Raw genomic sequence first — 900,722 nt, forward strand, 5'->3', positions numbered from 1 at the left:
GGTGTGCCGGGCGCCTGCCAGTCGAAGTCGAGCGTGTAACGCCGGACCGTGTAACCGCCGTTACCGGCGTCGGGCATCAGCGGGTCGCCGATGCCCCGCGCGCCGGGGGACGGCGGCGCCGCCGAGCCACCCGCGGGGCCGCCCGCCGGGCCGGACGCGGCGGCGCGCCCGGGTGCGGGGGCCGGACCGGGCGCGGACGGGCCGCGCCCTCCGCGGGGGAACAGACCGGTGCAGACGGCGGCGCCGGTGAGGGCGAGCGCGCCGACGACGAGGGCCGTGCGGCGGGGGCGACGCCCCGCTGCGGAACCGCCTGCCGGGTCGCTCGCCGGGTCCCCTTCAGGACCTCCGGCCGGCCCCCTTTCCAGGCCCTCTTCGGGCATCCCCTCCGGCCCTCTCGTCGCTCCCCGCTCGGGACCTTCCCCGGGGTTCCGTCCGGCTCCCTTCCGGTATCCCTTCCCGGACCCCTCGCGCGGGGTCCCCGACGGGCTGCCTGCGGGCGTGATTTCCATGAGCGCACTATGTCAGTTTGATCCGGTTATAGCACTAAATGTTCGTCAGGGTGACGGAGCGCCAGATGCGCCGCCCGGGGCGGCCGCCCGGCGACGGCTCATTGCGGCCGCGTCCAACTGGCCGTAGAAATCCGCCCATGAGACAACGGATAGTCATGTCCATGCTGGCGAGCACGGTCCTCCTGGTGGGCGCGCTTCTCGGTGCCGGGGCCGGGGCCGGGACCGCCCGGGCCGCCGACGTCCCCGCCGAGTTCGGTGCCGACTGGCACGACCCGGTGACCGCCGCCCCGCCCGTCGCACGGCCGCACGGCAAGTCCTGCCAGGTCACGCTGGCGGACGCCCGGTTCCGCGACTTCACCCCCTACCGGGGCACGTACACCCCGCCCACGGGCTGCGGCGACCGCTGGAGCAAGGTCGTGCTGCGCCTGGACGGCACGGTGAAGGGCCGTCAGTACGACCGGCTCGGCTATCTGCACGTCGGCGGGGTGGAGATCCTGCGCACCTCCACCCCGGAGCCCTCACCCGACGGCATCGCCTGGCACGTCGAGAAGGACGTCACCCGCTACAGCGACACCTTCCGCAGCCGGCGGGACGTGGAGATGCTGATCGGCAACGTGGTCGACGACACCTACACCGGCGTCATCGACGTCCATGTCACCCTGACCTTCTACGCGGGCCGCCCCGCCGAGCGGACCCCGGACCGCGTGCTCACCCTCGCCGACACACCCGACGGCACGACGCTCACGACCCCGCGCAACAGCGAACGGATCCTCGCCGAGGTCTACGCCACCGGATCGGGCGGCGGCTGCGAGGAGTTCTGGTACCTGACGGTGGCCGACCCGGCGTCGTACTCCTGCAAGGCCGACCACGGCCCCTACCGCGAGGTGCAGATCAAGGTCGACGGCCGGCCGGCGGGCATCGCCGCGCCGTACCCGAACGTGTGGACCGGCGGCTGGTCCGACCCCTTCCTCTGGTACGTGATCCCGGCGCCGGGCGCCTTCGACGTCCGGCCGATCGAGTACGACCTCACACCGTTCGCCGGGCTGCTGGACGACGGCCGGCCGCACCGGGTGGAGGTCTCCGTCGTCGGCGTGCCCTCGGGACAGGCCGGCTGGAGCACCCCGGTGAACGTGCTGGTCTGGCAGGACGCCCACCGCGACCACCTCACCGGCGGACTCGTCGAGGACAAGGCGGGCGACATCGCCAATTCCTCGGTGTACACGCCGGGTTCGGAGAACCGGGTGGACACCCGGGCGGGGCACCGGCTCACCGTCAGCGGCTACCTCGACACCTCCCACGGCCGGGTGACCACCACCGTCACCCGCACCCTCGCCAACACCTCCGTCCACCGCTGGACCGACGGTGAGAACACCGACGGCCTGGACGCCACCTGGACCGACGACCAGACCGTCGCCACCGTCGGGGCCGGGCCCGCGCGCTCGACGCGCACGCTGCGGACGTACACCATGAACGGCGCCACCACCATCGGCTCCGACAGCCGGTTGCGCACCCAGCTGACCCTCGGCGACCGCGCCTCGGTGAGCGAACGGCGGGACGGCCGGCGCACCGCGTGGTCGCGGCTGGACGACACCTACTGCGGCGACGCGTCGTACCTCCTCGACGCCCCGCGCGACCAGCGGCACGCGGTCGGCACCTCCTCGGAGCGCTATCGGTCGTACGGCTCGGCCGGCTGCTACGACCACGTGCTGGCCACCGCCCAGGGAGTCCTGACGCAGGACCGCAGCGGCTGCTGACCCGCCGCGGGCACGGTCCGGGTGGTGCGGGGGAGGACCCGCGCCGCCCGGACCGGCCGGGCGGGCCTGCGCGGCCGCGGGTCAGCAAGACTTCGCCGCGTCCCCGTCGATCAGGGCGTCCAGCAGGACGCCGAACACCTGGCGCTCCTTCTCCGTCAGCGGGGCGAGTATCTCCTCGGCCGCCGAGCGGCGCGCGCGGTGCAGTTCGCGCAAGATCGCGCGCCCGTCGTCGGTCAGCTCGATCCGGGTCACGCGCCGGTTGGACGGATCCGGTGCCCGGCGCACCATGCCGCTCGCCTCCAGCCCGTCGACCAGCGTCGTCACCGCGCGCGGCACCACCTCCAGGCGCTCGGCGAGGTCCGCCATACGTGGCGGCGAGCCGTAGTGCGCGAGGGTGCGCAGCAGCCGGGACTGGGCAGGGGTGACGCCCAGGTCGCGCCCTTCCAGATGGCGTTTCTGGATGCGGTGCACCCGGCGGGTGAGCCGTAGCAACTGCTCGGCGAGCAGTCCGTCGGGATCGGGGGTGGTCATGGCGGAACAATATCAGGATGCAGTTCATTGTGAGTATAGGTAACAATGAGCTACGATCCGTTCCGTCATCGTCGGCCGACCCCGGCCGGCGCCCGTTCACCTCCGTAGGAGCCCATGCATCCCGACCGTGAACTCTCCTCCTGGACCCCGCCCGCCGACGCCGGGGAACGGCCCCGGCAGTGGCGGCGGATCCTGAAGCTGTTCCGCCCCTACCGCGGGCGGCTCGCGATCGTCGGCCTGCTGGTCGGCGCCGCCTCGCTGGTCTCGGTGGCCACGCCGTTCCTGCTCAGGGAGACCCTGGACGTCGCGATCCCGCGGGGCCGCACCGGTCTGCTGAGCCTGCTCGCGCTCGGCATGATCCTCAGCGCGGTGCTCTCCAGCGTCTTCGGCGTGCTGCAGACGCTGATCTCGACCACCGTCGGCCAGCGCGTCATGCACGACCTGCGCACCGCCGTCTACGGCAGGCTGCAACGCATGTCGCTGGCCTTCTTCACCCGCACCCGCACCGGCGAGGTGCAGTCCCGCATCGCCAACGACATCGGCGGCATGCAGGCGACCGTCACGTCCACGGCCACCTCGCTGGTCTCCAACGTCACCAGTGTGGTCGCCACCGTCGTCGCCATGGTCGCCCTCGACTGGCGGCTCACCATCGTCTCCCTGCTCCTGCTGCCGGCCTTCGTCTGGATCAGCCGCCGTGTGGGCAACGAGCGCAAGAGGATCACCACCGAACGGCAGAAGCAGATGGCCGCGATGGCGGCAACGGTCACCGAGTCCCTCTCGGTCAGCGGCATCCTGCTCGGCCGCACCATGGGTCGCACCGACTCGCTGACCGGCTCCTTCGCGGGCGAGTCCGAGCGGCTGGTCGACCTGGAGGTGCGGTCGAACATGGCCGGGCGCTGGCGCATGGCCGTCATCACCATCGTCATGGCCGCCATGCCCGCCGTCATCTACTGGACGGCCGGACTGGCCCTCCAATTCGGCGGCCCCGAGGCCTCGCTCGGCACCATCGTCGCCTTCGTCTCGCTCCAGCAGGGCCTGTTCCGCCCGGCCGTGAGCCTGCTCGCCACCGGTGTCCAGATCCAGACCTCCCTCGCGCTCTTCCAGCGCATCTTCGAGTACCTGGACCTGCCGATCGACATCACCGAGCGCCCGCACCCGGTCCACCTCGACCGGATCAAGGGCGAAGTCCGCTTCGAGGACGTCGAGTTCCGCTACGACGACAAGGGCGGCCCCGTCCTCGACGGCGTCGACGTCACGGTCCCCGCCGGCGGCAGCCTGGCGGTCGTCGGCCCCACCGGCGCGGGCAAGTCCACGCTGGGCTATCTGGTGCCCCGGCTCTACGACGTCACCGGCGGCCGGGTCACCCTCGACGGGGTCGACGTCCGCGACCTCGACTTCGACACCCTGGCCCGCGCGGTCGGCGTGGTCTCCCAGGAGACGTACCTCTTCCACGCGTCCGTCGCCGACAACCTGCGCTTCGCCAAGCCGGACGCCACCGACGAGGAGTTGCACGCGGCCGCCCGCGCGGCGCAGATCCACGACCACATAGCGGCACTGCCCGACGGCTACGACACGGTCGTCGGCGAGCGCGGCCACCGGTTCTCCGGCGGCGAGAAGCAGCGCCTCGCCATAGCCCGCACCATTCTGCGCGACCCGCCGGTCCTCATACTCGACGAGGCGACCAGTGCCCTGGACACCCGGACCGAGGCCGCGGTACAGCAGGCCATCGACGCCCTCTCGGCGAACCGCACGACGATCACCATCGCGCACCGGCTGTCCACCGTCCGCGGCGCCGACCAGATCGTGGTGCTGGACTCCGGGCGCGTCGCCGAACGGGGCACGCACGAGGAACTGCTGGAGCGCGACGGGCGGTACGCGGCCCTGGTGCGCCGGGACGCGCAACTGGAGCCGGCGGGCCAAGGCGCGTGATGGAGCCGACAAGCTGACTATATGTCGTGATTGTGGTGGTATGCGTATTACGGTTCCCGCATGCAGACGCTCATTCCGCCGCGGAGCAGCAGGACCCGACTGACACGCCGGGGCAGGCTCGTCCTTGTCGTGGCCGGCGCCGTCATGGCCGGCACCGCCGTGGCGGTGCCGCTGCTGACGATGGCCGGCGACCATGCGGGGTCCCGGCCGGCCGCGCTGGTCATCCCGGAGGGCTGGCGCGCGAGTCAGGTCTACGACGCGATCGACAAGGCGCTCGAACTGCCCCCCGGCAGTACCCGAAAGTCGCTCGGCAAGGCCGGGCTGAAGCTGCCCAAGGACGCGGCGGGCAACCCGGAGGGCTATCTGTTCCCCGCGTCCTATCCGCTGCGGGAGGGAACGACCCCCGAGTCCCTGCTGCGGTCCATGGTGGACACCGCCCACCAGAAGTTCGACGGGGCACCCGTCGCGGCCGGGGCGCAGCGCAACTCGGTCAACGTCTACCAGGCCGTCACCATCGCCAGCATCGTCCAGGCCGAGGGAGTCGAGAAGGAGGACATGGGCAAGGCCGCCCGGGTCATCCTCAACCGGCTGGAGCGGGGCATGCCCCTGCAACTGGACGCCACCCTCACCTATGCCCTCGGCCGCGCGACCCCGCCCACCACCGAGGAGGACACCCGGGTCGAAAGCCCCTACAACACCTATCAGCGCACGGGGCTGCCGCCGACACCCATCGGCAACCCCGGCGAGGACGCGATGCGCGCCGCGATCAACCCGACGCCCGGGGAATGGCTGTACTTCGTGACGGTCAAGCCCGGGGACACCCGCTTCACCGCCGACTACGCGACCCATATGCGCAATGTGGACGAGTACAACTCCCTGCACCAGAAGGGCGGACAGCGGTCCCCGTCCGCCGCACCGTCCGGCGGGGCCGGCTGAACGGCGGGCCCCCATGGGCGGCGAGGCCGCCGGTGGCCGGCGGTCCGTCACGCGGCGACCGGGCGGTCCTCCGCCAGCAGCCGCCTGATGTCCCGTACCGCCGCGCGGCCGGCCCGGTTGGCGCCGACGGTGCTGGCCGAGGGGCCGTACCCGACGAGGTGGATCCTCGGGTCGGCCACCGCGCGGGTTCCCTCCACCCGGATCCCGCCGCCCGGCTCGCGCAGCCGCAGCGGCGCGAGATGGCCGAGCGCCGCCCGGAACCCGGTCGCCCAAAGGATCACATCGGCCGTGACATGCCTGCCGTCGCGCCACTCCACGCCGTCCGGGGTGATCCGGTCGAACATCGGCAGCCGGTCCAGCACGCCGTCCGCGAGCCCCTTGCGGATCGCGTCGTTGAGGGGCAGCCCGGTGGCCGAGACCACACTGCGCGGCGGCAGGCCCTGGCGGACCCGCTCCTCCACCAGCGCGACGGCGGCCCGGCCCGCGTCCGCGTCGAACGGGCCCTCGCGGAAGACGGGAGGACGCCGGGTGACCCAGGTGGTCGCGGCCGCGTAGGGGGCGATCTCCAGCAGATGCTGGGTGCCCGAGGCGCCGCCGCCCACGACCACCACCCGCTGCCCGGCGAACTCCTCGGGCCCGGCGTACCGCGCGGTGTGCAGCTGACGCCCCCGGAAACTCTCCTGGCCCGGGTAGCGCGGCAGGAACGGCTGGTCCCAGGTGCCGGTCGCGTTGATCAGCGCCCGGGTGGACCAGGTGCCCGCGGACGTCTCCACGAGCAGCCGTCCGCCGTCCCCCTCACGCACCGCCCGCACCGCCACCGGTCGCCGTACCCGCAGGTCGAAGGCGCGCTCGTACCGGTCGAAGTACTCCCCGATCACCTCGGCCGACGGCCGGGCCGGATCGGCGTCGGCCAGCTCCATCCCGGGCAGCGAGTGCATCCCGTGCACCTTGCCGTACGTCAGGGAGGGCCAGCGGTACTGCCAGGCGCCGCCCGGGGCGGGGGAGCGGTCGAGAACCACGAAGTCGCGCTCCGGCTCGAAGCCGGAGCGGCGCAAGTGGTAGGCGCTGGACAGCCCGGCCTGACCGGCGCCCGTGACGACCACCTCGACCTCACGCATTTCGTTCACGCTTCTACCAACAGCGTGCCGTGCCCCCCTCTTCCCGTCCGTCGGGGAAGGGATGCGTCAGGATGGAGAGCATGTCAGATGCCTTCACCACCCGAATCCTGAACGTCTCCACCGGCTCCCGGGAACGCGTGGTCGATCTCACCGGGGACTGCGAGGACTTCCTGCGGGAGGCGGCGGGCGACCGCGACGGCCTGCTCAACATCTTCGTCCCGCACGCCACCGCCGGGATCGCCGTCATCGAGACCGGCGCCGGCAGCGACGACGACCTCCTCACCACCCTGCACACCCTGCTCCCCGCCGACGACCGCTGGCAGCACCGCCACGGCAGCCCCGGCCACGGCCGCGACCACGTCCTCCCCGCCATCGTCCCGCCGCACGCCACCCTGCCGGTGATCGGCGGCCGCCTGGAACTCGGCACGTGGCAGTCGGTGTGCCTGGTGGACACCAACCGTGACAACCCGGAGCGGAAGGTGCGGCTGAGTTTCCTGGCCTGACGCGGAACCGCGGGGAGCGTGGACACCGGGCTCGCCGGGCCGCCCGATCGCCTACTCTGCCGACGTGACCGAAACCCAGGATTCCCGCGCCGTCGTCGCGGTGACGGACGTCGCCGTGCACCGCCGTACCACCGGACAGGAGATCGTCCTCGACGGAATCAACTGGACCGTACGGCCGGGCGAGCACTGGGCGTTGCTGGGGGCCAACGGAGCCGGCAAGACCACCCTGCTCCGACTCGTCGGGGCCGTCATGCACCCCACCGTCGGCACGGTCGAAGTTCTCGGTGACCGGCTCGGCCGCGTCGACATGCGCGAGCTGCGGGCCCGCGTCGGTCTGGTGTCCGCCGCCCAGAAGGTCCCGCTGGACGCCACCGCCCACACCGTCGTCCTCACGGGCGCGACCGGCACCGTGCAGCCGTTGTGGCGGGAGTACGACATCACGGTCCGCGAACGCGCCCACGGCCTGCTCGCCGAACTCGGGTGCAAGGAGTTCGCCGACCGCCGGTTCGCGGACTGCTCGGGCGGGCAGCGCGCCCGGATCCTCATCTGCCGTGCCCTGATGGCTGATCCGTCGCTGCTCCTGCTCGACGAGCCGTTCAACGCCCTCGACCTCCCGTCCCGCGAGGACCTCGTGGACGCACTGCACCGGCTGGCGGCCGACCGGCCCGGCCTCGCCACGATCACGGTCACCCACCACCTGGAGGAGCTGCCGCCCAGCACCACCCATGCCTTCCTGCTGAAGGAAGGCCGCGAGCTGGCCTCCGGACCGGCCGACGGGGTGCTCACCCCGGACAACCTCACGGCTTGCTTCGGGCGCCCCATTCACGTGGCCCGTCACGACGGCCGGTGGTACGCGCGCTCGGGCCGCTGACGCGGTGACTCCGTGCGCCGGGCGCAGCGCCACTGCCCTCGGCCAAGGTCTCGGACGGGGCCCGGCGCCCGGACCCTCGGGCGACTGGGTCCCGTGCCGCGTCGCGCGTCGGCCGCGGAACGCGTGATCAGCTGCCGGTACCGCCTGGGCGGGGGGCGGGCGGAGGCAGGGCGGAGATCGGGCGGGGGGTTCCGTGGTGGGGCGTGGGCCCGTTCACTGGAGGCGTGCGGTGAACCGGGGGTGAGCGCGGTGGACGTCGGTGGTGCGGGTGCGCCGGTCGTGGCGGTCGTCGGGGTGGTCGGCACCCTGTTGTCGGCGCTGCTCACCCAGCGTGCCGCGGAGCGGAGCAGGCGGCACGAGCAGGAGCGGGCCGAGCGGGCGCGGGCCAGGGAACGGCAGGCCGCCCAGCGGCTGGCCTGTTACGTCGCGCTGAACACCGCCGCCAGGCAGTATCTGGCCGCCCTCACCGATCAGTTGCACGCCCTGCGCGGTACGGGGGACTCCCGCGCGGTGCGGCAGCGGCTCACCGAGGCCCGGGACGTGTACCGGGACGTGTACGCGGAGGCCCAGATGCGGCTGCCCGACCCCGTGCTCGCCCTGGCCGGGGAGGTCACCCACGCGCTCGGCACCCTCTACGGCCGGCTCCGGCGCCTTGACGACGGGGTGCCCCGCCCGGGCGATTCGCCCGACACGGTACAGGCGGAGATCGACGCGCTGTGGGAGCGACTGCGGGAGCTGCGGCGCGGGATGCGGGCGGACCTCGGTGCGTCGGAGGCGGCCCGGCCGGACCCGCTCGCCCCCGGCCCGCCGGGCTCCCGGTCCGATCCGGGCGCAAACGGGGCGAGCCCTGGTCGCTGACCGGGCAGGCGCCGGTGAATCACGGCGATCCGGTGTCATGGCGGACGACGGACCGTCACCATGGGGAAACACAACGGCAGTTGGGTCGGAGGAGTGCGCGTGGGGGAAGAAGAGGAGACCGGCGGAGTCCAGGCGCTGCGGGCCTGGGCCGCTGCGGCCGTCGAGCGGGCGAAGGCCCTCCAGCCGACGCCGGACACCGTCGCCCGGCACACCCGCGCCCACGACGAGTCGGTCACCGAACTGGAAGCGCTCTCCCGTCTGTTGGACCACGATCCGGCGCTCCGCAGCTCGGTGACCGTATGGCTCGGCGGGGTCCTCACCCTGCGCCATGTCGTCGGCGGCGGAACGCCCGAGGACCGGGAGCGTGCGTACCGCCTGCTGCGGGACGCACGGGATCCGGCGACGCGGGCCGGGGCCGACGCCTCCGCCGAGGACCGCAGGTGGGCCGCGCTGTTCCTGCTGACCCACAAGATGCCGTTGCAGGAGATGGCGGGCGGGCTCGCGCCGGAGCCGGACGCGACCGCCGTCTTCGACATGATCAGGGAGAAGGGGTTCGCCGGGATGGCCGCCGAGGCGGCCGAGATGCGGGAGCTGCTGACCGAGGCGGTCGAGCTGCCCCTGCACCCTGAGTTCCTGCGACACCTGCGCAAGGCGCTGGAGCTCCAGACCAGTCCCAGCGCCGACGGGCTGTTCGACCTCTACGCGGACCTGATACCCGAGGACGCCCCGGGTGCCGGGTACATGCGGCAGCGGCTGGCGGACATGCTGGCGGCGATGACCGGTGGCGCCGGCCCCGGCCCGTACCCCGGTTCGGGGACGGGCACCGGCACCGGTGCGAAGACCGGCTACGAGGCCGTTACGTGGTCCGGCGCGGACGACGGTCGCGGAAGCGGCCCGAAGAGCAACGGCGCGACCGCGCGCCCGAAGAGCGGTCCCGATACCGGCGCGACGAGCGGAGCGCGGTCCGGCCCCGAAGCCAGCCCGCAGTCCGGCCCGGGGAGCGGCCCCGAGGCCGCCCCGCGAACCGGTCCGGACTCCTCGCCCGGCACCGGATCCCCCGCGGAGGACGGCCGTTCCAGCACCGCCGGCACCGGCGCCGGTGGCCGGTTCATGCCCCGGACAGCCGACGAGTTCCGGCGGCTCCTCGTCGCGTTGCAGGCCGCCAACACCACGTCCCTGGACTTCACGAACCATGTCGGCGGCGGCGATCCGGCCGCCCTCGACGAACAGCTGCGGCGGCTGCACGACGCGCTGGACGGGTTGCCGGAGGGTGTCCCGGACACCGATGCCCTCGAAGCGCTGATGGCCCTGCTGCTCAGCGCGAGCGACGGCGCGGGCGGGACCCTCCAGGACCTGTCGGTCGGATTGGCGAACCTGAAATCGGGCGTCGACTACCTGCGGCGGAAGTCGCAGACCTCCATCCCCATGGCCGAGAACATCGCGGTCGGGGCGGAGGTGCTGAGCCTGATGGGTGATTTCCGCACCGCCGGGCAGGACGACGTGCAGCGGCTGCGTGAACTCCTCGGCAAGGCAGAGGACTTCGCCGCCACTGTTCCCGAGGGGCACGACCTGCACTACATCGGCCTCGTCGCCCGGTCCATGGGCCGTCTCATGCTCGGCCGGGCCACCATGGACAAGGAACTGCTCCTGAGCGGCCTCGCCGACTTCGAGGCCGGCAGGGCGGCCGCGGGGGAGAGCAACCTCCCGTTGGGAGTGGAGTGGCTGGAGTCCGTCGTCCCCGACGCCGACGCCTTCCGGGCCTACCTCACCGACGACCCGGCGAACCTCCCCGACCGGGAGCCACCCCCGGCGGACGCCACCGCCGCCCAGTTGCACACGGCGGTGAGCCGCCTCGGCATCCGCTACTCCTTCACCAAGGACCCGGAGGACCTCGAAGCCGTCATCACCACGCTGGAACGGCTCCGCGAGCACATCCGGCAGGGCCGGGCCCCACGGGTCGCCGGCGACTCCCTGTGGCAGCTCGCCGAGGCCTACCGCGCCCGCTGGCAGCAGGGCCGCGACGACTCCGACGCGCGGGCCGCCACCGACACGGCCAACGAGGCCCTCGCCACCATCGCCGCCGACGTCCTCCTCCAGCACGGCGCCGAGGACCGTCTGACGACCGCCCGCAACGGCGCCTCCCTCGGCATCCGGGCCGCCTTGTGGGCCGCCGCGCACAACAGGGTGGAGGACGCGGTCGCCGCCCTGGAACTCGGGCGGGCGCTGGTACTGAAGGCGGCGGCCACCTCGCGGGCCGTACCGGAGCTGCTGGAGGACCGCGGACATCACGACCTGGCCGCCGCCTGGCGCGAGTCCGGCGCCGACGACGGCACCGAGCTGCCCGCCGAGCTGCCCAGCACCCTGCGCCGGCGTGCCCTTGAGGCCCTCGGCTACCGGCAGCACGGTGGCCTGCTCGGCACCCCCACCCTGCGCGAACTGGCCGACGGGGTGGGCGAGGCCGGGGCCGACGCGCTGATCTACCTCGTCCCCGGCGACGGCGGAGAGGCCCCGGGCATGCTGCTGGTCGTCGGTCCCGAGGTCGGCATCGGCGTGGGCCCGCTGCCCGTTCTCTCCGAGGAGAGCAGTGCCCCGTTGGAGCGGTACATCGACGCGGCCGACGCCCGCGCCAGGGCGCACGGGGACGAACGGGCGGAAGCCGCCTGGGAGGAGGCCCTGTCCGAGCTGTGCCACTGGGCGCACCTGGTGTTCGTCCACGTCCTCGCCGGACTGGACGAGTACCTGCCGGGCGACCCGGCCGACCGCCGTACGCCCCGGGTCGTGCTGGTCCCCTGCGGCCGGCTCGGGATCGTGCCCTGGCACGCCGCGCGCTTCCCCGAACGCGCCCCGTTCGACTACCTGTGCCAGGCCCTGGTGATCAGCTACGCGGCGTCCGGCGGCGAGTTCCTGCGCACGGCCCGCCGCGCACCGCGCCACCCGGTCTCCGCCCCGGCCCTGGTGGCCGACCCGACCATCACGCTCACGTACGCCGAGCTGGAGGTCCTGGAGCTGCGCAACGCCTTCTATCCGGGGGCACGGCTCTACGGCGACTTCGCGGCCTTCCCGCGCGACTCGGTGCCGGCCGGCACCCCCGAGCAGCTGTTGTCCCTGCTCGCCCAGGACCACTCGATGGTCCATCTGGCCACGCACGGCATGGCGGGGACGCGACCGACGGAGTCGGCCCTGCACCTCGCCCCCGCCGGCTCCGGCGAGGAGAGCGGCCGGCTCACCGTGACCCGGCTGCTCGACCGGCCGCAGCCCGACGAACAGGCGGCAAAGGACGGGCCGTTGATCGTCATGAGCGCCTGCGAGACCGATCTCAGCAACCGTGACCACGACGAGGCGCTGACCCTCACCACGGCGTTCGTCTCGGGCGGCGCGCGCGATGTCGTGGGAAGCCGGTGGCGGGTCGAGGACAGCGCGTCGAGCCTGCTGATGGCGGTCTTCCACCACCACCTGCGGGCCGGCCTCAGCCCCGTCGACGCGCTGCGGGCCGCGCAGTTGTGGATGCTCGACCCGGGCCGCGAGGATCCGGGCTGCCTGAGCGAACAGTTCCGGGGCGACGTCCGCCGCCCCGATCTCCGCCGGCCCGCGCTGTGGGCCGCGTTCATCCACCAGGGCCACCCCGGCCAGGGGAAGGAGACCGTATGAACCCGGGTGAGGACAGCGGGACACGGGTGCTCGCCCTCATCGAAGAGCACCACGACAGCATCCGCGCCCAACTGACCGAGCAGCAGTACGAGTTGCTGCTCACCCGGTTGCGCGCGCTCGCCGACACCGCGCCCGACGACGACCGGGCCGTGCGCCGGGCCCTGCAAGCCGTGCGCCACTGCCTGGTGCCGCTGCCGTTCGGGCACCCGGTCCGCAAGGCGCTGGACTCCGTGCGGCTCGTCGCCACGGCGCCCGTCGGCGGCCCGGTCGTGTCGCGGTCACGGGATCTGCTGGCCCGGCTCACCCTCGGCCCGCCACCGCCTCCCGACACGGCGGCCATCATCGCCGCCGTCGAGCGCCGGCTGCTCCAGGCGCCCGCCCTCTCGGACACCGAGGTCCGCACCCGGTGCGACGGAGCCGTGCCACCGCCCGAGCTGATCCGGCTCGGCGACCGCTACCCGGAGTTCCAGTTCCGGCCCGGGGACGGAACGCCGTACGAGGTCGTCCTGGAGGTCAACCGGGTGCTGCTCGCCGACGCGGACCCGTGGGGAGCCGCCGACTGGTGGCTGAGCGCCAACGCGTGGCTGGACGGCGGATCGCCCGCCGCCCTCCTCGGCGTCCGGCCCGACCGCGAACTGGTCGGCGCGGCCGTCGCGTTGGTGGAGGGGGACTGATGCTCACCGTCTCGCCCTCCGTGTACCGCTTCCGGCCGCACTGGGAGGTGCTGCCCGCCGGCACCCACCTGTGGCGGATGCACTCGTCCCGGTTCGCGGCCGAGGAGTTCAAGCCCTTCGACCCGGACGACCCCGCGCCCGGCCGCTTCCACGGCACCCCCGAGGACCCGTACCCCTGTCTCTACGCGGCGACGGAGCCGGAGACCGCGCTCGCCGAGACCCTGCTGCGCTCGGTCCGCTTCGACCCGCGGACCAGCATGCGGCTGGTGCCCTGGGCGGCGGTGCGGGGCAAGTCGCTGAACGCCGTGCGCACCCGGTGCGAGCTGAAACTGGTCTCGCTGCGCTCCGGAGCGGCGCTCGCCGCCGTCTGCCAGGACCACCTGCTGCTGGAGAACGAGGGACCCGAGCACTACCGGGACACGCGCCGCTGGGCCCGGGAGATCCGCGCCCAGGCGCCCGAGGCCATGGGGATGATCTGGGACTCGAAGCGCAACCCGCCACAGCGGTCCCTGGTCCTCTTCGGGGACCGTCTCGCGGACCACCCGGACGGACCGCTCGAAGCACTGCCGTACCGCAGCATCACGGACCTCGGTTCACCGGAGGGCGTCAAGGAGGTCAACCAGCTGCTGGAACCGCTGCGTTCGGCGGTCAGGGAGCCGCTGCGCCGCTGAGTCGGGGTCCCGCCCGCCGCTCGCTTGTCCCGGTGAGACAAGTGATGCCATCGTTGGCGCATGGCACCGCCGTCCATCGACCATGCGTCGGTTCTCGGGGAATTACAGGTGGTTCGGCGGGCGGGACTGCTGCGGCTGCGCGGCAGCGAACTGCCCGCCCTGGAAACGGCCGCGGCCTCCTCGGTGACCGCGCGCACCCGCGAGAGCGCCGTGGAGGCGCTGCTGCGCCGCGCGGTGGGGCAGCTCGACGCGGGCACCCTGCGCACCGCCGCCGAGTACACGCTGGGCCTGGCCCAGGGCACCCGGGACTGGCCGGCCGCCTCCCGCCGGGCCCGCGCGGCGCAGGTGTACCGGGTGAGCGAGGAGCGCTTCCGCAAGCACCACGAGGTGATGGTGCTGGGGCAGGTGGCCGAGCACATCGTGGCCCTGGCGCAGGGCGGAGCCGACGCCCCGGAGGAGGACGAGCAGGAGGGCGGCACCCACCGGTTCGTGGACGTGCCGGCCGGCGGGCGGACCGTACGGCTCACCCTCCATGTGCACCCCGTCGACCTGCTGCGGGACGTGGACGTGGTGGTCTCCCCGGCCAACACCTACCTCGCGCTGCCCGAGCCGTACAAGTCCTCGGTCTCCGCCTCGTTGCGCCGGGCCGCCTCCGTGCGCGGGGTGACCGGCGACCTGCTGGACGACCCGGTCCACGACGAACTGCGCAAGTGGCTGTTCCGGCACGGCACTTCGGGACGCCCGGTGCTCCCGGGCACGGTCGCGGCCACCGGTTCCGGTGCCCTCGCGCGATACGGCGTACGGCGCATCTACCACGCGGCGGTGGCCGTGCCCCGGGCCGGCACCAACGACTACGACGTGCTGCCCGCCGACATCACCCGCGCCACCTCCCGCGCACTCGCGCTGCTCGCCGAGGAGCACGACCGGTACGACCCGCCGCTGCGCTCGGTCTGCTTCCCGCTGCTCGGATCCGGGCGCGGCGGACTTCCGCACCGGGTGAGCGCGGCCGCCGTGTGGAGTGCCGTCGAGGCGGAACTGGCGCGCGGCGCGCGCTGGGACGTGCACTTCGTGGTGCACACCCCGGAGGCCGCCCGCGCGGTGGAGCGGATACCGGCCAGGACGCGCCCGGTGCGCGACCAGTCGGCGCCCGGCCGGTCCGGTTGACTGGAAGGGCGGGTCGCTCAGGGGGCGCCGCGGGGGAGCAGTCCCCCGGGCGGCCCGCGCCCCGCCGCAGCGGCGGCACCGATGCGGTGCCAATTCACGCAAGGGACGGGAACGTGATGTGTGCGTCACCTACGGTGGCCGTATGACCAGGGGGATGGCTGAATGGGCGCACGGTCGCACGGGTCGCACGGTGACCTGGCCCGCCCCGGACGCGTACGTGCTCATCGACGGAGTCCTGCTGCGCATGGTGCCCGAGCCGCCCGGTCTGCCGCCGGGCACGCCCGTCACCGTGCGCCATGACCGGGCCCGGCGGCTGCCGGTGGCCCAGGAGGAAACCGGGGCGGCGACCGGATGAGCGTCCACGGCATCGAGTTCGGGTCCGGGTACGACGAACGGCAGCCCGTCGTCCTCCTCCTGGACACCTCCGCCTCCATGGGCCGGCCGGTCCGGCAGCCGCGGATCGACGAGCTCAACGACGCGCTGTCCCGCTGGTTCGACGGGGTCCGCGCGCACGACCGGCTGCGCACCCGGGTGGAGGTCTGCCTCATCACCTTCGACTCGGCGGTGCGCGTCTACGACCCCGGCGCGGGCCGGCTGGTCCCGGTCGAACAGGCCGACCCCGACCGGCTGTTCGTGCCGGCGGACGGCATGCACCCGCCCGTGCTGCGCGCCGGCGGCCTGACCCGGCTGACGCAGGCCGTGGACACCGCCCTGGAACTGGCCCGCACGCGCTACCGCACCCTCCAGCGGCAACGGGTACCGGTCCGGCGGCCCTTCCTGTGGGTCCTGACGGACGGTGCGCCGAGCGACGACCAGGGCCGCCCGCTGGACGAGACGGCCCTCGCCGGCACGGCGGACCGGGTGCGCGACGGCGAGGCGAAGGGCGAGTGGGTCTTCCAGGTGATCGGGGTGCGCGGCGCCGACCTGCCCATGCTGCGGGTGCTCGCCCCGAAGGCCACCTCCGCCCTGGAGCACCTGGACTTCGGCCGCATCCTCGAACTGCTCTTCCAGAGCACCGACGACAGCAGCCCGGACCAGGACGCCGACCTCATCCACCGGCAGGTCGACGACCGGGCCGCCCGGCTCGCCCGCATGGAGGAGATAGAGAGGGGCCTGCTGTGATCATCGCGGGCGCCTCCGTCCAGGGCACCGCCCATCTGGCCGCCGCGCAGGGCTGCCAGGACGCCTTCAAGGCGGTCGACCTCGGCGGTGCGGCGGTGCTGGCCGTCTCCGACGGGGCCGGCAGCCGGGACCGCAGCGCCCTGGGCGCCCACATAGCGGTCGACGCGGCGTGCCGGCTGCTGACCGAGGACTTACCGGACACCCGGGAGACACCGGAGACATGGACCCGGTGGATCGCGGGGCGGGGGCGCAGGGTGGTCGAGGAGTACCTGCGCGCGGTCTCGGGAGTGCTGGACGCGGACGCCGGCCCGGCGGACCCCGGGCTGCTGGGCGCCACCCTCACCGCGACGGCCGTCGCCCCGCCCTGGCTGGCCTTCGTCTCCCTCGGCGACGGCTTCGCCACCCTGGTGACCCGCGACGACCGCTGCCACCTGGTCCTCGCGCCGCCCACCGGCCCGCCCGGCTTCCTCTCCTCCCCGGGCGCGGCCCTGCGCGTGCGCACCTTCGTCGTCTGGGAACCGGAACTCGCCGCGGTGGTCCTGGCCACCGACGGCTGCGCGCCCCTCGCCCTCGACCACCCCTCGGTGCGCGGACTGCCCGCCGAGACGGGCCCGTTGCCGGCCGAACGCTTCTTCCTCGGCCTCACCGCCACGCTCCGCGGCAACGGCGGGGACGCCGAGCCCCTGCGCCGCAGCCTCTCCGGGCCGGAGGCCGGCCGGACCGGCGACGACCTGACCGTCCTGTGCGCTCTGGCCGAAGGGCGGTGACCGTGGGACTCACGGTGGTGTCCGGGACCGGACACACATGGCGGCTCACCGAGCAGATCGGCAGTGGTTCCGAGGGATTCGTGTACGGCGTCGACGACGCCCGCCCCCTCGTCGCGAAACTCGTCCCCGACCCGCCCGACCCCGAGGCGTTTCGGCGCCGCGTGGCCCGCCTGGTGCGCCGCCGCCGCGAGCCCGGCACCGTCGGCCTGCTCTCCGGCACCCCCGTCCGGCTGGCCTGGCCGCTGGTCCCGGTGCACACGGCCGCCGGCCGGACCGCGGACCGCGTCGACGGTTACGTGATGACCGACATGCGCCACGCCTACCAGCCGTTCAGTCACCTCCTCACCGCCGCCGGCCGCCGTGTCCTGCTGCCCCGGGCGACCTGGGCGACCGGCCTGCGCGCCGCCCTCGCCCTGTCCCGGCTGCTGGCCGAGGTGCACGCCGAGGACTACGTGGTGGGCGATCTCAAGCCCGACAACCTCTGGATCGACGAGACCGGCCGGGTCGGCCTGGCGGACATCGACTCCTGGCAGTTCAGCGACGGCCGCGAGCTGTTCCGGGGCCGGATGCGCACCCCCGGGTACACCGCCCCCGAGCGGATCGGCGCGCCCGCCGGCACACCGCCGGACACCGCGTCCGACGACTTCGCCCTGGCCGTCCTGGTCCATCAGCTCCTCATGTCCGGACTGCACCCCTTCGCCGGGCACCCCGCGGACGGCGGCGACTACCTGTCGTACGACGACAACGTGCGCCACGGCCGCTGCCGGCTCGTGGACCGCACGTCGGTGCTGCTGCCGCGCCACGTGCCGCCCGCCGACCTGCTGCCCAGACGGCTCGCCGGGCTGTTCCGGGCGGCGTTCACCGGCCCGCTCCGGCGCCCGTCGGCGGCCGACTGGGCCGAGGCCCTCGCGGCCGAGCAGGCCCCCGGCCGACTGCGGGCGTGCGCGGTGAACGCCCGCCACGTCCACACCGTGGAACGGCCGTGGTGCCCGTGGTGCGACCAGGCCGAGCGCGGCGGCGACAGCTACCCGGCCCCCACGCGGGAGAAGACGTGAACACAGAACGGGAAGACGCCGGTGCGGGGCGAGGGGTGAGGGCGACGAGCGCAGGGGGAGAGGGCGTGGGTACGCGTCTGTCCGTCGCCCGGACGCTGGACCGCTGCACGGTCCTCGGACCCGGCAGCCGGGCGGTGATCTGGGTGCAGGGCTGCCCGCTGCGCTGCGCGGGCTGCGTGGCCGCGGAGACCCTGCCCTTCGAGGGCGGGAGCAGCCGGCCGGTCACCGAACTCGCCGACTGGCTCTGCGCGTTGGACGGCATCGAAGGCGTCACGTTCTCCGGCGGGGAGCCGTTCAGCCAGGCCCGCGCGCTCGCCGAACTGCTCGACGCGGTACGGAAGCGGCGCCCGGACTTCGGTGCGATGGCCTACTCCGGCTTCCGCCACGAGGCGCTGCGGCGCGGGGGCCCGGACCGGCGCGCCCTGCTGGACCGGCTGGACCTGCTGGTCGACGGTCCCTATCTGGCGGCACGGCACGGAAGTCTGCGCTGGCGCGGCTCGGACAACCAGCGGCTGATCCCGCTCACCGACCGCTACCGGCAGGCCCTGGACGAGGCGGACACGACCGCCGGGATCGAACTGTCCGTGGACGCCGACGGATCGCTCTCCTGGGCCGGGGTGCCGCCGGCCCCCGGGTTCCGGGAACGGTTCGAGGAACAGCTCGCGGCGCGGGGGTTCGTGCTGCACACCGAGGCACGGAGGGAACGATGAGCGGATCACCGAAGTACAGCAGCGTCCGCGTCGGCGCTCGGTACGCCGAGCGGGAGGCGGCGGAGCGCAGGCGGCGGGCCGAGGAGCGCCGGGCCAGGGAACGCCGGCGGGCCGCCGAGCGGGCCCGGGCCGCCCAGGCCGCCGCCGCCCGCCGGGAGCGGGCCCGCGCCGAGGCGGAGCGGCGCCGCAACGAAGTCGCCCGCAAGGAGGCCGAGTTGGCGGCCCGGCGCCGCGCCGACCAGGAGGCCCGGCTGGCCCGGGCCCGGGCGAACCAGCTCGGGGCGGACGAGCGGGGTCTCGACGAGGTGCGGGAGCTGATCGCGCGGGCCCAGCGCTCCGGTGCCCGCGCCGAAATCGGCGCCCTGGAGCGCCGGTTTGCCGAGCTGCGGGAGCGGGCCGCCCGCGGGGAGCCGCTCGGGGACGCGGTGGAGGAACTGCGGGGCCGGGTCGTCGGCCTGCGCCCGGCGGCGGCCGGAAGCCGCACGGACGACCCCGCCGTGGTCCTCGCCGAACTGGAACACCGGCTGTCCGTCGTCGGCGGCCCGGACGGCGCCGCCCTCGACGCGGAGGGGTACCACCGCTGCACCGAACTGCTCGACCGGCTGCGTGCGGCCGCCGACGGCCAGGACGGTCGGGTCCGCTTCGAAGCCCTGCTCGGCAGCGTCGAGCACGCACTCGCCCGGCACGCGGCCACGGTCGGGGAGGCGCGGGAGGCCGCCGAGCGGGAGACCCGGGCGGCACGGGAGCGGGAGGCGGCCACGGCGCGGGAGCGCGAGCGCGCGGAGGCGGCGCGGGCGGCCCTGGAGTCGGCCCTCGCCGAGGCCGCCGAGCGACTCGACGTCGTGCGCCCGGCGGCCGAGGGCGTGGCCGACACCGCCGCGGAACTCGGCGACCGGGACCTCGCCCAGGAGATCGGGGACGCCGTGCGGGCCGTCGTCGAGGCACTGACCGCGCGCTCGGCGGACGAGGCCCTCGACGCGGTCGCCGTCCTGGAGGGCAGGCTGCCCGACGCCGAGCGCCGGCTCGACGAGCTGGAGCTGGCCTACCAGCGGCGCCGGGACCTGGTGGCCGCCCTCCAGGACGCCATGACCGACGAGGGCTTCGCCTTCGACGGCGGCGAGGACCAGGGCGGCAGCTTCCGGCTGCACTTCACCCGGCCGACCGGGGCGACGTACGAGACCACGGTCGCCACCGACGACGACGGCACCCCCGTCCTCGTCTACCACGTGGCCGGCGAGCCCGACGTGACCCTGTACGCGCCCCGGGACGAGGCGGTGTGCGACACCACCGAGGCGCTGCTGGAGCGGGTGCACGAGGCGCTGGGCGGCGACGACGGCTTCATCCCGGGCGAGCTGACCTGGGACGGCAAACCGCCGGGCCGGCGTGCCAAGCCGCTGCCCCGCGAGACCTACCGGACGTGGACGAACCCATGAGCACGACCGATTTCACCAAGGGCGACGACGGCACCGGGCCCGTCACCGCCGACGGCATGATGCCCCTGTGGGCGGTGTCGCTCGGCTGGGAGCTGCGGCGCGGCCGGCAGGTGATCCTCAACGGGCAGATCCGGGACCGCTGGTGGTTCGAGGACCGGCCCGCGTCCTTCCAGCGGCTGGTCGCCGGGGTGCTGGAGACGCGCGGCGCCGACGTGGTGGGCTGGTGGGACCCGGTGGCCGGGCTCACCTTCCCGCTGCCGGACCACGCCGAGCGCTTCGCCCGGCTGGCGGCGAACCCGTCCCGCCCGGCCGCCGGGGGCGGCGGGGGCGCGTCCGCGGACGGCGGGCGACGCGCCTCGCACGACGGCGGCGACGCGCCCGCGGGCGACCGGACGGAGCCCGGCGCACCCCTCCGGCCCGACGGCGGGGACGCGCCCGCGGACGACCGGCGGCCCGCCGACGCCCGGGCCCGCCGTGGCGTCGAACGCGGGCGGGACCGGTCGAGTCTCCTCTCCCCGCGCCCCGCCGGACCCCCGCGCACCTTCGAGGACGTGCTCGCCCTCGTGCACCGGATCGCCGCCTCGCCCGAGGCGGCCACGGCCTTCGTCTTCCAGGACGTCGACCACCATCTGCCGCCCGGGCAGCCCGAGTCGAACCTCGGCTACCTCCGGCTGCGCGCCGCGATGACGGACGCCGTCACCCCGCGCGCGAGCCTGGCTGGCCGCCGTCCGCACGCCCGCAACGCCGTCCTGTGCGCGGTGGGCGACGTGGGACGGCTGCCCGGCTGGTTCCACCAGGAGGACCCCCGGATCGCCACCCTGCACATCGGCCCCCCGGACCCGAGCGAGCGCCGGCTGTGGCTGACCTGGCTGCGCGACGACTTCAACGGCGCCCCGGACGCCACCCGCCAGGACATCGAGGCCCTGGTCGGCGCGAGCGACGGCATGTCGGGCTGGGAGATCGAGGCCCTGGCCCGCACCTCGTGGCTGCGCGGCGCGCCCCTGCAACGGCCGGACAAGCTCCTCGAACTGCACCGGCTCAACGTGAGCGTCGACCCGTGGACCCAGCTCGACCGGGAGACCGTGGCCCGCGCGGCCGATGTGCTGGGGGCCCGCGTGGTCGGCCAGGCCAAGGCCGTCGAGGCCGTGGCCGGCGCGCTCCAGGCCGCCTTCGTGGGCGTCGACTTCGGCAATCTGGGCGGCGCCCGCCCCCGGGGCGCGTTCTTCTTCGTCGGCCCGACCGGCGTCGGCAAGACCGAACTCGCCAAGACCGTCGCCGAGTTGATGTTCGGCGACCAGAGCGCGTACGCCCGCTTCGACATGAGCGAGTACCAGCAGGAACACGCGGCCGAGCGGCTCGCGGGCGCGCCGCCCGGCTACGTCGGCCACGAGCAGGGCGGCGAGTTGACCCGCCGCGTCCAGGAACGGCCGTTCAGTGTCCTGCTGTTCGACGAGATCGAGAAGGCGCACCCCCGGGTGCTGGACAAGTTCCTCCAGATCCTTGAGGACGGCCGCCTCACCGACGGCCGCGGGCAGACCGCCTACTTCTCCCAGTGCCTGATCATCTTCACCTCCAACACGGGCGCGGAGGCCGTCCAGGACCTGCTGGCCCGAAGCGGCGACGAAGTGCCGTACGCCGAGCTGGAGGAGCACTTCACGCACGCCGTGGAGGAGAAGTTCCGCACGATCGGCCGGCCGGAGATCTACGGCCGGCTCAAGCCGGGGGTGGTCGTCTTCGACATGCTGCGCCGCGAGCACGTCGTGAAGATCACCGACCGGCTGCTGGGCCAGCTCACCGAGTCCGTCCGCGAACGGCACCAGGTCGAGCTGGTCCCCGACGAGCAGAGCCTCCACCCGTGGATCACCGCACGGATGAGCGACCCGGAGCGCCAGGCGTACGGCGGCCGCCAGATCCGCAACGAACTGGAGCCGCTGCGCACGGCCGTCGTCGCCCACTTCCTGGCGCGCCGCCCGGACCCGGGAAGCCGGCTCCGGCTCGGCGTCGGCGCCGACGGCACCCCATGGGTCAGGACCGAGGAAGGGAACGGCTGAACATGCTCGCCATCGCCGGCGGCCACGGCGTCACCCGCGTCGGCCGCACGGGCCCGGACGGCCGGCCCACCATGACCGTGACGGACCACACCGACGCGGACGCGGTCGCCGACCCCGCCACCGCACTGGCCGCGCTCGTCGCCGACGCCGCCGGCGCGGACGTGGTGCTCGGCCTGCCCGCGTCCGCCGGCCGAGAGGAGGAGGACCGCCTGCGCGACGCCGTCGAGGACGCGGGGCTCCACGTCCGCGCGCTCCTCCCGGCACCGATCGCGGTGGCCCTGCACTACGGCGCGATCGACGAGGGCGTGAACCGCACGCTCCTGGTGGTGGACCAGACCGCGGCCACGGTGGAGCTGACGGTCCTCGACATCGCCCCGGACCTGACGGCCGGCATCGTCACCACCCGGACGGAACCGGTCGGCGACCCCGCCCTCGCGGCGACGGCCCGGGAACTGGCCGAGGCGTCCCCGGACGCCGTGCTCCTGTCCGGCGAGCTGTACACGGCGCCCGCCCGCCGCACGGAGATCGAGGAGCTGCCCGAGGCGCGGGGGCTGACGGTCCGCTGCGCCGACCCCGAACTGGCTGTGGTGCGCGGTCTGTTGCTCCGGGAGGACTTCGGCCTGCTCCGTGTGATCAACGGCCCGGCCCCGGCGCGGTCCCGGTTCCCGCAGCCCCCGGCGGACCCGGATCCGCAGCCCTGGCAGCCCCTCCCACAGGACCCGGACCCGCGGGGCGAGCCGGACGGGAAGGACGCGTGGGTGACCGGCTCCGCCGCGTCCGGGACACCGGGCGAGCGGGACGAGCCCGCCCGGGCCGACCGGACCGTCCCCGACGTCCACGAACCCGAACCCGGACCCTCGTCCACGTCCGCACCGGCACCGGAACGGCCACCGGCGGCCGTACCGGAACCGGACCTGGACCCGGGACCGGACCTGGGACCGGAACCCGGACCGGCCGACTCCCCCTCGTCCGGCCTCGCCTCCGCTCCCGCCCTGCGCGCCGTCCCGGTGACCCAGCTCCAGTACCTCCGCCGGGACGACCACCTCCTCGTCCTGTGGGCCTGGCCCGACACCGCCCTCACCGCGCGCGTCCGCTGGCGCCGGGAGGACGCGACCGCGACGGGCGACGGCCCCCGCGAGGGCGACATCACCTGCCGGCGCCGTACCTACGAACACGACGGCGGCCTGGACCTCGCCCTCGGCCGTGGCGCGATCACGCTCACCGTCGAGGCGCTCGTCGCCGACCCCGCCGTCGACACCGAGGGCGCCGCCTCGCTGCGGATTCCCGCCGAGCCCCCCGTCGTCGAGTACGAACCCGCCCTGCGCCGCCGGCTCACCGGCGCCCGCGTCGCGACCGTCACCCTCACCGCCCGGACCGGCTGCGACCTGCCGGCCCTCAGGATCGTCCACGGGCTCGGCCGCTACCGGCCCACCAGCACCGCCGACGGCACGGTCGTGCACGAGATCCCCGCGCAGCGGCTGCCCGCCGGGACACCGCTCACCGTGGAGTTCCCCTTCCCCGGCGCCAAAGGCCCCTCCTGGCTCGTCTGCTTCCCGGCGGGCGGCCCCGACACCGACCACGACCGCGACATCGACCTGCGCCCCACGGCGCTGCACCGGCTGCGAGTGACCTGAATGGCCAGACGACTCACCTGCCCCTACTGCTACGAGACCTTCGCCGCGCGCGAGATCCGCTTCCGCTGCAACAGCCGGCTCAGCCGCACCCGCAAGCAGTGCCAGCGCCGGCGCGACCCGGTCCTCGACGAACGCTTCGGGCGGCGCCCCAGCCACGACGTGGGCCCCGACTTCGCCGCCGACGGCCGCAGGTCCACGGCGGTGTGCCCGGACTGCGACAGCGAGACGACGTACCGGATCTGCCCGGTCTGCCACGTCGAACTGCCCCTCCAGTTCGGCATGGTGGACAACCGGCTGATCGCGATGGTGGGCGCGCGGTCCTCCGGCAAGACCATCTACATGACCGTGCTGCTGCACGAGATGCGCAACCAGGTCGGCGAGGCCTACGGCGCCTCGCTGATGGGCCTGGACGACACCACCATGCGCCGCTACAGCTCGGAGTACGAGGAACGGCTCTACCGCGACCGGCAGATGTTCCCGCCCACCCAGACCGCCACCACCAACGCCAACCGGGTGGAACCGCTGGTGTTCCGGTTCGGACTGCGCCGCAGGAAGATGTTCGTGGAACGGCCGCAGCACAGCGTGCTGTCCTTCTTCGACACCGCGGGCGAGGACTTCAACAGCCGCGAGAGCGTGGAGCTGAACACCCGCTACCTGACCAACGCGGACGGCATCATCCTGCTGCTCGACCCGTTGCAGATGCCGGGCGCCCGGGACAACGCGGCGCCCGGCACGGCCCTGCCCAACGCGGACGGCATCGACCCGCCGATCAACGTATTGAGCCGGGTGAGCGGCATGCTGCTGGCCGCGCGCGGCGGCAAGGCGGCGAAGATCGACACCCCGATCGCGGTGGTCTTCTCCAAGATGGACGCCTTCTGGCACCTGATGGAGAACGGCAGCCCGCTGCGGTCGCACGCCCCCGCGCGCGGCCGCTTCGACGTGGGCGACAGCCTCGACGTCCACGAGGAGGTGCGCCAGCTGCTCAAGAAGTGGGACGGCGTGCCCATCGACCAGGCCCTGGAGAACACCTTCGCCCGCTACCGCTACTTCGGGGTCTCCGCACTGGGCCGCAGCGCCACGCCCGAGGCCCGGGTCGCCGACACCGGAATCCAGCCCTACCGGGTCGCGGACCCGCTGCTGTGGCTGCTCAGCGAGTTCGGCGCGGTGCCCAAGGCGGGCCGCGGATGAGCGGTTTCCAGCAGCTGTACTACACCTCGTGCGAACACGGCCTCAGCGGATCCTCCGGGTTCCAGTTCAACGCGGTCAGCGAGCAGGTCTCGGCCGAGACCCGGCACCGGGTGGAGAGCCTGGCCGGATACGAACCGCCGCGCTCCCTCGTCGAGTCGGACACCCCCGAACAACTGGCCCGCTGCCCGGTGAACCTCTGCCACACCCCGGGCGGCGACGGCGGCGACACCACGCTCTGCGTGCGCTACGCCGGCCGGGATTCGGCACGCCGCTTCGGCAACTACTTCGCCCACGCCCTGTACACCGAGGGCGCGTTCACACCGGACAGCGGCGGACTGCTCGCGATCGAACTGTGGGACTCCCCGGCGTGGACCGCGCGCGTGGCCGACACGACCGAGATCCCGGAGCTGCCCGCGCCGCTGCCGCGCGGCCCGCTGACCCCCCGCTCCACGCAGGCCTTCCTCCGCGCGCACCCGCACGCCGGCCAACTGCCCGCCCTGCTGTCGGCGGTGTTCACGGCGCTCGCGGAGGACGGCTCGGTCGTGGTGATCGACGACACCACCGACCGGATCGCCCACTGGTTCGCGGCCGTCTCCTACCTCCTGCCGCCCCCGCTCGCCCGCACCCTCTCCTTCGCCACCTACCTCCTGCGCCCCACCCGCAGCAGGCTGCACCTGATCGGCACGGTGCCCGAGGCGCACCCCGCCTTCGGCCCCGACGACGAGGAGTCGTACACCGTCTTCGACTTCTCCGCCGGCCGCTTCCCCGAGGTGGTGCCCACCCACCACCTGATCCGGCTCCTGATCCGGATCGGTGTGGGCTCCGTCCGCTCGGTGTGGTCCTGGACCGCCGACTACACCCACGGCCGGGAACGGACACCCGGCGACTGGCACGCCCCCGTCGCGGCGGCCACGGCCGCGGGCGGCATCGACCTGACCGACGCCGACGTCCGCGCGGTGCTCGACTGGCTGCCCGGCGCCGATCACCTCGGGCCGCGCCGCGCCGCGGTGGCGGCGGACATCCACCACAAGCACCGCGACCTGGACGACGATCAGCTCGCGACGCTGAGCGCGGCGGCCGAGGCGGGCGGCGACACCGCGCTGCACCGCGAACTGGAGGGAAAGCTCCACCAGTCCCGGATCCGCGCCTACATGACCTGCGTGCCGAGCGCGCCGGGCCCCGTGCCGCTCACCCGGCCCGCCGAGCGCGAGCGGGCAACGGCCCTGTGGCAGCGGCTGCTCGGCGAGGCCGCGGGCAGCCGTCAGCGGGTACGGCTGCTGCTGTGGGCGGTGGGCGCGCGGCTCACCCCGCCGCCGGAGCTGCTCGCCGCCCAGAGCCTGGAGCTGGCCCGCGCCCTGCTCGGCACCCCCGGCGCGAGCACCGGTCTGCGCGAGGAGGCCGGCCGGCTCGCCCGCACCCTGCCGGAGTTCCGGGCCGGTCTGGCCACGGCGGTGCACGAGGTACTGACCGAACGGGGCGGCCAGGAACAGCTGTTCTCCCAGTTCCCGGCCGTGCTGCTCGGCGAAGGCGACCTCGGCGGGCAGCCTCGGCTGCTTGAGCACTACTGGCGGGCGCAGGCCGAGCGGGAGCCCGCCCGCACCGTCGACCTGCTGTTCCGCATCCTGGAGGTACGCGGCCAGGACTCACCGGACGCGGAGCTGCTGCGGGGACTGTGGCGGCGGCCGTCGCCGGCCTGGACGTACCAGGAGGCGACCGAGATCGCCCGTCGGCTGCCCGCGGACGGGCCGGTGGACGAGGCGGTGGGGGAGTGGTTCGACCGCGCGGTGAAACAGGAGGTCGACGACGAACGGGCCCTGCGCGACTGCCTGGTGCTGTGCGACACCCTCACCGCGCCCGGCCGCTACGCCCGACTGCGGGCGGTCACCCGGGAGTGCGTCGACGTCACCCTCCGGCTGGACGCGGCCCTGCGCGAGGCCACCGAGGCCACCGAACTCGCCCGCGCCTTCCGGATCCCCCAGATCGACGCCTGGTCGGCACCCCGCGCCCTGAAACACCACCGGCTGCTCCCGGCCATGCTCCGGCTGCCCGCCGACCCGGCCCGGCTGCGCACGGAGATCGAACAGTTCGGCTTCTCCCTCACCGACGGCTATCTGCGCGCCGTGCAGCGGGCCGCGACAACCTCCGGCCGCATCGACGAGGTGTTGTTCAGCCACGTCACCGGGACGATCGCGGTCAACACCCAACGCGCCGCGCTGCCGCAGGCCCACCTGGACCTCGTCCGCACCCTGCGCCTGCACATCGCCCAGCACTGGCGGTCCGAAGACCTCGGCCGGCTCGCCCGGTGGCTGCGCCCCTACGACACCCGGCTCGCCGACCACTACCTGGAGTGCGCCGAGAACCGCCTGGGCCGCGTGAAGAAATGGGGTCGCAAGCTCACCCAGCGGCGGCCCCCGGACGGCCCCCGACCGGAACCGAGGTGAGCCCGAGGTGGCGGAAGTCCTGATCTTCGTCCTCGTTCCCCTGGCCTACCTGGCCCTGCTGCTGCTCTACCTGGCCCTCGTTCCGGCGATCGCGCTCCTGCGCGGGATCGCCCTGGTCAGCGAAGTGCTGTGGCGCTACGGCCGACTGCTCGACGGCGTGCTGCGCAGGCGCACCCCCGAGTTCGTGACCGTCCCGCCGTACCGCGCCGCCGACGAACTGGCCCACCGCAACTACTTCTTCGGCCCCGCCACCCGCGACCTGCGCCAACTCCACACCCTGGGCAGGCGGCTGTACGTCCGCACGCTCACCGACGCCTACCGCCAGGTGACCGCCCGCCAGTTCACGGCCCCCACCGTGCACCGGGCCTTCTCGGTCCCGTACGGCCTGACCCTCTATCTGGGCCTCACCCTCGGCGCCGGTGCCGCCGCGCCGCTGCTGGGCGCGCTGTTCGGCGCCCAGGCGCTCGGCGTGGCCCTGCTGATGGGCGGCGCCCGGCTGATCGCGCTCACCCTGCGCGCCGTCGACCGTACCGGAATGCTGATGCGCGGGCTGCCGCGCGGGATGCTGTGCCCGAGCTGCTTCGAACGCGTCCCCTATCCGGCGTACGACTGCCCCCGCCCGACCTGCCGCCGCCGGCACGCCGACATCCGCCCGGGCACCTTCGGCCTCTTCCGGCGACGGTGCGCCTGCGGCGAGCGGATACCGACCCTGCTCATGCTGATGAGCAGGGACGCCCGGCTCAGCGGTCACTGCGTGCACGAACACTGCGGCAGGCCGATGAACCCGGACGCCGGGCACATGCCCGAGCTGATCCTGCCGCTGATCGGCGGCCGGGCCGCGGGCAAGACCCAGCTCATGGCGGCGATGGTCAAGTCCCTGGAGAGCGCGGCGGAGGACGGCGGGCCGGCGATCCGGCTCGCCGACCCCGAGTCGAGCGCCAACCAGCGCGTGCTCAACGAGGTGCTGGAGATCCAGGGGCACACCCGCCCCACCCAGAAGACACTGCCGCGCGCCCACTCGTTCGTGCGCGGCACCGGCCGCGCCGAGCGGCTGGTGCACGTCTTCGACACGGCCGGTGAACGGTTCGTCAGCCGGGAGGAGACCGACGCGCTGCGCTACATCCGCGAGGCCCGCACCTTCGTCTTCGTCCTGGACCCGATGGCCGTCGACGCGTTCTGGACCCGACTCGACGCGACGGGCCCCGAGGTGGACCGCACCCTGGCCTCGACGGTCGACCCGGAGGACGTGTTCTCCCGCTCGGTGCAGACCGTGCGCACCATGGGCACCCGTCTCGACAGGGCCCGGCTCGCCGTCGCCATCAGCAAGCGGGACCTGCTGGCCGGGCAGCCCACCCTGCTGCCCGACCGCCCGGACGACAGCGACTCGGCCCGTGCGTGGCTGTGCGAGGGGCTGGGGCTGCGGAACCTGGTGGAGACGATGGACCTGGAGTTCGGCGAGGTCCGGTACTTCTGCACGGCGGCGGTGGCGGACGGCGCGGGACGGGTGGACCCCAGCGTCGCGGCGTTCACCGAGTGGTGTCTGCGCGAGTGAGCGGTCCGCGGCCCGCACCGCCGGGCACGGTCAGCCGGACCAGGCCGCCGCGCACAGCGCCCGGTCCAGTTCCCCGGTGTAGTGGGCCGCGGCCAGCCAGGCGCGGGCGAACCGGGCGGGATCGGTGGGGTTGAGGCGGCCGAAGACGTCATGGGTGCGGTCCGCGGCGGCGGACTGCAGGTGGGTGAGGAGGTCGGCGGCCGTGGGGAGCCCGTGGTTGCGGAGCCGGCGGGCGTCGGCGCGGGTGTCGCCGGGGAGGGCCAGCAGCGGGCGGCCGCCCGAGACCGCCTGGTGGACGCGGCGGCGCAGAAGATGGACCGGGGCCTCGTCCGGGACCGGGGCCGCGCCGGGCGGGGCGGGCGGCGCGGTGGGCAGATCGGCCCGTTGCAGGCGGTCCAGGCCGATGTCGACGCGGATGCCGGGCTGCGCCGGGTGCTCGGTGGCGAGGAGCCGGGCGCGGGGGTGCGGGGCCGGGGTGAGGCGGGCGATGATCCGCAGACGGGTGCCCCGGGCGGCGGCCAGCAGACGCAGGTTCTCCCGGTGGGGGAGCGCGGGGTGGTCGTGGGCGGCCGTCAGGCGCAGGGGGAGACCGGCACAGTCGGCGAGCAGGCAGTCGCCCCCCGCCTCCGCCGCCGTACCGGTGACGGTGATGTCCAGGAACAGCAGGTCGTGACCGCCCTCCAAAGCGCGGGCGAGCTGTTCGGGCACCGGCTGCGCCCACAGCCGGGCGACCGGCTCCGCGTGCCAGTCGGCACCGGGCGCCCGGACCGCACGTACCCCGGCGCCCGCGCCGAGCCGGCCCGTGGGGGAGACGGTGGCACCCGACACCGCGAGGCCGGCGCGGGCCAGTTCACGGTGGGTCAGGGCGGTGTCGCCGATCCGCACGGCCCGGTCGGCCGCGCCCAGCGCACGCCCGGCGCCGCCCGGAGCCACGTCGGACACCTGGTACAGACGGCCCTCCGCGTCCGCGGTCCAGGTGACCGCGCCCGCGTGGCCGCTCGCGGTCAGCACCGGCTCGGAGAAGAGGCCGTACAGCCGCAGCGAGCCGTCCGGGCGGTACGGCTGCCGCGCGGTGCCGCGCAGCGCGGCCAGCTCCGCGCCGTGCGCGTGCGGGAGACGATGGGTGACGGACAGGACCTCGCGCAGGGCGGCGACGAGACCGGGCAGCCGGTAGGACGGGTCGGCCGCGCGGGCCGCGCGCACTGCGGTGACCACGGACACGGCCGTGGCCGCGGCCCGGTGCAGGCCCGCGAGCCGGGCCGTGTGCGCGGCCCGCAGCAGTTCCGCCTGGAGCACCGCGCCCGCCCCGTCGGTGCCCGCTTCCAGCGCGGCCGACGCGGCGGCGTGCACCGCGCGGGCGGCGGCGCACTGCTCCGGCGTGGCCGCCTCGGAGGTCCCGGCCCGCTCCGCCGCGGCCGGATCGGCGGCCGCGTCAGCGGCCGGGCCCTCCTGCCCGGCCTCGGGCTCGGTGTCCTGCGCGACCGGGGCCAGGGAGGCGGCCGCCGCGCGGTGGAGGCAGTCCGGCGCCAGCAGACAGCCGCAGCGGACGGCGTCCGGGTGCCGCACCGCGCCGTCGGGGGCGTGCAGTTCGACGTCCGTGCCGTCGTCCACCGCGATCCGCACCGTGTCGCCGTCGCGGGACACGGGCCGGTCCGCCAGCTTGGCGATGCCCGCGTCGAGGCGCTTGCGCAGCCGGGGCGAGAGCGCCGCGACCAGCTCGGCGGTCACCGCCGGGACGACGGGCGGCAGTTGCGGGTTCATGCGATCTTCTCCCCTACCCAGCGGGCGAGTTCGAGCGGACTGAGGGCGGCCACCGGCATGCCCGCGGCGACCAGCCGGCCCGCGACACCGGTCGAATAGCGCGGACGGCCGGAGTCGTCGAGGCTCGCGCAGCCCAGCACATGGCAGCCGGCCCCGACCAGGGCGCGGACCTCGGCGAGCAGCCCGCCGAGCGGATAGCCCTCCTCGAAGTCGCTGACGACCACGACGAGGGTGCGCGAGGGCACCGTGACCAGTTCGCGCGCGTGGCGCAGACCCGCGGCGATATGGGTGCCGCCGCCGACCCGGACCTCCAGCAGCAGCGACAGCGGGTCCTCGACGTGGTCGGTCAGGTCCATCACCTCGGTGGAGAAGGCCAGGAAGTGCGTGGACAGCGTGGGCACCCCGGCCAGCACCGAGGCCGTGAGCGCCGCCCAGACGGTGGACGCCTCCATGGAGCCCGACACGTCCGTGACCAGGATCAGCCGCCAGTCGGCCGCGCGCCGGGCACGGCTGCGGAAGACGGGGCGCTCGGGCACGACCAGGACCGTGCCGTCCGGCCTCCGGCGGGCGGTGGCCAGGTTCGCGCGCAGGGTGCGGGACAGATCCAGGCCGCCGCCCGGGCGCCGGCCGGGCCGGGGCACGGCGGTGCCGTGCAGCGCGGGGCGCAGCCGGGTCGCGAGCTGCCGGGTCAGCGCCTCGACCAGGCGCCGGACCAGCGGACGCAGCGCGGCCAGCCGGGCCTCCGGCAGCCCGCCCGCGTGCCGCAGCACCGAGCGCAGCAGGTCCACCGAGGGCCGCACGGCGTCCGGGTCCAGCTCCGCGAGCACGTCCGGCCGGCCCGCGGCGGCCGCGGCCGCCAGCACCTCCTCCCGGATGCCGGGCCCGAACAGGGCCGCCAGTTCCTCGGACCACTCCCGCACCCCGGGGTACGACGCCTCGCGCCCGCCGGGACCCTGCCGGACCATGTCCCCGCGGCTGCCCTCGCCGTGCCCGGTGCCGTACAGCTCGTCCAGCGCGGTCGCCAACGGCCGTGCCGACGGCGGGAGCCGCTCGCTGCGCCGGCCCAGCAGCAGGCGCCAGCGGTCGGCCGGGGCGAGGCGGTGGTCCCGGCCGGGGGCGCCGGGCGCGGCCGGTTCCCCGCCCTCGGCGGTGTCCCGCGCGGCGGGCGGCGGCAGGAGGTCCAGGGCGGCCAGCGACGCGCGGGCCGCGAGGTCGGCCCGGGCCCAGCGGGCCAGGGCCACCGGGTCGACACCGCCCGTGTCGGTGGGGCGCTCGCCGTCCAGGCGCTCCTCGACGGCGGACAGCAGCCGTTCGCGCCCGGCCGGGCTCAGGGTGTCGAAGCCGCCGCGCAGGGCCGGGAGCCGGTCCAGGAAGTCGCGGTCGGACAGCTCCGACACCCGGTCGAGCAGCGGCCCCAGTGCGGGCGCCGCCGATTCGAGCAGGGGTCCCGCGGCGGTCAGCAGCCCGGTCAGCCGGGCGGTGAGCGCCGACCGGGACTCCGGGTCGGCGGCACCGTCCACCCAGGAGGCGACACGGTCGCCGAAGGCCCGCGCCTCCTCCTGCCCCAGCAGCACCCGTACGGCCCCGGCGGCGCCGCGCATCAGCGGGGAGCCGTCGGCCGCCAGCCGGGCCAGCGCGCTCCCGAGCCGGATGCCGCCCAACCGGTCGGCACGCTGGGCGAGTTCGAGCAGGGCGCGGGCGTCGGCCGGGTCCTCGGAGCCGGTGAGCCCGTCGATCTGGCGCACCGCGGCGGCGGTCAGCACCCCGGCGACGGCCGCCGCCCGCGCCGTACGCTCCTCGTCCGCGCCCAGCCCGGCGACGTGCCCCGCCCCGAGCCGGTCCGACAGGGCCAGCCCGGCGAGGAGTTCGGACAGGGTCGCGGAGCCGGGCAGCACCTCGGCGGTCTCGGCCAGCCGCTCGTCCGCGAGTTGCGGCAGACCGCACTCCGCGGCCTCTTCCAGGCCCCGCAGGGCCTGCGCGGCCGTGGGCCCGCCCCCGTCCCGCTCCTGACGCCGCCGCTCCCGCAGCACGCCCTCGGCGGCCTGGGCCAAGGTCACCCCGCGGATGCCGGCCACGGTCAGCATGGCCGCCGTGGCCGGGGTCCAGCGCACCTCCCAGCGCGAGGTCAGCGCCTGCGCGCCGCCCGTCCCGGTCACCGCCCGCGGCTCGGCGTACGGCACCGAGCACACCGCCAGGCGGCGCAGCAGGAGTTCGCGGCGCCGGTCCAGCTCGGAGCGCAGCGGGTCCAGACGCAGCTGCCGGACGGTGCCGGGGTTCGCGTCCGCCGGTCCGGGCAGGCCCAGCTCGGCCAGTTCCGCCTCCACCGCCGGGGCCAGCCCGCTGCGCGGCGCGTTCGGCGCGGGACGGCCGGTCCGGTCGCCGACGAGCACCCTCTCCATCGCCCGTGCCACGGCCCGGCCGCGCCCGTGCGGCTCGCCCTGGGCCAGCACCGTCTGCACCGCCTCGACCAGTTCGCCCCGGCCCGCCGCGGGCAGCCCCCGCAGCCGGGCCAGATCACCGGCGAGCCGTGCGATCTCCCGCGCGTCGGCGGGCCCGGAGGGGTGCCCGGACGCCCGCAGCTCGGCGCAGATCCGCACGGCGGCCCGGGTCAGCGACTCCTCCAGGGCCACCGGATCACCGGCCGCGTCCAGCACCATGTGCTGCCACTCCGGGTCGCGGATCCCGGCCGGGTAGCCGGAACGGGCGTCCAGGAGGGCGTAGGTGTAGGGGATGAGGGACGTCGTCCACGACGAGGGCTTCCCGGTGACGGCGCCGGCGTCGGTGCCGGGCAGGGATGCGCCGGTGCCGGTGGAGCCTTCCGTGCTTGTGGCGTCTGCGCCGGCCGGACCGGTCCCGTCGCCGTCCGTGTGCGCCTCCGCCGGTGCCAGCAGCGCCGGGGCGTGGAAGGCGCCCACCACGATCGCGGCACGCTCCCCCCGTGCCGTGGCCCCCGCGACACACGACCGCATCCACCGCTCGCGCCGCAGGTCCAGCTCGGGCACACCACCGCGGGACTCCGCCTCCCGGCGCAGCGCCCAGCCCGTCAGCAGCGCGGCCCGCCGCAGCGCCTCCGGAGAGGAGCCGGGCGCGGCCGCCTCGACCAGCCGGTCCCACAGATCGTCCCCGGGCCGCCCGGTGAGACGGGAGCGAAGCGCCGAGGCGATCCCGGCGGCGCCCGGTCCGTCCGACGCCGGGCCGGGGCTCGGCTCCGCGGCGACGGCGGTCCCGGGAGCCGCACCATCGACGCCCGCGTCCGCCCCGCCGGGCCCGCCCTCCGCGCTCTGCGCCGTGCGCTCCGCCAGCGGGAGGTCGCACGCGCGTACCGGTATCCCGCGCCGCACCGCCCAGCGCACGGCGGCCAGTTCGGGTGAGAAGTCGGCGAAGGGGTAGAACGCCGGGCCGCCCGCCCCGGTGTCCGGCGCGGCGGCGAGGGCGACCGGGGCCCGGGTCTCCTCGTGCGCCAGCCAGGGCAGCCACTCCTCCAGCTCGGCGGGGAGCTCCACCAGCACCACGTCCGGCCCGGCCGCGTCCAGCAGCGCGGGCACGGCCGCCGCCAGGGAGGGCGCGTGATGGCGCACGCCGATGAGGTAGGGCGCCGCCGGATCGGTCAGGGCGGCGACGGCCCCCTCGGGGGAGCCGCCCGGGATGTCGTCGTACGGCACGCTCCTCAGCCCTCCAGGACGGTGCGCAGGTCCCACAGGGTGCGCCAGGTGGCGGAACCCTGCTCGGCACGGCGCCGGACCGGGCCGTCCCAGTAACCGCGCAGCCGGGCCGCGTCCGCCGGGTCGTCCTTGCGTACGACGCCGAGGAGGTGACCGGGCAGCAGCCCGAGGACGTCACGGTCGCCGGGGAAGTAGGCGGCCGCCAGCCCCAGCGCGCCCGCCACGGAGACCGCCTCGGCGGTGCTCATCACCGTGGACGGCCGCTCCACCTCCCAGCCCTCCGCCGAGCGACCCTCCCTGAGGTCCCGGAAGACGGTGACCAGGGCCTCCAGGACCGCGTCGTCGACCTGGAACGGAGCGCCCGACCGGACCACCGACGCCCGGGCCTGTCCGCGCACCAGCGCGGTCTCCGCGTCGAGGTCCGTGATGGGCCCGACCGTCTCGAAGTTGAAGCGGCGCTTGAGCGCGGCCGACATCTCCGAGACGCCCTTGTCCCGCAGGTTGGCGGTGGCGATGAGGTTGAAGCCGGGCGCGGCGTGCGCCAACCCCTCCTCGGCACCCGCCAGTTCCGGGATGGCGATGCGCCGCTCCGACAGCAGTGACACCAGCGCGTCCTGCACCTCGGGCAGACACCGGGTGACCTCCTCGACGCGGGCGATCGCGCCCCGGGACATCGCGGTGAGCACCGGGGAGGGCACGAGCGCGGTGCGGCTCGGGCCCTGCGCCAGCAACAGGGCGTAGTTCCAGCCGTACTTCAGCTGGTCCTCCGTCGTACCCGCCGTGCCCTGCACGACCAGTCCGCTGGTCCCGCACACGGCCGCCGACAGCAGCTCCGACAGCATGGACTTGGCGGTGCCGGGCTCGCCCACCAGCAGCAGGCCCCGCTCCCCGGCGAGCGTGACGACACACCGCTCCACCAGCGCGCGGTCGCCGACGAACTTGCCCGTGATCTCCAGCCGCCGGGGCACCCCGTCCGGCACCTCGGCGTCCTCGGGCAGGCGCAGCGACTGCCCGCCGCTGCCCATCACGAAGGTGACCACAGCGCGGGGCGTCAGCCGCCAGGCGGGCGGCCGCGGACCGGAGTCGTGGGCCGCCAGGAAGGCCAGCTCGGTGGCGTACCGGTCCTCGGGCGGAACGATCTGGCGGGCTGTGTCGGGGGCGAGGGCGGTCGTCATCGGGGGCAGTCCTTCGGGGATTTCGGAGCGGAACGCTCGGGGGCTGAGGCTCGGAGGGAGGAAGCTCGGGTGGGCGAAGCGTGGGTGAAGCGTGGGCCAAGCGCGGCCGGAGAGGGGCCGGGCGGCGGTGGGTCGGGAGAAGCACGGACGGCAGAGGCTCGGGCGGACCAAGGCTCGGGCGGCGGCGACTTTGCGGGCGGCGGACGGCGGATGGCGGATGGCGGATGGCGGGCGGCGGGCGCTGGTCAGCGGATGCGGGGCGGCCGGGCCAGGCACCGCCCCATCACCGCGCCGCGCACCGCGCCGCCCCCATCACCGGGCCGCTCACCCGCGCAGGTCCTCCGCGGCGTCCGTCACCCGTGCCGTCCCCGCCGCGTCGCCCGGGTCCGCAGTTCCTCGTACGCCGGGGAGTCGCCCGCGCGGACGCGGTCCCAGGCGCGGGCGAACAGCTCCGGCACCGGCAGCAGCGGCACCGCGCGCTGGTACCAGGGCACGGGGTAGAGGCCCTCCTTCCAGATCTCCACCGGCAGCGCGGGCGACTTCAGGTCCCGCCAGCCGCACGGCAGGAACAACGTCCGCCCGGCGCGCGGCCGTTTGGCCTCCACCACCAGGTCCGTCGCGGCCAGTTCGGCGCGCGCCTTCTTCAGCCGGGCCGGCCGCCAGCCGGTCCAGCGGGCGGTGTTGCGGTCCGTCGGGTCGGGCAGGGCGAGCAGCTGGAGGTAGAGCGCGGCCGCGTCCTCGCCCAGTCCGTGCGTCCTGGCGACCTCGGCGACCAGCTCGGGCACGCTGAGGGCCGGGTTCTGCGCGTACCCCGAGGGGCCCTCGGCGCCGACCGCGACGGCGCGGCCCAGCTCCTCGCCGAGCAGCGTGCGCACCGCTCGCAGGGCGTTCCCGCGGTGGGGGCCGACCAGCCCGTCCAGCAGTCCGAACACGGCGTCGTCGGGCCCGTCGAGCCCGGCCGGCCGGACCATGACCGCCTCCACGTCCTGGTACCAGGGGCGCAGCACGATCGCCTCGCCCACCCGGGTCAGCCCGTGCGCGTCGGCGCCGCCGGTCTCCGGCAGCCCGTACGCCTTGCGCAGTTCGGGCGCGGCCGGGGTGCCCTTCTCGGTCCGCTCGACGTCGAGGCCGAGTATCAGCTCGGGGTCGGACAGCCGGCGGCGCAGGGCGGCGAGCCCGGCGGGCAGCGCCGAGCGCAGCGGGTGACCGTAGGGCAGGCCGTAGGCGAGGGCGGCGAGTCCGTCGACGGCGGCCACCAGGTCGTGGCGGGACGGGACCGCCTGCGGGTCCTGCGGGGCGAGGTTGCCGTCCTTGTCCGGGCGCAGGACGGTGGTGCGGCTCAGCCACGGGGTGTGGGCGGGGTTGAGCACCGCCTCGCTGTCCGCCATCGGGAGTCCGGCCAGCTCGGTCCTGATGTCCTCGGGCACCCGGACCAGCGAGCCGAACCGCTCGGTCCACATCCGGCCCGCCGCATCCGTGTCCGGGCCGGTCGTCCACAGGGCGGCCGGGTCCGCGGGCAGCAGCGCGCCCAGCAGCGCGGTGCGCGCCTGTGCGCCGAGACCGCGCAGCAGGGAGTCGCCGAACTCCCGCTGCCGGGGCTTGAGCCCCAGCACGGCCAGGCCCTCGGCACCGGGCTCCTGCGGTTGCCCGCCGAGCAGCACGGCGGCCTGCGCGGGGCCGAGCCCGCCCCCGGTCGCCGCGATCAGCGCCTCCGGGGCCTCGGGCGCCCACGGCGCGGCGCCCTTCTCCCGGATCAGGCGGGTCACGGCGGCCAGCTCGCCGGCGGCGATCGTCGTCCCGTACCGGACCTCACGGTCCAGCGTGAAGTGGGCGACCGCGCCGAACGCGCGGCTCGGATCGTGGTCCAGCGCCAGCCAGTTGACGCGGCCCCGCTGGGTGTCGATGTTCTGGCAACCCAGGATCACCACCGTGCGGTCGCCCCGGCGCAGCACCTGCCCGGTGCGTTCCTGCCTGTCGTACGCCTCGCTGAGGACCACCTGCCGCAGGGCGCCGTCCGGGGAGCCGAGGGGTCCCTCGGTGAGCGCCTCGAACAGCAGGAGCAGCGGCTCCCGTTGCACATCGGACAGGGCGGGCGAGGCGGCTCGGTAGGCCAGCGCGCGCACCCGGCCCAGCAGGAACGGCCACACCATGCCGATGCCGGGGACGGTGAACTCCTCGCCGGCCCAGCCGTCCGGCAGGGCGTCCCGGCGGTGCCGGCCGGGCAGCGGCTTGCCGTCGGCGGGCCGGCCGGAGAGCACGTGGTTCACCGCGCGGATCTGGCGCAGCGCGTTCCATTCCTGCCCGCGCCACCAGCCGTGCAGTTCGCCCAGCCCCGAGGCGGCCTCGTACAGGCTGCGGTCGTCGCCGTGCTCGGGACGGTAGTCGGCGAACATGCCCTCGGTCCGCCGGCGCGGCTGCCGCGGGCCGTCCTGCGGGGGACGGGCGAAGGCGGTCGCCGAGTCCGCGATGCGCAGCGCCGAGCGGACCAGCGCGGCCACACCGGTGAGCAGCCGCCTGTCGGTCACCCCGGGCAGCGCGCGGGCCACCGTCCGCCGGACCACCTCGTCCGCGCCCGGCACGGCCGCCCTGGCCGTCTCCTCGTCCCCGGCGCGCACCAGCTCCTCCTGCCGGGCGGCCAGCGCCTCGGCGGCCTGCCGCAGCATGGCGCCGGTCTGTTCGTCGGTCAGCGCGCGCAGCACGGCCGAACCCTGCGGATCGCGCGGGCGCAGCGCGTGCCAGAAGGGCAGCGGCGGCACGAACCGGGTGCCCGCGGCGAACTCGCCGCCGGGCCCGTTGGGCGTCACCCGCCCCAGCTCGCCGGGGCCGAGGCCGCTCGTGTCGCGCGCGTCCGGCGTGCCGGTGCCGTCGCCCGCCGACACCAGTCCGATCGCCCGGTACATCTCCACGACCACCGGCTCGGCCCCGCCCGGCAGCCGTAGCGCGCCCACCGGCCAGGCGTCCGTACGCGCGGCGGTCACCGGCAGCGACACGGTCCGCCCGTCCGGCGTGCCCGCGGTCCGCCGCCGAGGGTCGCCCTCGGTGCGCACCCAGTGCCCGAGCACGGTGCCGTCGGTCCCGAACGGGCTCTGCTCCAGGCCCGGTTGGAGCGGCAGCACCGCGCAGCGGCCGGGCGCCAGCTCGGCGTCCTCGCGGATGCCCGCGCGCAGCAGGGCAGGCAGGGAGGCGCGGCCGTGCGTCCCGGTGGCCGGGTCGTACTCCAGCCACACCGTCCGGGTGCCTTCCCGGCCTTGGCGCCAGTAGGTGGTGCCGTCCCCGAGGAGGGGCCGGGTCGGCGGCAGCACGGTGTCACCGGCGTGCAGGGACTTGCCGCCGCTCGCGCGGCCGCCACCGGGCAGCGGAAGGGAGGGGACGAGTGCCTCGTTCGTGTGCCACCAGGCAGGCAGCTGCTCACCGCCGAGCTCGAACACCTGGGCGGGCCGCGCGGACCAGTAGCCGCACTGCCGGGCGCCCTCCCGCCACATCACCAGCAACTCCCCTTCCGCGTACCGGAAACGGGGCCGCTGCCGGCGGTCCGATGTCTCCGGCAGCCGCAGATCGTGGTCCAGCAGGATTCCCTCCGGGCCGACCACGAGGGCCTTGTGGCCGCGGGAGACGATCAGCGCGGGCCATGCCTCGAACACCGCGACGGCATCGTCGCCCGGCCTGGCCCGCGGGTCGCGGGTCTGGGCGTCGAGCAGGGCCATCGCCTCGTCCAGGGCGGGCCAGCCCAGTTCGTCCAAGACACCGGCGCGCAGGGTGCGGGTGAGCAGCGGGGCCGTCGGGTGCCCGGCGATCCGGGCCACGGCCGCCGCGTTGGCCTCGGCGGCGATCTCCCGGAAGGGCCGCAGCCGGTCCAGCGCGTGGCGCGCGCCGGGCAGCCCCACCGCGCCCGCGAAGTCGTCGGCGGCCTTGTCCAGCCACTCGTGCAGCACCCCGGACAGGACCGGGTGGGCGGCGACGGCCCGCAGCATCTCCCGCGAGCGGGCGTGACCGCCGACCGGGCCCAGGGCCGTGTGCAGCAGCCGCCGCAGCCACGGGTCGGCCGCCACCGCCGCCAGGTCCCGCGCGCCCTCCCGGGTGTCCGCCAGCCAGCCGGCCAGCGGCAGGAACGTCCGCTCGCCGTCGCCGGGCATCGTCAGCGCGATCCCCTCCGCCAGGCACAGGTCCAGCAGGTCCAGGTCGGCGCCCGCGTGCCAGCCGCCCGCGAACAGGGCGACGGGCCGCCCGGCGGTGACGAGCCCCTGGGCCATCCGCAGGGCCAGCGCCAGGGTGGCCGGCGAGCGCAGGGAGGACGAGCCGCCGTGCTTGCGGAAGGACGCCCAGCGGCTCAGCCAGTCCGCCGGGTCCACGCCGTGCTCGGCGGCCGCCGCGGGATTGGTCAGCAGCCGCTCGGCCCCCGTCTCCGCGAGCAGCGCCAGCCAGAACTCGTCGTCCTCGACGTCCCGGCCGAGACCGGCCGGCATGATCTCCAGCAGCCGCGCCCGGACCTCGGGCCTGCGCTCGGCGAGGACCGGCAGCACCGAGCGGTAGGCGGTCCAGAAGGAGCGGGGCGCGCGGACCGCGGCGGGCGACGCGATCAACTCGGCGACCAGCGCGCACTCCTCCTCGATCCGGTCCAGACCCGCCGCCTTGATCAACCCGCGCGCGTCCTGCGGCAACGATGCGTACGGCGGCATGCCGGCCGCGCACCGCTCCACCGTCAGTTGCCGGAACTGCGCCCAGGCCACGGCCGGTTCGAGCCGCGTGGCCAGATCCTTGACGTACTCCTTGAGCGCCTTGACGGTCAGCGCTCCGGCGAAGGCGAACTCCAGGAAGACCGCGCGCCGCCGCTCCTCGTCCACCGCCAGCGCGTGCACCCGCTCGGCCTCACGGGCCTTGCCGAAGAACGCCGCCGCGTACGTGGTGTTCTCGTGCGCGAGGAAGGCGCGTGCGGCCTGCTCGTAGAAGGTCGGCAGGAAGTGCGGCACCGCCCGCCCCAGCCGTTCGCCCAGCGCCTCGAAGCCGTCCTTGGCCGCGCCGGGGCGGGACTTGGCCTGCCGGGCCAGCCGCTCGACGTCCTTCACCAGGGCGAGCGCGTGGTGTCCGTTCGCCGGGTCGTGCACCAGCGCCCAGGCCGGGAAGCCCAGCGTCTCCCGGCGCACCTGCCCGACCTGCGGCGTCTCGGGCTCCCGGGCCAGGCCCAGGAACTCCAGCGCCAGGTCCTCCGCCTCGCCGAGGGTGGCGGGCACCAGCCGGACCACCCGGCGTTCGCCCAGCGCGGGGTGGGTGTACGTGCGCACCGTGAGGCCGTCGGCGTCCTCGCGGGCGGTGCTGCCCGGCGGCAGTACGGCTCCGGCGTCCAGCAGCGAGGTCAGGGTGTTCTCGTCGTACGTCATGCCGCCCGCTCCTCGTCCTCGATGTCACGCCCCGCGTACAGTGCGGCCGCCATGCGCATGCCCTCCGACCAGGCCACCGGCCCGACCTGAGCGGGCTTCAGCGCCCGGCCGCCCGCTTCGGCCCAGGCCAGCGGGCCGGTCTCGGTCTGCGCGTAGCCGTCGTAGTCACCGATCCACACCCGGGCCTCGACGGTGCGGCCGTCCTCCACCACGGAGCACACCGCGTAACCGCCGCGCACCCGGTAGCCGAGCTGGGCGGCCCGGCCGTGCAGGAAGCGCAGCTCCTTGAAGACGCCGCCCGCGTAGTCCTCGACCTGGGTCGCCTTGGGGTCGAGGACGGCAGGGCGGTGCCATACCTCGCGGAACAGCTGCGAGGCGCGCTGCTCGACGCCCAGCTCCACGGCGAACTCCCGCAGCTCCTCCAGGTCTTCGAGCAGCACGGGGTGGGGGATGCGCACCAGGTCGGGGGAGATGCGGACGGTGTCGCCGTCGAGGTCGACCAGGCCGAGACCGCGCTCGGGGTCGGCGTCCCGCAGGAAGCCGGCCACCTCTCCGTCGGCTCCGGTGACCACGAGGTCGCGCAGCGCGGCCTGCCAGGCGGGGTCCGGCCACACGCCGGTGACGACGGCAGACGGCACCGGCAGCGAGCGCACCATCCACCGCTCGGCGTCGGCCAGGCACTGGCGTTCGTGCCGCTCCAGCCACTCGACGAGCTGCTTGAGGCCGACGACCGCCGGATCGTCCGCGATCTTCGGCGGGACCGACTTCAGCAGCCGCCCGGCGGCGTTGCGGCACACCACCTTCCCGCCGTCCAGGGCGACCTCGTAGTCGCCCGCCGACACCCACCCCATACGTGCCTCCCGCACCGCAGTGATCAAGTGACGGGAACTCTAGGGGCGACCACTGACAACGCCCTCCGGCGGGCGGAGGGCGCTGTGGAAAAGCCGGAAAAGCCGTGGGTGGGGGGAGGGGTCAGCCCTGGGCCGACTCCTGCTCCTGCTTGCGGGCCTTGAGGCGCGCGGCCTCCTTGCGGACCTCGGCCTGGGTGGCCCGCTCCTTCTCCAGCCACTCGGGCCGCTCCTGCTTGAGCGCCTCGATCTGCTCCGTGGTGAGCGGCTCGGTCACGCCGCCGCGCGCCAGACCGGCGATGGACACACCGAGCTTCGCGGCGACCACCGGACGCGGGTGGGGGCCGTTGCGCCGCAGCTCGCTCAGCCACTCCGGCGGGTCGGCCTGGAGCTGGTTCAGCTCGGCACGCGAGACCACGCCCTCCTGGAAGGAGGCGGGGGTGGCGGGGAGGTACACACCCAGCTTCTTCGCCGCGGTCGCGGGCTTCATCGTCTGGGTGCTCTGCTGCGACTTCATGCCACAAGGGTATCGGCCACGGATGCGGGGACCGACCACAGCAGGTGACCATCGGACCCCGCGGCCCCGGCCGGTGACTCCGCGCTCGCGTCCCCGGCGGTCGACCACCGCACTCGTGGCCCTGGCCGGCGGCCCCGCGCCTGCCGCCTCTACCGGTGACCATCGCCCTCGCGTCCCCGACCGCCGCGCCCGCGCCCGCGCCCACCGGCCGTCGATCACCGTCCCGCTGTGCCCGCCGGTGGACCCGCGCCCGCCGCCCCGCCCCCTGTCCACCGTGCCCCCGCCCCCGGCCGGTGGCCGCCCGTCCTGCCGCGGCCGGTAACCTGGCCTGGTGACAGGCTCGGAGGAATCACCGTCGTTCCGGCTCGCGTACGTCCCCGGAGTGACCCCCGCCAAGTGGGTGAAGGTCTGGCACGAACGCCTGCCGGACGTCCCGCTCACCCTCGTCCAGGCCCCCGCCGCCGAAGCGCCGGAGCTGCTGCGCGCGGGCGGGGCCGACGCGGGACTCGTACGGCTGCCCGTGGACCGCGACTTCTTCAGCGCGATCCCCCTCTACACCGAGACCAGCGTGGTCGTCGTCCCCAAGGACCACCTGATCACGGCCGCCGACGAGGTCACCCTGGCCGACCTCGCCGACGAGGTGCTCTTCCACCCCCTCGACGACGTCTTCGACTGGGCCGCCCCGCCCGGCGAGCCCGCGTTCGAACGCCCCGCGACGACCCCGGACGCCATCGAGCTGGTCGCCGCGAACGTCGGTCTCCTGGTCGTCCCGCAGTCCCTGGCCCGCCTCTACCACCGCCGCGACCTCACCTACCGCCCGGTGGTGGACGCACCCCAGTCCAGCGTCGCCCTCTCCTGGCCGCAGGAGGCCACCACCGACCTGGTGGAGGACTTCATCGGCATCGTCCGGGGGCGCACGGTCAACAGCACACGCGGGCGTACGACATCGACGCGCGCTGGGGACGGGCGCTCCGCGGGCGGTCGTACGGCGGCCTCGGCGGGCACATCGCAGTCCGACAAGAAGCCCCGGCGGGCCGAGCAGCAGGGCGGCCGGCAGCAGCCCGCCGCCAAGTCGTCGGGCCGCGGCCGCCAGGCCCGCGCGGGCGGGGCCGGGCCGGCCGCCAGGCGGGGCAGGCCACGGCGCCGTTCGTAGGAAGCCCGAAGCGCCTTTTGGCCGGACGTGCTCACGCCGCCGGGTCGGGTTCCTCCGGCCGGACCGCGCTCGGCACCGGGCTCAGCGGCTCGGCCTGCCGTTCCCGCAGGTCGGCCACCGCGAGGGCCAAGGCGACGACGATGATGCCGACGGCCGTCAGCAGCCCCAGCTGAAGGGCGGTCGCCGGGCTGCCGTGGTTGGCGAGGTGGGCGAAGTACACGGCGCCGACGGCGGCGATCCCGGCGGCGGAGCCGATGCGCTGGGCCGTCACCAGGACCCCGCCCGCCGCGCCCGCGCGCCGCACGGGAACGCTCGCCAGGGTGAGCGTGGTGTTGGGGGAGATGGTGACGCCCGAGCCGAGGCCCGCGACCAGCAGGGGCAGGGCCGCCGCCCAGGCCACGCCCCGCCCCGGCACCAGCTGCACCGCCGCGATCACCGTGAGCAGGCCCAGCGCGACCACGCCGAGACCGGCGATCACCAGCTTGCGCCCGTGGCGCACGACCAGCCGGCCGCTCACGGCGGCGCCGATCGCCGAACCGCAGGCGAACGGCAGGGAGGAGAAGCCGGCCGCGAGCGCGGTGTAGCCGACGCCGTTCTGGAGGAACAGGGTGTAGACGAAGAACAGCGTGGTGAAGCCCGCGAAGTAGACCAGGTTCAGCAGCACGCCGAGCGAGAAGGACCGCTGGGCGAACAGCCGCAGGTCCAGCAGCGGCGCCTGCCCCCACCAGCCCTGCCAGCGCTCCCACGCCCAGAAACCCGCCAGCAGCAGCGCGGCCACCGGCAGCAGCGCCCACTTCAGCCGGCCCGTCCACTGCTGTTCCTGCACCAGGGGCAGCATCAGCGCGAGCACGCCCGCACCGAGGAGCAGCACCCCGGGCAGGTCCATGCCCTCGCGCCGGCCCGGCGCGGGCGGGGTGCGCGGCAGCAGCCGCAGCGCCGCGCAGAAGGCGGCGACCCCGATCGGCAGATTGACGTAGAACACCCAGCGCCAGCCGTCGTCGGTGCCGAAGAGGTGGATCAGCAGCCCGCCGGCGGGCGGACCGATGGCCGTGGACAGCCCGACGACGCTGCCCAGCATGCCGAACGCGCGGGCCCGCTCGGTGCCCCGGAACATCTGCTGGATCAGCCCGGTGGTCTGCGGCGCCAGGATGCCCGAGGCCACGCCCTGCGACAGCCGGAAGAACACCAGCCAGCCCGCGTCGGAGGCCAGCCCGCAGGCCGCCGAGGCCAGCGTGAACAGGGCCAGCCCGAACAGGAACACCGTCCGCCGCCCGCGCAGGTCACCGAGCCGTCCGGCGGGCACGAGGGCGAGCCCGAAGGTGAGCGCGTACCCCGAGACGACCCAGGACAGATCGGCCGTGTCGGCACCCAGGCCGCGTTCCATCGAGGGAAGGGCGACGTTCACGATCGAGCTGTCGAGCAGCGTCATGAAGCCCGCCGTCAGACAGACCCAGAGCGCCTGCCAGCGCCGCTTGTCGGCGGCCGGCCCGGCCTTGTCCATGGTCATGGGGGCCACGCTAAGCAGCGACGGGGCGCTGAGCACGCAACAGAGGAACGCCCGGCGCGTCGGTGTCCGTCCGGATACGAGATCGTATGTACGACTATGTTCTCCGCGCCGCCTTCTGCAACCAGGCGTACGCCGACCGCGCCCTGAACTCCGACCGGCCGCCGCGCGGCAGCAGGCCCGCGGTGGCGAAGCCGGGAGCGCCGGCCTGGGCGGCGACGCAGGGGATCGCGAGGCAGCGCATGCCGGCCGCGTGCGCGGCGACGGCACCCGGGGCCGCGTCCTTCAGGCGCGGGCGGCGCGGCCCACCGACTCCACCAGGGGGCCCAGCCGGTAGGGGACGCGCTCGCGCAGCGCCACCTCGGTGCGGGTGCGCACCACGCCCGGCAGGCTGATCAGCTTCTGGATGACGTCCTCCAGATGGGCGTTGTCCCGGCCCACCACCCGGGCGAGCAGATCGCCGCCGCCCGTGATGGAGAAGGCCTCCACGATCTCCGGTACGGCCGCCAGCGCGTCCCCGACGTCGTCGAGGTGGCCCTGGGTGACCTCGATGTGCACGAACGCCAGTACCGGGTGGTCCAGGGCGGCGGGGGAGAGGGAGGGACCGGTGCCCGTGATCACGCCGTCCCGCTCCATGCGGTCCAGGCGGGCCTGGAGCGTGCCGCGGGCGATGCCGAGGATGCGCGCGTACTCGCGCACGCTGGTGCGCGGCTGCTCCAGGAGCAGCCGCAGGATGCGGGTGTCGAGTTCGTCCACGGCCATGATGTACGACTGTACCAATGGCTCAGTGCGCCAGGAGCCGCGCGCACCGCCCGACCTGGGCCGTTGGCCATCCCTCGTGTCGACGACAAGCGTCCTAGATGGGCCATTGGCCCAGTGAATCGGGCCTGGCTTGAGCCACTGCGGTCCTGGATGCTGTCATAGAGACGTCGATGGCGCTGCGGACCCTCCGCGGCGCCTTTTGCGTTCCGGATTTCCTACGTGTTCCTCGGGGAGGGCAGCAGTGCTGAAGAAGGTGTTCGTGGCTCCGGACCCGGGCCGGGCGCGCTTGCGCTGGGCGTCGCGGGCCGTCCTCGGCATCGGGGTCGCCGTGGTGGTCTGTCTGCTGGCCGGGCAGTCCGTCGCCGGCGCGATCACCGGCGGTCTCGCCGCGCTGCTGGCCCTGTTCACCGTCGCCGACGCCACCGTGCGCGGCCAGGCGCTCACCACCGCGCTGCTGCCCGTCGTGGGCCTGCCGGTGCTCGCCGGGGCGGCCGTGCTGCACCCGTACCCCCTCGCGCGGGACCTCGCCTTCCTCGCCGTCGTCGGTGCCGGCGTGTACGCGCGCCGCTGGGGGCCGCGCGGCCACAGCCTGGGCGTGTTCGCGTTCATGATGTTCTTCGCCGCGCAGTTCCTGCACGCCACCCCCGATCGGCTGCCGGAGCTGTCCGCCGCCGTACTGCTCTCCCTGCTCGGCGCGGCCGTGGTCCGCTTCGGGCTGTGGTGCTACGAGCGCGGGCTGCCCCCGGCCCCCGCCGCGCCCGCCCCGCCCGCCGGGACCGGGCTCGCCCGGGTGACCACACGCCAGGCGGTCCAGGCGACCGCGGGCGCGGGCTTCGCCCTGATCGTGGGCGAACTGGTGTCCGGGCAGCGCTGGTACTGGGCCGTCGGCGCCACCTGGTGGGTCTTCGTGGCCACCGCCTCGCGCGGCGAGACCCTGGTACGCGGCTTCCGCCGGGTCCTCGGCACGCTGCTCGGCATCTGCCTGGGCTTCCTCCTCGCCGTACCCGTGCACGGCGCGCCGGTGCCGACGGCGGTCCTGCTCGCCGTCGCCGTCTTCGGGATCTTCTACTCGGCTCCCGTCTCCTACACCTGGATGATGCTCTGGGTGACCGTCCTCGCCGAGCTGCTCTACGGCCTCCTCGGCGTCCTCACCCCCGGCCTGCTGGCGCTGCGCCTCGGCGAGACCGCGGTGGGGGCGGTCGGCGCGGCGCTCGCGGTGCTGTTCGTACTGCCGGTCACCACGCACGCCACCACGGACGCCTGGATCCAGCGCGCCCTGCGCTGCGTCCACGCCTGCACGGCCGAGGCCGCCGCCCGGCTCGCCGGCTCCCCGACGGCCGACCCGGCGCCCCGCGTGGCCGAACTGGAGCAGCTGCTCGGCCGCGTCCGGCTGTCGGTGGCCCCGCTGGTGCACCCGCTGAACCCGCTGCCGGCCCGCAAGCGGCGCGCCCGCCAGGTGCTCGCGCTGCTCGACGACTGCGCCCGGGAGATCCGCGGCCTGGTCGCGGTCGCCGCCGACCCCGAGGCCTCCCACGACGCCCGGCTGTCGACGGCCTGCGGCCGCGTGGAGGCGGCGGTGGAGGCGCTGACCGGGGGCGACGCTACGGCGACGCTCGCCCCGGCGGAGCCGCCGGCGTCCCCCGCGCTCGCACACGTGCACGGCCTGGAGCGAGCTCTGGCCGCCCTCGCGGAGCCGCTGCGGGCGCCGGCGTACGGGGTCTGACGGTTGCGCGGGCCCAGCCGACCGGGGCGGGCGACGCGGTCGCTCCGGTGGACGCCACCGCATCAGGGCCCGTTGGGCGCCGCCGGACCAGAACCGTCTCCGACGGGTCTTGCCGGCAGGCCGGGCGCGGGGCGGTCGGACGGCGTTGGGCGGCTGCGGCCGACCTTCGCCGTCCTGGGCCGTCTTCAGTAGCGGCGCCGGGGAGGATGAGGGCGGCGAGGGCGTGCGGTAATCGTCCACGACAGCCGCGTAGCCAGAGCTGCCGCGCCGGCCGGTGACGGTCGTGGCGACGGTGACCAATGCGGGCCGGGTCTTCGGCCTGATCACCGTCACCGCCGAGCCCAACGAATCCCCCGACTACCTGCGACCTCTTCTCGAGACCGCACTGGCGGGCTGCGCGCCCCCGGCCCTGGGCTCCGGAAGAACTCCCGCCCCACGCCGCCCTCTTGGTCTAGACCGGCGCACGGGGGCTGCTACCGTCGGCGCGGGACAGGCCCGACCGAAAGGGGACAGCGGTGGTACAGGGCGGCGACAGGGCGGGCGGACGGCAGGCGTTCATCGGCTCGTTCACGGCGGCAGGCGGACCGGGACTGGTGACGGCCGAGGTCGCGCCGGGAGGCGGCGCCCTCACCCTCGTCTCCGCCGTGAACGACGTACCGGACCCCTCCTACCTGGCCCTCTCCCCGGACGGGGACATGCTCTACGCGGTCAGCGAGACGGCCGAGGGCGCCGTCGCCGCCTTCCGGGTGAACGGCGGCCGGCCGGAACTCGCCGGGCCGCCCGTGCCGGTGGACGGCAGCGGCCCCACCCACCTCGGCCTGTACGCCGGGCACCTGCTCACCGCCAACTACGGCTGCGGCAGCGTCACCGCCGTACCCCTGCGCCCCGACGGCACCCTGGCCGCGAAACCGTCCGGCCGGCTCCAGCACACCGGCTCCGGCCCGCACGACCGGCGCCAGCGGGGCCCGCACGCCCATCAGGTGCAGCCCGACCCGAGCGGCCGCTGGGCCGTCAGCGTCGACCTCGGCACCGACTCGGTGCGGGTGTGCACCCTGGAGGCGGGCACCCCCACCCTGCACCGCGAGTGCGCGCTGCGGCCCGGCTCCGGGCCCCGCCACCTGGCCTTCCACCCCGACGGCGAACACGCCTACGTCGTCAACGAACTGACCCCCACGGTGACGGTGTGCCGCTGGGACGCCGCGAACGGCTCGCTGAAGCCGCTCAGCGAGGTCCCGCTGCTGCCGGGCGCCCCGGCCGGCGACGCCTACCCCTCGGGGATCGTCGCGTCGCCCGACGGTCGCTTCGTGTGGGCCGCGACGCGCGGCGAGGACGTCCTGTCGGTGCTCGCCGTCGAACCGGACGGTCTGCGCCCGCTCGCCACCGTGCCCTGCGGCGGACACTGGCCCCGCGCCCTGGCCGAGCACGACGGCTTCCTGTACGTGGCCAACGAACGCTCCGGCGACGTCAGCTGGTTCACCGTGGACCAGGCGACCGGACTGCCCCGGTACGACGGCTCGGTGCAGGTGGCCGCCGCCTCCTGCGTCGTCTTCAGGTAAGCGCCCGGGACAGGCGAAAGGGCCCGCTCCCCGAAGGGAGCGGGCCCCGCTCGTCGGGCCGGGCGCGGTCAGCGCACCGGGGTGCCCTGGGGCTGCTGGGGGGCGATGCCCAGGGCCGTCGTGTACTTGGCCAGGGCCAGCTTGCCGATCGCGGGGTACGCGCCCAGCGGCTCGGCCGTGGCACAGCCCGCCTCCTCGGCGGCGGCCGTGAGCAGCGCCGCGTCGATCTCCGGGCCGACCAGGTACGGCGCGAGCGCCAGCTGCTGCGAACCGGCGGCGCGCAGCTGCTCGGCCACGGAGGAGATGGAGCCCTCCTGGTCCAGGGCCGCCGCCATCACCGGCACGGCCAGCCGTGCGGCGAGCAGCATGCCGGTGATCCCGGCCGCCTGCACGGCCTCCTCGCCGCCCACGGAGGCCAGGACGATGCCGTCGGCGGCCGTGGCCACGGTGAACAGCCGGGCGCGGTCGGCGCGGGCCAGACCCGCCTCCGACAGCCGTACGTGCAGCGCCTCGGCGAGCAGCGGGTGCGGGCCGAGGGCATCGGTCAGCTCGGCGGCGACCCGGCTGTCCATCACCGACTGCCGGATCTGCCGCAGCAGCGCGTTGTCCGGACCGGCCAGCAGCGGGACGACCACCGCGACCGGGCCGTCGGGCTCGCTGACGCCCTCGACCCCGGCGGCGACGGCCTGCTCGTAACGGGCCGTGCGCTCCTCGGCGGCGCGTGCCAGCACCGACCGCAGCGCGGGGAACTCGTTGTCGTCACCGTCCAGGTAACCGATCCGGGCGTCGAGGCCCGGCAGCTCGGAACGGGCGATGCTCACGACCTCCTCGGCGAGGCCGCGAGTGGCGGCGCTGGGCACACCGGGCACCGCGAGGACGAGCGCGGGCGCACCCTCGGGAGCCACCAGCGGTTCCGGCCGGCGGTGCCGTCCGGGCTGGCGGGGTCGCGGCATTCGAACAGGCAGGCCGGACGCGGGTCCAGTGGAGGAGCTCATGGCGCCGCATGTTACTGGCTCATCGGACCCTCCCGTTCGGGGAGGGGGCAGGTGAGCGGTATCCGTCCGGTTTTGTCTGATCGCGTACGGGTGGCGGCGACGACGTGCAGCATCGTCGGTTCACCCGGCAGCGTGAGCCGCCCGGCCGCCAGCTCGGTCGCGATCCGTACCGCGCCGTGCAGCGGGTCGCCCTCGGGGAGCACCTGCCGGGCATGCGGCAGCCGGCGCGCCAGCTCCTCGCGCAGCGGGACCAGCAGGGGATCGCCCATCTTGGACAGGCCGCCGGTGAGCGCCACTTCCGGCCGGCCGTCGGGCGGGCAGACGGCCGCGGCGGAATCGGCCATGTGCCGGGCGGCCGCGCGCAGGATGTCCGCCGCGACCGGGTCGTGCGCGGCGCACTCGGCCACCAGGGGCGCGAACGAGGCGAGTACGGCGGGCCGGTCGGGCCGCGGATAGAGCCTGCCCGGCAGTTCGCGCACCGGCCCGAACAGTTTCTCGGCGGACCGTAGCAGCGGGCCGGAGCCGCCGTCGCGGCCGTCGTGGGCGCGCAGTGCCGCCTCCAGACCGGCCCGGCCGATCCAGGCGCCGCCCCCGCAGTCGCCCAGCAGATGCCCCCAGCCATCGGCCCGCCGCCAGGCGGTGAGGTCGGTGCCGACGGCGATCAGTCCGGTGCCCCCGGCGAGCACCGCGCCCGGCCGGGTGCCGAGCGCGCCGGCATAGGCGGTGACGGCGTCGGCGGCCAGCGCCGCCCGCGCCACCCCCAGCTCGCGGGCGAGGGCGCCCGGCAGTTCGGCGCGCAACGCGTCGCCCAGGGTGGCGAACCCGGCGGCGCCGATGACGGCCGTACCCAGCTCGGTCACGCCCGCCCGCGCCGCCAGGTCCCGGGCCAGGGGCGCCAGTTGGGTCATCAGATGGCCGGGGTCGATGCCCCGCGCGCCGGTGCGGACCGGCTCCCGGGTCTCCCGCTGTGCCGACGGCGCCCGGCCCGGAACGCCGACGGCGACCCGGAGGCCGGAACCGCCGGAGTCCACGGCGAGATACCCGGCGGCCGTCATGGCAGACGCCAGTCCACGGGCTGTCCGCCCTGCTGGATCAGCAGGTCGTTGGCCCGGCTGAAGGGCCGTGAGCCGAAGAAACCGCGGTCGGCCGACATGGGCGAGGGATGCGCGGACTCCACCGCCGGCAGGTTCCCCAGCAGCGGGCGCAGATTGCGGGCGTCACGGCCCCACAGGATGGACACCAGCGGCTTGCCGCGGGCCGCCAGTGCCCGGATCGCCTGCTCGGTGACCTCCTCCCAGCCCTTGCCGCGATGGGCGCCCGGGCTGCGCGGCGCGGTGGTCAGCGCCCGGTTCAGCAGCAGGACGCCCTGCTGGGTCCAGGGGGTGAGGTCGCCGTTGGACGGCTGCGGCAGACCCAGGTCCTGGTGCAGCTCGCGGTAGATGTTGATCAGGCTCGGCGGCAGCGGCCGTACCTCGGGGGCGACCGAGAACGACAGGCCCACCGCGTGCCCGGGGGTGGGGTAGGGGTCCTGACCGACGATCAGGACCCTTACCTCGTCGAAGGATTGCTGGAAGGCCCGCAGGACGTTGGCCCCGGCCGGGAGGTAGGTGCGTCCCGCGGCGATCTCCGCGCGCAGGAAGTCGCCCATCTGGGCGATCCGTCCGGCCACGGGTTCCAGGGCCTTCGCCCAGCCCGGTTCGACGATTTCATGCAAGGGTCGTGGTGCCACGGGCGTCACCCTACTGCCGTGAACCGGTCGGTGATCAACCGATGACCGGAACACGGCCGGACACCCGGCCCTCGCCGCATCCGTGAGCGCGGCACGTTTCCCCCGTTCCGCGACGGCCCGCCGTCCGCTGCGCGTCCGCCGTCAGCCGACCACCGCGGCGCGCACGCACAGCACGTCCGGCAGGTGCGCGGCCACCTGCTGCCAGCTGTCGCCGTCGTCGGCCGAGGCGAACACCTCGCCGTTGCGATTGCCGAAGTACACGCCCGCCGGGTCGGCGTCGTCGGTGCACAGGGCGTCCCGCAGCACCGTGCCGTAGTGGTCCCCGGCCGGCAGGCCCCGGGTCAGGGGCTCCCAGGAGTCGCCGCCGTCGGCCGTGCGGAAGACCCGGCAGCGCCGGCCGGCCGGGACGCGGTCGCTGTCCGCGTGGATCGGGAAGACGTACGCCGTGCCGCCGCGGCGCGGGTGCGCGGCCGCCGCGAAGCCGAACGTGGACGGCAGGCCCGCGCCGATGTCGGTCCAGTGCGCGCCCGCGTCGTCGCTGCGGTACACCCCCCAGTGGTTCTGGAGGTACAGCCGGTCCGGGTCGGCCGCGTCCCGCGCGACCTTGTGCACGCACTGGCCGAACTCGGGGTCCGGGTCCGGCAGGAACACCGCGGACACCCCCGAGTTGGACGGTGTCCAGCTCGCCCCGCCGTCGGTGGTGCGGAACACGCCGGCGGCGGAGACGGCCACCGTCAGCGCGGCCTTGTCGCGCGCGTCCGTGAGCACCGTGTGCAGCCCCTCGCCGCCGCCGCCCGGCACCCAGCGGGAGCGGGTGGGGTGCTCCCACAGCGGCCGGACCAGTTCGAAGCTCTCGCCGCGGTCCGCCGAGCGGTACAGCGCGGCCGGTTCCGTGCCCGCGTACACGACGTCGGGTTCGGCGGCGGCCGGGTGCAACTGCCAGACGCGCTCCAGGGAGGCGCCGGTGTCCTTGGGGAACCTGACGGCCGGCCTCGGCGGCTCGGTCCAGGTGCGGCCCAGGTCGTCGGAGTGGAACACCGACGGCCCCCAGTGGGCGCTGTCACCGCCCGCGAGCAGCCGCGGGGTGCCGGACCGGGTGTCGATCGCGACCGAATAGACGGCCTGCGCGTTGAAGTACGGGCTTTCGTCGAACTCCCAGGGGCCCTGGCCCCGCCGCCGTCCGATGAACAGGCCTTTGCGGGTGCCCACCGCCAGCAGTACCTCGGTCATGCCGATCACCTCCGGGACGCCTTTGTCCCAGTTGTCGTCAGTTGTCGGCCAGTGTGCACCCCGCCACTGACAGTCTCCTCCGGAGCGGACGTCGCCCCAGCTCACAGGGGTGTCGGCGGCCCCGGAGGGGGAGGTACCGGTTCCGTTCCCGCATGTGCCTGCGGGGAGCGGGTGCCTCGTGCGACCGTCGGGGTGACGGTTTGTCACGGGCGGGCGGTCCGGCCGGCCGCGAGTTCGTGGGGAGGACGGCGTTGCGCGGTCCGAGGGTGTGGCTCTGGCGCTGGCGGCGCAACCCGCTCAGACGTCGGGCGGACGTCGTGGAGGGCTGGGTGGTGCTGGGCGTCTGGCTGCTCACCGTGCTGGCCGGGTCGCTCGCCGGGGTCGCGGTGGCCCGCTCCGTGTCGGACGGACTGGCCCACCAGCGCGCGGGCCGGCACCCGGCCGTCGCCCACCTGGTCGCGAGGGCCCCTCGGGCGTCCGCGAGGCGCCGGAACCCGTTGCCCGGTGAACGGGTCTGGGCCGAGGTGCGCTGGACGGCGGCCGACGGCTCCGCCCGCGCCGGCCGGGTCCGGGTGGCGCCGGGCAGCGCGGCCGGCACCCGGGTCACCGTCTGGACCGATCGCCGGGGCCACCTCGTCGACAGCCCCGTCACGCCCGGCCAGGCCGCCCTGCGAGCCGCCTTCCTCGGCGGCCTGGCGGGCGCCGCCACCGCGCTCGTCCCCTTCGGCGGCGGCCTGCTCCTCCGCGTCCGCCTGGAACGCCGCCGGCTGACCGCCTGGGACACGGAATGGGCCCGGCTGGGCCCGCAGTGGGGGCGCATGGTGTGACCCGGGGGGGGGCGCTTCGGGAGACGATTCCCACTCCGGCAGGCGAGTACGGGGCCTGCGCGCCTGCACCGGCCCCAGGACGCCGTCTCCCGCCACCGCGCCGTCGCACCGCCGTGGGCTGAGCATCTGCTGTCTGCTGTCTCCCGTCATCGCGCCGTCGCACCGCAAGCTGCCGCCTGCCGTGTCCCGACACCGCACCGCCGTGCGCCGCCGCGCGCCCCACGATCAGCCGCCTGCCGCCTGCCGCCTGCCGCCTGCCGACGCGGCGCCGCACCCTCGGCCGCCCCGCCCGCTCCGCACCCGTCCTCCGACGCCCGTTCCGCCGCCCGCCCCCGGCGCCCGTCTGCCCCCCGTTCCCGGCGCCCCAGGACGTACGCCCTGCCGCCCGACGCGCGGCAGGGCGTACGTCGGCAGTATCGCGGACGGGGCGGCGTGCGGGACCCGCGGTCTTCGCTCGCCCGGCGCCCCGCCGGCCCCGTCCCCGGTCCGCGGGGCGGGCCGTCGAGCAGCCGCGGGTCTCCCCGACTCCGTCAGGCGAGGCCGGGCAGTGCGCGGTTCAGGATCGTGTCGACGTCGGTGCCGGCCGGGAGGGTGCCGAAGGCATGGCCCCAGTCGCCGCCCAGGCGGGACGCGCAGAAGGCGTCCGCGACCGCGTGCGGGGCGTGGCGGACCAGCAGGGCGGCCTGGAGGGCGAGCGCCGTCCGCTCGACCAGCCGGCGGGCGCCGAACTGGTCCGCCCCGGCCAGCTCGGTCTTCAGGGAGGCCACGGCGGCGTCGAGGCGGGCGTCCGCACCGCGCGCGAGCGCCAGCTCGGCGAACAGCGCCTCCGCGCTGACCGGTTCCCGGCCGAGGGCGCGCAGCACGTCCAGCGCGTTGACGTTGCCCGAGCCCTCCCAGATCGACAGCAGCGGGGCCTCCCGGTAGTGCCGGGGCATGCCGGAGTCCTCCACGTACCCGTTGCCGCCCAGGCACTCCAGGGCCTCCGCGGTGAAGGCCGGCCCCCGCTTCGTCACCCAGTACTTGCCGACGGCCGTGGCGATCCGCCGGAAGGCGCGTTCACCGTCGTCCCCCCGCACCGCCCGGTCCGCCGCCCCGGCCAGCCGCAGCGTGAGCGTGGTCGCCGCCTCCGACTCCAGCGCGAGATCGGCCAGTACATGGCGCATCAGCGGCTGTTCGAGCAGCCGGGCGCCGAACGCGGTGCGGTGCCCGGCGTGGTGACCGGCCTCCACCAGCGTCCTTCGCATCAGCGTCGCCGTGGCCATCACGCAGTCCAGACGGGTGCAGTTGACCATCTCGATGATGGTCTTCACCCCCCGCCCCTCGGGGCCCACCAGCCAGGCCACGGTCCGGTCGAACTCCGGCTCCGAGGAAGCGTTGGACCGGTTGCCCAGCTTGTCCTTGAGGCGCTGGATGCGGAAGGCGTTGCGGCTGCCGTCGGGCAGCACCCGGGGCACCAGGAAGCAGGACAGCCCGCCGGGGGCCTGCGCCAGCACCAGGAAGACGTCGCACATCGGCGCCGACGTGAACCACTTGTGCCCGCGCAGCGTGTACACGCCGGGCTCGCCGGTGGGCGTGGCCGTCGTGGTGTTGGTACGGACGTCCGAGCCGCCCTGCTTCTCGGTCATCCCCATCCCGGCGAGCAGCCCGCGCTTCCCGGTCGGCACCCGCAGCCCGGGCTCGTACTCCCGGCTGGTGAGCAGCGGCTCGTAGATCTCGGCCAGCTCAGGCTGCGCGCGCAGCGTGGGCACGGCGGCGTACGTCATCGAGGTCGGGCAGCCGTGCCCCGTGTCCGTGTGCCCCCACACCAGCCCGCCCGCCGTACGGGCCACATGGGCGCCGGGCCGTTCGTCCGCCCAGGCCGAACCGGCGAGGCCCGCCCCCACCGCCGTGCGCAGCAGGTGGTGCCAGCCGGGGTGGAACTCCACCTCGTCGACGCGGTGGCCGTAGCGGTCGTGGGTGCGCAGCACCGGCTCGTGGCGGTTGGCCTGTTCGCCCCACTCCTGGGCCTCGGCGCTGCCGGCCCGGACACCGAGGCGGCGGACGTCCTCCTCGGCCCACCCGGCGCCCTCCCGGCGCAGCCCCTCCAGGAGGGCGGCGTCGTCGGAGGCGTCGTAGGGGACCAGCGGCGGGGGCTGGTTGGTGACGTCGTGCGTGGCGGACCCTGCGGGCCTCTGTGCGTCTGCGGCGACCATACGGCCATGTTGCGCTTTGCCTGCGACTGTAGCAACAGTGCAATATGGCCGCGGACGTAAGGTACGTGCCCATGCGCGTGAACGAGTCGGCCGGGCCCCGGGCGGCCGGCCTGCGGTCCCTGTCCGCACGGTCGGCCGTGCTGAGCATGCTGCTCGCCGTGCACCCGCCGCAGTTGCCGGTGAAGGACCTCCTGCGGCTGGTCGAACCCTTCGGCGTCGGCGGCTCCACGCTGCGGGCCGCCCTGAGCCGGATGGTGGCCGCGGGCGACCTGTGGCGCACCGACGCCGTCTACGGGCTCAGCGACCGGCTGCTCGCCCGTCAGCGCCGGCAGGACGACGCGATCCACCCCGGCACCCGCGCGTGGCACGGCGACTGGGAGATGGTGGTGATCACGGCGACGGGACGCGGTCCCGCCGAACGCGCCGAGCTGCGCGCCCGGCTGGCCGCTCTGCGCCTGGCCGAACTGCGCGAGGGCGTCTGGCTGCGCCCGGCCAACCTCGAACGGCGCCTGCCCGACGGACTGCGCGAGGTGGCGGGGTCGTACACCGCCCGTCCCGACGAGCCGGCGCAGGACCTGGTCGCCCGTCTGTGGCCGCTGGACGGCTGGGCGGCCACCGCCCGCGCCCTGCTCGCCCACGCGGCCGCGGCGCCCGGCCCCGCCGAACGCCTCACCGCCTTCGCGGCGATCGTGCGCCATCTCCTGGGCGACCCCGTCCTCCCGCCCGCCCTCCTGCCCCCCGACTGGCCGGGCCCCGCGCTGCGCACGGCCTATGCCGAGTACCGGCGGGAGGTGGCCGCCGCGGCGGGCTGGCGGGACCGGGGCGAGGCGTGACGGCCCGCGGACCGCGGCGGCCGCCGGCTGCCCGGACCCCTGCCGTACGGGTGGCGCGGGCGGCGCGCAGGGCGTTTGCTGGAGTCGGCGGGAGGCAGCGGGAATCAGGAGGATGACCAGGCCGGTCGCGGGCACTCGGTGGGGCGAGGAGGACGATCTCACCCGAGGAGAGTCATGGCTGAGCGGAACGACTCGTCGGTCCTCACGGCGCCCCTGCGCGGTGCCGCGTCGGTGCTGCGCAAGGTGCCCGGCGCCCCGGCGGTGGGCAGGGCCGCGGAGGAAACCCTGGACAAGGTGGGCGCGGTCTCCCCGCGCGGACGGCGCATCGCGGTGTACGCCGGCGCGGGGGTGCTCGGCGCCGCGGGCGTGGTGGAGTGGCCGGTGGCCCTGACCGGCGCCGCGGTGGCCTGGCTCACCCAGCCCCGGCCCGCCCAGCGGGAGGCGGCGGCACCACTGGAGGAGACGGCACAGCGCCCGCACGATCTCGGCACCGCCGCACTGCGGTCCGGCCCCGAGACCCACGAACACGGGCCCGAACACGGACACGGGCACCGGCAGGAACACGGACACGGGAAGAAGCACGGGCACGGGCACACCGGCGAGGACGAGGCACCGGGCGCCGACGCCCCCAAGAAGATGACCGGGCCCCTCGGTCCCACCGCACGCCCCGACCGCACCACCCGCTGAGGAGGGCCCCTTGCCCGGTCTGTTCACCGTGCCGCGAGCCACCCTCCGGCTGCTGCCCGCGGCACCGCGGCTGCTCGCCCGTGCCTCCGCGCCCGCCGTGGGGGTCGCCGCCGGGGCGGCCGCGGGGACGGCGCGCGCGGGCGTGCGCGGCATGGACGCCGCCGTGTGGGTCGCCCGCGTCGCCCGCAACACCCTGCCCGGCGGCGACGACCACTGGCGCTCCGGCACCCGCACCCACCTCGCGCTGCGCCCCCTGCCGCCCGAGCCCGGCGACTGCGCGGAGCCGCCCCCGGCACACGAACGCGTCGGCGGCACGGCACCCTCCGCGCCGGGCACGGGCACGGCACCCACCGGGCCGGAAGGCACGGCCGGCACGACGCCCCCCGCCGGGCGGCCCGAGCCCCCCTCGGCCCACGAGCACCCGGCGGACCCCACGCCTCCGAGCCCCGGGCCCCTCGGGGACACGGAACCCCCGCCCGCCGCACCCCCTCCGGGCACGGAACCCCCGCCCGCCGCACCCCACGGCCGCGCCCGCACCGCCCACCTGGCCCGCCGTGTCGCCGCCGCCCTCGCCGAGCGGCCCGACGTCCTGTTCGCCTACTGGGACGAGGGGCTGGGCCGGCTGGTCGTGAGCGCCACCGAGGAGGAGGCCGGTGACGAGGTCCTCGCACGCGCCGCGGAACTGGCCGCCCACCACGGGCTCGAACTGGCCGCAGCGGACGTGGAGGAGACCACCCACCCGGCCGACCCCGCCGGGGTGCGCACCGCCGTGGCCACCCTGTCGGCCGACGCGCTGGGCATCGCCCTCGCACTCGCCGGGTACGCGCTGCGGCTGCCGCCCTCGCCCCGGATGGTGACCGCCGTGGTGACGCTGCTGCGGGAGAACCCGCGCTTCCGCGCCTGGCTGCGCACCCGTCTCGGCCCCGCCCGGATGGACCTCGTCCTGGCCGCCGCCAACGCCGCCGTGCACGGCGCGGGGCAGACCCCGGCCTCGCTCCTGCTCGACGGCGCCCTGCGCACCTGCCAGGTCGCCGAGACCGTCGCTCGCGCGGCCGCCTTCGACGCCGTGCACGACGACCTGTGCGCCCCCGGCCGCGTCAGCCTCGCGCCCGGTGCCGAGCCCCGCCCGCCACTGCGGGAGTCGCCCGCCCAGGAGTACGCGGCACACGCCTCCGCGGGCAGCGTGCTGGGCGCCGCCGCGACACTGCTGGTCAAGCACGACGTGGCGGAGGCCGCCGAGGCGGTGCTCGCCGGCTCGCCCAAGGCCGCCCGCTACGGCCCCGCCGCCTTCCACGCCGTGCTCAGCGCCGCCCTCTCCCGGGCCGGGGTGCTGGTGCGCGACCCGGACCGGCTGCGCCAGCTGGAGATGGCGGGCACCGTCGTGCTGCACTGCGGTGCGCTGCGCGGCCCGGACGGGGAGGCCGACCCGTGGGCCGAACCGGTGCTGGACGCGGCCCGCCGCGCCGGGCTCAGGGTGGTCCTCGTGGACGACCCCGCCCTGGAGGACTTCACCGGCCTCGCCGACCAGGTCGTGGACGCCCGCCGCCCGCTGGACGACGTGGTCTACGAGGCGCGCCGCGAGGCGGACGCCGTCCTCACGGTGGCCCGCGTGCGCTCGGCCGACGAGAGCGACGTCCTGGCCGCGCTGCGTGGCAGCGATGTCGCCGTCGCCCTCACCGACCGGGACGGCGCCGTGGTGTGGGGCGCCGACATCCTGGCCCTGCACGGGCTGCCCGACGTGTGGCGGGTGCTGACCGCGATACCCGCGGCCCGCGCGGTCGGCCGCCGCGCCCAGACCATGGCCCGCTCCGGCGCCGCGCTGTCCGGACTGCTCGTGGCCGTCGGCGAGGCCAAGGGCGGCCGGGGGCGCCTCGCCATGCTGCCGGGGCTGCGGCACGCGCCCGTCGACGCCGGCGCCGCCACCGCCCTGTTCTCCGGCGTCCGCGCCGCGCTCGGCGTGGCACTGGCCCGCGCCCCGCACCCGCGGCCCCGGGTGCACTGGCACGAACTCGACCCGGACCAGGCCCGGGACCGCCTCGAACACCAACCCGCCGAGGAAAGCACCCCGTTGGGCGCCCTCACCGCTCGGGTGCGCACCGCGGCCGAAGGGGTGTACCGGCATCCGCTGGTGGCCCCGGCCCGCTGGACCTACGAGCTGGGCAGCGCCGTCCGCGGCGAGCTGCACGATCCGCTCACCCCGGTCCTCGCGGTCGGCTCGGCCGCCTCCGCGATCCTCGGCTCGGTCGTGGACGCCCTGCTCGTCGTCGGTGCCCTCGACCTGAACGCCCTCGTCGGCGGCGTCCAACGGCTGCGCGCCGAACGGGCGTTGTCGGGTCTGGTCGCGGACCAGAAGCGCAAGGCCCGGGTGGTGCCGCCCGAGGAGGAGGCCCCGGCCGGCGGTACCCGCACCGTGGAGGCGGGCAAGCTCGCGCCCGGCGACGTGATCCAGCTGAAGGGCGACGACGTGGTGCCCGCCGACGCCCGGCTGCTGTGGCAGGACGGCCTGGAGGTGGACGAGTCGGCGCTGACCGGCGAGTCCCTGCCGGTGGAGAAGGACACCGATCCCACCCCGCACGCGCCCGTCGCCGACCGCAGCTGCATGGTCTTCGAGGGCACGACCGTGGTGGCGGGCGAGGCGCGGGCCGTCGTGGTCGACACCGGCGAGCACACCGAGGCCGCCCGCGCCGTCCACCTCGCCGCGCGCACGCCCCCGGCGGCCGGGGTCCAGGCCCGCCTCCAGGAACTCACCCGCAAGGCACTGCCGTTGACGCTGGCGGGCGGCGCCGCCGTGACCGGCCTGGCGCTGCTGCGCGGCACCCCGATCCGCGAGGCGGTCAGCGGGGGAGTGGCGGTCGCCGTGGCCGCGGTCCCCGAGGGGCTGCCCCTGGTGGCGACGGTCGCCCAGCTGGCGGCCGCCCGGCGGCTCAGCCGCGACGGCGTCCTGGTGCGCACCCCGCGCACCCTGGAGGCGCTCGGCCGGATGGACACCATCTGCTTCGACAAGACCGGCACCCTCACCGAGAACCGGCTGCGCCTGGTGCGGGTCTCGGACGCGGAGGGAACCGTGCGCGCCGCCGCCGACACCGGCTCCGCGGACACCGTACGGGCCGCCGCGCGGGCCTGTCCCCGCACCAACGGCGGCTCCGACCGGCCGGTGCACGCCACCGACGAGGCCGTCCTGGACGCCGCCGGGCCCGACCGGGCGTGGACCCAGCTCGCGGGCCTGCCCTTCGAGGCAGCCCGCGGCTACGCGGCCGCCGTCGGACAGAGCGGTGACGGACCGCGCCTCCTCGTGGTCAAGGGCGCCCCGGAGACCGTGCTGCCCGCCTGCGCCGGACTCCCGGCCGGGGCCGCCAACGCGGCCCAGGAACTGGCCGGTTCGGGACTGCGCGTCCTCGCCGTGGCCGAACGCCGGCTCGACCCCGGCGACGACCCGTCCGATGTACTCGAACAACCGCTCCAGGAACTGGAGTTCACCGGCGTGCTGGCGCTGTCCGACGTGCCCCGCGACACCTCGACGGCGCTGGTGAAGGGGCTGCACGAGGCGGGCGTACGGCCCGTCGTGCTCACCGGCGACCACCCGCAGACCGCGCGCGCCATCGCCGCCGAACTGGGCTGGCCGGAGGAGACCGTGGTGGTCACCGGCGACGAACTGGCCGCGGCCGACCGGGCGTCCAGGGCCCGGATGCTGCGTGACGCGGGCGTGGTGGCCCGGGTGGCGCCCGAGCAGAAGCTCCAGGTCGTCGAGGCGCTGCGGGACGCGGGCCGGGTGGTCGGCATGGTCGGCGACGGCGCCAACGACGCCGCGGCCATCCGCGCCGCCGACATCGGCGTCGGCATCAGCGCCCGGGGCTCGGCCGCCGCCCGCAACGCCGCCGACATCGTGCTGACCGACGACGACCTGACGGTGCTGATCGACGCCATCGGCGAGGGCCGCGCCCTGTGGCACAGCGTCGCCGACGCCATCGCCATCCTCATCGGCGGCAACGCGGGCGAGGTGGCCTTCGGCCTCATCGGCACCCTGCTGTCCGGCCGGGCGCCGCTGTCCACCCGGCAGATGCTCATGGTCAACCTGTTCACCGACCTGTTCCCGTCGATGGCGGTGGCCGTCACCGAGAAGGAGGGCGAAGCGGACCTCGCCCATGTCGAGGAGGCGGCCGGGGTGCTGGGCGACCCGCTGCTGCGGCAGATCCGGCACCGTGCCACGACCACCTGTCTGGGCGCGCTCACGGCCTGGCTGATCGGCCGTTTCACCCCGGGCACCGCCCGCCGCTCCAGCACCATGGCGCTGTGCGGGGTGGTCGGCACCCAGCTGGTGCAGACCCTCCTCGACCGGCGCGACAGCCGGCTGGTGCAGCTCACCTCGCTGGGCTCCGCCGCGGCCCTCGTCGCCGTCGTCCAGACCCCCGTCCTCAGCCGCGCCTTCGGCTGCACCCCGCTCGGCCCCGTCGCCTGGGGCGGCGTGGTCGCCGCCATCGGGCTGGCGCTGGCGGGACAGCGGGCGCTGCCCCGGCTGGAGGAGACGGTGGTACGGCTGCTGCCGACCTGAGATCCGCCGCCGGGCCGGAGAGTCACGAGGACCTGGCCACCGCCAGCAGCGTCTCCCAGTCGGCCAGCTTCACCACACCCCGGCCCAGCCGCGCGCCCAGCTCGGTCTCCGCCCGCTCGATCGCCAGCCAGCCGTCCCAGGGCACCGGCTCGATCCCGGCCGCCCGCAGCGCCGCGACCGGGTCGGCCGGCACGTCGGCGCGTGCCAGCGCGGGCGCGTCCAGGAGCAGGGAGGCCACCGTCTCCTTGGCACACGGCCGGTTGGTGCCGATCACCCCCGAGGGGCCCCGCTTGATCCAGCCGGCGACGTACTCCCCGGGGGACGCGGCACCGTCGCGCACCACCCGCCCCGCCGTGTGCGGCACCGTGCCGCTCGCCTCGTCGAACGGCAGCCCCTCCAGCGGCACCCCGCGATACCCCACCGAGCGCAGCACCAGCTGCGCCGGCAGTTCCTCGTACCGTCCCGTGCCCGTCACCCCGCCCCGGCCGTCCGGTGCCGTGCGCTCGAAGCGGACCGCGCCCACCCGGCCGCCGTCCGCCAGCAGCTCCACGGGACGCAGGAAGAACCGCAGCCCGACGTGCCGCCCGGCGCCGGGTGACGGCCGCTCCGCCCAGCCGCGCAGCACCTCCAGATTGCGCCGCTGCACCGCGGGCAGCGCCTCGGGGCCGATCGGGTCGAGCGCCAAGTCGTCCTTTTCCACGACGATTTCGGTGCCCGGCAGGGTGCCCAGCTCGCGCAGCTCCTTGGTGGTGAACCGGGCCTGCGCGGGACCGCGCCGCGCCACCATGTGCACCTCGGCGACCCCGCTGGCCGCCAGCGCGTCCAGCGCCGCCTGCGGCATGTCCGTCGGCCGCAGCTCGGCCGCCTCGCGCACCAGCATCCGGGTGACGTCCACCGCCACGTTGCCCGCGCCGATCACCACCACCGAGCGCACCCCGCGCAGGTAGTCGGCGGCGGCCGCGTCCGGGTGCGCGCTGTACCAGGCCACGAACTCGGTCGCCGACCAGCTGCCCGGCAGCTCCTCGCCGGGGATGCCGAGACGGCGGTCGGTGGCGGCGCCCACGCAGTACACCACCGCGTGGTACAGCCCGCGGAGCACCTTCACCGGCAGCCCGCCGGGCCCGCCCACCCGGACCCCGCCGAGGAAGCGCACCCGCTCGTGCTCCAGCACCGTGCGCAGGCTCGCCTGGAGGGACTTGATCTTCTCGTGGTCCGGGGCGACGCCGTACCGGACCAGGCCGTACGGGCACGGCAGCCGGTCCAGCACGTCCACGAACACCTCGGCGTCCTGCTGGACGAGGTGCTGGGCGGTGTAGCACCCGCTCGGTCCGGATCCGACGACGGCGACTCGCAGCACGGCGGTGCTCCTGACGCGAAAGGAGAGTGCGCGGACGGCTCCAGCATGGCACCCGGCGGACCCCCGGCGGCAGGGCCCGCCGGGTGACGCGGACGCGTGTCCCACCGGATGGCGGGCGAGCGCCCGGTTACGTTGCGTGGGTGCTTGAAGCATCCTTTCTTGATCTTTCCGATCGGAACGCGGAGGACGGCGCGGTGTCCGTGTGGCCCGCGTGGGAGGTGCGGGAGCACGACGGCGCCCTGTCCTGGCTGCATGTACGGCTGGACTTCCCGGACGGCGCCGGAGTGGACGCGCTGGCCGTGGTGAGCGGCACCGGGTGCGTCTCCGTGGAGGAGGTCCGGGCCCGCCCCGCCCTCTCCCTGGACGACCTCGCGCTGCTCGCGGACTGGATCGAGGAACCGCTGCTGGAGGCGTTCCGCGCGGTGGACCGGGCCGGGGACGACCGGGCCGGGGACGACGGTCGGCCGCCCGGCGCCCCGCGCCGGGGAGCCCGCCGTGCCCGCCGCGCCTGGCCCCGCGGCACCGAGGGCCGGCTGCTGCTCGCCCGCGCGTACCGCGCGGCCCAGGAGTCCGGCGCCGACCCGGTGCTCGCCCTGATGCAGGCGACCGGCCACAGCCGCCGCCGCACCCTCGGCCTGATCGCCCGGGCCAGGGACGCGGGCCTGCTGACGCCGAGGCACGCCCGCCGGTAGGGGCGCCGGGAACGCGACCGGCGCGCGGGACGGCGTGGGGACGCTCGTACCGGGGGCCCGGCTAGGAGGCCCCCGGCGCGCGCTCCCCCGTGGCGAAGAAGCGTGACAGGTCGCGTTCCGGGGTTTCGGCGCCTCCCGTGCGCTCCGGTGGCACACCCAGCTCCCAGTCCAGCCCGTACCGCTTGAACAGTTCGGCGCGCAGGGCCGGGACGGGCATCGGTACGCCCGGGACCAGGGCCGCGTACACCGCGCCCATCAGCACGGCGCGCAGCATCGGGTAGTCGGCCGTCACGTCCTCGGAGCCGTACCGGGAGACGGTGTCGCCGAGCAGTTCCGACAGCCGCCGCTGCTCCGGGCACTCCACGAAGCCCTCGGCCTGGAGCAGCCCCGCCATGTGCTGGCGCATCAGCACCGGCCGGTCGCGGGCCAGCCCGAGGATCGCGTCGATGGCCCGGGCCAGCCGCTCCCGGCCGTCCTCGGTGCGCGGCTGCCGCTCCAGCGCCTCCTCCAGCGTGCGGTGCATCAGCCGGTGCACGGCGGACTGCACCAGCTGGCGCTTGCCGGGGAAGTAGTACGACACCAGCCCGCGGGCCGAACCGGCCCGGTCCGCGATGGCGCCCAGGGTGGTCGCCTCGAAGCCGCGCTCGTCCACCAGCTCCACGGCCGCCTGGAGCAACCGCTCCCGGGAACGCCTTCGCAATTCTTCATTGACCGAGGCGCTGCGCGGGGACATGCTGGACTCCTGCGTTGACTGGCTGCCAGCCAACTATACTCAACGCGCCGGACCCCAGGTCCGGGTCCGAGCCGCCGACCGCTCGGGGTGACGCGGGGGATCACCTCGGGCGGCCGGTGCGCGTCCGCCCGCGCGCCCGCGCGGATCACACCAGGCCGGGAACGGGAGCAGCGCGTCCGGACGGAGCGCGACGGGCAGGTGCGCCACGAAGCGCACCCGACAGCCGAGGGCCGCGGCGCCGCCGTCCGCCTCCTTGCTGTCGCCGACCATCAGCGTCTCGTGCGGATCGGCGCCCAGCGCCCGGCAGGCGACCGAGAACAGCCGCGGGTCCGGCTTTTGCACCTCGTGCTCGTATGACAGCGCGTACGCGTCCAGACCGTGAGCGCGGAAGACCGGCCGGAGGTCCCAGCCGATGTCGCTGACCGCGCCCACGCCGACGCCGCGCTCGCGCAGGGTGCGCAGCACCTGGTGGGCGTCCGAGTAGGGGGACCAGGCGGCGGGGGACATGTGCCGCTCGTACAGCGCGTCGTACAGTCCGGGCGCGGGCAGCGGCACCTGCCGGGACAGTCCCGTGTACGCCGTCCGGTGCAGCCGCGCGCTCTCGTCCCGGCGCGCCCACGCCGGCCGACTCCGGAGGCACCCGTTTCGGTCGCGCGCCGCCCGGCAGCGCCCCGGCGTCCTGCAACGCCGCGGCCGCCGCCCGCAGTTCGGCATCGGACAGGGCCGATCCGGTCCCGTCCGGCGTCGCGCGCAGCCAGGACTCGGCGGTCTCGACGCGGAACAGCCTCCCGGAGAAGTCGAACAGCACGGCGTTCACGGCATCCATGTGCCGGACGCAACAGGTGAGTCGACGGATCTCAGCCCAGCGCCCGCAGTCCCGGCACCAGGGTCAGCAGCACCGGGAGCGCCGGCACCAGCGCGGCCGTCGCGGTCAGCCGCAGCCGGTGCAGGGCCGGGAGGCGGTCGGTCGGGGTCAGCAGCCGGTGCACCCGCTGCGGAACATGCGCCTCGGGGGTGGGGCACGGCCCGAACACGCCGCGTTCCACGTTGAGTTCGACCAGCGCCAGCGCCGTCGTCAGCCGGCCGAAGCGCCGGGAGGCCATGTCGTCGGCGGCCAGCTCCACCAGCCGGTGCATCTCGTCCCGGAACGCCGCGAACACCGGTACCTGGGGGAACCCGTCCGCGAGCGCCGACGAGCAGTGCAGCAGCCAGTCGTGCCGGGCCCGCGCGTGCCCCTTCTCGTGCGCCAGCAGGGCGTCCAGCTGCCGCCCCTTCAGGCGCCGCAGCGCGGCCGTGGTGACGACCAGCCGGGGTGCCGTACCGGGCAGCCACCAGGCGTCCGGGCGCTCGCCCTCCAGCACCACCAGCCGGCCGCCCCTCGGCTCCTCGCCCGGCAACAGCGGGGCGCGCACCAGGAGTTCGGCCCGTCGCGCGCGCCGCCCCGCCCGGGACCGTACGACCTCCCGCACCAGCATGGCCGCGCTCCACAGGCCCGCGCCGGCCAGCAGCACGGCGGTGGCCGCCGCCCAGGGGCTCGCCGTGCCGAGGGCGTAGGCGTCCACGACCGCGTGCGGGGCCCGCGCGAACACCTGTCCGCGCACCGGCCGCCAGGCCGCGGCCGCGCTCAGGGTCATCGACAGCGCACAGCACAGCAGGACGGCCGCCACCACGCACTGCCACGCCCAGAGGGCGACGACCGGTTCACGGTCCGGCCAGTCGGCGCGGGCGAGCAGACGCGGGGCCACGACGGCGGTCAGGACGCCGAGCAGCAGCAGGGCCACGGGGACCATCATGGGCAGCACCCTATGAGCGCGGGGCCGCCCGGCGGTACGGTCCTTCACGCCGAAGTGACGCAGTCAACGCGCCACGCACACACGTCACATCGTCAGCAGCATCGCGATCATGCCGATCCCCATCGACAGCCGGCAGGCGCGGGCCAGTTCCGGACGGTCGCCCCAGCGCGCGGGTGCGGGACCGCCCACGGTGACGGCGGCAGGCACCAGACGGGCGCCGGTCACCAGTACGTAGCCCGTGAAGTAGACCAGCAGGGCGCCGGTCACCAGGGGCACCCCGGCACCACCGGACATGCCGGCCACCTCCATGCCGCCCATGCCGTCCATCTGGTGCACGGCCGACGGGGCCACGGCCATCGCCGCCGCCATGTAGACCATCGCCGCCGCGCCCACCAGGTGGTGCAGGTGGTGCCGGTCGCGGCGGACCGCCCACAGCGCGCGCAGCGCCGCGAGGCCGAAGACGGCCGCGTACACCGGCCAGGCCCACCGCGGCGGTGTGAACACCGCCGCCGGCACGGCCATCGCCGCCATGCCGAAACCCATCAGGGCCTCGCCGCCCGCGGAGCGCCGCTGCTCCTCGAAGGCGCTGCGCAGCCGCAGCAGGCAGTAGGCCCCGGTCGCCGCGCACAGCGCGACCAGCAGCCAGGCAGCCGACACCGGTGCGTGCACGCCCACCTCCACGGCTCGACGTTCGGTCGAGGATGCGATGCCCAGGCCGGGCCGGGGCGCATACGAGCGCAAGGGTGTACACGGGGAGCGCTGACGGGGGCGCGGCCGGTGAGCGGGCGGGAGCCGGACGGGAACGGCGGCCCTGGCGTGCATATGTTTTACAGATAAAACACATGCTAAATTTGATGCATGAGCAGTGCGACCTCCTTCCGTCTTCCCCTCGCCGGGGTGCTCCGCCTCGGCCGGCCCTCGGACATCTGGTTCAAGCCAGCGCTGAGCGTGGTCGCCTCGGTCGCCCCGCCCAACCTGATCCTGCTGGCGCTCGGGCGACTCGACCTCGCGATGTACACGATGGCCGGATCGCTGTGCGCCCTCTACGCCCACAACCGCCCCTACGCGGCCCGCGCCCGCACCCTGGTCTGGGTGGTGCTGGGCATGCTCGCCGGCGTCGCGACGGCCCTGGTCACGGCGTCCCTCACCTCCGACGCCGTCATCCTCGTGACCGTCGGCGCGCTGCTGGCGGCCGTGCAGAAGACCGTGTGCGACGCCACCCGGGTCGGCCCGCCGGGCAACGTGGTCCTCACCTTCATCAGTTCCGCCTCCCTGTTCGCCCCGCAGACCCTCGGCCAGGTGCCGGGCCACGTCGGACTGGCCCTCGCCACCGGCGCCTGGTCCTGGCTGGTCGGCATGGCGCCCGGACTGCTGCGCCCGCACGGTCCCGAGCGCCGCGCCACCGCCCAGGCCCTGAACGCCACCGCCGCCTACGCCGACACCCACGGCACCGGCGACGGCCATGCCCGGGCCCGTGCCGCGAGCGCCGCCGCCATCCACGCCGCCTGGCAGTCCCTGCTGGCCGCGGGCGCCCGCCAGGACCCCACCCGGCGCGCCCTGGAACGCCTCCTCGTGCGCGCCGAGGTCGCCCTCGCCGCCCCCGCCGACGCCGACCCCGCACGGCTGCGCGCCTGGGCCGGCGAGCTGCGCGGCGGCCGCCGCACCCTCCGCCTCGACCTCCCCGGCGAGGACGCCGGGGAACTCCTCGGCGTGGACACCGAGCGGGCCCAGCCGCGCCCCTCGCTGCGCCACCGCCTCGCGCCGCTCGCCCCCATCGCCGCGCGCACCGCGATCGGCTGCGCCCTCGCCGGCTACGCCTCCCTCGCCCTCGGCGTGGGCCGCCCCTACTGGGCCCTGGTCACCGCGGCCTCCCTCTACCAGGCCAACGTCACCCTCACCTGGCACCGGGGCGTCCAGCGCGTCGTCGGCAACCTCGTCGGCGTCCTCGCCTTCGCCGTCCTCGCCCCGCTCGCCCACCTCAACGCCATGGCGCTCGTCCTGTGCTGCGTCGCCCTCAACTTCGGCGCGGAGGCGCTGATCGGCCGCAACTACTGGCTGGGCAGCGTCTGCGTCACCCCCATGGCACTGCTCATCACCGAGTTCGCCCGCTTCCAGGACCCGGCCACGCTGGCCACCGACCGGGTCGTGGACACCCTCATCGGCGCGCTGGTCGGCTTCGTCGCGGCGATCGCCGTCACCAACCGGCGCGCGGGCGACCGCCTGGAACACGCGCTGACCGCGGCGGAACGCGCCCGCGAGAACGCCGCCCGGCTGCTCGCCGAACCGCACCCGGCGCCCCGCGCCCTGGACGACGCCCGCCGCGCCCTCGCCGCCGCCCTCGTCGACCTGCGCGCCACCGCGGACGCCGCGGCCGGCGAGTGGTGGCAGCGCGCCCTGCCCGAGGACCGGGTCGTGCTCGCCGAACAGGCCGGACACCGTACGCTCGCGGCGACGGTGCGACGCCAGGGGCTCGCGCCGCGGCAGCGGGACTCGGGCACGACGACGGAGGACATACGGCCATGACGGCGACGAACGGCACACCACCGCGGGACGAGGCGTCCACGGCCGACACGGTCGCCGCCGTCGTACGGCAGTGGCGGGCCGTCCACCCCGACCTGGACACCGGGCCGATGGAGGTCATCGGGCGGATCAACCGGTGTGCCGCGCTGCTCCAGCAGTCCGAGGACGCGCCGCTGCGCCGGGCCGGGCTCAGCCGCGCCGAGTTCGACCTGCTGGGGGCGCTGCGACGCACCGGCCACGAGCTGACGCCGGGGGAGCTGGCCCGGGAGACGTTCTCCTCCGGGGCCGCCGTCACCAAGCGGATCAAGCAGCTGACCGAGCGGGGCCTGGTCGAGCGGCGCGGCGACACCCGCGACCGCCGGGTCGCCCACGTCCGCCTCACCGACGCGGGCCGCGACCTGGTCGACGGCATCCTGCCCGAACAGCTCGCCTACGAGACCGCGGTCCTCTCGGTCCTGGCCCCGACGGGCCGGGACGACCTCGCCGCCCTGCTGGGCGAGTTGCTGACCCGCCTGGAGGGCCGGATGGGCGCGCTGCGCGCCGGGAGCTGAACGCGAACCGGGGACGCGCGACGACGCCGTCCCCAGGGGCGCGGCCCGGCCCCTTCACCCGCCGCCGCTCTGCGCCCCGGCCGATCGGCACCACCGCTCTTCGGTGCCGGGCGCCCGCGGACCGGCCCTCAGATCCCCGCCCGGTACCGCAGCGGATGGTCCGCGGGCACCTCCACCAGGACGATCCGGGTGCCGTCCGGATCGGCGAGCCACATCTCGACCAGCCCCCACGGCTCCCGCACCGGCGGGCGCGTGATCTCGACACCCCTCGCCCGCAGCTCCTCGTGCGCCGCCCCGACGTCCTCGACCTGCAACCAGAGCGCCACGTCCGGCGACGGTGGCGCCGTCCCGCGGCCGGACACCTCCAGGAAGCCGCCGCCGAGGAAGTAGACCGTGCCGCGGTCCGGGCCGGTGCCGAACTCGCGGTAGACGGGCAGCCCCAGCAGCTCGCCGTAGAAGACGCGGGAGCGCTCGGGGTCGGTGGGTCGCAGGAGTGTCCGGCTGCTGAGCACATGCACCATGCACGCGGAGCCTAGTGGCACAGTTACCCTCGTCCCTGGCTCAGCCACGCCCGAGATGGGAGAACAGCCCTCATGCACAGCGCCGCCGCCCCCGGCCTGACCTTCCGAGACGCCACCGACGCCGACGTGGACGCGCTGGTCGCGCTGATCCAGTCGGCGTACCGCGGGGACGACAGCCGGGCCGGGTGGACCACCGAGGCGGACATCCTGGAGGGGCAGCGCACCGACCCGGAGGGCGTCGTCGAGGTGATCAAGTCGCCCGGCAGCCGGTTGCTCACGGTCGAGCGGGACGGCCGCATCGTGGCCTGCTGCCAGCTCGAACACCGCGGCGAGCACGCCTACTTCGGCATGTTCGCGGTCAGCCCCACCCAACAGGGCGCCGGGCTCGGCAAAGCCGTCATCGCCGAGGCCGAGCGGCAGGCCCGCGAGAACTGGGGCGTCAGCGAGATGCACATGACCGTGATCTCCGTACGCGAGGACCTGATCGCCTGGTACGAGCGCCGCGGGTACCGCCGCACGGGACGGATGTCCCCGTTCCCGTACGGCGACGAGCGCTTCGGCATCCCGCGGCGTGACGACCTCCAGTTCGAGCTGCTGGTCAAGAAGCTCGGCTGAGTCCCGCCGCGGCCCCTACGCGGTGAACCGGCCCGTGCGCTTGATCTCGGGGAAGTCGGTGGTCGCCCCGTCCAGTTCGAGCGCGCGGACCAGCCGCAGCTGCTCCTGCGTGTTGACCACCCAGCCGATGATCCTCAGCCCGGCCGCGCGCGCGTGCTCGACGGTCTCCAGGGTGAGCCGGCGGATGTTCAGGCAGACCGTCGGCGCGCCCACGGCGACGGCGCGCTCCACCACCTCCGGACCGTAACGCCCGGCGATGAGCGCCGTGCGCACGCCGGGCACCAGCCGCGCGATCTCGGCGACCGCCTCGTCGTGGAAGGAGGACACCTCCACCCGCCCGACCAGGTCCCGCTCCAGCATCACCTTGGCCAGCGCCCGCGCCGCCGCCACGTCCTTGATCTCGGCCTGCAACGGCGTCGGCACCGCGTCCAGCACCTCCTCGAACACCGGCACCCGTTCCCCGCGCCCCGCGTCCAGCGCGCGCAGCTCGGCGAGGGTCTTCTCGGCGATCGGTCCCGAGCCGTCGGTCGTGCGGTCCACCTCGGCGTCGTGCATGACGACCAGGGCGCCGTCCTTGCTCAGGTGCAGATCGAGTTCGATCAGGTCGAGGCCGGCCCGCTGCGCGGCGGCGAAGGAACGGAGGGTGTTCTCGGGCTCCACACCCATGACCCCGCGGTGACCGATGGTAAGGAAGTTCAAGGTTCGACTCGCTTCCGTCGACGGCGGCTCGGCACGCGCGCGGCGACGGGCGGACGCCGTCGTCCGCGCGGGCAGGCTCGCAGCCTAACGGCCCCGACCCGCGATGAACCCGCGTGTGCGCGGGCGTTCGGGGGCACGCCCCGGGCGGCGACTGGCCGGTACCCCTCCATGACATCACCCGCGCGTGGGCGAGTCCCCGCGTCCTTGACAGGCCGGATCGTGCCCCTGACAGCCGGACCGGCAACACGCTCGAAGTGAGCGCCGTCACGGTTTACAGCAGGAAAAATGTCGGCGACAGGGTCACTGAACAGAAAAATCTCCTGCGCCTCCTCTTGATGGGGGAATCGGGGTATGCATACGGTGTCCGTACGCGAGGTTCTCCCGTGGAGGATGGAAAATGACGGAAATTCTTGTGCAGTCGGGTGCGGAGGGTCGTATTCCTTCGCAGACCAGGGTGGTTGAGCACCCCGCATGGCCCGTGCTCAAGGATGCCGTGGAACAGATCCGGCCATGGCAGTCGAAGGACGGCTCGATCGACTTCGCCGCCGAGGGCGCGCCCACCAGGGTGGACGCCGAGGCCGCCGTCCGCCGGGTCGCCGACGCGGTCGAGCAGCTGTCGCCGCTGGTGCCGCACGACTCCGCCTACCACGAGGCCCTCGTCAAGGACCTTCGCCGCTGGGCCGAGGGCGGCTTCCAGGTGCCGGACTTCCTGGACTCGCTGCTGGCCTTCAACCCCGCGGCGAGCCGCGCGGACGGCCTCCAGCACCTGGTCGTCTTCCCGATGTACACGCAGAACGGCAACCCGGACCGCAACTTCGAGGCGCTGGTGCTGCGCATGGTCTGGCCCGACTGGCTGGCCGAGCTGGAGCGCACCCGCTACGACAACCCGCTGTACTGCGGTATCGCGTTCGAGGACTTCACCTCGGGCTACGACACCAACTCCGCCGTCCTCTTCCCGGAGACCATCGCCGTCCGTGAGGCGCCGGAACGATTCTCCTGGGGTGGCATCTTCTGCGACCGCGAGGCCGCGCGCTTCCGCCGGGTCACCGAGGCCGCCGTCGAGATCCTGGGCCTTGAGCTGCCCGAGGACATCGCCGCGATGGTGCACGACCAGAAGCGCTGCGAAGAGGCCTTCGTGCTCTGGGACATGGTGCACGACCGCACCCACAGCCACGGTGACCTGCCGTTCGACCCGTTCATGATCAAGCAGCGCCAGCCGTTCTGGATGTACGGCCTGGAGGAGCTGCGCTGCGACCTCACCGCCTTCAAGGAGGCCGTCAAGCTCCAGGCGGACGGCCTTCCGCAGGCCCGTGACGTGCAGTACGCCGTGCTCTTCGACCGCATGTTCCGCTTCCCCGTCACCGGCGACCGCGTGCGCAACTACGACGGCGTCGGCGGCCAGCTGCTCTTCGCCTACCTGCACAAGCACGACGTCGTGCGCTGGACCGACAACAAGCTCTCGATCGACTGGGAGCGCGCCCCGCAGGTCACCAACCAGCTGTGCGCCGAGATCGAGAAGCTGTACCGGGACGGCATCGACCGCCCCAAGCTCGTGCACTGGTTCGCCGGCTACGAGCTGGTCTCCACCTACCTCGCCCCGCACCCCGGTTCCAAGTGGGCCAAGGGCCCCGAGGCACTCGACCTCTCGCTCCCGCCGCGCAAGCTGGTGGACGACGTGCTTCCGGACGAGTTTCCGCTGAGCATGTTCTTTGAGGCCCTGTCCAAGAAACTGAAGAACGTGATCGCCTCCACCAAGGGCATCACCGCGGACAGCGCCGAGCGGATCGCCGCGTGAGCGACGGCGTACCACCACACGACACGGCTGCAGAGGGGAAGATCATGGGGAACGGGTCGAACGGGGCGCTCAGTGGTGCGGTGATCGCGGTGGCCGGCGCGGGCGGACCCGCCGGCCGGGCGGCACTGCTGCGCCTGGCCGAGGCCGGGGCGACCGTCGTGGGGGCGGACAACGACCCGCAGCGGCTGTCGGAGGCCGTGGACGCGGCGCGCTACGCCTCCGGGGGTGCCTCGGTCACGGGCGACACGGTCGATCTGCTCGACCTCCAGTCCACCCGGGACTGGGCCGACCACATCGAGAAGGACTTCGGCCGCGTCGACGGCCTGGTCCACCTGGTCGGCGGCTGGCGCGGCAGCGAGACCTTCACCAAGACCAGCCTGGACGACTGGGACTTCCTGGAGCTGCTGCTGGTGCGCACCGTGCAGCACACCTCGCTGGCCTTCCACGAGGCGCTGCAGCGCAGCGACCGGGGCCGCTACGTGCTGATCAGCGCGGCCGGCGCGTCCAAGCCCACCGCGGGCAACGCCGCCTACTCGGCCGCCAAGGCCGCCGCCGAGGCGTGGACGCTGGCCATGGCCGACTACTTCCGCAAGGCGGGCAGGGCCGAGGGCGCCGAGGGTCCGACGTCGGCGGCTACGATCCTGGTGGTCAAGGCGCTGGTGCACGACGCGATGCGCGCCGAACGCCCCAACGCGAAGTTCGCGGGCTTCACGGACGTCAAGGACCTGGCCGAGGCCATCGAGGGCGTCTGGAGCAAGTCCGCCGCCGAAGTGAACGGAAACCGTCTGTGGCTGACCGAGAAGCCGTGAACCCTCCCAGGACCGACGCGCGTCGCCATCACGACCCGGAGGTCCGCGGTTTCGCCAGTGACAACTACGCCGGAGCGCACCCCGAGGTGCTGGCCGCCCTGGCCCTGGCCAACGGCGGCCACCAGGTGGCGTACGGCGAGGACCAGTACACCGAGAACCTCCAGCGGATCATCCGCAGCCACTTCGGTGCCACCGCCGAGGCCTTCCCGGTCTTCAACGGCACCGGCGCCAACGTGGTCGCGCTCCAGGCGGTCACCGACCGCTGGGGCGCGGTGATCTGCGCCGAGAGCGCGCACATCAACGTGGACGAGGGCGGGGCACCCGAGCGGATGGGCGGGCTGAAACTGCTCACCGTGCCCACGCCGGACGGCAAGCTCACGCCCGAGTTGATCGACCGGCAGGCCTGGGGCTGGGAGGACGAGCACCGCGCGATGCCGCAGGTCGTCTCGATCACCCAGTCCACGGAGCTGGGCACGCTCTACACGCCCGGGGAGATCCGCGCGATCTGCGAGCACGCCCACGCCCACGGGATGCGGGTGCACCTCGACGGCTCCCGGATAGCCAACGCCGCCGCCTCCCTGGACATGCCGATGCGCACGTTCACCGACGCGGCCGGCGTCGACATCCTCTCGCTGGGCGGGACGAAGAACGGCGCCGTGTTCGGCGAGGCGGTCGTGGTCCTCAACCAGGACGCCGTGCGGCAGATGAAGCACCTGCGCAAGCTGTCCATGCAGCTCGCCTCCAAGATGCGCTTCGTCTCCGTGCAGTTGGAGGCCCTGCTGGCCAAGGACCTGTGGCTGCGCAACGCCCGGCACGCCAACGAGATGGCCCAGCGGCTCGCCGAGGGCGTGCGCGCGGTGCACGGGGTGGAGATCCTCTACCCGGTGCAGGCCAACGGCGTCTTCGCCCGGCTCCCGCACGACGTCAGCGAGCGGCTGCAGAAGCGGTTCCGCTTCTACTTCTGGGACGAGGCGGCCGGCACCGTGCGCTGGATGTGCTCCTTCGACACCACGGAGGAGGACGTCGACACCTTCGTGGCGGCCGTCAAGGAGGAGATGGCGCGCTAGTCCACGAAAATGCATAGGTATGCGGTCACCTGAAAAGTCATTGACTGTCGGGTGATCGCATTCCTATGCTCTGCGGGCATGCAGCTGATCCAGGAAACCGCCGACCTCTCCGCATATCTGGCCGCCGACGAGGCCATCGATCACCAGCACCCGGTGGTGCGGGAGACGGCCGCCCGGCTGGCCGCCGATGCCGCCGACTCGTATGCCTATGCGCGCCTCGCCTATGAGTTCGTGCGCGACACCGTCCCGCACTCCGCCGACACCGGCGATCCGCGCGTCACCTGGCGCGCCTCCGACGTCCTGGCCCGGCGCACCGGCATCTGCCACGCCAAGGCGCACGCGCTCGCGGCCCTGCTGCGCGCCGAGGACATCCCCACCGCCCTGTGCTACCAGCGCCTGCGCGACGACGACGGCGACGGCCTCGTCGTCCACGGCCTGGTCGCCGTCCGCTTCCACGGCGCCTGGCACCGCCAGGACCCGCGCGGCAACAAACCCGGCGTCGACGCCCGGTTCTCCCTCGGCGAGGAGCGGCTCGCCTGGGTTCCCGACGCGGCCCGCGGCGAGCTGGACCACCCGGTCCTGTACGCCGCCCCCCACCCGGCCGTCCTCGACGCCCTGCGCACCGCCCCCGACCGTGAAGCCCTCGGCAGCGCGCTGCCGAGCACCCTGTGACCTCCCCGGCATGACCGACGGGGGAGCGGCGAGAAAAGAGCGCGGCGGCGTTTCGCCCGCCGCCGGGGCGGCCCGGACGGCGGGGCGGTTCTCCCGGGCGCGCACGGCGGTCTCGCCGGAGCAACGGGCGGTCGCCGTCAGGGGCACGCGCCGTCCCTGGTCGGTGACCAGGCGGTTGCTCCAGACGCCGTACCAGGCGGCCACGGACGGCTCCGTCACCGAGGCGCCGCTCGACCGGGTCAGATCACAACGGCCGCCGGGCGAACCGTCGTTCGGCAGCGGGTGGGCCCGCCACCGGGCGCCCTGGGGAAGCCGCGTGTGGGCGGCCCAGCCGCTGGCGGGCCCGACGGCCTCGGACACCGGTACCGGCGGCGGCGCGCGGTCGGAGTCCGGGAGCCCGCCGCCGTCCTTCGGGACCACGAGCGGTTCGGCACCGCAACCCGGGTGCCGTCCAGCCGAGTCGACCAGCGGGACGCTGGTCTCGTACACGGCGCGGGAGTGCCGGGCGGTGGCCTGAGGGGGCATGGCGACCGCCGGCATCGTGCGGCTGCCGGCCCGCGTCGTCCCTGCCGAGGGCCGGGCAGCGCACCAGCAGCCGCACGTCGCCGCCCCGTGTCGTCGGCCGACCCGGGCAGGTCGCCCGGCAGCGGCCGGACGAAGGAGAGTCCCCGAGCTCGTCGTGCTCAGTCGTCCGCGCCTCGGTGAAGTGGCCGCCCCCGGCCGCGAGTTCCCGTACCGCCCCGGCCGGCAGCGTGCCGTCGCAGCCGGTGCGCAGCAGCCACCAGTCCTTCACATGCGGCGCGCACGGCCACCCGGCCGGCGCGAGCACGGCCGCCGCCGCGCACCCCGCCTTTCGCCAACGCCGCATCGCCCGGCCGCCGTACCGCGGTCGGTCCCCGGAAGCCGGCCGGCCCCGGACCGTGACCGCGCACCCTGCCGGGCGGTGCGGGGTGTCAGTGGACCTCGGCGGCCCGCAGCGCGTCGGCCGTCGGCGCCGTGCCGCCGAGGTGCGCGGGGAGCCACCAGGAGTCCTCGGCGCCCTTCGGGCGGCCCGGATAGGCGCGTTGGGCGGCGTCCAGGAGTTCCTGGACGCGCTCGCGCAGCCGGCGGGTGATCGCCCCGGCGTACTGGTCGCGGGGCGCTTCCAGGGCCTCGCCCACCCGGATGGTGACGGGCAGGTGGCTGCGTCTGAAGTTGCGCGCCTGGCCCTTGGTCCACAGCCGCTGCGTGCCCCACACCGCCATCGGGACCAGCGGCACCCCGGCCTCCTGGGCGAGCCGGGCCGCGCCCGACTTGAAGCTCTTCAGGGTGAAGGACTGGGAGATGGTGGCCTCCGGGAAGACTCCGATGACCTCCCCGGAGCGCAGCGAGTCCAGCGCGTGCGCGTAGGCGGCCTCGCCCTGCCCGCGGTCCACCGGGATGTGCTTCATGCCGCGCATCAGCGGCCCGGAGATCTTGTGCCGGAACACGGACTCCTTCGCCATGAACCGCACCAGGCGCTTCTGCGGCAGGGCGGCCAGCCCGTTGAAGATGAAGTCCAGATAGCTGATGTGATTGCTCACCAGCACGGCACCGCCGGAGCGCGGGATGTTCGAGGACCCCTGGCAGTCGATCTTCAGGTCCCAGACCTTGAACAGCGTCTTGGCGAATCCGATGACGGGACGGTAGACCAGTTCTGCCATGGGTGGGACGAACCCTTTCTGCTCTGCTCGGGAAAGGGGGGCTCCCGGCGGGAAAGCTACGCAGCCGTAGGTTTACGGCGTATCGCAGATCGTGCCCCAAGAACGTGCGGGTAGCCAGTTCTGGTGCCCCGCCACGGCGAGATCCTCGTCACGTCGGCTCGCGGCTCTCTTCCGGGCAACCGCCGGCGGGCCGGGAATCCCCGCGGCCCGCCGATCGTTGACGCCTGGTGGCGTCGGCGTCGGCCGGCGTCCGTCGGATGCCGCACGGGCGGCGGAGCGGGAGGGCAAGGGTGAGCGGGCGCGACGACGCCGGGCGGCTGAGCGCCGCCGAACTCGGCACGGGTCTCGGCGAACGGGCCACGCTCGTCCAGTTCTCCACCGCCTTCTGCGCACCCTGCCGGGCCACCCGGCGCGTGCTCGGCGAGGTCGCGGCCATGGTGCCCGGCGTCGCCCACGTGGAGATCGACGCCGAGGCCCGGCTGGAACTCGTACGCGTCCTCGGCATCGTGAAGACGCCCACCGTGCTGGTCCTCGACGCGCGGGGGACGGTCGTGCGCCGCGCCGCGGGTCTGCCCCGCAAGGCCGACGTCATCGCGGCGCTGGGGGAAGCGATTTGATGGGGTTTCGGCAGCAGGTGAGGGGCGTCCCAGTTCCCGGGCCGCACTTGACTGCGCCCACCACCTATCGTCAGCCTGACCGTATGCCGATCGAACTCCTTCTCCACGGGCGGCCCCACGTCGACCTGGCGCGTACCGCGAGCGCCTGCTGTCCGGGTCACTGAGCAGCCACGGACCCGCTCGTCCCCCCGAACAGAAGGACAACTCCATGACGGCCCTGCCCGGACTCGGCACCCACCAGCTCGCCTCTCCCGATCTGCTGCGCTCCACCTTCCGCCGGCACGCCGCCGGTGTCGCGGTGATCACCGCGCTCGGCGCCGCCGGGCCGGTCGGCTTCACCGCCACCTCCCTCACCTCGGTCTCCGCCGAGCCGCCGATGATCTCCTTCGGTGTGGGCACCGGCGCCTCCAGCTGGCCCGCGATAGCCGAGGCGGACCACGTCGGCGTCCACATACTCGGCGAGCACCAGCACGAGCTGGCCGCCACCTTCGCCCGCAGCGGCGCCGACCGGTTCGGCGCGGCCACCGCCTGGCGGGAGGGTCCCGAGGGGGTGCCGGTGCTGGACGACGTGCTCGCCTGGCTGGTGTGCCGGATCGTCACCCGGGTCCCGGCGGGCGACCACCGGATCGTGCTCGCCGAGGTCCTCCTCGGCGATCCGACGGGCGCCGGGCGCCCCCTGCTCTACCACCAGGGCCGCTTCACGGCGCTGCGCGACTGATGCGGCATTGATCACGTCCTGTTCCCCTGCGGAGCCGTCGGGTTCCGGTTACGCTGCGTTGCGAACGTCACAGTTCAAAGCGCTTGCTTAGCGGGGACGAACTGGGTGTACTGACGAGTAATATCTCGGTCGGAGCGCGTTGCGGCCCCGACCGGGAACGGCCGCTTCAGGCGCCTATGCTGCCTGCAAGAGGCAGCCAGGAAATCACGATGCAGTAGGAGAGCCGGCGTGAGCTTGAGGATCGTTGTCACTGTGAAGTACGTGCCCGACGCCACTGGCGACCGGCACTTCGCCGATGACCTGACCGTCGACCGCGACGACGTGGACGGTCTGCTCTCCGAGCTGGACGAGTACGCGGTCGAGCAGGCGCTGCAGATCGCGGAGGACGCGGACGACGCCGAGGTCACCGTGCTGACGGTCGGCCCCGAGGACGCCAAGGACGCGCTCCGCAAGGCCCTGTCCATGGGCGCCGACAAGGCCATTCACGTCGAGGACGACGACCTGCACGGCACCGACGCCATCGGCACCTCCCTCGTCCTGGCGAAGGCGATCGAGAAGGCCGGCTTCGACCTGGTCGTCTCCGGCATGGCCTCCACCGACGGCACCATGGGCGTCGTGCCCGCGCTGGTCGCCGAGCGCCTGGGCGTTCCGCAGGTCACCCTGCTGTCCGAGGTCTCGGTCGAGGACGGCACCGTCAAGGGCCGCCGCGACGGCGACGCCGCCTCCGAGCAGCTGGAGGCCCAGCTGCCGGCCCTGGTCTCCGTGACCGACCAGTCCGGCGAGGCCCGCTACCCGTCCTTCAAGGGCATCATGGCGGCCAAGAAGAAGCCGGTGGAGTCCTGGGACCTGTCCGACCTCGACATCGAGGCGGAAGAGGTCGGCCTGGACGGCGCGTTCACCAAGGTCGAGGCCGTGACCGAGCGTCCGGCCCGCACGGCCGGCACCATCGTCAAGGACGAGGGCGAGGGCGGCAAGCAGCTCGCTGAGTTCCTCGCGAGCCAGAAGTTCATCTAAGGGCTCGCCCCCGCTGACCGCCCCCTCAACTTCGTTACGCAGGAGTGCAATCCCATGGCTGAAGTCCTCGTCTACGTCGACCACGTGGACGGTGCCGTCCGCAAGCCCACCCTGGAGCTGCTGACCCTGGCGCGCCGCCTCGGTGAGCCCGTCGCCGTGGCGCTCGGCAACGGCGCCGCCGACACCGCCGCCACCCTCGCCGAGCACGGCGCGGTGAAGGTCCTCACCCACGACGCGTCCGAGTACGCCGAGTACCTGGTCGTGCCGAAGGTGGACGCCCTCCAGGCCGCCTACGAGGCCGTCTCCCCGGCCGCCGTGCTGGTCCCGTCCTCCGCCGAGGGCAAGGAGATCGCCGCCCGTCTGGCGCTGCGCATCGGTTCCGGCATCATCACCGACGCCGTCGACCTGGAGGCCGGCGACGAGGGCCCGGTGGCCACCCAGTCGGTGTTCGCCGCGTCCTTCACCACCAAGTCCCGTGTCGTCAAGGGCACCCCGGTCATCACGGTCAAGCCGAACTCGGCCGCCGTGGAGGCCGCCCCGGCCGCGGGCGCCGTCGAGGCCCTGTCCGTGACCTTCTCCGACAAGGCCACCGGCACCAAGGTCACCGCGCGCACCCCGCGCGAGTCCACGGGCCGCCCCGAGCTGACCGAGGCCGCGATCGTGGTCTCCGGCGGCCGTGGCGTGAACGGCGCGGAGAACTTCGCGATCATCGAGGCCCTCGCCGACCAGCTCGGCGCGGCCGTCGGTGCCTCGCGCGCCGCCGTCGACGCCGGCTGGTACCCGCACACCAACCAGGTCGGCCAGACCGGCAAGTCGGTCTCGCCGCAGCTCTACATCGCCAACGGCATCTCCGGCGCGATCCAGCACCGCGCCGGCATGCAGACCTCGAAGACCATCGTGGCCGTCAACAAGGACGCCGAGGCCCCGATCTTCGAGCTGGTCGACTACGGCGTGGTCGGCGACCTGTTCGACGTCGTCCCGCAGCTGACCGAGGAGATCAAGACCCGCAAGGGCTGATCCCCGCAAGGGCGTACGAGGCCCCCGTGACCCGCGCGGTCACGGGGGCCTCGGTGCATCCTGGAGACGCCGCGGGGGTGTTGACCAGCGGGAACCACGCCGGATAACTTCATTCTACGGATTGTTGATTCCGTGAAGCGGAAATCGGAGGGTGTGGGATGGGTCAGCAGGAGAAGGTGGCGACAAGCCTCACCGGCGCCGTCGGCGAGGAGATCAGCGCCTTGCTCGCACCGGTCGACGCGGAGCTGGCGCGCCGCTACCCGGGGGACCCCGGCACCCGGCAGCCGGTCCACACCGTCTACGTGCCCGGCGACGTCTTCGCCGCCGACACCGTCCGCTCCTGGGGCGACCGGGCGCTGGCCGCGCTGGACGAACACGCCCCGGACGCCGCCTCGTTCGCGGCCGTCCTCGGCCTCGGCGACGACCTCGCCGAGCCGGTCTACTCCCGTGTCCGCGCCAAGCTGGAGCGCGAACCGATCGAGGACCTGCGGGTCGACTTCGAGGACGGCTACGGCCCCCGCCCCGACGCCGAGGAGGACGCGGACGCGGCCCGTGCCGCCCGGCTGATCGCCGAGGCCGCGGGCAGCGGCACGGCGGCGCCGTACACGGGCATCCGCATGAAGTGCATGGAGGCCGCGGTGCGCGAGCGGGGCATCCGCACCCTCGACGTCTTCCTCACCGGCCTGATGGCGGCGGGCGGCCTCCCCGACGGCCTGGTGCTCACCCTGCCGAAGGTCACCTATCCCGAACAGGTGAGCGCCTTCGTGAGGATCCTGGAGGCCTTCGAGAAGACGCACGGCCTCGACGCCGGGCGGCTCGGCTTCGAGATCCAGATCGAGACCAGCCAGGCCATCCTCGCCACCGACGGCACCGCCACCGTCGCCCGGATGATCCAGGCCGCCGAGGGCCGCGCCACCGGACTGCACTACGGCACCTTCGACTACAGCGCCTGCCTGGGCGTCTCCGCCGCCTACCAGGCCAGCGACCACCCGGCCGCCGACCACGCCAAGGCGGTCATGCAGGTCGCCGCCGCGGGCACCGGCGTACGGGTCTCGGACGGCTCCACCAACGTCCTCCCGGTGGGACCCACCGACCGGGTGCACGACGCCTGGCGGCTGCACTACGGCCTCACCCGCCGCGCCCTCGCCCGCGCCTACTACCAGGGCTGGGACATGCACCCCGGCCACATCCCGACCCGCTACGCGGCCGTCTTCGCCTTCTACCGCGAGGGCTTCGAGCAGGCGGCGGACCGCCTCGCCCGCTACGCGAACCGGGCCGGCGGCGACGTCATGGACGAGCCCGCCACCGCCAAGGCCCTCGGCGGCTATCTGCTGCGCGGCCTGGACTGCGGTGCCCTCGACCCCGCCGAGGTCCAGGAGCGCACCGGGCTGACCCGCGCCGCCCTGGAGGGCTTCGCGGCGCCCCGGCGCGGCGATCTCACCGCCTCCGCGCGGTAGCGGAAGCGGACCGGTCACAGATGGCGTTCGAGCCCGGACGCCATCACCCAGTCCCGCTCGGCGAACAGCCGGGTGCCCCGCGCGCACAGCCCGGCGTCCCCGCGCGCCCGCGCGCTGAACTCCTCCGGGGTGGCCCCGAACAGCTCCCGCAACTCGGCGCAGGCACCGAGGAGTTCGGTGAGCAGCGGGCGCTGCCCCGGATGGGCGCGGGGCGCTCCGGTGCCGTCGCGCAGCACCCCGCGCCGGTTGACGTACGCGTGGACGCCCGGCAGCGCGACCCCGTCGGCCAGTTCCACCCGTACGTCCGGCGCGGGCAGCCAGGCCCGCCGGAAGTTGCCGGCCGGCAGCGGCGCCCCCTCGCCGGCGTCGATCACGTCCAGCTGCCGCCGGTCCAGCCAGAGGACGAACAGCCCCACCGCCTCGCCGGGCGACTCGACCGGTGAGGCCGAGACGTAGCCCATGCGGCTGACGTGCGCGGAGACCCCCACGCGGACGCCGGTCACGGTGGCCCGCACCATCGGCACGGTGGAGGAGCCCAGCCCGAACTCGGCCAGCTTGTGCCGCAGTTGGCCGGGGCAGGCGTTGGAGCCGACCGCGAGCAGCGGCGACCGGTCCGCGTACACCAGCCGATCGGGCGGCAGCCACCGGTCGCCGTGCAGCACCCCGGAGGCGGCGGGCCACGCGCCCGGGTACGTCAGCGGGTCCTCGCGCGGCACCCCCGCGAGCCCCAGCTCCTCCAGCGTGGCCATGGGCGCCTCAGCGGGCCGGGGGCAGCTCGCCCGAGCCGCGCTCGACCAGCCGGGTGGGCAGCTCGATCCGCTCCGGCGCGACGAACCCGCCGTCCAGCTGCCGGAAGAGCCGCTCGGCCGCCGTACGGCCGAGGGCCGCCGCGTCCTGCGCGACCACCGTGACGCCCGGCCGCAGCAGATCCGCCAGCTCGAAGTCGTCGAACCCGACCAGCGCCACCTGCCGGGACTGCTCGGCGAGGACCCGGACCACGGTGACCGTCACCCGGTTGTTGCCCGTGAAGACCGCGGTGACCGGATCGGGCCCGGACAGCATCTCCAGCGCCGCCCGGCGTACCCGCTCCGGGACCGTCACCCCGAGGGACATCCAGCGGTCCTCGACCGGTATCCCGGCGTCCTCCATGGCCGCCCGGTAGCCGCGCAGCCGCTCCGCCGCCGTGTGGATGCGGGGCATGTCGCCGATGAACCCGATCCGGCGGTGGCCGTGCGCGATCAGATGCGCCACGCCGTCACGGGCCCCGCCGAAGTTGTCCGACAGCACCACGTCGGCGTCGATCCGCCCGGCCGGACGGTCCACGAACACCGTCGCCACGCCCGCCCGGATCTCAGGCTCCAGATAGCGGTGGTCGTCCCCGGCCGGGATCACCACCAGACCGTCCACCCGCCGCGCGCACAGCGCCAGCGCCAACTCCCGCTCACGCTCCGGGTCCTCGGCGCTGGAGCCGTTGATCAGCAGCGCGCCGTGCGAGCGGGCGACCTCCTCCACCGCACGGCTCAGCGGGCCGTAGAAGGGGTCCGCCAGGTCCTCCAGGACGAGTCCTATGCTCGCCGTGCGGCCCTTGCGCAGCACCCGCGCGCTGTCGTTGCGGCGGAAGCCCAGGGCGTCGATGGCCTCCTGCACCCGGCGCTCGGTGTCCGGGGTGACCCCGGGCTCGCCGTTGACCACCCGCGACACCGTCTTCAGCCCCACCCCGGCGCGCGCCGCCACGTCCTTCATCGTCGGGCGGTTGCCGTACCGGTTCCCGGGGAAGCGTTCTGCGCGGCGGGTCGTCTCGGGCACGATGCGCTGTCCTGTCCTGTCGTCCGTGTTCCCCATGGGGGTGATGCGACGGCCCATGGGCTGATATGAGGATGTGGCGTCGAGCATAGAGCCTGGACAACGTTGTCAGGTGCGCGAGAGACTGACCACCGCTTTCCGCGGGCCCGCCCCCCCACCGCCACGGCCGGCCCGCCCGTCCACAGCTCTTTCGATCGTTCAACGGGGAGATCCGACTCTGATGCGCACCGACCTCGTGGCAGCCCTGGACATCGGCGGCACCAAGATCGCCGGCGGACTGGTGGACGGCCGCGGACTGATCCTGGAGCGGGCGCAGCGCGCCACGCCCGCCCGGCAAGACGGCGAGACGGTGATGCGGGCCGTCGAGGAGGTGCTCGCCGACCTCGCCGCGTCGTCCGCGTGGGGGAACGTCCGCTCGGTCGGCATCGGCAGCGCGGGCCCGGTGGACGCCGTCGCGGGCACCGTCAGCCCCGTGAACGTGCCGGGCTGGCGGGGCTTCCCGCTGGTCGAGCGGGTGCGCACGGCCACCGGCGGGCTGCCGGTCGAGCTGATCGGCGACGGGGTGGCGATCACCGCGGCCGAGCACTGGCAGGGCGCCGCCCGCGGCCACGACAACGCGCTGTGCATGGTGGTCTCCACGGGCGTGGGCGGCGGCCTCGTGCTCGGCGGACGGCTGCACCCCGGGCCGACCGGCAACGCCGGCCACATCGGCCACATCAGCGTCGACCTCGACGGCGATCCCTGCCCGTGCGGCTCGCGCGGCTGCGTGGAGCGCATCGCCAGCGGGCCCAACATCGCCCGCCGCGCCCTGGAGCAGGGCTGGCTCCCGGGCCCGGACGGCGACGCCTCGGCCGCCGCGGTGGCCGCCGCCGCCCGGTCGGGCGACCCGGTCGCGACGGCCTCCTTCGAGCGGGCCGCGCGGGCCCTGGCCGCCGGTATCGCCGCCACCGCGACTCTGGTCGAGATCGACATCGCGGTGATCGGCGGCGGCGTCGGCAACGCGGGCGACGTCCTCTTCACCCCGCTGCGTAAGGCGCTCACCGACTACGCCACCCTGTCCTTCGTACGGCGGCTGACGGTCGTACCCGCGCAGATGGGCACCGACGCGGGCTTGGTCGGCGCCGCCGCGGCCGCGCTGCTGCGGGGGCCGGGGGTGGCGCGGCTCTAGGCGCTCCCCGGGGCCGCGCCCGCGCGCTCAGGCGTCGGCCGAGACGCGCGGCGGCACCGTGCCGTCGGCCGCGGCGAGCCTGCCGCAGGCTCAGCCCGGGTCCTCCGGTGCCCCGGCTTCGTTCGGTTCACCGGTCGTCGTCCCCGTCGCCGACCCGGCCCCACCCGGGCAGCGGGGGCTGCGGCCAGGCGGGCGGGGCGGGCAAGGCAAGCGCGGGCCCGTCGGTCCGCGGTGCGTCGGCGGGGAGCCGGCCGCTGAGCCAGCCGAGGAGGCGGTGGCCCTCGCCGCTGACCACAGGGCCCTCGGCCGACACCGTCCAGCGCCGGCCGAGGTCGACGGCCGTCACGGAGGCGAGCGGGAAGCGCCGCGCGCGAAGGGTGCCGAGGGTGTCGTCCAGGGCCCAGGAGACGTACCGGTCCGGCCACCGCCCGGTGCCGTACCCGGTGCCGAGGTCGAGGTGGTGGGTCTCCAGCTCGCGCAGACAGCGCAGCAGCAGGTACCAGGCCGGATGGCGCCAGCCGGCCAGTGCCGGGACCAGCCGGTCCCAGGCGGCCGCGGGCAACTCCCGCGCGTCCGCCGTGAACCGGGCGAGACTCGCCCGCAGCCGGGCGGCGAGCCGCCCGGCGGGCAGCACGGCCTCCCGCGCGACCTGCGCCGCCCCCGCGGCCGCGGTCGCCCGGGGACCGGGCGCCCGGCCGGTGCGTGCGAGGCCCAGCAGCCATGAGTAGGCGTCGGCGCCGTAGGCGACGTGAGCGAGCACGTGCCCGCGGGTCCAGCCGGGCAGGGCCGAGGGCGCCCGCAGCGCCGGGCCGGACAGTGCGGCCGCCGTCGCGGTCAGCCGGTCGGCCGACCGGGCGACGTCCTCGATCACCTCGCCGAGGGCGGCGCCGGCCGCGCCGGACGGGAACGTGGGGCTCACGCGTGCTCCTTGTGACGAATGTCCGGCCGCGCCCGCCCCGGTGGCTCACCGGAACTCGCGCACGGCCTTGATCGGCCCCACGATATGCCGGTCGGACTCCGCCAACTCGTCGGCCGGCCACCGCAGTTCGGGGGTGGTCTCGCCGCCGGCCCGGGACTTCGGACGGTACCGGCGCGCCCGGCGCCACGGGCAGGAGAATTCGGTGTTCCGGCGGTATCCGCGTGACCCCCGGGCGGTCCGCGCAGTTGATCGGCGTATGAAGAAGCGCAGCATCCTCGCCCTCGCCTCCCTCGCCACCGGTTTCGTCGTGGCCGCCGTCACCCCGTCGCACGCGGCGGACCGGGGCCCGCTCGACGACCTCAACGTCTCCGGCACCCTGCACTCGGCCGGCGATCTGGTCGGCCACGAGAGTTTCGCGCCCGCCGACGCTCCGGCCGCCGACCAGGAGTAGCGGGGCCGCCGTACCCCGGCGGGAGCGCGTGCCGGTGTCCTGTCACGGGGCCCCGGCACGCGCTTTACCGTGCCCTCACCGGGACGGGGTTTCCGGGGCAGGGTGGAACGGGCAAGCCTCTGGGGGTCAACAGAAGAGGGGGAGTCCGTGACCGTCGTCTGGATCAACGGCGCGTTCGGTGCGGGAAAGACCACGACCGCACGGGAACTGATCGAACTGATCCCGCACAGCACGCTCTTCGACCCCGAGGTCATCGGCGGGTCGCTCACGCACCTGCTGCCGCCCAAACACCTCGCCGAGGTCGGCGACTACCAGGACCTGCCGATCTGGCGCCGGCTCGTGGTCGACACGGCGGCCGCGATGCTCGCCGAGCTGGGCGGCACCCTCGTGGTGCCGATGACCCTGCTGCGCCAGGAGTACCGCGACGAGATCTTCGGCGGCCTCGCCGCCCGCCGCATCCCCGTACGGCACGTGCTCCTCGCCCCGGCCGAAACGATCCTGCGTGAACGGATAGCCGGGCGGGAGGTGCCGCCCGACCCGCCCGACGGAGAGATACGGGTCCGCCAGTGGTCCTATGACCACATCGAGCCCTACCACGCCGCTCTCGCCTCCTGGCTCACTGCCGACGCCCATCTCGTGGACACCAGCGCGCTGACCCCCTACGAGACCGCCGTACGGATCGCGGCCGCCCTGGGCGGCGGGGAGTTCGCCCCCTGCGACATCGTGCAGACCCCCGAGCCCACCGCCGAGACCCTCGCCGCCGGGGTGCTGCTCTTCGACGAGCGGGACCGGGTGCTGCTCGTCGACCCCACCTACAAACCCGGCTGGGAGTTCCCCGGCGGTGTGGTGGAACGGGGCGAGGCCCCGGCCCGCGCGGGCATGCGGGAGGTCGCCGAGGAGACCGGGATACGGATGGGGGAGGTCCCCCGGCTGCTCGTGGTGGACTGGGAACGGCCCGTGCCGCCCGGCTACGGCGGGCTCCGGCTGCTGTTCGACGGCGGCCGGCTGACCTCCGACGAGGCCTCCGGGGTGCTGCTGCCGGGACCGGAGCTACGGGCCTGGCGTTTCGCCACCGAGCAGGAGGCCGCGAACATGCTGCCGCCGGTGCGCTACGAGCGCCTGCGCTGGGCCCTGCGCGCCCGCGAGCGCGGCACCGCGCTGTACCTGGAGGCAGGGGTGCCGGTCGGCTGACGTCACGGGGCGGCCGTCGCACCGCGCAGCGTCGCGGCGGCGCCCCGCAGCACCGGGTCGCCATGGCCGAAGCACGCCACCTCGGCACCGAGCCCCGCCAAGTGCCGTACGGAATCGAGGAGCCGGGGCCCGTCGAGGTTGAACACGCCCGGGATCACCGGGGGGTTCACCGAGTCCGCGGTCACCGTGCCGCCGGCGGACAGGACGCCCTCGGGGGGCAGCGAGGCCACGGTGTCGCCGGTGAACAGCACGCCCTCGGCGGGCAGGAAGAGCGCGATGCTGCCGTCCGTGTGCCCGGGGACGTGCACCACCCGGGCGCCGCCGCCGAAGTCGAGCACCTCGCCGTCCGTCACCTCCCGGACCGAGGGCGGCGGCAGCGGTGTGCCCTCGGGCAGGCGCCCGACGACCTCGGCCCGGATCGGCCGCTCCCACTCCTCCAGGCGCGGGGGCGGGCCGGGGAGTTCGCCCCGCACGAACGGCGCGTCGAGCCGGTGGGCCAGCACCTGCGCGCCGCTCAGCCCGGCGAACTCGCCCGCGCCGCCCGCGTGGTCCTCGTGGAAGTGGGTCAGCACGACGCGCCGTACGTCCTCGGGCGCGCGCCCGAGCGCCCTGATCGCCTCGGCGATCACCGCCCCCGAGCCGATCGGGCCCGCGTCGACGAGTGTCAACTCCTCGCCGTCACGCCAGAGATAGGCCTGACCGACCGGGAAGCGCAGCAGATGCAACCGTGGAAGAAGCCGGATCACGTCCATGCCCCGACCGTAGGCGCGGGCACGCACGGGAGCGAGCCGTCTCCGCCCTGAGCGGAAGGTGTCCGCCCAGGGCGGAAGCGGTGTCGTGCCGGGGCCGGGTGTCACCGGGCGCGCGATCCCCGTCCCTCGCCCGGCGGTCCCGTCGCCCCCGTGTCCTGCGTCCGCCTCAGCCCGCGTAGTTGCGCAGGAACAGCGCCTCTGCCACCGACAGGCGTTCCAGCTCCTGCGGCGAGACGCTCTCGTTCACCGCGTGGATCTGGGCCTCCGGCTCGCTCAGGCCGATCAGCAGGATCTCCGCCTGCGGGTAGAGGCCGGCGAGGGTGTTGCACAGTGGGATGGAGCCGCCCTGGCCCGCGTACTGCATGGTCTCGCCCGGGTAGGCGACGGCCATCGCCTCGGCCATCGCCCGGTAGGCCGGGCTGGTCGGGTCGGCGCGGAACGGCTGGCCCTGGCCGATCTGCTCCACCTTGACGCGGGCGCCCCACGGGGTGTGCGCCTCGATGTGCGCCGTCAGCAGCTTCGTCGCCTCCGTCGCGTCCACGCCCGGCGGCACCCGCAGGCTGATCAGCGCGCGGGCGGCGGCCTGCACCGAGGGGGTGGCGCCGACGACCGGCGGGCAGTCGATGCCCATGACGGTCACGGCCGGGCGGGCCCACAGCCGGTCGGCGACCGAGCCGGAGCCGGTGAGTTCCACGCCCTGGAGCACCTTGGCGTCCGCGCGGAACTGCTCCTCGGTGTACTCCAGGCCGTCCCAGGTGGCCGACGCGTCGAGCCCGTCGACGGTGGTGGAACCGTCCTCGGCGCGCAGCGAGTCCAGCACCCGGATCAGCGCGGCCAGCGCGTCCGGGGCGGCACCGCCGAACTGGCCCGAGTGCAGGTTGCCCGCGAGGGTGTCCACGCTCACCCGCACCAGGGTCATGCCGCGCAGGATCGTGGTGACCGTCGGCAGGCCCACCCGGAAGTTGCCCGCGTCACCGATCACGATGGTGTCGGCCGCCAGCAGGTCCGGGTGCTGCTCGGCGTAGCGCTCCAGACCGCCCGTGCCCTGCTCCTCCGAGCCCTCCACGATCACCTTGACGTTCACCGGGACGCCGCCGTTCGCCTTGAGCGCGCGCAGCGCGAGCAGGTGCATGATCACACCGCCCTTGCAGTCCGCGGTCCCCCGGCCGTACCAACGGCCGTCGCGCTCGGTCAGCTCGAACGGCGGAGTGGCCCAGCCCGTCTCGTCCAACGGCGGCTGGACGTCGTAGTGCGCATAGAGGAGAACCGTTTTGGCGCCCTCGGGGCCCGGCAGGTAGCCGTACACCGACTGGGTGCCGTCGGGGGTGTCGAGCAGGGCGACGTCGACGAACCCCTCGGCGCGCAACGCGTCGGCGACCCAGCTCGCGGCGGCCTCGCTCTCGCTCTTCGGGAACTGCTCGAAGTCCGCCACGGACCGGAAGGCGACCAGCTCGGTCAGCTCCGCCTTGGCCCGGGGCAGCAGCGAGGCGACGGTCTCGGCGACCGGATTCGACGACATGGGCACGCTCCTCGTAGGTGCGACGTTGTCCTGCTGAGTGCAACGATCCTCCCACAGCGGCGCTCGCCGGCGACGGCCGTAGGATGCGGGATACATCGGGTTACCCCCCGCTCGCGGGATGTCGTGGGCGTGGGGGAGCGGCAGCGGCTTGATCGGAGCAGTAGACCATCGTGAGCGGCGAGAACTCTTCGGCGGACGACGTGCAGCATGTGTGGGACGTCGTCGTGGTGGGCGCGGGACCCGCGGGGGCCTCGGCCGCCTACGCGGCGGCGGTCGCGGGGCGGCGCGTCCTGCTGCTGGAGAAAGCCGAGTTGCCCCGTTACAAAACCTGCGGCGGCGGCATCATCGGCCCCTCGCGGGACGCCCTGCCGCCCGGCTTCGAGCTGCCCCTGCGGGACCGGGTGCACGCGGTCACCTTCTCCAACAACGGGCGCTTCACCCGCACCCGCCGCTCCAAGCAGATGCTGTTCGGGCTGATCAACCGGCCCGAGTTCGACCAGCAGCTGGTCGAGCACGCCCAGAAGGCGGGCGCCGAACTGCGCACGGGCGTCACGGTGCAGCGCGTCGAGCAGCACGGCTCGGCGGTGCCCGACCGGCGTACGGTCGCCGTCGTGCTCCAGGGCGGGGAGACCGTGCTGGCCCACGCGGTCGTCGGCGCGGACGGCAGCGCCAGCCGGATAGGCGCCCACGTGGGCGTGAAGCTGGACCAGGTGGACCTCGGCCTGGAGGCGGAGATCCCGGTCCCGGAGCCGGTCGCCGAGGACTGGAAGGGCCGGGTGCTCATCGACTGGGGCCCCATGCCCGGCAGTTACGGCTGGGTGTTCCCCAAGGGCGACACCCTGACGGTCGGGGTGATCTCCGCCCGTGGCCAGGGCGCGGCGACCAAGCGCTACCTGGAGGACTTCATCGCCCGGCTGGGCCTGGCCGGCTTCGAACCGGCCGTCTCCTCGGGGCACTTGACCCGCTGCCGCGCCGACGACTCGCCGCTCTCCCGCGGCCGGGTCCTGGTCTGCGGCGACGCGGCCGGTCTGCTCGAACCGTGGACCCGCGAGGGCATCTCCTTCGCGCTGCGCTCGGGCCGGCTGGCCGGCGAGTGGGCGGTGCGCATCGCCGAGGCGCACGACGCGGTCGACACCCGCCGCCAGGCCCTGAACTACGCCTTCGCCATCAAGGCCGGGCTCGGCGTCGAGATGAGCGTCGGCAAGCGCCTGCTCGCGGCGTTCGAGCGGCGGCCCGGCCTCTTCCACGCGGCCCTCACCGGCTTCCGCCCGGCCTGGAACGCGTTCCGGAACATCACCCGGGGCGCCACCACCCTCGGCGAGCTGGTCCGTTCCCACCCGCTCGCCCAGCGGGCCCTGACCGCGCTGGACCCGGGCCCGGCCCGGTCGGCGCAGGCCGCGGAACCGGCCAAGGCCGAGGAGGAGTCCGTCACTCCGTGACGGTGATGCGGAAGACGGGGTGGTCGGGGGCGCAGGCGACGAGCTCCTCGTCCGACGACTTGGCGGTCACCCCGTCGAAGTACTGGTTGACCTCCCAGCCCCACTTCTCCAGGTAGGTCCGCAGGACCGGGAGCTTCTCGGCGTCGGGAAGCTCCACCGCGGTGAACGCGCGCACCTTGCGGCCGACGCGCAGTTCACCGCCGCCCGCCGCGCGCATGTTGCGCACCCACTGCGAGTGGCCGCGCGCCGAGACCAGGTACTGCCCGCCGTCGTAGGTGTGCGGGTTGACCGGGATGCGCTGCATCCGGCCGCTCTTTCGGCCCCGCACGGACATCTCGGCGGTGCCCGCGAGACTGAGCCCGTGCCGGGCGAGCCAGCCGATCACGCCGTTCAGACGGACGTTCATCGGGCTGCCCTTGAGGTAGTACGGCGAAGACGAAGACGACATGGTGACCCCCACGGCCGGTTTCCGGAGCAGTGCTCTTGGTTCGCCCTCAGTCTGGGGCAGATCGGTGCTCCATGGCAAGAGCAGTGCTCTCTTTTCGGTTCGCTGCTCTTTTTTGTGTGCACCGATCTCGGGCGTGGCAGACTGCGGGGTATGACCACTGCACAGGGCGCCCGTGCGCGGGCCAGGAACGAGGTGACCGCGGCCATCAAGGAGGAGGCTCGCAGGCAGCTGGCGGCCGAGGGCGCCGCCAAGCTCTCCCTGCGGGCCGTCGCCCGCGAGCTGGGCATGGTGTCCAGCGCGCTCTACCGGTACTTCCCGAGCCGCGACGACCTGCTGACCGCTCTGATCATCGACGCGTACGACGCCCTCGGCGCCGCCGCGGAGAAGGCACGGGACGCCGCCGCCGACGCGGCTCCCGCGGCCCGCTTCACGGCCGTCTGCGAGGCGGTGCGGCGCTGGGCGCTCGACCATCCGCACGAGTACGCGCTGATCTACGGCTCGCCGGTGCCCGGTTACGCCGCCCCCGAGACCACCATCCCGTCCGCCGCCCGCACCGGTCTGGTGCTCATCGGCATCGTCCGCGACGCCCACCAGGGCCCCGGCCTCGCCGGCCTCCGGCTGCCCGACGCGTTGCGCCCCGAGGCCGAGCGCATGGCCGCCGACCTCGCCCCCGATCTGCCCCCCGAGGCGGCCGCCGCCCTCATCGCCGCCTGGGCCCAGCTGTTCGGCCTGGTGAGCTTCGAACTGTTCGGCCAGTTCCACAAGGTGGTCGAGGACCGGGAGCGGTTCTTCCGGCACGCGGCGACGGAGCTGGCGCGGGGAGTGGGGCTGCGCTAGGGGCCACCAGACCGCCGAGACGAGATGCGGTTGCGTTCCGGCGGCGACGGGTGCCGGCGGGCTTCGGCGAGCGGACGGTGGCGCCCGGCCGCGCCGCGGCAGGTGCGCGATCGGCGGCCGGACCGTGTGGAAAGCGCCGCGATCGGCGGTTCTGCCGGCCGGTCGCGGGAGCCGATCGTTGTGGCCCGGCGTGACGGTGCCGCACACCGCGGTCGCGCACGCGGCGGTCACCGCACGCAACGCCTGGGTGGCGCGCATACTGGAGCCCTGAGCGGGCCGCACCCCGTGGGCGGGCCTGAAGACTTCCGCGAGCGCGACGAGAGAACGCACATGCACCACCTGCTCGGTCGACTGAGCGCGAGCGACCCGGAGACCGGCGACATCCTCCGGGTCGTCTCGTACTTCGACGTCCTCCTCGCCCGGGGCTCCGGGGTCGACGGACTGCTGCGCGGCGCCGCGGTCCTGGCAGGCTGTACCGCCGGTGCCGAGATCTCCGGACGGGTCCGGCGCCGCGCCCCCGACGGCAAGCAGCCGGGCGAGCGACCCGACGCCCCGCGCGTCCCGCAGCGATCCGGCACCGACTGGGCCGTCTGGCTGGAGCGTGACGGACAGGGTTCGGCTCTGGACGAGATGATCGTGGAACGCCTCGCCTTCGGCGTCGAACTCCTCGAAACCCACCGCGCTCCGACGGGCTTCGACGCCGTCATCGACGACGCGCGTCCGCTCGCCGAACGCACCAAGCGGCTCACCCGATTCCACCTGGACCCGTCCACGCCCGTGCGCATCCTCGCGACCGCGTCGAACGAGCCGGAGTTCGGCGCACCGTCGGCGGTCATACCGACCCGGTACGGGCTCCTGCGCGCCACCCTCGACGTCTCCGGACGTCTCGAAGCACCGGGCGCGACCGGCATCGGTCCCTGGGTGCGCGCCGATCACGCCCCGGAGTCCTGGGAAGGAGCGTGCATCGCGTTCCGGCTGACGGACGCGAACGACCCGGTGGTCGACGCGTCGGACCTCGGCGCCATGCTCATGCTGCTGCGCGCACACGACCCGCAGGCTCCGCACAAGGACGTCCGGGCCCTGGACCGCCTCGACGACCGTTCGGCGCACGTGCTCCGCACACTCGTGGAGGCCGACAGCATCCGGTCCGCGGCGGCGACGCTCGGCATGCACCACTCAAGCGTGCAGGCGCGCCATGAGGCACTCGTCGAGGCTCTGGGTTACGACCCGCGCACGAACATCGGAAAGATGCGCTACATCGCCGCCGCGCTGCTGCAGCGGCTCACCGACACCCCGGCTGAGAGCTGAGGACGTCTCCGGTCCGACGGTTCGGTGGGCGGGTCCGCGGTTCCGTCGTCGCGGCAAGGCGCCGAGCGGGGTGCGCCTTCGTGCGCAGAGCACCGTTCTCCGCGGCCGGAGGACGCCGGAGCGCGGTCGAAAACCGTGCGGAACTAGTCGTCTGCCGCCGGCCGCTCCGCCCGGCCCGGAGCCAGGACCCTGGACGTGAACTCCGCCAGCTGGGCCCGCAGTCTCTCGCGGGGCACGCGTTCCCTGCCCGCCAGGTGTTCGACGAGGTCGGCGCGGGTGGCGGCGAGCAGGGCGTGGGCGGTGAAGTCGCCGTCGGGCAGCCCGGGGATCCGCTCCAGCACGGCCCGCAGCATGCGGTGCCACCGTTCGTAGTGCTCCGCCCGGTACGGGCTGTCGCCGCCCTCCTCCAGGGCGAGCGCGAGGCGCCGGTTGTCGAGTTTGAAGCACAGGACGGCGTCGAGCAGCGCGGGCACGCGCTCCAGCGGCGGGGTCGCGGGCCCCAGCGGCGGCGGGCCGGACTCGACGGCCTCCCTGACCGGTTCGAGCCGTGCCTCGTACAGCGCGCGCAGCAGCCCGGCGCGATCGCCGAAGGCCCGGAAGAGGGTGCCCTTGCCGACCCCGGCCGCCGCCGCGACCTCGGCCATGGTGACGTCCTCGGGACTCTCGCGGTGCGCGAACAGCGCGTCGGCCGCGGCGAGCACGGCCTCCCGGTTGCGCGCGGCGTCCTTGCGGGACCTCGGCTCGGGCATGCTGCTCCTCCGTTTGCAAAGCGGACCGTCGGTCCGTATCGTCAAAGCGGACCCAGGGTCCGTATTCTATGGACTGGAGGATACCCGTGTCCGCACCGACTTCCCCGGCGGAGCTGTACCGCCACGGCCTGCGACTCCTGCTCGACAAGGACATCCCCGCGTGGGTCGACCTGTGGGCCGAGGACGGCCTGATGGAGTTCCCCTTCGCCCCCGAGGGATGGCCCCGGCGCCTGGCGGGCAAGGAGGCCGTCGCCGCCTATATGCGCCACTACCCCGACCACATCGATCTGCGGGACTTCCCCGACCTGCGGATCCACGAGACCACCGACCCGGAGACCATCGTGGCCGAGATGCGCGGCGTCGGCCGCCTGGTGGAGACCGGCGCCCCCTACGACATGACGTACATCGCCGTCGTGACCGTCCGGGACGGGCGCATCACCGGCTACCGCGACTACTGGAACCCGCTCGCCGTCCTCGAACCCGGCGTCGGCTTCACCGGGAGCGACCGATGACCACCACCGGCACCACACTGGTCATCGGCGCCACCGGCACCACCGGCAACCGCACCGTGGCGCGGCTGACGGCGGAGGGCCACCGCGTCAGGGCGGCCGCGCGCCGCGCCGCCGCGGTCGCCGGAGCCGAACCGGTCGTCTTCGACTGGTACGACTCCGCCACCCACACCGCCGCCCTCGACGGAGCCGACCGCGTCTACCTGGTGCCGCCCGTGGGCGATCCCGACCCCGCGGCGGTCATGCTGCCGTTCCTGCGGCGCGCCCGCGCCGCCGGAGTGCGCCGGGCGGTGCTGCTCAGCTCCTCGGCCGTCCCCGAGGGCGGCCCCGCCGTGGGACAGGTGCACCAGGCCCTGCCCGAACTGTTCGACGAGTGGGCGGTGTTGCGGCCCTCCTGGTTCATGCAGAACTTCATCGGCACCCACCCGCACGCGGTGAGCATCCGCGAGGAGGGCGTCATCCGCACCGCCACCGGCGGCGGCCGGGTCGGGTTCGTCGACGCCGAGGACATCGCGGCCGTCGCCGTCCGCGCCCTGACCGACGAGCGGGCGCCCGGCACCGATCTCGTCCTCACCGGACCCGAGGCCCTCGGCCACGACGACATCGCCGCGATCCTCACCGAGGTCACCGGCCGGCGCGTGGTCCACCAGCGGCTGACCTGCGAGCAGTTGCGCGATCGGCTCGCGGACCACCTCCCGGCGGAGTTCGCCGCCATCCTGGCCGGCCTGGACCGTGCCATCGCGGAGGGCGCGGAGGACCGCGTCACCGACACCGTCCGGCGCGTCACCGGCCGGCCGCCGGGCTCCTTCCGGGCCCTCCTGGAGCGGGAGGCGCCGGTGACCGGCTGACGGGCCGGTGCTCCGCGCGGTCCGGTGCCACCGTTTTTTACCCAACCATGGTGCTGCTACGGTGCGTTGATGGCGCCGAAGACGGACGAGCAGGCACTCGTGGAACGGTGGCGGGACATTCGTGCCCTGCATGCCAGGACCCAGTGCGAACTGGACCGGACGCTGCAGGCCCACGGCCTGTGCGCCAGCGACTTCGAGGTCCTCGACCTCCTGGCCCAGAGCGGGGGAGCGGCCCGCCGGGCCCACCGCATCCAGAAGATCTCCGAGCGCGTGCACCTCACCCAGAGCGCGCTGTCCCGGCTCATCGGCCGCCTGGAGAAAGAGGGGCTGGTGGAGCGGGCCATGTGCGCGGAGGACCGCAGGGGCGTACGGGTGGCCCTCACCGCGAAGGGCCGCGCGCTGCACGCGGAGATACGGCCGGTGCAGCGCGCGGTACTGGCCAGGATGCTGGCCGACGGCGACTGACGGGACGTCAGATCCCGGACGTCTCCCGCCACAAGGTGGCGAGCGAGCGGTCCCCGGTGACCCGCGGCACCGGTTCGCGGTTCCACAGTGCGAGGTACAACCGGTCGGCGGGGCCGGAGAGTTCGGCGTCCGCGTCGCCGGCCGCCCCGCGGGTCGCCACCGGTGCGGCGTGCGCGGTGAGCCGTACGGTCCACACCGCGTCCCGCGTTCCGTCCGCCGCGTCGGTGGCGCGGACTCGCAGCGCCTTCGGCTCCGGCGTCCGCACCCGGCTCCGGGACCGGGCGTGGAAGCCGAGCAGCAACTCGTCGATGCCGTCGACCGCGAAGTCCGCGTCGATCGGGGAGGGCGCCCCGCCCCGGGCCGCCTCGGCGTCGTACCGGTGCACGGTCGTCTCGTGCGCCTGCCGCCTCGCCCAGAACGCCAGGGGCGGGAGGTCCGGCAGCGGCAGGAAGGTCCAGCACTCCAGGTCGGCGGGGGCGGCGGCCAGGGTGTCCACCAACTGCCGGTGGCTGTCGGCGTACCAGGCCACCAGCTCGGCCCCGTCGAGGTCCGGCGCCTCGCCCATGGGCCGGGGCTCGCCCCGCCCCTCGGCGACGAAGCCCGCGGCCCACCGGTGGACGGCGCCCGTGTGCCGCAGCAGATCGCGCACCTGCCAGTCGGGGCAGGTCGGCACCTTGGCGTCGGTACCGGCCCGCGCGGCGGCCGAGGCGAGCGACAGGCCCTCGCGTTCGAGGGTTTCGAGGAAGTCGGCAGTCTCCATGGGGCGAGTGTGCCCGAGTGTCCCTCGCCGGACCATGGTGTCAGTAGTCGCTGTTCATCGCGGCACGCACTTCGGCGAGGGTGGCGTCGGCCACGGCGTTGGCCCGCTCGTTGCCCTCGCGCAGGATGCGGCGGATCTGGGCACGGTCCCGGGCGTACTCGGCCCGGCGTGCGCGGATCGGCGCCAGGTACTCGTTGACCGCCTCCGTCACGGTCTTCTTCAGCGCCGCCGCGCCCGCGGAACCGATGTCGCCGGCCACCTCCTCGGGCGTCCGGTCCTGGCACAGCGCCGCGAGCAGCAGCAGCGAGGCGACCTCGGGGCGGCCCGCCGGGTCGTAGGTGATGTGCCGTTCGGAGTCGGTCTTGGCGCCCTTGAGCAGCCGCGCGGTCTCGTCGGCGTCGGCGGCCAGGGTGATGGCGTTGCCCCGGCTCTTGCTCATCTTGGTGCCGTCCGTGCCGAGCAGCAGCGGGGCGCTGGACAGCAGGGCCTCGGGCCGGGGGAAGACCGGACCGCCCTGCCCGTAGCGGTCGTTGAAGCGGCGGGCGATGGTGCGGGTGATCTCCAGGTGGGGGAGCTGGTCCTGGCCGACGGGCACCAGGTTCGCCTTGCAGAAGAGGATGTCGGCCGCCTGGTGCACGGGATAGGTGAACATCAGCCCGCTGACGGCGGACTGGCGGGAGTGCGCGATCTCGTCCTTGACGGTGGGGTTGCGGTTCAGCTCGGCGACGGAGACGAGGCTGAGGAACGGCAGCATCAGCTGGTTGAGCGCGGGGACGGCGCTGTGCGTGAAGATCGTGCTGCGCTCCGGGTCCACGCCGATGGCGAGGTGGTCGAGGACCAGCTCCTCGACGTGCCCCTTGAGGTCGTCCGCGACGTCCCGGTCGGTCAGCACCTGGTAGTCGGCGACGATCACGAACAGTTCCACGCCGAGGTCCTGCAGCCGGACCCGGTTGTGCAGGGTGCCGAAGTAGTGGCCGAGGTGCAGTCTGCCGGTGGGCCGGTCGCCGGTCAGCACCCGGAACCGCCCCGGCTCCTCGGCGATCAGCTTCTCCAGCTCCGCGCTGCGGGTCTGCGCGGCGGACGTTCCGAGCGCGTCGGGCGCCGCGGGTCCCTCGCCGGTCTCGGGGACCGCGGCGGTCTCGGGGTGCGCGGCCGGTGCGGTCTGCGGGTGGGTGGTCATGCGGTCTCCTGGTGGTGGGTCGGCAGGGCCGTCGGGACGGCCGGACCCCTGGCTTCCAGGGACACGGAAAAGGGCCGTCCATGACGAACGGCCCCGGTTCATGCCTGCGTGGCGGCCGCTCCTACGAGGAGCGCCACCAGCACAGACACGACGAAAGATGCATGCGGGCAGTGTACCGGGGCAGGCCGCGCCCGGCCAGCGCGGTCCTGCCCGAAGGCTCAGCCGTTCATCACGCGGCGCGTCGCGACCCCGATGGCGGCGGCCACGGCGGCCAGCGCGGCCACGCTGGTCAGCGCGGTGGGCAGGGAGAACCAGTCGGCCATGAAGCCGATCGTGGGAGGCCCCAGCAGCATGCCGCCGTATCCCAGGGTGGAGGCGACGGCGACCCCGGAGGGCCCGGCCAGGGCGCCGGCCCGCTCCACGGCGACCGGGAAGAGGTTGGCGAGTCCCAGCCCGGTCACGGCGAAGCCGGCCAGCGCCGCCCAGAGCGACGGCGCGAGTGAGCCGAGCAGCATGCCCGCGGCCGCCACGGAGCCCCCGGCGATCACCGTACGGGCCCGGCCGAGGCGCGCCAGCAGCGCCGACCCCGTGAGCCGGCCGATGGTCATGGCCAGCGTGAAGCAGGCGTACCCGGCCGCCGCCGTGCCCGCGGACGCGGTCAGGTCCTGCTTGAGGTGGAGGGCGCCCCAGTCGGCCATGGCCCCCTCGCCGTACGCGGTGCACAGCGCGACCAGCCCGAAGACGACGACGAGTCCCCGCCGGCCGCCGCGCGGCGCCGGGTCCTCCCCGGCCTCCGGCGGCCTCGCGCGGTCCGCCTCCGGAGGTTCGTACCGCAGCAGAGCGCGCCCGGCGACGGCCGTGACCAGCAGTCCGACCACGGTGATCCCGAGCAGGTGCCGGGTGGGGGAGAGGTGTCCGGCGACCAGCCCGCCGACCCCCGCGCCGACCATCCCGCCGAGGCTGAACGCGGCGTGGAAGCTGGGCATGATGGGCCGGCGCACGGCGGCGACGAGGTCGACGGCCGCGCTGTTGAACGCGACGTTCACGCCCCCGTAGGCCGCGCCGAAGAGCAGCAGGACGGCACCGAGCGCGGCCACGGAACGGGTCAGCGGGGGCAGGGCGACGCTGAGCGCCAGGACGGTCATGCAGACCACGGTCACCGGATGGCTGCCGTAGCGCCGGCACAGGCGGCCGGTCATGGTCATGGTGAGCACGGCCCCCGCGGACACCCCGAGCAGGGCGAGTCCGAGGGCTCCGGCGGAGGCGTGGGTCTGGTGCTTGATGTCCGGGATGCGCACCACCCAGCCCGAGAAGATGAACCCGTCCAAGGCGAAGAACGCGGTGATCGCGACCCGCAGCCCGACGAGTTCCCGGCCCGGCACGACGCTGTGCGTTCGGGTTTTGTTTATTAGCGGCACAAAGTCAGCGTAGGGTGGGCCGGGAAGTGGGGCAAGGGGTGAGGGCCGGGTCGCGCGGCCGGCGGCCGGTGATCGGGCGGTCATGACTCGCTTCTCGCTTCCCGGTGTGCGGTGGACCGGGGGTCGTACCCTCGCGTGTCATGAGCGCAGCCGCGGGCACGTCCGCAGTCACGAACCTGATCGCCAGATACGCGGAGTTGGTCGACGACGGTGACTTCGCCGGGGTCGGCGCGCTGTTCGCCGACGCCGTGTTCATCGGGAGCGGTGGTCCGGTGCGGGGGAGCGAGGGCGTCGAGAGGATGCTTCGGGACACCGTGATCCTGTACGAGGACGGCACACCGCGTACCCACCACGCCACGACGAATGTCGCCGTGGAGGTGGACGCGGCCGCGGGCACCGCCGCCGCGCGCTCCTACGTTACCGTCTTCCAGGCCCTGCCCGAGCTGCCCTTGCGGCCCATCGCCGCCGGCCGGTACGCCGACCGCTTCCAACTCCGGGACGGGACATGGCGGTTCGCGGAGCGGCGCGTGCGCATCCACCTGGTGGGGGACGTGAGCGGGCACTTGCGCGGTTGGACCCGGCGGTGAGCTGCCTGCCGCCTGACCCCGAAGTCGCTGCCCGTCACCTGACCTTGAAGTCGGGTCCGGCGGCGGGGATTTCGACGGACGACGGTCAAGTTCCGGACGCGGTGGCCGGTTTACGCTCGTACGTGTGTATGGGTGGATGAATCCGGCGCGGATACAGGTCGGTTAATGCTTGCTCACGCGCTGGTTGCAACGGGGTGAGCGCGTCATGATGGGCCCATGACGTTGGCCTCGCGCGCGCTCGCGCAATTGGCGACCTGGCCGGACCTGAGACAGGCCGTGCCGAGCTGCGGTCAGGGACAGGCGGTGAGCTCCGCCAAGGGTGAGATCGTCCACTTCCACTCCGAGCGCGATGTCGATCTGCGGCTGACCGACCGGGCGATCCGCCGGTTCGCGAAAGACCTCAGACACACGGGTGCGATCAGGATCGTGCCCGGCTCGCAGTGGGTGACCCTGCGCCTCGACGCCGCGAGCGACGTGGATCTGCTGCTGACCCTGGTCAGCGTGGCGCTCCAGGCGCAGCAGGTCCCGTCCGACCCGGTCGAACGGCCACTGGTCGGGTGCAACGACCAGCGCGGCGCCGGGTTCGTGAAGGCGGATCTCGGGGCGTTCTGAGGACGGCCGGGCACCGCGCGGTGTCAGACGGTGACGACCCGGATCCCGGCCTCCTCGAAGCGGCGGACCGTCTCCGGGTCCGCCGTCGCGTCCGTCACCAGCGTGTCCACCAGGTGCGCGGGGCAGATCCGGGCGAACGCCCGCCGGCCCAGCTTGCTGGAGTCCGCGGCGACCACCACGCGTTCGGCGCGCTCGCACAGCAGCCGGTTGATCGCCGCCTCCGCCTCGTCGTGCGCCGCCGCGCCGTGCGTCACGTCGAAGGCGACCACTCCGAGCACCGCCACGTCCAGCCTGATCTGCCCGAGCACCCCGTCCGCGAGCGGGCCGATCAGCTCGTACGACTGCGGCCGGGCCACCCCTCCGGTGACCACGATCTTGAACTGGGGCCGCACGGCCAGCTCGTTGGCGATGTTGAGCGCGTTGGTGACCACGGTCAGCGCCGGGGAGCCGGAAGCCAGATCGCCGCGCACGGCCAGGGCGCGGGCCACCTCCGTGGTGGTCGTGCCACCGGTCAGCCCCACCGCCTCGCCCGGTGCGACCAGTTCGGCCACCGCCCGGGCGATGCGCTGCTTCTCGGAGGCGCGGCGGGCCGTCTTGTAGCGCAGCGGCAGCTCGTAGGACACCCCGTGCACCACCGCGCCGCCCCGGGTGCGGACCAGCATCTGCTGCTCGGCCAGCTGGTCGAAGTCCCGGCGGATCGTCGCCGCCGACACCGCCAGCTCCGCCGCCGCCTCCTCGACGTCCAGCCGGCCGCGCTCCACGAGCAGCTCCAGCAGCGCCTTCCAGCGGGCGTCCCGGGACATCCGCGGCCTCCGTTCTCCGGTCGTTCTTCGAGCCGTGACCCTAGCGCACCCCCGTGGTGCGCCCCCGCGCCCACCGAAATGCTTGATTGTGCTTGAAAGCTCGCTATATCTTGCAGGAACAATCATCCAGGCCAGGGGAGGATGTGGGCAGATGACCCATGTCGAGGACGAGCTGACCAGTCAGCCCACGTGCTGGACACGAGCGGCCGAGGAGGCGGGGCGGCACCGGGACGCGCTGCCGGCGCCGGGCGAACGGGTCGCCGTCGTGGGCTGCGGGACCTCCTACTTCATGGCGCAGTCGGTGGCCGCACTGCGCGAGGGCGCGGGACAGGGCGAGACCGACGCGTTCGCCGCCTCCGAGTTCCCGCACGGACGGTCGTACGACCGGGTGGTCGCCCTGACCCGCTCCGGCACCACCACCGAGGTGCTCGATCTGCTCGGCCGGCTGAAGGGGACGGGGACCCGGACCACGGCCGTCACCGCCGACCCCGCGACGCCCGTGATGACCGCCGCCGACGATCTCGTCGTCCTGGACTTCGCGGACGAGCGCTCCGTCGTCCAGACCCGGTTCGCCACCACCGCCCTTACCCTCCTGCGCGCCCATCTCGGCCTGCACACGGACTCCGTCGTCGCCGACGCCCGCACCGCGCTCACCACCGACCTTCCCCGCGAGCTGGTCGCGTGCACCCAGTTCACCTTCCTGGGGCGCGGCTGGACGGTCGGGCTCGCCAACGAGGCCGGGCTGAAGATGCGCGAGGCCTCCCTCTCCTGGACCGAGGCCTACCCGGCGATGGAGTACCGGCACGGCCCGATCAGCATCACCACGGCGGGCAGGGCCGCGTGGATGTTCGGCGAGGCACCCGAGGGGCTCGCCGAACAGGTCCGCGAGACCGGCGGGTTGTGGATCGGCGGCGGCCTCGACCCGCTCGCCGAACTCGTCCGCGCCCAGCGGCTCGCGGTCGCCGTCGCCGCCGCGCGGGGACTCGACCCCGACCGGCCCCGCCACCTCACCCGCTCGGTGATCCTGACCTCGGACGCCGCCGAGACCGCCTGACCCGTCCCCGCCGTACCGCGCCCCGGAAGGACACCCGAAGTGCCCCTCGCGTCCACCGGCGAGCTGGTGACCCGTGCCGCCGAAGCCCGCAGTGCCGTCGCCGCGTTCAACGTCATCACACTGGAACACGTCGAAGCCGTCATCGCCGGTGCCGAGGCGGCCGGCGCCCCCGTCGTCCTCCAGGTCAGCGAGAACGCGGTCAAGTTCCGGTACGGGCGGCTGCTGCCGCTGGCCCGTGCCGCCACTGCCGCCGCCGAACGCGCCGCGATTCCGGTGGCGTTGCACCTGGACCATGTGCAGAGCGACGACCTGCTGCGGCAGGCGCCGGACGCCGGCTTCAGCTCGGTGATGTACGACGCGGCCCGGCTGCCCTACGCCGACAACCTCGCCGCGACCCGGGCCGCGGCGGACTGGGCCCACTCCCAAGGGCTCCACATCGAGGCCGAGTTGGGAGAGGTCGGCGGCAAGGACGGACGGCCGCCGCTGGACGCCCATGCGCCCGGTGCCCGTACCGACCCCGCCCAGGCACGGGACTTCGTCGCCGGGACCGGGGTCGACGCCCTCGCCGTCGCCGTCGGCAGCAGCCACGCCATGACGACCCGTACCGCCGCCCTCGACCACGCCCTGCTCAAACAGCTGTCCGCCGCGCTGTCCGTGCCACTGGTGCTGCACGGGTCCTCCGGGGTGCCGGACGACGGCCTGGTGGCGGCGGTCGCGGGCGGCATCGCCAAGGTCAACGTGGGTACGGCGCTCAACATCGCCATGACCGGGGCGATCCGGGAGTTCCTCGCCGCGCATCCGGAGGCGGTCGACTCCCGCAAATACCTCAGCGTGGGGCGGGAGGCGATGGCCGAGGAGGTGCGGCGGATCATCGGGGTGCTCGGGGAGGGTCGGGACTGACGTGGCGCTTCGCCCCTTCGGGACGGGCGTTGGCGGTGCTCGCTCCGTGCATCGCCACGAACTGGTGGCCGGTGGCGCAAGCCGGGGCGGAGCTGCTGGAGGGCTGGGGCCGGGCGGCGGAGGCGATCGCGCCGGCCCGCCCGTACGCGCAGGCCGGTGACCGGCCGGCGCTGGTCTTCTTCGCGCGCCTGCCGGCCCGCCACGGCGGCAGCGGCGAGGCGTTCGGACTGCTGCGCTCCGGGGTCCGCCTCGGCCGCGTCGAAGACGCCGTACGAGTCCTCCAGCAGCCGAGGACCAGACCGGCCCCACCCACCCGGGGCGGTGCCCACTCCACCGAACCACCGTGCTGACCACGGGGCTGGCGCCCCCACGGCGCCTCGCGGGCCGGCCCGTCGCCGCATGGTGCTCACCGACACGGTGACCGGGGCTGAGCCGTGCCCGGTCCGCAGGCCGGGAAACGGGCCGGGGACCGGCCTTGCGTGAGGGATGCACCCGCGGCTGACCCGCCGCAGCGGGGCGGCCGTCCTGGAGGCGAAGGCACGGCCGGCGCGCACCGCCGTGTACGTCGCAGTGGTCAGCTGCTTCGCCGGCGGAAGTCCAGCATGTGGAAGACCTTGTCGTAGCGGCGTTCGCCGACGGCGACGAAGTCGGGGAGACGGCCGTATTCGGTGAAGCCCAGCGACCGGTAGAGGCGCAGGGCCGCGGTGTTGTCGCCACGGGCGTCCAGGGTGAGGACCTCGATCCCCGCCTCCCGCGCGTCGGCGATCAAGGCGGCGGTCAGTGCGCGGCCGACGCCACGACCATGGGCAGCGGCATCCACCGCGATCTTCTCCAGATCGGCGTGTGGCCGATGGGTCGGCCGGGTGTAGCGCAGCCAGTAGCCCAACCCGACAAGCCGACGGTCGAGGTAAGCGGCACGCAGGGCCGCGTCCCCGGCCCGCACCGCGGAGACGACGTGGCCGAGAAGCTCCACCACGTCATCCCGCGAGGGTGGTTCAATCCAGCCCAGCGCGGCACCTCCGCCGACCAGGTCCGCCAGGATCCGGTGGGCCGACTCCGCGAACCGGGCCTCCAGTGCCGGATCGGAAGTCAGCTCCTCGGCGTCGAGGATGACGGGCTCAGTGGTCATACCGGTGGTCATGGCCGGCAGCCTAGCCAGCCCGAGGCCGAGCCAGTGCGGTCAGCTCCTCTTCACCGCCCTCAGCAGCACGAACTTCGGGTCGCTGGCGACCAGTTCGCAGTTGCCGAAGATCCGCTTCAGTGTCACGTGATAGCCCAGGTGCCGATTGCCGATCACCCACAACTCGCCCCCGGCCCGCAGCACCCGCCGTGCTCCGGTGAACATGCGGCGGGCCGTCGCGTCGGTGGTCGCCTGATGGGAGTGGAACGGGGGGTTGTTCAGCACGAGGTCCACGCTGTCGGGGGCCACCCCGGTGAGTCCGTCGCCGACGCGGAATTCGGCGTGTCCGGGCACACCGTTGGCCTTGTAGGTGGCCTCCGCCGAGGCCACCGCCTGGAACGACTCGTCCACGAAGAGCACTTCGGCGGCCGGGTCGGCGAGCGCCAGCGCCGTACCGACCACCCCGTTGCCGCAGCCCAGGTCCACCACGCGGGCCGGACCCGGGCCGGGGAGGTGCCGGAGGAGGAAGCGGGTGCCGATGTCCAGCCGTTCGGCGCAGAAGACGCCCGCGTGGTTGACGACCGGGCGACCCGAGATCGCGCCGACGCCGTCCGGGAGGTCGTAGACGTACGGCCACGGATTGGCGGGCCGGCGCAGCGCCGGGTCGGGCGTGCAGAAGATCAGCCGGGCCTTCTGGCGGGCCAGCGACGTCCGGGTGGGACCGAGAATCCGCTCGAAGAGCTGAAGCGTGGAGGTGTGGATCTCCTTCACCATGCCGGTGCCGATCACCACCGTGCCCGCGTGCACGGCCGGCGCCAGCCGCAGCAGCTGGTCCTCCAGCAGCGCGAGGCTCTTCGGCACCCGCACCAGCAGCACGTCCACCCGCTCGGGCGGCCGGTCCTGGGTGGTCAGCAGCGGCACGGCGCCGGGTTCGACACCCGCCCGCGCCAGATTGGCGCGGGTCGCCTCCTGGCCCAGGAACGAGTCGGTGATCTGGCTCGGCCGGTGCTCCGCCAGCGCCGTGGCCAGCGCGCCCCAGCGGTCCCCGAGCACCACCACCTGCCCGGTGAGCGGCACCTGCTCCTCGGCCAGGTGCCGCAGCAGATAGGCGTCGGAGGCGTCCCAGGCACGCAGCCGGTCGCGGGGATCCTCGGGGAAGCGGGACAGCTCGACCTCGCCCCACGGTGTCGTCATACGGTCGCTCATCGCGCTCCAGGCTAGCGGAACCGCAGCTCAGGCCCCTTGGCACGGGAGGGGCCCCGGGGTGGGCCGGTGGGGCAGGATGGGGAGGTGGACGCGGAACTGTTCCCCCGTGGGCGCGCGGACCTCGCGCCCGGCGCCGTGCACCTGCCGGACTGGCTGCCCGCCGAGCGGCAGCGCGAGCTGCTCGCCGCCTGCCGGGACTGGGCGCGGCCCCCCGCCGGACTGCGCACCGTGCGCACCCCGGGCGGCGGCACCATGACCGCCCGCCAGGTCTGCCTCGGCCTGCACTGGGGCGTCGTACGCGCCTGCCCCGAGTGCGGGCGGGCCGTACGGGACAACCCCGAGTGCCCCGGACCGCACTCGTATCCGTACGCCTACACCCGCACGGCCCTCGACGGCGACGGCGCCCCCGTCAAGCCCTTCCCGGACCGGCTCGGCGAGCTGGCCCGGCGCGCGGTGGCCGAGACACTCGGCCCGGACGCCGTACCCGGCGCCCCGTACGACATCGCGCTGATCAACTTCTACGACGGTGCCGCGCACATGGGCATGCACCGCGACAGCGACGAACGCGCGGACGCGCCCGTGGTCTCGCTGAGCCTCGGCGACGCCTGTGTCTTCCGCTTCGGCAACACCGCGACCCGGACCCGGCCCTACACCGACGTGCAGCTGCGCAGCGGCGACCTGTTCGTCTTCGGCGGACCGGCCCGCACCGCCTACCACGGCGTGCCCCGCGTCCACCCGGGCACGGCACCGCCCTGGCTGGGCCTGGCCGGGCGGCTGAACATCACCCTGCGGGTGAGCGGGCTGTGACGGCGGCGCGGGCCACCGGGGATGCGGATCATGGGAGACTCGCCCTCATGAGCGGCAAGGCGGAACCCCGGGCGGCGGGGGAGAGGACCACCAGGGCGCGGCTGGACCGGGGGCGGGGCGCGCTCGGCCCCGCGCTGGAGCTGGTGCACACCGGGCGGGCGCCGACCCGGGCGGTGCTCACCGCGGAACTCGGCGTCACCCGGGCCACGGCCGGGGCGGTCGCCGCCGAGCTGGAGGCCCTCGGTCTGATCCGGGTGGACGTCCGGCCGGCCGCCGCGGCCGGCTCCCAGGGCCGCCCCTCGCACCGGCTGGACGTCGCCGAGGACGGCCCGGTGGCGCTGGCCGCGCAGGTGCACGCCGACGGCTTCCGGGCCGCGCTGGTCGGCCTCGGCGGGCGGATCGTGGCCACCGCGCCCGGCTGCCAGACCGTGGAGGCCGACCCGGCGAAGGTGCTCGGCTCGGTCGTCGAGGCGGGCGCGGAACTGCTGCGCGACACCGGCCGCCGCTGTGTCGGCGCCGGACTCGCCGTGCCGTCCGCCGTCGCCGAGCCCGACGGCCTCGCCCTCAACCCGCTTCACCTGGCCTGGGCCGTCGGCGCCCCCGTCCGCCGCATCTTCGCCGAGTGCGTGCGCGCGGCGGGCATCACCGGGCCCGCCTTCGCGGGCAACGACGTCAACCTCGCCGCGCTCGCCGAACACCGGCACGGCGCCGGCCGGGGCGCCCGCGACCTGCTGTGCGTGGCCACCGGGCACCGGGGCGTCGGCGGCGCCCTGGTCCTCGACGGCCGGCTGCACACCGGCAGTTCGGGGCTCGCCCTGGAGGTCGGCCACCTGACCGTCAACCCCGAGGGCCGCCCCTGTCACTGCGGCGGCCGGGGCTGCCTGGATGTGGAGGCGGACCCGCTGGCGCTGCTCGTGGAGGCGGGCCGCGATCCGGGTCCCGAGGTGTCCCTGCTCCAGCAGGCCAACGACCTGCTGCTCAACCAGTACGACGACCCCGCCGTGCGCAGGGCCGCCGAGGCCCTGATCGACCGGCTCGGGCTCGGTCTCGCCGGTCTCGTCAACATCCTGAACCCCGACCGCATCATCCTCGGCGGGCTGCATCGCACCCTGCTGGGCGCCGACCCGAGCCGGCTGCGCGCGGTCGTCGCCGACCGCAGCCTGTGGGGGCAGAGCGGCGGCGTGCCGATCCTGCCCTGCACCCTCGACCACAACAGCCTGGTCGGGGCGGCCGAACTGGCCTGGCAGCCGGTGCTGGACGACCCGTTGGGCGCGCTGCGCTGAACTCCCGGGCGGTGCGGCCTACTTCCAGTCGACCGCGAACGCCCGCGACGGGTGCTCGGTGAGGATCCGGTCCACCAGGTCCTGCCCGAACTCCTCCGCCAGCCGCGGCCGTACCCGCCGCAGCAGGTACGGCATCCCGGGCCCGCCGTCGACCGAGCGGGCCCCGGCGGTCACCGTGTCGCCGCCGAGCAGCAGCCGGTCGCCGTACCCGGCCTCGGCGAGGGACCGCACGGCGGCCGGCATCCGCCAGTCGGTCGGGTGGTGGGCGCGGGACGGACCGTCGAAGGCGAGCCAGCAGCCGGACGCGGCGGCCTGCCGGTGCACCACCGGATCGGGGAAGCGGTTCAGATGGCCGAGGATCACCCGCTCCCCGGGAACCCCCAACTCGCCGCAGAGCAGGTCCAGTACGTCGAGCGCACCGGTGCCCAGCTCCAGATGGACGGCGATGGGCGCGCCGGTGGCGTGGTGTGCCTCGGCCGCCGCCGTCATCGTCCAGCGGGCGTGTTCGTCGAGGGCGTGGAAACCGCCCGCCACCTTGATCAGCCCGGCGCGTACGCCGGTCGTGCCGATGCCCTCGGTCAGTTCGGCGACGAACACCTCCGCCAGCCGGCCCCGCAGCCGCGCCACCCGTTCCGGTGCCGTGTGCGGTGCCTGGTGCAGCCCGGTCGCGCAGACCAGGTGCACCCCCGTCGCCCGGGACAGGCCGGCGAGGTCGGCCGCCCGGCGCCCCATGCCGTGCGGCGTCCACTGCACGACGGCCGCGCCGCCCGCCGCCCGGAAGGCCTCCAGCTCGGCCCGTGCGGCGTCGGCGTCGTCCAGCTCCTGACCCGGCAACTGCCTGCTGCGCAGGAAGAGATGGTCGTGCGCGTCGCAGACGCCCAGCCGCTCGGGAGCGAGGTCGCCGAGGACCGTGCGGACCCGGCTCACCACTGCCGGCCGCGGGGGAGCAGGTCGCGCCCGGGGGCGGGCGGACGCGGGACCCGGAAGCGGCCGCCCTCGGCCTCGGGGACGTCGTGCTCCCAGGGGGAGAAGCGGACCGGCTCCCGGTGGTGCGGGCCGACGGCCGCCCTCGGCGCCGCCAAGTCGGCTCCCGACGGGACCGGTTGCCGCCGCCGTACGGCGAACCCCGCGCGGGTGCCGGCGCCCTCGGCGTGGCCGGGGTCGTCGTCCCGGTCGTCCAGCGGATGCCCGAGCCGGTCGGCGCGGGCGCGGCGGACGTCGGTGTCGTGGTCCGCCGGGGGCGTCACGTACCGCGGCGCGTGCATCGAGTCGCCCCTCCTCAGACGGTGCGCGGTGCGAGCAGGGCGAGGAGGCCGTCGACGGCCGTGTCGAAGGCGGCCGGGGAACCGGCGGCGCGGGCGAGCACATAGCCGCCCTGCACGGTCGCGAGGACGGCCGCGCCGATCTGCCCGCCGTCCAGCTCCGGCGCGAACTGCCCCTGCGCCTTGCCCTCTTCGACGATTCCCGCGATCCGTTCCCGGATCCAGGTGAGCGTCTCGTCCACCGGGGCGCGCAGTTCGTCGCTCGCCATCACGTCCGGGTCCATGGTCAGCCGGCCGATCGGACAGCCGCGCAGCACCGCGCGCTCGCGCCGCAGATACGCCACGATGCGCTCGTAGGGCGTGCCCGGTCCGCCCAGGGCGCGCTCGGCCGCGGCCCGCAGCTCCTCGGCGGTCCGCCGGATCGCCGTCAGGGCGAGGTCCGGCTTGCCCTTGAAGTGGTGGTACATGCTGCCCTGGCCGGCGCCCGCGCGCTCCAGGATCGCCTTGGGGCTGGTGCCCACGTACCCGCGCTCCCACAGCAGCTCGCGGGTGGACTCGATCAGTCGTTCGGAGGTGCTCATGCCAGCAGTGTACATACTGGTAGATACAGTGATCGGCGTGGTGCACGGGCCCGGCGGGCGGGGTGTGCCGCCCGCCCGCCGGGCGCCCGGAGACCGGTCAGCGGGGCCCGCCGCCACCGCCCGCGCCGCTCGCGGCCGAGGCCGCCGCGGGGACCGGTGCCCGCGGCGCGGTGGCGGTCCCCGCCGAAGCGGCGGCGACCGTCGTGGCGACGGCCCCGGCGGTCGCGACGGCACCCGCCGTGACGCTCGCCCGCACCGTGGCGACGGTCTCGGCCGGTACCGGCACCGGCTGGTGGTCCGGTGCGGGGCAGGGTGTATGGGCCGGCCGGCCGGAGGACGCCGGCAGGGTGAACCAGACGACCTTCCCGTTGTCGCCGTCCGGTCGCGCGCCCCAGCTCTCGCTCACCGCGGCCACCATCGCCAGGCCCCGCCCGCAGGTCGCGAGCGGTGTGGCGTCGGCCGGGTCGGCGTCGTCGGCCGGTACCGGCAGGCGCGGGTCGTGGTCGCGCACCGACACCGTGAGCCGGTCCGGCGCGAACTCCAGCTCCACGGTGCACGACTTGTCGGGTCTGGCGTGCCGGTGGACGTTGCTGAGCAGCTCCGTCACGCCGAGCGCGGCACGGTCTATCAACGGGTCGAGACGCCAGTAGCGCAATTGCGCAGATACGATTCTGCGGACCTGGCCGATCCGCGACGGCAGGGCTTGGAGCTCCACCGTGCAGTGCCTGCTTGGGTAACTGATCACGGCTGCGACTCCCCGATGTGAGGTCCGGAAGGGAACCGGCAAAACACGGAGAACAACGGATCCAGCAGGCCCCCCGGGAAAGCGGCCGCCTGCTGTCGAGGCCGGCGGGCTGGTTCGCAGCGTTATCGCCGGTAAACCCAGAGTGACGTGAGACCAGCGTGGCGCAGGGGGCACCCGTGCGCAACTCGCCGCGTCCGTACGGACGGGCGGGGATCACGCGGGCGTCGCGGCGCCGGACGCGCCCGTCCCGGCCGGGGCGGGGTGCGCCCGGCGCCCGGCCGCTCAGCCGCCGCGTCCCGCGGCGCGGCGGACCGCTTCGATGAACCGGCGGGCCGCCGGCGGTCCCGGCTCGCCGGGAGCCGGGTCCTGCTCGCCCAGGGTCAGCAGGTACCGCTCGCCGTTCAGGTCGGCCAGTGCCTTGTCGTCCGGGGCGAACCACGGTTTGGAGGCGCGCACCGCCTGCACCGGTGCGCTGTCGATCTCGCTGCCGTAGCTGTTGAGCAACTCCACCCTGCCGTCGCTGATCCGGACCTGTCCGGCCCGGGTGAGCGAACGCATCCGTTTGCCGATCCGCACGCCCTTGGCAGTGAACTCCGGCTCCGCCATCCCTCGCCGCCCCCTTGTGCGCGTGTTCCCGTGTTCCGGTGTGCGCCCCCGTTCGCGTGCGGGACCATCGTCCCGCACGCGTGCAGTCTGCCGCGCCGCGGCACGGAGCACCAGTGCGCGCGGGGGCGCGCGGAACAGCGGCCCGGAGCACGCGCCCGGCCGCGCCTGCCCTCTCGTACGCCTGTGCCCCAGGGTCGCTTTGGGCCCTCCAAAGATGCGTTTATGCAGGTGGGAAGCGGTCTGAAAGATGCCTATGCTCAAGGTGCCGGCCGCCATGGGCGCCGTCGGCGCAGAGCGTAAGGAGCCCCGCCGTGAGCATCACCCCACAGATCCGGACCGGCGCCACCCTCGACGTCGACCGCAGCGACCCCGCCTACCGCGGCTGGCTGAAGGAGGCCGTGCGCAAGGTGCAGGCCGACGCCAACCGCTCGGCGGACACGCACCTGCTGCGTTTCCCGCTGCCCGAACGCTGGGGCATCGACCTCTATCTGAAGGACGAGTCGACGCACCCCACCGGCAGCCTCAAGCACCGTCTCGCCCGCTCCCTGTTCCTCTACGGCCTCTGCAATGGCTGGATCCGCCCCGGGCGCCCGGTGATCGAGGCATCCAGCGGCTCCACCGCCGTCTCCGAGGCGTACTTCGCCAAGCTGATCGGGGTGCCCTTCATCGCGGTCATGCCCCGCACGACCAGCGCCGAGAAGTGCCGTCTGATCGAGTTCCACGGCGGGCGGTGCCACTTCGTGGACGACTCCCGGAAGATGTACGAGGAGTCGGCCCGCCTCGCGGTGGAGACCGGCGGCCACTACATGGACCAGTTCACCTACGCCGAGCGGGCCACCGACTGGCGCGGCAACAACAACATCGCCGAATCCATCTTCCGCCAGCTGGAGTTGGAGCGGTTCCCGGAGCCGGCGTGGATCGTGGCCACGGCGGGCACCGGAGGCACCTCGGCGACGCTCGCGCGCTATGTGCACTACATGCAGTACGACACCCGCATCTGCGTCGCCGACCCCGACAACTCCTGTTTCTTCGAGGGCTGGACCACCGGCGACCCGGACGTCACCTGCGACTGCGGCTCCCGGATCGAGGGCATCGGCCGGCCGCGCATGGAACCGAGCTTCGTGCCCGGCGCGATCGACCGGATGATGAAGGTCCCGGACGCGGCCAGCGTCGCCGCCGTACGGGCCCTGGAGCGGGCGATCGGCCGCAAGGCGGGCGGCTCCACCGGGACCGGACTGTGGAGCGCGCTGAAGATCGTCTCGGAGATGGTGGCCGAGGGCCGCACCGGCAGCGTCGTCACCCTGCTGTGCGATCCGGGCGACCGGTACCTCGACAAGTACTACTCGGACGCCTGGCTCGCCCGGCAGGGCCTGGACATCGCACCGTACGCGGCGGCGATCGACTCCCTGCTGGCCACGGGTGTGTGGCCGGACTGAGAGGTGCGCGCCCGGAAGGGTCCGGGGCGTGCGGCTACGATCGGACGGTGATCCAGAGCGCAGAGCTGGCCGGTGTCTTCGACGAGCTGGCCGACAGCTACGACCACGCGCACCACGAGGAGATCGCCCGGGCCCTGATCGACCGGGTGGCCCCGGGCGCGGACGACGCGGTCGCCGACGTGGCGTGCGGAGCGGGCGCCGTCGCCCTCCAGCTGGCCCGCGAACGGCCCGCCTCGGCGAAGCCCGTCCTGGCCGTCGACCTCTCCCCGGGCATGGTCGCGGTCGGCCGGGCCCGCGCCGTCGGTACGGCGAGCGCCCGGGCGATCGACTGGCGGGTGGGCGACGCCGTACCGCTGCCGGTCCCCGATCACTCGCTCGACGTCGTGTTCTGCGCGTCCTCGCTGCACTTCCTGGGCGCCGGGGCCCTGGCCGACTGGCGGCGCGCGCTGCGGCCGGGCGGCCGGGTGGGGTTCTCGCTGCCCCTGGCCACGCACTTCCGCCCCTCGCCGCGCTTCGCCGAACTCCTCGCCGGCGACGTGCCGTTGCCCGCCGACGCGCGGGAGGCGAGCGAGTGGACCGAGGCCCGCGGATTCACCGGCGCCGCGTCCCGGGTACTGGTCCTGGGCACGCGCCGCGTGGTGCTGGTCTCGGCGACCCGCCCCGACCGCGGATGACCCCCCGGCCGGACCCGTCCCGCGTGCCGGTGCGCCCGCCGGCCGCGGGCCGCCCGGCCGGACACCGGACGCGGCGTCAGCCGTCCGTGCGTCTTCGGGGCGCCCGTGCGGGCGGCCGGATGCCGGCCGGGGGCTCCAGGTAGCTCGCCCGGTCGGGGTCCCAGGCGCGCCGCAGCGGGTCGCGCACCGCCCGGACGCACAGCCCCGCCGGGGTGATCACCGCGAAGTACAGGGCGGCGAGGCCCAGTCGGAGCAGCCGTTCAGTCCCTCGGGATCGTGGCACGCCAGTCGCCCTCCTCCCGCCACGCGGGCTGGTCGCGCTTGTCCAGGAGACGGTCGCCGAGGACCAGGAGATCGATCCGGGTGCGCATGAAGCAGGCGTACGCCTCCGCCGGGTCGCGCACGATCGGCTCCCCGCGCACGTTGAAGGAGGTGTTCACCAGCACCGGGCAGCCCGTGCGCTCCCGGAAGGCGGTGAGCAGCGCGTGGAAACGCGGATTGTGCCCGGCCGTCACCGTCTGCACCCGGGCCGAGCCGTCGACATGGGTGACCGCCGGGACCGTCGAGCGCGGCACGCGCAGCAGGTCCAGACCCCGGACGCCGTCGGCCTCGGCCCCGCACTCCCGTCGCCGGGCCGCGGCCACCTGCGCCGTCAGCAGCATGTAGGGACTCTCCCGCGGCAGATCGAACCAGTCCTTGGCGTCCTCGGCCGGCACGGCGGGGGCGAAGGGGCGGAAGGACTCGCGGAACTTGGTCTTGAGGTTGAGGGTGGACTGCATGGCCGGATCGCGCGGGTCGGCGAGGATCGACCGGTTGCCCAGCGCCCGCGGGCCGAACTCCATCCGCCCCTGGAACCAGCCCACCACCCGGCCCCGCGCCAGCTCCGCCGCCACCCGCTCGACCAGTTCCCGCTCCGGCAGCCGTACGGCGGGGTAGCCGCCGCGCGCCAGGAACTCCTCGATCTCGCGGTCGTCATGGCCGGGGCCGAGCAGTGCGCCCGCCATCGCGTCCGCGCCCTTGCGCACATGGGCCCGGGGCGCGCCCCGGCGGTGCGACTCGGCCAGGGCCGCGCCGAGCGCCCCGCCCGCGTCACCGGCCGCCGGTTGCACCCAGAGTTCGTCGCACACCCCCTCGGCGAGCAGCCGGCCGTTGGCCACGCAGTTGAGCGCGACTCCGCCGGCCAGGCACAGCCGCCGTTCCCCGGTGCGGCGCAGGGCGGTGCGGGCCAGCCGCAGCAGCACCTCCTCGGTGACCTGCTGCACGGACGCCGCCAGGTCGAACTCCCTTTGCGTGAGGGGCCCTTCCGGTGTCCGGCGGGGCCCGTCGAACAGTTCCTCGAAGGCCCGGCCGACCATGGTCAGCCCGTACTGGAAGGTGAAGTGGCGCAGGTCCAGGCGGAACGAGCCGTCGTCCTTCACATCGATCAGCCGCTGCCGGATCAGGGGCGCGTAGCGGGGGGTGCCGTAGGGGGCGAGGCCCATCAGCTTGTACTCGCCCGAGTCGACCTTGAAGCCGCAGAAGTAGGTGAACGCGGAGTACAGCATGCCGAGCGAGTGCGGGAAGCGCAGCTCCGCGAGCGGGACGAGCCGGGTGTCCCGGCCGTGCCACAGGGTCGTCGTCGCCCACTCGCCCACCCCGTCGACGCAGAGCACCGCGGCAGAGGGATAGGGGCTCGGGTAGAAGGCCGACGCGGCGTGCGAGGCGTGGTGCCGGTAGGCCACCAGCGGCGGGAGCGGCCGGCCCCGCGCCAGCTCGCGCAGGCGGGCCCGCACGTCCTCCAGCGCCCGCCGCTTCCAGCCGGCCCACTGCGGGAACGAGCGCCGGAACACGGGGTAGCCGTGCGGGGCGGTCGCCAGCCAGGTGGCCAGGACCCGGCGGAACTTCAGCGCCGGGTCCTCGTAGAACGCCACGGCCGCCAGCTCGTCGAGGCGCAGTCCGCCCAGGTCCAGGCAGGAGCGGACGGCGTGGGCGGGGAAGCCGGGGTCGTGCCGGCGCCGGGTGAACCGCTCCTCCTGGGCCGCCGCGACCGGGACGCCGTCCGCCACCAGGGCCGCCGCGCTGTCGTGGTAGTAGGCGGAGATGCCCAGGACCGGGCCGCCGCCGCTGCCGGTGCCCATGTCAGAACAGGGGGTAGACGGAGGCGTCGTCCTCGGGCTGCGGGCGCAGCCGGGACGGCGGCGGTGGCGCGGGCGGGTCCGCGGGCCCCTCCGGCGGGCCGGCGGGAGCGGACGGCCGGGTGCGGCCGCGGCGGCGCAGCCAGGCGGAGAGGCGGTGGACCGCCGGGGCGGGCGGCGCCCCGCTGTCCTCGCTCATCGGGTCGCGCATCGAGGGGCTCCTCATGCCAGGTCGAGGTGGTGGGCGAGCTGCCGGGCCACCAGGTCGTAGCCGAGATCGGTGCCGTGCACACGGTCGATGAACAGCCAGTCCCCGGGCGCGGCGGCCTCGCCGAGCGCCACGTTCATGTCCAGGAAGGGCACACCGAGCCGGGCGCATCCCGCGGACAGCCGTTCGGCGTAGGCGCGGCCGACCGCCATGGTGGAGATGTCGTTGTGGAACCGGCGGAAGTTGGAGACCTCGTCCAGCTCGTCGAAGAGCAGCTTCTCCCGGGGCAGCGGTTCCTCGCGCACCCAGGGGGCGAGCGGCTGGAGCACGAAGGTCAGCCGGGCTCCGAGGCCGTCCGCGAGCGTCTTCCAGCCCGCGAGGTGACGGAGTGTCAACTCGGTGCTGTGCGCGACGCGTCGCTCGGGCGGCGGGACGACCTCGGGGGCGGGTCCGCAGTCGAAGAAGGCGCCGTGTCGGCCCTGCTTCTCCTCGGGCAGCCTGCTCAGCACCAGGTTGTTGACGCCGGACAGCAGCACGATGTCCTCGATGGGCGGCAGTTCGTGCTGGAAGAGGGTGAACAGCAGCAGTTCCTGGGCCGAGTTGTGGCTCTGGCCCGACAGGTTGAGCCAGGGCAGGCGGGGCGCGTGGGCGTTCCACAGGCGGGCGGTGATGGTGGCCGCGTCCCCGGTGGCGCCCACGCCGAAGACCGCGGAGCTGCCCGCGAGGACCCGTGCCGGGCCGTCCGGGCGGTCGTCGCCGACCGTGGCCCGCTGCCCGTCGGGGCCCGGGGTGACCCGGAAGCCGTGCCGGTCGGTGGTGTAGACGGGCGTCTTCTCGTTGCCGTACTGGAAGTAGCCCAGATACGGCTGGTCCTCCAGGACGAAGGTGTAGTGCTCCATGTGCGGGGCGAACTCGGCACGGGGTGAGGTCATCGCGAAGGGGCTCCCTGGCTTGGGTGGGGTGGGCGGGTGCTCAGCGGGCCGGGGCCGGGGGCGGCGGCTCGGGCAGGGAGCCGGGGCGGTCCTCGCGGATCAGGTCGGCGTTGATGGCCATGGCGGCCAGTCCGCCGCTGGCCGCGGCCATGGCGGCCTGCTGCATGTTCCGGCCGAGGTCCCCGGCGACGTACAGGCGGGGCAGGCTGGTGCGGCCCCGTTCGTCGGTCTGCACGGACTCCAGGTCCGGGGCCTGGAGCCAGGGGCGCAGCGGGGCCACCCGGGGCTCGATGTCGAGGTGCAGGAACATCGCCCCGTAGGAGGCGGTCCGGCCGTCGGCGAAGACGACCTCCAGGCCCTCCGGGTGCGGCCGCAGCTCGCGGACCCCCTCGGTGAGGACGGGCACCTTGGCGGCGGTGAGCCGGTCCTGTTCGTCCTCAGGCAGCGCGCGCCCGTCGGCGAGGTAGGTGATGTCGTCGGACCACACGGTCAGGGTCGAGGCCAGGCATTCGCTGGGCACCCCGCCGCCGTAGACGGCGAAGCGGCGCTCGCGCACCTCCCAGGCGTGGCAGTACGGGCACTCGAAGACCGCCTTGCCCCACAGCGGGGCGAGTCCCGGGACCGGGGGCAGTACCGAGCGGACCCCGGCGGCGTACAGCAGGGTGCGGGCGCGGACGGTGCCGGACTCCTTGGCGGTGACCACCACGTGGTCGCCGCCGGACTCGGCGGACACCACCTCGTCGTCGCGGAACGTGACGTCGTAGGCGGCGAGTTGGGCGAGGGCGCGGGCCCGGAAGTCGGCGATGGCCGCGCCGTCGTTGGTGAGGACGTTGTGCATGACGCCCGCGGCCATGTTGCGGGCGTCGCCGGAGTCGACGAGCAGTACCCGGCGGCGTGACCGGCCGAGATAAAGCGCGCCGTTCAGACCGGCGGGCCCGCCGCCGACGATCACCGTGTCATAGAGCTGCGTGTCCAATGGTCATCCCTCGTCATCGAGTCGGCCGGACGGAAGTGGTGCGGTGGGCGCCGCGGGCGCGGGGGGTTCGTCGTGCAGACGGGCGAGCAGCAGCAGGGCGCCGAGGACCAGGACGCCGCCGCACACCACGAACACCGCGGGCACGCTCAGCGCGGCGGCGAGCAGGCCGCCCAGGGTGGCGCCGACGGGCATGCTGCCCCACGAGCACAGCCGGGACACGCTCATCACCCGGCCCTGGAGGTCCTCCGGGGTGAGCCGCTGGCGCAGGGACATCACGGGGATGTTCCAGCCCATCATGAAGACGCCGTTGACGGCGAGGGCGAGCGCGGTCAGTTCGGGCCGGCGGACCAGGCCGAGGATCACGTAGGCGGCCCCGGAGCCGGCCAGGGACCAGCGGGCCAGCCGTACGGTGGGCAGCCGGTCGGCGGCGCGGGGTGCCAGCCAGCTGCCGGCGACGGCGCCGACCGACCCCGCGGCGAGCAGCAGCCCGTAGCCGGTCTCACCCAGCCGCAGGGTGCGCTCGCTCAGCAGCACCAGCATCGAGAACGTCGCGGAGAACACCAGGCCGTACAGGGCGCTCGCGGCGAGCGTGCGGCGCAGGGTGCGGTGCCCGAGGACGAAACGCAGGCCCTGTCGGATGTCGCGCAGCACGCCGTCACGCGCGCCGGGCGGTGCCGGTGCCGGCCGGTTGCCGGCGAGCGGGGCGAGGCCCAGGAGCAGCAGCGCGGCCAGGGCGTACAGGGAGCCGCCGGTGGCGAGGGCGGCCGCGGCGGTCAGCCCGGCGAGCAGGCCCGCGACGGGCGGTCCCACCATCTCGTTGAGCACGATCTGGGCCGCCGACAGCCGCCCGTTGGCGCGTTCCAGGTGCCGCGCCTCGACCAGCCGCGGCAGCATCGCGGGCGCCGCGGTGTCGGCGAGGGTCTCGGCGACGCCGAGGAGGAACGCCAGCGCGTACAGCAGCGGCAGCGGACGGTCGGTGGCGAGCACCAGGGCCGCGCCGAGCAGGGCCGCGCCGCGGACCACGTTGCTGACGAGGACGATGCGCCGCCGGTCCACGCGGTCGGCGAGTACCCCGGCCGGGAGGGCGAACAGCAGCCACGGCAGCATGTTGACGGTGGTCAGCCCGGCCACCGCCGCGGGGTCCGGGTGATGGGCGACGACCAGCAGCGGCAGCAGCGTACGGGTGATGCCGTCGCCCGCGTTGGAGGCGGCCGTGGACGCCCACAGCCAGCGGAACGGACGGCCCAGGTCCGCGCTCGCGCGGTGCGGGGCGAGGGGCCGGGTGGTGCTAGCCAACAACCCTCCCCTCGGCCCAGGTCCGCAGACCCAGGAGGCGCTCGCCGAGTTCCGTCAGCGCCGCCGGGCCGTACAGATCGGCCTCGGCCTTGCGGATGCCGCCCTCGGGCGGATGCGGCGGGACGCGGTCGCGCCAGAACCGCACCCGGGCCTGTCGCAGGTCGGCGTGGTCCTCCCAGGCGGGCGCCATGGTCAGGTACTGGGCCATGCGCACCCGGCCGGCGGAGACGTTGGGGTGCACGCCGTGCGGCAGCAGGCTGTTGAAGATGATGAGGTCGCCGGGCGCGACCTCCGGGGTGGTGATCGTGTATCCGGTGATGTCCGGGGTGAACGGGTCGCGGTCGGCGGGCTGGCCGCTCACCCACTTCTCCCACTCCGCGAAGATCTCCGGCACGCACTGGAAGCCGCCGATCTCCTCGTCGCCGTGGGTCAGCGAGAGCACCGCCTGGCAGCTCACGGGCAGCGGGTCGGTGGAGGTGTCCACGTCCCAGTGGATGAACCCGTCGAAGGCGCGCGGCCCCCGGTTGGGGGGATTGACGTTGGCGAAGTCGATGGTGACCCACAGGTCGGCGCGGTCCCAGATGTCGGCGAAGGCCTCGTACACCCGCGGGGTCTGCCGCGCGTCCCACTGCGCCTGGTGGTTGTACATCTCGACCAGTCCGCTGTGGCCCGGCAGCCGGTCGTTGCCGGTGTGCGGGGAGGTCCAGGTGGCGGGGTCGTCGAGGCGCATGTCGAGGAAGGAGCACAGGCCCTCGGCGAGGGCGGCGACGGTGTCCGGCGCCACCGCCTGACGCACGATCACATAGCCGTTGGTCGTCCAGTGGTCCCAGTCGGCGGGGGACAGGACGCGTAGGGGCCGGGTCTTCCGGATGTCTCGGAGTTGGGTGGCTGCCACGGACACTCTCCAGGGTGCGGTGCGGGTGCGGGGGTCACTCGGCGATCAGGCGGCGTTCGGGCAGCGCCACGGCGTCCAGCTCGGTCTCGGTGAGCAACTCCAGGGCCTCGTCGACGTGGTTGAGGATGGGGCGGCCGCCGCCGTTGGCGCTGGTGTTGATGAGCACGGGCAGCCCGGTCCGGGCGGCGACGGCGTGGCACAGCCGGTGCAGCAGGGGCTGGGTGTCGGGCCGTACGGTCTGCAGGCGTGCCGTGCCGTCGATGTGCCGTGCCTCGGCGAGCAGTTCGGCGCGGTCGGGCCGTACCCGTACGGCGAACAGCATGGTCTCCGCGTGGTCCAGCGGGCCGGTGAAGTACTGGTCGGCGACCTCCTCCGGGCAGATCGGGGCCACCGGCCGGAACCACTCCCGCTGTTTGATGGTCTCGGAGACGTACCTGCGGGCGCCGGGCCAGTGGGCGGAGACCAGCAGGGAGCGGTGGCCGAGGGCCCGCGGGCCGGTCTCCAGACCGCCCTCCAGCCAGGCCACGCAGCGCCGTTCGGCCAGCAGGTCGGCGAGGTCCTCCACGAACTCCTCGTCGTCGGCCGCGCCGCGCACGGACAGCCCGAGGCCGCGCACGCGGGCCACGAGGTCGTCGGCCGGGGGAGCGGCGCCCTGGTCGAGCGCGTCCAGGCCGCCGAGCGACGGCCCGGCGTAGGCCAGCGACGTCCAGCCCGAGCGGCCGATCAGGGCGGGCCGGTCGGCCGGGTCGGCGACGGCGAGCGCCGCGCCGAGCGCGATCCCGGAGTCGTCGCAGCAGGTCGGCACGGACACCCGGGTGAACTGGCCGCACTCGGCGAGCCGGCTGTTGGCGGTGATGTTGAGCGCGCAGCCGCCCGCGTAGCAGAGCGTGGCGTAGCTGGGGAAGCGCCGGCTGAGGCCGGTGACCAGCCGGGTGAGGTCCTGCTCCACGGCGGCCTGGAGGGTCGCCGCCAGGTCCCGGCAGACACGGTCGTCCGGCGAGGTGCCGATCAGGGTGGTGGCGCCGTCGGCGGTGCGGATCTCGTCGGGGAAGACCGAGCCGAAGGAGTGCACGACGTCGTCGTCGCTGGAGTCGGCCAGGCCCGCGTCCAGGTAGCCGCCGCTGTCCGGGTCGTACTCCCACCAGCTGTCGGCGTAGCGCAACGCGGTGCCGGTCAGCAGGTCCTCGTCCAGCGGCTCGTACAGGTCGGGGGAGGCGCGCCGGGTGGACTGCGGCAGGAGCATGGCGCGCAGCACGGGCAGCAGGGCGGCGTCGGTCTCGCCGGTGGCCGTCAGCCCGAGCAGTTTGCCGGTGTCGAACTGGCTGCCGTGGATCCGCCGGGCGAGCGCCTCGTAGACCAGGCCGAAGCGGGGGCCGGTGCGGTTGGTGAAGGACAGCACGGGGGTGAGCTGGTCGCCGTCGCCGAGGCACACCATGCCGCACTCGGCGTAGTTGCCCGTGCCGTCCAGCGCCAGCACCAGCGCCTTGCGGGCGCCGGAGGTGTAGTAGGCGAGGGCGGCGTGGGCGTAGTGGTGGCGCACCGCGGTCAGGGTGATGTCGCCGAAGCCCTTGGCGAGGGGCCAGTCGAGGGGTTTGAGCACGCGGGTCACGGCGTCCGCGAGGCCGGTGCCTCCGGTGGCCGTCCAGCGGGCGTCCTCGCCGACGAGTTCGACCAGCGCCGGGGGCAGCACCTGGCAGCGGGGGGTGTACCAGTCGGCCACCGCGATACGGGTGACCGGGCTCGCCGCCCGTGCGCGCAGTTCGGCCAGCCACTCGGCGGCGGCCCGCGGGAAGTCGCCGTTGCCGCCGCACACATGGCGCAGGCCCAGGCGGCGTTCGGCCTCGATGACGCGGTAGCCGCCGGCGTCGGTGAGCGCGGCGCCCGCGTCGTGGCCGAAGTGCATGCCGATCGTTGCCATGGAACCAGTCACCCTTCCTGGGCCCGGACCTGGGTCGCGGGGCCGGATCGTGGATCGGCGGCCCGCCGCGCGTGCGGGCGGGCCGTTGCGGGGAGGGCCGGGGCCCGGGTCAGGACAGGGTGGCGAGGCTCTGGGTGTGGTGGCGCTCCAGGAGGCCCTGGACCACCTCGCGCATATAGGCGCAGTAGCCGGGCGACATCACCTGGATCGAACCGTTCTCCTCCTCCAGCGCGCCGGCGGAGCCGCCCGAGCAGGTGCCCTGCAACTCGCAGCCCTGGCAGCCGGGGCCGTTGGTGTAGGCCCGCATGCCGTAGTCCTGGTAGGCGGGTGAGGTGAAGATGCCGCGCCAGTCGTCGATGGTGCCCAGCTTGCGGGCGGTGGCCTTGCAGGCGAAGACGCTGCCGTTCGGCTCGATGGACAGCTGGCGGCCCACCGCGGGGCAGGTCTTGTAGTCGGCCTGCTCGGCCCACTTGGCGTCGTCGATGATCATCTGGAAGGTCTGGTACCAGTAGCCGCTGAGCTGGACGCCGCGCTCGCGCCCGTAGTCGACGGCGGCCAGCAGCCGCTGTGCCACGTCGTGCGGGCTGTGCTGCTGGAAGAACTCCTTGGCCTGGAAGGAGACGATGACGTCCAGGGTGTCCAGACCGGCCTCGGCGACGAAGTCGATGAGCGGGGTGCCCCACTTGTCCCAGGTGTACTGGGAGAGCACGGAGGTGATGCTCACCGGGACGCCGGCGGCCTTCATGTCGAGGATCGCCTTGCGGACCACGGCCCAGGGGGTGCGCTGCTGCTGGCCGCCGCGGAACTCGCCGGTCTCCGGGACCAGGTAGTCGATGGAGACGGTGGTGTCGACGCGGTGTTCGGCGAGGGCGGCGAGCAGTTCGTCGTCGATCCGGGAGCCGTTGCTGGTCAGGTCGTAGGAGAGGGAGACCCCGTCGTAGCGGTCGCCGAAGGTGCGCAGGACGTGCAGGATGGTGCCCCTGGCCAGGGTGGGTTCGCCGCCGAAGAACGACACCGTCAGATGGCCGCCGCCGTTGGCCTTGCGCAGCGCGATGGCCTCCTTGACGGTCTTCTCGGCCACCTCCCGCGACATGTGCATCGAGGGGTTGCGGCCCTCGTCGGTGCCGTGGTTCCAGTCGCCCCGGGCGAGCGTCGGGCCCGAGTCCTGGCGGGCGGCGGGGCCGCCGTCCTCGCGCGAGCGGCGCAGCTCGACCAGGACCGGTCCGGGTTTGACCGACTCCCCCGAGGTGTTGCGCTCCTCGACGCCGCCGTCGAAGTTGTAGGCGAAACAGCCCTGACAGGAGAAGTTGCACGCGTTGGTGAGCACGAGCTGGATGGAGGAGTGGAACACGCCGCTGCCGAGGGCGCTTCGCCGGCTCTCCAGCAGGGAGTCGATCTCCGTGGCCTCGTCGTGCCCCGCCTCCACCAGGAACCGGGCCGCCACCAGGTCGCGCAGGGAGTCCTCGTCCACCCGCTCCCGCAGCCGGTCCCAGCTGACGCCCCCGGCGGCCTCTTTGAGGATCTCCACGATGTCCCGGTCGATCAAGCGCGCATTTCCGAAGAGTGAATGAAAGGCCATGGTTCGCTCGTCGTCCCCGTAGGAATCGAGCCGGCCGCCGAAAGACGTGAAATCCTGGTCGCCTGCGGTGCGAAGAGTGCGGACGTAGCGCGAGGACTGGTACATCGAATTCTGCATGGCTGAGCCTTCTCCCTGCGTCTCACGACTTCCGAGGGGTCGTGCGGTGTGCGGCACGGAGCCGTTGGGGGCGAACCGGCCGGGTCCGGGGCCCGGTTCGCGCGAGACCGGGGCCCGGCCCGTGGACCGGGGCCCCGGAAGACGTCAGCCGTCAGGCCGACGCACACTCTTTCCGCTGCTCAGCGGGGGCAGAGACGGGCTCGGCCTCCTTGCGGACCGGAGTGATGGTCGGGGCGTTGCCCTTGTCCGGCGAGACGAACGCGCAGGGTCGGGACGACGCGGTGATCGCGGGGCGGACTACCTTCTTGACTTCGGCCATGCGGCCTCCTCGGTAGGTGCGACACAACGCGTTCCAATGAAGCAGAAGAGGAGACCGCCAATAAGTCGTCATCCGGCCATGGTTGGAAAATAGCGTCTGTTGTGCGGGCGCACAGGTGTATTGATCTTCCGGTCTGTTGGATTTCGTTTCCTGTGCACGCCCCGCGCACACCAATACACCCACGCGTGCCAGCCGAATACATCGGATATCGCGTCAGCGGTGGTCCGGTTCCCGGACCCGACGGCGGACGGCCGCGGCGGCCGGCTCAGGCCAGCCGCCGGCCCAGGGCCGCGATCGCCCGCCGGACGGCGCCGCCCACACCCGGCGCGGCCAGCCGGCAGCCCAGCCGGAAGGCGGCCGTGCCGTCGAGCGCGAAGGTCAGCCGGACCCGGGTGCCGGTACCGGCCGGAGTCAGCCGCCACTCCTCCACCCAGGCACGGGCACCCGGCGCGTTGGTGACGTCGACGCGGTAGGCGTACACCCCGGGCTCCTCGGCCACCAGGACCGTCTCCCGGAAGCGGAGGCCGCCGCGCAGCCGCACCTCGCGCCCGCCCTCCGTCGACCGGGCGGCGGTCACGGCCGAGAACCACTGCGGCAGGCCGGCCACGTCCTCGGCGAGGGCCTGGTACACCGACTCCGGTGCGGCGGCGATGTCCCGGCCGAACACCAGCCGTACCGGCGCTCGGCCGACGAAGTCCGGTCCGACCGGACGCAGACGCTGGGGCATGACGAAGCCTCCTCGGTCGCGAACACCCGTGCGCAGGCGGGGAACCGCTCGTCTCAGGCGTGCGTGTGCCGTGCCGCGCAGCGTAGTTGCCGAAACGTCAGTTGTCGTCGGTGCCGTCGGTGTTCTCGGCGTCGTCGGCGCCGTCCTCCGGGCCCTCGTCGTCCACGCCCGCGTCCTCGGCGTCCTGCTCCCCGGCCACGATCAGCCGCCGCAGGTGCTCCGAGACCTCGGCGCGCGCCTCCTGCGGCAGGCCCGAGTCGGTCACCAGGGTGTCCACCTGCCCCAGCGTGGCGAACGAACTGAGGCCCACCGTGCCCCACTTGGTGTGGTCGGCGACGACCACCACCCGCCGCGCCGAGTGCACCAGACGGCGGTTGGTCTCGGCCTCCGCCAGGTTCGGCGTGGACAGTCCCGCCTCGACCGATATGCCGTGCACCCCGAGGAAGAGCAGATCGAAGTGGAGGGCGGCGATCGCCTGGTCGGCCACCGGCCCCACCAGCGAGTCCGAGGGGGTGCGCACTCCGCCGGTCAGCACCACCGTGGCCGCGCCCTGCCGCTGCCCGGACAGGCGCTGCGCCGCGTGGAAGACGTCCGCGACCCGCACCGAGTTCGTCACCACGGTCAGCTCGGGCACCTCCAGCAGGTGCTGCGCGAGCGCGTAGGTCGTCGTGCCGCCGGACAGGGCGATCGCGGTGCCGGGGCTGACCAGCCGGGCGGCGGCCCGCGCGATGTCCTCCTTGGCCGACAGCTCCAGACCCGACTTCGCCTCGAAGCCCGGCTCGTGCGTGCTCGCCTCGACCACCGGGACCGCGCCGCCGTGCACCTTCTCCAGCACGCCCTGCCGGGCCAGCGCGTCCAGGTCACGCCGTACGGTCATGTCCGACACGCCGAGCCTGCGGGTCAGCTCGTTGACCCGGGCGCCGCCACGGCGCCGGACCTCGTCCAGGATCAGGGCGCGGCGCTGCTCCGCGAGCAGGTGGTGATTCTCGCTCACGTACGCTCCGGTCCTTTCGCCGCCAGCCGTTCGACACGCCCGGCGCACCCGTCCTCGACCAGTGCTTTCGCCGGTCCGAGGGGTGCGCGGGCGTCCCATCTTTTCACGGGCGGGCGGCAGGTGCGCCACCGCCCGCCCGCCGCTCGCGGCGCCGTCGCCCGCACACGCCGTCGCACGGATCGGGGAGATTCGGTGACGAGGGGTGCGCGGCGCACAGGAACGGGACATCCTGGTCGGCGCACGGACACAGGCGTTCACGGCATCACGGGGGAACAGTGGAACGTGCTCAGGAACGGCCCGTCGGCCGGGAACCGGTCACGGACGGCCCCGGCCGCACGGCCGAGTCGGTGGCCGGTCTGGAACTGCTGGTGCACGGCGTCGGCGGCACCACACCGGAGAAGATGCTCGGCGACGCGCGCACCGTCCGGATCACCGGCGACGACACGGCCGCCGTCTTCCGCCGCGCCGAGGACGCGGCACCCGCCACCGGCCCGGACCGCGGGAGGCCCGCCGCGTCCCGCGACGAACCGGTGCAGGAGGCGTACGTCTGGTGCAACCTCACCTCCGGTGACTCCGGGCGCGCGCTGTGGCTGCTGTTGCTGCCGTTCATGGTGGTCAACCTCGCCCACTGGATGCGCCCCGCCGCCCCCGACCGGCCCCGCACCGTGCGGCTCTACGGCCTCCTGGTGAGGCTGACCGCGTTCACCCTCACCGTGCTGCTGGTCGCCGCCGCCTGCGAGGTGGCCCTCGACCTCGCCGCCTGGCAGTGCGCCGGCGTCCCCGCCTGTGCGAGCCGCCACTTCTGGCTGGCCTTCCTCACCCCCGACGCGGCCGAGGGGTCCGGGGTGCGGCGGTGGGCCGAGCTGCTCGGCGCCTCCGGCGGCTGGTGGGCCCAGCCGGGACGGCGCCTCGCGCTCGCCGTGCTGGTGCCGGGCGCGCTGGTCGGTCTGCTCTGGTACCTCGCGCACCGCACCTGGAGCGCGTACGAGTCCCACCGCCCCCTGATCCAGGTCCCGGAAGCGGAACCCGAGCCGGGCGGCAGCGCCCTGGCCCGGCCCGGCTTCTGGTACGGGCGCCGGCTGGTCGCCCGGCTGCGTGCCGCGCACACCGCGGCCGGCCTGCTCACGATCGCCGCCGCCCTCGTGACACCGGCGGCCCGCTTCGACCACCGGCCCGGCGGGCCCGCGGCGCTGGACGCCCTGAGCTGGGTGCTGACCGCGCTGCTCCTCGCGGCAGCGCTGGCGGCGGTGGCGGTGGTGTGCCGCCGGGGCCGCGACGAGGACCAGCTCGACCAGCGGCTCGACCGGCACCTGGTACGCCTCCTCCCCCTCGCCGCCCTGCTCCTCCTCGCGTTCACCGTCCTCTATGCCGGCTGGTCCCGCCCCGAGTGGCGGTCGGCGGGACGGTTACCGGGCGACGCGGCGTTCGGCGCCCTGATGCTGGCACAGGTGGTGCTGGTGGTGGCCCTGGGGACGGTGGCGCGCGGGCTGTACCGCAGGACGGCCGACGGCCGCCGCCACCTCGGCCCCAAAGACCCGCGCCGCCCCGACGCCGCCCGCACCTGCATGCGCGGCCTGGGCGGTCCCGCCACCGCGCTGCTCGCCTGCGCGCTGGGCGGGGTGATGTCCGGCGGGGTCGCCCAGCGGGTGGCCGACTGGCTGGACGGCGACGGGGGCTCGCTCGCGGGCCCGCCGGTGTTGCTGACCTGGCAGGCGTCGGTGATCCCACCGGTCATCCTGGTGCTGCTGGCGCTCGCCGGGCGGCTCCTCGCCGGCGCCGGGCGCACGGCCCGCGCCGAGCGGGCCCGGGTGAGCCGGGAGTACGCCGGCGAGCCCGAGGACCCGGCGCGCACCCGGGCCATCGCCCACACCCGGGCCATGGCGGCCCTCACCGATCGCGCACCGCTCGTCCTCGGGGTGCTGGCCGTCACCACCCTGGTCCTGGGCGGTGGCGCGCTGGCCGGCGCCCTGCTCACCGGGCAGAGCCCGGACGGCGCGGCCCGCAGCACCGCCGACGCCGTACAGGTCGCCGCAGCGGTCTGCCAGGGCGTGGGCTCCTGGCTGGTCGGGCTCGGCTTCCTGCTGTTCGTCACCTGGGGCCGGCGCGCCTACAAGGACGCCGGGGCGCGGCGCACCGTCGGCATCCTGTGGGACGTCGGCACCTTCTGGCCGCGCGCCGCGCACCCCTTCGCCCCGCCGTGCTACGCCGAGCGCGCGGTGCCCGATCTGACGTGGCGGATGGCGACCTGGACCCGGGCCACCGGGGGCCGGCTGGTGCTGTCCGGGCACTCGCAGGGCACCGTGCTCGCCGCCGCGGCGGCCTGGCAGCTGTCCCCTGCCACCCGTGGACGGATCGCGCTGCTGACGTACGGGTCGCCGCTGGAACGCCTGTACGGCCGCTGGTTCCCGGCCCACTTCGGGCCCGATGCGCTCGCCGGGCTGCACCGCGACATCGCCTGCTGGAGCAATCTGTACCGCCGTACCGACCCCATCGGCGGCCCGGTGCGGCTCGCCGACGACGGCCGCCCGCCCGTGGACCACGAACCGCTGCGGGACCCCCTCGCCTACGGCCGCACGCCCGAGCACCCGCTGCCGGGCCCGATCCTCGGCCACTCCGACTACCAGGCCGACCCGGTCTTCGCCCGCGTCCGGGCCGAGCTGCTGGCCCGTCTGTCCCCGGACCTGCCCGCCCCCCGCCCGGAACCGGGGTCCCGGTCCGACGACCGCGGCGGTCAGGGAAGTTCCGGCAGGTCCTCGGGGTAGAGCAGGGTCAGGTCGTCCGTGCTGGGGTCCGGCAGCTGCGCCACCCGGCCCGCGTGGCGCTCGACCATGGCCTCGAAGGTCTGACGGGCGGTGCGGCCGTTGCCGAAGGCGGGGCCCTTCGGCAGGTCCGCGAAGTACTTCAGCAGGGCCTCGGCCGTGTCGGCGCCCAGGCGGTACTCGTGCTCGTCGGCCTGCTGCTCCACGATCCGCAGCAGTTCCTCCGGACCGTAGTCGCCGAAGGTGATGGTGCGGGAGAAACGGGAGGCCACACCGGGGTTGACGGACAGGAAGTGCTCCATCTCCGCCGTGTAGCCCGCGACGATCACCACCACCGCGTCCCGCTGGTCCTCCATCAGCTTCACCAGCGTGTCGATGGCCTCCTTGCCGAAGTCGCGCCCGGCGTCCTGCGGTGACAGCGCGTACGCCTCGTCGATGAACAGCACACCGCCGCGCGCCCGTTCGAAAGCCTCCTGGGTGCGGATCGCGGTCGAGCCGATGTGCTCGCCGACCAGGTCCACCCGGGACACCTCGACCAGATGGCCCTTCTCCAGCACACCGAGGGAGGCGAGGATCTCGCCGTAGAGCCGGGCGACGGTCGTCTTGCCGGTGCCGGGGGAGCCCGTGAAGACCAGGTGCCGCTTGACGGAGGCCGCCTTGAGGCCCGCCCGCTGCCGGCGCCGGCCCACCTCGATCATGTCGGTCAGCGCCCGCACCTCGCGCTTGACGCTCTCCAGGCCGACCAGCGCGTCGAGTTCACCGAGCACGTCCTTGGACGTCCGCGAGGGCCGCTGCGGCTCCGGCTCCGGCGCGGGGGCGGGTGCCTCCGGCTCCGTACTGCGCTGCCCGGGGATCGAACCGAGCAGTCCGGGCGAGGACGGCACCGTCTGCACGGCGGTCTCCCGCGCCGCGGGGGGCCGCAGGCCGCCGCTCTCGTCGCTGGTGCAGTCCTCCACGACCGGACCCGACCCGGACCCGGCGTCCGGGCCGCCGTCCGCGAACTCGTAACCGCCGCGCGCGCACCGTTCGGTGCGGCACCGGCGCAGGGTGGTGCGGCAGCCGTCGATCACATGGAAGCCGTACCCGCCGCTGCCGCTGACCCGGCAGTTCAGGAAGCTGCCCCGGCCGCCCGCGGAGACGTAGAAGCCGGCCTCGGCGGGGGAGTCGACGGTACAGCGCTCGATGGTCGGATCGGCGCCCTTGGTGACGATCACACCGGTCTGGGTGCCGTCCACGGTGCAGTTGTTCAGGGTGCCGCCGCTGCCGTGGTCCCGGAACCAGGCTCCGGTCGCCGCCTCGCGGATCCGGCAGTCGTCCAGCTGCGCGGTCGCCCCGTCGCTCACCGACACCGCCGTGTTGCGCACCTGCGACAGATCGCTGTCCACCACGTCCGCGCGCGAGCCGCGGTCCAGCACGAACAGCGCGTCCGGCACGTCGTGCACCCGGCAGGAGTCGAGCACCGCGGTGGCGCCGTCGCTCACCCACACCGCCGGGTAGTCGCCGGTGCTGTCGAAGATCTCGCACTGGTTGGCGTCCACCCGGGTCCCCGGGTCCCACACCGACAGCCCGTTGCGGCCGAACCGGCGGACCGTGGTCCGGGTCAGCGTGAGCACCGAGCGCGAGCGCAGGTCGACCGCGTTCTCCGGGATGTCGTGGATGCGGCAGTCGGCCAGGGTGAGCACCGCGTCCGTGTCCAGCGTGACGCCGTCGGCGGTGGTGCGGTGCACATCGCAGTCGGTCAGGTGCGCGGTGGCCCGCTGGGTGACCTGCACCCCGGAGCCACGCACCTCGTAGATCTCACAACCCACCGCCTCCAGCGCGGAGTTCTCGCCGGTCACGGTGAACCCGGTGCCCGAGGCGTGGTGCACCCGGCAGCGGTCCAGGCGCGGATGGCCGCCGCCGTGGACCGCCACGCCGGCCTGTCCGGCGGCGACGACCTCGCACTCCTCGAACACCCCGCTGCCGCCGTCGAGTACGGCGATGCCGATGCCGGCCGGGTTGTCCACGGTGCAGCGGCGCACGGTCGGCCGGGCCGCGCCGCGCACCTCGATCCCGGTGGCGGAGCGGGTGACGATCCGCATGTCCGTCAGCTCGGGTGTGCCCTCCTCGACCAGCAGCGCGGGCGCGGCCGAGTCCTGGCCCTCCACATGCAGGTCGTGCACCACCGCCGAGGCCCGCACGGTCAGCGGCACCCCGTCCACCGGCGCGATCCGCACCGAGCCGGGCGAGCCCTCCGGCCCGCGCAGGGTCACCGCGCGCTGCACGACGAGGTTCTCCCGGTAGGTGCCGGGGGCGATGGTGAGGACGTCACCGTCGGCGGCGGCCTCCAGGGCGGCGGCGAGCGAAGCGTACTCACCCGTGCGGCGCCGCCACCGCGACGTACCGGTGTGCGTCACCTGGACCGTGCCCTGTGCCATGGCGTTGCTGTGCCCCCACCTCGTCGTACTGATGGCCGACGCCCCGTGGGGGCGGCGGTGCCGGGACCGCGAGCGCGCTCGGCCCGGGGGCCTGCCCGTTCGTGCTCCCGCGTCCCTGCGCGCCCCTGCGGTGTGCCCGCCCGCGGGTTGTCGCCGAAAGCGCTTCGGCCGGTCCACCGTAGCGTGTGCGCCCGGGGTGGTTGACCACAGCCGGCGGCCGGTCAGCTGCCGGTGCCCGCCTTGCCCCAGTCCGGGCCCACCCGGTCCCAGTCCTGGTCCCAGCGTGCGTACCGACGGCGCACCATGCGCCAGACGGCGATCTGCCGGACGGTCTCCACCAGGGCCGCGGTCAGCAGCGCCGCGCCGAATCCGGCCAGGACGGCGTGTGTCGTCGCCGTGGCCGAGTCCAGCGGGCGGGTCGTTATTCGGCCGTGCCGGTCCGTCCACAGTCCGAAGTGGTCCCCGGGGTGCGGGGACTTGAGTTCCGCGAGGGCCGCGCCGTGGTGCGGTGTGCCGTCCGGCGCGGTCCAGTCGGCGACGACGCGGGTGCGGGTCTCGCGCGCGCCGGAGGTCTCCGGGTCGGTCTCCAGCGGGGAGTCGCGCAACTCGCGCACCACGGTGGCCGTGACGAGGCGGCGGGCGTGCTGCTGTTCCCGCGCGGCCCGGTGCAGCGCGCCCTCGGCGGCGGTGCCGACCAGGGCGCCGGTCACCGGCGCCACCACGGCGATCAGCACCAGCGCCACGAGCGCCACCCAGGCCTCGGCCAGATCGGTCGCGCGGCACAGCGGATTGCGCCTCCAGCGCCACAGACCGGTGACCGCCCGCATCGTCCCACCCCCATGTCCGCCGCGGCCGGTCGGGGCCGTGGCGTCTCATGCCTTTCTCATGTCACCTCAACGACGGGCACGGGCCGGAGGGTTCCCGGATCGGCGAACCGGTTTCGGACACCTCGCCGCACCGGACGCGCCCCGTGCCCCGCGGCTCGCCGACCGCCGGCTACCGGCCCGACCGCCGTTCCAGCACGCGCACCGGGTCGCCGGTGCGTATGGTGCCGCCGGAGACGGGCACGAGGTACTGGCCGAAGACCAGGCTGCTCCCGAACTTGCGGTGGCGGGCCAGCGTCCGCAGCGGCTCCCGGCCGCGCTCGGTGGTGTCCTGGTCGGTGGTGGTCACCACACAGCGTCCGCAGGTCCGCGCGACGCGGAAGACCACCTCGCCGACCGAGACGCGGGCCCAGTCGTCCTCGGCCCACGCCTCGGTCCCGGCCACCACGACGCTGGGCCGGAAGCGGTTCATCGGCAGCGGCCCCTCGTGGGCGTGACTCCCCTCGGCTATCAGGGAGTTGAGGGCGTCCAGGGAGGCCGTCGTGGCGACGAGCAGCGGATAGCCGTCGGCGAAACCGACCGTCTCGCCCGGTAGCGCGTACTCCGGGTCGATCGGGCGGCGGGTGGCCGGGTCGTCCAGGTGGACCAGGCGTACGTCCTCGTCGAGATAGGCGCTGCTCCAGGCGTGCGCCTCGGGGGCGGCCGGCACCGCCTCCACCTTCGTCCCGAATACGCTCACCGGCACGGTGGCCACCGGCTCCGGCACCTCGACCGTCAGCGGCTCCCGCCCGGGCGCGGACAGACGCACACCGCCGCCGGCCAGTGGCTCGGCGGCGGCGAGTGCGAGGCGCGGCTGCTCCCGCTGGGTGACGACCTTCCCCTCGGCGTCGACCAGTGTCCAGCGCCGGTCTCCGGCCAGGCCCCAGGGCTCCACCACGGCGGACGCGGGCGCGAGGCCCTGGAAGGCTTTGACCGGGTAGAGGTGGATCGACTGCACTTCGGCGATATCCATGTCGCCATCGTGCCAGGTGTCACCGACAGCGGGTGGTGCCTGTCAGTAACCGCGCTGCTGCGGGTGGTTGTACGGGTCCTGGTAGGGAGCCTGCACGGGTCGTGGCGCGGCCGGACGCATGGCCTCGTAGCCGGTGCCCGGTGCCATCGGGCGCTGCTGCGGGGCCTGCGGGCCGGGATAGCCGCGCGGGGCACTCGCCTGCTGCGGGATGTACGCCGTGGGCGCCTGCTGCATGGGCATGGGGGCCTGCTGCTGCGGGTAGCCGTAGGCCGGCGCCTGGGGCTGCGGGGAGGGTGCCGCCGGGAGGGCGGGCAGGGCCGACGGCAGGGCGGGCAGGCCGGCGCCGGTGTCGTAGGCGGCGGGGACCCGGATCGGGGCGATCTGCGGGGTTCCCCGCTCGGCCACCAGTGAGTCGTAGATGGGAGTGTCCCGGAAGGAGGCGGAGTAATAGCCGCCACCATAAGTGGAGCGGGGGGAGGTCATGGCACATAAGTTAAGCCCACGATGTGCTGGTTGGGGAGACCGATAAGAGGGTTGTTTTCCGTGTCGGTGGTGACCGGCGACCCTCAATTCGGGCGAACTGGCTGAAAAGGTGTAGCGATCAACGTATGGATCGTGTAAGTGCCGGACTTTTCGGCGGGGTTACCGGCGGTTGACCGGCGATCTTCCGGTGTCTTCCCCCGCCCCGCCCCTGTGAGTCCGGCATGGCCGGGAACGGGCTGGGCAGGAAGGGATGATCCGGACGTCCGCGGACAGCGCGGGCCGCAGGCGAGGGGGTCCCCATGTCCATGCCGAAGGGATCGAACACACCGGTTCCGGCCACCGCGCTGCGCGTCGAACTCGGCCGGCGCCACGGGCCCGGAGTACCCGGCGCCCGCGCCTCGGCGCTGCTGCTCGCCGCGGGACGGGTGCGCTCCGCCGCCGACCTCGTCCACCGCGACCGGCCCGCGCACCCCTCCGGCGCGGTGCGCCACGAGGGGGAGCGGACGCGGGGCCCGCTCGCCGTGGACACCCTGTCCGTCGACCTCCCGCGCGTCGAGAGCGCGATCGAACGGATCGTCTTCGCCGTGTCGGCCGACGGCGGCACGCTCGGACAGGTCCCCGACCTGTACATCGAGGTGAGCGACCCCGCGACCGGCCGGGTCGCCGCCCGCTTCGACAACGTGGGCGCGAGCGTGGAGACCGCCCTGCTGCTCGGCGAGTTCTACCGCCGCCAGGGCGGCTGGAAGTTCCGCGCCGTCGGGCAGGGGTACGACAACGGCCCGGACGGCCTGGCCGCGGCCTTCGGCATCACCGCGGAACGGTCCCCCGCGGCCCGCCCCGCGCCCCCGTCCCGCCCCTCCAGGGTCACCCTCACCAAGAGCGCGCCCTCCGTCTCGCTCGCCAAGCAGGGCGGCACCTGCGGCGTCATGCGAGTGAACCTCAACTGGCAGGCGCGGCAGGGCTTTCCGGGGTGGGGAACGCGCCGGGGCGGCGGGCCGGGCGGCCTCGACCTCGACCTGTGCGCCCTGTACGAACTCGCGGACGGCCGCAAGGGCGTCGTGCAGGCGCTCGGCAACGCCTTCGGCTCGCTGCACCGGCCGCCGTACATCCACCTCGACGGCGACGACCGCACCGGAGCCGCCGAGAGCGGCGAGAACCTCACCCTCAACCTCGACCACCGGCGCGAACTGAGGCGCGTCCTGGTCTTCGTCACCATCTACGAGGGCGCGACCTCCTTCGCCGGGCTGCACGCCACCGTCACCCTCCGGCCGCAGCACGGCGCCCCCGTCGACTTCGCCCTGGACGAGTGCACCGCCCCGTCCACGGTCTGCGCCCTCGCCCTGCTCACCAACGACGGCGGCGACCTCGTCGTGCGGCGCGAGGCCCGCTACCTCGTGCCCGAGCGCGGGGTGAGCCCGCAGCGGACCGTGGACCGCGCCTACGGCTGGGGCATGAACTGGACGCCCGGCCGCAAGTGAGACCGGTTCAGCCCTCGTCCGGCACGGCACCGGGCCGGGTGTACGTACGGCCCTTCCAGGCGGCCCCGCGCCCCCGGTAGTGCTGCACCGCCGAGTCCACCGTCATCAGCAGGTACAGGAACGCGGTGTACGGCAGCAGCGGGGCGAGCCACAGGGGCTGCCGGTAGTAGCGCAGCATCGGCGCGTACGTGCCCGCCATCACCGCCCACGCCAGCGCACCGGCGACCGCCGTCGCCGCGCCGCCGGCCGCCGCGCCCCAGACGACCGCCACCGGCGGCACCAGGTACACCAGCGCCAGACCGGCCACCGTACCGAGCAACACCAATGGATTGTGCCGCAGTTGGGCGTAGGCGCTGCGCGAGACCATCCGCCACAGGTCGTGCAGCCGCGGATAGGGCCGCACGCTGTCCACCCGGTCGGCGAGGCCCAGCCAGACCCGCCCGCCCGCGCCCTTCACCGCGCGGGCGAGGGAGACGTCGTCGATGACCGCGTGCCGGATGGCGTCCGGGATCCGGGCCCGCTCCGCCATGGCGGTCCGCAGCAGCACACAGCCGCCCGCCGCGGCCGCCGTGCGCGAACCCTCACGGCCGATCCACCGGAAGGGATACAGCTGCGCGAAGAAGTAGACGAACGCCGGCACCACCAGCCGCTCCCACCGGCTCTCCACCCGCAGTCGCGCCATCTGCGACACCACGTCGAAGCCGCCGGTGCCGGCCGCCGCCACCAGCTCGCGCAGGCTGTCCGGGGCGTGCGCGATGTCGGCATCCGTCAGCAGCAGGTACTCGGGTTCGCGGGCCCGCGCCAGCGTGATGCCGTGCCGCACCGCCCACAGCTTGCCGGTCCAGCCCGCGGGGGGCTCGCCCGGCGACGTCACCGTCAGCGGCAGCCCGCCGTGCCGCCCGGCCAGCTCGCGGGCCAGCTCCCCGGTGCCGTCCGTGCTGCCGTCGTCCACCAGGAAGACCTCCGCCCGCCCCGGATAGTCCTGCGCCAGCAGCGACGGCAGGCTCGCGGGCAGTACGCCCGCCTCGTCCCGGGCCGGTACGACCACACAGACGGAGGGCCACGACACGGGCTCCCGGCGCGCCGGAAGCCGCACGTCCGTGCGCCAGAAGAACCCCTGGCCCAGCAGCAGCCAGCACCAGGCGGCCAGCGAGACGACGGTGATCCACAGGAAGGCACTCACGGCCGCAGTCTGCCCCACCCGAGCCGTTCACATGAACGGATCGTCTATCGTGGCCGGGTGAAGATCGCGCTCATGGACTCCGGAATCGGCTTGCTCGCGGCCACCGCCGCGGTACGGCGCCTGCGGCCCGACGCGGATCTCGTCCTCTCCCTGGACCCCGACGGCATGCCCTGGGGCCCGCGCACCCCCGAGGACCTCACCCGGCGCGCGCTGGACGTCGCCGAGGCCGCCGCGGCCCGCCGTCCCGACGCGCTGATCGTCGGCTGCAACACGGCCAGCGTGCACGCGCTGCCCGCGCTGCGCGCCCGGCTGGAGCCCGGCATCCCGGTGATCGGCACCGTGCCGGCGATCAAGCCGGCCGCGGCCGGCGGCGGGCCCTTCGCGATCTGGGCGACCCCCGCCACCACCGGCAGCGCCTACCAGCGCGGACTGATCGAGGACTTCGCCGCCGGGGTGCCGGTGACCGAGGTGCCGTGCTGGGGACTCGCCGAGGCGATCGAACACGCGGACGAGGCGGCGATCGAGGCGGCCGTGACCGCGGCGGCCGCGCTGACCCCCGACGACGTGACGACCGTCGTCCTGGGCTGCACCCACTACGAACTGGTGGCCGAACGCATCCGCGCCGCCGTCCAGCGCCCCGGCGCCGCCCCGCTGGTCCTGCACGGGTCCGCCGGCGCGGTGGCCGCCCAGGCGCTGCGCCGCCTCGGCGAACAGCCGGCCACCGGCGCCCCCGCCGACGGCGGCCTGACGGTGCTGCTCAGCGGCCGCGAGGGCGAGCTGCCGGCGGCCGCGCTGCACTACGCCGAGGGCCGGCTGCTGCCGGCGGTGGGACGGTACGCCGACCGCCGGTGAGCCGGTGACCCGGCCGCGAGGCGGACCGCCGCATGGCGCAGTCACGCTCCGGGACCCGGTACCCACGCGGCGAAACCTGAGTAACCTCATAACCATGAGGGACCAGCCCCACGCCGAGGACACCCCCACCCCCGAAGTCTGGACCGGACGCGCCACCAACCGCGTGCAGTGGCTGCTCGCACTGGTCGGAGCGGCCTGTCTGGCCCTGGGGATCAAGCTGGCAGTGGACTCCGCCTGGACATCCTCCGTGCCCGCGCTCGCCATGTCCGTGGTGGGCTGCATCGCCGCCGGTCTGCTCGTCCTCTTCGGCACGCTCGCCTTCGTCCACGTGGACCTCAGACTGGACCGCGAGTGCGTCGAGGTGCGCTGCGGCCACATCGGGCTGCCGCGCCGGCGCATCCCCCTCTCCCATGTCGCGGGCGCCGACTTCACCGCCGTGGTCACCCCCCGCCAGTGGGGCGGCTGGGGCTACCGGTGGCGTCCCGAGAAGGGCACCGCGGTCGTCGTGCGCCGGGGCGAGGGCATCGTGCTGAACCTGTGGGACGGGCACACCTTCACCATCACCGTGGACAACGCGGAGTCCGCCGTGCGGATCATCAGGGCCCGGCTGCGCTCGATCACGCCGGGCACCGCGGCCTGACGACCCGCTGCGGGCGTCCGGCCCCCGGACCGTGGCTGTCAACGCCGAGGTCAGCCGCCGTACACTCACCCGGGTGACCGTCACCGCTGCTTCCGTGGACCAGCCGGACCGGCTCCGCCCGTCCTCCGCGCCCGGCGCCCTGCGACGCCGGCTGCCGGGTCTGGTCCCGGCCGTCGTCTCCGCGCTCTGCGGACTGCTCCTCTACGCGAGCTTCCCGCCGCGTCCGCTGTGGTGGCTGGCCCTGCCCGCGTTCGCCGGGTTCGGGTGGGTCCTGCGCGGCCGTGGCTGGAAGGCGGCCCTGGGCCTCGGCTACCTCTTCGGCCTCGGCTTCCTGCTGCCCCTGCTGGTGTGGACCGGCGTGGAGGTCGGCCCCGGCCCCTGGCTGGCCCTGGTCGCCGTCGAGGCGGTCTTCGTCGCGCTGGTCGGCGTGGGCGTCGCCGCCGTCGCCGAGCTGCCGGCCTGGCCGGTGTGGGCGGCGGCGGTGTGGATCGCGGGCGAGGCCGTACGGGCACGCGTGCCCTTCCGGGGCTTCCCCTGGGGCAAGGTCGCGTTCGGGCAGGCGGACGGCGTCTTCCTGCCGCTGGCCGCGGTCGGCGGCACGCCCGTGCTGGGCTTCGCGGTCGTCCTGTGCGGGTTCGGGCTCTGCGAGGTGGTCCGCCTCCTCGTGAACCGGCGCCGGTCCCGGACCGTGCGGCGGGCCACGGCCGCGGCGGCGCTGCTGAGCGTGGCCGTACCGGTGGCGGGCGCGGTCGCCGCGCGCGCCCTGGTGAGCGACAAGGCCGAGGACGGCACCCGCACGGTCGCCGTGATCCAGGGGAACGTGCCGCGCTCCGGGCTGGAGTTCAGCGCCCAGCGCCGGGCGGTGCTCGACCACCATGTGCGCGAGACCCTCAAGCTCGCCGCCGACGTCAAAGCGGGCAAGGTCCCCAGGCCCGACCTCGTGCTGTGGCCGGAGAACTCCTCCGACATCGACCCCTACGCCAACCCGGACGCCGCCGCCGTCATCGGCGAGGCGGTCGACGCGATCGGGGTGCCCATCTCCGTCGGCGCCGTCGTCGAGAAGAACGGCAGGCTGCTCAACGAGCAGATCCTCTGGGACCCCGCCAAGGGCCCGACGCAGACGTACGACAAGCGCCAGATCCAGCCGTTCGGCGAGTACCTGCCGCTGCGCGGGCTCGTCGGGGCCGTCAACAAGGACTGGACCGGCATGGTCCGCCAGGACTTCAGCCGGGGCGCGAAGCCCGGCGTGTTCGACATGGACGGCGCCAAGGTCGGCCTCGCCACCTGCTACGAGGCCGCCTTCGACTGGGCCGTGCGGGACACCGTGACACACGGCGCCGAGATGATCTCCGTGCCCAGCAACAACGCGACCTTCGACCGCAGCGAGATGACCTACCAGCAGCTCGCCATGTCCCGCATCCGCGCCGTCGAGCACAGCCGCACCGTGACCGTGCCGGTGACCAGCGGGGTCAGCGCGGTCATCATGCCGGACGGGAAGATCACCCGGAAGACCGGCATGTTCGTGCCCGCCTACCTGGAGCAGAAGGTGCCGCTGCGCACCTCCACCACGCCCGCCACCGAGCTGGGCATCCTGCCGGAAATGGCACTCGTGGCGGTCGCCGTGGGCGGGCTCGGCCTGGCCGCGGGCAGCCGGCTGCGGGCGCGGCGCGCGGGCGGGGCGGCCGGTTAGGGTCGCTCCCATGGCTACTCCTGACTTCATCCGCACGCTGCGGGCCACGGCCGGCCGGCAGCTGCTCTGGCTGCCCGGGGTCACCGCGATCGTCTTCGACGACGAGGGCAGGGTGCTGCTCGGCCGGCGCTCCGACACCCGCAGATGGTCGGTGATCGGCGGCATCCCGGAGCCGGGGGAGCAGCCCGCGGACTGCGCCGTGCGCGAGGTCCACGAGGAGACGGCGGTGCACTGCGTGCCCGAACGGATCGTCCTGGTGCAGGCGCTCCAGCCGGTCACCTACGACAACGGCGACGTCTGCCAGTACATGGACATCACCTTCCGCTGCAAGGCGGTGGGCGGCGAGGCCCGGGTCAACGACGACGAGTCGCTGGAGGTCGGCTGGTTCGCGGTGGACGCGCTGCCCGACCTGCCCGACTTCGCGCTGTTCCGGATCAAGCAGGCCCTGACGGAGGGGCCCGCCTGGTTCGCTCCGGCGACACCCGGCTGAGCCGGCACCGCCCCGACCGCCCCTTTCGCCTAGGGTCTTTCGTTTGGATCAGGCCGGATCAGGGAGCGGGGTCTGGTGCGTGCAGATGCAAGGCGGAGGAGGGAGTCAACGCGATGGGGGTGCCCCCGCGCGAGCGAAGCCGAGCGTGGGGGAGTTGGCGACCGACGACAACGCCGCAGATGTGCGTGCCAGACCCCGCGAGCCCGGCATGATCCAGACGAGAGGCCCTAGGGTCGGCCCATGAGCACCAGCACCCAGCCCCTCGCCCTCGATCTCGTCGGCCGGACGGCCCTGGTCACCGGTGCCGCGAGCGGTATCGGCCGCGCCTGCGCGCTGCGCCTGGCCGCCGCGGGCGCCCAGGTCAGAGCCGTCGACCGGGACGAGGAGGGGCCGGCCCGGCTGGCCGAGGAGGCCAGGGGCGGCGCGGACCTCGCGGGCGACGTGCTCCCGCACGTCCTCGACCTGACCGACCTCGACGCCGCCGAGGCGGCCGCCGCCGGGACCGATGTGCTGATCAACAACGCGGGACTGCAACTGGTGCGGCCCATCGAGGAGTTTCCGCCGGACGTCTTCCACACGGTGCTGACCGTGATGCTGGAGGCACCCTTCCGGCTCGTCCGCGGCGCCCTGCCGCACATGTACGCGCGGGGCTGGGGCCGGATCGTCAACATCTCCTCGGTGCACGGCCTGCGCGCCTCGGCGTTCAAGTCCGCCTACGTGGCCGCCAAGCACGGTCTGGAGGGGCTGTCCAAGACGGCGGCGCTGGAGGGCGCCGCGCACGGCGTCACCTCCAACTGCGTGAACCCGGCCTACGTCCGCACGCCACTGGTGGAGAAGCAGATCGCCGACCAGGCGCGGGCGCACGGCATCCCGCCCGAGCGCGTGCTGTCCGAGGTGCTGCTGAAGGACAGCGCGGTGCGCCGGCTGATCGAACCCGAGGAGGTCGCCGAGGCGGTGGCCTACCTGTGCGGCCCGCAGGCGTCCTTCGTCACCGGCACGTCCCTGGTCCTCGACGGCGGCTGGACGGCCCACTGACCGCGGGCGGCCCGCCGACCGGGGCGGACGGGTTCACGCACCCCTGAGTTCCCGGCCCGTGACCACCTCGGAGTCGATCCGGACGAGCACGTCGTCGCGGACCGGCATCCAGGAGTCCGGCCCGTCGGCGGGGCACAGCGCGTGGGCGTCCGCGTCGGTCAGCAGGGAGGCGCGGCCGGTGACGACCACGCTCCAGCCGGAGCGGGTCGCGGCGTCGAACTCGTCCGCCTCGAAGGCGACCACGGCGCCGTCGATGGCGCGGACCAGGTCCGAGCCGGCCGAGGTGCGCAGCAGCACGGAGGAGTCCGCGTCGAGGCAGAAGTTGACCGGGAGGACCGCGGGAAGCGCCTGCTTGGTGTACACGACCCGGCCGACCGGCACCCTGGCCAGCAGGCGCAGGCACAGCTGCCTGTCGAGCGCGCGAAAGCCGTCGTTCTGGAGCACCGGTCCATCGTCCCCGCGGGGACGACGGACCGCATAGGGCCGGTCGGCCCTTGTCCGCCCGCTCACACCTTCAGGGTGAACCAGGTCGTCTTCCCCTCGTCCGTCGGGCGCACGCCCCAGCTGTCGGCGAGGGTGCGGACCAGGAACAGGCCCCGGCCGGACTCGTCGTCCCCGGTGGCGTGCCGGGGCCGGGGGAGCTGCGGGCTGTGGTCGCCGACCTCCACGGTGAGCTCCGTGGCGGTACGGCACAGCCGCAGTCCCACCGGGCCCTCGGCGTGCCGCACCGCGTTGGTGAGGATCTCCGACAGCAGCAGGAGCGCGTCGTCGGCCGGTTCGGGGCACTCCCAGGAGATCAGTGTCCGGCGCAGGAAGGCCCGGCCCTCCGGGACGGCGGCGGCGGTCGCCGGCAGCTGTGTGGTGACGGCGGCCAGCGGCGCCGCCGGGAGCTGGGCGAACAGCAGGGTCACGTCGTCGTCATGACCGTCGGCGTCCGGCAGCAGCTGGGCCAGCACATGGTCGGCGGCCGCCTCCAGATCGGTGGAGCGCGGGAAGAAGGCGTCCAGCACGGCGGTGAGTTCACCGACCCGGGCCTCGATGTCACTGCCCGGCGTCTCGATCAGCCCGTCCGTGTAGAGCACGAGCGTGGCGCCGGGAGCGATGTGCGAGCACGACTGCTCGTACAGCACCCCGCCGACCCCGAGCGGGGCGTTGACCGGGGCGGGCAGCGCGCGCACGCCCTCCCAGGGGCCGACGACCAGGGTCGGCAGGTGCCCGGCCGAACAGACCGTGACGGTGCCGTCGTCCGGCGCGACGACCAGGTAGCAGCAGGTGACCAGCTGGTCCGGCACGTCCAGGTCGGCGACCACCGAGTCCAGGGACTGCATCAGCTGGCGCGGCGGCATGCCCGTCTTGGCCAGCGCGTGCGCCGCCGAGCGTAACTGGCCCATCACGGCGGCGGCTTCGAGACCGCGGCCCATCACATCGCCGATGAGGACGCCGACCCGCCCGGCACCCAGCGGTATCAGGTCGAACCAGTCGCCGCCGACACCGGCGCCCTGGGTGGCCGGCCGGTAGCGGCTCGCGGTGTCCAGGCCGGGCAGCGCGGGCGGCGTCCCCATCAGGCTGCGCTGCAGGGTCAGGGCGATGTGCCGCTGCTGCTCCAGCAGGGCCGTCAGCTCCGCCTCCACCTGCTTGCGGTCGCTGATGTCGCGGACGATGGCGCACGCCCCGACGACCTTGCCGCCGGCGTCCCGGGTCGGCCACAGCGTGACGTCGACGTCCAGCAGCGAGCCGCCCTTGGTGACGCGCAGCGTCTCGAAGTGCTCGACCTTCTCGCCCTTGCGCAGCCGTTCGAGCAACGCCCAGATGTCGTCCTGGAGTTCGGTGGGCGCGAGCATGGACACATGGCGGCCCACGGCCTCCTCGGCGGAGTAGCCGTACAGCCGGGCGGCCGCGGCGTTCCAGTACGTGATCTCCCCGTCCAGCGTCTTGGCGAGGATGGCGTCCTGGGAGGACTCGACCAGGGCGGCGAGTTCGTTGATCCGGGCCTCGGCCGCCTTGCGGTCGCTGACGTCGCGCACGGCGGCGGAGACCAGCAGGCCGTCCGCCGTCTCCAGCGGGCTCAGGCTGATCTCCACGGGGAACTCGCTGCCGTCCTTGCGCAGTCCGTGCAGTTCGAGGCCCGCGCCCATGGGCCGCACCTGCCGGTTGGCGGCGTAGCCGTCGCGGTGCCGGGTGTGGTGATCGCGGAAGCGGTGCGGTACCAGCAACTCCACCGGGCGGCCCAGCAGTTCCTCGCGACGGTAGCCGAACAGCGCCTCGGTCTGGGCGTTGACCAGCCGGATCACCCCGGTGTCGTCCACGATCACCATGGCGTCGGGCGCCGCCTCCAGCAGCCCGCGGAACCGCTCCTCGGCCGTCGACGGGCCGCCCTGCGGCGGCCGGGCTCCGCAGCCGCACCGCCGGGGGGCCGCCGCGGGGCCCGCCGCACAGGCCCGCTCGTCCGCGCAAGCATTCATGTCTACCCCGCCAAGTCGCTCGTGCCGCTGTGGACATCCCAGCGCAATCGGCCCACCACCGTCGTGCGTTGTCGCGTCCTGGCCGGAACACGCGGTGGCGGCGGACGAACCTGTGCAGGACCGGTCGCCGGCCGAGCACAAGCGGTCGCGACCGTCATTGTGCCCGCCTTGGGGCCGGTCGGCCCCGTACCGGGACCCTCGGGTCCCTGCCCACCGGGCGCCGCCGGAGCGAGGCTGGGTGCGATCCCGCAGGGGACGTCCCGACAACAGGAGGTGGACGCCATGTCCCGCACCGTCACCGTGGGCCTCGACGGCTCCCCCGAGAGCCGCACCGCCGCCGAGTGGGCGGCGGGCGAGGCGAGGCTGCGCGGCCTGCCGCTGCGGCTGGTGCACGTGTGGGAGCCGGTGCCGCAGTCCATGGCGCAGGACCCGCTGATCGGGACGGCCGCCCAGAGGCACTGGAGCGAGCGGATCCCGCGGGAGACGGCCGAGGAACTGCGGCTGCGCCACCCCGGCCTCAAGGTGCTCTCCGAGCACCGGGACGGCTTCCCGGGGGAGGTGCTGGCGGCGGTCGCCGAGGAGTCCGAGCCGCTCGTCCTCGGCTCGCGGGGCCTGGGCCGCGTCGGTGGCCACCTGGTCGGCTCCGTCGGGTTCTCCGTGGTCTCGCGCGCCGGCCGGCCGGTCGTGCTGGTGCGTTCGGGGTGGCGGCCCGGCGCCGAGGGCGCCGAGGGGCCGGTCGTCGTCGGCGTGGACACCACGGCGCCCGACGACGCGGTGTTCGCGTTCGCCTTCGAGGAGGCCGAGCGGCGCGGCACGGCGGTGCGGGCCGTGCGCACCTGGAGCATGCCGCCGTACTACGTCTACGGGTTCGCCGCCGACCCCACCTTCGACCGGGAGTGGTCCGAGCAGGAGGCGGCCGTGCTCACCGAGGTGCTCGATCCGTGGCGGCGCAAGCACCCCGACGTCCGGGTCACCGAGGAGTGCGGCTACGGCAGCGCGTCCCAGCAACTGGTCGCGGCCTCGCACGGCGCGAGCCTGGTGGTCGTCGGCCGGCGCCGGCGCCCGGCGTCCTTCGGCACCCGCATCGGCCCGGTCACCCACGCCGTGCTGCACCACGCCACCGCCCCGGTCGCCGTCGTGCCGCACGACTGAACGCGGCGGAAGCGGGCCGTGCACGACGGCGTCGGCGGCGCGCGGGCTGCCCTCGTGAGCCCTGTACGCGCCCCCGCCCGCGCGAGCAGACTGCGGGACCTGAAGGAAGGCAGGTGGGTCACCGTGCTGTTGCGTCTGCCCGAGTCCGTGTCCGAAGCGCGGGAGAGCCTGGCCGAGGGGGCCGTCCCGGTGGGCGGGGCGACCCTGGCGTGGGCCGTCTGGCAGCGCGACGGGTTCCCCGAACTCGCCGTGTCCTTGAGGCGGTTGCCGGAGGCCAACGTCATCGGACCCGAGACGCTCGGCGCCGCCGTGCTGCTCGGGGAGATCGACGGCCGGGTGCCCGACGTGCTGCGCCTCGCGGCCGCCGGGGTGGGCACCGGGGCCGTCCGCCGCACCGCGACGGTCGGCGGCAACCTCGTCGGCAGCACCCTGCGCTGTCTGCTGCCCGCCGCACTGGTCCTGGACGCCCGGGCCACGGTGCTGGAACCGGACGGCCGCCATGAGACGGACCTGGCCGAAGTGGTCGCCAAGCGACCGCTGTTGCTCGCCCTGCGCTGGCGCACGCCGCTCGCCTGCGCGTACCGCAAGCTCCCCGCCGCGGCGGGCGGCCCGCCGCCCCTGGTCGTGGCCTCGGCCCTGCACCCCGGCGACGGCGCCGCGGCGCGCGTCCGGGTCGCCGTACGCGACGGCTACGACGTGCTCGACGCCGAGGTCGCCGCCGCCGGCGACCCGCGGGAGACCCTCCGCTCCCTGCGCACCACCGCGCTCGACGGCCTGCCCGCGGCCGCGTGGGCCGTCGTCCGGCCCCAGGTGCTCGGTCTGCTCGCGGGCCGTCAGGGCCTTGCGTTCGGATCAGGCCCCGCGAGCCCGGCATGAGCCGAACGAGAGGCCCTAGGTGTGTTGTCCCGGGACGTTGGTGACACGCGGGCTGGGTGCTTGAACAGGTGAGGGCCTTCTGGGTTCGGTGTGGATTGCGAAGTCTGCACCGACGTCCAGGAGGCCCTCGTGTCCCACCGTAATGCCCCGCTGACCCCGACCGGCAGGCTGCGGCTGGCCCGGTGTGTCGTGGACGACGGCTGGCCGCTGCGCAGGGCCGCGGAACGCTTCCAGGTCAGCCACACCACCGCCGCCCGCTGGGCAGGCCGCTACCGGCAGCTGGGCGCCGAAGGCATGCACGACCGCTCCAGCCGCCCGCACCGTCAACCCCACCGGACCCCGGCCGCCATCGAGGCACAGGTCGTGCGGCTGCGGCGCGAACACCGCATCGGCCCGCTGCGACTCGCGGCCCGAACCGGTATCGCCACCTCTACCGCCCACCGCATCCTGGTCCGGCACGGCCTGCCGGCTCTGGCCGCCTGCGACCGGTCCACCGGCGAGCCCGTGCGCCGCTACGAACGGGCCCGGCCCGGCGAACTGGTCCACATCGACGTCAAGAAACTCGGCCGCATCCCCGACGGCGGCGGCCACAAATTCCTCGGCCGCGCGGCCGGCCGGGCCAACCAGGACCGCCGCAGCGGCACCGGATACGCCTACCTGCACACCGCCCTGGACGACCACACCCGCCTGGCCTACACCGAAGACCTGCCCGACGAAAAGGCCGCGACCTGCGCCGCCTTCCTCACCCGGGCAACGGCCTGGTTCGCCCAGCGGGGCGTCACCGTCGAACGCGTCCTGACGGACAACGCCTGGGCCTACACGAAGAACACCTGGCGCGACACCTGCCGCGAGCTGGGCATCAGGCCCCGCTGGACCAGGCCCTGGCGACCGCAGACCAACGGCAAGGTCGAACGCTTCCACCGCACCCTGCTCGACGAGTGGGCCTACATCCGGCCCTACACCTCAGACGCCGAACGGCAGGCCGCGTTTCCCGACTGGCTGGACTGGTACAACTACCACCGACCCCACACCGGCATCAGCGGTTACCCACCAGCCAGCCGCGTCACCAACCTGTCCGAACAGCACACCTAGGTCGGGCTCGGCGGGATCTGCCGGGGGGCGCCTCAGCGCTCCAGCGGCAGCACGGACGCGATGAGCAGGGCGACGTCGTCGTGGCCCGCCGGGTGCCGCAACTCGCGCAGCAGCCGGTCGCAGGTGTCCTCCACGGAGTGGTACGGCGGCGCCAGCAGCCGCAGCAGCTCCCCGAGCCGGGTGTCGATCGGGTCGTCGCGCGTCTCCACCAACCCGTCGGTGTACAGCACCAGTTGGTCGCCGGGGCGCAGGTCGTGCGAGGTGGACTCGAAGGGCACGCCGCCGACGCCCAGCGGGGTGCCGGTGGGCAGGTCCAGCAGCCGCGGCGGCCCGCCGGAGGGGATCAGGACGGGCGGCAGATGACCCGCCGAGGCCACGTCCAGGCGGTACCGGCGGGGATCGTGCACCGCGTACACGCACGTGGCGATGTAAGGGTCCAGGCCGAGGGTGATCCGGTCGAGGTGGGTGAGGATCCGCGCCGGATCGAGATCGAGGTCGGCCAGGGTGGACGTGGCGGTGCGCAGCCGGCCCATGGTGGTCGCGGCCGGTATGCCGCTGCCCATGACGTCACCCACCGCGAGCGCGGTGCGGTCGCCGTCCAGCGGGATGACGTCGTACCAGTCGCCGCCGACCTCGCTCAGCGCCTGCGCGGGCCGGTACCGGGCGGCCACCTCCAGGCCCGGATGGCAGGGCGAAAGCCGCGGCAGCAGGCTGCGTTGCAGGGCCTCGGCGGTGCGGCGCGTGTGGTGGTGCAGCACGGCGTTGTCGATGCTCAGCGCGGCGCGCGAGGCGAGTTCGCAGGCCAGGGCGAGGTCGTCCTCGTCGAAGGGCGCGGGGTTGCGGGCGCGGGCCAGGCTCATGACGCCGATGCACTGGCCGCGGGCGATCAGCGGCACGGTGATGTCGGTGTGCACCCCGGCCTGGGCCAGCAGCCGGGCGGCGTCGGGATCGGCGGCGACGCGACCCACCTCGCGGCTCTCCAGGTGGGTGATCAGCAGCGGGCGGCCGTTGCGGATGCACTGGGCCGCCGGATGGTCCGCGTGGTAGACGGTGAGCCTGCCGGGCGGCACGAACGCCCCGACCGCATCGGTCGAGTAGGCGGTCTTCACCGCGAGCGCCCGGAACAGCGGCGGCCCGTCGCCCGGGTCCGTGCGGGCGGTGCGCAGCATGCTGTCCAGCAGATCCACCGCGACGATGTCGGCCAGCTCGGGCACCAGGACGTCGGCCAGCTCGCGCGCCGTCCGCTCCACCTCCAGGGTGGTGCCGATGCGCGCCGAGCCGGTGGCCATCAGCCGCAGCCGCCGCTGGGCCCGCTCGACCTCCCGGGCGGCCCGGTACCGGTCCGTGTCGTCCACCGCCACCGCGGCGATGCCCAGGGTCTGCCCCTGGTGGTCCTCCAGCCGGTACAGCGACATCGTCCACGCGCGATCGTTGTCCGGGTCGGCGGCGGTGCGGCCCACCACCTGCCGGTTCACCACCGGCACACCGGTCTGCAGTACCTCGCGCATCGAGGCCTCGACCGCGCGGAACGCCGGTCCGGAGAGCACCTCGTCGAAGCGCTTGCCGACGTGGTCGGCCTCGGGGACGCCGTGCATGGCCGCCAGGGCCGGGTTGACGACGACGTAGCGCAGCGCGGGGTCGAGGACGGACAGCCCGATCGGGGCCTGCGTGAACAGCCGGGCGGACAGGGCCGTGTCGCGCTCCACCCGGCGCAGGGTGGACCGGTCGGTGGCCAGCCCGAGCGCGTAGTGGTCGCCGAGGTGGTCCGTGAGCCGCATGTTGCGGAACTCGACCGTTCTGGTGCTGCCGTCCTTGTGCCGGATGGGGAACGCCCCCGCCCAGCCCCGGCCGGTCTGCATCACCTCGCCGAACAGGTGCAGCGCCGCCTTGCGGTGCTCGGGGCGCAGCAGCAGCGGCGCCGCGTACTGCCCGACCGCCTCCGCGCGGGCGTAGCCGAACAGCTCCTCGGCCTGGGGACTCCACATGTCGATCCGGCCGTCCGCCTCCAGCAGCACCGCCGCGACGCCCAGCAGATCCATCAGCCCGGTCGGCTCGGAAGCCCCCTCCGGGCCGGGTTTCTGCCCGTCGGGTCGCCGCGTCCCTTCGCTCATCGCGCTGCCTCCTTCCGCCTGCCGTCTCTTCCCGTCGGCCCTGTCCCGGACCGGAGCCTCACCTACGTCTACCCGCGCGGGAGATCCGCAGCAGCCTGAACGGCGTCGGTGCCCCCGGACCCCGCCGCCCGGTCCCGGGGCGGGGGCGGCGCGGGCGAGCCGGGACAGATCGGCCATGAGGGAGTCCAGCCAGGACACGGCGCGGCCCGCACCGCGGCCGGCTCCTTGTACGCACCCACGGGCGAGGCCCCCGCCCGCAGACACCCGGCGGTCCCGGCCGCGAGCCGGGCCACGGCGGCGAGCACGGCGGCGGCGATGTGGGGCCGGCCCGAGTCCTCGACGAGGGGAACACCGCGGGTGGCCTCCGGCCGGGTGGCGCCGGTGCCGGGTGCGGGTGGCCGTTCGCCCTGGTCCGGCGGGGTGTCGGGTGAGCCGGTCGGTCGTCGGGTGGGGTCGTGCGGGGTGGCCTCGGCCGCGGTGGGCGGGTCGGTTTCGTTCGTGGGGGTGCCGTCGGTGGGGGCGGCGGGTGCGGGTGGCCGTTCGGTGTGGTCCGGCGGGGTGTCGGGTGAGCCGGTCGGTCGTTCGGCGGTGTCGGATGCGGCCGGTGGGTCGGTGGCGTCGTACCCGTCGGGCGTGGTCCGTGGTCGGGTGGGGCCGCTCGGGGCGGGCCGCGGGGGTGCCCCGGGTGCCGTCGGCCACGAGGTGCCGGTCTCCATGGGGGCGTCCGGCGGCGTGGACAGGCGGGGCGGCCTGCTGAGCAGGGTGCGCGCGGCCAGGCCCGTGTGGGCCAGGGTGCCCGGGCGGACCCCGGGGCCCGCCGGCCGGTCGGCCTCCGGCACGCAGAGGGAGCGCAGCCGGTGCCCGGCCTCGCGGGCCGTACGGACGTCGGCGCCGGTCAGGGCGTACGGGGGCGTCCCGAGCAGCCTCGCGCAGTGCGCGGGGACCGACGCGGCGTGGGCGGCCCGCTCCCGGTACGGCGGCGGGTTCGGCTCCGGGAAGAGCAGCGCGTCGGCGACGACGAGCAGCGCCATGCCGGTGGTCGGGCCGAGCAGCCGCTCGCCGAGCGAGCCCGGGTGGTACGGCGGGAACGACGGCAGGATGGTGAGGAGTCGCAGCCCCGGCGCCGCTTCGGCCGGCCGCGGACCGCCCACCGCGGAGAACGCCGACGCGAACCCGATCACCAGCATCCCCGCCACGGCGCTCCAGGTCCGCACCGACAGCCGCGTCCCGACGGTCACCGGCACCCAGCCCACCGGGATCAGCCGCAGCACCACCCCGGCCCGCTGCCGCCCGGTGCCCGGGATTCTGGAGCCCAGTGCCACGGCGGCGAACAGGGCGCAGACCGCCGCGGCGGGGCGGTCGAGGCCGTAGCGGAAGAGATGGGACCCGGCCGCGGCGACCAGCGTCACCTGGACCGCCCGGCGTCCCGGGGCGGCGTACGGCGCCGGGAGCCGGCCGGCTGGAACACCAGACACTCCTCCAGGCTCACGCATCACCGCCCGCCCGGCATCCGCGCGGCTGCCGGGCGGGCGGTGGGCGGGCGGTCAGGACAGGGCGAGGTCGTCGGCGTAGACGTTGCCCTGGCCGTACCAGCCGTGGACGTACACGGTGACGGTCCCGCTGGCGCCGGTGGTGAAGGAGACCTTCAGCTGGTTCCAGCTCGATCCGCTGGACCAGGTGCTTGCGGTGGCGCCGCCGTTGACGCCGAGGTAGGCGTAGGGGCCCTGGACCCAGCCGGTGAGCGTGTAGGTGTGGTTGGGGGAGAGGGTGACGGTCTGGTCGCACTCGCCGGTGCCGGCGGAGTCCGGGGTGATCTGGAGGGCGTGGCTGCCGGAGTGGACCGGGGCGGCGACCAGGGTGCTGCCGCCGGTGCAGGTCCAGGGGCCGAGGCCGCCGGCCTCGAAGCCGGCGTTGGTCAGCGACCCGCCGTCGGTGCCGCCCCCACCGCCGCTGCTCGTCACGGTGAGCGTGTAGGTGGCGCTGTGCCTGCCGCCGGTGCCCGTGCCGGTGACGGTGATCGGGTAGGTGCCCGCGGCCACGGACGAGCCGACGTCCGCCGTCAGGGTCGAGGTGCCTCCGGACGTCACCGAGGCCGGGCTGAAGGAGACCGTGACGCCGGAGGGCGCGCCGGACGCGGCGAGGGCGACGGATTCCGCGCTGCCGGAGGTGGTGGCCGTGGTGACGGTCGCGGTCGCGGTGCCGCCCTGGGCGACGGAGGCGGAACCGGGGGCGAGGGACAGGGAGAAGTCACTGGTTGTACCGCCGCCCCCGCCGCCGCCCGCGCTGCCCTCGTACGGCACGAAGGCGTCCGTGAACGCGAGGCTGCTCTGGCTGATCTCGCTGCACGTGGGCAGCGAGTTGGCGCTGCCGCCGCACGGCTGGTCGCGGTTGACGGACCAGAAGGACAGCCGCCCCACGCCGTTCTGCGCGGCGAAGTTCTCCACGGTCTGGGCGTCGGCCAGGGTGAACGTGGAGCCGTCGTCGTTCTTGCCGATCATCGGGGTGATGCCGAGGTTGGCGTAGCCGTAGCCGGAGTCGACGGACTGCATCTGCGCCAGCGTGGACCTGGCGGCGTCGATCGCGCCCTGGCCCATCTCGGTGCCCGTGCCGGCGTAGTAGTCCATGGCCATGATGTTGACGACGTCGATCCGGACGCCCGCGTTCTTGGCGGCCTTCAGGATGTTGACGCCGTCATTGGTCAGCCCGCTGGTCAGCACCGGCAGGGTGACCGAGAACCGCAGGTCCGGGTTGGCCGCCTTCAGGTCTTTCATGGCCTGCATCTGGCGGGCCGCGGCCGCGGTGTCGGCGACGGCGGCGCCCTCGACGTCGAAGTCCAGCTGGGTGACGCCGTAGTCGTCGATGAGCGCCTGGTAGCCGGCGTCGATGCTGCTCTGGGTGGTGCAGGTCCAGGCGAGGGGCAGTCCGCTGGCGCCGCCGGAGGAGATGATCACGGACGCGCCCTCGGCCTTGGCCCTGGCGATCTCGGGATCGGTGTAGGAGTCGTTGCCGATGGGGAGGGTGTCGCCCCAGACCTGGTTGCAGCCCTCGCCGAGGACGAAGGCGGCGGTGTAGGCCTTGAGGTGGTGGCCGGTGATCGCGGTGTCGAGCAGCCCTTCCTGACCGTTCGACATGTCGACGTAGGGGGCGACCGAGTAGACGCTGCCGGCCGCGGCGGCGGTGGCCGCGTCGCTCGCGGGGGCGGCGGCGACGGCCGCGCCGGTGGCCGCGAGCGCGAGCGCGCAGACGGAGGCCGCCAATCTTGCCAAGTGCATGACAGTGCCCCTTCCGGGGATGTCCCCAGGGCGTGGGGTGGTGGGGTGGTGGGGTGGTGGTCCGTGCACGGCCCGGATGTTGGTACATACCAAACAGCGCGCACCCCACCCCGTCAAGAGGACTAGACCAACTCGAAACCTCTGAACTGGACGTCCATACGCCCGAGTTGACACCCCTTGCGGCATTGCCTCCCGCCGTCGCGAAATCCGCGCCCCGAGAACTGTTATCCGGGGCGCCTCGAACGGTCTCCCAGGTGTCGGGAACAATCGTTCGGCGTCAAGGACGGGAAACATCTGATGAGCACACGGCACACGGACGCGGTGGAGACGGCGGCCCTGGTGACCGCGGCCCGTGAGGGGGACGCGGCGGCCCAGGACGCCCTGGTCAGCGCCTACCTCCCGCTGGTCTACAACATCGTGGGGCGGGCACTGAACGGCTCGGTGGACGTCGACGACGTGGTGCAGGAGACCATGCTTCGCGCCCTCGACGGCCTCGACGGGCTGCGCACGCCCGAGCGCTTCCGCTCCTGGCTGGTCGCGATCGCGATGAACCAGGTCCGCGCGCACTGGCAGGACCGGCAGTCCGCCCCCGCCGCCGTCGAGGAGGCCGAGGACCTGGCCGATCCCGGCGCCGACTTCGTGGACCTGACGGTGGTGCAGCTGCAACTCTCCGGCCAGCGCCAGGAGACCGCCCACGCCACCCGCTGGCTGGAGCCGGACGACCGGGGGCTGCTGTCCCTGTGGTGGCTGGAATGCGCCGGCGAACTGACCCGTGCCGAGGTCGCCGCCGCCCTGGAACTGACGCCCCAGCACACCGCCGTCCGCGTCCAGCGGATGAAGGCCCAGCTGGAGGCGGCGCGGGTGGTGGTACGGGCGCTGGACGCACGGCCGCGCTGCGAGGAGCTGCGGGTGGTGCTCGCCACCTGGGACGGCAAACCCTCCGCGCTGTGGCGCAAACGCGTCGCCCGGCACGCCCGCGGCTGCCCGCGCTGCTCCGGCCTGTGGAGCGGACTGATGCCCGCGGAGGGCCTGCTCGCCGGTCTCGCGCTGGTCGCCGCCTCGCCCGCGCTGCTCGCCGCCCTGCGCTCCGCCCCGGAAGGGCTGGCCCCCGTCGGCGCGGCGACCCCGCTCGGGGCCCCGGCGGGAACCGGCGGCTCGAATGGACGTCCCGGCACCGGCCGCCGCGCCGCTCGTGGCCGCCCGGGTGGCCGCGGCGCGTCCCGCCGCCGCAGGCGGCTGCGGCGCCGGGCCGTCGGCGGCGCCGTCGTCGTCGCCTGCCTCGCGGGCGGCGGCCTGTGGTACTTCGGCACGGACCTTGGATCAGGCGGCGGGGAGCCGACCGCGGACCGCGGCGCACGCGCCTCCCTGGCGGACCTCTCCACGCCCGGCACCGCGCCCGCCCCGCCCTCGCCCTCCCCGTCCGCCTCGACGTCCGAGAAGCCGAAGAAGCCGAAGAAGCCCGGGAAGACGGCCAGTCCGACGCCCACGAAGAAGACCAGCCCGACACCGCACCGCTCCACCCCGCCGCCCCCCGCGCACACCACCGCACCGCGGCCCCCGGCGCCCAGCGGCACCGTCGGACAGGTGATCGCGCTGGTCAACCAGGAGCGGGCCAAGGCCGGTTGCTCACCGCTCGCCGAGGACCCGCAACTGGACCGGGCGGCAAAGGCGCACTCCGACGACATGGCGGCCCGGCACTTCTTCGACCACGTCAACCCCGACGGCGCCGATCCCGGGCAGCGCATCACCGCCGCCGGATACCGGTGGTCCGCGTACGGCGAGAACATAGCCATGGGCCAGCAGAGCCCGGCCTCCGTGATGAACTCCTGGATGAACAGCCCCGGCCACCGCGCCAACATCCTCAACTGCTCCTTCAAGAACATCGGCGTCGGGGTGCACGACGGCACGGGCGGACCCTGGTGGACCCAGGACTTCGGCACGAAGATGTGACCCCGGCCGCCCGCCGCCCCCTGGACGGGGCGACCGCCCGGGGCCGCCACCCCGTTCGCGCGCGGCGGTATTACGCTGGATGACCGTGTCACCGCCACGTCAGCAGGGGTGCGGGGCCAGAGATTCAGGGAGCGACCGATGACAGCGGGAACCGAACGAGCCGTACTGGCGGGCGGTTGTTTCTGGGGCATGCAGGACCTGATCCGCAAGCAGCCGGGCGTGGTCTCCACCCGCGTCGGCTACAGCGGCGGCGACACCCCCAACGCCACCTACCGGGACCACGGCGACCACGCCGAGGCGATCGAGATCCTCTACGACCCCTCGGTCACCAGCTACCGCGACATCCTGGAATTCTTCTTCCAGATCCACGACCCGACCACCCGCGACCGCCAGGGCAACGACATCGGCCGCAGCTACCGCTCCGCGATCTTCTACGACGGCGAGGAGCAGCACCGCATCGCCGTGGACACCATCGCGGACGTCGAGGCGAGCGGACTGTGGCCCGGGAAGGTGGTCACGGAGGTCGAGCCGGTGGGCGACTTCTGGGAGGCCGAGCCCGAGCACCAGGACTACCTGGAGCGCTACCCCAACGGCTACACCTGCCACTTCCCGCGGCCGAACTGGAAGCTGCCGCGCCGCGCGTCGTCCACCACGGACTGAGCGGCCGCCCCGGCGGGCTCGTGTGGCGCGTCGTCGCCCAGAGGAGATCCTGGGAGAGGAACGGTAGTGAGCTGTCCGTGACCTGACGACGATGGTGGTGACCACCATGGGCGTGCCGGACGAGACCGGAGCGGACCCGCGCGGGCCCGCCGATCCTTGTGGGGATCCGTTCCTGCGGACACGGTTCGCGATCCCCGCCCTCCCGGCGACCTACCTGCGCCGCGACCGGCTGCTCGGCCATCTGGACGAGGCCCCGCGCAGACCACTGACCGTGGTCGGCGGGGCCGCGGGCGCCGGCAAGACGCTGCTGGTCGCCGACTGGGCCGCCGCGCACCCCGGACGCGTCGCCTGGCTCACCGCACAGATGGCGGGCAAGGGCCGCGGCACCTTCTGGGCCTACCTCCTGCAGGCCCTGCGCCTGGCCGGGGTGACCCTGTCCGACGACGTGGGCCTGCCCGCCGAGGCCGGCCGCGTGGACGACGCGCTGCTCACCCGGCTCGCCGCGGAACTCAGCGCCCGCGAGGCCCCGGTGACCGCCGTCATCGACGAGTACGACCGGGTCACCGACCCGGAGATCGCCGACCAGCTGGAGTTCGTGCTGCGCCACGCGGGCCCGGGCGTGCGCCTGGTCCTCGTCACCCGCACCGAGCCGCTGCTGCCGCTGCACCGCTACCGGGCGGCCGACGCGGTCACGGAGATCCGCAACGACGAACTGGCCTTCACTCCCGGGGAGGCCGCCGAACTGCTCGCACTGCACGGCCTGCGGCTGCCCGCCGACGAGGTGACCGCGCTGCTGACCCGCACCCGGGGCTGGGCCGCCGGGCTGCGGCTGTGCGCACTCGCCGCCCAGGGGACGCAGGACCCGCGGACGTACCTGAAGGAGTTCGAGGCCGACCGCACCACCATTGGTGACTTCCTGCTCGCCGAGGTGCTCAAGCGGCAGCGGGCCGAGACCCAGGACCTGCTGCTGCGGATCAGCGTCCTCGACCGCTTCTGCCCGGCCCTCGCCGACACCCTCACCGGGCGCGCGGACGCCGAACTCATCCTCACCGGCCTGCACCGCGAGAACGCCTTCGTGGAAGATCTCGGACACTCCTCATTCCGGCTCCATCCGCTGTTCCGGGACATCCTGCGGGCCCATCTGCGGGCCCGCCACCCCGGTCTGGAGACCGAGCTGCACCGCCGGGCCGCGGCCTGGCTCCGGCACGCGGGCCCGCTCGGCGAGACGCTGGAGCACGCCGCCGCAGCGGGCGACTGGGAAGCCGCCGCCGACGCCCTCGTCGGTGACCTCGCCCTCGGCGACCTCCTCGCCGGCCCACGCGCCGAGGCCCTGGCCGAACTCTTCTCCGCCCTGGGCCCCGAGCCGAGGACCCCGGCCACCGACCTCGTCCGCGCCGCCCTCGCCCTCTCCCGCGGCGACCTCGACCGCGGCCTGCCCCCGCTGGAACGGGCCGCGCGGGCACTGACCGCCGAACGGACCGGCGACCCGGCCGCCGCCCGGCTCGGCTGCGCCCTCCTGCACACCCTGGCCGCCCGGCTGACGGGCGCCCCCGCACGGGCCGAGACCGCCGCCCGCCAGGCGGCGGAACTGCGCCGGGAGATCCCCGCCCCGCTGCTCGACCGGCACCCCGAACCGGCCGCCCTGCTGCGCACCCACCTCGGCGCGGCCCGCCTGTGGGCCGGCCGGTACGGCGAGGCACGCGCCGCGCTGACCGCGGTGGCGGACACCGGCCGTACGGCAGCGACGGCGCAGGCACTCGCCCTGCTCGCCCTCCTCGACCACCTGGAGGGCCGCCCCGGGCGGGCCGAGCGCAGGGCACTCGCCGCGCTGTCCGGGGCCGACCGCCCGGGCCCGGCCGTGCCACCCGGCGCCGGACTCGCCACGCTCGTTCTGGCCGCCGTCGCCGCCGACCGCGACGAACCGGACCGCGCGGAGGCGTTCCTCGCCGCCCCGGCCGACGCCCGGGGCGACCCGGTGACCGAGGCCGAGCGCGCCATCGTCACCGGACGGGTCCGGCTGGCCCGGGGCGACACCGAGGGCGCGCTCGAAGCGGCCGACCGGATGGCCCTCACCGAGGAGACGTCCCCGTGGGCCGAGGCGCACACCGCGCTGGTGGCCGCCGGGGCCCACCTCGCCGAGGGACGGCCGGAGCTGGCGGTCAAGCTGCTGACGGACCCGCCCGGCGAGGAGCCGCTGTGCCTGGTGGGCGCGGCCCGGGCGGAACTGGCGGCAGGCCGCCCCGCGAACGCCGCCGAGCTGCTCGACCGGATACCGCCGCACCACGGCCTCGGCCCCCTGGTCACCGTGCCGGCGGCCCTGGCCAGGGCGCAGTGGTACGGCGCCGAGGGCGACCCCGCCGCACGGCGAAGGCTCGTGGCCCAGGCGCTGCGCGAGGCCCGGCGCGAGCGGCTGCGGCGCCCCTTCCGCGAGGCGGGACCGTGGCTGGCGCCGCTGCTCGCCGGCATGCCGCTGCGGGCGCTCGCCGAGGGCTGGCTGCTGCCCGGCGCCCCGCGTCCGGACGGCACCGGCCGCGCGGACGAGCCGCCGCCGGTGGTGGAGGAGCTGAGCGGCCGCGAACGCGACGTGCTGGTGCGGCTGGCCGACATGATGTCCACCGAGGAGATCGCCGCCGACCTCTACGTCTCCGTCAACACGGTCAAGACCCACCTCAAGAGCGCCTACCGGAAGCTCTCCGTGAACCGCCGGCACGACGCCGTGCGCCGCGCCCGCGAACTGGGCCTGTTGTGAGCCCGTCCGCGGCGGCCCCGCGACATCACCTGCGGCGGGTGAGGCCGGGCGGCGCGACCGGGCGCAGGATCGCGGAAAGGGGGCCGGCACGCCCGTCCGCGGCACGCGGGGAAGGCACCTCATGCGCTACGAGATTCGCGTCGACGGAGAGCTGACGGAGACGCTGGCCAAGGCGTTCCCCGAGCTGGACCACGTCGTGGTGTCCGGCCACACCATCCTGTTCGGCCGGATCCTGGACGAGGCGCACCTGTACGGGCTGCTGGCCCGCTGCCAGTCGCTGGGCCTGCGGGTCCTGGAGCTGCGTCAGGCACCCCGGTGAGCCGCGGCCGCTACGGCTCCCGCCCCCGCCGCCGCAGCCCCGCCTCGACCGCCGCCGCGAGCAGCCGCACGGCCAGGCCCACCAGCAGCAGCCCGCCCGCCATCTGGCACATCACCGCCACCCGGCTCGCCTCGGAGCGCGCGGTGATGTCGCCGAACCCCACGGTGGTGAACGTGGTCAGCGCGAAGTACAGGGCGTCCGTCCTGGTCAGCGGCTCGGTGAAGGAGCCCGGTGTGTCGTGTTCCAGCACGTGGTAGACGCTGGCGAAGACGATCAGATAGAGGGCCACCGTGGTGGCCAGCGCCTCCACCGCCTTCAGCCGGGGGTGCGGCGACCGCATGATCATCCAGGCCTCCCAGCCGAAGACCACCAGGACGGCGCCGAGACCGCACACCAGCAGCAGGACCGTCCCCGCGGTGCTGCGCGCGTCCAGCGGCACCAGGTAGTACGCGAGGACCAGGGCGGCCACGATGCCCACCGCCCGCGCGCAGGACGCGGCCGCGGCCCGGTGGTACGGGCCCCCGTACGGCCGGGAGTTCCCGGGGGCCGGATCGGTCATCGGTGCCCCTTCCTGCGCTGCCGCGCCGCCTCCGCGCTTCGGTCACGGACGGGACCGCCGGCGACCGTTACCACCTCATCCCCCCGGCAGGCGGCACGGATCACCCGCCAGGGGTGAGCCGTGCCGACGTCAGCACGGGCGACGCTGGCGTTGCGGTCCCCGCACAAGGCCCCGCCGGCGGACCGGGAGCGGCCTCGACCCCGTGAGGAGGAGCCATGACCACGTCACGCGGTACGAGTCCGCAGGGCCCCGACCGCCCGTTCCCCGGACCGGAACACGATCCCGGCGGGGCCGCCACTCCCCGCGCTTCTGCCACCGGGACGGTCCCCGCCGGGGCCGCTCCCGACCCGGCGAGGGCGCTGGGCCGGCTGGGCGGCTCCTGGCCCTGGATCCTCGGGTCCGCGCTCGTCTCCCTGGTGCCGGGCATCCTGATCCTGGTGTGGCCGCAGGAGACCCTGCACGTCCTCGCGGTGATCCTCGGCCTGTATCTGCTGGCGACCGGCGCGTTCCGCTTCGTGGCCGCCTTCGGCCGGACGGAGAGCGGGGAACGGCTGACCGGCCTGCTGGTCGCGCTGCTGTTCGTGTCGGCCGGAGTCCTGTGCCTGCGCAACCCCCTCCAGACCATCACCGCCCTGTCGCTGATCGTCGGGGTGGTCTGGCTGGTCTCCGGCATTCTGGTGCTCTACGCCGCCCTCGTCGCCGAGGACCTGCCCCACCGGGGCTTCGTCACCGGCGTCGCGGTGATCGCCATCCTCGCCGGCGTCGTGGTGCTCGCGCTGCCCGCGCCCTCGGCCCGGGTGCTGACCCGGCTGCTCGGACTGTGGCTGATCCTGCTCGGCGTGTCCGAGGCCGTCGTGGCCCTCGCCTGGCGTGCCGCGCTGCGCCGGGCGGCCGCCCGCGCCCCCGCCAGCTGACCGCCGTTCACCCGCCCAGGGTGAGGCGCGCCGACCTCCCGCGGCGCAGCCTGGACGCGGACGACCGACCACCGGGCGCGACCCGGGACGGAGGAGGCGACATGAGTGCGCGGACCTACCTCGCCTATGACTACCCGGCGCTGAGCGTCTTCTGGTCCATGCTGGTGTTCTTCCTGTGGATCATGTGGTTCGTGCTGCTCTTCCGGGTGGTCATGGACATCTTCCGTGACGATGCCCTGGGCGGCGGGGGCAAGGCCGCGTGGCTGCTCTGCGTCGTACTGCTGCCGTTCCTCGGTGTCTTCGTCTACCTGATCGCCCGCGGCAAGGGCATGGGCCGCCGCGAGGTCGAACAGACCCGCGCCCAGCAGCGGGCCTTCGACGAGTACGTCCGCCGGACCGCCCGGGGCGGCGGCTCCCGCGCCGACGAACTCGCCCAACTTTCCGAGATGAAGGCGCGCGGGGACATCACCGAGGACGAGTTCCGCCGGGCCAAGGAGATGGTGCTCGCCGACCACGCCCCGTCCGCACCGGAGAAGAACGAGGTGGCACGATGACCGCACCGCGCACCACGCACGAACACGAGCCGACCACCAGGGAACTGTGGGCGACCGGGCTGACCGCCTTCGCCGCGGTGATGCTCCTGCTCACCGGCATACTCGACATCTTCCGCGGCATCATGGGGATCGCCCGCGACGACGTCTTCCTCACCACCCGCAGCTACGTCTTCCAGTTCAGCCTCACCGGCTGGGGCTGGGTCCACCTGGTGCTGGGCGCCGTCGCCGTCGTCATCGGCCTGGGCCTGATGCGGGTGTCCGCCTGGGCGCGGGCCGGCGGCGTGGTCATCGCCGCGCTCATCATCATCGCCAACTTCCTGTCGCTGCCGTACTACCCGGTCTGGTCGATCGTGATGATCGCGCTGGCCGGATTCACCATCTGGGCGCTGTGCGTGGTCCGCAAGGACGGCCGGACCATCTTCGACTGACCGTCCACGGCGGCGCGTACACTCGCCGCCGTGAGGGAGCGACGGGTCACGGAGTGGGACGGCGTCACCCTGCGGTCGTCGCTCAAGCCCCGCTTCGCGCAGGCACGCGACCGGCTCGCCGACGCCGCGCGGGACGGGGACTGGGCGGCCGTGCAGGACGTGCTGGCCGAGCGGCCGGAGTGGGTCAACTGCCCACGCCTGGAAGGCCGTAGCGGATACACCCCGCTGCACCAGGCCGCCTGGCACGGCGCCGGCACCGCGATCGTCGAGGGGCTGCTCGCCCGCGGCGCGCTGCGGACCCTGCGGACGGGCGACGGGGAACGCGCCGCGGACATCGCCGCCCGCCGCGGCCACCACCGACTCGCCGAACTGCTGCGCCCGGCCGTCAGACACCCCGTGCCGCCCGCAGAGATCCCCTTGCTCCAGGAGCACCTGCACCGGCTGATCCGCCACCGGGCGGGCCTGGAGGGCGGGCCGGACCTGGCCACCCGGCACGCGCTGCGGCTGCCCGAGGTGGAGGCGCTGACCGAACTCGCCCACCCCGTCTGCTGGTTCCCCGTCCCGGGCATGTACGGCGGATTCCGGATCACGCTGGACGGCCGCGAACTGACCGTGGACAGCTGGATCCGGATCGTCGGCGGCTCGGAACGCACCGACCGGGTCACGGTGGCCGGCGTGCGCCTCCAGGAGGGCGAGCCGCTGCTCTGAGGGCCGTCGAGGTCCGGGGCCGTCCAGGGCGGCGAGGCCCGGAGGCCATGGCCACGCCAGGACGGCCACGGCCGGGAAGGCGGGCCGCCGCCCCGAGGCCCCGCTCGGGGAGGTCAGGCCGGGGGCAGGTCGCCCGGGGCGGACGGCAGGGCCAGATGGGCCAGGTCGTCCGGGGGCGGTGAGGTCACCGGCCACAGCGGGGCGGCCTGGCCGTCGGCGAGGGCGGCGGGTGCGTCGGTGAGGTTCATGCGCTCGCGCAGCCGTCCGTAGAAGTCCATGGGCCCCAGCCGGACCGCCTTCAGCCGCCGCGGCGCCGCGTACACGCCGATCCAGTCGCCGGGGCCCAGCACTCCCCGCAGCTGGCCGTCGATGCTGACCGCGGCCTGGCCCGAGCGTTCCAGCACCCGCAGGGCCACCGGCTCGTCCGGGGCGGCCACCACCGACCGGTTGAACACCATGTGCGGTGCCACCGGCGTGAAGACCAGCGCCTCTGTGCGGGGCGAGACCACCGGGCCACCGGCGGCGAAGCTGTACGCCGTGGATCCGGTCGGCGTCGCCACCAGCAATGCGTCCGCGGAGTAGCAGGCCAGCAGCCGCCCGGCCAGATAGACCGCCACCGACACCTGCCGGTCGCGGGCCAGCTTCTCCAGCACGATGTCGTTGAGCGCGGTGACGTTCAGCGCGACCCCCCAGTCACCGCCCGCCTCGCACTCCGCGCGCACCCGGGGCGGCGGCAGCATCGGCCCCCGGCCGTACCGCATCAGCGCCTCCATCTGCGCGGGCACCTCCAAGCGGCAGGAGGCCCGCATGGTGAGCATCATCCGGTTCTCGACGGTGATCCGCTCCTCGCGCACCGCGTCCAGCGCGGAGCGCACCGCCGAGGCCGGCACCTCGGTCAGGAAGCCGACCCGCCCGAGGTCCACGCCCAGCAGCAGCGCGTCGTTCTCCGCCGCGAGCCGCGCCCCGCGCAGAAAGGTGCCGTCGCCGCCGAGGGTGACGACGAGGTCGGGGTCGCCCGCCGCGTCCATCTCCTCCCGCGCGCTGTGCCGGGCGCCCTCCTGCCACACGTCGATGTCCGCGCAGGCCACCGCGTGCTCCGCGCACCACTCGCGCACCGTCCGCGCCGCGGCCCGCGCCTCCGCGCGCCCGCCGTGCACGACCAGGCCGACCCGGTCCAGCGTCATAACCGCACCACCCGCCTCCACCCGGCTCCTGCCGAGCGCCATCCTCGCCGCCGTACCCACCGGCCCCGCGCAACGCCACGCCGCCGTACCCGGCCGCCGTACGCCACGCCGTACGACAAGGCGCGCGGGACCGCGGTGGTCCCGCGCGCCGGATCGTGAGGCCCGGTCACTCGTTGCGGAAGACGGCCTTGCTGACCTCCGCCGGGTTCTCGAACGTCCGCTTCCCGAGATGCGAGATGCGGTCCGTTACCTCCTTGGGCGCGTGATTGTGCTCCGCGGCCTGCCGCAACTGCTCGGAATCGGCCGGGTACTCCACGCCGGACAGGGCTTTCTGCAGATCAGGGGGGCTGATACCCGCCATGGCTCCTCCAGGCGGTGAGGGTGTTTCCTGCTCTTTCGGTACCCCGGCGCCGCATGCTGCGCCGGACCGCCCAGGTACCCGTCCCGGGCCCGGGGGATTCACCCGTTCCGCCCGCTCTTCGCACCTGCCCCGGGCGGGTACCCGGGGGAACGACGGAGAGGTACGCACGGAGTCGGGGAGGTCACGATGAGCGAGTACACGACCCCGTCCCAGGCAGAAGGAGAGCGGGAGCCGGACGACATGGGCGGGCAGCAGCCGACGCGCACCACACCCTCGCAAGCGGAGGGCGCGGCCGACGAGACACCCGTCGAGGTACCCGAGGAGGAGCCCGGCGGGGACGGCGCCTGAAGGCGACCGGCGAGGCGCCGGGGTGGTTCCGCGTACGCGCCGGCCCGCCGCGGCGCCGGTGCCGCCTGCGTTGCGGCCCCCGACGTGCCGCCCTAGCGTGAGCTGGACACGTTCAGGACAGGCAGGCCGTGATGACGCATCCGCACGACCCCCTCGGCATCACCCACGACAGAGCCGCCGCCCGCCCGATCCAGTTGGAGACGCACGGGCTCGACGTGATCGGGGACGCGGACCGCAGAGGCACCCCGCGCATGCTGTTCTGGCCCTGGTTCGGCGCCAACGTCTCCGTCCTCGGGCTCAGTTACGGCGCCTTCGCGTTCGGCTTCGGCATCTCCTTCTGGCAGGCGCTCGTCGCCGGCACGATCGGCATCGTCGTCTCCTTCCTGCTGTGCGGCTTCGTCTCGGTCGCAGGCAAACGCGGTTCGGCCCCCACCATGGTGCTCAGCCGCGCCGCCTACGGGGTGCGCGGCAACCGGCTGCCCTCGGTGGTCTCCTGGATGCTCACGGTCGGCTGGGAGACGGCCCTCATCTCGCTCGCCACCCTGGCCACCGCGACCGTCTTCACCAGCCTCGGCTGGGGCGGCGGCACGGAGACCAAGGTGGTCGCCCTGATGGTGGTGGCCGCGCTGACCGTCGTCGCCGGTGTCATGGGCTTCGACCTGATCATGCGGTTGCAGACCGCCATCACGGTGATCACGGGCGTGCTCACCCTCGTCTACGTCGGCCTCGTCGCCCACCACGTCGACTGGAACGCCGTCAAGGCGGTGCCGGGCGGATCGGCGCAGCAGATGATGGGCGCGCTGGTGTTCATGATGGCCGGCTTCGGCCTCGGCTGGATCAACGCTGCCGCCGACTACTCCCGCTACCTGCCCCGCGACTCCTCCAGCCTGGGCGTGATCGGCTGGACCGCTTTCGGCGGCTCGCTGGCCCCCGTGCTGCTGCTGGTGTTCGGCGTGCTGCTGGCCGGCTCCTCGCCGAGGCTGAGCCGCGCCATCGCCGACGACCCGATCGGCGCGCTGACCACCATCCTGCCCACCTGGTTCCTGGTGCCGTTCGCCGTGGTGGCCGTGCTCAGCCTGGTCGGCGGCGCGGTCCTCGACATCTACTCCTCGGGCCTCGCCCTGCTCTCCGCCGGGCTGCGCGTGCCCCGCTATCTGGCCGCGCTGTGGGACGGCTGCCTGATGATCGCCGGCTCCGTCTACATCGTGTTCTTCGCCGGCGGCTTCCTCGGCCAGTTCATGGGCTTCCTGACCACGCTCGGCGTGCCCGTCGCCGCCTGGTCCGGCGTGATGCTCGGGGACCTCGCGCTGCGCCGCCGGGACTACGACGACGGCGATCTCTACCGCCCGCACGGCCGCTACGGCGACATCCCCCTGGTGCCCCCGCTGCTCACCCTCGCCGCCACGGCCGTCGGCTGGGGCCTGGTCACCAACACCGCCGCGCACTGGCTGGGCTGGCAGGGCTACCTGCTCCAGCCGCTCGGCCTCGGCGGCCGTACCGGCGCCTGGGCGTACGCCAACCTGGGCGTCGTGGTCGCCCTCGCGCTCTCCTTCCTCGGCACCCTGCTGCTCGGCCGTCGCCGGGTGCGCGCCCAGGAGGCCCTGGCACCGAGCCCCGCGCCCGGCGAGGAGTTCCTCAACGCGTGAGCCGCCGCCGATTCCCACGCATGCCCGGGGCGCGCACCGGGTACGCGAGGCGGGAGCCCGCCCGGGCAAGTCCGTCCGGGTGGCCCGTACGACCACCGCTACCTGGGGATCTGCCATGGAGACACCCGCACACGACGCCCTGCCGACGCCCGCCCAGCAGGCGCTGGACGCCCTGGTCGCCGATGCCGAGGACCAGAGGGCCCTGGACACCCTCGCCCACAGCGACGTGCTCGTCCCCGTGCCGGACGACGCGATCGACGGGGAGGGCGCCGACGCCACGACGGTGGCCCTGCCCGTCCTGGAACAGCCCGGAGGCGACCCGGTCGTCCCCGTGTTCACCACGGAGGGCGAGATGGCCGAACTGCTGCCCTTTGTCTCGCGTTACCGCCTCATCCCGCTGGGCGCGCTGGCCTCCCAGTGGCCCGACGAGGACCTCTCGCTGGCGATAGACGGCAGTTCCTCGCACGCCCTGACCCTCACCTCCCAGGGAGTGCGCACCCTGCTGGCCCGCTGACCGCGCCGCGCAGGCCCGGCGACCGGCGGCGACGAACCCGCGGCCGCCGGGGCAACGGATCACCCCTCACCACGGGCGACAGAATGTGCCCATGGAATACATCGCCGGCCCGGTAGGTGCCCTGCTCCTCGCCGTCGTGCTGAGCAGCGTCCTGCGCACCCTCGTGGTCCCCCGCGGCCTCTACTCCGGGCTGGTTTTCCGGCTGTGGTGGCTGCTGCGCAGGCTCCTGCGGCTGCCGGCGCTGCGCGGCGGCTACGAGGCCATCGACCGGGCACAGACCTGGCTGGCCCCGCTGATGCTGATCGGCATGCTCGCCAGTTGGCTCGTCGGTGCGCTCTTCGGCTTCGGTCTGCTGCTGTTCGCGGTCTCCTCGCTGCCCTGGACCACCGCGTTCCGGGAGGCCGGCTCCAGCCTGTTCACGCTCGGTTTCGCCAGCGGCGCCCGGCTGAAGCTGTCGCTGCTGGACTTCGTCGCCGCGGCCACCGGGCCCGTCCTGATCGCGCTCCAGATCGCCTACCTGCCCACCCTCTACGCGGCCTACAACCGCCGCGAGGTCGAGGTCACCCTCCTCCAGGCACGGGCGGGGGAGCCCTCCTGGGGCCCGGAGATCCTGGCCCGGCAGTGGCTGGTGGACACCGAGACGGCGCTGCCCGAGCTGTACCGGGCCTGGGAGCGGCTCGCCTCGGACATGGGCGAGAGCCACTCGACCTATCCCGTGCTGCTGACCTTCCGCTCCCCGCGTCCGCACCGCAGCTGGCTGGTGGCGCTGATCGCCGTGATGGACGCGGCGGCGCTCCAGCTCGCCCTGGACCCGAAGACCGCGCCGCCGGAGGCCCGTCTGGTGCTGCGGGCCGGCTTCAGCGCCCTGCGCGACATCGCACGCGCGGTGCGCGTCCCCTTCGACGCCGACCCGTCTCCCGACGCGCCCGTCCGGCTCACCTACGCCGAGTTCGACGCGGCCGTGGAGATGCTGGACGCGGCTGGCTTCCGCGCCGAGCGCACCCCGCGGGAGGCCTGGCCCCACTTCCGCGGCTGGCGGGTCAACTACGAGGCCGTCGCCTACGAACTGTGCCGCCGCTGCGACGCCGTGCCGGCCCTGTGGACGGGCCCCCGCGACTTCCCGACGGCCTCGCTGCCCCCCAGGCGCCCGGTGGACCGGCGTCCGGGATGACCCCGCCGGCCCGGAGGCCTTCCACGGCCCGTACGGTCCGCACGACGCCTACGTCCCGGACGGCGCTCGGTCCTCCCGCTCCGTCAGCATCCGTGCGAGCACTGCCCGTTGCAGCGGCAGCACCTCGGCGTGCAGGGCGCGGCCCTTGGGGGTGAGGGCGACCCACACCCCGCGGCGGTCCTCCGTGCACACCGAGCGTTCCACCAGGCCGTCCTTCTCCAGACGGCCGATCAGCCGGGACAGCGCGCTCTGGCTGAGATGCACCCGGCCGACCAGGTTCTGCACCCGGCAGTGATCGCCCTGGCGGGGCGACTCGGCGGCCAGGATGTCCAGCACCTCGAAGTCGCTGGCCCCCAGACCGTAGGGGGCCAGCGCCCGGTCTATCTCGCACATCGTGCGCGCGTGCACGGCGAGGATGTCCCGCCACCGTTCTTCCAGCCGGGCGTCGGCCGTCTTCACTGCCATACCGGCACCGTAGCACCGATCCAGCCAGTCGTTGAGTGTGCAACTACTTTGCGCCGACCGGGTCCTGGAGGAGTCCGACCATGTTGCCGTCGGCGTCCTTCACCGAGGCGACGAGCCTGCCGTTGCCCACGTCCCGCACGTCCTGGACGATCTCGGCGCCCGTCGCCAGCAGGGCCGCGAGCCGCTCCCGCAGATCGGTCACGTGCCAGAACGGCACCGGACCGGTCAGCCCCTGCGCATGCCCGTTCGGGTCGAGACCGACGTCCTGTCCGGCGGCCTTGAAGCCGACGTAGTAGGGCTCGTCGGCGTACGGCTCGACGCCCAGCAACGCGCTGAACAGGGCCTTGGCCCGCGCCGCGTCCTTGACGGGGTAGACGATCGTCCGCACGCCGCTGGCCGGGGAATCGGTGGTCATGGGATCCACTCCTTGGGGAGGCTCTTGAAGTCTTCCGGATACGAGGCCCGGCGGTCTCCCCGCCGGCGCTCCCACGCTAGGCCGGGGGAGCGCGCCACGGCTTCTTCGATCCTGACCGGTTGCCGCCTCACTTGCCGTGCGGCACCTCCGCGACCGTGCGCCGGGCCGCGAGGACGTCACCCCCGAGCACCTGGCGGCGGCCGTGCGACTGGTCGGCACCGGGGACGCCCTGCCGGCGCCGCAGCTCACCCGGCGCCTGGTGGAGCGGTACGCGGCCGACACCGAGCGGGCGCCGGAGTGGGTCCCCGCCGACCTGGCCGCCCTCACGCCCCGCGCGCGAGGTGCTGGTCCTGCTGGGCCGCGGAATGTCCAGCACCGAACCGGCGGCCGCGCCCTCAGCGAGGCCACCGTCGAGTCCCACGTCGCCCGCATCCTCGCCAAGCTCGGTCTGCGCGACCGCGCCCAGGCGGTGGTCCTCGCGTACGAGTCGAGTCTGGTCAGACCCGGAACGCGCCGAGCGCGGGCCGCTTCGAGGACCGTCCGGGGAAGGGCGGGTGAATGATTGGGCACGCATGGATGAACGATTCCGCGCGGCCTGCGCACGGCCCGCCCGCACAGTCCCCGCCTGGCCGGAACCCGCCCGTCGCGGCGGTACGCTGGTGCCGGCCGTGATCACCCACGGGGTCGGCCGAGCAGGAGACGTACAGCAATGACAACCCCCGAAGCCGACACCCTTCACGCCCGGCCCGCGGCGCGCCGGCGCTCGCGGTGGCGCGCCCAGGCACCCGTCGTCGCGGTGGTCGCGGCCGGCGGCGCCCTCGGCGCGTGCGCCCGCTACGGCCTCGCCCTGGCCCTGCCCACCCCGCCCGGCGGCTTCCCCTGGGCGACCTTCTGGACCAACCTCATCGGCTGCGGCGTGATGGGCGTGTTCATGGTGTTCATCACCGAGGTGTGGGCCGCCCACCGCCTCGTCCGCCCGTTCTTCGGCACCGGCGTCCTCGGCGGCTTCACCACCTTCTCCACCTACACCGTCGACATCCGCAGGCTGGTCGACGCCGACCGCCCCGGGGCCGGGCTCGTCTACCTCGTGGCGACGCCCTGCACGGCCCTCGCGGCGGTATGGCTCGCCTCGGCCGTCGCCCGCAAGGTGCTCATCGGAAGGCAGCAGCCATGACCTCACTCACCGGCCGCGCGCTCCGGCTGACCGTCTACGTCGGCGAGGACGACACCTGGCACCACAAGCCCCTCTACAGCGAGATCGTGCACCGCGCGCACGCCGCCGGACTCGCCGGGGCCAGCGTCTTCCGGGGCATCGAGGGCTTCGGTGCCTCCTCCCGTATCCACACCTCCCGCCTGCTGTCGCTCAGCGAGGACCTGCCGGTCGCGGTGGTCGTGGTGGACGCCGAGGAACGGGTCCGGGCCTTCCTGCCCGAGCTGGACGAGCTGGTCCGCGAGGGCCTGGTGACGCTGGACGAGTGCGAGGTCGTACGGTACGTCGGCCGCGCCGCGGGCCAGGACCCCGCGGGTTCGGGCGGCGGGGGATCGCCGTGAACTGGCTCCTGGTCGTCCTCGGAGCGATGGTCGGCGCCCCTCTGCGCTACCTCACGGACCGCGCCGTACAGGCCCGGCACGACTCGGTCTTCCCCTGGGGCACCTACGTGGTGAACGTCGTCGGCAGCCTGGTCCTCGGTCTGGTCACCGGCCTCGCCGCGACCGGGGCCGCCGGACCCCACCTGCAACTCCTGCTCGGCACCGGCCTGTGCGGGGCGCTGACGACGTACTCGACCTTCTCCTACGAGACCCTGCGACTGACCGAGGCCGGCTCCGGCCTCTACGCTTCGGTCAACGTCGTCGCGAGCGTGGCGGCCGGCCTCGCGGCGGCCTTCGCCGGGGTCTTCCTGGCCCGCGCCCTGTAGGCCCGGGCACCACCCGCACCACCGGACGCACGAAACAACGCGTTAAGTAATGTCCACAGCACTGTCGACCTACTCTCCTCAGAACTGGATCCCATGAGCGCCATCTCTGTCGGCCAGGCCGTCATCCTCGGTGTCGTCGAGGGGGTGACCGAGTTCCTCCCGGTGTCCTCCACCGGTCACCTCAAGATCGCCGAGGGACTCATGGACATCCCCGTCGACGACAAGTCCGTCGTCGGGTTCTCCGCAGTCATCCAGGTCGGCGCCATCGCCGCCGTGCTCGTGTACTTCTTCAAGGACATCAAGCGGATCGTCTCCGCCTGGTTCCGCGGTCTGGCCAACCGCGAGGAGCGTTACCACCACGACTACAAGTTCGCCTGGTGGGTGATCGCCGCCACCATTCCGATCGTCCTGGTGGGCCTCGCCGCCAAGCCGCTGATCGACGGGCCGCTGGCCTCGCTGTGGGTGGTCGCCGGTTCGCTGATCGTCGGCTCCGGAGTGATGTGGTGCGCGGACCAGATGGGCCGCCACAAGCGCGGGGAGGACGACACGTCCTTCAAGGACGCGATGTGGGTGGGCTGCTCGCAGATCCTCGCCCTGCTCTTCCCCGGCTTCTCCCGCTCCGGCGCCACCATGTCCACCGCCCTCGTGCTGGACCTGGACCGCGTCGCCGCCACCCGGCTCTCCTTCTTCCTCGGCATCCCCGCGCTCACCGGCGCCGGCATCTACGAGCTGAAGGACGCCCTCGGCGCGGGCGTCGGCGCCGCTCCGCTGGCCGTCGGCACCACCGTCTCCTTCATCGTCGCCTACGCCTCCATCGCCTGGCTGCTGAAGTTCGTCGCCAAGCACTCCTTCAACGCCTTCGTGATCTACCGCATCGTCATCGGCGTGGCACTGCTGGGCCTGCTCGGCACCGGCGTGCTCAACGCCTGAGCCGTCCCCCCCCGCCCACCCACGGGGCGCGGACGCCCGCAGACGGGCGCCGCGCCCCGTGCGCGTTTCCGGCCCGCCTTGACAGAGCGGCCGGGCAGGCCGGAGTATCGGCCTCGTGAACCTGTCAGACAGCCAGACAGGTGGTCCGGGTCCGCGGCGTGTGAGCGCCATGGAAGCGGTCCTCGGCCACCTCCGCGGCGCCATCGAACGCGGCGACTACGCCATCGGCGACAAGCTGCCCTCCGAGGCCGAGCTGGGACGCACCCTGGAGGTCTCCCGGCCGGTGCTGCGCGAGGCGCTGCGCGCGCTCCAGGCGATGGGCCTGACCGTCTCGCGCACCGGCAAGGGCACCTTCGTCGTCGCCAACGCGGTGGAGGACCCCACCTTCGGCGACTACGCGGCCAGCGATCTGCTGGAGGTGCGCCGGCACATCGAGATCCCGGTGGCCGGCTACGCGGCCCTGCGCCGCACCCCGGACCACCTGGACCGCCTGGCCCACCTGCTGGACCGGATGGAACGGGAGACGGACACCACCGCCTGGGTCGCGATGGACACGCTCTTCCACCTCACCGTGGCCGAGGCGGCCCAGAACCCCGTCTTCCGCCGGGTCATCGAGGAGATCCGCGACGCCCTGGCGCGCCAGTCGGCCTTCCTCAACGAACTCGGCGGCCGCCGCGAGCAGTCCAACCGCGAACACCGCGCGATCGTCGAGGCCCTGGCCGACGGCTGCGAACCGGACGCGGTCGCGGCCATGAGCCACCACCTGGACCGCGTCGAGCGCACCCTCACCGAGATCGTCCGGCCACCGGCACCGGCCGCGAGCGGCGCGGTGGAGGCGTGAACGAGCGGTACTCCCGGCCGCCGTACACCGACGGCTGAACACCGATGACCGGTTCCGTACACCGGCGTTCGCAGACCGATCTCCGTGTGCCGACGACGGCGCCGGGAGCACCACCGTGCCCCGGGCGCCGCCGGCCGGCATCGCGCTGACCGCGAGCGGTACGACCCCGCACAGCGCACCTCCCCACCGGCGCCGCCGCGTGACCCGCGACCCGGCCGCCCCGACCCCCCGATACAGGCAGTGATGTTCAGCACCTCCCTCGCCGACGCACCCGTCGTCCGCGCGCCCCGCCACGCCCCCGTCGCCCAGCTCGTCCGCGGCGGCGTCATCGAGGGCGTCCACCACGGCTCCGTCGTCGTCCTCGGCGCCGACGGCACCGTCAAGCACCGGCTCGGCGACGCCGAGGCCGCGTTCTACCCGCGCTCGGCGGTCAAGCCTCTCCAGGCCGTCGCCATGCTGCGGGCCGGACTGCCGCTGGACGGCGAGCTGCTGTCCCTGGCCGCCGCCAGCCACTCCGGCGAGGAACGCCACCTCGCCGGCACCCGGCGCATCCTCGAACGGGCGGGACTCGCCGAGGACGACCTGCGCAACGTCCCCGACCTGCCCTTCGACCCCGCCGTCCGCGACACCTGGATCCGCGCGGGCCGGGCGCCCTCCCGGCTCGCCCAGAACTGCTCCGGCAAGCACGCGGCCATGCTGTGGACCGCGAAGCTCAACGGCTGGTCCCTGCCGGACTACCTGGACCCGGAGCACCCGTTGCAGCGGGCGATCCGCGAGACCGTCGAGGAGCTGACCGGACAGCGGGTCGCCCGGGTCACCGTGGACGGCTGCGGCGCCCCCCTGTTCGCCATCTCCCTGACCGGCCTCGCCCGCGCCCTGTCCCGCGTCGTCACGGCCGCCCCCGGCACGCCCGAGGCCCGGGTCGCCGACGCGATGCGCGCCCACGCCGAGATGGCCTCCGGCGCCACCCGTGACGTCGCCGCGCTGATGCGGGCCGTGCCGGGGCTGCTGGCCAAGGACGGCTTCGAGGGGGTGCAGGTCGCCGCGCTGCCGGACGGACGGGCGGTGGCCGTGAAGATAGCGGACGGCGCGGACCGGGCGCGGGTGCCGGTCGCGGCGGCCGCGCTGGCGCTGGCCGGGGTGGACTCCGCGCTGCTGGCCGAGTTCTCGGGGGCGCCGTTGCTGGGCGGCGGAGTGCCGGTGGGATCCGTGCGCGTCGTGGACGGCCTTGGCGCCGCCTGACCGGACCCGCCACCGCGCGCCGCCCCCGGCCGGCCGCACCGTACGGCGCCGGCCGCACACCGGCCCCCGCGCCCCTGCGCGGGGGCGCCCTCGCCTCCGTAGCTCAGAAGGAGACCCCTTCCCATGACCGCCACCCGCCGCGAACACGACCTGCTCGGCGACCGGGACGTGCCCGCCGACGCCTACTGGGGTGTGCACACCCTGCGGGCGACCGAGAACTTCCCCATCACCGGGACGCCGATCTCGGCGTACCCGCACCTGATCGACGCCCTGGCCGCCGTCAAGGAGGCCGCCGCCCTCGCGCACGAGGAACTGGGGCTGCTGGAACCGGCCAAGGCCGCGGCGATCGTGGCCGCCTGCCGGGAAATCCGCCAGGGCGCCCTGCACGACCAGTTCGTGGTGGACGTCATCCAGGGCGGCGCCGGCACGTCGACCAACATGAACGCCAACGAGGTCGTCGCGAACCGGGCGCTGGAACTGCTCGGCCACGCCAAGGGCGAGTACATGTACGTACACCCCAACGAGGACGTCAACCTGAGCCAGTCGACCAATGACGTCTACCCGACCGCCGTCAAGATAGCGACGATCTTCGCGGTACGTGGACTGCTCAAGGCGATGGCCGTACTCCAGGACGCGTTCGCCGGCAAGTCCGTGGAGTTCCGTGACGTGCTCAAGATGGGCCGTACACAGTTGCAGGACGCGGTGCCCATGACGCTCGGTCAGGAGTTCTCCGCGTTCGCCGTGATGATCGAGGAGGACCGCAGCCGTCTCGCCGAGGCCGTCGAGCTGATCCATGAGATCAACCTGGGTGCCACCGCCATCGGTACCGGGATCAACGCGCCGTCCGGGTACGCCGAGGCCGCCCGCCGGCACCTGTCCGCGATCACCGGGCTGCCGCTGGTCACCGCCGCCAACCTGGTCGAGGCCACCCAGGACTGCGGGGCCTTCGTCCAGATGTCCGGCGTGCTCAAGCGGATCGCGGTCAAGCTCTCCAAGAGCTGCAACGACCTGCGGCTGCTGTCCTCCGGCCCGCGCGCCGGGCTCGGCGAGATCAACCTGCCGCCGGTGCAGGCCGGTTCGTCGATCATGCCGGGCAAGGTCAACCCGGTCATCCCCGAGGTGGTCAACCAGGTCGCCTTCGAGGTGATCGGCAACGACGTCGCCATCACCATGGCCGCCGAGGCCGGACAGCTCCAGCTCAACGCCTTCGAGCCGATCATCCTGCACTCCCTGTCGGAGTCCGTCACCCATCTGCGGCGGGCCTGCCTGACGCTCGCCGAGCGCTGTGTGAACGGCATCACCGCGAACACGGAGCGGCTGCGCGCGAGCGTGGAGAACTCCATCGGACTGGTCACCGCGCTCAACCCGCACATCGGCTACACGGCCGCCACCGAGATCGCCAAGGAGGCCCTCGTCACCGGCCGCGGGGTGGCCGAACTGGTCCTGGAGAAGGGGCTGTTGCCGGCCGGTACGCTGGCCGGGCTGCTGCGCCCCGAGATCGTCGCCGGCAGCGGGGCACCGGCGGCCTGACCTGCGGCGACGGCCGGTCCCGGGGCACGGGCGAGTAGGCCCGGGGAGCGGCGGGGAGGCACAATGGCGATCATGACAACGACGTCGTCCCGCACCTTCCTGCCGGTCCTGGAGCGCATAGCCGAGGAACTGGAGCACACCCCGGGCCGGGGCCGCGCCGCCGACTACATACCGGCGCTCGCCGCCCGCGACCCCCGCAGCTTCGGCATGGCCGTCGCCGAGCTGGACGGCACGGTGTACGGGGTGGGGGAGTGGCGGCAGCCGTTCTCCGCCCAGTCCATCACCAAGGTGTTCACGCTCGCCCTGGACCTCGCCCGCGAGGGCGACGAACTCTGGGAGCACGTCGGCCGGGAGCCCTCCGGCAACCCGTTCAACTCCCTGGTCCAGCTGGAGTACGAGAACGGCATCCCGCGCAACCCCTTCATCAACGCGGGCGCCCTCGTCGTCACCGACCGCCTCCAGACCCGTACCGGGGACGCGGCCGGCGAACTGCTGGCCTTTCTGCGCGCCGAGAGCGGCAATCCCGGATTGGACTTCGACCGGGAGGTCGCCGCCTCCGAGACCGCGCACGGCGACCGCAACGCCGCCCTGGCCCACTTCATGGCGTCCTACGGCAACGTCGACAACGAGGTGCCGGTCCTGCTCGACCAGTACTTCCGGCAGTGCTCCATCGCCGCCTCCTGCGCCGACCTCGCGCTCGCCACCGGCTTCCTCGCCCGGCACGGCATCCGCGCCGACGGCAGCAGGCTGCTCAGCAAGAGCCAGGCCAAGCAGGTCAACGCGGTCATGCTGACCTGTGGCACCTATGACGCGGCCGGTGACTTCGCCTACCGGGTCGGCCTGCCCGGCAAGAGCGGGGTCGGCGGCGGGATCATCGCCGTCGTACCGGGCCGGTGCACGCTGTGCGTGTGGAGCCCGGGGCTGGACGAGCGCGGCAACTCGGTGGCCGGCGTGGCCGCCCTCGACCGGTTCACGACGCTGACCGGACTGTCGGTGTTCTGACCCGAGCGGACACCGCCCTCCCCGGGGCCCCGCGCCCGAGGACCCGTCGAACGGCCGGGGAACCGGGAGCACACAGCAGCCACCCTCCGGCCCCCGTCCGGAGGGCTCCGTGTCGACTCCCGGCCATCCGGCGTTGACACGCTGAGCCAGTGTTGGCCATGGCATTCCCCTTCGATCTGCGTCGCTGCCGGCTGCTCGGCCTGGCCGGCACCGCCTCCCTCGCGCTGGGCGGGGAGACGGCCGGTGCCCTGCCCGTCGAGGACCTGCCGGCCCCCGCCTCAGCCCAGGCGGCGACGGGCCTGGTGGGGGTCTATTTCGGCGCCGTGCTGCTGATCGCCGCCTGGGTGCTCCTCGGCCGGCTGGTGCGCGGCCCGCGGCCCCCGGGACCACGCGCCCTGCTCCTCGTCCTGGCCGTCTGGGCCGCCCCGCTGCTGCTCGCCCCGCCGCTGTTCAGCCGGGATGTCTACAGCTATCTCGCGCAGGGCGCCATGGCCGACGCCCACCTGGACGTCTACACCCACGGCCCGGCCGCGCTCGGCGGCCCGCTCGCCGACCAGGTGGCCCCCATGTGGCTGCACACGGGGGCGCCGTACGGACCCGCCTTCCTGGGCCCGGCCTCCGTCCTGTCCGGCCTCACCGGGGACCGGTTGCCCGCGGGCCTGCTCGGCATGCGCCTGCTGGCGCTGCTCGGCGTGGCCCTGATGGCGGTGGCGCTGCCCCGGCTCGCCCGGCACAGCGGCGCCGACCCGGCCGCCGCGCTCTGGCTCGGCGCCCTCAACCCGCTGGTGCTGCTGCACCTGGTCGCGGGCGCCCACAACGACGCCCTGATGCTCGGCCTGCTCGGGCTCGGCCTGGTCGCCGCGCGGGGCCCCCGCTTCGCTCCCGGCGCCCTCGGCGCCGTACTGGTCACCCTCGCCGCCCTGGTCAAGGTGCCCGCCGCGCTCGGTCTGCTCGCGGTACCGGTGCTCCAGGTCCGCTCCGGCCGCCGCCCGCTGCCGGCCGCCCTGACCACCGCGGGCGCCGCCGCCGCGACCACGGTCGCGGCCACCGCCCTGGCCGGCACCGGCTACGGCTGGATCGGCGCCCTCGGCACCCCCGTCTCCCCGCACAACTGGGCGCCGACCAGTCTGCTCGGCCGGGCCACCGCGGCGCTGCTCGCCCGCCTCGGCAGCGGCCTGGCCCCGCTGGCCGTACCGGCCTGGCAGCTTTTCGGCCTGGTGGCCACCGCCGCGGCCGTCGTCCTGATCTGGCACCGGCTGCGCCCGCAGCCGGTGTACGCGCTCGGGCTGAGCCTGCTCACCGTCGCCGTGTTCGGCCCGGCGATCCGCCCCTGGTACGTGCTGTGGGGCCTGTTCCTGATCGCCGCCGCCGCGCCCAGCACCCCGGTGCGGCGCCGGGTCGCGGCCCTGGCCGCGGTCCTCGCCCTCGCCGTGCTGCCCAGCGGCGGCCCCGCCGACGCGGGCCGGCTGGCGCTCGCCGGCTGCGGCGCGGTGCTCGGCGTGGTCGTGCTGTGGCAGGCCCACCAGGCGGCGCAAGCCCCCGCGCCCGTCCCGGGGCGCGCCGCATGAGGGGCCCGCGCACCGAGCGGGGCCGGCTGCTGCTGGTCCTCGCGCTCGTCGCCGCCGTCACCGCGTTCACCGCGACCGTGCCGCTGCTGCGGGGCTTCTTCGACCTGCGCGTCTACTACGGCACCGTGCACACCTGGGTGCACCACGGCGGCCTGATCTACGACTACCGGGTGCCGGGCACGCGGTACGGCTTCACCTATCCGCCGTTCGCCGCCGTCCTCATGCTGCCGCTGGCGGTGCTGGGCCGAAGCGCCGCGATCGCGGCGTCCCTGCTGGTCAACACGGCCGCGCTCGCCGTCGTCCTGCGCGTGCTGGCCGGTGAGCGGTGGCGGCGCCACGGCTGGTACGGCTGGGTGCCGGCCCTGTGCGCGCTGGCACTGTTCGAACCGCTGCGGGACACCTTCGGCTTCGGTCAGGTCAACGTCGTCCTGCTGGCCCTCGTCCTCGCCGACGCCTGGCTGCTGACGAACGGCCGGGGCCGCTGGGCGGGCGCCGGGATCGGGCTCGCCGGGGCGATCAAGCTGACGCCGGCCCTGTTCATCGGGATGCTGCTGCTCGCCGGGCGCCGCCGGGCGGCCGGGACCGCCGCTGCCGTGGCCGCCGCCGCGACCGCGCTGGCCGCCTGGGTGGACCCCGCGGCCTCCCGGTTCTACTGGACCGAGGCCCTGTGGGACACCGGCCGGGTGGGCCGCCTGGACTACGTCTCCAACCAGTCGCTCCAGGGCGTGCTGGCCCGGCTCGGCGAGACGGGCCGCCCGCTGTGGGCGACGGCGGTGCTGCTGACCCTGTGCGTCTGGGCGTGGCGGACCCGCCGGGCGGCGGCGGCCCGCGACTGGACGGCGGCCTTCGCCCTCACCGGGGCGGCCGCCTGCCTGGTCAGCCCGATCACCTGGGTGCACCATCTGGTGTGGCTGCTGCCCTCCTTCGCCGTGCTGCTGCGCGCCGGGCGCCGGCGCCTCGCGGGCGTGCTGTACGCGGTGCTGTGCAGCAGCGTGGTGTGGCTGTGGGTCGACGACGCCTCCGGCCTCGGCGGCTTCCTCGGGAGCAACCTCTACACCTGGATCACCCTGGGGCTGCTGCTCGGCCTGCCGGTCGGTCAGCCGCGTGCGGCCCTGCCCCTGGCCCGCAGCGCCAGCGCCACCGCTCCCGCGCCGAGCCCGGCCAGCCCCACCCCGACGGCCGTGCCCGGCCAGCCCGAGTCGTCGCCCGCCGTCCCGGACACGGCGGCCGCCACCGGTGCGGCCGAGGCGGCCGGCCTGGGCTTCGGCCGCAGCCCGTCCAGCGAGCCGACCGGGTCGACCAGCCCGTCGGCGGCGAAACCCCAGTCGAGCAGCGCGCGCGCCTCCTCGTACACCGCGAAGCCGCCCCCGCTCTGAGGGTTCATCACCGTCGCCACGAGGGTGCGACCGCCCCGGCGGGCGGCGGCCACGAGGGTGTTGCCCGCGTTGCTGGTGTAGCCGTTCTTGATGCCGATCAGGCCCGGATAGGGCGCGACGCCGTCCGCTCCGGTCAGCAGCCGGTTGGTGTTCTCGATGGCGTACGGCGAACCGTCACCCGGGAACTCGGCCTGGGCGGTGGAGCAGTACGTGGCGAAGTCGGGATTGCGCAGGCCCTCCCGGCCGAAGACGGCGAGGTCGTAGGCGGAGGAGACCTGGCCGGGGGTGTCGTATCCGTCCGGCGACAGCACATGGGTGTCCAGCGCGCCCATGGCGCGGGCGTTGGCCTGCATCCGGCGGGCGGTGGCCTCCCAGCCGCCGTTCAGGGAGGCGAGGACGTGCACGGCGTCGTTGCCGGAACTGAGGAAGACCCCGCGCCACAGGTCCGCCACCCGGTAGCTGTGCCCCTCCTCGACCCCGACCAGGCTGCTGCCCTCGGCGACGTCGGCCAGTTCCTGGTAGCGCACCGTGTGCTGCATCCCGCTGGGCAGTTTCGGCAGCGCGGTGAGGGCGAACAGGGTCTTCAGGGTGCTGGCGGGCGGCAGTGGGCGGTGCGCCTCGCTCGCCGCCAGCACCTGACCGCTGCCGGCGTCGGCGACCAGCCAGGACAGCGCCGACAGGTCCGGCACCTCGGGGGCGCCCCGGCGAGGGCGGACCTGCACGCCGGAGCGGTAGAGCAGGGACGGGGCGGGGACGGCGGCCCGGGGGGCGGGGGGCGCGGGCTCCCCGCCGCGGGGCCAGGCGGCGCTGTGGGGCCGGCCGGCGAGCGGCGCGGCGGTGGCCGTGGCGGGGGTGAACGCCAGCACGCCCGCCACGCACAGGGAGCAGACCGGCACGACCGCCCGGTATCTGAATCTGGTGATCATATGATCAACGTACGAACGGGAGGGATGTGCGCGCGCCGGCCGCGCCGTCCGGCCCAGTGGAGCAACCCGGATGACGCACCGGCAGGGCGCGGTCAGCCGGTGGGCAGCGTAGGCCGCACCTGCCGCAGGAACGCCGCGTTGTCCGGGGTGGCGCGCAGCCGCGCCAGCAGGGTCTCCAGGGCCGCCGGGCCGCCCTCGCGGGAGCGCAGGGCCCGGCGCAGTCCGTGTGTGGCGCTCAACTCGGCCGGGGTGAGCAGCAGTTCCTCGCGGCGGGTGCCGGAGCCGTCGAGGTCCACGGCGGGGAAGACCCGCCGGCCGGCCAGTTCCCGGTCCAGCCGCAGCTCCATGTTGCCCGTGCTCTTCAGCTCCTCGAAGAAGTAGCCGTCGGCGCGCGAGCCGGTGTCCACCAGGGCGGTGGCCAGGATGGTGAGCGAGCCGCCCTCCTCGGCCTCGCGGGCGGCGCCGAAGAACCGCTTGGGGCCGATCAGCGCGCCCGCGTCCACACCGCCGCTGAGGGTGCGGCCGCCCGCGCCGGAGGCGTTGTTGTGCGCCCGGCACAGCCGGGTCAGCGAGTCCAGCAGGACGACGACGTCCTCGCCCGCCTCGACCAGCCGCTTGGCCCGCTCGACGACGAGTTCGGCGAGGGCGATGTGCTCCTTGGCCGTGCGGTCGAAGGTGGAGGCGTACACCTCGCCGTGCACCGTGCGGCGCATCTCGGTGACCTCCTCGGGGCGCTCGTCCAGCAGCAGCACCATCAGCCGGCACTCGGGGTGGTTGCCGGCCACCGCCGCGGCCAGCTGCCGCAGCAGCACCGTCTTGCCGCTCTTCGGCGGGGCCACGAGCAGTCCGCGCTGGCCCTTGCCGACCGGCGTGAACAGATCGGCGACCCGGCCGGCCAGGCCGGCGTCCGGGTGGTCCAGCCGCAGGCGCCGGCGCGGGTGCAGCGGGGTGAGATCACGGAAGTGCCGGCGCGACGCGTGCCGCGTGGCCGCGCGCCCCTCGACCCGGGCGACCTCGCTCAGTGCGCGCCGCTCGCCGAGGACGCCCTCGACGAGGTCGCCCTTGCGCAGCCCGTACCGGCGGACCAGCGCGGCCGGCACCTGCGGGTCGGCGGGGGTGGGGAGGAGGGCGGCGGACCGCAGGTGCCCCTTCCCGTGCGCGTCGATGTCGAGCACGCCGGAGACGAGCCGGACGACCGGGGCGTGGAGGTCCACCGGGGGGTGTTCGAGTGTGGTGGTCATGGAGTGGGTCCTTTCGCGGACGAAGCGGGGAAGAGCGCGGGGGAGAGGGGAGCGGCCGCGAGGGGAGGCGGTTGCGACGGCCTCCTGCGGCGAGACGACACCTCGGACAGCGCACGGAAGACGCGCATCGGGAGGTGGTGCTCAAGAGAAGCCCGGACCGTTCGGAAGAACTCGGCCGAGGGGCTGGGAGAGAAAACGGCGACATCGGTGCCGATACGAGGGGCACGCACATGCGCTGCTGTACGAATTGTACCCGTGCCACCGGTCAAGTCAAGAGACTCTTGGGGACCTCATCGCGGATCCGCACGGCGTGGGCGCCGCCCCCGTGGTCCGGCGGCGGCCGGTTGCGGCAGGCTGAGGAGCATGTTCGGACCCGAAGGCCCCACGCTGCGCGAACTCGCCGTCCAGGCGCTGTCCTCCGTCGAGCACGGCTACGACCTGCTCGCCCCGAAGTTCGACCGCACCCCCTTCCGCACCCCCGACAGCGTGCTCGACGCCGTGGCGGGGGCGCTCGCCCCGCTGGGCCCGTTCGCCGACGGTCTCGACCTGTGCTGCGGCACCGGCGCGGGGACGGCGGTGCTGACCGGACTGTGCCGACGCACCGTCACCGGCGTCGACTTCAGCACCGGGATGCTCGACGTCGCCCGGCGCGCGGCAACCGGCCGGCCGGCCGGAGGGCCACGGGTCGCCTGGGTGCGCGGTGACGCCCGCGCCCTGCCGTTCACCGCCGCCTTCGATCTCGTCGTCAGCTTCGGCGCGTTCGGCCATTTCCTCCCCCGCGAGCTGCCCGGACTGTTCACCCAGGTCCACTCGGTGCTGCGGCCCGGCGGCAGCTTCGCCTTCCCGGTGCTCGCCCCGCCCCGCCCGACCCGCCCCGGGTTCTGGATGCTGCTCGGCTTCGACGCGGTCATGCGGGTGCGCAACGCCCTGTGGCGGCCGCCGTTCGTCATGTACTACCGGGCCTTCCGGCTCGGCCGGGTGACGGCCGAGCTGACCCGTGCCGGATTCTCCGTCGAGCTGCGCGCGCTGCCCGAGTTCGGGTGGCGCCCGGACGGCGGTCCCAAGGCGCGGCTGGTGGTGGCCCGCAGGGACGGGGGAGCGACCCAGGAGGGTCACAGGGCGCGGTAGACCGCCTCGACCAGCGCCCGCTTGCGGGGGTCGTCGGCGATGCGCGACCCCATGCGGTTCATGACGTAACCCACCGACACCCCCGCCTCCGGGTCCGCGAGCCCGAAGGAGCCGCCGAACCCGTCATGCCCGAAGGCCCGCGGATTGGGCCCGTAGGCGCCCTGGGGGCCGCTGAGCCACAGGCCGAGACCGATCTCGAACTCGCCGCCGAGCCCCGCCCCCAGCACCAGATCGACGCAGCGGCCCTGTCCCTCGCGGACCCGCTCCACCGCCTGCGGCGTCAGCAGCCGCCGCCCGCCGAAGAGACCGCGGCCGGCGAAGACGCCGTACAGGTGCGCGACCGCCCGCGCGGTGCCGTGCCCGTTCGCCGCCGGGACCTCCGCCGCCCGCCACTCGGGCGTGTTCGCCTGCGCGGCCCCGAGCGGAGGGTTGGCCATCGCGGCGATCAGCAGCGGCGTCACGTCGCGGAAGGACGCTTCGCCGATCGCCCCGGCAGGCGCGTGCACCAGCTCGGCCGCCCGCCCGTAGTCCCGCACCGGCAGGCCCACGCTGAAGTCGATCCCGAGCGGACCGGTCACCTCCCGCTGGAGGAAGGCCCCCGGCTTCAGCCCGGAGACCCGCCGGACGACCTCGCCGACCAGGAACCCGTACGTCACCGCGTGATACCCGGACCGGGTGCCCGGCTCCCACCACGGCTCCGTGGCCGCGAGCCGCGCGGTGGTCGTCTCCCAGTCGTACAGGTCCTCCAGCGAGTGCGGCTCGCGCAGCCCGCACACTCCCGAACGGTGCGACAGCAGATGGCGGACGAGTACCTTCTCCTTGCCGGCCGCCGCGAACTCCGGCCAGTACCGGGCCACCGGCGCGTCCAGGTCGAGCAGCCCGCGGTCGGCGAGCAGATGGGCGCAGAGCGCCACCGGGCCCTTGGTGGTCGACCACACGTTCACCAGCGTGTCCCGTTCCCAGGGCCGGGTGCGGGCCGGGTCCGCCCAGCCGCCCCACAGGTCCACCACCGTCTTCCCGGCCACGGTGACCGCCACCGCCGCGCCCAGCTCGCCCCGCTCGCGGAAGTTCTCCTCGAACGCCTCCCGCACGGCCGTGAACCGCGGATCGCAGTGGCCGTCGACCCGTGCCGCCTCCGCTGCCTGCGGGGTCTGCTGGGCGTCGTGCGTGGCTGACATGGGCCCTCCGTGGTCGCGGGAACGGCCCGGGCCGCAGCGCCCGGGCCGGGGTTTTCGAACCTAGCGACGGGTCGGCCCCGGAGGAAGAGGCCGTGCCCGGCACGCGGCCGTCAGACGCGGGAGCGCAGCCAGCGCATCTTCGCCGCCTCCTGGTAGGGGCCGCCGCCCTCGTGGTCGTTGAACTCGTACACCTCGATCGCCTTGTCCTCGTGCGCCCAGGCGTTGAACGCCGCGAACACGGTCGACGGCGGGCAGGTCTCGTCCTCCAGGGCCGTCGAGAACAGGGCTGGCATCCGGCCGCGGGCCGCGAAGTGCGTGCCGTCGAAGTAGGACAGGGTGCGCAGCACCTCGGCCGCGCGACCCCGGTGCGTCTTGAGGAACAGGCCCACCTCGCGGTAGGGGTGGCGGTCCGTCAGCGTCACCGCGCGCGGGAAGTCGCAGAGGAACGGCACGTCCGGCGCCACCGCGACCAGGTCCGGGACCAGGGCGCCGACGGCGAGGGTGATGCCGCCGCCCTGGCTCTCGCCGATCGCCACCGTGCGGGCCGCGTCGGTCAGCGGATGCGCGCGGGCCGCCTCCACGGCCCGTACGGCGTCCGTGAACACCCGCCGGTAGTAGTGGTTCTCGGGCGCGTCGATGCCCCGCGTCAGAAAGCCCGGGTGGGCGGGACCGGAGCCCACCGGGTCGGGGGTGCCGCCCCCGCCGCCCCAGACGCTGCCCTGCCCCCGGGTGTCCATCACGAAGTGCGCCCGGCCCGTCGACGCCCACAGCAGATCCTGGTGCGGCAGCCCGCGCCCGCCGCCGTACCCGATGAACTCCACTATGAGCGGCAGGGGTTCGGTGGCGCCGGCGGGCAGCCGCAGCCAGCCCTTGACGGGGTGCCCGCCGAACCCGGCGAACGTCACGTCGTACACCTCGACGGTGGCCAGCCCCGCCTCCACCGGCTCGAAGCGGACGTCCAGTTCGTGTGCGCGCGCCTCCTTCAGGGTGTTCTCCCAGAAGGCGTCGAAGTCCTCGGGTTCGGCGGACCCGCCCCGGTAGGCGCGGAGTTCCGGCAGGGGAAGGTCGAACAGGGCCATGGGCAACCACCTTGATCAGGGCAGACAGTGAGGAGCTCACCGTACGAGGGCGGTCACCCGGCGGGCCAGTGGGGCGCGGTCCGCTCACGTCCTCGGCTGGGTCCACCTCGGGCCCGTCCGGGCCCATTCCCGTTCCCACTCGGCGAGCCGGTGGCGCAGCGCGATCCGGCGGGACACCGCATGGCCGAGGAACACCACGCCGCCGACGCAGGCCGCCACGCCCGCCCCCACGGCCACCGCGTTCTGGAGGACCGCCGTACCGGCCGGCGGCGCGCCGACGCCGTGGCCCCGGGAGTCCACCCACACCACGACCGAGTCACCCGGCCGGGTCCCGGCCGGCACCCGCGTCCAGGTGGTCCGGACGCCCTTGCCGGGCTCTGTCCAGCGGACCTCGGCGCGGTAGGGGTGCCCGCGCCCGGTGCGCAGGGAGGGCGCCGAGGAGGCCGGATCGCCGGTCACGGTGGCGCGCACCTGATGGCGCGCGGCGCGCTGCGCGGCCGCCCGCGCCGCGCCCTGGTCGTGTGCGTGCAGGCCCGCGGCCGCCCCGGCCAGCGGCGCCACCACGCACAGCAGCACGGCGACCGCCAGCACCGTCCACGCCTCCACGACATCGCAGCGGCGCCGCAGCGTATTGCGCCGCCAGCGCCAACCACGCACCCGGGTCCGCATGTCCGCCTCCTCGCCGAAGCCGACCGCTCACGCCCGGCGCCGCCCGCGCCGAAGCGTCCACACCCGTCTCGTACCCCGTACGACGCACCCGGCCCACCCGTCGAACCGCGAGTTCAGGCCCACTTGGGACAGGGTTCGAGCCAAGTACCCCCCCGGGACGCCGGGAAAGGGCGCCGGGGGTCAGCCGAAGCGCTCGATGCGGATGCGGTCCACCGGCTGGCCGGCCCGCACCAGCAGCCGGGAGGCGTGCTCGGCGAACCCGTTGGAACCGCACACGTACGCCTCCCACCCGCCGGGCGGCCGCTCGGCCATCAGCGGCGCCAGCTGCGCGGCCGTCACCCGGCCCACCGGCACCCCCGCGGGGGCGCTGCGGGTGAACACCGGCGTCGTCTCCGCGCCCAGCTCCCGCGCGTAGATCAACTCCTCCGGGCTGCGCGCGGACACCAGCATCCGCAGCGGCACGTCGAGGCCGCGCGCCCGCCGGTGGCGGATCATCGACATCAGCGGTACGACCCCGGAACCCGCGCCCAGCAGCAGCGCGGGCCGGTCCCCCGGCCAGGCGAAGAAGCCGCTGAGCGGACCGCGCACCTCGAACGTGTCACCGGGCCTGGCCACGGTGTGGAACCAGCCGGAGACCTCGCCGTCCGGCACCCGGTCCAGGGTCAGCTCGATGTGCCCCGAATCGTCCGGCGCGGAGGCGATCGAATAGTGGCGCTGCGCCGTGTAGCCGTCCGGGGCGGTCAGCCGCAGCATCAGGTGCTGGCCGGGCAGGTGCCCCGCCCAGCGCGGCACCGCCAGCCGGAACGTGGCCGCGTACGGCGTCTCCCGGCGGATCTCCGTCAGGGTGGCCGTCTGCCACACGGTCTCGGCCTGCTCGCTCACCGCGATCCGGCCGGGCACCGCGAACCGCGGCGCGCCGCCGGGCATCGTCGTCGTCTCAGTCACCGGAGTACCGCTGCTCCTCCCAGGGGTTGCCGCGCGGGTGGTAGCCGTTGCCCTCCCAGAAGCCCGGCTCGTCGTGGTCGAGGAGCGTGATGCCCGCGATCCACTTGGCGCTCTTCCAGAAGTAGAGGTGCGGCACCACCAGGCGCGCCGGGCCGCCGTGCTCGGCCGGCAGCGGCTCGCCGCCGTACTCCCACACGATCCAGGCCCGGCCGCCGGTCAGATCGGCGAGCGGCAGGTTCGCGGTGTACCCGGTGTGGGAGCGGGCGAGCGCGTGGGTGGCGCGGGCGTCGGGCCGTGCCACGTCGAGGAAGGCGTCCAGGGACACCCCGCCGAACCGCACACCGAACTTCGACCACCCGGTCACACAGTGGATGTCGCCCTCGTACGCCGACGCGGGCAGCGCGTGCGCCGCCTCCCAGTCCCAGGTGTACGGCCGCTCGACCAGTCCGTCGATGCGGAAGGTCCAGTCGGCGGGTGCGAGGTCCGGGGTGACCTCGGCGGACAGGACGGGCCAGTCGTCGCGCGCGTCGTACTGTCCGGGCGGCAGTCCCGGGTTGTGCTCGCGCGCGCGGCCCGTGAAGCCTCGCGTGACGTTCATACTTCAACCGTACGCTGTCGCGGCGGGTGCCCCGTCCCAGGTCACGGGCCCGGTCCTCGCGCGCGGGCCCGATCGTTGCGGCCGTGTGAACTCTGACCGGAGGCGGGAATACCGGCGCGGGCCCGCTCCTTGCCGATCGGTGCCGGCCGTGGTGCGCCGGTACCAGGGCGAACGAAGCGAGGGATGAGGATGCGCGAGGCGTACGGTTCCAGCACGGGGAACGGGGTGGCCGCGTGAGCCGGACCGATGCCCCGCACCCACTCGACAACCCCGCCCTCGCCTCCCTCACCGGTCCGCACGCCCGCTTCGCCGAGCGGCGCGGCCGGGTGCTGCGCTACCCGCTCGACGTCTCCCCGTGGCTGGCGCTGCCCGACGAGCCGGACGCCCGGGACTGGGCGGACCTCGCGGCGCTGGCCGGACCCGGCGCCGAGGTCCCGCTGTCCGGCTACTGCGGTGACGTCCCCGAGGACTGGGAGATCACCTTCCACGTGGGCGGGGTGCAGCTCGTGGACGACGGGGTGGCCGCCGCGCCCGACCCGGAGGCGGTCCGCCTCGGGCCGGCCGACGTGCCCGAGATGCTGGACCTGGTGGCCCGCACCCAGCCCGGGCCGTTCCTGCCGCGCACCGTCGAGCTCGGCACCTACCTCGGTATCCGCCGCGAGGGCGCGCTGGTCGCCATGGCGGGGGAGCGGCTGCACCCGCCGGGCTGGACCGAGATCAGCGCGGTCTGCACCGACGCCGCCGTCCGCGGCCAGGGCCTGGCGACCCGGCTGATCCACGCGGTCGCGCACGGCATCCGGGAACGCGGCGAGACCCCGTTCCTGCACACCAGCGCCAGGAACACCAACGCCATCCGGCTCTACGAGTCCCTCGGCTTCCGGCTGCGCCGGCACACCGCTTTCCTGTCGGCGCGGGCTCCCGAGCGGCTCGGAGAGGAGGAGCGGGCGGCGGTACCGGTGGGGTGAGCCCGGGGCCGCGACGGGCGCCGGGGAAGTCGAGCGGCGGTTCGGGTCGGGTGCCGGTGGGGGCGGCGGCCCGGGGGCCGGCGGGCTGTGGTGCTGTGGTCGCGGTCGGTGCCTCCGCGGTCTGCGCCGTCGGTGGTGAGCCGGGGCCGGCGGGTGCTGGGCCGATCCGGTGCGTGCCCGGCCTCAGCGGTCCGTGGAGTCGTCCGGTGCCGCGTTGTAGCGCTCCAGATAGGCCGCGAACCGCACCAGGTCCTCCTCCGGGAAGTCCACCAGCCGCTCCCGGACGGCCGCCCGGCGGCGCAGGGTGACCTGGCCGAGGATCTCCTGTCCGGCCTCCGTCAGCTGGAGCACCTGGACCCGGTGGTCCTCCGGGTCCAGCCGGCGCTCGATCAGCCCGGCCCGCTCCAAGGCGGCCACCTGGCGGCTCACCGTGGACTTGTCCAGGGCGTAGTGCGCCGCGAGGTCGGTGGCCCGGCAGCCGCCGCTCTCCTCCAGATGACCCAGCAGGGTGTACGACACCAGGGACAGCTCGGGGTGCATCCGCCCGGCCGAGGCGCGGGCCCGGCGGGCGAAGACCGTCATCTCGCGCTGGATCGTCTCCACAGCGGCCTCTGCCCTGCTCACGGGCCTCTCCCTCCTCCGGACCTTCCCGTTGCAGAGTACAACTCGGGTCCGCGGGCCCGGACCGGCGGTGGGCCTTGGGGTATGGTGACCGTCCGGTCGCGGAGGTCCGCGGCCCCGAACGCGAGGAGGTGAGACCCATATCCGCTGTGTCAGCCGGGGTGCTCTCTCCTCGTGACGGCGCGGTACGCCGGAGGCGGTGACCGCGGGGAGCGCCCTGTGGTTCCGCGCTCCCGAAAGGCGTCCATGCCCTCCCGCCCCGCACTCTCCCCTGCCGACGTCGTCTCCGCGTTGCGCGCCGCCGGGTGCGTCTTCGCCGAGGACGAGGCCGAGTTGCTCCTCGCCACCGCCCGTGACCCCGCCGAACTGGCCTCGATGGTGGACCGGCGCGCGGCCGGGCTGCCGCTCGAACACGTCCTGGGCTGGGCCGAGTTCCACGGACTGCGCGTCGCCGTGACGCCCGGGGTGTTCGTCCCCCGCCGCCGTACCGAGTTCCTGGTGGACCGGGCGCTGGCCGAGGCGCCGGACGCGGCCGTCGTCGTGGACCTGTGCTGCGGCTCGGGCGCGCTCGGCGCCGCGCTCGCCGCCGCGCTGGACGGGGCGGAGGTGCACGCCGCCGACATCGACCCGGCCGCGGTGCGCTGCGCCCGGCAGAACCTCGCCCCCTACGGCGGCCGGGCCCACCAGGGCGACCTGTACGCCGCGCTGCCCACCGCGCTGCGCGGCCGGGTCGACCTCCTGACGGCCAACGTCCCCTACGTCCCCACCCCCGAGATACCCCTCCTCCCCGCCGAGGCCCGCGAGCACGAGCCCCCGGCCGCCCTCGACGGCGGCCCCGACGGCCTCGACGTCCTGCGCCGTGTCGCCGGCGAGGCCGCCACTTGGCTGGCCCCCGGCGGCCGCCTCCTCTCGGAGACGAGCGAACACCAGTCCCCGGCCGCGCTGGCCGCCTTCACCGAGGCGGGCCTGACCGCCCGGGTGGCGGTGTCACGGGAGTGGTCGGCGCACGTGGTGATCGGGGCGCGCCCCTAGCCGGGACACGCACCGCGACGGCTCCGTCCTGCCCTACTCGGGCCGCCCGTCGGGTTCCCGGGCCCGTGCGATGAGCAGTGCGACGTCGTCGTGGTTGTCCGGGCGGTGGAGGGTGTCCAGGAGGGCGTCGCAGGTCTCGTCCAGGGGTCGGGCCGGGTCGGTCAGCAGGGAGAGCATCAGGTCGAGGCGTTCGTCGAGGGCGTGATGGCGGGTCTCGACCAGGCCGTCGGTGTAGAGGACCAGTTCGTCGCCGGGGGCGAAGTCGACGGTGACCGTGGAGAACTCGACTCCGCCCACGCCCAGCGGCACCCCGGTGGGCAGGTCCAGGAGTTCCGGCGGCCGGCCGGGGCGCACGCGGGCCGGCGGCAGGTGGCCCGCGTTGGCGATGCGGCACTGGCGCAGCCACGGGTCGTGGACGACGTACACGCACGTCGCGATGGAGTGGTCCAGTGCCGAGGTGGTCCGGTCCAGATGGCCGAGCAGCACCGCCGGGTCCAGGCCGAGCGCGGTCAGGGTGGCCGTCGCGGTGCGCAGCCGGCCCATGGTGGCGGCCGCGTCGATGCCGCTGCCCATGACGTCGCCGACCACCAGCGCGGTCCGGCCGCCCTCCAGCGGGATCACGTCGAACCAGTCGCCGCCCACCTCGCTGGTGACCCCCGCCGGCCGGTAGCGCGAGGCCACCTCCAGACCGGTCGTCACCGGAGGATCGCTCGGCAGCAGACTGCGCTGGAGGGTGAGCGCGGCGTTGTGGGCGTTCTGGTACCAGCGGGCGTTGTCGATCTGCACCGCCGCCCGGGCCGCCAGCTCCCGCGCGAGCAGTACGTCGTCCCGGTCGAAGGGCCGCGGGTTGCGGGTGCGCTTGAGGTCGAGCGCGCCCAGCACCTCGCCGCGCGCGATCAGCGGTACCGCCAGATACGAGTGCAGGCCCGCCCGCGCCAGCAGCGCCGCCGCCCGCGGTGAGCGCGCGATGCGCGGCAGGTCCTCGTCCTTCACCCGCGGCACCAGCACCGCCTCGGCGGTGCGCACGCACTCGGTGACCAGCCGGTCGGGGGCGTACCGCGCGATTCCGCCCGGCGGATCGGCGGCCCGTACCGCGTCCGAGTCGTCCTCCGGGCGCAGCGCGAGGGCCCGGATCACCGCGGGCTCCGCGGGGCCGAGGGTGCTCGGTCGGCCCTCCACCACGGCGTCCAGCAGGTCGACCGCCGCCACATCGGCCAGCTCCGGCACCGCGACATCGGCCAACTCCCGGGCGGTGCGATCCAGTTCGAGCGTCGTACCGATCCGTGCCGAGGCGTCCGCGATCATCGTGAGCCGGCGTCGTGCCGCCTCCGCCGCCACGGAGGCCCGGTGCTGCTCGGTGATGTCCACCATCGAGCAGGCCACGCCGAGCACATGCCCCATGGCGTCGTCCAGCCGGTAGAGCGACACCGCCCAGGTGTGGTCCGTGTCCGGGTCGGCGGGCGTGCGGCCCACCACGACGTGGTCGATCAGCGGGGTGCCCGTCGCCAGCACCCGGTGGGCGGCGTCCGCCACCGGGCCGGTGTCCAGCCCCGGCAGGACGTCGCGGAGCGCGCGGCCCGTGTGCCCGGCGGCCGGCAGCCCGCTGATCCGCTCCAGGGCCGGGTTCGCGGAGACGAACCGCAGCTGCGTGTCGAGCACCGCGAGGCCCATCGGGGACTGCTTCACCATCCGCTCGGACAGCGCCACGTCCTGTTCGAGGCGCCGTACCGTCGAACGGTCGGCGGCGAGCCCGAGGGCGTACACCTCCCCGCGGTCGTCCAGCAGCCGCATGTTGCGGAACTCCACCAGCCGGGTGCTGCCGTCCTTGTGCCGGATCGGGAAGCCGCCGGCCCAGCTCTGCCCGGTGGTCATCACATCGGCGAAGAGCCGGGCGACCAGCTGCATGTGCCGTTCGTGCACCATCAACCGGGCGGCGTACCGGCCGAGGGCCTCCCGCGCGGTGTAGCCGAACAGCTCCTCCGCCTGCGGGCTCCACAGCACGATCCGGCCGGCGGCGTCCAGCACCACCGAGGCCACGCCGAGCATGTCGAGGAGGCCGCCCGGCGGCACCGGTCCGCGCGCGGGCTCACCGCTCTCGGACGCCGGAGCCCCGGCTGCACTCATGCCACGCACCGCCTTCGCCCGTCCGCACGGCGTGCCGTCCCCCGTGCCGGTTCCCCGTGTCGTGTCGCGCTCACATCCGACTCTCCGCAGCCTTCGCCGTCAACCTCCACCATCCCTCAACCCGGCGGCGGGCGTCCGCTGGAAGGCGCGGGGCACCCACGGCCACGACGGCCGGCTTGGTCTGTACATGGCTATCGCGCGCACGCCAGACTGTGCGCCGTCCGAGTGCGCCCCACCGCCCTTCCAGGAGCCCGCCATGCCCGTGCCCGCCCGGTTACGCCGCCCCGGAGTACTCGCCGGACTCGTCACCCTCGCCGCCGCCCTGTCCCTCGCCGTGCCCGCGCCCGCCTCGGCGGCCGGCACCTGGACCGAGACCGGCTCCGACCGCGCCGACCCGCTGACCGAGAGCCAGGGGCTGGCCTCGGTCGAGGTCCCGGCGAACAGTCCCAACCGCTACACCGGCATCGGCACCATCCCGCTCGGCGACTCCGCGCGCGGCTGGAACCACGTCGGCGACCCCGACGCGTCGTACGAGGGTTACTACATCGAGCCCTACCAGCGGGACTCCGGCAACTCGAAGATGTTCCGCGTGCAGGCGCCGGGCGGCGCCTGGTCGGAGTACGTGCACACGCTGAGCCCCGGCGAGGCCATGAACAACTCGTGGGTGGCGATCTCGCCGGACGGCCAGTGGATGCTGTCCGGCGAATGGGGCACGATGGACCGGCTGCTCGTCTTCCCGACGCCGGGCGAGAACCCCTCGACCTCACCCTCGGCGAACCTCCCGCAGGCGGCCACGGTCCGCCTGGACCACGCCGTCAGAGACGTCCAGGGCTGCGACTTCTCCGGTCCGACGACCCTGCTGTGCTCCTCCGACGACCCCGACGGCAGCCTGTTCGGCATGACCAAGCCGCTGCTCCGGATCGACCTGTCGGCACCGCCGAGCGGCTCCGCGGACGTGGACGGGCACGTCACCGCGCTGCGCCAGCTGCCGCTGCGCAGCGCGTGCCAGGGCTCCTTCGAGGCGGAGGGCATCGACTACGACCGGCGCACCGGAACCCTGCGGGTGATCGTGGTCTCGCCGGGCGTCTGCGTGCTCACCGACAGCAAGACGTACCGGTTCTCCCTCGGCTGAGGGGGCGGGTGGCGGGCGCGCGGGCGCGGTGTTTTGCTGGGCGGGGGATGGACGTGGTGCGAACGGGGTACCCCGTGCCTCCGCAGCGCGGCCACGAAAGGAGCGATCAATGGAGAACAGGGACCGGTCGCATCCGGAATCCGTCATGGTGGAGATCAGCGGATGCTCCAAGGAGGACGCACGTCTCGTCTTCGAGGCGCTGAACTCCTGCTTCGCGTCCGACCGGGGCAAGGACGAGGTGCCCCGGCAACTCCACGAAACCCGCCCCATGGTGTGGCTCGGCACGTACGAGGTCGCGGACACCCCCCGCCAGGGCTGCCCGCCGGTCCACCTCCGCTCGTCCGTCCAGGCGGACGTCCAGGGCGGCTACTGGGCCGTCGACCGCTTCCGCCACGCCCTCGACTCCATGTTCACCGTCGAGGAAACCTGCACGGCCTCCGGCGACCAGGAACGCGACCTGCACCTACGCCTGGAAAGCCGCTGACCCGGCGCCCCCCGGCGCCCCGCGACGCCCCGGCCGGTCCCGTACCGGCCGGGGCGTCCTGCGCCGGTCCGGATTCCGGGGCGGCCGGAGCGTTCCGCACGCATCCGTAGGCAGGGGGGTGGTACGGCCCACACGTTTATGCAACTAGTTGCACAAGCGGGTTCGGTTGCTCTACAACAAAAGGCGACCGCACCCGCGCACGGAGGGCCTGAGATGAGCCGTTACCCCCACTTGCTGACCCCGCTCGACCTGGGGTTCACCACGCTGCGAAACCGGGTGCTCATGGGATCGATGCACGTGGGACTGGAGGAGGCCGAGCGCGGGTTCGAGCGGATGGCGGCGTTCTACGCCGCCCGGGCGCGCGGCGGCGTCGGGCTCATCGTCACGGGCGGCATCGCGCCGAACGAGGAGGGGCGGCCGTACGAGGGCGGGGCCAAGCTCACCACCGAGGCGGAGGCCGAGCGGCACCGGGTGGTCACCGGCGCCGTGCACCGCGAGGGCGGCCGGATCGCCCTGCAGATCCTGCACTTCGGGCGGTACGCCTACCACCAGGACCTGGTCGCCCCGAGCCCGCTCCAGGCGCCGATCAGCCCCTTCGTCCCCCGCGAACTCTCCGACGCCGACATCGAGCGCACCATCGGCGACTACGTCCGCGCCGCCCGCCTCGCACGGCACGCCGGGTACGACGGCGTCGAGATCATGGGCTCCGAGGGCTATCTCGTCAACGAGTTCATCGCCGCCCGCACCAACCACCGCACCGACCGCTGGGGCGGCTCGTACGAGAACCGGATGCGGTTCCCGGTCGAGATCGTCCGCCGGGTGCGCGAGGCCGTCGGCGAGGACTTCATCATCGTCTACCGGCTGTCCATGCTGGACCTCGTCCCCGGCGGCTCCTCCCACGCGGAGGTCGTCACCCTCGCCAAGGCCGTCGAGGCGGCCGGCGCGACCATCATCAACACCGGCATCGGCTGGCACGAGGCCCGCATCCCCACCATCGCCACCTCCGTGCCGCGCGGCGCCTACACCTGGGTCACCAAGAAGCTGATGGGCGAGGTGACCGTCCCGCTGGTGACCACCAACCGCATCAACACCCCCGAACTCGCCGAGGAGCTGCTGGCCGGCGGCTACGCCGACATGGTGTCCATGGCCCGGCCGATGCTCGCCGACCCCGACTTCGTCGCCAAGGCCGCCGCCGGCACCCCCGAGGCCATCAACACCTGCATCGGCTGCAACCAGGCCTGCCTGGACCACACCTTCAGCGGCCGGCTCACCTCCTGCCTGGTCAACCCGCGCGCCTGCCACGAGACCGAGCTGGTGCTCGCGCCGACCCGGACCAGGAAGCGCGTCGCCGTCGTCGGCGCCGGACCGGCCGGGCTCGCCTGCGCCGTCAGCGCCGCCGAACGCGGCCACGCCGTCACCCTGTTCGACGCCGGCGGCGAGATCGGCGGGCAGCTCAACGTCGCCCGCAAGGTGCCCGGCAAGCAGGAGTTCGAGGAGACCCTGCGCTACTTCCGCCACCAACTCGCCGCCCACGGCGTGGAGGTACGCCTGAACACCTGGGTGAGCGCCGCGGACGTGGCCGACTACGACGAGGTGGTCGTCGCCACCGGCGTCACCCCGCGCACCCCCGACATCCCGGGTGTCGGCCACCCGCGCGTGCTCGGCTACCTCGATGTGCTGCGCGACGGCGCCGACGTCGGCGACCGCGTGGCCGTCCTGGGCGCCGGCGGCATCGGCTTCGATGTCGCCGAGTACCTCACCGACGGCGGGGACAAGGCGAGCGAGGACCCCGCGGCGTACCTCCGCAACTGGGGCGTCGACATGGAGTACACGGCACCCGGCGGCCTCACCGAGCCGCGCCGTCCGGCCCCGCCCCGCCAGGTCCACCTGCTCCAGCGCAAGACCAGCAAGGTCGGCGCCGGTCTCGGCAAGACCACCGGCTGGATCCACCGCACCGAACTGCGGCACCGCGGGGTCACCATGGTCCCGGGCGTGCGCTACGACCGCATCGACGACGCCGGTCTGCACATCACCGTCGGCGGCGAGAGCACCGTCCTGGAGGTCGACACCGTGGTGCTGTGCACCGGCCAGGAACCGCGCCGCGACCTGTACGAGGAGCTGGTCGCCGCCGGACGCGTCGCGCACCTGATCGGCGGTGCGGACGTCGCCGCGGAGCTGGACGCCAAGCGGGCCATCAAGCAGGGCACCGAACTGGCGGCGGCGCTCTAGGCCGCCGCCGGGGCATCCCTAGGATGAGCCCATGTCACTCCCGCACGCGATCCTCACCGCCCTGCTGGAAAAGCCGTCGTCGGGACTGGAGCTGACCCGCCGGTTCGACAAGTCGATCGGCTACTTCTGGTCCGCGACGCACCAGCAGATCTATCGCGAGCTGGGCAAGCTGGAGGGCGAGGGGCTCATCCGGGCGCTGCCGGCCGAGCAGCCGGCCCGTGGGCAGAAGAAGAGCTACGAGGTGCTGCCCGCGGGCCGCGCCGAACTGGCCCGCTGGACCGCCGCCGCACAGGACCCCAAGCCGCTGCGGGACACGCTCCTGCTGCGGCTGCGCGCGGCGGCGGTGGTCGGCACGGCGGGCCTGGAGGCGGACCTGCGGCGCCATCTGGAGCTGCACCGGCGGCAGTTGGCCGAGTACGAGGAGATCGAACGCCGCGACTTCCCACCGGAGCGGAACGCCCCCGAGGACCGGCTGCGGCACCTGGTGCTGCGGGCGGGCATCGATCTGGAGACCTTCTGGACGCAGTGGCTGTCCCACGCCCTCGCGGAGTTCCCCGGACCGTCCGACGACGGCGAGACGGACTGACCGGCTCCAGGGCGTGCCGGGGCCGGACGGCGGGGCAGGCCCGGCTGGTCGCGGGGGGCGTCGGTTTCGAGCGGTGGCGCGGGCGCCGGCCGTCGTGGTCGTGCGGCGTCGTCGCCCGGCCGGGTCCGGCGCCCTCGGGCGGGTGCCGGACCGGCGGACATCGATCCGGCGGGCTGGGGCGCCTCCGCGCGGGTCGGGGGCCGGGCCGGACCCGGGCGGCGGGGCGGGCGCCGGTCGGTGTCGGCGGGCTCGGCAGGGGGTCAGGGGCGCGTCGGTTTCGAGCGGCGGCGCAGGCACCACACGGCGGTGACGGCGCCCGCGCCCACCAGGGCCGAGCCGACGCCGAGGGTGAGGGGGCCGTAGTCGCGGACGGCGCCGCCGAGGCCGCCGTTGACGCCCCGGGCGGGTGCCGGCTGGACGGGTACCGGGCGGGTGGGCAACGGCCTGGAGGTGGTCGAGAGCGTCGGGGCGGACCCGGCGGAGACGATCACCGCCTGGCTGCCCGCCGTACTGCCGCTGGAGCAGACCACCACCACGGTGTAGGTCCCCGGGCTCACCCCGGACCAGGCCGCGGACTGGCTGACGGTGGTGCCCGACAGCGCCGCCTGGCGGCCCTGGGAGAAGCTGGCCTGACTGCTGGTGAGCAGTGCCGCGGTGCCCCAGCTGCCGTTGATCCGGGTGCACGCGCTGGTGACCACCGAGACGGAGGAGCCGGTGGTGCTGACGGAGATGCCGGAGACCGCGGCGGCCGGCGCCGCGAGCGCGACCGGGAGTGCGGCGGTGGCCGAGAGGGCGAGACCGGAGCGGAGCAGGGATATGGACTTGCGCATGGGCTGGCCTCCGGCGGCACGGCCGGCGGCACGTCCCATGCGCCGCCCAGGGTCGGGAATCATCCGTGCTGCCTGGTCAGCAGCCAACGCGGCCCGGCGGACCGCCGCACCCGGACGGCATCCGGCCGGGTGACACGGACCCGTCCGCGGCGCCCCGGGATGCGGCCCCCGCCGGTCTGTGGTCAGCGCCCCGTGGTCACCGTCCGCTCCGGCGACCAGCCGCCCCAGGTGCCGTCGGGCAACCGGGCCCGCAGCCGGACCCGGTGCTCCTCCCCGGCCGCGCGGCCCAGGTAGAAGCTGTAGTGCGCCCGGCCGCGCGGCGGGGTGCCGCCCCACTCCAGCGAGGTGGCCGAGGTGCCGTCGAGCCGGATCGCGTACTGCGTGATCACCCCGTCCGTGCTCGGCGGATCCCAGGACAGGTCCAGGTAGTAGGCGCCGTCGGCGCGGTGGGTCGCGGCGGTGAAGCCGGTCGGCGCGGTGGCCCGGCCGTCGTCGGTGCCCGGGGTGGTGAGGCGGACCGGGGCGCTCGCGGGGGAGAGGTTGTCCGCCGCGTCCCGGGCCCGCACCGTGAACACGTACCGGGTGCCGGGACGCAGCCCGGTGACGACCGCGGAGGTCAGATTCCCGCCGACGCTGTGGATCCGTGTGCCGCCCTGCTGGATGTCGTACGACACCACGCCCCGGTCGTCGTGGGAGGTGCCCCAGGACAGCCGGACCGCCCGGCTGCCGTCGGCCCGTCCGGTGGGCGCCCCGGGGCGGGTCGGCGCCGAACGGTCGGCCGCGGCCCGGGCGGGCGTCCGCGCCCGCACCGGACGGCTCGGCGGCCCGAGCCGGCCGGCCTTGTCCCGGGCCCGCACGGTGAACGCGTACTCGGTGGACGGCCTGAGCCTGACGACGTCCACCATGCGCTCCGCACCGGGCACCTCGGCCGTCTTGGTGCCGTCCCGGTACACCTCGTAGGAGCGGATGCCGGAGTCGTCCGGCACCGCGTTCCACATCACGTGCACGGAGGTGGCGCTGCCGGCCTGCGCGGTGACCCCGGTCGGGGCGCCCGGCATCCGGCCCTCGTCGCCCGTGTCGGCCCGGCTCCAGCCGCAGGACGTGAGCAGCAGCAGGGTGCCGCAGACCAGCACGAGCGGAAGGGGAACGCGTCGCACGGCTCTGCCTCCACGGTCGGCTCAACGGCGGCCCGGCAATGGTCCGGACCAATATGGCCCGCTCGGCGTGCCCGCGGCAAGGGGCCGGTGCCGAGCACCCCGCGCGGTTACGTATGCTGAAGGTCCCTGCGGCATGAACTCCCCGAGAGGGCTGGGGAGTTCATGCCGTTGGCGCGGAAACGCTGTCGTCGCCGAACCCGCGCCGGCGCGGGCGGCCGGGGGACCTGGATCGGAGGCGGTCCGGGTTCCCGGCCCCTGTTGTCCCCGTGGAGCCGCCCGTTCGGCGGTGAGACCATCACATCCTATGCCCCGAATGCCCGATTTGTTCCCTCATGGGTTGTCAGTACCGTGCTCCATCCAGCCCCTTGGGGGCGCCCCCTGCGGCCGGGCGCCCGGACCGCGGCCCACAGTGGGCTCGACATGTCCCCGAGGAGAGGGTTCCTCATCGTGCGTGTGCGTGTCCCGACGCTGACGCTGGCCGCGGTCGGCGCGGCCCTGATCGCCCCCGCCACGCTGCCCGGCCCCGCCGCGGCGGTCCCGCCCGAGGCACGGGCGACGACCCACGGCAAGGGCGCCACCCCCGGCGCAGGTCCGCGCAAAAACGTTGCCCCTCGGGCGAGCGCCCCCGCCGGCGCGGCCCGCGAGCACCCGGCCACCACCCCGGCCCGGAGCGCACCCCCCGCATCCGCCCGCCGCGAGAACGCCCCCGCCGCCGGGGCCCGGGGCGAGGGCGCCGTCACCGCCGAGGACCTGCTGGCCCGGGTCGGCGCCTGCGACCAGATCTCCAAGGGCCTGTACCGCACCGACGAGGACAGCCCCGAGACCGTGCCCGTCTGCGGCACCCGGGACGCCGTCTTCTGGAAGGCCGACCTGGACATCGACTGCGACGGCCGGCCCTCCGCGCACTGCAACGCCCAGGCCGACCCGCTGTACTCCCCGGAAACCGCCTTCCACCAGTCCGACGGACGGCCGCTCAGCGCCGAGGAACTGCCCTACATCGTCGTCCCGGCCGCCGGACCCCGCTGGGACCCCGGCGCGCACGGCGTGCGGGGCGGCTCGGTCGCCGCCGTCGTCTACCGGGACCGGGTGCAGTACGCGGTCGTCGGCGACACCGGCCCGGGCGACCTCATCGGCGAGGCGTCCTACGCCACCGCCAAGGGCCTCGGCATCAGCCCCGGCCCCAGCGACGGCGGAGCGGCCTCCGGAGTCACCTACATCGTCTTCAAGGACTCGCGGGCCGAGCCCATCGAGGACCACGCGGCGGCGGTGGCGACGGGGGAGCGGCTGGCCAGGCAGTTCGTGTCCGACACGGACGGCTGACCAGCCCCCCGCCACCTCATGGCGGCCCGTCACACCTTGCGGTAGTCGTACGCCTCCTTCGCCGCCGCCTCCACCCCGTCCAGGTCGGCACCCGCGGCGGCCGTCACCACCGCGGCCACCGCACCCTCCAGGAACGGGGCGTCCACCAGTCGCGTGTTCTCCGGCAGTTCGTCGCCCTCGGCCAGCAGCGCCTTCACGGTGAGCACCGCGCTGCCGAGGTCGGTGAGGACCGCCACCCCGGCGCCCCGGTCCGCCGAGGCCGCCGCGGCGGCGATCAGCTCGGCGCTGGTGCCGAGCCCGCCGGCCTCGGTGCCGCCCGCCGGGGCCACCGGCACCGCCTCGGCCCCGCCCGCGAGCCCCTTGGCCAGCGTCGCGACCGAGGCGGCGACCTCGGCGCTGTGCGACACCAGCACGATCCCGACCAGCTTCTCCTCGCTCACGTCAGCCCTCCGCGGTCTCGGCCAGCGCCGCGATCAGCAGCGCCGACGACGTCGCACCCGGATCCTGGTGGCCGATGCTGCGCTCCCCCAGGTAGCTCGCCCGGCCCTTGCGCGCCAGCAGCGGGACGGTGTCCTTCGCCCCCTTCTCGGCGGCCTCCCGGGCGGCGCCGAACCCGTTCCCGAGCGCCTCCACGGCCGGCAGCAGGGCGTCGACCATGGTCTTGTCGCCGGGCGCCGCCCCGCCCAGCTTCATCACACCCTGCACACCCGCCCGCAGCGCCTCGGCCAGCTGTTCCTCGCCGACCCCGGCGGCCTCTCCGAGCGCCTTGCCGGTACGGCGCAGCAACGTGCCGTACAGCGGCCCCGAGGCGCCGCCGACCGTCGAGATGAGCTGGCGTCCGGAGAGCATCAGGACGGCGCCCGGCGTGTCCGGCGCCTCGTTCTCCAGCGTCGTCCGTACGGCCGCGAACCCGCGCTGCATGTTGCTGCCGTGATCGGCGTCCCCGATGGCCGAGTCGAGGGCGGTGAGCCGCTCCGCCTCGCGGTCGACGGACGCGGCGGTCGCCGTCATCCAACGGCGGAAGAAGTCGGCGTCGAGCACTGGACCTCCAAACATAGTAAGGGCGTTGAGCGCTGTGTCCGCCGTATCACATCCCCCAGCGCAGCGCCGGGGTGCGCACCGGCGCGTCCCACAACCGCAGCATTTCCTCGTCGACCTGGCACAGGGTCACCGAGGCGCCCGCCATGTCCAGGGAGGTGACGTAGTTGCCGACCAGGGTGCGCACCACGGCCACCCCGCGCTCGGCCAGCACCCGCTGCACCTCGGCGTTGAACCCGTACAGTTCCAGCAGCGGGGTGGCGCCCATGCCGTTGACCAGGACGAGCACGGGGTTGTGCGGGGACATGTCCTCCAGGATCGCGTTCACCGCGAAGTCGGCTATCTCCCCGGAGGTCATCATCGGCCGCCGCTCCCGGCCCGGCTCGCCGTGGATGCCGATGCCCAACTCCAGCTCGCCCACCGGCAGGTCGAAGGTGGGGGAGCCCTTCGCCGGGGTCGTGACGGCGCTGAGCGCCACCCCGAAGCTGCGGGAGTTCTCGTTCACCCGGCGGGCTATCGACTCCACCTGCTCCAGCGGCCGCCCCTCGGCCGCGGCGGCACCCGCCAGCTTCTCCACGAACAGCGTCGCCCCGGTGCCGCGCCGCCCGGCCGTGAAGAGGCTGTCGGTGACGGCCACGTCGTCGTTCACCAGCACCTTGGCGACCTGGACGCCCTCGTCCTCGGCCAGCTCCGCCGCCATGTCGAAGTTGAGCACGTCGCCCGTGTAGTTCTTCACCACGAACAGCACCCCGGCGCCGCTGTCCACGGCGGCCGCCGCGCGCACCATCTGGTCGGGCACCGGCGAGGTGAACACCTCACCCGGACAGGCGGCGGACAGCATGCCGGGGCCGACGAACCCGCCGTGCAGCGGCTCGTGCCCGGACCCACCGCCGGAGACCAGCGCGACCTGTCCCGCCACCGGGGCGTCCCGGCGGACGATCACCCGGTTCTCCACGTCCACCGCCAGGTCCGGATGCGCGGCCGCCATCCCGCGCAGCGCGTCCGCGACGACGGTCTCCGGCACGTTGATCAACATCTTCATGCCTGTCTCCCAGAAAGCTCGCAGGTGGTCCCTGACCGGTGTTTTCCCTGTTCAGGCCGGGTGGGACCAGGTGGGTGGTCGGAGCCTTGCACCTCAGTATCGGTCTTGTGGCCCCGAAGGTCATGTGCGCTGCCGCATTCCGCGGCGCCGACGCCCTCCCGAACGGGCCCCGGCGGCGCGTGCCGTGGCCGCCGCACCGCCGGGCCCATCAGGCGTCACCGCCGGCCGGTCGGGGCAGCTCGACCACGACGAACGCATGGCGCAGCGCGGCCGCGGGGTCCTCGCCCGCGGTCCCGCCGCCGGGCGGTGCGTTGCCCTCGGAACGGGCGGTGACCTCGATGTCCGCCAGGAGCGTGACGGCCTCCTCGCCGGTCCCCAGCCGCTCCAGATGGACCGCGAGGGCCGAACGGAACAGGTCCGCCACGCCGTCCGCGCGTGCCTGCCCGCGCCGCAGCGCCTCGCCGAAGTGGGGGAGCCCCCCGCGCATGCCGTCCGCGTGGCCGACCACCGTGACCCTCGGCGGCGGGAAGCCCGCACGTACGTTCGCCAGTGACGCCCACGCCACCTCGGCGGCCAGCCGGTGCACCGTCTCCCGCTGCGCCCCCGTCGGCTCGGACGCGCCGTCCGCGAACTCGACGCTGCCGATGGTCAGCCGTTCACTGCGGTACGGCGCCGCCGGAGGGGCGGTGTGCGGGACGACGGGGGCCGTGGCCTCGGGTTGCGTCTGCGTCAGTGTCTGGGCCTGTGTCCGCGTCCGGTTCTCGGTGGGCGTCTGCTGCCGCCGCGGGGCCCGGGGCGCCACCTCGGAGTGGTCCGCGCGGGTGTCGTGCACCGCGACCGTCGTACGGCGGCCCTGCTCCTGGTCGGCGCCCTTCGGCGGGCGCTCGGTGGTGACCGTGACGGGGAAGTCGGCCGCGGTCAGCCGCTGCAGGGGAGAACCGTGCTGGTAGTTGATGAGATACCGGTCCAGCCGGTCCCGCAGTTCCCCGTGCACGGCCTGCGCCCGCTGCCGGGCGGCGTCGGGCAGGGCCCCGCCCAGCGTGGGGCGGCGGGCGTTGCCGCGCCCGGTCACCGTGATCCGGGGCAGCGGCAGACCGTTGTGGTGGTTCCACAGCCCGGTCCGGGTCGCCAGCTCGGCCAGGTAGTTGAGCTTGCGCCCCTCGTCCTTGCCGATCTGCCGGGAGCCCTCACGGAACCCGATGTCGATCTTCGGAAGCCGGTGACCGTGCACGATCACCGCGGTCAGCGGGTTGGCCTCGGCCGAGCGGTCCGAGGTGAGCAGGTCGGCGCTGACCTCGTGCATGGTCTCGCCCGGCCGCTGGGAGAACATCCGGAAGTGCCACAGGTCGCTGCCCTTGGCCAGCTCCGAAGCCTGCTTCATGCGCGCCTCGGCGGCCTTGAGCGCCTTGTCGAACTCCGCGGCGGCGCTCGCGTGCTCGGGGGTGCCCGGAGCCGCCCCGTCGACCTTCCGCCGGGCGTCCGCCGTCCTGGTCAGCGCGTCCACGAGGGCCAGATGCCGCTCCAGCCGCTTGACCCGCGCCTCGTCGGCGCCGGCCGCCCGCGCCCGGTCCAGCTCTTTGTCGATGGCCCGGTGCAGCCTGCGGAAGCCGCCCGGGGTGCCGTGGCGCAGCGTCTCCGAGACGGCCGTCTTCACGATGCCCGCGACGTGCGCGCGGCGGGCGAAGTTCTCCAGGGTGATCTGGTGCCTGCCGTCCTCGCTGGAGAGCACGACGGTGGCGAAGTGGTAGCCGTAGTGGCTGCCCTCCGGCTCGCCGGGCTTCGCGTAGTTGCGCGCCAGGCTCGGCAGGCCGTTCTCGTCCAGCGCGTTGATCGAGTGCACCAGGTAGGCCTCGCCGACCTTCGCCCAGGCGTGCTCGTTGATGCCGATCTGCCGCGCGGCGGCGGACAGCGCGTCGCGCCGCGGATTGACCAGCGGGTCGTAACTCAGCGCGCTGCCGTAGGACTTGCCCGGCGTCGGGCCGTCGCTCTCGGCGATGAGCCGGTCGTCCCGCCGCACCTGGTCGACGGCCCACGACGGGCCCAGCGGCCCGGTCGGCCGCTCGCCGTCCGCCACCAGGGAGAGGGACTCGGCGAGGTGGTGGATGCCGGTGACCTCGGTGCGGCCGAGGGCGTTGATCGGAGCCTTGTCCAGGCTCGAACCGTCGGGGCCGCGGAAGACCACGTGCGAGGCGGCGCCGCCGGACACCATCTGGGCGAAGTCCCGGCAGATCTCCTCCTCCGACTTCCCGGAGCGGGTCAGGAACCGCGGCGTGACACGCACCAGTTCACGATGCCCACCCTGGCCGTCGGCAACCCGCAGCGTGAGGTCGCCGGCCTCCAGCCGTACCAGGGAGCCCGCGAGCGCCAGGCGCCGGTTGGACGCCTCGATCGCCTCGGGAGTGGCGAACACCTGCTGGCCGTAGCCGCCCTCACGGTGCGCCAGCGACAGGTCCTGTGACACATGGAGCGGCGGGTGGTCCCCGACCAGCGTCCGCTGGTGCCCCTGGGAGGGCACCCACAGCGAGGGCACGTCGCCCGAGCGGCCGTAGGCGAAGGTGGCGAAGTTCATGCCGGTGGGCTCTTCGAACAGCACCGTGTGGGGATCGGCCCCGATCACCTCGTAGTCGCTGGTCGTCAGCGGGCGGGCCCTCAGCCGGTCGATCAGGTTCGCCGGTGCCAGGGCCGACTCGTGGCCGCCGGGGTGCGGCAGCAGCTTGCTCGCGTAGTCCGGGCCGGCGGGTTCGTGCTCCGGCGTCGGGGAACCGAAGTCGAACAGGTCCAGCGGGCCGCGCGGGCCGCCCAGATGCAGGGCCCAGCCGCCGCTGCCGCCGGACAGGTCGAGGAGTTCGTCACCGGTGCGCCAGTCGAGCACCGGGTGCACCCGCGAGTCGGTCGACCACACCGCCGTCCCGGCCCGGTCCGCGACCAGCCGCGCCAGCTCCTGGTCCTGCCCGTGCGAGACCACCAGCACGATGTCCTGGTCCGCGCCGCGCAGCGGGTCACGGGCCACCAGCTCGGCGAACTCGGCCTCGGACACATGGACCGTACGGCCGTTCAGCCGCAGCGCCAGCCCGCCCGGGGTCCGGTCGGCGGCCGCCACGTACGGGCTGCGCCACGGTGCCGTGTGCCGCGTCTGCTCCCCGTCGGAGCCGGTCGTCGTGTAGTGCGTGAGGTCCGACGGCACCGTGTGCGAGGCCGTCCAGTCGCGGCCCACGTGCGCCGAGCCGCCGCGCAGCAGGGTGTCGTCGCCCAGCGCCTGGTGCGTGGTGGCGAGGAAGTGCGCGCCGAGCGCGGCGGCGTCCCGCGTCGCCTCGGGACCGGCGAGCGCGGTGAGTTCCAGCAGATCCCGGTAGTCCTGCGCGGTGGGCGCGCCGTCGAGACGGAGCACCTGCCCGGCCAGCACCTCGACGGGGGGCCGCTGCTCCGCGTCCGGCGTGACGTGCGCCAGGTCCATCGACTGGAGGGTCAGCAGGGCGTTGTGGACCCGGTCGTACGCGTCCTGGTCGAGGGTGTCGCCGTAGAGCTGGTCCAGCCAGTCGTACTCGCGCCTGCGTTCATCGGTGTACTCCGCCAGGAACTCCGCGTAGTCGAAGTCCTCCGAGCCCTCCTCCCCGGACCGCTCCTGGACGCCTTGCGGCACGCGCGGGTCCCGGGTCCCCTCCTGCTCCCCGTCGTGCCGTCCGGGATCGGTCACCGGGTCGACCCAGACGTGCCGCCGGGTCACCGGCGGAGCGGTCGCACGGGCCTCCTGCCAGCGCGGGTCCTGCGGGCCGAAGGCGGTGTGCGCCGCGTCGGCGCCGGGACGCACGACGGTCTCGGGTACGTCGCCGACGAGCGCCCCGAGCAGTTGGAGGTGCCGTCCGCGCAGCCCGCCCTGGGCGAGCCCGTCCGGCGCCGGCCGGTGGAAGTCGCCGAGCAGGCTGCCCGTCACCCCGGCCCGGCCCGGACCCTCGCCGTCGTCCTCCCGGTACTCGTCGCGCAGCCCGAGCTGATGACCCAGCTCATGGGCGTACGCGACCGGTTCGGCGTCCGTCCACCACGTGTGCTGGTCCATCGGACGGTCGTGGCCCGCGAGGTCCACCACCAGATGGGGCTGGTCGTCCGCCGCCACGCGCTCCACCGTGACGTGCAGTCGGCTGCCGTCGGGGAGCTGGTGGCCGGGGCTGTTGTAGAACTCCTCGGTCCCCTGGACGAGCCGTTGCCAGGCGGTCTCGGCGTCCTGCTCCGGACCGCCCCGGAAGGCGACCCGGACCGTCAGATCGGTGACGGCGGTGTCACCGGCGCGGAACACCCGCGCGTCGAAGGCGGAGCGCACCACGAAGCGGGGCGCCTGGTCGCGGGGACGGCGCGGAGCGGCGCTGCCGGTGACGGACCCGGATGCCTTCGGCGCCCTGGGGGCGACCTCGTCGTCGGTGACCGTCGTGGTGTGGCGTGCCGGCAGCTGCGCGGCGTCGTAGTGGCTGTGGCCGTCGTAGTGCACGTCGACCGTGCGGCCGGTGTGTCCGGGGCCGGTCGTCTCCATGGCGGTCGTGCCGTCGGGCAGCAGCCGGAAGGTGCGCAGCCGGGTGCCGAGGGTGTGCGCCACCAGGGCGGGGAAGACCTCGCCCTCGTCGGTGTTCCAGGCGTCGTTGCCCGGCACCCAGTTCTCCACGGCCCGGACCAGCGCCTGGTGCTCGGCCGGCGTCAGCGGCTGGTGCAGCGAGGTGTCCACGACGGCGTCGACCAGGGCCTCCTTGCTGTCGATGTGGTCGAGGCTGAGCGGCTCGCCGTGCGCGGTCAGATAGTCGAACTGGGCGTGCGGCGCCAGGGCGTCGTCGTGCAGGACCCAGCGGCCGAGCCTGTTCGTCGTCTCCGGGACCTCGGCCGCGGCGGCCTCGGCGGCGTCCCGCGGGGAGAGGTGGTGCGGCTCGCCCGTCAGCTCGCGGGTGCGGGCCTCGATGTAGAGGGTGCGCAGGGCCCGCGGGTGGAGCCAGTCGGGTGACATGACACGGTCGACGCCGTAGCGCCCCAGCCGTGCGCGCAGTTCCTCGGGGCTTTCGTTACGCAGCTGCCGCTGGAGCCGGTCCACCTGGACGCGCCGGTACACCTCCGCGACCTCGTGCGGCAGTTCGTGCGCGGGGGTCGACCGCAGACCGCCCAGCACCATCCGGTGCAGGTTCCCGGCGGCCCGGCCCAAGGGGCTGTGCGGGTCGACGGCCGTCTGCTGCCGGGTGCCGATCTGCTGGAGGACGGCCTGGTGCAGAGCGCGCGCGTCCCGCGGGGTGCCGCCGTGCAGGGCGGCGGGCCAGTGCTCGGGCGGGGTGCTGGCGAGCACGGAGTACAGCAGGCAGCGGCCGTCGCCGGGGACCTTGAGGCGGGGCGGGGCCGGGGGCGCGGAGGAGATGTCCTCGGACTCGTCGGGCTTCCGGTCCTGCTTCGGCGCCTCGGCGTCCTTGTCCTTGGGCTGCCGCTCGGGCTCGTGGTCCTGCTGTTTCCGCCCGGAGTCCTCGGGGGGCTGCTTCTCGGTCTCCTTCGGGTCCTTGGGGGGCTGCTTCTCGGTCTCCTTCGGGTCCTTGGGGGGCTGCTTCTCGGTCTCCTTCGGGTCCTTGGGGGGCTGCTTCTCGGTCTCCTTCGGGTCCTTGGGGGGCTGCTTCTCGGTCTCCTTCGGGTCCTTGGGGGGCTGCTTCTCGGTCTCCTTCGGGTCCTTCGGGGTCTGTCCCTCGGTCTCCTTCGGGTCCCCTGAGGTCTTCGGGTCCTGCTGCTTCTCCCCGGTGGGCTCGGGGGACTGCTGCGATTCGGTGGGCTTCGAGGTCTGTGCCTGCTGCTCGTTCTCCTCGGGCGCCTTCTCCGGCTCCGTGACCGGGTCGTCGGTCTTCTTGGCCGTCCAGTAGTAGACGTGCCCGTCCGTGTGCGCCGTGTTCCCGTAGGTGCCGTTCTCGTCGTACTTCTGCGTGGACAGCCTGACCGGCTGCCGCATCAGCACCTGGGGTCCCTTGAGCGTGGCCTTCCCCGGCTCTGTGGCCGTCTTGCCGTGCGGCACGACCGGCGGGGGGAGGGTGCGGTTCGGCACACCCGGGCCACGGGTCACCGGGGACTTGCTCTCGAAGGTCTGGTCCCGGTCCAGTTTCATGGCGTTGGTCGGCAACGGGACGATGACGTTCGGGTTCTTGGTGGTCACCGGGAACGCGAGGGGCGTCAGGTTCGCGTTGACGCCGTTGCTCGCGGTCGTGGCCGACTCGTGCTCGGTGGCGACGGTGATCTCGTCGCTGCCGTTGTCCCGGGTGGAGATCTCCTCCGCCTCGCCGGTGGGCTGGAGGCGGATCTCCAGCCCGGTCTTCCCGTCGCTGCCGAGCGGCACCGTGCGATAACCGCCGGCGGGGTCCTTGAGCTGGTGGAACACCGTGGGCAGGGTGCTCGGCCCCAGGGTGCGGCGCAGGGAGACCTGCTGCTCAAGCGGCAGGCGCTGTTCCTTCACCAGAGGGTTGGCGTCGTCCAGCCGGGGGTCGGAGACGAAGGAGGCGATCAGCTTCTGCGCCTCCTTGGGCGTCATGGCCCCCGCCCAGTGACCGAGGGTCGAGGCGGCCGAGCCCAGGCCCCATGAGATGGCCGAGCCCGCCTTGCCCAGCATGCCGTCGCCCCAGGGCCGGGGCGTGGTGAGCACGGTCTGCGCCTGGTCGTACAGCCCGGCGTGGTTGTCGAAGCCCACCAGGTCGTGGGCCGAGTCCAGGGACGCCTGCCAGCGCTCCCGGTCCTCCTTGGAACCGGTGAGGGGCTGCAACTCGACGGTGTCGCCACCGTCGTGCGTGGTGGGCTGCTGCGTCTGCTCCTGCGTCTCTTGCTGTGTCTGCTCCTGCGACTGCTGCGGGGGCTGCTGCTTCTGCTGATGCGCGGCGGCCTGTTCGGCGGTCTCCGTCAGCGACTCGGGCACGTGGACGTGGACCCGCCACGACGGCTTCACCGGGCGGGGCGCGGCGAGGTTCACGAAGCGGCCGTACTCGGTGCGCTGGGTCACCGTGACCTCGAAACGCATCCGGTTGCCGAACTTCACCGTGTCGCCGAACTTCGACGTCTTGTGGTCGACCTTGGTGGTGACGCCGGTCTCGGCGCTCTTGGTCCGGGTGCCCTCGCCGCCTCCGGTCGGCGCCCAGGCCGCGCTGCCGAGCCCGCCCTTGCTCTCCTCCGCCTTGACGGCGGCGGCGTCCTGGCCGGGCTTCGGCTTGACGACCGGGGCGTAGGAGAGGCGGAGGTTGCCGTCGGCGCCCAGCGACCAGTTGTGCCCCGCGCTGCCCTTGACGGTCTGCGCGATGCCGACCTTGCGGGTGGTGTCCCCGGTGGAGTGGTCGCCCTCGTCGGTCCACTTCTCCTCCGGGATGCCGCGGACCAGCACCTCGGTGATCACCCGCTGGGTGCGGGACTCGTGCACGTGGTAGTCGAGGATGCCCCGGCCCACCAGGTCCTCGTAGTTGGCCGACAGGTTCTCCGGGGAGAAGGTGTCCGCGAACGGCAGCGCCGCCTCCGGCACGGGGGCGACCTGGTCCAGCTTGCGGACCTGCCGGTCGATCTCGCCGAGGATCTCGTCCGACTTGGGGATCTCGGCGGTGGCGCCGCCCAGCAGCCCCTTGGCGAGCAGCGGCGCCTGCCGGGTCCCCGTCTGGGTCCCGGTGGCGTCGCCGAGCCTGCGCACGTCGTCGTCGGACAGCAGCACCAGCACCCGGTGCTTGCCGGTCTGCGGCTCCCCGAGGAAGACGTTGCCCTTGGCGTCGGTGACCCTGCCCTGCACGGTGACGTCCGCGTCGGCCTCGTACACGTGCCAGGTGCCCTTGTACGCGGCCTTGCGCGAGGTCGTCATCTTGTGCTTGACGTTCTCGCCGCTGTTCCGGCCGGCGCCGCCCTTGCCCTTGACACCGCCGCGTGCCTGGAAGGAGGCGTCCGCGCTGTCCTTGGACGGGAAGCGGCCGACGTCGAAGCCGAGGCCCGCCTTGAACGCGACCGTGGTCTTGTCCGCGACCTGGGTGGACACGCTGGTCTTGGTCTCGATCTCCAGCTTGCCCTCGCCGGGCAGCGTCTCGCGGAACCGGAAGTTGCTCAGCCCGGTGCGCGTGGACAGCCCGACGGTGTCCCGGTTGCGACCCGAACCCACCTGCTCGTCACCGCTGTTGGCCCAGCCGCCGTGCGAGGCGGAGACCAGGGACCGCAGGTGCTCCGCGTCGGTGAGCCCGTCCAGGGCGTCCTTCAGCTCGGGCACCCGGGTGTTGCCCAAGGGGCCCGCCTTCTTCTGGAAGGCGCTGGTCAGGGACTTCTGCGCCTGGTTCCGGAACTCCTCGGAACCGGTGACGAACCGGACGGAGTGGCGCTGCGGCAGCGCGTCCAGGGTGGCGATGGTCTGCGGCGGCGGGGTGGTGGCGTCGGTCGTCTCCGGCCGGCGCGCGACCTCGACGGTGAGCCGGCCCGCGGGCCGCACCGGCTTGATCCGCTGCATGTGCGCCGAGGGCGCCTCGGTCGACAGGTGCGTGGTCGGCTGCTTGGGGTCCTCGACGCCGACCATCACCTTGAACGTCACCGGGTGCGCGTAGACGTCGGCGTCCGCCTCCAGGGAGAACTGCCGCTTCACCTCGGTCTCGGTGCCCATGGTGAGCCCGTGCGAGGGGTTGTGGGCGGTGATGTCGAGGCTGCCCATGGTGAAACCGCGTGTGACGTCCGGGTGGTCCAGCGAACTGCGCACGTTCCCGGCGAGGTTGACGACGTGCTTGGAGCTGCGGGTGACGGACTTGTCGGCGCCGGTGGTGCGGCTGCTGACCGTCTTCGTCGTCGACTTGCCGGATCCCACGTGTTCGCCGTTGGCCGGTTCGGCCTTGATCAGGATCTCGTGCGTCTTGCCCGAAGCGCCCGGCAAATGGGGGCCCTTGAAAGTGATCCGGTAGGTGCCGTCCAGCAGCTTCGGCGCGGCGCCGCGCAGCCGCGAGGGAGCGAGCTGCCGGCGCAGCTCACGCAGGTTGTCCCAGGCCTCGGGGGTGACGCGCGGGCGGTTCGCGGCCGTGGGGTCCGCGTGGATCGCCCCGGGCGGCGGCAGCACGCCGGGGTGGTTCTGGTGCATTTCGAGCACGATGTGGTCCTCCAGCTCCGTCGAGCCGGGGACGTCGAGGAACGTGGTGCGCGGGGCCGCGACCGGGTCGGTGAGCCGGGTGGGTTCGAGGGACGGCTGCCGGTCGGTCGTGGGCGGGGCGGTCAGGTCGTGCGGGACCGCGCGCAGCACCTCGCCGTGCTGTGCGTCGATGGTGAGGACGACATCGCCGTTCGGCCGGACCGGCGGCTGCTCGGACGGCGGCGGGGAGTGGTCGCCGATCGCCGTGGTGGTGGTGCCGTGCAGCCCGTCGCGGCCCGGCTGGAAGTGGTGCCGGACGAGCTGGACGCGCAGCCGCACCTGGGTGGCCACCAGGTCGGCCTTGCCGGTCTGCTCGTGGCTGAACTCGCTGCCGACGGCGTTCTTGCCCTTGGTGCCGTGGGCGAGGTTGCCGGAGCCGGTGTAGCCGGCGGTGCCGGTCAGCCAGGTGGACCGCGAGCTGTCCTGTGCCTTCCACACCTCTCCGGTGGCGCCGCCGCTGAGCCCCAGCGACCAGGAGCTGTTCTCCGTGCGGTTCTGCCCGTGCTCGCCCGACGACTTCGAGCCCAGGGTGGCCTTGTCGTCCACGGTGTGCAGGGCCTGGGAGCCGTCCGGCTCGACCGTCAGCAGCAGATGGGCCTTGCTGCCGTCGCTCAGCGTCAGAGTCTTCGACAGCAGGCCCTTGCCCGAGGCCTGCTCGAACTCGTTGAGCACGTTGGAGGGCTGGAAGAAGTCCTCGATGTCCTGGTGCGCGGTGCCGTCCGGGCGGGCCTCGCGCGGCAGCGCCTCGTAGACGGCGTCGCGGGCCGAGTTCAGCCCCGTGATCGACACGGGGTGGCCGGAGGCGGGCTTCTTCGCATGCGTGCCGGTGCCGGTTCCCGTATCGGTTCCGGTATCGGTGTCGTTCGTCCGGGCGAGGTCCCAGCCCTGCCAGGTGCGCGGCCGGTCCGTGGCCAGGTCCTCCGGGCGGGGCACGTCGGCGCGGACCTGGCCCTTGATGGCGTCGTCCGTCCCCGGGGCGTGCAGCGTGGTGCCCTCGTGGTCCGTGACCTTCACCGTATAGGTGAATTCGGAGGTGTAGCTGTCGGTCTTGCCGGTGAAGGCGAACTGGTTCGCCGTCTGCGTCGAGGACTTGACCGTGGTCTCGCGGCCATGGGTGGCGCCGCCCAGCTTCACGGAGGGGGTGACCAGGGCGGACAGCTGGGGGTTGACGGGCCGGACGATCGTCGGTCCCAGCTCCAGGCCCGCCTCGGAGGAGGTCATCTCCGTCTTGCGCGGGGTGGACTCGTGCGTCGACTCGACGGGCACGTCGAAGCCCTCGCCGTCGTTGTCCTTGGCCGCGTCGGTCTTCGGGTCCAGCCGCCAGGCGGAGGCGGTCGCCCTCAGCTCGACCTCGTACGGCCTGCCGCCCACGTGCACGGTGAACCGCCAGCCGCCGTTGACCATCCGGCCGTGCTGCTTGCGGAAGTTGGCGGGGTCGAGGGCCGCGTCCAGGCGCTGGGTGACGGAGGTGTCCCCGGCGTGGTCGCGCAGCAGGGCCTCGATCCGGGCGCGGACCGCGTCGGGGCCCGGCTCCTCGGTGATCTTCTTTCCGGCGAGGGTGTCCCGGTGCCGCCCGTCCAGCTCCGGGTCGGGTTCCTTGGCCGGGGGCTCGGCGGGCTTCTGCTCCGGGTCGGGCTCCTTGGCCGGGGGCTCGGGCGGCTTCTGCTCCTGCTCGTCCTTCGGGGTGACGGCGGGATCCTTCCGGTCCTCTTGGCCCTTACGGTCCTCCTGCCCGTCCTCGTCCTTGCGCTCCTCGTGCCGCTCCTGTTCCTCCCGCTCCTTCGGGTCGCCGTGCTCCTCGTGCCCCTCCTGTTTCCGCTCCTTCTGGTCCTGCTGCTCTTCCCGCTCTTCCCGCTTCTCCTGCTTCTGCTCCTGGTGTTCCCCGGACTCCTGCCGGTCCGGGCCGCCGTCGTCTCTGGCCTTGTCCCCGTCGTCCGCCGGGGGCTTGTTCTCCAGGGTCTCGTCCGGGCGCTTGGTCCAGGTGAGTTCGGCGTTGTCGTTCCCGGGGCGGAAGCGCAGCAGAGGTTCGCCGCCGGGGCCGTGGTGCGAGCCGACGATCTTGTCGAAGACCGACTTGCTGAACGGGGAGGGCGGATTCCAGAACATGTGGGCGCCGTGCATCACGGCGATGTCCTTGGCCTGCATCTCCTTGATCAGCGCGTCGTGCCGGGGATGCGGGATGCGGGTGCCGCCCGGGGTGGAGATGTCGAACAGGTCGTGGTCACCGGTGATGGGCCGCTCCTTGCCCTCCCCGTCGATGCCGTAGACCACGCCGTCCTTGACGGTGAACGTGTGGTCCGCCTCGTACGCCCGCATCTTCGCGGCGAGTTCGTTGTACTCGGTGGAGCGCTGGTTGTAGCGGGAGAGGACCTTGTCCCAGTCCGCGTCGGGGACGGTGCTCCGGTCGGGTGTCCGGGGCTTGAAGTAGCCGACCAGGCCGATGTCCTCGGGTTTGGCGCCGAGGTGGACGTCGGCCTCGTTGATGGTCTTCGCCTTGATGGCCTGGGGTTTGGCCATGGCTCCGGCGTCGAGCCACCGGGGGGCGGTGGGGTTGGTGGGGCGTACGTCGATGACCAGGTTCTTCCGCTGGGCGATCTCCCGGAACTCCTTGAAGTTCTTCTCCGGCATGCCGTAGGTGTCCCGCGCCGTCTGCGCGTTCACCTCGCCCTGCTTCGGCGGTTCTGACGTCCGTGTGTCCTCGTGCGGGGGCGCGGTCACCGGTTCGGGCTGCCGGGTGGGGTCGGAGACCGGGTCCACCCAGGTGTGCGTGCGCAGGACCGGCGGGGCCTGGGCGCGCGACTGCTGCCAGGCCGGGTCCCGCGTCGGGTCGTCGTACCGCTGCCGCGTGGACTCCTGCCCGGTGGTGGACTCGGGGAGCTTCGGCGGGACCTCCTCGCCGGTCAGGTCCCGGGGGCGCGGCACCGTCAGGTGGTCGCCGCCGTGGCCCTGCTGAGCGAGCAGGTCGTCGTGGCCGGCCGTGAGGGCGCCCAGCAGCCGGAGGTGGCGGTCGCGCAGCCCACCGGGGGCCAGACCCTCGTGCTCCGGGTCCTGGTGGACGTCGCCCAGCAGACTGCCGAGGACGTGCGGGCGCTGCGGCGCGGTCTCGTCGGCGTACTCGTCGCGCAGCCCCAGCTGGTGGGAGATCTCGTGCGCGTACTCGACCGGCTTGGCACCCGGCGCCCAGTTGCGCTGGTCCATGCCCTGCTCCGGGTCCACCAGCTTGACGGTCAGATGGGGCTTGTCGTCGGCGCCGACGCGTTCGAGGGTGACGTGCAGCCGGTCACCGTTGGGCAGTGTGTACCTGGGGTCGTTGAAGTACTGCTCGACCCCCTCCTGCGCCCGGCGCCAGACGTCGTCGGCGTCGTGCGACCCCGAGCCGTCGTTCAGCGCCACGCGCACCGTCAGCTCGGTGTACGGCGTGTCGCCGACGGTGAAGCGCCGCTGGTCGAAGCCGGAGCGCACCACGTAGCGCGGGGTCCGGTCCAGCCGCATCCGGGGCGGCCCCGAGGGGCCGCCGGTGCCGGCCGCGCGGCGCAGGTCGTCCAGGTCCCTGGTGCCGGGGACGGGGTGGACGGCCGGATGGGCCGGGTCCTCGACCGGGGCGTCCTTGTGGGCGACGAGCTGCTGGTCCTCCTGGACCTGCCCGTGGTTCCCCTGACTCTTTGAGGCGGTCTGCTCCGTGGTCTGCTCGTCGGAGTCGGTGCGGGGGACGTGGGTGTCCTGCGCCGGGGCCCGGAGCGGCTCGCCGCCGCCGGAAGTACCGTGCGCCACGGGCGCGTTGTGCCGCGGGGGCGTGCTGTCCTCGACGGCCGGCGGCTGCTCGTCGGACCCGGTGGTGACGCGGTCGAGGTGGCCGGGGGACTCGGCGGTGGCGGTCGGCCGCGCCAGCTCCTGCCGCAGCCCGCTGGTGCGCTCGTCGTACGTCAGGTGCGAGGACAGCTCGTCGCGGGTGTCCTCGATCCGGCGTGCGGTGTCCTCGGGGTCACCGGAGTGCAGGCCGAGCAACTGCTCGGCATGCCGGTTCCGCAACTCCTCGATACGGTCGGTCAGTTCGCGCACCCGGTCCTGGCGGTCCAGCTCGCGTTGCCGCAGATGCCGTTCGAGCTTGTCGAGGGCGTCCCTGGCCTCCGGCTCGGTGGCCGCGTCCCGGGCGCGGGCGCGCAGCTCGGCGGCGCGCGGATCGTTCTCGCCGTCGTGGAGGGCGTCGAGGCGTTCGCGCAGTTCGCGGTCGGAGGGCCGGTCGCCGTCGTCCGCCTTGAGCCGGTCCAGGCGCTCTTGGAGCCGCTGGTCCGTCCGGTACTCGTGCAGCTCGCGCAGCGCCTGGTCGGCCTCCTCCGGGGAATTCGCCCGGTCCACCCGCTCGCGCAGCTCGCGTTCGTGGTCGTCCACGCCGTCGCCGAGGGCGTCGAGACGCCGGCGCAGGTCCTCCTCGCTGCCGGGCACCGGGCGCCGCTCCGCCGTCGGCTCGTCCGACACGAGCCGGTCGAGGCGCTCCTGGAGCTCCCGCTCCTGGCGGTGCTCCTCCAGGTCCCGCAGGGCGAGGTCCGCCTCCTCGGGCGTCCTGGCGTGGTCGAGGCGCTCGTACAGCGCCGCCGCCTCGGGGTCCGGATCGGTGGAGGTGCGCAACCTGGCCAGTCTGTCGCGCAGTTCGGCGTCCTGGCGCGCCTCGTCCAGCCGGGCGCGCAGCCGGTCGGCGGTGGGCCCGTCGGTGGTCAGCGCGAGCCGCTGCCGCAGGTCCTCCACCTCCCGGTGGAACGGGCGGGGGGCGTCCCGCCCGGTCAGCGCCTCGGCGGGGACATGGCTCTCCACGTACGCCGAGTACTCGTTGAGCCTGCTGTCCAGCAGCTCGGAGTCGCCCGAGCGGCGGGCCTGTTCGACCGCGTCGACCTTGCTCTGCCACTCCTCCTTGGCACCGGTGAGGTTCGTCAGCCGGTCGAAGCCGCCTCGCGCGTGTTCGTGGAACGCCTCGTAACGCTGTTGGACGGTGCGTGTTTCGACATGGTCGCGGAAGGCCGTCAGGTGCTCCCCGGCGCGCTCCCAGTCACCGGACGCGACGGCCTCCCGCACCGCCCGGGCGTACGCGGTGCGGTCGGCATCGGACAGGCCTGCCGTACGTGCGGCCCGGTCGAGGTCCGTCAGACGCTGCCGCACCCCGGCGTCCGGCGACACGGGCCGGGTCGTCGGCGGGGTCGGCGCCTCGTGCAGCGGCCCCGGCGAGCCCGGGTCGTGCGTGGGCACCACGATGCCGTCCAACCGGGTCAGCTGCTCGGTGACATGGGCCGAGGGGCCGTCCTCGACGGTCTCCGGGTGCGGGGTCGTACCGGGCTGGTGCCGGGGGACCTCCGGGAAGGAGGGCAGGTGTTCGCCGTCGGTGGGGTGCGGGGTGGGAGGCGTCGCGGTCCGGTGCTGCTGGGGGGCCGTGGCGTTCTCGGTGACGGGCGCCTGCGAGCGCGGTGCGCGGGGGGCGACCTCGTTCTGCGCGGGGTGGCTGGAGGTGGAGTGGCCGGTGGTGGCCGTCGGGCGCGTCTGGGTGGGCCCCTGGTGCGGGGTGGACTCCGTCTCCGGACGTGGGGTGGACGACGACTGGACGCCGTGGACCGGGTTGGCGGCGCCCGTGGACTCGGTGGACGGACGGTTGCCTCCCGCCACCGGCGTCTGCGACCGGCCCGGCGCCGTGCTCGGCTGCGGAGTGCTGCCGGCGGCGTGGGGGCTCTGCGGGCTCTGGGTGGTGGTGGGTGCCTTGGCCGCGGGCGGCGGCTGGTCGGCGGTGGTCTGGGGCTGGCTGGTCGTGTCCGTGATCTGGGGCGCGGGGCGGTTCGTCGTCTCCGTGGCCTGGTTCGTCGTCTCCGTGACCTGCGGCGCGACGTGGTGGGGCGGGTCCGTGACCTGGTGCTCGCCCGTCGTGATGTCCGTGACCGTGCCGTGGCCGCCGCCGAGCGTGGTCTCGAAGCCGGGCAGCCCGCCGGAGTGCCCCTGCCGGCCGGAGACGGCGGTGTGCGCGGGCGGCGCGGTCTCGGTGGAGACGTGCGCAGTCGTGACGGTCTTCTGACCGCTGCCGGTGATGTGGTCCTCGGACTCGGTGACCGGGAGGTGATTGGTGGAACGCGAGGAGCCGCCGCCCAGGCCGGAGTTCTGGCCGGCGCCGGCGGAAGTCGTCGTGGCCGTACCGCTGCCGCCCGCCCGGCCGTTGTCGGTGCTTCCGGTGCTTCCGGTGCTTCCGGTGCTTCCGGTGCTTCCGGTGCTTCCGGTGCTTCCGGTGTTTCCGGTGCTTCCCGTGCTCGTGTGGTTTGTGACGTCCTCGACCGTGCCGACGGTCCCGATGTCACCGCCCTTGCCGGAGCCGGACCCGGAGCCCGTGCCCTTCTCCAGGTCACCGGTGCTCAGGTTCTCCGTGCTCGGCAGGTCCGGGCCGCCGCCCCCGGAGGGCGACTTGGGCAGGTGGAGGTCGGGCGTGGACGGCAGGTGGAGGTCCGGGGTGTGGACCTCGGTGTGCTCACCGCCGCCGAACCTGCGCCTGCCCCCGCCGCCGCCCATCGCGCCGATGATGCCCGAGGTCAGCGCGGAGCCCATGTCGTTCTCGCCGCCGAAGATCTCGGACATCACCTCGGTGGTGACGAGGCTGGAGGCGCCGCCGATGAGGCCCTTGCCGATCAGCGTGGACGCGAACTTCGGCGCCACCACCGAGCCCGCGCCCGAGAAGAGGCCGCCGATCGCACCGCCGATCGCGCCGCCCTCCAGGGCCTGGAGCGTGGCGTCGGTGTCCCACTTGGTGCGGTCGCCCTTGAGGAACTGGATCCCCTGGATCACCGCGTCCATGCCGACCATGAAGCCGACACCCGTGGCGATCGAGATCAGCAGCCGCTTCAGCAGCATCTTCACGATCGCCCGCACGCCGGTGACCAGGGCCGGGATCGCCTCGGGCGCCCAGAAGGCCAGTTCGGCGATCTCCACCGCCAGCCAGATCAGCTGCGCGATGATCATGTACTTGGCGTACTCGACCTGCAACCCGGTGTTTCTGCCCAGGTCGCCCAACTGCCCGGCCGCCTCGGCCATGTCGGGGATGTTGGACTTCAGCTGCTGGGTGAAGTCGGCGAACTCGTCGGCCACCTCGCCGCCGATGCTGTTCAGCACACCGCTGGTCGCGGGATCGATCTCGCGGCTGATGGCGGTGAGCTGGCGCGCCGCGTCGTCCCACGCCGCGCCCAGGCTGCGCAACTTGTCCTCGTCGCCCTTCGGCCAGTCCTGTCCGACGGCCAGCTTGGCGACCCAACCGAGTTCCGGGGGCAGTTCGATGCTCATGGCTTGGTGTTCTTCACCCGCGTCTCGGGCTTGGCCTCGGTCGAGGCGTGCAGGCGGCGGGTGGCCTCGATGTTCTGGTCCTCCATGCGTTCGAGATTGACGGCCATGGTCCGGATGCCGTCGTGCATGCTGTCGACCAGTTGGCCCATCTGCCCGGTGCTTTCGATGATCTGCGTCCTGGGCGTGGCGTACTGCTCGTAAAACTGCCTGCCGGTGGCGTCGTCGCCCCAGCACTCGCCCAGTTCGCCGAGCCTGCCCTCCAGGCTCTTGCCGATGTCCCGGAACCGCGCCGCCAGTTGCTGCACGTACGGCAGCTGGTTGCGCAGCCCGTCGGTGTCGACGTAGAACTTGCCGTCAGCCATGCGTTCCTCCCGAGATCCCGTGGTGGTGGCGGGGCGCGTCGTCCGGCGTCACCGGGTGTCCCCGCGTCGTACGTCCGGACGCCCCTCGGCGATGTAGTCGCGCACCTCGGCGGGCATGCCCGGCTCCTCGGCCAGCAGCTCCGTGGCGTCGACCCGGCCCTCCAGCAGATCGGTGATCCTGACCCCCGCGGGCAGGCCCTGGGAGCTGACCTCCGCGACCGCCTCCAGCGCGTTGGCGCGGGCCTGGCGGATGGTGGTGAGCAGCGCCTCGGACAGCTCCTTCGGGGCCATGCGGTGGTACGCGCCGGTGGGGAACTCGATCGCGGTGACCTCGCCCTGCGCGTTCACGGTCGCCTTGACGGTCTGCCGGGGCGCGGTCGCCGTGCCGGTCACCTCGTTGATCCGGCGCCGCGCCTCAGCGGCCTCCGCGCGCTGTTTGCGGTACAGCGCCAGCAGGTCCTCTATCTCCTGGTCGTAGGGGCTGCTCACGTGAGTCTCCTTGCGTCGTGCGAGGGTGCGGCGCCCGGGTGGGGGCGCCGCGTGCCGGGACGGAGCCGCGCGGGGCGCGGCTGCCGGGTGGCGGACGGTCGCGGCGGTGTCACAGCACCGCCCCGGAGCCGTCGGACGCCGTCGAGCCCCAGGTGTCGCTGTCCTGGACCAGCAGGTCGGCGATGCCCCGGCTCGGCTGTTCCGCCTCCGCCTCGTCCTCCGGCTCCTCCACCGGTTCCTGCGGGGGGAGTTCGGCGGTCAGCTCCGAGGGGTCGCCGGTGAACGAGCGCAGCGGCACGGCCGGGACGACGGCCTCCCCCGGGGCCGCGGGCGCCGACCGGTTGGGGCGCCACGTGTTCAGCCGGGGACCGTCCGCCTGCTGCGCCGCCTCGGCGGCGGCCCCGCCGGACCAGGTGCTCGCGTCCTCCGTCGCGTAGCCGGGTGCCTGGACCTCCTGCTCGTCCTCGGTCGGCACCGACCACAGCAGCGGCACGAAGGACGCCCCGGCGCTGTCCCAGGCCGCCGTGTCCTCCGCGTCCGGCTCGGATGCGGGCGCCAACGCCACGTGGTCGTCGGGAAGTTCGGCGTCGTAGGAGTCGACGGCGGCGAGGTGCCGCGGTGCCGCCGGTTCCTCGCCGTCCCCGTCCCCCGGGGCCTCGGCGGCGGGCCGCTCCGGGTCCCGGCCGCCGTCCGTGGGCAGCACGACCAGCGCGGCCTCGTCGTCCTCGTCCCGATGCCGGCGCCGGCGCTCGCCGGGCTGCTCCGCGCCCGCGCCGAGCGTCGTCCCGGCCACGGCCGCCGCGGTGGCACCCGCCGCCGCGCCCAGCAGCGAGGCGGGCAACGCGCCCTCACCGAGGCCCTCCCGGGCCCCTACGACCGGACGCTCACCGCCGGTCTGAGCGTCAGGCGTCCACGGCAGCGTGTCGGGGGCCAGCAGGCCCGAGGAGTCGGACCGCTCCTGCTGCGTCCCGGCGGGAGCGGCGCCGGCGCCGGGCATCATGCCGGGCATCCCCGGACCGACCTGGCCCGCCACGGCCCCGCCCGTCACGGCGGCGGCAGGCTGTGCGGCCTCCGCGGCCGCGACCTCCCCGGCGGGCGCGAGGGTCGCCGCCGTCGGCTCCGGTGTGATGGGCAGCCCGTCCGAGCCGATCATCACACCCTGGGGGAGGCCGGGCGTCGCGGCCTGCGCGGGCTCGGGTGCCAGGGGCAGACCGGCGAGGCCCTCGCCGCCCGCGTCGGCACCGCCGAGTACCTCATCGGAGACGCCGGGCGCGCCGGTCCACGACTCGGCGTCGGGCTCCAGCAGCCCGGAGGAGTCGCTTCGGTCGGGGCCCGCCTGGGCGGCCGGGCCGCCCTGGGCCATGCCCGGCATCATCGGCACGCCGCCCGGCCCCAGGGCCGCGCCCTCTCCGTCCCCTTCGGCACCCGGCGCCGCCGCCTCCGCGTCCAGCGGCAGGCCGAGGCCCTCGCCGCCCGCCGAGGCACCGGCACCGCCGATCTCCCGCTCGACGTCGGGGTCGCCGAGCCAGGGTTCGGCTTCGTTGTCGAGGAGGCCGCGGGAGTCGCTCGGGTCAAGGGCGCCGGTCTGGGGCGTGCCGCCCGCGCCGCCCATGCCGGGCATCATGGGCATGCCGCCCGTGCCGAGGCCGGTGGTGCCGATGCCTTCGTCGGTGCCGAGGGTGCCGGGGTAGGCCTGTGCGTGCTGTTCGTCGAGTGGCAGGGCGAGGCCGTCGCCGCCCGCGTCGGCGCCGTGGCCGCCGACTTCGTCGTCCACCGCGGGGTCGCCGAGCCAGGGTTCGGCCTCGTTGTCGAGGAGGCCGCGGGAGTCGCTCGGGTCGGGGGTGCCGGTCTGGGGCATGCCACCCGCGCCGCCCATGCCGGGCATCATGGGCATGCCGCCCGTGCCGAGGCCGGTGGTGCCGATGCCTTCGTCGGTGCCGAGGGTGCCGGGGTAGGCCTGTGCGTGCTGTTCGTCGAGTGGCAGGGCGAGGCCGTCGCCGCCCGCGTCGGCGCCGTGGCCGCCGACTTCGTCGCCTACCGCGGGGTCGCCGAGCCAGGGTTCGGCCTCGTTGTCGAGGAGGCCGCGGGAGTCGCTCGGGTCGGGGGTGCCGGTCTGGGGCATGCCACCCGCGCCGCCCATGCCGGGCATCATCGGCATACCGCCCAGGCCGGCACCCGCGTTGTCCCCTGCCGTGGCCGAACCGGGCGACGACTCCAGCGCGTCGTTCAGCATCGAGGGCGAGTCGAGGCCTTCCGGCAGGCCCGTCTCCAGGCCGCCCGGGTACTGGGCCGGGGAGATGTCGTCGAGCCCCGCGCCCGCGTCCAGACCGCCGGGGGCGCCGACGTCGGTGCTGCCGGGGAACTTCAGCGGGGCGCTGTCGCCGCCCCACGTGGACGGGTCCTCGGCGAGTTTCGAAAAGGACGGGGTCTTCCCGGTGCCGTTGTCCGTGCCCGGGTTCGGGCTGAGGCCGGGGAACGCGGTGGGCGCGAACGTCGGGGCGCCGCCGAGGTCGCTGCCGCCCGGGAACGCGGTCGGGTTGAGCGCCTGGTCCAGGGCGCTCGGGTCGAGGGTGTCGTTGCCGACGGTGTCACCGGGAAGACCGTCCAAGCCGAGTCCGTCACCGCCCAGGCCGAGCCCGTCGCCGTCCACGCCGGTGCCGCCGGAGTACGGCGTCGGCGTGGCGAGCGCGTCCATCGTGTCCATGGCCGGCATCTCGGGCGTCGAGGTGCCCGTGACGTCGGGAGCGGCGAACTGCTGCGGGTCCGGCGCGTTGACGTCGGGCACGTTGCCGGGGTCGGTGAGATCCGGGTTGGACAGGTCCGGGATGTCGTCCGGCACATCGGGGCCGTTGGTCGGGCTGGTCACCGGGGGAGGGGTGTGCACCGAGTCGATGGTCACCTGGTACTCGCCCGCGAGGCTCTTGAGCACCGCCCGCATGTCACTGGTCATCATCTCGACCAGCTCGGGCTTCTCGTGGATCGGGATCAGGCCGTTGCTCATCGGCTTGACGCCCATCTTCACGGCCTGGTTGGCGTACCAGCTGTCGATGTCCGCGATCTTGACCTGCGCGTTGTGCAGGTTGATCGAGTTGTCGGCGAGCTGCTGCGGCACCGAGTTGCCCGCCTCGCCGCCGGAGAGCACGTCCGCGGTCGCCTTCACCTGGCGGGAGAACGTGTTGATCATGTCGAGGAAGGCGTCCGCGGCGGCACCCTTCCAAGGGCCGTTCTCCCCGGCCAGCGCGTTCGCCTGGTCGGCGAGGCTCTTGGCGATCCCGGTGAGCACCACCTGGGCGTTGAGGAAATGTCCGGCCGCGTCCATCAGGGACTGGGGGTCGGAGATGCCCTTGGCCCGCTCCACGTTGGCGTCGGAGGATGTGCCGGCGGCCATGCCGTTGATCGCCGCCATGATCTGTTTCCAGTCCCACGAGTTGTAGTCCTGGATCGAGCCGGGATCGCTTCCGGGATCACCGAAGACGCCGTCGTCGCTGTCCTTGAACCCGCCGGTGTTGTAGTCCGGGCTGCCCATGTGTGCCCCAGTCTCCTGCTCGCGCCGCTGTCAGGTCCCCGCCGTTCCCCGGCCGCCGGTGTACGGCGCCGGGGAACGGCGGTGACCACCCGTCAACTTGCTCCGCCGCCGGACCCGCCGGCGTCGGTCACCAGGCTGGTGAAGTCGCTGGATGTGCTCTGCATGGCGCTCTGCAGATCCGTCGCCTTCATCTTCCCGGCGTCTTCCAAAGTGGTGTAGTGCTGCGCCAACTGCTTGATGCCGTCACGCAGATCACCCAGGCCCTGGGCCAGGTCCTGGAACACCTTGATGTACTGCTCCTTCAGTCCGGAGTCGGCGTTCGGGCCGTTGACCTTCGTCCGGATCTGGTTCGCGTGGTAGAACGCGCCGGGTTCGACCTGCACCTTCTGCAGATCGGTGGCGGCGTCCCGCGCGGGTTTGATCAACTTGTCGATGTTGTCCGCGAACACCACCATCGACGGGGTGTCCACACTGGTGCCGCTGCCCGGCTTGCCCGAGCCGCCCGGCACGTTCGGCGGATCGAAGCTCTTGGCCGAGGGCGGGGTGCCGTGCCCGGCGTCGATCGACGTCTGGCCGTCGTAGTGCTCGGGTTTGTGCGGTGGCGGTGTCTTGTGCGGCTTTATCGGCGGCGGGGGATTGTCGTACACAGGTCACCCCCAGAGTCGAACGCCCTGGCGCTCGCCGCTGACGTAGTACTCGTTGATCTCGCCGAGCATCTGGGTGGCGGAGGCGGCCTTCTGCGTCATGTCCGCGGCGGCCGCGTCCCACTGCGCCTTGACCTGCTGGTAGGTCTGCTGCGCGTCGCTGGTCCACTCGCTCAGGTGCATCTTCGCCGCGTTGTCCAGGTCGGCGAGGGTCTGGTTGATCTTCTGGGTGATGGTGGTCATCTCGCCGACGATGTAGTCGACCTGCTCCATCTGGACGGTGTACGTGGCCATCTGCTGTCCGGCTCCTTGTATGGGTACGGAGGGGGTGTCGGTCGGGGAGGGGTCAGGAAGGGAAGCCGGGCAGACCGACGTGGCCGCTGCCGACCTGCTGTGCGACCTGGTTGGCCCGCTGCTGGGTGTCCTCGTGGGTGTTGGCGTAGACGTTGGTGTTCTCCGCCAGCTTCTCCAGCATGGTGCGCAGCGCCTGGTTGACCTTGTCGAAGTCCTCCAGCCAGGACTGCATGGCGGCGGTGTAGATGTTGGCCGCGTCGCCGGTCCAGCTCGCCTTGAGCCCCTCGATCTGGCCGTCCATCTGCGCGTACGAGCCGGTGGTCTCGTCCAGGGCGGTCTGGAAGCTGCCCTGGGCGGCGGTCATTCCCTGTAGTTCGACTGACGTCAGTGCCATCGTCTGGTCCTCTCTTCTCCTGCGGCGCCCGGCCGGAGCCGTTGACAGCGATGTCACACCGGGTTCGGGTGCGCATCGGCGCCGGATGGTGGGGGGTCACCCGCCGCCGCCGGGGCACGGAAGGCCGTGCCCCGGCGGGGCGGACGTCTGTTAGGTCTGCACCAGCGGCCTCGGCTGCTGCGGAGGTTCCGCCGGGCCCGGACGGCCCTCGGCCGGTGCCGTGCCGTTCGCCGCTGGCGGGGGCGGGGGCGGGGCGGGTACGGCGTTCGCGGCCGTATCCGGAGTCCGTGGTGCGGACGCGGTCGCCGCAGGAGCGGCGGGGGCCTGTGGCCGGGGGAGGTCGGAGGCGGCGACGGTGCGGGTGCGCGCGCTCGCGGCGAGCCGTTCCGCCAGCCGGTGCGCCTCCCAGGCACCCCCGCGCGGCGGCGCGGCCTCGAAGGCGGCGGCCAGCATCCGCACCGCGTCGTCGGCCAGTTGGAAGCCGAACGCCCACAACCGGCGGCGCACCAGCTCGATGGCCTGCTCCACGGTGTACGGGTCGAGCCGCAGGTACTCGGCGAACTCACCCGCGACATCCGCCCGTTCACCGACCAGCGCACGCAGCTCGGCGGGCGAGCCGCACAGCGCCAGCACCGAGTCGCACGGCGTGGCGGCCAGCCGGGCCAGCCCGTCGAGCACCGCCGCGCGCTCGGTGGGCGGACGCCGGCCGAGGGCGTCGTCGAGGTGCAGCACGAGGAGACCGCCCTCGGCCTCCTCCAGCGCGGCCGCCAGCCGGTGGGCGGGCTGCTGCGGGAAACGCGCCGGGAGCGCGGACAGCCGTACCTCGTGCACGGTGCCCGAGGTCAGCAGCCCCGCCTCGGTCAGACATCGCCCGTACGCCCGGGCCAGCGCCCGCCGGCCGCTGCCCAGCGGTCCCTCCAGCACGATGTTGGCCTGCGCCGACACCGGCGCCCCGGGCTGTCGCCCGGCGCCGGCCAGCGCCTCCACCCGGGTGCGCAGCGCGGTGCGGGCCGCGTCGAGCCCGGTCATCGCCGCGAGCCTGCGCAGCCCGGCGGAGGAGGCCGCCGTGCCGGACGGCGTCGTCGCCGCGGGTGCCGTGCCGGTGGGTGCCGTACGGGCGGGCGCCGCGGGCGGCTCGGGTGCGGTGCCCGCGGTGCTGCGCGCCGCGGCCGCGGTGTCGGCCGTGCCACCCGGCACCGTGATGACGTCCGCGCTGGTGAGGCGGGACAACTCGGCGTCATCGCCCGGCGGTTCGGCGGCCAGCCGGGAGGCCTGCCTGCTGATCATCTCCTCGAACACCTGGCGGGCGACACGGCCGTTGCCGAAGGTGGCGCCCTTGGGCACGTCCTGGAAGTACCGGTCCAGCGCCTCCAGCGCGGAGTCCGACAGCTCGTAGTAGTGCTTGCCGCACAGGCCCCGCACGATGGTGACCAGTTCCTCGGCGCTGTAGTTGGGGAACTCCACCGTACGGGCGAACCGGGAGGCCATGCCGGGGTTGGAGGCGAGGAACTGCTCCATCTGCGCGGAGTAGCCGGCCACGATCACCACGACCTCGTCGCGGTGGTCCTCCATCAGCTTCATCAGCGTGTCGACGGCCTCCTGCCCGAAGTCGGGACCGGTGCCGCGCGACTGGGCGGTGAGCGTGTACGCCTCGTCGATGAACAGGACGCCGCCCAGCGCCTTGTTGAAGACCTCCGTGGTCTTGATGGCCGTACCGCCGATGATCTGCGCGACCAGGTCGGCGCGGGCCACCTCCACGATGTGGCCCTGGCTGAGGATGCCCAGCTCCGCGAGGACCGCGCCGTACAGCCGGGCCACCGTCGTCTTGCCGGTGCCGGGCGGCCCCGCGAAGACCAGGTGCCGGCTCATGGGCGGCATCGGCAGGCCCATCTCCTGGCGGCGCTGCGCCATCTTGTTCAGGTTGATCAGCCCGGTGACCTCGCGCTTCACGCTCTCCAGACCGACCAGCGCCTCCAGCTCCGCGAGCGGGCCGGTGCCGGTGTGCGCGGCCTGCGGTGTCCCCGGGCCGCCGTCCGCCGGAGCGGCCCCGTCGCCGCCGCCCGCGCTGTCCGGCGTGCGGCCGGACGGGTCGGTGCCGGTGTCGACGCGCTCCACCGACACCTGTCCCGACTTCAGCTGGCGGACCGGCACGCCGCCGTTGTCACGGACCTCGCAGTCGTGCACCCGCACCGGCTCCTCGGTATTGCAGCGCACGCCGTCGCCGCCGTTGTCGAAGACCGTGCAGTTGGTCAACTCGGCCCGGGACGACGCCTGGACGTTCACGCCGTGGCCGCGCGCGCCGTTGACCCGGCAGCCGACGGCGATGACCGCGCCGCCCGCGCTGACCCGGATGCCGTCGCCATCCGCGCCCGTGAACTCGCTGTCCCGGGCGGTCAGTTCGGCATCGGCCCCGACGACCGTTGAGCAGCCGGAGAACGCCGAGCCGGTCACCTCGGCGCGGGCGCCCGAGGCGAGCGCGAGGCCCGTGCCACCGCCCGAGCGCAGCCGCAGCGCCGACAGCGTCGCCAAGGCGCCGTCCGACAACTCCACGCCGGACGCCCCGCCGACGGTCAACTCGGCTTCACGAACGGTCAGTCGCGCCTTTGCGCCGGTGGCTCGCAGCGCGGTGCCGCCACCGCCCTCGGTCGTCAGCCGCTCCAGCACCACCTCGCCGTCGGCCGCGTGGACGGCCGTGGTCGTGGCGCCCTCGACGGTCAGCCCGGCGCACTCGGCCCGCCCGCCCGCCTCCACCAGCAGACCGGTCGGGGTGCCGGTGATCCGGCAGTCCTCCAGCCGGGGCCGCCCGCCCGGCGCGACATGGACACCCTCGCGCTGCGCGCCGGAGACCACACAGGAGCGCAGCACCGGAGCACTGCCCTCGCCGACCCGCACCGCCTGGCCGCCGGAACCGGTGAACGAGCAACCGGTGAGGACGACTTCGGCGCCACTGGTCAGATACGCGTCCAGCGCCGCGCTGCCGCTCACCTCCACGCCGGTCAGCGTGGCCCGCGCGTGCTGTTCCACGGCGAGCGCGGGCTTGCCGCTGCCGCTGATCCGGGTGGCCTCCACCACCGCCGTCGCCTGGCCGTTGACGCAGACACCGTTGCCGCGGGCCCGGTCCAGACGGCAGTCGCGCAGCGTCAGCCGGCCGTGCTCGGCGACCACGACCGCCGACGAGCCGACCTCCTGGATGTGCGAGCGCTCCACCGCGTTGCCCCCGCCGGAGGTGACCACGATGCCGGCGCCCTGGGCGTTGGTGATCCGGCAGTCGCGCAGCGCGACCACGCCGTCCTGCCAGGCCAGCACGGCCGCCCAGGCCTCGCCGGAGATCCGGCAGCCGTCCAGCGCGGCCTGTCCCCGCCGCACGTCCAGCACCGGGGCCTCGCGGTCGGTGCCGGTCAGCTGGAGGCCGGTGAGCTGCACGGCCTCCGCGTCCAGTACCACGGTGCTGCCCGAGGCCGACGCGATCTCCACGGTGCCGCCCGCGCCTTCGGCGGCCAGGGTCAGCGGACGGTTCAGGTACAGCGTCTCGTCGTAACGGCCGGGGGCGACGGTGATGAGCGCGCCGTCGGTGGCGTCCGCCAGGGCGTCCGCGATGGTCCGGTAGGCCCCGGGGCGGTCCGGGGACACCAGTAGCACGGGCCGGGTCACAGTTTCGCTCCCTCGTCAGGCGCACTCGGGGCGCCGCCGTTGCCGCGGGGGCGCTGCCGCGGCGTTCCACCGATGAGGCCCGGAGGCGTCCCGAAGCGTTCCTTCGCCCGGGCGCCGCCCCGCTGGTCCCGCTCCGCCGCGTCATCGGCACGCAGCGCGCTCGCCGCCCGGTCCAGTCCGTCCAGGGCGATCTCGTCCAACGGCACCCGCTGGACGTCGACCTTGCCGTCGGAGGCGATCTCCGAGGGCGACAACTCCCGCAGCAGCACCGGGCCTTCGCCGTCCGAGGGGCGCAGCACCTTGAAGGTGGTGCCGGGCAGGAACACCACCCGGTCCGGTTCGGCGGGGTCGATCAGATTGGTGCGGCGGGCGGTGATCGACCAGATGAGGAAGTCGGTGCCGCCCGGCGGGCCAGGGTGCGGGGCGCTGTACGCCGTGCAGAACGACCACTCGGACACCAGCCGGCCCTCGCGGAACCACGCGCGCTCGGCCGCCGTGGCGCGGGCCCGCAGCAGGGCCGCGCCCCGGTAGGAGGGCAGCCTGCGCAGCCCGGAGGCCACACAGCGGGCCAACGGTACGTGCGGGCCCACCGCGGCCGTCCGTACGGCCTCGTTGACCTGCGCGTGGTCGCCGGACAGGAAGAGCCGCACGGCCACCAGGTCGGTGAGCGCGTCCCCCTCCCCGCGTGCGCCACCGCGCAGCCCCGGCGACTCCGACATCACCCGCGAGACGGTGCCCGCGACGGCGTTGTACTGCGTGCTCAACGTCCGCCGCACCCAGTCCCGTTCCTTCGCGATGCCCCGCTCCGGTGGCACGGCGCAGGCGGACGCCTTGGGCACGGGCTGAACCCGGACACCGGGTGCCGCGGCCGCGGGGGCGCCGGCTTTCGTCGCGCGGCCCCCGGGAACGGCGGACGGCACCGGCCCCTCGGCCCGGCCCCCGTCGGCGGGCCCCGCGGGCTCGGCGGGAGCGGCGGCCGGTGAGTCGGACTCCAGCCGGATCATCCGCGCGGGCGCCGGTGCGGGACGTACGGCGGGGGCCGGCTCCGGGGACTGGACGCGCGGCGCCCCGGCGTCCGGCGCACCCGGGGCGGACGGCGCCTGAAGGGGACCCTGCGGCCCGGAGCCGGTCGTCGTCGGCGACTGGGGGTGCGGGACGCGGGCGGCGGGCGGGGCGGGTATGCGGGGTGCCGGGGCGCCGGGTGCCGGGCTGGGTGTTCCGGTGCCGGGTCCCTCGGGCGCCCCGGCGGGTGTGCCGGCCGGGGCGGGCCGCGGCCCGGGGCCGGGGGGAGCCGGCGGTGGTGCCTGCGGTCCGTCGGCACCGGGAGCGGGCGGCGCCGGTGGTGCGGGTACGTGGGCTGCCGGGGCGCCGGGAACCGGCGTGGGTGCCCCGGTGGGCACGCCTGCCGGGCCGCGCCCCGTTTCCGGCGCTGCGGGTGCCGGCGGGGCGTCGGCCCGCACCGGTTCGGGGGCGGGCGGCTGCGGCGGCGCGTCGGTTCGCCGTGTGGCCGGAGTGGACGGGTGTGCGGGGGTGTCGGCGTGCCGCGGGGTGTCTCCTTGTGGCATCGGGCCGTCCGGTGCTGCCGTACCCCCCGGCTCCGACACGGCCGGCAGGTTCGGCAGGGGGACCCGCGCGGGCGCGGCGGGACGGGTCGCCTGCGAGCCTGCCGGAGCCGGAGCCGGAGCCGGCGGGACCGGTCCCGGCGGTACGGCACCGGCGGGCCCCTGAGCGGTGGATGCGGGTGCCGGGCCGCCACCCGGTGACGGCGCGGGCGCGGCGACCGGCGCGTCCGGCAGCCGCTGTGGCGCCACGCTCCCGGCCGCCGCCGAGGCGACCGTCCCGGCGTCCCCGGTCGCGGGCTCGCCGTCCGTCTCGACCCTCGGCAACTGCGCCGACGGCACCTCGGACTCGGTCCTGGCCGCGGGCGGCGCCACCACGGGAGGCACCACCGCGGCGGCATCGCCCCGGCCCGCGGCCGCGGCCGGCGGCGCGTCGACGTCCAGGTGTGCCAGGGCGGACGACGAACCCGCCCCCGTCTCCCGTGTCTCCGCCCTGGGCGGCTGCGCCGGGGTCCACGGCGCGGCCCCCGCCGGGCGGACCGGGCCACGCGGTGCGACCGCGGCCGCCGCCTGCGGTCCGGTCGCGGCGGGCGCCTGAGCCGACCACAGATGGACGTCGTCCGTCGTGACGGCCACCTGGCCCGGCTCGTCGGCGGGGGCGACGGTGAAGCCCTCACGGCGCTCCGGGTCGAGCCGCCACAGCATGTCCTCGGCGAGGGAACGCATGCGCTCCTCCGCGCCGGGCGTGCTGCGGTCGTAGAGGATGGCGGCGTACCCGGGCGCCGCCGGTATCCGGCGTACCGCGTCACCGCCCGCGGGCTCGGCCAGCGGCCGCATCCACAGCCCGCTCTGCACGACCTCCAGCACCGCGTCCGCGGCGTACTCGTACACCCCCGTGGTGATCTCCGGCACCCCGAACAGGGGTCCGCGCAGCCCGAAGAGCGCGGGCGGCGCCGGGACCTCCCCGGTGCGCGGGAAGTACATCAGCTCGCTGACGAACGGGCGGTGGCCCAGCGTGCCGTCCGGCCGCACCGCCGCCACCTCGGGGGAGTCCAGACCGACGCGCGCCTCGACGGGCACGCCCGCGTACAACACCACCTGCTGGCCGAGCGCGTCGGCGAGTTCCTGCCCCAGCGCCTGCGCGCCCTCGGGCAGCGCGACCGGGCCGAGGTGCAGGAACCGCACCCAGGATCGCGCGGAGGGCAGCACCGTCTCCCACAGCCGGGTCACATCGGCCAGGGTCACCGGCGGCCCGCCCGGACTGCCGAGCACCACGGTGAGGATGTCCGGGTGGCTCGGCAGCCGGTCCACCAGCCGCCGGCCGCTCTCGGCGGCGGCGTGGTCGTGCGGGCTGCGCACCCACACCCCGCTGGGCACCGGCTCGGCGACCCCGTGTCCGCTGGTCGGCCAGGGGCGGTCGAAGGTGGAGAACTCCCAGCGCGGCTTGGGGAAGCGCCGCGAGTCCCGTTCCGCCGCCCGGCCCGGCCGGAACCGCAGCCAGCCCGCGCCGTGGTCGCTCGGGATGAACAGGCCGCCGCCGGAGGTCGGCAGCAGCTCGCCGTCCGGCGCGAGCACCAGCCGGTCCAGCCGGTCGGCGATGCGCTGGGCGACGGCCCGCGCCTCCTGGGGTGTACTGCGGCCGAAGACCAGGCGCAGGCTGTCGCCCCGGCCCGCCAGCAGGCGTGCCACCGCGTCCGCCGAGCCCTCCAGCGCACCGTGCGGGAGGTCCACCACGGCCAGGGTGTGCTGGGGATCCGGCGCGAGCCCCGCGGCGAACGCGGCGGCGTGCGGGTCGGGTTCGCCCTTGGGGTGCACGAGCAGTGCCCGGCCCTCGGCCCGGCACTGCAACGCGGTCCCGCCCAGCCGGGCGGCGCCCAGTCCTCTGCGCATCCGCTCACCCCACCCGGGCCGCGGAGCCGGTCGGGGACGGTTCGCCGGAGACCGAGGGGACGGGCGCGCGGCCCGAGGTGCGTCCGGCGGCCGGGGCACCGGAGCCGGATGAGGCGGCCGAAGTGCCGTCCCCCTGACCGGACTTCACGGTCAGCGCCGCCACCGTACGGTCCAGCGTCGGGCCGTGCGGCAGCGCCGCCAGCAGGCTCCCCGGCAGCGCGGTCGGGGTGCCGCCGATGCCGAGGGACGGCGCGGCGGAGCTGCCCAGCGGGTAGAGGATGCCCTGGTCGGTGACGAGGTACGTGCGCGGGTTCGGCGTCCGGACCGCCAGCTCGGCCTGGTCCACGGCGTACACGCCGTGCGACGGCGGCACCAGCACCTGCTGCTTCCCGGTCGCCGCCGGGCCGCCCTCCATGACCACGCTCACGCTCAGCCGGGCGCCCCGGGAGGCCTCGCGCAGGCACACCGCCTGCCGGGAGGTGTCGGCGGCCGGGGCGCCGAGAAGGTCCGGCACCCCGCTGTCCAGGGAGTGACCGGCGGCGACGCGGGCGGAGGCGATGTCGGTCACCGACACCCGGCGCGGCGCCGGGGCGCCCGGCTCGGCCGCGAGCAACGCCGCCTCGCTGGCGCTGACCTGGGCGATCCCGTCGGTGGTCATCACATAGCTGTGCTTGGCGCCCGCCGCGGCGGTGGTGAACAACTGGCCCACGGTCACCGGCCGTCCGGCGATCTCCCCGGCCGCGCCGCCCCTCCCGTGGAGCTTCGCCGGGGCGAGCGCCGCCCCGGTCGGCACGGCGGCCAGCCAGGCGGCGGACGCGGCCACGGGCCGGTCGCCGTCGAGCCCCAGCGCGATCAGCGCGGATTGCGCGGGGACCGGGTACTTGACGCCCCCGAACAGCACGAACCGCTTGCCGTTCGCGGCCTTCAGCAGCAGTTGCCGGCCGGCCGGGAACGCGGCGGTCCTGCCGCCCGGTGCGAAGTCGATCACATGGCCGGACGGCAGGTCCGGGCGCAGGCAGTCGGTCCAGGGCTGCGCCAGCAGCGTGGCCGGGGTGGGCAGCGAGTCGGGCGCGCCGTCGATACCGACCGGCGCGCCGTGCGGTACGCCGCTGAGCGCCTTCGCCGCGACGGTGCGCACGGCACCGCCCTTGCCGGTCAGCAGCAGCGCGGAGGCGTAGTTGCGCACCGGCCGCAGCCGGCCGTCGAGGAAGAGGTAGCGGGTGCCGGTCTCCTTCTCCACGATGATCGAGCCGGGCTCCCGCCAGGCCGCCGTGGTCACCGGCGACAGCTTCCCGTAGACCAGGAACCCCAGGCACAGCAGGACGACGAGTCCCGCGCCGAAGAAGCTGCCCAGCGCGGCCCGTCTGGTCGGGCTGTCGCCCCGGCCGGGGTCTCCGGTGACCAGCGCGGTCGCCAGCCGGCCCATGGCGAACTGGTACGCCTGCATGTGGTCGCGTCGGGTCTGCATGCTCCGGCCCCTCTCAGCTCGTCAGGGAGCGGAAGTAGGCGTACGCGTGCAGGACCTGGAGCAGCAGGGGCAGCAGCGCGATCGCGGTGACGGTCTCCAGCAGGTCGCCGCTGTGTCCCCACACCGGCAGCAGCCGCCCGCCGGGCAGCCGCCACGCCGCCACCAGCAGCCCCACGACCGCGGCGAGCAGGACGGCGACGACGATCACCCGGGCGCCACCACCCGCCGGGGCGAACCGCGTGAGCGCCACCGTGACCAGCCCGGCGGCCCCGGCGAGCACGGTGGGCACGCGCTGCGCCGCGCGGTTCAGACCGCGAGCCCGCAGCAGTACCGCGCCCGCGAACACCAGGGGCAGCACCCAGCCGATCCAGCCGGCCACGCGCGTCATGTACCAGAAGCCGGCCGCGTACACGAGGGCGGAGGAGACGCTGAGCGTGTCCAGGTAGGCGCTGGCCGCCTTGACCCTGCGCTCCACCCGCTCCTGCGGCTCGGGCTCGATGTCCTCCTGGAGCTCGGCCGCGTTGTGCGGCAGCCGGGGCACCCGCAGCCGGGCCATGCGCAGGGTGAGCCGGGGCCCGAAGTGGCCGAGGACGAACATCGCGACCGCGACGACGGCGACCGCCTGGCCGCCGTGCCAGTGCGCGGCCCGCATCAGACCGGTGCCCACGGCGGCCGCGAGCGCGGTCACCAGCAGGGTGCCGGGGACCACCAGCGGCAGCGGGCGCAGCGCCAGCAGGGCGATGGCCACCACCGCGACACAGCCCGCCGCGGCCAGGACCCCGGGCAGCCCCGGCGCGTAACCGCCGTGCGGCCCCTGGCGGAACGTCAGCCCGGCCAGCCCGCCGAACGCGAGCGCGCCCAGCCCGGCCACCAGCACACTGCCCTCGTCGGCGCCCAGTCGCGCGGCGGCCACACACCCGGCGGCCAGCAGTACGGCGATCACCCCGGCGCCGGCCGAGGTCGCGAGGCCCGGCCCGAAGCCCAGCAGCGCGTACCCCAGGGCGGGCAGCGTCAGCACCGCCATGACCAGCGCGAGTGTCCGGGTCAGCTTGGGGTGCCAGCCTCCTGGCAACGCTGTCACGACGTGCGCGACACCGTCGGAGACGTCGTCGAAGTGCAGGGCGGGCAGCGGATCGTCGGCGGGCCGCAGATGCAGCTCCTCGCCGTGGCGCAGGCCGGCGGTGGCCGGGGTGGCGTCCGCGTCGAACGGGTCCTCGCCGAGCCGTTGCAGCACCCAGGGCCTGCCCCGGTCGGCCGCGTCCGTCGTCACATGGCGGACCAGGACGGGCAGCAGCGCGGAGACCGGGGTGGTGAGCGGGATCGCGAGATCGGCGCGGCCGGTGGGGCCGACCACCGTGACCCGGCAGACCTCCGAGGCGGGTGCGGTGACCGCGGGCGCGGTGGTCATCGGACTGCTCCTGGAACGGGGACGTGGGGGAGGGGGACGGGCCGGCCGGGCGAGCGGCGGCCTGGGGGCGCGGCGCGGCTCACGGGGTCACCAGTCCGGTCTGTACGAGCCTGACCGAGCGGCGGGTGACGAGCTGGGCGCGGCCCGCGGGGAGGGTGCGCGGCTTGGCCTCGCCGAGGAACTTGCCCTCCTCCTTGGGGTAGGAGAAGAGCAGTCCGGGGTTGCCCAGTTCCCACAGGCGGCGCAGCACCGGGTCCATCATGGCGCGCACCGAGCCGGAGGTGCTGCGGGCGATGACCACGTGCATGCCGATGTGCAGACCCTGGGCGAGCAGCGGGACCAGCGGCGCCATCGGCGGCGGGGTGCCGGGGGTGCCGGAGAACAGGTCGTAGTCGTCGATCAGGACGAACAGCCGCGGCCCCTCCCACCAGTCGCGGCGGGCCAGCTGCTCCGGGCTGATGTCCGGGCCCGGCACCCGCTTGCCCACCGACACGGAGGCGCTGTTGGCGAGCTGGGTGAGGGCGTCGCTGTCCACGACGTACCCGACCCGGTACTCCTCGGGCACCGCGTTGAGCAGTCCGCGGCCCGGGTCGGCGACCATGATGCGGGCCTCGTCCGGGGTGTAGCGGGAGGTGATGGCGCGGACCATCAGGCGCAGCGCGTTGGTCTTGCCGGTCTCCCCGTCGCCGAACACCATCAGGTGCGGGTTGGCGGTGAAGTCGTGCCAGACGGGTTCCAGGCGCTGTTCGTCCCAGCCGAGGCAGACCCGCAGGTCGCCCTCGGCGTCCGGGAGCTGGGTGACCGGCAGCCGGGTCGGCAGCAGCCGGACGCCCGGCGCCGGGCGGCCCGTCCAGAAGGTGTCGATCTCCGCGACGGCCGACTTGGTGGCGGTGGTCAGGTCGCCGGTCTCGCCGGAGCCGTCCAGCCGGGGCAGCGCGGACAGGAAGTGGTGGCCGCCCGCCGTCAGACCGCGGCCGGGCTGGTGCGGCACCGCCGCGGCGGTCCGGGAGCCGACCTCGGACTCCATCGAATCACCCAGCCGCAGCTCGAACTTGGTGCCCAGCAGGTCGCGCAGCCGGGGCCGGAACTCCGACCAGCGCACGGCGGAACCGATCACATGCAGACCGAACGACAGCCCGCGCGCCGCCATCTCGATGACCCGGGGCTCCAGCTCCTCGTAGTCCTGGCGCAGCGTGCCCCAGCCGTCGACCACCAGGAACACATCGCCGTACGGGTCGTCGATCTCGCCCGCGGCCTTCAGCCCGCGGTACGCCGCCATCGACTCCAGGCCGCGCGAGGTGAACTCCTCCTCGCGCTTCTCCAGGAGCTGGGTCAGCTCGGCCACGGTGCGCAGGACGCGGTCGCGCTCCAGACGGGTGGCGACCGAGCCGACGTGCGGCAGACCGGCGGTGGAGACCAGACCGCCACCGCCGAAGTCCAGGCAGTAGAACTGGACTTCCTCCGGCGTGTGGGTCAGCGCCAGGGACAGCATCAGGGTGCGCAGCAGGGTCGACTTGCCGGTCTGCGGGGCACCCGCCACGCCGATGTGCCCGTCGGCGCCGGACAGGTCGGCGACCAGCAGTTCGCGCAGCTGCTCGAAGGGCCGGTCGACGATGCCCAGCGGCACCCGCAGCGAACCCGGCGAGGGGTGCTCCGCCGCGGTCATGCCGCGCACCGGGTCCGGGACGATGCCCGGCAGCAGCTGGTCCAGGCTCGGGGACTCGGTCAGCGGGGGCAGCCACACCTGCCGGGCCGGCGGCCCGCTCTCCTCCAGGCGCCCGATCAGCACCTCCAGCAGGCTCTCCTCGTTCTGCTCGTCGCCCGACGACCCGGCGGCCGCCCGGCGCTCGGCGGCGGCGGACGCCTGGAGCGCGGCCGCCTCCGCCTCCAGCTCGGCGGCGCGCTCGGAGCGCAGCGTGCCCTGCTGTTCCAGGCCGAACACGGTGATCTCCTGGGCGGCGGCCAGCCGGGCGCTGTGCTCCGCCTCGCTCACCGGCTCCGGCGCGGGACCGGAGACGTAGGCCGCCTTGAACCGGACAAGGTTGGTGGTGTCCACCTTCAGGTAGCCGTTGCCCGGTGCCGAGGGCAGTTCATAGGCGTGCGAGACACCGATGACGCTGCGCGACTCCATCGCGGAGAACGTGCGCAGGGCGATCCGGTACGACAGATGGCCCTCGACCTTGTGGATGCGGCTCTCGTCCAGCCGCTGGGAGGCCAGCAGCAGGTGTACGCCGAGGCTGCGGCCCAGTCGGCCGATGGAGACGAAAAGGTCCACGAACTCCGGTTTGCTGGCCAGCAGTTCGGAGAACTCGTCCACGATGATCAGCAGCGAGGGCAGCGGTGTCAGGTTCGCCCCGGCGCCCCGCGCCTTCTCGTAGTCGAACAGCGAGGAGTACCCGGACTCGCGCAGCAGCTCCTGACGGCGGATCATCTCGCCGTTGATGGAGTCCCGCATGCGGTCCACGAGATGGATCTCGTCGGCCAGGTTGGTGATGACCGCCGACGTGTGCGGCAGCCGGTCCATGCCGAGGAAGGTCGCGCCGCCCTTGAAGTCGACCAGCACCAGGTTGAGGATCTCGGAGGAGTGCGTGGCGACCAGGCCCATCACCAGGGTGCGCAGCAGCTCGCTCTTGCCGGAACCGGTGGCGCCGATGAGCAGTCCGTGCGGGCCCATGCCGCCCTGCGCCGACTCCTTGATGTCCAGTTCGACGACCTCGCCCTCCTCGGTGACGCCGAGCGGCACCAGCAGACGGGCGGACTGGGTCGCCCGGGGGCGCCACTTGGCGGTCACGTCGAAGGTGCGCGGGTCGCGGATGCCGAGCAGCGCGGTGAGGTCGAAGTCCGACTCCAGCGGCCGGTCCACCAGGTCGACGCTGCCGCTGGTGCGCATCGGCGCGAGCAGCCGGGCGAGCGTGTCGGCCTGCGTCCGGCTCACCGCGTCGGCCTCGGCGGTCACCGTGTCGTCACCGGCCGGGAAGGCGACACCGGTGCCGCGCGTGGTCAGCCGCAGCACCTTCGGACCGCCGGTCATCGCGCCGGTCGCGTCCAGCAGGACGACGTTGCGCAGCCCGCCGTTGAGCAGCCGCGAACTCTCGGGCAGCCGTACGCCCTGCGCCAGGACCACCACGAACGGCTCGGCCACGCTGGGGGAGGCGTCCGGGTCGTGGTCGGGACGGTCGCGCACCTCGGTGCCGAGCAGGTCCATCAGCGCGTCGTGGTCCTCGGCGGCGAGCCGGACCTGGCCCGCGTCGTCCTCCTCGTGCGGATGCGCGTTGTGCGGCAGCCACTTGAGCCAGTCCCACTCCTCGCGCGCCGACTCCCCGCCCAGCAGGGCGATCCGCAGCTCGTCGGGGGAGTGGAACACGGCGAGCTGCGCCACCATCGCGCGCAGCAGCGCGAGCGCGGGCTCCGGCTCGCCGGCCAGTTCGACGCTGGTGAAGCGGCGCAGCGCGACCGGGATCGGCAGCCGGGGCACGGTCTGGTGCGCCTTGGTGAAGCGGCGCAGCGAGATGGCGGTCAGCGGCTCCAGGTCCTCCACCGGCTTGGTCTGCGGCGGCAGGAACTCCAGCGCCGCGCGCCGGATGCCCTGCCCGATGCGGACCCGGCCGAAGTCCTCGTGCGCCGGGCGGCGTTCCCACAGCCGGGGGCCCATCGCCAGCGCCCACAGCTGACCGGGATCGGGGTTGTCCCACAGCAGGGCGGCCCGCTGCTGTTCGGCGGCCTGCCGGGCCTGCCTGCGCTTCTGCGCGAGGTAGCGCAGGTAGTCACGCCGCTCGGCCCGCATCCGGCGCCGGCGCTCGGCGCCGGCCCGGCCGATCTGGGTCAGCGTCATGCTGACCATGGCGACGCCCATCATCCCGGACATCATGTACGTCGCCGGCCCGGCGCTGCGCATGGAGAACATCAGCACCATGGCGCCGGTGCCCAGTGCCATGGGCAGGTACATCAGCGCCGATCCGAAATCGGCGCTGGCCGGCTCCCCCAGAACCGGTGGCTCCGCCAGCTCTACCTGTCCCTCGGGGAGCTGCGGGCCCTCGGCGCGCGGTGATCGCTTGGCCACCACGGTGCTCAATGGCGCGGACCTTTCTGAGGCGCTCAAGTGGATGTGACTGGTCAACCACTGCTGGCGTGACGCGCGTTGTGCGCCGACTTGCGGAGGGCAGTGATCCACTAGTGGCCTGATGATAAGCATGGGAAGTCTGTGGTGGGTGAACGCATCTCAAGCCGCGAGGCGCCAACGGCCAAATTTTGCTTGTCTTTTGACCGATCGGGATGGTCATCGTTGACTGATCTGCCGTCAATTGGGTTCAAGATCGGACATGTTGACGGCCGCGGAGATGTCCTCCGTCCCGTGCGATGTGAAAATGAAGCTCTGGTAACCACTGCGTGAACGCGGAGCACGGATCGGCGGCGGTCACTGCGGGTGGCCGAATACTGACGTCCCGTGCCGCTTCGCTTCGGTCCGGCCGCCCCGGGGAACTCGGGGCCCGGAGATGGCCGAGCGCGGAGGAGGTGCCGTCGCCGTGGACGACTGGGAGATGTGGGACAGGCGCGAGGAGATACGGCTGTCGCCGCGCGAGCGGCTCGCGCTGCTGGAGATCGAGGCGCGCCTGCGCCGGGACCGGGGCTTCGCCCGCCGCATGGGCGAGGAGCCACGGCGACGCCGGGGCGGTGCCCGCCGGGGCCGGACGCACCGGCGGCTGTGGCTGCCGGTGGGAGTGCTGCTGCTGGGCGTGGCGTCGGTGTTCTCGGCGGTCATGGGCATCCGCACCGAGGACCCGGGACTGCTGTGGTGCTTCGCGGTCCTGTGGCCGCTCACCCTCTTCCAAGCCTTCCGCCTGCTGTGCCGGGCGGCCCGCCACCGGAGCAGGGGCGGGGTGAACTCCTGGCTCTGAGGAACGGCAATCCAGGGCGGTCCGTCCGGTGCCGCGCCGGGCTCGCCGGGCGCTGCTCCTGACGCGCCGCCGCCGCGTCCCGCGCGACGGCGTGTGCCGGGCTGTCCGCGCGGCTCCTCGCCGGGCCCCCGGGGGCCCAGGACCGGCCCCGCCGCCCGGAGCGTGACGACCGGCGCCCCGCCCGTACGCCGGCACCCCCTGACGCTGCCACGACGCCTTTCCGGCGCCGCCCCGGGCTCCGGACCGCTCTCCGACACTCCCGCAACCACGCCCGCTCGCCGCCCCCTCACCCCACCGCGAACCTCCCCGCCATCCCCCGCCCCCGCTCCGACAACGCCCACTCCCACCAGTGGTCCAGGGCTTCCGGGCCCAGGGTGCCGGGGTGGAGGAGGGCCGGCCAGGAGAGGGCGCGGGCCTGGGCGGTGAGTTTGGCGCCGCCCGCCACCGGGTCCACGGCGATCACCGGGGTGCCCGTGCGCAGGGACAGGACCAGGCCGTGCAGGCGGGTGGTGACGACCAGGTCGAGGCGGGAGACGAGGGACAGGAACTGCTCGCCCGTGGCGCACAGCCGCCAGTCGTCCGTGGCCAGGCGCGTGTCCACCGGCACCCGGGCGCAGTCCTTGCCGGCCAGCCAGTCGGTGATCCGGGCACTCACCTCCTCGTGCCGCCGGCGCCGCCCGTACTCGCCCTGGCCGTGGGTGAGGATCACCCCGGCCACGGGCGGCGGCGGTCCCGCCGGGGCCCCGGCCGCCAGGTCCGGGCGGGCGGGCGCGTCCGTGCCGTCACGGGGGACGATCTCGTGGAAACCGGTGGCCGCCGGATCGGCGGGGTCGACCACCGACACCCCGACCGCGAGTCGCCGACAACTCCCGAACCGTACATGGAGGTCCGCCACTTGGGGGCCGTGCACCGGCCCGCACACGAACAGGAGGGTGTCGTACTCCTCGGGCCGTACCGCGTCCAGGGACAGCGCCCCGGGGCGGAAACCGGGGCTCCACGCCGTGTCATGGCGGACGCCCGCCGCGGTGAGGGCCGCCGAGACCTGCCGCTCGGCGAGCACGTCCCCGGCCGTCGCCTCCCCGTGCCGCAGGCTGAACCAGCCGGCGACCAGCGTCCGCCGGGGCCGCCCCAGGGTGCGCAGCAGCGCTGCCACCAGCTCGTCCCGCATGGCTCCCACCTGCACTCTCGGTGACCTGAGTCGCGCGAGTACCCGGCCCACCGGACAATAAGAGTCCAACGTGTGAAACCAACTGGCAGGGGAACTCAGCTGCCAGTGCCGTCCAGACAGCGGCGGCCGAGCAGGGCGGTCCTCCGAACCGCGGGACCCGAGCCCTGTCCTCTCCCCGCACGACGGGCCGGTGCCACCGGTCCGCGGCCACGGCTCCCGCCGTGCGCCCACGCGGGAACGTCCCCGGTACGCACGCGACATCGACGTCGTCGAGGTACGTGGACGAAGGACGACGAAGGAATGCCCCATGACCGGTGACACACCTTTTCCCTGGCGGCGCGCCCTCGTGACCGGCGGCGCCGGCTTCCTCGGCTCGCACCTGTGCGAGCGGCTGCTGGATTCGGGGGTCGAAGTCGACTGCGCCGACAACCTGGCCTGCGGCCGCCGGGAGAACGTGGCCCACCTGGAGGACCGGCCCGGCTTCCGGTACGTGCACTGCGACGTCTCCGAGCCGGGCTGCGCCGAGCGGCTGCCGGGCCCGTACGACCTCGTACTGCACTTCGCCTGCCCGGCCTCGCCCGCCGACTACCTGCGCATGCCCCTGGAGACCCTGGACGTGGGCAGCCTCGGCACCCGCAACGTGCTCGGCATCGCCGAGCGCGACGGCGCCCGCCTGCTGCTGGCCTCCACCTCCGAGGTGTACGGCGACCCCCAGGTCCACCCCCAGCACGAGGGCTACTGGGGCAACGTCAACCCGGTCGGCCCGCGCAGCGTCTACGACGAGTCCAAACGGTTCGCCGAGGCCCTGGTCACCGCGCACGCCGGTACCCGGGGCACCAACGCCGGGATCGTCCGCCTGTTCAACACGTACGGGCCGCGGATGCGCGCCCACGACGGCCGCGCCGTGCCCACCTTCATCTGCCAGGCGCTGTCCGGGGAACCGGTCACCGTGACCGGCGACGGCAGCCAGACCCGCTCGCTGTGCTACGTGGACGACACCGTCGACGGCGTACTGCGGGTGGCCATGAGCAGGTCCGTGCGGCCGGTGAACATCGGCGGCAGCGACGAGATCACCGTCGCCGACCTGGCCCGCCGCGTGGTCGCGCTCACCGGCTCCCGCTCGCCCATCGCCTTCATCGACCGGCCCGTCGACGACCCCGGCAGGCGCCGGCCCGACACCACCCTCGCGCGCGAACTGCTCGGCTGGTCGCCGCAGATCCCCTGGGAGGAGGGCCTGAAGCAGACCATCGCCTACTTCGCGGCCCAGTCCCCGCAGCCGGCGGCGGACGCACCCCGGCCGGCCGCGCACCCGCAGACCTGAGCGTCCCCCCGCGGCCCTGGAGGCAGCGCATGCACGTCCTCGGAATCAACGCACTCTTCCACGACCCCGCGGCCGCCCTGCTCACCGACGGCAAGGTCGTGGCGGCCGCCGAGGAGGAACGGTTCTCCCGCCGCAAGCACGGCAAGCGGCCCGTCCCCTTCTCCGCCTGGGAACTGCCCGAGCAGTCGGCCCGCTGGTGCCTGGCCGAGGCCGGCCTCACCCCGTCCGACCTGGACGCGGTCGCCTACTCCTACGACCCCTCCCTGGCCCGCCCCGCCGACCGGATGGGCCTCGACGACCCCTGGGACCACCTGCGCCAGGAATACGCGCGCAGGGCACCGGAGTTCCTCGCCGAGGCCCTGCCCGGACTCGACCCGGCCAAGGTCAGGTTCGTCCCGCACCACATCGCGCACGCCGCCTCCGCCGGGCCCGTCTCGCCGTACCCGGACTGCGCGGTCCTCGTGCTGGACGGCCGCGGCGAGTGCGGCTCCCACCTCGCCGGCCGCTACATCAACCGCGAACTCACCGTCCTCGACACCCAGGAACTGCCCGACTCCCTCGGCCTGTTCTACGAGGACCTCACCCAGCACCTCGGATTCCTGCGCAGCAGCGACGAGTTCAAGGTGATGGCGCTCGCCTCCTACGGCACCCCCCGCTTCGCCGACCGCCTGCGCGAGTACGTCCACGCCGACGACCGGGGCGGCTTCCGGGCCCGGCCCGTGCCCTGGTCCGAGCTGGTTCCCCCGCGCCCGGCCGGCGGCGCCTGGAGCCAGGACCACGCCGACCTCGCCGCGAGCGCCCAACTCTGCCTGGAGGAGACCATGCTGGGCCTCGCCCGCCGGCTGCGGGAACGCACCGGCGAGGACGCGCTCACCATGGCCGGCGGCGTCGCCCTCAATTGCGTGGCCAACACCCGGCTGTGGCGCGAGAGCGGCTTCGCGCACGTGTGGGTGCAGCCCGCCGCCGGGGACGCCGGCACCGCGCTGGGCGCCGCCGCGCACGTCGCCGGCCAGAAGGACACCCTGGAGCCGATGTCCACCGCCGCCCTCGGCCGCGGCTGGAGCGACGCCGAGCTGCGCGGGTGGCTGGAGCGGGCGGCCGTACCGTACGAGGAGCCCGCCGACATCGCCGAGACGGCCGCCGAGGCGCTGGCCGCCGACGGGATCGTGGCCTGGTTCCAGGGCCGCGGCGAGTACGGGCCGCGCGCGCTCGGCCACCGCTCGCTGCTCGCCCACCCCGGCCGGGCGGAGAACCTGGAACGGCTCAACGCGGTCAAGGGCCGTGAGGAGTTCCGGCCGGTCGCCCCCATGGTGCTCGCCGAACGCGCCGCCGAGATCTTCGACGGGCCGCTGCCCAGTCCGCACATGCTGTTCGTGCACGACGTGGCCGCCGACTGGCGTGACCGCATCCCCGCCGTCGTCCACGTCGACGGCACCGCCCGCATCCAGACCGTCGACCGGGACCGTGAACCCCTGGTCGCACGGATGATCGACGGTTTCGAGCGGCGCACCGGACTGCCGGTCGTCGTCAACACCAGCCTGAACACCGCCGGCCGGCCCATGGTGGACGATCCCCGCGACGCCCTGGAGTGCTTCGGCTCCGCGCCCGTGGACCTGCTGGTGCTCGGCCCGTTCGCGATCCGCCGCAAGGGGGTCTTCGCATGAGCGCCCCCGCCTACACCGTCGTCGTGCCGACCGTCGGCCGCCCCTGCCTCGCCGAGTGCCTGCGCGCCCTCGCAAAGGCCGAGGGACACGTCCCGCACGAGGTGATCGTCGTGGACGACCGGCCCGAGACCGACGGCGAACTGCCGCTCACCGCCTCCGGGTTGCTGCTCGACCGGGTGCGCACGCTGCGCACCGGGGGCAAGGGTCCGGCCGCCGCCCGCAACGCCGGCTGGCGCACCGTCGAGACCCCCTGGACCGTCTTCCTCGACGACGACGTCCAGGTACTGCCGGACTGGTCCCGGCTGCTCGCCCAGGACCTGAGCGAGGCCGGCGAGGGCATCGGCGGCATCCAGGGACAACTGCGGGTACCGCTGCCCCCGGACCGCCGGCCCACCGACTGGGAACGCACCACCAAGGGCCTGGAGAACGCCGCCTGGGCGACCGCCGACATGGCCTACCGCACGGAGGCGCTCGACCGCGTCGGCGGCTTCGACGAACGCTTCCCGCGCGCCTTCCGCGAGGACGCCGACCTCGCCCTGCGGGTGCGACGGGCCGGCTGGGCGCTGGTGCGCGGCCGGCGTGTCACCCGGCACCCGGTCCGCCCGGCCCACTGGTGGGCCTCGCTGCCCGCGCAGCGCGGCAACGCCGACGACGCGCTGATGAACCGGCTGCACGGCCCCGACTGGTGGGCCCGCGCGCAGGCGCCCCGCGGCCGGCTGCGCCGCCACGCCCTGGTGACCGGCGCCGCGCTCGCCGGGGCCGGCTGCGCCCTGGCCGGCCGCCGACGCGCCGCCGCCGTCTGCGCGGCCCTGTGGACCCTCGGCACCGCCGAGTTCGCCCTCGCCCGCATCCTGCCCGGCCCCCGCACCGCCCGCGAGATCGCGGGCATGGTCGGCACCAGCGTCCTCATCCCCCCGCTCGCCGTCCGGCACTGGCTGCGCGGCACGGTCCGACACCGCCATGTCCAGCCCCTGGGAGGCACCGGATGACCACCGTCCTGCCCCGGAGCGGCGTACCCCGCGACGGCACTGCCGCGGGGGCCTCGACCACGGTCCTGCCCGTCCGCCGCGTGCCGTGCGGCGGCGGTCCCGCCGGGATCGTGCCGGCTCGCCGCGTGGCGTCGGCCGCGCGGGGCGGTGCGGCACGTGCCCTGTCCGCGGGGTGCGCGGCCGATCTCCCCGGCCGCGGCGTGCGGTGCGGCGGCGTCGCCGTGGGGGCTCCGGCCACCGCCTCGCCCCGTCACGGCCTGCCGTGCGGCGGCGGTGCCGCCGGGGCTTCGGGTACCGGTCTGTCCGGTCACGGCGCGCCGCACGGTCGCCGTTCCGGGCCCGTTCGGCGGGGGCGTTCCCCGGGAGGTGGCCGATGAGGGCCGTCTCCGCCGTGCTGTTCGACCGTGATGGCACCCTCGTGGTCGACGTGCCCTACAACGGCGATCCCGAACGGGTGCGGACGCTGCCCGGTGCCGCCGAGGCCGTCGCGTTCGTCAGGGCAGCGGGGCTGCCCACCGGGGTGGTCAGCAACCAGTCCGGCATCGGGCGCGGGCTGCTCACCGCCGAGGACGTCGCCCGGGTCAACCGGCGCGCCGACGAACTGCTGGGCGGCCTGGACACGTGGCTGTACTGCCCGCACGCGCCGGACACCGGCTGCCCCTGCCGCAAGCCCCGGCCCGGTCTGATCCTCGCCGCCGCCGAGCGCCTCGGCGTCCCGCCCGCCGAGTGCCTGGTCGTCGGCGACATCGCCGCCGACGTGCTGGCCGCACGGGCGGCCGGCGCCCGCGGCGTCCTCGTCCCCAACGCGGCCACCGCACCGCAGGAGGTGCGGCGCTACGCCCGGCACAGTGCCCCCGACGCGCTCACCGCCGTACGCGACGCCCTCGACACCCGCCCGGGGAGGTGGCCCCGGTGACGGCGCTCGTGGTCCGGCTCGACAGCTTCGGCGACGTCCTGCTCGCGGGGCCCGCCGTACGCGCCGTCGGCGAGCACCACGGCCCCGTGACCATGCTGTGCGGGCCGCGCGGCGCCGACGCCGCCCGGATGCTCCCCGGCGTCGAGGACGTCCTCGTCTGGGAGGCCCCCTGGGAAGGCTTCACCCCGCCCCCGGTGGACCCCGCGGACATCGGCGACCTGATCGCCCGCCTGCGTCAGGGTGCCTTCGACACCGCCCTGATCCTCACCTCCTTCCACCAGAGCCCGCTGCCCACCGCGCTGCTGCTGCGCCTCGCCGGGATCGGCCGGATCGGTGCCGACAGCGTCGACCACCCCGGCCGGCTGCTCGACGTCCGCCACCGCCGGCTGCCCGGTCGGCACGAGGCCGAGGCCGCCCTCGACACCGCCGCCGCCATGGGCTGCACCCTCCCGCCCGGCGACGACGGCCGGCTGCGCGTCCTGCCGCCCCCCGACACCGGCGGCCTGACCGGCAACGGCCCCTACGTCGTCCTGCACCCCGGCGCCAGCGCGCCCGCCCGCGCCTGGAGCCCGGACCGCTGCACCGAGGCGGTCGCACTGCTCGCCGACGCCGGGCACCGCGTGGTCGTCACCGGCGGCCCGCACGAGCAGGCGCTCACCAAGAGGGTGAGCGGCGACGCGGCCGTGGACCTCGGCGGCCGCACCAGCCCCCGCACCCTCGCCGGAGTGCTGCGCATGGCCGACGTGGTGGTCAGCGCCAACACCGGCCCCGCCCACCTCGCCGCGGCCGTCGGCACCCCCGTCGTCTCCCTGTTCGCCCCCGTGGTCCCCGCCGAGCGCTGGGCCCCCTACGGCGTCCCCGCCATCCTGCTCGGCGACCAGTCGGCGCCGTGCGCGGACACCCGGGCGCTCGTCTGCCCGGTGCCCGGCCACCCCTGCCTGGACGAGGTCACCGGGCAGGACGTGGTGCGCGCGGTGCACAAGCTCATCCAGGAGCCCTCCTCATGAACATCCTCGTCTGGCACGTGCACGGATCCTGGCTCACCGCCTTCGTGCAGGGCCCGCACACCTATCTGGTCCCGGTCACCGAGGACCGGGGGCCCGACGGCCTCGGCCGCGCCGCCACCTGGGACTGGCCGCCCACCGTCGAAGAACACACCCCCGCGAGCCTGCGGGACGCCGACATCGACCTGATGGTCCTGCAACGCCCGCACGAAGTCGCCCTGGCCGAACGCTGGACCGGCCGCCGGCCCGGCCGCGACGTGCCCGCCGTCTACGTCGAGCACAACACCCCCGACGCCGCCCCGGAGCGCCAACTCCACCCGCTGGCCGGGCAGTCGGCGATACCCGTCGTACACGTCACCCACTTCAACCGGCTGATGTGGGACAGCGGACGGGCCCCCACCGAGGTCGTCGAGCACGGCATCGTGGACCCCGGCCGGCTGTGGACCGGCACCGAGCGGCGCGCCGCCGTCGTCGTCAACGAGCCCGTGCGCAGGGGCCGTACGACCGGCACCGACCTGCTGCCCCGGTTCGCCCGCTGCGCGCCCCTGGACGTCTTCGGGATGCGCACCGAAGGACTCGCCGACCACCTCGGCCTGCCGCCCGAGCGCTGCCGCACCCGCGACCTGCCCCAGCACCGGCTCCACCGCGAGATGGCCAAGTGCCGCGTCTATCTGCACCCCGTGCGCTGGACCTCGCTCGGCCTGTCCCTGCTGGAGGCCATGTTCCTCGGGATGCCGGTGGTCGCCCTGGACACCACCGAGGTCCGGGAAGCCGTACCCGAGGGCGCCGGGGTGGTCTCCAACCGCCTCGACGTCCTGGAGGACGCCGTGCGGGCGTTCCTCGCCGACCCCGAGGACGCGCGCCTGACCGGCGACGCCGCCCGGGCCGCGGCCCAGGCCCGCTACGGAGAGCGGCGCTTCCTGGACGACTGGGAGCGCCTGATCAAGGAGGTCACCCGATGAGCCGTACTGCCCACACGGCCGGGCGCGTCGCCATGGTCTCCGAGCACGCCAGCCCGCTGGCCGCGCTCGGCGGACCGGACGCGGGCGGCCAGAACGTCTACGTGGCCCAGGTCGCGCGGCAACTCGCCAGAAAGGGCTACCGGGTCACGGTCTACACCCGGCGGGACTCGACGGGCCTGCCGGACCGGGTGACCCTCATCGACGGCGTCCAGGTGGTGCATGTGCCCGCCGGGCCGCCCGAACCCGTGCCCAAGGACGAACTCCTGCCGCACATGGTGGAGTTCGGCGAGTTCCTGGCCGGCCAGTGGGCGGCGAGCCCGCCCGACGTGGTGCACGCCCACTTCTGGATGTCGGGCCTGGCCGCCCTGTCCGGCGCCCGCGGCCTCGGCGTCCCCGTCGTGCAGACCTACCACGCCCTCGGCACGGTCAAGCGGCGCTACCAGGGCGCCGCCGACACCAGCCCGCCGCAGCGCCTGGCCGTGGAGGAGGCCATCGGGCACGAGTGCGCCCGGATCATCGCCACGTGCAGCGACGAGGTGGCCGAACTGAAGGCCATGGGGCTGCCCGAGGACCGGTTGAGCGTGGTGCCCTGCGGGGTGGACCCCGTCCAGTTCTCGCCGCTGCCGCGCTCCCGGCCGCCGGGCGCCCGCAGGCGGCTGCTGGCCGTCGGCCGGCTGGTGCCCCGCAAGGGCTTCGACCGCGCCATCCGCGCCCTGGCCGGCGTCCCCGACGCCGAACTCCTGGTCGCCGGCGGCCCCGAGGCCGAACTCCTCGGCGCCGACCCCGAGGCCCGGCGCCTCAAGGCCCTGGCCGGCGAGTACGGCGTCGCCGACCGCGTCACCCTGCTCGGCGGGGTCAGCCGGACCCGGATGCCCCGGCTGATGGCCGGCGCCGACCTCGTCCTGTCCCTGCCCCGCTACGAGCCCTTCGGCATCGTCCCGCTGGAGGCCATGGCCTGCGCCACCCCCGTCGTGGCCACCGCGGTCGGCGGTCAGCTCGACACCGTCGTGGACGGCGCCACCGGCGTCCTCGTCCCGGCCGACGACGACCACGACCTCGGCGCGGTCGTCCGCGCCCTGCTCGCCGACCCCGCCCGGCTCGAAAGGTACGGCGCGGCCGGCCGCCGCCGCGTGCTGACCCACTACACCTGGGACCGGGTGGCCGACGGCGTTGCCGGGGCGTACGGCGCCGTGTCCGCCCTCCCCTCGCTCTCCGGAGTCGTCCGATGAAGACCGTCACCGACACCACGCACTGCGACGACCTGATGAAGGCCCTGGAGACGTTCCGCGACCGCGGTCCCCTCATCGGGCGCTGGGGCACCGAACTGGCCCGCCGGCTGGGCGCCGGCTCCCGGCTGCTGGTCGCGGGCAACGGCGGCAGCGCGGCCCAGGCCCAGCACCTGACCGCCGAACTGGTCGGCCGCTACCGCGACGACCGGCCGCCGTTCTCCGCGGTCGCCCTGCACGCCGACACCTCCTCCACCACCGCCATCGCCAACGACTACGGCGTGCAGGAGGTGTTCGCCCGGCAGACCGCCGCCCACGGCCGCCCCGGCGACGTGCTGATGCTGCTGTCCACCAGCGGCGCCAGCGCCAACCTGCTGTCCGCCGCCGACCGCGCCCACCGCCTGGGCATGACCGTGTGGGCGCTGACCGGACGGGCCCCCAACCCGCTCCAGCTCGGCGCCGACGAGGCCCTGTGCGTTGACGCGCCGGTCTCCGCCACCGTGCAGGAACTCCATCTGGTCGCCGTGCACATGCTGTGCGAGGCGTTCGACCGGGCCGTCGAGCGCGGCGAGGCCGACCGGGACAGCGGCGCCCGCGTCGACGGCGAAGCCCTCGCCCGCCCCCTGGGCCGGGCCCGCACCGTCGGCCGGCCCGTGGACGGCACGCCGGTGACCCGCGGAAAGGAACAGGCATGACGCACCCCGGTACGACCACCCCGGGCACCCCGCTGGTCGTCGTCGGCGACGCCCTCCTCGACCACGACCTGTGCGGGCACGCCGAGCGGCTGGCCCCCGACGCGCCCGTGCCCGTCGTCCACGGCACCCGGCGCAGCTCCCGCCCCGGCGGCGCCGCCCTCGCCGCCTGCCTGGCCGCCGCCGACGGCCGCCCGGTCACCCTCGTCACCGCCCTCGGCACCGACCCCGCCAGCGACACCCTGCGCCGACTGCTCGCGGGCCGCGTCGAGCTGGTGGAGGTGCCGCTCGACGGCGGCCTCAGCAGCAAGACCCGGGTGCTGGCCGGGGACCGCCCGCTGCTGCGCCTGGACGACGGCGAGGGCCGCGCCCGCGAGGCGACCCGCGAGGCCCTCGACGCGATCACCGCGGCGCGGGGCGTCCTGGTCGCCGACTACGGCCGGGGCACCGCCGACGTCCTGCGCGACGCGCTGTCCCGTACGACCGCGTCCGTGGTCTGGGACCCCCATGTGCGCGGCCGGCCCCCGGTCCTCGGTGCCCGTCTGGTCACGCCCTCCGCCCAGGAGGCACGCGTGTTCGCCCGTCGACTGGACGACGGCGAAGGGCAGCCGGGGGACGGCGCCGGGCTGCGCACCGCCGCCCGGGACGCCCGCGCCCTGGTCCGCGCCTGGCAGGTGCAGGCGGTCGCCGTCACCCTGGGCGAGCGGGGCGCGCTGCTGTCGCACGGCGAGACCCCGCTGCTCGTGCCCACCCCGGCCGCCGCGTCCGGCGACCCCTGCGGCGCGGGCGACCGGTTCGCCGCGGCCGCCGCCGGACTGCTCGCCGACGGCGCCTTCACCGAGGCCGCCGTGCAGGCCGCCGTCCACGCGGCCACCCGGTACGTCGCCGAGGGCGGCGCCCGTGCGATGGCGACGACGGGCGAGGACGAGCGCACACGGCGGCCCGAACAGCCGCTGCCCGACGGGGACACCACCGCGGACGCCCTGCGCACCGCCGCCCGGGTGCGCACCGCGGGCCGCACCGTCGTCGCCGCGGGCGGCTGCTTCGACCTGCTGCACGCCGGCCACGTCGCCCTGCTCCAGGCCGCCCGCCGGGCGGGCGACTGCCTGATCGTCTGCGTCAACTCCGACGACTCGGTGCGCCGCCGCAAGGGCGACGGCCGCCCCCTCGTGCCGGTCGCCGACCGCGTCCGGGTGCTGCGCGCCCTGGAATGCGTGGACGCGGTCGCCGTCTTCGACGAGGACACCCCCGAACGCCTCCTCGCCGAACTGCGCCCGCACATCTGGGCCAAGGGCGGCGACTACGCCCGCACCCCGCTGCCCGAACAGCCCCTCGTGGAGAGCTGGGGCGGCCAGGTCCTCCTGCTGCCCTACCTGGACGGCCGCTCGACCACCGGCCTGGCCCGCCGGGCGGCCTCCTCGCCGGTGCGGTCGGGAGGGCGGCGGCGGTGACCGCGACGGCCGACGCGACCCCCGCGCCCGGGCCCCCGTGCGTCCTGGTGCTGCGCGCGCTGGGCCTCGGCGACCTGCTGGCCGGCGTGCCCGCGCTGCGCGGCATCCGGCGCGGCTTCCCCGGACACCGGATCGTGCTCGCCCAGCCCCCCGCGCTCGCCGGACTGGCCCTGGAGACCGGCGCGTTGGACGCCGTGTTCCCGGCCGAGGCGCCCGGCCGGGCGGTCCCGGCGCTCACGCACTGGCCGGGACCGCCGCCCGACGTGGCGATCGACCTGCACGGCAACGGGCCCGAGAGCCGCGACGCCCTCGCCGCCCTGCGCCCGCGCCGGCTGCTCGCCCACGCCTGCCCGGACGGCCCCGGCTGGCGGGCCCAGGCACACGAACGGGACCGCTGGTGCGGCTTCCTGGACGACTACGGCATCCCGGCCGACCCGCTCGACCTGCGCCTGCCCGCGCCCGGCACACCCTCCCCGGCCCCCGGCGCGGTCCTCGTCCACCCCGGCGCCGCCTCCGGCTCCCGCCGCTGGCCGGCCGAGCGGTTCGCCGCCGTCGTGCGCTGCCTGCGGGCGGCCGGGTACCGGGTGGTGCTCACCGGCGGCGCGGGGGAGGAGGCCCTGGTACGGTCCGTCGCCGAGCGCGGCGGCGCGCCCGCCGAGGACCTGCTGACCGGCGGCCTGCCCCTCGCCGAACTGTCCGCGCTGGTGGCCGGGGCGGCCCTGGTGCTCAGCGGCGACACCGGCCTCGCCCACCTCGCGTACGCGCACGCCACCCCCAGCGTCAACCTCTTCGGCCCGGTCTCCCCACGCCTGTGGGGGCCGCCGCCGAGCCCCGGCCACCTCGCCCTGTGGAAACCCGGCCCGCCCGGCGACCCGCACGGCCGCACCCCCGACGCCCGGCTGCTGCGCATCGGTTCCGGCGAGGTCGCCGCGGCCTGTCTGACACTGCTGCGCCAGGGCCGGACCCGGCCGGCCCCGCGCCCGGAGGTGGCCCATGCCAACTGAGCCCGCGCCCGGCCGGGTCGGCCGCCGCGCGCCGGCCGCGGCCGACGGCCGTGTCACGGTCGCCATCATCACCCGCGACCGCGCCGCGAGCCTGCTGCGCACCCTGGACGCCCTGGCCGCGCTGCCCGAACGGCCGCCGGTCATCGTGGTCGACAACTCCCGTGACGACAGCACCCGCCGGGCGGTGGCCGGCCACCCCGCCCCCGTCCGGCTGCTGCGCGCCGCGGCCAACACCGGTGCGCTCGGCCGCAATCTGGCCGTGCGGCACGCCCGCACCCCCTATGTCGCGTTCAGCGACGACGACTCCTGGTGGGAACCGGGAAGCCTCGCCCGCGCCGCCGACCTCCTCGACCGCCACCCCCGGCTCGGCCTGCTCGCCGCCCGCACCCTCGTCGGCGACGAGGCCGCCGAGGACCCCCTCAACGCCGTACTCGCCGCCTCGCCGCTGCCGCCCGAACCGGATCTGCCCGGCCGTCCCGTCCTCGGCTTCCTCGGCTGCGCCAGTGTGGTGCGCCGGGAGGCATTCCTGGCCGCGGGCGGCTTCCACCCGCTGCTGTTCTTCGGCGGCGAGGAGACCCTGCTCGCCTACGACCTGGCCGCCCGGAACTGGGGCGTGGCCTATGAACCCGCGCTGTGCGCCCGCCACCACCCCGAGGACCACGGCCGCACCGGACGCTCCTTCCTCGTCCGGCGCAACCACGTCCTCACCACCTGCCTGCGCCGCCCCTGGCCCGTCGCCCTGCGCGCGGGCGCCGCGCTCGCCCGCGCCGCGGCGGCCGACGCCCCCGGCGCCCGCCGCGCCCTGCGGGAGACCCTGACCCGCCTCCCCGCCACCCTGGCCCGCCGTGACCCGCTGCCCCCGCACGTCGAACACGCGGCCCGCCTGCTGGACCGCCAGCGGGCCGAAGGACGCGCGCCGGTCGCGGCACCGCGGGCCGACCGGGCCGACCGGGACGAGGAGAACGCCTCGCCATGACCTGCACCCGTACGACCGTCGTCGTCATCACCCACAACAGGCGCGCCGAACTGCTGCGCACCCTCGCCGAGTTGCGCCGTCTGCCCGAGCGCCCCCGGGTCGTCGTCACCGACAACGCCTCGACCGACGGCACCGCCGAGGCCGTCGCCCGCGACTTCCCGGAGGCGACCCTGCTGCGCCCGGGCCGCAACCTCGGGGCCGTCGGCCGCAACCTGGCCGTCCGGCACGTCCGCACGCCCTACGTGGCGTTCTGCGACGACGACTCCTGGTGGGAGCCCGGCAGCCTCGCCCGTGCCGCCGACCTGCTCGACACCCGGCCCCGGCTCGCGGCCGTCACCGCGCGGATCGTCGTGGAGCCGGAGGGCACCGAGGACCCGGTCGTGCGCGAACTGCGCGAGTCGCCCCTGTCCGGCCCCGACTGGCTCCCCGGACCGGCCCTCGGCTCCTTCCTCGCCGCCGCCACGGTGATGCGCACCGACGCCTTCCGCGCGGGCGGCGGCTTCCACCCCGGGCTGTGGCTTGGCGGCGAGGAGGAGCTGCTCGCCTGCGATCTGCTGCGCCAGGGCTGGTGGTTCGCCTACGCCGAGGAACTCACCGTGCACCACCAGGCCTCCCGGCTGCGCGACAGCACGGCCCGGCGCGTCCTCGGCCTGCGCAACACCCTCTGGTTCACCTGGCTGCGCCGCCCGCTCCTGCCCGCGCTGCGCCGCACCGGGCACCTGATCCGCACGGTGCCCCACGACGCCGCGTCCGCCCGCGCCTTCGCCCACGCCACCGCCGGGCTGCCCTGGGTGCTGCGCCAGCGCGACCCGGTCCCCCCGGACCTGGAACACCGCCTGGCCACCCTGGAACGCGCCCGCCGCACCTCCCCGGCCCGCCGGTACATCGGCTGACGCCCCGCCGCGCCGGCCGCCCGCACACCCCGGTCCGACACGCCCGGCCCGCAGTCGTTGCGCGGTGGACGGGCGCGCGGGCACAGTGAGGGACCGGTCATGACGCGGCCGGCGGCGCGCACGGACGGCCTCCGGCTGCACGCGACCCGGCATCCGCCCCGCACCCCCCACGGCCCACCGGCCCCCGCCGGATCGGCGCCCGCCCGAGTGCGGTTGAGAGTCCGGCGTCCGCCGTGCAAGGTGGTGGTTCAAGGTCAGATTCATGGCCAGGAAGCGGCCGTACGGCCCATTCTCGACCTGCCCGGGTGATGCCATGAAAGCTTCCTCCCCGCGGCCGGGCGCACCGGCCCCCCTCGTGATCGAGTCCTCCGTCGTGGAGGGACTGCCCGCCGAGGGCGCCCTGCTGCTGCGCATGTCCGGCACCCTGGACGCGGGCGGCGCCCACGCCTGGTCCGAGGAACTGCGCGGCCACCTGGCCCGGGCGGACCGCGCCGGACTGCGGCCGGTCCTCGACATGGCCCACGTACAGCTCGGCGGTGCCGCCGTCCTGCGCACGCTCAGCGAGACGACCCGGGTCCGCGCCGGCCGCCCGGACCTGATCATCGTCCGGGCCCGGCCGGGCGTCCGCGAGGCGGTGCACCTGGCCCGTCTGGAGGGCGTCCAGCTGTACGCCACCCTGGACGAGGCCCTGCGCGAACTGGCCCGCGCCGCCTCCCGGGTGGAGGAGCTGCCCGCCTGGCGCTCGCAGATGGCGGACCCGCTGCGGCCGTCCTACCAGGACCTGCACCAGGAGGTGCGCGCCCTGCGCGCCCGGGTGCGCACCGCCCCCGTGATCGGCATGGCCCAGGGCATGCTCATGGCCCGCTACGGGCTGCCCGACACCGGCAGCGCCTTCCGGGTGCTGCGCGAGACCTCCCAGCGGTTCAACGTGCCCTTGCGGGTCCTCGCCGCCGCCGTGGTCGTGGCCCGCCCGCCCGACGGCCCGACCTGGTTCCCCGGCCGCCGTCCGCTGCCCCTGCCCCAGCTGCGGATCCTCGCCCGCGCGGGACGCGACCCCCGCTACCGGGGCCAGATGATCGAGGCCGTGCTGCACGAGGCGCTGGCCATCGTGCGCGCGCCGGCCGGACACGTGCTGTCCGTGGACCCCGCCGTGAACGCGCTCGCGCTGGAGAGCCGGTACGGCGGCGCGGACGCCTATCTGGACCACCTCGTGCGCGGCCGGACCGACGGCACGGCCGAGGCGGTCGCCCGCACCCGGGGCCGGCGGGTGAGCATGCCCGACGTGGCCACCGACGCGCTGCTGTCCGAGGACGGGCGGCGCGCCCTGCTCGCCGCGGGCGCCCGGGCGCTCCAGTGCGTCCCGGTCCTGTCCTCGGCCGGCTGCTGCACCGGCCTGATCACCGTGCACTGGCCCGACGCCGGTCACCGGCCGGCGTCCCCCCAGGCCGAGGCCCTCGACCTGCTCGCCGCCGACACCGCGGCCTGGCTCGCCTGGTACCACCGCACGGTCCTGCTCGGCGCCCTCGAACACCTCCACCAGCGGCTGACCCGCCCCTGAGCGGCATGCGTCACCCGCGCGCCCCTGGGAACCCGGACCGCGCACGAGATCACGCACCACCCGGAGGGAGTCCGGCGCATGTCCAATCCGCAGCAGCCCGAACAGCGGCGCAGTGACAAGGGAGGCGCCACCCCGCAGGACAGCGGCGAGCTCAAGGCCCGCCAGGCGCGCGGCGCGGGAGCCCGTCCGCACGGCTCGGACAAGGGCGAGAAGGGCGGGGGCGAGGGCGGCGGAGTGCCTCCGGCGCAGCGGCCCGACCACCCCTGAGAGCCCCTTTCCCGGCCCGGTATCCAACGGACCCCGGCAGCGGCATCGGCGCGTGCCGGGGTCCCGCCCTGTCCGCCCGGGCTCGGGGCCGGGGCGCTACCCTCCCGGTATGCGGATCTCCGTCTCCTCCGACATGGACGAACCCGTCGCCCGCCGGCTCGTGGCCGAGCTGCGGCGGCGCGGGCACGAGGTGCGGACGCACGGCGCGCTGCGCGAGGGCGCCGACCCGCAGTGGGCGGTCTGCTCGGAGGCGGCGGCGCGGGACGTGGCCGACGGGACGGCCGATCAGGCGGTGGTGTGCTGCTGGACCGGCACCGGCGCGTCCATCGCGGCGAACAAGGTGCCCGGCGTGCGTGCCGCGCTGTGCCCGGACGCCGCCACGGCGGACGGCGCGCGCCGCTGGAACGACGCCAACGTCCTCGCCCTGAGCCTGCGCCTGACCTCGGAACCGCTGCTGACGGAGATCCTGGACGCCTGGTTCACGGCCGAGCCCAGCCAGGATCCGGAGGACGTACGCAACGTGGCCCGCGTCGGCCGCCTGGACGCCGCCCGGCAAGAAGCCTGAACGTCGTACGGCGGCCCGACGCGGGCCAGGGTGCCGAGGGGCCTCGCGGGTTCAGTGGGCGCCGAGCCCGCCGCCGCCGAAGGACCCGCTGGAACCGCTGCTCCAGCGCGGCCGCTTCTGCTCCGCGCTCGTCTTGGAGTCCACATTGCCCAGTTCGTACGGGGTGAGCGGACGACCGCCCTTGGGTGTCCTGGGGACCTCCTGGTAGTCCCGGTTCTCCCGGACCTCGTGCACCGCTCCCTCGGGCGGCAGCTTCGGCTGCTCCTCGGGACGAGGGCGGGCCGACTCGCGGTACTTCACCCGCGAGGTCATCCAGAAGCCTCCGGCGAGCAGTGCCAGCAGGCCGACGGCCACGAAGAAGAACACGAGGCTCACCAGGCCGCTCCCCGCGGCCAGCTGCATGGATGCGATGTTCATAGCAGAGGAATACCCCACCCATAAGGGTGCGAACCGGACAAATTGTGCATCATTCGCGTCCGGCCGTGGTAAGAAGCGGTGGTTTCCCGTCCGTCGCCGGGGCTACCCGCACGGCGTGACCCCGCAGACCTCGCAGCAGCAGCTCTACCGGTTCCTTGAGGACCGCTTCACCTGTGCCCAGGCGTGCACGGAGTGTGCCCGGGCCTGCTCGGTGCGGGTGAGCCTGGTCGACCCGGGCGGCCCCGAGAGTCACGAGCGGGTGCGCAGGCTCGGCATCATGTGCGCCGAGGTGTGCGACACCACCTGCCGGCTGCTGTGCGAGGAGAACCACCAGGACGAGGAGGGCCTGCGCGGCCGCGTCGACTGGTGCCGCCGGATCTGTCTCGAATGTGCCGACGCTTTCGAGGACCACCCCGGCGCGGAATCCGCCGCGGCGGCCTGCCGGGCGTGTGCCGCGGCGTGCTCCGACTTCCTGGAGACGCTGGCCTGATCCCGACGCGGGCCGGTCCCCGGGACCCGGGCCGGCCGCCTGCCGGACCGGCCGCGGCGCTCAGTGAGCGGCTGCCCGGGACCGTCGGACCGCTCGCCGGCCGGCGTGGTCAGACCGTGGCGCAGCAGGGCGAGGGCGCGGTCGGCGACCCGGTCCGGGTCGGCCCCCTCTGCGATGGCGGTGATGGCTGCCCGCACGATCCCTCGGCGAGCTGGCTGGTCAGCTCGGAGCCCTCGCCCGTCATGGCGGCGATCGCCGCCTGGAAGGGGGCGGGGCGCCGGTGGTGGAGTTCATGGACCCGGGCCACGCACTCGGGCGGCAGGTCGGCCCGCATGAGCGCCTTCGCGGGGCGGTGCGCGCCCTGGGCGGCGAGCCGGAGTTCGGTGCGAACGAAGGCGTCGATGCGGGCGGCCGGTTCGCGCATCCGGGTCGGCACCGCGCCGCGACCACGGGCGGCGATGCGTGGGCGCGCGTGGTCGGACCGTGCCGTCGAAACGGCGGGGCCGCCCGCCGCGGTCAGCCACCCGGCCCGCGCGCCGCGCTGACGGCCGTCGGTGGTGATGGAATCTGCGTAGAGGACGCGGTCACGGGGCGCGCGACCGGTCCTCCGGTGCGGGAGGAGAGTGATGAGGCAGGAGCCGCCGCCTCCGGCAGCGAACCCCGGGGAGCTGCCGTCGGAGGTGGCCGCCGCCCGGCTGCGGCTGCTCGCCGACGTGAGCCGCGCACTGGCGTCGGGGCTGGACGCGGAGGAGTCGCTGCGCCGCCTCGCCCGGCTCGTGGTCCCGCAGCTCGCCGACGCCTGCGTCGTCGACGTGGTCGAGGGCGAAGGCGTGCGCCGGCTCACGGTCACGGACCGGGACTCCGACCGCGCGCTGCGGCTACTGCCCGGCGGCGTCCTCCCCGGACCGGACGACTCGGCCTGCGCCCTCGCGAAGGTGCTGCGCGGAGCGGGACCCGTGCTGGTGACCGACTTCGGCACGACCGACCCGAACGATCCGCTCCGCTCCGCGCAGTGGTCCCTGTACCGCACCCTCGGCGCCCGCAGCGCGCTGATCGTGCCCATGCGGGTGCGGCGCCAGGAACTGGGCGCGCTCACCTTCGTCCGCCGTGCCGAGACCCCGTTCGACGAGCAGGAGCAGGCACTCGCCGCCGACCTGGGCCACCGCGCGGCCCTCGCGCTGGACAACGCGCGCCTTTACGCCATGCAGGAGCACACCGCCGAACAGCTCCAGCTGTCCCTGCTGCCCGACCTGACCGGCCTCGCCCACCTCCAGCTCGCCACCAGCTATCTGGCCGCCCGGGAGCGGGCCGAGGTGGGCGGTGACTGGTACGACGCCTTCCCGCTGCCCGACGGCTCGGCCGTCCTCGCCATCGGGGACGTCGTCGGCCACGATCTGGCGGCCGCCGTCCGCATGGGGCAACTGCGCAACATGCTGCGCGCCCTCGCCTACGACAGGGGCGACGACCCGGCGGGGGTCATGTGCCGCCTGGACCGGGTGATGCAGGGCCTGACCGGCATCGAGCTGGTCACGGCCGTCATCGCCCGCATCGAGACACCCCCCGCCGGGCCGTGGCGGCTGACCTGGACCAACGCCGGCCACCTCCCGCCGCTGCTGGCCCGGCCCGACGGCCACACCGCGCTGCTGGAGGAAGGCCACGCCCCCATCCTGGGTGTCGACCCGGAACTGCCCCGCGAGACGGCGAGCGTCGTCCTCCCGCGCGGCTCCACACTGCTGCTGTACACCGACGGCCTGGTCGAGCGGCCCGGCGAGGACATCGGCCGCGGTCTGACCCGGTTGCGTCAGCACGCGGCCGCGCTGGCCGGTGAGCCGCTGCCCGTCTTCCGTGACGAACTCCTGGGCCGGATGAGCGATGTCCAGCACGACGACGTGGCGGTGCTGGCGCTGCGCGTCCCGTGAGGCGTCCCGCCGGGGCAGTCGCACGGGCGGCGGGGACACGGCCCGCTGCCGCGCCGGCGGGCGCGACCGCGTCCTGCCGGTCAGGCGTCAGGGTTCATCCGGCCACCTTGTCGGCGTCCGGCTCCGCGCAGCGGGCGAGGAGTTCGTCGCGCCCGATGGCGTCGGCCCGGGTCGAGGGCACGGTGCACGCGTGGGCGCCCGCGACGGCACCGTAACGCGCGCAGAGCAGCGGGTCAGCGCCCTCCAGCCAGCCCAGCAGGAACGCGGCGGCGAAGGCGTCGCCCGCGCCGTTGGAGTCCACGACGGGCGCGGGCGGAGCCACCGCGGGCACATGGGTGAGGTCGCCGTCCGCCAGCAGGTACGCGCCCTCGGCCCCGGCGGTGGCCACCACGATCCGGGCCCGGCCGCGCGCCGCGATGTCCCGCATGGTGCGCTCGTGGTCGGCCAGCGCGGTGGTCGACAGGAAGACCAGGTCCGCGCCGAGCGCGAACGGCTCGTGGTACGGGTTGACGCCGTCCCAGTCGTGCAGGTCCGTCGAGATGGTCGGCCCGGCCTCGCGCAGCACCGGCAGGGCGTGCGCGCACGGGTGGGTGATCACCACATGGGCGTGCCGGCTCGCGGCGGCCAGGGTGCGCAGGGTGTCCTCGGGCAGCCGGTCGGACTCCTGCGCGCGGGTGTCGTCGTACAGGGACAGCCGCCGCCCGTCCGGGCCGACCAGGTTGACCGCGCGCTTGGTGCCCGCGGCCGAGGGCACCGCGGTGAACGGGATGCCCCGGTCCCGGTGCAGCGCGCGCACCAGGTCGCCCTCGGGGTCGGCGCCGAGCAGGTCGATGTGGTGGGTGCGCAGGCCCAGGGCGCGCACACCGAGCGCGACGAAGTCTCCGCTCTGTCCGGCACGGGTCACGATGCCCGGCCGGATCATGTAGCTGTCGGCGTAGGGGAGCGGCAGCTCGGGGACGTGGACGACGGTGTCCACGCCCGCGCCGCCCAGAACGAGTACGTCGGTCTCGGTGGTCATGTGGTCGGCTCGTTCCTCTCGGGTCGGGTGACCGCGCGCGCGGCTCCGGCCGGGTGCCAGGTCGACCGGGGTGGTGAGTCAAGCAGCCACCCGCACCGCTGGCAAGAACTTGCTGAAATTTTCGGCAAGTTGCCACGGGCCTCGGCCGGTGTCCGGCGCGCGGCTGCGGACCGGCACGCGGGCAGGACCGCCTCTGGCCGCCGTGGATCAGCGCGTGTTACGAAGGACCATGCCCGCAGACGAGGGAACCCGCGCGTACGACGCCGTCATCGTGGGCGGCGGCCACAACGGCCTGGTCGCCGCCGCCTACCTGGCCCGGGCCGGGCGCTCGGTGCTGGTGCTGGAGCGGCTCGGCCACACCGGCGGGGCCGCCGTCTCCACCCGGCCGTTCACCGGGGTGGACGCCCGCCTGTCGCGCTACTCCTACCTGGTCAGCCTGCTGCCGCCGAAGATCGTCACCGACCTCGGCCTGGACTTCCGCGTCCGCACCCGCACCATCTCCTCGTACACGCCCGTCGAACGCGCGGGCCGGCCCACCGGACTGCTGGTCGGCGGCGGCGAGGAGCGCACCCGGGCGGCCTTCGCCCGGCTGACCGGCGGGGAGCGCGAATACGCCGCCTGGCAGCGCTTCTACGGCATGACCGGCCACGTCGCCCGGCGCGTCTTCCCGACCCTCACCGAGCCCCTGCCCACCCGGGACGAACTGCGCCGCCGAATCGACGACGAGACCGCCTGGCGGGCCCTGTTCGAGGAGCCGATCGGTGCCGCGGTGGAGGAGCACTTCGAGGACGACCTGGTCCGGGGCGTGGCGCTCACCGACGCCCTGATCGGCACCTTCGCCGACGCCCACGACCCCTCCCTGGCCCAGAACCGCTGCTTCCTCTACCACGTCATCGGCGGCGGCACCGGCGCCTGGGACGTGCCCGTGGGCGGCATGGGCGCCCTCACCGACGCCCTCGCGACGGCGGCCCGGGCGGCCGGCGCGGTGCTCGCGACCGGGCACGAGGCGGTCCGCATCGACACCGGCGCCGACGGCGCCGAGGTCGCCTACCGCACCGCCGACGGCGAAGGCGTCGCGGCCGCCCGGCACGTCCTGGTGGGCGCCTCCCCGCGGGAACTGGCCGCCCTCACCGGCGAGGCGCCCCCCGAGCCCGCCGAGGGCGCCCAGCTCAAGGTCAACATGCTGCTCACCCGGCTGCCCAGGCTCCGCGATCCGGCCGTCGACCCCCGCGAAGCCTTCTCCGGCACCTTCCACATCGCCGAGGGATACGGCCAGCTGGCCACCGCGCACGCCCAGGCCGCCGCCGGCGAACTCCCCGCCGCACCGCCCTCCGAGATCTACTGCCACTCCCTGACCGACCCCACCATCCTCGGTCCCGGACTCGCCGCGGCCGGCTACCAGACCCTCACCCTGTTCGGGCTGCACACCCCGGCCCGGCTCTTCGCCGAGGACAACGACGCGGTCCGCGAGCGTCTGCTGGCGGCCACCCTCGCCCAGCTCGACGCCCACCTCGCCGAACCCCTCGCCGACTGCCTGGCCACCGACGCCGACGGCCGCCCCTGCATCGAGGCGAAGACCCCGCTCGACCTGGAACGGGACCTGCGGCTGCCCGGCGGCAACATCTTCCACCGCGCGCTGTCCTGGCCCTACGCCCAGGAACACACGGGCCGTTGGGGCGTGGAGACCGCGCACCCGCGCGTCCTGCTGTGCGGCGCGGGCGCCGTGCGCGGGGGCGGGGTGAGCGGCGTACCCGGGCACAACGCGGCGATGGCGGTGCTGGAGCGGGAGAACTGACGGTGTGACGGCGCGCCGGCAGTGGCGGGCCCCGCGGACGGCGGCCGCGCGACCCTCACGGGCAGGGGCGGGCCCGGCAAGCCCGGTCCGCCCCTGTCACGCTCCTTGACCCGGCCGCCCGGCGCACCGAGGATCGGCGGTCATGAGGCACGGAAACGGCAGCACGGTCGACGCGATGCTGCGGCGCAGCGCCCGCCGCACCCCCACGCGGGTCGCGGTGGAGTACGGCACGCGGAGCTGGACGTACGGGGAACTGGACGACGCGGTCTCCCGCGCGGCCGCGCTGCTGCTCGCCGAGGGCCTCACCCCCGGCGACCGGGTCGGCGCCTACGGCCACAACTCCGACGCCTATCTGATCGCCTTCCTCGGCTGCGCCCGCGCCGGACTGGTCCACGTCCCGGTCAACCACCACCTCACCGGCGACGACCTGGCCTACATCGTCGGCCAGTCCGGCAGCGCCCTGGTGCTCGCCGACCCCGGCCTCACCGGACGACTCCCGACCGGCGCACGGGTGATGCCCCTACGGGACAGCGACGACTCGTTCCTGGCCCGGCTCGCCGGCACCCCGCCCTACGACGGCCCCGGACCGTCCGCCGAGGACCTGGCGCAGTTGCTCTACACCTCCGGTACGACGGCGCTGCCCAAGGGCGCGATGATGACGCACCGGGCCCTGGTGCACGAGTACCTGAGCGCCATCACCGCCCTTGACCTGCGGCCCGGCGACCGCCCCGCGCACGCGCTGCCGCTGTACCACTCGGCGCAGCTGCACGTCTTCCTGCTGCCCTGCCTCGCGGTCGGCGCGACCAACGTCATCCTGGACGCGCCGGACGGGGACCTGCTGTTCGACCTGATCGAGGCCGGCCGCGTGGACAGCCTGTTCGCGCCGCCCACCGTGTGGATCGCCCTGGCCAACCGGCCCGACTTCGCCACCCGGGACCTCGACGGGCTGCGCAAGGCGTACTACGGCGCCTCCATCATGCCCGTGCCCGTCCTGGAGCGGCTGCGCGAGCGCCTGCCGGACCTCGACCTCTACAACTGCTTCGGGCAGAGCGAGATCGGCCCGCTCGCCACGGTGCTCGGCCCCGCCGAGCACGAGGGCCGGCTGGACTCCTGCGGGCGGCCCGTACTGTTCGTGGAGGCGCGGGTGGTCGACGAACTCGGACAAGAGGTGCCCGACGGCACCCCGGGCGAGATCGTCTACCGCTCGCCGCAGCTGTGCGAGGGCTACTGGGGCAAGCCCGAGGAGACCGAAGAGGCCTTCCGCGACGGCTGGTTCCACTCCGGCGACCTCGCCGTCCGGGACGCCGACGGCTGCTTCACCATCGTCGACCGGGTGAAGGACGTCATCAACTCCGGTGGCGTGCTGGTGGCTTCGCGCCAGGTCGAGGACGCCCTCTACACCCATGAGGCGGTGGCGGAGGCCGCCGTGATCGGCCTGCCCGACGAACGGTGGATCGAGGCCGTCACGGCGGTCGTCGTCCCGCGCGGGGAGGTGACGGAGGAGCAACTCGTCGCGCACGTACGGGAGAAGCTGCCGTCCTTCAAGGCGCCCAAGCGGATCGTGTTCGTGACCGAGCTGCCCCGCAACGCCAGCGGGAAGATCCTCAAGCGCGATCTGCGGGACCGCTTCGGGCGCCGCTGAGCCCGGTCCGCCCGCCCGGCCTCACCCCTGCCCGGAGTCGCGCGGCCGCAGGTCCACGATGCGGCGGATTTTGCCGACCGATCGCTCCAGCGACTCCGGTTCCACGATCTCCACGTCCACCGAGACGCCGATGCCGTTCTTCACCTCGGTCGCGATGGACCGGACGGCGGCCTCCCGCGCCTGTGGTGTGGCGCCCGGGCGGGCCTCGGCGCGCACGGTGAGCGAGTCCATGCGGCCCTCCCGGGTCAGCCGCAGCTGGAAGTGCGGCGCGACCCCGGGCGTGCGCAGCACGATCTCCTCGATCTGCGTGGGGAACAGATTGACCCCGCGCAGGATCACCAGGTCGTCGCTGCGCCCCGAGATCTTCTCCATCCGCCGGAACACCCGGGCCGTGCCGGGCAGCAGCCGGCTCAGGTCCCGGGTCCGGTACCGGACGATCGGCATGGCCTCCTTGGTCAGCGAGGTGAACACCAGCTCGCCCCGCTCACCCTCCGGCAGCACCTCGCCGGTGATCGGGTCGACCACCTCCGGGTAGAAGTGGTCCTCCCAGACGGTCAGCCCGTCCTTGGTCTCCACGCACTCCTGGGCCACACCCGGGCCGACCACCTCGGACAGCCCGTAGATGTCGACGGCGTCGATCGCGAACCGCTCCTCGATCTCCCGCCGCATCTGCTCGGTCCAGGGCTCCGCCCCGAAGACCCCCACCCGCAGCGCGGTCTCGCGCGGGTCCACGCCCTGGCGCTCGAACTCGTCCAGCAGCGTCAGCATGTAGGAGGGCGTCACCATGATCACGGCCGGTTCCAGGTCCTGGATCAGCCGCACCTGCCGGGCGGTCATGCCGCCGGACGCCGGGACGACCGTACAGCCCAGGCGCTCCGCCCCGTAGTGGGCGCCCAGCCCCCCGGTGAACAGCCCGTACCCGTAGGCCACGTGCACCACGTCACCGGGGCGTCCGCCCGCCGCCCGGATGGAGCGGGCCACCATGTCGGCCCACATGGACAGATCGTTGTCGGTGTACCCGACCAGGGTGGGCAGCCCGGTCGTCCCGCTGGAGGCGTGCAGCCGGCGGATCCGCTCCCGCGGCACCGCGAACATCCCGTAGGGGTAGTTCGCCCGCAGGTCCGCCTTGGTGGTGAAGGGGAAGCGGGCGAGGTCCGCGAGCGACCGGCAGTCCTCCGGCCGGACTCCCGCCTTGTCGAAGGACTCCCGGTAGAACGGCACGTGCTCGTACGCATGCCGCAGCGAGGCGCGCAGGCGCTCCAGCTGGAGCGTCCGCAACTCCTCGGGGCCGAGCCGTTCGCCCGCGTCGAGCAGATCCCTCGCATCCGCCATCGGCACGTCTCCTTACCAACCGCACATTCCGGACGACCGATCATTCGGTCGAACTGTCCGGGGCCAGTAATTCAGGACCAGGGGGTTTCAGACAAGGGGGCGGCGCGGATTTTCCGCGCCGGACGCGGGACGGGGCGCCGGCTCGCCCACCGTAAACGCGTTGCGGCGGACCGCCCCGGGACCCGACCATCGTGTCCATGCCGACCTTCACCGCGGCCGACGGCACCCGGCTCGCCCACCACCTGCGGGGCGACGGCGAGACGCTCGCCGTCCTCCCCGGCGGTCCCATGCGCGCCTCGGCCTACCTCGGGGACCTGGGCGGACTCACCGCCCACCGCCGGCTCGCCCTGCTGGACCTGCGGGGCACCGGCGGCTCCGCGGTGCCGGCCGACCCGGCGACGTACCGCTGCGACCGCTTGGTCGCGGACGTGGAGGCCTGGCGCGACCACCTGTCCCTGGACCGCATGGACCTGCTCGCCCACTCCGCGGGCGCGGCGCCGGCGATGCTGTACGCGGCGCGCCATCCGCACCGGATCCGGCGCCTGATCCTGATCACCCCCAACCCGTCCGCCCTCGGCCTGCGCGCCACCCCGCGGGACCGGCTGGCGGCCGCCCGGCTGCGCGCCCACGAGCCGTGGTTCGCCGGGGCGTACCCCGCATTCCGGCACTGGCTCGCGGGCGAGGCGGACTTCGACGACGTGTTCCTGCCGTTCTTCTACGGCCGCTGGGACGGCACCGCCCGGGCGCACGCGGCCGCGGAGGAGGCGCAGACCAACGACGAGGCCGGCGAACGGTACTTCGCCGACGGCGCCTTCACCCCGGCCGCGACCCGGGCCGCCCTCGCCGGACTGACCGCGCCGGTCCTCGTCTACGCGGGCGAGTACGACGGCGGCCCCCGCCCCGCCCTCGCCCGCCGCACGGCCGCCGCCTTCCCGAACGCCGAGGTCACCGTCCAGCCCGGCGCGGGCCACTACCCGTGGCTGGACGATCCGCGGACGTTCCGCGACCGGATCACGGACTTCCTCGACCGCACCTCCACCCGTACCCGGCCGCCGGGGGAGCGGCCCGGCCGGACCGGAGCACCCCGCTAGCGGATCGAGTCGGCGCCGACGCTCTCGACGGGGCCCGCCCGCCACCGTGCCGGGCCGGACCCCGTCCGCCGAAAGTCCTCCCCACGTGGGCTGTTGGGCACCGGGAGCGGTCGCTAGGCTGAGCCGCGCACGACGACACCGGGAGGAGCACGGACGTGGCCGACAGCACCACCCAGCAACAGCCGCTCGTGGGCTGGGACAAGCCGGACCTGGACCTCAGCAAGGCCGACTGGCGGTCCAGCAGCCGCGGCCTGGGCGATGTCCAGATCGCCTTCGTCGAGGGCTTCATCGCGATGCGCAACAGCGACCGCCCGGAGAGCCCCTCCCTGATCTTCACCCCCGCCGAGTGGGGCGCCTTCGTCTCCGGCGCGCGCGAGGGAGAGTTCGACCTCACCTGAATCTCCCCCGGAGCGAGGCCGGACCGCGGGACGCGCAGGCCGTCGCACCGGGCCCGGGGTCACACCGCGTGCCCGGACACGCGATCCGGAGTGCCCCGCCGGGGCCGCGGCCTGAGAGGCTGGCCCCAGCAAGGGGAGGGTCGCATTCCGGAGGTGAGGAAGCATGAGCACTGAGCCGGTCATCGCCGCGGTCGACGGTTCCGAGGACAGCCTGCGCGCCCTGGAGTGGGCCGCGGACGCCGCCCGGCGCCGCGCGGCGCCGCTGCGGGTGGTCCATGTGCGCCAGTACGCCGCCTGGGGCCAGACCGACGTCCTGGTGGCCGGGCCGCCCGAGGAGGAGACCGACCCCGTCCTCGACGAGGCCCGCGCGGGACTCGGCGACCGGGCACCCGAGGCCGTGGAGTACCTCGCCCTGGAGGGCGCGCCCGGCGCGGTGCTGCCCGAACTCGGCGCCGAGGCACAGCTGCTGGTGCTCGGCTCCCGGGGGCGCGGCGGCTTCGCCAGCCTGCTGCTCGGCTCCAGCAGCCTCGCCGCCGCACGGGACGCGCAGTGCCCGGTGATCGTCGTACCCCGGCCCGGCCGGGAGGTGCACGGCGAGGGCCCGGCCGAGCCCGGACCGCGGGTGGTCGTCGGCCTGAACGTCGACAGCCCCGACGACGCGACACTCGCCTTCGCCTTCACCGAGGCGTCCCTGCGCGGTGCCCGCCTCCAGGTGCTCGCCGCCTACCCGTGGCCGCTCCAGACCTGGTCCGCGCCGGGCCAGCTGGTGCCGCCCATGCCCGACCAGGAGGCCATCGAGAACGAGACCCGGACGCTGGCCGAGGGCTTCCTCGCCCCGCACCGCGAACGCCACCCGAGCGTCCGCGCCGACGCCGAGGCCGTCCCCGGCGACGCGGCCGGCAGCCTCGTCGCCGCCTCCCGCGACGCCGACCTGGTCGTCGTCGGCCGCCACCGCCGCCGTCTGCTGGCCCCGGCCCGGATGATGGGCTCCGTCACCCAGGCCGTCCTGCTCCACGCGGCGAGCCCGGTCGCGGTGCTGCCGCCGGCCCCCGAGGGCGCCTGACCGGAACGGGGCCGGCCGCGGCCGGGGCCCCGGGGCGTCGCGGCGGCGAGGACCGCGGGGGCACGGACATGCCTCCACAGGCCGCGCCTTGCCGCCCGGCCGGTACCGTCGCACCCCACCCCCCTCCGGGCGCCCACAGGTCACCCGCCCCGGTCCGGGCACGTACCATGGCCGCATGTCGTTCCTCCGCCGCCGCAGTGCCACTCCCGCCGGGCCCGACTTCGACGTGCTGGCCATGGACCCGGGCGACTGGCCGGGCAATCTCGGTGCGGGACTGCTGCCCGCGCCCGACGGCACCTGCCAGGGTGTCTTCCTGCGCTACGACCTCTTCGGCGGGCGCGGCCCCGCGATGATCATCGGCAATCTGCCGGAGGGCTCCCCGGCCCGCGAGGTCGCCGAGGGCGAGATCCCCTTCGAGGTGGGCCAGCTGCTGCTGGCGCTGGAGAACGACGAGGAGGTCACCGTCGTCGGCACCGAGGACACCCCGGTCCTCCAGGGCGACAACCTGCTCATCGTGCGCCGCCTCAAGCTCTCCGAGAGCCGGATCTCCTGTGTGCAGTTCGACCGCAGCGACGGCGTCCTCGTGACCATCGCCGCCTGGGACCGGCCCATCACGGACGACCTCTACGCCCTGCTGAAGCCGCTCCCGGCGGAGCTTTTCCAGCAGGGCTGAGGCCCCCGCGGCTAGCCGGCCGAGTTCTCCACCGTCACGTCGGCCGCGCGCACGAAGCCGACCCGGTGGCCGTACTGGATCTCGTAGTACAGGTCCTTGCCCTGCACGACCTGGTGCGACTCGGGCGTGAAGGTCACCGCGTAGAAGTACTCGCCCGGCATCTCGTCACCGACCACGTACTTCTGTCCCGCCGGGATGGTGTACGGCAGGGACACCACCGACTGGACGGGCACCCCCGCCGGGTAGGCGGCCTTCTCCGGGTAGGCGCGGCCGTACACCGGAATACTGGCCAGCCCGTCCTTCGGGGTGATCACCAGGCCCTTGGCGGGCACCGCCGCCGGATGCTTGGCCGGGTTCTGGAACCACGCCTTCTGCCCGAGGTACCAGATGGCCGTCCAGTCCCCCCAGCGGTCGGCGACCGCGTACTGCTGGCCGGTGGAGACCCGCGAGGACAGGTCGTTGACGTCGGTGGTCGGCGCCTTCCCGAGCCCGATGTCCTTGATCAGCGGCGCGTCGACGTCGTGGTCCGAGTACAGCCGCACCTCGCTGGACGCGTGCGCCGCGCAGGGCTCGCCCGCCGTCTCGCAGCCCGTGTAGACCGGCTGGTTGGCGGCGTAGTCGGGCCGGATCGTCACCAGCCCGCCCCGCTTGCCCGCGGTCTTCTTGAACGGGTGGCCGAGCAACTGGAAGTAGTGCGCCCAGTCCCAGTACGGCCCCGGGTCGGTGTGCATCCCCGGGACGCTGGACGCCGTCGGACCGGGCACGTTGTCGTGGCCCAGGATGTGCTGCCGGTCCAGCGGGATGCCGTACCTCGTGGACAGGTACTTCACCAGCCGCGCCGAGGACCGGTACATCGCCTCCGTGAACCAGGCGTCCGGGTCGGTGAGGAAGCCCTCGTGCTCGATGCCGATCGAGCGGGCGTTGACGTCCCAGTTGCCCGCGTGCCAGGCCACGTCCTTCGCCTTGACGTGCTGGGCGATCAGCCCGTCGGTGGAGCGGATGGTGTAGTTCCAGGACACGTAGGTCGGGTCCTGGATCAGGTTCAGCACCCCGTCCCAGGCGCCCTCGGTGTCATGGATGACGATGTACTTGATGCGCTGCGAGGCCGGCCGGTCGCCGAGGTCGTGGTTGCCGTAGTCGTTGTCGCCGAACTGCGCGTACGCCGCCGGGAGCCACTCGCAGGACACCGACTTCGGGCACTCGGCGCCGTCGTCCCCGGCCGTGCGCAGGCCGGTCCGCGCCAGCTGCGCGGTGTCCGGGGCGAGAGAGGGCTCGGCGGTGAGGGAGACCCGCTGGCCGGCGTCCGTGGTGCGCCGCTCACCGCTGCGCAGCACGTCGTACACGTCGTTCGCGTACGCCGCCGCGGTCGCCGTGTCGTCGGCACCGGAGAAGCGGGCCACCGCGCCGTACCAGTCGGCCGGGTCGGCGCTGAGCGGCTCGCCCAGCTGCCGCTGCGCGGCGGCCAGCAGGGCGGCGCCGCCGGACACGTTGGCCGCCGGGTCGGTGCGCAGCCTCGCGGCCGGGATGCCGGTCAGCTCCGCCGCCCTGGGCAGCGTCTTCAGCCGGGCCGGCAGCGCGGAGTCGGCCGGCACCGTCGCCCGGGGGACCAGGGCGGGACGGGCGTCGTCGCCGCGGGCGTCCTCGGTGCCGTCGGCGAAGTGCTCGGTGGTGGCGATCGCGGTCCGGGCGTCGGTGAGGTGCATCGGGCCGTAGCCGCCGGAGACGCTGGGCGCGCCGCCGTGGGAGTCCCAGCGGGACTGGAGGTAGGAGACGGCCAGCAGAACGCTCTGCGGCACGTGGTACTCGGTGGACGCGGCGGCGAACGCGGACTGGAGCCGGTCCGGGGCGGAGCCCGGGGCGCTCTGGGCGGGAGCCGCGCCGAAGAGCGGCAGCAGCAGGGCGGCCGCGGCGAGCGGTACCGCGGCCCTGCGCAGATGTCTGTGTCCGGGGGCGGACGGTGAGTCAGTGGCGGAACCTCGCAATGCGGCCTCCTGTGACGGGCGGGCGTGGCGGGGCGTGCGGCGCCGAGCTGGGTCAGTGGTATCGGCTCGCCGACGATCCGTCAATGATGCCTTCACCGCCGAGATTTCCCACGTCACGAAGGGTTTCGGCGAGTTTCGCCGCGATGGTGGCCGGGCCTGCGGGGCGTCAGTGGAGTAGACCAATAAGGGGAGTGGTGACGGAACCCGCACAGCGGGAGGGTCCGCGGTGCGCGCCGCTCCCGGCGCACCGCGGACCCTCGTTCCCGTCAGCGGGTGCCGACCGCCGCACGCACCGCCTTGCGGGCCATCTGGCAGTCGTCGTGCAGCCGCCTGAGCAGCAGCCGCTGCTCCTCGCCGGACGGCACGGCGCCCGGGTGGGCGAGGCCCGCTGCCACCGGGGCCGGGTCCTGCATCGAACGCTGTACGGCCGACTCGTACCGGCGGATCTCCCGGGTCAGCAGCAGCATCAGGTTCACCAGGAAGGCGTCCCGGGAGGCGGGGCCCGCCGACTGGGCGATCTGGCTGATCTGCCGCCGGGCCGCAGGGGCCTGGCCGAGCACCAGCCACAGTGTGGCCAGGTCGTAGCCCGGCAGGTACCAGCCCGCGTGCTCCCAGTCGACCAGCACCGGACCGGCCGGGGAGAGCAGCATGTTCGACAGCAGCGCGTCGCCGTGGCAGAACTGGAGCATGCCCTGGCGGCCCACCTCGTGCGCGATGCCGTGCAGCAGCTTCTGCAGGTCGCCGAGGTCCCGGTCGGTGAGCAGGCCCAGCTCGTGGTCCCGCGAGATCCGGGCGGCGTAGTCCAGCGGCATGTCGAACAGGCCGGCCGGGGGGCGCCAGCCGTTCACCCGGCAGATCGCGCCGAGCGCCGCCCGGATGTCCGCGCGCGGAGGCGCCTCCATCGGATGCCGCTGGAGCGCCGCCACCCGGCCCGGCATCCGCTCGATGACCAGGGTGCAGTTGTCCGGATCCGCCGCGATCAGCCGGGGCACCCGGGCCGGAGGCCGGTGCCGGACGAACGAGCGGTATACGGCTATTTCGTGCCTGCTGCGCTCCGCCCATGTGGGCGAGTGGTCCAGCAGGCACTTGGCGACGGCCGTGGCGCGTCCCGTCGTACCGACGAAGAGCACGGACCGGGCGCTGCGCCGCAGGACCTGGACCGGCGCGAACTCCGGGCAGATCCGCTGCACCGCGGCGATCGCCGCGCGCAGCGGGGCGCCCTGGGGGCCGGACAAGTCGAGTCTCCCGCTCAGCGGTTGCGCGCCGGGCTGGCCCGGTACCCGCCGCGGCCGGGGGGCGCCCAGCACGGGGCCGCCCGGCCGCACCGCCGGGTCGAGATACGGCCCGCCGCCCGCCGGGCGGGGGCGCAACGGCCTGGGCGGGGCGGACACGGAGGACGTTGCCGCGTACATGGGAGATACAGATCCCTTCGTTGCCTGCGGTGCCTGCCTGTGGGGTCCTCGCGCCAGCCCGGCCCGGGCTCCCGGGCACACCCTGGGGAATGTCCCCGGGGGGACCGGGTCGGGGTGGCGCTTTCCTACCTGACACCCGATGGCCCCTGGCACACCATCTGGCGCACCCTGGCGAACCCTGGCGAATAGTCGCCCGGCAACCCTCACCCGGCTACTGTCAACTCAGCCGAGAACCTGGGGGCTTGACGTGAGCGGACGACCCAACACCCGCCTTTCGGACCTGTTCGGCCTGGCCGGCTGGTCCAAAGGCGAACTCGCGAGGCTGGTCAACAAACAGGCGGCGGCCATGGGCCACCCCCAGTTGGCGACCGACACCTCCCGGGTCCGGCGGTGGATCGACAAGGGAGAGATCCCGCGCGATCCCGTGCCGCGGGTGCTGGCCGCCCTGTTCACCGAGCGTCTCGGCCGTGTCGTGACCATCGAGGACCTCGGTCTGGTGCGCCACGGGCGGGCAGGGAAACGGCAGGGCGACGGGATCGAGGAACATCCCGACGGAGTGCCGTGGGCGCCCGAGCGGACCGCCGCGGTCCTCACCGAATTCACGGGAATGGACCTCATGCTCAACCGACGCGGCTTGGTGGGCGCGGGCGCCGCGCTCGCCGCGGGATCCACACTCAGCAGCGCCATGCACGACTGGCTGCACAGCGACCCGGTCCTCAGGGCCGACGCCCCTGCCCTCGACGACCCCCTGCACCCCGACCCCGCCGGATTCGACCGCTACGAGGCCGCCCCCATCGGGTCTCAGGAGATCGAGGAACTGGAGCGATCCGTCGAGGTGTTCCGCGCCTGGGACGCGGCCCGCGGCGGCGGTCTCCAGCGCAAGGCGGTGGTGGGCCAGCTCAACGAGGTGGGCGGCATGCTCGCCTACCGCCACCCCCCCCACCTCCAGCGGCGCCTGTGGGGCGTCGCCGCCAACCTCGCGGTCCTCGCGGGCTGGATGTCGCACGACGTCGGCCTGGAGCCCACCGCCCAGAAGTACTTCGTCATCGCGGCGCACGCCGCCCGGGAGGGCGGTGACCGGCCGCGCGCCGGCGAGGCGCTGTCCCGCGCGGCCCGCCAGATGGTCCACCTGGGCCGGCCGGACGACGCCCTGGACCTGATGAAGCTCGCCCAGTCCGGCGCGGGCGACCGCCTCCAGCCGCGCACCAAGGCGATGTTCCACACCATCGAGGCCTGGGCACAGGCGTCCATGGGCAAGGGCCAGGCGATGCGCCGCACCCTCGGACAGGCGGAGGACATGTTCGTCGCCGACCGGGGCGACGGCGAGCCGCTGGACTGGATGCAGACCTTCAAGGCCGAGGACCTGTACGGCATGCAGGCCCTGGCCTACCGCACCCTGGCGGAGTTCGACCCGGACGCGGCGGTGCACGCCCAGCACTACGCGGACAAGGCCCTGGCGCTGCGCGTCGACGGCCGGGAGCGCTCGAAGATCTTCGACCACCTCTCCATGGCCTCGGCCTGCTTCCTCGCCGACGACCCGGAGCAGGCCGACCGCTACGCGCGCCTCGCCCTGATGTCGATGGGGGCGAACTCCTCCCGCCGCACCTGGGACCGGTTGCGTCAGATGTACCGGCTCACCGCGGAGTACGCGGGCTACCCGAAGATCCACGAACTGCGGGAGGAGATCAGGCTCGCCCTGCCCAAGCCGAGGACGAAGAGCCAGAACCGCGCCCAGGCGTAGGGGCATGGCGTGTCCGGCGCGCCGAGGAACGGACCAGTACGCCCGTGCGCCCTCAGGGGCGGCTCACCCGGCCGACACGGTGCCGGCTCACGCCGTGACCCGGGCGACGAGCACACACGCGTCCTCCTCGCGTCCGGCCCCGCCGAACTCCTCGACCAGCGCCCGCACACAGTCCTGTGCCGTGCGCGCCGCGCCGAACCGGGGGGCGAGGCCCAGCAGCCGGTCCGCGCCCGCCGCCCTGTCCTGCCCGGGCACCAGCCCCTCGGTGTGCAGCAGGAGCAGGTCGCCCGGTACGAGGGTCACCTCGGCCTGTTCGTAGACGGCACCCCTGGTGGCACCGAGCAGCACGCCCTGCGGTGCGCCGAGCGCGCGCCCCGTCCCGCCGCGGTACAGCAGCGGGGCGGGGTGTCCCGCCTGTCCCCAGACCAGTGTCCGGGTGGCGGGCCGGTAGCGGCAGCAGACGGCGCTGCCCAGGGCGGGCTGCACCGTGGCGTCGAGCAACTGGTTCAGCAGTGCGAGGAGTCGACCGGGCTGGGTGCCCGTCATCGCCATGCCCCGCACGGCGCCGAGCAGGGTCGCCATGCCGGAGGCGACGGCCACCCCGTGCCCGGTGAGGTCGCCGACGCTGAGCAGCGTCTCGCCGTCGGCCAGCTCCAGCGCGTCATACCAGTCGCCGCCGATCGGATTGCCGCCGTCCGAGGACAGCCGGTGGGCGGCGAGGTCCAGGGTGGCCGGGCCCTGGTGCGGGGGCCGCAGGGAACCGCGCCAGGGCGGCACCACGGCCTCCTGCAACTCGGCCGCGACCCGCTGTTCGGCCCGCTCCCGGTGCCGGTGCTGCCGCAGCGAGTCCCGGGTCTCGCGCACGGCCCGCTGGCTGCGGCGCAGGGCGCTGACGTCGCGCAGCACGGCCCACATCGAGGCGGTGCCGCCGTCGGGGCCGAGTACCGGCTCGCCCATCATGTGCACGGTCCGCACGGAGGCGTCGGGCCGGCGCACCCGGAACTCGCCGTCGATCGGCCTGCCGTCGATCAGACAGCCCGTGACCATCGCGGTCAGCTTGGCGCGGTCCTCCTCCAGGACCAGCGAGGGCAGTTCGTCCAAGGTGAGGGCGGGCAGCTCGGGGTCGAGGCCGAGGATGCGGTACAACTCGGCGGACCAGGTCGCCTCGTCCGTCAGCAGGTTCCACTCGGCGCTGCCGACCCGGCTGAGCAGCGAGCCGCGCGGGGTGCGGGCGGCCGGCGCCGGGCTCGGGGCCGGTGCGGGGGCCGGGAGCAGGGGTGCGGGGCCGTCCCGCAGCTGAGCCAAGTGGGCGTCCACGTCGTCCAGTTGGTGGAGCGCGAGGTCGTACAGGGCGCGCTGCCAGCGCTCCTCGGGGTCCGGGCCGTCGGCGCGGGCGTCCCGCCGCACCGCGTCCACCTCGCCCTTGAGGCGCCGCGCCTGCTTGATCAGCGCCTCGACCGGGTCGCGCCCGGGCGGCTGGGCGGCTGGGCGGTCCGCGGAGACCGGTGACGGCATTTCGCACTCCGAGAAGAGGGGGGACGGCAAGGCCTGCGGGACGGGGACCGCAACGACTGTCGCACAGTGCGCGAGGCCCCGTAAGGGATTTGGCAACACACGATACGGTGGTGCTTCCGGCATATGCCAGAGTCTTCCCGCGGCGATCCCCGCACGGCGCCGACGCGCCCGGTGAAGCCGCCAAGGCGTAGGAAAAATACGGGAGTTGACGGACAGCTCAGCCCTCTGAAGACGCAGTCAACCGTTTGTTCGACAGTGCTGTGCTCTCCGATGACCGGGTCCGGCCTGTACCCATCGAACTCTGACCGGATTTGGCGGCATGCGAGAGGCCCCGGCGGACTCCTTAAAGGCATGGAGACCACCATCGAACTACCCGCGCTCGCCCGGCTGATCACCGCGGAGGACCAGGAGATCCCCGTCACGGCCACCCTGCGCTACACCGCGCGCGATCCCCTCGCCGTCTTCGTGGACTTCCCGGCGGAGGCCGCCCTGGACGGCGAGGACGTCAGCTGGACCTTCGCGCGGTCCCTGCTGGACCAGGGGCTGCGCAGCCCGGCCGGGCGCGGTGACGTCCAGATCTGGCCGTACGGCCGCACCCGGACCGTACTGGAGTTCCATTCGCCCTACGGTCTCGCCCTGCTCCAGTTCCCCACCACGACCCTGCGCCGCTTCCTGGTGCGCAGCTACGGGGTGGTGGCGGCGGGACAGGAGGACATGGCAGCGGTGGTGGAGCGGGGACTGACGGCCCTGTTCGGCGGGGTGTGAGCGGCTTCCCCGGGAGCCCCGCGCGACCGGCCGGCATCTTTGAACATTGTTCACCTCCGCCTCACCGCACGGGTATGGACGCTGCCGGTCGGCACGGGCACCCTGGCCCGCGGTGTGCCGCTGGGGCACTCCCGTGACCGAGGGCGGGCGAATGACACCGATCAGCCGAAGGGGCTTCGTGGGGCTGGGCGCTTCCGTGGCGGCGGGGGTGGCGCTGGGCGCCACCACACGCCCGGCCGCGGCGGCCGCCACCGCGGCGACCGGCACGATCAAGGACGTCAAGCACGTGGTGATCCTCATGCAGGAGAACCGCAGTTTCGACCACTACTTCGGCCGTCTGAAGGGCGTACGCGGCTTCGGCGACCGCAGCGGCATCACCCTCTCCGGCGGATACTCGGTCTTCAACCAGCCGAACCTGCTGAGCCGCCAGTACCCGTGGAAGCTCAGCTCCACCCCGTCGGCGGGCGGCAAGGACGGCGAGACCCTCGCCCAGTGCAACGGCGACCTGCCGCACTCCTGGTCCTCGCAGCACTCCGCGTGGAACAAGGGCCGCCTGGACAACTGGGTCGCGGGCGTCGGCAACGTCCGCTCGCTCGGCTACCTGGACCGCTCGGACATTCCGTTCCACTACGCGCTCGCCGACAACTACACCATCTGCGACGCCTACTTCTGCTCCACGCTGAGCGCCACCGGCCCCAACCGCACCTACCTGTGGAGCGGCAAGGTCGACTCCTCCAGCAACGACGGCGGGGACGAGTCCGGTCTGACCTGGCAGACCTACGCGGAGTCGCTCCAGGCCGCCGGCGTGAGCTGGAAGGTGTACCAGAACGCCGCCGACAACTACGGCGACAACGGCTGCGCGTACTTCAGCAGATTCGCGAACGCCAAGCCGGGCGACCCGCTGTACGACCGGGGGATGTCCTCGGTGCCGAAGGCGACCGGCTCCACCCCGGACGACATCGCCGCCGCCATCAAGGCCGACGTGCTGGCGGGCACCCTGCCGCAGGTCTCCTGGGTGGTGGCCAACCAGGCCTTCTCCGAGCACCCCTACGCCCCGCCCGGCGACGGCGCCCACTTCGTCAACCTCGTGTACCAGGCCCTCGCCGCCGACGAGGCCGTCTTCGACTCCACCGTGCTGTTCCTCAACTACGACGAGAACGACGGCTACTTCGACCACGTGCCCCCGCCGTCCCCGCCCGCCGGCACGGCCGGCGAGTTCCTGAACGGAGTACCGTACGGCCTCGGCTTCCGCGTCCCGATGATCGTCATATCGCCCTGGACCCGCGGCGGCTGGGTCTCCTCGGAGGTCTTCGAGCACACCTCGGTGCTGCGCTTCCTGGAGACCTGGACGGCAGCCCTCGGCACGCCCGCCACCTGCCCGAACATCAGCGACTGGCGGCGCAAGGTGAGCGGCGACCTCACCGGCGTGTTCGACTTCGCCCACCCGGTGAACGGCCCGGTGTCCCTGCCCGCGATCAGCGTCATCGGCATCGGCAACTGCGCCTCGCTGCCCAACCCGGTGCCCACGGACAACGCCCTGCCCGCCCAGGAACCCGGCACCCGGCCGGCCCGGGCGCTGCCGTACCAGCCGGGCGGGTACCTGGACCGGCTGGAGTTCGGCTCGGGCGGCAAGATCCTCGCCTGGTTCGTCATGACCAACCAGGGCGCGCCCGCCACCCGGGCGGCCCACTTCTCCATCCACCCCAACGCCTACCGTGACACCACGCCCTGGCAGTACACGGTCGACGCGGGCGGCACCGCCTCCGACTACTTCAACATCGGCTCCGGCTACGGCGACGGCAAGTACGACCTGACCATGGTCGGCCCCAACCGCTTCCTGCGCCGCTTCCGGGGCGACGCCACCAAGGCGGGCAAGTCCGCCGAGGTGAGCACCCGTTACGCGGTCGAGCCGGGCACCGGGAAGCTCGCCGTCTACTTCCGGATGGCCAACTCCGGCAGCGCGCCCGTGACGTTCACGATCACCTCGGGCAACTACCGCGGCGACGGACCCTGGACCTACACCGTGGCCGCCGGGGCCTACGCGGAGGACTTCTTCAACGCCGTCGCGTACAGCGACGGCTGGTACGACTTCACGGTGACCGTCGACTCGGACACGACCTGGTCGCGCCGGTTCACCGGACACCTGGAGACCGGCGCCCCCAGCGTCAGCGGCTGACCTCCGCGTACAGGTCCGGGCGCGGGGCGAGTTCGACGGCCACCCGGTCGCCGCCCTCCAGCGCCCGGACCCCGGCCTCCGCGACGACGGAGGCCACGTAGCCGTCCCAGGCGCCGGGCCCGGTGACCCGTCCGGCCCGGGTGGCGTCGACCCAGTCCTGCACCTCGCGGTCGTAGGCGTCGGCGAAGCGCACGAGATAGTCCCGCGCCACCTCGCGGCGGGCGCCCGCGGCCGTGGTGACCAGCACGGAGCGGTCCTCGCCGATCCTCGCGGAGCCCGCCTCGCACACCGCCTCGCAGCGCACCTGGTAGCCGAAGCCGCAGTTGACGAAGACTTCGACGTCGACCAGGGCGCCCCGCTCGGTCTCGAAGAGCACGAACTGCGGATCGACCAGTCCCTCGGGCGCGCCCGCGGAGGACACCGGACGGCGCACGGTCACCGCGGTCAGCTCCTCGCCGAGCAGCCAGCGGGCCGCGTCGATCTCGTGCGAGACGGAGCTGTTGATCAGCTGGGCACTGGTGAAACCCGGCGGCGAGGACACGTTGCGGTGGACGCAGTGCAGCATCAGCGGGCGGCCGAGCGTGCCCCCGTCCAGCAGCGCCTTCAGCCGCCGGTACTCGGCGTCGTACCGGCGCATGAACCCGACCTGCGCCAGGCGCCGCCCGAGCCGGGCCTCCGCCTCCACGACCCGCAGCGCGCCGGCCGGGTCCGGCACCATGGGCTTCTCGCACAGTACCGGCAGGTTCCGCGCGAACGCGCCGAGCAGCGCCGCCTCGTGCGCGGGTCCGGGGGAGGCGATCAGCACGGCCGCCACTCCGGGCGCGTCGAGGGCGGCCTCGGGATCGGTGTGCACGGTGACGCCGGCGAGCCCCGCCACCGCCGCCGCGGCCCGCTCGGCGTCGGGGTCGGCGACGGCCGCGACCCGGGCGCCGGTGACCACCCGGTCCAGGCGCCTTATGTGATCGGCCCCCATGTGCCCGGCCCCCAGCACCGCCACACCCAGCGGCTCACCCATGCGCGCGCTCCCTCGCCTCGACGATCACGCGTAGCGTACGTCGAGGGGGGAGCGCGCTCCCAGGCCCCGGCCCGGGAGGTCAGAACCGCAGCACCCCGGCGATCCCGTCCGCCTCGCCCAGCGTGCCGTCGGGCACGAAGCGGACCTCGGCGCCGGTCTCCAGGCACTGCTCCACGATCTCGTCCACGATGTCGTCGCGGGCGTCCAGGTCGCCGGGCTCGGCCGGCACCAGGTGCTCGCCGTCCTCGCGGGCCACCACGCGGAAGCCCTCCTCCACGGCGAGCAGCCGCACCCGGCCCTCCCGGGCGCTCTGCCACAGCTCGTCCGGACCGGCCGCGAAGGTGCGGTGACCGCGGGCGGAGGTCAGCTCCCGGACCACGCTGTCGGTGTCCTTCGCGGCCTCCTCCTCCAGCACCGGACGGATGGCCTGCCACACGGCGTCCGGACCTGAGTGGGCGAGCCCGCCGTGCGGCACGTGCACGGCATCCCTGGCGACGCTGCCCACCTCGTCCAGGAAGGAGAGCGCCGCCCGTTCCCCGGTGACGTAGAGGCGGCGCGGCTGCTCGCGCAGGACCGCGGCCATCGCGGTGTCCACCTCGCGCAGGAACTGGCGGGTGCCCTCGTCGCGGAAGGTGCTCGGCAGATCGCCGATGCGTTCCTGCCGCTCGGCGTCGAAGTTCTCCCGGTTGCGGATCAGCGGGAAGCCACCGGCGTGGTCCTCCACCACCCGGTCCACGCCACCGCTCCACAGGGTGACCCGGTCGGCCGAGACCGACAGCACCCAGAACGGCCGCTCGGACACCTGGGCGGCGACCAGATTGCGGGTGAGGAAGGTGTCCGCGAGCACCACGCGCTCGGGGACGCTGCGGGCCAGCGACCAGACCTGGTGCTCGCCCGGCGCCGCGAAGATCACCAGGCCGTCCTCGGCATGGGTGAGATCCACCTCGGCGAGCGCCCGGTCGAGCTGGGCGTCGACGTCCGCGCGCCGCTCGCGGGTCACGGACGGATCGGCCTCCAGGCGCTTCCTGGCCTCGGCCACCACATTGCGCAGCCGGACCGGATCCTGGTCGCTCCCGGCGCCCCGGCGATGCGTCGGGGTCAGCACGGACACCGCCGGATAGGGCCGCGGGCGCCGCAGTTCGGCAAGGGTTGCGGGACTCAGTGCGTGCTCCATGACAGCACCATAGGGCTGATTCACATGTACGGCATTCGGGGTATTCGGGACTTCTGGTGCCACCGTCCGCGGTCGTCGGCGGCGTGCGGTGGCCGGTCCGTGGAGGTGCCGGGATGGTTTCTGAATGCGAAGTCATGAGCGAACGCACGCTTGGGGAACTTTTTGCCTGTGGCCGGTTCCTGTCGGGTGCGGGGCGACAGTATGGCCGTTCCTGCATTTCGCGGAGGCAAAAAGCGGCCGAAATCATCGGCCGGGCGATTCCGGCCGTGTTACGGCGACGTTGACCGGCGGCGTCCGGTGACGGACGCTCGTTATATAGGTGCTCGATACAACTGGTTCGCCGGCCGACCCCCGGCCACCGCGAAAGCGCAGGTGAGCGGGGTGCCGAAGGTCGTCCGGAGGCAGGAGGTAGCGCATGTGCGGCATCACCGGGTGGGTCTCCTTCGACCGTGACCTGACCGCCGAGGCCACCACATTGGATGCGATGACCGAGACGATGGCCTGCCGCGGCCCGGACGACCGCGGCGTCTGGGCCGAAGGCCCCGCCGCCCTGGGGCACCGCCGGCTCGCCATCATCGACCTTCCCGGCGGCCGCCAGCCGATGACCCTCGACACGCCCGAGGGCACCGTCGCGCTGGTCTACTCCGGGGAGACCTACAACTTCACCGAGCTGCGCCGGGAGCTGACGGACCGCGGCCACCGGTTCACCACCGACTCCGACACCGAGGTGGTGCTGCACGCCTACGTGGAGTGGGGCGACGCGCTCGCCGAACGCCTCAACGGCATGTACGCGTTCGCCATCTGGGACGGCCGCCGCGACAAGCTCGTCATGATCCGCGACCGTATGGGCATCAAGCCGTTCTACTACTACCGGACCCCCGACGGCGTGCTGTTCGGCTCCGAGCCCAAGGCGATCCTCGCCAACCCGCTGGTCCGCCCCCGCGTGACCCTCGACGGCCTGCGCGAACTGCTCGTGCTGATCAAGACCCCGGGGCACGCCGTCTGGGACGGGATGCGCGAGGTGGAGCCCGGCACGGTCGTCACCGTCGACCGCTCCGGACTGTCCACCCGCGTCTACTGGCGCCTGGAGACCCGCCCGCACGAGGACGACCGGGACACCACCATCGCCACCGTGCGCACCCTCCTCGACGACATCGTGCGCCGCCAGCTGGTCGCCGACGTGCCCCGCTGCACCCTGCTCTCCGGCGGCCTCGACTCGTCCGCGATGACCGCGCTCGCCGCCCGGCAACTGGCCGACCAGGGCGAGAAGGTGCGCAGCTTCGCCGTCGACTTCGTCGGCCAGGCCGAGAACTTCGTCGCCGACGAACTGCGCGGCACCCCGGACACCCCCTTCGTGCACGACGTGGCCCGACTCGCCGGCACCGACCACCAGGACATCGTGCTCGACGCGCAGGCCCTCGCCGACCCCGCCGTGCGCGAGCAGGTCATCCGCGCCCGCGACCTGCCGGCCGGCTTCGGCGACATGGACGCCTCGCTGCTGCTCCTGTTCCGCGCCATCCGGCAGAAGTCCACGGTGGCCCTGTCCGGCGAGTCCGCCGACGAGGTCTTCGGCGGCTACCTCCAGTTCTTCGACGAGGACGCCCGCCGCGCCGACACCTTCCCCTGGCTGGTGCGCTTCGGCCGGCACTTCGGCGACGACTCCGACATGCTCCGCACCGACGTGGGCAAGTCACTGGACCTGGAGGGATACATAGCCGACGGCTACCGCACGGCCATCGCCGGCATCGAACGGCTCGCGGGCGAAAGCGACTTCGAGTTCCGCATGCGGCAGATCTGCCACCTGCACCTGACCCGCTTCGTGCGCATACTCCTCGACCGCAAGGACCGGATGAGCATGCGCACCGGCCTGGAGGTCCGGGTTCCGTTCTGCGACCACCGCCTGGTCGAGTACGTGTTCAACACCCCGTGGGCCCTGAAGTCCTTCGACGGCCGGGAGAAGAGCCTGCTGCGCGAGGCCAGCAAGGACGTCCTGCCGCAGTCGGTGTACGACCGGGTCAAGAGCCCCTACCCGTCCACCCAGGACCCGCAGTACGCGCGCGCCCTCCAGGACCAGGCCAAGGACCTGCTCGCCCGGCCCTCCCACCGGATCTTCGACCTGGTGGACCGGGACCGGCTGAAGAGGGCCGCCGAACGCGAGGCCCCGGTCAGCAGCCAGGCCGCCCGGCGCGGCCTGGAACGGACCCTGGACCTCGCGCAGTGGCTGGACATCTACCAGCCGGAGCTCATCCTCGGCTGAGCCCGAGCACTCGGTCCGCGGCCGCCGACGAGGGCTGCCACCACGTCGTCACCGGCTCCCAGACCGACACCTGGGGGCCGGTGCCGAGCCGGGCCGGGGTGAAGACGCGGCCCCAGCGGCCCGCCCAGTCGCCGACGGTGACCGACCGCGCCCGGCGGGCCTGCGGATCGGACGTGCGCACGATCGTGCGCACATCGGCGTGGACGCTCTCGCCCGCCGCCAGCCGCAGCCGCCCCGTGCCGCCGGCCGGCAGCGGCAGCGCCGCCCCGTCCAGGCCGCCGAAGGTCACCAGCGGCACCCGGTCGATCGCACAGGCGCGCCCGCTGTCGTTGGTGGCGCTGACGCGCACCACGGTCGGCCGGCCCGGCACGGTGCTCGCCCGCAGCTTCAGCGCGCCCTGGACGCAGGGCGGCGGCTGGGGGCTCGCGGTGGCCGCGTGGGCCGGCGGCGCGGTCAGCAGCAGGGCCGCCGCGGCGGCCGAGGCGGCGGGTACGGCGATGGCGGCGCGGATGCGCATGATGGTGTCCCTCCGTCGCGGTCACGGTCGCCGGGCGGCGGCCGCGTCCGTCATGGGTCGGTGCGTTCGGTCGGTACGGTTCAGCCGGTACGGCCCGGGATGGCGCTCCACTCCTTCCCGTCCGCGGGGCACGAGCTGCCGTTCGCGGGCAGGGAGCCGTAGAGCAGGAAGTCGTCGACCCTGCGGTGCACGCACACCGAGGAGCCGTATCCGGTGTGGCCGTCGCCCTTGTTGTCGAGCACCACGGCCGACGGGCCGAGCCGCCGGGCGGTCTCCACCGTCCACGGGTACGGCGTCGCCGGGTCACCGCGGGTGCCCACGAGCAGCATCCGCGCCGTGTCCACGTCCTTCACCCGGTCGCGGATGAAGTCGGTGCCCTTGGGACGGCCGTAGCACATCAGCAGCTGGGTGAGCCGGTAGCGGCCGAAGACCGGGGACGCCTCGTCGTAGGCGGCGCCGAGCCGCCTGAGGTCCCCGGCGATCCGCGCGGCACCGGGCCGGTCGGGGTCGTCCGCGCAGTTGATCGCCATCAGCGCGGCCCGCAGATTGTCGGGCGGCACGTCCTCGGGGTCGGCCAGACCGCCGGCCACCGGCGGCCGGCCGCGGTCCGCGCTCCTCGTCAGGCCCGCGCCGGGGGTGGCGAAGGCCAGGATGCCCCGGGGATCGCCGTTCCGCGTCACCGAGGTCAGCGCCTGCTCCAGCGTCGGCCACGAGGTCCTGCTGTACAGGCCCTGCACCAGGGCGGCCACGAGGTCCTGGCCGGAGAACGGCTCCCCGCCCTCGGTGGTGACCGGGCGCCGGTCCAGCGAGCGCACCAGCCGGACCACCTCGTCCCCGGCCGCGCGCCGGTCCTGTCCGAACGGGCAGCCGGCGTTCCCCGCACACCAGTCCAGGAAGTCGTCCAGCGCCGCCTGCTGCCCCTGCGCGCCCGCGATCCCCTGCTCCGCGAGCGACTCGGTCAGGGTGTCCACGCCGTCCAGGGCCATCCGGCCGACCTGGTGCGGGAACTGGGCGGCGTAGACCGCGCCCAGCCGCGTCCCGTAGGAGAAGCCCAGGTAGTTCAGCTTCTTCTCGCCGAGGGCCTGACGGATGACGTCCAGGTCCCGGGAGGCGTTCACCGTCCCTATGTACGGCAGCACCGCACCGGAACTGCGGGCGCACGCGGCGGCGGCCCGCCGCAACTGCCGCAGCAGCGCCTGGGGATGCGCGAGGTCGGCGTCCGCCCCGGTGACGCCCGCCGCCTGGTCGTCGTCGCCACAGCTGACGGGGGAGGAGCGGCCCACGCCGCGGGGGTCGAAGGTGACCACGTCGTAGCCGTTGGTCAGGTCCATGAACTGCTTGCCGTCGTACGCCAGTTCGTTGATGCCCGCGCCGCCGGGCCCGCCGAAGTTCAGCACCACGGAATGGTGCGAGGCGCCCGTGGCGCGGTAGCGGGCCAGCGCGATGTCGAGCGTGCCGACGTCCGGCCTGGCGTAGTCGAGCGGGACCGTCACCTTCCCGCACTGGAGATCCCTCGGCATCTCCGGGCCCGCGCAGGCGCCCCAGGCCACCTGCTGCCGGTAGAACCGGGTGAGGTCGGGGCCCCGCGGCGCGGCGGGTGCCGCGGTCGCGGGCAGGGCGGAGCCGAGCAGCGCCAGGGCGAGGACTCCGGTACCCGCACAGCGCCGCACGGCGTACCGCGAGCACAGCTTGGCCAGCATCGATAGCCTCCCGGGGCGCCCGCAGCGGACCGGGACGGCGCCCTTTCGCTCACCATAAGTGGGCCCCGGGCGGCCCGCCTCCGGACGGGCGGAACGCCGTGCGGTGCCGTATGCTCCCGCGCCGGCGGCCCCTTTTTGTTGATCATTGAGCGGCTTTACAAGCAGTTCGACGGTCATGCCACTCGATGGGGTGAAAGACCGATGAGCCATAACTAGGCCGGTTCGTCTGCGTTTTACGTGGTGCGGGTGAGTACCCGCGAACATGTCTGGAAGGCAGGGAACCAATGAGACGGGCTACCCGAAACGGTGTGATCGCCGCCGTCGCCGCCTCCGGCGCGATGGCCCTGGCGTGGCCGGCGTCCGCCGCGTTCGCGGCCGACGGCGCGAGCGCCGACGGAGTCGCGGCCGGCTCGCCCGGACTGATCTCCGGCAACGGCATCCAGCTGCCGGTGGACGTCCCGGTGAACGTGTGCGGCAACACGGTCGACGTCGTGGGACTGCTCAACCCGGCCGCGGGCAACACGTGCGCGAACAACGCGGGTGGCACCCGGGGCGGATCGAGCACCTCCGGCGGTGCGACGGCCCACGGCACCGCCGCGCACTCCCCGGGGGTGATCTCCGGAAACGGCATCCAGTTGCCCGTTGACCTGCCGGTCAACATCAGCGGCAACAGCGTCAACGTGGTGGGACTCCTCAACCCGGCCATGGGCAACACCTCCGTGAACGGCGGCGGCGAGACCCCGCGGCACCCGGTCACGCCCACGCCCGAGCCGCCGGCCCCCGTTCGGCACCACCCGGCCCCGCACACCCCTCGTCCCGCTCCGGAACCGGTGGCCGGCACGCTGGCCCACACCGGCGCGGACCTGACCGCCCCCGCGGCGGCCGCCAGTGCGGCGCTCCTGCTCACGGGCACGATCCTCTACCGCCGCTGCCGTCCCGCCCGCGGCCGCTGACCCCCGCCACGTCCCAGGCCTCCACCGGCCACCGGGCCCCCACCGTCCACCTCCCCACCGGACGCCGGCCCGGTGGAGCCTCGCGGCGACAGCCAACTCCGCGTAGCGCGGGGGCAGTAGAGTGACCAGGTGACGGACGGCATACGACGGCGGTGGCGAGCGCTGCCGCCCCGGGCCCGCGTACTCCTCCTCGTCCACGCCGCCGGATTCCTGGAGGGCACCGGCTGGCACGCCGCCGACCTGGCCCGGCGCGGCCCGCACGCCTACTCCTCCTTCCCGCTCGCGATCCAGGTGTTCTTCGTCGCGCTGGTCGTCCTCGATCCGCTGGTCGCCGTCCTGGTACTGGGCGCCCGCCGGGCGGGCGCGCCGTCCGCCGGTGCGGTGGTGGCGGCGGACGCGTTCGCCAACTGGTTCGTCAACTGGTCCTGGCTGAACGCCGACTGGACGCGGCTGCTGCGGCCCGTGGGGCTGCTCCCGATCACCCTCTTCGCGCTGTTCGTCCTCGCCGCGTCCCGCCCCCTGTGGCGTGCGCTGTCGGCTGATCCTGTCGTGGCGTGGGCGGCGTCGATCCGGGAGGATGCTCCGAACGGCCCGGTCGAGGGCCGTAACGACCACGGCAGTCAGCCCCGACCGAACGGAGCGCACCGATGACCTCTTCCGCCCCCCAGGACCTCGTCGTCACCCGGGCCGGCCTCGCCGACTGGCCGGTGATCAGCGGGTGGGCGGCGGCGGAGGGCTGGAACCCCGGGCTGTCCGACGGGCCCGCCTTCTTCGCCCAGGACCCCGAGGGCTTCTTCCTCGGCCGGATCGACGGGGAGCCGGTCTCGGCCGTCTCCGTCGTCAACTACGGCGCCGACTACGCCTTCCTCGGCTGCTACCTCGTCCGGCCCGACCTGCGCGGCCACGGCCACGGCCTCACCACCTGGAAGACCGCCCTGGCCCACGCCGGGACCCGCACCGTGGGCCTGGACGGAGTCGTCGCCCAGCAGGACAACTACCGCCAGTCCGGCTTCCGGCTCGCCTACCGCACCATCCGGTTCACCGGCACCGCCCCCGAGGCCGCCGTGCCCGCCGGCGTCCGCCCGGCCACCCCCGGCGACCTGGCCGCGATCACCGCCTACGACGCCGCCTGCCACCCCGCCGACCGGCCCCGCTTCCTCGCCGAGTGGCTCACCACCCCCGGCCACCGCGCCTTCGTCCGCCACGACGACGGCCGCCTCACCGGTTACGCGGTCCTCCGCCCCGGCCACGACGCCCTGCGCGTCGGCCCGCTCCTCGCCGACACCACCGAGGACGCCCGCGCCCTGTTCGCCGCGCTGACCGCCGAGGCCGCGGGCCGGGAACTCGCCGTCGACGTCCCCGAGCCCAACGCCGACGGCATCGCCCTCGCCGAGGCGGCCGGCCTCGCCCCGTCCTTCGAGACGGCCCGCATGTACACCGGCCCGGTCCGTCCGCACGCCCAGGAACGGGTGTTCGGCGTGACCACCCTCGAACTGGGCTGAACCGCAATTGCGTTGCCGTGCCCGCTTTTCGCGTGGTCGAGTGTGCCGCCATGGAGAGAGACGAGATCCTCGCCCGGTACGACCGCGACCTGCGCGAGCACGCCACACCCGACGGTCCCGGCGCCCGCGTCGAGCGGGCCGGGGAGGTGGTGCGGCAGATCGCGGACGCGCACGGCTGGAACGGCGTGCTCTGGTCCGCCCTCGACGAGCGGGGCGCGGACGAGGCGATCCGGGAGCAGATCGCCTGCTTCACCGCCCTCGGTCACGACTTCGAGTGGAAGCTGTACGGCCACGACCGGCCCGAGGACCTCGGCGCCCGGCTGGTCGCGGCCGGGTTCCGGGCCGAGCCCGTCGAGACGCTGATGATCGGCGAGATCGAACGGCTCGACCCGGACGCCCGACTCCCCGAGGGGGTACGGCTGGTGGAGGCCACCGACGCGGCCGGGGCCGACCTCGCCGTGGCCGTGCACGAGCGGGCCTTCGGCACCGACGGCACCGGTCTGCGCCGGCGCCTGCGCGACCGGCTGGCGGCTGATCCGGGCACGGTGGTCGCCGTCGTCGCGCTGGCCGGCGAGGAACCCGTCAGCGCCGCCCGGCTGGAACTCGTCCCCCGCACCCCGTTCGCCGGGTTGTGGGGCGGCGGCACCGTCGAGGCGTGGCGGGGGCGGGGCCTGTACCGCGCCCTCGTCGCCCACCGCGCCCGCGTCGCCGCCGCCCACGGCCGCCGCTACCTCCACGTCGACGCCTCGCCCATGAGCCGTCCGATCCTGGAACGCCTCGGCTTCCTCCCGCTCACCACCACGACCCCGTACCTGTACGAACAGCCCGGCCGCTGACGGCGGTCAGCGGCGCGCCCGGTCGAGTGCGCTCACCCCCACCGCCGCCAGGGCGATCTGGATGAGCCACTCGATCCAGTCCGGCCCCCTGGTGTCCGCGACCCCGATCCCCGCGGCGATCGCCGAGCCGACCAGCGCGGCCACGATGCCGACGACGATGGTCCACAGGATCCCGATGTGCTGCCGCCCCGGCACGACGAGCCGGCCCAGCACACCGATGACCAAACCGATGACAATGGCGCTGATGAGGCCTGATATCTCCATCTTCACCCCTCCGCACGGCATACCCCTACCTGGTGAAAATGCCCGCCGGTGGCGCGGACACTCCGGTCCGGTTTATTGCCCGGACTTTCTGTTCACCGGCGCTTCATGCCATGTACCTTTCAAGCCGTCGACGCGTGTAGAACCCTCAAGCCCGTTCTACGCGCGCAGATTTGGCGCCGCAACTCCTCTTCCCCACACCCCACGACGGAGGTTCGCCGGATGCTCGGATCCAGGAGATCCCGACGCAGACTCACCACCGCACTCGCCGGTTTCGGCCTGCTCCTGACCGGAGCCGCCGTACAGGCCGGTGCGAGCACGCCCGCCCGGGCGGCGACCGCGACCACCCATCGCGTCCTGTTCGACAACGCCCACGCCGAGACGGCCGGCAACGCCGACTGGGTCATCTCCACCAGCCAGCCCGACCCGCTCGCCCAGAACCCCTCCCCGTCGGCCGAGACGGACTGGACCGGCGCCCTGTCCTCCTGGGGCGTGGCACTGCAGAAGACCGGCGGTTACAGCCTGAAGACACTGCCGTCCGGCCAGAGCCTGAGCTACGGCGGCTCGTCCGCGCTGGACCTGTCCAACTTCGACACCCTGGTGCTGCCGGAGCCCAACACGCTGTTCACGACCGCCGAGAAGACGGCGATCATGACCTTCGTGAAGAACGGCGGCGGCCTGTTCATGATCTCCGACCACACCGGTGCCGACCGCAACAACGACGGTGCCGACGCGGTCAAGATCCTCAACGACCTGATGACGAACAACAGCGTCGACTCCTCCGACCCGTTCGGCTTCTCGATCGACGCCCTCGACATCAGCTCCGGCTATCCGGCCGCGATCAACGACAGCACCGACCCGGTGCTGAACGGCTCCTTCGGCAAGGTCACCAAGAGCCTGTTCGCCGACGGGACGACCGCCACCCTCAAGCCCTCCGACAACTCCTCCGTCAAGGGCCTGGTCTACCGCAGCGGTTACTCGGGCAACACCGGGGCGTTCTTCCTGACCAGCACCTTCGGCAGCGGCCGCGTCGCCTTCTGGGGCGACAGCTCGCCGATCGACGACGGCACCGGCAGCTCCGGCAACACCCTGTACGACGGCTGGAACGACTCCGGCGCCACCAACGCCCCCCTCGCCCTCAACGCCACCGCGTGGCTGGCGGGGGCCGGCGGCACCAGCGGCGGCGGTGGCGGCACCGGCGGTGGCGGCACGGGCGGCGGCACCTGCACCGCGGGCCAGCTCCTGGGCAACAACGGCTTCGAGTCCGGCAACACCGCCTGGAGCGGGTCCAGCGGCGTCATCACCAACTCCACGAGCGAGTCGCCGCGTTCGGGCTCGTACTACGCCTGGCTCGACGGCTACGGCACCGCCACCACCGACACGCTGTCCCAGACGGTGACCATCCCGGCCGGCTGCACCTCGGCCAAGCTGAGCTTCTACCTGCACGTCGACACGGCCGAGACCGGCGGCACCGCCTACGACACCCTCAAGGCGCAGGTGCTCAACGGCTCCGGCACGGTCCTCGGCACCCTGGCGACGTACTCGAACCTGGACGCCGCCTCCGGCTACACCCAGCGCAGCTTCGACCTCAGCGGCTACGCCGGGCAGACCGTCACCCTGAAGTTCACCGGCACCGAGGGCTCCAAGTACCAGACCTCGTTCGTCCTGGACGACACCGCGCTCAACGTCGCCTGACCAGGGGAACGCGCAGGGGGTGGGCCCGTCCGGGCCCACCCCCTCGTCATGCCGCGGGCACGGTCCGCTCGGGGGTGTTCCAGCCGGAGACCCGCACCCGGGGCGCCGCGCCGTGCAGGTCGGCCGTGCGGTAGACGGCGGTCAGCGTCACCGACTCGCCCGGCCACAGTCCGACCTCGTTGTCCGACCAGCGCACCGGCAGCACCGGCGCCCCGCGCCCGTCCACCAGGTGCACGTCCGTCAGCAGCGACGGCGTCGCGCCGTCCGTGGTGTTGCGCAGTGTCACGGTCGTGGTCGACACACCGCCCGCGGACCGGGTGCCGGCCGTCACCGCCACCGGGACCCGAGCCATCGAGGCCAGACCGGTGAGGTCGGCGTGGCCGGTCGTCGGCGTGTACCACCAGGTGGTGCGGTCCCAGTCGAGGACGTCGGGCCGGGTCGACAGCCAGTACACGTTCCGGCTCACCTCCCGGCCGTCCGCGTCGGTCAGCACCAGCCGCAGCAGATACGTCCGGGCCAGGCCGGGCACCGACCGCGGCAGGGTCAGCGCGGTGGCGTGGGCCCCGTCCCCGGCCACCGACACGTCATCGGCCCTGCCGTCGTAGCGCGGGGTGCCGTCCGGGTCGAAGAGCGTGGCCCGCGCGGTGAGACCGCCGGCGGCCGCGTGCCGGTTGTTCACCACCGCCACCGACCGGTCGTCGTAGGAATACTGGATGTGCAGCGGCTCGTTGGCCTTCTTCGCGCCGAAGTACGCGCCGCCCTGGTCGAGGTAACGGTCGGTCAGCTGCCAGTGCAGTGAGGTCCAGCCGCTGTTGAACATCCAGTGCACGACCCCGGTCGAGGGCGCGTCGGCGTCGGTCGCGTTGCGTCCGTACGCCTCGAACTGGGCGCGCACGTTCTCGTACTGGGAGAGTTGCGCCTTGCGCACGTAGTCGGCGAGGCCGGCGGGGGACCCGTAGCGGGCGGCGAGGGCGTCGTCGTACAGCGCCAGCGTGCCGAAGGTGGGGGAGGGCGAGCGGTGGTACTGCTTCGCCTTCGGGTCCTTCCAGAGGGTGTCGAGTTCGGCCGGGGTGAGCATCCGGCGCAGGGTGTCCAGGGTGGGCACGCTCGGGCCCGCGCTGGTCTCGGAGTTGAACCCGGTCGCGCCGCCCTCGCGCTTCGCGTACCAGTAAGCGGGCGGCACCCAGTCGTAGGGGCCGGTCATCTTCATGCCCGAACGGCCGAGCCGGGGCGAGGACTTGTCGGAGGCGGCGGGGATCACCGGGAGGTTCCAGTCGGCGTCGCGCAGGGCGTCCAGGTAGTTCTTCTCGATCCTGGCGTCGGGCGCGAAGTCGCTGCCGATCAGGAAGGACAGCACGCTCGGGTGGTCCCGCAGCCGGGCGGCCTCGGCGGCCATCGACGCCTTCGCCACCGGATAGTCGCCCGGGGTCCACTGCTCCCCGTTCTCCGTGCCGTTGACCTGGCCCTCCCACTTGTCGCAGCACTCCCAGCCGGGCAGGGTCAGCACGCCGTACCGGTCCGCCAGCGCGAAGAACTCGTCCGGCTCCAGGTGCCCCTCCAGGCGCAGGGTGTTGAGGCCGAGGTCGACGGCGTACCGCAGCCGGTCCTCGACGTAGCGGGGGTCCCAGCGCAGGAACTCGTCCGGTGACCAGCCGCCGCCCCTGACCAGCAGCGGGCGCCCGTTGATCCGGTACTGGCGGGCCCCGGCGGCGTTCAGCGGCGCCTGGACGTCCCGGATGCCGAAGGTCTCGTGCGCGGTGTCCGACGGCGTGCCGGACACGCTCGCGGTGAGGTCGAGGGAGTACAGCGGCTGCCCGCCCATCCCGGCCGGCCACCACACCCTCGGCGCGGTCAGGCGCAGCCCGGGGACGTCGGCGGGGGAGAAGGCGACGGTCCTCGTCTCGTGCGCGGCGAGCCGTACGGTCGTGCGCAGGCGGGTCCCGGCGACCCGGCCGGCGACCTCCGCGGTGACCGGGGAACCGGTGTCGTTGCGCACCTTCGCCCGCACCGTCAGGTCGGCGGTGGCCAGGGACGGCACGGCCAGCCTGGTGACCACGTGCGCGTCGCGCAGCGCCACCGGCCCGCCCCGGCGCACCACTACGTCCCGGACGATGCCCATGTTGCGGTCCGGCGGCGGCTGGAGCCAGTCGAGCCACCCCATGGTCAGGTCCTTGCTCGGCTGGTTGGGCCGGACGCGGAAGGCGACCGTGTTGCGGCCGGTGCGCACCAGCGCGGTGACGTCCAGCTCGTGCCGGGTGTACGCGCCGGTCACGTCCGCGGCCCGGGCCACCCGGTGGCCGTTGAGGTAGACGTCGGCCGCCGAGACGACCCCGCTGAAGTCGAGGAAGGTGCGCCGGCCGGTGTCGCGCAGGAGGAAGTCGGCGCGGTACCACCAGGGCACCTCGAAGTCGGCCTTCGGGATCTTCTCCAGGTTGGTGGAGCGGAACGGGTCGGGGTACTTCCCGGCGGCGAGCAGCGCGGCCAGCACGGTGGAGCGGGGGCCCGCCGGGTACCAGCCCCGCGCCGGGTAGCCGGGGGAGGAGACGGCGGCCGGGGAGTCGGCCGTGCGCGCCGTGGACTGGATGGCGTAGCCGGCGAGCGGGGTTGTGGCACCGGCGGCCGGGGCCACCTCGGTGGTCCGGGCGGGGCCCATCGGCGCCGCGACCGGCCGCAGCGGGGGCCCGGGGGTGCGGGGGTCCACCCAGGCGCCGGTGGCGAGGGAGCCGAGCAGGGCGAGGAGGCCGGTGGCCGCGGCGAGCCTCAGGCCGGGGGCGGGGCGAGGGAACACAGACGGTCTCCAGGCTCGCAAAGTTAGGAAACTTTACTAACCGGGCTTAAGCTAGGCGGCCCCCCGGACACTGTCAACGACCCCCGCGCCGACGCCCGCTGAATCTCCGTCACCTTCCTTCTCCCGGCGCCCGGATTCTCGTAAGGTCCCCTACCCGACGCCTCCCCGACGGTCCCAGGAGTCCCCATGTCCGGTAGCCCGCCGCCTCCGGGCGGCTTCGTGCGACGGGTCGGGCTGTTCCAGGCCACGGCCATCAACATGAGCCAGATGTGCGGCATCGGCCCCTTCGTCACCATCCCGCTGATGGTCGCCGCGTTCGGCGGCCCGCAGGCGGTCGTCGGCTTCGTCGCGGGCGCGGTACTGGCCCTGTGCGACGGGCTGGTCTGGGCCGAACTGGGCGCCTCCATGCCCGGCTCCGGCGGCAGTTACGTCTATCTGCGCCAGGCCTTCCAGTACCGCACCGGCCGGCTGATGCCGTTCCTGTTCGTGTGGACGGCGATGCTCTTCATCCCGCTGATCATGTCCACCGGCGTGGTCGGCTTCGTCCAGTACCTCGGCTACCTCGCCCCCGGCCTCGGCCGGACCTCCGGCGATCTGATCGGCCTGGGCGTCATCGCCCTGGTGGTGCTCCTGCTGTGGCGCGGCATCGAGCACATCGCGCGGATCACCGCCGTGATGTGGACCGTGATGATCGCCTCGGTGGTCCTGGTGATCGCGGCCGCCGCCTCGCACTTCAGCCCGCACCTCGCCTTCGCCTACCCGGCGCACGCCTTCGACCTCACCGACGGCGCCTTCTGGACCGGGTTCGCCGCGGGCCTGACCATCGGCGTCTACGACTACCTCGGCTACAACACCACCGCCTACATGGGTGCCGAGATCAAGGACCCCGGCCGGGTCCTGCCGCGCTCCATCCTCCTGTCGATCGCCGGCATCATGACGATCTACCTGCTGCTCCAGATCGGCACGCTCGGCGTCGTCGACTGGCACCGCATGACCGACCCGCACGACGTCGCCGCCACGTCGGTGGCCTCCGCGGTGCTGGAGAGGACATGGGGCCGGGGAGCCGCCGACACGGTCACCGTGCTCATTCTGATCACCGCTTTCGCCTCGGTGTTCACGGGCCTGCTGGGCGGCTCCCGGGTGCCGTACGACGCCGCCCGCGACCGGGTCTTCTTCCGGCCGTACGAGCGGCTGCACCCCCGGCACCGCTTCCCGACCCTGGGCCTGGCCACCATGGGCGTGATCACCGCCGTCGGCTTCCTGATCGGCCGGCACACCGACCTCGCCACCCTGATCCAGCTGCTCACCACGGTGATGGTGATCGTCCAGGCGCTCGCCCAGATCGTCGCGCTGGCGGTGCTGCGCGCCCGGCAGCCGGGCCTGCACCGGCCGTACCGGATGTGGCTCTACCCGGTGCCCGGCCTCGTGGCCTTCACCGGCTGGTGCGTGATCTACGGCTACGCCGACCGTAACTCCCCGGGCCGCCACCCCATCGAGTGGTCCCTGGCCTGGCTCGTCCTCGGGTGCGTGGCCTTCCTGGTGTGGGCCGGGCTGGAGCGGGTCTGGCCGTTCGGGGCGAAGGAGATCGGCGAGGAGTTCCTGGCGGACGGGAAGACGGAGGCGGAGGCGGTCTGAGGCTCGATGCGCTAAGATCCCTGCTCTACGTGAAAGCCTCCCCGGCACGGACGAAGTCCGCCGGGGAGGCTTTCGTTCATGACCGAGAACCAGATCCGCGCCACCAGTGACGACACGGACGTCCGCGTCCGCCCCGCGACCCCGGCGGACCGGCCCGCCGTCGAGCGGCTGTGGCTGATGTTCCGCCACGACCTGTCCGAGTTCCAGGGCGACCTGCCCGCCGCCGACGGCACCTTCCGCAGCGAGCGCGTCGACGCCGCCTTCTCCGCGCCCGGCTGGGCGCCCTACCTGCTGACCCGCGGTGATCGCGCCGCCGGGCTCGCCTTCGTGCGCGGGCTCGACGGTCCGGTGCGGGTGCTCAACAGCTTCTTCGTGGCGCGCGGGGCGCGGCGCGCCGGGGTCGGTCTGCGGGCCGCGCGGGAGGTGCTGCGACGGCATCCCGGGCGCTGGGAGATCGCGTTCCAGGAGAACAACCCGGGAGCGGTCGCGTTCTGGCACCGCCTCGCCGAGGACCTCGCCCCGGGCGCCTGGAGCCGTGAGGCCCGGCCGGTGCCGGGCCGCCCGGAGCTGCCGCCGGACCTGTGGATCTCCCTGACCGTGCGGCCCTGACCGGACAGGCGGGAGGGCCGGTCCGCAGGGGCGCCGGCCCTCCGTCGATCTTCCTTCCTTGCGCTTCTTCCCTTGCTCGACGGTCTCTCCTTCCCGTGCTCTCCCGTTGTGCTTCCTTCCCCGCTAGGGCCTGGGGGTGCTCTTCGCCGCCGTGGCGGCGCAGACGAGTCCGAGGGCGAGCGTCAGCGCTCCGATGACGATGTTGTTGATGATCACGCCGGTGTCCGGGGCGCTGCCCACGATCCAGGGAGCGATGATCATCCAGATGCCCAGCGCGCACATGGCCCAGCTGAGGCCGTACATCCGCTCGGGCGCCCTGGTGAAGCCGAGTGCCAGCAGCCCGATGGCGATGCCCATGATCAGGTTGTGGGTCATCAGCGCCGGCTGGCTGGTGGTGTAGTGCACGATCCAGGGGGACGCCGCGCAGTACAGGCCGAGCAGGAACACCGGCCCGTCCACGAGCGCCACATCACGGCCGCCGAGCAAGCGGGCGTAGCGTTCCCGCATTTCGCCGACATCGGGATGGGTCGACATGTCGCCCCTGTGCGAGACGTTGGCCATGACTCTCGTCTCCTTCGGCTGTGCAGACCAGACCGCTTCCGCCGTGTCGTTCGGGAAGCGTGGCACTACCCATTTTGCTCTTATTCGTGGCTTATGTGTAGAGCAGGGCTGATTGTCATGTACGGAGGTCGGGGGGCTCGCGGACCGCGACGGGTGCCCGGGTGCCCGAGGCGGTGTGGCGGGGGCTGGAGTCCGTGGTGGCCGTGTTCCGGGTCGGCCGGTGGCCTGGATCGGCCGGTCCGGCTGCGCGCCGGGCGTCGGGCCGGCGGGGCGTGGCGGCTGCCGCCGTGGACGCGTCGGCGTTCGCCGGGCCGGTGACCGGCGGGGGCAGGGGCGGGCCGATCGACCGGCGGGGCAAGGGAGTTCGCCGGGCGAGGCCGCCTGCGGTGTGTGGCACACTCCGCCGAATGATCTCCGAAACAGTCACCGCGCAGGCCTCCGGCAGCTTCCGGATGGGCGATCTGACCGTGCACCGCGTCGGCCTCGGGGCCATGCGGCTCACCGGCAGCGCCGCCTTCCACCTGGGCACGCCCAGCGACCGGGAGCGCTCGATCACCGTGCTGCGCCGGGCCGTCGAACTCGGCGTGAACCACATCGACACCGCCGCCTTCTACTTCTCCGCCCGCCGCTCCGCCAACGAACTGATCAACACGGCCCTCGCCCCCTACGCCGACGACCTGGTGATCGCGGTCAAGGTGGGCCCGTTCCGGGAATGGTCCGGCGAGTGGGGCACCTCCGCGCGCCCCGACCAGCTGCGCGGCCATGTCGAGGAGAACCTGCGCCAGCTCGGCCGCGACCACCTCGACCTGGTCTATCTGCGCCGGATGCGCCAGGACTCCATCGCCGAGCACTTCGGCGCCCTCGCCGAACTGCGCGAGGCGGGGCTGATCCGCCACCTCGGCGTCTCGTGCGTCTCGCCCCGGCACCTGACCGAGGCGCTGGGCATAGCCCCGGTCGTCGCCGTGCAGAACCGGTACGGCCTCGGCACCCCCGACCCCGAGGCCGACGAGCTGCTGCGGATGTGCGGCGAGCGCGGCATCGCCTTCGTGCCGTACTACGCCGTGGCCGGCAAGGGCGCCGAGGCCGGTGCCGTCGAGCCGGGGCCGGACGACGAGGTACGGGCCGTGGCCCGTGCGCACGGGGCGAGCCCCGCCCAGGTCCGGCTCGCCTGGACCCTCCAGCAGGGCTCGCACGTCCTCGCCATCCCCGGTACCGGAAACCCCGGCCACCTCGTCGAGAACATCGCCGCCGGCGCCCTGCGCCTCACCCCCGGCGAGCTGAGCCGGCTCCGTGCGGCGGCGCCTCGGGCGTAGGGGCTCTTCGGCGGGTACCGGCCGGCGGGAGGTACGGACCACGGCACGCCGGGCCCCGCGACGTCACCCACTGGGACACCGCTGACGGTCCGGGGCGGTTCCGGGCGCCCGTATGACTACCATCGTGTAGACGGTCCGCACACGACGAGGATGGGGTGAGAACGTATCCATGACCGACGGCAAGGACGAACGCCGGCCGGCCGGTGAACTGGAGGCGAGCGTCTTGGCCGCGCTCTGGGCCGCCGGCGGGCCCCGCACCCCCGGACAGATCCAGGCCGTCCTGGGGGCGGACCTGGCCCGCACGACGGTGACGACGATCCTCAGCAGGCTGCACGACAAGGGCGTGGTCGAGCGGCAGCGCAAGGGGCGCGGCTATGTGTACTCCCCGGTCCAGGAGGTCCAGGACGCCCATGGCCTCACGGCCCGCCGGATGCACAGCGAACTGGACCGGGACAGCGACCGGGAGACGGTGCTCGCCCGCTTCGTCGCCCAGCTCAGCCCGGACGACGAGCGCATCCTGCGGGACCTGCTGGAATCCGACGGCCGATGACCGCGCTGCTGTTGCTGCCCCTGCTGCTGCCCTGCGTGCTGCCGGCGCTGGCCCGGCGGGCGCTGGCCCGGCTGGCCCCGGCCGCCGCGCTGTGGGCGGTCACCGGCTGCGCGGTCGCGCTCGCGGGCTGCTCGCTCGCCGCGCTGGGTGCCTTCGTGCTGATCGGGCTGCTCAAGCTCCCCCTCTTCGCCGCGTTCGGCGAGCTGACCCACCCACTGCACACCGCACCGGCCCTGATCGTCGTACCGGCCGCCGCCACCTCGGTCGGTGTCCTCGCGGTCTGCTCCTGGACCCTCGTACGGTCGGTGCTGCGGCAGAGCCGGGCCTTCCGGGCGGCCCGCACCGAGGCCGGCAGCGGTCCCGCCGCCGGTGACCTGTGCGTGGTGGACTCGCCCCGCCCCGACGCCTACGCCCTGCCCGGCCGCCCGCACCGCATCGTCGTCACCACCGCCATGCTGCGCAGTCTCGACGGCGCCGAGCGGGAGGCGCTGTTCGCGCACGAGCGTGCCCACAACGAGGGCGGCCACCACTACTTCCTCGCCGCCGCCGAACTCGCCGCGCACTGCCACCCGGCCCTGCGCCCGGTCCGCGAGACCATCCGGCTCGCCGTGGAGCGCACCGCCGACGAGGCCGCGGCCGCCTCGGTGGGCGACCGGCGGCTGACCGCCCGGGCCATCGCCCGCGCCGCGCTCGCCGGGCACGCGGCCGGCACCCCGCGCCCCGACTTCGCCGCCGCCGCGACCGCGGGGCCCGTGCCCCAGCGGGTCCAGGCCCTCCTGGACGCCCCTCGGGCACCCCGCGCCGGGCGCGCCGTCGCCGCCCTGCTCGTCGTCTGCACCGCCCTGTCCGGCGTGACCGCCGGGGCGGGACTGGTGGACTTCCATCACCGGGTGGAGGTGGCGCAGGGCGAGGAGACGCCCTGACGCACCGAGATCCCGGTCACCGCACCGGGTAACGCGCGTAGACAAGGAAGTGGCGCCCGCGTCGTTTTACGTATAACCTCACCGGCTAACCACCCCCGTCGGCACCGTCGGCCGCCTTGATCGACCCCGGTACAACCCGCTGAGGAACGCCCTGCCATGACCGCCCCCCGCATCGACACCGACACCATCGCCCGCCTGCCCAAGGCCGTGCTGCACGACCACCTCGACGGCGGACTGCGTCCCGCCACCGTCGTGGAGCTCGCCGCCGAGGTCGGCCACCGGCTGCCCACCACCGACCCGGACGAGCTGGCCGCCTGGTACGTCGAGGCCGCCAACTCCGGTGACCTGGTGCGCTACATAGCCACCTTCGAGCACACCCTCGCCGTCATGCAGACCCGCGAGGGCCTGCTGCGCACCGCCGAGGAGTACGTGCTCGACCTCGCCGCCGACGGCGTGGTCTACGGCGAGGTGCGCTACGCCCCCGAGCTGAACACCCGCGGCGGGCTGGGCCTCGCCGAGGTCGTGGAGGCCGTGCAGGAGGGCCTGGCCGCCGGCATGGCGAAGGCGGCGGCCGCCGGCACCCCGGTGCGGGTCGGCACGCTGCTGTGCGGCATGCGGATGTTCGACCGGGTCCGGGAGGCCGCCGACCTCGCCGTCGCCTACCGGGACGCCGGGGTCGTCGGCTTCGACATCGCCGGCGCCGAGGACGGCTTCCCGCCCGCCGACCACCTGGCCGCCTTCGAGCACCTGCGCCGCGAGAGCGTGCCGTTCACCATCCACGCCGGGGAGGCGTACGGGCTGCCCAGCATCCACCAGGCCGTCCAGGTGTGCGGTGCCCAGCGCATCGGACACGGCGTGCGCCTGACCGAGGACATCGTGGACGGCAAGCTCGGCCGGCTCGCCTCCTGGGTGCGCGACCGCCGGATCGCCCTGGAGATGTGCCCCACCTCCAACCTCCAGACCGGGGCGGCCGGCTCGATCGCCGAGCACCCCGTCACGGCGCTGAAGGACCTCGGCTTCCGGGTCACCGTGAACACCGACAACCGGCTGGTGTCGGGGACGACGATGACCCGGGAGATGGGGCTGCTGATCGAGGAGGCCGGCTGGACGGCCGAGGACCTGCGCACCGTCACGGTGAACGCCGTCAAGAGCGCGTTCATCCCGTTCGACGAGCGCAAGGCCCTCATCGAGAACGTGATCCTGCCCGGTTACGCGCCCGTGCTCTGAAGCAGACCCTTGAGGTAGGCGGCCTGTCCGATGTGCTGGAGATCGTCGGACAGGACGCTCACCAGGCGCACGCCCAGGGTGACCGGCGGGTCCCAGCGCTCGTCCACGACGCGTTCGAGGTCCTTGGCGGCGAGGGAGCGCAGGGCGCCGAGGGTCTGCTCGTGCACGGCGTCGTAGTACCCGGTCAGCAGCTCGGCGCTGTCGACCCGCACCTTGGCGACCTTGGCGGGGGTGTGCCCGTACCCGGTGTCCTGCCGGGGCAGATCGAGGCCGAACCGTTTCTCCCAACCCTGTTCGAGCCATACCTGGCCGAGCCCGAAGGCGTCGGCGACGTGGTCGTCCTGCACCCGCGTGAGGTGCCAGACCAGCCAGGCGACGGTGTTGGCGCCGGGGGCCGGACGGTGGTTCAGCTCGTCCGGTCCGAGGCCGTCGAGGGTGTCGTGGACTTCTTCCTGGATGCGGCCGTAGCCGTCGATGAGGATGTCCTTCGCATGCATACCGTCCACCATCACAGATCGGCGGCGCTCCCGCGTGCGCAATTCAGGACGGTGACGCCTCGCCCTCCGTCTCCAGCAGGGCGACCAGCGCGCGGGCGGCGGGGCTGGTGGAGCGTTCGGGCGGCAGCAGGGCCACCGTCTCGTACTCCGCCTCTCCCGTGCCCTTCAGCGGCAGCGCGGCGAGCGTGGGCCGCTTGTGCCGGAAGTGGCGGGGGACGACCGCGATCCCGAGGTTCTCGTCCACCAGGTCCAGCAGGCTGTGCACGTCGTTGACCTCCAGCGCGACCGTGCGCCGTACCCCGGCCGCGGCGAAGGCGGCGTCGGTGGCGCGGCGCGGACCCCAGTCCGGGTGGAAGTCGACGAACACCTCCCCGGCGAGGTCGTCCGGGGCGAGCAGCGCCCCGGCGGCCGCCAGCCGGTGGCTCGGATGGCACAGCACCGTCATCGGCTCGCTGGTCAGCGCCACCGAGCGCAGCTGGTCGCCGTCCGCCCGGGTGCGGTAGGCGAACGCCAGATCGAGGCGTCCGGCCGCGACCTCCTCGGCCAGCGCGCCCGAGCCCGCCTGGCGCAACCGGATCTCCACGTCCGGGTGCCGGCCCCGGAAGGCCGCGAGCAGCCGCGCCACGTGCACCCCGGCGATGCACTGCTCGGTGCCCAGCGCCAGCGTGCCGCGCAGCACGCCCTGCACCGCGGCCACCGCCTCGTGCGCCGCGCGCACCTGCGCGAGCACCCGCTCGGCCTCCACCAGCAGCGCCCGCCCCGCCTCCGTCAGGGTCACCCGCCGGGTGGTGCGCACGAACAGCGGCGCCCGCAGCTCCCGCTCCAGCGCCCGGATGGACGCGGACAGGCCCGACTGGGACACCATCAGGCGCTCGGCGGCCCGGGTGAAGTGCTGGTCCTCGGCGACCGCGACGAAGTGCTGGAGATGGCGCAGTTCCATGATTGAGCAGCCTAGTCGCTCAATTCCATCCGATTCTCCGGTTGGACCGCTGGCCGCCGTCCGGGGAATCCTGGGCTCCGTAGACCCACGCCCATCCCCTGGAGTCGCGTTGTACACCGCATCCCCCGACCGCTACGCCGAGATGCCCTACCGGCGCACCGGGCGCAGCGGGTTGAAGCTGCCCGCGCTGTCGCTCGGCCTGTGGCACAACTTCGGTCCCGACCGTCCGGTGGAGACCCAACGGGCCATCCTGCGCCGGGCCTTCGACCTGGGCATCACCCACTTCGACCTGGCCAACAACTACGGCCCGCCGCCCGGCGCCGCCGAGTCCGCGTTCGGGGCCGCCCTCGCCGCCGACCTCGCCCCGTACCGCGACGAACTGGTGATCTCCACCAAGGCCGGCTATCTGATGTGGCCGGGGCCGTACGGGGAGTTCGGCTCGCGCAAGTACCTGCTGGCCTCCCTGGACCAGAGCCTGCGACGGATGGGCCTGGAGTACGTCGACATCTTCTACTCCCACCGCCCCGACCCGCAGACTCCGCTGGAGGAGACGATGGGCGCCCTGCACACGGCGGTCCAGCAGGGCAAGGCGCTCTACGTCGGCATCTCCAACTACTCCGCCGAGCAGACCCGGGAGGCCGCCCGCATCCTCGCCGGACTCGGCACCCCGCTCCTCATCCACCAGCCGCGCTACTCCCTGCTCGACCGGCGCCCCGAGGACGAGGGCCTGCTCGACGCCCTGGACGAGCTCGGCACCGGCTCCATCGTCTACTCCCCGCTGGAGCAGGGCCTGCTCACCGGCCGCTACCTCGACGGCATCCCGGCGGGCTCCCGTGCCGCGGGCGACAGCCCCTTCCTGAAGCCGGAGGCGGTCACCGAGGACCTGCTCGGGCGGCTGCGCGCGCTGGCGGAGATCGCCGCCGCCCGCGGGCAGAGCCTCGCCCAGCTGGCCCTGGCCTGGGTGCTGCGCGGCGGCAGGGTCACCTCCGCCCTGGTCGGCGCGAGCAGCCCCGAGCAACTGGCGGACAGCGTGGGCGCGCTGCGCAACCTGGACTTCGACGCCGGGGAACTCGAGCGGATCGACGCGATCGTACGGTCGTGAGGCCGCCGCGGCCCTGCCGTGCCCGCCGGGGCCCGGCGGGCCGGCGCCCCCACCAGGGCCCGGCTTTCCTCCCCGTCCGGGGTGGGCGAGCCGGGCCCCGGTGCCGTCACGCACCCGCCGGCACCCGGTCCAGGAAGCCCAGCACCTGCCGGATACGGCCCTCGGCGTCCAGCGTGACCACGTCGAACCCGGCGACCGGCGCCGAGCCGTCGGCCTCGTTCACCAGCTCCCAGCCGAAGCGCGCGGTGTCGTGGTGGCCGTCCACCGCGCCGAGCGGGCGGAAGACGAACCCCGGGAACTGCTCGTGCGCGGCGGTGATCACGGCGGCGATGCCCTCGTGCCCGCGGACGTCGGCGAGCGGGTCGGTGTAGCCGCCGTCCGGGGTCCACGCGGCGGCGACCGCCTTGCGCAGCGCCTCCGGCTCGGTGGCGTTCCAGGCCTCGAAGTAACGGGCGGCAGCGCTCTCGTAGCGGTCGGTGTTCTCGGACATGGTGAATCAGCCTCCGTCGAGGGTCGTCTGTGCTGGTCGGAACCCGGATCGCGGTCTCGCCGACCCGGTGTGAACACCTTGCCCCACCGCCGCCCCGCGGGTCGATTACCTCCGGGGTCATGCCCCAACGCCCCGATGACACCGGGTCATTCAGGTCAAAAAGGGTGGGAGGAATGCCGACAGACTGGCCGGAAAATCGTGGTGACAGTGTTTCGGCCGTGGCGATACTCGACAACGAGGGGCACTTCACCGCACGGAGCCGCACCGAGAGCGAGGTCCGCCGGGCACACCCGGACGAGGCGACGGGGAGTGATACGTGCACGACGAGTTCCTGTGCCATGTCACGGCATACGGGATGTGCGACGGCCGGCGCATCGGCGTACCTCTCGGCACCTACCGCGCGCCGACCCTGGCACTGGCCCTGTGGTGGCTGCGCGACCGCGCGTCCTGGATCGCCGAGCGGCTGGACCCGAGCCCGGAGGCGGCCCCCTTCCCGGCCGGGGCGCTGGTGCCGGTCGCCGACACCGTGGCCGACGTCCCCGCCCTGCTGCGCGCCTGGTGCGCCGACGACGGCCAGCAGGAGCGCGTGGCCGACGAACTGGCGGGCGGACGGCTGGTCAGGATCGCCGCCAGCGACGACACCACCGAGTACGAACTGCTCGCCGAGTCCGTCGACGCGCTACGGATGCAGCGCACCGTGCCCGCGCTCGTCGTGCCCATCGGCTGACCGGCCCGGTGCGTGGTGGCGGCGGCGCAGCGGGCGGGCGAGCAGGGCGCCCAGGAAACCGGCGACCAGCCCCCACAGGGCGCCCAGCCCGACCGCCTGCCACAGCGCCGGCCTGAGCAGCAGCTCCCCGGACAGACCGCCGCCGAGATCGCCGATGCCCAGCAGGGACAGTCCGTAGTGCGCGGAGACCCGGCACAGCAGACAGATCATCAGCACCGTCAGGGCCAGTGCGACCCCCAGCCGCACGGCGGCCGACCACAACGGGGTGCCGGCCGGCGAGCGCAGTGCCGCCCGGACCGCCGCGGCCAGCAGCAGCGCCCCGGCGGCGACCGGCAGCCACCACATCCGCCCGTCGTACCCGGTCAGCGTGCGCAGGTTCAGCTCGGAGACGTCCGGGGTGCGCAGCAGCACGTCCAGGATGTGCGGCACCGGCAGCCCGAACGGGCCGTCCACCCGGCCGTGCCAGGTCGCCCCGAGGCCGACGGTCAGCGCCGGCCACACCAGATTGGGCAGGCCGAGCAGGATCAGCGCGAACGTCGTCCGCGCATGCCCCCGGGTGCCCGCCGTGACCAGCGCGACGACGAGACCCACGACGACGGCGGCCAGCAGCAGTTCCACCATCGCGCGGGCCACGGGGCGCGCCCGCGCCCGTCGGTGCGGCAGCCGCCCCGGCAGTGGCACCCCGCGCGCGACCAGGAGCGCGATCAGCAGCACCCCGGCCAGCCACAGCAGCGCGAACAGCACACTCGACGGCACGTCCGCGGCGAACCCGATCCGCGGCTCCGCCTCGAACAACTGCGTGAGATCGCTGAGGGTCCCGCTGCCCACGTCCACCGCGAACGTCTCCCGGGCGGCGAAGGCGAGCCCGGTCAGCGCGAGCAGCCACAGCACCACGATCCGGGCGGCCCAGCGGACCAGTTCCCCGGCCGCGACGACCGTTCGGTGCCGCAGCGGACGCAGGAAGCCCGCACCGATCACCAGGGCACCGGCGAGCCCCACCGACAGGGGGAGTACGGTGATACCGGCCTCGGTCCTGGCCAAGGCGCCCGCGTTCCCGGTGAGCCGGACGCTGCCGCCGACCGCCGTGACCACGGTGGCGGCAAGCACCCGTGGGAACGCGCCGTCGGGCAGCCCCGCCGCGCCCGCCGCCCACAGCCCGGCCGCGGCCACCAGCACCATCACCGCGACCCCGGTCAGCACCACGGCCAGGGCCTCGGACAGGCCGTGCCGGGCGGCGGGCCGCGCGCGGACGGTGACAGGGCTCACGTCTGCCACGCTAGGCAGCGACCGGGCACCCTGCCCGCCGGGTGGTCCGTCCGCGTCGCCGGCCGGTCCGGCGCCGTGACGCGTGCCACTGTGCGCGGTGGGCGAACGGCTGGACTGGACGGCACGACTCGGGGTAGGAGGACAGGTGCGACGCATACGACCGAACGGACGGGGCCCGTGGCCCGCGAGGAAGACAGCATGACCGAGCACCTGGGCGGGGCAGTGATACCGACCGGTTTCGACGTACCCGTCGAGCCGCTGAGACGCACGACGCACTTCACCGGCGAGCCCGGCTGCATCGCCGAGGCACGGGCGTTCGCGGCCCAGTTCCTCGAACAGCTGCGCACCGAGTGGTGCGCGCGGGTCGACCGGGGCGTGGACGGCGAGCTGCTCCTGCTGGTCAGCGAGCTGATCACCAACGCCGACCGGCACAGCGACGGCCCCTACATCCTGGAACTGGAGGGCACGGACGCGGCCGTCGTGGTCTCCGTCTGCGACAGCAGTACGGCCCTGCCGCACCTGTTCCCGAAGAATCCGCAGCGCGTGGGACGGCACGGCCTGGAGATCGTGCACGCCCTCGCCACCGAGGTGGTCGTCGAGCGGATCCCCGTCGGCAAGCGCGTCATCGCGCGCCTCGAACTGCGGCGCTGACCGTTCCCGAGCGCGCGGGGTGCCCGGAACCGCCCCAGCGGTCCCGGGCCGTCGTCCTGCCGCTCAGGCGCAGCCGAGTTCGCCCAGCATCCCCTGGCGCAGCCGGGTGATGATCCGCTTGATCAGCCGCGAGACGTGCATCTGGGAGCAGCCGAGCCGTTCCCCTATCTCCGCCTGGGTGGCCTCCTCCACGAACCGCAGATGGATGATCTGCCGGTCCCGCTCGCTGAGCTGCGCCATCAGCGGCGCCAGCGCGTGGAAGTCCTCCACCAGCCGCAGCCCTTCCTCCTCCACGCCGATGAAGTCGGCGAGCACCGCCTCGCCGTTCTCCGGGCCGTCGCCGGTCAGCGCGGCGTCCAGGGAGGAGGAGTTGTAGCCGTTGGCGGCGAGCCGGCCCTCGATCACCTCGTCCTCGGACAGGTTCATCAAGGTGGCCAGCTCGGCGACCGTCGGCTCGCGGTCGAGCCTGCTGGACAGCTCCTCACGGGCCTTGGCCAGTTCCACCCGCAGCTCCTGGAGCCGCCGCGGGACGTGCACCGCCCAGGTGGTGTCCCGGAAGAAACGCTTGATCTCGCCGACGATGTACGGCAGCGCGAAGGAGGTGAACTCCACCTCCCGGGAGAGGTCGAACCGGTCGATCGCCTTGATCAGGCCGATCATGCCGGTCTGGACGATGTCCTCCATGTCGTCCCCGCGGCCCCGGAACCGGCCGGCCGCGAACCGCACGAGCGACATGTTCATCTCGATGAGGGTGTTGCGCGCGTACTGGTACTCGTGGGTGCCCTCCTCCAGCTCGGTCAGCCGGCGGAAGAACTGGCGGGACAGCGAGCGTGCGTCCTGCGGGGCCACGGAGGAGGGGTCGGCGATGCCGGGCAGTGCCTCCTCGCCCGCCCGCTCCTGCCCGGTCTTCTCGATGACCGTTGTCTGCGCCCGCTTCCCGGCGGTGTCCATCAACACTCCCACGAAAGTCACGGTCCGGCGCCGTTCGGCTGGTGCGTCGGGCCTGCGCTGCTCGCGTACCCCGCGAACGGCGTCTCATGCCTGCCCGCGGGGTCGCTCACCGGGCGGGTACCCCCCGTGACGCGGCGCATGCCCCCGCCGTCGCGCACTGACGGAAAATCGCCGGTGCGCTCCGGTACCACCCGGCGTGGGGCACCGATGACTTCCGGCCCGCGGGGGAGTCTGTACCGCCGGACCCGTCCCCCACCCCCGGGAGTGCTCATGACCACCGACGGTTTCACCACATGCCTCTGGTTCGACGGCCAGGCGGAGGAGGCCGCGCACTACTACGTGTCGATCTTCGAGAACTCCCGCGTCGACCGCGTCACCCGCCACACCGCGGCCGGCCCGGGCGCGGAGGGCTCCGTCCTGGCCGTCGAGTTCACGGCCAACGGCCAGCGGTTCATGGCGCTCAACGGCGGGCCGCAGTTCACCTTCAACGAGTCGGTCTCCTTCCAGATCCTCTGCTCCGGCCAGCGGGAGATCGACCACTACTGGACCGCCCTCACCGCGGACGGCGGCGCGGGCGGTGCCTGCGGCTGGCTCAAGGACCGCTACGGCGTCTCCTGGCAGGTCGTCTACGACCGGCTGCTCACCCTGATGACCGACCCGGACCCCGAGAAGGCCACGCGCACCGCCCGCGCCATGATGAGCATGGGCAAGCTGGACGCGGCCGCGCTGGAGCGGGCGTACGCGGGGGAGTGAGCGCTCAGTCCCGCTCCCCGAGGATCTCGGCGATCACATGGCGGGAGTTCTCCGCCAGCGGCGGGTTGGTGTGCCAGTAGTAGGGCAGCTGGATCAGGGCCACCGACAGGGCCCAGCCGCGGCCGCGGGCCCACTCGTCGTCGTCCGCTCCGGCTGCCTCGCGGAAGGCGGGCCGGGCGGCGGCGGGCAGCAGGTTCCAGGCCGGCATCAGGTCCACGGCGGGATCGCCCACGCCCGCGCAGCCGAAGTCGATGACCGCGCCGAGCCGGCCGCCGTCCACCAGGACGTTGCCGGGCGACAGGTCGCCATGGGACCACATCGGCGGCCCCTCGTGCCGCGGCGCGCGCAGCGCCCGCTCCCACAGCGCGGTGACCGCGGCCGTGTCGATCCGCCCGCCCAGCTCGGCGATGGCCGCACGGGTGGACGCGTCCCGCTCGCTCAGGGCGCCGCTCCGGTGGCCGGCCGGCGCGTCCTGCGGGGCGACGCGGCGCAGCGCGTGGACGAACCGCCCCAGGTCCTCGGCCAGGCGCCGCGGCGCGGACACGGCACCCGCCGTCGGGTTGGCGCCCGCCAGCCAGCGGTAGACGGACCAGGGCCACGGGTAGTCCTCGTCCGGCTCGCCCCGGCCCACCGGTTCGGGCACGGCCACCGGGAGCAGCGGCCCGAGCCGGGGCAGCCAGCGCCGCTCATGGGCCAGGTCGGGCACCGCGCCGGGGTGCCGGGGGAGCCGCACCACCAGCTCCGTGCCCAGCCGGAACATGGCGTTCTCCGTCCCCGAGGACACCAGCCGCCGCACCGGCAGCCCGGCCCACTCGGGAAAGCGGCGGGCGATCAGCCGCCGGACCAGCGGGGCGTCGATGCCGAGTTCGTCGGCGTGCATGCGCTGCGCGTTCACGGCCCCCATCCGAGCGCCCCGACGCACCTCCTGTCGAGCGATTTCCCCGCGGTCATTCGGGCACCAGCACCGCCGCCCCGTCGAAGCGGCCCGCCTTCAGATCCCGCAGGGCCTCGGGGGCCCGGTCGAGCGGATAGGGATGGGTGGTCGCGCGGACGCCGTGGCGGGCCGCCAGCGCCAGGAACTCCCGGCCGTCCGCACGGGTGTTGGCGGTGACGCTGCGCAACTCCTTCTCGTAGAACAGGTCGGTCTCGTAGTGCAGCGGCGGCACGTCGGTGAGGTGGATGCCCGCCAGGGCCAGCACCCCGCCCCGGTCCAGGGCGCGCAGCGCGACCGGCACCAGGTCACCGGCCGGGGCGAAGAGGATCGCCGCGTCCAGCGGTTCCGGCGGCGGCTCGGAGAGGTCCCGCGCGCTGGCCGCGCCCAGCGCCAGGGCGAGCCCGCGCGATGCCTCGCCCCGGGTGATCACGTGCACGGTCGCGCCCTCGGCGAGCGCGACCTGCGCGCACAGATGGGCGCTGCCCCCGAAGCCGTACAGGCCGAGGCGGCCACCGCGCGGCAGCCCGGAGCGGCGCAGCGCGCGGAACCCGATGATCCCGGCGCACAGCAGCGGAGCCGCCGACACGTCGTCCAGCGCCTCGGGCAGCCGGTAGGCGAAGGGCGCCGGGACGGTCGTGTACTCCGCGTAACCGCCGTCGGCGTCCCAGCCGGTGTACCGCGAGCGCGGGCACAGGTTCTCGTCGCCGCGGGCGCAGTAGGCGCACACCCCGTCGGTGCGGCGCAGCCAGGCCACGCCCACCCGGTCGCCGGGGGCGAAGCCGAAGACCTGCGACCCGGTGCCGGCCACCTCGCCGACGACCTCGTGGCCGGGCGTGACCCCCGGCCGGTGCACCGGCAGGTCGCCCTCGGTGACGTGCAGATCGGTCCGGCACACCCCGCACGCGCGCACCCGCACCAGCAGCTCGTCCGGCCCCGGCTCGGGCACCGGGCGCTCGACCGGCCGCAGCGGCTCGCCCTCGACCGGGCCCTGCTCCACCACCGACCACGCCCGCATCACCGCTGCCGTCATCGCCCGTGCCCTTCCGCGAGGTCCGGTCCCCTCCCCAGTGTCCGGCAGGCCCCCGCTCGGCGCGCGGCCCGGCCGGGGGCTGGCTAGCGTGGGCAGACGGGGGCCGGCGCGACTTCAGGAGGGCGGCGGGCATGGCCGTACAACCGGAAGGAACCCCCTGCTGGGCCGATGCGATGTTCACCGACCTGGAGGGCGCCAAGAGGTTCTACGGCGACGTCCTCGGCTGGACCTTCGGCGAGTCCACGTCCGAGTACGGCAACTACACCCAGGCCTACGTGGACGGCAGGGCCGTGGCCGCCGTGGTCCCGCCCATGCCCGGCCAGGAGGGGCAGTCGCAGTGGTGCCTGTACTTCGCCTCGCCGGACGCCGTCGCCACGGCGGAGAAGATCCGGCACAGCGGGGGCGACGTGCTGATGGAGCCGATGCAGATCGCCGACGTCGGCACCATGTGCCTGGCCCGCGAGCCCAGCGGGGCCGTCTTCGGGGTGTGGCAGGCGGGCACCCACGAGGGCTTCGAGGAGACCGCCGCCCCCGGCGCCTACTGCTGGGCGGAGGTCTTCAGCCGCGATCCCGAGCGGACGGACGCCTTCCTCACCGCGGTCTTCCCGTACCGCGCGCGGGACCTGGCGGACGACGCGGTGGACTTCCGGGTGTTCGACGTCGGCGAGGAGACCGTGCTCGGCCGGATGCGGATGACCGACGACTTCCCGCCCGAGGTGCCCTCGTACATCAACGTCTACTTCGCCGTCGCCGACTGCGACGCGGCCGCCGCCGTGGCGGGCCGCCTCGGCGGCACCGTCCGCTTCGGGCCGATGGACAGCCCCTTCGGCCGGTTCGCGGCCCTCAGCGACCCGCAGGGCGCCGACTTCTCGGTGATCGACATCACGGCCACCGAGGGCGAGCCGCCCCGGACCGAGGACGTCTGAGCGGCCCGGACCGGGCACCCGCGCGGCCGTGGGATGATCGTGCGCATGCGTGAACGAGTGGTGGCCGCGTGCGACGGGGCTTCGAAGGGAAACCCCGGACCGGCCGGATGGGCGTGGGTGGTCTCGGACGACGACGAGCGGACGCCCGCTCGCTGGGAGGCGGGCCCGCTCGGCCGGGCCACCAACAACGTCGCCGAACTCACCGCCCTGGAGCGGCTGTTGACCGCCGTCGACCCCGAGGTGCCGCTGGAGGTCCGGATGGACTCCCAGTACGCCATGAAGGCCGTCACCACCTGGCTGCCGGGCTGGAAGCGCAACGGCTGGAAGACGTCCGCCGGCAAGCCGGTCGCCAACCAGGAGCTGGTGGTGCGCATCGACGCCCTCCTGGACGGCAGGTCGGTGGAGTTCCGCTACGTCCCGGCCCACCAGGTCGACGGCGACCCGCTCAACGACTTCGCCGACCGCGCCGCCAGCCAGGCCGCCACGGCGCAGGAGGCGGCGGGCAGCGCGCTCGGCTCGCCGGTGCCGCCGCCCTCGCCCGACACCCCCAAGGCGTCCGCCCCGCGCAAGAAGACGGTTCGCCGCGCCGGCGGCGCGTCCTCCTCGCGCACCCTCAAGGCGAAGTTCCCCGGCCGCTGCGTCTGCGGCCGCTCCTACGCGGCCGGCGAGTCCATCGCCAAGAACGCGCAGGGCTGGGGCCACCCGGAGTGCCGCACCGCGCAGGCCTGAGCCGGCGGCGGGCCCGCGCCCCGGGGCCGGCCACCGGGTGACAGACTGTCGGCATGGACGAACGTGAAATCCGCAGGTCGGGTCAGAAGATGTCGGTGGTCGGTCTCGGCACGTGGCAGCTGGGCGCGGACTGGGGCGACGTGGACGAGAAGGACGCCCTGGCCGTCCTGGAGGCGGCGGCCGAGTCCGGGGTCACCTTCTTCGACACCGCCGACGTCTACGGCGACGGGCGCAGCGAGCAGACCATCGCCGCCTTCCTGCGCGGCCGGCCCGATCTGCGTGTGCTGGTGGCCACCAAGATGGGCCGCCGCGTCGAACAGCTCCCCGAGAACTACGTCCTCGACAACTTCCGCGCCTGGAACGACCGTTCGCGCCGCAACCTCGGCGTCGACCGGATCGACCTGGTGCAGTTGCACTGCCCGCCCACCCCGGTGTTCACCTCCGACGAGGTGTACGACGCCCTGGACACCCTGGTCGAGGAGGAGCGCATCGCCGCGTACGGCGTGAGCGTGGAGACCTGCGCACAGGCGCTGGCCGCGATCGCCCGGCCGCATGTGGCGAGCGTGCAGATCATTCTCAACCCGTTCCGGATGAAGCCGCTGCACGAGGTGCTGCCCGCCGCCCGCGAGGCCGGCGTCGGCATCATCGCCCGGGTGCCGCTCGCCTCCGGGCTGCTGTCCGGCAAGTACACCAAGGACACCGTCTTCGCGGCGAACGACCACCGCACCTTCAACCGGCACGGCGAGGCATTCGACCAGGGCGAGACCTTCTCCGGCGTCGACTACGAGACCGGTGTCGAGGCCGCCGCCGAGTTCGCGGCCCTGGCCCCCGAGGGTTACACCCCGGCCCAGCTGGCGCTGCGCTGGATCATCGAGCAGGAGGGCGTCACCACGGTGATCCCCGGCGCCCGCAACCCCGAGCAGGCCCGTGCCAACGCGGCCGCCGCCGCGCTGCCGCCGCTGTCGCACGACACCCTCGCCGCGATCCGGGACCTGTACGACAAGCGGATCCGGGAGCAGGTGGAACACCGCTGGTGACGGCGCAGACGCCCACCGTTTGAAGGAACGGCCGGGCGGTTACCTGCATCGCATGACCGAGGACGGACGACGCAGAGGACGCCACGAGACCGAGGAGGAGCGGGCCGACCGGATGTGGGGTGAACTCATCCAGGAGGTCCGCGTCGCCCAGACGGGAGTGCAGATCCTGTTCGGGTTCCTGCTGACCGTCGTCTTCTACCCGAAGTTCACCCGGCTGCCCGCCGACGACCAGCACATCTACATCGTCACGGTGGTCCTCGGCGCCTGCACCACCGGCGCCCTGATCGGGCCGGTCTCCCTGCACCGGCTGGTCTCAGGGCGCCGGATCAAACCCCAGGCGGTGCGGCTCGCCGCCCGGCTGACCTTCGTGGGCCTGGTCATGCTGCTCGCCACGACGACCTGCGCCCTGCTGCTCATCCTCCGGGTGGCCACGCACGACGGCTATGTGCCCTGGCTGGTCACGGGAGTCGTCGCCTGGTACCTGACGTGCTGGTTCGGTCTCCCGATGTGGGCCCGCCGCCGGCACACCACCAGCAGGGACGACGCCTGAGCGGCCCCAGCGGGCGAGGTCCCCGGCCGGGCCGGTCCGACGCGACCGGCCCGGCCGGGGACCTCGCCCCACACCGCGGAACGTCCCCCGACCCGCTCAGCCGGTGGCGAGGATGTCCGCCAGCAGCTCGTCCACCGGGGCCCGTTCACTGCCGGGCGGCACGACGGCGTGGGTCTCGCGCAGGAACCCGGCGACGGCCGGCGCCCACGCGTACACCACCGCGCGCTGCCGGCCGCCGTCGGGGCGGGTGTCGCCCAGGAACTCCATGCGCAGCTCGTGCCCCGGTCCGGTGCCGGCCGGACGCAGCCGTACGTCGCCGATGCCGACCGGCCCGGACAGTCCCGCGGCCAGCATCTCCCGGTCCAGGCGCCAGTGGGCCAGCACCCGGCCGTCGTGGGCGAAGACGGCCGTGACGGCGAACGGGTCGGCGGCGTCGTAGCCGAGATGGACGAACACCGGGCACCGGCCGGTGCCCGGTGCGTGGAGCTGCACCACCAGGGACGTGTGCACGGACGTGTTCACGCGAGGACCTCCGCGACGATCGGTGTGGATCTTCCGGGTACCCCGGTTCGGCGGAAGTTGACATGCGCGGTGGCCGGGCGTCAGCCGAACGCCTCGCGCAGCGCGGGGAGCAGGGTCTTCGCCGACCAGTCCAGGAACTCCGGCTGGGTCTCCCCGCCGATCTGCACCAGGGCGATCTCGTCGAACCCCGCCTCGGCGTACGGGCGTACGGCCGCAACGAAGTCCTCCGGGTCGTCGCCGCAGGGGATGGAGGAGGCCACGTCGTCGGGGGTGACGAACTGCGTCGCGGCCGCGAAGGAGTCCGGGTGCGGCAGTTCGGAGTTCACCTTCCAGCCCAGCCCGAACCAGCGGAACTGGCCGTGCGCGCGCTCGACGGCCGCGTCCCGGTCGGTGCCGTAGCTCACCGGCAGCTGGCCGATCCGGGGCTTGCCCTCGCCGCCGTGCCGGTCGAAGGCCTCCAGCAGGTTCGCCTTCGGCTCGGTCGCGATCACCAGGTCGGCGAGGTGTCCGGCGAGCCGGCAGGACTGCTCCCCGGAGACCGCGACGCCGATCGGCGGCGGCTGGTCGGGCAGGTCCCACAGCCGGGCCGACTCCACGTCGAAGTGCTCGCCGTGGTAGGTGACGTGATCGCCACGGAACAGCGCGCGGATGATCTCCAGCGCCTCCTCCAGCATCTCGTGCCGCACGTCCACCGGAGGCCAGCCGCCGCCCACCACATGCTCGTTGAGGTTCTCGCCGGAGCCGAGCCCGAGCCGGAACCTGCCCTCCGACAGCAGCTGCACGGTGGCCGCCTTCTGCGCCACCACGGCCGGGTGGTAGCGCCGGGTGGGGCAGGTCACGTAGGTCATCAGCGGAATCCGCGAAGTGGCCTGGGCCGCGGCGCCGAGCACGCTCCACGCGTACGGGGAGTGGCCCTGCGACCGCAGCCACGGAAAGTAGTGGTCAGAGGTCACCGAGAAGTCGAACCCGGCCTCCTCGGCGCGCACCACGTGGTCCACCAGCTCCCGGGGACCGGCCTGCTCGGTCATCATCGTGTATCCGATTTGCACCATGCGGGCCGAGTCCCCGGGCGAGCCGAGGGAAAACGGCCCCGGGCGGACTGCCTGGAGTCATCGCAGGCCGAAGCGGTCCGCCCAGCCGGTCAGCTCGCCGAGGGCGGTGTTGCCGCCGCAGACCACGAGAGCGAGCCGGGCGCCGGGGCCGACCCGGGAGATCACCTCCCGGGCGGCGGGCAGCAGACAGCCCGCGGCGGGCTCCGCCCACACCTTGGCGTGGTCGGCCAGCTCCAGGCAGCCCCGCACGGCCTCCCGGTCCGGCACCACCAGCACCTCCTCGACCAGTTCGCGGACATGGTCGTAGGTCAGCCGGGAGACGGAGGGCGCGCTGAGCGTGGTGACCACCGAGGACAGCGGCACCGGCACCGGACCGCCCGCCTTCAGCGCGGCGGACATCGCCTCGGCGCCCCGCGTCTCCACGCCCCACACCCGAACGCCGGGGCGGCGGGCCCGGAGCGCCGCCGCGACGCCCGCGATCAGGCCGCCACCGCCGATGCTGACGAGGACGTCGGTGGGCTCGTCGGCCGCGTCCTCGGCCAGTTCGAGGCCGACCGTGCCCTGCCCGGCGATCACCATCGGGTCGTCGAACGGGTGGACGAGGGTCAGCCCCTCGTCCCTGAGCGTGGTCATCAGTTCGAAGGCGCTGTCCATGCCGTCGGTCAGCCGCAGTGTCGCCCCGGCCGCCTCGGCGAGCGCGAGGGAGCGGGCGGGCGCGGTGCGGGGCATCACCACCGTCGCCTTCACATCGAGGGCCGCCGCCATCACCGCGAGCGCGATGCCGTGGTTGCCGCCGCTGACCGCGACCACGCCGGCCGCCCGCTCGGCCTCGCCCAGCGACAGCAGCTTCGCCGCGGCCCCGCGGGCCTTGAACGAGCCGGTGCGCTGGAGGAGTTCGAGCTTGGCGGTGACGGGGACGCCGAGCAGCGCGGTGAGCCCGGGGCTCGCCACGGTCGGCGTCCGCACCACGTGCGGGGCGATCAGCCGGGCGGCGGCTTCGATGTCCGAGATGCCGATCAAGGTGCTTCACCCTTCCGGCGCGGGGGTGGGGACCGCGCCGCACGCACCTTGACGCGTGCGGCGATGCCAGGTCAACGGCGTTCGCCGGTCAGTGCTGTTGCGGCTTGTGCTGGGTCAGCTCGCTCGGGCGTACGACGACGAAGCCCTCGCCGCGCAGCATCAGCTGGACGGCCTCCCCGGAACCGCCCCGCAGCATCGACCCCATCGACTGCGAGCGGTGCAGCGAGGTCTCCAGGTGTGCGGTCCAGCCGACCACCGCGTCGGTGTCGACGTACACGGGCTGCTCGGCCGACACCGGGATGACCAGCGGGTTGCCGTCGCACACCAGGCCGAGCCGGCCGTGGCCGCTGAACACGCTGTTGAACAGGCCGCCCGCGGTGATGCCGGTGCCCTTCACCGTCTTGATCTCGTACGACAGCGTCGGGTCGAAGCACAGCACGTTGCGGCCGTTCACCGTGAATCCGTCGCCGGGCTCGATCTCCAGGACGAAGCAGTTCTGCGCCTCGTGCGCGAGCCAGACCTCGCCCTGCCCGCGCACCGCCATCAGCGGCAGCCCCTCGCCGGTGACGGCGCGCTTGAGCATGCCGCCGACGCCCTGGCCCTTGCGCTCGAAGCGGAGGCTGCCGCGGTGGGCGACCATCGCGCCCTGGCGGGCGTACATCTCGCCGTCCACCGTGTACTTGAGGCACTTGGCGTTCTCGACGGACATGCCCGGTTCGGCGGCGGGGCGCACCACGTACCGGCTGGAGAAAAGATCACCCTTCATGGGGGAATCCTCACCCGGAAGGGGGCATTCCGCCAAGATCGTGATCCGCCCGCCGGGAGTCAGCCCTTCTTCGGTTTGCCGCAGAACGCCGACTCCAGCGTCCCCGCGAGGGTGTCGAGCACCTTGCCGTTGTTCGAGGTGGTGGCGACGGCGGTCATGCGGCGGCCGCCGTCCTTGGTGGCGAACGCGTACGTGTAGTAGCCCTGCACCGTGCCCGTGTGCCCGTAGACCGAGATGCCGCAGGACAGATCGCGCCGGCGCAGTCCGAGCCCGTACGCGGTCGTGGCGTTCACCCGCGTCATCTTCTCCATCTCGGCGAGCCGTGCCGGGGACAGCAGTCTGCCGCCCAGCAGCGCGCCGTAGAACGTGTCCAGGTCCCGCGCGCTGGAGATGACGGCGCCCGCGCTCTGCGCCCAGGACACCGTCTGGTCGGTGGCGTCCACCAGCGGGTCGCCCGCCTTGTCGGGGGTGAGGTAGCCGTGGGCGTGGGTGCCCGGGACGCGGGTGTCGGGGTGGACGTAGAAGGTGTCACGGAGCTTCAGCGGCTCGAAGACGCGCGTGCGGTACTCGGTCGCCACGGAGTGCCCGGTGAGCTTCTCGATGAGCATGCCCGCGACGACGAAGTTGGTGTTGGAGTAGGAGTAGGCGGCGCCGGGCGCGTTGGTGCGCGGGTGCTTCAGCGACAGCGCGACCAGCTCGCGGTAGGTGAAGACCTTGTTCCGCACCGCCTCGAAGCCGGGGACGCTGTCGGCGAACATGTCGTTGGTGTAGTCGTACAGTCCGCTGCGGTGGCTCAGCAGATGGCGGACGGTGATCCGGTCGTCCGGCAGCAGCCCCGGCAGATACCGGTCGACGGGCGCGTCCAGCGACAGCTTGTGCGCGTCGACGAGTTGCAGCAGCACGACGGCCGAGAAGGTCTTGGTGACGCTGCCGACGCGGAACCGGTCGCCGGCCGCCATGGCCCGCCGGGTGCCGCGGTCGGCGAACCCGTGGGTCGCCGTGTACGTCGTGCCGTGGTCGTCGATCCGGGCGAGCGCGCCGGGCGCGCCCTGCTGCACCGCCGAGCGCAGCACCCGGGCCAGACCCGCCGCGTCAGGCTGTGGAAGTCCGGCCGCCGCCGGGGACTTCACCTGACCGGTCGCGGCCTGCGCCGGGACCGCCAGCAGGGCCAGCGTGACCGCACCGAGCACCGCACCCCTGCCCACCGTGGCTGACACCATCGGGCATCCACTCCCATCCGTACGTCTGTTGATGCGACATCAGTCACATTCCGGCCTGGGAACCTAGGGGATCGAGGCGGCATCTCCACAGTCGACACACAGCTGGTCAACTACCAATCACTCTCTGGCTTCCGTTTGCAAAGGATTGCCATAGAAGATCGCGAAATGGATCATTCCAGCTTTACGTGCACATGACTGATCCGTAAGGGTGACCCCTGGGGGCCCGACCAGCCCCGTGGCGCGCAACCGCGCCATGTCACAGGGCGGTTGACGATCTCGCCGCCCTTCACAGAAGGAACCCTGATCAGATTGCGTAAACCGCACATACGCTCGGTGGCGGTCGCCGTCGCGGTGACGACGGCTGCCACGGGCCTGGCCGGTACGGCCTTCGCGGGACCCACCACGACGGGGGAGGCGCGCTCCGTCGCGTCCACCACCAGCGCCGACGCCACCGTGGTGAGCGCGGCGCGCGCCGCGGCCTTCGCGCACGCCACCGCGACCGGGGTCACGCAGGGCGACGAACTGCGGGCCCAGGACGTCATGCTGGACCCGGAGGGCGCCCGGCACGTCCGCTTCGAGCGCACCCACGCCGGCATGCCGGTGCTCGGCGGCGACCTCGTGGTCCACCTCGACCACGCGCTTCGCTACACGGGCGTGACCCGCGCCGCCGACCACACCGTCAAGCCGGCCACCGCCACGCAGGCCAGGCTCACCGCGGGCCAGGCCGCCGCCAAGGCCGCCCAGGCCGCCAAGGGGGAGGCGGGCACCGCCCGGCTCGTCGTGGACGCCCGGGGCGGCGCCTCCGCGCTCGCCTACCAGGTGACCGTGACCGCCCAGGACGGCACCAACACCGTCGTCGTGGACGCCGTCACCGGCAAGGTGCGCAGCAACACCCCCGACAGCGACCAGTTCCTGTCGCCCAAGCTGCTCGCCACCCTGCGCCAGAAGGGCGTGACGCTCGACCCGGCCATCGGCGCCGCGCGCAGCGCCGCCCTGGCCGGCTCGGGCACCACCACCGGCGCCAGGACGTCGTACCCGTCGGCCGCGAGCGGCACCGGCAAGACGCTCTTCGTCGGCAGCGTCGGCCTCACCACCACGCAGACCTCGCGCGGCCACTACCAGCTCGCCGACCCGACCCGGTACGGCACCGAGGTGCGCGACGCCAAGGGCAGGAGCCCCGAATCCTTCGGCTCCGGCGCGAAGTTCACCAGCACCACCAACGTGTGGGGCAACGGCACGACCGCCAACCGTGCCAGCGCCGCCGCCGACGCCCAGTACGGCATCACCAAGACCCTGGACTTCTACAAGAAGACGTTCGGGCGCAAGGGGATCGCCGGCAACGGCAAGGCCGCCCACGGAATGGTCCACTGGGGCGACAAGGTCGCCAACGCGTTCTGGGACCCCACCTGCGGCTGCATGCTGTACGGCGACGGCGACGGGCGGACCTTCAAGAAGCCGCTGGTCGTCCTGGACGTCACCGGTCACGAACTGACCCACGGCGTGGTGGACGCCACCGCGAAGCTGGAGCCGACCTACGTCGACCCCGACGGCAACCAGTACGGCGAGCCGGGCGCGCTCAACGAGTCGCTGGCGGACATCTTCGGCTCCAACGTCGAGTTCTTCGCGGCCAACAAGAGCGACACGCCCGACTACCTGATCGGCGAGAAGCTGGGCATCGGGCAGAAGTTCCTGCGCCGCCTGGACCACCCCTCGCTCGACAAGCTCGAGGGCACGATCGACTACTGGACGCCGGACACCTACGGCACCGAGGTGCACGCCGGCTCCGGCGTCTCGTCGCACGCCTACTACCTCCTCGCGGAGGGCAGCGGCAAGAAGACGATCAACGGCGTCGCGTACGACTCGCCGACGTACGACAGGTCCACGGTGAAGGGCATCGGCCGCACCAAGGCCACCGCCATCTTCTACCGGGCGCTCACCCGCTACATGGTCTCCACCACCGACTTCCACGACGCGCGCGTCGCGACGCTGAAGGCGGCCAAGGACCTGTACGGCGCGAGCAGCACCGAGTACAAGACGGTGGACAAGGCGTGGGCCGCGGTCGACGTGACCGCGGCCAACACCCCGGCCGCCCGGCACTGACCGACCCCCGCACCACCGGATGCCCCGCCCCGCGCGGGGCATCCGCATGTCCGCCGCCGATCCGCCACCGCATCGTGGCGCCGCCCCCGGGAACCCGCACGGCGAGACCGGGACCGTACGGCGGGAGGGACAGCGGATGGGCACCCCCGGTGAGAGCGCCCACCGAGGTGCGCGGGCGGCGTGGCGGCGCGACCATGACGAGCGTGGGACACGCCGACACGTCCCCCGGGGCCCGGCCGGGACCCGGCGGACCGGGCACCCCGTGAACGGCCGGTGCGGGCGCGGCTGCCGCGTCGCCGCCGCCCTGCTGACGGCCGCCGCCTGCCAGGCCGGACCGGCCCGCGCGGCACCCCACCTGCCCGGTGCCACCGGGCACGCCTCCGGCGTGGTCACCTGGGCGGCGAGCGCCGAACGGCTCGGCCCCGGAGCGGCGGGCCGGGACTACCGGATGATCGTGCACACCAGCGTGGGCGGCAGCGCGCTCCGCGTCCGCTTCACCAACGCCTTCGGCGACCGCCCGCTGACCCTCGACCACGTCTACGCCGGACCGCGGCTGCGCGGCGCCGCCGTGCGCCCCGGCGACAACCGCCCGCTGACCTTCGGCGGCGCCCGCCGGATCACCCTGCCCCCCGGCGCCATGGCGTGGAGCGACCCGCTGCCCGGTCGGCTGCCGGCCGGCGCGGACCTCGCCGTCAGCCTGCACACCCCGCACGCCGCCGGGCCGGCCAGCGGCCACCGGATGGCGCTGCGGACGTCGTACACCGGGCAGGGCGCGCACACCGCCGAGCCGGGCGCCGCGCACTGGACGGGGACCACCGGCTCCTGGTGGTACCTCGACGCCGTCTCCGTACGGCCGGACCGCCCGGCGACCGGCGCCGTGGCCGTGCTCGGCGACTCCCTCACCGACGGCGAGAGGTCCACCCCGGACACCGACCGCCGCTGGCCCGACCACCTCGCCCGGCGCCTGCGCGCGGCCCGCGCCGCCGTCGAGGGCGTGGCCGACGAGGGCATCTCCGGAGACAAGGTGCTCGCGGACGACGCCGGGCCCAGCGCACTGCACCGGCTGGACCGCGACGTGCTGTCGCTGCCGGGGCTGCGCACCGTCTTCCTCTTCGAGGGCGTCAACGACCTCAAGGCACGCCCCGGCGCCACCGCGGCCGACCTGATCGCCGGGTACCGGCGGATCGTGCGCCGGGCGCACGCCGCCCACCTGTGCGTGGTCGCCGCGACCATCGGCCCGTTCAAGGGGTGGCCGGAATGGAACCCCGGCGTGGAAGCCGTACGCCGGGACGTCGACCGGTTCGTCCGCGAGAGCGGGGAGTTCGACGCCGTCGCCGACTTCGACCGGGTGTTGCGCGACCCCCGCGACCCCGAGCGGCTGCGCCCGGACCTCGACGGCGGCGACCACCTGCACCCCGGCGACCGGGGCATGCGGGCCCTCGCCGGCGGCGTCGACCTGGACCGCCTTCAGTGCACGCGCCGGGCCGGTCGCCCCGGGCGTGCCGGGGTTCAGCCCGAGCCGCGCGCCCAGTCCTCCGGCACCCGCCCGGCGGGCCCCGGCACCGGCTGGTCGGCGGGATGACCGGCGGGCGGGGCGAGTTCGGGCCCCGAGGTGTACAACTCCTCGGTGGTGTAGTCCCAGAACCACTGCTCGCCCGGCTCGAAGCTCCGGATGACCGGGTGCCCGGTGGCCCGGTAGTGGGCGGTGGCGTGCCGGGCGGGGGAGTCGTCGCAGCAGCCGATGTGCCTGCACTGGGCGCAGCGGCGCAGATGGAACCACCAGCCGCCCGTGGCCTCGCACTCCACGCAGCCGGTGCCGCTCGGCGGGACGCCCGGGTCGATGCCCTCAGGGGTGCTCATGCGGATTCCTCCGTGTCGGCCCGCGGGTGCCGTGGCTCCCGCGCCGAACCGTCACCGGATGTCCCGGGGCCCGTCGCCGCGCTGCCACCGCACCGGTACGCCTCCATCGTAATTTCGATCGCCCGCCTTCGCCCCGGTTCGTCCGGACGGGCGTGGGGCCGGGGGCGGCAAGGGCCGCGCGGTGCCCGATAGTGGGCACCGGCAGCACGCACCCCCGGGACGACGAGGAGACCAGGCATGACACGGCCGATCACGGCAGGGACGGACGGCACGGAGGAGAGCCGGGCCGCGCTCGACTGGGCGGCCCGGGAGGCCGTGCGCCGGGGCCTGCCCCTGCGGGTGCTGCACGCGTGGCACTACGCCGACAAACTCGCCGGAGCCGGCCGGGAGACGCAGCGGGGCTGGGCGGAGCAGGGCGTGGCCGAGACGGTGCGCGCGCTCGCCGAGCGGCACCCGAAGCTCACGGTGAGCGCCGACGTGGTCGAGGAGGGCGCCGTGGCGGCGCTCGGCGGCGCTGCCTCGCGGGACGAGATGCTGGTGCTCGGCTCGCGCGGGCACGGACCGGTCGTCGGCTTCCTGCTCGGCTCCGTCGGACAGCAGGTCATCGCCGAGGCCGCCCGGCCCGTGGTGCTGGTGCGCGCCGGGGACCGCCCGGCGCTGGAGGCGGCCGGGCGGGAGGTGGTGGTCGGCCAGCACGGCGACCCCGAGGACAGCGCCGCCACGCTGCGCTTCGCCTTCGAGACGGCGGCGGCCCGCGGCGCCACCGTACGGGCCGTGCGGGCCTGGACCCTGCCGCCGGTCTTCGCCTACAGCCCCGGTTCGCTCAGGCTGCTGGACGAGGCCGGCGGGCTCGAACCGTACGAGAGGCAGGCCCTGGCCGACGCGCTGCGGCCCTGGCGGGAGCGGTTCCCCGAGGTCCCGGTGGCCGAGCAGGTGGAGATGGGCAGCGCCGGGCAGGTGCTGCTGTCGCTGGCCGGCCGGGCCCAGCTGATGGTCGTCGGCCGGCGGGCCCGGCGCACCGCCGTGGGGGCCCGCATCGGATCGGTCGCCCACGGCGTGCTGCACCACGCGGACTGCCCGGTGGCGGTGGTCCCGCACGTGTAGCGCGGGACTCGAACCCTAGGCCCGCCCGCGGGATCCGCGGGTGGCCCGGTCGCGGGCCTGTTCGGCGGCGGCGCGCACCGCGCCCCGGTGGACCGGGCCGTGGCCGGGCAGCAGGGTGTCGCCGTCGAGGGCCGCGATCACGTCCAGGGAGTCCAGCACCTGGCCGCCGTCGTGGTGGAAGAAGCCGTGCAGCAGCTGCGGTCCCTTCACCCGCGAGGTGGCGTGCCCGCTGACCAGGGCGTCGCCGGAGATCACGATGCCCGCCTCGGGCAGGTGGTAGACGCAGTGGCCGTCGGTGTGGCCGGGGGTGTGCACGGGCACCGGGCGCCCTGGCAGGTCCAGCGGGCCCTCGGCGGGGAACGGCTCGGGCGCGGTGACCGGGTTGTGCTCGATGCCGCCGACCTTGATGACGTGCGCCGCCCAGGGCAGCAGGCCCGGCCGCCAGGCGTTGCGGACGACGTCGCCGATGGTGGCCTGGTGCAGGAAGTCCCGGCGGGCGTGCGGGACTTCTGCCGGGTGCAGGTAGACGGGCGTGCCGTGGGTGGTGCGCAGATACTCGGCCGAGCCCAGATGGTCGTTGTGCGCGTGGGTGATCAGTACCGCGGCGACCGCCTCCGGCGAACCGCCCACCTCCGCGAGGGACTCCAGGACCCCCGGCCGGTCCCCGGGGTAACCGGTGTCGATCAGCGTGATGCCGTCCCCGTCCTTGAGGATCACCCAGTTGACGTTGTTGCCGTGCACCAGATAGGTGCCGTCGGCGACTTGGTGTACCTGTGCCCGCATGCTCTCTCCGCCCCGAGTGTCGATGATCGTCGGGACGACAGCCAACCAGATCGGGCACCACACGGCGCAAGGGGTCGGCCGGAGTCTCAGCGCACACCCTGCGGCCGGAACTGGATGCTGATCCGCGGCCCGGCCGCCCGCGCCGTCTTCGGCACGCAGTGCTCCCAGGTGCGCTGGCAGGAGCCGCCCATCACGATCAGATCGCCGTGTCCGAGCGGCCGCCGCACCGTAGGGCCGCCCCCGCCGGCCGGGCGCAGCAGCAGATCGCGGGGCTCGCCCACGGAGAGGATCGCCACCATGGTGTCCTCGCGCGAGCCCCGGCCGATCCGGTCGCCGTGCCAGGCCACGCTGTCCCGTCCGTCGCGGTAGAAGCACAGCCCGGCGGTGGTGAACGGCTCGCCCAGTTCGTCGGCGTAGTGCCGGGACAGCGCGGCGCGGGCCTCGTCCAGGACCGGGTGGGGGAGGGGGTCCGCCGCGCCGTAGAAGGCCAGCAGGCGCGGTACGGCGACGACGTTGTCGTACATCTTGCGGCGCTCGGCGCGCCAGGGCACCTGCGCCGCCAGTGTTTCGAACAGGGTGTCGGCGCCGCCGAGCCAGCCCGGCAGCACGTCGATCCAGGCGCCGGCGCCCAGCACGGTCCGGCGCAGTCCGTCCAGCGGGCCGAGCCCCAGCTCGTCGGTCTGGTCGAACAGGGAGCCCTGGAGGTGCGTGGCCATGGAGCCAGCGTACTCCTTAATCGAAAATCCGTTCCATTTGATCATTCGCGGTTCCGCCGGGTCCCCTCGTGTCCGCCCCTTTCGATACACGGATGTATTGGATACATTCCTGTATCGAAAGCGAGGTGCCGCCATGCAGGAGACCGCCGAGCGCGTCCCCCGGCGCCGGGCGCACACCCGTGCCCGGCTGCTCGACGCCGCGTTCCGGGTGTTCGCCGCCAAGGGCTTCGGGCGGGTCTCCATCGAGGAGGTCTGCGAGGCCGCCGGGTACAGCCGGGGCGCCTTCTACTCCAACTTCGCCACCCTGGACGAGCTGTTCTTCGCCCTCTACCAGGAGCGCGCCGACCTCATCGCCGACCAGGTCGCGGGCGCCCTCGCCGAGGACGGCCCCGGCCTCGACGTACCGGCCGCCGTGGACCGCGTCACCGAGGTGCTGCTGCTCGACGTGGACTGGCTGCTGGTGAAGACCGACTTCCTGGTGCACGCCGCCCGCGACCCGGCCGTCGCCGGGGCCCTCCTCGACCACCGCGCCCGGCTCCGCGAGGCCGTCGCCGACCGCCTCTTCCGGGCCCGGGGCCACACCGCGCTGCCCGCCGTGCTCGGCGACGCGGCGGGCGCCGCGCACGCCGTGGTCGCCGCGTACGACGGCGTCACCGTCCAGCTGTTGCTGGACAAGGACGTCGAACGCGCGCGGACCTGGCTCAAACAACTGCTCACCGCCCTGCTCACCGACGGCCGCACCGCGCCGCCCACCGCCGCCGCCCCCTCATCCACGCACTGAGGAAGGAACCCCACGTCATGGACGCGGACGTCATCGTCGTCGGAGCGGGCCTCGCCGGCCTGGTCGCGGCCCACGAACTCACCAGCCGGGGACGCCGGGTGGCCCTCGTCGACCAGGAGAACGGCGCCAACCTCGGCGGCCAGGCGTACTGGTCCTTCGGCGGCCTCTTCCTCGTCGACTCCCCGGAACAGCGCCGCATCGGCATCAAGGACTCCTTCGAACTGGCCTGGAACGACTGGCGCGGCAGCGCGCAGTTCGACCGGATCGAGGACGAGGACTCCTGGGCGGTCCGATGGGCCCGCGCCTACGTGGAGTTCGCGGCCGGCGAGAAGCGGTCCTGGCTCCGCGGCCACGGCATAGAACTGCTGCCCACCGTCGGCTGGGCCGAGCGCGGCGACCTCAGGGCCGACGGACACGGCAACTCCGTGCCCCGCTTCCACATCGCCTGGGGCACCGGCACCGGAGTGGTCGGACCCTTCGTCGAGCACGCCCGGCGGGCCGCCCGCGACGGGCTGCTGACCTTCCACCACCGCCACCAGGTGGACGAACTGGTCATCGAGGACGGTACGGCCCGCGGCGTGCGCGGCACCGTCCTCGCCCCCGACGACGCACCGCGCGGCGTCGCCACCAGCCGCGAGCGCGTCGGCGACTTCGAACTCACCGCCCAGGCCGTCGTCGTCACCACCGGCGGGATCGGCGCCGACCACGACATCGTGCGCCGCTACTGGCCCGCGCGCCTCGGCACGGCCCCCGCCGAGATGGTCACCGGCGTACCCGCCCACGTCGACGGCCGCATGCTCGACATCAGCGCGGCGGCCGGCGTCCGGCTGGTCAACCGGGACCGGATGTGGCACTACACCGAGGGCCTGCGGAACTGGGACCCGGTCTGGCCCGGCCACGGCATCCGCATCCTGCCCGGCCCGTCCTCCATCTGGCTGGACGCCCTCGGCCGCCGGCTGCCCGACCCCTGCCTGCCCGGCTACGACACCCTCAGCACCCTCAAGTACCTGCGCACCACCGAGGACATCGCGGGCTACGACCACTCCTGGTTCGTCCTCACCCGGAAGATCATCGAGAAGGAGTTCGCCCTCTCCGGCTCCGAGCAGAACCCCGACATCACCGCCAAGGACCGCAAGGCGGTGCTGCGCGACCGGGTCCTCGGCAAGGGGGCGCCCGGTCCGGTGCAGGCATTCCTCGACAAGGGGGCCGACTTCGTCACCGCCGGGTCCCTGGAGCACCTGGTCGAGAAGATGAACGCCCTCACCGGCAAGCCGCTGCTCGACGCCGCCGAGGTGCGCCGCCAGATCGAGGCCCGCGACCTCCAGATGGCCAACCCGTACAGCAAGGACTCCCAGGTCCAGGGCATCCGCAACGCCCGCCGCTACCTCGGCGACCGCCTCGGCCGGGTCGCCGTCCCGCACCGCCTGCTGGACCCGGCCGCGGGCCCGCTGATCGGCGTACGGCTGCACGTGCTCACCCGCAAGACGCTCGGCGGCATCCAGACCGACCTCGACTCCCGGGCCCTCGGTACCGACGGCAGCCCGATCGAGGGGCTGTACGCGGCGGGCGAGGTGGCCGGCTTCGGCGGCGGCGGGGTGCACGGCTACAACTCCCTGGAGGGCACCTTCCTCGGCGGCTGCCTCTTCTCCGGCCGCGCCGCGGGCCGGCACGCCGCCCGCCAGACGGGCTGAGCCCGGCCGTCCGGTGCCCGGCCGGCTCCCGCGGGGTCAGCCGCCGAGCTGTTCCAGCAGCACCTGGGCGTGGCTGCGCTCGGGTGTCTTCGACGCCGTCAGCAGGGTCACGCGGCCCTTGCGGACGGACTCGCGCAGGCCGTCGAGGAGTTCGGCGGCCTCGGGGGCGTCCAGTTCCGCCTCGTAGCGGCGGCGGAACTCCTCGTAGGAGCCGCCGCCGTGGAACCAGGTGCGCAGTTCGGCCGACGGAGTGAGCCCCTTGGGCCACTCGTCCACGTGCGCCTCCGCCTTGGCCACCCCGCGCGGCCAGAGCCGGTCGACCAGGACCCGCAGGCCGTCGTCGGGATCGGGTTCCTCGTAGATCCGGCGTACCCGCACGCTCATGGCCGGGTCCCTCCTTCACACCAGGGGCCGTTTCCGCGAGCGTACTGCGCCGGCCCGGCACGCGCCGGTCGGCGCCACTTGGCCGAAACGAGACGGAGCCCGGGCCACCGGGGCGCCTAATCTGTGGGCCAGCCGAGCACCAGCCCGCACAAGGAGCGCACGTGACGCCACCCCGCAGACAGCCCGCACGCCGCCGTGGCACGGTATTCGGCCGCCGGACGGTCCTCGCCACCGTCCCCGTCGCCGTCGCCGCCCTCCTCGGCGCCGCCGCACCGGCCGGGACGGGCACCACCGGAGCGGCCGGCGCGGGCGACCCCTACTTCCCGCTCAGCGGCAACGGCGGCTACCACGTGCGCCACTACGACCTGACGCTGCGCTACCGGAGCGGCGGCCGGCTGACCGGCACCGCGGTCCTCACCGCCCGCGCCACCCAGCCGCTCACCCGCTTCGACCTCGACCTGAAGGGGCTGACGGTCGACGGCGTCACCGTCGACCGCGCCGCCGCCACCGCCGTCGCGCGCTCCGGACAGGAACTCGTCGTCACCCCGCGCCACGCCCTGCGCGCCGGCCAGGACTTCACGGTCACCGTCGGGTACCACGGCACCCCGAAGCCGGTCACCGACCCGGACGGCTCGGCGGACGGCTGGATCCCCACCGACGACGGCGCGTTCGTCGCCGGCGAACCACAGGGCGCCATGACCTGGTTCCCGGCGAACGCCCACCCCAAGGACAAGTCGTCGTACGACTTCACGATCACCGTGCCCAAGGGCCGCACCGCCGTCGCCAACGGCGTCCTGCTCGGGCAGCGCACCGCCGGGGGCGAGACCACCTTCCGCTGGCGCGAGACCCAGCCGATGGCCGCCTACCTGGCCACCGCCACCATCGGCACCTTCCAGGTCCACCGGTACACCACCCGCGACGGCATCCAGGTGTACGACGCCGTCGACCCCCGCGAGGCCGAGGCCGCCGCCCCGGTGCTCGCCAAGCTGCCCTCCGTCCTGGAGTGGGAGAGCAAGCTGTTCGGGCCCTACCCGTTCACGTCCGCCGGGTCCATCGTCGACCACGCGGACGTCGGCTACGCCCTGGAGACCCAGACCCGCCCGCTCTACGACTCCGCGCCCGACCTCCTCACCCTCGTGCACGAGAGCGCCCACCAGTGGTACGGCGACTCGGTGTCGCTGACCTCCTGGAAGGACATCTGGCTCAACGAGGGCTTCGCCACCTACGCGGAGTGGCTCTACTCGGAACAGCACGGCGGTGCCAGTGCCCAGAAGGCCTTCGACGCCCTCTACGCCCGCCCGGCGGACGACGGGCTGTGGGCCTACCCGCCCGGCGACCCGGGCAGCGGCGCGAACATCTTCGGCAGCCCCGTCTACGAGCGCGGCGCCATGGCCCTGCACGAGCTGCGCAAGGCGGTCGGCGACAGAGCCTTCTTCCGCATCCTGCGCGCCTGGGCCACCGGGCACCGCCACGGGCACGGCACCACCGCGCAGTTCGTCCGGCTCGCGGAGAAGGAGTCCGGAAAGCGGCTCGATCCCCTCTTCCACACCTGGCTGTTCACGAAGGGCAAGCCGAACAGGGGCTGAATTCTTACCATTTCCACATAACCGTCGGCGAAGCTCGACAGCATGATCAACCGCAGAACCGCCGTCGGCCTCCTCGCCTCCCCGCTGCTGCTCACCGGCTGCGGCGGCGGGGCCGGGGGGACCGGGCGCCGCACGCCGACCACCCGGCCGGCACCCGCGACGGGCACCACCTCCCAGGCCGACCAGGCCCACCAGGGCATACCCGGACTCGGACCCGCCCGCTCGGCGGCGATACCGAAGCAGTGCGGCCAGGTCGTCGTCGCCACCGGGCGCGGCCCCGACTCCCCGCAGTGCACGGTCGTCCTGCACCAGCGCACCGCCGACGGCTGGCAGGCGGGCCCCAGTTGGCCCGCGCACAACGCCCTGCGCGGCTGGAGCGCCCACCACATGCTGAACGACCTGCGCTCCCCGCTCGGCGTCTACGCCCTCTCGGACGCCGGGGGGCTGCTGCCCGACCCGGGCAGCAAGCTGCCGTACCACCAGTCCCTCCGGTTCCACTCGCCCGGCACCGGCTTCGAGGGCGAACCCCTGGACGGCTGCTTCGACTACGTCATCGCCATCGACTACAACCGCAAGCCCGGCACCTCCCCGCTGGACTGGACCCGCCCGCTGGGCGAGAAGCGCGGCGGGGGCGTCTGGCTGCACGTCGACCACGGCGGCCCCACCCACGGCTGCGTCAGCGTCTCCAAGGGACACATGAAGGAGCTGCTGCGCACCCTCGACCCGGCGCGGCACCCGGTCGTCGCGATGGGGTACGCCGACTGGCTCGCCGCTTGAGCCGCTTAGGATCCGCACTTGTGTGCGCACATGTGCTGGTCGCCGAGGACGACGAGAAACAGGCCGAACTGATCCGCCGCTCCCTGCTGGCCGAGGGACACACCGCGACGGTGGTGCACGACGGCGCGGCCGCGCTCGACGCGGCCCGCCGCCTGCGGCCCGACCTGCTCGTCCTCGACCTGATGCTGCCGGTCCTCGACGGCTTCGACGTCTGCCGCCGACTGCGGGGGGACGACGGTGAGCCGACGGTGCCCGTGGTGATGCTCACGGCCCGCTCCGGCGAGGACGACCTGCTGCTCGGCCTCGACCTCCCGCGGAGGCGTTCAACGCCCTCACCGAGCGCCGCGAACGCCTGGAGGCCCAGCGCAAGGCCATGGTCAGCGACATCGCGCACGAACTGCGCAGCCCGCTGACCAACATCCGCGGCTGGCTGGAGGTGATGCGCGACGGCGTGGTGGAGCCCGACCCGGGTCTGCTGGACTCCCTGCACGAGGAGGCGGTCGTCCTCCAGCGGATCATCGACGACCTCCAGGACCTCGCCGCCGCCGACGCGGGCACGCTGCGTCTGCACCGCGAACCGCTGCCGGCGGCGGAACTGCTGGCCCAGGTCGCCGCCGCGCACCGGGTGGCCGCGGACGCCGCCCGGGTCACGCTGGTGACCGAGGCCGACCCCGCCGTCTGGCTGGACGCCGACCCGGTGCGGATGCGGCAGGCGCTCGGCAACCTCGTCTCCAACGCGCTGCGGCACACCCCGCCCGGCGGCACGGTCACGCTGACAGCCCGCCGGGACGGCGCGGACGCGGTGCTCACCGTCGCCGACACCGGCGGCGGGATCGCCCCCGAGGATCTGCCGCGGGTCTTCGAGCGGTTCTGGCGCGCGGAGAAGTCCCGCAGCCGCCGCACCGGGGGCAGCGGGCTCGGGCTGTCCATCGTCCGCCAACTGGTCGCCGCGCACGGTGGCACCGCGGGGGCGGCCAGCGAGGCCGGCGCGGGCGCGGTGTTCACCCTGCGGCTGCCGGCCGGGGAAGCGCCGGGCGAGGAACCGTGAGCGGGATGTCGTGGGGTGCCGGGTCCGGTTCCCCTCGCGTCCCGGGGGTACCCCGGAGCCCATGAGCGCATCGGACGACCTGCCCACCGTGTCCACGCTCGCCGAGGCGGCCGAGCTGGTGGCCCGGCACCGCGGCCTGTACGTGCGTTGGTCCAGGGGACCCGGCGTCGACCTCCACGCCGTCTCCAGCACCGACGAGCTGACCGGCGTGCCCATGCCCGGCCTGTCCGCCAACCCCCTTGATGTGGAGGGCTGGTGGGGTGACCGCTCGCTCCGGCTGTGGACGGCCCGCCGCCTGTACGACTACGCGCACCTGCCCCACGACAAGGGGCCCGGCGTGCGCCCCTGGGTCCTCACGGGCCGGGAGAACGGCCGGGGCCCCGACAACGAGCCCCTGGTGACCGAGGTCGAGCCGCTGTGCTGGATCGCCGACGAGGTGATCGAGGCGGCCCGCACGGAGGTGAACCGGCAGGAGCGGGCGTGGGGCACCCTGCGCCGCGGCGGCTGAACCGGCGCCCGGTCAGCCCGAGCGCGGGTGGGAGCGGGCCCGGCGGCGCAGCGCCCGGCGCTCCACCTCGGTGGTACCGCCCCAGACGCCGATGCCCTGGCCGGTGTCCAGCGCCCAGTCGAGACACTGCTGCCGGACCGGGCAGCGCCCGCACACCACCTTGGCCCGCTCGGCCTGCACCTGCGCGGGCCCGGTGGTGCCTATGGGGAAGAAGAGATCGGGGTCCTCATGACGGCACGCGGCATGATCGCGCCAGTTCTCCATGGAAGTCTCCTGGATCGGATCGGGAATGACCGTGTCCTGTCGAAGGCGTTCCGGGTGCGGGTGACCGGTCGTAGCGGAGTGAAACGGCGGCGACCGCATCGGGCCGGGGAACCTCGTCGGGCCGATGTCTTTCGGCCACCTCTGGCTCTCAGCCCCGCAGGGCCTCGGCCGCCGTGGCGGTCACCGCGTCCGCCAGTGCCGCCAGCGCGGGGGAGTCGAGCTTCCACTGCTGCCAGTACAGGGTGACGTCCATCCACTCGCCGGGCGCGAGCAGGGTCAGCAAACCCTCGTCCAGCAAGGGATACGCCTGGACCTCGGGCACCATGCCCCAGCCGAGGCCCGCGGCGACCGCGTCGAGGAAGCCCTCCGAGGTGGGCACGTAGTGCCGGAGCGGACCGGCCGAGGCACCGCCCAGCCGGCGGACATAGGCGTCCTGGAAGTCGTCCTTGCGGTCGAAGACCACCACGGGCGCCGTGGTCAGGCCGTCCACCAGGGGCCGGCCGGCGATCCGGGTGCGGGCGAACTCCGGTTCGGCGGCCGGGAGATAGCGCATCCGGCCGAGCGGGCGCGCCGTGCAGCCGGGCACCGGGTCGGGCGACGAGGTCACCGCCGCCATCACCAGCCCCTCGCGCAGCAGCACCGCCGTGTGCCCCTCGTCCTCGCGGTGCAGCTCGAAGCAGAGCCCCGGCACGCGGCTCAGCGCGGGCAGGAACCAGGTCGCCAGCGAGTCCGCGTTCACCGCGACCGACACCCGGGTGGGCTCTCCGGCCCCGCTGAGTCCCAGCTCGCCCCACGCGTCGCGTTCGAGCCGGGCGAGCTGGCGGGCGTACCGCACCAGCACCGCGCCGGACTCGGTGGGCCGTACCGGTTTGGTCCGTTGCAGCAGTACGCGCCCGGTGCGCTGTTCGAGGGCCTTGACCCGCTGGCTGACCGCCGACGGCGTCACGTGCAGGGCGGCGGCCGCCGCGTCGAAGGTGCCCTCGTCGACCACCGCGAGCAGCGTCCGTACCTGGTCCAGGGGGAGGTCCATCACGAGCGCTAAGGATACGTAAGAATCTTTAGCTGTACTTGGCCCCCCGGCGTCCTTAGTTTCGAACGCATGAACAACACCGCCCTGACCGCCGCGGTCGCCGGGTTCGGCACCGGCATGTCCCTGATCGCCGCCATCGGCGCCCAGAACGCCTTCGTCCTGCGGCAGGGGGTGCGCCGGGACGCCGTCCTCGCCGTGGTCGGCATCTGCGCCCTGTCCGACGCGGTGCTCATCTCCCTCGGCGTCGGCGGTGTCGGCGCCCTGGTGGTGGCCTGGCCGGGCGCGGTCCGTGCGGTCGGGATCGTCGGCGGCGTCTTCCTGCTCTGCTACGGGCTGCTCGCCGCGCGCCGGGTGGTGCGGCCGGCCGCCACCGGCCTGACCGCGGTGGGCGAGGCGGCCGGTTCCCGGCGCCGTGCGGTGCTCACCTGCCTGGCGATGACCTGGCTCAATCCCCACGTCTACCTGGACACCGTGTTCCTGCTGGGTTCCCTCGCCGCCGACCGGGGCCCGCTGCGCTGGACCTTCGGGCTCGGCGCCGCGCTCGCCAGCCTGTGCTGGTTCACCGCGCTCGGCTTCGGCGCCCGGCTGCTCGGCCGGTACCTGGCCCGGCCCGGCGCCTGGCGGATCCTGGACGGCCTGGTCGCCGCCACCATGCTCGTGCTGGGCGGCTCCTTGCTCCTCGGGAGCTGAGCACGGGGTGCCCGTCGCCCGAAGGCCGAGACGGGTCTCCCGGTCGAACGGATGCGATAGTTAGGCTCTCGAACTGAAAAGATGTAACGAGCAACCAGGACATCCGTGAACACGAGCGAGAGCACGACCGAGACCGGCGACGACGCCCCGACGGCCGACAACCCGCCCCGCCGGGGCTGGCGGCGCTGGGCGATGGACACCCGCCCGCTGCGCATCCCCGCCTATCGGCGCCTGTGGTCCTCGACCATCGTGACCGCCGTGGGCAGCCAGCTCACCGCGGTCGCCGTACCCAAGCAGATCTACGACATCACCCACTCCTCGGCCTGGGTCGGCTACGCGAGCCTCGCCGGCCTGGTGCCCATGGTGGTGTTCGCGCTGTGGGGCGGGGCGGTCGCCGACACCGTGGACCGCCGCAAGCTGCTGCTGGTGACCAACATCGGCATCGCGGTGACCTCCCTGCTGTTCTGGGCGCAGGCCGTCGGCGGGCTGGACTCGGTCGTCGTCCTCATGGTGCTGCTCGCACTCCAGCAGGCCTTCTTCGGTCTCAACTCCCCGGCCCGCAACGCCTCCATCGCCCGGCTGGTCCCGGCCCGGGAACTGCCCGCGGCCAACGCGCTCAGCTCCACCGTGATGCAGACCGGACTGGTGGCCGGCCCGCTGCTCGCCGGTGTGCTCATCCCGGTGATCGGGCTGCCCGAGCTGTACCTGATCGACGCCCTCGCGCTGTGCGTCACCGTGTGGGCCGTCTTCCGGCTGCCCGCGCTGCCCCCGCTCGGCGACGGCCCGGCCCGCCGTGCCGGGGTGCGCGAGATAGCCGACGGGTTCCGCTACATATCCGGGCACAAGGTACTGCTGCTGTCCTTCCTCGCCGACATCGTCGCCATGGTGTTCGGCATGCCCCGTGCCCTGTTCCCGCAGCTGGCCGCGCAGACCTACGACGGGTGGGGCGAGGGGCTCGCGCTCGGCGTGCTGTTCGCCGGCATCCCGGTCGGCGCGGTGCTCGGCGGGCTGTTCTCGGGCGTCTTCTCCCGGGCCCGCCGGCACGGCTGGATGGTCATCGGCGCGGTCGTCGGCTGGGGCGTGGCCATCGCCGGGTTCGGGCTCAGCGGCAATCTCTGGGTCGCGCTGGCCTTCCTCGCCGCGGCCGGTGTCGCGGACATGATCTCGATGGTGTTCCGGGGCGCGATCCTGCTGTCCGCCGCGACCGACGAGATGCGCGGCCGGATGCAGGGCGTGTTCACCGTCGTGGTGGCGGGCGGCCCGCGGCTGGCCGACGTGCTGCACGGCACCGCCGGCTCCCTGTTCGGCCCGCGCGCGGCCGTCGCGGGCGGCGGCGCCCTGGTCGTCGTGCTGATGCTGGCCCTGGCCGCGACCGTGCCGGCGCTGCGGCGCTACCGGATCTGAGGACGAAACCCGCCTTCCGGGCCGGCCCGCTCGGCGGACCCGGAAGGACCGGCCCTACATCGGACTGCGGCGGCCCAGCGCGTACTGCTCCATCAGCCTGCCGCGGGTGATCTCCAGCCGGTGGGCGAGGATCTCGGCCACCGAGCGCACCAGCGACAGCCCGAGCAGCGGGTCCTCCACGCACAGCGCGAGCACCGAGGGCCCGTCGAACTCGTAGGCGCGCACATTGCTGAAGGCCACCGAGCCGAAGTCCCACCGGTACGGCGGGAAGAGCCAGGACCAGCCGAGCAGGTCGCCCGCGCCGAGCGTGGCCACGGTCACCCGCCTGCGCGCGGTGACCTCCTGGTCCAGATGGACCGCGCCCGAACGGATCACCCAGAACCGGTCGGCCGTGCCGCCCGCCTCGAAGATACGGGTGTCCTCCGGGAAGGACACCTCCTTGGCCAGCTCCATCAGGCGCTCACGCTGCGCCTGGGGCAGGGCGGTCAGCAGTTTTATCGCTTTGGTCATGGCGCGGGCTCCTCGCCGGCGGCGGTTCGGGTGCTGCGGGGCTCTGTGCGGGCCGGGTGCGTTCGTCACACCCATTTCAGCCGCTGGCGCCGCCCAGGGCACCTCGAAGGGCGCGGTTTTCTTCTCGTCCGCCGTCGCGCGGGCAGAAAAAAGCCCTGGCTGGACGGGGGAGGCCAGCCAGGGCAGTTCAGGGTGACGCGGGGAGTCGGAGACCCGCTCCCGCATCACTTATGGATGAACGATAAACCACTCGGGGGCGATTCACGCAACCGGACAGCGGCCTAGGTGACCCGTCTCACGCCCTCCGTCGTCAGCGGCGGGCCGCCGGGCCGGACGATCTCCTCCAGCACCCGCAGCACCGCCTCGTACGCCCGTGCCCGCACCGCCGCCTCCCGCGCGCCGTCCGGATCGCTGGCCGTCAGGGCCTGGGCGCGATCCGCCCAGAGCCGTTCCCCTTCGGCCGCGCGGTCCCTGCCCCGCTGGATGCGCCGCAGCAACTCGTCCGCGTCCACCACGTCGGTCATGCGGCACGGGTACCCCGTCCGGGCGCGGTAATGACAGCGGCACCCAGCGTGTTTGAGGGGGCCGCCAAGGGTGAGCCGGACAGGGAGAGAGCGCGTATCCCGGCAGTGCCCAGGGAGGGAAGGGATGCCAGACATACCCCGGACCGGCTGCTCCGCCCCGACGGACGAACCCCCGCGCCGGCCGCCGTGCCGCCCGGCCGACGCCCGCAGGGCCGTTCAGCGCGCGGTCACCGAGCGATGCCGGGCGCGGCATCTGCCGCTCCGCCAGCAGACCATGGACGACGCACTCCTGGTCACCTCGGAACTCACCACCAACGCCATCGTGCACGGCGGCGGCATCACCGGCTTCGACGTGGAGGTCGACTCCGGCGGCGTCCGGGTCTCGGTGAGCGACCGCAGCGACGAACTCCCGGTCGCCACCGCACCCGTCGACGGCCACGCCCCCACCCGCCGCCATGGCCGGGGCTGGCCCATCGTCTGCCACCTCGCCCGCGACGTGCGCGTCTGCGAGCTGCCATGCGGAGGCAAGCGGATCACCGCGGTGGTACCGCTGGGCTGAGCGCGCCGGGCGCCGCCCCGAGGCCCCCGTCCGGGCCCGGGGGCCCTGCTCGCCGCACCCGCAGGACGCCCCGCTGTCCGCGTCCGCGTTCGCTTCCGTGAAGCGTGCGCCGGTGATCGTCGCTCCGCGCCGCACACCGATCCCGCCCGTGCGCCACACCCGTTCCCCCACGCCACGCCCCCGCCACCGCACCCCCCTCACCAGCGCTCCGCGATTCCTTCCGGCGCGGGTGTTTGCCACCGGGGCCGGGGGGCAGACGGAATCTCGTGCTTCGGACCGGAGGCGCGCGCCCGGCGGGAACGTCAGGACCGGGCCCCCTCTCGGTGGGCCCTGGGCGTTCCCGCGGCGAACCCTGACAGCACCGTTCGGGCCAGAACCGGAATCACGTTCCGGCAGTGCCCAGACACCACGTTCAGGAGCGAATCCGCATGCTGACCGATATGTCGACAAGCCGTCCCGGCACGCCCGCCCCCACCGCCGCGACCGCACGACGGAGCCACGACGACGCTCCCGACACCGTGGAGCTCTTCACCCGGCTTGCGGCCCTGGACGACGGTCCCGAGCGGGACGCCGTACGCGATGAACTGGTCGCCGCCTGGCTGCCCATGGCGCACCGCATCGCCGGCCGGTTCCGCGACCGCGGCGAGTCCGTGGAGGATCTGCGCCAGGTGGCGGCGCTGGGCCTGGTGAAGGCCGTCGACCGGTACGACCCCTCGCGCGGCGCGTTCGAGAGTTACGCCGTGCCGACCATCACCGGCGAGGTCAAGCGCCACTTCCGCGACCGCATGTGGGCCCTGAGGGTCCCGCGCCGGGTGCAGGAACTGCGCAACCGCGTACGTGTGGCCCGCCGGGAACTCACCCAGAACCCCGGCAGCCCGGAACCCACCGTCGCCGACATCGCCGCCCACACCGGGCTCAGCGAGGAGGACGTCGCCGCCGGCCTGGAGGCGCTGGAGAGCTTCAGCACGCTGTCCCTGGACGCCGAGCTGTCCAGCGGCGACGACGGCTACAGCCTCGCCGACACCCTCGGCGCCGCCGACGGCTCATACGACGTCGTGATCGACCGCGAGGCCGCCAAGGAAGGGCTGCGCCGACTGCCGGAGCGCGAGCGGGCCATCCTCTACATGCGCTTCTTCGAGGACATGACGCAGAGCCGGATCGCGGACCGGCTCGGCATCTCCCAGATGCACGTCTCCCGGCTGATCAGCCGCAGCTGCGCCCGGGTCCGTGACGAGGCGCTCGGCAGCCGCCGCACGGGCGGCACCGCCTGAAGGCAGCGGGGAGGCGTCACCGCTTCGCGGACGGCGCCTCCGAGCGCAGGCCCAGCGGGCGGGCGAGACCGGACACCGCCTCGTCCATCCGCTGGAGATGGCGCAGCACCCGGTCGGTCACCCGGCCGTAGCGAGGGGTGCGCAGGGTTCCCGGCTCCAGCATCGACGCGATGCTGGAGCCGGTTTCGATCTCGCCCCCCGACCGCGGGTCCGCCACGTGCGCGGCGATCGTCTCGATGTTGCGCACGATCCGTGCGCCCGCCCCGCGCAGCCGGGGGTCCGCGGCTATCGCCGGATGCGTCGGCAGCAGCTCCGCCGTCGCCGCGAGCGAACGCCCGTGGTAGGCGCAGGTCTCCAGCAGCGCCACCACGTAGCGGGCGGTGTTGCGGCGGGTGCGCATCGGAGTGATCGGATGCGTCAGCGGCTGGGTGGCCGAGCGCAGGTCGGCCAGCGCCTGGTCCAGCTCCCGCGCCTGCTCCACCAGATCGCCGCCGGTCCCGCCGCTGAGCTGGTCGACGGCGGCCCGGGTCACCTCGGCCAGCCGGTCCAGCACCTCCACGAGCAGCTCGTTGGTGCGGCGGTTGGTGTGGATGGGCAGCACCACCGCCGCCGCGATCACCCCGCAGGCCGCGCCCAGCGCCGTCTCCTCGATCCGCAGCACCAGGACGGCCGCGCTGTAGGTGTTCAGCAGCGTGTACAGCAGCCCCAGCGCGGCGGTCACGAAGAACGACATCAGCGTGTACGACAGCGGCGCCGTGTAGAACATTGCGAATACGAACAGCAGCACCAGCGCGAACGCGGTCCAGGTGTGGTGCCCGACCAGCCCGGCGAGCCCGATGCCGGCCACCACGCCGAGCACCGTGCCCACCAGCCGCCGGTAGCCCTTGACCAGGATCTCCCCGGTGGACGCGGTGTTGATGAAGACGATCCAGCAGGTCAGCACCGCCCAGTACCAGCGCTGGCTGGAGAGCAGTTCGCCGCCCAGGATGGCCAGCGAGGAGCCGACGGCGATCTGCACCGCGGCCCGGGTGGTGGGCCGGCGCAGCCCGCCCGGCTCGGCGGCCTCGGGCTCCGTCTCCTCGCTGACCTCGATCGCGGCGTCCTCCGCGTCCAGCTCCTCGCGGGAGCGGGCGGTGGCGGGGGAGTCGTCGGACTCGTCCTGCGGCCCGTCGAGGGCGATCCGCAGCCCCAGCGCGGCGCGGGCCGCCTCACCGAGCCCGCGGAAGACGTCCTGCACGGCGGGCGAGGCCTGCGGCAGGTTCTCCTCCTCGCGGTAGCCGAGCAGCCGGTTGCGCACGTGCGCCAGGGCGGTTCCGGCGGCCTCGTGGGCCGGCCGCAGCGCCAGCAGCCGCAGCGCCCTGAGGTCCCGGCGCAGCGCGGCCGTCGCCTCGTCGCGCACCGGCAGTTCTCCGCCGGAGGGCAGCGGGGCGCCCGGCAGGTGCAGGGTGAGGGTGTCGGTGCGCTCGGCGCTGCGCGCGGTGAGCAGCAGCAGCCCGAGCCGCTCGGAGGCGATCTCGGCGTCCGCGACGCGGCGTTGCAGCAGCCGGGCCACGGACTTCTCGGAGGTGCCGTCCTCCAGCCGGCCCTGGATCAGCAGCGCCGTCTCGTGCAGCCGCGCGGTGCCGGTGCGCAGCTCCTCCAGGACCTTCTCGACCTCCTCGGGTCCCGCGTCCAGCAGCTCGATCTGGGTGTCGATCAGCTGGGCGAGGCGGGCCCGGAAGGCCTGCCGCAGCCGCTCCAGGGTGCCTGCCGGGGTCTGCGGCAGCAGCACGAACCGGACCAGGGCACCGCACACGAACGCGGTCAGGACGACGCCGTACAGCTGCGGCAGCAGGGCCGGTGTGGCGTGCACGAACAGGGAGAGGAAATAGGTCTGGAACCCGATCAGGCCGAGCGCGGTGCCGCGGTCGCCGAACCGGCGGCCGTAGACGGCGCAGGCGATGAGCACCACGAAGAACAGGTCGCCCGCGATCACGTACCGGCTCAGCAGTGTGCCGAGGGTGACGGAGACGAGCGCCACCGGAAGCCCGATGGCGAGGGTGACGGCCTGCGGGCCGCGCTGCTTCTCCCGGATCGCGAAGGTGGCCACCATCGCCGCGATGGCCCCGGCGACCAGCAGCGGCACCGGGGCGCGCAGGGCGGCGAGCACCGCGAGGGTGAGGGCGATCGAGGCGACCGTGCGCAACCCCGCCGTGAGCCGGAGCAGTCCGGGATCCCACGCCGCGAGCCGGTCCCACATCCGTACCCGCCCCGACCGTCCCACTGCCCTCACGCCGCCGCGCTCTCCCGTGTCCGTGAACCCGTGCCAGAAATCGATCTACGCCCCAGCATCGCACGAGCCACTGGATCAGCTGCTTTCGGCCAGGGCCGCGGCCACCAGAGCGTTGGCGTGCCCATGGCCCAGCCCGTGCTCGGACTTGAGCCAGGCCACCAGTTCCATGTGCTTGGTCAGCGGCGAGGAACGGATCAGCTCCTGCCACGCGCCGATCGGGCGGCCGTACTTCTTCTCGATGGACGGGAAGTAGCTCGCCGGGCCCTTCGCGGCCTGCTTCTCGGTCATGTGCGCGCTCCTTCGATGCGACGTTCTCCGGTCACCGGAGAAGACCGCCGACCGGTGGCGAACTGATCGGCGGCCCCCGGTGACCCGTGTCACATCACTGGCTGCCGATGGCGCCGCCCTCCGCCCGGGCCCGCACCTGTTCCGGCGTCAGATAGGAGTCGGTGAACTCGAAGTCCTTCAGCCGGGCGGGCTTGCGGGCCTGGAAACCGGTGCGGACGAAATCGTCGCCGGCCGCCGCGTTGAGCAGCCAGTTGGTCATCACCCGGGCCTTGGCGACGCCCGTGCGCAGCGCCGACCAGTGGTAGCCGCGGGCCACCGCCTGTGCGGGCACCCCGCGCAGCTCGACACCGAGCGGCTTGGACACCGCGTCCTTGCCGCCGAGGTCCACGACCAGACCGAGGTCCTTGTGGACGTACGGGTGCAGCGGCTCCCCGCGCAGCGTCGCGATGACGTTCTCGGCGACCCGCTTGCCCTGGCGCGAGGCGTGCTGCGCGGTCGGCGGACAGATCGCCCCCTCCTGGCCCTTGGCGAGGTCGGGCACCGCGGCCGAGTCGCCGAGCGCGAACACCCCGTCCTGGCCCGGCACGGTCAGCTCGGGGTCCACGAGCAGCCGGCCGCGGACCGTCTCCGCGCCCAGCGTGGCGATCAGCGGACTGGCGACCACGCCGGCGGTCCAGATCAGGGTGCGCGTGGGCACCACCCGGCCGTCGGTGAAGGTGACCTCCTCCGCCCCGGCCTTGTCGAGCGAGACCCCGAGGGAGACGTCGATGCCGCGGCGCCGCAGGATCTCCTGCGCGCTGCGGCCGAGCTTCTCGCCCAGCTCCGGCATCAGCTTGGGCGCGATGTCGATCAGATGCCACTTGATCAGGCCCGGGTCGAGCCGCGGATAGCGCCGTACGGCGGCGTGCGTGAGCCGTTGCAGACACGCCGCGGTCTCGGTGCCGGCGTATCCGCCGCCGACCACCACGAACTGGAGCCGCGCGGCCCGCTCGGCGGGGTCGTCGCTGGCGTCGGCCAGATCCAGCTGGGAGATGACGTGGTCACGGATGTAGGCCGCCTCGGCGAGCGTCTTCATGCCGAAGGCGTGCTCGGTCAGCCCCGGGATGTCGAAGGTGCGGGTCACGCTGCCGGGGGCGAGCACGATGTAGTCGTACGGCTCGTTCACGATCTTGTCGGTGATGGTCCGGATCACGCAGACCTTGGCCTTCAGGTCCACGCCGATCGCGCCGCCCGGCAGGATCCGGGTGCGGTACCGCCTGCTGCGGCGCAGCGAGAGCGCGATCGACTGCGGTGTGAGCACACCGGAGGCGACCTGGGGCAGCAGTGGCAGATAGAGCTGGTAGGAGACGGGCGTCACCAGGGTGACGTCGGCCTCGTCGGGGGCGAGTTTCCGCTCCAGGCGGCGGACGCACTCGACTCCGGCGAAGCCGGCGCCAACCACCAGGATCCTGGGTCGTGTCACGGTGTCCATCCCTTTCTGCGGCTCCAGGCGGCGGTCCGACTCGTCGCCGTTCGCATGCCCTGGATCGATGCGCACCGACTCCGATCCCACCGCGCCCCGGGCCGTTGTGCCAGCCGGGTGCGGCAGGCAGACGAATGCGGGCCCCCGCACGCGGTGGAGTAACCGGCTGACGCGTGGTTACACGTCGGCCACGTCACCAGGGCAGGAAGACGTGGATGTCCTTGCCCTCGTCGTGCACCACCACACTGACCTGGGTGCACAGCGTGTGCACCAGATGCCAGCCGATGCCCCCGCCGCCCGTGCGCGGATGGAAGGGCCGGGGCTCCGGGCGGGTGGTGCTGCTGTCGCGCATCGTCACGTGCACGCCGTCGAAGGTGCGCCGCATCCGCAGGTCGAACGGGCCGGGCGCGTACTGGATCGCGTTGGCGGCCAGTTCGGTGACCACCAGCAGGATGTCGTCCCAGTACTCGTCCTCGCCCGGCGGCGCGGCGCGGGCCAGCGCGCCGAGGAAGTCCTCCGCGGCGAGCCGCGCCTCGGTGACGTTGCGCAGCTCGCCCGCGAAGGAGAACGTCCGCTCGTACGTCTCCTCGGAAGGCGGGGTCTCGTCCCAACGCGGCTCGGTCACGGTCTCGCATTCCCCCGGCCTCGGCCGTACGGAGCCCCTGTGCTGCCCCGTGCGGCCAGGACGGTCGTCGTCGCTGATCTTTCGCTGCGGTGCGGGTTCCCACAGCCGGGCCGGATATCCGTCCGTGCGGCCGTCTGCCAGTGCGGCTCCGCGGACGGCGCATGCGACCCGTGCGGGCGCGGACGGTCTCCGCGGGACACGGTAGACCCTGAGGCCCCCGGTGCGGCACACCGCCTCCCGGCCGCGGCGGGGTTCCGTGCGTGATCGGCCGGTGAGGCGGGCGCGTGTGGGGACTCGGCAGACATGAGTGACATGAGCCATGTGAACCCCGACCCGGAACCCGAGCGCACCACCGGCCTGGAGCCGGGCGGCTCGGTGCCGCCCGGCGAGACCCCGCCCGCCGAGAGCAGCATGCCCCAGGCCGCGACCCGGGAGCCGCACGCGAATCAGCGCGGCTGGGCCAAGGCGCCACTGGCGCTGATCCTGGCCGTCGTCGTGCTGATCGCCGCGTTCTTCCTGGTCTACGCCCTCGTCCTGATCCGCTGACCACCCCGCCCCGCACCGCGCGTGGCCGGCACGAACCGGGCCCGCGGGCCGGGCGGGCACGTCCGCCGACGCCGCGTGCGCGTGCACGGTGACGTCTTTCCCCGCGTCGGGTCGCGTCGGCGAGGGTGCGGGTGGTACGGCAAGTGGGCGGCGGAGCCGTGCCGTCGGCTGCCACGGTCGGATCGGGCGGACTTGCGCGGCGGGTCCTGGGGGCGTCGACCGTGCTCGGGCGTCTCTTTCTCGTGCCGGGGCGCGGCGCAGTCGGCGGGGCACCGGCGGGCCGGGGTCCCGCCACTGGGTCGCGTCGTCGGCGAGCGATCTGGCCGGGCCCCGGCCGCCGCGGCCCCGCAGTCCCGCGCTGTACCTGCTCAGGTGTGGCAGCGCGGCCCGCGGGGCTCTGTCGGCCGGAGGGGCTGGTCAGCCCTGCGTGTGCCGGACGCACTCCGTGACGACGTCGCGCAGGCTGCCCGTGTGCTCCAGCAGGCGGCGCTGCTCGCGGGCGCCGCCGCCGCGTCGCAGCAGTTCCTCGACGCCCTTCTCGGCGCGGGTGCCGTCGCCGCTGTCGTCGAGGGCGTCCCCGATGTGGTCGAGCAGCGAGCGCAGCACCTGTCCGGCGGGCCGGGGCCGCATGGTGTGGGGGTCCAGCAGATCGCCGTCGAGCCCCGAGCGGGCGGCCTGCCAGGACGCCAGCCGCAGCAGGCTCACACTGTGGTCGGGGGCCGGGCGGCCCGCGCGCCAGTCCCGGGCGGCCGTCTCCACCAGGCCCCGGGCGAGGGTGGCGACCAGCAGGGCGTCCTCCGCGTACAGGCACACGTCCGAGACCCGCAGCTCCACCGTCGGATAGCTGGCCGACAGCCGTGCGTCGAAGTACGCCATCGCCTCGTCCAGGATGACCCCGGTGGCTACCATGTCCGCCACCCGCCGGTGATACCGCTCGGGCGAACCGAACAGTTCGGTGGGTCCGGCCGACGGCCAGCGCGACCACACCCGGCTGCGATAGCTGCGGTAGTTGGTGTCATGCCCTTGCCAGAAGGGGGAGTTGCCGCTGATCGCGGTGAGCGCCGGCAGCCAGGGCCGCAGCCGGTCCAGGACCGCCACGCCCTCCTCGTCGGACTCCACCGACACATGGACATGGCAGCCGCAGACCAGTTGGTCACGGGTGCCGACGCCGTACCGGTCGGCCAGCCACAGATACCGCTCGTTGACCGTCAGCGAGGGGCTGACCGGCAGCGGCGAGGTGGCGAGCGCGGCGACCGCGCAGCCGATCTGCCCGGCGTGCCGGGCCGCCTCCTTCCGGCAGCGCACGATCTCCTCGCCGAGGTCCGTCATCTCGGCCTGCGGATGGGTGGCGAACTCCAGCATCTGCCCGAACAGTTCCGGTTCGAACACGTCCTGCCCGGGATCGTCGTGCGCGGCCCGTGCCAGCACGGCAGCCGCCAGCGCCTTCGGGTCGCCACTGTCCGGATCGACCAGGAGGAGCTCCTCCTCCACTCCGACCGTGCGCACTCGGTGCCGCCTTCCTCCCCGTCACCGGGGGCAGCCAGGGGTCTGTCTGTACGACCCCGACTGCCCCGGTGACGGCCGCCGACACCTGCGCCGTCAGCGCACGGGCGCCAGGAACACCGTGGCCAGCGGCGGCAGCGTGAGGGCGAGCGAACCGTCGGCCGGCTTCAGCGCCCCCGGCGGGCCGACGGCGACCCCGCCGCCCCCGTAGCGGGCGTCGTCCGTGTTCAGCTCCTCCTGCCAGGCCGGGACCTCCTCCGGGACCCACAGCCGGTAGTCGTCGCGGACCACGGGGGAGAAGTTCGACACCGCCAGCAGCGGGGAGCCGTCCGCGGCGAACCGCAGGAACGCGAAGACGTTGTCGTCCGCCGCGTCGCACTGCACCCAGCGGAAGCCTCCCGGGTCGGTGTCCCGCTGCCACAGTGCCGGCCGCGCCCGGTACAGCGCGTTCAGGTCCCGGACCAGCGCCTGCACGCCCCGGTGATCACCCGCGGAGTGGTAGTCGTCGTCCAGCAGCCACCACTCGGGCCCCTGCGCCTCGGACCACTCGGCGCCCTGGGCGAACTCCTGGCCCATGAAGAGCAGCTGCTTGCCCGGGTGGGCCCACATGAAGCCCAGGTACGCGCGGTGGTTGGCGCGCCGCTGCCACCAGTCGCCCGGCATCTTCGACACCAGGGCCTGCTTGCCGTGCACCACCTCGTCGTGCGAGATCGGCAGGACGTAGTTCTCGCTGTACGCGTACACCATCGAGAACGTCATCTCGTGGTGGTGGTACTTGCGGTGCACGGGCTCCTTCTGGATGTACTGGAGCGAGTCGTGCATCCAGCCCATGTTCCACTTCAGCCCGAAGCCCAGCCCGCCGCTGTCGGTCGGCCGGGTCACCCCGTCCCAGGCGGTGGACTCCTCGGCGATGGTGACCACGCCCGGGCAGCGCCGGTACACCGTGGCGTTCATCTCCTGGAGGAACGCGACCGCGTCCAGGTCCTCCCGGCCGCCGAACACGTTCGGCTCCCACTGCCCGGAGTCCCGCGAGTAGTCCAGGTAGAGCATGGAGGCGACCGCGTCCACCCGCAGCCCGTCGACGTGGAACTCCTCGCACCAGTACACGGCGTTGGCGACGAGGAAGTTGCGCACCTCGGTGCGGCCGTAGTCGAACTCGTACGTCCCCCAGTCCGGGTGCTCGGCGCGCGCGGCGTTCCCGGGCTCGTACAGCGGATCGCCGTCGAACCGGGCCAGCGCCCAGTCGTCCTTGGGGAAGTGCGCCGGCACCCAGTCCACGATCACGCCGATGCCCGCCCGGTGCAGCGCGTCCACCAGGTACCGGAAGTCGTCCGGGGAGCCCAGCCGGGGCGTGGGGGCGTAGTACGAGGTGACCTGGTAGCCCCAGGAGCCGCTGAACGGATGCCCGGCGACCGGCATCAGCTCCACGTGCGTGAAGCCCATCTCCTTGACGTAGGCGGGCAGTTCGTCTGCCAACTGGCGATACGTCAGACCAGGTCGCCAGGACGGCAGATGCACCTCGTACACGGAGAACGGCGCCTCGTGCACCGGGGTGTCGCCGCGGTGCGCCATCCACTGCGCGTCCCCCCACTCGTGGTGCGAGGCCGTCACCACCGACGCCGTGTCCGGCGGCACCTCGGTGCACCGCGCCATCGGGTCCGCCTTGAGGAACCGGTGGCCGTGGCGGGAGGTGATCTCGAACTTGTACCGGTCGCCCTCGCCGATCCCGGGCAGGAACAGCTCCCACACCCCGGACGCGCCCAGCGAGCGCATCGGGTACTGGGTGCCGTCCCAGTAGGTGAAGTCCCCGGCCACCCGCACCCCCCGGGCATTGGGCGCCCACACGGTGAACCGGGTGCCGGCCACGCCCTGGTGGACCATCGGCTCGGCGCCGAGCGCCCGCCACAGCTGCTCGTGCCGCCCCTCGCGGATCAGATGCAGGTCCAGCTCGCCCAGCGCGGGCAGGAAGCGGTACGGGTCGTGCACCTCCCGCTCGTCCTCGTCGTACGTCACCAGCAGCGTGTACGCGGGGATCCGCGGGTAGGGCAGCACGGCCGAGAACAGCCCGCCGCCCTCCGGCACGAGCGGGTTGCGCATCCCGTCGACCAGGACGCTCACCGCCCGCGCGTTGGGGCGCAGCGCCCGGAACAGGGTGCCGCCCGGCACCGGATGGGCGCCCAGCAGGGCGTGCGGGTCGTGGTGCGCCCCGCCGAGCAGCCGGTCCCGGTCCGCGGGGTCCAGGACGGCCGCCGCCGCGACCGGGCCCGCGGCCTCGGGACGCGAGGTGTCGCGCAGTGCCATGCCGTCAGCCTCCCCACACCGCGAGTCGTTTGATCGCGGCCATCGGTACCGGCAGCCAGTCCGGCCGGTGTCTCGCCTCGTACAGCACCTCGTACACCGCCCTGTCCGTCTCGTGCGCGCGCAGCAGCGCGTGCTTCTTGCGTGGATCCCAGCCCGCGCGGGCCGCGTAGCCCGCGCAGAACGCCTCCCGGCAGCGGCGCGCCCACTCGGGTCGCCAGGGGCGGCGCTGCCGGGCCGCGTAGTCGAAGGAGCGCAGCATCCCCGCCACGTCCCGCACCGGGGACTGCGGGGCCCGCCGCTCGGTCAGCGGCCGGGACGGCTCGCCCTCGAAATCGATGACGAACCAGTCACGGCCGGCCCGCAGCACCTGCCCGAGGTGCAGATCGCCGTGGATCCGCTGGGCGGGCGGCCCGGTGTCGCAGGTGGCCAGCGCCCCGAACGCGGCCCGCAGTCCGGGCACGAACGGTTTCAGCCCCGGCACCGCGTGGGCGGCCGCGTCCAGGCGCGCGCGCATCTCCTCGGCGGTACGGCCGTTCTCGCCGGGCCCGGCCGGCGGGAACGCCTCGGCCAGCGCCAGGTGCACCTCGGCCATCGCCCGGCCCAGCGCCCGGGCCTCGGCGGTGAAGTCGTCGCCCGCCGCGAGCGCGGCCAGCGCCAGCGTCCAGCCGTCGGCGGCGTCCGGCAGGAACGGCTGGAGCACCCCCAGCGTGGCCGGGCGCGGCGCGGTCGTGGCGAACCAGGCCACCGGCGCGGGCACCCGGGTGCAGCCCTGTGCGGCCAGCGCCGCCGACACCTCCAGATCCGGATTGACGCCCGGCTGGATGCGGCGGAACAGCTTCAGGATGTACGCGTCGCCGTACACCAGCGAGGTGTTGGACTGCTCGGCGTCCAGCAGCCGCGGTGGCAGACCCCCGGGCACCGGGGCGGCCGGGTCGGCCTCGAAGCGCAGCGGGCCCGCGGTGCCCGGCCGGCGCAGCCGCTCCAGGAGCAGGCTCGCCGAGCGCGGGTCGTACAGCGCGTCGTAGACCGCGAGCCCGGCCAGCGGACCCGCGGTGGCGCGCCCGATGAACGCCCGCTCCAGGCGTGGCGCGAGCCGCTCGCGCAGGCCGAGCAGCAACTGGTAGCAGTCGCCGGGCGGGGCCGTGCCGCCGGGCGCGGGCACCGGCGCGTGCGAGGCGTGCACCAGCAGATGCAGACACCCGGGGAACAGTTCGGTCACGCTCAGCACCGACAGATCGGTCACGGGCCGGTCCTTGCCCGCGAACCAGCGCTGCCGCGGCAGCCACTGGCGCAGCAGACCGCCGAGCGAGGCGAGGGGGCCGTCGACGCCGGCCGCGGTTCTCGGCCGGAGGGTGATGGTCTTCGGCATGGTGACGCGTCCTTTCCTCGGCGCCGCGCGCTCAGCGGCGGCGGCCGATGCGGGATGCGACTCGGGTGAGCCGGAACCAGTAGAAGCCGTGGCCCTGCAGGGTGAGCAGATAGGGCAGTTCACCGATGGCGGGGAAGCGCACCCCGCCGATCAGCTCGACCGGGTGCCGTCCGTCGTAGGCCCGCAGGTCCAGCTCGGTGGGCTGGGCGAAGCGGGAGAAGTTGTGCACGCACAGCACCAGGTCGTCCTCGTACTCGCGCAGGAAGGCGAGCACCGCCGGGTTGGAGGAGGTCAGTTCGGTGAACGAGCCGAGGCCGAAGGCGGGGTTCTGCTTGCGGATCTCGATCATGCGCCGGGTCCAGTGCAGCAGTGAGGACGGCGAGGACATGGCGGCTTCCACGTTGGTGACCTGGTAGCCGTAGACCGGGTCCATGATCGTGGGCAGGGACAGCCGGCCCGGGTCGCACGTCGAGAAGCCGGCGTTGCGGTCGGGGGTCCACTGCATGGGGGTGCGCACGGCGTCGCGGTCGCCGAGCCAGATGTTGTCGCCCATGCCGATCTCGTCGCCGTAGTAGAGGATCGGCGAGCCGGGCAGGGACAGCAGCAGGGCGGTGAACAGCTCGATCTGGTTGCGGTCGTTGTCGAGCAGCGGGGCGAGCCGGCGCCGGATGCCGATGTTGGCGCGCATGCGGGGGTCCTTGGCGTACTCGGCCCACATGTAGTCGCGTTCCTCGTCGGTGACCATCTCCAGGGTCAGCTCGTCGTGGTTGCGCAGGAAGATGCCCCACTGGCAGTTCGACGGGATCGCGGGCGTCTTGGCGAGGATTTCCGAGACGGGGTGGCGGGACTCGCGCCGTACGGCCATGAAGATCCGCGGCATCACGGGGAAGTGGAAGGCCATGTGGCACTCGTCGCCGCCGCGCTCGTAGTCGCCGAAGTAGTCGACGACGTCCTCCGGCCACTGGTTGGCCTCCGCCAGCAGTACGGTGTCCGGGTACATCGCGTCGATCTCCCGCCGGACCCGCTTGAGGAACTGGTGGGTCGCGGGGAGGTTCTCGCAGTTGGTGCCCTCCTCCGCGTAGAGGTAGGGGACCGCGTCCAGCCGGTAGCCGTCGATGCCCAGGTCCAGCCAGAAGCGCAGGGCGGCCAGGATCTCCTCCTGCACCGCCGGGTTCTCGTAGTTCAGGTCGGGCTGGTGGGAGAAGAAGCGGTGGAAGTAGTACTGGCCGCGCACGGGGTCGTACGTCCAGTTGGACGCCTCGGTGTCCACGAAGATGATCCGCGCGTCCTCGTACCGCTTGTCGTCGTCGGCCCACACGTAGTAGTCCCCGTAGGGCCCGCCGGGGTCCTTGCGCGACTCCTGGAACCACGGGTGCTGGTCGCTGGTGTGGTTCATGACGAAGTCGATGATCACGCGCATGCCGCGCTGGTGGGCGGCGTCCACGAACTCCACGAAGTCGGCGAGGTCGCCGAACTCCGGCAGCACGGCGGTGTAGTCGGCGACGTCGTAACCGCCGTCCCTGAGCGGGGACTTGAAGAACGGCGGCAGCCACAGGCAGTCCACGCCGAGCCACTGGAGGTAGTCGAGCTTGGCGGTCAGGCCCTTGAGGTCGCCGACACCGTCGCCGTTGCTGTCGTGGAAGGAGCGGACGAGCACCTCGTAGAAGACGGCGCGCTTGAACCACTGCGGGTCGCGGTCCCGGGCAGGGGTGTCCTCGAAGGTGTCCGGTACGGGTTCGTTGACGGTCATGACGCTGCGGGCCCTCCGTTCTCGGGCGTCGATCGCCGGACGTGGAGCACGTGCGCGGGCACCCGGCCGGGTGTCAGGCGCACGTAGTTGGTGCTGCCCCAGTGGTACGTCTCGCCCGTCAGTTCGTCGTGTACGGACAGGTCGGCGTGCCAGTCCAGGCCGAGTTGCGGCATGTCCAACGAGACCGTGGCCTCCTGGGTGTGATGCGGGTCGAGATTGACGACCACGAGAACCGTGTCCGTGCCCGTGCTCTTGCTGTAGGCGAGCACGGCGTCGTTGTCGGTCCGATGGAAGCGGAGATTCCGCAGGCGCTGTAGCGCGGGATGGCGGCGCCGGATGTGGTTGAGGCGGGTGATCAGCGGGGCGATGGTGCGGCCCTCGCGTGCGGCGGTGTCCCAGTCGCGTGGGGTGAGCTGGTACTTCTCGGAGTCGAGGTATTCCTCGGAGCCTTCGCGCAGGGGGGTGTTCTCGCACAGTTCGTAGCCGCTGTAGATGCCCCAGCTGGGGGAGAGGGTGGCGGCGAGGACGGCGCGGACCTCGAAGGCGGGGCGGCCGCCGTGCTGGAGGTAGGCGTGCAGGATGTCGGGGGTGCTGGGGAAGAGGTTGGGCCGCATGTAGGCGGCCGCCTCGCCCGTCAGCTCCGTGAAGTACTCGGTGAGTTCCTGTTTGGTGGTGCGCCAGGTGAAGTAGGTGTAGGACTGCTGGAAGCCGATCTGGGCCAGGGTGTGCATCATGGCGGGGCGGGTGAAGGCCTCGGCCAGGAAGATGACGTCGGGGTCGCGGCCGTTGATCTCGGCGATGACGCGTTCCCAGAAGACGACCGGTTTGGTGTGGGGGTTGTCGACGCGGAAGATCCGCACCCCGTGGTCCATCCAGTGCCGCAGCACGCGCACGGTCTCGGCGACCAGGCCGTCCATGTCGGCGTCGAAGGCGATGGGGTAGATGTCCTGGTACTTCTTCGGCGGGTTCTCGGCGTGGGCGATGGTGCCGTCGGGCCGGTGGTGGAACCACTCGGGGTGCTTGTGCACCCAGGGGTGGTCGGGGGAGCACTGGAGGGCGAAGTCGAGGGCGATCTCCAGGCCCAGCGCGCGGGCCCGGGCGACGAAGTGGTCGAAGTCCTCGATGGTGCCGAGCCGGGGGTGGACGGTGTCGTGTCCGCCCTCGGGGGAGCCGATGGCCCAGGGCACGCCGACGTCGTCGGGGGTGGCGGTGAGGCTGTTGTTGCGGCCTTTGCGGAAGGTGTGGCCGATCGGGTGGATCGGGGGCAGGTAGACGACGTCGAAGCCCATGTCCGCGATCGGCTTCAGCCGCCGCGCGGCGGTGCGGAAGGTGCCGTGCGGGCACTGGTCGGTGCCCTCGCTGCGGGGGAAGAACTCGTACCAGGAGCCGAAGAGCGCCCGCTCGCGCTCGACCAGCAGCGGCATCGGGTCCGACGCGGTCACCAACTCCCGCAGCGGATACCGCGCGAGCACGTCCTGGACCTCCGGACGGAGCGCGGCCTTGAGACGGTCGTGGACCGAGCGGGAGTCGTCGCCGAGGGCGCGGGCGGCGGCGGCCACCAGGTCCCGCTCGGGGCCCTTCGGGACTCCGGCCGCGGCGCGCTCGTACAGCTCCGCGCCCTCCTCCAGGACCAACCCGGTGTCGATCCCGGCCGGCACCTTGACCGAGGCGGTGTGCCGCCAGGTCGCCAGCGGATGGCTCCAGGCCTCCACCCGGAAGGTCCAGCGGCCCGTCACGTCCGGGGTGACCTCGGCGCCCCACACGTCGCTGCCCGGCGACAGTTCGCGCATCGGGGTCCAGGGGCCGCGCCGGCCCCTCGGATCGCGCAGGACCACGTTGGCGCCGACAGCCTCGTGCCCCTCGCGGAACACGGTGGCGGTCACCTGGAACGTCTCCCCGGTCACCGCCTTCGCCGGGCGCCTGCCGCACTCCACGGCCGGCCGGACGTCGCGTACCGGTACACGGCCGATGGCCGGGGTCCTGCGCATGTATCTCACCTCCGCCGTGCGCGGAGCCGGGCGCCGGCCCGGCTCCGCGATCCGAGAGCGGGGCCGGCCCCAGCCGGTCCCCGGGGGAACGCCTTGTACGGTGCCAGCTCAGGAGCTCGGCGCCGTGGAACGCCGCTCCGATGTCGGCGTCCTTCGTGCCGAACGGCGCGCCTTCGGCCGTCCGTCCTGCTCGCGCAGGTAGGTGACCAGACTCGTGCGCAGATAGCGCTCCGCCGCGTCCGCGGCCTCGCGGGCGCAGCGTTTGCCCATCAGCACGCACAGGGTGTACCCCGAGTCCTCGAACGTGGCCCGGACCCTGCGGTCGTACGGCGAGGCGAGCATCACGCGCTCCCACGCCCGGTAACGCCGCAACTGCCGGGCCACTTCGGCCTTGGCGGGTAGCAGCATGGCCCTCTTCACCTTCCACGCTCTCGACTGGGCGCGTTCCCGACGGTCGGGTGGCGACCGCGCGGGGGTGGGCGCGGCACCGTTACGGCGATCGAGGCTTTCACTCATGGTGCACGGGTGGCGACGCAGCGTCTTGTTGGAGCTTCAATCAACTCGGGTGGCGGGTGCTCGTGTTGCACGAATGGCGTAGTGCCCTCACCGTGGAGGTGACTCAGAAGCGATCAACGCTCACGCTGTGTGTCCGGGATCCCTCCCGGACAGGGCGAGGGGAGCGAGAGCCGCGCCGGTGAGGAGCAAGCGACGATGAAGACCGCAGTGCCCTGCTACTACCACCTCGACGTGGAAGTCAGCCCGGAACGGGTGGGACAGGTCAGCCGCATCCTGGCCGCCCACCTCCGCTACTGGGACCTCGACAATCTCGTGGACCCCGTCTGCCGCGGCGCGGAACTGCTGCTGCACGCGATCGACCAGCACGCGACGGACAAGCACACCTCCATCGAGATGTGGTGGAACGGGCAGCACCTCATCACCGCCTTCGGTGACGACGATCCGGACCTGCGCCCGGACCAGGACCTGCGGGCCGCCCTCGCGGACATCGCCGCCATGAGCGACGGCTGGGGCTGCTGCGCCCCCGACAGCGGCAGCAAGATCATCTGGTTCTCGCAGCGGGCCCGCGCCGGCGAGCGCGTCCCGCTGGTGCCGCTGCCGCCCGAGCCCTTCCTGAGCACGGGCCTGACCGAGCCGCGCCGGCACCGCGTGGCCGTCCTGGCCGCCCCCGTGCCCGCCGGCGACACCACCCCGGAGGGCCGCCGGTGAGCCCCCGCACCACCCGGAAGGGGCTGCCCGTGTGGAGCGGGCAGCCCTACCCGTTGGGTGCCGCCTTCGACGGACAGGGCACCAACTTCGCGCTGTTCAGCGAGGTGGCCGAGCGGGTCGACCTGATCCTCGTGGACGACGACGGCCGGGAGACACCCGTACGGCTGCACGAGGTCGACGGCTTCGTCTGGCACGCCTATCTGCCCGGCGTCGGGCCCGGCACGCGCTACGGCTACCGGGTGCACGGCCCCTGGCAGCCCGCTCTCGGCCACCGCTGCAACCCGGCGAAGCTGCTGCTCGACCCGTACGCCCGCGCCGTGGCCGGCCAGATCGACAACCACGCCTCCCTGTACGAGCGCTCACCGGACGGCCCGGCCCCCGCCGACAGCGCCGGGCACTCCATGCTGGGCGTGGTCACCGACCCGTACTTCGACTGGGGCGACGACCGGCCGCCGCGCACGCCGTACGCCGACTCGGTGATCTACGAGGCCCATGTGCGCGGGCTGACCCGGGTGCACCCCGAGGTCCCGGCCCGGCTGCGCGGCACCTACGCCGGGCTCGCCCACCCCGCCGTCATCGAGCACCTGACCTCGCTCGGGGTGACGGCGGTCGAGCTGATGCCGGTGCACCAGTTCGTCCACGACGGGGTGCTCCAGGACCGCGGGCTGTCCAACTACTGGGGCTACAACACCATCGGCTTCTTCGCCCCGCACAACGCGTACGCCGCCTTCGGCAGCCGGGGCCAGCAGGTCAACGAGTTCAAGGCGATGGTGAAGGCGCTGCACGCGGCCGGCCTGGAGGTCATCCTCGACGTGGTCTACAACCACACGGCCGAGGGCAACGAACGCGGCCCCACGCTGTCCTTCCGGGGCATCGACAACGCCTCCTACTACCGTCTGGTGGACGGCGACTGGGCGCACTACTACGACACCACGGGCACCGGCAACAGCCTGCTGATGCGGCACCCCTACGTGCTCCAGCTGATCATGGACTCGCTGCGGTACTGGGTGACCGAGATGCACGTCGACGGCTTCCGGTTCGACCTCGCGGCCACGCTGGCCCGGCAGTTCCACGAGGTGGACCGGCTGTCCGCGTTCTTCGACCTGATCCAGCAGGACCCGGTGATCAGCCGCGTCAAGCTGATCGCCGAACCCTGGGACGTGGGCGAGGGCGGCTACCAGGTGGGCAACTTCCCGCCGCTGTGGTCGGAGTGGAACGGCAAGTACCGGGACGCCGTACGGGACTTCTGGCGCGCCGAGCCCGGCTCGCTGGGCGAGTTCGCCTCCCGGCTGACCGGCTCCTCCGACCTGTACCAGCACAGCAGGCGCCGGCCCCGCGCGAGCGTCAACTTCGTCACCGCGCACGACGGGTTCACGCTGCGGGACCTGGTGTCGTACAACGAGAAGCACAACGAGGCCAACGGCGAGGACAACCGGGACGGCGAGAGCCACAACCGGTCCTGGAACTGCGGGGCGGAGGGCGACACCGACGATCCCGCCGTGCTCGAACTGCGGGCCCGCCAGCAGCGCAACCTCATCGCCACGCTGCTGCTGTCGCAGGGCATCCCCATGCTCTGTCACGGCGACGAACTCGGACGCAGCCAGCGGGGCAACAACAACGCCTACTGCCAGGACAACGAGATCTCCTGGATCGACTGGAAGCTCACCGGCGAGCAGCGCGGCCTCGTCGACTTCACCCGGCGGTTGATCGCGCTGCGCGCCGCGCACCCGGTGCTGCGCCGGCGCCGCTTCTTCCGGGGCGAGACCGCGACGAACGCCGCGCAGCCGCTGCCCGACCTGATGTGGCTGCGGCCCGACGCGCGCGAGATGACCGGGCGGGACTGGCAGCGCGCGGACGCGCACTCCGTCGGGGTCTTCCTCAACGGCGACGCGATCGCCGAACGGGACGAGTACGGACGCAGGCTGACCGACGACTCCTTCCTGCTGCTGCTCAACGGTTACTGGGAGCCGGTCGACTTCCGCCTGCCCGACCACACGTTCGCGGAACGCTGGACGACCCTCGTCGACACGGCCGACCCGGAGGGCGTCCCGGACGAACGGGAGCGCAAGGCGGGGACGCGGCTGCGGGTGGAGGCCCGGAGCCTGGTGCTGCTGACCCGTCCGTCGCGCACGAAGGGCACGTGACGGACCGGACCGGTCCGGCCGGGCCGGGCCGGGTCAGTGCGGGCGCCGGGAGGTCACCGTGAACTGGGCGCCGTCCGCGTCCCGCAGGATCGCCTCCGTCTCGTCCTCCTTGAGGACGCTCCCGCCGTGTTTCTCCGCGGCCCGCGCGCACCCAGTGACATCGGCGACGGCGAAGTGGATCTGCCAGTGCGGTCGAACGGTGGGGTCCGGGGCGGCTTCCACCGCGCCGGAGTCGATGCGCGCCACGGCGTCGCCCTGGCTGCGCAGGACGACCTCGTCGCCGTCGTACTCGACCTCGCAGCACCCCGGCTTCCCGGAGGCCCAGTCGAGGATCTCGCCGTAGAAGATCGCGGAGTCGAAGGCGTCGCGGGTGTGCAGCCGGATGAAGGTGGGGGCCGCGCGCCGCCACGCCTCCCAGTTGGAGACCAGCTCGCCCTGCCAGATCCCGAAGGTCGCCCCGTCCCGGTCGGCGAGCAGCGCGGCCCGGCCCGGCGGGAAGGACAGCGGGCCCACGGCCGCCGTACCGCCCCGCTCCCGCGCCCGGGCCGCGGCGACGTCGGCGTCCGGCACCGCGAAGTACGGCGTCCACGCCACCGCCATCTGCCACATCGCGGCGACGGCGGCGATCCCGGCCACCGGCACCCCGTCCGCCAGCGCGATCCGGAAGTGCTCGCCGAGCTTGGCTCCACGCCAGCGCCAGCCGAGCACGGCCGAGTAGAAGTCCTGGGTGGCCTGCAGATCGCGGCTGGTCAGGCTCACCCAGCACGGTGCGCCGAAGACGGACTGGGTGGAGACGACGTCCCCGCGGCGCGGCCCGTGCCCCGCGCCGTTCGTGCCGCCGCTGACAGGGGTGTCTTGGTTCATGGCAGTCGCGTCCTGCTTTCGTGGACCGGCCGGACACCGGTCTGGCTCCAGTGTCCAACCGGAAGCGGGTGGAACGCCTGTCGAGTACCCCCGTCGGCACGGGGGCAGGCGGCTGCGCGGGATGGAGAGACGGCAGACAGCGAGGCGGACAGGATCGCCGCGATGCGGGCCGAGACCGAGCAGCCGCGGCAGACGGTGTCCTCGCACGACGTCGCCGACCAGGCGATCGGGATGGTGGTGGCCGAGATGCCGCCCGAGATCGCCGCGGCGCTGGAGGACGCCCTCGACCGGCACGGTCCCCACGCGCACACCCGGCGGCGGCACGGACCCGGCAGCCGTGCCCGGCCGTCCGGGCACGGCCTGAGCCCGTCTCAGCGGACCTCCGTCAGCAGTTCCTCGCGCAGCCGGTCGAAGCAGCCGCTGAGCAGCCGGGACACGTGCATCTGCGAGATGCCGAGCTGCTGGGCGATCCGGCTCTGCGTCATCCCGCGGAAGAACCGCAGGTAGAGAATGGTGCGCTCGCGCTCGGGCAGTGCCGCGAGGAACGGCTTGACGGCCGCCCGGTCCACGACGAGGTCGTATCCGGGGTCGGGGCCGCCCAGCGAGTCCCCGAGGGCGTACCCGTCCGTGCCCGCCACCTCCGCGTCCAGCGACAGCGCGGAGAAGCACTCGAGCGCCTCCATCCCGGTGCGCACCTCGTCCTCGTCCAGCTCGGTGTGCGCGGCGATCTCGGCCACGGTCGGCGGCCGGCCAGGGGTGGACTGGGACAGCTCCTTCACGGCGGAGCGGACCCGGTTGCGCAGGTCCTGGACCCGGCGCGGCACGTGCAGGGTCCACATGTGGTCCCGGAAGTGCCGCTTGATCTCACCGGTGATGGTGGGCACCGCGTACGCCTCGAAGGCGCGCCCGCGCGCGGGGTCGTAGTGGTCGACGGCCTTCACCAGCCCCAGCGCGGCCACCTGGTAGAGATCCTCCAGGGACTCCCCGCGGCCCCGGAACCGCACGGCGATCCGCTCGGCCATGGGCAGCCAGAGCCCGACGAGTTCGTCCCGCAGTGCTCGACGCTCGGGGCCGTCGGACAGCTTCGCGAGCCGCTCGAAGGACTCGCCCGTGTCGGGCGCGTCGTCGTGCGGGTGCGGGCGGGACTTGGTGCTGGCAGTGACACGCATGGCGCGCACCTCTCTCGGCCGGTGCTGGCTGGACAGACACCGTGGGAGGCGCGCTTGGTCATGGAAGGGAGACTGGGGCGTCAGGCCGCGGCGCGGTCTGCTCCCACGGAAGTGCCTCCTGTCCGAAGCACATACGTGCATTTTCCCACGCTCGGACATCACCAAACAATTCGACCTATATCGGGCAAATCCATTTGGTCGGTACCTCGGCTCGTCCTCTTGACCTTCTCTTGGACGCGCCCGACGGGTATTACCTCTGTAACAGAGGTAATCTCCAGCCATGGGCGACGAAGCGATACAGGGCTCCGGCGGCCAGGCGCCGCCCGGGACCTTCGAGGCCGAGCTGACCGACGCGCTGGTCGGCATCCAGCGGCTGATCCGGCGCCGGCTGCGCGGCGGCCTGGCCGGGCCGCGGCTGCGCGGCGCCGAGGTGGAACTGCTGCGGCTGGTGGAGTCCCGGCCGGGGATCGGCGTCTCGGAGGCGGCCAAGGAGCTGCACCTGGCGAGCAACTCCGTCTCGACGCTGGTCAACCAGCTCGTACGGGACGCGTACCTGATCCGGGAGACCGACCCGGCCGACCGGCGGGCCGCGCGGCTGCGGCTGACCGGGGCCGCCGAGAAGCGCCTGGCGGACTGGCACCGCCGCCGCGCCGACCTGGTCGGGCGGCAGCTGTCCCGGCTGGACGAGGCCGACCGGGACGCCCTGCACGCGGCCCTGCCCGCCCTGCGCAGGCTGGCCGGCCGGCTGCGCGAGGACATCGAGGAGCCCGTGAGCGCGCCGACCGGGGCGACGGCGGCCCCGGAGGCACCCTGGACGGAGGAGACGCCATCATGACGACCGATCCGGCGGACCCGCCCGCCACCCCGGCGGAGACGGCCGGCGCCCCGGTGGAGGCCGTCAGCTGCACCGGCCTCAGCCACGCCTTCGGCGACACCAAGGCCGTCGACGGGCTCGACCTGGCCGTCCGCCAGGGCGAGGTGTTCGGGCTGCTCGGGCCGAACGGCGCGGGCAAGACCACCGCCATCCGCTATATCACCACCCTGCTGCCGGTCCCCGCCGGCATGGTGCGCGTCTTCGGGCACGACGCCGCCAAGGAGCGCATGGGGGTGCGACGCCTGCTCGGCTACGTCCCCCAGCAGCTGTCCGCCGACAGCGGGCTCACCGGGCGTGAGAACGTCGCCCTGTTCGCTCGCGTGTTCGACGTGCCGCGCCGGGAGCGCGCCGCACGCGTCGGCCAGGCCCTCGCCGCCGTCGACCTCGCCGACGCCGCCGACCGGCTCGCCGGTACCTACTCCGGCGGCATGGTCCGCCGCCTGGAACTCGCCCAGGCCCTGGTCAGCGCGCCCCGGCTGCTGATCCTCGACGAGCCGACCATCGGCCTCGACCCGATCGCCCGCACCGGCGTGTGGGAGCACATCAACGCGGTGCGCGAGGCGACCGGCATGACCGTCCTCGTCACCACCCACTACATGGACGAGGCCGACCAGTACTGCGACCGGGTGGGCCTGATGCACCGCGGCCGCGTCCGGGCCCTCGGCACCCCGGTCGAACTGCGCCGGGGTCTCGCCGAACGCCGGGGCACCGAGACCCTGCCCACGCTGGAGGACGTCTTCCGGGACATCGCCGGCAGCGGCCTCGACGACAACACCGGAGGAGGTTTCCGCGATGTCCGAAGCACCCGCCGCACCGCGCGCCGCGTCGGCTGACCGCACCGCCGGGAAGGACGCCGCGCTGCTGCTCACGCCCCCGGTGCCGCGCGCCGGGTGGCGACTGCTGCCCGCCCGGGTCGTCGCCATGTGCGCGGTGGAGCTCCAGAAGCTGCGCCACGACCGCACCGAGCTGTACACCCGCGCGGTGCAGCCCGCCCTGTGGCTGCTGATCTTCGGCCAGACCTTCACCCGCATCCGGGCGATACCCACCGGCGGCATCCCGTACATCGACTACATGGCGCCCGGCATCATCGCCCAGTCCGCCATGTTCATCGCGATCTTCTACGGCATCCAGATCATCTGGGAACGGGACGCGGGCATCCTCAACAAGCTCCTCGTCACCCCGACCCCGCGCTCGGCGCTGATCACCGGCAAGGCGTTCGCCGCCGGCGTGAAGTCGCTGGTGCAGGCGATCGTCGTGATCGTCATCGCCGCCCTGCTCGGCGTCGCCCTGACCTGGAACCCGCTGAGACTGCTCGGCGTCGCCGTGGCCGTGGTGCTGGCTTCGGTGTTCTTCTCCTGCCTCTCGATGACCATCGCGGGCATCGTGCTCAGCCGCGACCGGCTGATGGGCTTCGGGCAGGCGATCACCATGCCGCTGTTCTTCGGCTCCAACGCCCTGTATCCGGTCTCGGTGATGCCGGGCTGGCTGCAGGCCGTCAGCAAGGTCAACCCGCTGAGCTATCAGGTCGACGCGCTGCGCGGGCTGCTGCTCGGCACGCCCGCGCACCTCGGCGCCGACTTCGGGGTGCTGGTGGTCGCCGCGGCCCTCGGCATCACGGCGGCCTCCTCACTGCTCGGCCGGCTCGCTCGGTGATCTCGCGCCGAACGTGATGTGCGGCACGCGCCGGGACCGCGCCCGGGGCCGCCCGGAGGGATTCCTCCTGGGCAGCGCTTGATCGACGATCAAAGGGGGCGAACCCCCTGGGCCGGGCGCATTCCGCTCATTTGACAGTGCGCTGAGCCCACAGATAGACACTCCGGGGTCGAGAGGGGCAGTGTGTACGAGCCGAACGTGGTCGGTGACTGGCAGGAGTACGACGAGCATGCCGGTCTGCGGGTCCGCGTGCACCGCCTGGAGGCGGGCGAACCACCGCGCGGACGCGACGACGCCGCTGCCGGGCTGACGTACTTCAGTGTCCGGGTGACGGTCGAGAACCGCGGTGTGCGGCACTTCGGCGTCCATCTGGAGGACGGGCAGGTCGACATCCGCGTCGGCCCGGACGGCGAGGGCGCCTTCATCGACTGGCGCAACTCGCAGTTCATCGAGGGCTTCGACGTCTATCCGCTGCGCCGGGCCACCGCCGTCCTCTACGCCGCCGCCCCCGAGGCCGCCCTCACCCAGGTGGACGTGCAGGTGCAGCTCCGGGTGGACGAGGAGTGGACCGACCGCCGGCTGTGGGCCGGCGGCACCGGACTGGCGGACGGGACGGCGGCGGCCGCCCCCGCGGGCTGCGGGCCGGCCGCCGACCTGGCGCACCAGGTCACCGCCTTCCTGAAGGAGCAGACGGAACCGGGCGCCGCGTAACCGCGCCCGGTGCCCGCCGCTCAGTGCGCGATACCGTCGATGATCTCCCGCGCGCCCTGCCGCAGCAGCGCCACCGCGACCGAGGTGCCGAGCGTCGCCGGGTCCAGCCGGCCCGCCCACTCGTGGGCGTTCAGCCGGGTCTTGCCGTCGGGCGTGAACACACAGGCCCGCAGAGAGAGTTCACCGCTGCGGTCGACCCGCGCGTACCCGGCGATCGGGCTGTTGCAGTGCCCCTGGAGCACATGCAGGAACATCCGCTCGGCCGTCGCCTCCCGGTGGGTGTCCGGGTCGCCGAGCCCGCTGACGGCGTCGATCAGCGCCGTGTCGTCCTCCCGGCACTGAAGGGCGAGGATGCCCGCGCCGATCGGCGGCATCATCGTCTCCGCGGACAGCACCTCGGTGATCACGTCCGCCCGGCCGATGCGCTCCAGACCGGACACCGCGAGCAGCAGCGCGTCCGCCTCGCCCTCGGCCAGCTTCTGCAGCCGGCGGTTGGCGTTGCCGCGGAACGGCACGCACTCCAGATGGGGGTGGGTGGCGGTCAGCTGGGCGATCCGGCGCACCGCGGAGGTGCCGACCCGGGTGCCGGCCGGCAACTCGTCCAGGGTGAGCCCGCCCGGGTGAACCAGCGCGTCACGGATGTCGTCCCGCTTCAGGAACGCGGCGAACACCGTCCCGGCGGGCAGCGGCCGGTCCGCGGGCACGTCCTTCACGCAGTGCACCGCGAGATCCGCCTCGCCGGCCAGCAGGGCCGCGTCCACCTCCTTGGTGAACGCCCCCTTGCCCTCGACCTGGGACAGATCGCCGAGCCACTTGTCCCCGGTGGTCCTCACGGGGACGACCTCGGTGCGCACCCCCGGGTGCAGGGCGGCCAACTCGGCGCGTACCCGCTCCACTTGGGCCAGGGCCATGGGCGAGTCACGGGAGACGATTCGGATCAGTTCGGGAACCGGCATGCGCACACGATAGACCCACCGTCCTCACCCGGCGTCCGCGGGCAGGTCCGCGGCCGAGTCCTCGGGGGTGAGGTCGGGGCGCAGCCGCAGCCAGGACGGCTGGCGCAGCATCCCCGAGCGGGTACGGGTGCTGTAGGAGACCTCGCCCACCAGACGGGGCAGCACCCAGCGGGCCTGGGGGACGCGGGGCACCGGTGCGAACGGGCAGCGCTCGCTCGCCGCTTCCCGCAACAGCTCCGCCAGCGCCGTCCGCTCCGCCCCGCTCCAGCCGGTGCCCACCCCGCCGACGTAGCGCAGCCGGCCCGCCGCGTCCCGCTGGCCCACCAGCACGGCGCCGGGCAACCCGGTCAGCCGCCCCTTGCCGGGCAGCCAGCCGCCCACGATCACGTCCTCCGCCCGCATGTTGCGGATCTTGATCCAGGCGCGGGAGCGCACCCCGGGCTCGTACACGGAATCGAGCCGCTTGCACACCAGGCCCTCCAGACCGTGCTCCCGGGTGGCCGCGAGCGCCTCGGCGCCATGCCCGGTCAGCGCGCCCGGCGTCGACCAGTGCGGCCCGGCGAGGCCCAGCTCCGCCAGCCGGGCCCGGCGCCGCGCGTACGGCTGCCGCAGCAGCGGCTCGACCAGATAGGGCACGTCGAACAGCACCAGGTGCACCGGCACCTGAGCGGCCCGGCGGGCGGCCCGCGCGGGCGCGTGGGCCAGCCCCATCCGGCTCTGCAGGAGCTGGAAGTCGGCCCGGCCGCGTGCGTCCAGGGCCAGTACCTCGCCGTCGAGGATCGCGGGCGTCTCGCCGAGCGCGCCGCCCAGCGGCCGCAGCTCCGGGTACGCCCCGGTGATCTCCTCGCCCGAGCGGGCGCGCAGTACCACCCGGCCGTCCCCGGGCAGGTAGACCATCACCCGCTGCCCGTCCTGCTTGGTCTCGTAGGCCCACCGGGCGTCCTGCGCGGCGGGCGGCAGCGAGCCGGGGGTGGCGAGCATGGGCGCGATGAGCGGCAGGGCTACGGCGGTCACGGCAGAAGATGTCGACCGTTCCCGCCCCCCTCACGCGCCTTCGGCCGCCGGTTCCCCTGAACGGGCTGCGGGGGCCGCCGGGCTCAGTCCCGGTCGCCCGGCGGCCCGTCGCCCTCCAGGCCCGCGCACGCCACCTCCCCGTCCACCTCGGCGCACGCCGCCACGCCCCGGGGTGAAGTCACCGGCAGCATCGGACTGTTGGTCCCCGTCGTGTCGTCCGCCGGATAGCTCGCGGTGAGGACGTTCTCGCCGGCCCGCACCGACACCTCCCGGGCGTGCCGGACGCGCATCCGCACCTCCGACCAGGCGGTGCCGCAGGACGGCGAGTAGCGCAGCCGCACGGCATAGGCCGGGTCGGTGACCTCGCTGCGGGTCTGCGCGTCCCGGGCGCAGAAGGAGGCGTCGGGCAACACGCCCTGGCAGGAGGCGCCGTGGCAGCGCGGCACCGAGGTCAGGGGCCGGGCCGCGGGCGCGGACCCCGGGCGCCCGGACAGGGCCACGGCGGCGGCCACCGCGGTGGCCGCGCCGAACAGCGCGAGCGCGGACACCGGGAGCCACAGCGGCAGCCGGGAAGGCCGCCTGCCGCGGGGCACCTCGTCGGGCGGGTCCGGGGGAGCGGGCGCGTCGGCCGCCTCCCACAGCGCCAGTATGGCCGCCGGATCGGCGTCGGCCAGCCGGCACAGGGCCTCCACCGCGGGCAGCGGCGGGCGCATGCCGCCCGAAAGGTAGCGGTGCCAGGCGGACTTGCTGTAGGGGGTGCGCGCGGCCAGCGCCGCCAGGCTCAGCCCCGTGCGGTCCTTCAGCTCGCGCAGTCTCACCGCCAGTGACTCGTCCGGCGCGGTCGATCCTTGGGGGTGCCGCATCGTGCGTTCCTCGACTCCCGTTCCCGTATGGGCGTTTCGCCCCTGTTGCCGGGATGGCTTCCCTGTCGTGCGGCGGCTGCAACCCGTGACGAGGTATGGGCGGGGTCAAGCACCCCTGTGCCGAAGGCCTGTTCGGGACGCGGTTCCCGGACAGGCCCTCGGCGGTCAGTGGTCGGTGCGGACTTCGGGCATCAGCACCAGGGGACGTACCGGCCGGTGCGCACGTAGTGGGCGGAGACGTAGCCCCGGTGGTTCGGGAGCCGGTACCACAGGCGGTTGCCGTGCACCCGGGAGCCCTCGGACTTGCAGCTCACGGAGACGAGCCTGCGGGCGTCCCGGTGGCCGACGACCCGGTAGCGGGTGCCCGGTCCGGAGCGGACGTTGAGCCGGCCGTGCCGGGTGGCGACCCGGCCGGTGAGGTAGTGGTGCGTGCGGGTGTGGTGCGGGGCGGCGACGGCGGCCACCGGGTGCGCGGCCACCGTGCTCGCCGCGGCGGCACCGGCCGTCACGGGCAGCAGGGCGAGCATCGCGGCCGCGGCCGGCAGGACGCTCTTGAGGGCCCGTCGGATCATGGAAACCTCCGGCTGTCGATCTCGTGACCACGAGCAGCGATCACGCCGCTCAGCCTTGCCGTGACGAACCGTCACCATGCCGGTCCGGCGTCCCTGGGGACGGCCCGGGACGTCCCGGCACACGGGCGCGCGGCCCCGGGGCGCCCCGCCTGCCGGAGTGCGCGAGGTCCGGCGGGCGTGCCGGGCGGGAGCGGGGCGTGCCGTCCGCCGTACCGGGACGAAAAGGATGAGCCGGGCAATGTCTGCGTACACTCGGAGGCATGCCCGCGCCCTCGCCGTCCGGCCCGCCCGCGGCCTCCCCGGAGGTCGCCGAGATCGAGCGCGCCCTCACCCGCATCACCTACCTCGGCACGCGCACCCGCCATCACGAACGGATGCGGGCGCTGACCGGTATCTCCCTGGACCGCGCCGCCGTGGCGCTGCTGCGGCAGATCGCCGACTGCGAGCCGCTGCGTCCGGGGGAGGTCGCCCACCGGCTCGGCGTGGAGGCCTCGCACGTGACGCGGACGGTGCAGCAGCTCCAGCGGGCGGGATACGTCACCCGTGTACCCGACCCCGACGACCGGCGCGCCCAGCGCATCCGGCTCACCGACGCCGGCCGGCGGGCCGTCGGCCGGATCAGGGAGGCCGGGGCCCACGAGATGCAGGTCGCCCTCGCCGGCTGGCGGCCCGAGGAACTGCGGGAGCTGGCCACGCTCTTCCACCGCATGGTCGACGACTTCCTCGCGTACTCCGCGCAGGCCGGCGCGGGGCCGGAGGCGGCCGGTGAGGGCTCGGGCTGAGCGGGCCCGGCGCAGGCGGTCGCGCGAACGGCCCGCCCGGCGCCGTACCGTCCCGTAATATCCGGCGGCAGGCCATCCGAGGAGGAACCGTGCCCCGCTGTGAACGCCCGACCCTGCCGTCCGCCGCCGCACCCGCGAGGGCGCGGTCATGAGCGGGCGGATCGAAGTGGGGGACCGGGTCGAGGACTTCGCTCTGCCCGACGAGACCGGCACCGTCCGCAGGCTCGCCGACCTGCTGGCCGACGGCCCCGTGGTGCTCTTCTTCTACCCCGCCGCCCTCACCCCGGGCTGCACCGCCGAGGCCTGCCACTTCCGCGACCTGGCCGCCGAGTTCGCGGCGCTCGGCGCCCGGCCCGTCGGGATCAGCGGCGACGAGGTCGGCAAACAGCGGGAGTTCGCCGGTCGGCACACCCTCGGCATGCCGCTGCTGTCCGACACCGACGGCGCCGTCCGCGAGCGGTTCGGGGTCCGGCGCGGCTTCACCCTCGCCCCCACCAAGCGTGTCACCTTCGTCATCGCCCCGGACCGCACCGTCGTCGAGGTCGTCCGCAGCGAACTGCGCATGAACACCCACGCCGACAAGGCCCTCGCCGCCCTGCGCGACCACCGGGGTTGATGGCGGGCCACCACGCCGGGGGGCGGTTTCGGCCGGCCGCGATCAGGCTTGCGCGGTGGGGCGGACGACGATCTCGCTGACGTCGACGCCGTCGGGTTGTCCGATGGCGTAGCCGATGGCGGAGGCGATCGCCGAGGGCGGCATGGCGATCTCGTCCCGCTGCCGGGTCAACGCGGCCGCGGCTTCGGGACTGGCTCCCTTGCCGACGCCTTCGGTGTCGGTGAAGCCGGGGGAGACGAGTGTGACGCGCAGGTCGGGTCCCGCCTCCTGGCGTAGGCCCTCGGTGAGTACCTTCACCGCCGTTTTGGTGGCCGCGTAGACCGCCTGGGGGGATTTGACGACGTAGGCCGCGGTGGAGCCGACGTTGACGAAGTGGCCGAAGCGCTGCCGGCGGAAGACGGGCAGAGCCGCCCCGATGCCGTTGAGCAGGCCGGTGATGTGGGTGGAGACCATGGCGTCCCAGTCGTCCTGGCGCAGGTCGTCGAACGGCGAGACGGCCATCGTGCCTGCGTTGGAGACGAGGACGTCGAGCCGACCGTACTGGTCGAGGGCCGTGTCCGTCAGGCGCCGGAGGTCTTCGCGGCGCCTGACGTCGACGATGACGCCGGTGGCCGTGCCGCCCTTCGCCGTGATGCCGTCCACGACGGCGTTCAGCCGGTCCTCGCGCCGGGCTCCGAGCACGAGATGGGCGCCCTGTTCGGCGAGGTGGACCGCGGTCGCCTCTCCGATGCCGCTGCTGGCGCCTGTGATCGCGATGACTTTGCCCTGGATGCCCGACATGATCGGCTTCCTTTCCTGTGGCGTGCGCAGGTCAGTGCGGTGACCTACAGTGAAACCGGAGGCGTCCCCAGTTATCTCCACCGTAAGTGGGGGCGTGTCCGCTTAGCAAGCTCGGAGGACTGCGAAGAGGGGATGGCGAGCACTGATGACCGACGGAACGCCTCGGCCGCTGCGGGCTGACGCACGGCGGAACAGGGAGAAGATCCTTACGGCCGCCGTACGCGTCTTCACGACGGAGGGGCTGGATGCGCACCTGGAGCACATCGCCAAGGAGGCAGGCGTGGGCAGTGCGACCCTGTACCGCAACTTCCCCACCCGGGAGGCCCTGATCGAGGCGGTCTACCGCAACGAGGTGGCCCAGCTGTGCGATGCCGTCCCCGCTCTGCTCGCGCAGAAGCCGCCGGCAGAGGCACTGCGCGCGTGGACGCGCCTGTTCCTGGACTACGTCACCGCCAAGTACGGCATGATCGACGCCCTGCGCGCCATCGCCGCGGGTGGAAGCAACCCTTATGGTCACAGCCGGGAAATGATCCAGGCCGCCATCACCTCACTCATGGACGCTTGCACGGCCGCCGGGGTGATCCGCACCGATATCCGGCCCACCGACATCGGCGCCGCACTGGAAGGCATCGCCCTCACCTCGGCGGGTGCCGAACACCGGCAGCAAGCGGAGCGACTGCTCGACGTCACCCTGGACGGCCTCACGGTCCGCCCGTGAGGACTCCGTCGAGGCGCGGGACGACGGCAGCGGGAGATGACCGCCCGAGACCCTGCGGTGGTGGAGCGCCCCCCCAGGCCCACCCGGCGCCGGGGGAGCCGGCAGACGGCCGCGGGCGGGACCATCCGGGCCGAACGGCCGCGCCCCGGCGCCTGACCGTCCGCCCTACTGGAAGGCGCAGCCCGGGTTGGGGGCGTCCTCGGAGAACGGCGAGCCGTGCGGCAGCACGTACCACACGTCGAGCACGACCGGCGTGTCGCCGAGGTTGCGGCCTATGTGCACATGCCCGGGCCCGGCGGGCTCCTTGATCGGCGAACCCGTCCGGTACACGCCGTCCGAGGCGCACGAGGAGTCGAAGTGGCTCAGCGTGCCCTGCCTGACCACGCCGTAGAGGGGGCCGTCGTGGTAGTGCCAACCGGTGCTCTGGCCCGGCGGGATGGTGATCTCGCGCAGGGTGTAGTCGGTGCCGTCGACGGTCCGCTCGGTGATCGTGCGGGCCGTCACCCCGGGGCCCGACGGGGTCGCCCCGGCCGTGCCGCAGGTCAGTACGGTGGCGGCGGTCACGGCGCCGATCAGGGCGCCGCGCGGTGCTGTGCGCATACGGATGCCTCCCGGGAAGCGAGGGATGTCGGCGCGAACATAGGCGCAAAGCGATCAGGCTGTGGCCGGAACCGGTCAATCCCTTTCAGGAAGCCGCGCGTTGGCACCGTCCGTCACCCCTCGCCGCCGTCCGCCGCGACCTGCGCGAGGGTGCGTCCGGTGCGCACCGAGCGGGCCCGCCGGGGGTCGGGGGTGCCGTGCCCCGTGCCCGCCGGCCCCTTGCGCACCAGGAGCCAGGCGTCCTCCCCGTCCCTGCCCCGGAAGCGGGTCAGGGCGTACTCGCCGCGCAGCTTGGTGCCGTGCAGCCGGAACGTGGCGTGCCCGCGCTCCAGCGACTCGGCGAAGTCCACCGGCCGCCCCCGCCGGTCGTGGCTCAGCGGCTCGTACGTCCCGCGGTCCCACACGATCACCGTGCCCCCGCCGTACTCGCCCTTCGGGATCACGCCCTCGAAGTCCTCGTACGCCAGCGGATGGTCCTCGGTGGGCACGGCGAGCCGCTTGTCCCCGGGGTCGGCGGACGGTCCCCTCGGCACCGACCAGGACTTCAGGACGTCGTCCACCTGGAGCCGGAAGTCGAAGTGCATCCGGCGCGCGTCGTGGATCTGCACCACGAACCTCGGCCGGCCGCCGTCCCCGGACGCCCGCCCGCCCGAGGGCTCCCGGGTCCGCTCGAAGTCACGCTTGCCGCGGTACGTCCGCAGCCGGTCCTCCGCTGCCACGTGCGGCTCCTTCCGTGCGTCCGCCTCACGGGCCCCGGGTACCCCCTCGCCGGCGGAAGGCTCAGAACTCCTCGTGGGTCTCCGGGTCCCCGCCGAGCCGGCGCGCGGCGTGCCGGGCGACCGCCGCCATCTGGTCCGAGTCCAGCTCGAAGCCGAAGACGTCCAGGTTGACGCGCTGCCGCTCGGGATCGGCCGACTTCGGGATGGGCAGCGCGCCCAGCTGGAGGTGCCAGCGCAGCAGCACCTGCCCGGGGCTCACACCGTGCGCCGCGGCGATCCGGGTGACCTCCGGGTCGGCCAGCAGATGGCCGCCCCGGCCCAGCGGGCTCCAGCTCTCGGTGAGGATGCCCTGGTCCGCGTGGAAGGCGCGCAGCTCCTCCTGCGGGAACAGCGGATGCAGCTCGATCTGGTTCACCGAGGGCAGCACCCCGGTCTCCTTCTCCAGGCGCACGATGTGCTCCGGGGTGAAGTTGGAGACGCCGATCGAACGGACCAGGCCCTCCTCCCGCAGCCTGATCATCGCCTTCCAGGAGTCGACGTACTTGCCGACCCGGGGGTTGGGCCAGTGGATCAGGTACAGGTCCACGTACTCCAGGCCGAGGCGCCGCCGGGACTCCTCGAAGGAGGCCAGGGTCTCCTCGTAGCCGTGGTGGCGGCCCGGGAGCTTGGTCGTGACCACCACGTCCGCGCGGGGCACCCCGCTGCCGGCGAGGGCCCGGCCGACACCGGTCTCGTTGCGGTAGTTCGCCGCGGTGTCCACCAGCCGGTAGCCCAGGCCGAGGGCGTCGCGTACGGCCCGCTCGGCCGCCGTGTCGTCCAGCGGCCAGGTACCGAGGCCGATGGCGGGGATCGCCGTGCCGTCGTTGAGCGTGTGCGCCGGTATGCCGTTCACGTTGGGACCTTCCCTCGACAGTGTCGTACCCCCAGCCTCATGGAAAGGGCCAGTGGTGATCAACCGGACGGGCGGGAGGCAGCGGCGTCCGACGGCTGCGTCGAGCACCGGCCGCAAGAGAGCGTAGCGAGGTCCTTTCACGCGCCAGCAACGCGCCGCGTCCGGGGCCGGGTTCTGGGACCGGGTGCCCGGATGGACCCGTCCGTGAAGGCGGCGATCGCGGCCCTGGTCACCTGGGCGTTCGCCATCACCCTGCTGGCCGGCGGAGGCGGTGGAGACGCGGACGGGCGTTTCACATCCGGACACGTAATGATCGGTTTGGCGCTCGTCTGCACCTGCCTGATCGGACTGGTGGCCAGTATCCTGCGGCAGATCCAGAACACCTACACGCCACGGGAACATGCGCTCTGGCCCGGAACGGCCGCGGTTCTCGGGGCCGTCGGCATCGTATGGGGCCTGGTCCTCATCGCCGTGCACAGCCGGCCCTCCCAGTTGTCCGCCGCTTTCGTGCTGATCGGGCTGGGCCTCATCTGCTGGAGCATCCTCAGCAAGGTACTGCTGCTCGCGCTTGTCTGGCGGCGGACAGCCACCCTGGCGAACCGGGTTCCGCTGATTCCGGTCGGTACTGCCCTGCTCTGCCTCTTCCTCGCGGCCTTCCTCTTCGAGTCGGGCGAGTCCGCGGTACTCGTGGCCGCCCGCGTTCTGATCGGGCTCGGCGCCATCTGCTTCTCGTTGTACTCCATCGTCTCCATCTTGGAGAGCGGAACCAGTGGTGCCCGAAACGGTGCGAGCGGTGCGGCCGGCACCGAGGCGCCGAGCAGGGACACCAGGGCGCGGGAGTAGCGGCGAACTGGCCGGCCCGCCGGGGGAGCGGTCAGCGGGGCCGTGCCCCCGCCCGAGGAAGTACGAGCACGCCGAGAAGCCCTGGCATGCTCGTGGTCTCAACTCGACGGCCATGAAGCGCTCGTCCAGGACACGTTCTTCAGGGGGCGGTCGGTGGGTTGGTGTCCCAGTCCAGGCGCAGGATGGCGAGGTCGTCGGTGTGCCGGCCGGCGTTGAGGGTGCGGGTCCGGTTGATGAGCTGGTCGAGGTGCGTGCCGGGGTCCGGTGCGTGGATGGTGTCGATGATCCGCAGGAGGCCTTCCACTCCGAGCCGGGCGCCGGTGCTGTCCGCGTAGCCTTCGATGAGGCCGTCGGTGTAGGCGATGAGCGCGCCACCAGGCGGCAACGCGAGGGTGGTTGCGGGCCACTTGCCCAGTCCGGGCGCGATGCCGAGGGCGATCCCGTGGGCCGTGTCGATCTCTTGGGCTCCCTCGGCGGTGATGAGAAGGGGGGCGTGGTGGCCGGCCAGGTGCAGGGTGAGAACGCGTGTTTTCGGGTCCAGGGTGATGAGGGTGCAGGTGGTGAACAGATCGCTGTTGGCGCGTTCGGCGATGTGGATCTGTTCCAGCAGGCTGAGCAGTTGCTGGTCGCGGTGCCCTCCGAGGGTGAGCGCGCGCCAGGCGATGCGGAGGCAGACGCCGAGCGCGGCCGCGTCGGGCCCGTGGCCGCTGACGTCTCCGATGACGGCGTGCACCTGCCCGTCGTCGGTCTGGACGACATCGAGGAAGTCGCCTCCCAGAAGGGCCTGTGCCCGACCGGGGTAGTAGCGGCTGGAGGTGGTGACGGCTGTGGAGGTCAGGAGAGGTTCGGGGAGCAGGCCGCGTTCCAGGCGGGCGTTCTCCTCGGCCCGCAGGCGTCCGATCTGCAGGGCGGCGTTGGCGCGTTCGGCCTGCTTTCGCTGGACGGCGTAGCGGACGGCGCGCTGCATCAGGTCGGGTTCGACCTTGCCCTTGACGAGGTAGTCCTGGGCGCCGGCGGCGAGGGCGTCGACTCCCGCGCGGGGTTCGTCCAGGCCGGTGAGGACGATGATCGCGGCGTCGGTGTCCGGCTGGATCGCCTGGACCGTCTTCACCCCGGAGGCATCGGGCAGGTGCAGGTCGAGCAGGATGCAGTCGACGGGGCCCGTGGCGAGTGCCCGGCGCGCTTCGGCGGCGGTGCGGCAGCGCGTGAGGGTGTGGGACAGATCGGTGTCGTAGAGGAGCTCTTCGACGAGGAGGGCGTCGCCGTCGTCGTCCTCGACCAGAAGGAGGCGCAAGGGCAGCGTGCGGCCTGCGACTTGTTCCGTCACGGCTGCGTCGTTCTCTGCGCGGACGCCGGAGTGCTCTCGGCGGCGGGAAGGGTGAAGACGACACGGGTGCCCAGCGTGTAGTCGCGGTCGATGTGGATCTTTCCGCCGTGGAACTCGACGACCTTTCGGCACATCGCCAGGCCGATGCCAGTGCCCGGGTAGGCGTCCTTGGTGTGCAGGCGCTGGAAAAGGACGAATACCTTCTCCTGGAACTCCGGGGCGATGCCGATGCCGTTGTCGCTGACCGCGAAGTGCCAGGTGCCGTCCTCCAGGACGGCGCTCACGTGGATGTGGGGCGTCCGGTCGGGGCTGCGGAACTTGACGGCGTTGGACAGCAGGTTCTGCCAGAGCATGCCGAGCTGGGTGGGGTCCCCCACGACGGTGGGGAGGGCGTCGTGGGTGATCTCGGCGCCGGTCTCCTCAATGGTCACGCTGAGGTTGTCCAGGGCCCTGGCCATCAGGTCCTCCAGGTCGACGGCCTGGTGATCGTTGTACTGGCGGCCGACCCTGGAGAAGGCCAGCAGGTCGTTGATGAGGCTCTGCATGCGGTTGGCGCCGTCGACGGCGAAGGTGATGTACTGGTCGGCCTTCTCGTCCAGCTGGCCGCCGTAGCGGCGCTGCAGAAGCTGGGTGAAGCTGGACACCTTGCGCAGCGGTTCCTGCAGGTCGTGGGAGGCGACGTAGGCGAACTGCTCCAGCTCCGTGTTGGACCGCTTGAGATCCGCGGCCTGTTCGTCCAGGAGAGCGCGGGATGCCTCGGTGAACTGCAATTCCTCCAGCAGGCGTCGGCGCATCGACTCGACGTCCGCGGCCAGCTGGCGCAGGTCGGCGGGTCCGGTGCCGGTGATGGAGTGGTCGAAGCGGCCCTGCGCCACGTCACGGGCGTCGGTGCCGAGACGGCTCAGCGGCCGGGTGATGCCGCGGCGCAGTCCCTCGAAGACCAGCGCCGCGACCAGGAGGATGACGACGGCGATGACGGCGAACATCCAGTTCCGCAGGGTGACGGCCTGGCGCAGGTCCTGGGTGGCAGTGGCCCGCTCGGTCTGCAGGTGGGCCTGCTGGCGTGCCAGGGCGTGCCGCAGCGAGTCGAACGCGGTCTTGCCTTCCGTCGCCCGTTCCGTGGCGATCTTCACGGCGTCCTGGGCGGAGGCGGCCGAGATGGGCCGGGCTATGCGCTGCTGCCAGGTGCCGCTCAACCTCTCGATCTCGGCCAGGTCGGCGCTTGCCTGGGCATCGTTCCGGACAAGCGGACGCAGCTGTCGCAGGGTGGACTTCTCGTCCTTCACGCCCTGCGTGTAGGGCTGGAGGAAGTCCGAGCGGCCCGACAGCCCGTATCCGCGGATTCCGGTCTCCTGGTTGACCAGGGCCTGCTCCACCCGCATCGCGTCGATGAGGGCGGGAGAGCGCCGGTCCACCAGCTCCGAGGTGATCTGCGACGTCCGCCACATCGCCCAGCCGCCCAGTGATCCCAGAACGGCCAGCACGACCAGGGTGGTGGCGACCCCGGCCCGCAGCCAGCGCCGGGTGGTCCAGCGGGAGAAGGCACCCTCGTTCTCGGACGGCTTACTGCTCATTGCGGTTCGAACGTCTCCCTCGGTGATCCGGACCGTGTCTCGGCACACGGCAGAATCACTCTACCCGCGGCCCGACAACACATGTTGTCCAAGGTGAGATCGGCAACGTAGGGTGGCCCCATGTCTGGTCCACCTTCCGTGCCGCGGCCATCCAAGGAGACGGCCGCACTCGTCACTCAGGTGGTGGACGAACTCGCCCGGCATCTCACACCGGACACCGTCCACCCACCAGCCGAAGGCGCCGACGCGATCGACGATGCGCGCAGGCGTGCGCTGGAACGCCTTCACGTCCTCGCGGACGTGAAGGAGGCCGTCAGACGTCTGGAGGACCAGGCCGCCCACGCCGCGGCCGCGAGCGGTGCGGGCTACCCCGAGATCGGCCAGGCCCTGAGCATGAGCCGTCAGGGAGCCCGGCGCCGCTGGCCCGGGCTGATCACCAACAGCACACACCGTCGGACCCACTCACCCACACCCCGGAGCTTGTGAACCATGGCCGCCGCCGCAATCCGCCCTTATGACGTGCTGCTGGTCGAAGACGACATCGCCGACGCGATGCTCATCCAGGACGCCCTCTCCGAACGCGGAGCCCGCAACCTGACCCAGGTCTCCGACGGCGTCGCGGCCCTGGACTACCTGCGCGACCCGGACAACCCACGTCCCGATCTGATCGTGCTCGACCTCAACATGCCACGCATGAACGGCCGGGAGTTCCTCGCCGTGGTCAAGGAGGACGCCGCACTGCGGACCATCCCGGTCGTCGTACTGACCACCTCCGCCGCCCCCGATGACGTCTCCGGCGCGTACCGCCACCACGCGAACGCCTACGTCACCAAGCCGGTCAACCTCGAAGAGTTCGAGGCGGCGGTCCGCAGCATCGACACCTTCTACCTGGACGTCGCCGTCAAGCCCCCGAAGGAGTAGAGCACCGCCGCCGATCCCACACCGGCATCGGCGGCCACACACCCACCAGGCGCGTCACCAACCGAGGGGCAGGTGCCGAACCGGGAGGACCGAAGCGCAGCGCGCCTGCCGGACCCAGCGCTTGGCGCAGGCACCCCGCGCGGCCGCTGGACAGCGGTGCGGGCGAGGGGGGACGGGGGCCGCGGCAGTGCCGCGCCCGGCCGCCCCGCGGGCATCGCGCCCGGCTCGCCCCGGCCCCGGCTTACCAGACGCCGGCCCGCCGGGGAGTCAGCCCGCCGGCCGCCAGCCGAGCGCGGGACCCAGCTTCGTCGCCATGTCGGTGAGGATCTGCACGTAGTCCTCCTGCTCGAAGGTGAACGGCAGCGCGAAGGCGACCTCGTCCACCTCGCGGAACGCCGCGTCCGCGCGCAGCCGTTCGGCCAGTTCCGCGGCGGGGCCGACCAGGTCCGGCGCGAACAGCAGCCGGGCCGGGCCCTGCGGCGCACCGGTGCGGGGCAGCCGACGGGCCGCGTACTCGGCGTACTTGGCGCGCTGCGCGGACGTCGCCGAGTCGGTGGGGATCACCACCAGGCCCTGCGAGACCCGGGCCGCCGCGCCGTCGGGGTGGTGCGCCCGGAACTCCCGGACGAGGGACCGCTGGATCTCCGCGAAGTCGTACGGCCCCTCCGGATCCTCGGCCTTGACGACGCTGCTGGTCAGGAAGTTCATCCCGTGCTCGCCCGCCCAGCGCGCGGAGCGGAGGCTGCCGCCGCCGTACCACAGCCGCCGGGCGAGCCCGGGGGAGTGCGGCTGCACCACGTCGCTGAACACCTCGAAGCCCTCCACCCCGGCGACGTCGCCGGCCGGCTTGCCCCGGACCAGGTCGAGCAGCCGCCGCACCCGCGCGTATCCGAAGTCCTCGGCGCCGCCGCTGTCCGGGTACAGGGCGTCCCGCACCCGGTCGTAGTGCGTCGGGGTGCCCACGCTGACGCCCGGGTTCAGCCGTCCGCCGGACAGCACGTCGACGGTCGCCAGGTCCTCGGCGAGCCGCAGCGGGTTCTCCCAGCCCAGCGGGATCACCGCCGTACCGAGTTCGATACGGCGGGTGCGCTGGGTGGCGGCGGCGAGGACGGCGACCGGGGACGAGATGCCGTACTGGAGGTGGCGCTGGCGGACCCAGGCGCTGTCGAAGCCGAGCCGCTCGCCCAGTTCGATGATCTCCAGCGTGGACTCGTGGCCCCGCGCCGGGTCCGCCGGGTCGAACAGGCCGATGGTGAGGAAGCCCAGTCTGCGCAGGGGACGGGGGACGGACGGCACGGGCTCCTCCGGCGGTCGTACATCGGTTCGGTTCACTTCCGAGTCTGACAGCCGAATGTGACAAGCGTGTGATCGGTTTTCGGGCGCCGGCGCCGATCACTTCGGCGGCCACGAAGGCTTCCCGAGCCGACACCCCTCCCGCACAAGCCGGTTCAGAGCGGCAGCGGGCCGACCCGGGGCCGGGCACCGGCGAAGAGCAGGGCGCCGCGCCGGTCGCGGAACCTCTCGCCGGCACGCTCCAGGATCTGGCGACCGCGCTCGGTGCGCCCGAGCAGCAGCGAGGCGACCAGGTTCTTGACCAGCACCGGCGGCACCGCCCAGGGCAGCGTCACCGGTATCCGGAGCCCTTCGAGACTCTGCCTGCCCAGGAAGCACCTCAGCATGCCGAGCAGCCGGGCCCGTGCGTAAGCTGCCCGCAGCCGGTTCGGCCGGCCCTCGGTCAGCCGCCGCTGCCCCTCCAGGATCGCCTCGGTGAGGTCGGCGCCCGCCGGGGTCTGGCCGTCCTGCGCCAGCAGCACGTGGTAGTTGAAGACGTTCTGCTCGCGTTCGGTGTCGAACAGCCAGTCCTCGTCCACCCCGAGCAACAGGCCGACGTACTTCCACAGGTGCATCACGGCCCGCGCGTCCTCGGCGCTCACCCACCAGCCGAGCGCGCGGGCACCGAGCAGCAGGGTGCTGTTGAACAGGCCCAGCGTGCCGGCCCGGTCGGACTGGTTGACGGGCAGCCCCCATTCGTGGACGTCCCAGCGGCCGTTGTGCTCGAACCGGTCGTTGACGAGCGCGTGCATCACCCGGACGTGGACCGTGAGCCGGAACCCCTCCCCGTCGCGTCGCAGCCCGCCCGGCCGGGCGACGGCGTTGCTCCACGTCTCCGTCTCGCCGAGCCGCCGCATGGCCGTCGCCCCCGACAGACCGCCCGTGGCCACGAGCAGTTCGGCGGGTCCGCCGAACCGGTAGCCGCCGATCAGGGACAGTTGCAACAGCACGTCGCTCGCGGTGCGGCCGAGCCGCCGGATCACCCCGGCACCCCGCTCGACCAAGTCGAAGTCCACCCACGCGGGCACGGCGTCGACCAGCGAGAAGAACCGCACCAGCTCCGGCGGGGCGTCGGGGACGGCCTGGATCCCCTCCCGCAGCGCCCGTTCGAACTGGGCCATGGTGACGCGTTCGGCGCCGGGGCGGCCGTCCCGGCGCATGGCGCGTACCAGCGCAGCCCCCGGCTCGTCGCGGGCGTACATGCGGCGTCCGATTCGGTCGAGCAGCTCCTCGTCCACGTACCGGACCCCGGCCACCCGGCGCAGGATCCGGCCGATGCGCCGGCCCCGCTCCTCGGCCCGGCGGAAGCGGCGCGGATACGCAGACGCCGCGGTCGCCTCCTGCGCACGGGGTGTCGTCACGTCTCGATGCTGACACGGATGACGAGGCGCGTTCAATCGGCCCCGGCCTCCGGAGGACCGGCCCCGGCCTCCGGAGGACCGGCCCCGGCTTGATCGGAACAAGGGGCTCTAAGCCGCCGGGGCCTCGCGGCCCGTCGCCGAGGCGAAGCCCAGCCAGGTGTGCCGGTTGCCCCACCAGCACCAGCCCACCTTGGGGGCGTCGCGGCGCTCCCGGCCGTCGCGCCCGGTGCCGTTGCTGATCCAGAGCGCCGGGGTGCGGGAGTCCAGGGTGCCGTCCGCCTTGCGCAGCCGGGAGCCGATGGTCATGAAGCAGTGGTTGCGCTCCAGGGCCTCCGGCTGCTGGAGCACCCAGTGGATGCCCTCGGTGAGCAGCAGCGGGGTGCGGCGCCGGGCGGTCAGCGCGGGCAGGGCCTCCGCCGGGCTCCAGTCGGCCAGGTGGTCGCCGCGGTCGAGGCCGGTCACAAGGTAGAGCGGGGCATCGGGAAGGGTGCCGGGGTCGAGCGGGGCGAAGAGGTCGACGTCGGTCATGTCGGTGACGACGAAACCCGGTTTGCCGTCGCGGCGGAGCAGCGGGGCGAGGGCGGAGGCGGGGGCCAGGTCCGGGTGCACGGCGAGCAGGGCGCCCGCGCCGCCCGCGAGGGCGTCGGCGCGGGCGGCGAAGGCGCGGACGCCGGCGGGCGCCAGCCCGGCTGCCTCCGGCACCCCGCACTCGATCAGCCGCTCGGCCTGCGCGCTCGGGGCGGGGAGCGGCGGGAGGGAAGTGGTGGTGGGCACGGTCTCGGACACGATGCTCCTCGGCACGGCAGCGTGGGTGGACCCCCGCACAACGAGCCGGCCCACCGGGGGGTTCCCGCGGGCGGGAACTGTCAGCGGGGCAGCGCGCCGAGCCACTCCACGAGCAACCGGTTGGTCTCGTCGGGGCGTTCCTGCTGGATCCAGTGGCCGCAGCCGTCCAGGACGTGGGAGGACACCAGGCCGGGCAGCGTGACCGGGAACGCCTTGATGGCGCCGCCCAGCCATGACGTGGTGGCGTCCAGGGCGCCGCCGAGGAAGAGGGACGGCTGGGTGAGCGGCGCGCCGTCGTAGTCGGCGAGGTCCGCCCAGTCGCGGTCCATGTTGCGGTAGCGGTTGAGCGCGCCGGTCATCCCGGTCCGCTCGAACTCCCCGGCGTAGACGTCGAGATCGTCCTCACCGAGCCACGCGGGCAGCCGGCCGGCCGGGAAGCGGTCGCGCAGCGTGCCGCCCCGGCTCGCGAAGTACGGCACGGGGGCGTCGGGTCCGGGCATCGTGTCGGCGGACAGGGCCGCGTAGAAGCCGGCGAGCCAGCCGCGCACATCGGGCTCCATCTCGGCCTCGGCGCGGCCCGGCTCCTGGAAGTAGGAGATGTAGAACTCCTCGTCGCCGCCGCTCATCGAGGCGAAGACCTCGGTGGGGCGGGGCCCGCTGCGCGGGGAGTACGGAACGCTGAGCATCGCCACCGCGGGGAAGACGTCCGGCCGGACCAGGGCGGAGCCCGTGGCGATGGCCGAGCCCCAGTCGTGGCCGACGATCACCGCCGACTCCTCGCCCAGCGCGTGCACCACGGCGACGTTGTCCTCGACCAGGTCGAGCAGCCGGTACGCGTCCGTCGCGGCGGGCCTGGAGGAGCGGCCGTAGCCGCGCACGTCGATGGCGACCGTCCGGTATCCGGCCGCGGCGAGCGCCGGCAACTGGTGGCGCCAGGAGTACCAGGACTCCGGGAAGCCGTGCACCAGCAGCACCAGCGGTCCGCTGCCCTGCTCCACGAGATGGATCCGGCCGGCCGGCGAGGGGACCAGCCGATGCGTGAACTCGGTGGGGTGGTGAGACATGCGCCCTCCTGTGGGCAGGTCGAAATCGGCGTGTTTCAGGGGGTCCGGTGCGCCGTTGAGGAGATGGCGCGCGCGGTCGCGGCTCCGATGGCGGCGTTGACGGTGGCGCCGTCCGAGCCCGGCCGGGACCTGGTGAAGACCGCGGCGGCGTACCGGCGGCCGTCCGGGAAGGAGACGGCGCCGGCCTCGTTGCGTACGATCCCGGCCAGGCCGCCGCTCTTGGCCGCCACCCGCGCGGGTGCCCGGAACGCGCTCGGGGTCCGGTGCCGGGTGAGCCGGCGGGTCATGAGGCCGCGCACCCGGGCGCGGGCGTCGGCGGTGCCCGCCTGCCCGCTCCGGATCAGCCGGAGCGGCGTGACCGTGTCGCGCGGTGGCGTGGGGGTCCCCGCGCCGGGTCTCGACGTTCCTGTCGTCGCCGGTCGTCCGTCGGCGCGGGACGGCTTCCGGGCCGGCGCGCGGTCCGGTCCGCGGGCCCGAGGTCCCGCCCGGCACTCGGGTTGTCGCGGCTGGTCGGCATCAGCACCACCAAGTCCCGCAAGGACAGCACCGCGTCGTTTTCGAACGGTGACACCCCGACCGGCCCCGGGGTCCGCTCGGCGGCGCCCGGCACCACCCGCTCCCGGGGGTCGAGCAGCCCCTCGGCGAACCAGGTCTCGGCCACCAGCGCGATCAGCACCTTGACGACCGAGGCGGGTACCACGGGTTCGTCGGCGCGCACCCCGAACTCCGCGTCCCCGTCCAGGGAACGGGCCGGCGGGGAGCCCGTGCACCCCGCCCGCTCGAAGATCACCCGCACCTTGTCGTCCGCCATGCGGTCGATCATGCCAGGGCGGCGCCGGGGGGACGGGCCCGGTCGGCCCGCGCCAACGAGTGTTTCGTGAACGTGAATTGGCGGCCCGGGAAGCGCACAGCGACATCATAGGGAAAACCCTCGATTGGCTTCCGACCTGGTGACATGGACGGGTCAACACTGTCATTCTCCCTGCGCACGCTGATCCCCCACGGTCGGATCACGCACCACGGTCCCCGCACAGCGCAACCCTCCGGACAGCAGACCCGGCTGCCCGGTCCCTCACCGGCCGCGACCCGGCGGCCTTTGCAGGAGGAGTAAGAGTGAGACCCCACAGACCCCTTTCTCACGGACATCTGCCCCAAGGGCGTCCCTCCCGCAAGCGGGCCACGGTCGGAGCCGCCCTGCTCTCCACCGCGGCCTTTCTCGCGATCGGCATGCAGGCCGTCCCGGCGACCGCGACGCCCGCCGCGCACCACCTCAGCCCCCTGCGCACCGGTGCCCTGGAGGCCAAGCTCAGCCCGGCGCAGCACAAGGCCCTGATCCAGAGCGCCCAGGACAAGACGGCCGACACCGCCCGCACCCTCGGCCTCGGCGCCAAGGAGAAGCTGGTCGTCCGGGACGTCGTCAAGGACGCCGACGGCACGCTGCACACGCGCTACGAGCGGACCTACGACGGTCTGCCCGTCCTCGGCGGCGACCTCGTCGTGCACACCCCGCCCGCCTCGCTGGCCGCCGGGACCGTGACCACGACCTGGAACAACAAGCACAAGATCGCGGTGTCCTCGACCACCGCGACCGTCGCCAAGTCGGCCGCCGAGAGCAAGGCGCTGAAGACCGCCAAGGCCCTGGACGCCGCCAAGCCCGCCGCCGACAGCGCCCGCAAGGTGATCTGGGCAGGCGACGGCACCCCCAAGCTCGCCTGGGAGGCCGTGATCGGCGGCTTCCAGGACGACGGCACGCCCAGCAAGCTGCACGTCATCACCGACGCCACCACCGGCAAGGAGCTGTACCGGTACCAGGGCATCGAGACCGGCGTCGGCAACACCCGCTACAGCGGCCAGGTCTCGCTGACCACGACCCAGTCCGGCTCGTCGTACACCCTGACCGACGCCACCCGCGGCGGCCACAAGACGTACAACCTGAACCACGGCACCTCCGGCACCGGCACCCTGTTCTCGCAGAGCAGCGACACCTGGGGCGACGGCACCAACTCCAACGCCGCCACGGCCGGCGCGGACGCCGCCTACGGCGCCCAGGAGACGTGGGACTTCTACAAGAACACCTTCGGGCGCAGCGGCATCAAGAACGACGGTGTCGGCGCCTACTCCCGCGTCCACTACGGCAACGCGTACGTGAACGCGTTCTGGGACGACAGCTGCTTCTGCATGACGTACGGCGACGGCAGCGGCAACAACGACCCGCTGACCGCGCTGGACGTGGCGGGTCACGAGATGAGCCACGGTGTCACCTCCAACACCGCGGGCCTCAACTACAGCGGCGAGTCCGGCGGTCTGAACGAGGCCACCTCGGACATCTTCGGCACCGGCGTGGAGTTCTACGCCAACAACAGCTCGGACCCCGGTGACTACCTCATCGGCGAGAAGATCGACATCAACGGCGACGGCACGCCGCTGCGTTACATGGACAAGCCGAGCAAGGACGGCGGCTCGGCGGACAGCTGGTACTCGGGCGTCGGCAACCTCGACGTGCACTACTCCTCGGGTCCGGCCAACCATATGTTCTACCTGCTGTCCGAGGGCAGCGGCACCAAGACCATCAACGGCGTGACCTACAACAGCCCGACCTCCGACGGCGTGGCCGTCACCGGCATCGGCCGCGACGCGGCCCTGCAGATCTGGTACAAGGCGCTGACGTCGTACATGACGTCCAGCACCAACTACGCCGGTGCCCGCACCGCCGCCCTCAACGCGGCCTCGGCGCTGTACGGCGCCAACTCGGCGCAGTACGCGGCCGTCGGCAACGCCTTCGCGGGCATCAACGTCGGCAGCCACATCACCCCGCCCAGCAGCGGCGTCACCGTCACCAACCCGGGCAGCCAGTCCTCCACCGTGGGCACCGCGGTCAGCCTCCAGGTCCAGGCGTCCAGCACCAACAGCGGCGCGCTCACCTACAGCGCCTCCGGCCTGCCCACCGGCCTGTCCATCAACAGCTCCACCGGTGTGATCTCCGGTACGCCGACCACGGCCGGGACCTACAGCACCACCGTCACCGTGAAGGACTCCACCGGCGCCACCGGCACCGCGACCTTCACCTGGACCGTCAGCACCAGCGGCGGTGGCGGCGGCTGCACCTCGACCCAGCTGCTGGCCAACCCGGGCTTCGAGTCCGGCAACACCGGCTGGACCGCGAGCAGCGGCGTGATCACCAACGACACCGGTGAGGCCGCGCACGGCGGCTCCTACAAGGCCTGGATGGACGGGTACGGCACCTCGCACACCGACACGCTGTCCCAGTCGGTGACGATCCCCGCGGGCTGCAAGGCGACCCTCTCCTTCTACCTGCACATCGACACCGCCGAGAGCGGCAGCACCGCCTACGACAAGCTGACGGTGACCGCCGGTTCCAAGACCCTGGCGACGTACTCGAACGCCAACGCGGCCTCCGGCTACGCCCTGAAGACCTTCGACCTGTCCTCGCTGGCGGGCCAGACGGTCACCCTGAAGTTCAACGGTGTCGAGGACACCTCGCTCCAGACCAGCTTCGTCGTGGACGACACGTCCCTGACCACCGGCTGATCCGCGCCACCTGAACACGAGGGTCCCGCTCCCCGGCAGCCGGCCGGGGAGCGGGACCCTTTCGGCGTGCTCAGCTCATCGGATACAGCGTGAGGTACGCCTGCTGCGGAGCGCCGTCGTTCACCAGGGACTCCTGGTTGCCGACGTCGTCGAAGGCGAACGCGTAGGCCTTGCCGTCGGCCATCTGCCCGTGGACCGCCCGCGCGTACTGGTTGGTCACCGCGTCCTGGTAGAAGTCACCGGGGGTGGTGTCGGGCTGGTTCGGATCGGTCAGCAGGGTGGAACGGTTGAAACCGGCGCACAGCGTCCGGGAGATGGGCCCGCGGACGTCGTCGTTGGGCGCGTCCAGCAGCTTGTGGCAGCCGAACACGCTGTCCGCGTCCGGCTTCTGGAAACTGGTGACGACCGCGCCCGAGGAGTCGGTGAAGTTCATGACGCCGCCCGAGACCCGGCCGTAGAACTTCTTGGAAGGCTGGTCGGCGAACGGCGTGACGGTCAGCGTCGACGTCGTGTACTTCTGCCAGACCCGGTTCACGTAGTCGTCCATCACGCTCGCGGGCAGCGCCCCGGTCTCCACGCCGTACAGCGGCGAGAGCGCCCGCAGCACCGTGCCGTCCGCCCGCGTCTGGACGAGCCCGGACCAGCCGCCCGACTGGGCCCGCAGGGCGCTGAAGAAGCCCGACCAGCCGCCCGGTTTCAGTTGGCCGGTGGTGCTCACGGTGCCGTCGGAGCGCCGCACGCCGACGGAGTACGGCGCCGAGAACATGTCCACCTGGGTGCTGTTGAGCCACAACCCGGAGTCGTTGAGCGTGTACTCGGACCAGTTGAAGAGGGTGTCGCGGTTGGGGTCGGAGGGGTTCTGCACGGCGGGCTGCACCAACCCGCCGGTGGCGAGCCGGAAATCCAGCTTCCGGCCGTAGGAGAAGTAGATCCGCCCCGAGAACTTGGGGATGCGGATCGTCAGCGACTGGCCGGCGGCCGGGCCGGCGATCGCCGCGTCCGGCGCGGGAACGGGCGGATTGCCGCCCGCGGGCCAGGCGTGGAAGGTACCGCCCGCGTCGGCCCAGCCCTGCCGTCCCGAGGACAGCTGGGTGCCGAGGTCGTAGAGGTACACGGGTTCGGCGCGGCCGGAGTTGTTGGTGACGGTCAGCGCGATGGTGTCCGGTACGGCGGCCGCGGCGCGGTCCTGGGCACCGAACGCGAGCGCTCCGCCGAGGAGTGCCGCCGTGGCAACCAGCGCTGCCGCGGGGCGAGTCGATATGTACGGCACTCTCCACCTCCGTGTGGGGTCGGGGTCGTACGGACCTCCGGTTCCTGGTCCGTACCTGCGTGAGAGCGCTCTCAGCGTGGTGCTGAAGTTGCGTGCATGTCAATGAGTGGGCGGGAAAAGGGTGTTGGCCGCGCGGCCCGGCGCCCGCCACGGGGCGGGCGCCGCGGGCCGGTGCAGGCCGGTGCGGAACGCTCAGAAGGCGCGGTCGAGCAGGGCCAGCAGCGCCGCCCAGTGCCGCTCGTCGGCCTGCTCGTCGTAGGCGGGGGTGTCCGCCTGGGTGTAGCCGTGCTGCGCGCCCCGGTACACCTCGCACGTGTACCGCACACCGGCCTTGTCCAGCGCCGCCTCCAGCTCGCGGATCTGCTCCTCGGGCATGGAGGCGTCCTGGTCGGCGAAGCCGAAGTACAGCTCAGCGGTGACGTTTCCGGCGCCGCGGTGCGGGCTGTCCGGGGCGTCGGTGACCAGCCTGCCGCCGTGGAAGCCGGCCGCCGCGGCCACCCGGTCCGGATGGGTGGCGGCCGTGCGCAGGGCGAGCCGGGCGCCCATGCAGTAGCCGGTCAGCGCGACCGGACCCTCGGCGACGAACGGACTGTCCGCCAGGAAGCCCAGGTACGCGTCCGCGTCGCGCCGGGACTGCTCGGGGGTGAGGGAGCCCATCACCGGACCGATCCGCTGCCAGATGGTCGGGTCGGCCGACGGGTCGATGAACTCCGGCAGCTCGCCGATCGGGGTGCGGCCGTGCCGGTAGAAGACGTTCGGCACCAGCACCGTGTAGCCGGCGGCCGCGAGCCGGTCGGCCATCGACCTCAGCTGCGGGCGCAGACCGTAGGCGTCCTGGTAGAGCAGCACGCCCGGGTGGGGCTCGCCGTCCGCGGGACGGGCGAGGTAGGCGTCGGCGGTGCCGTCCTCGGTGGTGATGTCGACGGATGTTCCCTGTACGTCGGTCATGCTGGCGGGCCTCCTGGGGAGTGGGTGGCGGACGGCGGGTGCCCCGCGCCCCGCGGTGGCGCGGGGCGCGACGGGCACGTCTCATGCTGCCACGCAAGATCCACGCGCTCGCGACCGGTCCGCCGCGGCGCCGCCGCGGTCACTCGAACCGCGAGGTGTCCCCGGCGCCCCGCCGGACGATCTCCGCCTCCCCGCCGGAGAAGTCGACCACCGTCGTCGGCTCGGTCCCGCAGTCCCCGGAGTCGACGACCGCGTCCACCACGTGGTCGAGACGGTCCTTGATCTCCCAGCCCTGCGTCAGCGGCTCCTCCTCGTCCGGCAGCAGCAGCGTGCTGGACAGCAGCGGCTCGCCCAGCTCGGCCAGCAGCGCCTGGGTGACCACATGGTCCGGGATGCGCACGCCGACGGTCTTCTTCTTCGGGTGCATCAGCTTGCGCGGCACCTCGCGGGTGGCCGGCAGGATGAAGGTGTAGCTGCCGGGCGTGGCCGCCTTCACGGCCCGGAACACGTCGTTGTCCACCCGCACGAACTGACCGAGCTGCGCGAAGTCCCGGCACATCAGGGTGAAGTGGTGCCGGTCGTCCAGCTGACGGATCGCCCGGATCCGGTCCACCCCGTCGCGGCTGCCCAGCCGGCAGCCCAGCGCGTAGCAGGAGTCCGTCGGATACGCGATGAGCGCCCCCGAGCGCACCGCGTCGGCGATCTGCGCGATGCTGCGGGCCTGCGGGTTCTCGGGGTGCACGTCGAAGTACTTCGCCATTCGTCGAGCTTATGCGGTGGAGGGCGGCGCGGCCGGCAGCCGGGGGCGTGGTCCGCCCGGCGTCGCCGAAGCGGAGCGGGACGTCCTGGTGTACGTCCCCGATTCCCGGGCACCCGACGGTGGAGTCGCCCGGAGTCCCCCGTCCGGGCGCGGCGCCTTCGCCGGCGGTCCGCCCTCCGGACCGCCGGCGAAGCCATGTCCGCGGGGGACGGGGGCATGAACCCTCGGGTAACGTCCCGCTGCGAACACCGAGGCCGACCGGGACGACAAGGAGAGGGGCACGTGGCTCGCCGAGCGGAGGAGGGGCCGCAGCCGTACGGGACCGACGGCTGGGCGCGGGAACTGCTCGATCAACTGCGCCCCGCCGGACGCGATCTGCACCGGCTGGTGGCCTGGCTCGCCCGCTGCACCGGGGCGTCGGTGTGCCTCCGGGACGCGCGTGGCACCCTGCTCGCCGAAGCGGGGGAGCGGCTGTCCCTCGACCCCTCCGTCGTCGCCGACGTGGCCGCCGGCCGGGTCTCCGCCGCGGCGCTTGACGACGGCACCCGCCATGCCCGCCTGGTCGGGATACGGCACCCCGGACCGGACCCGGCCGCCTCCGCCGTGCTGGCCGTGGCCCGCCGGGACCCCTTCGACCGGCAGACCACGGAGATCCTCGGCCACACCGCGGGCGTACTCGAACTGCTGTTGCGCGAACGCGAGTTGGTGCATGCCGGCTACCGGCTGCGGCGGGCCACCGCCGATCTGCGCCTCGCCATCCTGCAACTGCTGATGGTGGAGGACACCGTCTCTGCCCGCCGTGTCGCCGCGGGCCTGTGGCCGGGGCTGCTGGAGAACGACACCGCGCGCGTCTACGTCATCGAGGGCTCCGCCGCCGAACGCGACCGGATCGCCGACGAGTGCGGCGTGGCCACCGGTGGCGGGGCGCTGGTCGTGCGCTGCCCCGCGATGGACGGACACGTCATCGTGCTCGGCCCGGCCGCCGAGGTGGAGGAGCGGCTGCGCTCCCTGGTCGCCGGCCGGCCCGGCACCTACCTCGGCGGCAGCCCCCGCCAGCGCCTCGCCCTGACCGCCACCGCCTACGGGCAGGCGGTCACCGCCCTCGCCGTGGCCCGCTTCCGCCCGGAGCGGGCCGCCGTGTACGCCGAACGCACCCGCCCCGCCCGCCTGATGGACCCCGCCGCGCTGCTCGCCTGGTCGGCCGCCGTGCTGCGCCCGCTCGACACCCTGCCCCACCACGTCCGCGCCGAACTCCTCGCCACCACCCGTCTCGGCCTGGAGTTCACCGCGGTGAGCGCGGCCAAGGTGCTCGGCGTCAGCCGCAACACGGTACGCGCCCGGATGGACCGGGTCGCCGCGCTGATCGGCGCCGACTTCTCCGCCCTCACCGTCCGCGCGGTGGCGCACGTCGCGCTGAACACCGAGGCGGCGCAGGGACCGTACGACCCCGACGGCACGGCTCCGCCCCCTCCGGCCCGGTTCGCCGACCTGCTCGGTTCCGCCGCGCTGCGCTCGTGGGCCGAGGGCCTGCTCGGCCGTCTCGACCAGGACGGCCGGGACCTGCGCGGCACGCTGCGGGCCTGGCTGGCCGCCGACGCCAACGCGGGGCCGACCGCCGACGCGCGGGGCGTGCACGCCCAGACCGTGCGGGAACACGTGCGGGCCGCCGAGCCCGTCCTGGAACGCCGGCTGCTGACCGGCGGCACCGATCTCTACGAGGTCGTCCTCGCCCATCTCGTCACCGGTGAGCTGCCCGTACCCGCCTTGGGACCGGCGAATGCGGACCAAGCGGACGCGGCTGTGCACAGGTGAGTGCCGGACGCCGTGCGCCGGGCACCGGTGCGCTGGTCCGGACCGCGTATCGCACGTAGGTTCAGTTTCCGCGGGGCACGACCGGAACGGGGGGCCGGTCGGGGCCCCGCTTCGCGTGCTCTCGGCCCCCGTCCGACGGGCTGTTTGTCGGACGGGCGGAAGACCCCGTTCGAGCGATGCCCTCACCCGACCCGGTGAGCCCGCCGCGCCGGGCGTACCGGCGGCGGGCGACGGACGTTGCCCCGGCAGGAACCACTGGGACCGGATCGGCCGGACGGATCGAATGGATCGGGTGGACCCGATGGACCGGATGCCACGGGGGGATCGGATGGACCGCGTCGAAGGAGCCCGGGTGCCGCGGAGCCGGGAGCCGATCTACGCCCGGCTCGTCGCCGAGTGGCGGGCGCAGGGCAGGGCCGTGCCCACCGACCCCGAATTGCCGTGGACCTCCCTGGCCGGCCTCGCCGAACTCGCCGATCTCGCCCTGCGCGCCGGGTCGGCCGCGGAGCCGTCCCGGCGTTCCTGAACCTGCGGCGCTCCCCGGTCCCTGCCGCCCGGCGTTCTTTGGCTTCCGGCGTTCCCCGCCTGCCGCCGCCGGGCCCGATGCCGCCCGGCGTCCCTGAGCCTCCGGCCCGCCCCGGCCGCCGCCTGGTGTTCTCGGCCTGCTGCGGCCCGGTGTTCCTGTGCCAGCGGCGCTCTCCGGCCCCGGCGCCCGGCGTTCTTTGGCTTCCGGCCTTCCCGGCCTGCCGCCGCCCGGGCCGATGGCGCCCGGTGTTCCGGCCCCGCCGCCAGCCGTCCCTGGGCCTCCGGCGCTCGGCCTGCCGTCGCCTGGCGCTCCCGGCCCCACCGCCTGGGCTCGATGCCGCCCGGTGTTCCTGTGCCTGCGGCGCTCCTGGCCTGCCACCGCCCGGCGTTCCTGGGCTTCCGGTGCTCCCGACCTGCCACCGCCCGGTGTCCCTGAGCCTCAGACCCACGGCGGCCCCGCCGCCCGGTGTTCCTGCGTCTGGGGCGCACCCCAGCCGTTACCTGGCGTTCCTGGGCCTCCGGCGCGCCCCGGCCCCGCCGCCGGCTTCCCTGGGCTTCCGGTGCTCCCCGGCCCCGCCGCCAGCCGTCCCTGGCCTCCGGCGCTCGGCCTGCCGTCGCCTGGCGCTCCCGGCCTGCCTCCGCCCGGTGTTCCTGCGCCTGCGGCGCTCCCGCCTGCCGCCGCCCGCGCTCGATGCCGCCCGGCGTTCCTGGGCTTCCGGCGCACTCCAGCCGTTACCTGGCGTTCGTGGGCCTCCGGCGCTCGGCCTGCCGTCGCCTGGCGCTCCCGGCCCCGCCGTCCGGTGTTCCTGCGTCACCGGCGCTCGCGGCCCCGCCGTCCGGTGTTCCTGTGCCACCGGCGCTCGCGGCCCCGCCGTCCGGTGTTCCTGTGCCACCGGCGCTCGCGGCCCCGCCGTCCGGTGTTCCTGTGCCACCGGCGCTCGCGGCCCCGCCGCCCGGCGTTCCTGCGCCACCCGCGTTCCCGGCCCCGCCGCCCGGCTTTCCTGTGCCACCCGCGCTCCGCGCCCCCCACCCGGCTTTCCTACGTCACCGGCGCCCCCGCGCCCCGCCGCCGCTACCGGCCGTCCGGTGTCCGGTCGCCGCCGGGCTGGGCGGCGAGGACCGCCAGTGAGCCGTTGGCCTGTCGCAGCGCGTCCTCAAGGGTGCCGGGGGAGTGCAGGGTGCCGGTGCCGTCCGGCGGCACCAGCCATTCCAGCGAGCGGGCGGGCCGGTACGGCGGCGGCACCGCGACCCAGGAGCCCCTGGTCGCATGGCGCAGGCCCGCCCCCACCCAACCCCCGGAGGGGTCCGGCGGCAGGAAGAAGCCGACCCGGCCCGCCGCGAGGTCCACCAGGGTCGGGCCCGGCACCGGCAGGGCGGGCTGCCACAGCAGGTCCAGGGTGAGCAGCCCGAGCCGCTCGGGGACGCTGAGCACGTCCCAGAAGCGTCCCGCCTCCAGCAGCGCGATCCCCTCGCCGTGGTCCCACTCCCACTTGCACGCCCGTGGATCGGCCGCGGCTGCCGCCAGCCATTCCACGCCCCGCATCCACATCGTGTTCGTCATGCACTGCTCCGCATGTTCTCGCTCGCCTGCCATGGGCGCAGGAAACGGCCGTGTCCGGGCACTCCGTGCCTTCGCACAACATCCCGGCATATGCATGCTCGTAGATATTTCTATGTGGCGGAAGGGGTGGCGTGCCCTGGCGTTTGAGGTGGAACGTCGAACTCCGCGCACCAGTTCGTCAGTTGGGGGAGGGGGACGCGTCACCCGCACGAGGGGCGCGTCGCCCTCTCACGCCGTTCCGCCGCCGACTCCAGTGGCCCCGCGGGGCTCATGCCGCGGGGTCGCCGGGGTCCGGGGCCAGCACCAGCATGGTCGCGTCGTCGCGCACCTCGTAGCGCAGCCGCGCGAGGTCGGCCCACACCGCGTCGGGCAGCTCGCCGTGCCCGGTGTCCGCGAGGGCCGCGAGCCGGTCCGGCAGCGGATAGAAGCTCCCGGAGCGCGACCGCGCCTCCCAGACGCCGTCGGAGGCCAGCAGCAGCCGGTCGTCCGGCTCCAGCGGCACCGTGACCTCCTTCGGCGGATCGATCCCGACCAGACCGAGCCCCAGCGGGGTGCCCGGCAGGACGGTGATCTCCCGGGCGTCTCCCTCGCGCAGCAGCACCGGTGCCGGATGACCGCAGTCCACCACCCGCATGGTGCGCGCCTCGCCCTGGAACTCCAGGAGCACGGCGGTCGCGAACATCTCCCCGTCCGGCACTCCCGCCGCGTCCACGTCGAGCCGGCGGTCCATCCGGGCCGCCACCCGCTCCAGGTCCTGCTCGTCCAGGACCGCCTCCCGGAACGCCCCCAGCAGCGACACCACGGTCGCGACCGCCGCGAGCCCGTGCCCGCGGACATCACCCATCACCGCCCGTACGCCGTACGGCCCTTCCCGCACGTCGAAGAAGTCCCCGCCCACCAGCGTGCCGTTCTCGGCGGCTCGGTAGAAGCCCGTGCAGCCGATGCGCCCGACCCGCGCCGGCAGCGGCGGCATCACGGCCCGCTGCACCGCCTCCCCGATGGCGCGCTCCACCCGCAGCTGGGCGTCGCGGCGGCTGCTCACGAACGCCACCAGCACGCTGAGCACGGCGACGAACGCGATGGTGAGCAGATCGGTGTTGCCGGGCCGGTTCAGATGGGTGCCCGGCACGTTCAGCGCCAGGACCACCAGGGCGCCCAGCAGCGCGGTGCCGGCGGGGCCGTACGACAGCACGGCCAGCGGCGGTATCGCCCCGAGGAGGAAACCGAGATCCCCGGCATGCGGCGTGACGGTCGCCGCGAGGGTCACCGCGACCAGCAGCAGCACCGGCAGCAGCCGTATCCACCACGGCGGCGGCGCGCCCCGCAACCAGCCGCGATCCTCCTGGCTCCCGCGCGACGACCACCCGCGCACCGAACGCACAAGCCCACGCTACGCCGCCCCCGCGAGGAGGGCCCGCCGATGGACGGCACGGGAAAACCGGTGGACGCCGAAGCCGCGGCCCGCCTAGCGTGTGGCCGCACGCCCGAGACCGGTGGAAGGAGTGAGTGTCATGGCCGCTGTCATCATGCGCTCCCCCCTTCCCGTCGCCCGGGTGTGCCAGGCCTGACCGGGAGCGCGCCCCGCATCCCGGAGGAATCCATACATGACCGACCTGGTCATCCGCACGCTCGACGCGAGCAGTGCTCACCTGTTCGACACCATGCCCGACCCGCTCGCCTTCGCCGAGCGGCACCGGGCGATCGGCTTCCGCCCCGAGTGGAAGCGCATCGCCCAGCGTGACGGCCGCACCGTCGCCCGAGCCGCCTGGTGGGCGCGGCCGGAAGACACCGAGCCGCTGCTGATCAACTGGTTCGACGTCGCCGAGGGCGAGGAGGCGGCCGGGGCCGAACTGCTGCGGACCGCGCCCTGGCACTGCGGCGAACTCGAACTCGACCTGCCCACCGGCTGGCGCGACGATCCCCGGCTGCGGGCCGCCGCCGACACCCGCACCGCCGCCGCGCGCTCGGCCGGCTACACACCCCTGGTGGAGCGCTTCCTCTACCGCTGGACCCCGCAGTGCGGCCTGCCCGAACGCCCCGGCCGCCTGGTCTTCGCCCCCGAGCCGGACGACGCCGTCTTCCACCACCTCCTGCGCCGCATCCACTCCGTCACCCTCGACGCCCACGCCCGCCGGGCCGTCGCCGAGGGCGGGGTGGAACAGGCCGCCCAGGAGGAGATGGACTTCTTCCACTGGATGCCCTCGCCCCGCTCCTGGTGGCAGATCGCCCGCACCCGCGACGGCGAACCGGTCGGCATCCACATCCCCGGCCGCAACCCCGCCGGCCCATGCGTCGGCTTCATCGGCGTCGTCCCCGAGCAGCGCGGCCACGGCTACGCCTACGACCTCCTCGCCGAGTGCACCCACCTCCTCGCCGCGCACGACGCCGAGTTCATCGCCGCCGCCACCGACCAGGGCAACTTCCCGATGGCGGCCCACTTCGCGACGGCCGGCTACCCGGTGGTGCGGGAGCGGGTGAACTTCTGGGCCGACCGCGCGGGCGGTGCCGGGTGACACGCTGACCGTGCGGTGACCGGCGGCGAAGCGGGGGAGGGGCATAGGGCGGTGTTCCGGCTGCCTCCCCCCGGCCCCGGTTTCGCCGCCGACGGCGGATCGCCCGAACCCTCCGTACTTTCCAGGGAGTCGGGGCTTCATGCCTCCCTGCGGGGAATTCCCCCCTTCGGGGTCAGGCGGCGGCCTTTCCCCGCCCGGGTGCCGGTGGCGAGCCGATAGTGGAGCGGCCACCGGGCCCGGGCCCGGCGGTGTTCTGGTGAACCGCGTGACCGGAGGAAAACCATGCCCACCAGCGAGGCGAACAACCGTGTCGAACTCGTCTTCTCCCTGTTCGACGCCAACGGCAACGGCGTGCTCGACCCGGGGGACTTCGAGCTGATGGGCAGGCGGGTGGTGGAGGCCGTGCCCGAGGCCGACGACCGCGCGAAGAGCAGGATGCTCCAGGCGTTCCAGGGCTACTGGGACACCCTGCGCACCGAGCTGGACGCCGACGGCGACGGGCAGGTCAGCCCCGAGGAGTTCAACGCCATCGTGCTCGATCCCCAGCGGTTCGACGTCACCGTGGACGAGTTCGCCGAGGCGCTCGCCGCGCTGGGCGACCCGGACGGCGACGGCTATGTCGAACGCCCCCACTTCGTCGCCCTGATGACGGCCATCGGATTCCGGCGCCCCAACATCGAGGCCCTGTTCGACGCCTTCGAACCGGTGCACGGCGACCGTATCCCCGTGGTCACCTGGGCCGACGGCATCCGCGACTACTACCGTCCCGAGAAGTCCGGCATCCCCGGCGACCACCTCGTCACGGACGTCGCCCGGTGACCGGCGCCCAGGGCGCCCCCGTCGTCGGACTGGCCGTCGGCCGGGGCACGGGACCCGAACTCGCGGACGTCTTCGAGCGGGTGCTCGGCGCGCTGACCGCCGGCCACCCGCACGGCGTGACGATCGAGCGCTCCTCACGCCTCTACCACTCCTACGTCTCGCTGCGCGCCGAACGGGACATCGCCCGGATACGCGCGCTGACCGCCGAGGACGCCGACCACTACGAGCGGTTCTGCCGCACCCGCGCCGAGCAGGGCACCACGGCGGTGTTCCGCACCGCGATCAACGCCCAGTCCCTGTACCTCGTCCGCGAGCGGCTGCGGGCCGTCAAGGTGGATCTGCTCGGCACCCGCGGACCCTCCCTGCTGCTGGTGCGGGACCAGGCCCAGGGCTTCTACACGGGCGCGAACCGGCACACGCCCGGCGAGGTCACCCGCACCATGACGTTCAGCCGGGAGACCACCGAGGCCGTCGTCGCCTACGCCCTGCGCCGGGCCCGGCAGGAGTGGCCGGACGGGCACATCGGCCGCGTCGTGATGGCCTACAAGTTCCACCTGCTGGACGGCGCGCTCGACGCCTGGGTGAGCGCCCTCGCGGACCGGCTCGGCGTCGAGATCGGGCTGTTCCAGCCGGACACCGTCAACCGAGACCTGATCACCCACGGCCTGCCCGACCGCACCCTGCTGATCGCCGGGAACGAGTGGGCCGACATCATGCACGCCGTACTGCTGGACCGGTTCGACTCCGAGCGGCAGGAGAACCGCTGCACCGAGAACGTCTTCCTCGACCCCGCGCTGTCGGGCCTGACCGAGTACCAGACGGTACACGGCTCCGCCGACGACCTCGCCGGACGGGGCCTCGTCAACCCGGTGGCCACGATCCGCGCGGCGGCGCTCGTCGCGGAGCGGCACGCCGGACGCGCCGGCGCGGCGGCGGCCGTGGAGAAGGCCCTGCGGACCCTCGGCGGACAGGGCGTGTGCACCCCCGACCTCGGCGGACGGCACTCCACCAGCGCCGTGACCGACGCCCTGCTCGCCACCCTCGACGCGCCCGGGACCGGTGGCACACCGGCGGACGCCGCCCTGGTCGGCGGGTCGTGACCGGCGTGACGCAGGAGGGGACGGCCCTGGTCGTCGTGGACGTGCAGAACGACTTCTGCGCGAGCCCGGCGGCCCTGGCCCGCTTCCCCGGCGACCCCGCCGCGCTGGAGGCGGCCGTCGCCGGCACCGTCCGTGCGGTGGCCGAGGCCCGCGCCCGGGACGTGGAGGTGATCTTCGTACGCTTCACCGGCGATCCTCGACACCAGAGCCCCGCCTGGCGGCTGCGGGACCGCGCCCTCGGCAAACGGCCGAAGTGCCTGGAGGGCTCCTGGGGCGCCGACTTCCACGCGGTCTCCCCGGCGCCGGGCGAGCGCGTCTTCACCAAACGAGCCCGCTTCGACGCCTTCCTCGGCGACGGCTTCGAGGCCCACCTCACCGCCCGGGGCACCAGACACCTGGTCCTCGCCGGGCTGTACGCGGACGTGTGCCTGGACACCACGGCCCGCACCGCGTTCCAGAAGGGCTTCCACGTCACCGTCCTGACGGACTGCACCACCGCCCTGCACCTGCCGTACGACGCCGTCCTGCGGTTCATGCGCGTGGTGTACGGCGCCCGGACCACCACCGCCGAGGATCCGGCGGCCTGGACCGCGCCCGCGGACCGGAACGAGGAGGAACCGTGCCTGCGGCCGTCGGGCTGACCGGCGGGGTGGCCCACGGAGTGGGACGCACCGCCCTGCTGGTGGCCGCGGCCCGCGCCATCGAGACCCACCGCCCCGACGCCCTGGCCCGGGACCCGCTCGCCGAGCACTTCGTGCGCGCGGCCCCGGTCTCGGCCGGCTGGCCGGTCCGCCCGGGGCAGGTGCCCGGCGGGGAGGCCGACCCGCTGTGGGGCCGGCTGGGGCGGTACTTCGCCCTGCGCACCCGGGTCCTGGACGATCATCTGCTCCGCTCGGCGCACCTGGGCGTCCGCCAGGTGGTGCTGCTGGGCGCGGGCCTGGACTCCCGGGCGTACCGGCTCGACTGGCCGCCGGAGTGCGTGGTGTACGAGGTGGACACCGCCGAGGTGCTGGCGTTCAAGCAGTCGGTGCTCGACCGCGTCGGGGCGGTCCCGTCGGCCGACCGCCGCCCGCTCGCGGCCGACCTGCGGCACGAGTGGACCGGGGCACTGCGGGACGCGGGCTTCGATCCCGGCGCGCCCACGGCCTGGCTCGCCGAGGGGCTGCTGCTCTACCTGCCCGCGGCGGCCGAGCGGCGCCTCGTCGCCACGGTCGACCGGCTCAGCGCCGCGGGCAGCACGCTGGCCTACGAGATCAAGACGATCGCGGAGTCACCGGAGGTGCGGTCCAGCCCCGTCTACGCCGAGGCGCGCCGGCGACTCGGCATAGACCTGCTCGCCCTCTTCGACGGCGAGCCGCGCCCCGACTCGGCGGGCGAACTCGCGGACCGGGGCTGGACGGTGACCGTCCGCACCCCCTACGAGTTCACCCGCCGCCACGGCCGCGGCCCGCTGCCGGAACCCCATGACGCCCTGGCCGCCAACCGCTGGGTCTTCGCGGCCGCCTCCCGCGGCGGCGAGAGCCCCGCCGGCGCACCGGGCGGACGAGGACTGCCGGACAGGGCCTAGGGTCCTTCGTCAACCCCCGGCGCCCGTCAGGCGGGCCTCCGCGGTTGTCAGGACCTCGGTGACCCGGAGGCCGAAGGCCGCGTCGCAGGGGTGCGGGCGGCCCGTGGCGGCGGCGGTCAGGAGGGCGTCGGCGGCCCGGGTGAGCGCGGTGGTCGCGTCCTCCGTGCCGGGCGGCAGGGCGGCGACCCCGGCCTCGCCGCGCAGTTCCACCTCGGCCCCGGCCGCCGCGGGCGGGGCCGTCAGGCTCAGGGTGAGGGTGCTGGACGCCCCGGTGGCATGGTCGAGGACCACGTGCACGGTGTCGCCCTGACCCTGCCCGGCGGCCACCACCCGGGTGACATCGCCGAGGACCGGCAGCAGCACCGACAGCGCGTGCGGGCCCACGTCCCACAGCGCGCCCTTCTCCCGGCGCCACGGCGAGGCCGCGAACGGGCTGTCGGTGGTGAACACCGCGCCCAGCCACTGGGCCCGCGCCGTGAACCAGCCCGCGACCGCGGCCTGTTCCTCGATCCAGGCCTCCGGTTCCTTCTGGAACCGCGTGGTGAAGAACACCACCGACGCCACCCGGGCGCGCTCCGCGGCCTCCGCCACCGCCCGCGCGTCGGCGACCGTGAGCGCGAGCGGCTTGTCCAGCAGCAGATGCCGCCCGGCCCGCGCCGCGCGCACCGCCAACGGGGCCTGCACGGACGGCGGCAGGGCGACGGCGACCGCGTCCACATCGGCGAGCAGTGCGTCCACCTCGTCGTACGCCGTGACGTCGTACCGCCGCGCGAGCGCGCCGGCCGCCTCCGGCCTGCGGCCCCACACCCCGGCGAACTCCAGGCCGGGGTGCCCGGCGAGGGCGGGGGCGTACGCCGCCCGGGCCCACGGGCCCGTTCCCAGCAGTCCGATGCGCATATGACGTTCCTTTCGGCGGGCCGTGGCCCGCGTTCTCAAGAACCCAAGAACTGTTCGTCGTTCAGGAGCCCGTCGTCCGGACTCCCGCTGCCCGCGAGCCAGTCGGCGATGGTGGCGGCGATCGGCTGCCCGGTGTCCATCTCCACGAAGCCGAACTGGCCCGACTGGTTGCACTCGAGGAACCACCAGATGCCGTCGGCGTCCTCCGCGAAGTCGAAGGCTCCGTAGGCCAGTTCGGCACCCCGCAGATACCGCAGCACCCCCGCGGCGACCGGCGGGGGCACCTTCACCGGCGCCCATGGGGCGACCGACGGGGCGAACCGGACGTCCACGTCGTCCGGATGGGCGTCCGGGGCGACCGGCTTGCGGGCCGCCAGCAGGGTGCCGCCGACGGCGGTCAGCCGGATGTCGGCCCGCTTGGGCACCCGTCGTTGCAGCAGCGTCGGCCCGTAGGCCACCGCCGTGAAGTCCGTGTCCGGTGCGACCCGGCTGGTCGGCACCGCCCGGGGCGGCTCCTGCGGATGCGCCCCGGAGACCGGCTTGACCACCAGGTCCGGATGGCGCCCCGCGAACTCCCGCGCCGCCCCCGGGAGCGTGGTGATCAGCGTCTCCGGCACCGGCAGTCCGGCGCGTTGCGCGAGGTGCAGCTGCCAGGGCTTGTACCGGGCGCGGCGGGCGGCGTCCGGATGGTTCATCCAGCGTGCGCCGGTACAGCGGAGCATGCCGTACAGCGCCTGCGCGGACTCCTCGGTCAGCCAGGCGGACGGCTGGGCGGCACGGGCCGCCGCGGTCCCGGGCCTGCGCAGCCAGACGGAGCGCAGACCGTCCATGTCCACCAGGCGCCCGCCCACGGACAGCTGCCCGTGGCGGGCGCCCCGCGCGTACTCGCCCGACAGCGCCACCCCGTTCGTCAGATCGGCGGGATCGAGCCGGACGACGGGCACGCCGGCCTCGCCGAGCCGGAGGACCACCATGTCCGCCGTCACGTCCTCTTCACTGGTCAGGATGAGCACGGTCATCGTCTGCGGGTCCGCGGCTCAGTCGTCGAAGTGCGTCTTGGAACCGGCGGTCGAGGTCGTGGTTCCCAGCGCGCGCAGGGTCGCGTGATCGGTCGCGGCGATCCGCCCGTCCGGGAGGACGTTCAACTGCAGTCCGGAGTCGTACGCGTACGGAACGGTGACATCCAACTGCACAGCCGGGCGCGCGTAGTTGAGCGTGAACGGTTGCATGGTCTCTCCCTGGTTCGGCTTTCACGTCCTTATACGAATCGAACGGGTGAATGGTTTCCTTACGCTGCGTGACGGTGCCACGGAGGGAGGCGTTCCACCGGTCCGGTGTGCGCCGGTGTTCACGCCGTGAGCGCCCCGCGCGCCACGGTCAGCGCTTGCTCCGCGTATCCGCGTCCGAACAGCACCGCGTGCACCAGGAGCGGGAACAACTGGTGTACCCCGACACGGGCGCGCCAGCCGTCGGCGAGCGGCGCCACCTCCTCGTAGCCCGCCAGGACGCGGTCCAGATGGGGGCAGCCGAAGAGCTGAAGCATCGCCAGATCGGTCTCCCGGTGCCCGCCGTGCGCGGCCGGGTCGATGAGCCGTACCGTCCCGTCCGCGCCCCACAGCACATTGCCGCTCCACAGGTCGCCGTGCAGCCGGGCGGGCGGCTCGGCGGGCCCGGCCAGCTCCGGCAGCCGGGCGCAGAGCCGCTCGAACACCGCCGCCTCGCCCGGTCGCAGCGTGCCCCGCTCGACCGCGCCGCGCACATACGGCAGCACGCGCCGTTCGGCGTACCAGCCGCTCCACTCGGCGCCGGGGGCGTTGCGCATGGGGGCGAGCCCGATGTACGCGTCCTCGGGACCCCCGGGCGGCGCCGCCCCGAAGCAGGGTGCGCCCGCCGCGTGCAGGGCGGCCAGCGCCTGACCGAAACGGAACGCCGCCTCCGGGTCCGGCCGGCCGGTCACCACCCGCTCGGTCACCAGCCAGCGCTCGTCGCAGCCGAGCACCGCGGGCAGCCGTACGGCTCCCGCCGCGGCCAGCCAGCGCAGCCCCGCCGCCTCGGCGCGCACCGCCCCGGGGGTGTCGGCGCGCTTGACCATCACCGGTGTGCCGTCGTCCAGCCGCACCTCGACGGGCGAGGCGGACACCGCATACGTGCCGCTGACCGCGCGCCCGGTGAGCCGGGCCGCGACCTGTCCAGGATCCTCGTCTCGCGTGACCACGGCTTCAGAGTACGGCTCGCAACACCAGGTCAGGAGAGGGTACTTCGACCGTTGATACGACACTTTTCGGCCGATCGGCGACGGTCGCCGCCCCGCCCGGGCGCGCCCCGGCGGCACGAGTGCGCCGGAGCGTCACACGAGGCGCGGGCCGTACCGTCAGTCGCCGGCCGGCCGCCGGCGCGGGGTCAGGCCCACCGGGTTGCCGGGCGGCAGCAGACCCGAGTTCTCCACCGCGTCGGCCAGCGGGTCCAGCAGGGCGGCCAGGCGCGCGGTGCGGTCCGGGCCGAGGGCGGCCCACGGGCCCTCGGCCGCCGCGTCGGTCAGCGCCTCGACCTCCGCGCGCTCCGCCGCCCCGGCCGCGGTGAGCGAACCGTCCGCCGCGAGCAGCCCCCGGGTGCGCAGCCGGTCCCCGCCCGCCGCCCAGTCGTCCTGCTCCCACTTGCGCGTCTCCCGCAGGAAGGCCCCGTCCGACTCGCCGGCGGCCGCCTTGAGCAGCATTGCCTCGACCGGCCCGAGCCGCCGGCTCACCAGCGCCGCGATGTGCCCGTCGCCCCGGTGCTCGCGCAGGGTCGTCACCGCCTGCCACAGCCGGGCCGTGGGCCGCTCCGGGCGCTCCAGCGCCTGGTTGGCGGCGGCCAGCACCCGGCCCGAGGTGTCCGCGGCCGTCGCCGCCGCCCAGGCGAGGTCCGCGGCCTGTGCGAACCGGGCGGAGCCGGTGACGTCCGCCCCGAACAGCTCGGTCATCGCCGCGTCCATGGCGTCCTCGCGGGCCGCCAGCACCTTCGCGGGCGCCGCGTAGGTCCACGCGTCCGGCAGCGCCCGGGTCACGCGGGCAGGGTGGAAGATGTAGAAAGCGCTGGTCACGACGGTGGGGGAGACCTCGCCGAGCGGGGCCGCGCGCAGCGCGAAGTAGCCCATCCAGAACCCGCGCATCCCGAGCGCGTCCGCCGCGCGGCGGGCCTGCGGCGCGAAGTACACGAGATCGTGCACCGGTTCGTAGCGCTGCCACAGGGCCCGCGCCGTTCCGTCCACCACTGCCGCCTCCCGCCGCGTGTCGTGCCGTCCGGCACCAGAGTGCGCTATGACGGCTGTCATAACAAGAGGGGCGTCGGTTTTCCCGTGGCGGTCGTGACGGGGCCGGACGAGGGGTCGCGGGGCGGGCGCACTGGGGCAGACGGGTGGGCCGGGTGACCCGGCTGGGCGGCCCGGATGGTGGGAGCCGGTGCCCTCACTGACGGTGGTTCATGTCGAGACCGGGTCCATCGAGCTGATGAGGTATCCGCTGCCCGGCCCCGGCGGAAGGACAACACGATGCGTTCTGCCCGTACCCTCCTGGCCACGGCAGCCGCCGCGGCCGCCCTCGCCTTCGCCACGCCCGGCGCCGCGTTCGCGGTCCCGGCGGGGCACGACTCGGGCGGTGGGGACTCCTCCTCGCACAGCAGTGACTCCGGCGGCGACCGCGGCAAGGGTTCCGACCGGGAACAAGACAACGGCAGCGGCGGCGGCGACGAGCGCGGACACGACCGGCCCCGCGGCGGAATGCACACGGGTGGCGGAGCGCTCGCCACCGTGCTGCGCGGCGACAGCTGGGCCTCCGGCACCGGCGAGAGCAAGTTCAACCCCGAGACGTACCGGGAGGACAAGGGCGGCGACGAGGGCGGCAGTGGCGGTCGCGGCAAGGGCGGCGGCGACGACGAGGGCGGCAGTGGCGGCCGGGGCAAGGGCGGCGGCGACGACGAGGGCGGCAGCGACTGGGGCGGCGGCTCCGACGGCGGCCGCGACAAGCCGCGCGGCGGCATGCACACCGGCGGTGGCGCGCTCGCCGATCCCGGTGTCACCACGGGCGGCCTGGCGGTGCTCGGCGTGGCCGCGGCGGGCATGTACGCGCTGCGCCGCAAGCAGGCGGGCCGGCCGGCCTCCTGACCACCCGCCCGCCCCGCAGGACGCGGACGCCGCCGGCCCAAGGAGTGCCGGCGGCCCGTGCGGGGCGGGACCCGGGTGCCGGGCGCCCGCGCAGGCCGTCCGCCGCGCTTCGACGCCGTACCCGCCGCGCGCCCCGCGCCCCGGCCCCGCGGGCCGTCCGCCGCCCCGGCGCCCGGCCCGGCTCCGATCCCCCTGCTTCCGATCCCCGTGCTGCCCTGCCCGAGTTGAGGTGGTGTCCGATGGCGGCAGAACCGTCCTCCTCCCCGTCCGGCGAACCGGCGCCGGACCCGGGAGCCGCCGGCCGCGGTGGGCGGCTGGTGCTGTGGGGAGTGGCGATCCTCTTCCTGGCCGTCAGCGTGTTCGGCGGCCACCACGGAACGCTCCCCGCGCCGCGGGCGACCCCGGCCTCGGGCGCCAGCTCCGCCGGACAGGCCGAGCCCCGGGTCGGCTCCGCGCTGCCCCGCTCCGCGCCGACCCGTCTGCTCATCCCGAAGATCGGGGTCGACGCCCCCTTCACCCAGCTGTCGCTCGCCGCCACGGGCCAGCTGGAACCGCCGCCCGCCGCCGACACCAATCTCGTCGGCTGGTACGCCAAGGGCGCGGCCCCCGGGGAGAAGGGCACGGCGATCATCGCCGGGCACGTGGACACCAAGATCTCCGCGGCCGTCTTCGTCGATCTCGACCAGCTGACGACCGGCGACCGGTTCTCCGTGGAGCGCGCCGACGGACGGACCGCGAACTTCGTGGTGGACAGCGCCGAGACCTTCGCCAAGGACGACTTCCCGAGCGAACGGGTCTACGCCGACGCCGCGCGCCCCGAGGCCCGCCTCATCACCTGCGCCGGCGACTACGACCACACGGCGAAGGACTACACCGACAACCTGGTGGTCTTCGCCCACCTCGTGTGATCGGCGATCAGCCCCGCTCCGCCGCGAAGGCCCCGCCCGCGCCGAACACCCGCGCCGCGAACCGCTCGCCGATCCGGCGGTGCGCGGCGGCGTCCGGGTGCAGGCCGTCGGGCAGCGGCAGCTCGGCGAAGTCGGCCTCGCCGTACAGTTCGCGGCCGTCGAGGTGGAACAGGAGGCCGTCCTCGGCCGCCCGCTCGCGCACGATCCGGTCCAGCTCCGCCCGGACGACGGCGAGCGTCAGCTTCCCGGCCGCCGTCTCCGCCGGGTCCCCGGACGCCCGGAACCCGAGCCGGCCCTCGCCGAGGGCAGCGAGGTCCCAGGCGGTGGGGCCGGGCGTGTCCTCGTGGATCGGGCACAGGATCGGTGAGACGACGAGCAGCGGGGTGTCGGGGTGCCCTTCGCGGATGGTGTCCAGGAAGCCGTGCACCGCCGGGCCGAAGGCGCGCAGCCGCATCAGGTCGGAGTTGACGACGTTGATGCCGAGCTTGACGCTGATCAGGTCGGCCGGGGTGTCGCGCAGCGCGCGGGCGGTGAACGGATCGAGCAGTGCGCTGCCGCCGAGGCCCAGGTTGACCAGCTCCGCGCCGCCGAGGGCGGCGGCGAGCGCCGGCCAAGTGGTGGTGGGGCTCGCGGCGTCGGAGCCGTGGCTGATCGAACTGCCGTGGTGCAGCCAGACCCTGCGGCCCCGGTCCGGCACCGGCTCCACGGGTGCGTCGGTGCGCAGCGCGACCAGTTCGGTGGTCTCGTTGTGGGGCAGCCAGATCTCCACGTCCTTCGGCGTGTCCGGCAGCCCGGTGAAGCGCACGGTGGCGACCGGGCCCGGCGTGTGCTCGGTGTTCCCGGTGGCCAGGTCGATGGTGAGGGTGTCCCCGCCGTCGGCCCGGCCGCTGCCCGCCGGCCGGCCGTCGACCAGCAGGTCGTACACCCCGTCGGGGCGCGGGGGAGCGCCGACGTAGACCCGCTTGGTGGGCAGCGTGTCCAGCTCGATCGTGGTGGCGCGGGTGCGCAGCGCCAGCCGTACGCCGGAGGGCTGGGACTCCGCCAGGGCCAGCTGCGGGTCGGCGCACTGGGCGCGGGCCCTGGCCGGCAGCCGGTGCGGCAGCAGCCCCCGCTCGGTGCGTTCCAGGTCGAGGGCGCCGCGTATCAGGTCGGCGGTGAGCGGGGTGGTGTGCATCGTCTGGTCCTGCGTTTCCATGGGTTCGGGGGCGCGGCTCAACGAGCCGGCCAGTTGCGCAGCAGGGAGTCCAGCGCCTCCACGATCCGGGTCCAGGACTCCTGCGAGTCGGGCGCGCTGTGGCTGAAGCCGCCGGCCGCCTCCAGGCTGACGTAGCCGTGGAACACGCTGCCCAGCAACCGCACCGCGTGGGTCTGGTCGGGTTCGGCCAGGTCGTAGCCGCGCAGGATCGCCCGCATCAGCTGGGCGTGCCGGACTCCCGCGCTCGCGGCGGCCGTCTCGTGGTCCAGCGGGTACCGGGCCGCCGTGTAGCGGCCGGGGTGGGCGAGGGCGTAGTCGCGGTAGACGTCGGCGAAGGCGACGAGCGCGTCCTTGCCGGCCCGTCCGGCGAGCGCCTCGGCGGCGCGGTCGGCCAGCTCCGCCAGGGCGAGCAGCGCGATCCGCGTCTTCAGGTCCTGGGAGCTCTTCAGGTGCGAGTACAGGCTCGCCGTCTTGACGTCGAACCGGCGGGCCAGCGCCGACACCGTCACCTGGTCGAAGCCCACCTCGTCGGCCAGCTCCGCGCCCGCACGGACCAGCCGCTCGGTGGACAGTCCGGCACGCACCATCGGATCCCTCCCTGTTTCCGAAACCGAGTATGCGTCTTCCTAAACCATTTAGGCAAATCGAGGCACCGTCATGGAAAGCGCGAACGGCCGCCGACCGGAACTCCGGTCGGCGGCCGTCGGCCGTCGTGCGCCAGGCGTCAGACCGCCGTGGCCGGGTACGTCGGGTACTCCACGCCCGACACGTGCTGCACGACCCGGACCACCTGGCACGAGTAGCCGAACTCGTTGTCGTACCAGAGGTAGAGGATCGCGTTGTCGCCGTCGACCTTCAGCGCGCCGGCGTCCACGATCGAGGCGTGGCGCGAGCCGATGAAGTCGCTGGAGACCGCGTCCGGCGCCGTGGTGAAGTCGATCTGGCGCTTGAGCGGCGAGGTCAGCGACACCTCGCGCAGGTAGTCGTGGACCTCCTCGCGGGTGGTCTCACGGGCCAGCTGGAGGTTGAGGATCGCGATGGAGACGTCCGGCACCGGGACGCGGATGGAGCTGCCGGAGATCTTCGCCTTGAGGTCGGGCAGCGCCTTCGCCACGGCGGAGGCGGCACCGGTCTCGGTGATCACCATGTTGAGCGGCGCGGAGCGACCACGGCGCTCGGCCTTGTGGTAATTGTCCAGCAGGTTCTGGTCGTTGGTGAACGAGTGGACCGTCTCCACGTGGCCGCGCAGCACGCCGTACTCGTCGTCCATGGCCTTCAGCGGCGGGACGATCGCGTTGGTGGTGCAGGAGGCGCAGGACAGGATCTGCTCGTCCGGCTTGATCGTGTCGTGGTTGACGCCGTGCACGATGTTCGGGACGTCGCCCTTGCCGGGCGCGGTCAGCACGACCTTGTCGATGCCGGGCCGCAGGTGCTTGGACAGGCCCTCGCGGTCGCGCCACTTGCCCGTGTTGTCGATGAGGATGGCGTCCCGGATGCCGTACTGCGTGTAGTCCACGGACGACGGGTCGTCGGCGTAGATCACCTTGATGGCATTGCCGTTGGCGACGATCGTGCTGCTGTCCTCGTCCACCGTGATGGTGCCCTGGAACTGGCCGTGGATGGAGTCGCGGCGCAGCAGCGAGGCGCGCTTGACGATGTCCTGTGCGCCGCCGCCGCGCACCACGATGGCCCGCAGGCGCAGCCCGTTGCCGGAGCCGGCCTTCTCGATCAGCAGGCGGGCGACGAGCCGGCCGATGCGGCCGAAGCCGTAGAGCACGACATCGCGCGGCTCGCGCCGGTCGATCTTGTTGGCGCCGGTGGCCCCGGCGACCGCCTCGGCGGTGAACTCCTCGACGCTCAGGCCGCGTTCGTCGGCCTTGTGCATCGTGGCGAGCATGCCCAGATCGATCTGGGAGGGGCCGAGGTCCAGGGTGGTCAGGGCCTTGAGGAAGGGCATGGTCTCGGTGACGGACAGCTCCGCGCCGGCTATCTGCCGGGCGAAGCGGTGCGTCTTGAGGATGCTGACCACCGACTTGTTCACCAGGGAGCGGCTGTGCAGCAGGACGGTGACGTCCCGCTCGCGGTGCAGCTTCCCGATGAGCGGGATCATCGACTCCGCGATCTCCTCGCGGTTCTTCCAGTTGGTGAACGAGTCGTCGTTGACAGTCACAACATCTATCTTTCGAGCTAGGCAGCGCTCATATGGTAACCACACCCTACTGGGGGCCCCGGACGGGCCCGCACGGGGGTGCCGGAAGCGGCGACGACCTGCGGGTGTAAGGGATTTACACCTATTGCTTGCCCAATTCCTGATTCAGGGTGGAAGTGCGTAAGAAACCCGAGTCGTGAATTGCACGTCTTACCCGGCGTGCCCAAGGTCAGCAGAGTGAGCACCTCCTCCGTCCCCCGGCCCGGACCGGCCGTTCCGCCCCGCCCCGCCGGCCCCTTCGACCTGCCCCGGATCGCCCGGCGCGGAACTCCCGAGGGGGCGGTGCCGGCCCTCGCCCTGTTCGCGGCCGTGCGGCTCACCGGGATCCTCGCGGTGATCGCGACCAACGCTCTGCGCGGGCGGCCGCTGCTGAGAACGCTGGCCCACTCCTGGGACTCTCGCTGGTACCTGCACATCGCCGCCGAGGGCTACGGTCACAAGATCTGGCTCACCTCGCAGGGCGCCGTCCAGACCGACTGGGCGTTCTTCCCGCTCTACCCGGCGCTGATCAGGGCGCTCGGCACCGCCCTGCCGCTGACCCCCGGCCAGGCCGCGCTGCTCGTCGCCTGGCTCGCGGCGGGGGTGGCCGCGTACGGCGTCTACGCCGTCGGCCATCTGCTCCACGGCCGGGGCGTCGCCACCGCGCTGGTCGGCCTGTGGGCCGTCATGCCGCACGCCGTCGAACTGACCATCGCCTACACCGAGTCGCTGTTCGCCGCGCTCGCCGTCTGGTCGCTGTACTGCGTGCTCAAGGGCCGCTGGCTGTGGGCCGGGACACTGGCCGCGCTCGCCGGCCTCGCCCGGCCCAGCGGGTTCGCGGTGGCCGGCGCCGTGGTGCTCACGGCCGGGTACGAGGCGTGGCGACGGCGCGGCCGGGTCCCCTGGCGCCTGTGGACCGGCGCCGTCCTCGCCCCGCTGGGTTTCCTCGGTTACGTGCTGTGGGTGGGCACCCAGGTCGGCGATCCGCTCGGCGGCTACTTCACGGTGCAGAGCGCCTGGGCCTCCCGCTTCGACTTCGGCGTCGGCTCGGCCCGCTTCGTCAAGGCGCTGCTGCTGCACGGCGGGGGTGTCGTCTACACCGTCGCCCTGCTCGTCGTCGCGGCCGGGGTGCTGCTGTTCGCGCTGCTCTGCCTGGACCGGGCCCCGCTCGTGCTGGTGGCCTTCGCCGGGATCCTGATCCTGCTCGTGGTGGCGAGCTCCGGCTCCTTCTCCTCCAAGCCGCGCTTCCTGCTGCCCGCCTTCCCCCTCCTCCTCCCCATGGCCCGCGCCCTCGCCCGGACCTGGCGGGTGCGCCCCGCCCAGGCGGTGCTCGTCTACGGCGCCCTCACCCTGGTGTCCCTGGCGTTCGGCGCCTATGTGACGGCGGTGGCGCACTCCCCGCTGTGAACCGGTGACGCACGTGACGCAGGTGACGTCGGTGCCCCGGCGACTCCGGTGAGGAGTCCGCAAGGAGCCGTTCGCGCCGGTGCCGCCGTGCGAAGGGCTCGAAACGGGGTAGTCGAGGGGACGCCCGAGGAAAGGACCGTCATGACGACCTACCTGATCAGCGTCCCCGGCACGTTCACCACCGGGATCGGGGCGGACACCCGCACCCGCCTGACCAGGGCACTGCGCCCCGCCGACCCGCACGGCACCAGGATGGGCAGCAGCGAGGACCTGGACGTGCTCAACGTCAACGAGGACAACACCTTCACCCTCCGGCTCTCGGTCGAGGCCGACACCGGCCCGCACGCCGAGGAGGAGGCCCGCCGGCTCGCGGACTCCGCGCTGCGCGGCGCCGGCCTGGACGAAAGCAGCGCACCGCTGGGCCCCGCGGTGATCACCGGTATCGACTCGGACGCCGGCTGAGGCGGTTCCGGGCGCTCCCTCCGGCGCGCGCCGAGTTCGTGTGATTTGGGTAAAATTTAGGCGTTTGCCCGATATTCAAGGGAGGTGTCCGACGCGGGCACCTCCCGCCGGAAGTGAGCCGATGCCCCGCAAGCGCTCCACCGACGACGGCGACGAGCTGCTGGCCAGGCTCGGTTCGCTCACCGCCCAGGCGCGCGAGCGCGCGGAACTCCAGCGCACCCAGGTCGAGCTGGCCATCGCCCTCCAGCGCGGGATGCTGCCCCGGGACCTGCCGAGCGCCCCCGGCCTGCACCTCGCGGTCCGCTACGCGCCCGCCTGCTACGGCCTCAACGTGGGCGGCGACTGGTACGACGCCTTCCCGCTGCCCGACGGGCGGATCGGGCTGTCCATCGGGGACGTGCAGGGGCACAACATCGAGGCCGCCGCCTTCATGGGTCAGGTCCGCGCCGGGCTGCGCGCCCTCGCGTTCGCCACCGGGGAGCCGGGAGAACTGCTCGCCCGCACCAACGACCTGCTCGTCTCCCTCGGCAGCGAACTCTTCGCCACCTGCACCTTCGTACGGGTCGACCCCGCCACGGGGGTGCTGGAGAGTGCGCGGGCCGGGCACATCCCCTTCGTCTGGGCCACGGCGGACGGCAAGTCCGGCGTCGTCGACGACGAGGGCGGGCCGCCGCTCGGTGTCCAGCGGGGCGTCGAGTACCCGGTGGCCCGGCACCGGCTGACCACGGGCGGGCTGTGCGTGCTGCTCACCGACGGCGTGGTGGAAGGGCCCCTGATGGACGTCGAGGCCGGCCTCGACCAGGTGGTGCGCCTCGCGGGCATAGCCGCGGTCGCCGGTCTGGAGAGCCAGGCGCTGGCCGCCGCCGTGATCAAGGGCGCCGAAAGCGTGGGGCACGAGGACGACGCCGCCGTACTCGTCGTGGGTCTCGACGGGCCCGGACCGCGGCTGTAGCGCCGTCCCGGATTTCAGCCGGAGGGCCGGACGCCGCCCGCTCTCGCCTGGCCGACCCGCGCCGGGCGGTGTGAGATGGCTGCTGTGGTGGGTATCGCGGAACTGCGCCGGCCGGGCGGCTATGTCGTCCAGGTACTGGCCGTCGCGGCCTGCTACTACGGCGCCGGCCGGCTCGGGCTGCTGCGCGAGCTGTCCGTGGAGAGCGCCGTCGTCACCCCGATCTACCCGCCGACCGGCGTCGCCGTCGCCGCCCTGCTGATCCTCGGCATCGGCTGCTGGCCCGGCATCACGCTCGGCGCCCTCGGCATCATCCTGAGCCTCGCGCCACCCGGCCCCGATCTGGTCGGCATCCTCTTCGGCAACACCGCCGCCCCGGTGTGCGCGGCGATCCTGCTGCACCTGGCCCGTTTCCGCGTGGACCTCAGCCGCTTCCGCGACGGCCTCGCCCTGGTGTTCCTCGGCGCCCTGGGCGCCATGACGATCAGCGCGACCGTCGGCGTCGGCATGCTCGTCCTCACCGGAAAGCTGGCCACGCACGCGTTCTGGCCCGTGTGGCTCGCCTGGTGGGTGGGCGACGCGGTGGGGGTGCTGCTGGTCACCCCGCTGCTGCTGTCGCTGCGCGGGGCCCGGCTGCCCCCGTCCCTCGGACGGTGGAAGGAGGCGACCGCGCTCGCCGTCATCGCCTGCGTGCTCGTCCCGGTGGCCGTCTACAGCTCGGTCAGCCTGCTGTTCCTGGTGTACCCGCTGATCATCTGGGCGGCGTTGCGCTTCCAGCTCGCGGGCAGCGTGCTGTGCGCCCTGTTCACGTCCGTGCTCGCCAGTCTCGCCGCCACGGACGCCCGCGGGGCGTTCCACGGGCTGAGCGCGATCGAGGTCATGGCCAAGCTCCAGGCGTTCAACGGCGCGATGGCGCTCACCGCGCTGCTGATGTCCGCCCTGATCACCGAGCAGCGCAACACCCGGCGCTCGGTGGAGCTGGCCTGCCAGGAACTGGCGGAGGTGCTCGAACACCTGACGGCCGGCGACGTCCCCGTGCCCAGACCGCCTCCCGGCGCCGAGGGCGCGGGCGGCGACGGCGGTGACCGGTCACGGCGGTGAGACGGCGGGGACGGTCACCGGTGCCCGGAGCCCTCGTCAGGGGCGTCCCGCCGCGGGGCGTTGCGGCTCCTGGCGCTGCGCTCCGCGACATCGCGGGGGGTGGGGGTCGGCGTCGGCGAGTTGCCGGACTCCTCGGCGGCGTGCCGGCGTTCCTCCTCGTGCCGGCGGTTCACGTCCCGCGGATCGGGTCGGTCGTGGCGGTGGTCATTGCGTTCGCTCATACGGCGCCGGGTACCCGCACCCCCGGCCGCCGCAACGTCCGCCGCCCGGCGTGTCGAACGGCCCGCCGGGGGCACTGGGAGACGATGGCCGGAGCCCGTCGGCGAGGGCGAGGGCCGGACCGGAGGGAAAGGGCGGCATGGAACAGCGGGTGACACCGCGCGCGGCGGACGCGGGGTGCGCGAAGGCGGCGACGGCCGACGTGACGGTGGCGAAAGCGGGGGGCCCGAGAGGTGAGGGCGCCGCCGCGGAGAGCGTGAAAGGCGACGCCGGGGTCGGCGCCGTGACGGGCCCGCGGGGAGAGGCCGCCGGTGGGGCGCCCCGGGCGGGGCGCCCCGGTGACGGCCCGGGCGGCGATGCCCGTCGCCGGGTGCCCCGTACCGACGTCCTCCTGCGCGACCCCCGGCTGGCCGCGGCCGTGGAGCGGCTCGGGCAGGCCGTGGTGAAGGCCGCCGTGCGCGAGGCGCAGCAGCGGGCCCGGGACGGGCGGGTGCCACCGGAACGGGTGCCGGAGACCGCGCTCGGCCTGCTGCCCGGCACCGCGAGCGGACTGCGGCCGGTGATCAACGCGACCGGAGTGCTGCTGCACACCAACCTCGGGCGGGCCCCGCTGTCGGACGCCGCCCGGCAGGCGGTGGCGGAGGCCGCCGGGCCCACCGACGTGGAACTCGACCTGACCACCGGGGTACGGGCCCGCAGGGGCCGCTCCGCCCTGGCCGCGCTGCGGGAGAGGGTGCCGGCCGCCGGGGACGTCCATGTCGTCAACAACGGCGCCGCCGCCCTCGTCCTGGCCGCCACCGCGCTCGCGGCCGACAAGGAGATCGTCGTCAGCCGGGGCGAGATGGTGGAGATCGGTGACGGCTTCCGCCTGCCCGACCTGCTCGTCTCCACCGGCGCCCGGCTCCGCGAGGTGGGCACGACCAACCGTACGACCGCCGCCGACTACGCCGACGCCATCGGCCCCGGCACCGGGTTCGTGCTGAAGGTGCACCCCTCCAACTTCCGCATCACCGGCTTCACCCGCTCGGCCGAGGTCGGCGAACTCGCCGGGCTCGGCGTCCCCGTGGTCGTGGACATCGGCTCCGGACTGCTCGCCCCCCACCCGGCGCTGCCCGAGGAACCCGACGCCGCCACCCAGCTGCGCGCGGGCGCCGCCCTCGTCACCGCGAGCGGCGACAAACTGCTCGGCGGCCCCCAGTGCGGACTGCTGCTCGGCGACCGGGACCTCGTGCGCGCCCTCGCCCGGCATCCGCTGGCCCGCGCCCTGCGCGTGGACAAGCTGACCCTGGCCGCGCTGGAGGCCACCCTGAGCGGACCGCCCACCCCGACCGCCCGCGCGCTCACCGCCGACCCCGCCGGACTGCGGGCCCGCGCCGACCGGCTCGCCGCCGACCTCGGCGCCCACGGCGTCGACGTACGGGCCGTGGACAGCATCGCCACGGTCGGCGGGGGAGGGGCGCCCGGCGTCGAGCTGCCCAGCGCGGCGCTCTCCCTGCCCGAACCGTACGCCGCCGTGCTGCGCACCGGGCGGTTCCCGGTCGTCGGACGCCTGGAGGCCGGCCGCCTGCTGCTGGACCTGCGGGCGGTGCCGCCCGCCGACGACGAGCGGCTCGCCCGGGCCGTGCGCTCGGCGGGCACCGAGGGGAGGAGGGCGTGATGCGCGTCCTCGCCACGGCCGGCCATGTCGACCACGGCAAGTCCGCCCTGGTGAGGGCCCTGACCGGGATGGAGCCCGACCGGTACGAGGAGGAGCGCCGCCGGGGTCTCACCCTCGATCTGGGCTTCGTGTGGACACGGCTCGGACCGGACGGCGAACACCTCGCCTTCGTGGACGTGCCCGGGCACGAGCGGTTCGTGCCGACCATGCTCGCCGGGGCCGGGCCCGTGCCCGCCGTGCTGTTCGTGGTCGCCGCCGACCAGGGCTGGCAGCCCCAGTCCGAGGAACACCTGGCCGTCCTCGACGCGCTCGGCGTCCGGCACGCCGTCCTCGCGGTCACCCGCAGCGACCTCGCCGACCCCGAACCGGTGCGCGCGGACGCCGTGTCGCGCCTGGCCGAGACCTCCCTCGGCAAGGTCGCGTCGGTCGCGGTGAGTTCCGTCACCGGCGCCGGACTCGATGAACTGCGCGCCGAACTCGCCCGGATGACGGCGGAGTTGCCCGACCCCGATCCCGAGGCCGACGTACGGCTGTGGCTGGACCGGGCGTTCACCGTGCGCGGCCACGGCACCGTGGTGACCGGCACGCTCGGCGCGGGCACCCTGCGCGTCGGCGACCGGCTGGTGACCGGTGACGGCTCGGCGGTGCTGCGGGTGCGCGCACTGCAGAGCCTGCACGAGAACCGCGAGTCCGTGGCCGGGGTCGCCCGCGTCGCGGTCAACGTGCACGGCCAGGGGGACGCGGCGCTGCGCCGGGGGCAGGTGCTGCTCACCCCGGACCGCTGGCTCACCACCGAGGTGATCGACGTCCGGGTGGGCGGCGAGCCGGTGGCCGAACTGCCCCGCCAGGCCACCCTGCACATCGGGACCGCCGCCGTCCCGGCGACCTTGCGTCCCCTCGGGGAGGACACCGCCCGGCTCACCCTCGGCCGGAGCCTGCCCCTGCGCATCGGCGACCGCGCGGTGCTGCGCGAGCCCGGCGGCGGCCGGGTCCCCAGCGGGGTCACCGTCCTTGACGTACGACCGCCCCGGCTCACCCGGCGCGGTGCGGGGCGCGCCCGCGCCGCCGAACTGGCCGCCCTGACCGGCCGGCCGGACGGCGCCGCCGAACTGCGCCGCCGCAAACTGATCCGCCGCGCCGACCTGATCGCGATGGGCGCCCCGGCCCCCGCCGCCCCCGTCACCGGCGACTGGCTGGCCGACGAGACGTACTGGGCCGAACTGCGCGCCCGGCTGGCCGCCGAGACCGAACGGCACGCCCGCGCCCACCCCTTGGACCCCGGCCTGCCCACCGAGGCCGCCCGCCGGCTCCTCGGCCTGCCCGACCGGACCCTCGTCGACGCGCTGGCCGAGGCGTCCCCCCGGCTCCGGGCCGGCAACGGCCGGCTGTACGCCCCCGACACACCCGGCCTGCCCGCCCCCGTGCGCGCCGCCGTGGACGCCGTACGCCGCGACCTGGCCCGGTCACCGTTCCGCGCACCCGAGGCCGGACGGCTCGACGAACTCGGCCTGAACCGCAGGACGCTGGCCGCTGCCGTCACCGCCGGGGCCCTGCTGCGCATCTCCGACGGCATCGTCCTGCTGCCCGGCGCGGACGCCGAGGCCGCGGCCGTACTACGCACCCTGCCCCAGCCCTTCACCCTCAGCGAGGCCCGCCGCGCCCTCGACACCACCCGCCGGGTGGCCGTACCGCTGCTGGAGTTCCTGGACGCCCGGGGCCTCACGGAACGCGTCGACGACCAGCGCAGACGGTGCCGGACCGGGCCTGCGGGAGGGGGCGGCCGACCGCTCGCGGCGTTTGGCCGTGACGGCGACCGGTACAGGTAGGAGCGGAGGCGGACGGGAATCGAACCCGCCTGCCCGAGATCCTCGGGCACCTCGGTTTTGAAGACCGGGAGGGCCACCAGGCACCCACACGCCTCCACCGCTCGTCAGGCTAGTGCCCCAGGAGACCGGAATGACACCGACCCGCCAAGCGACCGTCCGACTCACGCAGTTCGCCCACGGCGGCGGCTGCGCCTGCAAGATCCCGCCCGGTGAGCTGGAGGAGGTGGTCAGCGGACTGACCGTGCCGCAGCTCGCCGGCGGTGACACCCCGCTGCTGGTCGGCCTGTCCACCGGCGACGACGCGGCCGTGGTCACCCTGCCCGGCCGGCCGGACACGGCCATGGTGTGCACGGCCGACTTCTTCACCCCGGTGGTGGACGACCCCTACGACTGGGGGCGCATCGCCGCCGCCAACGCGCTGTCCGACGTGTACGCGATGGGCGGCCGGCCGGTGCTCGCCGTCAACCTGCTGGCCTGGCCGCGCGACCGGCTCCCCTTCGACCTGGCCCGCGAGGTGCTGCGCGGCGGCCTCGACATCGCCACCGAGGCCGGCTGCCACGTCGGCGGCGGACACAGCGTGGACGATCCGGAACCCAAGTACGGCATGGCCGTCACCGGCATCGCCGACCCGGGACGGCTGCTGCGCAACGACACCGGCCGGCCCGGGACCCCGCTGTCCCTGACCAAGCCGCTCGGCCTCGGTGTGCTGAACAACCGGCACAAGGTCACCGGCGAGCGGTTCGAGCAGGCCGTCGCCACCATGACGGCGCTGAACCGGGAGGCGTCCGAGGCCGCGCTGGCCGCCGGGGCCACCTGTGCCACCGATGTCACGGGCTTCGGCTTCCTCGGCCATCTGCACAAGCTCGCCAAGGCGTCCGGGGTGACCGCCGTGATCGACACCGCCGCCGTGCCGTATCTGGACGGTGCCCGCGAGGCCGTCCGCGACGGCTTCGTCAGCGGCGGCACCCGGCGCAACCTCGAATGGGTGGCCCCGCACACCGAGTTCGGCACCACCGACGCCGACACCCGGCTGCTGCTCGCCGACGCCCAGACCTCCGGCGGGCTGCTGGTCGCCGGGGAGGTACCCGGGGCGCCGGTGGTGGGGGAACTGGTACCCCGCGGCTCCCACACCGTCGTGCTCCGCTAGCGGGCCCTGTTCCGCCGGCGACCGGCCCGCCCGGGGTCTACGGCTCCGTACCCGTGTGCTCGTCGATGCCCGCGCGGGCGCGGTAGGCGCGCACCAACTCCAGGGAGGCCGGGCCGCGCGGCCGACGCCCGGGGCGGATGTCCACCGCGATCGCCTTGGCCTCCTGGATGTGGGTGTTGGGGTCCAGGGAGAGGTGCAGCAGTTCGTTCGCCGCGTCGCCGGTGGTGTAGCCGTTGGGGCCCCAGTGGTACGGCAGCCCCACCTGATGCAGCCGCCGGCCGTGCACGGTCAGCGGGGCCATCCGGTCGGTCACCAGCACCCGCGCCTCGATCACCCCGCGGGCGCTGACGATCGTCGCCCAGCCGGTGTGCTCCAGGTTCCGCTCGGCGGCCAGCTCCGGGGAGACCTCGCAGAAGAACTCCGGTTGCAGTTCGGCCAGATACGGCTGCCAGCGGGACATGCCGCCCGCCGTGTGATGCTCGGTGAGCCGGTAGGTCGTCGCCACGTACGGGTAGACCTGCGAGCCGCGCTCGTCCCCGCTCGGCTGGTAGCGGTTGTCCGGCACCGTCGGCATCAGCTGCCGCACCGGGTTGCGCTGCTGGTCGTAGAGCAGGTTCGGGAACGGCGAGTCCTGCGGCTCGTAGTGCGTGGGCAGCGGCCCGTCCGTGAGCCCGGACGGCACGTACAGCCACGCCTTGCCGTCGGCCTGCATGATGAACGCGTCCCGGCCGGTCAGCGCCGCGGGCCCGGTCGCCTCCTGGTCCGGTTCGTAGCCGGGCGCCTTGTCCTTCTTGAAGTCGGGCACGTCGTGCCCCGACCACTCGCCCCGGTCCGCGTCCCACCACACCAGGGCCTTCCGCTCGCTCCAGGGCCGGCCCTCGGGGTCGGCGGAGGCACGGTTGTACAGGATGCGGCGGTTGGCGGGCCACGCCCACGCCCACTCGGCGGCCACCCAGTCCTGCTCCCGGCCGGGCTTGCGGCGGGCGGCCTGGTTGACGCCGTCGGCGCGCACCCCGCAGTAGATCCAGCAGCCGCAGGCGGTCGAGCCGTCCGGCTTCAGCTGCTCGTACGAGGAGAGCGGTTCGCCCTCGGCGTCGTAACCGTTGATCTCCGCGAGCACGGCCTCGGCGTCGGGTTCGGCCAGCGGGCCCTTCGTCGGGTAGTCCCAGGCGAGGTCCAGCACCGGCCGGTCCATCTCGTCGGTCGACCCGGCGAGCTTCTCCCGGATGATCCGCCCCAGGTGGAACGTGAACCACAGGTCGCTGCGTGACTCGCCGGGCGGCTCGACCGCCTGATGGTGCCACTGGAGCAGCCGCTGGGTGTTGGTGAAGCTGCCGTCCTTCTCGGTGTGCGCCGCGGCCGGCAGGAAGAACACCTCGGTGCGGATGTCCTCCGTGCGCATCTCCCCGGTCTCGATCTCCGGCCCGTCCTTCCACCAGGTCGCCGACTCGATCAGCGAGAAGTCGCGCACCACCAGCCACTCCAGATTGGCCATGCCGAGCCGCATCAGCTTGGAGTTGGCGTTGCCCACCGCCGGGTTCTCGCCCAGCAGGAAGTAGCCCTTGCAGACGCCCTCCAGCTGGGCCATCGTCGTCTCGTACGTCGAGTGCGAACCGGTCAGCCGCGGCAGGTAGTCGAAGCAGAAGTCGTTCTCAGCCGTCGCCTTGTCGCCCCAGTACGCCTTGAGCAGGCTCACCAGGTACGAGCGCATGTTGCCCCAGTAGCCCTTGTGCGCCGCCTCCGCCTCGACGAAGGCGTCCAGGTCCTGGTTCTGATGCGCGTGCGGCATCGGGATGTAGCCCGGCAGCAGGTTGAACAGGGTCGGGATGTCCGTCGACCCCTGGATGGAGGCGTGCCCGCGCAGCGCGAGGATGCCGCCGCCCGGCCGGCCGATGTTGCCCAGCAGCAGTTGCAGGATGCAGGCCGTGCGGATGTACTGCACGCCCACCGTGTGCTGGGTCCAGCCCACCGCGTAGGCGAAGGCCGTCGTCCGGTCCCGGCCGGAGTTCTCCGTGACCAGCTCGCACACCTGCCGGAACAGGTCCTGCGGCACCCCGCACACCTGCTCCACCATCTCCGGCGTGTAGCGCGAGAAGTGCCGCTTGAGCACCTGGAAGACGCAGCGCGGATGCGTCAGCGTCTCGTCCCGCTCGGGCTCGCCCTCGCCGATCACCGCGCCGCCGGAGCCGTGCGCCTCGCCGCGCGCCGCCTCGGTCACCGACGCGCCGCCGCCGGTGCGCTCGTCGTACTCCTGGTCGCGCTGCCCCGAGGCGGCCTGCACCTCGGTGCCCTCGTATTGCCAGCTGGAGTTGTCGTACGAACGGGTCTCGCTGTTCAGACCGGAGAAGACGCCGGACAGGTCCTCGGTGTCACAGAAGTCCTCCCGCAGGATCACCGGCGCGTTGGTGTACGCCAGGAGGTAGTCGCGGAAGTACTTGTCGTGCTCCAGCACATACCGGACGATCCCGCCGAGGAATGCGATGTCCGAGCCCGCGCGCAGCGGCACGTGCAGGTCGGCGAGCGCGCTGGTGCGGGTGAACCGCGGGTCGACGTGGATCACCTTCGCGCCCCGCGCCTTGGCCTCCATCACCCACTGGAACCCGACCGGATGGCACTCGGCCATGTTCGAGCCCTCGATGACGATGCAGTCCGAGTTCTGCAGGTCCTGCTGGAAGGTGGTCGCGCCGCCGCGTCCGAACGAGGTTCCCAGACTGGGAACGGTGGAGGAGTGTCAAACGCGCGCCTGGTTCTCGATCTGGATCGCGCCGAGCGCCGTGAACAACTTCTTGATCAGATAGTTCTCTTCGTTGTCCAGCGTGGCCCCGCCGAGGCTCGCGAAGCCCAGGGTGCGCCGGGTGCGGGTCTGGTCGACCTCCCACTCCCAGCCCGCCCGGCGGGCCGCGATCACCCGGTCGGCGATCATGTCCATCGCGGTGTCGAGGTCGAGGCGCTCCCATTCGGTGCCGTGCGGGCGCCGGTAGAGCACCTCGTGGCGGCGGGCCTCGCCGGTGGTCAGCTGGAGGCTCGCCGAGCCCTTGGGGCACAACCGGCCGCGTGAGACGGGGGAGTCGGGGTCGCCCTCGATCTGGGTGACCTTCTCGTCCTGGACGTACACGTTCTGGCCGCAGCCCACCGCGCAGTACGGGCAGACGGACTTGACCACCCGGTCGGCCGAGGCGACCCGGGGCGTGAGCCGCTCGCTGCGGCCGCTCTTGGCGGCGGCGCCCCGGCCCAGCGGGTCCGTCCCGGTGAGCTGGCGGTACACCGGCCACGAGTCGATCCAGGTACGTACGCCCACGGCCACTCCTCCCACTCGTGTCCCGATTCTCCCGCGGTGCCGCCGCTTCGGCATCTCGTGCGGCGCCGGAGTACCCCGGCCCGCCGGGGGTAAACGGCGTGCCGGGCGCTCTCCCGCAAAGGGGGGCGGAGGACGCCCGGCGGGCGCGTCCTCGGTGTGCGGAGCGGACCGCTTGGCAGGTGTGAGGCCGCCGCCGTGGGGGACTCCGCCGCTGCGGTGTGTCGGCCGACGGACCATCGAGGGCGCCCGTAATGTCCTGATGGTCCCGGTCTCGGTCCCGGGTGAACGAGACGGCGGGAGTGAGCACATGACGGGCGCGAGCCCCGGCAGGAGGGGGACGGTGCGATGAGGCAGCGGCATGTCTTCGGAACCGTGTTCACCGTGGAGGCGGTCATCGCCGGCCTGGTTTTCCTCGCCGTCCTCGCACTGCTGGCCCGGGCCATGACCAAACGCCGCGCGCACGCCTCGGACCGCACCGAGCGGCCCCGCGTCGAGGCCTTCTACGTCGGCGCGCTCGCCGCCTTCGCCGTCTTCCTGGTGGCCTGGACCGCCTGGCAGAACTCCCGCGAGCACCACTCGGCCACCGCCCGGCCGCTGCGCGTGGACGTCACCGGATTCCAGTGGTGCTGGACCTTCGGCTATCCGCAGTCCCCGGCCCACCGCCAGGTCACCGGCGACTGCCACGGCCAGGCCCTGCCCACCCTCGTCGTGCCGACCGGCCGCCCCGTCGAGCTGCGGCTCACCTCCCGGGACGTCATCCACTCCCTCTGGGTGCCGGACCTGCGCTACAAGATGGACGCCTTCCCGCGCCACGTGAACACCTTCACGCTCACCCTGGACCACGAGGGCCGCTGGCGCGGGCGGTGCGCGGAGTTCTGCGGGCAGCGGCACTACGCGATGGACTTCTGGATCAAGGCCGTGTCGCCCGAGCGGTACGACAGCTGGGCCCACGGCAAGGCGGCCGCCGCATGACGGTCGCGCCCCCGGCGGCACAGCGCGACGGCGCCGGCCGGCCGGTGCCGCCCGGCAGCTGGCTCGGCTGGGTGTCCACCACCGACCACAAGCGCATCGGCCTGCTGACCGTCGCCACCTCCCTGCTGTTCCTGCTCGTCTTCGGCGTCTTCGCGCTGCTGATGCGCAGCCAGCTCGCCCGGCCCGACGAGACCTTCCTCGCCGCGGGCACCTACGACCAGCTGTTCACCCTGCACGGCTCCGGCATGATCTACATGGTCATGACGCCGTTCGCCCTCGGCATGGGCGTCTACCTGGTGCCGCTCCAGATCGGCGCCCCCGGTATCGCACTGCCCCGGCTGACCCTGCTCGGCTACTGGCTCTACCTGTTCGGGGCGCTCACCATGCTGGTGGGGCTCGCCGCGCCCGCCGGGGCGCACGCCGGGGGCTGGTTCTCCTATCCGCCGCTCTCGGACAGCGCCTACTCACCGGGCGCCGGCACGGACCTGTGGATCGCGGGCGTCTTCGTCGCCGTCACCGGCACCATCCTGATGGGCTGGGCCGTGCTCTGGACCGTGCTGCGCCGCCGTACCCGGGGCATGACGATGCTGCGGCTGCCCGTCTTCTGCTGGGCGATGATCGCCACCTGCCTGATGGTGATCGGCGCCTTCCCCGCGCTGCTCGCCGCGCTCGCCCTGCTCGCCGTGGGCCGCGCCGACGCCTCCGTGTTCCTGCACAACACCTGGAACATCGGCTACCAGCACATCTTCTGGTTCTACGGCCACCCGGTCGTGTACGTGATGTTCTTCCCGTACCTGGCCGCCGTCGCCGAGGTGCTGGCGGTGTTCTCCGGGCGCCGCTTCTTCGGCTACCGGGGCACCGCGCTGTCGCTGCTGGTGTTCGCGGCGCTGTCGATGAGCGTGTGGGGCCACCACATGTTCGCCACCGGGCAGGTCGCCAACGACTACTACTCGCTGACCTCCATCGCCCTGCTGGTGCCCGCGGGCGTCGAGTACTTCGGCATGCTCGGCACGATCCTGGGCGGCCGGCTGCGGCTCGCCACCCCGATGCTGTTCGCGCTCGCCTTCATCCCGCAGTTCCTGATCGGCGGCCTGACCGGGATCATGGTCGGCACGCCGGTGATCGACTACCACGTCACCGACAGCTACTTCGTGGTGGCCCACCTGCACTACGTGCTCTTCGCGGGCAGCGCGTTCGGCCTGTTCGCGGCCGTCTACTACTGGTTCCCGAAGGTCACCGGCGCCACGCTCGACGAACGGCTGGGCCGCTGGCACTTCTGGCTGCTGGTCGTCGGCACCAACCTGACCTTCCTGCCGATGTTCGCCCTCGGCTACCTCGGCATGCCGCGCCGCGTCTCCGCCTACTCCTCCCTCGACGGCTTCGGGACGCTGAACCTGCTGGCCACGATCGGCGCGGGCTTCCTCGCGGCCGCGATGGCCGTCTTCGTCGTCAACGTGCTCGGCACACTGCGCCGCAACGCCCTCGGCCGCGCCACCCCGGCCGGGGACGACCCGTGGCAGGCGCACACCCTGGAGTGGGCCACCACCTCCCCGCCGCCGCGCCTCAACTTCCCCGCCGACCGGCCGCTGCCGCCCGTCACCAGCTTCGCGCCGCTGCTCGACCTGCGGCGCCGGGAGAGGAGCGAGGCGTGAAACGGCAGCTGCCCGCGGCCGTGGTCGCCGGCTGGGGCCTGCTCAACGGCCTGCTGCTCGCCGTCCTCGCGGTCTACGGCGAGAGCGCGATGGTGTACTGGCTGTGGGGCTCGGTGGTCCTCCTCCTCCAACTGGCCGCTCTCGCCGTGCTGTTGTCCTCCCGCGCGAGCCCCGACCAGCATGTGCGCTACCGGGTCCCGGACCGGGGAGCGGGTGCCGTGCTGCCCGCCGCGATCGGCCTGCTGCTGGTCGCCCTCTGCTTCGTCTACGGCCGCTGGCTGCTGGTCGTCGCCGTACCGCTGCTCGCCGTCGCCGCGGCCCTGCTGGTGCGGGGCACCACGGCGCGGGAGAGGTGAGACGGCGATGGGACACTCGGCGCCCATGTCCGCCGTCGGCATGGCCTGGCCCGCGCTGCTGGTGGCCGTGGTGGTCCCGGCCGTCGTCCACGCCCTGCGGCGCGCGCCGCTGTGGGAGCGGATCAGCGTGCCGGCGCCGCTCGCCCTGCCGTTGCTGGTGCTGACCCACGCCTGGACGGTCCTCGGCGACCGCATGAGCCTGCGGCCACCCGGCGGGGCGTTCCCCGGCGACGTCCTCCTGACGGCGACGGCGGTCCTGTTCTGGCTGCCGGTCGTCGCCCGCACCCGGCATCGCCTGGACGACGTCGGCCGCTGCCTGTACCTCTTCCTCACCGCCCCGCTCCTGGACCTGCCCGCGGTGGCCCTCGTCGCCACCGGCGACTCGGCGGGCGGGCTGACCATGATCGTCGGCATGCTGCCGGTCGGCGTGACGGCGGCGGCGGTCACCTGGTCCTGGGTCAACCGGGAGGAACGCGAGGCCGAGCGGCAGGCGGGAGGCGATCCGGTTGTCCGCTGACCTCCCGGTCCTGGTGTTCGACGTCAACGAGACACTCACCGACATGACCCCGCTCGCCGGACGCTTCACGGAGGCCGGCCTACCCGCCCATCTGCTGCCGACCTGGTTCGCCGGGGTGCTGCGCGACGGGACGGCCCTGACCCTGGCGGGCGGTCACGCCTCCTTCGCGGCCGTCGCCCGGGAGGGGCTGCTGGCCCTGGCGGCCGGCGAGCGGGCCGTACCGGACCCGGAGCGCGCCGCGGACCACGTCCTGTCCGGGCTGCCCGAACTGCCCGTGCACCCGGACGTCCCCGAGGGGGTACGGGCCCTGCGCTCGGCCGGGTTCCGCCTGGCCACCCTGACGAACGGAGCGGCCGCCACCACCCGCGCGGTCCTGGACCGCGCAGGACTGACCGGCCTGTTCGAAGCCCACCTGGACGTGACGGCCCCGGCCCGCTGGAAACCGGCCCCCGAGGCGTACGCGCACGCCCTGCGCGTGCTCGCCGTACCCGCGTCCGCGGCCCTGCTGGTCGCCGTGCACCCATGGGACGTGGACGGCGCGTCCCGCGCGGGCCTGCGCACCGGGTGGCTGCGCCGGACGCCGCGGCCGTACCCCGCCACCCACCGGCCGGCCGACGTGGCGGCCGCCTCCCTGCCGGAGCTGGCCGAGCGTCTGCTCACCTGGCGACCGCCGGGCGGTCCGCCGTGACCAGCCAGGACGTGCTGGGCAGCCGGACCGTGCCGTCGTCCGCCTCGTGGGCGCGCAGCCGGTCCGCCAGGGCGCGGCGGGCGCGGTCCTGTTCCGTCGCACCGACCTGTGCCAGCAGATGGCGGCCGGGACCCGTGCCGAGCATGAACTCCGCGGCGTCCTCGGCTCCGTGCCCCCACGTCTCGTACGCCCGGACCCGGCCGGCGGAAACCCCCGTGAAACCGGCCGCGGTGAGGACGGCGCGGATGCGGTCCGGGGCGGACAGGGAGAACATGCCGGGCAGCCCCGGGGTACCGAAGCCGCCGAGCGGCAGCACGTCGCCCAGCGAGGCCAGTGCCGCCGCCCCGCCGCTGAGCGAGACATCGGCCGGGCAGACGAACGCCAGGCGCCCACCGGGGCGCAGCGCCCGGCCGATGTTGCCGAACGCCGCCACCGGGTCGGCGAAGAACATCACCCCGTAGCGGCTGATCGCCACGTCGAAGGCACCCGGCTCGAAGGGGTGCACCTGCGCGTCGCCCTGGACGAACGAGACGTTGGCGATGCCCTCGCGCCGCGCGCGGGCCCGCGCCTCGGCCAGCATCGGTCCTGACAGATCGAGGCCGAGCGCGGCGCCCCCGGGGGCGCGGCGCGCGGCGAGCCGGGTGGTCTGCCCGGAACCGCAGCCGAGGTCGAGCACCCGGTGGGCGGCGCCGATCGCGGCGGCGTCGAGCAGCGGCTCGTCGAAGCCCTCGTTCACGGCGTTCCAGCGGTCCTGGTGGTGGGCCCAGTGAGCGCCCTCCGGTCCGTTCCACGCCTTTTCCTGCTGGGAGTTGACGACGTCCGGCACGGCTGCCTCCTGTGCGCGACGGAGAATGGGCACTTGCCCAAACAGTATGGGCGAGCGCCCATACTGGCAATCCCCGTTACCATCCAGGACGTTGACGCAAGGACGGAGGGCAGGGCCATGGCACCGCGTGGAGTTGCGACGCCGGACGTGCGCGAGCGGCTGTTCGCGGCCGCCGAGCGCGTCGTGGAACGGGCCGGCCCCGGCGCGCTCACCAGCCGTTCCGTCACCACCGAGGCGGGCTGCGCCAAAGGGCTGCTGCACGCCCACTTCGCCGGGTTCGACGAGTTCGTCGCCGAACTCTGCCTCGACCGGTTCGCGCGCACGGCGGCGCGGGCGCGGGCACTGCCGGGGCTCGCCGGGCAGGGCACGGTGGCGGGGAACCTCGACTCCGTCGTCCTCGCCCTGTTCGACTCCGGCGGCCCCGCCCTGTCGGGCCTGGCGATGGCCCGCCCCGCCGCCATGGCGCGCGTCCGCGCGGCCCTGGAGGGCGGGGCACCGGGCTTCGCCGCGATCGAGGAGGCCGTCACCGGCTATCTGACGGCCGAACAGGGGCTCGGCCGGGTGGCGCGGAGCGTCGATCCGGGCACCGCGGCCCTCGCGATCGTCGGCACCGCCCACCATCTGCTGATGACCGGCCGGCCCGGCACCCCCGACCCGCGGCCCGCGATGAGACGCCTGGTGGCCGCGCTGGTGGCCGGCGGATAACCCCTCAGCCGCCCTTCGCCGCCAGCCTCTCCCGCTGCGGCACCACGGTGTACCGGGGGTCCTCCGCCGATGCCACCCCCGCCTCGAAGACGCCGAAGCGCAGCGCCGCCGAGCCGGTGAGCAGGGCGGTGCCCGCGGCGAGCGCGAGCCGGCGGTCGGGCACGCGGACGCAGAGCAGGGCCAGGGCCGCACCGCCCGCGGTCAGCGCCTCCGCCGCGCGCAGGAGCACCCGCGGCCTGCCCTGGTCGAAGGGCTCGGCGGCGAGGCCCATACGGCGCTTCATCAGCCGGAACGCGCCCAGTTCCAGCGCGGCGCCGAGCACCGCCATCCGGCGGGCCGGACCGGCCTGCGCGGTCGGGGCGGCGACCAGGCCGAGGCCGGACGCGGCGGTCGCGGCCGAGCCCGCGAAGACGAACGGCAGTTCACGGTAGCCCTCGTGCCAGGACGGCACCGCGGTGTCCGCGATCAGCACCGCCGTGTACGTCGCCACGCCGGGGCCGAGGACGGCCGCCGCCGCGGTGGCGGCCGAGCCCACCGGCCGCAGACGGTCCGCCAGTTCCGCCGCGGCCGCCCCCAACAGCCGGTAGCGGCCCGCCACTTCGGTGGCCGCGGCCGCCACGGTCAGCGGCGCGTACCCCATCAGCAGCCAGGATCCCACGCTCATCGGCGAGGTCGGCTTGAAGACGCGCAGCATGTTCAGGAAGCGGGCCGGCCGGCCCAGATCGTGCACCAGGGCGGCGAGCGAGAGCGAGATCGCGCCGGCCGCGCCGATCTTCGCCGGAGCCGCGAGCCCCGGCCGCCCGGTGGCGTGGGCCCCGGCCGCCAGCAGCGAGGACGCCCCGGCCAGCCCGCCGAGGTACAGGTACCCGGCGATGTCCAGCGCCTTCCACGTCGGCTTGTTCAGCACGGGTTTGCCGTAGTACGACGAGAACGAGGCGTCCGGCACCATCGGCTGCTCGCCCCGTCCGCGCCGACGCCGCCGGCGCCCCGCGTACGCGCCGGTCGGCGCCTCCCGGCCGGGCCGTGAGCCCTTCTCGCCGCCCTGGGTGACGTCCCTCTCGCTCATCGCACGCTCCTCGCAGAACCGGTGCGGTTCATCGCACACTCCTCGCGGCACCGACGGACCTCACCGTGACCTCCGTACGAATCCGCCCGCGAAACCGCCCACCGCGAGCCCCATCAGCGTCACCGCCGCCAGCGCCGCGTGCCGCCACATGTCCGGCAGGTCCCGGGTGGTGACCACGGGGTCCGGCGGCAGGCCGTAGACCTCGGGCTCGTCCAGCAGCAGGAAGAACGCGCCGTCGCCGCCGACCCCGTCGTCCGGACTCTCGCCGTACAGGCGGGCGTCGGTCACCCCGGCCGCGTGCAGCTGCGCCACCCGGCCCCGTGCCCGCTCCCGCAGTTCGTCCAGCGGCCCGAACTGGATGGAGTCCGTCGGACAGGCCTTGGCGCAGGCGGGTTCCATGCCCGCGCCCAGCCGGTCGTAGCACAGGGTGCACTTCCACACCCGGCCGTCGTCCTTGCGCTGGTCGATGACGCCGTACGGACAGGCGGGCACGCAGTACCCGCAGCCGTTGCAGATGTCCTCCTGGACGACGACCGTGCCGAACTCGGTGCGGAACAGCGACCCGGTGGGGCACACGTCCAGACAGGCCGCGTGCGTGCAGTGCTTGCACACGTCGGAGGCCATCAGCCAGCGCAGCTCGGTGCGGCCGTCGGGGGAGAGGGGGGAGATCCGCCCGGCGGGCGCGCCCTCGGGGGCCTGCCCGGGCGGGGGAGCGGTGGCGCCGGGACCGGGTGAGGCGGCGTCGGTGCCGAGCCGGGCCGCCGCCTGGAACACATCGGTGTCCTCGTGCACGACCCCGGGCTCCTGCCCGCCGAACGGCTTGCGCTGTTCGATGAAGGCCACGTGCCGCCAGGTGTCGGCGCCCAGGCCCTGCGTGTTGTCGTAGGACATGCCGGTCAGTTCGAGGCCGTCCTCCGGGACCGCGTTCCACTCCTTGCAGGCCACCTCGCAGGCCTTGCAGCCGATGCACACCGAGGTGTCGGTGAAGAAACCCATCCTCGGCGGGGCGTCCGGATAGCCGGCCGCCCCGGCCACGTCCGGCTGCGGGCCGTACCACTGGTTGCCACGGACGTCAGGGCTGTCGCTCATGGCGTGCCTCCTCGCTCACGACTCGCTCACGACTCCTCGCCCCCCTCGGACACCTCGCCCGGCGCCGCCCGCACCGCGGCCACCCGGCGCCGCTCCCACGGCGTGGCCGGCATCTCCACGCCGCGGCCGAAGTACCACCGGCTGAGCGCGTTGCGCAGCCGGTGCCGGCGGAACCAGCGCCAGACCTCCGTGCCCTCGGCGCGTGGCCGGGGCACCTCGCGCACCAGGATGCGGTAGGCCTCGGCGCGCGGCAGCAGGGTGCGCGCCTCCTCGTACCCGCCGCCCGCCGTGCGCCGCACCTCGGCGGTCGTCCCGCCGTCCAGCAGCCGGCGCCGGTCGGACGCCTGGAGGCCCAGACAGGCCCTCTTGGTGGCGTGATAGGTCAGGAACGGCACCACGAACAGCAGGGTCCGCAACACCCGGGTCAGGTAGTCCATCGGCAGCTCGAACCGGTACGCCAGCACGTCCTGACCGCCCGCCAGCAGCAGCACCGCGTACACCGACACGGCCGCGGCGCCCAGCGCCGTGCGGGTCGGCTGGTTGCGCGGCCGGTCGCACAGGTGCTGCTCCGGCAGCGGGCCGGTGATCCAGCGTTCGAAGAACGGGTAGGCGTACAGGACGGCGAAGAGCAGCGCGGGCAGCACCGCGCCCGGCAGCAGCACGTCCCAGACGATCGTGTGCCCGGCGACATTCGTCTCCCAGCCCGGCATCAGCCGCAGCGCGCCCTCCAGATAGCCCACGTACCAGTCGGGCTGCGAGTCCACGGAGACGTGGTCGGAGCGGTACGGCCCGAACGACCAGATCGGGTTGATCTGGAACAGGGCGCCCATCAGCGTCAGCACACCCGCGAGGGTGAAGAAGAGGCCCACCGACTTGGCGGTGTACTGGGGGAAGAGGGGTTTGCCGATCACGTTCCGGTTGGTGCGGCCGGGCCGCGCCCACTGGGTGTGCTTGTGCACCACCACGTACGTCAGGTGCACCCCGACCAGCGCCAGCAGCAGCCCCGGCACCAGCAGGATGTGCGTCACGTACAGCCGGGGGATGATGGCGTGCCCCGGGAACTGGCCGCCGAAGACGAAGTACGACAGATACGTGCCCACCACCGGGATGGACAGCACGATGCCCTGCGCGGTGCGCAGACCGGTGCCGGAGAGCAGGTCGTCGGGGAGCGAGTAGCCGCAGAAGCCCTCCAGCAGCGACAGCATGAACAGCGTCACGCCCACCGTCCAGTTGACCTCGCGCGGCCGCCGGAACGCCCCGGTGAAGAAGATCCGCAGCAGGTGCACGCCGATCGCGCCGAGGAAGACCAGTGCCGCCCAGTGGTGCGTCTGCCGCAGCAGCAGCCCGCCGCGCACGTCGAAGCTGATCCGCAGCACCGACGCGTACGCCTCGCTGGTCATCGCTCCGCGCAGCGGCAGGTAGGCGCCGGTGTACGGCCGTTCGGCCATGTCCGGGTCGAAGAAGAACGTCAGCCAGACACCGGTCACCACCAGCACCAGCAGGCTGTACAGCGCCAACTCGCCCAGCAGGAACGACCAGTGGTCCGGGAACGCCTTGCGCAGGAACTCCTTGCCGGACGCCGCCACCGGAAGCCGCTGGTCGAGCGAGCGCACCAGACGCTCGCCCCGTCCCGGGGGCCGCTCCTCGGACGCCGCCACTCGTCGCTCGCCTTCCGCCGGTGCTGGTTCGTGCACGCTCGGTGCCCCCCCTTCGAGCCTGGCACGGGTGCCCGGACTCCGCGCGTCCGAAACGACGACGGCACAGCTGTGCGGGGTCCGCGGGCCCGGCACCGTTTGCGCGGGTCGGCGCGCGGCTACCCGGTGGCCGGAAAACTGTGCGGAGAGCGAGGAGAACACCGTGGGGAACATGGCCGAGGTCGTCGCCGCCCGGCTGCGGGACGCGGGGGCGGGACGGGTGTACGGCGTGCCGGGCCTGGCGCTCGACCCGCTGGTGCGCGCCCTCGGGGACCCGTGGTTCGTGCAGGCGCGCGGCGCGGAGTCCGCCGCCCTCATGGCCTGTGCGCACGCCAAACTCACCGGCGGGCTCGGCTGTTGTCTGGCCCCGCCGGGGGCCGGCGTGCTGCGGCTGCTGGCCGGCCTGTACGACGCGGCGGCCGACCGGGCGCCGGTGCTCGCCCTGGTGGGCCGCGAGGACGGGGACCCCGGGACGCGCCATCTGGCGGAGGTCTCGGTGTTCTGCGAGGCGGTCTCCGGGCCGGAGCAGCTGGGCGACGCCCTGGACCGGGCCGTCCGGGCGGCGCTCACCGACCGGGGGGTCGCGAGTCTGGTCGTACCCCGCCGGGTGCTTGAGGCCCCGGCGCCGCCCGGCGGGCCGGCCCCGCGGAGCGGTTTCGCGGCCGCGTCCGTGGAACCGCCCGACGAGCGGCGGCTGCGCGGGGCCGCCGAGGTACTGGCCGCGGCCCGGCGGCCGGCCGTGATCGTGGGCAACGCGGGGCGCGCGGCGTCCGCGCAGGCGGCGGGCGTGGCCACGCTGCTCGGCGCCGGGGTGGCCACCACGGCCCTCGCCCGGGACGTGCTGCCCGACGACCTGCCGTACCAGACGGGTGTCGCGGGCCCGCTCGGCAGCTCGGCGGCCGCCCTGCTGCTGCGGGAGTGCGACACGCTGCTGCTCGTGGGCGCGGAGGACCTGGACCCCGCTGTGCTGCCCGACCCCGCCGGCTGCCGGACCGTCGCCGTGGGACCCGGTGAATCCGTGCCCGGTACGGCCGTCCAGGTGAACGGCGACCCGCGGGCGGCCCTGGAAGCGCTGATCCCGATGCTGCACCGGGCCACCGACCGCGGCTGGCGCACCCGGGTCGAGGACACGGTGCGGGACTGGCGGGCCGAGGGCCGTGTTAAGGCCAACCGGTACTTCGGCACCTCGGTGAACCCCCGCTCGGTCGTCGCCGAGCTGTCCGAACGGCTGCCCGACCGGGCCGTGGTGGTCACCGACTCCGGAACCGCGCTCGACTGGTGGACCCGCCATCTGAGGCTGCGCAACGGCATGCGCTCGCTGCTGTCGGGGCATCTCGGCCTGCCCGGCGCGGCCGTGCCCTACGCCGTCGCCGCCAAGTTCGCGGCCCCGGAACGGCCCGTGATCGCCCTCGTCGGCGACGGCGCCCTCCAGGGCGGCGGGCTGAACGAACTGATCACCGTGCGCCGTCACCTGGACCGGCTGGCCGCTCTTCCGCCGCTGGTGTTCTGCGTGCTGAACAACGGTGACCTGAACCGGCTCACCTGGCGGCGCCGGGCCGCCGCCGGCGACCCGCTGCTTCCGCTGTCGGCCGAGGTTCCCGCGATGCCGTACGCCGAGTGGGCGCGCCTCGCCGGGCTGCCCGCCGTCCGCTGCGACCGGCCGCGGCATGTCGCCTCGGTCTGGGCCGACGTGCTGACCCAGCCGGGACCGGTGCTGCTGGAGTTCGTGGTGGACGGGGAGATCCCGCCGGACTGGGCGGCGGCCGACGGCGGCCGGGAGCGGCCCGGGAAGAAGCTGCTGCCGCGGGCCTGAGGCTCAGGAACCGTCCTCGCGGACGAGCGGCACGGTCACGGTGACCCGCTTGCCCTCGGGCAGCATCGTCACCTCCAGGTCGCGCGCGAGCATCGCCACCAGGTGCAGGCCGTGGCCGCCGACGCGCGCGGGGTCGGGTGGACGCGGGCGCGGCGGTTCGGGGGAGGTGTCCGTCACCGAGACGCGCAGCGCGCGGGCACCGGGCAGCAGATCCAGGCCGAGGGCGCAGGGCCCGGGCGCGTGCTTGGCCGCGTTGGTGACCAGTTCGCTCACCACGAGCTGCGCGTCTTGTACCGAGCGTCGCGCCGGGGCCGGGTGTGCTCTGCCCAGCAGGGCGGCCACGGCGGCACGCGCGTCCGCGCTGCTGCACCCGCCGGTCGCCCAGTCGCGGCGGTAGCGCGCGTCCTGTGTCCTCGCCTGCGTCCTCACCGGGATGTCCATACCTCGTCGCCCTTTTCCCTCCGGGATTCGGGGTCCCTTCCGGCGCTTGTGAAGAAACGTGCCGTCCTCTTCCGGCTACCCGCTGGCCCGTCGATCAAGGGGACGCCCACCGGGATTCCTCCGGTTGCACACGAACCCCTGGCGAAGCGGCCCGCGAACACGGCGGCGGGTCCCGGGAATCCGCTGGGAGGATTCCCGGGACCCGCCGCGAATCGGTCGAACGGGTCGGCGCCGTGGCCGGCGCCCACCGGGTCCTCAGTGTTTGAAGGTGTCCTTGGCCTTCTCCTTGGCCTGCCGGGCGTCCCCGCGCGCGCCTTCCGCGCGGCCCTCGGCCTCCACCCGCTCGTTGCCGACGGCACGGCCCACGGCCTCCTTGGCCTTGCCCTTGGCCTGCTCCGCCTTGCCCTTCGCCTTCTGGTCGCCAGCCATCGAGGTCTCCCATCCCAACGTGTCGTGAAGTCCGTTCGCTGTTCGGTTTGCCCCTGCGACGCCCCTCAAACCGATTACCCGCCTTTGGTTGAACAGTCCAAACTGATAAACCTACTGTTACTAATCATGGATACCCAGGACATGTCCGCGCTCGCCGGCGCCCTCCGGCTGGCCATGGGCCGGATCGTGCGGCGGCTGCGCCAGGCGCACGCGGTGGGCGACATCTCCCTGTCCGAGGTGTCGGTGCTGGCCAGGCTGTCCCGCGGCGGCCCCGACTCGCCGGGCGCGCTCGCCGAGGCGGAGCGGGTGCGGCCCCAGGCGATGGCCGGCACCCTCGCCGTCCTCGAACGGCGCGGCTGGGTGAGCCGTACGCCCGACACCGCCGACCGGCGCCGGGTCGTCATCGCGGTCACCGACGAGGGCAGGACCGTGCTGGAGCAGCGCCGATCCGAGTCCGTCGGCCGCCTCACCCAGGCCCTGGAGGAGTTCACCGCGCAGGAACGGCAGGCCCTGCACGACGTCCTGCCCCTGCTCGACCGACTGGCGGAGCGGCTGTGAACGGCGACGCGCCCGGCGCGGGCGTACGCGCCCGCCTCCTCGCCCGCTCGGCCCGGCAGCGGGCCACGCCCCCCGGCCCCGGCTACAAGTGGGTCGCCCTGTCCAACACCACGCTCGGCGTGCTGATCGCCACGATGGACGCGTCCATCGTGATCATCTCGCTGCCCGCGATCTTCCGCGGCATCGGTCTGGACCCGCTCGCCGCGGGCAACATCGGCTATCTGCTGTGGATGATCCTCGGGTATCTGCTGGTCTCCGCCGTCCTGGTGGTGGTGCTCGGCCGGCTGGGCGACATGTTCGGCCGGGTGCGGATCTACAACCTGGGCTTCCTGGTCTTCGCGGTCGCCTCCATCGCCCTGTCCCTGGACCCGTTCCGGGCCGGCGCGGGCGCGCTGTGGCTCATCCTGTGGCGCATCGTGCAGGCCTTCGGCGGCTCCATGCTCACCGCCAACTCGGCCGCGATCCTCACCGACGCCTTCCCGGCCCGGCAGCGCGGCATGGCCCTCGGCATCAACCAGATCACCGCGCTCGCCGGGCAGTTCCTCGGCCTGCTCGCGGGCGGCCTGCTGGCCGCCGTCGACTGGCGGGCCGTGTTCTGGGTGAGCGTCCCGGTCAGCGTGACCGGCACCGTCTGGTCGTACCTGAGCCTGCGCGAGACCGCGGCCGGCGGGCGCGGCCGCGTCGACTGGCTCGGCAACCTCACCTTCGCCGCGGGCGCCGGCGTCCTGCTCGCGGGCATCACCTACGGCATCCAGCCCTACGGCGGCCACGCCACCGGCTGGACCAACCCCTGGGTCCTCACCGGGCTGATCGGCGGTGCGGCCCTGCTGCTGGTGTTCTGCGTGGTGGAGACCAGGGTCGCCGAGCCGATGTTCCGGCTGTCGCTGTTCCGGGTGCGGGCGTTCGCGGCCGGCAACCTGGCCGCCCTGCTGACCGCGATCGCGCGTGGCGGGCTCCAGTTCATGCTGATCATCTGGTTGCAGGGCATCTGGCTGCCGCTGCACGGCTACGACTTCGAGGACACCCCGCTGTGGGCGGGCATCTTCATGCTGCCGCTCACCGTGGGGTTCCTGCTCGCCGGTCCCGTCTCCGGCTATCTCTCCGACCGGTTCGGCGCACGGATCTTCTCCACCGCCGGGCTGATCGTGGTGGCCGGCTCCTTCTTCGGGCTGCTGGCCCTGCCGGTGGACTTCGACTACGGCCTGTTCGCCGCCCTGCTGCTGCTCAACGGGCTGGGCCAGGGCATGTTCTCCTCGCCCAACACCTCCTCGATCATGGGCAGCGTGCCGGCGACGTACCGGGGCGTGGCCTCCGGGATGCGCTCCACCTTCCAGAACTCGGGTACGGCCCTGTCCATCGGCGTGTTCTTCTCGCTGATGGTCTCCGGCCTCGCCGCCACCCTGCCGAAGACCCTCGGCAGCGGGCTCCAGGCGCACGGCGTGCCCGCCGCGACCGCCCACCAGGTGGCCTCGCTGCCCCCGGTCAGCACCCTGTTCGCGACCTTCCTCGGCAACAACCCGATCGGTCATCTGCTGGGTTCCGGTGGCACGCTGGACCGGCTGACCGCCGCCCAGCGCGCCACCCTGACCGGCCACCGGTTCTTCCCCGAACTGGTCTCCGGCCCCTTCCACCACGGCCTGACGATCGTCTTCAGCGTGGCCGCCGGCATGGCCCTGGTCTCCGCGGTGGCCTCCGCGCTGCGCGGAGGCCACGAGCGCGCCGACGACCCGGCGGCGACCGGAACCGGGCGGGGCGCGCCGGAGGAGTCCCGGGCGGCCCGCCCCTCCTGACCGGTTCAGCGCTCGTGGCGCCGCCGCAGGACATGGCGGACCACGAGCGCCACGACCAGGACCGCGAGGGCCGCGAGGAAGTAGATCTCGTAGCGCTTGATCTCGTCGTAGACCTCGGTGATGTGGCTGCCCGCCAGATAGGCGAGGGAGGTCCACAGGCCGACCCACAGGGCCGCGCCGAGGGCGTTGAAGACGAGGAAGCGGCGCCAGTGCATGCCCGAGGTGCCCGCGATGATGCCGTTGACCTGGCGCAGTCCCTCGACGAACCGGGCCACGGTCACGATCTTCCCCCCGTGCCGGTGGAAGAACTCCTCGGCGGTGGCGAACCGCTTCGGGGTGAGGAAGACGTACCGGCCCCAGCGGTGCACGAAGGCCCGGCCGCCGAAGTGGCCGATCAGGAAGCCGATGTTGTCGCCGACGACGGCGGCGGCGAAGGCGATGAGACCCACCTTCACCACGTCCAGCTCGCCCGCGCCCGCGTACACCCCGGCGGCCAGCAGGATCGTCTCACCCGGTGCCGGGACGCCGAAGTCCTCCACGAGGATCACGGCGCCCACGGCCCAGTAGCCGTAGTGGGCGAGCAGCGGTGCCAGGTGGGCCAGCGGTCCCGGAAGCGGAGGGGCGGCCATGTCTCCACGGTACGACCCCGGCACGGCGCTCGGTGTCCGACCCGCTGCGCTGGGCCACCGCCGGGTCCCCCGCCTCAGCCGCCGGGGCCCTCCCCGGCGGCGGTGTCAGGCTGGCAGCCGGGGCACAGCTCGTGTTCCCCGTCGGGGGTGACGACGGTCCCCCAGCCGAGGCAGCGCTCGCAGTCGCGGGCGAGCTCCAGGTCGGGATGCGGCGGCGGGAACTGGCCGGGGCGGGGTCCGTGCACCATGCGGCGAGCGGCTCCTTGAGGTGAGGATCACAGGACTGTTCGAGTTGCCAGAATAAGTCCTATTTATCCTTTATTTCTGTGATGCACGTCACATGTGCGTCGGCGATCGGAAGCGATCAGCCGAGAGTGCCCAGCCGGGCTTCGCGCCACAGGTCCACGCCGCCGTCGGTGGCGTACGTGTCGATCTCCGCCAGCTCCTCGTCGGTGAAGTCCAGGTTGTCCAGGGCGGCCACGTTCTGCTCCAGCTGCTCGGTGCGGGAGGCGCCGACGACCAGGGACGTCACCCGCTGGTCGCGCAGCGCCCAGGCGAGCGCCAGCTGGGCCAGTGTCTGTCCGCGCCGGGCCGCGATCCGGTTCAGGGCGCGCAGCCGGCGCAGCATGTCCTCGGTCAGCCAGGAACGGTCGAACGACGTGCCCCGCGCGGCCCGCGAGTCCTGCGGCACCCCCTCCAGGTACCGGCCGGTCAGCAGGCCCTGGGCGAGCGCCGTGAAGCCGATGACCCCGAAGCCCTCCTCCTGCGCCACGTCCAGCAGGCCGTCCGTCTCGATCCAGCGGTTGAGCATGTTGTACGACGGCTGGTGGATCAGCAGTGGGGTGCCGAGGTCGCGCAGGATCGCCGCCGCCTGCCGGGTGCGCTCGGCGTCGTAGGAGGAGATGCCGACGTAGAGCGCCTTGCCCTGGCGGACGGCCGTGTCCAGCGCGCCCATCGTCTCCTCCAGCGGCGTGCTCGCGTCCAGCCGGTGGGAGTAGAAGATGTCCACGTAGTCCACGCCCATCCGGCGCAGCGACTGGTCCAGCGAGGCCAGCAGGTACTTGCGCGAGCCCCCGCCCTGCCCGTAGGGGCCGGGCCACATGTCCCAGCCCGCCTTGGTGGAGATCACCAGCTCGTCCCGGTAGGGGGCGAGGTCGCCGCGCATCAGCCGGCCGAAGTTCTCCTCCGCCGAGCCGTACGGCGGGCCGTAGTTGTTCGCCAGGTCGTGATGGGTGATCCCGAGGTCGAAGGCGCGCAGGGCGATCTCGCGCTGAGTCTCGAACGGGCGGTCGTCACCGAAGTTGTGCCAGTAGCCCAGGGACAGGACCGGCAGGTCGAGCCCCGAGCGGCCGGTGCGCCGGTAGCGCATGGCGCCGTCGTAACGAGTGGGGTCCGCGACGTGGGTCATCGGGTGTTCTCCGGGTGGTGCGTAGGGGCGTCCCCGCGGTGCCAGGGGACCCGTCCACCCTGCTCCGCGGTGATCCGCAAGTCCAACCGCGCACCCGGATGGGATTGAGCGGTTCCGTTTCTGAATCGGGCACAGGGGCAGGCGGTCACCGGTACGGAGTACGGAAGGAGGCGCTTGTGAGCGAGGCGATGTCCCCGGGCGACCGGCGGGACGGGAACGGAGCGGCGGCCCCGCCGGCGGTGGCCCGGCTGCCGCGTCAGGTGCGTGCGGATCTGACCCGCAGGCTGCACCGCAACCGGCGCGCGTTCCGCCAGGACGACGTACAGGTCGTGGAGCGTCCGCTGCTGCGGCGCGCCGTCGGCGCCTCGGCGCTCGGCAACTGCATGGAGTGGTTCGACTTCGGCGTCTACAGCTACCTGGCCGCCACCATCGGCAAGGTCTTCTTCCCGGGCGCCTCCCCGGCCGCCCAGGTCGTCTCCTCGTTCGCGACCTTCGCCGCCGCCTTCGTGGTACGGCCCCTCGGCGGGCTGTTCTTCGGGCCGCTCGGCGACCGGGTCGGCCGGCAGAAGGTGCTCGCCACCACCATGATCATGATGTCGGTGGGTACCTTCGCCATCGGCGTCATCCCGGGTTACGCCACCATCGGCATCGCCGCCCCGCTGCTGCTCCTGCTGGCCCGGATGGTCCAGGGTTTCTCCACCGGCGGCGAGTACGGCGGCGCCACCACCTTCGTCGCCGAGTACGCGCCCGACCGCAGGCGCGGCTTCCTGTCCAGCTGGCTCGACTTCGGCACCTTCGTCGGCTACGCCCTCGGCTCGGCCCTCGTCACGGTGCTCGGCCTGCTGCTGACCGACGCCCAGATGCTCTCCTGGGGCTGGCGCGTGCCCTTCCTGATCGCCGGGCCGCTCGGAGTGATCGGCCTGTACATGCGGCTCAAGCTGGAGGAGTCCCCGGCCTTCCAGCAGCAGCTGGACGAGCACGAGAAGGCGCTGGCGCAGGAGTCGACGGGCAGCGAGCTGAAGGACATCGTCCGCAACCACTGGCGGCCGCTGCTCATCTGCATGGGCCTGGTGCTGCTGTACAACGTCACCAACTACATGGTCACCGGGTACCTGCCCACCTACCAGACCGAGACGCTGCACCGCTCCGCCGGCTTCGCGGACCTCCTGGTGCTCATCGGCATGGTGTGGATCGTCGTCCTGATCACCTTCCTCGGCCGGCTCAGCGACCGGATCGGACGGCGGCCGGTGTACGGCGTGGCCGCGGTCGCGATGATCGTCCTGGCCGTGCCCTCCTTCCTGCTGCTCAAGGCGCAGGGCACCTGGCCGCCGGTGCTCGGGGTGCTGATCCTGTCCACGCTGCTGGCCTGCTTCGCCGCGCCGAGCGCCGCCACCCTGCCGGCGCTTTTCCCGACGGCGGTGCGCTACGCCGCCATGGGCATCGGCTTCAACATCGCGGTCGCGGCCTTCGGCGGCACCACCCCGCTGGTCACCGCCGCGCTGGTCGAGGCGACCGGGGACAAGCTGATGCCCGCCTACTACCTGATGCTGGCCGGAGTCATCGGACTGCTCACCGTCAGGTTCCTGCCCGAGAGTGCCCAGGTGCCGCTGAAGGGGTCGCGGCCGATGGTCGGCTCCCGCGCCGAGCGACGCGAACTGATCACCGTCTCCCGGGAGTTGTACGAGCGGGCGGGGGAGCGGACGCCGCGCGGCTGAGCCGGGCCGGACGCCGGGCTGTTCGATCCTACGAACTTCACGCGGGCCGGGTTACCGGCCTTCGCGGCCTCTGATAGGAAACTTTCCTACCAGTACTCGTGCTGGTCCGAACCACCACCCCCCACTCCCCTTGGAGCTCCCGTGGTGCACGAAGACCGCGAAACAGCAGCCCTCGCCCGTCTGTCCCGCCGCTCCCTCGTCGCCGCGCTCGGCGCCGTGGCCGCCGGCGCCGTCATCGGGGCCCAGCGCGCCGGCGCGGCCCCGGCGGTCGCCGCGGCGACCGGCCTCGACGACCCCGCGAAGAAGGAGATCGCGATGAAACTGGTGTCGAGCGCGGAGAACTCCTCGCTCGACTGGAAGGCCCAGTACAAGTACATCGAGGACATCGGCGACGGCCGCGGCTACACGGCCGGCATCATCGGCTTCTGCTCCGGCACCGGCGACATGCTGGAGGTCGTCCAGCTCTACGCCGACCGCAAGCCCGGCAACGTCCTCGCCCGCTACCTGCCCGCCCTGCGCAAGGTCGACGGCAGCGACTCGCACTCCGGCCTCGACCCGGACTTCCCCGGGGACTGGCGCAAGGCCGCGCGGGACACGGTGTTCCAGCAGTGCCAGAACGACGAGCGCGACCGCGTCTACTTCGACCCCGCGGTGTCCCGGGGCAAGAGCGACGGACTGCGCGCCCTCGGCCAGTTCTGCTACTACGACGCCATCGTCATGCACGGCGACGGCGACGACCCCACCAGCTTCGCCAACATCCGCAAGCGCGCCCTGCGCAGCGCCGGCACCCCGGCCCAGGGCGGCGACGAGACGGCGTACCTCAACGCCTTCCTCGACGCCCGGGTGTGGGCCATGAAGCAGGAGGAGGCCCACAGCGACACCAGTCGCGTCGACACCGAGCAGCGCGTCTTCCTGCGCAAGGGCAACCTCGACCTGAAGACCCCGCTCGACTGGAAGGTCTACGGCGACAGTTACCACATCGGCTGACCCGGCCCGTGGTCTCCGTCGTGCCGCGCGCTCCGGCCGCGCGGCACGACGGCGGCCCGAAAGTCGTCGGCCACGCCGGGCCAGACTCGCATACGAACGCCCTGACGAGGAAAGATGGCGGGAGCGAGCGACCGACACCGACGTGGAGGAACGTACTCATGGCGCACGAGCGAGCCGGCCGGCCTGCCGGCCCCGAGGACCTGGTCGACGTGGCGCGGCTGGTCACGGCGTACTACGCGCTGCACCCGGACCCGGCCGACCCGGCCCAGCGCGTGGCGTTCGGCACCTCGGGGCACCGGGGCTCGTCCCTGGCGAGCGCCTTCAACGAGGACCACATCGCCGCCACCAGCCAGGCCATCTGCGAGTACCGCGCGGGCCGGGGCATCGACGGCCCGCTGTTCCTGGGCGCCGACACCCACGCCCTGTCGGAACCCGCGAAGGTCACCGCGCTGGAGGTGTTCGCCGCCAACGGGGTGAGCGTGCTGATCGACAGCGCAGACGGCTACACGCCCACCCCCGCCGTCTCGCACGCCATCCTCGGCCACAACCGGGGCCGCACCACCCATCTGGCCGACGGCGTGGTCGTCACCCCCTCGCACAACCCGCCCGCCGACGGCGGCTTCAAGTACAACCCGCCCAGCGGCGGCCCGGCCGCCTCGGACGCCACCTCCTGGATCCAGGACCGTGCCAACGAGATCATCACCGGCGGCCTGAAGGACGTACGACGGCTGCCCTACGCCCGCGCGCTCGCCGCCGACACCACCGGGCGCCACGACTTCCTCGGCACCTACGTCGACGACCTGCCCGCGGTGCTGGACCTCGACGCCGTCCGCGCGGCCGGGGTGCGCATCGGCGCCGACCCGCTCGGCGGTGCCTCCGTCGCGTACTGGGGCCGGATCGCCGAACAGCACCGCCTCGACCTCACGGTGGTCAACCCGCACACCGACCCCACCTGGCGCTTCATGACGCTGGACTGGGACGGGCAGATCCGGATGGACTGCTCCTCGCCCTACGCCATGGCCTCGCTGATCGAGCAGCGCGCGACCTACCGCATCGCCACCGGCAACGACGCCGACGCCGACCGGCACGGCATCGTCACCCCGGACGCGGGTCTGATGAACCCCAACCACTACCTCGCCGTCGCCATCGACTACCTCTACCGGCACCGCGCGCAGTGGCCGGCCGGCACGGGCGTCGGCAAGACCCTGGTCTCCTCCACCATGATCGACCGGGTCGCCGCCGACCTCGGGCGCCGGCTGGTCGAAGTCCCCGTCGGGTTCAAGTGGTTCGTGGACGGCCTGCTCGGCGGCGACCTCGGCTTCGGCGGCGAGGAGTCGGCCGGCGCGTCCTTCCTGCGCCGGGACGGCTCGGTGTGGACCACCGACAAGGACGGCATCATCCTGGCGCTGCTCGCCTCCGAGATCACCGCCGTCACCGACCGGACCCCCTCCGAGCACTACGCCGCCCTCACCGAGCGCTTCGGCGAGCCCGCCTACGCCCGCATCGACGCGCCCGCGACCCGTGAACAGAAGGCGCTGCTGGGCAAGTTGTCGCCCGCGCAGGTCACCGCGGACAGCCTCGCGGGCGAGCCGGTCACGGGCGTGCTCACCGAGGCGCCGGGCAACGGCGCCGCCATCGGAGGCATCAAGGTCACCACCGAGAACGCCTGGTTCGCGGCCCGCCCCTCGGGCACCGAGGACGTGTACAAGGTCTACGCCGAGTCGTTCCTCGGGCCGGACCACCTGGCCCGGGTGCAGGAGGAGGCGCAGGCGGTGGTCCGGGGCGCGCTCGGCGGCTGACCGGCGGCCCCGCCTGTCACGGGGCGGCCCGCGACCCGTGGTCGAAGGCCGCCCCGGCGCGCTCAGCGGTGCCCGTGGTTCCCTGCCGACCGGTTCAGGACCGCGCCCGACATGGCCTGCTCGCCGAGGGCGTTGGGGTGGGCCGGGGCCGCGGGCGAGGCCGGCTGGAGCGGCTCGATCCAGCGGTCCGCGGGCGCCTTGCACATGTCGTGGCCGACCGTGGGCCCGTACGTGTCCACGTACTCCGCCCGGTTGCGCGCCGCCTCCGTGCGCAGCATCAGGTTCAGCCGCTTCTCGGTGTCCCTGAGATAGGCGAAGTCACCCTGCGCGAAGGGGACCTGCGGGAAGCATCCCACGCCGTCGTCGGGCAGCAGATCGGGATAGCCGACGACCAGCACCCGGGCGTGCGGGGCCCGGGCGTGCACGGCCCGCAGCACCCCGGCGATCTTCGGCGCCGTCCGCCGGACGGCGAGGGCCAGCTCGTCCTGCCCCGACGCCTCGTAGGCGCGCTCGCACGGGTTGCCCGCCGGATCCTGGACGCCCAGGCCGGCGCACCTGCCGATGATCGGGCCGAACCCGACGTCGTTGCCGCCGATCTGCACCGTCACCAGGTCCGTGTCCCGTGACAGCGCGTCGAGTTGGGGCGGATTGCTGCCCTGGGCCTGCCACATCTGCGTGGTCGTCGCCCCGGAGCAGCTGGCGTCGGCGAACGTGGTCGCCCCGGCCCGGCCGGCCACCAGCGAGGGGTAGTTCCGGTCCGAGCGGGCGCAGTCGGCGTCCACCTGCGTGGGGATGCCGGGGCCCGAGGTGTAGGAGTCGCCCAGGGCGACGTAGTCGAGCCGGTGTCCGTGGTGTCGCGCGGGGTGCGCGGCGGCCGGGACGGCGGAGGCGGCGACGAGGGCGCACCCGCCCACCGCCGCCGCCACGGTCGCGGCCCGCCGCCTGGCTCTCGCCCCGCCCGCCGGACGACTGTCGTTGCTCATGGTTCCCCCCTGGGACCGGTACACGGCGCGGACGGCGCCGTACAGCGGCCTTCGCGCGATCGACCGGTTCTGTATACCGTCCGGTAGGTCCCGGCGACCAGAAGCGGGAGGGGACGAGTTCGGGGGAGTGGCGGGTCGCCCGCGAGGTCAGGCGGCGGACCCCGTCCGCACGGGCGCCGGCTCCTGGAGCAGCGAGTCGTCCTCCGGGCGCGCCCCGGACAGCCGGTGGCGGGCCGCGATCAGCGCCATGTCGACGTCCTGCGTGCCGGTGGCCACGCACAGGGTGTAGGAGATGTCCGCGAGCCGCTGCTGCGCCCCCGGAGTGCTCTCCTCCGCGCCGAGCAGGGTGAGGGCCTCGTACTGGGCGATGAGGTCCTTCAGTACGGCGGGGTGTGCCATCAGCATGGGGTGGGCCTCCGTGGTGTGTCGCCGATGTACGAGATCGCAATCGCGACTACCCCCACCCACGCCCCGCATGCCACCCCAGCTGTCGGCTTTCCCACGGTCCGCGCGCAACGCGCGGTCCGCGCGTCCGTAACCGGCCGCAGGGCGGGTCCGAACCGGACATGAAGACGGAGATGTCACTCGCAAGGGTGCTCTCCGGTCGCCGTGCGCCGGTTGCGCCCCCTTCGCCGGGATCCTTCCGTGATCATGCCGGTGTGAGTCTGCACATGCGAAGTGCCGTACCGCGCCGGGTCGTTCCGGCCGTGCTCGGCACCCTCAGCGTCCTGTCCCTGCTGTCCGCCCTGCCCGCCGCCGCGCAGCCGGCGCGCCCGGGGGCCCGGCCCGCCGCGCCGCCGCCCCGGCAGGTCACGGCCGCCGAGGCCCGCACCGACGCCTATCTGCGCTCCGTCAAGGACCGGCCCGCGGCCCTGCGGGCCTTCTTCCGGGAGCTGCCCAAGGGCGGCGACCTGCACAACCACCTCTCCGGCGCGGTGAACACGGACTACCTCGTCGAGCTGGCCGCCGAGGACGGCCTGTGCATCGACACCGCGACGATGACCGCGGTCCCCCCGCCCTGCGGTGCCGGCACCCGCCCCGCCGCCGACGCGCGCACCGACCGAGCCTTCCACGCGGCGATCGTGCGCGCCTGGTCCATGCAGGACTTCCCGCCGGACCAGAACGGCCACGACCACTTCTTCGACACCTTCGGCAAGTTCGGCGAGGTGACCTGGCGGCACCGCGGCAAGCTGCTCGCCCAGGTCGCCGACACCGCCGTGAGCAACAACCAGTCGTACCTGGAGACGATGGTCACCCCGGCCTCGGACGGCGCCAAGAAGCTCGCCGACGAAGTGGGCTGGGACGCCGACCTCGCCGCCCTGCACCGCAGGCTGGTCGCGGGCGGCAGGCTGGACAAGCTGGTCGCCGACGCGCGCGGGGAGGCCGACGACGGCGACGCCGAGTTCCGCGCCACCGAGCACTGCGGCACCGCGGGGGCCCGGCCCGCCTGCGGGCTCACCGTCCGCTGGATCTCCCAGGCGTCCCGGGGCGGTTCGCCGGTGCGGGTGTTCACGCAGCTCGCGCTCGGCATGCGGCTCGCCGAGGCGGACCCGCGCTTCGTCGCCGTCAACCTCGTCCAGCCCGAGGACTGGGACAGCTCGCTGCGGAACTACAGCCTGCAGATGCGCATGGTCGGCTATCTGCGCACCCAGTACCCGAGGGCCCATGTCACCCTGCACGCCGGCGAGCTGTGGCCCGGTCTGGTCAAGCCGGCGGACCTGAAGTTCCACATCAGGGAGGCCGTCGACGTCGCGCACACCGAGCGCGTCGGGCACGGCGTCGACCTCGTCCACGAGGACGACTGGCAGCGCACCGCCCGCACCATGGCGGCCCGGCGGATCGCCGTCGAGGTGCCCTTCTCCAGCAACGCCCAGATCCTCGGCGTCAAGGGCGCCGAGCACCCCTTCACCACCTACCGCCGCTACGGCGTCCCGGTCGTCCTCGCCACCGACGACCCCGGCGTCTCCCGCATCGACATCAGCCACGAGTACCAGTACGCGGCCGCCACCTACGGCCTGGGCTACCCCGAGCTGAAGGACCTGGCCCGCGCCTCCCTGGAGTACGCCTTCCTGCCCGGCGCCGACCTGTGGCAGGGCAACCCCGCGGCCCAGGGCTACCGCCCGGTCGAGGTGTGCCGCGCCGAGCACCCCGGACTGCCGGTGCACAGCGCGCGCTGCCGGCAGTTCCTCGCGGGCAGCGCGAAGGCGCGCCTGGAGTGGCGCCAGGAGGCCGCGTTCGCGGCGTTCGAGCGGGCGCACGCACGCGGATGAGGTGAGCCGCCCGCCCGCGAGCGCCTCTCCCGGGGCCCCGTCCCGGTCTCCCCGCGGGGGCCGGGGCGGGGCCCGGGCGGCCGGAAACCGCCGATTGGCCGGGAAACACGCCGTCGCACAACCGGTTGCCCCGGTTCCGCCCGTGGGTACGGGTCGTGTACACGCCATTACCCCGGGTGTATCACGGCGTCCCGTCCGGCACCGTGCGCCACCGGTGTCGCCGCCCGCACGGTGCGCGGATGCCGCACCCACATGATCGCCACAGTGTCATCACATCGCCTTCACCGAATGGCCGCTTTTCGTCGGTCGTCTCCGGGGTTCCCCGGACGGGGCAGACGGCGTGCGGGGCGCGCCCCTAGCCTCCCGGGCCATGCGATCACCTCTGCTGAGACGCCTCGGTCTCACCGCCGTCCTCGCCGTCGTCCTCGCCGTCTTCGGCCTCACCTCCGGTGCCAGTGCCGACACGGCCCCGGCCTCCCTCGCCTTCACCACCGACAGCGCCACTACCACCCCCGGCGGCTCGGTCAAGCTGTCGATGACGCTCACGAACAACAAGACGTACGACGTTCTGTTCGTGTACCAGACCATCGACCCGACCTGGCTGACCACCCAGCGCCCGGACCTGAAGTACAGCTTCACCGGCTGCAGCCTGGCCGCCGTCGGCGGCGGCAGTGCCACCCCCTGTTCCGGCACCGGCCCGACGAACCTCGGCACCAACTACGGTGCCACCATCCCGCCCGGTCAGAGCCGCACCGTCACCCTGACCCTCCAGGTCGCGGCCGACTCCGGCTGCAACGGCAACATCGGCTTCTACTCGTACTTCTACGCCGAGTTCAGCGACGGCACCAACACCAACGGCGGCCCCGTGTACACGCCCGAGACGCGCGTGCTCTGCGCCTGACGCGCACCACCACGACGTCGCCCGGCGGATCCAGGCGGTCCGCCGGCGCGCCGTGTCCCGCGACCCCCGCGCGGGGACGGGAAAATGGTCATCACGGTTGCCCCGTACCGCAGTTGGACACCAGCCATTTTCCGTCAGGTTTTGTGACTCGGCCACAAAAGCTACACACATCCATCACTATGTGACGCGACGGATGCGTCGACGACCGGTTTCTGAGGGGGATGCCGGCGTCGCGCGAGGGGGTGCGTCCGCTCCATGTGAGCCGTGCTCACCCCTGTCCGGGGAGGGGACTTCACCGCATGAAGCGGACCATTCGCACCACCACTCTGACGGTGGGCGCGCTCATCGCCGCGCTCGGCCTTCAGGCAGGACCGGCCCAGGCCGACACCAGCACACCGCGCATCGATCTCCGAGTCCTGGTGGTGAGCGACGGCGGCCCGGCCACCGACGCCATCGCCGCGGAACTCACTTCCGAGGGAACGCCGTTCACCAAGGTCGACCTCACCAGCAGCGGCCGGCCGACCATCGACGCCGGCTTCCTCGCCGACACCGTGGGCGGCCGGGCGCGCGCCAAGTACCAGGCCGTCGTACTGCCCAACGACAACCCGTTCCCGGCCGGCAGTGCCGAGATGAGCGCGCTCGCCGCCTACGAGCAGACGTACGGCATCCCGCAGGTCGACGCCTACACCTACGCCCGCCCCCAGGCCGGACTCCAGGTCCCGACCTCCGGCGGCTACTCCGGCGGCATCGACGGAGTCCAGGCCCAGGTGACCACCGCGGGCCGGGGCGGGCCCTTCGGCTACCTCAAGGGCGCCGTGCCGTTCGAAGACAACTCGCCTGCCGTCAACGAGAGTTACGCGTACCTCTCGACGCCCGCGCCCGGCGCCGACTTCACCCCGTACGTGCAGGCCACCATCCCCGGCACCACCACCCAGGGCTCCCTCGTCGGCGAGTACCGGCACGACGGCCGGCGCGAACTGGTCATCACCTTCGTCTACAACCAGTACCAGCAGCAGTTCCGGCTGCTGGCCCGCGGCATCGTGGACTGGATGACCGGCGGGGTGCACCTCGGCGCCTCCCGCAACTACTTCGCCGTGCACGTGGACGACGTGTTCGCGGCCGACGACCGCTGGGACACCCAGCTCAACTGCACGCCCGGTGACGTCGACTGCACCAACGACTCGGGCACGCCCAACCCGATCCGGATGACCCCCGCGGACGTCGACTACGCCACGGCCTGGGAGCAGAGCCGCCACTTCACCCTCGATCTCGCCTACAACGGCTCCGGCAGCGTCGACCAGCGCGAGGACAACGACGGCGTCGACCAGCTCGCCGACAAACTCATCGCGGACCGCGACCAGTTCCGCTGGATCAACCACACCTACACGCACGCCTTCCTCGGCTGCGCGCAGGACACCACCGTGGTCCCCTGGAAGTGCGTGACCAACGCCGCCGGCGCCACCCAGTGGGTCAGCCGCCAGAGCATCGACGACGAGATCGCCACCAACCGGGTCTGGGGGCAGACCAACGGACTCCCGCTGGACAACAGCGAGTTGGTGACCGGTGAACACTCCGGGCTGCGGATCCTGCCGCAGCAGCCGGACGACAACCCCAACCTGGGGCCCGCGCTCACCGACAACGGGGTCAAGTGGCTCGCCGCCGACGCCTCCCGCGATCCGTCCCAGCGCCAGGTCGGCCCCGCCACCACCGTCGCCCGGTACCCGATGAACGTCTTCTACAACGCGGGCAAGGCCTCCGAGGAGGTCGACGAGTACAACTGGCTCTACACCAGCCGCGCCCAGGGCGGCAGCGGCATCTGCGAGGACAACCCGGCCACCACCACCTGCCTGCCCGCCCCGCTGGACACCGGCACCGGCTACCAGGACTACATCGTGCCGCTGGAGACCCGCATCGACCTCGGCCACGTGCTGTCCAACGACCCCAAGCCGCACTTCATCCACCAGTCCAACCTCACCGAGGACCGCATCGCCTACCCGGTCCTCAACGGTGTGCTCGACGGCTACGCCGCGCTGTTCGCGGACAACACCCCCCTGGTGAACCTGCGGATGAAGGACATCGGCGCCGAACAGCAGCGCCGTGCCGCCTGGCAGAACGCCCTCGGCGCCGGACAGGTCACCGCCTACCGGATCGGCAACACCGTCACCGTCCAGGCGCCCGCCGGAGTCAACGCCACCGCCACCCTGCCCACCGGCACCACCCTCGTCGGCACCCCGTTCGGCACCGCCTACGCGGGCGAGCGGTCCGGCTGGACCGCCTCCATCGGCATCCCGCTCACCTTCACCCTCCCCGCCACCGCGTCCGCCGCCGCCTCGCACGCACCCGTCCACACCCGGTCCGCGGCTACCGCCCCGGCCCCGCGCACCAAGCTCCCCAAGGGCGTCGCCCAGCAGGTCCCGTACACCCCGGACAACTGAACGCGCACCGACCCGAGGGCCCGTCCGGCACCACCGGACGGGCCCGGGTTCCGGCCGCCCGGCGGCGGCCGGAACCCGCACGACCACCCCACACCTCTGGCCGTGGAGCCCCATCGATGCACGTTCACCACGGTGCGCGCCGCCCGGGCGCGGCGCACGTCACCCTGCTCACCGAAGGCACCTACCCGCACAGCCACGGCGGCGTCAGCGTCTGGTGCGACCAGCTCGTCCAGGGCATGCCCGACCTCGACTTCGACGTCATCGCCGTCACCGGCACCGGACGCGAGGCCGTCGTCTGGGACCTGCCCGCCCAGGTCCACCAGGTGCTCTCCGTGCCCATGTGGGGTGAGGCGCCCGAGGGCCGTCCGCCCCGGGGCCGCGCGCTCAGCCGCCTCGCCACCGCCTACGAACGCTTTCTTACCGCGCTCCTCGACCCGTGCGCCGAGGACCAGTTCGCGCCCGCCCTCTACCTGCTGGCGCGAGCCGCCGCCGACGGGACGCTGAGCCCGTTCCTGCGCGGCGACCGGGCCGTCGCCCTGCTCGCCGCGGTGTGGAACCGGCCCGGACTCGCCGTCCGCGAGGCCCGCCCCACCCTGCACGACGCGGTCACCGCCACCGCCCTGCTCGAACACGCCCTGCGCCCGCTCGCCGCGCCCCCGCCCCGGCACGGGGTGGCCCACGCGGTCAGCGGCGGCGTCGCCGTGCTCCCCGGCCTCGCCGCCCTCGACCGGCACGGGGTCCCGCTGCTGCTCACCGAACACGGCGTCTATCTGCGCGAGCGCTACCTCGGCTACCGCACCGCCCCCTACCGCTGGCCGGTCAAGGCCGTCGTCCTCGGCTTCTTCCGGCTGCTCGCCGAGGAGAGCTACCGCCGGGCCGCGCTCATCACCCCGGGCAACCGCTACAACCGGCTCTGGGAGGAACAGGGCGGCGCCGACCCGCGGGCCATCCGCACCGTCTACAACGGCGTGGACCCGGCCGCCTTCCCGCCGGCCGGCCCCGAACCGGAGGTGCCCACGCTGAGCTGGGCGGGCCGGGTCGACCCGATCAAGGACCTGGAGACCCTCATACGGGCGTTCTCCCTGGTCAGAGACCGGATACCCGAGGCCCGGCTCCGGCTGTTCGGCGGCACACCCCGGGGCGGCGAGGCCTACCGGGAACGCTGCACGGCGCTGGCCGCCGAGCTGGGCCACGCGGACGCGGTCACCTTCGAGGGCCGTGTCGAGGACATCAAGGACGCCTACGCGGCCGGGAACGTGGTGATGCTCTCCAGCATCAGCGAGGGCTTCCCGTTCACCCTCATCGAGGCCATGTCCTGCGGGCGGGCCACCGTCTCCACCGACGTGGGCGGGGTGCGGGAGGCCGTCGGCGACACCGGGCTCGTCGTGCCCCCGCGAGATCCGCACCGGATGGCGCAAGCGGCCCTGGAACTGCTCGGCGACGGTACGCGGCGCAGGGCGATGGGGGAGGCGGCCCGGCTGCGGGTCATCGAGCAGTTCACCCTGCGGCAGACCATCGACACCTTCCGCTCGATATACCTGGAACTTCCCGACCACGCACGGCCCTTCGCCGTACAGGCCGTACCGGTGGCCGAGCCCCGGGCCGCCGCGGGGAGCCTGGCCGGATGAGCGGACCGATGGCCCTGGAACCGGGCGGCGCCGAACAGGACACCCTGGCCCTGCGGCTCGCCCGCCCCGACGAACGCACCCTGGCCCTGCGGCTGCCCGGCCACGGTGCCGGTGCCGCGGCGGTCAGCCTGCTGGCCGCGGAACTCGCCGACCGCATCGGCCCCGCCGTCCACCCCTACGAGGTCGCCGCCCTGCTGGAGGCCGAGGGCCTGACCGCCGAGACCATCAAGGACCGGTACGGCCACCCGAACCTGTTCTCGCTCGCCACCGCGCTCTACGAACAGGTGCCCCGCACCTTCCCCGAGCCCGCGCCGGCCGCCGACCCCTGGCGCCCCGACCACGTGCGCTGTCTGCTGCGCGGGCTGCTGTTCGCCCTGCCGGGCCTCGCCTACCCGCTCACCGCGCCCCTGTGGCACCCGGGCCGGCACGCCGCCGCCCTGATCGTCGCGGGCCTGGTCTCCTGGGCCTGGGGGCAGGGACTAGGCCACCGCGCCCACCTGCGGATGACGGCCGGCCGCCGCGAGGCCGCCCGCACCCTGGCGGTCGGCGCTCCCGTGGGGGCGGCACTCGCCACCGCCACCGCCGCCCCGCTCACCGGCGGCGGGGCGGTCCTGCTCGCCGTGGCGGCCCAGTCCCTCTACCTCGCGGCGGCGGGCGTCCTGCTCGTCCTGGCCCGCGAGAAGGTGCTGCTCGCCGCGCTGACCCCGCTCATCGGGGGCGCCGCCTGGCAGTCGGGCTGGGAGCCCGGCACCGTGCCGCGCCTCGGCCTGCCCCTGCTGGCGCTGCTGGCCACGCTCGCCGCCACCGCGCACGCCCTGCGCGGGCCGCTCGCCCAGCCCGCGGCCGACGGCGGCAGGCGGCCCCCGCTGCGCCGGTCGCTGCCCTATGGCCTGTTCGGGCTGGCTGCCGGGCTGCTGGTGCTGCTCGAAGGGCGGCGGGAGCCGTACGCGGTGATCGTGCTGACCCTCAGCATGGGACCCGCCGAGTGGCTGCTCTACCGCTACCGCGGCCTGTCCGTCGCCGCGCTGCGCGCCACCGCCACCCCCACCGCGTTCCTGCTGCGCTCCGCCGCCGTGCTCGGCCTGTGCCTGCTCGGCTATCTGCTGCCGCTGCTCCCCGCCGCGTATCTCACCGGCGCCCCGCCGGCCCCGCTGCTGCTGCTCGCGGCCACCCTGTGGACCGCGCTGCTCCTCCAGGCCTTCGGAACCGCCTGGCCGCCCGCCGCGATCTGTCTGGCCGCCGCGGCCGCGGCCGGCGCGGTCACCGTGCTGCGCCTGCCACCCGGCCCGGCCGCGCTGCCGCTCTGCTGCGCTGCCGGCGTGCTGTCCCTCCTGGCGTGCGCGCTGCGGCTGCTCGGCCGCCCGGCGCGGCACGCCTGAACCCGCACCCTCCACCAACTCGCTGGAAGGACCTCCCAGTTGACTTCCCAACCGCTCGCCGCCGTCACCGGTGCCGAGGGCTTCATCGGCTCTCACCTCACCGAGGCGCTCGTCGCCTCCGGGCACCGGGTGCGGGCCATGGCCCAGTACAACTCCTTCTCCTCCTACGGCTGGCTGGAGACCCTCGCGCCGGACGTCCTCGACCAGGTGGAGATCGTCCTCGGCGACGTCCGCGACCCCGGCTCGGTGCGCGGCCTGCTCGACGGGGCCGACGTCGCCTACCACCTGGCCGCCCTGATCGCCATCCCGTACTCCTACCAGGCGCCGCACAGCTACGTGGAGACCAACGTCACCGGCACCCTCAACGTCCTCGAAGCGGCCCGCGCCCTCGGTACCCCCCGCCTGGTGCACACCTCCACCAGCGAGACCTACGGCACCGCGCTGACGGTGCCGATCACCGAGGACCACCCCATCAACACCCAGTCCCCGTACGCCGCGTCGAAGGCGGGCGGAGACCGGCTCGCCGACAGCTACCACGCCAGCTTCGGCACCCCCGTCGTCACCCTGCGGCCGTTCAACACCTTCGGCCCGCGCCAGTCGATGCGCGCGGTCATCCCCACCGTCATCGGCCAGGTCGCGGCGGGGGAGCGCACCATCACCCTCGGCGATCTGCGGCCCACCCGCGACTTCCTGTTCGTCAAGGACACCGCCCGGGCCTTCCTCGCCGTCGGCGGCGCCCCCGCCGAGCACGTCGTCGGCCGCACCTTCAACGCCGGTACCGGCGGCGAGATCTCGGTCGGCGACCTCGTCGCCCTGATCGGCAAGGTGATGGACACCCCGCTGGACGTCCGGGAGGACCCCGCGCGCATCCGCCCGGCGGCCTCCGAGGTGATGCGGCTGGTCGCCGACGCCGGCCGGCTCACCGGTGCCACCGGCTGGCGGCCCGCCCACACCCTGGAGCAAGGCCTCGCGCACACCGTGGAGTTCTTCCGCGACCCGGCCAACCTGGCCCGCTACAAGACCGGCATCTACAACATCTGACCCGTCCGGCACGTCACGACGTCTTCCAAGGAGGAACCCATGCACGCAGTGATCCTGGCGGGCGGCAAGGGCGTCCGGCTTCGGCCCTACACCACCGCGCTGCCCAAACCGCTCGTCCCCATCGGCGACCAGCACGCCATCCTGGAGATCGTGCTGCGCCAGCTGTCCTCGGCCGGCTTCACCCGCTGCACCCTCGCCATAGGCCACCTCGGCGAGATCATCCGCGCCTACGTCGGCGACGGCTCCCAGTGGGGCATGACCGTCGACTACGCCACCGAGGAGAGCCCGCTCGGCACCATGGGCCCGCTGCTCAACCTGAGAGAGAGACTGCCCGAGCACTTCCTCGTGATGAACGGCGACATCCTCACCGACCTCGACTACGCCGACGTGCTGCGCCGGCACCGGGACTCCGGCGCGCCGCTCACCATCGCCACCTACGCGCGCAAGGTGCACATCGACTTCGGCGTGCTCACCACCGACGCCAGCAAGGTCGTCGCGTTCACCGAGAAGCCCAGCATGGACTACCGGGTCTCCATGGGCGTCTACGGCCTCTCCCGCGCCACCCTCGACGGCTACACCCCCGGGCTGCCGCTCGGCTTCGACGAACTCGTCCTGGACCTGCTCAAGGCCCAGAACCCGCCGCACGCCTACGAGTTCGCCGGCTACTGGCTGGACATCGGGCGACCCGACGACTACGACCGGGCCAACGCCGAGTTCACCACCCGCAAGTCCCTGCTGCTCAAGGGAGCCTGAGTCCCGCATGCGCATTCTCGTCCTGGGCGGCACCGGATACCTGGGCCGCCATGTGACGGAGCGGCTGCGCGCCCTGCCGGGCGCGCGGCTGTCCGCGGCCGGCCGCACCGGCGCCGAGTACGCCGTCGACCTCGCCACCGACCGCCCCGAGCGGCTGGCGAAGACGCTGGCGGCGGCCGCCCCCGACGCCGTGGTCAACTGCGCGGGCGCCACCGGCGGCGACCCCGTCACCCTCGCGGAGGTCAACGCCCGTGGGCCCGCCGTGCTCTGTGCCGCGCTGCGCGAGGCGGCCCCGACGGCCCGCCTGGTCCACCTCGGCTCCGCCGCCGAGTACGGCCCCGGCACCCCCGGGGTCCCGGTGACCGAGTCGGCGCCCGCCCGCCCGGTCACCCCGTACGGCGCCACCAAGCTCGCGGGCACCCTCGCGGTGGCCGCGGCCGCCCTGGACGCGGTGGTGCTGCGGATCGGCAACCCGGTGGGCGCCGGGGCGCCGGCGGCGGGCCTGCCGGGCCGGGTGACCGCGCTGCTGCGCTCGGCGGGCCCCGACCCCTCGGCGGTGCTGCGGCTCGGGGACCTCTCGGCCTACCGTGACTTCGTGGACGTCCGCGATGTCGCCCGCGCGGCGGCCCTCGCCGTCACCGCGCCCGGACCCCTGCCGCCCGTGCTCAACATCGGCGGCGGCGCGGCCGTACCGGTGCGCGACCTGGTGCACGGGCTGGCGCGGACGGCCGGGTTCCGCGGCCGCCTGGAGGAGAGCGCGGGCGGCTCGGCGCGCTCCGCCGAGGTGTCCTGGCAGTGCTCGGACGTCTCCGCCGCCGCCCGCGTCCTCGGCTGGCGCCCGGCCCACGGCCTGGACGACTCCCTCGCCGCGCTGTGGGCGGCCACGGCATGAGCCTGCTGGTCCCGCTGTACGTGCACCCGGCCGAGGACCCGGGCGCCTGGCACCGGCTGATCACCGGGGCCGCCCGCACCCACGCGGTCGTGCTCAACCCCGCGAGCGGGCCCGGCACCGCCCCCGATCCCGCCTACACGGCGGCGGCCCGGGCACTGCGCGCGGCGGGCGCCCGGCTGCTCGGCTACGTCGACACCGACTACGGCGCCCGGGACCGGACCGAGATCACCGAGGAGGCGCGGCGGCACCGGGAGTGGTACCGGACCGACGGCTGCTTCCTCGACCGGGTTACCGCCACTCCGGCGGGCCTGCCCGCCTGCCGGCGCCTGGTGCGCGAGCTGCGCCGGCAGGGCGCGGGCACCGTCGTGCTCAACCCCGGTGTCCATCCTGCGCCGGGGTACGTCCGGCTCGCCGACCTCACGGTCACGTTCGAGGGACACTGGTCAACGTACGTCTCCGCCTTCACCCGGCCTTCCTGGACCGCCCGTCAACCGCCCGAACGGCTCTGTCATCTCGTCTACGGCGTCCCGGCGGCCCTGGTCCCGCTCGCGGTGCGCACGGCGACGGAGCGGGGAGCCGGGGTCTGCGGGCCGGTGACGGGTGAAGGGCCCAATCCCTGGGCCGCGTTGACTCCCGCGCTGACCTGGGCGGACGGTGTGCGAAGCTAAGCCCGTCCATTCGCGCACCACGGGAGAACCGCACCGCCATGGCCGTCATCCATCACACGACCCTCAAGCCCTCCAAGCTCGAACTGCTCACCGAGTGGCTGCCCACCCGCCCCTGGTACCGCGGCGGCCCGGACGGCCCGGTGCTGGAGAAGTCCGGCGGTTTCCGGCTGGACGACCCCGCGGGCGAGGTCGGCATCGAGTTCATGGTCGTCACCGACACCGCGGGCGCCGAACCCACGGTCTACTTCGTGCCGTTGACCTACCGCGGCGCGCCGCTGGAGGGGGCCGAGCACGCGCTGGTCGGCACGATGGAGCACGGCGTGCTCGGCAAACGCTGGGCGTACGACGGCCTGTGCGACCCGGTGCTGGTCACCGAACTGCTGCTGCTCGTCGAGGGCAAGGCGCAGGCGATGGCCCAGAGCATCACCGACACCCCGGACCACGAGGTGTCCCGCGCCTACGCGGGCGTCCCGTTCGCGCCCGAGGGCTTCACCCCGGCACCGGCCGACGACACCGACGGCACCCGCCTGCCCGCACCGCACGGCTCCGTCCTGCACGTCCACCGCGTCCTCACACCGGCGCCGGCGGACCAGGACCCGCCGCTCCCCGCCGAGGACGCCCTCGGCCACGTGGCCACCGGCTGGCCGTCCCCGGCCGGAGACTGGCAGCGGGCCGTCCTGCTGACCCTGCGCCAGGCCTGACCCCACCCGTCCGCCGCCCGCCCCGCGGGGGCGGCGGACGGCCCGTCCTCCTCCCGCCGTCCCCGCCGCTCCCGGCACGTCCCCCACCCGGCGTGCGCCCTCCCGGCCGCCGAACCGGCGGTGTGTATGGCATGTCCGGGTCAAATCTGTCACTCTTTCGGCAGTCGTCGCCCCGCCCCAGCGGGGTGCGACCGGCTCCCCGGCACAGCACCGGACCACGGCCGCCCCGGCCACCCCGCCGGCCGGACGGCCATCGAGCAGGCCGGAATCCCGGCCGCCGCAAAGGAGTAGCGTGTGAGACCGACCCCCCACAAGGCCGCGGGCACCGCCGCACTCACCACCGCCGCCCTGGCCGCCTTCCTCCTCCCCGCCATCCCCGCCGCCGCCCGCCCGGCCACCGCTCCCGCGGACTGCACGGCGGCCCAGGTGGTCACCGACGGCGGCTTCGAGAACGGCGGTTCGGCGTGGACCGCGTCCACGTCCACCGTGATCACCAGCCGCACCGGGCAGACCGCCCACGGCGGCAGCAACTACGCCTGGCTGGACGGCACCGGCAGGACCCGTACCGACAGCCTCGCCCAGAGCGTCACCATCCCCGGCGGATGCGGCACCGCGACGCTCAGCTTCTGGCTGCACGTGGACACCGCCGAGACGACCTCCGCCACCGCGTACGACAAGCTGACCGCGAAGATCGGCGGCACCACCCTGGGCAGCTGGTCCAACCTGGACAAGAACACCGGCTATGTGCGCAAGTCCTTCGACGTGTCGTCCTTCGCCGGGCAGACGGTGAACCTGTCCTTCACCGGCACCGAGGACTCCAGCCTCCAGACCAGCTTCGTCCTGGACGACATCGCCCTCGACACCTCCGGCGGCACCGCGCCCCCGGCCACCGACCCCACCCGGACCCCGGCGGCCCCGTCGTACACCGTGAACCTGAGCAGCGACACCAGCGGCACCGCCTGGACCGGGCACGAGAGCGCGACGTTCACCAACGCCTCCGCCACCGCGCTGAACGAGGTCTACCTGCGGCTGTGGGACAACTACCACGGCACCTGCGACGCGATGCCGATCAAGGTCACCAACGTCACCGGCGGCACCGCCGGCGACCTCTCCGTGGCCTGCACCGCCCTGAAGATCACCCTGCCCGCCCCGCTCGCCCAGGGCCAGAGCGCCACCATCGGCTTCGACCTCGGCATCACCGTGCCCAGCGGCGCCGACCGCTTCGGCCACGACGGCGCCTACAGCTTCATCGGCAACGCGCTGCCCGTCCTCGCCGTCCGCGACGCGGCGGGCTGGCACCTGGACCCTTACACGGACAACGGTGAGGCCTTCTACTCCCTGGCCGCCGGCTTCAAGATGACCCTCGACCACCCGAGCGGCCTGCTGGTCCCGGCCACCGGCACCTCCACCGACACCCCCGGCTCCAGTGGCCGTACCGTCACCACGGCCACCGCCTCCCAGGTCCGCGACTTCGCCTGGGCCGCCGGGCCCTTCACCAAGATCTCCGGTACCTCCCCGTCCGGGGTCGCGGTGAACGTCTACTCCGTCTCCGGCATCAGCTCCACCAGCGCCCGCTCCATGCTCGGCACCGCCGAGTCCGCCGTGGACGCCCACGCCGCCCGCTTCGGCGCCTACCCGTACGGCGAACTGGACGCGGTGCTCGACAACAACTACTGGTTCGGCGGGATGGAGTACCCCGGGTTCGTCCTCGACCTGGTCAGCAGCACCGCGCTCACCCATGAGATCGCCCACCAGTGGTGGTACGGCATCGTCGGCGACGACGAGTACAACAACCCCTGGCTGGACGAGTCGTTCGCCGACTACGCCACCGACCTCGCCCAGGGCGACACCGGCACCAACTGCTGGAACAGCGTCTCCTGGGCGTCCAGCACGGAGAAGATCACCAACTCGATGGCGTACTGGGACGCGCACTCCTCGCGCTACTCCACCGTGGTCTACGGCTACGGCAAGTGCGCCCTGCACGATCTGCAGCGCGTCCTCGGCGACACCGCCATGGCCAAGCTGCTGAAGGACTACGCGACGGCGCACTGGTACGGCGTGTCGACCACGGCCGACTTCAAGGCCGCCGCGCAGGCCGCGACCAGCACGGATCTGACGTCCTTCTGGGCCCAGCACCGCATCGACGGCTGACGGGCACCGGCCGGCCGCGGGCACTCCCGTGGCCGGCCGGCACCCCTGTGCGGGGCCACTCGTATGGACCAAACGCGGTATCGGGCGGGCGTGTTGAGGGGGGCCCGGAGTGCGGCGCCGCCCGATGCCGGGTCAGATGGAATCCGTGCGAAGCTCGATACTCCTCACCCGCGGCCGTCCACGCCTGACCGTCACCGGCGTGCTGACCGGCCTCCTCCTCACCTTGTCCGTCCCGGCGGCCGTTCCCGACAGCGGCGCCGCGACCCCCGAGCGGGGCAGCGCCTACATGGGCATGGGCGTCCTCACCCACGACGGTGCCCACGCCGACGCCTCCGACGACTCGCTCTCCGACTCCCGCACCGGCCAGACGGAGGGCGTCGACGTCTCCAGCCACCAGCGCGACGTCGCCTGGTCCACCCTCTACGGCAGTGGGGTGCGCTGGGCGTACACCAAGGCCACGGAAGGCACCTCGTACCGCAACGCCTACTTCACCCAGCAGTACAACGGCCCGTACAAGCTCGGCATGGTGCGCGGCGCCTACCACTTCGCGACCCCGGACAGCACCGGCGGTGCCGCCCAGGCCGACTACTTCGTGGCCCACGGCGGCGGTTGGTCGGGCGACGGCAGAACGCTGCCCGGCGTCCTCGACATCGAGTGGAACCCGTACGGACCGGCCTGCTACGGCAAGTCGAAGAGCCAGATGGTCGGCTGGATCCGGGACTTCCTCAACCGCTACAAGGCGCGCACCGGCCGTGCGGCGGTGATCTACACGGCCACCAGCTGGTGGACCCAGTGCACCGGCAACTACGGCGGCTTCGGCGCGAACCCGCTGTGGGTCGCCCGCTACGCCTCCACGGTGGGCAAGCTGCCGGCCGGCTGGTCCTCCTACACCATGTGGCAGTACACCTCCACCGGCAAGACGGTGGGCGACCACGACCGCTTCAACGGCAGCCTCGACCAGCTGCGCGACTTCGCCACCGGCTGACACCCCGGCCAGGAGGGCGGGACGGCGGCGCCGACGGGAAACCGACCGCGCGCCGGGCCCCGGTGGCGTACCGTGGCGCCGGTCCGGGAGGGGGACGGGATGAAATGGTTGCGCAGCGGGCGGGGCGCGCGGGGCACGGTGGCCAAGGTGAAGGCGGACGGGTTCGCGGCCGTCGGGGGCGGGCCGGGCCCGGTGCCGGTCGGCGCGGGCGCCCCGGTGCTCCAGCGGCTCGCGGGCGACGGGAGCCGGGTGATGGAGCTGACCACCTCGTCGGCGCCGGTCGTCGTCGGCATCACGCACCACGGACGCGGCCACTTCGTCGTGGACGCGCTGGACGGCAGGATGCGCTCGGGGAGCCAACTCGTGTACACCGACGGGCCCTTCGCGTGCCGTGCCCTGGTCAACGCCGACGACCGGCCGGTGCGCGCCCTGCGGATCGACGCGGACGGGCCCTGGGTGGTCGAGGTGACCGGTCTGGACGACGCCGTCGTCCTCGAAGAGCATGCCGAGCGCGGCGCGTCGGACGTCCTGCGCTACGCAGGCGGCCCGGCCGTTGCCCGCCTGCGGTACGCGGGTGCTCCGCGCTCAGACGGCGGTTGCTTCCTCGTCGACACCTTCGAGCCGGACGGCTCCGGTTTCCTCGACGAGCTGGCCAACCATGCCGGTCCCTGGTCCGGTGAGGTCCCGCTCCCCGGCCCGTGCCTCATCCACGCGCAGTCGGACGGGCCGTGGTCGATCGGCGTACGGCCCCTGGCCGGTCAGGTGTACTGACCCCCGCGTTCTCGGCAGCGGGCGGCCTGGTCAGGCAGGGGGCGCGCCACCGTCCGCCGCCAGGCGCGTGAGCCACTCGTGCAGCAGGCGCTGCTCGGCGTCGCTCAGGACACCGGCGCTGTCGGGGAGGGCGGCGCGCAGCGCGCGGGCCGCCGCGGCGGGGCCGGACTCCGCGGCGGGGACCAGCGGCTCGGCGCGCGTGACAGCCGCGATCATGGACTCGCGCAGGATGGTCAGCAGCGCCGGATCGCGGCGGTCCGCGGGGGTGGAGTGCCAGGTGGTGACCGCGCCCTGGCCGGTCGCCTGGATGATCTGGGCCGCCAGTTCCTCGTCGACCCGCAGCCAGCCCCCGGCCGCCAGCCGACGCACCCGTCCGTGGAGGATCTCCAGGCCCGCGCGGTGCGCCGCGTCCGATCCCCGGCCGGCGGCCCGGTGCATCACCGCGAACAGCTCGGGCCGGGAGACCCCGAACTCCACCACCATGTCCCAGCCGCGGCGCAGCTCCTCCACCGGGTCCTGCGGGGCGGGATCGAGCTGTGCGCGCTTGCGCTCCAGGAACTGCGCGTAGCCGTGTTCGGCGACGGCCTCCAAGAGCCCGTCCTTGTCGCCGAACAGGCGGTAGATCGCCGGCGGCTGCATGCCCGCCGCGGCCGCGACCGCGCGGGTGCTCACCGCGTCGGGGCCGCCGTTCTCCAGTAGCTCGACGGCGGCTTCGACGATGCGGTGCCGGGGGCTGTCGGTTGAGTCGCGGGTAACCATGAATCGATGATACCGAGAATATGGTTCCGCTGGAATTTCCAGTGTTACTGTTGCTGAGCTTCCATCGGAAACAGTCACGGAGAACGTCATGATCATCGTTACCGGAGCCACCGGAAAGCTCGGCCGTCGCACCGTCGAGCGCCTGCTGGAGCGCGTCCCCGCCGACCGGGTCGGCGTCAGTGTCCGCGATCCGCACAAGGCCCGGGACCTCGCCGACCGCGGCGTCCGCGTGCGCCAGGGCAGCTTCGACGACCCCGCCTCGCTCGCGCACTCCTTCGAGGGCGCCGAGCAGCTGCTCCTGGTCTCCCTCGACCGCACGGGCCCAGAGTGCGTCGGCGGCCACCGTGCCGCCATCGACGCCGCCGTGCGCGCCGGCGTCGGCCGCATCCTCTACACCAGCCAGATGGGCGCCGCCCACGACTCCCGCTTCCAGCCCTGCCGGGACCACGCCGAGACCGAGGACCTGCTGCGCGCCACCGGCCTGCCCTGGACCGCGCTGCGCAACGGCTTCTACGCCTCCAGCGCCCTTCAGCTCCTTCAGCCCGCCCGACACACCGGCGACATCGCCCTCCCCGCCGACGGCCCGGTCGCCTGGACCGGCCACGACGACCTCGCCGAGGCCACCGCGGCGATCCTCGCCGGGCAGGCCCGCTTCGAGGGGCCCACTCCGCCGCTCACGGGCCCGGCGGCGCTCGACTTCGACACCGTCGCCGAACTCGCCTCCAAGGCGACCGGACGCACCTTCACCCGCACCGTCGTCCCCGACGACGTCTTCCGGGAGCAGACCCTGGCGCACGGTGCCCCGGCCCCGATCGCCGACCTGCTGCTGAGCATCTTCGCCGCGGCGCGCGGCGGCGAGTTCACCGCCGTGAACCCGACGCTGGCCGAGCTGCTCGGGCGGCAGCCCGCCACCTTCGGCAGCCAGCTGGAGCGCGCCTGGGCCGCATAGGCCCGGTCGGCCGCGGCAACGGCCCTGCGGGGCCACATGGCTAGGGCGTCGCCGAGGCCAGGAGCTGGTCGGCCAGGCGGTTGGCCTGGGTGAGGAGGGCGCCGTAGGTGGCGACCTCGTCGGGGTCGTCGGTGGTGGAGCGGGCCAGGTCGCGGCGCAGGGTGTCGAGCGTGTCGCGCAGGCCCGCCACCTCCGTGCGCAGCTCCTCCTCGCAGTCGGCGTCGAACCTGCTGTGGCTGTAGAGCCGCAGAGCGCGGGCCGTCCGGTACAGGAACCGGGCGTAGCTCAGGGCGAGTTCGGGATGCGGGCGGCGGGCCGCGCGCTCCTCGGTCGCGGCCTCCAGCACCGTGCGGGTCACCCCCGCGGTGTGCACGGACGCGTAGTCCAGCACGGCGAGCGCGTCGTCGTACCCCTTGCCGGGCAGCGGCAGCGCACCGGCGCGGCGGCGGACGTTGGCGCGCAGGCTCTCCCGGCTCCACTCCACCGCGGAGCGGGCCTGGTCGACCAGTTGGTGCAGCCGCAGCGCCCGGTCGTGCCAGGCGCTCGCCTCCTCCGCCTCCCAGTGTCCCCGGGCCAGCCCGTCGGCCACCTCGTGCAGGATGTCGTGGGCCTCCTCGGTCGCGTCCCGCAGTACCGCCCGGGTGTCGCGCAGATACAGCGGCGGGCGCACGAGCGCGTTGACGGCGATGCCGACGCCCGCGCCGAACAGCGCCGCGGCGATCCGGTCGGCCGAGGTGGCGACGGTGACGGCGCCGTTGGTGAGGACGAACAGGGCGCCGGTGGCCGCGTAGATGCCCTGGCTGCCCAGCCGCCGCCAGTGCCCGAGCAGCATGGCGACCGGCAGCACCACCGCCATCGTCACCGCCGTGCTGTGCACCAGCAGCCCGACCGCCGTGGCCGTGATCGTCCCGACGGTGATCGCCGCCAGCTGCTGGAGGCCGTGTGCCAGCGACCGGTACACGGTGGACTCCACCAGGACCACCGCGACCCATGGCGCGACGAACGCGACCGGCGCGTGCAGCCACCACCCCGCGATCATCCAGGCCACCCACGCGGCCAGCGCCGCCTTCAGCGCCTGGACCGCCAGGTCCCGCTCCCGCCCGGGCTCCGCCCAGGCGCGCCGCACACTGCGCACCGCCGCCGACAGATCCAGCCGCAACACCTGCCCCGCCCGCCGCACGGCATCCCCGACGGCCCGTACGGCGGCTCCACGCCCACATCGCATGTGTCCCGGGTGGCCACTGCGGGCCGGGATATGCGCCCGGCCTGGGGCGGGACCCGCTGGTGCCCGCGGCCGGGCGCCCATCCGGACGGGCCGGCGAACGGTCACGCGCCCGCCCCGGCCGCCGGTCACACGGCCCTACGGCACCCTCGGCGCGGTCGCCGGCCGCGGGGCCGTCCAGTCCGCGTGACGCAGAATGGCCCGCATGGTCATGCCCGACGGTGCCAGGCGCAGGGCGGTGTTGCGGAGGGTGACGGCCAGCGGGTTGGACAGCCGCTGGCCCATGCGGCCGGCCTGGCGGGCGGCGCGGGCCACGGCCTGGGAACGGGGACGGCGTTCGGCGTCGTAGCGGGACAGGGCCGCGGGGAGGGACGGCGCGTCCGCGAGGGCGGCGGTCAGCGAGGCCGCGTCCTCCAGTGCCTGGCAGGCGCCCTGGCCGAGGTTGGGTGTCATCGCGTGGGCCGCGTCTCCGAGCAAGGCCACCCGGCCGGAGACGAACGACGGCAGAGGAGTGACGAGTTCGTTGATGTCGTGGTGGAGGACGTCCTCGGGCCGGGTGGCGTCGAGGAGCGCGCCGACCGTACCGTGCCATCCGGCGAGACGGCGGCGCAGCATGCCGAGCGGATCGGTGTGCCGTACGCCGGGCGGCGAGTTGAGCACCGCGTGCCACTCGGCGTGGCCGTCGGTGAACCCGATGTGCCCGAACTCCGCGCCCTCGCCCCAGGTCAGTTCGAAGTCCGTGGGCAGCCGCAGCGGGTGCTCGGTGATCGCCCGCAGGACCGTGGAGCCGCTGTACGCCGGGCCGGGGTGGTCCGGGAAGAGCTGGCCCCGCAGCCGGCTGCCCACCCCGTCCGCCGCGACCACCAGGTCGGCCGCCATGATGCCGTCCGGCAGCGGCACGCCCACGGTGTCCGGGTCGCTCAGGTGGAGCGAGGGTACGGTCGCCCCGATGTGCAGGCACTCGTCCGGCAGGGCGGCGCGCAGCAGCCGGTGCAGGGCCGAACGGCGGATGCCGACGATCGGCGTGCCCAGCGCGCGCTCCAGCGCGGCCCCGTCCATCCGCGCCAGCCACCGGCCCGACGGGGTGCGCGTGCCCCCGGTGTACTGCGGACGCGCCGCCTCGCGGACGGCAGCCCCGACGCCGAGCGCGTCCAGGGCCCGCAACCCGTTGGCGTGCAGCGAGATTCCCGCGCCCGCGTCGTCCAGGACGGCGGCCCGCTCCACGACCCGTACCCGCCAGCCGATCCGGCGCAACCCGATGGCCGCCGCCAGCCCGCCGATGCCGCCCCCGACGACCACCGCCGTCTCACCCATGCCGACCCCCTTCGCCTCGGTTTTCTACAGCTGTAGAAGACCGTACCGCAGGGTTTCTACAGCCGTAGAAGCAGGGGTGTAGAAAGAGGAGGTGTCCACAGACCGACGTACTCTCCTCGCCGACACGGCCATCACGGTGCTCGCCGACACGGGCATCCGGGGGCTGACGCATCGCGCCGTCGACCGGGCCGCGGGCCTGCCGCCCGGCACCACCTCCGCCTACTTCCGTACCCGCCAGGCCCTCCTGGCCGCGCTGGTACGGCGCCTCGTGGCCCTCGACCAGGCGGAGCTGGAGGAGATGTCGGCACGGCTGCCGGTCCGGGACGCGGACGAACTGGCCGCCGGGATCGCCGCGTTGGTACGGGTGCGGCTCACCGGGGACGGGCGCCGCCGCTCGCTCGCGCGCTACGCCTGCGCCGTCGAGAGCGCCCGGCACCCCGAGCTGCGGGAGATCCTGGTGCCGCGTGAGAACCGGGCGCGGCAGGCGGTGTGCGACTTCCTCGCCGCGCACGGGGTGGCGGAGCCGCAGGAGCGGACGCTCACGCTGCTGACCTGTGTCGACGGGCTGGTGTTCGACCGGCTGGTGAACGGCGGCGACGTCCGGGACGAAGAGATCGCGGGGCTCGTGACCGCGGCGCTGCGCTGACCCCGAACACGACGGCGGCGCCGCCTCCGTGGGACAGGGAGACGGCGCCGCCGCGCTTCACGCGCCCTGGGGCGTCAGACCAGCCACCCCACGAGGTGGACGAGGCCGGCCAGGACGTTGGTGAGGATGTTCATGATGGTGCTGCTCCTTGCGATGTGCCTATGCGTTGGGACTGTGCTCAGCTACGGTCTGCAGCCCGTCACTCGCACAACGCAAGTCTCACCCGATCGAAGCAGTCGAGCCGCTCGGATGGACGACGGCCACCTGTTCGAGGGAACAAGTGATCCCTTGTTCGATCATGTGGCCCCCGCCCCGCGGAGTAGTCTCGGGCCGCACGGCCGCAACCGTCGACGACGACAGCGCGAGGAGAGACGTGGAACTGGAACCGCAGGTGTTACCGGATCAGGTCAGCCCCGGGGTACTGGCCCGCGTGCAGGACAGCTTCGACCGGCAAGGGCTCATGCGGACCCTGGGAGCTCGCATCACGCACATCGCCCCTGGCCGTGTGCACATCACGCTGCCCCGGGGGGAAGAGGTCTCCCAGCAGCACGGCTACATCCACGCCGGCGCGACCAGCGCCATCGCCGACAGCGCGGGCGGCTACGCGGCCTTCACCCTCTTCCCGGAGGGCTCCACCGTGCTCACCGTGGAATACAAGATCAATCTCCTGGCTCCCGCCGGGGGCGACCGCATCGAGGCGGTGGGCACCGTGCTCAAGTCCGGCCGGACGCTGACGGTGTGCCAGCTTCAGGTCTTCGGCCACGAAGGGGACGAGAAGACCCTCGTCGCCACCGGACAGCAGACGCTCATCTGCCTGGAGTCACGCCCGGACCGGTGAAGGACCCGGCACCGTCCGCGTTCCCGTCCGGCGGCCGGCCGCCGGACGGGAACGCGGGTCCGGCCGGCCGCCGCGTCCTCAGTCGTCGTAGCCGTCGAGGTCGGAGAGGCGGATGCCGGAGACGGTGTACGTGCCCTGGCCCGCCGCCACGAGCTTGCCGCTGTCGCTGTAGACGTCGCTGCGCGTGACGTAGATGGTCTTCCCCGCGGTCACCACCTCGCTGGTGGCCAGGATTCCCTCGTGCCGCACCGGGCGGATCAGATTGATGTGGTAGTCGACCGTGAGGACGCTGTAGGTCTCCTCCATCGAGTTGGCCGCCATGAACCCGGCGGTGTCCGCGACCTCGAACAGCATCGCCGCGTGCAGGAAGCCGGCGTTCTGCGTCAGATCACCGTGGAAGGGGATGGCGACCCTGGCCACTCCCGCCTTCTCGATCTCGATGGTCTTGTCCAGGAACTGGGAGATCCTGCACTTCATGCAGCAGCGGGTGAGCCTCTCGAAGTGAGTCGACGCGGAACCCAAGACGGTCTCCTTCAGGGAACGGATCGTTCGCGGCTAGGCCCGCGACACGACGAGACTGGCATTGATCCCGCCGAAACCGAAGGCGTTGACCAGACAATGGCGCAGCTCGGTCTTCCGCGCGTCGACCGGGATGTCGAGGTCCGCGAACGCGGGATCGCTCTGCTCGTACTTCAGGGTGGGCGACACCGTCTGGTGCCGGAGCGCCATCAGGGCGGCGGCGAGGTTCATCGGACCGTTCGCGGCGAACGTGTACCCCGTGTGGCCCTTGATGGAGGTGACGACCGGCGGCCGTCGGGAGTCCGACACCAGCTCGGCCACGGCGGCGAGTTCGGCCGCGTCGCCCCCGACCATGCCGGACGCCTGCGCGTATACGCAGTCGATCGCGTCCGCGGCCACCGCCGCGTCGGCCAGTGCGCCGGTCATGACCCGTACGACATGAGGGGTCGAGATGCCCGTGATGTCGTCGCACCCGCTGTTCGTGGCATACCCGGTCAGTTCGCCGTACCACCGCGCACCACGCGCTTCGGCGTGCGCGCGGTCCTCCAGCAGGAAGACGGCCGCGGCCTCGCCGACGACCATCCCGTCCCGGTGGCGGTCGAACGGGCGCGGTGTGCTCGCCGGGTCGTCGGACCGGCTCAGGGCCCTCATGGCCTGGAAGCCGGAGTAGGTGATCGGGGTCGTCACGGCCTCGGCGCCGCCGGCCAGCGCCCAGGTGCGGGCACCGGACCGGATCGCGCGCATCGCCTCTCCCACCGCCTGGCAGCCACTCGCGCAGGCACCGGCGATCGTCAACTGCTCGTTCGTGATCCCGTGCTGCAGGGCGATCGCGCTCGCGGCCATGTTGGGGATGAGCGAGGGGATCAGGAACGGGCTGGTCCTGCGCACCCCTTGGTCCTCCTGTTTGAGGACACCGGCCTCGATGCTGGGCAGTCCGCCCATGGCCACGCCCAGGAAGACGGCTCCCCCCGGCGGGAGAGCCGCCCGAGGGGTGCTCGCGTCGTCGTGCGCCCGTACGGCGAGTCCGCTGTCCGCGACGGCCTGGTCCGCGGCGAACAGCGCGTAGCGGACGAACGCGCTCATCCGCTTGAACTCGAACCGGAACGGGCCCGGCGGGAGTTCCACGGCGGAGTCGTCGACCTCGCCGGCGAGGCGGCTGCGGAACCGGCTCGGGTCGAAACGGGTGACCGGCGCGATCCCCGAGCGTTTGGCCACGAGGCCCTCCCACAGCTCGCCGGCCGTCGAGCCGAGCGGGCAGACCACTCCCGCACCGGTGACCACCACGCGTCGGCGCCGCACCGAGGGCCGGGTCAGGCCTGCTGCCCGGACACGGCCTGGGCGCTGCGGATGTAGTCCTCCAGGTCCTGCAGCGTCTCGATCTTCTCCATGACGGATTCGTCGAAGTCCACCGAGAAGCAGTCCTCCAGGTAGAGCAGCAACTCGACCAGCTTGAGGGAGCTCATCCCCTCGATGGAGTTGCTGATGTGCGACTGCGGGGTCAGATAGGAGACGTCACGTTCCATGAACTCACCGATGTGCTCGGTGATCCGGGCGAAGAGTTCCTGGTCCTGCTTCCCGTCCTGCATCGTGTTCCCCTTCCGAGGTCATGCCCGTCCGCTCAGTGGTGCCGTGGCCCGGTGCGCGTCGATGGTCCCGTCCTCGATCATCCGCCGGCACAGATGGCGCTGGATCTTGCCGCTGGTGGTCCGGGGCAGGCGCGCGCGGGGCACCCAGTGGTAGGTGACGCCGTTGATCCCGAAGGTCTCGTCGAGCGCGTGGCTCACCCGGCCGGTGAGGTCCTGCCGGTCACGGCCCTGGGCGAGCCGTTCGTCGAGCAGGAGGTGGAGCTGTTCGGTGTGCAGCGTCGCGTCACGGACGCCGACCGCGACGACCGCGGGAGTGCGAGGGCTCCGGAGCACGGCCTCCACGAACCGCTCCACCTGGTCGGGGACGTAGTTGCGGCCCGCGATGATCACGATGTCCTTGCTGCGGCCGGTGACGTACAGCTCACCGCCGAGCAGGTAGCCGAGGTCGCCCGTGCGCAGGTGGCCGTCGGGCCCCCTGATCCCGTCCCCGGCCGCGGCGGCCCCCTCCGCCGCGTCGGCGGTGGCGCCGCCGGGCCCGGGGAGGTAGCCGTCGATCACGCTGGGCCCGGCGACCTCGATCTCACCGATCACGCGGTCGGGCAGCGGCTTCCCGTCCGGGTCGACCACCCGCAACGCATGGCCGGGCACCACAGGGCCCACGCACATCATGCCCGTGGTGCGCGGGTCGCCCGCGGCGCAGGGCTCGGCGTAACCCCGCGCCGCGACGGCCTCGGCGTCGACCCGGTCGACGGTGTACGGCCGGGTGACATCGGAAATGGTGACCGCGAGCGTGGCCTCCGCGAGCCCGTACACGGGCCTCAGCGTCGTCTCGGACAGCCCGAACGGGCCGAAGGCCGCCTGGAACTCGCGCAGGGTGGCCTCGTGCACGGGCTCCGCTCCGCACAGGGCGACCCGCCAGGCCGACAGGTCGAGGCCCTCGGGCGGCCGCTTTGCCGCGACCCGCGCGCAGATGTGGAAGGCGGAGCTGGGCGCGGGCGACAACGTGCCCCGGTAGCGGCTGATCCAGTGCAGCCAGGACATCGGGTTGCGCAGGAAGTTGACGGGATCGGCGAGCACCATCGGGATGCCCGCGTGCAGCGCGTACGAGATCCCGACGAGTCCCATGTCGTGGAAGAGCGGGAGCCAGCTCACCAGCGTGTCGTCGGCCGTCCCCCGGATCGCCTCCGCGATCGCCCGGACGTTGGCGACGAGGTTGCCGTGCCGGATCACGGCCAGCTTCGGCGCGCCGGTCGAACCGGAGGTGGCCTGGAGGTGGGCGAGCGAGTCCGGCGTCGCCCGCGGCGCGTCCAGCGGGGCCTGGGCGCCGCGCAGGGCGTCCGGAGTGATCACCGGCACCGGCAGCGACGGGGCCAGGGCACCGGCCAGTTCCCCGGTGGTGACCACCCGCACGGCCCCCGCGTGCGCCACCAGCCGGCCGAGGTGGGCGCAGTAGCGCGACATGCTGCCGGTGGTGGGCTCCGCCGCGACGACCGGCACGACCCCGGCGTGGAGGCAGCCGAGGTAGACCGAGAGGAAGTCGCGCGAGGTGGGCAGGACGAGGATCACCCGGTCGGCCGCGTCGATGCCCTGTGCCGTGAGCCCGGAGACGGTCCGCGCGACCAGGCGGCATACGTCGGCGTAGCTGAGCGCGAAGGCGTCCTGTGACCTTTCGACGACCTGGAACGCCGTCCGGTCGGGGGTGCGCGCCGCGCTGTCGAGGAGCGCGTCGACGACGGTCGCCGCCGGGCGCCGGCCGGTCATCGGGCGTACGCCTTCACGAACTCGACGTCCGAGCGCCTGGACGACCCCTGAAGCCAGGTGCGCAGGTCGCCGTACCGGCTGTCGAAGTCGGCCTTGAGCAGGTCCTCCTTCAGGGCGCCGGACGATGTGTAGTACGGCTTCTCCAACTCGGCGAGGAAGCGGATGTGCTGCTCCATGCCGGCCCGCCCGCGCTCCACGCTGCGCGCGTACGCCTTGAGCCGGGCCCGCCGCTGCGGCCGCCGCTCGATCTCGAACGCCCGCTTGAAGAAGATGTCGTAACTGTCCAGGATGCCCTGCTGCAGTTCGCTGGGGCGCATGTGGCGGGGGAAGATGCCGACGAAGGAGTAGTGCTGGTACGTCGGCACCTCCATGATGATCCGGTGGTCCTCGATGTCCTGGCGCGCCCCGAACAGCAGGTCCTGGAAGGGGTATTCGGCCAGACACACGAAGACCGGGTGCATGATCCGGGCCTCGGCGCACCAGTACGCGGTGGCCTCGATCGCCTGACGGTCCTGTACGTCCAGTCCGAAGATGATCGCGGAGTGGATCGCGATGTCGTTCTCCGCGAAGCGCAGCAGGCGTTCGGTCTGTTCCGAGGCGTCCACGCGCTTGTTGAACGCCTGGAGGACGCTCGGGTCCTCCGACTCCACACCGAGGCAGTACTCCTCGAAACCCGACCGCTTGAGGTCGAGGACCAGGTCCATGTCGTCGGCGTGGTTGATCCGGCTCATGGCGATGAACTTGTAGTCGCGGTCGCGGAAGGTCTCGGCGATCTCGCGGCAGTAGTCCTTGCGGGTCGTGAAGTTCAGGTCGGTGACGTAGAAGCGGCTGCAGCCGGTCTGCCGGTGGATGGCGTCGAGTTCGCTGCGCACGTCCTGTGCCGTCTTGGTGCGGAAGCGGCGTCCGAGCAGCCGGATGGCGTAGCAGAACGAGCAGTTGAACGGACAGCCACGCGACATCGAGACCGTCGCCCAGTGCAACTTGGGCGCGCGCGCGAGCAACTGGGGGTTGATGGCGTTGGCGAAGCTGCCGAATCGGGTGACCTTGTTCAGGGTCAGCCTGCCGTCGGCGCCGATGTAGGCCAGGTTGTCCACGTCGGTGACGGCCCGGCCGTCCTCCAGCGCCCTGATCAGCTGGACGCAGGGGATCTCTCCCTCGGCGGTCACCGCGTAGTCCGCGTAGCGCAGCGCCTCGTAGGGCGCGAACGCCGCGTGCGGCCCGCCCATGACCACCACGCAGTCGGACCGCTTGTGGCGCTTGATCAGTTCCAGGGTCTCGATGTTGGACCAGAAGTGCGTGGCGAGCGCCGAGATCAGGATGTAGTCGTACTCGGCGAGGGGGAAGTCCCCGGGCTTCTCGCCCCAGAACATCTGGCACATCTCGACGCGGGCCGCCGGGAACTCGTGCTGGACGAACGAGGCGACGTAGTAGATGCCGTCGTTGTAGGTGGTGGCCAGCGTGGAGGCGTCCGGATAGGACTCGTGGAACCCCAGCTGGACACAGAGGATCTTCAGGTCCCTCATGACGCGGGCTCCGCCGGGGTGGTCTGCCTGCCGGCGTGCCGGCGCGCGATCTCCCTGCGCACCTTGTCCTTCATCTCCTGCTTGAGCTTGGCGGCGATGCGCTCGGGGTCGTTGACCCGTCGCTGTGCCCAGGCCAGCAGGTCCCGTGCCTCGCTGCGGTTCATCTTCGGGTGTTTCCACACCAGGTTGTACAGGTCGTGCTTGCTGAGGTCCGGCTCGTCGACCAGGTGCTCCATCTGCCGGTACAGCCGGGTGCGGTGGAACGGGGTCAGCAGCGTGAGCTGACAGGCGAACAGCCCTTCCTGGCTGAGCTGCTCGATGTCGTACTGCATGTCCTCGATGCTGTCCTCGGCGAATCCGACCATGAAGGTGCCCAGGGCCCGGCGCCCGTTGTCGATCAGCTCGCGCACGGTCTGCCGGACGTTGTAGACGTCGTCGCGTTTCTTCACGTCGGCGACGTTCTTGTCCCGGTAGGACTCGATGCCGACGATGGCGCCGTCCATGTAGCGATCGGTGAGTTCGGGAATGCGCCCTCGGATCAGGTCGGCGCGGGTCAGGCAGATCCACGGCAGCTCGCGCTCGGCCAGGGCGTCGACGACCTGTTCGGCCAGCGAGTTGGTGAGGAAGAAGCTCTCGTCGTAGATGATGACGTGACCGACCTTCGCGTCCCGGTATGCGTCGAGGGCCGCGTAGGTGTCCTCCATGAAGATGGCTTCTTCTTTTGGATTGAAGACCGGGGTCGAGCAGAAGGTGCAGCCGATGTTGCAGCCGCGCTTCGAATACAGGTATCCGACGGGAGAAGTGATCCCGCGGAATCCGCTCTCTCCCATCATCGCGGGGTGCCGGACCCGGGGCAGCGGTGTGCCGTAGACGTACTGGTGGATCGGGGCCTCGCCGGCGCCTTTCACCAGCCTCGTGAAGTGCTCGTCTATATCGGGTGTGAGAACGCCGTAGTTCCCGCCCCAGATCTCGGGTACTTCCGCCTCGCGTGCGGCCTTGGCCATCTCGATCGCGACCGGTGTGGACCAGGTGTAGAAGCTGATGCCGACCATGTCCCACGGCTCGGAGTGCAGGGCGTCGAGATATTCCTGCCAGGTCGGGTATTCGAGGATCTCGACGTCCGGAACATTGTGCTTGATGAAACGGAGGCCGGTCGGCGGACATGTCACGGAGAGCCGGTCCTCGACGTCCACGGCGCATGTCCAGGCCATGTAGGTATCGGTCCGGTCGTACCAGTTCCCGCCCACTCCGTTCGGCTCGATCAACGCCTCTTTGGGAGCAGTGGTCAGGAGCACCCTCTTCATTTGCCGTCCCCTTCGCCTGGAATTTGTGGTTCCGCGAACAAGCCGTGTTCGACAGCACGTCAGAATGTGTGCGCATTGCCGGTGAGATGGATGTGAGCTGAAGGTGCTCTGAGTCCGCGACCCTAGGATTGGCTGATCTTATGTGTCAACCCGTGGGTGATCGCGAAAACGGGCGGGCAGCCACTTCAGGCCACCCTTTATATCGATATCGCCACCGCCGCCGGCTGTGTGGGCCCGGTGTCCGGATCCGGCACGTGGCGTGCGCCGGGAAGACCTCCCGTGGGGGCTCGACGAGGGCCGCGGCCACCGGGGCCGCCGTTCGGGACCGGGCGGGGAGGGGGCCGACGCCGTCGCCGGTGACGGCCACGGGCCGGGTGTCGCGGGGGTGCCGGGCCCCGCGGACGACATGCGGCCGGAAACCGGCGGCGCGGCGACCGCAGGCCGCGGCATCGACTGACCGGGTGGCCCAACCTCCCGCACGCGCAGCCGGGTTGAGCCGGTGCGGCCTCTCGGCGAACCCGGTCCGGGGCCCTCAGCCCCGGTGGACCTCGGTGTCGCCGTTGACGGTGCGCAGCGTCAGCCGGTGCCGGTGGTCCCCGGAGTCGGCGGCCGGAAGGTCCACGGAGGAGCGGCCGTTGGTGGTGCTCGCGTCGGTCGCGTACGGCGGGGCGTCCGCCGGGAGGGTCACGCGCACGGAGCCGTTCCGGGTCACGCCGTGGAGCGTGTCCGGCGAGGTCGTGCACAGCAGGTCGACGTCGCCGTTCACCGTCTCGGCCCCCACGCCGCGCGCCGCCAGACCGGTCGCGCGGACGGAACCGTTGCGGGTCACGAGGCGCAGACGGGCCCCTTCCGTGCCGGAGTCCTGCACGGTGACGTCACCGTTGACGGTGCCCAGGCTCAGCCCGCCCCGTACACCGCTCACATCGATGCCCGCGTCGCGGGCCCGCACGGTGAGCGTGACACCGCCGGGTACGCGTACGAGCGGCATCCCGCCGCAGTTGTCCGCGGTCCGGCCATCGCCCCGGTCGCAGGGCAGGTCGAGCGTGTGCGTGCCGCCGTCATCGGTCCAGCGGGCGAGGGTACGGCCGTCCACCGCCACGCTGTCGTCGTCCGTGCCGACGACCCGCACGCCGCCCTGAGTGGTGATGACAAGGCGGCTGCCGTCCGCGAGCGCGGCCTTCTCGAACCTGCCGCCGTGTGCGCCGGGCACGGCCCCCGGCGGCGTCCGGTCGCCGCCGTGGTCGCAGGCGGTCAGCACCAGGAGCGGCAGCAGCGCACACGCGGCCCGGGCCGCTCGGCCGGCACGACGGGACGGGCGCCCGGCGTCCGGGCGGCTCGGGCTGCTCCATGTTGTCGTCATGGGATGCGTGTGCCCGGGAGGACGGGATTGTGCGCACGCCGCTCACGCGCCGGCCGCCCGGAAGCCCGTCTCGGCGGTGCCTCGGCGGGAGCGGGTCGTCAACTCGCCTGTGACAGAACCAAGACGGGGCACAGAGCCGCCTGTGACTCGGTGCGGGATACACATACTTCCGACCGCACGCACCGCGCCGCTCCTGGGGGAACACCGTGAAGTACACCCGCATCACCGCTCTGGCCGCCGTCGGCGTTGCCGCCACCCTCTCGCTCACCGCCTGCGGAAGCGGCGGCTCCGGGAAGGACTCGTCCGCCAAGCACTCCTCGGCCTCATCCTCTTCTTCCTCGTCCACGGGCGGTGGTTCGTCCACGGACGGCTCGTCCTCCGGCGGCGGTGCGACGTCGGACGGCGGCTCGAAGCCGCAGGGCGGTTCGGGCTCCGCCACCGTGCAGGCCGGCGGCGCCGCCGAGTCGGGCTCCGGGCGGAGCACCAGGGCCGGCGGCGACGCCGGGAACGGCGCGACGACGACCGGCGGCAAGGTCACCTTCTGCAAGACGGCGAACCTGGCCATCGACGCCCGTGACGCCGCACCCGACACGGTCTCCGGCAGGATCGACGTCACCATGGTCAACCGGGGCTCAACCACCTGCTCGGCGACGGGGTTCGCGGGCGTCGACATCAAGGACGCCGACCACACGTCGAGCCCCATCGAGCGCGGCCGGGCCCAGCCGCGCATCACCGTCCTGAAGCCCGGCGACGCCGCGGTCTTCGACATCGCCTACGACATCGACAACAGCGGCGACAGCCTCACGTCCCCCACCGATCTCCTGGTGACGCCCCCGAACGAGACGCACACGGTGAGCCTGAAGTGGCCCGCGGGCGCGGGGAAGATCAAGGGCGCCTACACCGACGTCCAGGTCTATCCCACGCACACGACCAAGTAGGGAGCGGGTCGCCTGGGGGAGCGCTCATCGGCCCTCGGCGTCGACGGCGATGCCCAGCCGGTCGGCCACGGTGGTCAGCGCCGCGCCCAGGGGGAGGGCGACCCGGCTGACGGCGTGCCGGTCGCCCCGCGTCGGGCCCTGGTTGACGATCAGCACCGGCTTCCCGGCCTCGGCCGCCTGCCGGACGAACCGGAGCCCGGACATCACGGTGAGGGAGGAACCGAGGACCAGCAGCGCGGTCGCCTCGCGCACCAGGCGACGGCAGTGCTCGACCCGCGCCGGCGGGACCGACTCCCCGAAGAACACGACATCCGGTTTGAGGATGCCGCCGCAGGCCGCGCAGGGCAGCACGCGGAAGTCTCCCACCTGTTCGTCGGAGAGGTCCGCGTCGCCGTCCGGGTTGATCCCGGCGGCCACCGGGTCGAAGCCGGCGTTGGCCTCCTCCAGCCGCCGCGCGAGCACGCGGCGCGGGCTGAAGGTGCCGCAGGACAGGCACACCACCCGGTCGAGGCTGCCGTGGAGTTCCACCACGTCCTCGCTGCCGGCGGCCTGGTGCAGGCCGTCGACGTTCTGGGTGATCACACCGGTCAGCAGGCCGTGCCGGCCGAACGCGGCCACGGCCCGGTGCCCCGCGTTGGGGCGGGCCCGGCCGAAGGTCCGCCAGCCGAGGTGGCTGCGCGCCCAGTAGCGGCGCCTGGCCTGGGCGTCGGCGGTGAAGTCCTGGTAGGTCATCGGGGTGTGCCGGCTCAGGCTCCCGCCCTCGCCCCGGTAGTCGGGGATGCCCGACTCGGTGGAGATCCCCGCCCCGCTGAGCACCAGCACCCCGCCCGCCCGCAGGGCGTCGACGACCGGTCCCGGGTCCGTGCCGCCCGGCGGCAGCTCCTCGGTGGGTGTCCAGCTCAGCGTGGGTCGCATCCGCATGCGACCAGGTTACGGGGCCGGGCCCGTCGCTCCGGGCAGGGTGCCCGGCCGCTGCGAGCGAGCCGGACACCGGAGACACCGGGCGACCCGCTCGGCCTGCGCCGTGCGGCCCGGACCCGGTCCCGTCCGGGCCCACGGGACGCCGCGGCAGCCTGTCGCCACCCCGCCGGGAGGGCGCTCAGGGCGGTACCGCCCGCAGTGCCTTCAGCACCGCCCATACCACCGAGACCAGCGGCACCGCGACGATCGCCCCGACCACCCCGGCGACGATGCTGCCCGCGATCACGGAGAGGGCGACGACCAGCGGATGCAGCCGCACCGCCCAGCTCATCACCACGGGATGCAGCACATGCCCCTCCAGCTGGCCGATCACCACGATCAGCGCCAGCACGGCCAGCGCGACGAACGGGCCCCGCCCGGCCAGCGCGACGACCGTGGCCACCGCGAGTGCCACCGGCGAGCCCACCAGCGGCACGAACGCGGCGAAGAACTCCAGCAGGGCCAGCGGCAGCGCCAGCGGCACCCGCAACAGCAGCAACGCCACCCCCACCAGCACGGCGTTGGTGGCCGCCACGATGATGATGCCGCGCGTGTACCCGGCGAAGGACCGCCAGGCCGCCCGCCCCGCCCGGTCCCAGCCGCTGCGCGCCCCGGCCGGCACCAACTGCTCGCGCGCCCAGCTCCACAGCCGTTCCCCGGAGTGGATGAAGAACACCGAGGAGAACAGCGCGAGCGCCGCGCCCGTGGCCAGCTCCACCACCCGGCCGAGGCCGCTGACGGCGCTGCTGAACAGGCTCGACCGGTGCGCCGACAAATAGTTCGTCACCTGGCGTTCGAGCGCGGACAGCCGGCCGGGACCGAGCCGGAACGGCGGCCGTTGCAGCCACTTCTCGATGCGGTGCACACCCCCGCCGAACTCACCGGCAAGCCGGGGCCATTCGCCCGCCACCGCGTTGCCCACCAGCGCGAGCAGCGCCAGCAGCACCAGCAGACTGCCCACCAGAGCGACGGCGACGCACAGCGGGCGGGGCAGGACCCGGTTCAGGAGGTCGGCGAGCGGCCGCAGCACCGAGGTGATGACGAGCGCCAGGAACAGGGCGACCGCGATCAGCTGGAAGCTGCCGAGGACGCTGAAGACGCCGTAGACGACGATGCCGACGAGGATGAGCCGCCAGGCGTAGGCGGCGGCGGTGCGCAGCCAGGGCACGGCGCGCTCGGTCACCGGCTCCCGGGCCTCGGGGCGCGGCGACGCCGGAAGACGCACGGAGTACGCGGGGCGGCTGCCGAGCACCGCACGCCCCGGCCGGTGCCCGCCGCCCTCCGGCCCGGCCGCCCGCCGGCGCGCATCGCCCACCATCGCTCCCGTCCGACGCTCCTGGGAGAACCGTAAGCACAGGGGCGTCCGGACGGCCCGTCCAATGCGTCCGGGCGCGGGTCACGACCCGTCCACGAACGTCACCGTCTCCGCGAGCGGCGCCCGGCCGGTCTGCGGGGACGTCACCGCCGGGTCCGCGAACCCGATCGACACGCCCGCGAACAGCACCCACTCCGGGCGCGGCGCCACCACCTCGGCGACCGTGCGCCGGTACACCGACCACGCCATCTGCGGAAGCACCCCCCCCGCGGCACCGGCTCGTCCGTGAAGGCGCGCACCGCCCCCCGGCTCGCCACACCGCCGTGTACCCATCCATGGCCCGCTCCCGTCCGTCGTCCCCACCGATATGACGGGCACCGGCCAGGAGATGTGACACGGGCCGACTGGTGTGACAGTGGACGTGGGCCACGCGGCCCTGGTGCGGGTGGTGGTCACACGACCTTCACGGTCACCCCGATCGGGGTGGACCCGCGCCGGGGCACTCGCGGGGTGTCGTCGGCCAGGAGGGGGTACCTCCAGTGATCACCGTCGCGGTTCTGCTTCTCCCCGTGCTCAGCCTGCTGCTGTTCGGCCTCGACCAGGTCGAGGACCGATGGGTGACCCGCCCGTCCAAGCCCCGCCCCGAACGCGCGCACAGGCGCCGCCGGGCATGGCGCCGCTGACGGTCACCGACCGGCGCCGACCGCGTCCGCGCCGTCCGCGGCGCCCGGGGCGACGGGCTATCCGCCCTCGCCCGCCCGCCCCACCGGCAGCAGCTCGCGGATGTCCGCCGGCAGGGCGCCCGCCATCCGCTCGGTCAGCTCCGGGGCGAGCGCCGCGTCCAGCACCTCCAGGACGGCCGCGGCCTCCCGCAGCGCCGTGTCCTCGTCGGTGCCCGCCCGGTCGGCGACACGCCCCGCGAACGCGGTCAGCCCGAACCGCTCGCCCGCCGTGCCCTCCGCGGCGGAGGCGGCGGTGGCGTCCGCGGCGAGCCGCATCGCGTCGGCCATGTCGGGGGGCAGCTGCGCGGCCACATGCCGGGCCAGCCCGGACGGCAGCCGCTCCGACAGGGTCGTCACCACCGCGTGCGCGGCCCGCTCGGCGGAGCCCCGGTCGGGCAGCTGGGCGAGCGCCTGCACCTTGCCGATCATCTCGTCGTGCCGCATGAGTCCGTCCCCTTCCGCGCGAAGCCGGGGCGGTGCCCGGGCCATGGGCACGCCCGCAGCGGCCGGGTACCCCGGTTGCGCCCGGTGCCGCATGGCCGGTCCGCGCCGACGGGCGGCGGCCCGGACGGCCCGGTAGCGTCAGGGGACCACCTCGGGGGTAGACGCCAGCGGCAGGACATCGGCGAAACGGCAGGCGAGGTGTGCATGGCGGGAGTGTGGCTGGCGGCACCGTTGTGGGACATACACAACGGCCAGGGGCCCAGGCAGCTGGCCGAGCTGGGACTCGCGCTGGTGCTGTCGACCCTGATCGGCTGGGAGCGCGCGGCCCAGCAGAAGAGCGCGGGACTGCGCACCCACACGCTGGTCGGCATCGCGAGCGCGCTGATGATGGAGGTCTCCCAGCACGGCTTCTCCGCGGTGCTCGGGCTGGAGCACGTCTCCTTCGACCCCTCGCGCGTCGCGGCCCAGATCGTCTCCGGCATCGGCTTCATCGGCGGCGGGCTGATCTTCGTACGACGGGACGCGGTACGGGGCCTGACGACCGCCGCCACCGTCTGGCTGACCTGCGCGGTCGGCATGGCCTGCGGGGGCGGGCTGCCGGTCCTCGCGCTGGCGGTGACCGCGCTGCACTTCCTGGTGGTGCGCGGCTACTCGCACTTCTCCGGCCGGCTGGTCCCCGGCACGGCCGCCGCCGTTTTCGAGGCCCGGCTGACCTACCGCACGGGCTCCGCCCTGCTGCCCCGCCTGATGCAGACCTGCACCCGGCTCGGCTTCCGCATCGTCCAGGTCAAGGTCGAACGCCTGCCGGGCCGTACGGACGACGCCGCCCGGGTCCTGCTCGAACTGGAGGGCACCGAGGATCCGGCCCGGCTGACGTCGGAGCTGTTCCAGGACGAGGGCGTGCTGGACATAGAGCTGACCCCGGCGGCGGACGACGAGTGAGCCTCAGCTCTCCTCGGTCTGCTGGGTCCAGGTCCAGGCGTACTGGAGCCAGTCCGACACGGTCACCGCGCCGAAGCCGCCGCAGACCAGCCGGGTGAGCCGGGGCGCCGCCGCGTAGGAGCACACCAGCGTGCCCGCGGCCCAGGCGGAGACGCAGAACGGGCAGGACAGCAGGTCGCCGACGGCACGCCGCAGCCCGCTGCCGCGGGGCTCGTCCATCACCTCGTTCGCCTCGCCCTCGCCCACCCGGCGGGTGAACGGCGCCCGTACGAAGCTGGTGACCTTGTCCCGGACCAGCATCCGGGACGCCTTGTACGTGGCAGTGCCCAGCAGGACGACGTCCCACGGCGGCACCCGCTCCGGCAGCCGTACGCCCCGGCGCCGGGCGAGCAGCGCGAAACCGCTCGTGCCCGCCGCGAACACGGCGGCGAGCGTCGCGTAGGCGGCGAGCGGCACCTCGCCCCGGTCGTCGTAGCGTGCGGCGTCCGGGCCCGTGTCCGTGGCCGTGTTCTCGTCCGTTGTCATGAGGCCTCCACCGTGGTCTTCGCCGAGGGCGCGGACCGGGTTCCCGCTGGCCTCGGGGCGACACGTGCGCGGTGGCGCGGGCCGGCTGCCCGGCGCGGGCCGGATGGCGGAAGACGGCCGGCCGGCGCGGGCGAAACGCCGCGGCGGTCCTTCGTGGCGCGCGGCGCAGCGGCGACCATGCCGCGTCATGGACATCCTGCTCGTGGCCAGCGCGTTCAACAGCCTCTCCCAGCGCATGTACGCCGAACTGTCCGACCGGGGACACCGCGTGGACGTCGTCCTGGCGTCGCACGGCGACGACCCGGTCCGGGCCGCCGTGCGCGAACACCGCCCGGAACTCGTCATCGCCCCGATGCTCACGACCGCCCTGCCGGAGGACGTGTGGCGGGAGCACACCTGCCTGATCGTCCACCCCGGGCCGCCCGGCGACCGCGGCCCCTCCTCGCTGGACTGGGCCATCGCCGAGCAGGCACCGGAGTGGGGCGTGACCGTGCTCCAGGCAGAGGCCGGGATGGACGCGGGCCCGGTCTGGGCCGCCGAGCCCTTCCGCGTGGCCCCCGTCGGCAAGAGCGACCTGTACCGCAACGAGGTCTCCGACGCCGCCGTCACCGCCGTCCTCGCCGCCGTGCGGCGCCACGCCGAGGGTTCGTACAAGCCCCGCCCGCAGAGCGACCCCTCGATCGGCGTCGTCTGGCGCGACCCGTTCCGGCAGGAGCGGCGGCGCATCGACTGGGCGTACGACGACACCGCCACGGTGCTGCGCAAGCTGCGCGGCGCCGACTCCCGGCCCGGCGTCCTCGACGAACTCCTCGGCCGGGAGGTCTTCCTGCACGGCGGCCACCCCGAGGACGAGCTGCGCGGCCGGCCCGGCGAACTGCTGGCCCGGCGGGCCGGCGCCGTGTGCCGGGCCACCCGGGACGGCGCGGTGTGGATCCCCGAGCTGCGCCCGCGCAAGAGCTCCGGCGACCCCGCGCCCTTCCGCCGCCCGGCCACCGACGTCCTCGCCGCCCTCGACCCGTCCCTTGAACTCCCGGAGATCCAGGCCCCGTTGGAGCTGCCGGAGCACCGGCGCACCTACGCCGACATCCGCTACCGGCAGCGCGGCGACGTCGGACTGCTGAGCTTCTCCTTCCCGGGCGGCGCCATGAGCACCGACCAGTGCCGGCGCCTGCTCGCCGCCTACGAGCACGCGCTCACCCGCCCCACCCGGGTCCTGGTGCTCGGCGGGGCGCGGGACTTCTTCTCCAACGGCATCCACCTCAACGTCATCGAGGCGGCCCCCGACCCCGCCCTGGAGTCCTGGGCCAACCTCCAGGCCATGGACGACCTGGCCCAGGCGGTGCTGTGCACCACCGACCGGCTGGTGGTGGCCGCGCTCGCCGGCAACGCGGCCGCGGGCGGCGCGATGCTGGCCCTCGCCGCCGACCAGGTGTGGTGCCGCGCGGGCACCGTCCTCAACCCGCACTACCGGCGCATGGGCCTGTACGGCTCGGAGCTGTGGACGTACAGCCTGCCGCGCCGCGTCGGCCCGCGCGAGGCCGAACGGCTCACCGGCCAGGCACTGCCGGTGAGCGCGGCGGGCGCGCTGCGCACCGGCCTCGTGGACCGCGTCGTACCCGCCGCGCCCGGGGAGTTCGCGGCCGAGACGGAGCGGCTCGCGGCCGGGCTCGCCGCCGTGCCCGACCTTGACCGGCGCATCGCCGACAAGGCCGCCGCCCGCGCCGCCGACGAGGAGCGCCGCCCCCTCGCCGATCACCGGCGGGCCGAACTCGCCCGTATGCACGCCGTGTTCTTCGACCCCGAGGCCCCCTACCACGCCCTGCGCGCGGCCTTCGTCCGCAAGACCCCGACCGGCACGCCCCGCCCGCTCACCCCGCCCCCCGGGGAGTCCCGGTGACCGCCCCCCTCCTGGTCGCCGGGGTGGGCAACATCTTCCTCGCCGACGACGCCTTCGGGCCCGAGGTGATCCGGGCCCTCGACCGGCGCCCGCTGCCGCCCGGGGCACGGGTGCGCGACTACGGCATCCGCGGCCTGGACCTCGCCTACGACCTGCTCGGCGGCTGCGCGACCGCCCTGCTCGTGGACGCGGCGCGGCGCGGGCACCGGCCCGGCACGCTGTCCCTGATCGAGGCCGAACCCCCCGACGGCACCGTCCCGCCGGAGGCGCACGGCATGGACCCGGCGAAGGTGCTGGCGCTCGCCGCCCACCTGGGCGACGAGCCACTGCCCCGGGTCCTGGTCCTGGCCTGCGAACCGGAACTGCTGCCGGACGGCGACGAGGACATCCTGCCGGGGCTCAGCGCCCGTGTGCGCGCGGCCGTCGAACCCGCCGTGGCCGCGCTGCACGCACTGGTCCCGCGGCTGCTGGACGATCCGGGCGCGCCGGCGGCGGCGTTGCGCCGGTCGATGGAATCCGGCCCGGCGCACGCGGCTGCGCTGCCCGGCCGGGCGACGGGCACGGCCGAAGATCGGTGACACCCGGGCCGCGCGGGACGCGGCCCGGGCCCCAGCCCCCAGACCCGAGGAGCAGCGCCCATGTGCCGGTCCGACGTCAGACAGGCCGTCCTGGCGAAGAACGACGACCTCGCCGCGAGCCTGCGCGAAGAGCTGACCGGGCAGGGGGTGGCCGTGGTCAACCTGCTGTCCAGCCCGGGCAGCGGCAAGACCGAACTGCTCGGACGGGTGCTCGCCCACGCGGTCGAGCGGGGCGTGCCGGTCGCCGTGCTCACCGCCGACCTGGCGACCGAGAACGACGCCACCCGCCTCGCCCGCTCGGGCGCCCCCGTCCAGCAGCTGCTCACCGACGGGCTGTGCCACCTGGAGGCCCGTCAGGTGCGGGCCCGGCTGGCGGGATGGCTGCCGCGGGACACCTCGGTGCTCTTCGTGGAGAACGTCGGCAACCTGGTCTGCCCCGCCTCGTACGACCTCGGCGAGTCCCTGCGGATCGTGCTGATGGCGGTCACCGAGGGCGAGGACAAGCCGTTGAAGTACCCGACCGCGTTCGGCTCCGCCCACCTCGTCGTCATCACCAAGACCGACCTCGCCGAGGCGGCCGGCTTCGACGAGGCCGCGTTCCGGGAGAACGTGCGGCGGGTCAACCCGGGGGTGGAGATCGTACGGTCCTGCGCCCGCACCGGCGACGGGGTCGCCGTCCTCCTCGACCGGGCCCTCGCCGTCCGCGACGGCGGCCCCGCGCACCGGCCGCCCCTCGCCCCGCACCCGCACGGCCACCACCACGCCGAGTCCGCGCCCGTCGCATGACCGCGCCCCCGACCGGCCCGGTCCGCCGCCGGCTGACCGTGCACGGCACCGTGCAGGGGGTGGGCTTCCGGCCGTATGTGCACCGCCTGGCCGGCCGGCTGGGCCTGGCCGGGTTCGTCGGCAACACCGGGGACGGGGTGCTGATCGAGGTCGAGGGCCCGTGGCAGGAGGTGGACCGCTTCTGCGCGGCGCTGGCCCACCGGCCCCCGCCGCTGGCCACGGTGACCCGCGTGGCCCACGAGGAGCTGCCCGCCGCGGGCGACAGCGGGCCGTTCGCGATCCGTTCCACCGACCGGGCCGCCGGCCGCGCCCAGCTCCCGCCCGACACCGCGGCCTGCGCCGACTGCCTGCGCGAACTCGCGGACCCGGACGACCGCAGGCACCGGCACCCGTTCGTGACCTGCACCCACTGCGGCCCCCGCTTCACCATCGCCACCGGCATGCCGTACGACCGGGTGGCGACCACCATGGCCGGCTTCCCGATGTGCCCCGACTGCGCCCGGGAGTACGGCGATCCCGCCGACCGGCGCTTCCACGCCCAGCCCGTCGCCTGCCCCCGTTGCGGCCCCCGTCTCACCCTGACCGGCCCCGGGACGCGCCCCCTGCGGGACGCGGACGCCCTCGCGGGGGCCCGGGAACTGCTCGCCGCCGGACGCATCGTCGCCGTCAAGGGCCTCGGCGGCTACCACCTGGCCTGCGACGCCACCGACCCCGCGGCCGTCGCCACGCTGCGCGCACGCAAGGAGCGCGGCGGCAAGGCGTTCGCGGTGATGTGCGCCGACCTCGCCACCGCGGAGCGCCTCGCGTTCCTCTCCGCCGCCGAGCGCGCCGCCCTGACCGGCCCGCGCCGCCCCATCGTGCTGCTGCGCCGCCGCACCCCGGCCGACGGGCTCCGGCCGGCCGACGGGGTCTGCCCCGGCAGCCCGCACATCGGCGTGCTGCTGCCCTACACCCCGGTGCACACCCTGCTGTTCGGGCTGCCCGGCGACCCACCGGGACCCCGGGTGCTGGTGATGACCAGCGGCAACCGCTCCGGCGAACCCATCGTCACCGACGACGACGAGGCCCGGAGCCGGCTCGCCGGGCTCGCCGACGCCTGGCTCGCCCACGACCGGCCCATCGCCTCGCCCTGCGACGACTCCCTGCTGCGGGTGCGCCCCGACGGCACCGAACAGGTGCTGCGCCGCTCACGCGGCTACGTCCCCCGCGCGCTGCGGCTGCCGGTCGCGGTGCGGCCCGCGCTCGCGGTCGGCGGCGATCTGAAGAACGTGCCGTGCCTCGGCGCGGGGGACCTGGCCTGGTTCGGTCCGCACATCGGCGACATGGGCGAACTCTCCACCCTGGAGGCCGCCTGCCGCGCCGAGCGGCACCTGGGCCGCCTGACCAACGTCACCCCGGAACTGGTCGCCGCGGACCGGCACCCCGGCTACCACTCGACCGGCTGGGCCCGCCGGCGCGCCGGGACCCGGCTGCCGCTGCGCCAGGTGCAGCACCACCACGCCCACATCGCCTCCGCCATGGCCGAACACGGCCTCGACGGCACCACCCCGGTCATCGGCGTCGCCTTCGACGGCACCGGCTACGGCGACGACGGCACGGTGTGGGGCGGCGAGATCCTGCTCGCCGACTACACCGGCCACCGGCGCTTCGCCCACCTCGCCCCGGCCCCGCTGCCCGGAGGTGACGCGGGCGTGGCCAACCCCTGCCGGCTGGCCCTGGCCCGGCTGTGGGCCGCGGGCCTGCCCTGGACGGCGGACCTGCCCAGCGTCACCGCCTGTTCGCCGACCGAACTCGACCTGCTGAGGCGACAGTTGGACCGGCAGGTGGCCTGTGTGCCCACGTCCAGCATGGGCCGGCTGTTCGACGCCGTGGCCTCCCTCGCGGGTCTGTGCCACCGCGCCGGGTACGAGGCGCAGGCGGCGTTGGAGCTGGAGGCGGCGGCCACCCGGGCGCGGGACGCGGACGCGGTGGCCTACCCGTTCGGGCTCACCGCGGGCCGGTCCCTGGTCTGCGATCCCGCGCCGATGCTGCGCGCACTGCTCGCCGACCGGCGCCGCGGCACCCCGGCCCCGGTGCTCGCGGCCCGCTTCCACCGGGGCGTGGCCCGAGCGGTCACCGAGATCTGCCGCCGGGCCCGCGGCGCGACCGGTCTGGACACGGTCGCCCTCACCGGCGGGGTGTTCGCCAACGCCCTGCTGGAGGAGAAGTGCTCCGCCCTGCTGCGGGCCGACGGCTTCACGGTCCTGCGGCACGGCGAAGTCCCGCCCAACGACGGCGGGCTGGCGCTCGGCCAGCTGATGGTCGCGGCCACCGCACCCCACCACGAGACGGAGTGAGACATGTGTCTGGCAGTGCCCGGCAAGGTCGTGTCCATCGACCACCAGGCCGACCCCCTCATGGGCGTGATCGACTTCGGCGGCGTCCGCAAGGAGGCCTGCCTGGAGTACCTGCCCGATGTGCGGGTCGGCGAGTACGTGATCGTGCACGTCGGCTTCGCGCTCCAGCGCCTGGACGAGGAGTCGGCCCGCGCCTCCCTTGAGCTGTTCGACCAACTCGGCCTGCTGGAGGAGGAGTTCGGCGACGCGTGGGAACAGGCCGCGCGCCAGGAGAGCGAGAGTGAGGTCCGGTGAAGTACATCGAGGAGTTCAACGACCCCGAGCGGGCGCGCCGGCTGCTGGACGAGATCCACGCCACGGCCACCCGCCCCTGGGCCCTGATGGAGGTCTGCGGCGGCCAGACCCACTCCATCATCCGGCACGGCATCGACCAACTCCTCCCCGAACAGGTCGAGTTGATCCACGGCCCCGGCTGCCCGGTGTGCGTCACCCCGCTGGAGGTCATCGACAAGGCCCTGGAGATCGCCGCCCGCCCCGGGGTCGTCTTCTGCTCCTTCGGGGACATGCTGCGGGTCCCCGGCACCGACCGCGACCTGTTCCGTGTCAAGGGCGAGGGCGGCGACGTACGGGTGGTGTACTCGCCGCTCGACGCGCTCGACCTCGCCCGCAGGAACCCCGACCGCGAGGTCGTCTTCTTCGCCATCGGCTTCGAGACCACCGCCCCCGCCAACGCCATGGCCGTCCACCAGGCCCGCCGCCTCGGGATCGGCAACTTCAGCCTGCTCGTCTCCCACGTCCGGGTCCCCCCGGCCATCGAGGCGATCATGACCGCGCCCAGCTGCCGGGTGCAGGGCTTCCTCGCCGCCGGGCACGTGTGCAGCGTGATGGGCACCGCCGAGTACCCGGAGCTGGCCGAGCGGCACCGCGTGCCCGTCGTCGTCACCGGCTTCGAGCCCCTCGACATCCTCGAAGGGATCCGGCGCGCCGTCCACCAGCTGGAGCGCGGCGAGCACCGGGTGGAGAACGCCTACCCCCGGGCCGTGCGCGACCAGGGCAACCCGGCGGCCCTGCGCATGCTGGAGGAGGTCTTCGAGGTCACCGACCGCAACTGGCGCGGCATCGGCCGCATCCCCGCCAGCGGCTGGCGGCTCGGCGACGCCTTCCGCGCCTACGACGCCGAGCACCGCTTCGACGTCGGCGGTATCCGCACCGAGGAACCCGCCATCTGCCGGGCCGGCGAGGTCCTCCAGGGCCTGATCAAGCCGACCGAGTGCGAGGCGTTCGGCACGGCCTGCACCCCGCGCACACCGCTCGGCGCCACCATGGTCTCCAGCGAGGGCGCCTGCGCCGCCTACCACCTCTACCGCCGCATGAACGCCCCGGCACCGCAGGGATCGCGCATCCCGCAGGAGGAGATGAACCCCGTTGGCTGACCTCGCCGCCCCCGACACCGCCGTCGACCCGGCGAACTGGACCTGCCCCGCCCCCCTGCGCGACCAGCCGGTCGTCGTGATGGGCCACGGCGGCGGCGGTGCCCTCTCCGCCGAGCTGATCGAACAGGTCTTCGCCCCGGCCTACGGCAACCCCACCCTCGCCGCCCTCACCGACTCCGCCGTCTTCGAGCTCGGCGGCGCCCGGCTGGCCTTCTCCACCGACTCCTACGTCGTACGGCCGCTGTTCTTCCCCGGCGGCAGCCTCGGCGACCTCGCCGTCAACGGCACCGTCAACGACCTCGCCATGAGCGGCGCCCGGCCCGCCTTCCTGTCCACCGCCTTCGTCCTGGAGGAGGGCGTGGAACTGGCCGTGGTCGAGCGGATCGCCCGCGCGCTCGGTGCCGCGGCCGAGGCCGCGGGCGTCGTCGTCGCCACCGGGGACACCAAGGTGGTCGAGTCCGGCCACGGCGACGGCGTCTACGTCACCACCGCGGGCGTCGGCGTGGTCCCCGACGGCGTCGACATCCGCCCCCAGCGCGCCCGGCCCGGTGACGCCGTCATCGTCAGCGGCCCGATCGGCCTGCACGGCGTGGCGGTGATGAGCGTGCGCGAGGGCCTGGAGTTCGGCGTCGAGATCACCTCCGACACCGCGCCGCTGGCCGGGCTGGTCGCGGCCATGCTGGAGGTCACCAAGGACATCCACGTGCTGCGCGACCCCACGCGGGGCGGCCTCGGCGCCTCCCTGAACGAGATCGCCCGCGCCTCCGGCACCGGGGTCCGGCTGCGCGACCGGGCCGTCCCGGTCCCCGAGGAGGTCGCGAACGCCTGCGCCTTCCTCGGTCTGGACCCGCTGTACGTCGCCAACGAGGGCCGGCTCGTCGCCTTCGTGCCGCCCGAGCACGCCGAGGCGGTGCTCGCCGCGATGCGGGCCCACCCGCAGGGCACCGGCGCGGCGCTGATCGGGGAGTGCGTGGCGGACCACCCCGGCATGGTCGTCGTCGCCACCGGTCTCGGCGGCACCCGGGTCGTCGACCTGCCGCTGGGGGAGCAGCTGCCCCGCATCTGCTGACCGGTCACCACGCACGAGGACGGCCCCGCCGCCGCGGGGCCGTCCTCATGCCTCCACCGCCGTGATCTCCAGCTCCCGGCCGCTGCGCAGCTCCTGCGCGGGACGGTCGCAGTGCGGACACCAGAAGAAAGGCGGCATGCCGACCGCGAACTCCTCGCCACAGCCGCCGCACCAGGCCAGCGCGGGCACCGCCTCCACCTCCAGCCGGGCACCGGCGAGCGCCGTGCCGTCACGGGCCACCTCGAAGGCGAAGTGCAGCGCGTCCGGCACCACCCCGGCCAGCTCGCCGACACGGACGGTCACCGTGGACACCCGGTCCGCACCGTCCGCGCGGGCGAGCCGTTCGGCCTGCTCCACGATCGCCGTCGCGATCGACAGTTCGTGCACGGGGCGCCCTAGGGGTAACGCCGGTTCGCGCCCGGCCCGCCGGTCATCCGGAAGATCCGCAACTCCCGCATGATGCCCGGGAGTTCCTTGATGACGAGGGCGGTGACGACACCGCCGGCCAGCGCGGCCTGGAGCAGCAGCAACTGCCGTCCGGACATCCTCGCGCGCCCGCGCCTTCTGCTTCTGCAATCGCTCATGGCGGTCACTTTCCGTTCTCTCATCCCGGGGAGATGTTCGGCATGTCCTCCACCAGGGCGTCATGCCGCTTCCAGTGGATACCGGTGGAGCGGCGCGCGTCGGAGCTGCCGTCCCGGTGGTGTCCGGTCTGCTCCTGGTACGGGCCCTTGTTGCCCTGGTGCAGCCCGGGTACATGACTCGGCGTGTCGGGCCTCGCCTGGGGGCGGCCCACTCGGATGGTGCCCATGTCCGATCTCCTTCCGGGTCCTACGACCGTTCGGTCAGGTCCCTGAAGAACCGTTCTACGGCGGGCCAGACCCGTCCGCCACCGGAGAGGCCCCGCCACTCGCGGCGGACCAGCGCGGTCATCCGGTAGCAGTCGTCGACCGGCACGATCCAGTGCTCGTCCAGGCCCCGCACGGTGTTCACCAGCAGCGCCTCCACGTCGGGGACCATGGCGGCCAGCTGCGGCACCGCGCCGGCCAGCCGCCGCCAGGCCGCCGCGTCCACCTCCCAGCGCATCGCCCCGGCCGGACTCGGCCCCTGCGCGGTGACCGAGCCGTCCGAGCGCGGCACGAAGAACACCAGGCCCACCGGCACCCCCAGCACCGCCGTGTCGACCGGCGGCAGCCGCAGCCGGCGCCGCGGCACCAGCCGGTAGCGGCCCTCGCCCGCCGCGCCGTCCGCGAACAGCACCGAGCAGGGGCCGCACACGCACCGCACCTGCGCGGCCCCGGTGTCGTAGAGGTGCGCGTGCTCCTCGGCCACCCGGGCCGCGCACAGCTCGCAGCTCTCGGCCTCTGCCGTGGCGGCGCGCCCGGCGGCGGAGCGGATGACCCGGGCGAGCGCGCCGTCCGCGCTCACCGCGCCTCCTGCGGCACGGCCCGCCGTTTGACGGTGCTCAGCGGCACGAACGCGGGAGCCTGCGCGCGCTCCTCGCCGCCCGGCCCGATCCGCACGTCGTCCAGCTCGGGCGCGACGGCCAGCACGGCCGCCCGGACCGCCGCCGCGATGTCCGCGGAGCCGCCCCCGCAGCCGCCGCCGCAGCCGCCCCCGGAGCCACCGGGATCCAGCCGTACCCGCGCCACCCCGCCCTCGACGCCGGCCCACACCAGGTCGCCGCCGCGCTCGCGCACCGCGGGCCGCAGCCGCTCCACGGCACGGGCGGCCCGCTCCGCCGGGGGCTCGGGGTGGATGTCGTGCAGCACCATGAGGTGCGCGACCAGTTCGTCGTCGGCCAGCCGCCGCCACAGCCGCTCGTCCGCGCCGTCCACGACCCGGGCCAGCGCCTCGCCGTAGACCTCGGTCAGCAGCCGCACCGCCTCCAGGGCCGGGCCGGGCACGGACTCCAGCCCGGCCAGCGCCTCGTCCAGCCGCGCGAGGCGTGCCTCCACCGCGGGGTCGCCCAGCCGCTCGGCGGGCTCAGGCATGGTTCGCCCCGTACGTCGGCGAGTGCACCGTGGTCAGGGTCTTGCCCTTGCCCATGTACATGTGCACCCCGCACGGCAGACAGGGGTCGAAGCTGCGCACGGTGCGCATGATGTCGACGCCCTTGAAGTCGTCGGGACCGTTCTCCTCGAAGACCGGCTGGCCCTGCACCGCGTCCTCGTACGGACCCGGCGTGCCGTAGATGTCCCTCGGGCTGGCGTTCCACGGGGTCGGCGGGTACGGGTGGTAGTTGGCGATCTTCTTGTCCCGGATCACCAGGTGGTGCGAGAGGACCCCGCGCACCGCCTCGTGGAAACCGCAGCCGATCGACTCGTCCGGCACCTCGAAGTTCTCGTACACCTTGGTGTCGCCGCTGCGCATCATCCCCATGGCCTCCTCCAGGAACTGGAGCGCCATGGCGGCGGCGTAGGCGATGAAGTACGGCCGGGCGCGATCGCGTTCGAGGGTGTTGCTCCACTTCGGGATGCGCCACTCCAGGGTGGTCTCCGGCAGCTTCTCGCCCTTGGGCAGGGTGATGCGGATGCCGCCGCCGGTCGCCTTGACGTACGGCGTGTCCACCAGGCCGCTCAGCGCGGTCGACCACAGCCGGGCCAGCGGGCCGCCGCCGGTGTCCAGGGCGAGGTGCTCGCCGGTGTCCGGGTGGTACCACCGCGGGCTCATCACCCAGCTGTAGTTGCCCTCGAAGTCCCGCTTCTGCGGCACGGGCACCGTGGTCTGGTTCCACGGGTGACGCATGTCGACGGGGTTGCCCAGCGGGTCGTGGGTGACGAACGGCTCCTCGTTCACCCAGTCCTCGTAGAAGGAGCTGCCCAGCATGACGCGCAGCCCGAGGTTGATGTCGATCAGGTTGTTGGTGACCAGCTTGCCGTCCACGACGACGCCCGGGGTGACGTACATGGCCTTGCCCCACTCGTTCATGGTGGCGTAGCGGTAGTCGACCACGTCCGGGTTCTGGAACGCGCCCCAGCAGCCCAGCAGGACGCGGCGCCTGCCGACCTCCTCGTAGCCCGGCAGCGCCTCGTAGAAGAAGTCGAAGACGTCGTCGTTCATCGCGACCGCCTTCTTCACGAAGTCGATGACGCGCATCAGCCGGCTGAGGTAGTCGGTGAAGGTGTTGGGCTGCGGCATCGTGCCGACGCCACCCGGGTACAGCGTGGAGGGGTGCACATGGCGCCCCTCCATCAGGCAGAACATCTCCCGGGTGATCCGGCTGACCTTCAGCGCCTCCTTGTAGACCTCGCCCTCGAAGGGGTTGAACGCCTTCATGATCTCGGCGATGGTGCGGTAGCCGTGCACGTCGCCGCGGGGCGCGTCGGTGCGTTCGGCGCGGGCCAGCACCCCGGGGTTGGTGGCCTTGACCATCGCCTCGCAGAAGTCCACGAAGACCAGGTTGTCCTGGAAGATGGTGTGGTCGAAGATGTACTCCGCCGCCTCGCCCAGGTTGGTGATGTGCTCGGCCAGCTTCGGCGGTTTGACCCCGTAGGCCATCTGCTGGGCGTAGTTGGAGCAGGTGGTGTGGTTGTCGCCGCAGATGCCGCAGATCCGTGAGGTGATGAACCCGGCGTCGCGCGGGTCCTTGCCCTTCATGAACACCGAGTAGCCGCGGAACAGCGACGAGGTGCTGTGGCACTCGACGACCTCACGGTTGGCGAAGTCGATCTTCGTGTAGATGCCCAGGTTGCCGATGATCCGGGTGATCGGATCCCAGGACATGTCCACGAGCTGGGCGGGTTTGCGTCCTGCGGCCCGCGATTCGGTGGTGGTCATCTGCGGTACGGTCCCTCGCTGTTCGGGTCGGGCGGATCGGGGCGGGGTGGGGTGGGGGACGGCGGCCTCAGGCGCGCCAGTGCGGGTCGTAACCGCTGGTCAGCTTGCGCTTGTTGTGCCGCCAGCGGGGCTCGTGGTTCACCATGTCGTTGGTCAGCCCGCGCAGTCGGCGGACGACCGCCCCGTACGGCTTGATCACCATCGAGGAGAGCGTGCCGCCGGGGGGTTCGTCCATGAACGGCATGAAGGCGTCGGGGAAGCTGGGCATCGTGCAGCCGATGCAGATGCCGCCGACGTTCGGGCAGCCGCCGATGCCGGACATCCAGCCGCGCTTGGGCACGTTGCAGTTGACGACCGGTCCCCAGCAGCCCACCTTCACCTGGCACTTGGGGGAGTTGTAGTCCTTGGCGAAGTCGGCCTGCTCGTAGTACGCGGCCCGGTCGCAGCCCTCGTGCACGGTCTTGCCGAACAGCCACTGCGGGCGCAGCATGTGGTCCAGCGGCGGCGGGGGAGCGGCGCCGGCCGCGTGCTGGAGCACCCACACCAGGGTCTCCATGAAGTTCTCCGGCTGGATGGGGCAGCCGGGCACGTTGACCACCGGCAGTCCGGAGCGGGCCTTGAACTCCCAGCCCAGGTAGTCCGCGAGTCCCATGCAGCCGGTCGGGTTGCCGGCCATGGCGTGGATGCCGCCGAACGTCGCACAGGTGCCCGCGGCCACCACCGCCCAGGCCCTCGGCGCGAGCTGGTCGATCCACCAGTTGAGGGTCTGCGGCTCGCCGGTCTCCGGGTCGTTGCCGAACGACGTCCAGTAGCCGTCGCCCTCGATGATGTTCTGGTTGGGGATCGATCCCTCGATCACCAGGATGAACGGCTCCAGTTCACCGCGGGCCGCCTTGCGGTAGGGGGCCAGGAAGTCCTCCCCGCCCAGACTGGGGGAGAGCACCTTGTTGACCAGGTTCACCTTCGGCAGGCCCGGGATGAGGCCGAGGACCACGTCCTCGATGGACGGCTGACCGGCGGCGGTCAGCGACACGGTGTCGCCGTCGCAGCTCATGCCCTCCGAGATCCAGAGGATGGTGATCTCGTCGAAACCCTCGCGGGCGTCGGCGCGGGCCTCGGTGGTACCGCTCTGTGTGGTCATCTCTGCGGCCTCCGTCGCAGTCGGTCGTGGGCCCGGCCGGAGCCGGCCGGGGTGCCCGTGGTTGCGAGGGGTTCGACCTCGTCGGGCCGGAAGTAGTGGAAACGGCCGTACCAGTCGTGCAGTTCGGCCGCGGGGTCGTCGTCCACGGTCACGGCGAGCCGCACGCTGCCGTCCACGTCGTGGAAGACCCCGGCGACCGTGGCCGTCCGCCCGGCCAGGAACATGTCCTGGGCGTCGGCACCGCGCGGCCGCGGCCGCAGCACCACCGCGCTGCCGGCGCCCACGGGCACCGAGCCGACGAGCACGGTGTCCGTCGCGGGCGCCACCTCCTCGTCCCCGCCTTCCCGCCACCAGACGGAGCGCGGACCGGCGGGGGAACCGGACGCTTCCGGCGCCGGTCCGGGGGCCGGGGGGTCCGCCGTGGCCACCGGGGCCAGCGAGCGGATCGTGCCGTGGAGGCGTTCGAAGACCTCGCGGGGCATGGTGTCGACCCGGTCGAGGATGCGCGCGGCCCGCGGATCGGTGGCGCGGGCCTCCGCCTTCTCCTCGTCGGTCAGCAGCATCGTGCGCAGGGTCAGGATCTCGTCGATCTCCGCCGCGTCGTGCAGGTCGCCCGGACTCTCCGGCGCCACCCGGGGACGGTCCGGCAGGATGATCGGCGCCGACAGCAGCACCGGGCCCGTCTCCCCGTCGCCGTCACCCTCCGCCGGGGAGGCGGCCGCGCCGCCGAGGACGGGGAAGGTGAACGCGTTGCGGCACTCGCGCGCGTACCCGGCCAGCTCCGCGGGCGGATCGATCAGCGAGACGAACTCCACGCCCTCGCCGCCGATGAGCGTGTGGGTGGCGATCAGCGCGTCGCGCAGCGCCTCGTTCCGCACCGCCCCGGGGTCGGCCGGCTCGCCCGTGTTCTCGGTGCGCACCAGCAGCCGGTACAGCCCCGGCGCCAGCGGCCGCACGCCGACGGTCGTCTCGGCCCGCAGCCGTCGGCGCCGCCGCAGGATGCGCCCCGCGTCCGCGGGAAGCGGCTCCTGCTCGGTCCCGGCGGGGGCGGTGACCGCGACGGTACGGTCGCCGTCCAGCAAGTCGGCCAGCGGCACGGTCAGTTCGGTCTCGCGCGGCACGGCCTCGTCGAAGGAGAGGTGGGCGGCGCCGTCGTCCGTCCGCAGGGACTCCACGGCGCGGTGCCCGCCGGCGCCGTCGGCGGCCTCCACCTGCTTGTGCTGCATCTGGAGGTACCGCACCCGCACCCGTACCACCGCGTCCTCCCGCCGCACCCGCAGCAGGCACTCGGTGCGCTGGTACCAGGAGTCCGCGGAGCCGGAGATCCCGGGCGCCACCGGCCCGTCGCGCTCCACCCAGGCCCGGGGCAGGAGCACCCCGAACTGCCAGCGGACGCGGTTCTTGGGGGAGGAGCGGCGGTACGGGTAGAGCAGATAGCCCTCGTAGAGCACCGCGTCCGCGACCGCGCCGAGTTGCTCGAAGGCCGTGGCGTCGGCCGCGTCGGCGCCGTCCGCGAGCACGGACCCGCTCATGCCGACCTGGTCCGGCATCCCGCCTCCTCGTCACTGGTGCGCCCCGGGCCGCCGAGGGCGCACCCGGGGGATTTCTTCCACCACGGTCACACCGGTCACGGCTCCTCGCCCCTTCGACGCACCCGCATTGGGCCGGTCAGGCGACGCGGGGCGGTGAGAGACGAGGGGGCGCGCTCGGCCTCCGGCGCGGGCCCGGCCCCGCACCGCCCCCGGCGGGCGGCCGTCCCCCTTGCCGTTCGGCCGCCGTACACCGCCGGGACACGACAGGGCGGCTCGTCGGACCGGCGAGGTCAAGTGCCCATAACGGAGCGGCTGTTGGGGGTCCCCTCGGATGAGAAGACCGTTAGAATCGGTGCTTCGGATCGTGGGATTGTCGAACAAAAGGGGAGTGGTCATGTCCGGAGATTTCGGGGGCCCGGGAGGGCCTGGAGACACCGGAAGAGCCGGTGATCCCGCGTTGCCCTGGCCGTGGGGCCCGGGCCAGGGACACAGCGTGCCCCCCATGCCGACCGCTCCGCCGCCCGCGCCTCCGGACGCCTGGCGGGCCGTCGCCGTGGCCCTGCTCAACCTGACCGGCCTCGGCCTCGGCTACGCCCTGCTGCGCCGCCGACTGCTCACTGCCGCCTGCTGGGTGGCGACCGGCATCCTGCTGCTCGTCGCCCTGCCCGCCGACGCCGACGGCGTCCCGGGCGCGGTCCTCGCCGGCTACCTCCTGGTCCTGGTCCTGGCCGCCGCCCACGGCGCCCACCTCGGATACCGCACCCACCTCGCCCGGCCGGGCCGCACGCCCCTCGCGGCGCTGCTCGGCCTGGTGCTGCTCGCCGTTCCGGCCGGCGGCACGCTCTGGTACCGCAGCGCCCACGACGAGGCCGTCCAGCAGGCGCTCGTCGACCGCCTGGCGCGCGCCGACCGCCTGGTGGCGGCCGACCGGACCAAGCCGTACAACGGGGCGCGGAGCGACTACGACCAGGCCCTCTCCGTCTACCGCGACATCGCCGTCGGCCACTCCGGCTCCCGCGCCGCCCACAAGCTCCCCGACAGCCTGCACGCCTACTACACCACGGTCGCCGCCCCCTACGCCGACCAGGAGTACTGCGACGCCATAGCCCCGCTGACCTATCTGCGCACGGTGCCCGACCACCTGCCCAAGTCCACCCTCGGCTCTCTGGCCGGCTGGCCCGACGACCGGCTGGCGACCTCGCTCTACGAGTGCGGGACCCAGCAGATCGCCGTGGGCGACACGACCAACTGGGTCGCCCACTTCGGCGACCTGATGAAGACCTTCCCCCGGTCCCCGCAGGCGGCCAGGGTCGCCCCCGCCGTCGACGCGGAGGTGAGCAGCGAGGAGAAGGCCATCGGCTCCCAGGCCTGTGCGGCCGTGGAGAAGCTGAACCGGCTGAACACCGGCATCGGCGAACTGTCCGCCACCGCGGGGGACGCCGACGGCGGCCTGGCCAGGGCCGCGGCCCGGGCCAAGCGCAGCGGCGACGACGGGGCGTACTCCTGCGGCATCGAGGAGTACGAGAACGGCGACTTCCTCAGCGCGCAGAAGACCATGGCCGACTTCGTCTCCGGTCACCCCCACCACAAGAACCGGGAGCGGGCCCGGAAGATCGAGATAGCCGCCGAGGTCGCCCAGACCATCCCGGCGGCCGGCAAGAAACTGCCCACCACGGCCTCCGGCGGCAGCATCAGCGTCACCGTGAAGAACGACAGCCCGGACGACGTCACCGTCCTGTACACCGGACCGGTCACCGGCAGCTTCACCCTCAAGGGATGCGGGAGCTGCTCGTCGTACTCGATGTACGAGACGCTGCTGTCCACCTTCAAGCCGTGCGGCGGCGGCAAGGACTACCCGCAGCGCACCATCCAACTCCCGCCCGGCACCACCTACTTCGTGCACAAGCCGGACAGCGGCAAGGTGACCACCGCCGGCTCGGACACCGCCAGGCTCCAGCCCGGGTACATCTACACCGAGTGCGCGTACACCACCCGGGGCGTCGGCTCGGGGACCTGACCGGCGGCGCCGCCGGTCAGGCCGAGCGGGGGGTCACTCCGGCCGGCCGCCCCGGCGGCGCACGGCCACCAGCACCCCGGCGCCGGCCAGCACGGCCGCGCCCGCGGCGCCCGCCAGCGGCAGCGCCGAACCGGCACCGGTGTTCGCCAGGCTGCCGCCCGTGGTGCCGCCGGACGTACCGCCGGTGCCACCAGTGGCCGCGGTGCCGGAGGTACCGGAGGTACCGGTGGTGGACGACCCGCCGGTCGTGGCCGTGCCGCCGGTCGTGGCCGTGCCGCCGGTGCCGCCCGTGGTCGTCGTGGAGCCGGAGCCGCCCGTCCCGTCACCGCCGCCCTGCGAGCCCCCGCCCGTGCTGCCGCCACCGGTGACGGCGAGCGTGACGACCGCGGTGTCGTTCTTCTTCACGTGGTCGAACGGCCGGGGCTCCTCGGCGAGTTCGACATAGCCCTTCGCCCCGGGCACCGCCTCGTCGATCTTCACCTTGAAGGTGTAGGTCTCCCCGCCGCCCTCGGTCACCCAGGACTGGCCGGTGCCGCAGGCGTAGGACTCGGCCCCGGTGTTCTTGCAGAAACCGTCGGCCCTGACCATCGAGGTGCCCTCGGGCAGTGTGACCAGGACGTGGGTGGCGCTCTGGCCCAGGTCCCGCAGTACCCAGGCGGGGCCCGCGTTCTTGTACGTCACCCGCAGCGCGACCGTGTCCCCGACCCGCCCGCGCAGCCGGGCGCCGGTCACCTGGAAGTCGGCCGTGTTGTCGGCGGTCACCGTGACGTCCGCGGCGTCCCAGCCGTCGTGCTGCCCGGAACCGGGCTGCGCCGGGGTCTGGTCGGGCCGCTCGGCCAGCTTCACCGCGGGAGCGGTGCCGCGCACCGGGGCCGAGGCGCCGTCGCCCGGGCCGGTGTCGGCGGAGTCCACCGTCACCCGCAGCCGGTCGTACAGGGCCCGGTCGAGCGCCTTCAGGGGCAGCGGGCGCTCCGGCGCGTAGACGACGCCGGGGCGCACCGGCTGGTCGAACTCGCAGACCACGTCGGAGCGCCCCGGCTCCTCGTCGGCCGCGGCGATCTCGTAGCGCAGGCAGTTGGCGGGCACCTCGGGCTGGCTCAGGCCGCGGGTGACGGAGTACGACATCCAGACCTTGTCCAGCGCCGCGTCGCCGGTGTTGGTGAACGTCGGTGCGAGCTGGAGGTCGCTGCCCGGCTTCACCTTCTCGAACGGGGCGATGCCGCCCAGCACCAGGCCGGTCGTGGGGTCGTCGGCGGCCGCTGCCGGTGCGGCGCCCAGAGCGATCAGGGCGACGGCACCGAACGCGCCCGCGCTCTGGCGCAGTGCACGGGGGCCGGGGGAGCTGAAGGGCATGGAATCCTCTGACTGGAGCGACGGCGGTGGACGAACTGACATGCGGGGAACGTGAGTTCCCCGCTCTGTGAGACGTCTGTGCCGCCCGGACGGTTGTACGGGACATCCGTCGGGTTCCATGCCGTGCCGCACTGGCCGCCGGGAGGCGAGGCCCCGCCGCCTCCCGTGCCTCAGCCGGCCGGGTTGTCGGTGCGCAGGCGCACCTGTTCCTCCAGCCGGCGCAGGCTGCCCTCCAGCGCCTCGGTGACCGCGCGTTCGCCCGGGTCGTGGCGCTCGTCGAAGAAGGACAGGTGGACGGTCACCTCGCTGGCCCCGCTGCCGATGCCCGCCACCTGCAGCCAGCCGGCGTACTCGCCCTGCTCGCGCGTGCCCCATTCCAGACGCATCTGGTCGGGTTCGGCCCGCAGCAACGCCGCGGTGTCCTGGTCGGCGCCGGCCTCGTGCACCGTGACGGCGGGCGGCTCCTCCGGAGCCACGTGCAGGGCGTCCGGCAGCCAGGTGTCCAGCTGGGTGACGTTGGCCGCCTGGTCGAAGACGTGCTCGGGCTGCGCGGGCATCGTGCGGGAACGTTCGTACTCGGCCATGGTGGCACCGCCCCTCCGGTCGGGAGTCGTACCCCCGCCGCGTGCCCCGTCCAGGGCGCCCGAAAAGCGTCTTCCGTGTCGTCTTACGACACGGCCTCGCGGGCGGTGCGCTCCACCAGGGAGACGCCCGCGTCCATGGAGGCGCTGCCGTCGGAGAGGACGGCGACGAGGCAGCGGTGGCCGTCGACGGTGACCGCGCCGACGCTGTTGACGTCCCACAGGCGCGTGGCGCTCCGCTCCAGCCAGCCGTTCTTCAGCTTCGTACCGGCGCCGGCCGCGTCCACGGCCGAGACGCCCCAGGACTGCTCGGGCAGCACCTCGCCCATCAGGGTGCGGATGTAGTCCCGGGAGGCCGGGGTGAGCGCGGAGGGGGTCGAGTCGTCGAAGACCGCGCGCAGCAGCCGTATCTGATCGCTCGCGGTCGTCCGGGTCAGGCCCCACCTGCCGCCGGAGCCGCCCGTGGTCGAGGTCAGCCCGAGGCGCTTGTTGGCCGCCTCCAGGCCGGGGGCGCGGCCGATCTCCCGCCACAGGGCGTCGGCCGAGGCGTTGTCGCTGCGCCGGATCATCGGCTCGGCGTGGCCGCGCTCCTCGTCGGTGAGGGAGCGGTGGGCGTCCTGGGCCTGGAGCAGCAGCGCGGCGAGGATGTCGACCTTGACGATGCTGGCGGTGTCGTAGGCGCGGTCCGGGCCGTGCACCACGGGCCAGTCGCCGCCCGCGTCGAGGTCGAGGACGGCCGCCGTGGCATGGGGGTCGGGCACCGGTGCGGGGGGCTCGGAAGGCTTGGGCGCGGGGGACCCCGACGGCTTCGCGGCCGGAGCGGACCGCGACGGCTCGGAGTCGGGCATGGGCTGGGACGGCTTGGGTGCCGGAGCCGGGGTGGCGGCGGTCGCCGCCGGAACCCCGGCGGCGAGCAGAGCGGTCACCGTGGCGAGGAGGACTCCGGCCGTGCGGCGTGCGATGCGGGGCGGATGCGAGGACATGGTTCGTGAACGTAGACAAAATCCGCCCCGAGCGAAGTGGCTGCCGTCACTCGGAGCACCCTTTCGCCCGAATTGTGAGAAGAGCCACCGTGTCGGGCGTCCTGCGGCGCACGCGGCGGCGTGGGTGCGCGGCCGGGCCGTGGTCCTCGCATATCGTCGGCGGACCCGACATCCGGAGTGACCATGGAGAAGACGGATGAACCGGTCGGCGTGCGGGAGGGCGTGGCGGTCGTCGCCCTCCACCCGCCCGTGCGCCGCGTCCGGCCCTGGCCGCTCGTCGCAGCCGCCCTGGCGGCGGGCGTCGCGGTGGTGCTGCTGCTCGGCGGTGCGCGGTGGGCGGACCAGCCGGCCGTTCAGGCATGGCGCACCGTCTGCCTGGCCATCACCGTCCAGGCGCTCCCCTTCCTGATCCTCGGCACCGTGCTGTCCGGTGCGATCAACGCCTTCGTGCCCCCCGACCTGTTCACCCGGGTGCTGCCGAAGCGGCCCGCGCTCGCCGTGCCGGTCGCGGGCGTGGCCGGTGCGGTGCTGCCGGGCTGCGAGTGCGCCTCCGTGCCCGTCGCCAACAGCCTGATCCGCCGGGGCGTCACCCCGGCCGCCGCCTTCGCGTTCCTGCTCTCCGCGCCCGCCGTCAACCCCGTGGTGCTCACCGCCACCGCGGTCGCCTTCCCGGGCGATCCCGCGATGGTCGCCGCCCGGCTGCTCGCCTCCCTCGGCACGGCCGCCGCGATGGGCTGGCTGTGGCTCTGGCGGGGCGACGAGAAGTGGCTGCGCCCCGTTCTGCGCCGCCGGCCCACCGGCCACGAGCACGGTCACGAGCACGGCCACGGCCGCTGGACCGAGTTCCGGATCGGCTTCCAGCACGACTTCCTGCACGCCGGCGGCTTCCTCGTGCTTGGCGCCATGGCCGCCGCCACCTTCAACGTCGCCGTACCGCGCGCCGTCCTCGACGCCTTCTCCGGTACCCCCTGGCTGTCGGTGCTCTTCCTGGCCGGGCTCGCCGTGCTGCTGGCGGTCTGCTCGGAGGCCGACGCGTTCGTGGCCGCCTCGCTGACCGCGTTCCCGCCGACCGCCCGGCTCGTGTTCATGGTGGTCGGCCCGATGGTCGACCTCAAGCTGATCGCCCTCCAGGCGGGCACCTTCGGCCGCGCCTTCGCCTGGCGGTTCTGCACGGCGACCCTGGTCGTGGCCGTCGCCGCCGGAGCCCTGATCGGAGGCGCCCTGCTGTGAGACGGCCCGTCCAGACCCTGCTGCCCGCCCTGACCGGCGCCGGACTGCTGCACATCAGCCTGTTCACCGACACCTACCTGCGCTACGTCAAGGCAGGGCTGCGCCCCCTGCTCCTCGCCTCCGGCGCCGTCCTGGCGCTGCTCGCCCTCGCGGCGGCGCTCTCCCGGAACCACGGCGAAGGGCACCACGGCCACGACCACGCCGGACCGCCGCGGATCGCCTGGCTGCTCCTGCTCCCGGCGCTGAGCCTGCTGCTGTGGACCCCGCCCGCGCTCGGCGCCTACACCGCCGCCCGCTCCGACACCCAGCCGCTCGCCGCCCGCAAGAAGGCGTTCGCGCCGCTGCCCGCGACCTCCCCGCTGCCGCTGACGCTCACGGAGTTCACCAGACGGGTCCAGCAGGACGACAGCGGGGCCATCCGCGGCCGTACCGTCCGGCTGACCGGCTTCGTCACCCCGGCCCCAGACGGCGACGGCTGGTACCTGACCCGCATCGTCTTCACGTGCTGCGCGGCCGACTCCCAGACCGTGAAGGTCCGCGTCCACGGCACACCGGCACCTCCGCCCGACACCTGGCTCGCCGTCACCGGCACCTGGCACCCCGGCGGCACCCTCGGCACCAGGACCGCGCCGGCCGCGCTCGACGTCCGCGGCACCACCCCCATCGCCCCGCCCGTCAACGCCTACACCGACGACCTCCCGATCACTCCCGGCTGAGGGCCGGGCGCGAAAGCCGATCGCCCGCCGGCCCGGCGGTTGCCTAAGGTGGCCGGGACAGGGCAGGGCCGGACACGGGCGAGGGAGGGGTCGTCATCGACCGGGTGGAAGTCAACGGTGCGGAAGCGGACGGCGAGGACCTGAAGGCACTCGCGCGGGCCACCTACGCGCACTTCTCGTCGATGCAGGCGCGGGGCGCGGCGGTCCGGGGACTGGATCTGCACCTGAAGCGGCTGGCGGACAACACGCGGGAGCTGTTCGGAACGGGCCTGGACACCGAACGGGTGCGGTCCTTCGTCCGGCACGCGCTGCGCGCCCGCCCGGACGCGGCGTCGGTGCGCGTGACCGTCTTCAGCCGCCGGCAGGACGCGGTGCTGCGCGGCGAGGAGGTGGCGCCGGACGTGGCCGTGACGACCGGCGACCCCCTCCCGGAGCGGACCTCGCCCGTGCGGCTGCGGACCGTGGCGTACGAGCGGGACCTCGCGCACGTCAAGCACGCGGGGACCTTCGGACTCGGTCTCCACCGGCGCCGCGCGGTGCTCGCCGGGTACGACGACGCGCTGTTCGTCGACCGCGACGGCCGGATCGGCGAAGCCTCGGTCTCGAACATCGGTTTCTTCGACGGCGAGCGGGTGATCTGGCCCCGGGCCGCCGTGCTGCCCGGGATCACGATGCAGCTGCTGGAGCGGGGACTGGCGGCGAAGGGCATCCCCTCCGAGCGGCGGGAGGTCCACCTGCGGGACCTCGGGACCTGGACGGCAGGCACCCCCGCCCTGGCGGCCTTCCTCTCGAACTCCATCTCGCCGGCCGTCCCGGTCGCGGGCGTCGACGCGACGGCGCTGGCCGTCGATCCCGCCGTGACCGAGCTGCTCGTCGGCTGCTACGAGAGCAACCCCTGGCAGCCCGTCTAGGGTCTTTCGTTTGGATCAGGCCGGACCCCGCGAGCCCGGCATGATCCAGACGAGAGGCCCTAGGCGTGTCACGCCGTGCCCGGCACGATCCGGACGAGAGGTCCTAGCCGAACAGCCCGCGCACCCGGATCGTCTCCACCCGCCGCCAGGTGCCACCGGGCAGCAGCAGCCACTGGTTCCCGGCGCCGTGACCGCGCCAGTGCCCGGCGCCCGGGGTGGCGTGGGCGCTGCGGGGGCGCGCGCCGCGGCGTGCGGGCAGCGGGGCCCCGCAGTCGCGCGCGGCCCGGTTCTTGCCGTTCTTCTTGGTCCGACGTGCCATCCCTGGCTCACCTCCCGGTCCTCTTCCCGCAGGATGCACCCCCGGGGCGCCCGGCGGCAGGGCCGAACGGACGCTCTTTTCTGGCGCCCCGGCGGCGCGTCGCGCAGCGTGGAGGACAGGGGGCACGCAGAGAGGTGGACAGATGGACCAGGACGTCTCCAAGCCCCGGGTCGTGGTGGGGGTCGACGGCTCGCCGTCCTCCTTCGAAGCGGTGCGCTGGGCCGTACGTTACGCCGGTTTCGTCGGTGGCGCCGTGGAGGCCGTCGCGGCCTGGGAAGTGCCGTTGTACGGCTGGTCCGCGCCCGCGGTGGACATGTACATCGACGAGGAGGCCACCCGTGAGCAGATGAAGCAGGAGCTGACCGAGGTGCTCGGCGCCGAGGAGGCCGCCAAGGTGCACACCCGCATGGCGCACGGCAACCCCGCCGAGGTCCTGCTGCGGGCCGCCGAGGGCGCCGAGGTGCTGGTCGTCGGCAACCGGGGCCGGGGCGGCTTCGCCCGCGTCATGCTGGGGTCGGTCAGCCAGCGGGTGGCCGCGCACGCGGCCTGCCCGGTGGTGATCGTCCGCACCGAGGAGACCTGAGCCCGTCGGTCTACGGCGGCCCGGGCGGCTCGCGCAGCACGCTCCAGGCGACCGGCCCGAGCAGATCGGCCAGCCGGCGGAAGACGTCCAGCAGCAGGTCGTCCAGCGTCAGCACGCCCACCGGCCGCCCGCCGTCCAGGACGGGCAGCCGGCGCACCCCGGTGCGGCGGAAGGCGCGGTAGGCCGCGTGGATCTCGTCGCCCGCGTCGAGCGTGACCACCCGCGGCGACATCACCGCGTCCACGCGGCTGCCGAGCGGCAGGCCCTCGCCCAGCCCGCGCAGCGCCAGATCGCGGTCGGTGACGATCCCGCGCAGCGTGCCGTCCTCGACGACGAGCAGGGAACCGACGGCGGCCTCGGCCATCCGCCGGGTGGCCTCCGCCAGGGAGACGTCCGGGGCGACGGTCACCGGCGGCGCGGACATCAGCCGGCCGACGCTCACCGGGCCTTGCGCGGACGGCGGGACACGAGTCATGAGGCCTCCTTCGCACATCGACGCGGGACACGGGACCGGGGGACCGCGCCGGGCGCCGCCGCCGGCCCGCATCGGACGGGCAGGGGCCGCCCGGTCCCCGCAGGGAAGTCGGATTCCCCGGGAAGGGGACCATGTACCCATCCGCTGGTCCGTCCGGCCGTGTCGGCGTGGAACGGGACGCGTGGGCCGCGCGCCGCTCGCGCGGCCGAGGAAAGGCAGGTGAGAACGATGCCTCTGCCCCTGGTCGTGGGCGTCGACGGCTCCGAGGACGGCCTGTCGGCGGTGGACTGGGCGGCCGACGAGGCGGTCCGGCTCGGGCTGCCGCTGAGGATCGTGCACGCCTCGCTCTGGGAGCGGTACGAGGACCGGCTCCCGTCGCTCGGCGGCGAGCGGCCCGCCCCGCGGGTGATGGCCGAACACATCGTGGCCTCGGCGGCCGAACGGGCGGGGCGGCGCGCCCCGGACCTGGAGGTCGATGCCGCCGTCGTGGCCGACGATCCGGTGGCCGCGCTGCTCGCCGAGGGCGACAACGCCACCGCGGTGGTCACCGCAAGCCGGGGCCGGGGCGGGCTGAAGAGCCTGCTCCTCGGGTCGGTCGCCCTGGCCGTGGCCGGGCGGGCCTGCGGACCGGTGATCGTGGTCCGCGGCGACAGGGCCGGGATCGAGGGCACGCACGACCGGGTGCTGCTCGGCGTCGGAGAGCCGGGCGCCGCGGGAACGGCCGCCCGCTTCGCGTTGCGCGAGGCCGCCGCCCGCCGGTGCGTCCTCGACGCCGTACGCGCCTGGCGCCGGCCCGGCGTACCCGCGGCGACGGAGCGCGACGACGAGGACGAGGCCGCCGCGGCGATCGACGAACTGCTCGGGTCGGTGCCGGCCGGACACCCGGACGTACGGGTCTCCCGCACCGTCCTGGAAGGGCCACCCGGCAAGGTGCTGCTGCACCGGTCGGCCGCCGCCGACCTGCTGGTCCTCGGGGTGCGCAGGGAACACGGCCGCGACGGGCTCCAGCTGGGCCGCGTCACCCACCGACTGCTGCACCACGCCCTGTGCCCGGTGGCCGTCGTCCCCCAACTGCCGTGACGGGTACGGGAGCGCGGGTCAGCGCGCGGAGTGCTCCTTCGCGTCCCGCGGCTCCAGGTGGGAGGCGAGCACGGCGGCCTGGACGCGCCGCTGCACCCCGAGCTTGGCCAGCAGCCGCGAGATGTGGTTCTTGACCGTCTTCTCCGACAGGTACAGCTTCCGGCCGATCTCACGGTTGGTCAGGCCGTCCCCGATCAGCGCCAGGATGTCCCGCTCCCGCGGCGACAGGCTCGCCAGCTCCGGCGGCAGCGACGGCGTCTCCTCGGGGTCGGCCCGCAGCGAACGCATCAGCCGGGCCGTCGTCTCCGGGTCCAGCATCGACTGGCCGGAGGCGACCGTGCGCACCGCGGAGACCAGGTCGGAGCCCTTGATCTGCTTGAGCACATAGCCGGAGGCACCGGCCATGATCGCGTCCAGCAGGGCGTCCTCGTCGTCGAACGAGGTCAGCATCAGACACGCCAGCTCCGGCATCCGGTCGCGCAGCTCACGGCAGACCGAGATGCCGTCCCCGTCGGGCAGCCGGACGTCGAGCACGGCGACGTGCGGGCGCAGGGCGGGGCCCCGGACCAGCGCGTGCGCGGCGGTGTCGGCGTCACCGACGACGGAGATGTCCGGTTCGGCGTCGAGCAGGTCGGCCAGGCCGCGCCGGACCACCTCGTGGTCGTCCAGGAGGAACACCCGGATCGGGTCCTGTGCCGTGAAGGTGCGTGTCTCGGTCATCTCGACCTCTCGTTGCGGAAGCGGCCGTGCTGGCCCGTCACCCGGCCGATCATCGCCGCCGGTCGCCGCGGGCACCAGGGCCGAACGGCCCCATTTCACACGGATGTGCCGACCTGGGCGCCCCCCCAAGAGTGTCATGCCCGGCCGCATCGGGAGCGGCCCACCCGTCAGACGCGCGCCGTCCGCTGACCGGCCGCCAGGTCGAAGCGCACGTCCACGACGCCCTCGACCGCGCGCACCAGCCGGGCGGCCACGGGCACCAGGGAGGTGTCCCGGACCCGGCCGAGCACCGTCACCACACCGTCCTCCACCCGCAGTTCCACGGCCGAGTCCGGCGGCGGGAAGAGCGGTGTCACGATCTCGCTCAGTACCTCCTCCCGGATCTCCCGGTCGCCGCGCAGGAAGACCTTCAGCAGGTCGGCGCGGCTCACCACACCCTCCAGCATGCCGGTCCCGTCCACCACGGGCAGCCGCTTGACCCGCGCCCGGGCCATGATCCGCGCGGCCTCGGCGAGCGTCGCGTCCGCCCGGACGGTGACCGCGGGGGAGGACATCAGGTCTCCCGCGGTGATCGCCTCGCCCTTCGCCAGGTCGGACGGGGGCCGCAGCCGCCGGTAGTCGTCCGACGGGTCGTCCCGCAGCTCCTCCTTGGGCAGCAGATCCGCCTCGGAGACCACCCCGACCACCCGCCCCTCGCCCTCGATCACGGGTACGGCGCTGACCTGCCAGTCCTGCATCATCTCCACGAGCTCCTTGAAGGGGGCCCGCCGGCCGACGGCGGCGACGGTGGTCGTCATGACATCGCTGACGGTGTGCGGGGTGCCGTACATGGTGACTCCGTGGCTGCTCGACGGACGTCCCGGCGGGAGTCGCCCCGGCGGGACTCTCTGTCCCCAGCGTGCGCCGGTCGCCGCCGCTCGGCACAGGGGCCGCCCGGCCCCGCGGCCGGCCGCTCGCGCGGGCCGGTCGGTCCCGGCCCGGGACCAGCGGCCCCTGATCGGCTCGCCGTCCGCGCGCAACGCTGGAATCGTCGCTCTTGTCCCCGAGCGGCGCGGCCCCGGCAGGTGGGACACCGCACGCGGTGGACACCACGGGGTGACAGGCGAGAGGTGGAGAGACATGACCCGAACCGTCACCGCGGGCCTCGACGGCTCGCCCGAGAGCCGGGCCGCCGTCGAATGGGCGGCGCGCGAGGCGGCCCTGCGCGAGCTGCCGTTGAAGATCCTGCACGTGCGGGAGCCGGAGACCGGCGGGGACGCGGACGAGCGCGCGGCCGCCGAGGCGTGGGCCCGGACCGTGCGCGACTGCGCGGAGGGCCTGCGGCTGCGCCACCCCCGCGTCGAGGTGGTCACCGACCAGGTCACCGGCGAGCCTGCCCGCGCCCTGGCCGAGGCCGCCGACGGTTCGGAGCTGCTGGCGCTGGGCTCCCGCGGCCTCGGCCGGTTCGGCGGTTTCCTGATCGGCTCGGCCGGACTCTCCGTCATCGCCCGCACCATGCGTCCGGTGGTACTGGTCCGAGCGGGTGAACAGGCCGCCGACGAGCACCAGCCGGACCCCTCGGGCGTGCCGTCCGCCGCGACCCCCTTCCTGCCCGTTGTCCTCGGCCTCGACATCGACGACCCCGAGGGACCCTGCCGGACGCTGCTGGAGTTCGCCTTCGACGCTGCCGCGCGCCGCGGTGCCGCGGTGCGGGTCGTGCACGCCTGGACCCCGCCGCCGTACGCCGCGTACGGCATCCCCGCCGAACCGCCCGTGGTGCCCTCCTACGGACGCCGGGCCTCGGCCCTGCTCACCGAGGTGCTGCGGCCCTGGCGGCAGAAGTACCCGGACGTCGAGGTGAGCGAGGCGAGCCGGGCCGGCAACGCCGCGCCGGTCCTGGTCGAGGCCGCCCGTGGGGCCTCCCTCGTGGTCGTCGGCCGGCGGGTGCGCACCAGCCCCTTCGGCATCCACATCGGCCATGTCACCCACGCCGTCCTGCACCACGTCGGCGCCCCCGTGGCCGTCGTCGCGCACGACTGAGCGGCCCGTATGCGCGGGGAGGGCCGCATGGCCGAGAAGCGGCGCGTACGGCTCGCATCCGCGGGTGACCCCCTCGACGATGGCCAGTGGTGCCGGATGCCGGCCCGCCGCGCCGTCGACCTCCGCCTGGAAGGGTGAACACGATGGACCTGCCCGTCGTCGCCGGCGTGGACGGCTCCGAGGAGAGCCTGCGCGCCGTGGACCGGGCGGCCGACGAGGCCGCCCTGCGCGGGGCGCCGCTCCGCCTGGTCTACGCCTCGCTCTGGGAACGCTACGAGGGTTCCCTGATCGCCCAGGAGGTCGGCAAACCGGTCGAGGAGGTGATGGCCCGGGACGTCATGGACGCCGCCGAACGCCGGGCCCACCAGCGCCGGCCGGGGCTCGTGGTCACCACCGCCGTGCTCGCCGAGGAGCCGGAGTTCGGGCTGGTGAACGAGAGCAGCCTCGCCCGCTTCGTGGTGCTCGGCTGCCGGGGCCGCAGCGGCGTCGCCGAACTCCTGCTCGGCTCCGTCAGCCTGTCGGTCGCCGCGCACGCCCACTGCCCGGTCATCGTGCTGCGCGGCAGCCCCGAGGAGCCGGCGGCCCCCGGGCGCGTCGTCCTCGGCGTCGCAGGGAAGGGGGCGTGCCCGGCCGCGGTGCGGTTCGCGGCCGAGGAGGCCGCGCTGCGGGGCGTGCCCCTGGAGGCCGTACGGGCCTGGCGGCGCCCCGCGTACACCGCCGCCGGGCATCCGCAGCTCTCCGGCCGGCCCGCCCGGACCCCGGAGGAGGAGGCCGCCGGGGCGCTGGAGGAGGCACTGCGCCAGGACCTCCCGGACGGCCTCCGGGTGCGCCGGCGCACCGCCGAGGGACCCGCCCGGGACGTCCTCGTCGCCGCCTCCCGGGACGCCGGACTGCTGGTCGTCGGCGCCCGGCGCCGCACCGGCCGCTTCGGTCTCCGGCTCGGACGGGTCGCCCACGGAGTGCTGCACCACGCGGACTGCCCGGTGGCCGTCGTACCGGAACCCGCCTGACACCCACCCGACCATGATCGGAGCACCCATGACCCAGGACGCCGCCGGCCCCCTGACCGACGACGAGCTGCGCACCCTGGACGCGCACTGGCGCGCCGCCAACTACCTGGCCGCCGGCCAGATCTACCTCATGGCCAACCCGCTGCTGACCGAGCCGCTGCGGCCCGAGCACATCAAGCCGCGACTGCTCGGCCACTGGGGCACCTCGCCCGGACTCAACCTCGTCTACACGCACCTCAACCGCGTGATCAAGGCGCGCGACCTGGACGCGCTGTGCGTGTGGGGCCCCGGCCACGGCGGTCCGGCGGTCCTCGCGGGCTCCTGGCTGGAGGGCAGCTACAGCGAGACCTACCCGGACATCAGCCGGGACGCCACCGGCATGGAACGGCTGTTCAAGCAGTTCTCCTTCCCCGGCGGCGTGCCCAGCCACGTGGCCCCCGAGACGCCCGGCTCGATCCACGAGGGCGGCGAACTCGGCTACTCCCTCGCCCACGCCTACGGCGCCGCGTTCGACAACCCGGACCTGCTGGTGGCCTGCGTGGTCGGCGACGGCGAGGCGGAGACCGGGCCGCTCGCCACCTCCTGGCACTCCGACAAGTTCCTCGACCCGGTGCACGACGGGGCCGTGCTGCCCGTCCTGCACCTCAACGGCTACAAGATCGCCAACCCCACCGTGCTCTCCCGGCTCCCCGAGGCCGAACTCGACGAACTGCTGCGCGGATACGGCCACGAGCCCCTGTACGTCAGCGGTGACGACCCCGCCGAGGTGCACCGCGCCCTGGCCGCGGCGATGGACGACGCCCTGGACCGCATCGCGCGGACGCAGCGCGCCGCCCGCGAGGACGGGCGCACCGAGCGGGCGCACTGGCCGATGATCGTCCTGCGCACCCCCAAGGGCTGGACCGGCCCCGCCGAGGTGGACGGCGAACCCGTCGAGGGCACCTGGCGCGCCCACCAGGTCCCGCTGCCCGGCGTCCGCGAGAACCCCGCGCACCTGCGGCAGCTGGAGCGGTGGCTGCGCTCGTACCGGCCCGAGGAACTGTTCGGCGCGGACGGCCGGCCGTCCGCCGACGTCCTCGCCTGCGTCCCCGAAGGCACCCGGCGCCTCGGCTCGAACCCGCACGCCAACGGCGGCCTGCTGCTGCGCGAACTGCCGCTGCCGCCCCTCGACACCTTCGCCGTCTCGGTGGAGAAGCCGGGCGCCGCACTGCACGAGCCCACCCGGGTCCTCGGCGACCTCCTGGAAAGGGTCATGGAGGACACCCGGGACCGCCGGGACTTCCGCCTTGTCGGCCCGGACGAGACCGCCTCCAACCGGCTCCAGGCCGTCTACTCGGCCAGCGGCAAGGCATGGCAGGCCGAGGTGCTCCCGGTGGACGAGCACCTCGACCGGCACGGCCGGGTGCTGGAGGTCCTCTCCGAACACCTCTGCCAGGGCTGGCTGGAGGGCTACCTGCTCACCGGCCGGCACGGGCTGTTCTCCTGCTACGAGGCGTTCGTGCACATCGTCGACTCGATGGTCAACCAGCACATCAAGTGGCTGAAGACCTCCCGGCGGCTGCCCTGGCGGGCCCCCATCGCCTCCCTCAACTACCTGCTCACCTCCCATGTCTGGCGCCAGGACCACAACGGGTTCTCCCACCAGGACCCCGGGTTCGTGGACCACGTCCTCAACAAGAGCCCCGAAGTGGTCCGCGTCTACCTGCCGCCGGACGCCAACACCCTGCTGTCGGTGGCCGACCACGTGCTGCGCAGCCGCGACTACGTCAACGTCGTCGTGGCCGGCAAGCAGCCCTGCTTCGACTGGCTGACCATGGACCAGGCCCGCGCCCACTGCGCGCGCGGCGCCGGGATCTGGGAGTGGGCGGGCACCGAGAACGGCGGTGAGCCCGACGTGGTGCTCGCCTGCGCCGGTGACGTGCCCACCCAGGAGGTGCTGGCCGCGGCCCAGTTGCTGCGCCGGCACCTGCCCGAGCTGGCGGTGCGGGTGGTCAACGTGGTCGACATGACCCGGCTGCTGCCGCACGACGAACACCCGCACGGCATGCCCGACTTCGAGTACGACGGCCTGTTCACCACCGACAGACCGGTCATCTTCGCCTACCACGGCTACCCCTGGCTGATCCACCGGCTGGCCTACCGGCGCGCCGGGCACAAGAACCTGCATGTGCGCGGCTACAAGGAGTCGGGCACCACGACCACGCCGTTCGACATGGTCGTGCGCAACGACCTGGACCGCTACCGACTGGTGATGGACGTCATCGACCGCGTCCCCGGCCTCGCCGTCCGCGCCGCCGGCGTCCGCCAGGCCATGGCCGACGCCCGCAGCCGCCACCACGGCTGGATCCGCGCACACGGCACCGACCTGCCGGAGGTCGCGGAGTGGTCCTGGGGAGGGTGAGGCCCGGCCGTGACACGGGGCCGGACGGCCCGGCACCACCGGGCCCCGGCGGGCGGAACCGCTGCGGGCCCTGCGCGCCTCGACCAGCGGGCCGACGCGGCGGGGCGGCGGCGGGATGTCCGGGCCGGCCGCCCGTCCCGTCGCCGCCGTGCGGCTCGCCCGGCGGGCGTGCGCCCGGTCGCGGGGCGGCCGCGGGAGGGCGGGGACGGTCGGCAGCACCAGGTCACCGGGTCCGGGCGGATGCGCACGGCATGGTCCCCGTCCTCCGGCGGCGCCCCGGGTGCGGCGGCGTCTTGAGCCGGGCCGGTTCCGCGGGGGCCGTGACCAGCCGCGCGTGCCCCGTGACCACGACGCTCCAGCGAGACGGGCGTCGAAGGCGATGGCGTCGGCCGCGTGCGCGACGACCACTGCCCGGCAGCCGCAGCGCCTCGGCGCGATCGAGGCAGAGGGGCGCACTGCCGGTCTTCCGTGGGTGTCCCGCCCCGCATGGGCGGAGCGACACCGCGGGGGATCGGTGCCGCTCCTGGTCCCATTGTCACCCCCCGGCCGCGACCCTCGAGAGTGCCGTTCGGACCCCGACCCGGGGCCGTACGGCCCGCACACCGCCGAGTCGTCCCGCGGCGCGGAGGCGAGCCGCGCCGTCCAGGACCGCGCGGCGGCCGCCCGTGCGGCATGTGCCGGCGGCACGAGGAGGTTTCGCGTCGCACGCGTGAAGGCCGCGTGTTCCTCCGGGTCGGGGAGCGGATACCGTGTCCTGAGAACCCGTCGGTTCGATGGCGTGTGCCGATGGGGAGTGGAGGGCTTGGTGACCGGAACGGAGGAGCCCGGCGTGCGGCTGCCGCAGCTGAAGCTGGACGAGCTGCTGGAGGAACTGCAGGCCAGGATCGACGCGGCCCGCGGTACCCGGGACCGGGTGCACAGCCTGCTGGAGGCGGTCCTCTCCGTCGGCCGCGAGCTGGAGCTGGAGCAGGTCCTGCACTCCATCGTGGAGGCGGCGGCCGCCCTGGTCGACGCCGAGTACGCGGCGCTGGGCGTCATCGGACCGGACGGCACGACCCTCGCCGCGTTCCACACCGTCGGCCTGTCCGAGGAGCGGATCCGCCGGATCGGCCCCTACCCGGAGGGCCACGGCATCCTCGGCGAGCTGATCCGCCACCCCGAGCCGCTGCGCCTGCCGAAGATCTCCGAGCACCCCGCCTCGTACGGCTTCCCGCCCGGTCACCCGCCGATGAACACCTTCCTCGGCGTCCCGATCCGCGTCCGCGACCAGGTCTTCGGCAACCTGTACCTCACCGAGAAACGCGGCGGCCTCGACTTCGACGAGGAGGACGAGTCGGTCCTCGCCACCCTCGCCGTCGCGGCCGGCGTCGCCATCGACAACGCCCGCCTCTACGAGGACTCCCGGCTGCGCGAGCGCTGGCTGCTGGCCAGCGCCGAGATCAGCCACAGTCTGATGTCCGGCAGTGAGCGCGCCGAGGCGCTGGACCTGATCGCGGAGCGGGCCCGCGAGAACACCGGCTCGGCCCTCGCCGCGGTCGCGATGCCCATGCCGGACACCGAGTCGCTCGGCGTGGAGATCGCGGTGGGCGCCCAGGCGGAGGCCCACCGCGGTCTGGTACTGCCCCTGCACAACAGCCTCATGGGCCTGGCCTTCACCGCCGCCGCCCCCGTCACCAGCGACGACGTCGCCCACGACGAACGGATCTCGCAGGAGCCGCCGCGCTTCGAGGGCCTCGGCCCCGCCGTCGCCGTGCCCATCGGCACCGGCGAGGGCGGCGCCCGGGGCGTGGTGCTGCTGGCGCGGGAGAGCGACCAGCCGGTGTTCTCCGACAAGGAGACCGAGATGCTGCGGGGCTTCGCGGCGCAGGCCGCGATCGCCATGGAGCTGGCCCAGCGCCGGCAGGCCGCCCAGCAGATCGCGCTCCTGGAGGACCGCGACCGCATCGCCCGGGACCTGCACGACCTGGCCATCCAGCGGCTGTTCGCCACCGGCATGACGCTCCAGAGCGCGGGCCGCTTCATCGAGCACCCGGAGGCCTCCGAGCGGGTCCTGCGCGCCGTGGACGACCTGGACGAGACCATAAAGATCATCAGATCGACCATCTTCGGGCTGCGGGCCCGCGAGGGCGCCGCCGCCGGCGGGCTGCGCGCCCGCGTGGTCAGGGTGGCCGGCGAGGCATCCCCGGTGCTGGGCTTCGCGCCCGGCGTCCGCATGGAGGGCCTGATCGACACCGACGTACCGGGCGAGGTCGCGGACCATGTGGTGGCCGTCCTCTCCGAGGCCCTCACCAACATCGCCCGGCACGCCCACGCCGACCGGGCCGAGGTGCTGCTGGTCACCGACGGCCGCGAAGTGCGGCTCACCGTCCGGGACAACGGCGTCGGCATCCCCGACGGCGGGCGCCGCAGCGGGCTGCGCAACATGGCCGAGCGCGCCCGGCGGCTCGGCGGCCGGCTCGAAGTGGGCAAGGGCGAGCTGGGCGGGGCCACACTGGAATGGCGGGTTCCACTGCCCGGGGCATGACGGGGCGTCGGCACGGGCGCCGCGTGCGGGCGTGGGACCGGTGGGCACCCGTAAGTGCCCGCCCGGCCCATGAAACGGGCCGGGCGGGCGGCCACAGGCTGAACGTGCCGCACCGAGGCACCAGAGCCCCCTGGAGGAAGCCATGGACGGCACCCCGACCGTCGTCGGCGACGTGATGACCCGCAGTGTGCTGGCCCTGCGCACGGGCGCCGGCTTCAAGGACATCGTGCAGGCCATGCGGGACTGGCGGGTCGGCGCGGTGCCGGTGCTCGACGACGCCGGGCACGTCGTCGGTGTCGTCTCCGAGGCGGATCTGCTGCCCAAGGAGGAGTACCGCGACAGCGACCTCGACCGGTACGCCCGGACGCGGCACCTCGCCGAGCTGGCGAAGGCCGAAGCGGCCACCGCGGAACGGCTGATGACCGCCCCGGCGGTCACCGTGGCGCCGGACGCCACCCTCGGACAGGCCGCGCGCATCATGGCGCGGGCCCGGGTCAAACAGCTCCCGGTCGTCGGTCCGGACGGCACCCTGCTGGGCATCGTCAGCCGCTCGGACCTGCTCAAGGTGTTCCTGCGCGGCGACGCGGAGATCGCCGAGGAGGTCCGCGGCGACGTCGTCGTCCGTCTCTTCGGCCCAGAAGCGGCCGGGATCCGGGTGGAGGTGCACGATGGTGTCGTGACGCTCGGCGGCCGGGTCCGCGAGACCTCCCTGGTGCCCCTCGCCGCCCGCCTCGTCAGGGCCGTGCCCGGCGTGGTGGACGTGCGGTGCGCGCTGGCCGGGCCGCCGCGCCAACCCGACCTCGACCCGGATCTGCCGGACGCCGAATCGGCCCGCACCCGCTGACCACGGGCCGCCGGCGCACGAGAGGAGGCGGTGACGATGACGCGGACACCTGCCACGACGGTCAGCCGGGTACGGCTGTGGCGCTGGCGGCGCAATCCGCTGCGCCGGCACAGCGACGTGGTCGAGGCCTGGATCGTCCTCGCCACCTGGATCCTCGTCCTGGTCTGCGGTGTGGTCGCCGGCCTCCTGGCGGCCCGGGCCTCCGCCGCGTCGTACGCCGAACGGCTGGCGCGGGTCCACCCGGTCACGGCGGTGCTCACCGACCCCGCGGCCCCGACCCCGGCCGCCGGGACCGGCTACGACGACGGGCGGGTGTGGGCCACCGTGCGCTGGACGGACCCCGACGGCTCGGTGCACACCGATCGCGCGAAGGTCGTGCCCGGCGCCCCCGCCGGAAGCAGCGTGACCGTATGGGCCAACCGGGCGGACCGTGTCGTCGCCCCGCCGGTGACCGGCGCCTCGGCCGACCTCCAGGCGGCCCTCACCGGTGTGCTCGTCGGCCCCTCTGCCGGTGCGGCCGTGTGGTGCGCGGGGTGGCTGGTGCGCGGCCGGCTCATCCGGCGCCGGATGGCCGAGTGGGACGAGGAGTGGAAGCAGATAGGTCCCCGCTGGGGCAACCTCAGCGGCGGCCGCGGCTGAGCCGCGCGAACCGGACGCGGCTCACGCCCCGCCGAGGTGGCAGTCCAGCCCCACCACGCCCTCGACCCCTCGGATCATCCGCTCCGCCAGCGGGATCCGGGTGGTGTCCGGCACCTTCCCGGTCAGCGTCACCACGCCGTCGACCACGACCACGTGCAACGGCTCGACCGGCGCCGGGAACAGCACGTCCAGCACGTCGCGGCGGATCTCGTCGGCCAGTTCGGCGTCCTCGCGCAGGAACACCTTCAGCAGGTCACCGCGGCTGACCACGCCCTCCAGCACCCCCTCCGGGGTCACCACCGGCAGCCGCTTGACGCGCTTCAGGGCCATGATCCGCGCGGCCTCGGCGAGCGTGGCGTCGGCGTGCACCGTGACGGCGGGCGTGCTCATCACCTCCTCGGCGCTCACCGCCCCGGCCTTGGCCAGGTCCGCGAGCCGGCGCCGCTGGGTCATCCGGTCCGGGTCGCTGTCCCGGAACTCCTCCTTGGGCAGCAGATCCGCCTCGGAGACCACCCCGACCACCCGGCCGTCGCCCTCCAGCACCGGCAGCGCGCTGACCTTCCACCGCTCCATGCGCTCGACGATGTCCTTGAACCGGGCCGTGCGCCCCACCGCCACGACCGCGCGCGTCATCACGTCGCTCACCCGGCTGGGGCCGCCGGGCTTCCGCTCCGGCGCGGTCACCGCTCGCTCCCGCTGCCGTAGGGGGCGTAGAGGTCGAGCAGCCGGACCCGGGAGGCGTGCAGCCGCTGAGCCACCACGCGGCCGACCCACACCGCGACGGCCCGCCCGAACTCCGGGTCGTCGTCGCACAGCGCGCGCACGGACTCGGCGTCGAACTCCCAGGCCCGCACCGGGCTCGTCGCCTCGCCGCCCAGCTGCCAGATGTGCGGCGGGAAGTGCCAGGACCAGCCGACCAGTTCGCCGTGGCCGAGGGTCTCGATGACGGCCGGCCGGCGGCCCGGCACCCGCAGGTCGAGGGCGACGGTGCCGGTGCGCACGATCCAGAAACGGTCGGCGCGCCGCCCCTCCTCGAACAGCCGGGTGCCCGCCGCGAAGGCGACCTCGCGGGCGAGGCTCGTCAGCCGATCGCGCTGTGCGGGGTCGAGCGCCGTGGTCATGGTGGTGGCGGAGGTCATCGCACCGGCTCCCTTCCTGGGTTCGTGTTCCCAGCCTGCGGGCGCCCGGCCGGTGCCGCCACAGGTCGCCCGGACCCGGGCGGGGGCCCTTCGGCCCACGGCGCGCGGGCTCGCGCGGGCCCGCGCGGCACCGGGCAGCGGGCGAGGCGGTGGGGGAGCGGAGAAGGGCGGGGCGGGAAGGGCCATCCGCTTCTCGCGGATCCGGATTGCGCGGTGCGCGGCTGCCGGCCGCTTCCCCGCGTCTGCACGTCCTTCCCGCCGCTACCAGCACAGCACGGGAAACGCCGGCGCACCAGTGCCGCACGGCGCCGCGGCGGCCCGCACCGGGGCCGTACGGCCCCATCCGCCCCGCGCCGCTGCGGGGCACCATGGAAGACAGACGACACTGGACATACAACCCCAAACCCTTGCGAGGGGGCGGATACCCGAGAAGAGAGGCCGAGAGCATGGTCTGGGCATCATGGACCACCCCCGGGGTCTTCACCGGCCGGGGCGGCGCCCGCACCGTCGAGGCGGGAATCCTCACGGGCGACCTCACCGTCCACACCACCTGGGACGGCCGGATGGCCGACGTGGCGGTGCAGTACAGCGGCACCTCCCAGTGGTACACGCTCAGCGGCAGCCCGGTGCCCTGCCGCAGCGAGCGGGGCAGCCGGGAGCTGCATCAGGCGGTGGTCGAGTCGATCAGGGACGACGCCGAGGCCACCGTCCCCCTGTCGCACTCCACCGCCGCGTCGTAGCGTCAGGCGTCCAACGCGGCCCGCACGCTCGGGTAACAGGCGAGCAGGCCGGTGAGGCCGACCATCTCCAGGGTGCGCAGCACGGGCCTGCGCACCCCGGCCAGCCGCAGCCAGCCGCCCGCCTCGTGCGCCTGATGGGCGGCTATGAGGACGTTGATGCCGCTGGAGTCCATGAACCCCACCCCGGAGAGGTCGGCGACCGTGCGCGGCGCCGGGCCGGGATCAGCGGGCATCAACGCGCTCCGGAGCGTGCCCGCGGTCCGGTGGTCGACCTCGCCGGTCACCGTGACCACGGTGACCCCGCCGACCGGGTTCCGGTCGACCGACAGCCCGTCCGGTTCCACTGGTTCGTCGGTGCTCCCACTGCCTGCCACACTTACCTCACGCGTGTCCGAAGGTCCCCGGGCGGACCCGTTCACGTGCCGCCTGCCCCGGATTCCGCCGAGGATGCGGGCCCGTCGCCACCCGTCCCCGGAAGCGGCTCCCGGCGTTCCAGCCACTCGCGTGGCACACCGACGACGCCGGTGCGGGCGGCGACGACGCCGCCCGCGATGGCACAGGTGGTGTCCACGTCGCCGAACCCCTCCGCCGTGGTCCACAGGGCGGAGGCGAGGTCGCCGGGGTGGCGGGCGGCGCACCACACGGCGAACGGGACCGTGTCGTCGGCCCGGATCCGCTGCCCGTTGCCGAGGAGGTCCGCGGCCCGCCACGGCTCGGTGGTGAACGGCACCTCGGCGGCCCGGGCCAGCCCTTCGCGGACCGATCCCGCCGGGGTCAGGGCCGCCACGTCGGCGACGCTCAGGCCGCCCCGCGCGGACAGCGCGGCCGCGACCGCCACCGCGACGGCGCCGGCCACACCCTCGGGATGGGCGTGGGTGACCTCCGCCGAGCGCGTCGCCTCGGTGACGACCCGCTCCGGGTCGGCGTGGAAGAACGCGCCCAGCGGCGCCACCCGCATGGCCGCGCCGTTGCCGAGGCTGCCCTCACCGCCGAACAGTTCGCGCGCGAGCCGCGGCCACTCCTGCGGCGCTCGCAGCAGCCGCGGCAGCAACTGGTGCATCCCGTGGCCGTATCCGCGGGCGGGATCGGCGTCGTAGCCGAGCGCGAAGGCCAGCGCCAGTTCGCGCGGGCGCACCTCCCCGTGGGTGTCCAGCACCCGCAGCAGGGCCAGGGCCATCGCGGTGTCGTCGGTCCAGTGCCAGGGCTCTTCCTCGGGCGTGCGCCGGGCGCGGATCTCGCACAGGGCCTGGCGCGGTTCGCGGAACAGGGGGAACCAGCGTTCGCCGAAGGCGTCGCCGAGCGCCAGCCCCTCCAGGCTGCGGCGGGCGGCGGCCCGGTCCGTGGTGACGGTCATGGCCGTGATTCTCCCCGGCGGCCCGCCCGGCTCACAGGGGGGTGGCCGCGTGCAGCACGAGCAGCAGCGTGAGCGCCGAGTTGGCGGAGAACATGGCGGACAGGGCGGCCCCGGTGGTCGCGGTCCACACCGCGAGACCGGCCGCCGTGAACAGGGACGGCCAGGCGCGCGCGGCCGGGGCCGGTCCGAGCAGGGCGGCGACCCGGCGGGGGAGCGGTCCGGGCGCGGCGAGCGCGGGCAGCGTCGGCGCGGGCGCCCCGCGGGTGCCGGCCAGCGCCGCCCTGCCGATCGCGCGGGCCACCACCCTGCGGCTGCCCACCGCCCGCGCGGCCTCCTCGTCCGCCCATCGCTCCGCCGTGTACGCCACCGCCGTGCACAGCGGCAGCAGGAACGGGTTGGCGCAGGCGGCCAGCCGGGCCAGCAGCAGATGGCGGTGGTGCCGGGCGGCGAGATGGGCGCGCTCGTGCGCGAACAGGGCGCGGCGCTCCCGTGACGTCAGGGACGCGAGCATGGCCGTGGACACCACGATCCGGTCCCGTCGGCCGCCCGGCAGGGCGTAGGCGTACGGCGCCGGGTCCGGCAGCACCGCCACCCGGGTGTCCGGCAGCCCCGTGAGCGCCCGGTGGGCCCGCCGGCGCACCCGCGCATGACGGACGAGGGCACGGCCGCACGCGGCGACGACCGCGAGCAGCGCGGGGATCGCCGCCTTGCCCGTGATCTCGTGCCGGGGCACGCTCTCGCGCACCTCGGGGTCGGACCAGCCGTCCGGCAGCGGATTTCCGGGCAGTTGGGCCGTGCCGACCACCATCAGCAGGGCCAGGCACAGCGTGCTGCACAGCGCCATCACGGTGGCGACCGAGGTCAGCAGCACGGTCGCGGTGCGCGGGTGCAGCCGGGGTTCGGCCAGCCGCGCGATCGGCCAGGCCGTCAACGGCAGCACCAGGGGCAGGAAGACGAAGATTCCCATGCGTGTCTCAGCCGTCGCCCTCGCTGTGCTCCAGCAGTTCCCGCAGCAGTCGCTCGTCGCCCTCCGGCAGCGCGGTGATGAAACTGGCCAGCACCGCCCGCCGGTCCTGCTCGCCGTCCAGGACCCGGCGCATCTTCAGCGCGGCCAGCCCCGCCTCGTCCGCGGCCGGCAACCAGACGAAGGACCGCCCCTCACGCCTGCGGGTGACGGCCTTCTTCGCCAGCAACCGGCCCAGCACCGTCATCACGGTCGTGTAGGCGAGGCCCGCGGCGAGGTGCTCCTGCACCCAGCCCGCGGTCACCGGGCCGCCGGCCTCGTGCAGCGCGGCGAGCACCCGTGTCTCCAACGCCCCGTGCGCCCTGCGCCGGCGGTGCGCGTCCGGCTCCGTCACCCGCTGTCTCCCCTCTGTCACCCGTCCGCCCCGGCCCTGCCTCAACTCCTCGCGCCGAAGGAGCGTCACATCGTACAGAGGGCACGCGCGTGGCCGGATCACGCTCCTCACGCGGGCGCCGTCCGTGCCGTACCCGCATCAACTTCTACAGTGTTGTAGATTCAAGATCGGATCCGGGGGCCGGATCCGTACCGACCGTGCGTGGAAGGACGAACCATGGGTGTTTCCCTGTCCAAGGGTGGCAACGTGTCGCTGAGCAAGGAGGCGCCCGGTCTCAGCGCGGTGCTCGTCGGGCTGGGCTGGGACGTGCGCACCACCACGGGCACCGACTTCGACCTGGACGCCTCCGCGCTGCTGCTGGACGCCTCGGGCAAGGTCGTCTCCGACCGGCACTTCGTCTTCTACAACAACCTCACCAGCCCCGACGGTTCGGTCGAGCACACCGGCGACAACCTCACCGGTGAGGGCGAGGGCGACGACGAGACCATCAAGGTGAACCTGACGGCCGTGCCCGCCGAGGTCGAGCGGATCGTCTTCCCCGTCTCCATCCACGACGCCGAGAACCGCGGCCAGAGCTTCGGCCAGGTCCGCAACGCCTTCATCCGGGTCGTCAACCAGGCCGGCGGAGCCGAGATCGCCCGCTACGACCTGTCCGAGGACGCCTCCACCGAGACCGCGATGGTCTTCGGCGAGCTGTACCGCAACGGCGCGGAGTGGAAGTTCCGCGCGGTCGGCCAGGGCTACGCCTCCGGACTCGCGGGCATCGCCGGCGACTTCGGCGTCAACGTCTGACACCCGCACCACCCGGCGAGCGAGAGGGAGTACACCCGTGTCGGTCAATCTGAGCAAGGGTCAGCGGATCAGCCTCGACAAGGCGGACGGTGGCGCGCTGAGCGCCGTCCGGATGGGCCTGGGCTGGCAGGCCGCACCGCGCAAGGGGTTCCTGGCCAAGCTGGCCGGCACCCGGGAGATCGACCTCGACGCCTCCGCCGTGCTGTTCGCGGGCGGGCAGCCCGTCGACGTCGTCTTCTTCCAGCACCTGGCCAGCGACGACGGCTCCGTGCGACACCTCGGCGACAACCTCGTCGGCGGCGCGGGGGCCGGGGACGACGACGAGGTCATCCTGGTCGACCTCGCCCGTGTCCCCGGCCACGTCGACCAGATCGTCTTCACGGTCAACTCCTTCACGGGGCAGACCTTCGGCGAGGTGCAGAACGCGTTCTGCCGGCTGGTCGACGAGCAGACCGGCGGGGAACTCGCCCGCTACACGCTCAGCGGCGGCGGCGCGTACACGGCGCAGATCATGGCCAAGCTGCATCGCGGGGGCAGCGGCTGGCAGTTGCAGGCCATCGGCGAACCGGCCTCGGGGCGGACCTTCCAGGACCTGCTCCCCGCGATCGCCGCGCACCTCTGAATGTCCGACCGACTTCATGCGCGCGACCTGGAACCGACGCGGGCCGGGACCCGTTGATCATCATGGACGCGTTTTCCGGGGCAGCTGTGGAGGACTTGCATGAGCGCGATCCTGACCAAGGGCGGCAACGTGTCGCTGAGCAGGCAGGCCCCCGGTCTGACTGCCGTGACGGTCGGGCTGGGCTGGCAGGCGGACACCGGCTATGAGCCGGACGCCAGTGCGTTGCTGTGCGACGGCTCGGGGAAGGTGCTGTCCGACGAACACTTCGTGTTCTTCAACAACCCGAGCAGCCCCGACGGTTCGGTCCGGCACTCCGGCCAGGGCCACCCGGCCGACGGGGACGACCAGCGGATCCGGGTCGACCTCGCCCGGCTCCCGGACGCCGTGGAGAAGGTCGTCTTCCCGGTCTCCCTGTACGAGGCGGCGGCCCGCGGCCACACCTTCGAGCAGGTCCACCGCGCCCACATCCGCGTCCTGGACGAGGACGGCGGCACCGAGCTGGCCCGCTACGAGCTGACCGGCGCCGCCCTGTCCGGCGAGACCGCCCTGGTCCTCGGCGAGCTGTACCGGCACGGCGCGGAGTGGAAGTTCCGCGCGGTCGGCCAGGGCTACGCCTCGGGGCTCGCGGGGATCGCCTGCGACTACGGCGTGGACGTGCTGCGGGAGGCGGCTCCGCCGGCGCCGGAACCGGCCCCGCCCGCGGCCCCGGGCCCCGTCCCGGCCGCCGCGCCGGCCCCGGCCCCGGACCTCGCGTCGAAGCCGCCGCAGGCTCCGGATCCGTACGCCGCACCCGCCGTTGCGCCCGCCGTCGTCCCGCCCGCCCCCGTGTCCGCCCCGTCCCCGTATCCCACCGGGAGTTCCCCCATGACCTGTTTCTTCGACCCCAACCACGGCCCGGGCGTGACCACCGTGACCTGGTCCCCGCAGTGGGGCGTGCCCCGGCCCGTCCAGACCTGCGGCGCCTGCGCCCAGCGGGTGCAGACCACCGCGCCGCCCTTCTACACCCCGCCGCAGCAGGGCTACCCCCAGCCCGTGCCCCAGGGCTACCCGCAGCAGGGGTACCCCCAGCAGGGCTATCCGCAGCCGGGGTACGGGCAGCCGTACGACGACCACCACCACCATGAACAGCAGGGCGGCCGCCGCTTCGGCGCGGGCGCGCTCATCGGCGCCGGTGCGGCCGGCCTCGTCGGCGGCGCGCTGCTGAACGAGGCGTTCGACGACGACGAACCGGACGTCGTGGTCAACAACTTCTACGAGGACTGACGCGTCCCGTCCCCCGGCGGCCGTCCGGTCCCGGCGACCGTCCGCGGCCGCTGGGACCGGACGCCTACACTGGGTCGGCGCACCCGCGTCGGCTGTGCGGAGGGCGGGGACGGGAGAGGGCTGTGACGGACAGGGCCGGGGGTCATGACGACCCGCCCGCCGAGGTGCTGGCCGAGGCCGCCGCCGCGTTCGGACTGCTCGCCTCGACTGCCCGGCTGCACCTGATGTGGGCCCTGTCACAGGGCGAGAGTGATGTCACCCATCTCGCCGACCGGGTCGGCGGCGCGCTGCCCGCGGTCAGCCAGCACCTGGCCAAGCTGAAGCTCGCCGGACTCGTGCGCTCCCGCCGCGAGGGCAGACGGCAGATCTACTACATCGACGATCCGGACGTGGTGACCCTCGTCCGTGTGATGGTCGGTCAGCTCACCGCGCGCACCCGGCACAATGCCGCCCCGCTGCGCGGGCTGCGCACAACCGGCGGCTGAGAGAGCCGGGAGCGGCCCCGCCGCCGCGATCATCAGGGCATATGGGCCGGATAAAGAACGGCGCCCGTTCGCCTGGGTCACAGAAGGGGCGCGTAGACTCCCGCTGCCGTACCGCTCGGGCCGGTCGCGTCGCAGCGACGGGGTGCCTCACCTGTGAATCTCGTGTGCATCACTGCTGCTCCGGGCCAGGGGTTTGTTAGATTGCGCAACTACGCAATCGATGCGGGGCGGCATGTCACCACCTCGTACGCCACCGCGCACGCCCGGCCGCACCGTCGGCGGCCCGGCCCGACCGTTCAGGGGAGTGGGAGATGAGCGACCCGTGGGACGGGCAGGCAGGCCAGGCCACGCGCCGCCGGGACCGGCGGGTGCCGGGGCAGCGCGCGGCCGGGCCCGACGCGGAGCGGCCCCAGGGCGGCCGGGCCGCGGCCCGCGCGGCGGCCCGCTCACGCGGCGGCAAGCGTGCCCGCCGGGCCCGTCCGGTGGGACGCGCCAAACGTGTGCTGAAGATTCTCGCCATGTCCCTGTCGGCGCTGATCGTGATCACGGCGGGCGCGGGCTGGTGGTTCTACGACCACCTGAACGGCAACATCCACAGCCTGTCCCTCGACGGCAAGGGCGGCACCGAGAAGGCGGACGCCTTCGGCCGCACCCCGATCAACATCCTGGTGATGGGCTCCGACGGGCGCACCAACGCGGCGGACTGCAAGCTCGGCGGCGGCTGCGCGAAGACAGGTGTGCAGAGCGGCAGCAACGCGGACGTGGAGATGGTGCTCCACATATCCGCCGACCGCTCCAACGCCACCGTGATGAGCATCCCGCGCGACACCATGACCCAGGTGCCGGCCTGCAAGAACAGCGAGAACGGCCAGTCGACGCCCGGCTACTACGGCCAGATCAACAGCGCCCTCCAGTACGGCCCCGCCTGCCAGGTGGCCACCGTCCACCAGCTCACCGGCATCACCATCGACCACTTCGTGAAGCTGGACTTCTCCGGCGTGGTCAAGATGTCCGACGCGGTCGGCGGTGTCCCGGTGTGCGTCAGCGACGACGTCTACGACACCTACTCGCACCTGAAGCTGTCCAAGGGCACCCACACCCTCAAGGGCGTCGCGGCGCTGGAGTTCGTCCGCTCCCGGCACGGCTTCGGCGACGGCAGCGACCTCGGCCGAACGATCTCCCAGCACATCTTCCTCAGCGCGATGATCCGCAAGTTCAAGAGCGCGGGCACGCTGACCGACCCCACGGCGGTCTACGGCCTCGCGGACGCCGCGACCAAGGCGCTCACCGTGGACGACGGCCTGGGCAGCGTGAAGAAGCTGATCGCCCTCGCCTCGGACGTGAACAAGGTGCCCACCAAGCGCATCACCTTCACGACCATGCAGACCGGCGCGGATCCGAACAACGACAACCGCGTGGTGGTGGGCGCCGGGGCCAAGGCCCTCTTCGCCACCATCGCCAACGACCAGTCCCTGACCACCGGGTCCGGCGGCAAGTCCGCGGCGGCCGCGGCCACCAAGAAGCCCTCCGCGCCGAGCGTGCCGGCCGCCCAGATCGCGGTGACGGTGGAGAACGGCACCCCGGTGACCGGCCGCGCCTCGCAGATCGCCACCGCCCTGACCGACCAGGGCTTCAGCTCCGCGACCACGACGGCCAACGCGCCGAGCGCCGCGTCGGCCACCACGCTCACCTACGGCAGCGGACAGAAGGGCGAGGCCCAGACGGTCGCCAAGGCGCTCGGCCTGCCCTCCGGTCATCTGAAGCAGGGCGGCGGCACCGGGCTGACCCTGGTCATCGGCGCCGACTGGAGCAGCGGCACCAGCTTCCCGGGCGGCTCCTCCGCCCCCGCCGACACCAAGTCCGCGGTGTCCGACGCCCACGCCTCCACCGCCGACCAGGCCAAGACCTGCGCCAAGGTCAGCCCGTACAAGACGGTCGAGCTGAACGGTGTCTCCATGACCCCCAGCCAGGCGTACGCACAGGCCCGGAGCAAGCCCGACTCCGACTCCTGAGCGCCCGGGTGCGGTCAGACGGGCCGCTGGGAGGCAGCCGCGTCGGGGCGCAGGTCGGCGAGGGTGAGCGGATGCGCCGGCGGGTCCGGCAGGGCGATCCGGGACGTGGTCCGCAGATCGGGGCCCACGTGCAGCAGTTCACCGGGGGCCAGCAGCCGCCAGTGCGGGTTCTCGTCCATGCGCTCGCTGGCCACGACGACGGACGGTGAGCCGGCCAGGGCCGCCGAGTGCACCCGCAGCCTGCCGTGCCGGCCGGTGTGGTCGAGATGGCGTGAGCCGTGGTGGCCGCCGGCCGGCCGCTCCAGGACGTACAGCTCATGGGTGGCGGGATAGCGCAGGGCCCACAGCTCGCCGGGCGTGACGAGGATGACGTTCAGTGCGAACAGCGGCAGATTCGCGGCGACCCAGCGCGCCGCGGTCAGCAGCCCGGCGGACACGTCATCGCCGTGTGCCTCGGTCTCCCGGGTGACGAGGGCGAAGAAGCGCTCGGAGTCGGTGTCGCCCCGCACCAGGGAGCGGTCCGCGCCCAGGTGACGGTCGAGCAGGTCCAGTCCCTCGATCACCCCGTTGTGCGCGAACAGCCGCCCGCGCTGCTCGAACGGGTGCGTGTTGCGGACGTCCAGGCCGCCGGTCGAGGCGTAGCGGATGTGCGCGAGGAAGGTGGCCGACTCCTCCTCGCGGGCCTCCTCGGCGAAGGAGCGGTCCTCGTAGGCGGCGATCGGGGCCTTGTGCACCTCGGGTGTGCCGTCGGGCGTGAAGTATCCGAGCCCGGTGCCGTCCGGCTCGCGGTGGCTCTGCGCGCTGAGGCTGTCGGGTGCCTCCAGCAGCCAGAAGGTGGCGTGCGTGCGCCGGGGGGAGCTGGTCAGGCCGAACAGTCGGCACACGATGTCCTCCGAACAAAGGTCAATCTGTTCATACCCGAGACAACCGGTGGATACCGGCAGGAGTCATGGAAACGCGAAGGAACGGCAATGCGTTTCGTTTTCCCCCCGGAACCGTCCGGAAAAACCGCAGAGTTCGGATGTGCGGCCACCCGGTCGTCACCAGCACCACACACCCTGCGAAAAGGGGGACCTCCGTGTCCGTTTCCGTTCTCCCCGCCTTCCGCCGTCTGACCGCCGCCTCCGCCGTCGCGGCGGCCGTCGTCGGCGCCACCGCGCTGCCGGCCGCGGCCGCCGGCCATCACTCGGGCCGTGCGCACGGCGTGGTGTACATCAGCGGCGTCCGGTACGACTCCACGGGCCGGGGCGCGCGTTCCAACGCCGCACTGAACCGGCAGTGGGTGGCCGTGAGCAACGAGTCGCGCCGGGCGGTCAGCCTGAACGGCTGGACGCTGTCCGACGCCGCGGGCCGCACCTTCACCTTCCGCCACTACTCGCTCGGTGCTCACGCCACCGTCCGCGTCCACACGGGGGTGGGCCGTGACACCCGTACCGACCTGTACCAGGACCGGCGGTCCGAGGTGTGGCGCAAGGCGGACCGCGCCAAGCTGCGCAACGACCGGGGCCGTCTCGTCGACGAGATCTCCTGGGGGCAGCGCCGCGTGGTGACCCACCCGCGCCCGGGCGGCCACCACCACCGCTGAGCCCGATGACGCGGGCGGTGTGCGGCCCCCGGGCGCGGCACACCGCCCGCGTCGCGGCCGGCTGCGGCTCAGTCGGCGCCGTGGAGCACCGACTCCAGCGCCTGCTCGAAGTGCGGGTGCCGGAACGTGAAACCCGCCTTCAGCAGGGCGGTCGGGACCACGCGCGCGCTGTTGGTGATGCTCGTGGCCAGGTCGCCCAGCGCCGCGCGCAGCGCGAAGGAGGGCACGGGGGTGAGGGCCGGGCGGTGCAGGGCGCGGCCCAGTGCCTGCGTCGCCGCCCGGTTCGTCAGCGGATGCGGCGCCGTGAAGTCGACCGGCCCGGACAGCGACTCGGTGCCGAGGGCGAACCGCAGGGCCGCGACCTGGTCGGTCAGCGAGATGAACGGCCAGTACTGGTCGCCGGAGCCGAGCCGCCCGCCCAGGCCCAGGCGGAACAGCGGCAGCATCCGCCCGAAGGCACCGCCCCGGGCGGAGACCACCAGGCTGGTGCGGGGGTGCACCACCCGGATGCCCGCCTCCCGGGCCGGGCCCGCGGCGGCCTCCCACTCGACGCAGACGGAGGCCAGGAAGTCGGTTCCGGCCGGAGCGCTCTCGTCCGTGATCCGCTCGCCGGTGTCGCCGTAGTAGCCGGTCGCGGACGCCGACACCAGCACCCGCGGGGGCACGGCCGAGGCGGCGCAGGCCCGGGCGATCGTATGGGTGCCGTGCACCCGGCTGTCCCGGATCTCCCGCCGGTACGCGGCCGTCCACCGCCGGTCCCCGATGCCCGCCCCGGCCAGGTGCACCACCGCGTCCGCGCCGTCCAGCGCCCCCTTCGCGAGCACGCCCCCGGCGGGGTCCCAGCGCGCCGACTCGCTGCCGTCGCGCGGGGCGTGGGACGAGGAGGCCCGCATGAGCCGGACGACCTGATGGCCGTCGGCCAGCAGCGAGCGGACGAGGGCGGAACCGATGAGTCCGGTGGATCCGGTGATCACGACGCGCATGGCGTCCTCCAGGGGCGGGCGTCGAGACGACGCGGTGGCACCGCGGTCCGAACCGGACGCGGGGGCCGGGCGAGCGGGAGTCGGCAACCCGGTTCCCCGCGACCTCACTTGTCTCGCCTTATCACATCCCGGTCGGCCGCGCGCGACCGACCCCCGCTCGACCGTGTCCGGACACCTTTTCGCCGGGTGACCGTGGGGTAGGGTACGAGCTGTTTGGTTTAACGTTCAGCTTGAGGAGGGTCCATGGCTCAGCAGGAGCGAGCTGTCCGGACCCGACGCGCCGTCCTCGAAGCCGCCGCCGCGGTCTTCGCCGAGCGCGGCTACGCGGCGGCCACCATCGCCGAGATCCTCAACCGGGCCGGCGTCACCAAGGGCGCCCTGTACTTCCACTTCGACTCCAAGGCGGCCCTCGCCCGGGGCGTGCTCCAGGAACAGATATCGACGGAGTACCACGTCCCCCGCGAACTGAAGCTCCAGGAATGGGTGGACGCGGGCATGACGCTGGCCGACCGGCTGCCCCGCGAACCCCTGCTGCTGGCCGGCGTCCGGCTGTCGGCCGACCTCCGGGGCCGGAACGTCTTCGGCAGCGCCTGGCCCGCCTGGGCCGAGTTCACCGCGGCCCGGCTGGCGGAGGCCAAGTCCAGGGGCGAGGTACTGGCGCACGTGGTGCCCGAGGAGTCCGCGCAGGTCTTCCTCGGCGCGTGGACCGGAGTGCAACTGGTCTCCCAGGCCCTCGCCGACTGGGCCGATCTGGACGAGCGCATGGCGGCGCTCTTCGACCACCTGCTCCCGGCCATCGCCGTCCCGTCCGTCCTGGACCGGCTCGACACCGCCCCGGACCGGGGCGCCCGGGTGATCGCCGAGGTGCGCGGCCGGTCCCGCACCGCCCTGGCCGGCACGCGGGCCTGACTTCCGCTCAAACGAAAGGCCGTCACACGGGCGTCGGCACGGGGGAATGCGCGCGCGCCCTTTTTCCGGAGGTGTTTGGTCCGTTTCAAGTGCGGTACCGGGCAACGGGAATCCAGTGCGAAGAACATATCTTCGGTCACTACGATGTGACCGCTAAGACAACTATTCGACCGGCTCGTCTCGCAGCGGCCGGTCGGGGTCGCCGATGCCAGGGACCGCTCCCCGGGCTGCGGTGATCTTCCTTCCCAGGAGGACCCTCCCGCATGTTCCGACGTATTGGCGCTGCCGTCGTCCGGCACCCGGTCTGGACGATCGTGGCATGGCTGATCGCCGCGGTGGCGATCGTCGCCACCGCCCCGGGCCTGCCCTCGAACAGTGACGAGAGCAGTTTTCTGCCCAAGAGTTACGAGTCGATCAAAGCCGCGGACCTCCAGCAGAAGGCGTTCCCCAGCGCCTTCACGCCGTCCGCGATCGCGCTCTACCAGCGCACCGACGGCGGCCGGCTGACCGCCGCCGACCAGAAGGACATCGCCCGGATCACCACCGAACTGGGCGAGAAGAAGATCGATCAGGTGCAGAAGGTGGTCCCCGGCCCGCCGTCGAAGGACGGCAGGTACGCCCTGACCCTGGTTCAGATGGACAGCAAGAACGCCGGCCAGCCCAAACAGGCCGACGCGGCCAAGACGTTGCGCGACGACGTCAAGCAACTGGCCAAGGGCACCCACCTCGACGTCAAGCTGGGCGGGTCGGCCGCACAGGCCCTCGACCAGCAGGACTCCTCCAAGCGCGGCCAGGCGCTGATCGGCTTCGGCACCTTCGCCATCATCCTGGTGACCCTGCTGATCATCTTCCGGGCGCCCATCCTGGCCGTCCTGCCCCTGGTCCTGATCGGCCTCGTGTCGGCCGTCGCCAACGGACTGATCGCCTACGCCACCAAGCTCTTCGGCCTCCAGGCCAACAGCTCCATCTCGTCCATCCTGATCGTGGTCCTCTTCGGCGTCGGCACGGACTACTTCCTGTTCCTGATGTTCCGTTACCGCGAACGCCTGCGGGCCGGCGACGAACCCAAGGAGGCCATGGTCAACGCGGTCGGCCGGGTCGGCGAGGCCATCGCCTCCGCCGCCGGGGCGGTCATCATCGCCTTCCTCGCGCTGGTCCTGTCCACACTGGGCTTCCTCAAGCAGATGGGCCCCGCGCTCGCCATCGCGGTGGCCGCCACCCTGGTCGCGGGCCTGACCCTGATCCCGGCCGTGGTCTCGCTGATCGGCCCCAAGGTCTTCTGGCCCTCCAAGTCCTGGCAGAAGGAGCCGGAGAACGCCCGGTTCGCCGCGCTCGGCCGCGCGGTGCGGCGCCGTCCCGCGCTGACCGCCGTCGCCTCCGGACTCGTCCTGCTCGCGCTGTCGGCCGGCACCCTCGGCTACAAGGCCACCTTCGACCTGGCCTCGGGCTCGATGCCCAAGACCAAGGAGTCGATGGTCGTCCAGGACCAGATGCAGAAGGCGTACTCGGCGGGCGCCGCCGCGCCCACCGACGTCTACCTCTCCAGCACGGACGGGAAGCCGCTGGACAAGAGCGGCTTCACCGCGTACTCGCGCAAGCTCGGCTCGGTGGACGGCGTCGCGGCCGTCCGGATGAGCCAGCTCAACAAGGACGGCACCACCGCGGACTTCACCGTGACCCTCAAGTACGAGGCGTCCACGGACCAGGCGATCGACGCCGTGCAGCGGGTGCGCGACGCCGCGCACGCGGGCGCGCCCGCCGGCACCGAGGCGCTGGTCGGCGGCATGTCCTCGATCTACAAGGACATCGACACGGCGGTCAACCACGACTACCGCACGGTGTTCCCCGTCGCCGCCGTCCTCATCATGGTCATCCTCGGTCTGCTGCTGCGCAGCGTGGTGGCCCCCTGGTACCTGATGGCCTCGGTGGGCCTCGGCTTCGGTGCCACCCTGGGTGCCACGGTGTGGATCTTCCAGAAGGGGGAGGGGCACTCCGGCCTGATGTTCATGCTCCCGGTGATCATGTATCTCTTCGTGGTCGCCATCGGCACGGACTACAACATCCTCATGATCGCCCGGCTGCGGGAGGAGGCCCGCGAGGGCCGCGAACCCCGCGAGGCGGCCGGCATGGTGCTGCGGCACGCCGGGCCGACGGTCGCCGCGGCCGGCTTCATCCTGGCGGCCACCTTCGCCACGATGATGCTGGCGGGCAACTCGCTGCTCACGGAGATGGGTTTCGCGGTCTCGTTCGGCATCGCGATCGCCGCGTTCGTGATGGCGATGTTCTTCACCCCGAGCCTCACCGCGCTCATCGGCCACGCGGCCTGGTGGCCGGGCCACGGCGACCGTGCCGAGCAGGACCCGGCCGCTCAGGCCGCGGCCGGCTCCGGGCAGCTGCCGGGTGCCCGTGACGCCTCCGCCCACGATCCGGCGGGCCGCGGCCGCTGACACCGGGCCCCGGCCGACGAGGGGGCACACCAGGGCGTCCGGCCCCGGTGTGCCCCCTCCGCCGTGGGCGGGCAACGCACCAGCGCGCCCCCGTCCACCGCCGGACGGCCCCGTTTCGAGCGGTGCGTCCGCGGTACCCGGAGCCGCATGTTCCGCAGCATCGCGCGTGGCTGCGCCGCCGGAGCCGCCGGTACCACCGCCCTGAACGCAGCGACCTATCTGGACATGGCGCTACGGGGCCGGCCCTCCAGCAGCGCGCCCGAAGACGTGGTCGAGAAGGTCACCGAGAAGGCCGGTCATCCGGTCCCCGAGACGGAGGGCCGGGACAACCGGTTGTCCGGTATGGGCGCGCTCGCTGGCATCGCCGTCGGTGTCGGCGCCGGCGTCGCCGCGTCGCTGCTCCACCGGCTCGGCGTACGCCCGCCCGTCTGGCTGGGCGGACCGGCCACCGGCGCGCTGGCGATGGCCCTCACCGACGCCCCGATGGCCGGGCTCGGGGTCAGCGACCCCCGCACCTGGTCGGCCACCGACTGGACCGCGGACGCCCTCCCGCACCTGGCCTACGGCCTGGTCACCTACGGGCTGATCGACGCTGCCCATCGGCGCCGCTGAGCCCGCGGACCCCGCCTCACACGAGCAGCAGCAGCGCCGCCAGTGCGGCGCATCCCGCGCACACGGCCAGCGTCCAGCCCACGCAGCGCCGCCGCAGCTCCTCGTAGCGGTGCTCGTACTCCGCACGCAGCGACGTGCACCGGGCCGCGATCCGCTCCAGGTCCTTCCTCGCGCGCAGCAGACTGTCCGCCACGTAGCACTGCTCGATCTCCACGCGCTGAGCGCTCGTCAGCCACTCCATGGGGCGTGCGAACTCCCGGGCACGCTGCTCGGCCTCCGCGATCCGCGCCTGCCAGAGCAGGTACCCCTCCACCTCGTTGCCCAGTTCCCCGCCGGTTCCCCCCTGCGCCAGTTCGCTCACCGCAGTCCTCGGTCGCTCAGAGCGCGCTGTGGGCCTCGGCCTCGGCCAGCGCGATGTCGGGGTGGTGCAGGTCGAACGCCGGGGATTCGCTGCGGACCCGCGGCAAGGTCAGGAAGTTGTGGCGCGGCGGCGGGCAGGAGGTCGCCCACTCCAGCGAACGGCCGTAGCCCCACGGGTCGTCCACACCGACCGGCGCGCCGAACCGCGCCGTCTTCCAGACGTTGTAGAGGAACGGCAGCATCGACAGGCCCAGCAGGAACGAACCGATGGTGGACACCGTGTTCAGCGCGGTGAAGCCGTCGGCCGCCAGGTAGTCGGCGTACCGACGCGGCATGCCCTCGGCGCCCAGCCAGTGCTGCACCAGGAAGGTGGTGTGGAAGCCGACGAACAGCGTCCAGAAGGTGAGCTTGCCGAGGCGCTCGTCCAGCATCTTGCCGGTGAACTTGGGCCACCAGAAGTGGAAGCCGGCGAACATGGCGAACACGACCGTACCGAAGACCACGTAGTGGAAGTGGGCCACCACGAAGTACGAGTCCGAGACGTGGAAGTCCATCGGCGGGGAGGCCAGGAGCACCCCGGTCAGGCCGCCGAAGAGGAACGTGACGAGGAAGCCCGCCGACCACAGCATCGGCGTCTCGAAGGACAGCGAGCCCTTCCACATCGTGCCGATCCAGTTGAAGAACTTCACCCCGGTCGGTACCGCGATCAGGAAGGACATGAAGGAGAAGAACGGCAGCAGCACCCCACCGGTGACGAACATGTGGTGCGCCCACACCGTGATGGACAGCCCGGCGATGGAGATCGTCGCCGCGATCAGACCCATGTAGCCGAACATCGGCTTGCGCGAGAAGACCGGGATGACCTCGGAGACGATGCCGAAGAACGGCAGGGCGATGATGTACACCTCGGGGTGGCCGAAGAACCAGAAGAGGTGCTGCCACAGCAGGGAGCCGCCGTTGGCCGCGTCGAAGATGTGGGCCCCGAAGATCCGGTCCACCTCCGCGGCGAAGAGCGCGGCGGCCAGCACCGGGAAGGCGAACAGGACGAGGACACTGGTCAGCAGCACGTTCCAGGTGAAGATCGGCATCCGGAACATCGTCATGCCCGGGGCGCGCATGCAGATGATGGTGGTGATGAAGTTGACCGAGCCGAGGATGGTCCCGAAGCCGGAGAAGGCCAGACCCATGAACCACAGGTTCGAGCCGATACCGGGCGAGTACACCTGGTTGTGCAGGGGGGCGTAGGCGAACCAGCCGAAGTCGGCCGCGCCGTCCGGGGTGAGGAAGCCGCCCACCGCGATCAGCGAGCCGAACAGGTACAGCCAGTAGGCGAACATGTTCAGCCGCGGGAACGCCACGTCGGGGGCGCCGATCTGCAGCGGCATGATCCAGTTGGTGAAGCCGGAGAACAGGGGCGTCGCGAACATCAGCAGCATCACCGTGCCGTGCATGGTGAACGCCTGGTTGAACTGCTCCTTGGAGACGATCTGCAGTCCGGGCCGGGCGAGTTCGGCGCGCATGACGAGCGCCAGCAGACCACCGAGGAGGAAGAACGCGAACGACGTCGCCAGATACAGCGTGCCGATCGTCTTGTGATCGGTGGTCGTCAGCCACTTCACGACGACGTTGCCCGGATGCTTGCGCCGCACCGGGACCTCACTGTCGTAAGTGTCGGCCGGCCCCTTGGGCTCGTTCAGAATGCTCACAGCTCGTACGCCTCCCGGCGCTCTCAGGTTCGCCGACGTCAGTCATCCGACATCCTCGCGGTACCGGAGCGGCGCGGACGCCCTGAGCGGCCCGGACGCGGCCGATCGGCTGACGCTCGCACCCGAACGGAGCAGCCGCATTACCCGTTCGGCGCAACGGGCGCTCAGGGCGAGTGATTGGCGAAGGTCGCCACGTACGTGCCGTACAGCAGTGAGAAACCCGCGAGGGTCCAGCACAGCCGCAGCGCGCCGTCGGGATTGGTGCGCCGCATCCGCACGAGGGCCTGCGCCGCGGGGATCAGCAGCGGGAAGGCGGGCAGCAGGAAGCGTGGCTTGGACTCGAAGGGGCCCGACACCGCCACCACCGGCAGCAGCAGCGCGGCGGTGAACAGCACCAGGGCCAGCGGCGCCCGGTCCCGGCACAGCAGTCCGAACAGGAGGACGCCCGCCGCGACCACCGCCAGCGCCACCGGGTAGACGATCCCGCCGTCGAACAGCGGCATCGTCGCGAGGAACCGCAGGGTGCCCAGGCCCAGGTCGAACCGGGACTCCCAGGCGCTCTGCACCTGGAAGTAGCCGTGCAGCAGGTCGCCCGTGCGGTGGCCGACCAGCAGCAGGTACGCCGTCCAGCCGAGCGGGGCCGCGCAGGCGCCGGCCCACAGGCCCCAGGACACCCGGCCGCGCCGCCGCACGACCTGAAGCGCCGCGACGCCGAGCACCGCGGCGGCTGCCGCGTAGCCGTTGGGCCGGGTCAGGCCCGCCAGCCCGGCCAGCACGCCGGCCGTCAGCCAGCGGTGGTCCAGCAGGGCGTACAGGGACCACACGGCGAGCGCGATGAACAGGGGCTCGGTGTAGGCGAGGGTGAGGACGACCGAGTGCGGCAGGACCGCCCACAGGGCGACCATGGCCGTGGCCACCGCGCGGCCGTGCAGCCGGTATCCGATCGCGTAGACGCCGAGGGCGGCCAGCGCGGTCGCGGTCCAGGCGATCAGCAGCGCCGCCACGCCCGGCGACAGCAGGGGGACGTGGTCGAACGCCCGGATGAGCGCCGGGTAGAGGGGGAAGAACGCCCAGTCGGTCTGCACCGCGCCCGCGTTGGTGATGTGCACCCGGGTGCCATAGCCGTGGGTGGCGATGTGCAGGTACCAGACGGAGTCCCAGGAGTGCGCCAGGCCCTTGAGCACCGAACGGCCGGTGAGCACGTTCACCGCGACCACGAGCGCCGCCCCGGCCAGCCGGACCGCGCCGAACAGCGCGAGGGCCCGCCGGGCCCCGGGCGGGCAGGCCCACCGTCCGCGTTCTCCCGGGGCGGGAAGACCGGGCCGTTCGGGGACGGAGGGGTCGGGGCGCTGCGGGGAGAACGTACTCACCCTCCGACCTTGATCGGAGCCGCACGCCCGTGCAATGGGACCACGCCGATCACGCCACTTCTGTCTTGTTTTCCGCGCTGGTCAGAGCGTCGACGGCGGCGGAAATCAAGACCGTCTCGCCCTACCGGTCCCGGTTCGCGCGGGTCATCCTGGTACGTGGGCCCGGCCCGGGCCGCACCCGCGGAAGGAGTCCCGCTGTGGACGGCTGGTACGTCGACGACCGCTGCACCAACTGCGACGTGGCCCGGCAACTGGCGCCGGACCTGATCGGCGAGGAGGACGGCAGGTCCCGGATCCTGCGGCAGCCGCGCACCGAGGAGGAGGTCCGGCGCCTGCACGCCGCCGTCTTCGCCTGCCCCACCCGCTCGATCCGCCCGGCCGCCGGATCCGCCGACCAGCGCCTCGATCCGTTCCCGCTGCGCCTCGACGACACCGTGCTGCTCTGCGGCCACAACTCACGGCGGACCGCGGGCGCCAACGCGTATCTGCTGCGCCGCCCCTCCGGCGCCCTCATGATGATCGACACCCCGCGCTGGGCGCCTGCCCTGGCCGACCGCTACGCGGCCCTCGGACGGATCACCGAGGTGCTGCTCACCCACCGCGACCACGCCGCCCACGGCCGCCGCTACGCCGACCGGTTCGGTGCCCGGCTGTGGATCCACGAGGGCGACCTCGACGCCGCCCCCGACGCGGACCGCGTGGTCCGCGGCCTCGACCCGGTGGAAGTGGGCGAGGGCGTCACCGTGCAGCCACTGCCCGGACACACCCGGGGCAGCGTGCTCTGCCTCGCGGACGACCGCTACTGCTTCAGCGGCGACAGCTTCTACTGGTCGCGGTCGCTCGCCGACCTGACCGTCGCGCACAGCGTGACCTGGTACTCCATCGAGGAACTGGCCGCCTCCCTGGCCCGCACCGCCGCGGGGCTGCGCTTCGAATGGGTGCTGCCGGGCCACGGCGACCGGATGCGGCTGCCCGCCGACGAGATGTCCCGCCGCCTGCTCGCGCTGGCGCGGCGCACCCGCTCGCTGCGTCAGGAGCCCATCGACTTCACGGCCGTACGGTGGTAGGGGGACCGGTGTACGACAGTGGGAGGTCACCGTGCGACTGGCGGAGTTTCTGACCCGGGTCCAGGACCGCGGGGAGTACCGGAGCCAGGAGGAGGCCGAGCACGTGAGCGAGGCCGTGCTGTGGACGCTCGCCACGCGGATCAGCCCTCGGGAGGCCGACGGACTGGCCGCCCGGCTGCCCGCGCCGCTGGACGAGGCCCTGCACCGGGACCGGGGACGCGCCGAGACCTTCGGCCGCGAGGAGTTCCTGCGGCGCGTGGCCCAGCAGACCGGCGCCCGGCCGCGCACGGCGGAATGGGACGTGGGCGCGGTGCTGTCCACCGTCGCCGACGCGGTCTCCGGCGACGAGCTGGACGATCTGCTGGCCCGGCTGCCGAACGGCTACGCGGAGCTGTTCGGCAGGCCCGAACCCGGGTGAGCGAAGCCCGAACCCGGGCGAGCACCCGGGCGGCGCTGTCTCACGGGCGGGGTGTCAGCTCTGCCCGTGCGGCTGCGGCGTGCGCAGCCGCTGGGCGCACCACCGGCGGGTGACCTCGGCGACCTGGGCCAGCGCGCGCGGGTCCTCGAACAGATGGGTGGCCCGCGGGACCACGTGCACATAGTGCGGGGCCTGCAGCCGCCGGGCGGCCTCCTCGTTCAGCCGCAGCATCTCGTGGTCGTTCCCGCCCACGATCAGCAGCACCGGGACCCCCACCCGCTCCAGCGCGTCGCCCGCCAGCTCGGGCCGCCCGTCCCGCGAGACCACGGTCAGCACCTGCTCCGGGCGTTGCGCGGCGGCCGTCAGGGCCGCGGCGGTGCCGGTGCCGGCGCCGAACAGCACGATGGGGACGCCCCGGGTGTCGGGCTGCTCCGCGAGCCAGTCGATCGCCCCCACGAGCCGCCGAGTGAGCAGCGGGATGTCGTAGCGGTGCGCGGCGTTGAGCGCGTCGTGCCGCTCCTCGCGCTCGTTGAGCAGGTCGAGCAGCAGGGTGCCGAACCCGGCGGTGCGCAGCTCCGCGGCGACGGTCCGGTTGCGGGTGCTGTGCCGGGAGCTGCCGTTGCCGTGCGCGAACAGCACCACCGCGCGCGACGGCGCCGGGACCACGAGGTCGCCGTGGAGCGCGGCGTCCTCCATGCGGACGAGAACCATCTCGGAGATCATCGGCATCAACCCTTCCCGGGGCGCCGGCCCTGCCGATCGATACGGCCCGGGTGTCCACCTCCCATCATGCGCCCGGGGTGCGCCTCCCGGCACCCGCAGGGCGCGGGCCCCGGTCGACATCACCAGCCGGTCAGCAGCAGGTGGTTGAGGAGCAGGGCGAGCAGCACCTGGGCGGCGAGCCAGGGGCGGGGGCGGGGGAGCAGCGCGCAGGCGGGCAGCAGCCACAGGGCGAAGGGCAGCCAGATGCGCTCCGTCTCGGCCTTGCTCAGCCCGGACAGGTCGGCCAGCAGCAGCGCGAGCAGGGCGGCGCACACCAGGACCGCGAGCCGGGCCCGGGAGCCGGTGCGGCGGCGCAGCAGCGCGGCGCCCGCACGGCCCAGCCCCGCCGCCGTGGCCGGCCCGGTGATCACCACGGCACAGGCCAGGTCGGCCCACACCCAGTAGCCGTACGGCCGGACGCCGCCCACGCCCTGGTGGTAGCGGACCGTCAACAGGCGATAGCCCACCCACCAGTCGAAGCCCGCGAGCGTGAACACCGCCGGGACGACGGCCAGTCCGGCGAGGAACGGGAGCAGCGGCCGGCGGCGGTACGGCGACTTTCGCCGGGTGAGGACGAGGACCGCCGCGCCGAGGAGGGCGAAGAGCGTGAGGCCGTACGAGAGGTAGCAGGTCAGCCCGAACAGCAGGCCCGACCCGGCGGCCGCCCAGGGGGAGTGGCGGGTGAGGGCGACGGCGAGCAGGGCCATGGACCAGGCGGCCACCGCCGCGAAGTAGCCGTCCGCGGAGGTGCCCTGCCACACCGCGGCGGGGGCCGCCACCAGGAACGGCGAGGCCCGCCGCGCCAGGGTCTCGTCGGTCAGGGCACGCAGCGCGACCAGCACCGCGACGCAGCCGCTCGCGCCGACGACGACGCACCACATACCGGCCCAGCCGCCGCCCCGCAGCCCGATGCGGTCGAGCAGCACGAAGGTCAGCGTGGCGGCTGGGGGATGACCGGCGACATGGGCGGGCCAGGGGGCCGGGGAACCGCTGACGATGTGCCGGGTGAAGTCGTGCAGCGCGGCCGGGATGTCGGAGAACCGGCCGACCGCCCGCAGATACTCGTTGCGGGCGGTCAGCCGGCCCGCGATGCCCCGCTGCCAGCCGTCCACCAGGGCCAGGGAGACGATCCAGGCCACCGCGGCCGCCCAGCCGGCCGCGAGCAGCCACCGCCAGGGCAGCCGGGCGGCGAGCGCGGGCCCGTACGCCACCGCGGCGGCCGAGAGGACCAGGGCCGCGGGCGTGCCGGGGCCGAGGTGCGGATCCCAGTCGGCGAGCAACGGGGGCCAGTGCACGAAGAGGGTGTGGTCGGCGTCCTGGATGCGGCGGCCGACCAGCACGGCCGCGACGACGAGCAGGGCGGCGGCACCGGCGGCGTACAGGTCGCGGCGGGCGGCGGCGGAGCGCGGGGTCACAGCGGAACGCTAGGCCGGGCGGGCGGCGAAGGGCCGCCGTCCGGGCCGGACGTCAGCGTTTCGTCACCGGTCCTGTCCCCGCTTCGGGGCCCCGCCCCGCCTACCGTCGGACCATGCGCGACCCCCATCGGTTCCCCGCCTCCCCGGGCTTCTGGCGCAGCTCCGTGCGCGGCCCCCGGTTCACCGCCGTGCTCGGCCTCGTGCTGCTCGCCGGCGTCACCGTGCTGTTCGTCACCGGGCTGGTGTCGTACGCCGCCTACAACCCGAACCTGTCCCGGGTGAACGACACGACCCCGGACAAGGGCCTGCTGGGCTTCTACCTCTTCGCCTGGCCGACCGGCCCGGTGTGGCTGTACCGGCTCACCCAGGGCGTCCACGTCACGCTCGGCCTCACCCTGATCCCCGTCCTGCTGGCGAAACTGTGGTCGGTGGTGCCCCGGCTGTTCGCCCTGCCGCCGGCCCGCTCGCTCGCCCACGCCCTGGAACGGCTGTCGCTGTTGCTGCTGGTCGGCGGCGCACTGTTCGAGTTCACCACCGGAGTGCTCAACATCCAACTGGACTACGTCTTCCCTGGCTCCTTCTACCCGCTGCACTTCTACGGCGCCTGGGTCTTCTTCGCCGCCTTCCTCGCCCACGCGGCCCTGAAGCTGCCGACGGCGGTGCGGGCCGTCAGGGGGCGGCCGGACGAGGGCGGCGACGCGGGCTCCCTCATCTCCCCGCGCCCCGCCCCGCCGACCGTCTCCCGCCGCGGCGCGCTCGGGCTGGTCGGCGGCGGCTCGCTGCTGCTGTTCCTCACCACGGCCGGGCAGAGCCTGGGCGGACCGCTGCGCCGCACGGCCCTGCTGGCGCCGCGCGGCCCGGCGGACCCGAACGGCGGCCCCAGCGGCTTTCAGATCAACAAGACGGCCGCGTACGCCGGGATCACCCCGGCCGACACCCACGAGGACGCCTGGCGCCTCGTCGTCACCGGCCGTACCGGCACCGTCCGGCTCAGCCGGGCCCGGCTGCTCCGACTGCCTCAGCACAGCGTTTCGTTGCCGATCGCCTGCGTGGAGGGCTGGTCGACCGCCGACCAGTGGTGGCGCGGGGTGCGGCTGCGCGACCTCGCCGCGCTCGTCGGACACGACGGCGCCCCGCCGGACGTGCTCGTGGAGTCCCTGCAACGGCACGGCGCGTTCCGCCGCGCGGCCCTGCGCGCCAACCAGGTGGCCGATCCCCGCTCCCTGCTCGCGCTCCACGTCAACGGTGAGGAACTCTCCGCCGACCACGGCCACCCCGCACGCGTCATCGTGCCCGCGGCGCCCGGCGTGCTCAACACCAAGTGGGTGGCCCGGCTGACCTTCGGGGACCTGTGATGAGGCCGCGGCCGCCGCTCGGCAGTCCGCGCCGACTGCTGCTGCTCGGCTGCTCGTTCGCCGTCGCCGGGTACGCCGGGGTGCGGCTGCTGGCGAGCGACCCGCTCGGGGTGCTGCTGTGGTTCGTGGGCGCGGCCCTGCTGCACGACCTGGTGCTGCTGCCGCTCTACTCGGCCGCGGACCGGGGCCTCGTCCGCGGGCTCGGGGCGGTCGGGCGGCGTGCCTGGACGCCGTACGTGCGGGTCCCCGCCGCGCTGTCCGCGCTGCTGCTCCTCGTGTGGTTCCCGCTGATCGGCGGCAGGGTGACCGAGCGGTACCGGCTGCTGACCGGGTTGTCCCCGGACGGCTTCCTCGCCCGCTGGCTCCTGATCACCGCCGTGCTCTTCGCCGGCTCGGCGCTGTTGTGGGCCCGGCGGGCGCGCGGGGCGGCGAGGCGCGGCTGAATCCGGTTCAGCGACGGAACGCCGGGGCGTACCGGGCCAGCCGGGCGGCGAACCGGCCGTGCGGGGCGAGCGCGGCGACGGCGCGGGCGTCGGCGGCGACATCGACGTCCCGCAGCCGGGGCAGCTCCCGCACCCGCAGCCCCGCCGCGAGCAGCCGCTCGCGCTGCGCGGCACCGGTCACGGGCGTCGACATGGGCACGCCCCGCAGCAGCGCCGGGTCGGGCTCGGCCAGGCCCAGCGCCCAGAAGCCGCCGTCCTCGGCCGGGCCCAAAAGGGCGTCGCAGTCCGCGAAGTCCACGGCGAGCAGGTCCGGGGTCACCTGCGGGGTGTCCATGCCGATCAGCAGGGCCGGGCCGGCGCAGTGCCCGAAGGCGTCCGCCAGCCGCTCGTCCAGGCCGCCCGCGCACTGCGGCAGCACCTCGAACCCCGGCGGCAGCCAGGCGCCCGGCGTCCCGTCCAGGACCAGGATTCGCCGGGACGCGGGCGCCGCCGCCACCGCGCACAGGGTGTCCACGAGCGCCGCCTCGGCCAGCCCCGCCGCCTCGGCCGGGGTGAACGGCGGGGTCAGCCGCGTCTTGACCCGCCCGGCGCGCGGCTCCTTGGCGATCACCAGCAACGTGGTCACCGGGGCTCCTGCGCACCGGCCGGCGGTTCCGCCAGCACCCGGCGCATGTCCCGCACCGCTCGCCAGGTGCCGGTCCAGGTGCCCGTCACCTTGGACAGGCCGGTGCGCGGCAGATACGGCACGTCGCGCTCGACGACGCGCCACCCGGCGTCGGCGGCCCGCACCACCATCTGGAGCGGGTAGCCGCTGCGCCGGTCGGTGAGGTCCAGCGCCAGCAGCCCCTCGCGGCGGGCCGCCCGCAGCGGCCCGAGGTCGTGCAGCCGCAGCCCGGTACGGTGGCGCAGCAGCCGCGCCAGCGCCAGGTTCCCGGCCCGCGCGTGCACCGGCCAGCTGCCCCGGCCCACCGGGCGGCGCCGGCCGAGCACCAGGTCCGCCGCGCCGCGGCGCACGTCCCGGACGAAGGGCACGAGCAGCGCGGGGTCCAGCGAGGCGTCGCAGTCGCAGAAGCAGACGATGTCCGCGGTGGCGGCGGCCAGCCCGGTGTGGCAGGCGGCGCCGAAGCCGCGCCGGGGTTCGTGCAGCACCGTCGCGCCCAGCGCGCGGGCGATCCGGGCCGAGTCGTCGGTGGAGCCGTTGTCGACGACGAGGGCACGCCACCCGGCCGGGATCCGCCCGAGCACCCAGGGCAGCGCCTCGGCCTCGTCCAGACAGGGCAGCACCACATCGACGTCCGCGGAAGTGGTCGTCACGGCATTCACCCTACGGAGACAAACCGGGCGAAGCGGGATTCCGGTCCTTACGAAACGCGGACGCCGTCCCGGCCGCCGCATCGCCGCCGGACGCGGGGTGCCACGCTTGAGACATGCAACCGCCGTACGAGTCCCGCCCGGCCGGGGTGCCCGACCGGGCGGCCCGGGCCCGCGTCCTGGTCGTGGACGACGATCCCACCGTCGCCGAGGTCGTCGCCGGATACCTGGACCGCGCCGGCTACGCGGTCGACCGCGCCGGCGACGGCCCCACCGCCCTCGGCCGTGCCCTCGACCACCGGCCCGATCTGGTCGTCCTCGATCTGATGCTGCCCGGCATGGACGGCCTGGAGGTCTGCCGGCGGATGCGGGAGCGGGGGCCGGTGCCCGTCATCATGCTCACCGCCCGCGGCGACGAGGAGGACCGCGTCCTCGGCCTGGAGGTCGGCGCCGACGACTACGTCACCAAGCCCTTCAGCCCCCGTGAACTCGTACTGCGCGTGGAGTCCGTGCTGCGCCGCAGCCGTCCCGCCGCCACCGGGCACCGGCTGGCCGCGGCCGGCCTCACGCTCGACCCGGACGCCCGCCGCGCCACCAAGAACGGCCGCGAACTCGCCCTCACTCTGCGGGAGTTCGACCTGCTCGCCTTCTTCCTGGGGCACCCCGGCCGGGCCTGCTCCCGCGAGGACCTGATGCGGGAGGTCTGGGGCTGGGACTTCGGCGACCTGTCCACCGTCACCGTGCATGTCCGCCGGCTGCGCGGCAAGGTCGAGGACGACCCGGCCCGGCCGCGGCTGATCCGGACCGTGTGGGGCGTCGGGTACCGCTTCGAACCCGAAGGGGGCTGACCATGCGCGACGCCCTCCTCATCGCCCTCTACGCCTTCGCGGGTGCCGCCGCCACGGGTCTCGCCGGGGCCTGCGCCCTGCGGCTGATCCGGCGGCGCTCGCTCACGGCCTCGCTCGCCGTCGTCGCCGCGGTCGGCGTCGTCGCCATGCTCGCGGGCACGCTCGCCGTCGCCTGGGCCATGTTCCTGTCCCCGCACGACCTCAGCGTCGTCACCACCGTCGTCGCCATGGCGGCCGTCGTCTCCCTGGTCACCGCGTTGCTGCTGGGCCGCTGGGTGGTCGCCCGCAGCCGCGAACTGGCGGTCGCCGCCCGGGCGTTCGGCGACGGCGGTGCCTTCGCCGCCCCCGGCGGTCCCGCCACCGCCGAACTGGAGGACCTCAGCCGGGAGCTGGCGGCGACCAGCGCCCGGCTCGCCGAATCCCGTGACCGGGAGCGGGCGTTGGAGGCGTCCCGGCGGGAACTGGTCGCCTGGATCTCGCACGATCTGCGCACCCCGCTCGCCGGGCTGCGCGCCATGGCGGAGGCCCTGGAGGACGGGGTGGCCGCCGACCCCGCCCGCTATCTGCGGCAGATCCGCGCCGAGGTGGAACGCCTGGACGGCATGGTCGGGGACCTCTTCGAACTCTCCCGCATCCACGCGGGCACCCTGCCGCTGAGCCTGTCCCGCGTCAGTCTGTACGACCTGGTCGGCGACGCCCTGGCGGGCGCCGGTCCGCTGGCCCGGGAGCACGGGGTACGGCTGGTGGGCGAGCGGGTCGCGCCGGTGCCGGTGGAGGTGGACGGCCGGGAGATGAGCCGCGTGCTCGGCAACCTGCTGGTCAACGCCATCCGCCGCACCCCGGCCGACGGCACGGTGGCGGTCGCCGCCGAACGCACCGACGAGGGCGTGGTGGTGTCCGTCAGCGACGGCTGCGGCGGCATCCCGGACGAGGACCTGCCGCGCGTCTTCGACACCGGCTGGCGCGGCACCGACGCCCGCACGCCGCCGGCGGGTGCGGGCCTCGGCCTCGCCATCGTCCGGGGCATCGTGGAGGCCCACCGGGGCCGGGCCACCGTGCGCAACATCCCCGGCGGCTGCCGCTTCGAGGTGACCTTGCCGGCGGCGCCGTAGCCCGGCGCGGCCCCGGGCGGGCCGTGGCCCGGCTCAGTCCTCCCGGGCGAACTCCCGGACGCCCTGCGCGAACGGGACCCGTGGCCGCCAGCCCAGGGCGGAACGCAGCCGCGAGGAGTCGGCGGTGATGTGCCGGACGTCCCCGAGCCGGTACTCCCCGGTGACCACCGGCTCCGGGCCCCCGCACGCCGCGGCGAGCGCACGCGCCAGCTCGCCGACGGTACGGGGCTCACCGCTGCCCGTGTTGTACACCGTGAGCGCCCCCGGGGCGGCCGTCGCCTCCAGCGCCGCCACGTTCGCCCGGGCCACGTCCCGCACGTGCACGAAGTCCCGCCGCTGCCGCCCGTCCTCGAAGACCCGGGGCGCCCGGCCGTGCGCGAGGGCGGAGCGGAAGAACGAGGCGACCCCGGCGTACGGGGTGTCGCGGGGCATCCGGGGCCCGTACACGTTGTGGTAGCGCAGGGACACCGCCGCCCCGCCCGTGCCGCGGGCCCACGCGGCGGCCAGGTGTTCCTGGGCCAGCTTGGTCGCCGCGTACACGTTCCGGGGATCGGCGGGAGCGTCCTCGCCGACCGGGCCGGGTACCAGCTCCGCCCCGCACCGCGGGCACCGCGGCTCGAACCGGCCCGCCTCCAGGTCGGCCACGGCCCGCGGACCCGGCCGGACGACGCCGTGGCGCGGGCAGGCGTACCGGCCCTCCCCGTACACGACCATCGACCCGGCCAGCACCAGGCGCCGCACCCCCGCCGCCGCCATGGCGGCCACCAGCACGGCCGTGCCCAGGTCGTTGCGCGAGACGTACTCCGGGGCGTCCGCCACCCCCTCGCCCAGCCCGACCATCGCCGCCTGATGGCACACGGCGTCCACCCCGGAAAGCGCCCGGGCCACCGCGTCCGCGTCCCGCACGTCCGCGCCGGGGTGCGCGCGGACGTCGAACACCACCGGCTCGTGCCCGCCCGCGCGCAGCGCCTCGACGACATGGGACCCGATGAACCCGGCACCGCCGGTGACCAGTACGCGCATACCGCCACGCTAGGAGCGACCGGCGCCGGGACCTCGCGGCCCGCCGGTGACGTCACGGCTTCGTAAGACGCCGGGGCGGCCGGGTCAGCCCGCGGTCAGCAGGTGCCGTACGACATAACCGGCGGAGTCGACGCCCGAGCTGCCGCCCTCGACCAGGGCCGCGGCCGCGATGCGGGAGCCGTACGCGGTGAGCCAGCCGTTGGTGTGATCGCCCTCCTCGGCGGTGCCGGTCTTGGCACCGACACCGGACAGACCGCCGAGGCGCGGGGCGGCGGTGCCGGAGGCGGCCGTGGTGCGCATCATCGACTGGAGGTACCCCGCCGTGCGCGGCGAGATGGGCCGGGGCGCGGTCGCCTGCTGCTGATCCGGCAGGATGACCGGCTGCCGGAAACCGGCGTTGCGCACGGTGGCCGCCACGGACGCCATGAACAGCGGGGTGGCCGACACCCTGCCCTGGCCGATGAACTGGGCGGCCTGGTCGCCGCCCTGCGCGTCCGGCGGAATGCTCGGGTCGGTGGTGGCGACTCCGCCGCCGATGGACCAGCTGCCCATGCCGAAGACGTCCACGGCCTCGTCGTGCAGCGCGGAGGCGTCACCGTCGTGCACCAGGTAGTGGAAGCCGTCCTTGATGAACGACGTGTTGCACGACACGGCGAAGGCCTGCGTCAGGTTGGCGCCCGGGTTCGGCTTCACCCCGGGATCGTTGTGGAACAGCTGGCTGTTGGCCATCAGCGAGTCGGTGCACGGAGCGGAGCTGGCCGGGGTCAGGCCCGCCTTGTCGAACAGGGCCGCGGCCGTGACGATCTTCATGGTGGATCCGGGCGACTTGATGCCGTTGATGGCGATGTCCCCGTCGTCACCCGTGTGCGCGACCGCCAGGATGTGGCCGTTGCTCCAGTCGAGGGCCACGGTGCCCGCCGGCCGCCCCCCGAGGTGCGGGTCCTTCACCGCCGCCTCGGCGGCGGACTGGAGCCGGGCGTCGATGGTGGTCTTGATGACCGGGGCGCGGCCCTCGGTGAAGGTCTTCAGCGTCCTCACGCCCGTGCCGTCCGCGTCGACCACGGCGATGCCGGTGCCGGGGCGGCCGCCGGTGGCCTTGGCGTTCTGCCGGATCGTCGCGGCGATGTCCCGCAGGGAGGCGAACGCGGTGAGGTCCGTCTTCCCGTCGCCCGCCACCACCTTCGCGTCGCTCGCCCCGGCGGGCAGCGTGCCCGCGGTCAGCGACTGGTCGTCCCCGAGGCCCGGGTACAGCACGGAGTTGTTCCAGTGCACGGCCGTCGCGCCGTTGACGCTCTTGCGTACGGCCACCGCGCTCGGGTAGCTCCAACTGCCGCCCGGCACCTGGGCGGTGACGGTGAAGGTGACCTTGGCCGCGCCCGGGGTCACGGTCGAGGTGCCGGCCGAGCGGACCTGGGTGAAGGTCAGCTTCTCCAGGTGCAGGCCGTCCTTGTACCGGCGCAGCGCCTGGGCGGCGGTGTCCGGCGCGTCGGTGATCCGGGCCGCGCCGTCGAAGCGCCGGCCCGACCAGTCGTCCAGGAACGTGTGGGCCAGCTTCACCGCCTCCGTTCCCGAGGGCGGTGTGGTCGAGGCCGTCGACGGGTCGAAACCCGCCTCCTCGGTACGGTCTCCGGCCGTGCCCCCGGTCAGCCCGTGCACGAGGTTGTAGGTGCCTATTCCCCCCGCGACGAGCAGTGCGGTGCACGTACCGGCTATGCCGATCTTCACAGCTCTGTTCATGCGCCGGATCGTATGGACGTTACATGTAGGTGCGGGGCACCCGGTGCCCGATCGTTACCGGAACGTCAGTACGGACCGCTCAAAAAAAGGCCGCCGAGCCCCAGGCGTGCCGCACGGACGGGGGCGGGGCGCGGGCGCGGGGGAGCCCGGTGGGCCGGGGCCGGGACCCCGCCCGCCGAGGGGTTAAACCAGTCGATACTGGTGTAAAAGTGAGACTGATGGAACCAGCGCGCAAGAGCGACACCGCGGACACGCCCGCGGGGTCGGCGGATCTGTTCGACGCGTCCGCCGACGCGGCCGCGGTGATCCGTGACGACGGCACCGTGGTCGGCTGGACCCGTGCCGCCGAGGCACTGCTCGGCTACCCCGCGCCGGAGGTGGTCGGCGGCTCCGCCGCCCGGCTGCTCGCCATGCCCGCGGACCCGGCGCGGACCGCGGGGATCGCGGAGCGCTGCCGCGACGGGAACGGCTGGAGCGGGCAGATCCGGGTGCGGCACCGCGACGGCCACCCCCTCGACGTGCGGCTGCGCGTCTCGGCCGCCTTCCGCATGGGCGGACGCGTCTGCTTCCTGACCTCGGCCGGCGCGGAGCGCCCGCAGTGGACGATGGCCCAGTCCGTCCTCGACGGGTTCCTCACCCGCTCACCGGTCGGCATGGCCGTACTGGACCGCGAATTGCGCTACGTCTGGCTGAACGACACCCTGGAGCGGATCGGCGGGGTGCCCCGCCCGGAGCGGCTGGGGCGGCGGCTCGGCGACCTGCTTCCCGGCCTGGAGGGCGAGGCCCTGGAAGGGCTGATGCGCAAGGTGATCGCCACCGGCGTGCCCGTCACCGACTACGAGTACGCGGGCTGGAGCTGGGCCGACCCGCACCGCAGGCACGCCTACTCGACGTCGTTCTTCCCCCTGGTCGACGCCGACGACGCCGTCACGGGCGTGTGCACCATGGTCCTGGACGTCACCGAGCGCTGGGTCGCCCGGCGGCTGCTGTCGATGGTCAACGAGGCCGGGGCCTGCATCGGCACGACCCTCGACGTGACGCGCACGGCCCAGGAGCTGGCCGACTTCGCCGTCCCCCGCTTCGCCGACTTCGTCGCCGTGGACCTGCTCGAACCGGTGCTCGGCGGCGAGGGCCCCGGCACCTGGGCGGTCGGCGCGGACCCGGCCCTCACCCGGCCCGCGATGCGCCGCGCCGCGCTGTCCTCGGTGCGCGAGGGCTGCCCGGAGGCCGTCCACCGGGTCGGCGAGCGGGTCGGCCCCCTCACCGCGCCGTACGACACCCGGACCCTCGTCCAGGACGACCCGCTGTTCGTGCCGGTCCTCGACCCGGAACAGGGCCCCTGGGTCACCGCGGAGCCGCGGCGTGCCGAACGCGTCCGCGCGTACGGCCTGCACTCCCTGATCGCGGTCCCGCTGCGGGCCCGCAACACCGCCCTCGGCCTCGTCACCTTCGCCCGTTCGACCAACGCGGTGCCCTTCTGCTCCGACGACGTCCTGCTGGCCCGGGAACTGGCGGCGCGGGCGGCGGTCTGCCTAGACAACGCCCGCCGCTACACCCGGGAGCACACGGCCGCCCTCACCCTCCAGCGCAGCCTGCTGCCCCCGGCCCTGACCGGCGGCACCGCCCTGGACGTGGCCTCCTCCTACCTCCCGGCCGACCCGGCGGGGGGCGTCGGCGGCGACTGGTTCGACGTGATCCCGCTGTCCGGGGCACGGGTCGGGCTGGTCGTCGGTGACGTGGTGGGCCACGGTATCGGTGCCGCGGCGAGCATGGGCCGGCTGCGCACCGCCGTACAGACCCTCGCCGACATGGAACTGCCCCCCGACGAACTCCTCGCCCACCTCGACGACCTGGTGCTCCGCCTCGGTGCCGAGGACAACGGGTCCGGGGCCGCCGCGCAGAGCGCGGCCGCCTTCACCGGGGCGACCTGCCTGTACGCCGTCTACGACCCGGTCAGCCGACGCTGCACCATGGCCCGGGCCGGCCACCCGCCGCCGATCGTCGTGCCCCCGGACGGGCCCGCCCACTTCCCGGAGATCGCCGCCGGACCCCCGCTGGGCCTGGGCGGCCTGGCCTTCGAGACCACCGAGATCGAGCTGCCCGAGCACAGCCTGCTGGGCCTGTACACCAACGGCCTCATCCAGGCCTGCGACGACGTGGAACGCGGCATGTCCCGGCTCGCCCGGGCCCTCACCCGTGCCGCGCCCGACCTGGACACGCTGTGCGCCGAGGCCGTGCGCGAACTCGTCCCGCGGCCCCAGCCCGACGACATCGCCCTGCTGCTGACCCGCACCCGCGCCCTGGGCACCGACCACGCCGTCTCCTGGGACGTGCCCGACGATCCCGCGGCCGTCGGGGAGATCCGCGCGCTGGCCGCCCGGCAGTTGACGGAGTGGGGCCTGGCCGAGCTGGTCATGACGACGGAACTCCTGGTGAGCGAGCTGGTCACCAACGCGATCCGGTACGCCGCCCCGCCGATCCGGGTACGGCTGCTGCGTGACTCCCGGCTGACCTGCGAGGTCGCCGACGGCAGCAGCACCGCGCCCCGGCTGCGGCACGCCCGCAGCACGGACGAGGGCGGCCGCGGCCTGTTCCTGGTCGCCCAGCTCTCGCACCGCTGGGGCGCCCGCTACACCGGGGAGGGGAAGATCATCTGGGCCGAGCAGGAGATCCCGTAGGGGAGCGATGGCCCGGCTCGGAGTCGGACGAGTCGTCCACGGCCCGCGGACCGCTGTCGAGCAGGCAGGCGGCGAGGGCGGCCGTGTCGTCCTGGAGACGGTCGCCGCTGTAGTCCAGCAGATCGTGGTGGAGCCGGTCCAGCAGTGCGCGGGGCTCCAGCAGGCCCCACGAACGCAGCCGCCGCGCCAGCGGGTAGAAGACGCCGTCCGCGTCCCTGGTCTCGGTCACCCCGTCGGTGTACAGCAGCAGTTGCTCGCCGGGCCGGAAGGGATAGCTGTCGATGTGGTGCGCCTCCGCGATCAGCATCCCGAGGTTCAGCGGTGGGCCCGACCGCCCGCTGTCCAGCTCCCGTACCTCGCCGGGGCCGATGAGCAGCGGCGGCGGGTGGCCGCAGTTGACGACCCGGACGACCCGGCCGTCGGCCGGGATCTCGGCGAAGACCGCGGTGACGAACCGCTCGCCGGTCTCGCTGCCCCCGATGTGCACGGCCCGGCGGGACACGCTCTGTTCCATGCGCCGGGCGAGGGCGGCGAGGTCGGGCTCGTCGTGCGCGGCCTCGCGGAACGCGCCGAGCACCGCCGCCGCCGTCTCGACCGCGAGCAGCCCCTTGCCGCGCACGTCGCCGATGAGCAGCCGGACGCCGAAGGCGGTGGGCACGGCCTCGTACAGGTCGCCGCCGATGCGCGCCTCGGCGGCCGCCGACAGGTAGAAACTCTCCAGGCGCAGATTGCCGATCCGCCGCGGCAGCGGCCGCAGCAGGACGCGCTGCGCGATGTCGGCCACGAACCGGACGTCGGCCAGGGTGCGTTCACGGTGGACCCGGTGGGCGGCCAGGATTGTGCCGAGGGCCCCGACCAGGACGGTGCACACGTAGTCGGCGACGTAGTGACGGTCCCACAGATAGCCGACCGAGCGGCCCGCGCAGCACGGAGTGCCGGCCAGGACGCCCTCCAGGACCACGGCGAGGACCGTGGCGCCGGCGACGACGAGGGGGCCGTGCGCGAAGGCGGTCACCAGGGGGAGGGCGACCAGCAGAAAGCTCACCGGCCAGTCGACGGGGGTGAGCGGTTCGAGGACCAGGACGACCGCGACGTAGCCGACCGGGAGCCAGCGCATCCAGACCGGCGGGACCGGCGGCCCGGTCCGCGTGGCGGCACCGGCCACCGGCTGGCGACGTGGACTACGCACACGGGACTCCTGTCACGGGCTGGACCGGGGTCCAGCCTGGTGCGCGGGTCCACGCCGCACCGGTCATTGCTCCACTCAGCGGCATGTTCCGCTGCCGGGGTCCCCCGGCACGGGCCGGGGGACCGGTTCACCAGTAGTGCCGCCGGCCGGCGACCGCGTGACCCATCGACCCCAGGATCCACAGGATCGCGCCGACCACCAGAAGGATGATCCCGATGGTCCACAGTATGGATATCCCGGTAAGGAATCCGACGATGAGCAAGATGATGCCTAGGGCGATCATGGCCCGCCTCCTGTCGACGAACGTTCCTGGTGACCGGGTGCCCCGAACCGCGCCGAGTCATCACGCGGGCGCCGAAATTCTGGTCGGACGCGCCGGGCGGGGACACCGCGGTCCGCGCGCGGCGCGGTGGTCACCGTCCGGGTGCGCCGCGGCGCAGGCCGTCCATGACGAGGTCGAGGAGCCGGGTGGCGCGGGGCCGCCAGTCCTCGTGCGGGTCGAGCTGCCACAGGCCCGCTATGGCGAGCATGAAGTCGTCGGCGGTGACGCCGGGCCGGATGGTGCCGGCCGCCTCGCCGGCCCGCAGCAGGAGCTCGGCCGCGTCGGACACCGGGGTGTGCGCGGGCTTGGCCGGGCCGCCCGGGGCGCTGGTGGCCTGCCGGATCGCGTCGGCCAGACCGGCCTTGGTCATCGCGAACTCGGAGAGCCGGTCCATCCAGGCACGCAGGGCCTGTTCGGGGGGCAGGGTCTCCAGCAGCCGGGTCGCGCTGTCCGCCACGTTCCCCATCTCGTGGCGGTAGATCTCCAGGACCAGCGCCTCGCGGCTGGGGAAGTTGCGGTAGAAGGTGCCCTGGCCGACGCCCGCCTTGCGGGCGATGGCGCTCAGCGGGGCCCCGGCGCAGCGCGACAGCTCGGCGAGGGCCACCTCCAGGATGCGCTCGCGGTTGCGCTGCGCGTCCGAGCGCCGTGGTGAGTCCTGCATGTGCGGCACCCGTCCTCCCCGAGGGTCGTGGCCGAACCTCGCCCTTGCTAAGCGGACAACTGTCCATTACGTTTCCGGAGTAACGGACACTTGTCCGGTTGAAGTCCACGATAGCGGCCGGACCCGCCCCAGCGGCAGACATCGGCCCCCGTACATCCTCCCCGGTATCCGCACCCGCGCCCCGCGCGGTCCCGCCCCAGCACGCTCGCACCGCCCGGCGGCCCGTCCGCCGGTCCGTCCGTTCCCGTACAAGCTGCCCGTCGGCCGCTCCGGAAATGCGAAAGAAGCTGCCATGGCCACCTCGACGTCCAGTGTCGTCACCCTGCACATCAACGGCGAGAAGTTCACACTGCCCGTCGACCACCGCACCACCCTGCTCGACGCCCTGCGTGAGCGCCTCACCCTGACCGGCACCAAGAAGGGCTGTGACCAGGGCCAATGCGGTGCCTGCACCGTCCTGCTCGACGGGCGCCGGACCGTCGCCTGCCTGCAACTGGCCGTGGCGGCCGAGGGGCGGGAGATCACCACCATCGAGGGCGTCGCGGAGGGCGACCGGCTGCACCCGGTGCAGCAGGCCTTCCTCGACCTCGACGGCTTCCAGTGCGGCTACTGCACACCGGGGCAGATCTGTTCCGCGATCGGGGTGCTCCGGGAGCACGCGGAGGGGCGGCCGAGCGCCGTCACCGACGACATCCGGCCCGAGGCGGGACCGCCGCCGCTGACCCCCGAGGAGATCCGGGAGCGCATGAGCGGCAACCTGTGCCGGTGCGGTGCCTACGTCGCCATCGTGGACGCCGTGGCCAGGGCGGCGGCGGACCCGCGGACCAGCGGTGTCGCGCTCGTGTCCGAGGAGGGTGTGGCATGAGGGAGTTCGACTACCAGCGGGCCGCCGATGTCGCCGGCGCCGTCGCCCTGCTCGGCGCCGACCCGGACGGCCGCTACCTCGGCGGCGGCACCAATCTGGTCGACCTGATGAAGGCGGGCGTCGAACGCCCCGGCCGGCTGGTCGACATCCGCGAACTGCCCCTCGACCGCGTCGAGCCGACGCCCGAGGGCGGGCTGCTCATCGGCGCCACCGTCACCAACGCGGACCTCGCCGCCCACCCCGAGGTGCGGCGCCGCTACCCGGCGCTGGCCCACGCCCTGCTGGCCGGCGCGTCCGGACAGCTGCGCAACATGGCGACGGTCGGCGGCAATCTCCTCCAGCGCACCCGCTGCGGCTACTTCACCGATGTCAGCGCGCCCTGCAACAAGCGCGTGCCCGGCAGCGGCTGCCCCGCGCTGGAGGGCGAGCACCACAATCACGCCATCCTCGGCGCCTCCGGGAGCTGTGTGGCCGTCCACCCCTCGGACATGGCCGTCCCGCTCACCGCCTTCGACGCCGTCGTACGGTTCGAAACCGCCGACGGGCCGGGCGAGTTGCCGCTCACGGAGTTCTACCGGCCCGTCGGCGACACCCCGCAGCGCGAGACCGCGTTGCCGGCCGGCGCGCTGATCACCGGCGTCGTCCTGCCGCCCGCGCCGGTCGCCGCCCGCTCCCGCTACCGCAAGGTGCGCGAGCGCGCCTCCTACGCCTTCGCCATCGGCTCCCTCGCCGCCGCGCTCGACGTCCGCGACGGCGTCGTCCGCGAGGCGCGTCTGGCCTTCGGCGCGGTCGCCTCCCGGCCCTGGCGGGCCCGCGCGGCCGAAGACGTGCTGACGGGGGCGCCGGCGACCCCCGAGACCTACGCCGCCGCCGCGGACGCCGAACTGGCCGCGGCGCGCCCGCTGCCGCACAACGGATACAAGGTGACCCTGATGCGCAACCTGGTCGTGGCCGTGCTGACCGAACTCGCCGAGGAGGCCGCCCGATGACCACCGCCGCCACCCGCGAGACCGACACCCGCGCGCCCTCCGTCGGCACCGCCCGCAGCCGCGTGGAGGGCAGGGAGAAGGTCACCGGCGCCGCCCGGTACGCGGGCGAGATCCCCTTCGCCGGCCTCGCCCACGGCTGGCTGGTCCTCTCCACGGTCGCGCACGGCCGCATCCGCGACCTGGACACCGACCCGGTCCTCGCCATGCCGGGCGTACTCGCCGTCCTGGACCACCGCAACGCCCCGCGCCTGAACACCGACTTCGCCAGCCTGCTGGGCATGCGCCCCGACCCGACCTGCGCCGTCTTCCAGCACGACCGGGTGCCGCACCGGGGCTGGCCGGTGGCGCTCGTGGTGGCCGAGACCTCCGAGCAGGCCCGGGAGGCCGCGGAGTCGCTCGTGGTCCACTACGAGGAGGAACCCCACGACACCGACTTCGGCGCGGACCGCCCCGACGCCTACCGGGTGGACGGCATCATGCCCGCGGTCACGGAGAAGGGCGACCTGGAGGCACGGCTCGCCGAGTCCGCCGTCGTGCTGGACGCCGAGTACACCACCCCCGAAGAGCACCACAACCCGATGGAACCGCACGCGGCCACCGCCCACTGGGACGGCGACCGCCTGGAGGTGTTCGACTCCAACCAGGGCGCCACCTGGGTCGTCGGCGACCTCGCCAAGCTCTTCTCGATCGATCCGGCCAGTGTGCGCGTGCGCTCCGAACACGTCGGCGGCGGCTTCGGCAGCAAGGGCGTGCGCGCCCACCAGGTGGCCGCGGTGATGGCCGCGAGCGTGCTGCGCCGCCCGGTGCGCGTGGTGATGACGCGCCGGCAGATGTTCACGCTGATCGGCTACCGCAGCCCCACCGCCCAGCGGATCAGGATCGGCGCCGACGCCGACGGCCGGATCCGCGCCCTGGAACACCGCTCGCTGAGCGCCACCTCCACCGTGTACGAGTTCGTGGAGCCCAGCTCCGGGGTGACGCGGGTGATGTACGACGCCGACGCCCACCGCACCGAGAACAGCGTGGTGCGCCTCGACGTGCCGTCCCCGACGTTCATGCGGGCCCCCGGCGAGGCGCCGGGCTCGTTCGCGCTGGAGTCGGCGATGGACGAACTCGCCGTGGCGTGCGGGCAGGACCCGGTCGCCCTGCGGCTGCGCAACGACGCCGAGCGCGGGCCGGTCTCGGGGCTGCCGTTCGCGAGCCGCCGGCTGGCCGACTGCTTCCGGGAGGGCGCCCGCAGGTTCGGCTGGGCCGACCGCGACCCGCGCCCCGGACTGCGCCGCGACGGACGCTGGCTGCTCGGCACCGGCACCGCGTCGGCCTCCTTCCCCGCGGGCGTGGCGCCCTCCACGGCGACCGTGACCGCGCATCCCGACGGCCGCTTCACCGTGCGGATCGCCGCCGCCGACATCGGCACCGGGGCCCGTACCGCGCTCACCCTGGTCGCCGCGGACGCGCTGCGCGTCGACCCGGAGCGGGTCCATGTGCGCATCGGCGACAGCGACTTCGGACCGGCGATGATCGCCGGCGGTTCCATGGGCACCCGCTCCTGGTCCTGGGCCGTGCAGACCGCGGCGCAGGAGGTGCGCGAGCGGCTCGCCCTCGGCACCGACATCCCGGCCGAGGGGATCACGGTCCGCGCCGACACCGCCGAGGCCGTCGGCGCGCTCACCCCGGCCGAACGGCACTCGTTCGGCGCCCAGTTCGCCGAGGTGGCGGTGGATCCCGGCACCGGCGAGGTACGTGTGCGCCGGATGCTGGGCATCTTCGCGGCGGGCCGGATCGTCAACCCGCTCACCGCGCGCAACCAGCTGCTCGGCGGGATGATCTGGGGCATCTCCATGGCCCTGCACGAGGAGGCGGTGCGGGACCGTGCCTCGGGCGGCCTCGTCGGCGCCGATCTCGCCGGCTACCACGTGCCCACCCACGCCGACGTGCCGCGCATCGAGGCCGACTGGATCGACGACCCGGACCCGAACGACCCGGTCGGCATCAAGGGCATCGGCGAGATCGGCATCGTGGGTGCCGCGGCGGCCGTCGCCAACGCCGTCTGGCACGCGACCGGCGTACGCCACCGCGCCCTGCCCATCCGGCCGGACCGCGTCCTGTCGGCGGCCGCGCGGGAGGGAGCCCCGGATGCTTGACCTGGCCGCGGAGCTGACCGGGTGGCTGAGCGAGGGCCGGGAGTTCGCCGTCGCCACCGTGGTCTCCGTCGGCGGCAGCGCCCCGCGCGACCCCGGCGCCGCGCTCGCCGTGGACCGCGCGGGCACCGTCATCGGCTCGGTCTCCGGCGGCTGCGTGGAGGGCGCGGTCTACGACCTGTGCCAGGAGGCGCTGGAGACCGGGCGAAGCGTGGTCGAGCGGTTCGGCTACAGCGACGAGGACGCCTTCGCCGTGGGGTTGACCTGCGGCGGGGTGATCGAGGTCCTGGTCACCCCGGTGGGCGCGCAGGCGCCCGCCCGGGCGGTCCTCGCGCAGGCCCTCGCGCTCGCCGCCGAGGGCGGTCCCACGGCCCTCGTCCGGGTCGCCCGCGGCCCGGACGGCCTGCTCGGTCACGCCCTGCTGGTGCGGCCCGACGGCCCGTACGAGGGCACCCTCGGCGGGCACCCCGACCTGGACCGGACCGCGGCGGCCGAGGCCCGCGCCCTGCTGGAGGCGGGGCGCACCGGCACGGTGGAGGTCTCCGCGGACGGCTCGCACTGCCCCGGCGGCCTCACCCTGCTGGTCGAGTCGGACGTGCCGCCCCCGCGCATGATCATCTTCGGGGCGGTGGACTTCGCCGCGGCGCTGGCCCGGGCCGGGAAGTTCCTCGGCCACCATGTGACCGTCTGCGACGCCCGGCCCGTCTTCGCCACCCCGGCCCGCTTCCCGGACGCCGACGAGGTGGTGGTCGACTGGCCGCACCGCTATCTGCGGCGCACCGCGACCGACGCCCGCACGGTGCTGTGCGTGCTCACCCACGACGCGAAGTTCGACGTACCGCTGCTCAAGGTGGCCCTCGGCATGCCGGTGGCCTTCATCGGCGCGATGGGCTCGCGGCGCACCCACGAGGACCGTGCGCGGCGGCTGCGCGCGGAGGGCGTGAGCGAGGCGGAACTGGCCCGGCTGCGCTCGCCGATCGGTCTCGACCTCGGCGCCCGCACGCCCGAGGAGACCGCCCTGTCGATCACGGCGGAGATCGTCGCGGCCCGGCGGGGCGGTACCGGGGTCCCGCTGACCGGCGGGCGGGCCCCGATCCACCGGGACCGGCCGCCGGCCGTCGCGGCGGGGGTGTGAGCGGGCGCCTTCGAGGGTAGTAATTCATCACCGGATGAATTACTGCTCGGGCGAAGGGCAGGAGCGATGGACACACGGGACAGGACCACGTGCTGCGTGGTGGGCGGCGGCCCCGCGGGCATGGTGCTCGCACTGCTGCTGGCCCGGTCCGGCGTCGAGGTGACGGTGCTGGAGAAACACGCGGACTTCCTGCGGGACTTCCGCGGCGACACCGTCCACCCCTCCACCCTGGCGCTGCTGGACGAGCTGGGCCTGGCCGAGCGCTTCGCCCGGCTGCCGCAGCGCCGGGTGCGCACCGTCCGGCTGCCGGTCGACCCCGGCCGCCCGGAGGTCACGGTCGCCGATCTGTCGGTGCTGCGCGGCCCCTACGACTACGTCGCGATGGTGCCCCAGTGGGACCTGCTCGACCTCCTCGCGGACGAGGCCCGCCGCGAACCCGCCTTCGAGCTGCGGATGAACACCGAGGCGACCGGCTTCCTGACCGAGGGCGGGCGGGTGACCGGCGTGCGCTACCGCACCGCCGACGGCCGCACCGGCGAGCTGCGCGCCCTGCTCACCGTGGCCTGCGACGGCCGCGGCTCGCTCGCCCGCACCCGGCCGGAGCTGCGCCTGCGCCGGTTCGCCTGCCCGATGGACGCCTGGTGGTTCCGGCTGCCGCGCCGCGCGGGGGACCCCCGCGGCCTGGTCGGCGGAGCGGGTGACCGCTTCCTCACGGCGATGATCGACCGCGGCGACTACTGGCAGTGCGCCGCCCTCATCCCCAAGGGCACCGACCAGGCCCGCCGCGCCGCCGGACTCGACCGGTTCCGGGCCGAGTTCACCGCCGCCGTCCCCTGGCTCGCCGACCGCGCCGGCGTCCTGCGCTCCTGGGACGAGGTCAAGCTCCTCGACGTACGCCTGGACCGGCTGCGCCGCTGGCACCGCCCCGGCCTGCTGTGCATCGGCGACGCGGCCCACGCCATGTCCCCGGTCTTCGGCATCGGCATCAACCTCGCGGTCCAGGACGCCGTGGCCACCGCCCGCCTCCTCGCCGGACCGCTGCGCCGCGGCACCGTGCGCCCCCGCGACCTGCGCGCGCTCCAGCGCCGCCGCCGGCCCACCACGGTCGTCACCCAGGCCCTCCAGCGGGCCGCCCACGCCCGGATCATCCGCCCCGTGCTCCAGGGCCGGCCGCCCCTCGGCGACGCGGACCGGGCGCGCCGCGTCGCCCGGCTGCTGGCCGGCTCCCCCCGGCTGCGCCGGCTGTCGGCCTACTTCATCGCGTACGGGGCGCGGCGCGAGCGCCCGCCCGCCGCGGCCGTCCGCACGGGGCGCGGCACGGACGGCCGGCACCCGGGAAACCGGCGGGCGGCGGCCGGTGAGCCGGGGTAATCCATAACGATCTCGGCGGAAACCTTGTGCAATGCCCGCACGCCCCTAGCCTCCCTGCATGGCTTTTCTTTCAGGTCGCCGCCGAAGAACGCGACTGGCTCCCGAACTTGACGACCAGGAGCTGGGCAGACTGCTCAAATCCCTGCGCGCGACCACACGGACGGGGACGATCGCCACGACCGACCTGTGCGCGGCGCAGATCACCCGGGTACTGGACCACGAACCGGGCGAGTGGGACCGTCGCACCCACCGGCTGGACGTCCTGTCCGCCTTCATGACGGACTCGCACCTGCCCGGTGCCTGGGCCGCCAGGGAGCCGCGCAATCCGGACGCGCTGGTGCTGCACGCCTGGTCACAGGTGATGCGCGCCCGCTCCGAGGGGCGCCCGGAGAACGCCTCGGCGGCCACCGACCTCTGCGTCAAGGCCGCCGACCTCGCCCCCGAGGACCCCGCCCCCTGGGTCGTCCTGCTGGCGGTGGCGCGGCTGCAACGCTGGGCACAGCCACAGGCGTTCGGGGTGTGGAACGAGGTGCTCGCCCGCGACCGCTGGAACCGCGAGGCCTACCTCACCATGCTCGGCTACCTCAGCCCCGAGGAGGGCGGCTCACGCATCCAGGTGCTGGAGTTCGTGGACACCCTGAGCGCCCGGATGCCGGCCAACGCCCCCTGCGCGGCAGTCGAACTCACCGCCCAGGTGCTCCAGTACCACTCCGTCCTCGGCCGGGGCGGGTTCGAGGCGCTGGTGGCGCGCAACCACTGGTCCCACGCCATGGCCGTACGGGCCCTCGACCGGGTGGCCCACACCTGGAACCAGCCCGGCTTCCTCCGGCACGCCAGGGCCCTGGCCGACCTCAACCTGCTGGCCTACGCGCTGATGGCCGCCGACCGCCGCCGCGATGCCGCCGCGCTCTTCGAGACCATCGGCGGCATCGTCACGCCCTGGCCCTGGAACACCGGCGGCGATCCGCTCACCGAGTACGACCAGGCGCAGCGCAGGGCCACCGTCGGCCTGTGACGGAGGCCGGCTCGAGAAGTCGTCGGGGGGCGCGGGCGCGGCGCGGGCGGCGGGCACCAGCAGGCCGGTCCACACCACCACCCAGTGCCCGCTGTCCGGTTCCGGAGTGATCCTGGGAGTTCCCGGAGAGCCCGGCCCGATGCCGCCCGCGCCGGGAGTCGACCGCGGGAATCCCCCAGGGAACTCCCAGCGGGAGGGGACCGCCGGGCCGGGACCCGGCGATGGAATATCCCGGCCTCCGGCCCGGTTGAGCCGTGTGATTGGCATGCCCGGGACATAGCCCGAGGAGGGCGGAGGCCGGGCGGAAAGGTAGCGAGGTCATGGCACGCAGCACCGCGCGTCCCGTCGTCAAGCTGAAGTCGACCGCCGGGACCGGCGTCACCTACGTGACGCGCAAGAACCGACTCAACGACCCCGACCGGCTCGTTCTGCGCAAGTACGACCCGGTCGTCGGGGAGCATGTCCCCTTCCGTGAGGAGCGCTGACGCTCCGCGAGGAGCACTGATCCCTCGACGAGGAGCGCCGAGCTCCCGAAGAGGACATCGGCCTCGCTCACCCGGTGATCGAACGGCCCGGTTCCGCGAACGTGCGGCACCGGGCCGTTCGCCGTCCATGCCGCCGGCCTGCTGTGAGGTCCCCCACCCGCCCTTGCCGCAGCGGAGAAGGGCTCCCTAAGTTCGTACGTATGTCCGCAAATGACCCCGCCCCCGCCGCCGCCCCGGTCGAGTTCTCCGTCGACCTCACCGCCCACGAGATGCTCCGCCGGGCCCACGTCATGGACGCCGTCGCCCCCGCCTGGGACCCCGTCAAGGCGCTGCGGGACGAGGACGCCGCTCGCGACCTGCTCTACTCCGGCCTCGACGAGGAGCAGCAGCGCGTCTACGACGAACTGGTCGCCGCCGGTGTCCTGCCCGAGCGCGGAGACGGCCGTGCTGCCGCTTGATCCGCACGCCGACATCGGCCGCCGCGCCTGGGTGACCTGCCCCAACTGCGCGGACCACCGCGGCTGCGCCACCTGCGAGGAACGCCGCAGGTGCGGCCGGCACTGGCGCTATCTGCTGTCCAACACCGGCAGCGTGCTCCACCTCCAGTGCCCCACCTGCACCCACGTCTGGGACCACGAGACCGGCTTCGGCGCCACCCGCGGCCGTCCCAACCGCGCCCCCGGCGACCGCTGACGGCGGCGCCCCGTCCGGACCGGCTCAGGCCGTGCGCGTGAACAGGGGAAGATAGCCGAGGGACTGCCCCGAGGCCGTGGGGTGGTACGACTCCGTCAGGTCCAGCAGGTCGACGCTGCGCATCCAGGGGCCGGCCGAGCAGATCTCGTGCCCGCTGAACGCCTTGCGGGCGTCGGCGAACGTGAAGCCGTGCCGGGTGGCACGCTGGGCGATCAGGCTGTCGAGATGGTCGATGGCCGCGTTGAGCGCGGCCCGCTCACTGTCGTCGAGCCCGCGCGCACAGGTGCCGTGCAACTGGTAGAAGTGCGGATACCCGAGCACCACGACATGGGCGGACGGCGCCTTGCTCCGGATCGCCGAGTAGAGCCGGTCCAGATTGGCCGGCAGGTTCTTGTCGACGTAGTCGCGCGCGTTGCCGATGGCGGACATGCACGTGGTGGTGCCGGGCAGGGCGCAGATCCCCATGACCTTCGCCCAGCTCGCGTCACTGCCGCCGGCGGTGATGCTGACCAGGTCGGTCCGGGCGTCGAGGGGCCCCAGCTGCTTGGCCAGGACGTCGCCGGTCTTCGCGCCGTTGCAGGCGACGAAGGCGAAGGACGAGGCGTGGGCCGACGCCCACAGCGCGGGGTACGCCTTGCTGCTGCGCAGGCATTCCGCGCCCGAGCCGAGATAGCTGCCGGCGCCCACCCCCGCCGAGTACGAGTCCCCGAGGGCCACATAGGCCACGGCCGTCCTGCCGGGCGCTCCCTGGGCGGCCGGAGCGGTCGTCGGACCGGTGAGGGCGCAGGCGCCCGCGAGGAGCACGGCGGCGGCCCAGGACTGGATGCGGAAGGGTCTCATGCCTCCCGTTTATCGCGGACCCCCGCCACCGCCGCCTCGTCACCGTCCGCGACCTTGACAACGCGCTGCGTCGATGCGTCCACGGTGATCGCCCGGCGGCGGAAGGCCCCCCGTCCGCCGCCGGCCGGCTGTGCCCAGCCCGGCGTTCACCCGAAGGGACGTCACCCGTACGGCTCAGTGGCATCGGAGCGGCGAACAGAAAAGGCAAGGAGCGCGTACTCCTTGCCACTCTCAACATATAGCGGGCGGGGGGCCTTGCGGCAAGCCCCCGTACGCGGCGCACAATCACCAGCCTGAACGGCGGGCCGCCGGTGGCAGCGCGGTCCGTGACCTGGGTATATGGGGGGATTTCCGTGATCGACGTGATCATCGCGGGCGGCGGGCCGACCGGACTCATGCTCGCCGCCGAGTTGCGGCTGCACGGCGTGCGCACGGTCGTGCTGGAGAAGGAGACGGAGCCGACCGGGATCGTCCGGGCGCTGGGCCTGCACGTGCGCAGCATCGAGGTGCTGGATCAGCGCGGTCTGCTGGACCGGTTCCTGGCGCTCGGCCGGCGGCATCCGCTCGCCGGCTTCTTCGCCGGCATCCGCAAGTCGGAGCCGCAGGGCCTGGACACCGCGCACGGGTACGTCCTCGGCATCCCGCAGCCCGTGACCGACCGCCTGCTGGCCGAGCACGCCGTCGAGCTGGGCGCCGAGATCCGACGTGGCAGCGAACTGACCGGTCTGAGCCAGGACGCGGACGGGGTGAGCGCCGAGCTGGCCGACGGCACCCGGCTGCGCTCGCGCTATCTCGTCGGCTGCGACGGCGGCCGCAGCACGGTGCGCAAGCTGCTCGGCATCGGGTTTCCGGGCGAGCCCTCGCGGGTCGACACCCTCCTGGGCGAGATGCGGCTGACGGCGTCCCCGGAGGAGGTGGCCGCCGTGGTCGCCGACGTCCGCAGGACCCAGCTGCGCTTCGGCGCCATGCCCATCGGCGAGGGCGTGTACCGCGTCGTCGTACCCGCCGACGGGGTCGCCGAGGACCGCTCGGTCCCGCCGACGCCCGAGGAGGTCCGAGCGCAGCTGCGGGCCGTCGCCGGCACCGACTTCGGCATGCACGAGCCGCGCCGGCTCGCCCGCTTCGGCGACGGCACCCGGCTGGCCGAGCGCTATCGGGACGGCCGGGTCCTGCTGGCCGGTGACGCGGCGCACGTCCACCCGCCGATGGGCGGGCAGGGGCTCAACCTCGGCCTCCAGGACGCCTTCAACCTCGGCTGGAAACTGGCCGCCGAGATCGCCGGCTGGGCGCCCGCGGACCTGCTGGACACCTACCACCGCGAACGGCACCCCGTGGCCGCCGACGTACTGGAGAACACCCGGGCGCAGATGGAGCTGGTCTCCCTCGAACCGGGCGCCCGGGCGGTGCGCCGGCTGGTGACGGAGCTGATGGACTTCGAGGAGGTGAACCGCCACCTCACCGAGAAGATCATCGCGACCGGGATCCGCTACGACGTCGGCGAGGGCCACGACCTGCTCGGCCGGCGGCTGCCCGACATGCCGCTGAAGCACGGCCGCCTCTACGAGCTGATGCGACACGGCCGCGGCCTGCTGCTCGACGGCACCGGCCGCCTCTCGGTGACCGGCTGGGCGGACCGGATCGACCATGTCGTCGACGGCAGCGAGCGGCTGGACGTCCCCGCGGTGCTGCTGCGTCCGGACGGCCATGTGGTCTGGGCCGGCGAGGACCCGGCGGACCTGGCCCGTCGGCTGCCGAGGTGGTTCGGCGCGCCGCTCGCCTAGCCGGCCCGCCCGGCCCGCCCCCGGTGAATGCCGCCGCCGAGGGGCGGGCCGACCGGTTTTCGAGGCCCGGCCGGTGCCCGCGGCGCGGACCGCGAGGCCTCGTGCCGCGGTGCCGGCCGGGGTCAGACGGTGCTGCCCGCCGGGGCGCGGAAGTAGTGCCCCTCCTCCAGGTCGGCGAGCAGGCCGGGCCGGGTCGGCTCCCAGCCGAGCAGCTCGCGGGTGAGGTCGTTCGAGGCGGGGGCGTCCACCGCCGCGAAGCCGCTCATCCAGCCGAAGTGAGCGGCCGCGTCCTCGGCGCCCACCGAGACCGTGGGCACACCGAGATGACGGCCGATCACCTCGGCCACCTCCCGGATCGGGACGCCCTCCTCGGCGATGCCGTGGAGCACGGTTCCCGCCGGGGCCTTCTCGACCGCGAGCCGGAACAGCCGCGCCGCGTCGAGCCGGTGCACGGCCGGCCAGCGGTTGGCGCCGTCGCCCACGTACCCGGAGGCGCCCTTCTCCCGCGCTATGCCGATCAGGCCGGCGACGAACCCGTGGTCGCCCTCGCCGTGGCAGGTGGGGGCGAGCCGTACCACGCAGGAGCGCACTCCACGCTCCGCGCACGCCAGTACGGCCTCCGCGGTGATCGCCCGGATCAAGACCGGCGAGTCGCCTTCGACCTTGGGCCTGTCCCGCTCCGTCGACACCTGGCCCGGCTTGAGCCCGGCGACCCCGGAGGCGATGACGAAGGGGCGGTCGCTCCCGGCGAGCGCCCCGGTGAGGGTGTCGACGGCCCTGCGGTCGGCCTCGGCCGCGCTCCGGAATTCCCCGGAGAAGGCGATGTCGTGCTTGAAGGCGAGGTGGATCACCCCGTCGGAGTCGGCGGCGGCGGACGCGAGGACTTCGAGGTCGTCCAGGCTGCCGCGGACGACCTCGGCGCCTGCCGCGGTGAGAGCGGCGGCGGAGGCGTCGGAGCGGGCGAGGCCGACCACCTGATGGCCCGCGTCGAGGAGTTCGGGAACGACGGCGGAACCGATCCAGCCGGACGCACCGGTCACGAAAACGCGCATGAGTGTTCTCCCGGAACAGTTGATGTCAGTGACTGCCGTCGAACGCTAGCACTGATGTCGGTGACTGTCATCGCGTAGGATTCGCGCCATGGGCAGATGGGAGCCGAACGGGCGGGAACGGCTGGCGAAGGCGGCGCTGGAGTTGTACGGCGAGCGCGGATTCGAGCAGACCACCGTGGCGGAGATCGCGAAACGCGCCGGACTCACCGAGCGCACGTTCTTCCGGCACTACGCCGACAAGCGCGAAGTCCTGTTCGCCGGGTCCGGTGAACTGGAGCGGCTGTTCACCGAGGCCGTCGCCGACGCCCCGCTCGCCGCGGCCCCCCTCGACGCGCTGGCGGCCGGCCTGGACGCGGTCTGCGTGATGTTCGAGGAGCGGCGCGAGTTCGCGGGCAAGCGGCATGCCGTGATCTCCGCGACCGCCGAACTGCGCGAGCGTGAACTGATCAAGCTCGCCTCGCTCGCGGCCGCACTCGCCGACACCCTGCGCCGCCGGGGCGTCCCGGAACCCGCCGCCAGCCTGACCGCCGAGACGGGCGTCGCCGTCTTCAAGGTCGCCTTCGAACGCTGGATCACCGCGGACGAGCAACGGCCACTGGCCCGGCTGGCACGGGACTCGCTGGAGCAGCTCAAGGCCGTGGCCACGGGAGGCGCCCCGGCGGGCGCGGCCGGCGAGGCGGCACCGGTGCCTGCCGAGGCGCGGCCGGGCGGATGAGGCAGGGACGGCTCCTTCCGTCCGCGGACGCGGATGAGTGAGGCGTGAGTGGTGGGGTAGACGCCCCCACCGGCCGGTCGTGCACCGACGGGGTGAGCCACCGCAGGGCGCCCCGGGCCCGTCACCGGCCGCGCAGGAAGGAGAACGTCATGATCAAGCTGATTCGGCACGCGGGAGCGGTGGGAGCATCGGCCGCACTGGTCGGTGGCGCGCTGCTCGCCGGCGCCGGCTCCGCGTCGGCCACGCCCCAGCACGCCCCGGGTACCGGGACCCGTTCCGCGGCGGTGCGGGCCACCTCCGTCTGCTCCCGGCAGCACCACCGCCTCGACCCCTGGATCGAGGGACAGCTGGCCCGGTTCGACCCCGCCGCCAAGCGCAAGCTGGCGGTCTACGACCCGTGGGTCAAGGACCAGCTGGCGCTCTACGCGCCGACCGCCTGCTAGGACCGCCGCAGCCGTTGCCGCCGCACCCGCACGGGCCGGGTCAGTCCACGAACTCCATGGCCGGGTACCTCGGCGACGGCCCCTCCAGCAGCCGCCCGCTGCCGCCGCGCAGCCAGTGGTCGAAGTAGGCGGCCACATACGCCTCGCTCGTACGGATCGCCGTGACCGGGTCGAGGGTGCCGAGGGCGGCGGCCTGCGCGGACGGTGACAGGTGCAGCTGAGGCAGGAGGGCCTCCGCGTCCGTGGTCGAGGCGTGGTCCGAGTCACGCAGGGTGAGCTGACGCGTCCAGCCCGGTGTGTGGGCGCGGAACGCCTGCCAGCCCGGGCCGGTGTCCGTCTCGCCGTCCTTGCCCAGCAGCAGGAACGGCCGGTCCAGGCCGTGCCGGGCGACCGGCATCGGCGAACCGTCGACGTAGGTCAGGTTGCCGTCCATGTCGATGCCCGCGGTGATCCTGTGGTCGGCGTCCATCGCCAGGGCCGCGGCGCTGCCGCCCATGGAGTGGCCGAACATGCCCACCCTCGACAGATCCAGCGCGCCGGTCAGCCCCTTCGGCAGGCGCTGCCCGTCCGCGTCGGGGTCGTGACCGTCGCCGAGCAGTCGCAGTCGGTCGAGGACGAAGCGGATGTCCGCGACCCGGACGGCCAGGGACTTGCGGATGAAGGCGTCGGGATCGCCGGGCGGCACCATGGTGGCGAGCGAGCCGTCCGGGAACTGGACCTCGGGCGACTCATAGGTGTGGTCGACGGTCACGACGGCGTAGCCGCGGCTGGCCAGGTCCGCCACCAGCGTGGTGCCCCAGGTGCGGGGTTCGCCGAGCCCGGGCGAGTAGAGGATCACCGGGAGCCGCCCTCTTCGGCCCGGGGCAACCGGAGCACCTAGCGCCACGTGGGTGGCGACGCCGGCCCAGTCGGTTCGGCCGGTGGGGAGGCCGAGCTGGAGATAGTCGTCGGCGGTGACGCGGTCGAAGTGGGCCGCCGCTGCGGGCAGCATGTACGGGGCCTGCGGGCGGCCGGCCGTGTGGGCCGCCGGGTAGAACACGCTGACCATCAACTCGCGGTGGAGCGGCCCCTGTTGCCAGGGATCGGGACGTGCGGTGTCCACCAGGTGCAACGACACCTCGCCGACGGGGTGCGGCCCGGTGGGGGAGGGCAGCGCCAGGCGGCGGGGCGACGGCGCGGTGGAGGGCGCGATGGTGGTCGCGGCGGCGGGCAGGGACGCCGCGAGGGTGCAGAAGGCGGCGACCGCACAGGCGAGGAGGGTCCGTAACCCCACGCCCCTGCGGCGTCCGCGCGGATGTTCGTCGGTCATGACTCAAGGGTGACGGCTCGTCAGCGCGGGGTCGTCAGGGATCAACCCTGGTCTTTTGGCTCGGGGTCTCCGTAGGGGTCGGGCCGGCGGGCGGCGCTCCGGTGACGGCGGCGCGGTACAGGGCCCGGGTGGCGGCGCCGAAGTAGGCGCTGTAGGAGACCTGGGCGGTGTTGCCGCCGGTGTGGTAGCCGCCGATCACGCCGACGACCGCCCAGCCGTCGAACCACGGGACCAGCATGGGGCCGCCGCTGGTGCCGCCGACGAAGGCGTCACAGGCGATGCGCGGGAAGGTGCCCGGGTCGGCCGGGTCGTCGCTGACCCACGCCGTGGTCCGGCTCCAGCATTCCAGCGGCCTCGCCGCCCCCGCCGGATAGCCGATCATCCGCACCGGCGCGTGCAGGTAGCCCGTCCCGGTGAGCAGCCGTACCCCGCCGACCGCGTCCTGCAGCGCCGTCCCGTCCTCGTTGGGTCCGGTGACCGCGAAGGCGAAGTCGTAGCCGGCGCCCGCGTGTTCGCCGAGGTCGTAGTACTGCCGCGGGACGTAGACGCCGTTCGTCACGACCGGGAAGATCCCGAAGGGCTTGAGCCCGTCGTGGTACTGGGGGACGAAGGCCAGCTCGCGCCGCGGGGCGGTGCCGGAGTAGCCCTTGAGGCAGTGCCCTGCGCTGAGCACCAGGTCGTGCCCGGGGCTGCGGACGACCGAGCCGCTGCAGGTCCGGCCGGTGCCCTTGGCGTCGGTCCAGAAGAACGTGCCGGCCTGCGGGATGCCCGCGAAGCCGTGGCTGGGCGGGATGTACTCGCCTGGCCGGGGGCCGTCCATGGAGGGTGCGGCGCCCGCCTCGGTGCCCTTCGCGGGATCCGCGGGCAGGGCGGCCGTCATGCGGGCCGGTGTCCAGTAGGCGTCGAGCCGGGCGGCGGCCGGGTCCGGCCCGGGTGGCGCGGCCTCGGCGGAGGCCGCGACGGCCGGACCGCCCGACAGCAGCACGGCGGCCGCGCAGAGCGCGGCGTGGCGGAGCAACCCGGTCCTGCGCACCATCACTTCCCCTCCCGGCGGCGGCCGACGGCCGGCTCACCCTAGGCCCGCGACCGGCGCCCGCGAAAGGGCGCACCCCCGGCCACCACCACTCCCGCCGAGCCCCGCCGAACCGAAGCGGGAAGGACGGCCCGGCACGGACGACGGAGCCCGGGTCCGCGCCCAGGAGAGGGGCGGCGGGATCAGTGCGGAATGCCAGGGCTGAGAACTGGTGCGAACGGGTACATTCTGTACAGGTGTATCTAGGTGGCACGTGAGTGTCACAGCCCGCCTCGGGGGCACTGACCAGCGCGTTTGCGGGCTAGGTGCCAGGGCCGTCGGCCCTGCTGACCACTGGCCGAAGGGAATGCCGGTTATGCACGAGGACACGAGGAGCCCCCTCCCCAAGCGGCCGCCCGAGGCGGCCCCGCGCTCGGCGGCCTGGGCCGATCCCGCCCCGCTGGGTCTGGCCGGCTTCGCCCTGACGACGCTGCTGCTGTCGATCGTCAACACCAACCTGCTGAAGGAGCCCGCCGCGATCCTGCCGGTACTGGGTCTCGCCGCGTTCTACGGCGGTCTCGCCCAGTTCGCCGCGGGACTCTTCGAGTTCCGCAGGGGCAACACCTTCGGCGCGACGGCGTTCGTCTCCTTCGCCGCCTTCTGGCTGTCGTACTGGTGGATAGCGCCGCGCGTGGCGCTCGCCGGGGACGCGCACAACGCGCTCGGGCTGTACCTGCTCGGGTGGGCCGTCTTCACCGCCTACATGACCGTGGGTGCCCTGCGCGTCAGCCTCCCCGTGCTGGCGGTGTTCGTGCTGCTGACCCTGACCTTCCTCTTCCTGGCCATCGGGTCGTTCCAGACCGGGGCGCCGCCGCACGTCATGACCCAGGTGGGCGGCTGGTTCGGCATCCTCACGGGCCTCGCCGCCTGGTACGCGTCCGCGGCCGGCGTCATCAACGAGACGCACGGCCGCGAGGTGCTCCCCGCCTGGCGGCGCGAGCCCGGCCGCGGCGAGCCGACGACGCACGAGGAGCGGTCCGTCTGACGGACCCGCGCCGGGCGTGCCGTCCGGGCCGCTTCCGCGGGGCGCGGGCCAGGGACAATGACCGGCATGACCGACGACAGGGACGACGCCGACAGCCGGCCGGCCAGGATCGAGCGGCTGCTGCGCAGCGGGGAGCGTGAGCTGGTCCCGGCGTGGCGCCGGGCGAAACAGGGCGAGACACGCTGGGCCGTCACGGCCGTGATGCTGGCCGCGATCGCCCTGCAACTCGCGCTGCCGCACCGGCTCGCCCTGCTACGGCCGGTCTGGGCGCTGCCGGTGCTGGAGTTCGCGCTGCTGCTGGCGCTGGTGGCCGGCAACCCCCGGCGGGTCGAGCCGCGAACGCGATGGCTGCGCTGGCTCGGACTGCTCCTGATCGGGGTCATCAGCCTGGCCAACGGGTGGTCGGCGGCCCGGCTGGTGGTGGACCTCCTGCACGGCGGCGGGGGCCAGGGCGCGGTGCCGCTGCTGCGGGCCGGCGGCGTCATCTGGTTCACCAACGTCATCGTCTTCGCGCTGTGGTACTGGGAATCCGACCGCGGCGGCCCGATGGCCCGGGTGCGCGGGGAACGGCAGTATGCCGACTTCCTCTTCGTACAGATGCAGAACCCCGAACTGGCGCCCGCAGACTGGGAACCGGAGTTCCTCGACTACCTGTACCTCTCGTTCACCAACGCGACGGCCTTCAGCCCGACCGACGTGATGCCCCTGTCGCGCTGGGCCAAGATGCTGATGCTGCTGCAGTCCTCGGTGTCCCTGGTGACCGTGGTCCTCGTGGTGGCGCGGGCCGTCAACATCCTGAAGTAGCGGCGGGCCGGCCGTCCGCCCCCTCTCGCCCGATCGGTGGACGGTTCGGCTTGCCGTGCCCGGGGAGAGTGGGATGGGGCCACATGATGCGTGCACGCCCCCGCGCGAGGCCACGCGGAGGTGAACGCCGTACACCGGCGGGCGACCGGAATTGTATGGTTCGTTTTCTTGAACCCCTCGTGTTTCTGAGAGTAGGTTCAGCCCCATGACCGCCTCCCCGACTCCGACCACCGCCGAGGAGCTGCGCGGTGCCGGCCTGCGCGTGACGGCGGCTCGCGTCGCGCTGCTGGAGACGGTCCGGGACGGCGACCACCTCGGCGCCGAGGCGATCGCCTCCGGGGTCCGCGACCGCGTAGGCCACATCTCCCTGCAAGCCGTCTACGAAGCCCTGCACGCCCTGACGGCGGCGGGGCTCGTGCGCCGCATCGAGCCCGCAGGCCACCCGGCCCGGTTCGAGGGGCGCGTCGGCGACAACCACCACCACATCGTGTGCCGGTCGTGCGGCGCCGTCGTCGACGTCGACTGTGCCGTCGGCGACGCGCCCTGCCTGACCGCCGCGGACGACCGGGGCTTCGCCATCGACGAAGCCGAGGTCGTCTACTGGGGCGTGTGCCCCGACTGTTCCACCGGCCGCAGTTCCTGAGCACCTGGTTCCGCTTAGTTCGGAAGGATTGCCATGACTGACAACCACGACGCGATCGTCACAGACGCGAAGTCGGAGGAGGGGAGCGGCGGCTGCCCCGTCGCCCACGACCGGGCCCCGCATCCGACCCAGGGCGGCGGCAACCGCCAGTGGTGGCCGGACCGGCTCAATCTGAAGATCCTCGCGAAGAACCCGCCCGCGGCCGACCCGCTGGGCGAGGAATTCGACTACGCCGAGGCCTTCCAGAGCCTCGACCTGCCCGCCGTGAAGCGGGACATCCAGGAACTGCTCACCACCTCCCAGGACTGGTGGCCCGCCGACTTCGGCCACTACGGGCCGCTGATGGTCCGGATGGCCTGGCACAGCGCCGGCACCTACCGCATCAGCGACGGCCGCGGCGGCGCCGGCCACGGCCAGCAGCGCTTCGCCCCGCTGAACAGCTGGCCGGACAACGTCCTGCTGGACCGGGCCCGCCGGCTGCTGTGGCCGATCAAGAAGAAGTACGGCCAGAAGATCTCCTGGGGCGACCTGATGATCCTCGCCGGCAACGTGGCGCTGGAGTCCATGGGCTTCCAGACCTTCGGCTTCGGCGGCGGCCGCAAGGACGTGTGGGAGCCGGAGGAGGACGTCTACTGGGGTCCCGAGACCACCTGGCTGGACGACAAGCGCTACACCGGCGACCGCGAGCTGGAGAACCCGCTCGGCGCCGTCCAGATGGGCCTGATCTACGTCAACCCCGAGGGCCCCAACGGAAACCCGGACCCGCTGGCCGCGGCCCGGGACATCCGCGAGACCTTCCGCCGCATGGCCATGAACGACGAGGAGACCGTCGCCCTGATCGCGGGCGGCCACACCTTCGGCAAGACCCACGGCGCCGGCCCCGCCGACCACGTCGGCCTCGACCCCGAGGCCGCCGGCCTGGAGGAGCAGGGCCTCGGCTGGAAGAGCACCTTCCGCTCCGGCAAGGGCAGGGACGCCATCGGCTCCGGCCTGGAGGTCACCTGGACCTCCACCCCGACCCGGTGGGGCAACGGCTTCTTCGACAACCTCTTCCGCTACGAATGGGAGCTGACCGAGTCCCCGGCCGGTGCCAAGCAGTGGGTCGCCAAGGACGCGGAGGCCACGATCCCCGACCCGCAGGACCCGACCCAGAAGCGTCTGCCCACGATGCTCACCACGGACCTCGCCCTGCGCTTCGACCCGATCTACGAGCCGATCTCCCGCCGCTTCCACGAGAACCCGCAGGAGTTCGCCGACGCCTTCGCCCGCGCCTGGTACAAGCTCACCCACCGCGACATGGGCCCGAAGTCCCTCTACCTCGGCCCCGAGGTCCCGGAGGAGACCCTGATCTGGCAGGACCCGCTGCCGGAGCGCGAGGGCGAGCTGATCGACGAGGCGGACATCGCGGCGCTCAAGGCCAAGCTGCTCGCATCGGGCCTGAGCGTGTCCCAGCTGGTCACCACCGCCTGGGCCTCCGCCTCCACCTTCCGCGGCAGCGACAAGCGCGGCGGCGCCAACGGCGCCCGCATCCGCCTCGCCCCGCAGCGCGAGTGGGAGGTCAACGAGCCCGACGAGCTGGCCCAGGTGCTGCGCACCCTGGAGGGCGTCCAGCGGGACTTCAACGCCTCCTCCGGCGCCAAGAAGGTCTCGCTCGCCGACCTGATCGTCCTCGGCGGTGTCGCCGCCGTGGAGAAGGCGGCCAAGGAGGGCGGCTTCGAGGTCCGGGTGCCGTTCACGCCGGGCCGGGTGGACGCCACCGAGGAGCAGACCGACACCGAGTCCTTCGAGGCGCTGGAGCCGACCGCGGACGGCTTCCGCAACTACCTCGGCAAGGGCAACCGGCTGCCGGCCGAGTACCTGCTGCTGGACCGGGCCAACCTGCTCACCCTCAGCGCCCCCGAGCTGACCGTCCTGATCGGCGGCCTGCGCGTGCTCGGCGCCAACTACCAGCGGTCGCAGCTCGGCGTCTTCACCAAGACGCCCGGCGTCCTCACCAACGACTTCTTCGTCAACCTGCTCGACATGGGCACCACGTGGAAGTCGACCTCCGAGGACCAGACCACCTTCGAGGGCCGGGACGCCGTCACGGGCGAGCTGAAGTGGGCGGGCAGCCGCGCCGACCTCGTCTTCGGCTCCAACTCGGAACTGCGCGCCGTCGCCGAGGTCTACGCCAGCGACGACGCGAAGGAGAAGTTCGTCAAGGACTTCGTCGCCGCGTTCGACAAGGTGATGAACCTGGACCGGTTCGACCTCGCCTGATCCGGCCGGTTCGCCGGCCCGACGTCCGGGCTCCCCGCCAGGGGGCCCGGACGTCGTCGTGCGTCAGCGGCCCAGCGCCGCCGCGCCCGCGCGGGCGTACTTCTCGTCCAGGTCCCCGGACGGCGCGCCCGCGACGCCGATGCCCGCGACCGGGGCACCCTTGGCCGTCACCGGGGTGCCGCCCGCGAGGAACAGCGTGCCCGGGATGTCCTTCAGGGCCGGGGCCTGCGCGAGCCGCCCGGCCAGCTCCGAGGTGGGCGCGTTCCAGGACACCGCCGTGAACGCCTTGCGCTCGGCGGACGCGTACGACTGCGGGCCCGCTCCGTCCCCGCGCAGCGTGACCAGCGTGTTGCCGTCCCGGTCCACCACGGCCACCGACACCTGCCGGCCGTCCTCGACGGCGGCGTCCAGCGCGGCCCGCGCCGCCTGCTCCGCGGCCTTCAGCGTGAGGTGCGTGGTCCGGGCGAGATCGCCGGCCCGGGCGGCGACGGGCGCCGCGGCCGGGGCGGGGCCGTTCGCGTCGGCGGCGTTGGCGGCGACCGTGCCGACGGCACCCGCGCCGACGACGGCCAGGGCGGCGCCGCCCACAAGGACACGGGTACGGCGGGACGGCTTCCTGCGGCTGGACATGACGGACAACCTTCCTGTGGCGGAAAGACCGCGGCCGAGGGACGGCCGGGCCGAGGCCGAATCGCCTCGGTACCGATCCTGGAGCCGCGAGGCGCCGCCACCCGTCGCCGGACCGGTGGTCCCCGGGGTCATCCGATCGGATGACCCCGAGCGTCCGGGGCCTGGGCACAATGGAGCTTGTTTGCCCAGTTCAGCGCGGTGACACGGGAGGTGGTGGCGGTGCCGGAGCCCGCACAGGACGACACCCGCGCCCTCACGATCGTCATGCACACGGCCTTCTTCGTGCTGCTGGCCGCCTCGCTCGCCCGCTATCTGGCCCGGCACGGCGGCGGCCCGCACACCCCCTGGATCGTCGCCCTGTCCCTGCTGCTCGCCGTGCTCTACGTCCTCGGACCCGCCCTCGGCACCCGCCCCGGCCCGCGCCGTCTGGTCTGGCTCGCCCTCGTGGCGGCGGCCTGGGCGTTGCTCGTCGTGCAGGCCCCCAGTTTCGCCTGGTGCGCGGTCCCGCTCTTCTACACCGGCCTGCGCACCCTCCCGCCCCGCGCCGCGATCCCGCTGGTGGCCCTGCTGACGGCGCTCGCGGTGGCCGCGCAGCTGGAACTCGCCGGGTGGCCGGACCCGAACGTGCTGGTCGCGCCGCCGGCCGTGGCCGCCGTGGCCGCCACCGTCTACGTCGTCATGCACCGCCAGGCCACCCGCCAGCACGCCCTCATCGACGACCTGGTCCGTACCCGCCGCGAACTCGCCGCCACCGAACGCCGGGAGGGCACCCTCGCCGAACGGGAACGGCTCGCCCGGGAGATCCACGACACCCTCGCCCAGGGCCTGTCCAGCCAGCGCATGCTGCTCCAGGCCGCCGACCGGCTCTGGGACACCGCGCCCGGCACCGCGCGCGAGCACGTCCGCACGGCCGCGGTGATCGCCGAGCGCAGCCTCGCCGAGGCCCGCCGCTTCGTGCACGACCTGACCCCGGCCGACCTCGCCGGGGGCGGGGGCCTGCCCCGGGCGCTGCGCACGGTCGCCGACCGGGAGACGACGGGCGGCCTCACCGTCCGCGTGCACACCGAGGGCGCCCCGCCCGAAACGCTGCCCGCGCCCGTGGAGACCGCCCTGCTGCGCATCGCCCAGGGCGCGCTCGCCAACGTCCGTGAACACGCGGGCGCCACCACGGCCACCCTCACCCTGACCTGCCTGGACGACCAGATCGTGCTGGACGTCATGGACGACGGGCGCGGCTTCGACCCCGCGCACGCCCGGCACACCGCGGGCGACGAGCGGCGCGGCCACGGACTGCCCGCGATCCGCGCCCGGCTGCGGCAGCTCGGCGGCACCCTCACCGTCGAATCCGCGCCGGGCCGGGGCACCGTCCTGTCCGCGGCGATCCCCCTGGAGCCACGATGACCGAACCCCCCGTCCGCATCCTCGTCTGCGACGACCACGCCGTCGTACGCGCCGGACTGCTCGCCCTGCTGCACAGCGCCCCGGACATCGAGGTCGTCGGCGAGGCGGGCAGCGGCGAGGAGGCGCTGGCGCTGGCCCGCCGCACGGCACCGGACGTCGTCCTGATGGACCTGCAACTCGGCGCGGGCATCGACGGCGTCGAGACCACCCGCCGGCTGCGCGCCGCGAACCCCGCCCCGCACGTCCTGGTCCTCACCACCTACGACACGGACGCCGACGTCACCCGGGCCGTCGAGGCGGGCGCCACCGGCTATCTGCTCAAGGCCGAGCGCGCCGAGGACCTGTTCACCGCGATCCACGCCGCCGCCAAGGGCCGTCCCGCGCTCTCGCCGCCGGTCGCCGGCCGTGTGCTGTCCCGGCTGCGCGACCCGCGCCCGGCCCTCACCCCGCGCGAGCGCGACATCCTCGCGCAGCTCGCCCAGGGTCTGCCGAACCACGCCATCGCCCGCGCCCTGTACATCAGCGAGGCCACCGTCAAGACCCATCTGCGCCGCATCTACGACAAGCTCGGCGTGGACACCCGTGCGGGCGCGGTCGCCGTGGCGAAGGAGCAGCGCCTGCTGCCCTGACCGCCGCCGCTCAGCGGCGCAGCGCCTCGAAGGCGCCGCGGGCCGCCGCCCCGAGCGCCAGCTCGATGTCCGGGGCCAGAGCGGCCCGCCGGTCGGCGCGGGTCAGCGCGGCCATGGCCACCCGGTCCCCGGACTCCGCCTCCACCACGCCGATCTCGTGCCGCAGATGCAGGAAGGTGCCGGTCTTCCCGCTCCACCGCAGCGTGTCGGTACGCAGCTCGCAGGCCAGCCGGTGGGTGAAGAGCTGGAGCCCCATCAGCCGCCGCAGCTCCGCCGTCGCCTCCGGTACGGCGATCTCGTCGCACCACACCCGCCGCAACAGGCCGACGAGCGCCCCGGCCGAGCCGGTGTTGGCGTGTGCCGGGTCCAGCGTCGCGATGGTGGGCCGGCCCGCGCGCTCGTCCCGCACGGCGAGCTCCAGCGCCAGGGAGAAGTCGTCGCCCGCCGCCCCGGCCGCGCACTCGTACATGTGGTTCATCCGGTGCCGCATCCGGATGCCGTCGCACCCCCACGCACGCAGCCGCGCGTCCACCTCCGCCGCCGGCACCAGGTCGAACAGCGCGTCCGCGGCCGCGTTGTCGCTCACCGACAGCATCATCAGCAGCAGATCGCCGACGGCCGCGGTGACCGGGTGCCGGAACGCCGCGAAGCCGGTGCGTCCGACGCTGCTGCGGGCCGGATCGAGGGTGACCGGGTGCGCGGCGTCCAGTTCCCCGGCCGCGATCCGGTCCAGCACGACCAGGGCGAGCGGGACCTTCGCCACCGACGCGAGCGGCACCGGCTCGTCGACGCCGAAGCCGAGCCGATCGCCGGTGTCCAGGTTCTGGGCCAGGAAGGAACCGCGCACGCCCAGCGCCGCCCAGTCCGCCGCGATCTCCTCGGCGACGTCCAGCAGGGCGCCGTCGTCACCCACGCAGCCGGGCCGGTACGTCTCCACTCCGCTCGCCTGCGCCGGGCTCATCCGCGGGCCGCCAGCCGGGCGGAGGGGTCATCGGCGGCACCGGGCCGCGCCGGCCGCCGCACGGCAGCGGACGCGCCGACCGACGCCGCCAGCAGCCGGGCCAGCCAGCCCGGCACGGCCGGAGTGCCGCGGGGGCCCGGCGGCGCGCTCACGTCGTACCCCCGGTGCAGGGCGGGGTCGCCCAGCGGCGCCCAGGCGGCGCCGTACCGGCGGGCGTACGGCTCGGTGCACAGCAGCAGGGCGCGCCCGGCCAGGGTCCCGGCGAACGCGTCGGACGGCGGACCGGCCGGCCGGATCCGCCCCTCGGGCAGCCCGGCACGCGCGATGGCGCGCGCGAACCTGTCGTCGAAGCAGGGCACCTGGTCCTCCGCGAGGACCAGGATCAGGGGCGGCGGGGGCGCGGGCGGCCCGCCGAGGCGGCGACGTGGCCGCAGTTCCTCCAGGTGGACCGCGCGCGATGCCTGCGGGGCCGTGTCGTCCGGCGCGGACGCCAGGCCCAACGGCACCCGGAAGGCCGCGCGTTCCGGCGCGGTCCGCACGAGCGCGTACGCGAGCGAGCCGTCGGCGAGGCCCGACTCCCGTTCCAGCGGCGGAAGTTCGCGCATGCCGAGGGTGATCCGGTGCTCGCCGGCGGCGCGCAGGGCGCGGGCCAGCGCGGCCGGGGCGCAGTCCGCGGGCACCCCGACGGCACGCACCCGCGAGTGCCGGGCCGAGCGGGCGGCCTGCCGCAGCCGCTGGGCGCGGTCCAGGACGTCCCGCGCGTAGGGGAGGAGAAGAACGCCCAGTTCGGTCGTCGTGACCTGCCGCCGGGAGCGGTCGAACAGCGGCCCGCCGAAGTGCCCCTCCAGCGTCTTGACGCGGCGGCTGAGCAGCGGCTGCGCGATGCCGAGCCGGTCGGCGGCGCGGGAGAAGCTCGCCTCGTCGGCCGTCGCCACGTAGGCCTCCAGGTGCGCCAACAGGTCCATCCTGCAGTCATATCAAAAAGGCATGGACGGTGCCCAGATCACTCTTGGACATGAGTGCGCTCCTGCTGTTTCGCTGTGCCCACGGAGATCCACACCGCCCAAAGGGCGACGAACCAGGAGGACTTCACCATGACCGCTTCCGGACCGCTGGCACGCCGTGGCCTGCTCAGGGCGGGCCTCGCGCTCACATCCGCCGCCGTCGTGGCGTCGACCGGCACGGCCGCGGCCGCCGCGGGTGCCCCGACCACCGGTGAACCGGGCGAACTGGGCGGCCTGGAGCGCGACTACGGCGCCCGGCTCGGCGTGTACGCGCGCAATGTGCGCACCGGTCGGGTGCTGGCCCACCGGGCGGGGGAGCGGTTCGCGCACTGCTCGGTCTTCAAGGCGTTCGCGGCGGCCGCCGTCCTGCGCGACCAGTCCGGCTGCGCCCCACTGGACAAGGTGATCCACTACCCGCCGCACGACATCCTGCCCAACTCGCCGCGCACCGAGGAGAACCAGGAGACCGGGATGACGGTGGCCGACCTGTGCGCGGCGGCGATCCAGTACAGCGACAACACGGCGGGCAACCTGCTGTTGCAGCAGCTCGGCGGCCCGGCCGGGCTCACCGGGTTCTTCCGCTCGCTCGGCGACCGGGTGAGCCGCCAGGACCGCTGGGAGCCGGAGCTCAACACGGCGGTCCCGGGCGACCTCCGCGACACCACGACCCCCGAGGCCATCGCCACGAGCCTGGAGCGGCTGACCCTGGGCCGGGCACTGCCCGCCCCCGGCCGCGAGCGGCTCGTCACCTGTATGAAGGGCAACACCACCAGCGGCGGGCGGTTCCGCGCCGGGCTGCCCGAGGGCTGGACCCTCGCCGACAAGACCGGCACCGGCTTCTACGCGAGCGCCCACGACATCGGCGTCGCCTGGACCACCCGGCGCACCCCGGTCGTCCTGGCCGTGCTGTCGACCAAGGACGAGAAGGACGCGCCGGTCGACGAGGCGCTCATCAGGGAGGCGGCCCGCATCGCCGCGCGCACCGTGGCGCCCGGCGAGTGAGATCGGGCCCCGGTCAGGCGCGGGCGCCGCTCGTCCTGGGCCGGCTGGGGACCGGCGAGCAGCTCGGGCCGGACCGCGAGGACGCCGGAGAGGAGGGTCCGGGCCACCCGCGGCAGCCCGGCCGCGTGCGGACTGGTCAGCCGAGCGTCTCGAAGGACTCGGCGCCCCGGCTTCCCCGCGGCCGGCCGCGGGGAACGAGCGCCTACGCGGAGGGCCACCCGCCGTAGGGAACGGTGAGCAGTTCCATGGCGTGCCCCACCGGATCCATGAAGTACACGCCCTTGCCGCCGTCGTTGCGGTTGATGGTGCCGGGGTGCTTCTTGTGCGGGTCGGCGTAGTGCTCTATGCCGCGTTCGGTGATACGGGCGTACGCGGCGTCGAACTCCTCGTCGGAGACCAGGAACGCGTAGTGCTGCGGGGTGATGGTGTCCTCGGGGACGGTGGCGAAGTCCAGCGTGACGCCGTTGCCCAGGGCCACGGCGACGAACGGGCCCCACTCCGAGGTGATGTCCAGGCCGACTATCTCCGTGAAGAAACGGGCGGATTCCCGGTTGTCGCGGGAATGGACGATGGTGTGGTTCAACTCGACCGGCAAGGAATGCCTCCAGGGCATCTCCTGGCACCTCCATGCCTCACCCGGTCGGTGACCGGCACGCGATGCCGCCGTCCATTCTAGTCAGCCGTTCGGCGCAGCGGAGAGGGCAGGATTCGAACCTGCGCGGGCCCCGAGGGGCCCGACCGTGAGGCGAGCTCGTGGTCCCCGATAAGCCACTCCGGGCACCTCTCCCCGCGACCGGTTTCCGGTTTCCCGGGCCGGTCACGGGAAGAACGGTGCCGCAAGGCGCTGACCGCGCCCTGACGCACCGCTGACCTCAGCCGGCCGCCCGTTGGGCGCGGACGGGGACCGCGACGGCCAGGGCGACGGCGACCAGCGCCCCGCTCGCCCACAGCGGGCCGGTGTCGCCCAGCGTGCCGGTGAGGGCGGCCGCGGCGACGAGGGGACCCGCGGCGGCGCCCGCGTTGAGCGCCGCGGTGGCGTAGGAACCGGCCATCGTGGGGGCCTGCGCGGCCTCGTAGAGGACCCGGGTGATCAGGGTGCCGCCCAGCGCGAAGGACAGCGCCCCCTGAGTGAACACCAGCGCGAACAGCGCGACCGGCCGGTGGGCCAGCAGTGCCAGCGCCGGCCAGCCGGCCAGCAGCAGCGGGCCGCCGGCCGCGAGCACGAGGCCGGGCCGCCGGTCGGCCAGGCGTCCGGCGACGCCCACCCCGACGAAGGAACCGGCGCCGAACAGCATCAGGGCGACGGAGACCCACAGCTCGCCCAGCCCGGCGACACCGGTCACCACGGGCGCGAGGAAGGTGAAGCTCGCGAAGGTCGCCGCGTTCACCAGCGCGCCGAGCAGCATGACCAGCAGCAGCCGCGGACGGCGCAGCTGCGCCAGCTCCGGCCGCAGCGCACCGGTCGCGCCGTCCGCCGCCGCGGGCGCCGGGATTCCCCTGAGGACGCCGAGGGCCGCGGGCAGACACAGCACGGCCACGGCCCAGAACGTGGCCCGCCAGCCGAGCAGGGCGCCGAGCAGCGCCCCCGCCGGAACACCGGCGACCGTGGCCACCGTCGTGCCCGACAGCAGCACGGCGAGCGCCCGGCCCTTGCGGTCGGGCGGCACCAGCGTGCCGGCCGTCGTGAGCGCCACGGCGAGGAACCCGGCGTTGGCGAGCGCCGCCACCACCCGGGTCGCGCACAGCACCGGGAAGGCGGAGGCGGCGGCGCCCACCGCGTGGGCCGCCGCGAACAGCAGGACGAAGCCGAGCAGGCTGGAACGTCCGGGCCGGTTGCGGGCGAGCGCGGCCATCAGCGGGGCGCCGACGGCCATGCCCAGCGCGAACGCCGAGGTGAGCAGGCCGGCCGTGCCGACGGTGACGCCGAGGTCCGAGGCGATGTCCGGCACCAGACCGGCGAGCATGAACTCCGAGGTGCCCATGGCGAAGACGGCCAGGGCGAGCAGATAGAGCGCGAGGGGCATCGAGGAAGGCTCCGGGGTGAGGAGAAGCACGAGAGGGTCATCTCGTCACCGCGGTCAGCACCCGAGGGCGCACTCGTCCGGCCGTGGCCCACGCGGGCACGGCGGAGGGTGGTGATGCCGGTGGTTCAGGGGCTGACGGCGTGACCGAAAGCCCCCACCTCAACCGACTCGGGACTCGACATGCCCAGCAGGCTACACGGGCGCCGAACCGCCCGGCCGCGGGGGCCGTTCGGCCCACGGTGCGCGGGACCGCCGGGCTCCCGGGGCCGGCGTCCGTAGGCGACGGCGGCACGCCCGGCCGCCGGCGCGCGGCGCAGCGAAGTGGTGGGCGCCTCGCACCGGTGGTAGACGTGGTACGAGCCAGGGCCCCGGCGGCCCGAGGGCGAGGAGTGAGCGATCATGGCAGAACGCCCCACACCGCGGCACGGAGCGCCGGACCCGGAGGACGGCCCGCCGCGGAGCGACCTCGGACGGCGACTGCGGCGGCGCCGCGCGGAACTCGGGCTCACCCGGGAAGAGGTGGCCGCACGCGCCGGCATGGCCGAGGCATACGTCGCCCATCTGGAGGAGCACAGCACCGCCGCGCCCGACTCCGGCACCCTGCTGCGGCTGGCCGGGGCGCTGCGCACCACCCCCCGGGAACTCGGCGGCGGATACGCCGGGCTGCCCGCCGGTCTCGGACAGGCCTCCCGCAACCCGCGCCTGGACGAACTGAGCGAACAGGAGTGCAGGGAGCTGCTGTCGACGCACGGGGTAGGCCGGTTCTCCGTCAGCACCGAGGGCGCCCCCGTCGTCCTGCCCGTGAACTACACCGTCGTGGACGGCGCGATCGTGTTCCGCACCCGCGAGGGCTCCGTGCTGAGCGAGGGGTTCGGCCGTGAGGTGGCCTTCGAGGTGGACCGGGTGGACGACGCGCTGAGCCAGGGCTGGAGCGTCCTGGTGCACGGCACCGCCCAGCCGGTGACCGACCGGGCGGAGGCGGAGCGGCTCGCCGAGCGCGCGTACAGCGAGCCCTGGGCGGGCGGGGAACGCGATCTGTGGGTGCGGATCGAGCCCACGGCGCTCACGGGACGCCGTATCGAAGCGGGCTGAGGGCGTCACCGGAGCCGGCGGGGCGCCGCGGCGGTCCGCGGGCGCCGGTCCGGCTGCCGCGTTCCGGGCTTTCGGCGGCACCGGTCCGGGAGCACCCCGTCACGTCGCGTCACCCCGGCCGCGCCACCCCCTCCGGGGGCACGGGCGGCACCAGGTTGACGACCCCGACGACACCGTCCAGCCGCCAGGCCGCGAAGCCGGCCCGGGCGATGGCACCGCGCAGTTCCGCGTCGCCCGCCAGAGTCACCACGCCGTCCCGCACGAAGACGCCGACGGCCTCGGGCGGCAGCCCCAGCTCACCCGCCACGATCTCCTCGGACACCTGACGGCGGATCTCGTCGTCGCCGCGCAGGAACACCCGTAGCAGATCCCGGCGGGTGACGATGCCGATCAGCCGGTCCTCCTCGTCCACCACGGGCAGACGCTCCACGCCGCGCCGCTCCATCAGCCGGGCCGCGTCCGGCACCCGCTGCTCGGGGTGGACGGTGACGGCGGGCGTCGACATCACCTCGCGCACCGGTGACGCGTCCGCGCCGTCCGGCCACCGGGCGGCGCGCTCGCGCACCAGGTCGGAGGCCGAGACCACGCCGAGCACCTTGTCGTCGCGGTCGATCACCGGCAGGCCGCTGATGCCGTGCCGGTCCAGCAGGCGGGCCACGTCCGTGGACGGCGTCGTCTCCGACACGGTGACGACATCGTCGGTCATCACCTCGCCGATCGTGCTGTGGATCACGGCCCTCCTCCTTCTCCGGTGCGCTTCTCCGGCGCGCGAGCCCCCTTGGGCGGGGAGCGGCGGTCCCTCGCTGTCCCTCGGCCCGCTCGGCCGCGGCCGGCGCGTCCCCGCCGTTCGAGCCGGTGTCCCCAGCCTGCCGCCAGCATCGCCCCGATCCGAGGGCCGGGCGCCCCCGTCGACGGGACCTTTGGTCCCGGCTCCACCGGCCGTACGGCTCCGCCGCCCACGGTGGCCACCGCCGGAACGTCGGAGCGCCGTGCCCGTACCACGGCGTCGATCCCCCCGGCACGACCCGACGCGGCCCCCGGAAGGCCCACGCGGCCCACGGGCGGGAGGACGCTCCAGGGGGCACGCTTGAGCTACGGAAGGACGCCCGGCGTACGGCGGCGGCACATCTCGGCCCGGATCCGGAGGACGCATCATGGCTGGTCACATCGCGGCGGGAGTCGACGGATCCCCGCAGAGCGTCGCCGCCGCCCACTGGGCCGCGCAGGAGGCGGTGCGCCGGGGCGCGGAACTGGTCGTGGTCCACGCCTGGCTGCCGAACGTGCGCCCGGCGCCGCTCGCCGGCCGGGACAGCACCGAGCGCGGCTGGGCGGAGCGCGTGCTGCGGGAGGCGGTGGACAGCGTGCGGGCGGCGCATCCCACGCTGCCCGTGACGGGCCGGCTGATCGGCGACTCGCCCGTCCCCGCGCTGCTGTCGGCGGCCGAGGAGGCGGACACGCTGGTGCTGGGCTCGCTCGGGCTCAGCCGTGCGGCCGGGGTCCTCGTCGGCTCGGTCTCCCTGCGCGTCACGGGACGCTCTTCCTGCCCGGTGGTACTGGTGCGGGCCGGCCGCAGCGCCGCCGACGAGCATCTGCCGGCCGCCCCCGGACTCGCGCCCGACGAGATCCCGACCATCCCGTACCGCGCCGTCGTGCTGGGCCTGGACGCCCGCAGCCCCTGCGACGAACCGATCGGGTTCGCCTTCGAGGCCGCCCGGCGGCGCGCCACCGAACTGCGCGTGTGCCACGTCCACGAGCCGGACTCCGGGGAAGACGCGGCCGGGGGAGCGGGCGCCGCCGAGCACGCGGTCATCGCGCTGCTGCGGCCGTGGCGCGAGAAGTACCCGGACCTGTCCGTCGCCACCACCGTCATCGAGGGCCGGCCCGGCGAGGAACTCGTGCGGGCCACCTCCGAGGCCGGACTCGTCGTGGTGGGCCGCCGCATCACCGGCAGCAGGTTCGGGGAGCGTCTCGGGCGCGTCGCCCACGCGGTCGTCCAGCACGCCGAGTGCCCGGTCGCGGTCGTACCGCACGAGTGAGGAGGAAGCGGAGGGCTCAGGGCGCGGGCGGTGCGGGGCGGTCGAGGCGCCAGACCACGTCGACGCCGCGACCGGACGGGGCCGCGGGCGGTGGGGCCGGTTCGCGCCGGACCTCGGTGAACCCCAACCGGCGCGGTACGGCACCGCCGGCGGTGTTGGCCAGATCGTGGGTGATCTCCAGGTACGCCACGTGCGGCAGCGCGAACATCTCCGCGACCAGGGCCGCCGTCGCCCGGGTGGCGATGCCCTGCCCGGCGGCGGCGGGGTGCAGCCAGTACCCGAGCCGCCATCCGGGGGGATCGCCCCAGCGGTACGCCTGGCACATGCCGACGGGCGTGCCGTCCTTCACGACGGCGTAGGTGAAGACCTCTCCGCCGGCCCACTTCTCCTCGGCCCTCGCCAGGAAGTCCCGGGTGCTCTGCTCGTCGTGCCGCGCGACCCACGGCATCCACGGGCTCAAGTGCTCCCGGGACTCCTCGATGAGCGTGAACGCCTGGTCGAAATCCCGCTGCGCCCGCCAGCGCCGCAGGACGAACCCCTCGCACTCGATGATCTGACTCGGCCGGTCCATGGGCATCATCATGGCCCCGTGGCGCGGGCGTCCCGCGCGTTGGCGCGCCCGCGGCCGGCGTGCCGCAGAAACCGGTTCGACGGCGGGAACCGCGCTGTTCGATCATGTGTTCATGCCGTTGAGAGACACCCTCGCCCGAGTCGACGCGGATCTGGCCGCCGGCCGGATCCCCGTCGCGCGTCAGCGTCTGCGCGGGCTGGTGTCGTCCTACCCGGACGACCCGGCGCCGCGCCGGCTGCTGGCCGAGGTGTACCGCCTGTACGGCGAGCCCGCGGAGGCGGGCCGCTGGATGTACCTCGAACCGGACCGGGACGCGGCGGAGACGACGGCCTTCGAGGCGAGGTACCGGACGGCTCCGGACCGGATGCGGGCGCTCGCCTGGCGGGGTCCGGAGTCGCTCGCCCGGACGGACTTCGCGAGGGAGCAACTGGCCGCGGTTCGCGTCCGCTGCTCCCAGGAAGCGGGGCGCCCCGTCGGCTGGGACGCGGTGCCGTCCGGCGCGGAACCGGACGGCCGCGGACGCTCCTTCGCCGGTTTCCTGGCGGGGGGCGGGTGTCTGCTGGCCGTCCTCGCGTTCCTGGCCGTCTGGGTGAACGGGCTCGTCGCCCTCTTCGAGTGACGAGACCTTCCAAGGCGCCGGTGCGAAGTGGCCGCCGCGAAGAGGCTGTCGCGCGGAGAGGGCAGGATTCGAACCTGCGCGGGCCCCGAGGGGCCCGACCGTGAGGCGTGCTCGTGGTCCCCGATAAGCCACTCCGGGCACCTCTCCCCGTGACCGGTTCCGGTTGCCCGTGCCGGTCACAGGAAGAACGGTGCCACAAGGCGCTGACGCCGCGCTGACGTCAGACGGCGTCCCGGTGCACCACATGGCCGCCCGTCACCGTCAACACCACGGGCGCGTCGAGGAGTTCGTCCGCGTTCGCGCGCACCGGGTCCACACCGAGGGCGGTGAGGTCGGCGCGGTGGCCGGGGGCGACGCGGCCGGCGACGGCGGACTCGCCCGCCGCGGCGGCAGCGTGGGTGGTGCAGCCCTCCAGGGCCTGGAGCGGCGTCAGGCCGGCGCGGTGCGCGGCGGCGCCCTTGGGGCGCTGGGCGGTCGCGAGCACCGCGCGGGCGTCGTAGTGCGCGATGGGCCAGTCCGAGCCGAGCGCGACCGTGGCGCCCGCCTCCCGCAGGTCCCGCAACCGCCAGGCGCGGGCCGCCCGTTCGCCGCCGAGCCGGCGCGACCACTCGTCGGAGCCGTCGTCGCGGGTGTATCCGGTGTGCGGCGGCTGCATGGACGCCGCCACGCCCAACTCGGCGAAGCGGGGCAGGAGTTCGTCGGGGGCCGTCTCGATGTGCTCGATCCGGTGCGCTCCGCGGCCGCTCGGCCCGAGTGAGGCCACGGTGTCCAGGGCGTGCCGCACGGCGGCGTCCCCGATGGCGTGGGTGGCGGTGCGGACCCCGGCCGCGTGCAGGGTGCGCACGGCCTTCGCGTAGGCGTGCGGGTCCGGCCAGAACGCGTCCGTGCCCCGGCCGTGGCAGTCGGGACGGTCCAGCCAGGCGGTGCCGCCCTCCACGGTGCCGTCCATGAAGAACTTCACCCCGCCGACCAGCCAGTGCCGCCCGCCCCGGCCCTGGAGCGCGATCAGCTCGTTCAGCGCCTCGGCGTCCGCGCCCGGCATGCACCAGGGCGCGAACCGCAGCCGCACCGGCAGGACCGTCTCCCGCGCCACCGCCGTCACCAGTTCCAGGTCCCCGCCGTCCATCACATGGGCGCCGGTGAGTCCGGTGGCGGCCATGGCGGACAGCAACTCCAGCAGCCGCGCCCGGCGTTCGGCGTGGGAGGGGCTGGGCGCGACGGCCGTCACCAGGTCCATCGCGGCGTGCTCGACCAGGTGTCCGGTGGGCCGCCCGGAGGCGTCGCACACCACCTCCGCGCGCTGCTCGAAGGAGCGCGGCCCGGACACCCCGGCGGCGGCCAGCGCGGCGGCATTGGCGAGGGCGGAGTGGCCGTCGTAGAGGCGCAGCAGGGCGGGGGTGTCGCCGAGGACGCCGGCCACCAGGTCGTGGTGGATCGGGCGGCCCTCGAAGGCGTTGTGGTCCAGGCCGTGTCCGAGCACCCAGCCCCCGATGCGCTCGGCCCCGGCGAGAGCCGCGCGCAGTCCGGCCAGGTCGCGCACGCCCGACAGATCCGCGCCGGTCGCCATCTCCAGCCCCCACACCGGGTGGCTGTGGGAGTCGACCAGGCCGGGCACCAGATGCGCCCCGCGCAGGTCGAGGACCTCGGTGCCGGGGCCGCTCCAGTCGCGTATGTCGGCCGCCTCCCCGACCGCGGAGATCACGCCGTCGTGTATGGCGACCGCGGTGGCGGTGGGGCGGGCGGGGTCGAGGGTGCGGACCTGGGCACCGGTGAGGACGAGATCGGCGGCGGGCATGCCGGCAGCTCCTTCGCGGACGGGGGTCGAACGGACATCTGGACGGTCTACGCGGGCCGGGGGGAGGGGTCGGCGGTCTCGGCCGGCTCGGCGGCGAAGGACGCGTAGACCTCCGGGCGCCTGCGGCGCAGCCACCACGCCAGCGGCAGGCCGAGGAGGAAGACGGCCGGCGCCGCGACGACGAGCAGGGTGTTCACCGCTCGCGAGGCGCCGGTGAACAGGTCGATGTGGCCGACCACCAGGACGATCGCGGTGGCGAGCAGCACCGTGGCCAGGGCGGGCGCGACCACCGTGCGCAGCGTGCCCTCGGTGTGCCGCACCCGCCGGAAGTAGCAGGGCACGGCGATCGCGGCCAGCAGCTGGAGCAGCATCAGGCCGATCATGCCGGGGGTGTTCACCCACAGCAGCAGCTGCTGGTACGGGTCGGCGTGCGCGGCCCGGAAGGCGAGGACGACGACCGCGCCGAGGACGGTCTGCGCGATGCCCGCGACGTAGGGGGAGCGGTGGCGCGGGTGGACCCGGCCGAGCCGGCGCGGCAGCACGCCCTCCTCGGCCAGCGCGAGGGCGTAGCGGTTGATGGCGTTGTGGAAGGCGAGCAGGGAGGCGATGACGCTGGTGACGATGAAGACGTGCATCAGGTCCGCGGCCCAGCCGCCCACATAGGTGGTGATCGCGGTGAAGAAGAGCCCGGCCGGGTCCTTCCCGGCGGCGCGTACCACCTGGTCGTCGCCGAACGCCTGGACGGCGATCCACACCACGAACGCGTAGAACAGGCCGAGGAATCCGACGGCCAGATAGGTGGCGCGGGGCACGGTGCGGCCCGGGTCGCGGGCCTCGCGGCGGTAGATGACGGTCGACTCGAAACCGGTGAACGCGGCGAAGGCGAAGGCGAGGACGGCGGCGGTGCCGGGCACGAACACATGGGCGGGGGCGAGGGAGGACAGGGACAGCCCGTGCGCGCCGCCCTTCAGCAGCACCCCGCCGGCCAGCAGGACGAGTATCCCGGTCTCGGCGACGAGCAGTACGCCGAGCAGCTTGGCGCCGAAGTCGATCGAGCGGAACCCGCCGTAGCCGATGAGGAGCAGCCCGGCCAGCGAGACGGGCAGCCAGGGCACGTCGGCGTCGAACAGCGCGTGCAGGGTGTCGCGGCTGGCGGAGGCCAGCAGGCCGTAGACACCGATCTCCATGCCGTTGTAGCCGATCAGCGCGAGCAGCGCGGCCCCGATGCCGACCGGGCGGCCGAGGCCCCGGGTGATGAAGGCGTAGAAGGCGCCGCCGTGGGTGACGTGGCGGCTCATGGTGGTGAAGCCGACCGCGAAGACGGCGAGGGTGAGCCCGGCGAGGAGGTAGCCGACCGGGGCGCCGATGCCGCCCAGCAGGATGGCGAGCGGGGCGACGCCCGCCATGACGGTCAGCGGCGCGGCGGCGGAGACGACGAAGAAGGCGATGTCGGCGGTGCCGAGGGTGCCGGTGCGAAGGCCGGACGCGGCGGCCGGGACCTTCTCCCTCGGTGGTTCGGAGGTGGTGGCGGACATGCGGGGGAGCCCTTCTGGCGGCGGACGGGAGGGGGTCCCGGAGACGGGTGCGGGCGCGCGGGGCGGGCCGAGGAGGTGGGCCCGGTGGCCGCGCGCAGGCGTACGGCCCCACGGGCACGCGGAAGGGATGGCGGGCGCCCGGGGCCGTAAACCTAAAGGCTTTCGGTTTCCGCAATGTAGCCTGCGGTCGGGCAACCGGGAAGACCTCAGGGAGAAGACTGACCATGGGACGGCCGCGCACTCCGCTCCTCGACCGCGAGCGCATCACCACCACCGCGCTCCAACTCATCGACGAGACCGGCGACTTCAGCGTGCCGCGGATAGCCAGACGGCTCGGCGTGCAGACCGGGTCCGTCTATCACCACGTGGACGGCCGCGACGGCATCGTGGAACTGCTGCGCGAACGCGTCGCCTCCGCGATCGAGACGTCGGCCCTGGACCTCACCCCCTGGGACGCGGCCGTCGAGGCATGGGCCCGCTCCTACCGCGCCGCCTTCGCCGCGCACCCCCGGGCGATCCCGCTGCTGATGACCTCCCCGGTGCGCGCGCCCCGGGTCCTGGACCAGTACGAGCGGGCGGTGACCCGGCTGCTGGAGGCCGGGTTCGAACCGGACGGGATCATGGCGCTGATCACCGCGCTGGAGAACCTGGTGCTGGGCTCGGCCCTCGACCTCGCCGCCCCGGAGACCATGTGGGAGCCGGCGGACCACACCTCGACGCCCCATCTCGCCGCCGCCCTCGCCGCCGTGGGCGACCGCCGCGCCGACCGCGCCTTCGAGGTGGGCCTGACCGCCTTCCTGAACCACGCCCGGGCGCTGCGCGCGTCCGGCCGGTCCTGAACCCCCGAATTTCCCTCTACCGGCAGTAACATGATCACCTTTGGACCTGGCTGTATCAGCCAGTCAAGTCGGCGCGCCGATCGGTGCGAAACTGTCCGGAGATGTCCATGTCTGCTGTCAGCGATGCCTTAGAAGACGCACGTACCGAGTACGAACAGCACCTTGGCGGCTGCCGTCAGTGCCGTGCCGATGCCGCGCCGTGCGCGGTGGCCAAGCACCTGTGGCGCCTGTACAACAAGGCCCGCCGGGACCGGTTGCGGGCGGAGAGCGCCTGACCCCGGGCGCTCAACCCCCGTACACCGCACGGGTGTCGGCACGCGGCGGCGGAGCGTGCCGGCCCGCCGGGCCCCGCGCGAACATCCGCAGCACGTTCTCCGTGGTGCGGGTGACGAACGCGCGGGTACGGCCGTCCATCCCGTGGTCCCGGCCGAGTTCGCCGGTGCCGGCCAGCAGGCCCTCCACCCAGCGCATGGTGCCGGTCGCGAACACCCCCGCCCCGCCCGGGGTGGTGTAGTACGCCGAGTCGCTGTGGCTCGGCCTGCCCTCCCACACCAGCGGGGAATGCGCGGTGATCTCCAGCGGGCCGGGCGTGGGGGCGCCGGGCGTGACCCGGTCGTACTCCACGCCCACCAGATGCACGAATCCGTCCCCGGCGCGCACGCCCGTGCCCTCGTACACCCAGTGGTCGGCCGCCCGCACGACGTACGGCGCGTCCACCGGGTAGCCCTCGTAGAGCACGCCGGTCAGCGAGGACTCGGGGTCGGCGCCGGGCGGCAGCCGGTAGTCGGTGGTGACCAGCGCCGGGGCGGAGGGGTAGCAGGGGTCGGCACGGTAGGAGGTCTTGTAGCAGACCACCGTGCGGTCCCCCGCGTCCGGCCCGTCCTCAAGCCGGACCCGGCGGAAACAGGTGTTCGCGCCGAGGAAGGCGAGGTTCGTGCCGGCGTCCCGCGCGGCGGTCACATGGGCCCGCTGTTCGGGCGTCCAGTACTCGTCGTGCCCCAGGCAGACCACGGCGTGGGCGCCCCGCAGCACCCCCGGGTCCCGGTGGACGTCGGTGCCGGTGCTGTAGGCGAGGGGGATGCCGAGGCGCTCGGCGAGCACCACCAGGGCCCGCTCGTAGGTCAGGAACTTCTCCGCGCCCACGCCCTCGTAGGGCCGGTCGAAGCTGACCGCGAGGGAACGGGTGGCGTACGCGCCGTTCGCGCCGGCGTACAGGCTCGCTCCGCCCCAGCGGTTGTACGCCTGCCAGGTGGCCGGGGCGTGCAGCAGGACGGTGCGGCCCGCGCCGTCGGTGGAGCGGACGACGAAGGGGACGTACCGCTGGTGCCCGGTGTCCGCCTCCAGCCGCAGCAGGTACGCGCCCTCGGGCCAGCCGGTCGTGTCCACGGGCAGGCTGACCGGCCAGTCGGCGCGCACGGTCCGGGTGGCGGCGAGCACCCGCGGGGCCGGCCGGGCACGGCCGGGTATCCGCTGCGAGGTCCAGATCCGGCGGGCCTGGCGGCCGTCGTACCAGCCGATGCGGAACGCGGAGACCCGGAAGGACGCCGCCGTGGTCGACACGCGCAGCCCGAAGCTCTCGCCCGGAAGCACACTCACCCGGTCCGGATAGCCGGTCACCGAGTCCGGCGGGCCGGTGGCGCCGAGCCGCCAGTCGGCGCTGCCCGGCGCGTCCCGCTCCGACTCCGGCCGGTGGACGCCGTGCCCCGGGCGCGGCGGCGACGCAGTGCAGGCGGCTGCCGTCCCCAGGCCCGCACCGGCGCACAGGGCGAGGAAACGCCGCCGGCCGAGCCCGGCGTCCCGCGCCGTCGTCTCGCGCGTCACCGCTCCAGGGTCGGGGCGCCCCGCGCCCGGCCGCAACCCGGACGGGCGGGGTCAGGCGCGAAAGCCCAGGTGGACATGGTCGTGATGGGTGGCGTCACTGAAGAACGGGCCGGGCCCGCCACCGGACGGCAGCACCGGCCCGCCGACGTTGTACGACCCCGCGGCCGCCCCGTCCCGCATGAACCGCTCGATCAGTGCGCGCGGGGTCGCCGGGTCCGCGACCGCGTGCCCGTCGATCCGCCACACGTCGAAGGCCCGTCCCCGCGGATGGTCGCTCGGCCGGCTGGTGCCGAACACGTCCAGCGGATGTCCGGAGCGCACCACGCTCACGTCGATCCGGTAGGTGCGGGCCAGGTCCCGCATCGCCTTGGCCACGCTGGTGTGCACCCGGCCGCCGCGCAGATCGGCGTCGGCGGCGGGCGGCAGCGTGATCCGGTCGTCGGACAGTGCCGCGCGGGTCGTCGCGGGCAGGGCGCGGGCGGCCGGCCCCGGGTGCGCGGGACGCAGGGCGTCGACCGTCCAGCCGTGCGTCCCCCGGGAAAGCCGTACGTCGACGGTCGTACCACCCGGGGTGACCGTGCCGCCGCGCCGGAGCCACTGCCGGCACACCACCAGCACGCTGGCGGACCGGGGCAGGATGCCGCCGTACTGCGCGAAGACGACCTGGAGGGCCGCTCGGTCGGCCGGGGGCAGCAGCGGCCCGGCCTGCCCGGCCAGCGCGGCGGGCAGACCGAGCGCCTCGATCCGCGACCGGGCGGCGGCCGGTCCGCCGTGGCCGTCCGGCCAGGCCCCGATCGCCTCCACCAGCCGCACGGCCCGCTCCTTCGCCGCCGGTTCGACCTCGCCCGGGAACGGCCGCCAGGGCGTGGTGCGCGGCAGGGCGGGGGAGGGGGTGGCGCGGGCGGTGCGGACCGTACCGGCGGAGCAGCCCGCCGCGCCGAGCGCGGCACCTGCGAGCGCGCCCAGTACGGCACGGCGGCCCGGCGGGGGAGCGGCGCACACGCGGCTACGGCTCATACCGCCAGTGTCCGCCGCCCGCGCCGCCCCGGCCACTTCGGGCGAAGCGCCGCCAACCCGTCTAGAACGGCGGCTCGTTGAGCAGATCCAGCAGCCACTCGGCGCTCTCTCGGGCACCGGGTGCGGGGCGGTCCGGGTCGGGGAACATACGGCCCCAGGAGGCGGCGCGGCCCAGGGAGCTGAGCCGCCAGGCGAGGCTCGCGGCCCGGCGCAGTCCGGCGGGCGTGGGCCCGGTGCCGGTCCAGGGCTCCAGGTAGGCGTCGCGCAGCCGGGGCAGCACCCCCGGCCCGTAGTGGTCACGGGCCCGTTCGGCGGTGACCCGCAGACTGCAGAACGGGTGGGAGACGGCCGCGTCCCCCCAGTCGAAGAACGTGAACCGGCCGGGCTCCGGTCTGAACAGCTGCCCGTCGTGCAGATCGGCGTGGTCGAGGCTGTCCGCGACGCCGAGGGCGGCCAGCTCGTCGCACCAGTCCACCACGCGAGGTCGTAGGGCGGTCAGCCGGGCGCGGGCGTCCGGTCCGAGGGCCGTGTTCGACGCGAGCAGCCGGTCGAACACCGCGGGCAGGTCCCGGGTGCGGGCCGTGGGCACCCCGAGCCGTTCGAGGTCGCGGGCGTACGGGGTCAGGGTCCGTTGCAGGGTGGCGAACTGGCGCAGCAGGTTCTCCCAGGCGCCGGGGCCGACCGTCTCCCGCGCGAGCACCTGCCTGAACAGCTCGCCGCCGTCCGGCAGCAGCGACCAGCCGCGCGACCCGTCCACCGCCAGCGGTGTGAGCACGTGCTCGGGCACCCAGCGGGCCAGCGCGGCGGTCAGCGGGCCCTCGAAGGCGCTGGGGCGCGGATTCGCCTTGAACCAGACCGGCTCCCGCCCCTCGACGGGCACCCGCACCAGCACCGACCACGGCCGCAGCCGCACCTGGAGCCCGTCGCCCGCCCGCAGCCCGTGGGCGTCCAGCTGCTCGCGGATCCAGCCGAGGGCCGTCGTCCGCCAGGTCTCCCGCTCCCACGGTGTCACCGCGTCCGGGAAACGGCCCCGGTCCACGGTCATGGTGATCTCGTCGTGCATGGCGCCATCCCAGCATCACCGTCGCCGCTTCGACCACCGGTTTTCCCTGGACACGGAGGTGCCCCCGGCCGACGGCCGGGGGCACCTCAAGGGGCTGTCGTCAGGCCTGCTGACGGCGGCGCAGCGTGAAGTACGTGCCCGTGGCACCGGCGGCCAGCAGGGCGCCGACGCCCAGGCCGACCGGCAGGGCCGGGAAGGACGCGTCCGTGGTGGCGGCCGTGTTCTGCATGGCCGGGCCGGGAGTGATCCTGGTGGACACCGGGGCGACGTGCTTGATCGGGCCGACCGACTTCACCGAGCCGTCGGTGTTCAGCAGCACCTGCTTGCCGTTCGGGTGCCGGAAGTCGAACATCCCGCGCAGCGAGCCCGCCTTGGCGTCGAAGGAGGCGTCACCGATGCGGCCGGTGTGCCAGTTGTCCTCGATGAAGCGGGTGATGGACGCCTGGTCGGTCAGCGTGTGGTCGACCTTGTTGACCTTGCTGTAGGGCGAGATGACCAGCAGCGGCTGACGGGTGCCGGGACCGCAGCGGTCCGCGTAGCCGCCGGCCGCCTTCGGGCCCTGCTGGCAGGCGGGGCTGTCGATGGCCTTGCCGTTGGAGCCGATCGAGGTGTCCTGCGAGCCGTTGCGCGGGGCGACGAACGCGTGGTCGTACCAGCCGTCGGAGTCGTCGTAGGCGACCACGATCGCGGTGGACTTCCACTGCGGCGAGCTCTGGATCGCGTTGATCTCGTTGACCAGGAAGTGCTGCTCGTCGATCGGGTCCGAGTAACCGGCGTGGCCGTCCTGGTACTCGCCGGCCTTCAGGAAGCTGACGGACGGCAGCTTGCCCGCCTTGAGCGCGGCGGAGAAGTCGGTCAGGTCGTAGTTGTGGTTGGCCTGGCCGCCGTGGCCGATCTCGGAGACGGACTTCGGCGGCAGGTGGTGCGGGTTGGCCGTCGACTTGTAGTACGAGAACGGGTTGTGGTGCGGGCTGTAGTCCACCACGTTCGCGCCGCCCACGTTGGTGTGCGTGGTGTCGCACTTGGCGTAGGAGCCGGACTGGCCGTTCCACGCGGTCGACGGGCGGAACCCGCCCTGGAACCAGCCCCAGCTGACGTCCTTGGCGTTGAGCAGGTCACCGATGTTCCTGCCCTGCATCGACGCCAGCGCGTTGGAGCTGGTGTGGTCCTTGCCGGAGCAGTCGTCCCAGGCCGGGTCCGGGTCGTTGACGACGGTGCCGACACCGTTCTCGTCCGGCGACTGGACCGCGTACGGGTCCGGCTTGGAGGTCTGCTTGCCGGTGGCCGGGTCGATGGAGACCGCGCCGTGCGTGTTGCCGGAGACCAGGTTGAGCGCGCCGGGCGTGGACGGGCCGTAGTTGGAGCTGTAGGCGCGGTCGCTCAGCGTGTACTGCTGGGCGTAGTTCCACAGCGCGGTGACGGTGTTGCCGTCGTAGTAGTCCATCGCCAGGCCCGGCTCGCCGAACAGGCCGCCGCTGCACTTGTCGACCTCGGTGTTCTGCACGAACTGGTCGGCCTTGCCGCCGTTGTAGGCGTACTGCTCCGGGCCGTAGGAGTGGTTCTGGTCGCAGGTCATCGCCTGGGACGGGGACAGCCGCTTCGGCGCGTACTGGTTCGGGTTGTTCTTCAGCAGCCCGGCGTGCGCGAGGGTGTCGATGTCCTTCGGGGTGTTCTTCGACGCGGTGAACTTCGTGCCGTCCGTGTTGGCGGCCTTCGGGTACGTGGCGAAGTAGTGGTCGAAGGAGATGTTCTCGTCGAACAGCACGACGACGTGCTGGATCGGCGTCGCGGTCGACGAGGGCTTGCCGTGCGCGTGGACGGGCGTCGCGGCCCAGCCGGGCGCGGTGCTGCCCAGTGCGGTGAGCGCCGCGACTCCCGCGAGCGCGCCCAGGCTGCGCATCGCGGCTCGTCTTCCTCTGCTGGCCATGGTGGTCTACCCCTTTGGACAGAACGTTTGTGCGGTGTACGAGCAGGCATGGTGCGCGCCCCGCGGGGCGCTTTGGCGGAGCCATGATGGCGCGCGGGTGAACACCGAGTCAGGGAACCTGGGGCAATTCTTGACGGTGTGTTGACCAAGGGGACCGCCGAGTTGTCCGGACAGGTTCATCCCAACAGGGCGCGCCCGTACCAGTCCTGGGCATCGCGGACCCCGGGCAGCGCGAAGAAGTAGCCGCCGCCGAACGGACTGATGTAGTCGGTCAGCGGCTCACCGGCCAGCCGGTGCTGCACGGTCTCGAACTGCCGGACCACGTCCTGCTGGTAGCAGCAGAACAGCAGGCCCATGTCGAGGTTGCCGTTGGCGTCCATGCCCCGGTCGTAGTTGTAGGCGCGGCGCAGCAGGCGCTGGCGGGCCGTGGCCGGGGTGCGCGGGTTGGCCAGCCGGATGTGCGCGTCCAGGGGGATGACGTCGCCCTTGGGGTCGTCCGCATACCGCGGCGCGTCGTGTTCGCGGTCGCCGTCCAGCGGAGCGCCGGAGGAGCGGGAACGGCCGATCATCCGTTCCTGCTCGGCCAGCGACACCCGGTCCCAGAACTCCACGAGCATCCGGATCAGCCGGACGACCTGGTAACTGCCGCCGACGGCCCACTCCGGCTCGCCCCGGCCGCGGCCCACCCAGATCAACCGGTCCATCTCGCGGGCGCTGTCCGGGTCCGGGTTGGCGGTGCCGTCCTTGAACCCCAGCAGGTTGCGCGGGGTGCCGGCCGGCCGCGGCGGGCTGGAGAAGCCGTCGAGGCGCCAGCGGACCTGCGCGGCGCCCCGGGTGTGCCGGGTGATGTCGCGCAGCGCGTGCAGCGCGGTGTCCGGGTCGTCGGCGTGCAGTTGGAGACTGAGGTCGCCGTGGCACCACGCGGGGTCGAGGTCGTCGTCGGGGAAAGCGGGCATGGCGGTCAGCCGGGCGGGCCTGCGCGCGGAGAGCCCGAACCGGTCGTCGAACAGCGAGGCGCCGACGCCGACCGTCACCGCCAGCTCCCCGCCGGGCAACCGGTCGCCCAGGATGCCCGAGTCGGCGGGCGGCCCGGTGATGCCCTGCGGGGCCGGAGTGCCGCCGGTGGTGAGCAGCCGGGCCCGGTCGGTCAACGTGCGCAGCAGATCGGTGAGTTCGGCGCGGCTCTCGGCGGTCACGTCCAGCGCGGCGAACACGCAGGAGCGGCGTGGGGCCGCGATCGCCGAGGCCTGGTGCGGGCCGTGGAAGGGCGCGACGGCGTTCGTCGCCCCGGGCTCGGCGGCGACGGGGGCCGCGGCGCTGCCGGCGAGGCCCGCGCCCGCGAGGGCGGCGCCGCGCAGGAAGCCGCGCCGGGCGAGGCCATGGGTTCGGTCGGTGCTCACACGGTCCTCCGGGGGTCGCACAGGGTCGCCACCGACGCCAGCCGCTCCACGAGGCCGCCGAGCACGGAGTCGGTCCGCTCCCGCTGGGCGCGGGTCAGTCGGTCCAGCGGGGTCCACTCGCCGTGCTGCCGGAACCCGTCCAGCATGTGCCCGGCGCGCGTCAACTCCTGGTCCAGGCGCGGCAGATCGGCATACCGGCCGATGAGCAGCGGGCGCAGCCGGGACAGCACCTCGCGGGTGCCGTCGAGGTTGGCGCGGGCGGTGGCGAGATTGCTGCCGCTGCCGTAGTCGGTGCGGCCGGTCAGCTCGAACTGCACGGTGTTCTCCAGGATCTCGTGTGCGCGCAGCCCCAGCTGGGCGGGGTCCATCCGGGTCTGCGCCCAGTCGTCCCGCAGCTCGGAGAGGGCCTTGACCAGCGCGGCCGCCGGGGCCCGCAGAGCGTCGGCGGGCTCGTCGTGCCACAGCCCGTACTCGATGCGGTGGAACCCGGTGAAGCCCGGGTCGCGCACGCCCCGCGTCAGACCGGCGTCGGTGCCGTTGATCTTCGCGTCCGCGTCGCCGAAGGCGTCGTACGCGGCCCCGAGCCGTTCGTACTGGAGGTGGGCCGGCAGCCAGGCCGCGCGGGCGGCGCCGAGGTCCCCGCGGTCGATCGCGTCCCGGAGCGCCGTCGACAGCCGTACCGCCTCGGACAGCCCGCCGCCCACCCACTTCTGGTAGTCGAGCGCCGGCGGGATCAGATCGTGCCCGGTGACCGGGGCGGCGCCCGGACCGCGCCGCCCGCCGGTGACGTGGACGGTGGGCCCGGTGACGGCGTCGGCGTCGTCGGGCACGCACATGAACGCGTACGCGCCTTGGCCCACCCGGACGGTCAACTGCCGTGTGGTCCCGGGGCCGATGCCCTCCACCTCGCCGTACACCACCTTGGTGCCCGGGTCCTCCAGATACACCTCGGCGGCGCCGTCGGAGGTGTTGTGCAGGTCGAAGGTCCGCACGCCGGGCTCCGGGCGGGTCCAGCCGCGGCCGCAGCGGCTCTCGGAGACCTCCACGACGATGTGCCCGGAACCGGTGGTCCGGACGGGCTCGGCGTCCGCGTGGAAGAGGGCCGCCACCGCGAGGAGCACGGCGAGGACGAGGAACACGGCCGGTGCCGTCCGGAGACGTTCCGACCGCGTGCCGAGGCGGGGCAACGGCATGCTGAGCCTTTCCGGACGACGTACGCAGCTGTCCGCGCGGCGGATCCGCTCGCCCGCGGGACGGCCTCATCGTAGACACCCGGAGGGAACCGAACACCCGTCCGGGGTGTTCGGTGGCCGAGAATTCTCCCTGGGTTCACCGGCCCGTGGCCTCGGCCGGTGAAGTCCCGTTCAGCGCACCGGGAAACCGAAGGCGTACCCCTGCTGCTTCAGCCACGGCAGCAGGATGCGCAGCGCGGCCACGGTCTGGGAGCGGTCGCCGCCCGCGTCGTGGAAGAGCAGGGTGGGACCGTTGGCCAGCTCGCTCTTGACGGTGCTGACGATGGCGTCGGTGCCCGGCCGTTCGAAGTCCTTGGAGTCGGCGTTCCAGCCCAGCGGCCGCATCCCGTGCGAGGCCGCGAGCGTCCGGCTGTACGGCGTGAACGCCCCGCCCGGCGCCCGGTAGTACATCGGCCGCACGCCCCCGGACGCCTCGGTGATCTGCTTCTCGGCGTCCAGGATCTGCTGCGACTGGTACGACTCGGACTTGTGGTCCATCCCGGTGTCGTGCGAGACCGTGTGGTCGCACAGCCGGTGCCCGGCGGCCACGACCTGCTTGACCATGTCCGGGTGCGCCTGCGCCTGGGGGCCGACCATGCAGAACGTGGCCTTCACACCGTTCTCCCGCAGCACCTGGAGCACCTGCGGGGTCCAGGTCGGGTCGGGGCCGTCGTCGATGGTGATGTTGACGGCGTGCGCGCCCGCGTCGGAGGAGTGGGCGATGACGGGGGACACCGCCACCGTCTTCGGGGCGGTGCGGTGGGCCGGGGCGCTCGGGGTCTGGCCCGCCTGCGCGGTCCACACCGAGGCGGCGGCCGTCACCGCCGTGACCCCGACCGCCGCTCCGATCACCCGGCCGTACCATCCCCGCCCCGCGTGCCGCGCCATGTCCGCCCCCAGCTTTCTCGCCGTGTTCGATTCCCTGTGCATCTGGCAGGACGGTGGGCGGGAGGCGGGGGATCCCGCTGTTACCGATCAAGGACAATTCCGGGTCGGCCCCGCGACAGAACCCCGGTGCGGCCCCCGGCGGCGCCAGGAGACGCCCCGGCCCGCGGCGGGTACTCCGTGACGTACACGCCCGGCACGAGGCCCGAGGGACGGGGTGATCCGGATGCCGCCACCAGCAGCGGGGACGTACGACGCGACCAGCGGGCCACCGCGGCCCGAGGCCCTGACGCGGATCATGCTCAGGCCGCTCGCCAGCAGCCTGCCGCTGGGCTTCTTCGCCTTCGGCACCGGCAGCGTCCTGCTGTCCGTGCAGCAGCTGCAGTGGGTGCCGCTCGCCCAGACACCGGCGCTGATGCTGCTGACCCTGGTCTTCGTGGTGCCGCTGGAACTGCTCGCCGGCATCTTCGCCTTCCTCGCCCGCGACGGCGGAGCGGCCTGCGCGCTGTGCGTGCTGAGCGCCACCTGGGCGGGCACCTCGCTGGTCACCCTGCTCGGGCCGCCGGGCCGGCCCAGCGCGAGCCTCGCGGTGTTCGAGCTGTGTGTGGCCCCGCTGATGGTGCTGCTCTTCCTCGCGGCGCTCCCCGGCAAGCCGCTGCTCGGGGTGCTGCTGCTGATCGGCGCGGGTCGCTTCACACTGACCGGCATCCACCAGGCCGGCGCCGGACCCGGCGTGCAGACCGCGGCCGGCTGGGTCGGCGTCCTGCTCGCCGCCTTCGCCCTGTACGGCGGCTTCGCGTTGCTCCTGGAGGACACCACCCAGCGCACCGTCCTCCCCCTGGGCCGCCGCGGCAGGGCCCGCACCTCCCTCCAGGGCGACCTCGGCCACCAGCTGGAACAGGCGGAGCGCGAGGCGGGGGTGCGACGGCAGCTGTGAACGGCCGGGCGGCCCCGCGGAGGAGGCCGCCCGGCCGGCGACGTCCGCCGGCCGGGCCGGGCCGGGTCAGACCACGCCGACGCCGTTCGAGTACGACTTCATGTCGTAGGTCGCGAAGCCGTTCTGGACGGGATCACCCGTGTCGTTGACACAGTGCAGGATGCCGCCGCCGCCCGCGCCGTTGAGGCAGACGGTCATCAGCGAGGTCAGGACGACTCCCGGGGTGTCGGGCACCTCGTAGGCGCGGTCGGTGTAGATGTCCGCGCCGAGGTCGAAGTAGGCGTAGCTGCCCAGTCCCCACGCGTGGTGGCGGGTCACGTGGTCGCCGACCTTGTAGGCGGCGAAGCCGTTGGTGCCGCCGTGCTTCCAGGCCGACTGCGCGGGGACGTCGTACGGGTGCTCGTTCTGGAAGAAGTAGGTGCGGCCCTGTTCGCCGTTCCAGAGCACCTCGTAGTTCTGGTGGTGCTCGACGAACAGGCCGTAGGCGGTGACCCGGTCGCCGTCGACCAGGAAACCGACGCCCGCGGGGTTGACCGACCAGCCGACCGTGCCGTCGAGGCCGTGGTCGGCGCGCCAGGCCCAGACGTGGTCGACGAGCACGTCGTTGCTGTCGATCCGGATGCTGACGTCGGTGCCGCCGGGGACGGCGCCGCCGATGCGGGGGAAGACGTCGAAGAGCGCGGTGGGCCGGTCCGCGTGGCTCTTGCGGGAGCGGCCGTCGCCGACCCGCAGCAGCACGGGGGAGTGCGCGGAGGCGGCCTCCAGGATCACGCCGGCCACGGAGACGTCACCGACGTCGGCGACCTCGATCAGCGAGGTGCCCTGGACGGCCTGGAGGGTGGCCAGACCGAGGCCGAGGACGACGGTGCCGGGCCGGGACACCCGCAGCGGCGCGGACAGCGGATAGACGCCCGGGGTGAGCAGGAGGTGCTTGCCGCGGTCGAGCGCCGCGTTGATGCTCGCGGCGGAGTCGCCCGGCCGCGCGACGTGGAACGCGGTCAGCGGGACGCTGTGTCCGGCGGCCGGCCCGCCGGACCACGAGGTGCCGGTGCTGTCGCGGCGCAGCGCGGGCACGAAGACGTGGTACGCCCCGTGCCGGTCCACGGTCAGGAACGGCTTCTCGCGGACCACCGGGGTGCGGTCCACGGTCGTGTAGGGCGGGGTCGGGAAGGAGGTGGCGGGGGCGCCCTGGACACCGACGAAGACCATGTTCCAGTTGGCGCCGGTCCAGCCGCCGATGGTGTCGTTGCGCGACAGCCACTGCTGCTGCGAGCCCGAGTCGATCCGGCCGTCCACCACGCTGTCGGCCAGGAAGCCGCCGCTGGACCACCCGTTGCCGGGCGGGCTCGGCATCAGGATCATGTCGCCCTTGACGTGGACGCGGCGCATCGGCCCGGCCTGGGCGACGGCCCAGCGGTCCAGGCCGTCCGGCGGCACGATGGTCAGGTTCTCCGCGGCCCGCCAGAAGTCCTGGGTGCCGTTGCCGCCGAACCACTGGGCGTCGACGGTGACATGACCGTTGATCACGACGTCCTCGGGGCTGTCGCCGAGTCCCAGGACGTGGGTGTAGAAGCCGACGTTGACCTCGACGCGGTACGTGCCCGGCTTGAACGCCAGGGCGTACCGCTCGGTGCCGAACTGGTTGGACTGCTGGACGGCGAACACGGCGTCGATCTGTGCCTGGATCGCCGCGTCGCCCATCGACGGGTCGAAGACCAGGACGTTCGGACCCAGACCGGCCGTCCCGTGGCCTGCGGCGCCGGGGCCGTCCGGGGCGGCGGACGAGGCGAAGGCGGATCCTGCGGTCGCACCGGCCAGCGGCACCGCCGCGACAGCCGCGGCGGCACCGCGGAGCACGGCACGACGAGAGGGAATCACGGACACGGCTCTCCCTGAACATGGTGGGCAAACGGACCGCGGCTGGTCCCCAACCGCGAGAGAGCGCTCTCAGCCACGGAGTGAATCATCGCCGGTATGCAGCGTCAATAAGTCTGCCGCCGTCGGCAACGGGCCACCGCGCCCACCGAGTTGCCGCACGGCCGGCGCTCCCGCCCCGGACGCGGGAGGCGGACGGCACCGTCGCCCGGCCCGCCGCTCACCCCTCGGGCACCGCCGCCCGGACGACCGCCGCGGCCGCCGCGCTCGCCGGCAAGACCGGCGCGGTGCCGCGGGCGGCGCGGGCGAGCACGAAGGCGCCCTCCAGGAGAGCGATGACCGAGGCGGCCGTCTCGCGGGCGGCGGGGCCGGGGATGCCGCCCGCCGCGTAGTACGCGCCGAGTCGCTCGATCGAGCTGTCGGACACCTCCGAAGGGGCCTGCCGCGGCGTCTCGTTGGTGCTCGCCACCTCCAGGTCGACCGTGGCGATGGGGCACGGGTCGGCGACGTCCGGTTCCAGGAGCGTGTCCGCGGCGGCGGTGAACGCCTCGGCGGTGGCCGTGTTCTGTCAAGTCACCTGACGGCCGGAACGGGTCGGCGGCGAGGCCGGCCGGGCGGAGGCGCGGACATGCCGGAGACCGAGCGCAGCGCGGGGACGATCGACTGCGTGGACACCGGGGGCGACGGCCCCGTCCTGGTGTCGGCCCACGGCAACCTGTCCTCCTTCAGCCGCCCGGCCCTGGTCGCCTGGGTGCCGAGGACCGCATGATGCCACCGGCCACCGGCCACCGGCCACCGGCCACCGGCCACCGGCCACCGGCCACCGGCCACCGGCCACCGGCCACCGGCCGCCGGCTGGCCGCACTCCTTCCGAACTCCCGCTACGCGGAGATCCCCGGCGCCCGCACCCTCGTCCCGCTGGACAAACCCGCCGCCCCCACCGGCGAGATCCGCCGGTTCGTCGCGGAGAACCCGTCGCCGGGGGAGGGCGGCGGGTGACCCGTCACCCTTCGAGCGTCAGATACAGGCGCCTCCCGCCGGTCCGGAAGCCCACGCGTTCGTACACCCGGCGCGAGCCCTCGCCCGAGTACTCCAGCCACACGGACCGGGCGCCGCGGGCGAACAGCGCCTCGGCGAGGCTCGCGGTGACCGCGGCCGCGATGCCCCGGCCGCGGTGGGCGGGCAGGGTGCCGACGCCCGCGAGTTCCGCGGTTCCCTCGGCGGGCGCCGAACACAGGGCGCCGCCCGCGCAGCCGCCGTCCGGCGCGCGGACGAAGCGGACGGCGCCGCCGCCCTCGGCGGTGCGCCGCAGCCGGGCCGCCCCCTCGGGGGACGGCGCCCACGCGCCGCCGAAGGCCTCCGCCAGCGCGGTGTCGAGCGCGACGTAGTCCGCCTCGGTGGCCGGCGCCTCCACCCGGGGCCACGGCACCGGCTCGTCGCCCGGCCTCGGCCCGGGCTCCGGCGAAGAGTGCGGGACGGTGAGCGTCGCGGGGGTGCAGACCAGGTACTCGTGCTCCGCCTCGGTGGCGAAACCCGCGCGGCGGAGCGCGGACTCCACGCCCGGGGCGGCGTCCGGCGCGAATTCGAGCCGGGGCGTGAGCGCGCGGGCATGGAACGCGGCGATCAGCTCGGTCACGTCCCGGGCGGTCGGCTCGGCACCGGGGACGGGAGTGGCGTAGTTGACGTACGGGCTGGTCGTGGCCGGGTCGAACCCGGCGACGAAGGGGCCGACCCGGTGCGCCGCGGGGCGGCGCAGGAGATGGGCGACGGCAAAGCTCTGGACATCGGTGTGCACGGTGGGAAGGACCTCACGGTGAAGGCGCCCGGAACCCTCGGCGGCGGATCGGGGCCGCGGGGGCCGGGTGGCCGGACAGACGGGTGAACGACTCGGTGAGCGAGGCGGCGGTGTGCTGGACACCGCGTCGTCGGGCCGCCGTGGGAAGAGACGAACGACACGGGAGCGCGCTGCCGTGCGGGCAGGGCTCAGTGCCGACGGCGGCCGCTGCGGGACGCCGTGACCATGGACCTCAGTCCTTCGTGGAGAAGTGATGTGTGGGATACCGCTGTTCGAGCTGAAGGGATCTTGCCACCAGCCGGCGGCGTGGGCAAGCCCTATCCGTCGCCCGGTTCCCGGGCGGCCCCGGTGACGGGTTCGGTGCCGTAACGGCGCATCACCCGGGCGTCCGCCTCGGGGGTGGGCTCCTGGCCCGCGGCGATCATGTCCCGCAGGTCCCTGAAGTACTGCACGTACAGATCGGGGGTGAACGTGCTGACCATGACGGCCGGTTCGGCGGTCGGGTTGGCGAAGGTGTGCGGGGCACCGGGCGGGACCATCACGAGCGTGCCCGCGCCCGCGTCGTGCGTGCGGTCGCCGACCGTGAACCGCACGGTGCCGGAGACGACGTAGAAGCCCTCGTCGTGCTGGGCGTGCCGGTGCTGCGGCGGTCCCTCGCAGTGCGGCGCGAGGGTGGTCTCGGCGAGCCCGAGCCGGTGCCCGGTGGTGCTGCCGTCCTCCAGGATGCGCAGCCGGATGGTGCCCAGCGTGATCGTCTCGCCCTCGCCCGGCCCGACCACCGAGACGGCGGGACCGGCGGCGTTCCCCGGAGCAGCGGTGTGCGACTTGTCTGTCATGACCCGATTCCACCGCCGGACGCCACGGCAGTCCACCACCGAGCCGGGGGTGTCGACATCCGTTGCCGAACGGGTGAGTTGACGGCCGTGTCTTGTGGGCGTTTCAAGAATTTCTGTCAATAAGGTTGACTCGCCGCCCGGGTGACTTCACATTACCTAGCGGTAACCCCCCGTTCGCCCACGCTTCGACGGCCGACCCACCCCCACCGCTGCGAGCCGCCGCGTCCTCGCGCACCAGCAGCCCGCTTCGGGTTCCGCCCTGTCCGCCGCGCCGGGTTCCCCGCCCGGGCGGCACCAAGAAGAGGGAGCACGCCCCATGATCAGACCTGCTCTGCGCCGTGTCGTCGCCGCGGCGTCCGCCCTCGCCGGCGCCCTGGCCCTCGGCCTCACCGCCGCCCCCGCCCAGGCCTCGACGCCCCTCGACTACGCGGCCCTGGGGGACAGTTACAGCGCCGGCTCGGGCGTGCTGCCCGTCGACGCGAGCAATCTGCTCTGTATGCGGTCGACCGTGAACTACCCGCACGTCATCGCCGCCGCCACGGGCGCCCGGCTGACGGACGTCACCTGTGGCGGCGCGCAGACCAAGGACTTCACCCAGTCCCAGTACCCGGGTGTCGCGCCGCAGGTGGACGCGGTGAACTCCGGCACCGACCTGGTCACCCTGACCATCGGCGGCAACGACAACAGCACCTTCCTCAACGCCATCGTGGACTGCGGCACCGCGGGTGTGCTGAGCGCCGGCCAGGGCAGCCCCTGCAAGGACAAGTACGGCAGTTCCTTCGACGACGCGATCGACGCCAACACCTACCCGGCGCTGAAGAGCGCGCTGCTGGCCGTCAAGGCCAAGGCACCCAACGCCCGGGTGGCGGTGTTGGGTTACCCGTGGATCGTGCCGGCCACCGCCGACCCGTCCTGCTTCGTCAAGCTGCCGATCGCCTCCGGGGACGTGCCGTACCTGCGCGCTCTCCAGGCTCACCTCAACTCCGTCGTGCAGCGCGCCGCCACCGAGGCCGGGGCCACCTTCGTGGACTTCTCCCAGGCGTCCGACGGGCACGACGCGTGCCGGCCCGCGGGCACCCGGTGGATCGAGCCGCTGCTGTTCGGGACGAACGTCGTGCCCGTCCACCCCAACGCGCTCGGTGAGCAGCGCATGGCCGAGCGCACCATGAGCGCCCTCGGCCTCGGCTGACGCGGTAGCCGGCCGCCCTGGCCCGGACGCGGTTCAGGCCAGGGCGCCGCCGTCGACCCGCAGCACCGTGCCGGTCACGAAGGAGGCCCGGTCGCTCAGCAGCCACGCCGCCGCCTCGGCCACCTCCTCGGGGGCGGCCGCCCGGCGCAGCGGGCTCCCCGCCGCGGCCCGCTCCCGGATCCCCGGCGACTGCGCCTCCCAGGCCCGGGTCATCTCGGTCAGCGTGAAGCCCGGCGCGATGGCGTTCACGCGGATGCCCTCCGGGCCGTAGGTCGCGGCGGCCGACGCGGTCAGGCTGTTGACCGCCCGCTTCATCGCGCCGTAGACGGGAAGTTCGGCGTTGGCCCGCAGGCTGCCCACCGACGAGTTGTTGACGATGGCGCCGGTCCTGGCAGTGGCCCGGATGGCCGCGACCTCGGCGGCCATGGCCAGCCAGACGCCCTTCAGGTTCACCGAGTAGACCCGGTCGAAGTCCTCCTCCGGGACCTGGTCCAGGGGTCCGGGGTGCTGGAGCGTCGCACCGTTGTTGAAGGCGATGTCGAGACGGCCGTACCGGTCCACGACGCGGTCCACGGCGGCGCGCACGCTCGTCGCGTCCGCCAGGTCGCACACCACGTGGTCCGCGGTGCCGCCCGCCGCCCGGATCTCCTCACTCACCGCCTTGAGCTGGTCCTCCGTCCGGGCCGCGAGCAGCACCCGGGCGCCCTCCCGGGCGAACAGCCGCGCCGCCGCGGCCCCGATGCCCCGCCCGGCCCCGGTGACGAAGGCGACCTTCCCGGCCAGCAGCCCGGCCGGGGCGGTCTGGTATGCGGCGGTTTCCTGTGTGTGGTTCATGGAAAGCAGCCTGCGCCCGCCGGCGGGGCCGGTCCAGGCACCAGGTGTACCTGGATCGGCCGCCCGCGGCAGCGGCACACTGGCGGAGTGGACAGAGTGGAACTGGGCGCCTTCCTGCGCAGCAGGCGCGAGCGGATCGGACCGGCCGACGTCGGTCTGCCGGTCGGACCGCGCCGCCGCACACCGGGGCTGCGGCGCGAGGAGGTGGCGGCGCTGGCGTTCATCTCGGCCGAGTACTACACCCGCCTCGAACAGGCCCGCGGCCCGCGCCCCTCGCGCGAGGTGCTGTCCGGCCTGGCCCGGGCCCTGCGGCTGACCGACGCCGAACGCGGCCATCTGCACGAGCTGGCGGGCGCCCCGCCGAGCGCCGCGCCCGGACCCCCGCGCGAGGTGCGGCAGAGCATCCTCGACCTGGTGCACCGGCTGCCGGGATCCGCCGCCTTCGTCACCTCGGCCATCCTGGAGGTGCTCGCCTGGAACGACCTGGCCGCCGCCCTCATGGAGGACTTCTCCGCCCTGCCGCGCCGCGACCGCAATCTGGCGCGCCGGGCCTTCCTGGGACCGCACGACGAGGGTCCGAGCCTGTACGGGGTGTCCGACGCCGCCGCCTTCGCACGGCACGCGGTGCGCCGTCTGCGCGGTGCCGCCGCCCGCTACCCGGACGACCCCGAGGTGTCCGGCCTGATCCGGGAACTGCGCAACGGCAGCGAGGAGTTCTCCCGGCTGTGGGCCTCCCACGAGGTGGACGCCGAGCCGACGCTGAGCAAGACCTTCCGGCACCCGCTGGTCGGACCGGTCACCGTCGCCTGTGACGCGCTGGAACTGACCGACCGCGACCAGCAGGTGGTCATCTACACCGCCGTTCCCGGCTCGTCCTCCGAGCAGGCCCTGCGGCTGCTGGCGGTCGTCGGCACCCAGCGCATGACCGCGCCCGGCTGAGCGCGCTGGACGCGGCGGTGCCCGGCCGCCTAGCGTTCCGGCCATGACGGAGCGACGCGCGATCCTCGGTGGTTCGGTCTTCGAGGAGCAGATCGGTTACGCCCGGGCCGTGGTCGACGGCGACTGGGTGCATGTGTCCGGGACCACCGGGTTCGACTACACCACCATGACGATCGCGGACGACGTGGTGGAACAGGCCGAGCAGTGCCTGCGCAACATCGGGGCGGCGCTGGCCGAGGCGGAGTGCGGCTTCGCCGACGTGGTGCGTGTGCGCTATCTGCTGCCCGACCGTGCGGACTTCGAGCCCTGCTGGCCGGTGCTGCGCGCCTGCTTCGGCGAGATCCGCCCGGCCGCCACCATGATGGAGTGCGGCCTCGCCGACCCGCGGATGAAGATCGAGATCGAGGTGTACGCGCGCCGCCCGGCGAAGTGACGCCCGCTCAGCCCCGCTTGGCCGGGCGAAGGAACGAACTCCAGCCGCCCGCCGGCTTCTCGCCGACCTCCAGGGTGCGCAGCAGCGCGAGGATCGCCGGGTCCTGGACGTCGAGCCAGTCGGTGAACTGCCGGAAGGAGACCAGCCGGACCTCCGGCCGCCCGGCGATCTGCCGCAGCGCCTCCTCGGCCGCGTCCATGTAGATGCCGCCGTTCCACTGCTCGAAGTGGTTGCCGATGAACAGCGGCGCCCGGTTCGTCTCGTACGCCCGGTCGAAGCCCGCCATGTACGCCTGGGACGTCTGGGCGCGCCAGTAGGGGTAGTTGTACGAGGGCGCGCGCGTCGAGTTCTGCGACTGGTTGGCGAGCATGTTCCAGTCCATGGACAGCACCTCGAAGCCGCGCCCGGGGAACGGGATGCTCTGGAGCGGCAGGTCCCACAGCCCGTTCCGCCTGCGCGGCCAGCGCTGCACCCCGCCCGGCGACGAGGCGTCGTACCGCCAGCCCAGTTCGCGCGCGGCGGGCAGCAGGTTCTCCTGGCCGAGCAGGCAGGGGGTGCGGCCGCCCACGAGTTCCTTGTCGTAGTCGAAGGGCAGTGGCGGCTCGTCGCGCCAACCGGTGTTCGTGCGCCAGGACTTGACGAACGACCGGGCCTGCTCGATCTCCGAGCGCCACTGGGCCGGGGTCCAGTCGGCCACCGATCCGGAGCCCTCGCAGAAGTGCCCGTTGAAGTGCGTGCCGATCTCGTGCCCGTCGAGCCATGCCTGGCGGACGTACTTCAGGGTCTGCCGGACGTGCTCGTCGGTGAGGTAGCCGATGTCGGAGGCGCCGACCGGGTTGTTCGGCGGCCGGTACAGCCGCTTCTTGTCCTCCGGCAGCAGGTACAGGCCGGACAGGAAGAAGGTCATCCGGGCGTCGTGGGCGCGGGCCAGTTCCAGGAAGCGCGGGAAGAGCCCGGTGCCGAGTTCGCCCGCGCCGTCCCAGGAGAACACCACGAACTGCGGTGGTGTCTCGCCCGGTTCGAGCGCGGTGGGCGCTTCCGGCTGGTTCGGCTGGTGCCCGGTGTACGACGTCGAGCCGTCGCCGATCAGCCGGGGCGCCTGCCGCTGCGCGCCGGGCCCCGACGAGCCGAACCAGCCGTCCCGGCTGCACCCGCCGAGCGCGCCGACGGCCATGCCGAGACCGGCGCCGAGGCCGAGGCGCGCCATCCTCCGGCGGCTGATTCCCTGTGCCGTCACGCCACCGCCTCCTTGATCGTCGTGCACGACACCTCGCACGATAAGGACGATAAGCCTATGAAACGGGGCATTTGGTGCGGCGTGGTGTGTAAAAGGACGTCAGAAGGTGAATGGGTGCCGTCGCGCGCCTGCTCGGCATGTACACATCCGGCCATTCTGTCGACGGTGAAGCGTGCGGCGGCATGCCGTCGCACGTCCGCTCTCGCTGTCACGCCGTCCGGCATCCGAACGATCGGCACGGCCTGCGATCAGTACGGAAGGGTTGCCGACCAGAGTGGCGCTCTCTGGTTGCGATATCCAGTCAAGTCGGATCGCCACTGATAGAAGAATGACCGAAAGTGGTTACCTGGCATGTTCGTTGCGCTCGGCCGGGATTATTCGGTGGATGGGTGAGGGAAGTTTCCGGGAGTCGCCGACACGTGATCTTCATGGGTTCGCCCCGGGAGGACGCGCGTCACCCGCCCATCCCGAAAGGAGGTGCAGAGATGAAGCTCCTCTTCTCCATCCGCAACAAGGTCGCGGCCGGCAAGAGCCTCAAGGCGAGCGCCTGGTACATCTGGTACTGACGGCGCCTCGCAGCCACGTACCGTGCTTGACATCGTTGTCCGGCCGTGCTCCGTGACGAGCCGGCCGGGCAGCGCTGTTCCACCGCCGCGCGGTCTCCCCTAGCCCCCGTTTCGTCGCATCGGAGCGCCAGCCATGCCGCCGTCGCCGTCGTCCGCAGCGCTTACGCGCACCACCGTGCTCCACCCGCGGCTCGCCGCGCTCATCCGCGACCACCTGGGCCAGGACCTCTTCCGGCTGGAACCCGACACCATCGGCGTCGCCGGACCGGAGGTCGCCGACCGCATCCTCGCCGCGCGCCGGGCGACCGAGACCGAGCGCCCCACCTTCAAGCCGCTCCAGGGCCGGTCCATCACCCGCGCCGAGGCCTCCCAGATCACCCGCACCATCGGCAACGACGTGCGCGAAGCCCTGGCCGGACCGGTGCCCGGGAACGTCGACCTCACCGGCTCCTGGCCGCTGACCGGCCACCTCTTCCTGCGCGACCTCATCCTCGGCCGGGATCCCCGGCGGCTGCGCATGCTGATGAGCCGCACCCTCGAACTCACCCCCAAGCTGACCTGGTCGGTCATCGCGGTCGGCGCCGCCCTGCCCGGCTGGCCCCGCCCCGGCGACCGGCTCACCGGGCTCGCCGAGCGCACCGCGCGGGCCGAGGGCTACCAGGAACGCCGGTACGCGATGGGCATGTACCGCAGGGCCGCCGCCCCGGTCTGCTTCACCGTCTCCACCCTGGTGGCCAACGCGCTCTGGCTCGGCTCGCCCTTCGCCGAGGGCACCCCGAACCGCAACATCATCCTGGAGTCGCTGCGCCTGCTGCCGCCCTCCTGGAACCTGCTGCGCAACGCCTCCCCCGAGTACCCGGCGATCGACGACCGGATCGGCACCGGGGACGACGTCCTGCTGCTGCCCCTCCTCTCTCACCGCGACCCGGCCCTGTGGGACGACCCCGACACCTTCCGCCCCGAACGCTGGGACCACCTGGACCCCGAGGCCACGCCCGGCTATCTGCCCTTCGGCCACTCCTCGGAGCGCTGCTGGGGCCGGCACATGGTCATGCCGCTCGCCGAGCTGCTCCTCGACCTGATCAGGGACGCCGGGCTGGTCGTCGATCCCGGACAGCGCGTCGCCAAGGTGCCCCTGCTCGGACTGCTCGGCGTGGACGACATACGGCTGGTGCGCCCGAGCTGACCCGGCGCGCGGCCCCGCCCCCGCTCACCCGGCGGCCTCCTCGCCCTTCGCCGTGGCACCGGGGGCGACCGCGATGTGCTGCACGGCCCGGCTCAGCACCAGCACGCCCGCAACGATCAGCAGCGCCCCGCACGCCTCCGGTACCAGCCACCAGCCCGTGCGCACCTGCTCCTGGAGCAGGGCGATGCCCAGCACCAGGCTCACCATCGCGTCGCCGATGGTCAGCGCGGGCTGGGCCGCGACCAGCGGGCCCGCCTGGAGCGCGTTCTCCAGCAGCAGCACCGCGGCCACCCCGGCGAGCGCGAAGCCGTACGTCTGCCAGGAGCGCAGGAACGCCAGGAAGCCCTCGTCGGCGAACGTGCCCGAGGCCGACTTCAGCAGCGCTGCGGTCAGCGCGTTGCCGGTGGCGGAGGCGGCGGCCAGCAGGGCGGCGCGCCGGGCCGCCGGGCGCCCGGGAGTGGCCAGCAGCACACAGCCCGCCATGGCGCCGACGCACAGGGACAGCGCGGGGATCCACCGGCTGAGCGGGGCCTGGTCGAGCGCTCCGTGTGGCGCGGCCGCGACCAGCAGCATCGCCAGGCCCAGCACACAGCCCGCCACGCCCCACCAGCCCCAGCGCGGCAGCCGCCGGTGCATCAGCGGGGCGGCGACCAGCAGCGCGAAGGGCAGTTCGAGGATGAACAGCGGCTGGACCAGCGCCAGCGGGCCGTTGACCAGGGCCAGGCTCTGGAACAGGGCCGCGCCGACCACGCCGATCATGCCCAGCACCCAGAAGGGCCGGCGCACCAGCTCCGCGAGCAGCCGGATCCCGCCGTGGCTGCTCGCGGCGGCGGCCTTGCGCTGGAACGCGGTACCGACGGCGTTGCTCGCCGCTCCCGCCACGGCGAACGCCGCGGCCAGTTCGATCACGACCTGCCTCCCGCCTGCACCGAAGGGGCCTCGGGCCCCTTCAGCCTACGGAAGCGGGCGGGGCGGCCGCCGCACGAGCCGCTCCGCGACGGCCGAGCCCACCCGGTTCGGTCACACCGGGTGGGCTCGGCCGCGGATGCGGATCAGGAGAGGGCGAGGTCGTCGGCGAAGACGGTGCCCTGGCCGTACCAGCCGTGCACGTACACGGTGACCGTGCCGGAGGAGCCGGTGGTGAACGGCACCGTCAGCTTCTGCCAGGACGACGACGAGGTCCAGGTGCTGGCCGTCGCGCCGCCGCTCACACCGAGGTAGGCGTACGAGCCCTGCACCCAACCCTGCAGCGTGTACGACGTGTTCGGCTTGAGGGTGAGGGTCTGGGCGCACTGGCCGGTCGACGAGGAGGTCGCGTCCGTCTTCAGGGCGTGGCTGCCGCCGTGCACCGGGGAGGAGACCACCGAGGCCCCGCTGTCGCAGGTCCAGGGCGTCAGCGAACCGCTCTCGAAGTCGCCGTTGGCCAGGGCCGTGGGGGTGCCGCCGCCGGTCCCGTTCACGGTCAGGCTGAAGGTGGAGCTGTGCTTGGTCGAGCCCGCCGTGCCGGTGACGGTCAGCTGGTAGCTGCCCGGCGCCGTGGAGGCCGCCGTCTTCACGGTGAGCGTGGAGCCGGCGCCGGCGGTGACCGAGGTCGGGCTGAGGGTCGCCGTCACCCCGCTCGGCGCGCCGCTGACCGCCAGGTCGACGGACTGGGCGCTGCCCGAGGTCACCGAGGTCTTCACGGACGCCGTCGTGGAGCCGCCGGGGTCGACCGAGGCGGTGGCGGGGGAGAGGGAGACCGAGAAGTCGTTGGCCGGCGGGGTGGTCGTACCGCCCGAGAACGGCGCGAAGGTGTGTGAGAAGTACCAGGTGTCCTGGCTGATGCCGGAGCAGCTGTCGGAGCCGCCGGTGCCGGGGCAGCCGCCGTTGTCACGCTGGAGAGCCCAGAAGGAGAGGGTGTTCAGGCCCTTGGAGACGGCCCAGTTGTACACCGCGGTGGCGTCGTCGGTGGTGAAGGTCTCGGCCGGCCCGTAGTCGTCGATGCCGGGCATCTCGGTGACGCCGATCATGTTCCACAGCTGGCTGTCCGACAGGTTCGGGTAGAGCGAGGCCAGCTGGTTGTGCAGCCCGGTCGCGGCCGTCTGGGTGTCGGTGGCCATGTGGTGGGTGGCACCGTCGTAGTAGTCGAACGTCATGAGGTTGACGACGTCGACCTTGGCGCCCGCGTTCTTGGCGCTGCGCAGCACGGCGAGCCCGCTGTCGGCGAGGCCGGTCGTGGTGGTCGGCAGGGTGTAGGAGAACTGCACCGAGCGCCCGTTGGCAGCGGCCCAGTCCTGCACCTTCTTGATCGCCTGGTTGCGGCGGTCGATGCCGGCCTGGTTGGTCAGCGAGTTGTCCTCGACGTCCATGTCCAGTCGGGAGACGTCGTAGGTGGTGATGATCTTCTCGTAGGCGGCGGCGATGGAGTCGACGCTGGTGCAGCTGTCGGCGATCTCCGTGCCGCCGTTGTCGGCCGCGTACCCGCCGAGCGAGGGGATCACGTCGCCGCCGCGCGAGCGGATGGTGGTGAAGTCGGAGCCGAAGACGGAGGAGGTGACGGGGGTGCCGGTGTCACCGTTCCAGTACGGCGTGCAGGAGCCCTTCTTCTCCGTCTGGAGGAAGGCCATGGTCAGGTACTTGACGCCGGAGGACTGGGCGAGGGCGGCGGGGCTGTCGCCGTTGTAGGCCTCGAAGTAGGGCGCGAAGACGTGCGCGGGCAGCGGAGTCGCCGCTTGCGCGGCGCCCCCGATCCCCAGGGCCAGCCCCGCCGACGCGGCCAGGGTGGCCACGCCGGTGAGCAGGGCGCGTACGGATCTCGGACGTGTCATCGGGTACTCCCGGATAGCGAACGACAGTCGATCGAGCGGGGGTGTCGCACGGTAGGGCCCGGCCGGGGCTATTGGTCTAGGCCATGATTGGTCTGGACCAAACTCCGGTCAAGGTACGGGAGCCGCCTTTTTGCCTTGTCGTGAAGCAGTCAACCGACTGCCTGGTGCCGCCATTTGATGTCCGGTCAGGTGGCGCGGGTGCCGCCGCCTCGGCGAATGCGGCCCAGCAGGTCCCGGTGGTAGGCGGCCAGTTGCCCCGCGGGCACGGGGGCCGGACTGCCGGTCAGGGTGTACCAGGTGTCGCCGCCGAAGTGCTGGACGGCGACGCGCGCACTGCGGCCGTCGGACCGCAGGATCGTCGCCACGGTGAGATCACCGGTGATCACGCCGATCTCGTCGGTCATCGCCCCGCCGGGTCCCGCGGTGACCCGGTCGACATAGCTGTTCACGCTGGGAGGGTTGGTCATGGGCCGCAGGGTTCCACCAACTCGCCCGGCACGCCCGGACCGGCCCTCGCCCGCGCGTGTCCGGGCCCGGCTCACACCCGGCTGGAGGTCGCCGTGTCCGCGGACAGCCGCTGGGCGAGATAGATCGGCACCACCGACACCAGCACCAGGACGGCGGCCACCACATTGACCACCGGCGCCTGCTGAGGCCGTGTCATGTTGCCGAAGATCCAGATGGGCAGCGTCTCGACGCCGGGCCCCGCGGTGAAGGTGGTGACCACGACCTCGTCGAAGGAGAGCGCGAAGGAGAGCAGCGCGCCCGCGAGCAGCGCCGAACGCACCAGCGGGAAGGTGACGTCCAGGAAGGCGCGGAACGTGTGCGCGCCGAGGTCCATCGCCGCCTCCTCGTACGACGTCGTCGTCCGCCGCAGCCGCGCCACCACGTTGTTGAACACCACGACGATGCAGAACGTGGCGTGCCCGACGATCACCGTGAACAGCCCGAGCCCCACGCCGAGCGGCCGGAGCACCGTACCGAAGGCCGAGTTGAGGGCGATGCCGGTGACGATGCCGGGCAGCGCGATCGGCAGCACCACTATGAACGACACCGTGCCGCGCCCGAAGAAGCGGTGCCGGGCCACGGCGAACGCGATCAGCGTGCCGAGGACGAGCGCGATCGCCGTGGCCCCGAGCCCCGCCTTCACCGACACCCACAGGGCGTGCCGGGCACCGGAGTCGTGCACGGCCGCGGACCACCAGCGCCCGGTCAGCCCCGGCGGCGGCCAGCTCGCGCTGCGGTCCGGATTCAGGGAGTTGACGAGGACCAGCAGCAACGGGACGTAGATCACCGCGAATCCGATCCCGGCGCCGATGCGCAGGGCGACGCGGGCACTGCGGCTGAGATGCACGTGGCTCATCCTCTCCGGGGACCGGTCACAGACTGTTCAGGGCGCCCGTACGGCGGATCGCCAGCAGATAGACCACGATCACCACCACCGGGACCGTGCCGAGCGCGGCGGCCATCGGCAGGTTCAACTCGATGTTGGAGTACACGAGATTGCCGATCAGCTGCGTCTTGCCGCCGACGATCTGCACGGTGATGTAGTCGCCGAGGCTCAGCGAGAAGGTGAACACCGAACCCGCCGCGACCGACGGCAGCACCATCGGCAGCACCACCGAGCGGAAGGTGCGCCCCGCGCGGGCACCGAGGTCCGCCGACGCGTCGAGCAGCTGCGCCGGCAGCTGCTCCAGCGCGGTGTGGATCGGCAGGATCATGTACGGCAGCCACAGGTACGTCAGGGTGAGCACCGTGGCCGGCAGCCCGAACCCGGGGCCGCTCAGTCCGAACGGCGCGAGCAGCCAGTCGGCGAGCCCGCCCTGGGACAGTATGAGCCGCCAGGCGTACACCTTGACCAGGTAACTCGCCCACAGCGGGGTGAGGATGGCCACCACCAGCAGCGGACGCCGGCGCGGCGGGGCCACGCGCGCGGTGTAGAAGGCGACCGGGAAGGCGATCAGCGCGCACAGCACGGTCACCGCGAGCGCCACGCCCACACTGCGCACGATCACCTCGCGGAACACCGGCACCGTCACCAGCTGGTGGAAGTTGTCCGCCGACCAGACCTTCACCACCTGCGAGGTGAAGGAGTCGGTGGTCCAGAAGGCGGAGGCGAACAGCACCGCCAGCGAGCCGAGATAGAGCACGGCCAGCCACAGCAGCGGCGCGGTGAGCAGCAGGGTCAGCCGCAGCCGGGGCCGGCGGTGCAGCGCCCCGGCGAGCCGGCGGACGGTGCCCGGCCGGGCGGCGCTCGTCGCTTCACTCGCCACGGCTCAGCCCTTGATCTCGGTCCATGCCTGCACCCACTTCGCGTACGGCACGCACTTCACGTCGGTACGGCCGTCCAGGCACTGCTCGATGGGCGTGTTCCAGAAGGCGATCCGCTTCCAGTAGTTCTCGTCCGCCGCGTGGTAGACCGAGCAGAAGCTGCGGTCCTTGGTCTGCGCGCACGCCTTGGAGTTGGCGGGCGCTTCCCCGAAGTACTCGGCGACCTCGGCGTTGACCTTGGGCGAGACGATCCAGTTCAGCCATTTGTAGGCGCAGTTGGGGTGCTTGGCCTTGCTGGAGACCATCCAGGTGTCCGACCAGCCGGTCGAACCCTCCTTCGGCACCAGCGCCTTGACCTTGGCGCCCTCGGAGGCGGCGAGGTTGGCGATCACCTGCCAGGTGGTGCCGACGACCGAATCACCGCTCTTGAAGGCCGAGACCTCCTTGAGGTAGTCGCCCCAGTACTCGCCGATGCCGGCGTTCTGCCGCTTCAGCAGCGCCACGGCCGCGTCGAACTGCTTCTGGTCCAGCGCGTACGGGTCCTTGATCTTCAACTCCGGCCGGGTGGCCTTCAGGTACAGGGCCGCGTCGGCGATGTAGATCGGCGAGTCGTACGCCGTGACGTGGCCCTTGTGCGCCGAGGCACGGTCGAAGACCGCCGACCAGGAGGTGGGCGCGGGCCGTACCTTCTGGGTGTTGTACATCAGCAGGTTGGCGCCCCGGCCGTGCGGGATGCCGTACATCTTTCCGTCGACGGAGTTCCAGGCGCCGTTCTTCAGCCCGCTGAAGACGTCTTTGTAGTTGGGCACCAGATCGGTGTTGACGGGGGCCGCGTCACCGGACGCGATCAGGCGCAGGGAGGCGTCGCCGGAGGCGGAGACGGCGTCGTAGTCGCCGGTCTTCATCAGCTTGACCATCTCGTCCGAGCTGGCCGCGACCTTGGAGTGGACCTGGCAACCCGTCTGCTTCTCGAAGTCGCCGACCCAGTTCACCTTGGGGTCGTTGGAACCGTCCTCGACATAGCCGGCCCAGGCGATCAGATCGACCTGTCCCTCGGTCCTGCCGAGCTTCGTGGGGGCCTTCAGGTCGGGCGGGTTCAGTCCGGTGGAGGAGGTCGAGCCGGATGAGTCGCAGGCGGCGGCGAGCAGCAGCGCGGCGCCGACGCAGGCGGCGGTGCGCAGGGTTCGGGTGAGACGCACGGCGTTTCTCCAGGAGGTGGGGGTCAGGAGGGCAGGCGGACGGCGTGGCGGCGGTGCCACTGGAGGCGGACCCGGCTGCCCCGGTAGGCGGCGACGTCCTCGGCGGAGGTCTCCAGGTTCTGCTGCACCGCGGTGAGCCGGCCGCCGCCGTCGAGGTCGACCAGGAAGCGGGTGGCGTCGCCGAGGTAGACGGCGTCGGCGACCGTACCGGTGACAGTGGTGTGTTCCGGTTCGTCCGCCTCCGCGGACTCCTTCAAAACACGGATCTTCTCCGGGCGGATGTTGTAGGTGCCCAGGGCGCCGGTGATCCGGTGGGCCACCTCGCCGTCCAGCAGGTTGGAGGTGCCGACGAACGAGGCGACGAAGGGGGTGGCCGGGCGTTCGTAGATCTCCGCGGGCGTGCCGACCTGGGCGATGCGGCCCTGCTCGAAGACGGCGATCCGGTCGCTCATCGTCAGCGCCTCCTCCTGGTCGTGGGTGACAAACACGAAGGTGATGCCCACCTCACGCTGGATCGCCTTGAGTTCGACCTGCATCTGCTCGCGCAGCTTGAGGTCGAGGGCGCCGAGCGGCTCGTCGAGCAGCAGGACGCGGGGACGGCCGACGAGGGCGCGGGCGAGGGCGACGCGCTGCCGCTGCCCGCCGGACAGCTGGGCGGGCCGCCGCCCGCCGTATCCCTCCAGCCGCACCTCGGCGAGCGCCTCACGGGCCCGGGCCAGGCGCCGGGCCTTCGGCACCTTGCGGATCTTCAGCGCGTACGCCACGTTCTGTTCGACCGTCATGTGCGGGAAGAGCGCGTAGTCCTGGAAGACGGTGTGCACGTCCCGCTCGAACGGGGCGAGCCCGGTGACCTCCTGCCCGGCCAGCTCGATCCGGCCCCCGTCGGGCGTCTCGAACCCGGCGACGAGCCGCAGCACCGTGGTCTTCCCGGAGCCGGACGGGCCGAGCATCGAGAAGAACTCGCCGTCCCTGATCTCCAGATCGACCCCCGCCACGGCGGTCGTCCCGCCGAACGACTTGCGCAGGTCGTGCAGCCGGATCGCGATGCCCTGCATGGGGGAACCTTTCTGGCGCCCTGTACGTTGACGGCAAACATATGAAGTCATAGTTCTCAACTCAAGAGCCCGTTGGGGTAAAGCTTGAGTCAACGCACGAGGTGATGACCGTGAGGCAGGACCAGGCGGACGGCGGTGCCCGCAGTGCCGTCTTCAGTCCGGTGGACACCCGGGCCCGCGTGGACACGGTCGTCCGCCGGCTCGGGGACGCGATAGAGCTGGGCCTCCTCGCCGACGGCGAACAGCTGCCGGGCGAGACGGAACTCGCGGGCCGGCTCGGCGTCTCCACCGTCACCCTGCGGGAGGCGCTCATGGCGCTGCGCCAGCAGGGCCTGGTCATCACCCGCAGGGGCCGTGGCGGGGGCAGCTTCGTCTCGCTGCCCGACGCTCCCGCCGAGGACCGGCTCCGGTCCCGGCTGCGCGGCTGGAGCACCGAGGAACTGCGCGACCTCGGCGACCACTGGGCCGCCCTGTCCGGAGCCGCCGCCCGGCTCGCGGCCCAGCGCACCGAACCCGATGACCTGCGTCAACTGAGGCGCACCGCCGACGCGTTGGACCAAGCCGTGGACGCTCCCGCCCGCAGTCGTCTGTACGGCCGCTTCCACGTCGAACTCGCCGCCGCCGCCCAGTCCGCGCGCCTCACCCGTGAACAGGTCGCGCTCCAGGGGGAGGTGGGCGCACTGCTCTGTCTGGTCCTGGCCGACCCCGCATATCGTGAAGAAGTTGCGGACCGGCAGCGCGCACTGCTGCGTTCCGTGCAGGATGGGGCCCACGAAACGGCCGGTCCGCTGGCCGAGCGGTGCGTCAGGGAGTCGACGGCGCGGCTCGTCGCCGTACGCCTCGCCCTCTGACCGCGCCGCGTCCGGTCACCGTCCGCTGGAGGACACCATGGGCGTCAGCCCCGGGCTCGCCGCCCCCGGCACGGAGACGGAGCTGTGGGTGGCCGCGCGGGTGGGCGGCGCGCTGGAGGCCGTCTTCGAGACGGTCGCCGCGACCCGCGCCGACACGGCCGCCCTGCTCACCCGGGCGATCGCGGAGGGCCGCCGGCCGGCCGGCGCCGACCTCGCGGCCCTCCGCCCCGCCCTGCACCGCCACCTCACCGAGGGGGAGCTGGTCTCCGGCGCCGGCTTCGTCGCCGCGCCCGGTCTGCTCGCCGACGTGCCCGCCTGGCTGGAGTGGTGGCAGCGGGGCGCCGACGGCGGCATACGGCCCCTGCTGCCCGATCTCGACCCCGGCCGCTCAGCGTACTCCGACTACACCCACTGGGACTGGTTCGCGCTGCCCCGCGACACCGGGCGGCGGGCCGTCGCCGGACCGTACGTGGACTATCTCTGCTCCGCCGAGTACAGCCTCACCCTCTCCGAACCGGTCCACGTCCAGGGCGAGTTCGCCGGAGTGGCCGCCGCGGACGTGTATCTGCGGCACTTCGAGGCGGCCGTGCTCCCGCTGCTGCGGCACCTCGCGCGCCCCGCCCATCTGGTGAACGCCCGCGGCCGGGTGGCCGCCTCCGCCGATCCCGCGCATCTGGCCGGTTCCCTCACCAGGGGACCCGACTTCGCGGAACTGCTGCTCGGCGGCGCGCGGACCGGGGCGCACCAGGGGATGCGGCTGGTGCCGTGCCGGGGAGTTCCGCTGGTGCTCGTCCTGGCCTGAGCGCCCGGGGCGCCGGTGTTCAGTCCACGGGCCAGGTGTGCACCGGGGCGTTGAGGTGCATGTAGTCGATGTACAGCTGGGTCATCCGGCGCAGCGCCTCATGCCGGCCGGCGTGCGTGGTGTCCACGATGCGGTGGAACGTCTCCTTCTGCCACACGGCCCCGTTGCGGCCCGTCACGCAGCGCTGCTCGATGATCCCGAGCAGCGGCTCCCGCCACGCCTCGTCCATGCCGGAGAGTTCGAGGCCGCGATGGGCGAGCGGCAGCAGTCGGCGCAGCACGAGTTCGGGGACGGTCACCTCGCCCACCCCCGGCCAGTACAGCAGCGCGTCGATGCCGTGCCGGGCGGCGGTGTGCAGATTGTCCTCGGCGGCCTGGAAGGACATCCGCGACCACACCGGGCGGTCCTCCTCCACCAGCGCCCGGGTGAGCCCGTAGTAGAAGGCGCCGTTGGCGAGGGTGTCGGCGACGGTGGGTCCGGCGGGCAGCACCCGGTTCTCCACGCGGATGTGCGGACGGTCGTGGGAGACGGCGTAGACGGGCCGGTTCCAGCGGTAGATGGTGCCGTTGTGCAGGGTGAGTTCGCCGAGTTCGGGGACGTCGCCGCGGTCCAGCGTCTCCGCCGGGTCCTGTTCGTCGCACAGGGGGAGCAGGGCCGGGAAGTAGCGCAGGTTCTCCTCGAACAGGTCGAAGACGCTGTTGATCCACCGCTCCCCGAACCACACCCGGGGCCGTACGCCCTGCACCTTGATCTCCTGCGGGCGGGTGTCCGTGGCCTGCTCGAACAGCGGGATGCGGGTCTCGTGCCACAGCTCCTTGCCGAACAGGAAGGGCGCGTTCGCCGCGAGCGCGACCTGGATGCCGGCGATGGCCTGCGCGGCGTTCCAGTAGCCGGCGAACTCCTCGGGGGAGACCTGGAGGTGGAACTGGGTGCTGGTGCAGGCGGCCTCCGGGGTGATGCTGTCCGCGTAGGTGCGCAGCCGGTCGACGCCGTCCACCTCGATGCGCAGATCCTCGCCGCGGGCGGCGAACACCTGGTCGTTGAGCAGCCGGTAGCGGGGGTTCTCCGACAGGGTCTCCTCGCCGATGTCCTTCTGCTCCAGGGTGGGCAGGATGCCGACCGTGATCAGCCGGGCGCCGACCGAGCGGGCTCGCTCGTCGGCGTGGTCCAGCGCGGCCCGGATCTCCGACTCCCAGGCGTCCGGACCGCCCGCCGTCAGCCGCCGCGGCGGCACGTTGATCTCCAGGTTGAACCGGCCCAGCTCGGTGGCCCAGGCGGGGTCGGAGATCGCGTCCAGCACGGCACTGTTGCGCATGGCCGGCTCGGCGTCCTCGTCCACCAGATTGAGTTCGATCTCCAGACCGACCTGCGGACGCTCGGACTCGAACCGTTCCTCCCGCAGCATCTTCGCGAACGCGTCCAGGCACTCCTGCATCTTGATCCGGTACCGTCGGCGGTCCTCGCGGGTGAACACGAGCGCCGGGACGTCTCGCCCCATCGGCCCTCCAGGATGACCCCTCGTCGGACAGTCTCCCCCCAATGTCGCACCATCGCGGGGGGCTCACCATGCGGATGGGGGAGGGGCCGGGGCCCGCATCGGGGCGGCGGGAAACCGGGTGCGTCCGCCGGGCCGGGCCCGCCGGTGGTGGTTCGGCCCCCGCGCCGGTGGTTACCCCGGACCGTATGAACGAGGAACGGCCGCTCGCCCTGATCACCGGGGCCTCCAGCGGCATCGGATACGCACTGGCCGGGCAGTTCGCCGAGCACGGCTACGATTTGCTGATCAACGCCGAGGACGGCCGCCTGGAACAGGCCGCGCGGCGGCTGCGGGAGACCGGGGCCGAGGTGCGCGCCGTACGGGCCGACCTCACGGACGCGGCGGGCGTCGACCTGTTGGTCTCCGCGACGACCGGCCTGGACATCGACGTCGCCGTGCTCAACGCCGGGGTCGGCCGGGGCGGAGCCTTCGCGGACACCGATCTCGCCGACGACCTCGCCGTGATCGAGCTGAACGTGGTCTCGACCGTGCGGCTCGCCAAGCCGCTGCTGCGCGACATGGTCCGCCGCGGCACGGGCCGGCTCGCCTTCACGTCCTCCATCGCCGCGACCACACCGGGCCCCTTCCAGCCGGTGTACAACGCCTCCAAGTCCTTCGTGCAGTCCTTCGCCGAGGCGCTCGGCAACGAGGTGAAGGACACGGACGTCACCGTCACCGCGTTCCTGCCGGGCCCGACCGACACCGACTTCTTCCGCCGGGCGGACCTCGGCGACACCAAGCTCGGGACCATGGAGAAGGACGACCCGGACGACGTGGCCCGGCAGGCCTACGAGGCGATCGTGCGCGGCCGCGCCACCTCGGTCACCGGCTCGCTGAAGACCAGGGCCCAGGCCCTGGCCAACAAGGTCCTGCCGGACGGCGTCAAGGCCGCGGTGCACCGCTCGATGACCGAGCCGGGAACGGGCGGGGAGGACGGCCCGGAGCGGTGACGGCCCCCGTGTCACCCGGTCGGTCCGTCTCCGATGGCCCCCGCGCGGGCGGCGACGGAAGGTCTGAACGAGATCTTCGCCCGCCGCGGCACGCCCCCGTGCCCCGCAGCGCCCCAGACCGGCCCCCGCCGCACCGCCGACCAGTCGGCGCCGGCGGCGGGCCGACCCGGGGCGGGGAACAGTGAATCCATGCGCTCGGGTCGTTCCCCGCCCCGATCCCGATCGCTGCGCGTCGGCAGGGCTCTGCCGTCGACCTGCAAGGTTGGAAATCCGAACTTAGTGACCGTACAACCTTGCGGCCGGGAAACCGATCGGTTTACGGTGGGCGGAAACCGATCGGTTTCCGAAAGGGAAGAGACATCATGACCGCGATCAAGGACTCCGTCGTCCTCGTCACCGGCGGCAGCCGCGGCCTCGGCCGGGCGCTGGTGGAGGAGCTGTACCGGCGCGGGGCCGCCAAGGTGTACGCGACGGCCCGCGACCCCCGCGCGGTGACGCATCCCGACGCCGTTCCGCTCGCCCTGGAGGTCACCGATCCCGCGTCGGTGGCGGCCGTGGCCGCGCGGACGCCGGACGTCACCGTTCTGATCAACAACGCCGGCGTCTCGGTGGGCGCGGACTCCCTGCTCAGCGCCCCACTGGACGACGTGCGCCGGGAGTTCGAGACCAACTTCTACGGACCGCTGCTGCTCACCCGCGCCCTGGCGCCGGTGATCGAGCGCAACGGCGGCGGTCACCTCCTCAACGTCCACTCGGTGCTCTCCTGGCTCGGCGTCGCCGGGTCCTACAGCGCCACCAAGGCGGCCTTGTGGTCCCAGACCAACTCCCTGCGCCTGGAGCTGCGGCCGCGGGGCATCGGGGTCACCGGACTGCACGTCGGCTACATCGACACGGACATGGCCTCGGGCATCGACGCACCCAAGTCCGACGCCCGGGACGTCGCCGCGCTCGCCCTCGACGGCGTCGAGACCGGTGCCCACGAGGTCCTGGCGGACGACCTCACCCGCGGCGTCAAGGCGGGCCTCTCCGGCGACCTGGCGGCGCTCTACCCGCAACTGGCGCTCTGACGCCGCCGCGAACCCCATCGGTCACACACGCATCGAGCACCGGCGTTTCGGCCACCCCCGTCCGCGCGGGCGGCCTTGTGCCGCTGCGACCGCGCGTTCGAGGCCCCGGGACGACGGGCCGGCTCTTCGTCCGGAATCGAGCGCGTTCGAATCGGCCGCCTCCTCGTTGAGCCTGACACCGCCGGACCACCCGGGTGCGGTGCCGACTCCGAGGAGGAACGCGGGTGACCGTGACCGACGCTTCGACAGACAGCTCCCCGACCCCGCCCCCGCCACCGCCGGCCACCATCGGCTACGAGGGGGTCTTCGGCAAGAACCCGCTGGAAGAGGCCGGTTTCCGGGCCATGTGCGGTCGGCTGCCCTCGGTGCTCGGCCGGACCGCGCGCATGGCCTGGGCGGTGGACCGGACCGGCGTTGTGCTGCTGCTCCTGTGCCAGGTGGTCACCGGCGCCGCCGCCGCCGTCGTGCTGGCCGCCACCTCGCGGGCCATGACCCACGTCCTCGGCACCGGCACGGTGTCCGAACGCCTGCACGGGGCGCTGCCCGCCCTCGTCGTGGTCACCACGGCGGCGGCCACCGGCCGGATCAGCTCCGCCGTGGCCTCCTACGGCGACGGCCGGATCACCCCCCGGCTGGTCACCGAGGCCGACGTGGCGCTCGTCTCCGCCGTCTGCCGGGTGGAGGCCTCCGCGCACGGCGAGGACGGGTTCGCCGACCGGCAGGAGGCCGCGGAGGTCGGCGTCACCCGCACCACGACGATGGTCAAGGACGCGCAGCGGTTCATGGCCGCCCTCGTCCGGATGATCGCCGCCGGCGGCGTCATCACCGCACTGCACTGGCTGATGCTCCCGCTGCTGCTGCTCGCGGTGCTGCCCGCCGGACTCGGCGCCGTGCTCTCGGCCCGCGTCGACTACGAGACGCACTACCTCAACCTGGCCGACCGCAACGTGCGCGGCATGATGCGCTGGTGGGCCGCCTACTCCCGGCACGGCGACGAGGTCCGCGCCAACGGCATGACCGGCTACCTCGTCTACTGGTACCGCGCGCTGTCCGAGCGGATCGACCAGCGCATCCTGCGCGCCGCGCCCCGGATGCTCCGCATCGTCCTCGCGACCTCCGCGCTCGGCGGCGCGTTCCTGCTGCTCACCTGGGCCGCCCTCGCCTGGCTCGCGATGACCGGGCGCGTGGCCCTGCCGGTCGCCGCCACCGCCGTCGTCGCCGTCCAGGCCACGCTCGGCGCGCTGACCCAGTTCGTGCAGAACGGGGCCGCGATGTTCCACACCTCCCTCTACCTCGCCGACATGCGTTCCTTCCTCGACATGGCGGCCGAACGCGCCCCGAGACGCGGCGAGTCGACGATCCCCGAGCAGGTGGCGGAGATCCGCCTCGACGAGGCCGTGTACCGCTACCCCGGCCAGGAGGAACCCGCCGTGGACGGTGTCTCGCTCACCCTGCGCCGTGGCGAGATCATCGCGATCGTCGGCGAGAACGGCTCCGGCAAGTCCACCCTGGCCCGGCTCGTCACCGGCATCCTGCTGCCGGACAAGGGCCGCGTGCTGTGGGACGGCACGGACCTCGCCGGTGCCCGGCCCGACTCCGTCTGGTCCCGCACCGCGCTCGTGCCGCAGGACTTCGCCTGCTGGCCGCTGCGCACCCGGGAGAACATCACCCTCGGCCAGCCGCGCGGCCACGACGACGCCCTGGTGTGGGAGGCGGTGGACGCCGTCGGCATGCGCGAGGCGGTCGAGGGGCTGCCGCAGGGGCTCGACACCCTGCTCGCGCGGGAGGTCTACGGCGGCGTCGAACTGTCCGGTGGCCAGTGGCAGCGCCTCGCCTGCGCCCGCGCCCTGTACCGCCGTACGCCCCTGCTCATCCTGGACGAACCCACCTCGCAGATGGACCCGCGCGGCGAGCACCGCATCTTCCTGGAGATCAAACGCATCGCCGCGCGGCGCATGACCATCGTGGTCACCCATCAACTGGAGAACACCCGTCTCGCCGACCGGATCGTCGTGCTGCGGCACGGGCGCATCGTAGAGGAGGGGCACTACGACGAACTCGTGCAGGCCGGCGGCCTGTTCGCCGAACTGGTGGCCCTCGCCAAGGACCGGTGAGGCCCCGGGGCCGAAGACGGCCCTGGACAGCGGACGCTCCAGTGCTTAGCCTCATCGTCCAGAAATGGATTTTCAGGCCAAGGAGGGTCGGTGGACGGTGGGGTGGCGGACGAGCACCTCGTCCGGGAGGCCGAGAAGATCGCCGTCGCCCTGGGCCGGATGTTCCCGGGCCTGTGCGAGGTGGTCCTGCACGATCTGCGGGATCCGGACCACTCGATCCGGGCCATCGAGAACAACCTGTCCGGCCGCCGGGTCGGCGACCCGGCCACGGAACTGGGCATGGCCCGGATCGCCGACCCCGCCTACCCCGGCGTCGTCCAGAACTACCCCAACCGGTTTCCCGACGGCCGCCCGGCGAAGAGCACGTCCATCGGCATCAAGAACGCCGAGGGCCGGTACGTCGTGGCGCTCTGCCTGAACCTCGACGTCTCCGTCCTCTCGCCCGTGGCGCTCACCCTGGCCAACCTCGTCGCCACCGACACCGGGCACGGCGATCAGCCCCCGGAGACGCTGCGCGACCGCCGCTCCCGCGAACTGCGCCGTGCGGTGGAGGAGTTGGCCGCCGAGCGGGGATGCCCGCCCCGCTCGCTGAGCCGCGCGGACAAGAAGGCGCTCGTCCGGCAGCTGTACCGGGACGGCTGCTTCGAGTCCCGGGACGCCGCCCGGTCCATCGCCGACCTCCTCGGCGTGTCCCGGGCGACCGTCTACAACTACGCGAAACCGGCCGCGGACTCCGCTTGAGACCAGGTCACGGAATTCCGCACGCCGCAGCAGACACCGACGAACGCCCGGTAGAGAAAGAGGACTTCACCATGCCCGCCGCCGACCTGCCCGTCACCCTCGCCGACGTCCGCGAGGCCGCCGCACGCCTCGAAGGCTTCGCCCACCGCACCCCCGTCCTCACCTCCCGCACCCTCAACGAGCGCGTGGGCGCCGAGGTGTTCGTCAAGTGCGAGAACCTCCAGCGCATCGGCGCCTTCAAGATCCGCGGCGCCTACAACGCGATCGCCTCGCTCACGCCCGGGGAACTGGCCAAGGGCGTCGCCGCGTACTCCTCCGGGAACCACGCCCAGGCCACCGCCCTCGCCGCCCGCGAACTGGGCACCACCGCCGTCATCCTGATGCCCGAGGACACCCCACGCTCCAAGATGGAGGCCACGGCCGGGTACGGCGCGGAGATCGTCACCTACGACCGCTACACCCAGGACCGCGTCGCGCTCGGCCAGGCGCTCGCCGAGGACCGGGGGCTGACCCTGATCCCGCCCTACGACCACCCGGCCGTCATCGCCGGCCAGGGCACCGCCGCCCTCGAACTCCTGGAGGAGACCGGACCGTTGGACGCCCTGCTGGTGCCCGTCGGCGGCGGCGGACTGATCGCCGGCAGCGCCGTCACCGCCAAGGCGCTGCACCAGGACATCCGGGTGATCGGGGTGGAGCCGGAGGGCAGCGACGACACCAAGCGGTCGCTGGAGAGCGGCACCCGCGTGGCCGTCCCCGTGCCCCGCACCGTCGCCGACGGCCAGGCCGTGGCCGTCCCCGGCGAGCTGACGTTCACCGTCAACCGGCGTCTGGTCGACGCCATCGCCCTGGTCGGTGACGCGGAGATCATCGACGCCATGCGCTTCGCCTTCGAACGGCTGAAGATCGTGCTGGAACCCAGCGGCGCCACCCCCCTGGCCGCCCTGCTGTCCGGTCGTGTCGAGGACCTCCCGCCCCGCGTCGGCGTCATCGCCTCGGGCGGCAACATCGACACCCGCCGCTTCACGGAGCTGATGGCCGGCTGACCGCCGGGCGCCCCGCAGTCCGGTCGATTGTCAGTGCCCCCGCCTACGGTCTGATCAGTGAGAGGGCCCGCCGGGACGGCCGCGGGCCCGTTGCGGGGAGGGGTGTGCCATGTCCGCGGTGTCCACCGGGGAGACGACGTATCTGGAGCTGTCCCAGGAGGGCGGGGGCGCCCACAAGTTCTACGAGGTGACCGTCGACGGCCTGGTGGTGACGGTGCGGTACGGCCGGATCGGCGCCGCCGGGCAGACCCAGACCAGCTCGTTCCCGACCGTGGAGAAGGCACGGGCCGCCGCCGCGAAGAAGGTGGGGGAGAAGGTCCGCAAGGGGTACGCCCCGGCGATCCCGGGCGGCCGGGCCCCGCGCGCGGTGACCCGGCGCCAGGTCACCTCGGCGCCCTCCACCGCACGGGCCGTGGCACCGGTGCTGTGGCGTTTCCGGACCGGCTCGGCCGCCTTCGGCATCCATGTGGACGACGAGCACTGCTGGGTGGGCAACCAGGCGGGCGACGTCTACACCCTGGACCACGAGGGCGCCGTGCTGGCCCGCTTCGGACTGCCGGACGGCGTGAAGTGCCTGGTCGCCGACGACTTCTGGATCTACGCGGGCTGCGACGACGGCAAGGTCTACGACCTGTCCTCCAAACTGCCCTTCGCCGCCTACGACATCACCGCCGACGTCGACATCTTCTGGCTGGACATCCACGAGGGCGTGCTGAACGTCTCGGACCGCGCCGGCCGGCTCACCGTCATCGACCACGAGGACGAACACCAGTGGGCCCGCCGCAGCCAGGGCGAGCACGCCTGGATGGTGCGCGCCGACGACCGCGCCGTCTACCACGGCCACCACCAGGGCGTCACCGCCTACCGCCCGGACGGCGGCGGCGAGTTGTGGCACACCCGCACCCGCGGCGGGGTGCTGTTCGGCTGGCAGGAGGACGACGCGGTGTACGCGGGCACCGGACACCGGGTGGTCCAGCGGCTCTCCAAGGCGACCGGCGCGATCGAGGCGACGTACGCCTGCGACAGCGCGGTGTACTCCTGCGCCACCTCGCCGGGCGGCAGGTTCGTGTTCGCCGGGGACTCCGCCTCGTCCGTCTACTGCTTCGACCGGGACGGCACCCGGCTGTGGAAGCTGGGCACCGGCAGCGGCTCGGCCCTGTCGATGCAGTACCACGACGGGCGGCTGTACCTGGTGACCACGGACGGCTCCCTGGTGTGCGTGGACGCGAGCGAGACCGCCATCGGCGCCGCCCAGCAGGGCAGCGTGCCGGTGGTGCGGGACGTCAAGCTCGCCGCCGCCCTGCCGACCTACGCCCCGGCCACGGCCGTGCAGGCCGTGGCCACCGTCGCCCAGGCGCCCACCGGCTCGGTCGTCGTGGAGTGCGTCCAGGACGCCGGCCGGCTGCGGGTGCACGTGGTCTCCGACGGCTACGACTCCTCCTGGAACGTCCAGTTCCCCCGCGCGATACGCCAGGCGGGCGCCCGGTACGTGGTGGACGCCCTGCACCCGGCGGCGGGCGGGTTCTACCGGGTGCGGGGGGACATCCGGCGGCTGCTGTGAGCCTCCCGGGCCAGCACCTCCCGCGCGACCTCCAGAGCCGCCTCGCGGTCCTCGTCCACCAGGCCGATGCGGGTGCGCCGGTCCAGGAGGTCGGACTCGTCCAGCGCGCCCTCGTGGCGGACCGCCCACAGGAGTTCGGCGCGGGTGACCGGGTGCCCGGGCAGCACCGGGCCGGCCAGGGCGGGCTCCTCGGCGATGAGGGCGTGGACGGCGGCGGCCTCGGTGCCGTGGCGGCGGACCAGCCGGCGTGGCACCGCGAGGGCGCGCAGCCGTTCGGGTGCGGCGGCCCCGACCAGGGGCAGCGCGGCGGTCCGGGACGGGGGCGCGGCAAGCCCCCGGGACGCGGCCGCGGCGTCCACGGCGTCCTGCGCCATCCGGCGATAGGTGGTGAGCTTGCCGCCGACCACCGTGGTCACCCCGTTTGCCGAGGTCAGCACGGCGTGCCGGCGCGAGACGTCGGAGGTGCGGGCCGGTGCGCCGCCGGTCGAGGTGTCCAGCAGGGGCCGCAGGCCGGCGAAGGCGCCGACGACCTCGTCCCGGGCGACGGGCGCGTCCAGGGCCGAGCCGAGCACGTCCAGCAGGAAGCCGATGTCCGTCTCCGGCACCTCGGGCACATCGGGGATGCCGCCCTCGACGGGTTCGTCGGTGAGGCCGACGTAGACCCGGCCGTCCCCCTGGGGCAGCACCAGGACGAACCGGTTGGTCTCGCCGGGGATCGGGATGTGCAGCCCGGCGGGCAGATGGCCGAGCCGCTGCGAGCGCAGCACCAGATGGGTGCCGCGCGAGGGCCGGATCCGGATGCCCTCGACCAGTCCGCCCGCCCACACCCCGGCCGCGTTGATCACGGCGCGGGCCCTGATCTCGCCCTCCTCGCCGGTGAGTTCGTCCCGGACCCGGGCGCCCGTGCCGGTCAGCTCCAGCACCCGGACACGGGTCAGCACCCGCGCGCCGTGCGCGGCGGCCGTGCGGGCCAGCGCGGTCACCAGCCGGGCGTCGTCGGTGACCCGTCCGTCCCAGGACAGCAGCCCGCCGCGCAGCCCGGACGCCCGCACCGAGGGCGCGAGGTGCCGCGCCTCCGTCGCCGACAGCCGGCGCGGCGCGGGCAGCACCTGGCGCGGGGTCCGCGCGGCCAGCCGCAGCATGTCCCCGGCCCGCAACCCGGCCCAGGCGATGGACGCCTGAGCCGTCGACACCATCGGCGTCAGCGGCAGCACGAACGGCTGCGCCGCCACCAGATGCGGGGCGGTACGGGTCATCAGCACCCCCCGCTCCACCGCGCTCTCGTGCGCCACGTCGAACTGTGCGGACGCCAGGTACCGCAGTCCGCCGTGGATGAGCTTGGAGCTCCAGCGCGAGGTGCCGAAGGCCAGGTCGTGGGCGTCCACCGCGACCACGTCCAGCCCGCGCGCCGCCGCGTCCAGGGCGGCGCCCGCACCGGTGGCGCCGAGGCCGACGACCAGGACGTCCACCGTCCGACCGTCCGCGGCCTCGGCCAGCTCCCGGGTGCGCCGGGCCGCGTCGAGGGACGAGCCGGGTATCGCCTCGGTCTGGCTCATGGCGTCAGGATCCTCTCCAGGAGGGTGCGCAGCTCGCCGAGGAAGGCGGCGGAGTCCAGCTCCGGGTCGTCCTCGTCGGTCATCGTGCGCAGGGACAGGGTGAAGGACTGCACGGTCAACAGCAGGGCGCGCGCCTGCCGTTCGATGTGTCCGGGGCGCACGGAACCGTCCGCGTGGCCCTCGCGCAGGCCCTCGGCCAGCAGCGCGAGCAGCGCCTCCTGACTCGCCCCGCGCCGGTCGAGCACATAGGGGAGCAGCAGCTCCGGATCGACGTCGACGATCTTGTGGAAGAGGGGGTGCGCCCGGAACGCCTCGACGCCGGCCACCAGCCCCCGCACCAGCCGGGTGCGTGTGTCGACACCGGGCGCGGCCTCGGGGATCGCCCGGGTGGCCACCGCGATCCACTCACGGGTCATCAGATCGCCCACCAGCGTGCGCAGGTCGGGCCAGCGCCGGTACAGGGTCATCCGGGAGACACCGGCGCGGCGGGCGACGTCGGCGAGCGTGGTGCGGCGGACCCCGACGGCCAGTACGCAGTCGCGGACCGCGTCGAGCACCGGGTCGCTGTCCGTGCCGGAACCGTCGGCACCGTTGTGACGAATAGGCGTCATGTGTAACAGTGTAACGCCCCGGGCCGGGCGGAACCGGTGGACCGCGACGGCCGCCCGGCGCACGGCCGTCGGCCGCCGCGCGGACCGAGCACACCGACCTTGTGAGGACGACCGTTCAATGGACATGCTGTGGAACGGCTGGGGCGACCCGGCCAAGGCGGCACCGCTGCCCGACTCGGTGACCGGGCTGCTGCGCGACCTGCTCGGCGTCAAGCCGCGCAGCACCCCCGCGCTCGCCCTGAAGGACATCGAGCCGCCCGCCCCCACGGCCGGCCCGGCCGCCCTCGCGGCGCTCGCCGAGGCCGTCGGCGACGCCGCCCACGTCCGCACCGACCCCGAGAGCCGCATCCGGCACACCCGCGGCAAGTCCACCCCCGACCTGCTGCGCATCCGCACCGGCGACACCCGCGACGTCCCGCAGGCCGTGGTCCTGCCCGCCACCCACGACGAGGTCCTCGCCGTGCTGCGCGCCTGCGCCGCACACGGGCTGGCCGCCGTCCCCTTCGGCGGCGGCACCTCCGTGGTCGGCGGCCTCGCCCCCGAGCGCGGTGCGTTCGTCGCCCTCGACCTGCGCCGCATGAACCGCCTGCTCGACCTGGACACCGTCTCGCGCACCGCCGTCCTCCAGCCGGGCCTGCGCGCCCCCGAGGCCGAGGCCCTGCTCGCCGAACAGGGCTTCACCCTCGGCCACTTCCCGCAGTCCTTCGAGTGGGCCAGCATCGGCGGCTTCGCCGCGGCCCGCTCCAGCGGCCAGGCCTCCGCCGGTTACGGCCGCTTCGACGAGATGGTCCTCGGCCTCACCCTCGCCACCCCCGAGGGCACGGTGGAGACCGGCCGCGCCCCGCGCTCGGCCGCCGGCCCCGACCTGCGCCAGCTGATCCTGGGCTCCGAGGGCGCCTTCGGCGTCATCACCTCCGTGACCGTACGCGTCCGCCCGCTGCCCGAGGCCAGGATCTACGAGGGATGGCGGTTCGCCTCCTTCGAGGAGGGCGCCGCCGCGCTGCGCAGGCTCGCCCAGGACGGGCCACGGCCCACCGTGCTGCGCCTGTCCGACGAGACCGAGACCCTGATCGGCCTCGCCTCTCCCGACGCGATAGGCACCTCTCTGGAACGCGGCGACGCCGGCTGCCTCGCCATCACCGGTTACGAGGGCACCCCCGAGGAGACCGCGCACCGCCGCGAGCGCGCGGCGGCCGTCCTGACGGCCGCGGGCGGCACCCCGCTCGGCACGGAACCCGGCGAACGCTGGGCCCACGGCCGCTTCTCCGCGCCGTACCTGCGCGACGCCCTCCTCGACGTCGGCGCCTTCGCCGAGACCCTGGAGACCGCCGCCTTCTGGTCCCGCATCCCGGAGCTGTACGGCGCCGTGCGCGGCGCGCTCACCGACACCCTCACCCGGGCCGGCACCCCGCCGCTCGTGATGTGCCACATCTCCCACGTCTACGAGAACGGCGCCTCCCTCTACTTCACCGTCGTCAGCGCCCAGGGCGAGGACCCGGTGGCCCACTGGACGCCCGCCAAGCACGCGGCGAACGAGGCCGTGCTCGCCGCCGGCGGCACCATCTCCCACCACCACGGGGTGGGCACCGACCACCGCGACTGGTATGTCAGGGAGGCCGGAGAGCTGGCCGTCGAGGCACTGCGCGCCGTCAAGCGCCGCCTGGACCCCGACGGCCTGCTGAGCCCCGGCGTCCTGCTGCCCACCGACTGACCCGACCCGACCGCCTGCCCCGGAGGCACATCGATGCGCCAGTTCACCGCCGTCGTCAACCCGACCGCGGGCGGTTCCACCGCGGCGGCCACGCTGCTCCAGGTGGCCCGCCTGCTGCGCGAGGCCGGGGCGGGCCTCGACACCGAGTACAGCAACAGCCTGGCCCACGCCCAGGACATAGCCCGCAGGGCCGGCGAGCGGGGCCGGGTCGTGCTCGCCGTCGGCGGCGACGGCATCACCGGCGGCATCGGCGGCGCGCTGAGCGGCACCGGAACCGTCTTCGGGATCGTCCCGGCCGGGCGCGGCAACGACTTCGCCCGCGCGCTGGACCTGCCGTCCGAGCCCGCCGCGCTCGCCGACATCCTGCTGCACGCGCGGCCGCGCCCGGTCGACACCATCGAGGTGGAGTCCGCCGTCCACCGGCGCACCGTGGTCCTCGGCAGCGTCTACGCCGGGGTCGACGCGCTGGCCAACCGGCACGCCAACCACGCCCGGCTGCTGCGCGGCTCCGCCTCCTACTACGCGGGCGGACTGCGCGCCGTCACCACCTGGCGGCCGGCCGACTACCGCGTCACCGTCGACGGCGCGGAGCACCGCCACCGCGGCTACACGGTCGTCGCCGCCAACTCCCCCTACTACGGCTCCGGCCGCCAGATCGCCCCCGGCGCCCGGGTGGACGACGGCCTGCTGCACGTCGTGATGATCCGGGAGGCGCCCCGCCGGCTGTTCTTCACCCTGATGAACGAGCTGCGCACCGGCGCCCACATACGCCGCCCCGAAGTACGCGTCCTGCGCGCCAGGGAACTGCGCATCGAGGCCACCCGTCCCGTCCCCTACGGCGCCGACGGCGAGGTGGAGGCCACCCTGCCCGTGACGGTGCGGGTGCGGCCCGGGGACCTGCCGGTGCTGTACCGGCCGGCGGATCCGGCCTGACCCGTGTGCCGCCCCCGCGGCACGGGTAGGCGAGCAACGACCGGGCGGGGTACCGCGGACGGGCCGGAGAAGAGGGGGAGCACATGGGGAACGTCGTACAGGCCGTCGTCGTCTACGACGGGCGGCTGCTGCTGGTGGGGAGGGCGGACGGCGGGGAACTGCCGTCGGGCACCGGGCAGCCGGCCGAGACCGCGGAGGCCACCGCCGCACGCGTCGTCTACGAACTCACCGGCTACCTCGTCGACGGCTCCGCGCCGCTGGACGGCACCGATGCCGTGGTGTGCCAACTCCTCAGCGAGCAACCGTCGGAGGGCGCCCGTCTCACCTCCGAGCAGATCCACTGGACGCCGATCGGGGAGACCGCCCGCGCCGCGCTCCCCCCGGCCGTCCGCACCTACATCGAGGGCCACACCCCCGTGTGAGGCCGGTCAGAGGTCCCCTTCGAGGAACCGCCGCAGGTTTACGACCGCCCGCTCGCTCTCGCCCTCCGCGACCAGCCGGCCCGCCGCTTCGACGGCCCGCGCCGCGAAGGCGAGCCGCCGCTCGGCCCCGCCGGACGGCGGCCGCGCGCCCACCTCGATCCGGCCGTCCACGCCGGTCGCGCGCAGCTGCCGCACCCGGACGGCGGTCCCCACGGTGGCCTCGCCCGGCCCCGTGTACGGTCGCCGCCTCCGGCCAGGGTGACGGCACACCCTCCCGGCCACGGCGCCGGACGCAGACCGGCCGTCCGACCTGCCGAGTCCGCGGCGTGGCGGCATGCTGGAACGGTCCGGCCCCGCCCCGCACGAGGAGGCAGGCACCGTGCCCGAATCCCAGCCCGTCGTCGTCCCGCCGGCCAGAGCCGCCCTGTTCCTCGTCGTCACCGTGGACCCGGGCGGCGAGGACACGGTCCGGGACCTCTTGCAGGACGTCTCCGCCCTGCGCCGTTCGGTCGCCTTCCGCGCCCCGCCCGAGGAGCTGAGCTGCGTCGTCGGTATCGGGTCCACCGCCTGGGACCGGCTGTTCAGCGGACCGCGCCCACGGGACCTGCACCCCTTCCGGGAACTGAGGGGTCCCCGCCACCACGCCCCGGGCACCCCCGGCGACCTGCTCTTCCACGTCCGCGCCCGGCGCATGGACCTCTGCTTCGAACTGGCCCGGCTGTTCGCGCGGCGGCTCGACGGCGCGGCCACCGTGGTGGACGAGGTGCACGGCTTCAAGTTCTTCGACGAACGCGATCTGCTCGGCTTCGTGGACGGCAGCGAGAACCCCGAGGGCGAGATCGCCGACGACGCGGTGTTCATCGGCGACGAGGACGCGGAATTCCGCGGCGGCAGCTATGTGATCGTGCAGAAATACCTGCACAACATGAAGGCGTGGGACGCCCTGCCCGCGGAGGAACAGGAAAAGGTCATCGGGCGCACCAAACTCGCCAACGTCGAACTGCCCGACGAGGTGAAACCCGCCGACTCCCACGTGGCGCTCAACACCGTCAGCGACGAGCACGGCAACGAACGCAAGATCGTGCGCGAGAACATGCCTTTCGGCAATATCGCGCAGGGCGAGTTCGGCACCTACTTCATCGGATACGCCCGTACGCCCGAGGTCACGGAGTCGATGCTGCGGAACATGTTCCTCGGCCGCGAGGAGGCGCGGCACGACCGCATCCTCGACTTCTCCGTCCCGGTCACGGGCTGTCTCTTCCACGTGCCCACCATCGACTTTCTCGACGATCCCCCCGAGCGGCCTCCGCTTGCGGCCCACTCGGCGCCGGGTTTCAGTGAATACTGACCCCTTGCGCTCCAGGAGTTCTCATGTCGATGCCGTTCGGCGCCCCCTTCGGTTCCCAGGACCCCTTCAGTGAATTGCTGAACCGTTTCTTCGGGATGTCGCCGGCGTCCTCCCCACCCGCGGTGCAGCGCGTGCCGATCGGACGGCTGCTGACCGAGTCGTCGCAGCAACTCCTCAACCTGGCCGCGCAGCGGGCGGCCGAGGACGGCACGTCCGACCTCGACACCGAGCACCTGTTGTGGGCCGCCACGAAGGTGGAGCCCGCGCGCCGGCTGCTGCTCCAGGTGGACGTGGACCCCGACACCCTCGCCAACGAGATCGCCAAGGTGCTGCCCCGCGAGTCCGGCCAGCCCTCCGCGCAGCCCGGCCTGACCCCCGCGGCCAAGCGCACCCTCGGTGCCGCCTACGCCCGGTCCCAGGCGGCCGGGGTGTCCTACATCGGTCCCGAGCACATCCTCGCCGCGCTGCTCGGTGACAGCGACACCGGTGCGGCCCGGCTGCTGCGCGCCGAGGGCATGGACAACGGGAAGCTGGCGGGCCTCGCCGAACAGGCCGCCCGCTCCGAGAGCACGCCCCCGGAACGCAGACAGCCGGCGACCACGCTGGACGAGTACGGGCGCGATCTGACCGACGAGGCCAAGGCGGGCAAACTGGACCCGGTGGTGGGCCGGGCCGAGGAGATCGAGCAGACCGTCGAGATCCTGTCGCGGCGCTCCAAGAACAACCCCGTGCTGATCGGCGAGCCCGGCGTCGGCAAGACCGCGATCGTGGAGGGCCTCGCCCAGCGGATCGTGGCCGGCGAGGTCCCCGACACCCTGAAGAACAAGCGGGTCGTCGCGCTCGACCTGTCGGCCATGGTGGCGGGCGCGCAGTACCGGGGCCAGTTCGAGGAGCGGCTGAAGAAGGTCATCGAGGACGTCCAGGCGGCCGGCGGCAGCATCATCCTCTTCATCGACGAACTGCACACGGTCGTCGGCGCCGGGGCGACGGGCGAGGGGTCCATGGACGCGGGCAACATGCTCAAACCGGCGCTCGCACGCGGTGAGTTGCACGTCGTCGGCGCCACCACCATCGACGAGTACCGCAAGTACGTCGAGAAGGACGCGGCCCTGGAGCGCCGCTTCCAGCCGGTGATGGTGCCCGAGCCGACCGTCGAGGAGACGGTGCAGATCCTCGAAGGACTGCGGGACGCCTACGAGGCGCACCACCAGGTCCGGTTCGACGACGGCGCGCTGGCGGCCGCGGCCGAGATGTCGGACCGCTACATCACCGACCGCTTCCTGCCCGACAAGGCCATCGACGTCATGGACCAGGCGGGCGCCCGGGTACGGCTGCGCAGCGCGAGCCGCTCCACCGAGGTCGTCAGCCGGGAGGACCGTATCGCGGTGCTCCGCCGGGAACTCGAACAGGCCGTCTCCGCCGAGGACTTCGAGCGGGCGTCGGAGCTGAAGCGGGAGGTCTCCGAGGCGGAGGCCGAACTCGCCGGCATCGAGGAACGCCGGGAGGGCGTCGTCTCCGTCACCGCGTCCGACATCGCGGACGTCGTCTCCCGGCGCACCGGGATCCCCGTCTCCCAGCTCACCGCCAGCGAGAAGGAGAAACTCCTGCGGCTGGAAGAGGAGATGCACGCCAGGATCGTCGGCCAGGACGAGGCGGTCACCGCGGTCTCCCAGGCCGTGCGCCGCAACCGCGCGGGCATGGGCGACCCCGATCGCCCCGTCGGCTCCTTCCTGTTCCTCGGCCCCACCGGGGTGGGCAAGACCGAACTCGCCAAGACGCTCGCCGCGTTGCTGTTCGGCGAGGAGGACCGCATGGTCCGCTTCGACATGAGCGAGTTCCAGGAGAAGCACACCGTCGCCCGGCTCGTCGGCGCCCCGCCCGGGTACGTCGGCTACGAGGAGGCGGGCCAGCTCACCGAGAAGGTGCGCCGCCAGCCGTACAGCGTCGTGCTGTTCGACGAGGTGGAGAAGGCGCACCCCGATGTCTTCAACACCCTGCTGCAGATCCTGGACGACGGCCGTCTCACCGACGCGCAGGGCCGCACCGTCGACTTCCGGCACTGCGTCGTCATCATGACGTCGAACATCGGCGCGCACCGCATCCTCGACCACCAGGGCGATGTGTCCGAGCTGAAGGACGAGTTGATGGAGGACCTGCGGGGCCGCTTCCTGCCCGAGTTCCTCAACCGCATCGACGACATCATCATCTTCCACGGCCTCACCGAGGACGACCTGTCGCGGATCGTGGACCACCTGCTGGACCGGAGCAAGCACCGGGTGCACGCCCAGGGGATGCGGCTGGAGGTCACGGAGGCCGCCAAGAAGCTGCTGATCGCCCACGGCCACCAGCCGGAGTTCGGCGCCCGCCCGCTGCGCCGCACCATCCAGACGGAACTCGACAACCGCATCGCCACGCTGCTGCTCGGCGGCGAGGCCGACCCCGGGGACACCATCGTCGCCGACGTCGACAACGACTCCCTGCACTGCTCGGTGCGCAAGCCCGCCTGACGGCGCGTCGCCCTACGCGGGCGGCTCCCCGATCGACTCCACGGCCGCGCTCGCCGGCCCGTCCGGGGTGTCGTAGCGGACGCTGTCCCCCGCGCGGCGGCCGAGCAGGGCACGGCCGAGCGGGCTGTCCGCGGTGACCAGGTTCTGGTCCAGCGCCTCGGCGCCCTCGCCGATCTGCAGGGTCTCCACCGAGCCGTCCGCGAAGCGCACGGTGACCGTGCTGCCGACCCCGACGGCATCCGTCCGCGCGGGCCCGGCCAGCTCCGCCTGGCGCAGCCGCTCGGTGATGTCCGCGATCCGGCGGTCGAGACGGTCCAGCTGGTTCACCCGCTGCAACTCGTCCGCCTGATCGGCCTGGTCGCCGACCTCCGGATCGTCCTTCAGCGTTCCGGCGACCATCCGGCGCTCGTCCAGCAGATCGGCCAACTCCTGCTCCAGCGCGCGCCGCGCCTCGGCACTGATCGGCTCGGGATCACCGGTCATACCTGCTCCAGTCGACAAGGCTCGAAAGAGATCGATGCGGATCGATGGGGTCCGACGGGGTTCGATGAGGCTTCGCTTCCGCATCGTAAGCGGTGCGAAGGCGGATCATCCGGACATGCGGCGATGGCGCGCCCGGGGCGCTGACCACGGGCGAAAAGGATTGGACGCCATGATGATCGGACCGGTAGCTTGCGATCGACCGTGACACCGCCCGAGGAGGTGAGACCCATGAACGCTGTATCGACGTGGGTGCTCTCCCTTCCCGTCACGGCCGGCGACTGACGTAGGTGTCGCCGGGAGCGCCTCGACACCAAGGCCCTCCCGAAAGGCAACACCTCATGCATTCTCTGCGATTCACCGCCGAGTCGTCGTCGAACGGCATGGTCGAACGCGACTTCACCGTGGGCGACGTCCCCGGAGTCCTCTGGTCGCCGGCCTCCGGCACCGAGCGCGCCCCCCTGGTCCTGATGGGCCACGGCGGCGGACAGCACAAGAAGCACCCGGCGATGGCGGGCCGGGCCCGCCTTCTCGTCACCGGCCACGGCTTCCATGTCGCGGTCGTCGACGCTCCCGGCCACGGCGACCGGCCGCGCTCCGCGCAGGACGAGCAGGACATCGCCGAGCTGCGCAGGGCGCAGGCGGCGGGCGCCCCGGAAGGCCCGATCGTCGTCCCCTACAACGCCCGCCTGGCCGAACTGGCCGTACCCGAGTGGCAGGCGGCCCTCGACGCCCTCCAGGAACTTCCGGAGATCGGTGCCGAGGGGCCGGTGGGCTACTTCGGCATCGGCCTGGGCACCGCGATCGGGGTGCCGCTGGTGGCGGCCGAGCCCCGGATCGTGTCCGCGGCCTTCGGCATGAACTGGCCCGACGCGCTGTTCGAGACGGCGAAGCGGATCACCGTCCCGATCGAGTTCGCCATGCAATGGGACGACGAGCGCATCCCGCGCGAGGCAAGCCTCGCGCTGTTCGACGCCTTCGCCTCGAAGGAGAAGACGTTGCACGCCAACGCGGGCGAGCACTTCGACATGCCCAGGTTCGAGGCCGACAGCGCGGTGCGGTTCCTCGCCCGGCACCTCGGCCGGGCGGTCACCTCGGCGGCCTGAAGGTGAACGGCGGCGCCCGGCCCACCCGCCGGGCGCGGCCGCGGCCGGACGCGCGCACGAACGCGTCCGGCGGCGGCGCCGGTCCGCCGCGCAGGGCCCGTGAGGGCCCTCAGGGATGGAGCTTGCGTTCCTCGGCGAGCATGGCGACGAACCTGGCGATACGGGCCGCCCGTGTCTCGGCCCGCTTCGCCTCCTCGACGCGGTGGAGGACGGCGTAGCGGTTGCGGCTGTCCAGGGTCGCGAAGAAGGCGGCCGCGCGTGGCACGGCGTCCAGTGCGGCGCGCAGGTCGTCGGGCACCGTGGCCGTGCGCGGACCGGCGTAGGCCGCCTCCCAGCGGCCGTCGGCCCGGGCCCGCTCCACCTCCCGCAGACCGGCTGGACGCATCCGGCCCTCCTCGATGAGCCGCGTGGCCTTCTCCCGGTTCAGCCGCGACCACCGGCCGGCGGGCCGCCGCGGGGTGAACCGCTGGAGCCAGTGCCGTTCGTCCAGCTTCTTCTTCTGCCCGTCGATCCAGCCGAAGCAGAGCGCCGACTCCAGCGCGCCCGGATAGTCGACCGCGTCGGGGACCGGCGGCGCGATGTCCTTCCGGGCGATCTTCAGCCACACGCCCCTGGCGTCCGCGTGGTTCTCCTCCAGCCACTCCTCCCACGCCTGCCGCGTGGCGAAGAAGAGCACCGGATCGTTCGTGGGTGATGAGCCGTGGGACATGGGCCCCATGAAATCCGGACCGCACGCCCCGGGCAACCGTCCCGACGGCACGGGATCGGTCCCAGCCGCCCGGGCGGGCGGCGCCGCCGGGCCTCAGCCGGTGTGCAGCGCCTCGTGCAGGGTGCGGCAGGCCAGGTCGATGGCGGTCCGCGCGGCGTGCGTCCCGCGCAGGGCGTCGAGCATCACGAAGTCGTGGATGATGCCCTGGAAGCGGACGGCGGTGACGGGGACGCCCGCCGCGCGCAGCTTGGCCGCGTAGGCCTCGCCCTCGTCGCGCAGCACATCCGCCTCGCCGGTGATCACCAGCGCCGGCGGCAGCCCGCCGAGCTGCTCGGTGGTGGCGCGCAGCGGCGAGGCGGTGATCCGGGCGCGGTCGGCCGCGTCGGTCGTGTACTGGTCCCAGAACCACTGCATGACGTCCCGGCGCAGGTGGTAGCCGGTGGCGAACTGGTGGTACGACGGCGTGTCGAAGCTCGCGTCGGTGACCGGGTAGAACAGCACCTGCTGCGCCAGCGCCGGGCCGCCGCGCTCCTTGGCCATCAGGGTGAGCGCCGCGGCCATGTTGCCGCCCACGGAGTCCCCGGCGACCGCCAGCCGCGAGCCGTCCAGGTCCTTGGTCGCGCCCTGCTCCACCACCCAGCGGGCGACGGTGTGGTTCTGCTCGATGGCGACCGGGTAACGCGCCTCGGGGGAGAGGTCGTACTCGGGGAAGACCACCGCGGCCCCGGCACCGGCCGCGAGTTCCCGCACCAGCCGGTCATGGGTGTGGGCGTTGCCATAGACCCAGCCGGCTCCGTGCAGGTACAGGACGACCGGGAGCGTCCCGCAGGCCCCGGCGGGCCTGACGATCCGCGCACGCACACTGCCCGTCGGGCCGCCCGAGACGGTGATCCACTCCTCGTCGACCGCCGGTTTCCCGATGTCGCCGGACTGCACCTCGTCGAGCGCCTTGCGGCCCTCGGCCGGCGGCAGGTCGAACGGGAACGGCGGCTTGTCGGTGGCCGCCGCGAACTCGGCGGCGGCGGGCTCCAGTACCGGCTGCGCCGGTGCTACGGCATCGGACATCGGCTCTCCTCGTGTCTTTCGGCCGTCGGACGCGCGGGCGGACTGCCGACCGTCCCACCGTGCGGGGTTTCTCCCGGCGCCGCACGTGGAACGCCCGCGGGGTGACCTGCCCCGCGCGGGCGAGCGGAACACCCGGAGCCCCGGAAAAGGGAGTGCTGTGGCGGCAGTCGGCGCGAGAGGGTGGGTCATGGAGTTCTTCTGCCACCACCGCGACCGGCCCGGATCCCTCCCGCTGCGCAACCAGCTGCTGGAAGAGCACTGGTCGTACATGGACCTGTTCCAGAAGGAGATGATCGCCCGCGGCCCGACCCTCGCGGCCGACGGTGAGACGCCCACCGGCAGCGTGCACGTCCTGGACCTGCCGGACCCGGCCGCGGCACGCGCGTTCGCCTTCGACGAGCCCGGCTACCAGGCGGGCGCCTACCGGGACGTCATGCTGCGCCGCTGGCGCAATCTGCTCGGGCGCACCATGTGGGAGTTCCCCGGCGGCCGCGCCGCAGGCGACCGCTACCTGGTGCTCGGCCTCGGCGAGGGCGAGGCCGCCGACCTCACGGTACCGGCCGAGCGCGGTGCCGACCTGATCGCCTACGGCCCCCTGCTCTCCGACGACGCCACCGCATGGCTGGGCACGGCGGCACTGCTGCGTGCCCCGGACCCGGCCGCCGCCCGCGCCCTGCTGACCGAGGGCCGTTACGCCGGCATCGAGGTGCACGCCTGGCGGCCCGGCGGCCGGCCGTCCTGACGCTCGTGCCGCTCGATGGACCTCAACGGTCCGTCAAAATGCGGCCCCTGCCCGTCAGCGCCGCGTCAGGGGATGCCCACGGGGTACGGTCCGGCGCGTAGCGTCGTCGGCGAGCCCCGGCCCGCCTCCCCGCGCCGGGGCGTTCCTATGCGTCGGCCGGGGCGGGCTGAGGCCGGCGCCGGAGCCGCAGACGGCTGACGAGCAGAGCGGTGACGGCCGCGAGGACGATGAGCGGCATCTGGTTGTAGGCGTCGCGGCCGAGCAGCAGCACCGCCAGGACCGAGCCGGTCAGGGGCAGGCCGGTGACGACCGTGGCCGCCGCCGCGATGCCCAGCGCGATCCCGGGGGCGGCCCCGAACCCCGGCAGTCCCGAGCAGGCAACCCCGACCGCCGCCCCGGTCAGCACGGCCGGGAAGATCGGGCCGCCGCGCAGGCTGCCCAGGCTGATGCCCCAGGCGAGCGCCTTGCAGACGATCAGCGCGACCAGCGCGAGCACCGGCAGGCCGTGCGGGTCCTCGGCCAGCCGGGCGAGCATCGCCTGCCCGGACAGCGCCGCCTCCTCGGGCGGACGGCCGGTCAGCAGCGCGTACGCCGACAGACAGATCCCGGCGGCCGTGGCGCACGCCAGGGTGCGCGTCCCGGTGGCCCGCGCGGAGGTCCACCGGTGGGTCCGCTCGCCGAGCCGGTGCGCCACCGAGACGACCACGGCGATCAGCGCGGCCGCCGGCAGCCCCCACAGGAAGTCCCCCGCGTCCGGTGCGGAATCCGGCGGCAGCTTCGGCAGGGCGAGGGCGCCGGTCGACAGCCCGGTCCAGCGGCCGAAGCCGGTGAACACCAGCGCCCCGGCCCCGCTGGCGGTCAGACAGGGCAGCAACAGCACGGTGAGCCGTGGCCCGGCCAGCCCGGCGGCCTCCACCACCATGACGGCCGCCACCACCGGGCCGCCCAGGATGGTGGAGATCGCGGCCGTGGACCCGGCGGTGGCCACGACCGCCGCCGAAGGGGCGCCCGCCGGGTGCCGGCCCAGGGTGCGCAGCCCCAGCAGGGCGAGCGCGGACCCGACCGCCATCAGCGGTGCCTCCGGGCCGAGGGTCACCCCCAGCGGAAGGGTCAGCACGGCGGCCAGCACCACGCCCGGCAGGGCACGCGGGCCGACGGGATCGCCGCCGAGACCGTGCACCGGGACATGGCCCCCGGCCCCGGGGAGCCGGGTGACGATCGGGGCGAGGATCAGCCCGGCCAGCGTCAGCGCGGGCAGCGGCCACCACCACGGGGGCCGTCCGAGTCCCAGCGTGTGCGGCAGCTCCTGCCACACCAGGTGCTGGAGCCAGTGCTGGAGCCCGACGAAGAAGAAACCGGCGAACGCGATGGGCACCCCGAGGCCCAGGGACAGCACCAGCAGCCTGAGGTATCCGCGGGTCAGCAGGGTCCGTCCGGGGTCGTCGGCCGCCGCGGACGCGGAGGACTGCCCGACCGTGCCGCTCACGCCCGCTCCACCTCCACCACCCGACGGCGCCTTCGGCGGTGTCCGGCGACGCCGCCGGCGGGCCACGGTCGACGGCTCCACCGAACGGCTTCAGTAAACGACCGCCCACCCCGCCCCGCATCCCGGCGGGCGCCCGGACGAGGGGCGCCGCGACTCAGTCCAGCGCCAGCCGCATGAGCGTCAGGTCGAGCCGGCGGCCGAACTTGATCCCGGCCTCCCGCACGGTCCCCGCGTGTTCGAAGCCGAAGCGTTCATGGAGCCGGATCGACGCCCCGTTGCCCGCCTCGATACCGGCGATCACAAGGTGGTGGCCCGCCTCGCGCGCCGCCGCGATCAGCGCCGCCAGCAGCGCGGAGCCGATGCCGAGACCGTGCCGGCCCTCGCGGACGTAGACGGAGTCCTCCACCGTGTGCCGGTAGCCGTCCAGGGCCCGCCACGGCGCGAAGACGGCGAACCCCGCCACCTCGCCGTCGGTCTCGGCCACGAACGCCGAGCCGCGCTCCAGGTGCGCGGCCAGCCAGGCCGCGCCCTCGGCGGCCGACTGCGGGATCTCGGTCCACAGGGCCGTCGAGTGCTCGATCGCATGGTTGCGGATCGCGCGCACCGCCTCCGCATCACCGGCGTGCGCCCGGCGCACGGTCACGGCACCGGCCCTCTCATATATTGGAAGCATGTCCAACATGGTAGATCCCCTGGTGGCGCGGATCGCGAGCCGCATCCACACCGAGCGGGAGCGGCGCGGCTGGACCCTGGCCCAGCTGGCCGAGGCGTCCGGGGTCTCCCGCGCGATGATCAACAGGATCGAACGCGGCGAGAGCAGCCCCACCGCCGTGGTGCTCGGCAAGCTGTCCGCCGCCTTCCAGCTGAGCATCGCCTCCCTGCTCGCCCTCGCGGAGGGCGGTGACGGGGCGGCGGGACAGGGGCCGGACGGCGGAGCGGGCGCGTCCCGTCGTACCGGCACGGCCGAGTGGCAGGACCCCGCCACCGGCTACCGGCGCCGCCAGATCACCGGCCCGGACTTTCCCGCCGAGGTCGCCGAGATCCGGCTGCCCGCCGGGGCCCGGGTGCCGTACCCGGCCGCGGCCTTCGCCTTCGTGCGCCAGGTCGTCTGGGTCCTCGACGGCAGACTGACCTTCCACGACGGCGAGCGGTGCCATGACCTCGGGCCGGGGGACAGCATCGAACTCGGCGAGCCCGCCGAACGCGTCTTCGCCAACACCACCGGCGCCGAGTGCCGCTACGCCGTCGTCCTGGCCCGGGACACCCGGCCCTGAGCCGCGCCGGTCAGTCCTCGCCGCGCTGGCGGCGGATCCTGGCGGCCACGTCGTTCTGCTCCGTCTCCCACCAGGGACGCACCCGTACGGCCTCGTCCTCGGCCCGGGCCGCGCCGGACCCGGTCGTGCGGGGCGCCACGGGTGTCAGGTCCCGGTCCAGCCGCCGGTCGAGGGCCGCGGCCTGCACCCGCTCGGCGCGCGCCCACTGCACGAGGATCGCCAGCAGGAAGGGCAGCGCCACCAGTTCGGCGATGCTCAGCATGGCACCGCCGCCGATCTGCTGGTCGTGCGCGACGTCCGGCGACCAGGACGGCGCGTGGTGCAGATACCAGGCGCCCGCGATCAGCGTGCCGTGCGTCATCACCACGAGGCCGGGCACCGCGTCGATGACGCCGTCCAGGAACACCAGCGCCGCCCGCACCGGGTGGCTGCACCACTTGGGCAGCGCCTCCTCGCGGGTGAGGACCGGCACCACGAAGAGACAGCCGGCCACCAGCAGGTGCAGATACATCAGCTCGTGCAGCCAGCCCACCCGCAGGGCAGTGGCGAAGTACGGCGTGAAGTAGACCGTCAGCTCGGTCGCCAGCACCAGGGCCGTACTGACCAGGGGGAAGGTGAGCAGCCGTACGAGCCGGCCGGACATCACCCTCCGCACCCGCCCGGGCCCCTCCCCGGGCAGCGCCTCGATGGCCAGCCGCAGCGGATCGCCCAGGGCCAGGCCCAGCGGGGTGATGAGGTCCAGCAGCACGTTCTGCACCGCGGCCGGCCAGAACAGCTCGTGGTCGTAGACCGCGAGACTCGACATCGTGGCCACCGCCAGACCACCGAGACCCAGCAGCGCGAACGCGGCGCTGCGGCCCGGCGACCAGCTTCCGCCCGACCGGCGCACCCGCAGCACACCCCAGCCGTACAGGCCGCCCAGCAGGACGATCAGGATCAGCGCGGGCACATCCGGCTGCCACGACCTGAGCGCGCGGCCGAGCGTCAGCTCCGGCAGGCTCCCGGCCGAAAGAGCGGCCGTCGCATGACCTGACATGGGAAAGCCGCCTCCTGCTGCGGATGGGGAGCACAACGGACGACAGGTGACAGTAGCCCCCTATCCCACCGGTCCCGTCGGCAGGGTCCGCGAGTCCGCTCGGCGTGCCACCCGGTCGGCGGTGCTGCAGCGGGCCGCGCGCCGCCGCACCTGGGTGGCCGACCTCGGGCCGGGGGCCGACCGCGGCGGGCCGGGCCCGGTGGAAGAGCCGTTTCCCGACCTCCACCAGGGCCAGGCAGCACACGACCATCCCGGCCGGCGCGGCGAAAGAGCCGACCGGCAGCCGCGGGAGGCCGAGGGCCCGACGGACGTGGCCACCACCACCGCTCCGCGCGCCCGGTACGACGCTGGTGCGGTGCCGCATGACGAAGACGTGCCGTGGGCTGCCGGGGCGGCCGCTACCCGGCCTCGCGGTGCAGCACGCGGCGGGCCGCCTCGGCCTCCGCGGCCGGCGGGGACAGCTCGTCCAGCGTGTCGAGCTCGTCGTCCGCCTCCAGCTCCCGTTCCCAGGCCGCCGCCAGCTGCTCCTGTTCGGCGCGCGGCTTCGCGCCGACGGCCTCGCGCTGATCGGCGTCCAGGGCCGCCATGAATCGTCCGACCGTGTCCGTCGGCATGCCGTGCTCCTTGTCGCGCGAAAGGGTCACTCTCAGCCCAGCATGGCCAATCGGCCGGGCCCCCGCCTCTCGGCGGTCAGACGGTCAGCTCCGTGCCCGGCGGCGCCGTGGTCGCGAGGTCGTGGCGGATGAACCACTCGGTGCCCAGCAACCGCCCGCGCTCCCGGGGCGTCAGCTCGGCGATCAGCCCCGGCAGGGCCCCGCGCGCCACCTCGGAGCGGTGCGCCAGCACCGCGGCGGTCTTCTGGTCGAGCCAGGGGCCGACATCGACCGTCGCCGTGATCCGCTCGTCCGGGACGCTGTACACCGTCTTGCGCCCGCCGATCACCTCCCGCAGCGCCGGGACCACCGAGTGCGGATGCGTGGCCAGGTAGAGCGCGCCCGGCTGCCAGGGCTCACCGGCGTCCGGGTAGAGCCCCGCGAGCCCGGCCGCCTGGGCGGCGAGCACGGTCACCCGGTGCGTGTGCACATGGTCCGGGTGACCCGGCAGCCCGCCGTAGGCGTCGTGGGTGACCACGACGTCCGGGCGGAAGGCGCGGATGTGCGCCACCAGCCGCCCCACCGCCTCGTCCAGCGGCGCGTCGCAGAACCGTGCGCGGCCCGGCGCCGACCACGGCACCCGCGCGTCCGCGTAACCGAGCAGCCGGGGCTCGCCCGCGCCGAGGACACGCAGCGCCTGCGCCAGCTCCCCGGCGCGCCCGGTGCCCTCGGCCCAGGTCGCGGTGACCACCCCGGTACGGGCGCCCGCCGCCGCGTGCCGGGCCAGCACCCCGCCCGCCGACAGCGACTCGTCGTCCGGGTGTGCGAACACCGCCAGCAGACTCGGTACGGGCATGGAACGGCCACCTTCCTCATACGGGCCGTGCGTACGCCGTCCGGCCCCCGCCGGAGGGCCGGCGCACGGCCAGGCTGCCCACCTCGAACGACATCTCGGTCGTCCCGGGCTCCGGGGGCGGATGGTAGCGCCCGGCGCTCACCGCCAGGCCGACGACCAGATGGGCCCGCCAGGCATGCCCCACGCCCCGGTGGTCGGCGAAGACCGAGGCACCGTTCAGCGACCAGATCACACAGCGCGGCCCGAACTCGGTGCGCACGTCCACCCACGCGCCGGGGCGCACCGCGTCGTCGTGCAGATGGCAACTCGCGCTGCGCACACGGTTGGTGAACTCCATCTGGTCGGGGTCGTCCGCGTGGTACTCGAACACGTCGACGCACTGCCCGCCGTCCCACCAGGCCCGGATCGCCGGCCAGGCGCCGGTCTCCCGGGGCAGCCGCACCCGCGCGTCCAGCACATCGCCCGGTCGCAGGGTGAACCCCTCCCGGCTTCCCCGGGTGGTCAGCAGCCCCGTGTGCCAGCGGCCGTCCGGCAGGCGGGTTGCCCGGAAGACCCCCGAGCGGCAGTAGCGGGGGTCGTCCACCGGACGGTCCAGCCTGTCGTCGTCCGGAAGGTCCGGGCCGTCGGCGGGACGGGCGCGGGAACGGACCGCGACCCACTGGGCGGTGGAGGCGAAGTCCGCCGTGAACACCACGTCGGAGGGGGCCGGGAAGCGCCGCGACCCCGGTAACGGGCCGCCCGGCGACGGTTCGTCCATGCTCATCCCCATGTCCGATGTCTCACCGGCTGACGGACGGTCATGCGTACGCGCCCCGACTCGTCCGCGGGATGTACCCGTCCGGGTGAACGGCTACCGCTCCGGAGCCTCCGCCCGGGGCTCCTCCGGCTCGCCGGGCCCCTCCGGGCGCCGGTGCCGGGGCTGCTGCGGCTCCGGACGCGCGGGCACGGGCGGGATCGACCGCTCCAGCGGCGCCCCGGCGGTCACGGTCACCGGCTCCCCGTAGTGGAGCACCGTCAGCGGCTCGCCGTCGGCCAGCCGGTAACCGACCCCTGCCCGACCGATGTCCACCTTCAGCCGGCGGCCGCGCAGTTGCACCGTGAACGCCACCCGGGACAGCGCCTCGGGCAGGCGGGGCGCGAAACCGAGGACGTCCGGCCGCCCGTCCTCCCCGAGGTGCCAGCGCAGGCCCCCGAAACCGCCGACGAGGGCGATCCACGTACCGGCGAGGGAGGCGATGTGCAGCCCGTCGCGGGTATTGTGCTCCAGGTCTTCCAGGTCCATCAGCGCTGCCTCGTGCAGATAGGCGTAGGCCAGTCTGAGATGCCCGGTCTCGGCGGCGAGCACCGCCTGGCAGCATGCCGACAGGGACGAGTCGCGCACCGTCAGCGCCTCGTAGTAGGCGAAGTTGCGGGCCTTCTCCTCCTCGGTGAACGCGTAGGGGCACTCCAGCATCGCCAGCACCACGTCGGCCTGCTTCACCACCTGCTTGCGGTACAGGTCGAAATACGGGTAGTTGAGCAGCAGCGGATAGTTCTCCGGCGGGGTCGCGTCGAAGTCCCAGCGCTGGAAGTGCGTGAACCCGGCCGACTGCTCGTGCACGCCCAGGTCCTCGTTGAAGGGGAGCGCCATGCGGCCCGCGGCGTCCCGCCAGCCCGCGGCCTCCTCGTCGCCCACGCCGAGTTCGCCGGCCCGGTCCGGATGGCGGGTGGCCGCGTCCGCGGCGGCCAGCAGGTTCTGCCGGGCCATCAGATTGGTGTAGAGGTTGTCCCGGGCGATGGCGCTGTACTCGTCGGGACCGGTGACCCCGTCGATGTGGAAGACGCCCTCCGGGTCGTGGTGGCCGAGGGAGCGCCACAGCCGCGCGGTGTCCACCAACAGGTCGAGCGCCACGCCGCGTTCGAAGTCCTCGTCCCCGGTCGCCGCGACATAGCGGACCGCGGCCAGCGCGATGTCCGCGTTGATGTGGAAGGCGGCGGTGCCGGCCGGCCAGTAGGCGGAGCACTCGGCGCCCTCGATGGTCCGCCAGGGGAACATCGCGCCCGCGAAGCCGAACTGGCGCGCGCGTTCCCGGGCCGTCGGCAGGGTGCTGTGCCGCCAGCGCAGCGCGGACGCCACGGCCTCGGGCGCGGTGAACGTCAGGACCGGCATCACATACGACTCGGTGTCCCAGAACGAGTGTCCGTCGTACCCGGTCCCCGTCAGGCCCTTCGCGGGGATCGCCCGGTTCTCGCCGCGGGCCGCCGCCTGGAGCACGTGGAAGAGGGCGAACCGCACCGCCTGCTGGATCTGCGCGTCCCCCTCCACCGTGACGTCCGCGCCCGCCCAGAACCGGTCCAGATACTCCCGCTGGGCGGCGACGAGACCGTCCCAGCCGGTGCTGACGGCGACCGCCACCGCGCCGTCCACCTGATCGTGCATGCTCGGCAGCGAACGCTCCCCGGACCACCCGTAGGCCACGAACTTGACCAGCCGCAAGGGCTGTCCGGGGGCCAGGTCCGCGGTCACCGTCAGCCGGCTGACGTCGGGCTCGCACTGCGCCGACCAACGGGTGGACTCGGGCCCCTCCACGATGTGGTCGGCCGCCGCGCCCACCCGCAGGGCGCTGCGGCCGGTGCGGTGGACGAGGCGCAGCCGGGTGTCCTCGGCGTAGTGCTCCTCCGCCGCCAGCGGGGACTCGATGGCGGCGGCGACCCGTGGATCGCCCGCGATGTGCGGGAGTTGCTCGTTGGCGACCAGCTCGGACTGGAGGGCCACCGAGGCCGGTCCGTCCTCGGGCTCTACCTGGTAGACCACCGCCGCCACCGCGCGCTGGGTGAAGGACACCAGCCGCCGCGAGGTGATGCGCACCGTGCGGCCGCCGGGCGAGGTCCAGCGGGCGGTGCGGCTGAGGACGCCGGTGCGGAAGTCCAGTACCCGCTCGTGGGACAGCAGCCGGCCGTAGCGCAGATCGCACGGGTGGTCGTCCACCAGCAGCCGGATGACCTTGCCGTCGGTGACGTTGATCATCGTCTGGCCGGACTCGGGATAGCCGTAGCCGGCCTCCGCGTACGGCAGCGGGTGCTTCTCGTGCACGCCGTTGAGATAGGCGCCGGGCAGTCCGTGCGGTTCCCCCTCGTCGAGGTTGCCGCGCCAGCCGACGTGCCCGTTGGACAGCGCGAACACCGACTCGCTCTGGGCCAGCACGTCCAGGTTCAGCCCGGTCTCGCGCAGGGACCAGGGTTCGACCGCGTAATTGGGATGGGTGATCACCGCGACTCCAGGAGCTCCGCCAGGTCACGCACCACCACATCCGCGCCGTGCGCCCGCAGCTCGTCCGCCTGGCCCACCCGGTCGACCCCCACCACCAGCCCGAACGCGCCTGCCCGCCCCGCCTCGACCCCGGCCAGCGCATCCTCGAACACGGCCGCGGCGGCGGGCTCCACCGCCAGCGCGCGGGCCGCTTCCAGATAGGTGTCCGGCGCGGGCTTGCCCCGCAGCTCCCGCTGGTGCGCCACCACCCCGTCGACCCGCTCGTCGAAGAGATCCCCGATGCCGGCCGCGGTCAGCACGTCCCGGGCGTTCGCGCTGGACGAGACCACCGCGCACCGCAGACCGGCCTCGCGCACCGCGTGCAGGAAGCGGACCGAACCCTCGTACGGCCGCACGCCGTCCTCCCGGATCCGGCGCAGCACCAGTTCGTTCTTGCGGGTGCCCAGTCCGTGCACGGTCTCGGCCTCCGGGGGGTCGTCCGGCGCCCCCTCGGGCAGGCGCACCCCGCGTGCGGCGAGGAACGTGCGCACCCCGTCCTCCCGGGGGCGCCCGTCCACGTAGGCGTCGTAGTCGCGCGTCGCGTCGAAGGGCACGAACGGTGTCCCCTCGCGTGCCGCGCGCTCGCGGAGATACGCGTCGAACATCTCCTTCCAGGCCGCCGCGTGCACCGTGGCGGTCTGGGTGAGCACCCCGTCGAGGTCGAACAGACAGGCGCGTACATGGGAGGGAAGCCGGGGCATGCTGCGAGGCTAAGAGCAGCCTCGCAAGCCGTGCCTTCCGGCGCGCCGGAAGGCACCCACTCGGTCGAGGCCCCGGCGGCGGGGGCGGACCGCTGCGGCGGAGAGGGCAGGATTCGAACCTGCGTGGGCCCCGTGGGGCCCGACCGTGAGGCGTGCTCGTGGTCCCCGATAAGCCGCTCCGGGCACCTCTCCTCGTTCCCGGTCCGGGGCCGGTGCCCCGTGCCGTTCACAGGAAAGAGGATGGCAGCGGCCGTTGACGGCACCCTGACGCGGGACTGACGGGCCCCGCCCCGCGGCAGGCGCGGGACAGGGACCCTCGGGGAGCTGTGTCAGGGCCGGGGGCAGGTCAGGTCGGTGCCCGGCAGCCGCCCGCTCGCCAGGTAGGCGTTCACCGCGTCGTCCACGCACGAGCTGCCGAAGACGCCGAACACCGCGTGCTGGTCCGCGTCCCGCAGGGTCACCAGCCGGGAGCCGGGCCAGTTGCGGTGGACCGCCTCGGCGCCGGGATAGACGGTGCGCGGGTCGCCGGTGGCGTTCACCAGCAGGGCCGGCAGATCGGCGCGTATGGTCGTCGGCCGCTCGCGCGGGGCGTCCCAGAACGCGCACGGGTTGATGTTGTCGGTGACGGGCACCATCAGCCGGTCCCGCGTGCCGGCCCGGCGCAGATCACGCCAGTACGTCCGCGGATCGCGGGGCGCGGCCCCGTCGGCGCACAGGATCGCCGTCTGCGCGCTGCCGTAGGCGGAGTCGTCTCCCGTCAGCACGAACCGCAGCGTGTCGGCCAGCCAGGGGGTGGGGGAGACGGTACGGCCCTCGGCTGCGTCGCGCAGGTCGCGCACGGCCCGGGCGAGGTCGCCGAACGCCTCGGGGTTGTCCTGGGAGAGCCCGTTGAAGACGATGACGGGCAGGACGTGGTCGTCCACCCGGTGTCCGCCCAGCCGCAGCGGCTCGCGGGCGGCGGCCGACCTGGCCCGCTCCACCGCCGCGAGCACCGCGTCCCGGGTGCGCCCCAGGCCGTAGGCCGCGTCGTGCGCGGCGGCCCAGTCCGCCCAGTCGCGCAGGGCGTGCCACTGCGCGTCGTCCGTGCCCCGCAGGAGCCTCGGGCCGTAGCGGGCGGGGTCGATCACGCCGTCCAGGACCACCCGGTCGGTGCGGCCGGGGAACATCGTGGCGTACACCTCGCCGAGGTAACTGCCGTACGAGTAGCCCAGGTAGGAGATTCTGCGCTCGCCCAGCGCGGCCCGGATCACATCCATGTCGCGGGCGGTGTTCCGGGTGCTCGCGTACGGCACCAGGTCGCCCGCGTGGTCGCGGCAGCGCTGGGCGAGGTCCGCGGCGAGGGCCACGGAACGGTCGAAGCCGGCGCGGTCGGTACCCGCGCCGCGGATCATGGTGCCGGTGGGCCACCGGCAGTCCAGCACCGTGCTGCGGCCCACGAAGCGGGGGTCGACGCCGACGACGTCGTACCGCCCGCCGGCCTCCTTCATCGCCTTGCGCACCCACGGGGGGTCACCGATCGTCTGCCCGCCGGGGCCGCCGCTGTTGAGGAGCAGCGCGCCGATGCGGTGCGCGGTGTCGGTGGCCCGGATCCGGGAGACGGCGACCTTGATCGTGCGGCCGTCGGGGCGGGTGTAGTCCAACGGCACGGTGACGTCGGCGCATCGGGCGCCCGCCGCGTCGAGTTCCCTGCCGGTGGCGTCGTCGGGGCCGAGTACGCAGCTCTTCCAGTCGAGGTGCTGGTGCTGGAAGCGGGCGAGGGGACCGGCTCCCGCGGTCGCGGGGGCCCGGGAGACACCGGAAGCTGCGGAGGCGGTGGTGGCCGCGGGAGCGGCGCCCAGGGTGAGCGCGCCCGCCAGGCTCAGCGCGGCCACCGGACCGGTCCGCGCCACCAGGCGGCGGACACGGCCGGCACGTGCGCGGCGCTCGCCGCCGTCGGCGTCTGGGCTCGTCATGCGGGGGTCCTTTCGGTGGTGGGGGAGTGGTCGCACAGGGCCTTGTCGACCACGTCGAGGAAGTCCAGTTCGGCCCGGAGCGTGTCCGGGACCTGGTTGAGGGCCAGGGCCGCGGTGCGCCCGTCGGGCCCGACGGCGACCAGTGCCCGGTGGCCGCCCGGCACGGTTCCCGCGTGGCCCCACCAGGAGCCGCCGCAGGACAACGGGGTGGAGATCAGGCCGAGGCCGTAGCGGGCGCCTGGCCAGAGCCGGTCCGGGTCGGCGGGCAACGAGCGCCGCATCTCGGCCAGTTGCGCCGGGGGCAGTAGCCGCCCGCCCAGCAGCGCGGTCGCGAACCGGGTCAGGTCCGCCTGGGTGGACACCAGGGCGCCGCCGACACCGCCGAAGGTCATGTTCCAGTCGGTGCCGTCGACCCGGCGGCCGTGGGCCCCGGTGAAGTAGCTTTCCGAGTGCGGCCCGTGGACACGGGGGTCGTCGCCGGGCCAGTAGGTGTCGCGCAGTCCGAGCGGTGCGATGACGCGGCGGATCGTCTCCGTCTCGGGCGAGTGACCGGTGACCGCCCGGACGATCAGCCCGGCGACCAGGTAGTTGGTGGTCGCGTAGTGCCAGGCCTGCCGCGCAGGCGGCGACCGGAGCGCGCGGGCGATGAGTTCACGCGGCTCGAAGTGGCGGTACCGCAGCGCCTGCGGGTTCTCCCATTCGGGCGCGTCGAGGTAGTCGGGCAGACCGCTGGTGTGCTGGAGCAGCCCCCGCACGGTGATCCGCCGGCCGTCGTGTCCGTGCCCCCGGATCAGACCCGGCAGATAGCGCTCGACCGGTGCGTCCAGGGACAGCCGGTGCTCGGCGGCCAGCTGGAGGACGACGGTGGCGGTGAAGGTCTTCGTGACGCTGCCGACGCGCAGCCGGTCCGTGGTGTTCATCGGGCGGCCGGTGCCGAGGTCGGCCACCCCGTCCGTCACGGACCAGCGCGCGCAACCCGGCCGCCCCGCGGGCTCGGTGACGAGGACCGAGGCCCCGGCGATCCGGTCGCGTGCCACCAGTTGCCGCACCGACCGGTGCACGGCCTGGTGCGTTCCGCAGGAGCCGGACGCGTCCGGCCGTGGCTGCGCGGCCGCCACCGGCGTGGCGGCCAGCACGGTGGCCACCACCCCGGCCGTGAGGGCGGCGCGTCCGCGAAGTACCGCGCTGAGTAAAGGAATTGCCATGCACAGCACGGTAGGCAGCGGTCGCGCCGCGATCACTCCGGCAGGCGGCCGGACCGGTGCGGGGGCCCGCACCAGCGCGCGTGCGGGGGACAGCCCCCGGGCCGGCTACCCGGCGACCAGCGCCCTGCCGTACACCGTGGAACTGCGCCGCACCGTCATGCCGAGGTGTTCGTACAGCGGCAGCGCCCCGGTGTCCGAGTGGGTCCACAGGGTGCAGGCGCGCCGTCCCCGGTGGTGGAAGGCACGGAAGGCCTCGTGCAGCAGCAACCGGGCGATGCCCCGGCCGCGGTGGTCGCGCCGCACCGCGAGCCGCTCGACGTAGCCTTCGTCGCCGTCCGGGGCGTCCAGCGACAGCAGCGCGCCGACCAGCTCGCCATCCGCGAAGGCGAGCGGCGACGCCGCGGGTGTGAACGTGGGCCGGCCGACCGTGTGCCGGGTCCACTCCGGGTAGGTCTTGCGCCGCTGCTGCCACTCGTCGAACGCGTCCTCGGTGAGCCGGTACGCCGCCTCCTCGTCGCCCGCGCGAAAGGCGCGCACCGTGATGCCCGCCGGCGGCGCGGACACCGGCGGCGCGGCGGGCAGCGCGATCTCCAGCAACCACTCGGTGACCAGTCGGACGTACCCGCCGCGGCGCAGCAGCGCGGTCGCCGCGAGGTCCTCGTCGGAGACCGTCTGGGCGAGCCGGTCCCCGCCCAGGTGCCGCGCCCGCGCCTCGGTCCAGGCCAGGAGGGAGCCGCCGAGTCCCCGGCCGCGGTGGCCGGGGTGCACATGGACGGTGGCCCGCCGGCCGCGCACCCGGCCCCAGGCGGCAAGGTCCCCGGCACGGTCGTGGACGAGGACCGCGACGTCGGACGGCTCCCGCCCGGACGCGCCGAGGCCGGCGGCGACGTGGTCGGCGCCGGTCGTGACCCGGCCGTGCAGTGCGCGCTCGTACGCGCTGACCAGACGGTGCACCGCCGCAAAGTCGGCGGCGGTGGCGGAGCGGCCCCGGTAGCCGGACGGCCACCGCGGCGCGCGAGGAGCCGAGGGAGAGGAGGGAAAGGAAGGGGCGGGCGAAGCCGAGGGATCGGACATGGAGGAAACCTGCACCGGGAAGCGGTCCGGGAAACGGCACGGGCCCCCGGCCGGCGTGACAGCCGGCCGGGGGCCCGTAATCCGCCGGTCGCGTCAGCCGTCGTTCTCCGACGACGGGATGAACGCGCCCGGGACGTCGTTCGGCGCGTAGAGCTTCTTCTCGCCCGGGTAGGGCTTGGCCCAGTTGTGCGTCTGGTACCACGTGTAGTGGTTCATCTGGGCCGGGTTGGCGTAGTCGGGCACCGCGTTCGGGCCGGTCAGCCGCTGCTCGGACTTCCAGGTGCTCCACTTCGCCGCGAGCGTCCGCGCGGACGCGGGCACCTTCGTCGCGGGCACCGCGGCCGCCTTCGGGTCCTGCGGCGCCGGGGTGTCCACACCGCACGACGGCGCGGTCTTCAACCCGTCGGTCAGCGAGGTCCGGTTGGGCAGCGCCGTGAACGGCGTGTAGTCCGGGTGCTTGGTGAACGCGGCGGACATCGGGGTGGCCGCGCTGTCCTTCTGGTTCATCGGGTGGATCCCGAGGATCTGCTCGATGGTGCGGATCATCGTGATCTGCGAGTAGTAGTGGCTGTCGACCGTGTGGTGCTGCGCCCAGGGGCTGATGATCTGGACCGGCGCACGGTGGCCGTCGACGTGGTCGAGACCCGCCTGGGAGTCGTCCTCGACGACGAAGATTGCCGAGTCCTTCCAGTACTTGCTGTGCGAGATCTCGTCCACGATCTTGCCGGTGGCCAGGTCGTTGTCGGCTACCTGCGCGGCCGGGCTCGCCGGACCACCGGTGTGGTCGCTGGAGAGCCAGAACATGTTCAGGTTCGCCGGACCGTTCTTCTCGAAGTCCTGCTTCCAGATCTGGTACCTGTACTGGTCCGGGACGCTGGTGTCGAACTTCGGGAAGCCGTGCACCGACACGTCGTTGAGCGACGGGATCGGCGAGGAGGAGTTCAGCGGGTAGGCGGTGCCCTGTCCGGTGGCGTCCATGTTCTTGGCGTCGCAGTACAGGTTCTGCCAGCTCGCGTCCGACGGCTTGGTCAGGAACTGCTGGAACTCGCCGAAGTCCCGCACCGACTTGCCGGCCGCCTGCGCCCCGGACCACAGGAACCCGGTCCGCTGGTGGCCGAGGGCGTCGTCCTCGGTGTCGTAACTGCGCGCGTACTCGCCGGCGGAGGACTCGGTGTACTCGGGGTCGTCCGCCTGCATCAGCCAGTTGTGGCCCTCGGCGGAATTGGTGCCGATGTCGTACGTGTTGTCGTACAGCCCGAACTGCTCGGCCAGCGCGTGCTGGTTGGGCGTGACGTTGGCGCCGAACTCGGCCAGCGACGCGTCGCCGTTGCCCTGCGGCACATCGCCGAGCACCTGGTCGTAGGTGCGGTTCTCCTTGACGATCAGGAAGACGTGCTTGATCGTCGAGGGGTCGCCCAGGCGCGTCGGGACCGGCACCGGCTTGGCGTGGCTCCTGCCCTTGGCCACCTTGACCGAGCCGTTGGTCCAGCCGTTCTGCTGGAAGACCTTGGCCGTCTGGGCGCGGATCACGCTGTCGTCGGGCAGCGTGAAGCGCTGCACGCTCGACGTGGTGTCGTGGGTGGCGTGCCCGGCGCTGGTGGTGGGACGGCGGGCGTCGATGCCGCGGGTGTTGGAGATCACCACCTGATTGCCGACGGTCGTGATCTCCGCCGGGAAGTAGTCCGTCGGCAGCAGACCGACGTAACTCACCGGCTCCTGCGGGCTGGTGTACCGGTAGACGGCGACCGCGTTGGCCCGGCCCAGCGTGACGAGGAGGTGCCCGTCGTCGGTGAGCGTCGCCGCGTCGGGCTCGTAGCCGACCGACGCCTCCGGCCACGGCTGCGTGGAGATCGTCTGGACGACCTTGTCGTTGGCGGTGTTGATCACCGACACGTTGTTGGTCGCCGTGTTGGTGACGAACACCGCGCCCTTCTTGGCGTACAGGGCGGTGGGGTGCAGGCCGACGTCGATGCCGGTGACGGGCGCGGAGGGGTGCGCCAGGTCGATGACGCTGACCGTGCCGGTGGTGGTGGCGCCGGTCTTCGGGTCGGCCGGCACCTGGGTGCCGTACGAGTTGATGGTGGTGTCGCCGGCCTTGGCCGGGCGCCCGCCCTCGTTGCTGACGTAGAGCTTGTCGCCGACCTGCACCAGACCGCGCGGGGCGTTGCCCACGGCCCAGCTCTGCTTGACGGCCCCGGTCGCCGCGTCGATCGCGACCACCCGGTTCTGGCCGTTGACCGCCGAGTACACGGTGCGGCCGTCCGCCGAGAACACCGCCGCGGCCACCAGCGCGTGCTTGCTGCCGTCCGCCGGGATCGTGATGTACGTGGGGTCGGAGACGGTGCCGTCCGCGTTCACGGTGAAGCGGGTGTAGCCGTCGGTCTGGCCCAGCCACAGCTGCTTGCCGTCGGGGGAGTAGGTGGGACCCTCCTGGCCCACGGCGTTGCCCTTGATCCGGGGGCTGGACGACGTGGCGTTGCCGACGACCTGCTGCACCTTCCAGTTCTTCAGGTCCACGACGGCCAGCGCGCTGCCGCCGTCGGTGACGGAGGCGGCGAGGTGGGTGCCGTCCGGGCTGACCGTGGACGACATGATCTTGCCGTTGTCGACCACCAGCCGGTCGCCGTACGGCGCGATGTACTGGTCACTGGAGATGACCTGGCCGTTGCGGGTGTTCTGGCCGACCTGCTGGGTGCCGAACTGGTGGGTCTGGGCGAAAGCGGCACCGGCCGCGACGAGCGCGAGCGCGGAGGTGCCCGCCGTCACCAGCGGTATGCGGCGGCCGAAGCGTCCGGCCAGAAAGCCGGAACGCTCCTTCTGGACACGCCTGCGGCGGCGTGTTACCTGCATGGGTTATCCCTTCGAGGTGGGAAGCAGTTCGACGTTGCCGTCGAACTGCCACAGCGGGTTCGGTGCGTCCCCGGTCGGGGTGTGCACCAGGAAGTAGCCGTTCACTTCCTTCGGGCCGTCGCCGTCGGCGACGAACCGCCCGTCCGATGTGACGTCGAGCTGGTAGATGGCCGTACCAGTGGCCTCGACGCCGGGGAGGTGCCAGGAGACGACGCAACGCCAGTCGTTGCCCGGCCCTTGGGCTGCGACCTTGTCGCTGCCCTTGTCGCACGCCGCCGTGGCCCTCAACTGCGCCTCGGTGACATGGGGTCGGTGAAGCTGATCGGTCTGCATGCGGTACAGGTGGCCGAAGGCGGTGGCCAGCGAGCGCTGCACCTTGTCCTGCTCGATCCCGGAGCCCGAGGCCCCGGTCGCCGGGGCGAGCACGGCGGCCGACACCGCGAGCAGGCCCGCCAGCGGCAGCAGCCCCCCGGTGACCGCGCGGCGCCCCGAGCCGTCGAAGCCCGGATGGGTGAAGTCCCGCCGCAGGAACAGCGCGTAGGCGAGCGCGGTCGCGGTGACCGCCCACACGAGGCTCACCGCCACGCCGATGAGCAGCGGGCCCGTCTGACCCGGGCTGGTGAACAGCCCGTTCCAGGCGATGAAGGCGTAGCCGGGCAGCGCGAGGCGCACGACGACGGGCAGTGGCAGCATCTGGGCGAGCTGCATCGCCAGCGCCACGACCGCGGGCAGCAGCAGCCCCATCGGGGACCGTCCGAGCGTCACGGAACCGAGCAGCCCGACCCCGGCCAGCGCCAGCGTCGGCGCGAGCACGGCGGTCCAGGCGAGCAGCACCTTGACGGCGGCGTCCGACGGCGCGAGCAGATGGCCGTCGAGGCCCACCAGCGGCTGGTCGCCGACCGCGAGCAGACCGCCGGCCGCGCTGGAAGCGGCCAGTCCGGCCACGAGCAGCAGGATGACGGTGAGGCTCGCCAGCGTCTTCGCCACGAAGATCCGCCGGGCCGACCGGACGACCACGAGCAGATGGCGCCAGGTGCCGAGCCGGTCCTCGGCGGCGAACACGTCACCGGCCACCACCGAGGTCAGCAGCGGCAGCGCCCAGGTGCCCGCGAAACCGAGCACGACCAGCGGTCCGGCCCATCCGGTGGCGTGCATCCAGCGCCCGAACAGGGTGTCGGAGGGCAGCGTGCTCTGCAGGCTCACCCCGGCGACGAACAGCGCCGGCACCACCCAGCAGGCGAGGACCAGCAGTCTGATCCGCCACTGGGAGACCAGCTTGACCAGTTCGAAGCGGTAGCCGCGCGGCACGGAGACCGGCCGGGCGGGCGCGGGGCGCACCACGGTGAGGTCCGCGGTCATCGGCCGGCCTCCTCGGATTCGGTGAGGGCGAGGAAGGCGGACTCCAACGGCGATACCAGCGGCGCCAGTTCACGCACCGCGACGCCCGACCGCACGACGTCCGCCACGAGTTCGTCGAGCGCGGGCACCGCCGCGCGTACGACGACCACCGCGTCGCCGTACCGCGCCGCACCGGCCTCCACCAGCCGCACGCCGTCCGTCCCGGCGGCCAGCCGCCGCGCCGTCGCCGGGTCGGAGGTGACCAGCCGGTAGTCCAGTTCCCGGTTCTCGGCGGCCAGCTTGGCCGGCGGGCCGGAGAACACGATCCGTCCGGTGGCGAGGATGGTGACCTCGGAACACAGCGCCTCGACGTCGTCCATCCGGTGGCTGGAGAGGACCACGGCGGTGCCGTCCGCCGCGAGCCGGTCGAGGACGCCGTGCACGTTCCGCTTGCCCGCCGGGTCCAGTCCGTTGGCGGGCTCGTCGAGGACGAGCAGGCGGGGCCGGGTGAGCAGGGCGGCGGCGAGCCCCAGCCGCTGGCGCATCCCGAGGGAGAACCCGCGCACCCGGTCGTCGGCGACCTCGCCGAGGCCGACCTCGGCGAGCGCCTCCTCGATCCCCGCCGTCCGGCCGCCGCTGCCGCGCAGGGCCGCCAGCGCGGCCAGGTTCTGCCGGGCGGTGAGCGAGGGGTACAGGCCGGGCCCGTCCACGAAACCGGCCACACCGTCCACGGCGGCGAGTGTCCGGCCGACCGGCACGCCGAGGATCTCCAGCTCGCCGGAGTCGGCGACGGCCAGCCCGAGCAGCAGGCCGAGCAGCGTCGTCTTGCCGGCTCCGTTCGGGCCGACCAGACCGTGGATCCGGCCCGGCGCCACGTCCAGATCGACGCCGTCGAGAGCGACCACCTCGCCGAAGTACTTCGCGATCCCGCGCGCCCGCACCGCGAGACTTGCGTCCATGAACCCCTCCTTCAAGACCGCAAGGACCGTAGGCGGGCGCCGAAGAACCCTGGCAGGGAAGTGAGTTGAACGTTCCGGGAACGAGGGGCGACGGATGTTCGACCGGGCGCGGCGGACCGGCCCCGGCACGCCTTTCCGCATCCGGTGTCCCGTGCGTCCTCGGGGACCGGCCGGGGCGCTGCGGCCGTGGCCGTCCGTGCGGCACACCCCAGGCCGGGCGGGTGCCGCGGCGGGGCACGTGCCGCGCGGTCGTGGCACACAGGCGGGCCGGGTACCCTGCACCCTCGCCGCACCAGGGTGTCGCGCGGCCGAAGCCTGACCGGACATCGGCGTACAGCCGGCCTCCGGCAGGCCCTACACTCACTTGGTAGCCGCAAGCAACGGAATGCGGGTGACGACCGGCACCGCGAGCCGCAGGGGCCAGGAGCGCGCCGTACCCATGGACGGTGCGACGACCACGGCCTGGACGGCGACCGCCGGGAGGGCACACATCGAGACGGGGAGCGCCGAAGCGTTGAGTACCGGGGCACTGGGCACACGGGCGGCGGCCGCCGAGGCCGCGGCGTCCGGCCCGGACGCGCAGACGGCGCGCCGCACGCGGCCGCCCACCGCCCGGGCCCGGCGCTCCGGCCGCGCGCTCGGCGCGGCCGACCGTACCTCGCTCGCGCGGCCGCTGACCCGCGGCCGGCGCCGCCGGGGCGCACCGCTCGGCGCGACCGAGGCGGGTCGCGCCGCGTACCGGAGCGCCGTACGCCGGCGGGGGGCGGAGCCGCGGCCGCTGGAGCCGTGGCCGGCCGAGGACCGCCGCCGGCTCACCCGTCCGCCGAAGCGCCTCGACGACGACCTGGTGGACAGCACGTACACGAGCCTCGGAGCCGGGCCGCACCCGGCGGGCGAGGCGAGGCAAGGAGATCCGCACGCATGACCATGTCCGCGTCCCCGGCCCGCGGGGGAACCCCAGCGATATCCGCGTCACCACCGGCCGGCCGGCTGACGCACCGCCAGATCATGACGATCCTGAGCGGCCTGATGCTGGGCATGTTCCTCGCGGCCCTCGACCAGACCATCGTCAGCACCTCGATCCGGACCATAGCCGACGATCTGCACGGACTCAGCGCGCAGGCGTGGGTCACCACCGCGTACCTGATCACGTCGACCATCAGCACGCCGCTGTACGGCAAGCTGTCCGACCTCTACGGCCGCAAGCCCTTCTTCCTCGCGGCCATCACCATCTTCGTCGTCGGCTCGGCGGCCTGTTCGTTCGCCACCTCGATGAACGCGCTGTCGGCCTTCCGGGCCTTCCAGGGCATCGGCGCCGGCGGTCTGATGTCGCTGGCACTGGCGATCATCGGTGACATCGTGCCGCCCCGCGAGCGCGCCCGTTACCAGGGCTACATGCTCGCCATGTTCGGCTCCTCCAGCGTCCTCGGACCGCTCATCGGCGGCTTCCTGGCCGGCCGCAGCAGCATCCTGGCCATCTCCGGCTGGCGCTGGGTCTTCCTCGTCAACGTGCCCGTCGGCATCATCGCCCTGTTCGTCGTCGCCAAGGTGCTCAACCTCCCGCACACCCGGCGCGAGCACCGCATCGACTGGTGGGGCGCGGTGACCATCGCCGTCGGCGTGGTGCCGCTGCTGCTCGTGGCCGAGCAGGGCCAGAGCTGGGGCTGGACCTCCACCAAGGCGTACGTCTGCTACGCGGTCGGGGCCGTCGGCCTGCTGGCCTGGGTCCTCGTGGAGCGGGCCATGGGCGACGAGGCGCTGATCCCGATGCGCCTGTTCCGCAGCTCCGTGTTCAGCAAGATGAGCCTGCTGTCCGTGCTCATCGGCATGGGCATGTTCGGCGGGATGATGATGGTCCCGCTGTACCTCCAGATCGTGAAGGGCGTCAGCCCCACCAAGTCCGGGCTGCTGATGCTGCCGCTGATGATCGGCATGATCGCCGGCACCATCGTGGTCGGCCGCATCATCTCCAAGACCGGCAAGTACAAGATCTTCCCGGTCGTCGGCACCATGCTGCTCATCGCGGCCATGCTGCTCTTCCACTACCGGGTCCAGTGGGACAGCCCGCTGCCGGAAACCATGGCCTACATGGCGCTGTTCGGCGTCGGCCTCAGCGGCTGCATGCAGATCCTGACCCTGGCCGTGCAGAACTCCGTCGAGCCCAAGGACATGGGCGTGGCGACCGCGTCGGCCACCTTCTTCCGGCAGATGGGCGGCACCGCCGGTACGGCGGTCTTCCTGTCCGTGCTGTTCAGCACCGTCGGCGACAAGATCGCGTCGGCGTTCGCCGCCGCGGCCCGGACCCCCGCGTTCCAGGCCGCGCTGCACGACCCGGCCGTGCGCGCCGACCCCGCGAACGCGCCCGTCCTGAAGATGGTCGAGCACCCCGGCGCGGGCGGCGGCAGCGGCTCGGGCGTGCTGGACGACTCCTCCTTCATCCAGCGGCTCGACCCGCGTCTGGCCCAGCCCTTCAAGGAGGGCTTCACCGACTCGATGCACCTCGTGTTCCTGTGCGCCGCGGCCATCATGGTCGTCGGCCTCCTGGTCGCGGTGTGGACCAAGGAGGTGCCGCTGCGCAAGGTGTCGGGTCTGGAGGCCCGCGCCGCCGAGGCGAACGGCACGCCGGAGGACGGCGGTCAGGCGGACGGCGCCCAGGCGCCGGAGCCCGCCGCCGCACCCGCCCCGGTGGCGGGCGCCCCCGCGGCCGTCGAGACCCTGCCCGCACGGGACGGCGCCGCCGGCACCGCCCGGCAGGCCGTGCGCGGCCGGGTGCTGGACGGCTCGGGCGCCCCGGTCCCGCAGGCGGCGGTCACCCTGATCGACGTCCGGGGCCGGCAGCTGGACCGTGCCGTCAGCGCCCAGGACGGCAGCTACTCGGTGACGGTGACCGGCTCCGGCACGTACGTGCTGATCGGTGCCGCGGGCGCCCGTCAGCCGCAGGCCGTCACCGTACTGGTCGGCGAGGAGCCGATCGTCCGCGACCTCGTGCTCAGCGGCAGCACCGCCGCTCTCGCCGGGTCCGTCCGGGACGCGGCCGAGGGGCACCCGCTGCCGGGTGCCCTGCTGGTCGCGACCGACCTGCGCGGTGAGGTCGTCACCTCCGGCACCACCGGCGCCGACGGCGGCTTCTCGCTGGCGGACCTGGTCCCCGGCAGCTACACCCTCGCCGTGAACGCGCCGGGCTACCGTCCGGCGGCCGTGCCGGTCGAGGTCGCGCCGGGAGCCACCGAGCCCTGCGAGATCGGCCTCGAACCCGGCGCCCGGGTGCACGGCGTCGTCAGCTCCGTCACCGGCAACCCGCTCGGCGACGCCAAGGTGACCCTGCTGGACTCGGCGGGCAATGTGATCGGCACCGCGACCACCGGCGCCGACGGCGTGTACGGCTTCGGTGACCTGGACCGCGGCGAGTACACCGTCATCGCCGGCGGCTACGCCCCGGTCGCCACGTCCGTGCGCCTGGACGCCGGCGGCACGACGGACCTCGACGTCGACCTGTCCCACGAGGACACGGTCGGCTAGCCCGCGCCTGCCACGGCAGCTCGGGGCCCGCGATCCACTGGATCGCGGGCCCCGCTTCCTCGTTCTCTCCGGCCTCCGGTCCCGCCGCCGCTTGACCTTGACACCGTGACAAGGACTTCACTGCGGTCAAGGAGGTGGTCCCCATGACCCTGCCGCACGAGGTCCAAATTCTGCGAAGCCTGGAGCACGACGACTCCTCGGTCCGGCTGCGAGCGGCGCTGGCGGCCGGTACGACCCCGCACCCGGGGTTCGTCGGCAAGCTCGTCGAGCGCTGCGGGAGCGAACCCGACTTCCCCGTACGCGAGATGCTGACGTGGGCCCTCACCCGGCACGCGCCCGCGACGACGGTCCCGGCCCTGCTCGGCGAACTCCGCTCCGAACACGCGCAGGCGCGCGGCCAGGCGCTGCACACCCTGTCCAAGATCGGTGACCGGCGGGCCTGGCCGGCGATCACCCCGGCGCTGCTGTCCGACGCGGACGACGAGGTGGCCCGCAGCGCCTGGCGGGCGGCGGTCGTCCTCGTACCGGAAGGGGCGGAGCACCAGTTGGCCGTAGTGTTGGCGGCACAGCTCGGGCGCGGCGAGCACGAGACCCGGCTGAGCCTCAGCCGCGCGCTGATCGCGCTCGGCGAGGTGATGCTGCCGGTGCTGGACGCCGCGACGACGGATCCCGATCCGCGGGTGCGCGCCCATGCGCTCGCCACGCAGCGGCTGTGGCGCGACCCGGAGGCCGGATTCGGGTTCGCGATCGAGGAGGCGAAGCGTGTCGTGGCCCTCGGCGGGGCCGGCCGGGAGGGGCGGTAGGCAGTGCTGATCGGCGATGTGGCGCGACGGTCCGGGGTCAGCGCCCGTATGCTCCGGCACTACGAATCGCTCGGCCTGGTGCGGCCGACGGGCCGGACCGGCTCCGGCTACCGGGAGTACTCCAGCGAGAACATCCGGCGTGTCTTCCACATCGAGAGCCTGCGGTCCCTGGGGCTTTCGCTGAGCGACGTCGGGCGCGCGCTCGACGACCCGGGCTTCGCACCCGCCGAACTCGTCGAGGACCTCGTCCGCCGGACGCGCGAGCGCATCGCGGCGGAGACGGAACTGCTCACGCGGCTGCGCCGGATCGGTGCCGCGGAACCCGCCGACTGGGAGGACGTCCTCCAGACCGTCGCGCTCCTCAAGGCCCTGAGGTCGGACAGCGCGGGGGCCCGGCAGCGGGCGGCCCTGTCCGCGGCGGAGGAGGTGCCCGTGCCGGTCGAGGCACTGGTCGAGGCCGCGCTGGGCGAGTCGGACCCGAGCGTCGCCGGGGCCCTGCGCTGGGCCTTGGCGCACGCGGGCGGGGACGCGCCCGCACTGTTGGCCGAGGGCCTCGCCGCGCCCGAGGCCGAGGTACGCGAACGCGCCGTCCGGGCCCTCGCCGAGATCCCGGACGACACGGCGACCGCACTACTGCGGGACGCCCTCACGAACCCCGACGGCGCGGTGCGCGGCCATGCCGCCCTGGCCCTCGGTGCGCGGGGGGTGGCCGAGGCGGTCCCGACGCTGCTCGACATGGTCGTCGAGGGCCGAAACGACATCGAAGCGTCCGACGCGCTGGGCACGCTGGCGAGCGGCCCCGCGCCGGCCGAGCGGATCGCCACCGGTCTGGTCGACCGCCTCTCCCGGGACACCCCCGGCCCGGCCGCCCGTCGCCGCCTTGCGCAAGCGCTCGCGGAGATCCCGGGAACCACGGCCTCGCAGGCCCTCGCGGCCCTGTCCACCGACGAGGACCGGGCCGTGGCCCTCACGGCGAGGTACGTCCTCACTCTGCGCGGGGCGGGGTAGTGGACGTGCCGCACCCACCGCCTCAGTGCTCGTCCTCGGGGGGCAGGCTGGGCACGTCGGCGCGGAAGAGGCTGATCAGCAGCCCGTACGGCTCCCCTCGTGTGGAGTCGGCCGGATGCGGCTCGTCGGTCAGGGCGCGCAACCGGGCCTCCAGCGCGCGTGCCTCGTCGGCGGTGAGCCAGAGGTGGCGCAGCGCCGTGTGCGAGGGCTCGTCCCGCCTGCCCGGCAGCATCTCGCCGAGCGCCGCCCTGACGAGGAACTCCGGGCCGACCGTGGCGTCCTGATGCACCCGGAAGCCGCTGCTGACCAGAGCGAAGTACTGCTCGGTGCCGCCGCGCACCCGGCGGGTCTCGGTCAGCCGGACCAGTCCGGCCTCGCGCAGCACGCGCACGTGGTGGCCGATGGTGCCCTTGCTCATCCCCAGCGCGCCGGCGAGCTGGCGCAGTGTCGCGGGCCGTTGGCGCAGCAGGTTGACCATGCGGTGCCGTAGTGGATGCCCGAGGGCCTTGAACTGCTCGGGCGAGCGCAGCACGAGGTGTCCCTGCTCGTCACGGGTGTCTTCGGCGGTGCCGCCGGGCGTTTGTCGCTCTGCCATGGACTGAAGTGTTCAGGAAAATAAACTCTTTTGACAACTTCGCCGAGGCCGCTCCAGAATCCCCGTCGAGGAAGTGGCGAGGAATCTCGCCACTTGACCGGAGATCCCTAGGAGTCCCATGCCCTTCGCCGTGGCGCACGTTCCCACCGCCCGTGCCGCCCGCTATCTCGAGCAACTCGTCTCCCACTTGGGCCACACGGCCGACACCGCGCTCACCCCGGACGGCCGGGGCACGATCACGGTGGCCGCCGGCACCTGCACCCTGGCGCCCACCGCGGACCGCCTGGAACTGACCGCCACCGCGCCCGACGGCGAGTCACTGGCCCACGTGCAGGGACTGATCGGCCGGCACCTGGTCCGCTTCGCCACGCCGGAGCGGCTCGCCGTCGACTGGAGTGCCCCGGTCGACGGCGGCGAACTCGAACCCGGCCACCCCGCGCTGGACGCGTATCTGCTCGCCCACCACACCCCGGCCGACGCCGTCCTCGGCGAACTGGCCGCCGCCACCCGCGAGGCGGCCGCCGACGCCGCGCACATGCAGGTCTCCTCCGACGAGGGCGCGCTGCTCACTCTGCTGACCCGGCTGACGGGTGCCCGCTTCGCGGTCGAGGTCGGCGTCTTCACCGGCTACTCGACCCTGTGCATCGCCCGCGGCATGGCCCCCGGCGGACGGCTGCTCGCCTGCGACGTCAGCGAGGAGTGGGCGGCGCTCGGCCGGCCGTACTGGGAGCGGGCGGGCGTCGCCGACCGGATCGACCTGCGCATCGCCCCCGCGCTGGAGACGCTGCGCGCGCTCGGCCCCGAACCGGTCGTCGACATCGCCTTCATCGATGCCGACAAAGTCAACTATCCGGCCTACTACGAGGAGTTGGTGGTCCGGTTGCGACCGGGCGGCATCGTCGTCCTGGACAACGTCTTCCTCGGCGGCCGGGTCCTCGACCCCGCGTACGACGAGGAGCGCTATGCGGCGATGCGGCGGCTCAACGACCTGATCGCCACCGACGAACGCGTGGAGTCGGTGATGCTGCCGGTGCGCGACGGGGTGACCGTGGCCCGCCGCCGCTGAACCCGCGCCGCCGCGTTCACCGGTCGGTGTGCGCGGTGATCCAGGTCTTCAGGGCCTCCTCGTGCTCCGCGCCGGCGGGCGGCAGGCCGGGGGCGCAGGACAGGGGGGTCTGGGAGAGCCGGAGGTGGGTGAGGTAGCCGTAGGGGCCCGCGTCGGCCGACGGGCCGAGGATCAGGGCATGGGTCGGGGTGCGCCAGATCCGGTGGGTCAGCGCGAGGCCGAAGCCCACGGTGTGGTCGGACACCAGGGTGCGCTCGGGACCGGCGCCGAGCGTCTCGGTCACGGCCCCGGCCGCCCGCGCGAGCACGGCCTCGCAGTCCTGGACGGTGGCGGGCCGCCGGGAGCTCCAGCCGGACGCCTGCTCCCAGCCCTCCATGTACCCGTTCAGCCAGGTCGCGTCGGCCATCGTCGAATCCTGCGGATCGGCGGGGTACACCTGGCCGAAGACCAGGAACGCGCGGTCCTCCCGGTTCCCGAACGGGCTGAAGCCCTCGCTGCACAGCACATGCCCGTACCCGGTGCGGAAGGAGTCGCGGACCAGCTCGGCCTCCCACCGCCAGCCGCGCCGCCGCAGCTCCTCGTCGACCGTGTCCTCGTCCTCGCCGGCGAGCGGCACGAACGGCAGCGTGACCAGTTCCGCGACGGCGTCGGCGGTCAACGGGCAATGGGCGAGGGCGTGGACGGCTGTCGGCATGCCGACGACTCCAGAGACCCTCTCCGCGCGAGCGCGGCGATACGGTGTGGCCATGTCGGCGTTCATACAGCAACTCCCCGCCCTGGTCGGTGTGGTGATCGGGGCCCTCGGGTCGTACTGGGCGAGTGCGCGCGGCGACCGCGCCCGCTTCCGCCGTGAGCAGGCGGCCCGTTGGGACGAGCGGCGGCTGACGGCCTACTCGGACTACGCCAGGGCGCTGAAGAAGAGCGTCACCCTGGCCTACCGGATCGCGGCACACCTCGGCAACGACCCGCACCCCCACCCCCTGTCGCCCGAGGAAGCGGCACCGGCCGTGGCCGCCGCCACCGATGCCCGGGACCCGGCCGGGGAGGCACTGCTGATGCTCGGCGCCCGGGACGTGGTGGAGAAGGCCCGCCAATGGGTCGTCGTGGTGATGGAGATGGAAGCGTTCCTGCGCGAGGGGACGCACGATCCGGACGCCTGGTCCGGCATGCTCGCACGCCAACGCGCCGCCCGCGAGGGCTACTACGCGGCCGTCCGCCGCGACCTGGCCCTGCCGCCCGGCCACGCCGCCGACTGGGCCCTGGTCCCGTCGCGGAACCCCTGAGGCCCTCCGCCGGCGGCCTCGGGCGGTGGCCGGCGGCCCGCCGTGCGGCCGCTCGGTAGGATGAGCGCGAGTTCGACGAGGGGATACGGGGTGGAGCGGTCGTTGAGCATCGCGGTGGCGCAGCCGAGGTGCACGGACTACGACGTGACGGTCAACGCCGTCGCGCACGCGGAGGCCGTGCGGGCGGCCCGCGCGCGAGTGGTGGTCTTCCCCGAGATGTCGCTGACCGGGTACCGGCTGGACGCGGCGCCGGTCTCCCCGGACGACGAACGGCTGGCCCCGATCGTCGCCGCGTGCGCCGAGACCGGAACGCTCGCGCTCGTCGGCGCGCCGGTCCCTGGTCCGCGCATCGGCGTCCTGGCGGTGGACGCGGACGGTGCGCGCGTGGCCTACGGGAAGGTCCATCTGCACGGCAGCGAGGCCGCGCACTTCGTGCCGGGGGAGCACACCGTGATCGAAGTGGACGGATGGCGGCTGGGGCTGGCCGTCTGCCGTGACACGGGGATCCCCGAACATGCCGCGAAAACGGCCGCGTTGGGGATCGACGGTTACGTGGCCGGGGTCGTCCACGCCGATCACGAGGCCGAGGTCCACGGTGAGCGCGCCCGCCGGGTCGCCGCCGACCACGGTGTGTGGGTCGCCACGGCGGCCTTCGCCGGTCCGACCGGTGGCGGCTTCGACCGCACGTCCGGCCGTTCGGGCATCTGGTCCGCCGACGGGCGACAGGTCGCGGAGGCGGGCGTCGCCCCCGACCAGATCGCGCGGGCGGTCTTCACCACGTGACTCCGCGTCGGCGCGCGGGGGCGGCGACCGGCGGATCACAGCGGGCTGCCGTGCTCCACGGCCGTGCCCTCGGCGTCGCCGCTCGCCGCGCCGCCCGGTGTCCCGCGCATCACGGCCTCGAAGAGGTGGCCGGTGCGCGGCGCGGAGGTGGGGGGCCCGCCGGCGGGGCCGTGGTTCACAGGGTCTTGCGCATGAGGACGCACATGGTCTCGTAGCGGTGGATCGACCCGTCGGGTCCTTCCTCGTCCCAGGCGTCGGGCTCGCGCCCGTACGCGGCGTACCCCAGGCGCTCGTACAGGGCGCGAGCCCGTGGGTTGTCCTCCTCCACGGCGAGTTCCGCCCTGCGCAGGCCGCGGTCCCTGATCCGCTGCTCGGCGGCGCGGATCAGCAGCGTGCCCAGACCGCAGGACTGGAGCGCCGGGAGCACGGCGAGCTGCCACAGGGTGCCGGCCCCCGCGGAAGCCCGGTAGTCGATGCCGCCGATCGCCACCGGCAGGTCCGCGGGGGTGCACACCGCCAGGTAGTCCGCCTCACCGGCCGCGGCACGGGCCAACTGCCGCCCGATCTGCCGCACATGGGTCGCCGAGCCCGACCAGCCGCAGGCCGGCAGGTCGCGCGGGCGCAGATCGCGGATGCCGACGGGTACGACGACGTCGATGCCGGAGCCGGCGGATTCGGGTACGGGGGTCACGGTCCCGAGCATGCCGACCGGCGCGACGGCACGGCAACCCGTTTGTTCCGCCGTCCCGGGGCTCGGCGCATCGGGGGTCCTGCCGCCGCTCGCGCGGGCCCGTGCGCCGCTTGACTTCGAGGGCACTCCAATCCGTAGCGTTCCGGGCATGACTACCGCACAGCACAGGATCGGGTCCGGTTTCGGTGCCCGCAGCACGGCGGACGACGTTCTGCGGGGCATCGATCTGACCGGCAGGCTCGCCCTCGTCACCGGCGGCTATTCGGGCATCGGCCTGGAGACCACGCGCTCGCTCGTCAGGGCCGGTGCCCGGGTGGTCGTACCGGCGCGCCGGCCGGACACCGCCGAGCAGGCGCTGGGCGGGCTGCCCGGCGTCGAGGTGGACGAGATGGACCTCGGGGACCTGGAAAGCGTGCGCGCTTTCGCAGAGCGTTTCCTCGGCTCCGGACGGACGCTGGACATGGTCATCGGCAGTGCCGGGATCATGGCGTGCCCGGAGACCCGGGTGGGGCCCGGCTGGGAGGCGCAGTTCGCCACCAACCACCTCGGGCACTACGCCCTCGTCAACCGGCTGTGGCCGGCGATCGCGGCGGGCGGCGCCCGGGTCGTCTCGGTGTCCTCCCGCGGCCACCATGCCAGCGGCATCCGCTGGGACGACGTCAACTGGCGTCGGGGGTACGACAAGTGGGAGGCGTACGGCCAGGCCAAGACCGCCAACGTGCTGTTCGCCGTCCATCTCGACAAGCTGGGCCGGGACGCGGGCGTGCGCGCCTTCGCGCTGCACCCCGGCGGCATCCTCACCCCGCTCCAGCGGCACCTCGGCAAGGAGGAGCAGATCGAGCGCGGCTGGATCGACGAGAACGGCACCGTGCTCCACCCCGAGGCCTTCAAGACCCCGCAGCAGGGCGCGGCCACCCAGGTGTGGGCGGCGACCTCCCCGCAACTGGACGGTCTCGGCGGTCTCTACCTGGAGGACTGCGACGTCGCCGAGCCCGCGCCGGCCGACGGCGAGCGCGAAGGCGTCAAGGACTGGGCGATCGACCCGGAGCAGGCGGCCCGGCTGTGGACGCTGTCCGCCGAACTGACCGGCCTCGACGCGTTCGCGGACCGGGCATAGCGGCCGGCGGGCGCGGTCCGGCCGGGGCCGGGCGCTAAGGTCGGCACGGGACGGTCAAGTGTGCGAGTGGGGATCGGTGAGTTCCGTGAAGCGCGGAGTCGGCCTTCTGGGCCTCTTCCTCATACCGCTGGTGTGGGGGGCGGTGGATCTCGTGGGTTCCCTGACGGCTTCGTCGCAGGTCCTGTGCCCCGGTGAGAACGTGGGCGCGGACGGGGAGGAGCGCCCGGGGCCGATGCGGCCCGGCGACACCCGGTGCTCGGTGCTGGACGGTTCCCACGCGGTGGCCACGCGGACCTACGAGGAGCAGCGGTGGGTGCAGTCCGACGCGCGGCACCAGGACGCCGGGAACGGCGTCCTGCTCATGGCGTACGGCGCGACGGGGGCGCTGCTGACGTGGCGGTACTCGCGGGTGGCGGGGGCGTGAGGAGGGCGGCTCAGGGCGGGCGCTCGGACGCGCCGGGGGAGGTGTCCGCCGGCTGCGCCTCGGCCGCCCGGCACGCCGGGCAGATGGGCCGGGCCCGGCGGCCGTAGCGGTGGGTGAGGCCGTGGCAGCGCGGGCAGTAGCCGACCTCGTCCGGCCGGCAGTCCAGCAGGTGCGCGGCGGCGGTGCGGTCCGTGGCGGGATCGATGCGCCGCGGCATCTCCTCCATGAGCGCGAATGTACGTCCGGTGCCGTGGCCCGGCAGCTCGGGACGGGCCGCACGGACCCCCTGCGGCCGGTGCCGCCGGAACGCCCGTTGACGGGCGGTGGCCGCCGGGGAGGAGCACGGGCCGGCTGCGGCACCGGCGGACCGATCGCCCGCTGCGGCCGATCAAGGGGGGTGTCCGTAAAATGTGGTGGGGCTGTCGTGACTCGGTCCTCGCGTCTGTGACAGCCTGCCGCCATGCCAGCCGAGCTGCGAGAACATGCAGGACGTCACTACGCCGTCCAGTTCCACTACGCCTTGCCCGACGATGCCTGGGCTGTGGAGCTGAGCGAGGCCGTGCCGGCGCCGTCCGCGTGGGCCGAGCACCCCGGTGCGGAAAGGTGGCTGCCTGGAGCGGCCTTCATAGTGGCGTTCGTGCCCGACGAGGATCCGCATCTGGAGCCGACCGTCCACATCCACAGCCACGATGAGCACGTCGTCCCCTACGAGATCATGCGCTGGTTCATGGACCAGGTCGCCGACCAAGTAGAACGCTGCCGCATCGCCTTCGCGCAGAGCGGGCGGGAAGGAGTGGGATGATCTTGCCGTGGCTGGTGTGATCACTGCATCGGAGCCGTCTTGGAGGGTCCCGTTCACCGGACTGAGCCCGCGGCAGTTCGCGCCACTCTTCGGGGTCTCGAAGTCGGCGGCGGACCGGAACATCGACCACCTCGGGCCCGATGCTCGCGCTCCGGCCTCGCAAGCGGCTCGCCGATGACGACCTGGTGAGCGGTGGAGCACCGGTAGTTCTTCGATTGCTCCGCCACGGAGTGGTCGCGGGTGGGAACCAGCGTGCCGTCCACGATGAGCACGGCGGACGGCGTCCACCACGCCATGCCCGGCACCGCGCGGATGCACGACCTCGCCCTCGCTGGTCAGGAAGGCGGGCCACACGACGGCCCGGGATGACGAGGAGATCATTTACGGGACAGCCCTTAGGCTCGCACAATGTTCGAAGGAAAACTGGTGAGACTTCGCGCGCTGCGCTCCGAGGACGCCGCCCACCACGTCCGGTGGCGCAACGACCCGGAGGTGGTGCGGTGGGCGGCGGCCGGTGACCCGTGTTTCGGCCCGGTCACGGCGGAGGCGATCGCGCTCGGCTTCGAGACCATGCTGCGACTGAGCCCGAGGGAGTCGGCCGTGTTCACGGTCGAGGAGCTGGCCGGCGGGAAGGTGATCGGCATGGCCGACTACCGCGACCTCGACCCCTACGCCGGAGTGGCGACGCTGGGAGTCACCATCGGCGAGCGGGAGTTCTGGGGCCGCGGCCACGGCAGTGACGCGATGCGGCTGCTCGTCACCCACCTGTTCGGCGCGTACGGTCTGCGCCGGCTGGAGCTGGACACCTGGAGCGGCAACGAACGCGCCGTGCGCGCCTTCTCGCGACTGGGCTTCCAGGAGGAGGGCCGCCGCCGGTCGGCCGTGCTGGTCGAGGGGGAGCGCTACGACCGCGTGCTCTTCGGAATGCTCCGCGAGGAGTGGACGGAGCCCGTGTGACGCGACGGACGCGCGTCACCCTCGACCGGCGAGCACGAGGTGCCGGTCAGTGCCCGTCCGTCCTTCCCGGCACGTGGACCGTGAACGCCGCCGTGTGGACCCTGCCCCCGTGCCGGAAGTCGAAGAACAGGCGGTAGTCGCCCGCACTGGGGGCCGTGGTGCGGAAGGAGACCCGCGGCCCCGGGGTGGTGGTGCCGTCGCCGGGCTCGCCCGTGGGGTGGACGTGGAGATAGGCGAGGTCACCGGAGCGCAGGGCGACGAGGTGGCCGTAGGCGCCGAGGTAGGGCTGGAGGTCGCGTACCGGGCGGCCGCCCTCGGAGACGGTGAGGGTCAGCGGGGTGGCCTTGCCGGGGACGGGTGTGCCGGCGAGGCTCACCTCGTAGCCGTCCACCTTGGCGGTCGTGCTGTGACCGGGCAGCGCCGACGGCGTGAAGTGCCCGGAGACGGCCAGGTCCGCGCCCAGGACCAGGGGCTCGCCGCCCTTCGGCCGGAAGTCGGCGATGACGCGGTAGCCGCCCGCCCGCGGCAGCTCCACGGCCGTGGACCACGTGCCGTCGGCGGCCCGTGTCGGATGCACATGGCGGTAGACGGTCAGATCGCGCGCGGCGACGATCAGGTGGAGCTCCTTGCCGTGCTCGCTCTCGTACGCGGTGACGTTGCGGCCCGTGTCGTCGCGCACGACGGCGAAGCTCAGCTTCATCCGCTCGCCCGCCGTCACCCGCGACGTCTTGAGGGCGAGCGTGTAGCCGTCCTTGGAGACCTCCAGGCCGCCCGGTGCCATGTCGTGGTCCATGGACGACATGCCGGGCATGGACGCCATGTCGTCGTGGTCGCCGGCTGACGCGTGCCGCATGGCATGGCCGCCCTTCGGTTGCGGGGTGATGGTGCCCACGGTGTTGCCGACGCCGTACGCCGTGCCGAACGTCGCGGCGAGCGCGGCGGCGAAGACGGTGATCCGCAGTGCGGTGTTCATGGCCAACTCCTCGTCCCTCTCGGTCGCTTCGGGTGCGGCCGACCGTGGCCACACCATACCCCCAGGGGGTATGAAGTCAAACCGGCTCCAGGCTTGCGTCGAATACGGGTGGGGGGTATACATGGAGCCGTTCGAAGATACCCCGTGGGGGTATCGCGGAGTCACATTGGAGGTTCCCGTGTCGAACTGCTGCACCCCCGACGGCAGCTGCCGCACCGACGCCCGGACCACGGTCGTCTACAAGGTCGAGGGAGTCGGCAGCGCCCACTGCCAGGGCGTCGTCGCCAAGGCGGTCGGCGCGCTGGACGAGGTCGCCGCCGTCGAGGTCGAGATCGGCACCGGCCTGGTGACCGTGACCCCCGCCGCCGCGGCCGACGAGGCGCTGGACGCACTGGTCGCCGAGGCCGTCGACGAGGCCGGCTACGACTTCGCGGGCCGGGCCACCGCCTGACCCGCCCCGGCCGGGCGCCGGCGCCCGGCCCACCCGCGTCGGGGCGGGGCCGTCCGCCCGCGGTGCCCGCCCCGACTCCGTACCACCACCAGCTCCGAGGAGCAGAGACATGACCACCACCACGCCCGGCGCGGCCGAGGTCGAACTCGCCATCGGCGGCATGACCTGCGCCTCGTGCGCCGCCCGGATCGAGAAGAAGCTCAACCGCATGGACGGTGTCGAGGCCACCGTCAACTACGCCACCGAGAAGGCCAAGGTCAGCTTCGGTCCGGACGTCGCGGTCGCCGACCTCATCGCCACCGTCGAGGCCACCGGCTACACCGCGCGCGAGCCCGAGCCGCCGCGCACCGAATCCGGGGACGGCGGCGGCGCCACACCGGAGGCCGACGAACTGCGGCCGCTGCGCGAGCGGTTGACCGCCGCCGTGGTGCTCGCGGTGCCCGTCATCGCGATGGCCATGATCCCGGCCCTCCAGTTCGACAACTGGCAGTGGCTCTCGCTCACCCTCGCGGCACCGGTGGTCACCTACTCCGCCTGGCCGTTCCACAAGGCCGCCTGGACCAACGCCCGGCACGGCGCGGCCACCATGGACACGCTGATCTCCGTCGGCACCGCGGCGGCCTTCCTGTGGTCGCTGTGGGCGCTGTTCTTCGGCACCGCCGGCATGCCCGGGATGCGGCACCCCTTCGAGCTGACCATCGCGCGCAGCGACGGCGCCGGGAACATCTACCTGGAGGCCGCCGCCGGCGTCACCGCCTTCATCCTGGCCGGGCGCTACTTCGAGGCCCGCTCCAAGCGCAAGGCGGGTGCCGCCCTGAAGGCCCTGCTGGAACTGGGCGCCAAGGAAGTCACCGTCCTGCGCGACGGCCGTGAACACCTCGTCCCCGTTGCGGAGTTGAAGGTCGGCGACCGTTTCCTGGTCCGGCCCGGCGAGAAGATCGCCACCGACGGCACCGTGGTCGAGGGCTCCTCCGCCGTGGACGCCTCCATGCTCACCGGCGAGTCCGTGCCGGTCGAGGTCGGCGTCGGCGACGGCGTCACCGGCGCCACCCTGAACGCGGGCGGCCGGCTCGTCGTCGAGGCCACCCGGGTCGGCGCCGACACCCAACTGGCCCGCATGGCCAAGCTCGTCGAGGACGCGCAGAACGGCAAGGCCGCGGCCCAGCGCCTCGCCGACAAGATCTCGGCGGTGTTCGTCCCCGTGGTCATCGCACTGGCCATCGGCACCCTGGGGTTCTGGCTCGGCAACGGCGCGGGCATCACCGAGGCGTTCACCGCCGCGGTCGCCGTGCTGATCATCGCCTGCCCCTGCGCCCTGGGGCTCGCCACGCCGACCGCGCTGATGGTCGGCACCGGGCGCGGTGCCCAGCTGGGCATCCTGATCAAGGGCCCCGAGGTGCTGGAGACCACCCGCAAGGTCGACACCATCGTCCTGGACAAGACCGGCACCGTCACCACCGGCCGGATGACCCTGCTCGCCCTGCACACCGCCGACACCACCGACGAGGCCGAGGTGCTGCGGCTGGCCGGCGCCCTGGAGCACGCCTCCGAGCACCCCATTGCCCAGGCCGTCGCCGCGGGCGCCGCCGCCCGCGTGGGCACCCTGCCCACGCCCGAGGACTTCGCCAACATCGCCGGTCTCGGCGTCCAGGGCATCGTCGAGGGGCACGCGGTCCTGGTCGGCCGGGAGAAGCTGCTCGGCGAGTGGGCGATCGAGCTGTCCGACAAGCTCGCGCACGCCAAGGCGCAGGCCGAGGCGGCCGGCCGTACGGCCATCGCGGTGGCCTGGGACGGCGAGGCCCGCGCGGTGCTGGAGGTCGCCGACGCCGTCAAGGAGACCAGCCCGGAGGCCATCCGCCGGCTGCGCGCGCTGGGCCTGACGCCCATCCTGCTGACGGGTGACAACCGGGCGGTCGCCGAGGCGGTCGCCGCGGAGGTCGGGATCGCGCCCGAGCACGTCTTCGCCGAGGTCCTCCCGCAGGACAAGGTGGACGTCGTCAAGCGCCTCCAGGGTGAGGGCCGTTCGGTCGCCATGGTCGGCGACGGGGTCAACGACGCCGCCGCGCTCGCCCAGGCCGACCTCGGTCTCGCGATGGGCACCGGGACGGACGCCGCCATCGAGGCCGGGGACCTGACGCTGGTCCGAGGAGACCTCAGGGTCGCGGCGGACGCGATCCGGCTGTCCCGCAAGACGCTGGGCACCATCCGGTCCAACCTCTTCTGGGCCTTCGCCTACAACGTGGCGGCGCTGCCGCTCGCGGCCAGTGGCCTGCTCAACCCGATGATCGCCGGCGCGGCCATGGCCTTCTCCTCGGTCTTCGTGGTCGGCAACAGCCTGCGGCTGCGCGGCTTCCAGCCGGCGGACCGCTGAGCCGCCGACCAGGACAAGGAGGCCGCCGTGGCCCACCAGGACGACATCGTGAGACGACTGCGCCGCATCGAGGGCCAGGTCCGTGGCCTGCAGCGGATGGTCGAGGAGGGCGCCTACTGCATCGACGTCCTCACCCAGGTCGCCGCCACCAACGCCGCGTTGCAGTCCTGCGCGCTGGCGCTGCTGGACGAGCACCTCAACTCGTGCGTCACGGAGGCCATCGTGGAAGGCGGTGAACAGGCCAGGACCAAGGTCAGCGAGGCGTCCTCGGCCATCGCCCGGCTCGTCCGGGCCTGATGGCCGGCCTCCGGCACGAGGGGGCCCCGGGCGGAGCGATCCGCCCGGGGCCCCCTCGCGTGTCACCTCCCCTTCGCCGCGCAGTCGGCGCGCAACCGCAGCCCGAGAGCGACGCACAGGCCGAACACCTGGCGCAGCAGCACCAGTTCGGCCTCGCCCAGGCTCGCTCCGCAGAGCCTGGCGCATGCGTCCTTCGCCTGTCCGACAACGATGTTCCGGCTGAAGTCCACCATGCTTCGACCATACCCCTACCGGGTATGTGGGCAGCAATGGTGATGCTGCACCGACGGTGCTTGCCCTACGATGTGCAGCACCTCGGTGACGGGCGGCGGAGGGGAACAGGTGCGACGGCTCGGTGGTCTGGAAGCCGAAATCATGGACCGTCTCTGGAACTGGGGACGGCCCGCCACGGTCCGGGAGGTCGTCGACGACATCAACAGGACCAGGCAGGTCGCCTACACGACGGTGATGACGGTCGCGGACATACTGCACCGCAAGGGCATGCTGAGGCGCGAGAAGGCGGGCCGCGCATGGCTGTACGAGGCTCTGCGCAGCCGTGAGGAGTACACCGCGAGCCTGATGCAGGAGGCGCTCGGCAGCACCGAGGACCGGCAGGCCGCGCTCCAGCGCTTCGTGGAGCACATGTCGCCGGAGGACGTCTCCGTGCTGGAGGCCGCCCTCCGCGCCGCCGGGCACCGGCCCGCCGGCGAGGCGCCACCGGAGAGACCGTCGTGAGCGAACTCCTCTACCGTATCGGCGAGTTCGTGCTGCCCCTGCACCACGTCCTGCCGCCGTTGACGGTGGCCGCCGCGGTCGGCGTGGTGCTGCCGCGCTTCCTCGTGCGCAGCCCCTGGGCCCATCGGACCCCGCGGCTGACGCTCGGGCTGTGGGGGCTGCTGGTGATCGTCCTCACCGCCTCCCTGTCCCTCGCCGTGCTGCAGCTGTTCTTCCCCGTCGCGGAGAGCCACCGGATGTCCGACACGGTCGAGGGCTGTTTCCTCAGCGGAGGCGCGCGCTGTGCCGCCGTCATGCTGGACGACATGGGACGGTTCAGCGCCCGCGCCTGGGCGGGCTTCGCCGCGGCCGTCTGCCCGCCGCTCGCCCTCACCCTGGCCTTCGCACGGGAACTGGCCGAGTTCCGGCGCCGCCGCCTCCGGCACGCCGAACTCGTGCGGATGGTGGGGACCTGGCGCGCGGAACTGCGCGCCACCGTGCTGCCGCACACCACGCCCGCCGTCTACTGTCTGCCCGGGCGGGCGCCCCAGGTGGTCGTCAGCGAGGGCGCCGTCCACGCGCTGACCGCGGAACAGCTCGCGGCCGCGCTGGAGCACGAGCGCGCGCACATCACCGGGCGCCACCACCTGCTCACGGCCGCCGCCTCGGCGGTGGGGGCCCTCTCGCGGCGGCTGCCGCTCGCCCGGTCCGTGCGCGACGAGGTACCGCTGCTGCTCGAAATGGCCGCCGACGACCGGGCGTTGCGCCGCTGCTCGCGCCGGTCGCTCGCCGTCGCCCTGTACGCGGTCGCGGCCGGGCAGGCGCCGCACGCGGCGCTTGCGGCGGGCGGGTCGTCGGCCGTGCTGCGCATGCGGCGCATCCTCGAACCGCCGACCGAGCGGCCCACGGTGCAGGGGGTGGCGCTGCTCGTGCTGACCCTGGCGGTCGGCCTGCCCGCACTGGCGGCCGTGTGCTGTTCGGTACCGGGGCCCGGTATGTGACGGCGCACATCGGTCTGTTCTCGACTGCCGAGCGGAATAGGGTGGTCACTGTTCGCATCGGGGGAACCAAGGACGGCCTACGGGAGGTTCTGCCCTGATGAGCGTGGACGTACGGCCCGCCGTCGCCATGGACGCGGCCCCGATCTCGCACCTGCTCGCGACGGTGATACGGCACAGCTGCACGGGGGTGCTCGCGCCGGACGACGTGGCACGGCTGGTGGGCACGAACTGTTCGCTGCCACGCATCGCCGCCGAGATAGGGATACCCGGCGGCGCCCCCGGCTGGCTCGGCTGGCTGGTGGTGGCGGAGCCCGACGGCCGGATCGCCGGCGCCGCGGCCGGCGGCGTCCCCGGCGCCGGCGCGGGCGAGATCTACACCCTGTGCACCGCGCCCGACCGGCGCCGCCGCGGCATCGGCGGCGCGCTGCTGGCCGCGCTCAGCGACCGTATGCGTCCCCTGGACGCGCGGCGCCAGGGGGTGACCCTGCTGCGGGACGGCGACCCCGCGCTGGCCTTCTTCACGGCCCACGGCTTCACCGGCGAGGGACGGCGGCTGACCCGCGTCCTGTGAACCGGGCGGGTCCGGACGTCGCCGGAGCCGTCGCACAGGCCGGCGACCGCGGCGAACCATGGCGTACCCACGCGTTGGCGTGAACGCGCATTCCTCCTGGCTGGACCGCCGCCGACGCACCCGGACACGATGGTCGGGCGGCGTGGCCCCGGCGGCACGGGGCCCGCCCGGAGGGCCGGGACCGGCCGAGGCCACCTGGAGGAACCATGCACACACAGACCGGCACACCGCTGCGGCCCGCGCCCGGACCGGACCTGGCTCCACCGGCCGCCACCGTGTCCCCGGCCCCGCCCGACCGGCTCCCCGGTCTGGAGTGCCTCGCGCCGCTCACGGCGGAGGACGTCTGGCTCCAGGACGCCCTGCTCGGCCCGTTCAGCGGCGACATCCTGGACTATCTGACGCTGGCCAGGGGCACCGGCGGGCCGGTGCTCGATCTCGGCTCGGGCGCCGGCCGGCTCGCCGTGCCCCTCGCGCGCCACGGATTCACGGTGGAGGCGGTCGACCGGGACCGGCGCAGCCTGCACCGGCTGCTCGACTGGGCCCGGCGCGTCGGCCCCGGGGTGCGCGAGCGGATCACCGCCACCCGCGCCGATCTGCTCCGCCTGCGTCTGCGGCGGTCCTACCAACTCGCCCTGATGGCAGGGGCGATGATCACCGCGGTCCCGCCGTGGTCCCGTCCCCGGGTGCTCAGGGAGATCGCCGAGCACCTGGGACCGGACGGCGCGCTCGCCTTCGACTACACCGCCCATGACGCCGCCGGACTGATCGAACACCCCCACCGCGCCTGGTCGTTCGAGGTGCCCAGGTTCGACGGAACCGCCGAATGGGTCGTGGCGCGGCAGGACTTCGACCCGGTGGCCATGCGCGAGCACATCACCTACGCCATCGAGCGGTCGGAACGGGACAAGGTCCGCGCCGCGTCGGTGGCGACCGACAAGTGGGTCGTCAACCGGGCCGACCTGCACCGGGAGTTGGGGGCCGCGGGCCTGTGCGTCGCCGACGAGCGGCAGCACCGGCTCGACGAGCGGACCCGGAGCGTACTGCTGGTATGCCGCCTCCGTTCGTGACGAGCATCACATTACTAAGCAGCATCGGAGATCCTTGGCCACCTATGTGACAAAGTGTGATCGGAGAGCTTCGCACAATCACAAGGGGGGCCACTTCACGGTGATCAATGGCAGTGGCGGTGCAGGGACGCAATCCACTGATCTGGCTCTCACTCTCTACCGGCAGCTACGCGCGCGGGGGGCGTCGAGCTTGCGTCAGGTCGCGTCCGAGATGGACTTGTCGGAGGACGACCTCGCGCGATGTCGTGAGGAACTGACCGGCCTCGGCCTGGTCGTCAGGACCGGCCAACTGCACGCGAGCCGCCTGGAGCCGGAGCCGGGGGAGGCGGCGGAGACCGATGTGGTCACCGTCATCGCGCCGGAGATCGCCCTGCTCAGACTGCTCGAACGCGAGCGCACCCGGCTGCGCCACCACCTGGAGCAGGCGGACCGCGCCCATCACACGCTCAAGACGCTCGCCGGCAACTTCCTGCGGACCGAGACGCTGGCCCGGGCGGTCGGCGTGGAGATCGAGATCCTGCACGACTACCGCAGGATCCAGCAGGTGCTGGAGGACATCACGGTGACCGTCCAGGGCAACCTCGCCTCCATGCACCCCATCGCGCGCGGCCGGGAGATCCCCGAGCGGGCCCTGGACCGGGACCGGCGGCAGATCGAGAAGGGCGTCCAGGTCCGTTCCATTTTCAGCCAGCGTCTGACCTCGGTCCCGGAGGACGCGGAGCACCTGCGGATGAAGGCGAAGCTCGGCGTCCAGGTGCGGCTGTCGCCCGTCGTCCCCATGAACATGATCATCGCGGACGAGCAGTTCGCCCTCCTGCCGGTCGACCCGGAGGACGGCTCGGCCGGCGCCATCCTCGCCCGCGGCTCCGCCCTGGTGCGCTCCTACCGGACCCTGTTCGAGCACTGCTGGCACACCGCCACGCCCTACGGTGAGCAGGTGCTGCCCGCGCGGGGCGGGGACGGGCTGTCGGAACAGCAGCGCGCCGCGCTGCGCATGCTGGCCTCCGGCATGAAGGACGAGAAGGTCGCCCGCAGCCTGGGCGTCTCGCTGCGCACGGTGAGCCGGATGATCTCCGAGCTGATGCAGGAACTCGGCGCGTCCAGCCGTTTCGAGCTGGGAGTACGGGCCGCCCGGCTCGGCTGGCTCGACTGATCCGCCGGGGGGGCGTTCTCGGCCACCCCCCTGCGCCGCGCCCGCGCTCTGGTCACACCAAGAGGTACGATGCATGCAAACTTTTGGTCTCACCAGATGGCGGGAAGATGGCACGCGAAGCGGTGGCAGAGGGGCGCGAGGCGGCGATCCGGCAACTCCGCGACGCAGGGCTGCGGGTCACCAGTCCGCGTCTCGAAGTGCTGCAGGTGCTCGCGGCGGGCGAACATCTCGATGTCGAGGGCCTGACGGCCGCGGCGCGTGAACGGCTGGGCACACTCACGTCCCAGGCCGTCTATGAAATGCTGCGGCATTTTCTGGAAGCGGGCTTGGTGACGAAATTCGAGCGGCCCGGCTGGCCGGCGGTGTTCGAAATTGCGGGACCGCGTCACCAGCATGCGCTGTGTGTGCAATGCGGACGCGTGGAAAATGTCGCCCACCAGGCCCCCGCGCTGCCGCGGAAAGATCTCCCGGACTGGGAGCTGGACGACGCCGACATTGTTTTCAAGGGGCTGTGCCCGGACTGTCGTTCCGCCGTCGGCGCGGGGCGGTGACAGGGCGGGGCCGGGGAGGCGGAACGCGCCTCTCCCGGCCCGGTGGCTCCGCGTCAGACCGCCGCGGGCGGCGCCGGCCAGTTGTTGTCGTCCGTCGGCGCGGGAGTGGCGGGCCAGTTGTTGTCGACCGGGGTGGCGCTGGTGGGCCAGTTGTTGTCCGCCGGGGTGGGGGTGCTGGGCCAGTTGTTGTCCGCCGGGGTCGCGGTGGGGGTGGGCGTGGCCGGCCAGTTGTTGTCGGCCACGGAGCGCTGCGCGGCATCGGCACCCGCGGTGGTGGCCGCGACCGCCCCGCCCGCGACGGCGGTACAGACGAGGGCGGCCAGGGCGAACTGGCGGGCGACGGTGCGGAAGCCGGCGGGACGGGAAGACGCGGACACGATTTCCTCCAGGAAGTGATCGATTGATTTCGCCTTCGGGGCCCGTGCCGCCGGGCTGCTTCCGAAGACATTTCTATAATCGCCCTCCTTGGACTGCGAGTCCACGATTCCTCAAGTCGTGGACCTGCCATGGCGCGGATATGACAGCGCCGGGACCGGTGATGCCGAATGGGTGCGCCGCGGGTGGCTTTATCCGGCCAACCGAAGAAATCAGGCCGGACATCCTTTTTGGGTGAGCCAGCACCTTTGGTCCGCCCAAATGAAATGCTACGCTGGCACAGCGGCCCTTTTGTACCTCCGGGAGGAAGCGGCCGCAGGGGCAGGGACGTGCCGCCGTTCCTGCCCCGCCTTCGGCGCCCGGTCCCGCAGTGCACGGGCGTAACTGTCCAGCGTCCCGCGGGCCGTCGACCGCCAGTCCAGCCGGCGCGCGTGGCCGGCGGCGGCGAGCCCCATGGCCGCCGCCCGGGCCGGATGCTCCGCGAACCAGCGCAGCCGGCGCGCGTAGTCGTCCGGGTCGTGCCCCCGCACGAGCAGTCCCGTCACCCCGTCCCGCACGGCGGCGGGCAGTCCGCCGACGGCCGCCGCCAGCACCGGTGTGCCGCACGCCTGGGACTCCAGTGCCACCAGCCCGAACGACTCGCTGCGCGACGGCATCACCAGTACATCGGCGGCCCGGTACCAGTCCGCCAACTCGTGCTGGGGGGCGGCCGGGCAGAAGCGCACCACGTCCGGCAGACCGAGACGCGCGCTCAGATCGCGCAGTTCGTCAGGGGCGCGAGTGCCCGCGCCGCTGAGCCCGCCGACGACCGGCACGAGCAGCCGCTCCCGCAGCCCCGGCGACTCGCGCAGCAGCGCGGCGATCGAGTGGAGCAGGACGTCCGGTCCCTTCAGCGGCTGGATGCGCCCGGCGAACAACGGGATGAAGCCGCGCTGCGGCAGACCGAGCCGTGCGCGTGCCGCCCGCCGTCCGTCCGCCGGGCGGAAGATCCGCACGTCGACCCCGGGCGGCACCACGTCGGTGCGGCCGGCGTCGGCGCCGTACAGCTCCCGCAACGCCAGCTTCTCCTCTGCGGTGTTGGCGATGAGACGGTCCGCGGCCCTGGCCAGTGCCTCCTCTCCGTGTATCCGCAGCTCGGGTTCGGGCCGGTCGCCCGGGGCGAGCGAGGCGTTCTTCACCCGCGCGAGCGTGTGCATCGTGTGCACCAGCGGGATTCGCCGGTGCTCGGCGACCAGGGCGCCCGCCTGTCCCGCGAGCCAGTAGTGGGAGTGGACCACGTCGTAGCGGCCGTGGGCGGTCGCCGCCAGCAGGGAACGGGCGAAGTCGGGGACCAGACCCGGCATGGCCTCCTTCGGCAGCGGCCGCCGGGGGCCGGCGTCGAGGTGCAGCACGCGCACCCCCGGGGCGAGTTCGACGCGGGGCGGCCGGTCCTCGCCCAGGCAGCGGGTGAACAGGTCCACCCGCGCGCCCTCCCGGGCGAGGGCGCGGGACAGCTCGACCATGTAGACGTTCATGCCGCCGGCGTCACCCGTGCCGGGCTGGTGCAGCGGCGACGTGTGGACACTGAGCATGGCGATGCGCAGGGACACGAGAGGGACTCCTTCGCTGACGGATCCGCAAACCGATGTGCCCACCCGCTCCGGGGGAAGGAGCGGGTGGGCACGTGGGGCTCCCGCGAGGTGCGGGAGCAGTGGGTCAGAAGCCGAACACCGGGCCGGACGGCGGGGCCAGCCGCGTCCCCGGGGGCAGCGGGGCGAGCGCCTCCGGGATCACCGGCCCGCCGGCCGGCACGCGCAGGGCCTGGGACAGCCGCGTCGCCCCCTCCGGCATCACCGGCCAGGCCCAGGAGGCGAGCGCCGACGCGACCGCCAACTGCGCGGCCAGAGCGGGTAAATGGCGCTCGACACCGGACGGCCGGTGCCGCTCGAACTGGTTGACGTACCCGAAGTCCGCCGTGCAGCGCACCACTTCGTCCAGGACGGCGACCGCCCGCCGGGGGTCGAACGCCTCGGGGCCGTACGCCTCACGCACATCGTCGGCGGCCCGGTGCAGCCGGTGGCGCAGGGTCTGCCAGCCCTCGCCGCCGGGCTCCGCGTCCGGGACCCGGCCCGCGCTGTCCTCGCGCACGGACGCGAACAACCGGCTCAGCCAGCTGTTCCAGGTGCCGTCCAGGAACTCCCGGGTACGGCCCAGCTCCTCGCGCCCCGCCCCGGCGCCCGGGGCCGGCGGCCCGGCCGTCAGGACATGGCGGCGCAGGGTGTCGGACCCGAACTCGGTGAGCAGGTCGAGCGCCCACAGGGCGGACGCGCCACCCTCCTCGCGCCGTTCTCCGGCACCGGGGTGGTGGAACGTCTCGTTGACGTGGAACTCCTGGGGCAGCTTCAGTCCGAGGGCGACCAGGATCGCGGGCAGCAGCGCCACATGGCAGAAGGCGTGCCCGAAGCCGCAGAAGTGCACGGCGCGTTCGGGCAGCGGCCGCTGGTCGTGGCCGTACCCGAACAGGTGCATCGCGGCGGCCTCGAAGCAGGCGTCCACGCGGTGCCCGGCGAAGCCGTCCAGGGGCACCGGCACACCCCAGTCGCCCGGGTGGCTCACGGGCACGTCGGGCAGCCCGTCCTCCAGCAGGCTCTCGCACAGCACGGCGAGCCGCGGCGGCAGCCCCGCGCCGCGCCAGTGGTCCGCGAGCAGTTCCCGCATCGGCTCCAGGGGCAGGTACAGACGCCGGCAGCGGCGCGGCCGCGCCGGAGCCCCGCACAACGCGCACGCGGGGTCGGTCAGTTCGCCCTCGGTGGGCCGGGCGCACTCCTGGCAGGGGCCGCCCTCGCCGCGGGCCCCGCAGTGACCGCAGGCGCCGGTGACGTACGCCCCGTGCAGCCAGTGCCGGCAGGACTCGCAGTAGTGCGCCAGCCGGGTGCGGGGCACGATGACGTCCTGCGCGTACAGGGCGAGGAAGAGTTCCTGGAGCCAGTGCCGGTAGCCGCGGTCGCGTCCCGGGTGGACGACGCGGTCGAACTCCACGCCGGAGCGCAGCAAGTCGGCGGTGATCGCCGCCCGGTAGCCCTCCGCCACCTCGGCCGGCTTGCGTCCGCCGCGCACCGCGCGCAGCTCGACGGACTCGGCGTGGTCGGCCGTGCCCGAGGTGAACAGCACGGGCCGTCCGGCGGCGCGCAGAGAGCGGCTGAGGACGTCGGCGGCGACATACGGTCCGGCGAGATGCCCGAGGTGCAGTTCGCCGTCACTGGCAAGGGGGGTGGCGGTGATCCAGAGTGGGCTGCTCATGGACGGAGCTCCTTGGCGGTGGGGGAGCACTGCTGAGCCGCGAGCGTCAGCGGGGCTCGAAGTGGAACGAACGGATGAAGCAGTCGCGAGGCTGCTCGACCGCGTAGACGATGCATTCGAACAGGGCCTGGGTGGTGAGCTTCTCGTCGGCGTAACGGGGGTCCAGGCCGGCCCCCTGCCACTCCGTGGACCGCGGGTCGGCGGTGGAGAAGTCCGGGGGATAGAGCGAGAACACCCGGACCCCGGAAGGGCGCAGTCGGCGGGCGAGGATGTCGGCGAAGCCGGCCTGTGCGCCCTTGGCGGCGTAGAACGCTTCGTGTGCGGGGGAGCCGGCCGCCTCGCCGGAGGCGCAGACGGCGACCATGTTCACGATGTCGGGCCGCTGGGAGAGCCGCAGCAGCGGCAGGAAGTGCTTGACCATGAGCACGGTCCCCGCGGCCGTGGACTCGATGGTCTCCACGATCGACTCGTCGGAGGCGCCCTCCAGGTCGAACCCGTCGAGCCAGCGGGCGCCGTTGTTGACGAGCAGGTCCACCCGGTCGGTGTGCTCGCCGACCCGCCGCGCGAACGCCTGGATCTCGGACGGCTTGCTGAGGTCGCACCCGAAGGCGTGGATGCGCGAGCGGGCCTCGCCCAGCACCTCGGCCCTGGTGCGTTCGGCGGCCTCGACGGTGCGTGCCGAGACGAAGACCTCGGCGCCGAGATGCGCGAACCCGATGGCGATCGCCCGGCCGAAATACCGGGACGCACCGGTCACCACGACGCGCAGATTCTGGAATTTCATGGCGGAGACACTCCCCGGTTCGAAAAGTGCGACAGGGACTCGTCCCCGTTGCCCTCGGCGGGATTTCTGGGGCTGTCTCCACCCTGGCAGAAAGCCGCGTCATCCTTCTGGCCTGGGGCGGTGCGCGTTCACGCCGTGACGTGGATACGCCAGGGAAGGGTCAGGGAGCGTTCCAGGACCCGGGCGCGCTTGCCGTGCACGGCGACGTGCGCGAGGCGACGCCCGCTCCCGGCGGCCGACACCAGCACCGGGCCCGACGGGGTGTCGAGCCGCAGCGGGCGCACCCGGTCCCCGGCCGCCCACGGCGGCCGGTGCGGACCCTCGGACAGCAGCCAGGGCACCGTCCCCGGCACCCCGCGGGCCGCCGCCAGGCAGACACCGCCGGTCAGCGCGAGCCCCGGATGCCAGTCCGTCACGGTGGCCGCGCGCACCGAGAGGCGGCCGGGAAGGAAGGCGCCCACCGCGGCGACCTTCGGCAGGGCACCCCCGGCCGGCAGCCCGAGCAGCCGGGCCGCCGCCGCCCGTACGCCGAGCAGCCGTCCCAGCACCTCGGCTCCGGCGCCGAACAGCGCCGCGCGCGAGGACAGGCCGAGGTCGCGGGCGGCCACGAACACATAGGGGTTGCCGTAGCGCACCAGCGACACCGCAAGCCCGCACAACCGCTGGAGCGGCCGCCCGGTGGGCAGCAACCCGTCGAAGGGCACGGCCCGTTCGAGCCGTACCGTGTACGAGCCGTCCGGCCGGGGCAGGCAGAGCACCGGATCGCCGGTGGTCACCGCGCGCACCCGCACCGGCCCCCGCCGTCCGGAGGCGACGACGGCCGCGAGCAGGGAATGACCGCAGCCGGCACGGAAGTCGAAGCCGTCCGGCTCCCGCAGGCACTGCACGAAGCGGTAGTCGACGTCGTACGACGCGACGGGGGAGGGGCCGACGAGCGCGATCTTGCGTACGTGGCCGCGGCCGGTCGCCTCCAACCAGCGGCGCAGCGCGGTGAGTTCGCCGCGCAGGGCCAGCGCGCCCCGGGGCAGGCGGCCCTGGTCGAGGACGAGCGTCGGGCCGGGCGCGCCCTCGGCCCGGACGACGTCCGCGATCACGCCGCGACGTCGGCCGAGACCCGCAGCCCCTGGACCACATCGGTCCACAGCTCGTGGACGGCGAGCGCCCACAGGGTCAGGGCGTCCTGCTGGGAGGGCCGTTCGGCATGCCGGGTGAACAGCGCCTGCACCCGGTCGGCACGCAGCTGGCCGCCCCGCCGGAGCCGTGCGGGCGCGAGCAGTTCCCGCACGGACCACAGCAGCGGCCCGTCGGCGGCGAGCATCGCCGACAGCGGCAGGGTGAAGGGCTGTTTGGGCCGGCGGAGCACGGGGGCCGGCAGCAGGCCTCGCCCGGCCTCGTACAGCGCCCTCTTCCCGGTGCGCGGTCCGGTGGGCAGCCGGCGGGCCAGGTCCGCCACGCCCGGCTGGCAGAACGGCATCCGGGCCTCGATCGCCCACGCCATGCTCAGGTGGTCCACGCGCCGCAGGTGGTACGCCGGCAGCCGCCGGCGCGTCTCGAACGTCTGCAAGGTCCCGGCCCGGTCGGCGCCGGAGGCGCGCAGTTCGGCCGCGATCCGGTCGGCCACGGAGCCGCGCTCGGCGATGAACGCCCGGTACTCGGGGGTGTACAGCCACTCCCGCACCAGCCGGGGGGCCGCCGCCAGCGCGTCCACGTAGGCCGCCGTCCAGTCGGTCCCGGCGGGTGCGGCCAGTGCCGTGCGCACCCGGTCGTAGCCGCCGAAGAGCTCGTCGGCGCCGTCCCCGGTGAGCGCCGCGGTGAACCCGGCCTCGCGGACGGCCCGGAAGAGCGCGTAGGTGCTGACGGCGATGGGGTCGGCGTTGGGCTGGCCCAGGTGGCGCACCGTGCGGGTGAGCAGCGAGGGGAGTTCGGCGGGGTCGACGCAGACCTCGTGGTGGCGGGTGCGGACGCGCCGGGCGACGGCCCTCGCGTAGGTGTGCTCGGCCTCCGGCCAGCGCCCCCGGTACCCGAGGTGGAAGGTGTGCAGCGGGCGCACGTGCTCCGCGGCGAGCGCGGTCACCAGCCCGGAGTCCAGGCCGCCGCTGGTCAGGGCGCACAGCGGCACGTCGACCTCGGCCAGCCGGTGCACCTCGCCGCGCAGGGCCTCCAGCACGTCGGCGGCCGACGGGGCGGGTCCGGCGTCCGGAGTCGCGGCGCGGGGACCGCAGCGCAGCATGCGCAGGCCCTCGGCGCCGCGGGCCACCGCGACGCTCCCGGGAGGCAGGACGCGGATGCCCGCGAGGGCGGTCTCCGTGCCGAACGGCGTCTTGGTGGACAGCACGGCGTCGAGGGCCTCCTCGCGCGGTTCGGCGGGCACCCCGTCGAACGCGAGCAGCGCGGGGATCTCGGAGGCGAACCGCACGGCGCCGCGTTCGCCCTGGTGGTAGTGGAGGGGTTTCATGCCCATGCCGTCGACCGTGAGGACCAGTTGGGGCAGCGGGCCGCGCAGATCGAGGACGGCGACCGCGAACATGCCGTCCAGCTCGTCGGCGAAGGCCGTCCCGAACTCGGTGTACAGGGCGGGCAGCAGGCTGCCGTCGCAGCGGTCCGGGAAGCGGTGACCGCGCGCCTGAAGGCGGCGGCGCAGCTCCCGGTGGTTGTAGATCTCGCCGTTGAGCACGGCCACGACGCCCGGCGCGGTCGGCAGGGTGAAGGGCTGGGTGCCGCCCGCCGGGTCGGTCACGGCGAGCCGGTCGCAGCCGAGCGACCAGCCGCGGCCGGTCATGACACCGCGCTCGTCCGGCCCCCCGTGCCGTTGCCGGGCCGACACCGTGGCGAGTTCGGCGCCGGTGGCCGCGACCGCGAAGGAGCCGAAGATCCTGCACATGCTGGTGGCCTCCGAGACTGTGGATCCGAGACGTGGACTTCGGGACACGGGTGTGCGACAGGCGCCGATCGAGACTTGGTCCCGACAATGTTTTGAAGCTACCAATTTTTTGTCTGGCGCGTAAGTGTCATGGCGTCGACGCGCCACCGGCACCGCCTTGTCCGGCCACCGCCCGGCCAACAGGGTGGACGCATGGAAGAGTTCAAGGCCGATCCCCCCGACCGCGGCGCGCCGGAGAGTCTTCTCGTCGTGGCCGCGCACCCGGACGACATCGAATTCTGCGTCAGCGGCACGGTGATGCGCTGGATCGCCGACGGCACCCGCGTGACCTACTGCATCGTCACCGACGGCGACGCGGGCGGCTACGACGAACGGTTGCCCCGCCAGGCGATGGCCGATCTGCGCCGCGCCGAACAGGTCCACTCGGCCAAGCTCAGCGGGGTGCACGACGTGCGCTTCCTCGGCTACCCGGACAGCTTCGTGGAGCCGACCGCCGAGCTGCGCCGCGACCTGTGCCGGGTCATCCGCCAGGTCCGGCCGCGCCGCGCGATCATCCCGAGCCCCGAGATCAACTGGAAGCGCGTCGCGGACCTGCACCCGGACCACCGGGCGGTCGGCGACGCGGCCCTGCGGGCGATCTACCCGGAGGCGCGCAACCCCTTCGCGCACCCGGAACTCCTCAAGAGCGAGGGACTCGAACCCTGGATCGTCCCCGAGCTGTGGCTGATGACCGGGCCGACGCCCAATCAGTACGTCGATGTCACCACCGTCTTCGCCCGCAAGGTGGAGGCGCTGCGCATCCACACCTCGCAGACGGCCCACTTCGAGGACCTCGCCGGGCTGCTGCGCGACTGGCTCGCCGAGCACGCCCGGGCGGGCGGACTGCCCCCGGGCCGGCTCGCCGAGGCATTCCAGATCGTCAGCACCGAGTGAGCCGCCCCGCTCACCGGTAGATGCACAGCTCCTTCTCCGTGGCGCCCGAGAGGTGGTAGCGGGTGCCGACGAGCGGACGGCCGGTGTAGATCCGGATCAGCGTCGGCAGGTCCCCGCGGAACTGCGCCAGGGGACGCTCCGCGCAGGGGTTCCCCAGCGGCAACGGCGCGTCGGCGCCGGGAAGATGGGCGTGCAGGCCGGGGGTGCCGCGCTGCCGGCTGGTCGCCGTCAGCAGGGGGAGGGCGTGCTCCACGCTCTCCCCGGCGTACGCCCCCCGCTCGCCGAACGCCTCGCGCACGTCTCCGGCGTGCACCCACTCGCCCAGCGCCACCGCGTCCAGCCGGTCGTCGCAGCGCCGGGCGATGACGTCACCGGCCTCCGTGAGCCCCTGCTCCAGCTCGTCCAGCACGCGCCCCAGCGGCCAGTCCGCGCGCTCCGCCACATCCGCGGCGTTCGCCTCCGGCAGGAACGCGCCCTCCTCCAGCCGGCCCTCGACGATGCGGATCAGCGCCGCCCCGCAGTGGGCGAGGACCTGGCGCACCGTCCATCCGGGACAGGCGGTGCGCAGTTCGAACAGCTCCCGGGGAGCGGCACGCAGCAACGGCATCAGCGCGTCTCGCTCGGTGCGGAGCAGGCGGCCGGGAAGGCCGGGGTCCCGGCCCGCCGCCGCGTACGGGTTGTGCTCGGACATCTCTGTCTGCTCCGCGCTCTCAGTAGCGGTAGTGGTCCGGCTTGTACGGGCCGTCGACCTCGACGCCGATGTACGCGGCCTGCTCCGGGCGCAGCTTGGTCAGCTTGACGCCGAGCGCGTCCAGGTGGAGCCGGGCGACCTTCTCGTCCAGGTGCTTGGGCAGCACGTACACACCGGTCGGGTACGCGTCCGGCTTGGTGAACAGCTCGATCTGCGCCAGCGTCTGGTCCGCGAACGAGTTCGACATCACGAACGACGGGTGACCGGTGGCGTTGCCCAGGTTCAGCAGCCGCCCCTCGGACAGCACGATGATCACCTTGCCGTCCGGGAAGGTCCACGTGTGGACCTGCGGCTTCACCTCGTCCTTGACGATGCCCGGGATCTTCGCCAGACCGGCCATGTCGATCTCGTTGTCGAAGTGACCGATGTTCCCGACGATCGCCTGGTGCTTCATCCGGGCCATGTCCGAGGCCATGATGATGTCCTTGTTGCCCGTCGTCGTCACGAAGATGTCGGCCTTGTCCACGACCTCGTCCAGCGTCGTGACCTGGTACCCGTCCATCGCCGCCTGCAGCGCGCAGATCGGGTCGATCTCCGTCACGATCACCCGCGCACCCTGACCGCGCAACGACTCCGCACAGCCCTTGCCGACATCGCCGTAACCGCACACCACCGCGGTCTTCCCGCCGATCAGCACATCGGTGGCCCGGTTGATACCGTCCACCAGCGAGTGCCGGCAACCGTACTTGTTGTCGAACTTCGACTTCGTCACCGCGTCGTTCACATTGATCGCCGGGAACAGCAGCACACCGTCCCGCTGCATCTCGTACAACCGGTGCACACCCGTCGTGGTCTCCTCCGTCACACCACGGATGCCGGCGGCGACGGCCGTCCAGTCGAGGTCGCTGCGTTCCAGAAGCGCCCGGAGTACGGCGAGTTCCTCGTTGTCGGCGGACGGGAGGTCGCCGGTCTTCCGGAAGGCCACGCCCTGGTGGACGAGGAGGGTGGCGTCACCGCCGTCGTCCAGGATCATGTTCGGGCCGCCGGTGGGGCTGTCCGGCCAGGTCAGCGCCTGCTCGGTACACCACCAGTACTCCTCCAGGGTCTCGCCCTTCCAGGCGAACACCGGTATCCCGGCCGCGGCGACGGCGGCGGCCGCGTGGTCCTGGGTGGAGAAGATGTTGCAGGACGCCCAGCGGACCCGGGCGCCGAGGGCGACCAGGGTCTCGATCAGCACGGCGGTCTGCACGGTCATGTGCAGCGAGCCCGTGATGCGGGCGCCGGCCAGCGGCCGGGCCTCGGCGTACTCCTCGCGGATCGCCATCAGGCCGGGCATCTCGTGCTCGGCGAGGGTGATCTCCTTGCGGCCGAACTCGGCCAGCGAGAGGTCGGCGACTTTGAAGTCGGGGGTGTCAGCGGACACTGAGGCTCCTCGATGCTCGGATGGTGCGATGGATGTCCAGGGCCGCCGTCGAGCGGTTCAGGGTGATGTAGTGCAGACCGGGCGCCCCCTCGGCGAGGAGCCGGTCGGCCATGGCGACGGCGTGGTCGACGCCGATGCGGTGCGCGACGGCGGGATCGTGCCGGGCCGCCTCCAGCCGGTGCGCCAGGTCCTCCGGGAAGGTCGCCGAGCTGAGCTGGGCGAACCGGCGGATCTGGCGGACGTCGGTGGCGGGCATGATCTCCGGGATGATCGGGGTCTCGCAGCCGGCCGCGGCGACCCGGTCCCGCAGCCGCAGATAGTCCTCCGCGCGGAAGAACATCTGTGTGATGGCGTAGTCCGCGCCGGCCTTGCACTTGGCCACGAAGTGGCGCAGATCGGACCGGGCGTCGGGCGAGCGCGGATGTCCCTCCGGGAAGGCCGCCACGCCGATGGTGAAGTCGCCCAGCGAGCGCAGCAGTTCGACCAGCTGGTAGGCGTGGGTGAACCCGTCGGGATGCGGGACCCACGGGCCCCGCGGGTCGCCGGGCGGATCGCCGCGCAGCGCGAGGACGTCGCGGATGCCCGCGTCCGCGTAGCTGCCGATGATGTGGCGCAGCTCCGCCACCGAATGCCCGACGGCGGTCAGATGAGCGGCCGGACGCAGGGTCGTCTCGGCGGCGATGCGCCGGGTGAGCGCCACCGTACGGTCGCGGGAGGAACCCCCCGCCCCATAGGTGACCGACACGAAGTCGGGCCGCAGCGCCTCCACTTTGCGCACCGCTCTCCACAGGGCGCGCTCGCCCGCGGCGGTGGCGGGCGGGAAGAACTCGAACGAGAAGGTGGTCATGAGCGCCGCCCGGCGTTGAAGTACCCCGCCTCGGGGTGGTGGACGACGATCGCGTCCGTGGACTGCTCGGGGTGGAGCTGGAACTCCTCGGAGAGCCGGACCCCGATCCGCTCGGGTTCCAGCAGGGTGGCGATCTTGGCGCGGTCCTCCAGATCGGGGCACGCCGGGTAGCCGAGGGAGTAGCGGCACCCCTGGTAGTCGGTGCGGAACATGCCGGCCAGCGAGTCCGGATCGGCGCCGGCGATGCCGAGTTCGGCGCGCACGCGGGCGTGCCAGTACTCGGCGAGGGCTTCGGCCAACTGGACGGACAGGCCGTGCAGTTCGAGGTAGTCGCGGTAGGCGTTGGCCGCGAAGAGCTTCGCGGTCTCCTCGCCGATGCGGGAGCCGACGGTGACGACCTGGAAGCCGACGACGTCCCTCTCGCCGGACTCCTCGGGGCGGAAGAAGTCGGCCAGGCACAGCCTGCGGCCGCGCTCCTGCCGGGGGAAGGTGAACCGGGTGAGTTCCGCGCCGTGCTCGTCGAGGACGATCAGGTCGTCGTCCTTGGACACGCAGGGGAAGTAGCCGTGGACGACGGACGCTTCCAGCAGGTTGCGGGTGCGCAGCAGATCGAGCCAGCCGCGCAGCCTGGGCCTTCCCTCGGTCTCGAACAGGTCCTTGGTCAGCCCCCACTGGCCCTTGAAGAGGGCGCCCTCGTCGAGCCAGGAGGCGTACTCCTTGAGCTGGATGCCCTTGCTGACGCGGGTGCCCCAGAACGGCGGGGTGGGCACGGGGTTGTCGGTGGCGACATCCGAACGACCACTGCGGTCCGGCACGGCCATCGTGACCCCCGCCGTGGCCCGGACCCTGCGCGGGCGCAGTTCGGGAAGTTTCGCACCAGGCACGCCGCGTTTGACGCCGATGAGGGCGTCCATCAGGCGCAGGCCCTCGAAGGCGTCGCGGGCGTAGCGGACCTCGCCCTGGTAGATCTCGTGGAGGTCCTGTTCGACGTAGGCGCGGGTGAGGGCGGCACCGCCGAGGATCACCGGGTACTTCGACGCCAGGGCGCGCTGGTTCAGCTCCTCCAGGTTCTCCTTCATGATCACGGTGGACTTCACCAGGAGCCCGGACATGCCGATCACGTCGGCGCGGTGTTCCTCGGCGGCCTCCAGGATCGCGGAGACGGGCTGCTTGATCCCCAGGTTGACCACGTTGTAGCCGTTGTTCGACAAGATGATGTCGACCAGGTTCTTGCCGATGTCGTGCACGTCACCGCGGACCGTGGCCAGCACGATGGTGCCCTTGCCCTCGGCGTCCGACTTCTCCATGTGCGGTTCCAGATAGGCGACCGCGGCCTTCATCACCTCGGCGGACTGCAGCACGAACGGCAGCTGCATCTGCCCCGAACCGAACAGCTCACCGACGACCTTCATGCCGTCCAGCAGCGTCTCGTTGACGATGTCCAGCGCCGGCCGCCCGGCCAGCGCCGCATCCAGATCCGCTTCCAGACCGTTGCGCTCACCGTCGATGATCCGCCGCTTGAGCCGCTCCTCCAGGGGCAGCGCGGCCAGTTCCTCGGCCTTGCCCGCCTTCAGCGACTTCGCCGTCGCCCCCTCGAACAGCCGCATCAGCTTCTGCAGCGGGTCATACCCCGGCGCGCGGCGGTCGTAGATCAGATCGAGCGCGGTCCGTACCTCCTCCTCGCTGAAACGGGCGATCGGGAGGATCTTCGAGGCGTGCACGATCGCCGAGTCCAGGCCGGCCTTGACGCACTCGTCCAGGAAGACGCTGTTGAGCAGGATCCGCGCGGCCGGGTTCAGCCCGAAGGAGATGTTCGACAGCCCCAGCGTGGTCTGCACCGCGGGATGCCGCCGCTTCAGCTCCCGGATCGCCTCGATCGTCGCCACACCGTCCTTGCGGGACTCCTCCTGGCCCGTGCAGATCGTGAACGTCAGGGTGTCGATGAGGACGTCCTCCTCACGGATCCCCCAGTTCCCCGTCAGATCCGCGATCAGCCGCTCGGCGATCTCCACCTTCTTCCGCGGAGTACGGGCCTGGCCCTCCTCGTCGATCGTCAGCGCGATCAGCGCCGCACCGTGCTCACGCGCCAGCGCCGTCACCCGCGCGAACCGCGACCCGGGCCCGTCCCCGTCCTCGTAGTTCACCGAGTTGATCACCGCACGCCCGCCCAGCTTCTCCAGACCGGCCCGGATCACCTCCACCTCGGTGGAGTCCAGCACGATCGGCAGCGTCGACGCGGTCGCCAGCCTGCCCGCCAGCTCCTCCATGTCCGCCACACCGTCCCGGCCGACGTAGTCCACACACACATCGAGCATGTGCGCGCCCTCGCGGATCTGCTCCCGGGCGATCTCCACACAGTCGTCCCAGCGGCCCTCCAGCATCGCCTCACGGAACTTCTTCGACCCGTTCGCGTTCGTCCGCTCACCGATCGCCAGATACGACGTGTCCTGCCGGAACGGCACCGACTGGTACAGCGACGCCGCACCGGGCTCCGGCCGCGGCTCACGCACCGACGGCACCAGATCCCGCACCCGCTCCACCACCTGCCGCAGATGCTCCGGCGTCGTACCGCAGCACCCGCCCACCAGCGACAGACCGTACTCCCGCACGAACGCCTCCTGCGCGTCCGCCAGTTGAGCCGGACCGAGCGGGAAGTGCGCGCCGTCCCTGGTCAGCACCGGCAGGCCGGCGTTCGGCATGCACAGCAGCGGGATGCGGGCGTTGCGGGCGAGATGGCGCAGGTGCTCGCCCATCTCGGCCGGTCCGGTCGAGCAGTTCAGGCCGATGAGATCGATGCCCAGCGGCTCCAGGGCCGTCAGGGCCGCGCCGATCTCCGAGCCCAGCAGCATGGTGCCCGTGGTCTCGAAGGCCATCGACACCAGCAACGGCACGTCCAGGCCGAGGGCGTCCAGGGCGCGCCGGGCGCCGAGCACGGCGGCCTTGGTCTGGAGCAGGTCCTGGGTGGTCTCCACGAGCAGCGCGTCCGCGCCGCCCGCCAGCAGACCCTCCGCGTTCGCCTGGAAGCCGTCGCGGATCGTGCCGTAGCCGATGTGCCCGAGAGTGGGCAGCTTGGTGCCGGGGCCCATGGAGCCCAGCACCCAGCGCTGCCGGCCCTCCCGTACGGTGAACTCGTCCGCCACCTCCCGGGCGATCCGGGCGCCCGCCTCGGACAGCTCGTACACCCGGCCGGCGATGTCGTACTCCGCCATCGCCGCGTGGTTGGCGCCGAAGGTGTTGGTCTCCACGCAGTCCACGCCCACCGCGAAGTAGGCCTCGTGGACCGAGCGGACGATGTCCGGGCGGGTGACGTTGAGGACCTCGTTGCAGCCTTCCAGCTGCTGGAAGTCCTCCAGCGTGGGCTCCTGGGCCTGGAGCATGGTGCCCATCGCCCCGTCGGCCACCACCACCCGGGTGGCCAGCGCCGTCCGCAGGGCGCCGATCCGGGCGGCCGTCATGTCAGCCCCCTCAGGTTCGCCGCGAGATGCGTGGCCAGATGGGCCGCGCAGCCCACGCCGTAGGCCGTGCGCAGCCGCCCGAGCACGATGTCCCGGTACAGCCGGTACTCTTGGGTGCCCACGTAGTCCAGCGCGGTGGCGGCCACGACACAGCCGAGCTGCGCCGCGCAGCGCTCCGGGACGCCCCACGCCGTGCCGGCGAGGAAGCCCGCGCGGAACGCGTCGCCGACACCGGTAGGGTCCACCACACCGGAGACCTCGACCGCCGGCACGGCCAGGTCCGGCCGGCCGTCGCGGCGGATGCGGACGCCCGCGGCGCCCTCCGTGGTGACCCAGCGGCCGACGCGGCGCAGCACGTCCGGCACGCCGAGCCCGGTGCGCTCCTGGAGCAGCGCGGTCTCGTACTCGTTGGTGAACAACCAGCGGGCGCCCTCGATGAGTTCGAGCACCTCCTTGCCGCTGAGCCGCGCCAGCTGCTGGGACGGATCGGCGGCGAACGGGATGCCGAGGTCCCGGCAGGCCCGGGTGTGCCGCAGCATGGCCTCCGGGTCGTCCGGCGAGATCATCACCAGCCCGAGCCGGCCCGTGCGCTCGGCGATCGCCCGCAGGTCGATCCTGCGGGCCTCCGTCATCGCGCCGGCGTAGAAGGTGGCGATCTGGTTCTGCGCGCGGTCCGTCGTACAGACGAAACGGGCGGTGTGGTGCTCCTCGCTGACCAGCACGGAGTCGGTGTCGACCCCGTGCTGCTTCAGCCAGACGCGGTAGGGCTCGAAATCGTCGCCGACCGCCCCGACCAGCACCGGCCGCAGGCCGAGCAGCCCGAGGCCGAACGAGATGTTCGCTGCCACGCCGCCACGGCGGATCTCCAGCCGGTCGGCGAGGAAGGACAGGGAGACGCGGTCCAGTCGGTCGGCCAGGAGCTGGTCGGTGAAGCTCCCCGGGAAGGACATCAGATGGTCGGTGGCGATGGAACCCGTGACAGCGATACGCATCTCAGCCCTCCACGTGGGCGCGCAGCGCGCCGGCCCGATCGGTCGACTCCCAGGTGAACTCCGGCAGTTCGCGGCCGAAATGGCCGTACGCGGAGGTCCGCGCGTAGACGGGCCGCAGCAGGTCCAGGTCGCGCACGATCGCCGCGGGACGCAGGTCGAAGACTTCCGTGATCGCGGTCTGGATGCGGTCCACCGGCACGGACTCGGTGCCGAACGTCTCCACGAACAGGCCGACCGGGTCCGCCTTGCCGATGGCGTAGGCGACCTGTACCTCGCAGCGGCGGGCGAGACCCGCGGCGACCACGTTCTTCGCGACCCAGCGCATCGCGTACGCCGCGCTGCGGTCCACCTTGGAGGGGTCCTTGCCGGAGAAGGCGCCGCCGCCGTGCCGGGCCATCCCGCCGTAGGTGTCGATGATGATCTTGCGGCCGGTGAGGCCCGCGTCGCCCATCGGGCCGCCGATCTCGAAGCGGCCCGTGGGGTTCACCAGCAGCCGGTAGCCGTCGCTCTCCAGGCTCACCCCCTGCTCGGCGAGCGCCTTGAGCGTCGGCTCCACCACCGACTCCCGGATGTCCGGGGCGAGCAGGCCCTCCAGGCTGATGTCCCCGGCGTGCTGGGAGGAGACGACGACGGTGTCCAGGCGCGCCGGGCGGTCGCCGTCGTACTCGATGGTGACCTGCGTCTTGCCGTCCGGCCGCAGATAGGGACAGCCGCCGTTCTTGCGGACCTCGGTCAGCCGCTCGGCCAGCCGGTGCGCGAGATGGATCGGCAACGGCATCAGCTCGGGGGTGTCGTCGCAGGCGTAGCCGAACATCAGGCCCTGGTCGCCGGCGCCCTGCCGGGACAGCTCGTCGCTGTTGCCCTCGGCGCGCGCCTCGTAGGCGGCGTCCACGCCCTGCGCGATGTCCGGTGACTGGGCGCCGATCGACACGGAGACCCCGCAGGAGGCGCCGTCGAAGCCCTTGGCGGAGGAGTCGTAGCCGATGTCGAGGATCGTGTCGCGCACCAGCTGGGCGATGGGGGCGTAGGCGTGGGTGGTGACCTCGCCGGCGATGTGCACCTGACCGGTGGTGATCAGGGTCTCCACCGCCACCCGGGCGGCCGGGTCCTGGCCGAGCAGCGCGTCCAGGACGGTGTCGCTGATCCGGTCGGCGATCTTGTCGGGATGGCCTTCGGTGACGGACTCGGAGGTGAAGAGCCGCCGGCTCATCTCACTTCACCTCCGCGAGGAAGAAGGCGGCCTCGATGGCGTCGAGGGTGCGCAGGGAGTCGACCTCCAGGGTCTCCATCTCGATGGCGCGGCCGCTGTGCTGCTCCAGGAGGAAGACGAACTCCACGAAGGACAGCGAGTCGATGAGCCGGTTCTCGATCAGGTCGAGGTCGTTCGGGATGTCCTCGCGCTCCGGGTGGCGCTTGAGGATCCAGTCCTTCACCTGCTGCAGGCCGTCGGTCATGGCGGTACTCCTAACGGTGATCGAGGAAGAGCTGTGGGCAGAGCGGGCGTCTCACGGCCGGTGCCGGGGATCGCCGAGGACGGGAGCGGCCACGGCCACCGCGTAGTCCACGTCGTGGCTGATGCTCACCGTGATGTCCTGGATGCCGGACTCGGCCGCCATCTCGGCGGCGGTGCGGCGCAGTTCGACCAGTGGCCAGCCGCCGTCGGAGCGGCGCACCACGATGTCGCGCCAGGGCAGGAACCGGCCCCGGACCCGCAGGGTCTTGAACGCCGCTTCCTTGGCCGCGATCCGTCCGCACAGGCTGAGCAGATCGAGGCCGCTGGACGTACGGCAGTCGTCGAGTTCGCCGGGGTTCAGCATCCGCTGGAAGAAATCCTCGCCGTGGTCGTCGAGGAGCCGGCGGACGCGCTTGACGGACACGATGTCCATGCCGAGGTTCGCCCAGCCCGGGCCGCCGCCTTGGGCGGTGGGGTGGGCAGGCACCTCACACCCCCGGGCCGACCGGCTGGAGTCGGTCGCCTGCCGCGAGCACGGCTTCGGTGGCGGCGGCCCAGGTGCCGTACCGCCGCGCGAGGGCCGACAGCCAGCGTTCGAGCCCGAAGGCGACACAGCTGGTGGAGGCCGGCTCGCCGGTGCCGGCGAGGGTGATGGAGCAGCGGTCGCCGAAGAAGTTGCGGTGGGTGTTGACGGAGGCGATCGCGAGGTCTTCGAAGAGGAACTCGTGTTTGACCGGGGACAGCCGCTGCAACAGCGCCTTGGAACCGCCCTTGTCGTAGAAGGGGTCGGTGGCGGCCTCCCTGCGCAGCGGCAGGTCGAGCGCCCGGGCGAAGGCGGTGATGCGGTCGGTGAAGTCCAGCAGGTGCGCGTCCGCGTGTTCACGGCTGCCGAGGGCGACGATCTCCCGCATGTGGAAGCCGAGTTGGCGGCGCAGCCCCTCGTAGCGCTCCTCCTTGCGGAAGCACCAGCCGACCACGGTCACCAGGGTGTCCGCCGCGACCTCGCGGCCCTCGTGGTCGAGGTAGACGGCGTAACAGGAGGCGGAGGGCAGGCCGAGTGCGGCGGGCTGGAGCGAGCTGCACGGGAAGCAGCCCGTCTCGGAGCAGTACTCGCCGCGGCGGTCGACGTCGATCGCGGTGGCGACGACGGCTTGGTGGGGGAAGTTCTCGTAGTAGTCCAGCCGCTTGAGGTCGGCGGCGGGCAGCAGCGGGGGCATGGTCATCGGACGGGCCCCGGCGCTCACGCCCCACTTCTCGAAGGTGTCGTCGAGGAGCCGGAGCAGCGCCGTCTCCTCCGCTCCGAGGGAGGGCAGGCCGCGGCTCGCGGCCGGTGAGCGCGGGGGCGCGGTGGATATGGTGTCGGGCACGGTGGTGGACCACCTCTCGGTTCGCTGGACCGGCCGGTCCGGATCAGAGGACCGGCAGAGTGTCGTCGGAGAAGATCCCGGTCTTGAGGAAGAAGGCGAGCGGCTTGCGGATGGCCTTGCGCTCCTGGGCGCGCCTGCGCTCGTCGGCGAGCAGGGCGTTGCGCAGCCCCAGCGGGTCGGCGATGCCGGCGTCGCGGTAGACGTGCGGGTTGTAGAGGGAGTTGACGCTGAAGACGACGTAGCGCTTCAGGTAGCTCTCCACCTCGCGCAGCCGTTCGGCGCTCACCGCCTCGCGCATGCGGGTGAAGAGCAGCGAGACCAGCTCCCGGCCGAAGGCGATGTGCCGGGACTCGTCCTGGTGGTGCAGGCGGTTGACCTGGCGGATGGTCTCGCAGAGCGAATCGTCCTGCGCCATCCGGGTGTTGTAGTGGTCGACCAGCTCCTCGAAGAACAGGATGCGGGCGAAGACGAGGAAGTTCTCGACCTCGCTCTCCCAGGCGGAGTCGGCGCTCATGGTCATCGACGAGTAGATCTTGCCGCCGTAGCGCCGGCAGAACTCGGAGAAGAACCACATGTGTTCGTTCTCCTCGCCGATGAAGTGGTGGAAGAAGTCGGAGGGCACCTCGAAGCCCGGCGTGTGGATGCGTCCCACGACCTCGATGAGCAGTTCGCGGATGCCGTGCACGTTCAGGCTGTAGAAGTTGACGGACTCCCACTTGGACAGCCGCTTGAGGGTGTCCTCGTCCAGCCGGTCGTAGTGCTCGGTGCCGTAGACGGTGAGCAGGTCGGGGCTGGTCCACATGCGGTTCTCGTCCAGCGTCTGCGGCCAGGTGAACCGCTGGTACGGGTTGTAGTAGTCCTCGACGGACTTCTCACTGAGCCGTTCGAGGATCTCCAGGAAGCGGTCGTTGACGGGAAGGGCCGTGGCGGCCATGGTTTCTCCTGTCCGAGTGCGGGAGCCGGGTCAGGGACGGACCTCGTAGACGGCGTTCACCGGGGTCTGGGTCGCCCGCCGCCAGCGGGTGAAGCCCGCCTCCTCGGCGATGGCGCGGAACGCCTTCTCGCCGGAGTGGTTGCCGAGCGCGTGCGGGCCGCGCTGCGCGAGGGCGACCGGCAGGCACATCACGGCGGACAGCGCCATGAACATGCGCGCCGGCGGAGTGCGGGTGTCGATGTCGGAGGGGGAGACGTTGGACTCGACCAGCATCCATGTGCCGTCCGCGTCCAGCGACTTGTGGACGTGCTGGGCCGCGGCCACCGGGTCGCCCATGTCGTGCAGGCAGTTGAAGAAGGTGACCAGGTCGTAGCCGCCGCCGGGGTAGTCGTCGGCGGACGCGGTCTCGAAGACGACACGGTCGCTCAGGCCCTCGTCCTCGGCGAGCTGCCGGGCGATGGCGATCGCCTCCTCCGAGTAGTCGAAGCCGTACACCCGGGCCTCGGGGAAGGCACGGGCGATCAGCCGGGTGGTGTGGCCCACGCCGCAGCCGACGTCCGCCGCCGTGCCGCCGGCCGCCAGCTTGTCGCTCACCTCGTGCAGCGCCGGGATCCAGTCGGTCAGCAGCCGGTGCTGGTAGGTGGGCTGGAAGAAGCTGCCCATGCCGGTGTCGAGCGACGGGTCGTGCTCGGCCCAGCCGACGCCCTCGCCGCTGCGGTAGGCGTCGAGGAGCAGGTCCTCGGTGGCGTACAGCGCCTTGAGCGCGGTGAAGAAGCCCGCCGCGTAGGTGGGCGACGCGGGCTGCGCGAGGACGGCGGCGTGCTCCGCGGGCAGGGTGTACTTGTCGGAGGACGGGTGGCGCTCCACGTAGCCGGCGCTGAGCTGCGCGTGCAGCCACTCCTCGGCGTAGCGCGGGGCGATGCCGGCGCGCTCGGCCAGTTCGGCGGGGGTGAGCGGGCCCTGTTCGGCGAGCACGCGGTACAGGCCGAGCCGCTCGCCGAGGGAGACGGTCAGAGCGCGTACGGCGGCCGCCGCGTCGTCGATGACGCGCTGGTGGAAGGCGGCCGCGGGCTCGGTGGCCCCGGGGCCGGTCGGCTGGGTCATGACGTGATCTCGTCTCGGGTCGCCGTGAACAGGAAGGAACGGGGCACGCGGGGGGTCTCGCGGGGCGGCACCGGGTACGGCCAGCGGCCGAAGTCGGCGCCCTCCTCGCCCGGTTGGCGCACCTCCTGGACGGTCCAGCCGCAGGAGACGAGCAGCTGCTCCGGCTCCTCGGTGCCGAACAGCCAGGGGTTGCCGTCCTCTTCGAGGGCCTTCATGAAGGGCCGGGACAGCGGATTGCGCAGGGCGGCCTCGCTGATGACGTCGCCGAGCAGCACGGAGGCCGGCGCGCTGTGCTGCCACAGGGTCGCGAGCAGGGTGCGCACGGCGGTCTCCGGCAGGAAGAACAGCAGTCCCTCGACCACCCACAGCGTGGGCCGCTCCGCCTGCCAGCCGGCCTCCTTGAGGGCGCCGGCCCAGTCCTCGCGCAGATCGACGGCGACGGTACGGCGCTCGCGGCCGGCCGGTTCGGGCTCGTCGGCGAGCAGCGCGGCCTTGGCCTCCAGCAGCGCGGGCCGGTCGAGTTCGTAGAGGGTGATGCCGTCGGGCCAGTCGAGGCGGTAGTAGCGGGTGTCCATGCCGGCCGCGAGGAACACGACCTGGCGCAGCCCGCGTACGCGCACCGCGTGCTCGATGGCGCGGTCCAGGTAGGTGGTGCGGATGGCGAGGAACGGTACGGTGCCCGCGCCCGCGTAGCGTTCCAGCAGCTCGAAGCCGGTGGTGCCGGCGACGGTTCGGGCGTGGGGATCGGCGAACAGCCGGTCCTCGCGGTCGGTCTCCAGGGCCCGCGCGGCGGCGGTCCACTGGGCGGTGCGGGATACGGCCTCCACGGGAGGTCTCCCTTCGGGGCGGCGCTTCGTCGGTCGAAGCGGTGGGTGTGCGGACGGCCGTGCTCAGCGCTGTCGGGCACAGCAGGCGACCGGGTCCTGCGCCGCGGACATCGACGACGGGGTCGCGGCGCGGGAGTCGGCGGGACGCCGCCGGAAGATGCTGTGCAGGATCATGCTGAACACGACCGTCCCGTCGGCGGCCACCAGCTCGCAGCGGGGCTGGACGATGCCGGTGGCGGGGTTGCCCAGCGAGGGACGCGATCCGAGGATCTCGACCCGCGCGGTGAGGACGTCGCCCGGCCGGACCGGCCGGAGGTAGCGGACCTCGTCGATGCCGGGGGAGCCGGCGCAGGCGCTGTAGGCGAGCAGGCCGTCGACGTAGCGCCGCATGAAGAGCGCCGAGGTGTGGAATCCGCTGGCGATCAGCCCGCCGAACGGCGACTGCTTCGCCCGCTCGGGATCGATGTGGAAGGGCTGCGGGTCGTAGCGCCGGGCGAACTCGAGCACCTCCTCCTCGGTGACGGTGACCGTGCCGAGCTCGTGGATGTCACCGGTGCGGAAGTCCTCGAAGTAGCGCATGAAGCCCCCCTCTGGGCCGAAGAGCCGGTTCTCTGGGCTTCACTCAATCTACGAATCAGCCGTTTATTTTGTCAACCAAAATCTACGGCTCGATCAAGGCTTCGGCGATGTCCGTCCACAGGTCCTCCGGGTGCTCGATGCCGACCGACATCCGCACGGTGCCCGCGCCGATGCCGGCGGCCGCCAGCGCCGCGTCGTCCAGCTCCCGGTGCGAGGTGGACGCCGGGTGCGTGACCAGCGTCTCCACTCCGCCCAGCGACAGCGCCAGCCGGGCGATCCGCACCCGTTCGATGAACGCCTGCCCCGCCTGCCGCCCGCCGGCGAGCTCGAACGAGACCATGCCGCCGCCCCCGTCCAGGAGCGCTCGCGCGCGGTCGTAGGAGGGGTGGTCCGGCAGGAACGGCCAGTGCACGGCGGCGACTCGGTCGTGCCCGGCGAGGCGGTGCGCCAGCAGCTCCGCGCCGGCGCAGTGCTGGCGCATGCGCAACGGCAGCGTCGGCAGGCCGCGCAGGGTCAGCCAGGCCGCGAACGGGTCGGCGCACGCGCCCAGTTCCACGGTCCTGGGCCACACCCGGTCCCGCAGCGCCTCGTCGGCGAAGACGGCCACCCCGCCCAGCACGTCGGAGTGCCCGGCCAGGTACTTGGTCGTGGAGTGCACCACCACGTCGGCGCCGTGCTCGATCGGGCGGCACAGCACCGGCGAGGCCAGCGAGTTGTCCACCATGCTGAGCACCCCGTGCCGCCGCGCCTCGGCCAGCAGGCCCCCGAGGTCGGGCACCCGGCCCGTGGGGTTGGCGATGGTCTCCAGGTGCAGCAGCCGGGTGGTGGGGCGGACCAGGCCGGCGAACTCGGCCGGGTCGTCGCCGCTGATGTGGTCCACCTCGACGCCGAAGCGCCGGGCGAGATCCGTGAGCACGGAGTAGGTGCCGCCGTACAGGCACTGCCCGGCGATCACATGGTCACCGGGCCGCAGCAGCGCCAGCAGGACGCCGCTGATCGCGCCCATCCCGGAGGCGAACGCGATCGCGGCGGCCCCGCCCTCCAGCGTGGCGAGCGTCCGCTCCAGGGCCCGCACGGTGGGGTTGCCCCGCCGGGAGTAGACGTACGCCCCGTCCGGCCCGCCCATGGCCTGCGCCAGCTCGGCGGCGGACTCGAAGGCGAAGGCCGAGGACTGCACGATCGGCACGCTGAGCGGCCGGCCGCCGGTGGCCGGGGAATCCTGGTGCACCTGTACGGCGCGGGTCTGTATGTCCATCGCGGTGCTCCTCCGTACACGGGACAGGGCCGTCCGTTCCGGTTGCCCGAAACCGAACGGCCCGTCGAGGGGTTCGTCGTCCAGATGGCTCGTCGTCCAGGTGGACGGCGGTGCCGGCGGCCTGTGCAGTGCCGGTCCCGCCGGGTGGGTGCCCGTCAGACACCGGCCCGTTCGCCGGTCGCCTCCTGTGCGGCGCCGGCCTGTGCCGCGACCGCCTTCTCGCTGCGCATGGACAGGAGGGTGACCAGTCCGCCCACGGCGGCGATCGCCGCGGCCCACACGAAGGCCGCGCTGAAACCGTCGGTGAGGGCGGGGAGGTCGCCCAGCTTGCCGGCGCCCGCGGAGGTGGCCACGGCGGTCAGCGCCGCGAGCCCGAGCGCGGAACCCACCTGGTAGGTGGTGTTGACGATGCCGGAGGCCAGACCCGCCTGCTCCTGCGGAGCCCCGGACATCGCGGCCATCATCGCCGGGATGTAGGCGAGCGACATGCCGAGGGCCGCGACCAGCGACGCGGGCAGGACGTCGACCACGAAGGTGCCCGTCGGCTGGACCTGGGACAGCCACACCAGACCCGCCGCGAGGACCAGCAGACCGCCGCCGATCAGCGGCTTGGCCCCGAACTTGGCCATCAGCCGCGCGGTGATGGCCGTCATGAAGATCATCAGCAGCACGGTCATCGGCAGCAGCGCGGCGCCGGAGGCGAACGCCCCGTAGCCCAGGACCTGCTGGAGGTACAGGTTGAGGAAGTACCACATCGGGATCCACGCGGCGCCGAGCAGCGCCATCGCCAGGTTCGCCGAACCCAGGCGAGGCACCCGCCAGATGCCGAGCGGCATCAGCGGCTCGCGCACCGTCTTCTGGATCACGAAGAACAGGGCGAGCAGGGCGACGGCGCCGACCAGCTCCAGCACGGTGCCGGTCGAGGACCAGCCGACCTCCGGGGCGCGGACGACGGCGAACACGGCGAGCGCCAGACCGGCTGTGACGGACACGGCGCCGAGCACGTCCACCCCGCCACGCCGGCCGCCGACGGCGGGCAGCAGCTTGGCGGCCGCGAGCGTGGCCAGGCCGATCGGGATGTAGATGATGAACACCCACGGCCAGCTCAGCCACTGGGTGAACACACCGCCCATGAAGACTCCGGCGGTGCCGCCCGCGGGGGCCGCGGCGCCGTAGAGCGCCATGGCCTTGCCCAGCTCCTTGGGGTCGTGGGCGAACAGCATCATCAGCAGGGTCATGGCCGAGGGCGCGATCAGCGCGCCGCCGACGCCCTGGACCGCGCGGCCGACGACCTCGACGGACGCGCTCTGCGCGGCGGCGGCCACGACCGAGCCCGCGATCAGCACCGTCCAGCCGGTGACGAACACCTTGCGGGCCCCGAGCAGGTCGGACAGCCGGCCGCCGAGCAGCAGCAGACCGCCGAAGGCGATGACGTAGGCGTTGAAGACCCACTGCAACTCGCCCTGCGAGAAGCCGAGGTCCTTCTGCATCTCGGGAAGCGCCACCCCGATGATCGACGTGTCCATGATGACCATGAACTGTGCGGCGGCGAGCACGACCAGTGCCCACCAGCGCCTGGGATTGACGGCTGACATGACTCCACCCTTCTTGCGTATACCCCTAGGGGGTACCTGTGCGGTGCACCGTAGCATACCCATGGGGGGTATGTAAGAGAGTGAACTCACGGATTCCGGCAGGCAGTTGAAGGGCTCCGGAAAAAGCGAAAACCCCTCCGTCCCCGGGAGGGTGGAGGGGTTTTCGCCCGGAGCGCGGCGCCCGGCGCCGCGCGGACTCAGATGGTGCCGACCAGCTCGTAGCCGGCCTCGTCCACGGCGGCGCGGACGGCTTCCTCGTCGAGCGGGGCGGCGGAGGTGACCGTCACCTCGCCCTTGTCGGCGACGGCCGTGACCGCGGTGACGCCGTCCAGAACGGAGATCTCCTTGGAGATGGCGGACTCGCAGTGGCCGCAGGTCATGCCGGAGACCTTGTACACGGTGGTGACGCCGCTGCCGTGGACCTGGACGTCGGTCGCCGTCCCGGTACCGCAGGAGCCGCAGCAGGAGCCGGAGTTCTGTTCGGTCATGGCTACTTCCTCGGGTGAGAGCATGGTTCGGTCCGCGGGAGGGGCGGTGGGCCGGCCCTCCCGACATCTGAACGATATACCCCCCAGGGGTACTTAGTCATCCGACCGTCCGTGCCTGGGTGCCGTGTGGGCGCCGTACCCCTCGGGGGTATAGTGAGGGACCTGGCGGACCCAGCGCAGCGGGAAGGAGACGGCGGCCGTGACCTGTCGGCGGACCATCACCGGGGACGGCGTACGGCGCCGTGCCTGGGCCGCCGTGCTGACGCTGCTCGCCGCGCTCGCCGTCCTGGTCCACCACGACATGAGCGGCGCGCCGGCCATGTCCGCCACCGCCGTCATGGGCACGATGCCCGGGGCGGCCCGCACCGCGCCGCACGGCGGCACCGCGGCAGCGGCCGGCGGGTCCGGACGCACCGCGACCGGGAAAGCCGCGGCCGGACACACCATGGCCGACCACGCCATGCCCGGGCACGAGACGGGCGACCACGCCATGTCCGGGCACGGCATGTCCGCGCGCGGCACGCCCGGGTACGCCATGCCCCGGCACGGCGCGGTCCGGCACGGTGTGGCCGCCCAGGCCGTGACCTCCGGTCTGGAGCACGACGCCGACGGTGCCTGTTCCGGCCCCGGAATGCAGCACTGCACCTCCGGCGCCGTCGGCTCACCGCAGCTGCTCGCGCCCCCGGCCCTCGCGCCCCACGCCGTCCCGAGCGCCCCCGCGCGGGGCGTGCTCGCCGGACTCGGCCTGCCGGGCCATCCGCACCGCGCGCCGCCCGACCTCTCCGTCCTCTCCCGGTTGTTGATCTAGGCCTCCCCGGGCGGCCCGCTCCCGCCCGGGAGCGGATGCCGCACGCGCCAGACCAACGGCAGACCGAGACGAGGCATCCACATGAACAGCATCAACCGTCGCTCCGCCCTGCTGGCCGGGCTCGCCGTCGCGGGAGGCGGCGCGCTCGCCGCGTGCGGCAGCGGCTCCGGCGGCACCCCGGCCCTCGTGAGCCCCGACAGCAAGGTGGTCGCCGCCACCGAACGCGGGCGCAGGGCCAGCGGCACGGTCCGCAACGTCACCCTGACCGCCGCACCGGCCGTGCTCGACCTCGGCGGCAAGGTGACGGCGAAGAGCTGGGCCTACGGCGGCCACGCCCCCGGCAAGGAGATCCGGCTCACGGCCGGCGACACCCTCGCCGCCGAACTGTCCAACCAGCTTCCGGGCGGCACCACCACCTCCGTCCACTGGCACGGACTCGCCCTGCGCGCCGACATGGACGGCGTGCCCCCGGTCACCCAGTCCGCCGTCCGGGCCGGCCGCAACTTCACCTACCGCTTCGTCGCCGACACTCCCGGCACCTACTTCTTCCACCCGCACGTCGGCGTCCAGCTCGACCGCGGACTGCACGCCCCGCTGATCGTGGAGGACCCGAAGGAACCGCTGTCGTACGACGACGAGTGGGTGGTCGTCCTGGACGACTGGGTCGACGGTGTCACCGGCACCCCCGACGAGGTCCTCGCCGAACTGAGCCGGGGCATGGGCGGCATGGGCGCGGGCGGCTCCGGCCACGGCGGTTCCTCCGGCCACGACATGGGCGACATGGGTGACATGGGCGGGATGGACATGGGCGACATGACCATGAGCGGCGGCACGGACGACGGGGGCGGCTCCGGCGGCATGTCGATGAAGTTCATGCTGATGGGCGCGCGCAGCGATCTGCTCGGCGGCGACGCCGGGGACGTCAAGTACCCGTACCACCTGGTCAACGGCCGGGTGCCGGACGATCCCGACGTCTACACCGGCAAGCCCGGCAAGCGGGTGCGGCTGCGCATCGTCAACGCCGGCGGCGACACGGCGTACCGCGTCGCGCTCGGCGGGCACAAGCTGACCATCACCCACACCGACGGCTACCCGGTCGCCCACCAGCAGGTGGACGCCCTGCTGGTGGGCATGGGGGAGCGCTACGACGTCCTGGTCACGCTCGCCGACGGAGTCTTCCCGCTGGTCGCCCTCGCCGAGGGCAAGAAGGCGAGCGGCATGGCGCTGGTGCGCACCGGTTCCGGGACCGCGCCGAAGCCCACCGTCCGCCCGGCGGAGCTGACCGGCATGATCATGAACGCCGCCCGGCTGACGGCGGCCGACGAGGTCCGCCTGGACACGAAGGAGACCGACCGCGTCCACCGCGTCGAACTCACCGGCAGCATGGCCGAGTACGACTGGGGCATCAACGGCAGGCGGTACGACATGAAGCACCCCGCCGCCGACCCGCTCACGGTCGAGCAGGGCCAGCGGGTCCGGCTGGACTTCGTCAACAAGACGGACATGTGGCACCCGATGCACCTGCACGGCCACACCTACCAGCTCGGCACCGGCGGCCCCCGCAAGGACACCACCATCGTGCTGCCCGGGCGCACGGTGTCGGTGTACTTCGACGCGGACAACCCCGGCCGCTGGATGCTGCACTGCCACAACGCCTACCACGGCGAGGCGGGCATGATGACGCTGCTCGCCTACGAGGCCTGACAGCCCGCGGGGGGAGCGGGCCGGCCCGCTCCCCCCGCGCCGTCCGCCGGCGTCAGACGTTGCGGCGGTACTGGCCGCCCACCTCGAAGAACGCCTCGGTGATCTGCTGGAGCGTGCAGACCCGCGCCGCGTCCATCAGCACGGCGAAGACGTTGTCGCCGTCGACCGCCGCCGCCTTGAGCGCGGCCAGGGCGGCGTGCGCCTCCTGCCGGTGGTGGCCCTGGAAGTCCCGCACCCGGGTCAGCTGGGAGCGCTTCTCCTCCTCGGTGGCGCGGGCCAGCTCGATGGCGCCGGGCTCGGCCTCGTCCGCGTGCGGGTTGCGGAAGGTGTTGACGCCGATGATGGGCAGCGTGCCGTCGTGCTTGCGCTGCTCGTAGAGCATCGACTCGTCCTGGATGCGGCCGCGCTGGTAGCCGGTCTCCATGGCGCCGAGCACGCCCCCGCGCTCGCTGATCCGCTCGAACTCCCGGAGCACCGCCTCCTCGACCAGGTCGGTCAGCTCGTCGATGATGAACGACCCCTGGAGCGGGTTCTCGTTCATCGCCAGGCCCCACTCCCGGTTGATGATCAGCTGGATGGCCAGCGCCCGGCGCACGGACTCCTCGGTGGGGGTGGTGACCGCCTCGTCGTAGGCGTTGGTGTGCAGGCTGTTGCAGTTGTCGTAGATGGCGATGAGCGCCTGCAGCGTGGTGCGGATGTCGTTGAAGTCCATCTCCTGGGCGTGCAGCGAGCGGCCCGAGGTCTGGACGTGGTACTTCAGCTTCTGGGAACGCTCGTTGGCGCCGTACTTCTCCTTCATCGCGACCGCCCAGATGCGGCGGGCGACCCGGCCGAGCACCGAGTACTCGGGGTCCATGCCGTTGGAGAAGAAGAACGACAGGTTCGGCGCGAAGTCGTCCACGTCCATGCCGCGCGCCAGGTACGCCTCGACGTAGGTGAAGCCGTTGGCCAGGGTGAAGGCCAGCTGGCTGATCGGGTTCGCGCCCGCTTCGGCGATGTGGTAGCCGGAGATGGACACCGAGTAGAAGTTGCGGACCTTGTTGGCGATGAACCACTCCTGGATGTCGGCCATCATCCGCAGCGAGAACTCGGTGGAGAAAAGACAGGTGTTCTGGCCCTGGTCCTCCTTGAGGATGTCGGCCTGCACCGTGCCGCGGACGTTCGCCAGCGCGTGCGCGCGCAGCTCGGCCGCCTCCTGCGCCGACGGCTCGCGGCCCTCGGCTGCGCGGAACCGCTCGATCTGCTGGTCGATCGCGGTGTTCAGGAAGAACGCCAGCACGGTGGGGGCCGGGCCGTTGATCGTCATGGAGACCGAGGTCGTCGGGGCGATCAGGTCGAAGCCGTCGTACAGCGCCTTCATGTCGTCCAGGTGGGCGACCGAGACGCCGGAGGTGCCGACCTTGCCGTAGATGTCGGGGCGCTCGTCGGGGTCGCGGCCGTAGAGGGTGACCGAGTCGAAGGCGGTGGACAGCCGGGTGGCCGGCTGGCCCTCCGAGAGCAGCTTGAAGCGCCGGTTGGTGCGGAACGGGTCGCCCTCGCCGGCGAACATCCGTGCCGGGTCCTCGCCGTCCCGCTTGAAGGGGAACACCCCGGCGGTGAACGGGAAGTGGCCGGGCAGGTTCTCCCGCCGCCAGAACCGTACCAGCTCGCCGTGGTCGGTGAAGCGGGGCAGCGCCACCCGGGGGATCTTGTTGCCCGAGAGGGACTCGCGGGTCAGCTTGGTGTGGATCTCCCGGTCGCGGATCTTCACGACCTGCTCGTCGCCGGAGTACGACGCCACGACGGCGGGCCAGTTCTCGATCTGCTCGGTGACCTCGTGCGGGAGCCGCTTCAGCGCGTCTTCGAGCAGCGCCTCCACATTGCCGGCGTCCGACCCGGCCGCGGCGAGTTCGCCCTTGACCGCGTCCAGTCGCTGCACCCTGCGGGCCGCCTCGGCGAGCTCCTCGGTCCGGGCGTGGTAGGCGCGGACCGTCTCGGTGATCTCGGCGAGGTAGCGCACCCGGTCGGCGGGCACCACCTGGCGGATGCCGGAGGAGTGCCGCACCGTGACGGGCGCGAGGGTGCCCTCGTCCAGGGACAGGCCCCTCTCGCCCAGGGACGTCTTCAGATGCTGGAAGAGCGCGGTGACCCCGTCGTCGTTGAACGTCGCGGCCGAGGTGCCGTACACCGGCATGTCCTCGGGCTTCTTGTCGAACGCCTCGCGGTTGCGCACCAGTTGGCGGCTCACGTCGCGCAGCGCGTCCTTGGCGCCGCGCCGCTCGAACTTGTTGACCGCGACCACGTCGGCGAAGTCGAGCATGTCGATCTTCTCCAGCTGGGAGGCGGCGCCGAACTCCGGCGTCATCACGTACAGCGAGGTGTCGACGAACGGCACGATCGCCGCGTCGCCCTGGCCGATGCCCGGCGTCTCCACGATCACCAGGTCGAACCCGGCGGCCTTGACCACGTCGATGACCTCGGAGAGGTGCTCCGGCAGCTCATGGCTGCCGCGCGTGGCCAGGCTGCGGAAGAACACCCGGTTGCCGTCCAGGGAGTTCATCCGGATCCGGTCGCCGAGCAGCGCGCCGCCGCCGCGCCGGCGGGTCGGGTCGACCGCGATGACCGCGATGCGCAGCTTGTCCTGCTGGTCCACCCGGAAGCGGCGCACCAGCTCGTCGGTCAGCGAGGACTTGCCGGAGCCGCCGGTGCCGGTGATGCCGAGCACCGGCACCACCCGGGACGCCGCCGCGGCCCGCAGCTGCTCCAGGAACCCGGGGGGCAGCGCGCCGAGTTCCGCGCCCGTGATGGCACGGGCGATCGCGAACCGGTCACCGGCCAGCACGGCCGCGGCATCGGCCGGCTTGCCCTCCCACAGGTCGAAGTCGCAGTCCCGTACCACCGAGTTGATCATCCCGGCGAGGCCCATCCGCTGCCCGTCCTCGGGGGAGAAGATGGTCACCCCGCTGCCGCGCAGCCGGGTGATCTCCTCGGGCACGATCACGCCGCCCCCGCCGCCCACCACGCGGATGTGCTCCGCGCCCCGCTCGCGCAGCGACTCGACCAGGTACTCGAAGTACTCCACATGGCCGCCCTGGTAGGAGGAGACCGCCACGCCGTGCGCGTCCTCCTCCAGCGCCGCGTTCACGACCTCCTGCACCGAGCGGTTGTGCCCGAGGTGGATCACTTCGGCGCCCTGGGCCTGGAAGATCCGCCGCATGATGTTGATCGACGCGTCGTGCCCGTCGAACAGAGCCGATGCGGTGACGAGGCGGACGGGGTGCACGGGCCGGTGCAGATCACTCATCGGGGGCCTTCCCAGACAGGTCGACGGGACGCGTATCAGAGAAATACTAGGACGTCCTAGTAAAGCGCAGAAGGCGCGGAGGGTGTGACCAGGGGCACAGCGGGCGAAGGCTTCTTGTGAATCGCGATCAGTGTGCGGCCGAGCGTACGGAGCCCGTCAATCACGCCTCACCCGCCGTCACTTCACCACTTCCCCGACAAGTGAATCCCGAGTAGTCTCCGCTGTCGCATTCAGCCGTACGGCGGCAGCGCCCCGGATCTCGACGACTCTGAGAAAGCCGATCATGAAGCGAACCCTTTTCGAAGCCGAGCACGAGGACTACCGGGAGAGCGTGCGGGCCTTCATCGCCAAGCACGTCGTGCCGCACTACGCGGACTGGGACAAGGCGGGCATCGTGCCCCGCGAGCTGTTCACCGGTCTCGGCGCCCTCGGCGCGCTGGGCATCGCCGTGCCCGAGGAGTTCGGCGGCGCGGGGATCCGCGACTTCCGCTACAACACGATCCTGCACGAGGAGGGTGCCCGGGCGGCGGCCATCCCGGCGATCCTCGGGCCCACCCTGCACGCGGACGTGTGCCTGCCCTACTTCCTCGATCAGACCGACGACGAGCAGAAGGCGCGCTGGCTGCCCGGCATCGCCTCCGGCGAGCTGATCACGGCGGTCGCCATGACCGAGCCCGGCACCGGCTCCGACCTGTCCGGCATCCGCACCAAGGCCGTCCGCGACGGCGACCACTACGTCCTCGACGGCGCGAAGACGTTCATCACCAACGGCATCAACGCCGACCTGGTGGTCGTCGCCGTCCGCACCGGCGAGCACCCGCATCGCGGGCTCAGCCTGGTCGTGGTCGAGCGCGGCACCCCGGGGTTCGAGCGCGGCCGCAAGCTGGAGAAGGTCGGTCTGCACGCGCAGGACACCGCCGAACTCGTCTTCGACGGCGCCCGGGTGCCGGCCGCGAACCTGCTCGGCGCCGAGGGCGAGGGCTTCTTCGCGCTGACCCGGAACCTCGCGCAGGAGCGGATGTCGGTCGCCATCGCCGGTCTGGCGCAGGCGTCGGCGGCCTTCGACTGGACCGTGGAGTACGTCCGCGAGCGCAAGGCCTTCGGCAAGCCGATCGGCTCCCTCCAGGTGATCCGGCACCGGCTCGCCGAGCTGTCCACCGAGATCGAGGTGGCCCAGCACTACCTCGACCGCTGCGTACTGGCCCTCAACTCGGGCGAGTTGACGGTGGTCGACGCGGCCAAGGCCAAGTGGTGGTGCACCGAGCTCCAGGGCAGGGTCATGGACGCCTGCGTCCAGCTGCACGGAGGATACGGTTACATGCTGGAGTACCCGATCGCCCGTGCCTGGCAGGACAGCCGGGTGAGCCGGATCTACGCGGGCACGACCGAGATCATGAAGGAGATCATCGGGCGTTCGCTCGAACTCGGATGAGGGGACTGGCCGGGGCGGAGACGGGACGCGGATTCGGGAGGACACGGTGAGGACCGGGACGGAGACGGCGGCGGCGCGGGTCGCACCGAGGACCGAGGCCGTCCCGCTCGCGCGCGGGACGCGTCCGCGCAACCGCCGCGAGCTGATCGTCACCGCGGCGCGCGAGCTGTTCTCCCGTCACGGCTACGCCCATGTGGCGATGAGCGACATCGCGGCGGCCGTGGGCATCGGCCCCTCGGCCCTGTACCGGCACTTCCGTGGCAAACAGGAGCTGCTGCACGCCGTCGTCGCCGAGGCGCTCGACTCCTGCCTGGCCGGTCTGTACACCGCGGAACCGGGCCGACTCGACGTACTGGCGGGGGAGTTCGCCACGACCGCGCTGGCCCGGCGCGAGCTGGGCGTGCTGTGGCAGCGCGAGGCCCGGCACCTGCCCGCCGAGCAGTACGCCCAGCTCGCCCATCGGCTGCACGCGGCCCGGCGCGCGCTCGACGACCGGCTGACCGCGGGCCGGCCGGGACTGGACCCGGGCCACGCGGAGCTGCTGTCCTGGAGCACCCTGGGCGTGGCGGCCAGCCTCGCCTACCAGCACGTGGAACTCCCGGCGCCCGAGGGCCCGGAACTCGTCGCGCACCTCATGCACCGCGTCGCCACGGCCCGTCTGCCCGGCATCGGGGAGCCTCGACCGCGCTCGCCGCGACCGCCGTTGGCGCATCGTTCGCGTCGTGAGGCACTGCTCGCCGCGGCGACCGAACTGTTCGCCGAGCGCGGCTACGCCTCGGTCAGCCTGGAGGAGACCGGCGCGGCCGTCGGGATCGCCGGGCAGAGCATCTACCACCACTTCGCCAGCAAGCACGAGATCCTGGCCACGGCCGTGCACCGCTGCGTCGAACGCCTCTGGCTCGACCTCGCGGAGGTGCTCGCCGCGGCCGAGGACCACGCGCAGGCACTGCGCCGGCTGGTGTGGCGCTACACGCGCAACGCGCTCGCCTCCCGGCACCTGGTGACGCTGATCGCCACCGAGACCGAGCACCTCCAGGAGGCGGACCGGCGGCGTACCCACCAGTTCCAGCGCGACTACATCGCGGAGTGGCTGGCGCTGCTGGGCGCGGTCCACCCGGCCATGGCGCCGGCCGAGGCCCGGGTGCGGGTGCAGGCGGTCCTGAGCGTCGTCAACGACGCGGCCCGCACCCCCCGGCTCGGCACCCGGCCGGGGATCGCGAGCGCCCTGCACCGACTCGGCTGCGAGCTGCTGGAACTCAGGCCGGAGTGACCTCCACCGGCAGCTTCTTGATGCCGTTGACGAAGTTGGAACGCACCCGCGGCACGTCCCCGGCCAGCTTGATGTCCGCGAGGCGCGGGATCAGCTCCTCGAACATGATGCGGATCTCGGTGCGGGCCAGCAGATTGCCCAGGCACAGGTGCGGGCTGCCCTTGCCGAAGGTGACGTGGTCGTTGTTCCGCCGGGCGACGTCGAAGTCGTAGGGGTCGCCGAAGACCTCCTCGTCGCGGTTGCCGGAGGCGAACCACATCACGACCTTGTCGCCCTCCTTGATCCGCCTGCCGCCGAGTTCGACGTCGCGGGTCGCGGTGCGGCGGAAGTGGTAGACGGGGGAGGCCCAGCGCAGGAACTCCTCCACCGCCACCGGGATCAGGGACGGGTCCTCCTTCAGGCGCGCGAGCTGCTCGGGGTGCTGGAGCAGGGCCAGCATGGAGTGGCTGATGGTGTGCCGGGTGGTCTCGTTGCCGGCGACGACCAGCAGCAGGAAGTAGTTGTCGAAGTCCTGCGCGGACAGCGGTACCCCGTCCCGCGGCACCTCGTTGACCAGCCGGGAGACCAGATCGGTGCCGTTGCCGCCGCGCCGCTGCCGGGCCAGTTCGCGCCCGTAGGCGAAGACCTCGAGCGAGGCGGGGGAGCGGAAGGGCAGGTCGCGGTACTTCTCGCTCTCCTCGCTGTGCAGCAGCACGTCCGCGTAGTCGGGGTCGGTGTGCCCGATGATGCGGTTGCCCCATGCGATGAGCTGCTGGTTGTCCTCCGGCGGCACGTCCAGGAGGCGGGCGAGGACGTTGATGGGGAAGTCGGCGGAGACGTCCGCGACGAAGTCGAAGGTGCCCTTGGCCAGGGCCGCGTCGAGGGTGGTGGCGGTCAGACCGCGCAGGAAGTCGGCGTAGCCGTTGATGACGCTCGCGCCGAACTGCCGTTGCAGCAGGCTGCGCAGGGCGCGGTGGCGGACGCCGTCCAGCTCCAGGATGGAGGCGCGCTTCTTGATCTGGTCCTCGTCCACCTCTTCGAGGTTGACGAACTTCGTCGAGGTGAAGGTCTCCGCGTCCCGGTCGACGCGGGCGATGTCGGCGTGCCGGGTGAGGGCCCAGAAACCGGAGTTGGGCGCCTCCTCGGGCTGCCAGTGGACCGGGTCCTCGTGGCGCAGGGTGTGGAACATGCGCCAAGGGGTCACGCCGTCGGTGAAGTTGTCCAGGTTCGCGAGGTCGACGTCGGCCAGCGGCAGCGGTTCGCGCACGGCCTCGGTCACGGACGGGGCGGTGGTGGTCATGGGCGGTGGGCTCCTCGGCGTCAGAGGTGGTAGGCGTACTCGGTGAACTCCCAGTCGGTGACGTGCCGGTGGAAGCGCGCGACCTCGTCGCGCTTGTACGTGAGGTAGGAGGCGGTGAAGTCCTTGCCGAGCACCTCGGCCAGCGCCGCGTCCGCCTCCAGGGCGTCGAGGGCGGCGGGCAGGTCGGTCGGCAGCACGGGGGACTTGGTGACGTCGTAGCCGTAGCCCTCCAGCGGCGCGGGCGGCTCCTCGCCGGCCAGCACCCCGAGCAGGGCGGCGGCGAGGGTGCCCGCGATCAGCAGATAGGGGTTGGCGCTCGCGTCGCCCAGCCGCAGTTCGAGCCGGGCGCCGGAGCCGCGCTCGGGCGGGACGCGGACCATGGCGCTGCGGTTGTCCAGGCCCCAGTCGATCAGCCAGGGCGCGAGGGTGTCGGGTCCGAAGCGCTTGTACGAGTTGATCGTCGGGTTGGCCAGGGCCGCGAGGGCGGGGGCGTGGGCGAGGACGCCGGCCAGGGCGTGGCGCGCGGTGGCGGACAGGCCGTAGGGGCCGGCCGGGTCGTGGAAGGCGTTCTCGTCCCGCTCGTCCAGGCAGGACAGATGGAGGTGGAAGCCGGAGCCGCCCGCGTCGTTGAACGGTTTGGCCATGAAGGTGGCCAGGCGGCTCTCCTTGCGGGCCAGCTCCTTGACGGCCGCCTTGAAGCGGAAGGCGCGGTCGGCGGCGGTCAGGGCGTCGCCGTGGGTCAGGTTGATCTCGAACTGCGAGCCGTCGAACTCGTGGTTGCCGCTGCTGACGCCGATGTCCATGCCGTGCAGCAGCCGCAGCGTGCGCAGCAGGTGGTTGTCGCCGTCGGCGCGCAGGCCCGCGGTGTAGACGACGCCCCGGGCGTCGCTGTAGCGGCGCCAGCCGGCCGGGGTGTCCGGGGCGGCCTCGCACAGGAAGTACTCCAGTTCCGGCCCCACCACCGGCCGCAGCCCGTGCTCCCGGCAGCGGTCGACGACGGCGCGCAGCAGATCGCGGGGCGACTCGGGCGCGGGCCGGCCGGTGGCCGGGTCGGTGACGTCGCCGAGGCAGGCGGCGACCCCGGGCTCCCAGGGCAGGGCGGTCAGGGTGTCGAGGTCGGGGCGCACGCAGATGTCGGGCAGGCCCGCGTCCAGCCCTCCGGCGACCGGCACCACGTCGCCCTGGGGGCTGGTGTGGTAGACGGCGCGGCAGAAGGCGAGGCCGTGGTCGCAGACGGACGGCAGCTGGTCCAGCAGGACGTCCCGGGCCCGTTCGGTGCCGATGAGGTCGGGATAGGTCACCCGGACCACGTCGATGCCCTCGGCGGCCAGCCGCTCCACATGGCGGCGGACGGGTGGGGTGTCGGATGCGCTCACCGGTGTCTCCTCTGGGGGAAGGGGGCGCCTCCCAGGGCTCAGCGCGCTGGGGGAGAGGGGGAGTGAGCGGCGGCACCTCGCGGGAGGCGCGGCGGCGCGTCGCTCGTTTGGTGCCAAACGGTAGGGATGGCCTTCGTCTTCCCGCAAGGCTTGTGTCGCAAAAATTTATCCAGCTGGATAGCTATTGACCACCGGCCTGCTCGTTCCTATGTTGTTTGACGCCAAACGAGTTGGGGGTGCGGTTCCCCGCACCGCGGCCGTCCGCACCCCTTTGGCCGGGGCCCGGACCCTCCCGTCCGGGCCCCTCTCTCCCCTTACCCGACGCCCCCTCAGCACCAGGAGGACCGGCCATGAAGGTCGTCGTCGACATGAACCAGTGCCAGGACCACGGTCAGTGCGTCTTCGCCGCACCCGACGTCTTCCGCTTCGACGACGCCGGGCATCTGGCCTACGTCCCCGACCCCGACGAGGCCCTGCGCGGGCAGGTCGAGGAGGCCGCCGACGTCTGCCCGCTCCAGGCCATCCGGATCGAGGACTGAGCCGGTGAGCGCGACCGTCGTCGTGGCCGGCGCCGCCATGGCCGGCCTGCGCGCCGCCGAACAGCTGCGCGCCGCCGGCTGGACGGGGCCCATCACCCTGGTCGGGGACGAGCCCCACATGCCCTACAACCGGCCGCCGCTGTCCAAGGAGGTGCTGGCCGGCAAGGCCCCGTTCGAGTCGCTCGCCTTCCGGCCCCGCGCCAGCGTCGCGGACGTGCGGTGGCGCCTGGGCAGCACCGTCGTCGCCGCCGACCTCGACCGGCGCACCGTACGGCTGGACGACGGCGAGACCCTCGCGTACGCCGGGCTCGTCGTGGCCACCGGCATGCGCCCCCGGCGGCTGCGCTGCCCCGGACCGCTCTCCGGGCGGCACACCGTGCGCACCCTGGACGACGCCCAGGAACTGCGTGCGGCGCTGACCAGGCCCCGCGCCAAGGTGGTCGTGGTGGGCGCCGGGTTCATCGGCTGCGAGGTGGCGGCCACGGCCGTGGCCCTCGGCGCCGCCGAGGTCACCGTGGTCGATCCGCAGCCGCTGCCGATGGTCGGCCCGCTGGGGGACCTGCTGGCCAGGGCGCTGCTCGGACGCCATGAGCAGCGCGGTGTCCGGTTCGCCCTCGGCCGCGGGGTCGCCGCCTTCGCGGGCGAGGACCATGTCACCGGGGTCGTCCTCGACGACGGCACGGTGCTCCCCGCGGACGTCGTCGTGGAGTCGGTCGGCTCCGTCGCCAACACCGAGTGGCTCGACGGCAACGGCCTGGACCTGTCCGACGGCGTCCTGACCGACGAGCACCTGCGCGCCGGCGGACGCCCCGAGGTGGTCGCCGTCGGCGACGTCGCCCGCTTCCCCAACGCCCGCTACGACGGCGTACCCCGGCGCGTCGAGCACTGGTCGATCCCCGCGGACACCGCCAAGCACGCCGCCCGGGTGCTCGCCGCCCACCTCGCCGGCGACGACCCCGGCCTCGCGCCGTTCGCGCCGCTGCCCACCTTCTGGAGCGACCAGCACGACTTCCGGCTCCAGTCCTTCGGCGCCCCCGCCCTCGGCAAGGACGACGTGCGCGTCCTCGACGGCGACCCGGACGGCGACGTGCTGGCCGGCTACCACACGGGCGGCCGTCTGGTCGGCGTCGTCGCCCTCGGCGGACCGGCCGCCGCCGCGGCCGCGGCCCGCCACCGCGCCGCACTCCTCCAGCAGCCCGCCCTCACCGCATAAGGAACGTCCGTGACCAGTGTCCGTGGATTCCTCCACCCCAAGACGGCGACCGGCGCCTCCTCTCTGATCCCCTCCCCGCCCTGGCGCTACTCCGGCGACCTGCTCACCGTCGAGTACCGCACCGACCCCGCCCGGGTGCGCGAACTGCTCCCGGAGCCCCTTGAACCGGCCGACGAGGACCCCGGCGCGGTCGCCCTGATCTGGGCCGACTGGCAGTCCTGCGGGCAGTTCGGGGACGAACTGCTCGACCCGGTGCGCGCCCAGTACAAGGAGGCGTTCGCGGTCGTGCGCTGCCAGTACCGGGGCCGCACCTACACCCGCTGCGTGTACATCTGGGTGGACAAGGACTTCGCGATCGCCCGCGGACTGCACCAGGGCTACCCGAAGAAGTTCGGCTCCATCCACCAGACCCGCCCGCACCCCTACGGGCCCGCCCCGCGCATCGAGGCCGGGGCCCGCTTCGGCGCCACCCTCGCCGCCGCCGACCGGCGCCTCGCCCAGGCCGTCGTCACCCTGCGGGAACCCTCGGAGACCAATGGCTTCGTCAACGCCCACCCCATGGCGCACCACCGCTGGCTGCCCTCGATCGAGAAGGGCAAGGGGCTCGCCCTGGACGAGCTGATCGAGGCCGGTGCCGCCTCCTTCGAGGGCGGACGGCCCTGGGTGGGGGACGCGGACCTGGAACTCTTCGAGTCGCCCACCGAGGAACTGGCCCGCCTGGAGGTGCGGGAGCCGATCGCCGCGTACTACCGGCAGGTCGGAGTGGTCTGGGACGGCGGACGGCTGCTGGAGTCCGGCACGTCCGGGGCCTCGGCCGGGTAGCCCGGCGGGCGGTCGGCGCATCGTCGCCGTGCGCGACGTCTTACGCGCCCCGACGGGCGCCCACCGTCCCGTGTCCGCACCGGGCGCGAGCGTCCCGCCCCCCGAACAGCGCCCGGCCGTCCGCGCCCCCGACGGCGCCCCCGCCACCGCCCCCCAAGGGGCCCTCCCTTCTTCCTTTGGAGCCCTTCCCATGACCGACGCGATCACTGTCGCCGGAGTCACCGTCGACACCCGGCACTGGATCGGCGGCGAACGTGTCGCCTCCGCCGGGACCTTCACCGACCACTCGCCCATCGACGGCACCGCCCTCGGCGAGATCGCCCGCGGCAGCGCCACGGAGGCCGCCGCCGCCGTCGCCGCCGCCAAGGCCGCGTTCCCCGGCTGGGCCGCCACCCCGCGCGCCGAGCGCGCCCGCGTCCTGCACGCCATCGCCGACGGCGTCGAGAAGCGGCTGGAAGACCTGGCCATCGTGGAGACCACCGACAACGGCGCCCTGCTCCGCTCCCACCGGCGCGGTGTCATGCCCCGGGTCGCCCACAACTTCCGGTTCTTCGCCGACTGGCTGCTGACGCTCGACCACGAGGACTTCGACACCCGAGGCCACACCAACCACGTCAGCTGGGACCCGGCCGGGCCCTGCGTGCTGATCACACCGTGGAACGCGCCCCTGATGCTGGCCACCTGGAAGGTCGCCCCGGCGCTCGCGGCCGGCAACACCGTCGTGCTCAAGCCCGCCGAGTGGTCCCCGCTGACCGCCTCCCTGCTCGCCGACATCGCCGCCGAGGCGGGGCTGCCGGCCGGTGTCCTCAACGTCGTGCAGGGCCTGGGCTCGGAGATCGGCGACGCCCTCACCGCCCACCCGGACGTGCGCCGCATCAGCTTCACCGGCTCGGTGCCCACCGCCCGCCGCATCGCCGCCTCGGCCGCCGCCCGGCTCACCCCGCTCAGCCTGGAGCTGGGCGGCAAGTCCCCGCTGCTGGTGTTCGCCGACGCCGACCTGGACCTCGCCGTGGACCTCGCGGTCGAGCAGTACGACAACGCCGGGCAGGTCTGCCTCGCGGGCACCCGGCTGCTGGTCGAGGAGACGGTCGCCGAGGAGTTCACCCGGCGCTTCGTCGAGCGGGCGAGCGCGCTGAAGCAGGGCGACCCCCGCGACGAGTCCACCGACATCGGGCCGAACATCCACCCGCGCCAGCTGGACAAGATCGACGGCTTCGTGCGGCGCGCGCTCGCAGAGGGCGCCCGCGCGGTCGTCGGCGGACACCGCGGGGAGGGCCAGTACTACGCGCCCACCCTGCTCACCGACGTCGCCCAGGACGCGGAGATCGTGCAGGAAGAGGTCTTCGGCCCAGTCCTGACCCTCCAGACCTTCGGTGCCGAGGACGAGGCGGTCCGGCTCGCCAACGACACCCGCTTCGGCCTCGCGGCCACCGTCGTCACCGGCGACCCGGCGCGCGCCGACCGTGTCACCGCGCGGCTGGTCGCGGGCACCGTCTGGGTCAACTGCTTCTTCGTCCGGGACCTCCAGGCGCCGTTCGGCGGCTCCCGCCAGTCCGGCGTCGGCCGCGAGGGCGGCACCTGGAGCTTCGACTTCTACTGCGACATCAAGAACACCGTCACCGCGCCGAAGGGATGGCAGGACCATGGGTGAGATCGTCGGCGCGGGCCTGCTGGCCCACGTCCCCACCATCGTGCTCCCCGAGCGGACCCGGCTGGAGCTGAACGAGGGCAAGGAGATCACCCTCGTCACCGGGCTGCGGCAGCTGCGCGCGGACGTCTTCGAGCGCGACGACTACGACACCGTCGTCGTCCTCGACTCGCACTGGGCCACCACCGTCGAGTTCGTGGTCACCGCGCAGGACCGCCGGGCCGGCCTGTTCACCTCCGAGGAACTGCCGCGCGGCATGAGCAGGATGCCGTTCGACTACCCCGGCGACCCCGAACTCGCCCACAACGTCGCCTCGTTCGCCGAGAAGCACGGTACCTGGATCACCGCGATCGACGACGCCTACCTGCCGGTCTACTACGCCACCATCAACCTCTGGAAGTTTCTCGGCGAGGGGCTGCCCGACAAGCGGTGGGTGACCATCGGCGTCTGCCAGACCGGCGACATGGAGGACCATCTGCGCCTCGGCCGCGCGCTGGCCGACGGCATCGCCGCCACGCCCGGCCGCCGGGTGCTGCTGATCGCCTCCGGCGCCCTCTCGCACACGTTCTGGCCGCTGCGCGAACTGCGCGACCACGAGGCGAGCGACCCGGCGCACATCTTCACCCCCGAGGCCCGCGAGGCCGACCACAAGCGGATCGCCTGGTTCAAGGAGGGCCGTCACGACAAGGTCCTCGACACCATGGACGAGTTCTGGCGGTACAAGCCCGAGGCGCGCTTCTCCCACTACCTGATGATGGCCGGCGCCCTCGGCGAGGGCGCTTGCGTCGCCAAGGGCCGCCAGTACGGCGCGTACGAGAACTCGATCGGCACCGGCCAGGCGCACCTCTGGTTCGACCGCCCCGAGGGCGGCTGGACCGGCACCGCCCCCACCACCCCGCACAGCCCCTGAGGAGCCACCGACATGCCCGAGTACCGCCGCATCCTCCTGGACGGTGCCACCGTCCAGGTCACCGTCGACGGGGACGAGCTCGTCGCCGGTGACGGCCGCCGCGTCAAGACCGAGGAGGCGCGGCACCTGCCCCCGGTCGTCCCCTCGAAGATCATCGCCGTCCACCTCAACCACCGCAGCCGGGTCGAGGAGTTCCGGATCGACCTGCCCGACACCCCCACCTACTTCCACAAGCCGACCTCGGCCCTCAACGCCCACAAGGGCGCCGTCGTACGTCCCGAGGGCTGCAACTGGCTGAACTACGAGGGCGAGGTCGCCATCGTCATCGGCCGGACGGCACGCAACATCTCCCCGGCGCGGGCGGGGGAGTACATCGCGGGCTACACCGTCGCCAACGACTACGGTCTGCACGACTTCCGCGACACCGACGCCGGCTCCATGCTCCGGGTCAAGGGCTCCGACACCCTCTGCCCGCTCGGCCCCGGCCTGGTCACCGACTGGGACTTCCACGGCAAGAGCCTGCGCACCTACGTCAACGGGCAGGTGGTGCAGGACGGTTCGACCGACGAGATGAAGTGGGACATGCACTACCTCGTCGCCGACATCGCCCGCACCATCACGCTCCACCCGGGTGACGTCCTGCTCTCCGGCACCCCGGCGAACTCCCGCCCGGTACGGCCCGGCGACGTGGTCGAGGTCGAGGTCGAGGGCCTCGGCAGGCTCGCCAACCACATCGTCACCGGCCCCACCCCGATCCGTACCGATGTCGGCGCGCAGCCCACCGAGTCCGAGGAGGTGCTGTCCACCGCGCTCGGCGGCGACTGGGAGTTCCGTGGCATCCGGGCGCCGAAGCGCTGAACGCGGCGCCGCCGGTAGGGTCGTGGCCATGACCGACTCCGTCCCGTCCCCCGGCGAGCGCCGTACCCGCAAGCGCGTGAACCACTACGGAACGGGCCGGGTCGCCCTCCTGGACGCCGCCGTCCGCGTGGTCGCCCGCGGCGGGCTGCGCAGGCTCACCTACCGGGCCGTGGCGGAGGAGGCCGGGGTCACCCACGGGCTCGTCGTGCACCACTTCGGATCGCGCGACGCGCTGATCGAGGAGGCCGTCACCCACGCCATCCGCGCCTCGCTGCGCGGCAGCGCGCTCGACAACGGCTCCGGCCGGGCCGCCGACTTCGCCGACGGTCTGCCCGGCATGGTGGAGTCCGGGCCCGAGCTCCAGGCCTTCCAGTACGAGCTGCTGCTGGAGGCCCGCCGCCGGCCGGAGCTGCTGCCGCACCTGCGCGCCCTGTACGAGGAGTACTTCGAGGCCACCGGCCGGCAGCTGGCCCGGATACTGCCGGGTGAGCCGGGCCGGGGCCTGTCCCGGCTGGTGTTCGCCGCCCTGGAGGGCCTGGTGCTGCACCAGCTCGTCTTCGGCGAGCGGGAGGTCACCGAGGAGGCCCTCGCGGAGCTGCGGGCGCTGCTGGAGCGGTCGGCGACCGAGGACTGACAGCCGCCTGCCGGGGGCCGTCACGGGCCCTTCGGTCACGGCGCCACAAGGATTCGCCGTGCGGCGGGATTCCCTGCTCCCACCCCCTTGTCAAACGGATAGTTCGGCCGCACGATGAGGCAACTCGTTTGGCCTGAAACGATCCTCCCCCTTTTCTGGCAGGTGATCCGAGTGGACAGTCAGACGGCCTCCGCCCCGCGGACCGTGCAGGACGCCTCCACTGCAGCCACGCTCAAGCCCAACGCCCTGGGCGTCCTGGGCATCCTCTTCTTCGTCCTGTCCGGACAGGCCCCGCTGACGGGTATCGCCGGCGCGGCCCCCATCTCGGTCGCCATCGGCAACGGCTCCGGCACCCCGGCCGCCTATGTGCTGGCCGGTGCCGTGATCCTCCTCTTCTCGGTGGGCTTCGTCGCGATGGGCCGGCACGTCGTGGACGCGGGCGCCTTCTACACCTACATCGGCACCGGCCTCGGCCGGACGGCCGGCGCCGGCAGCGCGAGCGTCGCCCTCTTCGCGTACTGCGTGATCCAGGCGGCCATGTACGGCCTGTACGGCTCGATCGTCAGCGGGCTGGTCGCCGACCACACCGGGATCCATCTGTCCTGGTGGGTCTACACGCTGCTCACCATGGCCGTGGTGCAGGCCCTGGGCGCCGCGGGCATCGAGATGGGCGCCCGCGTCCTCGCCGTGTTCGTGCTCGCCGAGTTCGGCATCCTGCTGGTGTTCAGCCTCGTCACGCTGGCCAAGGGCGGCGGACCCGAGGGACTGGGCGTGGCACACAGCTTCGCCCCGTCGGCGGCCCTGAAGGGCGCGCCCGGGGTCGCCGTGATGTTCGCCGTGGCGTCGATGTTCGGCTTCGAGGCGACCGCCATCTACGGCGAGGAGGCCCGGGAGCCGAAGAAGACGGTGCCGCGGGCCACCTATCTGTCGGTCGTCGTCGTCACCGGCTTCTTCGCCCTGGTCTCCTGGATGCTGATCTCCGCCTACGGCGCCTCCCGCGCACCGGGGGCCGCCGCCCGGGCGCTCGCCCACGGCGACTCCGCCGGTTTCGTCTTCGCGCCCATCGCCGCCCAGTTCGGCGGCTGGGTCGGCGACGTCCTGCCCGTCCTCCTCGCCACCTCCCTGTTCGCCGGCATCCTGACCTTCCACAACTCCGCCAACCGCTATCTGTTCTCCCTGGGCCGGGACCGGCAGCTGCCCGGCGCCCTGTGCCGGCTCAACGACCGCCACGCCCCGTGGGCCGCGGGCTGCGTCCAGACCGTGATCGCGGTCCTGCTCGTCCTCCCGTTCGCCCTGGCCGGCAAGGACCCGGTGCTGACCCTCTTCTCCTGGTTCAGCGGGCTCGCCGTCCTCGCCATGATGCTGCTCTACCTGCTGACCTCGGTGTCGGTCGTCGTGTTCTTCCGCCGCCGGCGCGTGGACACCCGCCTGTGGCACACCCTGATCGCCCCCGTGCTGGGTGCGCTCGGCCTGGCCGGCGCGATCTGGCTCATCCTCGCCAACTTCACCACCCTCATCGGCGGCGCCATGAGCACCGCGGTATGGCTCGTGCTCGCCGTGCCCGTCGTGCTGGCCCTCGGCGTGGCCAACGAACGCCTGCGGAGCCGCCGCCCGGCGGCCGACCCGCGCTGAACCCACCACCCGCCCGCCGCGTGGTCCCCGCGACGCGCGGCGGGCGGCCCCTCCGCACACCGGAGGACCGTACGACCCATCCACCGGAGGACCGCATGACCGCACCCACCCACGACGACTGGCTCCGCCGGGCCGAGGAGTTCCGGCCGCCCCGGTTCCACCTCATCGACGGCGCCGAGGAGGCCGGGGGCGGCGGCGCGTTCCCCGTCGTCTCGCCCCGCGACGGTCAGGTGCTGACCGAGGTGGCCGACGCGGGTACGGCCGAGATCGACGCGGCCGTCGCGGCCGCGCGCCGGGCCTTCGACCACGGCCCCTGGCCGCGCCTGGCCCCCGCCGAGCGCGGCCGGATCCTGGTACGCCTCGCCGACCTCCTCGACAGCCACCGCGCGGAACTGGCCCTCACCGTCAGCCTGGAGACGGGCAAGCCCATCGGCGAGGCCCACGACATCGAACTGCGCGCCGTCACCCGGACGTTCCGCTGGTACGGCCAGCTCGCCGACAAGCTCACCGACGAGTCCCCGCACACCGCGCCCGACGCGCTCGCCCTCGTCACCCGCGAGCCCGCCGGGGTCGTCGGCGCCGTCGTCCCCTGGAACTTCCCGCTGACTCTGGCCGGCTGGAAGGTCGCCCCGGCGCTGGCCGCCGGCTGCACGGTGGTCCTCAAGCCCTCGGAGAACTCGCCCCTGTCGGCACTACTGCTCGGGCGGCTCGCGCTGGAGGCCGGGCTGCCGCCGGGCGTGCTCAACGTCGTCAACGGCAACGGACCCGTGGCCGGCCGCGCCCTCGGCCTGCACCCGGACGTCGACGTCCTCGCCTTCACCGGCTCCACCGCCGTCGGCCGCCACTACCTGCGTTACGCCGCCGACTCCAACCTCAAGCGGGTCTGGCTGGAACTGGGCGGCAAGTCCCCCAACATCGTTCTGCCGGACGCCCCCGACCTGGACAAGGCCGCCGCGACCGCCGCCTGGGGCATCTTCTTCAACCAGGGCGAGATGTGCACCGCGCCCTCCCGGCTGCTCGTCCACTCCTCGGTCGCCGAACAGGTCACCGAGGCGGTGGTGGCCCGGGCCCGCGCCCTGCGGGTCGGCGACCCGCTCGACCCCGGGACCGAGATGGGCGCCCTGGTCGGCGAGGACCATCTGGCCCGGGTCCTCGGCCATGTGCGAACCGCCGCCGAGGACGGCGCCCGTCTGCGCACCGGCGGCTCGCGCACCCTGACCGGGACCGGCGGCGTCTACCTCGAACCGACCGTCTTCGACCGGGTCGCCCCGGACAGCCGGCTGGCCCGCGAAGAGGTCTTCGGGCCTGTGCTGGCCGTCCTCGCCTTCGACGACCTGGACGAGGCCGTCGCCCTCGCCAACGCCACCGAGTACGGCCTCGCGGCCGGCCTGTGGACCTCCGACCTGTCCACCGCGCACCGGGTCTCCCGCGCCCTGAAGGCCGGGACGGTGTGGGTCAACTGCTACGAGGAGGGCGACCTGACCGTGCCGTTCGGCGGCGTCAAGCGGTCCGGCAACGGACGGGACAAGTCCGTGCACGCCCTGGAGAAGTACACCGAACTGAAGACCACCTGGATCCAGCTGTGACCCACCGCCCGCTGATCGCCGTACCCGCCCGCTTCTCCGCCGGCGCCTCCGCGCTGCGGCACGCCGCCGAGGTCAACGCGCGTGCCCTCGTCGAGGCCGTGTGGCGGGCGGGCGGCGAGCCCGTCACCCTGCACCCGCACGCCCCCGGCGGCACGGCCGACCCCGCCGAGGTCGCCGTCCGCCTCGCCCGGTTCGACGGCCTGCTGCTGCCCGGCGGCGGCGACCTCGCCCCCCACCGCTACGGCGCCGCGCACACCCACGACACCGTCTACGACGTGGACGACGAGCAGGACGCCTTCGACCTGGAACTCGCCCGCCAGGCCCTCGCGACCGGGCTGCCGCTGCTGGCCGTGTGCCGGGGCCTCCAGGTGGTCAACACCGTCCTGGGCGGCACCCTGCACCAGGACATGGGCGGCCCCGACGGCGACCACCGCCACCTCAGGCACCCCGTCGCCCTCGCCCCCGGTTCGGCGGTGGCCCGGATCACCGGCACCGACAAGGCCGAGGCATCCTGCTACCACCACCAGCGCCTGGACCGGCTCGGCGAGGGGCTCACGGTCACCGCGCGGGCCGCCGACGGAACCGTTGAGGCGGTCGAACTCCCTTCATACGACGGCCTGTTGCTCGCCGTGCAGTGGCATCCCGAGGACACCGCGCACGAGGACCCGGCGCAGCAGCGGCTCTTCGACGCGCTGGTGGAACGGGCCCGGTAGCGGGACGGGACCGCGCCCCGGCGAGCCGCCGTCGTGGCGCGGGGCCGATTCCGGGTTCGCCGCCGTCGTGGCGCGGGGGCCGCTTCCGGGCCCGCGGCCGTCGTGGCGCGGGAGCTACTTCCTGGCCCGCCGCCCGCTGCGGCGCGGCGTCGGCTCCTCGCCGTTCAGCAGCGACCTGCGCCGCTCCTCGCCCTCCTCCTCGACCTGGAGCACCACACGGCGCAGAACGCTCGCGAGGTCACGGCACTCCTCGTCGCTGAGCCGGGCCGTGACGAAGGCCTCCTCCTCGTTGAACGCGGGGAAGACCCGGCGCATGAAGTCCTCGCCCGCCTCGGTGAGGGCCAGCAGGACGAGCCGGCCGTCGGTGGGGTGGCCGGTGCGCCGCAGCAGGCCCCGCGACTCCAGCGTCCGCGACACCCCGGTCAGGGTGCCCTTGGAGATCCCCGCCTCCTCGGCCACGTGCCGGGTCTCCGACTCGCCCCACACCCACACGACCCACAGCACCACGAAGGCGGTCCAGGTCAGGTCGGAGCCGCGCAGCACCGAGTTCTCCAGGTGCTGGCGGACGGCCGACGCGGCACGGTAGATGTTGGCCACGGCGGCCATCTGCTCCCGGCGCAGGGAGATGCCGCCGAGCTTCGCCTCCGCGAGCTTCTCCGCCTCGCCGATGGACCGCTGGCTGGGCACGGGCGCCCCCTCACCTCGTCGTCTGGACCGGGGCCCGTACGGCCCGCGATCGTCCGGGATCGAATTGTACGGGCGGGTAGCCCGGGCGGCGGCGCCTCGGTCCGGCCGCCGGGTCAGTCCGGCCGGCCGCCCGTGCGGGCCGCCGGGGCGCCCGCCGGAGCCGGCCGCGGACCGGCTTCGATGACGGTGTCCAGCATCCCGCGCGACGCCTGGAGGTCGTCGATGGCACGGGTGATCCGCTCGCGCTCCCGGCGCAGCTCCGCGACCAGGTCGGCGCAGACCGGCACCAGCCGCTCGCCCTCGTCGCGGACGCACGGCAGTACCCGCGCGATGGTGTCCGTGGTGAGCCCGGCGGCGAGCAGCGTGCGGATCCGGCGGACCGTCTCGACGTCCTGCTCGTCGTAGACGCGGTAACCGCTGGGCAGGCGCTCCGGGGCCAGCAGGCCCTGCTCCTCGTAGTAGCGCAGCAGCCGCTCGGCGACCCCGGTGCGCCGCACCATCTCACCGATGCGCATGACGGCCTCCACGGCTTGACTCTCACACCGGTGTCAGACTTTAGCGTGAACTCCGAGGCGGGGCCGCAACGGTCGCCGCGGCCGGTGATCCGGCCTGGAACACGAGGAGTTGTCGTCATGCGCGTGGTACAGATCGATGTCCACGGCGGTCCCGAGGTGCTCACCGTGCGGGAGGTGGCCGACCCGGCGCCGGGCGCCGGCGAGGTGCTGGTGCGGACGGTCGCGAGCAGCCTGAACCCGGTGGACTGGAAGACCCGGGCCTGGGACGTGGGCCCCGCCCTGCCCGCGACCCTGGGCTGGGACCTGGCCGGCGTCGTCGTCGCGAGCGACTCGGCGCGGTTCGCGGTCGGCGACCGGGTGATCGCCATGTCCGCGCAGCTGGCCACCGGCCTCGGCACCTGGGCCGAGCTGGTCCGGCTGCCGGAGCGGCTGCTGGCCCATGCCCCCGCGACGCTCACCCTGCCCGAGGCCGCGACGTTGCCGCTCGCCGGGACCACGGCGGTGCAGGCGCTCGCCGCGCTGCGCCTGGAGGACCGCGCCCGCCTGCTGGTGACCGGTGCCGCGGGCGCGGTGGGCGGCCTTTCGGTCCAGCTGGCCCGGCGGGCCGGCGTGACGGTCGACGCACTGGTCTCCCGCCCCGAACACATAGAACACATAAGGGAGTTCGGCGCCTCGGAGGTGACGTGCTCGGCCGCCGAACTGCCCCGCCGGGCGTACGACGCGGTGCTCGACACCGCGGGCGTCGACGTGTCCGCCGCGCTCGCGGACGGCGGCCGGTACGTCTCGATCGCCGACGAGCCGCTGCCGGACGTGCCCGGTGCCGCCAAGAGCTACGTCCAGGAGAGCGGGAAGGACCTCGCGGAACTGGCCGCTCTGGTCGACGCCGGGCGGCTGCGGGTACGGGTGGCCGCGCACTACCCGGTCACCGAGGTGCGCGCGGCGCACGAGCACTTCGAGGCGGGCGGCCTGGCGGGCAAGGTGGTCCTGCTGTTCTGAGCCTGAGCCGGGCGGGCGGCCGGATGGAACCTCTGTGCCGCCCGAGGCGCGCGTGGCAGGATCTCGCGCCATGGAATTCTCCGAGGTGGTCCGCCGTAGGCGCATGGTCCGGCACTATTCCGACAAACCACTGGCCCCCGAGGTGGTCGAGCGCGTCCTCGCCTCCGCGCTGCGCGCTCCCTCGGCCGGCTTCTCGCAGGGCTGGGCCTTCCTCGCCCTGACCGACCCCGCCGACCGTGCTCGCTTCTGGCCGTTCGTCCCCACCCGGGTCGAGAAGACGCCGACCATGCAGGACGCCCCGCTGGTCGTGGTCCCCCTGGCCCACAAGGCGGCCTATCTCGACCGCTACGCCGAACCCGGCAAGGGCTGGGTGGACCGCGACGAGGCCCGCTGGCCCGCGCCGTACTGGTACATCGACACCGGGATGGCCTCCCTGCTGATGCTGCTGACGGCCGTCGACGAGGGCCTGGGCGCCTGCTTCTTCGGCATCATGCCCGAGCATCTCGGGCCGTTCCGCGCCGAGTTCGGCATCCCCGACGAGTACGACCCCATCGGTGCCATCACGGTCGGCTACCGGGCCGACGAACTGCCCCCGCAGAGCCCCGGCATCGAAGAACGCCGACGCGACGCGGCGGAGGTCGTCCACCGGGGGCGGTGGGGACGGCACACCTGAGTGATGCGGGGTCGCCCGCCCCGGGGGCCGTGGCTCCACGTACCCGGGCCGGAGAGGGCGGCCGCGGGGCGCAGGGGCGGTGACGGTTCGGCGCCGCCGGCCGGGGTACCCGCGCCCGCGCCTTATGCGGCGCCGCCCCGCCCCGCGCGCGGGCGATAAACACCGGAATCCGCCACCACGAATGTGAGCGAAGTCGAATTCCATACGCTCGTTCGCGATCCAAAATATGCCGGAATTGAACCGTCACATTCCCTCGGCGATTCCTGTGAAGATCCTTCGAGTCGGTTGTCGATGAGATGCGCGCGGGATGCGCAAATACCAAGTATTTACCTTCACAAAACCCTCCTTTGGGGTGGCCGGAACGCGCCTTGCTGGCCCAACTCTCCATGCATCAAAGTTGGTTCGTCTACGAGCATCAGGAGTCACAAGCGTTGCTTGCCCCGGCCGGCCGACCGCCGACCGGGAACTGGCGGGGGAAACTGATGCGGGTGCACGTCCAGCGTTGACCGGTCGGTTGCGTGGGGTCGTCCGCCGCGCCGAACCGGAACCTGTCTCTTTGCCGCCTGCCTCTTGGTGCCATTGCCCGGTGCCCGAGACAGGGACAGGAGGGGGAAAGCCGATGAGCTCGGTGAGCGCCGCCAAGCCGACATATCCCGGCGTCTACGTCGAAGAGCTTTCCAGCAGCACCCGCACCATCTCGACCCTGACCACGTCGGTGACCGCTTTCGTCGGCCACACCCGGCGCGGTCCGCTCAACGAGCCGGTGCGCGTCACCAGCTTCGCGGAGTTCGAACGCCGCTTCGGCGGCCTCGGCGCGCGCAGCGCGGTCGGCTACGCGGTCCACCAGTTCTTCGGCAACGGCGGCACCGTCGCCGTCGTCGTCCGGGTCACCAAGGCCGGCAGCGGAAAGGCGGCCCGCGTCACCCTGAAGTCCACCGAGGGGCACAGCGACAGCGACGTCCTGGAGGTGCACGCCAAGGAGCCCGGCGTGTGGGGCAACGGCCTGCGCGTGGCCGTCGACCACGACACCCCCTGCCCCGACGACACCTTCAACCTGCGCGTCCACGACGCCCGGGGCGCGGCCCGGGAGAGCTTCACCGGACTGTCCATGGACCCGGCCAGCGACCGCCACGCCCCCACCGTCGTCAACGCCGGCTCCCGGCTGATCCGCGTCGACGCGCTCGGCGAGGGCCGCCCCGACCCGTCCGGCACCGTCTCCAAACCGTTCGGCCACCGGCTGCCCGACCTCGCCGTCGACCTCACCGTCAAGATCGGCGACGTGCAGCGCGAGTTCACCCTCTACGACCCCGACGGCGACGGCGAGGCACCGTGCTCCGTCGCCGAGCTGGCGCTGCTGCTCGAACGCAAGCTGCGCGCCCTGCCCGACGCACCCGGCAAGCACGCCTTCGCCGGCACCGAGGTCACCGCCTTCGGCCGCCGCCTCCAGGTCGTCGCCGGCTCCACCGACCCCGAGGACGTCGTCCGCTTCGTCGGCGAGTGCGCCAACGACCTCGGCCTGGAGGCCTCCGTCAACCCTCCCGTCTTCCCGCTCGCCGGCGGCGAGGACGGCGAGGCACCCGGACCCCGCGACCTGATCGGCTCCGAGACCGCCAAGACCGGCATCCAGGCGCTGCGCCAGGCCGCCGACGTCAACCTCCTCGCGCTGCCCGAACTCGCCGCGTACGAGAAGACCGAGGACGCCGTCACGGTCGTCTCGGCCGCCCAGCGGCTGTGCGAGGAGCGGCGGATCTTCCTGCTCGTCGACGCCCCCTCCACCTGGGTCAGCGTCGACACGGCCCGCGCCGGCGTCGCCGCCTTCGACGCGGTGCGCGGCAACCACGCCGGCCTGTACTTCCCGCACCTCCAGCTGACCGACCCGCTCACCGGACGGCTGCGCGCCTTCCCGCCCTGCGGCGCGGTCGCGGGCGTCATCGCGCGCACCGACGCCGAACGCGGCGTGTGGAAGGCGCCCGCCGGCACCGGGGCCCGGCTCGCCGGCGTGCACTCCCTCACCGTCGACCTGACCGACCGGGAGACCGGACTGCTCAACCCGCTCGGCGTCAACTGCCTGCGCACGTTCCCGCTGACCGGTCCCGCCGTCTGGGGCGCCCGCACCCTGGAGGGCACCGACGCGCTGGACGGCGAGTGGAAGTACGTGCCCGTACGACGGCTCGCCCTGCACGTCGAGGAGAGCCTCCGACGGGGCCTGCAATGGGTGGTGTTCGAGCCCAACGACGAGAACCTGTGGCAGCAGATCAGGCTCGCCGCCTCCTCGTACCTGCACACCCTCTTCCGGCAGGGCGCCTTCAAGGGCGGTACCCCGCGGGAGGCCTACTTCGTCAAGTGCGACAGCGACACCACCACCGACGAGGACATCGCGAACGGCGTCGTGAACGTCCTGGTCGGCATCGCGCCGGTGCGACCCGCCGAGTTCGTGATCGTGCAGATCCAGCAGACGTCCGGCCAGTTCGAGCTGTAGTCCCGCGGGAATCCTGGAGAGCCGAAGGAATCCGATGGCAGAGTTCACCGTCAACGCCCATCGTTTCGACCCCTACAAGAACTTCAAGTTCCTGGTCCTGTGGGACGGCCGTACGGTCGCGGGCATCAGCAAGATCAGCCCGCTCAAGCGCACCACCGAGGTCGTCAAGCACCGCCACGGCGGCGACCCCAGCTCCCCGCGCAAGTCGCCGGGGCGCTCCGAGTTCGAGGGCATCACGCTGGAACGCGGCGTCACCCACGACCCCGAGTTCGACCGCTGGGCCAACAAGGTGTGGCAGGTCGGCGCGGGCCTCGGCGCCGAGGTCTCCCTCGCCGACTTCCGCAAGGACATCGTCATCCAGGTCCTCAACGAGGCCGGCCAGGTCGCCGTCTCGCACAAGCTGTACCGGACCTGGCCCAGCGAGTACCAGGTCCTCGGCGAACTCGACGCCAACGCCAACGCGGTGGCCATCCAGTCGCTGAAGCTCGAATGCGAGGGCTGGGAACGGGACTACGAAGTACCCGAGCCCGAGGAGCCCTCCTTCCTCAACCCGGCCTGAGCGACGCGCGGTGAGGTGAGAGGAAGCGGGGGGAACACATGGCGAACACCGGGGCGGCCGCGCTGCTGGCCACCTGGGAGGCGGGCCTCGCCGAGGCGCCCGCCGGGCGCGCCCTGCTGCTGCACGGCACGGCGCGCCCGGACCTCGACGCCACGGCGCTGCCCGCCGTACCGCTCGGCGAGCGTGAGGGCGACCTGCTCGCCCTGCGCCGCGCCCTGTTCGGGGAGCGGATGCAGGTGCGGCTGGACTGCCACGCGTGCGGCGCGGACATGGAGTTCGAACTGGACGCCGGGGAGTTCGCCCGGTCCCTCCACCGGCCCGCACGACACGTCGTGCGGCTGACGGAGGACGGCTGGGACATCGCCTTCCGGCTGCCCGCCGCGGCCGACCTCACGGCCGCGGCCCACGCCACCGACCCGCGCGCCGCGCTGCTCGCCCGCTGCCTGGTCTCGGCGACCCACGACGGGACGCCCCGCGCCGCCGGCGCCCTCCCGGCGCCGGTACAGCGGCGGATCGCCGAGGCCGCGCAGGCCGCCGACCCCGGCGCCGACGTGACGCTCCACGTCGGCTGCCCCGAGTGCGGCACCGCCACCCGCGCCGAGCTGGACATCGCCTCCTACCTGTGGACCGAACTCGACGCCTGGGCCCGGGACACGCTCCTCGACGTCCATCTGCTCGCCACCGCCTACGGCTGGAGCGAGCCGGAGATCCTGGCGCTCAGCCCGCTGCGCCGCCGCTACTACCTGGAGCTGTGTGCGGATGTCTGACTCCTGTGTGACCGGCCCCTCCCGGGCCCCCGACTTCCTCGACCGGCTGATCGCCCGGCACACCGCCACCACACCGGACGGGGTCCGGGTACGGCCGCGGCTGCCCGGACCGTTCGAGCGCGTCGAGGCGGTCAGGGCGCGCGGTGCGGAGCCGGACACCGACGAGACCGTGGCCCGGCCGCCCGCCGCCCGCACGTCCGCCGCCGACCGGGACGACCCGCGGCGGCCCGCCACCGAGGTCCACCACCACACGTCGCGCGAGCGGACCGTCGTCCGCACCGCACCGCCCTCCGCCGAGGCGGAACCGGCGAGGACCGCCCCGCCCGCTCTGCCCGAGGCACAACTGCTGCGCCCCGCCGCGCCGTTGTCGGCCGCGCCGCCCCCGGCGCCCCGCGGCTCCGCACGCGGTACCGGGCGACCGGACCCGAGCACGGGTGCCGACCGTGCCGCGGCGTCCGCCCCCACCTCCCTGGGGACGGGCGCCGCCTCCGCCGCCGTCGCGCCCGCGGCGGCGCGCCCCAGCGCCGCGGACACGACGGCGGCCCGGACCGCCGCAGCGCAGTCCGCCGGGCGCCGCGCCGGCCGGGCGCCCGAGCAGGTGGTCCAGGTGCGGATCGGCCGGCTCGAAGTGACGGCCGCCCAGCCGCCCGCACCGGGGACACGGCAGGGCGCCCGCCCCGCCGAGCGCGCGGGGACGACCCTCAGCCTCGCGGACTACCTGGCACGGGGGCGCGAGTGAGCCGCACGACGACGCGGGGGACGGGGAACTGACGCCATGAGCAACGCACTCGCCATCGCCCACGTCAGCCAGGCCCTCGCCCTGCTGATCGAATCCCATCTCCAGCCGGAGATCGACATGGCGGTGAAGGTGGAGCCGCGCAAGCCGCCCGCCGAACCGCCCGCCGAACCCACCATCTCCGTCTTCCTCTACCAGGTGACCCCGAACTCCTCGCGGCGCAACGACGACCTGCCCACCCGCGCCCCCGACGGCACGCTGGTGCGCCGGGCGAGCGCGGCGCTCGACCTCAACTACGTGATCAGCGCGTACGGCGACGAGACCGAACTGGTCGGGCAGCGCCTGCTCGGCTCGGTCGTGCGCACCCTGCACGAGATCCCGGTCCTGCCCAAGGACGTCATCGAACTCGCGGGTGATAAACCCTACTTGGCGGGCAGCGACCTCGCCGAGTCGGCCCAGCGGGTGCGGTTCACGCCGAACGTGATGGACATCGACGAGACGTCGAAGCTGTGGGGGATGCTCTACCAGACCCCCTACGCCCTCTCCGTCGTCTACCAGGCCTCTCTGATCCTCATCGACGGCCGCCGGGCGCCGGCACCGGCCAGGCCGGTCGAGCGGCCGGAGGTACGGGTGCTGCCGTTCGGCGCGCCGGGCGCACCGGTCCCCCCGGGGCCGGGGACGGACGGGGCCCCTGGGCGGAACCGGGCCGGAGCGGCGGACCCCGCGTCGGCGCAGGAGACCAAGGCCCCTGCGAAAACCGCTGCCAAGGGTCCCGCGAAGGCCCCCGCCAAGGCCCCCGCGAAAGCCCTCGCCAAGGCACCGGCGCGCGCCCGCAAGAGCACGGCCCGGGCGGCCAAGGCGGCGCAGCCTCCCGCACGCGGGACGAGCCGCGACGCGGACGGCACCGAGCACACCGACGACAACTGACACGCCGGCGGGCGACACGACGGGGGTGAATACATGGAGAAGGACGAGCAGCCGGGGACCGGAGGCGACGACTCCGCGCTGACCGCCGGGATCCGGCGCGTCCTCGCCCGCGTCGACGCGCACGCCGCCCGCACCGGCCAGGGCCGGCCCACCGCGGAGCGGAACGGCCCCACCACCACCCTCACCCCCGCGCCCGCCCGCACCACCCCGCTCGACGCCCTCGTCGCCCTCTTCGGACTCACCCCCTTCGAACGCGACCTCGTCCTGCTCACCGCCGCCGACGAACTCGACCCCAGCACGGCCGCCCGGTGCGCCGCGGCCGCGGGCGACCCCGGGCGCGCGTACCCCACCTTCTCCCTCGCCCTGGCCGCCCTCGGCGAACCGCACTGGAGCGCCCTCACCCCCGTGGCCCCGCTGCGCCGCTGGCGGATCGTGGAACTGGAGGACGAGACCCGGCTGACCCTCACCCGGCTCCGGCTGGACGAGCGTGTCCTGCACTTCCTGCTCGACTCGCCCTACCTCGACGCCCGGCTGCACGGCCGCCTCCGCCGCACCACCATCCCAGCGGGCACGCTCCCGCCCTCGTACGACCTGGCCGCGAGCCGGCTCGCCGAGGGCTGGCGGGAGGACGGCCGGGGCCCCGGCGCGCCACCCGTGGTCGAGGTGACCGGCGGCGACCGGCACAGCCGCGCCGAGCTCGCGGCCACCGCGGCCGCCCGCTGCGGACTGGGGCTGTACACCATGAACGCCGAGGACCTGCCGGCCGACCCCGCCGAGCGCGACCGCCTGGCCCGGCTGTGGCAGCGGGAGGCGATCCTGCTGCCCGCCGCGCTGCTGGTGGAGGCCGGCGACCTCGACCGTGACCAGCACGCCGCCACCGAGGCGTTCCTCGCCGGGGCCGCCGTCCCCGTCGTCGTCTCCAGCGAGGACCCGCTGCCCACCGGCCGCCCGCACGGCACCCGGGTGGCTGTACCGCGCCTGGACGACGACGAACAACTGGCCCTGTGGGCCGACGCGTTCGCGGACGTCGCCGATCTCACCGACGCGGAACTGCGCTCCCTGGTGGCCCAGTTCCAGCTGCCGCCGCACGTCGTCCGCTCCGCCGCGGCCGCCGTGGGCCGCCGGCTGCCCCACGAGGAGGAGACGGACGCCGCCGAACTCGCCTGGCGGGCCGGGCTGGAGGAGGCCCGCGTCGGCATGGACGAACTGGGCCGCCGGATAGAACCCCGGGCGGGCTGGCACGACCTCGTGCTGCACGACCGGCAGACCGCCGTGCTCCGCGAGATCGTCGCGCATGTGCGGCAGCGGCCGACCGTCCACCAGGAGTGGGGATTCGCCGCGACCCTGCGCCGGGGGCTCGGCGTCACCGCGCTGTTCGCCGGCGGCTCCGGCACGGGCAAGACCCTCGCCGCCGAGGTGATGGCCGAGGAACTCGGCCTGGACCTGTTCGTCGTGGACCTCTCCCAGGTGGTCAGCAAGTACATCGGCGAGACCGAGAAGAACCTGCGCCGCGTCTTCGACGCCGCCGAACGCGGCGGCGCGCTCCTGCTGTTCGACGAGGCGGACGCCCTGTTCGGCAAGCGCAGCGAGGTCAAGGACAGCCACGACCGGTACGCCAACCTGGAGGTCAGCTACCTGCTGATGCGGATGGAGGCATACCGGGGCCTCGCCATCCTCACCACCAACATGAAGCAGGCCCTCGACACGGCCTTCCTTCGCCGCATCCGCTTCGTGGTCGACTTCCCCTTCCCGGCCGAGCACGAACGCGCCGAGATCTGGCGCCGGGTGCTGCCACCGCAGGCCCCGCTCAAGGACATCGACCCGGACCTGCTGGCCCGGCTCACCGTCGCCGGCGGCTCCATCCGCAACATCGCCCTGTCCGGGGCGTTCCTCGCCGCCGAGGAGGGCGACCGGCTGCAGATGCGGCACATGCTCGCCGCCGCCCGCACCGAGTACCTCAAGCTGGAGCGCTCACTGACCCCCGCGGAGGTGCGCGGATGGGTGTGAACAGGCGGCCGTCGGCGATCCGTGTGGAGATCGGCGAACTGGTCCTCGACGGCTTCCACGCCGACCCGGCCCGCGTCTCGGCCGCGTTCGAACGCGAACTCGCCCGTCTGGTACGGCAGCACGGCGTGCCGCTGGCGGAGAACGGCGCCCTGACCCTGGCAGCGCTCACCGGCCTGCCGCCGCTGGGTGCCGGACTGTCGGCCCGCCGCCTCGGCCAGGAACTGGCCCGCGCGGTCCACGAAGGGCTCAGCGGACACGGGGAGGTGACGCCATGACCGCCAGGGCCCAGGACGCGGCCGACCGGCAGACGGCCGAACAGCGCCGCCGCAAGCGCAGGGAACGCGCCGCCGCCTCCCGTACCCCCGAACCGAAGAACATCGTCAGCGGCGCCGGACAGCCCCTCGACCCGGGCGTCCGCCGCGAGTTGGAGGACCGGCTCGGCCACGACCTGAGCCGCGTCCGCCTGCACACCGACCGCGACGCCGACCGCCTCACCGAACTGCTCGGCGCCGACGCCGTGGCCGTCGGCCAGGACATCCTCTTCCGCTCGGGCGCCTTCCGGCCCGGCACCGACGAGGGCCGCCGCCTCCTCGCCCACGAACTGCTGCACACCGTCCAGAACCCGCACGGCCTCGGCACCCTGCGGGCGGGCCGCGAACCGGGCGCGGTCAGCCTCCCCCAGCAAGCCATCGAACGCGAGGCCGAGTCGGCCGCCCAGGATCTGGTCCGCCCCTCGACCGACGCACCCGCGCCCGAGGTGACGGAGAACCGGTCCACGCCGGGGTGGCTGCGGTACGCGACGGTGGACGCGGACCGGATGCGTGCCGAAGCCGTCGACCCGGCGACCCTCGTGGACCGGATCGCGGGCGATGTGCTGCGCAGCCTGCGCGGAGACCCGGCCGACGCCTCCGGCCGCGTGCGGCTCCAGCTTGCCCGCCTCTCCGACGAGTTGGAGGAATCGGTCGTCGGGCGGTTGGAGAACCGGCTCCTCACTCCCGAGTACGACCGGCTCCTGGAGATCGCCGACGAGGCGCGCCCCGGTCCCGTGGAACTTCAGCCCGCCGACGTCCCGTTGCCGGAGCACGACCTCTTCGAGGCGCTCGGTGTCGAACGCACCGAGTGGAAGAAGAGAAAGGAGTCCGACCGGACCTCCGCCGACCAGCGGACAGCAGACGCACACGAGGAGCAACGGGACACCAAGGCGCGCGACACCAAGAGCAGCGGTGACCGCAGCCGGGCCCGCGCGGACGCCGCCACCGAGTCGCAGGACGCCGCCCGGCGCACGGAGCAGGAGGACGCGCGCGACGCCTCCCGGCAGCGGGCCAGGGAAGAGGAACGGCAGAGGGACGAGCAGGCGGCCACCGACCGGGGCAACACGGACCGGGCCGCCGACGAACGCGCCCGGGGGCAACAGGAGAGTCTCGAACGGACGACCGAGGACCGCAAGGAGCAGCGCGAGCGCGAGGAGGCCGACCCCCGGCAGGCCACCGCGCCCGGAGCCGGCAAACGGGAGCGCCGGGACGAGCAGACACAGCCGGCCCCGGGTACGACGCACGAGGAGCCGGATCCCCGGCAGAAGGCCCAGCCAGGCCCCGTACGCCCGGAAAAGGTCGACGAACGGGGCGAGCGTCGCGACTTCGCACTGTCCGAGCACGGACTTGACGAGAAGGACGAGGACGGTGGCGCCGAGCCCGAGCCCCGCGAGGAGGAACGGCCGCTCGGCCTCGAAGCAGGTGCCGACCAGGACGCCCTGCGCGGTGAGGACGAGGGGGCCGCGGCACCGGACGAGCGGGACGAGCCCGCGCTCACCCCGGAGGACCACCTGCCCGAGGCGGACCTCGACCTGTCCGCCGTGCCCACCGCGGACAAGATCGAGCCGGGGGCGGCCGTACCGGCGGCGCCCGCCTTCCCCGCTCCGCCGCCGACGAAGGCGGAGAAGACCGAGCAGGAACGGGAGCGGAACGCCCAGGAACAGGACGAGGACGACGCCGCCCCCGAGCCCAAGGCCCCGGGACAGGACGAGGGGCCCGTCGAGGGTGAGGCCGCCCAACCCGAGAACGGGCCTGTGGCTCAGGCCCAGGACCGGGGCACCAAGGACCTCCAGGAGACCGACGAACCGCTCGACCAGGAGGTCGGCCCCGACCTCGCGACCCAGGACAAGGACCAACCGGAGCCGGAGACCGAGAAGCCCGGCCCGGTACAGCAGCAGGAGAACGAGCAGCACAAGGACGCGGACGGTTCCGGTGCCGACGGAACGGACGCCGACGGCGAGCGGTCGGACGCCAAAGACGGACCGGAGGACGAGGACCGGCGGGCAGGGGGCACGGTCAGCGGGTCCCGCTCGGCCGCCAGGCTTCCGGCGGCCGGAGGATTCGCGTCGGTCACGGCGGGTCCCGTTGCGGCCGTCGTCTCCCGTCCGGCCGGCGCCCAGACTCCAAGGACACCGGTCGAGGACCGTGATCCCTCGCCCACCACCCGCCGCGACGCCGAGCCGCCCCGCTCCGAGCGTGAGGCGCCCCGGGCCAAGAGCCGGGTGCCCAAGGAGACCGGTCCCGGCGCGGCACCGCGCGGACCCGTCGGCGCCTCGGAGAAGACCGGCCCGGCGGTCGGCGCGGGCCCCGGTGCGGCACCTTCCGTCGCACAGGCGGCCGTGAGCCCGGCCGCCGAGCAGACCGACGGGCCCGGTCAGAGCACGGCGACGGATGCTCCCAGGCCCGAGGCCTCGCTGGAGAAGGACGGCGGCGGCTGCGCACCGCCCGCACCCGCACCCGAGAAGGACGAAGACACACGGGGCAGCTGCGGAGGGGGCGGAGAGGTCGCGCCCGAAGAGAAGCAGGAGGAGCCTCCGGACGTTTCGGGGCAGGACCCCAAGACCGCCGTGCAGACGGTCGGCAAGCTGGCGCCGGACCAGGCGGCCGCTGCGATGCCGGGAGTCGACAAGGCCGCCGACAAGAAGATCGCCGACGAGCAGAAGCGCCTCGACGCGGCCCCGCCGACACGTGAACGTCCCTCGGGAGCGCCGCAGACGCGTTCCGCGCCGCCCGCGGCCGCGCCGGCGGCCCCGCAGGTCACCGGCAAGGTGGAGCGGATCGGCCCCGAGGGCCAGGACGACAGACAGAAGGCCAAGGGCGGCCAGAAGGCCGAGGGCAGGCAACCCGCCGCGAACGTTGCTCCTCCGCCGCCACCGGCAGCCCCCGACAAGGGGCTCACCGAGGCCGAGGCCAAGCACGTCGAGGCGACGGCCGACTCGATCCCGACGACCGATCCCGCGCTGGAGAACAAGACCGTCGGCCCGGCACCGAAGATCCGGTTGGAGGGCGCCGGCGATCCGACCCGCACGGACGACCAGGCGAAGGCGCTCAAGGAGAAGCAGTCCGACCTGCAGACGACGGGCCGCCAGGACGCGGCCCTGCCCATGGGCGAGGACCAGATCTTCCCCAACGCTCCCAAAGAGCGGCTCACCGGCAAGGCGTCGGGCGGTTCCGGGGGCGGCAAGGGTGCCGCGCTGGAGGCGGCGCCGGCGCCCAAGGCGGGTGTCGGCGCCGTGGCCAAGCAGGAGAAGGGACGCGAGATCACCGGTGCCGCGGACAGGGCACGGGCCGATCTCGATGCCAAGGACGAGGCGCACCAGCAGAGCCAACAGAAGGCCAAGCAGGACAAGCAGGCCGAGATCGACCGCGAGGTCGAGCGCAATACCGCGCAGCAGACCGCCGAGCGCGGCAAGGTCGCGGAGGACACGCACAAGCAGCGTGAGGACTGGCGGGCCGAGCAGGACAAGAAGATCGAGGACGCGGACAAGCGGTCCGGCGACGAGCACGACAAGAAGAACAAGGAGATCGTCAAGGCGCGCGACGACAAGGACAAGGAGATCGGCGCGCGCAAGGACAAGGACAACGCGCAGATCGACACCGAGCGCGAGAAGGCCGAGAAGGACGCCAAGAAGAAGAAGGAAGAGAAGAAGCCCTCCGGAGGCCTGCTCGGATGGGTCGCCAGCAAGGTCGCCGACTTCTTCAAGGGGCTGCTCGCCGCGGTCACCGCCATCTTCGACGCCGCCCGCAAAGCGGTCAACGGGATCATCGACAGGTTCAAGGAGTGGGCCGACCAGGCCATCGACTTCGTCCGCGACCTGGCCGTCAAGGCGATCAACGCGCTGGCGGACGTCCTGATCGCGATCGGGGACACGCTCCTCGCGGCCTTCCCCGCACTCCGCGACCGTTTCCGCAAGGCGATCGAGGGGCTCCGGGACGCGGCGGTCGAGACGGTCAACCGGCTGGCGGACGGCCTGAAGAAGGCGGTCAATGCTCTCCTGGACGACCTGGCCGCCGGTCTCAACAAGCTGCTCGACGTCCTGGAGGCGGGCGTCAAGGCGGTCATCAAGGCCTACCAGTCCGTCATCGTCGGCGCGATCAAGTTCGCGCAGGCGGCCATCGCGGCGCTCGGCAAGTTCGCGGCACTGGTCGCCGACATCGCGCCGGACCCGGGCGGCTGGATCTCGAAGGCCGCGAGTTCCGCGAAGACGGGCATCACCGACCACCTCTGGGGCGCCATCAAGGTGGCGGTCAAACAGTGGTTCGACACCAAGGTCGAGGGCATCCTGGGGCTCGGCAAGGCGGTCATCGACGTTCTGGTCAAGGGCTGCGTGTCGATCAAGCAGATCGGCAGGATGGCGTGGGACGCGGTCATCGCCTCCCTGCCGATGATGATCGCGTCGCTCGTCATCGAGAAGGTCGTCTCGATGCTCGTTCCCGCCGCCGGGGCGATCCTGACGATCATCCAGGGCCTGATGTCGGCCTGGCAGACGGTCAGTTCGATCCTGTCGGCGTTCAGCAAGTTCTGGGCCTATCTGAAAGCCGTGAAGGCGGGCCCGGCGGCGTGCCTCTTCGCGGAGGCGGTCGCCGCGGGTGTCGTCGCCCTGCTCGACTTCGTCACCAACTTCCTCCTCCAACGCCTGTCTTCGGCGACGAAGGGCGTAGGCAAGCGGCTCAAGGCCATGGCCCAGAAGATCATGGACGGGCTGAAGAAGGTCGGCGGCGGAGCGAAGAAGGCGGCGGGCGCCGCGGTCAACTCCGCCCGGGGTGCCCTGCGCAAGGCTCGGCAAGCGCTGTCCCGCCCCGGCACCGAACGCAAGCCGAGGGGCAAGCCGTCGCCCGGACCGAAGTCGCCGGTGAAGCCGAAGGACCACGCGACCCCGAAGGGGCCGGCGAAGAAGCCGGACACGGCGCAGACCAAGCCGAAGGAACCCGAGCCGAAGGCGAAGGACACGGAGACGGGGGCCGGGAAGGACGGCACGCCGGACCGGGAGCCGTCGAGGTCCGCAAGCCACGACAAGGGCCGCTCACCGGAGCAGGACCGAGCACCGGACGAGAGGAAAACGGGCTCCAAGGACAAGGACCCGCAGTCGGCCCCGAAGAAGAAGCAGAAGGAGATCGAGGGCCCCAAGCCGACCAGGCCCAAGAAGCCCAAGTCCCCGGTGCGCAGGGTTCTCTCGAAGGCCAAGGGCGCGGTCAAGTCGGCTCTGAAGAAGGTCGGCAACGCGGCCAAGACCCTGGGCCGAAAGCTGAAGAAGTCCAAGGTCGGCAAGGCGCTCAGGAACGGTGCGTCCAAGCTCCGTAACTTCTTCAAGAAGAAGAAGGACCAACTGCGGGATCACAAGAAGCGGCAGCACGAGCAGAAGAGGCGGAAGCAGGACCAGCGGAAGAAGGACGAGAAGTCGAAGGAGTCGAAGGAGGCGCGGCTCGACAAGATCGTGGCGCGGGTACGGCCGCTGCTCGAGCGCGTCATGAAGCCGGGTGTGCCCCGCCCGATCATGAATGCGACGCTGGCGGGGCTTCGCTTGTGGTACAGGCTCACCGAGCTGTTCCTCGAGGGCACCGACCATGGCTACGTCACGGCTTTCCTCAACCCACGCAAGCGTGCCCTTCCCTACCACACCTGGGACTCTCTCACTGAACCGCCGCACGTCACCCGCGCGCGTGCCGCGGCACGTGTGAAAGAGACACAGGATGCCGAGCGCAATCGGGACAGGCAGCGGCAGGCGGCTCGGGCCGGACAACCGGATGCGGCGCAGAGGTCCTCCTCCGCGGCGGCCCGGCCCACCTCGCTCTCCCCGGAGCTTGCCCGGATCATCGCGGCGCCGCGTCCGACCAAGAGCGGAGGCCGGCGTAGCGGCCGCGCCGCGATCGGCGACGTGACCAAGGGTGAAAGCCTGACTTTCAAGGAGGGCACGAAGCGCGCAGTAACGGACGACAAGCTGACGCCCGATCACATTCCTTCAGGCGCCGCCGTGGTTCTGGCAGCCCAGCGGAAATTTGTCGCCGAGCAGGAAGCCGCCCAGGGCAGGAGATTTTCCGACAAGGAGATCGAGGACCTGTTGGTGCTTCATGAATACATCACGATCAATGACAAGGGGGGTTTTGATCGGGGGGCCAAGTCGAAGCAGATCTACAACGATGCTCAGACGCTCGTGGTGGAGGAAGAGGAGCACGAATTCGAAAAGGGTGATCGTGTTGGCGGCTCCCGCACCTTCAAGTCCAGGAACAGTGCGAAGAGGGTCGTCCTTGACTCGAAGGATCTGACTATGGCCGTCGAGGATGACTATCGACACTACCTGACCAGCTGGAACGCCGATGGGAAGTTGGTCAAAAGCCAGGTTTACGACATGATCTGGCATTACAAGCGACTTGCCGACCGGGACGACAGTGAGACCGGTACAGGCGTGCACTATTCTCGTGATATCGACAACTTGCTGCTGTACTACTGGGAGAAGGCGAAGAATGACACCGATTGAACGCGTTGAAGAGATCGCCTTCGATCCGAGTCTCACTGTCGCTGACCGATCGCAATCCATCATCCAATATTTTTCCGCACAGGGCGGTCAGGGGCCGGATCGTGCCGTTGACTGCCTCCTGGAGACAATCGACGAGGCAGTGGCCGAGTATGTCGCGGAATACCTTGAACTCGTGCCCGACGTGGCGGAAGGGAAGATCCGGGCGGCCGAGCGACTGCGCGGTGCGGGTCCGGTCGTACGGGCTGCCGGCCGGCTTGTCCCGTGGCTTCCCGAGTCCCTGACGGCCGCGTTCGTCGAGGACTACCTCGCAGCGCCCGATCCGGAATCCCCTCTCTCCTCTGTCATTTTCAACATCGGCGTCTACCACCCGGACCGGCTCCGTCCCTATGAGGAACGGCTTGATACCCCGCTGCACCGGTCCAGCCTGCTGTCCGGCGCCCCGGACTCGGTCGCCGACTCCCTTCTGCGTGAATGGCGAGAGAGTCGCGAGATGGGCAGCCTGGTCGCTCTCGCACTCATCAGAACGCCCCATGCCGCCGACCTGATCACTTCGGTACGCGACGAGGTCGACACTCCCGAGCAATGGGAGGTGCTGATGCCACTCGCAGGCCGCCTCCCCGACACCGGCAACCCGGCCGGGTTCCACCCCGCCTTTATGGGATTCGTCACCGACCAGGGCAAGAGCCCTCATGTCATGGGCGGACGGTACGAGCAGGACGTTCCTCTGTGCGCACGGTGTGGTATGCCTGCGGACAGGGTGCTGACCCTCTCCAGCCGTGAGCTGCCGTACGAACTCGGCGCCGACCCGTCGTTCTTCTGGTTCTCCTGCGATTGCGACGAAGTGGACATTCTGTATGTGCAGTTCGCAGAGGACGGCACACATGCCTTTTATCAGCCACAGGGGCCCAGTGCCGAGAAGTCACGTGTGGTTCCCGGTGAAAGGGCCATGGTATTGGAAACGCACCCCAACCAGACAGGTGTGAGTCGACCCGCGGTTACCGGTAGGGCTCGACACCAGGTAGGCGGACTCCCGCGCTGGCCTTCGCCGGAAACCCACGCCCTCTGTCCCGGATGCGGGAATTTCATGCCGTTCCTGGTCGCCGTGGACAGCGGCCCCACTCCTTTCGGCCCCCTTGGCTTCGAAGGCTCACTCTTCGGCTTCTGGTGCGATCGCTGTTCGATTTCTGCCACCCGTTCGCAGCCTTGAGCACCTGAAAGGAGGGAAAATGACCCGCTACGCCGACATCCCCAAACCCATCCGCTCCGGCCTCGTCGTCGTCGACCCCGATCACGGCACTCCCCAGCGCGTCATCGTCCTCCAGTTCAACCCCGACACCCTGGAACGCAGCATCACGCCCCAGTCCGCCGGGGACAGCGGGGACGCCGGGGGTGGGGGGACAGGCAGTGGGGACCGGAACGAGGCGTTGAGGCTCAAGGGGCCCGCGCAGGAGACGTGGAAGTTCACCGCCGAGATCGACGCCACCGATCAGCTGGAGGTCGCCGCGCCGGACGGGATTCACCCGCAGCTCGCCGCGCTGGAGATGCTGGTGCAGCCGACCACCGCGCAGTTGCGCGCCGCGACCCGGCTGACGCAGAAGGGCAGCATCGAGATCAGTCCGATCGAGATGCCGCTGACCCTGTTCACCTGGGGGAGCAAGCGGGTCATGCCGGTGCGGCTCACCGACCTGTCCGTCAACGAGTCGGCGTTCGACGTGAACCTCAACCCGATCCGGGCCTCGCTCGGCATCGGGATGAAGATCCTCACCGTCAGCGATCTGCCGGCGGGCCACCGGGGCGCGGATCTGTACATGGCGCACCTGGCGCAGAAGGAACGGCTGGCGGCCGCCGCGCGCGGTGGCGGCCTCGGTGCACTGGGCCTCGGCGGCGCCGACCTCGTGACCGGAAGAGGTTGAGGAGGACATGGCGGAGATCGAGCCGTACGAGAGCGCCCTGGACTCGATACCGGGTGCCCATCCCTACCCGCGCACCAGTCGGTACCACGATGCGGAGATCGGTGTGCACAGGCGCGCCGACGGGACCGAAGTGCGGTACACCAAGCGGCGGTTGCTGCCCCCGCTCACCGAGGAGACCGAGCCGCACGTGGTCGGGGCGGGGGAGCGTCCCGACCTGCTCGGGCAGCGCTTCCTCGGCGACCCCGGCCAGTGGTGGCGGATCGCCGACGCCAACCCGGTCCTGGACCCCAGGGAGTTGACGGACGAGCCGGGACGGGTCATCGGCATCCCGCCGGCCGGCGGATTCGCCCGCGGGGAGCGCCGTGTCTGAACAGCCCGTGGGGCAGGGCCCCGTACACATCCAGCTCCTCATGGGGCCCAAGCTGGCCCGCCCGGTCCCGCTGGAGGTCGCCGAGGCGCTGCTGTCCGCGCAGATCACGGCCACGGCCGGGGAGCGGAGCGGTTTCCAGTTCGCCTTCGATCTCACCAAGAACGGGCTGCTCAACCAACGGCTGCTGCCCGAGGGCTTCTTCGACCCGAAGATCCGCGTCATCCTCACCGTCAGCGTCCGCGGCACCCCCGAAGTGCTCTTCGACGGGCTGATCGTGCGCCAGGAGGTCGGCGCCAGCAACCTCCCCGGCCACTCCACCCTCACCGTCACCGGCGAGGACCTGACGCTCCTCATGGACCTGGAGGAACGCACCGCGCCCTACCCCAACCTGCCGCCTTCCCAGCGGGTGCTGGCGATCCTGCGCCGGTACTCCGACTACGGCATCCGCCCCGACGTCTACCAGGAGAAGATCCCCCAGCCCCCGCACCAGGACCTGCGCGTCCACTACCAGACCGGCACCGACCTCCAGTACGTCACCGAACTGGCCCGCGCCAACGGCTACACCTTCTATCTGGAGCCCGGACCCAACCCCGGCCAGTCCGCGGCGCGCTGGGGCCCGGAGGTACGGATCGGGCTGCGCCAGCACGCCCTCAACGTCAACATGGACGCCCTGTCCACCGTGGACCAGCTGACCTTCGCCTACGACGGCACCGCCCGCGAGGAGCCCCAGGCGCGCTGGCAGGACCCCGGCACCCGCCAGTCCACCCTGCTGCCCCAGCCGCCGATCAGCCCCCTGCGCCCGCCGCTCGGCCGCCGGGCCACCCCCGCGCTGAAACGCAGGACCCTCTCGGGCACCGCCAAGCAGCAGCGCGAGCAGGCCGAGGCCGAACTCCTCGCCCGCGCCGCCGTGTCCGCCGACGTCATCTCCGGCTCCGGCTCCCTCGACGTCAACCGGCACGGCTACCTCCTCCAGCCGCGCCGGCTCGTCGGCGTCCGCGGCGCCGGGCGGGCGTACGACGGCGACTACTACGTCAAGTCCGTCACCCACAACCTCCGTCCGGGCTCCTTCCAGCAGAACTTCACCCTCTCCCGGGAGGGCCTCGAAGCACGCGGCGACACCGTCCGGCCGTGACACACCCCACCGAGCGACCAGGAGAGCACCCCGACCATGGCGGCACCCAGCAATCGCTACCTCGGCAAGTTCCGCGGCCGGGTGGTCGGCAACGACGACCCGTTGCGGCTCGGCCGGATCACGGCCGAGGTCCCGGACGTCCTCGGTGACGAGCCGTCCACCTGGGCGCTGCCCTGCCTGCCGTTCACCGGGCCCGAGTCCGGGCAGTTCGTGGTGCCGCCGCCCGGGGCCGGAGTCTGGGTGGAGTTCGAGCAGGGTGACCCCAGCTTCCCGGTGTGGACCGGGTGCTGGTACGGCGACGCGAGCGAACTGCCGCCCGACGCCCGCCGCGAGCTCCAGGCCGGCGCGGCGAGCAAACCGGTGGTCGTACAGACACCGGGCGCCCACAAGATCGTCCTCAACGACACCGCCGGCGCCGAGCAGGGCATCCTCCTGCAGGCCCAGGGCGGCGCCTACATCCGCATCACCAGGGAAGCGGTGGTCATCGCCACCGGCGCGGGTGCCGAGATCACCCTGCGCGGCAGCGAAGTGACCATCAACCAAGGCCAGTTGACCGTCCAGTCCAAGCGATAGGCAAACGGGGGAGAAGAGTTGTCCGGGAGTCTGCTCCACGCGGGCGCCGTGATCGGCTGCCCGCACGGCGGCCGCGCCACACCTGTCACCACACCCTCCGGCGGCGTCCGCGTCGACGGTGCCGCCGTGGCCACCGCCGACCACGCCTACGTCGTCGCCGGCTGCCCGCACACCTTCGACGACGTGCCCTCGCCGTGCGTGTCCGTCCGCTGGAGCGCCGCCGACACCGGCGTCACCGCCGACGGCGCGCCCGTGCTGCTCGACACCTGTGCCGCCCAGTGCTTCAGCGCGGCCCTCGTTCCGCAAGGACCTCCCGTCGTCCAGGCCGTGCAGCGAAAGGTCACCGTCCGATGAGGCCGCCGAGTCACCGAGCCCGCCCGCGCAGCGACATCGCGTTCCCGTTCCACGCCGACCGCCGCGGCCGCACCGCGCACGCCCGCCCCGCCGAGCACGTCCACGACCTCGTCGAACAGCTGCTGTTCACCAGCCCCGGCGAGCGCGTCATGCGCCCCGACTTCGGCTGCGGGCTGCTCGACCTGGTCTTCGCGCCGGCCGCCCCCGAACTGGTCAGCACCCTCGAACTCTCCGTCCAGGCCGCCCTCCAGCGCTGGCTGGGCGACCTGATCGAGGTGGTGTCCCTGGACATCGCCTGCGACGACGACACCGTACGCGCCCGGCTGTCCTACCTGGTCCGTGCCACGGGCGCCGTCCGGGAGGACCTCTTCGAGGGGAGGGCGGCATGAGCGCGGGGGCCACCCGGCGGGCCAAGGTGCGCGCCGCCCACCTCAACGGGGTCGACGCCGTGGAGGTGAGCGACGACGGGCTGCTGCTCACCGTCACCTTCCTCGGCAAGGCACCCGGCGGCCTCGGCCCCGAGAACGTCCGCATCGACGGCGGCCGCCGCGTCACCGGCCTCACCGCCGTGGACGTCAGCGTGGAACGCGAGGAGGACCCCGAACTGGACGACCGGCTCCACGTCACCCTCGACCGGGCCGGCGACACCTCCCGCTACCGGCTGTCCCTGGTGGAGGCAGACCCCTACGGCAGGCCGGGCACCGAGCCGTACCACGGCTTCGACCAGCGGTACTGCGGTGCGGAGTTCCGTTTCCGGCCCGACTGCCCCAGCCCCTTCGACTGCGTGCGCGAGGACGCGCCCAGCGCCGCCCTCCCGGCCGCGCCCGTGATCGACTACACGGCCCGCGACTACGACACCATCCGCAAGCTCCTGCTCGACCGGCTCGCGCTGACCACCCCCGACTGGGCCGAGCACAACCCCGCCGACCTGGGCACCACCCTGGTGGAACTGCTCGCCTACGCCGGCGACCAGATCAGCTACCAGCAGGACGCCGTCGCCACCGAGGCCTACCTCGACACCGCGCGCCGCCGCGTCTCCGTGCGCCGGCACGTCCGGCTCATCGACTACGCGATGCACGACGGCTGCAACGCCCGCGCCTATGTGACCGTCCAGACCGCCGCCGACCACACCCTGGCACCCGGCACCTACCGCTTCGCCTCGGTCGACGTACGCACCCTCGACCCGCACGACCGTCCCGAACCGGGCACGGTCATCGACGAGAACGACCTCGGCGACCTCGACGAGCGCGGCTCCGTGGAGGTCTTCGAACCCGTCGTCGCCGCCGAGCCGCTCGAACTGCGGGTCGCGCACAACGCGATCCGGCTGTGGACCTGGGACGGCGAGGTGTGCGAGCTGCCCGTCGGCGCCACCGCCGCCACCCTGCGCGACGAGTGGGCGGACCCCGGATCCCGCCGGGGCCGCAGACTCGCCCTGAAGCCGGGCGACGTGCTGATCCTGGAGGAGGTCAAGGGCCCGCGCACCGGCACCCCGGGCGACGCCGACCCCGCCCACCGGCAGGCCGTCCGCCTCACCTCCGTCACCCACGGCCTCGACCGCGTCGAGGACCAGCCCGTGCTGGAGGTCACCTGGGCCGCCGAGGACGCCCTGCGCCTGCCGTTCCGCCTGACCACCCGGGGCGGACCCGACTGCCTGCCCGTCGAGGACGTCACCGTGGCCCGCGGCAACGCCGTCCTCGTGGACCACGGCCGCTCCGGCACCGTCGAGACGGTCACCGTGCCCCCGGCCCCGGCCGTCGTGGCGCCCTGCGGCCCGCCCGGCGCGGGATGCGAGGACCCTGAGCGGGGCAACGCCCCCGCACGGCTCATCACCGCGCTGACGGACCGTGCCGAAAGCGGCCGGGCACTGCGCCCGGACGACGTCCGCGAGCTGTTCGACGTCGTGGGGGAGCCGGCCGTCCTGCGTGCCGGGATCGGACTGGAACGGGCCGGGCAACGCCACGAGCACGTGGTGCCCGGCACGGCGTACGCACAGGCCGCGGCCCTGCGGACGCTGCTCGCCCAGAGCGTCTACCCGGGGATCGCGCCGCGCCTGCGCCCCGTGCTCGGCCGGGCTCCCGTCACCCAGGCCGTGCCGTTCCCCGACCCGGCCGCGGTCGCGGCCGCGCAGGCCGAACGGATCGCCGCGATCCCGGACCGGGTCCGGCAGCGGCTGGTCGAGCTGTGGCGCAGTGCCCGCGACCGCGACGGGCTCGCCGAGGACGAGATCACCGAACTCGGCGTGCTCTTCGGCCTGAAACTGCTGGAACGGCTGGCACTGCGCCGTCACCCCGTCCGCGTCCTGCGCGAACTGCTGCACCGCGGCGACGAGTTGCTCGGAACCAAGCTGCGGCGCATCGCCGTCCTCACCGCCCGGGCCCGCGCCGGCACCGTCCTCGACGCCCACATCGCCTGGGAGATCGCGCACAGTTGGGGACCTGCCTACGCCGCCGGACTGCACCCCGAGGAGCCGGTGCTGCGCGGCCCGGCGAGTGCCGCGCTCGCCCAGGACCCGCGCCGCGCCCTGCCCGCCGTACGCCTCAGCGACGGCGAGGCGGTGTGGGAGCCGCGCCGCGACCTGCTCGACAGCGCACCCCGCGACCGGCACTTCGTCGGCGAGCTGGAGGACGACGGGCGGCTCGCCCTGCGCTTCGGCGACGGACGGCACGGCGCCGTGCCTGCTCCAGGGGCACGCCTCGCGGCGCGCTACCGCCTCGGCGGCGGCAGCGCGGGCAACGTGGGCGCCGAGGCCATCAACCATCTCGTCGTGGCGGCGGGCGAGCCCGGCGAGCCGGTACCGGCCGCCACCGTGCGCAATCCGCTGCCGGCCACCGGCGGCACCGAGCCCGAACCCGTCGAGCAGGTACGCCAGTCGGCGCCCCTTGACCTGCGCCGCACCCGGCTGCGCGCCGTCACCGCCGCCGACTACGCGGCGCTCGCCTCCGCCCTGCCCGGTGTGCAGCGGGCCGCCGCCGACCTCCGCTGGACCGGCAGCACGCAGGAGGCCCACATCGCCGTCGACGCGTACGGCGGCCCCCCGTCGCCGCGGCTGCTCGACGCGGTGGCCCAGGCCCTGGAGACGTACCGGCGCATCGGCCACGACCTGGTGGTCGGCCCGGCCCGGCCGGTGCCGCTGGACATCGCACTGCGGGTGTGCGCCCGGCCCGGACACCAGCACGGGCAGATCCTGGCCGATCTGTACCGCGTCCTCGGCAGCGGCCGGCTGCCCGGCGGACGGCTCGGCTTCTTCCACCCGGACGCCCTGACCTTCGGCGAACCCGTACGGCTCAGCCGCCTGGTCGCCGTCGCCGCGGCCGTCCCCGGCGTGGAGAGCGTCGAAGTGACGCGGCTGCGGCGGCTGTCCGGGCCGGACCGAGGAGAGAGGGAGGACGGCGTGCTGCGGATCGGCCCGCTGGAGATCGCCACCTGCGACAACGACCCCGACCGGCCCGAACAGGGACGGCTGGGGATCACCCTGGGAGGCACCCGATGAGCCGGTCCTGCTCCTGCGGCGGCGCGTGCGGCGGCCACGACGAGCGCACCGCCCCCGCCCCCCTGCACAACCCGCCCGGCCGCACCGCCCTCGACTACCGCGTCGGCGAGTACGGCACCTTCCTCGCCGCCCTCCTCGACCGGCTCGCCTCACCCGCGTACCCGGCGCTCGCCGGGCTCACCGTACGCACCCCCGACGACCCGGCCGTGGGACTCCTCGACGCCGCCGCCGTCCTCGGCGACCTGCTCACCTTCCACTCCGAGCGGATCGCCGACGAGGCCTACCTGCGCACCGCCTTGGAGCACCGCTCCCTGGTCCTGCTGGGCCGGCTCGTCGGGCACCGACCGCGCCCCGGAGTCGCCGCCACCACCCATCTGGCGTACACCCTGGAACGCGACCCGCGCGCCGAGACCCTGGCGGTGCCGATCCCCCGCGGCGCCCGCAGCCACAGCGTGCCCGCCTCCGCCGACGAGCAGTCGCTGACCTTCGAGACCTCCCAGGACCTCACCGCCCGCTGGGACTGGAACGAACTGACGGTACGGCGCCGCCGGCCCTCCCTCATCACCCCCGACGACCTCGCCCGCCGCCCCGAACTGTTCGTGGAGGGCACGGCCGACTCCCTGCGGACCGGCGACCGGCTCCTCTTCGTCTTCGGTGAACAGGCGGGAGGAGAACGGAAGCTGCTGCCGATCGCGGGCGTCCGCGTCGACCGTGCGGAAGGGATCACCGCGCTCACCCTGCCCCGGTCGGCCCCGCCCACGCTCAAGGAGCTGGTGGACGAGGTACGACGCTGGACCGCCGAGCCCGCGGCCCCCGGCGAACCCGGCGACGAGCCGCCGACCCCGGAGGTCCCCAACCCGCGGCCGGTCAGCCGTCTGATCGAGGACTTCGACGACCAGGTCCTCGCCCCGCTGCGCACCGGCCTCGACACCGTCGACACCCCGGAGAAGCTCGCCGGCCGGCTCGGCGAGCCGGTGGCCCGCCTGCGCGAGGCCGAGGTCCTGGCGGAGCCGTACGAAGACGTCGCGGCCTGGTTCGAGCAACTGGAGGCGGTGCTGACGGAACTGGCCGCACGCGCCCTGGCACTGGCTCCCGCCCAGCCCGTGCCCTCCGCGGACGGCCCCGCCCCGCGGGACGGCGGCGCCCCGCGGGCGCGGGCGAGCGCCCCCGCCCAGACCCGGCCCGGCAGCCACCCGGCACGGCCCGACCCCCGCGAAGCCGCCCTCCGCGCCCTGGACACCGTCCTCCCCGCCCTGCGCACCACCGCCCCCGCGCCCCGGCGGGAAACCCGCAGCCGTCGCCCCGGCACCGACACCGCCCGCCTGCTGACCGCCCTCGACCCCGGCCTGACCGGCCTCTACCCGGCCTGGCGCAGCGCCACCGCCTCGGCCACCGGCCCGCTGCTGCGGGCCCTGCTCGCGATGCGTGTCACCGCCGCCCCGTTCGGCGCGAACGCCCCCCTCAAGCCGGTCCAGGACGCCCGCGGCCGGGTCATCCGCACCGCCGACTGGCCGCTGACCGGCGCCGCGCTGGCGAGCATGCGCGTGGTGTACGACCCCGCGGGCAGGAGACCCGTCCGCGCCGAGTTCCAGTACGTCGAGGGCAGCAGTTCCGACCAGCGCGCCGAGAACCTGCCCGCCACCCAGCCGGTCACCTTCACACTGGGCCCCGGCCAGGTGGACCTGTCCACACGCGCCGCCCGCGACCACGAGCTGAGCCGGCTGACCCGCCGCCCGGCCGCCGCCGAGGAACCAGGCGTCACCGCCCGTCTGCACGCGGGCCTGCCCGAGGGCAGCCTCTTCGTCTCCCGGCCCGAGGACGACGGCACCGTGCACATCGCCCTGACCGACGGCACCGCCGAGCAGTTCTCCCTGAAGCCCGGTGGCAACCGGCAGTTCACCCACGGCGAGTACCAGGTGAGCGTCGCCTACACGGTCGGCAGCACCGAACCGAACGTCGAGATCGTCATCGCGAGCAAACCCGCACCCCTCAACCGCCGCGTCCTGCAACTGGACAGCGTCCAGGACGGCATCACCGTCGGTGGCTGGGTGGCGATCGAGCGCCCGGCCAAGGGCACGGGCGTCCCCGGCGACGCCGCGCTCGCCCTCGTCACCACCCAGGTGACGGCGGTCCGCACAGCGGCGTACAGCAACTACGGCATCACCGGCCGCGGCACCGAACTCACCCTGGCCGACCCCTGGCTGGACGAGTTCGACGTGCTGCTCTCCCACATCCGCGACACCACCGTGCACGCGGCAGGCGAGCCGCTGCGCCCGGCCGACGAGCCGCTCGGCGAGGACGTGCACGGCAACGAGATCGAACTCGCCGAGCTGTACGACGGACTGCGCCCCGGCCGCACCCTCGTCGTGAGCGGTGAACGCACCGACGTACCCGGCGCGAGCGGGGTCACCGCGAGCGAGGTGGCCACCATCGCCGCCGCCGACCCGGCCGTCGACCCCGGGCTCCCCGGCGACCACGTGCACACCCGCCTCACCCTCACCGCGACCCTGGTCCACCGCTACCGCCGGTCGAGCGTGCGCGTCCTCGGCAACGTCGTCGCGGCCACCCACGGCGAGAGCCGCGAAGAGGCCATCGGCAGCGGCGACTCCGACCGCGTCAACCAGACCTTCGCCCTGTGGCAGTCCCCGCTGACCTGGCTCGCCGCCGACAATCCCCTCGGCGCCAGCCCGGTCCTGGAGATCCGCGTGGACGGTGTGCTCTGGCACGAGGTCGACAGCCTCGCCGGGCGCGGCCCCACCGAGCGCGTCTACATCACCGGCACGAACTCCGACGGCCGCACCACCGTGACCTTCGGCGACGGTGTCCACGGTGCCCGGCTGCCCAGCGGGCACGAGAACGTCCGCGCCCGCTACCGCTTCGGCACCGGCAAGGCCGCCGACGTCCCCGCCGAGCGGATCACCCAGCCGCTCACCCGCCCCCTCGGTGTCACCGCGGTCACCAACCCGCGGCCCGCGACCGGCGGTTCGGACGCGGACGGACCGGGCCTGACCCGGCGTACGATCCCGCTCGCCGTCTCCGCCCTGGACCGGCTGGTCTCCCCGGCCGACTACGAGGACTTCGCCCGTTCCCGCGCCGGCATCGGCCGGGCCAACGCCCGGGAACTCTTCGACGGACGGCGGCGGGTGCTCCATGTGACGGTCGCCGGCACGGACGACGTGCCGCTCGCCGACGACAACCTCCGCCCGCTGCGCGGCGCACTGACCGCGTACGGCGATCCCGACCTGCCGGTCCGGGTGGACGCGCGCGAACTCGTCCTGCTGCTGGTCTCCGCCAGGGTGAAACTCGCCCCGGACCACGCCTGGGAGACCGTCGAACCCCGGCTGCGGCAGGCGCTGTCGCTCCGCCTCGGCTACGAGGGGCGGGAGCTGGGCCGGCCCGCCCGGCTGTCGGAGGTGCTGGCCACCGCCCACTCCGTGCCCGGGGTCGACTACGTGGACGTCGACGTCTTCACGGGCGTGCCCGCCTCCGCCACCCCGGACCGGCTCACCGCGCTGCTCGCCGGTCCCGGCACCCCGCGGGCGTCGGTCCCCGCGCACCCGGCGGCCTACGACGAGCAGACCTACACGGTCCGCGACGCGGGCGGCGAGACCCTGTCGTCGGTCTGCGCCCGCCACGGCATCCCGCTCGACCGGCTGCTGCGCCTCAACCCGGACATCACCGACACCCGGCGCCTGGCCAGGGGCCGGACGGTGGTCGTCTTCCGCGGCATCCGCCCGGCCCAGCTCGCCATGCTGTCGGCGCGGGCCGCGGACACCCTGATTCTCACGGAGGTCAAGTGATGTCCCCCGACGCCGATGCGCGCACGCCGGCCGACCGGCACCCCGACGGGCTCGCCGAACTGCTGCCCCGCGTCCACCGGTTGCGCGACGCCGAGGAGGGCGAACCGCTGCGCGCCCTGCTCGCGGTGATCGGCGAGCAACTGGACCGGGTCCGCGACGGCGTGCGGCAGGGTTACGAGGACCTGTTCGTCGAGACGGCCGCGCCCTGGGTGCTGCCCTACCTCGGCGACCTCGTCGGCTACCGCACCCTGCCCGGCTACGAGCGGGTCCTCACCACCGGCCTGCACGGCGGCGGCCGGGCGGCGCTCGCCGAGGCCGTCGCACCCCGCCGGGACGTGGCCGCCACGGTCGCCCAGCGGCGCCGCAAGGGCACCCTGCACCTGCTGGAGGAACTCTCCGAGCGGGTCGCCGGCTGGCCCGCCCGCGCCGTCGAACTCTCCCGGCACGTGGCCCACACCCAGCCGGTCAGGCTGGGCGTCAGCGGCCGGCGCGGGGAGCGCGGCCGGCTGCTCGACCTGAGGGACGGCTCGGCGCTCGCCCTCGCGGGCGGCCCCTTCGACACCACGTCCCGCACCGCCGACGTACGCCGCGCCGACTCGGCGAGGAGGCAGGGCGGCCGGACGCCGGCCGGGGTCGGGCTCTTCGTCTGGCGGCTCAAGCCGTACGCCCTCACCGCGTCCCCGGCCTACTGCGTCGACCGCGCCCGCAACCTCTACACCTTCTCCATCCTCGGCAACGACACCCCGCTGCTGACCCGCCCGGTGCCCGAACCCTCGCCCGCGCACCTTGCCACCGTGGACAACGTGCCCGCGTTCATCACCCGCCGGCTGCTGCACGACCGGCTCGCCGACTACTACGGCCCCGGCAAGAGCCTGTGCATCCGGCGCGACGGCGAGGACCGGCCCGTACCGCCCGAGGACATCGTCGTCGCCGACCTGTCCGACTGGCGCTACCGGCCCGGGCGCGGGCAGATCGCCGTCGACCCGGAGCTGGGCCGGATCGCGTTCGGCGCCCGCCGCGCGCCCCGCCAGGGCGTCTGGGTCGACTACCACCACGCCTTCGCCGCCGACATGGGCGGCGGCGAGTACGAGCGCCCCGACCGCGGGCCCCGTCCCGACGCCGACCTCTACCGGGTCGGCCCCGGCGGGCCGTACCGGCGGATCATGGACGCCTACCGGGCCTGGCAGGACGACCGCAGCCCCGGACGGACCGGCATCATCGAGATCACCCACAGCGGCGCCTACCAGGAGCAGCTGGACTTCGACCTCGACCCCGGCGACCGCCTCGAACTGCGCGCCGCCGAGGGCACCCGGCCGGTGATCCGGCTCCTCGACTGGTACAGCAACCGCCCCGACGCCCTCAACGTCCGCGCCGTGCACACCGACTGCGCCCCGCACGAACGGCCGCGCGTCGTCCTGGACGGCCTCCTCGTCGCCGGGCGCGGCATCAACGTCACCGGGCCCGTCGGCTCCGTCGTCGTCCGGCACTCCACGCTGGTGCCCGGCTGGTCGCTGGAGCCCGAGTGCGCGCCGCACTCACCCGACGAACCCAGCATCGTCCTCGAACGCACCACCGCCTGCCTGCGGATCGAGCACAGCATCCTCGGCACCATCGAGGTCATCGGCGACGAGGTGAGCGAGGACCCCCTCGACATCCGTCTGCGCGACAGCATCCTGGACGCCACCGGCGACGACCGCGCGGCCCTGTCCGCCCCCGACTGCCGCCACGCGCACGCCGTACTCCACCTGCGCCGCACCACCGTCATCGGTGAAGTCCACACGCACGCCGTGGAATTGGCCGAGAACTCCGTGTTCACCGGGCGGCTGCACGTGGCCCGGCGCGGCATCGGCTGCCTGCGCCACTGCCATGTGCCGCCCGGCTCGCGCACCCCGCGCCGCCACCGCTGCGACCTCGCCGGTCTCGGAAACGCGCGACACGTACGGCCGTTGTTCGCATCGAAACGCTACGGCACGCCCTGGTACGGCCAGTTGGCCGACCGGGGACCCGAGGAGATCAGGCGCGGCGCCGACGACGGCGGTGAACTCGGCGCGTTCCACGACCTGTACCGCCCCCAGCGGGAGGACGGACTCAGGGCCCGGCTCGCCGAGTACACACCCGCGATCGCGGACGCCGGGATCTTCTTCGTGACGTGAGCGGTGCCGCCGTACGACCCACCCGCAGACGTGAGAACCAGGGGGACCCCCTTCATGCACGCTGATCTCTCCCGCGCCACCTTCCGCCCGGAGCGGCACTACTCCGCGGTCCTCGCCCAGCAGGGCCGTGTCCAGCTGGACGCCGACCTGAACGAGCAGACCGCGATCCAGCTCCACCACGCCCGCACCCTCGCCGCCGACCTCGTCGGCCGGCACGGCGGACCCGCGGGCGACTGCGGCTTCCGCATCGAGTACGTGGGCGGCAGGCACGACATCGACACCCTGTACATCCACGGCGGCCGCTACTACGTGGACGGCATCCTGTGCGACGCGGACCGCCCCTCACCCGGTGTCCCCGTACCGGACGAGGACACCGGGGAGCAGCAGCCCGCCGGAGCGGACGCCTTCTGGGACTACTGGAACCAGCCCGACGGGTTCCGCGACCCCGAGCGGCCCGGCGACCGGCTGCCCTCGCCCGCCCGGTCGCCGTTCCTCGTCTACCTCCTGGTGTGGGAGCGGGCGGTCTCGGCGGCCGAGGACCCGCGGCTGCGCGAGGTCGCCCTCGGCGCGGCACTGCCCGACACCGCGGCCCGCGCCAAGGTCGTCTGGCAGGTGCTGCCGCTGCCCCTGACCGCGCTGGACATCGAGGACGCCGAACCGTCCCCGGGAGCCGTCCGCGACGCCTTCGAGACGTGGGCGAAGGCCCAGGCGGCGCCCTCCGCCCGGCTCGCCGCCCGCAGCGAGCGGCCCGAGCACGCCGACGAGGACCCCTGCCTGGTCCGCCCCGACGCCCGCTACCGGGGCCCGGAGAACCAGCTGTACCGGGTGGAGGTCCACGCGGGCGGCGAGGCGGCCGACGCCACCTTCAAGTGGTCCCGGGAGAACGGCTCGGTCGTCTTCTCGGTGGACGAACTCGACGGCACCTGGGTGCGGTTGGCGACGCTGGGCCTGGACTCCAAGCTCGATCTGGAGGTCGGTGACCACGTCGAGTTCACCGACACCGCGTACGCCTCCCGGCTGGAGGCCCTGCCCCTGCTGCGGGTCGAGGAACTGGACCTGCCCGGCTGCCGCGTCCGGCTCTCCGCCGAACCGGACCCGCGTGTGGGGCGCCTGCCGCACCTGCACCCGTTCCTGCGCCGCTGGGACCACCGCGAAGGGCCCCGGCGCAAGGGCCGCACCAACACGCTGAAGGGCGGCGCCGTGCCGCTCGCCGAGGGGGAGTGGCTGCCGCTGGAGGACGGCGTCGAGATCTACTTCGCCAAGAACGGCGCCTACCGCACCGGCGACCACTGGCTGATCCCCGCCCGCACCGCCACCGGAGGCGTCGAGTGGGACACGGACGCCGCCCGCCGCCCGCTGCTGAAGCCCCCGGCGGGCATCGTGCGGCACGTCGCCCCGCTGGCGCTGGTCACCGGCGAGGGCAGCACTGCCGACCTGCGCCGGGCCTTCGGCGCGCTCGCCGCGGACATCCCCCCGGCCGACCGGGCGGCCCTGGACGCCGAGGCCCGGGCCGCGCAGGAGGAGCGGGCCGCCGAGGCCGGCCCCGCCGAGGGCCGTTCCCAGACCACGGCGGCGGCGGAGGCCGCCGCGGAAGGAGACGAGTGATGGCGCAGCCGATGAGCGCGGCCAAGCTGCTGGAGGTCCTGCGCGCGGAGGGCCTGACGGTCCACGAGGTGCGCGACTGGCGCCACCACAACCGCAACACCAAAGGGCCCTGGGGTCCGGTGAACGGCGTGATGATCCACCACACCGTCACCTCGGGCACCGAGAACTCCGTGAACATCTGCTACGACGGCTACTCCGGCCTGCCGGGCCCGCTCTGCCACGGGGTCATCGACAAGGAGGGCCACGTCCACCTCGTCGGCAACGGCCGTGCCAACCACGCCGGGCTCGGTGACGGCGACGTGCTGCGGGCGGTCGTCAACGAGTCGAAGCTGCCGCAGGACAACCAGGCCGACGTCGACGGCAACCGGCACTTCTACGGATTCGAGTGCGTCAACCTCGGTGACGGCAAGGACCCTTGGCCGCAGGCGCAGAAGGAGGCCATCGAGAAGGTGGCCGCCGCGATCTGCCGGCACCACGGGTGGTCGGAGCGCTCCGTCATCGGCCACAAGGAGTGGCAGCCCGGCAAGCAGGACCCGCGGGGCTTCACCATGGACGGCATGCGGGCGCGCATCGCCGACCGGCTCGCGAGCAAGGGCAGCAAGGGGCCGGGCGGCCCCAGGCCCGGGCCCAAGCCCAGGTACGCGCCCTTCCCGGGCTCCGGCTTCTTCCACGCGGGGCAGAAGTCGCCCCTGATCACCGCCATGGGCCGCCGTCTGGTCGCCGAGGGCTGCGGCCGCTACGAGAAGGGCCCGAACCGCGAGTGGACCGAAGCCGACCGCAGGTCCTACGCGGCCTGGCAGCAGAAACTCGGCTACCGGGGCAAGGACGCGGACGGCATCCCGGGCCGGACCAGCTGGGACCGGCTGAAGGTACCGTCGGACTGACCGACCCACCGGCGGGGCGGGACCGCCGTCCCCCCGGCCCCGGGGCGCGGCCCCGCACGCCCACTACCCTGTGCCCATGGCCGTTCCGCGTGAGTTGCGTTCGCTCGATGACGTCCGGGCCGCGGCGAACGGTGACCCGCTCCTGCTGTGGGCGGCAGGCGACCTGCTCGGCGGCGCGCGGGCCTTCTTCCTCGGTGAGGCCGCGGCGGTGGCGGCCCCCGCCCTGTCCGGTCGCGACCGGCTCGCCGTCACCGGACCCGCCGACGCCGCCGCGGCCCTGATCCGCGCGCTCCTGCCCCGGCTCCGCCCCACCTTCCGGCCCGTCGGCGACGAGAGCCTCGTCCGCGACCTCGTGACCCGTCTTCCGGGACTGGTGTTCGTCGACGCCTTCGGCTGGATGCAGACGGAGACCGCCACCGGCCACGGGGACGGGGCCGCGTGGCTGACCCCGTCGGAGCACCCGGACGTCGCCCGGCTGCTGGCCGAGGCGTTCCCGAACTCCCATGCCCGGCCCGGCCGACCCGGCGTGCGCCGTTGGGCCGGGGTACGCGACGCCTCCGGGGCGCTGTCGGCGTGCGCCGCCGACGCCTGGAGCGCGCCCGGCGTCGGATTCCTCGCCGGAGTCGCCGCCGCCGAGCGGGCGCGCGGACGCGGCGCCGGCACGGCCGTGTGCGGCTTCCTCCTGGACCGCCTGGTCGCCGACCACGGCACGGCCGCCCTGATGGTCGACGGCTGGAACACCGCCGCCATCCGTCTCTACCGCCGCCTCGGACTGTCCTGGCGGCCACTCGCCGCCGCCCGGATCGCGGACCCGGTCCACCACCCCTGAGGGACCGCCCCACCGCCGGGCGATTGGTCTGCTCTTCACCTGGATCGGTCCAAGAGATGTTCAACGGATGGCTGGATCCAGGTCAAGGTGGGACACCCGGGGCCCTCGGCTCGGTCACGCTGCCTGCGGTGATCCCACTGCGTGTCCGGGTGGTCACCGCACGATCTCGATCTTGGTGGCCGGAAGCGGGCGTAGTGTTCAACAGAGCGTTGAAGCGACCCCATCTTCCCCGTTCCTCAAGGGCGTTGATGGCTCCTTCAGGTTTTTCACACAGGGAGAACACCCATGCCTACGGCGTCTCAGGCGGTGCGGCCCACGAGCTGGGGCCCGGTCGCCGTCGGGCGGACACAGGCGCGCGGAATCGCGCAGGTCGCGCTGAGCGCCAGCCCGTGGACGGGACTGCTGTTCCTCCTCGCGCTGTTCGCCGACGACTGGCGGATCGGCGTCTTCGGACTGCTCGGCACGGCGGCGTCCACCGGGACCGCCGCGGTGCTGCGCAGCGACCGGGACGGCCGCCTCGGACAGGGCCTCGAAGGGTACTGCGGCTGCCTCGTCGGCATCGCGCTCTTCGTCCAGCTCGGCGCCTCGTGGCGGACCGCGCTGCTCGCCGTCCTCGCGGCGGCGGTCTGCTCGGTGCTCGGCGCGGCGGCCGTCCGCTTCCTGGACCGCGCCGGACTGCCCGTGCTGACCGCCCCGTACTGCCTCGTCGCCGGCGTCATGGCGATCGCGCTGCCCGCGGCCTCGGCGGCCCACGCCGCTCCGGCCGCGCGGACCACCGGCCCGTCCCCGGCGGACCTCGGCCACGCCTTCTGCGACAACATCGGTCAGGTCTTCTTCCTCGACAAGTGGTACGCGGGCCTGATCGTGCTGGCCGGACTGCTCGTCACCTCCTGGCGGGTGGCGGTCGCCGCCGCCTGCGGCAGCGCCGTGGCGATCGTGACCGCCTGGGTCATGGGCCTGCCGGCCGACCGGCTGGCCGAGGGCCTCTACGGCTACAACGGAGTGCTCGTCGCCATCGCGCTGGCGGCGACCTTCCTCACCCCGACGCCCTGGACCGCCGGCTACGCCGTGCTCGCCGTCGTGGCCTCGGTTCCCTTCACCACCGCTTGGACGGCCTTTGCCCAGCCGTCCGGCGGATCACCTTTCACCTGGCCGTTCGTAGTGACGACCTGGCTCTTCCTGGGGGCCGCGCCGGCGATGGACCGGCCCGGCATGTCGTACGAGAAAGCGAAGTGACGCCATGAACCTCTCACCGCGCGAAATCGACAAGCTCCACGTCTACGTGGTGGCGGACCTGGCCCGGCGCCGCAGGGACCGGGGCACCAAGCTCAACTACAGCGAAGCGGCCGCGCTGATCACCGAGGCGGTGCTCGAAGCCGCCCGCGACGGGCACACCGTGGCCGAGTGCATGGAACTGGGCCGCAAGGTCGTCTCCGCCGACGACGTGATGCCCGGGGTGCGCGAGATGCTCACCGTCCTCCAGGTCGAGACGGCGTTCGTGGACGGCACGAAGCTGGTCACCTGCCACGACCCGATCAGCGCCTGACCCACCGCCTGAACCACCGAGGAGACCAACGATGTCGGGTGGAGCCCACTACCTCTACGGGGACGACCCCGTGGAGATCAACTCCGGCCGGGCCAAGGTCAGTCTCACCGTCGCCAACACCGGCGACCGAGCTGTCCAGATCGGCTCGCACTACCACTTCTTCGAGGCCAACCGCGCGCTGCGGTTCGACCGCGAGGCCGCGTACGGCATGCACCTGGACATCCCGTCCGGCACCGCCGTGCGCTTCGAACCCGGCGACACCCGCGAGGTCGAGCTGTGCGCCTTCGGCGGCACCCGACGGCTCGTCGGCTTCGCCGGACTCGTCAACGGCGGCCTGAACGCCGACGACACCCGGCGGGCCGCCCTGCGTCGCGTGACGCACCGGGGATTCGCCACCACCGGCGGCAGCGCCGACACCGAGAACGAGGGAGCCGACCACTGATGGCGATCATCCCGCGCCGGCAGTACACCGACCTGTTCGGCCCCACCGTGGGCGACCGGTTCCACCTGGCCGACACCAATCTGGTCGTCGAGGTCGAGTACGACCACAACGCCGGCTCCTACGGCGACGAGGCCGTCTACGGCGGCGGCAAGGCCATCCGGGACGGCATGGCACAGGACCCGGCCGCGCTGAACCGCGAGGGCGCCCTCGACCTGGTGATCACCAACGTCGTGGTCCTCGACCCGGTCCTGGGCGTCGTCAAGGGCGACATCGGTGTCCGCGACGGCCTGATCGTCGGGGTCGGCAAGGCCGGCAACCCCCATGTACAGAACGGTGTGGACCCCAAGCTGGTGATCGGGCCCGGCACCGAGGTGATCTCCGGCGAGCACCTGATCGCCACCGCCGGCGGCATCGACAGCCACATCCACTTCATCTCGCCCCAGCAGGCCCAGGAGGGCCTGTCCAACGGCATCACCACCTTCTTCGGCGGCGGCACCGGACCGACCGACGGCAGCAACGGCACCACCTGCACCCCCGGCCCGTGGAACATCCACCGGATGCTGGAGGCCGCCGAGGACCTGCCGGTCAACGTCGGCCTGCTCGGCAAGGGCAACGGCAGCCTGCCCGGGGCGCTGCGCGAGCAGGTCGACGCGGGGGTCGCGGGCCTGAAGGTGCACGAGGACTGGGGCGCCACCCCCGCCGCCATCGACAACGCGCTGCGGATCGCCGACGAGTACGACGTACAACTCGCCATCCACACCGACACCCTCAACGAGGGCGGCTTCTTCGAGGACACCCTGTCCGCGATCGATGGCCGGACCATCCACACGTTCCACACCGAGGGCGCGGGCGGCGGTCACGCCCCCGACATCATGCGGGTCTCCGGCGAGCCCAACGTGCTGCCGGCCTCGACCAACCCCACCCTGCCGTACACCATCAACTCGGTGGACGAACTGCTGGACATGGTGATGGTCTGCCACCACCTCTCCCGCAACATCCCCGAGGACGTCTCGTTCGCCGACAGCCGGGTGCGGGCCGAGACCATCGCGGCCGAGACGGTGCTGCACGACCTCGGCGTGATCAGCATCTTCTCCTCCGACTCCCAGGCCATGGGCCGGGTCGGCGAGTCCTTCGCCCGCGCCTTCCAGACCGCGCACCACTGCAAGGAGATGCGCGGCACGCTGGCCGAGGACAGCTCCCGCAACGACAACGCGCGCGTCCTGCGCTACCTCGCGAAGCTCACCATCAACCCCGCGATCGCGGTGGGCGCCGCCGATGTGATCGGCTCGCTGGAGCCCGGCAAGCTCGCCGACATCGTGCTCTGGCCGATCCACTCCTTCGCCGCCAAGCCCAAGCTGGTCATCAAGGGCGGCATGGTGAACTGGGCGCTGATGGGCGACCCCAACGCCTCCCTGCCGACGCCCCAACCGGTCTACTACCGGCCCATGTTCGGCTCCTACGGCCGGGCCCGGCAGCGCACCTCGGTCACCTTCATGTCCCAGGCGTCCATCGCCGCCGGCGTCCCCGGCGAGCTGGACCTGCGACGCCGGATCGAGCCGGTGCGGCGCTGCCGGACCATCGGCAAGCAGCACATGGTCCGCAACGACGCGCTGCCGCGCATCGAGGTGGACCCGGAGACCTACAAGGTCACCGTGGACGGCGAGCCCGCCACCATCGAGCCCGCCGAACGCCTCCCGCTCAACCAGCTCTTCTACATCGTCTGACCCGCCCGGCACCGGCCCCGGGGCGCCGCTCGCGCCCCGTGTCCGGACCGCGGCGGGCGCCCATCCGGCAGGAACGGAGACCCGGTGTGAACGACCCGATGCCGACCCAGGCGCTGCTGACCGGGCTCCAGCTCACGGACTCGGCCTTCCCCAGCGGCTACTACACCCTCTCGCACGGCCTGGAGGGCTTCCAGCAGGCCCGCGCGGTCACCCCGCGGAGCCTGCCCGCCCTCCTGCACGACCTGCTCCGGCACAGCGCGGGACCGGCCGACGCGACCGCCCTCGCCCTCGTCCACCGCGCGGTCGGCACCGAGGACTGGGACCAAGTGGTGGCCGTGGAACGGCGGTTGTACGCCACCAAGCTGGGCCGGGAGGCCCGCCAGGCCGTCGTCCGCACCGGCCGGCAACTGCTCGACCTGGCCGGCGAGGTCTACGGCACGCCACCGATCGAGCACTACCGGACCCTGTACCGCGCGGGCACGGTGCGCGGCTGCCAGCCGGTCGTCGCGGGCGTCGTCCACGCGGCGGCCGGGCTCACCACCCGGCAGGCGGTCACCTGCGAGCTGTTCGCCTTCGCGGCCAGCTTCGTGGGTGCCGCCCTGCGCCTGCGGCTCACCGACCACCGCCGGGCCCAGGTCGTGCTGCACGGCGCCGCCCCGGTGATCGAGGAGACCGTCGAGGCGGCCCTGCGCCGGGAGTTGCCCGATCTGGGCGGCTGCGTGCCCGTCGCGGACGTGATGGCGGGCCGGCACGAACGCGCGGAGGCACGGCTCTTCGCGAGCTAGGACCTTCAGGGCTTTCCGCCGGAACCGCACCCGACAAGACACACCATCGAGGACAAGGAACCCTCCATGCACGACCCCACCCAGGTACGAGGCTCCGTACACCATCACGACCACGACGAGTTCGTGCAGCGCCCCGCGGACGGCGTGCTGCGCGTCGGCGTCGCCGGACCGGTCGGCTCGGGCAAGACCGCGCTGATCGAGGCGCTCGTCCCGGTGCTCATCCGACGCGGCCGCACGCCCGCGGTGATCACCAACGACATCTACACCTCCGAGGACGCCGCGCACGTGCGGCGCACCCTCGCCGGGGTCCTCGACGCGGACCGCATCGTCGGCGTCGAGACCGGAGCCTGCCCGCACACGGCGGTCCGCGACGACCCGACCATGAACCAGGCCGCCGCCGACGAGATCCTGGAGCGCTTCCCCGAGGTGGACACGCTGCTCTTCGAGAGCGGCGGCGACAACCTCACCCTCACCTTCAGCCCGGCTCTCGTGGACCTCTTCCTGTTCGTGCTGGACACCGCGGAGGGCGACAAGATGCCGCGAAAGCGGGGACCCGGCATCACCGAGTGCGAGCTGCTCGTCATCAACAAGATCGACATCGCCCAGTACGTGCGCTGCGACCTGTCGCAGATGGAGTCGGACGCCCATCACGTCCGTCAGGGACGGCCGGTGGTGCTCACCAACTCCCTGACCGGCGAGGGACTGGAGACCATCGCCGACTTCCTGCTGTCCCACGAGGCCGCCCACCCGGCCGGCCGGGAGTCGGCCACCGCATGACCCCGGCGCCCGCGCGGCTGGACCCCGCCCACTACGAACCCCGCCGGACACCGGCCCGGATGCTCGACCTCACCGGCCCGGCGGACACCCTGGCCGCCGGGCGCCCCGGCAAGGTCGGCCTGCTCGAACTGCGCTACGCGCGCGTCGGCGACCGTACCGAACTCGTGGACCGCTACCAGAAGTCGCCCCTGCAGATCATGCGCCCGCTGTATGTCGATCCGCTGCGGCCCGACATGCCGGTGACCTATCTGATGTCCACGGGCGGCGGCATCGTCCAGGCCGACCGCAACCGCCTCGACATCGACTGCGGGCCCAAAACGGCGGTGCACCTGACCACACAGGCCGCCACCAAACTGCACCGGATGGAGTTCGACCACGCCACCCAGGTCGTCAACCTCCGCGTACAGGAGGGCAGTTACGTCGAGTACCTGCCGGACCCGCTGATCCCGTACCGGGACGCGCGCTTCTACCAGCACACCCAGGTGACCGTCGATCCCACGGCCACCGTGCTGCTGGGGGAGACCATCGCCGCCGGCCGGTTGGCCCGGGGCGAACGGCACGCCTACCGGATGCTCTTCAGCGACCTGGAGATCACCCGCGGGGACGGCGATCTCCTGGCCGTGGACACCGTGCGCCTGGACCCGGGCGTGCCCGGCTCGGTGACCGGCCCGGCGGTGTTCGCCGGCCACGGCCTGATGGCCACGCTCTACGCCGTCTCCCCGCTCGCCCCCGCCGCGGAGATCGCCGACGTGCTGCACGAGGCGCTGGCGGACACCGGCGCGGTCTTCGGGGTGAGCGTGCTGCCCGACGACTGCGGGGCGTGGGTGCGCATCCTGGGCAGCGACTCGCCCGCGATCACCCGCGCCCTGCACACCGCCTGGGACGCCGTACGCCGGCTGCTCATCGGCGTGCCCGCCCCGGACCTCCGCAAGACCTGACGCGGCGCCCCGCGCATCCGTCCGAGGGCGACGCGAGGGCGACGGAGGGACGCCGCGACGACGCGCGGCGTCCCCGAGAGGTCAGCGCTTGGTGCAGACCTTGTGCGACTTGACCCACACCCGCTTGCCGTTGTGGTTGGCGTAGTGCCCCTTGACCTTGTGGCAGTGGTGCGCCGTGGGATACGAACCCGGGGCGGCCTGCGGCGCCGCGGAGGCGGTTCCGACCGAGGCTACGGCCGCGCCGCTCGCCAGGATGCCCGCAGTGAGGCCGGCGGCCAGCGTGCGTGTGATGCGACCTCGCATAACTGCACTCTCCTTCTGCTTCGGCATGTTCTTGCCTCTCGACCCATCGTCTGGGGCGCTTCTCCCGCTCGCACGTCGATCAGGGCCCGTGCGGTGTGCCGTCGTGGGCGTGTTCCAGCGGGTCGGGCCCGGCAGGGCCGCATGTCCACCGGGAGCCCGCTCCTGGCCCGTCATCAGCGGGCGGTCTCCGCCCGTGGCGAGCCGGACACCCTGCGTCAGCCCGTCTCGCCCGAGCCCAGCCGGATGCGGCACAGCCACCACGCGTTCAGGGCGCCGAACGTGTCGGAGGGGTCGATGCCGGTGACGTCGGTGAAGCGCTGGACGCGGTTGCGCACCGTGTTGGGGTGGACGAACAGGCGCTCGGCGGCCGAGGCCACATCGCGGCCGGTCTCCAGCCAGGCGCGCACGGCGAGCGCCACCGGCTCTGCCTGGGCTCCGAGCGCGGCCCACGCCAGGCGGTGACGATCCGTCAAGACCGCCGCGAGATCGGCGCGTTCGGTCACGGCCGCGAGGACGGCGACATCGGCGATGTGCACCACCCCGCGCCGTCCGGTCGACTCGGCGGCGGTCAGCGCGGCGAGCGCCAGCCGCCGCACGGTGCCCAGTTCCTCCGGCTCGGCCGGTCCGGCCAGCCCCGCCACGGCACCGGTGCGGGTGGCGCGCGCCCCCGGTGCCTGGGCGGACACGCCGACCAGCAGGCCGTCGAAGTGCCCGGTGAGCGCCTGCGGCTGCTCGCGCAGCGAGCGCTCCAGCCCGCCGTCCGGCCGGGCGACCAGCACCCACAGCCCGCCGGCGACGGGCAGTCCGGCCTCCGCCGCGGCCAGTGCGGCTGCCGAACCCCCTTCGAGCAGGCGCCGCAGGATCGTCGGGTCCCGGTCGCCCGCCCCCGCGGCCCGCCCGGTGCCCGCGGCGCGGTGGGCCTGGATCAGCCGGGCCCGCACCGCCTCGGCCCAGTCGTCGTACAACTCGCGCACGTCGAGCAGCAGCCGGGCCTCGATCCCGGCCGCGGCCGCCGCCTCCCGGGCGCGGGACCAGATCGCGCGCTCGGCGACATGGATGGCGCCGAGCACCGCCTCGATGGGCACCCCCTGCCGGGCGCGGGTGTGCCCCAGCTCCGCCACGAAGGACAGCTCCGTCTCGGTCGGGCCCCGCCTGGCGGCCAGTGCCCGTGTCGCCGCGGCCAGCAGCGCGCGGGTGTGCCCGGCGATGTCGGCGGGCGCCAGCCCCGCGACCTCCCGCACCGTCGTGCGGACGCCGAAGACCACGGACGGCAGCAGATCGTCGTCGCCGACGACCCGCTCCATCAGGTCCACCACGCTGTCCCAGTCCTCGTGCCGCATGCGCGGCATCCTCGCCCCCGGTTGTGGCACGGCACAAGGGAACGGCCGAATCGGGTGCCGCGTGACATGTTCCCGCACGGTGCGCGGACCCTACGGTTGGGCGCGGCCACAACCTGGATGGCCCCCTCTTGTCCCCGTCCTTCCCGAGGAGACGCGCATGCCCCCTGCCCACCGGGTCGCCGTGATCGGCGCCGGGGCGGCCGGTCTCGCCGCCGTCAAGGCCCTGCTCGACGCGGGCGTCGAGGCCGTCGCCTACGAGAAGGGCGACCGCCCCGGCGGGCTGTGGGCGCGCGACAACGCGAGCGGGCTGTCCCCGGCGTACCGCTCCCTGCACCTCAACACCAGCAAGGGACGCACCGAGTTCGCCGACCACCCGATGCCCCGGCACTGGCCGGACTATCCGTCCGCCGACCTGGTGGCCGGCTATCTCGCCGACTACAGCACCCGGTTCGGGCTCACCGAGCACATCCGTTTCGACACCACGGTCGCGTCCGTCGAGCGCGCGGGGGGCGGCGGCTGGACGGTGACGACCGACTCCGGCGACACGGACCGCTACGCCGGGGTGGTGGTGGCCAACGGCCACAACTGGCTGCCCCGCCTGCCGGATCCGGCCTACCCGGGGCACTTCGCCGGCGTCGGGATGCACGCCCACGACTACCGCACCCCCGAGGTCTTCCGGGACCGGCGGGTCCTCGTCGTCGGCATGGGCAACTCCGCGATGGACATCGCCGTCGACGCCTCCCACGTCGCGCGCGGCCCCGTGCTGCTGTCCGCCCGCAGGGGCGTCCACATCGTCCCCAAGTACCTCTTCGGGCGGCCCTCCGACGCGACTGGCGGGGCGCTGGCGGTGCTGCCCTGGCGGGTGCGCCAGGGCGTCGCCGGGACCCTGCTGCGGCTGGCCGTCGGCACCCCGCAGCGCTACGGCCTGCCCGCGCCCGACGGCGGGCTGTTCCAGAACCATCCCACGATCAGCGACACCATCCTGCACCGCCTCACCCACGGCGAGGTGGCCGCCCGCCCCGGCATCGACCGCCTCGCCGGGGACACGGTCGTCTTCGCCGACGGCACCTCGGCACCGGTCGACGTGATCGTCTGGGCCACCGGATACCAGGTCCACATCCCCTTCCTCACCGCCCGTTGGGTGGGCGACGACCCGGAGCGACTACCGCTCTACCACAGGGTGTTCCACCTCGACGACCCCAGCCTGACCTTCGTCGGGCTGATGCAGTCCACCGGAGCCGCGCTGCCCGTGGTGGAGGTCCAGGCCAAGCTGGCCGCCGCCTGGTTCTCCGGCGGCTACGCCCTGCCCCCGGCCGCGGAACAGCGGCGCGCCGTCGACCGCGCCCTGCGCGCCGCGGTCGCCCGCTGGGGCGACCGGCGCCCGCGGATGCGCATCGACTTCGACCAGTACCTCGCCGCCGTACCGCGCGAGATCGCGGCCGGCCGTGCCCGGCTGCGGCGCGGCGCCCGCCCGTTCACCGCGACCACCCGTGAGGGGAGCCCCGCATGAAGGCCACACCCGCTCACCGCCGGGGCCCGCGCGACGCCCGCGGGCTGCGCGTGCTTGTCACCGGCGCGTCCGGCACCTTCGGCCGGGCGATCTGCGCCCGGCTCACCGGACTCGGCGCCCACGTGGTCGGGTTGGACCTCACACCGCGCCCGGACGACCCGGTCGAGGTGCTCGCCTGCGACATCACCGACGACGACGGCGCGGCCTGTGCCGTGGCCACCGCGATCGACCGGCTCGGCGGGCTCGACCTGCTCGTCAACAACGCCGGTGTCGGCGGGCCCGCCCCGGCCGAACTGCCGCCCGGGGCCGAGGTGCGGCGCCAGCTCGACATCAACCTGCTCGGCGCCTGGCGGGTGACCGCCGCGAGCGTGCCCGCCCTGGTGGCGTCCCGGGGCCGGATCGTCATGGTCTCCTCGCGGATGGCGGCCATGCAGCTGCCCCTGGCCGCGGCGTACGGCGCCTCGAAGCGGGCCCTGGTGGCCTACGCGGACGCACTGCGCCTCGAACTCGGCACCCACGTGGGCGTGACCTGCGTGTACCCCTCGGCGGTGCGCAGCCCGATCCACGACTCGACCGCCGCAGCCGGGCTCTCCCTGGAGGGCATGAGCAGCTACGAGCCGCTGGAGGGTGTCGTCGACACCGTGCTGCGCGCCGCCCTCGGCCGCAGGGTGCGCCGGGACCTGCCGACCACCCGGCGCGGGGCCGTCGAGTTCTTCCTGGCCCGCCATCTGCCCTCCGTCACCGACCGGATCATCGCCAGGACGCTCGCCGCCCGGGCCCGCTCCGGCGCGTTCGAAGGAGCCGAGCTGGCCGCCGGCGTGGTCGGACGCCACACGGACACCCGGTGAGCGCGGCCACCCCCACGACGGCGCGGGACGGCACCTGCGCCCGCCCCCGGGCCGCCGACCTCACCCGGTACGCCGCCGGATCGGTCGGGATGGGCGTGTGGGTGACCGTACCGGGCCTCCTCCTGCTCTACTTCCTCACCCGCACGCTCGGCGTCCCCGCGTTCTGGGCCGGCGTCACCCTGCTGCTGCCGAAGGTCGTCGACGTCGTCGTCCACCCGCTCCTCGGTTCGCTGACGGACCGCCAGGCCCGCCGGAAGGGGCACCGTCGGGACATGCTCCGGGTGGGTCTCGGGCTGACGGCCGCGTGGATCGCTCTGTTCTGCGTCCCCGCGCATCTGTCCGGGGCGTCGGCCGCGCTGTGGGCCGGCTGCTGGTGCGTCGCCGGCAACCTGCTGTTCGCCTGCTTCCAGGTGCCGTATCTGACGACCCCGTCCGACCTGCGGATCGGCTACCACGAACGCACCCGCGTGTTCACGTTCCGGATGGCCGCTCTCACCCTGGGACTGCTCCTGTCCGGCGTCGCCGCACCGGCCCTGGTGGCCTCGGGCGGCCAGAGGGCCTACGCGTGGATGGCCCTGCTGCTGGCCGGACCGATCCTCGTGTCCCAACTGGTCGCCCTGGCCGGCGTCCGGGGACTCACCGGCCACTGCGGGTTCCGGCCCCCGGACGCCCGCGCCCACTCCGCCCGCGACGACATCCGGGCCGCCTGGCGGGACCGCGACTTCCGGGCGCTCGCGCTGTCCTACCTGTGCACCGGGACCACCACCCACCTGTTCCTCGCCGGCGTGCCCTTCTACACCGAGTACGTCCTCGGCGACCGGGCCCTGACCGCCCCGCTGATGGGCGCGTTCCTGGTCCCCGCGACCGTCGCGGGCCCGGGCTGGCTGCGGGTGTCGGGACGCATCGGCAAGCAGAACGGGCTGCTCCTCTCCCAGGGTGTCTTCGTCGCGGGCTCCCTCGCCCTGCCGGCCGGGGCACGGCTCGGCGCGGCGGGTGCCGCCGCCCTGGTCGCCGTCATGGGCGCCGCGTTCGCCGGACTCCAGCTGTTCGCGTTCTCCATGCTCCCGGACGCGGTGGCCACGGCCGGGACCCGCGCAGGGGCCCGCGCGGGCGCCTACACGGGAGTGTGGACCGCGACCGAGGCGGCCGGCACCGCGCTCGGCCCCTATCTGTACTCCGCGGTCCTCGCCCTCGGCGGCTTCGTGTCCACCACCGAGGGCCGGTCCGTGCCGCAGTCACCCACCGCGCACACCGCGCTGCTGCTGGGCTTCACCGCGGTGCCGGCCGCGCTCATGGCGGTCGCGATGGTCTTCCAGCGCCGCTGCGGCCTCGACGGCGGCCTGCGTCAGCGGTGAACCACCGGCACCCCGGCCGGTATCCGCTCCAGCACCCCGCCCGCGAACACGTCGTACAGCGGCAGCGTCTCCAGATGGACGTAGCCGATGTGGCAGTCGCACACGGCGAGCGGACAGGCGCGCGGGCGCAGGGCCCGCCGGTAGGAGCCGTCGTAGAGGTTGCCCAGCTCCGCGCGGACGAAATGGCAGCGGCGCACCGTGCCCTCCCCGTCCACCGAGACGACGGACTCCCCGGTGCGGCACGGCAGACCCGCGCTGCGGTGCGGATGGCGGCTGTACGGGAACAGCGGGTCGAGCGCCGTCCACCGGTCCGCCTCGGCGTCGGTGTAGGTGTGTCCCTCGGCGGCGTTGACCCACAGGTACACCTGTTCGGGCAGGTCCGCACGGAGGCGGCGGGCCTGCTCCAGGTGCTCGGGCAGGCCCACCACGCCCACGCTGTACCGGATCCCGCGGTCGGCCAGGTCGCGGCACTTGCCGAGGAAGCGGTCGTACGGCGTCTGCCCCGGGTGGTAGGTGCACCACAGCGCGAGCGTGTCCGCGTCGGCCGCGTCCAGCCAGTCGGTGCGGCAGCTCAGGTTGGTCTGGATCGCCACCCGGCGGATGTGCGGCAGCCGGCTCAGCTCCACGAGCGCACGCCGGTACCAGGTTCGCACCAGCCCCTCTCCCCACGGGGTGAACAGCAGCGAGAGCCGGTCGCCCTCCTGGGCGGACGCCCAGTCGGCGAACCGCTCCAACGCGGCCCGGTCGGCCGCCAGTTGGGCACGGCTGTCCCGGCGCTTGGCGAACGGGCAGTACGGGCAGTCGTAGTCGCACGACGCCAGCGGGCCCCGGTAGAGAATCGTCAGATCCACGCTCGCCCGCTCACTTCGGCTCGTAGGCGGCCATCCGCGCGCGCACCGCGGCGGAGAACAGCTCGGGGCCCAGCGCGTCCGAATGGGCCAGGCCCTCCGGGGACAGGCGCAGCAGCCCCGGCCCGGCGTTCTCGTCCAGCCACCCCCGGTCGCGGAACCGGTCCAGCTCGGCGGGGAAGTCGTCACCGGGCGCGGTGCCGAACCGGGCCCGGTAACCGGCGGTCTCCATCCCCTCGGCCTGGAGCAGCGACTGGAGCAGATGGCGGCGACGGGCCTCGTCCCCGTCCATCTCCCAGCCGAAGTCCGCGTGCCGGAAACCGTCGGTGGTGCGTGTGGTGTACGCGTCGACGATCGAGCGTATGCGGTGCATGTCCACGGCGTAGTCGAAGGAGTAGTGCAGCCGGGAGGTGTACGAGCGGGCGCCGCAGCCGAGGCCGACCATGCCGTCGGTCTGGCACGCGTAGTCCTCCCCGCCGGTGACCGGGGCGTCCGCGCGGCGGAACATCCGCATCGAGACCTGCTCGTAGCCGTGCGCGAGCAGATGGTCCCGGCCGTGGCGGTACAGCCGCAGCCGCTGCTCGTCCCAGTCGGCGTCGCCGGACACCCGCTCGGGCCGCCTGCCCAGACCGGTGAGCGGGCGCACATAGAGGGGGTAGAGGTACAGCTCCTCGGGGCGCCAGGCGAGGGCGGCGTCCAGGGAAGAGGTGAACGACCTCTCGGTCTGGCCGTCGATGCCGTAGATCAGGTCGATGTTGAGCACCGGGATGGCGGCGTCACGGATCCGGCCGAGCGCCGCCTCCACGTCCGCCCGCCGCTGGGGGCGTACGGCCGTGCGCGCCTCGGCGTCGTCGAAGCTCTGCACGCCCAGGCTCAGCCGGGTGGTGCCGCGCGCGGCCAGCACGGCCAGCCGGTCGGCGGTCGCCGTGGCCGGTGACGCCTCCACCGACAGCGGGACGGCGGCCAGGTCGGCGCCCAGTCCCTGCTCGGCCAGGTCGCACAGCCGCTCCAGCTCCGCCGCCTCCAGGAACGTCGGGGTGCCGCCGCCGAAGGCCGCGTTGGCGAACCGGGCCCCGTCGCCCAGCGCCTCGCGCACCGCCGACGCCTGGCGCTCCAGCGCGTCCAGGTAGGCGGTGGTCAGCCCGTCCGGCGCGCCGATCCGCGTGAAGAGGTTGCAGAATCCGCAGCGCACCTCGCAGAACGGGATGTGGAAGTAGAGCGAGAGGGCGTCCTTCGGCTCGTCCGCCCACAGCGCGCGCAGCGACGCGCGCTCCGGGGGCAGCGGACGGTACGCCGTCTTGTGCGGATAGGCGTAGACGTACTGCTGGTACGGGCGGACGGCAGCCGCCGTGGTGATGGTCATCGTGCCTCGTCGACGAAGAAGTGGGCGTAGGGGACGGTCCAGACGACCTCGTGGCCGATGCGGTGACCGGTGTGGCCGTCCTCGCCGTACGCGGTGCCGTGGTCGGAACAGACGATCGCGAAGCACGGGCGGCGGCTGCCGGCCGCCGCCAGCAGCCGGCCGATGTGCCGGTCCACGTATTCGAGGGCCGCCGCGTGGGACTCCCGGGTGTCGCCCGCCTCGCGGGTGGCTCCGGGACGGTGGAACCAGTTGGGCTGGTGCAGGGCCGCCACATTGACGAAGAGGAACAGACGCCGCTCCTCGGGAAGACTGGCGACGACCTTCTCGGCGCACGCCACCTGGGCCTCGAACGAGGTGGGGGAGGCCACCCCGAACTCCGGCTCCCAGTGGCTCTCCTGGAACATCCCCGGCAGCACCGAGCCCAGAGGCCCCTGTTTGTTGAAGAAGCCCACCCCGCCGATGCACACCGTGTGGTAGCCCACGGCGGCCAGACCCGAGACCAGGTCCGGTGTGTCGTACACGAAGGTGCCGTCCGCCGTGCTCTCACTGCCCGCGAAGCGCGCCGCGAACAGCCGCGGGTGCGGGCCCGGCGTGGCCGGTGTCGGCAGGAAACCGGCGAACATCGCCTGGTGGGAGGCGTAGGTGAAACTGCCGGGCGCGTGCCGGCGCTCCCAGCTGCCGCCGGGCAGATGCCGGGCCAGGTTCGGGATGCGTCCGGCCGCCGCCAGCTCCTGTGCCACGTCGTAGCGGAGGGTGTCGAGCGTGACCAGCAGCAGATCGTGGCTGCCCACGATCTCGTTCATGTCAAGCGGGGGTGTCATGGTGGTGCTCCTCGCGTTCCGTCCGCCGCGCGGCGGACGGCGCCGCGGCGACCTGCGCGGCATAGGTGTCCAGGTTCTCGGCGCCGCTGCCCGGCAGTCCGGTCAGCCGGGGCAGCAGGTCCCCGAAGGCGTTCACCTCGGCGACGGCGAAGCGGCGCCATCCGACGGCCGGCAGGATGTCCACGCCGACGCACAGCGTGCCCGGGAAGCACGCGGCCGCCTGCTCGGCCGTCTCCAGCACCGAGGCGAAGTCGCCGCCCGCGGCCCGGATCGCCTCGCGGGCCGCGTCCAGATCGCCCCGGGCGCCGCCGAGATGCAGATTGGTCATGGGGTGCCGGCTGGTCCGCACGACGGCGTGGGTGGCGCGGCCCGCGACCACCACGACCCGCAGATCGGCCGCCCGGCCGCCCTGCGCGGCCTTGGGCAGCCACCGCTCCACATGGATCCCGTCCGGGGCCAGGGCGTCGACGAGTGCGGCGACCTCGCCCTCCGCGGTGTAGTCGCGCACCCGCAGGGAGTTGTACAGCCGGCCGTCCGGGGTCCGCTCCACGGATGTCGTCGCCTTGATCCGGCCGGGGCCGGCCAGCGACAGGGCCACGACACCGGAGGCCGAGGAGCCGTGGGCGGGCTTCACGAACGCCCGCCGGATCCGGGCCTGCCCGAGTCCCCGCTTGAGCGCGTCCCAGCCGTCGATGCCGTCGGTCAGGGCCGGGGGGACCGGGACGCCCGCGGCGGCGAGCCGGGCATGGCAGCGCCGCTTGTCGAACAGCACCGCGATCTCCTCCGGGTCCGCGCTGGTCACCGCGCCCGCGCGGTGCGCCGCTCGGGTCAGCTCCCGCACGACGGCGGTGAAACGGCGGTGCCACAGTGCCGTGCCCTCGACCCGGGTGGGCTCGTCGGTGCCCCGCAGGAGGCGGTCGACCTCCGCGTTCTCCCCGGGAGAGTCGATCCGCACCCACTCGCCCGGTGCGAAGGCGTACCGGCCGCGCAGCACGTCCCGCCAGGCGAGCACCCGCGGCGCCGCGTGACCCGCCGCGCGGACGGCGTCGGCGAACATCGTCGTCCGCCGGTTCTCGGGGTTGCCGACGACGGCGAACCGGGGGCCCGCACCGGGGGCCGGCCTACTCGGAGACGGCCACATACCGCCACTCCTCGTTCCGCCACCGGTGCGGGACCTGCCGGTCCGACAGGTCCACCTCGGTCCCGGCCGAGCCGAGGGCCGCGCGGAGCCGGCCGGCCATGGCCTCGCCGACGAAGTGGTGGTGCAGGTCGAGCCGCCGCAGACGCGTCAGCGGCTGGCCGTTCAGCAGGGCCTCGGCACCTGCGTCGGTCAGGGTGCCCATCGACAGGCTCAGCGACTCCAGCTGGGCCACGACCGGCGCCGAAGCGACCGCCGCCGCGATCTCGTCCTGCAACTCGCTGTCCTGGAGGCCGAGATGACGCAGTGCCGGGAAGGCACCGCCGGCCAGGATCGGCGCGAGGTCGGCGACCGTCGCGTCACCGCCGTACGCCGCCACGCCGAGCCACAGCTCCAGCCGCTCCAGAGCGGGCAGTTCACAGGCGCCGACGGCGCGCACCACCTGCCCGGGCAGGCCGCCCGACTCGAACCGGAGGGCCCGCAGGGCCGCATGGCGCACCGGACGCAGCGCGAGCGACTCCTCGCCGAGCCCGGCGCCGCCGCGCACGCCCAGCTCCTCCAGCAGGGGGAAGCGCTCCAGGACCGGGGTGACATCGGTGAGCTGGAGCCAGGAGATCTCGCACTCCTCGCCCACGACGTCGGCGAGGAACAGGGCTCGGAGCGCGGGGAAGCTCTCGGCGTCGCCCAGGAGCCGCTCCAGCACCGGGCGCAGTTCGGTGTACTCGTCCTCCCACCAGGGCCCGATGACCAGGGCCCGTACGTCCGCGCTGGGCACGCGCTCCCTGAAGCTCTGCCAGACCTCCCGGAACGGCAGGTCCCCGGCCGCGTAGCAGTCCAGCCGCCAGGCCACGTCGCCGGTGGCCGGCAGCGGCTCCTCGCCCGGTTCGGGCAGGGTGAAGACGGGCAGTCCGTGGAAGGTGTGGAGGTGTTCGGCGAAGGTCATGGCAGCCCTCCTCACTCCGCGACGGCGGTGTAGCGGTGGACGACGCCGTCGTGCTCCCAGGTGTCCCCGGGCTCGGAGAGGTCCACGTCGACACCGGAGGGCTCCAGCGCCGCCCGGACCCGCTTCGCCACCGGCTCGGTGACGTAGTTGTGGTGCAGGTCGAGCCGGGTCAGATGGGTGAGCGGCTGGCCGTCGAGCAGCGCCGTCACACCCTCGTCGGTGAGCACGCCGAGGGAGAGGTCGAGCGAGGTGAGCTGGGCGACGACCGGGGCCCCCGCGACGGCGGCGGCGATCTCGTCCTGGATCTCGCTGTTGCGCAGCCCGAGGTGGCGCAGCGCCGGGAAGGCGCCCCCGGCCAGCAGCGGCGCGAGGTCGGCGACGGTGGCGTCACCGCCGTACTCCTCCACACCGAGCCATATGTCCAGGTGCTCCAGCGCGGGGAGTTCGCTGGCGGCGACGCCGCGCACGACGTCGCCGGGCAGGCCGCCGGCCTCGAAGCGGAGGGTGCGCAGGTGCCGGTGCCGGACCACGGGGAAGCGCAGCTCGCTGCCGCCGCGGATCCCGAACTCGGCCAGCAGCGGATAGGCGTCGAGGACCGGGGTGACGTCGGACTGCTGGATCCAGGAGATCTCCGCCTCCTCCATCTGCAGGTCGCCGATGAACACGGCCCGCAGCCCGGTCAGCCGGTCCCGCGCCCGCACGAGAAGATCCACCACCTCGCCCGAGTCGCCGTCGTACACCTCGCCCCACGGGCCCACGACGATCGCGCGCACCCCGGCGGGGTCCACCGAGCCGAGGAAACGCTCCCACAACTCCTCGAACGTCTCGTCCGAGTCCCCGTAGGGGTCGACGGCCAGCCGCCACGCCACCTCGCCTGCACCCGGCAGCTCCCGCTTCTCCTCGGGTGCGGGGAAGTCGAAGGCCGGGAGGCCGTGCAGTTCCTTCAGGTGCTCGACGTACGACATGACGCGCTGGCCTCCTGGACCGTGATCGTGCGGTGGTTGCCAAGAGTTGTACCAACCCCCACCGACAACGCGGTTGACGGGCCGTGGGAAAGCCGGTGCGGGGGCCGTTGTCAGACCCCCCGCTTAGCGTCGTGGGCATCGGTCGGCGCCAGATGCCGACAGGGAAGGGAGACACGCATGTACCGGCAGGGAGACGTCCTGATCGTGCCCGTGGCCGAGGACGCGGTGCCCCCGGGCACCGACCGGCTGCCGCGCAGGCCGCGGGACGCGCGGGGCCGGCTGGTGCTGGCGCTCGGGGAGGTCACCGGACACGCGCACGCGGTGGTCGGACCGGGGACCCTGGTCCAGGAGGCCGGTCCGTTCGGGGCCGCCTACCTCCATCTCCCGGACGGCGGACGGGTGGTGCACGAGGAGCACGCGGCGATACCGCTGCCCAAGGGCTGGTACCGCGTGGTGCGGCAGCGGGAGTACGTGCCGGGCGCCGTCCGGGTCGTGGCGGACTGAGCCGACGGGGCGCGACGGAGACTTCGGTGAGCGGGGAAGCGATGGAGACGGTGAGCGGGGAAACGATGACGACGGGGAACGCGGCGGTGACGACGCCGATCGGAACGGAGCCGATGGGCACGCGGACGGCCGGCACGGAACCGAGCGGGCCGGAGCCGGTGGACGCGGTGCGCGAGTGGCGGGAGGTGGCGGCGGCGACCGGTGCCGCGGACCGCCCCGCCGCCGAGGAGGGCGTGCGCCTGGCCTACCGGTTGGCGGGCCTGCCCGAGCCGGAGACCATCCTCTGGGCGGACTCGCCCCGCGCGGGCGCGGCGCTGGCCGCCCGGCTCACGGCGCAGGGCACGTCCGGCCGCAGCGTCCGCGACGCGGTGCGCAACCGGCCGTGGGCCACGGCGCGGGGGCGTCTCCTGGACCGGCTCGGACCGGCCGGCTGGGCCGGGCACTGGGCCCTGACCGGCGCCCGTCTCTGGGACGGCATGGTCATGTTGACGGACCGCATACGGACCGGGGTGACGGACGAGTCCGGTGGCGCGCGGGAAGCGGAGCAGGCCGTCCGGCTGGTGCTCCTGGACGCGGTGCTGGGCCAGCACGACGCGGCCTGGCTGGCGGCCTTCGCCGGCCAGGAGGGCGCGGAGGCGCTCGACGGCGTCGCGGCGGTGGCCCGCGCCGCGGGCTGGTGGTGGCCGTACGAGAAGACCGCGATCGTCTGCGAACGGCCCGTGGCGCTGCACCGGGACGAGGCGGGCCGGCTCGACCGCGGCGACGGCCCCGCGCTCGCCTTCCCCGACGGCTTCGCGCTGTACGCCTGGCGCGGCATGCCGGTGCCCGCCGCGTTCCTCGACGAACTCGACGGGCTGACACCCCGCCGGATACGCGAGGAGGAGAACGCCGAGTTGCGCCGCGTGATGCTGGAGCACTACGGCTACGACCGCTATCTGAAGGAGTCCGGCGCCAAGCCGGTGCAGCGGGACGAGACGGGCGTGCTCTGGCGCGTGGAACTGCCGGGCGACGAGCCGCAGGTGATGGTCGAGGTGGTCAACTCCACCCCGGAGCCGGACGGCACGCACCGCACGTACTGGCTGCGCGTCCCGCCGCGCACCCGCACCGCTCGGGAGGGGGTCGCCTGGACGTTCGGCCTGGAGGAGGCGGAGTACGCGCCGCAGCGGCAGACCTGAACCACGGCCGCCCCGCCCCCCCCTCAGCGGGGCAGGCGGCCCTGTGCCGCCTCACGGGCGTCGAGCACCTCGTCCAGGTGCGCCTTCGCCCAGTCCCGCGCCGCGTCCAGCAGCCCCGGCAGACTGCGGCCCGGCGGGATGAGCCGGTACACGACGTGCCGGGGCGCCGGCATGGCCGCCCGCGTCTCCCACGGCGACTTCGCGATCGCCCTGCTCGACGAGATCGACGCGCCGCGCCACCACCGCACGCACGCGGGCGTCGCCGGGGCGTGACCGCGGCGGACGGGCCGGGCGCGCTCAGGCGGCGGCGCCGAGGGCGCGCCCCCACGCCTCGACCGTGGTGACCTCGCCGCGCCGGGCGAGGACGCGGTCGACGAGCGTGTCGTGCAGGTCGGGGTCGGGATCGGCGCAGGCGTCGGACAGCACGGTGACCCGGTAGTCGAGGTCGGCGGCCTGGAGGGCGGTGGACAGCACGATCCCGCCGGTCGCGATGCCGGCCAGGACGAGATGGCCGATGCCCTGGGCGGCCAGGATCTGCTGGAGGTTGTTTCCGGCGAAGGCGCTGACCCGGTTCTTGTGGACGACGATCTCACCGTCCGAGGGCGCGACATCGGGGTGGATGGCGGCGCCGGGATCGTCGGGGGTGAACAGGTGCGGTGGCAGGGCACCGAAGGTCTTGTTGCGCGGGTGGGCGTCGATGTGCCCGGGCCGCAGTCGAAGCGCCACATGGATGACCGGGACACCGGCGGCGCGGGCGGTGCGCAGGGCGCGCACCGCGCGGGGCAGGTAGTCGTCGGGCACGTGCGCGAGGTGGCCGGCCTGGAGATCCATGAGCAGCAGGGCGGTGCGGGACATGGGGGTGCCTTCCGGGTGAAGTCGGGGGAGGGGAGGGCTACTTGTCCGCCGGTGTGGGTGCCGCGCGCCCGAGGGTGCGGTCCAGGACGGTCACGAGGAGGTAGAGCACACCGGCGCCGAGCATGATCCAGGCGAGCTGGTGCATGCCTCCCGTGTCGGCGCGCCGCCCGAAGGACGCCGCGGTCGCGGAGGAGGCGATCATCGAGCCGATGTAGGCGAAGGTGCGCAGCAGCCCCGCCGAGGAGGCGACCCGCTCGGGATCGGCCTGGAAATAGACGGAGTTCTGCAGGGCCAGGCTGTTCAGCCCCTGCGGGATGCCGAACACCAGGGCGACCAGGAGGAGCGCCCACAGGGCGCTGCCCGCGCCGAGCGTCAGCATCACCAGGCAGGCGACGATCTGCCCGGCCGCGCCGACCAGCAGCTTCCCGCGCACGCCGGAGCGCCGCCCGGAGACGAGCGAGACGCCGATCGCCACCAGGAACATGGGTATCTGCACCAGACCGGCCCGGAACGGGCTCAGCCCGTAGCCCTCCTCGGTCCACTGGCTGAAGCCGTAGAGGAAGGAGTAGGAAACGACGTAGGCGACGACCGCGCGGCCGTAGGTGGCCAGCAGCGGAGTGTTGCCGCCGAACACCCTGAGGTCGATGAACGGAGTGGCGGCGCGCAGCTCGCGCAGCGCGAACCCGGCCGCGAAGGCGGCGGCGACCACCAGCAGGTACCAGGTGCGCGGGTGCGGGTTCATCAGGAACAGCAGCAGCGAGGTGAGCGTCGCCGCGAACAGCGCCATGCCGGGCAGGTCGAGCTGTGCGACCAGCCGGCCGCGCCCTGCGGGCCCGGCGGCGGCCGGCTTGGGCAGCCAGAGCAGGCCCAGCACCACGGACACGACGGACAGCGGCACGTTCAGCGCGAAGGTGGTGCGCCAGCCGCCGGCCGAGATCAGCAGACCGCCCAGCAGCGGGCCGATGACGGCGATGGTCTGGTTGGCGACCGCCAGTGCGGTCAGCACCCCGCCGGGACTGTCCCGCCCGGTGCGCTGGGCCTCACTGCGCAGCAGCGCCATCGCGGCGGGGTAGCCCGAGCAGGTGCCGAAGCCGAGCAGGACGCGCGCGACGATCAGCACCGCCATGTTCGGTGCCAGGGTGCCGACGACGCCCGCGACGCCGACGAGGCTGGTGCTGAACAGGAAGAGCCGGCGCGGCCCGAACAGGTCGATGAGCCGGCCCACGACCGGCTGCCCGAGCGAGGTGGCGAGGTAGAGGGCGGAGACCAGCCACGCGGTCTGCGACGCCGGCGCGCCCAGGGCCTTGCCGATGGGGACGAGCGCCACCGAGATGATCGTGGAGTTGACCGGGTTCAAAATCGAGCCCAGCAGCATCGGCGGCAGCAACCGCCGGTCGAAGGCCGACCCGTCCGTCTTCGTCATGGCCCCGGGTCGCGTCTCAGTCATGGATCAGCCGTTCCAGCACGGCCATGGCGGCGATCACGGTCCCGCGTTCCTCCTCCGTGCACCGGTCCAGCCGCTCCGCGAGCCATTCGGTGCGGATCTGCCGCCCCTGCTCCACCCGGCGGCGGCCCTCCGGCGTCAGCGCGATCAGCAGACGCCGCCCGTCGTCCGGGTCCGGGGTCCGCTCCACCAGGCCCAGCGCGGCGAGCCCGGCGACCATCGAGGTCATCGACTGGTGCCGCATTCCCTCGGCGGCGGCCAGCTCGCTCGCCGTGACGTTCCCCTTGTCGGACAACCGGGCCAGCACGGATGCCTGGCCCAGGGTGAGGTCCTCCGCCTCGGAGGCCTTCAGGATGCGCCGCCGCAGCCGGCTGATCACCGCGCGCACATCACGGGACGCCTGCACCGCCGACGGGGACGGACTCGGGTTCTCACTCATGACCCGCAGCCTAAGCTGTACAGCCTGGGCTGTACAGTTTGCCTTTGTGACCCGGCGGGACTCGCCGGGATACGTCGCCGCCAAATCGTCGAAGCCGGCGCGGAGTTCGACGACCGGTCCGCGTTCGCGAGGCTGAGTCCGAGCGCGGACGGTCCGGCGGCGGACCGGTCCACCCCCGGCCGGGGCCGGGCGGAGCCCGCCGTATCGTTGCCTCGCATGTGGCCAGAACAGCCACCGGGGGGCGGACGGGATCCGCAGTGGCCCCCGGTCGAACAGCCGAACCCGTACCGGCAGCCGGGGTACCACCAGCCGAACCCCCATCAGCCGCCGCAGCCGTGGCAGGCACCCACGCCGCCCGCCGGGGCGCCCGCGGGGCCGCCGCCGGGCGGTGGCCGACCGGACCGCACCCGGCTGGTCGCCGTGGCCGCCGCCGCGGCCGTCGTCGCCGCCGCGGGGATCACCGGTTTCCTGCTCCTCGGCGGCAGGCACGACGAGGCCGGCCCGGGTCCCACCCCGACCGGCCCGCCGCAGCGGAGCACGGCCAACCCCCGCGCGGCCGACGGCCGCACCGCCACGGTCAAGGGCTGGAAGGTCGTCACCAACCCGGCCCAGGGCATCGCCTTCGACGTCCCGCCGCAGTGGAAGCTCCAGACCCCCGACTGGGTCACCTACGTCTCCGAGAACGGCGACCCGGACGACAAGCCGCTCATCGCGATGCGGGCGCCCGCCACCCTGCGGCCGACGTGGTGCTCCGCGGACGAGGACAGGGACGGCACCCCGGAGGACACCCCGCTGGCCACCGCGGGCAGCAGGCGCGACACCGGCGCCCGCAGCACCGCTCGGATCGCCGGCGCCGACCCGAGGACCTGGGTGTACGGCATGTACACGCAGCCCGACAAGACCGAGGTGAAGTCCGGCGCCGTCGAGCCGTTCACCACGGCGTCCGGGATCAGGGGCGAACTGGGCAGCGCCTGGTCCGTGGGCGTGCGGAAGCCGGCCGAGTGCGCCACGGACGGCAAGGCGTGGACCTTCGCCTTCGAGAACGGCCAAGGGGACCTGGTCTCCTGGTCGTTCGTCGGTGTCAAGGGCGTGGACGGCGAGGTGGCGGACGCGACGGTACGGAAGATCGCCGCCACGGTGCGGATCTACAAGTCCCCGTCGGACTCCTGACGCTGCCGCGCACCGGCCCCCCGGGAGCCGCCGCTCACAGCAGCACCGGCCCCCCGGAGCCGCCGCTCACAGCAGGCGTTCCCCGGGGGCCGGTCCGGCTCAGCCCAGCATCTCCTCGACCAGGTCCGCGGCCCGCCCGGTGCCGCCCTCGCCCCGCGCCTCGGTGCGCAGCCGTGCCGAGCGGCGGGCGACCTTCGCGTCCCGCGTCAGCTCCTCCAGGGCGGTCCGCAGGGCGTCGGCGGTGGCGTCCGCGGTGTCGATGCGCCGGGCCACGCCCAGTTCCACCAGCCGGTCGGCGTTCATGAACTGATCGGCCGCCTGCGGTACCGCGATCATCGGGACGCCCGCCATCAGCCCCTCACCGCAGCCGCCCATCCCGGCATGGGTGACGAAGGCGTCCGCCTGCTGGAGGATCGCCCGCTGCGGCACCCACGAGTGCACCTCGACATTGGCCGGGATGTCCCCGAGCTCCAGCGGGTCGACGTACTTGCCGATCTGCAGCACGACATGCCAGCCGGGCAGGTCGCCGTAGGCCGCCAGGCACCGGCGGTAGAACTCGGGCCGCCGGGTGAACGCCGAGCCGAGCGAGATCAGCAGCACCTTCCCCGCGTCCGCCGGGCGGGCCCAGTCCTGCGCGGCCTTCCCCTGGTCGAAGCAGGGGCCGACGAAGGTGACGACGCCGGTGTCGACCCGGTCGGCGTGCGGCTGCATCGCCCGGGGGATGAGCGCCAGGGACCGCGCGGGAGGGCCGCAGAAGGCGTCCACGTCGGTGGTCGTCGCCCCGCAGCCGGCGAGCCACTCGGCGAACCTCGCCCGGTAGGCGTCGGCGCCCGGCAACCGCCGGATGGGGGCCGCGACTTCCTGGTCGTATCCGTCCCAGGCCACGAAGGTCGGAGACAGCTGCATCAGGGGGCGGCGCTGCGACTCGGCGAGGGCGCGGGCGGCGTAGGCGCCGATGTCGTACAGGTAGAGGTCCGCCGGATCGTGGTCGTAGGCGGCGCGCAGCACGGGGAGCGCCCGGACGGCGTCGTCGAAGAAGACGCTCATCACCTCGACGGGGTCCTCCGGCCAGGCGTTGTCGGCGACCGGCAACCCGGAGGGGACGGGCACGAGTTCGGCGCCCGCTCCCGTGACCAGGTCGGCGACCGACGGGTCGTTGGCGTACGTCACCCGGTGACCGCGGGCCACCAGCTCACGGATGACCGCCAGGCTGGGCAGCACATGGCTGACGGCGGGAATGCCGACCATGGCGACATGGGCACGGCGGCGGGACGGGGAGGACGACGGGCTGGGCAGGGAAGCCACGGGGGTCTCATTTCAGGTCTACGGCGGGAAACGGGCACGCCGGGGCCGACGCGGCGACGGCGCCGAGAGGACTCGGGCGCCGAGGGCCGCGCGGCGGCGGGCGGAGGCGGAACCGGGGCGTCGCCCCGACGCGATCAGCCGTAGATCTGAAGGAAGTTCATGCCCCGACCCTAACGGCCCCCGCAAGCCGGGGCACCGTGTTTTCCGGCGCCCCGAGCCGCGTCCTCCCCAACGTCACCTCCCCAGCACCGTCGCGCCGAAGTGCAGTGCAATGCACCGCAAGGTCATTTGGTTGACACCGCCTGGCCGGACTGCTGTACGGTCCCCGCATGCTCATCCACCCCTGGGACGCGAGTCTGGACGACGCCGAATGGCAGACCTGGATCGCCGAAGGCCACGACTTCGGGCACCTCTGCGTCAACGGCCCGCCCGGTGAGGCGCCGGCCGTGGTGCCCACCCACTTCGCCACCGACGGCAAGGACCTGCTCGTCCACCTGGCCCGGCCCAACCCGGTGTGGAAGGCGATCGAGCGCGACCCGAACGTCACCTTCGCCGTCACCGGCGACTACGCCTTCATCCCGGGCACCTGGCGCGCCAACCCGGACGTCCCGCCCACCGACGGCGTACCGACCAGCTACTACGCGGCCGTCCAGTTCACCTGCCGCGCCCGCATCCTGGACGACCCCGGGGAGAAGGCCGACCTGCTGCGCCGCCAGCTGGCCCACTTCCAGCCCGACGGAGACCACGCCCCTGTCGAAGCCGACCGGCCGCCCTACGGTCGCATGCTCTCCGGCATCCGCGGCCTGAGGCTCCAAGTGCTCGATGTGCGCGCCAAGTTCAAGTACGACAACCAGAAGCCCACCGAACTGCGCACCACCGTGGCCGAACGCCTCACCGAGCGCGCCCGGGGCCTCGACGCCCCCACGGCCCGCCAGCAGCTGCGCCGCCTGGACCGCATGGGCACGTGGAAGGCATGAACCGGAAGGCGATCACGGGCCCCCGTCTCACCTGACGGCGGCGCCGGGCGAGGCCGCCGACACGAGCACGGCCAGCCGGCGCAGGCGGCGGAAGTACCGCGGTCCGTCGGCCCCGGCGATCTCCGGGAGCACCCGGTCGAGGTCCGTGACGGCGTCCCGCAGGACGCGGCCGCGCTCCGCGTCGAGGCTGCCGCCGCCGTCCAGCCAGCCGGAGACACAGCCGGCGACGGTCGCGTCGAGCAGCACCAGGTCGACACCGGCCGGCTCCGCGCCCCGCGCATCGGCCGGGAACGCGGCGCGGCGGTGTTCCTCCCACAGCCGGGACACGTTTCGCAGCCGCTCCGCTTCGTCCACCCGCCCATGATGCCGCACGCGACCGCGGCGGCGGCCGGGCGACGCCGCCTTGAGCCCGCGGCACGGATGGGTACCTGCGGCGACCCCTGCCGGGGGCACCGACCGGCCCGGTCGAGTTCGCATGATCGCCCCGGGCTCCGCAGAATGGTGCTGTTATCCGACCCGCCCCGCGGGCCGCGCCGCGCACGGGCCCCGGTCCGGGACCCACCGGGCGGGCGCCCGTATCCGGGAGGCGACATGCACCACCGTACGGTCGAAGAGCTCATGACCCGGGAGGTCGTCCGGGCACGGCAGGACACATCGTTCAAGGAACTCGCGAGGCTGCTGGAGGAGAACGACATCACCGCCGTGCCCGTGGTGGACGAGCTGGACCGTCCGGTGGGCGTGGTGTCCGAGGCCGACCTGCTGCGCAAGAGCGCCGACCAGGCGGACCCGGCGGGGCTGGCCCCCGCACCGCACCTGGAGGCCGAGGAGCGGGCCAGGGCCGAGGGCACCCGGGCGGAGGAGGTGATGTCCGCTCCCGCGGTGTGCGCGCGGCCCGAGTGGACCGTCGTCGAGGCCGCGCGGCTCATGGAGCAGCGGCACGTCAAACGGCTGCCCGTGGTGGACGAGGCGGACCGGCTCGTGGGTGTCGTCAGCCGCGCCGATCTGCTGCGGGTCTTCCTGCGCCGCGACGAGGCCATCCGCGAGGAGATCAACCGGGACCTGCTGCGGGGCACCCTCCTGCTCGATCCACGGGACGTCACGGCGGAGGTGCGCGACGGGCGGGTCACCCTCACCGGCATCGTGGAGTTCCGGACCCAGATCCGCGTGATCGAGCAGTTGTGCCGGGGCGTCGACGGCGTGGTGTCGGTCTCCGGGAGCCTCACCTTCCGGACCGACGACACCCGGGACGCGTCCTCGGGAACGTGAACGCCGCCGGCTGAGCGGGCCGCCGCCCGGGCTTCCCGGACCACACCACGACCGCCGCGCGCCCGGCCGCCCGCCGACGCGAGATCACCCTGGACCGGCGGTTCGCCCCCGACGCCCGCCCGGGCCTGGCCGCGGCCCCGGTCATCCGTCGCCCCCGGCCGAGGCCGGCAGCAACCGAGCGCTCCCGCCCGGCACGGACGCGCACCGGCACCGGTCAGACGACCTCCAGCAGGTCGGACACCGGCCGGCGGGGGCTCGCGGGACCCTTCGGACCGTGTCCGAGGCGCAGGACCGTGTGCACATGGGCCATGGCGGAGAGCGGACTCTGTTCACCGCCTCGGCCGGCGCCCGCCTCGGCCAGTCACCCACGCCGCCCTCCACCACGTCGCCGCGCCGGCCGCGGTGGTGGCACACGGCTGATTCCCCGGTCATAGCAGACAACGGTTGTCCGGTTTGCCGCATAGCGTCGCGCTGTCGGCCACCGAAAGGAACCAGACCATGCGGATCGCGGTCACCACCCCCACCGGGAACGTCGGACGTCACGTCGTCGCCATGCTCGTCCGGGCCGGGCTGCGGCCCCGGGTCCTCGTCCGTGACCCCGGACGGCTCGACCCCGGGGTGCGCCGCGAGGTCGACGCCGTCGCGGTGGACCAGCGCGACGCGGAGGCGGTCGTCGCGGCCACCGCCGGGGCCGATGCGCTCTTCTGGGTCGACCCCCCGTCGACGGGCGAGGACCCGCTCGGGGACTACGCGCTGGCCACGGCGAGCGTGGTGAGCGCCGTCAGGGCAAACGGCGTCGAGCGGACCGTCTTCCTGAGCAGCGTCGGAGCCGAACTGCGCCACGGCGCCGGGGAGATCGACGGCCTGGCGGGCACCGAGACCGCCCTCGACGCGCTCGGCGCCACGGTCACCCATCTGCGCTGCGGCTTCTTCTTCAGCAACCTTGAGTCCTACCGCGACGCCATCCGGGCCGGCACGATCCCGGTGATCCTGCCGCTGGACCAGCCCATGCCCTGGGTCGCCCCGCGCGACATCGCCGAGGTCGCGGTGGGCCGCCTGCTGACGACCCACTGGTCCGGCCGCCACGTACAGGCGGTCCACGGCCCGGCCGACCTCACCTGGCCGCAGGCCGCCGAGATCGTGTCCGCCGCCATCGGCCGCCCGCTGCGCGTCGAACGCGTCGAGGACGACGCGATGCGCACGCTGCTGCGCGCCTCCGGCATGACCGACCGACTGGTCGAAGCGGTCATCGGCATGTCGACCGGGCTCCGGGACGGCTTCGTGCCGCAGCAGCCGCGCACCGTGCGCAGCACCACCCCGACCACACTGGCGTCCTGGGCCTACGACGTGCTCCGGCCCCTGATGTGAGCGACCGCGCCGACGCCCCGGTGCCGACCGGTCGCGCGCCGGCCACCGGGCCGGAGCGCGGCGTCTCGTTCCTGGGCCTCGCCCCACCTCACCGAGGTCCGACCAGTTCCCACTCCTGGTCCCAGTGGGCCATCCGGCGCCGGTCGAGCCGTGCGCGCGCGAGGGCGCCCGCGCCGAAGACCGGTGCGGAGGCGGCGAGGGCCGCGACGGTGGCGAGGAGGCCGGCCTCGATGTGCCCCTCGACCGGCTTCGCGGGGGCCGAGGCGGACAGCCGGCCCTGGTCGTCCTGCCAGAGCGGCACCCCAGCCCCCGCCCGCAGCGTCGGGTCCACCAGGGTGTGCCCGTGGTGCAGCGTGCCGTCGGGAGCCTTCCAGCGTACCGAGCCCTGGACCCGGCCGTCCGCCGACCACTGCGCCGTGACGTCGTGCGGTGCGTCGGCCGTCAGGACCGCCCGGACCGAATGCCGTTGCGCGCGCTGCTGCGCGAACCGCTGCTCCGCGCCGTGGAAGACCACCAGCCCGGCGACGGCGCCGCCGATCACCACGGTCACCCAGACGGCGAGCACGATCCAGGCCTCGACGATGTCCTCCGGCCGCCGCAGCGGATTGCTCCGCCACCGCCACAGCCACTGCCTGCCGCTCATAACGGAGACCTCCGCCTCGTGGTGACTCCCCACGACGATGACGCCGCCGGGGCCCGCACCGACAGGGGCCGACGGACCTCCGGAGCGGGCCGCCCGGCCCACGCTCCGCTGGGGGCCGTACGTCCCGCCCGCCCGACGTTCCGGCCCCGCGCATCGAGGGAAGGCCGAGGGGAGGGCGGCGAGGCGGGGAGGCCACGAGCGCATGAACGCGGAAGCGGACCGGTCACCGGCACGGATGAGCCCGTGGCGGTTCGTGGTCTGGTTCGGCACGGTCAGCCTGCTCGCGGACGTCGTCTACGAGGGCGCCCGCTCGATCACCGGGCCGCTGCTGGCCTCGCTGGGCGCGTCCGCACTGCTCGTCGGCGTGGTCACCGGTGCCGGTGAGGCCGCCGCGCTGGGACTGCGGCTGGTCTCCGGGCCGCTGGCCGACCGGACCGGCCGCTTCTGGGGGCTGGCGATCGGCGGCTACGCCCTGACGGTCGTCGCGGTGCCGCTGCTCGGCGTCGCCGGGGTGCTGTGGGCGGCCTGCGTCCTGGTGATCGCCGAGCGGGTGGGCAAAGCGGTGCGGTCGCCCGCGAAGGACACCCTGCTCTCGCACGCCGCCGCGGCGACCGGCCGGGGCCGCGGCTTCGCCGTCCACGAGGCACTGGACCAGATCGGCGCGCTCGTCGGGCCGCTGCTGGTGGCCGGCGCGCTCGCGCTGACCGGCGACGACTACGGGCCCGCCCTGGGGGTGCTCGCCCTCCCGGGCATCGCCGTACTGCTGGTGCTGTTCCGGCTGCGGGCCCGGGTCCCGTTCCCGCAGGACTACGAGCGCCGGACACCGGCCGCGGCGCCGGAGCCGGGGAACGGGCGGCTGCCCAGGGCCTTTTGGACCTACGCCGCCTTCACCGCGGTCACCACGAGCGGCTTCGCCCCCTTCGGCGTGCTCTCCTACCACCTGGTCGAACGGCATCTGCTGACCGCCGCGTGGGTGCCGGTGCTGTACGCGGCGGCGATGGCGGTGGACGCGGTCGCGGCACTGGCCACGGGCTGGCTCTACGACCGGATCGGTCCCCGGGTGCTGATCGCCCTGCCGGTGCTGACCGCCGCGGTGGCGGCCCTCGCCTTCACCGGCACGGTGGCGGTCGCGGCCGCCGGGTCGCTGGTGTGGGGCGCCGCCATGGGCATCCAGGAGTCCACCCTGCGCGCCACCGTCGCCGACCTGGTGCCCACCGGGCGCCGCGCGACCGCGTACGGCCTGTTCGCCGGCGCCGTCGGGGCGGGCAGCCTGGCCGGCGGCGCCCTGACGGGCGGACTGTACGGCTACTCGATCCCCCTGCTGGTCACGGTGGTCGTCGCCGTACAGGTCCTCGCCGTCGCCCTGCTGGCCGCCCTGCGGGCCACCCGGCACTGAGACGCTAGGGCCTCTCGTCTGGATCATGCCGGGCTCGCGGGGTCTGGCACGCACATCTGCGGCGTTGTCGTCGGTCGCCAACGCTCCGCGTTGACTCCCTCCTCCGCCTTGCATCTGCACGCACCAGACCCCGCTCCCTGATCCGGCCTGATCCAAACGAAAGACCCTAGCCGGGCAGGTCCATCGACCGGTGTTCGTCCAGGATCCGGTAGCCGGCGCTCGTGTAGAGGCTCATGGCCACCTCGTTGCCGCCCCACACGGTGAACATCAGCGCCGAGTCGCCCGCGGCGAGGGTGGTCCGCTCGCCCGCCGCCATCGCGGCCCGCCCGTACCCCTTGCCGCGGTGCGCCTCGTACACGTGCAGCGAGTAGCCGTAGGTGACCCCCGGCAGGTGCCCGTGCCGGAGCCAGCCGGTGCCGATCGGCTCGCCAGCCGCCTCCAGCACCAGGAGGGTGTTGTCGGGCGTCGCCAGGCCCTCGGGAAGCAACTTGGCGAAGTCGTCGTCCGACTTCCGCCCGGCCTCCTCGCGGCCCATGGCGCCCGACCGGACGATGCCGTCGATGTACGACGCCTTCTCGGCGGTGAGCCACTTGGAGTACTCGGCCTCGGTCATCGGCCGCGCCGTGACGCCGTCCACCGGTTCCGGCGGCGAACCGAGGGGCCGCACCCGCACCTGGCCCCGCACGCCGTATCCGGCGAACAAGTCGCCCGCGGGCCCGGCGAGCCGGACGCTCACCCGGCGCGCCCCACGCTCCGCGCACCACGTCTGCGCCCACTCCAGCGCGGCCCGCTCGTGCCCCGCGTCGACATGGAGGTCCCCGATCCGCCCCGCGAGGGTGCCGTCGGCCTCGGACACGGACACGGCCACGTACCCCACCCGGGTCCCTGCGGACGCCACCTCGACGACCGTCCAGTCGTCGAAGCCCTCGCGCTCCTTGTGGAGCAGCTCCGCCGCCGCGGCCTCGCCGAGCCCGGACGCCAGGTACCAGTCGCGCCGCCGCCGTTCGAAGTCCTGCCGCCATGCCGTGGTGTCGCCGAGGACGCTGAACTCAGTCATCGGGCCAGCCTAGCCAGGTTGTCATGGACCTGTGCGTGCGACGGTCGGCCCCGGTCCACCCGCATAGGATCGAAACGACTGATCACCGACTCAACTCGCTTCAACCGGGGGGATATTCATGCGCGGCCTGCGGACGCCCGTCCTTGTCGCAGCGGCTTCGGCCGTACTCACCGCCGGCGGGCTCACCGCCTGCACGGCCCTCGGCGGGAAGACCTTCGAGGACGACGCCGAGGTGGCGGGGAACATCACCGCCATCCGTCTCGACACCGGTGACGGCTCGGTGACGGTCGAACCCTCGGCCGGCGCCTCCGCGGTCCTCGTGCACCGCAAGGTCGACTACCGCGGCGACAGGCCGACCGGCACGTCCTTCCGCGTGACCGACGGCGTCCTGGTGCTCTCCGGCTGCGGCCGCGAATGCGGCGTCGACTACGTCGTCAAAGCGCCCGCCGGTCTGCCGGTCGCGGGCGGCACCTCCAACGGCAGCCTGTCGCTGACCGACGTCGCCGCGGTCGACGTGCACACCAGCAACGGCGAGATCGCGGTGCGCGGCGCGACGGGCCCGGTCAGATTGCGCACCTCCAACGGGGACGTCACCGTCAAGAACGCCCGGGGCGGCGACATCGACACCCGGACCTCGAACGGCGAGGTGACCATCCAGACGGCCACCCCGCAGAACGTCAAGGCCCGCACCACCAGCGGCGGTCTCACGGTCACCGTCCCGCCCGCCGCCTACCGGATCTCCGCCGACGACTCCAACGGCGACAAGAAAATTGCGTTCCGGGACGACCCCACGGGCCGATACCGCCTGGACCTCTCGACGAGGAACGGCGATCTGACGGTGACATCGGCGGGCTGAAGCCGGACCGGGGCCGGCGAGGGCCTACCGGTCGTCGCACAGACCGGTCCGGCAGCACACCGGCAGCCGGTCGGCCGCGATCTCCCGGACGCGCTCCAGACGGGCCCTGTCGGGCTCCAGCACCGTGATGATCTCGAAGGCGCTGCCGACCGCACCGACGGACCGGTTCGACATCACCTCCGCGTAGAGCAGCCACAGCCCTTGCACGGCCAGGTCCCGGCAGCGTGCCGGCAGATCGATGCCCCGCCGCGCGGACGAGGGATCGGTCCCCTCGCCGGTCACCAGGTACTGCAACTGCCGCAGGAACCACTCCCGGACCACCGGCGCGACGTCGTCCGCGAGGGCGGCCAGGGCCACGGACACCACCGCGGGCGCCGGCTCCCACAAAGTGACCGGTGACCACACGTGCCCTTCGAGGCCGACGTCCGGTTCCGGGCCGGGCCCGGCCGCCGCGACGGCCGTCAGATCCCCGGCGAGGTGACCGGCGGAGCCACCGCACCCGCACCGCATGCCCGCCCAGTCGTGCCGCGCCGCCTCCGTCGCGATCAGGCGCACCGCGGCACCCCCCCGACCCCTCACAGCAACCTGGACCTTCCCTCCGAGCCGTTCGAGCAGGATACGGAGGGGCGCGGGGTCCGGCTCGGGCAGGGGGCAGGACGACCGTGCGGATGTGCCCCTGACGTTCCGAACGCCGCACGGTCCGCGGTCACGGTCGCGGGCCCGCCGTATATACCCGGCGAGCCGCCCGGTATACGATTTTGCACATGGTCTGGGAAATGCTGGGCCTGGGTTTCGTTCTCAGCCTCGACAATTTCCGGGTATCGATCGCGCTCGGCACCGTCCCCTTCGGCCTGCGGCGCGCGGTGCAGGTCGCGCTGACCTTCGGCCTGTGGGACGCGGTCATGCCCCTGGCCGGTCTGCTGATCGGCCACCAGATCGGGGAGACCGTCGGCGGTGTCGCCGATGTCGTGGGGGCGGCCGCGCTCGGCGGCTACGGTCTCTACCTCCTCATCACGTCCCTGCGCCACCCCGAGCCGGACGAACTGGACCACCCCTGGGCGCTGTTCGGCATCCCGCTGTCCCTGAGCCTGGACAACCTGATCGCCGGGGCGAGCCTCGGCATCCTCGGGCTCTCCCCATGGCTGTCGGCCGCCGTCTTCGGCGTCATCACCGCGGGAATGTCCCTGCTCGGCCTGCGGCTCGGCCGCGCCGCCGCCCGCCTCATCCGCATCCGCTCGGACCTGCTCAGCGGCATCACCCTGATCCTCGCCGCGGTGGCACTGCCGCTGGTGTACGGAGGGTAGGCCCCCGGTAGCCGGCCCGGTGCACGTGACCGACGGACTTGCCGCGGTGGTGCGGGGCCGGGGATGCTGGGGCGGTGCCAGGGCAGCGGAAGAGGAAGCGGCGGCAGCAGGCCGCGGGTGCCAGATCAGGTGCGGGGCACTGGCAGGTGGTCTTCGAGACCCAGGACCGGGCCGAGTGGCAGGCGTACCTGAGCCGGCTGCGCGCCCGGCCGGAGCCGGCCGACTGGTCGACGACCCGCGTCGACACCCTGTGCGGACGCCTGGCGCACCCGACGACCTACCGGCTCAGCCTGTTCGTGCCCGCCCGCCCCTCCCGGTGACCCCGGTGGCTCAGCGGCGGACCGGTCGCCGGGCCTGGTGCGGGCGCGGGACCAGCGCCGAACCCGCGGCCCGCTGCCCGGAGTTGGCGGCGGCCACCGCCCGTTCGACGAGCTCGTGGTCCGGCGACAGATGGCACACCGGGTCGGTGCGGGCCGGGTCGCCGGTGAGGAGGAAGGCCTGGCAGCGGCAGCCGCCGAAGTCCACCTCCCGGCGGGGGCAACCGCGACAGGGCTCCGGCATCCAGTCGGTGCCCCGGAACGCGTTCATCACCGGGGCCTCGGCCCAGATCCGCCCGAGCGACTGCTCCCGCACACTGGCCCGCGGCAGCGGCAGGGAGTGCGCGGCCGGGCAGGGCAGGACATCGCCGTTGGGTGTCACGGTCAGCTGCCGGGACGCCCACCCGCCCATGCAGGGCTTGGGATAGCGGCTGTAGTAGTCGGGGATGACGTACACGATCTCCATGCGGTCCCGCAGCCGTTCGAGCGCGGCCCGCACGACCTCCTCGGCCGCCGCGAGCTGGGCCCGGCTCGGCAGCAGCGCGGCGCGGTTGCGCCACGCCCAGCCGTAGTACTGGGTGTTGGCCAGCTCCACCCGGTCCGCGCCCACCTCCTCGGCAAGGGCGAGCACCTCGGCGACATGGCCGATGTTGTACCGGTGCAGCACCACGTTCATGGTGAGCGGCCAGCCCAGCTCCTTGACCAGGCCCATCGCCTCGACCTTGCGCCGGAAGGACGGCACCCCGGCGATCCGGTCGGACCGGGCCGGCTCGTCGGCCTGGATGCTGACCTGCACATGGTCCAGGCCCGCGGTCCGCAGCAGCTCCGCACGGGGCCGGGAGAATCCGACCGCGCTGGTGATCAGATTGGTGTAGAGGCCCAGCAGATGGGCGTGCGCCACGATCTCCGGCAGGTCCCGCCGCAGCAGCGGTTCCCCACCCGACAGATGGCACTGCAGGACGCCGAGATCAGCCGCCTCGGTCAGTACCCGCATCCAGTCGGGCGTCGTCAACTCGTCCCGGTAGTCGGCCAGGTTCAGCGGGTTGGAGCAGTACGGGCAGGCCAGCGGGCAGCGGTAGGTCAGCTCGGCGAGCAGCCCGAACGGGCTATCCATCGGTCAGCTCCAGCCAGTGCCGGGCGACGAGCCGGCCCACGAACCGCCGTACCTCCTCCTCGGGCACGCTCCGGTAGCGCGTGCCCAGCTCGCTGACGATCTCGGCCACGGTGTGCCGCCCGTCGCACAGTTCGAGGACGGCGGCGCCGGTCCCGTTGAGCACCACCACCGCCTCCGGGTGCAGCAGGATCCGGCACTGCCTGGTGCGGGAGTAGTCCAGCCGTACGTGGCGCGCCGGCCGTGGCCGGTCCGTGCCGGACACCTCGGCGGTGCTCGGCCGGGTCCTGGTGACAGGGGTCGGGTCCATGATCGTCACTCCGGATAGGCCTGGTCCACGGCGTCCATCAGGGACCACAGGACGTCGCACTTGAACGACAGCGCGTCGACGGCGCGCGCCCGGGACTCGGCGGAGACGCAGTGCGTGGTGACCACCTCCAGGGCGTGCTCGCAGTCCCGGGGAGCCTGCTCCAGCCGGGCCCGGAAGTAGGCCAGGCCCTCCGGGGCGATCCACGGGTACCACCGCTCGAACCCGGCGAGCCGCGCCGCCATCAGATCCGGCGCGAACATCTCCGTGAGCGAGGAGGCGACCGCCTCCACCCACGGCCGGGTCCGGGCGAAGTTCACGTACGCGTCGACCGCGAACCGCACCCCGGGCACCAGATGCCGGTGGTCCAGCACCTCCGCCCGGGTCAGCCCGGCGGCCTCGCCCAGCCGCAGCCACGCCTCGATGCCGCCCTCACCCGCGGCGGTGCCGTCATGGTCCAGGATCCGCCGGACCCAGCGGCGGCGGACCTCCGGGTCGGGGCAGTTGGACAGGATCGCGGCGTCCTTGCGGGGGATGTTCTCCTGGTAGTAGAAGCGGTTGGCCACCCAGCCCCGGACCTGCCGGCGGCTCAGCTCACCGGCGTTCATCCGGACGTGGAACGGATGCTGGTCGTGGTAGCGCCGCGAATGGGCCCGCAGCGCCTCGACGAACCCGTCCTCGCCCGTCACCGTGGCCGCTGTCGCCGTCACGGCACTACACCCGGACCTCAAGGCCGTCCATGGCAACCTCCATGCCGTACTCCTCCACGGTACGCCGCTCGGGCGTGCCGTCGAGGAGGACCGGATTGGTGTTGTTCATGTGCACGAACACCACCCGGCCCACGCCCAGCGAGGACAGCAGCGCCAGGCTGCCGTCCGGGCCGTCCATGGGCAGATGGCCCATGTCCCGGGACGTCTTGCCGGCCAGACCGAGCCGCAGGAGTTCGTCGTCGCGCCAGCAGGTCCCGTCGACCAGCAGGCAACCGCAGCCCTCGATCTCCCTGCGCAGCGCCCGGGTCAGCGCCTGCACGCCCGGCAGGTACACCAGCGTCCCGCCGCCGCGCTCGTCGGTCAGCCGGTAGCCCACCACCCGTCCGTGGTCGGCCCTGGCCCCGAACCGGGCGCGCTTGGTGGTGGGGACGTCGAACGCACGGCAGGACAGCCCGTCCGCCAGGGCCTGCTCGGCGCCGGGCAGCACCGCACGCCATTCCACCGGGCAGTAGCGCTCCAGGGTCCGCAGGACCCCGGTGCCGTCCCACAGGACCTTGTGCACGGCGGGCGTGGCGTACAGCCGCAGGGCGCGGGCCTCGCGCAGCAGCAACAGGCCGAGCGTGTGGTCCAGCTCGGCGTCGGTGACCAGCACTGCCTCCAGGGGCGTCGTACGGCCGTCGTGCGGACGCAGCCCGGGGAAGTCCTCGATCTGGGCGCGCACGTCGGGCGAGGCGTTGAGCAGGAACCACCGGCGGCCGTCGGCGCTGACCGCGGCCGACGACTGGGTGCGCGGGGGACCCGCTCCGGAGCGCACCGCGGCGCACACCGGGCAGCCGCAGTTCCACTGCGGGGAGCCGCCCCCGGCAGCCGACCCCAGGACACGGAGCAACACGTCGGCACCTCCCTCGGTCAGGGCCGTTCGAACACCGGGCGGCGCCGGACCGGCTCCGGCGCCGCCTCGTGTCCGCTCGCTAGTCCTCCAGCCGGGCGAGGTACATGGTCACCTCGGCCGCGACCACGATCTCGTCGAAGTCGGGTGTCTCCCACACAGCGAGTTCGCACTCCATGGATCCACCTCCTCTCCGCCTGAAGCGGCACTCTCGGGCGGTGCTAGACCGGTTCCGGAAGGGCGAAGACCATCAGGGCGCTGCCGTGTCCCGCGCCGAGCATGCCGGGCAGGAACCCCTCGGCCCAGCCGCCCCAGCCGACCGGTACGGCGATGTACTGCCTGCCGTCGACCATGTAGGTGGTCGGGCTGCTGTGGTGGCCGCTCCCGCACTGGAACTGCCACAGCAGCTCCCCGGTGCGGGCGTCGAACGCGTCGAACTCGCCGGAGGGCTCACCGGCGAACACCAGGTCGCCGCCGGTGGCCAGCACCGAGGCGCACATGGGCAGTTCGTTGCGCCAGCGCCACTTCTCCTCGCCGTTCGCGTCGAACGCGCTCACGGATCCCGCCATGTCCTCGATGTCCACCTGGACGCCCGCGCCCCAGTACGGGATGGACTCCTTGAACTCCCGGCGACGCCGGGTCGCCGTGGCGCCCGTGTCCTGGACCGGGACGTAGAACAGCCCGGTCCTGGGGCTGTAGGCCGCGTGCGTCCACTCCTTGGCGCCGGCCGGACCCGGGTAGAAGTGGACCGGCTCGCCCTCCTTGTCGGGGTAGAGCTTGGCCGTCACCTGGCCGTCCCGGGTGATCGCGCCCCAGGTGATCCGGTCCACGAAGGGCGTGATCCCGACCCGCTCGCCGTTGGTGCGGTCGAGGACGAAGAAGTAGCCGTTCTTGTCGAAGTGGCCCAGCAGCCTGCGCCCGTCCTGCTCGAACAGGATGCACTCGCCGATGCTGTCGTAGTCCCACAGGTCGTGCGGGGTGCACTGGTAGTGCCAGCGGATCCGGCCGCTGTCCACGTCGACGGCGATGATGCAGTCGGTGAACAGGTTGTGGCCCTCGCGGACGGCACCGTCGAAGTCGGGCGCCGGGTTGCCGGTGCCGACGTACAGCAGGTTCGTCTCCGGGTCGAAGGTGCCGGTGAGCCAGCAGTTGGCCCCGCCGCGCGCCCACGCCTCGCCGTCGGCCGGCCAGGTCTCGGCGCCCGGCTCCCCGGGCTTCGGCACGGTGTAGCAGCGCCACTGGTGCTCGCCGGTCTCGAGGTCGAACGCGTCGAGGTGCCCGCGCACGCCGAACTCGCCGCCCGAACTCCCCACGATCACCAGGTTCTTCACGATCAGCGGGGCGACCGTCGCGCTCTCCCCGGCCCGGACGTCGCCGTAGGTGCGGTCCCACACCCGTTTCCCGGTCCGGGCGTCGAGCGCGAGCAGCCGCGCGTTCGCCGTGACGAAGAAGACCTTGCCCTGCGCCACCGCGACTCCCCGGTTGACGTTTCCGCAGCACAGGGACACGTCGAAGGGCACGGCGTGCTTGTACCGCCAGATCTCCACGCCGGTCTTCGCGTCGAGGGCCCACACCCAGCCGTCCCAGCCGGACAGGAACATGACCCCGTCCACGACGATCGGGGCGGCCTCGAACGAGTACGTCGACGCGCCCGCGATCAGCCCGGTCGTACCGGCCTGGAAGACCCACGCGGGGCCGATGCGCCTGACGTTCTCCGTGTTGATCTGGTCCAGCGGGCTGTAGCGCTGACCGTTGTAGGCGCCGTAGTAGGTGAGCCAGTTCTGGGGTTCCTCACGGGCGTGGAGGATGCGTTCGTAGTCGATGCCGGCCGTCACCGGCGGTGCGACCTCGCCGCCCGCCACCTTGCCGCTCAGGTTTCCCTGGTCGACGGCCTCGCCCGCGTCCACGTAGTCGACGGTCATCGTGCTCCGCCTCCTTCCTCTTACGGTCGCGGCTGTGCGGGACGGTCGAGGCGGGCCTCCGGCGGGGCGTCTCCCATGACGACGATGGCCCCGGTCAGCCCCCGGCCCTCGTCATTGCCCGTGGGGGAACCGAACCAGTAATAGCCCGGCCCGTCGAGATTCAGGTGTGCCCGTCCGCGCGAATGGTTCACCAGCCAGATGAACTTCCGGTCACCATTGCTGGGCAGCAGCGCGCAGTGGGTGTTCCGATCGTCGTTGACGAGTTCCAGCTCGATATCGCCTCCGTGCGGCATGACCAGAATCGAGGGGTCCCAGGAAAGCTCGTCCGGGTGAATGCGGATGGTGGCCCGCATGCGGCCGTCCGGCTCCTCGGTGGCCCGGCCGATGGTCCCGGTGCCCAGCACCTGGCCCAGTCCCGCCCTGTTCTGTGCGTTCAACCCGATCTGGTCCAGCAGGTCGGTGCGTTCCCGCGTGGTCGTCATCGGGGTTTCACTCTCCTCGTCCGGAACCGCTGGTCGAATGGACCTCGCTTCTTCTTCCGCGTCTTCTTTTCGTTTCAATGGGCGGCGCAATGGAAAGCGCCGGTGAATTGCATCAGGAAAAACAGGGGAAAAGGAAATAATTGATGGTCCGCAATCAACGCTACGCCGCATGAATCACGCCGACAAGGGCGGACCGGAGCGGGGGCCGGGGGATGCCGTTCACCCGCGATCGGCCGCCGTTCGCCCCCGATGAGGCACCGCTCGGACGCGTCGGCCCCGGGCGGGCGCGAGGTCGTACCGGTCGAGGTTCATGACCTTGTCCCACGCGGCGACGAAGTCCCGCACGAACCTCTCCCGGGCGTCGTCGCTCGCGTAGACCTCCGCGACGGCGCGCAACTCGGAGTGCGAGCCGAAGACGAGATCGACGCGGCTGCCGGTCCACCGGACCTCCCCGGTGACGCGGTCACGGCCCTCGAAGACGTCCGCGGCCGGGGAGCACGGCCGCCACTGCGTGCCGTTGTCGAGCAGGTGCACGAAGAAGTCGTTGGTCAGGGCGCCGGGCGCCGTGGTGAACACGCCCAGCGGCGACCGGTCATGATTGGCGCCCAGCACCCGCAGCCCGCCCACGAGCACCGTCATCTCGGGCACGGTGAGGTCCAGGAGAGCCGCCCGGTCGACCAGCAGGTGCTCCGCGGGGCGCCGCGCGCCCTCGCCGAGGTAGTTGCGGAACCCGTCCGCGACCGGCTCCAGTGCGGCGAAGGACTCCACATCGGTCCACTCCTGCGTGGCGTCCGTGCGTCCGGGCGCGAACGGCACGCGGACGGGCAGGCCCGCGGCCTCGGCGGCCCGCTCGACGGCGGCGGCACCGCCGAGCACGATGAGATCGGCCAGCGAGATCCGCTTCCCCCCGGCCCGCGCCTCGTTGAAGGACTCCTGGATGTCCTCCAGCGTGCGCAGCACCGGCGCCAGCGCCTCGGGCTCGTTGACCGCCCAGCCGCGCTGCGGCTCCAGCCGGATGCGCGCGCCGTTCGCCCCGCCCCGCCTGTCGCTCACGCGGAACGTCGAGGCCGACGCCCACGCGGTCGACACCAGCTGGGCGACCGAGAGCCCGGAGCCCAGGATCCGGCTCTTGAGCACGGCGATGTCCGCCGCCTCGACGAGCGGGTGGTCCACGGCGGGCACCGGGTCCTGCCAGAGCAGCCGCTCCCGGGGCACCAGCGGTCCCAGCCAGCGCTGAACCGGGCCCATATCGAGATGCGTCAGCTTGAACCAGACCCGCGCGAAGGCGTCCGCGAGCTGCTCGGGGTGGCGGAGGAAGCGCCGCGCGATCGGCTCGTAGACCGGGTCGAGGCGCAGCGCCAGGTCGGTCGTGAGCATCCTCGGGGCGTGCCTCACCGACGGGTCGTGGGCGTCAGGTACCGCGTCGGCCCCGCCGCCGTCCGCCGGGATCCACTGCCACAGACCGCCGGGGCTCAGCTCCAGCTCCCACTCGTAGCCGAACAGCGTCTCGAAGTACCCGTTGTCCCATGTCGTCGGGGTGGGCGTCCAGGTGCCTTCCAGGCCGCTGGAGATGGCGTCCCCGCCCTTGCCGGTGCCGAAGTCGCTGCGCCAGCCCAGCCCTTGCTCCGCCAGTGGCGCGCCCTCGGGTCCGGGACCCAGGTGTGCCTCCGGGTCGGCCGCGCCGTGGGTCTTGCCGAAGGTGTGGCCGCCCGCGATCAGCGCGACGGTCTCCTCGTCGTCCATCCCCATCCGCCGGAACGTCTCGCGGATGTCCCGGGCCGAGGTCAGCGGGTCGGGCACGGTGTTCGGCCCCTCGGGATTGACGTAGATCAGGCCCATCTGGTCGGCGGCCAGCGGCTGGTCCAGCTCCCGCACCCCGCCGTGCCGTTCGTCGCCGAGCCACGCGTGCTCGGGGCCCCAGTAGGTGTCCGCGTCGGACTCCCACGCGTCCCGTCGGCCGCCGGCGAAGCCGAACGTCCTCAACCCCATCGTCTCCAGGGCGCGGTTGCCCGCGAAGACCAGCAGGTCGGCCCAGGAGATCGCGCTGCCGTACTTCCGCTTCACCGGCCACAGCAGCCGGCGCGCCTTGTCGAGGTTGCGGTTGTCCGGCCAGCTGTTCAGCGGCGCGAACCGCTGAAGGCCGGCGCCCGCGCCCCCGCGGCCGTCGGCCACGCGGTACGTCCCGGCGCCGTGCCACACCATCCGGATGACGAGCGGCCCGTAGTGCCCGAAGTCGGCCGGCCACCACTCCCGCGACGTCGTCAGCGCCCGGTCGACGTCCCGCGCCAGGGCGTCGAGGGCGAGGGCGCGGAACCGGGCGGCGTAGTCGAAGTCCTCGCCCAGCGGGTCGGCGAGGGCCGCGTGCTTGCGCAGGGCCGTCAGGTCGAGCCGGTCCGGCCACCAGTCGCGGTTGCCCGTGACCGGTGCCGGACGGGCGCCGGAGCCGGCCCGAACCCCGGCCGGAGCCTCGACCGGCGCGGAGAGACCGAGCCCGCCCGCGCGCCCCGCCCTCCGCTGCTCACGTCCGTGGACGCCGGCGTCCACTGTGTCGGACACGGGGACCTCCTTCCCGTCCGTGCGGACGACGGCGCCGGACGTCCCGCCCGTCGCGGGCGAGGACGTCAGACGCCCAGTGCGCGGCGCACGGCCGCCGCGTTCCGCCGAGAGACCGGCAGGGTCTCCCGCGCTCGGTCCATGACCAGGGACAGTTCTCCCTTGTGGCCGCGTTCGATCTCCCGGACCCGGCCGAGGTTGGCGACGTACCGGCGGTGCACCCTCAGGAACCCGGAACCCGCCAGCTCGCCGTCGAGCTTGTCCAGACTCGTGGCGGCGGCCCGCAGCCACCCCTGATCCGTGCGGAGCCACACGTCGTTGCCCCGCGACTCGGCGAAGGAGACCTCCGCGGGATCCAGCAGCACCATCCGGTTGCCGCGCACCGCGACCAGTCGGTGCGGCGGCTCCACGGGACGCGCCGGCTCCTCCGCGCGGGGCACCGGCTCCCCGTCGAGGGCGCCGAACGACACCAGGCTCCCGATCAGGTGTCCGCAGGAGAAGACGGGCCGGATGCTGATCGACGTGGGCTCCGCGCGGGGATGGCCGACGATCTGCGTCGAACCGACCCAGCCGGGATCGTGGGCCGCCTGCCCGGTCGCGTACCGGGAGGCCGCGATGAACTCCGGCAGCCCCGGGTTCCAGCGCAGCGTCGGATCGATCGCCGGGGTGGACGCCGGGACGCCCAGGAGTACGCTCGCCAACTCGTCGGCGATCACCACCTTGCCCGCCGTGTCCACCGCGGCGAGCGGCGCGCCGGAGCGCGTCCTCGCCCGGGCGTGGGCCGCGACCAGCTCGGCGCCGCTGGCCCGGGCGCGCTTGCGCAGCGGGTACTGGGCCATGGTGGCCGCGTGCGCCAGCCAGCTCTCCGCGGACGCGGGCAGCCGGCCGCGCCAGCAGCACAGACCCATGACCGCGATCGGTTCCCCGTTCACCACGTCCCGCACCGCGATGCCCGCGCAGCACCAGTCGTGGAACGCCCGGCACCAGTGCTCCGGGCCGCGGATCGGCACCGGGCCGTGCGCCTCCAGCGCGGTGCCCATGCCGTTCGTGCCGGCCGCGGACTCCGACCAGCAGAACCAGGGGGCCAGCCGGGAGTCGTACGCCCTGGCGAGGGTGGCCTGGTCACCCCACTCGGCCAGGATCCGGCCGGCCGCGTCGGTGACGGTGACGACGCCGCCGAGGCCGCCCACCTCGTGCGCCACCGTGGCGGCGCGGAAACCCAGCTCGGTGAAGACGACGTCGTGCTCGGGCGGATGACCGGTCTCCGCGACGGCCACCGGGGCCTCGGTGAGGTGCGGATCGACCCGGTACCGCTCCCGGCAGCGGTGCCAGGAGATCGCCACCAGGGGCCGGACCCCCAGAACCTGGTCGTCGCCCTGGACGAACCGCTCCCAGGCCGCCAGCACGTCTTCGTTGCCCGGGTCCGCCGACACCGGCTCGACGAGCCGCGTTACATCCCTCATGGTTCAGAACCACCCTCGGTCCATCCCCAACGCCCGACGGCAGGGGCGCGGTCCGCACCGCCCGCCGCTCCTCGCGGCCGGGCCTCCAGCGGGCTGGGCACTGTCGCGCGCGTCTTCGTGCTTCGCCACAAACCTGCCCTCCCCACCCTAATTACCGCCGACGAACAGCGCACGCCCCCCACGGCACGCTGACCGGACGTATCCGGTGCGGACGGCCGCCGCCCCGCCCCGCAGGGCCGAGGCGGCAGGCCGAGGGGACCTCGCGCCCGGGGCCCGACCGCCACCGCGCCGCGCGTACGATCATCGGGATCGCCGTCCCGGAGGAGCCCAGCCCAGTGACCGTCGTCCCGCCGCCCCGCGCCGCCTTCGGTGCGCTCCCGGTGCGTCTGCTGACCCGCGTCGAGTACGGCGAGGAGCTGCCGGCCCTGGCCTGGCGGGCGGGCGCCGGCTGGCGGATGATCAGCAGCGCCGTGCTGGGCGGCGGCATCGGCGAGCGGGCCTGGGTCCTCAACGCCCAGGTCTCGCACGGCTACCGCAGGACCGACCCCGAGGCCCATCTCGCCGGCCTCGCCCGGGACGCCGGGCTGCGCGGGCCGGGTGTCGGCCTGATGACCGCCGCCGACGTGCGCCGGTACGGTCACGCGCACGACGGGGGAGTCGAAGCGGTGGCCACCGCGGGCCTCGGGGTGCGCGGCTGGGCCGCCACCCCCGCGCCGGGCAGCGCCGCGCCGCCCGACCCGGGCACGATCAACATCGTCGTCGCGGTGCCCGCCCCGCTGACCGACGCCGCGCTGGTCAACGCCGTGAGCACCGCCACCGAGGCCAAGGTCCAGGCACTGCTCGACTGCGGCTACGACTGCTCCGGCACTCCCACCGACGCGCTCTGCGTCGCCGCGCGCACCCCCCGCGCCGGTGAACACCCCGACTCCTTCGCCGGCCCCCGCTCCCTCTGGGGCGCCCGCCTGGCCCGCGCGGTCCACTCCGCGGTGCGGGCCGCGGCGGGGTAGGGCGTGCGCCCGGCGGGCCGGCCCGGCGCCGCGCCCGCCGGGGGCCACCGGCACCCGGGCCGTCCGAAGACGTGTACGGAACAGCCTCCGGAAACACCGAGCGGAGCGTCCGTGCTGGATTAGAGTCGAACGGGCAGTATCCGCGGGCCAGGGGGGGCCAGGTTGGACATGGACAGCGAGCGGGTCCGGGTGAATGTGTTCAGTCCCGGTGATCCCGCGTCACGGGCGGCCACGGAGGCGGCCTTCGAGGCGGCCGAGAGTGCCGGCAAGGGCGTGGACGCGCGGGGGACCGTGCCTCTGGCCGACGTACTGATGATCGGCTCGGTGGCGACGCACGCCCTCGCCTACCTGATCAACACGCTGCGCAAGGCGTGGAGCAAAGGCGTCGTGGTCGATGCGATGGGCGGCCGCCTGACCATCCGCCAGGACCCGGCCCTGCCGCGCGGCACGGTCGTCGTACGCTCCCTGTCCGGAGAGGTGACCGTCCGGGACGGCGCCGGGCTGGCCGACGCCATCACCGGCGCGCTCCCGAAGCGTGCCGGCAGCGGCGACTCCGAGGAGCAGGAGAATGCCTGACCCCGGACGCAGCATTCTCTTCCGGGACCAGCAGAACCTCGAACTCGCCGAAGAGGCGCGGGAGATGAGCCTGGCGTTCGCCGACTCCGCGTACCTGCGGTGGATCAGCGGCGAGGAGGACGCGCACCGGGCCTGGGAGATGTACTTCGACCGCACCCAGCGCCAGGTCCGGACGCTGCTCGACGGACTGCTCGCCACCTTCCCGCCCGAGGACCGGGACAAGGCGCTCCAACTGGCCGGTACCGTCGAGGCGTTCTGCCTTCCGTCGGACGCCGTGGAGTCGCGCGTCTTCGAGAACCCCGGCTCGGCCACCGGCTTCCTCATCGGCATCTCCCCGCTCGCGGTCCAGCTCAGCGCGGAGATCGCCTGGGGCATGAACCTCGCCCATCCGTATCTCCCGGAGGACCTCCCGGACGGCTGGGAAGCGGCCACCATGCACGCGCAGGAGTCCCTCGCCCTCGTCCTCAGCCGCTATGTGCGAGCGGCGGAACGGCTCGGCGAGGCACCGGTGCCCATGAGCATGGTGGTCATGGCGATGCAGAAGTCCACCGGCCCCGACGGAGGGCCCCGGGACTGCTACGACGCGGCGCTCGCGTTCGCCCTCACACACGAACTGGCCCACATCCGCAACGGAGACCTCCTGCCCACCCGGCACCGGCAGGCGGCGGCGCTGATCCCGGAACACATGGCGTCCGCGCTGGACATATCCGCCGAGGAGAACGAGGAACTCACCGCCGACGCCGCCACCTTCACCGCGTGCTTCAACTTCCTGCTCACCGTGGCGACCCTGGCACCGGACAACCCCCTTCGCGACGCACGCAGCCCGCGTGAACTCCTGCACCGCCAGGCGCAGTTCATGATCACCGCGTGGCACAGCGCACGCCGTGCGACGGAAGCGTGCGAGGCCTACTACACCGCCGTGTCCATCCTGTCGGACATCGCGTTCCGCCGCGGTGACGACGACGCATCGAGCCGACTGCTCACCACCGCGATGCGGCTGCCCTATATCCAGAGCTACGTGCAGCGGGTGCGCGAGCAGGTCCTGAACAAGACGTACGGGCCGTACATGTGGACGGAGTACGACGTCGCGTACCGCAAGGGCTACGGAAGCTGGCGCGCCTTCCTCGTCGGGAACCTCCTGCCCGCGGTGAGCCGCGACCAGCGCGCGGAAGAGCCCGACTGGTTGTCCGACTGGAAGACCCCCGCCGACCTGGCCAGGGAACCCCGGTACCTGACCGCCGTCATCGACGAGGGGCAACGGCAGGTCGACGAGATGGTGCGCGAGTCGGGCCCCGACGCCGGACAGACCCTCGCCGCCCGGGCCAACCTCGCCTTCCTGCGGTCACAGGCCGGGGACACCGCCGGGGCGATCAACGCCCTGGTGAACCTGATCCCGGACATGGAACGGGTCTGGGGAGCCGACGACCCGAACATCTTCCCCGTCCGGCACAACCTGGCCTGGCTGCTCGGCGAGACGGGGAACACGGCCGGAGCCGTGGCGGCCTTCACCGAACTCCTCGCCGTGCAGGAGCGCGTCCTCGGCCCCGATGACCCGGACACCCTCGACACCCGGTACGAACTCGCGCATCTGCGCGGCACCGGCGGGGACGTGGCGGGCGCGGTCGCCGACTTCGTCCGGTTGCGCGCCGACCACGAACGGGTCCTGGGGCCGGAGCACGCCGCCACCCTCGCCACCAGCAAGAGCCTCGCCCACTGGCAGGAGCGGCTGGGGGACACGGCACACGCGGCGGCCACCCGCGCCGAACTCCGCTCCGACGAGGTGACGGTGTTCAACCCGGACCACCCCGGCACCCGCGCCGCCTACGAGGCACGACTGGAGGACCACACGCGCAGGCTGGGCCGCGGGCACCCGGACACCTTGACCACGCTGTGGTTCCTCGCCGTCCTGCGCGGCAAGGACGGCGACGCCACCGGTGCCGCCGCCGCGTACACCGAACTGCTCGAACACGACCTGGAACCACTCGGTTTCGACGAGGTGGACATCCGGATCACCCGCGACAACGCCGCCCACTGGCAGCGCGTCGCCGGTGAGCGGCACCCCGCCGGCTGAGGCACGCGGGCGGCGGCCGGCGAACGGCCGCCGAGCCCGGTGCGTCCGGTGCCGGCCCCTGCCGCCCCGCCCCGGGCGGGCGTCAGCCGCGTGGCAGGAAGAGACGGCACAGCGCGGTCGTGGCGAGAAGGAGGGCGGCGACGGTGAGGAGACCGAGCCGCATGCCGGGGAGGGAGAAGGTGCCGTCGGAGCCCGACAGCAGGCTGCCGAAGAGGGCCACCGCCAGCGCACCGCCCAGTTGCCGCAGGGAGTTGAGCAGCCCCGACACCGTCCCCGCGCGCTCCGCCGGCACCGCGTCGATCAGCAGCGCGGTCAGCGCGGGCACCGCGAGCGCCCCGCCCACGCTCAGCGGCACCAGCAGCACCAGCACCAGCCACACCGGGGTGTGCGCCGCCAGTGGCAGCATGGCCAGCATGGCGACCGCGAAGACCAGTTGCCCGGCGACGATCACCGGCCGCCGCCCGATCCGCTCCGCGAGCCGCGGCGAGACGAGGTTGGTGGCCGTCACCACCGCCGACAGCGGCACGAACATCAGCCCCGCCGCCACCGCCGACATCCCCCGCAACTGCTGGTAGTACAGCCCGAGCAGGAAGATCCCGCCGTAGAAGGCGGCGTTGACGGCGAAGCCGACCGCGAGCGGGACCGACACCCGGCGGTTGGCCAGCACGGCCGGCGGGATCATCGGCTGACGGTGCCGTGACTCGACGACGCCGAAGAGGACCCCGGAGACGACGGCGAGCGCCGCGGCGGCCAGTACCAGGGGGCTGGTCCAGCCCAGGTGGCCGCCCTCGATCACCGCGACCGCCAGCCCGGCCAGCGCCACTACGGCGGTGAGCTGGCCCATGACGTCCAGCGCGGCGGGCCGTCGCGGTGAACGCGGCACGCGCACCAGCAGGGCCAGGATCACCGCGCCCACCGGGAGGTTGAGCAGGAAGACCGCCCGCCACCCGGCCCATTCGGTGAGCAGCCCGCCCAGCACCGGGCCCGCCGCCATCGCCACCGAGCCGCCGACCGTCCACAGCGCGATCGCCCGGGCACGCTCCCTGCTGTCCTCATGGCTCTGCCGGACCAGCGCCAGCGAGGCCGGCATCACGACCGCGGCGGCACCGCCCTGCGCCACCCGCGCGGCGACCAGGACACCGATGCCGGGCGCCAGCGCGCAGCCGAGGGACGCCAGGGTGAACAGGGCCACGCCCCAGGCGTAGGCGCGCCGGGCACCGGCCCGGTCGGCGACGGCGCCGGCGGAGAGCATCAGCGCGGCGAACATCAGGGTGTACGCGTCCACCACCCACTGGAGCCCGGTCATCCCGCCGCTGAGCGACTCACGGATCGCGGGCAGCGCGATGTTCACCGCCGACACGTCGATGGTGATCACGGTGAACCCGAGGAGCGAGGCGACCAGCGCGACACCCGCCCGCCGGGCCGTGACGGCGCTCGGGGCGGGCGGCGTGGCTGGTCGCGCCCGCTCCGGCTCGTGCGGCCCTGGCCTTGCCACCGGGTTTTCGGGCGCGCGGCCGGGGGCGGCGGTCGGCGGTGTGGAAGAGGTGCCGGGCATGATGGCCTCCTGGACCGGTCAGTCGTGGTCGGCGGTGTCCGCCGGGACGGGCGGGCGGCCACAGTGGTCCGGGACCGCGGTCCGGTGTCGTGCACCCCCTGGGTCCCGGTGGCCGGGCCGCCCGCCTGGGACCAACTGTGCGCCCGCGCGGTTCCGCCCGGCAGACCGCGCCGTACCGGGGTGCGGCGTTCCTGGCCCTGACACGGCCCCCCAACCCCCTTGCGCTGCTGACACAATCGACCGAATGGGAGCAGCAACGGACGCGCGCGGAACCGAACTCGGCAGGTACCTGAAGGCACGCAGGGCGCAGGTGCGCCCGGAGGACGTGGGCCTCCCGGCCGGTGCGGGCCTTCGCCGCACCCCGGGACTGCGCCGCGAGGAACTCGCCGCGGTCGCCGGGGTGAGCGTGGACTACTACATCCGCCTCGAACGCGGCCGGGAGACCAACCCCTCGCCCGCCGTCGTGGACGCCCTCGGCCGCGCCCTGCGCCTGCGCGGGGACGCCTACGAACGCCTGCACGAACTCGCGGAGTTGGCGTCCGGCCGGGTGGCCGAACTGCCGGCCTGCTCGGACCACACCGTCCGCGACTCCGTGCTGCGGATGCTGGAATCGGTACGGCCGCTGCCCGCCTACGTGGTGAGCCGCTACAACCGGGTACTGGCGGCGAATCCGCCGGGCCGGCGGCTGCTGCCCGGACTCTGGGACTGGCCGGAGCACCAGCGCAACCTGACCCGTTACCTCTTCCTGCACCCGGTGGGGCGGACGCTCTACGAGCCCTGGGAGGAGACGGTGGCACTCTCGGTGGCGCATCTGCGGGCGGTCGCCGGCGCCGGCCCCGACGATCCCGAGCTCACCACACTCGTCGGTGAACTGGTCCTGAAATCACCGGAGTTCGCCCGGCTGTGGGAGCGGTACGACGTGTGCGAGCGTGGCGGTGGCCAGAAGTGCTTCCGGCACCCCCGGGTCGGGGCGATGACTTTGACGTACGAGGTGATGCGACTGGCCCGCACCGGCGGCCAGCGCATGGTGGTCTACCAGGCGGCTCCGGGCACCGCCGACGAGGAGGCCATGCTCCGCCTGGATGCCGAGGACGCCCGGGGCGAACGCGGATCCGCCCCGCTGCTGAGCCTGAAGGGCTGACCGGGGCGCGGCAGGAACGGCGTCCGGGCCCGTACAGGGCACGGCGCCGGGACGGTCGTCCCGGCGCCCGGCAAGGCTGCTAGCGGTTACTTCTTGTTCTTCTTGCAGCTCCACTTGCCGTTGACCTTCTTGAGGTGCTCGCCCTTGGGGCACTTCTTGTGGGTCGGCATCGGGTGGGGGGTCGATGCGTGCTTGGCGACGGTCGTGTGGGTGGTCACCGGCATCGCGAGGGCGGTCCCTGTCGAGGCCACCGCTGCTCCGCCGGCAAGCGTGCCCGCGGCGACGCTGGCGACCAGAGCCCGTACGATCTTGCTCCGCATGATCGGCACCTTTCCGTAGTCGGCGTCAGTACCTCCTCCCGATTCTTGGGGGCGGCTCCCGCGGTCCGCATCTCGATCACCGGTCCGAAGGAAAGTTCGAATGATGAACTGTCATGGGATTCCTGGGCAGTGCCCACCTGCGTGAACGGGGCAAGCAGTTCCGGAAACCGGGGCCGATGCGGTCGCTCGACGAGGGCTGAGCGGGACTCGGCCCGGAGCCCGGCGCGTCTCAGTCCCCGCCGCGGCGCATCCAGTGCGCCCAGCGCTGGTGGCGGCGGGACGGCGGACGCTCCTCGGGAGCCGGCTCGGCGCCCGGCTCCGGTGCAGCGGCCGGCGGCGAGGCCGGTGGCGGTCCGTCCGCAGGTGGACGCAGGCCCTCGGTGGAGTACTCGGTGGCCGCGATGGTGTCGATGATCTGCTGGTCGGTGAAGTTCTCCGAACCGGGGACGTGGGGCACGAAGCCGATGAGCACTCCGTCGCCGACCGCCTCGGCGTCCAGCCCCGACACCCCGTCGGTGTCCCACAGGGCCTCGATGCCGTAGTCCAGGACGACCCTGATCCCGAACTCGTACACGCCGGCCTCGGCGAGATGGGCCATGACCCCCCGGTCCCGCAACGCCGCCACCACGCGCCGGGCACGATCCGCGTCCATGTCGGCCGCCTCCCTCCGGGTCCGCGGTGCCGGGCTCGTGTGCTGCCCGACACCACCATTAACCCCTCTCCCGCGCGGGAACGGGAGGCCCTGCGACGGTCCGGCCGAGCGGACCTCCCTGGTCCGTAGCGAGCCTGGGACATTCCCGGCGGCGGACCGGGGGCAGGATCCCGCTCGACCATGGTCCCGGTGGCGGACACCCACCGGGACCATCAGCAAGGCAAGGAGTGTTCGCATGGGTACGAAGCACACGTTCGCGGCCGTCTTCGCCGCGGCGGCGCTGGTGGCGACCACCGCCACGGGGATCGCGCAGGCCGCGCCCGCGACGGCCGAGGGCACCGCCCCCTCGGCCTGCCGCCCGGCCAACCACCTGGCGAGGATCACGCAGGGGCCCGCCGGCGCGGGACACCGCCACTATCGCGTCACCTTGACGGCTCCGCGCGGATACGACGCGTGCAAGCTCGCCGGTTCGCCCACCGACGTGCGGTTCTGGCACCACGACTCCCGCACCGGCGCCGCCGCCGGGCACTACGGCGATCAGAAGGCCACGGTGACCTTCGGCCCGGGACGCCCGGTCCACTTCGACATCCAGGTCCCGAACAACGGGCACGGCACCCGCTCCGACGAGGCGTCCTTCACGCTGCGGGCCCCGGACGGCGAGATCCCCGGCACGTCCTACGCCGAGGGCGCGTTCGACGCCGCCCCCGGCACCCTCGTCGGCCCGGTCCAGCCCGGCGCCTGACGGTCCGTCGCGACCCCGGCGCGTCCCGCGGTGGGACACCCCGGGGCCGCATCGGCCCGGTGGCCGAACGGACCCGCACGAGCAGCCCGGCCGGAGGGGGACCGGCCCGGGTTCGACAGGCGGTCGCCGGTGCCGCGCGCCCCGTGGCGGCGATGTCCTGCGGGGCGCGCGGAGGGGGTGCCGGTTCAGGCGTTGTAGCCACCGTGGGCGTCCAGCACCGCGCCCGTGACGTACGACGCGGCGGGGCTCGCCAGGAAGGCGATCGCCGCGGCGATCTCGTCGGGGTGGCCCATGCGTTGCAGGGAGAGCGAGCTGATCAGGGCCTTGAGGGTCTCCGGGTCCGGCCCTTCCATGCCGCCCTCCATCAGTCCCGCCTCCACGACGTTGGCCGTGATGTTCCGGGGCCCGAGGTCCCGTGCGACCCCCATGGTGTAGCGCTCGATCCCCGACTTGGTCGCCGAGTAGTCGGCAAGGCCCGGGGCGCCGACGCGGGAGCCCAGCCCGGAACTCACCGTGATGATGCGGCCGCCCGAGCGCAGCACTCGGGAGGCGGCCCGGATGACGGCGATCACGCCGAGGTAGTTGGTGGCGTGCATCCGGTCCAGCGCGGCGGTGTCCGCGTCCGGATCGTCCACCCTGCGGCCCTGCTCCACCGAGATCGCCGCGTTGTTGACGAGGATGTCCAGGCCGCCGAAGTGCGCGACCACGTCGTCGATCAGCGCCGGCGCCCGGCTCGTGTCCGCCTGGTCGGACCTGAAGGCGACGGCCTTCCCTCCCTTGCTCCGCACCTCGTCGACGACGGCCTGCGCCTGCTTCTCCGAGCTGACATAGGTGAAGGCCACGTCGGCTCCCTGCGCGGCCAGCAGTCGTACGGTCGCGGCTCCCAGTCCGCGCGACCCCCCGGTGACCAGGGCGACCTTGCCCGTGAGTGGCTTGCTCATTCTTCCCACCTCGTTGATCGGTCCTTCCCGACTGTCGTAACAGTAATTGTTACGTCGTACTGTTGCAACCTTCGTTGTTACGACTGCCTCGTCGTAACATGAAGCGTTGCGGCCGACAGGAGGGGTCCATGAGCGCCAACAGCAGGCTGACCATCGCCGCCCACGCGCTGGCCTGGATCGGCCTGTACCAGCGCCAGGGCCACGAGGTCGCCACCTCCGAGCAGATCGCGGCCAGCGCGAACACCAACCCCGTGGTGATCAGGCGCCTCCTCGGCGAGCTGCGCGGGGCCGGGCTCGTGGAGTCCCGCCGGGGCGTCGGCGCGGGCTGGTCACTGGCGCGCGAGCTGGAGTCGATGACCCTGCTCGACGTGTACGACGCGGTGGAACCCGGCCCGCTGTTCGCGATGCACCGCACCACCCCGGACCAGGGGTGCGTGGTGGGTCACGGCATCCAGCCGGCGATGCGGGGCATCTACGCGGGCATCGAGGAGACCCTGCGGAAGGAACTGGCCCGCGTCACGCTCGCGGACGTCCTGCGGGACGTCCTCGCGGCCCCCCGGTAGGCAGGAAACCCGTTGCGCGGGGGCCGCACCGGATGTCTGATGGACCGGCCGCCGATCAGGGGAGAGAACATGAGCGGGTCGCTGCCCACCCCCTCGTTGCACACCGCTCGCCTTCGACTGCGTGCCTTCGAGGACACGGACGCGAACGACCTCTTCGCCCTGCACAGCAGCGCCCACGTGCTGCGCTACTGGGACGCGCCACCATGGAGCGAACGCGTGCGCGCCGAGAGGTTCATCGCGGCTTGCCGGCGGATGGCACAGGAGGGGACCGGGGTGCGGCCGGCCGTGGAGCGCCTTTCCGACGGGGCGTTCATCGGCTGGTGCGGACTGAGCGGGTGGAACCCGCAGTACCGCAGCGCGTCGCTCGGCTACTGCTTCGACGACGCGGCGTGGGGCCGGGGCTACGCGACCGAGGCCGCCCGCGCCCTGCTGCGGTGGGCGTTCGACACGCTGGACCTCAATCGCGTCCAAGCCGAGACCGACACGCGCAACCTGGCCTCCGCCCGCGTGCTGGAGAAGCTCGGCTTCGTGCGTGAAGGGACGCTGCGGGAGAACTGCGTCGTGGGCGACGACGTCTCCGACTCATGGGTCTACGGGCTGCTCGGACGGGATTGGCAGCCGTCGGCCGAGCAGGTTCCCGGCCACTGAGCCGCGGCCTTCGGCGCCCGGTACCGGATGACCCCGGTCAACCTGGGACAGGGCCGCCGAACGGGCAGGGACGAGGCCGCCACGGAGCATGCGGCCGGCGGCCGGTACCCGGCCGGGAGGGCGACGGGCGGCCGGTGGCGGACCGGCCGGCCCCGCAGGCTCACTGCCCCACCCGTCCGTCGATGCGCTCGCGCAGCAGATCGGCGTGGCCGCAGTGGCGGGCGTACTCCTCGATCCGGTGCACCAGCAGTTCCCTGACGGAGATCCGGTCCTTCCCCAGTCGCTCGCCGAGGTCCGGGTGCGCGGCCAACGCGGCGTCCGTGGCGGCCTGTTCCCGCGCCAGATCGGCGAACGCGGCGTCGACCGCCGCCGGTTCGGCGACGGCGCCGTCGAAGTCCGCGTCGCGCCTGCCGTACAGCTTCGGGAGCGGCTCGTCGTCGCCGATCCAGTTGCGCCAGTTCCTCTCCACCTCGGCGAGGTGCCGGACCAGGCCGAGCAGCGACATCGTCGACGGCGGAACCGACCGCCGCGCCAGCTGCTCCGGGTTAAGCCCCTCGCACTTCATCCGCAGAGTGGCGCGGTAGTCGGCCAGATACCGGTCCAGCGTCGCGAGTTCGCCCTCCGGGGCCGGCCCCGAGCCATCGCGAGGGTCGTCATCAGGGTCGACCCACATATCGGGAAAGACGGTTGCCTGGCTCCAGCGCGCGGGTTCGTCGGTCATGCCACTCATGCTCGCCCGCGAGGGCGCGAGCCCGCCAGCCGATTTCCCGGGTCGAGCGGGGCGTTCGGGGGCCTCCGCGGTCCTCGGTCGTTCGCCCGCCGTCACCCGTGCCCCGGCGTCGGAGGGCGTATCGTCGTGGCAGGGCGAGCGGGCGTTGGAAGGGACAGCGTGACGACGGACCGTACGGACTTCGACCCCGCGACGGCCCTGGCGCGCATCGCCGCCGCGACCGGCCAACTCCTCGGGACGGCTGCCGAGTTCACCGACGCCGACGTACGCGCGCCGTCACTGCTGCCGGCCTGGTCGCGCGGGCACGTGCTGACACACCTGGCTCGCAACGCCGACGGTGGCCGGCACCTGCTGACCTGGGCCCGGACCGGCACGGAGACACCGGAGTACCCGAGCCTCGCCGCACGGGCCGAGCAGATCGAGAGCGGAGCGGGCCGCGGCGCCGCCGAACTCCTGGCCGACCTGAGGGACAGCGCCGCCGCGTTCGAGGCCGAGTACCGCAGGATGCCGCCCGACGGCTGGCACCGGATCGTTCGCTGGACCCGCGGACAGGAACGCCCCGCCGCCCGTGCCGCCGAGGCCCGCCTGTGCGAGGTGCTGGTCCACCACGCCGACCTCGACGCCGGGTACACACCGGCACACTGGCCGGCGGACTTCGTCGCCACGATGCTCGACCGGGTCGTCGCCTCCTTCGGCGCACGCGACGACGCCCCCGCCGTGCGGCTGCACGCCACCGACACCGGCACCGGCCACGTCATCGGCGGCGCCCCGTCGGCGCCCGTCGTCCGCGGGTCGCAAAGCTCCCTGCTTGCCTGGCTGATGGGCCGCTCGCCGGGCACCGGCCTGGCCGCGGACGACGCTCGGGGCCTGCCCCGGCCGCCCTTCCTCTACTGATCCCCGCCCCGGCCCGACGGCCCCGGCGTACCGGACCGGGTGTCGCGCAACCGCCCAAGCAGTTCCCGGGCGGGAGCGCTGTCCGCGTCGAAGGCGTGGAAGCCCTCCTGACCGTCCGGCACGGCGGGACCCCACAGCCGTACGCCGTGGCACTCGAAACAGAAGGCCAGCCGGAACAGCGGCCCGGTGGCGCCGTGCACCCGGATGCCCCAGCCGGGGTTGAAGCAGCGGCGTATGTCGCCGTCCGGCAGAGCACCGATCAAGGTCAGCGCCCGTACCGCCTCCGCCCCCTCCCAGACGCCGGTCTCCTCGCCGCTGACGTCCTCGGCGCTGTAGTGCCGCAGCGGATCGAGGATGCGGACGACCTCGATCAGTTCGGCGTTCTCGTGGGTGATCGGGAGAGGCAAGGCGGGCTCCGTCGTGTCAGGTGGGGGGCGCGCCGGTCGCGGCGTACGCCGTGCGCCAGATCGTAGGAGGTGTGCCGGTCTGGCGGCGGAAGAAGGTGGTGAAGTTGGCCAGGTCGCGGAAACCCAGGCGCCGGGCGCAGGCGCCGACGGGAAGGTCGCTGTGGGCGAGGAGTCTGCGGGCTTCCAGCAGGATGCGCTGGTCGAGGAACGTCTTGGCGCCCGTACCGGCGGCGGCACGGGTCGCCCGGGTCAGGGTGCGGGCGTCGTAGCCCAGCGCCTGCGCGTAGTCGCCCACCTGGTGCCAGTGGGTGAAGTGCTCCTCGACGGCCGCCCGGTAGGCGCGGAACACCTCGGTGTGACGGCCGCCGGAGGGAGCCGAGCGGGGCGGCGCGGGGGCGTCGGGGAGCGCGCGCAGGAGCAGCGCCGCCAGCAGGTGGGAGAGCAGCGCGGGCGATGCCGCCCGCGGTGTCCGCGCGGCCGCGCCGTGCTCACGACCGAGGTGTTCGGCCGCGAGGAGGGCGAGCGACAGGCGTTCCCCGTCCAGTTCCCAGCACGCGGGCGCGGTGGCCTCCGCGGAGGTGAAGCCGGGCAGAAAGCCGGGCTGGAAGAGGATCAGGGGGCCGTCGCAGGCGTCGATGTCGCTCCAGCGGTGCACCATGCCGGGCCGGATCCACACGACGCTGCCCGCCGCCAGCGCAGAGGTGCGGAAGTCGGCCTCGTGCGCACCGGTTCCGGAGCCGACCAGAGCGAGGACGTGGAAGTCGGGGCGCTGCGGCCGTGCGCGTCGCCGGTGCGGGTCCATGGCACGGAGCCCGGCGAAGTCGAGGACCTCCACCCCGTACGCGGACCCCACCGCGGGCAGGTAGCGCAGCTGTCGTACCGCACTGTGTCCGTTTTCCACAATGACCGGGTCCCTTTCGACGACCGCGCGGACCGTCCGCTGCCTACTGTCGACGACGGGCCTGACAGCCAGGCCAGAGTACCGGTGCACGGCAGCGAGGATACGGCGGCAGCCGCGCTCCTCGGCTGCCGGGAGAGGCATGACGATGACGGAAACCACAAGGACGTTCGCCGTGGCGGGCGGGAACCTGGAGGTGCGGACGGCGGGCCATGCCGGACCGGCCCTGGTGTTCGTCCACTACTGGGGTGGCTCCGCGGACACCTGGGACCGCGTGCTGGACCAGCTGCCGCCCGAACGGGCGACGGTGCGCTTCGACCAGCGCGGCTGGGGACGCTCGCGGGAGCTGCCCGGGCCCTTCCACCTCGACCGGCTCGCCGACGACCTCGCCCGTGTGACCGAGACCTGTGCGGCCGGGCCGTTCGTCCTCGTCGGTCACTCCATGGGCGGCAAGGTGAGCCAGCTCCTCGCCGCGCGCCGGCCGGCCGGACTCGCGGGCCTGCTGCTCGTCGCACCCGGGCCGCCGCAGCCGCCCGCCACGGTGACCGAGGAGTACCGGCAGGGCCTCTGCCACGCCTACGACTCGCCGGAGACGGTGCGGCACGCCCTCGACCACGTCCTCACCGCCGCACCGCTGACCGAGCCGGCGCGGACCACCGCGGTGCGCGACAGCCTGTCCGCCGCCCCCGGTGCCCGGCGCGAGTGGCCCCTCCAGGGCATCGCCCGGGACATCACGGAAGCCGCACGGCGCATCGACGTACCGGTGGCGGTGCTGGCCGGCGAGCACGACGTGGTGGAACCCCCGAGGGTCCTGCGCGAGCGCCTTCTTCCCCACATCCCGCACGCATCCCTGACCACCGTCCCCGGCAGCGGCCACTTGCTCCCCCTCGAAGCCCCCGCCGCCGTCGCGAAGGCCGCCGGAGACCTCCTGGCGTCCCTCGGCGAGGCGGCCGGGTAGGAAGCGCGCGATCCGGGCGAGGAGCCCACCGGACATCGACCGCCAGGCGACCGGCGGCTACGCTGTGACCTGCGGCGACCGAAGGATCTTCAGGTGTCCGCGCCACTCTTCGACGGCCGGCGGCGGCCGTTCGGTTCCACCCGGACCAGCGGCACCGCTCGGCGTCGGGAGTCATGTATCGGACAACCGGGCCGGACGGCGTGCGGGTGATCGGCCGACCGCGTCCTGCGCCGAGGCCGTGCCGCACACCCAGGGCCGGCGAGGGCAGGGAGAGGCCGTGTCGGGAGAGAAGCCGTTCGGGGATGTGCTGCGGGGTCTGCGGCAGCGGGCCGGCTGGACCATCGAGGAACTGGCCGAGGCATCGGGCGTGAGCGTCCGCGCGATCGGCGACATGGAACGGGGGCACAGCCGGGTTCCGCAGCGGCGCACGGTGGCCGCGCTCGCGGACGGGCTGGGCCTCGGTGACGTGGAGCACGAGGCGCTGCTGGCCGCGGTGCGGGCAGGGCGCAAGACGCCAACGGTGGTGGCGGCGGGAACCGTGGTGCCGCCGCGCTCGGTGGGCGACTTCACGGGGCGCGAGACGGAACTGGCCCGGCTGACGGAGCATGCCGAGGCAGCGCGCACCGGCGAGCGCGCGGCGGTGACGGTCATATCCGGCCCCCCTGGCTGCGGGAAGACCACCCTGGCCCTGAAGGCGGCGGCGAACCTGCGCGAGGAGTTCCCCGACGGATGCTTCATGGTGGACCTCCACGGGGTGGACGGCCCCGCGGACCGCGGCGAGACGGTGCTGAAGCTCCTGAAGGCCCTGGGGGTCCCAGAGCGCCGGCTGGCGCGGGAGGACGCGCAGGGTCAGGCGGGCCTGCTGCGGGCGCTGCTCGCCGAGCGCCGGTGCCTCGTGGTGCTGGACAACGCCCGCGACGAGGGCCAGGTGCGTCCGCTGCTGCCCGTGGCCGGGCGCAGCCTGGTGGTGGTCACCAGCCGGCGCCCGCTGACCGGCCTGGAGGACGTCGACCGGCTGACGCTGTCGGCGATGACGCGGGCCGAGGCCGTCGAGCTGCTGCGCCGGATCCTCGGCCCGCAGCGTGCCGACGCGGAGGCAGGAGCCGTCGCCCGGGTGGCGGAGCTGTGCGGAGACCTGCCCCTGGCACTGCGGGTGGCGGCGAACTGGCTGACCATCCGGTCGGGGTGGAGCATCGGCCATCTGGTCCGGCGGCTGGCCGACGAGGAACGCCGCCTGGGCGCGCTCACCGCCGGGGACGTGCGGGTGGAGGCGGCCTTCGAACTGTCCTACCGGCAGCTGACCGCGCAGGCCGCCCGGATGCTGCGGCTGCTGAGCCTGGTACCGGGGCCGGACATGACCGCCGCCTACGGTGCCGTCCTCACCGCCACCGACCTGTTCGAGGCCGAGGACGTGATGGAGGAGCTGGTGGACGCCGGACTGCTCCAGGCCACCTTCACCGGCCGGTACCAACTACACGATCTGCTGCGGCTGTTCGCCCGTGCGCGGCTGGCCCGGGAGGAGGCCGGCGAGCGGGACGCGGCCGAAGAGCAGCTGAACACCTGGCTGCTGGAGACCGCCGTGGCCGCCGCCCGGCTGTTCGGCCCCGGTCCTGAGGCGGCGGAGTCCTCCTGGCCGGGCCTGGTCCCCCTGGACACCACCGAGCAGGCCCGGGCCTGGCTGGAGAGCGAGGCCCCCGCCTGGCTCGCCACGCTGCGCGGTGCGGCCGCTCGGGGTGAGCACGCCCGGGTGGCGGCGACCGCCGAGGCCATGGGGGGCTTCGCCAACGTGTGCGCCTTCTCGGGCTACTGGACCGACGTCTACCACCTGTCCAGCAAAGCCGCCGCGGCGCTCGACGATCCCCGTCTGCGGGCCGCCCAGCTCAGCATGTACAGCTGGGCGTTGGCCAACGAGTACCGTGCGGAGGAGGCCATCGCGCGGGCCGACGAGGCCTTGGAACACGCCCGCCGCGCGGGCGATGTCTCCCAGCAGGCCCGGGCGATGTACTACGCGTCATGGCCCTACGGTCAGCTCGGCCGGGACGAGCAGCGCATGGAGAAACTCCGCGCCGCCGCCGACCTGTTCGAAGCCGCCGGCGACCATGAGGGCTGGACCTTCTCCATGCTCTCCTACCGGACGAGCCTGCGCGAGCTCGGCCGTGCCGAGGAGTCCCTGGCCCTGCACGAGCGCGTCATCGCCTTCCTGGACGCGCCCGACTGCCGTTTGACGGGGCACGTCGCCGACCTCGCGCGTCTCACGGCGGGCACCGCGCTCGGCCGCGACCTGGCCGCTCTGGGGCGGTGGCGGGAGGCCGCCGACCACCTGCGCGGCGACCTGAGCCGGATCCAGCAGCTCGGAGTCCCCTCCTTGGAGGCCGACGTGCTGATGGAGCTGGGCAGGGTGCTGGCCGAACTGGGGGAGATCGAGGAGGCCCGCTCCTGCCTCCGCCGGGCGCTCGCCTTCGGCGACGCGGCGGACAGCGGGAACCTGAAGATCGTACAGAGCCTCCTGGAATCGCTCTCCGCCGAGTGAGACCACTCGCGGCGCGCCCTGGGCCGGAGATCACGGACCGCTGCCGACCAGCGGTCCGCACCCTGCCGACGCAGCCGTCACCCGGAGCGGGCCGGCCCGCGCGCCACGACCCGTCGCACCGGCGGCGAAGCGCTCGTCATCGGGCGCCGTTCACGCGCGTCTTGCGGAGAGGGCAGGATTCGAACCTGCGTGGACCCTTGCGGATCCGACCCCGAGGCATGCTCGCCGGTCCCCGATCAACCACTCCGGGCACCTCTCCTCGCTCCCGGCTCCGGATCGGTGCCCGGTGCCGTTCACAGGGAAGAGACTGCCAGGCGGCGCTGACACGGCGCTGACGGCCCGGGCGCCGTGACCCGCCCAGGCTTCTCCGCCCGCTCGGTCGCGGCTCGTCGGGAGGTGTCTCGCAACGCCTTGTCACAGGAATGTCTCAGCGTCGATCGCCAGGCAACCGGGGTCGCGGCGGCTCTGTCTGGATAGACGCGAGGCCCGCTCACCAGGAGCGGGGCCCGACCCAAGGGGGAATCCGATGCGTGTTGGCAAGGTCTCGATGCTCGCTGTCGCCGGTGTGGCCGTCGGTCTGTCGCTCACGGCCTGTAGCGGCGGCGGCTCGGACAGCGCCTCGTCCTCCTCCAGCCCTTCCGTGACGGCCGGTTCGTCGGCCGGTTCCACGAGCAGCGCCCAGCCCGGCGCCCCGGCCGGCAAGACCGGCGCGGGCTCGGCCACGCCCACGGGCTCGGGCAGCGCGAAGAAGTCCGGTGTCAGCTGCACCAACCAGATCAATTACGCCGGTGACCCGCGGTCCAACGCGGAGATCAACAGCATCGGTGAGCAGACGGGTCACTGCCCGGCGCCGGAGAAGGGCAGCAAGCCGGCCGGCACGCCGAAGAAGTCCGGCGTGAGCTGCACCAACCAGATCAATTACGCCGGTGACCCGCGGTCCAACGCGGAGATCAACAGCATCGGTGAGCAGACGGGTCACTGCCCGGCGCCGGAGAAGGGCAGCAAGCCGGCCGGCACTCCCAAGAAGCCGGGCGTCAGCTGCACCAACCAGATCGACTACGCCGGTGATCCGCGCTCCAACGCGGAGATCAACAGCATCGGCGAGCAGACCGGCTACTGCCCGCCGGTCCGGCACTGAGGCACCGGCCGACGGCCGCCGGACCGAGACCCGGACGGAGGCCCGGCCGTCGCCGCCAGCTCGCGCAGCGCCGTCTCCGAGGAGGACCCGGGATCGGCCGTGATCAGGACGACCTCCTGGTCGTCCTCGGGGACCAGGAGAACATCGCAGTTCAGCCGCAGTTCGCCGGCCGTCGGGTGGGCGAGCGTCTTGGCGCGGTGCCCGGGCGCGTGGACCGGGCGGGTCTCCCACAGCAGCCGGAACTCCTCGCTCCCGGCGCGCAGTTCGGCCAGCAGGGCGGCGAGGCGGGCATCGTGCGGGTAGCGGTCGGCGGCCCGGCGCAGCCGCGCCACCACGATGTGCCCGAACTCCTCGGCGCTGGAGCTCTCGTACATCCGCCCCTCGCCGAGGAAACGGCGCCGCGCCAGGTTCGTCGTCCCCCGTCCGAGATCACCGCCCAGCAAGGCTTGGGCCAGCGGGTTCCAGGCGACGATGCCGTAGGCGGCGTCGGTGACGATCGCGCCGGTCCCCGGCAGGCGCCGCAGCATCCGGGCCACATGCGGGCGCACCCGCCGGACGGCCCCGGTGGCGGGCGGCGGCGCACTCGTGCCGGCCAGCCGGAACAGATGGCTGCGCTCGGCCGGGGTCAGGCGCAGTGCCTGCGCCAGCGCCTCCAGGACGCGGGGCGACGGGCGGGGGCCACGGGCCTGTTCCAGGCGCACGTAGTAGTCGACGGAGATGTGGGCCAGCTCCGCCACCTCTTCGCGGCGCAGGCCCGGGGTGCGGCGCGGGACGCTCGTGGGCATCCCCAGCTCGTGCGGCCGCAGGGCAGCGCGGCGCTCCCGCAGGAAGCGGGCCAGTTCCTGCCGGGCCATGCCGCCTCGCCTCTTCCCGTTGCCTGGTACAGGTGGTCCCTGGCAGGGTCGTCGGCGCCAGGGGACCGTGGCTGTCATGAACGATCGCACAGCACTGGTCACCGGTGCCAACAAGGGGATCGGCCGGCACATCGCCCGCCTGCTCGTGGCGGAGGGGTTCGTGGTGCACGTGGGCTCCCGCGACGCCGGGCGCGGGCTGCGGACCGTCGAGGAGATCGGCGGCGAAGCGCGCCTGCTCGTCCTCGACGTGACGGACCCCGACAGCATCGCCACGGCCGCGGCGCGACTGGACCGCCTCGACGTACTGGTCAACAACGCGGGCCTCCTGCCCTCGCTCGCCCCGCCCACCGAAACCACCCTGGACGACTTCCGGAGCGCCTACGAGACCAATGTGTTCGCAGTCGCCGCGGTCACCAACGCCTTCCTGCCCGCCCTGCGCCGCTCCCCGCACCCCCGGATCGTCAACATCTCCAGCGGCACCGGATCACTGACCTGGAGCACGAACCCCAACCCCCAGTTCACCCCCGGCAGCGGCGCCTCGGCCGCGTACCGGTCGTCGAAGGCCGCGCTCAACGCCCTCACCGTCCTGTACGCCCAGACCCTGGCCGAGGACGGCTTCAAGGTCAACGCGCTCGCCCCCGGCCGGCGCGCCACCGACCTCAGCCACCGGGCGGCCACGGGCGGCGACCCGGCGGAGGCGGCCCGGGGAGCCGTACGACTGGCTCTCCTGCCGGACGACGGGCCGACCGGCGCGTTCTTCTCCTGGGACGGAACCCCCGTGCCCTGGTGACCACGGGCGACAACCCCTGAGCGGTCCCGTGGGCGGGTGACCCGGGGCGGCGCCCGGACCCGGGCCGCCGCCTCACGGCCTGCCGCGGCGTGTGACGAGGTCGCGCAGCCGGTCCCACGGGCCCCACACCTGCGCGGTGGCCCTCGTCAGCGGGGCCGAGCCGGGTGCGCCGGGCCGGGGACGGGTCGGCGCCGACGCCCGCGCCCTGCGGGCCTTGTCCCCGAGATCCCGCAGGACGTCGGCGGGGCACAGCGCCTGGAGGCGCGGCAGCAGGAGCTGTTCCTCTTCGACGACGTGCTCCGTGACACGGTCCAGCACGGACAGCAGAAGACGCCCGAACCTCTCGCTGCCCGCCTCCTCGGCTTCCAGGGACGTCAGCAACTCCTCGATCCGGCGTTGCCCGTCGAGTCGCCGTTCGACGCGGTCGCCCCCGTCGGGCAGGTACCGGCGCAGGACCGGATGGAGGTGTTCCCGCTCCACCGTGAAATGGCGGACCAGGCTGATGCTCACCTGCTCCACCAGTGTCCTCCGCTCGTCGCCGCGGGGCGCCGAGGAACGGATACGGTCGAACAGGCGCTGGATCTCGCGGTGGTCCGCCGTCAGTACCTCGATGATGCCGCTCCCACTGTCCACTGCCGCTCCCTCGACCGCCGTCGAAATGCGTGTGCCCTCGGCAAGCCTGCGCAACAGGCAGGTGGATCTTGCCCAAGATTGAATCACGCGGCACTCGGCACGTCCGCTGTGCCGCGCGGCCGATCGAGCCGCGCGGCACGACGGCGCCGGGCCGGACGTGGAGGAGCGTGGTGCGGGCATGCCGACGGGACGGCGCAGGGCGGTACTCGAGGCGAAGGCGCGGCAGACCGCGTTCCAGGCCTATGTGGTGACGGACCGGCGCGCACCGGTCTCGGAACTGGCCCGGCAGCTGATGCGCAAGGCGTTCCCCGACCACTGGTCCTTCCTGCTCGGCGAGATCGCCCTCTACAGCTTTGTCGTGCTCGTCCTCACCGGCAGCTATCTGACGCTCTACTTCGACCCCAGCCTGGTCCAGGTGCCCTACACCGGTTCGTACGCGCCGCTTCGGGGACTGCTGGTGTCGAAGGCGTTCGCGTCGACGCTGCACGTGAGTTTCGAGGTGCGCGGCGGTCTGCTGATCCGCCAGATGCACCACTGGGCGGCACTCGTCTTCGTCGCCGCCATCGGCGTCCACATGCTCAGGATCTTCTTCACCGGCGCGTTCCGCAGGCCCAGGGAACTGAACTGGGCCATCGGCGTGACCCTGTTCATGCTCGCCCTGCTGGAGGGCTTCTGCGGCTACTCGCTCCCGGACGACCTGCTGTCCGGCACGGGGCTGCGCACCGCCAACACCATCGTGATGTCGATCCCCGTCGTCGGGACGTCCCTTGCCTACTTCGTCTGGGGCGGCGCCTACCCCGGCACGCTGCTCGGCCAACGGCTCTACATCCTGCACGTGCTCTTCGTCCCCGGCCTGCTGATCGCCCTGATCGCGGTGCACCTGGTCCTGGTCGTCTATCTGAAGCACACCCAGTGGGCGGGCCGGGGCAGGACCAACCGGAACGTGGTGGGCCAGCCGATGTACCCCTCGTTCACCGCGCGGTCCACCGGGCTGTTCCTGATCGCCTTCGGCGTCACCGCGGTGCTGGCCGCGGTCGCCCAGATCAACCCCGTGTGGAACTACGGCCCCTACATCACCGACCAGGTCTCCACCGACGCCCAGCCCGACTGGTACGTCGGCTTCCTGGAAGGGGCGCTGCGGCTGATGCCGGCCGTGGAGACCACTGTCGCCGGGCACACCTTCATGTGGAACGTCTTCCTGCCCGCGATCGTGCTGCCCGCGCTGCTGTTCGCCGTGCTGTACGCCTACCCCGTCTTCGAGCGGTGGGTGACCGGGGACCTGGTGGAACACCATCTGTGCGACCGGCCCCGCGACCGGCCGGTGCGCACGGGGCTCGGGGTGGCGGGCATCGTCGGCTACGCCGTGCTGCTCATGGCCGGCGGCAACGACGTGATGGCCTACGAGTTCGGCATCTCCGTCAACGCCCTCACCTGGCTTTTCCGCGTCGCCCTCGTCGTCGGTCCGGTCGTCGCGTACCTGCTCACCCGGCGTCTGTGCCTCGCGCTGCAACTGCACGAGCGGCAGCTGTACCAGGAGGGGGAGGAGACCGGGGTGGTGCGCCAGGACCTCGCCGGCGGCATGGGGGAGAGCCACACGGGACTCGACCGGGAGCGGCGCTACCGGCTGCTGGTCAGGGAGCGCCCGCTGCCCCTGCCGGCGCCCGGGCGCCAGGCCCCGCTGCGTCGCCGCGTCAGGGCGGCGCTGAGTTCCTGGTACTACCGTGACCGGGTCGAACTGCCCACGACGGCGGAGGAGCGCCTCCAGATCACGGGCCGTACGGCGGACCCGGTGTCGGGCGGGGCCGGCGGCGAGCAGTGAGCGGGACCGGCCCGCGCTGGACGGGCTGTACGTCCGCGGCCGTTCACCGGGCCGTGGGCGGCCGCCCCCGCCTCATCGGATCTCCCGGTTCCCGAACTGGAAGACCAGGCCGAACACCCCCGGCCACAGCAGGCCGAAACCGATGAGGACGACCCACACCCCGTAGACGACGCCGACGGCGATCACGGCCGCGCCCAGGGCGGTGACGACCGGGTAGCCGCTGGAGGGCGGGAAGAAGTCGACGATGCCGCTGCGCTCACGGATGTCGGAGTCCTGCCGGTCCTCGGGGCGCGTTCCCTTGCGCCGGTAGTTGACCAGGAAGAAGAACGAGATCACCGACGACATGCAGAAGGCGACGGTCAGCGCGGCCGTGCCCGCCGGTTCGCGCGCGAACCAGATGTAGGCGGCGTCGGTGAGGAGGAAGAAGACGGCCACACCGGCGAACATGTACGCCTCGTGTTTCATTCGCTCTGCTCTCCCAGCGTGTCGGGGGTCGGCTCCACCGTTCCGCTGGCCTGCTCCGGCAGTTCCTGTCGCACCTCGGGATGGTGCAGATCGAACGCGGGGGAGTCGGAGCGTACGCGGGGGAGCGAGGTGAAGTTGTGCCGGGGCGGCGGGCACGACGTCGCCCATTCGAGGGAGCGGCCCCAGCCCCAGGGGTCGTCCACGTCGATCTTGGGCGCGTAGTACGCGGTCTTCCACACGTTGTAGAGGAACGGCAGGTTGGACAGCCCGATCAGGAAGGACCCGATGGTCGAGATGGTGTTCAGGGTGGTGAAGCCGTCGGCCGGCAGGTAGTCGGCGTACCGGCGGGGCATGCCGATCTCGCCCAGCCAGTGCTGGACGAGGAAGGTGGTCTGGAAGCCGACGAACAGGGACCAGAACTGGATCTTGCCCAGGCGTTCGTCGAGCATCCGGCCCGTCATCTTGGGCCACCAGAAGTAGAAGCCGCCGAACATGGCGAAGACGATCGTGCCGAACAGCACGTAGTGCAGGTGCGCGACGATGAAGTACGTGTCGGTCAGATGGAAGTCCAGGGCCGGCGAGGCGATGACGACGCCGCTGAGCCCGCCGAGCAGGAAGGTCACCATGAAACCGGCCGACCACAGCATCGGCGTCTCGAAGGAGACGCTGCCCTGCCACATGGTGCCGATCCAGTTGAAGAACTTCACGCCGGTCGGAACGGCGATCAGGAAGGACATCAGGGAGAAGAAGGGCAGCAGCACCGCGCCGGTGGCGAACATGTGGTGGGCCCACACGGCAGCCGACAGCATCGTGATCGCGATCGTGGCGCCGACCATGCCGACGTATCCGAAGACCGGTTTGCGGCTGAACACGGGGATGATCTCGGTGACGATGCCGAAGAACGGCAGCGCCACGATGTAGACCTCCGGATGGCCGAAGAACCAGAAGAGGTGCTGCCACAGCAGCGCCCCTCCGGAGGCCGAGTCGAAGATGTGGGCGCCGTAGGCGCGATCGGCCACCAGCGCCAGCAGGATCGCGGTGAACACCGGGAAGGCCAGCAGCACCAGGATCGAGGTGAAAAGGATGTTCCAGGTGAAGATCGGCATCCGGAACATCGTCATCCCCGGCACCCGCAGACACACGATCGTCGCGATGAAGTTGACGGCGCCGAGCGTGGTGCTCACCCCGGCGACCGCCAGCCCCATGGCCCACAGGTCGCCGCCGTGGCCGGGGGAGTGCACCGCGTTGTTCAGCGGCGCGTAGGCGAACCAGCCGAACGGCGCCGCGCCCTGGTCGACGAGGAATCCGGAGAGGACGATCAGCCCTCCGAAGAGGAAGAGCCAGTACGACAACGCGTTCAACCGCGGGAAGGCGACGTCGGGGGCCCCGATCTGCAACGGCATCACGGCGTTCGCGAACCCGGCGAAGGTGGGGGTGGCGAACAGCAGCATCATGATCGTGCCGTGGATCGTGAACAGCTCGTTGTACTGCTGGTTGGTGACGAACTGGAGCCCTGGCCGGGCCAGTTCCGCACGCATGATCATCGCGAGCACGCCGGCGAACAGGAAGAACGTGAACGAGGTGACGAAATACAGATGGGCGATCTTCTTGTGGTCGGTGGTCGTCAGATAGTCCCGGACACGCTGTCCCGAGGGCACCCGGGGTTCACGGGTGGTGACATCCGGGCCGCCCGGCCCTGAACGTGTCTGTGTCATGAACGCCCTCCACGCGCTGGACCGACCGTGGGCATCCGGGGGCTTCGGCACCCCGGCTCTGGTGGCAGCGTGCCGGGCGCCCGCGAAGGTGCTCCGCCCTGCCCGGATGACACCGCGTCAGAATGCCAGAGACGACCGCTCGTCGCGTACGACGCGACGGTGCCATCCGGGTGGACGCCGAGGTCAGGCGGTCCTGACGACGGCCAGCAGCACCGCGGAGCCGTCCAGGGCCGCCAGGCCGTGCGCGCCGGGGCACGACGAGCAGGTCACCGGCCGTGCCCTCCCACGCCTCGTCCCCGCTGTGCGGCCGTACCCGTCCGCGCAGGACGAACACGGTGGCCGCGCGGGGGCTCTCGCGCTCGGACAGCGCGGTGCCGGCGCGCAGGGCCATGAGGGTCTGGCGCAGGGTGTGTTCGTGGCCGCCGTGAAGGTTCTCGGCGCTGCGGGCGGTCGGGGGCGGCGGTGGCCCGTTCCAGGTGTTCGCGGGCGAGGACGTCGAGGCCACTGGTGCCCCGCACCCCGGTCGCCCCGCGCGGCCGGCCGCGCGGGGCGGTGTCCACCATGCACCGCCGACACCCGCCGCGAGCGGGTACGACACTCCGCGGATCCGCAGACGGGCGGAGCGCATACTCGAAGGGCCGAAGCCGGACGGCCGGCGCGCTCGCCGAGCCGGTCTTTCGCCGGCCCGGCCGCACCGCCCGCCACGGGACTTCCGAGGAGCGCGCCGAGCGGTTCGCCACCAAGCGGCCGATGGGTCGTTGGCACTGGCGGAGGCCGCCGCCGAGGCGGCCGGAAGGGGAGGTCCGCAAGTGCGTCGCAATGACAGGGAGTTCGGGGTCGCACCGGAGTTACGCGAGGCGTACGAGGTGTGCGAGGCCGAGGCGCGACGGCATCTCGGCCGGCTGTGGACGGCGATCGGTGTGTTCCTGCCCGAAGCGGTCCGTCCGTTCGTGTACGCGATCGCCGGCTGGGTGGTGTGCACGGACCGGATCGCCGACGAGGGTCCGTCCGTGCACCGGGTGGAACGGTTCGCCCGCTGGCGGGCCGACACCATGGCCGACCTGCGCTCCGGGCACAGTGCGCATCCGGTGCGGCGCGCGTTCGTGGACACGGTGCGCGGATGGGACCTCGACCGGGCGTTGGTCGAGGAGTACCTGGAGACGATCGCCGCGGACTGCGCGGCGGTGCCGCACTTCGAGTCCTTCACCGATCTGCGGCGCTATCTGCGGGGGTGCGCGGGGGCCACGGCCGAGCTGTGGGCCGCCCTGGTGGAGCCGCGGGGGCCGGAGGCCCTGCGACTGGTGTCGGTGCTCGCCGAAGCCTGTCAGATGGCGGACCTGTTCGAGGACCTGCCGGCCGATCTGGCGGCGGGCCGCTGCTATCTGCCCAGGGGTGATCTGCGCCGGCTCGGACTGGACATGGACGACCTGCGGCGCGGCGCGCCCCGCGAGACGCTGGACGCGTTCGTGGACGTACAGCTCGCCCACTGGCGCGCGTTGCTGGACGAGGCGGTACCGGTGACCGGGATGGTGGGGAAGGAGTACCAGCCGTTCGTGCACTCCCTGCTGCTCGGCGCGCAGACGCACTACGACGAGGTGACCCTGCTGCGGTCCGAGGTGCTGACGGCCGGCATCGAACCGGTGCGACTGGACGGCGAACCGGGCCGACGCCCGGCCCGGCCCGTGCCGGGAGCGGTGCCGGGCCATATCGCGGTGATCATGGACGGCAACCGGCGCTGGGCCCAGGCCCGCGGTCTGCCGGCGCCGCAGGGCCACCGGGCGGGCGAACGCGCGACCCTGCGGCTGGTCAACGCCGCCCTGCGGCTGGGCATCCGGCACCTGAGCGTCTACGCGTTCTCCACGGAGAACTGGGACCGCTCACAGGACGAGCTGACCGCGCTGTTCGAGGCCCTCGCCGAGGGGATCGCCCGGGGCGCCCGGTGGCTGCACGGCCTCGGTGTGCAGGTCCGCTGGTGCGGGCGGCGCGACCGGCTCGACCCCTCGCTCGCGTCCTCGATCGCGCTGGTGGAGAGCATGACCTGCAACAACGACGTGCTGATGCTCACCGTCTGCGTGGACTACGGCGGCCGGGAGGAACTGACGGCCGCCGCCCGCGCGCTGGCCGCCGAGGCGGTGTCCGGCGCGATCCGGCCCGAGGACATCGGCCCCGCCGACCTCGCCCGGCACCTGTACGTGCCGGAACTGCCGGACGTCGATCTGCTGGTACGCACCTCAGGCGAACAGCGGATCAGCAACTTCCTGCCCTGGCACCTCGCCTACGCGGAACTGTTCTTCGACCCCGTCCCGTGGCCGGACTACGACCTGGCCCGGCTGCGAGACGCCGTCACCGCCTACGCGGCGCGTGCGCGCCGCTTCGGCGGCGACGGCGTCCTGCCCGCGCAGACCGGACACGGGAAGCCGGCCCACACCGGCTGACCGGCCCGGGCCGGCGGTCACCGACGCCGTCGTACGGCCGTCACGGCCGTCCGGTCCTCACGGCCGCCCGGTTCCCACGGTGGTCACGCCTTCGGCGGGGTGTACACGCCCTCGGCCGTCACATGCCCCAGCACCGTGGCGGTCGTGAAGCCGGCCTCGCCGAAGGCGGTGCCGAACGTCTCCACCATCTCCGGCGTGGGCCGCAGCGGCACATCGGTGATCCGGACCCGCATCGGCCTGCCCAGCGGCACGCTCTCCGTCCTCAGCACCCCCTCGTGCCACTCCGGCCGGGCCACCGCACGGTGCGCGACCTCGAAACCGTTGACGACGCCCTTGCCGGACGCCAGCCCGTCCCGCAGCGCACCCTCCACGTCGGTCACCCGCACGGTCCCCTCCGGCGTGCGGATCTGGACCCCGCCGTCGAGCCGTGCGTCGCCGTGGGCCTGCGCCGGGTCGGTCAGCGCCGGGTCGCCCGCTCCGGAACGCACGGGGAAGCGGATGGCCTTGCCCTTGGCGTCCTGCACCAGCCGGGCCGGGGCCACCGGCTCCACCACCGCCTGGAAACGGTCGAGCAGCGCCTGCGCCTGCTCGGTCCAGCGGACCTCGATCCAGCCGTCGGACACCGTACCCAGGGCGCCCGGCTCGGCGGTGTCGGCGGACGCCGTACCCGTGAACTGGGCCAGTAACGGCGCGGCCATGGCCGCGCCCAGCACCGAACGTCGCGATGCGCTCATCGATGTGTCTCCCTCACTCCTGCGGACCGCGGGCCGCGGTCCGCAGGGAGCATGGGGCACCGCGCCGCAGCGGGCAGAGCGATGAAGGTCAAACCGCCCGAAAGTGTGACGGGCGGGATCGATCACGCCGGTCCGAGCGCCGCCGGTTCAGGGGAGCGGGGGGCGCGGGGGACGCGGCGCGGCTTCCGGCAGCGCGGTGGTGGCCCCGCCCGGATCCTCCTCGGGTACCGGGAGCGGCTGCCGGCAGGGGGTGGACGGATCGAGGCCCGGTGCGGCCCGGACGAGTGCGCGGGCCGTGGCCCTGGCCTGTGCGAGGGTCGGCGCGCCGACGGAGAGGAGGCGGAAGGGCGCGGGCGGCCGGAGTTCGACGCACACGACGGGTTCACCGGGCCGTACGACCACGAAGTCCGTCCCCGCCTGGTGGCGGCGGGTGCCGATGCTCCGGGCGCCGGGAACCGAGACACCGTGCCGGGGGACCCCGCGCAGGGCACGCCACCAGTCGGCCTCGACCGTCACCCGGCGCACCGCGGCCAGCGGCACCCGCACATCGCGCCGACGGGCGGCCGCCCGCTCCCGCAGTGTCAGGCGTACGACCACGTCGTCGCCGTTGACCAGCATCCGTGCCATGACTCGACCCTTCCGTCCCCCATCCTCGTCCGGAAGGCGGCCGGATGTCCTGTGGGGAAAGGCGACCTGGTGCGCGGGCGCGGTCGTCCCGGACGTCCCGGAGCAGCCGCTCATGACGCGTTCCGCGCCGCGGGCCGCCCGTGACGCTCGCCGCGAGCGCGTGGAACCGGGCCCCCGGGTGCCCCCTGCCCCGTGAAGGACGACCACGCTTCGGGCCCGCACGTCACCCGCGTCGGCGGTCGCCCGGGGGCGCGTCGGCCGCGCCCTGGTGCGCGGCCGGGACCGTAGCGTGTGCCGGGCTCCTCCTGTTCGGCGACGAGGCCACCGCGAGGGCCCTGCGCACCGCCTCCCCCACGGCACGGAGGGGCCCGCCGACGACGGCACCGGGTCCTCTCGACGGCCTTGCGGCCGCCGACGCTCGCAGCGGGCCGTCGTCGCGAGCGCGGACGGAAGCCCGCCGTACGGCCGCGGGCCGGTGTCCGCCTCAGCGGCGGGCTTCGATCTTCAGGCCGCCCGTGGTCACCTCGCGGATGTGGGCACTGGCGAGCATGTCGTGCGGGTAGCCGAGCCCGATGGCGCCGGCCTCGTCGAGGCGGGCCAGCTGGGAGTCGGTGAGGTCGACCTCCAGCGCGCCCAGGTTGTCCTCCAGTTGCGCCGGGGTGCGCGCACCGATGACCGGTGCGGTCACGCCCGGATTCCGCAGGATCCAGGCCAGTCCGACCTGGGCGGGTGTGCGGCCCAGCTCCGCGGCGACCTCCTTCACGACGCCGGCGATGGCGAGGCTGCGTTCGGTGAGCGTGCCGAGGGCGAGGTTGAGGCTCTTGCGGCTGCCGGCGCCGGACACGGCGTCCGCCCCGGTCAGGTCGGCGCGGCTGTACTTTCCGGTGAGCACCCCGCCGGCCAGGGGCGAATAGGGGATCACGCCGAGCCCCATCTCGCGAGCCATGGGGATCAGGTCACGCTCCCCGCCGCGCTCGACCAGGTTGTACTCGATCTGCAGCGCGACCAGGGGCGACCAGCCGCGCAGCTCGGCGATGGTCTGCATGCGCGCCACCTGCCAGGCCGGGGCGTTGGAGATCGCGACGTACAAGACCTTGCCCTGCCGGACCAGATCGTCCAGGCCGCGCAGGATCTCCTCGACCGGTGTCGTGGCGTCCCACACGTGCAGGTAGAGCAGATCGATGTAGTCCGTGCCGAGCTGCCGCAGGCTCGCGTGCACCGAGGCGAACAGGTTCTTGCGGTGCGCGCCCCCGGAATTCGGGTCGCCGGGCCGGCGCAGCGTCGTGTACTTCGTCGCCAGCACCAGCTGTTCGCGCCTGCCGCGGGAGAACGCGCCCAGCAGACGCTCGGAGGTGCCGTCGGTGTAGGTGCCGGCGGTGTCGAAGAAGTTGCCGCCCCGCTCGACGTAGAGGTCGAACAGCCTGCGCGCCTCGTCCTCTTCGGCACCCCAGCCCCAGTCGGTGCCGAAGGTCGCCGCGCCCAGCGCCAGCGGTGAGACCCGCAGCCCCGAGCGGCCCAGCAGTCGGTAGGTGTCGAGGGTGAGTGACATCGTGTGCTCCCGCGTTGAAGATCCGTTGCCGAGAACAAGGCTGTGCCGGCGGTGCGCGCGGGGTAAGGGAGGGCGGTTCCTGGGAACGCCGGTACCACCCTGGCTGTTGGAACCGGCATGACGACCCGCACCGTGGACACCACACACGAACTCGCCGCCTTCCTGCGGACCCGCCGCGAACGGCTGGACCCGCGCGAACTCGGTCTGCCTTCACCCCGGCGCGCCCGGCGCACCCCGGGACTGCGCCGCGAAGAGGTCGCCGAACTCGCGGGGATCAGCGTCGACTACATCGTGCGGCTCGAACAGGGGCGCGGCCTGCGGCCGTCGGCGGACGTGGTGGAGGCGCTGGCCCGTGCGCTGCGCCTGGCGCCCGCCGAACGCGCCTACCTCTTCGGCCTGGCCGGGCAACGCCCCCGCACCCCCGAGAAACCCGCCACCAGCGCGGCACCGACGCTGGCCGGGCTGGTCGACGACCTGTCGCCGCTGCCGGCCATGCTGATGAACCACCGCTACGACATCCTGGCCTGGAACCACGAGATGACCAGGCTGCTCCTGGACTTCGACACCCTGCCCCGGTCGCGGCGCAACTCGATGTGGGTCTGCCTGATGCACCCCCGGACCCGCGAGCTCTACGCCGACAGGGAACGTGTCGTGAGGGAGGGCATCGCCCACCTGCGCGCCGCGTGGGCCGCGCACCCGGACGATCCGGAACTGACCCGCCTCATCACCGAGTTCCTCGAACGCGACGAGGAGTTCGCGCGGCTGTGGGCCGAGCGGGACATCGCGGTCAACGGCCGCGGGCGCAAGGTGCTGCGGCATCCGGACGCCGGTGAGCTCGCGGTGCGCTTCGAGGTGATGACGCCGCTTCAGGACCCGGACCAGCGCTTGGTGATCTTCCGCGCCGCGGATGACGCGAGCCAGGCGGCACTTGACCGGTTGTGCGCGCGCTGATCCGTCGCGGCCGCTGCGTCGGACCCGCCGGACAGCGGTGGAATTCGCAGGCACCCGACGGGAATTCCTCCGTTGCCGCCGGAGCCTGAATTTCTCTGCGGCCGGACTGCGTCGCGGGCCGTGCCGTGGTGAAAGCGCGGCACGAACCAAGACGCCGTCAGCGCCCGTCGCCGCCCTTTTCCGTCAACCTTGCTTGACCGCGTCGCCGGTTCAGGTGCTTGCCCGTGGTCCCATGCTTATCCGGTGCCTCACCAGAAAATAATCAACTCAACGACGCCACCGAAATGGAGTAATAGATGCGCCGTACCCGGATCGCCCTGCTCGCCGCGGCCAGTGCCCTGCTCGCGGTATGCGCCACCGCCGGTACCGCCGGCGCGGCGGAGGAGGGCGACGTCGTGGTGTTCAGTACGGAACTGACGCCGCTGACCGTCTATCACGACCCGCACGGGTGCCACAAACTCCCGCTGGACGCCCATGTGCTGACGAACCGCACCGACCGGCTGGTCACGGTGTACGGGGACCCCTTCTGCCTGACCCCCGGCCCCGTCGTCCGCCCCGGATACGGCGCCCACGTGGCGCCCGGCAGTGGCAGCTTCTCCGCCTGAGTCCCGGCCCCGCCCCGTTCGTCACACACCCGCTTCCACACCCTGGAGAACCTGCGCAGATGGCCGCCGAACTCGTCGTCATGGGACTGGGGCACGTCGGACTGCCGCTCTCCCGAGCCGCTGTCTCGGCCGGCGTGGCCACCGCGGGGTACGACGTGTCCGACACGGTGGTGAAGGGCCTGTCCGAGGGCCGCTCCCACGTGGGCGGGGTCTGTGACGCCGAGGTCGCGGCCATGCTGGACGTCGGCTTCCGCGCCACCGACGACCCCGCCGTCCTGGAGGGCGCGCAGACCGTGGTGATCTGCGTGCCCACCGGACTCACCGCGGAGGGCCTGCCCGATCTGTCCGCCGTCGAGGCCGCGGCCGAGGCCGTCGCCGCCTGGCTGCACCCCGGGATGCTCGTCGTCCTGGAGTCCACCAGCTATCCGGGCACCACCGAGGACGTCGTGCGGCCCCTTCTGGAGCGAGGCAGCGGACTGCGGGCGGGCGAGGACTTCCACCTGGCGTTCTCCCCGCAGCGCATCGACCCCGGCAACACGACCTGGAACATCCACAACACCCCGAAGATCGTGAGCGGTTGCACCGCGCTGTGCGCCAAATACGCCGTCGCGTTCTACTCCCGGTTCGTGGACCAGATCGTCGTCGCCCGGGGCACCCGCGAGGCCGAGATGGCCAAGCTCCTGGAGAACACGTACCGCTACGTCAACATCGCCCTGGTCGACGAGGTGGCCCTGTTCTGCCACGAGACCGGCATCGACATCTGGGACGTACTCCACTGCGCCGCGTCGAAACCCTTCGGCTTCGCACCGTTCAGTCCCGGACCCGGCATCGGCGGACACTGCATCCCCGTCGACCCCCGCTACCTGGCCGCCCGGGCCGAGTCCCAGGGCTTCCCCTTCCGCATGCTGGCAGCCGCCCAGGACGTACTGAGCCGCATGCCCAACCATGTCGTCGCCCGCGCGCTGGCCCTGCTCACCGAAGCGCGCGGCGGCCCCACGGGCGCGCGGGTGCTGCTGCTCGGCGTCACCTACAAACCCGATGTGGCCGACGTCCGCGAGACACCGGCACGCCAGATCGCCGCCGGACTGCTCGCCGCGGGCGCGGACGTGCGGTACCACGACCCCTACGTCGCCGAGTTCACCGTCGACGGCCGCACCCTGCCACGCGCCGTGGACCTCCAGGACGCCATGGCCCACACCGATGTGGCCATCCTGCTCCAGGACCACGCCTGCTACGCCAGTCAAGCGCTGGGCCGGGCGCGCTGCGCCCTGCTGGACACCCGCGGCAAGGCCGTGGGCAGCAGAGTCACCCTTCTCTGACCCTCCCTCGCCCGTCGGCCCCTGTCCGCACCCTCCCCGGCCGGCCCACCGGCCCCCAGAGCCCGCGCACGGGCACCGCCCTGCGCGGTTGCGGCCCTGCCCAAGTGCCGCAGCACGTATCGCCGTGCATCCATCCAGAACAAGGAGAAACACATGAGCACTTCTGTCGCCAACGAGCGCCTGGCGAAGCGCTTCGACAAGTGGGACACCGACGGCAACGGTGTCCTCGACGCCGGCGACTTCCAGAGCGAGGCCGAGCGGATCGCCCAGAACCTGGGCAAGAACGCCGACTCCCCCGAAGTGCAGGAGCTGCACAACGCGTTCAAGGGCCTCTACGAGTACCTCGCCCAGAAGGCCGGCGTCGAGGCCGGCGGCGCCATCAGCCGGCAGCAGTTCCTCGATGCCACCGGGGACATGCTGTTCAAGGAGGGCGAGGCCAGCTTCAACCGCGCCCTGTCGCCCATCGTGAAGGCGCTCATCCGCCTGTGCGACGACGACCACGACGGCCAGATCAACGCCCGCGAGTTCCAGGCCTGGCTGTCCGCCGTCGGCGTCCCGGTCTCCCAGGCCGGCGAGTCGTTCCAGAAGGTCGACAAGAACGACGACGGCCAGCTGTCCGAGGACGAACTCCTCCAGGTGGTGCGGGAGTTCCACTTCGGCCAGCTGGAAGTCGAACTCCTCGGCTGACCGGCCGGACCCGTACGGGACCGGCCGCACAAGGGCCCATGGACCCCGTCAGGTCCATGGGCCCTCCATCACTGTCCGGGATCAGTGAGCCGTACGCTCCCGACCGGCCCGCCCCTGGGTGAAGGAGACGGCATCCTCCGGCCGCAGCTCCAAGTCCATTCCGCTGACGGCACGTGCGGCATGGATCAGGATGTTGTAGTGGTTCGGCAGATGGCACGCGTCGAAGCCGAGAACGGTGCCGACCACCGCGTCCCCGATCCGCACCACGTCCCCCCGATCGATGACGCCGCCACACTCCAGCTCGACGAAGCCGAGAAAGCCCACCCGGTCGATGCGGGCGCCGGGGGCGGGCTCCCACTGGTCGGTGGTGACCAGCTCGTGCACCTCACCGCGGCGGACACACCGCGCCGCATGTTCCTCCACCCGCATCCCCCGGTCCGTGCGCCGGTGCACCAGCACCTTGACCAGCGCACCGCGCACCACGCGCTTGGCGCCGTCCTCCGCCGGATTCACCGGCCCGCCACCGTCGTCGCCGTACCGGCCGCGGGCAGGGCGCGGCGATAGGCCGCCTCCACCAGCTCCAGTGCCTGAAGACCGCCGTGCGCCCCCGGACCGGCCGGCGCCCCGGCTCCCGCGAGGACGGCGAACTCCCGCAGGATCGCCTCGTACTCGTGCCACAGCGACCCCTTGAAGGCGGTGTGCCCGGCCAGCATGTCGGCGACCAGCACCTCCCCGTCGGCCAACTCCACCTCGACGTCCTTGCGTTCCCCCGGATACGACCAGTCGAGCTCGACCGAGGCCGGCGCCCCGGTGCCGGCGCGCAGACGGAGCACCGCCCGGCGGTCGACGCCGAGGCCGTCGCGCCGGATCTCGCAGCCGGTCAGGGTGAGGTCGCCGAGCAGCAGCCGGACCACGTCGAGAGCGTTGGGGCCGTTGTCGGCCACACAGCCGCCACCGCAGCGCGCCGGGTCCAGATACCAGTCCTCGCCACCGAGGTGGTCCTCGATGCGCTCCAGGTAGCGCACCTTCACCGAGCGGATCTCCCGGCCCTCCGTCCGGCGCGCGAGGTCGCGGACGGAGGTGTTGTAGCGGCGGTGGAACGCCGTCATCAACGGGACCTCCTGGCGCCGCGCCAGTTCCACCAGCAGCCGTCCCTCGGCGGCGGTCAGGGCGAGGGGCTTCTCGACGCACACCGGAACGCCGGCCGCCAGGGCGTCCCGGCACACCGGCAGGTGCACGTCGTTGGGCACCGCCACCACCAGGGCGTCCGGCCGGGCGTCGGCCAGCAGCGTCCGATGGTCGCGAAAGCGTGCTGCCGTGCCGTCGAACGCGTCGAGGGTCTCGGCGCGGGCGTCGCACACGGCGGTCAGCTCCCACTCCGGGAGCCGTTCGGCGGCGGCCAGGTAATAGGGGGAGATGGCGCCGAGACCGACGACTCCCAGGCGCAGGGGGCGGGTCACCGGCCGCCCCCTGCGCCGTCGAGAAGACCGAGGGCGGTCAGCTCCTCGTACAGGTGCGGCGGCAGGGGGATGCCGTCGCGGCGGCGCTCGGCCGCGAGTTCCGCCTCCCACCAGCCCGGGTAGCGCACCGGTTCACCCTCGTGCAGCGGCGGGCAGTCGACGAGCGTGCCGAACAGGGACCGGGTCGTGCCGGCCACGTCCGCACCGGGGCGCAGCACCCCGGGGGCGATGGCGAGCAGGAAGAAGCCGATGTCGTCGTCGCTGCCGTGCGGCCGGCCGTCGCCCTCCAGCGCCGCGGGCGCGGGCCCCAGCGCGGCGCCGGAGACCACGGCGGCCAGCAGTTCCACGGCGATGCCGAGCCCGTAGCCCTTGTGCACACCGGTCTCGGCGCTGCCGCCCAGCCAGCGCAGGAAGGCCTCGCCGCGGTCGAAGGCGGACGGGTCGGTCACCGGTTCGCCCGCCCTGTCCTCCAGCCAGCCCGCGGGCACCGGGGCACCGCGGCGGGCGGCGACGCGGACCTTGCCGGTGGGTGCGACGGTGGTGCTCATGTCCAGCAGGAACGGGTGCCCGTCGAGGGCGGGTGCCGCGACGCTGAGCGGGTTGGTGCCGAGCATCGCCAGCGCCCCGCCCGGCGGCCGGGCGATGCGCTGCCCGCCGCAGTTGCTCGCGACCACGCCGATCATCCCCGCCTCGGCGGCACGGGCGGCGTGGAAGCCGGCGCATCCGAAGTGGGTCGCCCCGCGCACCGAGACCAGGCCGACGCCGTGCCGTCCGGCGCGTGCCACGGCATCGTCCATGGCCTCGGCGGCCGCCCACAGCCCGAGGGCGCGGCGGGCGTCGACGACCGCGCAGGCGCCCAGGTCGGTGAGGGTGCGCGGCTCCGCGCGCGGGTCGCAGCGGCCCGAGGTGAGCAGCGGCAGGTAGAGCCGGCCGAGGTTGAACAGACCGTGGGAGTCGAGGCCGGTCAGATCGCCGTGGCAGAGGGCGTCCGCGGCGAGCCGGGCGCGCGCGGCCGGGATGCCGTGGCCGGCGAACAGATCGGTGAGCGCGGTGCGCAGTTTCGCGTGGTCGACGAGGACGGGGGAGTGCTCGACCGCCGTACGGGGGGCGGTGGGTGCGGTCATCCGGGTTCCTTACGGGCAGGGGTGCGGTTCTCTTCGGGCCGGGGCGTTCGGGGTGGCGGAGCGTGAGAGCGGGTCGGTGCGGAGGGTGCTTCCGGGCGGGGCCCTTCCGCGAAGGAGGTGACGAGGCGCCGTACGACGCCCGCGAAGTCCTCCAGATCGGCGAGGTCGACGAACTCTCCGGGCGCGTGGGCGCGGTTGGCGGCGAGCGAGCCGGGTCCCAGCACGGCGGTGAAGGCGCCGTCGAGTCCCGCCGCCCAGACGGCGTCGCAGGTGAAGCCGGGGTCCTCGGCCGGTGGCCGGGCGCCCGCCCGGGCCAGCAGCGCCTGCGCCCACGGGTCGCGGTTGTCCAGGGCGGGCAGCCCCCGCTTGTCCCAGCCGAGCCGGGTGATGCGGGCCGCGTCCCGGGCGGTGCGGGCGAACTCCCGGGTGCTGCCGAAGAGTTCGGTGAAGCGACGCAGGCCGTCGGCGAGTCGCCGGCCGACCGCGGTCTCCAGCGCCGCGCCGTCGCGGGTGCGCCGGTACGACAGGTTCAGCAGCAGCGTGCCGGTGCCGTGGACGCGGTTGTGGACGCGGCCGGTGTGCAGTCCGGCGACGCACACCCGGGTGCCGGGCACGGCACCGTCCAGCCGGGCGGCGAGGTGCTGGGCGAGGAAGCCCAGCAGCACGGTGGCGTTGTGCCCGGCGTCCGGGCGGTCGTCCACCGCGTCCTCGCCCTCGACGGTGATCCGCGCGGTCATGGCTGCCGTGGCCCTGGGCAGCGCGCGCAGGCCGGTCGGCTCGCAGAACACGTTGAGCCGCCCGTGGTGCCCGGCCTCCAGCAGCGGGCGGGTGCCGTAGGTGCCCAAGGCCCCGCCCTCCTCCCCGGCGACGGCCTGGAGCAGCACGGTGACGTCCCGTCCGACGGCGGGGTGGGACGCGGCGGCCTCCAGCCCGGCGAGCAGCGCGACGGCGGGCCCCTTGGCGTCGACCGCGCCCCGGCCGGTGAACCGCGCGCCGTCGAAGACCGGCGGGGTGTGCCCGGCGACGGTGTCGAGGTGCACGTTGAACATCACCGTGTCCGCGCGGGGGCGGTCGGGTCCCAGCCGCAGCAGCAGACTGGGCTGTCCGGCGAGGAACCGCGGATCGCGGGCGGCGGCGCGGACCGTGGCCGGCACGTCCGGGCGGTCCAGGCAGGAGGCGTGCGGCGGGGCGAGGCGGAGCGTGCGGAACCCGGCCCGGGCGGCGGCCGCCGCATAGCGGGCCAGGGCGTCCGGCAGCCGGGACGGCGGATCCTCCGGTCCGGCCTCCAGCGGGTTGACGCTCGGCAGGCGCAGCAGGTCCAGCAGCAGTTCGCGGTGCCGCTCGGTGAACGGAGTGCTCACGCCGGGCCGCCCGGTGCGGCGTGGTCCAGCAGCGCGGCCAGCGCCCGGCCGGCCCGTACGAACAGGTCGGCGGCGTCCGCGCCGGCCCGGGCCAGCCCCTCGTGCGGGCGCACGGCGAGGTGCGGTTCGAGGGAGAGGGCCCCGGTGTAGCCGTGGTCGGCCAGGATGCGCAGGCACCGCGCCACCCCGGCCTCGCCCTCGCCGGGCAGCGTGTAGGCGGTGGAGCCGTCCGGCAGCCGCACCGCGTCCTTGACGTGCACGTGGGCGACGTGGGGGGCGAGTTCGCGGAGCATCTCCGGGGCGTCGTAGCCGTAGGGGACGCCGTTGCCGATGTCGAACAGCAGACGCAGCGCCGGGCTGTCGACGGCGCGCAGCAGCCGGAGCGCGCGGTCGGCCCGGTCCCCGGCCCAGCCCGCGCAGTTCTCGTGCACCAGCACCAGCCCCGCCCGCTCGGCGCGGTCCGCGAGGACGGCGGTGCGGGCCAGCACGCGGTCGGCCCAATCCGCTTCCGGCAGGCCGTCGTTGGGATACGACATGATCCGCACCAGCCGGCAGCCGAGGGCGGCGCACCGCTCGGCGAGCACATCGAGTTCGGCGAGGTCCCGGCCGAAGTCGCCGGTGACGGGACGCGACCAGTTGCCGATCCGGGACGCCACGGCGGTGACGGTGACGCCCGCGTCCGCCAGGCGCCGGGTGAGCGAGCCGAAGGCGGCGGGGGAGAGGTCGGCCAGTGCCGTGCCGTCGATGTCGCGCAGTTCGACGGTGGTCCAGCCCAGTCGGCGCAGGGCGGCCAGCTGGCCGTCGGCGCCCGGTGCGGCCTCGTCCCCGATGCCGGTCAGCGGCCCGAACGCGCCGCGGCCCGCCATGTTCCGTCCGGGCATGTCAGCGGCTCCCCGCGGGGGCGTGCGGTACGACGGCACAGTGCTCGCGGGCCGCGCACAGCAGCCGGGTGGCCGCACAGGCGAGCGGGAAGTTCGCGGCCCCCGCCGTCCCGGAGGCGAAGCCCCGGTAGGCGCACTCGAAGAAGTCGGTCAGGGCGTCGTCGCGGAAGACGTGGTGCCCGGCCTCGAACTCGCCGTCCGGCGCGGACGCCGTACCGTGGCCGGACGGGGAGACGACGAGCTGGGCGTGGTCGTCGTCCTCGCTCAGCGGGAAGTGCGCGGTGGCCGTGCCGCCCTCGAACTCGCAGACAACGCTGCGCTGCCTGACCGGTGCGCCGAGGTCGGAGCGGAGCAGGGTGCGCACCCCCGAGCGGTGGTCCAACTCCACGTGCGCGCCGCCGAGCCGGGGCAGCGCCCGGTCCGTCAGACGCAGGTCCCAGCAACGCGCGGCGCGGAGTTCGGCGGGACCGGCCAGATCGAGCACGAGCCCCAGGGAGTGGGGGATCTCCACGTCGAGGGCGGTCGGGTGCCCGTCGGTGGTCAGCGACCGCAGGAAACGGGGCTTGTGCTGGTCCACGGTGATCCGGCGGAGCGCGCCGAGCCGTCCGCCGCGGATCAGGCGGCGCAGCCGGCCGGCGAGCCGGGAGCTGGTCCAGTGCGCCACGACCGCCAGATCGAGGTCCTCCCGTTCGCGCAGCCGTACCAGGGCGTCGAGTTCCGTCGCGGAGGCGGCGAGAGGTTTCTCCACGATGATCCGGCGCACGCCGTGCCCGGCCAGTCGCGCGACCACCTCGTGGCGCAGTCGGGGCGGGGTGCACACATGGGCCACCGCGGTGGCCGGGTCCACCTGGGCCAGGGCCTGGTCGAGCGTGCCGACGACCGTGGCCTCGCCGGGCGCGGCCGCGGCCCGCAGTGCGCCGGCGCGCGGGTCGCAGCCGACCGCGGGCAGGGCGACCAGCGGAGCGCCGGCGGCCGCGGTGCGCCGGGCCAGCCGGACGAGCGTCCTCAGGTGCAGTCCGGATCCGGAGCGGCCGAGCCCGATCACGAGGGGCTGCAGCACAGGGCCTCCAGGAAGGAGAGAGAGGGGGAAGGAGAACACCGGGCGCGCAACACGCGGTCCGCGTCGCGTCGCGCACAACTCCGGTGCGCCGCACGACTATTGCGGCCGGTCCGGGAAAGGGTCAAGCGATCCGGAACCTCGTTACCCACAAAGTGTGAAGATGATCCTTTCCTTTCTCCGCCGCCGGGAAGTACGACTAGCGTTGCCGGTCAATCCACAGCAACGACGGGGCGGGTGAGAATTGCCTTCCAGTGGACAGCTCCGGGCGCGGGCCGGGAGCGCGTCTCCGGTCACTCCGGGGGCGGCCGAACCGATTCCCTTCTTCTCCCAGGCCGCCACTTTCGAACGATTGTGGCCGACCATCGAAAAAGCGTTGGAGGACGTTTTCCGCAGCGGCAAATTCAGCCACGGACAACAGGTCGGACAGTTCGAGACGGCGCTCGCGCACTACACCGGCGCCCGGCACGTGATCGGCGTCAACAGCGGCACCGACGCGCTCGTGCTCCTGTTGCGCGCCTGCGGACTGCGCCCCGGTGACGGGGTCCTGGTACCGGCGTACTCCTTCTTCGCCACCGCCTCCGCCGTCGTACTCGCGGGCGGACGGCCGGAGTTCGTCGACATCGACCCGGACACCCACGCGATGGACCCCGCGGCGCTCGACGCCGCCGTCACCCCGCGCAGCCGGTTCGTGATGCCGGTGCACCTCTTCCACACCATGGCCGACATGGCGGCCGTCGACGCCGTCGCCCGGCGGCACGGCCTGACGGTCGTCGAGGACAGCGCCGAGGCGATCGGCATGCGCCGGCGCGGGGTGCACGCGGGTCTGCACGGCGCGGGCGGCGTGCTCTCCTTCTTCCCCTCCAAGACGCTCGGCGCGCTCGGCGACGCCGGGGCCGTCCTCACCGACGACCCGCAGGTGGCGGACACCGTCGCGGCCCTGCGCCACCACGGCAGGACCGGCCGTACGCTCAACGACTTCCCGGCCATCTCCACCGAGAGCGCACTGCCGGGCATGAACAGCAAGATGGACGACATGCAGGCGGCCGTCCTGCTCGCCAAACTGACCGTCCTGGAGGAGCAGATCGCGCGCCGCGCCGAACTGGCCGCCGCCTACACCGCCCGGCTGCGGGACGTGCCCGGGATCGTCCGGCTGCCGCGGACCACCGCCGAGGGACCGGACGACCGGGACGTGTACTACGTCTACCTGATCGAGACGGAGCACCGGGACGCCCTGGTCGACCACCTCGACGAGCGGGACATCGGCACCGAGGTCTACTACCCCCTGCCGCTGCCCCACCAGCCCGCCTTCGCCCACCTGGGCCACCGGCCCGGCGACTTCCCGCACGCGGAGGCGGCGGCCCGGCGTGCCGTGGCCCTGCCCTTCCACCCCGATCTCGACCCCGGCGACCTGGACCGCGTCTGCGACACCATCGGCTCCTTCCTCGCCACGACGAGGACCATCGCATGACCGCAGCGCCGCCCGTCACCGTCCCCTTCTTCCCGCCCGCCCTGTTCGAAGCCGACCGCCCCGCGCTGATCGCGCTGGTCCGCGAGGTGGGCCTCGACCCGGAGCAACGTTTCATCCTGGGCGCGCGCACCGCCGCCTTCGAAGAACTGATGCGCGCGGACCTCGGCGCCGCCGACGTGGTCGCCTGCTCCAGCGGCACCTCCGCCCTCACCCTGGCGCTGCGGGCCATGGACGTCGGCCCCGGCGACGAGGTGATCGTGCCCGCCTTCGGCTGCGCGCCCCTGGCCTCCTCGGTCGTCACGGCCGGAGCCACCCCCGTCTTCGCCGACATCCGGCCCGACACCATGACCATGGACCCCGACGCGGCCGAACGGCTCGTCACCCGGCGGACCAAGGCCGTGATGCCCGCCCACATGTTCTCCGTGATGGCCGACATGCCCCGCTTCACCGAACTGGCCCGGCGGCACGGACTGCGCCTCCTGGAGGACTCCGCGGTCGCCCAGGGCGGCGTGCTGCGCGGCGTCCCCGCCGGACTGTGGGGCGAGGCGGGCGTCTACTCCTTCGTCCAGGTCAAGACGTGCGGCATGCCCGGAGAGGGCGGCGTGGTCGTCACCCGCGACCCGGCACTCGGCGAGCGGGTGCGGACCCTGCGCAACCACGGCCAGCACCCCGGGCGCCGCTTCGTCCACCACACCATCGGCGTCAACAGCCGCTTCGACGAGATCCAGGCGGCCTTCCAGACCCACCGACACGCCGGATTCCCGGCCCGCCTCGCCCGGCGCGCCGAGATCGCCGCCTACTACACCGAGCGTTTCACCCCGCTCGCCGGCCTCGGCGTGACCCCGCCGCCACCCGACCCGGACGGCCGGTGCTTCTACGTCTACACCGTCCTCGCCGACGCCCGCGAAGCGCTCGCCGCCCACCTGACCGCACACGGGGTGGCCAGCCACGTCTACTACCCCCAACCCCTGCCCGCGCACGCCGCGTTCGCGCCCTACGCGCCCCCCGGCGCCCGCTGGCCGGCCGCGGAACGGGCCGCCCACCGCCATCTGGCGCTGCCGGTACACCACCTGCTGACGGACGCCCAGGTCCAGCAGGTCGCCGACCTCGTGTGCGCCTTCGCCACCGAGCACCGCTGAACCGCGCGCCCACCCCCGGAGTGCCCCGCCACCCGAAGCGCCACGCCCTCCGGGGCGCGGCCCCGTCCGGGCGCCACGACGTCCGCGCCGCGGAGCGCCGGACCCCGAACACCCGCACGCAGACACCCTTCGAAAAGGTCCCCATGACCGACAGCATCACGGCCGCCCGTCCCGCGGCCACCGCCCACGGCCGCGGCCGGCTGCGCGCCTACGCGCGGCTCGGCAAGCTCGACGTGTACGACTACTACCTCGGCATCTTCCTCGCCCTCGCCGCCACCCTGTTCCCGCTCGGCGCCTTCACCGCCGGCCGGGCACTGGTCCTCGCGCTCTTCCTGGTCGGCGAGATCGCCGTCCTGATGGCGATGGTCGCCCTGGACGACGTCACCGGTTTCCGCGACGGCAGCGACCTCGCCAACTACGGACCCGACAACCCCCTGCGCAGCAAGGCGCGCAAACCTCTGGTAGCCGGCGCGCTGACGGTGCCCCAGGCGCTGCGCTTCGCCTGGACCAGCGCGGCGGCCGGCGCGGTGCTGTGGGCGGCCGCCGTCGCCGTCGCCCCGCACCGCCCGCCGTGGGCGCTCGTCGCGGCGGGCGCGCTGTTCGTGGTGTCGCTCCAGTACTCGTACGGTCTGAAGATCAGCTACCACGGCTTCCAGGAGGTGTTCCTGGTCGCCCTCGGCGCCGTGCTGGTCATCGTCCCGTACGGGCTGCTGACGGGGGAGTACTCCGGGTTCCTGATGGTGCAGGCGGTGCTGTTCGGGTTCGGGCCGCTCATGTTCGGTGTCTACTCCAACACCAACGACGTCGCCGGCGACCGGGCCGTGGGCCGGCCCACCGTGGCCGCCCTGGTCTCCGAGCGGGGCAACGCCGTCTTCATCGCGGCGCTGTCGGCCACCGAGTTCCTGATCGGCGCCCTCGCCTCGCTCACCGGCGCCGCGCCCTGGTGGTTCGTGCTGCTGATGCTCCCGGCGACCGCCCTGCGCACCCGCCAGTACCTGACCGGGTTCGTCCGCGGCGACATCATGACCGCCCGCCGCACCGGGTTCACGGTGCACCGGCTCGGCGTGGTCCTGATGACCGCCGCCAATCTGCTCGCCGGATGGGGGGCCACCCGGTGACGCCCGAACTCGACGTCGCCGTCGTCGGCGCGGGCATCGCGGGACTGACCGCCGCCCACGAACTGCGCCGCGCAGGGCTCACCGTCCGGGTCTACGAGCGGCTCCCCGAGGTCGGCGGGCGGATGCGCAGCCTGCGCCACCAGGGCTGGACGATCGACACCGGCGCGGAACAGGTCGCCTCCCGCGGCTACCGCGCCACCTGGCAACTGCTGCGCCGGCTCGGCGTCGGCGCGGCGGACGTTCCCCGGGTCGGCGGCGGCGTGGCCGTCTGGCGCGACGGGCGCGCCCATCCCGGCGTCGGCGAGGGTACGGCCGTGCTCACCGGCGCCGGTCTGTCCGCCCGCGCCCGGCTCGACCTGGCCGCCTTCTCCGCCTGGGCCGGCCGCCGCCGCGCCGGGTTCGACGGCGACCGGCCCGAGCGCGGCCCGCTGGGCGCCGCCACCGTCCGGGAGGCGACCGCGCGCTACCACCGGGACCTGCACGACTATCTCTTCCAGCCGGTCGCCGGCTGCTTCTTCGGCTGGGACACCGCGCGCTCCGCCGCCGCCCCGCTGATCAGCCTGCTGCTGGAGGCCGGAGCCCCGTCCGCCTGGCGCACCTACCGCGACGGCATGGACTTCCTCGCCCGCCGGCTCGCCGCCGACACCGAGGTCGTCACCGGCCACGACGTGCGCGAGGTCGTCGACGAGGGCGGGCACGCCGTGCTGCGGTTCGACGACGGCGAGGTCACCGCGCGGGCCGCGGTGCTCGCCGTGCCCGCGCCCGTCGCGGCGTCCCTGCGCCCCGAAGCCCCCGCCGACGAACGGCCGTTCCTCACCGCCTGCACCTTCACCCCCATGATGAAGGTCGGTTGCCTGCTGGACCGCCCGCTCGCCCCGCCCGCCCGGCGCCCCGTGCACATCCTGCTCACCCCGGCCGCCGAGGAACAGACCCTCTCCGGCGTCGTCGTGGACCACGCCAAGGACCCCGGCCGGGCTCCCGCCGGACGCGGCCTGATCACCCTCGTGGCCGGTCCGCGCCGCGTCCCCGAACTGCTGGACGCCGACCCCGACGAGGCCGCGGAACTGCTCGTCCAGGCCGCCGAGCGCTACGTCCCCGGCATCGGCGGCGCCCGCCGCCACCACTTCACCCACACCTTCCGCCACGGCCTGCCCGAAGCCACCCCGCAGGCCCTCGGGGAACGCGCCGGGTTCCTGGCCCGGCCGGTGCGCGCGGTGGAGTACGCCGGCGACTGGGTGATGCTCCGGCCCGCCTCCGAAGGCGCCGTGCGCGCGGGCGCGCTCGCCGCGTCCCGCGTCCTGAGCAGGCTCGGTGGGCACCGCCCGGCCGGCCCCCACCGAGTGGAGGACACCGTTGCGACCGCATGACATGGGCACCCTGTTCGACGAGGCGGCGACGACCGGCGCCCCGACCGTCGTCCACCTGGACCGGCCCTTCGACATCGCCCCGCACGACGGAACCCGCTGGACCCTCCCGGAACTCGCCCACCTGGTCCGCGCCACCGCCGCCCGGCTCGCCGACGCCGGAGTGCGGCCCGGCGACCGCGTGGCCGTCGTGAAGGACAACCACTGGGACCACGACCTGCTCGGCTGCGCCGTGGTCCGGCTCGGCGCCGTCCCCGCACTGCTGTCCGCCCGGCTGGACACCGCGGACCTGCTCACCCTGCTGGACCGGCTCCGGCCCGCGGCGCTGGTCACCACCGCCGCCCTGCTGGCCCGCTGCCGGGACGGCGCGGCGCCCGCACCGGCCCCGGTCCTCGTCACCCTCGACTCCGCCGCACCCGGCGCCCTCCACCTCGCCGGCCTGGACGCCACCCGGCCCTGCCCCCCGGTACGGCGCTCCCCCGACGAACCCCTCGTCATCCACCACACCTCGGGCACCACCGGACTGCCCAAACTGGTGACCCACTCCACGCGCACCCTCGTGGACAAGCTCGCCCGCTTCGAGGCGGTGCGCTACCCGGGCATCGGCATCCGCCCGGACGACGTCCTCCTCCACGCCGGCGCCTACGCCCACGGGCGCACCTTCTGCTGGACGGCGGTCGTCCTCTCGGTCCCGCCCGCCGAGATCGTGCTGCTCAGCGGGGACGACCCGGACGCCGCCGATCCACTGCTGCGGACCCACCCGCCCACCGTCGTCGAGGCCACGCCCGCCACCTACGTCCGGCTGCGGCCGCTCACCACCCGGCTCGACAACCCCTTCCGCCGGGTCCGCCTCTACATCAGCACCTACGACGCGGTGCACCCGCCCGCCCTGCGCGCCTACCTGACCGCGAGCCGGCACCGCCGCCCGCTGTGGATGCAGGGCTGGGGCCAGACCGAGACCGGACCACTCACCTTCCGCTTCCACACCCGGCGCTCCGCACTCGCGGCGGACGCCGAGTCCACGGCACGCCGGCTGGGCCGCCCGGTGCCGGGCCGCACCCGGCTGCGCGTCGTGGACCCGGACACCCTGCGGCCGGTGAGGCGCGGCCGTCCCGGACTGCTCCTGGTGCGCACCGCCGCGCTCGCCCAGGGCTACGTCGGCGAGGACGAACGCTGGGCAGCCAAACGCGTCGGCGACTGGTGGTCCACGGGTGACATGGGCGTGCTCCACCGCGACGGCAGCGTCAGCGTCCTGGACCGCGAGGTCGACAGCCTGCCCGGCATGAGCTGCCTGCGGACCGAGGACGCGCTGGAGCAGCGGCTGCCCCAGGCCCTGGAGTGCGTGATCCTCGGCCTGCCCGAGGGCGATCCGCTGCCCGTCGTGGTCACCGCCGACGGCCGGCTGGACCCGGACGCCTGGGAACAAGCCACGCACGGGTTACCGACGTTGCGTGATCCGGCCGTCCTCACCTGGGACGATGTGCCCCGCACCGGCACCGGCAAGGTCCGCCGCGACGTCCTGTCACGACGGCTCACGGGGTCCGCGCCGGCCGGCACCGGCCGCTGGACCTGACGATCCGACCCTCTTCGACTGGCCGCTCACCGGCCAGTGTTGGCGAAAGGAAACCCCTTCATGACACCGCCGGCTCCCGCCCGAGCGGTCTTCGACAACGGCACCGCCTACAGCCGCGACCAGCACCGCTGCCTGGAGGCCGCCTACGACCCGGTGACCCTGCCCCGGCTGGCCGCCGCCGGGGTCGGCCCGGGCTGGCACTGTCTGGAGATCGGTGCGGGCGGCGGCAGCATCGCGCGCTGGCTCGCCGACCGGGTCGCCCCGGACGGCTCGGTGCTCGCCACCGACCGTGACCCCCGCGACCTGGTGCCCGGCCCGCGCCTCCAGGTCGCCGCGCTCGACGTGGCCCGCGACCCGCTGCCGGAGGAGACCTACGACCTGGTGGTGGCACGTCTGGTCCTCCAGCACGTACCGGACCGCGACACGGTGCTGCGGCGGCTCGTCCGCGCGCTGCGGCCCGGCGGCCTCCTCCAGATCGACGAGATCGACGCCTCCTACGAACCGCCGCTGCTGACCCCGGACGCGGCCGCCGAGGAGCTGTACGTCCGGTTCCTGCGCGCCAAGGCGGCCGCGCTGCGCGCCGCGGGCGGCGACCCGCACTGGGGACGCCGGGTGCCGGCCGCCCTGCGCGCGGCCGGCCTGACCGGCATCGACGTCCACCTGCACATCGGCGTCCGCCACGCCCAGGACCCCGGCCTCGGGCTCCAGCTGAACCACACCCGCAACCTGCGGGACCGGCTGCTGGCCCAGGGCCTGACCGACGACGAGCTGGACCGCGTGCGGCGGTTGATGCGGGACCCGTCGTTCCGCGCCGCCTCCAGCGTCTTCTACTCGGTGCAGGGCCGCCGGCCCGGCAAGGGGCGCGGGTGACGACGCCTCTTCGCACCGCCGCACACCCGGCGGTCGCCACCGCCGTCGCCGACCGGCTGCTGCGGCGCACGGCGCCGCCGGTGGTGGTATCGCACACCCTCGACTGGGCGGGCCCGGTCGGCATGGACATGCCCGACGAGCGCGCCGTGCAGGCGGCCTGCGGTCTCATGCACGTCCACGGCCGGGCCACGGGCGGCCCCGTTCCGCTGGCCGTCGACTACGCCTCGGTGGTGGCGGGCGTCCTCGCGGCCCAGGGGGCCACCGCGGCCGGGATCGGGCGGGCCCGGGGGCTGGACTTGCGCGAGGCGCGCACCTCGGTGGCCCAGGGGGCGCTGCTGGCGCTCGGCCAGTACCTGGCCGCCGCCACGGCCGACGGTCCGGAACAGCCGGAGGTGTCCGGGCCCGGACTGGCGACGCTGGACACCTCCGACGGTGCCCGCGTGGAGGTGGAGACCCTCGACCCCTCGGCCTGGCGGGAGTTCTGGGCCCGGCTCGGGGTGCCCGCCCCGCTCGCCGGCCGTGGCTGGCTGCCCTTCCAGCAGCGGTTCGCCACCGCCGTCTGCCCGTTGCCCGGCGAACTGCGGCAGGCCGCCCTCGGCCGGACCCTGGCGGACCTGCGGGCCGCCGCCCACCACAGCGGCGTCAGCCTGCTCACCGTCGGCTCCGACCCGGCCCCGCCCGTCCACCCGGCCCCCTGGCGGCTCACCCCGGCACCGGCGCGCCCCGACGGCGGCGTGCCCGCGCCGCGCCCCGCGGTCCACGCGCCGGGCGCCGCCCTGCCCCTGACCGGGCTGCGGGTGGTGGAGTCCACGCGCAGGGTGCAGGGCCCGCTCGCCGGGTATGTCCTGCAGATGCTGGGCGCCGAGGTGATCCGGGTCGAACCCCCCGGCGGCGACCCGATGCGCTGGCTCGCCCCGCTCGCGGGCGGCACCTCGGCCCGGTTCACCGCCCTCAACGCGGGCAAACGGGTGGTCGAGGCCGACCTCACCACCGCGCCGGGCCGGGACACCGTGCGCGCGCTGACCGCCGAAGCCGACGTCTTCCTGCACAACTGGGCCCCCGGCAAGGCCGACCGGCTCGGCCTGGACGACGCCGACCTGCTGCCCGCCCGTCCCGCCCTGGTGTACGCCTGGGCCTCCGGCTTCGGCGACACCCTCGGCGACCGGCCGCCCCTGGGCACCGACTACCTGGCCCAGGTGCACAGCGGGCTCGCCGCCGCCGTACGGCCGTACGGCGAACCGCCCGCCCCCTCCCTGATGACCCTCACCGACGTGCTCGGCGGACTGGTCTGCGCGCAGGGCGTGCTGGCCGCGCTGGCGGCCCGGGAGCGGACCGGGCGCGGCTGCCGGGTCGACTCCAGCCTGGTCTCCGCCGCCGCCCTGATCCCGCGTCCCGCGCACCGGGCCCGCTGGACGCCGCTGGACAGGCCGCTGCCCACCGCCGACGGCCACCTGTACCTCGGCCCGGAGGCCCGCGCCCACCCCGAGGCGCTGCGGGGACTGCCCGACCGCGGCCTCACCACCGAGGAGTGCGCGCTCCGGCTGGCCGCGCACGGCCTGACCGCCACCCCTGTCCGCACCGACCTGGCGGCCCTGGCCCGGGACCCGGCCTTCCGCACGGCGATCGCCCCACCGGACCGGGGCACCGGCCACGCCCGCCCGCACGCGCCCTGGGAGTTCGCATGACGACCGTGGTCCCCGCCGTCCTGGCCGCGGGCCGGGACGGACACCGGGTATGGACCTCACGCGCCGGGGTGTCCTTCCCCGACCTCGTGCCCCGCGCCCGGCGACGGGCCTGGGTGCGGGCGGGCCTGTGCCCGGACGGTGATCTGTACACGCTGTTCACCGCCCGGGTACGGCAACACCCGGACCGCACCGCCCTGGTGGACGACGCGGGGACGCTGTCCTACGCGGCCCTGGACGCCGAAGTCCGCCGGATCGGCGCCCTGTTCACCGAGGCGGGCCTCGGCGGCGGTGACGTGGTGGCGCTGCGGCTGCCCGACGGACGCGACGCCGTGGCCGCGGAACTCGCCGTGTACGCCATCGGCGCGGTGGCCCTGCCGCTGCCCCCGAGCACCGACGACCGCGACACCCGGGCCCTGCTCGCCCGCGCCCGCGCCCGCGGCGCCGTCCTCGCCCCGGCCCACCGGACCCGGGCCCTCGCCGGACTCCCGGACCTGCGCACGGTGTTCGTCCCCGGCCCGGGCCACGACCGCGTGCCGGGCCTGCACGCACCACGGCCCCGGCGCCCCTGGACACCCCGGCGGGCCGACCCGTACGGACCCGCCCGCATCCTGATGTCCTCCGGCTCCGAGACCGAGCCGAAGATGGTCGCCTACAGCCATCACGCGCTGGCCGGCGGCCGGGCCCGTTACGTACGGTCCCTGAACCCGGACCCCGCGGTGCCGCCCCGCCACCTCGTCCTCGTCCCGCTGGCCTCCTCCTTCGGCTCGCTCGGCACACCGGTCACCCTCGCCGTGCTCGGCGGCACCCTGATCGTGCCGTCGGCGTTCGACCCGGCGGACGCGCTGCGACTGATCGCGGAGCACCGTCCGACACATCTGTTCGCGGTGCCCACCATGCTGCGCCGGATCGCCGAACTACCGGTCCAACCGGGCGAGGACACCTCGTCGTTGCGGTCCGTCGTCTCCAGCGGCGCCGCCCTGCCCCCGGCCGTCGCGGAGGTGTGCCGCCGGCGCTTCGGCCGCCCGGTGGTGACGGTCTACGGCTCCTCCGACGGCGTGAACTGCCATACGGCGGGGGAGAGTCACCCGCCTGGCGACAGCGTCGGCACCCCCGATCCCGCCGTCGCCCGCATCCGGATCACGGGCCCCGACGGCGCACCGCTGCCCCCCGGGCACAGCGGGCAGATCGAGGCACTGGGGCCCATGACCCCCATGTGCTACGTCAACGCGCCCGATCTGGACGCGCGTTACCGCACCCCCGACGGCTGGGTCCGCACCGGCGACCTGGGCCGGCTGGACGAGCACGGCCGACTGCACGTGCTGGGGCGGCTCAAGCGCATCGTCGTACGCGGCGGCCTCAACATCAGCCTCGCCGAGGTCGAACACGAACTGGGCCGCCACCCCGCCGTCGCTGAGGCGGTGTGCGTCCCGGTGCCCGACCCGGACCTCGGCGAGCGCCTGTGCGCCTGCGTCCGCCCGGCCCCCGGCGCCCCCACCCCGACCCTGGCGGACCTCACGGCCCACCTGGGGGCCCGCGGCCTGTCCCGGCGCAAGCACCCCGAACTGCTGCTGACGGTCGACGAGATGCCGCTCGGCCCGACGGGCAAGATCTCCTACCAGACGCTCATGGCCCGCGCGGCCCGGCACGCGGGCCGACTCGGCGCGCCTAGCCCCGCGCGTCCCCGGCCGAGACGTCCTTGACGAACACGAGGCCGTCGCTGTCCGCGAGGTGGGCGGGGTCGAACGGGGCGTACCCGAACCACGGCGACGCGCGGTGTGCCGGCCGCCCGTCGCCGAGGACGGTGGCCAGCCGCGCGGTGTCGACCACGCAGCGGTCCTTCGGGAGCGCGTACAGGAGGCCTTCGACGGTGTCCGGGGCCGGGGTGTCCACGCCCCGGTGCCGGATGGTGCCGAGGGCGGTGGGGAGGAAGGCGTAGGCGTCGCCGAGCCGCGCACTCACCAGCGCGCCGGCGCTCCACCACTCCACCGGCCCCTGCCACATCCGCATCGAGCTCTTCTCCCGCTGGAGGTGGGAGTTGTGGGCGTGGACGAGCACCGGGCCCCGCTCGGCGAGGGCACACAGGTTGCGGGCCATCATCAGGTCCCGCAGGGCGCACAGCCGCGTCATGCGGGCGGGTGAGGTGTCGGCCGTCCCGTGGTGGTAGCGCAGCAGCCCGGTCGCGGTGCGCGCGTACAGTCGCGCCCGGTCCCAGTCCTCCCGCGTGGACACGGCGCGCAGGTGCGGTGCGTGCGCGTCGAGCAGGGCCACCAGGTCGTCGGCGAGCAGCCGCAGCTCCCCGGCCTCGGCCGACCGCCCCACGGACCGGGCCGGATCCGTCATGGCGGCGGGGTCGGTCCACCGGTCGTCGGCGCCGAGGAGGTGGTCGAGCGTCTGCGCGGTGCAGGGGAGCAGCCGGGCGTCGACCCGCTCCGCGAGGTAGCCGTGGAGGGCGGTCAGGGCTCCTCGGGGGCTCGCGCCGCCGGTCGTCTCCAGCGGACCGTCGAATCCGGCGAAGCGCACCTGCTCGGACGGGGACCGGCCGTCGTTGTACGCCCGCATCCAGCGCACCAGTTCACGGTTGGCCCAGAAGGCGCCCCAGCCGTGACCGAATCCGTGCTCCATGACGTGGTCGAGCGTGCCCGTGCCCGAGGTGACGTGACCGTCCACGACCAGTCCTCTCAGGCAGTCGCTCTCGATCGCGATGGTCCGGTACCCCTCCTCCTCGACGAGCTGCCGGAAGAGTTCGTTGCGCAGCCGGAGCAAGGTGCCCTCGCCGTGGGTGGGCTCGCCCAGGGCGAGCATCCGGGGCCGGCCCGGGAGCAGCCGCATGACGGCGGCGGCGTCGACGGCATGGGTGGTGTTCTCGATGTCGGCAATCACGGCTTCAACGCTATCGTTGAAGCTTCGGTGTAAACTTTTTCGCGCTATCGTCCGCCACATGGCGCGAAACCCTCAAAGCGGCAAGCGGCTCAGGCCGGTCGATCTGGCCCGTGCGCACGGTCTGTCCACCCAGGCCGTCAGGAACTACGAGGCGGACGGCATCCTCCCGGCCGCCGATCGCACCCCGCACGGCTACCGCACCTACACCCCGCTGCACGCGGGGGCCCTGCGCGCCTTCCTCGCCCTGGTGCCGGGCCACGGACACCGGACGGCGACGTCGATCATGCGAGCCGTCAACCAGGGCGCGACCGACGACGCGCTCCGCCTCGTCGACGAGAGCCACGCCCAACTCCTCGACGACCGCCAGACCCTGCGGGCCGTGGAACGCGCCCTGCGGGATCTGGCGCCCACCCCGCCGCCCGAGCCCGCTGCCGACGCCACGCCGCGGTCCGGGCCCGCCGGCACCTTCATCGGTCCCCTGGCGGGGCGCCTCGGCATCCGGCCGGCCACGCTGCGCACCTGGGAGCGCGCGGGGCTCGTCAGCCCGCGCCGCGACCCTCGCACCGGCTACCGCGTCTACGACGAGGCCGACGTGCGCGACGCCCACATGGCCCATCAACTCAGGCGTGGCGGCTACCTGTTGGGGCAGATCGCCCCGCTGATCGCCCAGGTGCGGGCGGCCGGCGGGCCGGAGCCGCTGGCGACCGCGCTGCGCGACTGGCACGCCCGGCTGTCCGCCAGAGGCCGAGCGCTGCTGACCGGAGCCGCGGAACTGGACGCGTACCTCCGGCTCCGCGAGGACCGTGGCTGAGCCGAGCGCCCTGCGGACAACCACGGGACGCCGGGTGGGGGGGCCGTACACAATGCGGCAATGGCTGATCACGTGTGGAACGCGCCGCGCCCCGACTTCCTCGACAAGCCCACGCTCACGGGCGAGCGGGTGCTGCTCCGGCCCGTCACGGTGGACGACGTACCCGCGCTGCTGCCGCTGTTCCGGGATGCCGGGACGTCCCGGCTGACCGGCAGCCACGACGGCGGGGAACTCGACGAGGCGCGGATACGCGACTGGTACGGCACCCGCCGGGACCAGGACGACCGGCTGGACCTCGCCGTCGTCGAGCGGACGACGGGCCACGTCGTCGGTGAGGCCGTCCTCCACGAGTGGGACCCGTCCAACGAAAGCTGCGGCTTCCGCATCTGCCTCGCGCCCGGCACCCGCGGACGCGGTCTCGGCACGGAGGCCACCCGGCTGATCGTCGGCCACGGCTTCGAGCGACTGGGCCTGCACCGCATCTCGCTGGAGGTGTACGCCTTCAACCCGCGCGCCCGCCGCGTCTACGAGAAGGCGGGGTTCGTCGCCGAGGGCGTGCTGCGGGATGCCTTGCTCTGGGAGGGCGAGCGGGTGGACGCGACGGTCATGTCGATCCTGGCACCGGAATGGTTCCGCCATCGTGGCCGGCCGGAGGCGGCCGGGCACCCGCGCGGCTGACCGCGGCGGTTCCTCCGCGCCCGGCTCGACGCCCGGACGAGTGACACGGGGCCGGGTCTACCACGCTGGGCGCTCCTTCCGTCACACTCGGTACGTGCCGTGACGGAGGCGAAAGCCGTCGAGGTCCGCGTGTGGTCGACCGTGTCGCCCGGCACGCCACCCGGACCGCCGCGAGTGCCGTCCCGGCCGGAGGAGCGCTGATGACCGCTGCCGCCCGCCCCGCGCCCCCACCGGTCGCGCGGGGCCGCCTGCCCCTGATCGGCCATGGCCTGCACATGTGGCGCAGGCCCCTGGAGTTCCTGGACACCCTCACCGCCTACGACCCGATCGTGGCGGTCCATCTGGGCCCGAAGCCGGCCTACGTCCTCACCAGCCCCGACCTCGTCCACCGCGTCATGGTGAGCGACGCCGCCGACTACGCCAAGGGACGCTCGTTCGAAAAGCTCCGCGACTACCTCGGCAACGGCCTCGCCACCTCCGAGGGCTCCTTCCACCTGCGCCAACGGCGCCTGATGCAGCCGGCGTTCCACCACACCCACATCGCCCGCCACGCCCGGACGATGGCGCAGACGGCCACCGCTCGTGCCGCGTCCTGGCGGCCGGGCCAGGCCATCGACGTCACCCGGGAGATGTACGACCTGTCCCTGGCCGTCCTCGCCTCGACGCTGTTCTCCACGACGCTCGACGAACGACTCGCGGCCGAGATCCGCCACACGGTGCCCCTCGTCCTGCGGGGCATGTACACCCGTGTCCTGGACCCCACCAACCTCTGGCAGCGGCTGCCCACCCCCGGCAACCGCCGCCTCGCGGACGCGCACCGCCGCCTGCGGAACGTCATCGACCACCTCATCGACGCCCGCCGCGGCAGCCCGCCGGACGGGGAACCCGACCTGCTGACGCTGCTCCTGAGAGCCGAGGACGCGTCCACCGCGGACACCATGACCTCCCAGCAGGTGTACGACGAGGTCGTCACCCTGCTGGTCGCCGGCACCGAGACCGTCGCCGGCGGACTGGCCTGGCTCTTCCACGAGCTCGGCCTGCACCCGGACGCCGACCGCGAGCTCTACGAGGAGGTCCGGCAGCAGTCCGGGGCGCCCTTCGACCTCGACCGGCTCGATCAACTGCCCCGCACCAGGCGGACGGTGGACGAGGCACTGCGCGTGCCCAACCCCGGAGGCGTCACGATCCGGCGGGCCGTCACCGACGTCGAACTCGGCGGCCACCACTTCAAGCGGGGCACCGAGTTCGTCTTCAGCGCCCTGGTGCTGCACCGGAACCCGCGCCACTTCCCCGATCCCACCCGCTTCGACCCCGACCGCTGGCTGCCCGACCGGCCGGCCGCCCCGCGGGGGGCCTTCATCCCCTTCGGCGCCGGAAGCCACCAGTGCATCGGCGAGTCGTTCGCCCGCGCGGAGATGACGGCGACGGTCGTGGCCGTGGTGAACCAGTGGCGCCTCGAACCCGTCCCGGGCAGGCGGGTCCGGGGAGTCATGACCTCCACCAACCACCCGCGCGACCTCGTCATGACGGCGCGGCCGCGCACGGCGGCCGCGCGCCCCTAGCCGCTGCCCTCACCCCCTCCCCGGGAGGGGGCGGGACGGGCCGTCGCGCCGGTGCGCCGATCGTTCTCGTCCGGGTGCCGAGCCGCCTGACGCCGGTCCAGGAGCGTCAGCACGGGAGCCGTCATCACCGTGGTCACCAGGGCGACGACGACCAGGACGCCGAAGAGGGCGGGCGAGGCGATGCCCGCGCTGAGGCCGACGTTGATGGCGATGAGCTGCATCAGCCCGCGCGCGTTCATCAACGCGCCCACCCGCAGGGCGGTCTGCGGCGGCTCGCCGAGCATCCGCGCCGCCGCCCAGCAGGCACCGAACTTGCCGATGATCGCCACCGCCACACAGGCGACGGTGAACAGGATCAGACCACTGCCGGACAGCAGCGTGAAGTCCGTGTTGAGCCCCGAGTAGGTGAAGAACAGGGGCAGGAACACGATGCGGCTGATCGGTGCGATGGCCGCCACGGCGCGGGTCACCACCGGGTCGCGGGGGAAGGCCACGCCGAGGCTGAAGGCGCCGAACACGGCGTACAGGCCGATGCGGTCGGTGTACCAGGCGGCGAGGAACAGCAGGAGCACGGTGACCAGCAGCATGTGCTCCTCGGTGAGCCGTCGCGCCCGCTCCAGGGCCCTGGCCCGGACGCGGAGGAAGACACCGAGGAACACGGCGAGTCCGACCGCGCCGGCCACGGCCAGCAGGAACGTGTCCGCGTTGCCGCCCGCCATGCTCAGCACCATCGCCAGCAGCACCCACGCCACGGCGTCGTCGAGCGCGCCGGAGGCCAGCGCGACCGAGCCGAAACGGGTGTCGGTCAGGCCGCGTTCGGTGATGATCCGGGCCAGCATCGGGAACGCGGTGATGGCCACGGTGACCCCGACGAACAGCGCGCCCACCGTGGGCGAGACACCGTCCGGGTAGAGGTCCACCGCACCGTGCGCCGCCCAGGCGAGCCCGGAGCCGAGCAGCAGGGGCACGACGATGCCGGCCGCGGAGACGGGCACCGCCGTGCGGCCCACCGACCGCAGCCGGTCGGTCCGGAACTCGTAGCCGGACAGGAACATGAAGACGACGAGACCGACCTGCCCGGCCACGTACAGCACGGGTCGCATCTCGTCCGGGAACAGGGACTTCTCCAGGCCGGGGGAGAGGAGGCCGAGAACGGACGGCCCGAGGGCCACCCCGGCGACCATCTCCCCGACCACGGGCGGCTGGCCGAGGTGACGCAGGAGCAGACTGACGAGACGGCAGACGGTGAGGATGACGGCCACGGCCAGGAAGAACGCCGGGCCCATCTCGGTGGTCGACAACGATGACTCCTGGGGGAGGAGACCTGTGGGGAGACCTTCGGGGCCCATGAAGACCCATGGAGGCCCGTGCGGACCCGGGGAGGTCCACGAGAGCCTGCGGGGACGACGCCTTCACGCCCTGTGGCCCGGGTACGGGCAGGCCGCCGGGCCGTGCGCCCGTCCCGCCCCGGCACCCGGCGCGGCGTCGCCGGTGCTCAGCGGACGGCCCTCGGTGTCGTACCGGGCGAAGTACGTCGTGGCGGGCCTGGTGCGGCGGGCGTCCAGCACCATCCAGGTGCCGAGGACCAGTTGCAGCAGGCTGCGTCCGACGTCCTCGGCCCGGTCGCGCACGGCCAGCGCCGTGCGCAGCACGAGCCTGGTGGTCCGGGAGGAGGGCCGCTCGCGGGGCAGCAGCAGACAGGGAGCGCGGTGGGGGATGGAACGGGTGTGCCCGACCGGTGAGTCGAGCACGTGGCGGGCCAGCACCTCCCGGGTCGCGGCGCGCATCACGACCGGCGCGAGGCGCCAGGCGGGACAGGGCCGGTTGGCGGCGACGCCGAAGGGGATGTGGTGGGCGTTCTTCGCGGACAGCGTCGCCCAGCGCTCCGGATCGAAGCGCTCGGGATCGGTGTGGCCGGTGGCGTGGTAGTCGGGGTAGCTGAAGGTGAGGACGGAGCCCGCCGGGATCGTGGGCAGGCCGTCGAGCGCGATGTCGGCGGTGGTGATGCGGTGCGCCACCCCGAACAGCGGGAACAGCCGGAACGTCTCGTTCATGACATACGACAGGTAGCGGTCGTCGTCGGGCCCGTCCGCCACCTTCCGCTGTACGTCCGGGTGCTGGGCCAGGGCCAGCAGGAGATGGGCCATCGCCTCGGACATCTGGACCACGGCGGTGTTGAAGAAGGTGCCTTGCAGATAGAACGCCTGCTGGCGGCGGGTCAGGCAGCCGGGCAGTTCGTGGGGCACGTCACCGGCGGCCAGCCGGCGCAGCAGATAGCGGGTCAGCCGGTTCCTGCGGCGCATGTGGCGCGGCCGGGTGCACTTGAGGGCGTCGACCACGTCGGTGGCATGGGCGACGATCAGCCGCCGGGCCTCGGCCGGGCAGGGCTCCCGGAAGACCAGTTCGTAGAAGAACTCGGCCCACACCGGCATCATCAGGTCACGCAGCCGTACGGACCGGATCCGACCGGTGTCCGCCGTCTCCAGGACGCGCCGGGTGGCGCTCGCCGCGGCGGCGTACAGCTCGGCCGACGGGCCGGAGAGGATGTCGAGCGTGCGCCGGGCCACCTCGTCGTAGCGGGGGCCGGCCTCCAGATGCTCCTGGTGGACGTCGGCGCCCGGCGCGAGCCAGTACCAGAACAGGTCGGACAGCGCCGCGCCCTTGCTGCGGCCCCCCGCGGCGGGGTGGCCGTAGACCTCCTGGAAGCGGTCGGCGCCGAAGACGGCGCTGGGCAGCGGTATGCCCTCGTCGCCGTTGACGCGGGCGAAGACCTTCATCCGCAGGGCGACGACCCGGCCGGGCAGCCAGGCGGGCAGGGACAGTAGCAGCGCGCCGCCCAGGGCCGTCGCCGCCGCCGTTTTCCGGCTCACCATGCTCGTCCTTCCTTCGGCCGGCGGCATGGGAAGGCGCGCGTGACCACCTGGTCGGCCGTGAGGTCCCCGGGCCGGTGCCCGCCGCACAGGGCGAGCACATGGGCGAAGTCCTCGCGCAGCGCGTTCAGCAGCTCCGTCACCCCGTCCTCGCCTGCCGTCGCCAGCGCCCAGAGCACCGGCCGCCCGACACCGGCGGCGACCGCTCCCAGGGCCAGGGCGAGCGCGATGTCGGTTCCGCGGCGCACCCCGCCGTCCATGAGGACCGGCACCCGTCCCGCGACGGCCTCGGCGACGGCCGGGAGCGCCTCGACCGCCGCCGGAGCGGCGTCGAGCTGCCGTCCCCCGTGATTGGACACGAGCAGCGCGTCCACACCCCGCTCGACCGCCGCCCGCGCGTCCGCCGGATGCAGCACGCCCTTGAGGACGAGGGGCAGGTCGGTCAGGTCGCGCAGCCGCCCCAGATCGTCCCAGCCGGCCGGCCACATGGCGATGTCACGGGTGCCGCCGGGCGCGGCCCCGGGCAGGTCCCGCATGTTCTCGGCCGCGAGACCGGGCGGCAGGTCGTGGAAGCCGTTGCGCAGGTCCCGGGTGCGGTTCCCGAACACGGGGGAGTCGACGGTGACCACGAGGGCGGAGCAGCCCGCCCGCTCGGCCCGGCGCACGAGTTCGGCGGTGACCTCGTGTTCCGGCTGGAGGTACAGCTGGAACCAGACGACGGCCTCCGGGTCCCGCGCGCGGGCCGCGGCGACGACGTCCGCGACGGCGGTGGTGGCGGCCATGCCGGTGACCAGCGGGGTCCCGGTCGCGGCGGCGGCACGCGCGGTGGCCAGTTCGCCGTCGGGATGCGCGAGCCGGTGGAAGGCGGTCGGGGAGACGAAGAGCGGTGCCGGCCACTCCCGGCCCAGCACGCCCACGCGGGTGCCGGCGTCGGGGCCGGGGCCGCGCAGCACCCGGGGGAGCAGAGCCAGCCGGGCGAAGGCGTCCTCGTTCTCCCGCAGCGCCGTCTCCTCGCCCGCTCCGCCGGCGATGAAGTCGTAGTGCTCCGGCCTGAGTTCCGCGCGGGCCCGGCGTGCCAGGGCGGCCGGATCGTACACCGGGCCCGTCCGCGGGCCGGTCACGGCCTGGGCGCGGCGGATGCTCCGCCGGCCGGGAGGCCGTTGCCGGCGGGCAGCCGGGAGGCGAGGAAGGAACCGAGCGGGCCGACGTGGACGCCGGGGTCGTCCCACTCGTTCTCCAGGTTCTCCGTGAGGTGGTGTTCCGCGACCGGCTTTCCGGTGCCGTCCGGCAGGAACTGGCGTACCACGGGGTGGAGATAGCGCGCGTCGAGGCCAGCGGTGTCCCGCTGGGGCGTCCGTGCGACGGTGACGTCGAAGGGGTCGACCTGGTCGTGGTCGGCGCCGTACTCCAGGGTGACGGCGAAGTAGCCGGCCAGGTCCCCGAACTCGCCCCGGGCGGTGGCCTCGTGCAGATGGGCCACCGGGACCTCCTCGCAGTACCGGGCCCCGCCGTCGGCGCCGAGCAGCACCGCGTCGCCGAGGAACCCGAACATCTGCCACAGGGCCGAGGTGCGATTGACCCGCGCGATGATCGCGTCGCTCACCGCGTCCGCGGTGGCGGGCAGGTCGGTGTGCGGCCAGTCCCGGTCGTGGTAACGGCGTTCGAGTATGCGGGCGAGCGCCTTCACCCCGTACCGGAAACCGTGGATGAAACCACTGGTGGACTTTTTGAAGTCGAGGGACTGGGTGATGGTCCCGGCGAAATACAGATCGGGTATGTTCACGGATTCCCATGCGCTGGTGAGCCGCGGGAACCGGTCTTTGACGACGAGCTCGGGTCGGCAGTCGTCGTCGAATATCGAGGCGTCGAATCGGAATCCGGTGGCCAGGATCACCCGGTCGTACGGGATGTCCTTCACCACTTCCTCGACGCGCGCGAATCTGACGCTCACCAGATAAGTGCCGTCCGGCTGCCGTGCTATGCGCAGGATGTCGCCGTCCAGTACGGCGTTCTGCGACTTGAGCTGATAGGTGTCGAGGAAGTTGTTGTTGACCGCGCGGAGATGTCCGACGAAGTGTGTCCGCCACGCGAGTTTGAGGGAGCCGGGTCCGGCGACGTGGATGACGGCGGCGGTCTCGATGAGATTGTCTGCGGTCTCGAAGGCGGAATTGCCGCGCCCGATGACGAGGACGCGCTGGTCGGTGAAGTCCGCGGGGTCGACGGTCACCGTGTCGTAGCGTTCGGCCTCCTCGACGCCCTCGATGGCCGGCACGTACGGCCGGGAGACGCCCGTGGCGACGATGATCCGGCGGGCCCGGATAACGTTGCCATTCTGGTCCGTCGCCGCGAAGAGGCCGTCCGTGGTCCGGGTGACGCGGGTGACCCGGGTGTCGAGACGGATGCGCAGCCCCTGGGTCCGTGCGAAGTCCGCCAGGTAGCGGACCATGTCGTCGGCCGGTGGGAAGTAGCGCGGGGAGTAGGCGGTGAAGAGCGGTCCGTCGTCCGAGAGGAGGGAATTCCAGTCGACGCGCAGACGCATCTCCGGATCGCTCCAGCCGGTGTGCACCTTGTTGGACGAGATAAGCGTTCTATGCCGGGGAAAACGGGTGAAGAAGGCGCCTGGAGTGTCGCTCGCCTCCGCGATGAGGTAATCCCGGCCGTTCTTTTCTAGGAAGTACCCGGCCTGGAGGCCCGCGGGGCCGCCGCCGATGACGAGATAGTCGACCTGCGTTAAAGCAGACATGGGTTCGTCCTGCCTTCCGTGGGGGCGGAAAGGACCTTACTTGATGGTTAAAGCACTGATCCAGACCGCCTCTGTGTGACGTAGGTCACTCGCCACTCGGGTTGGTGAATTCCTTCCGTCGGTTAACGTGGGGCCTGTTTGGCGGTCCGAGTGAGCCCATTCGCCGTTCGGCATGGTCGCTTTCCAGACATTCACGCCGTCTTCATGTCGGCTGCTTCCGGTCCAGAATGGAGACGAAGTGGACGAAAAGCCCGGTGGTCTCTTTCCGCAGGCGTTCGTCGACGCCTTCCGCGACGCCCCCGACCTGCCCGCCTTCGAGTGCGGGACACGCACCGTCACCCGGGGAGAAGTGCTCGACCTGACCGCCGGCTTCGTCCGGGGGCTGCGCACCGCGGGCCTGACGCCCGGAGCCCGCGTGGCCCTGGACACCGGCGTCACGCCGGAGGCGTTCGCGGTGCGCGTCGCGGCCCACGTCGTCGGCTGCCAGGTGGTCGGACTGCGCCCCGGACTGACCCGTGCACACCTGCGCGACATCCTCGCCCGGGACATCGACGCCGTGGTGACGGACGACGCCGCGAGCCGCCCCGGGCTCGCCGCCGCGGCAGTCGGGTCACGGCTCCTGGAGACCGGCGCGCTGCGGCCCCCGAGGGGTTTCACCGCCGCACCCGGCGACCTGGTCCCCCGCGGCGACCGCCACGGCGTCGGCGTCGTCCACCTCACCAGCGGCAGCACCGGCAGGCCCAAGGGCACGATGGTGACCTACGGGGCCCTGTCGGAGCACTGGGCCCTTCAGCCCGCACGCTGGACCGACCGCGTCCGGCGCCTCGCGGCGCGCTACGAACGGTTCCTGCTCTTCGGCACCCTCACCAGCGCCGTCATGTTCGAGCACCTGGGCCTCGCGCTGCTGGCCGGGGGCACCGCGGTCATACCGCAGCAACCTCCGGTCTTCCCCGGCGTCTTCGCCGACCTGCGCGTCACCGCCTGCATGACCACGGTGCCGCGCCTGTACGGCATTCTCGACGCCGTGCGCGACGCGGGCGCGGACACCGGCAGTCTGCGCGCCCTCGTCGTGGCCGGATCCCCTCTTGCCCCGCACCGGCTGACCGAGGCGGCCGAACTGCTCGGACCCGTGGCCCACCACGCCTACGGCCAGACCGAGACGGGCATGCTCACCCTCCTCGAACCCGAGGAACTCGCCGCCGACCCCAGCCTCGCCGACACGGTGGGACGCCCGCTCGACACGGTCGAGATGACCGTGCGCGACGAGGACGGCCGCGACCTCCCGGCGGGCGGCACCGGCGAGGTGTGGGTGCGGGCGGCGGACGCGTTCTGCGGCTACTGGGACGACCCGCGGGAGACCGCGGACGTCCTGCGCGACGGCTGGGTCCGGACCCGGGACCTCGGCCGGCTCGACGCGGGCGGATACCTGCGGCTGACCGGACGCACGCGCGACGTCGTCATCGTCAACGCCGTCGTGCACTACGCGGGCCCCATCGAACGCGTCCTCGCCTCCCACCCCGACGTGGACCAGGCATACGTCGTCGGGGTCCCGGACGAGCGGACGGGCGAGGCCATCCACGCCTTCGTCGTCCCGCAGCCGGGCCGCGCGCCCAAGGAGTCGGCGCTGCGCGAACTGGTGGCACGGGACCTGGGCGAGGCCGGTGTCCCGGCAGCCGTCAGCATCCTCACCGACGTCCCCGTCGCGGCGAGCGGCAAGCCCGACAAGGCCGCCCTGCGCGCCCTGCTGACGCGCCCCTGAACGGACCCGCGCGGCAAGGGCGGGCGGATCCGTGCCACCCTGCCGTCCGGTCGCCCGGCCGGCATCCGTCAGTTCCGGTGTGCCGGGCCGGGGCCGCCCAGGCAGTCCCTGGCCGCCGTCCGGAACGCCGCCACCAGCCGGCTGTGGTCCGCGGCCCGGGTCGCCACCACGACGTGACCCGGTTCGACGCCGCGCAGCGGCACCGTGGTGAGGTCGGGGCGTATCCCGGCCGCGTGCAGGGCGGCCGGGACGATGGCCACGGCCTGCCCGGCGGCGATGCATTCGAGCTTGTCCTCGATGGTCTCGACCGGGGGCCCGTCGGGCGCGGGACGGCCGCCCGGACGCGGGTCGACGCGCCAGTAGGCGTCCCACTCCGGGTCCGGGAAGCGGGGGATCGGCTCGCCGGCGATGTCGTCGAGGGTGGCCGACTCCTTGCCGGCCAGCCGGTGCCCGAGCGGAACGAGCAGCAGCTTCGGCTCGTCGTGGAGGACCGTCACCCGCAGGCCGTCGGTCCGCAGCGGCAGCCGGGTGACCGCCGCGTCGACCCGCCGGTCGAGCAGGGCCGCGCGCGGCTCGTTCCACTCCAGGTACAGCGTGCGCACGTCGGCGTCGGGATGCCTGCGCCGCACGTTCCGCACCGCCGGGGTGACGATCAGGCCCGCGGTGTAGCCGACGGTGATCCGGGTGGGCCGTGCGGCGGCCCGGGCGGCGGCCCCGGCCTGCTCGGACGAACGCAGCAGGGCCCGCGCGTGCGGGAGGAACGCCTCCCCGGCCTCGGTGAGCCGCGTGCCCTGCCGCGTGCGGTCCAGGAGCCGGGCGCCCACCTGGGCTTCGAGCCGGCCGATCTGACGGCTCAACGACGGCTGGGCGATGTGCAGTTCGGCCGCGGCACGGCCGTAGTGCAGATGCGAGGCGACGGCGATGAAGTAGCGCACCAGCCGCAGATCGAGATCCGTCATGCCGGAACCGTATTACGTGGTGCGGAACAGGTCTTTGATCACTCAGGGTGTGCGTCCCTAGCGTGAGAGCCATGTCCACTGACAATGAGATCGCCGTCCAGCGCTTCTACGAGGCCCTCGCCACGGGGGACACCTCGTTGGTCGACGAGGCACTCGCGCCCGACTGGGAGGCCGTGCCGGCCCTGCGCACCGGGCCCGGTGCGGACGGCTGGAAGAAGAGCATCGAGCACCTGCGCGGCGCCTTCTCCGGGCTGACCGTCACGATCGCCGACGTCGTCGCGTCCGATGAGATGGTGGCGGTGCGTTCGGTCGGCCGCGGAGTACACGTCGGGAAACTGCTCGGCGTCGAGGGCACCGGCCGCGAGGTCGAGTTCCGGGCCTCGGACTTCCACCAGGTGGTCGACGGCCGGATCGTGCGCACCTGGCACCTGGAGGACTACTTCGGGATCGCCACCCAGATCGGACTGGAGTTCACCCGTGGTGCTTGACGGCAAGACGGCGGTGGTGACCGGGGCGGCGCGAGGCATCGGGTACGCCTACTGCCGGCGGCTCGCCTCGGACGGCGCCAACGTGGTCGCCGTCGACATCGAGGACCCGGCCGACGCCGTGCGGGAACTCCCTGGCAACGGCGACAAGTTGGGGCTGGTGTGCGACATCGGTGAGCCGTCCCGGGTCGACACCGCGGTCGGCACGGTCCTCGACCGGTACGGGCGCTGCGACATCCTCGTCAACAACGCGGGCGTCTTCCCCTTCACCGACCTCGACCACGTGACGATCGAGCTGTGGCGCAGGGTCCAGGCGGTCAACGTCGAGGCGATCCTGCTCTTCGCCCGGGCGTTCGCCCCGGGGATGCGGGCCGCCGGCTGGGGACGCATCGTCAACACCGGCTCGGGCATCACCCTCACCCAGAACCGCGATTTGGCCTACATGACCAGCAAGGGCACCGTGCACGCGCTGACCCGGGCACTCGCCAACGAACTCGGCGAGAGCGGCATCACCGTCAACGCGATCGCGCCCGGCCTGGTGGCCACCGACGGCTTCCTGGGCCGGGTCCGGACGAACGGCCCGAGCGCCGAGGAGGTGATCGCCCGGACGACGGCCATGCAGACCATCAAGCGCCCGTCGGTCCCGGCCGACCTCGGCAACGCCCTCGCCTTCCTGGTCTCGGACGACGCCGACTTCGTCACCGGCCAGATCCTGCACGTCGACGGCGGGGCGACCCGCACCGGAGCCTGACCCGGTTAGACGCGACGGCCGGTCGCCCCCCGTTCACCCGAACAGGTGGTTTGGCCCGCTACGACGGCCTGCCCGCGCCGGGACGCAGTGTGCTGGAGCGCGCAGGCACGACCGGGCCGCGGAACGCCCGGGCCGGGGACCATCCCGGCCGCCACGGCGGCGGAGCCTGTTCCGAGAACTGGGGGACGACCGGTATGACCTCTTCTCCGCCCGACGGCCGGGGACTGGACGAGCAGGCGGTCCTGCTCGTGGCGGGCCTGGCGGACCTGGCCGTCAACACCGTGAGCTCGGCCCTCGGCACGGCACGGCAACTGCTGCGCCGGTCCGACGGGCCCGACCTCGCACGCGACGCCCACCAGGACCTGCTGGCCCGCGGCCGTATCGCGCTGGACCGTTGCGCCGCGGCACCGCCCGCCCACCTGGAGGTGCTGGCCCAGCACGCGAGGACACGCCGGACGGTGCCCGGCGGCGATGTCTGAGCGCTTCGACACCGCCGGGTTCAAGGCCCGTGTCGACACCGTCCTGCACGAGTTCCTCGCCGACGAGGCCGAGCGGCTTCGCGCGATCGACGACGCGCTCGCGCCGGTGGCCGGACAGCTGCGGGCGGCGGCCGGGCACGGCAAGCGGCTGCGGGCGGCGTTCTGCTACTGGGGATGGCGCGCGGCCGGCCAGCCCGACAGCGATCCCCTCGTACGCGCGGCGGCCTCCATGGAACTGGTCCACGCCGCCGCGGTCGTCCACGACGACCTCATCGACGACAGCCCGCTGCGCCACGAACTGCCCACCGTCCACGTGGCGTTGCGGGCCGCCGTCGCCGGCCGGCCGCGGGCCCGGGCCGCCGCCCGCGCGCTGGCCATGCTGGTCGGCGACCACCTGATGGCGCTCGCGGGCCAGTTGTTCACCACCAGCGGTCTGCCCGCCGCCTACCTCACCCGCGCGCGCCCGATGTGGGGCGACCTGGCGAGGGAGTTGATCGCCGGCGAGTGCCTGGAGATCCTCAGCACCGGCGCGGAACCCGACCCGCTCGTGTCGCTGAAGGTGGTGCGCTACAAGACCGCGAAGTACACGGTCGAACACCCGCTGCTCATCGGCGCGCTGCTCGCCGGTGCCGCCGCCCGGCTGCGGGCCGGTCTGTCTGCGTACGGGCTGCCGCTGGGCGAGGCGTTCCAGCTGCGCGACGACCTGCTGGGCCTGTTCGGGGACCCCGGCCGCACGGGCAAGGCGAGCCTGGACGACATCCGCGGCCGGCGGCCCACCGCGCTGCTGGCCGTGACCTGGCGGGCCGCCCGGCCGGACCAGCGCGAGCGACTCGCCGGCGTGCTGGGCCGCCGGGACCTCACCGCCGACGATCTGCGCGACGTGCGCGAGCTGATGACCGCCCTCAAGGCCCCCGATCAGGTGGAGGAGATGATCACCTCCCGGGTGCGGGAAGCCGTCGGCAGCCTGGACACGCTCGACCTGCCGCACCCGGTCCGCCGGGCCCTGACCGATCTCGCCGGCTCGGCCACCGACCGTCGTCACTGACCGGATCGCCCTCGCCCGCCCGGTCGCCCGCACCGGCCCGACCACCTACTGATCCGCCCCACGACGGCCGGCCCTCGCAGCCGAGCGGCTCACCGGAAGGACTGCCGACATGACCTGTACCGATGCCTCCATGGACGCCCTGCGCCAGTCGGGGGACGAACTCGCCGACGCGGTGGTGGCCACCTTGTTCGAACGGGGCGAGGTGGGCACGTTCAACACCCTGATGCGCTACGTCTCCACGGCCGGCGCCCCGCTCCCCGACGGGCTGCCCGACGTCGCCCGCGAGTACCTGCGGGCCACCGCCGTGCCGCCGGCCTGGGTGGACTGGGGGGAGATGGAGAGGGCCCGGCTGTTCTTCATCGACAACAACGTGCACATCTCCACCGCGCTGTCGTTCGCCTCCATGCCCGCCTGCTACGTCGTCCCCCACGTCGCGAAGCTGTTGTCGGCCACGCACGGGCTGGACTATCCGTCGAGGCGGATGGCGGAGACCGGCCAGTTCACCGTCTACCTCATGCGGCCCGATGCCTTCGAGGCGGGCGGCAGGTTCGTCCCGGCCGCGCAGAAGGTACGCCTGCTGCACGCCTCCATCCGCCATCACCTCAGGCGGGAGGGCCGCTGGGACGTCGAGGCACTCGGCGCGCCGATCTGCCAGGAGGACATGATCGGCGGGCAGATGTTCTTCTCCCTGCTCGTCCTGGACAGTCTGCACCGCCTCGGCATCCACATGAGCGTCGAAGGGGCGGAGGCCTACTACTACGCCTGGCGCGTCGTCGGCGCGATGCTCGGCGTCGACCAGGAGGCCGTCCCCAAGTTCCTTGACGAGGCCCGGCAGTTCCTCGACCTGTACATGATTCGCCACATGGGCCCCTCGCCCGAAGGCGCCCACCTGACCCGACAGCTGATCGACCTCTACGAGGAGGTCGTCCCCGGCACCTTCTTCGACCCGATCGTCTCGGCCCTGATCCGCTATCTCGTCGGCGACACCTGCGCCGACTGGCTCCAGGTCCCGCGCACCGCCTGGGACAGCGTGGTCAAGGCCGCCCCCAGCCTGCTCGGCGTGCTGGAGACCATCGAGGACCGGTCCCCGCTGGGGGCCTGGGCCCTGGACCGCCTCGGCCACCTCACCACCATCTTCGAACTGTCCTCCCTCACCCGCGGCCGCGTCATGCACTACGCCATCCCCGAGCAGCTGAAGAAGGAGTTCGGCGTCACCGGCACCGTGCCGCGCACCCGCCGCTGGACACCGCCCGCGCCGACGGTCGCCCCCTGACGTCCCCTGGAAGACTCCCGGGACACGGAACCCGCGGGAGGGGCGACGACCGCCCACGGGACACAGCCGGCTTCCGCGCGTGCCCGCCGTGGGAGTGAACGGAGGGGCGTCGGCGGGCCCGGCCGAGCGTTCCGGGCGGGGCCGCCGTAGCCTGCGGCCATGACCGATGCACTGACGCGGAGTCCCGACGACGCCTTCGAGATGCTGATGTCCGGCAACCAGCGGTTCGTCACCGGCTTGCCCGAGCACCCCAACCAGGACGCCGCGCGCCGCGCGGAGACGGCGCCGGCCCAGAGCCCCTTCGCGGTCATGTTCGGGTGCTCGGACTCACGGCTGGCCGCCGAGATCATCTTCGACCAGGGCCTGGGCGACCTGTTCGTGGTCCGCACCGCCGGGCATGTCGTCGGCGCCGAGGTGCTGGGCAGCATCGAGTACGGGGTGAGCGTGCTGGACTGCCCGCTGGTCGTGGTCCTGGGCCACGACTCGTGCGGGGCCATCGCGGCCGCCCGCGCCGCGGCCGACGGCGGCAGGGCGCCCGCCGGTTTCGTCCGTGACGTCGTCGAGCGGGTGACCCCCAGCGTCCTGGCGGCCCGCGCCGCCGGACGGAACCAGGAGGAGGACTTCCTCCACGAGCACATCCGGCACACTGTCGGCCTGCTGCTGGACCGTTCCCGCGTGCTGGCCGAGCGGGTGGCCGCCGGCCGCGTCGGTGTGGCGGGCCTGTCCTACCGGCTGGCCGACGGCAGCGCCCGGCTGGTCTCCTCCCACGGCCTGAGCGGGATCACCGCCCTCGCCGGGTGAGACCCGCCGTCAGCTGGCTTTGTTCACGAGTTACGACAGCAGTTGTTCACGACTTCGGGGGGCATGAGGAAGTCGAACGGTGCAGGGAACGGACCGACGCCGAAACCCGGGCAGCCTTTAAACAGGCCCCGGCGTCCGTCACACCCCGGAGCCCTCGCTCTCGAGTCTCGCGCCGCCCCCGGTGGCCGGGCCAGTCAGCGCCGGGGTGATGACCACGTGGTGACGGGACGGCGAGTTCGGCCCGTACCTGGCCGCGGTCGCCGGCGCCTGAGGGGCTGGCCCGTCCCTCAGGCGCCGCTCCACCGGGCTGGTCAGGAACCGGTCGACATCCGGTCATCGTCGCTGTAGTCCGGGTCGGAGTTGCTGCCCTGCGAGTCGAACTGGACGGTGGCGAACGGCTCCCCCTGTGACGCCTGCTGGGAGGCGTCGGACACGTCCATGTCGGACTGGCTGCTGGAATCTGTGTCGCTGTCGGACGCGGGAGCCGGGGGGTCTTGCAGGGTGTAGGTCGCGGTGCTGCCGGAGCCGTTCACGGTCACCAGACCCACGTCGACGTACGAGTCGATCAGTTTCCTCCGGCGGTCCTTGGAGAAGGTCGACAGGGTCATTCCCTGCATGTGGGTGTCAACGGTGCTGGTGGTGGGGGTCTGGCCCTGGGCGACGAGGTTCTCGTAGTCCGCGTACGAGAGGGACACGGCCTTGTCGCGGGCGAGCGCCTTCCAGGCGAACTTGTGCATCTCGTCCTCGGTCAGCGTCGTCTGCCCGTCGTACTCATCCTTCACCAGTGTGTAGTACTCCACCAGGTCGTCCGGGTCCCGGCCGTTCCTGATGAGGTCGTTGATGTCCGGCGCGTTCTCCCAGGTGGTGTGGGGGGCGTTGTCGAGGAAGATGTCGATGGTGGTCGGGATCATCACCGACCGGTAGTTGCCCGTCGCCGAGGCGTAGTGCACCTCGAAACGGAGGTTGCCCGCGCCCAGGTTCGCCATCGCCGTCTCGATCCGGCGCCACATACCGGTGCCCTGGTTCAGCGACCACTGGGGGACGATGTTCGCCTCGGTGTCGGTGCCGCCGACCTCCAGGCCCATGACGTGGCCGCGGTCGTACCCCGCGCCGCCGAAGAGGTCCTTCCACACCAGTGCCTCGCTGGGCGACCGGCGCTTGCCGAACTGCTGCTCGTAGACCTCCTGGAGCTTCTTGACCGCGTACGGGTTCGGTGCCGCCGGCCGACCGGCCGTGCCCGTCCGAGCGATGGGACCGGTCACCGTCCGGGGACGCTGGATGGTCAGGTTCTGCGCGAACGGGGCGTTGCGCTTGCTGGGCTGGTAGTGCGACACCACCGCGTTCTCCAGCACAGTGCTGCTGGCCCGCTGCACCGTGTCCGGCCCCGCCGGTCCCGCCGCGTCCGGCGGTTGCCCCGGCGATCGCTGCACGTCGGGCACCGGACCGGACATGACCTTGTGGGCGTTGGCCTCCGCCGCCCGCTCGAACCGGTCACCCGGGTCCGACACCGCGAACCCGTGCCCGGTGTCGCTGCCCGAGACCGGCCCCGTGCGCTGCTGGACGACGTGGGTCAGCTCGTGGGCGAGGGTGTGCTTGTCGTCGCCGCCGGCGCCGAGCACGACATGGCTTCCCGCCGTGTAGGCGCGGGCGCCGATCGCCCGGGCCGAGCCGGCCGCGGCGAGCCCGGTGTGCAGCCGCACGTCGGAGAAGTCGGTGCCGAACCGGGCCTCCATCTCCTGGCGCACCGGCGCGGTGAGCGGCTTGCCCGCCGAGCGCAGCACGTCCTGCACGCCGGTGTCCGCGGGGGCTGGCCCAGCGGGGGCCGCCGAGGGGTGCGCGCGGCGGGCGACCATGGCGGTCACCGCGGCGTTGCCCGCGCCGCGCTGCGCCGCGCGGAGCGCGGCCGCGGTGAGCGGGGGCGGCACGGCGGCCCCGCCACCGGACCCCTCCCGTCGGGCGGCGGGTCCGCCCCGTACCGACTGCCGGGTCTCGGTCTGCTCGGTGCGCGGCCTGGACGTCTGCACCTGCTGCCTCCTCGTCGACGCACGCCTGTTGCGGTCCCAGTGAAATCCGCGAACGGGAGGGACGTCCAGGTCCGCGCGGGCACCGCAGGGGCAGGGTGTGCGTCCCCCGGACGACCGGCGGGGAGCGGAAGGGCAGCGATCTTACCCCCGGGCAGGTCCCCGGGTCCCTGCCGCCGAGGTGGAGGCGTCACGCAGACTCGGCGAAGCCACAGGTGGACGACCGCGAGAACGCTAAAGGCGCACCGCAAGGTCCGTTCCTCCAGCCCTCGGGTCCAGCACGCGCGTGCTGATGTTCCTGTTCGGGAACAAGGACGGACTCGTGCGGGCGTTGCTGGAGCGAGCCCGCACGGAAGAGCTGGCGCTCATGGCCGGACTCAGCCGGCCCGAGCGGCCCGTCGGTCTCGCCACCGCGGCCCAGGAAGTGTGGGCGTGGCTCGCCGCCGACGAACGCCGCCCGCTGCTGCGCCTGGGGGCCGAGGCATACGCCCGCTCCCTCGTCGATCCCCACGGCCCCTGGGCCGGGTTCGCCAGGAGCACCGTGGAGGACTGGCTCGATATACTCGCCGGCTGCCAGACGCGGACCGAGCGGGACGCCGAGGAGGGTGTCGTACGCCGCACGCTGGCGCTGGCCGTACTGCGCGGCGCGCTGCTCGACCTGCTGGCCACCGATGACGAGAAAAGGGTGACCGGTGCCGTCCACCAGCAACTGGCTCTTCTGCGTGGCACTGAACGCACCGGTGATTGACCGCCGACTCCGTAAACCGCCTGGGAAATCGCTCTTTCTGGCTCCGGCCACTGCTGCTCGACGTGGGGAGAATCGAACACGGCATGACGCCGTGCCTTCCGAAGTCGTGAACAACTGCTGTCGCATCTCGTGAACAGAGCCAGTCAGCCGTATGACGCGGGCGGGACGCCGTACCGGGCCGCGCCGCCACGGCGACCCGGCTCGCACCCGCACGGCCGGATGAGCACCCCGCCCCGCGCGGTGACGTGAAACGGTCCGCACCCCGAGACCCTCGTGGTGCAGACGCCGCATGCTGCCCTCCGAAGCGCACGCAAAGGCGTCCGGTCCGCCTCCGAAGAGCGCACGGGAGTCCGGTCCGCCCCGAAGCCGCGTCCGCGTCCGCCGCCGGCGCGCCGCGCCGGCCCAGCACCTCGCCACCGCGGCCCGGCATGCTCGGGGAAGGGTGCCGATGGGCTTCCCGACTGTCTCGTCATGGCTCCCTCGACCACCCCTCGTGCATCATTGACGCGACTGACACTTCATCTGCGATCGAATTCCTTCGGCCTCAACGCCCCTTATGACTGCGGAGGTTCGCGATGGCGTCGACGCGCGTCCATCTCGTGCTGGTGCACGGGCTGTTCTCCTCGGCCAAGGTGTGGCGGGCGTTCGAGACGCTCATCGCCGACGACCCCGAACTGACCGGTCTGGTCAGCATCCATCCCTTCGAGTACGACTCCCCGCTCGGCCGGCTCCGGCCCGACCGCCGGGTCGCCGAGACCGACGACATCGCCGACCAGCTGGGCACCTTCCTGGAGACCGAACTCGCCGACGCCGAACGGATCGTGCTGGTCACGCACAGCCAAGGCGGCCTCGTCGTACAGCGGTTCCTCGCCCGCAAGCTGTGGAACGGCGAAGGCGCCGAGCTGACCCGGATCAAGTACTTCACCATGTTCGCCTGTCCCAACACCGGTTCGGGTTTCTTCCTCACCATGCGCAAGTTCCTGAAGCTCTGGAACAACCCGCAGGAACAGCAGTTGAGGCCCTTCGACCGGGCCGTGACCGAGGCGCAACGCACTGTTCTGGGCTCGGTGGTGCACGCCCGCACGTACAGCGACACGGAATGCCCCATACCCGTGCGCGCCTACGGAGGATCCACCGACGACATCGTGCCCCCCATCGTCGCCCGGGGCCTCTTTCCCAAGGGCGGCGTGATCACCGCCGACCACTTCTCCATCATCCAGCCCGCGGACCGCACGGCCGCCTCCTACCTGGCCGTGCGCGCGGCGCTCCTGGAGGTGGCCGAGCGCCCGTCGGCCACCCGGCGACCCCTCGCCCCGGCGGCGACGGACGAGGGAGCCGACGCCCCGGACAGCGCCGGAACCACGCCGGACACCGCACGCGGCGTCCCGTCGCCCGCGTCCGACGCCCCCGGCCTCACCCCCTACCCGTCCCCGCCCTACGGCCAGCTGAACGACGGCCAGTTGAAGGGCAAGGACCGGCGGGAACTCGTCGCCTACCTGCTGTCCGAAGAGGCCTGCCAGCAGGTGCACATCGTGGCGGGCCTGGGCGGCTCGGGAAAGAGCCGGATCGCGCTGGAGACCGCCGAACGAGCCCAGCGCGCCGGCCGCCGCGTGTGGTGGGTGTCCATGCCCGAACTCAGCCTCCGCATGCGGATGATCGCGCGCGACCTGGGCGCCCCGTCCATCAACGTGGAACGGGCCTGGCTCGTCGGCCAGGCCATGGATCTCGTGTGGACCTTCCTCGACGCCTGCCCCGATCCATGGTTGCTGATCTTCGACAACGCCGACGAGCCCGAACGCCTCGGGCCTCCCGACGGCCCGCTCGCGGCCGGAACCGGCTGGCTGCGCAAACCGCACAATCCGCGGGGCACCGTCCTCGTCACCAGCCGGGTGCGCCGTCGGCACGCCTGGGGCGAAATCGGCCTGATCCACCAGGTCCTGCCGCTGGACGAGCACGACGGCGCCTCCATGCTCCTCGAACGGACCGGGGGCCTCGGCGGCACGAACGAGGACGCCCGCGGACTGTCGAGGGAGCTGGGCGGACTGCCGCTCGCGCTGCGGCACGCCGCCGACGTGATCAAAGCGGTCAACGAGAGCCAGATATCCCTGGGCAGCGACATCAGGAACTTCGAGACCTTCCGCCGCACCGTGAACACCTCCGCGGGCCGGGACGGGCCCCAGCTCAGCGAGCTGCTGGGCCGGGAGATCGTGGAGAAGGTCTGCGGCATCGGCATGAACCTGCTCACCGAGCACGACCTGCCCCAGGCCCCGACCCTGCTGAAGGTCTTCACCTGCCTGAGCATCGCCCCGATCCCCTACCGCTGCCTGCTGTCCGGACCCGCGCTCGCCCAGTCCCCGCTCTTCCCCGGGGCCACCGCCGAGAGCAGCAACGCCGCCCTCGAAGGCCTGGAGGAACTCGGGCTCGTGGACGCCTACGAGCGCGAGGACGCGGCCCACCGCGAGCTGGCCGGAATGCTGTCCCTGCACCCCGTGGTGCACGGCGTGCTGCGCGAGGACGAGGAGGTGCGGGCCCGGCCCGCCGACTTCTACGGCGTCGCGCTGCGCATGCTCCTGTCGGCCTCCGACCACCGCAACCCCGACCACCCCGCCAACTGGCCCCTGTGGGCGGCCCTCGCCCCGCACACACTGGAGGTCTCCAAGGCATGCCTGCTCGGTGAACCGCGGCTGTCCGACCGCACGGTGCGCACCGAGGCCCTCGAACTGGCCCGGCTGACCGCCCGCTACCTCATCGCCACCGGTCTGCCGGCTCCCGCCTACGACCTGGTCGTCCCGCTGATCGAACGCTGCGCCTCCTTCGGCTTCGACGAGGACGACCGCGAGATCCTCGGCCTGCGCCACGAACACGGCCGCATCCACCTCGACCGGGAACAACTGACCAAGGCCGAACGGGTGCTGAGCCGCGTGGTGCGGGCGCGGGCCCGGATCCTGGGCGAGGACCACGCGGACACCCTCGCCAGCAGGCACAAGCTGGCCCGCGCGATCCACGAACAGACGGGGCGGCAGACCGAGGCGGAGGCCATGCTGCGCTCCATCGTCGAAGCGGAGAAGCAGGTGCGCGGCCACGAGCACTACGACACCCTCGTCGTGCGCCACACGCTGGCCCGCACCATGCAGGCCCTCGGCGCACACCGCGAGGCCGAGGCGGAGGCCCGCCAGATCCTCGACATCAGCCGCCGCAACCACTGGCCGCCGGCCACCCCCGAGGTCCTGCGGGTCAGGGAGACGCTGTCGCACACGCTGCTGAGCCAGAACCGTGCGCAGGAGGCGGAACAGGTGATCCGCGAGGCGCTGCGCGACGCCTCCCAGCCCTCGGACTCCAACCTCGTGATGCGCCTGCGCTACACCTTCGTCCTCGTCCTCCTCGGAATACGCGGGCGCACACCCGAAGCGGTGAGCGAACTTCGCACGCTTGTACTCGATCTCGACCGGGTGGTCAGTTCCAAGCACCCGCTGTCCGTCCAGGCCAGAGCCCTCCTGGACAAGGCTTTGCGGGAAATGCCGACATGAAAGTCCTTCAATTTCAAGGAAGTTGGCGTAAATGCACGGCCGGCGACTCCCTTGCGCGTAGCCTGACGGTGCCTCACCCTGAGTGATGCGTCCCTTACTCGAACGCGCGGAGGTCCACCTATGGCTGCTCTCCCCATCACCGACACCCACGACGATCACTCCCTGACGTGGGGCGCCCCGGGGAGCGAGCTGGAGGAGTTGCAGGCGGAGGCGGGCCGGCGCATCGCGATGGAAGCACTCGAGGCCGGACGCCAGGCACTCGAACTCGATGCGAAGACCGCGTTCCGCCCCACCACCGGAGCGCCTCCCGAGTAGGGGCGGCGGGGCGCCGTCGATTTCCGCTGTCTTGCAGAGCGTCGGGGGAGACCTACGAATGATCACAGGGACATCCGCTCGGGACATGCCGCACATCGCGCCGCACGATCCGTTCTTCCGCGTCGCCACCGGACCCGCATTCACCCACCGACTGCTCTCCGGCCTCGCCGCCGGGCGGTACGCGGCCGTCCGGGTGCCCGGCTTCTTCTCCCCGGAGCGCTGCGAGGAGATCCTCACCGCCCTTGAACGCAGGACGTTCGACTCGTACGGCACGACGCGCGTCCAGCCGCCGGTCATGCGGTTCGGTGTGGGGATCAGCGACCACATGGCGGACGGGGGAGTCGCCGACAGCTACTGGGAGGCGCTGGAGGGGCACTCCCGGGCATGGCGGGCCCTCGACCTCTCGTTCGATCCCTTCGCCGTCTGCCGGGAGGCACTGGGTGCGCACTGGCCCGGCGGCGCGGCCGTCGGCCGGCGGGGCGGCCGTCAACTCGGCGACGGCGTGGCCAGGGAGCCCAACCAGGGCTTCCTCGTGCACTTCGACGACGCGTCGCGCGAATACACCGAGGACCTGCTCGACGTTCCGCTGATCGGCCAGTTCGCCTTCAACCTCTATCTCAGCGTGCCCCCTTCGGGCGGTGAGACGGTGCTGTGGCGGCACCGGTGGCAACCGGAGGACGAGGCGTACCGGCTGCCCGCCTCCTACGGGTACGACGAGGCCGTCGTGCGCGGTGCCGAATCCCTGGAGATCACCCCCCGCGTCGGCGAGGCACTGCTCATCGACCCCCGCAACTTCCACGCGGTGCGCCCGAGCCGGGGCGCTCGGCGCGTGGCACTGGGTTTCGCGGTGGGACTGGCCTCGTCCGGGCAACTGGTCACCTGGGCCTGACGACCCCGCCCGGCCCCGCCGCGCACCGGTCGCACTGCCCGCAGCACTTTTGACTCCTCGGTGACGGAGCGACTACGTTCAGGTGATGGAAATCCTGCGCTACGTGGCCTTCAGCAGCGACCCCCGGGGCGGGAACCCGGCAGGCGTGGTGCTGGACGCCACCGGCATCGACGAAGCGACGATGGCCGCCGTGGCGGCCGAAGTCGGCTACTCGGAAACGGCGTTCGTCGTCCCGCGGCCCGACGGCGCGCTCGACATCCGGTACTTCAGCCCGCAGACCGAGGTCCCGTTCTGCGGCCACGCCACCATCGCGACGGCCGTCGCCCACGCGTCGCGGCACGGCGTCGGCCGTCTGCTGCTGCACACCCGGGCGGGAACCGTCCCCGTGACCACCTCGACCGCCCCCGACGGTTCCGTCACGGCCACCCTGGTCAGCGTCGAGCCCCGCACGACGGACCTCGCCGACGCCGATCTCGCCGAGCTCCTCGCGACGCTCGACTGGTCCGCGGCCGACCTCGACCCGGCCCTGCCGCCCCAGGTCGCCTACGCCGGCGCCTGGCACCCGGTCATCGCCGCCGCCGACCGGGCACGGCTGGCCGACCTCGACTACGACATGGCGGCGCTCAACGCCCTCATGGCGCGCCGGAACTGGACCACCATCGCCCTCGTGCACCGGGAGTCGGACACCGTCTTCCACGCCCGCAACGCCTTCCCGCCCGGCGGCGTCGTCGAGGACCCGGCCACCGGCGCGGCGGCCGCGGCGCTCGGCGGATACCTGCGCGCCAACGGGCTCGTCACGCCGCCCACCGTACTGACCATCCACCAGGGCGTGGACATGGGCCGCCCGAGTCTGCTGACCGTGGCGATCCCGGCGGATCCGGCCGGCGGCATCGAGGTGACGGGCACGGCGGTCCCCAACTCCTGAACCGGCCGCCGGCTATCGGGCGTCGTCCCCGGACACCCGCAGGACGACCTCGATCTCCACCGGAGAGTCAAGGGGCAGGATGTTCATGCCGACAGCGCTGCGGGCGTGCCGGCCCGACCGTCCGAACACCTCGACCAGCAGTTCGCTCGCCCCGTCCACCACCTCGGCCTGCCGGATGAACCCGGGCGCCGAGGACACGTACCCCACGACCTTCACCACCTGCACCACCGTCTCCAGGGGTGCCACCGAGTCGGCGGCCGCCAGCGCCGCCAGCGCGCACTGCCTGCTCAGTTCCCGGGCCCGCTCCGGCGACACCTCCGCCCCGACCCTGCCGGTCGCGGTCATCTCCCCGCCGGTCAACGGGATCTGCCCGGACACGAAGACGAACGGGCCGCTGCGCACGGCCGGCACGTACGCCCCCTTGGGCGCGCTCACCTCCGGCAACCGCAGCCCGAGCCCGGCCAGCCTTCCGCGGATGTCAGCGCTCACTGCCCCTCCCGGCACTCGACGAAGAGCACCATCGTGGCACCGCGCCCGCCCCGTCGGGGGTGTATCGCCCGATTCGCGGTGTCGCCCGCCACCGGGGCGTCACGGCGCAGGCGCTCGGCGGCGACGTCTCCGAAGCTACGCTCCCTGGTCGCCGCGCGCATAGCGGTGCTGCACCGCACGCAACCGGGACAACTGCCTCTCGAACTCCCCCATGTCGTCGGCACCGACCCAGGGCACCGGCAGCGGCACCGTGGAACCGTCGCGGAGCGTGGCCACGACACGCAGATTGGAACTCCGGACACGGGAGTCGACGGCGGCCACCCGAAGCCCCTCCAAGCGGGCTATCTCGTCCCACCCCAGTCGCCGCCACCGCAGCACCGCGCGCAACCGGAGCCCGTCCGGGCCCGCCTCCACCCGCCGCCTGAGCATCCCGAGCCCGCACCCGAGGACCCCCACCCCCACGATCCCGGCGAAGACCGCCAGCTTCTCGGCGCCCGGAACACCGAGACCCGCCGCGACCGCCGCCGCGACCGCGACCAACGCCAACGCCGCGGTCCACCAGCGCGCGGACGTCCCACCCCACCGCAACGACAACTCAGCATGATCGGCCATTCGCGTGATCTTGCCATCCGCCGTGCCCGTTCGCCATACCGCGGGTGACGACTCAGGGGCCGACCGTGCCCGTGCGCCATCGCATCCGAGGCACCTGACGCCGCGCGGAGACGGCGTCCGCCCGCCGGCTCACCGGGCGTCGGTCGCGTGCCCCGGCGCGCTCGGCGGAACCCGGCCCGTCCGCTGACACCGGGCGGAGGCGACGGCCATGGTCACGGGGTGCCGTCGGCCGGATGTGACCGTTGGAGGCGGTGGGCGGTGCAGCGTTCGATGACGAGGAGGGCGGCGTCGTCCGCGGGTTCCTGCCCGACGTGGTCGATCAGGTCTCGGTGGATCTCACGGACCAGGCCCTCGGGGGTGGAGGCACGGCGCACGGCGGCGGACTCGCCGAGTGGGTAGAAGGCTCCCGAAGGCGAGCGGGCTTCGACGACACCGTCGGTGTAGAGCAGCAGCATGTCGCCGGGCTCGAAGGTGAAGGGATCGGTCCGGTGCCCGGAGCCGGGAGACTGGTCCATGCCCAAGGGAGGCGCCGGATGCCGCGCGTGCAGGGCGGTGACGTGGTGATCGTGCCGCAGCAGGGGCGGCGGGTGGCCGCAACTGATCATTTCGGCCTGTGATCCATGGTCGGGGATGTCGAGCAGCAGGGCGGTGACGAAGTGCTCGCCGGGGTCGTGCTCGGTGTCGGCCACCTCCTCCAGATTCCGGGCCACACTCTCCTCCAGGGCCGCCGCCAGCCCGGACAAGGTGGGGTAGCGGTGTGCGCCCTCGCGGAACGCGCCCAGCACGACCGACGCCTCGCCGATGGCGGCCAGGCCCTTTCCCCGGACGTCGCCGATGATCACCCTGGTGCCGGGACGGTCGGTGCGGGCCAGGGCGAACAGATCACCACCGATCCGGGTCTCGTCCTCGGCGGCCAGATACATCCAGGCCACCCGCAGCGGCCCTATCCGGCGCGGTGGCGGCCGCAACAATGCGAGCTGTGCGGTTTCCGCCACCGATCGTGCCCGGCTCAGCTCCCGGCCGCGCCGTTCGCGCACATGACAGACGAAGACCACCAGGACCGAGAGCACGATCAGCGCGGCGACCTGCGCCATGTGGTTGGACGTGGTCAGCCCGCCGTGGAACACGCCGATGCACAGCTGGGCGGCCACAGCCAGAGCCCCCACGAGCGCGGTCGGCCGCGGCCCGGCCAGGGACGCGGTGAGGGCCGGCGCGACCACCAGGAAGGGACCCAGATGGATGTCCTGCGGAGAACGCAGGTCCGCCACGGTGATCGCGACGATCAGCGCTAAGGGGATCACCACCGCCCCGCGGCCCGGCCGTCCAGCCAGGAAGCGGTCCACCGACGCACGCCGCACGCTCATACCACCGGTGTACCCCCGTTCCCGGACACACGCCCGCGCGCCGAAGCCCCGCCGCCGGGCCGCCTGGGCGACCGGTGCTCAGCTCGGCGAGCGCGGAGCGGCGGCACGGGCGGCCTTGCCGAGGAGCGCCCTGAGGATGTCATCGGCGTGCGTCCACAGCAGCGCCCCGCCGATCTCCGGCACGACATGGCGTCGCGCACCGGGCACACGCGCGGCGAGCAGTGCGCCGTTGTCGGGCGAGTGGCCGGTGTCCCGCTCGCCGTACCAGATGTCGACCGGGACCGTGATCGCGTCGAGCGCGAACGGCCACCGCCCCATCGCCAGGACGGTGTCACGGGCGTAACCGGCGGCACCCTGAGCGAACGCTTCGTTCAAGGCCCTGCGGTAGCCGGCCGCGAACTCAGGGTCCTGGTACACGGCGAGGTCGCACTCCGGACTCCCCGCCATGACCATGTCCCACATCGCCTCCGCGGTGAAGCCCGCGAAGAACTCCTCGGCGCCGGCCGGATCGTGTGCGGTGCGCTCGACGAGACCGCGCAGGCCCGCGTCCAGGGCAGGGGCGAACCGCGGCGCGGCGACCTCGTCCGCGCCGGAGACGACGGCCAGCGCCGAGGCCACCCCCGCCACGGCACAGGCGAGGGCGAACGGCGCGCCTTGGGAGTTCCCCACCACGGCCGGGCGCCCGAGCCCGCGCAGCGCGCAGAGCTGCCGCACGTCCCCGGCGAAGTCGCAGAAGGTCCGCCCGGGGGCGGGCGTCGAGGCTCCGAGCCCCGGCCGGTCCACGGAGACAAGACGCACTCCGAGCGCCTCGACCACACCTGCCCCGAACCCGAGCCACCGGCTGGTCGCCGCCCCAGGACACAGCAGAACGGGCACTCCGTCCGACGGCCCCCACTCGGCCCATCCGAGCGACCGCCCATCCGACAGCACGCTTTCGCCCAGCCTCGCGGGGATGCCGACGTATCCGGTCATGATCGGCATCATGGCCCTGGACGCGGCATCCCGCACCCGACTTTCTCCGTGGCCCCGGTGGCGTCCGGGACGGCACCACGGCCGCGAACGCGGTGGGGCCGGACGGCTACGGACGCCATTCCCGGCGGTAGTCGGGGTGCCCGGCGTACGACTGGGCAAGGACGCGAATCGCGTACGCGAGGCCCGCTGTACGGGGGTCCGAGGGGTCCATCTCCTTGTACTCGCACGCCAGTTGCCCGGTCAGGTCGAGCATGGGCAGATGGCTGTCGAGAAGGGCTTCGCCGCCGATGGCGTCGGCCACGTGGGCATGGGCGTGGTTGTCGTCCATGACGCGAGCGAGGAGGAACTCCGGAAGATCCCCGATGTCTTCGGCTTCGCCTGCCGGTCCGGTGGGTGCGAGGCCCAGGGGAGCGCGACGCGGCCACACCTTGCGGTGGCTGATCCGCCAGCCGTCGGGGGTGCGTACCACGGTGTCGTCGTAGGAGACGGAACCGCAGGAGCCGTCCGCCTTGATGCCCAGCCCCTTGGACCGGGCCCGCACTTGGCCGTCCGGCGACGGCGATACGACGACATTGGTGACGTGATGCGCGACGGGGTTCGCGGCCCCCAGCGCCCAGGCCGCCTCCCGGACGGCCGCCACCCCGCGCAGCGGCTCCTGGCCGAACTCGCCGAGGTCGTAGACGACATCGGAGGTGAACAACTCCTCCAACCGGTCCAGGCATCCGTCGTCGACGAGGTGGCCGTGCGACGAGATCAGCTCGGTGATGGCCAGGCGATCGGCAAGAGCGAGTGACACACGCGTCCTCTCCGGCCCGGCAGGCGAAGACCGCACCGGGCATCGTTCCGTCCTCCGCGGCGCCGTGCGTGACGGCCGGCAGGCGGCCGATGCGCACGATCGGGTCCTGCGCCAGTCACCGGGAAGCCGCGGCAGGCGGGTGGCCAACGCCCGGATTCGAACCGGGGTTTCCGCATCGGGCGAACCCGAGTGCGGTGTCCTGGGCCGCTGGACGACGTAAGGCCACACGGAATGTACCCACCGGCACGGCGCGCGTCGACTCGTTTCCCCGTCCGCGCCGCGGCCCCTGCCCACCGGCCGCCGCACCGGCGCGGACCGGCCGCCTCCTATCCTGGTCGGATGATGGATGCGGGGGAGTTCCGGGTCGGTGACGTGCTGTCGGTCGCCTGTCCCTTCACACCGACGCGGGTCGAGCGAGGGGTGACGTGGGGCTGCGTCTCGGTGCGATGGCCGTGGTGGGACATCGACACCGACAGCGATTTCGTGCACTGGAACGGCAATGTCGCCCTGGGCGTGCACACCGGCGGGCGCGCCGACCCCGAAGTGGAGGCGGAGCTGTTCCGTACCGACCCGCCGCCCGAGCAGCTGAAGGCGGGCGACATCTGCCGGATCGGGGTGCCACCGACCGTCGTGCACGTGACGTCCGTGGAGCACCACGATCCACCGCTCGAAACGGGCTGGCTGCCCCGGCCCCGAAAGACCGTGACCGTGCTGCCTCGCGGCCTGTCCTACCGGGAGTTCCCGGACGGCAGCCATCTCGACGGCACGGGATACTCCATCCAGCCTGGTGACGGCATCCCCTTCACCTTCGAACTGCTGATGCGGCCGTACGCCTTCCTGCACCCGGGCGACGAGGTCGCCGACGCCGCCGGCCGGGCATGGCGGTTCGACGGTCCCTGGGACTGGACGGCCTTCGACGGGGAACCCCCGGGCGCGGGCCCCGAGTGGCCGCTCGTCCTGCTGACCCGCGCGGGATCACCGTGCTCCGCGGAGGACGCGGAAGCGGTCGGAGCGGGCACGGCCACCGGTTCGCACCAGGAGACGGTCCGGAACTGGATGTCGCTCACCGAGGCGTCGCCCACACCCTGACGCCGCACCGGCCCGGCACAGACGTACGGACCGCGATGGGGAGCCGCGGTCCGTACGCGTGTGGTGGGGTCACGGCCGGGGGCCGGTCCGCCGGGTGCGGTCGGTCAGCGCACCGCGGCGACCTTGGAGAGCGCCTTGGCCAGACCGTTCGCCCAGAGCTGGTTGACTCGGGAGCGCTCGGTCGCGTTCGGGTAGCGGTTGGTGCAGGACGGGCCGGGACCGCCACCCGACATGAGCTCACTGCACGGGCCGCTGTAGTGGTCGGGCAGGCCCAGCACGTGGCCCGTCTCGTGCGCGGCGACGCGGATCGAGTCGTACTGCTGGTTCTGCGTGTAGTCCAGGAAGATGTAGCCGCTGCCGTGGCCGTCGGTGGACGCGTACGACCCGCTCGAGTCGTTGCCCTCGTAGTACGCGAAGTCGGCGCTGCCCGTCGTCGACTGGAGTTTCACGTTGGACACGGAGCTGTTCCAGATCGAGGCGGCGCTCGATATCTGCGAACGGAAGCTGGGGGCCTGGGAGGCGTTGTAGTAGACGGTCACCGCCTTGAGGGAGGGGTGCTCGGCCTGTCGCTGGGCGACGGACCTCAACACCGCGTCGAAGAAAGCCTTGTTGCCGTTGTTCTCGGCGGAGCCGACGTAACCGGCGGCGCTGCGGGCCGGGGCCCGGTCGGCGCCCTGGGTCTGGGCGCCCGCCGGGGCCGCGGTGCCCAGGGCCGCCGCGGCCAGTCCGAGTCCGAGCGCGAGGGCCGCCAGTCTCCTGGAGTTCTTCTGCCCGGTCCTGGTACGGAACGACGTCATGTGGGGGGCTCCTACTCGTTCTGTGGGGTGGAACGATCGGTTGCCAGGAAGTCTCGGACAGCTGAACGGCTCGCGGGATGATGGCAATCGGGGATAGCACCGACCTATCACGTGCCAACTCATCCGTATTCATGCAAACTTCAACACCTGGTGTCCCACGGTGCCCCGCTCTACGCTCCCCCTCATGGAGCTGGAGGTCAGGCATCTGCGCGTGCTCTGTGCCATCGCCGACGCCGGCAGTCTGCACAGGGCGGCCCGGGAACTCGGCATGGCGCAGCCCTCGTTGAGCACCCAGCTGCGGCGCATCGAGAACGCCCTCGGCGCCCAGCTGTTCGTGCGCACCCGCACCGGCTGCCGCCCCACCCCGCTGGGTCTGGCGGTGCTCAGCCGGGCCAGGCCGCTGGTGACGGAGTTCGCGGCGATCGTGACGGAGACCCGGGCCGCGGCCGCCCGCGCCGCCGGCGGCTTCCAGCTGCGCATCGGCGCCACGGCGAGCCGCGCCATCCCCGGCTGGTTGTACCGGCTGCGGACCAGGGAGCCGCGGGTCGAGCCGACGCTCCAGATGAACGTGTCCGCCAACACGCTGCTGGCCATGGTCGCCGACGGCCGGCTGGACATGGCGTTCGTGCACGAGGTCGAGGGCAGCCCGCTGCGGATGCCGCCGGGACTCCGCGTCCGCGTCCTCGTCGAACGCGAGCCGCAGTTCGTCACCCTTGCCGCCCACCACCCGGCGGCCTCGCGAAGACGGGTGCGGATGGCCGACCTGGCCGGTGACCGCTGGATGATCGACGCCACCGTCGACGGCGAGTGGGACGCGCTGTGCCGGGCCCTGCGGTCGGCGGGGCTGCGTTCGGAGATGCTGCACGGCGACTACCTCACCGCGTACTCGCTGGCCGCGATCGGCGAGGTCGTCACCGTCAGCCAGCCGACCGCCCACCCCCGCCCCGATCTGGCCATCCGCCCGCTGGAGGGTGACCCCATCGGCGTGCGGCTGCTGCTGGCCGCCCGTACCGAAGCCGAACTGGACGACGTATACCGGTACTTGGAGGAGTCGTACTGGGCCGTGGCCCGGGAGGCACCGGCCTACATGGAGTGGCTGGAGAACGCCCGCGCCCCGGCCACCGGGCCACCGGCCGAGGCCCCCGTCCCACCGGACGACCGCCGCCGCCCGGGCCCGGTCCGGCTCCGCGAGCGGCCCGACTTCGACGCGCGCCTGCCCTCACCGGCGATCGAAACGCGCACCGGCTCCTTCCAGGCCGCCACCCGGGACATCCGGTGAACCCACTCCACTGCGCAAGCCCGCGCGGCCCGGCCCTCCACCGAGCACGGCAGCGTCACCGCCGGCCGTGCATGGAGGACGCCGTGGACGGCAACCTCGTCGACCCGGCGGTCCCTTCACGCGGTATCGGATGCCCTGCCGTGCCGGTCTGACAGTCCGTCGAACGGATCGGCGGGAACGGTGGAACCCGGCAGGGAAGGGTGTCGTGCCAGAGCCGACCGTACGTCAAGGGAGCGATGGGCACTGCCCGTTCCGTGTCCGCGGTCGAAACGGGCACCACGACTGCCCAGTGGTTTCCTGGTGCCTCCTCGGCCCGCCTGCTATCAGGGAGTACCGACCTTTTGCACGAGAGGCGACCCATGCACTCCCGCGACAACGAACGGGCCAAAGAGGCCGAGAACAGCCGTCCGCCGGCCCGAACACCCGCGGTCCCCGCTGCGCCGCCGCCCCCGCTCCTGGCGTTCCAGCGCAGCGCCGGGAACGCCGCCGTCGTCCAGATGCTCCGCCTGGCCGGCCATCCCGGGGCACGGGACGAACAGGCCGATCGGCCGGCCGTGCAGCGCTCCGCCGTGCACGACGTGCTGCGCGGACCCGGCCGTCCCCTCGACAACGACACGCGCGCCGAGATGGAGGCCCGGCTCGGCGCGGACTTCTCGGACGTCCGTATCCACACCGGCAGCGCCGCCAGGGCCTCGGCCGCCGAGATCGGGGCGCGGGCGTACACCTCGCGGGAGCATGTCGTCCTGGGCGACGGAGGCGGCGACAAGCACACCCTCGCGCATGAACTCACCCACGTCATCCAGCAGCGCCAGGGGCCCGTGGCGGGTGCCGACGACGGGACGGGGCTCAAGGTCTCCGACCCCGGCGACCGCTTCGAGCGGGAGGCCGAGGCCAACGCCTCGCGGGTGATGTCGGCGCCCGTCGCGCGGGCCGCCGAGGCACCGGTGCGCACACCGGAGTCCGCGCGGGCCCACGCAGGGGCGACGGACCGGCCCGACGTCCAGCGCGCCGGCGACCGGAGCAAGAACCCGCACGCCGACAGCGGTGGGGAACACAACGACTGGGAACTCACCGCCCACCACATCGTCCCGCACACCGCCCTGAAGAACGCCCTGGAGCAGCTGAGCGAAGAGGACAGGACGGACGTCCTGATAGAGGCGGTCCCGTCGAAGATCAGCAAGGACATGCTGCGGCGCCTCGGCCTCTCCGAGGAGCAGTGCAAGAGGATCAACCCCAAGAACATCCAGCAGGCTCTTCTGGACCGCCGGAAGGGCAAGGAGGAAATCGTCCCGGGAACCACCTACGACGAGATGCGTCTCGCCTTCTTCGAATGGCAGGGCGGGAACCAGTTCCTCGGCCCGAACACCAGCATCCGGGCGGAGCCGAGCGACTCCAAGGACGGCATCGACGTCGACGGCAAGTACTTCCTGCCGCCCGGCGCGGGTGACCTGAAGCAGCAGTTCAGCCGGGTCGTCAGTCTGGGGGACGGCCTGAAGAAGTCCCTGCGGAACGGCGCGGAGTCGAAGGAGATCGCCGACCTCCTCAAGGATCTCCTCGCCCTGACCAAGGACGTCGTTCCGGCGGCGTTCGACCCGAAGGGCTGGGTGGAGATCACGGACCCGAAGAGGGTCGAGGAGCTGGCGGGCAGCACGGACCTGGGGCGCAGCCACCTGGCCAAGTACTCCTTCTTCAAGTTCAGCACGGCCAATATCGAGCAGGAGTGCCCGATGCTCGTGAAGAAGGCGGACGGCTTCCACGTGCAGGGGGTCACCGACAAGGGCGGCTCGGGCTGGCGTCCCTACTACGAGGGCGCCCCGACGAAGAAGATCGACCAGAAGTACCTGCAGATCAAGGGCCAGTCCACGTACGTCAACATGGACAAGATCAGCAAGGACTTCCCCGACCTCTACGACTTCTGCGTGGGGAACTCGCTGCCGACCTCCACCTACCTCCCGCGATCCCTGTGCGCCCGGTTGGGGATCGAGTGAGCTGAGCACGGCGAGACGCTTGTGAACGCCTCGTCCTGGGTACTCGGAGCCGCGCCATTCACCGGCAGGACGCGTACGCGACGGCCCAGTGATCGCGCCAGGCAAGGGGAGAACGTGACGTGACGTTGCGCATCGGGGCAGAAGAAGAGTTTCACGTGCTGGACGTGGAGAGCGGCCGGCTGGTGCCACGCGCCCGCGCCGTTCTGGACCGGCTGCACCGGCCCGGATTCACCACCGAACTCCAGCGGTCGGCCGTGGAGAGCAACAGCGCGGTGCACGACACCCTCGATGCCCTCTTCGCGGACCTCGCCCGGTCACGGCGGCTGCTGGACGCCTCCGCCTCCTCGCTCGGCCTGGTCACGGTGGCCGCGGGCACCGTGCCGCTGGCCCGGTTGAGCCCCGGTGACGTCACCGCCGGGCGCCGCTACCGGCACATGGCCGACGAGTACCGCAGGGTCGCCGACGAGCAGCTGATCTGCAGCGCGCAGGTGCACGTCGACATACCCGACCGGGACACCGCCGTGCGCGCCATGTGCCTGGTGGCGCCCTGGCTGCCGCCGCTGCTCGCGCTGTCCGCCAGCTCGCCGTTCTGGCTCGGCGAGGACACCGGCTACGCCAGCTGGCGGACCATGCTGTGGCAGCGTTGGCCCACCGCCGGGCCGCCGGGCTGTTACGCCGACGCCGCCGCGTACGACCGGGCGCTGGACGAGCTGATCGGCTCGGGTGCCATCAGCGACGCCGGTATGGCGTACCAGGACGTACGGCCCTCCGCGCACCAGCGCACGCTGGAGCTGCGGATCTGCGACGCCTGTCCGCGGGTGGAGACGGTCGTGCTCGTCGCGGGCCTCTTCCGGGCGCTGGTCCGGGACGCCTGCGAGCGGCTGGCCCGAGGGAACGCCGTCCGGTGTGACGGCCACCACGAGTGGCTCCGGGCCGCGAGCTGGCGAGCCGCCCGCTCCGGTCTGGAAGGCGTACTGGTCGACCCGGTCACCCGGCGCGCCGTGCCCGCCCACGGGGTGCTGCGCGACATGACGGCCCGGCTGCGCCCCGCGCTGGAGGCGTCCGGCGACTGGGAGAACGTGCACGAGCTGCTCGGTCGGGCCCTGGCCGACGGCAGTGCCGCGCACCGGCTGCGGCAGGCCGCCGGGCGCGATGACCTGCTCGCCAGTGTCGACCTGCTGATCGCCGAGACCCGCGGCGCAGCCGGTCCGCGCGGGGGCGTGGCGGCCCGGCCCGCCCGCGCCCCCCACCTCAGCCCGGTCGCCGGAGGCGCCGGATCCTGACGGGTCGATCCCATGTCCGCCTGCCCCACGCTTCGTCCGGCACCGGCGGTGCCCGACGACCGCCCCAGGAGAGTGGTCAGCACCATGTCCCACGTCCCCGCCCGCACCATCACCGACGATCACCCGCGCCCGGCCGCCCGGCCCGCCCGCGCGTCCGTCCCGCCCGGCGGACACCCCCCGGCGCCCGGCGCGGCCGCCCTGAAGGGGGTGACCGCCTGATGTGCGGGCTCAGCGGCGAGATCCGGTTCGACGGCCGGCAGCCGGACCTCGCCGCCGTCGAACGCATGACAGACCGGCTCGCGCCCCGTGGGCCCGACGGCCGCGGGCTGTGGTCACAGGGGCCCGCCGCACTCGGCCACCGGCGACTGAAGATCATCGACCTGACGGACAGCGGCGCGCAGCCGATGGCCGACCCCCGGGCGCGGCTCGTCGGCGTGTTCAACGGGTGCGTCTACAACTACCGTGAACTGCGCTCCGAACTCGCCTCCCGGGGCCATCAGTTCTACTCCGAGTCCGACACCGAGGTGGTGCTGAAGGCGTACCTGGAGTGGGGCGCCTCCTGCGTCGAGCACTTCGTCGGCATGTTCGCCTTCGTGATCGTCGAGCAGGCCGGCGGCCGGGTGGTCCTCGCCCGCGACCGGCTGGGCATCAAGCCGCTCTACCTGGCGGAGTCGCCCGGACGGCTGCGGTTCGCCTCCTCGCTGCCCGCGCTGCTGACGGCCGGCGGGGTGGACACCTCCCTCGACCCCGCCGCACTGCACCACTACTTCAGCTGGCACGCGACCGTGCCCGCACCCCGCACCGTCCTCAACGGGGTGCGCAAGCTGCCGCCTGCCACCGTGCGGGTCGTCGAGGCGGACGGCACCTACCGCGACCACTGCTACTGGCAACCGCTCTACACGCGCCGCCCCGAGCACGCCGGCCTGACCGCACAGGACTGGACGGACGCGGTACTGGAGGCGCTGCGCACGGCCGTGCGGCGCCGGATGGTCGCCGACGTTCCGGTGGGCGTGCTGCTGTCGGGCGGCCTGGACTCCAGCCTCATCGTGGCGCTGCTGGCCGACGAGGGGCAGCGCGACCTGGCCACCTTCAGCGTCGGCTTCGAGGCCGAGGGAGGCGAGGAGGGCGACGAGTTCCACTACTCCGACCTGATGGCACGGCACTTCGACACCGACCACCACCAGCTGATGGTCCCCTCCGACCGGGTCTCGCAGGCCCTGGACGGGGCAGTCCAGGCCATGAGCGAGCCCATGACCAGCCACGATGTGGTCGCCTTCCACCTCCTGTCGGAGCAGGTGGCCAAAGAGGTCAAGGTCGTGCAGAGCGGTCAGGGCGCCGACGAGGTCTTCGCCGGCTACCACTGGTACCCGCAGATGGCCCACGTGCCCCGGCACCGGGCACCCGACGCGTACGCCGAGACGTACTTCGACCGTCCGCACGCCGACCTCGCACGTCTCCTGGACCCCTCGGTGCTGCCCGCCGACGATGTCTCCGGCGACTTCGTGCGGGCCCACATGGCCACGCCCGGCGCCGAGACCGCCCTGGACGCCGAGCTGCGGCTGGACACCCACGTGATGATGGTCGACGACCCGGTCAAACGGGTCGACAACATGACCATGGACTGGGGGCTGGAGGCACGCGTGCCGTTCCTCGACCACGAACTGGTCGAACTGGCTGCCGCCTGCCCGCCGGAACTCAAACTGGCGGACGGCGGGAAAGGCGTCCTGAAGGCGGCGGGCCGCAAGGTCCTGCCGCGGGAGGTCGTCGACCGGCCCAAGGGCTACTTCCCCGTCCCGGCGATCAAGCACATGGCCGGGCCGGTGCTGCAACGCGTCCGTGAGGCCCTCTCCGCTCCCGAGGCGCGGGCCCGCGGGCTGTACCGCCAACGTCACGTCGACGAACTGCTCGCCGCGCCCGACGCCCACCGCACCAAGCGCGGGGCGAACGCGCTGTGGCAGGCCGCTTTGCTGGAAATATGGCTGCAGACCCACGGAATCCGCTGACCGGCGCCCGCTCCTTCCCACCGCGCCCGGCCGGGGACGTGGGGGAGGGCGTGCGGGCAGGCCCGCCGGGCGACGCGCCCGGGCGCCCCGCCTCCGATCGGCCCGGGCGCCCCGCCTCCGATCGGCCCGGGAGCGCGGCCGACGCCCCACGGGCGGACCCCGCAGACGCGTCGGACCCGGCGGACCTGGCGGACCTGGCGGACCGCTCCGAGCCTGGCCGGCCGGAGGACGCGACCGATGCCGGGCACCGACCCCGGACGGGAGCCGGGGAACCCGGCCGGGTCCGGACCGCGGCGGACCGCACGCGGCCCGGCCGCGCCCGTGGCACGGACACCGCCCGCGGCGTGCGGCCCCCCGACGGCGAGGCGGGGTTCGCGGCAGGCGACCGCGCAGGTGACGGCCCGGCCCTCGCGTGGAGCGGTCCGACCGTGCCGGCGGCCGGCCTCCGACGACCGGTGCGGGCGGAGCGGGCAGCGGACCGGACCGAGACCCGGTCGCCCCGGCAAAACCCGCCGTACCCCCACGACGTACCGGCGGACCTGTCACGGCCCGGGACGGAGCGCGCGGTGTCCGCCGACGAGCTGTCCGGGCATGCGGCGAGCGGCGAGACGCAGGCCGCGCCGGAGACCCTGGTCGTTCCGGATGCCGCCGTGTCGCTCGACGACGTTCCCCGGGTGCTCGTCTCGCACGGCTGCTGGTACCCCTCGGTGGATCCCGGCGGGCGGCATGTCGCGTTCATCTGCGACCGCGGCGGGGTGCCGCAGCTGTGGGAGGGCCCGGTCGACAGTGACGACGTGCACCTGCTGGACGCCGAACCGGATCCGGTGACCGAGGTCGCCTGGTCGCCGGACGGACGGTGGATCGCCTACACGACCGCACCGGGGGGCAGCGAGCACACGCGTGTGCTGTGCGTGCGCCCCGACGGCACGGGACGGCGGGTCCTGGCGGGTGGCGAGCCGGGCAGTTCGGCGTACCTCGGCTGCTGGGCGCGCGACGGCTCCGCGCTCGCCGTGACGGTCGCCGAGGCCCCCGCGCGCCTGCCACTCGCCGATGTGGACGTTTCCGGCGCCGCAAGCACCGAGCACAGTGGTGCGGCCGCTCCCGGCGCGGGCGTCCCCACACCCGTGCCGCCCGTCTCCGGAGCCGCCGAGACGGTCCATCCGGAGGGCTGGACCGTGCGGGACGGACGCGCCACCCTCCTGGGCGCACCGTCCGTCCCCGCACAGCCGACCGGTCACGCCGCAACCGTCTCCGCCGCCGCCGGCCACGACGCGGCCGGGGCCGAAACCGGTCCCAGGACGCTGTCGGCCTACCTCGTCGACCCCGACGGATCGGCCGCCCCCGTACTGGTGGCCAGTGAACGGGAGGCCGCCACCCTGCGCGTGTGCGACATCAGCAGGGACGGGCGGCTGGCGCTGGTGCGCCGCGGCCCGCGGGCCCGGCGGGAGGCACTGGTCGTGCGCATCCGGGACCAGTGGGTGACCTGCGCGGTGCCGGTCGCCGACGGAGACCCGTGGATCGGCGCGTTCTCACCGGACGCCCGGACCCTCTGGCTGCGCAGCGACCACGAACGCGAGCACGCCGCCCTGTACGCCGTCGCCCTCGACCCGAGGGGCGGACGAACCGGCCTGACGGTGGCCGCCCAACGCGACGGCAGCGGACTGGAGTTGCTGACCCTGGACCGCGGCGGCCGCGGCGCGGTGCTGTCCTGGAACGTGCGCGGTGTCAGCGAGCTGGAGGTGACCCCGCTGGTGCCCGGGACGGCCCTCGACCGGCCTCGCGCCGTGCCGCTCCCGCACGAGGTGGTCACCCGCGTGGCCGTCACCGCGGACCCGGACGCCCCCGTGGTGGCGCTGTCGGGATCACTGCGCCGGCCCGGGGTGTGGTGGCTGCCCCAGGGCGCCGCGCTGCGCACCCCGTGGTCCTCGCGGGACGAGGACGTGGTGGCCCCCGGCGTCCACCGCCCCGTACGGCCGGTGCCGATGAGCCCCCGCGCCCGGGACGGCCTGGGCCTCGGCGGCTGGTACTACCGGGCGCGGGGCCGCTCCCCGAGGGAGCCCGCGCCCTGCGTCCTGCATCTGCACGGCGGCCCGGAGGAACAGGAGCGCCCGGTGTTCGACCCGCTCTACCACGAGTTGCTGGGCCGGGGACTGGACGTCTTCGCCCCCGATGTGCGCGGTTCCTCCGGCTACGGCCGCTCCTTCGTCGACGCGGACCTGGGCCGGGGCCGGTTCGCCGCGATCGAGGACGTCGCCGACTGCGCGGCGCACGTCGTCGTGAAGGGCCTGGCCGACCCGCTCCGGCTGGCCGTGATGGGCCACTCCTACGGCGGCTACCTGGTGATGGCCTCCCTCGTCTGGCACCCGGAGCTGTTCCGCACCGGCGTCCCGGTGTGCGGCATGTCGAACTTCGCCACGTTCTTCTCGGGCACCGAGCCATGGCTCGCCCAGTCGGCCGCCCACAAGTACGGGCATCCGGAACGGGACCGGGAACTGCTGCACGCGCTGTCGCCGATGAGCCGCGTCGACGCGCTGCGCGTGCCGGTGCTGGCGGTGCACGGCGAGCACGACACCAACGTGCCGCCCGGCGAGTCCGAGCAGTTCGTGCGGGCGGCCCGGGAGCGCGGTGTGGAGGCGGAACTCCTGGTCCTGCGCGACGAGGGCCACGACTTCCGGCGGGCGGACAACCGCCGCGCCTTCCGCAGGGCCGCCGCCGACTGGATCCAGCGTCATCTGACCGGCTGACATCGGGGCCGCCCGCTCCCGGCCGCGCGACCCACCCCTCGCGGGGAGGCGGTGCACCGCTCACTCGGCCCTGGACGGGGCCGTGCCCCCGCGCTCCCGCGCGGGGGTGCGCAGGGCGAGCAGGGCGACGTCGTCGAGACCCGGCGGCTGGACGCGGCGCAGGAGCTGGTCGGTGAAGGACGGCAGCGGGCGGTGGGCGAGGGCGGCGGCGTGCCGGCGCAGCTGGTTCAGGCCGTCGTCGAGGGTGTGGCCCGGTTTCTCGACGAGTCCGTCGGTGTAGAGCACGAGGGTGGAGCCCGGTGGCAGGAGGACGGTGGCGTCGGAACGCGACATGCGCACCCCGGTCCCCAGCAGGAGCCCGTGGCCGTCGGTCAGGTACTCCGCCAGACCGTCCCGCGTGATGAGCAGGGGCGGGGGGTGACCGGCGTTGGTCCAGGACAGCTGCCAGTGGCCGTCGTCGGTCCGGGTCACCCGAGCGAGGACGAGGGTGGCCATGGTCACGTCGGTGATCGGCATGATCGCCTCGTCCAGGCGGTCGACGATCCGGCTGGGCGGCCCTTCCTGGGCCCAGGCGTAGGCGCGCAGCATGTTGCGCAGCTGGGCCATGCCCGCGGCGGCTTCCAGGTCGTGGCCGACGACGTCGCCGACGGCGAGCGCGGTGGCGCCGTCGGGCAGGGTGAAGGCGTCGTACCAGTCGCCGCCGACCTGCGAGGCGTCGGGGGCGGGCAGGTAGCGCACGGCCATCTGGAGCCCGGGCACGCGCGGCATCTGGGGCAGCAGATGGTTCTGCATGGTCTCGGCGACCTTGCGCTGGCGCTGGTAGAGGCGGGCGTTGTCCAGGGCCAGGCCGGCCCGGCGCGCGATGTCCTCCAGTAGGGGCAGGTCGGCGACGGTGAAGCTGCCCGGCTTGCTGGCACGGCCGAGGGTGAGGGCTCCCAGGACGTCCCGGGTGCTGCGCAGGGGCACCATGGCGGCGGAGTGCACGCCGGCGCTCTCGAAGAGACGACGCTGCTCGGCCGTGATGCCGGAGTCCGGCGCGCCCTGGTAGGTGTCGGGGTCGGCCAAGGCGGAGGAGACGCCCCGCAGCGCCTTCGACAGGGGCATCAGGGACTCCTCCGGGACCGGCGGCATCGGCCCTTCGAGGTCCTCGTGGCGGATCAGGACGTCGCCGTCGGCCTGGGCCACGACGGTGCGCCACACCTCGTCGCGTTCGGTGATCAGATCGATGACGGCCCAGTCCGCGAGGCGCGGCAGGACCAGCCCCACCAGCCGGCGCAGCGCCTCGTCGATGTCGAACGTGCTCGTCAGCTGTGTCGTGGTCTCGGCGAGCAGGGCCAGCCGCTCGAAGTCGGTCAGCGTTCCGGCGGACTGCTCCCGGGGCGGTCCGGTGTCGGCGGCCGCCCGGCGGGGGAAGAAGACGACCAGCGTGCCGGTGCCCTCCTCACCGACGTCGTACGGCGTGAGCGTCCAGGAGACCGGGAGCAGGGAGCCGTCGGCGTGCTCGAAGTACTCTTCGCCGCCCTGGGCCGGGCACCCGGCCAGGAACGCCTGCCGCATGCCGCACTGCGTCGCGGGCAGCTGCTGGCCCTGCGGCCCGCGGTGCAGCAGGTCGTGCGCGTCCTGCCCCATGAGTTCGTCGGCGGTATGGCCCAGCAGCTCCTCGGCGCGGCTGTTGACGGCGATGACGCAGCCCTGCTCGTCCACGATGTAGGCTCCCGCCCCGATGGCGTCCAGCGCCGGGGCGAGGTGAGCAGAGGGCACCACCGCGGACTCCTTCCGTCCGGCCTGCGTGCTCTCCGGTCCCACCATGGTCCTGGTCTCCCTCTTCGATCCTCGTGTGCCCGGCCGGAGCCGGCCGCCCGCCCGACGGCCCCTGCATGACTGTTCCCGCACCCGCAGCCCGCTCTACCAGCCGGGCGACACGTCCCTGGAGATCCACCCCAAGGGCTGCGGCGCGCCCATTGGGCCGGGCGGCGGCGTCATCGACGCCGCCGCCCTCGGGATCGGCGTGGACCGAGTGCGTACGTTCATCCCGCCCGACTTCCCCCTGCCCGTCCGGACAACCCATCCGGCGGTTCCGCCGCGGTCGCGGCCACCGCGTGCCGAACGCCTTGAGCAGCCCACCGACGAGCCGGGGTGCGAGAGCGAGCGGCGGAAGACGGTGCCGTGTCAGCCCTCCGGCGTGCCCGCGCACGCGTCCTCGCCGTCGAGCGGGAGGGGGCGGCCGAAGACGACCATCGCCCGGCCGGGACCGTTGTAGTCGTCGACGGTCCTCGCCTCGAACCCGAGGCGGCGGTGGAACGCGATCGAGCCGGTGTTCCCGGGCGATGTGATCGCCTTCAGACGCACGGCGCCATGGCGCTGCGCGGCCTCGGCGAACGCCGTGTACAGGCGGCGCCCGAGACCGGTGCCGCGGGCGTCGTCCCGTGTGGCGATCAGGTGCACGTACCCGGTGCGGGCCGGCGTGACGAACCCGATGACGTACCCGTGGATGCCGTCCTCGGCCCGGGCCACCAGACAGGTCTCGCCGAACTCCTGCACCAGCGCCGTCAGGTGCAGGGACCGCAGGTCGCGTTCTCCCCAGTACCGGTGGTGATCAGAGAGAACCTGGTGCAGGTCGGCCGTCCCGGCCGGGGTGATCCGTGTGCGCATGACGGGATCATGGCAGGCGCTCCGCCCTTCGGGGAGCGTCGTGCGCGCCCGTGACACGGCGACGACCGCGCCGGTGGGCGGGTTGCGGCGTTCGGGCGGGTCCCTCCCCCTCCCCGTGGCCGGGCCCCGCACGCGGACGACGCGGACCGCTCCCCGTTGCGGGAGCGATCCGCGCCGTCGGACTACGCGCCGCCGGGACGGCGGACGCCGGGCCGCCCGTTCACTCGGCGCGCCACAGCGCCGGAACCTTCGGCGGTTCCCAGCCCGGCTGGGCCGTGTGCGGCTGGAGGCAGACGTAGGCGCGGCCGGCGTACGTGACCCGGTCCCCGGCCCGGTAGCCGACACCCACGGCCCAGGTCCCGTCCGGCGGTGTGGGGCCGGGACCCTGGTCCTGCGGGACGTCGAGGACGAAGTCGAACGCCGCCTCCCGGCCGCCGCCCGCGTCGCGCACGGTCATCAGCAGCCGCGGATCGAAGATCGTGTCGGTGTTGTTGCGCGGCTCGTTCGGGAAGTACAGCTGCGTCGTCAGGACCGGCCGCCCCGGCGCCTGGAGCTTGACGTGGAGGTGGCGGGTCCGTCCCGGGTAGAGGCCCGGCACGATGGTGGTGAGCGTGAACGCGCCGCGGGAGTCGGTGAACTGGTGCCCGCGCAGCCGGAACCCGGTGTTGTCGTAGGCGCCGTCGTCGTCGGCCTGCCAGAAGTCCAGCAGGACACCGCTCAGTGGGAGGCAGGCGCGGCCGAAGACATAGCCGGTCACGGTGAGCGGGGTGCCGGGCAGACCGGGCTCCAGCAGGCTGGTGCGCTGCGGCGAGTCCGGCTTGAAGTAGGGGCCTTCGATCTGCTGCGGGGTCGGGTCGTCGCCGTCGTCGCAGGACGGGGTGAGTCGCGGAGCGGTACCGCCGGCCGCCGCGGCGCGGGCGAGGGCCGGCCCGCCGGCCAGGGCGACGGGTATCGCGGCGGCGGCCGCGAGGGCCGCGCGCAGCACCGTCTTGCGGTGGACGAGCCGGGGAGATCCCGGTTCGCGGTCGGCGCCGGGTTCGTTCGTGCCCGCGCCGTGCGTGGCTGATCCGTCCATGTCTCCTCCTTGTGGGGGTGGCGGGCAACGAAACTAGGCGGTCCCGGGCGGGGCTTCGAGGGACGGACGGTGGCGGCTCTGGTGTTTTCGGAAGGCCCCGGGACTGACACCGGTCTCGCGCCGGAAGAACCGGCCGAAGTAGGCCGGGTCGGCGAATCCGGTGCGGGCGGCTACCTGCCGCACCGACAGCTGGGTGTGGGCGAGCAGTTGCTGGGCCAGGTACACGCGTGCCTCGATGAGCAGCCGTCCGGGCGGGCGGCCGGTCGCGGCCCGCACCGCCTGGGTGAGGTACCCGGGCGTGACGCCCAGCCGGTCGGCGCACTCCTGCACCGTCCAGCCCGACGCCTCCGAACGGCCGATCAGCCGCGCGAACGCCTCGGCCACGGCGGCCGTACGGCCCCGGCCGCCCGGGGCGCTCCGGTGGCCGTCGTGGACCGGGAGCCGGGCGGCGCGTACGACGAGCACATGGAGCAGGGACCGCAGGACGCTCTCGTGCCCCGGGGCCCGCTGCCGGTACTCCGTGACCAGTTCGCCGATCAGGGACCCGACCGACCGGTCGTGCCCGGTGTCCAGCGCGAACCACCGCGAGCCGAGTTCCCGCAGCACCGCGCGGTCGCCGGGATGGTCCACCAGGAAGTCGTCGGTGAACAGCACGAGCGACCCCTCCGGGCCCCGGCCGCCCTCCCAGTGGTGCACCTGGCCGGGCAGGATCACGGTCAGCTGCGGGGGGCGCACCGGCCACCGGGCGAGATCGACGACATGGGTGCCCGAACCGGCGCGGACGTGGACGATCTCGTAGAAGGTGTGCCGGTGCGGCCGGTCCCACCGGGACAGCGGACCCACTTCCTCGAAGGAGCCCGCCGCGAAGGGCGGGGCGCCGGGCCCGGCCACCTCCAGCCGGTGCAGCGGCACATCCCCCGGGCAGGAGGGCAGGCTGGGAACTCCCGGTAGGACCGTGGTGCTGCGCATCGGTCGCACTCCTTTCTCGGGCACCGGTCGGGTCGGCACATCCGTTCCCGCTCTGGTCTGGACCAACCTCTTGCCCCTCGCCCTCCCGCACCGCAAGCTCCCTTCATGGAGCTGGAGTTGCGGCATCTGAAGACCATTCGGGCCATCGCGGACGCGGGCAGTCTGACCAGGGCGGCCACGGCGCTCGGGCTCGCACAGCCCGCCCTCAGTGCCCAGCTGAAGCGCATCGAACGGGCACTGGGCGGCGCCCTGTTCGAGCGCGGCCGGCACGGCGTACGGACCACGGCCCTCGGCGAGCTGGTGCTGGAACGCACCCGCATCGTGCTGCCCGCGGTGAGCGAACTCCAGCGGGAAGCCGCCCGGTTCGCCCGGACCCGGGGGGAGGAGGGGGAGTGGCTGCGGCTCGGCGGAACGCACGGGCCGCTGCTGGGCGCGCTGGTGGACCGACTGGCCGACGCCGCGCCCGGCACCACCGTGACCACCTGTGCCTCCTGGTCCGAGCGCGAGCTCGCGGAGATGCTGACCGAGGGGCGCCTGGACTTCGCGCTGGCCGGCACCTGCGGCTCGACCCCGCCGCCCGAATCCCCGTACCTCGTCTGGGAGGAGATCGCCGTCGACCCGGTCTTCGTGATGCTCGCCGACGGCCACCGGCTGGCCCGCGCACGGGAGGTCGGCCTGGCCGCGCTCGCGGACGAGGAGTGGGCCTGCGTTCCCGGCGACGGCTGTTTCGCGGACTGCTTCACCGCGGCCTGCGCCCGGGCCGGCTTCACTCCCCGGCGCATGTACGAGACGGACACCGCGTCCTGTGTGCACCTGGTGCAGGTGGGCCGGGCGGTGGGCCTGTGCCGGGCCACCTTCCCGCCGACGCCCGGACTCGCCATCCGTCCGCTCGCCGGCACGCCCCTGATGTGGCGGCACCTGCTGGGCTGGCACCCGGCCGGACAGCGACCGGACACCGCGGCCACGGTGCTCGCCCAGGCCCGCGAGGCGCACGCGGGCGCCGCGGCGCGCAGCGACAGCTACGCGCGCTGGCTCGCGCACCAGCGCCCGGGCCCCGAAACCACGCCCCGTCCCGCGCACGCCACGGCACCCGGTACGGGTTCCATATCGCGCGGGCAGGGGGTCGGTTGACGTCTTACGGGCCGGGGCGGCTCGTCCCTACGGTTTCGGCACCCCACCGAATCCGAGGAGATCTCCCCATGCTCCAACGACACCTCAGAGCCGCGTGCGCCGCCGTCGCGGCGGCGGGTGCCCTGCTCGCGGCCGGGCTCAGCGGCTCCGCGAGCGCCCAGCCCTCCCTTCCCGCCGCCCCGCCGACGGCGGCCGACAGCCTCCGCACCGCAGCGGCACCCCCCGGCCTCCTCGCCGCGCTGCAACGCGATCTCGGCCTGAACCGGCGGCAGGCGGACCGCCGACTGGCCAACGAGGCCGAGGCGGGCGCCACCGCGGGCCGGCTGCGCGCCACCGTGGGCGCGCACTTCGCGGGCGCCTGGGTGAGCGGCACCCTCTCGGACACCCTGACCGTCGCCACGACGGATGCGGCCGACGCGCGAGCCATCCGGGCGCGGGGCGCCCACGCGGTCGTGGTGCACCACTCCCTGGCCGCGCTGGACGCGGCCAAGGCACGCGTGGACCGGGCCGCCGCGCGCCACGGCACCACCGACACCCCGGTCTGGTACGTCGACGTACGCACCAACGCGCTGGTGGTGCAGGCGATACGGCCGGCCGCCGCCCGCTCCCTGCTCGCCGCGGCCGGCGTCGACGCCTCCCTCGCCCGGATCGTGAAGTCCGCCGAACGGCCACGCCCCCTCGCCGACCTGCGGGGCGGTGACGCCTACTACATCGACAACAGCGCCCGCTGCTCGATCGGCTTTCCGGTGACCCGGGGCACCCAGCAGGGCTTCGCCACGGCCGGCCACTGCGGGCACGCCGGCAGCACCACCACCGGCTCCGACCGGACCGCGCAGGGCACGTTCCAGGCGTCGGTCTTCCCCGGCAACGACATGGCCTGGGTGGCCACCAACGCCAACTGGACGGCGACACCGTACGTCAACGGCTCCAGCCAGCAGGTCGCCGGATCCGTGCAGGCCACGGTCGGCTCCTCCGTGTGCCGTTCCGGATCCACTTCCGGCTGGCACTGCGGCACGGTGCAGCAGCTCAACACCAGTGTGACGTACCAGGAGGGCACCGTCGCCGGCGTCACCCGCACCTCGGTGTGCGCGGAACCCGGCGACTCGGGCGGCTCGTTCATCTCCGGCAGCCAGGCGCAGGGCGTCACCTCGGGCGGTTCGGGCGACTGCACGAGCGGCGGTACGACCTACTTCCAGCCGGTCAACCCGATCCTCCAGAACTACGGCCTCACCCTGAAGACCGCCGCGTCCGGCCCCGGAGACCCGGGCGGCCCCGGCAACCCCGGCGGCACCTGGTCCGCGGGCACCGTCTACCAGGCGGGCGACACGGTGACGTACGGCGGTGCCACCTACCGCTGCCTCCAGACCCACCAGGCCCAGCCGGGCTGGGAGCCGCCGAACACACCGGCGCTGTGGCAGCGGGTGTGAGCGGCTGGCCCGTCCCGCCCGCCGTCCGCCGGGACGTCCCAAGGCGTCTGCGACGGCGCCGGCGCCGGTGCCCACCGAGGGGGGAAGACCCAGGGCACCGGCGCCGGCCGACGAACCGGCCGGGGCCGTCCGCGCCGGGACCCGACCGGGGCGGGCGTCAGCCGTTGAGCCAGTCGCCCGGGATCAGGTCGCGCACGCGGTCGAGATCGTCCGCCGTCCGGCCACGGGCCAGCAGGGCGGCGCCGCCGTCGACCCGCAGCAGGACGTCCTGGGCCAGGCACCACCGGCTCCCGTACTCATCGCCGACGGGGTACTCCGGGAACGGCAGCCGGACGGAGTTCGCCTCCAGCATCTCGGCCTCGTCGCCGTACAGGTCGAGGTAATCGCAGAGTTCCTCGTCGGCGTGCAGGGACTCGGACAGGACGATCTCGACGAAGCACAGGGAAAGACGCTCCAGCCAGCCCACCCACCGCTCGGCACTCTTGTCGGCGAGGTCGAGCCGGACGAACACCGCGGGATCGTCGCCTTGGAGGCTGTCGAGAAGGATGCCCCAGGACGCGGCCCCCTGGTTCTCGTGCCGGAAGACCAGGGCCTCCTTCGCCGCGTCGACGTACAACTCCGCCGGATCGAGCAACACGTCGTGGTTGCTCGTCAGTTCCCGTCGGCGCCCGAACAGCAGATACGCCTCGCGCAACGCCGCGGGGAGCCTGAGACCCAGTCGCTCCTCCGCGGCGTCGAGGTCGGCTTCCGTCCACCCGGCGTCGCCCCCGAGAGCCGTGCCGGTCCAGTGAGCGGCGAAGCCCCGGACGAAGGCCCACGCACCACTGCGGCCTTCGACGCCTCCGGTGAGCGATGCCGCGAGATCGAACGCTTGTGTCATGCCAGGACGATATCCGTTCCGCACCCGGGATCCGCCAGGAGGGCGGGCCGGGCGGTGCACACCGTGACCTCGACCGGAAGGCGGAGATCGGTATCGGCGGCACGGCATCGGCGGCCGGGGCATGGTGGCGAACCCGTTGGCGCCGACCGGCCCGTCGTTTCGCGGACGACCGCCTTTCCGGACTGGCGCGGCGCGTTTCCGTCCAGACCAGGTTAATGGAGTGGGAAAGTGGCATAACACACCGATCGTGAAGGGGCCTCCATGCCGCAGCCCGCCCACTCCGTGCAGACGCCGGACACTGTGCAAGGTCTGGACGCGGTGATCCGCGACGTCGTCGAACCGCTGGCCGAACAAGTCGACCGGGACGGCGCCTTCCCCAGGGACGGCGTACGAGCCCTGGCCGCCGCGGGCGCCCTGGGCCTGCTCAGCGACCCGGAGTTCGGAGGATCCGGCGCGGATCTGCGGCAGGCGGCCGGCGTCGTCGAGCGGCTGGCCGGCGTCTGCGGCTCGACCGCCATGGTGCTGCTCATGCACTACGCCGCCGTGTCCGTCATCGAGGCCCACGGCCCGGAAACCGTACGGCGGGCGATCGCCGAGGGACGGCATCTGAGCACCCTGGCCTTCTCCGAGAAGGGCTCACGCAGTCACTTCTGGGCGCCGGAGGGCACCGCCGCGCAGGACGGCACCGGCGACGTTCTCCTGAACGCCCGCAAGTCCTGGGTCACTTCGGCCGGAGAGGCCGACAGCTACGTCTGGTCGAGCCGGCCGCTCCGGGCCGCGGGCCCCATGACCCTCTGGCTCGTGCCCAGCGACAGCGCGGGCCTGGAGGTACACGGCGACTACGACGGATTCGGGCTGCGCGGCAACGCCTCCAGTCCGGTCGGCGCCAAGGACGTACGGGTCCCGGAGACGGCCCGACTGGCCGCGGACGGACAAGGCCTCGCTGTCGCACTGGAGTTGGCGCTGCCCCGCTTCCTCGTGCTGAGCGCCGCCTTCTGCACCGGCGTGAGCGAGGCGCTGCTGACCCTGGCCGCCAAACACCTGCGCACCGCACGCCTGGAACACCTACGGCAGACTCTGGCCGAGCAGCCGCTCGCCCGCCGCGACTACGCCCTGCTGCGGCTGCGCGCCGACGCCGCCCGCACCTTCCTCGACGACACCCTCGCCGCACTCGACACCGGCCGCCCCGACGCGACATCGCGGGTGTTGCAGGTCAAGGCCCTGGCCGCCGAGACCACCGCCGAGGTGGCGGACGGTGTCATGCGGCTGTGCGGAGGCAGCGCCTTCCGCCGCGAACTGGGCGTGGAACGCCGCTTCCGCGACGCGCTGGCAGCACGCGTGATGGCACCGACCACCGAGGCGTTGTACGACTTCTGCGGACGGGCCGGACTGGGCCTGCCGCTCTTCGAGGAGGCCCGGTGAACCCGCTGGTGCTGGGGGCCGTCGCCTACGACGCCAAAGTGGTGACCATCTGGTCCGGCTTCCGCACATGGCTGCGGCGGCAGGGGCTCCCCTTCGACTTCGTGCTCTACGCCCACTACGAGCGGCAGACCGAGGACCTGGTACGCGGCCGCATCGACGTGGCCTGGCAATCGCCGCTGGCCTGGCTGCGCACCCGCCGACTGGCCCGGGCGGCCGGCGCCGGCGTCCGACCGCTCGTGATGCGCGACACCGACCAGGACCTCACCTCGGTCGTCGTGGTCAGGGCCGACGCACCCATCGAGGCCGTCGCCGACCTCAAGGGCCGGAACATCGCGGTGGGCGCCCTCGACTCACCCCAGGCCACCCTCATCCCCCTGCGCCACCTCGGCGAACTGGGACTCGACACCGGCACCGGACTGCGGGTCGAACGCCACGACACCGGCGTCGGACTGCACGGCGACCACATCGGCGGCGAACGGGACGCCGCCCACGCCCTGGTGGCCGGCCGGGCCGCGGCAGCCTGCATGATCGACGCCAACCACCTGGCCTTCACCCAGGACGGAACCCTGCCACCGGACGGCACACGAGTGCTCACCCGCACGGACCCCTACGACCACTGCGTGCTCGCGGCCGGGCCCGCGCTCGCCGCCGGCCCCGCCGAACTCCTGACCACACTCCTGCTGTCGATGTCCTACGCCGACCCGGACGTCCGCCACCTGCTCGACCTGGAAGGGCTCACCCGCTGGGTCCCCGCACGCGAGACCGGCTTCACGCAACTGGAGGCCGCCGTCGACGCGACGGGCTTCTACGACCCGGACGGGCGGGTCACGGCCACCGGCTACCGGCCATGACCGGTGGCGCCCCGCGGCCCGACACCGTGCCGCTGGACCTCGCCGGACTCGGCTTCGACCGGGGAGCGCACCTGCTGCTGCGCCGGGCGCTGCGTGAGGTGGCCCCCGGCCGGCAGATCGCCGTGTCGGGCACGCACCCGGAACTCCTGTCCCACCTGGCCGTCTGGTGCCGCCGCGAAGGCCACACCGTCACCGCCGCACCCGCCGACGAAGCCCCCGTGCGCGCACACGTCCGCCGGGGCACGGCCGCGACGGACCGCTGGGACGGTGCCGAACGCGCCGGAGGCGCCGGAGCGGACGGTGTCGCCGACCACGCTCCGGCGCACTGGGGACTGGCCGCGCGCGGTGCGCTCGTCGAGGCCGGCGGACCCGAGCTGCACTTCGCCGTCGCCGACCGCGACACCGCCTGGACGGACCTGGCACCACGCCTGTACCGCCAGGCGGCCGCCGCCCAATGGGACCCGCACACCGCGATCCCCTGGGACACGCCCTTCGCCCTGCCCGACGACATCGAGACGGCCGTCGTGCAGGTGATGACCTACCTGGTGGAGAACGAACAGGCCGCCCTGGTCATCCCCGGGCGGCTGCTGACCCAGGTGCACCCGCACTTCCGGGAGGTGCTGCAACTGCTCGCCGTGCAGGCCGCCGACGAAGCCCGGCACGTCGAGGTCTTCACCCGGCGAGCGCTGCTCAAGGGCGGCCGGCCGGGCACCTCGTCGGTCGGCGGCCGGGCCTCCCTGGCGACCCTGATGAGGGAGCCGGACTTCTCCATCGCCTCCTTCCTGCTGTCCGTGCTCGGCGAAGGCAGCTTCCTCAACCTCCTGGCCTTCCTCGAACGGCACGCACCCGACCCCCTCACGCACCGCATCAGCCGGCTCGTCCGCCAGGACGAGGCACGCCACGTCGCCTTCGGCCTGGGCCACCTCGAACACCGCAGCACCGTCGACCCCCGCCTGCGCGGCAGGCTGCGCGCCGCCGTGGAACGCCGCCACGAGGCCCTGGTGCACACCGCCGGCCTGAACGCGGAGGTCTTCGACGCCCTGGTGCTGCTCGCGGCGGGCTCCTGGAACCCGGACGCGATCGAACGCGGCTGGCGCGCGGTGCAGCGGCTGCGCGCCGACATGGACGAAGGCCGACGCCACCGGCTGTCCCGACTGGGCTTCCCGGACGACGAGGCGGCGGCCCTCTCGGCCCTGCACACCCGCAATTTCATGTGAACGACTCACCGCCCATACTCGACGGATGGACTGGGCGGAGACGCGTGACTGCCGCCTCGACGTCGACCGGGTTCCGGAGCTTTTGCGGCGGGTGGAGCACCAGGACGACACCGAGGCGTGGAAGGAACTGGGATGGCGACTCGTCCTGGAACACGACCTGGTGTCCCCGGCCGGTTTCGCGGCCCTGCCGCGCCTGGTACGCCTCGCTCCCCGCAGTGCCGGGGCACGCGCCCTTGCCGGGAAGATCCTGGAGCGCGCCGCCGGGCCACACGGCTGTGACGACCTGCCGGCCGACCGCGCTGCTGCGGTCAGGGAGTTCCGCGATGTCCTCGACCGGCACCTGCGTTCGCGGCCGGCCGACTATCTGGTGTGCTTCCGCGCCCTGCTCGCGGCCGAGGAGGAGTACCACTGGGCGAACGCCCTGGAGGGTTTCACCGACGACGTTTACCACGTGGACTGCCCCGACTGCGGCACGGGCGTGATGATCGTCATCGGTGGATTCGGACGCTACTCGCAGGTGCGGGACGGGAACGAGGAGATCCGGCGGGAGCTGCGGCCGGCCGCCGCCGGCGAACTCACCGGAACCGGCCGCTGGATGCACCGGATCACCGTCCGCGACGGGCAGAAGACGCTCGCCGACGGAATCGCCCACCTCTTCGGCAGGGCGGAATGCCCGCGCTGTGCCGGCGTCTTCGGTATCGCGGACGAGTACACGGCCGCCAACCGCCCGGTGATGCGGTAGAAAACGCGAGGCCGCCGGTGGACCGCCCGACCGTGTCGGAGCCAACGCCGCGAACCGGGCGAACGGCGCGCGGCGGCACGCCAACGGCGCGCAATGATCGGACAAAGCTTCCAGCGTGATCTGTTGCCGCGCCCCTCACAGAGACAAGATCGCCTCCGTGTACGAAGACATAGGCCCTGGCTGCCCGCGATGCCACGCGGCCCTGCCGGACTCGGATCCCCGGTTCAGCGCCTGGTGCCCGGCCTGCGACTGGAACCTCGACCCGCAGGGCGGCGATGTCTCCTGGAAGGGCGGACCGAGGTCCTTGGCCCGTCAGCGGCGTGCGCTCGAACGCGTACTGGCGGACGGCCGCAGAACCGCGCCGTGGAATGCCGCCCTCGTCGGCGCCCTGGCGCTCGCGACCGCCGTCAACCTCGTCACCGTCGCGCTCGCGGGTACCGGCGTGTGGCTGCTCGTCGTCGGCACCTGGCCGGAGCGGGTACTGGGCGCGGCGGAAATCGTCATCGCACTGGTGCTCCGTCCACGGTTCGGCAGGATGCCCCGGCACACCCTGGACGCCGCCGCCGCGCCGGTGCTGCATGCGGTGACGAAACGGATCGCCGCCGAACTCGGCACCAAGCCGATGGACGCGATCGCCGTCGACACGCGGTACGGCTCGGGCTGCACGGTGGTGGGAGCGCGCCGGCGGCGCGTCCTTGTCATCGGTCTGCCGCTCTGGGAGGCCCTCGGCGCCGACCAGCGGCTCGCACTGCTCGGCCATGACATCGGTCGTGCCTCGACCCGAGGCGGTCCGAGCGGCGCCTGGATTCAGACGGCCCTGGACGCGCTCGCCACCTGGGCGGACATGATCAGCCCCACGACCGAACTGGAGGCCGCGCGGCAGGGCGTGGCGGACGCGAACGCGTTCGGCCGGGACTCGCTGCGGCAGAACACCAACATCAGTCTGGGGCATGCCCTTGCCCAGCCCCTCCAGAACCTGCTGGCCCACGGCATGCTCGCGCTCCACCGGCTGCTCGGCCGGCTCGACGACCTCTCCGGCAGGCAGTCGCAGTACCGGGCCGACGAGATGTCCGTCCGGGTCTCTTCCACCGCCTCGGCGGACGGGCTGCTCCGGGCGCTGCTGCTGAACGAGACCGCCCGCTTCGCCGTCGAACGAGCGGCCCGGAGCGGGGGCGACGTCTGGGCACGGGTGCGCGCATCCCTGGCGTCGGTTCCGGACACGGAACGCGAGCGGCTCCTGCGCCTCGCCCGGTTGCGCGGCGACGCGACCGACGGCAGCTCCCCGCCCACGTACTTCCGCATCCAGTTCGTGAACCGGATTCCCGGCCCCGAGACCGCGCTGACGCTGAGCGGGAAGGAAGCGCAGGCGATCGACGAGGAACTCCGGCCGCTGCGGAACGCGATCGCGGACGAGCTGCGGAGCACGGCCGGTTAGGCAGGCCGTCGGCGCGGGACGGTCGTCATGCCAGCCACGCCCCGTCGCGCATGACAACCCTCCCGCGCAGTTCCGGCACGCCGCGCCAGGCGCGCACCGTCCGCGGCACCACGCGTACGTACACCTGGGAAGCCTCTTCCGCTCGCGGATCCCACCCGAACTTGCCGGCGAACGCCTCCGCCGCGGCCGCGGGCACCTCGTCGTCCGGGAAGCACGTGGCCTCCCCCTGGAGGAGCACGACGTCGAAGGTGTCCGGCAGCGCGAGGCGCACGCGCGGCTCTTCGCGGACGTTCCGCGCGGTCACGGAAGCGGCGCCGGTACTCATCCACAAGGCCCGGCCGTCCCAGAGGAACCACAGCGGGACCTGGTGCGGCCCGCGATCGGGGTGAGCCGTCGACAGCCACACGTCGCGCTCGGTGCCGAGTCGTTCAAGAGTGTCGCGTATGCGCTCTGCCGTCCGGCGGGGAACGGTTCCCGTGGCTTCCATGAAGAGCGACCCTAGCCAGGCGGGTACGAGCCGCGCCTGGGGCGCAGGACCTACTCCCGGCGACCGAGGGACGCCTCGGCTGTGAGCACGCCGCTCGCGCTCGGCAGGGCGATCGCGATGCCGTCCGGGAGGGAATCGTCCGCGCACCTGTTCTCCGCCACTCCGCCGGAGCGCGGAGGCCGTCCGCCCCGGGCTACGAGCCGGCAGGCGACAGCGCGGCGGTGTCGGCCAGGACCCGGGCCGCCGGTGCCGGGTCGACCAGCCACTTCAGGTGGCTGCTGGTGAGCGTGCGGACGTCGTAGGGGTTCTCCGGCGTCAGCGCGTCGCCCTCGCGGATCATCCGGTCCTGCATGGCGAGCGGCACGCTGGTGTCCTCGGTCAGCCGGACGTACGTCCTGGGGATCCGGCCCCACGTCTCGGCCTGTGCCCGGTCGTCCGGCGTGCCGGCGTCGAGGTTCTCGTCGGGCTGGAAGGTGTTGAGGAAGACCATGAACTCGTCGTCCGTTCCGTCGGCGAGGAACGCCGCCTTGAAGGCCGCGAGGACGCCGGGGTCGGCGGTGCGGAAGTTGCAGCGCAGCAGCCCGAGTTCGACGGGATTGCCGACCATCGCCGAGGCTGGCCCCGTGGCGTCGACCGCGGCC

The 900,722-nt window shown here is 73.7% G+C and carries 824 protein-coding genes, 3 tRNA genes and 12 pseudogenes (2 of these 839 running past the window's edge); 443 read left to right on the forward strand and 396 right to left on the reverse strand.

The window, feature by feature from the left end:
- Positions 1-380 carry the start of a M1 family metallopeptidase gene (locus HZZ00_RS12690; protein WP_257585763.1) on the reverse strand. Its footprint begins 1,252 nt before the window's first position, so the window shows 380 of its 1,632 coding nt (coding positions 1-380); its start codon is at positions 378-380; its stop codon lies off the left edge, out of view.
- 266 nt (positions 381-646) lie between these two features.
- On the opposite strand from HZZ00_RS12690, the gene HZZ00_RS12695 reads away from it, so the two are divergent.
- On the forward strand, positions 647-2,263 hold the full coding sequence (locus HZZ00_RS12695) for a peptide-N4-asparagine amidase (protein WP_306856162.1): 1,617 nt from the start codon (positions 647-649) through the stop codon (positions 2,261-2,263).
- Between the two features lie 81 nt (positions 2,264-2,344).
- On the opposite strand, the gene HZZ00_RS12700 is transcribed toward HZZ00_RS12695, so the two are convergent.
- The gene (locus HZZ00_RS12700) at positions 2,345-2,794 is read right to left on the reverse strand and encodes a MarR family winged helix-turn-helix transcriptional regulator (protein ID WP_180332274.1); all 450 of its coding nucleotides are present in this window, start codon (positions 2,792-2,794) and stop codon (positions 2,345-2,347) included.
- Positions 2,795-2,908: 114 nt separating this feature from the next.
- Here HZZ00_RS12700 and HZZ00_RS12705 point away from each other — a divergent pair, with 114 nt between their 5' ends.
- Positions 2,909-4,723 carry an ABC transporter ATP-binding protein gene (locus HZZ00_RS12705; protein ID WP_180332275.1) on the forward strand — a complete coding sequence of 605 codons (1,815 nt, stop codon included), beginning with the start codon at positions 2,909-2,911 and terminating at the stop codon, positions 4,721-4,723.
- Positions 4,724-4,783: 60 nt separating this feature from the next.
- Complete coding sequence (gene mltG, locus HZZ00_RS12710; protein WP_180332276.1) at positions 4,784-5,659, forward strand: endolytic transglycosylase MltG; 876 nt, start codon at positions 4,784-4,786, stop codon at positions 5,657-5,659.
- A gap of 47 nt (positions 5,660-5,706) precedes the next feature.
- On the opposite strand, the gene HZZ00_RS12715 is transcribed toward mltG, so the two are convergent.
- Positions 5,707-6,777 carry an NAD(P)-binding domain-containing protein gene (locus HZZ00_RS12715; RefSeq protein WP_180332277.1) on the reverse strand — a complete coding sequence of 357 codons (1,071 nt, stop codon included), beginning with the start codon at positions 6,775-6,777 and terminating at the stop codon, positions 5,707-5,709.
- Between the two features lie 80 nt (positions 6,778-6,857).
- Here HZZ00_RS12715 and HZZ00_RS12720 point away from each other — a divergent pair, with 80 nt between their 5' ends.
- The 18 genes from HZZ00_RS12720 to HZZ00_RS12805 all read left to right on the forward strand — a co-directional run bounded on the left by HZZ00_RS12720 (position 6,858) and on the right by HZZ00_RS12805 (position 29,119).
- Positions 6,858-7,280: a YjbQ family protein gene (locus HZZ00_RS12720; protein WP_070026699.1), complete on the forward strand. Its 423-nt coding sequence runs from the start codon at positions 6,858-6,860 to the stop codon at positions 7,278-7,280.
- Between the two features lie 64 nt (positions 7,281-7,344).
- Entirely contained in the window at positions 7,345-8,151 is an 807-nt protein-coding gene (locus HZZ00_RS12725; RefSeq protein ID WP_180332278.1) for an ABC transporter ATP-binding protein, read from the forward strand.
- Positions 8,152-8,400: 249 nt separating this feature from the next.
- Entirely contained in the window at positions 8,401-9,009 is a 609-nt protein-coding gene (locus HZZ00_RS12730) for a hypothetical protein (RefSeq protein ID WP_257585937.1), read from the forward strand.
- 99 nt (positions 9,010-9,108) lie between these two features.
- The gene (locus HZZ00_RS12735) at positions 9,109-12,657 is read left to right on the forward strand and encodes a CHAT domain-containing protein (protein WP_257585764.1); all 3,549 of its coding nucleotides are present in this window, start codon (positions 9,109-9,111) and stop codon (positions 12,655-12,657) included.
- A complete protein-coding gene (locus HZZ00_RS12740) occupies positions 12,654-13,331 on the forward strand; it encodes a hypothetical protein (protein ID WP_180332280.1) in 678 nt (225 codons plus the stop codon). Before HZZ00_RS12735 ends, HZZ00_RS12740 begins: the two co-directional genes overlap by 4 nt.
- Entirely contained in the window at positions 13,331-14,002 is a 672-nt protein-coding gene (locus tag HZZ00_RS12745; protein ID WP_180332281.1) for an RES family NAD+ phosphorylase, read from the forward strand. The genes HZZ00_RS12740 and HZZ00_RS12745 overlap by 1 nt, the downstream gene beginning before the upstream one ends.
- 60 nt (positions 14,003-14,062) lie before the next feature.
- The gene (locus tag HZZ00_RS12750; RefSeq protein WP_180332282.1) at positions 14,063-15,166 is read left to right on the forward strand and encodes a macro domain-containing protein; all 1,104 of its coding nucleotides are present in this window, start codon (positions 14,063-14,065) and stop codon (positions 15,164-15,166) included.
- Positions 15,167-15,308: 142 nt separating this feature from the next.
- Complete coding sequence (locus HZZ00_RS12755; protein WP_257585765.1) at positions 15,309-15,521, forward strand: hypothetical protein; 213 nt, start codon at positions 15,309-15,311, stop codon at positions 15,519-15,521.
- Positions 15,518-16,288 carry a VWA domain-containing protein gene (locus tag HZZ00_RS12760; RefSeq protein WP_180332283.1) on the forward strand — a complete coding sequence of 257 codons (771 nt, stop codon included), beginning with the start codon at positions 15,518-15,520 and terminating at the stop codon, positions 16,286-16,288. The genes HZZ00_RS12755 and HZZ00_RS12760 overlap by 4 nt, the downstream gene beginning before the upstream one ends.
- Positions 16,285-17,055: a PP2C family serine/threonine-protein phosphatase gene (locus tag HZZ00_RS12765; RefSeq protein WP_180332284.1), complete on the forward strand. Its 771-nt coding sequence runs from the start codon at positions 16,285-16,287 to the stop codon at positions 17,053-17,055. The genes HZZ00_RS12760 and HZZ00_RS12765 overlap by 4 nt, the downstream gene beginning before the upstream one ends.
- Positions 17,056-17,057: 2 nt before the next feature.
- Positions 17,058-18,110, forward strand: coding sequence for a hypothetical protein (locus HZZ00_RS12770; protein WP_257585766.1), 1,053 nt, complete (start codon positions 17,058-17,060; stop codon positions 18,108-18,110).
- A gap of 65 nt (positions 18,111-18,175) precedes the next feature.
- Positions 18,176-18,820 (forward strand): 4Fe-4S single cluster domain-containing protein, encoded by a 645-nt coding sequence (locus tag HZZ00_RS12775; protein WP_180332286.1) that lies wholly within the window; start codon positions 18,176-18,178, stop codon positions 18,818-18,820.
- Complete coding sequence (locus HZZ00_RS12780; RefSeq protein ID WP_180332287.1) at positions 18,817-20,253, forward strand: hypothetical protein; 1,437 nt, start codon at positions 18,817-18,819, stop codon at positions 20,251-20,253. Before HZZ00_RS12775 ends, HZZ00_RS12780 begins: the two co-directional genes overlap by 4 nt.
- Positions 20,250-22,304, forward strand: coding sequence for an AAA family ATPase (locus HZZ00_RS12785; protein ID WP_180332288.1), 2,055 nt, complete (start codon positions 20,250-20,252; stop codon positions 22,302-22,304). The genes HZZ00_RS12780 and HZZ00_RS12785 overlap by 4 nt, the downstream gene beginning before the upstream one ends.
- A 2-nt stretch (positions 22,305-22,306) precedes the next feature.
- Positions 22,307-23,938 (forward strand): hypothetical protein, encoded by a 1,632-nt coding sequence (locus HZZ00_RS12790; RefSeq protein ID WP_180332289.1) that lies wholly within the window; start codon positions 22,307-22,309, stop codon positions 23,936-23,938.
- On the forward strand, positions 23,939-25,126 hold the full coding sequence (locus HZZ00_RS12795; RefSeq protein WP_180332290.1) for a hypothetical protein: 1,188 nt from the start codon (positions 23,939-23,941) through the stop codon (positions 25,124-25,126). It abuts the gene before it with no gap.
- Positions 25,123-27,567: a GTPase-associated protein 1-related protein gene (locus HZZ00_RS12800; protein ID WP_180332291.1), complete on the forward strand. Its 2,445-nt coding sequence runs from the start codon at positions 25,123-25,125 to the stop codon at positions 27,565-27,567. Before HZZ00_RS12795 ends, HZZ00_RS12800 begins: the two co-directional genes overlap by 4 nt.
- Before the next feature lie 7 nt (positions 27,568-27,574).
- Entirely contained in the window at positions 27,575-29,119 is a 1,545-nt protein-coding gene (locus HZZ00_RS12805; RefSeq protein WP_180332292.1) for a hypothetical protein, read from the forward strand.
- A gap of 30 nt (positions 29,120-29,149) precedes the next feature.
- Here the strand turns inward: HZZ00_RS12805 and HZZ00_RS12810 are convergent, their stop codons facing one another.
- The 6 genes from HZZ00_RS12810 to HZZ00_RS12835 all read right to left on the reverse strand — a co-directional run bounded on the left by HZZ00_RS12810 (position 29,150) and on the right by HZZ00_RS12835 (position 42,457).
- Positions 29,150-30,880 carry a hypothetical protein gene (locus tag HZZ00_RS12810; protein ID WP_180332293.1) on the reverse strand — a complete coding sequence of 577 codons (1,731 nt, stop codon included), beginning with the start codon at positions 30,878-30,880 and terminating at the stop codon, positions 29,150-29,152.
- Positions 30,877-34,542, reverse strand: a complete 3,666-nt coding sequence (locus HZZ00_RS12815; RefSeq protein ID WP_257585767.1) for a DUF5682 family protein — start codon at positions 34,540-34,542, stop codon at positions 30,877-30,879. Before HZZ00_RS12815 ends, HZZ00_RS12810 begins: the two co-directional genes overlap by 4 nt.
- Positions 34,543-34,547: 5 nt before the next feature.
- Positions 34,548-35,717, reverse strand: coding sequence for an AAA family ATPase (locus HZZ00_RS12820; protein WP_180332294.1), 1,170 nt, complete (start codon positions 35,715-35,717; stop codon positions 34,548-34,550).
- 353 nt (positions 35,718-36,070) lie between these two features.
- On the reverse strand, positions 36,071-41,092 hold the full coding sequence (locus HZZ00_RS12825) for a hypothetical protein (RefSeq protein ID WP_180332295.1): 5,022 nt from the start codon (positions 41,090-41,092) through the stop codon (positions 36,071-36,073).
- Positions 41,089-41,943, reverse strand: coding sequence for a DUF4132 domain-containing protein (locus HZZ00_RS12830; protein WP_180332296.1), 855 nt, complete (start codon positions 41,941-41,943; stop codon positions 41,089-41,091). The genes HZZ00_RS12825 and HZZ00_RS12830 overlap by 4 nt, the downstream gene beginning before the upstream one ends.
- Before the next feature lie 121 nt (positions 41,944-42,064).
- Positions 42,065-42,457 carry a DUF5997 family protein gene (locus HZZ00_RS12835; protein ID WP_180332297.1) on the reverse strand — a complete coding sequence of 131 codons (393 nt, stop codon included), beginning with the start codon at positions 42,455-42,457 and terminating at the stop codon, positions 42,065-42,067.
- Between the two features lie 331 nt (positions 42,458-42,788).
- Between HZZ00_RS12835 and HZZ00_RS12840 the strand changes: the two genes are divergently transcribed.
- A complete protein-coding gene (locus HZZ00_RS12840) occupies positions 42,789-43,610 on the forward strand; it encodes a LysR family transcriptional regulator substrate-binding protein (RefSeq protein WP_180332298.1) in 822 nt (273 codons plus the stop codon).
- Positions 43,611-43,641: 31 nt separating this feature from the next.
- Here HZZ00_RS12840 and HZZ00_RS12845 read toward each other — a convergent pair whose 3' ends face one another.
- From HZZ00_RS12845 to HZZ00_RS12855, 3 genes and pseudogenes are all read right to left on the reverse strand, one after another.
- Complete coding sequence (locus tag HZZ00_RS12845; RefSeq protein ID WP_180332299.1) at positions 43,642-45,117, reverse strand: MFS transporter; 1,476 nt, start codon at positions 45,115-45,117, stop codon at positions 43,642-43,644.
- A 94-nt stretch (positions 45,118-45,211) separates the two neighbouring features.
- Positions 45,212-45,403, reverse strand: a pseudogene (locus HZZ00_RS12850) (HAD family phosphatase); the annotation flags it as partial.
- Positions 45,400-45,876, reverse strand: coding sequence for an Lrp/AsnC family transcriptional regulator (locus tag HZZ00_RS12855; protein WP_074995994.1), 477 nt, complete (start codon positions 45,874-45,876; stop codon positions 45,400-45,402). The gene HZZ00_RS12855 and the pseudogene HZZ00_RS12850, both read right to left, overlap by 4 nt.
- 241 nt (positions 45,877-46,117) lie before the next feature.
- Here HZZ00_RS12855 and HZZ00_RS12860 point away from each other — a divergent pair, with 241 nt between their 5' ends.
- Both HZZ00_RS12860 and HZZ00_RS12865 read left to right on the forward strand, forming a co-directional pair.
- A complete protein-coding gene (locus HZZ00_RS12860) occupies positions 46,118-47,599 on the forward strand; it encodes an FUSC family protein (RefSeq protein ID WP_180332300.1) in 1,482 nt (493 codons plus the stop codon).
- A 515-nt stretch (positions 47,600-48,114) separates the two neighbouring features.
- Positions 48,115-49,155, forward strand: a complete 1,041-nt coding sequence (locus HZZ00_RS12865; RefSeq protein WP_180332301.1) for a lactonase family protein — start codon at positions 48,115-48,117, stop codon at positions 49,153-49,155.
- A gap of 68 nt (positions 49,156-49,223) precedes the next feature.
- On the opposite strand, the gene HZZ00_RS12870 is transcribed toward HZZ00_RS12865, so the two are convergent.
- The 4 genes from HZZ00_RS12870 to HZZ00_RS12885 form a co-directional block, all read right to left on the reverse strand.
- On the reverse strand, positions 49,224-50,150 hold the full coding sequence (locus tag HZZ00_RS12870; protein WP_107409079.1) for a sirohydrochlorin chelatase: 927 nt from the start codon (positions 50,148-50,150) through the stop codon (positions 49,224-49,226).
- Positions 50,151-50,161: 11 nt separating this feature from the next.
- Positions 50,162-51,205 carry an N-acetylglucosamine kinase gene (locus tag HZZ00_RS12875; protein WP_180332302.1) on the reverse strand — a complete coding sequence of 348 codons (1,044 nt, stop codon included), beginning with the start codon at positions 51,203-51,205 and terminating at the stop codon, positions 50,162-50,164.
- Positions 51,202-51,879, reverse strand: coding sequence for a uracil-DNA glycosylase (locus HZZ00_RS12880; protein WP_180332303.1), 678 nt, complete (start codon positions 51,877-51,879; stop codon positions 51,202-51,204). Before HZZ00_RS12880 ends, HZZ00_RS12875 begins: the two co-directional genes overlap by 4 nt.
- 141 nt (positions 51,880-52,020) lie before the next feature.
- Positions 52,021-53,109, reverse strand: a complete 1,089-nt coding sequence (locus tag HZZ00_RS12885; protein ID WP_257585768.1) for an exo-alpha-sialidase — start codon at positions 53,107-53,109, stop codon at positions 52,021-52,023.
- Positions 53,110-53,360: 251 nt separating this feature from the next.
- Here HZZ00_RS12885 and HZZ00_RS12890 point away from each other — a divergent pair, with 251 nt between their 5' ends.
- Positions 53,361-53,936, forward strand: a complete 576-nt coding sequence (locus HZZ00_RS12890; RefSeq protein ID WP_257585770.1) for a hypothetical protein — start codon at positions 53,361-53,363, stop codon at positions 53,934-53,936.
- Between the two features lie 530 nt (positions 53,937-54,466).
- Here the strand turns inward: HZZ00_RS12890 and HZZ00_RS12895 are convergent.
- On the reverse strand, positions 54,467-56,128 hold the full coding sequence (locus tag HZZ00_RS12895) for an acyl-CoA dehydrogenase family protein (RefSeq protein WP_180332305.1): 1,662 nt from the start codon (positions 56,126-56,128) through the stop codon (positions 54,467-54,469).
- 71 nt (positions 56,129-56,199) lie between these two features.
- On the opposite strand from HZZ00_RS12895, the gene HZZ00_RS12900 reads away from it, so the two are divergent.
- From HZZ00_RS12900 to HZZ00_RS12910, 3 genes are all read left to right on the forward strand, one after another.
- Entirely contained in the window at positions 56,200-56,961 is a 762-nt protein-coding gene (locus HZZ00_RS12900; protein WP_180332306.1) for a PaaX family transcriptional regulator C-terminal domain-containing protein, read from the forward strand.
- 174 nt (positions 56,962-57,135) lie between these two features.
- A complete protein-coding gene (locus HZZ00_RS12905) occupies positions 57,136-57,648 on the forward strand; it encodes a hypothetical protein (protein WP_180332307.1) in 513 nt (170 codons plus the stop codon).
- 10 nt (positions 57,649-57,658) lie between these two features.
- A complete protein-coding gene (locus HZZ00_RS12910) occupies positions 57,659-62,197 on the forward strand; it encodes an HAD-IC family P-type ATPase (RefSeq protein WP_374028523.1) in 4,539 nt (1,512 codons plus the stop codon).
- Positions 62,198-62,219: 22 nt separating this feature from the next.
- On the opposite strand, the gene HZZ00_RS12915 is transcribed toward HZZ00_RS12910, so the two are convergent.
- Entirely contained in the window at positions 62,220-63,554 is a 1,335-nt protein-coding gene (locus HZZ00_RS12915) for an FAD-dependent oxidoreductase (RefSeq protein WP_180332308.1), read from the reverse strand.
- A gap of 194 nt (positions 63,555-63,748) precedes the next feature.
- Between HZZ00_RS12915 and HZZ00_RS12920 the strand changes: the two genes are divergently transcribed.
- The gene (locus HZZ00_RS12920) at positions 63,749-64,246 is read left to right on the forward strand and encodes a DUF6214 family protein (RefSeq protein ID WP_180332309.1); all 498 of its coding nucleotides are present in this window, start codon (positions 63,749-63,751) and stop codon (positions 64,244-64,246) included.
- Positions 64,247-64,307: 61 nt separating this feature from the next.
- Here HZZ00_RS12920 and HZZ00_RS12925 read toward each other — a convergent pair whose 3' ends face one another.
- The 4 genes and pseudogenes from HZZ00_RS12925 to HZZ00_RS12940 form a co-directional block, all read right to left on the reverse strand.
- Positions 64,308-64,979, reverse strand: coding sequence for a TetR/AcrR family transcriptional regulator (locus HZZ00_RS12925; RefSeq protein ID WP_180332310.1), 672 nt, complete (start codon positions 64,977-64,979; stop codon positions 64,308-64,310).
- A gap of 39 nt (positions 64,980-65,018) precedes the next feature.
- Positions 65,019-65,796 (reverse strand): annotated as a pseudogene (locus HZZ00_RS12930) (HAD-IA family hydrolase).
- Between the two features lie 40 nt (positions 65,797-65,836).
- Entirely contained in the window at positions 65,837-66,772 is a 936-nt protein-coding gene (locus HZZ00_RS12935) for a M56 family metallopeptidase (RefSeq protein WP_180332311.1), read from the reverse strand.
- Positions 66,773-66,856: 84 nt separating this feature from the next.
- On the reverse strand, positions 66,857-67,441 hold the full coding sequence (locus HZZ00_RS12940) for a DUF5134 domain-containing protein (protein WP_180332312.1): 585 nt from the start codon (positions 67,439-67,441) through the stop codon (positions 66,857-66,859).
- 189 nt (positions 67,442-67,630) lie between these two features.
- Between HZZ00_RS12940 and HZZ00_RS12945 the strand changes: the two genes are divergently transcribed.
- Both HZZ00_RS12945 and HZZ00_RS12950 read left to right on the forward strand, forming a co-directional pair.
- Positions 67,631-69,295: an FUSC family protein gene (locus HZZ00_RS12945; RefSeq protein WP_180332313.1), complete on the forward strand. Its 1,665-nt coding sequence runs from the start codon at positions 67,631-67,633 to the stop codon at positions 69,293-69,295.
- A complete protein-coding gene (locus tag HZZ00_RS12950) occupies positions 69,292-69,843 on the forward strand; it encodes a MarR family winged helix-turn-helix transcriptional regulator (RefSeq protein WP_180332314.1) in 552 nt (183 codons plus the stop codon). The genes HZZ00_RS12945 and HZZ00_RS12950 overlap by 4 nt, the downstream gene beginning before the upstream one ends.
- 128 nt (positions 69,844-69,971) lie before the next feature.
- Here the strand turns inward: HZZ00_RS12950 and HZZ00_RS12955 are convergent, their stop codons facing one another.
- A complete protein-coding gene (locus HZZ00_RS12955; RefSeq protein WP_180332315.1) occupies positions 69,972-70,364 on the reverse strand; it encodes a VOC family protein in 393 nt (130 codons plus the stop codon).
- A 72-nt stretch (positions 70,365-70,436) separates the two neighbouring features.
- Here HZZ00_RS12955 and HZZ00_RS12960 point away from each other — a divergent pair, with 72 nt between their 5' ends.
- A complete protein-coding gene (locus HZZ00_RS12960) occupies positions 70,437-70,979 on the forward strand; it encodes a GNAT family N-acetyltransferase (RefSeq protein WP_180332316.1) in 543 nt (180 codons plus the stop codon).
- A gap of 15 nt (positions 70,980-70,994) precedes the next feature.
- Here HZZ00_RS12960 and HZZ00_RS12965 read toward each other — a convergent pair whose 3' ends face one another.
- On the reverse strand, positions 70,995-71,678 hold the full coding sequence (locus tag HZZ00_RS12965; protein ID WP_070026483.1) for a glycerophosphodiester phosphodiesterase family protein: 684 nt from the start codon (positions 71,676-71,678) through the stop codon (positions 70,995-70,997).
- A 397-nt stretch (positions 71,679-72,075) separates the two neighbouring features.
- On the opposite strand from HZZ00_RS12965, the gene HZZ00_RS12970 reads away from it, so the two are divergent.
- The 5 genes from HZZ00_RS12970 to HZZ00_RS12990 all read left to right on the forward strand — a co-directional run bounded on the left by HZZ00_RS12970 (position 72,076) and on the right by HZZ00_RS12990 (position 76,538).
- The gene (locus HZZ00_RS12970; protein ID WP_180332317.1) at positions 72,076-73,473 is read left to right on the forward strand and encodes a DUF6421 family protein; all 1,398 of its coding nucleotides are present in this window, start codon (positions 72,076-72,078) and stop codon (positions 73,471-73,473) included.
- 44 nt (positions 73,474-73,517) lie between these two features.
- Positions 73,518-74,282 (forward strand): SDR family oxidoreductase, encoded by a 765-nt coding sequence (locus HZZ00_RS12975; protein WP_180332318.1) that lies wholly within the window; start codon positions 73,518-73,520, stop codon positions 74,280-74,282.
- The gene (locus tag HZZ00_RS12980; RefSeq protein ID WP_146465242.1) at positions 74,279-75,349 is read left to right on the forward strand and encodes a low specificity L-threonine aldolase; all 1,071 of its coding nucleotides are present in this window, start codon (positions 74,279-74,281) and stop codon (positions 75,347-75,349) included. The genes HZZ00_RS12975 and HZZ00_RS12980 overlap by 4 nt, the downstream gene beginning before the upstream one ends.
- 78 nt (positions 75,350-75,427) lie before the next feature.
- On the forward strand, positions 75,428-76,021 hold the full coding sequence (locus tag HZZ00_RS12985) for a transglutaminase domain-containing protein (protein WP_180332319.1): 594 nt from the start codon (positions 75,428-75,430) through the stop codon (positions 76,019-76,021).
- 10 nt (positions 76,022-76,031) lie between these two features.
- Positions 76,032-76,538: a hypothetical protein gene (locus HZZ00_RS12990; protein ID WP_180332320.1), complete on the forward strand. Its 507-nt coding sequence runs from the start codon at positions 76,032-76,034 to the stop codon at positions 76,536-76,538.
- Positions 76,539-76,974: 436 nt separating this feature from the next.
- Here HZZ00_RS12990 and HZZ00_RS12995 read toward each other — a convergent pair whose 3' ends face one another.
- On the reverse strand, positions 76,975-77,703 hold the full coding sequence (locus HZZ00_RS12995) for a 1-acyl-sn-glycerol-3-phosphate acyltransferase (RefSeq protein ID WP_180332321.1): 729 nt from the start codon (positions 77,701-77,703) through the stop codon (positions 76,975-76,977).
- 257 nt (positions 77,704-77,960) lie between these two features.
- Between HZZ00_RS12995 and HZZ00_RS13000 the strand changes: the two genes are divergently transcribed.
- From HZZ00_RS13000 to HZZ00_RS13020, 6 genes are all read left to right on the forward strand, one after another.
- Complete coding sequence (locus HZZ00_RS13000) at positions 77,961-78,320, forward strand: thioredoxin family protein (protein WP_180332322.1); 360 nt, start codon at positions 77,961-77,963, stop codon at positions 78,318-78,320.
- A gap of 83 nt (positions 78,321-78,403) precedes the next feature.
- A complete protein-coding gene (locus HZZ00_RS39185; RefSeq protein WP_355154798.1) occupies positions 78,404-78,484 on the forward strand; it encodes a putative leader peptide in 81 nt (26 codons plus the stop codon).
- A 44-nt stretch (positions 78,485-78,528) separates the two neighbouring features.
- A complete protein-coding gene (locus tag HZZ00_RS13005) occupies positions 78,529-79,038 on the forward strand; it encodes a flavin reductase family protein (RefSeq protein WP_180332323.1) in 510 nt (169 codons plus the stop codon).
- A 228-nt stretch (positions 79,039-79,266) separates the two neighbouring features.
- The gene (locus HZZ00_RS13010) at positions 79,267-80,052 is read left to right on the forward strand and encodes an electron transfer flavoprotein subunit beta/FixA family protein (RefSeq protein ID WP_070026491.1); all 786 of its coding nucleotides are present in this window, start codon (positions 79,267-79,269) and stop codon (positions 80,050-80,052) included.
- A gap of 54 nt (positions 80,053-80,106) precedes the next feature.
- Positions 80,107-81,069, forward strand: a complete 963-nt coding sequence (locus HZZ00_RS13015) for an electron transfer flavoprotein subunit alpha/FixB family protein (RefSeq protein WP_070026492.1) — start codon at positions 80,107-80,109, stop codon at positions 81,067-81,069.
- Positions 81,070-81,227: 158 nt separating this feature from the next.
- Complete coding sequence (locus HZZ00_RS13020) at positions 81,228-82,526, forward strand: aldolase/citrate lyase family protein (protein ID WP_180332324.1); 1,299 nt, start codon at positions 81,228-81,230, stop codon at positions 82,524-82,526.
- A 14-nt stretch (positions 82,527-82,540) separates the two neighbouring features.
- Here HZZ00_RS13020 and HZZ00_RS13025 read toward each other — a convergent pair whose 3' ends face one another.
- Both HZZ00_RS13025 and HZZ00_RS13030 read right to left on the reverse strand, forming a co-directional pair.
- Entirely contained in the window at positions 82,541-83,275 is a 735-nt protein-coding gene (locus HZZ00_RS13025) for a hypothetical protein (RefSeq protein WP_180332325.1), read from the reverse strand.
- Between the two features lie 7 nt (positions 83,276-83,282).
- Positions 83,283-84,368 (reverse strand): LacI family DNA-binding transcriptional regulator, encoded by a 1,086-nt coding sequence (locus HZZ00_RS13030; RefSeq protein ID WP_257585772.1) that lies wholly within the window; start codon positions 84,366-84,368, stop codon positions 83,283-83,285.
- Positions 84,369-84,549: 181 nt separating this feature from the next.
- Between HZZ00_RS13030 and HZZ00_RS13035 the strand changes: the two genes are divergently transcribed.
- Positions 84,550-85,497, forward strand: a complete 948-nt coding sequence (locus HZZ00_RS13035; protein ID WP_180332326.1) for an ROK family protein — start codon at positions 84,550-84,552, stop codon at positions 85,495-85,497.
- Positions 85,498-85,624: 127 nt separating this feature from the next.
- On the opposite strand, the gene HZZ00_RS13040 is transcribed toward HZZ00_RS13035, so the two are convergent.
- Complete coding sequence (locus HZZ00_RS13040) at positions 85,625-86,416, reverse strand: maleylpyruvate isomerase family mycothiol-dependent enzyme (protein ID WP_180332327.1); 792 nt, start codon at positions 86,414-86,416, stop codon at positions 85,625-85,627.
- Positions 86,417-86,672: 256 nt separating this feature from the next.
- Between HZZ00_RS13040 and HZZ00_RS13045 the strand changes: the two genes are divergently transcribed.
- Complete coding sequence (locus HZZ00_RS13045) at positions 86,673-86,867, forward strand: hypothetical protein (protein ID WP_180332328.1); 195 nt, start codon at positions 86,673-86,675, stop codon at positions 86,865-86,867.
- A gap of 147 nt (positions 86,868-87,014) precedes the next feature.
- Positions 87,015-88,058: an NUDIX hydrolase gene (locus tag HZZ00_RS13050; RefSeq protein WP_180332329.1), complete on the forward strand. Its 1,044-nt coding sequence runs from the start codon at positions 87,015-87,017 to the stop codon at positions 88,056-88,058.
- A gap of 2 nt (positions 88,059-88,060) precedes the next feature.
- Here the strand turns inward: HZZ00_RS13050 and HZZ00_RS13055 are convergent, their stop codons facing one another.
- Together HZZ00_RS13055 and HZZ00_RS13060 are read right to left on the reverse strand one after the other, a co-directional pair.
- Positions 88,061-88,810 (reverse strand): MBL fold metallo-hydrolase, encoded by a 750-nt coding sequence (locus tag HZZ00_RS13055; protein WP_180332330.1) that lies wholly within the window; start codon positions 88,808-88,810, stop codon positions 88,061-88,063.
- Positions 88,811-88,976: 166 nt separating this feature from the next.
- On the reverse strand, positions 88,977-90,329 hold the full coding sequence (locus HZZ00_RS13060) for a dipeptidase (RefSeq protein WP_180332331.1): 1,353 nt from the start codon (positions 90,327-90,329) through the stop codon (positions 88,977-88,979).
- Between the two features lie 170 nt (positions 90,330-90,499).
- Between HZZ00_RS13060 and HZZ00_RS13065 the strand changes: the two genes are divergently transcribed.
- Positions 90,500-91,768, forward strand: coding sequence for a geranylgeranyl reductase family protein (locus tag HZZ00_RS13065; protein ID WP_180332332.1), 1,269 nt, complete (start codon positions 90,500-90,502; stop codon positions 91,766-91,768).
- Here the strand turns inward: HZZ00_RS13065 and HZZ00_RS13070 are convergent.
- Positions 91,758-92,216: a nitroreductase family deazaflavin-dependent oxidoreductase gene (locus HZZ00_RS13070; protein ID WP_180332333.1), complete on the reverse strand. Its 459-nt coding sequence runs from the start codon at positions 92,214-92,216 to the stop codon at positions 91,758-91,760. The two genes, HZZ00_RS13065 and HZZ00_RS13070, sit on opposite strands and share 11 nt — an antisense overlap.
- 150 nt (positions 92,217-92,366) lie before the next feature.
- Between HZZ00_RS13070 and HZZ00_RS13075 the strand changes: the two genes are divergently transcribed.
- A complete protein-coding gene (locus HZZ00_RS13075; protein WP_180332334.1) occupies positions 92,367-93,053 on the forward strand; it encodes a TetR/AcrR family transcriptional regulator in 687 nt (228 codons plus the stop codon).
- A 330-nt stretch (positions 93,054-93,383) separates the two neighbouring features.
- On the forward strand, positions 93,384-94,361 hold the full coding sequence (locus tag HZZ00_RS13080; protein ID WP_180332335.1) for a hypothetical protein: 978 nt from the start codon (positions 93,384-93,386) through the stop codon (positions 94,359-94,361).
- A gap of 143 nt (positions 94,362-94,504) precedes the next feature.
- Here HZZ00_RS13080 and HZZ00_RS13085 read toward each other — a convergent pair whose 3' ends face one another.
- Entirely contained in the window at positions 94,505-95,110 is a 606-nt protein-coding gene (locus tag HZZ00_RS13085) for a TetR/AcrR family transcriptional regulator (protein ID WP_180332336.1), read from the reverse strand.
- Positions 95,111-95,196: 86 nt separating this feature from the next.
- Here HZZ00_RS13085 and HZZ00_RS13090 point away from each other — a divergent pair, with 86 nt between their 5' ends.
- The 3 genes from HZZ00_RS13090 (at position 95,197) to HZZ00_RS13100 (ending at position 96,932) form a co-directional block, all read left to right on the forward strand.
- Positions 95,197-95,622, forward strand: a complete 426-nt coding sequence (locus tag HZZ00_RS13090; RefSeq protein WP_180332337.1) for a nuclear transport factor 2 family protein — start codon at positions 95,197-95,199, stop codon at positions 95,620-95,622.
- Positions 95,619-96,467 carry an NAD(P)H-binding protein gene (locus HZZ00_RS13095; RefSeq protein ID WP_180332338.1) on the forward strand — a complete coding sequence of 283 codons (849 nt, stop codon included), beginning with the start codon at positions 95,619-95,621 and terminating at the stop codon, positions 96,465-96,467. Before HZZ00_RS13090 ends, HZZ00_RS13095 begins: the two co-directional genes overlap by 4 nt.
- 69 nt (positions 96,468-96,536) lie before the next feature.
- Entirely contained in the window at positions 96,537-96,932 is a 396-nt protein-coding gene (locus HZZ00_RS13100; protein ID WP_180332339.1) for a MarR family winged helix-turn-helix transcriptional regulator, read from the forward strand.
- A gap of 7 nt (positions 96,933-96,939) precedes the next feature.
- On the opposite strand, the gene HZZ00_RS13105 is transcribed toward HZZ00_RS13100, so the two are convergent.
- The 3 genes from HZZ00_RS13105 to HZZ00_RS13115 all read right to left on the reverse strand — a co-directional run bounded on the left by HZZ00_RS13105 (position 96,940) and on the right by HZZ00_RS13115 (position 100,254).
- On the reverse strand, positions 96,940-97,692 hold the full coding sequence (locus HZZ00_RS13105; protein WP_180332340.1) for a maleylpyruvate isomerase family mycothiol-dependent enzyme: 753 nt from the start codon (positions 97,690-97,692) through the stop codon (positions 96,940-96,942).
- A gap of 40 nt (positions 97,693-97,732) precedes the next feature.
- Positions 97,733-98,872, reverse strand: a complete 1,140-nt coding sequence (trpS, locus tag HZZ00_RS13110) for a tryptophan--tRNA ligase (protein ID WP_180332341.1) — start codon at positions 98,870-98,872, stop codon at positions 97,733-97,735.
- Between the two features lie 218 nt (positions 98,873-99,090).
- Positions 99,091-100,254, reverse strand: a complete 1,164-nt coding sequence (locus HZZ00_RS13115) for an MFS transporter (protein ID WP_257585773.1) — start codon at positions 100,252-100,254, stop codon at positions 99,091-99,093.
- A gap of 176 nt (positions 100,255-100,430) precedes the next feature.
- Between HZZ00_RS13115 and HZZ00_RS13120 the strand changes: the two genes are divergently transcribed.
- Together HZZ00_RS13120 and HZZ00_RS13125 are read left to right on the forward strand one after the other, a co-directional pair.
- Complete coding sequence (locus HZZ00_RS13120) at positions 100,431-100,877, forward strand: nuclear transport factor 2 family protein (RefSeq protein WP_180332343.1); 447 nt, start codon at positions 100,431-100,433, stop codon at positions 100,875-100,877.
- Between the two features lie 216 nt (positions 100,878-101,093).
- On the forward strand, positions 101,094-101,489 hold the full coding sequence (locus HZZ00_RS13125) for a luciferase family protein (RefSeq protein WP_180332344.1): 396 nt from the start codon (positions 101,094-101,096) through the stop codon (positions 101,487-101,489).
- 23 nt (positions 101,490-101,512) lie between these two features.
- Here the strand turns inward: HZZ00_RS13125 and HZZ00_RS13130 are convergent, their stop codons facing one another.
- Positions 101,513-102,292 (reverse strand): DeoR/GlpR family DNA-binding transcription regulator, encoded by a 780-nt coding sequence (locus tag HZZ00_RS13130; RefSeq protein ID WP_180332345.1) that lies wholly within the window; start codon positions 102,290-102,292, stop codon positions 101,513-101,515.
- 151 nt (positions 102,293-102,443) lie between these two features.
- Here HZZ00_RS13130 and HZZ00_RS13135 point away from each other — a divergent pair, with 151 nt between their 5' ends.
- Genes HZZ00_RS13135 through HZZ00_RS13145 form a run of 3 tightly spaced genes read left to right on the forward strand, consistent with a single transcriptional unit; the run spans position 102,444 to position 104,596 of the window.
- Complete coding sequence (locus HZZ00_RS13135) at positions 102,444-103,346, forward strand: SIS domain-containing protein (protein ID WP_180332346.1); 903 nt, start codon at positions 102,444-102,446, stop codon at positions 103,344-103,346.
- 39 nt (positions 103,347-103,385) lie between these two features.
- Positions 103,386-104,246: a class II fructose-bisphosphate aldolase gene (locus tag HZZ00_RS13140; protein ID WP_180332347.1), complete on the forward strand. Its 861-nt coding sequence runs from the start codon at positions 103,386-103,388 to the stop codon at positions 104,244-104,246.
- A 35-nt stretch (positions 104,247-104,281) separates the two neighbouring features.
- A complete protein-coding gene (locus HZZ00_RS13145; protein ID WP_180332348.1) occupies positions 104,282-104,596 on the forward strand; it encodes a hypothetical protein in 315 nt (104 codons plus the stop codon).
- A gap of 224 nt (positions 104,597-104,820) precedes the next feature.
- Here HZZ00_RS13145 and HZZ00_RS13150 read toward each other — a convergent pair whose 3' ends face one another.
- Both HZZ00_RS13150 and HZZ00_RS13155 read right to left on the reverse strand, forming a co-directional pair.
- A complete protein-coding gene (locus HZZ00_RS13150) occupies positions 104,821-105,387 on the reverse strand; it encodes a GNAT family N-acetyltransferase (RefSeq protein ID WP_180332349.1) in 567 nt (188 codons plus the stop codon).
- Positions 105,388-105,426: 39 nt separating this feature from the next.
- Positions 105,427-106,560 carry a methyltransferase gene (locus HZZ00_RS13155; RefSeq protein ID WP_180333488.1) on the reverse strand — a complete coding sequence of 378 codons (1,134 nt, stop codon included), beginning with the start codon at positions 106,558-106,560 and terminating at the stop codon, positions 105,427-105,429.
- Positions 106,561-106,656: 96 nt separating this feature from the next.
- On the opposite strand from HZZ00_RS13155, the gene HZZ00_RS13160 reads away from it, so the two are divergent.
- Together HZZ00_RS13160 and HZZ00_RS13165 are read left to right on the forward strand one after the other, a co-directional pair.
- Positions 106,657-107,379: an alpha-ketoglutarate-dependent dioxygenase AlkB gene (locus HZZ00_RS13160; RefSeq protein ID WP_180332350.1), complete on the forward strand. Its 723-nt coding sequence runs from the start codon at positions 106,657-106,659 to the stop codon at positions 107,377-107,379.
- Positions 107,380-107,426: 47 nt separating this feature from the next.
- Positions 107,427-108,662, forward strand: coding sequence for an ROK family protein (locus HZZ00_RS13165; RefSeq protein WP_180332351.1), 1,236 nt, complete (start codon positions 107,427-107,429; stop codon positions 108,660-108,662).
- 18 nt (positions 108,663-108,680) lie between these two features.
- On the opposite strand, the gene HZZ00_RS13170 is transcribed toward HZZ00_RS13165, so the two are convergent.
- From HZZ00_RS13170 to HZZ00_RS13190, 5 genes are all read right to left on the reverse strand, one after another.
- The gene (locus HZZ00_RS13170) at positions 108,681-109,589 is read right to left on the reverse strand and encodes a phosphotriesterase (RefSeq protein WP_180332352.1); all 909 of its coding nucleotides are present in this window, start codon (positions 109,587-109,589) and stop codon (positions 108,681-108,683) included.
- On the reverse strand, positions 109,586-109,927 hold the full coding sequence (locus tag HZZ00_RS13175; protein ID WP_180332353.1) for a hypothetical protein: 342 nt from the start codon (positions 109,925-109,927) through the stop codon (positions 109,586-109,588). Before HZZ00_RS13175 ends, HZZ00_RS13170 begins: the two co-directional genes overlap by 4 nt.
- A 14-nt stretch (positions 109,928-109,941) precedes the next feature.
- Positions 109,942-110,520 carry a TetR/AcrR family transcriptional regulator gene (locus tag HZZ00_RS13180; protein WP_180332354.1) on the reverse strand — a complete coding sequence of 193 codons (579 nt, stop codon included), beginning with the start codon at positions 110,518-110,520 and terminating at the stop codon, positions 109,942-109,944.
- 82 nt (positions 110,521-110,602) lie between these two features.
- Positions 110,603-111,250 carry an ATP-binding protein gene (locus HZZ00_RS13185; protein WP_180332355.1) on the reverse strand — a complete coding sequence of 216 codons (648 nt, stop codon included), beginning with the start codon at positions 111,248-111,250 and terminating at the stop codon, positions 110,603-110,605.
- A 282-nt stretch (positions 111,251-111,532) separates the two neighbouring features.
- Positions 111,533-111,856, reverse strand: coding sequence for a hypothetical protein (locus HZZ00_RS13190; RefSeq protein ID WP_070026522.1), 324 nt, complete (start codon positions 111,854-111,856; stop codon positions 111,533-111,535).
- 311 nt (positions 111,857-112,167) lie between these two features.
- Between HZZ00_RS13190 and HZZ00_RS13195 the strand changes: the two genes are divergently transcribed.
- Positions 112,168-113,292, forward strand: a complete 1,125-nt coding sequence (locus tag HZZ00_RS13195; protein ID WP_180332356.1) for a PLP-dependent cysteine synthase family protein — start codon at positions 112,168-112,170, stop codon at positions 113,290-113,292.
- A 47-nt stretch (positions 113,293-113,339) separates the two neighbouring features.
- Positions 113,340-113,966 carry a class I SAM-dependent methyltransferase gene (locus HZZ00_RS13200; RefSeq protein WP_180332357.1) on the forward strand — a complete coding sequence of 209 codons (627 nt, stop codon included), beginning with the start codon at positions 113,340-113,342 and terminating at the stop codon, positions 113,964-113,966.
- Between the two features lie 76 nt (positions 113,967-114,042).
- Here HZZ00_RS13200 and HZZ00_RS13205 read toward each other — a convergent pair whose 3' ends face one another.
- The 12 genes from HZZ00_RS13205 to HZZ00_RS13260 all read right to left on the reverse strand — a co-directional run bounded on the left by HZZ00_RS13205 (position 114,043) and on the right by HZZ00_RS13260 (position 126,041).
- Positions 114,043-114,249 (reverse strand): hypothetical protein, encoded by a 207-nt coding sequence (locus tag HZZ00_RS13205; protein ID WP_180332358.1) that lies wholly within the window; start codon positions 114,247-114,249, stop codon positions 114,043-114,045.
- On the reverse strand, positions 114,227-116,083 hold the full coding sequence (locus HZZ00_RS13210; RefSeq protein WP_180332359.1) for a carbamoyltransferase: 1,857 nt from the start codon (positions 116,081-116,083) through the stop codon (positions 114,227-114,229). Before HZZ00_RS13210 ends, HZZ00_RS13205 begins: the two co-directional genes overlap by 23 nt.
- Position 116,084: 1 nt before the next feature.
- A complete protein-coding gene (locus HZZ00_RS13215) occupies positions 116,085-116,291 on the reverse strand; it encodes a hypothetical protein (protein ID WP_180332360.1) in 207 nt (68 codons plus the stop codon).
- Between the two features lie 11 nt (positions 116,292-116,302).
- A complete protein-coding gene (locus HZZ00_RS13220; protein WP_219014004.1) occupies positions 116,303-117,220 on the reverse strand; it encodes an Inducer of phenazine A in 918 nt (305 codons plus the stop codon).
- A gap of 40 nt (positions 117,221-117,260) precedes the next feature.
- Complete coding sequence (locus HZZ00_RS13225) at positions 117,261-118,196, reverse strand: NAD(P)/FAD-dependent oxidoreductase (RefSeq protein WP_180332361.1); 936 nt, start codon at positions 118,194-118,196, stop codon at positions 117,261-117,263.
- Positions 118,197-118,199: 3 nt separating this feature from the next.
- On the reverse strand, positions 118,200-119,492 hold the full coding sequence (locus tag HZZ00_RS13230) for an MFS transporter (RefSeq protein WP_257585774.1): 1,293 nt from the start codon (positions 119,490-119,492) through the stop codon (positions 118,200-118,202).
- A complete protein-coding gene (locus HZZ00_RS13235; protein WP_180332362.1) occupies positions 119,485-120,387 on the reverse strand; it encodes a phytanoyl-CoA dioxygenase family protein in 903 nt (300 codons plus the stop codon). The genes HZZ00_RS13230 and HZZ00_RS13235 overlap by 8 nt, the downstream gene beginning before the upstream one ends.
- Positions 120,388-120,421: 34 nt before the next feature.
- Positions 120,422-122,305, reverse strand: coding sequence for a carbamoyltransferase C-terminal domain-containing protein (locus HZZ00_RS13240; protein WP_257585775.1), 1,884 nt, complete (start codon positions 122,303-122,305; stop codon positions 120,422-120,424).
- A 109-nt stretch (positions 122,306-122,414) separates the two neighbouring features.
- Positions 122,415-124,001 (reverse strand): radical SAM/SPASM domain-containing protein, encoded by a 1,587-nt coding sequence (locus HZZ00_RS13245; RefSeq protein WP_180332363.1) that lies wholly within the window; start codon positions 123,999-124,001, stop codon positions 122,415-122,417.
- Between the two features lie 151 nt (positions 124,002-124,152).
- A complete protein-coding gene (locus tag HZZ00_RS13250) occupies positions 124,153-124,320 on the reverse strand; it encodes a hypothetical protein (RefSeq protein WP_180332364.1) in 168 nt (55 codons plus the stop codon).
- Positions 124,321-124,585: 265 nt separating this feature from the next.
- The gene (locus HZZ00_RS13255) at positions 124,586-125,047 is read right to left on the reverse strand and encodes an SRPBCC family protein (protein ID WP_180332365.1); all 462 of its coding nucleotides are present in this window, start codon (positions 125,045-125,047) and stop codon (positions 124,586-124,588) included.
- Between the two features lie 97 nt (positions 125,048-125,144).
- Positions 125,145-126,041 (reverse strand): DeoR/GlpR family DNA-binding transcription regulator, encoded by an 897-nt coding sequence (locus HZZ00_RS13260; RefSeq protein ID WP_180332366.1) that lies wholly within the window; start codon positions 126,039-126,041, stop codon positions 125,145-125,147.
- Positions 126,042-126,316: 275 nt separating this feature from the next.
- Here HZZ00_RS13260 and HZZ00_RS13265 point away from each other — a divergent pair, with 275 nt between their 5' ends.
- Positions 126,317-128,803 (forward strand): hypothetical protein, encoded by a 2,487-nt coding sequence (locus HZZ00_RS13265; protein ID WP_374028524.1) that lies wholly within the window; start codon positions 126,317-126,319, stop codon positions 128,801-128,803.
- On the opposite strand, the gene HZZ00_RS13270 is transcribed toward HZZ00_RS13265, so the two are convergent.
- The 4 genes from HZZ00_RS13270 to HZZ00_RS13285 form a co-directional block, all read right to left on the reverse strand.
- The gene (locus HZZ00_RS13270; protein WP_180332367.1) at positions 128,773-131,217 is read right to left on the reverse strand and encodes a right-handed parallel beta-helix repeat-containing protein; all 2,445 of its coding nucleotides are present in this window, start codon (positions 131,215-131,217) and stop codon (positions 128,773-128,775) included. The genes HZZ00_RS13265 and HZZ00_RS13270 overlap by 31 nt on opposite strands.
- A gap of 221 nt (positions 131,218-131,438) precedes the next feature.
- Positions 131,439-132,044, reverse strand: a complete 606-nt coding sequence (locus HZZ00_RS13275) for a hypothetical protein (RefSeq protein ID WP_180332368.1) — start codon at positions 132,042-132,044, stop codon at positions 131,439-131,441.
- A 169-nt stretch (positions 132,045-132,213) separates the two neighbouring features.
- Positions 132,214-133,053, reverse strand: coding sequence for an MOSC domain-containing protein (locus HZZ00_RS13280; RefSeq protein WP_180332369.1), 840 nt, complete (start codon positions 133,051-133,053; stop codon positions 132,214-132,216).
- A gap of 42 nt (positions 133,054-133,095) precedes the next feature.
- Entirely contained in the window at positions 133,096-133,536 is a 441-nt protein-coding gene (locus tag HZZ00_RS13285) for a DUF6643 family protein (RefSeq protein ID WP_180332370.1), read from the reverse strand.
- Between the two features lie 305 nt (positions 133,537-133,841).
- Here HZZ00_RS13285 and HZZ00_RS13290 point away from each other — a divergent pair, with 305 nt between their 5' ends.
- Positions 133,842-135,014, forward strand: a complete 1,173-nt coding sequence (locus tag HZZ00_RS13290; RefSeq protein ID WP_180333493.1) for a TerD family protein — start codon at positions 133,842-133,844, stop codon at positions 135,012-135,014.
- A gap of 7 nt (positions 135,015-135,021) precedes the next feature.
- Here HZZ00_RS13290 and HZZ00_RS13295 read toward each other — a convergent pair whose 3' ends face one another.
- Complete coding sequence (locus tag HZZ00_RS13295; protein ID WP_180332371.1) at positions 135,022-136,215, reverse strand: glycosyltransferase; 1,194 nt, start codon at positions 136,213-136,215, stop codon at positions 135,022-135,024.
- A gap of 39 nt (positions 136,216-136,254) precedes the next feature.
- Between HZZ00_RS13295 and HZZ00_RS13300 the strand changes: the two genes are divergently transcribed.
- The 5 genes from HZZ00_RS13300 to HZZ00_RS13320 all read left to right on the forward strand — a co-directional run bounded on the left by HZZ00_RS13300 (position 136,255) and on the right by HZZ00_RS13320 (position 140,904).
- The gene (locus tag HZZ00_RS13300; protein ID WP_374028525.1) at positions 136,255-137,049 is read left to right on the forward strand and encodes a glutamate racemase; all 795 of its coding nucleotides are present in this window, start codon (positions 136,255-136,257) and stop codon (positions 137,047-137,049) included.
- Between the two features lie 94 nt (positions 137,050-137,143).
- Entirely contained in the window at positions 137,144-137,689 is a 546-nt protein-coding gene (locus HZZ00_RS13305; RefSeq protein ID WP_070026539.1) for a hypothetical protein, read from the forward strand.
- 73 nt (positions 137,690-137,762) lie between these two features.
- Positions 137,763-139,379 (forward strand): apolipoprotein N-acyltransferase, encoded by a 1,617-nt coding sequence (lnt, locus tag HZZ00_RS13310; protein WP_180332372.1) that lies wholly within the window; start codon positions 137,763-137,765, stop codon positions 139,377-139,379.
- Positions 139,380-139,389: 10 nt separating this feature from the next.
- Entirely contained in the window at positions 139,390-139,869 is a 480-nt protein-coding gene (locus HZZ00_RS13315) for an NUDIX domain-containing protein (protein ID WP_180332373.1), read from the forward strand.
- Between the two features lie 240 nt (positions 139,870-140,109).
- Positions 140,110-140,904, forward strand: coding sequence for a 3-hydroxybutyrate dehydrogenase (locus tag HZZ00_RS13320; protein ID WP_180332374.1), 795 nt, complete (start codon positions 140,110-140,112; stop codon positions 140,902-140,904).
- 33 nt (positions 140,905-140,937) lie between these two features.
- On the opposite strand, the gene HZZ00_RS13325 is transcribed toward HZZ00_RS13320, so the two are convergent.
- Both HZZ00_RS13325 and HZZ00_RS13330 read right to left on the reverse strand, forming a co-directional pair.
- Entirely contained in the window at positions 140,938-141,348 is a 411-nt protein-coding gene (locus HZZ00_RS13325) for a pyridoxamine 5'-phosphate oxidase family protein (protein WP_180332375.1), read from the reverse strand.
- A 62-nt stretch (positions 141,349-141,410) separates the two neighbouring features.
- On the reverse strand, positions 141,411-143,366 hold the full coding sequence (locus HZZ00_RS13330; protein WP_180332376.1) for a PAS domain S-box protein: 1,956 nt from the start codon (positions 143,364-143,366) through the stop codon (positions 141,411-141,413).
- 282 nt (positions 143,367-143,648) lie between these two features.
- Here HZZ00_RS13330 and HZZ00_RS13335 point away from each other — a divergent pair, with 282 nt between their 5' ends.
- The 3 genes from HZZ00_RS13335 to HZZ00_RS13345 all read left to right on the forward strand — a co-directional run bounded on the left by HZZ00_RS13335 (position 143,649) and on the right by HZZ00_RS13345 (position 146,486).
- Positions 143,649-144,518, forward strand: a complete 870-nt coding sequence (locus HZZ00_RS13335) for a universal stress protein (protein WP_180332377.1) — start codon at positions 143,649-143,651, stop codon at positions 144,516-144,518.
- A 123-nt stretch (positions 144,519-144,641) separates the two neighbouring features.
- Positions 144,642-145,394 carry an FAD binding domain-containing protein gene (locus HZZ00_RS13340; protein ID WP_180333494.1) on the forward strand — a complete coding sequence of 251 codons (753 nt, stop codon included), beginning with the start codon at positions 144,642-144,644 and terminating at the stop codon, positions 145,392-145,394.
- Positions 145,395-145,523: 129 nt separating this feature from the next.
- Positions 145,524-146,486, forward strand: coding sequence for an IS481 family transposase (locus HZZ00_RS13345; protein ID WP_180328369.1), 963 nt, complete (start codon positions 145,524-145,526; stop codon positions 146,484-146,486).
- A 32-nt stretch (positions 146,487-146,518) separates the two neighbouring features.
- Here HZZ00_RS13345 and HZZ00_RS13350 read toward each other — a convergent pair whose 3' ends face one another.
- From HZZ00_RS13350 to HZZ00_RS13360, 3 genes are all read right to left on the reverse strand, one after another.
- A complete protein-coding gene (locus HZZ00_RS13350) occupies positions 146,519-148,597 on the reverse strand; it encodes a SpoIIE family protein phosphatase (protein WP_180332378.1) in 2,079 nt (692 codons plus the stop codon).
- Between the two features lie 68 nt (positions 148,598-148,665).
- On the reverse strand, positions 148,666-150,072 hold the full coding sequence (locus HZZ00_RS13355; protein WP_180332379.1) for a hypothetical protein: 1,407 nt from the start codon (positions 150,070-150,072) through the stop codon (positions 148,666-148,668).
- Between the two features lie 69 nt (positions 150,073-150,141).
- Positions 150,142-151,869 carry a carbohydrate binding domain-containing protein gene (locus tag HZZ00_RS13360; protein ID WP_180332380.1) on the reverse strand — a complete coding sequence of 576 codons (1,728 nt, stop codon included), beginning with the start codon at positions 151,867-151,869 and terminating at the stop codon, positions 150,142-150,144.
- 297 nt (positions 151,870-152,166) lie between these two features.
- Here HZZ00_RS13360 and HZZ00_RS13365 point away from each other — a divergent pair, with 297 nt between their 5' ends.
- From HZZ00_RS13365 to HZZ00_RS13380, 4 genes are all read left to right on the forward strand, one after another.
- Positions 152,167-153,819, forward strand: a complete 1,653-nt coding sequence (locus HZZ00_RS13365) for a sigma-70 family RNA polymerase sigma factor (RefSeq protein ID WP_180332381.1) — start codon at positions 152,167-152,169, stop codon at positions 153,817-153,819.
- A gap of 138 nt (positions 153,820-153,957) precedes the next feature.
- Positions 153,958-154,479, forward strand: coding sequence for a peptide-methionine (S)-S-oxide reductase MsrA (gene msrA, locus HZZ00_RS13370; protein WP_180332382.1), 522 nt, complete (start codon positions 153,958-153,960; stop codon positions 154,477-154,479).
- A 91-nt stretch (positions 154,480-154,570) separates the two neighbouring features.
- Positions 154,571-157,228 (forward strand): LuxR C-terminal-related transcriptional regulator, encoded by a 2,658-nt coding sequence (locus HZZ00_RS13375; RefSeq protein ID WP_180332383.1) that lies wholly within the window; start codon positions 154,571-154,573, stop codon positions 157,226-157,228.
- 121 nt (positions 157,229-157,349) lie between these two features.
- On the forward strand, positions 157,350-157,547 hold the full coding sequence (locus HZZ00_RS13380) for a hypothetical protein (RefSeq protein ID WP_070026548.1): 198 nt from the start codon (positions 157,350-157,352) through the stop codon (positions 157,545-157,547).
- Between the two features lie 10 nt (positions 157,548-157,557).
- On the opposite strand, the gene HZZ00_RS13385 is transcribed toward HZZ00_RS13380, so the two are convergent.
- Positions 157,558-158,106 carry a potassium channel family protein gene (locus HZZ00_RS13385; protein ID WP_180332384.1) on the reverse strand — a complete coding sequence of 183 codons (549 nt, stop codon included), beginning with the start codon at positions 158,104-158,106 and terminating at the stop codon, positions 157,558-157,560.
- 215 nt (positions 158,107-158,321) lie between these two features.
- On the opposite strand from HZZ00_RS13385, the gene HZZ00_RS13390 reads away from it, so the two are divergent.
- The 4 genes from HZZ00_RS13390 (at position 158,322) to HZZ00_RS13405 (ending at position 160,710) form a co-directional block, all read left to right on the forward strand.
- Positions 158,322-159,020, forward strand: coding sequence for an HdeD family acid-resistance protein (locus HZZ00_RS13390; RefSeq protein ID WP_180332385.1), 699 nt, complete (start codon positions 158,322-158,324; stop codon positions 159,018-159,020).
- Between the two features lie 101 nt (positions 159,021-159,121).
- Positions 159,122-159,574 (forward strand): SHOCT domain-containing protein, encoded by a 453-nt coding sequence (locus HZZ00_RS13395; RefSeq protein ID WP_180332386.1) that lies wholly within the window; start codon positions 159,122-159,124, stop codon positions 159,572-159,574.
- A complete protein-coding gene (locus HZZ00_RS13400) occupies positions 159,571-160,002 on the forward strand; it encodes a hypothetical protein (protein WP_180332387.1) in 432 nt (143 codons plus the stop codon). Before HZZ00_RS13395 ends, HZZ00_RS13400 begins: the two co-directional genes overlap by 4 nt.
- 30 nt (positions 160,003-160,032) lie before the next feature.
- On the forward strand, positions 160,033-160,710 hold the full coding sequence (locus HZZ00_RS13405; RefSeq protein WP_180332388.1) for an ankyrin repeat domain-containing protein: 678 nt from the start codon (positions 160,033-160,035) through the stop codon (positions 160,708-160,710).
- A gap of 113 nt (positions 160,711-160,823) precedes the next feature.
- Here the strand turns inward: HZZ00_RS13405 and HZZ00_RS13410 are convergent, their stop codons facing one another.
- On the reverse strand, positions 160,824-161,894 hold the full coding sequence (locus HZZ00_RS13410; protein ID WP_180332389.1) for an NAD(+)/NADH kinase: 1,071 nt from the start codon (positions 161,892-161,894) through the stop codon (positions 160,824-160,826).
- A 166-nt stretch (positions 161,895-162,060) separates the two neighbouring features.
- Complete coding sequence (locus tag HZZ00_RS13415) at positions 162,061-162,255, reverse strand: DUF2795 domain-containing protein (RefSeq protein ID WP_180332390.1); 195 nt, start codon at positions 162,253-162,255, stop codon at positions 162,061-162,063.
- Between the two features lie 186 nt (positions 162,256-162,441).
- On the opposite strand from HZZ00_RS13415, the gene HZZ00_RS13420 reads away from it, so the two are divergent.
- The 4 genes from HZZ00_RS13420 to HZZ00_RS13435 all read left to right on the forward strand — a co-directional run bounded on the left by HZZ00_RS13420 (position 162,442) and on the right by HZZ00_RS13435 (position 165,934).
- Positions 162,442-162,603: a hypothetical protein gene (locus tag HZZ00_RS13420; RefSeq protein WP_180332392.1), complete on the forward strand. Its 162-nt coding sequence runs from the start codon at positions 162,442-162,444 to the stop codon at positions 162,601-162,603.
- Positions 162,604-162,734: 131 nt separating this feature from the next.
- Positions 162,735-164,249, forward strand: a complete 1,515-nt coding sequence (locus tag HZZ00_RS13425; protein WP_180332393.1) for a cytosine permease — start codon at positions 162,735-162,737, stop codon at positions 164,247-164,249.
- Positions 164,250-164,364: 115 nt separating this feature from the next.
- A complete protein-coding gene (locus HZZ00_RS13430; protein ID WP_070026556.1) occupies positions 164,365-164,763 on the forward strand; it encodes an SseB family protein in 399 nt (132 codons plus the stop codon).
- A gap of 91 nt (positions 164,764-164,854) precedes the next feature.
- On the forward strand, positions 164,855-165,934 hold the full coding sequence (locus HZZ00_RS13435; RefSeq protein WP_180332394.1) for a hypothetical protein: 1,080 nt from the start codon (positions 164,855-164,857) through the stop codon (positions 165,932-165,934).
- Between the two features lie 48 nt (positions 165,935-165,982).
- Here the strand turns inward: HZZ00_RS13435 and HZZ00_RS13440 are convergent, their stop codons facing one another.
- A complete protein-coding gene (locus HZZ00_RS13440; RefSeq protein ID WP_180332395.1) occupies positions 165,983-166,399 on the reverse strand; it encodes a MarR family winged helix-turn-helix transcriptional regulator in 417 nt (138 codons plus the stop codon).
- A gap of 43 nt (positions 166,400-166,442) precedes the next feature.
- Entirely contained in the window at positions 166,443-166,814 is a 372-nt protein-coding gene (locus HZZ00_RS13445; RefSeq protein WP_180332396.1) for a VOC family protein, read from the reverse strand.
- Positions 166,815-166,983: 169 nt separating this feature from the next.
- Here HZZ00_RS13445 and HZZ00_RS13450 point away from each other — a divergent pair.
- From HZZ00_RS13450 to HZZ00_RS39035, 11 genes and pseudogenes are all read left to right on the forward strand, one after another.
- Positions 166,984-167,376 (forward strand): annotated as a pseudogene (locus HZZ00_RS13450) (response regulator transcription factor); the annotation flags it as partial.
- A 147-nt stretch (positions 167,377-167,523) separates the two neighbouring features.
- Positions 167,524-167,988, forward strand: a complete 465-nt coding sequence (gene crcB, locus HZZ00_RS13455; protein WP_180332397.1) for a fluoride efflux transporter CrcB — start codon at positions 167,524-167,526, stop codon at positions 167,986-167,988.
- Positions 167,985-168,365 (forward strand): DUF190 domain-containing protein, encoded by a 381-nt coding sequence (locus HZZ00_RS13460; RefSeq protein ID WP_180332398.1) that lies wholly within the window; start codon positions 167,985-167,987, stop codon positions 168,363-168,365. Before crcB (HZZ00_RS13455) ends, HZZ00_RS13460 begins: the two co-directional genes overlap by 4 nt.
- Complete coding sequence (gene crcB, locus HZZ00_RS13465; RefSeq protein WP_180332399.1) at positions 168,362-168,730, forward strand: fluoride efflux transporter CrcB; 369 nt, start codon at positions 168,362-168,364, stop codon at positions 168,728-168,730. Before HZZ00_RS13460 ends, crcB (HZZ00_RS13465) begins: the two co-directional genes overlap by 4 nt.
- A 93-nt stretch (positions 168,731-168,823) precedes the next feature.
- Positions 168,824-169,660, forward strand: coding sequence for an undecaprenyl-diphosphate phosphatase (locus HZZ00_RS13470; RefSeq protein ID WP_180332400.1), 837 nt, complete (start codon positions 168,824-168,826; stop codon positions 169,658-169,660).
- A 169-nt stretch (positions 169,661-169,829) separates the two neighbouring features.
- On the forward strand, positions 169,830-170,501 hold the full coding sequence (locus tag HZZ00_RS13475) for a FadR/GntR family transcriptional regulator (protein ID WP_180333495.1): 672 nt from the start codon (positions 169,830-169,832) through the stop codon (positions 170,499-170,501).
- A gap of 243 nt (positions 170,502-170,744) precedes the next feature.
- On the forward strand, positions 170,745-171,743 hold the full coding sequence (locus HZZ00_RS13480; protein WP_180332401.1) for an asparaginase: 999 nt from the start codon (positions 170,745-170,747) through the stop codon (positions 171,741-171,743).
- A gap of 123 nt (positions 171,744-171,866) precedes the next feature.
- On the forward strand, positions 171,867-173,273 hold the full coding sequence (aspA, locus tag HZZ00_RS13485; RefSeq protein ID WP_180332402.1) for an aspartate ammonia-lyase: 1,407 nt from the start codon (positions 171,867-171,869) through the stop codon (positions 173,271-173,273).
- A gap of 63 nt (positions 173,274-173,336) precedes the next feature.
- Complete coding sequence (locus tag HZZ00_RS13490) at positions 173,337-174,275, forward strand: glutaminase (RefSeq protein WP_180332403.1); 939 nt, start codon at positions 173,337-173,339, stop codon at positions 174,273-174,275.
- Positions 174,276-174,433: 158 nt separating this feature from the next.
- Positions 174,434-175,843, forward strand: a complete 1,410-nt coding sequence (gene mptB / locus HZZ00_RS13495) for a polyprenol phosphomannose-dependent alpha 1,6 mannosyltransferase MptB (protein ID WP_180332404.1) — start codon at positions 174,434-174,436, stop codon at positions 175,841-175,843.
- On the forward strand, positions 175,840-177,219 hold the full coding sequence (locus HZZ00_RS39035) for a glycosyltransferase family 87 protein (RefSeq protein WP_180332405.1): 1,380 nt from the start codon (positions 175,840-175,842) through the stop codon (positions 177,217-177,219). The genes mptB and HZZ00_RS39035 overlap by 4 nt, the downstream gene beginning before the upstream one ends.
- Before the next feature lie 59 nt (positions 177,220-177,278).
- Here the strand turns inward: HZZ00_RS39035 and HZZ00_RS38325 are convergent.
- Together HZZ00_RS38325 and rho are read right to left on the reverse strand one after the other, a co-directional pair.
- Positions 177,279-178,145: pseudogene (locus HZZ00_RS38325) on the reverse strand (D-alanyl-D-alanine carboxypeptidase family protein); the annotation flags it as partial.
- A gap of 92 nt (positions 178,146-178,237) precedes the next feature.
- Positions 178,238-179,386 carry a transcription termination factor Rho gene (gene rho / locus HZZ00_RS13505; RefSeq protein ID WP_180332406.1) on the reverse strand — a complete coding sequence of 383 codons (1,149 nt, stop codon included), beginning with the start codon at positions 179,384-179,386 and terminating at the stop codon, positions 178,238-178,240.
- Positions 179,387-179,749: 363 nt separating this feature from the next.
- Between rho and HZZ00_RS13510 the strand changes: the two genes are divergently transcribed.
- Positions 179,750-180,514 (forward strand): class I SAM-dependent methyltransferase, encoded by a 765-nt coding sequence (locus HZZ00_RS13510; protein WP_180332407.1) that lies wholly within the window; start codon positions 179,750-179,752, stop codon positions 180,512-180,514.
- Here HZZ00_RS13510 and HZZ00_RS13515 read toward each other — a convergent pair.
- The 5 genes from HZZ00_RS13515 to HZZ00_RS13535 form a co-directional block, all read right to left on the reverse strand.
- Entirely contained in the window at positions 180,499-181,692 is a 1,194-nt protein-coding gene (locus HZZ00_RS13515; RefSeq protein ID WP_180332408.1) for a serine hydrolase, read from the reverse strand. The genes HZZ00_RS13510 and HZZ00_RS13515 overlap by 16 nt on opposite strands.
- 110 nt (positions 181,693-181,802) lie before the next feature.
- Positions 181,803-182,771, reverse strand: a complete 969-nt coding sequence (locus HZZ00_RS13520) for an acetylxylan esterase (protein ID WP_180332409.1) — start codon at positions 182,769-182,771, stop codon at positions 181,803-181,805.
- Between the two features lie 84 nt (positions 182,772-182,855).
- Complete coding sequence (locus HZZ00_RS13525; RefSeq protein WP_180332410.1) at positions 182,856-183,440, reverse strand: hypothetical protein; 585 nt, start codon at positions 183,438-183,440, stop codon at positions 182,856-182,858.
- Between the two features lie 180 nt (positions 183,441-183,620).
- A complete protein-coding gene (locus HZZ00_RS13530) occupies positions 183,621-184,385 on the reverse strand; it encodes a ferredoxin reductase (RefSeq protein WP_180332411.1) in 765 nt (254 codons plus the stop codon).
- Positions 184,378-184,983, reverse strand: a complete 606-nt coding sequence (locus HZZ00_RS13535) for a sulfite oxidase-like oxidoreductase (RefSeq protein ID WP_180332412.1) — start codon at positions 184,981-184,983, stop codon at positions 184,378-184,380. Before HZZ00_RS13535 ends, HZZ00_RS13530 begins: the two co-directional genes overlap by 8 nt.
- A 233-nt stretch (positions 184,984-185,216) precedes the next feature.
- On the opposite strand from HZZ00_RS13535, the gene HZZ00_RS13540 reads away from it, so the two are divergent.
- Positions 185,217-185,948, forward strand: coding sequence for a GNAT family N-acetyltransferase (locus HZZ00_RS13540; RefSeq protein ID WP_180332413.1), 732 nt, complete (start codon positions 185,217-185,219; stop codon positions 185,946-185,948).
- Between the two features lie 183 nt (positions 185,949-186,131).
- Here HZZ00_RS13540 and HZZ00_RS13545 read toward each other — a convergent pair whose 3' ends face one another.
- Positions 186,132-186,530, reverse strand: coding sequence for a MarR family winged helix-turn-helix transcriptional regulator (locus HZZ00_RS13545; protein WP_374028547.1), 399 nt, complete (start codon positions 186,528-186,530; stop codon positions 186,132-186,134).
- A gap of 285 nt (positions 186,531-186,815) precedes the next feature.
- On the opposite strand from HZZ00_RS13545, the gene HZZ00_RS13550 reads away from it, so the two are divergent.
- The gene (locus HZZ00_RS13550; protein WP_180332414.1) at positions 186,816-187,601 is read left to right on the forward strand and encodes a putative protein N(5)-glutamine methyltransferase; all 786 of its coding nucleotides are present in this window, start codon (positions 186,816-186,818) and stop codon (positions 187,599-187,601) included.
- Positions 187,602-187,634: 33 nt separating this feature from the next.
- Here the strand turns inward: HZZ00_RS13550 and HZZ00_RS13555 are convergent, their stop codons facing one another.
- The gene (locus tag HZZ00_RS13555; RefSeq protein WP_180332415.1) at positions 187,635-189,725 is read right to left on the reverse strand and encodes a SpoIIE family protein phosphatase; all 2,091 of its coding nucleotides are present in this window, start codon (positions 189,723-189,725) and stop codon (positions 187,635-187,637) included.
- 256 nt (positions 189,726-189,981) lie between these two features.
- Here HZZ00_RS13555 and HZZ00_RS13560 point away from each other — a divergent pair, with 256 nt between their 5' ends.
- The 4 genes from HZZ00_RS13560 (at position 189,982) to HZZ00_RS13575 (ending at position 194,156) form a co-directional block, all read left to right on the forward strand.
- Entirely contained in the window at positions 189,982-190,857 is an 876-nt protein-coding gene (locus HZZ00_RS13560) for a hypothetical protein (RefSeq protein WP_180332416.1), read from the forward strand.
- Positions 190,858-190,966: 109 nt separating this feature from the next.
- Complete coding sequence (locus HZZ00_RS13565) at positions 190,967-191,341, forward strand: hypothetical protein (RefSeq protein ID WP_180332417.1); 375 nt, start codon at positions 190,967-190,969, stop codon at positions 191,339-191,341.
- Between the two features lie 213 nt (positions 191,342-191,554).
- Positions 191,555-193,570: an NADPH-dependent 2,4-dienoyl-CoA reductase gene (locus HZZ00_RS13570; RefSeq protein WP_180332418.1), complete on the forward strand. Its 2,016-nt coding sequence runs from the start codon at positions 191,555-191,557 to the stop codon at positions 193,568-193,570.
- Between the two features lie 31 nt (positions 193,571-193,601).
- A complete protein-coding gene (locus HZZ00_RS13575; protein ID WP_180332419.1) occupies positions 193,602-194,156 on the forward strand; it encodes a PadR family transcriptional regulator in 555 nt (184 codons plus the stop codon).
- Between the two features lie 260 nt (positions 194,157-194,416).
- Here the strand turns inward: HZZ00_RS13575 and HZZ00_RS13580 are convergent, their stop codons facing one another.
- Both HZZ00_RS13580 and HZZ00_RS13585 read right to left on the reverse strand, forming a co-directional pair.
- Positions 194,417-194,986: a hypothetical protein gene (locus HZZ00_RS13580; RefSeq protein WP_180332420.1), complete on the reverse strand. Its 570-nt coding sequence runs from the start codon at positions 194,984-194,986 to the stop codon at positions 194,417-194,419.
- Between the two features lie 182 nt (positions 194,987-195,168).
- A complete protein-coding gene (locus tag HZZ00_RS13585; protein WP_180332421.1) occupies positions 195,169-196,143 on the reverse strand; it encodes a fibronectin type III domain-containing protein in 975 nt (324 codons plus the stop codon).
- Positions 196,144-196,596: 453 nt separating this feature from the next.
- On the opposite strand from HZZ00_RS13585, the gene HZZ00_RS13590 reads away from it, so the two are divergent.
- Positions 196,597-197,463 carry a glycoside hydrolase family 75 protein gene (locus HZZ00_RS13590; RefSeq protein ID WP_257585938.1) on the forward strand — a complete coding sequence of 289 codons (867 nt, stop codon included), beginning with the start codon at positions 196,597-196,599 and terminating at the stop codon, positions 197,461-197,463.
- Positions 197,464-197,492: 29 nt separating this feature from the next.
- On the opposite strand, the gene HZZ00_RS13595 is transcribed toward HZZ00_RS13590, so the two are convergent.
- The 15 genes from HZZ00_RS13595 to eccCa all read right to left on the reverse strand — a co-directional run bounded on the left by HZZ00_RS13595 (position 197,493) and on the right by eccCa (position 235,720).
- Positions 197,493-197,903: a PTS-dependent dihydroxyacetone kinase phosphotransferase subunit DhaM gene (locus HZZ00_RS13595; RefSeq protein WP_180332423.1), complete on the reverse strand. Its 411-nt coding sequence runs from the start codon at positions 197,901-197,903 to the stop codon at positions 197,493-197,495.
- A gap of 1 nt (position 197,904) precedes the next feature.
- The gene (gene dhaL, locus HZZ00_RS13600; protein WP_180332424.1) at positions 197,905-198,504 is read right to left on the reverse strand and encodes a dihydroxyacetone kinase subunit DhaL; all 600 of its coding nucleotides are present in this window, start codon (positions 198,502-198,504) and stop codon (positions 197,905-197,907) included.
- Between the two features lie 46 nt (positions 198,505-198,550).
- A complete protein-coding gene (dhaK, locus tag HZZ00_RS13605; RefSeq protein WP_070026587.1) occupies positions 198,551-199,543 on the reverse strand; it encodes a dihydroxyacetone kinase subunit DhaK in 993 nt (330 codons plus the stop codon).
- Positions 199,544-199,751: 208 nt separating this feature from the next.
- Positions 199,752-215,963, reverse strand: coding sequence for a hypothetical protein (locus HZZ00_RS13610; RefSeq protein ID WP_180332425.1), 16,212 nt, complete (start codon positions 215,961-215,963; stop codon positions 199,752-199,754).
- On the reverse strand, positions 215,960-216,325 hold the full coding sequence (locus tag HZZ00_RS13615; RefSeq protein WP_180332426.1) for a WXG100 family type VII secretion target: 366 nt from the start codon (positions 216,323-216,325) through the stop codon (positions 215,960-215,962). The genes HZZ00_RS13610 and HZZ00_RS13615 overlap by 4 nt, the downstream gene beginning before the upstream one ends.
- Positions 216,326-216,373: 48 nt before the next feature.
- Positions 216,374-216,814: a YbaB/EbfC family nucleoid-associated protein gene (locus HZZ00_RS13620; RefSeq protein ID WP_180332427.1), complete on the reverse strand. Its 441-nt coding sequence runs from the start codon at positions 216,812-216,814 to the stop codon at positions 216,374-216,376.
- Positions 216,815-216,923: 109 nt separating this feature from the next.
- A complete protein-coding gene (locus tag HZZ00_RS13625) occupies positions 216,924-220,340 on the reverse strand; it encodes a WXG100 family type VII secretion target (protein WP_180332428.1) in 3,417 nt (1,138 codons plus the stop codon).
- A 92-nt stretch (positions 220,341-220,432) separates the two neighbouring features.
- Positions 220,433-220,987, reverse strand: a complete 555-nt coding sequence (locus tag HZZ00_RS13630) for a hypothetical protein (RefSeq protein WP_180332429.1) — start codon at positions 220,985-220,987, stop codon at positions 220,433-220,435.
- A 3-nt stretch (positions 220,988-220,990) separates the two neighbouring features.
- On the reverse strand, positions 220,991-221,278 hold the full coding sequence (locus HZZ00_RS13635; RefSeq protein WP_070026593.1) for a WXG100 family type VII secretion target: 288 nt from the start codon (positions 221,276-221,278) through the stop codon (positions 220,991-220,993).
- Between the two features lie 52 nt (positions 221,279-221,330).
- Complete coding sequence (locus HZZ00_RS13640) at positions 221,331-221,672, reverse strand: WXG100 family type VII secretion target (RefSeq protein ID WP_079172270.1); 342 nt, start codon at positions 221,670-221,672, stop codon at positions 221,331-221,333.
- Positions 221,673-221,822: 150 nt separating this feature from the next.
- Positions 221,823-225,323, reverse strand: coding sequence for a right-handed parallel beta-helix repeat-containing protein (locus HZZ00_RS13645; protein ID WP_180332430.1), 3,501 nt, complete (start codon positions 225,321-225,323; stop codon positions 221,823-221,825).
- Positions 225,320-228,772, reverse strand: a complete 3,453-nt coding sequence (locus HZZ00_RS13650; RefSeq protein ID WP_180332431.1) for a hypothetical protein — start codon at positions 228,770-228,772, stop codon at positions 225,320-225,322. The genes HZZ00_RS13645 and HZZ00_RS13650 overlap by 4 nt, the downstream gene beginning before the upstream one ends.
- A 4-nt stretch (positions 228,773-228,776) precedes the next feature.
- On the reverse strand, positions 228,777-230,240 hold the full coding sequence (gene eccB / locus HZZ00_RS13655; protein WP_180332432.1) for a type VII secretion protein EccB: 1,464 nt from the start codon (positions 230,238-230,240) through the stop codon (positions 228,777-228,779).
- Positions 230,241-230,253: 13 nt separating this feature from the next.
- The gene (gene eccD, locus HZZ00_RS13660; RefSeq protein WP_180332433.1) at positions 230,254-231,648 is read right to left on the reverse strand and encodes a type VII secretion integral membrane protein EccD; all 1,395 of its coding nucleotides are present in this window, start codon (positions 231,646-231,648) and stop codon (positions 230,254-230,256) included.
- A gap of 79 nt (positions 231,649-231,727) precedes the next feature.
- On the reverse strand, positions 231,728-235,720 hold the full coding sequence (eccCa, locus tag HZZ00_RS13665) for a type VII secretion protein EccCa (RefSeq protein WP_219014006.1): 3,993 nt from the start codon (positions 235,718-235,720) through the stop codon (positions 231,728-231,730).
- 451 nt (positions 235,721-236,171) lie between these two features.
- Between eccCa and HZZ00_RS13670 the strand changes: the two genes are divergently transcribed.
- Positions 236,172-236,543 (forward strand): DUF3040 domain-containing protein, encoded by a 372-nt coding sequence (locus tag HZZ00_RS13670; RefSeq protein ID WP_180333496.1) that lies wholly within the window; start codon positions 236,172-236,174, stop codon positions 236,541-236,543.
- 286 nt (positions 236,544-236,829) lie between these two features.
- Here the strand turns inward: HZZ00_RS13670 and HZZ00_RS39040 are convergent, their stop codons facing one another.
- Positions 236,830-237,711: a polysaccharide pyruvyl transferase family protein gene (locus tag HZZ00_RS39040; RefSeq protein ID WP_180332435.1), complete on the reverse strand. Its 882-nt coding sequence runs from the start codon at positions 237,709-237,711 to the stop codon at positions 236,830-236,832.
- Between the two features lie 307 nt (positions 237,712-238,018).
- Between HZZ00_RS39040 and HZZ00_RS13680 the strand changes: the two genes are divergently transcribed.
- From HZZ00_RS13680 to HZZ00_RS13750, 15 genes are all read left to right on the forward strand, one after another.
- The gene (locus HZZ00_RS13680) at positions 238,019-239,032 is read left to right on the forward strand and encodes an NAD-dependent epimerase/dehydratase family protein (RefSeq protein WP_180332436.1); all 1,014 of its coding nucleotides are present in this window, start codon (positions 238,019-238,021) and stop codon (positions 239,030-239,032) included.
- Positions 239,033-239,061: 29 nt separating this feature from the next.
- The gene (locus tag HZZ00_RS13685) at positions 239,062-240,696 is read left to right on the forward strand and encodes a carbamoyltransferase C-terminal domain-containing protein (RefSeq protein ID WP_180332437.1); all 1,635 of its coding nucleotides are present in this window, start codon (positions 239,062-239,064) and stop codon (positions 240,694-240,696) included.
- Positions 240,693-241,685, forward strand: a complete 993-nt coding sequence (locus HZZ00_RS13690; protein WP_180332438.1) for a glycosyltransferase family 2 protein — start codon at positions 240,693-240,695, stop codon at positions 241,683-241,685. Before HZZ00_RS13685 ends, HZZ00_RS13690 begins: the two co-directional genes overlap by 4 nt.
- Before the next feature lie 373 nt (positions 241,686-242,058).
- Positions 242,059-242,601, forward strand: coding sequence for an HAD-IIIA family hydrolase (locus HZZ00_RS13695; RefSeq protein ID WP_180332439.1), 543 nt, complete (start codon positions 242,059-242,061; stop codon positions 242,599-242,601).
- Positions 242,598-243,608 carry a glycosyltransferase family 9 protein gene (locus HZZ00_RS13700; RefSeq protein ID WP_180332440.1) on the forward strand — a complete coding sequence of 337 codons (1,011 nt, stop codon included), beginning with the start codon at positions 242,598-242,600 and terminating at the stop codon, positions 243,606-243,608. The genes HZZ00_RS13695 and HZZ00_RS13700 overlap by 4 nt, the downstream gene beginning before the upstream one ends.
- Positions 243,605-244,567: a glycosyltransferase gene (locus HZZ00_RS13705; RefSeq protein ID WP_180332441.1), complete on the forward strand. Its 963-nt coding sequence runs from the start codon at positions 243,605-243,607 to the stop codon at positions 244,565-244,567. The genes HZZ00_RS13700 and HZZ00_RS13705 overlap by 4 nt, the downstream gene beginning before the upstream one ends.
- The gene (locus HZZ00_RS13710) at positions 244,564-245,796 is read left to right on the forward strand and encodes a glycosyltransferase (protein ID WP_180332442.1); all 1,233 of its coding nucleotides are present in this window, start codon (positions 244,564-244,566) and stop codon (positions 245,794-245,796) included. The genes HZZ00_RS13705 and HZZ00_RS13710 overlap by 4 nt, the downstream gene beginning before the upstream one ends.
- Positions 245,793-246,488 (forward strand): SIS domain-containing protein, encoded by a 696-nt coding sequence (locus HZZ00_RS13715; RefSeq protein ID WP_180332443.1) that lies wholly within the window; start codon positions 245,793-245,795, stop codon positions 246,486-246,488. Before HZZ00_RS13710 ends, HZZ00_RS13715 begins: the two co-directional genes overlap by 4 nt.
- Positions 246,485-247,936, forward strand: a complete 1,452-nt coding sequence (gene rfaE2, locus HZZ00_RS13720) for a D-glycero-beta-D-manno-heptose 1-phosphate adenylyltransferase (protein WP_180332444.1) — start codon at positions 246,485-246,487, stop codon at positions 247,934-247,936. Before HZZ00_RS13715 ends, rfaE2 begins: the two co-directional genes overlap by 4 nt.
- On the forward strand, positions 247,933-248,940 hold the full coding sequence (locus HZZ00_RS13725) for a glycosyltransferase family 9 protein (RefSeq protein ID WP_180332445.1): 1,008 nt from the start codon (positions 247,933-247,935) through the stop codon (positions 248,938-248,940). The genes rfaE2 and HZZ00_RS13725 overlap by 4 nt, the downstream gene beginning before the upstream one ends.
- The gene (locus HZZ00_RS13730; protein ID WP_180332446.1) at positions 248,930-249,916 is read left to right on the forward strand and encodes a glycosyltransferase family 2 protein; all 987 of its coding nucleotides are present in this window, start codon (positions 248,930-248,932) and stop codon (positions 249,914-249,916) included. Before HZZ00_RS13725 ends, HZZ00_RS13730 begins: the two co-directional genes overlap by 11 nt.
- A complete protein-coding gene (locus HZZ00_RS13735; protein ID WP_180332447.1) occupies positions 249,913-250,809 on the forward strand; it encodes a glycosyltransferase family 2 protein in 897 nt (298 codons plus the stop codon). Before HZZ00_RS13730 ends, HZZ00_RS13735 begins: the two co-directional genes overlap by 4 nt.
- Positions 250,810-251,122: 313 nt before the next feature.
- Positions 251,123-252,367 (forward strand): ANTAR domain-containing protein, encoded by a 1,245-nt coding sequence (locus tag HZZ00_RS13740; protein WP_257585779.1) that lies wholly within the window; start codon positions 251,123-251,125, stop codon positions 252,365-252,367.
- 78 nt (positions 252,368-252,445) lie between these two features.
- Positions 252,446-252,634: a hypothetical protein gene (locus tag HZZ00_RS13745; protein WP_180332448.1), complete on the forward strand. Its 189-nt coding sequence runs from the start codon at positions 252,446-252,448 to the stop codon at positions 252,632-252,634.
- Between the two features lie 109 nt (positions 252,635-252,743).
- Entirely contained in the window at positions 252,744-253,199 is a 456-nt protein-coding gene (locus HZZ00_RS13750) for an RpiB/LacA/LacB family sugar-phosphate isomerase (protein WP_180332449.1), read from the forward strand.
- A 51-nt stretch (positions 253,200-253,250) separates the two neighbouring features.
- Here the strand turns inward: HZZ00_RS13750 and HZZ00_RS13755 are convergent, their stop codons facing one another.
- Positions 253,251-253,616, reverse strand: a complete 366-nt coding sequence (locus HZZ00_RS13755) for a DUF6479 family protein (protein ID WP_180332450.1) — start codon at positions 253,614-253,616, stop codon at positions 253,251-253,253.
- 115 nt (positions 253,617-253,731) lie between these two features.
- Here HZZ00_RS13755 and HZZ00_RS13760 point away from each other — a divergent pair, with 115 nt between their 5' ends.
- Positions 253,732-254,106 carry a ferredoxin gene (locus tag HZZ00_RS13760; RefSeq protein ID WP_180332451.1) on the forward strand — a complete coding sequence of 125 codons (375 nt, stop codon included), beginning with the start codon at positions 253,732-253,734 and terminating at the stop codon, positions 254,104-254,106.
- Positions 254,107-254,215: 109 nt separating this feature from the next.
- Here the strand turns inward: HZZ00_RS13760 and HZZ00_RS13765 are convergent, their stop codons facing one another.
- A complete protein-coding gene (locus HZZ00_RS13765) occupies positions 254,216-254,530 on the reverse strand; it encodes a hypothetical protein (RefSeq protein ID WP_180332452.1) in 315 nt (104 codons plus the stop codon).
- Positions 254,531-254,732: 202 nt separating this feature from the next.
- Between HZZ00_RS13765 and HZZ00_RS13770 the strand changes: the two genes are divergently transcribed.
- Positions 254,733-256,025 (forward strand): PP2C family protein-serine/threonine phosphatase, encoded by a 1,293-nt coding sequence (locus HZZ00_RS13770; protein WP_257585780.1) that lies wholly within the window; start codon positions 254,733-254,735, stop codon positions 256,023-256,025.
- 94 nt (positions 256,026-256,119) lie between these two features.
- Here HZZ00_RS13770 and HZZ00_RS13775 read toward each other — a convergent pair whose 3' ends face one another.
- On the reverse strand, positions 256,120-257,043 hold the full coding sequence (locus HZZ00_RS13775) for a PfkB family carbohydrate kinase (RefSeq protein WP_180332454.1): 924 nt from the start codon (positions 257,041-257,043) through the stop codon (positions 256,120-256,122).
- Between the two features lie 229 nt (positions 257,044-257,272).
- Between HZZ00_RS13775 and HZZ00_RS13780 the strand changes: the two genes are divergently transcribed.
- Both HZZ00_RS13780 and HZZ00_RS13785 read left to right on the forward strand, forming a co-directional pair.
- Positions 257,273-258,838 (forward strand): NAD(P)/FAD-dependent oxidoreductase, encoded by a 1,566-nt coding sequence (locus tag HZZ00_RS13780; RefSeq protein WP_180332455.1) that lies wholly within the window; start codon positions 257,273-257,275, stop codon positions 258,836-258,838.
- Between the two features lie 142 nt (positions 258,839-258,980).
- Positions 258,981-260,480, forward strand: a complete 1,500-nt coding sequence (locus HZZ00_RS13785) for an acyl-CoA synthetase (RefSeq protein ID WP_180332456.1) — start codon at positions 258,981-258,983, stop codon at positions 260,478-260,480.
- Positions 260,481-260,501: 21 nt separating this feature from the next.
- Here the strand turns inward: HZZ00_RS13785 and paaK are convergent, their stop codons facing one another.
- A complete protein-coding gene (paaK, locus tag HZZ00_RS13790; RefSeq protein WP_180332457.1) occupies positions 260,502-261,812 on the reverse strand; it encodes a phenylacetate--CoA ligase PaaK in 1,311 nt (436 codons plus the stop codon).
- Positions 261,813-262,009: 197 nt separating this feature from the next.
- On the opposite strand from paaK, the gene HZZ00_RS13795 reads away from it, so the two are divergent.
- From HZZ00_RS13795 to HZZ00_RS13810, 4 genes are all read left to right on the forward strand, one after another.
- Positions 262,010-262,903 (forward strand): alpha/beta fold hydrolase, encoded by an 894-nt coding sequence (locus tag HZZ00_RS13795; protein WP_180332458.1) that lies wholly within the window; start codon positions 262,010-262,012, stop codon positions 262,901-262,903.
- Between the two features lie 155 nt (positions 262,904-263,058).
- Positions 263,059-263,301 (forward strand): DUF397 domain-containing protein, encoded by a 243-nt coding sequence (locus HZZ00_RS13800; RefSeq protein ID WP_180332459.1) that lies wholly within the window; start codon positions 263,059-263,061, stop codon positions 263,299-263,301.
- 163 nt (positions 263,302-263,464) lie between these two features.
- The gene (locus HZZ00_RS13805) at positions 263,465-264,364 is read left to right on the forward strand and encodes a universal stress protein (protein WP_180332460.1); all 900 of its coding nucleotides are present in this window, start codon (positions 263,465-263,467) and stop codon (positions 264,362-264,364) included.
- A 175-nt stretch (positions 264,365-264,539) separates the two neighbouring features.
- On the forward strand, positions 264,540-265,037 hold the full coding sequence (locus tag HZZ00_RS13810) for a hypothetical protein (protein ID WP_070026621.1): 498 nt from the start codon (positions 264,540-264,542) through the stop codon (positions 265,035-265,037).
- Between the two features lie 11 nt (positions 265,038-265,048).
- On the opposite strand, the gene HZZ00_RS13815 is transcribed toward HZZ00_RS13810, so the two are convergent.
- Together HZZ00_RS13815 and HZZ00_RS13820 are read right to left on the reverse strand one after the other, a co-directional pair.
- Positions 265,049-267,019: an N-acetylmuramoyl-L-alanine amidase gene (locus tag HZZ00_RS13815; RefSeq protein WP_180332461.1), complete on the reverse strand. Its 1,971-nt coding sequence runs from the start codon at positions 267,017-267,019 to the stop codon at positions 265,049-265,051.
- A gap of 266 nt (positions 267,020-267,285) precedes the next feature.
- A complete protein-coding gene (locus HZZ00_RS13820; protein ID WP_180332462.1) occupies positions 267,286-268,431 on the reverse strand; it encodes an aminoglycoside phosphotransferase family protein in 1,146 nt (381 codons plus the stop codon).
- Positions 268,432-268,678: 247 nt separating this feature from the next.
- Here HZZ00_RS13820 and HZZ00_RS13825 point away from each other — a divergent pair, with 247 nt between their 5' ends.
- Positions 268,679-270,172, forward strand: a complete 1,494-nt coding sequence (locus HZZ00_RS13825; RefSeq protein ID WP_180332463.1) for a hypothetical protein — start codon at positions 268,679-268,681, stop codon at positions 270,170-270,172.
- An 87-nt stretch (positions 270,173-270,259) separates the two neighbouring features.
- Here HZZ00_RS13825 and HZZ00_RS13830 read toward each other — a convergent pair whose 3' ends face one another.
- Entirely contained in the window at positions 270,260-271,687 is a 1,428-nt protein-coding gene (locus HZZ00_RS13830; RefSeq protein WP_180332464.1) for a PP2C family protein-serine/threonine phosphatase, read from the reverse strand.
- Between the two features lie 351 nt (positions 271,688-272,038).
- On the opposite strand from HZZ00_RS13830, the gene HZZ00_RS13835 reads away from it, so the two are divergent.
- Together HZZ00_RS13835 and HZZ00_RS13840 are read left to right on the forward strand one after the other, a co-directional pair.
- Positions 272,039-272,452 (forward strand): SsgA family sporulation/cell division regulator, encoded by a 414-nt coding sequence (locus tag HZZ00_RS13835; RefSeq protein ID WP_180332465.1) that lies wholly within the window; start codon positions 272,039-272,041, stop codon positions 272,450-272,452.
- A 151-nt stretch (positions 272,453-272,603) separates the two neighbouring features.
- Positions 272,604-274,628: a phosphocholine-specific phospholipase C gene (locus tag HZZ00_RS13840; RefSeq protein ID WP_180332466.1), complete on the forward strand. Its 2,025-nt coding sequence runs from the start codon at positions 272,604-272,606 to the stop codon at positions 274,626-274,628.
- Here HZZ00_RS13840 and HZZ00_RS13845 read toward each other — a convergent pair.
- Positions 274,618-275,643, reverse strand: coding sequence for a Gfo/Idh/MocA family protein (locus HZZ00_RS13845; protein WP_180332467.1), 1,026 nt, complete (start codon positions 275,641-275,643; stop codon positions 274,618-274,620). The genes HZZ00_RS13840 and HZZ00_RS13845 overlap by 11 nt on opposite strands.
- A gap of 79 nt (positions 275,644-275,722) precedes the next feature.
- Positions 275,723-276,817, reverse strand: coding sequence for a chemotaxis protein (locus HZZ00_RS13850; protein ID WP_180332468.1), 1,095 nt, complete (start codon positions 276,815-276,817; stop codon positions 275,723-275,725).
- A 415-nt stretch (positions 276,818-277,232) separates the two neighbouring features.
- On the opposite strand from HZZ00_RS13850, the gene asnB (HZZ00_RS13855) reads away from it, so the two are divergent.
- Positions 277,233-279,074 carry an asparagine synthase (glutamine-hydrolyzing) gene (gene asnB / locus HZZ00_RS13855; RefSeq protein WP_180332469.1) on the forward strand — a complete coding sequence of 614 codons (1,842 nt, stop codon included), beginning with the start codon at positions 277,233-277,235 and terminating at the stop codon, positions 279,072-279,074.
- On the opposite strand, the gene HZZ00_RS13860 is transcribed toward asnB (HZZ00_RS13855), so the two are convergent.
- Positions 279,061-279,591: a DUF4232 domain-containing protein gene (locus HZZ00_RS13860; RefSeq protein WP_180332470.1), complete on the reverse strand. Its 531-nt coding sequence runs from the start codon at positions 279,589-279,591 to the stop codon at positions 279,061-279,063. The two genes, asnB (HZZ00_RS13855) and HZZ00_RS13860, sit on opposite strands and share 14 nt — an antisense overlap.
- Positions 279,592-279,671: 80 nt before the next feature.
- On the reverse strand, positions 279,672-281,291 hold the full coding sequence (locus HZZ00_RS13865) for an alpha/beta hydrolase (protein WP_180332471.1): 1,620 nt from the start codon (positions 281,289-281,291) through the stop codon (positions 279,672-279,674).
- Positions 281,292-281,599: 308 nt separating this feature from the next.
- On the opposite strand from HZZ00_RS13865, the gene HZZ00_RS13870 reads away from it, so the two are divergent.
- From HZZ00_RS13870 to HZZ00_RS13885, 4 genes are all read left to right on the forward strand, one after another.
- Positions 281,600-282,244: a chaplin gene (locus tag HZZ00_RS13870; RefSeq protein WP_306856166.1), complete on the forward strand. Its 645-nt coding sequence runs from the start codon at positions 281,600-281,602 to the stop codon at positions 282,242-282,244.
- A 129-nt stretch (positions 282,245-282,373) separates the two neighbouring features.
- Positions 282,374-282,895: a hypothetical protein gene (locus tag HZZ00_RS13875; RefSeq protein WP_180332473.1), complete on the forward strand. Its 522-nt coding sequence runs from the start codon at positions 282,374-282,376 to the stop codon at positions 282,893-282,895.
- Entirely contained in the window at positions 282,892-283,746 is an 855-nt protein-coding gene (locus tag HZZ00_RS13880) for a GNAT family N-acetyltransferase (RefSeq protein WP_180332474.1), read from the forward strand. The genes HZZ00_RS13875 and HZZ00_RS13880 overlap by 4 nt, the downstream gene beginning before the upstream one ends.
- Before the next feature lie 50 nt (positions 283,747-283,796).
- A complete protein-coding gene (locus tag HZZ00_RS13885; protein WP_180332475.1) occupies positions 283,797-284,582 on the forward strand; it encodes a GNAT family N-acetyltransferase in 786 nt (261 codons plus the stop codon).
- Between the two features lie 6 nt (positions 284,583-284,588).
- Here the strand turns inward: HZZ00_RS13885 and HZZ00_RS13890 are convergent, their stop codons facing one another.
- Positions 284,589-284,846 (reverse strand): GlsB/YeaQ/YmgE family stress response membrane protein, encoded by a 258-nt coding sequence (locus HZZ00_RS13890; RefSeq protein ID WP_180332476.1) that lies wholly within the window; start codon positions 284,844-284,846, stop codon positions 284,589-284,591.
- 219 nt (positions 284,847-285,065) lie between these two features.
- Between HZZ00_RS13890 and HZZ00_RS13895 the strand changes: the two genes are divergently transcribed.
- Entirely contained in the window at positions 285,066-286,538 is a 1,473-nt protein-coding gene (locus tag HZZ00_RS13895) for a hydrolase (RefSeq protein WP_180332477.1), read from the forward strand.
- 46 nt (positions 286,539-286,584) lie between these two features.
- On the opposite strand, the gene HZZ00_RS13900 is transcribed toward HZZ00_RS13895, so the two are convergent.
- Positions 286,585-289,326 carry an exo-beta-D-glucosaminidase gene (locus tag HZZ00_RS13900; RefSeq protein WP_180332478.1) on the reverse strand — a complete coding sequence of 914 codons (2,742 nt, stop codon included), beginning with the start codon at positions 289,324-289,326 and terminating at the stop codon, positions 286,585-286,587.
- Positions 289,327-289,512: 186 nt separating this feature from the next.
- On the opposite strand from HZZ00_RS13900, the gene HZZ00_RS13905 reads away from it, so the two are divergent.
- On the forward strand, positions 289,513-290,961 hold the full coding sequence (locus tag HZZ00_RS13905) for an APC family permease (protein WP_180332479.1): 1,449 nt from the start codon (positions 289,513-289,515) through the stop codon (positions 290,959-290,961).
- A gap of 78 nt (positions 290,962-291,039) precedes the next feature.
- Positions 291,040-291,570 carry a GNAT family N-acetyltransferase gene (locus HZZ00_RS13910; protein ID WP_180332480.1) on the forward strand — a complete coding sequence of 177 codons (531 nt, stop codon included), beginning with the start codon at positions 291,040-291,042 and terminating at the stop codon, positions 291,568-291,570.
- A 123-nt stretch (positions 291,571-291,693) separates the two neighbouring features.
- Here the strand turns inward: HZZ00_RS13910 and HZZ00_RS13915 are convergent, their stop codons facing one another.
- Complete coding sequence (locus HZZ00_RS13915) at positions 291,694-292,131, reverse strand: SPW repeat protein (protein ID WP_180332481.1); 438 nt, start codon at positions 292,129-292,131, stop codon at positions 291,694-291,696.
- A gap of 407 nt (positions 292,132-292,538) precedes the next feature.
- On the opposite strand from HZZ00_RS13915, the gene HZZ00_RS13920 reads away from it, so the two are divergent.
- The 4 genes from HZZ00_RS13920 to HZZ00_RS13935 all read left to right on the forward strand — a co-directional run bounded on the left by HZZ00_RS13920 (position 292,539) and on the right by HZZ00_RS13935 (position 296,144).
- Positions 292,539-293,444, forward strand: coding sequence for an aldo/keto reductase (locus tag HZZ00_RS13920; RefSeq protein WP_180332482.1), 906 nt, complete (start codon positions 292,539-292,541; stop codon positions 293,442-293,444).
- A 169-nt stretch (positions 293,445-293,613) separates the two neighbouring features.
- The gene (locus HZZ00_RS13925) at positions 293,614-293,994 is read left to right on the forward strand and encodes a BlaI/MecI/CopY family transcriptional regulator (RefSeq protein ID WP_180332483.1); all 381 of its coding nucleotides are present in this window, start codon (positions 293,614-293,616) and stop codon (positions 293,992-293,994) included.
- The gene (locus HZZ00_RS13930) at positions 293,991-294,917 is read left to right on the forward strand and encodes a M56 family metallopeptidase (protein ID WP_180332484.1); all 927 of its coding nucleotides are present in this window, start codon (positions 293,991-293,993) and stop codon (positions 294,915-294,917) included. Before HZZ00_RS13925 ends, HZZ00_RS13930 begins: the two co-directional genes overlap by 4 nt.
- 156 nt (positions 294,918-295,073) lie before the next feature.
- Positions 295,074-296,144, forward strand: coding sequence for an adenosine deaminase (locus tag HZZ00_RS13935; RefSeq protein ID WP_180332485.1), 1,071 nt, complete (start codon positions 295,074-295,076; stop codon positions 296,142-296,144).
- Here the strand turns inward: HZZ00_RS13935 and HZZ00_RS13940 are convergent.
- A complete protein-coding gene (locus tag HZZ00_RS13940; RefSeq protein WP_180332486.1) occupies positions 296,126-296,641 on the reverse strand; it encodes a DinB family protein in 516 nt (171 codons plus the stop codon). The genes HZZ00_RS13935 and HZZ00_RS13940 overlap by 19 nt on opposite strands.
- Positions 296,642-296,684: 43 nt before the next feature.
- Positions 296,685-297,581, reverse strand: a complete 897-nt coding sequence (locus HZZ00_RS13945) for a LysR family transcriptional regulator (protein WP_180332487.1) — start codon at positions 297,579-297,581, stop codon at positions 296,685-296,687.
- A gap of 109 nt (positions 297,582-297,690) precedes the next feature.
- Between HZZ00_RS13945 and mgrA (HZZ00_RS13950) the strand changes: the two genes are divergently transcribed.
- Positions 297,691-298,683: an L-glyceraldehyde 3-phosphate reductase gene (mgrA, locus tag HZZ00_RS13950; protein WP_265537401.1), complete on the forward strand. Its 993-nt coding sequence runs from the start codon at positions 297,691-297,693 to the stop codon at positions 298,681-298,683.
- Between the two features lie 106 nt (positions 298,684-298,789).
- Here mgrA (HZZ00_RS13950) and HZZ00_RS13955 read toward each other — a convergent pair whose 3' ends face one another.
- Positions 298,790-299,173 (reverse strand): nuclear transport factor 2 family protein, encoded by a 384-nt coding sequence (locus HZZ00_RS13955; RefSeq protein ID WP_146469298.1) that lies wholly within the window; start codon positions 299,171-299,173, stop codon positions 298,790-298,792.
- A gap of 316 nt (positions 299,174-299,489) precedes the next feature.
- Between HZZ00_RS13955 and HZZ00_RS13960 the strand changes: the two genes are divergently transcribed.
- On the forward strand, positions 299,490-299,900 hold the full coding sequence (locus HZZ00_RS13960) for a hypothetical protein (protein ID WP_070026650.1): 411 nt from the start codon (positions 299,490-299,492) through the stop codon (positions 299,898-299,900).
- Here HZZ00_RS13960 and HZZ00_RS13965 read toward each other — a convergent pair.
- Positions 299,853-301,166: a streptophobe family protein gene (locus HZZ00_RS13965; RefSeq protein WP_180332489.1), complete on the reverse strand. Its 1,314-nt coding sequence runs from the start codon at positions 301,164-301,166 to the stop codon at positions 299,853-299,855. The two genes, HZZ00_RS13960 and HZZ00_RS13965, sit on opposite strands and share 48 nt — an antisense overlap.
- 198 nt (positions 301,167-301,364) lie before the next feature.
- Between HZZ00_RS13965 and HZZ00_RS13970 the strand changes: the two genes are divergently transcribed.
- Positions 301,365-301,817: an ATP-binding protein gene (locus HZZ00_RS13970; RefSeq protein WP_180332490.1), complete on the forward strand. Its 453-nt coding sequence runs from the start codon at positions 301,365-301,367 to the stop codon at positions 301,815-301,817.
- A gap of 63 nt (positions 301,818-301,880) precedes the next feature.
- On the opposite strand, the gene HZZ00_RS13975 is transcribed toward HZZ00_RS13970, so the two are convergent.
- Positions 301,881-302,768, reverse strand: a complete 888-nt coding sequence (locus HZZ00_RS13975) for an RNA polymerase sigma factor SigF (protein ID WP_180332491.1) — start codon at positions 302,766-302,768, stop codon at positions 301,881-301,883.
- Between the two features lie 270 nt (positions 302,769-303,038).
- Between HZZ00_RS13975 and HZZ00_RS13980 the strand changes: the two genes are divergently transcribed.
- A complete protein-coding gene (locus HZZ00_RS13980) occupies positions 303,039-303,521 on the forward strand; it encodes a VOC family protein (RefSeq protein ID WP_180332492.1) in 483 nt (160 codons plus the stop codon).
- 4 nt (positions 303,522-303,525) lie between these two features.
- Here HZZ00_RS13980 and HZZ00_RS13985 read toward each other — a convergent pair whose 3' ends face one another.
- On the reverse strand, positions 303,526-304,425 hold the full coding sequence (locus HZZ00_RS13985; RefSeq protein WP_257585782.1) for an aminoglycoside phosphotransferase family protein: 900 nt from the start codon (positions 304,423-304,425) through the stop codon (positions 303,526-303,528).
- Positions 304,426-304,468: 43 nt separating this feature from the next.
- The gene (locus HZZ00_RS13990; protein ID WP_180333499.1) at positions 304,469-305,470 is read right to left on the reverse strand and encodes a zinc-binding alcohol dehydrogenase family protein; all 1,002 of its coding nucleotides are present in this window, start codon (positions 305,468-305,470) and stop codon (positions 304,469-304,471) included.
- Between the two features lie 146 nt (positions 305,471-305,616).
- Here HZZ00_RS13990 and HZZ00_RS13995 point away from each other — a divergent pair, with 146 nt between their 5' ends.
- From HZZ00_RS13995 to HZZ00_RS14010, 4 genes are read left to right on the forward strand one after another with little or no spacing between them, the layout of a single operon-like run.
- A complete protein-coding gene (locus HZZ00_RS13995; protein ID WP_180332493.1) occupies positions 305,617-306,411 on the forward strand; it encodes a VOC family protein in 795 nt (264 codons plus the stop codon).
- Between the two features lie 33 nt (positions 306,412-306,444).
- Positions 306,445-307,140, forward strand: a complete 696-nt coding sequence (locus tag HZZ00_RS14000; RefSeq protein WP_180332494.1) for a ribonuclease H — start codon at positions 306,445-306,447, stop codon at positions 307,138-307,140.
- Positions 307,141-307,193: 53 nt separating this feature from the next.
- Positions 307,194-308,177 (forward strand): aldo/keto reductase, encoded by a 984-nt coding sequence (locus HZZ00_RS14005; protein WP_180332495.1) that lies wholly within the window; start codon positions 307,194-307,196, stop codon positions 308,175-308,177.
- 52 nt (positions 308,178-308,229) lie between these two features.
- Entirely contained in the window at positions 308,230-308,727 is a 498-nt protein-coding gene (locus HZZ00_RS14010; RefSeq protein ID WP_180332496.1) for a DUF6328 family protein, read from the forward strand.
- 96 nt (positions 308,728-308,823) lie between these two features.
- Here the strand turns inward: HZZ00_RS14010 and HZZ00_RS14015 are convergent, their stop codons facing one another.
- The 5 genes from HZZ00_RS14015 to HZZ00_RS14035 form a co-directional block, all read right to left on the reverse strand.
- The gene (locus HZZ00_RS14015; protein ID WP_180332497.1) at positions 308,824-309,249 is read right to left on the reverse strand and encodes an SsgA family sporulation/cell division regulator; all 426 of its coding nucleotides are present in this window, start codon (positions 309,247-309,249) and stop codon (positions 308,824-308,826) included.
- Between the two features lie 80 nt (positions 309,250-309,329).
- The gene (locus tag HZZ00_RS14020; RefSeq protein ID WP_180332498.1) at positions 309,330-310,301 is read right to left on the reverse strand and encodes an LLM class F420-dependent oxidoreductase; all 972 of its coding nucleotides are present in this window, start codon (positions 310,299-310,301) and stop codon (positions 309,330-309,332) included.
- Positions 310,302-310,358: 57 nt separating this feature from the next.
- A complete protein-coding gene (locus tag HZZ00_RS14025) occupies positions 310,359-311,321 on the reverse strand; it encodes a threonine/serine dehydratase (protein ID WP_180332499.1) in 963 nt (320 codons plus the stop codon).
- Between the two features lie 88 nt (positions 311,322-311,409).
- Complete coding sequence (locus tag HZZ00_RS14030) at positions 311,410-312,087, reverse strand: AIM24 family protein (RefSeq protein ID WP_180332500.1); 678 nt, start codon at positions 312,085-312,087, stop codon at positions 311,410-311,412.
- A gap of 59 nt (positions 312,088-312,146) precedes the next feature.
- Positions 312,147-313,307, reverse strand: a complete 1,161-nt coding sequence (locus HZZ00_RS14035; protein ID WP_180332501.1) for a serine hydrolase — start codon at positions 313,305-313,307, stop codon at positions 312,147-312,149.
- A gap of 309 nt (positions 313,308-313,616) precedes the next feature.
- On the opposite strand from HZZ00_RS14035, the gene HZZ00_RS14040 reads away from it, so the two are divergent.
- Both HZZ00_RS14040 and HZZ00_RS14045 read left to right on the forward strand, forming a co-directional pair.
- On the forward strand, positions 313,617-315,407 hold the full coding sequence (locus tag HZZ00_RS14040; protein WP_180332502.1) for a M4 family metallopeptidase: 1,791 nt from the start codon (positions 313,617-313,619) through the stop codon (positions 315,405-315,407).
- Between the two features lie 262 nt (positions 315,408-315,669).
- On the forward strand, positions 315,670-316,989 hold the full coding sequence (locus HZZ00_RS14045; RefSeq protein ID WP_257585783.1) for an SGNH/GDSL hydrolase family protein: 1,320 nt from the start codon (positions 315,670-315,672) through the stop codon (positions 316,987-316,989).
- On the opposite strand, the gene HZZ00_RS14050 is transcribed toward HZZ00_RS14045, so the two are convergent.
- The gene (locus HZZ00_RS14050) at positions 316,917-317,267 is read right to left on the reverse strand and encodes a UBP-type zinc finger domain-containing protein (protein ID WP_180332504.1); all 351 of its coding nucleotides are present in this window, start codon (positions 317,265-317,267) and stop codon (positions 316,917-316,919) included. The genes HZZ00_RS14045 and HZZ00_RS14050 overlap by 73 nt on opposite strands.
- Positions 317,268-317,504: 237 nt before the next feature.
- Here HZZ00_RS14050 and HZZ00_RS14055 point away from each other — a divergent pair, with 237 nt between their 5' ends.
- Positions 317,505-318,371 carry a universal stress protein gene (locus HZZ00_RS14055; RefSeq protein ID WP_180332505.1) on the forward strand — a complete coding sequence of 289 codons (867 nt, stop codon included), beginning with the start codon at positions 317,505-317,507 and terminating at the stop codon, positions 318,369-318,371.
- 15 nt (positions 318,372-318,386) lie between these two features.
- Here HZZ00_RS14055 and HZZ00_RS14060 read toward each other — a convergent pair whose 3' ends face one another.
- Positions 318,387-319,154, reverse strand: coding sequence for an MBL fold metallo-hydrolase (locus HZZ00_RS14060; protein ID WP_180332506.1), 768 nt, complete (start codon positions 319,152-319,154; stop codon positions 318,387-318,389).
- 86 nt (positions 319,155-319,240) lie between these two features.
- Positions 319,241-319,870, reverse strand: coding sequence for an alpha-ketoglutarate-dependent dioxygenase AlkB (locus HZZ00_RS14065; protein WP_180332507.1), 630 nt, complete (start codon positions 319,868-319,870; stop codon positions 319,241-319,243).
- A gap of 133 nt (positions 319,871-320,003) precedes the next feature.
- Here HZZ00_RS14065 and HZZ00_RS14070 point away from each other — a divergent pair, with 133 nt between their 5' ends.
- Together HZZ00_RS14070 and HZZ00_RS14075 are read left to right on the forward strand one after the other, a co-directional pair.
- Positions 320,004-320,651, forward strand: coding sequence for a TetR/AcrR family transcriptional regulator (locus HZZ00_RS14070; RefSeq protein WP_180332508.1), 648 nt, complete (start codon positions 320,004-320,006; stop codon positions 320,649-320,651).
- A 17-nt stretch (positions 320,652-320,668) separates the two neighbouring features.
- Positions 320,669-322,342 carry an FAD-binding dehydrogenase gene (locus tag HZZ00_RS14075; protein ID WP_180332509.1) on the forward strand — a complete coding sequence of 558 codons (1,674 nt, stop codon included), beginning with the start codon at positions 320,669-320,671 and terminating at the stop codon, positions 322,340-322,342.
- A gap of 36 nt (positions 322,343-322,378) precedes the next feature.
- Here HZZ00_RS14075 and HZZ00_RS14080 read toward each other — a convergent pair whose 3' ends face one another.
- Positions 322,379-322,726 (reverse strand): DUF488 domain-containing protein, encoded by a 348-nt coding sequence (locus HZZ00_RS14080; protein WP_180332510.1) that lies wholly within the window; start codon positions 322,724-322,726, stop codon positions 322,379-322,381.
- Positions 322,727-322,887: 161 nt separating this feature from the next.
- Here HZZ00_RS14080 and HZZ00_RS14085 point away from each other — a divergent pair, with 161 nt between their 5' ends.
- The 5 genes and pseudogenes from HZZ00_RS14085 to HZZ00_RS14105 all read left to right on the forward strand — a co-directional run bounded on the left by HZZ00_RS14085 (position 322,888) and on the right by HZZ00_RS14105 (position 326,645).
- Positions 322,888-324,312, forward strand: coding sequence for a M1 family metallopeptidase (locus tag HZZ00_RS14085; RefSeq protein WP_180332511.1), 1,425 nt, complete (start codon positions 322,888-322,890; stop codon positions 324,310-324,312).
- A gap of 42 nt (positions 324,313-324,354) precedes the next feature.
- A complete protein-coding gene (locus tag HZZ00_RS14090; protein ID WP_180332512.1) occupies positions 324,355-325,089 on the forward strand; it encodes a L,D-transpeptidase family protein in 735 nt (244 codons plus the stop codon).
- A gap of 20 nt (positions 325,090-325,109) precedes the next feature.
- A pseudogene (locus HZZ00_RS14095) lies at positions 325,110-325,400 on the forward strand (response regulator); the annotation flags it as partial.
- A 2-nt stretch (positions 325,401-325,402) separates the two neighbouring features.
- Positions 325,403-326,137 (forward strand): annotated as a pseudogene (locus tag HZZ00_RS14100) (sensor histidine kinase); the annotation flags it as partial.
- Positions 326,138-326,198: 61 nt separating this feature from the next.
- Positions 326,199-326,645, forward strand: a complete 447-nt coding sequence (locus HZZ00_RS14105) for a DUF6098 family protein (RefSeq protein WP_180332513.1) — start codon at positions 326,199-326,201, stop codon at positions 326,643-326,645.
- Between the two features lie 12 nt (positions 326,646-326,657).
- On the opposite strand, the gene HZZ00_RS14110 is transcribed toward HZZ00_RS14105, so the two are convergent.
- Both HZZ00_RS14110 and HZZ00_RS14115 read right to left on the reverse strand, forming a co-directional pair.
- The gene (locus tag HZZ00_RS14110; RefSeq protein ID WP_180332514.1) at positions 326,658-326,909 is read right to left on the reverse strand and encodes a WhiB family transcriptional regulator; all 252 of its coding nucleotides are present in this window, start codon (positions 326,907-326,909) and stop codon (positions 326,658-326,660) included.
- 148 nt (positions 326,910-327,057) lie between these two features.
- Complete coding sequence (locus HZZ00_RS14115) at positions 327,058-327,939, reverse strand: LysR family transcriptional regulator ArgP (protein WP_180333500.1); 882 nt, start codon at positions 327,937-327,939, stop codon at positions 327,058-327,060.
- Positions 327,940-328,008: 69 nt separating this feature from the next.
- On the opposite strand from HZZ00_RS14115, the gene HZZ00_RS14120 reads away from it, so the two are divergent.
- Complete coding sequence (locus tag HZZ00_RS14120) at positions 328,009-328,629, forward strand: LysE/ArgO family amino acid transporter (RefSeq protein WP_180332515.1); 621 nt, start codon at positions 328,009-328,011, stop codon at positions 328,627-328,629.
- A 105-nt stretch (positions 328,630-328,734) separates the two neighbouring features.
- Positions 328,735-330,033, forward strand: a complete 1,299-nt coding sequence (locus HZZ00_RS14125; protein WP_180332516.1) for an MFS transporter — start codon at positions 328,735-328,737, stop codon at positions 330,031-330,033.
- 54 nt (positions 330,034-330,087) lie between these two features.
- Here HZZ00_RS14125 and HZZ00_RS14130 read toward each other — a convergent pair whose 3' ends face one another.
- Together HZZ00_RS14130 and HZZ00_RS14135 are read right to left on the reverse strand one after the other, a co-directional pair.
- Positions 330,088-330,543, reverse strand: coding sequence for a cyclic nucleotide-binding domain-containing protein (locus HZZ00_RS14130; protein WP_180332517.1), 456 nt, complete (start codon positions 330,541-330,543; stop codon positions 330,088-330,090).
- 281 nt (positions 330,544-330,824) lie between these two features.
- Positions 330,825-331,067, reverse strand: coding sequence for a hypothetical protein (locus tag HZZ00_RS14135; RefSeq protein WP_070026684.1), 243 nt, complete (start codon positions 331,065-331,067; stop codon positions 330,825-330,827).
- A gap of 124 nt (positions 331,068-331,191) precedes the next feature.
- On the opposite strand from HZZ00_RS14135, the gene HZZ00_RS14140 reads away from it, so the two are divergent.
- Positions 331,192-331,626, forward strand: coding sequence for an ATP-binding protein (locus tag HZZ00_RS14140; protein ID WP_180332518.1), 435 nt, complete (start codon positions 331,192-331,194; stop codon positions 331,624-331,626).
- A gap of 428 nt (positions 331,627-332,054) precedes the next feature.
- Positions 332,055-332,897 (forward strand): RNA polymerase sigma factor SigF, encoded by an 843-nt coding sequence (locus HZZ00_RS14145; protein ID WP_180332519.1) that lies wholly within the window; start codon positions 332,055-332,057, stop codon positions 332,895-332,897.
- A 16-nt stretch (positions 332,898-332,913) separates the two neighbouring features.
- On the opposite strand, the gene HZZ00_RS14150 is transcribed toward HZZ00_RS14145, so the two are convergent.
- The 4 genes from HZZ00_RS14150 to HZZ00_RS14165 all read right to left on the reverse strand — a co-directional run bounded on the left by HZZ00_RS14150 (position 332,914) and on the right by HZZ00_RS14165 (position 337,544).
- On the reverse strand, positions 332,914-335,136 hold the full coding sequence (locus tag HZZ00_RS14150) for an FUSC family protein (RefSeq protein WP_180333501.1): 2,223 nt from the start codon (positions 335,134-335,136) through the stop codon (positions 332,914-332,916).
- Positions 335,137-335,244: 108 nt separating this feature from the next.
- Positions 335,245-335,457 carry a DUF4287 domain-containing protein gene (locus HZZ00_RS14155; protein ID WP_180332520.1) on the reverse strand — a complete coding sequence of 71 codons (213 nt, stop codon included), beginning with the start codon at positions 335,455-335,457 and terminating at the stop codon, positions 335,245-335,247.
- A 94-nt stretch (positions 335,458-335,551) separates the two neighbouring features.
- Entirely contained in the window at positions 335,552-336,928 is a 1,377-nt protein-coding gene (locus tag HZZ00_RS14160) for an NAD(P)/FAD-dependent oxidoreductase (RefSeq protein ID WP_180332521.1), read from the reverse strand.
- 184 nt (positions 336,929-337,112) lie between these two features.
- Entirely contained in the window at positions 337,113-337,544 is a 432-nt protein-coding gene (locus HZZ00_RS14165) for an ATP-binding protein (RefSeq protein ID WP_180332522.1), read from the reverse strand.
- Positions 337,545-337,856: 312 nt separating this feature from the next.
- Here HZZ00_RS14165 and HZZ00_RS14170 point away from each other — a divergent pair, with 312 nt between their 5' ends.
- On the forward strand, positions 337,857-338,090 hold the full coding sequence (locus HZZ00_RS14170; protein ID WP_070026691.1) for a DUF6480 family protein: 234 nt from the start codon (positions 337,857-337,859) through the stop codon (positions 338,088-338,090).
- 417 nt (positions 338,091-338,507) lie between these two features.
- Here HZZ00_RS14170 and HZZ00_RS14175 read toward each other — a convergent pair whose 3' ends face one another.
- The 6 genes from HZZ00_RS14175 to HZZ00_RS14200 all read right to left on the reverse strand — a co-directional run bounded on the left by HZZ00_RS14175 (position 338,508) and on the right by HZZ00_RS14200 (position 347,409).
- Positions 338,508-339,596, reverse strand: a complete 1,089-nt coding sequence (locus HZZ00_RS14175) for a glutamate--cysteine ligase (protein ID WP_180332523.1) — start codon at positions 339,594-339,596, stop codon at positions 338,508-338,510.
- A gap of 93 nt (positions 339,597-339,689) precedes the next feature.
- Entirely contained in the window at positions 339,690-341,894 is a 2,205-nt protein-coding gene (gene glgB / locus HZZ00_RS14180; protein ID WP_180332524.1) for a 1,4-alpha-glucan branching enzyme, read from the reverse strand.
- A gap of 4 nt (positions 341,895-341,898) precedes the next feature.
- Positions 341,899-343,263 (reverse strand): maltokinase, encoded by a 1,365-nt coding sequence (locus HZZ00_RS14185; RefSeq protein ID WP_180332525.1) that lies wholly within the window; start codon positions 343,261-343,263, stop codon positions 341,899-341,901.
- A gap of 31 nt (positions 343,264-343,294) precedes the next feature.
- Positions 343,295-345,013: a maltose alpha-D-glucosyltransferase gene (treS, locus tag HZZ00_RS14190; RefSeq protein ID WP_180332526.1), complete on the reverse strand. Its 1,719-nt coding sequence runs from the start codon at positions 345,011-345,013 to the stop codon at positions 343,295-343,297.
- A complete protein-coding gene (locus HZZ00_RS14195; RefSeq protein WP_180332527.1) occupies positions 345,010-347,001 on the reverse strand; it encodes an alpha-1,4-glucan--maltose-1-phosphate maltosyltransferase in 1,992 nt (663 codons plus the stop codon). Before HZZ00_RS14195 ends, treS begins: the two co-directional genes overlap by 4 nt.
- A 108-nt stretch (positions 347,002-347,109) precedes the next feature.
- Positions 347,110-347,409 (reverse strand): DUF5133 domain-containing protein, encoded by a 300-nt coding sequence (locus HZZ00_RS14200; RefSeq protein ID WP_070028405.1) that lies wholly within the window; start codon positions 347,407-347,409, stop codon positions 347,110-347,112.
- 303 nt (positions 347,410-347,712) lie between these two features.
- Between HZZ00_RS14200 and HZZ00_RS14205 the strand changes: the two genes are divergently transcribed.
- Both HZZ00_RS14205 and glgX read left to right on the forward strand, forming a co-directional pair.
- Positions 347,713-348,225 (forward strand): pep a2, encoded by a 513-nt coding sequence (locus tag HZZ00_RS14205; RefSeq protein ID WP_180332528.1) that lies wholly within the window; start codon positions 347,713-347,715, stop codon positions 348,223-348,225.
- Entirely contained in the window at positions 348,222-350,369 is a 2,148-nt protein-coding gene (glgX, locus tag HZZ00_RS14210; RefSeq protein WP_180332529.1) for a glycogen debranching protein GlgX, read from the forward strand. The genes HZZ00_RS14205 and glgX overlap by 4 nt, the downstream gene beginning before the upstream one ends.
- 33 nt (positions 350,370-350,402) lie before the next feature.
- Here the strand turns inward: glgX and HZZ00_RS14215 are convergent, their stop codons facing one another.
- Together HZZ00_RS14215 and HZZ00_RS14220 are read right to left on the reverse strand one after the other, a co-directional pair.
- Entirely contained in the window at positions 350,403-351,233 is an 831-nt protein-coding gene (locus HZZ00_RS14215; protein WP_180332530.1) for a VOC family protein, read from the reverse strand.
- Between the two features lie 371 nt (positions 351,234-351,604).
- The gene (locus tag HZZ00_RS14220; RefSeq protein WP_180332531.1) at positions 351,605-352,402 is read right to left on the reverse strand and encodes an RNA polymerase sigma factor SigF; all 798 of its coding nucleotides are present in this window, start codon (positions 352,400-352,402) and stop codon (positions 351,605-351,607) included.
- A 280-nt stretch (positions 352,403-352,682) separates the two neighbouring features.
- On the opposite strand from HZZ00_RS14220, the gene HZZ00_RS14225 reads away from it, so the two are divergent.
- The 4 genes from HZZ00_RS14225 to HZZ00_RS14240 all read left to right on the forward strand — a co-directional run bounded on the left by HZZ00_RS14225 (position 352,683) and on the right by HZZ00_RS14240 (position 355,640).
- Entirely contained in the window at positions 352,683-353,237 is a 555-nt protein-coding gene (locus HZZ00_RS14225; RefSeq protein ID WP_180332532.1) for a MarR family winged helix-turn-helix transcriptional regulator, read from the forward strand.
- Positions 353,234-354,109, forward strand: a complete 876-nt coding sequence (locus tag HZZ00_RS14230; RefSeq protein ID WP_180332533.1) for an ABC transporter ATP-binding protein — start codon at positions 353,234-353,236, stop codon at positions 354,107-354,109. The genes HZZ00_RS14225 and HZZ00_RS14230 overlap by 4 nt, the downstream gene beginning before the upstream one ends.
- Positions 354,069-354,929 carry an ABC transporter permease gene (locus tag HZZ00_RS14235; RefSeq protein ID WP_074991080.1) on the forward strand — a complete coding sequence of 287 codons (861 nt, stop codon included), beginning with the start codon at positions 354,069-354,071 and terminating at the stop codon, positions 354,927-354,929. Before HZZ00_RS14230 ends, HZZ00_RS14235 begins: the two co-directional genes overlap by 41 nt.
- Positions 354,930-355,112: 183 nt before the next feature.
- Positions 355,113-355,640, forward strand: coding sequence for a hypothetical protein (locus HZZ00_RS14240; RefSeq protein ID WP_180332534.1), 528 nt, complete (start codon positions 355,113-355,115; stop codon positions 355,638-355,640).
- 20 nt (positions 355,641-355,660) lie between these two features.
- Here HZZ00_RS14240 and hemC read toward each other — a convergent pair whose 3' ends face one another.
- The 4 genes from hemC to HZZ00_RS14260 all read right to left on the reverse strand — a co-directional run bounded on the left by hemC (position 355,661) and on the right by HZZ00_RS14260 (position 359,045).
- Positions 355,661-356,602 (reverse strand): hydroxymethylbilane synthase, encoded by a 942-nt coding sequence (gene hemC / locus HZZ00_RS14245; protein ID WP_180332535.1) that lies wholly within the window; start codon positions 356,600-356,602, stop codon positions 355,661-355,663.
- An 18-nt stretch (positions 356,603-356,620) separates the two neighbouring features.
- Positions 356,621-357,577: an ATP-dependent DNA ligase gene (locus HZZ00_RS14250; RefSeq protein ID WP_180333502.1), complete on the reverse strand. Its 957-nt coding sequence runs from the start codon at positions 357,575-357,577 to the stop codon at positions 356,621-356,623.
- 116 nt (positions 357,578-357,693) lie between these two features.
- Complete coding sequence (locus tag HZZ00_RS14255; protein WP_180332536.1) at positions 357,694-358,473, reverse strand: XRE family transcriptional regulator; 780 nt, start codon at positions 358,471-358,473, stop codon at positions 357,694-357,696.
- Positions 358,474-358,664: 191 nt separating this feature from the next.
- On the reverse strand, positions 358,665-359,045 hold the full coding sequence (locus HZZ00_RS14260; RefSeq protein WP_180332537.1) for an SH3 domain-containing protein: 381 nt from the start codon (positions 359,043-359,045) through the stop codon (positions 358,665-358,667).
- A 260-nt stretch (positions 359,046-359,305) separates the two neighbouring features.
- Between HZZ00_RS14260 and HZZ00_RS14265 the strand changes: the two genes are divergently transcribed.
- Positions 359,306-359,827 carry a MarR family winged helix-turn-helix transcriptional regulator gene (locus HZZ00_RS14265; protein ID WP_180332538.1) on the forward strand — a complete coding sequence of 174 codons (522 nt, stop codon included), beginning with the start codon at positions 359,306-359,308 and terminating at the stop codon, positions 359,825-359,827.
- Positions 359,828-359,975: 148 nt separating this feature from the next.
- Positions 359,976-360,443 (forward strand): peroxiredoxin, encoded by a 468-nt coding sequence (locus HZZ00_RS14270; RefSeq protein WP_306856168.1) that lies wholly within the window; start codon positions 359,976-359,978, stop codon positions 360,441-360,443.
- Positions 360,444-360,485: 42 nt separating this feature from the next.
- Here the strand turns inward: HZZ00_RS14270 and HZZ00_RS14275 are convergent, their stop codons facing one another.
- Positions 360,486-361,223 carry an SDR family oxidoreductase gene (locus HZZ00_RS14275; RefSeq protein WP_180332539.1) on the reverse strand — a complete coding sequence of 246 codons (738 nt, stop codon included), beginning with the start codon at positions 361,221-361,223 and terminating at the stop codon, positions 360,486-360,488.
- 145 nt (positions 361,224-361,368) lie between these two features.
- Here HZZ00_RS14275 and HZZ00_RS14280 point away from each other — a divergent pair, with 145 nt between their 5' ends.
- Positions 361,369-361,941 (forward strand): TetR/AcrR family transcriptional regulator, encoded by a 573-nt coding sequence (locus tag HZZ00_RS14280; protein ID WP_180332540.1) that lies wholly within the window; start codon positions 361,369-361,371, stop codon positions 361,939-361,941.
- Between the two features lie 165 nt (positions 361,942-362,106).
- Here HZZ00_RS14280 and HZZ00_RS14285 read toward each other — a convergent pair whose 3' ends face one another.
- The 3 genes from HZZ00_RS14285 to HZZ00_RS14295 form a co-directional block, all read right to left on the reverse strand.
- Entirely contained in the window at positions 362,107-362,541 is a 435-nt protein-coding gene (locus tag HZZ00_RS14285; RefSeq protein ID WP_180332541.1) for a cupin domain-containing protein, read from the reverse strand.
- A gap of 113 nt (positions 362,542-362,654) precedes the next feature.
- Positions 362,655-363,260, reverse strand: coding sequence for a DNA polymerase ligase N-terminal domain-containing protein (locus HZZ00_RS14290; RefSeq protein WP_180332542.1), 606 nt, complete (start codon positions 363,258-363,260; stop codon positions 362,655-362,657).
- Between the two features lie 61 nt (positions 363,261-363,321).
- Positions 363,322-364,152, reverse strand: a complete 831-nt coding sequence (locus HZZ00_RS14295) for an aldo/keto reductase (RefSeq protein WP_180332543.1) — start codon at positions 364,150-364,152, stop codon at positions 363,322-363,324.
- A 204-nt stretch (positions 364,153-364,356) separates the two neighbouring features.
- On the opposite strand from HZZ00_RS14295, the gene HZZ00_RS14300 reads away from it, so the two are divergent.
- Positions 364,357-364,995 (forward strand): DUF2776 family protein, encoded by a 639-nt coding sequence (locus HZZ00_RS14300; protein ID WP_180332544.1) that lies wholly within the window; start codon positions 364,357-364,359, stop codon positions 364,993-364,995.
- A gap of 139 nt (positions 364,996-365,134) precedes the next feature.
- Here HZZ00_RS14300 and HZZ00_RS14305 read toward each other — a convergent pair whose 3' ends face one another.
- Both HZZ00_RS14305 and HZZ00_RS14310 read right to left on the reverse strand, forming a co-directional pair.
- Positions 365,135-366,322, reverse strand: coding sequence for a PP2C family protein-serine/threonine phosphatase (locus HZZ00_RS14305; RefSeq protein ID WP_180332545.1), 1,188 nt, complete (start codon positions 366,320-366,322; stop codon positions 365,135-365,137).
- Positions 366,319-367,896: an ATP-binding protein gene (locus HZZ00_RS14310; RefSeq protein ID WP_180332546.1), complete on the reverse strand. Its 1,578-nt coding sequence runs from the start codon at positions 367,894-367,896 to the stop codon at positions 366,319-366,321. The genes HZZ00_RS14305 and HZZ00_RS14310 overlap by 4 nt, the downstream gene beginning before the upstream one ends.
- A gap of 120 nt (positions 367,897-368,016) precedes the next feature.
- Between HZZ00_RS14310 and HZZ00_RS14315 the strand changes: the two genes are divergently transcribed.
- Together HZZ00_RS14315 and HZZ00_RS14320 are read left to right on the forward strand one after the other, a co-directional pair.
- Complete coding sequence (locus tag HZZ00_RS14315; protein WP_180332547.1) at positions 368,017-368,382, forward strand: hypothetical protein; 366 nt, start codon at positions 368,017-368,019, stop codon at positions 368,380-368,382.
- 3 nt (positions 368,383-368,385) lie between these two features.
- Positions 368,386-368,817, forward strand: a complete 432-nt coding sequence (locus HZZ00_RS14320; RefSeq protein WP_180332548.1) for a response regulator — start codon at positions 368,386-368,388, stop codon at positions 368,815-368,817.
- A 267-nt stretch (positions 368,818-369,084) separates the two neighbouring features.
- Here the strand turns inward: HZZ00_RS14320 and HZZ00_RS14325 are convergent, their stop codons facing one another.
- The 6 genes and pseudogenes from HZZ00_RS14325 to HZZ00_RS39050 form a co-directional block, all read right to left on the reverse strand.
- Positions 369,085-370,113, reverse strand: a complete 1,029-nt coding sequence (locus HZZ00_RS14325; protein WP_180332549.1) for an LLM class flavin-dependent oxidoreductase — start codon at positions 370,111-370,113, stop codon at positions 369,085-369,087.
- Positions 370,114-370,265: 152 nt separating this feature from the next.
- On the reverse strand, positions 370,266-371,510 hold the full coding sequence (locus HZZ00_RS14330; RefSeq protein WP_219014019.1) for an oxygenase MpaB family protein: 1,245 nt from the start codon (positions 371,508-371,510) through the stop codon (positions 370,266-370,268).
- A 108-nt stretch (positions 371,511-371,618) separates the two neighbouring features.
- Positions 371,619-372,296, reverse strand: a complete 678-nt coding sequence (locus HZZ00_RS14335) for a DUF5701 family protein (protein ID WP_180332550.1) — start codon at positions 372,294-372,296, stop codon at positions 371,619-371,621.
- An 80-nt stretch (positions 372,297-372,376) separates the two neighbouring features.
- Complete coding sequence (locus tag HZZ00_RS14340) at positions 372,377-373,360, reverse strand: alpha/beta fold hydrolase (RefSeq protein WP_180332551.1); 984 nt, start codon at positions 373,358-373,360, stop codon at positions 372,377-372,379.
- Positions 373,361-373,395: 35 nt separating this feature from the next.
- Positions 373,396-374,010 carry a serine hydrolase gene (locus HZZ00_RS39045; protein ID WP_306856188.1) on the reverse strand — a complete coding sequence of 205 codons (615 nt, stop codon included), beginning with the start codon at positions 374,008-374,010 and terminating at the stop codon, positions 373,396-373,398.
- Positions 373,914-374,183 (reverse strand): annotated as a pseudogene (locus HZZ00_RS39050) (serine hydrolase); the annotation flags it as partial. The pseudogene HZZ00_RS39050 and the gene HZZ00_RS39045, both read right to left, overlap by 97 nt.
- Before the next feature lie 404 nt (positions 374,184-374,587).
- On the opposite strand from HZZ00_RS39050, the gene HZZ00_RS14355 reads away from it, so the two are divergent.
- Complete coding sequence (locus tag HZZ00_RS14355; RefSeq protein ID WP_180333506.1) at positions 374,588-376,909, forward strand: M4 family metallopeptidase; 2,322 nt, start codon at positions 374,588-374,590, stop codon at positions 376,907-376,909.
- Positions 376,910-376,979: 70 nt separating this feature from the next.
- On the opposite strand, the gene HZZ00_RS14360 is transcribed toward HZZ00_RS14355, so the two are convergent.
- The 3 genes from HZZ00_RS14360 to HZZ00_RS14370 all read right to left on the reverse strand — a co-directional run bounded on the left by HZZ00_RS14360 (position 376,980) and on the right by HZZ00_RS14370 (position 379,887).
- Entirely contained in the window at positions 376,980-378,179 is a 1,200-nt protein-coding gene (locus HZZ00_RS14360; RefSeq protein ID WP_180332553.1) for a glycoside hydrolase family 64 protein, read from the reverse strand.
- Between the two features lie 192 nt (positions 378,180-378,371).
- Positions 378,372-379,127, reverse strand: a complete 756-nt coding sequence (locus HZZ00_RS14365; protein WP_180332554.1) for a dienelactone hydrolase family protein — start codon at positions 379,125-379,127, stop codon at positions 378,372-378,374.
- A gap of 139 nt (positions 379,128-379,266) precedes the next feature.
- Positions 379,267-379,887, reverse strand: a complete 621-nt coding sequence (locus HZZ00_RS14370) for an L-threonylcarbamoyladenylate synthase (protein WP_070024555.1) — start codon at positions 379,885-379,887, stop codon at positions 379,267-379,269.
- A 282-nt stretch (positions 379,888-380,169) separates the two neighbouring features.
- Here HZZ00_RS14370 and HZZ00_RS14375 point away from each other — a divergent pair, with 282 nt between their 5' ends.
- Positions 380,170-381,699, forward strand: coding sequence for a helix-turn-helix domain-containing protein (locus tag HZZ00_RS14375; RefSeq protein WP_257585786.1), 1,530 nt, complete (start codon positions 380,170-380,172; stop codon positions 381,697-381,699).
- Between the two features lie 352 nt (positions 381,700-382,051).
- Positions 382,052-382,225 carry a hypothetical protein gene (locus tag HZZ00_RS14380; RefSeq protein ID WP_180332556.1) on the forward strand — a complete coding sequence of 58 codons (174 nt, stop codon included), beginning with the start codon at positions 382,052-382,054 and terminating at the stop codon, positions 382,223-382,225.
- Positions 382,226-383,296: 1,071 nt separating this feature from the next.
- Here HZZ00_RS14380 and HZZ00_RS14385 read toward each other — a convergent pair.
- Both HZZ00_RS14385 and HZZ00_RS14390 read right to left on the reverse strand, forming a co-directional pair.
- The gene (locus HZZ00_RS14385) at positions 383,297-383,785 is read right to left on the reverse strand and encodes a hypothetical protein (RefSeq protein ID WP_180332557.1); all 489 of its coding nucleotides are present in this window, start codon (positions 383,783-383,785) and stop codon (positions 383,297-383,299) included.
- A gap of 268 nt (positions 383,786-384,053) precedes the next feature.
- The gene (locus HZZ00_RS14390) at positions 384,054-385,166 is read right to left on the reverse strand and encodes a PP2C family protein-serine/threonine phosphatase (RefSeq protein ID WP_180332558.1); all 1,113 of its coding nucleotides are present in this window, start codon (positions 385,164-385,166) and stop codon (positions 384,054-384,056) included.
- A 223-nt stretch (positions 385,167-385,389) separates the two neighbouring features.
- Here HZZ00_RS14390 and HZZ00_RS14395 point away from each other — a divergent pair, with 223 nt between their 5' ends.
- From HZZ00_RS14395 to HZZ00_RS14415, 5 genes are all read left to right on the forward strand, one after another.
- Entirely contained in the window at positions 385,390-386,298 is a 909-nt protein-coding gene (locus tag HZZ00_RS14395; RefSeq protein ID WP_180332559.1) for a GNAT family N-acetyltransferase, read from the forward strand.
- 282 nt (positions 386,299-386,580) lie between these two features.
- Positions 386,581-387,117 carry an EF-hand domain-containing protein gene (locus tag HZZ00_RS14400; RefSeq protein WP_070024564.1) on the forward strand — a complete coding sequence of 179 codons (537 nt, stop codon included), beginning with the start codon at positions 386,581-386,583 and terminating at the stop codon, positions 387,115-387,117.
- On the forward strand, positions 387,114-388,217 hold the full coding sequence (locus HZZ00_RS14405; protein WP_180332560.1) for an isocitrate/isopropylmalate family dehydrogenase: 1,104 nt from the start codon (positions 387,114-387,116) through the stop codon (positions 388,215-388,217). The genes HZZ00_RS14400 and HZZ00_RS14405 overlap by 4 nt, the downstream gene beginning before the upstream one ends.
- Entirely contained in the window at positions 388,214-388,858 is a 645-nt protein-coding gene (locus HZZ00_RS14410; RefSeq protein ID WP_374028526.1) for a cysteine hydrolase family protein, read from the forward strand. Before HZZ00_RS14405 ends, HZZ00_RS14410 begins: the two co-directional genes overlap by 4 nt.
- On the forward strand, positions 388,837-389,784 hold the full coding sequence (locus HZZ00_RS14415; protein WP_257585788.1) for a class I SAM-dependent methyltransferase: 948 nt from the start codon (positions 388,837-388,839) through the stop codon (positions 389,782-389,784). Before HZZ00_RS14410 ends, HZZ00_RS14415 begins: the two co-directional genes overlap by 22 nt.
- Positions 389,785-389,793: 9 nt before the next feature.
- On the opposite strand, the gene HZZ00_RS14420 is transcribed toward HZZ00_RS14415, so the two are convergent.
- From HZZ00_RS14420 to HZZ00_RS14440, 5 genes are all read right to left on the reverse strand, one after another.
- Entirely contained in the window at positions 389,794-390,681 is an 888-nt protein-coding gene (locus HZZ00_RS14420; RefSeq protein WP_180332561.1) for a Gfo/Idh/MocA family protein, read from the reverse strand.
- Between the two features lie 35 nt (positions 390,682-390,716).
- A complete protein-coding gene (tgmB, locus tag HZZ00_RS14425; protein ID WP_180332562.1) occupies positions 390,717-391,700 on the reverse strand; it encodes an ATP-grasp ribosomal peptide maturase in 984 nt (327 codons plus the stop codon).
- Between the two features lie 18 nt (positions 391,701-391,718).
- On the reverse strand, positions 391,719-391,910 hold the full coding sequence (gene tgmA, locus HZZ00_RS14430; protein WP_146468184.1) for a putative ATP-grasp-modified RiPP: 192 nt from the start codon (positions 391,908-391,910) through the stop codon (positions 391,719-391,721).
- 119 nt (positions 391,911-392,029) lie between these two features.
- Positions 392,030-392,896 (reverse strand): fructosamine kinase family protein, encoded by an 867-nt coding sequence (locus tag HZZ00_RS14435; RefSeq protein WP_180332563.1) that lies wholly within the window; start codon positions 392,894-392,896, stop codon positions 392,030-392,032.
- A gap of 156 nt (positions 392,897-393,052) precedes the next feature.
- Positions 393,053-393,931, reverse strand: coding sequence for a hypothetical protein (locus HZZ00_RS14440; RefSeq protein ID WP_180332564.1), 879 nt, complete (start codon positions 393,929-393,931; stop codon positions 393,053-393,055).
- Positions 393,932-394,207: 276 nt separating this feature from the next.
- On the opposite strand from HZZ00_RS14440, the gene HZZ00_RS14445 reads away from it, so the two are divergent.
- Positions 394,208-394,819, forward strand: coding sequence for a hypothetical protein (locus HZZ00_RS14445; RefSeq protein ID WP_180332565.1), 612 nt, complete (start codon positions 394,208-394,210; stop codon positions 394,817-394,819).
- Between the two features lie 239 nt (positions 394,820-395,058).
- Positions 395,059-395,727, forward strand: coding sequence for a class F sortase (locus tag HZZ00_RS14450; RefSeq protein ID WP_180332566.1), 669 nt, complete (start codon positions 395,059-395,061; stop codon positions 395,725-395,727).
- Between the two features lie 7 nt (positions 395,728-395,734).
- On the opposite strand, the gene HZZ00_RS14455 is transcribed toward HZZ00_RS14450, so the two are convergent.
- From HZZ00_RS14455 to HZZ00_RS14465, 3 genes are all read right to left on the reverse strand, one after another.
- A complete protein-coding gene (locus HZZ00_RS14455) occupies positions 395,735-396,901 on the reverse strand; it encodes a GDSL-type esterase/lipase family protein (protein WP_180332567.1) in 1,167 nt (388 codons plus the stop codon).
- A gap of 38 nt (positions 396,902-396,939) precedes the next feature.
- Positions 396,940-397,509, reverse strand: a complete 570-nt coding sequence (locus tag HZZ00_RS14460) for a TetR/AcrR family transcriptional regulator (RefSeq protein WP_180332568.1) — start codon at positions 397,507-397,509, stop codon at positions 396,940-396,942.
- A 137-nt stretch (positions 397,510-397,646) separates the two neighbouring features.
- Positions 397,647-399,092, reverse strand: a complete 1,446-nt coding sequence (locus HZZ00_RS14465; RefSeq protein ID WP_180332569.1) for a glyceraldehyde-3-phosphate dehydrogenase — start codon at positions 399,090-399,092, stop codon at positions 397,647-397,649.
- A 216-nt stretch (positions 399,093-399,308) separates the two neighbouring features.
- Between HZZ00_RS14465 and HZZ00_RS14470 the strand changes: the two genes are divergently transcribed.
- From HZZ00_RS14470 to HZZ00_RS14485, 4 genes are all read left to right on the forward strand, one after another.
- The gene (locus HZZ00_RS14470) at positions 399,309-400,517 is read left to right on the forward strand and encodes a glycosyltransferase family 39 protein (protein ID WP_257585790.1); all 1,209 of its coding nucleotides are present in this window, start codon (positions 399,309-399,311) and stop codon (positions 400,515-400,517) included.
- 141 nt (positions 400,518-400,658) lie between these two features.
- On the forward strand, positions 400,659-400,979 hold the full coding sequence (locus tag HZZ00_RS14475; protein ID WP_070024589.1) for a hypothetical protein: 321 nt from the start codon (positions 400,659-400,661) through the stop codon (positions 400,977-400,979).
- A gap of 121 nt (positions 400,980-401,100) precedes the next feature.
- The gene (locus HZZ00_RS14480) at positions 401,101-401,931 is read left to right on the forward strand and encodes a PP2C family protein-serine/threonine phosphatase (RefSeq protein ID WP_180332571.1); all 831 of its coding nucleotides are present in this window, start codon (positions 401,101-401,103) and stop codon (positions 401,929-401,931) included.
- Between the two features lie 75 nt (positions 401,932-402,006).
- Complete coding sequence (locus tag HZZ00_RS14485) at positions 402,007-403,029, forward strand: MASE1 domain-containing protein (RefSeq protein ID WP_180332572.1); 1,023 nt, start codon at positions 402,007-402,009, stop codon at positions 403,027-403,029.
- 14 nt (positions 403,030-403,043) lie between these two features.
- On the opposite strand, the gene HZZ00_RS14490 is transcribed toward HZZ00_RS14485, so the two are convergent.
- Entirely contained in the window at positions 403,044-403,250 is a 207-nt protein-coding gene (locus HZZ00_RS14490) for a hypothetical protein (RefSeq protein WP_180332573.1), read from the reverse strand.
- Between the two features lie 368 nt (positions 403,251-403,618).
- Here HZZ00_RS14490 and selA point away from each other — a divergent pair, with 368 nt between their 5' ends.
- Positions 403,619-404,905 carry an L-seryl-tRNA(Sec) selenium transferase gene (selA, locus tag HZZ00_RS14495; RefSeq protein WP_257585791.1) on the forward strand — a complete coding sequence of 429 codons (1,287 nt, stop codon included), beginning with the start codon at positions 403,619-403,621 and terminating at the stop codon, positions 404,903-404,905.
- Positions 404,905-406,731: a SelB C-terminal domain-containing protein gene (locus tag HZZ00_RS14500; protein WP_180332574.1), complete on the forward strand. Its 1,827-nt coding sequence runs from the start codon at positions 404,905-404,907 to the stop codon at positions 406,729-406,731. The genes selA and HZZ00_RS14500 overlap by 1 nt, the downstream gene beginning before the upstream one ends.
- Positions 406,732-406,734: 3 nt before the next feature.
- On the opposite strand, the gene HZZ00_RS14505 is transcribed toward HZZ00_RS14500, so the two are convergent.
- Positions 406,735-406,827: transfer RNA gene (locus HZZ00_RS14505), tRNA-Sec, on the reverse strand.
- 34 nt (positions 406,828-406,861) lie between these two features.
- Between HZZ00_RS14505 and selD the strand changes: the two genes are divergently transcribed.
- Positions 406,862-407,878, forward strand: a complete 1,017-nt coding sequence (gene selD, locus HZZ00_RS14510; RefSeq protein ID WP_180332575.1) for a selenide, water dikinase SelD — start codon at positions 406,862-406,864, stop codon at positions 407,876-407,878.
- A gap of 37 nt (positions 407,879-407,915) precedes the next feature.
- On the opposite strand, the gene fdh is transcribed toward selD, so the two are convergent.
- Positions 407,916-411,176 carry a formate dehydrogenase gene (fdh, locus tag HZZ00_RS14515; protein ID WP_180332576.1) on the reverse strand — a complete coding sequence of 1,087 codons (3,261 nt, stop codon included), beginning with the start codon at positions 411,174-411,176 and terminating at the stop codon, positions 407,916-407,918.
- Positions 411,177-411,521: 345 nt separating this feature from the next.
- Between fdh and HZZ00_RS14520 the strand changes: the two genes are divergently transcribed.
- From HZZ00_RS14520 to HZZ00_RS14540, 5 genes are read left to right on the forward strand one after another with little or no spacing between them, the layout of a single operon-like run.
- Complete coding sequence (locus HZZ00_RS14520; protein WP_180332577.1) at positions 411,522-412,148, forward strand: cytochrome c oxidase subunit II; 627 nt, start codon at positions 411,522-411,524, stop codon at positions 412,146-412,148.
- Positions 412,145-413,800 (forward strand): cbb3-type cytochrome c oxidase subunit I, encoded by a 1,656-nt coding sequence (locus HZZ00_RS14525; RefSeq protein ID WP_180332578.1) that lies wholly within the window; start codon positions 412,145-412,147, stop codon positions 413,798-413,800. The genes HZZ00_RS14520 and HZZ00_RS14525 overlap by 4 nt, the downstream gene beginning before the upstream one ends.
- On the forward strand, positions 413,797-414,156 hold the full coding sequence (locus HZZ00_RS14530; RefSeq protein ID WP_180332579.1) for a hypothetical protein: 360 nt from the start codon (positions 413,797-413,799) through the stop codon (positions 414,154-414,156). Before HZZ00_RS14525 ends, HZZ00_RS14530 begins: the two co-directional genes overlap by 4 nt.
- Before the next feature lie 25 nt (positions 414,157-414,181).
- Positions 414,182-414,673 carry a hypothetical protein gene (locus HZZ00_RS14535; protein ID WP_257585792.1) on the forward strand — a complete coding sequence of 164 codons (492 nt, stop codon included), beginning with the start codon at positions 414,182-414,184 and terminating at the stop codon, positions 414,671-414,673.
- Positions 414,663-415,361, forward strand: coding sequence for a haloacid dehalogenase type II (locus HZZ00_RS14540; RefSeq protein ID WP_257585793.1), 699 nt, complete (start codon positions 414,663-414,665; stop codon positions 415,359-415,361). The genes HZZ00_RS14535 and HZZ00_RS14540 overlap by 11 nt, the downstream gene beginning before the upstream one ends.
- On the opposite strand, the gene HZZ00_RS14545 is transcribed toward HZZ00_RS14540, so the two are convergent.
- On the reverse strand, positions 415,330-416,187 hold the full coding sequence (locus tag HZZ00_RS14545; protein WP_180333512.1) for a class I SAM-dependent methyltransferase: 858 nt from the start codon (positions 416,185-416,187) through the stop codon (positions 415,330-415,332). The genes HZZ00_RS14540 and HZZ00_RS14545 overlap by 32 nt on opposite strands.
- A gap of 117 nt (positions 416,188-416,304) precedes the next feature.
- Between HZZ00_RS14545 and HZZ00_RS14550 the strand changes: the two genes are divergently transcribed.
- Positions 416,305-416,892, forward strand: coding sequence for a TetR/AcrR family transcriptional regulator (locus HZZ00_RS14550; RefSeq protein ID WP_180332580.1), 588 nt, complete (start codon positions 416,305-416,307; stop codon positions 416,890-416,892).
- Positions 416,893-416,896: 4 nt separating this feature from the next.
- On the opposite strand, the gene nrfD is transcribed toward HZZ00_RS14550, so the two are convergent.
- From nrfD to HZZ00_RS14565, 3 genes are read right to left on the reverse strand one after another with little or no spacing between them, the layout of a single operon-like run.
- Positions 416,897-417,958, reverse strand: a complete 1,062-nt coding sequence (gene nrfD, locus HZZ00_RS14555; RefSeq protein ID WP_180332581.1) for an NrfD/PsrC family molybdoenzyme membrane anchor subunit — start codon at positions 417,956-417,958, stop codon at positions 416,897-416,899.
- A 60-nt stretch (positions 417,959-418,018) separates the two neighbouring features.
- Positions 418,019-419,047, reverse strand: a complete 1,029-nt coding sequence (locus HZZ00_RS14560; RefSeq protein WP_180332582.1) for a 4Fe-4S dicluster domain-containing protein — start codon at positions 419,045-419,047, stop codon at positions 418,019-418,021.
- A 26-nt stretch (positions 419,048-419,073) separates the two neighbouring features.
- Entirely contained in the window at positions 419,074-420,705 is a 1,632-nt protein-coding gene (locus HZZ00_RS14565; RefSeq protein WP_374028548.1) for a cytochrome bc complex cytochrome b subunit, read from the reverse strand.
- Between the two features lie 208 nt (positions 420,706-420,913).
- Between HZZ00_RS14565 and HZZ00_RS14575 the strand changes: the two genes are divergently transcribed.
- Positions 420,914-422,554: a thiamine pyrophosphate-binding protein gene (locus HZZ00_RS14575; RefSeq protein ID WP_257585942.1), complete on the forward strand. Its 1,641-nt coding sequence runs from the start codon at positions 420,914-420,916 to the stop codon at positions 422,552-422,554.
- A 3-nt stretch (positions 422,555-422,557) separates the two neighbouring features.
- Here the strand turns inward: HZZ00_RS14575 and HZZ00_RS14580 are convergent, their stop codons facing one another.
- On the reverse strand, positions 422,558-422,995 hold the full coding sequence (locus HZZ00_RS14580; protein WP_180332584.1) for an ATP-binding protein: 438 nt from the start codon (positions 422,993-422,995) through the stop codon (positions 422,558-422,560).
- 255 nt (positions 422,996-423,250) lie between these two features.
- A complete protein-coding gene (locus HZZ00_RS14585) occupies positions 423,251-423,424 on the reverse strand; it encodes a CsbD family protein (protein WP_180332585.1) in 174 nt (57 codons plus the stop codon).
- A gap of 126 nt (positions 423,425-423,550) precedes the next feature.
- Between HZZ00_RS14585 and HZZ00_RS14590 the strand changes: the two genes are divergently transcribed.
- Both HZZ00_RS14590 and HZZ00_RS14595 read left to right on the forward strand, forming a co-directional pair.
- The gene (locus HZZ00_RS14590) at positions 423,551-423,982 is read left to right on the forward strand and encodes a MarR family winged helix-turn-helix transcriptional regulator (RefSeq protein WP_180332586.1); all 432 of its coding nucleotides are present in this window, start codon (positions 423,551-423,553) and stop codon (positions 423,980-423,982) included.
- Positions 423,983-424,116: 134 nt separating this feature from the next.
- Positions 424,117-425,772 carry an MFS transporter gene (locus HZZ00_RS14595; RefSeq protein WP_257585944.1) on the forward strand — a complete coding sequence of 552 codons (1,656 nt, stop codon included), beginning with the start codon at positions 424,117-424,119 and terminating at the stop codon, positions 425,770-425,772.
- 5 nt (positions 425,773-425,777) lie between these two features.
- Here the strand turns inward: HZZ00_RS14595 and HZZ00_RS14600 are convergent, their stop codons facing one another.
- The 3 genes from HZZ00_RS14600 to mgrA (HZZ00_RS14610) form a co-directional block, all read right to left on the reverse strand.
- On the reverse strand, positions 425,778-426,401 hold the full coding sequence (locus HZZ00_RS14600; protein WP_180332588.1) for a DedA family protein: 624 nt from the start codon (positions 426,399-426,401) through the stop codon (positions 425,778-425,780).
- 74 nt (positions 426,402-426,475) lie between these two features.
- A complete protein-coding gene (locus tag HZZ00_RS14605; RefSeq protein ID WP_180332589.1) occupies positions 426,476-426,649 on the reverse strand; it encodes a hypothetical protein in 174 nt (57 codons plus the stop codon).
- A gap of 116 nt (positions 426,650-426,765) precedes the next feature.
- On the reverse strand, positions 426,766-427,809 hold the full coding sequence (gene mgrA, locus HZZ00_RS14610) for an L-glyceraldehyde 3-phosphate reductase (protein WP_180332590.1): 1,044 nt from the start codon (positions 427,807-427,809) through the stop codon (positions 426,766-426,768).
- Between the two features lie 188 nt (positions 427,810-427,997).
- Between mgrA (HZZ00_RS14610) and proP the strand changes: the two genes are divergently transcribed.
- The 3 genes from proP to pgm all read left to right on the forward strand — a co-directional run bounded on the left by proP (position 427,998) and on the right by pgm (position 432,310).
- Positions 427,998-429,524 carry a glycine betaine/L-proline transporter ProP gene (gene proP / locus HZZ00_RS14615; protein ID WP_180333513.1) on the forward strand — a complete coding sequence of 509 codons (1,527 nt, stop codon included), beginning with the start codon at positions 427,998-428,000 and terminating at the stop codon, positions 429,522-429,524.
- A gap of 141 nt (positions 429,525-429,665) precedes the next feature.
- Positions 429,666-430,511 (forward strand): chitosanase, encoded by an 846-nt coding sequence (locus HZZ00_RS14620; protein WP_306856169.1) that lies wholly within the window; start codon positions 429,666-429,668, stop codon positions 430,509-430,511.
- A 158-nt stretch (positions 430,512-430,669) separates the two neighbouring features.
- Positions 430,670-432,310 carry a phosphoglucomutase (alpha-D-glucose-1,6-bisphosphate-dependent) gene (pgm, locus tag HZZ00_RS14625; RefSeq protein ID WP_180332591.1) on the forward strand — a complete coding sequence of 547 codons (1,641 nt, stop codon included), beginning with the start codon at positions 430,670-430,672 and terminating at the stop codon, positions 432,308-432,310.
- 62 nt (positions 432,311-432,372) lie between these two features.
- On the opposite strand, the gene HZZ00_RS14630 is transcribed toward pgm, so the two are convergent.
- Complete coding sequence (locus HZZ00_RS14630; RefSeq protein ID WP_180332592.1) at positions 432,373-433,293, reverse strand: SGNH/GDSL hydrolase family protein; 921 nt, start codon at positions 433,291-433,293, stop codon at positions 432,373-432,375.
- 147 nt (positions 433,294-433,440) lie between these two features.
- Entirely contained in the window at positions 433,441-433,698 is a 258-nt protein-coding gene (locus HZZ00_RS14635; protein ID WP_180332593.1) for a DUF5133 domain-containing protein, read from the reverse strand.
- A 266-nt stretch (positions 433,699-433,964) separates the two neighbouring features.
- Between HZZ00_RS14635 and HZZ00_RS14640 the strand changes: the two genes are divergently transcribed.
- The 13 genes from HZZ00_RS14640 to HZZ00_RS14700 all read left to right on the forward strand — a co-directional run bounded on the left by HZZ00_RS14640 (position 433,965) and on the right by HZZ00_RS14700 (position 449,868).
- Positions 433,965-435,563, forward strand: coding sequence for an adenosine deaminase (locus HZZ00_RS14640; protein WP_180333515.1), 1,599 nt, complete (start codon positions 433,965-433,967; stop codon positions 435,561-435,563).
- A 370-nt stretch (positions 435,564-435,933) separates the two neighbouring features.
- Complete coding sequence (locus tag HZZ00_RS14645) at positions 435,934-436,464, forward strand: hypothetical protein (RefSeq protein ID WP_180332594.1); 531 nt, start codon at positions 435,934-435,936, stop codon at positions 436,462-436,464.
- A gap of 299 nt (positions 436,465-436,763) precedes the next feature.
- Complete coding sequence (locus HZZ00_RS14650; RefSeq protein WP_180332595.1) at positions 436,764-438,899, forward strand: hypothetical protein; 2,136 nt, start codon at positions 436,764-436,766, stop codon at positions 438,897-438,899.
- Between the two features lie 116 nt (positions 438,900-439,015).
- Positions 439,016-440,527 carry a GT4 family glycosyltransferase PelF gene (gene pelF / locus HZZ00_RS14655; RefSeq protein WP_180332596.1) on the forward strand — a complete coding sequence of 504 codons (1,512 nt, stop codon included), beginning with the start codon at positions 439,016-439,018 and terminating at the stop codon, positions 440,525-440,527.
- Positions 440,524-441,906 carry a hypothetical protein gene (locus HZZ00_RS14660; protein ID WP_180332597.1) on the forward strand — a complete coding sequence of 461 codons (1,383 nt, stop codon included), beginning with the start codon at positions 440,524-440,526 and terminating at the stop codon, positions 441,904-441,906. The genes pelF and HZZ00_RS14660 overlap by 4 nt, the downstream gene beginning before the upstream one ends.
- Positions 441,907-441,945: 39 nt before the next feature.
- Positions 441,946-442,947 carry a GDP-mannose 4,6-dehydratase gene (locus HZZ00_RS14665; RefSeq protein ID WP_180332598.1) on the forward strand — a complete coding sequence of 334 codons (1,002 nt, stop codon included), beginning with the start codon at positions 441,946-441,948 and terminating at the stop codon, positions 442,945-442,947.
- Positions 442,948-442,986: 39 nt separating this feature from the next.
- Positions 442,987-443,700 (forward strand): sugar phosphate nucleotidyltransferase, encoded by a 714-nt coding sequence (locus HZZ00_RS14670; RefSeq protein WP_180332599.1) that lies wholly within the window; start codon positions 442,987-442,989, stop codon positions 443,698-443,700.
- Between the two features lie 7 nt (positions 443,701-443,707).
- Positions 443,708-444,592, forward strand: a complete 885-nt coding sequence (locus HZZ00_RS14675) for an NAD(P)-dependent oxidoreductase (protein ID WP_180332600.1) — start codon at positions 443,708-443,710, stop codon at positions 444,590-444,592.
- Complete coding sequence (locus HZZ00_RS14680) at positions 444,589-445,260, forward strand: spherulation-specific family 4 protein (RefSeq protein ID WP_180332601.1); 672 nt, start codon at positions 444,589-444,591, stop codon at positions 445,258-445,260. The genes HZZ00_RS14675 and HZZ00_RS14680 overlap by 4 nt, the downstream gene beginning before the upstream one ends.
- Positions 445,261-445,298: 38 nt before the next feature.
- The gene (locus HZZ00_RS14685; RefSeq protein ID WP_180332602.1) at positions 445,299-445,961 is read left to right on the forward strand and encodes a 1,4-alpha-glucan branching protein; all 663 of its coding nucleotides are present in this window, start codon (positions 445,299-445,301) and stop codon (positions 445,959-445,961) included.
- A gap of 294 nt (positions 445,962-446,255) precedes the next feature.
- Complete coding sequence (locus tag HZZ00_RS14690; protein WP_180332603.1) at positions 446,256-448,112, forward strand: M1 family metallopeptidase; 1,857 nt, start codon at positions 446,256-446,258, stop codon at positions 448,110-448,112.
- A 136-nt stretch (positions 448,113-448,248) separates the two neighbouring features.
- Positions 448,249-449,097, forward strand: coding sequence for a lysozyme (locus HZZ00_RS14695; protein ID WP_180332604.1), 849 nt, complete (start codon positions 448,249-448,251; stop codon positions 449,095-449,097).
- A 99-nt stretch (positions 449,098-449,196) separates the two neighbouring features.
- Entirely contained in the window at positions 449,197-449,868 is a 672-nt protein-coding gene (locus HZZ00_RS14700) for a hypothetical protein (protein WP_257585797.1), read from the forward strand.
- A 30-nt stretch (positions 449,869-449,898) separates the two neighbouring features.
- Here HZZ00_RS14700 and HZZ00_RS14705 read toward each other — a convergent pair whose 3' ends face one another.
- The gene (locus HZZ00_RS14705; RefSeq protein WP_180332605.1) at positions 449,899-450,627 is read right to left on the reverse strand and encodes a TetR/AcrR family transcriptional regulator; all 729 of its coding nucleotides are present in this window, start codon (positions 450,625-450,627) and stop codon (positions 449,899-449,901) included.
- An 88-nt stretch (positions 450,628-450,715) separates the two neighbouring features.
- Here HZZ00_RS14705 and HZZ00_RS14710 point away from each other — a divergent pair, with 88 nt between their 5' ends.
- Entirely contained in the window at positions 450,716-451,576 is an 861-nt protein-coding gene (locus HZZ00_RS14710; RefSeq protein ID WP_180332606.1) for an SDR family oxidoreductase, read from the forward strand.
- Positions 451,577-451,616: 40 nt separating this feature from the next.
- Here HZZ00_RS14710 and HZZ00_RS14715 read toward each other — a convergent pair whose 3' ends face one another.
- Both HZZ00_RS14715 and HZZ00_RS14720 read right to left on the reverse strand, forming a co-directional pair.
- Positions 451,617-452,801, reverse strand: coding sequence for an aromatic acid exporter family protein (locus HZZ00_RS14715; protein WP_180332607.1), 1,185 nt, complete (start codon positions 452,799-452,801; stop codon positions 451,617-451,619).
- 135 nt (positions 452,802-452,936) lie between these two features.
- The gene (locus HZZ00_RS14720; protein WP_180332608.1) at positions 452,937-454,112 is read right to left on the reverse strand and encodes an FAD-dependent monooxygenase; all 1,176 of its coding nucleotides are present in this window, start codon (positions 454,110-454,112) and stop codon (positions 452,937-452,939) included.
- Positions 454,113-454,203: 91 nt separating this feature from the next.
- Between HZZ00_RS14720 and HZZ00_RS14725 the strand changes: the two genes are divergently transcribed.
- Complete coding sequence (locus HZZ00_RS14725; protein ID WP_180332609.1) at positions 454,204-454,758, forward strand: TetR/AcrR family transcriptional regulator; 555 nt, start codon at positions 454,204-454,206, stop codon at positions 454,756-454,758.
- A gap of 379 nt (positions 454,759-455,137) precedes the next feature.
- Positions 455,138-455,596: a PaaI family thioesterase gene (locus HZZ00_RS14730; RefSeq protein ID WP_257585947.1), complete on the forward strand. Its 459-nt coding sequence runs from the start codon at positions 455,138-455,140 to the stop codon at positions 455,594-455,596.
- A gap of 78 nt (positions 455,597-455,674) precedes the next feature.
- Here HZZ00_RS14730 and HZZ00_RS14735 read toward each other — a convergent pair whose 3' ends face one another.
- The 7 genes from HZZ00_RS14735 to HZZ00_RS14765 form a co-directional block, all read right to left on the reverse strand.
- Entirely contained in the window at positions 455,675-456,073 is a 399-nt protein-coding gene (locus HZZ00_RS14735; protein ID WP_180332611.1) for a PaaI family thioesterase, read from the reverse strand.
- 78 nt (positions 456,074-456,151) lie between these two features.
- Positions 456,152-457,414 (reverse strand): beta-ketoacyl synthase, encoded by a 1,263-nt coding sequence (locus tag HZZ00_RS14740; RefSeq protein WP_180332612.1) that lies wholly within the window; start codon positions 457,412-457,414, stop codon positions 456,152-456,154.
- Between the two features lie 11 nt (positions 457,415-457,425).
- On the reverse strand, positions 457,426-457,701 hold the full coding sequence (locus HZZ00_RS14745; RefSeq protein ID WP_180332613.1) for a phosphopantetheine-binding protein: 276 nt from the start codon (positions 457,699-457,701) through the stop codon (positions 457,426-457,428).
- 18 nt (positions 457,702-457,719) lie between these two features.
- Complete coding sequence (locus HZZ00_RS14750) at positions 457,720-459,462, reverse strand: AMP-binding protein (protein WP_180332614.1); 1,743 nt, start codon at positions 459,460-459,462, stop codon at positions 457,720-457,722.
- On the reverse strand, positions 459,459-460,985 hold the full coding sequence (locus tag HZZ00_RS14755) for a B12-binding domain-containing radical SAM protein (RefSeq protein ID WP_180332615.1): 1,527 nt from the start codon (positions 460,983-460,985) through the stop codon (positions 459,459-459,461). The genes HZZ00_RS14750 and HZZ00_RS14755 overlap by 4 nt, the downstream gene beginning before the upstream one ends.
- Positions 460,982-462,289, reverse strand: a complete 1,308-nt coding sequence (locus HZZ00_RS14760) for a radical SAM protein (protein ID WP_180332616.1) — start codon at positions 462,287-462,289, stop codon at positions 460,982-460,984. Before HZZ00_RS14760 ends, HZZ00_RS14755 begins: the two co-directional genes overlap by 4 nt.
- A gap of 532 nt (positions 462,290-462,821) precedes the next feature.
- Entirely contained in the window at positions 462,822-463,649 is an 828-nt protein-coding gene (locus tag HZZ00_RS14765) for a DUF4097 family beta strand repeat-containing protein (RefSeq protein ID WP_180332617.1), read from the reverse strand.
- A gap of 206 nt (positions 463,650-463,855) precedes the next feature.
- Here HZZ00_RS14765 and HZZ00_RS14770 point away from each other — a divergent pair, with 206 nt between their 5' ends.
- Positions 463,856-464,587, forward strand: coding sequence for a DUF4232 domain-containing protein (locus tag HZZ00_RS14770; RefSeq protein WP_180332618.1), 732 nt, complete (start codon positions 463,856-463,858; stop codon positions 464,585-464,587).
- A 24-nt stretch (positions 464,588-464,611) separates the two neighbouring features.
- Here HZZ00_RS14770 and HZZ00_RS14775 read toward each other — a convergent pair whose 3' ends face one another.
- The 3 genes from HZZ00_RS14775 to HZZ00_RS14785 form a co-directional block, all read right to left on the reverse strand.
- The gene (locus tag HZZ00_RS14775) at positions 464,612-465,508 is read right to left on the reverse strand and encodes an NAD-dependent protein deacetylase (protein ID WP_180332619.1); all 897 of its coding nucleotides are present in this window, start codon (positions 465,506-465,508) and stop codon (positions 464,612-464,614) included.
- 178 nt (positions 465,509-465,686) lie between these two features.
- Entirely contained in the window at positions 465,687-466,865 is a 1,179-nt protein-coding gene (locus HZZ00_RS14780) for an AI-2E family transporter (RefSeq protein ID WP_180332620.1), read from the reverse strand.
- Between the two features lie 78 nt (positions 466,866-466,943).
- Positions 466,944-467,111: a hypothetical protein gene (locus tag HZZ00_RS14785; protein WP_180332621.1), complete on the reverse strand. Its 168-nt coding sequence runs from the start codon at positions 467,109-467,111 to the stop codon at positions 466,944-466,946.
- Positions 467,112-467,401: 290 nt separating this feature from the next.
- Between HZZ00_RS14785 and HZZ00_RS14790 the strand changes: the two genes are divergently transcribed.
- Complete coding sequence (locus HZZ00_RS14790; protein ID WP_167381371.1) at positions 467,402-467,545, forward strand: hypothetical protein; 144 nt, start codon at positions 467,402-467,404, stop codon at positions 467,543-467,545.
- A gap of 57 nt (positions 467,546-467,602) precedes the next feature.
- Here the strand turns inward: HZZ00_RS14790 and HZZ00_RS14795 are convergent, their stop codons facing one another.
- Entirely contained in the window at positions 467,603-468,028 is a 426-nt protein-coding gene (locus HZZ00_RS14795; protein ID WP_180332622.1) for a DUF2267 domain-containing protein, read from the reverse strand.
- Between the two features lie 204 nt (positions 468,029-468,232).
- Between HZZ00_RS14795 and HZZ00_RS14800 the strand changes: the two genes are divergently transcribed.
- Entirely contained in the window at positions 468,233-468,970 is a 738-nt protein-coding gene (locus HZZ00_RS14800) for an MgtC/SapB family protein (RefSeq protein ID WP_180332623.1), read from the forward strand.
- Between the two features lie 3 nt (positions 468,971-468,973).
- On the opposite strand, the gene HZZ00_RS14805 is transcribed toward HZZ00_RS14800, so the two are convergent.
- Positions 468,974-469,495 carry a DUF1360 domain-containing protein gene (locus tag HZZ00_RS14805; protein WP_180332624.1) on the reverse strand — a complete coding sequence of 174 codons (522 nt, stop codon included), beginning with the start codon at positions 469,493-469,495 and terminating at the stop codon, positions 468,974-468,976.
- A 187-nt stretch (positions 469,496-469,682) separates the two neighbouring features.
- On the opposite strand from HZZ00_RS14805, the gene HZZ00_RS14810 reads away from it, so the two are divergent.
- The 7 genes from HZZ00_RS14810 to hypE are packed head-to-tail and all read left to right on the forward strand — an operon-like array spanning position 469,683 to position 477,594.
- Positions 469,683-471,392 carry a hydrogenase maturation protein gene (locus HZZ00_RS14810; RefSeq protein WP_180332625.1) on the forward strand — a complete coding sequence of 570 codons (1,710 nt, stop codon included), beginning with the start codon at positions 469,683-469,685 and terminating at the stop codon, positions 471,390-471,392.
- Entirely contained in the window at positions 471,389-471,970 is a 582-nt protein-coding gene (locus tag HZZ00_RS14815; RefSeq protein ID WP_180332626.1) for a hydrogenase maturation protease, read from the forward strand. The genes HZZ00_RS14810 and HZZ00_RS14815 overlap by 4 nt, the downstream gene beginning before the upstream one ends.
- Before the next feature lie 60 nt (positions 471,971-472,030).
- Complete coding sequence (gene hypB, locus HZZ00_RS14820; protein WP_180332627.1) at positions 472,031-472,756, forward strand: hydrogenase nickel incorporation protein HypB; 726 nt, start codon at positions 472,031-472,033, stop codon at positions 472,754-472,756.
- On the forward strand, positions 472,753-475,092 hold the full coding sequence (hypF, locus tag HZZ00_RS14825) for a carbamoyltransferase HypF (protein WP_180332628.1): 2,340 nt from the start codon (positions 472,753-472,755) through the stop codon (positions 475,090-475,092). The genes hypB and hypF overlap by 4 nt, the downstream gene beginning before the upstream one ends.
- Before the next feature lie 3 nt (positions 475,093-475,095).
- Positions 475,096-475,386 carry a HypC/HybG/HupF family hydrogenase formation chaperone gene (locus tag HZZ00_RS14830; RefSeq protein WP_180332629.1) on the forward strand — a complete coding sequence of 97 codons (291 nt, stop codon included), beginning with the start codon at positions 475,096-475,098 and terminating at the stop codon, positions 475,384-475,386.
- Entirely contained in the window at positions 475,383-476,525 is a 1,143-nt protein-coding gene (hypD, locus tag HZZ00_RS14835) for a hydrogenase formation protein HypD (protein WP_180332630.1), read from the forward strand. Before HZZ00_RS14830 ends, hypD begins: the two co-directional genes overlap by 4 nt.
- Positions 476,518-477,594, forward strand: a complete 1,077-nt coding sequence (gene hypE / locus HZZ00_RS14840) for a hydrogenase expression/formation protein HypE (RefSeq protein ID WP_306856171.1) — start codon at positions 476,518-476,520, stop codon at positions 477,592-477,594. The genes hypD and hypE overlap by 8 nt, the downstream gene beginning before the upstream one ends.
- 45 nt (positions 477,595-477,639) lie before the next feature.
- On the opposite strand, the gene hypA is transcribed toward hypE, so the two are convergent.
- The 8 genes from hypA to HZZ00_RS14880 form a co-directional block, all read right to left on the reverse strand.
- A complete protein-coding gene (gene hypA / locus HZZ00_RS14845; RefSeq protein ID WP_180332631.1) occupies positions 477,640-477,981 on the reverse strand; it encodes a hydrogenase maturation nickel metallochaperone HypA in 342 nt (113 codons plus the stop codon).
- An 8-nt stretch (positions 477,982-477,989) separates the two neighbouring features.
- Positions 477,990-478,178: a hypothetical protein gene (locus HZZ00_RS14850; protein ID WP_180327582.1), complete on the reverse strand. Its 189-nt coding sequence runs from the start codon at positions 478,176-478,178 to the stop codon at positions 477,990-477,992.
- Positions 478,179-478,198: 20 nt separating this feature from the next.
- Positions 478,199-478,405 carry a hypothetical protein gene (locus HZZ00_RS14855; RefSeq protein WP_180332632.1) on the reverse strand — a complete coding sequence of 69 codons (207 nt, stop codon included), beginning with the start codon at positions 478,403-478,405 and terminating at the stop codon, positions 478,199-478,201.
- Positions 478,406-478,425: 20 nt separating this feature from the next.
- Complete coding sequence (locus HZZ00_RS14860; protein ID WP_180332633.1) at positions 478,426-479,022, reverse strand: DUF5947 family protein; 597 nt, start codon at positions 479,020-479,022, stop codon at positions 478,426-478,428.
- Entirely contained in the window at positions 479,019-479,588 is a 570-nt protein-coding gene (locus tag HZZ00_RS14865; RefSeq protein WP_180332634.1) for a NifU family protein, read from the reverse strand. The genes HZZ00_RS14860 and HZZ00_RS14865 overlap by 4 nt, the downstream gene beginning before the upstream one ends.
- On the reverse strand, positions 479,581-481,374 hold the full coding sequence (locus HZZ00_RS14870; RefSeq protein ID WP_070024839.1) for a nickel-dependent hydrogenase large subunit: 1,794 nt from the start codon (positions 481,372-481,374) through the stop codon (positions 479,581-479,583). Before HZZ00_RS14870 ends, HZZ00_RS14865 begins: the two co-directional genes overlap by 8 nt.
- Positions 481,375-481,441: 67 nt before the next feature.
- Positions 481,442-482,515, reverse strand: coding sequence for a hydrogenase expression protein HypE (locus tag HZZ00_RS14875; RefSeq protein ID WP_180332635.1), 1,074 nt, complete (start codon positions 482,513-482,515; stop codon positions 481,442-481,444).
- Positions 482,512-484,065, reverse strand: coding sequence for a hypothetical protein (locus HZZ00_RS14880; protein WP_374028527.1), 1,554 nt, complete (start codon positions 484,063-484,065; stop codon positions 482,512-482,514). Before HZZ00_RS14880 ends, HZZ00_RS14875 begins: the two co-directional genes overlap by 4 nt.
- Positions 484,066-484,549: 484 nt before the next feature.
- Here HZZ00_RS14880 and HZZ00_RS14885 point away from each other — a divergent pair, with 484 nt between their 5' ends.
- On the forward strand, positions 484,550-486,064 hold the full coding sequence (locus HZZ00_RS14885) for a hypothetical protein (RefSeq protein ID WP_180332636.1): 1,515 nt from the start codon (positions 484,550-484,552) through the stop codon (positions 486,062-486,064).
- A 33-nt stretch (positions 486,065-486,097) separates the two neighbouring features.
- On the opposite strand, the gene HZZ00_RS14890 is transcribed toward HZZ00_RS14885, so the two are convergent.
- From HZZ00_RS14890 to HZZ00_RS14900, 3 genes are all read right to left on the reverse strand, one after another.
- Positions 486,098-487,417, reverse strand: coding sequence for a hypothetical protein (locus HZZ00_RS14890; protein WP_180332637.1), 1,320 nt, complete (start codon positions 487,415-487,417; stop codon positions 486,098-486,100).
- Between the two features lie 170 nt (positions 487,418-487,587).
- On the reverse strand, positions 487,588-488,001 hold the full coding sequence (locus tag HZZ00_RS14895) for an SRPBCC family protein (RefSeq protein WP_070024843.1): 414 nt from the start codon (positions 487,999-488,001) through the stop codon (positions 487,588-487,590).
- Between the two features lie 83 nt (positions 488,002-488,084).
- A complete protein-coding gene (locus HZZ00_RS14900) occupies positions 488,085-488,981 on the reverse strand; it encodes a serine hydrolase (protein WP_257585798.1) in 897 nt (298 codons plus the stop codon).
- A 183-nt stretch (positions 488,982-489,164) separates the two neighbouring features.
- On the opposite strand from HZZ00_RS14900, the gene HZZ00_RS14905 reads away from it, so the two are divergent.
- The 3 genes from HZZ00_RS14905 (at position 489,165) to HZZ00_RS14915 (ending at position 491,838) form a co-directional block, all read left to right on the forward strand.
- The gene (locus tag HZZ00_RS14905) at positions 489,165-490,211 is read left to right on the forward strand and encodes a permease (RefSeq protein WP_180332638.1); all 1,047 of its coding nucleotides are present in this window, start codon (positions 489,165-489,167) and stop codon (positions 490,209-490,211) included.
- Positions 490,208-490,927, forward strand: coding sequence for a TIGR03943 family protein (locus HZZ00_RS14910; protein WP_180332639.1), 720 nt, complete (start codon positions 490,208-490,210; stop codon positions 490,925-490,927). The genes HZZ00_RS14905 and HZZ00_RS14910 overlap by 4 nt, the downstream gene beginning before the upstream one ends.
- Before the next feature lie 104 nt (positions 490,928-491,031).
- Positions 491,032-491,838 (forward strand): aminotransferase class IV, encoded by an 807-nt coding sequence (locus tag HZZ00_RS14915; protein WP_219014024.1) that lies wholly within the window; start codon positions 491,032-491,034, stop codon positions 491,836-491,838.
- A gap of 103 nt (positions 491,839-491,941) precedes the next feature.
- Here HZZ00_RS14915 and HZZ00_RS14920 read toward each other — a convergent pair whose 3' ends face one another.
- Positions 491,942-492,157 (reverse strand): hypothetical protein, encoded by a 216-nt coding sequence (locus tag HZZ00_RS14920; RefSeq protein ID WP_180332640.1) that lies wholly within the window; start codon positions 492,155-492,157, stop codon positions 491,942-491,944.
- Positions 492,158-492,299: 142 nt separating this feature from the next.
- Here HZZ00_RS14920 and HZZ00_RS14925 point away from each other — a divergent pair, with 142 nt between their 5' ends.
- Positions 492,300-492,740 (forward strand): universal stress protein, encoded by a 441-nt coding sequence (locus HZZ00_RS14925; protein WP_180332641.1) that lies wholly within the window; start codon positions 492,300-492,302, stop codon positions 492,738-492,740.
- A gap of 10 nt (positions 492,741-492,750) precedes the next feature.
- On the opposite strand, the gene HZZ00_RS14930 is transcribed toward HZZ00_RS14925, so the two are convergent.
- The gene (locus HZZ00_RS14930; RefSeq protein WP_257585801.1) at positions 492,751-493,215 is read right to left on the reverse strand and encodes a CBS domain-containing protein; all 465 of its coding nucleotides are present in this window, start codon (positions 493,213-493,215) and stop codon (positions 492,751-492,753) included.
- A gap of 228 nt (positions 493,216-493,443) precedes the next feature.
- On the opposite strand from HZZ00_RS14930, the gene HZZ00_RS14935 reads away from it, so the two are divergent.
- Positions 493,444-494,295, forward strand: coding sequence for a universal stress protein (locus HZZ00_RS14935; RefSeq protein ID WP_180333522.1), 852 nt, complete (start codon positions 493,444-493,446; stop codon positions 494,293-494,295).
- Positions 494,296-494,313: 18 nt separating this feature from the next.
- Here HZZ00_RS14935 and HZZ00_RS14940 read toward each other — a convergent pair whose 3' ends face one another.
- Together HZZ00_RS14940 and HZZ00_RS14945 are read right to left on the reverse strand one after the other, a co-directional pair.
- Positions 494,314-495,015 (reverse strand): response regulator transcription factor, encoded by a 702-nt coding sequence (locus tag HZZ00_RS14940; protein WP_070024849.1) that lies wholly within the window; start codon positions 495,013-495,015, stop codon positions 494,314-494,316.
- Between the two features lie 167 nt (positions 495,016-495,182).
- On the reverse strand, positions 495,183-495,845 hold the full coding sequence (locus tag HZZ00_RS14945; protein ID WP_180332642.1) for a CBS domain-containing protein: 663 nt from the start codon (positions 495,843-495,845) through the stop codon (positions 495,183-495,185).
- Positions 495,846-496,134: 289 nt separating this feature from the next.
- On the opposite strand from HZZ00_RS14945, the gene HZZ00_RS14950 reads away from it, so the two are divergent.
- From HZZ00_RS14950 to HZZ00_RS14975, 6 genes are all read left to right on the forward strand, one after another.
- Entirely contained in the window at positions 496,135-497,034 is a 900-nt protein-coding gene (locus tag HZZ00_RS14950) for a universal stress protein (RefSeq protein ID WP_180332643.1), read from the forward strand.
- A 143-nt stretch (positions 497,035-497,177) separates the two neighbouring features.
- Positions 497,178-498,044 carry a universal stress protein gene (locus HZZ00_RS14955; RefSeq protein ID WP_180332644.1) on the forward strand — a complete coding sequence of 289 codons (867 nt, stop codon included), beginning with the start codon at positions 497,178-497,180 and terminating at the stop codon, positions 498,042-498,044.
- A gap of 13 nt (positions 498,045-498,057) precedes the next feature.
- On the forward strand, positions 498,058-500,445 hold the full coding sequence (locus HZZ00_RS14960) for a phosphoketolase (protein ID WP_257585803.1): 2,388 nt from the start codon (positions 498,058-498,060) through the stop codon (positions 500,443-500,445).
- 805 nt (positions 500,446-501,250) lie between these two features.
- Positions 501,251-502,969: a GAF domain-containing sensor histidine kinase gene (locus HZZ00_RS14965; protein WP_180332645.1), complete on the forward strand. Its 1,719-nt coding sequence runs from the start codon at positions 501,251-501,253 to the stop codon at positions 502,967-502,969.
- Positions 502,970-503,111: 142 nt separating this feature from the next.
- Positions 503,112-503,813 carry a CBS domain-containing protein gene (locus HZZ00_RS14970; protein ID WP_180332646.1) on the forward strand — a complete coding sequence of 234 codons (702 nt, stop codon included), beginning with the start codon at positions 503,112-503,114 and terminating at the stop codon, positions 503,811-503,813.
- A 36-nt stretch (positions 503,814-503,849) separates the two neighbouring features.
- Positions 503,850-504,452, forward strand: a complete 603-nt coding sequence (locus tag HZZ00_RS14975) for a hypothetical protein (RefSeq protein WP_070024855.1) — start codon at positions 503,850-503,852, stop codon at positions 504,450-504,452.
- 21 nt (positions 504,453-504,473) lie between these two features.
- On the opposite strand, the gene HZZ00_RS14980 is transcribed toward HZZ00_RS14975, so the two are convergent.
- A complete protein-coding gene (locus tag HZZ00_RS14980) occupies positions 504,474-505,085 on the reverse strand; it encodes a CBS domain-containing protein (protein WP_180333524.1) in 612 nt (203 codons plus the stop codon).
- A 47-nt stretch (positions 505,086-505,132) separates the two neighbouring features.
- Entirely contained in the window at positions 505,133-505,591 is a 459-nt protein-coding gene (locus tag HZZ00_RS14985; RefSeq protein ID WP_180332647.1) for a cyclic nucleotide-binding domain-containing protein, read from the reverse strand.
- Positions 505,592-506,037: 446 nt separating this feature from the next.
- Between HZZ00_RS14985 and HZZ00_RS14990 the strand changes: the two genes are divergently transcribed.
- A complete protein-coding gene (locus HZZ00_RS14990) occupies positions 506,038-506,331 on the forward strand; it encodes a hypothetical protein (protein WP_180332648.1) in 294 nt (97 codons plus the stop codon).
- A gap of 2 nt (positions 506,332-506,333) precedes the next feature.
- On the opposite strand, the gene HZZ00_RS14995 is transcribed toward HZZ00_RS14990, so the two are convergent.
- From HZZ00_RS14995 to HZZ00_RS15010, 4 genes are all read right to left on the reverse strand, one after another.
- A complete protein-coding gene (locus tag HZZ00_RS14995; protein WP_257585804.1) occupies positions 506,334-506,675 on the reverse strand; it encodes an STAS domain-containing protein in 342 nt (113 codons plus the stop codon).
- Positions 506,676-506,746: 71 nt separating this feature from the next.
- Entirely contained in the window at positions 506,747-507,685 is a 939-nt protein-coding gene (locus HZZ00_RS15000) for an ADP-ribosylglycohydrolase family protein (protein WP_180332650.1), read from the reverse strand.
- Positions 507,686-507,716: 31 nt separating this feature from the next.
- Positions 507,717-508,652 (reverse strand): M48 family metalloprotease, encoded by a 936-nt coding sequence (locus HZZ00_RS15005; protein WP_180332651.1) that lies wholly within the window; start codon positions 508,650-508,652, stop codon positions 507,717-507,719.
- 7 nt (positions 508,653-508,659) lie between these two features.
- A complete protein-coding gene (locus HZZ00_RS15010) occupies positions 508,660-509,043 on the reverse strand; it encodes a BlaI/MecI/CopY family transcriptional regulator (RefSeq protein WP_070024861.1) in 384 nt (127 codons plus the stop codon).
- 216 nt (positions 509,044-509,259) lie between these two features.
- On the opposite strand from HZZ00_RS15010, the gene HZZ00_RS15015 reads away from it, so the two are divergent.
- The 5 genes from HZZ00_RS15015 (at position 509,260) to HZZ00_RS15035 (ending at position 514,217) form a co-directional block, all read left to right on the forward strand.
- Positions 509,260-509,835, forward strand: coding sequence for a TerD family protein (locus HZZ00_RS15015; protein WP_180332652.1), 576 nt, complete (start codon positions 509,260-509,262; stop codon positions 509,833-509,835).
- 37 nt (positions 509,836-509,872) lie between these two features.
- Positions 509,873-510,457 carry a TerD family protein gene (locus HZZ00_RS15020; RefSeq protein ID WP_070024863.1) on the forward strand — a complete coding sequence of 195 codons (585 nt, stop codon included), beginning with the start codon at positions 509,873-509,875 and terminating at the stop codon, positions 510,455-510,457.
- A gap of 99 nt (positions 510,458-510,556) precedes the next feature.
- Positions 510,557-511,720, forward strand: coding sequence for a TerD family protein (locus tag HZZ00_RS39055; RefSeq protein ID WP_180332653.1), 1,164 nt, complete (start codon positions 510,557-510,559; stop codon positions 511,718-511,720).
- A 122-nt stretch (positions 511,721-511,842) separates the two neighbouring features.
- Entirely contained in the window at positions 511,843-512,205 is a 363-nt protein-coding gene (locus HZZ00_RS15030) for a metalloregulator ArsR/SmtB family transcription factor (RefSeq protein ID WP_180332654.1), read from the forward strand.
- A 311-nt stretch (positions 512,206-512,516) separates the two neighbouring features.
- A complete protein-coding gene (locus HZZ00_RS15035; protein ID WP_257585806.1) occupies positions 512,517-514,217 on the forward strand; it encodes an LCP family protein in 1,701 nt (566 codons plus the stop codon).
- A 14-nt stretch (positions 514,218-514,231) separates the two neighbouring features.
- Here HZZ00_RS15035 and HZZ00_RS15040 read toward each other — a convergent pair whose 3' ends face one another.
- Positions 514,232-515,101 carry a class II glutamine amidotransferase gene (locus HZZ00_RS15040; RefSeq protein WP_180332655.1) on the reverse strand — a complete coding sequence of 290 codons (870 nt, stop codon included), beginning with the start codon at positions 515,099-515,101 and terminating at the stop codon, positions 514,232-514,234.
- A gap of 194 nt (positions 515,102-515,295) precedes the next feature.
- Between HZZ00_RS15040 and HZZ00_RS15045 the strand changes: the two genes are divergently transcribed.
- Positions 515,296-515,802, forward strand: coding sequence for a lamin tail domain-containing protein (locus tag HZZ00_RS15045; protein WP_257585807.1), 507 nt, complete (start codon positions 515,296-515,298; stop codon positions 515,800-515,802).
- Positions 515,803-515,870: 68 nt separating this feature from the next.
- On the opposite strand, the gene HZZ00_RS15050 is transcribed toward HZZ00_RS15045, so the two are convergent.
- On the reverse strand, positions 515,871-516,785 hold the full coding sequence (locus HZZ00_RS15050; RefSeq protein ID WP_180332657.1) for a TIGR01777 family oxidoreductase: 915 nt from the start codon (positions 516,783-516,785) through the stop codon (positions 515,871-515,873).
- A gap of 243 nt (positions 516,786-517,028) precedes the next feature.
- Between HZZ00_RS15050 and HZZ00_RS15055 the strand changes: the two genes are divergently transcribed.
- The 3 genes from HZZ00_RS15055 to HZZ00_RS15065 all read left to right on the forward strand — a co-directional run bounded on the left by HZZ00_RS15055 (position 517,029) and on the right by HZZ00_RS15065 (position 520,753).
- On the forward strand, positions 517,029-517,694 hold the full coding sequence (locus HZZ00_RS15055) for a ScbR family autoregulator-binding transcription factor (RefSeq protein WP_070024868.1): 666 nt from the start codon (positions 517,029-517,031) through the stop codon (positions 517,692-517,694).
- Positions 517,695-517,957: 263 nt separating this feature from the next.
- Positions 517,958-520,141 carry an MMPL family transporter gene (locus HZZ00_RS15060; RefSeq protein ID WP_180332658.1) on the forward strand — a complete coding sequence of 728 codons (2,184 nt, stop codon included), beginning with the start codon at positions 517,958-517,960 and terminating at the stop codon, positions 520,139-520,141.
- Positions 520,142-520,288: 147 nt separating this feature from the next.
- Complete coding sequence (locus HZZ00_RS15065; RefSeq protein WP_180332659.1) at positions 520,289-520,753, forward strand: hypothetical protein; 465 nt, start codon at positions 520,289-520,291, stop codon at positions 520,751-520,753.
- Between the two features lie 16 nt (positions 520,754-520,769).
- On the opposite strand, the gene HZZ00_RS15070 is transcribed toward HZZ00_RS15065, so the two are convergent.
- From HZZ00_RS15070 to HZZ00_RS15080, 3 genes are all read right to left on the reverse strand, one after another.
- Positions 520,770-521,114: a cytochrome C oxidase subunit I gene (locus HZZ00_RS15070; RefSeq protein ID WP_257585808.1), complete on the reverse strand. Its 345-nt coding sequence runs from the start codon at positions 521,112-521,114 to the stop codon at positions 520,770-520,772.
- Positions 521,115-521,130: 16 nt separating this feature from the next.
- Complete coding sequence (gene ctaD / locus HZZ00_RS15075) at positions 521,131-522,819, reverse strand: cytochrome c oxidase subunit I (protein ID WP_180332660.1); 1,689 nt, start codon at positions 522,817-522,819, stop codon at positions 521,131-521,133.
- 164 nt (positions 522,820-522,983) lie between these two features.
- On the reverse strand, positions 522,984-524,189 hold the full coding sequence (locus HZZ00_RS15080) for a mannosyltransferase family protein (RefSeq protein WP_180332661.1): 1,206 nt from the start codon (positions 524,187-524,189) through the stop codon (positions 522,984-522,986).
- Between the two features lie 197 nt (positions 524,190-524,386).
- Between HZZ00_RS15080 and HZZ00_RS15085 the strand changes: the two genes are divergently transcribed.
- Together HZZ00_RS15085 and HZZ00_RS15090 are read left to right on the forward strand one after the other, a co-directional pair.
- Positions 524,387-525,256, forward strand: coding sequence for an MBL fold metallo-hydrolase (locus tag HZZ00_RS15085; RefSeq protein WP_180332662.1), 870 nt, complete (start codon positions 524,387-524,389; stop codon positions 525,254-525,256).
- A 31-nt stretch (positions 525,257-525,287) separates the two neighbouring features.
- On the forward strand, positions 525,288-525,674 hold the full coding sequence (locus HZZ00_RS15090) for a DUF2267 domain-containing protein (protein ID WP_180332663.1): 387 nt from the start codon (positions 525,288-525,290) through the stop codon (positions 525,672-525,674).
- A gap of 54 nt (positions 525,675-525,728) precedes the next feature.
- On the opposite strand, the gene HZZ00_RS15095 is transcribed toward HZZ00_RS15090, so the two are convergent.
- Positions 525,729-526,397 (reverse strand): dienelactone hydrolase family protein, encoded by a 669-nt coding sequence (locus tag HZZ00_RS15095; RefSeq protein ID WP_180333527.1) that lies wholly within the window; start codon positions 526,395-526,397, stop codon positions 525,729-525,731.
- 119 nt (positions 526,398-526,516) lie between these two features.
- Complete coding sequence (locus HZZ00_RS15100) at positions 526,517-527,851, reverse strand: hypothetical protein (protein ID WP_180332664.1); 1,335 nt, start codon at positions 527,849-527,851, stop codon at positions 526,517-526,519.
- A 113-nt stretch (positions 527,852-527,964) separates the two neighbouring features.
- Between HZZ00_RS15100 and HZZ00_RS15105 the strand changes: the two genes are divergently transcribed.
- Complete coding sequence (locus tag HZZ00_RS15105) at positions 527,965-529,206, forward strand: molybdopterin-dependent oxidoreductase (RefSeq protein ID WP_180332665.1); 1,242 nt, start codon at positions 527,965-527,967, stop codon at positions 529,204-529,206.
- Entirely contained in the window at positions 529,206-529,649 is a 444-nt protein-coding gene (locus tag HZZ00_RS15110) for a hypothetical protein (RefSeq protein ID WP_180332666.1), read from the forward strand. Before HZZ00_RS15105 ends, HZZ00_RS15110 begins: the two co-directional genes overlap by 1 nt.
- Before the next feature lie 7 nt (positions 529,650-529,656).
- Here HZZ00_RS15110 and HZZ00_RS15115 read toward each other — a convergent pair whose 3' ends face one another.
- Entirely contained in the window at positions 529,657-530,274 is a 618-nt protein-coding gene (locus tag HZZ00_RS15115; RefSeq protein WP_180332667.1) for a DUF2064 domain-containing protein, read from the reverse strand.
- Complete coding sequence (locus tag HZZ00_RS15120; RefSeq protein WP_257585810.1) at positions 530,271-530,972, reverse strand: glycosyltransferase family 2 protein; 702 nt, start codon at positions 530,970-530,972, stop codon at positions 530,271-530,273. Before HZZ00_RS15120 ends, HZZ00_RS15115 begins: the two co-directional genes overlap by 4 nt.
- A 104-nt stretch (positions 530,973-531,076) precedes the next feature.
- Between HZZ00_RS15120 and HZZ00_RS15125 the strand changes: the two genes are divergently transcribed.
- Together HZZ00_RS15125 and HZZ00_RS15130 are read left to right on the forward strand one after the other, a co-directional pair.
- The gene (locus HZZ00_RS15125; RefSeq protein WP_180332669.1) at positions 531,077-531,808 is read left to right on the forward strand and encodes a response regulator transcription factor; all 732 of its coding nucleotides are present in this window, start codon (positions 531,077-531,079) and stop codon (positions 531,806-531,808) included.
- A 2-nt stretch (positions 531,809-531,810) separates the two neighbouring features.
- Positions 531,811-532,920, forward strand: a complete 1,110-nt coding sequence (locus HZZ00_RS15130) for a sensor histidine kinase KdpD (protein ID WP_070024880.1) — start codon at positions 531,811-531,813, stop codon at positions 532,918-532,920.
- A gap of 33 nt (positions 532,921-532,953) precedes the next feature.
- Here HZZ00_RS15130 and HZZ00_RS15135 read toward each other — a convergent pair whose 3' ends face one another.
- Both HZZ00_RS15135 and HZZ00_RS15140 read right to left on the reverse strand, forming a co-directional pair.
- A complete protein-coding gene (locus HZZ00_RS15135) occupies positions 532,954-533,943 on the reverse strand; it encodes an NAD(P)-dependent oxidoreductase (RefSeq protein ID WP_180332670.1) in 990 nt (329 codons plus the stop codon).
- 84 nt (positions 533,944-534,027) lie between these two features.
- Entirely contained in the window at positions 534,028-535,680 is a 1,653-nt protein-coding gene (locus HZZ00_RS15140; protein WP_180332671.1) for a penicillin-binding transpeptidase domain-containing protein, read from the reverse strand.
- Between the two features lie 218 nt (positions 535,681-535,898).
- On the opposite strand from HZZ00_RS15140, the gene HZZ00_RS15145 reads away from it, so the two are divergent.
- Positions 535,899-538,358 (forward strand): SpoIIE family protein phosphatase, encoded by a 2,460-nt coding sequence (locus tag HZZ00_RS15145; protein ID WP_180332672.1) that lies wholly within the window; start codon positions 535,899-535,901, stop codon positions 538,356-538,358.
- On the opposite strand, the gene HZZ00_RS15150 is transcribed toward HZZ00_RS15145, so the two are convergent.
- From HZZ00_RS15150 to HZZ00_RS15160, 3 genes are all read right to left on the reverse strand, one after another.
- Positions 538,330-539,475: a PP2C family protein-serine/threonine phosphatase gene (locus HZZ00_RS15150; RefSeq protein WP_180333528.1), complete on the reverse strand. Its 1,146-nt coding sequence runs from the start codon at positions 539,473-539,475 to the stop codon at positions 538,330-538,332. The genes HZZ00_RS15145 and HZZ00_RS15150 overlap by 29 nt on opposite strands.
- 199 nt (positions 539,476-539,674) lie before the next feature.
- Positions 539,675-539,830 carry a DUF6131 family protein gene (locus tag HZZ00_RS15155; RefSeq protein ID WP_143060409.1) on the reverse strand — a complete coding sequence of 52 codons (156 nt, stop codon included), beginning with the start codon at positions 539,828-539,830 and terminating at the stop codon, positions 539,675-539,677.
- Positions 539,831-539,960: 130 nt separating this feature from the next.
- Complete coding sequence (locus tag HZZ00_RS15160) at positions 539,961-540,530, reverse strand: TetR/AcrR family transcriptional regulator (RefSeq protein WP_257585812.1); 570 nt, start codon at positions 540,528-540,530, stop codon at positions 539,961-539,963.
- Between the two features lie 292 nt (positions 540,531-540,822).
- On the opposite strand from HZZ00_RS15160, the gene HZZ00_RS15165 reads away from it, so the two are divergent.
- From HZZ00_RS15165 to HZZ00_RS15205, 9 genes are all read left to right on the forward strand, one after another.
- On the forward strand, positions 540,823-541,395 hold the full coding sequence (locus HZZ00_RS15165; RefSeq protein WP_180332674.1) for a 2Fe-2S iron-sulfur cluster-binding protein: 573 nt from the start codon (positions 540,823-540,825) through the stop codon (positions 541,393-541,395).
- Entirely contained in the window at positions 541,392-542,384 is a 993-nt protein-coding gene (locus HZZ00_RS15170) for a xanthine dehydrogenase family protein subunit M (RefSeq protein ID WP_180332675.1), read from the forward strand. Before HZZ00_RS15165 ends, HZZ00_RS15170 begins: the two co-directional genes overlap by 4 nt.
- Positions 542,381-544,528, forward strand: a complete 2,148-nt coding sequence (locus tag HZZ00_RS15175) for a xanthine dehydrogenase family protein molybdopterin-binding subunit (RefSeq protein WP_180332676.1) — start codon at positions 542,381-542,383, stop codon at positions 544,526-544,528. The genes HZZ00_RS15170 and HZZ00_RS15175 overlap by 4 nt, the downstream gene beginning before the upstream one ends.
- A complete protein-coding gene (locus HZZ00_RS15180; RefSeq protein ID WP_180332677.1) occupies positions 544,521-545,660 on the forward strand; it encodes an XdhC family protein in 1,140 nt (379 codons plus the stop codon). Before HZZ00_RS15175 ends, HZZ00_RS15180 begins: the two co-directional genes overlap by 8 nt.
- 66 nt (positions 545,661-545,726) lie before the next feature.
- Positions 545,727-547,031, forward strand: a complete 1,305-nt coding sequence (locus HZZ00_RS15185) for an FAD-dependent oxidoreductase (protein ID WP_180332678.1) — start codon at positions 545,727-545,729, stop codon at positions 547,029-547,031.
- A gap of 58 nt (positions 547,032-547,089) precedes the next feature.
- Complete coding sequence (locus tag HZZ00_RS15190) at positions 547,090-548,046, forward strand: hypothetical protein (RefSeq protein WP_180332679.1); 957 nt, start codon at positions 547,090-547,092, stop codon at positions 548,044-548,046.
- 320 nt (positions 548,047-548,366) lie between these two features.
- On the forward strand, positions 548,367-548,531 hold the full coding sequence (gene rpmG, locus HZZ00_RS15195; RefSeq protein WP_070024896.1) for a 50S ribosomal protein L33: 165 nt from the start codon (positions 548,367-548,369) through the stop codon (positions 548,529-548,531).
- Between the two features lie 200 nt (positions 548,532-548,731).
- Complete coding sequence (locus HZZ00_RS15200) at positions 548,732-548,989, forward strand: DUF6400 family protein (RefSeq protein ID WP_180332680.1); 258 nt, start codon at positions 548,732-548,734, stop codon at positions 548,987-548,989.
- Positions 548,976-549,224, forward strand: a complete 249-nt coding sequence (locus HZZ00_RS15205) for a hypothetical protein (RefSeq protein WP_180332681.1) — start codon at positions 548,976-548,978, stop codon at positions 549,222-549,224. Before HZZ00_RS15200 ends, HZZ00_RS15205 begins: the two co-directional genes overlap by 14 nt.
- A gap of 24 nt (positions 549,225-549,248) precedes the next feature.
- Here the strand turns inward: HZZ00_RS15205 and HZZ00_RS15210 are convergent, their stop codons facing one another.
- Positions 549,249-550,064: an SGNH/GDSL hydrolase family protein gene (locus HZZ00_RS15210; protein WP_180332682.1), complete on the reverse strand. Its 816-nt coding sequence runs from the start codon at positions 550,062-550,064 to the stop codon at positions 549,249-549,251.
- Positions 550,065-550,417: 353 nt separating this feature from the next.
- Here HZZ00_RS15210 and rox point away from each other — a divergent pair, with 353 nt between their 5' ends.
- Positions 550,418-551,845 (forward strand): rifampin monooxygenase, encoded by a 1,428-nt coding sequence (gene rox / locus HZZ00_RS15215; RefSeq protein ID WP_180332683.1) that lies wholly within the window; start codon positions 550,418-550,420, stop codon positions 551,843-551,845.
- 122 nt (positions 551,846-551,967) lie between these two features.
- On the opposite strand, the gene HZZ00_RS15220 is transcribed toward rox, so the two are convergent.
- The gene (locus HZZ00_RS15220; RefSeq protein WP_180332684.1) at positions 551,968-552,897 is read right to left on the reverse strand and encodes an SDR family oxidoreductase; all 930 of its coding nucleotides are present in this window, start codon (positions 552,895-552,897) and stop codon (positions 551,968-551,970) included.
- Positions 552,898-552,985: 88 nt separating this feature from the next.
- Between HZZ00_RS15220 and HZZ00_RS15225 the strand changes: the two genes are divergently transcribed.
- Both HZZ00_RS15225 and HZZ00_RS15230 read left to right on the forward strand, forming a co-directional pair.
- Complete coding sequence (locus HZZ00_RS15225; RefSeq protein ID WP_180332685.1) at positions 552,986-553,612, forward strand: TetR/AcrR family transcriptional regulator; 627 nt, start codon at positions 552,986-552,988, stop codon at positions 553,610-553,612.
- Between the two features lie 149 nt (positions 553,613-553,761).
- Positions 553,762-554,055, forward strand: coding sequence for a hypothetical protein (locus tag HZZ00_RS15230; protein WP_180332686.1), 294 nt, complete (start codon positions 553,762-553,764; stop codon positions 554,053-554,055).
- A gap of 40 nt (positions 554,056-554,095) precedes the next feature.
- Here the strand turns inward: HZZ00_RS15230 and HZZ00_RS15235 are convergent, their stop codons facing one another.
- Positions 554,096-555,364, reverse strand: coding sequence for a Tat pathway signal protein (locus HZZ00_RS15235; RefSeq protein WP_180332687.1), 1,269 nt, complete (start codon positions 555,362-555,364; stop codon positions 554,096-554,098).
- 34 nt (positions 555,365-555,398) lie between these two features.
- Positions 555,399-556,400 carry a serine protease gene (locus HZZ00_RS15240; RefSeq protein ID WP_257585814.1) on the reverse strand — a complete coding sequence of 334 codons (1,002 nt, stop codon included), beginning with the start codon at positions 556,398-556,400 and terminating at the stop codon, positions 555,399-555,401.
- A 352-nt stretch (positions 556,401-556,752) separates the two neighbouring features.
- On the opposite strand from HZZ00_RS15240, the gene HZZ00_RS15245 reads away from it, so the two are divergent.
- The 4 genes from HZZ00_RS15245 to katG (HZZ00_RS15260) all read left to right on the forward strand — a co-directional run bounded on the left by HZZ00_RS15245 (position 556,753) and on the right by katG (HZZ00_RS15260) (position 561,127).
- A complete protein-coding gene (locus HZZ00_RS15245; protein ID WP_180332688.1) occupies positions 556,753-557,421 on the forward strand; it encodes an acetate uptake transporter in 669 nt (222 codons plus the stop codon).
- Between the two features lie 66 nt (positions 557,422-557,487).
- Entirely contained in the window at positions 557,488-558,225 is a 738-nt protein-coding gene (locus HZZ00_RS15250) for a DUF1345 domain-containing protein (RefSeq protein WP_180332689.1), read from the forward strand.
- A 205-nt stretch (positions 558,226-558,430) separates the two neighbouring features.
- On the forward strand, positions 558,431-558,868 hold the full coding sequence (locus tag HZZ00_RS15255) for a Fur family transcriptional regulator (RefSeq protein ID WP_180332690.1): 438 nt from the start codon (positions 558,431-558,433) through the stop codon (positions 558,866-558,868).
- Positions 558,869-558,901: 33 nt separating this feature from the next.
- Positions 558,902-561,127: a catalase/peroxidase HPI gene (gene katG / locus HZZ00_RS15260; protein ID WP_180332691.1), complete on the forward strand. Its 2,226-nt coding sequence runs from the start codon at positions 558,902-558,904 to the stop codon at positions 561,125-561,127.
- A 63-nt stretch (positions 561,128-561,190) separates the two neighbouring features.
- On the opposite strand, the gene HZZ00_RS15265 is transcribed toward katG (HZZ00_RS15260), so the two are convergent.
- Entirely contained in the window at positions 561,191-561,757 is a 567-nt protein-coding gene (locus HZZ00_RS15265) for a heme-binding protein (protein ID WP_180332692.1), read from the reverse strand.
- Between the two features lie 210 nt (positions 561,758-561,967).
- On the opposite strand from HZZ00_RS15265, the gene HZZ00_RS15270 reads away from it, so the two are divergent.
- Positions 561,968-563,158 carry a sensor histidine kinase gene (locus HZZ00_RS15270; protein WP_257585949.1) on the forward strand — a complete coding sequence of 397 codons (1,191 nt, stop codon included), beginning with the start codon at positions 561,968-561,970 and terminating at the stop codon, positions 563,156-563,158.
- A complete protein-coding gene (locus HZZ00_RS15275; protein ID WP_180332693.1) occupies positions 563,155-563,787 on the forward strand; it encodes a response regulator transcription factor in 633 nt (210 codons plus the stop codon). Before HZZ00_RS15270 ends, HZZ00_RS15275 begins: the two co-directional genes overlap by 4 nt.
- Positions 563,788-563,797: 10 nt before the next feature.
- Here HZZ00_RS15275 and HZZ00_RS15280 read toward each other — a convergent pair whose 3' ends face one another.
- Together HZZ00_RS15280 and HZZ00_RS15285 are read right to left on the reverse strand one after the other, a co-directional pair.
- On the reverse strand, positions 563,798-564,748 hold the full coding sequence (locus tag HZZ00_RS15280) for a serine hydrolase (protein WP_180332694.1): 951 nt from the start codon (positions 564,746-564,748) through the stop codon (positions 563,798-563,800).
- Positions 564,745-565,713 carry a LysR family transcriptional regulator gene (locus HZZ00_RS15285; RefSeq protein ID WP_180332695.1) on the reverse strand — a complete coding sequence of 323 codons (969 nt, stop codon included), beginning with the start codon at positions 565,711-565,713 and terminating at the stop codon, positions 564,745-564,747. The genes HZZ00_RS15280 and HZZ00_RS15285 overlap by 4 nt, the downstream gene beginning before the upstream one ends.
- Before the next feature lie 129 nt (positions 565,714-565,842).
- Here HZZ00_RS15285 and bla point away from each other — a divergent pair, with 129 nt between their 5' ends.
- Positions 565,843-566,754: a class A beta-lactamase gene (bla, locus tag HZZ00_RS15290; protein ID WP_180332696.1), complete on the forward strand. Its 912-nt coding sequence runs from the start codon at positions 565,843-565,845 to the stop codon at positions 566,752-566,754.
- 202 nt (positions 566,755-566,956) lie between these two features.
- On the opposite strand, the gene HZZ00_RS15295 is transcribed toward bla, so the two are convergent.
- The 3 genes and pseudogenes from HZZ00_RS15295 to HZZ00_RS15305 form a co-directional block, all read right to left on the reverse strand.
- Positions 566,957-567,349 (reverse strand): VOC family protein, encoded by a 393-nt coding sequence (locus HZZ00_RS15295; protein ID WP_180332697.1) that lies wholly within the window; start codon positions 567,347-567,349, stop codon positions 566,957-566,959.
- 98 nt (positions 567,350-567,447) lie between these two features.
- A pseudogene (locus tag HZZ00_RS15300) lies at positions 567,448-567,541 on the reverse strand.
- An 85-nt stretch (positions 567,542-567,626) separates the two neighbouring features.
- Entirely contained in the window at positions 567,627-568,778 is a 1,152-nt protein-coding gene (locus tag HZZ00_RS15305; protein ID WP_180332698.1) for a Cmx/CmrA family chloramphenicol efflux MFS transporter, read from the reverse strand.
- 399 nt (positions 568,779-569,177) lie between these two features.
- On the opposite strand from HZZ00_RS15305, the gene HZZ00_RS15310 reads away from it, so the two are divergent.
- Positions 569,178-569,870: a pyridoxamine 5'-phosphate oxidase family protein gene (locus HZZ00_RS15310; protein ID WP_180332699.1), complete on the forward strand. Its 693-nt coding sequence runs from the start codon at positions 569,178-569,180 to the stop codon at positions 569,868-569,870.
- Between the two features lie 109 nt (positions 569,871-569,979).
- Here the strand turns inward: HZZ00_RS15310 and HZZ00_RS15315 are convergent, their stop codons facing one another.
- Positions 569,980-570,576 carry a CBS domain-containing protein gene (locus HZZ00_RS15315; protein ID WP_180333531.1) on the reverse strand — a complete coding sequence of 199 codons (597 nt, stop codon included), beginning with the start codon at positions 570,574-570,576 and terminating at the stop codon, positions 569,980-569,982.
- Positions 570,577-571,024: 448 nt separating this feature from the next.
- On the opposite strand from HZZ00_RS15315, the gene HZZ00_RS15320 reads away from it, so the two are divergent.
- Complete coding sequence (locus HZZ00_RS15320) at positions 571,025-571,906, forward strand: universal stress protein (RefSeq protein ID WP_180332700.1); 882 nt, start codon at positions 571,025-571,027, stop codon at positions 571,904-571,906.
- Positions 571,907-571,922: 16 nt separating this feature from the next.
- On the opposite strand, the gene HZZ00_RS15325 is transcribed toward HZZ00_RS15320, so the two are convergent.
- The gene (locus HZZ00_RS15325) at positions 571,923-572,477 is read right to left on the reverse strand and encodes a GNAT family N-acetyltransferase (RefSeq protein WP_180332701.1); all 555 of its coding nucleotides are present in this window, start codon (positions 572,475-572,477) and stop codon (positions 571,923-571,925) included.
- A 112-nt stretch (positions 572,478-572,589) separates the two neighbouring features.
- On the opposite strand from HZZ00_RS15325, the gene HZZ00_RS15330 reads away from it, so the two are divergent.
- On the forward strand, positions 572,590-573,096 hold the full coding sequence (locus HZZ00_RS15330) for a DUF6584 family protein (protein ID WP_180332702.1): 507 nt from the start codon (positions 572,590-572,592) through the stop codon (positions 573,094-573,096).
- A 53-nt stretch (positions 573,097-573,149) separates the two neighbouring features.
- On the opposite strand, the pseudogene HZZ00_RS15335 reads toward HZZ00_RS15330, so the two are convergent.
- The 3 genes and pseudogenes from HZZ00_RS15335 to HZZ00_RS15345 form a co-directional block, all read right to left on the reverse strand.
- Positions 573,150-573,243: pseudogene (locus tag HZZ00_RS15335) on the reverse strand.
- 73 nt (positions 573,244-573,316) lie between these two features.
- Positions 573,317-574,891 carry an amidohydrolase gene (locus HZZ00_RS15340; RefSeq protein ID WP_180332703.1) on the reverse strand — a complete coding sequence of 525 codons (1,575 nt, stop codon included), beginning with the start codon at positions 574,889-574,891 and terminating at the stop codon, positions 573,317-573,319.
- A gap of 47 nt (positions 574,892-574,938) precedes the next feature.
- Positions 574,939-576,426 carry an APC family permease gene (locus HZZ00_RS15345; protein ID WP_180332704.1) on the reverse strand — a complete coding sequence of 496 codons (1,488 nt, stop codon included), beginning with the start codon at positions 576,424-576,426 and terminating at the stop codon, positions 574,939-574,941.
- 224 nt (positions 576,427-576,650) lie between these two features.
- On the opposite strand from HZZ00_RS15345, the gene HZZ00_RS15350 reads away from it, so the two are divergent.
- Entirely contained in the window at positions 576,651-577,265 is a 615-nt protein-coding gene (locus HZZ00_RS15350; RefSeq protein ID WP_180332705.1) for a TetR/AcrR family transcriptional regulator, read from the forward strand.
- 107 nt (positions 577,266-577,372) lie between these two features.
- Positions 577,373-577,540, forward strand: coding sequence for a hypothetical protein (locus HZZ00_RS15355; protein ID WP_180332706.1), 168 nt, complete (start codon positions 577,373-577,375; stop codon positions 577,538-577,540).
- Between the two features lie 10 nt (positions 577,541-577,550).
- Here the strand turns inward: HZZ00_RS15355 and HZZ00_RS15360 are convergent, their stop codons facing one another.
- The 7 genes from HZZ00_RS15360 to HZZ00_RS15390 all read right to left on the reverse strand — a co-directional run bounded on the left by HZZ00_RS15360 (position 577,551) and on the right by HZZ00_RS15390 (position 586,613).
- Positions 577,551-579,086, reverse strand: a complete 1,536-nt coding sequence (locus tag HZZ00_RS15360) for a N,N-dimethylformamidase beta subunit family domain-containing protein (protein ID WP_257585816.1) — start codon at positions 579,084-579,086, stop codon at positions 577,551-577,553.
- Positions 579,087-579,137: 51 nt separating this feature from the next.
- Positions 579,138-580,103 carry a hypothetical protein gene (locus HZZ00_RS15365; protein ID WP_180332707.1) on the reverse strand — a complete coding sequence of 322 codons (966 nt, stop codon included), beginning with the start codon at positions 580,101-580,103 and terminating at the stop codon, positions 579,138-579,140.
- Positions 580,104-580,164: 61 nt separating this feature from the next.
- Positions 580,165-581,166, reverse strand: coding sequence for a phosphotransferase (locus HZZ00_RS15370; protein WP_180332708.1), 1,002 nt, complete (start codon positions 581,164-581,166; stop codon positions 580,165-580,167).
- Between the two features lie 100 nt (positions 581,167-581,266).
- Positions 581,267-583,093: a phospholipase C gene (locus tag HZZ00_RS15375; protein ID WP_180332709.1), complete on the reverse strand. Its 1,827-nt coding sequence runs from the start codon at positions 583,091-583,093 to the stop codon at positions 581,267-581,269.
- A gap of 176 nt (positions 583,094-583,269) precedes the next feature.
- Complete coding sequence (gene efeB, locus HZZ00_RS15380) at positions 583,270-584,493, reverse strand: iron uptake transporter deferrochelatase/peroxidase subunit (RefSeq protein WP_180332710.1); 1,224 nt, start codon at positions 584,491-584,493, stop codon at positions 583,270-583,272.
- Positions 584,490-585,686, reverse strand: coding sequence for an EfeM/EfeO family lipoprotein (locus tag HZZ00_RS15385; RefSeq protein WP_180332711.1), 1,197 nt, complete (start codon positions 585,684-585,686; stop codon positions 584,490-584,492). The genes efeB and HZZ00_RS15385 overlap by 4 nt, the downstream gene beginning before the upstream one ends.
- Before the next feature lie 171 nt (positions 585,687-585,857).
- A complete protein-coding gene (locus HZZ00_RS15390; RefSeq protein ID WP_074990640.1) occupies positions 585,858-586,613 on the reverse strand; it encodes a polysaccharide deacetylase family protein in 756 nt (251 codons plus the stop codon).
- Positions 586,614-586,836: 223 nt separating this feature from the next.
- Between HZZ00_RS15390 and HZZ00_RS15395 the strand changes: the two genes are divergently transcribed.
- Positions 586,837-587,547, forward strand: coding sequence for an acetate uptake transporter family protein (locus HZZ00_RS15395; RefSeq protein ID WP_180332712.1), 711 nt, complete (start codon positions 586,837-586,839; stop codon positions 587,545-587,547).
- A 66-nt stretch (positions 587,548-587,613) separates the two neighbouring features.
- Here HZZ00_RS15395 and HZZ00_RS15400 read toward each other — a convergent pair whose 3' ends face one another.
- A complete protein-coding gene (locus tag HZZ00_RS15400; RefSeq protein ID WP_257585817.1) occupies positions 587,614-589,431 on the reverse strand; it encodes an adenylyl cyclase in 1,818 nt (605 codons plus the stop codon).
- A gap of 211 nt (positions 589,432-589,642) precedes the next feature.
- Positions 589,643-589,942, reverse strand: a complete 300-nt coding sequence (locus HZZ00_RS15405; protein WP_374028549.1) for a hypothetical protein — start codon at positions 589,940-589,942, stop codon at positions 589,643-589,645.
- Positions 589,943-590,050: 108 nt separating this feature from the next.
- On the opposite strand from HZZ00_RS15405, the gene HZZ00_RS38345 reads away from it, so the two are divergent.
- Positions 590,051-590,191 (forward strand): hypothetical protein, encoded by a 141-nt coding sequence (locus HZZ00_RS38345; protein ID WP_180332714.1) that lies wholly within the window; start codon positions 590,051-590,053, stop codon positions 590,189-590,191.
- Positions 590,188-590,421, forward strand: coding sequence for an alpha/beta fold hydrolase (locus HZZ00_RS15415; protein ID WP_257585818.1), 234 nt, complete (start codon positions 590,188-590,190; stop codon positions 590,419-590,421). Before HZZ00_RS38345 ends, HZZ00_RS15415 begins: the two co-directional genes overlap by 4 nt.
- A 4-nt stretch (positions 590,422-590,425) precedes the next feature.
- On the opposite strand, the gene HZZ00_RS15420 is transcribed toward HZZ00_RS15415, so the two are convergent.
- Together HZZ00_RS15420 and HZZ00_RS15425 are read right to left on the reverse strand one after the other, a co-directional pair.
- Complete coding sequence (locus HZZ00_RS15420) at positions 590,426-591,217, reverse strand: GNAT family N-acetyltransferase (RefSeq protein ID WP_180332715.1); 792 nt, start codon at positions 591,215-591,217, stop codon at positions 590,426-590,428.
- A 317-nt stretch (positions 591,218-591,534) separates the two neighbouring features.
- Positions 591,535-592,053 carry a cupin domain-containing protein gene (locus tag HZZ00_RS15425; protein ID WP_180332716.1) on the reverse strand — a complete coding sequence of 173 codons (519 nt, stop codon included), beginning with the start codon at positions 592,051-592,053 and terminating at the stop codon, positions 591,535-591,537.
- Positions 592,054-592,369: 316 nt separating this feature from the next.
- Between HZZ00_RS15425 and HZZ00_RS15430 the strand changes: the two genes are divergently transcribed.
- On the forward strand, positions 592,370-593,242 hold the full coding sequence (locus HZZ00_RS15430) for an SGNH/GDSL hydrolase family protein (protein ID WP_180332717.1): 873 nt from the start codon (positions 592,370-592,372) through the stop codon (positions 593,240-593,242).
- Positions 593,243-593,275: 33 nt separating this feature from the next.
- Here HZZ00_RS15430 and HZZ00_RS15435 read toward each other — a convergent pair whose 3' ends face one another.
- Positions 593,276-594,076 carry an SDR family NAD(P)-dependent oxidoreductase gene (locus HZZ00_RS15435; RefSeq protein ID WP_180332718.1) on the reverse strand — a complete coding sequence of 267 codons (801 nt, stop codon included), beginning with the start codon at positions 594,074-594,076 and terminating at the stop codon, positions 593,276-593,278.
- An 87-nt stretch (positions 594,077-594,163) separates the two neighbouring features.
- Here HZZ00_RS15435 and HZZ00_RS15440 point away from each other — a divergent pair, with 87 nt between their 5' ends.
- Together HZZ00_RS15440 and HZZ00_RS15445 are read left to right on the forward strand one after the other, a co-directional pair.
- Entirely contained in the window at positions 594,164-595,015 is an 852-nt protein-coding gene (locus HZZ00_RS15440; protein WP_180332719.1) for a helix-turn-helix transcriptional regulator, read from the forward strand.
- 43 nt (positions 595,016-595,058) lie between these two features.
- Entirely contained in the window at positions 595,059-595,448 is a 390-nt protein-coding gene (locus HZZ00_RS15445; protein ID WP_180332720.1) for a RidA family protein, read from the forward strand.
- Positions 595,449-595,455: 7 nt separating this feature from the next.
- On the opposite strand, the gene HZZ00_RS15450 is transcribed toward HZZ00_RS15445, so the two are convergent.
- Positions 595,456-596,655 (reverse strand): hypothetical protein, encoded by a 1,200-nt coding sequence (locus tag HZZ00_RS15450; protein WP_180333534.1) that lies wholly within the window; start codon positions 596,653-596,655, stop codon positions 595,456-595,458.
- A 458-nt stretch (positions 596,656-597,113) separates the two neighbouring features.
- Here HZZ00_RS15450 and HZZ00_RS15455 point away from each other — a divergent pair, with 458 nt between their 5' ends.
- Positions 597,114-597,251 (forward strand): tryptorubin family RiPP precursor, encoded by a 138-nt coding sequence (locus tag HZZ00_RS15455; RefSeq protein WP_257585950.1) that lies wholly within the window; start codon positions 597,114-597,116, stop codon positions 597,249-597,251.
- A gap of 133 nt (positions 597,252-597,384) precedes the next feature.
- Positions 597,385-598,437 (forward strand): cytochrome P450, encoded by a 1,053-nt coding sequence (locus tag HZZ00_RS15460; RefSeq protein WP_074990620.1) that lies wholly within the window; start codon positions 597,385-597,387, stop codon positions 598,435-598,437.
- Between the two features lie 24 nt (positions 598,438-598,461).
- Here HZZ00_RS15460 and HZZ00_RS15465 read toward each other — a convergent pair whose 3' ends face one another.
- The 7 genes from HZZ00_RS15465 to HZZ00_RS15495 form a co-directional block, all read right to left on the reverse strand.
- On the reverse strand, positions 598,462-599,346 hold the full coding sequence (locus HZZ00_RS15465; RefSeq protein WP_180332721.1) for a DMT family transporter: 885 nt from the start codon (positions 599,344-599,346) through the stop codon (positions 598,462-598,464).
- Positions 599,347-599,489: 143 nt separating this feature from the next.
- On the reverse strand, positions 599,490-601,244 hold the full coding sequence (locus tag HZZ00_RS15470) for a carbohydrate binding domain-containing protein (protein WP_180332722.1): 1,755 nt from the start codon (positions 601,242-601,244) through the stop codon (positions 599,490-599,492).
- A 185-nt stretch (positions 601,245-601,429) separates the two neighbouring features.
- Positions 601,430-601,711, reverse strand: coding sequence for a hypothetical protein (locus HZZ00_RS15475; protein WP_070024955.1), 282 nt, complete (start codon positions 601,709-601,711; stop codon positions 601,430-601,432).
- Between the two features lie 71 nt (positions 601,712-601,782).
- On the reverse strand, positions 601,783-602,598 hold the full coding sequence (locus tag HZZ00_RS15480) for an ABC transporter permease (protein ID WP_070025092.1): 816 nt from the start codon (positions 602,596-602,598) through the stop codon (positions 601,783-601,785).
- A 25-nt stretch (positions 602,599-602,623) separates the two neighbouring features.
- On the reverse strand, positions 602,624-603,517 hold the full coding sequence (locus HZZ00_RS15485) for an ABC transporter permease (protein WP_074990614.1): 894 nt from the start codon (positions 603,515-603,517) through the stop codon (positions 602,624-602,626).
- Between the two features lie 3 nt (positions 603,518-603,520).
- Positions 603,521-604,714 carry an ABC transporter substrate-binding protein gene (locus HZZ00_RS15490; RefSeq protein ID WP_180332723.1) on the reverse strand — a complete coding sequence of 398 codons (1,194 nt, stop codon included), beginning with the start codon at positions 604,712-604,714 and terminating at the stop codon, positions 603,521-603,523.
- A gap of 23 nt (positions 604,715-604,737) precedes the next feature.
- On the reverse strand, positions 604,738-605,769 hold the full coding sequence (locus tag HZZ00_RS15495) for an ABC transporter ATP-binding protein (RefSeq protein WP_180332724.1): 1,032 nt from the start codon (positions 605,767-605,769) through the stop codon (positions 604,738-604,740).
- Between the two features lie 104 nt (positions 605,770-605,873).
- On the opposite strand from HZZ00_RS15495, the gene HZZ00_RS15500 reads away from it, so the two are divergent.
- Both HZZ00_RS15500 and HZZ00_RS15505 read left to right on the forward strand, forming a co-directional pair.
- Entirely contained in the window at positions 605,874-606,620 is a 747-nt protein-coding gene (locus HZZ00_RS15500) for a FadR/GntR family transcriptional regulator (protein ID WP_180332725.1), read from the forward strand.
- A 37-nt stretch (positions 606,621-606,657) separates the two neighbouring features.
- On the forward strand, positions 606,658-607,422 hold the full coding sequence (locus tag HZZ00_RS15505; protein ID WP_180332726.1) for a cache domain-containing protein: 765 nt from the start codon (positions 606,658-606,660) through the stop codon (positions 607,420-607,422).
- Between the two features lie 19 nt (positions 607,423-607,441).
- Here the strand turns inward: HZZ00_RS15505 and HZZ00_RS15510 are convergent, their stop codons facing one another.
- Positions 607,442-608,920: a glutamate--cysteine ligase gene (locus HZZ00_RS15510; RefSeq protein ID WP_180332727.1), complete on the reverse strand. Its 1,479-nt coding sequence runs from the start codon at positions 608,918-608,920 to the stop codon at positions 607,442-607,444.
- A gap of 185 nt (positions 608,921-609,105) precedes the next feature.
- Between HZZ00_RS15510 and HZZ00_RS15515 the strand changes: the two genes are divergently transcribed.
- The 6 genes from HZZ00_RS15515 to HZZ00_RS15540 all read left to right on the forward strand — a co-directional run bounded on the left by HZZ00_RS15515 (position 609,106) and on the right by HZZ00_RS15540 (position 616,435).
- A complete protein-coding gene (locus HZZ00_RS15515) occupies positions 609,106-609,909 on the forward strand; it encodes an SDR family oxidoreductase (RefSeq protein ID WP_180332728.1) in 804 nt (267 codons plus the stop codon).
- A 362-nt stretch (positions 609,910-610,271) separates the two neighbouring features.
- On the forward strand, positions 610,272-610,976 hold the full coding sequence (locus HZZ00_RS15520; RefSeq protein ID WP_180332729.1) for an SDR family oxidoreductase: 705 nt from the start codon (positions 610,272-610,274) through the stop codon (positions 610,974-610,976).
- Between the two features lie 230 nt (positions 610,977-611,206).
- A complete protein-coding gene (locus HZZ00_RS15525; protein ID WP_374028528.1) occupies positions 611,207-613,090 on the forward strand; it encodes an ABC transporter ATP-binding protein in 1,884 nt (627 codons plus the stop codon).
- A 90-nt stretch (positions 613,091-613,180) separates the two neighbouring features.
- Positions 613,181-613,831, forward strand: coding sequence for a transcriptional regulator (locus tag HZZ00_RS15530; protein WP_180332731.1), 651 nt, complete (start codon positions 613,181-613,183; stop codon positions 613,829-613,831).
- Between the two features lie 71 nt (positions 613,832-613,902).
- A complete protein-coding gene (locus tag HZZ00_RS15535; RefSeq protein WP_180332732.1) occupies positions 613,903-614,874 on the forward strand; it encodes a pyridoxal-phosphate dependent enzyme in 972 nt (323 codons plus the stop codon).
- Between the two features lie 109 nt (positions 614,875-614,983).
- Positions 614,984-616,435: a WGR domain-containing protein gene (locus tag HZZ00_RS15540; RefSeq protein ID WP_180332733.1), complete on the forward strand. Its 1,452-nt coding sequence runs from the start codon at positions 614,984-614,986 to the stop codon at positions 616,433-616,435.
- On the opposite strand, the gene HZZ00_RS15545 is transcribed toward HZZ00_RS15540, so the two are convergent.
- Positions 616,399-617,991: a glycerol-3-phosphate dehydrogenase/oxidase gene (locus HZZ00_RS15545; RefSeq protein ID WP_180332734.1), complete on the reverse strand. Its 1,593-nt coding sequence runs from the start codon at positions 617,989-617,991 to the stop codon at positions 616,399-616,401. The genes HZZ00_RS15540 and HZZ00_RS15545 overlap by 37 nt on opposite strands.
- Positions 617,988-618,602, reverse strand: coding sequence for a TetR/AcrR family transcriptional regulator (locus tag HZZ00_RS15550; RefSeq protein WP_070024977.1), 615 nt, complete (start codon positions 618,600-618,602; stop codon positions 617,988-617,990). Before HZZ00_RS15550 ends, HZZ00_RS15545 begins: the two co-directional genes overlap by 4 nt.
- Positions 618,603-618,720: 118 nt before the next feature.
- On the opposite strand from HZZ00_RS15550, the gene HZZ00_RS15555 reads away from it, so the two are divergent.
- The 3 genes from HZZ00_RS15555 to HZZ00_RS15565 all read left to right on the forward strand — a co-directional run bounded on the left by HZZ00_RS15555 (position 618,721) and on the right by HZZ00_RS15565 (position 621,668).
- Entirely contained in the window at positions 618,721-620,313 is a 1,593-nt protein-coding gene (locus HZZ00_RS15555; RefSeq protein ID WP_180332735.1) for an FAD-binding oxidoreductase, read from the forward strand.
- Positions 620,314-620,346: 33 nt separating this feature from the next.
- Positions 620,347-621,246 (forward strand): YegS/Rv2252/BmrU family lipid kinase, encoded by a 900-nt coding sequence (locus HZZ00_RS15560; RefSeq protein WP_180332736.1) that lies wholly within the window; start codon positions 620,347-620,349, stop codon positions 621,244-621,246.
- Positions 621,247-621,329: 83 nt separating this feature from the next.
- On the forward strand, positions 621,330-621,668 hold the full coding sequence (locus tag HZZ00_RS15565) for an NUDIX domain-containing protein (RefSeq protein ID WP_180332737.1): 339 nt from the start codon (positions 621,330-621,332) through the stop codon (positions 621,666-621,668).
- A 6-nt stretch (positions 621,669-621,674) separates the two neighbouring features.
- On the opposite strand, the gene HZZ00_RS15570 is transcribed toward HZZ00_RS15565, so the two are convergent.
- Positions 621,675-621,881 carry a hypothetical protein gene (locus HZZ00_RS15570; protein WP_180332738.1) on the reverse strand — a complete coding sequence of 69 codons (207 nt, stop codon included), beginning with the start codon at positions 621,879-621,881 and terminating at the stop codon, positions 621,675-621,677.
- A 121-nt stretch (positions 621,882-622,002) separates the two neighbouring features.
- On the opposite strand from HZZ00_RS15570, the gene HZZ00_RS15575 reads away from it, so the two are divergent.
- Both HZZ00_RS15575 and HZZ00_RS15580 read left to right on the forward strand, forming a co-directional pair.
- Positions 622,003-623,016 (forward strand): Dyp-type peroxidase, encoded by a 1,014-nt coding sequence (locus tag HZZ00_RS15575; RefSeq protein ID WP_180332739.1) that lies wholly within the window; start codon positions 622,003-622,005, stop codon positions 623,014-623,016.
- Between the two features lie 23 nt (positions 623,017-623,039).
- On the forward strand, positions 623,040-625,523 hold the full coding sequence (locus tag HZZ00_RS15580; protein WP_180332740.1) for an ATP-dependent Clp protease ATP-binding subunit: 2,484 nt from the start codon (positions 623,040-623,042) through the stop codon (positions 625,521-625,523).
- A gap of 12 nt (positions 625,524-625,535) precedes the next feature.
- Here the strand turns inward: HZZ00_RS15580 and HZZ00_RS15585 are convergent, their stop codons facing one another.
- Positions 625,536-626,006, reverse strand: a complete 471-nt coding sequence (locus HZZ00_RS15585; RefSeq protein WP_180332741.1) for a GreA/GreB family elongation factor — start codon at positions 626,004-626,006, stop codon at positions 625,536-625,538.
- 338 nt (positions 626,007-626,344) lie between these two features.
- Here HZZ00_RS15585 and HZZ00_RS15590 point away from each other — a divergent pair, with 338 nt between their 5' ends.
- A complete protein-coding gene (locus HZZ00_RS15590) occupies positions 626,345-627,109 on the forward strand; it encodes an alpha/beta hydrolase (RefSeq protein ID WP_180332742.1) in 765 nt (254 codons plus the stop codon).
- A 109-nt stretch (positions 627,110-627,218) separates the two neighbouring features.
- Here HZZ00_RS15590 and HZZ00_RS15595 read toward each other — a convergent pair whose 3' ends face one another.
- Entirely contained in the window at positions 627,219-627,827 is a 609-nt protein-coding gene (locus HZZ00_RS15595; protein ID WP_374028529.1) for a YdeI family protein, read from the reverse strand.
- A gap of 84 nt (positions 627,828-627,911) precedes the next feature.
- Positions 627,912-628,883 carry an alpha/beta hydrolase gene (locus tag HZZ00_RS15600; RefSeq protein WP_180332744.1) on the reverse strand — a complete coding sequence of 324 codons (972 nt, stop codon included), beginning with the start codon at positions 628,881-628,883 and terminating at the stop codon, positions 627,912-627,914.
- A 187-nt stretch (positions 628,884-629,070) separates the two neighbouring features.
- On the opposite strand from HZZ00_RS15600, the gene HZZ00_RS15605 reads away from it, so the two are divergent.
- Positions 629,071-629,625, forward strand: a complete 555-nt coding sequence (locus HZZ00_RS15605; protein ID WP_180332745.1) for a YciI family protein — start codon at positions 629,071-629,073, stop codon at positions 629,623-629,625.
- Positions 629,626-629,770: 145 nt separating this feature from the next.
- Here HZZ00_RS15605 and HZZ00_RS15610 read toward each other — a convergent pair whose 3' ends face one another.
- The gene (locus HZZ00_RS15610) at positions 629,771-631,111 is read right to left on the reverse strand and encodes a chloride channel protein (RefSeq protein ID WP_180332746.1); all 1,341 of its coding nucleotides are present in this window, start codon (positions 631,109-631,111) and stop codon (positions 629,771-629,773) included.
- 154 nt (positions 631,112-631,265) lie between these two features.
- Entirely contained in the window at positions 631,266-631,784 is a 519-nt protein-coding gene (locus tag HZZ00_RS15615; RefSeq protein WP_180332747.1) for a GNAT family N-acetyltransferase, read from the reverse strand.
- Here HZZ00_RS15615 and HZZ00_RS15620 point away from each other — a divergent pair.
- Positions 631,783-632,385: an XRE family transcriptional regulator gene (locus HZZ00_RS15620; RefSeq protein ID WP_180332748.1), complete on the forward strand. Its 603-nt coding sequence runs from the start codon at positions 631,783-631,785 to the stop codon at positions 632,383-632,385. The two genes, HZZ00_RS15615 and HZZ00_RS15620, sit on opposite strands and share 2 nt — an antisense overlap.
- A gap of 10 nt (positions 632,386-632,395) precedes the next feature.
- On the opposite strand, the gene HZZ00_RS15625 is transcribed toward HZZ00_RS15620, so the two are convergent.
- The 13 genes and pseudogenes from HZZ00_RS15625 to HZZ00_RS15685 all read right to left on the reverse strand — a co-directional run bounded on the left by HZZ00_RS15625 (position 632,396) and on the right by HZZ00_RS15685 (position 648,238).
- Positions 632,396-633,421 (reverse strand): cytochrome c oxidase assembly protein, encoded by a 1,026-nt coding sequence (locus HZZ00_RS15625; RefSeq protein ID WP_180332749.1) that lies wholly within the window; start codon positions 633,419-633,421, stop codon positions 632,396-632,398.
- Between the two features lie 398 nt (positions 633,422-633,819).
- Positions 633,820-634,035 (reverse strand): hypothetical protein, encoded by a 216-nt coding sequence (locus HZZ00_RS15630; RefSeq protein WP_070025006.1) that lies wholly within the window; start codon positions 634,033-634,035, stop codon positions 633,820-633,822.
- 76 nt (positions 634,036-634,111) lie between these two features.
- Positions 634,112-634,870, reverse strand: coding sequence for a PIG-L deacetylase family protein (locus HZZ00_RS15635; protein WP_180332750.1), 759 nt, complete (start codon positions 634,868-634,870; stop codon positions 634,112-634,114).
- 16 nt (positions 634,871-634,886) lie between these two features.
- A complete protein-coding gene (locus tag HZZ00_RS15640; RefSeq protein ID WP_180332751.1) occupies positions 634,887-635,627 on the reverse strand; it encodes a beta-glucanase in 741 nt (246 codons plus the stop codon).
- A gap of 93 nt (positions 635,628-635,720) precedes the next feature.
- Positions 635,721-638,120, reverse strand: a complete 2,400-nt coding sequence (locus HZZ00_RS15645) for a glycoside hydrolase family 65 protein (RefSeq protein ID WP_180332752.1) — start codon at positions 638,118-638,120, stop codon at positions 635,721-635,723.
- Positions 638,117-638,860, reverse strand: coding sequence for an HAD family phosphatase (locus HZZ00_RS15650; RefSeq protein ID WP_180332753.1), 744 nt, complete (start codon positions 638,858-638,860; stop codon positions 638,117-638,119). The genes HZZ00_RS15645 and HZZ00_RS15650 overlap by 4 nt, the downstream gene beginning before the upstream one ends.
- 98 nt (positions 638,861-638,958) lie before the next feature.
- Positions 638,959-639,052: pseudogene (locus tag HZZ00_RS15655) on the reverse strand.
- Positions 639,053-639,189: 137 nt separating this feature from the next.
- Positions 639,190-640,812 carry an alpha/beta hydrolase gene (locus HZZ00_RS15660; RefSeq protein ID WP_180332754.1) on the reverse strand — a complete coding sequence of 541 codons (1,623 nt, stop codon included), beginning with the start codon at positions 640,810-640,812 and terminating at the stop codon, positions 639,190-639,192.
- Positions 640,809-642,017, reverse strand: coding sequence for a serine hydrolase (locus tag HZZ00_RS15665; RefSeq protein ID WP_180332755.1), 1,209 nt, complete (start codon positions 642,015-642,017; stop codon positions 640,809-640,811). The genes HZZ00_RS15660 and HZZ00_RS15665 overlap by 4 nt, the downstream gene beginning before the upstream one ends.
- Before the next feature lie 105 nt (positions 642,018-642,122).
- A complete protein-coding gene (locus tag HZZ00_RS15670) occupies positions 642,123-642,971 on the reverse strand; it encodes a GNAT family N-acetyltransferase (RefSeq protein ID WP_257585820.1) in 849 nt (282 codons plus the stop codon).
- A 213-nt stretch (positions 642,972-643,184) separates the two neighbouring features.
- The gene (locus tag HZZ00_RS15675) at positions 643,185-645,941 is read right to left on the reverse strand and encodes a phosphoesterase (protein WP_180332757.1); all 2,757 of its coding nucleotides are present in this window, start codon (positions 645,939-645,941) and stop codon (positions 643,185-643,187) included.
- Between the two features lie 3 nt (positions 645,942-645,944).
- Entirely contained in the window at positions 645,945-647,300 is a 1,356-nt protein-coding gene (locus HZZ00_RS15680) for an ABC transporter permease (RefSeq protein WP_180332758.1), read from the reverse strand.
- Positions 647,297-648,238 carry an ABC transporter ATP-binding protein gene (locus HZZ00_RS15685; protein WP_180332759.1) on the reverse strand — a complete coding sequence of 314 codons (942 nt, stop codon included), beginning with the start codon at positions 648,236-648,238 and terminating at the stop codon, positions 647,297-647,299. Before HZZ00_RS15685 ends, HZZ00_RS15680 begins: the two co-directional genes overlap by 4 nt.
- A gap of 391 nt (positions 648,239-648,629) precedes the next feature.
- On the opposite strand from HZZ00_RS15685, the gene HZZ00_RS15690 reads away from it, so the two are divergent.
- From HZZ00_RS15690 to HZZ00_RS15705, 4 genes are all read left to right on the forward strand, one after another.
- Positions 648,630-649,163 (forward strand): hypothetical protein, encoded by a 534-nt coding sequence (locus HZZ00_RS15690; RefSeq protein ID WP_180332760.1) that lies wholly within the window; start codon positions 648,630-648,632, stop codon positions 649,161-649,163.
- Entirely contained in the window at positions 649,160-651,757 is a 2,598-nt protein-coding gene (locus tag HZZ00_RS15695; protein WP_180332761.1) for an MFS transporter, read from the forward strand. Before HZZ00_RS15690 ends, HZZ00_RS15695 begins: the two co-directional genes overlap by 4 nt.
- A gap of 143 nt (positions 651,758-651,900) precedes the next feature.
- On the forward strand, positions 651,901-652,560 hold the full coding sequence (locus HZZ00_RS15700; protein ID WP_180332762.1) for a HEAT repeat domain-containing protein: 660 nt from the start codon (positions 651,901-651,903) through the stop codon (positions 652,558-652,560).
- A 3-nt stretch (positions 652,561-652,563) separates the two neighbouring features.
- The gene (locus HZZ00_RS15705) at positions 652,564-653,568 is read left to right on the forward strand and encodes a HEAT repeat domain-containing protein (RefSeq protein WP_180332763.1); all 1,005 of its coding nucleotides are present in this window, start codon (positions 652,564-652,566) and stop codon (positions 653,566-653,568) included.
- Between the two features lie 22 nt (positions 653,569-653,590).
- On the opposite strand, the gene HZZ00_RS15710 is transcribed toward HZZ00_RS15705, so the two are convergent.
- Positions 653,591-654,163, reverse strand: coding sequence for a transcriptional regulator (locus tag HZZ00_RS15710; protein WP_180332764.1), 573 nt, complete (start codon positions 654,161-654,163; stop codon positions 653,591-653,593).
- Positions 654,164-654,281: 118 nt separating this feature from the next.
- Between HZZ00_RS15710 and HZZ00_RS15715 the strand changes: the two genes are divergently transcribed.
- Positions 654,282-655,229, forward strand: coding sequence for a DUF2218 domain-containing protein (locus HZZ00_RS15715; RefSeq protein ID WP_219014026.1), 948 nt, complete (start codon positions 654,282-654,284; stop codon positions 655,227-655,229).
- 16 nt (positions 655,230-655,245) lie between these two features.
- Here HZZ00_RS15715 and HZZ00_RS38360 read toward each other — a convergent pair whose 3' ends face one another.
- Positions 655,246-655,923, reverse strand: a complete 678-nt coding sequence (locus HZZ00_RS38360; RefSeq protein ID WP_257585821.1) for a hypothetical protein — start codon at positions 655,921-655,923, stop codon at positions 655,246-655,248.
- A gap of 52 nt (positions 655,924-655,975) precedes the next feature.
- Between HZZ00_RS38360 and HZZ00_RS15725 the strand changes: the two genes are divergently transcribed.
- Complete coding sequence (locus HZZ00_RS15725) at positions 655,976-656,512, forward strand: hypothetical protein (RefSeq protein ID WP_180332765.1); 537 nt, start codon at positions 655,976-655,978, stop codon at positions 656,510-656,512.
- A 102-nt stretch (positions 656,513-656,614) separates the two neighbouring features.
- On the forward strand, positions 656,615-657,295 hold the full coding sequence (locus tag HZZ00_RS15730; protein WP_257585822.1) for a carbon-nitrogen hydrolase family protein: 681 nt from the start codon (positions 656,615-656,617) through the stop codon (positions 657,293-657,295).
- Between the two features lie 35 nt (positions 657,296-657,330).
- Here HZZ00_RS15730 and HZZ00_RS15735 read toward each other — a convergent pair whose 3' ends face one another.
- Positions 657,331-657,474 (reverse strand): hypothetical protein, encoded by a 144-nt coding sequence (locus HZZ00_RS15735; RefSeq protein ID WP_180332766.1) that lies wholly within the window; start codon positions 657,472-657,474, stop codon positions 657,331-657,333.
- Positions 657,471-657,998: an N-acetyltransferase gene (locus tag HZZ00_RS15740; protein ID WP_180332767.1), complete on the reverse strand. Its 528-nt coding sequence runs from the start codon at positions 657,996-657,998 to the stop codon at positions 657,471-657,473. The genes HZZ00_RS15735 and HZZ00_RS15740 overlap by 4 nt, the downstream gene beginning before the upstream one ends.
- 136 nt (positions 657,999-658,134) lie before the next feature.
- Between HZZ00_RS15740 and HZZ00_RS15745 the strand changes: the two genes are divergently transcribed.
- Positions 658,135-659,103: an SDR family NAD(P)-dependent oxidoreductase gene (locus HZZ00_RS15745; protein ID WP_180332768.1), complete on the forward strand. Its 969-nt coding sequence runs from the start codon at positions 658,135-658,137 to the stop codon at positions 659,101-659,103.
- Positions 659,104-659,188: 85 nt separating this feature from the next.
- Positions 659,189-659,527, forward strand: coding sequence for a hypothetical protein (locus HZZ00_RS15750; RefSeq protein ID WP_180332769.1), 339 nt, complete (start codon positions 659,189-659,191; stop codon positions 659,525-659,527).
- Between the two features lie 10 nt (positions 659,528-659,537).
- Here the strand turns inward: HZZ00_RS15750 and HZZ00_RS15755 are convergent, their stop codons facing one another.
- Entirely contained in the window at positions 659,538-659,753 is a 216-nt protein-coding gene (locus tag HZZ00_RS15755) for a hypothetical protein (RefSeq protein ID WP_180332770.1), read from the reverse strand.
- 234 nt (positions 659,754-659,987) lie between these two features.
- Between HZZ00_RS15755 and HZZ00_RS15760 the strand changes: the two genes are divergently transcribed.
- The 4 genes and pseudogenes from HZZ00_RS15760 to HZZ00_RS15775 all read left to right on the forward strand — a co-directional run bounded on the left by HZZ00_RS15760 (position 659,988) and on the right by HZZ00_RS15775 (position 661,286).
- Positions 659,988-660,329 carry a hypothetical protein gene (locus HZZ00_RS15760; protein WP_180332771.1) on the forward strand — a complete coding sequence of 114 codons (342 nt, stop codon included), beginning with the start codon at positions 659,988-659,990 and terminating at the stop codon, positions 660,327-660,329.
- A 7-nt stretch (positions 660,330-660,336) separates the two neighbouring features.
- Positions 660,337-660,517: pseudogene (locus HZZ00_RS15765) on the forward strand (IS5/IS1182 family transposase); the annotation flags it as partial.
- Between the two features lie 52 nt (positions 660,518-660,569).
- Positions 660,570-660,698: a hypothetical protein gene (locus HZZ00_RS38365; protein WP_257586050.1), complete on the forward strand. Its 129-nt coding sequence runs from the start codon at positions 660,570-660,572 to the stop codon at positions 660,696-660,698.
- 57 nt (positions 660,699-660,755) lie between these two features.
- Complete coding sequence (locus HZZ00_RS15775; RefSeq protein WP_257585823.1) at positions 660,756-661,286, forward strand: GNAT family N-acetyltransferase; 531 nt, start codon at positions 660,756-660,758, stop codon at positions 661,284-661,286.
- A 46-nt stretch (positions 661,287-661,332) separates the two neighbouring features.
- Here the strand turns inward: HZZ00_RS15775 and HZZ00_RS15780 are convergent, their stop codons facing one another.
- Positions 661,333-662,259 (reverse strand): hypothetical protein, encoded by a 927-nt coding sequence (locus HZZ00_RS15780; RefSeq protein WP_180332773.1) that lies wholly within the window; start codon positions 662,257-662,259, stop codon positions 661,333-661,335.
- A 178-nt stretch (positions 662,260-662,437) separates the two neighbouring features.
- Here HZZ00_RS15780 and HZZ00_RS15785 point away from each other — a divergent pair, with 178 nt between their 5' ends.
- From HZZ00_RS15785 to HZZ00_RS15795, 3 genes are all read left to right on the forward strand, one after another.
- Positions 662,438-662,710, forward strand: a complete 273-nt coding sequence (locus HZZ00_RS15785) for a heavy-metal-associated domain-containing protein (protein WP_180332774.1) — start codon at positions 662,438-662,440, stop codon at positions 662,708-662,710.
- Between the two features lie 109 nt (positions 662,711-662,819).
- Positions 662,820-665,081: a cation-translocating P-type ATPase gene (locus tag HZZ00_RS15790; protein ID WP_180332775.1), complete on the forward strand. Its 2,262-nt coding sequence runs from the start codon at positions 662,820-662,822 to the stop codon at positions 665,079-665,081.
- Between the two features lie 27 nt (positions 665,082-665,108).
- A complete protein-coding gene (locus tag HZZ00_RS15795) occupies positions 665,109-665,378 on the forward strand; it encodes a metal-sensitive transcriptional regulator (protein ID WP_070025049.1) in 270 nt (89 codons plus the stop codon).
- A gap of 62 nt (positions 665,379-665,440) precedes the next feature.
- On the opposite strand, the gene HZZ00_RS15800 is transcribed toward HZZ00_RS15795, so the two are convergent.
- Positions 665,441-665,611, reverse strand: coding sequence for a hypothetical protein (locus tag HZZ00_RS15800; RefSeq protein ID WP_180332776.1), 171 nt, complete (start codon positions 665,609-665,611; stop codon positions 665,441-665,443).
- A 109-nt stretch (positions 665,612-665,720) separates the two neighbouring features.
- Here HZZ00_RS15800 and HZZ00_RS15805 point away from each other — a divergent pair, with 109 nt between their 5' ends.
- The 6 genes from HZZ00_RS15805 to HZZ00_RS15830 all read left to right on the forward strand — a co-directional run bounded on the left by HZZ00_RS15805 (position 665,721) and on the right by HZZ00_RS15830 (position 670,435).
- The gene (locus HZZ00_RS15805; protein ID WP_180333538.1) at positions 665,721-666,113 is read left to right on the forward strand and encodes a BlaI/MecI/CopY family transcriptional regulator; all 393 of its coding nucleotides are present in this window, start codon (positions 665,721-665,723) and stop codon (positions 666,111-666,113) included.
- The gene (locus tag HZZ00_RS15810) at positions 666,110-667,093 is read left to right on the forward strand and encodes a M56 family metallopeptidase (RefSeq protein WP_180332777.1); all 984 of its coding nucleotides are present in this window, start codon (positions 666,110-666,112) and stop codon (positions 667,091-667,093) included. Before HZZ00_RS15805 ends, HZZ00_RS15810 begins: the two co-directional genes overlap by 4 nt.
- A 97-nt stretch (positions 667,094-667,190) precedes the next feature.
- Complete coding sequence (locus HZZ00_RS15815; protein ID WP_180332778.1) at positions 667,191-667,664, forward strand: GNAT family N-acetyltransferase; 474 nt, start codon at positions 667,191-667,193, stop codon at positions 667,662-667,664.
- Between the two features lie 206 nt (positions 667,665-667,870).
- Positions 667,871-668,731, forward strand: coding sequence for a cyclopropane-fatty-acyl-phospholipid synthase family protein (locus tag HZZ00_RS15820; protein WP_180332779.1), 861 nt, complete (start codon positions 667,871-667,873; stop codon positions 668,729-668,731).
- Between the two features lie 211 nt (positions 668,732-668,942).
- Positions 668,943-669,884 carry a helix-turn-helix transcriptional regulator gene (locus tag HZZ00_RS15825; RefSeq protein WP_257585824.1) on the forward strand — a complete coding sequence of 314 codons (942 nt, stop codon included), beginning with the start codon at positions 668,943-668,945 and terminating at the stop codon, positions 669,882-669,884.
- 107 nt (positions 669,885-669,991) lie between these two features.
- Positions 669,992-670,435, forward strand: coding sequence for a Fur family transcriptional regulator (locus HZZ00_RS15830; protein ID WP_180332781.1), 444 nt, complete (start codon positions 669,992-669,994; stop codon positions 670,433-670,435).
- 53 nt (positions 670,436-670,488) lie between these two features.
- On the opposite strand, the gene HZZ00_RS15835 is transcribed toward HZZ00_RS15830, so the two are convergent.
- From HZZ00_RS15835 to asnB (HZZ00_RS15860), 6 genes are all read right to left on the reverse strand, one after another.
- Complete coding sequence (locus tag HZZ00_RS15835; protein WP_180332782.1) at positions 670,489-670,812, reverse strand: hypothetical protein; 324 nt, start codon at positions 670,810-670,812, stop codon at positions 670,489-670,491.
- 267 nt (positions 670,813-671,079) lie between these two features.
- Entirely contained in the window at positions 671,080-672,399 is a 1,320-nt protein-coding gene (gene mshA, locus HZZ00_RS15840) for a D-inositol-3-phosphate glycosyltransferase (protein WP_374028530.1), read from the reverse strand.
- Positions 672,400-672,505: 106 nt separating this feature from the next.
- Positions 672,506-674,089 carry a class I tRNA ligase family protein gene (locus HZZ00_RS15845; protein ID WP_180332783.1) on the reverse strand — a complete coding sequence of 528 codons (1,584 nt, stop codon included), beginning with the start codon at positions 674,087-674,089 and terminating at the stop codon, positions 672,506-672,508.
- A 46-nt stretch (positions 674,090-674,135) separates the two neighbouring features.
- Positions 674,136-674,873: an SDR family oxidoreductase gene (locus HZZ00_RS15850; protein WP_180332784.1), complete on the reverse strand. Its 738-nt coding sequence runs from the start codon at positions 674,871-674,873 to the stop codon at positions 674,136-674,138.
- Between the two features lie 128 nt (positions 674,874-675,001).
- A complete protein-coding gene (locus tag HZZ00_RS15855; protein ID WP_180332785.1) occupies positions 675,002-675,967 on the reverse strand; it encodes a PrpF domain-containing protein in 966 nt (321 codons plus the stop codon).
- The gene (gene asnB, locus HZZ00_RS15860) at positions 675,964-677,754 is read right to left on the reverse strand and encodes an asparagine synthase (glutamine-hydrolyzing) (protein WP_180332786.1); all 1,791 of its coding nucleotides are present in this window, start codon (positions 677,752-677,754) and stop codon (positions 675,964-675,966) included. The genes HZZ00_RS15855 and asnB (HZZ00_RS15860) overlap by 4 nt, the downstream gene beginning before the upstream one ends.
- A gap of 192 nt (positions 677,755-677,946) precedes the next feature.
- Here asnB (HZZ00_RS15860) and HZZ00_RS15865 point away from each other — a divergent pair, with 192 nt between their 5' ends.
- Complete coding sequence (locus HZZ00_RS15865) at positions 677,947-678,687, forward strand: PIG-L deacetylase family protein (protein ID WP_070025060.1); 741 nt, start codon at positions 677,947-677,949, stop codon at positions 678,685-678,687.
- Positions 678,688-678,697: 10 nt separating this feature from the next.
- On the opposite strand, the gene HZZ00_RS15870 is transcribed toward HZZ00_RS15865, so the two are convergent.
- The 16 genes from HZZ00_RS15870 to HZZ00_RS15945 all read right to left on the reverse strand — a co-directional run bounded on the left by HZZ00_RS15870 (position 678,698) and on the right by HZZ00_RS15945 (position 695,697).
- Complete coding sequence (locus HZZ00_RS15870; protein ID WP_180332787.1) at positions 678,698-679,378, reverse strand: maleylpyruvate isomerase family mycothiol-dependent enzyme; 681 nt, start codon at positions 679,376-679,378, stop codon at positions 678,698-678,700.
- A gap of 19 nt (positions 679,379-679,397) precedes the next feature.
- Positions 679,398-680,801, reverse strand: coding sequence for an adenosylhomocysteinase (gene ahcY, locus HZZ00_RS15875; RefSeq protein WP_180332788.1), 1,404 nt, complete (start codon positions 680,799-680,801; stop codon positions 679,398-679,400).
- Entirely contained in the window at positions 680,791-681,648 is an 858-nt protein-coding gene (gene metF, locus HZZ00_RS15880; protein WP_180332789.1) for a methylenetetrahydrofolate reductase [NAD(P)H], read from the reverse strand. Before metF ends, ahcY begins: the two co-directional genes overlap by 11 nt.
- Positions 681,645-685,103, reverse strand: coding sequence for a methionine synthase (gene metH, locus HZZ00_RS15885; protein WP_180332790.1), 3,459 nt, complete (start codon positions 685,101-685,103; stop codon positions 681,645-681,647). Before metH ends, metF begins: the two co-directional genes overlap by 4 nt.
- Positions 685,100-686,095 (reverse strand): carbohydrate kinase family protein, encoded by a 996-nt coding sequence (locus tag HZZ00_RS15890; RefSeq protein ID WP_180332791.1) that lies wholly within the window; start codon positions 686,093-686,095, stop codon positions 685,100-685,102. The genes metH and HZZ00_RS15890 overlap by 4 nt, the downstream gene beginning before the upstream one ends.
- 1 nt (position 686,096) lies before the next feature.
- Entirely contained in the window at positions 686,097-687,305 is a 1,209-nt protein-coding gene (gene metK / locus HZZ00_RS15895; protein WP_180332792.1) for a methionine adenosyltransferase, read from the reverse strand.
- 1 nt (position 687,306) lies between these two features.
- Positions 687,307-687,549, reverse strand: coding sequence for an acyl carrier protein (locus HZZ00_RS15900; protein WP_070021861.1), 243 nt, complete (start codon positions 687,547-687,549; stop codon positions 687,307-687,309).
- A 51-nt stretch (positions 687,550-687,600) separates the two neighbouring features.
- Positions 687,601-688,035 (reverse strand): holo-ACP synthase, encoded by a 435-nt coding sequence (acpS, locus tag HZZ00_RS15905; RefSeq protein WP_070021862.1) that lies wholly within the window; start codon positions 688,033-688,035, stop codon positions 687,601-687,603.
- A gap of 1 nt (position 688,036) precedes the next feature.
- Positions 688,037-688,915: a hypothetical protein gene (locus HZZ00_RS15910; protein WP_257585826.1), complete on the reverse strand. Its 879-nt coding sequence runs from the start codon at positions 688,913-688,915 to the stop codon at positions 688,037-688,039.
- 43 nt (positions 688,916-688,958) lie between these two features.
- A complete protein-coding gene (locus HZZ00_RS15915; protein WP_180332793.1) occupies positions 688,959-689,849 on the reverse strand; it encodes a diiron oxygenase in 891 nt (296 codons plus the stop codon).
- Between the two features lie 30 nt (positions 689,850-689,879).
- Positions 689,880-690,953: a methyltransferase gene (locus HZZ00_RS15920; protein WP_180332794.1), complete on the reverse strand. Its 1,074-nt coding sequence runs from the start codon at positions 690,951-690,953 to the stop codon at positions 689,880-689,882.
- Positions 690,950-691,780 carry an SAM-dependent methyltransferase gene (locus HZZ00_RS15925; protein WP_180332795.1) on the reverse strand — a complete coding sequence of 277 codons (831 nt, stop codon included), beginning with the start codon at positions 691,778-691,780 and terminating at the stop codon, positions 690,950-690,952. Before HZZ00_RS15925 ends, HZZ00_RS15920 begins: the two co-directional genes overlap by 4 nt.
- A gap of 63 nt (positions 691,781-691,843) precedes the next feature.
- A complete protein-coding gene (locus HZZ00_RS15930; protein WP_180332796.1) occupies positions 691,844-692,359 on the reverse strand; it encodes a MaoC family dehydratase in 516 nt (171 codons plus the stop codon).
- An 82-nt stretch (positions 692,360-692,441) separates the two neighbouring features.
- Complete coding sequence (locus HZZ00_RS15935; RefSeq protein ID WP_180332797.1) at positions 692,442-693,614, reverse strand: PLP-dependent aspartate aminotransferase family protein; 1,173 nt, start codon at positions 693,612-693,614, stop codon at positions 692,442-692,444.
- Between the two features lie 155 nt (positions 693,615-693,769).
- The gene (locus tag HZZ00_RS15940; RefSeq protein WP_180332798.1) at positions 693,770-695,209 is read right to left on the reverse strand and encodes an MFS transporter; all 1,440 of its coding nucleotides are present in this window, start codon (positions 695,207-695,209) and stop codon (positions 693,770-693,772) included.
- Between the two features lie 197 nt (positions 695,210-695,406).
- Positions 695,407-695,697 carry a heavy-metal-associated domain-containing protein gene (locus tag HZZ00_RS15945; protein ID WP_107409060.1) on the reverse strand — a complete coding sequence of 97 codons (291 nt, stop codon included), beginning with the start codon at positions 695,695-695,697 and terminating at the stop codon, positions 695,407-695,409.
- 199 nt (positions 695,698-695,896) lie between these two features.
- Between HZZ00_RS15945 and HZZ00_RS15950 the strand changes: the two genes are divergently transcribed.
- Both HZZ00_RS15950 and HZZ00_RS15955 read left to right on the forward strand, forming a co-directional pair.
- Entirely contained in the window at positions 695,897-696,505 is a 609-nt protein-coding gene (locus tag HZZ00_RS15950) for a hypothetical protein (RefSeq protein WP_180332799.1), read from the forward strand.
- A gap of 81 nt (positions 696,506-696,586) precedes the next feature.
- The gene (locus HZZ00_RS15955) at positions 696,587-698,209 is read left to right on the forward strand and encodes a multicopper oxidase family protein (RefSeq protein ID WP_180332800.1); all 1,623 of its coding nucleotides are present in this window, start codon (positions 696,587-696,589) and stop codon (positions 698,207-698,209) included.
- A gap of 52 nt (positions 698,210-698,261) precedes the next feature.
- Here the strand turns inward: HZZ00_RS15955 and icmF are convergent, their stop codons facing one another.
- Positions 698,262-701,492 carry a fused isobutyryl-CoA mutase/GTPase IcmF gene (gene icmF, locus HZZ00_RS15960; protein WP_180332801.1) on the reverse strand — a complete coding sequence of 1,077 codons (3,231 nt, stop codon included), beginning with the start codon at positions 701,490-701,492 and terminating at the stop codon, positions 698,262-698,264.
- A 283-nt stretch (positions 701,493-701,775) separates the two neighbouring features.
- On the opposite strand from icmF, the gene HZZ00_RS15965 reads away from it, so the two are divergent.
- A complete protein-coding gene (locus HZZ00_RS15965; RefSeq protein ID WP_180332802.1) occupies positions 701,776-702,924 on the forward strand; it encodes an acyl-CoA dehydrogenase family protein in 1,149 nt (382 codons plus the stop codon).
- 46 nt (positions 702,925-702,970) lie between these two features.
- Positions 702,971-704,194, forward strand: a complete 1,224-nt coding sequence (locus HZZ00_RS15970) for a TetR/AcrR family transcriptional regulator (RefSeq protein ID WP_180332803.1) — start codon at positions 702,971-702,973, stop codon at positions 704,192-704,194.
- Here the strand turns inward: HZZ00_RS15970 and HZZ00_RS15975 are convergent.
- Positions 704,181-705,473 (reverse strand): cytochrome P450, encoded by a 1,293-nt coding sequence (locus HZZ00_RS15975; RefSeq protein WP_180332804.1) that lies wholly within the window; start codon positions 705,471-705,473, stop codon positions 704,181-704,183. The two genes, HZZ00_RS15970 and HZZ00_RS15975, sit on opposite strands and share 14 nt — an antisense overlap.
- 20 nt (positions 705,474-705,493) lie before the next feature.
- Positions 705,494-706,849, reverse strand: coding sequence for a glutamine synthetase family protein (locus tag HZZ00_RS15980; RefSeq protein WP_180332805.1), 1,356 nt, complete (start codon positions 706,847-706,849; stop codon positions 705,494-705,496).
- 350 nt (positions 706,850-707,199) lie between these two features.
- Here HZZ00_RS15980 and HZZ00_RS15985 point away from each other — a divergent pair, with 350 nt between their 5' ends.
- From HZZ00_RS15985 to HZZ00_RS16030, 10 genes are all read left to right on the forward strand, one after another.
- Positions 707,200-707,388 carry a ferredoxin gene (locus HZZ00_RS15985; RefSeq protein WP_180332806.1) on the forward strand — a complete coding sequence of 63 codons (189 nt, stop codon included), beginning with the start codon at positions 707,200-707,202 and terminating at the stop codon, positions 707,386-707,388.
- Between the two features lie 4 nt (positions 707,389-707,392).
- On the forward strand, positions 707,393-708,601 hold the full coding sequence (locus tag HZZ00_RS15990; protein WP_180332807.1) for an NAD(P)/FAD-dependent oxidoreductase: 1,209 nt from the start codon (positions 707,393-707,395) through the stop codon (positions 708,599-708,601).
- A 9-nt stretch (positions 708,602-708,610) separates the two neighbouring features.
- Positions 708,611-709,423: an acetoacetate decarboxylase family protein gene (locus tag HZZ00_RS15995; protein ID WP_180332808.1), complete on the forward strand. Its 813-nt coding sequence runs from the start codon at positions 708,611-708,613 to the stop codon at positions 709,421-709,423.
- A gap of 190 nt (positions 709,424-709,613) precedes the next feature.
- The gene (locus HZZ00_RS16000; protein WP_180332809.1) at positions 709,614-711,074 is read left to right on the forward strand and encodes an aldehyde dehydrogenase; all 1,461 of its coding nucleotides are present in this window, start codon (positions 709,614-709,616) and stop codon (positions 711,072-711,074) included.
- Complete coding sequence (locus HZZ00_RS16005; RefSeq protein ID WP_180332810.1) at positions 711,067-711,981, forward strand: 3,4-dihydroxyphenylacetate 2,3-dioxygenase; 915 nt, start codon at positions 711,067-711,069, stop codon at positions 711,979-711,981. The genes HZZ00_RS16000 and HZZ00_RS16005 overlap by 8 nt, the downstream gene beginning before the upstream one ends.
- 12 nt (positions 711,982-711,993) lie before the next feature.
- Positions 711,994-712,839, forward strand: coding sequence for a fumarylacetoacetate hydrolase family protein (locus HZZ00_RS16010; protein ID WP_180332811.1), 846 nt, complete (start codon positions 711,994-711,996; stop codon positions 712,837-712,839).
- 28 nt (positions 712,840-712,867) lie between these two features.
- On the forward strand, positions 712,868-713,473 hold the full coding sequence (locus HZZ00_RS16015) for a TetR/AcrR family transcriptional regulator (RefSeq protein ID WP_180332812.1): 606 nt from the start codon (positions 712,868-712,870) through the stop codon (positions 713,471-713,473).
- A 171-nt stretch (positions 713,474-713,644) separates the two neighbouring features.
- The gene (locus HZZ00_RS16020) at positions 713,645-715,105 is read left to right on the forward strand and encodes an APC family permease (RefSeq protein ID WP_180332813.1); all 1,461 of its coding nucleotides are present in this window, start codon (positions 713,645-713,647) and stop codon (positions 715,103-715,105) included.
- 95 nt (positions 715,106-715,200) lie between these two features.
- Positions 715,201-716,691 (forward strand): aldehyde dehydrogenase, encoded by a 1,491-nt coding sequence (locus HZZ00_RS16025; RefSeq protein WP_180332814.1) that lies wholly within the window; start codon positions 715,201-715,203, stop codon positions 716,689-716,691.
- Complete coding sequence (locus tag HZZ00_RS16030) at positions 716,688-717,404, forward strand: gamma-glutamyl-gamma-aminobutyrate hydrolase family protein (protein WP_180332815.1); 717 nt, start codon at positions 716,688-716,690, stop codon at positions 717,402-717,404. Before HZZ00_RS16025 ends, HZZ00_RS16030 begins: the two co-directional genes overlap by 4 nt.
- Positions 717,405-717,518: 114 nt before the next feature.
- Here the strand turns inward: HZZ00_RS16030 and HZZ00_RS16035 are convergent, their stop codons facing one another.
- The gene (locus tag HZZ00_RS16035) at positions 717,519-718,091 is read right to left on the reverse strand and encodes a MarR family winged helix-turn-helix transcriptional regulator (RefSeq protein WP_070029425.1); all 573 of its coding nucleotides are present in this window, start codon (positions 718,089-718,091) and stop codon (positions 717,519-717,521) included.
- A gap of 113 nt (positions 718,092-718,204) precedes the next feature.
- Positions 718,205-718,606 carry a MerR family transcriptional regulator gene (locus HZZ00_RS16040; RefSeq protein WP_180332816.1) on the reverse strand — a complete coding sequence of 134 codons (402 nt, stop codon included), beginning with the start codon at positions 718,604-718,606 and terminating at the stop codon, positions 718,205-718,207.
- Between the two features lie 117 nt (positions 718,607-718,723).
- On the opposite strand from HZZ00_RS16040, the gene HZZ00_RS16045 reads away from it, so the two are divergent.
- The 30 genes from HZZ00_RS16045 (at position 718,724) to HZZ00_RS16190 (ending at position 757,852) form a co-directional block, all read left to right on the forward strand.
- Positions 718,724-719,602 carry an NADP-dependent oxidoreductase gene (locus HZZ00_RS16045; RefSeq protein WP_180332817.1) on the forward strand — a complete coding sequence of 293 codons (879 nt, stop codon included), beginning with the start codon at positions 718,724-718,726 and terminating at the stop codon, positions 719,600-719,602.
- Between the two features lie 70 nt (positions 719,603-719,672).
- Positions 719,673-720,275, forward strand: coding sequence for a nitroreductase family protein (locus HZZ00_RS16050; protein WP_180332818.1), 603 nt, complete (start codon positions 719,673-719,675; stop codon positions 720,273-720,275).
- Positions 720,276-720,894: 619 nt separating this feature from the next.
- Positions 720,895-722,754 (forward strand): phage tail sheath subtilisin-like domain-containing protein, encoded by a 1,860-nt coding sequence (locus tag HZZ00_RS16055; protein ID WP_180332819.1) that lies wholly within the window; start codon positions 720,895-720,897, stop codon positions 722,752-722,754.
- A gap of 34 nt (positions 722,755-722,788) precedes the next feature.
- On the forward strand, positions 722,789-723,313 hold the full coding sequence (locus HZZ00_RS16060) for a phage tail protein (RefSeq protein WP_121894385.1): 525 nt from the start codon (positions 722,789-722,791) through the stop codon (positions 723,311-723,313).
- 38 nt (positions 723,314-723,351) lie between these two features.
- Entirely contained in the window at positions 723,352-724,080 is a 729-nt protein-coding gene (locus HZZ00_RS16065) for a hypothetical protein (protein ID WP_180332820.1), read from the forward strand.
- Positions 724,073-724,819 (forward strand): hypothetical protein, encoded by a 747-nt coding sequence (locus tag HZZ00_RS16070; protein WP_180332821.1) that lies wholly within the window; start codon positions 724,073-724,075, stop codon positions 724,817-724,819. Before HZZ00_RS16065 ends, HZZ00_RS16070 begins: the two co-directional genes overlap by 8 nt.
- Positions 724,820-724,855: 36 nt before the next feature.
- Positions 724,856-725,743, forward strand: coding sequence for a DUF4255 domain-containing protein (locus HZZ00_RS16075; RefSeq protein WP_180332822.1), 888 nt, complete (start codon positions 724,856-724,858; stop codon positions 725,741-725,743).
- Between the two features lie 33 nt (positions 725,744-725,776).
- Positions 725,777-727,750 carry an ATP-binding protein gene (locus HZZ00_RS16080; protein WP_180332823.1) on the forward strand — a complete coding sequence of 658 codons (1,974 nt, stop codon included), beginning with the start codon at positions 725,777-725,779 and terminating at the stop codon, positions 727,748-727,750.
- A complete protein-coding gene (locus HZZ00_RS16085; RefSeq protein WP_180332824.1) occupies positions 727,741-728,025 on the forward strand; it encodes a hypothetical protein in 285 nt (94 codons plus the stop codon). Before HZZ00_RS16080 ends, HZZ00_RS16085 begins: the two co-directional genes overlap by 10 nt.
- Complete coding sequence (locus tag HZZ00_RS16090; RefSeq protein ID WP_180332825.1) at positions 728,022-734,537, forward strand: DUF4157 domain-containing protein; 6,516 nt, start codon at positions 728,022-728,024, stop codon at positions 734,535-734,537. Before HZZ00_RS16085 ends, HZZ00_RS16090 begins: the two co-directional genes overlap by 4 nt.
- The gene (locus HZZ00_RS16095; RefSeq protein ID WP_180332826.1) at positions 734,524-735,744 is read left to right on the forward strand and encodes a hypothetical protein; all 1,221 of its coding nucleotides are present in this window, start codon (positions 734,524-734,526) and stop codon (positions 735,742-735,744) included. Before HZZ00_RS16090 ends, HZZ00_RS16095 begins: the two co-directional genes overlap by 14 nt.
- A gap of 19 nt (positions 735,745-735,763) precedes the next feature.
- Positions 735,764-736,450 carry a hypothetical protein gene (locus tag HZZ00_RS16100; protein WP_180332827.1) on the forward strand — a complete coding sequence of 229 codons (687 nt, stop codon included), beginning with the start codon at positions 735,764-735,766 and terminating at the stop codon, positions 736,448-736,450.
- Between the two features lie 7 nt (positions 736,451-736,457).
- Positions 736,458-736,820: a hypothetical protein gene (locus HZZ00_RS16105; protein ID WP_180332828.1), complete on the forward strand. Its 363-nt coding sequence runs from the start codon at positions 736,458-736,460 to the stop codon at positions 736,818-736,820.
- Complete coding sequence (locus tag HZZ00_RS16110) at positions 736,813-737,952, forward strand: hypothetical protein (RefSeq protein WP_180332829.1); 1,140 nt, start codon at positions 736,813-736,815, stop codon at positions 737,950-737,952. Before HZZ00_RS16105 ends, HZZ00_RS16110 begins: the two co-directional genes overlap by 8 nt.
- 36 nt (positions 737,953-737,988) lie before the next feature.
- Positions 737,989-738,525 (forward strand): phage baseplate assembly protein V, encoded by a 537-nt coding sequence (locus HZZ00_RS16115; protein WP_180332830.1) that lies wholly within the window; start codon positions 737,989-737,991, stop codon positions 738,523-738,525.
- Between the two features lie 18 nt (positions 738,526-738,543).
- Entirely contained in the window at positions 738,544-738,879 is a 336-nt protein-coding gene (locus tag HZZ00_RS16120) for a hypothetical protein (protein WP_180332831.1), read from the forward strand.
- Complete coding sequence (locus HZZ00_RS16125; RefSeq protein ID WP_180332832.1) at positions 738,876-739,268, forward strand: GPW/gp25 family protein; 393 nt, start codon at positions 738,876-738,878, stop codon at positions 739,266-739,268. Before HZZ00_RS16120 ends, HZZ00_RS16125 begins: the two co-directional genes overlap by 4 nt.
- Positions 739,265-742,369, forward strand: coding sequence for a putative baseplate assembly protein (locus HZZ00_RS16130; RefSeq protein WP_180332833.1), 3,105 nt, complete (start codon positions 739,265-739,267; stop codon positions 742,367-742,369). Before HZZ00_RS16125 ends, HZZ00_RS16130 begins: the two co-directional genes overlap by 4 nt.
- The gene (locus tag HZZ00_RS16135; protein ID WP_180332834.1) at positions 742,366-746,169 is read left to right on the forward strand and encodes a putative baseplate assembly protein; all 3,804 of its coding nucleotides are present in this window, start codon (positions 742,366-742,368) and stop codon (positions 746,167-746,169) included. Before HZZ00_RS16130 ends, HZZ00_RS16135 begins: the two co-directional genes overlap by 4 nt.
- Positions 746,169-748,322, forward strand: coding sequence for a hypothetical protein (locus tag HZZ00_RS16140; protein WP_180332835.1), 2,154 nt, complete (start codon positions 746,169-746,171; stop codon positions 748,320-748,322). Before HZZ00_RS16135 ends, HZZ00_RS16140 begins: the two co-directional genes overlap by 1 nt.
- Positions 748,323-748,376: 54 nt before the next feature.
- Positions 748,377-749,927 (forward strand): DUF6519 domain-containing protein, encoded by a 1,551-nt coding sequence (locus HZZ00_RS16145; protein ID WP_180332836.1) that lies wholly within the window; start codon positions 748,377-748,379, stop codon positions 749,925-749,927.
- On the forward strand, positions 749,927-750,811 hold the full coding sequence (locus tag HZZ00_RS16150; protein ID WP_180332837.1) for a peptidoglycan-binding protein: 885 nt from the start codon (positions 749,927-749,929) through the stop codon (positions 750,809-750,811). Before HZZ00_RS16145 ends, HZZ00_RS16150 begins: the two co-directional genes overlap by 1 nt.
- Before the next feature lie 76 nt (positions 750,812-750,887).
- Positions 750,888-751,640: a GNAT family N-acetyltransferase gene (locus tag HZZ00_RS16155; protein ID WP_180332838.1), complete on the forward strand. Its 753-nt coding sequence runs from the start codon at positions 750,888-750,890 to the stop codon at positions 751,638-751,640.
- A gap of 285 nt (positions 751,641-751,925) precedes the next feature.
- Positions 751,926-752,876, forward strand: coding sequence for an urea transporter (locus tag HZZ00_RS16160; RefSeq protein ID WP_180332839.1), 951 nt, complete (start codon positions 751,926-751,928; stop codon positions 752,874-752,876).
- 4 nt (positions 752,877-752,880) lie between these two features.
- Positions 752,881-753,186 (forward strand): urease subunit gamma, encoded by a 306-nt coding sequence (locus HZZ00_RS16165; protein ID WP_070029403.1) that lies wholly within the window; start codon positions 752,881-752,883, stop codon positions 753,184-753,186.
- 31 nt (positions 753,187-753,217) lie between these two features.
- Positions 753,218-753,628: an urease subunit beta gene (locus HZZ00_RS16170; RefSeq protein WP_180332840.1), complete on the forward strand. Its 411-nt coding sequence runs from the start codon at positions 753,218-753,220 to the stop codon at positions 753,626-753,628.
- Positions 753,628-755,352, forward strand: a complete 1,725-nt coding sequence (gene ureC / locus HZZ00_RS16175) for an urease subunit alpha (protein ID WP_180332841.1) — start codon at positions 753,628-753,630, stop codon at positions 755,350-755,352. The genes HZZ00_RS16170 and ureC overlap by 1 nt, the downstream gene beginning before the upstream one ends.
- 98 nt (positions 755,353-755,450) lie before the next feature.
- A complete protein-coding gene (locus HZZ00_RS16180; protein WP_180333541.1) occupies positions 755,451-756,137 on the forward strand; it encodes an urease accessory protein UreF in 687 nt (228 codons plus the stop codon).
- Between the two features lie 66 nt (positions 756,138-756,203).
- Positions 756,204-756,914, forward strand: a complete 711-nt coding sequence (gene ureG, locus HZZ00_RS16185; RefSeq protein WP_180332842.1) for an urease accessory protein UreG — start codon at positions 756,204-756,206, stop codon at positions 756,912-756,914.
- The gene (locus HZZ00_RS16190) at positions 756,911-757,852 is read left to right on the forward strand and encodes an urease accessory protein UreD (RefSeq protein ID WP_374028531.1); all 942 of its coding nucleotides are present in this window, start codon (positions 756,911-756,913) and stop codon (positions 757,850-757,852) included. Before ureG ends, HZZ00_RS16190 begins: the two co-directional genes overlap by 4 nt.
- A gap of 81 nt (positions 757,853-757,933) precedes the next feature.
- Here HZZ00_RS16190 and HZZ00_RS16195 read toward each other — a convergent pair whose 3' ends face one another.
- Together HZZ00_RS16195 and HZZ00_RS16200 are read right to left on the reverse strand one after the other, a co-directional pair.
- Positions 757,934-758,155: a hypothetical protein gene (locus tag HZZ00_RS16195; RefSeq protein ID WP_146468821.1), complete on the reverse strand. Its 222-nt coding sequence runs from the start codon at positions 758,153-758,155 to the stop codon at positions 757,934-757,936.
- A gap of 215 nt (positions 758,156-758,370) precedes the next feature.
- A complete protein-coding gene (locus HZZ00_RS16200) occupies positions 758,371-759,495 on the reverse strand; it encodes a helix-turn-helix domain-containing protein (protein ID WP_180332843.1) in 1,125 nt (374 codons plus the stop codon).
- A gap of 157 nt (positions 759,496-759,652) precedes the next feature.
- On the opposite strand from HZZ00_RS16200, the gene HZZ00_RS38370 reads away from it, so the two are divergent.
- Genes HZZ00_RS38370 through HZZ00_RS16215 form a run of 3 tightly spaced genes read left to right on the forward strand, consistent with a single transcriptional unit; the run spans position 759,653 to position 763,208 of the window.
- Positions 759,653-761,005 carry an NAD(P)/FAD-dependent oxidoreductase gene (locus HZZ00_RS38370; RefSeq protein ID WP_180332844.1) on the forward strand — a complete coding sequence of 451 codons (1,353 nt, stop codon included), beginning with the start codon at positions 759,653-759,655 and terminating at the stop codon, positions 761,003-761,005.
- Positions 761,002-761,853: an SDR family oxidoreductase gene (locus tag HZZ00_RS38375; RefSeq protein WP_180332845.1), complete on the forward strand. Its 852-nt coding sequence runs from the start codon at positions 761,002-761,004 to the stop codon at positions 761,851-761,853. The genes HZZ00_RS38370 and HZZ00_RS38375 overlap by 4 nt, the downstream gene beginning before the upstream one ends.
- Positions 761,850-763,208, forward strand: a complete 1,359-nt coding sequence (locus HZZ00_RS16215) for an MFS transporter (RefSeq protein ID WP_257585828.1) — start codon at positions 761,850-761,852, stop codon at positions 763,206-763,208. The genes HZZ00_RS38375 and HZZ00_RS16215 overlap by 4 nt, the downstream gene beginning before the upstream one ends.
- On the opposite strand, the gene HZZ00_RS16220 is transcribed toward HZZ00_RS16215, so the two are convergent.
- The 6 genes from HZZ00_RS16220 to HZZ00_RS16245 are packed head-to-tail and all read right to left on the reverse strand — an operon-like array spanning position 763,199 to position 769,286.
- Positions 763,199-764,059, reverse strand: coding sequence for an STM4011 family radical SAM protein (locus tag HZZ00_RS16220; protein ID WP_180332846.1), 861 nt, complete (start codon positions 764,057-764,059; stop codon positions 763,199-763,201). The genes HZZ00_RS16215 and HZZ00_RS16220 overlap by 10 nt on opposite strands.
- A gap of 10 nt (positions 764,060-764,069) precedes the next feature.
- The gene (locus tag HZZ00_RS16225; RefSeq protein ID WP_180332847.1) at positions 764,070-765,419 is read right to left on the reverse strand and encodes an STM4012 family radical SAM protein; all 1,350 of its coding nucleotides are present in this window, start codon (positions 765,417-765,419) and stop codon (positions 764,070-764,072) included.
- Positions 765,416-766,222 (reverse strand): STM4013/SEN3800 family hydrolase, encoded by an 807-nt coding sequence (locus HZZ00_RS16230; protein ID WP_180333544.1) that lies wholly within the window; start codon positions 766,220-766,222, stop codon positions 765,416-765,418. The genes HZZ00_RS16225 and HZZ00_RS16230 overlap by 4 nt, the downstream gene beginning before the upstream one ends.
- Position 766,223: 1 nt before the next feature.
- Positions 766,224-767,381 (reverse strand): STM4014 family protein, encoded by a 1,158-nt coding sequence (locus HZZ00_RS16235; protein WP_180332848.1) that lies wholly within the window; start codon positions 767,379-767,381, stop codon positions 766,224-766,226.
- Positions 767,362-768,321: an STM4015 family protein gene (locus HZZ00_RS16240; RefSeq protein ID WP_180332849.1), complete on the reverse strand. Its 960-nt coding sequence runs from the start codon at positions 768,319-768,321 to the stop codon at positions 767,362-767,364. Before HZZ00_RS16240 ends, HZZ00_RS16235 begins: the two co-directional genes overlap by 20 nt.
- An 11-nt stretch (positions 768,322-768,332) precedes the next feature.
- Positions 768,333-769,286, reverse strand: a complete 954-nt coding sequence (locus HZZ00_RS16245; protein ID WP_180332850.1) for an STM4015 family protein — start codon at positions 769,284-769,286, stop codon at positions 768,333-768,335.
- Between the two features lie 177 nt (positions 769,287-769,463).
- Between HZZ00_RS16245 and HZZ00_RS16250 the strand changes: the two genes are divergently transcribed.
- Positions 769,464-769,790 carry a hypothetical protein gene (locus HZZ00_RS16250; protein ID WP_070029388.1) on the forward strand — a complete coding sequence of 109 codons (327 nt, stop codon included), beginning with the start codon at positions 769,464-769,466 and terminating at the stop codon, positions 769,788-769,790.
- 113 nt (positions 769,791-769,903) lie between these two features.
- A complete protein-coding gene (locus tag HZZ00_RS16255) occupies positions 769,904-770,965 on the forward strand; it encodes a DUF6745 domain-containing protein (RefSeq protein WP_257585952.1) in 1,062 nt (353 codons plus the stop codon).
- Between the two features lie 23 nt (positions 770,966-770,988).
- Here the strand turns inward: HZZ00_RS16255 and HZZ00_RS16260 are convergent, their stop codons facing one another.
- The 4 genes from HZZ00_RS16260 to HZZ00_RS16280 all read right to left on the reverse strand — a co-directional run bounded on the left by HZZ00_RS16260 (position 770,989) and on the right by HZZ00_RS16280 (position 773,703).
- The gene (locus tag HZZ00_RS16260; protein ID WP_180332851.1) at positions 770,989-771,138 is read right to left on the reverse strand and encodes a hypothetical protein; all 150 of its coding nucleotides are present in this window, start codon (positions 771,136-771,138) and stop codon (positions 770,989-770,991) included.
- Positions 771,139-771,262: 124 nt separating this feature from the next.
- Positions 771,263-771,820, reverse strand: coding sequence for a cysteine hydrolase family protein (locus HZZ00_RS16270; protein WP_180332852.1), 558 nt, complete (start codon positions 771,818-771,820; stop codon positions 771,263-771,265).
- 37 nt (positions 771,821-771,857) lie between these two features.
- Positions 771,858-773,267 carry an MFS transporter gene (locus HZZ00_RS16275; RefSeq protein ID WP_180332853.1) on the reverse strand — a complete coding sequence of 470 codons (1,410 nt, stop codon included), beginning with the start codon at positions 773,265-773,267 and terminating at the stop codon, positions 771,858-771,860.
- Positions 773,260-773,703: a MarR family winged helix-turn-helix transcriptional regulator gene (locus HZZ00_RS16280; RefSeq protein WP_180332854.1), complete on the reverse strand. Its 444-nt coding sequence runs from the start codon at positions 773,701-773,703 to the stop codon at positions 773,260-773,262. The genes HZZ00_RS16275 and HZZ00_RS16280 overlap by 8 nt, the downstream gene beginning before the upstream one ends.
- Before the next feature lie 216 nt (positions 773,704-773,919).
- Here HZZ00_RS16280 and HZZ00_RS16285 point away from each other — a divergent pair, with 216 nt between their 5' ends.
- Positions 773,920-774,873 (forward strand): hypothetical protein, encoded by a 954-nt coding sequence (locus HZZ00_RS16285; RefSeq protein ID WP_180332855.1) that lies wholly within the window; start codon positions 773,920-773,922, stop codon positions 774,871-774,873.
- A gap of 99 nt (positions 774,874-774,972) precedes the next feature.
- Here HZZ00_RS16285 and HZZ00_RS16290 read toward each other — a convergent pair whose 3' ends face one another.
- Positions 774,973-776,121: a macrolide family glycosyltransferase gene (locus tag HZZ00_RS16290; protein ID WP_180333546.1), complete on the reverse strand. Its 1,149-nt coding sequence runs from the start codon at positions 776,119-776,121 to the stop codon at positions 774,973-774,975.
- A 386-nt stretch (positions 776,122-776,507) separates the two neighbouring features.
- Between HZZ00_RS16290 and HZZ00_RS16295 the strand changes: the two genes are divergently transcribed.
- Positions 776,508-777,155: an FMN-binding negative transcriptional regulator gene (locus HZZ00_RS16295; RefSeq protein ID WP_180332856.1), complete on the forward strand. Its 648-nt coding sequence runs from the start codon at positions 776,508-776,510 to the stop codon at positions 777,153-777,155.
- Positions 777,156-777,182: 27 nt separating this feature from the next.
- On the opposite strand, the gene HZZ00_RS16300 is transcribed toward HZZ00_RS16295, so the two are convergent.
- Positions 777,183-777,509, reverse strand: a complete 327-nt coding sequence (locus HZZ00_RS16300) for a hypothetical protein (RefSeq protein WP_180332857.1) — start codon at positions 777,507-777,509, stop codon at positions 777,183-777,185.
- 237 nt (positions 777,510-777,746) lie between these two features.
- Here HZZ00_RS16300 and HZZ00_RS16305 point away from each other — a divergent pair, with 237 nt between their 5' ends.
- Together HZZ00_RS16305 and HZZ00_RS16315 are read left to right on the forward strand one after the other, a co-directional pair.
- Positions 777,747-778,421, forward strand: coding sequence for a CBS domain-containing protein (locus HZZ00_RS16305; protein ID WP_180332858.1), 675 nt, complete (start codon positions 777,747-777,749; stop codon positions 778,419-778,421).
- 498 nt (positions 778,422-778,919) lie between these two features.
- Positions 778,920-779,789, forward strand: coding sequence for an NAD(P)H-binding protein (locus HZZ00_RS16315; RefSeq protein WP_180332859.1), 870 nt, complete (start codon positions 778,920-778,922; stop codon positions 779,787-779,789).
- Between the two features lie 88 nt (positions 779,790-779,877).
- Here HZZ00_RS16315 and HZZ00_RS16320 read toward each other — a convergent pair whose 3' ends face one another.
- Positions 779,878-780,432 carry a hypothetical protein gene (locus HZZ00_RS16320; protein ID WP_180332860.1) on the reverse strand — a complete coding sequence of 185 codons (555 nt, stop codon included), beginning with the start codon at positions 780,430-780,432 and terminating at the stop codon, positions 779,878-779,880.
- Positions 780,433-780,634: 202 nt separating this feature from the next.
- On the opposite strand from HZZ00_RS16320, the gene HZZ00_RS16325 reads away from it, so the two are divergent.
- The gene (locus HZZ00_RS16325) at positions 780,635-781,828 is read left to right on the forward strand and encodes an MFS transporter (protein ID WP_180332861.1); all 1,194 of its coding nucleotides are present in this window, start codon (positions 780,635-780,637) and stop codon (positions 781,826-781,828) included.
- Between the two features lie 166 nt (positions 781,829-781,994).
- Here HZZ00_RS16325 and HZZ00_RS16330 read toward each other — a convergent pair whose 3' ends face one another.
- Positions 781,995-782,885, reverse strand: coding sequence for an N-acetyltransferase (locus tag HZZ00_RS16330; protein WP_180332862.1), 891 nt, complete (start codon positions 782,883-782,885; stop codon positions 781,995-781,997).
- Positions 782,886-783,003: 118 nt separating this feature from the next.
- Between HZZ00_RS16330 and HZZ00_RS16335 the strand changes: the two genes are divergently transcribed.
- Positions 783,004-783,741 carry a DUF4097 family beta strand repeat-containing protein gene (locus HZZ00_RS16335; RefSeq protein ID WP_180332863.1) on the forward strand — a complete coding sequence of 246 codons (738 nt, stop codon included), beginning with the start codon at positions 783,004-783,006 and terminating at the stop codon, positions 783,739-783,741.
- Positions 783,742-783,765: 24 nt separating this feature from the next.
- Here HZZ00_RS16335 and HZZ00_RS16340 read toward each other — a convergent pair whose 3' ends face one another.
- Positions 783,766-784,296: a hypothetical protein gene (locus tag HZZ00_RS16340; RefSeq protein ID WP_180332864.1), complete on the reverse strand. Its 531-nt coding sequence runs from the start codon at positions 784,294-784,296 to the stop codon at positions 783,766-783,768.
- A 209-nt stretch (positions 784,297-784,505) separates the two neighbouring features.
- Here HZZ00_RS16340 and HZZ00_RS16345 point away from each other — a divergent pair, with 209 nt between their 5' ends.
- Positions 784,506-785,045 (forward strand): manganese efflux pump, encoded by a 540-nt coding sequence (locus HZZ00_RS16345; RefSeq protein WP_180332865.1) that lies wholly within the window; start codon positions 784,506-784,508, stop codon positions 785,043-785,045.
- A gap of 74 nt (positions 785,046-785,119) precedes the next feature.
- The gene (locus HZZ00_RS16350; RefSeq protein ID WP_180332866.1) at positions 785,120-785,365 is read left to right on the forward strand and encodes a hypothetical protein; all 246 of its coding nucleotides are present in this window, start codon (positions 785,120-785,122) and stop codon (positions 785,363-785,365) included.
- Between the two features lie 10 nt (positions 785,366-785,375).
- On the opposite strand, the gene pqqE is transcribed toward HZZ00_RS16350, so the two are convergent.
- From pqqE to HZZ00_RS16395, 9 genes are all read right to left on the reverse strand, one after another.
- Positions 785,376-786,476 carry a pyrroloquinoline quinone biosynthesis protein PqqE gene (gene pqqE / locus HZZ00_RS16355; protein WP_180332867.1) on the reverse strand — a complete coding sequence of 367 codons (1,101 nt, stop codon included), beginning with the start codon at positions 786,474-786,476 and terminating at the stop codon, positions 785,376-785,378.
- Entirely contained in the window at positions 786,469-786,783 is a 315-nt protein-coding gene (gene pqqD, locus HZZ00_RS16360) for a pyrroloquinoline quinone biosynthesis peptide chaperone PqqD (RefSeq protein WP_180332868.1), read from the reverse strand. The genes pqqE and pqqD overlap by 8 nt, the downstream gene beginning before the upstream one ends.
- Before the next feature lie 5 nt (positions 786,784-786,788).
- Positions 786,789-787,490: a pyrroloquinoline-quinone synthase PqqC gene (gene pqqC, locus HZZ00_RS16365; protein ID WP_180332869.1), complete on the reverse strand. Its 702-nt coding sequence runs from the start codon at positions 787,488-787,490 to the stop codon at positions 786,789-786,791.
- A gap of 4 nt (positions 787,491-787,494) precedes the next feature.
- A complete protein-coding gene (pqqB, locus tag HZZ00_RS16370; protein ID WP_180332870.1) occupies positions 787,495-788,382 on the reverse strand; it encodes a pyrroloquinoline quinone biosynthesis protein PqqB in 888 nt (295 codons plus the stop codon).
- 79 nt (positions 788,383-788,461) lie between these two features.
- Positions 788,462-788,557, reverse strand: coding sequence for a pyrroloquinoline quinone precursor peptide PqqA (gene pqqA, locus HZZ00_RS16375; protein WP_070029365.1), 96 nt, complete (start codon positions 788,555-788,557; stop codon positions 788,462-788,464).
- A 43-nt stretch (positions 788,558-788,600) separates the two neighbouring features.
- Complete coding sequence (locus HZZ00_RS16380) at positions 788,601-790,301, reverse strand: PQQ-dependent dehydrogenase, methanol/ethanol family (RefSeq protein ID WP_180332871.1); 1,701 nt, start codon at positions 790,299-790,301, stop codon at positions 788,601-788,603.
- A gap of 20 nt (positions 790,302-790,321) precedes the next feature.
- On the reverse strand, positions 790,322-790,783 hold the full coding sequence (locus tag HZZ00_RS16385; RefSeq protein WP_180332872.1) for an MSMEG_3727 family PQQ-associated protein: 462 nt from the start codon (positions 790,781-790,783) through the stop codon (positions 790,322-790,324).
- 219 nt (positions 790,784-791,002) lie between these two features.
- The gene (katG, locus tag HZZ00_RS16390; RefSeq protein ID WP_257585953.1) at positions 791,003-793,165 is read right to left on the reverse strand and encodes a catalase/peroxidase HPI; all 2,163 of its coding nucleotides are present in this window, start codon (positions 793,163-793,165) and stop codon (positions 791,003-791,005) included.
- Between the two features lie 239 nt (positions 793,166-793,404).
- Positions 793,405-794,799, reverse strand: a complete 1,395-nt coding sequence (locus tag HZZ00_RS16395) for a DNA-binding protein (protein ID WP_180332873.1) — start codon at positions 794,797-794,799, stop codon at positions 793,405-793,407.
- A gap of 335 nt (positions 794,800-795,134) precedes the next feature.
- On the opposite strand from HZZ00_RS16395, the gene HZZ00_RS16400 reads away from it, so the two are divergent.
- The 3 genes from HZZ00_RS16400 to HZZ00_RS16410 all read left to right on the forward strand — a co-directional run bounded on the left by HZZ00_RS16400 (position 795,135) and on the right by HZZ00_RS16410 (position 798,453).
- Positions 795,135-795,806 carry an adenosylcobinamide amidohydrolase gene (locus tag HZZ00_RS16400; protein ID WP_180332874.1) on the forward strand — a complete coding sequence of 224 codons (672 nt, stop codon included), beginning with the start codon at positions 795,135-795,137 and terminating at the stop codon, positions 795,804-795,806.
- A gap of 168 nt (positions 795,807-795,974) precedes the next feature.
- Positions 795,975-796,382: a hypothetical protein gene (locus HZZ00_RS16405; protein ID WP_180332875.1), complete on the forward strand. Its 408-nt coding sequence runs from the start codon at positions 795,975-795,977 to the stop codon at positions 796,380-796,382.
- Positions 796,375-798,453, forward strand: a complete 2,079-nt coding sequence (locus HZZ00_RS16410) for a tetratricopeptide repeat protein (protein ID WP_180332876.1) — start codon at positions 796,375-796,377, stop codon at positions 798,451-798,453. Before HZZ00_RS16405 ends, HZZ00_RS16410 begins: the two co-directional genes overlap by 8 nt.
- Before the next feature lie 82 nt (positions 798,454-798,535).
- Here the strand turns inward: HZZ00_RS16410 and HZZ00_RS16415 are convergent, their stop codons facing one another.
- Positions 798,536-800,008 (reverse strand): MFS transporter, encoded by a 1,473-nt coding sequence (locus HZZ00_RS16415; RefSeq protein ID WP_180332877.1) that lies wholly within the window; start codon positions 800,006-800,008, stop codon positions 798,536-798,538.
- Positions 800,009-800,252: 244 nt separating this feature from the next.
- Between HZZ00_RS16415 and HZZ00_RS16420 the strand changes: the two genes are divergently transcribed.
- Complete coding sequence (locus HZZ00_RS16420; RefSeq protein ID WP_180332878.1) at positions 800,253-801,149, forward strand: helix-turn-helix domain-containing protein; 897 nt, start codon at positions 800,253-800,255, stop codon at positions 801,147-801,149.
- A gap of 86 nt (positions 801,150-801,235) precedes the next feature.
- Here the strand turns inward: HZZ00_RS16420 and HZZ00_RS16425 are convergent, their stop codons facing one another.
- Together HZZ00_RS16425 and HZZ00_RS16430 are read right to left on the reverse strand one after the other, a co-directional pair.
- Positions 801,236-801,469, reverse strand: coding sequence for a hypothetical protein (locus HZZ00_RS16425; RefSeq protein ID WP_180332879.1), 234 nt, complete (start codon positions 801,467-801,469; stop codon positions 801,236-801,238).
- A gap of 229 nt (positions 801,470-801,698) precedes the next feature.
- Complete coding sequence (locus HZZ00_RS16430; RefSeq protein ID WP_180332880.1) at positions 801,699-802,121, reverse strand: hypothetical protein; 423 nt, start codon at positions 802,119-802,121, stop codon at positions 801,699-801,701.
- Between the two features lie 235 nt (positions 802,122-802,356).
- Between HZZ00_RS16430 and HZZ00_RS16435 the strand changes: the two genes are divergently transcribed.
- Positions 802,357-802,863: a DUF4232 domain-containing protein gene (locus HZZ00_RS16435; protein WP_180332881.1), complete on the forward strand. Its 507-nt coding sequence runs from the start codon at positions 802,357-802,359 to the stop codon at positions 802,861-802,863.
- A 185-nt stretch (positions 802,864-803,048) separates the two neighbouring features.
- On the opposite strand, the gene HZZ00_RS16440 is transcribed toward HZZ00_RS16435, so the two are convergent.
- Positions 803,049-803,804: an SDR family NAD(P)-dependent oxidoreductase gene (locus tag HZZ00_RS16440; RefSeq protein WP_180332882.1), complete on the reverse strand. Its 756-nt coding sequence runs from the start codon at positions 803,802-803,804 to the stop codon at positions 803,049-803,051.
- Positions 803,805-803,932: 128 nt separating this feature from the next.
- On the opposite strand from HZZ00_RS16440, the gene HZZ00_RS16445 reads away from it, so the two are divergent.
- Both HZZ00_RS16445 and HZZ00_RS16450 read left to right on the forward strand, forming a co-directional pair.
- Complete coding sequence (locus tag HZZ00_RS16445) at positions 803,933-804,367, forward strand: Rrf2 family transcriptional regulator (RefSeq protein WP_180332883.1); 435 nt, start codon at positions 803,933-803,935, stop codon at positions 804,365-804,367.
- A 69-nt stretch (positions 804,368-804,436) separates the two neighbouring features.
- On the forward strand, positions 804,437-805,015 hold the full coding sequence (locus tag HZZ00_RS16450; RefSeq protein WP_180332884.1) for a GNAT family N-acetyltransferase: 579 nt from the start codon (positions 804,437-804,439) through the stop codon (positions 805,013-805,015).
- Between the two features lie 160 nt (positions 805,016-805,175).
- Here the strand turns inward: HZZ00_RS16450 and HZZ00_RS16455 are convergent, their stop codons facing one another.
- A complete protein-coding gene (locus tag HZZ00_RS16455; RefSeq protein ID WP_180332885.1) occupies positions 805,176-805,736 on the reverse strand; it encodes a DinB family protein in 561 nt (186 codons plus the stop codon).
- Between the two features lie 168 nt (positions 805,737-805,904).
- Between HZZ00_RS16455 and HZZ00_RS16460 the strand changes: the two genes are divergently transcribed.
- The gene (locus HZZ00_RS16460) at positions 805,905-806,639 is read left to right on the forward strand and encodes a maleylpyruvate isomerase family mycothiol-dependent enzyme (protein WP_180332886.1); all 735 of its coding nucleotides are present in this window, start codon (positions 805,905-805,907) and stop codon (positions 806,637-806,639) included.
- Here the strand turns inward: HZZ00_RS16460 and HZZ00_RS16465 are convergent.
- Together HZZ00_RS16465 and HZZ00_RS16470 are read right to left on the reverse strand one after the other, a co-directional pair.
- Positions 806,633-807,046, reverse strand: coding sequence for a hypothetical protein (locus tag HZZ00_RS16465; protein WP_180332887.1), 414 nt, complete (start codon positions 807,044-807,046; stop codon positions 806,633-806,635). The two genes, HZZ00_RS16460 and HZZ00_RS16465, sit on opposite strands and share 7 nt — an antisense overlap.
- 16 nt (positions 807,047-807,062) lie before the next feature.
- Positions 807,063-807,947, reverse strand: coding sequence for an AraC family transcriptional regulator (locus HZZ00_RS16470; protein ID WP_180332888.1), 885 nt, complete (start codon positions 807,945-807,947; stop codon positions 807,063-807,065).
- A 139-nt stretch (positions 807,948-808,086) separates the two neighbouring features.
- On the opposite strand from HZZ00_RS16470, the gene HZZ00_RS16475 reads away from it, so the two are divergent.
- Both HZZ00_RS16475 and HZZ00_RS16480 read left to right on the forward strand, forming a co-directional pair.
- Positions 808,087-808,902 (forward strand): alpha/beta fold hydrolase, encoded by an 816-nt coding sequence (locus tag HZZ00_RS16475; protein ID WP_257585829.1) that lies wholly within the window; start codon positions 808,087-808,089, stop codon positions 808,900-808,902.
- A gap of 277 nt (positions 808,903-809,179) precedes the next feature.
- Positions 809,180-811,432, forward strand: coding sequence for a helix-turn-helix domain-containing protein (locus HZZ00_RS16480; RefSeq protein ID WP_180332889.1), 2,253 nt, complete (start codon positions 809,180-809,182; stop codon positions 811,430-811,432).
- A 164-nt stretch (positions 811,433-811,596) separates the two neighbouring features.
- Here HZZ00_RS16480 and HZZ00_RS16485 read toward each other — a convergent pair.
- Positions 811,597-811,691, reverse strand: a tRNA-OTHER gene (locus tag HZZ00_RS16485).
- 267 nt (positions 811,692-811,958) lie between these two features.
- Between HZZ00_RS16485 and HZZ00_RS16490 the strand changes: the two genes are divergently transcribed.
- A complete protein-coding gene (locus tag HZZ00_RS16490; protein WP_257585830.1) occupies positions 811,959-812,570 on the forward strand; it encodes a hypothetical protein in 612 nt (203 codons plus the stop codon).
- On the opposite strand, the gene HZZ00_RS16495 is transcribed toward HZZ00_RS16490, so the two are convergent.
- Entirely contained in the window at positions 812,546-813,424 is an 879-nt protein-coding gene (locus HZZ00_RS16495) for a helix-turn-helix transcriptional regulator (protein WP_180332890.1), read from the reverse strand. The genes HZZ00_RS16490 and HZZ00_RS16495 overlap by 25 nt on opposite strands.
- 76 nt (positions 813,425-813,500) lie before the next feature.
- Here HZZ00_RS16495 and HZZ00_RS16500 point away from each other — a divergent pair, with 76 nt between their 5' ends.
- Positions 813,501-814,214 (forward strand): SDR family oxidoreductase, encoded by a 714-nt coding sequence (locus HZZ00_RS16500; protein ID WP_180332891.1) that lies wholly within the window; start codon positions 813,501-813,503, stop codon positions 814,212-814,214.
- A 72-nt stretch (positions 814,215-814,286) separates the two neighbouring features.
- On the opposite strand, the gene HZZ00_RS16505 is transcribed toward HZZ00_RS16500, so the two are convergent.
- Positions 814,287-814,847, reverse strand: a complete 561-nt coding sequence (locus tag HZZ00_RS16505) for a hemerythrin domain-containing protein (RefSeq protein ID WP_180332892.1) — start codon at positions 814,845-814,847, stop codon at positions 814,287-814,289.
- Between the two features lie 178 nt (positions 814,848-815,025).
- Here HZZ00_RS16505 and HZZ00_RS16510 point away from each other — a divergent pair, with 178 nt between their 5' ends.
- Positions 815,026-816,666 carry a ubiquinol-cytochrome c reductase cytochrome b subunit gene (locus tag HZZ00_RS16510; protein WP_180332893.1) on the forward strand — a complete coding sequence of 547 codons (1,641 nt, stop codon included), beginning with the start codon at positions 815,026-815,028 and terminating at the stop codon, positions 816,664-816,666.
- Positions 816,667-816,738: 72 nt separating this feature from the next.
- Here the strand turns inward: HZZ00_RS16510 and HZZ00_RS16515 are convergent, their stop codons facing one another.
- From HZZ00_RS16515 to HZZ00_RS38380, 3 genes and pseudogenes are all read right to left on the reverse strand, one after another.
- Positions 816,739-817,131, reverse strand: coding sequence for a cytochrome c oxidase subunit 4 (locus tag HZZ00_RS16515; RefSeq protein WP_180332894.1), 393 nt, complete (start codon positions 817,129-817,131; stop codon positions 816,739-816,741).
- Positions 817,128-818,846 carry a cytochrome c oxidase subunit I gene (ctaD, locus tag HZZ00_RS16520; RefSeq protein WP_180332895.1) on the reverse strand — a complete coding sequence of 573 codons (1,719 nt, stop codon included), beginning with the start codon at positions 818,844-818,846 and terminating at the stop codon, positions 817,128-817,130. Before ctaD (HZZ00_RS16520) ends, HZZ00_RS16515 begins: the two co-directional genes overlap by 4 nt.
- 183 nt (positions 818,847-819,029) lie before the next feature.
- A pseudogene (locus tag HZZ00_RS38380) lies at positions 819,030-819,364 on the reverse strand (LuxR family transcriptional regulator).
- Between the two features lie 291 nt (positions 819,365-819,655).
- Here HZZ00_RS38380 and uppS point away from each other — a divergent pair.
- Entirely contained in the window at positions 819,656-821,281 is a 1,626-nt protein-coding gene (uppS, locus tag HZZ00_RS16525; RefSeq protein WP_180332896.1) for a polyprenyl diphosphate synthase, read from the forward strand.
- 83 nt (positions 821,282-821,364) lie between these two features.
- Here the strand turns inward: uppS and HZZ00_RS16530 are convergent, their stop codons facing one another.
- The 3 genes from HZZ00_RS16530 to HZZ00_RS16540 form a co-directional block, all read right to left on the reverse strand.
- The gene (locus HZZ00_RS16530; RefSeq protein WP_180332897.1) at positions 821,365-822,015 is read right to left on the reverse strand and encodes a hypothetical protein; all 651 of its coding nucleotides are present in this window, start codon (positions 822,013-822,015) and stop codon (positions 821,365-821,367) included.
- 147 nt (positions 822,016-822,162) lie between these two features.
- Positions 822,163-822,642: a hypothetical protein gene (locus HZZ00_RS16535; RefSeq protein ID WP_180332898.1), complete on the reverse strand. Its 480-nt coding sequence runs from the start codon at positions 822,640-822,642 to the stop codon at positions 822,163-822,165.
- Between the two features lie 484 nt (positions 822,643-823,126).
- Positions 823,127-824,191: an aldo/keto reductase gene (locus HZZ00_RS16540; RefSeq protein WP_180332899.1), complete on the reverse strand. Its 1,065-nt coding sequence runs from the start codon at positions 824,189-824,191 to the stop codon at positions 823,127-823,129.
- Between the two features lie 117 nt (positions 824,192-824,308).
- On the opposite strand from HZZ00_RS16540, the gene HZZ00_RS16545 reads away from it, so the two are divergent.
- The 4 genes from HZZ00_RS16545 to HZZ00_RS16560 all read left to right on the forward strand — a co-directional run bounded on the left by HZZ00_RS16545 (position 824,309) and on the right by HZZ00_RS16560 (position 827,753).
- Positions 824,309-825,142 (forward strand): helix-turn-helix transcriptional regulator, encoded by an 834-nt coding sequence (locus tag HZZ00_RS16545; RefSeq protein ID WP_180332900.1) that lies wholly within the window; start codon positions 824,309-824,311, stop codon positions 825,140-825,142.
- Between the two features lie 296 nt (positions 825,143-825,438).
- Positions 825,439-825,747 carry a hypothetical protein gene (locus tag HZZ00_RS16550; protein ID WP_180332901.1) on the forward strand — a complete coding sequence of 103 codons (309 nt, stop codon included), beginning with the start codon at positions 825,439-825,441 and terminating at the stop codon, positions 825,745-825,747.
- Between the two features lie 59 nt (positions 825,748-825,806).
- The gene (locus HZZ00_RS16555; protein ID WP_180332902.1) at positions 825,807-827,066 is read left to right on the forward strand and encodes a nucleotide sugar dehydrogenase; all 1,260 of its coding nucleotides are present in this window, start codon (positions 825,807-825,809) and stop codon (positions 827,064-827,066) included.
- Positions 827,067-827,219: 153 nt separating this feature from the next.
- Positions 827,220-827,753, forward strand: coding sequence for an EF-hand domain-containing protein (locus tag HZZ00_RS16560; RefSeq protein ID WP_180332903.1), 534 nt, complete (start codon positions 827,220-827,222; stop codon positions 827,751-827,753).
- 81 nt (positions 827,754-827,834) lie between these two features.
- Here HZZ00_RS16560 and HZZ00_RS16565 read toward each other — a convergent pair whose 3' ends face one another.
- From HZZ00_RS16565 to HZZ00_RS16590, 6 genes are read right to left on the reverse strand one after another with little or no spacing between them, the layout of a single operon-like run.
- Complete coding sequence (locus HZZ00_RS16565) at positions 827,835-828,266, reverse strand: hypothetical protein (protein ID WP_180332904.1); 432 nt, start codon at positions 828,264-828,266, stop codon at positions 827,835-827,837.
- On the reverse strand, positions 828,263-829,213 hold the full coding sequence (locus HZZ00_RS16570) for a Gfo/Idh/MocA family protein (RefSeq protein WP_180332905.1): 951 nt from the start codon (positions 829,211-829,213) through the stop codon (positions 828,263-828,265). The genes HZZ00_RS16565 and HZZ00_RS16570 overlap by 4 nt, the downstream gene beginning before the upstream one ends.
- Positions 829,210-830,337: an Ldh family oxidoreductase gene (locus tag HZZ00_RS16575; protein ID WP_180332906.1), complete on the reverse strand. Its 1,128-nt coding sequence runs from the start codon at positions 830,335-830,337 to the stop codon at positions 829,210-829,212. Before HZZ00_RS16575 ends, HZZ00_RS16570 begins: the two co-directional genes overlap by 4 nt.
- The gene (locus HZZ00_RS16580) at positions 830,334-831,698 is read right to left on the reverse strand and encodes a M20/M25/M40 family metallo-hydrolase (RefSeq protein WP_180332907.1); all 1,365 of its coding nucleotides are present in this window, start codon (positions 831,696-831,698) and stop codon (positions 830,334-830,336) included. Before HZZ00_RS16580 ends, HZZ00_RS16575 begins: the two co-directional genes overlap by 4 nt.
- On the reverse strand, positions 831,695-832,579 hold the full coding sequence (locus HZZ00_RS16585; protein ID WP_180332908.1) for a sugar phosphate isomerase/epimerase: 885 nt from the start codon (positions 832,577-832,579) through the stop codon (positions 831,695-831,697). Before HZZ00_RS16585 ends, HZZ00_RS16580 begins: the two co-directional genes overlap by 4 nt.
- 1 nt (position 832,580) lies before the next feature.
- A complete protein-coding gene (locus HZZ00_RS16590) occupies positions 832,581-833,639 on the reverse strand; it encodes a Gfo/Idh/MocA family oxidoreductase (protein ID WP_180332909.1) in 1,059 nt (352 codons plus the stop codon).
- Between the two features lie 373 nt (positions 833,640-834,012).
- Between HZZ00_RS16590 and HZZ00_RS16595 the strand changes: the two genes are divergently transcribed.
- The 8 genes from HZZ00_RS16595 to HZZ00_RS16630 all read left to right on the forward strand — a co-directional run bounded on the left by HZZ00_RS16595 (position 834,013) and on the right by HZZ00_RS16630 (position 844,556).
- A complete protein-coding gene (locus tag HZZ00_RS16595) occupies positions 834,013-835,107 on the forward strand; it encodes a DegT/DnrJ/EryC1/StrS aminotransferase family protein (protein ID WP_257585831.1) in 1,095 nt (364 codons plus the stop codon).
- Positions 835,104-836,246 (forward strand): DegT/DnrJ/EryC1/StrS aminotransferase family protein, encoded by a 1,143-nt coding sequence (locus HZZ00_RS16600; RefSeq protein ID WP_180332910.1) that lies wholly within the window; start codon positions 835,104-835,106, stop codon positions 836,244-836,246. Before HZZ00_RS16595 ends, HZZ00_RS16600 begins: the two co-directional genes overlap by 4 nt.
- A gap of 143 nt (positions 836,247-836,389) precedes the next feature.
- A complete protein-coding gene (locus HZZ00_RS16605; protein WP_180332911.1) occupies positions 836,390-837,364 on the forward strand; it encodes a UbiA family prenyltransferase in 975 nt (324 codons plus the stop codon).
- Positions 837,346-838,731: an NAD(P)/FAD-dependent oxidoreductase gene (locus HZZ00_RS16610; RefSeq protein ID WP_219014029.1), complete on the forward strand. Its 1,386-nt coding sequence runs from the start codon at positions 837,346-837,348 to the stop codon at positions 838,729-838,731. Before HZZ00_RS16605 ends, HZZ00_RS16610 begins: the two co-directional genes overlap by 19 nt.
- On the forward strand, positions 838,718-840,301 hold the full coding sequence (locus HZZ00_RS16615) for an AMP-binding protein (protein WP_257585832.1): 1,584 nt from the start codon (positions 838,718-838,720) through the stop codon (positions 840,299-840,301). Before HZZ00_RS16610 ends, HZZ00_RS16615 begins: the two co-directional genes overlap by 14 nt.
- 60 nt (positions 840,302-840,361) lie before the next feature.
- A complete protein-coding gene (locus HZZ00_RS16620) occupies positions 840,362-841,171 on the forward strand; it encodes a class I SAM-dependent methyltransferase (RefSeq protein WP_180332912.1) in 810 nt (269 codons plus the stop codon).
- Positions 841,168-842,856, forward strand: a complete 1,689-nt coding sequence (locus tag HZZ00_RS16625) for a CoA transferase (RefSeq protein ID WP_180332913.1) — start codon at positions 841,168-841,170, stop codon at positions 842,854-842,856. Before HZZ00_RS16620 ends, HZZ00_RS16625 begins: the two co-directional genes overlap by 4 nt.
- Entirely contained in the window at positions 842,853-844,556 is a 1,704-nt protein-coding gene (locus HZZ00_RS16630) for a class I adenylate-forming enzyme family protein (protein WP_180332914.1), read from the forward strand. The genes HZZ00_RS16625 and HZZ00_RS16630 overlap by 4 nt, the downstream gene beginning before the upstream one ends.
- Here HZZ00_RS16630 and HZZ00_RS16635 read toward each other — a convergent pair.
- Positions 844,522-845,685 carry an erythromycin esterase family protein gene (locus HZZ00_RS16635; RefSeq protein ID WP_374028550.1) on the reverse strand — a complete coding sequence of 388 codons (1,164 nt, stop codon included), beginning with the start codon at positions 845,683-845,685 and terminating at the stop codon, positions 844,522-844,524. The genes HZZ00_RS16630 and HZZ00_RS16635 overlap by 35 nt on opposite strands.
- Before the next feature lie 109 nt (positions 845,686-845,794).
- On the opposite strand from HZZ00_RS16635, the gene HZZ00_RS16640 reads away from it, so the two are divergent.
- From HZZ00_RS16640 to HZZ00_RS16650, 3 genes are all read left to right on the forward strand, one after another.
- Complete coding sequence (locus HZZ00_RS16640) at positions 845,795-846,547, forward strand: TioE family transcriptional regulator (protein WP_180332916.1); 753 nt, start codon at positions 845,795-845,797, stop codon at positions 846,545-846,547.
- Between the two features lie 60 nt (positions 846,548-846,607).
- A complete protein-coding gene (locus HZZ00_RS16645) occupies positions 846,608-847,225 on the forward strand; it encodes a GNAT family N-acetyltransferase (RefSeq protein WP_180332917.1) in 618 nt (205 codons plus the stop codon).
- Positions 847,226-847,425: 200 nt separating this feature from the next.
- Positions 847,426-848,787 carry a cytochrome P450 gene (locus HZZ00_RS16650; protein ID WP_180332918.1) on the forward strand — a complete coding sequence of 454 codons (1,362 nt, stop codon included), beginning with the start codon at positions 847,426-847,428 and terminating at the stop codon, positions 848,785-848,787.
- Here HZZ00_RS16650 and HZZ00_RS16655 read toward each other — a convergent pair.
- The 4 genes from HZZ00_RS16655 to HZZ00_RS16670 form a co-directional block, all read right to left on the reverse strand.
- Complete coding sequence (locus tag HZZ00_RS16655; RefSeq protein ID WP_180332919.1) at positions 848,784-850,088, reverse strand: cation:proton antiporter; 1,305 nt, start codon at positions 850,086-850,088, stop codon at positions 848,784-848,786. The two genes, HZZ00_RS16650 and HZZ00_RS16655, sit on opposite strands and share 4 nt — an antisense overlap.
- Before the next feature lie 111 nt (positions 850,089-850,199).
- Positions 850,200-851,660 carry a cytochrome P450 gene (locus HZZ00_RS16660; RefSeq protein ID WP_180332920.1) on the reverse strand — a complete coding sequence of 487 codons (1,461 nt, stop codon included), beginning with the start codon at positions 851,658-851,660 and terminating at the stop codon, positions 850,200-850,202.
- Positions 851,654-852,778 (reverse strand): alpha-hydroxy acid oxidase, encoded by a 1,125-nt coding sequence (locus HZZ00_RS16665; protein WP_180332921.1) that lies wholly within the window; start codon positions 852,776-852,778, stop codon positions 851,654-851,656. Before HZZ00_RS16665 ends, HZZ00_RS16660 begins: the two co-directional genes overlap by 7 nt.
- Positions 852,775-854,400: an NAD(P)-binding domain-containing protein gene (locus tag HZZ00_RS16670; RefSeq protein ID WP_180332922.1), complete on the reverse strand. Its 1,626-nt coding sequence runs from the start codon at positions 854,398-854,400 to the stop codon at positions 852,775-852,777. Before HZZ00_RS16670 ends, HZZ00_RS16665 begins: the two co-directional genes overlap by 4 nt.
- Positions 854,401-854,638: 238 nt before the next feature.
- On the opposite strand from HZZ00_RS16670, the gene HZZ00_RS16675 reads away from it, so the two are divergent.
- Positions 854,639-856,159: a class I adenylate-forming enzyme family protein gene (locus HZZ00_RS16675; protein WP_257585833.1), complete on the forward strand. Its 1,521-nt coding sequence runs from the start codon at positions 854,639-854,641 to the stop codon at positions 856,157-856,159.
- Positions 856,160-856,227: 68 nt separating this feature from the next.
- On the opposite strand, the gene HZZ00_RS16680 is transcribed toward HZZ00_RS16675, so the two are convergent.
- Positions 856,228-857,118 (reverse strand): LysR family transcriptional regulator, encoded by an 891-nt coding sequence (locus HZZ00_RS16680; protein ID WP_180332924.1) that lies wholly within the window; start codon positions 857,116-857,118, stop codon positions 856,228-856,230.
- A 71-nt stretch (positions 857,119-857,189) separates the two neighbouring features.
- Here HZZ00_RS16680 and HZZ00_RS16685 point away from each other — a divergent pair, with 71 nt between their 5' ends.
- The 6 genes from HZZ00_RS16685 to HZZ00_RS16710 all read left to right on the forward strand — a co-directional run bounded on the left by HZZ00_RS16685 (position 857,190) and on the right by HZZ00_RS16710 (position 861,952).
- Positions 857,190-857,606 carry an ester cyclase gene (locus HZZ00_RS16685; RefSeq protein ID WP_180332925.1) on the forward strand — a complete coding sequence of 139 codons (417 nt, stop codon included), beginning with the start codon at positions 857,190-857,192 and terminating at the stop codon, positions 857,604-857,606.
- Complete coding sequence (locus HZZ00_RS16690; RefSeq protein WP_180332926.1) at positions 857,596-858,354, forward strand: SDR family NAD(P)-dependent oxidoreductase; 759 nt, start codon at positions 857,596-857,598, stop codon at positions 858,352-858,354. The genes HZZ00_RS16685 and HZZ00_RS16690 overlap by 11 nt, the downstream gene beginning before the upstream one ends.
- Before the next feature lie 194 nt (positions 858,355-858,548).
- Complete coding sequence (locus tag HZZ00_RS16695; RefSeq protein ID WP_180332927.1) at positions 858,549-858,833, forward strand: polyprenyl synthetase; 285 nt, start codon at positions 858,549-858,551, stop codon at positions 858,831-858,833.
- Complete coding sequence (locus HZZ00_RS16700; RefSeq protein ID WP_180332928.1) at positions 858,826-859,878, forward strand: polyprenyl synthetase family protein; 1,053 nt, start codon at positions 858,826-858,828, stop codon at positions 859,876-859,878. Before HZZ00_RS16695 ends, HZZ00_RS16700 begins: the two co-directional genes overlap by 8 nt.
- Before the next feature lie 109 nt (positions 859,879-859,987).
- Complete coding sequence (locus HZZ00_RS16705) at positions 859,988-861,151, forward strand: oxygenase MpaB family protein (RefSeq protein WP_180332929.1); 1,164 nt, start codon at positions 859,988-859,990, stop codon at positions 861,149-861,151.
- 159 nt (positions 861,152-861,310) lie between these two features.
- The gene (locus HZZ00_RS16710) at positions 861,311-861,952 is read left to right on the forward strand and encodes a carbonic anhydrase (RefSeq protein WP_180332930.1); all 642 of its coding nucleotides are present in this window, start codon (positions 861,311-861,313) and stop codon (positions 861,950-861,952) included.
- A 311-nt stretch (positions 861,953-862,263) separates the two neighbouring features.
- Here HZZ00_RS16710 and HZZ00_RS16715 read toward each other — a convergent pair whose 3' ends face one another.
- Positions 862,264-863,976 carry a DUF4157 domain-containing protein gene (locus HZZ00_RS16715; RefSeq protein ID WP_374028532.1) on the reverse strand — a complete coding sequence of 571 codons (1,713 nt, stop codon included), beginning with the start codon at positions 863,974-863,976 and terminating at the stop codon, positions 862,264-862,266.
- Positions 863,977-864,265: 289 nt separating this feature from the next.
- Between HZZ00_RS16715 and HZZ00_RS16720 the strand changes: the two genes are divergently transcribed.
- The 5 genes from HZZ00_RS16720 to HZZ00_RS16740 all read left to right on the forward strand — a co-directional run bounded on the left by HZZ00_RS16720 (position 864,266) and on the right by HZZ00_RS16740 (position 870,377).
- A complete protein-coding gene (locus tag HZZ00_RS16720; RefSeq protein ID WP_180332931.1) occupies positions 864,266-864,721 on the forward strand; it encodes a TetR family transcriptional regulator in 456 nt (151 codons plus the stop codon).
- A gap of 575 nt (positions 864,722-865,296) precedes the next feature.
- Positions 865,297-868,248, forward strand: coding sequence for an alpha/beta fold hydrolase (locus HZZ00_RS16725; RefSeq protein ID WP_180332932.1), 2,952 nt, complete (start codon positions 865,297-865,299; stop codon positions 868,246-868,248).
- Positions 868,249-868,368: 120 nt separating this feature from the next.
- A complete protein-coding gene (locus tag HZZ00_RS16730; RefSeq protein WP_180332933.1) occupies positions 868,369-868,563 on the forward strand; it encodes a hypothetical protein in 195 nt (64 codons plus the stop codon).
- 85 nt (positions 868,564-868,648) lie between these two features.
- Positions 868,649-869,452, forward strand: coding sequence for a proline hydroxylase (locus HZZ00_RS16735; RefSeq protein WP_257585835.1), 804 nt, complete (start codon positions 868,649-868,651; stop codon positions 869,450-869,452).
- A gap of 85 nt (positions 869,453-869,537) precedes the next feature.
- A complete protein-coding gene (locus tag HZZ00_RS16740; protein WP_180332935.1) occupies positions 869,538-870,377 on the forward strand; it encodes a PhzF family phenazine biosynthesis protein in 840 nt (279 codons plus the stop codon).
- Between the two features lie 12 nt (positions 870,378-870,389).
- Here the strand turns inward: HZZ00_RS16740 and HZZ00_RS16745 are convergent, their stop codons facing one another.
- The 6 genes from HZZ00_RS16745 to HZZ00_RS16770 form a co-directional block, all read right to left on the reverse strand.
- Positions 870,390-870,866 (reverse strand): RidA family protein, encoded by a 477-nt coding sequence (locus HZZ00_RS16745; protein ID WP_180332936.1) that lies wholly within the window; start codon positions 870,864-870,866, stop codon positions 870,390-870,392.
- 135 nt (positions 870,867-871,001) lie between these two features.
- Entirely contained in the window at positions 871,002-871,478 is a 477-nt protein-coding gene (locus HZZ00_RS16750; protein WP_180332937.1) for a PH domain-containing protein, read from the reverse strand.
- 212 nt (positions 871,479-871,690) lie between these two features.
- Positions 871,691-872,842, reverse strand: coding sequence for a PP2C family protein-serine/threonine phosphatase (locus HZZ00_RS16755; RefSeq protein ID WP_180332938.1), 1,152 nt, complete (start codon positions 872,840-872,842; stop codon positions 871,691-871,693).
- A 78-nt stretch (positions 872,843-872,920) separates the two neighbouring features.
- Positions 872,921-873,814: an alpha/beta fold hydrolase gene (locus tag HZZ00_RS16760; RefSeq protein WP_180332939.1), complete on the reverse strand. Its 894-nt coding sequence runs from the start codon at positions 873,812-873,814 to the stop codon at positions 872,921-872,923.
- Between the two features lie 106 nt (positions 873,815-873,920).
- Entirely contained in the window at positions 873,921-874,610 is a 690-nt protein-coding gene (locus tag HZZ00_RS39060) for a DUF6221 family protein (protein WP_306856173.1), read from the reverse strand.
- A gap of 140 nt (positions 874,611-874,750) precedes the next feature.
- Positions 874,751-874,834, reverse strand: a tRNA-OTHER gene (locus HZZ00_RS16770).
- A 115-nt stretch (positions 874,835-874,949) separates the two neighbouring features.
- Here HZZ00_RS16770 and HZZ00_RS16775 point away from each other — a divergent pair.
- On the forward strand, positions 874,950-875,699 hold the full coding sequence (locus HZZ00_RS16775; RefSeq protein WP_180332940.1) for a hypothetical protein: 750 nt from the start codon (positions 874,950-874,952) through the stop codon (positions 875,697-875,699).
- A 104-nt stretch (positions 875,700-875,803) separates the two neighbouring features.
- On the opposite strand, the gene snpA is transcribed toward HZZ00_RS16775, so the two are convergent.
- Entirely contained in the window at positions 875,804-876,496 is a 693-nt protein-coding gene (gene snpA, locus HZZ00_RS16780; RefSeq protein WP_180332941.1) for a snapalysin, read from the reverse strand.
- A 184-nt stretch (positions 876,497-876,680) separates the two neighbouring features.
- On the opposite strand from snpA, the gene HZZ00_RS16785 reads away from it, so the two are divergent.
- From HZZ00_RS16785 to HZZ00_RS16805, 6 genes are all read left to right on the forward strand, one after another.
- Positions 876,681-877,775: a LysR family transcriptional regulator gene (locus HZZ00_RS16785; RefSeq protein WP_180332942.1), complete on the forward strand. Its 1,095-nt coding sequence runs from the start codon at positions 876,681-876,683 to the stop codon at positions 877,773-877,775.
- A 359-nt stretch (positions 877,776-878,134) separates the two neighbouring features.
- Positions 878,135-879,763: a DUF4157 domain-containing protein gene (locus tag HZZ00_RS16790; protein WP_180332943.1), complete on the forward strand. Its 1,629-nt coding sequence runs from the start codon at positions 878,135-878,137 to the stop codon at positions 879,761-879,763.
- Positions 879,764-879,882: 119 nt separating this feature from the next.
- On the forward strand, positions 879,883-881,046 hold the full coding sequence (locus tag HZZ00_RS16795) for a YbdK family carboxylate-amine ligase (RefSeq protein ID WP_180332944.1): 1,164 nt from the start codon (positions 879,883-879,885) through the stop codon (positions 881,044-881,046).
- 84 nt (positions 881,047-881,130) lie between these two features.
- Positions 881,131-881,265 carry a hypothetical protein gene (locus HZZ00_RS38385; protein WP_257585836.1) on the forward strand — a complete coding sequence of 45 codons (135 nt, stop codon included), beginning with the start codon at positions 881,131-881,133 and terminating at the stop codon, positions 881,263-881,265.
- A complete protein-coding gene (locus tag HZZ00_RS16800) occupies positions 881,265-883,049 on the forward strand; it encodes an N-acetylglutaminylglutamine amidotransferase (protein ID WP_180332945.1) in 1,785 nt (594 codons plus the stop codon). The genes HZZ00_RS38385 and HZZ00_RS16800 overlap by 1 nt, the downstream gene beginning before the upstream one ends.
- A gap of 566 nt (positions 883,050-883,615) precedes the next feature.
- Positions 883,616-885,793 (forward strand): prolyl oligopeptidase family serine peptidase, encoded by a 2,178-nt coding sequence (locus tag HZZ00_RS16805; protein ID WP_374028533.1) that lies wholly within the window; start codon positions 883,616-883,618, stop codon positions 885,791-885,793.
- 60 nt (positions 885,794-885,853) lie between these two features.
- Here HZZ00_RS16805 and HZZ00_RS16810 read toward each other — a convergent pair whose 3' ends face one another.
- The 4 genes from HZZ00_RS16810 to HZZ00_RS16825 all read right to left on the reverse strand — a co-directional run bounded on the left by HZZ00_RS16810 (position 885,854) and on the right by HZZ00_RS16825 (position 890,489).
- Positions 885,854-887,602: a SpoIIE family protein phosphatase gene (locus HZZ00_RS16810; RefSeq protein ID WP_180332946.1), complete on the reverse strand. Its 1,749-nt coding sequence runs from the start codon at positions 887,600-887,602 to the stop codon at positions 885,854-885,856.
- Between the two features lie 360 nt (positions 887,603-887,962).
- Positions 887,963-888,445, reverse strand: a complete 483-nt coding sequence (locus tag HZZ00_RS16815) for a GNAT family N-acetyltransferase (protein ID WP_180332947.1) — start codon at positions 888,443-888,445, stop codon at positions 887,963-887,965.
- A gap of 220 nt (positions 888,446-888,665) precedes the next feature.
- Positions 888,666-889,520, reverse strand: a complete 855-nt coding sequence (locus HZZ00_RS16820) for a carbohydrate-binding protein (protein WP_180332948.1) — start codon at positions 889,518-889,520, stop codon at positions 888,666-888,668.
- Between the two features lie 33 nt (positions 889,521-889,553).
- Positions 889,554-890,489, reverse strand: a complete 936-nt coding sequence (locus HZZ00_RS16825; protein ID WP_180332949.1) for an AraC family transcriptional regulator — start codon at positions 890,487-890,489, stop codon at positions 889,554-889,556.
- A gap of 105 nt (positions 890,490-890,594) precedes the next feature.
- Here HZZ00_RS16825 and HZZ00_RS16830 point away from each other — a divergent pair, with 105 nt between their 5' ends.
- Both HZZ00_RS16830 and HZZ00_RS16835 read left to right on the forward strand, forming a co-directional pair.
- The gene (locus HZZ00_RS16830) at positions 890,595-891,620 is read left to right on the forward strand and encodes a LysR family transcriptional regulator (protein ID WP_180332950.1); all 1,026 of its coding nucleotides are present in this window, start codon (positions 890,595-890,597) and stop codon (positions 891,618-891,620) included.
- 68 nt (positions 891,621-891,688) lie between these two features.
- Positions 891,689-893,047 carry a carbohydrate-binding protein gene (locus HZZ00_RS16835; protein ID WP_180332951.1) on the forward strand — a complete coding sequence of 453 codons (1,359 nt, stop codon included), beginning with the start codon at positions 891,689-891,691 and terminating at the stop codon, positions 893,045-893,047.
- 157 nt (positions 893,048-893,204) lie between these two features.
- Here the strand turns inward: HZZ00_RS16835 and HZZ00_RS16840 are convergent, their stop codons facing one another.
- Positions 893,205-893,927 (reverse strand): SMI1/KNR4 family protein, encoded by a 723-nt coding sequence (locus tag HZZ00_RS16840; protein ID WP_180332952.1) that lies wholly within the window; start codon positions 893,925-893,927, stop codon positions 893,205-893,207.
- 261 nt (positions 893,928-894,188) lie between these two features.
- On the opposite strand from HZZ00_RS16840, the gene HZZ00_RS16845 reads away from it, so the two are divergent.
- The 5 genes from HZZ00_RS16845 to HZZ00_RS16865 all read left to right on the forward strand — a co-directional run bounded on the left by HZZ00_RS16845 (position 894,189) and on the right by HZZ00_RS16865 (position 899,594).
- Positions 894,189-895,349, forward strand: a complete 1,161-nt coding sequence (locus HZZ00_RS16845; RefSeq protein ID WP_180332953.1) for an acyl-CoA dehydrogenase family protein — start codon at positions 894,189-894,191, stop codon at positions 895,347-895,349.
- A complete protein-coding gene (locus tag HZZ00_RS16850; protein WP_180332954.1) occupies positions 895,346-896,200 on the forward strand; it encodes a phosphate/phosphite/phosphonate ABC transporter substrate-binding protein in 855 nt (284 codons plus the stop codon). The genes HZZ00_RS16845 and HZZ00_RS16850 overlap by 4 nt, the downstream gene beginning before the upstream one ends.
- Entirely contained in the window at positions 896,197-897,417 is a 1,221-nt protein-coding gene (locus tag HZZ00_RS16855) for a ferritin-like domain-containing protein (RefSeq protein WP_180332955.1), read from the forward strand. The genes HZZ00_RS16850 and HZZ00_RS16855 overlap by 4 nt, the downstream gene beginning before the upstream one ends.
- A gap of 25 nt (positions 897,418-897,442) precedes the next feature.
- Complete coding sequence (locus HZZ00_RS16860) at positions 897,443-898,159, forward strand: hypothetical protein (protein ID WP_180332956.1); 717 nt, start codon at positions 897,443-897,445, stop codon at positions 898,157-898,159.
- Positions 898,160-898,316: 157 nt separating this feature from the next.
- Entirely contained in the window at positions 898,317-899,594 is a 1,278-nt protein-coding gene (locus tag HZZ00_RS16865; protein WP_180332957.1) for a M48 family metallopeptidase, read from the forward strand.
- A gap of 25 nt (positions 899,595-899,619) precedes the next feature.
- Here HZZ00_RS16865 and HZZ00_RS16870 read toward each other — a convergent pair whose 3' ends face one another.
- The gene (locus HZZ00_RS16870; protein WP_180332958.1) at positions 899,620-900,081 is read right to left on the reverse strand and encodes a pyridoxamine 5'-phosphate oxidase family protein; all 462 of its coding nucleotides are present in this window, start codon (positions 900,079-900,081) and stop codon (positions 899,620-899,622) included.
- Between the two features lie 193 nt (positions 900,082-900,274).
- Positions 900,275-900,722 carry the 3' portion of an alpha/beta hydrolase gene (locus HZZ00_RS16875; RefSeq protein ID WP_180332959.1) on the reverse strand. Its footprint extends 416 nt past the window's final position, so only the last 448 of its 864 coding nucleotides appear in the window; its start codon lies off the right edge, out of view — the gene reads right to left on this strand; its stop codon occupies positions 900,275-900,277.

The sequence above is a fragment of the Streptomyces sp. NEAU-sy36 genome, assembly GCF_013423905.1.
GTDB classification, from domain to species: domain Bacteria; phylum Actinomycetota; class Actinomycetes; order Streptomycetales; family Streptomycetaceae; genus Streptomyces; species Streptomyces misionensis.

What these genes read in the sequence shown, in the direction of transcription:
- HZZ00_RS12695 (WP_306856162.1), top strand. Translation starts at nt 647, where the DNA reads ATGAGACAACGGATAGTCATGTCCATGCTGGCGAGCACGGTCCTCCTG.
- HZZ00_RS12700 (WP_180332274.1), bottom strand. Translation starts at nt 2,794, where the DNA reads ATGACCACCCCCGATCCCGACGGACTGCTCGCCGAGCAGTTGCTACGG.
- HZZ00_RS12705 (WP_180332275.1), top strand. Translation starts at nt 2,909, where the DNA reads ATGCATCCCGACCGTGAACTCTCCTCCTGGACCCCGCCCGCCGACGCC.
- mltG (WP_180332276.1), top strand. Translation starts at nt 4,784, where the DNA reads ATGCAGACGCTCATTCCGCCGCGGAGCAGCAGGACCCGACTGACACGC.
- HZZ00_RS12715 (WP_180332277.1), bottom strand. Translation starts at nt 6,777, where the DNA reads ATGCGTGAGGTCGAGGTGGTCGTCACGGGCGCCGGTCAGGCCGGGCTG.
- HZZ00_RS12720 (WP_070026699.1), top strand. Translation starts at nt 6,858, where the DNA reads ATGTCAGATGCCTTCACCACCCGAATCCTGAACGTCTCCACCGGCTCC.
- HZZ00_RS12740 (WP_180332280.1), top strand. Translation starts at nt 12,654, where the DNA reads ATGAACCCGGGTGAGGACAGCGGGACACGGGTGCTCGCCCTCATCGAA.
- HZZ00_RS12745 (WP_180332281.1), top strand. Translation starts at nt 13,331, where the DNA reads ATGCTCACCGTCTCGCCCTCCGTGTACCGCTTCCGGCCGCACTGGGAG.
- HZZ00_RS12750 (WP_180332282.1), top strand. Translation starts at nt 14,063, where the DNA reads ATGGCACCGCCGTCCATCGACCATGCGTCGGTTCTCGGGGAATTACAG.
- HZZ00_RS12755 (WP_257585765.1), top strand. Translation starts at nt 15,309, where the DNA reads ATGACCAGGGGGATGGCTGAATGGGCGCACGGTCGCACGGGTCGCACG.
- HZZ00_RS12760 (WP_180332283.1), top strand. Translation starts at nt 15,518, where the DNA reads ATGAGCGTCCACGGCATCGAGTTCGGGTCCGGGTACGACGAACGGCAG.
- HZZ00_RS12780 (WP_180332287.1), top strand. Translation starts at nt 18,817, where the DNA reads ATGAGCGGATCACCGAAGTACAGCAGCGTCCGCGTCGGCGCTCGGTAC.
- HZZ00_RS12785 (WP_180332288.1), top strand. Translation starts at nt 20,250, where the DNA reads ATGAGCACGACCGATTTCACCAAGGGCGACGACGGCACCGGGCCCGTC.
- HZZ00_RS12790 (WP_180332289.1), top strand. Translation starts at nt 22,307, where the DNA reads ATGCTCGCCATCGCCGGCGGCCACGGCGTCACCCGCGTCGGCCGCACG.
- HZZ00_RS12795 (WP_180332290.1), top strand. Translation starts at nt 23,939, where the DNA reads ATGGCCAGACGACTCACCTGCCCCTACTGCTACGAGACCTTCGCCGCG.
- HZZ00_RS12800 (WP_180332291.1), top strand. Translation starts at nt 25,123, where the DNA reads ATGAGCGGTTTCCAGCAGCTGTACTACACCTCGTGCGAACACGGCCTC.
- HZZ00_RS12810 (WP_180332293.1), bottom strand. Translation starts at nt 30,880, where the DNA reads ATGAACCCGCAACTGCCGCCCGTCGTCCCGGCGGTGACCGCCGAGCTG.
- HZZ00_RS12820 (WP_180332294.1), bottom strand. Translation starts at nt 35,717, where the DNA reads ATGACGACCGCCCTCGCCCCCGACACAGCCCGCCAGATCGTTCCGCCC.
- HZZ00_RS12825 (WP_180332295.1), bottom strand. Translation starts at nt 41,092, where the DNA reads ATGACGTACGACGAGAACACCCTGACCTCGCTGCTGGACGCCGGAGCC.
- HZZ00_RS12830 (WP_180332296.1), bottom strand. Translation starts at nt 41,943, where the DNA reads ATGGGGTGGGTGTCGGCGGGCGACTACGAGGTCGCCCTGGACGGCGGG.
- HZZ00_RS12835 (WP_180332297.1), bottom strand. Translation starts at nt 42,457, where the DNA reads ATGAAGTCGCAGCAGAGCACCCAGACGATGAAGCCCGCGACCGCGGCG.
- HZZ00_RS12845 (WP_180332299.1), bottom strand. Translation starts at nt 45,117, where the DNA reads ATGACCATGGACAAGGCCGGGCCGGCCGCCGACAAGCGGCGCTGGCAG.
- HZZ00_RS12855 (WP_074995994.1), bottom strand. Translation starts at nt 45,876, where the DNA reads ATGGCCGTGGACGAACTCGACACCCGCATCCTGCGGCTGCTCCTGGAG.
- HZZ00_RS12870 (WP_107409079.1), bottom strand. Translation starts at nt 50,150, where the DNA reads ATGAGCTCCTCCACTGGACCCGCGTCCGGCCTGCCTGTTCGAATGCCG.
- HZZ00_RS12875 (WP_180332302.1), bottom strand. Translation starts at nt 51,205, where the DNA reads ATGACGGCCGCCGGGTATCTCGCCGTGGACTCCGGCGGTTCCGGCCTC.
- HZZ00_RS12885 (WP_257585768.1), bottom strand. Translation starts at nt 53,109, where the DNA reads ATGACCGAGGTACTGCTGGCGGTGGGCACCCGCAAAGGCCTGTTCATC.
- HZZ00_RS12895 (WP_180332305.1), bottom strand. Translation starts at nt 56,128, where the DNA reads ATGGTCGCCGCAGACGCACAGAGGCCCGCAGGGTCCGCCACGCACGAC.
- HZZ00_RS12900 (WP_180332306.1), top strand. Translation starts at nt 56,200, where the DNA reads ATGCGCGTGAACGAGTCGGCCGGGCCCCGGGCGGCCGGCCTGCGGTCC.
- HZZ00_RS12905 (WP_180332307.1), top strand. Translation starts at nt 57,136, where the DNA reads ATGGCTGAGCGGAACGACTCGTCGGTCCTCACGGCGCCCCTGCGCGGT.
- HZZ00_RS12925 (WP_180332310.1), bottom strand. Translation starts at nt 64,979, where the DNA reads ATGTCCCCGCGCAGCGCCTCGGTCAATGAAGAATTGCGAAGGCGTTCC.
- HZZ00_RS12935 (WP_180332311.1), bottom strand. Translation starts at nt 66,772, where the DNA reads ATGATGGTCCCCGTGGCCCTGCTGCTGCTCGGCGTCCTGACCGCCGTC.
- HZZ00_RS12945 (WP_180332313.1), top strand. Translation starts at nt 67,631, where the DNA reads ATGAGCAGTGCGACCTCCTTCCGTCTTCCCCTCGCCGGGGTGCTCCGC.
- HZZ00_RS12950 (WP_180332314.1), top strand. Translation starts at nt 69,292, where the DNA reads ATGACGGCGACGAACGGCACACCACCGCGGGACGAGGCGTCCACGGCC.
- HZZ00_RS12955 (WP_180332315.1), bottom strand. Translation starts at nt 70,364, where the DNA reads ATGGTGCATGTGCTCAGCAGCCGGACACTCCTGCGACCCACCGACCCC.
- HZZ00_RS12960 (WP_180332316.1), top strand. Translation starts at nt 70,437, where the DNA reads ATGCACAGCGCCGCCGCCCCCGGCCTGACCTTCCGAGACGCCACCGAC.
- HZZ00_RS12970 (WP_180332317.1), top strand. Translation starts at nt 72,076, where the DNA reads ATGACGGAAATTCTTGTGCAGTCGGGTGCGGAGGGTCGTATTCCTTCG.
- HZZ00_RS12975 (WP_180332318.1), top strand. Translation starts at nt 73,518, where the DNA reads ATGGGGAACGGGTCGAACGGGGCGCTCAGTGGTGCGGTGATCGCGGTG.
- HZZ00_RS12985 (WP_180332319.1), top strand. Translation starts at nt 75,428, where the DNA reads ATGCAGCTGATCCAGGAAACCGCCGACCTCTCCGCATATCTGGCCGCC.
- HZZ00_RS12990 (WP_180332320.1), top strand. Translation starts at nt 76,032, where the DNA reads ATGACCGACGGGGGAGCGGCGAGAAAAGAGCGCGGCGGCGTTTCGCCC.
- HZZ00_RS12995 (WP_180332321.1), bottom strand. Translation starts at nt 77,703, where the DNA reads ATGGCAGAACTGGTCTACCGTCCCGTCATCGGATTCGCCAAGACGCTG.
- HZZ00_RS13000 (WP_180332322.1), top strand. Translation starts at nt 77,961, where the DNA reads ATGCCGCACGGGCGGCGGAGCGGGAGGGCAAGGGTGAGCGGGCGCGAC.
- HZZ00_RS39185 (WP_355154798.1), top strand. Translation starts at nt 78,404, where the DNA reads ATGCCGATCGAACTCCTTCTCCACGGGCGGCCCCACGTCGACCTGGCG.
- HZZ00_RS13005 (WP_180332323.1), top strand. Translation starts at nt 78,529, where the DNA reads ATGACGGCCCTGCCCGGACTCGGCACCCACCAGCTCGCCTCTCCCGAT.
- HZZ00_RS13015 (WP_070026492.1), top strand. Translation starts at nt 80,107, where the DNA reads ATGGCTGAAGTCCTCGTCTACGTCGACCACGTGGACGGTGCCGTCCGC.
- HZZ00_RS13020 (WP_180332324.1), top strand. Translation starts at nt 81,228, where the DNA reads ATGGGTCAGCAGGAGAAGGTGGCGACAAGCCTCACCGGCGCCGTCGGC.
- HZZ00_RS13025 (WP_180332325.1), bottom strand. Translation starts at nt 83,275, where the DNA reads ATGGCCACGCTGGAGGAGCTGGGGCTCGCGGGGGTGCCGCGCGAGGAC.
- HZZ00_RS13030 (WP_257585772.1), bottom strand. Translation starts at nt 84,368, where the DNA reads ATGGGGAACACGGACGACAGGACAGGACAGCGCATCGTGCCCGAGACG.
- HZZ00_RS13035 (WP_180332326.1), top strand. Translation starts at nt 84,550, where the DNA reads ATGCGCACCGACCTCGTGGCAGCCCTGGACATCGGCGGCACCAAGATC.
- HZZ00_RS13045 (WP_180332328.1), top strand. Translation starts at nt 86,673, where the DNA reads ATGAAGAAGCGCAGCATCCTCGCCCTCGCCTCCCTCGCCACCGGTTTC.
- HZZ00_RS13055 (WP_180332330.1), bottom strand. Translation starts at nt 88,810, where the DNA reads ATGGACGTGATCCGGCTTCTTCCACGGTTGCATCTGCTGCGCTTCCCG.
- HZZ00_RS13060 (WP_180332331.1), bottom strand. Translation starts at nt 90,329, where the DNA reads ATGTCGTCGAATCCGGTCGCCGAGACCGTCGCCTCGCTGCTGCCCCGG.
- HZZ00_RS13070 (WP_180332333.1), bottom strand. Translation starts at nt 92,216, where the DNA reads ATGTCGTCTTCGTCTTCGCCGTACTACCTCAAGGGCAGCCCGATGAAC.
- HZZ00_RS13075 (WP_180332334.1), top strand. Translation starts at nt 92,367, where the DNA reads ATGACCACTGCACAGGGCGCCCGTGCGCGGGCCAGGAACGAGGTGACC.
- HZZ00_RS13080 (WP_180332335.1), top strand. Translation starts at nt 93,384, where the DNA reads ATGCACCACCTGCTCGGTCGACTGAGCGCGAGCGACCCGGAGACCGGC.
- HZZ00_RS13085 (WP_180332336.1), bottom strand. Translation starts at nt 95,110, where the DNA reads ATGCCCGAGCCGAGGTCCCGCAAGGACGCCGCGCGCAACCGGGAGGCC.
- HZZ00_RS13095 (WP_180332338.1), top strand. Translation starts at nt 95,619, where the DNA reads ATGACCACCACCGGCACCACACTGGTCATCGGCGCCACCGGCACCACC.
- HZZ00_RS13100 (WP_180332339.1), top strand. Translation starts at nt 96,537, where the DNA reads ATGGCGCCGAAGACGGACGAGCAGGCACTCGTGGAACGGTGGCGGGAC.
- HZZ00_RS13105 (WP_180332340.1), bottom strand. Translation starts at nt 97,692, where the DNA reads ATGGAGACTGCCGACTTCCTCGAAACCCTCGAACGCGAGGGCCTGTCG.
- trpS (WP_180332341.1), bottom strand. Translation starts at nt 98,872, where the DNA reads ATGACCACCCACCCGCAGACCGCACCGGCCGCGCACCCCGAGACCGCC.
- HZZ00_RS13120 (WP_180332343.1), top strand. Translation starts at nt 100,431, where the DNA reads ATGAGCGCAGCCGCGGGCACGTCCGCAGTCACGAACCTGATCGCCAGA.
- HZZ00_RS13125 (WP_180332344.1), top strand. Translation starts at nt 101,094, where the DNA reads ATGACGTTGGCCTCGCGCGCGCTCGCGCAATTGGCGACCTGGCCGGAC.
- HZZ00_RS13130 (WP_180332345.1), bottom strand. Translation starts at nt 102,292, where the DNA reads ATGTCCCGGGACGCCCGCTGGAAGGCGCTGCTGGAGCTGCTCGTGGAG.
- HZZ00_RS13135 (WP_180332346.1), top strand. Translation starts at nt 102,444, where the DNA reads ATGACCCATGTCGAGGACGAGCTGACCAGTCAGCCCACGTGCTGGACA.
- HZZ00_RS13150 (WP_180332349.1), bottom strand. Translation starts at nt 105,387, where the DNA reads ATGACCACCGGTATGACCACTGAGCCCGTCATCCTCGACGCCGAGGAG.
- HZZ00_RS13155 (WP_180333488.1), bottom strand. Translation starts at nt 106,560, where the DNA reads ATGACGACACCGTGGGGCGAGGTCGAGCTGTCCCGCTTCCCCGAGGAT.
- HZZ00_RS13165 (WP_180332351.1), top strand. Translation starts at nt 107,427, where the DNA reads ATGAGCGGCAAGGCGGAACCCCGGGCGGCGGGGGAGAGGACCACCAGG.
- HZZ00_RS13175 (WP_180332353.1), bottom strand. Translation starts at nt 109,927, where the DNA reads ATGCACGCGCCGCGGTACGTGACGCCCCCGGCGGACCACGACACCGAC.
- HZZ00_RS13180 (WP_180332354.1), bottom strand. Translation starts at nt 110,520, where the DNA reads ATGTACACTGCTGGCATGAGCACCTCCGAACGACTGATCGAGTCCACC.
- HZZ00_RS13190 (WP_070026522.1), bottom strand. Translation starts at nt 111,856, where the DNA reads ATGGCGGAGCCGGAGTTCACTGCCAAGGGCGTGCGGATCGGCAAACGG.
- HZZ00_RS13210 (WP_180332359.1), bottom strand. Translation starts at nt 116,083, where the DNA reads ATGGGCACCGGCAGCGGCGGCGGCCCGGTCCTGGGCATCTCCGCCTAC.
- HZZ00_RS13215 (WP_180332360.1), bottom strand. Translation starts at nt 116,291, where the DNA reads ATGCGCGACCCGATGAGCGAGGACAGCGGGGCGCCGCCCGCCCCGGCG.
- HZZ00_RS13220 (WP_219014004.1), bottom strand. Translation starts at nt 117,220, where the DNA reads ATGACCTCACCCCGTGCCGAGTTCGCCCCGCACATGGAGCACTACACC.
- HZZ00_RS13240 (WP_257585775.1), bottom strand. Translation starts at nt 122,305, where the DNA reads ATGGCAACGATCGGCATGCACTTCGGCCACGACGCGGGCGCCGCGCTC.
- HZZ00_RS13245 (WP_180332363.1), bottom strand. Translation starts at nt 124,001, where the DNA reads ATGCAGAATTCGATGTACCAGTCCTCGCGCTACGTCCGCACTCTTCGC.
- HZZ00_RS13250 (WP_180332364.1), bottom strand. Translation starts at nt 124,320, where the DNA reads ATGGCCGAAGTCAAGAAGGTAGTCCGCCCCGCGATCACCGCGTCGTCC.
- HZZ00_RS13255 (WP_180332365.1), bottom strand. Translation starts at nt 125,047, where the DNA reads ATGCCCCAGCGTCTGCGTCCGGTCGGACCGGACTTCGTCGGCCGAGCG.
- HZZ00_RS13270 (WP_180332367.1), bottom strand. Translation starts at nt 131,217, where the DNA reads ATGGCACAGGGCACGGTCCAGGTGACGCACACCGGTACGTCGCGGTGG.
- HZZ00_RS13275 (WP_180332368.1), bottom strand. Translation starts at nt 132,044, where the DNA reads ATGCGGGCGGTCACCGGTCTGTGGCGCTGGAGGCGCAATCCGCTGTGC.
- HZZ00_RS13280 (WP_180332369.1), bottom strand. Translation starts at nt 133,053, where the DNA reads ATGGATATCGCCGAAGTGCAGTCGATCCACCTCTACCCGGTCAAAGCC.
- HZZ00_RS13285 (WP_180332370.1), bottom strand. Translation starts at nt 133,536, where the DNA reads ATGACCTCCCCCCGCTCCACTTATGGTGGCGGCTATTACTCCGCCTCC.
- HZZ00_RS13290 (WP_180333493.1), top strand. Translation starts at nt 133,842, where the DNA reads ATGCCGAAGGGATCGAACACACCGGTTCCGGCCACCGCGCTGCGCGTC.
- HZZ00_RS13305 (WP_070026539.1), top strand. Translation starts at nt 137,144, where the DNA reads ATGAGGGACCAGCCCCACGCCGAGGACACCCCCACCCCCGAAGTCTGG.
- HZZ00_RS13315 (WP_180332373.1), top strand. Translation starts at nt 139,390, where the DNA reads ATGGCTACTCCTGACTTCATCCGCACGCTGCGGGCCACGGCCGGCCGG.
- HZZ00_RS13320 (WP_180332374.1), top strand. Translation starts at nt 140,110, where the DNA reads ATGAGCACCAGCACCCAGCCCCTCGCCCTCGATCTCGTCGGCCGGACG.
- HZZ00_RS13330 (WP_180332376.1), bottom strand. Translation starts at nt 143,366, where the DNA reads ATGAATGCTTGCGCGGACGAGCGGGCCTGTGCGGCGGGCCCCGCGGCG.
- HZZ00_RS13335 (WP_180332377.1), top strand. Translation starts at nt 143,649, where the DNA reads ATGTCCCGCACCGTCACCGTGGGCCTCGACGGCTCCCCCGAGAGCCGC.
- HZZ00_RS13350 (WP_180332378.1), bottom strand. Translation starts at nt 148,597, where the DNA reads ATGAGCGAAGGGACGCGGCGACCCGACGGGCAGAAACCCGGCCCGGAG.
- HZZ00_RS13360 (WP_180332380.1), bottom strand. Translation starts at nt 151,869, where the DNA reads ATGCACTTGGCAAGATTGGCGGCCTCCGTCTGCGCGCTCGCGCTCGCG.
- HZZ00_RS13365 (WP_180332381.1), top strand. Translation starts at nt 152,167, where the DNA reads ATGAGCACACGGCACACGGACGCGGTGGAGACGGCGGCCCTGGTGACC.
- msrA (WP_180332382.1), top strand. Translation starts at nt 153,958, where the DNA reads ATGACAGCGGGAACCGAACGAGCCGTACTGGCGGGCGGTTGTTTCTGG.
- HZZ00_RS13375 (WP_180332383.1), top strand. Translation starts at nt 154,571, where the DNA reads ATGGTGGTGACCACCATGGGCGTGCCGGACGAGACCGGAGCGGACCCG.
- HZZ00_RS13380 (WP_070026548.1), top strand. Translation starts at nt 157,350, where the DNA reads ATGCGCTACGAGATTCGCGTCGACGGAGAGCTGACGGAGACGCTGGCC.
- HZZ00_RS13385 (WP_180332384.1), bottom strand. Translation starts at nt 158,106, where the DNA reads ATGACCGATCCGGCCCCCGGGAACTCCCGGCCGTACGGGGGCCCGTAC.
- HZZ00_RS13390 (WP_180332385.1), top strand. Translation starts at nt 158,322, where the DNA reads ATGACCACGTCACGCGGTACGAGTCCGCAGGGCCCCGACCGCCCGTTC.
- HZZ00_RS13395 (WP_180332386.1), top strand. Translation starts at nt 159,122, where the DNA reads ATGAGTGCGCGGACCTACCTCGCCTATGACTACCCGGCGCTGAGCGTC.
- HZZ00_RS13400 (WP_180332387.1), top strand. Translation starts at nt 159,571, where the DNA reads ATGACCGCACCGCGCACCACGCACGAACACGAGCCGACCACCAGGGAA.
- HZZ00_RS13410 (WP_180332389.1), bottom strand. Translation starts at nt 161,894, where the DNA reads ATGACGCTGGACCGGGTCGGCCTGGTCGTGCACGGCGGGCGCGCGGAG.
- HZZ00_RS13415 (WP_180332390.1), bottom strand. Translation starts at nt 162,255, where the DNA reads ATGGCGGGTATCAGCCCCCCTGATCTGCAGAAAGCCCTGTCCGGCGTG.
- HZZ00_RS13420 (WP_180332392.1), top strand. Translation starts at nt 162,442, where the DNA reads ATGAGCGAGTACACGACCCCGTCCCAGGCAGAAGGAGAGCGGGAGCCG.
- HZZ00_RS13425 (WP_180332393.1), top strand. Translation starts at nt 162,735, where the DNA reads ATGACGCATCCGCACGACCCCCTCGGCATCACCCACGACAGAGCCGCC.
- HZZ00_RS13430 (WP_070026556.1), top strand. Translation starts at nt 164,365, where the DNA reads ATGGAGACACCCGCACACGACGCCCTGCCGACGCCCGCCCAGCAGGCG.
- HZZ00_RS13435 (WP_180332394.1), top strand. Translation starts at nt 164,855, where the DNA reads ATGGAATACATCGCCGGCCCGGTAGGTGCCCTGCTCCTCGCCGTCGTG.
- HZZ00_RS13440 (WP_180332395.1), bottom strand. Translation starts at nt 166,399, where the DNA reads ATGGCAGTGAAGACGGCCGACGCCCGGCTGGAAGAACGGTGGCGGGAC.
- HZZ00_RS13445 (WP_180332396.1), bottom strand. Translation starts at nt 166,814, where the DNA reads ATGACCACCGATTCCCCGGCCAGCGGCGTGCGGACGATCGTCTACCCC.
- crcB (WP_180332397.1), top strand. Translation starts at nt 167,524, where the DNA reads ATGACAACCCCCGAAGCCGACACCCTTCACGCCCGGCCCGCGGCGCGC.
- HZZ00_RS13460 (WP_180332398.1), top strand. Translation starts at nt 167,985, where the DNA reads ATGACCTCACTCACCGGCCGCGCGCTCCGGCTGACCGTCTACGTCGGC.
- HZZ00_RS13470 (WP_180332400.1), top strand. Translation starts at nt 168,824, where the DNA reads ATGAGCGCCATCTCTGTCGGCCAGGCCGTCATCCTCGGTGTCGTCGAG.
- HZZ00_RS13475 (WP_180333495.1), top strand. Translation starts at nt 169,830, where the DNA reads ATGGAAGCGGTCCTCGGCCACCTCCGCGGCGCCATCGAACGCGGCGAC.
- HZZ00_RS13480 (WP_180332401.1), top strand. Translation starts at nt 170,745, where the DNA reads ATGTTCAGCACCTCCCTCGCCGACGCACCCGTCGTCCGCGCGCCCCGC.
- aspA (WP_180332402.1), top strand. Translation starts at nt 171,867, where the DNA reads ATGACCGCCACCCGCCGCGAACACGACCTGCTCGGCGACCGGGACGTG.
- HZZ00_RS13490 (WP_180332403.1), top strand. Translation starts at nt 173,337, where the DNA reads ATGGCGATCATGACAACGACGTCGTCCCGCACCTTCCTGCCGGTCCTG.
- mptB (WP_180332404.1), top strand. Translation starts at nt 174,434, where the DNA reads ATGGCATTCCCCTTCGATCTGCGTCGCTGCCGGCTGCTCGGCCTGGCC.
- HZZ00_RS39035 (WP_180332405.1), top strand. Translation starts at nt 175,840, where the DNA reads ATGAGGGGCCCGCGCACCGAGCGGGGCCGGCTGCTGCTGGTCCTCGCG.
- rho (WP_180332406.1), bottom strand. Translation starts at nt 179,386, where the DNA reads ATGACCACCACACTCGAACACCCCCCGGTGGACCTCCACGCCCCGGTC.
- HZZ00_RS13510 (WP_180332407.1), top strand. Translation starts at nt 179,750, where the DNA reads ATGTTCGGACCCGAAGGCCCCACGCTGCGCGAACTCGCCGTCCAGGCG.
- HZZ00_RS13515 (WP_180332408.1), bottom strand. Translation starts at nt 181,692, where the DNA reads ATGTCAGCCACGCACGACGCCCAGCAGACCCCGCAGGCAGCGGAGGCG.
- HZZ00_RS13520 (WP_180332409.1), bottom strand. Translation starts at nt 182,771, where the DNA reads ATGGCCCTGTTCGACCTTCCCCTGCCGGAACTCCGCGCCTACCGGGGC.
- HZZ00_RS13525 (WP_180332410.1), bottom strand. Translation starts at nt 183,440, where the DNA reads ATGCGGACCCGGGTGCGTGGTTGGCGCTGGCGGCGCAATACGCTGCGG.
- HZZ00_RS13535 (WP_180332412.1), bottom strand. Translation starts at nt 184,983, where the DNA reads ATGAACGTCACGCGAGGCTTCACGGGCCGCGCGCGCGAGCACAACCCG.
- HZZ00_RS13545 (WP_374028547.1), bottom strand. Translation starts at nt 186,530, where the DNA reads ATGACGGTCTTCGCCCGCCGGGCCCGCGCCTCGGCCGGGCGGATGCAC.
- HZZ00_RS13550 (WP_180332414.1), top strand. Translation starts at nt 186,816, where the DNA reads ATGCCCTCCCGCCCCGCACTCTCCCCTGCCGACGTCGTCTCCGCGTTG.
- HZZ00_RS13555 (WP_180332415.1), bottom strand. Translation starts at nt 189,725, where the DNA reads ATGAGTGCAGCCGGGGCTCCGGCGTCCGAGAGCGGTGAGCCCGCGCGC.
- HZZ00_RS13560 (WP_180332416.1), top strand. Translation starts at nt 189,982, where the DNA reads ATGCCCGTGCCCGCCCGGTTACGCCGCCCCGGAGTACTCGCCGGACTC.
- HZZ00_RS13565 (WP_180332417.1), top strand. Translation starts at nt 190,967, where the DNA reads ATGGAGAACAGGGACCGGTCGCATCCGGAATCCGTCATGGTGGAGATC.
- HZZ00_RS13570 (WP_180332418.1), top strand. Translation starts at nt 191,555, where the DNA reads ATGAGCCGTTACCCCCACTTGCTGACCCCGCTCGACCTGGGGTTCACC.
- HZZ00_RS13575 (WP_180332419.1), top strand. Translation starts at nt 193,602, where the DNA reads ATGTCACTCCCGCACGCGATCCTCACCGCCCTGCTGGAAAAGCCGTCG.
- HZZ00_RS13580 (WP_180332420.1), bottom strand. Translation starts at nt 194,986, where the DNA reads ATGCGCAAGTCCATATCCCTGCTCCGCTCCGGTCTCGCCCTCTCGGCC.
- dhaK (WP_070026587.1), bottom strand. Translation starts at nt 199,543, where the DNA reads ATGAAGATGTTGATCAACGTGCCGGAGACCGTCGTCGCGGACGCGCTG.
- HZZ00_RS13610 (WP_180332425.1), bottom strand. Translation starts at nt 215,963, where the DNA reads ATGAGCATCGAACTGCCCCCGGAACTCGGTTGGGTCGCCAAGCTGGCC.
- HZZ00_RS13615 (WP_180332426.1), bottom strand. Translation starts at nt 216,325, where the DNA reads ATGGCTGACGGCAAGTTCTACGTCGACACCGACGGGCTGCGCAACCAG.
- HZZ00_RS13625 (WP_180332428.1), bottom strand. Translation starts at nt 220,340, where the DNA reads ATGGGCAGCCCGGACTACAACACCGGCGGGTTCAAGGACAGCGACGAC.
- HZZ00_RS13635 (WP_070026593.1), bottom strand. Translation starts at nt 221,278, where the DNA reads ATGGCCACGTACACCGTCCAGATGGAGCAGGTCGACTACATCGTCGGC.
- HZZ00_RS13640 (WP_079172270.1), bottom strand. Translation starts at nt 221,672, where the DNA reads ATGGCACTGACGTCAGTCGAACTACAGGGAATGACCGCCGCCCAGGGC.
- HZZ00_RS13650 (WP_180332431.1), bottom strand. Translation starts at nt 228,772, where the DNA reads ATGCGCAGAGGACTGGGCGCCGCCCGGCTGGGCGGGACCGCGTTGCAG.
- eccB (WP_180332432.1), bottom strand. Translation starts at nt 230,240, where the DNA reads ATGCAGACCCGACGCGACCACATGCAGGCGTACCAGTTCGCCATGGGC.
- eccD (WP_180332433.1), bottom strand. Translation starts at nt 231,648, where the DNA reads ATGACCACCGCGCCCGCGGTCACCGCACCCGCCTCGGAGGTCTGCCGG.
- HZZ00_RS39040 (WP_180332435.1), bottom strand. Translation starts at nt 237,711, where the DNA reads ATGCGGGACGAGCTGGTGGCAGCGCTGCTGCGCACCCTGGGGCGGCCC.
- HZZ00_RS13680 (WP_180332436.1), top strand. Translation starts at nt 238,019, where the DNA reads ATGACCGGTGACACACCTTTTCCCTGGCGGCGCGCCCTCGTGACCGGC.
- HZZ00_RS13685 (WP_180332437.1), top strand. Translation starts at nt 239,062, where the DNA reads ATGCACGTCCTCGGAATCAACGCACTCTTCCACGACCCCGCGGCCGCC.
- HZZ00_RS13690 (WP_180332438.1), top strand. Translation starts at nt 240,693, where the DNA reads ATGAGCGCCCCCGCCTACACCGTCGTCGTGCCGACCGTCGGCCGCCCC.
- HZZ00_RS13695 (WP_180332439.1), top strand. Translation starts at nt 242,059, where the DNA reads ATGAGGGCCGTCTCCGCCGTGCTGTTCGACCGTGATGGCACCCTCGTG.
- HZZ00_RS13705 (WP_180332441.1), top strand. Translation starts at nt 243,605, where the DNA reads ATGAACATCCTCGTCTGGCACGTGCACGGATCCTGGCTCACCGCCTTC.
- HZZ00_RS13710 (WP_180332442.1), top strand. Translation starts at nt 244,564, where the DNA reads ATGAGCCGTACTGCCCACACGGCCGGGCGCGTCGCCATGGTCTCCGAG.
- HZZ00_RS13715 (WP_180332443.1), top strand. Translation starts at nt 245,793, where the DNA reads ATGAAGACCGTCACCGACACCACGCACTGCGACGACCTGATGAAGGCC.
- rfaE2 (WP_180332444.1), top strand. Translation starts at nt 246,485, where the DNA reads ATGACGCACCCCGGTACGACCACCCCGGGCACCCCGCTGGTCGTCGTC.
- HZZ00_RS13730 (WP_180332446.1), top strand. Translation starts at nt 248,930, where the DNA reads ATGCCAACTGAGCCCGCGCCCGGCCGGGTCGGCCGCCGCGCGCCGGCC.
- HZZ00_RS13735 (WP_180332447.1), top strand. Translation starts at nt 249,913, where the DNA reads ATGACCTGCACCCGTACGACCGTCGTCGTCATCACCCACAACAGGCGC.
- HZZ00_RS13740 (WP_257585779.1), top strand. Translation starts at nt 251,123, where the DNA reads ATGAAAGCTTCCTCCCCGCGGCCGGGCGCACCGGCCCCCCTCGTGATC.
- HZZ00_RS13745 (WP_180332448.1), top strand. Translation starts at nt 252,446, where the DNA reads ATGTCCAATCCGCAGCAGCCCGAACAGCGGCGCAGTGACAAGGGAGGC.
- HZZ00_RS13750 (WP_180332449.1), top strand. Translation starts at nt 252,744, where the DNA reads ATGCGGATCTCCGTCTCCTCCGACATGGACGAACCCGTCGCCCGCCGG.
- HZZ00_RS13755 (WP_180332450.1), bottom strand. Translation starts at nt 253,616, where the DNA reads ATGAACATCGCATCCATGCAGCTGGCCGCGGGGAGCGGCCTGGTGAGC.
- HZZ00_RS13765 (WP_180332452.1), bottom strand. Translation starts at nt 254,530, where the DNA reads ATGCGCGAACCGGCCGCCCGCATCGACGCCTTCGTTCGCACCGAACTC.
- HZZ00_RS13770 (WP_257585780.1), top strand. Translation starts at nt 254,733, where the DNA reads ATGAGGCAGGAGCCGCCGCCTCCGGCAGCGAACCCCGGGGAGCTGCCG.
- HZZ00_RS13775 (WP_180332454.1), bottom strand. Translation starts at nt 257,043, where the DNA reads ATGACCACCGAGACCGACGTACTCGTTCTGGGCGGCGCGGGCGTGGAC.
- HZZ00_RS13780 (WP_180332455.1), top strand. Translation starts at nt 257,273, where the DNA reads ATGCCCGCAGACGAGGGAACCCGCGCGTACGACGCCGTCATCGTGGGC.
- HZZ00_RS13785 (WP_180332456.1), top strand. Translation starts at nt 258,981, where the DNA reads ATGAGGCACGGAAACGGCAGCACGGTCGACGCGATGCTGCGGCGCAGC.
- paaK (WP_180332457.1), bottom strand. Translation starts at nt 261,812, where the DNA reads ATGGCGGATGCGAGGGATCTGCTCGACGCGGGCGAACGGCTCGGCCCC.
- HZZ00_RS13795 (WP_180332458.1), top strand. Translation starts at nt 262,010, where the DNA reads ATGCCGACCTTCACCGCGGCCGACGGCACCCGGCTCGCCCACCACCTG.
- HZZ00_RS13805 (WP_180332460.1), top strand. Translation starts at nt 263,465, where the DNA reads ATGAGCACTGAGCCGGTCATCGCCGCGGTCGACGGTTCCGAGGACAGC.
- HZZ00_RS13810 (WP_070026621.1), top strand. Translation starts at nt 264,540, where the DNA reads ATGTCGTTCCTCCGCCGCCGCAGTGCCACTCCCGCCGGGCCCGACTTC.
- HZZ00_RS13820 (WP_180332462.1), bottom strand. Translation starts at nt 268,431, where the DNA reads ATGTACGCGGCAACGTCCTCCGTGTCCGCCCCGCCCAGGCCGTTGCGC.
- HZZ00_RS13830 (WP_180332464.1), bottom strand. Translation starts at nt 271,687, where the DNA reads ATGCCGTCACCGGTCTCCGCGGACCGCCCAGCCGCCCAGCCGCCCGGG.
- HZZ00_RS13835 (WP_180332465.1), top strand. Translation starts at nt 272,039, where the DNA reads ATGGAGACCACCATCGAACTACCCGCGCTCGCCCGGCTGATCACCGCG.
- HZZ00_RS13840 (WP_180332466.1), top strand. Translation starts at nt 272,604, where the DNA reads ATGACACCGATCAGCCGAAGGGGCTTCGTGGGGCTGGGCGCTTCCGTG.
- HZZ00_RS13845 (WP_180332467.1), bottom strand. Translation starts at nt 275,643, where the DNA reads ATGGGTGAGCCGCTGGGTGTGGCGGTGCTGGGGGCCGGGCACATGGGG.
- HZZ00_RS13850 (WP_180332468.1), bottom strand. Translation starts at nt 276,817, where the DNA reads ATGGAGCACGCACTGAGTCCCGCAACCCTTGCCGAACTGCGGCGCCCG.
- asnB (WP_180332469.1), top strand. Translation starts at nt 277,233, where the DNA reads ATGTGCGGCATCACCGGGTGGGTCTCCTTCGACCGTGACCTGACCGCC.
- HZZ00_RS13860 (WP_180332470.1), bottom strand. Translation starts at nt 279,591, where the DNA reads ATGCGCATCCGCGCCGCCATCGCCGTACCCGCCGCCTCGGCCGCCGCG.
- HZZ00_RS13865 (WP_180332471.1), bottom strand. Translation starts at nt 281,291, where the DNA reads ATGCTGGCCAAGCTGTGCTCGCGGTACGCCGTGCGGCGCTGTGCGGGT.
- HZZ00_RS13880 (WP_180332474.1), top strand. Translation starts at nt 282,892, where the DNA reads ATGACCTCTTCCGCCCCCCAGGACCTCGTCGTCACCCGGGCCGGCCTC.
- HZZ00_RS13885 (WP_180332475.1), top strand. Translation starts at nt 283,797, where the DNA reads ATGGAGAGAGACGAGATCCTCGCCCGGTACGACCGCGACCTGCGCGAG.
- HZZ00_RS13890 (WP_180332476.1), bottom strand. Translation starts at nt 284,846, where the DNA reads ATGGAGATATCAGGCCTCATCAGCGCCATTGTCATCGGTTTGGTCATC.
- HZZ00_RS13895 (WP_180332477.1), top strand. Translation starts at nt 285,066, where the DNA reads ATGCTCGGATCCAGGAGATCCCGACGCAGACTCACCACCGCACTCGCC.
- HZZ00_RS13905 (WP_180332479.1), top strand. Translation starts at nt 289,513, where the DNA reads ATGTCCGGTAGCCCGCCGCCTCCGGGCGGCTTCGTGCGACGGGTCGGG.
- HZZ00_RS13910 (WP_180332480.1), top strand. Translation starts at nt 291,040, where the DNA reads ATGACCGAGAACCAGATCCGCGCCACCAGTGACGACACGGACGTCCGC.
- HZZ00_RS13915 (WP_180332481.1), bottom strand. Translation starts at nt 292,131, where the DNA reads ATGGCCAACGTCTCGCACAGGGGCGACATGTCGACCCATCCCGATGTC.
- HZZ00_RS13920 (WP_180332482.1), top strand. Translation starts at nt 292,539, where the DNA reads ATGATCTCCGAAACAGTCACCGCGCAGGCCTCCGGCAGCTTCCGGATG.
- HZZ00_RS13925 (WP_180332483.1), top strand. Translation starts at nt 293,614, where the DNA reads ATGACCGACGGCAAGGACGAACGCCGGCCGGCCGGTGAACTGGAGGCG.
- HZZ00_RS13930 (WP_180332484.1), top strand. Translation starts at nt 293,991, where the DNA reads ATGACCGCGCTGCTGTTGCTGCCCCTGCTGCTGCCCTGCGTGCTGCCG.
- HZZ00_RS13935 (WP_180332485.1), top strand. Translation starts at nt 295,074, where the DNA reads ATGACCGCCCCCCGCATCGACACCGACACCATCGCCCGCCTGCCCAAG.
- HZZ00_RS13940 (WP_180332486.1), bottom strand. Translation starts at nt 296,641, where the DNA reads ATGCATGCGAAGGACATCCTCATCGACGGCTACGGCCGCATCCAGGAA.
- HZZ00_RS13945 (WP_180332487.1), bottom strand. Translation starts at nt 297,581, where the DNA reads ATGGAACTGCGCCATCTCCAGCACTTCGTCGCGGTCGCCGAGGACCAG.
- HZZ00_RS13955 (WP_146469298.1), bottom strand. Translation starts at nt 299,173, where the DNA reads ATGTCCGAGAACACCGACCGCTACGAGAGCGCTGCCGCCCGTTACTTC.
- HZZ00_RS13970 (WP_180332490.1), top strand. Translation starts at nt 301,365, where the DNA reads ATGACCGAGCACCTGGGCGGGGCAGTGATACCGACCGGTTTCGACGTA.
- HZZ00_RS13975 (WP_180332491.1), bottom strand. Translation starts at nt 302,768, where the DNA reads ATGGACACCGCCGGGAAGCGGGCGCAGACAACGGTCATCGAGAAGACC.
- HZZ00_RS13980 (WP_180332492.1), top strand. Translation starts at nt 303,039, where the DNA reads ATGACCACCGACGGTTTCACCACATGCCTCTGGTTCGACGGCCAGGCG.
- HZZ00_RS13985 (WP_257585782.1), bottom strand. Translation starts at nt 304,425, where the DNA reads ATGGGGGCCGTGAACGCGCAGCGCATGCACGCCGACGAACTCGGCATC.
- HZZ00_RS13990 (WP_180333499.1), bottom strand. Translation starts at nt 305,470, where the DNA reads ATGCGGGCGTGGTCGGTGGTGGAGCAGGGCCCGGTCGAGGGCGAGCCG.
- HZZ00_RS13995 (WP_180332493.1), top strand. Translation starts at nt 305,617, where the DNA reads ATGGCCGTACAACCGGAAGGAACCCCCTGCTGGGCCGATGCGATGTTC.
- HZZ00_RS14000 (WP_180332494.1), top strand. Translation starts at nt 306,445, where the DNA reads ATGATCGTGCGCATGCGTGAACGAGTGGTGGCCGCGTGCGACGGGGCT.
- HZZ00_RS14005 (WP_180332495.1), top strand. Translation starts at nt 307,194, where the DNA reads ATGGACGAACGTGAAATCCGCAGGTCGGGTCAGAAGATGTCGGTGGTC.
- HZZ00_RS14010 (WP_180332496.1), top strand. Translation starts at nt 308,230, where the DNA reads ATGACCGAGGACGGACGACGCAGAGGACGCCACGAGACCGAGGAGGAG.
- HZZ00_RS14020 (WP_180332498.1), bottom strand. Translation starts at nt 310,301, where the DNA reads ATGGTGCAAATCGGATACACGATGATGACCGAGCAGGCCGGTCCCCGG.
- HZZ00_RS14030 (WP_180332500.1), bottom strand. Translation starts at nt 312,087, where the DNA reads ATGAAGGGTGATCTTTTCTCCAGCCGGTACGTGGTGCGCCCCGCCGCC.
- HZZ00_RS14035 (WP_180332501.1), bottom strand. Translation starts at nt 313,307, where the DNA reads ATGGTGTCAGCCACGGTGGGCAGGGGTGCGGTGCTCGGTGCGGTCACG.
- HZZ00_RS14050 (WP_180332504.1), bottom strand. Translation starts at nt 317,267, where the DNA reads ATGAGCACCCCTGAGGGCATCGACCCGGGCGTCCCGCCGAGCGGCACC.
- HZZ00_RS14055 (WP_180332505.1), top strand. Translation starts at nt 317,505, where the DNA reads ATGACACGGCCGATCACGGCAGGGACGGACGGCACGGAGGAGAGCCGG.
- HZZ00_RS14060 (WP_180332506.1), bottom strand. Translation starts at nt 319,154, where the DNA reads ATGCGGGCACAGGTACACCAAGTCGCCGACGGCACCTATCTGGTGCAC.
- HZZ00_RS14065 (WP_180332507.1), bottom strand. Translation starts at nt 319,870, where the DNA reads ATGGCCACGCACCTCCAGGGCTCCCTGTTCGACCAGACCGACGAGCTG.
- HZZ00_RS14070 (WP_180332508.1), top strand. Translation starts at nt 320,004, where the DNA reads ATGCAGGAGACCGCCGAGCGCGTCCCCCGGCGCCGGGCGCACACCCGT.
- HZZ00_RS14075 (WP_180332509.1), top strand. Translation starts at nt 320,669, where the DNA reads ATGGACGCGGACGTCATCGTCGTCGGAGCGGGCCTCGCCGGCCTGGTC.
- HZZ00_RS14080 (WP_180332510.1), bottom strand. Translation starts at nt 322,726, where the DNA reads ATGAGCGTGCGGGTACGCCGGATCTACGAGGAACCCGATCCCGACGAC.
- HZZ00_RS14090 (WP_180332512.1), top strand. Translation starts at nt 324,355, where the DNA reads ATGATCAACCGCAGAACCGCCGTCGGCCTCCTCGCCTCCCCGCTGCTG.
- HZZ00_RS14105 (WP_180332513.1), top strand. Translation starts at nt 326,199, where the DNA reads ATGAGCGCATCGGACGACCTGCCCACCGTGTCCACGCTCGCCGAGGCG.
- HZZ00_RS14110 (WP_180332514.1), bottom strand. Translation starts at nt 326,909, where the DNA reads ATGGAGAACTGGCGCGATCATGCCGCGTGCCGTCATGAGGACCCCGAT.
- HZZ00_RS14115 (WP_180333500.1), bottom strand. Translation starts at nt 327,939, where the DNA reads ATGGACCTCCCCCTGGACCAGGTACGGACGCTGCTCGCGGTGGTCGAC.
- HZZ00_RS14120 (WP_180332515.1), top strand. Translation starts at nt 328,009, where the DNA reads ATGAACAACACCGCCCTGACCGCCGCGGTCGCCGGGTTCGGCACCGGC.
- HZZ00_RS14130 (WP_180332517.1), bottom strand. Translation starts at nt 330,543, where the DNA reads ATGACCAAAGCGATAAAACTGCTGACCGCCCTGCCCCAGGCGCAGCGT.
- HZZ00_RS14135 (WP_070026684.1), bottom strand. Translation starts at nt 331,067, where the DNA reads ATGACCGACGTGGTGGACGCGGACGAGTTGCTGCGGCGCATCCAGCGG.
- HZZ00_RS14140 (WP_180332518.1), top strand. Translation starts at nt 331,192, where the DNA reads ATGCCAGACATACCCCGGACCGGCTGCTCCGCCCCGACGGACGAACCC.
- HZZ00_RS14145 (WP_180332519.1), top strand. Translation starts at nt 332,055, where the DNA reads ATGCTGACCGATATGTCGACAAGCCGTCCCGGCACGCCCGCCCCCACC.
- HZZ00_RS14150 (WP_180333501.1), bottom strand. Translation starts at nt 335,136, where the DNA reads ATGTGGGACCGGCTCGCGGCGTGGGATCCCGGACTGCTCCGGCTCACG.
- HZZ00_RS14155 (WP_180332520.1), bottom strand. Translation starts at nt 335,457, where the DNA reads ATGACCGAGAAGCAGGCCGCGAAGGGCCCGGCGAGCTACTTCCCGTCC.
- HZZ00_RS14160 (WP_180332521.1), bottom strand. Translation starts at nt 336,928, where the DNA reads ATGGACACCGTGACACGACCCAGGATCCTGGTGGTTGGCGCCGGCTTC.
- HZZ00_RS14170 (WP_070026691.1), top strand. Translation starts at nt 337,857, where the DNA reads ATGAGCCATGTGAACCCCGACCCGGAACCCGAGCGCACCACCGGCCTG.
- glgB (WP_180332524.1), bottom strand. Translation starts at nt 341,894, where the DNA reads ATGGCACTGCGCGACACCTCGCGTCCCGAGGCCGCGGGCCCGGTCGCG.
- HZZ00_RS14185 (WP_180332525.1), bottom strand. Translation starts at nt 343,263, where the DNA reads ATGCCGAAGACCATCACCCTCCGGCCGAGAACCGCGGCCGGCGTCGAC.
- treS (WP_180332526.1), bottom strand. Translation starts at nt 345,013, where the DNA reads ATGACCGTCAACGAACCCGTACCGGACACCTTCGAGGACACCCCTGCC.
- HZZ00_RS14195 (WP_180332527.1), bottom strand. Translation starts at nt 347,001, where the DNA reads ATGCGCAGGACCCCGGCCATCGGCCGTGTACCGGTACGCGACGTCCGG.
- HZZ00_RS14200 (WP_070028405.1), bottom strand. Translation starts at nt 347,409, where the DNA reads ATGCTGCTACCCGCCAAGGCCGAAGTGGCCCGGCAGTTGCGGCGTTAC.
- HZZ00_RS14205 (WP_180332528.1), top strand. Translation starts at nt 347,713, where the DNA reads ATGAAGACCGCAGTGCCCTGCTACTACCACCTCGACGTGGAAGTCAGC.
- HZZ00_RS14215 (WP_180332530.1), bottom strand. Translation starts at nt 351,233, where the DNA reads ATGAACCAAGACACCCCTGTCAGCGGCGGCACGAACGGCGCGGGGCAC.
- HZZ00_RS14220 (WP_180332531.1), bottom strand. Translation starts at nt 352,402, where the DNA reads ATGCGTGTCACTGCCAGCACCAAGTCCCGCCCGCACCCGCACGACGAC.
- HZZ00_RS14225 (WP_180332532.1), top strand. Translation starts at nt 352,683, where the DNA reads ATGGGCGACGAAGCGATACAGGGCTCCGGCGGCCAGGCGCCGCCCGGG.
- HZZ00_RS14230 (WP_180332533.1), top strand. Translation starts at nt 353,234, where the DNA reads ATGACGACCGATCCGGCGGACCCGCCCGCCACCCCGGCGGAGACGGCC.
- HZZ00_RS14235 (WP_074991080.1), top strand. Translation starts at nt 354,069, where the DNA reads ATGTCCGAAGCACCCGCCGCACCGCGCGCCGCGTCGGCTGACCGCACC.
- HZZ00_RS14250 (WP_180333502.1), bottom strand. Translation starts at nt 357,577, where the DNA reads ATGCTCGCCACCCCCGGCTCGCTGCCGCCCGCCGCGCAGGACGCCCGG.
- HZZ00_RS14255 (WP_180332536.1), bottom strand. Translation starts at nt 358,473, where the DNA reads ATGCGGCACCCCCAAGGATCGACCGCGCCGGACGAGTCACTGGCGGTG.
- HZZ00_RS14260 (WP_180332537.1), bottom strand. Translation starts at nt 359,045, where the DNA reads ATGATCCGACGGGCCCTCAAGAGCGTCCTGCCGGCCGCGGCCGCGATG.
- HZZ00_RS14265 (WP_180332538.1), top strand. Translation starts at nt 359,306, where the DNA reads ATGCCCGCGCCCTCGCCGTCCGGCCCGCCCGCGGCCTCCCCGGAGGTC.
- HZZ00_RS14270 (WP_306856168.1), top strand. Translation starts at nt 359,976, where the DNA reads ATGAGCGGGCGGATCGAAGTGGGGGACCGGGTCGAGGACTTCGCTCTG.
- HZZ00_RS14275 (WP_180332539.1), bottom strand. Translation starts at nt 361,223, where the DNA reads ATGTCGGGCATCCAGGGCAAAGTCATCGCGATCACAGGCGCCAGCAGC.
- HZZ00_RS14280 (WP_180332540.1), top strand. Translation starts at nt 361,369, where the DNA reads ATGACCGACGGAACGCCTCGGCCGCTGCGGGCTGACGCACGGCGGAAC.
- HZZ00_RS14285 (WP_180332541.1), bottom strand. Translation starts at nt 362,541, where the DNA reads ATGCGCACAGCACCGCGCGGCGCCCTGATCGGCGCCGTGACCGCCGCC.
- HZZ00_RS14310 (WP_180332546.1), bottom strand. Translation starts at nt 367,896, where the DNA reads ATGAGCAGTAAGCCGTCCGAGAACGAGGGTGCCTTCTCCCGCTGGACC.
- HZZ00_RS14315 (WP_180332547.1), top strand. Translation starts at nt 368,017, where the DNA reads ATGTCTGGTCCACCTTCCGTGCCGCGGCCATCCAAGGAGACGGCCGCA.
- HZZ00_RS14320 (WP_180332548.1), top strand. Translation starts at nt 368,386, where the DNA reads ATGGCCGCCGCCGCAATCCGCCCTTATGACGTGCTGCTGGTCGAAGAC.
- HZZ00_RS14340 (WP_180332551.1), bottom strand. Translation starts at nt 373,360, where the DNA reads ATGTCTCACCACCCCACCGAGTTCACGCATCGGCTGGTCCCCTCGCCG.
- HZZ00_RS14355 (WP_180333506.1), top strand. Translation starts at nt 374,588, where the DNA reads ATGCAGGCCGTCCCGGCGACCGCGACGCCCGCCGCGCACCACCTCAGC.
- HZZ00_RS14365 (WP_180332554.1), bottom strand. Translation starts at nt 379,127, where the DNA reads ATGACCGACGTACAGGGAACATCCGTCGACATCACCACCGAGGACGGC.
- HZZ00_RS14370 (WP_070024555.1), bottom strand. Translation starts at nt 379,887, where the DNA reads ATGGCGAAGTACTTCGACGTGCACCCCGAGAACCCGCAGGCCCGCAGC.
- HZZ00_RS14385 (WP_180332557.1), bottom strand. Translation starts at nt 383,785, where the DNA reads ATGACGAACACGATGTGGATGCGGGGCGTGGAATGGCTGGCGGCAGCC.
- HZZ00_RS14395 (WP_180332559.1), top strand. Translation starts at nt 385,390, where the DNA reads ATGACCGACCTGGTCATCCGCACGCTCGACGCGAGCAGTGCTCACCTG.
- HZZ00_RS14400 (WP_070024564.1), top strand. Translation starts at nt 386,581, where the DNA reads ATGCCCACCAGCGAGGCGAACAACCGTGTCGAACTCGTCTTCTCCCTG.
- HZZ00_RS14420 (WP_180332561.1), bottom strand. Translation starts at nt 390,681, where the DNA reads ATGCGCATCGGACTGCTGGGAACGGGCCCGTGGGCCCGGGCGGCGTAC.
- tgmB (WP_180332562.1), bottom strand. Translation starts at nt 391,700, where the DNA reads ATGACCGTGCTCATCCTGACCAGTGAAGAGGACGTGACGGCGGACATG.
- tgmA (WP_146468184.1), bottom strand. Translation starts at nt 391,910, where the DNA reads ATGCAACCGTTCACGCTCAACTACGCGCGCCCGGCTGTGCAGTTGGAT.
- HZZ00_RS14445 (WP_180332565.1), top strand. Translation starts at nt 394,208, where the DNA reads ATGCGTTCTGCCCGTACCCTCCTGGCCACGGCAGCCGCCGCGGCCGCC.
- HZZ00_RS14450 (WP_180332566.1), top strand. Translation starts at nt 395,059, where the DNA reads ATGGCGGCAGAACCGTCCTCCTCCCCGTCCGGCGAACCGGCGCCGGAC.
- HZZ00_RS14455 (WP_180332567.1), bottom strand. Translation starts at nt 396,901, where the DNA reads ATGCACACCACCCCGCTCACCGCCGACCTGATACGCGGCGCCCTCGAC.
- HZZ00_RS14460 (WP_180332568.1), bottom strand. Translation starts at nt 397,509, where the DNA reads ATGGTGCGTGCCGGACTGTCCACCGAGCGGCTGGTCCGTGCGGGCGCG.
- HZZ00_RS14475 (WP_070024589.1), top strand. Translation starts at nt 400,659, where the DNA reads ATGACGACCTACCTGATCAGCGTCCCCGGCACGTTCACCACCGGGATC.
- HZZ00_RS14480 (WP_180332571.1), top strand. Translation starts at nt 401,101, where the DNA reads ATGCCCCGCAAGCGCTCCACCGACGACGGCGACGAGCTGCTGGCCAGG.
- HZZ00_RS14485 (WP_180332572.1), top strand. Translation starts at nt 402,007, where the DNA reads ATGGCTGCTGTGGTGGGTATCGCGGAACTGCGCCGGCCGGGCGGCTAT.
- HZZ00_RS14490 (WP_180332573.1), bottom strand. Translation starts at nt 403,250, where the DNA reads ATGAGCGAACGCAATGACCACCGCCACGACCGACCCGATCCGCGGGAC.
- HZZ00_RS14500 (WP_180332574.1), top strand. Translation starts at nt 404,905, where the DNA reads ATGCGCGTCCTCGCCACGGCCGGCCATGTCGACCACGGCAAGTCCGCC.
- selD (WP_180332575.1), top strand. Translation starts at nt 406,862, where the DNA reads ATGACACCGACCCGCCAAGCGACCGTCCGACTCACGCAGTTCGCCCAC.
- HZZ00_RS14520 (WP_180332577.1), top strand. Translation starts at nt 411,522, where the DNA reads ATGAGGCAGCGGCATGTCTTCGGAACCGTGTTCACCGTGGAGGCGGTC.
- HZZ00_RS14525 (WP_180332578.1), top strand. Translation starts at nt 412,145, where the DNA reads ATGACGGTCGCGCCCCCGGCGGCACAGCGCGACGGCGCCGGCCGGCCG.
- HZZ00_RS14535 (WP_257585792.1), top strand. Translation starts at nt 414,182, where the DNA reads ATGTCCGCCGTCGGCATGGCCTGGCCCGCGCTGCTGGTGGCCGTGGTG.
- HZZ00_RS14550 (WP_180332580.1), top strand. Translation starts at nt 416,305, where the DNA reads ATGGCACCGCGTGGAGTTGCGACGCCGGACGTGCGCGAGCGGCTGTTC.
- nrfD (WP_180332581.1), bottom strand. Translation starts at nt 417,958, where the DNA reads ATGAGCGAGAGGGACGTCACCCAGGGCGGCGAGAAGGGCTCACGGCCC.
- HZZ00_RS14560 (WP_180332582.1), bottom strand. Translation starts at nt 419,047, where the DNA reads ATGAGCGACAGCCCTGACGTCCGTGGCAACCAGTGGTACGGCCCGCAG.
- HZZ00_RS14575 (WP_257585942.1), top strand. Translation starts at nt 420,914, where the DNA reads ATGGCCGAGGTCGTCGCCGCCCGGCTGCGGGACGCGGGGGCGGGACGG.
- HZZ00_RS14580 (WP_180332584.1), bottom strand. Translation starts at nt 422,995, where the DNA reads ATGGACATCCCGGTGAGGACGCAGGCGAGGACACAGGACGCGCGCTAC.
- HZZ00_RS14585 (WP_180332585.1), bottom strand. Translation starts at nt 423,424, where the DNA reads ATGGCTGGCGACCAGAAGGCGAAGGGCAAGGCGGAGCAGGCCAAGGGC.
- HZZ00_RS14590 (WP_180332586.1), top strand. Translation starts at nt 423,551, where the DNA reads ATGGATACCCAGGACATGTCCGCGCTCGCCGGCGCCCTCCGGCTGGCC.
- HZZ00_RS14595 (WP_257585944.1), top strand. Translation starts at nt 424,117, where the DNA reads ATGGACGCGTCCATCGTGATCATCTCGCTGCCCGCGATCTTCCGCGGC.
- HZZ00_RS14600 (WP_180332588.1), bottom strand. Translation starts at nt 426,401, where the DNA reads ATGGCCGCCCCTCCGCTTCCGGGACCGCTGGCCCACCTGGCACCGCTG.
- HZZ00_RS14605 (WP_180332589.1), bottom strand. Translation starts at nt 426,649, where the DNA reads ATGGTGCACGGACCCCGCCCCGGCCAGTTCCCGCCGCCGCATCCCGAC.
- mgrA (WP_180332590.1), bottom strand. Translation starts at nt 427,809, where the DNA reads ATGACCCACGTCGCGGACCCCACTCGTTACGACGGCGCCATGCGCTAC.
- proP (WP_180333513.1), top strand. Translation starts at nt 427,998, where the DNA reads ATGTCCCCGGGCGACCGGCGGGACGGGAACGGAGCGGCGGCCCCGCCG.
- pgm (WP_180332591.1), top strand. Translation starts at nt 430,670, where the DNA reads ATGGCGCACGAGCGAGCCGGCCGGCCTGCCGGCCCCGAGGACCTGGTC.
- HZZ00_RS14630 (WP_180332592.1), bottom strand. Translation starts at nt 433,293, where the DNA reads ATGAGCAACGACAGTCGTCCGGCGGGCGGGGCGAGAGCCAGGCGGCGG.
- HZZ00_RS14635 (WP_180332593.1), bottom strand. Translation starts at nt 433,698, where the DNA reads ATGCTGATGGCACACCCCGCCGTACTGAAGGACCTCATCGCCCAGTAC.
- HZZ00_RS14640 (WP_180333515.1), top strand. Translation starts at nt 433,965, where the DNA reads ATGCGAAGTGCCGTACCGCGCCGGGTCGTTCCGGCCGTGCTCGGCACC.
- HZZ00_RS14645 (WP_180332594.1), top strand. Translation starts at nt 435,934, where the DNA reads ATGCGATCACCTCTGCTGAGACGCCTCGGTCTCACCGCCGTCCTCGCC.
- HZZ00_RS14650 (WP_180332595.1), top strand. Translation starts at nt 436,764, where the DNA reads ATGAAGCGGACCATTCGCACCACCACTCTGACGGTGGGCGCGCTCATC.
- pelF (WP_180332596.1), top strand. Translation starts at nt 439,016, where the DNA reads ATGCACGTTCACCACGGTGCGCGCCGCCCGGGCGCGGCGCACGTCACC.
- HZZ00_RS14660 (WP_180332597.1), top strand. Translation starts at nt 440,524, where the DNA reads ATGAGCGGACCGATGGCCCTGGAACCGGGCGGCGCCGAACAGGACACC.
- HZZ00_RS14670 (WP_180332599.1), top strand. Translation starts at nt 442,987, where the DNA reads ATGCACGCAGTGATCCTGGCGGGCGGCAAGGGCGTCCGGCTTCGGCCC.
- HZZ00_RS14675 (WP_180332600.1), top strand. Translation starts at nt 443,708, where the DNA reads ATGCGCATTCTCGTCCTGGGCGGCACCGGATACCTGGGCCGCCATGTG.
- HZZ00_RS14680 (WP_180332601.1), top strand. Translation starts at nt 444,589, where the DNA reads ATGAGCCTGCTGGTCCCGCTGTACGTGCACCCGGCCGAGGACCCGGGC.
- HZZ00_RS14685 (WP_180332602.1), top strand. Translation starts at nt 445,299, where the DNA reads ATGGCCGTCATCCATCACACGACCCTCAAGCCCTCCAAGCTCGAACTG.
- HZZ00_RS14695 (WP_180332604.1), top strand. Translation starts at nt 448,249, where the DNA reads ATGGAATCCGTGCGAAGCTCGATACTCCTCACCCGCGGCCGTCCACGC.
- HZZ00_RS14700 (WP_257585797.1), top strand. Translation starts at nt 449,197, where the DNA reads ATGAAATGGTTGCGCAGCGGGCGGGGCGCGCGGGGCACGGTGGCCAAG.
- HZZ00_RS14705 (WP_180332605.1), bottom strand. Translation starts at nt 450,627, where the DNA reads ATGGTTACCCGCGACTCAACCGACAGCCCCCGGCACCGCATCGTCGAA.
- HZZ00_RS14710 (WP_180332606.1), top strand. Translation starts at nt 450,716, where the DNA reads ATGATCATCGTTACCGGAGCCACCGGAAAGCTCGGCCGTCGCACCGTC.
- HZZ00_RS14715 (WP_180332607.1), bottom strand. Translation starts at nt 452,801, where the DNA reads ATGCGATGTGGGCGTGGAGCCGCCGTACGGGCCGTCGGGGATGCCGTG.
- HZZ00_RS14720 (WP_180332608.1), bottom strand. Translation starts at nt 454,112, where the DNA reads ATGGGTGAGACGGCGGTGGTCGTCGGGGGCGGCATCGGCGGGCTGGCG.
- HZZ00_RS14735 (WP_180332611.1), bottom strand. Translation starts at nt 456,073, where the DNA reads ATGAAGTGCAGGATCTCCCAGTTCCTGGACAAGACCATCGAGATCGAG.
- HZZ00_RS14745 (WP_180332613.1), bottom strand. Translation starts at nt 457,701, where the DNA reads ATGCAGGACGGGAAGCAGGACCAGGAACTCTTCGCCCGGATCACCGAG.
- HZZ00_RS14750 (WP_180332614.1), bottom strand. Translation starts at nt 459,462, where the DNA reads ATGACCGGCCGGCGCCCGGCGGCGACCGTCGTCGACGCGCTCCTCGAC.
- HZZ00_RS14755 (WP_180332615.1), bottom strand. Translation starts at nt 460,985, where the DNA reads ATGAGGGACCTGAAGATCCTCTGTGTCCAGCTGGGGTTCCACGAGTCC.
- HZZ00_RS14760 (WP_180332616.1), bottom strand. Translation starts at nt 462,289, where the DNA reads ATGAAGAGGGTGCTCCTGACCACTGCTCCCAAAGAGGCGTTGATCGAG.
- HZZ00_RS14765 (WP_180332617.1), bottom strand. Translation starts at nt 463,649, where the DNA reads ATGACGACAACATGGAGCAGCCCGAGCCGCCCGGACGCCGGGCGCCCG.
- HZZ00_RS14775 (WP_180332619.1), bottom strand. Translation starts at nt 465,508, where the DNA reads ATGCGGATGCGACCCACGCTGAGCTGGACACCCACCGAGGAGCTGCCG.
- HZZ00_RS14780 (WP_180332620.1), bottom strand. Translation starts at nt 466,865, where the DNA reads ATGGTGGGCGATGCGCGCCGGCGGGCGGCCGGGCCGGAGGGCGGCGGG.
- HZZ00_RS14785 (WP_180332621.1), bottom strand. Translation starts at nt 467,111, where the DNA reads ATGGCGTGGTCGGTGTACCGGCGCACGGTCGCCGAGGTGGTGGCGCCG.
- HZZ00_RS14795 (WP_180332622.1), bottom strand. Translation starts at nt 468,028, where the DNA reads ATGCGGCACGACGAGATGATCGGCAAGGTGCAGGCGCTCGCCCAGCTG.
- HZZ00_RS14800 (WP_180332623.1), top strand. Translation starts at nt 468,233, where the DNA reads ATGGCGGGAGTGTGGCTGGCGGCACCGTTGTGGGACATACACAACGGC.
- HZZ00_RS14805 (WP_180332624.1), bottom strand. Translation starts at nt 469,495, where the DNA reads ATGACAACGGACGAGAACACGGCCACGGACACGGGCCCGGACGCCGCA.
- HZZ00_RS14810 (WP_180332625.1), top strand. Translation starts at nt 469,683, where the DNA reads ATGGACATCCTGCTCGTGGCCAGCGCGTTCAACAGCCTCTCCCAGCGC.
- hypB (WP_180332627.1), top strand. Translation starts at nt 472,031, where the DNA reads ATGTGCCGGTCCGACGTCAGACAGGCCGTCCTGGCGAAGAACGACGAC.
- hypF (WP_180332628.1), top strand. Translation starts at nt 472,753, where the DNA reads ATGACCGCGCCCCCGACCGGCCCGGTCCGCCGCCGGCTGACCGTGCAC.
- HZZ00_RS14830 (WP_180332629.1), top strand. Translation starts at nt 475,096, where the DNA reads ATGTGTCTGGCAGTGCCCGGCAAGGTCGTGTCCATCGACCACCAGGCC.
- HZZ00_RS14850 (WP_180327582.1), bottom strand. Translation starts at nt 478,178, where the DNA reads ATGAGCGATTGCAGAAGCAGAAGGCGCGGGCGCGCGAGGATGTCCGGA.
- HZZ00_RS14855 (WP_180332632.1), bottom strand. Translation starts at nt 478,405, where the DNA reads ATGGGCACCATCCGAGTGGGCCGCCCCCAGGCGAGGCCCGACACGCCG.
- HZZ00_RS14865 (WP_180332634.1), bottom strand. Translation starts at nt 479,588, where the DNA reads ATGCCTGAGCCCGCCGAGCGGCTGGGCGACCCCGCGGTGGAGGCACGC.
- HZZ00_RS14870 (WP_070024839.1), bottom strand. Translation starts at nt 481,374, where the DNA reads ATGACCACCACCGAATCGCGGGCCGCAGGACGCAAACCCGCCCAGCTC.
- HZZ00_RS14875 (WP_180332635.1), bottom strand. Translation starts at nt 482,515, where the DNA reads ATGACCACACAGAGCGGTACCACCGAGGCCCGCGCCGACGCCCGCGAG.
- HZZ00_RS14880 (WP_374028527.1), bottom strand. Translation starts at nt 484,065, where the DNA reads ATGCCGGACCAGGTCGGCATGAGCGGGTCCGTGCTCGCGGACGGCGCC.
- HZZ00_RS14885 (WP_180332636.1), top strand. Translation starts at nt 484,550, where the DNA reads ATGCCGACCGCTCCGCCGCCCGCGCCTCCGGACGCCTGGCGGGCCGTC.
- HZZ00_RS14890 (WP_180332637.1), bottom strand. Translation starts at nt 487,417, where the DNA reads ATGCCCTTCAGCTCCCCCGGCCCCCGTGCACTGCGCCAGAGCGCGGGC.
- HZZ00_RS14895 (WP_070024843.1), bottom strand. Translation starts at nt 488,001, where the DNA reads ATGGCCGAGTACGAACGTTCCCGCACGATGCCCGCGCAGCCCGAGCAC.
- HZZ00_RS14900 (WP_257585798.1), bottom strand. Translation starts at nt 488,981, where the DNA reads ATGTCCTCGCATCCGCCCCGCATCGCACGCCGCACGGCCGGAGTCCTC.
- HZZ00_RS14905 (WP_180332638.1), top strand. Translation starts at nt 489,165, where the DNA reads ATGGAGAAGACGGATGAACCGGTCGGCGTGCGGGAGGGCGTGGCGGTC.
- HZZ00_RS14920 (WP_180332640.1), bottom strand. Translation starts at nt 492,157, where the DNA reads ATGGCACGTCGGACCAAGAAGAACGGCAAGAACCGGGCCGCGCGCGAC.
- HZZ00_RS14925 (WP_180332641.1), top strand. Translation starts at nt 492,300, where the DNA reads ATGGACCAGGACGTCTCCAAGCCCCGGGTCGTGGTGGGGGTCGACGGC.
- HZZ00_RS14930 (WP_257585801.1), bottom strand. Translation starts at nt 493,215, where the DNA reads ATGACTCGTGTCCCGCCGTCCGCGCAAGGCCCGGTGAGCGTCGGCCGG.
- HZZ00_RS14935 (WP_180333522.1), top strand. Translation starts at nt 493,444, where the DNA reads ATGCCTCTGCCCCTGGTCGTGGGCGTCGACGGCTCCGAGGACGGCCTG.
- HZZ00_RS14940 (WP_070024849.1), bottom strand. Translation starts at nt 495,015, where the DNA reads ATGACCGAGACACGCACCTTCACGGCACAGGACCCGATCCGGGTGTTC.
- HZZ00_RS14945 (WP_180332642.1), bottom strand. Translation starts at nt 495,845, where the DNA reads ATGTACGGCACCCCGCACACCGTCAGCGATGTCATGACGACCACCGTC.
- HZZ00_RS14950 (WP_180332643.1), top strand. Translation starts at nt 496,135, where the DNA reads ATGACCCGAACCGTCACCGCGGGCCTCGACGGCTCGCCCGAGAGCCGG.
- HZZ00_RS14955 (WP_180332644.1), top strand. Translation starts at nt 497,178, where the DNA reads ATGGACCTGCCCGTCGTCGCCGGCGTGGACGGCTCCGAGGAGAGCCTG.
- HZZ00_RS14960 (WP_257585803.1), top strand. Translation starts at nt 498,058, where the DNA reads ATGATCGGAGCACCCATGACCCAGGACGCCGCCGGCCCCCTGACCGAC.
- HZZ00_RS14970 (WP_180332646.1), top strand. Translation starts at nt 503,112, where the DNA reads ATGGACGGCACCCCGACCGTCGTCGGCGACGTGATGACCCGCAGTGTG.
- HZZ00_RS14975 (WP_070024855.1), top strand. Translation starts at nt 503,850, where the DNA reads ATGACGCGGACACCTGCCACGACGGTCAGCCGGGTACGGCTGTGGCGC.
- HZZ00_RS14980 (WP_180333524.1), bottom strand. Translation starts at nt 505,085, where the DNA reads ATGACGCGCGCGGTCGTGGCGGTGGGGCGCACGGCCCGGTTCAAGGAC.
- HZZ00_RS14985 (WP_180332647.1), bottom strand. Translation starts at nt 505,591, where the DNA reads ATGACCTCCGCCACCACCATGACCACGGCGCTCGACCCCGCACAGCGC.
- HZZ00_RS14990 (WP_180332648.1), top strand. Translation starts at nt 506,038, where the DNA reads ATGGTCTGGGCATCATGGACCACCCCCGGGGTCTTCACCGGCCGGGGC.
- HZZ00_RS15000 (WP_180332650.1), bottom strand. Translation starts at nt 507,685, where the DNA reads ATGACCGTCACCACGGACCGGGCCGCCGCCCGCCGCAGCCTGGAGGGG.
- HZZ00_RS15005 (WP_180332651.1), bottom strand. Translation starts at nt 508,652, where the DNA reads ATGGGAATCTTCGTCTTCCTGCCCCTGGTGCTGCCGTTGACGGCCTGG.
- HZZ00_RS15015 (WP_180332652.1), top strand. Translation starts at nt 509,260, where the DNA reads ATGGGTGTTTCCCTGTCCAAGGGTGGCAACGTGTCGCTGAGCAAGGAG.
- HZZ00_RS39055 (WP_180332653.1), top strand. Translation starts at nt 510,557, where the DNA reads ATGAGCGCGATCCTGACCAAGGGCGGCAACGTGTCGCTGAGCAGGCAG.
- HZZ00_RS15035 (WP_257585806.1), top strand. Translation starts at nt 512,517, where the DNA reads ATGAGCGACCCGTGGGACGGGCAGGCAGGCCAGGCCACGCGCCGCCGG.
- HZZ00_RS15050 (WP_180332657.1), bottom strand. Translation starts at nt 516,785, where the DNA reads ATGCGCGTCGTGATCACCGGATCCACCGGACTCATCGGTTCCGCCCTC.
- HZZ00_RS15055 (WP_070024868.1), top strand. Translation starts at nt 517,029, where the DNA reads ATGGCTCAGCAGGAGCGAGCTGTCCGGACCCGACGCGCCGTCCTCGAA.
- HZZ00_RS15060 (WP_180332658.1), top strand. Translation starts at nt 517,958, where the DNA reads ATGTTCCGACGTATTGGCGCTGCCGTCGTCCGGCACCCGGTCTGGACG.
- HZZ00_RS15065 (WP_180332659.1), top strand. Translation starts at nt 520,289, where the DNA reads ATGTTCCGCAGCATCGCGCGTGGCTGCGCCGCCGGAGCCGCCGGTACC.
- HZZ00_RS15095 (WP_180333527.1), bottom strand. Translation starts at nt 526,397, where the DNA reads ATGATCTCCGAGATGGTTCTCGTCCGCATGGAGGACGCCGCGCTCCAC.
- HZZ00_RS15105 (WP_180332665.1), top strand. Translation starts at nt 527,965, where the DNA reads ATGCGCGACCCCCATCGGTTCCCCGCCTCCCCGGGCTTCTGGCGCAGC.
- HZZ00_RS15110 (WP_180332666.1), top strand. Translation starts at nt 529,206, where the DNA reads ATGAGGCCGCGGCCGCCGCTCGGCAGTCCGCGCCGACTGCTGCTGCTC.
- HZZ00_RS15125 (WP_180332669.1), top strand. Translation starts at nt 531,077, where the DNA reads ATGCAACCGCCGTACGAGTCCCGCCCGGCCGGGGTGCCCGACCGGGCG.
- HZZ00_RS15130 (WP_070024880.1), top strand. Translation starts at nt 531,811, where the DNA reads ATGCGCGACGCCCTCCTCATCGCCCTCTACGCCTTCGCGGGTGCCGCC.
- HZZ00_RS15135 (WP_180332670.1), bottom strand. Translation starts at nt 533,943, where the DNA reads ATGCGCGTACTGGTCACCGGCGGTGCCGGGTTCATCGGGTCCCATGTC.
- HZZ00_RS15140 (WP_180332671.1), bottom strand. Translation starts at nt 535,680, where the DNA reads ATGAACAGAGCTGTGAAGATCGGCATAGCCGGTACGTGCACCGCACTG.
- HZZ00_RS15145 (WP_180332672.1), top strand. Translation starts at nt 535,899, where the DNA reads ATGGAACCAGCGCGCAAGAGCGACACCGCGGACACGCCCGCGGGGTCG.
- HZZ00_RS15150 (WP_180333528.1), bottom strand. Translation starts at nt 539,475, where the DNA reads ATGCGCTGGCTCCCGGTCGGCTACGTCGCGGTCGTCCTGGTCCTCGAA.
- HZZ00_RS15155 (WP_143060409.1), bottom strand. Translation starts at nt 539,830, where the DNA reads ATGATCGCCCTAGGCATCATCTTGCTCATCGTCGGATTCCTTACCGGG.
- HZZ00_RS15160 (WP_257585812.1), bottom strand. Translation starts at nt 540,530, where the DNA reads ATGCAGGACTCACCACGGCGCTCGGACGCGCAGCGCAACCGCGAGCGC.
- HZZ00_RS15165 (WP_180332674.1), top strand. Translation starts at nt 540,823, where the DNA reads ATGGCCACCTCGACGTCCAGTGTCGTCACCCTGCACATCAACGGCGAG.
- HZZ00_RS15170 (WP_180332675.1), top strand. Translation starts at nt 541,392, where the DNA reads ATGAGGGAGTTCGACTACCAGCGGGCCGCCGATGTCGCCGGCGCCGTC.
- HZZ00_RS15175 (WP_180332676.1), top strand. Translation starts at nt 542,381, where the DNA reads ATGACCACCGCCGCCACCCGCGAGACCGACACCCGCGCGCCCTCCGTC.
- HZZ00_RS15180 (WP_180332677.1), top strand. Translation starts at nt 544,521, where the DNA reads ATGCTTGACCTGGCCGCGGAGCTGACCGGGTGGCTGAGCGAGGGCCGG.
- HZZ00_RS15185 (WP_180332678.1), top strand. Translation starts at nt 545,727, where the DNA reads ATGGACACACGGGACAGGACCACGTGCTGCGTGGTGGGCGGCGGCCCC.
- HZZ00_RS15190 (WP_180332679.1), top strand. Translation starts at nt 547,090, where the DNA reads ATGGCTTTTCTTTCAGGTCGCCGCCGAAGAACGCGACTGGCTCCCGAA.
- rpmG (WP_070024896.1), top strand. Translation starts at nt 548,367, where the DNA reads ATGGCACGCAGCACCGCGCGTCCCGTCGTCAAGCTGAAGTCGACCGCC.
- HZZ00_RS15200 (WP_180332680.1), top strand. Translation starts at nt 548,732, where the DNA reads ATGTCCGCAAATGACCCCGCCCCCGCCGCCGCCCCGGTCGAGTTCTCC.
- HZZ00_RS15210 (WP_180332682.1), bottom strand. Translation starts at nt 550,064, where the DNA reads ATGAGACCCTTCCGCATCCAGTCCTGGGCCGCCGCCGTGCTCCTCGCG.
- HZZ00_RS15220 (WP_180332684.1), bottom strand. Translation starts at nt 552,897, where the DNA reads ATGCGCGTTTTCGTGACCGGTGCGTCCGGCTGGATCGGTTCCGCCGTC.
- HZZ00_RS15225 (WP_180332685.1), top strand. Translation starts at nt 552,986, where the DNA reads ATGGGCAGATGGGAGCCGAACGGGCGGGAACGGCTGGCGAAGGCGGCG.
- HZZ00_RS15230 (WP_180332686.1), top strand. Translation starts at nt 553,762, where the DNA reads ATGATCAAGCTGATTCGGCACGCGGGAGCGGTGGGAGCATCGGCCGCA.
- HZZ00_RS15235 (WP_180332687.1), bottom strand. Translation starts at nt 555,364, where the DNA reads ATGACCGACGAACATCCGCGCGGACGCCGCAGGGGCGTGGGGTTACGG.
- HZZ00_RS15240 (WP_257585814.1), bottom strand. Translation starts at nt 556,400, where the DNA reads ATGGTGCGCAGGACCGGGTTGCTCCGCCACGCCGCGCTCTGCGCGGCC.
- HZZ00_RS15245 (WP_180332688.1), top strand. Translation starts at nt 556,753, where the DNA reads ATGCACGAGGACACGAGGAGCCCCCTCCCCAAGCGGCCGCCCGAGGCG.
- HZZ00_RS15250 (WP_180332689.1), top strand. Translation starts at nt 557,488, where the DNA reads ATGACCGACGACAGGGACGACGCCGACAGCCGGCCGGCCAGGATCGAG.
- HZZ00_RS15255 (WP_180332690.1), top strand. Translation starts at nt 558,431, where the DNA reads ATGACCGCCTCCCCGACTCCGACCACCGCCGAGGAGCTGCGCGGTGCC.
- katG (WP_180332691.1), top strand. Translation starts at nt 558,902, where the DNA reads ATGACTGACAACCACGACGCGATCGTCACAGACGCGAAGTCGGAGGAG.
- HZZ00_RS15265 (WP_180332692.1), bottom strand. Translation starts at nt 561,757, where the DNA reads ATGTCCAGCCGCAGGAAGCCGTCCCGCCGTACCCGTGTCCTTGTGGGC.
- HZZ00_RS15275 (WP_180332693.1), top strand. Translation starts at nt 563,155, where the DNA reads ATGACCGAACCCCCCGTCCGCATCCTCGTCTGCGACGACCACGCCGTC.
- HZZ00_RS15280 (WP_180332694.1), bottom strand. Translation starts at nt 564,748, where the DNA reads ATGAGCCCGGCGCAGGCGAGCGGAGTGGAGACGTACCGGCCCGGCTGC.
- HZZ00_RS15285 (WP_180332695.1), bottom strand. Translation starts at nt 565,713, where the DNA reads ATGGACCTGTTGGCGCACCTGGAGGCCTACGTGGCGACGGCCGACGAG.
- bla (WP_180332696.1), top strand. Translation starts at nt 565,843, where the DNA reads ATGACCGCTTCCGGACCGCTGGCACGCCGTGGCCTGCTCAGGGCGGGC.
- HZZ00_RS15305 (WP_180332698.1), bottom strand. Translation starts at nt 568,778, where the DNA reads ATGCCCCTCGCGCTCTATCTGCTCGCCCTGGCCGTCTTCGCCATGGGC.
- HZZ00_RS15310 (WP_180332699.1), top strand. Translation starts at nt 569,178, where the DNA reads ATGGCAGAACGCCCCACACCGCGGCACGGAGCGCCGGACCCGGAGGAC.
- HZZ00_RS15315 (WP_180333531.1), bottom strand. Translation starts at nt 570,576, where the DNA reads ATGACCGACGATGTCGTCACCGTGTCGGAGACGACGCCGTCCACGGAC.
- HZZ00_RS15320 (WP_180332700.1), top strand. Translation starts at nt 571,025, where the DNA reads ATGGCTGGTCACATCGCGGCGGGAGTCGACGGATCCCCGCAGAGCGTC.
- HZZ00_RS15325 (WP_180332701.1), bottom strand. Translation starts at nt 572,477, where the DNA reads ATGGACCGGCCGAGTCAGATCATCGAGTGCGAGGGGTTCGTCCTGCGG.
- HZZ00_RS15330 (WP_180332702.1), top strand. Translation starts at nt 572,590, where the DNA reads ATGCCGTTGAGAGACACCCTCGCCCGAGTCGACGCGGATCTGGCCGCC.
- HZZ00_RS15340 (WP_180332703.1), bottom strand. Translation starts at nt 574,891, where the DNA reads ATGCCCGCCGCCGATCTCGTCCTCACCGGTGCCCAGGTCCGCACCCTC.
- HZZ00_RS15345 (WP_180332704.1), bottom strand. Translation starts at nt 576,426, where the DNA reads ATGTCCGCCACCACCTCCGAACCACCGAGGGAGAAGGTCCCGGCCGCC.
- HZZ00_RS15350 (WP_180332705.1), top strand. Translation starts at nt 576,651, where the DNA reads ATGGGACGGCCGCGCACTCCGCTCCTCGACCGCGAGCGCATCACCACC.
- HZZ00_RS15355 (WP_180332706.1), top strand. Translation starts at nt 577,373, where the DNA reads ATGTCTGCTGTCAGCGATGCCTTAGAAGACGCACGTACCGAGTACGAA.
- HZZ00_RS15365 (WP_180332707.1), bottom strand. Translation starts at nt 580,103, where the DNA reads ATGAGCCGTAGCCGCGTGTGCGCCGCTCCCCCGCCGGGCCGCCGTGCC.
- HZZ00_RS15370 (WP_180332708.1), bottom strand. Translation starts at nt 581,166, where the DNA reads ATGCACGACGAGATCACCATGACCGTGGACCGGGGCCGTTTCCCGGAC.
- HZZ00_RS15375 (WP_180332709.1), bottom strand. Translation starts at nt 583,093, where the DNA reads ATGGCCAGCAGAGGAAGACGAGCCGCGATGCGCAGCCTGGGCGCGCTC.
- HZZ00_RS15385 (WP_180332711.1), bottom strand. Translation starts at nt 585,686, where the DNA reads ATGCCGTTGCCCCGCCTCGGCACGCGGTCGGAACGTCTCCGGACGGCA.
- HZZ00_RS15390 (WP_074990640.1), bottom strand. Translation starts at nt 586,613, where the DNA reads ATGGCGCGGCACGCGGGGCGGGGATGGTACGGCCGGGTGATCGGAGCG.
- HZZ00_RS15395 (WP_180332712.1), top strand. Translation starts at nt 586,837, where the DNA reads ATGCCGCCACCAGCAGCGGGGACGTACGACGCGACCAGCGGGCCACCG.
- HZZ00_RS38345 (WP_180332714.1), top strand. Translation starts at nt 590,051, where the DNA reads ATGCCGGAGACCGAGCGCAGCGCGGGGACGATCGACTGCGTGGACACC.
- HZZ00_RS15415 (WP_257585818.1), top strand. Translation starts at nt 590,188, where the DNA reads ATGATGCCACCGGCCACCGGCCACCGGCCACCGGCCACCGGCCACCGG.
- HZZ00_RS15425 (WP_180332716.1), bottom strand. Translation starts at nt 592,053, where the DNA reads ATGACAGACAAGTCGCACACCGCTGCTCCGGGGAACGCCGCCGGTCCC.
- HZZ00_RS15430 (WP_180332717.1), top strand. Translation starts at nt 592,370, where the DNA reads ATGATCAGACCTGCTCTGCGCCGTGTCGTCGCCGCGGCGTCCGCCCTC.
- HZZ00_RS15435 (WP_180332718.1), bottom strand. Translation starts at nt 594,076, where the DNA reads ATGAACCACACACAGGAAACCGCCGCATACCAGACCGCCCCGGCCGGG.
- HZZ00_RS15445 (WP_180332720.1), top strand. Translation starts at nt 595,059, where the DNA reads ATGACGGAGCGACGCGCGATCCTCGGTGGTTCGGTCTTCGAGGAGCAG.
- HZZ00_RS15450 (WP_180333534.1), bottom strand. Translation starts at nt 596,655, where the DNA reads ATGGCGCGCCTCGGCCTCGGCGCCGGTCTCGGCATGGCCGTCGGCGCG.
- HZZ00_RS15455 (WP_257585950.1), top strand. Translation starts at nt 597,114, where the DNA reads ATGGGTTCGCCCCGGGAGGACGCGCGTCACCCGCCCATCCCGAAAGGA.
- HZZ00_RS15460 (WP_074990620.1), top strand. Translation starts at nt 597,385, where the DNA reads ATGCCGCCGTCGCCGTCGTCCGCAGCGCTTACGCGCACCACCGTGCTC.
- HZZ00_RS15470 (WP_180332722.1), bottom strand. Translation starts at nt 601,244, where the DNA reads ATGACACGTCCGAGATCCGTACGCGCCCTGCTCACCGGCGTGGCCACC.
- HZZ00_RS15475 (WP_070024955.1), bottom strand. Translation starts at nt 601,711, where the DNA reads ATGACCAACCCTCCCAGCGTGAACAGCTATGTCGACCGGGTCACCGCG.
- HZZ00_RS15495 (WP_180332724.1), bottom strand. Translation starts at nt 605,769, where the DNA reads ATGCAGGGCATCGCGATCCGGCTGCACGACCTGCGCAAGTCGTTCGGC.
- HZZ00_RS15500 (WP_180332725.1), top strand. Translation starts at nt 605,874, where the DNA reads ATGACCGTGAGGCAGGACCAGGCGGACGGCGGTGCCCGCAGTGCCGTC.
- HZZ00_RS15505 (WP_180332726.1), top strand. Translation starts at nt 606,658, where the DNA reads ATGGGCGTCAGCCCCGGGCTCGCCGCCCCCGGCACGGAGACGGAGCTG.
- HZZ00_RS15510 (WP_180332727.1), bottom strand. Translation starts at nt 608,920, where the DNA reads ATGGGGCGAGACGTCCCGGCGCTCGTGTTCACCCGCGAGGACCGCCGA.
- HZZ00_RS15515 (WP_180332728.1), top strand. Translation starts at nt 609,106, where the DNA reads ATGAACGAGGAACGGCCGCTCGCCCTGATCACCGGGGCCTCCAGCGGC.
- HZZ00_RS15520 (WP_180332729.1), top strand. Translation starts at nt 610,272, where the DNA reads ATGACCGCGATCAAGGACTCCGTCGTCCTCGTCACCGGCGGCAGCCGC.
- HZZ00_RS15535 (WP_180332732.1), top strand. Translation starts at nt 613,903, where the DNA reads ATGCCCGCCGCCGACCTGCCCGTCACCCTCGCCGACGTCCGCGAGGCC.
- HZZ00_RS15540 (WP_180332733.1), top strand. Translation starts at nt 614,984, where the DNA reads ATGTCCGCGGTGTCCACCGGGGAGACGACGTATCTGGAGCTGTCCCAG.
- HZZ00_RS15545 (WP_180332734.1), bottom strand. Translation starts at nt 617,991, where the DNA reads ATGAGCCAGACCGAGGCGATACCCGGCTCGTCCCTCGACGCGGCCCGG.
- HZZ00_RS15550 (WP_070024977.1), bottom strand. Translation starts at nt 618,602, where the DNA reads ATGACGCCTATTCGTCACAACGGTGCCGACGGTTCCGGCACGGACAGC.
- HZZ00_RS15555 (WP_180332735.1), top strand. Translation starts at nt 618,721, where the DNA reads ATGGACATGCTGTGGAACGGCTGGGGCGACCCGGCCAAGGCGGCACCG.
- HZZ00_RS15560 (WP_180332736.1), top strand. Translation starts at nt 620,347, where the DNA reads ATGCGCCAGTTCACCGCCGTCGTCAACCCGACCGCGGGCGGTTCCACC.
- HZZ00_RS15565 (WP_180332737.1), top strand. Translation starts at nt 621,330, where the DNA reads ATGGGGAACGTCGTACAGGCCGTCGTCGTCTACGACGGGCGGCTGCTG.
- HZZ00_RS15575 (WP_180332739.1), top strand. Translation starts at nt 622,003, where the DNA reads ATGCTGGAACGGTCCGGCCCCGCCCCGCACGAGGAGGCAGGCACCGTG.
- HZZ00_RS15580 (WP_180332740.1), top strand. Translation starts at nt 623,040, where the DNA reads ATGTCGATGCCGTTCGGCGCCCCCTTCGGTTCCCAGGACCCCTTCAGT.
- HZZ00_RS15585 (WP_180332741.1), bottom strand. Translation starts at nt 626,006, where the DNA reads ATGACCGGTGATCCCGAGCCGATCAGTGCCGAGGCGCGGCGCGCGCTG.
- HZZ00_RS15590 (WP_180332742.1), top strand. Translation starts at nt 626,345, where the DNA reads ATGCATTCTCTGCGATTCACCGCCGAGTCGTCGTCGAACGGCATGGTC.
- HZZ00_RS15595 (WP_374028529.1), bottom strand. Translation starts at nt 627,827, where the DNA reads ATGGGGCCCATGTCCCACGGCTCATCACCCACGAACGATCCGGTGCTC.
- HZZ00_RS15600 (WP_180332744.1), bottom strand. Translation starts at nt 628,883, where the DNA reads ATGTCCGATGCCGTAGCACCGGCGCAGCCGGTACTGGAGCCCGCCGCC.
- HZZ00_RS15605 (WP_180332745.1), top strand. Translation starts at nt 629,071, where the DNA reads ATGGAGTTCTTCTGCCACCACCGCGACCGGCCCGGATCCCTCCCGCTG.
- HZZ00_RS15620 (WP_180332748.1), top strand. Translation starts at nt 631,783, where the DNA reads ATGTCCAACATGGTAGATCCCCTGGTGGCGCGGATCGCGAGCCGCATC.
- HZZ00_RS15615 (WP_180332747.1), bottom strand. Translation starts at nt 631,784, where the DNA reads ATGCTTCCAATATATGAGAGGGCCGGTGCCGTGACCGTGCGCCGGGCG.
- HZZ00_RS15625 (WP_180332749.1), bottom strand. Translation starts at nt 633,421, where the DNA reads ATGTCAGGTCATGCGACGGCCGCTCTTTCGGCCGGGAGCCTGCCGGAG.
- HZZ00_RS15630 (WP_070025006.1), bottom strand. Translation starts at nt 634,035, where the DNA reads ATGCCGACGGACACGGTCGGACGATTCATGGCGGCCCTGGACGCCGAT.
- HZZ00_RS15635 (WP_180332750.1), bottom strand. Translation starts at nt 634,870, where the DNA reads ATGCCCGTACCGAGTCTGCTGGCGGTGTTCGCACACCCGGACGACGAG.
- HZZ00_RS15640 (WP_180332751.1), bottom strand. Translation starts at nt 635,627, where the DNA reads ATGGACGAACCGTCGCCGGGCGGCCCGTTACCGGGGTCGCGGCGCTTC.
- HZZ00_RS15650 (WP_180332753.1), bottom strand. Translation starts at nt 638,860, where the DNA reads ATGCCCCGGCTTCCCTCCCATGTACGCGCCTGTCTGTTCGACCTCGAC.
- HZZ00_RS15660 (WP_180332754.1), bottom strand. Translation starts at nt 640,812, where the DNA reads ATGACGAGCCCAGACGCCGACGGCGGCGAGCGCCGCGCACGTGCCGGC.
- HZZ00_RS15665 (WP_180332755.1), bottom strand. Translation starts at nt 642,017, where the DNA reads ATGGCAATTCCTTTACTCAGCGCGGTACTTCGCGGACGCGCCGCCCTC.
- HZZ00_RS15675 (WP_180332757.1), bottom strand. Translation starts at nt 645,941, where the DNA reads ATGCAGGTAACACGCCGCCGCAGGCGTGTCCAGAAGGAGCGTTCCGGC.
- HZZ00_RS15680 (WP_180332758.1), bottom strand. Translation starts at nt 647,300, where the DNA reads ATGACCGCGGACCTCACCGTGGTGCGCCCCGCGCCCGCCCGGCCGGTC.
- HZZ00_RS15685 (WP_180332759.1), bottom strand. Translation starts at nt 648,238, where the DNA reads ATGGACGCAAGTCTCGCGGTGCGGGCGCGCGGGATCGCGAAGTACTTC.
- HZZ00_RS15695 (WP_180332761.1), top strand. Translation starts at nt 649,160, where the DNA reads ATGACCATGTCCGCGTCCCCGGCCCGCGGGGGAACCCCAGCGATATCC.
- HZZ00_RS15700 (WP_180332762.1), top strand. Translation starts at nt 651,901, where the DNA reads ATGACCCTGCCGCACGAGGTCCAAATTCTGCGAAGCCTGGAGCACGAC.
- HZZ00_RS15710 (WP_180332764.1), bottom strand. Translation starts at nt 654,163, where the DNA reads ATGGCAGAGCGACAAACGCCCGGCGGCACCGCCGAAGACACCCGTGAC.
- HZZ00_RS15715 (WP_219014026.1), top strand. Translation starts at nt 654,282, where the DNA reads ATGCCCTTCGCCGTGGCGCACGTTCCCACCGCCCGTGCCGCCCGCTAT.
- HZZ00_RS38360 (WP_257585821.1), bottom strand. Translation starts at nt 655,923, where the DNA reads ATGCCGACAGCCGTCCACGCCCTCGCCCATTGCCCGTTGACCGCCGAC.
- HZZ00_RS15725 (WP_180332765.1), top strand. Translation starts at nt 655,976, where the DNA reads ATGTCGGCGTTCATACAGCAACTCCCCGCCCTGGTCGGTGTGGTGATC.
- HZZ00_RS15740 (WP_180332767.1), bottom strand. Translation starts at nt 657,998, where the DNA reads ATGCTCGGGACCGTGACCCCCGTACCCGAATCCGCCGGCTCCGGCATC.
- HZZ00_RS15745 (WP_180332768.1), top strand. Translation starts at nt 658,135, where the DNA reads ATGACTACCGCACAGCACAGGATCGGGTCCGGTTTCGGTGCCCGCAGC.
- HZZ00_RS15755 (WP_180332770.1), bottom strand. Translation starts at nt 659,753, where the DNA reads ATGGAGGAGATGCCGCGGCGCATCGATCCCGCCACGGACCGCACCGCC.
- HZZ00_RS15760 (WP_180332771.1), top strand. Translation starts at nt 659,988, where the DNA reads ATGCCAGCCGAGCTGCGAGAACATGCAGGACGTCACTACGCCGTCCAG.
- HZZ00_RS15780 (WP_180332773.1), bottom strand. Translation starts at nt 662,259, where the DNA reads ATGAACACCGCACTGCGGATCACCGTCTTCGCCGCCGCGCTCGCCGCG.
- HZZ00_RS15790 (WP_180332775.1), top strand. Translation starts at nt 662,820, where the DNA reads ATGACCACCACCACGCCCGGCGCGGCCGAGGTCGAACTCGCCATCGGC.
- HZZ00_RS15800 (WP_180332776.1), bottom strand. Translation starts at nt 665,611, where the DNA reads ATGGTGGACTTCAGCCGGAACATCGTTGTCGGACAGGCGAAGGACGCA.
- HZZ00_RS15815 (WP_180332778.1), top strand. Translation starts at nt 667,191, where the DNA reads ATGAGCGTGGACGTACGGCCCGCCGTCGCCATGGACGCGGCCCCGATC.
- HZZ00_RS15820 (WP_180332779.1), top strand. Translation starts at nt 667,871, where the DNA reads ATGCACACACAGACCGGCACACCGCTGCGGCCCGCGCCCGGACCGGAC.
- HZZ00_RS15825 (WP_257585824.1), top strand. Translation starts at nt 668,943, where the DNA reads ATGGACTTGTCGGAGGACGACCTCGCGCGATGTCGTGAGGAACTGACC.
- HZZ00_RS15830 (WP_180332781.1), top strand. Translation starts at nt 669,992, where the DNA reads ATGGCACGCGAAGCGGTGGCAGAGGGGCGCGAGGCGGCGATCCGGCAA.
- HZZ00_RS15845 (WP_180332783.1), bottom strand. Translation starts at nt 674,089, where the DNA reads ATGAGCAGCCCACTCTGGATCACCGCCACCCCCCTTGCCAGTGACGGC.
- HZZ00_RS15850 (WP_180332784.1), bottom strand. Translation starts at nt 674,873, where the DNA reads ATGAAATTCCAGAATCTGCGCGTCGTGGTGACCGGTGCGTCCCGGTAT.
- asnB (WP_180332786.1), bottom strand. Translation starts at nt 677,754, where the DNA reads ATGTGCAGGATCTTCGGCTCCTTCGCGGTCGCGGCCACCGGCGCCGAA.
- HZZ00_RS15865 (WP_070025060.1), top strand. Translation starts at nt 677,947, where the DNA reads ATGGAAGAGTTCAAGGCCGATCCCCCCGACCGCGGCGCGCCGGAGAGT.
- HZZ00_RS15870 (WP_180332787.1), bottom strand. Translation starts at nt 679,378, where the DNA reads ATGTCCGAGCACAACCCGTACGCGGCGGCGGGCCGGGACCCCGGCCTT.
- metF (WP_180332789.1), bottom strand. Translation starts at nt 681,648, where the DNA reads ATGACCACCTTCTCGTTCGAGTTCTTCCCGCCCGCCACCGCCGCGGGC.
- metH (WP_180332790.1), bottom strand. Translation starts at nt 685,103, where the DNA reads ATGACGGCCGCCCGGATCGGCGCCCTGCGGACGGCGCTGGCCACCCGG.
- HZZ00_RS15890 (WP_180332791.1), bottom strand. Translation starts at nt 686,095, where the DNA reads ATGCGTATCGCTGTCACGGGTTCCATCGCCACCGACCATCTGATGTCC.
- metK (WP_180332792.1), bottom strand. Translation starts at nt 687,305, where the DNA reads ATGAGCCGGCGGCTCTTCACCTCCGAGTCCGTCACCGAAGGCCATCCC.
- HZZ00_RS15900 (WP_070021861.1), bottom strand. Translation starts at nt 687,549, where the DNA reads ATGACCGACGGCCTGCAGCAGGTGAAGGACTGGATCCTCAAGCGCCAC.
- HZZ00_RS15915 (WP_180332793.1), bottom strand. Translation starts at nt 689,849, where the DNA reads ATGGCCGCCACGGCCCTTCCCGTCAACGACCGCTTCCTGGAGATCCTC.
- HZZ00_RS15920 (WP_180332794.1), bottom strand. Translation starts at nt 690,953, where the DNA reads ATGACCCAGCCGACCGGCCCCGGGGCCACCGAGCCCGCGGCCGCCTTC.
- HZZ00_RS15930 (WP_180332796.1), bottom strand. Translation starts at nt 692,359, where the DNA reads ATGCGCTACTTCGAGGACTTCCGCACCGGTGACATCCACGAGCTCGGC.
- HZZ00_RS15935 (WP_180332797.1), bottom strand. Translation starts at nt 693,614, where the DNA reads ATGGACATACAGACCCGCGCCGTACAGGTGCACCAGGATTCCCCGGCC.
- HZZ00_RS15940 (WP_180332798.1), bottom strand. Translation starts at nt 695,209, where the DNA reads ATGTCAGCCGTCAATCCCAGGCGCTGGTGGGCACTGGTCGTGCTCGCC.
- HZZ00_RS15945 (WP_107409060.1), bottom strand. Translation starts at nt 695,697, where the DNA reads ATGACCGAACAGAACTCCGGCTCCTGCTGCGGCTCCTGCGGTACCGGG.
- HZZ00_RS15955 (WP_180332800.1), top strand. Translation starts at nt 696,587, where the DNA reads ATGAACAGCATCAACCGTCGCTCCGCCCTGCTGGCCGGGCTCGCCGTC.
- icmF (WP_180332801.1), bottom strand. Translation starts at nt 701,492, where the DNA reads ATGAGTGATCTGCACCGGCCCGTGCACCCCGTCCGCCTCGTCACCGCA.
- HZZ00_RS15965 (WP_180332802.1), top strand. Translation starts at nt 701,776, where the DNA reads ATGAAGCGAACCCTTTTCGAAGCCGAGCACGAGGACTACCGGGAGAGC.
- HZZ00_RS15975 (WP_180332804.1), bottom strand. Translation starts at nt 705,473, where the DNA reads ATGACCACCACCGCCCCGTCCGTGACCGAGGCCGTGCGCGAACCGCTG.
- HZZ00_RS15985 (WP_180332806.1), top strand. Translation starts at nt 707,200, where the DNA reads ATGAAGGTCGTCGTCGACATGAACCAGTGCCAGGACCACGGTCAGTGC.
- HZZ00_RS16000 (WP_180332809.1), top strand. Translation starts at nt 709,614, where the DNA reads ATGACCGACGCGATCACTGTCGCCGGAGTCACCGTCGACACCCGGCAC.
- HZZ00_RS16005 (WP_180332810.1), top strand. Translation starts at nt 711,067, where the DNA reads ATGGGTGAGATCGTCGGCGCGGGCCTGCTGGCCCACGTCCCCACCATC.
- HZZ00_RS16010 (WP_180332811.1), top strand. Translation starts at nt 711,994, where the DNA reads ATGCCCGAGTACCGCCGCATCCTCCTGGACGGTGCCACCGTCCAGGTC.
- HZZ00_RS16015 (WP_180332812.1), top strand. Translation starts at nt 712,868, where the DNA reads ATGACCGACTCCGTCCCGTCCCCCGGCGAGCGCCGTACCCGCAAGCGC.
- HZZ00_RS16025 (WP_180332814.1), top strand. Translation starts at nt 715,201, where the DNA reads ATGACCGCACCCACCCACGACGACTGGCTCCGCCGGGCCGAGGAGTTC.
- HZZ00_RS16040 (WP_180332816.1), bottom strand. Translation starts at nt 718,606, where the DNA reads ATGCGCATCGGTGAGATGGTGCGGCGCACCGGGGTCGCCGAGCGGCTG.
- HZZ00_RS16045 (WP_180332817.1), top strand. Translation starts at nt 718,724, where the DNA reads ATGCGCGTGGTACAGATCGATGTCCACGGCGGTCCCGAGGTGCTCACC.
- HZZ00_RS16050 (WP_180332818.1), top strand. Translation starts at nt 719,673, where the DNA reads ATGGAATTCTCCGAGGTGGTCCGCCGTAGGCGCATGGTCCGGCACTAT.
- HZZ00_RS16055 (WP_180332819.1), top strand. Translation starts at nt 720,895, where the DNA reads ATGAGCTCGGTGAGCGCCGCCAAGCCGACATATCCCGGCGTCTACGTC.
- HZZ00_RS16060 (WP_121894385.1), top strand. Translation starts at nt 722,789, where the DNA reads ATGGCAGAGTTCACCGTCAACGCCCATCGTTTCGACCCCTACAAGAAC.
- HZZ00_RS16065 (WP_180332820.1), top strand. Translation starts at nt 723,352, where the DNA reads ATGGCGAACACCGGGGCGGCCGCGCTGCTGGCCACCTGGGAGGCGGGC.
- HZZ00_RS16070 (WP_180332821.1), top strand. Translation starts at nt 724,073, where the DNA reads ATGTCTGACTCCTGTGTGACCGGCCCCTCCCGGGCCCCCGACTTCCTC.
- HZZ00_RS16075 (WP_180332822.1), top strand. Translation starts at nt 724,856, where the DNA reads ATGAGCAACGCACTCGCCATCGCCCACGTCAGCCAGGCCCTCGCCCTG.
- HZZ00_RS16080 (WP_180332823.1), top strand. Translation starts at nt 725,777, where the DNA reads ATGGAGAAGGACGAGCAGCCGGGGACCGGAGGCGACGACTCCGCGCTG.
- HZZ00_RS16085 (WP_180332824.1), top strand. Translation starts at nt 727,741, where the DNA reads ATGGGTGTGAACAGGCGGCCGTCGGCGATCCGTGTGGAGATCGGCGAA.
- HZZ00_RS16090 (WP_180332825.1), top strand. Translation starts at nt 728,022, where the DNA reads ATGACCGCCAGGGCCCAGGACGCGGCCGACCGGCAGACGGCCGAACAG.
- HZZ00_RS16095 (WP_180332826.1), top strand. Translation starts at nt 734,524, where the DNA reads ATGACACCGATTGAACGCGTTGAAGAGATCGCCTTCGATCCGAGTCTC.
- HZZ00_RS16100 (WP_180332827.1), top strand. Translation starts at nt 735,764, where the DNA reads ATGACCCGCTACGCCGACATCCCCAAACCCATCCGCTCCGGCCTCGTC.
- HZZ00_RS16105 (WP_180332828.1), top strand. Translation starts at nt 736,458, where the DNA reads ATGGCGGAGATCGAGCCGTACGAGAGCGCCCTGGACTCGATACCGGGT.
- HZZ00_RS16115 (WP_180332830.1), top strand. Translation starts at nt 737,989, where the DNA reads ATGGCGGCACCCAGCAATCGCTACCTCGGCAAGTTCCGCGGCCGGGTG.
- HZZ00_RS16125 (WP_180332832.1), top strand. Translation starts at nt 738,876, where the DNA reads ATGAGGCCGCCGAGTCACCGAGCCCGCCCGCGCAGCGACATCGCGTTC.
- HZZ00_RS16130 (WP_180332833.1), top strand. Translation starts at nt 739,265, where the DNA reads ATGAGCGCGGGGGCCACCCGGCGGGCCAAGGTGCGCGCCGCCCACCTC.
- HZZ00_RS16135 (WP_180332834.1), top strand. Translation starts at nt 742,366, where the DNA reads ATGAGCCGGTCCTGCTCCTGCGGCGGCGCGTGCGGCGGCCACGACGAG.
- HZZ00_RS16140 (WP_180332835.1), top strand. Translation starts at nt 746,169, where the DNA reads ATGTCCCCCGACGCCGATGCGCGCACGCCGGCCGACCGGCACCCCGAC.
- HZZ00_RS16145 (WP_180332836.1), top strand. Translation starts at nt 748,377, where the DNA reads ATGCACGCTGATCTCTCCCGCGCCACCTTCCGCCCGGAGCGGCACTAC.
- HZZ00_RS16150 (WP_180332837.1), top strand. Translation starts at nt 749,927, where the DNA reads ATGGCGCAGCCGATGAGCGCGGCCAAGCTGCTGGAGGTCCTGCGCGCG.
- HZZ00_RS16155 (WP_180332838.1), top strand. Translation starts at nt 750,888, where the DNA reads ATGGCCGTTCCGCGTGAGTTGCGTTCGCTCGATGACGTCCGGGCCGCG.
- HZZ00_RS16160 (WP_180332839.1), top strand. Translation starts at nt 751,926, where the DNA reads ATGCCTACGGCGTCTCAGGCGGTGCGGCCCACGAGCTGGGGCCCGGTC.
- HZZ00_RS16165 (WP_070029403.1), top strand. Translation starts at nt 752,881, where the DNA reads ATGAACCTCTCACCGCGCGAAATCGACAAGCTCCACGTCTACGTGGTG.
- HZZ00_RS16170 (WP_180332840.1), top strand. Translation starts at nt 753,218, where the DNA reads ATGTCGGGTGGAGCCCACTACCTCTACGGGGACGACCCCGTGGAGATC.
- ureC (WP_180332841.1), top strand. Translation starts at nt 753,628, where the DNA reads ATGGCGATCATCCCGCGCCGGCAGTACACCGACCTGTTCGGCCCCACC.
- HZZ00_RS16180 (WP_180333541.1), top strand. Translation starts at nt 755,451, where the DNA reads ATGCCGACCCAGGCGCTGCTGACCGGGCTCCAGCTCACGGACTCGGCC.
- ureG (WP_180332842.1), top strand. Translation starts at nt 756,204, where the DNA reads ATGCACGACCCCACCCAGGTACGAGGCTCCGTACACCATCACGACCAC.
- HZZ00_RS16190 (WP_374028531.1), top strand. Translation starts at nt 756,911, where the DNA reads ATGACCCCGGCGCCCGCGCGGCTGGACCCCGCCCACTACGAACCCCGC.
- HZZ00_RS16195 (WP_146468821.1), bottom strand. Translation starts at nt 758,155, where the DNA reads ATGCGAGGTCGCATCACACGCACGCTGGCCGCCGGCCTCACTGCGGGC.
- HZZ00_RS16200 (WP_180332843.1), bottom strand. Translation starts at nt 759,495, where the DNA reads ATGCGGCACGAGGACTGGGACAGCGTGGTGGACCTGATGGAGCGGGTC.
- HZZ00_RS38370 (WP_180332844.1), top strand. Translation starts at nt 759,653, where the DNA reads ATGCCCCCTGCCCACCGGGTCGCCGTGATCGGCGCCGGGGCGGCCGGT.
- HZZ00_RS38375 (WP_180332845.1), top strand. Translation starts at nt 761,002, where the DNA reads ATGAAGGCCACACCCGCTCACCGCCGGGGCCCGCGCGACGCCCGCGGG.
- HZZ00_RS16225 (WP_180332847.1), bottom strand. Translation starts at nt 765,419, where the DNA reads ATGACCATCACCACGGCGGCTGCCGTCCGCCCGTACCAGCAGTACGTC.
- HZZ00_RS16230 (WP_180333544.1), bottom strand. Translation starts at nt 766,222, where the DNA reads ATGAACGAGATCGTGGGCAGCCACGATCTGCTGCTGGTCACGCTCGAC.
- HZZ00_RS16235 (WP_180332848.1), bottom strand. Translation starts at nt 767,381, where the DNA reads ATGTGGCCGTCTCCGAGTAGGCCGGCCCCCGGTGCGGGCCCCCGGTTC.
- HZZ00_RS16240 (WP_180332849.1), bottom strand. Translation starts at nt 768,321, where the DNA reads ATGACCTTCGCCGAACACCTCCACACCTTCCACGGACTGCCCGTCTTC.
- HZZ00_RS16245 (WP_180332850.1), bottom strand. Translation starts at nt 769,286, where the DNA reads ATGTCGTACGTCGAGCACCTGAAGGAACTGCACGGCCTCCCGGCCTTC.
- HZZ00_RS16250 (WP_070029388.1), top strand. Translation starts at nt 769,464, where the DNA reads ATGTACCGGCAGGGAGACGTCCTGATCGTGCCCGTGGCCGAGGACGCG.
- HZZ00_RS16255 (WP_257585952.1), top strand. Translation starts at nt 769,904, where the DNA reads ATGGGCACGCGGACGGCCGGCACGGAACCGAGCGGGCCGGAGCCGGTG.
- HZZ00_RS16260 (WP_180332851.1), bottom strand. Translation starts at nt 771,138, where the DNA reads ATGCCGGCGCCCCGGCACGTCGTGTACCGGCTCATCCCGCCGGGCCGC.
- HZZ00_RS16270 (WP_180332852.1), bottom strand. Translation starts at nt 771,820, where the DNA reads ATGTCCCGCACCGCCCTGCTGCTCATGGATCTCCAGGCCGGCCACCTC.
- HZZ00_RS16275 (WP_180332853.1), bottom strand. Translation starts at nt 773,267, where the DNA reads ATGACTGAGACGCGACCCGGGGCCATGACGAAGACGGACGGGTCGGCC.
- HZZ00_RS16280 (WP_180332854.1), bottom strand. Translation starts at nt 773,703, where the DNA reads ATGAGTGAGAACCCGAGTCCGTCCCCGTCGGCGGTGCAGGCGTCCCGT.
- HZZ00_RS16285 (WP_180332855.1), top strand. Translation starts at nt 773,920, where the DNA reads ATGTGGCCAGAACAGCCACCGGGGGGCGGACGGGATCCGCAGTGGCCC.
- HZZ00_RS16290 (WP_180333546.1), bottom strand. Translation starts at nt 776,121, where the DNA reads ATGGTCGGCATTCCCGCCGTCAGCCATGTGCTGCCCAGCCTGGCGGTC.
- HZZ00_RS16295 (WP_180332856.1), top strand. Translation starts at nt 776,508, where the DNA reads ATGCTCATCCACCCCTGGGACGCGAGTCTGGACGACGCCGAATGGCAG.
- HZZ00_RS16305 (WP_180332858.1), top strand. Translation starts at nt 777,747, where the DNA reads ATGCACCACCGTACGGTCGAAGAGCTCATGACCCGGGAGGTCGTCCGG.
- HZZ00_RS16315 (WP_180332859.1), top strand. Translation starts at nt 778,920, where the DNA reads ATGCGGATCGCGGTCACCACCCCCACCGGGAACGTCGGACGTCACGTC.
- HZZ00_RS16320 (WP_180332860.1), bottom strand. Translation starts at nt 780,432, where the DNA reads ATGAGCGGCAGGCAGTGGCTGTGGCGGTGGCGGAGCAATCCGCTGCGG.
- HZZ00_RS16325 (WP_180332861.1), top strand. Translation starts at nt 780,635, where the DNA reads ATGAACGCGGAAGCGGACCGGTCACCGGCACGGATGAGCCCGTGGCGG.
- HZZ00_RS16330 (WP_180332862.1), bottom strand. Translation starts at nt 782,885, where the DNA reads ATGACTGAGTTCAGCGTCCTCGGCGACACCACGGCATGGCGGCAGGAC.
- HZZ00_RS16335 (WP_180332863.1), top strand. Translation starts at nt 783,004, where the DNA reads ATGCGCGGCCTGCGGACGCCCGTCCTTGTCGCAGCGGCTTCGGCCGTA.
- HZZ00_RS16345 (WP_180332865.1), top strand. Translation starts at nt 784,506, where the DNA reads ATGGTCTGGGAAATGCTGGGCCTGGGTTTCGTTCTCAGCCTCGACAAT.
- pqqE (WP_180332867.1), bottom strand. Translation starts at nt 786,476, where the DNA reads ATGGATAGCCCGTTCGGGCTGCTCGCCGAGCTGACCTACCGCTGCCCG.
- pqqD (WP_180332868.1), bottom strand. Translation starts at nt 786,783, where the DNA reads ATGGACCCGACCCCTGTCACCAGGACCCGGCCGAGCACCGCCGAGGTG.
- pqqA (WP_070029365.1), bottom strand. Translation starts at nt 788,557, where the DNA reads ATGGAGTGCGAACTCGCTGTGTGGGAGACACCCGACTTCGACGAGATC.
- HZZ00_RS16380 (WP_180332871.1), bottom strand. Translation starts at nt 790,301, where the DNA reads ATGACCGTCGACTACGTGGACGCGGGCGAGGCCGTCGACCAGGGAAAC.
- HZZ00_RS16385 (WP_180332872.1), bottom strand. Translation starts at nt 790,783, where the DNA reads ATGACGACCACGCGGGAACGCACCGACCTGCTGGACCAGATCGGGTTG.
- HZZ00_RS16395 (WP_180332873.1), bottom strand. Translation starts at nt 794,799, where the DNA reads ATGAGGGATGTAACGCGGCTCGTCGAGCCGGTGTCGGCGGACCCGGGC.
- HZZ00_RS16405 (WP_180332875.1), top strand. Translation starts at nt 795,975, where the DNA reads ATGGACAGCGAGCGGGTCCGGGTGAATGTGTTCAGTCCCGGTGATCCC.
- HZZ00_RS16410 (WP_180332876.1), top strand. Translation starts at nt 796,375, where the DNA reads ATGCCTGACCCCGGACGCAGCATTCTCTTCCGGGACCAGCAGAACCTC.
- HZZ00_RS16415 (WP_180332877.1), bottom strand. Translation starts at nt 800,008, where the DNA reads ATGCCCGGCACCTCTTCCACACCGCCGACCGCCGCCCCCGGCCGCGCG.
- HZZ00_RS16420 (WP_180332878.1), top strand. Translation starts at nt 800,253, where the DNA reads ATGGGAGCAGCAACGGACGCGCGCGGAACCGAACTCGGCAGGTACCTG.
- HZZ00_RS16425 (WP_180332879.1), bottom strand. Translation starts at nt 801,469, where the DNA reads ATGCGGAGCAAGATCGTACGGGCTCTGGTCGCCAGCGTCGCCGCGGGC.
- HZZ00_RS16430 (WP_180332880.1), bottom strand. Translation starts at nt 802,121, where the DNA reads ATGGACGCGGATCGTGCCCGGCGCGTGGTGGCGGCGTTGCGGGACCGG.
- HZZ00_RS16435 (WP_180332881.1), top strand. Translation starts at nt 802,357, where the DNA reads ATGGGTACGAAGCACACGTTCGCGGCCGTCTTCGCCGCGGCGGCGCTG.
- HZZ00_RS16440 (WP_180332882.1), bottom strand. Translation starts at nt 803,804, where the DNA reads ATGAGCAAGCCACTCACGGGCAAGGTCGCCCTGGTCACCGGGGGGTCG.
- HZZ00_RS16445 (WP_180332883.1), top strand. Translation starts at nt 803,933, where the DNA reads ATGAGCGCCAACAGCAGGCTGACCATCGCCGCCCACGCGCTGGCCTGG.
- HZZ00_RS16450 (WP_180332884.1), top strand. Translation starts at nt 804,437, where the DNA reads ATGAGCGGGTCGCTGCCCACCCCCTCGTTGCACACCGCTCGCCTTCGA.
- HZZ00_RS16455 (WP_180332885.1), bottom strand. Translation starts at nt 805,736, where the DNA reads ATGACCGACGAACCCGCGCGCTGGAGCCAGGCAACCGTCTTTCCCGAT.
- HZZ00_RS16475 (WP_257585829.1), top strand. Translation starts at nt 808,087, where the DNA reads ATGACGATGACGGAAACCACAAGGACGTTCGCCGTGGCGGGCGGGAAC.
- HZZ00_RS16490 (WP_257585830.1), top strand. Translation starts at nt 811,959, where the DNA reads ATGCGTGTTGGCAAGGTCTCGATGCTCGCTGTCGCCGGTGTGGCCGTC.
- HZZ00_RS16495 (WP_180332890.1), bottom strand. Translation starts at nt 813,424, where the DNA reads ATGGCCCGGCAGGAACTGGCCCGCTTCCTGCGGGAGCGCCGCGCTGCC.
- HZZ00_RS16500 (WP_180332891.1), top strand. Translation starts at nt 813,501, where the DNA reads ATGAACGATCGCACAGCACTGGTCACCGGTGCCAACAAGGGGATCGGC.
- HZZ00_RS16510 (WP_180332893.1), top strand. Translation starts at nt 815,026, where the DNA reads ATGCCGACGGGACGGCGCAGGGCGGTACTCGAGGCGAAGGCGCGGCAG.
- HZZ00_RS16515 (WP_180332894.1), bottom strand. Translation starts at nt 817,131, where the DNA reads ATGAAACACGAGGCGTACATGTTCGCCGGTGTGGCCGTCTTCTTCCTC.
- ctaD (WP_180332895.1), bottom strand. Translation starts at nt 818,846, where the DNA reads ATGACACAGACACGTTCAGGGCCGGGCGGCCCGGATGTCACCACCCGT.
- HZZ00_RS16530 (WP_180332897.1), bottom strand. Translation starts at nt 822,015, where the DNA reads ATGAGCGCATCGCGACGTTCGGTGCTGGGCGCGGCCATGGCCGCGCCG.
- HZZ00_RS16535 (WP_180332898.1), bottom strand. Translation starts at nt 822,642, where the DNA reads ATGGCACGGATGCTGGTCAACGGCGACGACGTGGTCGTACGCCTGACA.
- HZZ00_RS16540 (WP_180332899.1), bottom strand. Translation starts at nt 824,191, where the DNA reads ATGTCACTCACCCTCGACACCTACCGACTGCTGGGCCGCTCGGGGCTG.
- HZZ00_RS16545 (WP_180332900.1), top strand. Translation starts at nt 824,309, where the DNA reads ATGACGACCCGCACCGTGGACACCACACACGAACTCGCCGCCTTCCTG.
- HZZ00_RS16550 (WP_180332901.1), top strand. Translation starts at nt 825,439, where the DNA reads ATGCGCCGTACCCGGATCGCCCTGCTCGCCGCGGCCAGTGCCCTGCTC.
- HZZ00_RS16555 (WP_180332902.1), top strand. Translation starts at nt 825,807, where the DNA reads ATGGCCGCCGAACTCGTCGTCATGGGACTGGGGCACGTCGGACTGCCG.
- HZZ00_RS16560 (WP_180332903.1), top strand. Translation starts at nt 827,220, where the DNA reads ATGAGCACTTCTGTCGCCAACGAGCGCCTGGCGAAGCGCTTCGACAAG.
- HZZ00_RS16575 (WP_180332906.1), bottom strand. Translation starts at nt 830,337, where the DNA reads ATGACCGCACCCACCGCCCCCCGTACGGCGGTCGAGCACTCCCCCGTC.
- HZZ00_RS16585 (WP_180332908.1), bottom strand. Translation starts at nt 832,579, where the DNA reads ATGCCCGGACGGAACATGGCGGGCCGCGGCGCGTTCGGGCCGCTGACC.
- HZZ00_RS16600 (WP_180332910.1), top strand. Translation starts at nt 835,104, where the DNA reads ATGACCGCAGCGCCGCCCGTCACCGTCCCCTTCTTCCCGCCCGCCCTG.
- HZZ00_RS16605 (WP_180332911.1), top strand. Translation starts at nt 836,390, where the DNA reads ATGACCGACAGCATCACGGCCGCCCGTCCCGCGGCCACCGCCCACGGC.
- HZZ00_RS16610 (WP_219014029.1), top strand. Translation starts at nt 837,346, where the DNA reads ATGGGGGGCCACCCGGTGACGCCCGAACTCGACGTCGCCGTCGTCGGC.
- HZZ00_RS16620 (WP_180332912.1), top strand. Translation starts at nt 840,362, where the DNA reads ATGACACCGCCGGCTCCCGCCCGAGCGGTCTTCGACAACGGCACCGCC.
- HZZ00_RS16630 (WP_180332914.1), top strand. Translation starts at nt 842,853, where the DNA reads ATGACGACCGTGGTCCCCGCCGTCCTGGCCGCGGGCCGGGACGGACAC.
- HZZ00_RS16635 (WP_374028550.1), bottom strand. Translation starts at nt 845,685, where the DNA reads ATGCGGCTGCTCCCGGGCCGGCCCCGGATGCTCGCCCTGGGCGAGCCC.
- HZZ00_RS16640 (WP_180332916.1), top strand. Translation starts at nt 845,795, where the DNA reads ATGGCGCGAAACCCTCAAAGCGGCAAGCGGCTCAGGCCGGTCGATCTG.
- HZZ00_RS16645 (WP_180332917.1), top strand. Translation starts at nt 846,608, where the DNA reads ATGGCTGATCACGTGTGGAACGCGCCGCGCCCCGACTTCCTCGACAAG.
- HZZ00_RS16650 (WP_180332918.1), top strand. Translation starts at nt 847,426, where the DNA reads ATGACCGCTGCCGCCCGCCCCGCGCCCCCACCGGTCGCGCGGGGCCGC.
- HZZ00_RS16660 (WP_180332920.1), bottom strand. Translation starts at nt 851,660, where the DNA reads ATGGTGAGCCGGAAAACGGCGGCGGCGACGGCCCTGGGCGGCGCGCTG.
- HZZ00_RS16670 (WP_180332922.1), bottom strand. Translation starts at nt 854,400, where the DNA reads ATGTCTGCTTTAACGCAGGTCGACTATCTCGTCATCGGCGGCGGCCCC.
- HZZ00_RS16680 (WP_180332924.1), bottom strand. Translation starts at nt 857,118, where the DNA reads ATGACGGATCTCGATCTGCGGCTGGTGCGCTACTTCATCGCCGTCGCC.
- HZZ00_RS16685 (WP_180332925.1), top strand. Translation starts at nt 857,190, where the DNA reads ATGTCCACTGACAATGAGATCGCCGTCCAGCGCTTCTACGAGGCCCTC.
- HZZ00_RS16695 (WP_180332927.1), top strand. Translation starts at nt 858,549, where the DNA reads ATGACCTCTTCTCCGCCCGACGGCCGGGGACTGGACGAGCAGGCGGTC.
- HZZ00_RS16700 (WP_180332928.1), top strand. Translation starts at nt 858,826, where the DNA reads ATGTCTGAGCGCTTCGACACCGCCGGGTTCAAGGCCCGTGTCGACACC.
- HZZ00_RS16705 (WP_180332929.1), top strand. Translation starts at nt 859,988, where the DNA reads ATGACCTGTACCGATGCCTCCATGGACGCCCTGCGCCAGTCGGGGGAC.
- HZZ00_RS16710 (WP_180332930.1), top strand. Translation starts at nt 861,311, where the DNA reads ATGACCGATGCACTGACGCGGAGTCCCGACGACGCCTTCGAGATGCTG.
- HZZ00_RS16720 (WP_180332931.1), top strand. Translation starts at nt 864,266, where the DNA reads ATGTTCCTGTTCGGGAACAAGGACGGACTCGTGCGGGCGTTGCTGGAG.
- HZZ00_RS16725 (WP_180332932.1), top strand. Translation starts at nt 865,297, where the DNA reads ATGGCGTCGACGCGCGTCCATCTCGTGCTGGTGCACGGGCTGTTCTCC.
- HZZ00_RS16730 (WP_180332933.1), top strand. Translation starts at nt 868,369, where the DNA reads ATGGCTGCTCTCCCCATCACCGACACCCACGACGATCACTCCCTGACG.
- HZZ00_RS16735 (WP_257585835.1), top strand. Translation starts at nt 868,649, where the DNA reads ATGCCGCACATCGCGCCGCACGATCCGTTCTTCCGCGTCGCCACCGGA.
- HZZ00_RS16740 (WP_180332935.1), top strand. Translation starts at nt 869,538, where the DNA reads ATGGAAATCCTGCGCTACGTGGCCTTCAGCAGCGACCCCCGGGGCGGG.
- HZZ00_RS16750 (WP_180332937.1), bottom strand. Translation starts at nt 871,478, where the DNA reads ATGGCCGATCATGCTGAGTTGTCGTTGCGGTGGGGTGGGACGTCCGCG.
- HZZ00_RS16755 (WP_180332938.1), bottom strand. Translation starts at nt 872,842, where the DNA reads ATGAGCGTGCGGCGTGCGTCGGTGGACCGCTTCCTGGCTGGACGGCCG.
- HZZ00_RS16760 (WP_180332939.1), bottom strand. Translation starts at nt 873,814, where the DNA reads ATGACCGGATACGTCGGCATCCCCGCGAGGCTGGGCGAAAGCGTGCTG.
- HZZ00_RS16775 (WP_180332940.1), top strand. Translation starts at nt 874,950, where the DNA reads ATGATGGATGCGGGGGAGTTCCGGGTCGGTGACGTGCTGTCGGTCGCC.
- snpA (WP_180332941.1), bottom strand. Translation starts at nt 876,496, where the DNA reads ATGACGTCGTTCCGTACCAGGACCGGGCAGAAGAACTCCAGGAGACTG.
- HZZ00_RS16785 (WP_180332942.1), top strand. Translation starts at nt 876,681, where the DNA reads ATGGAGCTGGAGGTCAGGCATCTGCGCGTGCTCTGTGCCATCGCCGAC.
- HZZ00_RS16790 (WP_180332943.1), top strand. Translation starts at nt 878,135, where the DNA reads ATGCACTCCCGCGACAACGAACGGGCCAAAGAGGCCGAGAACAGCCGT.
- HZZ00_RS38385 (WP_257585836.1), top strand. Translation starts at nt 881,131, where the DNA reads ATGTCCCACGTCCCCGCCCGCACCATCACCGACGATCACCCGCGCCCG.
- HZZ00_RS16800 (WP_180332945.1), top strand. Translation starts at nt 881,265, where the DNA reads ATGTGCGGGCTCAGCGGCGAGATCCGGTTCGACGGCCGGCAGCCGGAC.
- HZZ00_RS16810 (WP_180332946.1), bottom strand. Translation starts at nt 887,602, where the DNA reads ATGGTGGGACCGGAGAGCACGCAGGCCGGACGGAAGGAGTCCGCGGTG.
- HZZ00_RS16815 (WP_180332947.1), bottom strand. Translation starts at nt 888,445, where the DNA reads ATGCGCACACGGATCACCCCGGCCGGGACGGCCGACCTGCACCAGGTT.
- HZZ00_RS16820 (WP_180332948.1), bottom strand. Translation starts at nt 889,520, where the DNA reads ATGGACGGATCAGCCACGCACGGCGCGGGCACGAACGAACCCGGCGCC.
- HZZ00_RS16825 (WP_180332949.1), bottom strand. Translation starts at nt 890,489, where the DNA reads ATGCGCAGCACCACGGTCCTACCGGGAGTTCCCAGCCTGCCCTCCTGC.
- HZZ00_RS16830 (WP_180332950.1), top strand. Translation starts at nt 890,595, where the DNA reads ATGGAGCTGGAGTTGCGGCATCTGAAGACCATTCGGGCCATCGCGGAC.
- HZZ00_RS16835 (WP_180332951.1), top strand. Translation starts at nt 891,689, where the DNA reads ATGCTCCAACGACACCTCAGAGCCGCGTGCGCCGCCGTCGCGGCGGCG.
- HZZ00_RS16840 (WP_180332952.1), bottom strand. Translation starts at nt 893,927, where the DNA reads ATGACACAAGCGTTCGATCTCGCGGCATCGCTCACCGGAGGCGTCGAA.
- HZZ00_RS16845 (WP_180332953.1), top strand. Translation starts at nt 894,189, where the DNA reads ATGCCGCAGCCCGCCCACTCCGTGCAGACGCCGGACACTGTGCAAGGT.
- HZZ00_RS16855 (WP_180332955.1), top strand. Translation starts at nt 896,197, where the DNA reads ATGACCGGTGGCGCCCCGCGGCCCGACACCGTGCCGCTGGACCTCGCC.
- HZZ00_RS16860 (WP_180332956.1), top strand. Translation starts at nt 897,443, where the DNA reads ATGGACTGGGCGGAGACGCGTGACTGCCGCCTCGACGTCGACCGGGTT.
- HZZ00_RS16870 (WP_180332958.1), bottom strand. Translation starts at nt 900,081, where the DNA reads ATGGAAGCCACGGGAACCGTTCCCCGCCGGACGGCAGAGCGCATACGC.